802 protein-coding genes, 6 tRNA genes and 5 pseudogenes (2 of these 813 running past the window's edge) are annotated in these 922,746 nt (G+C 50.6%); 356 read left to right on the forward strand and 457 right to left on the reverse strand.

Features of this window, described 5'->3' with window-relative positions; translation table 11 throughout:
• The 15 genes from GK091_RS09210 to GK091_RS09280 form a co-directional block, all read right to left on the reverse strand.
• Nucleotides 1–1,321, reverse strand: partial view of a phage tail tape measure protein gene (locus GK091_RS09210; RefSeq protein ID WP_164036592.1) — the 5' end (the start) only. The gene continues 4,064 nt to the left of window position 1, outside the view; 1,321 of the gene's 5,385 nt are visible here — the first part of the coding sequence; the start codon lies at nucleotides 1,319–1,321; its stop codon lies beyond the left edge, outside the window.
• A gap of 642 nt (nucleotides 1,322–1,963) precedes the next feature.
• Nucleotides 1,964–2,521 (reverse strand): hypothetical protein, encoded by a 558-nt coding sequence (locus GK091_RS09215; protein WP_164036594.1) that lies wholly within the window; start codon nucleotides 2,519–2,521, stop codon nucleotides 1,964–1,966.
• A gap of 5 nt (nucleotides 2,522–2,526) precedes the next feature.
• Nucleotides 2,527–4,584: a DUF5977 domain-containing protein gene (locus tag GK091_RS09220; RefSeq protein ID WP_164036597.1), complete on the reverse strand. Its 2,058-nt coding sequence runs from the start codon at nucleotides 4,582–4,584 to the stop codon at nucleotides 2,527–2,529.
• On the reverse strand, nucleotides 4,585–5,085 hold the full coding sequence (locus tag GK091_RS09225) for a hypothetical protein (RefSeq protein WP_164036598.1): 501 nt from the start codon (nucleotides 5,083–5,085) through the stop codon (nucleotides 4,585–4,587).
• On the reverse strand, nucleotides 5,082–5,930 hold the full coding sequence (locus GK091_RS09230; RefSeq protein WP_164036600.1) for a hypothetical protein: 849 nt from the start codon (nucleotides 5,928–5,930) through the stop codon (nucleotides 5,082–5,084). Before GK091_RS09230 ends, GK091_RS09225 begins: the two co-directional genes overlap by 4 nt.
• Nucleotides 5,917–6,117 carry a hypothetical protein gene (locus GK091_RS09235; RefSeq protein WP_164036603.1) on the reverse strand — a complete coding sequence of 67 codons (201 nt, stop codon included), beginning with the start codon at nucleotides 6,115–6,117 and terminating at the stop codon, nucleotides 5,917–5,919. Before GK091_RS09235 ends, GK091_RS09230 begins: the two co-directional genes overlap by 14 nt.
• On the reverse strand, nucleotides 6,117–6,425 hold the full coding sequence (locus GK091_RS09240) for a glucosaminidase domain-containing protein (protein WP_164036605.1): 309 nt from the start codon (nucleotides 6,423–6,425) through the stop codon (nucleotides 6,117–6,119). The genes GK091_RS09235 and GK091_RS09240 overlap by 1 nt, the downstream gene beginning before the upstream one ends.
• Before the next feature lie 44 nt (nucleotides 6,426–6,469).
• On the reverse strand, nucleotides 6,470–6,907 hold the full coding sequence (locus GK091_RS09245; RefSeq protein ID WP_164036607.1) for a hypothetical protein: 438 nt from the start codon (nucleotides 6,905–6,907) through the stop codon (nucleotides 6,470–6,472).
• Nucleotides 6,908–7,108: 201 nt separating this feature from the next.
• On the reverse strand, nucleotides 7,109–7,570 hold the full coding sequence (locus GK091_RS09250; RefSeq protein WP_164036609.1) for a C40 family peptidase: 462 nt from the start codon (nucleotides 7,568–7,570) through the stop codon (nucleotides 7,109–7,111).
• A 41-nt stretch (nucleotides 7,571–7,611) separates the two neighbouring features.
• Nucleotides 7,612–8,412, reverse strand: coding sequence for a hypothetical protein (locus tag GK091_RS09255; protein ID WP_164036611.1), 801 nt, complete (start codon nucleotides 8,410–8,412; stop codon nucleotides 7,612–7,614).
• Between the two features lie 12 nt (nucleotides 8,413–8,424).
• A complete protein-coding gene (locus tag GK091_RS09260) occupies nucleotides 8,425–9,423 on the reverse strand; it encodes a DUF6712 family protein (RefSeq protein ID WP_164036613.1) in 999 nt (332 codons plus the stop codon).
• Nucleotides 9,420–10,736 carry a hypothetical protein gene (locus GK091_RS09265; RefSeq protein ID WP_164036615.1) on the reverse strand — a complete coding sequence of 439 codons (1,317 nt, stop codon included), beginning with the start codon at nucleotides 10,734–10,736 and terminating at the stop codon, nucleotides 9,420–9,422. The genes GK091_RS09260 and GK091_RS09265 overlap by 4 nt, the downstream gene beginning before the upstream one ends.
• A complete protein-coding gene (locus GK091_RS09270; RefSeq protein WP_164036616.1) occupies nucleotides 10,736–11,032 on the reverse strand; it encodes a hypothetical protein in 297 nt (98 codons plus the stop codon). Before GK091_RS09270 ends, GK091_RS09265 begins: the two co-directional genes overlap by 1 nt.
• A 330-nt stretch (nucleotides 11,033–11,362) precedes the next feature.
• Entirely contained in the window at nucleotides 11,363–12,928 is a 1,566-nt protein-coding gene (locus GK091_RS09275) for a terminase large subunit domain-containing protein (RefSeq protein ID WP_164036618.1), read from the reverse strand.
• A complete protein-coding gene (locus GK091_RS09280) occupies nucleotides 12,918–13,427 on the reverse strand; it encodes a hypothetical protein (protein WP_164036620.1) in 510 nt (169 codons plus the stop codon). Before GK091_RS09280 ends, GK091_RS09275 begins: the two co-directional genes overlap by 11 nt.
• Before the next feature lie 85 nt (nucleotides 13,428–13,512).
• Here GK091_RS09280 and GK091_RS09285 point away from each other — a divergent pair, with 85 nt between their 5' ends.
• Nucleotides 13,513–14,532 (forward strand): abortive infection system antitoxin AbiGi family protein, encoded by a 1,020-nt coding sequence (locus GK091_RS09285; RefSeq protein ID WP_164036622.1) that lies wholly within the window; start codon nucleotides 13,513–13,515, stop codon nucleotides 14,530–14,532.
• Nucleotides 14,533–14,680: 148 nt separating this feature from the next.
• On the forward strand, nucleotides 14,681–15,409 hold the full coding sequence (locus GK091_RS09290; RefSeq protein ID WP_164036624.1) for an abortive infection system antitoxin AbiGi family protein: 729 nt from the start codon (nucleotides 14,681–14,683) through the stop codon (nucleotides 15,407–15,409).
• Between the two features lie 27 nt (nucleotides 15,410–15,436).
• Here the strand turns inward: GK091_RS09290 and GK091_RS09295 are convergent, their stop codons facing one another.
• From GK091_RS09295 to GK091_RS09455, 33 genes are all read right to left on the reverse strand, one after another.
• Nucleotides 15,437–16,009 (reverse strand): AAA family ATPase, encoded by a 573-nt coding sequence (locus tag GK091_RS09295; protein WP_164036626.1) that lies wholly within the window; start codon nucleotides 16,007–16,009, stop codon nucleotides 15,437–15,439.
• Nucleotides 16,006–16,179 (reverse strand): SymE family type I addiction module toxin, encoded by a 174-nt coding sequence (locus GK091_RS09300; RefSeq protein ID WP_164036628.1) that lies wholly within the window; start codon nucleotides 16,177–16,179, stop codon nucleotides 16,006–16,008. The genes GK091_RS09295 and GK091_RS09300 overlap by 4 nt, the downstream gene beginning before the upstream one ends.
• A 77-nt stretch (nucleotides 16,180–16,256) precedes the next feature.
• Entirely contained in the window at nucleotides 16,257–16,463 is a 207-nt protein-coding gene (locus GK091_RS09305) for a hypothetical protein (protein ID WP_164036630.1), read from the reverse strand.
• Nucleotides 16,463–16,630: a hypothetical protein gene (locus GK091_RS09310; protein WP_164036632.1), complete on the reverse strand. Its 168-nt coding sequence runs from the start codon at nucleotides 16,628–16,630 to the stop codon at nucleotides 16,463–16,465. The genes GK091_RS09305 and GK091_RS09310 overlap by 1 nt, the downstream gene beginning before the upstream one ends.
• 120 nt (nucleotides 16,631–16,750) lie before the next feature.
• Nucleotides 16,751–17,542, reverse strand: a complete 792-nt coding sequence (locus tag GK091_RS09315; RefSeq protein ID WP_164036634.1) for an N-6 DNA methylase — start codon at nucleotides 17,540–17,542, stop codon at nucleotides 16,751–16,753.
• Between the two features lie 35 nt (nucleotides 17,543–17,577).
• Complete coding sequence (locus tag GK091_RS09320) at nucleotides 17,578–18,213, reverse strand: hypothetical protein (RefSeq protein WP_164036636.1); 636 nt, start codon at nucleotides 18,211–18,213, stop codon at nucleotides 17,578–17,580.
• 76 nt (nucleotides 18,214–18,289) lie between these two features.
• Nucleotides 18,290–19,312: a hypothetical protein gene (locus GK091_RS09325; RefSeq protein WP_164036638.1), complete on the reverse strand. Its 1,023-nt coding sequence runs from the start codon at nucleotides 19,310–19,312 to the stop codon at nucleotides 18,290–18,292.
• Between the two features lie 58 nt (nucleotides 19,313–19,370).
• Nucleotides 19,371–19,574, reverse strand: coding sequence for a hypothetical protein (locus GK091_RS09330; protein ID WP_164036639.1), 204 nt, complete (start codon nucleotides 19,572–19,574; stop codon nucleotides 19,371–19,373).
• A gap of 123 nt (nucleotides 19,575–19,697) precedes the next feature.
• Complete coding sequence (locus tag GK091_RS09335; protein ID WP_164036641.1) at nucleotides 19,698–19,844, reverse strand: hypothetical protein; 147 nt, start codon at nucleotides 19,842–19,844, stop codon at nucleotides 19,698–19,700.
• Between the two features lie 111 nt (nucleotides 19,845–19,955).
• The gene (locus GK091_RS09340; RefSeq protein WP_164036643.1) at nucleotides 19,956–20,897 is read right to left on the reverse strand and encodes a hypothetical protein; all 942 of its coding nucleotides are present in this window, start codon (nucleotides 20,895–20,897) and stop codon (nucleotides 19,956–19,958) included.
• 113 nt (nucleotides 20,898–21,010) lie between these two features.
• Nucleotides 21,011–21,745, reverse strand: a complete 735-nt coding sequence (locus GK091_RS09345; protein ID WP_164036646.1) for a GREB1-related protein — start codon at nucleotides 21,743–21,745, stop codon at nucleotides 21,011–21,013.
• Nucleotides 21,724–22,359, reverse strand: a complete 636-nt coding sequence (locus GK091_RS09350; RefSeq protein ID WP_164036647.1) for a ParB N-terminal domain-containing protein — start codon at nucleotides 22,357–22,359, stop codon at nucleotides 21,724–21,726. Before GK091_RS09350 ends, GK091_RS09345 begins: the two co-directional genes overlap by 22 nt.
• 4 nt (nucleotides 22,360–22,363) lie before the next feature.
• Nucleotides 22,364–23,032: a hypothetical protein gene (locus tag GK091_RS09355; RefSeq protein WP_164036649.1), complete on the reverse strand. Its 669-nt coding sequence runs from the start codon at nucleotides 23,030–23,032 to the stop codon at nucleotides 22,364–22,366.
• Between the two features lie 196 nt (nucleotides 23,033–23,228).
• Nucleotides 23,229–24,590: a S41 family peptidase gene (locus GK091_RS29955; protein ID WP_164036651.1), complete on the reverse strand. Its 1,362-nt coding sequence runs from the start codon at nucleotides 24,588–24,590 to the stop codon at nucleotides 23,229–23,231.
• Nucleotides 24,591–24,637: 47 nt separating this feature from the next.
• Nucleotides 24,638–24,892, reverse strand: coding sequence for a hypothetical protein (locus GK091_RS09365; protein WP_164036652.1), 255 nt, complete (start codon nucleotides 24,890–24,892; stop codon nucleotides 24,638–24,640).
• Nucleotides 24,893–25,093: 201 nt separating this feature from the next.
• The gene (locus GK091_RS09370; protein ID WP_164036654.1) at nucleotides 25,094–25,471 is read right to left on the reverse strand and encodes a hypothetical protein; all 378 of its coding nucleotides are present in this window, start codon (nucleotides 25,469–25,471) and stop codon (nucleotides 25,094–25,096) included.
• Nucleotides 25,452–25,673 (reverse strand): hypothetical protein, encoded by a 222-nt coding sequence (locus GK091_RS09375; RefSeq protein ID WP_164036656.1) that lies wholly within the window; start codon nucleotides 25,671–25,673, stop codon nucleotides 25,452–25,454. Before GK091_RS09375 ends, GK091_RS09370 begins: the two co-directional genes overlap by 20 nt.
• Nucleotides 25,674–25,751: 78 nt before the next feature.
• Complete coding sequence (locus tag GK091_RS09380; RefSeq protein WP_164036657.1) at nucleotides 25,752–26,429, reverse strand: hypothetical protein; 678 nt, start codon at nucleotides 26,427–26,429, stop codon at nucleotides 25,752–25,754.
• A 76-nt stretch (nucleotides 26,430–26,505) separates the two neighbouring features.
• Complete coding sequence (locus GK091_RS09385) at nucleotides 26,506–27,501, reverse strand: hypothetical protein (RefSeq protein ID WP_164036660.1); 996 nt, start codon at nucleotides 27,499–27,501, stop codon at nucleotides 26,506–26,508.
• A gap of 62 nt (nucleotides 27,502–27,563) precedes the next feature.
• On the reverse strand, nucleotides 27,564–28,055 hold the full coding sequence (locus GK091_RS09390) for a hypothetical protein (protein WP_164036661.1): 492 nt from the start codon (nucleotides 28,053–28,055) through the stop codon (nucleotides 27,564–27,566).
• 3 nt (nucleotides 28,056–28,058) lie between these two features.
• Entirely contained in the window at nucleotides 28,059–28,841 is a 783-nt protein-coding gene (locus GK091_RS09395) for a S49 family peptidase (RefSeq protein ID WP_164036663.1), read from the reverse strand.
• Nucleotides 28,842–28,970: 129 nt separating this feature from the next.
• Nucleotides 28,971–29,354 (reverse strand): DUF1353 domain-containing protein, encoded by a 384-nt coding sequence (locus GK091_RS09400; protein ID WP_164036665.1) that lies wholly within the window; start codon nucleotides 29,352–29,354, stop codon nucleotides 28,971–28,973.
• Nucleotides 29,351–29,788, reverse strand: a complete 438-nt coding sequence (locus GK091_RS09405) for a hypothetical protein (protein ID WP_164036667.1) — start codon at nucleotides 29,786–29,788, stop codon at nucleotides 29,351–29,353. The genes GK091_RS09400 and GK091_RS09405 overlap by 4 nt, the downstream gene beginning before the upstream one ends.
• A 30-nt stretch (nucleotides 29,789–29,818) precedes the next feature.
• Nucleotides 29,819–30,928, reverse strand: a complete 1,110-nt coding sequence (locus GK091_RS09410) for a hypothetical protein (protein WP_164036669.1) — start codon at nucleotides 30,926–30,928, stop codon at nucleotides 29,819–29,821.
• A gap of 5 nt (nucleotides 30,929–30,933) precedes the next feature.
• On the reverse strand, nucleotides 30,934–31,518 hold the full coding sequence (locus tag GK091_RS09415) for a hypothetical protein (RefSeq protein WP_164036671.1): 585 nt from the start codon (nucleotides 31,516–31,518) through the stop codon (nucleotides 30,934–30,936).
• 189 nt (nucleotides 31,519–31,707) lie between these two features.
• Entirely contained in the window at nucleotides 31,708–32,178 is a 471-nt protein-coding gene (locus GK091_RS09420) for a hypothetical protein (RefSeq protein WP_164036672.1), read from the reverse strand.
• 128 nt (nucleotides 32,179–32,306) lie between these two features.
• Complete coding sequence (locus GK091_RS09425) at nucleotides 32,307–32,660, reverse strand: hypothetical protein (protein ID WP_164036674.1); 354 nt, start codon at nucleotides 32,658–32,660, stop codon at nucleotides 32,307–32,309.
• 45 nt (nucleotides 32,661–32,705) lie between these two features.
• Nucleotides 32,706–32,939, reverse strand: coding sequence for a hypothetical protein (locus GK091_RS09430; protein ID WP_164036677.1), 234 nt, complete (start codon nucleotides 32,937–32,939; stop codon nucleotides 32,706–32,708).
• A 363-nt stretch (nucleotides 32,940–33,302) separates the two neighbouring features.
• Nucleotides 33,303–34,727 carry a DUF3987 domain-containing protein gene (locus GK091_RS09435; protein ID WP_164036678.1) on the reverse strand — a complete coding sequence of 475 codons (1,425 nt, stop codon included), beginning with the start codon at nucleotides 34,725–34,727 and terminating at the stop codon, nucleotides 33,303–33,305.
• Nucleotides 34,724–35,218, reverse strand: coding sequence for a hypothetical protein (locus GK091_RS09440; protein ID WP_164036680.1), 495 nt, complete (start codon nucleotides 35,216–35,218; stop codon nucleotides 34,724–34,726). Before GK091_RS09440 ends, GK091_RS09435 begins: the two co-directional genes overlap by 4 nt.
• 197 nt (nucleotides 35,219–35,415) lie before the next feature.
• The gene (locus GK091_RS09445) at nucleotides 35,416–35,847 is read right to left on the reverse strand and encodes a hypothetical protein (protein WP_164036682.1); all 432 of its coding nucleotides are present in this window, start codon (nucleotides 35,845–35,847) and stop codon (nucleotides 35,416–35,418) included.
• 13 nt (nucleotides 35,848–35,860) lie between these two features.
• Entirely contained in the window at nucleotides 35,861–36,169 is a 309-nt protein-coding gene (locus tag GK091_RS09450) for a hypothetical protein (protein ID WP_164036684.1), read from the reverse strand.
• Nucleotides 36,170–36,202: 33 nt separating this feature from the next.
• Nucleotides 36,203–36,502, reverse strand: a complete 300-nt coding sequence (locus GK091_RS09455; RefSeq protein WP_164036686.1) for a hypothetical protein — start codon at nucleotides 36,500–36,502, stop codon at nucleotides 36,203–36,205.
• A gap of 156 nt (nucleotides 36,503–36,658) precedes the next feature.
• On the opposite strand from GK091_RS09455, the gene GK091_RS09460 reads away from it, so the two are divergent.
• The 3 genes from GK091_RS09460 (at nucleotide 36,659) to GK091_RS09470 (ending at nucleotide 39,577) form a co-directional block, all read left to right on the forward strand.
• Entirely contained in the window at nucleotides 36,659–37,084 is a 426-nt protein-coding gene (locus tag GK091_RS09460; RefSeq protein WP_164036689.1) for a helix-turn-helix transcriptional regulator, read from the forward strand.
• 39 nt (nucleotides 37,085–37,123) lie between these two features.
• Nucleotides 37,124–37,684: a DUF4468 domain-containing protein gene (locus GK091_RS09465; protein WP_164036691.1), complete on the forward strand. Its 561-nt coding sequence runs from the start codon at nucleotides 37,124–37,126 to the stop codon at nucleotides 37,682–37,684.
• Nucleotides 37,685–38,182: 498 nt separating this feature from the next.
• Nucleotides 38,183–39,577, forward strand: coding sequence for a hypothetical protein (locus tag GK091_RS09470; protein ID WP_164036692.1), 1,395 nt, complete (start codon nucleotides 38,183–38,185; stop codon nucleotides 39,575–39,577).
• A gap of 395 nt (nucleotides 39,578–39,972) precedes the next feature.
• Here GK091_RS09470 and GK091_RS09475 read toward each other — a convergent pair whose 3' ends face one another.
• The gene (locus GK091_RS09475; protein WP_164036693.1) at nucleotides 39,973–40,137 is read right to left on the reverse strand and encodes a hypothetical protein; all 165 of its coding nucleotides are present in this window, start codon (nucleotides 40,135–40,137) and stop codon (nucleotides 39,973–39,975) included.
• Nucleotides 40,138–40,429: 292 nt separating this feature from the next.
• Here GK091_RS09475 and GK091_RS09480 point away from each other — a divergent pair, with 292 nt between their 5' ends.
• Together GK091_RS09480 and GK091_RS09485 are read left to right on the forward strand one after the other, a co-directional pair.
• The gene (locus tag GK091_RS09480; RefSeq protein WP_164036694.1) at nucleotides 40,430–40,870 is read left to right on the forward strand and encodes a hypothetical protein; all 441 of its coding nucleotides are present in this window, start codon (nucleotides 40,430–40,432) and stop codon (nucleotides 40,868–40,870) included.
• Between the two features lie 127 nt (nucleotides 40,871–40,997).
• Complete coding sequence (locus tag GK091_RS09485; protein ID WP_164036696.1) at nucleotides 40,998–41,387, forward strand: DUF3592 domain-containing protein; 390 nt, start codon at nucleotides 40,998–41,000, stop codon at nucleotides 41,385–41,387.
• Between the two features lie 553 nt (nucleotides 41,388–41,940).
• On the opposite strand, the gene GK091_RS09490 is transcribed toward GK091_RS09485, so the two are convergent.
• Nucleotides 41,941–45,996, reverse strand: coding sequence for a putative Ig domain-containing protein (locus GK091_RS09490; RefSeq protein ID WP_164036698.1), 4,056 nt, complete (start codon nucleotides 45,994–45,996; stop codon nucleotides 41,941–41,943).
• Nucleotides 45,997–46,220: 224 nt separating this feature from the next.
• Here GK091_RS09490 and GK091_RS09495 point away from each other — a divergent pair, with 224 nt between their 5' ends.
• Nucleotides 46,221–49,286, forward strand: a complete 3,066-nt coding sequence (locus GK091_RS09495) for an ATP-binding protein (RefSeq protein WP_164036699.1) — start codon at nucleotides 46,221–46,223, stop codon at nucleotides 49,284–49,286.
• Nucleotides 49,287–49,546: 260 nt separating this feature from the next.
• On the opposite strand, the pseudogene GK091_RS30030 reads toward GK091_RS09495, so the two are convergent.
• Nucleotides 49,547–49,894, reverse strand: a pseudogene (locus tag GK091_RS30030) (hypothetical protein); the annotation flags it as partial.
• A gap of 271 nt (nucleotides 49,895–50,165) precedes the next feature.
• Here GK091_RS30030 and GK091_RS09505 point away from each other — a divergent pair.
• Nucleotides 50,166–50,801, forward strand: a complete 636-nt coding sequence (locus GK091_RS09505; protein WP_164036701.1) for a methyltransferase domain-containing protein — start codon at nucleotides 50,166–50,168, stop codon at nucleotides 50,799–50,801.
• 673 nt (nucleotides 50,802–51,474) lie between these two features.
• Here GK091_RS09505 and GK091_RS09510 read toward each other — a convergent pair.
• From GK091_RS09510 to GK091_RS09540, 7 genes are all read right to left on the reverse strand, one after another.
• A complete protein-coding gene (locus GK091_RS09510; RefSeq protein ID WP_164036703.1) occupies nucleotides 51,475–53,061 on the reverse strand; it encodes a Na+/H+ antiporter in 1,587 nt (528 codons plus the stop codon).
• A 387-nt stretch (nucleotides 53,062–53,448) separates the two neighbouring features.
• Nucleotides 53,449–54,309: an SDR family oxidoreductase gene (locus GK091_RS09515; protein ID WP_164036706.1), complete on the reverse strand. Its 861-nt coding sequence runs from the start codon at nucleotides 54,307–54,309 to the stop codon at nucleotides 53,449–53,451.
• A 77-nt stretch (nucleotides 54,310–54,386) separates the two neighbouring features.
• Nucleotides 54,387–54,956, reverse strand: a complete 570-nt coding sequence (locus GK091_RS09520; RefSeq protein WP_164036708.1) for a Crp/Fnr family transcriptional regulator — start codon at nucleotides 54,954–54,956, stop codon at nucleotides 54,387–54,389.
• 342 nt (nucleotides 54,957–55,298) lie between these two features.
• Complete coding sequence (locus GK091_RS09525; protein WP_164036711.1) at nucleotides 55,299–55,832, reverse strand: GAF domain-containing protein; 534 nt, start codon at nucleotides 55,830–55,832, stop codon at nucleotides 55,299–55,301.
• A gap of 217 nt (nucleotides 55,833–56,049) precedes the next feature.
• Nucleotides 56,050–56,487 carry a metallophosphoesterase family protein gene (locus GK091_RS09530; RefSeq protein ID WP_164036714.1) on the reverse strand — a complete coding sequence of 146 codons (438 nt, stop codon included), beginning with the start codon at nucleotides 56,485–56,487 and terminating at the stop codon, nucleotides 56,050–56,052.
• 387 nt (nucleotides 56,488–56,874) lie between these two features.
• Entirely contained in the window at nucleotides 56,875–58,260 is a 1,386-nt protein-coding gene (locus tag GK091_RS09535; protein ID WP_164036716.1) for a DUF2254 family protein, read from the reverse strand.
• Between the two features lie 363 nt (nucleotides 58,261–58,623).
• Nucleotides 58,624–59,049 carry a YybH family protein gene (locus GK091_RS09540; RefSeq protein WP_164036717.1) on the reverse strand — a complete coding sequence of 142 codons (426 nt, stop codon included), beginning with the start codon at nucleotides 59,047–59,049 and terminating at the stop codon, nucleotides 58,624–58,626.
• Between the two features lie 277 nt (nucleotides 59,050–59,326).
• On the opposite strand from GK091_RS09540, the gene nhaD reads away from it, so the two are divergent.
• On the forward strand, nucleotides 59,327–60,622 hold the full coding sequence (gene nhaD / locus GK091_RS09545; RefSeq protein WP_164036719.1) for a sodium:proton antiporter NhaD: 1,296 nt from the start codon (nucleotides 59,327–59,329) through the stop codon (nucleotides 60,620–60,622).
• Nucleotides 60,623–61,002: 380 nt separating this feature from the next.
• Here nhaD and GK091_RS09550 read toward each other — a convergent pair whose 3' ends face one another.
• Nucleotides 61,003–61,629, reverse strand: a complete 627-nt coding sequence (locus tag GK091_RS09550; protein WP_164036721.1) for a CPBP family intramembrane glutamic endopeptidase — start codon at nucleotides 61,627–61,629, stop codon at nucleotides 61,003–61,005.
• 312 nt (nucleotides 61,630–61,941) lie between these two features.
• On the opposite strand from GK091_RS09550, the gene GK091_RS09555 reads away from it, so the two are divergent.
• Nucleotides 61,942–63,351 carry a TlpA family protein disulfide reductase gene (locus tag GK091_RS09555; protein ID WP_164036722.1) on the forward strand — a complete coding sequence of 470 codons (1,410 nt, stop codon included), beginning with the start codon at nucleotides 61,942–61,944 and terminating at the stop codon, nucleotides 63,349–63,351.
• 539 nt (nucleotides 63,352–63,890) lie between these two features.
• On the forward strand, nucleotides 63,891–64,379 hold the full coding sequence (locus GK091_RS09560) for a DUF2306 domain-containing protein (protein ID WP_164036724.1): 489 nt from the start codon (nucleotides 63,891–63,893) through the stop codon (nucleotides 64,377–64,379).
• A gap of 222 nt (nucleotides 64,380–64,601) precedes the next feature.
• Here the strand turns inward: GK091_RS09560 and GK091_RS09565 are convergent, their stop codons facing one another.
• On the reverse strand, nucleotides 64,602–65,168 hold the full coding sequence (locus tag GK091_RS09565; protein WP_164036725.1) for a DUF4256 domain-containing protein: 567 nt from the start codon (nucleotides 65,166–65,168) through the stop codon (nucleotides 64,602–64,604).
• Nucleotides 65,169–65,422: 254 nt separating this feature from the next.
• Here GK091_RS09565 and GK091_RS09570 point away from each other — a divergent pair, with 254 nt between their 5' ends.
• On the forward strand, nucleotides 65,423–65,569 hold the full coding sequence (locus tag GK091_RS09570) for a hypothetical protein (protein WP_164036727.1): 147 nt from the start codon (nucleotides 65,423–65,425) through the stop codon (nucleotides 65,567–65,569).
• Between the two features lie 1,173 nt (nucleotides 65,570–66,742).
• Here the strand turns inward: GK091_RS09570 and GK091_RS09575 are convergent.
• The 7 genes from GK091_RS09575 to GK091_RS09605 all read right to left on the reverse strand — a co-directional run bounded on the left by GK091_RS09575 (nucleotide 66,743) and on the right by GK091_RS09605 (nucleotide 77,721).
• Nucleotides 66,743–67,987, reverse strand: a complete 1,245-nt coding sequence (locus GK091_RS09575; protein WP_246202181.1) for a phytase — start codon at nucleotides 67,985–67,987, stop codon at nucleotides 66,743–66,745.
• Nucleotides 67,926–69,197, reverse strand: coding sequence for a right-handed parallel beta-helix repeat-containing protein (locus tag GK091_RS09580; RefSeq protein WP_164036729.1), 1,272 nt, complete (start codon nucleotides 69,195–69,197; stop codon nucleotides 67,926–67,928). Before GK091_RS09580 ends, GK091_RS09575 begins: the two co-directional genes overlap by 62 nt.
• A gap of 39 nt (nucleotides 69,198–69,236) precedes the next feature.
• Nucleotides 69,237–71,993, reverse strand: coding sequence for a TonB-dependent receptor (locus GK091_RS09585; RefSeq protein ID WP_164036732.1), 2,757 nt, complete (start codon nucleotides 71,991–71,993; stop codon nucleotides 69,237–69,239).
• A gap of 270 nt (nucleotides 71,994–72,263) precedes the next feature.
• Nucleotides 72,264–73,955, reverse strand: a complete 1,692-nt coding sequence (locus GK091_RS09590; RefSeq protein ID WP_164036734.1) for a tetratricopeptide repeat protein — start codon at nucleotides 73,953–73,955, stop codon at nucleotides 72,264–72,266.
• Between the two features lie 707 nt (nucleotides 73,956–74,662).
• Entirely contained in the window at nucleotides 74,663–75,214 is a 552-nt protein-coding gene (locus GK091_RS09595; protein WP_164036736.1) for a VOC family protein, read from the reverse strand.
• An 879-nt stretch (nucleotides 75,215–76,093) separates the two neighbouring features.
• Nucleotides 76,094–76,930: an alpha/beta fold hydrolase gene (locus GK091_RS09600; RefSeq protein WP_164036738.1), complete on the reverse strand. Its 837-nt coding sequence runs from the start codon at nucleotides 76,928–76,930 to the stop codon at nucleotides 76,094–76,096.
• 5 nt (nucleotides 76,931–76,935) lie between these two features.
• Complete coding sequence (locus GK091_RS09605; protein ID WP_164036740.1) at nucleotides 76,936–77,721, reverse strand: response regulator transcription factor; 786 nt, start codon at nucleotides 77,719–77,721, stop codon at nucleotides 76,936–76,938.
• A 705-nt stretch (nucleotides 77,722–78,426) separates the two neighbouring features.
• Between GK091_RS09605 and GK091_RS09610 the strand changes: the two genes are divergently transcribed.
• From GK091_RS09610 to GK091_RS09620, 3 genes are all read left to right on the forward strand, one after another.
• A complete protein-coding gene (locus GK091_RS09610) occupies nucleotides 78,427–78,876 on the forward strand; it encodes a hypothetical protein (RefSeq protein ID WP_170312637.1) in 450 nt (149 codons plus the stop codon).
• A gap of 67 nt (nucleotides 78,877–78,943) precedes the next feature.
• A complete protein-coding gene (locus GK091_RS09615; protein WP_164036742.1) occupies nucleotides 78,944–79,399 on the forward strand; it encodes a Cif family virulence factor in 456 nt (151 codons plus the stop codon).
• 410 nt (nucleotides 79,400–79,809) lie between these two features.
• Nucleotides 79,810–80,478 carry a TMEM175 family protein gene (locus GK091_RS09620; RefSeq protein ID WP_164036745.1) on the forward strand — a complete coding sequence of 223 codons (669 nt, stop codon included), beginning with the start codon at nucleotides 79,810–79,812 and terminating at the stop codon, nucleotides 80,476–80,478.
• Between the two features lie 71 nt (nucleotides 80,479–80,549).
• Here GK091_RS09620 and GK091_RS30035 read toward each other — a convergent pair whose 3' ends face one another.
• The 9 genes from GK091_RS30035 to GK091_RS09660 all read right to left on the reverse strand — a co-directional run bounded on the left by GK091_RS30035 (nucleotide 80,550) and on the right by GK091_RS09660 (nucleotide 89,929).
• Nucleotides 80,550–80,840 (reverse strand): antibiotic biosynthesis monooxygenase family protein, encoded by a 291-nt coding sequence (locus GK091_RS30035; RefSeq protein WP_164036747.1) that lies wholly within the window; start codon nucleotides 80,838–80,840, stop codon nucleotides 80,550–80,552.
• Between the two features lie 47 nt (nucleotides 80,841–80,887).
• Entirely contained in the window at nucleotides 80,888–81,649 is a 762-nt protein-coding gene (locus GK091_RS09630) for an oxidoreductase (protein ID WP_164036749.1), read from the reverse strand.
• 111 nt (nucleotides 81,650–81,760) lie between these two features.
• Nucleotides 81,761–82,360 (reverse strand): Crp/Fnr family transcriptional regulator, encoded by a 600-nt coding sequence (locus GK091_RS09635; protein ID WP_164036751.1) that lies wholly within the window; start codon nucleotides 82,358–82,360, stop codon nucleotides 81,761–81,763.
• A gap of 321 nt (nucleotides 82,361–82,681) precedes the next feature.
• The gene (locus GK091_RS09640; RefSeq protein ID WP_164036753.1) at nucleotides 82,682–83,440 is read right to left on the reverse strand and encodes a formylglycine-generating enzyme family protein; all 759 of its coding nucleotides are present in this window, start codon (nucleotides 83,438–83,440) and stop codon (nucleotides 82,682–82,684) included.
• Nucleotides 83,441–83,762: 322 nt separating this feature from the next.
• Nucleotides 83,763–86,438 carry an ABC transporter permease gene (locus GK091_RS09645; protein ID WP_246202182.1) on the reverse strand — a complete coding sequence of 892 codons (2,676 nt, stop codon included), beginning with the start codon at nucleotides 86,436–86,438 and terminating at the stop codon, nucleotides 83,763–83,765.
• Entirely contained in the window at nucleotides 86,435–86,770 is a 336-nt protein-coding gene (locus GK091_RS09650) for a PadR family transcriptional regulator (protein WP_164036755.1), read from the reverse strand. The genes GK091_RS09645 and GK091_RS09650 overlap by 4 nt, the downstream gene beginning before the upstream one ends.
• Nucleotides 86,771–87,063: 293 nt before the next feature.
• A complete protein-coding gene (locus GK091_RS29555; protein ID WP_317166288.1) occupies nucleotides 87,064–87,231 on the reverse strand; it encodes an IS3 family transposase in 168 nt (55 codons plus the stop codon).
• Nucleotides 87,170–87,922 carry an IS3 family transposase gene (locus tag GK091_RS09655; protein WP_164036758.1) on the reverse strand — a complete coding sequence of 251 codons (753 nt, stop codon included), beginning with the start codon at nucleotides 87,920–87,922 and terminating at the stop codon, nucleotides 87,170–87,172. Before GK091_RS09655 ends, GK091_RS29555 begins: the two co-directional genes overlap by 62 nt.
• 483 nt (nucleotides 87,923–88,405) lie before the next feature.
• Nucleotides 88,406–89,929: a capsule assembly Wzi family protein gene (locus GK091_RS09660; protein WP_164036760.1), complete on the reverse strand. Its 1,524-nt coding sequence runs from the start codon at nucleotides 89,927–89,929 to the stop codon at nucleotides 88,406–88,408.
• A gap of 207 nt (nucleotides 89,930–90,136) precedes the next feature.
• Here GK091_RS09660 and GK091_RS09665 point away from each other — a divergent pair, with 207 nt between their 5' ends.
• From GK091_RS09665 to GK091_RS09675, 3 genes are read left to right on the forward strand one after another with little or no spacing between them, the layout of a single operon-like run.
• The gene (locus tag GK091_RS09665; protein ID WP_164036763.1) at nucleotides 90,137–90,961 is read left to right on the forward strand and encodes a metallophosphoesterase family protein; all 825 of its coding nucleotides are present in this window, start codon (nucleotides 90,137–90,139) and stop codon (nucleotides 90,959–90,961) included.
• A gap of 27 nt (nucleotides 90,962–90,988) precedes the next feature.
• On the forward strand, nucleotides 90,989–91,852 hold the full coding sequence (locus GK091_RS09670) for a hypothetical protein (RefSeq protein ID WP_164036765.1): 864 nt from the start codon (nucleotides 90,989–90,991) through the stop codon (nucleotides 91,850–91,852).
• Nucleotides 91,842–95,231: a glycosyltransferase gene (locus tag GK091_RS09675; RefSeq protein ID WP_164036775.1), complete on the forward strand. Its 3,390-nt coding sequence runs from the start codon at nucleotides 91,842–91,844 to the stop codon at nucleotides 95,229–95,231. The genes GK091_RS09670 and GK091_RS09675 overlap by 11 nt, the downstream gene beginning before the upstream one ends.
• A 212-nt stretch (nucleotides 95,232–95,443) precedes the next feature.
• On the opposite strand, the gene GK091_RS09680 is transcribed toward GK091_RS09675, so the two are convergent.
• Entirely contained in the window at nucleotides 95,444–95,725 is a 282-nt protein-coding gene (locus GK091_RS09680) for a hypothetical protein (protein ID WP_164036777.1), read from the reverse strand.
• Between the two features lie 598 nt (nucleotides 95,726–96,323).
• Between GK091_RS09680 and GK091_RS09685 the strand changes: the two genes are divergently transcribed.
• Together GK091_RS09685 and GK091_RS09690 are read left to right on the forward strand one after the other, a co-directional pair.
• Nucleotides 96,324–96,548 carry a hypothetical protein gene (locus GK091_RS09685; RefSeq protein ID WP_164036779.1) on the forward strand — a complete coding sequence of 75 codons (225 nt, stop codon included), beginning with the start codon at nucleotides 96,324–96,326 and terminating at the stop codon, nucleotides 96,546–96,548.
• Between the two features lie 53 nt (nucleotides 96,549–96,601).
• On the forward strand, nucleotides 96,602–97,825 hold the full coding sequence (locus tag GK091_RS09690) for a DUF2252 family protein (RefSeq protein ID WP_164036781.1): 1,224 nt from the start codon (nucleotides 96,602–96,604) through the stop codon (nucleotides 97,823–97,825).
• Between the two features lie 396 nt (nucleotides 97,826–98,221).
• Here the strand turns inward: GK091_RS09690 and GK091_RS30040 are convergent, their stop codons facing one another.
• Complete coding sequence (locus tag GK091_RS30040) at nucleotides 98,222–98,350, reverse strand: winged helix-turn-helix transcriptional regulator (RefSeq protein ID WP_394351878.1); 129 nt, start codon at nucleotides 98,348–98,350, stop codon at nucleotides 98,222–98,224.
• A 232-nt stretch (nucleotides 98,351–98,582) separates the two neighbouring features.
• Between GK091_RS30040 and GK091_RS09700 the strand changes: the two genes are divergently transcribed.
• Nucleotides 98,583–98,915, forward strand: a complete 333-nt coding sequence (locus GK091_RS09700) for an RES family NAD+ phosphorylase (protein WP_164036783.1) — start codon at nucleotides 98,583–98,585, stop codon at nucleotides 98,913–98,915.
• A 496-nt stretch (nucleotides 98,916–99,411) separates the two neighbouring features.
• Here GK091_RS09700 and GK091_RS09705 read toward each other — a convergent pair whose 3' ends face one another.
• Together GK091_RS09705 and GK091_RS09710 are read right to left on the reverse strand one after the other, a co-directional pair.
• A complete protein-coding gene (locus tag GK091_RS09705) occupies nucleotides 99,412–101,643 on the reverse strand; it encodes an NHL domain-containing protein (RefSeq protein WP_164036785.1) in 2,232 nt (743 codons plus the stop codon).
• 435 nt (nucleotides 101,644–102,078) lie between these two features.
• Nucleotides 102,079–102,246 carry a hypothetical protein gene (locus GK091_RS09710; RefSeq protein ID WP_164036788.1) on the reverse strand — a complete coding sequence of 56 codons (168 nt, stop codon included), beginning with the start codon at nucleotides 102,244–102,246 and terminating at the stop codon, nucleotides 102,079–102,081.
• Between the two features lie 752 nt (nucleotides 102,247–102,998).
• On the opposite strand from GK091_RS09710, the gene GK091_RS09715 reads away from it, so the two are divergent.
• Nucleotides 102,999–103,472 carry a lipocalin family protein gene (locus GK091_RS09715; protein ID WP_164036790.1) on the forward strand — a complete coding sequence of 158 codons (474 nt, stop codon included), beginning with the start codon at nucleotides 102,999–103,001 and terminating at the stop codon, nucleotides 103,470–103,472.
• Between the two features lie 42 nt (nucleotides 103,473–103,514).
• On the opposite strand, the gene GK091_RS09720 is transcribed toward GK091_RS09715, so the two are convergent.
• The 5 genes and pseudogenes from GK091_RS09720 to GK091_RS30210 form a co-directional block, all read right to left on the reverse strand.
• Nucleotides 103,515–104,627, reverse strand: coding sequence for an acyltransferase family protein (locus GK091_RS09720; RefSeq protein ID WP_164036792.1), 1,113 nt, complete (start codon nucleotides 104,625–104,627; stop codon nucleotides 103,515–103,517).
• A 312-nt stretch (nucleotides 104,628–104,939) separates the two neighbouring features.
• Nucleotides 104,940–105,074 (reverse strand): hypothetical protein, encoded by a 135-nt coding sequence (locus tag GK091_RS29810; RefSeq protein ID WP_262889178.1) that lies wholly within the window; start codon nucleotides 105,072–105,074, stop codon nucleotides 104,940–104,942.
• Nucleotides 105,075–105,156: 82 nt separating this feature from the next.
• On the reverse strand, nucleotides 105,157–105,306 hold the full coding sequence (locus GK091_RS30045; protein ID WP_164036795.1) for an IS1 family transposase: 150 nt from the start codon (nucleotides 105,304–105,306) through the stop codon (nucleotides 105,157–105,159).
• 150 nt (nucleotides 105,307–105,456) lie between these two features.
• Nucleotides 105,457–105,570 carry an IS1-like element transposase gene (locus tag GK091_RS30050; RefSeq protein ID WP_164036797.1) on the reverse strand — a complete coding sequence of 38 codons (114 nt, stop codon included), beginning with the start codon at nucleotides 105,568–105,570 and terminating at the stop codon, nucleotides 105,457–105,459.
• An 84-nt stretch (nucleotides 105,571–105,654) separates the two neighbouring features.
• Nucleotides 105,655–105,711 (reverse strand): annotated as a pseudogene (locus GK091_RS30210) (IS1/IS1595 family N-terminal zinc-binding domain-containing protein); the annotation flags it as partial.
• Between the two features lie 725 nt (nucleotides 105,712–106,436).
• On the opposite strand from GK091_RS30210, the gene treS reads away from it, so the two are divergent.
• The 3 genes from treS (at nucleotide 106,437) to GK091_RS09745 (ending at nucleotide 112,503) form a co-directional block, all read left to right on the forward strand.
• Nucleotides 106,437–109,823, forward strand: a complete 3,387-nt coding sequence (gene treS / locus GK091_RS09735) for a maltose alpha-D-glucosyltransferase (protein WP_164036799.1) — start codon at nucleotides 106,437–106,439, stop codon at nucleotides 109,821–109,823.
• Nucleotides 109,824–109,928: 105 nt separating this feature from the next.
• Nucleotides 109,929–111,536, forward strand: coding sequence for an alpha,alpha-trehalase TreF (gene treF, locus GK091_RS09740; protein ID WP_164036801.1), 1,608 nt, complete (start codon nucleotides 109,929–109,931; stop codon nucleotides 111,534–111,536).
• Between the two features lie 757 nt (nucleotides 111,537–112,293).
• Nucleotides 112,294–112,503: a hypothetical protein gene (locus tag GK091_RS09745; protein ID WP_164036803.1), complete on the forward strand. Its 210-nt coding sequence runs from the start codon at nucleotides 112,294–112,296 to the stop codon at nucleotides 112,501–112,503.
• A gap of 97 nt (nucleotides 112,504–112,600) precedes the next feature.
• On the opposite strand, the gene GK091_RS09750 is transcribed toward GK091_RS09745, so the two are convergent.
• Entirely contained in the window at nucleotides 112,601–113,176 is a 576-nt protein-coding gene (locus GK091_RS09750) for a hypothetical protein (protein ID WP_246202183.1), read from the reverse strand.
• 401 nt (nucleotides 113,177–113,577) lie between these two features.
• On the opposite strand from GK091_RS09750, the gene GK091_RS09755 reads away from it, so the two are divergent.
• Entirely contained in the window at nucleotides 113,578–113,754 is a 177-nt protein-coding gene (locus tag GK091_RS09755) for a hypothetical protein (RefSeq protein ID WP_246202184.1), read from the forward strand.
• Here the strand turns inward: GK091_RS09755 and GK091_RS09760 are convergent, their stop codons facing one another.
• Nucleotides 113,755–114,711, reverse strand: a complete 957-nt coding sequence (locus GK091_RS09760) for an alpha/beta fold hydrolase (protein ID WP_164036808.1) — start codon at nucleotides 114,709–114,711, stop codon at nucleotides 113,755–113,757.
• A gap of 457 nt (nucleotides 114,712–115,168) precedes the next feature.
• On the opposite strand from GK091_RS09760, the gene GK091_RS09765 reads away from it, so the two are divergent.
• Nucleotides 115,169–115,774 (forward strand): T9SS type A sorting domain-containing protein, encoded by a 606-nt coding sequence (locus GK091_RS09765; RefSeq protein WP_164036809.1) that lies wholly within the window; start codon nucleotides 115,169–115,171, stop codon nucleotides 115,772–115,774.
• Nucleotides 115,775–116,387: 613 nt separating this feature from the next.
• On the opposite strand, the gene GK091_RS09770 is transcribed toward GK091_RS09765, so the two are convergent.
• The 4 genes from GK091_RS09770 to GK091_RS09785 form a co-directional block, all read right to left on the reverse strand.
• Nucleotides 116,388–116,804: a DUF2147 domain-containing protein gene (locus GK091_RS09770; RefSeq protein ID WP_246202185.1), complete on the reverse strand. Its 417-nt coding sequence runs from the start codon at nucleotides 116,802–116,804 to the stop codon at nucleotides 116,388–116,390.
• Nucleotides 116,805–117,520: 716 nt separating this feature from the next.
• The gene (locus tag GK091_RS09775; protein ID WP_164036814.1) at nucleotides 117,521–117,904 is read right to left on the reverse strand and encodes a DUF779 domain-containing protein; all 384 of its coding nucleotides are present in this window, start codon (nucleotides 117,902–117,904) and stop codon (nucleotides 117,521–117,523) included.
• Nucleotides 117,905–117,926: 22 nt separating this feature from the next.
• On the reverse strand, nucleotides 117,927–118,238 hold the full coding sequence (locus GK091_RS09780; protein ID WP_164036816.1) for an EthD family reductase: 312 nt from the start codon (nucleotides 118,236–118,238) through the stop codon (nucleotides 117,927–117,929).
• An 81-nt stretch (nucleotides 118,239–118,319) separates the two neighbouring features.
• The gene (locus GK091_RS09785; RefSeq protein WP_164036818.1) at nucleotides 118,320–119,846 is read right to left on the reverse strand and encodes an aldehyde dehydrogenase family protein; all 1,527 of its coding nucleotides are present in this window, start codon (nucleotides 119,844–119,846) and stop codon (nucleotides 118,320–118,322) included.
• A gap of 369 nt (nucleotides 119,847–120,215) precedes the next feature.
• Between GK091_RS09785 and GK091_RS09790 the strand changes: the two genes are divergently transcribed.
• Entirely contained in the window at nucleotides 120,216–121,142 is a 927-nt protein-coding gene (locus GK091_RS09790) for an AraC family transcriptional regulator (RefSeq protein ID WP_164036820.1), read from the forward strand.
• A 190-nt stretch (nucleotides 121,143–121,332) separates the two neighbouring features.
• Here the strand turns inward: GK091_RS09790 and GK091_RS09795 are convergent, their stop codons facing one another.
• The 4 genes from GK091_RS09795 to GK091_RS09810 form a co-directional block, all read right to left on the reverse strand.
• Nucleotides 121,333–122,457, reverse strand: a complete 1,125-nt coding sequence (locus tag GK091_RS09795) for an efflux RND transporter periplasmic adaptor subunit (protein ID WP_246202186.1) — start codon at nucleotides 122,455–122,457, stop codon at nucleotides 121,333–121,335.
• 8 nt (nucleotides 122,458–122,465) lie between these two features.
• Nucleotides 122,466–125,708 carry an efflux RND transporter permease subunit gene (locus tag GK091_RS09800; RefSeq protein WP_164036824.1) on the reverse strand — a complete coding sequence of 1,081 codons (3,243 nt, stop codon included), beginning with the start codon at nucleotides 125,706–125,708 and terminating at the stop codon, nucleotides 122,466–122,468.
• Between the two features lie 134 nt (nucleotides 125,709–125,842).
• Nucleotides 125,843–127,261, reverse strand: coding sequence for a TolC family protein (locus GK091_RS09805; protein ID WP_246202187.1), 1,419 nt, complete (start codon nucleotides 127,259–127,261; stop codon nucleotides 125,843–125,845).
• Nucleotides 127,262–127,464: 203 nt separating this feature from the next.
• Entirely contained in the window at nucleotides 127,465–128,565 is a 1,101-nt protein-coding gene (locus GK091_RS09810) for a redoxin family protein (protein WP_164036826.1), read from the reverse strand.
• 151 nt (nucleotides 128,566–128,716) lie between these two features.
• On the opposite strand from GK091_RS09810, the gene GK091_RS09815 reads away from it, so the two are divergent.
• The 6 genes from GK091_RS09815 to GK091_RS09840 all read left to right on the forward strand — a co-directional run bounded on the left by GK091_RS09815 (nucleotide 128,717) and on the right by GK091_RS09840 (nucleotide 134,449).
• A complete protein-coding gene (locus tag GK091_RS09815; protein ID WP_164036829.1) occupies nucleotides 128,717–129,394 on the forward strand; it encodes a response regulator transcription factor in 678 nt (225 codons plus the stop codon).
• A complete protein-coding gene (locus GK091_RS09820; protein ID WP_164036831.1) occupies nucleotides 129,391–130,686 on the forward strand; it encodes a sensor histidine kinase in 1,296 nt (431 codons plus the stop codon). The genes GK091_RS09815 and GK091_RS09820 overlap by 4 nt, the downstream gene beginning before the upstream one ends.
• 187 nt (nucleotides 130,687–130,873) lie before the next feature.
• Nucleotides 130,874–131,350 carry a hypothetical protein gene (locus tag GK091_RS09825; protein WP_164036833.1) on the forward strand — a complete coding sequence of 159 codons (477 nt, stop codon included), beginning with the start codon at nucleotides 130,874–130,876 and terminating at the stop codon, nucleotides 131,348–131,350.
• 558 nt (nucleotides 131,351–131,908) lie between these two features.
• Complete coding sequence (locus GK091_RS09830) at nucleotides 131,909–132,538, forward strand: AlbA family DNA-binding domain-containing protein (RefSeq protein WP_164036834.1); 630 nt, start codon at nucleotides 131,909–131,911, stop codon at nucleotides 132,536–132,538.
• Nucleotides 132,539–132,559: 21 nt separating this feature from the next.
• Complete coding sequence (hemF, locus tag GK091_RS09835) at nucleotides 132,560–133,474, forward strand: oxygen-dependent coproporphyrinogen oxidase (protein WP_170312638.1); 915 nt, start codon at nucleotides 132,560–132,562, stop codon at nucleotides 133,472–133,474.
• A gap of 123 nt (nucleotides 133,475–133,597) precedes the next feature.
• Nucleotides 133,598–134,449, forward strand: a complete 852-nt coding sequence (locus GK091_RS09840) for a helix-turn-helix domain-containing protein (protein ID WP_164036836.1) — start codon at nucleotides 133,598–133,600, stop codon at nucleotides 134,447–134,449.
• On the opposite strand, the gene GK091_RS09845 is transcribed toward GK091_RS09840, so the two are convergent.
• Nucleotides 134,441–135,547, reverse strand: a complete 1,107-nt coding sequence (locus GK091_RS09845; protein ID WP_164036838.1) for an o-succinylbenzoate synthase — start codon at nucleotides 135,545–135,547, stop codon at nucleotides 134,441–134,443. The two genes, GK091_RS09840 and GK091_RS09845, sit on opposite strands and share 9 nt — an antisense overlap.
• Nucleotides 135,548–135,643: 96 nt before the next feature.
• Here GK091_RS09845 and lpxK point away from each other — a divergent pair, with 96 nt between their 5' ends.
• The 4 genes from lpxK to GK091_RS09865 all read left to right on the forward strand — a co-directional run bounded on the left by lpxK (nucleotide 135,644) and on the right by GK091_RS09865 (nucleotide 141,227).
• Entirely contained in the window at nucleotides 135,644–136,696 is a 1,053-nt protein-coding gene (lpxK, locus tag GK091_RS09850; protein ID WP_317166289.1) for a tetraacyldisaccharide 4'-kinase, read from the forward strand.
• A gap of 52 nt (nucleotides 136,697–136,748) precedes the next feature.
• A complete protein-coding gene (locus GK091_RS09855) occupies nucleotides 136,749–138,734 on the forward strand; it encodes a putative porin (protein WP_164036840.1) in 1,986 nt (661 codons plus the stop codon).
• 97 nt (nucleotides 138,735–138,831) lie between these two features.
• Nucleotides 138,832–140,577, forward strand: a complete 1,746-nt coding sequence (locus tag GK091_RS09860; protein ID WP_164036841.1) for a GMC oxidoreductase — start codon at nucleotides 138,832–138,834, stop codon at nucleotides 140,575–140,577.
• Between the two features lie 11 nt (nucleotides 140,578–140,588).
• A complete protein-coding gene (locus GK091_RS09865) occupies nucleotides 140,589–141,227 on the forward strand; it encodes a gluconate 2-dehydrogenase subunit 3 family protein (protein ID WP_164036843.1) in 639 nt (212 codons plus the stop codon).
• A gap of 94 nt (nucleotides 141,228–141,321) precedes the next feature.
• Here the strand turns inward: GK091_RS09865 and GK091_RS09870 are convergent, their stop codons facing one another.
• The 6 genes from GK091_RS09870 to GK091_RS09895 all read right to left on the reverse strand — a co-directional run bounded on the left by GK091_RS09870 (nucleotide 141,322) and on the right by GK091_RS09895 (nucleotide 149,554).
• Nucleotides 141,322–141,720, reverse strand: a complete 399-nt coding sequence (locus GK091_RS09870) for a VOC family protein (RefSeq protein ID WP_164036845.1) — start codon at nucleotides 141,718–141,720, stop codon at nucleotides 141,322–141,324.
• A 281-nt stretch (nucleotides 141,721–142,001) separates the two neighbouring features.
• Entirely contained in the window at nucleotides 142,002–143,321 is a 1,320-nt protein-coding gene (mtaB, locus tag GK091_RS09875) for a tRNA (N(6)-L-threonylcarbamoyladenosine(37)-C(2))-methylthiotransferase MtaB (RefSeq protein WP_164036847.1), read from the reverse strand.
• 139 nt (nucleotides 143,322–143,460) lie between these two features.
• Nucleotides 143,461–144,240, reverse strand: coding sequence for an ethanolamine ammonia-lyase subunit EutC (eutC, locus tag GK091_RS09880; RefSeq protein ID WP_164036849.1), 780 nt, complete (start codon nucleotides 144,238–144,240; stop codon nucleotides 143,461–143,463).
• Complete coding sequence (locus tag GK091_RS09885; RefSeq protein WP_164036851.1) at nucleotides 144,237–145,619, reverse strand: ethanolamine ammonia-lyase subunit EutB; 1,383 nt, start codon at nucleotides 145,617–145,619, stop codon at nucleotides 144,237–144,239. Before GK091_RS09885 ends, eutC begins: the two co-directional genes overlap by 4 nt.
• A gap of 17 nt (nucleotides 145,620–145,636) precedes the next feature.
• The gene (eat, locus tag GK091_RS09890; RefSeq protein WP_164036854.1) at nucleotides 145,637–146,953 is read right to left on the reverse strand and encodes an ethanolamine permease; all 1,317 of its coding nucleotides are present in this window, start codon (nucleotides 146,951–146,953) and stop codon (nucleotides 145,637–145,639) included.
• Nucleotides 146,954–147,040: 87 nt separating this feature from the next.
• Nucleotides 147,041–149,554 (reverse strand): phosphocholine-specific phospholipase C, encoded by a 2,514-nt coding sequence (locus GK091_RS09895; protein WP_164036856.1) that lies wholly within the window; start codon nucleotides 149,552–149,554, stop codon nucleotides 147,041–147,043.
• Between the two features lie 483 nt (nucleotides 149,555–150,037).
• Here GK091_RS09895 and GK091_RS09900 point away from each other — a divergent pair, with 483 nt between their 5' ends.
• Together GK091_RS09900 and GK091_RS09905 are read left to right on the forward strand one after the other, a co-directional pair.
• Nucleotides 150,038–151,072, forward strand: a complete 1,035-nt coding sequence (locus GK091_RS09900; protein ID WP_164036859.1) for a glutamine synthetase beta-grasp domain-containing protein — start codon at nucleotides 150,038–150,040, stop codon at nucleotides 151,070–151,072.
• 180 nt (nucleotides 151,073–151,252) lie between these two features.
• Nucleotides 151,253–153,442: a glutamine synthetase III family protein gene (locus GK091_RS09905; protein ID WP_164036860.1), complete on the forward strand. Its 2,190-nt coding sequence runs from the start codon at nucleotides 151,253–151,255 to the stop codon at nucleotides 153,440–153,442.
• A gap of 139 nt (nucleotides 153,443–153,581) precedes the next feature.
• On the opposite strand, the gene GK091_RS09910 is transcribed toward GK091_RS09905, so the two are convergent.
• The 3 genes from GK091_RS09910 to GK091_RS09920 all read right to left on the reverse strand — a co-directional run bounded on the left by GK091_RS09910 (nucleotide 153,582) and on the right by GK091_RS09920 (nucleotide 156,739).
• Entirely contained in the window at nucleotides 153,582–154,814 is a 1,233-nt protein-coding gene (locus GK091_RS09910; protein WP_164036863.1) for an ROK family transcriptional regulator, read from the reverse strand.
• A gap of 259 nt (nucleotides 154,815–155,073) precedes the next feature.
• Complete coding sequence (locus GK091_RS09915) at nucleotides 155,074–155,970, reverse strand: hypothetical protein (RefSeq protein WP_246202188.1); 897 nt, start codon at nucleotides 155,968–155,970, stop codon at nucleotides 155,074–155,076.
• A gap of 85 nt (nucleotides 155,971–156,055) precedes the next feature.
• Entirely contained in the window at nucleotides 156,056–156,739 is a 684-nt protein-coding gene (locus tag GK091_RS09920; protein ID WP_164036867.1) for an SDR family NAD(P)-dependent oxidoreductase, read from the reverse strand.
• Between the two features lie 279 nt (nucleotides 156,740–157,018).
• Here GK091_RS09920 and GK091_RS09925 point away from each other — a divergent pair, with 279 nt between their 5' ends.
• From GK091_RS09925 to GK091_RS09940, 4 genes are all read left to right on the forward strand, one after another.
• The gene (locus GK091_RS09925; RefSeq protein WP_164036869.1) at nucleotides 157,019–157,579 is read left to right on the forward strand and encodes a hypothetical protein; all 561 of its coding nucleotides are present in this window, start codon (nucleotides 157,019–157,021) and stop codon (nucleotides 157,577–157,579) included.
• 231 nt (nucleotides 157,580–157,810) lie between these two features.
• A complete protein-coding gene (locus GK091_RS09930) occupies nucleotides 157,811–158,503 on the forward strand; it encodes a 16S rRNA (uracil(1498)-N(3))-methyltransferase (RefSeq protein ID WP_164036871.1) in 693 nt (230 codons plus the stop codon).
• Complete coding sequence (locus GK091_RS09935) at nucleotides 158,500–159,162, forward strand: DUF4159 domain-containing protein (protein WP_164036873.1); 663 nt, start codon at nucleotides 158,500–158,502, stop codon at nucleotides 159,160–159,162. The genes GK091_RS09930 and GK091_RS09935 overlap by 4 nt, the downstream gene beginning before the upstream one ends.
• A 213-nt stretch (nucleotides 159,163–159,375) precedes the next feature.
• Nucleotides 159,376–160,191: an acyl-CoA desaturase gene (locus tag GK091_RS09940; protein ID WP_164036875.1), complete on the forward strand. Its 816-nt coding sequence runs from the start codon at nucleotides 159,376–159,378 to the stop codon at nucleotides 160,189–160,191.
• A gap of 109 nt (nucleotides 160,192–160,300) precedes the next feature.
• Here the strand turns inward: GK091_RS09940 and GK091_RS09945 are convergent, their stop codons facing one another.
• From GK091_RS09945 to GK091_RS09955, 3 genes are all read right to left on the reverse strand, one after another.
• Nucleotides 160,301–160,828: a 5' nucleotidase, NT5C type gene (locus tag GK091_RS09945; RefSeq protein ID WP_164036877.1), complete on the reverse strand. Its 528-nt coding sequence runs from the start codon at nucleotides 160,826–160,828 to the stop codon at nucleotides 160,301–160,303.
• Nucleotides 160,829–160,949: 121 nt separating this feature from the next.
• A complete protein-coding gene (locus GK091_RS09950; protein WP_164036879.1) occupies nucleotides 160,950–162,416 on the reverse strand; it encodes a dihydrolipoamide acetyltransferase family protein in 1,467 nt (488 codons plus the stop codon).
• 79 nt (nucleotides 162,417–162,495) lie between these two features.
• A complete protein-coding gene (locus GK091_RS09955; protein WP_164036881.1) occupies nucleotides 162,496–163,752 on the reverse strand; it encodes a competence/damage-inducible protein A in 1,257 nt (418 codons plus the stop codon).
• A gap of 138 nt (nucleotides 163,753–163,890) precedes the next feature.
• On the opposite strand from GK091_RS09955, the gene GK091_RS09960 reads away from it, so the two are divergent.
• Nucleotides 163,891–164,649: a DUF4197 domain-containing protein gene (locus tag GK091_RS09960; protein WP_164036883.1), complete on the forward strand. Its 759-nt coding sequence runs from the start codon at nucleotides 163,891–163,893 to the stop codon at nucleotides 164,647–164,649.
• A gap of 41 nt (nucleotides 164,650–164,690) precedes the next feature.
• Here GK091_RS09960 and GK091_RS09965 read toward each other — a convergent pair whose 3' ends face one another.
• Together GK091_RS09965 and GK091_RS09970 are read right to left on the reverse strand one after the other, a co-directional pair.
• Complete coding sequence (locus tag GK091_RS09965; RefSeq protein WP_164036884.1) at nucleotides 164,691–165,086, reverse strand: group III truncated hemoglobin; 396 nt, start codon at nucleotides 165,084–165,086, stop codon at nucleotides 164,691–164,693.
• 24 nt (nucleotides 165,087–165,110) lie between these two features.
• Nucleotides 165,111–165,455 carry an ArsC family reductase gene (locus tag GK091_RS09970; RefSeq protein WP_164036886.1) on the reverse strand — a complete coding sequence of 115 codons (345 nt, stop codon included), beginning with the start codon at nucleotides 165,453–165,455 and terminating at the stop codon, nucleotides 165,111–165,113.
• Nucleotides 165,456–165,579: 124 nt separating this feature from the next.
• Between GK091_RS09970 and gldC the strand changes: the two genes are divergently transcribed.
• Together gldC and GK091_RS09980 are read left to right on the forward strand one after the other, a co-directional pair.
• The gene (gene gldC, locus GK091_RS09975) at nucleotides 165,580–165,930 is read left to right on the forward strand and encodes a gliding motility protein GldC (RefSeq protein ID WP_164036889.1); all 351 of its coding nucleotides are present in this window, start codon (nucleotides 165,580–165,582) and stop codon (nucleotides 165,928–165,930) included.
• 66 nt (nucleotides 165,931–165,996) lie between these two features.
• Nucleotides 165,997–167,190: a thioredoxin family protein gene (locus GK091_RS09980; protein WP_164036892.1), complete on the forward strand. Its 1,194-nt coding sequence runs from the start codon at nucleotides 165,997–165,999 to the stop codon at nucleotides 167,188–167,190.
• Between the two features lie 66 nt (nucleotides 167,191–167,256).
• On the opposite strand, the gene GK091_RS09985 is transcribed toward GK091_RS09980, so the two are convergent.
• From GK091_RS09985 to ispG, 4 genes are all read right to left on the reverse strand, one after another.
• Nucleotides 167,257–167,808, reverse strand: coding sequence for a tetratricopeptide repeat protein (locus tag GK091_RS09985; protein ID WP_164036894.1), 552 nt, complete (start codon nucleotides 167,806–167,808; stop codon nucleotides 167,257–167,259).
• A 68-nt stretch (nucleotides 167,809–167,876) separates the two neighbouring features.
• A complete protein-coding gene (locus GK091_RS09990) occupies nucleotides 167,877–168,227 on the reverse strand; it encodes an MmcQ/YjbR family DNA-binding protein (RefSeq protein WP_164036896.1) in 351 nt (116 codons plus the stop codon).
• Nucleotides 168,224–168,412: a DUF6728 family protein gene (locus GK091_RS09995; protein WP_164036899.1), complete on the reverse strand. Its 189-nt coding sequence runs from the start codon at nucleotides 168,410–168,412 to the stop codon at nucleotides 168,224–168,226. The genes GK091_RS09990 and GK091_RS09995 overlap by 4 nt, the downstream gene beginning before the upstream one ends.
• A 90-nt stretch (nucleotides 168,413–168,502) precedes the next feature.
• Nucleotides 168,503–170,536: a (E)-4-hydroxy-3-methylbut-2-enyl-diphosphate synthase gene (gene ispG / locus GK091_RS10000; protein WP_164040686.1), complete on the reverse strand. Its 2,034-nt coding sequence runs from the start codon at nucleotides 170,534–170,536 to the stop codon at nucleotides 168,503–168,505.
• Between the two features lie 297 nt (nucleotides 170,537–170,833).
• On the opposite strand from ispG, the gene GK091_RS10005 reads away from it, so the two are divergent.
• Nucleotides 170,834–171,166 carry a hypothetical protein gene (locus tag GK091_RS10005; RefSeq protein ID WP_164036900.1) on the forward strand — a complete coding sequence of 111 codons (333 nt, stop codon included), beginning with the start codon at nucleotides 170,834–170,836 and terminating at the stop codon, nucleotides 171,164–171,166.
• Between the two features lie 167 nt (nucleotides 171,167–171,333).
• Here GK091_RS10005 and GK091_RS10010 read toward each other — a convergent pair whose 3' ends face one another.
• On the reverse strand, nucleotides 171,334–172,206 hold the full coding sequence (locus GK091_RS10010; RefSeq protein WP_164036902.1) for a lysophospholipid acyltransferase family protein: 873 nt from the start codon (nucleotides 172,204–172,206) through the stop codon (nucleotides 171,334–171,336).
• Nucleotides 172,207–172,338: 132 nt separating this feature from the next.
• Here GK091_RS10010 and GK091_RS10015 point away from each other — a divergent pair, with 132 nt between their 5' ends.
• Both GK091_RS10015 and GK091_RS10020 read left to right on the forward strand, forming a co-directional pair.
• Nucleotides 172,339–172,983, forward strand: coding sequence for a WbqC family protein (locus GK091_RS10015; protein ID WP_164036904.1), 645 nt, complete (start codon nucleotides 172,339–172,341; stop codon nucleotides 172,981–172,983).
• Between the two features lie 148 nt (nucleotides 172,984–173,131).
• Nucleotides 173,132–175,663, forward strand: coding sequence for an ATP-dependent Clp protease ATP-binding subunit (locus GK091_RS10020; RefSeq protein ID WP_164036906.1), 2,532 nt, complete (start codon nucleotides 173,132–173,134; stop codon nucleotides 175,661–175,663).
• Nucleotides 175,664–175,791: 128 nt separating this feature from the next.
• On the opposite strand, the gene GK091_RS10025 is transcribed toward GK091_RS10020, so the two are convergent.
• Nucleotides 175,792–177,546: a GMC oxidoreductase gene (locus GK091_RS10025; RefSeq protein WP_164036908.1), complete on the reverse strand. Its 1,755-nt coding sequence runs from the start codon at nucleotides 177,544–177,546 to the stop codon at nucleotides 175,792–175,794.
• 207 nt (nucleotides 177,547–177,753) lie between these two features.
• Nucleotides 177,754–178,503 (reverse strand): PI-PLC domain-containing protein, encoded by a 750-nt coding sequence (locus GK091_RS10030; protein WP_164036910.1) that lies wholly within the window; start codon nucleotides 178,501–178,503, stop codon nucleotides 177,754–177,756.
• Between the two features lie 156 nt (nucleotides 178,504–178,659).
• On the opposite strand from GK091_RS10030, the gene fabG reads away from it, so the two are divergent.
• Together fabG and GK091_RS10040 are read left to right on the forward strand one after the other, a co-directional pair.
• Nucleotides 178,660–179,406, forward strand: coding sequence for a 3-oxoacyl-[acyl-carrier-protein] reductase (gene fabG, locus GK091_RS10035; RefSeq protein WP_164036912.1), 747 nt, complete (start codon nucleotides 178,660–178,662; stop codon nucleotides 179,404–179,406).
• A gap of 200 nt (nucleotides 179,407–179,606) precedes the next feature.
• Nucleotides 179,607–181,664: a VWA domain-containing protein gene (locus GK091_RS10040; protein ID WP_246202279.1), complete on the forward strand. Its 2,058-nt coding sequence runs from the start codon at nucleotides 179,607–179,609 to the stop codon at nucleotides 181,662–181,664.
• Between the two features lie 162 nt (nucleotides 181,665–181,826).
• On the opposite strand, the gene GK091_RS10045 is transcribed toward GK091_RS10040, so the two are convergent.
• Complete coding sequence (locus tag GK091_RS10045) at nucleotides 181,827–183,269, reverse strand: alpha-L-fucosidase (protein WP_164036915.1); 1,443 nt, start codon at nucleotides 183,267–183,269, stop codon at nucleotides 181,827–181,829.
• Between the two features lie 106 nt (nucleotides 183,270–183,375).
• The gene (locus GK091_RS10050) at nucleotides 183,376–185,919 is read right to left on the reverse strand and encodes a glycoside hydrolase family 95 protein (protein ID WP_164036918.1); all 2,544 of its coding nucleotides are present in this window, start codon (nucleotides 185,917–185,919) and stop codon (nucleotides 183,376–183,378) included.
• 319 nt (nucleotides 185,920–186,238) lie between these two features.
• Between GK091_RS10050 and GK091_RS10055 the strand changes: the two genes are divergently transcribed.
• From GK091_RS10055 to GK091_RS10080, 6 genes are all read left to right on the forward strand, one after another.
• A complete protein-coding gene (locus tag GK091_RS10055) occupies nucleotides 186,239–189,544 on the forward strand; it encodes a SusC/RagA family TonB-linked outer membrane protein (RefSeq protein WP_246202189.1) in 3,306 nt (1,101 codons plus the stop codon).
• Between the two features lie 45 nt (nucleotides 189,545–189,589).
• Nucleotides 189,590–191,188: a SusD/RagB family nutrient-binding outer membrane lipoprotein gene (locus GK091_RS10060; protein WP_164036920.1), complete on the forward strand. Its 1,599-nt coding sequence runs from the start codon at nucleotides 189,590–189,592 to the stop codon at nucleotides 191,186–191,188.
• A gap of 75 nt (nucleotides 191,189–191,263) precedes the next feature.
• Nucleotides 191,264–192,343 carry an alkaline phosphatase family protein gene (locus GK091_RS10065; RefSeq protein ID WP_164036921.1) on the forward strand — a complete coding sequence of 360 codons (1,080 nt, stop codon included), beginning with the start codon at nucleotides 191,264–191,266 and terminating at the stop codon, nucleotides 192,341–192,343.
• A 138-nt stretch (nucleotides 192,344–192,481) separates the two neighbouring features.
• On the forward strand, nucleotides 192,482–193,024 hold the full coding sequence (locus tag GK091_RS10070) for an HD domain-containing protein (protein WP_164036923.1): 543 nt from the start codon (nucleotides 192,482–192,484) through the stop codon (nucleotides 193,022–193,024).
• Nucleotides 193,025–193,160: 136 nt separating this feature from the next.
• Complete coding sequence (locus tag GK091_RS10075; protein ID WP_164036925.1) at nucleotides 193,161–194,435, forward strand: DUF5690 family protein; 1,275 nt, start codon at nucleotides 193,161–193,163, stop codon at nucleotides 194,433–194,435.
• Nucleotides 194,436–194,506: 71 nt separating this feature from the next.
• A complete protein-coding gene (locus GK091_RS10080; protein WP_164036927.1) occupies nucleotides 194,507–195,448 on the forward strand; it encodes a phosphatase domain-containing protein in 942 nt (313 codons plus the stop codon).
• Between the two features lie 6 nt (nucleotides 195,449–195,454).
• Here GK091_RS10080 and GK091_RS10085 read toward each other — a convergent pair whose 3' ends face one another.
• On the reverse strand, nucleotides 195,455–195,628 hold the full coding sequence (locus tag GK091_RS10085; RefSeq protein WP_164036930.1) for a hypothetical protein: 174 nt from the start codon (nucleotides 195,626–195,628) through the stop codon (nucleotides 195,455–195,457).
• Nucleotides 195,629–195,652: 24 nt separating this feature from the next.
• Nucleotides 195,653–196,096 (reverse strand): DUF6934 family protein, encoded by a 444-nt coding sequence (locus tag GK091_RS10090; RefSeq protein ID WP_164036932.1) that lies wholly within the window; start codon nucleotides 196,094–196,096, stop codon nucleotides 195,653–195,655.
• A 224-nt stretch (nucleotides 196,097–196,320) separates the two neighbouring features.
• On the opposite strand from GK091_RS10090, the gene nadE reads away from it, so the two are divergent.
• The gene (gene nadE / locus GK091_RS10095) at nucleotides 196,321–198,405 is read left to right on the forward strand and encodes an NAD(+) synthase (protein ID WP_164036934.1); all 2,085 of its coding nucleotides are present in this window, start codon (nucleotides 196,321–196,323) and stop codon (nucleotides 198,403–198,405) included.
• A 101-nt stretch (nucleotides 198,406–198,506) separates the two neighbouring features.
• A complete protein-coding gene (locus GK091_RS10100) occupies nucleotides 198,507–199,373 on the forward strand; it encodes a DMT family transporter (protein WP_164036936.1) in 867 nt (288 codons plus the stop codon).
• Between the two features lie 76 nt (nucleotides 199,374–199,449).
• Here GK091_RS10100 and GK091_RS10105 read toward each other — a convergent pair whose 3' ends face one another.
• Nucleotides 199,450–200,424 (reverse strand): OmpA family protein, encoded by a 975-nt coding sequence (locus GK091_RS10105; protein WP_170312640.1) that lies wholly within the window; start codon nucleotides 200,422–200,424, stop codon nucleotides 199,450–199,452.
• Nucleotides 200,425–200,628: 204 nt separating this feature from the next.
• Between GK091_RS10105 and GK091_RS10110 the strand changes: the two genes are divergently transcribed.
• Complete coding sequence (locus tag GK091_RS10110; RefSeq protein WP_212592950.1) at nucleotides 200,629–201,702, forward strand: hypothetical protein; 1,074 nt, start codon at nucleotides 200,629–200,631, stop codon at nucleotides 201,700–201,702.
• Nucleotides 201,703–201,782: 80 nt separating this feature from the next.
• Here the strand turns inward: GK091_RS10110 and GK091_RS10115 are convergent, their stop codons facing one another.
• The 3 genes from GK091_RS10115 to GK091_RS10125 form a co-directional block, all read right to left on the reverse strand.
• The gene (locus GK091_RS10115) at nucleotides 201,783–205,946 is read right to left on the reverse strand and encodes a hypothetical protein (protein ID WP_164036938.1); all 4,164 of its coding nucleotides are present in this window, start codon (nucleotides 205,944–205,946) and stop codon (nucleotides 201,783–201,785) included.
• A gap of 526 nt (nucleotides 205,947–206,472) precedes the next feature.
• Complete coding sequence (gene hemH / locus GK091_RS10120; RefSeq protein ID WP_164036940.1) at nucleotides 206,473–207,534, reverse strand: ferrochelatase; 1,062 nt, start codon at nucleotides 207,532–207,534, stop codon at nucleotides 206,473–206,475.
• 138 nt (nucleotides 207,535–207,672) lie between these two features.
• On the reverse strand, nucleotides 207,673–208,461 hold the full coding sequence (locus GK091_RS10125) for a LolA-like protein (protein ID WP_164036941.1): 789 nt from the start codon (nucleotides 208,459–208,461) through the stop codon (nucleotides 207,673–207,675).
• A gap of 161 nt (nucleotides 208,462–208,622) precedes the next feature.
• On the opposite strand from GK091_RS10125, the gene GK091_RS10130 reads away from it, so the two are divergent.
• Nucleotides 208,623–209,564 (forward strand): hydrogen peroxide-inducible genes activator, encoded by a 942-nt coding sequence (locus GK091_RS10130; RefSeq protein ID WP_164036944.1) that lies wholly within the window; start codon nucleotides 208,623–208,625, stop codon nucleotides 209,562–209,564.
• A gap of 25 nt (nucleotides 209,565–209,589) precedes the next feature.
• Here GK091_RS10130 and GK091_RS10135 read toward each other — a convergent pair whose 3' ends face one another.
• The 3 genes from GK091_RS10135 to GK091_RS10145 form a co-directional block, all read right to left on the reverse strand.
• Entirely contained in the window at nucleotides 209,590–210,417 is an 828-nt protein-coding gene (locus GK091_RS10135) for a hypothetical protein (RefSeq protein ID WP_164036946.1), read from the reverse strand.
• A gap of 92 nt (nucleotides 210,418–210,509) precedes the next feature.
• Entirely contained in the window at nucleotides 210,510–212,000 is a 1,491-nt protein-coding gene (locus GK091_RS10140; protein ID WP_164036948.1) for a flavin-containing monooxygenase, read from the reverse strand.
• A 27-nt stretch (nucleotides 212,001–212,027) separates the two neighbouring features.
• Entirely contained in the window at nucleotides 212,028–213,326 is a 1,299-nt protein-coding gene (locus GK091_RS10145) for an NAD(P)/FAD-dependent oxidoreductase (RefSeq protein WP_164036949.1), read from the reverse strand.
• A gap of 220 nt (nucleotides 213,327–213,546) precedes the next feature.
• Here GK091_RS10145 and GK091_RS10150 point away from each other — a divergent pair, with 220 nt between their 5' ends.
• The 6 genes from GK091_RS10150 (at nucleotide 213,547) to porG (ending at nucleotide 218,617) form a co-directional block, all read left to right on the forward strand.
• On the forward strand, nucleotides 213,547–214,161 hold the full coding sequence (locus GK091_RS10150; protein ID WP_164036951.1) for an anthranilate synthase component II: 615 nt from the start codon (nucleotides 213,547–213,549) through the stop codon (nucleotides 214,159–214,161).
• 13 nt (nucleotides 214,162–214,174) lie between these two features.
• Nucleotides 214,175–214,972: an alpha/beta fold hydrolase gene (locus GK091_RS10155; RefSeq protein ID WP_164036954.1), complete on the forward strand. Its 798-nt coding sequence runs from the start codon at nucleotides 214,175–214,177 to the stop codon at nucleotides 214,970–214,972.
• 150 nt (nucleotides 214,973–215,122) lie between these two features.
• A complete protein-coding gene (locus GK091_RS10160; RefSeq protein WP_164036956.1) occupies nucleotides 215,123–215,791 on the forward strand; it encodes a CBS domain-containing protein in 669 nt (222 codons plus the stop codon).
• 84 nt (nucleotides 215,792–215,875) lie between these two features.
• Nucleotides 215,876–216,751, forward strand: coding sequence for an NAD kinase (locus GK091_RS10165; RefSeq protein WP_164036958.1), 876 nt, complete (start codon nucleotides 215,876–215,878; stop codon nucleotides 216,749–216,751).
• Between the two features lie 189 nt (nucleotides 216,752–216,940).
• Entirely contained in the window at nucleotides 216,941–217,942 is a 1,002-nt protein-coding gene (locus GK091_RS10170) for a DUF6089 family protein (protein WP_164036960.1), read from the forward strand.
• A gap of 3 nt (nucleotides 217,943–217,945) precedes the next feature.
• Nucleotides 217,946–218,617 carry a type IX secretion system protein PorG gene (porG, locus tag GK091_RS10175; RefSeq protein WP_164036962.1) on the forward strand — a complete coding sequence of 224 codons (672 nt, stop codon included), beginning with the start codon at nucleotides 217,946–217,948 and terminating at the stop codon, nucleotides 218,615–218,617.
• Nucleotides 218,618–218,681: 64 nt separating this feature from the next.
• Here porG and GK091_RS10180 read toward each other — a convergent pair whose 3' ends face one another.
• Nucleotides 218,682–219,656 (reverse strand): phytanoyl-CoA dioxygenase family protein, encoded by a 975-nt coding sequence (locus GK091_RS10180; protein ID WP_164036964.1) that lies wholly within the window; start codon nucleotides 219,654–219,656, stop codon nucleotides 218,682–218,684.
• A gap of 158 nt (nucleotides 219,657–219,814) precedes the next feature.
• Here GK091_RS10180 and GK091_RS10185 point away from each other — a divergent pair, with 158 nt between their 5' ends.
• Both GK091_RS10185 and GK091_RS10190 read left to right on the forward strand, forming a co-directional pair.
• Nucleotides 219,815–220,663, forward strand: coding sequence for an AraC family transcriptional regulator (locus GK091_RS10185; protein WP_164036966.1), 849 nt, complete (start codon nucleotides 219,815–219,817; stop codon nucleotides 220,661–220,663).
• Between the two features lie 102 nt (nucleotides 220,664–220,765).
• Entirely contained in the window at nucleotides 220,766–221,581 is an 816-nt protein-coding gene (locus GK091_RS10190; RefSeq protein WP_164036969.1) for a M23 family metallopeptidase, read from the forward strand.
• Between the two features lie 71 nt (nucleotides 221,582–221,652).
• On the opposite strand, the gene GK091_RS10195 is transcribed toward GK091_RS10190, so the two are convergent.
• The 6 genes from GK091_RS10195 to GK091_RS10220 form a co-directional block, all read right to left on the reverse strand.
• On the reverse strand, nucleotides 221,653–221,859 hold the full coding sequence (locus tag GK091_RS10195; protein WP_164036971.1) for a hypothetical protein: 207 nt from the start codon (nucleotides 221,857–221,859) through the stop codon (nucleotides 221,653–221,655).
• 8 nt (nucleotides 221,860–221,867) lie between these two features.
• A complete protein-coding gene (locus GK091_RS10200; protein ID WP_164036974.1) occupies nucleotides 221,868–223,385 on the reverse strand; it encodes a CCA tRNA nucleotidyltransferase in 1,518 nt (505 codons plus the stop codon).
• A gap of 83 nt (nucleotides 223,386–223,468) precedes the next feature.
• Nucleotides 223,469–224,017, reverse strand: a complete 549-nt coding sequence (locus GK091_RS10205; protein WP_164036976.1) for an L-threonylcarbamoyladenylate synthase — start codon at nucleotides 224,015–224,017, stop codon at nucleotides 223,469–223,471.
• Nucleotides 224,018–224,169: 152 nt separating this feature from the next.
• Entirely contained in the window at nucleotides 224,170–224,721 is a 552-nt protein-coding gene (locus GK091_RS10210) for a GNAT family N-acetyltransferase (protein ID WP_164036977.1), read from the reverse strand.
• Between the two features lie 68 nt (nucleotides 224,722–224,789).
• Complete coding sequence (locus tag GK091_RS10215; protein ID WP_164036979.1) at nucleotides 224,790–227,465, reverse strand: MGH1-like glycoside hydrolase domain-containing protein; 2,676 nt, start codon at nucleotides 227,463–227,465, stop codon at nucleotides 224,790–224,792.
• A gap of 185 nt (nucleotides 227,466–227,650) precedes the next feature.
• Complete coding sequence (locus GK091_RS10220; protein WP_164036981.1) at nucleotides 227,651–228,826, reverse strand: serine hydrolase domain-containing protein; 1,176 nt, start codon at nucleotides 228,824–228,826, stop codon at nucleotides 227,651–227,653.
• Nucleotides 228,827–229,144: 318 nt separating this feature from the next.
• Here GK091_RS10220 and GK091_RS10225 point away from each other — a divergent pair, with 318 nt between their 5' ends.
• The gene (locus tag GK091_RS10225) at nucleotides 229,145–230,506 is read left to right on the forward strand and encodes a DUF3300 domain-containing protein (protein ID WP_164036983.1); all 1,362 of its coding nucleotides are present in this window, start codon (nucleotides 229,145–229,147) and stop codon (nucleotides 230,504–230,506) included.
• Between the two features lie 144 nt (nucleotides 230,507–230,650).
• On the opposite strand, the gene GK091_RS10230 is transcribed toward GK091_RS10225, so the two are convergent.
• Nucleotides 230,651–232,153 carry a M28 family peptidase gene (locus tag GK091_RS10230; protein ID WP_164036985.1) on the reverse strand — a complete coding sequence of 501 codons (1,503 nt, stop codon included), beginning with the start codon at nucleotides 232,151–232,153 and terminating at the stop codon, nucleotides 230,651–230,653.
• Between the two features lie 195 nt (nucleotides 232,154–232,348).
• Here GK091_RS10230 and GK091_RS10235 point away from each other — a divergent pair, with 195 nt between their 5' ends.
• The 3 genes from GK091_RS10235 to GK091_RS10245 all read left to right on the forward strand — a co-directional run bounded on the left by GK091_RS10235 (nucleotide 232,349) and on the right by GK091_RS10245 (nucleotide 236,410).
• Nucleotides 232,349–233,911 carry a serine hydrolase gene (locus tag GK091_RS10235; protein ID WP_164036986.1) on the forward strand — a complete coding sequence of 521 codons (1,563 nt, stop codon included), beginning with the start codon at nucleotides 232,349–232,351 and terminating at the stop codon, nucleotides 233,909–233,911.
• Nucleotides 233,912–234,100: 189 nt separating this feature from the next.
• The gene (locus tag GK091_RS10240) at nucleotides 234,101–234,616 is read left to right on the forward strand and encodes a gluconate 2-dehydrogenase subunit 3 family protein (protein WP_164040698.1); all 516 of its coding nucleotides are present in this window, start codon (nucleotides 234,101–234,103) and stop codon (nucleotides 234,614–234,616) included.
• Between the two features lie 81 nt (nucleotides 234,617–234,697).
• The gene (locus tag GK091_RS10245; protein WP_164036989.1) at nucleotides 234,698–236,410 is read left to right on the forward strand and encodes a GMC oxidoreductase; all 1,713 of its coding nucleotides are present in this window, start codon (nucleotides 234,698–234,700) and stop codon (nucleotides 236,408–236,410) included.
• A gap of 132 nt (nucleotides 236,411–236,542) precedes the next feature.
• On the opposite strand, the gene GK091_RS10250 is transcribed toward GK091_RS10245, so the two are convergent.
• The 8 genes from GK091_RS10250 to GK091_RS10285 form a co-directional block, all read right to left on the reverse strand.
• Nucleotides 236,543–238,075 carry an MBOAT family O-acyltransferase gene (locus GK091_RS10250; RefSeq protein WP_164036992.1) on the reverse strand — a complete coding sequence of 511 codons (1,533 nt, stop codon included), beginning with the start codon at nucleotides 238,073–238,075 and terminating at the stop codon, nucleotides 236,543–236,545.
• Nucleotides 238,065–239,360, reverse strand: coding sequence for a hypothetical protein (locus GK091_RS10255; RefSeq protein ID WP_164036994.1), 1,296 nt, complete (start codon nucleotides 239,358–239,360; stop codon nucleotides 238,065–238,067). Before GK091_RS10255 ends, GK091_RS10250 begins: the two co-directional genes overlap by 11 nt.
• A 15-nt stretch (nucleotides 239,361–239,375) precedes the next feature.
• Nucleotides 239,376–240,344 carry a glycosyltransferase gene (locus GK091_RS10260; RefSeq protein WP_212592951.1) on the reverse strand — a complete coding sequence of 323 codons (969 nt, stop codon included), beginning with the start codon at nucleotides 240,342–240,344 and terminating at the stop codon, nucleotides 239,376–239,378.
• Between the two features lie 108 nt (nucleotides 240,345–240,452).
• A complete protein-coding gene (locus GK091_RS10265; protein ID WP_164036997.1) occupies nucleotides 240,453–242,138 on the reverse strand; it encodes a hypothetical protein in 1,686 nt (561 codons plus the stop codon).
• Between the two features lie 18 nt (nucleotides 242,139–242,156).
• Nucleotides 242,157–243,581 carry a DUF6056 family protein gene (locus tag GK091_RS10270; RefSeq protein ID WP_164036999.1) on the reverse strand — a complete coding sequence of 475 codons (1,425 nt, stop codon included), beginning with the start codon at nucleotides 243,579–243,581 and terminating at the stop codon, nucleotides 242,157–242,159.
• A gap of 10 nt (nucleotides 243,582–243,591) precedes the next feature.
• On the reverse strand, nucleotides 243,592–244,524 hold the full coding sequence (locus tag GK091_RS10275) for a DMT family transporter (protein ID WP_164037001.1): 933 nt from the start codon (nucleotides 244,522–244,524) through the stop codon (nucleotides 243,592–243,594).
• A gap of 68 nt (nucleotides 244,525–244,592) precedes the next feature.
• Nucleotides 244,593–245,669 (reverse strand): LptF/LptG family permease, encoded by a 1,077-nt coding sequence (locus tag GK091_RS10280; RefSeq protein WP_164037003.1) that lies wholly within the window; start codon nucleotides 245,667–245,669, stop codon nucleotides 244,593–244,595.
• An 84-nt stretch (nucleotides 245,670–245,753) separates the two neighbouring features.
• Nucleotides 245,754–246,407 carry a metal-dependent transcriptional regulator gene (locus GK091_RS10285; protein WP_164037006.1) on the reverse strand — a complete coding sequence of 218 codons (654 nt, stop codon included), beginning with the start codon at nucleotides 246,405–246,407 and terminating at the stop codon, nucleotides 245,754–245,756.
• A 207-nt stretch (nucleotides 246,408–246,614) separates the two neighbouring features.
• Between GK091_RS10285 and GK091_RS10290 the strand changes: the two genes are divergently transcribed.
• Together GK091_RS10290 and GK091_RS10295 are read left to right on the forward strand one after the other, a co-directional pair.
• Entirely contained in the window at nucleotides 246,615–247,949 is a 1,335-nt protein-coding gene (locus tag GK091_RS10290) for an Nramp family divalent metal transporter (protein ID WP_164037008.1), read from the forward strand.
• Between the two features lie 136 nt (nucleotides 247,950–248,085).
• Nucleotides 248,086–249,048 carry a DUF3592 domain-containing protein gene (locus GK091_RS10295; protein WP_164037010.1) on the forward strand — a complete coding sequence of 321 codons (963 nt, stop codon included), beginning with the start codon at nucleotides 248,086–248,088 and terminating at the stop codon, nucleotides 249,046–249,048.
• On the opposite strand, the gene GK091_RS10300 is transcribed toward GK091_RS10295, so the two are convergent.
• From GK091_RS10300 to GK091_RS10320, 5 genes are all read right to left on the reverse strand, one after another.
• Nucleotides 249,045–249,782 (reverse strand): ABC transporter ATP-binding protein, encoded by a 738-nt coding sequence (locus GK091_RS10300; RefSeq protein ID WP_164037012.1) that lies wholly within the window; start codon nucleotides 249,780–249,782, stop codon nucleotides 249,045–249,047. The two genes, GK091_RS10295 and GK091_RS10300, sit on opposite strands and share 4 nt — an antisense overlap.
• A 399-nt stretch (nucleotides 249,783–250,181) precedes the next feature.
• Nucleotides 250,182–250,946, reverse strand: coding sequence for an ABC transporter permease (locus tag GK091_RS10305; RefSeq protein ID WP_164037014.1), 765 nt, complete (start codon nucleotides 250,944–250,946; stop codon nucleotides 250,182–250,184).
• Complete coding sequence (locus GK091_RS10310) at nucleotides 250,936–251,793, reverse strand: ABC transporter permease subunit (RefSeq protein ID WP_164037018.1); 858 nt, start codon at nucleotides 251,791–251,793, stop codon at nucleotides 250,936–250,938. Before GK091_RS10310 ends, GK091_RS10305 begins: the two co-directional genes overlap by 11 nt.
• Complete coding sequence (locus GK091_RS10315) at nucleotides 251,777–252,985, reverse strand: ABC transporter substrate-binding protein (RefSeq protein WP_164037020.1); 1,209 nt, start codon at nucleotides 252,983–252,985, stop codon at nucleotides 251,777–251,779. The genes GK091_RS10310 and GK091_RS10315 overlap by 17 nt, the downstream gene beginning before the upstream one ends.
• Before the next feature lie 348 nt (nucleotides 252,986–253,333).
• Nucleotides 253,334–256,396 (reverse strand): TonB-dependent receptor, encoded by a 3,063-nt coding sequence (locus tag GK091_RS10320; protein WP_164037023.1) that lies wholly within the window; start codon nucleotides 256,394–256,396, stop codon nucleotides 253,334–253,336.
• 401 nt (nucleotides 256,397–256,797) lie between these two features.
• Between GK091_RS10320 and GK091_RS10325 the strand changes: the two genes are divergently transcribed.
• Together GK091_RS10325 and GK091_RS10330 are read left to right on the forward strand one after the other, a co-directional pair.
• Nucleotides 256,798–258,753 carry a KUP/HAK/KT family potassium transporter gene (locus tag GK091_RS10325; protein WP_164037024.1) on the forward strand — a complete coding sequence of 652 codons (1,956 nt, stop codon included), beginning with the start codon at nucleotides 256,798–256,800 and terminating at the stop codon, nucleotides 258,751–258,753.
• Nucleotides 258,754–258,829: 76 nt separating this feature from the next.
• Nucleotides 258,830–259,891, forward strand: a complete 1,062-nt coding sequence (locus GK091_RS10330; RefSeq protein WP_164037027.1) for an NAD-dependent epimerase/dehydratase family protein — start codon at nucleotides 258,830–258,832, stop codon at nucleotides 259,889–259,891.
• Between the two features lie 98 nt (nucleotides 259,892–259,989).
• Here GK091_RS10330 and GK091_RS10335 read toward each other — a convergent pair whose 3' ends face one another.
• From GK091_RS10335 to prmC, 4 genes are all read right to left on the reverse strand, one after another.
• Entirely contained in the window at nucleotides 259,990–260,583 is a 594-nt protein-coding gene (locus GK091_RS10335; protein ID WP_164037029.1) for a transposase, read from the reverse strand.
• A 68-nt stretch (nucleotides 260,584–260,651) separates the two neighbouring features.
• A complete protein-coding gene (msrB, locus tag GK091_RS10340; protein WP_164037031.1) occupies nucleotides 260,652–261,161 on the reverse strand; it encodes a peptide-methionine (R)-S-oxide reductase MsrB in 510 nt (169 codons plus the stop codon).
• Between the two features lie 32 nt (nucleotides 261,162–261,193).
• Nucleotides 261,194–262,165: an AAA family ATPase gene (locus GK091_RS10345; RefSeq protein ID WP_164037032.1), complete on the reverse strand. Its 972-nt coding sequence runs from the start codon at nucleotides 262,163–262,165 to the stop codon at nucleotides 261,194–261,196.
• Nucleotides 262,166–262,243: 78 nt separating this feature from the next.
• Entirely contained in the window at nucleotides 262,244–263,092 is an 849-nt protein-coding gene (gene prmC / locus GK091_RS10350) for a peptide chain release factor N(5)-glutamine methyltransferase (RefSeq protein ID WP_164037033.1), read from the reverse strand.
• 116 nt (nucleotides 263,093–263,208) lie between these two features.
• On the opposite strand from prmC, the gene ribD reads away from it, so the two are divergent.
• Nucleotides 263,209–264,231 (forward strand): bifunctional diaminohydroxyphosphoribosylaminopyrimidine deaminase/5-amino-6-(5-phosphoribosylamino)uracil reductase RibD, encoded by a 1,023-nt coding sequence (ribD, locus tag GK091_RS10355; protein WP_164040701.1) that lies wholly within the window; start codon nucleotides 263,209–263,211, stop codon nucleotides 264,229–264,231.
• A 76-nt stretch (nucleotides 264,232–264,307) separates the two neighbouring features.
• On the opposite strand, the gene GK091_RS10360 is transcribed toward ribD, so the two are convergent.
• The 7 genes from GK091_RS10360 to GK091_RS10390 all read right to left on the reverse strand — a co-directional run bounded on the left by GK091_RS10360 (nucleotide 264,308) and on the right by GK091_RS10390 (nucleotide 272,242).
• Nucleotides 264,308–264,760 (reverse strand): hypothetical protein, encoded by a 453-nt coding sequence (locus GK091_RS10360; protein ID WP_246202190.1) that lies wholly within the window; start codon nucleotides 264,758–264,760, stop codon nucleotides 264,308–264,310.
• A gap of 68 nt (nucleotides 264,761–264,828) precedes the next feature.
• Nucleotides 264,829–267,783, reverse strand: a complete 2,955-nt coding sequence (locus GK091_RS10365; protein ID WP_164037038.1) for a TonB-dependent receptor — start codon at nucleotides 267,781–267,783, stop codon at nucleotides 264,829–264,831.
• Between the two features lie 566 nt (nucleotides 267,784–268,349).
• A complete protein-coding gene (gene nagA / locus GK091_RS10370) occupies nucleotides 268,350–269,534 on the reverse strand; it encodes an N-acetylglucosamine-6-phosphate deacetylase (RefSeq protein ID WP_164037040.1) in 1,185 nt (394 codons plus the stop codon).
• A 55-nt stretch (nucleotides 269,535–269,589) separates the two neighbouring features.
• Nucleotides 269,590–269,874 carry a putative quinol monooxygenase gene (locus GK091_RS10375; protein ID WP_164037041.1) on the reverse strand — a complete coding sequence of 95 codons (285 nt, stop codon included), beginning with the start codon at nucleotides 269,872–269,874 and terminating at the stop codon, nucleotides 269,590–269,592.
• Between the two features lie 183 nt (nucleotides 269,875–270,057).
• Nucleotides 270,058–270,807: a shikimate dehydrogenase family protein gene (locus GK091_RS10380; protein WP_164037042.1), complete on the reverse strand. Its 750-nt coding sequence runs from the start codon at nucleotides 270,805–270,807 to the stop codon at nucleotides 270,058–270,060.
• Nucleotides 270,808–270,810: 3 nt separating this feature from the next.
• Nucleotides 270,811–271,464, reverse strand: a complete 654-nt coding sequence (locus GK091_RS10385) for a DedA family protein (RefSeq protein ID WP_164037043.1) — start codon at nucleotides 271,462–271,464, stop codon at nucleotides 270,811–270,813.
• 13 nt (nucleotides 271,465–271,477) lie between these two features.
• Complete coding sequence (locus GK091_RS10390) at nucleotides 271,478–272,242, reverse strand: phosphosulfolactate synthase (RefSeq protein WP_164037044.1); 765 nt, start codon at nucleotides 272,240–272,242, stop codon at nucleotides 271,478–271,480.
• Nucleotides 272,243–272,372: 130 nt separating this feature from the next.
• Here GK091_RS10390 and GK091_RS10395 point away from each other — a divergent pair, with 130 nt between their 5' ends.
• From GK091_RS10395 to GK091_RS10425, 7 genes are all read left to right on the forward strand, one after another.
• Entirely contained in the window at nucleotides 272,373–272,822 is a 450-nt protein-coding gene (locus GK091_RS10395; protein ID WP_164037045.1) for a PaaI family thioesterase, read from the forward strand.
• Between the two features lie 114 nt (nucleotides 272,823–272,936).
• Nucleotides 272,937–273,254, forward strand: coding sequence for a 50S ribosomal protein L21 (rplU, locus tag GK091_RS10400; protein WP_164037047.1), 318 nt, complete (start codon nucleotides 272,937–272,939; stop codon nucleotides 273,252–273,254).
• Between the two features lie 89 nt (nucleotides 273,255–273,343).
• On the forward strand, nucleotides 273,344–273,646 hold the full coding sequence (rpmA, locus tag GK091_RS10405; RefSeq protein WP_164037050.1) for a 50S ribosomal protein L27: 303 nt from the start codon (nucleotides 273,344–273,346) through the stop codon (nucleotides 273,644–273,646).
• A 152-nt stretch (nucleotides 273,647–273,798) separates the two neighbouring features.
• Nucleotides 273,799–274,401, forward strand: a complete 603-nt coding sequence (locus GK091_RS10410; RefSeq protein ID WP_164037052.1) for a NifU family protein — start codon at nucleotides 273,799–273,801, stop codon at nucleotides 274,399–274,401.
• A gap of 173 nt (nucleotides 274,402–274,574) precedes the next feature.
• A complete protein-coding gene (locus tag GK091_RS10415) occupies nucleotides 274,575–275,999 on the forward strand; it encodes a DUF5723 family protein (protein ID WP_164037055.1) in 1,425 nt (474 codons plus the stop codon).
• A 173-nt stretch (nucleotides 276,000–276,172) separates the two neighbouring features.
• Nucleotides 276,173–278,281 carry an ATP-dependent DNA helicase RecG gene (gene recG / locus GK091_RS10420; protein ID WP_164037060.1) on the forward strand — a complete coding sequence of 703 codons (2,109 nt, stop codon included), beginning with the start codon at nucleotides 276,173–276,175 and terminating at the stop codon, nucleotides 278,279–278,281.
• Between the two features lie 115 nt (nucleotides 278,282–278,396).
• Nucleotides 278,397–280,109 carry a hypothetical protein gene (locus GK091_RS10425; RefSeq protein ID WP_164037062.1) on the forward strand — a complete coding sequence of 571 codons (1,713 nt, stop codon included), beginning with the start codon at nucleotides 278,397–278,399 and terminating at the stop codon, nucleotides 280,107–280,109.
• 145 nt (nucleotides 280,110–280,254) lie between these two features.
• On the opposite strand, the gene GK091_RS10430 is transcribed toward GK091_RS10425, so the two are convergent.
• Nucleotides 280,255–281,292: an acyl-CoA reductase gene (locus GK091_RS10430; RefSeq protein ID WP_164037064.1), complete on the reverse strand. Its 1,038-nt coding sequence runs from the start codon at nucleotides 281,290–281,292 to the stop codon at nucleotides 280,255–280,257.
• A 134-nt stretch (nucleotides 281,293–281,426) separates the two neighbouring features.
• Here GK091_RS10430 and GK091_RS10435 point away from each other — a divergent pair, with 134 nt between their 5' ends.
• From GK091_RS10435 to GK091_RS10445, 3 genes are all read left to right on the forward strand, one after another.
• Complete coding sequence (locus GK091_RS10435; protein WP_164037066.1) at nucleotides 281,427–281,777, forward strand: 4Fe-4S dicluster domain-containing protein; 351 nt, start codon at nucleotides 281,427–281,429, stop codon at nucleotides 281,775–281,777.
• Nucleotides 281,778–282,109: 332 nt separating this feature from the next.
• Nucleotides 282,110–283,291 carry a porin gene (locus tag GK091_RS10440; protein WP_164037069.1) on the forward strand — a complete coding sequence of 394 codons (1,182 nt, stop codon included), beginning with the start codon at nucleotides 282,110–282,112 and terminating at the stop codon, nucleotides 283,289–283,291.
• A gap of 62 nt (nucleotides 283,292–283,353) precedes the next feature.
• Entirely contained in the window at nucleotides 283,354–284,688 is a 1,335-nt protein-coding gene (locus GK091_RS10445) for an ammonium transporter (protein WP_164037071.1), read from the forward strand.
• Nucleotides 284,689–284,907: 219 nt separating this feature from the next.
• Here the strand turns inward: GK091_RS10445 and GK091_RS10450 are convergent, their stop codons facing one another.
• Nucleotides 284,908–285,321: a response regulator gene (locus GK091_RS10450; RefSeq protein ID WP_164037073.1), complete on the reverse strand. Its 414-nt coding sequence runs from the start codon at nucleotides 285,319–285,321 to the stop codon at nucleotides 284,908–284,910.
• A gap of 590 nt (nucleotides 285,322–285,911) precedes the next feature.
• On the opposite strand from GK091_RS10450, the gene GK091_RS10455 reads away from it, so the two are divergent.
• Nucleotides 285,912–286,340: a GNAT family N-acetyltransferase gene (locus GK091_RS10455; RefSeq protein WP_164040703.1), complete on the forward strand. Its 429-nt coding sequence runs from the start codon at nucleotides 285,912–285,914 to the stop codon at nucleotides 286,338–286,340.
• A 236-nt stretch (nucleotides 286,341–286,576) separates the two neighbouring features.
• Nucleotides 286,577–287,893: a PQQ-dependent sugar dehydrogenase gene (locus GK091_RS10460; protein ID WP_164037076.1), complete on the forward strand. Its 1,317-nt coding sequence runs from the start codon at nucleotides 286,577–286,579 to the stop codon at nucleotides 287,891–287,893.
• Nucleotides 287,894–288,029: 136 nt separating this feature from the next.
• Here GK091_RS10460 and GK091_RS10465 read toward each other — a convergent pair whose 3' ends face one another.
• Nucleotides 288,030–289,811, reverse strand: coding sequence for a hypothetical protein (locus tag GK091_RS10465; protein ID WP_164037078.1), 1,782 nt, complete (start codon nucleotides 289,809–289,811; stop codon nucleotides 288,030–288,032).
• Entirely contained in the window at nucleotides 289,801–290,409 is a 609-nt protein-coding gene (locus tag GK091_RS10470) for an RNA polymerase sigma factor (protein WP_164037080.1), read from the reverse strand. Before GK091_RS10470 ends, GK091_RS10465 begins: the two co-directional genes overlap by 11 nt.
• A gap of 172 nt (nucleotides 290,410–290,581) precedes the next feature.
• Between GK091_RS10470 and GK091_RS10475 the strand changes: the two genes are divergently transcribed.
• Nucleotides 290,582–291,334 carry an SGNH/GDSL hydrolase family protein gene (locus tag GK091_RS10475; protein ID WP_164037082.1) on the forward strand — a complete coding sequence of 251 codons (753 nt, stop codon included), beginning with the start codon at nucleotides 290,582–290,584 and terminating at the stop codon, nucleotides 291,332–291,334.
• Nucleotides 291,335–291,421: 87 nt separating this feature from the next.
• On the opposite strand, the gene GK091_RS10480 is transcribed toward GK091_RS10475, so the two are convergent.
• The 4 genes from GK091_RS10480 to GK091_RS10495 form a co-directional block, all read right to left on the reverse strand.
• Nucleotides 291,422–294,544 carry an efflux RND transporter permease subunit gene (locus tag GK091_RS10480; RefSeq protein ID WP_164037084.1) on the reverse strand — a complete coding sequence of 1,041 codons (3,123 nt, stop codon included), beginning with the start codon at nucleotides 294,542–294,544 and terminating at the stop codon, nucleotides 291,422–291,424.
• Between the two features lie 66 nt (nucleotides 294,545–294,610).
• Nucleotides 294,611–295,759 carry an efflux RND transporter periplasmic adaptor subunit gene (locus GK091_RS10485; RefSeq protein ID WP_164037086.1) on the reverse strand — a complete coding sequence of 383 codons (1,149 nt, stop codon included), beginning with the start codon at nucleotides 295,757–295,759 and terminating at the stop codon, nucleotides 294,611–294,613.
• A gap of 342 nt (nucleotides 295,760–296,101) precedes the next feature.
• Entirely contained in the window at nucleotides 296,102–296,731 is a 630-nt protein-coding gene (locus GK091_RS10490; RefSeq protein ID WP_164040705.1) for an NUDIX hydrolase, read from the reverse strand.
• Between the two features lie 79 nt (nucleotides 296,732–296,810).
• The gene (locus GK091_RS10495; protein WP_164037088.1) at nucleotides 296,811–298,433 is read right to left on the reverse strand and encodes an NAD(P)/FAD-dependent oxidoreductase; all 1,623 of its coding nucleotides are present in this window, start codon (nucleotides 298,431–298,433) and stop codon (nucleotides 296,811–296,813) included.
• 228 nt (nucleotides 298,434–298,661) lie between these two features.
• Between GK091_RS10495 and GK091_RS10500 the strand changes: the two genes are divergently transcribed.
• On the forward strand, nucleotides 298,662–299,870 hold the full coding sequence (locus GK091_RS10500; RefSeq protein WP_164037090.1) for an acyl-CoA dehydrogenase family protein: 1,209 nt from the start codon (nucleotides 298,662–298,664) through the stop codon (nucleotides 299,868–299,870).
• A 54-nt stretch (nucleotides 299,871–299,924) separates the two neighbouring features.
• Here GK091_RS10500 and GK091_RS10505 read toward each other — a convergent pair whose 3' ends face one another.
• Both GK091_RS10505 and GK091_RS10510 read right to left on the reverse strand, forming a co-directional pair.
• A complete protein-coding gene (locus tag GK091_RS10505) occupies nucleotides 299,925–300,308 on the reverse strand; it encodes a VOC family protein (RefSeq protein WP_164037092.1) in 384 nt (127 codons plus the stop codon).
• Between the two features lie 231 nt (nucleotides 300,309–300,539).
• On the reverse strand, nucleotides 300,540–301,514 hold the full coding sequence (locus tag GK091_RS10510) for a helix-turn-helix transcriptional regulator (RefSeq protein ID WP_164037095.1): 975 nt from the start codon (nucleotides 301,512–301,514) through the stop codon (nucleotides 300,540–300,542).
• A gap of 107 nt (nucleotides 301,515–301,621) precedes the next feature.
• On the opposite strand from GK091_RS10510, the gene GK091_RS10515 reads away from it, so the two are divergent.
• On the forward strand, nucleotides 301,622–301,933 hold the full coding sequence (locus GK091_RS10515) for a GNAT family N-acetyltransferase (protein ID WP_164037098.1): 312 nt from the start codon (nucleotides 301,622–301,624) through the stop codon (nucleotides 301,931–301,933).
• Nucleotides 301,934–301,975: 42 nt separating this feature from the next.
• Here GK091_RS10515 and GK091_RS10520 read toward each other — a convergent pair whose 3' ends face one another.
• The 3 genes from GK091_RS10520 to rho all read right to left on the reverse strand — a co-directional run bounded on the left by GK091_RS10520 (nucleotide 301,976) and on the right by rho (nucleotide 306,074).
• The gene (locus tag GK091_RS10520; protein WP_164037101.1) at nucleotides 301,976–302,677 is read right to left on the reverse strand and encodes a hypothetical protein; all 702 of its coding nucleotides are present in this window, start codon (nucleotides 302,675–302,677) and stop codon (nucleotides 301,976–301,978) included.
• Nucleotides 302,678–302,747: 70 nt separating this feature from the next.
• A complete protein-coding gene (locus GK091_RS10525) occupies nucleotides 302,748–303,641 on the reverse strand; it encodes a sterol desaturase family protein (protein ID WP_164037103.1) in 894 nt (297 codons plus the stop codon).
• Between the two features lie 138 nt (nucleotides 303,642–303,779).
• Nucleotides 303,780–306,074 (reverse strand): transcription termination factor Rho, encoded by a 2,295-nt coding sequence (rho, locus tag GK091_RS10530; RefSeq protein ID WP_164037105.1) that lies wholly within the window; start codon nucleotides 306,072–306,074, stop codon nucleotides 303,780–303,782.
• 593 nt (nucleotides 306,075–306,667) lie between these two features.
• Between rho and GK091_RS10535 the strand changes: the two genes are divergently transcribed.
• From GK091_RS10535 to lptC, 3 genes are all read left to right on the forward strand, one after another.
• Nucleotides 306,668–307,438, forward strand: coding sequence for a type III pantothenate kinase (locus GK091_RS10535; RefSeq protein ID WP_164037107.1), 771 nt, complete (start codon nucleotides 306,668–306,670; stop codon nucleotides 307,436–307,438).
• Nucleotides 307,395–308,711: a hypothetical protein gene (locus GK091_RS10540; RefSeq protein WP_212592952.1), complete on the forward strand. Its 1,317-nt coding sequence runs from the start codon at nucleotides 307,395–307,397 to the stop codon at nucleotides 308,709–308,711. Before GK091_RS10535 ends, GK091_RS10540 begins: the two co-directional genes overlap by 44 nt.
• Nucleotides 308,712–308,824: 113 nt before the next feature.
• The gene (gene lptC, locus GK091_RS10545) at nucleotides 308,825–309,340 is read left to right on the forward strand and encodes an LPS export ABC transporter periplasmic protein LptC (RefSeq protein ID WP_246202191.1); all 516 of its coding nucleotides are present in this window, start codon (nucleotides 308,825–308,827) and stop codon (nucleotides 309,338–309,340) included.
• A gap of 134 nt (nucleotides 309,341–309,474) precedes the next feature.
• On the opposite strand, the gene GK091_RS10550 is transcribed toward lptC, so the two are convergent.
• From GK091_RS10550 to GK091_RS10595, 10 genes are all read right to left on the reverse strand, one after another.
• Entirely contained in the window at nucleotides 309,475–309,897 is a 423-nt protein-coding gene (locus tag GK091_RS10550) for a c-type cytochrome (protein WP_164037112.1), read from the reverse strand.
• Nucleotides 309,894–310,505 carry an SCO family protein gene (locus tag GK091_RS10555; RefSeq protein ID WP_246202192.1) on the reverse strand — a complete coding sequence of 204 codons (612 nt, stop codon included), beginning with the start codon at nucleotides 310,503–310,505 and terminating at the stop codon, nucleotides 309,894–309,896. The genes GK091_RS10550 and GK091_RS10555 overlap by 4 nt, the downstream gene beginning before the upstream one ends.
• Before the next feature lie 22 nt (nucleotides 310,506–310,527).
• Complete coding sequence (locus GK091_RS10560; RefSeq protein ID WP_164037116.1) at nucleotides 310,528–310,986, reverse strand: viral A-type inclusion protein; 459 nt, start codon at nucleotides 310,984–310,986, stop codon at nucleotides 310,528–310,530.
• An 84-nt stretch (nucleotides 310,987–311,070) separates the two neighbouring features.
• The gene (gene recN / locus GK091_RS10565; RefSeq protein WP_164037118.1) at nucleotides 311,071–312,744 is read right to left on the reverse strand and encodes a DNA repair protein RecN; all 1,674 of its coding nucleotides are present in this window, start codon (nucleotides 312,742–312,744) and stop codon (nucleotides 311,071–311,073) included.
• Between the two features lie 156 nt (nucleotides 312,745–312,900).
• On the reverse strand, nucleotides 312,901–313,815 hold the full coding sequence (gene porD / locus GK091_RS10570) for a type IX secretion system protein PorD (protein ID WP_164037120.1): 915 nt from the start codon (nucleotides 313,813–313,815) through the stop codon (nucleotides 312,901–312,903).
• Nucleotides 313,812–315,020, reverse strand: coding sequence for a bifunctional phosphopantothenoylcysteine decarboxylase/phosphopantothenate--cysteine ligase CoaBC (coaBC, locus tag GK091_RS10575; RefSeq protein ID WP_164037122.1), 1,209 nt, complete (start codon nucleotides 315,018–315,020; stop codon nucleotides 313,812–313,814). Before coaBC ends, porD begins: the two co-directional genes overlap by 4 nt.
• A gap of 109 nt (nucleotides 315,021–315,129) precedes the next feature.
• A complete protein-coding gene (locus tag GK091_RS10580; RefSeq protein ID WP_164037124.1) occupies nucleotides 315,130–315,444 on the reverse strand; it encodes a DNA-directed RNA polymerase subunit omega in 315 nt (104 codons plus the stop codon).
• Nucleotides 315,445–315,535: 91 nt separating this feature from the next.
• Entirely contained in the window at nucleotides 315,536–316,429 is an 894-nt protein-coding gene (locus GK091_RS10585; protein ID WP_164037127.1) for an outer membrane protein assembly factor BamD, read from the reverse strand.
• Between the two features lie 125 nt (nucleotides 316,430–316,554).
• Entirely contained in the window at nucleotides 316,555–317,211 is a 657-nt protein-coding gene (locus GK091_RS10590; RefSeq protein ID WP_164037132.1) for a T9SS type A sorting domain-containing protein, read from the reverse strand.
• Between the two features lie 95 nt (nucleotides 317,212–317,306).
• Nucleotides 317,307–319,097, reverse strand: coding sequence for an OstA-like protein (locus GK091_RS10595; RefSeq protein ID WP_164037135.1), 1,791 nt, complete (start codon nucleotides 319,095–319,097; stop codon nucleotides 317,307–317,309).
• Nucleotides 319,098–319,183: 86 nt separating this feature from the next.
• On the opposite strand from GK091_RS10595, the gene tilS reads away from it, so the two are divergent.
• The 3 genes from tilS (at nucleotide 319,184) to GK091_RS10610 (ending at nucleotide 323,918) form a co-directional block, all read left to right on the forward strand.
• Nucleotides 319,184–320,521 (forward strand): tRNA lysidine(34) synthetase TilS, encoded by a 1,338-nt coding sequence (gene tilS / locus GK091_RS10600; protein WP_246202193.1) that lies wholly within the window; start codon nucleotides 319,184–319,186, stop codon nucleotides 320,519–320,521.
• Between the two features lie 223 nt (nucleotides 320,522–320,744).
• The gene (locus GK091_RS10605; RefSeq protein ID WP_164037139.1) at nucleotides 320,745–323,027 is read left to right on the forward strand and encodes an OmpA family protein; all 2,283 of its coding nucleotides are present in this window, start codon (nucleotides 320,745–320,747) and stop codon (nucleotides 323,025–323,027) included.
• Nucleotides 323,028–323,189: 162 nt separating this feature from the next.
• Nucleotides 323,190–323,918, forward strand: coding sequence for an SDR family NAD(P)-dependent oxidoreductase (locus GK091_RS10610; RefSeq protein ID WP_164037141.1), 729 nt, complete (start codon nucleotides 323,190–323,192; stop codon nucleotides 323,916–323,918).
• A gap of 71 nt (nucleotides 323,919–323,989) precedes the next feature.
• Here GK091_RS10610 and GK091_RS10615 read toward each other — a convergent pair whose 3' ends face one another.
• From GK091_RS10615 to GK091_RS10625, 3 genes are all read right to left on the reverse strand, one after another.
• Nucleotides 323,990–324,178 (reverse strand): hypothetical protein, encoded by a 189-nt coding sequence (locus GK091_RS10615; protein WP_164037143.1) that lies wholly within the window; start codon nucleotides 324,176–324,178, stop codon nucleotides 323,990–323,992.
• Nucleotides 324,179–324,282: 104 nt separating this feature from the next.
• Nucleotides 324,283–324,801 carry a DinB family protein gene (locus tag GK091_RS10620; protein WP_164037145.1) on the reverse strand — a complete coding sequence of 173 codons (519 nt, stop codon included), beginning with the start codon at nucleotides 324,799–324,801 and terminating at the stop codon, nucleotides 324,283–324,285.
• A 64-nt stretch (nucleotides 324,802–324,865) separates the two neighbouring features.
• The gene (locus tag GK091_RS10625) at nucleotides 324,866–325,654 is read right to left on the reverse strand and encodes a glucose 1-dehydrogenase (RefSeq protein WP_164037147.1); all 789 of its coding nucleotides are present in this window, start codon (nucleotides 325,652–325,654) and stop codon (nucleotides 324,866–324,868) included.
• A 232-nt stretch (nucleotides 325,655–325,886) separates the two neighbouring features.
• Between GK091_RS10625 and GK091_RS10630 the strand changes: the two genes are divergently transcribed.
• Nucleotides 325,887–327,569, forward strand: a complete 1,683-nt coding sequence (locus GK091_RS10630) for a sodium:solute symporter (RefSeq protein WP_164037149.1) — start codon at nucleotides 325,887–325,889, stop codon at nucleotides 327,567–327,569.
• Nucleotides 327,570–327,630: 61 nt separating this feature from the next.
• Here GK091_RS10630 and GK091_RS10635 read toward each other — a convergent pair whose 3' ends face one another.
• The gene (locus tag GK091_RS10635) at nucleotides 327,631–328,533 is read right to left on the reverse strand and encodes a DUF2911 domain-containing protein (RefSeq protein WP_164037151.1); all 903 of its coding nucleotides are present in this window, start codon (nucleotides 328,531–328,533) and stop codon (nucleotides 327,631–327,633) included.
• Between the two features lie 66 nt (nucleotides 328,534–328,599).
• On the opposite strand from GK091_RS10635, the gene GK091_RS10640 reads away from it, so the two are divergent.
• Nucleotides 328,600–329,136 (forward strand): NUDIX hydrolase, encoded by a 537-nt coding sequence (locus tag GK091_RS10640; protein WP_164037153.1) that lies wholly within the window; start codon nucleotides 328,600–328,602, stop codon nucleotides 329,134–329,136.
• A gap of 257 nt (nucleotides 329,137–329,393) precedes the next feature.
• Nucleotides 329,394–329,795 (forward strand): hypothetical protein, encoded by a 402-nt coding sequence (locus GK091_RS10645; RefSeq protein ID WP_164037155.1) that lies wholly within the window; start codon nucleotides 329,394–329,396, stop codon nucleotides 329,793–329,795.
• Nucleotides 329,796–329,955: 160 nt separating this feature from the next.
• Here GK091_RS10645 and GK091_RS10650 read toward each other — a convergent pair whose 3' ends face one another.
• The gene (locus tag GK091_RS10650; protein ID WP_164037158.1) at nucleotides 329,956–330,171 is read right to left on the reverse strand and encodes a hypothetical protein; all 216 of its coding nucleotides are present in this window, start codon (nucleotides 330,169–330,171) and stop codon (nucleotides 329,956–329,958) included.
• A 46-nt stretch (nucleotides 330,172–330,217) separates the two neighbouring features.
• Between GK091_RS10650 and GK091_RS10655 the strand changes: the two genes are divergently transcribed.
• From GK091_RS10655 to GK091_RS10670, 4 genes are read left to right on the forward strand one after another with little or no spacing between them, the layout of a single operon-like run.
• Nucleotides 330,218–332,731, forward strand: coding sequence for a TonB-dependent siderophore receptor (locus GK091_RS10655; protein WP_246202194.1), 2,514 nt, complete (start codon nucleotides 330,218–330,220; stop codon nucleotides 332,729–332,731).
• A gap of 3 nt (nucleotides 332,732–332,734) precedes the next feature.
• Nucleotides 332,735–334,183, forward strand: a complete 1,449-nt coding sequence (locus tag GK091_RS10660) for an ABC transporter permease (protein ID WP_164037160.1) — start codon at nucleotides 332,735–332,737, stop codon at nucleotides 334,181–334,183.
• A gap of 1 nt (nucleotide 334,184) precedes the next feature.
• Nucleotides 334,185–335,537 (forward strand): DUF3526 domain-containing protein, encoded by a 1,353-nt coding sequence (locus tag GK091_RS10665; protein WP_164037163.1) that lies wholly within the window; start codon nucleotides 334,185–334,187, stop codon nucleotides 335,535–335,537.
• Between the two features lie 12 nt (nucleotides 335,538–335,549).
• On the forward strand, nucleotides 335,550–336,251 hold the full coding sequence (locus tag GK091_RS10670) for an ABC transporter ATP-binding protein (protein ID WP_164037166.1): 702 nt from the start codon (nucleotides 335,550–335,552) through the stop codon (nucleotides 336,249–336,251).
• Nucleotides 336,252–336,406: 155 nt separating this feature from the next.
• Here GK091_RS10670 and GK091_RS10675 read toward each other — a convergent pair whose 3' ends face one another.
• From GK091_RS10675 to GK091_RS10690, 4 genes are all read right to left on the reverse strand, one after another.
• Nucleotides 336,407–338,080 (reverse strand): S8 family serine peptidase, encoded by a 1,674-nt coding sequence (locus GK091_RS10675; protein WP_164037169.1) that lies wholly within the window; start codon nucleotides 338,078–338,080, stop codon nucleotides 336,407–336,409.
• 851 nt (nucleotides 338,081–338,931) lie between these two features.
• Entirely contained in the window at nucleotides 338,932–340,533 is a 1,602-nt protein-coding gene (locus GK091_RS10680; protein WP_164037172.1) for an aldehyde dehydrogenase (NADP(+)), read from the reverse strand.
• Nucleotides 340,534–340,575: 42 nt separating this feature from the next.
• Entirely contained in the window at nucleotides 340,576–341,688 is a 1,113-nt protein-coding gene (locus GK091_RS10685) for an amidohydrolase (RefSeq protein ID WP_164037175.1), read from the reverse strand.
• Between the two features lie 63 nt (nucleotides 341,689–341,751).
• Nucleotides 341,752–342,678: a sugar phosphate isomerase/epimerase family protein gene (locus GK091_RS10690; RefSeq protein ID WP_164037178.1), complete on the reverse strand. Its 927-nt coding sequence runs from the start codon at nucleotides 342,676–342,678 to the stop codon at nucleotides 341,752–341,754.
• Nucleotides 342,679–342,848: 170 nt separating this feature from the next.
• Here GK091_RS10690 and GK091_RS10695 point away from each other — a divergent pair, with 170 nt between their 5' ends.
• The 9 genes from GK091_RS10695 (at nucleotide 342,849) to GK091_RS10735 (ending at nucleotide 354,676) form a co-directional block, all read left to right on the forward strand.
• Nucleotides 342,849–343,796, forward strand: a complete 948-nt coding sequence (locus GK091_RS10695) for a pyridoxal-phosphate dependent enzyme (RefSeq protein WP_164037182.1) — start codon at nucleotides 342,849–342,851, stop codon at nucleotides 343,794–343,796.
• A 26-nt stretch (nucleotides 343,797–343,822) separates the two neighbouring features.
• The gene (locus GK091_RS10700; protein ID WP_164037184.1) at nucleotides 343,823–345,313 is read left to right on the forward strand and encodes a glycosyltransferase family protein; all 1,491 of its coding nucleotides are present in this window, start codon (nucleotides 343,823–343,825) and stop codon (nucleotides 345,311–345,313) included.
• A 337-nt stretch (nucleotides 345,314–345,650) separates the two neighbouring features.
• Nucleotides 345,651–347,327, forward strand: a complete 1,677-nt coding sequence (locus GK091_RS10705; RefSeq protein WP_164037187.1) for a CTP synthase — start codon at nucleotides 345,651–345,653, stop codon at nucleotides 347,325–347,327.
• Nucleotides 347,328–347,443: 116 nt separating this feature from the next.
• The gene (gene yidC / locus GK091_RS10710) at nucleotides 347,444–349,297 is read left to right on the forward strand and encodes a membrane protein insertase YidC (RefSeq protein WP_164037192.1); all 1,854 of its coding nucleotides are present in this window, start codon (nucleotides 347,444–347,446) and stop codon (nucleotides 349,295–349,297) included.
• Between the two features lie 119 nt (nucleotides 349,298–349,416).
• Nucleotides 349,417–351,207, forward strand: coding sequence for an ABC transporter substrate-binding protein (locus GK091_RS10715; RefSeq protein ID WP_164037195.1), 1,791 nt, complete (start codon nucleotides 349,417–349,419; stop codon nucleotides 351,205–351,207).
• Between the two features lie 65 nt (nucleotides 351,208–351,272).
• Nucleotides 351,273–352,571, forward strand: coding sequence for a glutamate-1-semialdehyde 2,1-aminomutase (hemL, locus tag GK091_RS10720; RefSeq protein ID WP_164037197.1), 1,299 nt, complete (start codon nucleotides 351,273–351,275; stop codon nucleotides 352,569–352,571).
• The gene (locus tag GK091_RS10725) at nucleotides 352,561–353,205 is read left to right on the forward strand and encodes an HAD family hydrolase (RefSeq protein WP_164037200.1); all 645 of its coding nucleotides are present in this window, start codon (nucleotides 352,561–352,563) and stop codon (nucleotides 353,203–353,205) included. Before hemL ends, GK091_RS10725 begins: the two co-directional genes overlap by 11 nt.
• Nucleotides 353,205–354,212: a glycosyltransferase gene (locus tag GK091_RS10730; RefSeq protein WP_164037203.1), complete on the forward strand. Its 1,008-nt coding sequence runs from the start codon at nucleotides 353,205–353,207 to the stop codon at nucleotides 354,210–354,212. Before GK091_RS10725 ends, GK091_RS10730 begins: the two co-directional genes overlap by 1 nt.
• Nucleotides 354,213–354,367: 155 nt before the next feature.
• A complete protein-coding gene (locus GK091_RS10735; RefSeq protein ID WP_394351864.1) occupies nucleotides 354,368–354,676 on the forward strand; it encodes a hypothetical protein in 309 nt (102 codons plus the stop codon).
• Between the two features lie 76 nt (nucleotides 354,677–354,752).
• On the opposite strand, the gene GK091_RS29370 is transcribed toward GK091_RS10735, so the two are convergent.
• The gene (locus tag GK091_RS29370) at nucleotides 354,753–354,908 is read right to left on the reverse strand and encodes a hypothetical protein (protein WP_170312641.1); all 156 of its coding nucleotides are present in this window, start codon (nucleotides 354,906–354,908) and stop codon (nucleotides 354,753–354,755) included.
• A gap of 144 nt (nucleotides 354,909–355,052) precedes the next feature.
• Nucleotides 355,053–355,262 (reverse strand): zinc ribbon domain-containing protein YjdM, encoded by a 210-nt coding sequence (locus GK091_RS10740; RefSeq protein WP_164037209.1) that lies wholly within the window; start codon nucleotides 355,260–355,262, stop codon nucleotides 355,053–355,055.
• Nucleotides 355,263–355,402: 140 nt separating this feature from the next.
• Between GK091_RS10740 and hisS the strand changes: the two genes are divergently transcribed.
• The gene (gene hisS, locus GK091_RS10745) at nucleotides 355,403–356,773 is read left to right on the forward strand and encodes a histidine--tRNA ligase (RefSeq protein WP_164037212.1); all 1,371 of its coding nucleotides are present in this window, start codon (nucleotides 355,403–355,405) and stop codon (nucleotides 356,771–356,773) included.
• Nucleotides 356,774–356,823: 50 nt separating this feature from the next.
• Here the strand turns inward: hisS and cobA are convergent, their stop codons facing one another.
• The 10 genes and pseudogenes from cobA to GK091_RS10795 all read right to left on the reverse strand — a co-directional run bounded on the left by cobA (nucleotide 356,824) and on the right by GK091_RS10795 (nucleotide 367,969).
• Entirely contained in the window at nucleotides 356,824–357,576 is a 753-nt protein-coding gene (cobA, locus tag GK091_RS10750) for a uroporphyrinogen-III C-methyltransferase (protein WP_164037215.1), read from the reverse strand.
• A 79-nt stretch (nucleotides 357,577–357,655) separates the two neighbouring features.
• Nucleotides 357,656–359,815, reverse strand: a complete 2,160-nt coding sequence (locus GK091_RS10755; protein WP_164037218.1) for a nitrite/sulfite reductase — start codon at nucleotides 359,813–359,815, stop codon at nucleotides 357,656–357,658.
• A 355-nt stretch (nucleotides 359,816–360,170) separates the two neighbouring features.
• A complete protein-coding gene (locus tag GK091_RS10760; RefSeq protein WP_164037221.1) occupies nucleotides 360,171–361,433 on the reverse strand; it encodes a sulfate adenylyltransferase subunit 1 in 1,263 nt (420 codons plus the stop codon).
• Between the two features lie 84 nt (nucleotides 361,434–361,517).
• Nucleotides 361,518–362,420 (reverse strand): sulfate adenylyltransferase subunit CysD, encoded by a 903-nt coding sequence (gene cysD, locus GK091_RS10765; protein ID WP_164037223.1) that lies wholly within the window; start codon nucleotides 362,418–362,420, stop codon nucleotides 361,518–361,520.
• 58 nt (nucleotides 362,421–362,478) lie between these two features.
• Complete coding sequence (locus tag GK091_RS10770) at nucleotides 362,479–363,213, reverse strand: phosphoadenylyl-sulfate reductase (RefSeq protein ID WP_164037226.1); 735 nt, start codon at nucleotides 363,211–363,213, stop codon at nucleotides 362,479–362,481.
• Nucleotides 363,210–364,325 carry a Gfo/Idh/MocA family protein gene (locus tag GK091_RS10775; protein WP_164037233.1) on the reverse strand — a complete coding sequence of 372 codons (1,116 nt, stop codon included), beginning with the start codon at nucleotides 364,323–364,325 and terminating at the stop codon, nucleotides 363,210–363,212. The genes GK091_RS10770 and GK091_RS10775 overlap by 4 nt, the downstream gene beginning before the upstream one ends.
• Nucleotides 364,326–364,382: 57 nt before the next feature.
• On the reverse strand, nucleotides 364,383–365,576 hold the full coding sequence (locus GK091_RS10780; protein WP_164037235.1) for a trans-sulfuration enzyme family protein: 1,194 nt from the start codon (nucleotides 365,574–365,576) through the stop codon (nucleotides 364,383–364,385).
• A 69-nt stretch (nucleotides 365,577–365,645) separates the two neighbouring features.
• Complete coding sequence (locus GK091_RS10785; protein ID WP_164037238.1) at nucleotides 365,646–366,725, reverse strand: sulfite exporter TauE/SafE family protein; 1,080 nt, start codon at nucleotides 366,723–366,725, stop codon at nucleotides 365,646–365,648.
• Nucleotides 366,726–366,872: 147 nt separating this feature from the next.
• A pseudogene (locus GK091_RS10790) lies at nucleotides 366,873–367,094 on the reverse strand (T9SS type B sorting domain-containing protein); the annotation flags it as partial.
• Nucleotides 367,095–367,105: 11 nt separating this feature from the next.
• A complete protein-coding gene (locus GK091_RS10795; RefSeq protein ID WP_164037242.1) occupies nucleotides 367,106–367,969 on the reverse strand; it encodes a glycerophosphodiester phosphodiesterase family protein in 864 nt (287 codons plus the stop codon).
• Between the two features lie 342 nt (nucleotides 367,970–368,311).
• Between GK091_RS10795 and GK091_RS10800 the strand changes: the two genes are divergently transcribed.
• Entirely contained in the window at nucleotides 368,312–369,331 is a 1,020-nt protein-coding gene (locus GK091_RS10800; RefSeq protein ID WP_164037245.1) for an LLM class flavin-dependent oxidoreductase, read from the forward strand.
• 109 nt (nucleotides 369,332–369,440) lie between these two features.
• Here GK091_RS10800 and leuS read toward each other — a convergent pair whose 3' ends face one another.
• Nucleotides 369,441–372,308, reverse strand: coding sequence for a leucine--tRNA ligase (gene leuS / locus GK091_RS10805; protein ID WP_164037247.1), 2,868 nt, complete (start codon nucleotides 372,306–372,308; stop codon nucleotides 369,441–369,443).
• Between the two features lie 103 nt (nucleotides 372,309–372,411).
• Between leuS and GK091_RS10810 the strand changes: the two genes are divergently transcribed.
• From GK091_RS10810 to GK091_RS10820, 3 genes are all read left to right on the forward strand, one after another.
• Nucleotides 372,412–373,455 (forward strand): 3-oxoacyl-ACP synthase III family protein, encoded by a 1,044-nt coding sequence (locus GK091_RS10810; protein WP_164040715.1) that lies wholly within the window; start codon nucleotides 372,412–372,414, stop codon nucleotides 373,453–373,455.
• Nucleotides 373,456–375,225 carry a hypothetical protein gene (locus GK091_RS10815; protein WP_164037249.1) on the forward strand — a complete coding sequence of 590 codons (1,770 nt, stop codon included), beginning with the start codon at nucleotides 373,456–373,458 and terminating at the stop codon, nucleotides 375,223–375,225. It begins immediately after the preceding gene.
• Nucleotides 375,226–375,359: 134 nt separating this feature from the next.
• Nucleotides 375,360–376,547, forward strand: coding sequence for a S8 family peptidase (locus GK091_RS10820; RefSeq protein WP_164037252.1), 1,188 nt, complete (start codon nucleotides 375,360–375,362; stop codon nucleotides 376,545–376,547).
• 223 nt (nucleotides 376,548–376,770) lie between these two features.
• Here GK091_RS10820 and GK091_RS10825 read toward each other — a convergent pair whose 3' ends face one another.
• The gene (locus GK091_RS10825) at nucleotides 376,771–378,369 is read right to left on the reverse strand and encodes a carbon-nitrogen hydrolase family protein (RefSeq protein WP_164037254.1); all 1,599 of its coding nucleotides are present in this window, start codon (nucleotides 378,367–378,369) and stop codon (nucleotides 376,771–376,773) included.
• Nucleotides 378,370–378,416: 47 nt separating this feature from the next.
• Nucleotides 378,417–379,445, reverse strand: a complete 1,029-nt coding sequence (locus GK091_RS10830) for a threonine aldolase family protein (RefSeq protein ID WP_164037257.1) — start codon at nucleotides 379,443–379,445, stop codon at nucleotides 378,417–378,419.
• 107 nt (nucleotides 379,446–379,552) lie between these two features.
• On the opposite strand from GK091_RS10830, the gene GK091_RS10835 reads away from it, so the two are divergent.
• From GK091_RS10835 to GK091_RS10850, 4 genes are all read left to right on the forward strand, one after another.
• Nucleotides 379,553–380,377, forward strand: coding sequence for an inositol monophosphatase family protein (locus GK091_RS10835; RefSeq protein ID WP_170312642.1), 825 nt, complete (start codon nucleotides 379,553–379,555; stop codon nucleotides 380,375–380,377).
• A 70-nt stretch (nucleotides 380,378–380,447) separates the two neighbouring features.
• Nucleotides 380,448–380,990 carry a YfiT family bacillithiol transferase gene (locus GK091_RS10840; RefSeq protein WP_164037259.1) on the forward strand — a complete coding sequence of 181 codons (543 nt, stop codon included), beginning with the start codon at nucleotides 380,448–380,450 and terminating at the stop codon, nucleotides 380,988–380,990.
• A gap of 136 nt (nucleotides 380,991–381,126) precedes the next feature.
• A complete protein-coding gene (locus GK091_RS10845; protein ID WP_164037262.1) occupies nucleotides 381,127–381,276 on the forward strand; it encodes a FeoB-associated Cys-rich membrane protein in 150 nt (49 codons plus the stop codon).
• Between the two features lie 57 nt (nucleotides 381,277–381,333).
• Entirely contained in the window at nucleotides 381,334–382,722 is a 1,389-nt protein-coding gene (locus GK091_RS10850) for a DUF4403 family protein (RefSeq protein ID WP_164037264.1), read from the forward strand.
• 5 nt (nucleotides 382,723–382,727) lie between these two features.
• On the opposite strand, the gene GK091_RS10855 is transcribed toward GK091_RS10850, so the two are convergent.
• The 5 genes from GK091_RS10855 to GK091_RS10875 form a co-directional block, all read right to left on the reverse strand.
• Nucleotides 382,728–383,381 carry a DNA-3-methyladenine glycosylase family protein gene (locus GK091_RS10855; RefSeq protein WP_164037266.1) on the reverse strand — a complete coding sequence of 218 codons (654 nt, stop codon included), beginning with the start codon at nucleotides 383,379–383,381 and terminating at the stop codon, nucleotides 382,728–382,730.
• A 77-nt stretch (nucleotides 383,382–383,458) separates the two neighbouring features.
• Nucleotides 383,459–384,655: a threonine synthase gene (locus tag GK091_RS10860; protein WP_164037268.1), complete on the reverse strand. Its 1,197-nt coding sequence runs from the start codon at nucleotides 384,653–384,655 to the stop codon at nucleotides 383,459–383,461.
• Nucleotides 384,656–384,721: 66 nt separating this feature from the next.
• Nucleotides 384,722–385,627 (reverse strand): LysR family transcriptional regulator, encoded by a 906-nt coding sequence (locus tag GK091_RS10865; RefSeq protein WP_164037272.1) that lies wholly within the window; start codon nucleotides 385,625–385,627, stop codon nucleotides 384,722–384,724.
• A 59-nt stretch (nucleotides 385,628–385,686) separates the two neighbouring features.
• Nucleotides 385,687–386,592, reverse strand: a complete 906-nt coding sequence (locus tag GK091_RS10870) for an oxygenase MpaB family protein (RefSeq protein WP_164037276.1) — start codon at nucleotides 386,590–386,592, stop codon at nucleotides 385,687–385,689.
• A 137-nt stretch (nucleotides 386,593–386,729) separates the two neighbouring features.
• Nucleotides 386,730–387,761 (reverse strand): aldo/keto reductase, encoded by a 1,032-nt coding sequence (locus GK091_RS10875; protein ID WP_164037279.1) that lies wholly within the window; start codon nucleotides 387,759–387,761, stop codon nucleotides 386,730–386,732.
• A gap of 195 nt (nucleotides 387,762–387,956) precedes the next feature.
• Between GK091_RS10875 and GK091_RS10880 the strand changes: the two genes are divergently transcribed.
• Nucleotides 387,957–388,175: a VF530 family protein gene (locus GK091_RS10880; RefSeq protein ID WP_164037283.1), complete on the forward strand. Its 219-nt coding sequence runs from the start codon at nucleotides 387,957–387,959 to the stop codon at nucleotides 388,173–388,175.
• A gap of 289 nt (nucleotides 388,176–388,464) precedes the next feature.
• Here the strand turns inward: GK091_RS10880 and GK091_RS10885 are convergent, their stop codons facing one another.
• Both GK091_RS10885 and GK091_RS10890 read right to left on the reverse strand, forming a co-directional pair.
• The gene (locus GK091_RS10885; protein WP_164037286.1) at nucleotides 388,465–388,977 is read right to left on the reverse strand and encodes an META domain-containing protein; all 513 of its coding nucleotides are present in this window, start codon (nucleotides 388,975–388,977) and stop codon (nucleotides 388,465–388,467) included.
• Between the two features lie 182 nt (nucleotides 388,978–389,159).
• Nucleotides 389,160–389,915, reverse strand: a complete 756-nt coding sequence (locus GK091_RS10890) for an SDR family NAD(P)-dependent oxidoreductase (RefSeq protein WP_164037291.1) — start codon at nucleotides 389,913–389,915, stop codon at nucleotides 389,160–389,162.
• Nucleotides 389,916–390,157: 242 nt separating this feature from the next.
• Here GK091_RS10890 and GK091_RS10895 point away from each other — a divergent pair, with 242 nt between their 5' ends.
• From GK091_RS10895 to GK091_RS10920, 6 genes are all read left to right on the forward strand, one after another.
• Nucleotides 390,158–392,716 (forward strand): DUF7133 domain-containing protein, encoded by a 2,559-nt coding sequence (locus tag GK091_RS10895; RefSeq protein ID WP_164037296.1) that lies wholly within the window; start codon nucleotides 390,158–390,160, stop codon nucleotides 392,714–392,716.
• 39 nt (nucleotides 392,717–392,755) lie between these two features.
• Nucleotides 392,756–393,814, forward strand: coding sequence for a sugar phosphate isomerase/epimerase family protein (locus GK091_RS10900; RefSeq protein WP_164037298.1), 1,059 nt, complete (start codon nucleotides 392,756–392,758; stop codon nucleotides 393,812–393,814).
• A gap of 131 nt (nucleotides 393,815–393,945) precedes the next feature.
• Nucleotides 393,946–394,731 (forward strand): SDR family NAD(P)-dependent oxidoreductase, encoded by a 786-nt coding sequence (locus GK091_RS10905; RefSeq protein WP_164037301.1) that lies wholly within the window; start codon nucleotides 393,946–393,948, stop codon nucleotides 394,729–394,731.
• Between the two features lie 175 nt (nucleotides 394,732–394,906).
• Nucleotides 394,907–396,163, forward strand: coding sequence for an MFS transporter (locus tag GK091_RS10910; RefSeq protein ID WP_164040719.1), 1,257 nt, complete (start codon nucleotides 394,907–394,909; stop codon nucleotides 396,161–396,163).
• Between the two features lie 494 nt (nucleotides 396,164–396,657).
• Nucleotides 396,658–396,858 carry a hypothetical protein gene (locus GK091_RS10915; RefSeq protein WP_164037304.1) on the forward strand — a complete coding sequence of 67 codons (201 nt, stop codon included), beginning with the start codon at nucleotides 396,658–396,660 and terminating at the stop codon, nucleotides 396,856–396,858.
• A gap of 136 nt (nucleotides 396,859–396,994) precedes the next feature.
• Entirely contained in the window at nucleotides 396,995–397,300 is a 306-nt protein-coding gene (locus tag GK091_RS10920; protein ID WP_164037307.1) for a hypothetical protein, read from the forward strand.
• Nucleotides 397,301–397,533: 233 nt separating this feature from the next.
• Here the strand turns inward: GK091_RS10920 and GK091_RS10925 are convergent, their stop codons facing one another.
• From GK091_RS10925 to GK091_RS10980, 12 genes are all read right to left on the reverse strand, one after another.
• Nucleotides 397,534–398,472 carry a M23 family metallopeptidase gene (locus tag GK091_RS10925; RefSeq protein ID WP_164037309.1) on the reverse strand — a complete coding sequence of 313 codons (939 nt, stop codon included), beginning with the start codon at nucleotides 398,470–398,472 and terminating at the stop codon, nucleotides 397,534–397,536.
• A 389-nt stretch (nucleotides 398,473–398,861) separates the two neighbouring features.
• Nucleotides 398,862–399,962 carry a type I restriction endonuclease gene (locus GK091_RS10930; RefSeq protein WP_164037312.1) on the reverse strand — a complete coding sequence of 367 codons (1,101 nt, stop codon included), beginning with the start codon at nucleotides 399,960–399,962 and terminating at the stop codon, nucleotides 398,862–398,864.
• Between the two features lie 38 nt (nucleotides 399,963–400,000).
• Nucleotides 400,001–401,119: a hypothetical protein gene (locus tag GK091_RS10935; RefSeq protein WP_164037314.1), complete on the reverse strand. Its 1,119-nt coding sequence runs from the start codon at nucleotides 401,117–401,119 to the stop codon at nucleotides 400,001–400,003.
• 9 nt (nucleotides 401,120–401,128) lie between these two features.
• On the reverse strand, nucleotides 401,129–401,992 hold the full coding sequence (locus GK091_RS10940; RefSeq protein WP_164037317.1) for a hypothetical protein: 864 nt from the start codon (nucleotides 401,990–401,992) through the stop codon (nucleotides 401,129–401,131).
• A gap of 52 nt (nucleotides 401,993–402,044) precedes the next feature.
• Nucleotides 402,045–406,286 (reverse strand): Ig-like domain-containing protein, encoded by a 4,242-nt coding sequence (locus GK091_RS10945; RefSeq protein ID WP_164037318.1) that lies wholly within the window; start codon nucleotides 406,284–406,286, stop codon nucleotides 402,045–402,047.
• A 33-nt stretch (nucleotides 406,287–406,319) separates the two neighbouring features.
• Nucleotides 406,320–407,618: a hypothetical protein gene (locus GK091_RS10950; RefSeq protein WP_164037321.1), complete on the reverse strand. Its 1,299-nt coding sequence runs from the start codon at nucleotides 407,616–407,618 to the stop codon at nucleotides 406,320–406,322.
• The gene (locus tag GK091_RS10955) at nucleotides 407,615–408,553 is read right to left on the reverse strand and encodes a hypothetical protein (protein ID WP_164037326.1); all 939 of its coding nucleotides are present in this window, start codon (nucleotides 408,551–408,553) and stop codon (nucleotides 407,615–407,617) included. The genes GK091_RS10950 and GK091_RS10955 overlap by 4 nt, the downstream gene beginning before the upstream one ends.
• Nucleotides 408,550–409,902: an OmpA family protein gene (locus tag GK091_RS29960; protein WP_164037328.1), complete on the reverse strand. Its 1,353-nt coding sequence runs from the start codon at nucleotides 409,900–409,902 to the stop codon at nucleotides 408,550–408,552. Before GK091_RS29960 ends, GK091_RS10955 begins: the two co-directional genes overlap by 4 nt.
• A 12-nt stretch (nucleotides 409,903–409,914) precedes the next feature.
• The gene (locus tag GK091_RS10965; RefSeq protein WP_164037332.1) at nucleotides 409,915–411,081 is read right to left on the reverse strand and encodes a hypothetical protein; all 1,167 of its coding nucleotides are present in this window, start codon (nucleotides 411,079–411,081) and stop codon (nucleotides 409,915–409,917) included.
• Between the two features lie 18 nt (nucleotides 411,082–411,099).
• Complete coding sequence (locus GK091_RS10970; protein ID WP_164037335.1) at nucleotides 411,100–411,348, reverse strand: hypothetical protein; 249 nt, start codon at nucleotides 411,346–411,348, stop codon at nucleotides 411,100–411,102.
• Entirely contained in the window at nucleotides 411,339–411,926 is a 588-nt protein-coding gene (locus GK091_RS10975; protein WP_164037336.1) for a hypothetical protein, read from the reverse strand. Before GK091_RS10975 ends, GK091_RS10970 begins: the two co-directional genes overlap by 10 nt.
• A gap of 689 nt (nucleotides 411,927–412,615) precedes the next feature.
• Entirely contained in the window at nucleotides 412,616–413,281 is a 666-nt protein-coding gene (locus GK091_RS10980; protein WP_164037339.1) for a TetR/AcrR family transcriptional regulator, read from the reverse strand.
• A gap of 334 nt (nucleotides 413,282–413,615) precedes the next feature.
• Between GK091_RS10980 and GK091_RS10985 the strand changes: the two genes are divergently transcribed.
• The 3 genes from GK091_RS10985 to GK091_RS10995 all read left to right on the forward strand — a co-directional run bounded on the left by GK091_RS10985 (nucleotide 413,616) and on the right by GK091_RS10995 (nucleotide 417,483).
• Nucleotides 413,616–413,765, forward strand: a complete 150-nt coding sequence (locus GK091_RS10985; RefSeq protein ID WP_164037341.1) for a hypothetical protein — start codon at nucleotides 413,616–413,618, stop codon at nucleotides 413,763–413,765.
• Between the two features lie 1,071 nt (nucleotides 413,766–414,836).
• Nucleotides 414,837–416,876, forward strand: a complete 2,040-nt coding sequence (locus GK091_RS10990) for a tetratricopeptide repeat-containing sensor histidine kinase (protein WP_246202195.1) — start codon at nucleotides 414,837–414,839, stop codon at nucleotides 416,874–416,876.
• Nucleotides 416,836–417,483, forward strand: a complete 648-nt coding sequence (locus GK091_RS10995; protein WP_164037346.1) for a response regulator — start codon at nucleotides 416,836–416,838, stop codon at nucleotides 417,481–417,483. The genes GK091_RS10990 and GK091_RS10995 overlap by 41 nt, the downstream gene beginning before the upstream one ends.
• Nucleotides 417,484–417,763: 280 nt before the next feature.
• Here the strand turns inward: GK091_RS10995 and GK091_RS11000 are convergent, their stop codons facing one another.
• Together GK091_RS11000 and GK091_RS11005 are read right to left on the reverse strand one after the other, a co-directional pair.
• Nucleotides 417,764–418,108 carry an aminoglycoside 6-adenylyltransferase gene (locus GK091_RS11000; RefSeq protein WP_164037350.1) on the reverse strand — a complete coding sequence of 115 codons (345 nt, stop codon included), beginning with the start codon at nucleotides 418,106–418,108 and terminating at the stop codon, nucleotides 417,764–417,766.
• A 162-nt stretch (nucleotides 418,109–418,270) separates the two neighbouring features.
• Complete coding sequence (locus GK091_RS11005) at nucleotides 418,271–418,666, reverse strand: winged helix-turn-helix transcriptional regulator (protein WP_164037353.1); 396 nt, start codon at nucleotides 418,664–418,666, stop codon at nucleotides 418,271–418,273.
• Between the two features lie 168 nt (nucleotides 418,667–418,834).
• Between GK091_RS11005 and GK091_RS11010 the strand changes: the two genes are divergently transcribed.
• Nucleotides 418,835–419,275: a nuclear transport factor 2 family protein gene (locus GK091_RS11010; protein ID WP_164037356.1), complete on the forward strand. Its 441-nt coding sequence runs from the start codon at nucleotides 418,835–418,837 to the stop codon at nucleotides 419,273–419,275.
• Nucleotides 419,276–419,354: 79 nt separating this feature from the next.
• Nucleotides 419,355–419,708 carry a hypothetical protein gene (locus GK091_RS11015; protein ID WP_164037359.1) on the forward strand — a complete coding sequence of 118 codons (354 nt, stop codon included), beginning with the start codon at nucleotides 419,355–419,357 and terminating at the stop codon, nucleotides 419,706–419,708.
• 134 nt (nucleotides 419,709–419,842) lie between these two features.
• On the opposite strand, the gene GK091_RS11020 is transcribed toward GK091_RS11015, so the two are convergent.
• Entirely contained in the window at nucleotides 419,843–420,589 is a 747-nt protein-coding gene (locus GK091_RS11020; RefSeq protein ID WP_164037362.1) for a hypothetical protein, read from the reverse strand.
• A gap of 559 nt (nucleotides 420,590–421,148) precedes the next feature.
• Between GK091_RS11020 and GK091_RS11025 the strand changes: the two genes are divergently transcribed.
• Nucleotides 421,149–421,388: a hypothetical protein gene (locus GK091_RS11025; RefSeq protein ID WP_164037366.1), complete on the forward strand. Its 240-nt coding sequence runs from the start codon at nucleotides 421,149–421,151 to the stop codon at nucleotides 421,386–421,388.
• Nucleotides 421,389–421,537: 149 nt separating this feature from the next.
• Here GK091_RS11025 and GK091_RS11030 read toward each other — a convergent pair whose 3' ends face one another.
• The 3 genes from GK091_RS11030 to GK091_RS11040 all read right to left on the reverse strand — a co-directional run bounded on the left by GK091_RS11030 (nucleotide 421,538) and on the right by GK091_RS11040 (nucleotide 422,376).
• Nucleotides 421,538–421,798 (reverse strand): RNA-binding protein, encoded by a 261-nt coding sequence (locus GK091_RS11030; protein ID WP_164037369.1) that lies wholly within the window; start codon nucleotides 421,796–421,798, stop codon nucleotides 421,538–421,540.
• Nucleotides 421,799–421,945: a hypothetical protein gene (locus tag GK091_RS11035; protein ID WP_164037374.1), complete on the reverse strand. Its 147-nt coding sequence runs from the start codon at nucleotides 421,943–421,945 to the stop codon at nucleotides 421,799–421,801.
• Nucleotides 421,946–422,205: 260 nt separating this feature from the next.
• Nucleotides 422,206–422,376, reverse strand: coding sequence for a hypothetical protein (locus GK091_RS11040; RefSeq protein ID WP_164037376.1), 171 nt, complete (start codon nucleotides 422,374–422,376; stop codon nucleotides 422,206–422,208).
• A gap of 184 nt (nucleotides 422,377–422,560) precedes the next feature.
• Between GK091_RS11040 and GK091_RS11045 the strand changes: the two genes are divergently transcribed.
• The 3 genes from GK091_RS11045 to GK091_RS11055 all read left to right on the forward strand — a co-directional run bounded on the left by GK091_RS11045 (nucleotide 422,561) and on the right by GK091_RS11055 (nucleotide 425,941).
• Nucleotides 422,561–423,940, forward strand: a complete 1,380-nt coding sequence (locus GK091_RS11045; RefSeq protein ID WP_164037379.1) for a hypothetical protein — start codon at nucleotides 422,561–422,563, stop codon at nucleotides 423,938–423,940.
• Between the two features lie 291 nt (nucleotides 423,941–424,231).
• On the forward strand, nucleotides 424,232–424,630 hold the full coding sequence (locus GK091_RS11050) for a VOC family protein (protein WP_246202196.1): 399 nt from the start codon (nucleotides 424,232–424,234) through the stop codon (nucleotides 424,628–424,630).
• 687 nt (nucleotides 424,631–425,317) lie between these two features.
• Nucleotides 425,318–425,941, forward strand: coding sequence for a hypothetical protein (locus GK091_RS11055; RefSeq protein ID WP_164037381.1), 624 nt, complete (start codon nucleotides 425,318–425,320; stop codon nucleotides 425,939–425,941).
• An 845-nt stretch (nucleotides 425,942–426,786) separates the two neighbouring features.
• Here GK091_RS11055 and GK091_RS30055 read toward each other — a convergent pair.
• From GK091_RS30055 to GK091_RS11115, 13 genes and pseudogenes are all read right to left on the reverse strand, one after another.
• On the reverse strand, nucleotides 426,787–427,179 hold the full coding sequence (locus GK091_RS30055) for a DUF6624 domain-containing protein (protein WP_394351865.1): 393 nt from the start codon (nucleotides 427,177–427,179) through the stop codon (nucleotides 426,787–426,789).
• A gap of 479 nt (nucleotides 427,180–427,658) precedes the next feature.
• Complete coding sequence (locus tag GK091_RS11060) at nucleotides 427,659–428,525, reverse strand: SDR family oxidoreductase (RefSeq protein WP_164037384.1); 867 nt, start codon at nucleotides 428,523–428,525, stop codon at nucleotides 427,659–427,661.
• A gap of 423 nt (nucleotides 428,526–428,948) precedes the next feature.
• Nucleotides 428,949–430,121: a pepsin/retropepsin-like aspartic protease family protein gene (locus tag GK091_RS11065; RefSeq protein WP_164037387.1), complete on the reverse strand. Its 1,173-nt coding sequence runs from the start codon at nucleotides 430,119–430,121 to the stop codon at nucleotides 428,949–428,951.
• Nucleotides 430,122–430,694: 573 nt separating this feature from the next.
• Nucleotides 430,695–430,916, reverse strand: a complete 222-nt coding sequence (locus GK091_RS30060; protein WP_164037390.1) for an IS3 family transposase — start codon at nucleotides 430,914–430,916, stop codon at nucleotides 430,695–430,697.
• A 31-nt stretch (nucleotides 430,917–430,947) separates the two neighbouring features.
• Nucleotides 430,948–431,979: pseudogene (locus GK091_RS29570) on the reverse strand (IS110 family transposase).
• Nucleotides 431,980–432,301: 322 nt separating this feature from the next.
• The gene (locus tag GK091_RS30065) at nucleotides 432,302–432,529 is read right to left on the reverse strand and encodes a transposase (RefSeq protein ID WP_164037393.1); all 228 of its coding nucleotides are present in this window, start codon (nucleotides 432,527–432,529) and stop codon (nucleotides 432,302–432,304) included.
• Between the two features lie 123 nt (nucleotides 432,530–432,652).
• Nucleotides 432,653–432,727: transfer RNA gene (locus GK091_RS11085), tRNA-Val, on the reverse strand.
• Between the two features lie 54 nt (nucleotides 432,728–432,781).
• Nucleotides 432,782–434,092 carry an MFS transporter gene (locus tag GK091_RS11090; protein ID WP_164037395.1) on the reverse strand — a complete coding sequence of 437 codons (1,311 nt, stop codon included), beginning with the start codon at nucleotides 434,090–434,092 and terminating at the stop codon, nucleotides 432,782–432,784.
• Nucleotides 434,093–434,138: 46 nt separating this feature from the next.
• Nucleotides 434,139–435,017 (reverse strand): alpha/beta fold hydrolase, encoded by an 879-nt coding sequence (locus GK091_RS11095; RefSeq protein WP_164037398.1) that lies wholly within the window; start codon nucleotides 435,015–435,017, stop codon nucleotides 434,139–434,141.
• Nucleotides 435,018–435,054: 37 nt separating this feature from the next.
• A complete protein-coding gene (locus tag GK091_RS11100; protein WP_164037401.1) occupies nucleotides 435,055–435,510 on the reverse strand; it encodes a hypothetical protein in 456 nt (151 codons plus the stop codon).
• A 312-nt stretch (nucleotides 435,511–435,822) separates the two neighbouring features.
• Nucleotides 435,823–436,152, reverse strand: coding sequence for a LytTR family DNA-binding domain-containing protein (locus tag GK091_RS11105; protein ID WP_164037404.1), 330 nt, complete (start codon nucleotides 436,150–436,152; stop codon nucleotides 435,823–435,825).
• Between the two features lie 414 nt (nucleotides 436,153–436,566).
• Nucleotides 436,567–440,688, reverse strand: coding sequence for a hybrid sensor histidine kinase/response regulator (locus tag GK091_RS11110; protein ID WP_246202198.1), 4,122 nt, complete (start codon nucleotides 440,686–440,688; stop codon nucleotides 436,567–436,569).
• A 156-nt stretch (nucleotides 440,689–440,844) separates the two neighbouring features.
• Entirely contained in the window at nucleotides 440,845–441,174 is a 330-nt protein-coding gene (locus tag GK091_RS11115) for a LytTR family DNA-binding domain-containing protein (RefSeq protein WP_164037411.1), read from the reverse strand.
• 1,036 nt (nucleotides 441,175–442,210) lie between these two features.
• Here GK091_RS11115 and GK091_RS11120 point away from each other — a divergent pair.
• The 24 genes from GK091_RS11120 (at nucleotide 442,211) to GK091_RS11235 (ending at nucleotide 471,273) form a co-directional block, all read left to right on the forward strand.
• A complete protein-coding gene (locus tag GK091_RS11120; RefSeq protein WP_246202199.1) occupies nucleotides 442,211–442,999 on the forward strand; it encodes a sugar transferase in 789 nt (262 codons plus the stop codon).
• A 275-nt stretch (nucleotides 443,000–443,274) separates the two neighbouring features.
• Nucleotides 443,275–444,024 (forward strand): polysaccharide biosynthesis/export family protein, encoded by a 750-nt coding sequence (locus tag GK091_RS11125; protein ID WP_246202200.1) that lies wholly within the window; start codon nucleotides 443,275–443,277, stop codon nucleotides 444,022–444,024.
• 44 nt (nucleotides 444,025–444,068) lie between these two features.
• Entirely contained in the window at nucleotides 444,069–446,414 is a 2,346-nt protein-coding gene (locus tag GK091_RS11130) for a GumC family protein (protein WP_246202201.1), read from the forward strand.
• Complete coding sequence (locus GK091_RS11135) at nucleotides 446,392–446,988, forward strand: UpxY family transcription antiterminator (RefSeq protein WP_170312643.1); 597 nt, start codon at nucleotides 446,392–446,394, stop codon at nucleotides 446,986–446,988. The genes GK091_RS11130 and GK091_RS11135 overlap by 23 nt, the downstream gene beginning before the upstream one ends.
• A gap of 93 nt (nucleotides 446,989–447,081) precedes the next feature.
• A complete protein-coding gene (locus tag GK091_RS11140; RefSeq protein WP_164037417.1) occupies nucleotides 447,082–448,380 on the forward strand; it encodes a lipopolysaccharide biosynthesis protein in 1,299 nt (432 codons plus the stop codon).
• Nucleotides 448,381–448,431: 51 nt separating this feature from the next.
• Nucleotides 448,432–449,085: a class I SAM-dependent methyltransferase gene (locus GK091_RS11145; protein WP_164037422.1), complete on the forward strand. Its 654-nt coding sequence runs from the start codon at nucleotides 448,432–448,434 to the stop codon at nucleotides 449,083–449,085.
• A 12-nt stretch (nucleotides 449,086–449,097) separates the two neighbouring features.
• A complete protein-coding gene (locus GK091_RS11150; RefSeq protein ID WP_164037424.1) occupies nucleotides 449,098–450,081 on the forward strand; it encodes a glycosyltransferase family 2 protein in 984 nt (327 codons plus the stop codon).
• Nucleotides 450,082–450,121: 40 nt separating this feature from the next.
• Complete coding sequence (locus GK091_RS11155; RefSeq protein ID WP_164037427.1) at nucleotides 450,122–451,246, forward strand: glycosyltransferase family protein; 1,125 nt, start codon at nucleotides 450,122–450,124, stop codon at nucleotides 451,244–451,246.
• A 1-nt stretch (nucleotide 451,247) separates the two neighbouring features.
• Nucleotides 451,248–451,841, forward strand: coding sequence for an acyltransferase (locus GK091_RS11160; RefSeq protein WP_164037430.1), 594 nt, complete (start codon nucleotides 451,248–451,250; stop codon nucleotides 451,839–451,841).
• A 15-nt stretch (nucleotides 451,842–451,856) separates the two neighbouring features.
• A complete protein-coding gene (locus GK091_RS11165) occupies nucleotides 451,857–453,119 on the forward strand; it encodes a glycosyltransferase family 4 protein (RefSeq protein ID WP_164037432.1) in 1,263 nt (420 codons plus the stop codon).
• Entirely contained in the window at nucleotides 453,119–454,468 is a 1,350-nt protein-coding gene (locus tag GK091_RS11170; protein WP_246202202.1) for a hypothetical protein, read from the forward strand. Before GK091_RS11165 ends, GK091_RS11170 begins: the two co-directional genes overlap by 1 nt.
• Nucleotides 454,469–454,562: 94 nt before the next feature.
• Nucleotides 454,563–455,594, forward strand: coding sequence for a glycosyltransferase family 4 protein (locus GK091_RS11175; RefSeq protein ID WP_164037435.1), 1,032 nt, complete (start codon nucleotides 454,563–454,565; stop codon nucleotides 455,592–455,594).
• A gap of 260 nt (nucleotides 455,595–455,854) precedes the next feature.
• Nucleotides 455,855–457,033: a glycosyltransferase gene (locus GK091_RS11180; RefSeq protein WP_246202203.1), complete on the forward strand. Its 1,179-nt coding sequence runs from the start codon at nucleotides 455,855–455,857 to the stop codon at nucleotides 457,031–457,033.
• 115 nt (nucleotides 457,034–457,148) lie between these two features.
• On the forward strand, nucleotides 457,149–458,057 hold the full coding sequence (locus tag GK091_RS11185; RefSeq protein WP_246202204.1) for a glycosyltransferase family 8 protein: 909 nt from the start codon (nucleotides 457,149–457,151) through the stop codon (nucleotides 458,055–458,057).
• The gene (locus GK091_RS11190) at nucleotides 458,050–458,610 is read left to right on the forward strand and encodes a WcaF family extracellular polysaccharide biosynthesis acetyltransferase (protein WP_164037443.1); all 561 of its coding nucleotides are present in this window, start codon (nucleotides 458,050–458,052) and stop codon (nucleotides 458,608–458,610) included. The genes GK091_RS11185 and GK091_RS11190 overlap by 8 nt, the downstream gene beginning before the upstream one ends.
• Nucleotides 458,611–458,658: 48 nt before the next feature.
• Nucleotides 458,659–459,540, forward strand: a complete 882-nt coding sequence (locus GK091_RS11195; RefSeq protein WP_164037448.1) for a glycosyltransferase family 2 protein — start codon at nucleotides 458,659–458,661, stop codon at nucleotides 459,538–459,540.
• A gap of 32 nt (nucleotides 459,541–459,572) precedes the next feature.
• A complete protein-coding gene (locus GK091_RS11200) occupies nucleotides 459,573–460,829 on the forward strand; it encodes a WcaI family glycosyltransferase (protein ID WP_164037451.1) in 1,257 nt (418 codons plus the stop codon).
• Between the two features lie 326 nt (nucleotides 460,830–461,155).
• The gene (locus GK091_RS11205; RefSeq protein WP_164037455.1) at nucleotides 461,156–462,223 is read left to right on the forward strand and encodes a hypothetical protein; all 1,068 of its coding nucleotides are present in this window, start codon (nucleotides 461,156–461,158) and stop codon (nucleotides 462,221–462,223) included.
• A 140-nt stretch (nucleotides 462,224–462,363) separates the two neighbouring features.
• Nucleotides 462,364–463,185 (forward strand): YjbH domain-containing protein, encoded by an 822-nt coding sequence (locus GK091_RS11210; protein ID WP_164037458.1) that lies wholly within the window; start codon nucleotides 462,364–462,366, stop codon nucleotides 463,183–463,185.
• A gap of 71 nt (nucleotides 463,186–463,256) precedes the next feature.
• Complete coding sequence (locus GK091_RS11215; protein WP_246202205.1) at nucleotides 463,257–464,321, forward strand: YjbH domain-containing protein; 1,065 nt, start codon at nucleotides 463,257–463,259, stop codon at nucleotides 464,319–464,321.
• Between the two features lie 146 nt (nucleotides 464,322–464,467).
• Nucleotides 464,468–466,591, forward strand: a complete 2,124-nt coding sequence (locus tag GK091_RS11220; protein WP_164037462.1) for a putative Ig domain-containing protein — start codon at nucleotides 464,468–464,470, stop codon at nucleotides 466,589–466,591.
• 272 nt (nucleotides 466,592–466,863) lie between these two features.
• Nucleotides 466,864–467,211, forward strand: coding sequence for a hypothetical protein (locus GK091_RS11225; protein ID WP_164037467.1), 348 nt, complete (start codon nucleotides 466,864–466,866; stop codon nucleotides 467,209–467,211).
• 168 nt (nucleotides 467,212–467,379) lie between these two features.
• Nucleotides 467,380–469,029: a T9SS type A sorting domain-containing protein gene (locus tag GK091_RS11230; protein WP_164037473.1), complete on the forward strand. Its 1,650-nt coding sequence runs from the start codon at nucleotides 467,380–467,382 to the stop codon at nucleotides 469,027–469,029.
• A 132-nt stretch (nucleotides 469,030–469,161) separates the two neighbouring features.
• Nucleotides 469,162–471,273 (forward strand): thioredoxin domain-containing protein, encoded by a 2,112-nt coding sequence (locus tag GK091_RS11235; protein ID WP_164037476.1) that lies wholly within the window; start codon nucleotides 469,162–469,164, stop codon nucleotides 471,271–471,273.
• Between the two features lie 105 nt (nucleotides 471,274–471,378).
• Here the strand turns inward: GK091_RS11235 and GK091_RS11240 are convergent, their stop codons facing one another.
• On the reverse strand, nucleotides 471,379–471,801 hold the full coding sequence (locus GK091_RS11240; protein ID WP_164037479.1) for a secondary thiamine-phosphate synthase enzyme YjbQ: 423 nt from the start codon (nucleotides 471,799–471,801) through the stop codon (nucleotides 471,379–471,381).
• A gap of 30 nt (nucleotides 471,802–471,831) precedes the next feature.
• A complete protein-coding gene (ruvC, locus tag GK091_RS11245; RefSeq protein WP_164037484.1) occupies nucleotides 471,832–472,422 on the reverse strand; it encodes a crossover junction endodeoxyribonuclease RuvC in 591 nt (196 codons plus the stop codon).
• 46 nt (nucleotides 472,423–472,468) lie between these two features.
• Between ruvC and GK091_RS11250 the strand changes: the two genes are divergently transcribed.
• The 13 genes from GK091_RS11250 (at nucleotide 472,469) to GK091_RS11310 (ending at nucleotide 487,727) form a co-directional block, all read left to right on the forward strand.
• Complete coding sequence (locus tag GK091_RS11250) at nucleotides 472,469–473,431, forward strand: lysylphosphatidylglycerol synthase domain-containing protein (protein WP_246202206.1); 963 nt, start codon at nucleotides 472,469–472,471, stop codon at nucleotides 473,429–473,431.
• The gene (locus tag GK091_RS11255) at nucleotides 473,428–474,549 is read left to right on the forward strand and encodes a glycosyltransferase (protein ID WP_164037486.1); all 1,122 of its coding nucleotides are present in this window, start codon (nucleotides 473,428–473,430) and stop codon (nucleotides 474,547–474,549) included. The genes GK091_RS11250 and GK091_RS11255 overlap by 4 nt, the downstream gene beginning before the upstream one ends.
• Before the next feature lie 69 nt (nucleotides 474,550–474,618).
• Complete coding sequence (locus tag GK091_RS11260; RefSeq protein ID WP_212592954.1) at nucleotides 474,619–475,266, forward strand: polysaccharide deacetylase family protein; 648 nt, start codon at nucleotides 474,619–474,621, stop codon at nucleotides 475,264–475,266.
• The gene (locus GK091_RS11265) at nucleotides 475,253–476,272 is read left to right on the forward strand and encodes a glycosyltransferase family 2 protein (protein ID WP_164037492.1); all 1,020 of its coding nucleotides are present in this window, start codon (nucleotides 475,253–475,255) and stop codon (nucleotides 476,270–476,272) included. The genes GK091_RS11260 and GK091_RS11265 overlap by 14 nt, the downstream gene beginning before the upstream one ends.
• A 152-nt stretch (nucleotides 476,273–476,424) precedes the next feature.
• Nucleotides 476,425–477,246: a TatD family hydrolase gene (locus tag GK091_RS11270; RefSeq protein ID WP_164037495.1), complete on the forward strand. Its 822-nt coding sequence runs from the start codon at nucleotides 476,425–476,427 to the stop codon at nucleotides 477,244–477,246.
• An 82-nt stretch (nucleotides 477,247–477,328) separates the two neighbouring features.
• A complete protein-coding gene (locus GK091_RS11275) occupies nucleotides 477,329–478,414 on the forward strand; it encodes an asparaginase (protein ID WP_164037499.1) in 1,086 nt (361 codons plus the stop codon).
• 72 nt (nucleotides 478,415–478,486) lie between these two features.
• Nucleotides 478,487–478,573, forward strand: a tRNA-Ser gene (locus tag GK091_RS11280).
• 244 nt (nucleotides 478,574–478,817) lie between these two features.
• Nucleotides 478,818–479,132, forward strand: coding sequence for a hypothetical protein (locus GK091_RS11285; protein ID WP_164037501.1), 315 nt, complete (start codon nucleotides 478,818–478,820; stop codon nucleotides 479,130–479,132).
• 178 nt (nucleotides 479,133–479,310) lie between these two features.
• On the forward strand, nucleotides 479,311–479,553 hold the full coding sequence (locus tag GK091_RS11290; RefSeq protein ID WP_164037504.1) for a hypothetical protein: 243 nt from the start codon (nucleotides 479,311–479,313) through the stop codon (nucleotides 479,551–479,553).
• Nucleotides 479,554–479,690: 137 nt separating this feature from the next.
• Entirely contained in the window at nucleotides 479,691–480,164 is a 474-nt protein-coding gene (locus tag GK091_RS11295) for a DUF2306 domain-containing protein (protein ID WP_164037507.1), read from the forward strand.
• Nucleotides 480,165–480,602: 438 nt separating this feature from the next.
• On the forward strand, nucleotides 480,603–482,666 hold the full coding sequence (locus GK091_RS11300; RefSeq protein WP_164037509.1) for an alpha-L-fucosidase: 2,064 nt from the start codon (nucleotides 480,603–480,605) through the stop codon (nucleotides 482,664–482,666).
• A 144-nt stretch (nucleotides 482,667–482,810) separates the two neighbouring features.
• Entirely contained in the window at nucleotides 482,811–485,354 is a 2,544-nt protein-coding gene (locus GK091_RS11305; RefSeq protein WP_164037511.1) for a carboxylesterase family protein, read from the forward strand.
• Nucleotides 485,355–485,447: 93 nt separating this feature from the next.
• A complete protein-coding gene (locus GK091_RS11310; protein ID WP_164037514.1) occupies nucleotides 485,448–487,727 on the forward strand; it encodes a family 20 glycosylhydrolase in 2,280 nt (759 codons plus the stop codon).
• A 73-nt stretch (nucleotides 487,728–487,800) separates the two neighbouring features.
• Here the strand turns inward: GK091_RS11310 and GK091_RS11315 are convergent, their stop codons facing one another.
• Nucleotides 487,801–490,245 (reverse strand): TonB-dependent receptor domain-containing protein, encoded by a 2,445-nt coding sequence (locus GK091_RS11315; RefSeq protein WP_164037517.1) that lies wholly within the window; start codon nucleotides 490,243–490,245, stop codon nucleotides 487,801–487,803.
• 515 nt (nucleotides 490,246–490,760) lie between these two features.
• Here GK091_RS11315 and GK091_RS11320 point away from each other — a divergent pair.
• The 3 genes from GK091_RS11320 (at nucleotide 490,761) to GK091_RS11330 (ending at nucleotide 492,933) form a co-directional block, all read left to right on the forward strand.
• A complete protein-coding gene (locus tag GK091_RS11320) occupies nucleotides 490,761–491,750 on the forward strand; it encodes a helix-turn-helix transcriptional regulator (protein WP_164037520.1) in 990 nt (329 codons plus the stop codon).
• 67 nt (nucleotides 491,751–491,817) lie between these two features.
• Nucleotides 491,818–492,222 carry a RidA family protein gene (locus GK091_RS11325; protein WP_170312644.1) on the forward strand — a complete coding sequence of 135 codons (405 nt, stop codon included), beginning with the start codon at nucleotides 491,818–491,820 and terminating at the stop codon, nucleotides 492,220–492,222.
• Nucleotides 492,223–492,282: 60 nt separating this feature from the next.
• Nucleotides 492,283–492,933: a YdeI/OmpD-associated family protein gene (locus GK091_RS11330; protein ID WP_164037523.1), complete on the forward strand. Its 651-nt coding sequence runs from the start codon at nucleotides 492,283–492,285 to the stop codon at nucleotides 492,931–492,933.
• A gap of 79 nt (nucleotides 492,934–493,012) precedes the next feature.
• Here GK091_RS11330 and GK091_RS11335 read toward each other — a convergent pair whose 3' ends face one another.
• Complete coding sequence (locus GK091_RS11335) at nucleotides 493,013–493,867, reverse strand: DUF2911 domain-containing protein (RefSeq protein ID WP_164037526.1); 855 nt, start codon at nucleotides 493,865–493,867, stop codon at nucleotides 493,013–493,015.
• A gap of 251 nt (nucleotides 493,868–494,118) precedes the next feature.
• On the opposite strand from GK091_RS11335, the gene GK091_RS11340 reads away from it, so the two are divergent.
• The 4 genes from GK091_RS11340 (at nucleotide 494,119) to GK091_RS11355 (ending at nucleotide 499,663) form a co-directional block, all read left to right on the forward strand.
• Entirely contained in the window at nucleotides 494,119–494,472 is a 354-nt protein-coding gene (locus GK091_RS11340) for a PadR family transcriptional regulator (protein WP_164037529.1), read from the forward strand.
• A 40-nt stretch (nucleotides 494,473–494,512) separates the two neighbouring features.
• Nucleotides 494,513–495,016, forward strand: coding sequence for a SoxR reducing system RseC family protein (locus GK091_RS11345; protein WP_164037532.1), 504 nt, complete (start codon nucleotides 494,513–494,515; stop codon nucleotides 495,014–495,016).
• A 46-nt stretch (nucleotides 495,017–495,062) separates the two neighbouring features.
• On the forward strand, nucleotides 495,063–497,465 hold the full coding sequence (locus GK091_RS11350) for an ABC transporter permease (RefSeq protein ID WP_164037535.1): 2,403 nt from the start codon (nucleotides 495,063–495,065) through the stop codon (nucleotides 497,463–497,465).
• Between the two features lie 86 nt (nucleotides 497,466–497,551).
• Nucleotides 497,552–499,663, forward strand: coding sequence for an acylase (locus GK091_RS11355; RefSeq protein ID WP_164037537.1), 2,112 nt, complete (start codon nucleotides 497,552–497,554; stop codon nucleotides 499,661–499,663).
• Between the two features lie 127 nt (nucleotides 499,664–499,790).
• Here GK091_RS11355 and GK091_RS11360 read toward each other — a convergent pair whose 3' ends face one another.
• The 21 genes from GK091_RS11360 to GK091_RS11460 form a co-directional block, all read right to left on the reverse strand.
• Entirely contained in the window at nucleotides 499,791–500,177 is a 387-nt protein-coding gene (locus tag GK091_RS11360; RefSeq protein WP_164037540.1) for a hypothetical protein, read from the reverse strand.
• A 246-nt stretch (nucleotides 500,178–500,423) separates the two neighbouring features.
• Nucleotides 500,424–501,785, reverse strand: a complete 1,362-nt coding sequence (locus GK091_RS11365) for a sensor histidine kinase (RefSeq protein ID WP_164037542.1) — start codon at nucleotides 501,783–501,785, stop codon at nucleotides 500,424–500,426.
• Entirely contained in the window at nucleotides 501,782–502,477 is a 696-nt protein-coding gene (locus GK091_RS11370; RefSeq protein ID WP_164037544.1) for a response regulator transcription factor, read from the reverse strand. Before GK091_RS11370 ends, GK091_RS11365 begins: the two co-directional genes overlap by 4 nt.
• Before the next feature lie 142 nt (nucleotides 502,478–502,619).
• Complete coding sequence (locus GK091_RS11375; RefSeq protein WP_246202207.1) at nucleotides 502,620–502,784, reverse strand: hypothetical protein; 165 nt, start codon at nucleotides 502,782–502,784, stop codon at nucleotides 502,620–502,622.
• Between the two features lie 248 nt (nucleotides 502,785–503,032).
• Complete coding sequence (locus GK091_RS11380; protein WP_164037555.1) at nucleotides 503,033–503,722, reverse strand: 3-keto-disaccharide hydrolase; 690 nt, start codon at nucleotides 503,720–503,722, stop codon at nucleotides 503,033–503,035.
• Nucleotides 503,723–503,760: 38 nt separating this feature from the next.
• Nucleotides 503,761–504,297: a DinB family protein gene (locus GK091_RS11385; RefSeq protein WP_164037558.1), complete on the reverse strand. Its 537-nt coding sequence runs from the start codon at nucleotides 504,295–504,297 to the stop codon at nucleotides 503,761–503,763.
• A gap of 52 nt (nucleotides 504,298–504,349) precedes the next feature.
• Nucleotides 504,350–505,492 (reverse strand): tRNA 2-thiouridine(34) synthase MnmA, encoded by a 1,143-nt coding sequence (gene mnmA / locus GK091_RS11390; RefSeq protein WP_164037561.1) that lies wholly within the window; start codon nucleotides 505,490–505,492, stop codon nucleotides 504,350–504,352.
• Nucleotides 505,493–505,641: 149 nt separating this feature from the next.
• Entirely contained in the window at nucleotides 505,642–507,687 is a 2,046-nt protein-coding gene (locus GK091_RS11395; protein WP_164037564.1) for a heavy metal translocating P-type ATPase, read from the reverse strand.
• Between the two features lie 6 nt (nucleotides 507,688–507,693).
• Complete coding sequence (locus GK091_RS11400) at nucleotides 507,694–508,320, reverse strand: hypothetical protein (RefSeq protein ID WP_164037566.1); 627 nt, start codon at nucleotides 508,318–508,320, stop codon at nucleotides 507,694–507,696.
• Between the two features lie 26 nt (nucleotides 508,321–508,346).
• A complete protein-coding gene (locus GK091_RS11405; protein WP_164037570.1) occupies nucleotides 508,347–509,618 on the reverse strand; it encodes an efflux RND transporter periplasmic adaptor subunit in 1,272 nt (423 codons plus the stop codon).
• Between the two features lie 12 nt (nucleotides 509,619–509,630).
• Nucleotides 509,631–514,052 (reverse strand): CusA/CzcA family heavy metal efflux RND transporter, encoded by a 4,422-nt coding sequence (locus GK091_RS11410; protein ID WP_164037576.1) that lies wholly within the window; start codon nucleotides 514,050–514,052, stop codon nucleotides 509,631–509,633.
• A gap of 100 nt (nucleotides 514,053–514,152) precedes the next feature.
• Nucleotides 514,153–514,494 carry a DUF6660 family protein gene (locus GK091_RS11415; RefSeq protein ID WP_164037579.1) on the reverse strand — a complete coding sequence of 114 codons (342 nt, stop codon included), beginning with the start codon at nucleotides 514,492–514,494 and terminating at the stop codon, nucleotides 514,153–514,155.
• 166 nt (nucleotides 514,495–514,660) lie between these two features.
• Nucleotides 514,661–515,005, reverse strand: coding sequence for a hypothetical protein (locus GK091_RS11420; protein WP_164037582.1), 345 nt, complete (start codon nucleotides 515,003–515,005; stop codon nucleotides 514,661–514,663).
• Between the two features lie 8 nt (nucleotides 515,006–515,013).
• Nucleotides 515,014–515,364, reverse strand: a complete 351-nt coding sequence (locus GK091_RS11425) for a hypothetical protein (RefSeq protein ID WP_164037585.1) — start codon at nucleotides 515,362–515,364, stop codon at nucleotides 515,014–515,016.
• Nucleotides 515,365–515,381: 17 nt separating this feature from the next.
• Complete coding sequence (locus GK091_RS11430) at nucleotides 515,382–515,717, reverse strand: DUF6686 family protein (protein WP_164037587.1); 336 nt, start codon at nucleotides 515,715–515,717, stop codon at nucleotides 515,382–515,384.
• A gap of 161 nt (nucleotides 515,718–515,878) precedes the next feature.
• Complete coding sequence (locus tag GK091_RS11435; protein WP_164037590.1) at nucleotides 515,879–516,904, reverse strand: hemin-degrading factor; 1,026 nt, start codon at nucleotides 516,902–516,904, stop codon at nucleotides 515,879–515,881.
• Between the two features lie 20 nt (nucleotides 516,905–516,924).
• On the reverse strand, nucleotides 516,925–517,722 hold the full coding sequence (locus tag GK091_RS11440) for a heme ABC transporter ATP-binding protein (protein ID WP_164037593.1): 798 nt from the start codon (nucleotides 517,720–517,722) through the stop codon (nucleotides 516,925–516,927).
• A 17-nt stretch (nucleotides 517,723–517,739) separates the two neighbouring features.
• A complete protein-coding gene (locus GK091_RS11445; protein WP_164037596.1) occupies nucleotides 517,740–518,843 on the reverse strand; it encodes a FecCD family ABC transporter permease in 1,104 nt (367 codons plus the stop codon).
• A 5-nt stretch (nucleotides 518,844–518,848) separates the two neighbouring features.
• The gene (locus GK091_RS11450; protein ID WP_164037599.1) at nucleotides 518,849–519,724 is read right to left on the reverse strand and encodes a heme/hemin ABC transporter substrate-binding protein; all 876 of its coding nucleotides are present in this window, start codon (nucleotides 519,722–519,724) and stop codon (nucleotides 518,849–518,851) included.
• Between the two features lie 67 nt (nucleotides 519,725–519,791).
• On the reverse strand, nucleotides 519,792–521,177 hold the full coding sequence (locus tag GK091_RS11455; protein WP_164037602.1) for an HmuY family protein: 1,386 nt from the start codon (nucleotides 521,175–521,177) through the stop codon (nucleotides 519,792–519,794).
• An 81-nt stretch (nucleotides 521,178–521,258) separates the two neighbouring features.
• Entirely contained in the window at nucleotides 521,259–523,517 is a 2,259-nt protein-coding gene (locus GK091_RS11460) for a TonB-dependent receptor (RefSeq protein WP_164037605.1), read from the reverse strand.
• Nucleotides 523,518–523,959: 442 nt separating this feature from the next.
• Between GK091_RS11460 and GK091_RS11465 the strand changes: the two genes are divergently transcribed.
• The 4 genes from GK091_RS11465 (at nucleotide 523,960) to GK091_RS11480 (ending at nucleotide 527,390) form a co-directional block, all read left to right on the forward strand.
• Complete coding sequence (locus tag GK091_RS11465; protein ID WP_164037609.1) at nucleotides 523,960–524,814, forward strand: sugar phosphate isomerase/epimerase family protein; 855 nt, start codon at nucleotides 523,960–523,962, stop codon at nucleotides 524,812–524,814.
• 98 nt (nucleotides 524,815–524,912) lie between these two features.
• The gene (gene trpF, locus GK091_RS11470; RefSeq protein WP_164037614.1) at nucleotides 524,913–525,548 is read left to right on the forward strand and encodes a phosphoribosylanthranilate isomerase; all 636 of its coding nucleotides are present in this window, start codon (nucleotides 524,913–524,915) and stop codon (nucleotides 525,546–525,548) included.
• 241 nt (nucleotides 525,549–525,789) lie between these two features.
• Nucleotides 525,790–526,254 (forward strand): PspC domain-containing protein, encoded by a 465-nt coding sequence (locus GK091_RS11475; RefSeq protein WP_164037617.1) that lies wholly within the window; start codon nucleotides 525,790–525,792, stop codon nucleotides 526,252–526,254.
• An 89-nt stretch (nucleotides 526,255–526,343) separates the two neighbouring features.
• Entirely contained in the window at nucleotides 526,344–527,390 is a 1,047-nt protein-coding gene (locus GK091_RS11480) for a LiaI-LiaF-like domain-containing protein (protein ID WP_164037620.1), read from the forward strand.
• A 34-nt stretch (nucleotides 527,391–527,424) separates the two neighbouring features.
• On the opposite strand, the gene GK091_RS11485 is transcribed toward GK091_RS11480, so the two are convergent.
• The 10 genes from GK091_RS11485 to GK091_RS11530 form a co-directional block, all read right to left on the reverse strand.
• Nucleotides 527,425–527,877, reverse strand: coding sequence for a hypothetical protein (locus GK091_RS11485; RefSeq protein WP_164037622.1), 453 nt, complete (start codon nucleotides 527,875–527,877; stop codon nucleotides 527,425–527,427).
• A 9-nt stretch (nucleotides 527,878–527,886) separates the two neighbouring features.
• On the reverse strand, nucleotides 527,887–528,351 hold the full coding sequence (locus GK091_RS11490) for a hypothetical protein (RefSeq protein WP_164037626.1): 465 nt from the start codon (nucleotides 528,349–528,351) through the stop codon (nucleotides 527,887–527,889).
• 66 nt (nucleotides 528,352–528,417) lie between these two features.
• Nucleotides 528,418–528,990, reverse strand: coding sequence for an RNA polymerase sigma factor (locus GK091_RS11495; protein ID WP_164037631.1), 573 nt, complete (start codon nucleotides 528,988–528,990; stop codon nucleotides 528,418–528,420).
• A 108-nt stretch (nucleotides 528,991–529,098) separates the two neighbouring features.
• Nucleotides 529,099–530,052 (reverse strand): transketolase family protein, encoded by a 954-nt coding sequence (locus GK091_RS11500; RefSeq protein WP_164037635.1) that lies wholly within the window; start codon nucleotides 530,050–530,052, stop codon nucleotides 529,099–529,101.
• Between the two features lie 8 nt (nucleotides 530,053–530,060).
• The gene (locus tag GK091_RS11505; RefSeq protein WP_164037642.1) at nucleotides 530,061–530,630 is read right to left on the reverse strand and encodes a DUF4276 family protein; all 570 of its coding nucleotides are present in this window, start codon (nucleotides 530,628–530,630) and stop codon (nucleotides 530,061–530,063) included.
• Nucleotides 530,624–531,616 carry an AAA family ATPase gene (locus tag GK091_RS11510; protein WP_164037647.1) on the reverse strand — a complete coding sequence of 331 codons (993 nt, stop codon included), beginning with the start codon at nucleotides 531,614–531,616 and terminating at the stop codon, nucleotides 530,624–530,626. The genes GK091_RS11505 and GK091_RS11510 overlap by 7 nt, the downstream gene beginning before the upstream one ends.
• A 105-nt stretch (nucleotides 531,617–531,721) precedes the next feature.
• Nucleotides 531,722–532,579, reverse strand: coding sequence for a transketolase (locus GK091_RS11515; protein ID WP_164037650.1), 858 nt, complete (start codon nucleotides 532,577–532,579; stop codon nucleotides 531,722–531,724).
• Between the two features lie 64 nt (nucleotides 532,580–532,643).
• Complete coding sequence (gene bcp / locus GK091_RS11520) at nucleotides 532,644–533,093, reverse strand: thioredoxin-dependent thiol peroxidase (RefSeq protein ID WP_164037653.1); 450 nt, start codon at nucleotides 533,091–533,093, stop codon at nucleotides 532,644–532,646.
• Between the two features lie 77 nt (nucleotides 533,094–533,170).
• Nucleotides 533,171–535,096: a M23 family metallopeptidase gene (locus GK091_RS11525; RefSeq protein ID WP_164040741.1), complete on the reverse strand. Its 1,926-nt coding sequence runs from the start codon at nucleotides 535,094–535,096 to the stop codon at nucleotides 533,171–533,173.
• A 255-nt stretch (nucleotides 535,097–535,351) separates the two neighbouring features.
• Nucleotides 535,352–535,963: a fumarylacetoacetate hydrolase family protein gene (locus GK091_RS11530; RefSeq protein WP_164037655.1), complete on the reverse strand. Its 612-nt coding sequence runs from the start codon at nucleotides 535,961–535,963 to the stop codon at nucleotides 535,352–535,354.
• Between the two features lie 210 nt (nucleotides 535,964–536,173).
• Between GK091_RS11530 and GK091_RS11535 the strand changes: the two genes are divergently transcribed.
• Entirely contained in the window at nucleotides 536,174–537,010 is an 837-nt protein-coding gene (locus tag GK091_RS11535) for a M48 family metallopeptidase (protein ID WP_164037658.1), read from the forward strand.
• Nucleotides 537,011–537,104: 94 nt separating this feature from the next.
• Here GK091_RS11535 and sucC read toward each other — a convergent pair whose 3' ends face one another.
• Complete coding sequence (sucC, locus tag GK091_RS11540; protein WP_164037661.1) at nucleotides 537,105–538,322, reverse strand: ADP-forming succinate--CoA ligase subunit beta; 1,218 nt, start codon at nucleotides 538,320–538,322, stop codon at nucleotides 537,105–537,107.
• 115 nt (nucleotides 538,323–538,437) lie between these two features.
• Between sucC and GK091_RS11545 the strand changes: the two genes are divergently transcribed.
• Nucleotides 538,438–539,100 carry an ABC transporter ATP-binding protein gene (locus tag GK091_RS11545; RefSeq protein WP_164037664.1) on the forward strand — a complete coding sequence of 221 codons (663 nt, stop codon included), beginning with the start codon at nucleotides 538,438–538,440 and terminating at the stop codon, nucleotides 539,098–539,100.
• A 545-nt stretch (nucleotides 539,101–539,645) separates the two neighbouring features.
• Here the strand turns inward: GK091_RS11545 and groL are convergent.
• Together groL and GK091_RS11555 are read right to left on the reverse strand one after the other, a co-directional pair.
• A complete protein-coding gene (gene groL / locus GK091_RS11550) occupies nucleotides 539,646–541,286 on the reverse strand; it encodes a chaperonin GroEL (RefSeq protein WP_164037667.1) in 1,641 nt (546 codons plus the stop codon).
• A 77-nt stretch (nucleotides 541,287–541,363) separates the two neighbouring features.
• Complete coding sequence (locus GK091_RS11555) at nucleotides 541,364–541,660, reverse strand: co-chaperone GroES (RefSeq protein WP_018620347.1); 297 nt, start codon at nucleotides 541,658–541,660, stop codon at nucleotides 541,364–541,366.
• 249 nt (nucleotides 541,661–541,909) lie between these two features.
• Here GK091_RS11555 and GK091_RS11560 point away from each other — a divergent pair, with 249 nt between their 5' ends.
• Nucleotides 541,910–542,617 (forward strand): hypothetical protein, encoded by a 708-nt coding sequence (locus GK091_RS11560; RefSeq protein WP_164037671.1) that lies wholly within the window; start codon nucleotides 541,910–541,912, stop codon nucleotides 542,615–542,617.
• Between the two features lie 59 nt (nucleotides 542,618–542,676).
• Here GK091_RS11560 and secG read toward each other — a convergent pair whose 3' ends face one another.
• The 6 genes from secG to tamL all read right to left on the reverse strand — a co-directional run bounded on the left by secG (nucleotide 542,677) and on the right by tamL (nucleotide 550,293).
• Entirely contained in the window at nucleotides 542,677–543,090 is a 414-nt protein-coding gene (gene secG, locus GK091_RS11565) for a preprotein translocase subunit SecG (protein WP_164037675.1), read from the reverse strand.
• A gap of 70 nt (nucleotides 543,091–543,160) precedes the next feature.
• A complete protein-coding gene (locus GK091_RS11570) occupies nucleotides 543,161–543,997 on the reverse strand; it encodes a hypothetical protein (RefSeq protein ID WP_164037678.1) in 837 nt (278 codons plus the stop codon).
• Nucleotides 543,998–544,102: 105 nt separating this feature from the next.
• Nucleotides 544,103–544,675: an LPS assembly lipoprotein LptE gene (gene lptE / locus GK091_RS11575; protein ID WP_246202209.1), complete on the reverse strand. Its 573-nt coding sequence runs from the start codon at nucleotides 544,673–544,675 to the stop codon at nucleotides 544,103–544,105.
• Entirely contained in the window at nucleotides 544,665–546,020 is a 1,356-nt protein-coding gene (locus tag GK091_RS11580) for a sigma-54 interaction domain-containing protein (RefSeq protein WP_164037681.1), read from the reverse strand. Before GK091_RS11580 ends, lptE begins: the two co-directional genes overlap by 11 nt.
• Nucleotides 546,021–546,023: 3 nt before the next feature.
• Nucleotides 546,024–547,484 carry a tRNA (N6-isopentenyl adenosine(37)-C2)-methylthiotransferase MiaB gene (miaB, locus tag GK091_RS11585; protein WP_164037685.1) on the reverse strand — a complete coding sequence of 487 codons (1,461 nt, stop codon included), beginning with the start codon at nucleotides 547,482–547,484 and terminating at the stop codon, nucleotides 546,024–546,026.
• 166 nt (nucleotides 547,485–547,650) lie between these two features.
• Nucleotides 547,651–550,293, reverse strand: coding sequence for a translocation and assembly module lipoprotein TamL (gene tamL, locus GK091_RS11590; RefSeq protein WP_317166295.1), 2,643 nt, complete (start codon nucleotides 550,291–550,293; stop codon nucleotides 547,651–547,653).
• Here tamL and GK091_RS11595 point away from each other — a divergent pair.
• Entirely contained in the window at nucleotides 550,292–551,044 is a 753-nt protein-coding gene (locus tag GK091_RS11595) for a TrmH family RNA methyltransferase (RefSeq protein ID WP_164037690.1), read from the forward strand. The genes tamL and GK091_RS11595 overlap by 2 nt on opposite strands.
• Here GK091_RS11595 and GK091_RS11600 read toward each other — a convergent pair.
• Together GK091_RS11600 and GK091_RS11605 are read right to left on the reverse strand one after the other, a co-directional pair.
• Nucleotides 551,037–551,828 (reverse strand): queuosine precursor transporter, encoded by a 792-nt coding sequence (locus tag GK091_RS11600; RefSeq protein WP_164037693.1) that lies wholly within the window; start codon nucleotides 551,826–551,828, stop codon nucleotides 551,037–551,039. The two genes, GK091_RS11595 and GK091_RS11600, sit on opposite strands and share 8 nt — an antisense overlap.
• 49 nt (nucleotides 551,829–551,877) lie before the next feature.
• Nucleotides 551,878–553,287: a hypothetical protein gene (locus GK091_RS11605; RefSeq protein ID WP_164037698.1), complete on the reverse strand. Its 1,410-nt coding sequence runs from the start codon at nucleotides 553,285–553,287 to the stop codon at nucleotides 551,878–551,880.
• 263 nt (nucleotides 553,288–553,550) lie between these two features.
• On the opposite strand from GK091_RS11605, the gene rbfA reads away from it, so the two are divergent.
• Nucleotides 553,551–553,931 carry a 30S ribosome-binding factor RbfA gene (gene rbfA / locus GK091_RS11610; protein WP_164037701.1) on the forward strand — a complete coding sequence of 127 codons (381 nt, stop codon included), beginning with the start codon at nucleotides 553,551–553,553 and terminating at the stop codon, nucleotides 553,929–553,931.
• Between the two features lie 66 nt (nucleotides 553,932–553,997).
• Nucleotides 553,998–555,212, forward strand: coding sequence for an ABC transporter permease (locus GK091_RS11615; protein WP_164037704.1), 1,215 nt, complete (start codon nucleotides 553,998–554,000; stop codon nucleotides 555,210–555,212).
• A gap of 108 nt (nucleotides 555,213–555,320) precedes the next feature.
• On the opposite strand, the gene GK091_RS11620 is transcribed toward GK091_RS11615, so the two are convergent.
• The 4 genes from GK091_RS11620 to GK091_RS11635 form a co-directional block, all read right to left on the reverse strand.
• Complete coding sequence (locus GK091_RS11620) at nucleotides 555,321–556,442, reverse strand: mevalonate kinase family protein (RefSeq protein WP_164037706.1); 1,122 nt, start codon at nucleotides 556,440–556,442, stop codon at nucleotides 555,321–555,323.
• Nucleotides 556,442–557,668: a sugar MFS transporter gene (locus GK091_RS11625; RefSeq protein ID WP_164037709.1), complete on the reverse strand. Its 1,227-nt coding sequence runs from the start codon at nucleotides 557,666–557,668 to the stop codon at nucleotides 556,442–556,444. Before GK091_RS11625 ends, GK091_RS11620 begins: the two co-directional genes overlap by 1 nt.
• Nucleotides 557,669–557,769: 101 nt before the next feature.
• Entirely contained in the window at nucleotides 557,770–559,134 is a 1,365-nt protein-coding gene (locus GK091_RS11630; RefSeq protein ID WP_164037712.1) for a Gfo/Idh/MocA family protein, read from the reverse strand.
• Between the two features lie 58 nt (nucleotides 559,135–559,192).
• Nucleotides 559,193–560,278 (reverse strand): MBL fold metallo-hydrolase, encoded by a 1,086-nt coding sequence (locus tag GK091_RS11635; RefSeq protein ID WP_246202210.1) that lies wholly within the window; start codon nucleotides 560,276–560,278, stop codon nucleotides 559,193–559,195.
• Nucleotides 560,279–560,562: 284 nt separating this feature from the next.
• Between GK091_RS11635 and GK091_RS11640 the strand changes: the two genes are divergently transcribed.
• The 17 genes from GK091_RS11640 to GK091_RS11720 all read left to right on the forward strand — a co-directional run bounded on the left by GK091_RS11640 (nucleotide 560,563) and on the right by GK091_RS11720 (nucleotide 578,463).
• Nucleotides 560,563–560,994, forward strand: a complete 432-nt coding sequence (locus tag GK091_RS11640; protein WP_164037719.1) for a 6-pyruvoyl trahydropterin synthase family protein — start codon at nucleotides 560,563–560,565, stop codon at nucleotides 560,992–560,994.
• Nucleotides 560,957–561,721, forward strand: a complete 765-nt coding sequence (gene folE, locus GK091_RS11645) for a GTP cyclohydrolase I FolE (RefSeq protein ID WP_164037721.1) — start codon at nucleotides 560,957–560,959, stop codon at nucleotides 561,719–561,721. Before GK091_RS11640 ends, folE begins: the two co-directional genes overlap by 38 nt.
• 126 nt (nucleotides 561,722–561,847) lie before the next feature.
• Nucleotides 561,848–563,131: an McrC family protein gene (locus tag GK091_RS11650; RefSeq protein WP_164037724.1), complete on the forward strand. Its 1,284-nt coding sequence runs from the start codon at nucleotides 561,848–561,850 to the stop codon at nucleotides 563,129–563,131.
• A 55-nt stretch (nucleotides 563,132–563,186) separates the two neighbouring features.
• Nucleotides 563,187–564,533: a GntT/GntP/DsdX family permease gene (locus tag GK091_RS11655; RefSeq protein ID WP_164037727.1), complete on the forward strand. Its 1,347-nt coding sequence runs from the start codon at nucleotides 563,187–563,189 to the stop codon at nucleotides 564,531–564,533.
• A 53-nt stretch (nucleotides 564,534–564,586) separates the two neighbouring features.
• Nucleotides 564,587–565,252: an SGNH/GDSL hydrolase family protein gene (locus tag GK091_RS11660; protein WP_164037731.1), complete on the forward strand. Its 666-nt coding sequence runs from the start codon at nucleotides 564,587–564,589 to the stop codon at nucleotides 565,250–565,252.
• A gap of 62 nt (nucleotides 565,253–565,314) precedes the next feature.
• Complete coding sequence (gene pepT, locus GK091_RS11665) at nucleotides 565,315–566,577, forward strand: peptidase T (protein ID WP_164037733.1); 1,263 nt, start codon at nucleotides 565,315–565,317, stop codon at nucleotides 566,575–566,577.
• A gap of 84 nt (nucleotides 566,578–566,661) precedes the next feature.
• The gene (locus GK091_RS11670; RefSeq protein WP_164037735.1) at nucleotides 566,662–567,621 is read left to right on the forward strand and encodes an MBL fold metallo-hydrolase; all 960 of its coding nucleotides are present in this window, start codon (nucleotides 566,662–566,664) and stop codon (nucleotides 567,619–567,621) included.
• A gap of 170 nt (nucleotides 567,622–567,791) precedes the next feature.
• A complete protein-coding gene (locus tag GK091_RS11675; protein ID WP_164037739.1) occupies nucleotides 567,792–568,430 on the forward strand; it encodes a ribonuclease H1 domain-containing protein in 639 nt (212 codons plus the stop codon).
• A gap of 110 nt (nucleotides 568,431–568,540) precedes the next feature.
• Nucleotides 568,541–569,326 carry a tRNA1(Val) (adenine(37)-N6)-methyltransferase gene (locus tag GK091_RS11680; RefSeq protein WP_164040747.1) on the forward strand — a complete coding sequence of 262 codons (786 nt, stop codon included), beginning with the start codon at nucleotides 568,541–568,543 and terminating at the stop codon, nucleotides 569,324–569,326.
• A gap of 84 nt (nucleotides 569,327–569,410) precedes the next feature.
• Nucleotides 569,411–570,403: a glycosyltransferase family 2 protein gene (locus GK091_RS11685; RefSeq protein ID WP_164037742.1), complete on the forward strand. Its 993-nt coding sequence runs from the start codon at nucleotides 569,411–569,413 to the stop codon at nucleotides 570,401–570,403.
• A 201-nt stretch (nucleotides 570,404–570,604) separates the two neighbouring features.
• Nucleotides 570,605–571,216: an inorganic pyrophosphatase gene (locus GK091_RS11690; RefSeq protein ID WP_164037745.1), complete on the forward strand. Its 612-nt coding sequence runs from the start codon at nucleotides 570,605–570,607 to the stop codon at nucleotides 571,214–571,216.
• A 228-nt stretch (nucleotides 571,217–571,444) separates the two neighbouring features.
• Entirely contained in the window at nucleotides 571,445–573,217 is a 1,773-nt protein-coding gene (gene sppA / locus GK091_RS11695; RefSeq protein WP_164037747.1) for a signal peptide peptidase SppA, read from the forward strand.
• 90 nt (nucleotides 573,218–573,307) lie between these two features.
• Nucleotides 573,308–574,537 carry a helix-turn-helix transcriptional regulator gene (locus GK091_RS11700; RefSeq protein ID WP_164037750.1) on the forward strand — a complete coding sequence of 410 codons (1,230 nt, stop codon included), beginning with the start codon at nucleotides 573,308–573,310 and terminating at the stop codon, nucleotides 574,535–574,537.
• 71 nt (nucleotides 574,538–574,608) lie between these two features.
• The gene (locus tag GK091_RS11705; RefSeq protein WP_164037753.1) at nucleotides 574,609–575,814 is read left to right on the forward strand and encodes an acyltransferase family protein; all 1,206 of its coding nucleotides are present in this window, start codon (nucleotides 574,609–574,611) and stop codon (nucleotides 575,812–575,814) included.
• 113 nt (nucleotides 575,815–575,927) lie between these two features.
• A complete protein-coding gene (gene bioB, locus GK091_RS11710; RefSeq protein ID WP_164037757.1) occupies nucleotides 575,928–576,944 on the forward strand; it encodes a biotin synthase BioB in 1,017 nt (338 codons plus the stop codon).
• Between the two features lie 160 nt (nucleotides 576,945–577,104).
• The gene (locus GK091_RS11715; protein ID WP_164037760.1) at nucleotides 577,105–577,587 is read left to right on the forward strand and encodes a hypothetical protein; all 483 of its coding nucleotides are present in this window, start codon (nucleotides 577,105–577,107) and stop codon (nucleotides 577,585–577,587) included.
• A gap of 201 nt (nucleotides 577,588–577,788) precedes the next feature.
• Nucleotides 577,789–578,463 (forward strand): M48 family metallopeptidase, encoded by a 675-nt coding sequence (locus GK091_RS11720; RefSeq protein ID WP_246202212.1) that lies wholly within the window; start codon nucleotides 577,789–577,791, stop codon nucleotides 578,461–578,463.
• A gap of 102 nt (nucleotides 578,464–578,565) precedes the next feature.
• Here GK091_RS11720 and GK091_RS11725 read toward each other — a convergent pair whose 3' ends face one another.
• The gene (locus GK091_RS11725; RefSeq protein WP_164037763.1) at nucleotides 578,566–579,306 is read right to left on the reverse strand and encodes a hypothetical protein; all 741 of its coding nucleotides are present in this window, start codon (nucleotides 579,304–579,306) and stop codon (nucleotides 578,566–578,568) included.
• A 212-nt stretch (nucleotides 579,307–579,518) separates the two neighbouring features.
• On the opposite strand from GK091_RS11725, the gene GK091_RS11730 reads away from it, so the two are divergent.
• Nucleotides 579,519–580,301 (forward strand): UDP-2,3-diacylglucosamine diphosphatase, encoded by a 783-nt coding sequence (locus tag GK091_RS11730; protein WP_164037766.1) that lies wholly within the window; start codon nucleotides 579,519–579,521, stop codon nucleotides 580,299–580,301.
• 49 nt (nucleotides 580,302–580,350) lie between these two features.
• Here GK091_RS11730 and GK091_RS11735 read toward each other — a convergent pair whose 3' ends face one another.
• On the reverse strand, nucleotides 580,351–581,076 hold the full coding sequence (locus GK091_RS11735; RefSeq protein WP_164037769.1) for a carboxypeptidase-like regulatory domain-containing protein: 726 nt from the start codon (nucleotides 581,074–581,076) through the stop codon (nucleotides 580,351–580,353).
• 535 nt (nucleotides 581,077–581,611) lie between these two features.
• Here GK091_RS11735 and GK091_RS11740 point away from each other — a divergent pair.
• Complete coding sequence (locus GK091_RS11740) at nucleotides 581,612–581,833, forward strand: hypothetical protein (RefSeq protein ID WP_164037772.1); 222 nt, start codon at nucleotides 581,612–581,614, stop codon at nucleotides 581,831–581,833.
• Between the two features lie 97 nt (nucleotides 581,834–581,930).
• Here the strand turns inward: GK091_RS11740 and GK091_RS11745 are convergent, their stop codons facing one another.
• The 3 genes from GK091_RS11745 to GK091_RS11755 form a co-directional block, all read right to left on the reverse strand.
• Complete coding sequence (locus GK091_RS11745) at nucleotides 581,931–582,764, reverse strand: phosphatidate cytidylyltransferase (RefSeq protein ID WP_164037776.1); 834 nt, start codon at nucleotides 582,762–582,764, stop codon at nucleotides 581,931–581,933.
• Nucleotides 582,745–582,963: a putative signal transducing protein gene (locus GK091_RS11750; RefSeq protein ID WP_164037780.1), complete on the reverse strand. Its 219-nt coding sequence runs from the start codon at nucleotides 582,961–582,963 to the stop codon at nucleotides 582,745–582,747. The genes GK091_RS11745 and GK091_RS11750 overlap by 20 nt, the downstream gene beginning before the upstream one ends.
• Nucleotides 582,964–583,036: 73 nt before the next feature.
• Complete coding sequence (locus GK091_RS11755; protein ID WP_394351866.1) at nucleotides 583,037–583,987, reverse strand: CPBP family intramembrane glutamic endopeptidase; 951 nt, start codon at nucleotides 583,985–583,987, stop codon at nucleotides 583,037–583,039.
• Nucleotides 583,988–584,301: 314 nt separating this feature from the next.
• On the opposite strand from GK091_RS11755, the gene dusB reads away from it, so the two are divergent.
• Entirely contained in the window at nucleotides 584,302–585,291 is a 990-nt protein-coding gene (gene dusB / locus GK091_RS11760; RefSeq protein ID WP_164037783.1) for a tRNA dihydrouridine synthase DusB, read from the forward strand.
• 147 nt (nucleotides 585,292–585,438) lie between these two features.
• Here the strand turns inward: dusB and GK091_RS11765 are convergent, their stop codons facing one another.
• Nucleotides 585,439–586,494, reverse strand: a complete 1,056-nt coding sequence (locus tag GK091_RS11765; RefSeq protein WP_164037785.1) for a methyltransferase — start codon at nucleotides 586,492–586,494, stop codon at nucleotides 585,439–585,441.
• A 190-nt stretch (nucleotides 586,495–586,684) separates the two neighbouring features.
• Between GK091_RS11765 and GK091_RS11770 the strand changes: the two genes are divergently transcribed.
• From GK091_RS11770 to frr, 4 genes are all read left to right on the forward strand, one after another.
• Entirely contained in the window at nucleotides 586,685–587,602 is a 918-nt protein-coding gene (locus GK091_RS11770; RefSeq protein WP_164037788.1) for a DMT family transporter, read from the forward strand.
• A gap of 89 nt (nucleotides 587,603–587,691) precedes the next feature.
• Nucleotides 587,692–588,186 carry a biotin/lipoyl-containing protein gene (locus tag GK091_RS11775; protein ID WP_164037789.1) on the forward strand — a complete coding sequence of 165 codons (495 nt, stop codon included), beginning with the start codon at nucleotides 587,692–587,694 and terminating at the stop codon, nucleotides 588,184–588,186.
• A gap of 123 nt (nucleotides 588,187–588,309) precedes the next feature.
• Nucleotides 588,310–589,050, forward strand: a complete 741-nt coding sequence (gene pyrH, locus GK091_RS11780; protein ID WP_164037792.1) for a UMP kinase — start codon at nucleotides 588,310–588,312, stop codon at nucleotides 589,048–589,050.
• A 90-nt stretch (nucleotides 589,051–589,140) separates the two neighbouring features.
• On the forward strand, nucleotides 589,141–589,701 hold the full coding sequence (gene frr / locus GK091_RS11785; protein ID WP_164037795.1) for a ribosome recycling factor: 561 nt from the start codon (nucleotides 589,141–589,143) through the stop codon (nucleotides 589,699–589,701).
• A 143-nt stretch (nucleotides 589,702–589,844) separates the two neighbouring features.
• Here frr and GK091_RS11790 read toward each other — a convergent pair whose 3' ends face one another.
• The 3 genes from GK091_RS11790 to GK091_RS11800 all read right to left on the reverse strand — a co-directional run bounded on the left by GK091_RS11790 (nucleotide 589,845) and on the right by GK091_RS11800 (nucleotide 591,672).
• A complete protein-coding gene (locus GK091_RS11790; RefSeq protein ID WP_164037798.1) occupies nucleotides 589,845–590,243 on the reverse strand; it encodes a hypothetical protein in 399 nt (132 codons plus the stop codon).
• A 108-nt stretch (nucleotides 590,244–590,351) separates the two neighbouring features.
• On the reverse strand, nucleotides 590,352–590,969 hold the full coding sequence (locus tag GK091_RS11795) for a DinB family protein (protein WP_164037801.1): 618 nt from the start codon (nucleotides 590,967–590,969) through the stop codon (nucleotides 590,352–590,354).
• 124 nt (nucleotides 590,970–591,093) lie between these two features.
• Nucleotides 591,094–591,672 (reverse strand): Crp/Fnr family transcriptional regulator, encoded by a 579-nt coding sequence (locus tag GK091_RS11800; RefSeq protein WP_164037803.1) that lies wholly within the window; start codon nucleotides 591,670–591,672, stop codon nucleotides 591,094–591,096.
• 272 nt (nucleotides 591,673–591,944) lie between these two features.
• Here GK091_RS11800 and GK091_RS11805 point away from each other — a divergent pair, with 272 nt between their 5' ends.
• Complete coding sequence (locus GK091_RS11805) at nucleotides 591,945–594,554, forward strand: hypothetical protein (protein ID WP_164037806.1); 2,610 nt, start codon at nucleotides 591,945–591,947, stop codon at nucleotides 594,552–594,554.
• Between the two features lie 119 nt (nucleotides 594,555–594,673).
• Here GK091_RS11805 and GK091_RS11810 read toward each other — a convergent pair whose 3' ends face one another.
• Nucleotides 594,674–594,799, reverse strand: coding sequence for a 30S ribosomal protein THX (locus GK091_RS11810; RefSeq protein ID WP_164037809.1), 126 nt, complete (start codon nucleotides 594,797–594,799; stop codon nucleotides 594,674–594,676).
• A 97-nt stretch (nucleotides 594,800–594,896) separates the two neighbouring features.
• Between GK091_RS11810 and GK091_RS11815 the strand changes: the two genes are divergently transcribed.
• Complete coding sequence (locus tag GK091_RS11815; protein ID WP_164037810.1) at nucleotides 594,897–596,042, forward strand: hypothetical protein; 1,146 nt, start codon at nucleotides 594,897–594,899, stop codon at nucleotides 596,040–596,042.
• A 106-nt stretch (nucleotides 596,043–596,148) separates the two neighbouring features.
• On the opposite strand, the gene GK091_RS11820 is transcribed toward GK091_RS11815, so the two are convergent.
• Nucleotides 596,149–597,144, reverse strand: coding sequence for a glycoside hydrolase family 43 protein (locus GK091_RS11820; protein ID WP_246202213.1), 996 nt, complete (start codon nucleotides 597,142–597,144; stop codon nucleotides 596,149–596,151).
• Between the two features lie 150 nt (nucleotides 597,145–597,294).
• Nucleotides 597,295–598,419: a DNA-processing protein DprA gene (dprA, locus tag GK091_RS11825; protein WP_164037813.1), complete on the reverse strand. Its 1,125-nt coding sequence runs from the start codon at nucleotides 598,417–598,419 to the stop codon at nucleotides 597,295–597,297.
• 234 nt (nucleotides 598,420–598,653) lie between these two features.
• Between dprA and GK091_RS11830 the strand changes: the two genes are divergently transcribed.
• Both GK091_RS11830 and GK091_RS11835 read left to right on the forward strand, forming a co-directional pair.
• Complete coding sequence (locus tag GK091_RS11830; protein ID WP_170312645.1) at nucleotides 598,654–600,120, forward strand: PhoX family protein; 1,467 nt, start codon at nucleotides 598,654–598,656, stop codon at nucleotides 600,118–600,120.
• An 89-nt stretch (nucleotides 600,121–600,209) separates the two neighbouring features.
• Complete coding sequence (locus GK091_RS11835) at nucleotides 600,210–602,051, forward strand: cytochrome c peroxidase (protein WP_164037816.1); 1,842 nt, start codon at nucleotides 600,210–600,212, stop codon at nucleotides 602,049–602,051.
• Nucleotides 602,052–602,077: 26 nt separating this feature from the next.
• On the opposite strand, the gene GK091_RS11840 is transcribed toward GK091_RS11835, so the two are convergent.
• Nucleotides 602,078–602,446, reverse strand: coding sequence for a MerR family transcriptional regulator (locus GK091_RS11840; protein WP_164037819.1), 369 nt, complete (start codon nucleotides 602,444–602,446; stop codon nucleotides 602,078–602,080).
• A gap of 143 nt (nucleotides 602,447–602,589) precedes the next feature.
• Here GK091_RS11840 and alaS point away from each other — a divergent pair, with 143 nt between their 5' ends.
• From alaS to murI, 3 genes are all read left to right on the forward strand, one after another.
• A complete protein-coding gene (gene alaS / locus GK091_RS11845) occupies nucleotides 602,590–605,277 on the forward strand; it encodes an alanine--tRNA ligase (protein WP_164037822.1) in 2,688 nt (895 codons plus the stop codon).
• 108 nt (nucleotides 605,278–605,385) lie between these two features.
• Nucleotides 605,386–606,813 (forward strand): amidohydrolase family protein, encoded by a 1,428-nt coding sequence (locus tag GK091_RS11850; RefSeq protein ID WP_170312646.1) that lies wholly within the window; start codon nucleotides 605,386–605,388, stop codon nucleotides 606,811–606,813.
• Nucleotides 606,813–607,655, forward strand: a complete 843-nt coding sequence (gene murI / locus GK091_RS11855; RefSeq protein WP_164037824.1) for a glutamate racemase — start codon at nucleotides 606,813–606,815, stop codon at nucleotides 607,653–607,655. The genes GK091_RS11850 and murI overlap by 1 nt, the downstream gene beginning before the upstream one ends.
• 17 nt (nucleotides 607,656–607,672) lie before the next feature.
• On the opposite strand, the pseudogene GK091_RS11860 reads toward murI, so the two are convergent.
• A pseudogene (locus GK091_RS11860) lies at nucleotides 607,673–608,337 on the reverse strand (DUF2461 domain-containing protein).
• A 159-nt stretch (nucleotides 608,338–608,496) separates the two neighbouring features.
• Here GK091_RS11860 and GK091_RS11865 point away from each other — a divergent pair.
• Together GK091_RS11865 and GK091_RS11870 are read left to right on the forward strand one after the other, a co-directional pair.
• The gene (locus GK091_RS11865; RefSeq protein ID WP_164037828.1) at nucleotides 608,497–610,128 is read left to right on the forward strand and encodes an ABC-F family ATP-binding cassette domain-containing protein; all 1,632 of its coding nucleotides are present in this window, start codon (nucleotides 608,497–608,499) and stop codon (nucleotides 610,126–610,128) included.
• A 119-nt stretch (nucleotides 610,129–610,247) separates the two neighbouring features.
• The gene (locus GK091_RS11870) at nucleotides 610,248–611,597 is read left to right on the forward strand and encodes a dihydrolipoyl dehydrogenase family protein (protein ID WP_164037831.1); all 1,350 of its coding nucleotides are present in this window, start codon (nucleotides 610,248–610,250) and stop codon (nucleotides 611,595–611,597) included.
• A gap of 32 nt (nucleotides 611,598–611,629) precedes the next feature.
• On the opposite strand, the gene GK091_RS11875 is transcribed toward GK091_RS11870, so the two are convergent.
• The 9 genes from GK091_RS11875 to GK091_RS11915 all read right to left on the reverse strand — a co-directional run bounded on the left by GK091_RS11875 (nucleotide 611,630) and on the right by GK091_RS11915 (nucleotide 619,645).
• On the reverse strand, nucleotides 611,630–612,088 hold the full coding sequence (locus GK091_RS11875; protein WP_164037834.1) for an OsmC family protein: 459 nt from the start codon (nucleotides 612,086–612,088) through the stop codon (nucleotides 611,630–611,632).
• A gap of 71 nt (nucleotides 612,089–612,159) precedes the next feature.
• Nucleotides 612,160–612,798: an orotate phosphoribosyltransferase gene (gene pyrE, locus GK091_RS11880; protein ID WP_164037838.1), complete on the reverse strand. Its 639-nt coding sequence runs from the start codon at nucleotides 612,796–612,798 to the stop codon at nucleotides 612,160–612,162.
• Between the two features lie 116 nt (nucleotides 612,799–612,914).
• Nucleotides 612,915–614,204 carry a hemolysin family protein gene (locus GK091_RS11885; protein WP_164037841.1) on the reverse strand — a complete coding sequence of 430 codons (1,290 nt, stop codon included), beginning with the start codon at nucleotides 614,202–614,204 and terminating at the stop codon, nucleotides 612,915–612,917.
• 210 nt (nucleotides 614,205–614,414) lie between these two features.
• Nucleotides 614,415–614,648, reverse strand: coding sequence for a hypothetical protein (locus GK091_RS11890; protein WP_246202215.1), 234 nt, complete (start codon nucleotides 614,646–614,648; stop codon nucleotides 614,415–614,417).
• Entirely contained in the window at nucleotides 614,648–617,335 is a 2,688-nt protein-coding gene (gene ccsA / locus GK091_RS11895; protein ID WP_164037843.1) for a cytochrome c biogenesis protein CcsA, read from the reverse strand. The genes GK091_RS11890 and ccsA (GK091_RS11895) overlap by 1 nt, the downstream gene beginning before the upstream one ends.
• 72 nt (nucleotides 617,336–617,407) lie before the next feature.
• Nucleotides 617,408–617,848 carry a cytochrome c maturation protein CcmE domain-containing protein gene (locus tag GK091_RS11900; protein ID WP_164037846.1) on the reverse strand — a complete coding sequence of 147 codons (441 nt, stop codon included), beginning with the start codon at nucleotides 617,846–617,848 and terminating at the stop codon, nucleotides 617,408–617,410.
• 41 nt (nucleotides 617,849–617,889) lie between these two features.
• Entirely contained in the window at nucleotides 617,890–618,159 is a 270-nt protein-coding gene (locus tag GK091_RS11905; RefSeq protein ID WP_164037849.1) for a CcmD family protein, read from the reverse strand.
• Nucleotides 618,160–618,230: 71 nt separating this feature from the next.
• Entirely contained in the window at nucleotides 618,231–618,890 is a 660-nt protein-coding gene (ccsA, locus tag GK091_RS11910) for a cytochrome c biogenesis protein CcsA (protein WP_164037852.1), read from the reverse strand.
• Between the two features lie 80 nt (nucleotides 618,891–618,970).
• Nucleotides 618,971–619,645 (reverse strand): heme exporter protein CcmB, encoded by a 675-nt coding sequence (locus tag GK091_RS11915; RefSeq protein WP_164037855.1) that lies wholly within the window; start codon nucleotides 619,643–619,645, stop codon nucleotides 618,971–618,973.
• A gap of 223 nt (nucleotides 619,646–619,868) precedes the next feature.
• Between GK091_RS11915 and GK091_RS11920 the strand changes: the two genes are divergently transcribed.
• From GK091_RS11920 to feoB, 3 genes are all read left to right on the forward strand, one after another.
• Nucleotides 619,869–620,633, forward strand: coding sequence for a sulfite exporter TauE/SafE family protein (locus GK091_RS11920; protein ID WP_164037859.1), 765 nt, complete (start codon nucleotides 619,869–619,871; stop codon nucleotides 620,631–620,633).
• Nucleotides 620,634–620,723: 90 nt separating this feature from the next.
• Nucleotides 620,724–620,948: a FeoA family protein gene (locus GK091_RS11925; RefSeq protein ID WP_164037862.1), complete on the forward strand. Its 225-nt coding sequence runs from the start codon at nucleotides 620,724–620,726 to the stop codon at nucleotides 620,946–620,948.
• A 63-nt stretch (nucleotides 620,949–621,011) separates the two neighbouring features.
• Nucleotides 621,012–623,123 (forward strand): ferrous iron transport protein B, encoded by a 2,112-nt coding sequence (gene feoB / locus GK091_RS11930; protein ID WP_164037864.1) that lies wholly within the window; start codon nucleotides 621,012–621,014, stop codon nucleotides 623,121–623,123.
• Between the two features lie 66 nt (nucleotides 623,124–623,189).
• Here the strand turns inward: feoB and GK091_RS29375 are convergent, their stop codons facing one another.
• Complete coding sequence (locus GK091_RS29375; protein WP_170312648.1) at nucleotides 623,190–623,354, reverse strand: hypothetical protein; 165 nt, start codon at nucleotides 623,352–623,354, stop codon at nucleotides 623,190–623,192.
• Nucleotides 623,355–623,583: 229 nt separating this feature from the next.
• Nucleotides 623,584–625,086, reverse strand: a complete 1,503-nt coding sequence (locus tag GK091_RS11935) for an NAD(P)H-hydrate dehydratase (protein ID WP_164037866.1) — start codon at nucleotides 625,084–625,086, stop codon at nucleotides 623,584–623,586.
• 114 nt (nucleotides 625,087–625,200) lie between these two features.
• Between GK091_RS11935 and rplS the strand changes: the two genes are divergently transcribed.
• From rplS to GK091_RS11950, 3 genes are all read left to right on the forward strand, one after another.
• The gene (rplS, locus tag GK091_RS11940) at nucleotides 625,201–625,572 is read left to right on the forward strand and encodes a 50S ribosomal protein L19 (protein WP_164037870.1); all 372 of its coding nucleotides are present in this window, start codon (nucleotides 625,201–625,203) and stop codon (nucleotides 625,570–625,572) included.
• 131 nt (nucleotides 625,573–625,703) lie between these two features.
• Nucleotides 625,704–626,477 carry a diaminopimelate epimerase gene (gene dapF, locus GK091_RS11945; protein ID WP_164040757.1) on the forward strand — a complete coding sequence of 258 codons (774 nt, stop codon included), beginning with the start codon at nucleotides 625,704–625,706 and terminating at the stop codon, nucleotides 626,475–626,477.
• A gap of 55 nt (nucleotides 626,478–626,532) precedes the next feature.
• On the forward strand, nucleotides 626,533–627,462 hold the full coding sequence (locus tag GK091_RS11950) for a bestrophin family protein (protein ID WP_164037873.1): 930 nt from the start codon (nucleotides 626,533–626,535) through the stop codon (nucleotides 627,460–627,462).
• 74 nt (nucleotides 627,463–627,536) lie between these two features.
• Here GK091_RS11950 and GK091_RS11955 read toward each other — a convergent pair whose 3' ends face one another.
• Both GK091_RS11955 and GK091_RS11960 read right to left on the reverse strand, forming a co-directional pair.
• On the reverse strand, nucleotides 627,537–627,845 hold the full coding sequence (locus GK091_RS11955) for a rhodanese-like domain-containing protein (protein WP_164037876.1): 309 nt from the start codon (nucleotides 627,843–627,845) through the stop codon (nucleotides 627,537–627,539).
• 46 nt (nucleotides 627,846–627,891) lie between these two features.
• Nucleotides 627,892–628,260, reverse strand: coding sequence for a hypothetical protein (locus GK091_RS11960; RefSeq protein ID WP_164037879.1), 369 nt, complete (start codon nucleotides 628,258–628,260; stop codon nucleotides 627,892–627,894).
• A gap of 157 nt (nucleotides 628,261–628,417) precedes the next feature.
• Here GK091_RS11960 and htpG point away from each other — a divergent pair, with 157 nt between their 5' ends.
• A complete protein-coding gene (gene htpG, locus GK091_RS11965) occupies nucleotides 628,418–630,247 on the forward strand; it encodes a molecular chaperone HtpG (RefSeq protein WP_164037883.1) in 1,830 nt (609 codons plus the stop codon).
• 100 nt (nucleotides 630,248–630,347) lie between these two features.
• On the opposite strand, the gene GK091_RS11970 is transcribed toward htpG, so the two are convergent.
• On the reverse strand, nucleotides 630,348–630,983 hold the full coding sequence (locus tag GK091_RS11970; protein ID WP_164037886.1) for a DUF4126 domain-containing protein: 636 nt from the start codon (nucleotides 630,981–630,983) through the stop codon (nucleotides 630,348–630,350).
• A gap of 86 nt (nucleotides 630,984–631,069) precedes the next feature.
• A complete protein-coding gene (locus GK091_RS11975) occupies nucleotides 631,070–632,560 on the reverse strand; it encodes an ATP-dependent DNA helicase (RefSeq protein ID WP_164037889.1) in 1,491 nt (496 codons plus the stop codon).
• A 164-nt stretch (nucleotides 632,561–632,724) separates the two neighbouring features.
• Between GK091_RS11975 and GK091_RS11980 the strand changes: the two genes are divergently transcribed.
• From GK091_RS11980 to coaD, 4 genes are all read left to right on the forward strand, one after another.
• A complete protein-coding gene (locus GK091_RS11980) occupies nucleotides 632,725–633,162 on the forward strand; it encodes a CBS domain-containing protein (RefSeq protein ID WP_164037892.1) in 438 nt (145 codons plus the stop codon).
• A 177-nt stretch (nucleotides 633,163–633,339) separates the two neighbouring features.
• Entirely contained in the window at nucleotides 633,340–633,825 is a 486-nt protein-coding gene (locus tag GK091_RS11985) for an NUDIX domain-containing protein (protein ID WP_164037895.1), read from the forward strand.
• A gap of 143 nt (nucleotides 633,826–633,968) precedes the next feature.
• The gene (locus GK091_RS11990; RefSeq protein ID WP_317166296.1) at nucleotides 633,969–634,847 is read left to right on the forward strand and encodes a DUF3822 family protein; all 879 of its coding nucleotides are present in this window, start codon (nucleotides 633,969–633,971) and stop codon (nucleotides 634,845–634,847) included.
• Nucleotides 634,848–634,905: 58 nt separating this feature from the next.
• Nucleotides 634,906–635,373 carry a pantetheine-phosphate adenylyltransferase gene (gene coaD / locus GK091_RS11995; RefSeq protein ID WP_164037901.1) on the forward strand — a complete coding sequence of 156 codons (468 nt, stop codon included), beginning with the start codon at nucleotides 634,906–634,908 and terminating at the stop codon, nucleotides 635,371–635,373.
• A gap of 9 nt (nucleotides 635,374–635,382) precedes the next feature.
• Here coaD and GK091_RS12000 read toward each other — a convergent pair whose 3' ends face one another.
• Nucleotides 635,383–636,096 carry an NUDIX hydrolase gene (locus GK091_RS12000; protein ID WP_164037904.1) on the reverse strand — a complete coding sequence of 238 codons (714 nt, stop codon included), beginning with the start codon at nucleotides 636,094–636,096 and terminating at the stop codon, nucleotides 635,383–635,385.
• A gap of 117 nt (nucleotides 636,097–636,213) precedes the next feature.
• Here GK091_RS12000 and GK091_RS12005 point away from each other — a divergent pair, with 117 nt between their 5' ends.
• Both GK091_RS12005 and GK091_RS12010 read left to right on the forward strand, forming a co-directional pair.
• A complete protein-coding gene (locus tag GK091_RS12005) occupies nucleotides 636,214–637,503 on the forward strand; it encodes a hemolysin family protein (RefSeq protein ID WP_164037908.1) in 1,290 nt (429 codons plus the stop codon).
• Nucleotides 637,504–637,567: 64 nt separating this feature from the next.
• On the forward strand, nucleotides 637,568–637,888 hold the full coding sequence (locus GK091_RS12010) for a hypothetical protein (protein WP_164037910.1): 321 nt from the start codon (nucleotides 637,568–637,570) through the stop codon (nucleotides 637,886–637,888).
• Nucleotides 637,889–637,970: 82 nt separating this feature from the next.
• Here the strand turns inward: GK091_RS12010 and GK091_RS12015 are convergent, their stop codons facing one another.
• Complete coding sequence (locus tag GK091_RS12015; protein WP_164037913.1) at nucleotides 637,971–639,746, reverse strand: ABC transporter ATP-binding protein; 1,776 nt, start codon at nucleotides 639,744–639,746, stop codon at nucleotides 637,971–637,973.
• Nucleotides 639,747–639,926: 180 nt separating this feature from the next.
• Here GK091_RS12015 and GK091_RS12020 point away from each other — a divergent pair, with 180 nt between their 5' ends.
• The gene (locus GK091_RS12020; protein WP_164037919.1) at nucleotides 639,927–641,177 is read left to right on the forward strand and encodes a DUF2264 domain-containing protein; all 1,251 of its coding nucleotides are present in this window, start codon (nucleotides 639,927–639,929) and stop codon (nucleotides 641,175–641,177) included.
• A gap of 1 nt (nucleotide 641,178) precedes the next feature.
• On the opposite strand, the gene GK091_RS12025 is transcribed toward GK091_RS12020, so the two are convergent.
• From GK091_RS12025 to metG, 3 genes are all read right to left on the reverse strand, one after another.
• A complete protein-coding gene (locus GK091_RS12025) occupies nucleotides 641,179–641,679 on the reverse strand; it encodes a DUF6169 family protein (protein ID WP_164037922.1) in 501 nt (166 codons plus the stop codon).
• Nucleotides 641,660–641,818 (reverse strand): hypothetical protein, encoded by a 159-nt coding sequence (locus GK091_RS12030; RefSeq protein ID WP_164037927.1) that lies wholly within the window; start codon nucleotides 641,816–641,818, stop codon nucleotides 641,660–641,662. Before GK091_RS12030 ends, GK091_RS12025 begins: the two co-directional genes overlap by 20 nt.
• Nucleotides 641,819–641,949: 131 nt before the next feature.
• A complete protein-coding gene (metG, locus tag GK091_RS12035) occupies nucleotides 641,950–644,016 on the reverse strand; it encodes a methionine--tRNA ligase (RefSeq protein ID WP_164037931.1) in 2,067 nt (688 codons plus the stop codon).
• Nucleotides 644,017–644,379: 363 nt separating this feature from the next.
• Here metG and GK091_RS12040 point away from each other — a divergent pair, with 363 nt between their 5' ends.
• On the forward strand, nucleotides 644,380–645,393 hold the full coding sequence (locus GK091_RS12040; RefSeq protein WP_164037934.1) for an NAD-dependent epimerase/dehydratase family protein: 1,014 nt from the start codon (nucleotides 644,380–644,382) through the stop codon (nucleotides 645,391–645,393).
• 159 nt (nucleotides 645,394–645,552) lie between these two features.
• Entirely contained in the window at nucleotides 645,553–646,956 is a 1,404-nt protein-coding gene (locus tag GK091_RS12045; RefSeq protein ID WP_164037937.1) for a tetratricopeptide repeat protein, read from the forward strand.
• Nucleotides 646,957–647,010: 54 nt separating this feature from the next.
• On the opposite strand, the gene GK091_RS12050 is transcribed toward GK091_RS12045, so the two are convergent.
• The 4 genes from GK091_RS12050 to GK091_RS12065 all read right to left on the reverse strand — a co-directional run bounded on the left by GK091_RS12050 (nucleotide 647,011) and on the right by GK091_RS12065 (nucleotide 649,750).
• A complete protein-coding gene (locus GK091_RS12050) occupies nucleotides 647,011–647,607 on the reverse strand; it encodes a hypothetical protein (protein ID WP_164037940.1) in 597 nt (198 codons plus the stop codon).
• A gap of 260 nt (nucleotides 647,608–647,867) precedes the next feature.
• Nucleotides 647,868–648,050, reverse strand: coding sequence for a hypothetical protein (locus GK091_RS12055; protein WP_164037943.1), 183 nt, complete (start codon nucleotides 648,048–648,050; stop codon nucleotides 647,868–647,870).
• A gap of 131 nt (nucleotides 648,051–648,181) precedes the next feature.
• Entirely contained in the window at nucleotides 648,182–648,628 is a 447-nt protein-coding gene (locus GK091_RS12060) for a cold-shock protein (RefSeq protein ID WP_164037946.1), read from the reverse strand.
• Nucleotides 648,629–648,874: 246 nt separating this feature from the next.
• Nucleotides 648,875–649,750: a mechanosensitive ion channel family protein gene (locus GK091_RS12065; protein WP_164037949.1), complete on the reverse strand. Its 876-nt coding sequence runs from the start codon at nucleotides 649,748–649,750 to the stop codon at nucleotides 648,875–648,877.
• A 114-nt stretch (nucleotides 649,751–649,864) separates the two neighbouring features.
• Between GK091_RS12065 and GK091_RS12070 the strand changes: the two genes are divergently transcribed.
• Nucleotides 649,865–651,043 carry a cysteine desulfurase family protein gene (locus GK091_RS12070; RefSeq protein WP_164037952.1) on the forward strand — a complete coding sequence of 393 codons (1,179 nt, stop codon included), beginning with the start codon at nucleotides 649,865–649,867 and terminating at the stop codon, nucleotides 651,041–651,043.
• 86 nt (nucleotides 651,044–651,129) lie between these two features.
• On the opposite strand, the gene GK091_RS12075 is transcribed toward GK091_RS12070, so the two are convergent.
• A complete protein-coding gene (locus GK091_RS12075) occupies nucleotides 651,130–651,729 on the reverse strand; it encodes an NAD(P)H-dependent oxidoreductase (protein ID WP_164037955.1) in 600 nt (199 codons plus the stop codon).
• 139 nt (nucleotides 651,730–651,868) lie between these two features.
• On the opposite strand from GK091_RS12075, the gene GK091_RS12080 reads away from it, so the two are divergent.
• Nucleotides 651,869–652,195: a hypothetical protein gene (locus GK091_RS12080; protein ID WP_164037958.1), complete on the forward strand. Its 327-nt coding sequence runs from the start codon at nucleotides 651,869–651,871 to the stop codon at nucleotides 652,193–652,195.
• A gap of 4 nt (nucleotides 652,196–652,199) precedes the next feature.
• Here GK091_RS12080 and GK091_RS12085 read toward each other — a convergent pair whose 3' ends face one another.
• The gene (locus tag GK091_RS12085) at nucleotides 652,200–653,321 is read right to left on the reverse strand and encodes a trans-sulfuration enzyme family protein (protein ID WP_164040759.1); all 1,122 of its coding nucleotides are present in this window, start codon (nucleotides 653,319–653,321) and stop codon (nucleotides 652,200–652,202) included.
• Between the two features lie 352 nt (nucleotides 653,322–653,673).
• Here GK091_RS12085 and GK091_RS12090 point away from each other — a divergent pair, with 352 nt between their 5' ends.
• Nucleotides 653,674–655,317, forward strand: coding sequence for a DUF1800 domain-containing protein (locus tag GK091_RS12090; RefSeq protein WP_164037960.1), 1,644 nt, complete (start codon nucleotides 653,674–653,676; stop codon nucleotides 655,315–655,317).
• A gap of 27 nt (nucleotides 655,318–655,344) precedes the next feature.
• Nucleotides 655,345–656,853: a DUF1501 domain-containing protein gene (locus GK091_RS12095; protein WP_164037962.1), complete on the forward strand. Its 1,509-nt coding sequence runs from the start codon at nucleotides 655,345–655,347 to the stop codon at nucleotides 656,851–656,853.
• 9 nt (nucleotides 656,854–656,862) lie between these two features.
• Here GK091_RS12095 and GK091_RS12100 read toward each other — a convergent pair whose 3' ends face one another.
• Both GK091_RS12100 and GK091_RS12105 read right to left on the reverse strand, forming a co-directional pair.
• Nucleotides 656,863–659,538 (reverse strand): ABC transporter permease, encoded by a 2,676-nt coding sequence (locus GK091_RS12100; protein WP_246202216.1) that lies wholly within the window; start codon nucleotides 659,536–659,538, stop codon nucleotides 656,863–656,865.
• Nucleotides 659,535–659,870 (reverse strand): PadR family transcriptional regulator, encoded by a 336-nt coding sequence (locus GK091_RS12105; protein ID WP_164037965.1) that lies wholly within the window; start codon nucleotides 659,868–659,870, stop codon nucleotides 659,535–659,537. Before GK091_RS12105 ends, GK091_RS12100 begins: the two co-directional genes overlap by 4 nt.
• A gap of 141 nt (nucleotides 659,871–660,011) precedes the next feature.
• Between GK091_RS12105 and GK091_RS12110 the strand changes: the two genes are divergently transcribed.
• On the forward strand, nucleotides 660,012–660,851 hold the full coding sequence (locus tag GK091_RS12110; protein WP_164037968.1) for a crotonase/enoyl-CoA hydratase family protein: 840 nt from the start codon (nucleotides 660,012–660,014) through the stop codon (nucleotides 660,849–660,851).
• Nucleotides 660,852–660,993: 142 nt separating this feature from the next.
• Nucleotides 660,994–661,881 carry an SDR family oxidoreductase gene (locus GK091_RS12115; protein WP_246202217.1) on the forward strand — a complete coding sequence of 296 codons (888 nt, stop codon included), beginning with the start codon at nucleotides 660,994–660,996 and terminating at the stop codon, nucleotides 661,879–661,881.
• A gap of 96 nt (nucleotides 661,882–661,977) precedes the next feature.
• Here the strand turns inward: GK091_RS12115 and GK091_RS12120 are convergent, their stop codons facing one another.
• From GK091_RS12120 to GK091_RS12140, 6 genes are all read right to left on the reverse strand, one after another.
• The gene (locus tag GK091_RS12120; protein ID WP_164037971.1) at nucleotides 661,978–662,478 is read right to left on the reverse strand and encodes a GNAT family N-acetyltransferase; all 501 of its coding nucleotides are present in this window, start codon (nucleotides 662,476–662,478) and stop codon (nucleotides 661,978–661,980) included.
• Between the two features lie 128 nt (nucleotides 662,479–662,606).
• A complete protein-coding gene (locus GK091_RS29420) occupies nucleotides 662,607–663,032 on the reverse strand; it encodes a DUF4357 domain-containing protein (RefSeq protein ID WP_212592956.1) in 426 nt (141 codons plus the stop codon).
• Nucleotides 663,033–663,092: 60 nt separating this feature from the next.
• The gene (locus tag GK091_RS29425) at nucleotides 663,093–663,464 is read right to left on the reverse strand and encodes a GIY-YIG nuclease family protein (protein WP_212592957.1); all 372 of its coding nucleotides are present in this window, start codon (nucleotides 663,462–663,464) and stop codon (nucleotides 663,093–663,095) included.
• Between the two features lie 45 nt (nucleotides 663,465–663,509).
• Nucleotides 663,510–665,414, reverse strand: a complete 1,905-nt coding sequence (locus GK091_RS12130; RefSeq protein WP_164037973.1) for a redoxin family protein — start codon at nucleotides 665,412–665,414, stop codon at nucleotides 663,510–663,512.
• Between the two features lie 25 nt (nucleotides 665,415–665,439).
• The gene (locus GK091_RS12135; RefSeq protein ID WP_164037977.1) at nucleotides 665,440–666,903 is read right to left on the reverse strand and encodes a sodium:solute symporter; all 1,464 of its coding nucleotides are present in this window, start codon (nucleotides 666,901–666,903) and stop codon (nucleotides 665,440–665,442) included.
• A gap of 377 nt (nucleotides 666,904–667,280) precedes the next feature.
• Complete coding sequence (locus GK091_RS12140; protein ID WP_164037979.1) at nucleotides 667,281–669,827, reverse strand: TonB-dependent receptor; 2,547 nt, start codon at nucleotides 669,825–669,827, stop codon at nucleotides 667,281–667,283.
• A 290-nt stretch (nucleotides 669,828–670,117) separates the two neighbouring features.
• Between GK091_RS12140 and GK091_RS12145 the strand changes: the two genes are divergently transcribed.
• Nucleotides 670,118–671,353: a PQQ-dependent sugar dehydrogenase gene (locus GK091_RS12145; protein ID WP_164037981.1), complete on the forward strand. Its 1,236-nt coding sequence runs from the start codon at nucleotides 670,118–670,120 to the stop codon at nucleotides 671,351–671,353.
• A 132-nt stretch (nucleotides 671,354–671,485) separates the two neighbouring features.
• Here the strand turns inward: GK091_RS12145 and GK091_RS12150 are convergent, their stop codons facing one another.
• The gene (locus GK091_RS12150) at nucleotides 671,486–673,159 is read right to left on the reverse strand and encodes a carboxylesterase/lipase family protein (RefSeq protein WP_164037984.1); all 1,674 of its coding nucleotides are present in this window, start codon (nucleotides 673,157–673,159) and stop codon (nucleotides 671,486–671,488) included.
• Nucleotides 673,160–673,617: 458 nt separating this feature from the next.
• On the opposite strand from GK091_RS12150, the gene GK091_RS12155 reads away from it, so the two are divergent.
• The 4 genes from GK091_RS12155 to GK091_RS12170 all read left to right on the forward strand — a co-directional run bounded on the left by GK091_RS12155 (nucleotide 673,618) and on the right by GK091_RS12170 (nucleotide 676,811).
• Nucleotides 673,618–673,896: an ATP-dependent Clp protease adaptor ClpS gene (locus GK091_RS12155; RefSeq protein ID WP_164037987.1), complete on the forward strand. Its 279-nt coding sequence runs from the start codon at nucleotides 673,618–673,620 to the stop codon at nucleotides 673,894–673,896.
• A 115-nt stretch (nucleotides 673,897–674,011) separates the two neighbouring features.
• A complete protein-coding gene (gene recR, locus GK091_RS12160) occupies nucleotides 674,012–674,623 on the forward strand; it encodes a recombination mediator RecR (RefSeq protein ID WP_164037990.1) in 612 nt (203 codons plus the stop codon).
• Between the two features lie 246 nt (nucleotides 674,624–674,869).
• Nucleotides 674,870–675,565, forward strand: coding sequence for a superoxide dismutase (locus tag GK091_RS12165; RefSeq protein ID WP_164037994.1), 696 nt, complete (start codon nucleotides 674,870–674,872; stop codon nucleotides 675,563–675,565).
• A gap of 286 nt (nucleotides 675,566–675,851) precedes the next feature.
• Nucleotides 675,852–676,811, forward strand: a complete 960-nt coding sequence (locus GK091_RS12170) for an isopenicillin N synthase family dioxygenase (protein ID WP_164037997.1) — start codon at nucleotides 675,852–675,854, stop codon at nucleotides 676,809–676,811.
• Here the strand turns inward: GK091_RS12170 and GK091_RS12175 are convergent.
• On the reverse strand, nucleotides 676,798–676,968 hold the full coding sequence (locus tag GK091_RS12175) for a hypothetical protein (RefSeq protein WP_164038000.1): 171 nt from the start codon (nucleotides 676,966–676,968) through the stop codon (nucleotides 676,798–676,800). The genes GK091_RS12170 and GK091_RS12175 overlap by 14 nt on opposite strands.
• Nucleotide 676,969: 1 nt before the next feature.
• Between GK091_RS12175 and chrA the strand changes: the two genes are divergently transcribed.
• On the forward strand, nucleotides 676,970–678,172 hold the full coding sequence (chrA, locus tag GK091_RS12180) for a chromate efflux transporter (protein ID WP_164038005.1): 1,203 nt from the start codon (nucleotides 676,970–676,972) through the stop codon (nucleotides 678,170–678,172).
• A gap of 33 nt (nucleotides 678,173–678,205) precedes the next feature.
• Here the strand turns inward: chrA and GK091_RS12185 are convergent, their stop codons facing one another.
• The 9 genes from GK091_RS12185 to GK091_RS12225 form a co-directional block, all read right to left on the reverse strand.
• Nucleotides 678,206–679,123 carry a PhzF family phenazine biosynthesis protein gene (locus tag GK091_RS12185; RefSeq protein WP_164038008.1) on the reverse strand — a complete coding sequence of 306 codons (918 nt, stop codon included), beginning with the start codon at nucleotides 679,121–679,123 and terminating at the stop codon, nucleotides 678,206–678,208.
• A gap of 196 nt (nucleotides 679,124–679,319) precedes the next feature.
• Nucleotides 679,320–680,708, reverse strand: coding sequence for a LapA family protein (locus tag GK091_RS12190; protein WP_164038012.1), 1,389 nt, complete (start codon nucleotides 680,706–680,708; stop codon nucleotides 679,320–679,322).
• 77 nt (nucleotides 680,709–680,785) lie between these two features.
• Complete coding sequence (locus GK091_RS12195; RefSeq protein ID WP_164038016.1) at nucleotides 680,786–681,853, reverse strand: hypothetical protein; 1,068 nt, start codon at nucleotides 681,851–681,853, stop codon at nucleotides 680,786–680,788.
• Nucleotides 681,854–682,136: 283 nt separating this feature from the next.
• Nucleotides 682,137–682,892, reverse strand: a complete 756-nt coding sequence (locus GK091_RS12200; RefSeq protein WP_164038019.1) for a hypothetical protein — start codon at nucleotides 682,890–682,892, stop codon at nucleotides 682,137–682,139.
• A gap of 11 nt (nucleotides 682,893–682,903) precedes the next feature.
• A complete protein-coding gene (locus tag GK091_RS29585; RefSeq protein WP_246202218.1) occupies nucleotides 682,904–683,341 on the reverse strand; it encodes a hypothetical protein in 438 nt (145 codons plus the stop codon).
• A gap of 1 nt (nucleotide 683,342) precedes the next feature.
• Entirely contained in the window at nucleotides 683,343–684,584 is a 1,242-nt protein-coding gene (locus tag GK091_RS12210; protein ID WP_164038022.1) for a sulfite oxidase, read from the reverse strand.
• Nucleotides 684,585–684,690: 106 nt separating this feature from the next.
• Entirely contained in the window at nucleotides 684,691–685,980 is a 1,290-nt protein-coding gene (locus GK091_RS12215) for an adenylosuccinate synthase (protein WP_164038025.1), read from the reverse strand.
• 313 nt (nucleotides 685,981–686,293) lie between these two features.
• A complete protein-coding gene (locus GK091_RS12220) occupies nucleotides 686,294–686,803 on the reverse strand; it encodes a Fur family transcriptional regulator (protein ID WP_164038028.1) in 510 nt (169 codons plus the stop codon).
• Between the two features lie 119 nt (nucleotides 686,804–686,922).
• Nucleotides 686,923–689,175, reverse strand: coding sequence for a RelA/SpoT family protein (locus tag GK091_RS12225; protein WP_164040766.1), 2,253 nt, complete (start codon nucleotides 689,173–689,175; stop codon nucleotides 686,923–686,925).
• Nucleotides 689,176–689,426: 251 nt separating this feature from the next.
• Here GK091_RS12225 and GK091_RS12230 point away from each other — a divergent pair.
• The 4 genes from GK091_RS12230 to GK091_RS12245 all read left to right on the forward strand — a co-directional run bounded on the left by GK091_RS12230 (nucleotide 689,427) and on the right by GK091_RS12245 (nucleotide 694,764).
• Nucleotides 689,427–689,508, forward strand: a tRNA-Leu gene (locus GK091_RS12230).
• Between the two features lie 110 nt (nucleotides 689,509–689,618).
• Nucleotides 689,619–690,980, forward strand: a complete 1,362-nt coding sequence (gene tig / locus GK091_RS12235; protein WP_164038030.1) for a trigger factor — start codon at nucleotides 689,619–689,621, stop codon at nucleotides 690,978–690,980.
• 232 nt (nucleotides 690,981–691,212) lie between these two features.
• On the forward strand, nucleotides 691,213–693,618 hold the full coding sequence (locus GK091_RS12240) for a TonB-dependent receptor domain-containing protein (RefSeq protein ID WP_164038032.1): 2,406 nt from the start codon (nucleotides 691,213–691,215) through the stop codon (nucleotides 693,616–693,618).
• Nucleotides 693,619–693,969: 351 nt separating this feature from the next.
• Nucleotides 693,970–694,764 (forward strand): nuclear transport factor 2 family protein, encoded by a 795-nt coding sequence (locus GK091_RS12245; RefSeq protein ID WP_164038035.1) that lies wholly within the window; start codon nucleotides 693,970–693,972, stop codon nucleotides 694,762–694,764.
• Between the two features lie 81 nt (nucleotides 694,765–694,845).
• On the opposite strand, the gene GK091_RS12250 is transcribed toward GK091_RS12245, so the two are convergent.
• The 6 genes from GK091_RS12250 to mltG form a co-directional block, all read right to left on the reverse strand.
• Nucleotides 694,846–695,889, reverse strand: a complete 1,044-nt coding sequence (locus tag GK091_RS12250; protein WP_212592958.1) for a hypothetical protein — start codon at nucleotides 695,887–695,889, stop codon at nucleotides 694,846–694,848.
• Nucleotides 695,890–695,990: 101 nt separating this feature from the next.
• Nucleotides 695,991–696,611: an L-threonylcarbamoyladenylate synthase gene (locus GK091_RS12255; RefSeq protein WP_164038038.1), complete on the reverse strand. Its 621-nt coding sequence runs from the start codon at nucleotides 696,609–696,611 to the stop codon at nucleotides 695,991–695,993.
• 95 nt (nucleotides 696,612–696,706) lie between these two features.
• Nucleotides 696,707–697,750 carry a glycosyltransferase gene (locus GK091_RS12260; RefSeq protein WP_246202219.1) on the reverse strand — a complete coding sequence of 348 codons (1,044 nt, stop codon included), beginning with the start codon at nucleotides 697,748–697,750 and terminating at the stop codon, nucleotides 696,707–696,709.
• Nucleotides 697,751–698,007: 257 nt separating this feature from the next.
• Nucleotides 698,008–698,961, reverse strand: coding sequence for a YihY/virulence factor BrkB family protein (locus GK091_RS12265; RefSeq protein WP_164038041.1), 954 nt, complete (start codon nucleotides 698,959–698,961; stop codon nucleotides 698,008–698,010).
• Nucleotides 698,962–699,064: 103 nt separating this feature from the next.
• Nucleotides 699,065–699,475, reverse strand: coding sequence for an acyl-CoA thioesterase (locus GK091_RS12270; RefSeq protein ID WP_164038044.1), 411 nt, complete (start codon nucleotides 699,473–699,475; stop codon nucleotides 699,065–699,067).
• A 91-nt stretch (nucleotides 699,476–699,566) separates the two neighbouring features.
• A complete protein-coding gene (gene mltG / locus GK091_RS12275) occupies nucleotides 699,567–700,604 on the reverse strand; it encodes an endolytic transglycosylase MltG (RefSeq protein WP_164038047.1) in 1,038 nt (345 codons plus the stop codon).
• A 471-nt stretch (nucleotides 700,605–701,075) separates the two neighbouring features.
• On the opposite strand from mltG, the gene GK091_RS12280 reads away from it, so the two are divergent.
• The 6 genes from GK091_RS12280 (at nucleotide 701,076) to GK091_RS12305 (ending at nucleotide 709,110) form a co-directional block, all read left to right on the forward strand.
• A complete protein-coding gene (locus tag GK091_RS12280) occupies nucleotides 701,076–702,398 on the forward strand; it encodes a TolC family protein (protein ID WP_164038053.1) in 1,323 nt (440 codons plus the stop codon).
• Between the two features lie 19 nt (nucleotides 702,399–702,417).
• Nucleotides 702,418–703,518 (forward strand): efflux RND transporter periplasmic adaptor subunit, encoded by a 1,101-nt coding sequence (locus tag GK091_RS12285; protein WP_164038056.1) that lies wholly within the window; start codon nucleotides 702,418–702,420, stop codon nucleotides 703,516–703,518.
• Nucleotides 703,519–703,521: 3 nt separating this feature from the next.
• Nucleotides 703,522–706,662 (forward strand): efflux RND transporter permease subunit, encoded by a 3,141-nt coding sequence (locus GK091_RS12290; RefSeq protein WP_164038059.1) that lies wholly within the window; start codon nucleotides 703,522–703,524, stop codon nucleotides 706,660–706,662.
• Between the two features lie 196 nt (nucleotides 706,663–706,858).
• Nucleotides 706,859–707,356, forward strand: coding sequence for a YybH family protein (locus GK091_RS12295; protein ID WP_246202220.1), 498 nt, complete (start codon nucleotides 706,859–706,861; stop codon nucleotides 707,354–707,356).
• Nucleotides 707,357–707,434: 78 nt separating this feature from the next.
• Nucleotides 707,435–708,712 (forward strand): MFS transporter, encoded by a 1,278-nt coding sequence (locus tag GK091_RS12300; RefSeq protein WP_246202221.1) that lies wholly within the window; start codon nucleotides 707,435–707,437, stop codon nucleotides 708,710–708,712.
• Nucleotides 708,709–709,110, forward strand: a complete 402-nt coding sequence (locus GK091_RS12305; protein ID WP_170312650.1) for a hypothetical protein — start codon at nucleotides 708,709–708,711, stop codon at nucleotides 709,108–709,110. The genes GK091_RS12300 and GK091_RS12305 overlap by 4 nt, the downstream gene beginning before the upstream one ends.
• A 197-nt stretch (nucleotides 709,111–709,307) precedes the next feature.
• On the opposite strand, the gene hslU is transcribed toward GK091_RS12305, so the two are convergent.
• Nucleotides 709,308–710,693, reverse strand: coding sequence for an ATP-dependent protease ATPase subunit HslU (hslU, locus tag GK091_RS12310; protein ID WP_164038062.1), 1,386 nt, complete (start codon nucleotides 710,691–710,693; stop codon nucleotides 709,308–709,310).
• Nucleotides 710,694–710,884: 191 nt separating this feature from the next.
• The gene (gene porQ / locus GK091_RS12315) at nucleotides 710,885–711,931 is read right to left on the reverse strand and encodes a type IX secretion system protein PorQ (protein WP_164038065.1); all 1,047 of its coding nucleotides are present in this window, start codon (nucleotides 711,929–711,931) and stop codon (nucleotides 710,885–710,887) included.
• Between the two features lie 185 nt (nucleotides 711,932–712,116).
• On the opposite strand from porQ, the gene GK091_RS12320 reads away from it, so the two are divergent.
• Nucleotides 712,117–713,703 (forward strand): acyl-CoA carboxylase subunit beta, encoded by a 1,587-nt coding sequence (locus tag GK091_RS12320; RefSeq protein ID WP_164038068.1) that lies wholly within the window; start codon nucleotides 712,117–712,119, stop codon nucleotides 713,701–713,703.
• Nucleotides 713,704–714,035: 332 nt separating this feature from the next.
• Here the strand turns inward: GK091_RS12320 and GK091_RS12325 are convergent, their stop codons facing one another.
• Complete coding sequence (locus tag GK091_RS12325; RefSeq protein ID WP_164038071.1) at nucleotides 714,036–715,223, reverse strand: aspartate aminotransferase family protein; 1,188 nt, start codon at nucleotides 715,221–715,223, stop codon at nucleotides 714,036–714,038.
• A gap of 43 nt (nucleotides 715,224–715,266) precedes the next feature.
• On the opposite strand from GK091_RS12325, the gene GK091_RS12330 reads away from it, so the two are divergent.
• Complete coding sequence (locus tag GK091_RS12330) at nucleotides 715,267–716,457, forward strand: hypothetical protein (protein WP_164038074.1); 1,191 nt, start codon at nucleotides 715,267–715,269, stop codon at nucleotides 716,455–716,457.
• Between the two features lie 153 nt (nucleotides 716,458–716,610).
• On the opposite strand, the gene GK091_RS12335 is transcribed toward GK091_RS12330, so the two are convergent.
• The 3 genes from GK091_RS12335 to GK091_RS12345 all read right to left on the reverse strand — a co-directional run bounded on the left by GK091_RS12335 (nucleotide 716,611) and on the right by GK091_RS12345 (nucleotide 719,922).
• Nucleotides 716,611–717,807 (reverse strand): hypothetical protein, encoded by a 1,197-nt coding sequence (locus GK091_RS12335; RefSeq protein WP_164038078.1) that lies wholly within the window; start codon nucleotides 717,805–717,807, stop codon nucleotides 716,611–716,613.
• A 133-nt stretch (nucleotides 717,808–717,940) separates the two neighbouring features.
• Nucleotides 717,941–718,777, reverse strand: a complete 837-nt coding sequence (locus GK091_RS12340) for a type 1 glutamine amidotransferase (protein WP_164038082.1) — start codon at nucleotides 718,775–718,777, stop codon at nucleotides 717,941–717,943.
• A gap of 44 nt (nucleotides 718,778–718,821) precedes the next feature.
• The gene (locus GK091_RS12345) at nucleotides 718,822–719,922 is read right to left on the reverse strand and encodes a carboxylate-amine ligase (protein WP_164038086.1); all 1,101 of its coding nucleotides are present in this window, start codon (nucleotides 719,920–719,922) and stop codon (nucleotides 718,822–718,824) included.
• Nucleotides 719,923–720,097: 175 nt separating this feature from the next.
• On the opposite strand from GK091_RS12345, the gene GK091_RS12350 reads away from it, so the two are divergent.
• Nucleotides 720,098–720,364: a hypothetical protein gene (locus tag GK091_RS12350; protein WP_164038089.1), complete on the forward strand. Its 267-nt coding sequence runs from the start codon at nucleotides 720,098–720,100 to the stop codon at nucleotides 720,362–720,364.
• Between the two features lie 16 nt (nucleotides 720,365–720,380).
• On the opposite strand, the gene GK091_RS12355 is transcribed toward GK091_RS12350, so the two are convergent.
• From GK091_RS12355 to GK091_RS12365, 3 genes are all read right to left on the reverse strand, one after another.
• Nucleotides 720,381–720,791 (reverse strand): hypothetical protein, encoded by a 411-nt coding sequence (locus GK091_RS12355; RefSeq protein ID WP_164038092.1) that lies wholly within the window; start codon nucleotides 720,789–720,791, stop codon nucleotides 720,381–720,383.
• Nucleotides 720,792–720,852: 61 nt separating this feature from the next.
• Nucleotides 720,853–722,034, reverse strand: coding sequence for an alpha/beta hydrolase family protein (locus GK091_RS12360; RefSeq protein WP_164038096.1), 1,182 nt, complete (start codon nucleotides 722,032–722,034; stop codon nucleotides 720,853–720,855).
• A 102-nt stretch (nucleotides 722,035–722,136) separates the two neighbouring features.
• Nucleotides 722,137–723,204 carry an ATP-grasp domain-containing protein gene (locus tag GK091_RS12365; protein ID WP_164038099.1) on the reverse strand — a complete coding sequence of 356 codons (1,068 nt, stop codon included), beginning with the start codon at nucleotides 723,202–723,204 and terminating at the stop codon, nucleotides 722,137–722,139.
• A 376-nt stretch (nucleotides 723,205–723,580) separates the two neighbouring features.
• Between GK091_RS12365 and GK091_RS12370 the strand changes: the two genes are divergently transcribed.
• Both GK091_RS12370 and GK091_RS12375 read left to right on the forward strand, forming a co-directional pair.
• On the forward strand, nucleotides 723,581–724,510 hold the full coding sequence (locus GK091_RS12370; RefSeq protein ID WP_164038102.1) for an RHS repeat domain-containing protein: 930 nt from the start codon (nucleotides 723,581–723,583) through the stop codon (nucleotides 724,508–724,510).
• A 282-nt stretch (nucleotides 724,511–724,792) separates the two neighbouring features.
• Nucleotides 724,793–725,152 carry a hypothetical protein gene (locus GK091_RS12375; RefSeq protein ID WP_164038105.1) on the forward strand — a complete coding sequence of 120 codons (360 nt, stop codon included), beginning with the start codon at nucleotides 724,793–724,795 and terminating at the stop codon, nucleotides 725,150–725,152.
• Between the two features lie 178 nt (nucleotides 725,153–725,330).
• Here the strand turns inward: GK091_RS12375 and GK091_RS12380 are convergent, their stop codons facing one another.
• Nucleotides 725,331–726,035, reverse strand: coding sequence for an esterase family protein (locus GK091_RS12380; protein ID WP_164038107.1), 705 nt, complete (start codon nucleotides 726,033–726,035; stop codon nucleotides 725,331–725,333).
• A gap of 143 nt (nucleotides 726,036–726,178) precedes the next feature.
• Here GK091_RS12380 and GK091_RS12385 point away from each other — a divergent pair, with 143 nt between their 5' ends.
• Together GK091_RS12385 and GK091_RS12390 are read left to right on the forward strand one after the other, a co-directional pair.
• The gene (locus GK091_RS12385) at nucleotides 726,179–727,036 is read left to right on the forward strand and encodes an alpha/beta hydrolase (RefSeq protein ID WP_164040778.1); all 858 of its coding nucleotides are present in this window, start codon (nucleotides 726,179–726,181) and stop codon (nucleotides 727,034–727,036) included.
• A 45-nt stretch (nucleotides 727,037–727,081) separates the two neighbouring features.
• A complete protein-coding gene (locus GK091_RS12390) occupies nucleotides 727,082–727,897 on the forward strand; it encodes a glycoside hydrolase family 16 protein (RefSeq protein ID WP_164038111.1) in 816 nt (271 codons plus the stop codon).
• A 182-nt stretch (nucleotides 727,898–728,079) separates the two neighbouring features.
• Here the strand turns inward: GK091_RS12390 and GK091_RS12395 are convergent, their stop codons facing one another.
• Nucleotides 728,080–728,328 (reverse strand): hypothetical protein, encoded by a 249-nt coding sequence (locus tag GK091_RS12395; protein WP_164038114.1) that lies wholly within the window; start codon nucleotides 728,326–728,328, stop codon nucleotides 728,080–728,082.
• Between the two features lie 584 nt (nucleotides 728,329–728,912).
• Nucleotides 728,913–728,986 (reverse strand) — tRNA-Met (locus GK091_RS12400).
• Nucleotides 728,987–729,160: 174 nt separating this feature from the next.
• Here GK091_RS12400 and GK091_RS12405 point away from each other — a divergent pair.
• The 5 genes from GK091_RS12405 to GK091_RS12425 all read left to right on the forward strand — a co-directional run bounded on the left by GK091_RS12405 (nucleotide 729,161) and on the right by GK091_RS12425 (nucleotide 734,850).
• The gene (locus GK091_RS12405; protein ID WP_164038117.1) at nucleotides 729,161–729,553 is read left to right on the forward strand and encodes an START-like domain-containing protein; all 393 of its coding nucleotides are present in this window, start codon (nucleotides 729,161–729,163) and stop codon (nucleotides 729,551–729,553) included.
• A 126-nt stretch (nucleotides 729,554–729,679) separates the two neighbouring features.
• Entirely contained in the window at nucleotides 729,680–731,182 is a 1,503-nt protein-coding gene (locus tag GK091_RS12410; protein WP_164038120.1) for an LptF/LptG family permease, read from the forward strand.
• Between the two features lie 116 nt (nucleotides 731,183–731,298).
• Nucleotides 731,299–731,574: a 30S ribosomal protein S15 gene (rpsO, locus tag GK091_RS12415; protein WP_164038123.1), complete on the forward strand. Its 276-nt coding sequence runs from the start codon at nucleotides 731,299–731,301 to the stop codon at nucleotides 731,572–731,574.
• Between the two features lie 195 nt (nucleotides 731,575–731,769).
• Complete coding sequence (gene pnp / locus GK091_RS12420) at nucleotides 731,770–733,911, forward strand: polyribonucleotide nucleotidyltransferase (protein WP_164038125.1); 2,142 nt, start codon at nucleotides 731,770–731,772, stop codon at nucleotides 733,909–733,911.
• A 75-nt stretch (nucleotides 733,912–733,986) separates the two neighbouring features.
• Nucleotides 733,987–734,850 (forward strand): sigma-70 family RNA polymerase sigma factor, encoded by an 864-nt coding sequence (locus GK091_RS12425; RefSeq protein ID WP_009282104.1) that lies wholly within the window; start codon nucleotides 733,987–733,989, stop codon nucleotides 734,848–734,850.
• Between the two features lie 154 nt (nucleotides 734,851–735,004).
• Here the strand turns inward: GK091_RS12425 and GK091_RS12430 are convergent, their stop codons facing one another.
• The 3 genes from GK091_RS12430 to GK091_RS12440 all read right to left on the reverse strand — a co-directional run bounded on the left by GK091_RS12430 (nucleotide 735,005) and on the right by GK091_RS12440 (nucleotide 740,964).
• Entirely contained in the window at nucleotides 735,005–736,108 is a 1,104-nt protein-coding gene (locus GK091_RS12430; protein WP_164038129.1) for an HU domain-containing protein, read from the reverse strand.
• A gap of 20 nt (nucleotides 736,109–736,128) precedes the next feature.
• Nucleotides 736,129–737,817 (reverse strand): TonB-dependent receptor, encoded by a 1,689-nt coding sequence (locus GK091_RS12435; protein ID WP_164038133.1) that lies wholly within the window; start codon nucleotides 737,815–737,817, stop codon nucleotides 736,129–736,131.
• Nucleotides 737,818–737,904: 87 nt separating this feature from the next.
• Entirely contained in the window at nucleotides 737,905–740,964 is a 3,060-nt protein-coding gene (locus tag GK091_RS12440; protein WP_164038136.1) for a tetratricopeptide repeat protein, read from the reverse strand.
• A 107-nt stretch (nucleotides 740,965–741,071) separates the two neighbouring features.
• Here GK091_RS12440 and GK091_RS12445 point away from each other — a divergent pair, with 107 nt between their 5' ends.
• From GK091_RS12445 to GK091_RS12460, 4 genes are all read left to right on the forward strand, one after another.
• Nucleotides 741,072–742,928, forward strand: coding sequence for a M61 family metallopeptidase (locus GK091_RS12445; protein ID WP_164038140.1), 1,857 nt, complete (start codon nucleotides 741,072–741,074; stop codon nucleotides 742,926–742,928).
• Nucleotides 742,929–743,033: 105 nt separating this feature from the next.
• Nucleotides 743,034–744,152, forward strand: a complete 1,119-nt coding sequence (locus GK091_RS12450; protein ID WP_164038143.1) for an alpha/beta hydrolase — start codon at nucleotides 743,034–743,036, stop codon at nucleotides 744,150–744,152.
• 87 nt (nucleotides 744,153–744,239) lie between these two features.
• Nucleotides 744,240–745,724 carry a leucyl aminopeptidase family protein gene (locus tag GK091_RS12455; protein WP_164038146.1) on the forward strand — a complete coding sequence of 495 codons (1,485 nt, stop codon included), beginning with the start codon at nucleotides 744,240–744,242 and terminating at the stop codon, nucleotides 745,722–745,724.
• A 166-nt stretch (nucleotides 745,725–745,890) separates the two neighbouring features.
• Complete coding sequence (locus GK091_RS12460; protein WP_164038151.1) at nucleotides 745,891–747,102, forward strand: ATPase; 1,212 nt, start codon at nucleotides 745,891–745,893, stop codon at nucleotides 747,100–747,102.
• 127 nt (nucleotides 747,103–747,229) lie between these two features.
• On the opposite strand, the gene GK091_RS12465 is transcribed toward GK091_RS12460, so the two are convergent.
• Nucleotides 747,230–747,478: a hypothetical protein gene (locus GK091_RS12465; RefSeq protein WP_164038154.1), complete on the reverse strand. Its 249-nt coding sequence runs from the start codon at nucleotides 747,476–747,478 to the stop codon at nucleotides 747,230–747,232.
• A gap of 31 nt (nucleotides 747,479–747,509) precedes the next feature.
• Here GK091_RS12465 and GK091_RS12470 point away from each other — a divergent pair, with 31 nt between their 5' ends.
• Complete coding sequence (locus GK091_RS12470; RefSeq protein ID WP_246202222.1) at nucleotides 747,510–748,583, forward strand: tetratricopeptide repeat protein; 1,074 nt, start codon at nucleotides 747,510–747,512, stop codon at nucleotides 748,581–748,583.
• 105 nt (nucleotides 748,584–748,688) lie between these two features.
• Nucleotides 748,689–749,603 carry a helix-turn-helix domain-containing protein gene (locus GK091_RS12475; protein WP_164038162.1) on the forward strand — a complete coding sequence of 305 codons (915 nt, stop codon included), beginning with the start codon at nucleotides 748,689–748,691 and terminating at the stop codon, nucleotides 749,601–749,603.
• A gap of 161 nt (nucleotides 749,604–749,764) precedes the next feature.
• Here GK091_RS12475 and menD read toward each other — a convergent pair whose 3' ends face one another.
• Nucleotides 749,765–751,513, reverse strand: a complete 1,749-nt coding sequence (gene menD, locus GK091_RS12480) for a 2-succinyl-5-enolpyruvyl-6-hydroxy-3-cyclohexene-1-carboxylic-acid synthase (protein ID WP_164038166.1) — start codon at nucleotides 751,511–751,513, stop codon at nucleotides 749,765–749,767.
• Between the two features lie 281 nt (nucleotides 751,514–751,794).
• Here menD and GK091_RS12485 point away from each other — a divergent pair, with 281 nt between their 5' ends.
• The 3 genes from GK091_RS12485 to trmB are packed head-to-tail and all read left to right on the forward strand — an operon-like array spanning nucleotide 751,795 to nucleotide 754,688.
• The gene (locus tag GK091_RS12485) at nucleotides 751,795–752,733 is read left to right on the forward strand and encodes a hypothetical protein (RefSeq protein ID WP_164038168.1); all 939 of its coding nucleotides are present in this window, start codon (nucleotides 751,795–751,797) and stop codon (nucleotides 752,731–752,733) included.
• Nucleotides 752,734–754,020: a bifunctional folylpolyglutamate synthase/dihydrofolate synthase gene (locus GK091_RS12490; RefSeq protein ID WP_164038173.1), complete on the forward strand. Its 1,287-nt coding sequence runs from the start codon at nucleotides 752,734–752,736 to the stop codon at nucleotides 754,018–754,020.
• A gap of 2 nt (nucleotides 754,021–754,022) precedes the next feature.
• Complete coding sequence (gene trmB / locus GK091_RS12495; protein ID WP_164038177.1) at nucleotides 754,023–754,688, forward strand: tRNA (guanosine(46)-N7)-methyltransferase TrmB; 666 nt, start codon at nucleotides 754,023–754,025, stop codon at nucleotides 754,686–754,688.
• Nucleotides 754,689–754,792: 104 nt separating this feature from the next.
• On the opposite strand, the gene gap is transcribed toward trmB, so the two are convergent.
• Nucleotides 754,793–755,788: a type I glyceraldehyde-3-phosphate dehydrogenase gene (gene gap / locus GK091_RS12500; protein WP_164038180.1), complete on the reverse strand. Its 996-nt coding sequence runs from the start codon at nucleotides 755,786–755,788 to the stop codon at nucleotides 754,793–754,795.
• A gap of 1,014 nt (nucleotides 755,789–756,802) precedes the next feature.
• Here gap and GK091_RS12505 point away from each other — a divergent pair.
• A complete protein-coding gene (locus tag GK091_RS12505; RefSeq protein ID WP_164038183.1) occupies nucleotides 756,803–757,618 on the forward strand; it encodes a 2,3,4,5-tetrahydropyridine-2,6-dicarboxylate N-succinyltransferase in 816 nt (271 codons plus the stop codon).
• A 156-nt stretch (nucleotides 757,619–757,774) separates the two neighbouring features.
• The gene (locus GK091_RS12510) at nucleotides 757,775–758,257 is read left to right on the forward strand and encodes a helix-turn-helix transcriptional regulator (protein ID WP_164038186.1); all 483 of its coding nucleotides are present in this window, start codon (nucleotides 757,775–757,777) and stop codon (nucleotides 758,255–758,257) included.
• A gap of 815 nt (nucleotides 758,258–759,072) precedes the next feature.
• Here the strand turns inward: GK091_RS12510 and GK091_RS12515 are convergent.
• From GK091_RS12515 to parS, 4 genes are all read right to left on the reverse strand, one after another.
• Nucleotides 759,073–760,515: a tetratricopeptide repeat protein gene (locus GK091_RS12515; RefSeq protein WP_164038189.1), complete on the reverse strand. Its 1,443-nt coding sequence runs from the start codon at nucleotides 760,513–760,515 to the stop codon at nucleotides 759,073–759,075.
• A 143-nt stretch (nucleotides 760,516–760,658) separates the two neighbouring features.
• Nucleotides 760,659–763,172 carry a DNA gyrase subunit A gene (gene gyrA / locus GK091_RS12520; RefSeq protein ID WP_164038192.1) on the reverse strand — a complete coding sequence of 838 codons (2,514 nt, stop codon included), beginning with the start codon at nucleotides 763,170–763,172 and terminating at the stop codon, nucleotides 760,659–760,661.
• 277 nt (nucleotides 763,173–763,449) lie between these two features.
• Nucleotides 763,450–763,899 (reverse strand): RES family NAD+ phosphorylase, encoded by a 450-nt coding sequence (locus tag GK091_RS12525; RefSeq protein ID WP_164038194.1) that lies wholly within the window; start codon nucleotides 763,897–763,899, stop codon nucleotides 763,450–763,452.
• A gap of 72 nt (nucleotides 763,900–763,971) precedes the next feature.
• Nucleotides 763,972–764,355: a type II RES/Xre toxin-antitoxin system antitoxin gene (gene parS / locus GK091_RS12530; RefSeq protein WP_164038197.1), complete on the reverse strand. Its 384-nt coding sequence runs from the start codon at nucleotides 764,353–764,355 to the stop codon at nucleotides 763,972–763,974.
• 221 nt (nucleotides 764,356–764,576) lie between these two features.
• Between parS and GK091_RS12535 the strand changes: the two genes are divergently transcribed.
• Entirely contained in the window at nucleotides 764,577–764,918 is a 342-nt protein-coding gene (locus GK091_RS12535; protein ID WP_164038199.1) for a hypothetical protein, read from the forward strand.
• Here GK091_RS12535 and GK091_RS12540 read toward each other — a convergent pair.
• From GK091_RS12540 to GK091_RS12565, 6 genes are all read right to left on the reverse strand, one after another.
• Nucleotides 764,915–766,351, reverse strand: a complete 1,437-nt coding sequence (locus tag GK091_RS12540) for a DUF1501 domain-containing protein (protein ID WP_164038202.1) — start codon at nucleotides 766,349–766,351, stop codon at nucleotides 764,915–764,917. The genes GK091_RS12535 and GK091_RS12540 overlap by 4 nt on opposite strands.
• A gap of 146 nt (nucleotides 766,352–766,497) precedes the next feature.
• Nucleotides 766,498–768,876, reverse strand: coding sequence for a DUF1549 domain-containing protein (locus tag GK091_RS12545; protein ID WP_164038206.1), 2,379 nt, complete (start codon nucleotides 768,874–768,876; stop codon nucleotides 766,498–766,500).
• Between the two features lie 280 nt (nucleotides 768,877–769,156).
• A complete protein-coding gene (locus tag GK091_RS12550) occupies nucleotides 769,157–770,500 on the reverse strand; it encodes a Gfo/Idh/MocA family protein (protein ID WP_164038209.1) in 1,344 nt (447 codons plus the stop codon).
• 84 nt (nucleotides 770,501–770,584) lie between these two features.
• Nucleotides 770,585–771,445, reverse strand: a complete 861-nt coding sequence (locus tag GK091_RS12555) for a TIM barrel protein (protein ID WP_164038212.1) — start codon at nucleotides 771,443–771,445, stop codon at nucleotides 770,585–770,587.
• A gap of 261 nt (nucleotides 771,446–771,706) precedes the next feature.
• The gene (gene dnaK / locus GK091_RS12560; RefSeq protein WP_164038215.1) at nucleotides 771,707–773,632 is read right to left on the reverse strand and encodes a molecular chaperone DnaK; all 1,926 of its coding nucleotides are present in this window, start codon (nucleotides 773,630–773,632) and stop codon (nucleotides 771,707–771,709) included.
• Between the two features lie 323 nt (nucleotides 773,633–773,955).
• The gene (locus tag GK091_RS12565) at nucleotides 773,956–774,498 is read right to left on the reverse strand and encodes a DUF937 domain-containing protein (protein WP_164038218.1); all 543 of its coding nucleotides are present in this window, start codon (nucleotides 774,496–774,498) and stop codon (nucleotides 773,956–773,958) included.
• A gap of 121 nt (nucleotides 774,499–774,619) precedes the next feature.
• Between GK091_RS12565 and GK091_RS12570 the strand changes: the two genes are divergently transcribed.
• Entirely contained in the window at nucleotides 774,620–775,060 is a 441-nt protein-coding gene (locus GK091_RS12570) for a nuclease A inhibitor family protein (protein ID WP_164038220.1), read from the forward strand.
• A gap of 97 nt (nucleotides 775,061–775,157) precedes the next feature.
• Here GK091_RS12570 and rplT read toward each other — a convergent pair whose 3' ends face one another.
• The 9 genes from rplT to GK091_RS29815 form a co-directional block, all read right to left on the reverse strand.
• A complete protein-coding gene (gene rplT, locus GK091_RS12575; protein WP_164038223.1) occupies nucleotides 775,158–775,502 on the reverse strand; it encodes a 50S ribosomal protein L20 in 345 nt (114 codons plus the stop codon).
• A 179-nt stretch (nucleotides 775,503–775,681) separates the two neighbouring features.
• Entirely contained in the window at nucleotides 775,682–775,876 is a 195-nt protein-coding gene (gene rpmI / locus GK091_RS12580) for a 50S ribosomal protein L35 (protein WP_162384346.1), read from the reverse strand.
• Between the two features lie 271 nt (nucleotides 775,877–776,147).
• Nucleotides 776,148–776,705 (reverse strand): translation initiation factor IF-3, encoded by a 558-nt coding sequence (infC, locus tag GK091_RS12585; RefSeq protein ID WP_164038227.1) that lies wholly within the window; start codon nucleotides 776,703–776,705, stop codon nucleotides 776,148–776,150.
• 189 nt (nucleotides 776,706–776,894) lie between these two features.
• Entirely contained in the window at nucleotides 776,895–778,838 is a 1,944-nt protein-coding gene (gene thrS / locus GK091_RS12590; RefSeq protein WP_164038231.1) for a threonine--tRNA ligase, read from the reverse strand.
• A 146-nt stretch (nucleotides 778,839–778,984) separates the two neighbouring features.
• Entirely contained in the window at nucleotides 778,985–780,274 is a 1,290-nt protein-coding gene (locus GK091_RS12595; protein ID WP_317166298.1) for a tetratricopeptide repeat protein, read from the reverse strand.
• Between the two features lie 37 nt (nucleotides 780,275–780,311).
• On the reverse strand, nucleotides 780,312–781,223 hold the full coding sequence (locus GK091_RS12600) for a class I SAM-dependent methyltransferase (protein WP_164038234.1): 912 nt from the start codon (nucleotides 781,221–781,223) through the stop codon (nucleotides 780,312–780,314).
• A 2-nt stretch (nucleotides 781,224–781,225) separates the two neighbouring features.
• Entirely contained in the window at nucleotides 781,226–781,636 is a 411-nt protein-coding gene (locus GK091_RS12605) for an EVE domain-containing protein (RefSeq protein WP_164038237.1), read from the reverse strand.
• A 138-nt stretch (nucleotides 781,637–781,774) separates the two neighbouring features.
• Nucleotides 781,775–782,347, reverse strand: a complete 573-nt coding sequence (locus GK091_RS12610) for a DinB family protein (protein ID WP_164038241.1) — start codon at nucleotides 782,345–782,347, stop codon at nucleotides 781,775–781,777.
• A 388-nt stretch (nucleotides 782,348–782,735) separates the two neighbouring features.
• The gene (locus GK091_RS29815) at nucleotides 782,736–782,864 is read right to left on the reverse strand and encodes a hypothetical protein (RefSeq protein ID WP_262889181.1); all 129 of its coding nucleotides are present in this window, start codon (nucleotides 782,862–782,864) and stop codon (nucleotides 782,736–782,738) included.
• Nucleotides 782,865–782,946: 82 nt separating this feature from the next.
• On the opposite strand from GK091_RS29815, the gene GK091_RS12615 reads away from it, so the two are divergent.
• Complete coding sequence (locus GK091_RS12615; protein WP_164038244.1) at nucleotides 782,947–784,434, forward strand: capsule assembly Wzi family protein; 1,488 nt, start codon at nucleotides 782,947–782,949, stop codon at nucleotides 784,432–784,434.
• Nucleotides 784,435–784,779: 345 nt separating this feature from the next.
• Entirely contained in the window at nucleotides 784,780–785,325 is a 546-nt protein-coding gene (locus tag GK091_RS12620; RefSeq protein WP_164038246.1) for an RNA polymerase sigma factor, read from the forward strand.
• Between the two features lie 17 nt (nucleotides 785,326–785,342).
• Here the strand turns inward: GK091_RS12620 and GK091_RS12625 are convergent, their stop codons facing one another.
• Nucleotides 785,343–785,858, reverse strand: coding sequence for a hypothetical protein (locus GK091_RS12625; protein ID WP_164038248.1), 516 nt, complete (start codon nucleotides 785,856–785,858; stop codon nucleotides 785,343–785,345).
• 131 nt (nucleotides 785,859–785,989) lie between these two features.
• On the reverse strand, nucleotides 785,990–787,075 hold the full coding sequence (dinB, locus tag GK091_RS12630) for a DNA polymerase IV (protein WP_164038252.1): 1,086 nt from the start codon (nucleotides 787,073–787,075) through the stop codon (nucleotides 785,990–785,992).
• A gap of 198 nt (nucleotides 787,076–787,273) precedes the next feature.
• Here dinB and GK091_RS12635 point away from each other — a divergent pair, with 198 nt between their 5' ends.
• The 3 genes from GK091_RS12635 to GK091_RS12645 all read left to right on the forward strand — a co-directional run bounded on the left by GK091_RS12635 (nucleotide 787,274) and on the right by GK091_RS12645 (nucleotide 789,093).
• A complete protein-coding gene (locus GK091_RS12635; RefSeq protein WP_164038255.1) occupies nucleotides 787,274–787,501 on the forward strand; it encodes a hypothetical protein in 228 nt (75 codons plus the stop codon).
• A gap of 137 nt (nucleotides 787,502–787,638) precedes the next feature.
• Complete coding sequence (locus GK091_RS12640) at nucleotides 787,639–788,118, forward strand: FKBP-type peptidyl-prolyl cis-trans isomerase (protein WP_164038259.1); 480 nt, start codon at nucleotides 787,639–787,641, stop codon at nucleotides 788,116–788,118.
• A 48-nt stretch (nucleotides 788,119–788,166) separates the two neighbouring features.
• The gene (locus tag GK091_RS12645) at nucleotides 788,167–789,093 is read left to right on the forward strand and encodes a bestrophin family protein (protein WP_164038263.1); all 927 of its coding nucleotides are present in this window, start codon (nucleotides 788,167–788,169) and stop codon (nucleotides 789,091–789,093) included.
• Between the two features lie 78 nt (nucleotides 789,094–789,171).
• Here the strand turns inward: GK091_RS12645 and GK091_RS12650 are convergent, their stop codons facing one another.
• The 7 genes from GK091_RS12650 to GK091_RS12680 all read right to left on the reverse strand — a co-directional run bounded on the left by GK091_RS12650 (nucleotide 789,172) and on the right by GK091_RS12680 (nucleotide 797,161).
• Nucleotides 789,172–789,741, reverse strand: coding sequence for a hypothetical protein (locus GK091_RS12650; protein WP_164038266.1), 570 nt, complete (start codon nucleotides 789,739–789,741; stop codon nucleotides 789,172–789,174).
• Between the two features lie 47 nt (nucleotides 789,742–789,788).
• The gene (locus tag GK091_RS12655; RefSeq protein ID WP_164038270.1) at nucleotides 789,789–792,191 is read right to left on the reverse strand and encodes a TonB-dependent receptor; all 2,403 of its coding nucleotides are present in this window, start codon (nucleotides 792,189–792,191) and stop codon (nucleotides 789,789–789,791) included.
• A gap of 179 nt (nucleotides 792,192–792,370) precedes the next feature.
• Nucleotides 792,371–793,405: a DNA polymerase III subunit delta gene (gene holA / locus GK091_RS12660; RefSeq protein WP_164038272.1), complete on the reverse strand. Its 1,035-nt coding sequence runs from the start codon at nucleotides 793,403–793,405 to the stop codon at nucleotides 792,371–792,373.
• A gap of 269 nt (nucleotides 793,406–793,674) precedes the next feature.
• On the reverse strand, nucleotides 793,675–794,286 hold the full coding sequence (locus GK091_RS12665; RefSeq protein ID WP_164038276.1) for an acyl carrier protein phosphodiesterase: 612 nt from the start codon (nucleotides 794,284–794,286) through the stop codon (nucleotides 793,675–793,677).
• Complete coding sequence (locus GK091_RS12670) at nucleotides 794,283–794,864, reverse strand: deoxycytidylate deaminase (protein WP_164038279.1); 582 nt, start codon at nucleotides 794,862–794,864, stop codon at nucleotides 794,283–794,285. The genes GK091_RS12665 and GK091_RS12670 overlap by 4 nt, the downstream gene beginning before the upstream one ends.
• 225 nt (nucleotides 794,865–795,089) lie before the next feature.
• Nucleotides 795,090–796,424: an ABC1 kinase family protein gene (locus GK091_RS12675; RefSeq protein WP_164038282.1), complete on the reverse strand. Its 1,335-nt coding sequence runs from the start codon at nucleotides 796,422–796,424 to the stop codon at nucleotides 795,090–795,092.
• An 86-nt stretch (nucleotides 796,425–796,510) separates the two neighbouring features.
• A complete protein-coding gene (locus GK091_RS12680) occupies nucleotides 796,511–797,161 on the reverse strand; it encodes a TetR/AcrR family transcriptional regulator (protein WP_164038285.1) in 651 nt (216 codons plus the stop codon).
• Between the two features lie 180 nt (nucleotides 797,162–797,341).
• On the opposite strand from GK091_RS12680, the gene GK091_RS12685 reads away from it, so the two are divergent.
• Nucleotides 797,342–797,887: a hypothetical protein gene (locus tag GK091_RS12685; RefSeq protein WP_164038288.1), complete on the forward strand. Its 546-nt coding sequence runs from the start codon at nucleotides 797,342–797,344 to the stop codon at nucleotides 797,885–797,887.
• A gap of 26 nt (nucleotides 797,888–797,913) precedes the next feature.
• On the opposite strand, the gene GK091_RS12690 is transcribed toward GK091_RS12685, so the two are convergent.
• The 4 genes from GK091_RS12690 to GK091_RS12705 all read right to left on the reverse strand — a co-directional run bounded on the left by GK091_RS12690 (nucleotide 797,914) and on the right by GK091_RS12705 (nucleotide 802,914).
• Nucleotides 797,914–800,064, reverse strand: a complete 2,151-nt coding sequence (locus GK091_RS12690; RefSeq protein WP_164038292.1) for a ComEC/Rec2 family competence protein — start codon at nucleotides 800,062–800,064, stop codon at nucleotides 797,914–797,916.
• Nucleotides 800,061–800,513: a GNAT family N-acetyltransferase gene (locus GK091_RS12695; protein ID WP_164038299.1), complete on the reverse strand. Its 453-nt coding sequence runs from the start codon at nucleotides 800,511–800,513 to the stop codon at nucleotides 800,061–800,063. Before GK091_RS12695 ends, GK091_RS12690 begins: the two co-directional genes overlap by 4 nt.
• 102 nt (nucleotides 800,514–800,615) lie before the next feature.
• Nucleotides 800,616–801,968 (reverse strand): M43 family zinc metalloprotease, encoded by a 1,353-nt coding sequence (locus GK091_RS12700; RefSeq protein ID WP_164038304.1) that lies wholly within the window; start codon nucleotides 801,966–801,968, stop codon nucleotides 800,616–800,618.
• Nucleotides 801,949–802,914: a PhoH family protein gene (locus GK091_RS12705; RefSeq protein ID WP_164038308.1), complete on the reverse strand. Its 966-nt coding sequence runs from the start codon at nucleotides 802,912–802,914 to the stop codon at nucleotides 801,949–801,951. Before GK091_RS12705 ends, GK091_RS12700 begins: the two co-directional genes overlap by 20 nt.
• Before the next feature lie 360 nt (nucleotides 802,915–803,274).
• Between GK091_RS12705 and dnaB the strand changes: the two genes are divergently transcribed.
• Nucleotides 803,275–805,899, forward strand: coding sequence for a replicative DNA helicase (gene dnaB, locus GK091_RS12710; protein WP_212592959.1), 2,625 nt, complete (start codon nucleotides 803,275–803,277; stop codon nucleotides 805,897–805,899).
• A gap of 72 nt (nucleotides 805,900–805,971) precedes the next feature.
• On the opposite strand, the gene rlmD is transcribed toward dnaB, so the two are convergent.
• Nucleotides 805,972–807,423, reverse strand: coding sequence for a 23S rRNA (uracil(1939)-C(5))-methyltransferase RlmD (rlmD, locus tag GK091_RS12715; protein ID WP_164038314.1), 1,452 nt, complete (start codon nucleotides 807,421–807,423; stop codon nucleotides 805,972–805,974).
• Between the two features lie 71 nt (nucleotides 807,424–807,494).
• On the opposite strand from rlmD, the gene GK091_RS12720 reads away from it, so the two are divergent.
• Both GK091_RS12720 and GK091_RS12725 read left to right on the forward strand, forming a co-directional pair.
• Nucleotides 807,495–809,726 (forward strand): gliding motility-associated C-terminal domain-containing protein, encoded by a 2,232-nt coding sequence (locus tag GK091_RS12720; RefSeq protein ID WP_164038319.1) that lies wholly within the window; start codon nucleotides 807,495–807,497, stop codon nucleotides 809,724–809,726.
• A 41-nt stretch (nucleotides 809,727–809,767) separates the two neighbouring features.
• Complete coding sequence (locus tag GK091_RS12725; RefSeq protein ID WP_164038323.1) at nucleotides 809,768–810,577, forward strand: SDR family oxidoreductase; 810 nt, start codon at nucleotides 809,768–809,770, stop codon at nucleotides 810,575–810,577.
• 33 nt (nucleotides 810,578–810,610) lie between these two features.
• On the opposite strand, the gene GK091_RS12730 is transcribed toward GK091_RS12725, so the two are convergent.
• Nucleotides 810,611–811,336 carry a hypothetical protein gene (locus GK091_RS12730; protein WP_170312651.1) on the reverse strand — a complete coding sequence of 242 codons (726 nt, stop codon included), beginning with the start codon at nucleotides 811,334–811,336 and terminating at the stop codon, nucleotides 810,611–810,613.
• Nucleotides 811,337–811,413: 77 nt separating this feature from the next.
• Here GK091_RS12730 and GK091_RS12735 point away from each other — a divergent pair.
• Nucleotides 811,414–811,489, forward strand: a tRNA-Lys gene (locus GK091_RS12735).
• 58 nt (nucleotides 811,490–811,547) lie between these two features.
• Here the strand turns inward: GK091_RS12735 and GK091_RS12740 are convergent.
• On the reverse strand, nucleotides 811,548–811,967 hold the full coding sequence (locus tag GK091_RS12740) for a DUF3127 domain-containing protein (RefSeq protein WP_164038328.1): 420 nt from the start codon (nucleotides 811,965–811,967) through the stop codon (nucleotides 811,548–811,550).
• A 150-nt stretch (nucleotides 811,968–812,117) separates the two neighbouring features.
• On the opposite strand from GK091_RS12740, the gene GK091_RS12745 reads away from it, so the two are divergent.
• Nucleotides 812,118–812,199, forward strand: a tRNA-Leu gene (locus GK091_RS12745).
• Between the two features lie 462 nt (nucleotides 812,200–812,661).
• Nucleotides 812,662–812,868 (forward strand): hypothetical protein, encoded by a 207-nt coding sequence (locus GK091_RS12750; RefSeq protein ID WP_164038331.1) that lies wholly within the window; start codon nucleotides 812,662–812,664, stop codon nucleotides 812,866–812,868.
• Nucleotides 812,869–812,953: 85 nt separating this feature from the next.
• On the opposite strand, the gene GK091_RS12755 is transcribed toward GK091_RS12750, so the two are convergent.
• The 5 genes from GK091_RS12755 to GK091_RS12775 are packed head-to-tail and all read right to left on the reverse strand — an operon-like array spanning nucleotide 812,954 to nucleotide 824,495.
• Nucleotides 812,954–814,963, reverse strand: a complete 2,010-nt coding sequence (locus GK091_RS12755; RefSeq protein WP_164038334.1) for an SGNH/GDSL hydrolase family protein — start codon at nucleotides 814,961–814,963, stop codon at nucleotides 812,954–812,956.
• Nucleotides 814,964–815,003: 40 nt separating this feature from the next.
• Nucleotides 815,004–817,232 carry a hypothetical protein gene (locus GK091_RS12760; protein ID WP_164038337.1) on the reverse strand — a complete coding sequence of 743 codons (2,229 nt, stop codon included), beginning with the start codon at nucleotides 817,230–817,232 and terminating at the stop codon, nucleotides 815,004–815,006.
• A 9-nt stretch (nucleotides 817,233–817,241) separates the two neighbouring features.
• Nucleotides 817,242–819,122: a hypothetical protein gene (locus GK091_RS12765; RefSeq protein WP_164038340.1), complete on the reverse strand. Its 1,881-nt coding sequence runs from the start codon at nucleotides 819,120–819,122 to the stop codon at nucleotides 817,242–817,244.
• A 1-nt stretch (nucleotide 819,123) separates the two neighbouring features.
• On the reverse strand, nucleotides 819,124–823,308 hold the full coding sequence (locus GK091_RS12770) for a putative Ig domain-containing protein (RefSeq protein ID WP_164038342.1): 4,185 nt from the start codon (nucleotides 823,306–823,308) through the stop codon (nucleotides 819,124–819,126).
• Nucleotides 823,293–824,495 carry a hypothetical protein gene (locus tag GK091_RS12775; protein WP_164038345.1) on the reverse strand — a complete coding sequence of 401 codons (1,203 nt, stop codon included), beginning with the start codon at nucleotides 824,493–824,495 and terminating at the stop codon, nucleotides 823,293–823,295. Before GK091_RS12775 ends, GK091_RS12770 begins: the two co-directional genes overlap by 16 nt.
• Before the next feature lie 741 nt (nucleotides 824,496–825,236).
• Between GK091_RS12775 and GK091_RS12780 the strand changes: the two genes are divergently transcribed.
• A complete protein-coding gene (locus GK091_RS12780; RefSeq protein WP_164038349.1) occupies nucleotides 825,237–825,614 on the forward strand; it encodes a hypothetical protein in 378 nt (125 codons plus the stop codon).
• Nucleotides 825,615–825,647: 33 nt separating this feature from the next.
• Here the strand turns inward: GK091_RS12780 and GK091_RS30070 are convergent, their stop codons facing one another.
• The 3 genes from GK091_RS30070 to GK091_RS12790 all read right to left on the reverse strand — a co-directional run bounded on the left by GK091_RS30070 (nucleotide 825,648) and on the right by GK091_RS12790 (nucleotide 827,873).
• A complete protein-coding gene (locus GK091_RS30070; RefSeq protein WP_394351867.1) occupies nucleotides 825,648–826,139 on the reverse strand; it encodes a DUF6169 family protein in 492 nt (163 codons plus the stop codon).
• On the reverse strand, nucleotides 826,084–826,479 hold the full coding sequence (locus GK091_RS12785) for a hypothetical protein (RefSeq protein ID WP_164038352.1): 396 nt from the start codon (nucleotides 826,477–826,479) through the stop codon (nucleotides 826,084–826,086). Before GK091_RS12785 ends, GK091_RS30070 begins: the two co-directional genes overlap by 56 nt.
• A gap of 374 nt (nucleotides 826,480–826,853) precedes the next feature.
• On the reverse strand, nucleotides 826,854–827,873 hold the full coding sequence (locus GK091_RS12790) for a heparin lyase I family protein (RefSeq protein ID WP_164038355.1): 1,020 nt from the start codon (nucleotides 827,871–827,873) through the stop codon (nucleotides 826,854–826,856).
• Between the two features lie 249 nt (nucleotides 827,874–828,122).
• On the opposite strand from GK091_RS12790, the gene GK091_RS12795 reads away from it, so the two are divergent.
• The 3 genes from GK091_RS12795 (at nucleotide 828,123) to GK091_RS12805 (ending at nucleotide 830,998) form a co-directional block, all read left to right on the forward strand.
• Nucleotides 828,123–828,443, forward strand: a complete 321-nt coding sequence (locus GK091_RS12795; RefSeq protein WP_164038357.1) for a hypothetical protein — start codon at nucleotides 828,123–828,125, stop codon at nucleotides 828,441–828,443.
• Between the two features lie 171 nt (nucleotides 828,444–828,614).
• Complete coding sequence (locus GK091_RS12800) at nucleotides 828,615–830,345, forward strand: ATP-dependent nuclease (protein WP_164038360.1); 1,731 nt, start codon at nucleotides 828,615–828,617, stop codon at nucleotides 830,343–830,345.
• Nucleotides 830,346–830,557: 212 nt separating this feature from the next.
• Entirely contained in the window at nucleotides 830,558–830,998 is a 441-nt protein-coding gene (locus tag GK091_RS12805) for a hypothetical protein (protein WP_164038363.1), read from the forward strand.
• A 94-nt stretch (nucleotides 830,999–831,092) separates the two neighbouring features.
• Here the strand turns inward: GK091_RS12805 and GK091_RS12810 are convergent, their stop codons facing one another.
• Together GK091_RS12810 and GK091_RS12815 are read right to left on the reverse strand one after the other, a co-directional pair.
• On the reverse strand, nucleotides 831,093–831,536 hold the full coding sequence (locus tag GK091_RS12810) for a type II toxin-antitoxin system death-on-curing family toxin (protein WP_246202287.1): 444 nt from the start codon (nucleotides 831,534–831,536) through the stop codon (nucleotides 831,093–831,095).
• Nucleotides 831,536–831,757, reverse strand: coding sequence for a hypothetical protein (locus tag GK091_RS12815; RefSeq protein ID WP_164038369.1), 222 nt, complete (start codon nucleotides 831,755–831,757; stop codon nucleotides 831,536–831,538). The genes GK091_RS12810 and GK091_RS12815 overlap by 1 nt, the downstream gene beginning before the upstream one ends.
• A 420-nt stretch (nucleotides 831,758–832,177) precedes the next feature.
• Between GK091_RS12815 and GK091_RS12820 the strand changes: the two genes are divergently transcribed.
• The 3 genes from GK091_RS12820 (at nucleotide 832,178) to GK091_RS12830 (ending at nucleotide 833,916) form a co-directional block, all read left to right on the forward strand.
• Complete coding sequence (locus GK091_RS12820) at nucleotides 832,178–832,828, forward strand: hypothetical protein (RefSeq protein ID WP_164038373.1); 651 nt, start codon at nucleotides 832,178–832,180, stop codon at nucleotides 832,826–832,828.
• A gap of 168 nt (nucleotides 832,829–832,996) precedes the next feature.
• Nucleotides 832,997–833,395 carry a hypothetical protein gene (locus GK091_RS12825; RefSeq protein WP_164038377.1) on the forward strand — a complete coding sequence of 133 codons (399 nt, stop codon included), beginning with the start codon at nucleotides 832,997–832,999 and terminating at the stop codon, nucleotides 833,393–833,395.
• Nucleotides 833,396–833,496: 101 nt separating this feature from the next.
• Nucleotides 833,497–833,916 carry a hypothetical protein gene (locus tag GK091_RS12830; RefSeq protein WP_164038379.1) on the forward strand — a complete coding sequence of 140 codons (420 nt, stop codon included), beginning with the start codon at nucleotides 833,497–833,499 and terminating at the stop codon, nucleotides 833,914–833,916.
• A 130-nt stretch (nucleotides 833,917–834,046) separates the two neighbouring features.
• Here the strand turns inward: GK091_RS12830 and GK091_RS12835 are convergent, their stop codons facing one another.
• The 3 genes from GK091_RS12835 to GK091_RS12845 form a co-directional block, all read right to left on the reverse strand.
• Complete coding sequence (locus tag GK091_RS12835; protein WP_164038381.1) at nucleotides 834,047–835,024, reverse strand: restriction endonuclease; 978 nt, start codon at nucleotides 835,022–835,024, stop codon at nucleotides 834,047–834,049.
• Nucleotides 835,025–835,360: 336 nt separating this feature from the next.
• Nucleotides 835,361–835,975, reverse strand: coding sequence for an RNA polymerase sigma factor (locus GK091_RS12840; protein ID WP_164038384.1), 615 nt, complete (start codon nucleotides 835,973–835,975; stop codon nucleotides 835,361–835,363).
• Nucleotides 835,968–836,249 (reverse strand): hypothetical protein, encoded by a 282-nt coding sequence (locus tag GK091_RS12845; RefSeq protein WP_164038387.1) that lies wholly within the window; start codon nucleotides 836,247–836,249, stop codon nucleotides 835,968–835,970. Before GK091_RS12845 ends, GK091_RS12840 begins: the two co-directional genes overlap by 8 nt.
• A 335-nt stretch (nucleotides 836,250–836,584) precedes the next feature.
• On the opposite strand from GK091_RS12845, the gene GK091_RS12850 reads away from it, so the two are divergent.
• From GK091_RS12850 to GK091_RS12880, 7 genes are all read left to right on the forward strand, one after another.
• Nucleotides 836,585–836,809 (forward strand): helix-turn-helix domain-containing protein, encoded by a 225-nt coding sequence (locus GK091_RS12850; RefSeq protein ID WP_164038390.1) that lies wholly within the window; start codon nucleotides 836,585–836,587, stop codon nucleotides 836,807–836,809.
• 221 nt (nucleotides 836,810–837,030) lie between these two features.
• Nucleotides 837,031–837,417 (forward strand): hypothetical protein, encoded by a 387-nt coding sequence (locus tag GK091_RS12855; protein WP_164038393.1) that lies wholly within the window; start codon nucleotides 837,031–837,033, stop codon nucleotides 837,415–837,417.
• Nucleotides 837,410–838,198: an NUMOD3 domain-containing DNA-binding protein gene (locus tag GK091_RS12860; protein ID WP_164038396.1), complete on the forward strand. Its 789-nt coding sequence runs from the start codon at nucleotides 837,410–837,412 to the stop codon at nucleotides 838,196–838,198. Before GK091_RS12855 ends, GK091_RS12860 begins: the two co-directional genes overlap by 8 nt.
• 14 nt (nucleotides 838,199–838,212) lie before the next feature.
• Nucleotides 838,213–838,995 (forward strand): Rha family transcriptional regulator, encoded by a 783-nt coding sequence (locus GK091_RS12865; protein ID WP_164038399.1) that lies wholly within the window; start codon nucleotides 838,213–838,215, stop codon nucleotides 838,993–838,995.
• A 3-nt stretch (nucleotides 838,996–838,998) separates the two neighbouring features.
• On the forward strand, nucleotides 838,999–839,442 hold the full coding sequence (locus GK091_RS12870; protein WP_164038402.1) for a helix-turn-helix transcriptional regulator: 444 nt from the start codon (nucleotides 838,999–839,001) through the stop codon (nucleotides 839,440–839,442).
• Nucleotides 839,439–839,783, forward strand: coding sequence for an HNH endonuclease (locus GK091_RS12875; protein WP_164038405.1), 345 nt, complete (start codon nucleotides 839,439–839,441; stop codon nucleotides 839,781–839,783). Before GK091_RS12870 ends, GK091_RS12875 begins: the two co-directional genes overlap by 4 nt.
• Complete coding sequence (locus GK091_RS12880; protein WP_164038408.1) at nucleotides 839,780–840,775, forward strand: GIY-YIG nuclease family protein; 996 nt, start codon at nucleotides 839,780–839,782, stop codon at nucleotides 840,773–840,775. Before GK091_RS12875 ends, GK091_RS12880 begins: the two co-directional genes overlap by 4 nt.
• Nucleotides 840,776–840,808: 33 nt before the next feature.
• Here the strand turns inward: GK091_RS12880 and GK091_RS12885 are convergent, their stop codons facing one another.
• The gene (locus GK091_RS12885; protein ID WP_164038412.1) at nucleotides 840,809–841,399 is read right to left on the reverse strand and encodes a hypothetical protein; all 591 of its coding nucleotides are present in this window, start codon (nucleotides 841,397–841,399) and stop codon (nucleotides 840,809–840,811) included.
• A 309-nt stretch (nucleotides 841,400–841,708) separates the two neighbouring features.
• On the opposite strand from GK091_RS12885, the gene GK091_RS12890 reads away from it, so the two are divergent.
• Nucleotides 841,709–842,035 (forward strand): hypothetical protein, encoded by a 327-nt coding sequence (locus tag GK091_RS12890; RefSeq protein WP_164038414.1) that lies wholly within the window; start codon nucleotides 841,709–841,711, stop codon nucleotides 842,033–842,035.
• A 12-nt stretch (nucleotides 842,036–842,047) separates the two neighbouring features.
• Nucleotides 842,048–842,365 (forward strand): hypothetical protein, encoded by a 318-nt coding sequence (locus GK091_RS12895; protein WP_164038417.1) that lies wholly within the window; start codon nucleotides 842,048–842,050, stop codon nucleotides 842,363–842,365.
• Nucleotides 842,366–842,466: 101 nt separating this feature from the next.
• On the opposite strand, the gene GK091_RS12900 is transcribed toward GK091_RS12895, so the two are convergent.
• Entirely contained in the window at nucleotides 842,467–846,903 is a 4,437-nt protein-coding gene (locus GK091_RS12900) for a tape measure protein (RefSeq protein WP_317166299.1), read from the reverse strand.
• Nucleotides 846,904–847,718: 815 nt separating this feature from the next.
• On the opposite strand from GK091_RS12900, the gene GK091_RS12905 reads away from it, so the two are divergent.
• Together GK091_RS12905 and GK091_RS12910 are read left to right on the forward strand one after the other, a co-directional pair.
• Complete coding sequence (locus GK091_RS12905) at nucleotides 847,719–849,818, forward strand: hypothetical protein (RefSeq protein WP_164038422.1); 2,100 nt, start codon at nucleotides 847,719–847,721, stop codon at nucleotides 849,816–849,818.
• Nucleotides 849,818–850,561: a glycosyltransferase family 17 protein gene (locus tag GK091_RS12910; protein WP_164038425.1), complete on the forward strand. Its 744-nt coding sequence runs from the start codon at nucleotides 849,818–849,820 to the stop codon at nucleotides 850,559–850,561. Before GK091_RS12905 ends, GK091_RS12910 begins: the two co-directional genes overlap by 1 nt.
• Before the next feature lie 90 nt (nucleotides 850,562–850,651).
• On the opposite strand, the gene GK091_RS12915 is transcribed toward GK091_RS12910, so the two are convergent.
• From GK091_RS12915 to GK091_RS12945, 7 genes are all read right to left on the reverse strand, one after another.
• Nucleotides 850,652–851,824, reverse strand: a complete 1,173-nt coding sequence (locus GK091_RS12915) for a GIY-YIG nuclease family protein (protein WP_164038428.1) — start codon at nucleotides 851,822–851,824, stop codon at nucleotides 850,652–850,654.
• Nucleotides 851,815–852,162 carry an HNH endonuclease gene (locus tag GK091_RS12920; protein WP_164038430.1) on the reverse strand — a complete coding sequence of 116 codons (348 nt, stop codon included), beginning with the start codon at nucleotides 852,160–852,162 and terminating at the stop codon, nucleotides 851,815–851,817. The genes GK091_RS12915 and GK091_RS12920 overlap by 10 nt, the downstream gene beginning before the upstream one ends.
• Entirely contained in the window at nucleotides 852,159–852,602 is a 444-nt protein-coding gene (locus GK091_RS12925) for a helix-turn-helix transcriptional regulator (RefSeq protein WP_164038433.1), read from the reverse strand. The genes GK091_RS12920 and GK091_RS12925 overlap by 4 nt, the downstream gene beginning before the upstream one ends.
• A 3-nt stretch (nucleotides 852,603–852,605) precedes the next feature.
• On the reverse strand, nucleotides 852,606–852,863 hold the full coding sequence (locus GK091_RS12930) for a hypothetical protein (RefSeq protein WP_164038436.1): 258 nt from the start codon (nucleotides 852,861–852,863) through the stop codon (nucleotides 852,606–852,608).
• Entirely contained in the window at nucleotides 852,856–853,152 is a 297-nt protein-coding gene (locus GK091_RS12935) for a hypothetical protein (RefSeq protein WP_164038439.1), read from the reverse strand. Before GK091_RS12935 ends, GK091_RS12930 begins: the two co-directional genes overlap by 8 nt.
• A gap of 22 nt (nucleotides 853,153–853,174) precedes the next feature.
• Nucleotides 853,175–853,438 carry a hypothetical protein gene (locus GK091_RS12940; protein WP_164038442.1) on the reverse strand — a complete coding sequence of 88 codons (264 nt, stop codon included), beginning with the start codon at nucleotides 853,436–853,438 and terminating at the stop codon, nucleotides 853,175–853,177.
• A gap of 205 nt (nucleotides 853,439–853,643) precedes the next feature.
• Nucleotides 853,644–853,850 carry a helix-turn-helix domain-containing protein gene (locus GK091_RS12945; protein WP_164038445.1) on the reverse strand — a complete coding sequence of 69 codons (207 nt, stop codon included), beginning with the start codon at nucleotides 853,848–853,850 and terminating at the stop codon, nucleotides 853,644–853,646.
• Nucleotides 853,851–854,239: 389 nt separating this feature from the next.
• On the opposite strand from GK091_RS12945, the gene GK091_RS12950 reads away from it, so the two are divergent.
• Entirely contained in the window at nucleotides 854,240–854,926 is a 687-nt protein-coding gene (locus GK091_RS12950; RefSeq protein WP_164038449.1) for a hypothetical protein, read from the forward strand.
• A 155-nt stretch (nucleotides 854,927–855,081) separates the two neighbouring features.
• Here the strand turns inward: GK091_RS12950 and GK091_RS12955 are convergent, their stop codons facing one another.
• Nucleotides 855,082–855,867, reverse strand: coding sequence for a DUF2971 domain-containing protein (locus tag GK091_RS12955; protein WP_164038452.1), 786 nt, complete (start codon nucleotides 855,865–855,867; stop codon nucleotides 855,082–855,084).
• Nucleotides 855,868–856,456: 589 nt separating this feature from the next.
• On the opposite strand from GK091_RS12955, the gene GK091_RS12960 reads away from it, so the two are divergent.
• The 7 genes from GK091_RS12960 to GK091_RS12990 all read left to right on the forward strand — a co-directional run bounded on the left by GK091_RS12960 (nucleotide 856,457) and on the right by GK091_RS12990 (nucleotide 863,340).
• Nucleotides 856,457–857,335 (forward strand): DNA-methyltransferase, encoded by an 879-nt coding sequence (locus GK091_RS12960; protein ID WP_164038455.1) that lies wholly within the window; start codon nucleotides 856,457–856,459, stop codon nucleotides 857,333–857,335.
• 10 nt (nucleotides 857,336–857,345) lie between these two features.
• On the forward strand, nucleotides 857,346–859,316 hold the full coding sequence (locus GK091_RS12965; RefSeq protein ID WP_164038458.1) for an AAA family ATPase: 1,971 nt from the start codon (nucleotides 857,346–857,348) through the stop codon (nucleotides 859,314–859,316).
• A 20-nt stretch (nucleotides 859,317–859,336) separates the two neighbouring features.
• Entirely contained in the window at nucleotides 859,337–859,957 is a 621-nt protein-coding gene (locus GK091_RS12970) for a hypothetical protein (protein ID WP_164038462.1), read from the forward strand.
• A gap of 611 nt (nucleotides 859,958–860,568) precedes the next feature.
• Complete coding sequence (locus GK091_RS12975) at nucleotides 860,569–861,456, forward strand: DUF5694 domain-containing protein (protein ID WP_164038465.1); 888 nt, start codon at nucleotides 860,569–860,571, stop codon at nucleotides 861,454–861,456.
• A gap of 209 nt (nucleotides 861,457–861,665) precedes the next feature.
• Complete coding sequence (locus GK091_RS12980) at nucleotides 861,666–861,839, forward strand: hypothetical protein (RefSeq protein ID WP_164038470.1); 174 nt, start codon at nucleotides 861,666–861,668, stop codon at nucleotides 861,837–861,839.
• A gap of 186 nt (nucleotides 861,840–862,025) precedes the next feature.
• A complete protein-coding gene (locus tag GK091_RS12985) occupies nucleotides 862,026–862,541 on the forward strand; it encodes a hypothetical protein (protein WP_164038475.1) in 516 nt (171 codons plus the stop codon).
• A 538-nt stretch (nucleotides 862,542–863,079) separates the two neighbouring features.
• A complete protein-coding gene (locus GK091_RS12990) occupies nucleotides 863,080–863,340 on the forward strand; it encodes a hypothetical protein (RefSeq protein WP_164038478.1) in 261 nt (86 codons plus the stop codon).
• Between the two features lie 62 nt (nucleotides 863,341–863,402).
• On the opposite strand, the gene GK091_RS29820 is transcribed toward GK091_RS12990, so the two are convergent.
• Entirely contained in the window at nucleotides 863,403–863,528 is a 126-nt protein-coding gene (locus GK091_RS29820; protein ID WP_262889183.1) for a hypothetical protein, read from the reverse strand.
• A 297-nt stretch (nucleotides 863,529–863,825) separates the two neighbouring features.
• On the opposite strand from GK091_RS29820, the gene GK091_RS12995 reads away from it, so the two are divergent.
• Entirely contained in the window at nucleotides 863,826–864,743 is a 918-nt protein-coding gene (locus tag GK091_RS12995) for a hypothetical protein (RefSeq protein ID WP_164038481.1), read from the forward strand.
• A 72-nt stretch (nucleotides 864,744–864,815) separates the two neighbouring features.
• Here GK091_RS12995 and GK091_RS13000 read toward each other — a convergent pair whose 3' ends face one another.
• From GK091_RS13000 to GK091_RS13010, 3 genes are read right to left on the reverse strand one after another with little or no spacing between them, the layout of a single operon-like run.
• Nucleotides 864,816–865,403 carry a hypothetical protein gene (locus GK091_RS13000; protein WP_164038483.1) on the reverse strand — a complete coding sequence of 196 codons (588 nt, stop codon included), beginning with the start codon at nucleotides 865,401–865,403 and terminating at the stop codon, nucleotides 864,816–864,818.
• Nucleotides 865,400–865,888: an RNA polymerase sigma factor gene (locus tag GK091_RS13005; protein ID WP_164038487.1), complete on the reverse strand. Its 489-nt coding sequence runs from the start codon at nucleotides 865,886–865,888 to the stop codon at nucleotides 865,400–865,402. Before GK091_RS13005 ends, GK091_RS13000 begins: the two co-directional genes overlap by 4 nt.
• A gap of 3 nt (nucleotides 865,889–865,891) precedes the next feature.
• Nucleotides 865,892–866,731: an alpha/beta fold hydrolase gene (locus GK091_RS13010; RefSeq protein WP_164038489.1), complete on the reverse strand. Its 840-nt coding sequence runs from the start codon at nucleotides 866,729–866,731 to the stop codon at nucleotides 865,892–865,894.
• A 252-nt stretch (nucleotides 866,732–866,983) separates the two neighbouring features.
• Between GK091_RS13010 and GK091_RS13015 the strand changes: the two genes are divergently transcribed.
• Nucleotides 866,984–868,072 carry an acyltransferase family protein gene (locus GK091_RS13015; protein WP_164038492.1) on the forward strand — a complete coding sequence of 363 codons (1,089 nt, stop codon included), beginning with the start codon at nucleotides 866,984–866,986 and terminating at the stop codon, nucleotides 868,070–868,072.
• 105 nt (nucleotides 868,073–868,177) lie between these two features.
• On the opposite strand, the gene GK091_RS13020 is transcribed toward GK091_RS13015, so the two are convergent.
• Nucleotides 868,178–869,389, reverse strand: coding sequence for a glycosyltransferase family 4 protein (locus tag GK091_RS13020; RefSeq protein ID WP_164038494.1), 1,212 nt, complete (start codon nucleotides 869,387–869,389; stop codon nucleotides 868,178–868,180).
• Between the two features lie 631 nt (nucleotides 869,390–870,020).
• Between GK091_RS13020 and GK091_RS13025 the strand changes: the two genes are divergently transcribed.
• From GK091_RS13025 to GK091_RS13050, 6 genes are all read left to right on the forward strand, one after another.
• Complete coding sequence (locus GK091_RS13025; RefSeq protein WP_164038497.1) at nucleotides 870,021–870,500, forward strand: response regulator; 480 nt, start codon at nucleotides 870,021–870,023, stop codon at nucleotides 870,498–870,500.
• Between the two features lie 119 nt (nucleotides 870,501–870,619).
• Nucleotides 870,620–870,829, forward strand: a complete 210-nt coding sequence (locus tag GK091_RS13030; protein ID WP_164038499.1) for a hypothetical protein — start codon at nucleotides 870,620–870,622, stop codon at nucleotides 870,827–870,829.
• 230 nt (nucleotides 870,830–871,059) lie between these two features.
• Nucleotides 871,060–872,415, forward strand: a complete 1,356-nt coding sequence (locus tag GK091_RS13035) for a M43 family zinc metalloprotease (protein WP_164038502.1) — start codon at nucleotides 871,060–871,062, stop codon at nucleotides 872,413–872,415.
• A gap of 387 nt (nucleotides 872,416–872,802) precedes the next feature.
• The gene (locus GK091_RS13040; protein WP_164038507.1) at nucleotides 872,803–875,283 is read left to right on the forward strand and encodes an ATP-binding protein; all 2,481 of its coding nucleotides are present in this window, start codon (nucleotides 872,803–872,805) and stop codon (nucleotides 875,281–875,283) included.
• A 129-nt stretch (nucleotides 875,284–875,412) separates the two neighbouring features.
• Nucleotides 875,413–875,847, forward strand: coding sequence for a response regulator (locus GK091_RS13045; protein ID WP_164038510.1), 435 nt, complete (start codon nucleotides 875,413–875,415; stop codon nucleotides 875,845–875,847).
• A 206-nt stretch (nucleotides 875,848–876,053) separates the two neighbouring features.
• Nucleotides 876,054–876,386: a hypothetical protein gene (locus tag GK091_RS13050; protein ID WP_164038514.1), complete on the forward strand. Its 333-nt coding sequence runs from the start codon at nucleotides 876,054–876,056 to the stop codon at nucleotides 876,384–876,386.
• A 137-nt stretch (nucleotides 876,387–876,523) separates the two neighbouring features.
• On the opposite strand, the gene GK091_RS13055 is transcribed toward GK091_RS13050, so the two are convergent.
• The 3 genes from GK091_RS13055 to GK091_RS13065 form a co-directional block, all read right to left on the reverse strand.
• Nucleotides 876,524–880,399: a PAS domain S-box protein gene (locus GK091_RS13055; RefSeq protein ID WP_170312652.1), complete on the reverse strand. Its 3,876-nt coding sequence runs from the start codon at nucleotides 880,397–880,399 to the stop codon at nucleotides 876,524–876,526.
• A gap of 313 nt (nucleotides 880,400–880,712) precedes the next feature.
• A complete protein-coding gene (locus GK091_RS13060) occupies nucleotides 880,713–881,501 on the reverse strand; it encodes a LytR/AlgR family response regulator transcription factor (RefSeq protein ID WP_164038521.1) in 789 nt (262 codons plus the stop codon).
• A complete protein-coding gene (locus tag GK091_RS13065; protein ID WP_164038524.1) occupies nucleotides 881,498–882,607 on the reverse strand; it encodes a sensor histidine kinase in 1,110 nt (369 codons plus the stop codon). The genes GK091_RS13060 and GK091_RS13065 overlap by 4 nt, the downstream gene beginning before the upstream one ends.
• A gap of 154 nt (nucleotides 882,608–882,761) precedes the next feature.
• Here GK091_RS13065 and GK091_RS13070 point away from each other — a divergent pair, with 154 nt between their 5' ends.
• The 5 genes from GK091_RS13070 to GK091_RS13090 all read left to right on the forward strand — a co-directional run bounded on the left by GK091_RS13070 (nucleotide 882,762) and on the right by GK091_RS13090 (nucleotide 889,595).
• Nucleotides 882,762–882,995: a hypothetical protein gene (locus GK091_RS13070; protein ID WP_164038527.1), complete on the forward strand. Its 234-nt coding sequence runs from the start codon at nucleotides 882,762–882,764 to the stop codon at nucleotides 882,993–882,995.
• Nucleotides 882,996–883,008: 13 nt separating this feature from the next.
• Entirely contained in the window at nucleotides 883,009–883,362 is a 354-nt protein-coding gene (locus tag GK091_RS13075) for a T9SS type A sorting domain-containing protein (RefSeq protein WP_164038530.1), read from the forward strand.
• Nucleotides 883,363–883,554: 192 nt separating this feature from the next.
• Nucleotides 883,555–886,887, forward strand: a complete 3,333-nt coding sequence (locus GK091_RS13080; RefSeq protein WP_164038534.1) for a glycosyl hydrolase — start codon at nucleotides 883,555–883,557, stop codon at nucleotides 886,885–886,887.
• A 66-nt stretch (nucleotides 886,888–886,953) separates the two neighbouring features.
• Nucleotides 886,954–887,337, forward strand: a complete 384-nt coding sequence (locus GK091_RS13085) for a hypothetical protein (RefSeq protein WP_164038537.1) — start codon at nucleotides 886,954–886,956, stop codon at nucleotides 887,335–887,337.
• Between the two features lie 260 nt (nucleotides 887,338–887,597).
• The gene (locus tag GK091_RS13090; protein WP_164038539.1) at nucleotides 887,598–889,595 is read left to right on the forward strand and encodes an FAD-dependent oxidoreductase; all 1,998 of its coding nucleotides are present in this window, start codon (nucleotides 887,598–887,600) and stop codon (nucleotides 889,593–889,595) included.
• A gap of 78 nt (nucleotides 889,596–889,673) precedes the next feature.
• On the opposite strand, the gene GK091_RS13095 is transcribed toward GK091_RS13090, so the two are convergent.
• A complete protein-coding gene (locus GK091_RS13095; RefSeq protein WP_164038542.1) occupies nucleotides 889,674–891,263 on the reverse strand; it encodes a glycoside hydrolase in 1,590 nt (529 codons plus the stop codon).
• Nucleotides 891,264–891,496: 233 nt separating this feature from the next.
• Here GK091_RS13095 and GK091_RS13100 point away from each other — a divergent pair, with 233 nt between their 5' ends.
• Nucleotides 891,497–891,916 (forward strand): DUF1810 domain-containing protein, encoded by a 420-nt coding sequence (locus tag GK091_RS13100; protein WP_164038545.1) that lies wholly within the window; start codon nucleotides 891,497–891,499, stop codon nucleotides 891,914–891,916.
• On the opposite strand, the gene GK091_RS13105 is transcribed toward GK091_RS13100, so the two are convergent.
• Nucleotides 891,909–892,742, reverse strand: coding sequence for a ceramidase domain-containing protein (locus GK091_RS13105; protein WP_164038549.1), 834 nt, complete (start codon nucleotides 892,740–892,742; stop codon nucleotides 891,909–891,911). The two genes, GK091_RS13100 and GK091_RS13105, sit on opposite strands and share 8 nt — an antisense overlap.
• Nucleotides 892,743–894,897: 2,155 nt before the next feature.
• Here GK091_RS13105 and GK091_RS13110 point away from each other — a divergent pair.
• The gene (locus tag GK091_RS13110) at nucleotides 894,898–895,179 is read left to right on the forward strand and encodes a hypothetical protein (protein ID WP_164038552.1); all 282 of its coding nucleotides are present in this window, start codon (nucleotides 894,898–894,900) and stop codon (nucleotides 895,177–895,179) included.
• A 7-nt stretch (nucleotides 895,180–895,186) separates the two neighbouring features.
• Here the strand turns inward: GK091_RS13110 and GK091_RS13115 are convergent, their stop codons facing one another.
• Both GK091_RS13115 and GK091_RS13120 read right to left on the reverse strand, forming a co-directional pair.
• Nucleotides 895,187–895,744: an RNA polymerase sigma factor gene (locus tag GK091_RS13115; RefSeq protein ID WP_164038555.1), complete on the reverse strand. Its 558-nt coding sequence runs from the start codon at nucleotides 895,742–895,744 to the stop codon at nucleotides 895,187–895,189.
• A 493-nt stretch (nucleotides 895,745–896,237) separates the two neighbouring features.
• Nucleotides 896,238–896,498, reverse strand: a complete 261-nt coding sequence (locus GK091_RS13120; protein WP_164038558.1) for a hypothetical protein — start codon at nucleotides 896,496–896,498, stop codon at nucleotides 896,238–896,240.
• A gap of 507 nt (nucleotides 896,499–897,005) precedes the next feature.
• Between GK091_RS13120 and GK091_RS13125 the strand changes: the two genes are divergently transcribed.
• Nucleotides 897,006–899,498 (forward strand): PAS domain-containing sensor histidine kinase, encoded by a 2,493-nt coding sequence (locus tag GK091_RS13125; protein ID WP_164038561.1) that lies wholly within the window; start codon nucleotides 897,006–897,008, stop codon nucleotides 899,496–899,498.
• Between the two features lie 112 nt (nucleotides 899,499–899,610).
• On the opposite strand, the gene GK091_RS13130 is transcribed toward GK091_RS13125, so the two are convergent.
• From GK091_RS13130 to GK091_RS13140, 3 genes are all read right to left on the reverse strand, one after another.
• Nucleotides 899,611–899,985 (reverse strand): hypothetical protein, encoded by a 375-nt coding sequence (locus tag GK091_RS13130; protein ID WP_246202223.1) that lies wholly within the window; start codon nucleotides 899,983–899,985, stop codon nucleotides 899,611–899,613.
• Nucleotides 899,986–900,314: 329 nt separating this feature from the next.
• Nucleotides 900,315–901,586, reverse strand: coding sequence for an MFS transporter (locus GK091_RS13135; RefSeq protein ID WP_246202224.1), 1,272 nt, complete (start codon nucleotides 901,584–901,586; stop codon nucleotides 900,315–900,317).
• Nucleotides 901,587–901,604: 18 nt separating this feature from the next.
• Nucleotides 901,605–901,802 carry a hypothetical protein gene (locus GK091_RS13140; protein ID WP_164038566.1) on the reverse strand — a complete coding sequence of 66 codons (198 nt, stop codon included), beginning with the start codon at nucleotides 901,800–901,802 and terminating at the stop codon, nucleotides 901,605–901,607.
• Nucleotides 901,803–901,956: 154 nt separating this feature from the next.
• Here GK091_RS13140 and GK091_RS13145 point away from each other — a divergent pair, with 154 nt between their 5' ends.
• The 5 genes from GK091_RS13145 (at nucleotide 901,957) to GK091_RS29825 (ending at nucleotide 908,350) form a co-directional block, all read left to right on the forward strand.
• Complete coding sequence (locus GK091_RS13145; RefSeq protein ID WP_164038569.1) at nucleotides 901,957–902,595, forward strand: hypothetical protein; 639 nt, start codon at nucleotides 901,957–901,959, stop codon at nucleotides 902,593–902,595.
• A gap of 2,316 nt (nucleotides 902,596–904,911) precedes the next feature.
• Nucleotides 904,912–905,313, forward strand: coding sequence for a response regulator (locus GK091_RS13150; protein WP_164038573.1), 402 nt, complete (start codon nucleotides 904,912–904,914; stop codon nucleotides 905,311–905,313).
• A gap of 481 nt (nucleotides 905,314–905,794) precedes the next feature.
• Nucleotides 905,795–906,808: a bifunctional heptose 7-phosphate kinase/heptose 1-phosphate adenyltransferase gene (locus GK091_RS13155; protein WP_164038581.1), complete on the forward strand. Its 1,014-nt coding sequence runs from the start codon at nucleotides 905,795–905,797 to the stop codon at nucleotides 906,806–906,808.
• A complete protein-coding gene (locus GK091_RS13160) occupies nucleotides 906,801–908,075 on the forward strand; it encodes an AGE family epimerase/isomerase (protein WP_164038586.1) in 1,275 nt (424 codons plus the stop codon). Before GK091_RS13155 ends, GK091_RS13160 begins: the two co-directional genes overlap by 8 nt.
• A gap of 149 nt (nucleotides 908,076–908,224) precedes the next feature.
• On the forward strand, nucleotides 908,225–908,350 hold the full coding sequence (locus GK091_RS29825) for a hypothetical protein (RefSeq protein WP_262889184.1): 126 nt from the start codon (nucleotides 908,225–908,227) through the stop codon (nucleotides 908,348–908,350).
• Here the strand turns inward: GK091_RS29825 and GK091_RS13165 are convergent.
• Nucleotides 908,322–909,359 (reverse strand): chemotaxis protein CheB, encoded by a 1,038-nt coding sequence (locus GK091_RS13165; protein ID WP_164038588.1) that lies wholly within the window; start codon nucleotides 909,357–909,359, stop codon nucleotides 908,322–908,324. The two genes, GK091_RS29825 and GK091_RS13165, sit on opposite strands and share 29 nt — an antisense overlap.
• A 221-nt stretch (nucleotides 909,360–909,580) precedes the next feature.
• Here GK091_RS13165 and GK091_RS13170 point away from each other — a divergent pair, with 221 nt between their 5' ends.
• The gene (locus GK091_RS13170) at nucleotides 909,581–914,830 is read left to right on the forward strand and encodes a PAS domain-containing protein (RefSeq protein ID WP_246202225.1); all 5,250 of its coding nucleotides are present in this window, start codon (nucleotides 909,581–909,583) and stop codon (nucleotides 914,828–914,830) included.
• Between the two features lie 66 nt (nucleotides 914,831–914,896).
• Here the strand turns inward: GK091_RS13170 and GK091_RS13175 are convergent, their stop codons facing one another.
• Nucleotides 914,897–915,535 carry a deoxynucleoside kinase gene (locus GK091_RS13175; RefSeq protein WP_164038594.1) on the reverse strand — a complete coding sequence of 213 codons (639 nt, stop codon included), beginning with the start codon at nucleotides 915,533–915,535 and terminating at the stop codon, nucleotides 914,897–914,899.
• A 138-nt stretch (nucleotides 915,536–915,673) separates the two neighbouring features.
• On the opposite strand from GK091_RS13175, the gene trhO reads away from it, so the two are divergent.
• On the forward strand, nucleotides 915,674–916,651 hold the full coding sequence (gene trhO / locus GK091_RS13180; RefSeq protein ID WP_164038597.1) for an oxygen-dependent tRNA uridine(34) hydroxylase TrhO: 978 nt from the start codon (nucleotides 915,674–915,676) through the stop codon (nucleotides 916,649–916,651).
• Between the two features lie 90 nt (nucleotides 916,652–916,741).
• Here the strand turns inward: trhO and GK091_RS13185 are convergent, their stop codons facing one another.
• Both GK091_RS13185 and GK091_RS13190 read right to left on the reverse strand, forming a co-directional pair.
• Nucleotides 916,742–917,686 (reverse strand): glycosyltransferase family 2 protein, encoded by a 945-nt coding sequence (locus GK091_RS13185; RefSeq protein ID WP_164038599.1) that lies wholly within the window; start codon nucleotides 917,684–917,686, stop codon nucleotides 916,742–916,744.
• Complete coding sequence (locus GK091_RS13190) at nucleotides 917,683–918,228, reverse strand: GNAT family N-acetyltransferase (RefSeq protein WP_164038602.1); 546 nt, start codon at nucleotides 918,226–918,228, stop codon at nucleotides 917,683–917,685. The genes GK091_RS13185 and GK091_RS13190 overlap by 4 nt, the downstream gene beginning before the upstream one ends.
• 130 nt (nucleotides 918,229–918,358) lie before the next feature.
• On the opposite strand from GK091_RS13190, the gene surE reads away from it, so the two are divergent.
• Together surE and GK091_RS13200 are read left to right on the forward strand one after the other, a co-directional pair.
• The gene (surE, locus tag GK091_RS13195) at nucleotides 918,359–919,135 is read left to right on the forward strand and encodes a 5'/3'-nucleotidase SurE (RefSeq protein ID WP_164038605.1); all 777 of its coding nucleotides are present in this window, start codon (nucleotides 918,359–918,361) and stop codon (nucleotides 919,133–919,135) included.
• 42 nt (nucleotides 919,136–919,177) lie between these two features.
• Nucleotides 919,178–920,734, forward strand: a complete 1,557-nt coding sequence (locus GK091_RS13200) for a GH3 auxin-responsive promoter family protein (protein WP_164038608.1) — start codon at nucleotides 919,178–919,180, stop codon at nucleotides 920,732–920,734.
• Between the two features lie 37 nt (nucleotides 920,735–920,771).
• On the opposite strand, the gene GK091_RS13205 is transcribed toward GK091_RS13200, so the two are convergent.
• Together GK091_RS13205 and GK091_RS13210 are read right to left on the reverse strand one after the other, a co-directional pair.
• Nucleotides 920,772–921,410, reverse strand: a complete 639-nt coding sequence (locus tag GK091_RS13205) for a LysE family translocator (protein WP_164038612.1) — start codon at nucleotides 921,408–921,410, stop codon at nucleotides 920,772–920,774.
• Nucleotides 921,411–921,509: 99 nt separating this feature from the next.
• Nucleotides 921,510–922,058, reverse strand: a complete 549-nt coding sequence (locus GK091_RS13210) for an NUDIX domain-containing protein (RefSeq protein ID WP_164038615.1) — start codon at nucleotides 922,056–922,058, stop codon at nucleotides 921,510–921,512.
• Nucleotides 922,059–922,131: 73 nt separating this feature from the next.
• Between GK091_RS13210 and GK091_RS13215 the strand changes: the two genes are divergently transcribed.
• On the forward strand, nucleotides 922,132–922,746 hold the 5' portion of the coding sequence (locus GK091_RS13215; RefSeq protein WP_164038618.1) for a cation diffusion facilitator family transporter. 396 nt of this gene lie beyond the right edge of the window; only the first 615 of its 1,011 coding nucleotides appear in the window; its start codon is at nucleotides 922,132–922,134; its stop codon lies beyond the right edge, outside the window.

Raw genomic sequence — 922,746 nt, forward strand, 5'->3', positions numbered from 1 at the left:
CCGTCGAGTTTGTGACCTTCTCCAGGGCTACATTGTACACCCCTGACATGGCTACGGCAGCCAGTTCCTGTTTTTGCCGGACCATATCGGTCTGGTCTTTCAGGAGCGACATTACTTTCGTGGCTTCCTGCGACTTGATACCTAAATCGTCCAGGCGTTTGGCCAACTGATCGGCAGGTACGTTTTTCAGGCTTTCGGCCAGTTTCAGCAGGAATTCATTGGGATTGGTATCGATCAATTGAATAAAAGCGTCTTCGCTCATATTCAGTTGCTGAGAAAATAATCCCGTCGCTTTAGCCGCTCCGAGCAGGATATTGGATAAACCACCGGCTGAAATTTCAGCGGTCAGGCCTAACTCCTGAAAGGCCGCACCCAGTCCCATTGTCTCATGTATTTGGGGGGAGAGGTCGCCTAACTGACCCATGCGAGACGTAAAATCAGCAATGACCGGACCTGTGGCCGAACCAGCTGCTCCTAATTCATTGATGGCTGAGCCGATCTGATTGATCGCTTCACCGGCTTCGAGGTCTTTTGTCTCTTTAAAGAGCTTCTGCAAGCCACCGAGCTTCGAGCTGACTTCTTCGGCTCCACCGGCGAACTCATCGCCCAGGGCGACGTTGGCCATATCGACCGATTTGATAAACCCTAACAACTCATTGTTGGCGATCCCCAACTGACCACCAATCTGGGCAATATCCATCAGGCTCTCTTTACTCGAGCGCGTGTCGATATTGTCTAACGCTTCCGATAACTGCTGTACTTCTTCCGTGCTCTGGCCTGTCGCCTTGGCAACACCAGCCATCATGTCGGATAGGGCCAGGGCCTTCTGAATACCATCCTGCACAAAGCCGAATGCCCGTTGGAGAAGTTCGGTCGCTCCGAAGGCCGCCAGAAAGCCGGTAGCTGTTGCTTTTGCCTTCTCCCAGAGAGTAGGCTGTTTCTCAATTTCTTCGTTTACACCACGGACGGTCTGGCGATGGGTTGCCAGGGCCGTGTTGACCTCCTGCATCTCAGCGGCCTTCTTGATGTACTCATCAGTGCCGGGCGTTAGCTCCTTAATTTCCCGGTTTAGCTGTCGATAGTAGTTCTCCAGCTGACGAACGGTCATGCCCGACACGCCCATTTCCTCCCGGACCAGCTTGATACTGGCTTCGAGTTCTTTTATGTCGGCTTTGCTTTGTGCCCATTCTTTGGTGCCCCGCTCAACGTTTTTTTGAGCTTCCTTGAGATCAATGAGCCTTTTCTCCAGTTCGCCCAACTCATTTATGACGGGCTTACCATCAAATTTGAGCGTAAATAAGGCTTCTTCTTTCAGTTGCATGCTGCTGGTGGATTATACCGACAGCGAAAGAATAGGCTAAACAGGGGAGTAGGTAGGACAAAAAGAAAGCCTTATGTACAGAGGGAAGCACTTAATCTGAATTCAATCCAAATCAGATAGAAAGTGAATAACTATGCAATTTGGCAATTTTAAAAAGTCAGAAAAGATATTGAAATGTATCGTTTTTAGCTGAGCCACAAATGTTTAAAAAAGTTTTTTTTGGCTCACTGTCAACAAGTTGTGGGGTTTAAAGCAACAAAGCCCTTGCACGTCGAATGCAAGAGCTTTATCTTAGTTGCTGTGAAAACAAATTCACCCCGTTCTGGAGCTCGCAACTCCAAATGGGCAGTTGATTTGGTGGTTCGACTGTTGACCGCGATTACAGCATTTATAACAGCGCTCGCAACGTTGTTAAACTCTTGTAATCATTAACCACCTCAAAACCCGGTATTAGCAATGCCGGGTTTTATTTTGTCTTCGGTTGATGACAAAGATAATCAAAGATAATCAAAGGCAAACGAATGACAAACGAATGGTAAGCAAATGGCAAACGAATGGTAAACAAATGACAAACGAATGGTAAACAAATGACAAACGAATGGTAAACAAATGACAAACGAATGATAAGCAAATGACAGACAATTACAAAAACTGCGCTTTCATTACCTTCAAAATCGGTTCTGGCATTGACCCCAGTAGTTTATAACCTGTTTCATAGATCAATTTCCCGCGCGTTGGGTTGTAGAACGCATTTCGATTTTTGCCGAGTTTTACCCCCTTGTTGAGTCTGTTGATGGCGATCCCCCAGGCAATGCGGTTAATAGCCCTCGTGTCTGGAATGTGCAGCACCCGGTATTTGGCACCCAACAGGTAGCCAGGCACGTATTTGAATTTATCCAGCCCAATGTCGCGCACGTATTCTTCCATCACCTCCACCGGGGGCAACTTGCCATAAAGCAGATTACGCATATCCTTGAACCGACCATAGCCCGCGAAGCCAATGCTGAATTCGGCGTACAGATCACGCGCCACCACCACCGATTGATGACGTAGCGAGTTCAGTAGTTCGCCAGATAATACGTAGCCAGCGGCCTGCAACTTGCGTTGCATGACTACAGTGGCTTCGGCGACAATGTTGCCGATCACGTCCGTAGCTACTTCTTTAAACTGTTCTTCTGAAAGTGTAACAGCGAATCCCATACTGCTTACAGATCAAGAAGTTGAACATACAATTTATCCATACTAGCCACGGTCAATGAACTGCCATTCGTTTTGGTGAACAAACCATGATATTCATAACCATCCGGATTGAAGACAAACGTTTTATCCAGGTACAAATCGCCGTTCCGAAACAAACGTAACCGAGCCGAAGCGCCAGCGGTGCCGGTGGTGAATAGTCGCCACTGGTCGGGGTTGAAATCAGTCGAAGGAAAGTTCAGGTCATTACTGCCCGTCGGATAGATGAACGAGCCGCCCTGTCCCTGCATCGTCCAGGCATTGCCCATGTAGGGAGCGCCACTGGTCTCGATACCTAACCGGCTGGGTGAATTGCCCCGGTAGTGCCAGTGATTAACGGGGACATTGTAGCTGTAGCCAGCCGGGTTAGCCAGGCACGAGCCGTATTGATTGGCATACGCCTGGGTGTCCATCACTTTCAGGGCCTGATCGATGCGACTCTGTAGCTGCGCTGCTGTTTCGGCTCCGTATATACCCGCAGGTATTGTTAATAGGGCGACAGTTGCATCCTGATCGGCACCACAGTTGTTTCGTTTATAGCTGCCCGCCTGCTGAACGGCACTGTTGACGAAGGGCGTTGTGGTGCAGGCCGACGACAGAACCGCTGGGGTGTAGCCTTCCGTACCGGCGACGTTGGCTTTGCTGCGGAGCGGTTTGACCAGGCTACCGTCGTCAGCGTAGCGCAGCTCCAGCTTGGCCGCACCCAGGTAGCCGGTGCGTAGCCCGTTACTGTCGATCAGACAGAAGGGGTTGGTCGGGAGCCAGCGCGTAGGCCGGGCGGGTGCGGTAGGTGGACTGGGCAAATTGGAGTAAGCGACCTCGTTTTTGGCGTACCGAAACGTCAGCACCCGCCCGGCCAGATCTTCATCGTCCGATCGCAGGGCCAGTACCGTATCTGCCGAGTCGGGTAGAGAAAGGGCCACAAACCCTTCCTGCGTGACGACGAACAGATCCTCGCTCAGAACCAACTCGGTCAGATAATCGAGCTGATCCCCATCCCGCAGACCCGTGGCGACCGTTAGGGTACGCTCGGCGATCCGGTTCTTTTTAAACAGTTCGGCAGTGGTCGGCAGATACGAAGGATCGAGCGCGCGCTGTCCATCCGTGCCTGATACGGCTAGGGTGCGAGAGGTCTGCCCCGTACAGCGTAGGGTATCATACCCACCCAGCGAGTTGCGAAACAGCAAATACACAACATTGGCGTCAAAATCCCGATTGACATAGTAGGTCCGCACTTCGCTGAGTCGCTGGTTAGACTCGTTCGCCATCCAGACCGAATACGCATGCACGACTCTGCCGGTAGCGGCTTCGCGCTCGGGCAGACCCAGCGCCACAAAGCCGACGGGAATTCCATAGACCACATACTGGCTGACCGTGGTCATGCGCTGTGCCGTAATCGTTTCTGTACTGGCATCATCATAAACGATATCGATGCGCAGACGCAACTCAGCCGGTTTGGGGGTGAAGTTGACCAGGTAGTACAAAAATTCGGGCTGCACCGTATCGACCCATTTCTCACTGGGCTGCCAGGTGAGAAACTGACGCGATTGCGCCAGAAACGTCGTAAAGAACTGATCACGCCAGCCGGCGAACTGCTCGACCGACAGGGCACCTTTAATGGCATATTCGAGGGCCAGCGTTTTGTCGGTACCGGCGACGGGTACACCATCCTGTTCCACCCAGGTCCGCGTCAGGTAAGGGGTAATCATATCCCCGCAGGTGACAATCCCCGTTTGCCCGACTACCGGTGCGGTTGATCGTAAAAAGTCGTCGATGAATACGCCCACATCAAAGCTCGCTCCGGGATAGATGGTAGCGCCCAGTTCCGTGCGCGGGGGAAACTCCCGGCCCGGCAGGGTAATCAGCTCATCGTAGTCGCCTGAACCATACGTTTTGGGCTTTTTGAGCGTCAGGTAGTAGGCCAGACCAGCCCGGTTTGGCGAGTCGGCTACGGCGTCGATGGTGTAGGCCATCGGGTTGCGGGAAAATCGAAGGGGCAAAAAAGTAAGCGGGGCAAGTGCGTCCATTTACGAATACAAAAGATGGTTGGCAGAAATCTTGACGTCAATATCTAGGTAGTGGCCTTCCAGATTGACGTTGGCCAGCATGCCGATCGGGAAAATGCGCTCAGACGGTTCGATGGTAAATTCGTAGGCAGAAACGCCCGGCTCTACGGTATCCGCGCTGGCATCAGCCTGTAGCTGGATGGTTCCCAGCATCGACAGCAGCACTTTCATGGTCCTGTCGCGGGTTTGCAGGCCGGCGCGGGCGCTGGTGTCTTCGGGCTTCTCGGCTACGGTGAGCGAACAGAAGAACGTTAGTTGCTCTAATCCCGAATGATTATTTTTTCGGTGCATTTCGGCCACCTGAAAAAAGGCAGTCGTACCCCCATAATTGTCGTTGTAGTAGGCACTTATTTCGTCCACGGCTTTCTCGGCGTTTGATAACGGCAGGAAAACGGCAATGCCCTCGGTACCGGTGGCGATCTGTTCAAAGAAAGCCGTTAGGCTCAGTAGGTCGGTGATCATGACGGTTGTTGTTTTTTGGCGTTTTCTTCGGCATCCTGCGCATCGAGCAGATCATCGAGCATACTGGCAAACAGCAAGTGGGCGGGGGTTTGACACACCTTATCGAAATCGCCAAAGTGAGATTCCTTCGCTACGTTTTTCAGCAGCATGACCCAACCCCGACCATCGCCGTAGCGCGGTTGCCGATCGGAGCCGAACAACTCCCCGTACTGCTCCAGAAACTGGTTATTCATCCGCTCAAAATAATCCAGTACAACCAGCTTCAGGCTGACATCGAGGCTAGCCAGGTCTTTGGCTCTGGCCACCATGCGGGACTCGTTGAAGGGTTCGCGCACGTCGCCATTCCAGTTATTCGATTTCTGAAACTTCCGCCAGTCTGCGCGACGTGGCCGGCATAGGGTAGCAATCAGCTGGTCGAGGGCTTCGGGGGTCGGTTCTTGTGGATTGGCAAAGTTCAGGTAGGCCATGTTGGCGAAGCTTAACTCGACCGCAGTCGTATCGGCAAACCCATCTGCCGGCAGATGGAAATTCACCGCACGGCGGCCCGGCCCTTTGTGAACAAATGAGCTAACTGGGGGCTTGCCTTCGGGCTTGGTCGTAAACAGCCAGCCGAACTGACTACGCAGTTGACCCCACTGCCAGTGGGCGAGTTGCAGGTTAGCCCACACTTTAGGACTCATGCCCAGCCAGGCCCGGCAGGCAGCTGCTTCATTGTCGAGCGTTTCAAACGAACCGTCCGCTTTCAGGCGGGGGCACATAATCAATTCTTTATATTGATCAGGCGTCAACTCTGACCAGTTTTCAGCGACCCGGTAGGTCTTGCTACCAAACTCAATTGTTTTCATGACGGTGTTTATCTAGGCCAAGTTCTTTACGCATTTCGTCGCGGTTCTCCAACCGGTGTACCCGGCGATCTACATCATCGATCTTCTTCAGCCGTTCTTGGACATACTGCCAAGCAAAAGCGGCCAGGCCGAACGAAACGACCTGGCCGGCTAGGGTGGTAATGATGTTGGTTACAGTCGGGGTCATCAGGTCAGTGCTTTGAGCGTTTGAAAAGCCAAAGCTAGTTTGCCCCGATACGCCGGGTTAGGACAAAACCGGCGACAGATATGGTCAACGTATGCCTGTCTGGATTGCAGATTATACTTGGCGATAACCTGTTTTTCATAGGCTCCATAATCCGCCAGTGAGCTGGACTTGCGCCGATACAGACAATAGCCAGTAGGGGATAGGCTCTCGTAGAAACCGCGCCCGTTCTTCTTCATGCCGAATAGGTTATGACCTTCACTGGGTCGATACCAGTAACCCGTTTCAACCGCACTAATGGCGAACGCCACGTCAGGATAAACATAACCCTGACGGCTGATCAGCTGCCAGTAGTTCAGATGAGTTTCAGTTTCACGACCACGTACAACACGGCGGCTCCCCGAACCAGCCAGTTCTCCAGTCGAGCCGAGCGCAGTTTCTTCCGCGTGTCGTCCAGTTGGGATTGGACAGTCGTGACCCGGTTCTTTTCCTGCTGATGGCCTTCGTTGAGTTGTTTGATCGTTCGTCCCTGACTCGTCAGCGCCTGCCGTTGCTGAGCTAGTAGGGTGTCCTGAGACTGTACTTTTCCGATCAGCATGATCAACTCGGCTTTGTCCCTGAGCACCTGACGCGCTCCGGCTTCGGTGAGTCGAATCGGCTTGGGGTCGAGCCGCTTTAGGGAGTCCGTTGTACATCCGGTCGATTTCGTGCTGTAAAGCATCGCCAGACAGAGAATCAATCTGGCGGAAACGCGCCAGGCGTTTTTTATCCAATTTGCGTAACCGTTCTTCATGGGCCTGCTCCTGTAAATACAGATTTAGATTTAGTTTGCCCTGCCCTTCCAGCGTTTTGTAATACGTGGTCGAGTCGAGCGCCCATACTTTGGGCTGGTTAAACTGCTTATTGATCAGATGGACATTCAGCAGGCCCATCAGGATCTGTGCTATAATGGCTAAGCCCATCAACCACAGCGGGACTTGTAGACGTTTGTTCATTACACTTCGGGGATTAGGCGCACAATGTGACGCACGTAGTTTTTAGGGCGGGGAATGTTGACGTAGACGCCCTGTATGGAGTTGCCAGCAGTCGTATTGCCACCAACGGCATAGAACACCCGAATACGGGGATCGAGCGGCCAGTTGGTCACAAACTCGACGTGGCTCCAGGTGCGGTAGGTGACTACATCGCCCGGTATGGCATGAGAGCCAGCGGGTAGGTGCAGTTTCTTCATCGCATTGTAGGCCGCCACCGCTGCCAGATTCGACCCTTTGGGCGTCTGAATGGCGCATTGTTTCAACACCCAGCCCACAAAGGCACCGCACCAGGGCTTGGCACTGGCGGCCACACGTTCCGGATGCGGCCAGCCAATAGCTTTGAAATAAGCGTCAATCTGCGGGTGGTCATTGCGGTTCGACTTCTCCTTCACGTGGGCCTGTGAACTGGCCGTTTCCAGCACACAGACCCGTTTTTGATGGAGGCTGTCTACGCCGGGCGTCGCTACGCGTACAGTGCCTGGTAGAAACTGGCAAACAGCTGCATGAACGTGTAGAACAAGCCCAGCAAGAAGAGCAATACGGCCCAGGCGGGCGATTCGTTGATTAAGGATTCCAGCGATCGCTCGGAATCGATTCGATTGTGCCATATACGATAGAATTGAGGGAATGCAACACGGATGAAAAAGACACTGACCAGGAACGTTAGAAAGGTCAGCGTGAAGGAGAGCAGGGCGCGAACCGGTGCATTCGCCATCATGGATTGACCCATTGCGTTGTTGGGGTCGGCAGAAAGCGGAGCACCAAGCCAGTAAGTCAGCACCACAAAGCCCAGAAACAGACCCACAATGATTTGAATGGCCTTATTGGTCGATAGCGGTTTTAAGGGAGTCAGTACTTTTGAGGCTTCCGGAGCGGGTTCATTTAGGTTCAGCTCTGCCCCTAACTGGGTCGCTTCCGCTTCGGCTTCTTTGGCCCGACGCAGGAAGTCTTTCGCTTTCACGGCGTCGGGATTGGTACGTGCCATTTCACGCCAATCAGCGGCATCTTCCAACAACACAGAGCGTTTGTTGAGCTTGTCCTGACGTACGGCTTCATTGGCTTTTCGCTGCCGTTCGGCCAGATCCGCTTTGCGTTGGGCAATGCCTTCTTCGACGGCCGCTAGTTCGGCTTCCTCGTTGGCTACTTCCTGTACCAGCTGGTCGGCACTATCCAGCTCATTATCATCGGGTTTAGTGACCCGAAAGGTGTTTTGTTTGGGTTGCTCGCGGGCTACCATAGTGGTTGGTTTATCGTTTTTTTTCATGGAGGGAGGTGGTTAACGCAGGCGAAAAACGCCCTGGTATTGTGAATTGTCGGGAAGCTCGTTGGGGCCTTTGGCGGTGTAGCGATCGCTGTTTTTATATAGCGGATACTGATTCGCGTTCTCGGTCAGGTAGGTTTTTAGGGCACTCAGCGCGCTGGATGCGTCAGCATCAGCGTTGCGCTGAGCTTCGAGCAAGACCTTTGTATCGACCGCCTTCTGGTTATAAATGCCATCAAAATCAGAGAGAATGCGCAGACCGCCACCCGCCGTTTGCTGTACGTTCAGATGGTATAGGGCTTTGGCATAGGCGACGGAAGCGGTAGCCTGACCAACTGCTTCCATCAGGCGAATGTCGGTGGGTTGCAACGGGGTTGTGCCGACACGCTTGGCTTTCAGATCGTCGTACTGCTCCGAGCCGAGCAGGGGCTTGATGCTGGTTTTTTCGGCCTGATGCAGATACGGAACCAGCGATACAAACAGACGGTAACTGCCCGCCACTTGAGGCAAGTGCTCTGTCAATTCGGTTGCTGAAAAGATAAAGAGGGCACTCGACCGCTTGTAGGCGTCAGAAGTTAGCCAGGTTGGGTACTGTTTCCGGTTCTGGTACAGATAGATTAATGCCTGCTCCAGTGCTTTAGCCGCATTGTCAGCCGTTTCCCGTAGCCGTTTATCCAACACACCCATACGCACCGGTTCGGATTTGTCGGTTTTTTGCTCCTGCAAGCCGTTATCCCCATCATTGCCCAATGAATAGGGCAGGTACTTGAGATAGGTGTAAAAGGCCAGGGCGCGTTGGAGCCGGGTCACCAGTTCTTTGTTGGCCGGACTAAGCGTAGCCGACGCATTCGCCAGCAGCGTATTCAGTTCCGCTAGTAATTCGGGACCAATGGCCGTACGGATAAACTCATCTTCGGCCAGATGGATAAAGGGCTGAATAAAGGCCAGCGTTGTCGCCTGACTGATCGACCGGCCTAAATGCAGTTTCAACCCGTCGATGGTATTGATGATCATTTGCCCGTCTGTTTAGCGGTTTTTGTGTCGGGATCGGCAGTGGTACCCGATGAGGTGGTTTTCTTGCTGGAGCCTGACTTTTCGTTGTCAAGCGTTTCGAGCAGGATGTTTTTGAAGCCAAAAAACACGTCGCCGGGTAGGCCCAATTCGCGTTTGATGACGCGGTTCCAGTAGCTCTGGATGACCTGACGCTCGCGGGGGGTGCGGTAGAACTGCTGGTATTCGGCAGAAACGCGCAGTTCGGAACCCGATCCACCCAGCACCTTCCCGTCGGATACGCCCGCCAGTCCGGAAAGAATGCCGGACGCATTGGCGAAGGCCGTAACGGCAATGTTGTAGAGTTCCGAATACTCTTTGCCCGTTAGCGTAGTGGGTATGTTCTCGAACTCAATGTATGGCACCATTTTACCATCGACGCCCATAGCGCACTCGTCGAAGATCACTCGCCGTTTACCCTCTTTATTGAACAGAATCTCATCAACCTGCTTATAAAATTTGTCGCGAAACTTGTCCTTCGTCTCGTCGGTGTCCCCGCCAAACTTGTCGATGTAAGCTTCGGCCACCCGGCAAATTTTATTGGCGTTGTACTCGGTATCGAGTCCCGAATTATGAAAGCCGGGAATCCGGTTCGCCAAGCGAATCCATTCCTGAGCCGCCCACCAGATAGCAAAACCATAGTAGAACTGGCCTGACTGCTGCCGTTTCAACTGGTAGATGGTTTCGGGGGCAGTCTTAGTCCGTTCGTTATAAGCCGGGAGAACCACTACATTTTTTGGGTTACTCCAGTCGGGAGCCAGTAGCCATTTATCGACCTTCGCACCCGTTGCCATTACCGCCCGAACCGTCAGGCTGTCACGAGTCGAGAGAATTAGCTGACTCCCTTCCCGGCTGTGGTTCATAAAGACATTACCCGTCTCCACGAGGTAGGTCATCTGCCCGTTGGCGAGTTCTTCCAGGTCATTCAACTCGTCAAATGCCTTGGTTTTAGCGTCGCTGTAGGGCGTCATGACCAGGTCTTTCCCGTCCATGCTGTGCTTGAACCAGCCGCATCCGGAACCGAATAGAAAGTCTGCACGCGTCTGGACCAGGTTCATCACGTCGCCATTGGAGCGATACAGGTCAATCATCTCGTTAGGCAGCTTATTATTGCTGCCCCACGGATAGTAATTGTATGAGGTATTGCCAACGCGAACGGTGCGTTTCTGCGTCCCCTTGACCGAATTGGTATCCTGATTGCCTTCTTTAAAGCTGACCGCAGCCGAAGGCTGGCCACTGGTCAAAAAAGCAGCTGTGCCGAGTTTAGAAACGTCCATTAGAAGCGGTGGTCAATCGTTTTGCCGTTGAAGGAAAGGAGCAAGGGAATGTGCAGCTCGAACTTGTGGCCGTTCTTGTCGACCAGGTGTAGCTTTCCGGCCTGCCGGTTCTCGTGCTTAATGCTGGTGAGGTCTTTCTTGGGACCAATCGTTTCACCCGCCCGGCGACAAACGCTGGTTTTCGTGCCAAACGAACCGTCTTGTTTGCGGTAGGTCAGATCGAAGTACGGACTGTGGCCAGAGGTGCCACTCGCCCGATATTCTGCTAAGACCTGAGAGAGATAAATGCCGAACATGCCCCGTTTTTTTGATACAATGTTCGGGTTTGGGGCACTGGCAGAGTAGGACGAAACTTTTTGCTGGGTGTTTTTCCGGTTTTTCCGGTCTAGTCGGATGGGTCTAAATTCACTACCAACGAGTTAAGCCGAAAACGGGGCACCTTTTTTCCGGTTCACTCAAGACTGATCGCCCACGCTATAGCGAAACTGGCGATCGCCAAAACGAAAAAAATGAATATATGCCGGCCACTTTTGGACGCGTGGGCTCGACAGCGCGGGCGAGTTGGCGCTGTCGAGAACGAGAAAACGAAATTGAAAGATTGGATGAAGCCGAACGGCTGTTCGCGGTCAGCGGATCACAATGCCGCCACTGCGGGTTGTGCCACCAACGGCGACATACTTGCTGAACTTCTTGAATAGGATATAGTCGAAGCAGTCAGACAAGTGTGTTGCGAACTCTTGCGGCAACGCTTTGTTGTGTTCTGACTTCTTGATCTTCTCATACGTTGTGCCATCGACGGGCGCTGACTGAAGGGAGATCAACAGGGCTTTGCAGGCTGACTCGTTGATACGAATCTTAGGCAAGCGAACATTGCTCTCTTGCAGTAAGGCATTGATCACACGATAGCGAACCGAATAAGGCGGATAAGACGCTTGAACCTTATCGACGATCGTCCAGCCTTTAGCCTTGAGGGTATCACTAAAAATACCAAAGTAGGTCTTGTTACGACCGGCATCCTTTTTATGGGCACCATTATCGCCAAAGACGTAGAGGACTTTCTTGCGGTGGCCTGAATACTTCTCACCAAAGTCAGTGGCTAATTTCTCCACTAAGCTCTCGGTAGCGGTCTTTACCCATAGGCTGTCAATGAAACGGTACTCCGAATGATGGTCCTGAGCCAAGAGCATAGAGGTGAACTCAGCGTTAAAGTCCAGGCTCGCTTCTACCGGTTTGTTCGGATCGTAATCCGTTCGCTCATCCACATAAAGACGCTTTACATCATCGAACTGATAGCCATAGGCCATCGCATAGGCGTGACGCGAGGCATCTAGGGCGTGGTAAAACCCATTGGGTATGCGCGTAACCCGGTGGTTTAGAATCTCCACGTTAAAGGTCAGCTCATCGCCACAGGCCTCGCGCTGATCCTCAATGAATGAGCCGGGTAGAAATTCCAGATTATCATAGGCGGTCGATTCCATGAAGAAGTACTTCTCCGGATTGATCTTCTGGAGTTCTTCCGTCTTATACACCCATTGGCCTTGCGGTAGCCAGGGCGCTGAGGTGAAATCAGCAATTAACCAGTGAAGGGGGTGGTTGAATCCCTTCCGCCCTGGACGTGTGTCTTTGTAGACATGCTTATTGGCGCGGACGGTGGGACGGAGTACCTTATTGTAAAAGTTCTCTTTGATCGTAGCTGATTCGTCAATATACAGCTGATCGAAGTTAGAACCCCGCGTGGTTTCTTCCCGATCGGCAGAGACGAACTGAACGGTGTAGCCATTGGCGAAAGCTAAACAGTTATCAAAGGTGCGGATGGGGTTAATGGCCGTGTACCAGTGATCAGGCGGACGTCGGTTAATAACGTAGTGCCCAAAACCGGTTTTCTGGTTGTACTCATGCAACCCATGTTCCTCCAGTACGGCACCGGCCTGCGACAAGATGATATCCTGTACCTGTCGATAGGTCAGGCCCGCCAGCCCAGCTTTAGCGCGCGGTAATTGGAAAGCCGATTCAGCAATCAAATGGCACAGTTCACGCGACTTGCCCGAGCCACGAGCGCCCTGGAACGTGGCCCGAAATCCACCCTGATAGCCTACCCCGTCTTTTTTAACGTCGGCCTGATTGGTGGTAATCCGTTGATGGAATTGCAGCTGCTTACCATTCAGCCGCACGATCGCTTCTTTACTGCTCATCGGTTTGGCCCTCTGCGGTGGTTAGGTTATTGATCGTGACGTTGTTCTGCACGTATTTAACCACCCGAGCAGGCATCATCTCATCGGGGCTGAGTGGCGACTGATCGTCGTATACCTTCGATAGCTTGGCGATTTCACGAGTGGCCGCAATGATGGCTTCGGCGTTTTTGTCCTTTACGGCTATCGACATGGCCACATACAAACTTTCAATAAGAATTTTGCGGGAGCCTTCACGGTCAATGTCTTCAACCTTGCCATAGAGCCGTGTCGATTCGGCCATTAGCTGGTAGGCCTGGGAATACTTCAGGGTGTATTCCTGCATCAGCATATTGACCACCTGCTGGGGTGAAAATAGCTTGCAACGCCAGCCAAAGCACTTGCGGTACTTTTCCAGCGTTTCTACCTCGCTCTTTTTGAGTTCGGTACGGTGCAACAAATGATCACGGAACTTGTCGAGTTTATCAACTGCCTGAGCGGCTTTAGTAATGCTATTGTCCATATAAAAAAAGCTACGCACAAGAGTAGTGAGTAGCTTTTTGGTATGCTAGGACTTAATTACTAGATTTAATTCAAAACATATATGTATGTCAATTTTAAGCGCAAACACCCTTTTTCACTTTACTGATAAGTTGAAATGGCTTATTAATATTTTTGATAAGGGATTCATTCCTAGGCTTAGCAAAGAGTTCTATGATGGTAATGGTGTCTTTGATAAAGATGAGCATGGATCTCTTGTTCCAATGGTTTGCTTCTGTGATTTGCCAGTGTCTCAACTTAGAAATCATATTAATACGTATGGCCAGTATGGAATTGGTTTAGAAAAAGATTGGGGTATACAGGAAGGATTAAACCCAGTGTTTTATATAACCAAAGACTCTGAGTTTGTGAATGACTATAATCGCATTGCTAAGGGACTTGATGATATTTTGATTCCCTTAATTAATCATTCTAATAACCAAGAGCTTAGAAATTCTATTATTCGTTTAAGTCAACAAATCGATATCGGAGCTAAGATTGACCTTTCCGAAATTGCACATAAAATATTCACTAAATCGTTGGCTTTTGGCACAATGCAGAAGTTTTACAAACCTTATTATGGTAAATTTATTAAAGTAGATAAAGTATACGAGAACTACTGTTATTACGATGAGAGAGAGTGGCGCTTTACACCGACGTTCAAAAATACAGATGATAAAACTGTGCCAGAGTATTTAGTGGAGGTTGCCATGATCAGTAAACCAAGAAATGTAGATAAAAATATATATAAAGAAAATATAACTAAGTTCTTATCAAAGTCAATTCAAGCTGGTGTAAGTAATGAAGAGCTAATTGAAAGATTCAACCCTCACATTTTTTCAGCAAGGGCAACAAAAGAGACTAGAGCGAAATTAAATGATGCATTAGCTATATCACCACGTTTTCATCTCTCATTTGCGTTAGAGAAAGTGAAGTATATAATTTTGAAGAATGAAACAGAAATAAACGATCTAATAGATGCTTTGAGAAGATTACATATTTTACAACCAGGAAAGTTTACAGATAGTGCAATAAACTTACTAGCAACTAAAATTATTACTTGTGAGCAAATAAAAGAGGATTTCTGAAAGCTAATTTATTTTCAAATACTTTATTGTGTAAATCAATTTGTATTCAATATAAGTTATACCTTTAATATTCCCTGTACAAATGCCAACTTTAAGTGCGAATTCACTGTTTCATTTCACAAAGAAAAAACATTTGTTGTCAATATTGATGGATGGAATTGCGCCAAGATATTGCTCCGAATTTGATAAAGATTATGATGAGATAAACCTGTCTATAAGTCCACCAATGATGTTTCCTATGGCTTGTTTTTGTGATATTCCTTTATCTCAGATAAGGAATCATATTGATATGTATGGTTCTTATGGGGTAGGACTATCGAAAGAATGGGGTAGGAGAAATGGCCTAAATCCAGTGTTCTATGTACAGAACAATTATACTTTGGTAGAATATATTAAGCCATTTGCTGACGTACTTTTATTTGAAGGCCTGCGTAATAGTATGGGAGTGCAGTATATAGGTGATTATCGACCTGAAAATGGTGAATTAATTAGTGAAGTATATAGTTCTATTTTGTCTTATATAAAACCATATAGCTCATTAAATTATCGTAAGCGAAAAAACTATTTATATTATAATGAGAGAGAGTGGAGGTATCTACCTTCGTTTGATGATGAAGATAAAAAGTATTCTATATTATATGGCATAATATCAAGCAAAGAGCTTAAGGAAAAAAATGATCTCTTAAAGAAGTATATTATAAATTTCCAGCAAAGAGACTTGAAATACATAATTATTAAAGAACAAAGGGAAGTAGATTGGTTAAGGAAATCTTTAGAAAAAGAGTTTAAAAAGAAATACAAAAATGATTATCAAGATATTGTAAATCATTTTATGACTTGTGTCATTACTAACAAGCAGATTAGAGAGGATTTTTAAACAATAAAATCCTCTCCACCGACAATGTTAATCGAATAAACCAGTCTCACTTGGATCGCTGATTGCTTTCATGGCGTTCAGTCGCATCTCTTTCTCACCGTCCACATAGCCCTGATTGTGTAATGCAGTGCCTTCGTCGAAGAAATGCGCCCAAGAGCGTTTTAACTGCCTACCCCGTTCATTATGCTTATCAAGCGCGAAATCGGGTATCTCCAGCTTTTGGAACGGATGGCGGAGCCAGTGCCAGATCAGTGTCCAGTCAACCATGCGACTTTTCTTACATCGACACATCAGCAAGACCGCATGCGTTAGAAACAATCGCTGGGGCTCGTTCTTATCCTCTTTCTTTTTGGCCTGTTCCTGATAGGAGCGATACAGCGCCCACATGTTGGCGGGCATCATCGGTTCAGCCAGCCCAACGTCTTCACTGCTCATGATCCGCAGGCGCTTCCAGACGTATTCGCCATAACCGCTATCGTAGAGTTCGACTGCCCAGTACATAGCCTGTTCCTCCAGGCCACGACGGATGCACTTCTGAAACGCACTACTACACTCAAAAAAGTCGTACCCCTTCTTCGTTCTTAAATCGTATTTACTCATTGCTCGATGATTATTTTACCTGACTCGACTGTTACCCGTACCGTCTGCCCGATGACAAATCCGGCCTTGCTCATCCACTGACCGCCCAGGTTCAGCGAGGGCATGAAAACCAGTTGACGGCTTATGTTTTTTCGGGCCATGTAGCCCATTTTTCGACTTTTCGCGTACATTTGCATCGTCTGATTAAGAGTTGAACATCCTGCGTTGGACATAGAAGCCCACAGGTCCCACTGTGGGCTTCGCTCGTTTAGAATAGGCTCACCTGAGCCACATTGATTTGTTTCTTGCGCATTCCGGAACGGATCGACATCCAGGCATCCCGGACGCACTCGCCAAAGAACAACCAGGTCTTCTTTTTCCAGAGCCGGTGCGCTTCCTTCATCACCAGCTTCAGCATATTCTTTTTCTTCGTCATTTTGGGGTTCTCAACCGATTGTGTTTTGCGGATGTACATTAGATGGGCAGGTCAAAGGTTAGATAGATACGCGTCGCCTGATAGCCAGGAAATTCGCTGGTAAAGAATTGGAGCGCCGTGGCTTCACAGGCGGCTTGGACGAGCACGCAGCCTTGTCCCCAGACTGCTTTTGGCTCATTGAAAAATACTTTGTACGTGAACATCATTTGCGTTGTAAATCAGTGTTTTAGAGTGGCTGACTACTCTGTAAAAGTCTCCCGACAGAACGGATATACAATTCGTCGATCTTTATAAATTTTGTTCATACGAGCCATTATTTTTTGGGCTCAAAACAGGCTCATTTGGCCGATTTTGGCGGCTTTTGCCATGCGGGGAGTAGGAGGGGACAGGGCCGGCTGAGTCTTCTTTTTCTCGGCGTATTCGGCCTTTTCGTTCTGCCATAAGTTCCAGCTGTGGCACTCTTCCTTGCCCGTCATCGGCTCGATGCTGGGACCACCACCTCTGTTTAAATAGCGGTTGATGTGGTAGCCAAATCGCCACTGGTCCGGTTGGAGCGAGTCCATGCAAACCGCCTGACCAACGCACCCATGAATACACATGTTGACAGCGGTCATCTTCGCACAGATCGGGTCCAGATCGGCACCAAACTGATAGTTGCCCGGTGCCTTCGCATGGAAAGCCAATAGCATCCTTCCGGAACCACTACACGGATCATTCACCAACTGGCCTTTACCGATCAGGCTTTCATCGGCTCCCTGAATAGCGGTCATAAAATCCACGACGCAGGGCGGGGTGAAGAACTGCCCCATGATCTGGCGTTTGCCCTGGCTGGCCAGCACTTCATAGTAGGTGCCGAGTGCGTCATACCAATCTCTGTCGCCAACGATCATTTGACTTTGAACCCTGACCCATTCCTGCGTCATACGGACGAACCAGTCCAGATCGCCGTGTCGTTTCTTCAACTCTTCATAAATGCCCTGACGGGTGGGCATGAATGATTCGGTCAGGAAGTCCACCCAATCGCGGAATGACTCGCTGTAATCCCATTTGTACTGGTGTTCAGAAAATAGCTTGTTGAGTGGCCGCAGTTCGTGCGGCACGTCTGTTGATTTCGGCATAGCTGTAAAAAAGAAAAGCCCCTCGGTCGAGGGGCTTAGAATGGAACGATAATTTCTTCGGGTTTCGATTCGTCGAGCAATCCGGTCAGACTCTCGGCGTATCGTTTACTGATCTTAAAGCCGAACAGATCAAGCCAGCGGGCTTCCAGTTCGTCTAATTGACGTTTATGAACCGTGCGATACTTGCCCGGCTTCCAGGTGCGCACGTATTCGACCAGATCATTCTCGGTCACTTCACCATTGTAATACTCGCTGATCTCCATTGCCTGGGTGCCCAGTGGGCTACCTTCCTTATCGAACCAGGCGTTCGACACGTCGCTGAGCCAGTTGGCATCGCCCCAGCGTTCAAAGTCTGTTTTGGGGAATGGGCGCAGGCAGTCATTGATTGCGCCTTCTTTACTGTAATCGCTCCGTTCTTCACTCAGCAGGTCTAAGTAGATTCTTGACAGCTCCAGTGGGTGTTCGCTGGTAGTGCGCAATAGATCGTCGGCCTCGTGGTCTTCAAAGAAGTCGGGAACGACGGTTAGGGGAATGAACTGCATCGCAAAGCGGAGCAGCTGCTGGTGCTTATGTGAGGTATCAATTTTCTGCCCTACGCTGGACGAAAAATTAGCATATTCGGCTTCGGTGGCACCTTCATTTTTTTGGAAATAACTGGCCTTGCTTGACATTGACTTACAGAGTGATTAAGTGTTGAACTCTGTAAAAATCTCCCAGCAAAACGGATTAACAATGCAGAAAAATTATTTATATTCCAAAAAGTTTTCGTATGATGGGGAGTAATATTCCGCTGATTAAAAAAGTGAATATGCCAAGTTTAAATCCATTTTCCCAGTTATCATATCTATGTTTGGATAAGCCAATATTTATTCCTGATTTTGGGACTAGCTTCGGTAAGAGAGAAGTTGAAACTATATAAGTAGTATAGAAAATTGTAAGACCAACGCCAACGGAAAATATAGCATCTGTAATACTATCAATAGGTTTGTGATTGAAATAAATTTTTATAAATTCACTGAACTTGTTTTCGATTGTCTTCTGTTCCAATATTCTACTAATACTCTTGTTATCATTAATACTCTTTAAATTATCCTTATATATAGTTTGAAATTGATTGAAAATTGTCCAAGCAATAACACCGATAGTATAACTAAATAGATCAACAACTATTTTTTCTTTAAACATCAAAAGAGGTTTATACATACCCGCTAGTTTTAGTGTATGTACAAATGGCGTTAATTCGTCAAAAACTAATTCATTCCAATCTGATGCTGGACTGTATACATCAATTCTCATTGAAGCTACATGATATTTGAACCATTGTGGTGATTCATTAAGGAGAGGTTTTTCTGTATTAAATTCAATTATAATCTCTGCATTACTTAAAAGCTCTTTTATAAATACATGCCACTTTAAAGTGACTTTTTCTGGATCTTTTTTGTCTCCAGCCCTATCAAGAAGTTCATTCAAATCGTCAAATGTTGTAGTAGATATATCCTGAAAACGCACTTCACCATTAAAAAAAATATCATTAGTAGAAATATCTTTAAACTTCATGAAAAGACTTTCTATTCTTTTGTTAATCTTTGTTATTTGACTGTCAGTTACTTGGAAAGCGAAAGGGAAGGTTTGTGACTTTCCCTTTTTATGGGATCTGCTCCAAATCCATTCATCTATATGTTTTAAAATATCACTCAGTGATTTACTGTCTTTATTATTTTCTTGCAAGTCTCGAGCTGATAAATCGATTTCTTTTCTATTTTGAGCCATGATTTCTTTAGTTAATTATCGTAAAAGACAGATTTACTAATCATTAATCTAAGTATTACTAAAATGGCAATTTTAAGGTTTTCTGGAAAGGGTGTCGCGGGTTCTTGCTCTTTTTGAGGGTTATCGCTTCCGACCCAAACACGCCTTGAAGGTACGCAAAATCCCGTTCTTCCGCAGCCAAACTACGATGTTCAGCCTGACCGCCCCGACCAATAAACGTATTGACCTGATTAAAGTAAAACCGCATATCCAGATAAGCCATGCGGTGTTTGTAGGCGTTTAGTGCCGATATCCAGTAATCGCAGTTACAGGTGATCTACGAGTTCTACCAGTGGTATTTAGTAGATTGTCGGCTTCGGGGCTTCAAAGAAGTCAGGGATGACAGTTAGGTGATGAACTGCATCGCAAAGCGTAGCAGCTGTTGGTGCTTGTGGGAGGTATCGATTTTCTGCCCTACGCTGGACGAAAAATTAGCGTATTCGGCTTCGGTGGCACCTTCATTTTTTTGGAAATAACTGGCCTTGCTTGACATTGACTTACAGAGTGATTAAGTGTTGAACTCTGTAAGTCAATGTCAAGCAAAACGGATTAACAACTCGTCAATCTTTATAAATTTTGTTCATACGAGCCATTATTTTAGCGATCAATTGCAGTTAATATAATCATACTGACGACTCTCAGTCCCATCCTTAGCTACACTACTTGTCAGTAAGCCTGCTGAGTTATAAGTTAGATTAAATAGGGTAATTTCTGGCGTTTCGTATTCGTTGTAGCGATGAGACTTTTTGATAATATTATTCGCATTTCTTTGAAAATCAGGTCGATTAAAAAGGCCAACATTAGGATGCCCCTTTGAAGGTATATTCAGTAAAAATGGGTTTTTCATGCTGTCATACTCGTATTCATATATATCAAATGAACTAGTAGTTGATCCCGATCCTATCCAAAGAATAATATTTCCTTTCTCGTCATAGGCAAACTTTTCAAAGAAGTCATCAGTACCATATCTTACAAAATGACCTGCCTTATCAAGTTTAACTGGCTCGATCTCCTGAGTGCTGTTTGGAGAAATTACTGTATATTTAGTTAGTACATCATTTGTAAAATAATAATTATAGGTGAAGGTCCGTCCATCTGAAAAATCTTTAAGAGTATATATGCTTAATTTACCTGCATTATCATATTTGTAATCGACACGGCTTGTCGCATAAACTTTTTGAGTTGCAGGAGAAGTGTAAGTTATGTCTCCGCCAACAACGCGACCATTACTGTCATACTGGTAAACAGTCTTGACTATACTCTGCTGTTTATAAGTTGTGCTATTACTGGCGTCATAGTATGAACTATTATTTTCAACTGTTTTTTTGATAACAAAGTCGTTTTGATCTAATTCGGAAGTGGATTTACTTTCACCAGTCCTACTGGATATTATACCAGTAGAACTAGTGACTGACGATGAGAAAGTATAATGAACCCCCGTGGCTATCCCTCGCTCATTATAACTGTATGTATACGCTTCTGTAGACCGACTATCATTCAGGTTGAGCCCTGGCTTTGATTTTCCCTGAAAAGTATATGAACTCAAAAGGCATGAACTCTTCGTTTCAGGGGTAGTCTCCGGCGATTTACAAAATATACATACTGTCGAGAGAACGAATAGAATGAGAAGCCGACGAAGTGCCATAAATAAATCAAAACCTAAAAAGGTAGTTTAAGGGTTTTCTGAAACGGGTGGCGCGGGTTTTTGCTCTTTTTGAGGGTTATCGCTTCCGACCCAAACACGCCCTGAAGGTAAGCAAAATCCCGTTCTTCCGCATCCAAACTACGATGTTCAGCCTGACCACCCCGACCAACAAATGTGTCGACCTGGTTGAAGTAAAACCGCATGTCCAGATAAGCCATGCGGTGTTTGTAGGCGTTTAGTGCCGATACCCAGTAATCGCAGTTACACGTGATCTGCGTGTCCCACCAGAGGCCAGAGCCGGCCAGCAATCCAAATGCACAGCCATTGACCCAACCGCTCAGCTGCACCGGCTTCATGGGGTTGTACGCCTTTGGGTTTGGGGTGTCGGCAAAACCGAATAGATAAATGTCCATCTGCCGGGTCACGTCAGCTGAGTGCTGAATCAGGTCATAGACTTCTTTCGGGTCCATTATGATCTGTTCGCCCCGATCGGTGTAAATGCGTCTGACAGCGCTTATATCGTCGTCGATCATGAACACGCTACCGAAATGCTTATAAATCCAGTTGCGCTTGGCCTGTAAGCCGACAACGCTATCTGGATGCGTTACTACTTCATCGGCAGGGTTGCACTTGCGATAGATATCGCCCTGGCTATCCGGAACGCAAATGACCGCATTCGAAACGACCTGTGTGGTGCGGATGCTGGTCCACCGCTTATGGCTGGGTATTACGATTTTGACGCTTTCCATAGCTCGATGAATTTAGCAGCTGAAATAACCCGCGTCATGCCCATAGTCTCGCTCTTGTACGACTTCTCTTTTTCGCACTGGAGCAGCTCCGCTAGGTGGTTGGCATCGATCTCATTGGTGGCCACGATCACAAACGCATCATATTTCTCCGAAAACTTAGCCACGATGGGCATTTCGGGTGTTTCCTCCTTACCGGTAGCCTGGGTGTGAAGTTCTTCCATCTCAGACAGGCTAATGCCAAAATCAGCCAGGTCAATGTCTTCAAAGTGATCGCGCAGAATCTCATCGACCCAATCGCCTTTGATCGCGTTCGAGGCAATGTTGTATTCCTTGAACTCCTGATCAGTCAATGGCCTGTTTGGAACGCGCACATCGATCAGATCATCACCACGTCCCAACTGTATCAACGCCTTACAGCGTTGGTGACCGGCGAGTAAAATGCCCGGTCCGCCGTCGCGGTCGAAGTTGATAACGGGAATCTCTACCAGCCCAAATTTTTCGAGTGATTCGCGGAGCTTCTTGCTCTGCTGGGCGGTCATCTTACGAGGGTTGTACTCATAAGGCAAAAGCTCAACAACCTTGCGTTGCTGAGTACTCCAGTCTAATTTGATCATGGCGCTAACCTAGTTTTACGTCAATGTCCTGAATCGCCAGATTAGTTTTCACCAACTCCATATCCCATTCAAAGCGTTTTTTCTCGCTGGCCTTCGGGTTCTCCAGCTTTTTTCTGAGCTTCGAGCGTCTGTCGATCAACTTCCGTTTTTCACACACCAACTCAAATTGCGTCGCATCGGTCAGGATGGGCGTTAGGGCAGGGGCCTGATCATCGCCGGGGGTTGGTTCTTCGGGTAAGCATCGGTTACGCTCCAAGTAGCGTTTCTTATCCCAAATCGCTTCGATCTGCGCTTTAAGCTCAAGGATTGGTTTAACCAGTTCAGGGCAGGGAGCCGAGGGCGGGACCAGGTGAAGGCCATTACTTAAGCCGGCCATCTTTTTGTTCAGAAAGTCAGCTTCTTTACTCAGATCGGCTTGCAGACTATTGTACTCGTCGCCCTCGATACGTCTACCGGTGGGCACTGGTTCGCCTACAGGTCTGACTACAGGCTGGGCCAATCCAGGCCGGACCTGCGGCTTAATGATAGGGGTAAAGTTCACCTGCTCTTGCAGATCGGCTAGCCGGCGTCGGGCCTGATCCAATTCTTCCTGCGTACAACGCTTGGCCCCTAGTAGCTTTTCGAGCGACCGAACGGTTGACTGTTGCTGGCTGATCTGTGTCTGGAGATTCATTGACACAAAAAAACCGGCAGTTAGCCGGTTATAGTAGGACATTAAAAACATAGATATATGCTACTTTCAATGTCATTAGAAACTTACCTGATCTTTAACTTTTTAAAGAGCAGGTATATAACTAAACTTATGTTATTGAAATAAAATCCTTTACAAGCTTCAAAGGAATACACTTACCTTCTGAAAATAATTATAATTAGCGTTTTTCATTGACTGTGGTAGATTGGCTCGAATAGTAATCCATAACAACCTTTACCCAGTCTAATTGATCATTGGTGATAAACACGTTTGGCTGGAAGCCGGTCTCGTCAATTTTACCGTGTAAACTCCAATCAGTTCGCATAGTAGCTACATAACCCTCATAACGGCCACAGGGTAAGCGATAAGGCTTAACAGTGCCATAATCCATTGTACCGCTTGTAGGAGTACCAAATGAGGTCACCTTCTTACTTTGTTGGGCGTACTCAAGCAGTAATTCGGTGCTACTAGCGCCCCCATCATCAATTAACAGAGCCACTTTTTTTGGCATACTTATCATGCTATCTAAGCGGATGGTGCGTCCTGGATAACTTGTAAGTTTACCGGCTACCTTCTCAGAAACACCCGAATCAACAAAGGGATTTGTATAAATTAGTTGCATGAACTCACCCCAAGAATCAAAATTACAACACCCTCCTGCATTACCACGCAAATCAATAATCAGATAGGGGGTTTGACGAATAATGGTTCTATGTTGCGTCAGTACAGTGTTGAAAGTGGAGTCGGCCACAGCAAATGAGCTTATTTTTAAATAGCAAAAATTTTGGTCGATTACCTCAAACTTAAAATTAGACATCTGTCTCTGTCGAGTGAGTAAATCGACTTTCTTGGCTAAATCAGCTTTGTCTTCAAATTTGGCCGCCGTTCGAACCCAGTAGCCGCCGTAGCCTGAAAATTTCAAAATATCCCCTTGCAAATGAGCTTTGTAATGTATGGGGGTAAAATTTCGGAAGTAATAGATAGCTTCAAATTCCTGGGATGGGGTACGCTTCAAAGTAAATTTGATCAACCCGGCTTGCCAAGTATCAACTTTTGTGCTTGCAATACTGCCAGTGTACAGATTTGGGTCCTTCTTATCTTGATAGACAATCACTCGGTACATATCATCGACATCTCGCCAAGTTCCTTCTATAGGCGTTAGACGAGCCTGTTTAGTCAAAAGATAGCTGTTGATCTCACTCAGTGACTCTTTGGCTTTCAAAGGTTTCAATAAGTTGGCCATTTGGTCCGTGAAGTGAATCGTGAAGTGACCATCCCTAAAAAAGGCAATGTACTTTTCGAGTACAGGTAGACATTTGTCGGAGGAGATGAGTCGAGCTTGACGATCTAATTTCTGAAGAAGGCCATTGTGCTGGCTTAAGGTTTTCTTGGAAACCTTATCTTCAAAGCCTGCATACTGGTCTTTGGCAATCTGAACCAAGGCTTTTAAGTTAGCTTGACATGAGCAACTATCTTGTTGTTGAGCACTCACATAATTTGAACAGATTGATAGAAAGAGAATGAGGATGAAGTGTTTCACATTTTTGTTATATAAGTGGAATTATGTTGACCAAAGTCAAAAAGCACTTAAATCTCATCGTCAACCTCTCCGTTCCCTTCGTCCGGTTTATCGACGATCATTTCCCGAAACTGAGTTAAGTTTTCGCGGAACTGCCATGCCTGATGATCGTCATGTGGGTCTTGCATCCAGTCCTGACTAGGCATATTCTCCGGTAGGCTCAGGTATTGCTCCAGTACTAAATTAAGATAAGCAGCATCGACGCCAGCTGAATGAAGGTGTTCGCGCAGGTCGGTAAACCGGGCGGGTGCAGGGATGGGCATATATAGAGCCGGTTGGTCACTGCGAACACTCATCCTTTCAGACGACCGTGTTGAACTTACATCAACGTGCCAACCGGCCATGTCTTGGAGCACAGGCCGGTTGGTCGTCTGAAAAGGAAATAAAACTAAGTGTTCGCACAGCAAACATACGAAAAAAGCCCTACCTCCTTTTGGAGATAGGGCTTTTCTTGTTGAGATAACTTACACCTGTGTTGCTTCGTCGCCGGTTGGCTCACCTTCTGTTTCTTCAGTTGGCTCTGGCTCCACCGGCTGGCGGGCGGCTAGCTTCTCCTGCACCAACTGTTGGAGGGCTTCGGCTTCGGCAATGCGCTCGGCGGCCTGCGCTTCGTCAATCTGTTCAGGCGTCATGCCATCATATTTGGCATTGAGTGTCGCCAGATCACGAGCCTGAACCAGCGTGTTGACGATATAGCCCAAATTAGTGAAGGGGTCTTTCTCCAGAGGAGAATCCTTAAGGCTGCCATCTGTCATCTCATTCAGGACGCGAACGGCCCCCTTGCCGGCGTTCTCCAGCTGCTTAATGACTCCGTCGATCTTCTTACTGTCCAGCGTGTACATCCTCTTGCGTTTGTGCAGCTAGGCCAGGCGTTGCCACGAGTTCAATAAATCCTTTGCCGACTTCAGTGTTAAAGTATTCCTCTAACACGTCCTGCGGTGTATTTTCGTCCAGAACAACCGAGCCAAGCCCGTTCTCCAGCTTCACATTCTTGATTACCTGATACATTGTCGTTAATGCGCCTGTGCGCTTAGTTTTTGCCATGATGATATAAGAAAAGCCTCGCACCGGCGAACCGGTTCCCAACTGAGAGAGTCTAGTTAACTAGATGAATCCCGACACTTAGACCGGTAGGGGAACCGTTACCGCAGTGGGTAAAATGGGTGGGTGCCAAGCATAGCCATCACCTTTGAACTTGAAGTCGATCTGCAACTGGTCGTCGCCTTTCGCGCCGGAGTCGGTCGAGTCTTCAAACTCCAGTGGCTGCCAGCTGCTGCCATGCACCGCCCGCGTACCATCTTTATACACCGCAATGGCAATACCTCCTTCGTTGAAGGTTTTGTCGATAGCCGCCATCTGGGCGGCTTCATAACCCGCCATCTTGGCCTCGCCCGAATGCGAACAGTTCTGGTAGCCCAGCTTGCCTTTGCGGTCCGACTTGACCCGGCAGGTGTCGAGGTCGAAGGTCACCACCGCAGCTATTACCCCCGTTTTAAGCGGAATGGTTGTACCTACGATTAAGCCGGCTGCCACATCCGTGTCGATTGGCCAATCGCGGGTGAAATCGGATGTACTCAACAGATACAGCTTAATGATACCGCCCAGGTTGGCTTTCTGACGCTCCTTGCGGCTCATACTGGCAAAACTGACGGTCGCCATGCCCAAGGTGACCCCATCGGCCCCCATAAAGAAATCCTGCACGGCAGGCGGGACCAGGGCGTGTACGTCAGCCGGGGCAAACAAACTGAGGGCTAGCGTCAGCCCTACTAAAATTGAACCGAGTAATCGGATGCTTCTCATGGTTTCTAAGAAAAAATAAGTTTTGGTGAATCAGTAGGTGAACATCCTTGCAATCGACACGGCAAGCTTCTTGAGCCTATTTACTGTTCATGAACAGCACCCGGCCATCGCAGTAGTTAATGCCGATCTCCCCATCAATAAATAGCTTGATCGCGCGATCCGCCTTCTCGATCTGGATGCTCGGCACATCGCTAGAGTCTTCTTCCGGTCCCAATACGGCCAGATTGCCCAACAGGGTCAGGAAGATTTTGCTTGTGCTTTTTAGCCAGCTGCGGGGTTCAATGGTCACATTGGGCAGAATAGCCAGGCGAATCACATTCCCGTCGCGGTAAACGATCTGCGAACTGTTGCTCAGCTGCGCGTTCAGTGCGTTGATCATGTGCACGTACAAAATCGGGTCGAGTGCCATTACACCTTCTTCGTCGAGCGGATTGTCCATCACCTCAAAAAAGCGCATGGCCAACGCCTGAATTTCGGTCAAGATGTTCGACTGGTTAATGGTAGCCGCTGCCGTTACCATGTTGGTCGATGGAATGTCACCAACCGCACCCGTTCCCGTAGTTGCATACCCCAGATCGAACAGAATGTCCAGCCCGTCCGTAATATCGATGTGGCTGTTTCCTGTCGGGTTAAAAACGCCCTGCCAGATGGCACCGTGCACGTCTTTGCCAATCTGTTTATTGATCTCACCCATGTACCAGTTCATGGCCGGGAACGAATAGATATCGCTCGAATCGACAGCGGTACGTTTAGCCAGGTAGGTTTTACTCCAGGCATAAATCTGCTTTTCGTCCAGCTTCAGGTCAACCTTAAAGGGGCGCAATATCCCTTCGCGGTTAGCCAGGCTAACGCCCCCCTTAAAATTGGTATTTCCGGTGCGGCCCGGCTGAACCATAGGGTCGCTGGACGAACGGATCAGGGGCACCTTGTCCCGAATCTGAAAGCCGGTAAACAGCCGGTCCTGTTTGATCTTAAATCCGTTCGCCAGATTTAAGTGGAAAATCGTGGAGTAATCCGCGACGTTTTCCTTGAGTTTGTCAGCGAGTTTGCTGAGATCGAGTGAGCCTGCCACTGGTGAAAAAGTTAAACGTTAAAAAATTGATAGTTGGATAAAGCGATCAGATGAACAGTCGACTAGTCCTGCACCGGCACATCGATGTCAGCCATTAAGCCCGGATATTTGGCTTTCAGCTCCATTTTCTTGTCCAGACTGGCCTGCTCTTTCTCCGACAGTCCCGTTTCTGCCTTCTGCTTCGGGTTGGTCGAATCACCCGTCACGTTGGCCCCATCCAAAGCCGCTTTGTGCGCATCCCAGGCGGTGGCTCTCGGCGTCAGTTCAGCCACTTTGTTATTGGCTGCGGTCAGGTCGTTATTGGCTTTGGTGAGAGCCGCTTCCGATGCCGTTAACTTGTCCTGCGCTTCTTTCAGGCTAGCGTTAGCGGTGGTTAGATCATTCGCCACGGCCTCGTTACCCTGGGCCTGCGCATCGAGCCGGTTCTGCGTTTCCTGCGCTTCTCCGGCGAAGGCGTCAAACTCTTCCTGGGTGAGTTTTTCCGAAATAGCTTTCTCGCTAGTCGGAAACAGAGCGGCTAGCACTGCCGCTACGGTTTTGGTTGGTTTAAGCATCGGTTATTTAGAAAGTTGTACTGCGCGTTGAATGGCCTGAGAAAGAGAGCCCTTCCGATCGGCCAGCCCTAACCGAATCGAATCGGCAGGGGTATACATTTTGCCCGTGTAGACCTCGTTGCTGGTGATCTTACCCGCCCGGCCACGACGGACATAGCCCACAAACTCGTTCCGGCACGCGTTGAGCGTGGTCTGAATTTCGGCCAGCGTTTGGTCTGAAATTGGCTCGATGCCATTGATCAGGGCTTTGTCCTGTGAGCCTTCGGCCCGCAGAATCTGCACATCGAATCCCTGCATTTCCAGAGATTTGGCCTGATTGACCAGAATCATCAAGACGCCGATGGAGCCAACGCCCCCGATCAGCTGATCTTCCACGAAAATTTCGGTGCACTGGCTGAGGACGAAGTAGGCGGCACTGGCAGCAAACGGAGTCCAACCGATAATGGGTTTGCCGAAGTTCTTGACCGCATCGGCAAACGCGCGGGTGCTATCGACGGTGCCACCCGGTGAATTGGTTTTCAGTACAGCCGCTACCGTGTTGTCATCCCGGCTCAGAATGTCGAGCCAGCGCATCAGGGTTTCATTGCCGTAGGAGCACATACCCCCTTCCCGCGACATGGCTCCGTTGATGGGCAGAACCGCCACCCCACTGTCGAGTCGGAAGTAATCCGCCACGTACTGTTCACTGCGGCTTAATTTGGCGTCGATGCTAGGATTGACGTTCAGCAGATTGGCCGGGATCGCATCCTTACCCGCTTCCAGCCGGGGCTGAATGATCTGCCTCATGCGCTCTGCGTAGCCAGGCTCGATGTACCACTGTCCTGCAAAAGAAAAACCCGTCATGCTTGGCTTCTGGAGAAATTGACGCTACAAACATGACGGGCTAAAAAGCCAGTTACTAGGACATAAACCGCTCTAATTATCCCACCACGATTTGCCGAACCAGCGGCAAGCCAGGTACATACAATAGTTGCGGATCTTCTTGGTTGGCTCGACCGCCTTCAACTGCTCATACAACTCCAGGTCGGCCAGACGCCGGGCTTCTTTTGCGCCAAACTCGTTCGTAAACAGCCGATTGTCATACCACCAGTCGTGTAGAATTGTCGCCCGATTGTACCGGCCTATTGGGGGAAATACCCCCCAGAATAACATGGGCACGCTGGCAAAATCGGTCGTATACCCGCGTGGCACGGTCACCTTACCGGCTCTGGTCTGGAACGTAATCGAGTAGACCAGTTCCCACCGATCGGCCTTGAGCGGATCTTCCTCTTTGTAGCGGACAATGATGGGCTGCTTCATAATCCGCTGCGTGCGTCGATGGTTAGAATCTCGCTCGTCAACAGGGCGTAGAGCAGGGAGGCAAACGAGGTTTTATCGTTGACGGTGAGCCCTTTCTTTTTCAGATCGCCCAGGGTAATGGCCTGAAAGTAGTCCCGCTGGGCAATCGTCCCCTCCGGAACGACCTGCCCAGCGGCATTCACAAACGACCCCGCCGTTTGGCGAGTAACGATCTGATCGGCGTAGCGTTGCAGGCCCGCCTGTTTCTGCTCGTCGGTCAGGGAGTCATCCGCCAGAATACGTTCGGTGAGTGGCTGGCCAGTTGCATCGACGGTGATTACCCGCACCTGCTGAATCATGTTGAGGTCGGGGCCGACGACAAAGTTTTCGTGTTTGGCGATGCGCTTGAAACTCGTAACGCGCTCGTCCGAAATAGGGGTGGTGATGGTATTCATGGGGGAAAAGACAGGAGTTAAAACGAAGACTTACCAGCTCTGGAGTTGAATACGACGCCAGCCAGCGGTGGTTTTCAGGTAGAACCAGGTATCGTCCCAGGCGAATGCGCCCGCCTGCCCGTTGGGATCGCCAGGGCCGGAGGGGGTATACTTGTTCTCCAGCCGTAACTGGTCGTAGCCAGTAGCGCCCTTGGCGTGTAGCCGAGCCGTGGGTGCCGACGTGCCGATGCCTACGTTGCCCGCACTATCGACGCGTACCCGTTCGGTATTGCCACTGCTCTCGATTACGAACGCGTTGACATCACCACCCGGTTGACCAATGGCCCAACTCGCCAGGTTCGATTGATCAAACAGAATTTTGGCTCCCGTCCGACCGGTAGTGGTTCGGGAATTAGAGACGACTATTATCCAGCCGTTTCCCGGATTGTTGTCCACCGCTTTGAGCCGGAATGCCGACGTCGTATCGCCAATCGATACATTGCCATTGCCAGCAATACGCATCAGCTCGACGCTGGTGATGGGAGACGAGCCGGCGACAAACACGTGGGCGTCGGCTTCGGAGTTGACCGAATAAACGAGTTTACCGCCCTCAATGCCGAATCCGTAGAACTGGTAATCGTTGGGTGCGCCCTGATACAGCACGATTTTTCGACGGGCCAGCACGGAGGAAAAGGCCAGAAGGGGGGTGAGCCCAGAAATAAACAGGGTATAGGCGATCGTTGCCCCCCAGGGTACGAATTTGAGCACCCCGTCTGGATCGGTGCCCAGCTTGTCGATTCGGTTACCGGGATGGTGTAATTCAACGTAGGCAGGTCCCCCGTTTTGCGCGTTGATTCGTATGGCCCCCTGATCGTAAGCCGTTTGTGCCAGCACCTTGTTGTCGGGGTTGCGGGTGTAGGCTTCAATACCGCCCTTGAAACGCGTGATACCGGTGCGGTACACATCATCGGCGTTGGCTCCACCGGGTTGGTTGTCACTGGTTTTAAGCCAGGTGCTCAGGTTGCCGTTCACGGCTCCGGTAACCCAATCCACCACCTTTTTCAGCGTGGTAATGATGGTCGCAATCCGGATGCCCCGGTAGCCTTTGTTTGCCAGATCATTATCGATCTCGTTCTTGATCGATGTTCCGTCTGCTGCCATGTGTATTAAGAAAAGAAGTCGTAAGAAAAACCGTAAGAAAATTCGGCGTCGAGTTGGAGCGTATCCAGTAGCGGAAAGTCGGAAAAGAAGTAGGCTGGCTGTCGGGTCTGGCACGACCAGCTGAAAAAGTAGCCACTGGGTGACGCCTGATAGTTTGCCAGAAACCGCAGGGGCTGTTTGGCCGTACCAACTACTTTCTGATTTCCGTTACCATCCTGATAAATGGCTACCCATTGGCGGCCCGTCATCCGTTGCATAACCAGCGCCGTTAGCTGGTGATCGTTGGGCACCGTCATCGCCAGCGACTGATTGTAGACAACACCCTGTATGGTGACACTGGCTTTCTGATCGTAGCTGCCCCGATCGGTCGGGAAACTAAAGACATGTATCTTGGCGTCTTCGCCCAATTGCAACCCGTTCTTCCGTAACGTCCATCCATTCTCTAAACCGAGTGGAACGGTACGCGGATCAATGACCCCGAGCAAGTGCCGGGCTTCGATAAGCCAGAGCTTTCGAATGCCCGGCACATTTGCCTGACCGCCCTGGTTCGGTAGTGCAGGAATCGCAGTGGTTCGGTCCTGGGGATTCATGGGGCAAAGTAGCCGCTTCTATCAGCCAAATGGTAGGACGCAAAAAAGGCCCCTTTCCAGATGGAAAAGGGCCAATACGATAAGTTGAAAGGCTTTCCTTAAGTGAACAAGTTTATAAACGAGTGAGCAACTACTAAAAATTGGTGAGTACCCCCCTAAAACAGGTGAACAACTGCCCCAACTTTATTTTCAGGCAACTTGCAGCATAGTATCCATTTTCTTGGCCATGTACCGCTGGTGGTCGCGCCATTTCTTCCGCAATGAGTCGGCAGAAACCATATCTTCGGTAATGCCGTAACGCTCCATGAAAATATTGACGGCTTCGTAATCCGAAATGCCCAGCATCAGCGACACTTCCATGCACTCCAGAAATGCCTGCGTAAACAGATAGTTCAGCAGCTTGGCCACCAGCTGGAGCTTGGCCGGGTGAATAAAGTGATTCTTCAATGAATCGGGGTAGTGCAACGTGATGGCTGTCGCTTCATCAACATCCATCTTGGGGAGTACATGACGGAATCCTACTTTCTCACAGGCAATCTCAGCTAATACACCCAGCATTGATTTTTTGGTCATATCAATGATTGGCGTGTTGTTACCATAGCGGGCAATAACAAATTGACGAACGTGATTCTCCTTAATTGGTATACGTGTTTTAAGCATATAGACAAAATGAGCAAGATTACTTAAATTTAAAGCGACTTGTAGTAACCTTACGTTCGTTTATTTCGCAAATCCCCCCGTTGGCGCGGGAGGATTTTCGTGTTTCTGGCCTACCGATACAAAAGTGGTCAGTTCGTCAGGCTGTCGTTAGGACGTCTATTTAGCTCGTAACTCGTTACGTCACCCGCTGGAGCCACGGCGATCATAACCCGGCCCGCATTCAGCTCCCGTAGGTATTCATGCACTTTCTGTAATTCCTCCACACGTTCACAGTTGGCTAATAGAGTAGCCAGTTCAACAATCGCATCCCGCATCACGCCGATGGGCTCATATTCTTCCGGGGTCAATATGGTTTTTAGCCGAGTATCGTGCCGTTCAGCGGCTTTACCGACGGCATCTTTATTGGGCGAAGGAGCCAGTAGGATATAGGTCATCTGGGTCAGTAAGTAATTGACGACCTTGTTCTTATCACTGATTTTCATACCTCTGATTATAGTTGTTTAGGGTGTCGATCTGTACGCTGCAAATTAGTCTGTCTCCTCATCGGTAAACAGCAATCCCTGCGGAGCTGGTTGCATCGTTTGTTTAAGCCGCTCCAGCCGTTTGATCACGGATTCAAGGCGGGTCAACCGACGAGTCGCTTCTTCGCGCTTCAGGGCTGGTTTCGTCCCACGAGTCAATGCGGGATACGCTGATTTACGTTCGTCGAGTTCCCGCTTTAATTCTTCCAATTCTTCATCAATCGTTAATTCTCTGGCCATTTTTTCTGGTAGGTTGACTGGTTGACCGTAAAAGCCTGTTTTTCGTCCAATTTTTTTGGTAACTGCCTGACTGTTAGATTATCCTACCGGTCAACTAGAGTCAACTAAATTCATGTTTTTTGGGAGCTAAGTGCTTGATACTCATTCGGCGCAGTCAACTTTTTGGGGTTGACTTTAGTTGACTGGCGGTCAACCTGAGTCAACGTTACTTAGTTGACTATTTTTAATGAGTATCAAGGAGTTAAGGGGTGAAAAAATGTAATTAGGTTGACTCTAGTTGACCAGTAGATTATATTGATAGCCAGCATTTTACAAATCAAATTGTACTAAAAAGGGAATGTAACCGGTCAACCAGTCAACCCCCTAATAATTCTTGGCATTGAACGCCCCCGGATACTTCTCCAGATACTCTTTGTAGCGTTTGTTGATCGCCTGTTTTGATACGCTCAGGTGGGCGGCCAGGTCCTTCTGGCTGTAGTTGAAGGAGCGGAGCAAACTGGCGAATTCGAGTACTTGAGGGGGGACGATCATCTTCTGTTTGGCTGTCTGATAGGCTTCAAAGCCCGATTGCAGAAAGTAATCACAACAGAGTAGCGCCTTTGCAACGTCGTCTTCTTCCACCCAGCCTGCCTTACGCAGATTCGGTTCAGTAAAGGCCGCATGCATCATCTTTATGATCAGACTCATGCGTAAGGCATATTCCTTGATTTTGCCCAATAAGCCGGCCTGCACACCCCGTTCCTGAATACTATCAATATCGTTGACCTTTCGCGTCTGTACGTCCTGCCACTGCTGAAAATACTTGATAGCTGCCGGGCTGAGCTTGTAGACCTGTGCTTTGTCGTCCCGGTAATCCATTGCCAGTTCTTCATAAAGCCGTTTGATCATGGTGTTGTACGGCGAAATCAACGCATTGTCGAGCCGGAAGGAGAGGTTAGGGGAAATGGCCTGATCTTTCTCGGCAAAAGCCCACAGAAAGCGAAAGACAAACCCGGTTTCGAGCCGGTTCTTTTCAAAGAAGCGATAGAGAATATTGGGCTGGGTCGAGCCGATCACACTAGCGCACCAATGATCACGATTGACGATCGTAAGTTTGCCACCCGTTCGCTGAAGTCGGAACGAGGTGGTTGGTGACCAGCCACCTGTCCAGAAAGAGGCTTCCGAGGCACCCGACTTGTAGCGTTCCATATCGTCCAGCCACTTAACCAGCTCATCTTCATAGCGGGCAATCCCTTTGAAGTTGTGGCCGAATACATCCTTAACCAGCGCTTCAAACGTAATGTCCTGTACAATGACCACCTTCATCGGTACATAGTCGGCGGGCGAACTGGTCAGGTCGCTGTCATCATCTTCACCCGCTTTACCTTTGGCTTCCAGCCCTTCGTAATACTCCTGGTCGAATTTCTCCTGCATCTTATAGAAGGGCTTCATCAGGACGCCCTGTACCATCGATTTGCCGGATGAACTGATCCCTACCGAAGCGCCCCACATCGATAGGCCAACCTCCCAACTGCCAGTCGAAGCCCGTAGAGCCGAGCCAATGGCAATGCTGCCTGCTTGCAGGAGTGTCAGGCCAATGAATGATCGCTCACCCTTCAAATCACCAACGAGACCGGCAATTAAGGGCTGTATCGCCTGGGGGAAAACGTGCAGTGGAAACTGAAGCCCTTTGCGTCGTTTTTTGGTTTCAGCATCCAAATCATCGTCGGTCAGGACAACGGCAAATGGACTAGACTCCAGCGCGGGTAATTTATGTTGAAAAGGTTGAAACGGCTGGTAGGTTTTCATAAGCCAAAGTCGAACGAGAGAAAGGAAAGTAAACGACAGGCTTCCTGCTCGGTTAGCGAAACGGCTCCGGCTGCTGTCATTAGTTGTTTGGATTGTGGCCTGAAAATGAATTTCCCGCTGGTTGATACAACCAGGTCATTGCTAACCTTGTACATGCGATCGGCGGGCTGCTCGACCGTCACTTCATTACGGACAATCTGGCCGGTACTGAAGTCATTTTTCTGGCCTACATATTCAGACGCATAGATCTCCTTTCGATCATGGTGGTTGATGGTGTCCCCATGCACATGGCGGGGTGTTTGCGCTTGAACATCTAGCGAATTGATTAGCTCGATCGCCTGATCGAACACCTGTTCTAGTGCCAGCAATGGAGCTGACTGCTGGTGACGGTATTGGTTGAAAATGGTCGCTGCTTCGGTGGTCGCTTGAGCGAAGGCTACTTTTTTAGAAGCGAGTACATCAATCCGTTGCGGCTTATGTCGCTCACTCATAGTCGTATGGATCAATAAATGGTGGATTATCCAGGGGTTCAAAACGCTCGATAACGCGAGGGAACACGGTTATCGCTATGAACAATAGCATAAATAGGAACCCCCAATACAGGTAGGAAAGGATTGACCTCATAGGAAATTGATGGAGAGTGAGATTTGGAGTCAACGAACGTGACTCCAAATCAATTGGGCAATGGTTAGGAGAACAAGGACAGAGCAACCAGCTCAGTAGGTCGTATGGATGATTCAAGCAATTCACCGGTTAAAAGCCAGTAGTCTGTATTAGACAATGCAGGCGCTAACTGCATTTTAGTCTTCATACTGATTTCGCGTTCTGCCTTCAAAAAGCGTTTGAGTAGTGACAGTTGTCGGGCGTCTATGACCAGGTTGTGGGCTTCATTCGTCAACCGGCTGAGCATAAAATCATCAAGTTCAATTAGGTTATTGGTACTTAAATCGTGTGGTATGGGAAGGCCATAAAACTTGTGCAACAGTACGGTGTACATACGTTTTTGTAGTGCCTCCATCAAATCAGTTGGCATTTTTACGACGTACTGGCTGAAATGATTAATGGCTTCTGGCCGCACTGGAGCCACTAACGGTCTGATTACTGTGAAGAGTTTGAACATCCTGATACTTGGTTTAATCGTTGCACCCGTAGCGGGTATTAAGTGTTTTTTTGATGGTATCGACAAGCTTATGGAGGTCGTTGTACCAGGCTTGTTCGCCAATTACCATTGGCTGCCCATAGCAGTCCCATCCAGCGATAACGTGCTCAGCCTTAGCCATTAGTCGGTACAGGTTTGAGTCTGTTTCTAAGTCGAGTAGGGTATGGTCGAAGCCGGGCTGCATGGCATCGATCAGGCTGATCATGGGGGTGGCTGGTGTGGCTTGAAGAAGGGAGCCACTAGTATCACCGCGAGTAATAGAAAGAGTAGAACGTGCATACATTGGCTTAATTGGTTGATTGGCATTGAACATTGCTTAGTGCATTAGCTTTACTTTTTGCCGTTTCAAACGGGTTGATATCTCTTTATGCTTAGCCTTGAAATGAATGGCAGCTCTCTCCACTAGTTCAGTAAGTTCAGGATCAGCCACCCGTGCCTGCCAGGCATTATGCCATCGACTAGCGAAGGTTAACTTGTTAAGGTGGGGTGCTTCTTTGGCCACAAATTCGATTACATCTTGCTGGCCGACTGCTATGGGTAATTCCTTTCGGGCATCCAGCATTCGCTGGCGACAGGCTTGTGCTGCCGAAACCGCCTGCACTGTTTTTCTAACCATCCTTATAGGTGTAGTTTCGTTTGCGTAATAGTTATAGAAAGGGGCCACTTTTTAGTGTATTTTAGCACTGCTTTTAGTGGCCCTGTCCACTTTGGTAGTGCTAAAGTATCAGTAACTATTACCAAAGTCAAATAAACTAGGACTTAAATTTTTTGCATGATACCTCTCCCTGAAGTTTTAAAACGCCTGATGGATGATAAAGGGCTGAAACAGAAAGATATAGCTGATTTCCTAGGTATATCTAAACAAGTTGTAAGTAACTGGTTTACCAGAGGGTATAAACCAGAACTGGAACAAATGCCTAAGCTGGCAGAACTGTTTGGTATATCTGTAGACGACTTCTTTAAAATTATGGATGGAAAAGTCGTAGAAACTAATACAAAAGGTGGACTCTCTGAAAATGGTCTAACGGTATCTGAGGCATATCAGATGCAGAAAAAAATCAGCGAGTTGCAAGACCAGCTAATACAGTATCAAGCGAAAGAATTAGAGGAAAAAAATCGGCAAATCGAAAACAAGAGCTGCTTGCGTCCTGATCAGGACATTACTTCTACTACCACCACACCTAAATTAGCCGATTAAGATTTTTAAGTTTTCACCTTCAAACCTTATAGTAACAGGATGTTAAAAATTTACCTCAGTGCCTTTGCGATTGCCCTTATTACCGTGACTGCCGAAGCTCAAACAATGCCGGTTGATCCTGATACAAAACTTGTTACATACAGTGAAGTAATTGAGACTCCAGGCGTTAACAAAAATGAATTGTATGTTCGTGCCAATACATGGTTTACTCGCACATTCAAATCCGCAAAATCAGTGCTGGATTTGCAAGACAAAGAAGCAGGTAAGCTAATAGGGAAGGGATCAATGCCAGTCACCATAAAGGTGCCTATTTTAGGTGCTACAGACGCTGGAACAATATCGTCTACAATCACTATTATGTGTAAAGATGGGAAGTACAAATATGTGATCGACAATCTAAATCATACCCGTCCTTTTGGTCCTAATACTCAACTTTGGGTTGATGCTGGTCCATTGGAGAAAGAGAAGCCAGAATCAGGAATGATGAAACGACCCAGTAAAAAGGAGTGGAATGATATTAAAGAAGCGGTTGATAAGGATTTAAAAATTATAGCTACAGATCTCAAGAAGGCAATGGCTAAGAGCGATTCAGACTTCTAAAGACCGAGTCAGTATAAGCGACTAAAAGTCAACTAATTTAAAGGGAAAAACCGCGTTTGCAGCCAATGAGAGCATTTTTTGTATAATTCCCTGCCGAATTCGAATCTCTCCGTCTCCACAAAAAAGTAAAAAACCTCGAAATCAGTCTGATTTCGGGGTTTTTTTTAATAAAAGTGTGGCCAAAATGCCAACATATTAATATAACTACAAACAATTCTAAAGTACCTATTAGCTATACTTCAGAATTGTTTATGAAGGAAATTCAGTCTTTCGACTTTCTAATTGAAGCCTTATTTGAGTATCAAATCGATCAAGTTGGGTATTAACTGGCATTAAATCACTTTCGACTCCAATGCCAGTTGACAAATAATCAGGTAATATAATTTACTTATTAGTGGATAAAACTTGCTCCGTGTGGGCCTTAAGTATATATCATGAGTTGCTAGTTTTGACTTTTGAAAGGAAATTATTGAATGTAAACTTATAATCTCTATATTAATGGCTAAAACAATTACTTTTTCTGGTGAGACATTAAAACAGTATATACTTGGTAAGTCTAACAATGTAAATGAAGAGTACAATACCTTTTTTGATGAATACTACTATCAAGGAAGTGCCAATAGGAGAGCTCAGCGTATATCAGCATTGCAAAATGAGAACAACACTGTAAAACCTATTCCATTTAGAATGCCTTCTGAAAGATACTACGATTCCTATGTGACTAGGCATCAGCAAAAACCTTACGGCATGTCAGAGGAAGAATGGCAAGAGCAAATAGCTCCCCCTAATTATCTAATCAATAGCATGGTTTACTTGGGGGGTACTACAGTTGAAGCTACAAGTTCTATTAATTGGCTTAGTCATCATACAGACATAAATATATCAGGCTGCACATTTAGCGAACCCTTTAATGCACTTTTTTTTGATTTCAAGCACTCATTAGTTTTTACTAATTGTCTATTTAAAGGACCATTCATCTGCCGTAATTCAGCAATCAATAATATCGTATTTAAGAAATGTACATTTGATAATGTAGAGTTTCAAGTATCTGATTCAGATTTTAATTCTATACTTTTTGATGAATGTCATGTATATTCTGTTTCAGTAAGTATTGACAGAAATCCCTATAATATTGAACAGACAAAGTACATTAATGATATAGATCATTCAGTAAAAAATATCAATTTCATTAATACCTCAGTAACAATAGGAAATTTTTTGGGTAACAACATAAAGAGTATTGAATTCGATAATGCAAAATTTGATGAATTGAACTTAGATATTAGTGTTAAAGACTTATATTTAATTAATAAAACAGTTGATAAGAACCGTATAAATATTAAAAGTCTTAATATAACCTTAGAACCAAGTGCCAAAGATACAGTCTCTATAATTGAAGGGTTTTCTATTCAAAAATTTAATATATCTGGGCTTTTAAGGGATACTACGTTTAATATATATGATATAATATTCAACAATTTGCTAATTAAGAATTTCGTAAATGAGAGTAAATTAATATTTAATGCCACATCATTAGAGTCTCCTGGAAGAGTAGAAATAACACGTTCTCAATTAGGGAAAGTGGAATTTAACTACGTTGATTTTACAAAGGCTGATACTTTTAGAATATATTTAAGCAACATTACAGATATAATAACTCATAACACTGTATTTTCAAATAATATAATTAGTAAAGATGAATTTGATTTTTCGACAATAAGAGAAATATACAGACAGTTAAAGAGTGCAGCAGGTAAACAAAGTGATAAAGTAAATGAGTTGCGCTATGAAGCGTTAGAAATGGAAGCTTTTAAAAAAGAGTTAATCAAATCTAATATAAGTTATGATAAGTGGATACTGTTCATTAACGAATGGTCTAATGGACATGGATAAAATTGGATAAGAGCAGGGTCAAGACTATTAATAGTAGGGTTTCTTTTATTCACTACTATTAGATTATTCTTAGGGTATTGGTACATAGACGTGTATAGGATATTTTTAGATTTAGCAATTTTTCTTAACTTTTCAATTAATCCATTACATAAATTTAGTGATATATTTAACACTTCTAATAGTGAATTAAGAGACGGAATTGCTCAATTTATTGATGTTCTAGCTAGGCTCTTTTCAGGATACATGATTTTTCAATTTCTTAGAGCCTTCAGGAAGTATTTTCGTTAAGATAGCCCCCCGAAGGTTCTAACTTTATGACTCAAATATTATTGTTACTAATATTTAGAGTAGTATAAACGATGTGATAATATAGCTCTTTTCTTCTTGTGGTCTTCCTATGACTCTGCACCATAAATATGATCGCGATTATAACCACCACTTTCGATACGACCTCTGTATTTGAAGCTCGCTTTTTTCCGAGCTTCAAACCAATCTCGCTCTTCGGGAATCATTGACTGCCCTTTTTTATCACGATCTAGTAGTACTTTGAACAGGTCCATGCCGGTTAATTCGGTTTTGTCTATTTCTGTGGGCCGCTTGTCATCGAGCTAGGCTTGGGTACTAGGATTGAAAAGCCTATCCAGCTTTATATCACGTTACTCTACCTAGCCAGATACGTACTTACCCCCTGTTGTGATCATCGCCTTTGCTTTACCTTTGGGCCACTTCCGCTGCCCTTAAGCGAATCCCGTAGAATTGGCCGGGTTTGATAGCCGTCTTCGTTGATCCAAGTGGTAGTGAGCAAATGGAAAAACGACCCAAAGGGGCTGCACAAACACGAACGATACAGCGATGAAATGGCTAAACTGGTTGCTGGAAGATAAGCCTGGTCCGGTGGGTAAACTCCAAGTGGATGCTTCGGAAGATCAAGACCAGCCCCCACCCAACAAGTGGATGGTTTGGATCGCTATCTTATTGGGTATTGTCTGCTGGGAGGGGGGGCTGCTTTGGGTGTTTGCGGAGGGGCTCTCGCTGACAGGTAGTCAATGGCTACTAAAGCTGGGTGGCTTGAGCCTGTACGTATGGGTTAGCTATCGGGTGAGCGCTAAGCCGGATTTCGCCAATCTGGGCTGGTGGGGTGGTCTACTGGACAATCCCTTCCGTAGCTCGGACAATGTCAACCGCTGGCTACTTTATCTTCAGTGGCTGTTGGTGCCGGGTAAGCTGATGGCCTACAGCTTTGTGATGGGCTGGGTCATCTTCGAGCATGTGACCAGGAGGCTTAACCCGTAGTCGGCTACTCGGTCTCATAGCTTCCCCGCTTACCTGACCAATGTGATTACAGGGGGTAAGAAACCTGCCAAACGGGTGAGCCCAAACGTATACTACCCAATCTCTATAAACAGCAGTTGTGTGGCCGATGAAAATCCTCATACCCCTTCTGATTGGCGGAATTTTTTCGTCTGTTCTTTCTATTCTCTTCCTGAGCTCTTATTACCGATTGATGATTAAGGCCAATAAGACCATTGGAACGATCACCTCGTTTGATCGAAGTGATTCGTTCATACTGCGCCAGCTTTGGGTACCTATCGTTCGCTTTCAAACGCGAAACAATACTTGGATCGAGCGTCAGCCTGAGCATTCAGTATTCCATGAACTTAATTACTATAGCGTTCACCGAGCGGTGAGGGTTTATTACCGAGAAGACAACCCCGATCAATTTGTGATTGAAAGTAGCCTGGAGGTGTTTATGAACTGGATGATTATTATCCTTACCCTTGGGGGTATCGTCTGGTTTTTTGCCCACTAGAGGAGCCATTAAATGACTACTCTTACGTCTCACTTTGGGGTCGTATGCTACGGATAATAGTTGACAGATATTAAAACTGGCCGCCTAATTAAACACCCGGATTATGGAGCAACTGAATAAGACTTCATCTTCTCATTGTGAAGCGTATATACGAATACTGCGTTGTCTTAATTAGGAGCATTTTAAGAGACGTCGTCATACCATGCTGCTGTTTACTCGCTGGCCAACGCACTCTCCTCGACCATTGGCTACTGTTTTTGAGGAGCCGACACGCCAGCAGACACAGGAGCTCAATGTGTTCCGGTCCACAATGAGTGGCCAGAGGTCGCAGCCTTTAGTATTGGCGAGCCGGTAATGGGGCGTAGGCGTTCAGCATACTACCAAAAAAGCCGTATCCCTGTTAGATACGGCTTTTCATCCATGTAACTAATCCAACTTGATTTGGGGCTAGAAACTACGGTAAACTGTGATCAATAGCCACTAAATTTGGTAAGGTGATCGGCCCTAGGAGCACTCAGATCGTTACGTCTTAGCACTCATAGGGCCTATGGCGCTAATTCGTTCGCAGCAGTTTCAGCTGCTGACCCTGGGTAGGCGTACTCACCTGTAAGAGTAAAATCCCGGTACTAGCGCCCAGTGGCAAGCTGACCCGCTCTACAGCACCCGCCTGCTCGATCCGTTGCGTATGGGCCGACTTGCCCTGCAGATCCACCAGGTTGAGCTGCACCGGTTGACCCGCTGCTCCGCTGATCTCCACCTCGGCGGTGTTGCCGGCTACGGGGTTACCCAGTACACGAACGGTTAGACCCGCACCCACTTCACCACTGCCCACCCGGGCCGCCGGGTTACACACGGCCAGCCAGTTATACCGATACGTGCTCACCGTTGCTCCCTGCTGGGCGCTGAGCGTAATGGTCGGGTTATCGGTGTATAGGTTCAGACTATACGGACCCGGACTTGTCGTGGCTACCAGTTCGTTGACCACCGAGAAGCTGATGGGCGTTCCATTCACCCCAGCGTATTGGGGCGTAAAGGTCAGCCTCCGCTCACCCGCACTGAGCACCTGACAACTCACCGTCGAGACGCCCACGATGGCAAAACCCGAAGGGGGAGTCACCGGCATGGGATTCACCGTCAACTGGAAGCTCGTACTCACTTGCAGACCACCGGGGTCCAAAGCCGTCACGCTCACCGCCGATACGCCCGTTTGCGAAGGAGCACCGCTGATCACCGAACCATTCAACGTCAAACCTGCCGGCAAACCCGACGCCTGGAAGGTTAACGCCTGTCCATCAGGATCAGAAAAATAAGTGGTGAGTTGCAATTGATACCCCTGTCCCACCAAAATGGTCTGCGAGGGGATACCCGTGGTAGTCGGCGGCTGGTTGGGGCTGGTGCCGCTCTGGCAGGAAGCCAGCCAGTTGTAGGCAAAACGCGCTTCCCCGTTACCCGCTTGAGTCGCCACCAGGGTGATCACCGGGTTATCGGTATACAAGCGCAGCGAGTAGGGAGCCGGCGCCGTGGTAGCCGCTAATTCATTGACCACGGCAAAGCTAATGGGGCTATTAGTTTGTCCCGCGTACTGAGGGGTGAACTGCACCTGATAGCCGCCTTTAGCCTCGTCTATCAACTGGCAGTTGACCATACTCACCCCCGTGATGGCGTAGCCACCGGGGCGGATCTGCACGCTCAGCGGAACCGACGAGATACTGGTGCAGCCATTCAGCGAACAACTCGCCGAGAGCGTATAGTTGCCCGGCTGGGATAGGGTGTAGGTGTTGCCGTTAGCCTGCCCCGATCCGCCTAAGGCCGTCCAGTTAATAGTCCCTCCCGTGCAGCCATTGGCCGTGACGGTGATGGGCTGGTTGGTAGTGGTCGTGGCTGGACTAGCGGACAGGGTCGGGGCGGTAGGGGCATCCGTCGTGCCGCTGATCGTTGCCATCGCCATCGCCATACAGCCGTTGGCGCTGGTTACGCTCACCGAGTAGGTCCCGGCCACGCTCACCGAAATGCTGGGCGTGGTTTGGCCCGTGCTCCAGGTCAGACTGCTGGCCATCGTGTTGGCCGTAAGAGTTACACGGGGTACATCACAGGTGAGCGTGGCCGTGGTAGGGGTAATCGTCACTGTGGGCTGGCTGTTGTCCTGACTGACCACGACACTCGCCGTATTGGTGCACCCCGTAACCGCGTTGGTTACCGTCACCGAGTAGGTACCCGCCACGTTCACCGTGGCCGTGTTGCCATTGCCCGCTTGAGTAGCTCCAGTACTAAAGCGGTAGCTCAGCCCATCACCCGCGTTGGCCGTTAGCGTTACGCTGGTCACTGCGCAGTTCAGCCCGCCACTGGCCACCAGCGTAGCCGGTGGGACATCCTGCGCGGATTCGATGCGTACCGCGTTACTGGTGCCCAAGCAACCGTTGCTGCCCATGGCTGTTACTGAATAGGTACCGGCCACATTCACCGTGATACTCGGTGTGGTCTGCCCACTGCTCCAGCGCAGGGTCTGAGCGCTGGTATTGGCCGTCAGCGTCAGGCTGGGACTCGCACAAGTCAGCGTACCGCTGGTGGGACTGATCGATACCGTCGGGGCCGTCTGATCCCCGGTGACGGTGGTGCTGGCCACCGATGAACAGCCATTGCCCGCCAGCACCGTCACCGAATAGACACCCGCCGTGGTGACCGTGGCCTGATTGGTGGTGCCGATGGACGTGGCTCCGTCGCTGAACCTATATGATTGCCCCCCGGGGCTAGCCGTCAACGTCACGCTAGTCACGTTGCAACTTAAGGGCCCACTGCTGGCCAGGCTAGCCGACGGAGCTGCATTGTCCTGGCTGATGGTGATACTGGCGGTGCTGGTGCAGCCCGTGGCGGTGCTGGTTGCCGTCACCGAGTACACCCCGGCCTGGGTCACCGTAGCCCGGTTGCCACTTTGGGAGGCCACGGTGGGACTGAAGCGGTAGGTGTCCCCGTCCGAGGCCGTCAGCGTCAGGGTGGGCTGGGAGCAAGTGAGCGTGGTCGAGGGGCTGGCTGATAGGGTAGCCGTAACGACAACTGTATTGCTGGTCACGCTGGTGGTCGTGGTGCTGGTGCAGCCGTTCAAACTGGCCGTGACGGTGTAGGTGCCCGGACTGTTCACGCTGGCCGTATTGCCACTACTGGTGATGGGGCCACTGGGTCCTCTAAAGGCGTAGGTAGAGCCACTAGTGCCGCTGGCCGTTAGGGTGACGCTGGTCATAGCGCAGGTCAGGGGGCCGTTGTTGCTCAGGTTAACAGTCGGTGGTGGGTTGACCGTCAGATTAAAGGCCGTGGAGGTTAAGCTGTTGCAGGCACCGGTAACGACCGCCACGTAGCTGCCCGAATTCGCCGTGGTCGTGTTCGGCAGGGTGAGCGTGGCCGAAGTTTGTCCGCTCACCACACCCCCGTTTCGATACCACTGGTAGCCACTGACCGTGCCGCTGGTACGCACAAAGGTACTCACGCTGGCGCCCGCACAGACGCTGGAGCTGCTGGCGGGCTGCTGCGTGATGGCCACCGGAACTCCGGTCGCAAACCGCGTAACTCTTGAGTATTCGGTTACGTATAGATTACCCGCTGCATCAAGAAACAAACCTTCCGGATAGTCAAGGCCTCCTGCCACAACCGTGCCATTCGTGGCGGAGGTGGAGTTGGCAGGGAACTTAATGATCCGGCTATTAATCCTATCGGCAACATAAATATTGCCCGACCCATCGACCAATACATCATATTGAAACCTAAACTGATTTAGGCCATTGCCTATGCCGTTTCCCCCCGCGACGATAGTGCCATTAGTCGCTGAGGTAGAATTGGGGGGGAACTTGATGATCCGGCTATTAAACTCATCACTGACATAGATGGCGCCGGCTGCATCGACAAATAAACCATCAGAAGTGTCAATCTGATTCAAGCCAGAGCCAGCCCCATTGCCCCCGGCCACAACCGTGCCCGAAGTAGCCGAGGTGGAATTGGAGGGAAACTTGATGATCCGACTGTTACCGTTATCGTCCACATACAGATTGCCGCTAGCATCCATGGCAATCGTGGTGGGACTCCTCAGTTGGTTCAAGCCAGAGCCAGACTCATTGCCCCCGGCTGCGACCGTAGGCAGGGTAGCCGAAGTAAAGTTGGGGGGGAACTTGAGCACCCGGTGGTTGCCATAATCCGTCACGTAGAGATAACCCGCTGCGTCGAAGACAAGGCCCTGGGGTTGGCTGAATTGATTCAAGCCACTACCCCTGCCATTTCCCCCCGCCACGGTTACGCCCTGCGTACTGCCCGGCGTAAATTTTTGCACCCGGTCGTTCTGGAGATCACTGACGTAGAGGTTGCCCGCCCCGTCGAGTACGACATTATAGGGCTCGTTGAGCTGGTTAGGCGCACTGCCAGTGCCATTCCCCCCGGCCACGATGGTACCGTTGGGGCAGAACTGAGCTGTTGCCGTAAGGCTCCAACCTAGCCAGGCCACCAGCAGCCAACGTAGTGGAGGCAAGCAGAGCAAGCTCTGACTGAAATACCGGAACGAACCGGCTGTTTGCGGGCCAGAGACGGATACCGGACGAATGAAATTGATGAATAGGTAGTACTGTTTCATAACGATTGGGGTTAGCCGGACTATTGGGTTAGCAAGACGGAAGATCCGCCCTAATGGTATAGCGCAAACCTAGCCGTTCTTTGCCCTCAAAGTCTATCACTATTGTTGCATTGTTAGTACAAATGTTGCATTTTCATTGGGCGTTAGCCTTAACCCATACTTTTCACGCTGTGTGCCGCTCTAACTGTGTTTTTTGTTACTGCCAACTGGGGGTACTGCTTCTGTTGGCGAACCTGATTCCGGCTGGACTGCGCGCCCAGCAGCTTATGCTCCCCCCGGCGCTGCGGCAGCTCACAGAGCCCTCCGGCGTAGCGCTCAATTTAATGGCGTGGTACATGACCGAAGACCAGCATGGTTCGGTCTGGCTGGCTACTGCCAACGGCCTGATTCGGTATGACGGTCATCAGCCGCGGGCGCTTCATGCCCCCGGGTATTCGCAGGATGATAGTTACGGACGGCCCGTGCTAACCCCCGACGGACGCCTTTGGGCCCGGCAAGCCTACGGCAACAAGCGTAACAAGCTGGTGTACGTGGAGACGACCGGCACGCACATCGTTCGGGTGGCCGATACCACTCGACTGGCCCGTGAGTTTCTGACCAAATTCGGTATCAGTCGACTGTACGTTGATCGGCGGGGGCAGCTTTGGATTAGCCTGCCGGAAAACGGGTTGTTGCGGGTGAATCCGCGAACGCTGGCCGCTGACCACGTACTGACCGACAAGCTGACCATCAATGATTTGAGCGAAGGACCCGATGGCCGATTCTGGTTAGCCACCGAACGGGGGCTATACACGTTTGACCCTCAGACGCGTCAGACCCGGCGCTACCCGTTTGAGCCCGATCAGGCCAGTTTGCCGGGCAACACGCCAACTTTTGCGGTGAGCGTCCGACCCAACGGCGACGTGCTGGTATGCCGACCCAATGAAGTCGATATAATCAGCTCGGGTAACGGGCACCTTCGTCGGATACGGCTGCCGGTGCCTAACCTAACCAGTACACTATGGACGAATGCGTTTCTGAGCGATGGACTGGGCAATGATTATTTTTCGGTCGGTCGGATGGTGTTTCGGCTCACGGCCGGCGGAGCGTTACAGCGCCTGGAGTTTACCTATCCCGCCGAGAAAGTAATCAGTCTTTGCGTGGGCCGAATGCACGACCCCGCTCACCCACGTTTGTGGGTCAGTACGATTACCCATACCCTCTACGAATACGACCTGACCCGGTTGCGCCCGGTGCCATCGCTAAACATTCTGGATATAAGCGTCAACGGAACCCGCCTGGTGGAAAATGAGCAGCAACTGGAAACGCGCTTTCAGCGTGATACAACCGGACAGCCCACGTTGCAGGTAAAGGAAGACGATTTTGTTCAACTCCGATTCACGCCGTTTGTTCAGCAGCAGTCAACAACGTTCCGCTATAAACTTGAAGGATACGACCATCAATGGACAACCTACGGTGATACACTGGGGGTAGCTACGTACCAGCTTCCCGCCGGGCAGTATCGCTTTTTGTTTAACCGGGCCGTAGGAAACGGAGGCTGGGCGAAGCAGATAGCGAACCTATCCATTCGGGTACAGCCACCCTTCTGGAAAACCAGCTGGTTTCTGAGTATCGTAGTGCTGCTGGTCGGCAGTGGTTTGGTTGGCCTGTACCGGATTGCGCTCCGGCGGCAGAAACTCCAGCGAGAACTGGCTCACCAGGAGGGGGAAGCCGCCAACCTGCGCCAGCTTGACGAGCTGAAAGACCGCTTTTTTGCTAATATGACCCACGAATTGCGGACCCCCATCACACTGCTGCTGAACGCCAATGAGCAGTTGGCCCACCAGCCACTGGATACTCAGGGTCGCCAGCTAATTGCAGTTGTTGATCGGAACGCCAACCAGCTCCTGCGGCTGATTACCCAATTGCTCGATATAAACCGGCTGGATAACGGCAAACTGACACTAACCTATAGTCTCGGCGATCCAATTGCCTGCGTTAGCCAACTGGTCCAAGCATTCGATGACTTAGCGACGACGAAGCAGATTCAGTTGACGATTCAGCCGGATGAAAACGGGGGTAACTACTGGTTTGACCGGGAGAAACTCGAAGCGATCGTGGACAATTTGCTGTCCAATGCCCTCAAATTCACCCCCGCTGGGGGCCGCGTATCGGTAGCAACCCAGCGCATGAATGAGCGGCTGGTCGTGCGGGTTCAGGATACAGGACCGGGTATTCCGTTCGAGGAACAAGCCCGTATTTTCGAGCGGTTTTATCAGACGGATGCTTCCTCAACGCGGGCACATGGTGGCACGGGTATCGGGCTGGCCTTCGTGCGGGAATTGACGGAACTCATGGGCGGTACGATCCGGGTTGACAGCCTTGTACACGAAGGCAGCACATTCACCCTCACGCTGCCGCTGGAAGCCGTCCGCGAACCCGTGGCTCAGGAAATAACAACTGCGCCCGACCAACGGCCCATTGAGTTGGCGTCTCCAAGTAGCTTGCCGAAGCTTTCCCATCTGGAAAAGCTACCGACAGAGGGTAATCCGCTACCGGTCGTGCTGGTTGTGGAGGACAACGAAGAACTCCGCACGTACCTGGTTGAGCAACTGTCGGCGACTTACCAGGTGATGGCCGCCGTGGATGGCCGGGATGGGTTAGAACAGGCGCTGGCAACAACCCCTGACCTGATCGTGAGCGATGTGATGATGCCGCGCATGGACGGCTTTGCGTTGGTGGGCGCCCTGAAAACGGACGTTCGCACGAGTCACATTCCGGTGGTACTGCTCTCAGCCCGATCGTCGCACGACAGCGTCTTGCATGGGCTGAATATGGGGGCGGATGCTTACGTAGAGAAGCCCTTTAAGCTCAATACGTTACAATTACGGATTCGGAATGCCATCCAGACCCGCCGGAACTGGCAGATTGCCCTCGCCGACGTACATAGCAAACTGCTATTCAGCGACGTTAACGAGGATAACGTACCCGAAAAAGAAAAGCGTTTTCTGGCGCGGTTAAAGCACTTGCTGCTGGACCATCTTCAGGATGAGCAGGTTAATGTGGACTGGCTGGCGGCTCAGGTCGATTTGAGCCGCTCGCAACTGCACCGCAAACTGACTGCGTTAACGGGCCAGTCGACAACTCGCTTTATCCACCGTGTCCGGCTCGAAAAAGCGGAGGAATTATTAAGTAAAGGAGAATGTAACATTGCGGAAGTCGCCTACCAGGTCGGGTATAATTCCCAATCGTATTTTACCCGCATGTTCCAAGAACATTTCGGGTATCTGCCGACGCAGTTAAAGCTGTGAAGTTGTAGACGGAGGCAGGCTAAAAAGGCGGAATCATTTTGGTTAGAGGTGGTCAAGGCGTTCGGTTTCTAACTGACCCGGTACGCTTTGAGCCAAACGCTACAACGTGATTTTCCTTACTTCTCTGCTGAAGTATATCGCATCAATATAGATTTCTATTTAAACCATGAAACGCCCGAATTAATGAGCAGATATATGAACGTTTCTTCGTCGCAAGCGGGAGCATGTTCATAAACGCATATTTGTTTCAGGCGGGAGCCTTATTTGAGAATTGATCCGATAAGTTGCCTAGGTACCCAGTCAGGGTAAACAGTTTGTGGCCACCTAGGTCCGGCACTTGTATCTGTGAATGGAAGTGGCCCTGAATGGGAACTAGTCGAGGGTGGGGTACTGCCCCGGCCAAAACCGCTGCTGTTCGTTTTATCAACGACACAGCTCCCCGAGAAGATCATGGTGTTGTCTTCTCCGTTAATGGTGGGCGGGCGCTCATGCCAGTAAGCCAGATGACGACTTAGGGCGTGGCCCCAGATCATAGGTCCCCAGCGCACACCGAAGGGGTTGTACGGGTAAAACGGGTGGTATTCACCGCCGAAATAGACCAGACCGTTAGGGTCGTTAAGTCAATTGGCACGGATTAAGAAGGAGTACTGCGGACGAAACACCGGCTGATAGGTGGTACCGGCACCGTGATGCTGTGGCAGACCGATAAACGGTAACAAGTCAACAGACCGAACCCCCTATAAAACGCGGACCAGTATAGCCAAAGCAAACTAAGCATGGTAGGTAAGTTCGCTCTTTTCTTGATCAGTTTTACGCCTGATCCCGCAAAACATCCCCGATAAACGATCGGTTAGGCTCTTGAACAGTTACCTGCTTCTTATGACCGCTACTAATCCATTTCAACGCTACGACGAGACCGACGACCGGCAATTTTACGGGCAGCCCCGCCTAGTCAACCACATCGACGAGGCTGCCGTCCGGGCTACCACCAACTTATATGCCGAATACTTGCCCGCTGGCGGCAATATTCTCGATCTGATGAGCAGCTGGGTAAGCCACCTGCCTACCAACATACCCTACGGACGCGTAGCCGGACTGGGTATGAACGAGATCGAGTTGAAGGCCAACCCACAGCTCACCGAGTACGTGGTACAGAACCTGAACCAAACACCCAGCCTCTCTTACCGCGACAATACCTTCGACGGTGGCATGGTCACGGTGTCGGTGCAGTACCTGACTCAGCCGGTGCTGGTTTACCGGGAGCTGGCGCGCGTGCTGCGGCCCGGCAGTCCGTTCCTGACCGTGTTCTCCAATCGCATGTTTCCTACCAAGGCCGTTGCCATCTGGCAATCGCTCGATGATCTGGGACATCAGCAGTTGGTCCGTTCATATTATGAGCAAACCGGCCTGTTCGACCAAATAGAGGTCCTTGATCGTAGCCCGCGTGGCTGGAGTGATCCGCTATTTGCGGTGGTAGGCCGGGTTAACGATGAGATTGGCTCAACAGACGATTGATACGGTATTCATTCGATAAGCAACTAAGGAGGAGCGACCCCATTCGTACGAAATAGTCCATCAACAATAATTTGTACAGCTAGTCAATGTAGTACGAGGTCAAGTAAAAAAACGCTTGACCAAATGGACGATACTGGCTGAGTTGCGGTCCAGCTTGACCTTGGCCATTATCGGCTTAAATCGTACACGAAACCGGTCAATTTAATGGCCTTTCAGCCAGTGGAAACTATCCTGTTGATCCGAGCGAGAAGGAAAATTCACGCTCAAAAGTTTCTTTGTTAAAGAAGCTCAGGTATCCATTGCACCCGAGGCCAGCAAGTGTATACTGGCTTTTATGAGGCCCTATATAAGAGCGGATAAACGTGAAGCTTATTGTGAAGTAGCACAATCCGGGGTTGATGCGGAACACCTTTACGACAGCTACAAGATTCCACACTACTTTTTAGTGGAAATCAAATTCTGGTAAATGGCTACTTAAAGTATATCGTCAAACAGGTACTGCAACGGCCGGTTTACCGGAGTGGAATCGTAAAATACGCAAGAGGGGTTTGCCGGTACGACTCGCTTTAGCTACCTACTGGTCTGTAAACCCAATCGCGTTCGGCTATTTTGAGATGCCTGCTAAATTTCGACTTTGAAGCCTTTTAAGAGACGGTCTCTACTAGTAACTTCATCAGTACAGCAGCTTCAACCGTTCTTCCTCTAGATCGATCTGATATAATTGCTGGCGGATGAGTGCTTCGTCGATCGTGGGGTCGTGGTTTAGGTCGGCTAAGTACCGGCGCTGACTGGCCAGCATCTCCTGGAAAAGGGCCATCTTTTTATCGTCCATCCAGCTGGCATCGTTGGCGTTTGTCCGCTCTTCCCAATGGCTCAATAACTTTTCTACAACCGGGTTCCCCGTCAGCTCGTCGGGCGATTTTGATTTCAAAAACTGGTATGTGTGCTGTTTCAGACCCAAGTGCAGTTTTTGTTTAGCCAGGGTTTCATCTTCTTCCGACAGCAGGTTCTCGTACAGTTTTGATCGTCTGATGAAAGAAGGCAGCGTAAGCCCCTGAACGATTAGCGTAAGCAAAATCACGACGAACGTGATAAAGAGAATCAGGCTCCGTTGGGGAAAGGCCTGACCGGTATTCAGCGTGACGGGGATAGCCAGAGCCGCAGCCAATGACACGACCCCACGCATCCCTGTCCAGCCCAACAGTATAGGTGTAAGCCAGCGCATTCGGGTAGACAGCGGTCGAGGTATTACACCAGGACGAAAAACAAGGGTAGAAATCAAAGCCGCATAGGCACTGAGGATACGCGCACCGATTAACACGCCCGTGACCAGTAGACCATACCCAATGGCGGTTGGCAGGGGTATTCCGTCCGCTTGCAGACTATCGACAATTTCCGCCAGCTCCAGTCCAATGAGTAAAAAGACGACCCCATTGAGAATGAACACAAAACTTTCCCAGACACTAAAGCTCTGAATACGGCTGGCACTGTCTAAAAAGGTAAGCCGCTGGCTCGACATAAATAACCCACCGCTGACCACCGCCAGCACGCCTGAACCATGAAACTGCTCCGCCACCCAGTACATGCAGTACGGCTCAATCAGCGTGAGCGCAATCGAGGAGGGAGTATCGAGCGGCAATCGTTTGTGGACCTGAACGAACAGCCAGGCTATTAGCAGGCCCATGCCTGTTCCACCCACTACCATCCAGATAAAGTCCAACGTTGCCTCCTGCCAGACGAATTGACCGGTGCCAATGGCAACCAGCGCAAATCGGAAAATGATCAGCGACGAAGCATCATTGAGCAGACTTTCGCCTTCCAGTACGGCCGACGTATACTTAGGAATACGGACAAATTTAGTGATGGCTCCGGTACTGACCGCATCAGGTGAGGAAACGATACCCCCTAACAGAAAGCCCAATGCCAGCGTAAAGCCGGGAATGACCTGATGAACCACCAGTGCCACCGAGAGCGCGGTAAAGAATACAACAACAAAGGCAAAACTGCCAATCATGCGCCACCATTTTTTCATCTCCTTAAAAGAAATAGTCCAGGCGGCTTCGAACAGGAGGGGGGGCAGGAAAACAAAGAAGATAAGATTAGGGTTGATGGCTACTCTGGGTAAACCCGGTAAGAAACTTACCAGCAGCCCAGCCACAACCAGCAAAATGGGGTAGGCAATTTTAAGTTTGGTGGCTAACAGGTTCAGTAAGACAATGGCCGCCACCATAGCCAGCAGGAATGGTAAAAGTGAGTGCATAAAATCCAAAGTAAAAAGGTAACAAGCACCGCCAGCTGAACGCCTGTTCTTGAAGGCATCATGCGCGTGCCAGCTGGTGCCTGGTTAGTATTGCTAAACCTGCCGCTTCGTTAAGTTTGGGCCAAGCAAGCCCTGATAGTCTTAGCAGCAAGATAACACAACCCGCCTACTACCTCAAATTCATGGTTGATTTGGAAAAATAAAGCAAATCTATCAATCTCCCTAAACGCCCGTTAATCGAAGCAAAACCATGAACGATACCTCGTCTCAGTTGGGAGGATTTTATGAAACGCTTTAGCCGTAAGTCTTAGCTACAAATCTCTAACCGCTATAAACAAAAAACGGCAGTAGCTCACGCCACTGCCGTTCCCCTTAAAGCTGTTCCACTTACAATAACTCACCCATCCCGAACACCGTCAAGCCTTGGGCAAATTGTTCGGCTACGGCTTGGTTGGCGGCTTCAATGTATTGGCCGGTGATGGGGTCGACCACGGTGCGTAATGGCCGGGTGCCTTTCGGCGTGCCGATCAGGTTTACAATGGCATTGGCAACAGCCTGCGGGTTTGGCTTTTTAGCCTGCATTTCTTCCCCCAAGGCGGCTCGCATTTTGTCGGGTAGATCGGCAATGGCGCCGTACCCCTCAAATACGCCCTGATCAGATGCGGGGTTGTTCTTTTGCTGCATTTCGGTAGGAAAAGCGCCTGGCTCCACTAGGGCCACGTCAATGCCTAAACGCTTTACCTCGTAATGCAGGCCCTCGCTTATTCCTTCCAGCGCAAATTTGGAGGCTGCGTAAATGGTAGCAAACGGGAATGATACGCGCCCAAAGCCGCTGGTCACGTTAATGATTAGTCCGTCGGCCTGTTTGCGCATGGCGGGGAGCACCTGCTTGATCAGTCGCCAGGGAGCATACACGTTGATATTAAACGTGGTGTGCACGTCGGCGGTGGTAAAGCTCTCGGCCACGCCGGTCATGCTGTAACCGGCGTTGTTCACCAGCACATCAATAGCGCCTTCTTTGGCCAAGATGGTTTCAACAGCCTGCTTCACACTCTGTTCGTCGGTCAGGGTAACATCCAAAACAGTCACGTTCGCTACGGCCGCAAGGGCCTGAGCCTTATCGGCATTACGGCCCTGGGTATCGCGCATGGTGGCATATACCTGATGCCCTAAGGCGGCCACGCTGTGGGCGGTAAGCCAGCCAAAACCACTATTTGTTCCGGTTATCAATACGATCTTTTTGCTCATCTTTTTTACCTGTAAATGAATAAGCAAAGGTTGAAAACGGCCATAAGAAACCATTTATCATTTGGTAAAAAGCGTCGTTACCGGATAGTACGGCGTATACGGCTCAACGATTGTTGGGTGATGCCCAGGTAGGAGGCCACGTACGAAAGCGGGATGCGGTTGATCAGGCTGGGGAAGGCCTCCATGAACGAAAGATAACGCGTTGTGGCGTCTTCTGAAACCAGCGGACTGCGCCGTTCCATGGCCAGGGTAAGGCACTTTTTTACCATGTTGGCCTTCATCATTTCCCAGCCCACAATGGTGTTGTCTATCTGGTCCCAGTTTTTCTTATTAAAAACCAGTACCTTGCAGTTGGTTACGGCCTGTACATATTCGGAGGCCACCATCTGCGATTCAAACTTTTGATTATCGACGACAAAATTGCCTTCGTCCACAAAGTAATTGGTGATTTCTTCGCCCTTGTTGTTATAATAGCAAAAGCGGAACACGCCTTCCAAGACGAACGCCACATAGCGGGGCACCTTCCCGGCTTCGGAGAGGTAGTCGTCTTTTTTTAATTCGAGCAGTTCAACCTTGCTTAATAAAAACTCGATCTGCTGCTTGTTGAGGTTACCAAATTGCAGGATAAGATTTATAAGTGCTTCCATCACTTAAAGGTAGAACACAGTGCGGGGCATCGATTTATCATATGATAAAAAATGAGGTGAGGCTGACATAAGCCATGTATTTCGGTGTACTCGACCACCGCCGGGCACGGTCCGCCCCTGCGGGGCCCGCTGATTCCGTGAGCGATTGACTAACAGATTGCGGGCCTACTTGACCACCGCTTTATAAGGAAAATAGATATGTAAAACCCGTCGTCTCGAAAGGAAGTTGTGGTGGCCTACAAATAGCTTGACCAGCTCGATGAGATCTACCTATCAATACGTGTTACAGTAGGTAAGACACTCTACCAAACTTCGCCAGATCAAAGCAGGCTAGGGCATGCATTAAGCCCCTACGTAGGCAGCGATTACTGGCTGTAAACGAGGCAAGATGGCCTCGATTGCCGTCTTTTCTTCGCGGGTCCAGTGTCGGGGATGGTCAAACAGGCAGGGCTGTAAAATTCCCCACAGTTGATTGTCCGCCTGAATGTGGGCATGAATCAGCGCACGATGCCCAAACGTTTCCTGCTCGAAGTGCTGGTTAAGCACCTGTGGGCTGGCAGTTTGCACATCATCGACGTATACGGAAGGCTTCATTGCCAGACCCGCCCGAATGAGTGGATCCTGAGCTGGCAATTCATCCGTATCCTGTTGCCAGTCGAGTTGGATGGTATTTTTGTCGGGAATACCGGGATGTCTACGCCAACAAAAGGCGGTTCGTCCGCGATGGTGCTCGGGCTGTCGCACGTACAAAAAGCAGCGATCCGCTTCTAAGGCCAGGCCAACGCATTCACAAACCTTGTCCAGGGTTTGAGCTGGCGGATAACCTGCGAGAATGAGTTGGTTAATCGTTTGGGATAAAGCCTGTATGGAATTCATATGGGTGTAACAGCTGTGTCCAGCTTCGTGTTCAGGGATTATTTACTTCGGGTGAAGAACAAGTTGCTTGTTTATATCAGCTTAGGTATACACCAGTCATGCTCTTTCCTGAAGTAGACATATGGACATTGAGTGGTCTCATGCGGGAGAGTTATTATAAGATCCGTTGCATTGGCTCTATCCCGGCCATTGATCGCTAGAGCAGTCCAGACCATTCCTATAAGAAGCGTTGCTTTGTTCCGTCTGTAGCATACCGATAGAATTGCCCATCTTCGATCAGCAGGGCTTTCATAAACCCTTGCTCGATGTGCTGCTGATGGGCTAAATCGATCGCAATCACATGCTGATTGCTTAGTACTGTGATCTCCTCAACCGGCGTATGCCCGATGATTATTTGTTTTACCCCATACTGCTTAATCATCTGATTAACCTGGGCAATACGCAATTCTTCCTGGGCCATACCCCGATACCAGCTTGGGCTCGACGGATTGCTACTCCCAACGGCCCATTGAGCCGAACCAACTGCCCCTTTTGCCAGAGTGTCCAGACTCTGGCAGGCTAGTTGATTCACCACCGGTAAGGAAAGAGGATAGGCCGCTACTTGAGGGCCGATACCCCCGTGCACAAACAGTATATCCCCAATTCGCTCCACCACGTTCTGGCAGCGTAACCAGCGCCCTAATACGCTCTTGTTGGTATACCAGTCCGAATAGCTTACTCCAAGCGTATCGGCATTGTGCCAGTATTTCCCGCGTAGATACTAACCTCGGGAATTTGTCAAAGCCTGAAACCGCTACGCTTATAATGCAGCTACATGTGAGGGATTGGACGTCTCAGGAGGGAGCGTATTGTGAGAATATCGGATTCGTGATGTTATTGTTTTTACAACAACTAGACTGGGTTTATTACCCGAAAAATGACAACGAATCGCACCTGTTACTAATAAAAAACCAACCGTTTCAAGTCTATTTCTCGCTTTTTTATCGGATCAAAGCGTTGACCCTAATGGGTAGGTGCCTCCAAATCGTTTAGACAAATAGCGCTATACCCTAGTCGATCTTGAGTTAAGTTTGCCAACCGAATTTCTCAATTGTTGGGTGGCTATGTCTACCGCTTCCGCTGTCTCTTTTTCTCCCAAGTAGCGTAATTGGGCGGCTAGTGTGTTCAGCGAATTGTCCAGGGCTGTTGTTAGTACATGATCGCCCATGACGGAAAGCATAATTAATATCACGCGCTCTATTTTTGGTTGCCATTGATCAGGAACTCTGTCCAGCATTTTGCTGAACGTGTCCAGGATAGCTTCGAAAATCTGATGCTGCATCGATTCCGACGAAACGACAGCCAGGTTTTCAAAACTTCGCATCAGCTGGTCAATTGTATCATCACAATAATAGATCGATCCGCATAAGGTATCCTTCTCGACTGGCTCGTCTTCACTCCAGCAACTCAGTATATTGTGTAATGTATGCACACAAAAAGTACCGGGTGAGGGGTTCGATTTTGCCGTTGAGGTTGATGTCCATGCAATAGTCTCTATCTGCACTATCCCATACGATGGATCCTGATCTAGATCCCGCTTTACGCTGATAGTGGTTTGTTTTATTATTTCTTTTGCCAGCAGAAAAATATGCGTTTCATCAGGGGCGACAATTTCTGCAATGGGTTCATTGTGAGCAACATATGTACCAATTGGCTTAGTGAAGTAGATGTAACTGCCCCGACAGTGTTCGGCAATGAATTCAGCTAGTTTTTTAGTGTTGATATAGGTCAGGTAACCCCCTTTTGCAGTTACTACTTCTTTGCCCTTTTGGTTATTGTCTGGTTTAATTATTGTCGTGTACGCCACCATGTCCAGTTGTCTAGAACGTGCGTTCAGAACACGGTTATGAATGGCGTTAATGATTTCGGATGGACGCATCTGATCAATCGTTGTATACATCAACAGTACTAAAAGGTAAAGGGCAACCCCCGTCAGACTAAACGCGACAGTACCGCCAATTACCGGGTTAAAGGGAGGATTGACGGTTGCTAAGGTGATCATTGAATACAGTGCCAGTCCAACAAAAAAGCCCAGATAAAATTGATTCGTTTTTCGTCTTAAAAACTGATCAAATACTTGTGTTGTCATGGAACTAGCTGACTGCTGAACGATGACCAGCAACAAGGTTGTTGTGAGTGTTGTTACCGATATAGTGCCTGAAACAATTGCTCCTAGTAGGCTGCTGGTCGCTTCAGAATTTGAAAAAAAATGATTTTTCAGGAGCAACCTAACCGGCTGTAACCAGCCGATTTTGACCTGGTCGATACTATAGGTAAAATAAGATAAGAAAAGAAAGAAAAGAATGATCAACGAGGGTAACAACAGGAATTCTGAAAAAGCTCGTTGTATAATCGCGATCTTATTGTCTTCAATATATTTTTTGTTCACAGGCTCTTGGCAGGTAAAGTTGTTTTTATTGACTAGTTTCGATTAATTCTTGTTCAAATTGGTGACTGTAGCGAAGTGGCTGTGCTGGCTCCTTGACCTGCAATGAGCCGCCTGCTCCATACCAGCTATTGGCATCTCCGCTCGCCAGGCATTAAAAGCCGCCCGCACGCACCCCGCCCAGCATCCAGAAAGTGACCAGGTGGGTTTGGTTTATGGGTTAGATACCAACCCCACACTCTTTTTGTTGTTAATTCTTGATACATTCATTTGTCCCAAGGTTGCTCTAAAGGTCCTATTTGCAGAGACGGGAATCCCGTGCGTCTCAGGTGGGAGGGTTCGGTGAGATAGCTGGATACGCTACATTTATTCGTCTAACTTGATCAATGCTTGGCCACTTTCAGCATCAAACGGTACCGAACTATGCTCGTGAGTAATCAGCCAGTTGCCGTTCCGTTTGCTGAAGCAAACTGTTGATCGCCATCGCATATCAATCTCATCACCATTGGCTAGCGCCCCCTTGACATGATTAAACGAATAGCCAAAGCCGAGTTCGTCACTGGCAACCACTGATAACTTTTCAATCGCGTAGGAAAAAGACGATGGAAATTGAGACAGCCAACTTTCTAACCGTTCTCGACAAGCTTGCCGTCCTACTTTTTGTAGCGTGTTGACTACGTCAAATGAGACTATATCCGTCGAATAGGAAGCCATTGCCCCATCGATATTCTTCTGCTGAACGGCTTGTTCCTGACCCCTAATGATTTGTTCAATCTGATCTTGGTTTGACATCGATCTAAAGGCTTGATTACTTGCTAACAACATGCCAGAATACGAATGGTTTGTCCTTTGCTCGGCCAATAGTTGTCTTTGATTTTCAATTAGAATCTATCCTATAGTCAGATTCATGATGGTTTTATTGTCTCAGGGAGGAGCCTTTAATGAGACAGTAATCTCTTTGAATAGCTATCCAATGTGATTCATCGCATACTCATCCATGTGGTATAATCTAAGGATTTTCTAATCGAACCTAGGAAACTTGCCTCTTATAGCCTAGCTTGTAATCAATATGATTACAACTATAACCATCATTTTTGTTCTGGGCTATCTCCTCATCACGCTTGAACATCCCATCCGCTTCAACAAGACAGCAACAGCATTAATTACGGGTGTACTTTGCTGGATTGTCTATGTTATCTCTGCTACTGCTCCCGAACCCGTCCTAGAGCATCTAAGCCATCATCTCATAGAGATTGCTCAAATCCTGTTCTTTCTTTTGGGAGCGATGACCATTGTCGAGTTAATCGACATTCATGATGGCTTTACTATCATTACGGATCGCATTGCCACCCGTAATCCTAAAGTGCTGTTATGGCTTATCAGTGGGATCACGTTCATCCTCTCTGCCTTACTCGATAATTTGGCCTCCGCCATTGTTATGGTTTCGGTTACCCGAAAGCTCGTCAAGAATGCAGAAGAGCGTAAACTCATAGCCGGTATGATTATCATTGCCGCTAATGCCGGTGGAGCTTGGTCACCCATTGGTGATGTGACCACCACGATGCTATGGATTGGAGGACAAGTGTCCACCGCGACTATTAGTAGCCAGCTGTTTCTGCCCAGTTTGATCTGTCTACTGGCTCCTTTGCTGTGGTTAAGTGTGTCTTTTAAGCCTTCCCTATCAACAGGTTCCTTCATTCAGAAGGGAGTTAGCCGACCGTATGTCACCCCTGTTCAACGGCGTGACCGGCGCATTGTGTTTGCGGCTGGATTAACTGCCATTGTCATGGTGCCAATTATTAAGACCGTGACTCACTTGCCTCCTTACATGCCCATGTTATTGGCGTTAGGTATGGTTTGGGGCATCTCGGAGATCATTCATGCCGACAAAGATGAGCAGGACCGAAAGCGTTATACAGCCGCTTATGCATTGAGTAAAGTGGATGTTCCAAGTATTTTGTTCTTTCTGGGCATTTTGTTAGCGGTGGGAACGCTGGAATCAACTGGCGCTTTAACTGCTGTCGCTGCTAGTCTCAATAAGTGGATTGGTGATTTGGACTTAATTGTGTTATTGATTGGCGTAGCTTCAGCGATCGTTGACAATGTCCCGATTGTAGCCGCCATGATGGGTATGTATGATCTAAGCACCTATCCGACAGATGCCAAGTTGTGGGAGTTTTTGGCCTACACGGCAGGTACAGGAGGCAGCTTATTAGTAATTGGTTCAGCGGCTGGGGTAGCCGTGATGGGGATGGAGAAATTAGAATTCGGCTGGTATTTGCGACGCATCAGCGGACTAGCTTTGTTAGGATACATAGCTGGGGCCGTCGTTTATCTAGGTATTTATGCACTCACTCATCACTAAATATTGCTAGCGTATGCTGGTGTAGGACAGGTAGCAACGGTAGAAGTTGTGCTCAATAACTCCTCAAAAAGGCGTCGATTTTGTCGCTATGCAGGTGTTTAACCAAACGCCCGAATTATTGACACCCAATCGTCTCAGAAGGGAGTATTATCTGAGATCGGTAAGGGCAGATACAGGCTGAGAAAATCTGCCGAAGTCCACGAGCCATCCACCCCCTGGGAACAGCCGCTGAACCAGCCACGGCGGCTTACTCTGTAGCTACCCATTTAACCCGACGAATCAACCACCTTACTCGGTTAGGGTAAAAACGTATCCACTATCAGATCCGTCAGCTGATGGCTAGTCCAACCGGCCCACATACTTTTTGCCTTTAACACGGCTCAAGCCATTAGCCCAGCCCCTAATGCAATGGCTAGACTCTTTTCGGTTAACCCGTGGGCTAGGCCAAACACCACCGACGTCCACACCACAGCCCAAAGTCGAGTCCAGTAGCGAACGCAACAGGCTAGCAGCAACCCTCGACAAATGATCTCTTCATACAGATTGGTAACCCCATTGATACTATAACTATACATGTCGACTTTAGAACTGAAGATTTGTCCCGTTGAAGCAGCGATCAGTAAGGGAATAGAAGCTAGTATAAGCCCGGCCATAAGTCTATATCTTAACGAAGGGAACGTATACCTAGTCGTTCCACTCCACTGGTCATTATAATTCATTTTTAGCCAATACTTGCCGATAAACAGGAGGGCAAGTGCTAAGGGCAGCAGCCCCAAAAGCCCATTTCCGTAATCATAAAATAGGACATGATTCAGTTTGTCGTTGAATCCCAACAAGGGCACCACAACTGGACGCGTCACTTGAATAGCATATAATCCGGCGAAGATGAAGCTGCTCAAGGCGAGTGGAATGTAAATTTTGTCATTCAGTAGGCGCGTCCTACCGCCAATAAATCCGAGTAGTGCCAAAAGTAAGCAGCCAACGGTCAGGATTAAATAGTCATTCATCAAGGTAATTTAGCCAATTCAGTCGATTGCTAAGCCCGACTTGGGAAGCAAAAACAGGAATGCCTTCATCTCATCTTGGGAAGCGTTTTATAAGGTAATGATTTTTTGATGCAATTCGTAGCACATGGTCAATACCAACCTAAACGCATCCGCTCTCGCTACAAACCAGTTCATTAGAAATAAAAAATGGGGTATCACTAGTAAACTAGATTTTTAGTTTACATTTGTTCTCCCTTGTTCCTCACTTAATCTGGAGCTAAAATGAAATCATTTCAGACTGCTTTCGTGCTCGTTTTTAATTTAACCATCTGTATGGCCCAGTCTAAGGAAGCACTGCTTCCGAAATTGGATCTAGCGGGGGTGCTTACGGTGCACATTAAGTCAGTGCCACAAGCCCAAACTTTTCTGGTAAAGTTAGATACCTACCATAGCTTCCCTCAGTATGATGTGAGTTCTGTTCGGGACTCTGTAACGGTGAACCGAAGTGAAATATACGTAAACAGCTCATTTAGGAGCGTAGGCCAATCGTTTCTGACCATTGCCGATTCGACTTATTTACTCGTAGGGGCACCTGGAGATACAATTCATCTCTCCATTTTAGCGAAACGGGGTGAGGGTCATAAACAGCTATTGGTCACCTTTGTGGGCAAAAACAAGGAAGTCCAACAGTATTATCAGGCTAAAACCCAAGCGCTGAATGATCCCATACAGGCCTGTATGAATGAGGGAATGCGGGCGGTCAATCTCGTTCCTTTTAAGAAAATGATGGATGAAACCTACCAAAAACAGGTTCAGTTCTGGCTGGATTATCAGACGAAGCACACGTTACCCGATTGGTTCAAAACGTACGAAACAAATGCACTAAATTACTCAGACGCCTGGCTTAGAGTATACATGGTTTGGTACCAGACCGACTATCAAAAGAAAAAACAGGTGATCCCTGACTCGTATTACGCCTTTAAAAACAGAATTAAGGTCAAGAATGAGGCTGTCATGTACCAATATGACTATCTGCGATTTTTGCGTGAACAACTCTTCTGGCAGATGCGTCAGGATAAACAAGTCCTCTCATCGCAAGGTCTGCTGGATTACGCCAAACAGCAATTGGGCCTAAACCTAGGCTCTTTTTTTGAAATTTGGGAACTGAGCGGCTCGGTTGACAATCCAAACTGGGTTAAGACAAAGTTCAATAAACCATTCCCCGCTCACTATCAACACCTCGTCGATTACATCAGGCAACGCGCTAGCAGCAATGTGAAGTTTCTACGGTCTGGTGATAAGGCACCCAATTTTGCTTTAGTCGATGCGAATGATTCGCTGATCACCCTCAAGCAGTACAAAGGCCAAGTGGTTTACCTGAGTTTCTGGTTCACGACCTGTGGGGCATGTATCAAGGAAATGCCTTATGAAAACAAACTGGTTGAGCAGTTTAAAGGTAAACCAGTCAAAATTGTAAGTATCTGCATTGGCACACCAGGAGCGGCCGATAACCAACAATTGCCCAAGTGGAAAGCGGCATCGAAACGGTTTGGCTTAAAAACCATTGATCTGTACGCCAACCGTGCGTGGACCAAAACGTTGAGTGAGAACTACATTGTGAGCACCTATCCTCATTATGTGCTAATCGGTGCCGACGGAAACATTATCGAAAACTTCGCCGACCGTCCCAGTCAAGGTATTACTGCGAAAATTGAACAGGCCTTGGCCGCAGGGAGTAACTAAAAATTGGCGTCATTTGCTGTGAAGCCTTTATCTGGGGCGGGTCAGGGCAAGGCAGCGGTAATAAAAAACAAGTGGCTCATAAGTTCCTTAAAAGGATTGATACTAAGTATCCTTAGGTAGATGGGCGTTTTTGTCGTCAACTAAACTGCTCTGTAAAGCCCACCACATTTATAGGAGTTACCGGTTTAAGGGCACCTAATGGGGGTAGGTGGCGGATTCTATAACAGCAGTTGAATGTCTTAAGTGGGTTAACTACTTCATCATAAAACACCCATTTCTCGAAGCAGATACATGAACATGCCTTACTCTCATTTTTGGGAGCATTTGTTGAGATTAATTCAACGTGTTCAAAAAAATACATTGTTTAATGACAAGGGACGGATTTCGCAAGCAAACTCAGCCTAAACAGAACACGAGCGAAGTTCACGCTACAAATTGACCCATTGACCTGTCAATAAACCAGGTTGGTCCTAAATAATCCGGAAGAGAGCGATGCAAGACCTATTTTTGTCGCATAAGTTCGTCCCTCATTTCTCCTTATGTTTCACTCTATTGCCGGTTTGGTGCATCTGTTAGCGGCTTTATTGGCCATCCTAACCGGTACCTTTGTTTTTCTGAATACAAAAGGGGGGTGGCTCCATAAGCGACTGGGATATACCTACATCGCGAGTATGCTTACCTTGAACCTGACCGCTTTCCAAGTGTATCATTTAACCGGTAAATTCGGCCCCTTTCATTGGCTAGCCGCCATGAGCTTAGTGGGGTTGGCTGGGGGAATGCTTCCCGTCTTTCTGCGTAAGCGGATTCCCAACTGGATTTATTGGCATTACAACTTCATGAATTGGTCGGTGGTGGGTTTGTATGCGGGTTTTTGGGCTGAAACCTTTACCCGCCTGCTACCGATAGATCAGTTTTGGCCTGTTGTCTTTCTTTCGATGCTACTAACAGCGCTGGCAGGGGGCTACCTGATACGCCGGCATGCGTCTCGGCTCCCTCATTGGTACTCCCCCGAACGACACAATAGCTAAAAGATAGGCACTAATTGTCTATATACAGGTGCATAGTAGGTGATGTCTTACTGCCGGATTGGAATGATTTAGCAACACCGCCACTTAAGATCAGTTTTATGCACGAATAGAAAACAGCCAAACTCATTTTTTTGAAGCATTTGTATGATGGCTCAACCGTCTCATTTGGGAGGGTTAGTTGAGCTTGTTGTATGAGCAAATGCTTTATAATAGTAGCCGCATTTATAGTCTTAGCGAGCCACGGAATGCCCTGGCTCCATAGTAAGATTCTGCACCGCTATGATACACGAAAACATGGCCGTAACGGTAATCCGCAAACAAGGCACCACCCAACTCTCTGATATCAGCCGGAGTTTTCAGCCAGCTCGATGTTTTCGTATCGAACGGTCCAACTTGCTGCAAGGCCCGATATTGCACTTCGGTTAACAACTCAATGCCCATTGCCGCAGCCATATCCATCGCGTTGTTGTCCGGTTTGTTCGCTTTCCTGGACTCCTGCCCCTGGCGATCATAGCAGGCACTTCGGCGGTCTTTAGGACTTTCCGCACAGCAGTCGTAAACGATGTATTCGCCCGTCTGTTTATCCTGACCAACAATATCCGGTTCACCACCGGTTCGTTCCATTTCACTGAGTGACCATAGTTTGTCAGGATTAGCTTCTAGCCTGGTCTGTACTGAAGCCCAATCAAGACCTGGGTGACGGTTCCTGTTTTTTTCAAAACGGGCTTCCAATACGTTGAGTAGTTCTTGACGTTGTTGGGATGATAATTCCTGTTTCTTCGTGTTCATAGCATTTATTGATTAATGACAACAATTTTCCGTTCCGTAAGTCTGAAATACCACGATACCACCGTTAGGATTAGCAGCAACAATGAGAGGAATAGCTCCTCGAACTGAGACAAAGTAGCATTCATACGATTACTAGTCAGCGTGTTTAGTGTGGTGACAGATCAGCAAATAACAGCAAGATTTTGCGCAGAAAAGTCGCTCTCGATGTCGGTCTTTTCGTTGCTCCATTTAACGTTGAATAAAACGACTCGTCTATGAAAAATATACTCGTGCTCTTTTTAGCCATGGTAACCAGCGGCAAGGTCTTTGCTCAGATCGATACCATCAGCTATGCCAAAGAACGGCAGGAAATTAGGGAGCTGATGCAGCAGCGAAAACCCGAAGTGCCCATTGATGGGTAGTGATTTCATTGCGGTTGGTCCTAAAGGTGATAGTTCCTTTTCGCACCAACAATGGCAAGGAGCACAAGCCAAGGAGAAAGTGGTTTTTAAATCTGTGCGTCCAGTTGGTAGTAGATGACCATGAGGTGAATTTGAAGGTAAGGCGACTAGAAGTGTATCACAAGATGGCCAATGGCTGGTGTCGAATCGCCGGACAGGGCACGGAGGTCGATGAGAAGTTGTTTCCGGTAAAAGCGAATTAAGGGGAGTAGGCCTAAGTCGGAAAGGCGAACGATATCGTTAAGCGCTCTTTTGGGGATACCCGTATAAAATGCCAGACAGGTTATTTTGCGTCGGCGAAGTAGGGCTGAACCTGTATGAGTTGCCTGGACTTTCTAGGCCCTGACATAGGCATGCCAATTCGTTTCAGGCTCTACTCGCCAATTTGTGGAGGATGTACCAAGTAAGTCAGAACGGGAGTAGTACTACCATTTAAGATACCTACGTAAACCAATCAATAGTCCCACTGGTACCTCCGCTACTTCATACTACACGACAACGTCGTATCGGGTGTACCCAATTATTCATAGGTACACCCGATACGTTTGTAACGATTGTGACGATCAATTTGGCCTCATACGACTCCTCGACGAGGTATACCTAGACCGGTAAACCTCCTCCATTGGCTGGAATCGCGGTACATATGGTACACCTGTCTGTTCAGGTATACTGGTTAAAAAAGAACAATAGACGAACCGTTGTAAGATTGTGTAATGATGAATGTGATACGAACCAAGCGACAACGCAGCTACTAGCGGAGCCTACCCACACAGACAGCGAATGGGCATGTGAGCACTTGAAAGCCTGCTACCGACCCGATACAGCATAGGACATAGAGCAAATACACGTATTGTCACTCTGGGACAAGTGGCCAACTACGACCTCGATACGACCGCGTACTATCAATAGGTAATACTCAGGAGCACCCGGCCTTGCCCACAGCAATTGGCGGGTCGAATTGGTCCATTACTTACCTTAAACAGGTAATACCGAGGTCGGTATTGCCGCTAAAACTTCCACTGATTTGGCAACTAAATCAATAGAAGCTTTACCGTGTGATCAGTAGTCATTCTAGAAGTCCGGAGCTTAGGATAACTCTGGGTGCTGGTTTCCAAATTTCCCGAATGTTGCTTTTCATTTCAGATCCTTGCCGGCAATATCCTCCCAGCGGTAGTAATGAAACGTTTTCCCTTCCGACATGGTTACGAACAACCCATGTGGAAACTGCTTACCTAATGGGATATTCGTTACGTCGGAACCATCGCTAACCTGAGCGGCTACTTTTACTACTTTCAGTACTTTATAGTCATTCGGATTACCCGATTCACCTTCGCGTCGAAAGATATGGAACTGATTCGCCCCCTGGTCCGAAACAAGCAAATAACCCGTTTTAGGCCCTGTTTTATAGATCGAAATTCCTTCGTGGTCTTCGGTAAAACCTGTTTTTGCAAGAAGGGCTAATTCTTTATTACCCTTTTCAGGATCAGCGTAGTATTTGCGAACGCCAACGCCTTCGTCAGAGTAGTAGACATAGCCCAGTTCGTTATCTACCGCAATGGATTCAATCTCTTTCTTGCCACTGTACAGACCAAATTTCCGTACGAGTGTGGCCTTGACCTGGCCTTTACCATTGTCTTCGAGCCTATATTGGCCAATGTAAGACCCGTTGGTAGGACCCGTTTTTCGGCCAACCATCGCATACAATACCCCCGACGGATTTTTATAAAGCGCAATACCCATTAAGTCCCGAAAACCATTGGCGGTATCGCCAACGAACATATCAAGACCGCCGTTATCAACGGGTTTCATGTCGGGTAGCGCGAAAATTCGGAGCTTATGCGTGAATCGTTCGGTGGTGACGGCAATGTCAGTTGGCTGGCCACCCAGCAATAGGCCATAGGCAATATCGACGTTATTAGGCCGCTTGAGGCCGTGAATTTCCCGAACAATTTTACCCTGAAGGTTAAACACGTATAGACCACCGTCCTGGTCCTTATCGGTGCCAATAACAAGACTTTTTGTGGGATCGGCAGCGTTAATCCAGATGGCCGGATCGTCGGTATCGTGCCGAACCGTGTCGGTGATGTATACGGGCTGAATGACAGATGTCTGGGCGGTTTCTGAATTAGTTGATTGCGCGGCAGGCTGCTGGCAGGCCGAAAGCAGTAACAATAGACAGGCAACTGAAGACGTAAGTTGTTTATGAACCCATAAACTCCAGGAATGGCGCTGTGTCATCAATAAAAGACGATAAAAATGGGGAAACCAGAGTGGTGTCGGTTTTTCAAAACCGACACCACAGGAAATAGGTTGATTATTAATTCGTACCTGAAGCACCAATGGTTGTTGATGGCGCAGGTGATTTATAGAGTGTGCCATTGGCAAACGAAATGCCGTCAGCATATAACCGTGTGAACGTTGTGATGCCTTTACCAATGGCTGGTGATCCTGATTGCAAACGGAAATCCCAGGCTGTGTTGAAGGTTGCGTTTTTCTGGTCCGTATTTAGCGGGTAATTGACAAACTTCGGATTGTTATCGCCCGCAGTCTTGCTGATGACATCGTTCGTACCGGTCAGGATTTCCGAGGAGGGCTGAAAATTTGTTACGCCTTCGGCCGTATAGTTGTAATACAGATTATTGCTCACTTTAGAACGGGCATCTTCCGGGTTTTTAGGATCGCGCTTAATACCAAACCGGTCGTTTGCCAGCAAGTTGTTGTACAGCTCCGCCCGAACGGCAATTTCTACCCAGATCGACCCACCTTTAATGGTTGGCCGACGCCAGCCTGCATTCAGGATCGTGTTGTTGTAAGCAATCACGTAAGCCTGCGGTACACGATCACCGGTGTTGGAGAGTTTCAGCGCGTTCGTGTTTGGGCTATAGATCGTGTTAAACGCGACATCGGCCTGAACCCCCGATTTGATATTGATGGCATCACCACCTGATATACCTTGCGTGTAAATTTTGTTATTGGCAATGATCACCTTGCCGCCTTCGATGTAAAAACCATCTTCGTTCTGATTATTCAATCGGCTATTTACAATAACCAGCTTTCCATTGACATTCGAGTAGTTTACGGCTGGTACGTGATTACCGGCGGCTGCCTTGTACAGGCCCGCTTTTACGGACGGTGAACTCTCTGTCGTTACGGCTCCGCCATACTCAAGAATGGCGTTGTCGATCAACAGTTCGGTACAAGTTGGTGCCGCAATAATGCCGCCCCACAAGTTACCCCACTGATTAGCCGTTGTTTTCCAGGCATCGGGTACCGTGAATTTTACCGGGTTGGCCGACGTGCCCATCACGTATAGATTGCCTTTCACGATCAACTCAGGTTTCACCGTCGAGTCGCTAAAGATTACGCTAACTCCTTCCTCAATGACCAATGACGTGCTGGCTGGAATCTGCAAATGCCCAGTAATTTTATAGGTATTGCCTTTGGTCCAGGTCCCTGATACATCACCCGATACAGCTTCTTTCACAATGGGCGTTGTCGAAGGCGTTACGGTGTTATTGTCATCGCTGCTCTTGGAGCAACCGACTAGTATTGCAGCCGACAGGGCAGCTAGAATAATTACTTGTTTCATTATTAGTTATTGATTATGAACTCGTTAGTTAACTTATCTTTACAATTTATATCGAATCCCCAGCAGATAGGAGCGTTGGTAGAAGTCGCGTCGAATGAGGGTTTTGCCGGATTCATCCTGATTCGGCACATCCGAATTTTTGCTGTTTACGTTTTTGATGAAAATCTCTGTTGGTGTATTAAGCAGGTTATTGGCCTTGGCAAACAGCAGGAAACTTTTGCCCACTTTCTTTTCGATGGACGCATCCATTTGAACGAAACCTTTCTGATACAGGTCGTTGTCAACAAACTGCGACACGGTATTGATGCGGGGACCGGTATAGCTAGCTGCTAGCTGACCATCCCAACCGTGTTGCGTGTCTTTATAGAGTAATGATAGGTTCGCGATGTGCGCCGACTGTCCATAGAGTGCCCGCGTCTGGTTGACGGTGATGGTTTCCAGGTCGCCCTGCGCATTTCGAATTCGCTTCGACTTGGGTGTCGTGATGCTGGAGTGCGTGTACGTATAGTTGGCTTTAATACCCCACTGACGGAAATATTTGATGGCGTCTATCTCAAGCCCGAGGTTCGTTGCATTCCCGAAGTTACCCGGTCCGTAGTACAAATCCTGTCCCCGGATTGCGTCTTTTTGCAGCGTATATTCAATCGGGTCCTGAATGTGTTTGTAGAATAAACCAACCATAAACTGCTCCAGCGGACGGGGGAAAAACTCATACCGAAGGTCAACGTTGTCGGCAATGGCCCGTTTCAAATTTGGGTTACCCCGTTCCTGATATTCTTCATTGACAATCCGATAGGGAACGATCTCGAAAAAGCCGGGCCGGTTCAGCGACCGGAAGTACGACAGCCGCCAGTTCGTCCGTTCATCTGGCCGGTAGCGAACGTGCAAACTCGGGAGCACATCGGTATAAATCTGGCTTCCGGTTGGATTGTCTTCACCAATCGGGAACTTCATGGCGTATCCCTGATCAGTGTGTTCAAGGCGAACACCGCCGGTTACTTCAAGTGGCTGATCAGTGGTGCGGAATTGCAGATAACCGGATGTTGTCGTCTCTGTAGCATCATAATTCAGGGCCGAAGCGACGGAGCCCAGTGGGTTCTGAATGGTCCAGGCAATCTGATTGTAGTCTGTGAAATCAACCCCGTATTGAGCGAATGGATTGCTTGGTCGGAGCGTATAATTATTGTAAAAGTTAGTGCGCTGCTTATCGCGGTATAATCCACCAGCCAGCCAGTCAACGGCTATGCCAGCCAGCTTACTTTTCAGTGTCAGATTCAAATAACCCGCCAGGTCATTGTCAGTATTGTGCTCCCATCGCCGTTGTCCATCCTGCACGGTAGTCCGTTGCTCCAAAAAATTCTTGCGGATACCCAATAACGGAACATAGGTTTGATCAGGAACTTCACTGGTGGCCGAGGAATACACCGCCGACCAGTTAATGGCAAAAACCGAATTGACCTGATGTGTACCCTGAAGGGTACTGGTATAAATCTTCTGCTTCGTCAGGCGCGAGCGGGTTTCATAGCCAAGGGTTGCATTGCCTAATACCGGATCGAATCCACCAATACCTAGTTCGGTTGTTTTCGTCTCCCGTATTTGCTGATTAGTCAGGCTAATCAGCGCGTTGAACCACTGGATTTTGTTACGCTCATTCACACGAAAATCCATCTTGGCATGGATACCGTAGCGGGTTTGCCGTTCCGAAAATTGTCGTTCACTTTGTTTCGTGAGGGTAACACCCCGGAGTGTGTCCACCACATCACCAGTGAAGAACAGGCTGTTACTACCCCGGTAAGTATTCTGTAAACTTCCGGCCAGCATAATCCCAAACCGCCGATTGAAAAATCGATTGCCTACCGCAAAACTGCCCAGTAAATTCGGTGGTGGAGCCTGGCTGGAATAAGTCGTGGATGCCTTGTTGAAATCCGAGAATTTAGCGATGTACTGACGCCCAAATTGCTCGTAAGGCGACTGTGAGTTGATGTTCTTCGTATCAAAACCAGCAAACGGGCGATCAAAAAACAGTTCGCTATAACCCGATGAGATGTTCGCTAGAATGGTTGGGCGGTCGGGTGCGTCTTTCATCACCAAGTTGATGGCTCCTCCAATGGCATCGCCCTCCATACTCGGGGTGAGCGCTTTGTACACATCAAGTCGGTCGAGGAGTTCAGCAGGAAAAATGTCAAGTGGTACGTACCGATACCGGTTATCGGGACTAGGAATCTTCACCCCGTTGACCAGCGTATAGTTGTACCGTTTGTCCATGCCACGCAGAATGGCATACTGTCCGTCGCCATTGCTGTTACGCTCGATAGATATGCCTGATACACGCTGAATTACGTTGGCAACCGTCAAATCGGGGGAGAGCTCAATGGTTCGACCCGATACTATGTTGGTCACTTGTAAAGCATTGCGCTCAAGGTCACGGGCGGTGCGGTCGCTACTGCCATCGCGTTTGGCTTTTACCGTAACCTCGGTAATCTGGCGATCGGTTTCAGTCTCCAGTGATACGTCCAGTGTGATTACCTGCTCAGAACTTGTTACCTCAATGACGCGCGTGGTTGTTTTGTACGAGACGTAGCTTATACTAATTTTATATGTTCCGGTAGGTACGTTTTTAATTAAATAGGAGCCATCTAAGCCCGACACGTTGTAGAGTTTGGTATTCTCCAGAATGAGTGTCGCCCCAATTACGGGCTGACCAGTGGAGGCATCAATGGCCCGCCCCCGGATTATACCGCCCCGCACATTTAGTACGAGAAGTAGGCAAGCGATTGTCAGTAATAGTCGGTTCATACTGTTTGCGAATGACAACTAATCACAAACCAGCCTACTGGCAACGGCTGCGTTTAATTGTGTCGCAAAGGTGAGGGTAAGGGGAGGAGTCGGGCAAATCTAACCCATGAACAAAAAGGCAACAAGGCGTTTACGAGCGTAGACAGACAGGCAACAAGCGAAATATTTTTAAAGTAAATACTTGATATTCAATAGGTTGTCTTTATATGCAATAGCCATTATGTTATTGTTACCAAACTGTTTCCTAATTGTGACGTGTCGTGAAAGCAGCTAAATCAGGCTATTTTCGGGAGGTGGAAATGCGGAAGAAGAGAAGCGCTGAATATAAGCAGAGAGCGATTCTCCTTCGGCAAGTCCGATTTTTTTGCGCAGCCGGTAGCGAGATACCCGTAGGCTATCTAATGAAATTCCGAGCAGCGTGGCAATATCGGCCGAACTAATATTCATTTTCAGTAAGGCAATCAGACGCAGATCGGTAGCAGTTAAATCAGGAAACCGTTGCGTTAACTGGGTGAAAAAGTGGGGATGAACCTGATCAAAAATGGTTCTGAAGTCAACCCAGTATTTATCCTGACTAAAGTTCAGATTAATTTTTTCTACCAGTTGCCGGAGTTGCTTCTTCTGATCTCTCTTCTCATCTTTCAGGATAGCGTTCAGGTCTCCTTTCAGTTCTTCCAACACCTGATTTTTCTGAATGATTTGTAGCGTATGGGTAGTCAGTTCCTTGCCCTTTAAGTCAAGCTGTCCTTTCAGATTTTCCTCTTCCAACTGCTGGTTCTTTAGCTCAACCTGCATCAGTTCGTTCTGGGTCTGAAAAATTTGCTGATTTTGCTGATTGAGCGCCTGTTCGTTCCTGATTTTCAGTCGCTGCCGACTGATGATTACTGCGCCAAGAACACCACTTAAGACTAATACAATACTGGCAGCGATAATGATCGTGAAGTCGATTTGCTTTTGGGCATTCAACTGTGCAATCTCGCTGTCTTTCCGCTCAACATCATACAGGGTTTGTAATAAAGTAATCTGTCGGGTGTTTTCAGCCGCGTAAATCGCATCGACCAAATCACGACTTCGTTCCAGATAGGCGTAGGCACTATCGGGCTGATTCAGTAATCGATACGTTTTGGCAATGTCGCGAAGAGCAGCACTAAGCTGGTATAACTCGCCTTTTTGTTGCGATCGTTGCATAGCCTCGCGGGAGAGTTTCAATCCTTGCTGATAACGGCCCGTTTTCCGGAAAATATCGCCGAGATTGTTGATGATTTCAATCTGACCAATCTCATCATGGGTTTGTTGAGCTAGGGCCAGCGCATTCTGATAGTAGAAATGAGCAGAGTCGTACTGGGCTTCATCTTCAAAAATACTGCCCAGATTCTCATAAATCTTCGTCAGGCTGGTTACATCCTTTACCGCCTGACTATTCGCCAAGGCTAATTTCTGGTAATGATAAGCTTGTTTGGGGGCCTGTCGTTTTTCGTAAATATGCCCGATGTTGGCATAGGTCTGAGCCAGGCCTTCGGCATTGTTCCGTTGACGATAAAAAGCAAGGGCCTCATTAAATTGGTTCATTGCCCGGTCGACCTGTTCGTTATAATAGTATACGGTGCCAAGCTCGTTGCGATTACGGGCTAGCCGGTTTGCATCGCTGGTATTGAGGAATATTTTCTGGGCCCGCAGAAGATAATCGATCGCCTGAACATAACTACCCTGATGGTATAAAAGTAGCCCGATCTGTTGCAGGCAATCCCCCTCGGTCTGTTTATCATTCTGGTTAATGGAATTATCCAACATGACCTTAACAACCCGGTAAGCCGAGTCGGGATTCTCGCGGGATAGCTGTTCCGTATTGGTAAGAACCTGAGCTGATACCGGAATGCAAAAAATAATCCAGGCGACTAGGCATACGAGTTTCAGACAAAGACCGGGAGCACAGCATGACTTATGGACATAAACGAAACACATTCTGTAGGGATTAATCGAATCTATAAAGATAGAAATTCGTCATGCTTCCGTAATGTGAAGCTTTTGTTACTAAATGGGTACGCTCCCGGCCTTGGTTCAAACTATCAGATCAAGTGTTCTCTTTAAAGGCATACACCAGGCCAAAACTGAAGCCTAACCACGGACTCCACTGACCCGTTAGCAAAGGCGTTAATTGCGCTTTCCAGAAACCCGTAGTCCGCACATTATAGCGAAAATAATGCCTTACCCCTAGCAGTGGGCTTCAAAGGTCGGCCGTTCCGAAGTCTTTCCGCATATAGAGGGCATACACCCCACCCCCTTCTAAAAACGTGGAATTAGCGGCACTGGCGGGGGGGGGTAGCCTTTAGTTTTGCCGTTCAGCAGGATATTCCAGCTCACCGCGTGCGGCAAACTACACAGCACCGAGCGGCTCAGCGAGTGGCCAACGCCCCCTCGAAGTACCAGAAATCCCTTCCGTGACGCCAAGGGGATATGTTCCGCATTGATTGACAGGACGGGGCTGAACCCGCCCCAACAGGCAGTAGCAACAGCACACTGATCAAGATCGGTAAACGACTGATGAAACGAATCGTATCTTCCACCATGCAGGAAGCACACACATGAATCTTTGTCTTAAGTTGGATGAATATATGAAACGATTATTTTTAACTAGTGCTAACGCTGGTTGGTCGCATACCAACCAAAAATTAGCGGGTAGCTTTATCATCCAGGAAGCGTTTCTGCCTTTTCAAACCCTCATCCAGTGATTGCTGAATATAAGCGATACTTTTTATAGCCTCCGGTGTTGACGAGCGTTGGCGAACCAGTTCTAGGTCAGTTAGATTTACTTCTTCGATGCGTTGGTTGATCCATAAAAGATTGCCGAATGGGTCTAGAATACGGCACACCTTTTCGCCGAACCAGAGCGGAGTAATCTTCGTCACCGACGTGGCACCCAATTCTAGCGCTTTCTGGTACGCTTTTTCAATGTTTTCAACATAGATATTTAGGAAAGCGGGCGTAGGTCCCCATCCTGCCCGCGAATCGAAGAGCACTAGCATTGCATCGCCCAGTTTCACTACAGCATGAATGATCAACCCATCTTTATTTTTAATTCGACGGCTTGGGATCTCTTCTGCGCCGAAAGCCACCGCTAGAAAATCAATCATTTTATCGGTCGATGAAGTGATAATCCAGGGGGTAACAGCAGTGTAACTGTCTGGTACAAGCTTGATAGTTGGCGCTGTGTTGTGAGGCATGATCTTAATCTATTTAACTTGTTAAATTCAACTCTACGCGCATCGACGACATGTTTTCAATCAGTGCTCGACTGCAATGTTGGCACTCTTATTGGAGATATGATCACGAATAGGCTAGCTAAAGTACAGAACTTACTGCTGGAGCCGACTTGCCACCCCGCTTTTCTAACATCGAAATCATTCTCGTCTCATTTAGGAGCGATTTACGAGAATTTGTAAAACGAGGGTTACAAACCAAAAACGACTGACCGTTGCAGCTTTGTAATATTTGTATGACTGAGTACGGACGGGTGTAGTTGTCCAACCGAGTTATAGGGATTCGTAAAATGAACATTCGTTAGACATTACAGATGTCACTGATGAGACCCTAAGAACGTGTTTGGGAATTGAGAAAGGTTGAGAGTCGTGCCAACTTTATGGTCGCCAAACTTCAAGGACGTGACCAAATAGTGGAAGCCACTGATTGACTCTCAATGGACCGCAATCGCTCCGGCGACCCGATTCGCCTTTCTTTTAGAAAAAACGCAAACGAAAGCACGATCTAAGGCAGATTGTTAACATCATTTTGTGGCTGCTTAGAACGGGCGGTCAATGACGAAATCTGCCTGATTGTTGGCTACCTTGGCAGGCTGTTTACGTCTATGCTAACACCTGGAAGTCGGACGGCACGTTTGAACGGCTCAACGCTGCCTTGAATGAGTTAGATAGCCAACACGCCGGGTAAGCCCAGGTTACCAAACATGACTGTTATAGCCGACGAAAGCCTTTACTTCTAATTTGCCAAACGGCGCCCTACTCGTGATGAGTTCATAGACAGATCCTGGCCCTTTTGGTGCGTTAGGTAATACAAAGCATCGGTGTAGCGCTTACAATCCGCTCTTATTGACTCGATACTACCTCAGCTATGAACGAAACCAGCAGGCTATTGACAAGGTCCGGATTTTCCCATTGGACCATATGACCAGCCGCTGGGAGCAATAAGGGTTGTTCACGCCACAAAGAAAGGTCAAACGCATTCAGATAATCCAGCCTGTGCACTTGTTCGCGCTCTCCCTGAACGAGTGCAACAGGAACCCCGCTGGTTCGGATGAGGTCAACTTCATCCCCAAAGTCGCCCGCTAGCAAACCTTGTAGAATACCCGTATGAACAGCGGGATCGGTTCGTAAAAAGTCATCTTCGACGAAGAGAGGCTTTTCGCTGGCACTGGACTGAAAAAGAGAGTCTATATAAGCCGATAGTTGCGTTTGAGTGGGGTTAGCCTGGTAAACATTTACCAATAAATTAACATTGCAATACATCTTCCCAAAGTCGATCGGTATTGTCAACGGCATCGTCATGCAGAATACGCCCCGACAGTAAGGCAGCCTGGGAAGTGCCTGAAGCGCAATATGACCACCTAATGAATGACCCACCAGGATGAAATTGGTAAGTTGTAACTGGTCGATCAGGTCAAGCAGAAGCTGCACCGATCCAGCAAGGCTGTACAAATGCAGATCCGTCGTATTATCTGAAGAGCCATGCCCGAACAAATCAAAAGCAATTAATCCAAACGGATCGAGTAACTCACTCTCGAACTGTCGCTTCCAGCTACGCACCGATAAACAGCGCCCATGAATGAATACGATTTTGACAGGCTTGTCGAGCGATTTTTCCTGAACAAAAACTTGTCTGCCCTGACTGAGCAGAAAACGATTCGTAACGTTTGATCTATCCATCTGCGCTAGAGCAATCCACAATTTTCGGCAAATAGTCGTAGTTCCATGGAATTGTTTGTGTTGGTTCGGTAGAGCATATTTTTCCGATGAGTCCTAACTGTATGCAGGCTTATATACAGTTTGTCTGCGATTTGCTGACTGGTATAACCAGCAATGATCCACTTCAGGATCTCGATTTCCCGCTTGCTTAATAATTGATCTTTGTCAATATCCGGGTAGTAAGCCTTGTCGACCAGCACTATCCAGTTTTGTTGCTCAGGACTGAACTGTTCAATTTGCTGAATCAGTTTTCGGCCATCCATCTGACGGGATATATCCCAGGCAAAACCCAGAACACCCGCTGGCTGGTTATCCGCAGTTGTGTGAATGATGGTAGTCTGTTGTAGCACGGTCCGGACTTCGCCTTTGCTCCCCCTGATGCGATAGCTCATTGAAAAACGGTATTTCGAGAGATCATCCGCCCGGTGTTTATCCAGAAATGTAGCCCGATCGCGGTACATATCCTCGTTGAAAGTCTTGAAATCGCGGTTGTAATGCAGCATATATTCAAGACCTCCTTCATAAAAAGCTTCATTAGAATGCCCCAGCAATTGGTGCGTGTTGACGTCTATAAAGGGGTAGTGCCTTTTGGCGTAATCTAACACAAAGATCAACGTCGATGACTGGCGTGCGAAAGCAGTCATCTGTTCCGCTTCTCGAACATACATGCCAAAATCCCAGCTGCTGGATTGATTATTCTCCGTCAACTGCTTTAAATACTGTCTGTAATTAGAATACTGATCGACCTTCATAAGTAGCTGATTTTTCGACTATCTTATACACCTAATCGTCAGCAAATTAGCTATTTATAGATACGCTTACAAACAAACTGATGCCCGAAATCCTGAAATTGATTAAATCAACCGGTCTAAATATGGCTATAGATGCCTGATCAGTACGGAGGGTTACTTATCGATGTGCAAAGGATGACCCGCCAGTCGTTTTAAAAGGATTTTACCCGCTAGTGACCGGCAGATAAACGGCTTGTATGAAAAATGATCTGACGCGTTGTACTGAAAATACCTCTTTTAGGGTATGGTTTGTAGCTGGCCCCTTCCTCATCTTTGTTGACAGATGCACAGATAACCATACAGCCAATTGCTGCAAAACCAAACGATCGCACGAGCCGGCTTCGGGCCCTGTCCGATGCTGAACCAGCGGCCTCGGCTGTCTGGATAAAGACCTGCCTATGGTTACTAATCGAACAATTATGAATGTGTTCTGCGTCGGTAAGGCTGCTTAAGTTAGCCAGTAGGTGTGGTAACGCCTGTTACCGCCAGCGGCCGGATCGTTGCAACCAGATGATCTATAAAAGAAGGCTTTTCGTTTCTATCCAATCTCCATAACAGACTTTTACACAATAGTATGTTCCCACCAGCTTTCAATTCTAGTATCCGTCAACTGTGATCAGTCGCGTACGTTTCATCATTCACTGTGTCAGATAAACACTGCATACCATGAAAATTCTCTTTATTACCTCTCTGTTCGGGTTATTTACGCTCAATACTATTCTGGCCCAAACCAATCCGATATCTCGTGAGATAGCCAAACCCGGCCAGAAAGTTTGGGTGATCTGCTATCATGTAAAATCTGATAAGCGTGCACAATATGAACGGTTTGTCCATCAGCTATTCTGGGCAGGGGCGTCGAAACTCACGGCTGAAAAAGACAAACAGGTTTTTCGACAGACGCGAGTGTTGCATCCAACCAAAGCGAGTCCGGATGGATCTTATACCTACCTGTTCATTATGGACCCATACATCGACGGAGCTGATTATGACATCGAGTCGCTACTCAGGAAAATGTACGGGGCAAAACAAGCGTCTGAATATTTCAAACAGTTTTCGACAGCGTTGATGCCAAAACTGGGTTACGAAGAGTACTTGGTCACCCAATCGAAGGATTGATAACAACTGTAAGTAGAAGTAGGTGCGTTCAAGGTTAAAAGTTGCCTTCAATCAAAGTGTGTCACGAATGAAGAACCGACTGTACGTGTTGTCTTTTTTTCTGATTCAAAGCCTCAGTGTCAGTTTTGCACAAGTCACGAAAGACGAATTGGCTATCAGAGGGGTGCTGGAAGGGCATTCCCGGGCTTGCTTGGACGCTGATGTTACCAAGGCTATAAGTTATTATGCTCGTTCGCCCTACGTGGCAACTGCTTTCGATGAACCCGGCTACGGCCGGGGCTATGAGGCAATGACCGCTTTATACAAAAAAGAATTTGCCAACGGTCAGAAAAGTCTGGATAAACTGACTGCAACTACTTACCGCTTTCGTATTGTCAACAACACCGCATTTGTTACGTATATCGAAGTCTATACGAAGCCTGACGGAACCGTTTCTAAGGTTCACAAAGCCAATTATCTAGAAAAAGAACAGGGCCAGTGGAAAATCATTGGCAATTTCTGGATACCAGAGAAAACACCCTAAGGGCATATGCTACTAAAATAAAGTAAACTATAGGATTATTGTAGGCTGCCAGTGCCCAGTTTGGGTCACCAGCTACGAGCAGACGATCCTCAATTCGACGCTGGCCACTGGGTTGCGCTCATAGAATGTATACGCTGCCTGAGACGCATACATCCACGAAAAAGTTGCAGGCGACTGGCCGGGTTGAGCAGAGATGAGTATGTATTGCTTGGATTTGTGTCCGGTAAAAGGGAGAAACGCCAGTTTATTGAGCCTTTCATGAGTAAAAGCAAATAAATGGTTGTATACATGGTATGATGCGATTAGTAGTGAATCAAACTACTACTTGAGCTAAATTAGTGGACTTTTGCAAAATTTAATGGCTGATCGCGCAGGTGCTTTTAATGATGCGTTTGAACCACTAATCCACTATGCAAGCTGACAAGTTTACCCTTCCCTTGGAACGCGTGCTGTTTTTTAGCGATGCCATCGTCGCTATTGCCATTACCTTGCTGGCCCTGGAGCTGCGACTCCCCGTCCCCGACGACCAGACTCTGCACTACGCTGACCTGCTTAAACCCTGGCATTTGTATCTGGCATTTCTGTTGTCGTTCATCAACATTTCCAGCTTCTGGAACCTGCATCACCGGCTCTTCATCTACATCAGCAAAATGGATGATCGGCTCAAGCTGATTAATACCTGCTGGCTGTTTTTTATCGTAACCTTACCCTTTGCTAGCAGCGTGCTAAGCGATCATCTGAGCGATTCGGCCGCCGTCACACTATATACGCTCAACGTGTCCTTGATTGCCCTATGTCAACGGCTGCTTTGGTGGTATGCCCTCCGTCAGGACTACGTGGAAGCGTCCCTTATTGAGGAGGATCAAAACCAGCAACGCATCACGATTTTTCTCAACCTGGATATACTCAATGGATTGGTCGCACTGGTCATCTCATTTTTTGCCCCCGTCACCGCTTTTATACTTCTCTTCTTTAAAATCCCACTGATGCTGGCCGCTTTTTTTTACCTGGCTTCAGTACGGCGTAAAATGGCCACCGGACAATTGCCGGGACTGGAACGAGAAAAATCCGCTCAGTGACCATTGGGCAGTGGTCACTGAGCGGGGAAACATGGCCTGCCTTGTAAATGGGGGATTGACCGATGCCGTTTCTACAACGAGATTTCGAAGACTCGATCCTGGCTTGGCTTATAAGCTTGAATCTGTTTGGATCGCTCTGAATCACGAGCGAAGGCGATGAACTTTTGAAAGTGTTCAGCGGATTCCCAAGTGGCGTAATTGATCAAAATCGTGCCTTCACTATTTCGGTGAAGTTTGGCCGAGATGAAACCGGGAAACTGGCTGACCTCCTCTCGAAAAAAATTTCTAATCAACCAGATCAACTGGTCAATTTCTCCATTTTTTAGCTCAAACCGTACAATAACATATAGTGGGCTGTGCATAGCGATTTACTTTTTTAGGGTGAAGACTGTTTTTGAATCGTGTAAAATCAAACCAGATCGCCAAAACCACCCGTAACAAAATGGTCATGGCCAGTGACATAGGAAGCCCGCTCTGAGACCAGAAAGGCAATCATCTCTGCCATTTCCTGGGCCGTACCCACCCGGCGAAGGGGAATAGACCCGAACAATTGGTCCACCGTGATACCCATGCCGGTGGCTAACAGTTTACGACCTTCGTCTCCTCCCTCGGTTTTGATCGCACCAGGCGTTACCAGGTTGACCCGTATACCAGCCGGAGCCAACTCTCTAGCCAGTGATCCCGTGTAAGCGTCCAAGGCCGCTTTAGCCGCGCCATAATGGGCCAAAAATCCATGAAAGGGCAGCAGACCACCCGCTGAGATGTTCACAATGGCCCCCGAACCGCTTTGCCGGAGGGCCCCTAATAACGGCTTAGTTACCCGAACCGCGCTCATGAAGTTGATCATCAGCGAGTCCAGCCAGTCTTCGTCGGTAATCGACTCAATGCCGGGCAGGATGGGCGTAGTAGCTCCCACATTATTGACCAAAATATCCAAACCACCCAGAATGCGCAAGGCTTCCTGAGCGAGAGCCGTTGCGCCCCCCAGCGTGCTGACGTCCCCTGAGATGAAGGTGGCCCCGGCAGGCGTCTCTTCATGGGGAGAGCGGGCCGAAACGACGACGCTGGCCCCGCCGTCAAGCAAACGCTGGGCTGTGGCTGCCCCAATGCCTTTTGAACCGCCCGTGATCAACGCTTTTTTACCTTCGAATTCAGTCTTATACTCGTTCATCGTTATCTGATCTAGTTCGTTATGATTGACGCAACAAAGGTCAGACAACGCCTTGACGTGGCTAGTGAAGTAGATTACTAAATGAGGGTGAACTAGTTCACATTCGTTTAGTTACTTTTTTGGGGTAATTTTCTGCTTACGGATTTTAGAGAGGAATTCCCGGGTCATGCCCAAGTAAGAGGCAATGATGTAAAGCGGTATTCGCTGAAGTAACAGGGGATGCTTTTGGGCAAACTCGTCGTAGCGTTCTTCAGCGGTCAGACTTAATTGAGCGATGACTCGTCGTTGGATGGTTAGTGCGATCAGTTGTGCTCGTCGCATCATGGCCACTGAAAACTGGGGTATTTTTTCCAGTAGTATCTGTTCACTCTCATAACTCCACTGAATGATGGTACTCGCTTCAAGCGCTTCGACAAACAACGTGGCCGGCTCTTGCAAGAGGAAGCTGCCCGGATCACCGATCATCCCATTATCTATGGCCAGTGAAAGAGTATGCTCTTGTCCGTCAGGGCTCACAATGTAAGCTCGGAAAGCCCCTGTGACCACATAGGTGCGATGGTTAGAGATAAATCCAGGTTGCTCGATGAGTTGTTTACGTTTCACTTTTTTCGTGCGCAACATGGCGATGAACAATTCTTTATCTTGATCAGTAAGGGTGATATGCTGAGCGATGTGGTGCAGTAGCGAAGAAAAGCCGGGCGTGTTTTCCAAAATTGAGTTGAGCAATAAGTCTTTGCAATGATGAGAACGAATTGGCTGGTAAAATCGTACCGTCTTATTAAACGCCCCTGGCTGTTGCACAACTCGAACTAAGGAAAGTCTGGGTTTTCTAGTGTGCTGGATGGTCCGGTTTGACCTTTCACAACCCCAAGATTTTGACCAGCCAGTGGCTTTGCTAACCACAATCCTGACTATGCGTGAGTTGTGCAACAGCCACGAGCCTTTCTTGAGACAAGCCAAATATTTCCTTTACTATCTTCCACGAAGCCCCGAGTAGGCAGTCCCTTAGGTTAGCTCAAAGGTATTCGGTTACTAAAAGGAAGAAGCCAGCCGGAACCCCAGGTTGGCGTAGCCCAACCGGAAGGGGTTGCGATAGGCTACGCGGCTTTTAGCCGGTTCACTGGACCGATTACCACCCCGGAAAACACGATGCGGCCCTGTTGCAGGGCCCTTCGGATCATGTTCGGGACTTTTAACATAATAGGTCTCATCATACCAATCGTTGCACCATTCAAAGACATTGCCCGACATATCATACAAGCTCAATTCATTGGCCTGTTTTTGGCCAACTGGATGAATAGTTGATCCGCTGTTGGCAAAAGTCCAAGCTACCGCATTGGCATCATTACTACCGGCATAGGCAAATCCCTTGCTTTTGGTACCGCCTTTGGCAGCATACTCCCATTCGGCTTCTGTGGGCAGGCGATAGTGCTTACCGGATAGGGTATTCAACTTTGTTATAAATGCCTGTATATCGTCCCAGCCGACAGCGGTTACCGGACAATCCATACAATCAGTACGACCGGAAGGATTACTGCCCATAACCTGCTGCCATTGTGCCAGGGTAGTTTCATACTTAGCTAGTTTGAAACTGCTTAGAGTAACAGTATGGATTGGCTTTTCATTATCATTCTCATTACCACCCATAGCAAACCTGCCGCCCTGCACCGTTACCATATCCGGCTCACTGATATCTTCAACCGCGGTTGCGTTTTCTGATAGCTTCGAATTACTTTGCCACTGGGTAGCTGCCGCCGTTACAAGCAGAACGGCGATTGAAATGTAGTTCATCACTGGATTTTTCGCCGGCGTTTCCGGCACCTGTCTCTATAATTCTAGTAGGCCACTTTTCTACTTTGTATGTTTGGCGCTAATCGGCTGGGAGTATGTCGAGTAAGCCGCCAAACAAGCTTGCAGACAGAACAAATGAAGGTGGCAGCGTGAACTATGAAACGCCCAATTTAAGAAGCAGGCGCATGAAGTTTACGTCGTCTCATTTGGAAGCGATTAATGAGAATAAATGACATTCGGTTTTATAACAGATAAATGAAAGCAGTCGGCTCATCCAATTATTATATGCGAACGATGATTGGAGAAGCCATCTCTTTACAATCTATTCTGCTCGTAAAGACTTTATTGGGTTCACCAGAGCGGCTTTTACGCTTCGCAGACTAACGGTCAGTAAGGCAACCAAGAACGTGATCAGAATGGCCAGCAAAAAAATATCTGGACCAATCTCAATACGATACACAAAACTGGCCAGCCACTTATTCATTGACCACCATCCCAGCGGGGCCGCCAGCACAAATGCCAGCAGAAGCAGACGAGAAAATTCTTTCCCAAACAGCCAGAGAATACCAGACGTACTCGCTCCTAATACCTTTCGCACGCCAATTTCCTTCTTTTTTTGATCCGCCATGAATGACACCAACCCGTATAGCCCTAAGCAACCAACAAAAATGGCGATGCCCGCAAACCACTGAATGAGTCTTAGCAGCAAACTATCGAGCTTATAGAGCCGGTCAATGTCTTCATCCAGAAAACGGTACATGTAAATCGACGACGGATACAGGGTCGTCCAGACTTTTTCAAACCCGGCCAGTGTAGCCTTCAGATTCGTCGGGTTCACTTTTATTCCACAACTAGTATACATCTCACGCCGGGTCGTCAAGCAGAGCGGCTCAATCGCGATACGGAACGACTTAAAATGGAAGTTTTTCATCACCCCAACGATGGTCCCCAATTGACCATTGATCGTTGCCGTTTTGCCTATTACATCCTGTAGGGAGGCTAACCCAAGGGCTTTTACAGCGGCTTCGTTTAGTAAGTACTCCCGGACTGTATCGGACGAAGCCAGATTGCGACCGGCCAGAATGGGTATTTTAAACGTGGGCACGAACTGATCGTCCCCGGTTTTATAGGATATATTGAAGCTTTCAGCTTTAACGCGCGAGGCATAGCGAATGCCGGTGCTGGCCAGAAATTCGGTTGCAGGAGGGCTATCAAAAAACGTCACGTTTTGCACGCCAGCCATTGCCGAAAGCTGGGCACCTAAAGTAGTTATTTTTGACTTTTGATTATCAGGCATTGGTAGAATGACGATTGCATCTTTCTGAAACCCCATGTTGGCCTGCTCTGAATACCGTAACTGGTTGGTAATGATCAGCGTGCCGATAATGAGCAGCTGGGAGATCGCAAACTGCGTGACAACCAGCCCTCTTCGTAGGGAGAAACCGCCTGCCGATTGTTGAGAGAGCTTACCTTTCAGTGCCAGCACGGGCTGAAAACGAGCCAGAATCAGGCCGGGATAAGCGCCTGAACAGAACGTCACGATTAATAGCAGACCAAGCAAAAAGGTAAATAGGTATGTATCCGTCAAGGGATTTATGGCTAGCTCTATATCAAACCATTGATTGATAGTTGGTACGACCAGATACGCCAGTCCTAGAGCGATAATCAGGGCTACGCTAGCGATGAGCGCCGTTTCAGTGATAAATTGCCAGAAAAGCGCTCCTCGTTGGCTGCCCAATGCTTTCCGAACACCGATTTCTCTGGAGCGATCCAGTGCCTGCGCTGTTGCCAGGTTAATAAAATTGACGCAGGCCGTAACCACCAGGAAAAAGCCGATCAGGGCAAACGTCCAGAGATTTTTTTTCTCCATATATCCCCTCAGTTTGGGGTTAAAGTGAACATCGAGGAGTGGCTGTAACTTAAACTGAAAGATCTTAGCATTCTCTTTATCATAGTATTTAGCACTAATGGCCGGAAGGATATTGGAATCGACCATAGCTGCCGACACACCTGATTTGAGCTTGATAAAGCACTGCATCTCTTTATTGAAACCTAACCACCAATCTTTTTCAACCATCCAGGGACTATGATCCTGCAAATTGCTGTAAGGAAGATAGATTTCCGTATGAAAATCGGTCGTAGCTGGCAGGTTCTGAAGAACACCCGTAATGGTTACGACCAGCGAACTATCAATGCGCAATAGCTGACCAATAGGGTCATTATCCCCAAAGTATTTTTTGGCAATTCGCTGCGTGATGAGAGCGGTATTACGCTCCTGCAAGGCCGTTCGCGGGTTACCCTCCAGCAGTGGAAAGTTGAAAATGTGTAGCAGATCTGAATCAGCGAACGCCACATCTTCCTTAAATTTTTTCTGGGGTGAAACAGACACCACGCGCTCTTTCAAAAAACCAATTCGCCCCACTTTTTCTGCAACGTCATAGCCACTTTTGAAGGCTTCGCCCATCGGATTGGGAACGCCCGTACTATAAGTCACCTTTTCGGAACGAAGCTCTGTCGTAATGCGATAGATACGATTATAATCTGCATGGAAGGTGTCAAAACTGAGGTGGTATTTGACCAAAGTAAAGGTCAGAATGGCACCGGCAATGCCCAGACTCAAACTCAACACGTTGATCAGCGTATAGGATTTGTGCCGATTCAGTTTTCTGAACGCGATTTTAACATAATTGCTTATCATAGTCTTTAGGTTTGGATCTGAATAATCAGTTTGTTTTGTGTCTGTGTGGATTGGTTGACCCGGCTTACGCCAAAGCCGAGGATGGAACAGCAACAGCATTTCCAGCACATACAGCAGTTGGGCTTTAGTAACCCCGTACCGATGGACTCGCTTTTGAAACAATTCATGCAAATCGCCCAGCACTTCATCCCGTATATAAGGAGCCGTAATACGAATGAGTAGCTGCTCAGCCCAGCGTGGTGGCTGGATCCCTGACCGCTTCGAATGATTTTGTAGGTGGTCTTTATTTTCCCGATTCATGTTAAGCGACCAAAAGCGGTTTTGGGGATACCATCCCAAAGTTCATTCCGGATGCGTCGTGCTTCCTGTACGGCTTGTTCACCGGCCAGGGTAATCGTAAACAGGCGTTTGCTTCGACCTCCTCGTTCGGCAATCGGCTCACTAAACCGGGAATGAACCAATCCTTTTTCTTCTAATCGTTGCAGAGTCCGATGAACAACGCCTAAGCTCATAGGCCGCTCCAAACGGCTGCTTAGTTCCTCCAGGACAGCTACCCCATAGGCATCATTGTAAAGTAGCGCTACCGTTAGCAGAACGATCTCTTCTAACTCACCCAGTTGAGTCCCTTTCATAGATTAGTAGGTTGTAAAAGCGACACAAAAGTATCTTTTCCTTTTGCATAGCAAATAAAGGGCCAATAGGACCAATTCGCTCCAGACCCTTAAAAAGGTTATTTTAGGCTTTTGTCATCGCTTTTCTCGTCCGTTTTCGGACTGTCATCTGTCCAAATTTGGACAGTTAATGAAAGCAAAGTAAAGCGCCTTTCTCAACTTGGGAGGATCGCAACAGATACAGGAATGCAGCTAACAACTTCCACGCTAAATTCATATTACTTTTACTATCTCTACAACTGAGTTGGTCCGGTTTAGCGGAACACTGAACTTGTCAGATTTGTGAAATACTGATTCTCGAATTGTTCAGGGCTTTGATAGTCCAGCGATGAATGCTTCCGTGCTCGGTTGTAATACGCTTCAATGGAGTCGAAGATTTCTGTTTGTGCATCTTCCACATTCAGAAAAGCTCCCCCTTCCACTAACTCCCCCTTTAGGCGGCTGCTTCGGCAGTCCGATCCACAATGACTCGGCAAAGGCGTTATCATACGGATCGTCGGCCACCGTGGCTCTGCTCATGCTGGGCCTACTGTGCCACAATCGAATCAACTCTTTCAGGGCGGCCGACACATATTGCCCACCTCGGTCTGAGTGCGTAACCAAACCTGGGGCGGGCTGACGCATCTGCAAGGCACGGCGTAACGGAACAACAACGAGTTCATCTTTCATTGGTTCGCCCACTTGCCAGCCTACTACTTTACGTGAGTATAAATCCATCCAAACGGCTAGATACGCCCATTCGCCGTTGACCAGCGGCAGGTAAGTAATGTCGCTAACCGCCCGGTGGCCCGGGCAAACCAAATTAGGAGCCTTAGGCAGCGGTTGATCTAGCAACAAATTCGACCAGTAGCCTTTGCCATGTGTGCTATTTGTCGTGCGTGGCACAAAAGACCTGGGCTCAATAGCCTGTAAACCAATTTGTTTCATAATTCTCCTTACCTGATGACGCCCTACTACGCACCCTTGCTCTTTTAGTTCAGCCGTAATCCTTCTACTACCATACCGTCGTTTATGCTGAACAAAAACCTGCTCTACTAGCTGCTGCTTATTGGTCTGATATTGAGTGAGTTGGTATCTATCGCCACGCCTGTACCGCGGGGTAGCCCGTGCCATAGTAAGCTGTCCGACTTACTTCCAAAACGGAGCAGAGCGTTTCAACCGCAAACTCATCAGCTAAACATCGGACTAGGTCATAGTGCCATCTCAAGTCTGCTGGCTGACGATGCTTAACGCTTTTTTTAAGCTCTCGCGCTCCACTTCCAGCTGCTGAAATCGCTACTGTAAACGCTGATTCTCAAGCAGTACATACGTCGAATGGCCTATTAAAAACTGCTTTTCTTCCCCCTTCGTCCGTTGCTTCCAACGGTCCGCCGTCGCGGTTATAGATGAGGGCTTCACTGATACCCAGTGCCTGAGCCACATAAGGCGATACGGATGTACTTGTAGAGCATAGTCGCGAATCTGGCGCTAAAAACCCCTGGTTTGATTGAGCAGACTAAAGTACAGGTCGTACTGCCAGACAGGCTGTTAAGCTTTGGTAATCATTGTGGAGGAGAAGGTAAACAGGCTAGCGGTGAATTACACTGTAAAACGATCCTACTTGGCCATTTCTTTCCCATGAGTGCTTGACCGACTTGACCAGGTTGATTGCCAGCTTTTTTGTAAACTGATCAACACACCTGTCGATCGGGGTAAAAAACTACCCTGGTCGGTAGCCAATCGACTCGTTAATTGCGAATCCCCCAACAACGGTAGGTGCAGCGGAGCTGTAACCTGTAGTAAGGCCGAAAACTGGTCGAGTGGACTGGCAAACGGAGCATTGTAGGTTCCTCTGTTTCGGCTTTCAGAAACTTTAAGCAGCCAGTTTACGGTATGACCCACCCGGCCACTCAATCCGAGGTGCCAAAGCGCTACCCGATTGTTAATGATAGGCCCGTAGGGTAAATTGGGTCGGATATCTCCTTCGGGAGTCAGAAACGGCGTACCAATGGTGTGTGCGCGCGATGTCCAGCCATCTTTGTACTGGCTGTTGTTAAAATAATCGACCTTACCCCGCTGGTAAGGATCATCGATGACAAACCGGTCTCCGCCCTGATTGGCCGTGTACAAAAATTCGAGAAGTCCCCGGTCGATCGAAAAGAAACTGTCTCCCTGGTTTTGGCGACGAATACTCAACCCATTCAGACCGTCGGCAATGGTCGTTAGGTACCAGATGGCTCCCGTTTCAAACGGGTTTTGCCGATAAACCAAAACTGTACAGCCACCGAGCGAAAATTCTGCACCTAGATCTAATGACCCCAAATGATTGCCAATCCGATTCGTTTCATCAAACGAGGTAACGTTTCCGTCAATCGACGCGTCTGAATAGGATAGTGCTGTTACTGCATACAGATAAGCTTTAAAGCTCGATGGCAGATGTCCGTTATTCGATAAATCGTTGCTTAAATAAGGTGAATAACCGCCCCATACGACCTGGTGATTAATTCCGCCAACAAACCGAACAGGCCAGGTGGGCTTGCCAATTCGGGCGTAAAACGTTGCCTGATGTAAGTAGGTATGCTCGACCTTTCGATTGGCCGTTTCAAACCAGGCATGTCCGTAGGTCGCGTAAATACTAAGGATACGTTTGGTAAAGGGCACCGTTATGAAACCGGGCGTACCGAGCTGAATGGTTGGCAACGGCATTGCATTGCCTGACATAGCGTAAGCCCCTGACGTGAGCAGAGTATCAACCAGGCCAACAATGGTTTTCCGACGACCGGCATACAATTCGAGTTGATGCCAGCGCCCTTTCAGATAAGCCTGTGGCAGCAGTAGTTGCTGGCCTGATCGGCCAATGGTTTCGACCAGTTCCAAGCCATAGCCCCAATCAAAACGAGCCGTATTCCCAGGTTTGTAGTCGGCAAAGTGGCCCATCCGATACGTTGTGAGTGATCCCAGCAGAGGAATTGTTCCATACTGATTGGCTCGTAGCCAGAAGGGCACCGCTGTGCCAGTGGTTAACAGGGCACCCGCTTCAAGATAGGCTCTGACCGGTTTTGCTACCGTATCGGGCTGACTGAATCCAGGCGCTTGGCCTAGAAAAAAAGCGATAATCAATCCGTTGATAAAGGCACACATTCAGATTGCTACAGACAGGTAATTAAGCAAAAATACTTAAACCGTATATCCTGCATATTAAGGTCTGATTAAAGCGTCATGAGTCGATAAAATGGCCATCTGTCCTTTCTGCGCTAATAAATGTTTAATTTCCAATTAATATCATTTTTAAGTATAAACCCTTCCTTTGGCCCCGGACATGAAGCTTATTGCCAGCCATCTGAGCTTATGAATACTATTAGTCGCCGGTTTTTTTTACAAGCTACCCTGAGCAGCGCATCCATTGGGGTTTGGAGCGCATGTCGGAACCCATCTGGTGATGGCCCAACACCGGCTGTTTTACCGCTACGGTTCGCAGTAGCTTCGGATGGACATCTGGGCGAGCCAGCGACTCCATCAGACCAATATTTTACTGATTTAATAGCCGCTTTGACAAAAACACACCAGATTACACCACTTCAATTTGTGGTCGTCAATGGCGACTTAGTACACGAAGGCAATAACGATTTACTGCCAAAAGCGAAGGCCTATCTGGATCAATTGCCGATCCCATATTACGTGACGCGGGGCAACCACGACCGGGTCAGTTTGGATACCTGGCAACAAGTATGGGGGTATGGCACAAACCACGTAGCCGAGCGCAATAACGCAACGCTTATTCTGCTCGACACATCCAACGAAGCGGGCGATACGCTCTGCGGGGATGATGTCTGGCTTCGGCAAACCATGAAGTCAGTACGGTCGTCAGTGCCCGCTTTTTTGTTTATGCATATTCCGTTCATCCACAATGCACAGGGAACGGATGTCTGCACAGGCCTACTGAGTGTTTTGAGCGATTATCCCATCATTCGGGCGGTCTTTCATGGCCATGACCATACCAAAGATTTAAGCCTTATGTACGGCAAAACAGCGCTACTCTTTGACGCCCATTTCGGGAGTAGCTGGGGAACCGCTTACCGGGGATTTCGACTGGTTGAGCAGTCGGGAGAGAGTCTTACCACGCACCAATACGACTTCACCAATAACCAGACGATTAATAGTCTATCCTTCTGATTCGCACATTCATTGGTGGCCACTAAAATGATTTACCCGATTGCCGTTGCGGTAGCCAGCGTACTGCTGCTGACGACGCTTGTTTATTCCGCTGTCGGTCAACCCATCGACAATAAAGTGGCAACCGATACGTCGACCGAGCAACCCATGCGAGCCATCCAGTTCAGTTACAGCTATATGAACCCGGTCAGCTATCGCGGCCGTACGTTCGGTGTGCACCAGTGGGGCATGATGCCACAGATTACCTACCAGACGTCCACAAACTGGCACGTTTACACAGTGGGTTACATCTGGAACAATTTTCAGACATCGGAACTGGGGAAAATCGATCTGGGCATCGAGAAAGAGGGCAAATTAGGAAAACATCTCACGTATACGCTGGGATACGAACGCTGGTTTTTCCCTGACGCCGATGCGGGAGAAACGCAACCCCTCAACAACTTTTTTGAAGCGTATCTATCGAGCGACTGGCACGACTGGAGTCCGGCTATCGGCAACTATTACATGATCGGCAGCGAGCAATTACTGCAAACTGACGTAGAAGTCAGCCGATACGTTGGCCTGGTTAACGGGAAAAGCTGGTCACTCTTTATGGAGCCCTTGGCCAAGGCAACGCTGGCGAATCAGAACTATATCATCAACGGCATTTATCAGACAACCTTAGACAAGCGGGGGCACCTGAACCCATCGGCCCCCGACGTTCGAAGACCGTACGGCTTAGTGGCAGCCGAACTCAATTTGCCCATCACGCTGCAACAACCCCGCTGGTCGCTGCTGGTTGATCCTCGTTTAGTAAAACCGTTTAATACCCTGCCCGGCGAACGAACGAACGTCTTCTTTTATGCCGTGGCAACCCTTACTTACACGCTTCATTTAGCCAATGGACACTAAGCCAAAACCGGTTTTTTTTACACCGTCCCGTCGTCGCTGGCGGCTGTTTCGGAGCACACTGCTCGGTAGTCTCCTTTTGGGTATTGCCACGCTCGTAGTAGTTGGCTGGACGCTGGCTGAGCATGTTTTCCCAAAAATGCCGATCCTTCAGAATAATGAAAGCGCGTTTCAAAAGCTGTCCTCCGTTGATAGCGTGCAATCGGCGGGCTCGGGCAATAATGGTGTGCCGAAGGGGTTTCATCGGCATTTACCCGTGGCGGCTAAAGCCAGCAACCGTCCTCAAATACGAGCAGGTTTCTACGTCAACTGGGATGCTCAGTCGTATCAGACGTTGCGCGATCATGTTTCCGAACTCAACATGGTCATGCCCGAATGGTTCTTCGTGGGCAATCAGGGCGAACTCCGTACTGATATCGATAATACAGCCGATTCGCTCCTGAAACAGCATCCGGGTGTGGCCGTTGTACCGATGATCTCCAATTTTTACCAGGGTAACTGGCGCGGTCAGAACGTACATCGGCTACTGAACAACTCCGTCCAACGAAAGAAATTCATTGCTCAGGTCCTTAACCTGCTCAATCAGCGGCACTATCAGGGTGTTAACATCGACTTTGAAGAGCTGCGCGAAAATACCGATGAAACCCTGATTACGTTTGTCCGGGAAATGCACGCGGCTCTGCACCCCAAAGGGTACATTGTCACAATTGACATTGCGGCTCTGAACTCCGATTATAACTTGCCCGCCTTACGCCCGTACGTCGATTATTTTATGCTGATGGCTTATGACAACCATTTCAGTACATCGGCACCGGGGCCGGTAGCGCCCTATCCGTGGATCGAATATGTACTAGAAGATGCCTGCCGACAAATTCCTTCGGAACAGGTTGTGCTGTGTGTGGCTGGTTATGGGTACGATTGGGCCAAAGGCGGACAAGGAGTAGATGTTTCATACCAGCAAGCCATCGCGCGGGCCAATCGCCGGTCGGCTACGCCCATTCACTTCGATAATCAAACGTATAGCCTATCGTTTCGCTATGTGGATGAGCAGGGAAAACGGCATGATGTCTGGTTCAATGACGCGGCTTCGGCTTATAATGTACTGCGGGCAGCCGAAGATTACGAAACCGCCGGAGTCGCTATCTGGCGACTGGGTTCGGAAGACGTGCGAACCTGGACTTATTTTGCGCGGGATGTATCACGCCCGGCACTGGCGAGTAAACCCCTGAACTGGCAACAGTTGCAAACGGTGCCCGCCCTGAACAGCGTCGATTATCAGGGTGAAGGCGATATTCTGGACGTGAAAGCAACCCCTCATGCCGGTCAACTCAAGCTGGAATACAATGCAGCGGATCAACTCATCAGCGAAGAGCAGTACCTGACGTTACCGACGTCGTACGTCATCAGTAAAGTGGGGAAAGCGAGCAAAACGATGGTGCTCTCTTTCGATGATGGCCCCGACGAAACATACACGCCCCAGATTTTAGCGATTCTGGAACGCGAACACGTACCGGCTTCTTTTTTCGTGGTAGGAATTAATGTGGAGCGCAACCTGCCCTTGTTGCAGCGTATGGCGAAAGCCGGTTACGAAATTGGTAATCACACGACCCTACACCCCGATTTAACCAGGGTGAGTCCGCGCCGGTTGTTTTTTGAATTAAATACGTGCCGACGATTGATTGAAAGTATCACCGGACGCTCAACGATCCTGTTTAGGCCACCCTATAATGCCGACAGTGAGCCGGACAAGCCCGAAGAACTACGGCCTATCGCCCTGGCCGAACAACAGCACTATTACGCCATCGGCGAATCCATCGATCCGCTCGACTGGCAGGTAGGCGTTACGCCACAGCAGATTTTACAGCGGATTCAGCAACAGCAAAACCTGGGCAACATCATTTTGCTGCACGACGCGGGGGGCGACCGCTCAGCCACGGTAGCCGCTTTACCGGCTATCATTCACTACTACAAAAAACACGGCTATCGCTTCGCCACCATCAGCCAACTGCTGAACCGACCGGCCAGCGAGCTTATGCCGGTAGCCCCCGTTCAACGAGCCGCTTTACTGACAGATTGGAGCTTAGTTGAATTGCTTTATTATGGGCAACATATCCTAGGCTGGCTCTTTCTGATCGGCACTTTATTGGCCATCGCACGGGTTCTGTTGCTGGCTTTTTTGGCTATCCGTCAAAGGCATCAGTTTAAGGTGCCCGTTGAGTCGTATCAGGGTCTGGTCAGCGTGATTGTGCCCGCTTATAATGAAGAACTGAACGCTATCCGTACGGTCGAAAGCCTCCTATCCAGCACGTATTCGGACCTGGAAATTGTCTTTGTCGACGACGGCTCGCGCGATCAGACATACAATCGGGTTCATCAATATTTTGCGGCCAACCCACGCGTTCAGGTACTGACCAAACCGAATGGAGGAAAAGCATCAGCGCTCAATTTGGGGCTCGCCCATGCGAAGGGGGAAGTTGTGGTGTGTATCGACGCTGATACGCAGTTATTGCCCGATGCCATCGCCCGGTTAGTAGCCCTTTTTACTGATACAACGGTTGGGGCCGTGGCAGGCAACGTGCGCGTCGGCAATGTTCACAATTGGCTCACCCGCTTTCAATCGATTGAATACACAACGAGCCAAAACTTCGACCGTCGTGCCTATGAACAACTCAATTGCATTACGGTGGTACCGGGTGCGATTGGCGCGTTTCGTCGCACCGGGATGCTGGCCGTGGGCGGCTTCACAACGGACACGCTCGCCGAAGACTGCGACCTTACCGTGCGGCTACTGCGAGCTGGTTACGTAGTCAAGACCTGCAACGAAGCAGTTGCCGTAACGGAAGCGCCGGATACGATTCAGATGCTGTTGAAACAGCGAGTTCGTTGGTGCTACGGCATGATGCAGGTTGTCTGGAAACACCGCGATCTGTTGTTCCAATGGAAACGGACGAGTGGCGCAAGCTGGGCGGTGCGTTGGCTGGCTTTGCCAAGTCTGGTGGCTTTTCAGTTCGGGTTTCCGTTACTAACGCTGGTAGCCGAACTGCAACTGGGTCTCTCGATATTCACTGGCAGTTGGAGCCTTGTACTGACCTATTTTATTGGCTTCTTGGCGATCGATACGATCATAGCCGCTTTCGCTTACCGGCTGGAAGGCCGTTCGTTGCGCCCGCTTCTCTGGCTCCTGCCGCAGCGGCTCATCTGGCGCTACCTGTTATTCTGGGTACTGATTCGCTCCTACGCCAATGCGATTCGGGGCGAAGTTGCTTCCTGGGGTGTGTTGAAACGAACGGGGCAAGTATGGTTACCCGATCAGTCCCCTGAAACAATGGGATCGGTAGTTGTTCTCCGAAAACCGCTTAACACAGATGGTCGAAATAGGTAAGGAGTCAACATCGGTCAAAACCAGACACTATGATGGCGCTCGTTCGAGGACACATGGTGTTTGGTTTCAAGTCATTCCATCCAATCTTGCGTGTCCAGGCGACTATACGTAAACGCAATGGGGAAAAGCTCTTTTCTTGTTAATAACGAAAAATGCCCATCCCTAAGGGATGGGCAAGAAACAGATAGTGCGTGAATGGGGCTAAATAAATTCTATAACTTTTCTTTAGCCACTTTTACATCTTTTTTGGCTTCGTCTTTAATCAACTTTCCTTCAGCCTTCATACGAGCCTTACGGTCGGCTTTTAAGGCCGCATCGTCGCCAGCCATTTTGTCGGCATGCCGAGCCGCTTTATTCATCTTCAAATCAGCTTTATCAGCCGCGACCTGCGCTTTGGCTTCTGCGACAGCAGCCTTTTTCTTAACATCCTGAGCCTGACCAGAATTAATGGCCAATACAGCCAGTATCACAAAAGGAATGAGCTTTTTTTTCATTGTGACAACGGGAAAAATGATTTAACGAAATGAGTATTTTTACTACAAAATTCCTAACAAGATATTCATTTATGTGTTTGCGAATGCCAATTAAAATGTGGTTAATATGTGTTGGAGGTCAGATATAGTATTCTCCACTAATCTGATATAAGCAATGAATTTTCAAGCAATGGAAAAGAAGATAATCACTCGTCGGGGAAAAATTTTCAGAACAGAATCAACTGATTTATTTTTTATTGAACCGGCATAACAGTTTAACATACAATAGCGGTAAGCCACAGATTATCAATGCTTTTCGCTGATTCAACCTTAACAAATATGGCTGTATTTTACTTTGTATGCTCGGAATCAATTTTCTCAAATTGACAGGCAAAAGCTAATATAAGCCTGACAGTAACCAACCTAGTGGGTTGAGCATTTTCATCAGGTATGCGCATCCATACTGGGAAACAATCTACCTTTTACACAGGCGGTTTTTAAAATTAATCCGTCATTAATCACAAATTAATTCCGTTTTCAGCTACTAATCAGTTAATAAGTAGAATTTCGCACACAGTTAAATCAACCAGTCGTTTTACTATTCTCACGTTGTGTACCGATGGAAAAAGTTGTTGATTATGCCTTAGAATGGGATGTTAATCCTAACCGGCCCGACTCCTGGCGTATTGTTATTACAACCACAAAGCACGATACGCCCTTTAGGTTGCCCATTGATACACCTCAGGAATTTCTGGCCGCAGCGCACATGCTCAGTAAATCATCGGTGATGTATGATCGAAATACCGGTTTATTGGTTGTGCCACAACGAGCAGCCGGCACGTAGATAACTTATGCTCGTTTGTACTCATTGGTGTTCAAGGCTGAGCGACCACGTCTATGAAGTATACTGACACACTACTCGATCGCCTTCAGCAGGCTAATCAGGACCGCCGACCCGATATGTTGATGCGGAAATACCAGGCCATGGGTGAAAATGCGTTCCGATTTTTCAGGGCAACCCCTTCTTTATTTTATCAACATTTGCCCCTCGAACTGCTGGCTGGCGGGTATCCGGTTTGTTGGAGCTGCGCAGACTTGCATTTAGAAAATTTTGGTTCGTTCCGGGCTGGCAATAAATTGGTCTATTTCGACATCAACGACTTTGACGAGGCTTTGCTGGCACCGGCTACCGTTGATCTAAGTCGACTTGTAACCAGCCTGTTTGTGGCCGCACCGTTGCTGAGACATTCGCCTGAAACAAGCCGGCAGCTTGCTCATCGTTTCCTGACTACCTACCGCCAGGAACTCTTACTCAGTAAACCACGGTCCATCGAGCGGCAGACGTCGAAAGGTATACTTAACAAATTTCTGACCCAGGTAGCCAGGCGGTCTCGTAAAGAGTTGCTCAATCGATTGACGCACGGGCATGGTCGAAAACGACAGCTTCGTCTACTAAACGACCGGCTCCTAGCGGTGCCGAAGGGTGAACGCGACGCGGTCTGGAATTGGTTGAAAAGCGCGCTGGCAGCAGGGGTAAATTCTACACTTCGGGACGTTAAGTTTCGACTGGCGGGCACGAGTAGTATCGGCCTGAATCGCTATGTCGCTCTAGTCGAAAGCGCAAACGGCAAACTCCATTTGCTGGATATAAAAGCGACTCGGCCCTCGGTTGCCGAACCTTACCTGTATGTAAACCAGCCCTATTGGCCCGACCCGGCAAGTCGTATCGTAGCGCTCCAGAATCGGCTTCAAGACGTCCCACCCGCCAGCTTATGGCCCCTTGCCGGGTTGAATGATGAATTTTTTGTTGTCCGCTCCCTACAACCGCAGGCTGACAGGCTTGATCTGACCAACAAGCGCGTACGGGGTAAACAACGACTGGGTAAGCTGGTCGACACAATGGCTCAGCTAACGGCTTCGGCTCATCTACGAAGTGGTGGTCGACAAGGATCAGCCATCTCTGATGAGTTAGTTACTTTTGCTGACAAGCCGGTTTGGGCTTCTGAATTGGTAACTTGGGCCGAAACGTATGCGCAACAGGTTTTTCAGGATTTCACCCTGTTTAGAGCTGCTCTCAAAGCTGGGTGGGCTGATTCAGGTCGGGTCAACGAACTCATCTAGAGGCTTCGGTGTGAAGTCAGGTTAGGGCAACACAACCAGTTTACCTGAGCCTTGGTTATTTTCCATAAATTGATGTTCACGATCGGCTCCAGCGTAAACGTCCGGCTGATAGCTAATTTTAGTTTCTCCTCGTCAACTTGGCGGATGAAGTTTTGAAACGCCATCGTCGGACTTGTAAACTGACTGCTATCCTAGGTGGTTAGCCGCACCATAGCGGGAATAAAGTCCATTGGCGTGAAGTGGGCAATCGACCAGCTTTCGGCCAGCATCCTACTCATGCAACCCGTACCGTCGGGTTGGAGGCATTTTAGCGAGTCCTGTAAGGTAGAGGTGCCGACTAATTTCAGCGTTTTCGTGAGACTTGATGCCGAAGAAATCTGAGTGATCCGCGTCGATTTATTCTGCTTGCACCAGGTGCTCGAATTGTTTGCTGTCCTTAGTGGCCCAATCCGCCAATGCTAATAAAACAGGGCTTAACTCTTCACCAGATGGGGTTAGACTATAAATCGTAATGGGCGGCATCACCTGTTCTACCAAACGCTAAATGCACTCAAGGGAGTAGCGGTAAAACATTTACGAGCGGGCATTTTTTATATCAATTTCTTCTTCGACATCCCTTTGATCCGACCCATGGGAATGATGGGGAATAACTACTGGTTCAAAGCCCCATTAGTACTGGTTCATCCCAGAGACATTGCTCGGGCTGCTGCTCTGGAATTGCAGTACACCCGTACGCGATTTGCCGCCGTTTGTACGCGTGAGCATCGAGCTACCGGATGCCATTGAGCATATCCAACTATCTGAATTGCCTACCGGTTGGGATGCGCTCAAGTACTCCGAAAGCCTACCACAGTTTTTACTATCCAAGTTGGTTCTTTTTTATCCCGCCTTGGCCTTTGCAATTCCGTCGGTGATTGTTAGGAATACGCCATCACGCAACATCCTGATCAAACCTTTGCACCCGCTGATGAGTCAGGTGAAGATAGTGGACGTAGTGGCTCATGAGTTCGATGAACGATTACAGAAAAAGGCTGATCTGCCAGCGATTTCTACCGCACAAGTTAAGAAGCTCCAAAGACGGTTTGCTTAGGGATACTATCCCGCTACAATCCTAGTGTGGTAGAGCGGCTTGTATCGTTCAAGAATACAAGCGTTTGCTGAGACGAAGCATTTAGAATACTAGGCTGAATTTTTAATGTCTATCAACGCTAATCCGTAGCATAAACGCGTGTGCAACTCTTACAAAACCGCTAAAAGCACATCAACTCCATTTTTCAGTATCATTAGTCGTAACTCGTTTACAGTCAAGTAAATTGCGCTAAAATCTGTTTCGAATCTGGAACGCTAATTTTATCTTATTTTTCAGACCTTTTGGGGTAATTAGCTGATTAGCAGGCTCTGTTTGCCCGAAACTGTTTTTATCTCTTCCTTTCCTGGTTTATTGACCCCGCCACGCACTACAGCGGTAGTGCAATCATTTTGATTCGAAGGTCATGCATATATGATCAAACCTTCTTTTTAGGGAAAGCCTGAGCGCTTGGTTACTTGGTAAGGAGGATTGGTCTGCAAGAGACAGTCTCCAGCTTTTAAAACAAAAGCTTCCCCGTTGGGGTGAATATAAGCGTGCCGTACTGCCTGACGACACGTATCTGGACGACCTGGCTTATCGTCACGGCGTGACCAGACAAAATACTTACCTCATCCGTATTTTTAGGCACGCAGGTGCAGCTCCAGGTTGTGCTACTTGACCAGTCGCCGTTTTGTACACTGCTGATGATTGGGCTGGCGACCCGGCGAATCCGGTTATTGTCGCGATCAGCAATGAATAGGTTCCCACTTCCGTCGACGGCGATTCCGGTGGGCTTGGCGATACTGGCTCGCGTTCCCAGTTCCCCATCGCCACTAAAATTGTATACCCCATTACCCGCTACGGTCGTGATGCTGCCCGCCGGCGTAACTTTCCGAACCCGGTTACCACCCTGATCGGCAATAAACAAGGTACCATCTGTAGCCACGGCAACACCAGTCGGATAGTTCAGTCCTGCACTAGTGGCGGGACCACCGTCGCCCGTCGACTGACCGATTCCGTTACCAGCAACGGTGGTCGTTACCCCCGTTGTCGTAACCTTACGAACGACGTAATTACCGGCATCGGCAATAAACAGATTCCCGTTTTTGTCAACGGCTATGCCCTGAGGGGCAATCAGCGCCACACTCGTGCTTATTCGGGTAATGATGCCCGTCGTGGAAACTTTACGAATGGTAGCGCTTTCCCGATCAACAATGTATAAATTCCCAGTATCGTCTACTGTCACGCCAGTAGGCTCCTTCATCGAGGCACTCGTGGCGGGGCCGCCATCGCCTTTATAGTCGTAATAACCGTCTCCCGCTACGGTCGAGATCGTTCCATCCGATGAAACCTTCCGAATCCGCCGGTTATACGTGTCAGCAATAAATACATTCCCGATTCGATCAACGGCTACGCTGGTCGGACTGTTGAGCATTGCACTGGTAGCCGTACCACCGTCTCCACTGTACCCAAACGTTCCCGTACCGGCGATTGTGCTGATGATACCCGTGGGTGAAACCCGCCGTACCTGATGATTAAGCTGGTCGGCAATGAACAGATTTCCCTGTCCGTCTGTGGCTACGCCGGACGGCACGTACAAATCAGCTTTCGTAGCCGGACCGCCATCGCCACTAAACGTTTTACCGTTGCCTGCCAGGGTACTGATCGTGCCTGCTGGTGTAACCTTCCGGACCCGCGTATTTGTCGCATCGGCGATGTAAAACGTACCGTCGTCCTGCACAGCTACTCCCACCGGGTAGTAGAGCCGGGCGCTGGTAGCCGGGCCACCGTCACCCCCAAAACCCGTAGACCCGTTACCAGCCACCCGATTGATAATTCCTGAGGTATTGACCTTGCGAATGAGCATGTTCCGGCTATCGGCAATAAACAGATTCCCGCTTTTGTCGACGGCTACACTCGACGGAAGTGCCAGCGCAGCTTTCGTAGCCGGACCGCCATCGCCACTATATGAGTTCGCACCCGTACCAGCTACCGTGCTGATCACACCGGTCGTCGACACTTTACGAATTCGGTGGTTACTCCGGTCGGCGATATACAGATTACCCTCCGTGTCGACGGAGACACCGTAGGGTTCATATAGTTTGGCGCTAGTAGCCGGGCCACCGTCACCACTAAATCCAAAGGCCCCCGTACCTGCGACCGTGCTGATGATACCATCCGTAGAAATTTTGCGGATACGGTGATAACCGGTTTCGGCAATGTAGATATTACCCGTCATGTCTACAGCTACACCGGACGGTTGAAAGACAGATGCCTTTGTGGCCGGACCGCCATCACTCCCTGAGCCGCAGCACCCCACTAGCGTTGTAATGCTACCAGTAGGCGTAACTTTACGAACCGCATTATTGTCTTTATCGGCGATATAGAGGTTTCCATCTTTGTCGACGGCAATGCCGTATGGAGAGTCTAACTGCGCATCGACAGCTGGTCCGCCATCCCCCCGAAAGCCAGCCAGGCCGTTGCCCGCTACGGTGGAAATACTACCATTGACGGTGACTTTTCGAATGCGGTTATTATCGGTGTCCGCAATATAAACTACACCGTTCTGATCAACGGCTACACCAGTAGGGTGGTTGACAAACGACGAGGGAGCCGGTCCGCCGTCGCCCATGGCATTTGATCCTGCAACGGTAGCAATAGTCTGGGCGAATGTGTGCAGGGAAAGAAACAGACAGAAAATGTTAACTACACTTGAAAGGGTTACGTATGGGCGTAAAGTAAGCTTCATGAAATCGGGCTAATTCGAAATAGATGAACAAATTAAAAGATTTTTGAGAGTATCTAAAAATTGGATCTTTCAATAAAGTAAAGAGCCCATAAGGTCAAAAGACACGGCATAGGCCGTCTCTCACGAACGAACACATCAATGCTTCTCATCACAAGGATAGAAGTAAGGGCTAGTCTGTTGCCGGGCAACTGGTGTGGCCCGCCGGAGCGGCCTGCTCTGTTTTAAAATAGCAGACAATTGGCCACAAAAGGACCGCAATTACTCAAAAAGGGTGGGCAATTTTTCGACTTGCACCATAATGGTACATTTCTTTTTTTTAGCCTGTTTTATTAGTCAATATGTTGATGGTCAATGGAATTTCACTAACTTAGGTGGTAGTAGTTTAGGTGCAATTTTCGTCTTTTTGTCAACCTTTTCTAACTAACTTGCTAATTATCAGGGGAAGGAGAGGGTGTCAGGTATACTGCCCGGATGATCGCCGTGTCTGATGATGGCTTCGGCGTAGAAGAGCTCGACCCAGCCCCGCCACCGGGTCAGCTGCCAGAACTGACTCTGGGGCAGGCGCAGATCCAGGTCCGTGCCGCTGCTTTGGGGACTAAGCACCGGAAGCTGGGCAGTGATGCGCTCGATGAGGCCTAAACACTCGGCACTCGAGAGCGGAAACTTGTCCTCCCGGCTGAACTCGCCTGTCAACAACTGCCCCATCGACTCGCCGATCATGGTGGTGATAAACTCGATCCGACAGAAGCTGAGTTTGACCCAGCGGACCGCTTCCAGATTAAGCTCCTGTGCGCTCAGCGATAGAGTAGGGCAGGGCCTGGGTCATCATGCGTGGATCGGGGTCATACCGTCCAGACCGTAACGGGCGTTAAGCATGGCGTCGAGTCCCTCCCGGATGGGCTGCAGCTGGCTGGCCGCGGGCACGACGGTATAGGGGAAGTTGGGATGCTGCTCGTGCCAGGTTAGGTACAGATTCACCTTGCTCTAGGCCAGTTGGAGTAGATCGGTGGACAGTTCAACCAGATTGCCCGCCTGGTAGGGCTCCATGATCTGATTGAGCGTCAGGGGCGGTTGAGTAGCCGGATCCGGGCCAAATTGATGCTCTGAAAAATGGGTTGTAAGTTCTCAAAACTCAGTATCAATCCTCTCCAGTTAGGGCTATACTAGCCCTAAGGACTCTTCGGGGACTTCTCCGCTTCACGTATAGCCGCTTAGACAATGAAGGCCACCGCTAGCTAAACAGCTTACTATCAGGGGTAAATTCATGGTTTATTCGCATCAAGTGTAATCACTGCTTCTGGTGATAACCTGGTGCAACTAAATTTTACATGTCTAAACGCTAAGTCCAGAAACCGATGAAGACTAATTTGATCATCACCCTATTCCTTGTGGTTCTACTGGGATGTTCCAAGGAAGACAATACGCCTGTTCCGGCAGTAGATCTGGTCGGCAAATGGGAGTTAGTTAAATTTACAGTGGATCCCTCGCCCGTAAACGGCACGAACGATTATCTGGCCTATTTGCGCCAGCTCTTTAGCTATAACTGCACAGAGATCAATTTCTACTACAACTTCTCGGCTGATAAGGCCTTCTCGGAATCCACGGAGAGTAAATGCCAGTCGGGTACTACAAATGACACCTTACTGGACGGAAAGTGGGAGTCAACGCCCACCGAACTATCCATCACGCTCGACGACGGAACTGGTGTGCAGCAAACACAAACCTATAAAATTGATCTGCACCCGGCTCAACCCGGCAAGTACGCGTATATGGATCTAACGATGAGTAATAATGGTACTAACTACTCCCTGAGCTTAAACAAGCTCTAATCGTAAACCAGCTCGTCTACTACTTTTCGGGGTACTATACTGCTAGTTTAGCTTTTTTCGTAGCCAGGCGCGTACCGGTTCATCGTATAGTTTTAAACTGGCATAGGCCAGCACGATAGCGCCGGAAAAGGTGAGCAGGGCGTAGGGCCAGGCCTGCGCTATGGTAATGCCCTTGTGATTGCTGATCCAGGCCACGTAAAAATAAACCAGCACATAGTGGGTCATGTACAGGGGATAAGACAAATTGCCCAGGAACTGACAAAGTTTAGCTTCCCGCTGAGTTGGCACCACTCCACTGGCACCGATATAGACAATCAGGGGAAAAACCACGATGATGCAAAACGCTTCGTACAACCCATTTACCCAGAGACGCTCGGCCCCGCCCAGTCTGGGCATCAACAAAACCGCGGCCACCAGTAAGCTGCTCCATACGAACGCGTAGTTAATGGAGGCAGGCCGCGCGACCCGCGACAACAGCAGACCGGCGAAAAAGGGGAATAGCGTGCGGATCAGCCCAATGCGCATGTGTTCGGCATTGAGGGTCCAGCCACCGGCCACGTCGCCGTTGGGACTGGTAAGTGCGAAGTGAACTAGCACGGCCCCGGCCAGTACGACAAAACCGGCTAAGGCTTTATTGGATAATTTCCGTAGTCCCAGGGCGTAAAAAAGATTAGCGATGTACTCGAAAAATAAGGACCAGCCAACGCTGTTGAGCGGGTGCATTTCCTGCCAGCCCCGTATATCCATCGACAGGGGCAGGGGTAGGAGTGTATAGCCGATCAGCATTACGAGTATCAGTTTCCAGACCGGAACGGTATGAATAAGAGGCCATAGAGTAGAGTCGGTGAAATAAAAGCCGATGGCGCCCAGCGTCATGCCCAGGATAACCAGGGGCTGGAGCCGCACGAGCCGGCGCCGAAGAAAGCCGCCGATGGTTAGGTTATCCCATCTGCCGTCGTAGGCATAGCCGATGACAAAGCCCGACAGGAGAAAGAAGAAATCAACGGCCAGGTAGCCATGGTTGACTAGATTGTCGAGGTGACTGCTGGCCAGGGGCTCGGCCAGGTGAAAGCAAACGACGATGATAGCGGCTACGCCCCGCAGGCCATCTAACAGTTGATAATGGGGCCTGGTGCCCAGTTGGTTATTATTCATTAAAGGGAACTGAAAAGGGCACGCTGGCTCAGCCAGGAAATAAATTGACTGTAAGTAAGCATTCTTCACCGCCCTGTCGGCTAGCCTATATTATCGCTCGTCGTAACCAAGGAGAATGTAGGCAATGCCAACTTGTCGAAACGGTCTGCTTTTTTAGAATCTTGGACGAATATAACGCTCACTCGTAAACAGCGGCCATATCATCGTCCAGATCCGACATGCGCAGATCCTCCAAATACTCTTCGGTCGTCGAAAACTTGCTGTTACCCGGAGCCGCACTGATCTTACGCTTATCGGCTACTTGGTAGTGGCTTAATTGCGTTTATCGGCGAAGAAGAACTGATTAATGAATAGGCCGATTATCGTATCGTGAACCGCCACTGACCGCCCCGGTTTGAGAAGCAAATCGTTCGACGGGTCACCGGGCCACCGGAGTGGTCTCTTCAAGCGTGTTCGAAGAGTAAGATGCTTACGTCCGAGACCTTGTAATGACGCTTTACGAACTAAGCGTAAGCGTTGATCTAAGCAATCAAAGTACGCCGGCACGGGTCGCCCCGCACCAAGAGTCCGTTATCCATCTAATCACCTCGATTTTAGCTTGCTCTAGTAAGCTAAGTAGGTGGCGAAACGGTTGGTTTGTACGTCGTCCAAAAACGAAGGCAATGATCTCGCCAGTCACTGCATCCTCTACCTACGGCAGCGGCCGACCGTCACAGCCACCGGGGCTGTTTTTTCTTTCCCACGTAGGACCGCCCGGCGGCCCGGCACATCTTGTCAACCTTAAGACTCATTTTCAAGCCTCTATCAACGTATAAGGAGTTTACGTGAATCACTTCTCTACCGCACGGGCAGCCCCGTTTTTTTTAAACTGAGCGCTTACGGTGTTCCGGTTAACACCTAAGACACGAGCGGTATTACGTATGCCGGCTCCGTTAAGGACCATCTGAACGGTCCGCCGTTGCGGTGATCTGCACTTTGACCAAGGGGTCTCGCGCCTTGTGGGTGTAAGTTTGGACAAAACCGGGCCGCAGTCATAGCATCGGTAGCGTTGGGTACCAGCGCGGGTAGTGCCATACCGTTTGACGAGTTTGGTTTAACCGCAATGCTTACAGGCAACTGCTTCTAATACCATTCACAAAGATACCTTATTCAACGCAGTCAGGCCACTGCCAATACGTTACTTATGACAATTGATGTTAAGTTTAAAAGTGGACCATACTCATAATATTCAGAATAGTTATCATCATTTTTTAGACTAATAACGTCAATAAATTCTTGTGCTGACAGCTGGTGTGTGCTTGGCATTGGAGATGATTGCTCAATAGTCATTAAACTAGTGTGGTAGTCATTGAACTAGTGTGGTTAAGAACACACTAACATAGCAGTTTGTGCCTGTTGTAGTGATCTAAGCTTATATATTACGAGTCCGAAAAAACGGGTAGTCTCCTGAACTAGTGGTTTCACCACGATTGCGACCAGCAATCATTTTCGTAATGGTTCAATTTAACGGTCGAATTGGCAGCCGGATGTAAGGAACGGGTCAACAACCGTATAGGAGGGTTTCGAAAAGTTATGCGCTTAAGCCCAAACTCTGCTGGTGAAAACACGTTAATAGCTGTTAAACGTGGTTAGTCGCCTGCGCTGTGAAAATCGGTCTAAGCTATTTCTAAGGGGATCTTAAGCAGATTTTCAGCACACAGCGGCAACTTGCCAACCCGTTCAGTACTCATTATCACTGCCAGCTACGCGGACACCTGCTTACAGGTAGCCTTCTGACTGGCTAGTAAAACGCCTTACGCCCAAGCAATTATGACAGATACTCCTGTAGAACAACACGATCAGCTTCTCTGGTACAAGGATGCCATTATTTACGAACTTCACATTAAAGCGTTCTGCGATGGTAATGCCGACGGCATTGGTGATTTTCAGGGCTTGCTCGAAAAGCTGGATTACCTTCAGGAACTGGGCGTCACGGCCATCTGGCTGCTGCCTTTCTATCCGTCGCCCCTGCGCGATGATGGCTACGACATTGCTGATTATTATACGATAAATCCGTCCTACGGAACCATCGAACAGTTTAAAACCCTGCTCGTTGAAGCCCATCAGCGGAACCTGAAAGTCATTACGGAGCTGGTGATCAACCACTCGTCCGATCAGCATCCCTGGTTTCAACGTGCCCGGAAAGCACCCAAAGGTTCGCCCGAACGGGATTACTACGTCTGGACCGACGATCCAACGCAGTACCGGGATGTCCGGATTATTTTCCAGGATTTTGAAAAATCTAACTGGACCTGGGACCCTGAAGCGCAGCAGTATTACTGGCACCGCTTTTTTCACCACCAGCCCGACCTGAACTACGACAACCCGCTGGTTCAGGAAGAGGTGTTCAAAATGATCGATTACTGGTGCGAGCTGGGTGTCGATGGTTTCCGGCTGGATGCCGTACCTTACCTGTTTGAGCGAGAGGGGACCAACGGCGAAAACCTGCCCGAAACCCACGCGTTCCTGAAAAAACTGCGCAAGCACATCGATGATCATTTTCCGGGTGTAGCGTTCCTGGCCGAAGCGAATATGTGGCCCGAAGATTCAGCATCGTACTTCGGCGATGGCGACGAATGCCACATGAACTATCATTTTCCGGTGATGCCCCGCCTGTTCATGGCGCTGCAAATGGAAGACCGGTACCCGATTACCGACATTTTCGACCAGACGCCAGCCATTCCCGATAATTGCCAGTGGGCCATCTTCCTCCGTAATCACGATGAGCTTACTTTGGAAATGGTTACCGACGAAGAGCGGGATTATATGTATAAGACTTACGTCAGAGACCCCCGATCGCGCATCAATCTTGGCATCCGTCACCGGCTGGCTCCGCTGCTGGGCAATAGCCGGAAGAAGATCGAACTGATGAACTGCCTGCTGTTCTCGTTGCAGGGCACGCCGGTCATTTATTACGGAGATGAGATCGGGATGGGCGACAATGTGTACCTGGGCGACCGCGATGGCGTACGGACTCCCATGCAATGGTCGCCGGATCGAAATGCGGGATTCTCGGCCGCCAACCCGCATAAACTTTACCTGCCGACCATCCTTGATTCTGAATACCACTATGAAGCGGTCAACGTGGAAACCCAACGGGCCAACACGTCGTCGCTGTTCTGGTTCATGAAACGGATGATCAATCTGCGGAAACGGTACAAGGCTTTCGGACGGGGTGATCTCAACTTTGTGAACGTCGAAAACCCTAAAGTGCTGGCCTTTACCCGGACGTACGAAGACGAAACTCTGCTGGTTGTCATCAACCTGTCGAAGTTTGCGCAACCCGCCGAGATCGAACTGAAGGGCTTTAACGGCTATGTACCGGTCGAAGCATTCAGCCGAAATTCGTTCCCGCCGGTTTCGGAAAACGAAACGTATTTCTTCACCCTGGCTCCGCACGACTACCAGTGGTTCGTGCTGGAGAAAATACATACGGATGCGCTGCCCGCTTTCCACCTGCCCGAACTTCAGATTGCGTCCTGGGGTCAGCTGATGAACAAAAGTGCCCGCGAACGACTGGAAACGAAGGTATTGCCGGATTATCTGCTCCGATCCGACTGGTTCAGTGAGAAAAAGCAGACGATGCGGGGCATTGCGATCGTGAATCAGTCCCCCCTGACGCTCCCGTCCGGATCGGCCCATGTGCTGCTGCTGGAGGTATCGTACGAACGGGGTTTGCCCGAAATTTATCAGTTGATCATCGCGTTTGCCGATGAGTCGCAGGCTGCGAAATTGACCCAGGGCTGCCCGCAGTCGGTGTTGGCTACGATGAAGTTGGGTCAGGAGACGGGTGTTCTCTGCGATGGGCTGTATCTGGCCGACATTCAGCTGGCGTTGCTTCAGAACGTGGCTCAGCAAAGCAGCCATACCGAAGGAAATCTGCTATTTCAGAGTAAACCGGCGCTGACCGAATACGTTCGGGAGCACGACTCCATAAAGCCCAAACTGCTCGCTTCGGGACCTAACTATGCCACGATTGCCTACGATCGGGATTACCTGTTAAAAATGTACCGAAAGGTCGATCGGTCTGTAAACCCGGATACAGAAATTACGCGGTTCCTGTCCGATAAGGCCGAATTTGCCAACGTTCCGGCGTTTACCGGAACTGTAGAAATTAGTTCGACGGGCGAACCAATCATGCTGGGTGTCATGCAGGAGATGGCCGCTCAACATGGCGATGGAAAAAGTTACACGCTGGATCGGATCAACAACTTTATCGAACGAATTCTGGCCCGCGATTCGGCTCAGTTAGCGCAGGAAACCGCGGTTTCGCTCGGTACGCTGAGTCAGCCGGTTTTGTTCAGCGCGTTACCCCCCGAAACCCAGGAGTTGGTAGGCCATAGGGCCGCTCAACAGGCGCGGCTGCTGGGCATACGTATCGGACAGATGCACCAGGCACTGGCTTCTAACACGACAGATGCGAATTTTGCGCCGGAAGAATTCTCACTGCACTACCAGCGTTCGCTCTTTGCGAGCTTTCAGACGTTGGTTCGCGAAAGTTTCCAGAGTCAGAAGCGGAACGTACAACGCCTGCCCGACGACGTACGGCAAGAGGCCGAGCAGCTGCTGGGTCGGAAAGATGACGTGCTGAACCTGCTGAAGCGCATTTATCGCAAAAAGCTGGATACGACGAAAATCCGGATTCACGGCGACCTGCAACTGGAAAAAATCCTGCTAACCGGCAAAGACATTGCCATTCAGGATTTCGGTGGCGATCCGAGTCGAAGCTACAGCGAACGTCGGTTGAAGCGGTCGCCCCTGCGCGATGTCGCGTCGATGATCCGCTCGTTCTACTACGTAGGTTACGAAGGATTTCTGTCGACGAACCAGGTTCAGGTAGCTAATACGGTTCAGTTGTTACCCTACGCAGAGTTCTGGGCGCATTGCATGAGTAACTTTTTCATGCAGGCGTATCTTGAAACCGTTCAGGGCAGCTCGTTCATTCCCGATCAGCCCGACGATCTGCAAATGATGCTGGAAACGTACCTGCTCGAAAAAGCCATCTCCGATTTGACGCATGAACTTAATAACCGCCCCGACTGGGTGAGGGTCCCTTTGCAGCTTATCAAATCGATCCTTGACCAATCCGACGTGCCGGCCGTGGAGCGCGAACCGGGAGAAGGGACGGTTATGCTGGGTACCATAGCGGGTAGTTGATCCGTTGAGAGTACAGCGGTCATCGGCAATGTGTGTGCGTCTTGGTAGACACACGTTACGATGATCGTTGTGCTCTCTGCTGTTATGTTCTGTAAACTGTACCGCATGAATCGATCCATCCGAAACGTATTCTATCTCGTAGTTGCCCTGTTTATCCCGACGTTAGGTCAGAGTCAATCGGTTCGCGACAAACCACGTCCGGCTACTCAAACACTGGTCAGTCCCGATGAGCAGTTTGGCCCGTTATTCGAGGCTGTTCAGTTAAAAGCCGTCTTCCCGGATTCAAAAACCTTTGCCGACTGCACGCCTAAATTTCCACCGGCAACAATTCTGGCCAACTACGACAACGCCCGCCAGCAGGCTGACTTCGAACTGAAAAGCTTTGTTCTGGAACACTTTACGTTACCGGTCAGGCCAGCATCCGGCTACACGAGCAAAGCTGGTCAGTCGGCCCAGCAACACATCGCCGACTTATGGCCAGTGCTGACCCGACCGGCTCTGTCAACCCTCAAGCCGAACGAGCAAGCTGGTTCGCTTATTCCATTACCAAAATCCTACGTAGTCCCCGGCGGTCGATTTGGCGAGATCTATTACTGGGATAGCTACTTCACCATGCTGGGCTTGCAGACTTCGAGCCGGACGGTGCAGATCAGGAACATGGTCGATAATTTTGCTTACCTGATCCGAACGATCGGGTTTATTCCCAATGGTAACCGGACGTATTTTTTGGGTCGCTCGCAGCCCCCGTTCTTCTCATTCATGGTAAATCTGCTCTCGGAGGTGCAGGGTCGCCGGAGTCTGATCACCTATTTGCCTGAATTACAAAGGGAATATGATTTCTGGATGGCGGGCAAAGATCAGCTAAGCGCACAGCGACCAGCCTACCGGCGGGTGGTGCGACTGGATGAGGGCGTCTACCTGAACCGGTATTTTGATGACAAGCAAACACCCCGCCCCGAATCGTATCGGGAAGATGTCCAACTGGCCAAGTCGACCAAACAACCACCGGTACTTTATCGACACCTTCGCGCTGCGGCTGAATCGGGCTGGGATTTTAGCAGTCGGTGGCTGACCAATAGCAAAAAACTGCGTACCATTCATACTACTGATTTTATTCCGGTCGATTTAAATGCCCTGCTCGTCAATCTGGAACAAACGCTGGCCAGTGGCTATCGGCTGAAAGGGGATCTGGCCCGAGCCAAGGCCTACGAGCAACTGGCTCAGCAGCGACGTAGTGCCATTCAACGTTACTGCTGGAGTCTGAAGAATGAGTTCTTTTTTGATTATGATTTTGTTGCCCGGAAGCCATCTTCGGTCTATTCGCTGGCTGGCGTCTATCCGCTTTTTGTCAAAATAGCTACGCCTGCCCAAGCCGTATCAGTAGCTCGAAAACTGGAACAGTCCTTTCTGAAACCCGGCGGATTGACCACTACGCTGGTACGCACTGGCGAACAATGGGATGCACCCAACGGGTGGGCTCCGTTGCAGTGGCTAGCCATCCAGGGGTTGCGCAACTACCGACAGCAACCACTGGCGACTAAGATCAAGACAAACTGGGTAAATGAAAACCTGCGGGTCTACAAAGCGTCGGGGAAGATGGTTGAAAAATATGATGTGATCAGCACGGCAGGGGCCAAAGGGGGAGAATATCCGAATCAGGATGGTTTCGGCTGGACAAACGGCGTGTTGCTACGACTGATAAGCGAGAAGTGACCCTTCGGAAATGCACCATTGACAGCCTACTTGTTCCCTCTACACGCAGTCCCTTTCCGTATGCGCAGTTGAAGAAAATGCCAGTCTTCGTCTCACCCAGTTCTGCGTTGGCTATGCAAAAGATAGGGGACACGGGCCGTACTGTAACGGGGTTACTAACGAGTGCCAACTAGACCGGCAAAATCCTGAACGGCTATCGGCAAGCTGAAGGCGAGGAGCCTTATCGTGCAAGGTTTTCAGGTGCCGGATACTAAGTTTTGCCGACAGATTTAAAAGTTGGCTATTAATTTATAAATTAAATTATAGGTGTATGAATGCATATATTTGTACATAATGTGTTATTACCATAGATTAGTCGATTACATATTATTATTAAAAATAGTAGTTTACTGACTAATAAATAAGCTCGTTGAGCGTATTAACTAATAACACGCTGGTTAGTCGATAGAGTTGTTCTGTCTTCGTGAACACTTTAAGATATATACCGGTTAATTCTGTATAGTGTTGATATTCAATCATTAATGGAACTAGTTATGGCCCCTAAAAAGAATTCATTATTACCTGGTCCCTGGACAGTAGTAGTTATGATTTCTGGCTCTCTGTTCTGGCTAACCGTTAAGTGGATTTGGGAACAGCTGTTCTGATCACGTCTTCATTGTAACAGCTCCCTTTTCTAAGTGGACGTTTCTACGGCTAGTCTGTAGCAAGAATAAATGCATCGGTACGTTGGTATAGCTGTTACAAATTTAGTAAGATCATGAGTTACAAAGGCTTTATAATCGAGCCCAAAGCCGTAGATGTTTGCGTTGATTTTGGAAGCAATGGATATGTCGTGACGGGAAATCGGACAGCCTACCGGATTTTCCATTCGGCCACAAAGTTGATGTACGGCTTCAGAAGTACGCTGGAACTGGCCCAGAAAGCGATCGACAAAAACGGAGAGCGCTGGCTTAAGAGCAAACTGTAAGTAGTGTCTCAGAGACGACCCTGTTCTAACGCAAAATGGCCCGACTTCGACAGTTGGGCCATTTTGCATTAAAACGTTCTAGTGTAAAACAGCTTTGCTACCTCACTTTTACGATCTCACCGAAGTAGTTCATGAACACGATGTAGTTTGCCGTTTTTTTGCTGTCCGGGTTCCGTAAGCTCATGGTGAGCGTAATATATTTCTGACCGTTGAACGTTGGCTTGTAGGTCGTGTTTTGAAGAACAGACCGATTAATAACGTCATCGCTTTTGGTGAAGTACAGTAAATCGTCTTTGAGCAACGTTCGTTTGAAGAGCTGACTGCCTGACTTTTTCGTTGCCAATACCGTAACCGTGTTGTTGAAATAGCAACCCCCGGCCGTTTCCGTGGTACTTGTATCTTTCTCCAGTGTCAGCGCCACCTTTATTGATTTTGCCGATTCCTGATAGTCATTGGCTTTGCCTAATTTTTCCGGTTCAATAAGCGACAGGCAGTTTTTGGGTTTGGGAGATGTGACCACAGCGGAGTCGACAAGGGGGGAACTCGTGTTTTTGGTTGTGCGTTCGGTATGGCCACAAGCCGCTAGCAGGCTGGCTGTCAGGAAAAATAAAGCTGCGTTCTTCATGCCGTAAATTTCGCAATTATCCCGTAGCCTGTTTATGGTTATTGTCATTATAGAGATAAAAGGAGAGCTACGTTTCGCCCGAATCACGAAAAAATCGGACTGGAGCGCTATTCGGCGTCAAAAAATGGATTGGATTAAAGGAGAGTATCAGAGAAAGAGGTCACTCGGTAAGTTGCTATTCATGTATAGCTCATGGAGTCGTTTGTAAAATTTATCGATACCCAAGACAGACTGTTTCGGGCGAACTAACGTCATTCGTCTGTTCGCTATTGATTAGCCGGCTGTTGGCGCACACTGGCACGAAATACACACCATTGACACGCTTCCGTTTAATAAACTCGTTCCGCTAATAGATTGATGGTTCGTACATTGGTCTGAGTAAACACAACCTGATGCGACTAACCTGGACGTTTTTTTCTAAACAAGAACCTACCGTCACACTGACAGTAGTGTATTTACCCAAACTGGATAAGTTCCGTTCGGCGGGCTATCTGGAGACCGTCACCAACACGGCTTATGTGGGCTGGGATAGCTTTCGAATTTTTAATACGGGTGGCCAGGCTGATAAAAAAGCCCTTTTTGGCTCACTGATCCGAGTTGATCAATTCAGTCCACTGTCCATCTGATCAGCGTAAAAAGCTCAGCACTGCTTTTTTAAATAAGTCGATTGACTGGACGTGCGGAATGTGGCCAACGCCGGGAAACTCGACGAGTTGACTGCCGGAAATTTGCTGCTGGGTTCGTTTGCCCAGCGCCGGATAGTGCCCATATTGATTGACGATCGCTTTCGGCACCCGCGCTTTACCCACAATGGTGCGATCTGCCTGCCCGATCAGCAAAAGGGTAGGCACCTTGATCCGGTTAAATTCGTAACAAACGGGCTGTTCATAAATCATCTGGTAGGTGAGGGCATTGACCCACGCGATTTGCTTGAATCTGGGATCGGTCAGTGCGGCAGCCTGTACACGCACCCATTCGTCATACGCCGGCTTCCACTGGGGGTAATAACTCTGCTGATATTTTTTGTAGGAATCATACGTGGCGGCCAACTCTCCTTTGTACAAACTGTCGATGGGCGAGTACGGAACGAAGGTTCGATAATCTTCCAGCCCGATCGGATTTTCAAGCACTAGCTGACTAACCCGCTCCGGATACTGTAACGTGAAGCGCGTTGCCAGCATACCACCCATCGAATGTGCTATGACAATGACTTTATCGATTTTCAGCGAATCGAGCAATTGTTTGTTGTTGGATGCCAACGCATGAAAGCTATAGTGCAGATCCGGAATGTCTGATTTGCCCCAGCCGACCTGATCGGGTACGATGACCCGATACCCTGCTTCGGCGAGAAAATCAATCACGTTGCGCCAATAGACGCCCGAAAAATTTTTGCCGTGGAAAAGAATGACGTTTTTCCCGTTCGGCTTAGTGGCGGGAGCTACATCCATATAAGCCATGCGTATTGTTTTTTGCTCCTGATGTAGGGTAACGTACCGAACGGGATGCGGATAAACGATTGTCTGGGCAGAAGAACACACGGTTCCTGTCAGCCAGAGAAGCATCAGACAGCAATATATTTTCATCGTATGCAGTAGGGTTAAAGCAGCAACGTGTAGCATTTGGTATAGCTGCGAAAAGCTCATCTCTATGACAACACAGAAATACTGCCTTGGTTAAGCTAATTGATCGACTACGAAATTATTGGTTTGTACAGCTACTAGTCCGCCAACTGACTTGGGTCAACGGGGGGGGCGCAGTGATTCTCTTTGAGCACCGTTTTTGCTGAAATTGTACTTTTTTGATGATATCTAGTTATTGTGAGAAAAATCGTCCAAAAAATTAGAATTATTAGAAAAATACAAATTATGCGTAATTAAGATGGACTTATTGAACTATTCTAATAAATGGCCTATTTTGCGGCTAATTAATTGTCTTTTTTAATGAATTTTTCGAAAAAGCCTGCTTATAAGCCTCCTGCCTATTGCATTAACCCACCTCAATCCACCACCTTTGTCACGGAAAAATATAAATTTAAGTCCAATGAAACAGTTCCGTTTATCAGTTGCCGTATTGCTTTCAGTATGCGGTTTGGCGGGCATGGGAGATGCCAAAGCCGACAATGGTTCAGTAGTAAGCGGGGTAAATGTTGAGAAGTCCGAACAAAAGAAAATTCGTTTATATACCCAATCGTCCGCTCCGGTTGACGTGGCAATTATCGATGCTGAAGGTCACCTTCTTTATCGTGGAACCGTTACTAAAAATCAGAAAGGCGTCGCTTCGTTCAATCTGAACAGCCTGCCCGATGGTCAGTATTTTCTGACGGCCAGCAACGATAATTACTGGATGTCGCAGGGACTGACGATCAAAGGTAACGCGCTTAGCGTTGACGACAGTAACCTGAAACAACTGGTGCAGCCAACCATTTCGGCTTACGAGAAAAACAAATTTGAAGTGAATTTGCCTGCCAAGAACGTAGATGAGGCTAATGTCGCTATCTACGATGCGCAGAACGTGCTGGTTCAGACCGATACATTCAAAGGTTCGGTTCGCCGGTTCGACCTGTCATCACTGCCCGATGGTGCGTACACGTTCATCGTAGGCCCTGATCAAAAGCAGTTCTCGACACGTATCGACATCAAGCACTAAGTTACTGGCAACTGCGTGTCGATTGATACAGTAGTTGATTCCTACCATTCTCAACGTACGCGATAAGGCTTTTCGGACAAGTCTGGTCGCGGCCCCAACACACCGCTGCGTTTTCTCAAACGCAGCGGTTTTTTTTATTGGTCAGGATGGCTTTTGACGGTCGCTATCCGCTGGGAAAATCAACTACGTAACGACTGCTCACGGGCTCAATCAGAGGAAGAACCTTTTAAGGCGGTTAAATAGGATTTTTCTACTAATTAACGGTTTGATTTTTCTTTAATTGGGTAATGCCTACCTTTGCAAAGTCAAAAATGGGTGAAACGCCGACGGCTTGCCGTAGAGGTTTGACTCCTGGCCCGGCTGGTCCGAGCAGCCGGGCTTTTTTATGCCCCGAACTGGCTTCGCGACAACTCAATTATCACCGCGACAATCCGAGTTCCCTCTCCACTGTTACGCTACCAGCATAACGAATAGCTTGGCTCAGCCGATCTGCCGGTACTTCACGTTGGCCAATAACGAGAAACGATACCGGGGTACCTTTGCCGAAGGGGACTGGCCTATGTTTATCAAGATCAAAGCACTGGCGGAAGGCGATCAAACGATCTGCTTTCTTTTACTTAACCCGAGTCCAGGTTTTCGTTTTTCCTAACAGAGAGATGCCCATAACGTAGCCGTGCAGATCCAGCGCATCCGGACTTTTAAGGCTTAAATCACAGCTGTACGTCTTGCCGTCTTCCGGGTTGTAAATTTCCCCATCGCTCCAGACATTGTTGCCCTTGTAGGTGAGGTTCGTCATAATGACCATGTTATGAATGGGGCGGGTGCGTAGCTTTTCATCGGGATTCTGACTATCCATTTTGGGCCTGTTGGTCGCTGGGTCATTCGGTTCGGCTGTCCACACCAGCCGCCCGTAATACTTATTGCCCTGCTTGTAGATCTGAACCTGATTTTTCTTTTTTGAACTAAGCCACTTTCCAACCACTGCATCGGCATTATCGGGTTGCGGTGCGTAGGCAGATAGAGTTAGCATCAATAACAATACTAAAGCAGTCAGGCGGTAAACGTTCATAAATTGAGTGGCGATCATTGATTTGCTGTATAAACTCAAATCGGGATAAAATGGTCCAACAAATCAATCAAAACGAAAGTTTGTTGTACTATTCCCGTCCTTTTGATTTCTTAGAGTCTGAAAAGGAGCAAAAGGTTAAATGAGTTCGACTTATTTACATCCTGACTTCTTATCGAATGTGCCCGGTTTATCCTTCTTTGATAGCGGTTGATGCCATAATTCGCTCAGGTAAACTAACAACGTATAGCGAGTGACTGCTGGAAAGCGAAGTTTAGGGCTACAACCAAAAACGGGCAACTACCACTAAAAGCAACTAGTCGTGATGATGAGCCAACTTTTCCAGGTATAAACTCTCAAATACTGTTCTTCTCGCTAAAAGGAGCCTACCCGCATAAAACAGAATAGTCGGCCGACGACTATCACGATCGGTAAGGTCAAGCCATGAACGCCTTCACGATGGTGAACGTATATGAACCTAGAGACTAGAATCAGGTGATCAGGCGGGCCAAATGATGTCGTGAGCCGAATCGGTGAATCTGGTCTATGAATGAAGCGAATGTTGCCCGCTAACCGTTGAGTGTCGGCGAACAGACGTTGCCGTGTAGACATGGCAAACCGGAGGTTCTAGGGACGAGAACCACCGCACTCTTGTTTGCCATCCGACAGTCAACTTGCCGCTATTCGCCCACTCGTATTGGTGTCAGATAAGGTTGTTCAGCTTCATCGAATAGGCGTGAGCGAATTAAAAAACGGATGCCCATCGGGATCTCGAGCGAAAAGCTGGCTCCCCGGCCGGGTGTGACATCAACCGTTAAATGCGTATGTCGCCAGTATTCGAACTGATCGGAAGACATCCAGAAGTCGCAGCCTTCGATCTGGCCCAGCCACACGTCGGATGCCCCGATAATAAAATCACCAACGGCATAGCACATGGGCGACGAGCCATCACAGCATCCTCCGCTCTGGTGGAACATCAGTGGCCCGTGTTGAGCCTTTAGCGTGTTGATAACGGTGGCAGCCGCCGGAGTGACATCTACACGAGAAACGGACTGAGTAGTCATAAAAAAGAATAGTATGCGTTCGTTACAGGTCCTGACTCACTTGCATCAACGGCTGGGCGTCCGTGAAGTTGGCGATGTCACCAATCAGTTCGGCACCGTGTTCGTTTAATCCCCGGTTCAATTCATCGGTCGTGTTGAAACGTAAACCCGTGATCATCGCGTAGGCTGGCAGCGAACCGGGTTCATTGCCACTCAGCCCTTCCTGGAGATCAATGCCCTGTAATCCAAACGGAGTTAACCGCTTTTTTACCAGAGGAATGTGGCTTTCAAGATAATAGGCACGATTAAAGGTAGTACCCTTGGTTTTTGGATAAAGAACGGTGAGCCGGACCATAAAGAAGCTGTGTGTAAAAATGACTGTCCGGCTGACGAAGCACATCGCTAAGAAGTACTCTGTCAACCGGACGAATTTTGATTAAAAGAAGCCTAATTTACTCTTGCTGTAGGAGATCAGAATATTTTTTGTCTGCCGATAATGGTTGAGCATCATGTGGTGATTCTCGCGGCCAAAACCGGATTTTTTGTACCCGCCGAATGGGGCATGAGCCGGGTAATTGTGGTAACAGTTCACCCAGACCCGACCTGCCTGAATTTGGCGGGGAACCTGATACAGTTCATGCGCATCGCGTGTCCATAACCCAGCGCCGAGTCCGTATAACGTATCGTTGGCGGTTGCAACTGCTTCGTCGGCATTTTTGAATGTTGTTACCGCTAGCACGGGACCAAAAATCTCTTCCTGGAAAACGCGCATCTTGTTGTTGCCCTTGAAGATCGTTGGCTGAATGTAGTAACCACTTTCCAGACCGTTACCCACCAGGCCAGCCGGGCCACCACCGGTCAGCACTTCAGCACCTTCCTGTTTGCCAATGTCGATATAGGAAAGAATTTTTTCGTATTGATCGTTGCTGGCCTGCGCGCCCATCATCGTATCCGGGTCCAGTGGGTGACCGAGTTTAATGGCTTTGGTCCGCTCGATAACCCGCTCGATGAAGCGATCATACGCCCGCTCATGCACCAGCATGCGGGAAGGGCAGGTGCAGATTTCGCCCTGATTCAGCGCAAACATGACTGCACCCTCCACGCACTTGTCAAAGAAGTCATCGTCGGCATCGGCAATGGATTCCATGAAAATGTTGGGTGATTTCCCCCCCAGCTCCATCGTTACCGGAATGAGATTTTCCGACGCATACTGCATAATCAGACGGCCCGTTGTGGTTTCGCCGGTAAACGCTACTTTGGCAATCCGCTTGGATTGTGCCAAAGGCTTACCCGCTTCGGGACCAAATCCATTAACGATATTGACGACGCCCGGTGGAATCAGTCCATCGAGTACTTCCATCAGCACCAGAATGGAGGTCGGTGTTTGTTCGGCGGGTTTCATCACCACGCAGCAACCAGCTGCCAGCGCCGGAGCCAGTTTCCAGGTAGCCATGAGCAGCGGGAAATTCCAGGGGATGATTTGGCCCACAACGCCAATGGGTTCTTTAACGATCAGCGAAACGGTATCGGCATCGAGTTCGGCCAGGCTGCCTTCCTCGGCGCGGATAACCCCGGCGAAGTAGCGGAAGTGATCAACGACCAGGGGTAAATCGGCGGCCAGTGTCTCACGAACCGCTTTTCCATTCTCGACCGTTTCGACGCGCGCCAGAAATTCAAGATTCTGCTCGATACGGTCGGCGATCCGGATCAGCATGTTGCTACGCTCGGTTGCCGACGTGCGTGACCAGGCCGGAAATGCTTTATGAGCGGCATCAAGAGCCAGGTCGATGTCAGCGGCTTTTGAGCGGGGAACACGAGCGATGAGGCTGTCGTCGATGGGGGAGGAATTATTGAAATACTCACCATCAACGGGAGCTACCCATTTACCACCAATGTAGTTCTCGTATTGGGATTTGAACTGGGGACGGGGCAGGGTTTTGCTGGGGGCTTCTACTACTTCCATGTTCGTTGTAAAAAAGTTTAATTGGATTTATTACAAAGTTTGCATGAATTGTTCAATAAAAGTTGATCGATTGTATCGTCTACATGCACAATCCTATCAATGTTGCCGCATCTCACTTCACGATTTAGCGGGAAAACAAAGACGAATAAATGATAAAAATATCATGCGTAAGCCAAGCGTTGAGGGGTTGTCAGGAGATATTGAACAGAGAGTGGACCGTTGCAGGAACTCACCTAGACATACGCTCGAATTCTTATAATCGCAATAGTATTTATGGCAATAGCAATACAAAGTTGTCCGGAAATGCCTACTTTGCAACTAAGTAGCTGCCATAGTTCAGTGGAAGTCTGCTTAACGAACCCGATCCTGATGAAAAGCATACAGACAACTCCACTTAATATTTCACGCCATTTACAGTCCCGGCGTCTGGAACAGGAAGTAGAGAATCGGACTGCTTATACGATTGATACCGCAGAGCTGAACATATACGAGACGTATCATGTGGCCGAGAAGGTTGAGTTGACGTTTAACAGTCCGGTATTGGCCAGTATGATTCGGGGTAAAAAAGTGATGCACCTGCCCGGAACGCCATCGTTCGATTTTCTGCCCGGTGAGTCGGTGATCGTGCCCAGCGAAGAAACCATGCGGATCGATTTCCCCGAAGCGCAAAGTCAGAATCCTACGCAGTGCCTGGCGCTGGCTATCGACCCCAGCAAAGTAAAACAGGTTACGGATCTGCTCAACGAACAGGCTCCACTGGTCGACAATTCGACCGGGTGGCAATATGGTCAGAGTAATTTCTTCTTAACGAACGACGTGCCGATCCATCAGCTCATTGCAAGGCTGATTTATATATTTACCGAAAACAACAAGGCGAAAGACGTTTTTGCTAATCTTATTTTGCAGGAACTGGTAGTTCGGTTGATGCAGACTCAGGCGCGTACGTTACTCTTGAGCGCGACTACCAACGTGGCCAGTGTGAACCGGCTGGCGCACGTGGCTCAGTACATCAATAAGAATCTAAACCGCAATCTGCACATAAAAGAACTGGCCGATGAAGCCTGCATGAGTGAGCCCAATTTCTATCGGACATTCAAGCAAACATTCGGCATGACGCCCCTCGATTTTATCAATCAACAACGCATCGATCTGGCATCCCGATTATTAAAAGCGACCAATCGCTGTCTGGCTGATATAAGCGTTGATTGCGGTTTCAACAACCTGACCTATTTCATGAAATTGTTCCGACGCGAGATCGGCATGTCTCCGGCGCAGTACCGTAAACAGACGGCATAGTGCGATTCGTCATGGATCTGCTGTACCATCCAGCAACCTTCCCGCTAGGTTTTAGCCAACTCAGTTAGGGATAAGGGTTTTGACGTTTGGCTATTCGAATGAGAATAAAAGGCAAATTTGCCTGACTCTGCTCTCCTCATCCCCGACCCCTCCCAGCATGAGCGGGCCGCCCATGCTGGGAGGGAAAGCACTATCTAGCCTTAACCAGTTGACCGTCCCGGATTTCTTCCGAAGCAATTTTAACAATCGGCTCGCCTTTCTTTATGTCGCCAAAGACTTCGACCAGACTGTCAACGACGTTCCCTTTCTGTACTGATACCCACTGGGCTCGATTGTCGTGCACGCGGATAACGAACATCTTTTCGCTGGAACTCACAACCGACGTAGCTGGAACAAACAGGGTCAGCGCGGAGCGTTCAACGGGGAGCGTGACTTCCGCATACATGCCCGATTTGAGTTCATGAGCATTGTTGTTGACATCGAACTCGGCCATCATGGCGCGGTTTGCTTCAACTAAACTCTCGGCACTACGGGCCAGTTTGGCGTTAAATCGTCGTTCTGGATTGGCGTTGACCGTGAAGGAAACGGCACTTTTTGCCTGTAGTTGGTTAGCAAAGGTTTCGGGAATTGCCACCGTCAGTCGCAAGGTTCGGCTGTCTTCCAGCACGAACAGCGGCTTACCACTATCGCCCGCGCCAACCAACGCACCGGGGCTGATGTTCCGTTCCGTGACCATGCCATCGAATGGGGCCGTAATGGTCAGGTAATGTCGCAGTTCCGCTTTGGCCTGATAGTTCGAGCGGGCTGCCTGCACCGTACCCCGTGCTACGGCAACCATGGCGCTATCGGCCTGCATTTTTGCCTGCGCCTGATCGAGTTCGTTCGCCGAAACGGCACCTTCCATTTTTGCCGTCTGAACCAGCCGCTGGTACGTTAGCCGACTGGCGCGGGAACGGGTCGTTTGTTCGACCAACGTGGCTTCCTGCGCCTGAACCTGGGCTTGCGCCTGACTCAGTTCTGACAGAACTTCGGGGGCGTCGAGACGAGCCAGTACCTGCCCCTTGCGAACGAAGGTGCCCCGGTCAACCGGAATGTCTCGCACGAATCCTTTCACTTTAGCGTATATATTCACCCGGTTCCAGGGTTTCAGTTCGCCCGGCAGCGTAACACGCTTGCTGGGTTGCAACGCCTGAACGGTAGCCATAACTACCTGGGGCGATTCCGGCTCTTTAGTCGCCGTTGGTTTCTTGTCGTTGCCCGAAGATGAGCAGGCAGCTAGACCGGCCACAACCGATACTGGCCAGAGCAATCGCATTAGAGAGTTCATAGGGAGTGGACCGCAGGGGCGGGTGTAAGTTGGTGATCGAAGAATTTACTGTCCGGATCTTCCGGATCGAGGGATACCGATTGTATACTGGCTTTCGCTTGTAGCTGGCTGAACACGCAGGGCAGAATGAGCAGAGCCGCCAGTGTCGAGGCAATCAAACCGCCAATAACAGCCTGACCAAGTGGCGCAATCTGGTCACCACCTTCGCCCAGGCCCGACGCCATTGGCACCATGCCCGCAATCATGGCGATACTCGTCATCAGAATCGGCCGAATTCGGCTGTTGGCCGCCATTACCACAGCCTTGCGCGTATCGCCCACCTCCAGGCGAAGATTTTCCGCATTGGTAACCATCAGAATGGCATTGGCGACCGATACCCCAACCGACATGATCAGACCCATGTACGATTGCAGATTCAGCGTGGCCCCGCAAGCGAGCAGCATCACCAATGCCCCGGCAACCACCGCCGGAATCGCTGAAAGAATCACTAATGACAATTTGAAGGACTGGTAATTAGCCGCCAGCAGCAGGAAGATAATCACAATGGCAACCAGCAGACCCGTTTGCAGACTGCTCAGCGTATCGGACAGTAAATTGGTCTGACCGCCCATCTCCACGAGAACCCCGCGGGGTGGCTCACCCGCGTCACGAATAGCTTTCTGAACCGCTTTCTGGGCCGTGCCTAAGTCCATTTTTTGCAAATTGGCGGTGATGGTAACGAGTCGGTTTGGACCAGCGCGGTCGTATTCGCCGGGGGCCGTACCTTCCGAGAACGTGGCTACATCCGATAGCAACGGTTGCATGTTGCCACTTTTTAGCGGGATATTGCCAATGTCGGTGGTGCTACTCATCTGGTATTCCGGAATCTGTACCTGTACCTGGTAGGCCAGTCCTTTCGATTCGTCGAGCCAGAGGTTCTTGTCGGTAAACCGGCTCGATGACGTAGCGGCTACCATCGACCGGGCCACCTGCGTTGAGGTGACACCCAGTTGCCCGGCCCGTTCGCGGTTCATGGTTACGTTCAGGACAGGGTAGGCTAGTGGTTGGGCGATCTGTACATCACGCAGAAAGTCGATCTTCACCATTTGTTCGCGGATTTTGTTCGCGAAACGACCCGCTTCGGTCAGGTCTTTTGCCGCTATGGTTACTTCGATGGGTGTCGATGCGCCCTGACTCATGATCTTTTCGGTCAGCTCGATCGGCTCGAAGGAGATATTGGCGTTTGGCAGGGCTTTGGCAATGCGCGTCCGAAGTTCCTCCTTCAGATTGTCCATGTTTACGGGATGCTCCTCCTTTAATGACACTTGCAGAACAGCCTCGTGCGGACCACTGTTGAACACGAAGATATTCGACGTACCGTAGCTGGAGGGCACTGTACCGACGTAGGCCGATGAGATCTCCACGTTGTCAGCACCTACCGATTCTTTGATAATGTCGAGTGCTTTCAACGTGGCTGTTTCGGTCCGTTCGACCCGCGTTCCATCCGGAATTCGAAGGCGCATTTGAAATTGGTGGCTGTTACCGTGGGGCAGAATATCGGTGCCAATCACCATAAAACAAACGACGATGATCGCCAGCGTTGCCGCCAGATAACCGCCAACGACCAGGCCCCGGCGATTCAGGATTTTGTCGAGCAGGGCGGAGTAGCGTTGTTTGAACTTATCAAAACCGGTTGCATTTTTTGCCGGATGAGCCGCATCGTCCATCATGGCATGACGTTCCTGTGCATCCAGGGCAAGAGTAGGTGCTTCGTGGGCCGGATGGCTTTTCAGGAGCCAGTTTGCCAGCACCGGAACGAACGTCTGCGAGAGCAGAAACGACGCGATCATGGCAAAGCCAACCGATAACGACAACGGCAGGAACATGGAACGCGGTACTCCGCTCATCACGAACGCCGGAGCGAACACGGCCAGAATAGCCAGTAGAATCAGAAACTCGGGGAAGACGATTTCTTTGCAGGCATCCCAGATTGCGACGGCCTTCGGTTTTCCCGTTTCCAGATGCTGGTGAATATTTTCGATCGTTACCGTCGCCTGGTCAACTAGAATGCCGATGGCCAGGGCCAGACCCGACAGAGTCATGATGTTGATCGTTTGCCCGAACAGGTTGAGCATGATCACCGCCGACAGAATGGAAATCGGGATGGTGACCACTACAATGATCACACTCCGCCAGTCGCGCAGGAACAACAGCACCATCAATCCCGTCAGTACCGCACCCAAAATGCCTTCTGTCACCAGGCTTTTTAGGGAGTTGGTTACGTAGACCGACTGGTCGAATTCGTACGATATCTTTACATCTTCAGGAACGGCTGCCTGTAGGTCCGGCATGGCTTTCCGAATGTTGTTTACGACATCGAGCGTAGAGGCATCCGACTTTTTGACCACTGGAATGTACACCGCCCGACGACCGTTCACGAGTGCATACCCCACCGTTACGTCGGCTCCATCTTCGACCGTGCCAATATCCCGCACGAACACCGTCGGTCCCGATCCAACGCGAATGGGGATATTCAGGAAATCTTCGGGTCGTTTGATGAGCGAGTTAACCGGTGTCATCAGCGTTTTCTCGCCAATGCGGATGTTACCGGCGGGTGAAGGCTGGTTGTTGGTAATGATGGACTTGATCACTTCTTCCGGTGTCAGCTGATAACTGCGAACCAGTTGCGGATTCACTTTGATAATGACCGTCCGCTGGTTACCACCGAACGGAGGAGGGCTTGATACCCCCGGAATCCGGGAAAACATGGGCCGCACCCGCGACGACGCATAATCCTGAATGTCGTTCAGCGACCGGCTCGGGCTTTCAAACACCAGTTGACCGACCGGTACCGAACTGGCGTCGAAGCGCACTACCTGGGGTGGTACGGTGCCGTCGGGCATGTAGGCTTTTGCGCGGGAGACATTGTTCGCCACTTCGGCAGCGGCCTGTGCCATATCCGTTCCTGGATAGAATTGCAGTTTGATAAGCGACAATCCCTGGATGGTTTTCACATCGATGTCGCGGATGCCCGATACATAGAGAAAGTGATCCTGATAACGCGTGGCAATGAATCCGTCCATTTGGTCGGGAGCCATCCCGCCGTAGGGTTGAACGACATAAATTGTCGGTAGGTCGAGGTTCGGGAAAATATCGACGGGGATGGTAAACAGTGACATCACTGAAAAAAACAGGAGTCCCAGGACCGCTACCACAACCGAAATTGGTTTTCGTAAGGCCGATCGAATGAGTTGATACATAGTTATTTAAGTATTGGTTGTAGAGACGCAATCCCTTGCGTCTCCTGACCGGATGGTGTTGTTCGAAACGTATTGCTGACACGAACGAGACGCGACGTATTGCTGGCGCGAATGAGACGCAACGTATTGCGTCTCTACTTTACCTGATTCATAAATAGTGACAGATCACCTTCAGCGGCTGATTTCAGCAATAAGAATCGCCACACATTGCTGGTAGCAACGTAGCCATCAACTTCCGCGCGGTTGAGCGTAAGGACACTTTGCAGCAACGTGGGCAGATCGGTCAATCCACTTTCGTAGCGCGATTTTGCCTGGTTGTAGGCCTGTCGGGCCGCCCGCAATTGGATGGGTGCCTGCCGGGCCTGTTCCAGCGCGACTTGGTACTGTGTTTCGGCTTCCTGATACTGACGGTTGACGCGCAGCTGCTGTTCATTGAACAACTGCCGGGATCGCTCGACCTGGAAAAGCTCGCTCCGGTAGTCTTGCTTGACGCGTAAAATGTTCGTGAGATTCCAGCGGGCAACGACGCCAACGAGGTAATTGGACACCTGATAACCAAGGCCATTAATCTGGTTCGTCTGAAATACATCGCCCTGATTGGAAAAGCCCGAACCCCGGGCATTTCCAACGCCCACGAAGGAAATGATGGGTAAACTGGTCCGCTGGGTAGCCACACTCCGCGCTGATGCTAGGGCGATCTGGGACTGAAAAAGACGCAGTACCGGATTTTTGGGCGATACCGAATCCGTCAGAGCCGCCGTAGTTGGCAGGGTCGTATAAAAGTGCATACTATCCACCTGCATCGCCTGCTGAAGCTGGCCGGTCAGCTCCGATAGCCGGAGCCGCTGCACCTGCTCCTGCTGTTGGCTTTCCAGAAGCAGAATGCGGGCCCGAACCGCTTCGGCGGTGGCCAGTGAACTATCGACGCCCGCCCGCATTCCCGATCGTACACCCGAATCGACTACCCGCTTGAACGTCTGCGCCCGATCCAGATTACTCAGCTGGATCTGCACTAATTTCTGGTTGATCAGCAGTAGTAAATAAGCGTCGATTGTCCGCACCTGATGCTGGAAGAGCTCATTGTCGTAGTCGACGCGGCTCCGCTGAAGTTCGGCGTCGGCTACGGCCACATTCGCTTTGATGCGGCCGAACGAGATGGCCCGCCACTCGATGGCTGCACTGGCGAAACTACCAAAACTAGCCTGCGAAATATTCGTAGGGCGGACGCCACCAGACGTAGAAATGGCCGTTCCTTCATTGGGAAAAAACGAACCGTTCAGGCTGTTGGTCGTAGCGTAATTGTATTGATCCTGCACGATCAGGCTTGGCAGATACTCCACCCGGCTGGCCTGGAGACGTCGTTGCGCACTGCTAATCTCAGCTTGTTTAGCCTTCAAAAATGGATATTGCCGGGTGCTTTGCTCGACAACCTGGTTTAAGTTCAGCGATTGGGCCTGTGCCTGTACCGTCATGAATCCAGCGCCCAGCCAGAACAGCCAGCCCGTCGTTCGTCGGTATGATGAAGAGGCTGATTGTTGTCGAACAGATTCCAAAAGATTTGGGTAGATCATTGGCGTCAACCTGTCCGACTATGGTCTGGCTCACGGACAGGTGTCTGCAAAACTCGATCTCAATATTGGAAACATTTGGGAAAACGGATGTTTGCCAACAAAATCAAGTGCTTATCACTCATTTTATGATTCAATCGGATGGTCTCTGGCGTTAACTGATGGGCGTAAGCGAACGGGTGGCATCGCTAGTTCTTTAGTAATTCACCAAGTCTAGCATCAAGTTCAGGGACGGATAGATCGCGTCCAATCATCGTTTTCGTCGAATCCAGCAGAACATTGTCTGGCATACGATCAATAGCAAAGGCGCTGATGATTGACGACGAAGGCATCGTATCAAGAACGTGAATCCAGGGAAGGCGAGCCTTGGCCATTGCTGCTTCCCCCGCTGCTTTATCAAACTCAAAGGTGACCGTAATAATCTTCAGACCAAGGGAGTGATACTTTTTGTACAGCTCCCTTAAACCAAGGTGCCGAATCTGGCAGGCGACCAGATAGCTACTATGAAAATCCAGTAAAATGCACTTGCTTTTCACCGTGGATGGCGAAATAGATTCGCCCGATGCCGTTAGTGAAGTAAACGCCGGAGCTTTGTTGCCCAGGCGTTTACGGGCTATTTTTTCCTTGATCGCTTTGTACGAGGGGTACGCTGAAAAGGCAGAAAGAGCGTCGAATAAGACAAGCGATTGCGCGAAAGAAAAGTCGGTTGACGCAAAAAGATACCAGCTGGATGCCAGCGCAGGATTCGCCCGAATTAGGCTGGCCGTCGCGTTATTATCAGCCAGTCGTAGCGAGTCGGCTATCTTCTCGAGCGACAATGCCAATGCCGAATCGCCAGCCATTAAGGCGGTGAACGTATCTGATCTTGAATCAGGCAGGGTGTTTCGACTATTAGCCGTATTGATCTGTTCAGCCCATAATTCGCTGCTGGGAGAGCCGGTAATCAGCCGTTGACCGGTGGCGTCGGGGGAAAAGCCAATGCCTATTTCGGGTGAATCGATGAAGAACTGGACATCATCTTTATGGCCTTCAACCCAGAGATAAGCCGGACTAGGCTCGGGTAAATTGATTGTGAATACCGCACTTCTGCTGAAAATCGTTGTTGTATCAATAATCGGCGATTGACGAAGCGGTTTACTGACAATCATGGCCTGCCGACCTTCCCACGATTTGGGAAACAAACAAGTGATCTTACTGTGAAACTGAGCGGATACGTCAACAGAAAGAAGAAGAAAAAGCGGTACGTATAAGATAGATAAGGCTGTGGAATAGTGCTTTCCCTGTTTCATAAGGCAAATGACGAAGCCGAAATACGATTGATAAAGTACGCACAATTGAGCGATAGAGAGTCGGTAAAGCTGGGATTCGACGAGTTGAAAACGTCCAGAATCTTTCCAGAATTGACCACTACTTTTGCGGTTTACCTAGCCGAACAACGCTATGAAAGTTTTGGTGGTTGAAGACGAAAAAGGTCTGGCCGAGAGTATCACCGATTACATGGTAAAGGAAGGATATATCTGTGAAACGGCGACAACATTTCAGGAGGCTGACGAAAAAATATACCTCTATACTTACGATTGCGTAATTGTGGATTTGACGTTACCAGATGGAAACGGTTTTCAGCTCATTCAAACATTGAAACGACTCGTTGCCACCACGGGAATTATTATTATTTCGGCCCGCAATGCACTGGAAGACAAGCTCAAGGGATTAGAAATAGGCTCCGATGATTACCTGACCAAGCCCTTTCATCTGTCCGAATTAAATGCCCGGGTCAAGTCGCTGTTACGACGCCGTCAGTTTGGGGGCCATACTGAAATTCGGTTCGAGGAAATTGTCGTTGTGCCACACACCCGAAAGGTTTATGTCAACGATCAACTGACAACCTTATCGCGCAAGGAATACGATTTATTGCTGTATTTTCTGTCGAATATTGATGTCGCGTTAACTAAAGCGTCGATTGCCGAACATTTATGGGGTGACAACATCGACTCGGCTGATTCATTTGATATGGTGTATTCGCACATCAAAAATCTGCGCCGTAAATTAATCGAAAAAGGAGCCGCTGATTATGTACAGTCAATCTATGGTATCGGATATAAATTCAGCCAGCCTTGAAACTACTTGTTAAAACCAACCGGATTTATTTAGCGTTTTCGCTGATTATCTACCTGCTCACCGCGCTGGCTTTTTATCATATTGTTCGTCTGCTGATCTATGATGACGTCGAAAGCCGTTTGCAGATTGAGCGCCGTGATTTTGAAACATACGTCCGAATACATAATTCATGGACGAGCAGCCCCTATTTCGTCGAGAATAAAATTGACATCGTTCCCGTAAGCCAGCACACCCGGCAATTGACACAAACGAGGGGCGTATTTACCGATACATTGATTCGTAATCGGTATGATGATGAGTTAATTCCGTTTCGGCAATTAACCTTTTATGTACCCATTCAAGGAACTATTCATCGGGTATCCATTCGTAAATCACTAATTCAGACGTATCGGTTAATTGAAGCCGTCACCTTCACGATGGCTACATTTCTGGGGCTTTTGCTGTTGGGTACCTTCTGGTTTCAAGGGAAATTATCCGGGCGACTTTGGCATCCGTTTTACGAAACCCTGTCGCGAATCCGGCATTTCAATCTGAACAGTGTCACTCCACTACGATTATCCAAACCTGAAATAAATGAATTCAATGAACTTAATGAAGTGCTTCAGAAAATGGCTGATAAAATGCAGCACGATTACCAAAGCCTGAAGGAGTTTACCGAAAATGCGTCGCATGAAATGCAGACTCCATTGGCACTTATCAATGCAAAAGTTGAACAGTTAATTCAGAGCGAACAACTTACCGAAACCCAGACAAACTGGATAGGAACAATTTACGAGGCATCCCGGCGAATCGTGCGATTGAATCAGGGTTTACTATTGCTGGCAAAAATTGAAAATAACCAGTTTCAGGATGCGCAGCTTATCAATCTTACGCAGCTATTCCAGGAGAAATTGCAGGATATGGATGACGTGTTATCGTTTAAAAAGCTTACTGTTCATTATCATCAGCTCACACCGTTTGACGTAAAATTACCGCTCACCTTAGCGGACATATTCGTAACGAACCTGGTGAATAATGCCATCAAACACAATCATTCCGGTGGTTCGATCAAGCTGGATTCCAGCACAGATTATTTGTCGCTCAGCAATACGGGCGGGCACCTCGTATCCGACCCAAACCGTCTTTTCGAGCGGTTTAAAAAAGAAGCGACTGGTACGGATTCGATAGGATTGGGTCTGTCGATTGTCAAGCAGATCTGCGATAGTTATGGGTTGAAGGTGACGTATAAAGAGACGAATGGGCTACATCAATTTTATATCACCAGGCTATTACTGACTGATTCAAATAACTGAATCTGGCGTATAAATTTTACGATGTACCCGTCGTCGTTACTAATTATTTATAAGTAAAAAAATGAATGCTGTCAGAACATAGCTTTTTGTTGATTTATTTATTTCATTCATTAATCAGATAGCATAAATAGACTCTGTATATTCGCGCTTGATTTCGTCCAATACATAGAATAAACAGCTGATTTTCATGAAAACTACACAAATTCGTTTTTTCAACCCACAGGATAATGCCGTAGCAAAAGAAAAAAAGGAAAAAAAATCAACACCAGTTACAGGGTATATATCACCCGCTGGCAAGCTTGTTTTTCCCGCTAAATCTATCTCGCAATTAGGGTTTGATCCGGAAAATGCCAAGTTCAGAATTGGTACTCAGGAAGGAAAACGGAAAATCAAATCACTTTTTGTTATTCCGGTTACTGGTGAGCAGGAAGGGACATTTGAATTGGAAAAAGCTGCTAAAAGCTATAGCATCTCCATGCCCGTCATTTTGCAGAAAAGCGGAATCGATTATACAAAAGCGAAATACGTTTTTACCGTTAAACCATTTGATTACGAAGAAGGAACAGAAGGTTATGAACTAGCCCTGACCGATCAGTCGCCGAAAGCAACCTATACAGGAAAACCACGTGGTCGCAAGCCACAAGCCAAATCGACTGAAGAATAAATTCTGATTCATCATTTGCTCGTCGTTATAAATACTCCACCGTAAACATGCAGTTATGGGGAGTATTTATAATCAAGTTATATAGCTAGCTTATACTGACTAAAGATTGCAGGATTTTAACAAAAATATAGTCGTTTAGTTGTCAACTAATTCAATACGTAACTATCATAGTTTCATTACATAAGGTAAGAAAATAAGCAGAAGGTTGGTAATCACTGTACGGCTGGTTGATAGGGGAGAAACGGCTGCCCATTACAAAACTTCTTTTGCTGGCTTATATACATACTACTGGCAATTGTCATTGATAGCGACTTAATATATTATTGAGCATTTTTCAGTGACAACTGTCTAATTGGCAAGCAAACTCCCTCATTGGATTGTATACTTACAACTCTCCATTTGCCTTTCATAACGTATTGTTTTTTCTGCCCGGTAAGGTGTGTTTATACTATACGGTGCGAAACGTTTCCTTCTCAAGCACTGGATATCAATTGCTGAAAAATGGTGTAAATTGAGGCTGTAAAAGGGACGAAACGTTGATTTTTTTGTTATTCATTTATGACTCGAAATGATCTTGATGATCTTATTGCTCAGGGTGAAAATACGCGACTAGAATTTAAACGTTCTCTTTCATCGGCTTATCGTATCGCCCGGACGTTGGCTGCTTTCGCGAACACATCAGGTGGTGTTATCCTCATTGGGATAGCCGACAGTGGCAAAATTGTCGGTGTGCCATCCGAATCACGGGAAATCTACAAACTGGAAGATGCGACCGATAAGCTTGTCGATCCGGCCCTAACCATTAGTTACGAAGTACTAACCCCCGATGGGCGGACCGTATTGGTTGTTCGGGTCAATGAGAGCGAGGAGAAACCCCATTACGTAATTGATGAAGCGGGTAAACGCACTATATATGTTCGGGCAAAAGACAAATCGATGCCAACGAACAAACTTATTATTACCAAGGAAACGGCCAATGTGCATGAGTTGCTCAAATCACCCACGACGCGTACACTGATTCAGCATCTTCGTAAAAATGAGTACGTTACCGCTGAGAAATTTGCCAAACTGATCAATATTTCTGAGTATAGGGCGGGTAAATTACTGCGTGAACTGACTGGTCAGGGCTTGCTGCTAATGATTGACAAACCTCGTCCGGTACGGTATGCACTGAAGCTTGCGGAATAATCATGTCGTATCTTTGCGGGTATGATAACGTCGGAGCAACTGAGCACAAAGGAAACGATTACTGCTTTTTTTATTGATCTACAGGACCGCATTTGTCAGTCCCTGGAAGGCGCGGATGAGGTCGGAACATTTCGCGAAGACGCCTGGGAACGGCCCGGTGGCGGTGGAGGGCGTTCGCGTACATTGACCAATGGCGCCGTTATTGAGAAGGGGGGCGTTGGCTTTTCGGCCGTTCATGGTGAAGCGACAGAATCCACGTTACGTTCATTGAACCTGACCGAGCCGGCTGAATTCTATGCGACCGGCGTTTCAATTGTTTTGCACCCGCACAACCCGATGGTGCCGATCATTCACATGAACGTCCGGTATTTTGAGATGAGCAGCGGTCAATGCTGGTTCGGTGGGGGGATCGACCTGACTCCGCATTACGTGGTCGAAGAGGATGCCCGCTGGTTTCACCAAACCCTCAAATCCGTTTGTGACCGTCATGACCCGGCCTATCATGCCAAGTTCAAGCCATGGGCCGACGATTATTTTTACATTCCTCACCGGCAGGAAACGCGTGGTATCGGCGGTATTTTCTTCGATTACCTGAAACCGGCGGATGCGGCTCACAAAGCTGACCTTTTTGCGTTTGTCCAAGATGTGGGCAATACGTTTGCGCCTATATACACCCACTTTATGCACAAGAATCGTGATCTGCCGTTTGGCGAACGCGAGAAGCAGTGGCAATTACTACGTCGGGGGCGGTATGTCGAATTTAATCTGGTCTGGGATCGGGGCACTAAATTTGGTCTTGAAACGAATGGCCGTACGGAGTCCATTCTGATGAGTATGCCACCTCAGGCTAACTGGGCGTATGATTTCCGGCCCGAATCGGGCAGTCGCGAAGAACAAACGTTAACCCAACTTCGAAAAGGTATCGATTGGGTTTAGGTTTACCTGGAACGACCTAAACAGCAGCCTCTATTGTTCGTTGCCTACGTAGGGAACCGAATCAGCCTATGGTTCCCGGTAGCCGGTCAGGAATATAAGTTGACCATATATAACGAGTAGCCCATGAGTCAGCCACCCGGTTTGCAGGAGTTATACGCTAAACCAACCGCCCGTGTACAGGCAGTCGTTCGGCATATCTATACTGTCCGGACGGAAGACGATCAGCCAGTTGAACGGGTACTGTTGCCGAATTTTCAGGCCAGTCTGCTGTTTAATTTTGGTCAGCCGCAAACCATACAGTTTGAGACTGATTCAACAGCGACTTTCCGGTTGAACCGAGTGGCTATACTGGGTCCGATCAAGCAGGCCATCCGGTTTCGGAGTGAAGCGGGCGGGGACATACTGTCCGTCAATTTTTCGTTCGATGGATTTTACCGGTTTTTTGCCATTCCCGTTCAGCAAATCAATGGCCAGCTGCTTCATCCCGATGAGCTATTGATCAGGAAATGTTTTGAGATTTTGTGGGAACAACTGGCCGAAACCGCTGATCCATTAGACAGGATAGCGACGGTCAACGCGTTTGCCGAACCGTATGTAAAGACCAGCGATCAGGCACTCAAGCAGGTAGTGAACTCACTGGCAGTGCACCAATCGCAGCTACACCTGAATCCGGTAAAGCTTATGGCTATGGCGCAGGGCATCTCGGAGCGGGCCGTTCAATTGCGTTTTCAAAAATACGTTGGATTTTCGCCAAAAGAGTACGCTCGGTTTCAGCGGTTTCAGCGTGTCCTGAACGAGCTTCGTACACCCCAATGCACCCAACCCGACTGGTACGACTTTGTCGAGCGAAACGGCTACTACGATCAGAGCCACCTGATCCATGACTTTTCGTATTTCGTTGGGAAGTCGCCAACCCATCTGCGTAGTGAACTGACCAATTCAGGGTTACACTGCGCCCCGTATCCGTTAGCGTGATTGCATACTGCCCTTCGCCAGTTGCGAAAAGTCCCAGGGTTGAGCGGGATCGTAGCGTAATTGCCCGTGCTCAATGGTGAGTGGACTATCGATGTTGTTGTAGTACAATTGCCCCGTACCCAGCCCCTGTGGGATGAGATTTTTGAACTGCGCCGTATACTGCGCAATGGCGTTCAGACCAATGTTCGATTCCAGCGCCGACGTTAGCCACCAGCCAATATTCAAGCGACCCGCCACTTCAATCCATTCATCGCAGTGCCGGATACCACCCAGCAAGGTTGGCTTGAGAATGATGTACTGTGGCTGTATCTTTTTCAGCAACCGAAACTTGTGCACGTATTCCATCTGGCCGATAAGCTCTTCGTCGAGGGCAATCGGAAGTGGGGTGTTGTGGCATAGTTCGGCCATCGCATCGGGCTGTCCGGCGCGGATAGGTTGTTCGATGGAATGCAGTCCGTAGGTGGCCAGTCGTTCCAGCTTTTTCAGCGCTTCGTCGGGTTTGAACGCGCCGTTCGCATCGACGCGCAGGGTGATTTGATCGGCTGTGTAGCGGTCGCGGATCATCGCCAGCAGATCACATTCCTGCTCAAAGTCGATCGCGCCAATCTTTAGCTTGATCGTTGTATACCCGTCACGAAGCTTTTCCTCGATTTGCTGGCGCATGAACTCCGGACTACCCATCCAGACCAACCCATTGATCGGAAGCGCGCGATGCCCGTTCGTAAAATCGGTGTCCAGAAGAACACGGCGGCCACCCGCCAGAAAATCGAGCATGGCCGTTTCAAAGCCAAACAGGATACTCGGAAACTCAGGGTTGATAAGCTGGTTGAGGACAATGGGAACGTTCCAGCTAAAGAGCTGCAAATCCAGGTCGCTAAACTCCTGACAATTCTGCGTCAACTGCTCCTCGAAATCGGGCCGGTCGTCGTAGCTCAGGCCCTTCAGCGGCCCACACTCCCCGTAACCAATAACCGATGGATCTTCATCGTCATATAAACGAAGGATGTATGATGTTTTCTCCGTAAGAACCCCACGCGACGTACCCGCTTCGAAGCGAAAATGAAGGATGTATTTCAGGTAGTCGGCTCTGAGACTCATTGTACCAGACGGTATGGCGGGGGTTCACAATCCTAAAAGTACTACTTTTGGCTGCTCAATAAAGTCAATGTTACGAAATTATTAGCGAAGCAACTGGTGTCTCAGCGATTACTCATCCCCTTTAGTAGACTATACGCAGCAATTACCGACGTTCGTAATTGGTTGTACGATAGGAAATTATATGAAAGTTATGTTGCTGACCCCTGCGTTATAGCGGTTGGAAATTTGACCGTCGGCGGTACGGGAAAAACGCCCATGATTGAATATTTGATTAAACGGCACATAAACGATAGAGCAAATAAACCTGTCGAGACGGCCACACTAAGCCGGGGCTATGGCCGAAAAACAAACGGATTTCGAATCGCCACGGATCACGATACCGCCGAAACGATTGGTGATGAACCGTTGCAGCTTTATCGAAAATTTAAGCATCAGGTCAGGGTCTGCGTGGGCGAACGGCGGGCCGATGCCATCCGGAAACTGCTCGACCTTGAGCCCGGCATCAAACAGATTCTGCTCGACGATGCGTTTCAGCACCGGGCCGTACAACCGCACCTGAATCTATTGCTGACGGATTATACCCGACCGTTCTACGCCGATTACCCCTTTCCGGCGGGGCGGTTGCGTGAACGCCGTCATGGTGCACGGCGGGCCGACGCGATCATTGTAACCAAATGTCCTGACGGATTGAACACGACCGAACAGGCTGCCATCAGAGCGAAAATTCAGCCGTATGCCCGCCCCGACACCCCGATCCTGTTTGCCCGCCTACACTACGGACAACCGATTGCGTTTGCCGATCAGAAACCCGTTGATTGGTTGAGTGAGGTTATTCTCGTTTCGGGTTTGGGCAATGCAAAGCCGCTGGAGGAGTATGTACAACGGACGTTTTCGATAAAGAAAAACCACCGGTTCGCAGATCACTACGCCTACACACGCGCCGACTTCGATCAGCTGATTCGGTCGATCGCTCCCGGTGATGTGCTGCTGACAACCGAAAAAGACTGGGTGAAACTGGATGCGCTGCTCACCGCTGATGAGCGACTTCGGCTGCCGCTGTACTATCTGCCTGTCGAAATGATGTTTTTACCAGACGATAAAGCCAAATTTGCAGCACTAGTAGATAATGTCCTCCTTAAAAATCGTTAATCGACGGTGTTTCGTTCCGGGCATCCGACGGTTTTGGCGTACTTTTGACTTGATGAATCGAAGCGTACTTTTTCTTTTCTTTTTTATAAGCCTGACGACCTTTGTGCAGGCGCAGCAGTTTCCGGGTACAACAACCCAACTGCCGGGCGGATTTGGGCAGACAACGCGTCCGGGCAGCACCACGGGTGGCAATAGCAGCGGTATTGACGATTCGACGAAGGTTATTTACGGGCCGAAGTCCACTCGTTACGTACTGGAAGGTGATATTTTTAACAACCGGAAGAAACTGTATACCATGGATACGACCATGGATGATGTTCACCGGTTTCTGTACGTGCAGCGGACCCAGAATCATTATCAGGATCTGGGCAATCTGGGTACGCCCATCAGGGACGTGTTCGTGCCGGTGCCCCAGCAGCTTGGGGCGCAGACGGGCTACTCGGTTTTCTCGCCCTATGCGTACCAGACCATGCAAGTCAAGTATTTCAATACCAAGTCGCCATTTACGGATATGTATCTGGCCCTCGGTGGACATAACCAGAACATACTTCGGTTCGATTTTGCGCAGAACATAACCCCCCGCTGGAACGTAGGATTCGATGTTCAACGATTTACGTCGCAGAAGCAGTTTGGCACGGGTGGGGCTACCAGCCAGGCTAAACTGCTGGCCCAGAACTGGGGATTTCTTGCCCATACAAACTACCAGTCCAAAAACGAGAAGTACACCCTGTTGATGCATTTCATCAACATGAACCACGTGGTTGCTGAGCAGGGCGGTGTGAAGCCCGGAACTAATCTCGATGGAACGCTGAATCGGTATGCCTACACGGGCGATGCTATGCTGGCGGGGGGGGGCGTATCGACGTTATCGTCGTCCTATCCTGACCCACGCGGCTCAGATATTCGGAATGACTGGCATATATATCACCAATACGTACTGGATCAGGGGTTTCAGGTGTACCACCGGCTCGACTATAACCGACACAAAAACTACTTTCAGGACGATACGCTTTCGTTCAACCGGGCTTTCTACCCGGCCATTATCGGCGATACATCGCGTATCGAGCAGGACGCCCGCTTTCGACTGCTCGAAAATCAGTTTGGCCTGAAGGGAATATACCGACGGGGTGAGTCGGCGTTCAACTATCGGGCCTATATCCGCAGTCGGGTATATGGGCAGTATACGCGGTACAACACCTCTCGTACCAATTACAATGAATATGAAACCCGGCGGGTCGAGACGTTTCTGGGCGGCTGGCTAGGGTATTATTTCCCCGATAGTTTATCGCAGGTAACCGCCGAAGCTGAATACCAGGTTGGGGGTGGGTATCGATTGCAGGGGCAGTTCGAGAGCAAATTCCTGACTGCGGGGTACTCGTCTATTTTTGCGAATCCGACGCTGTTGCAGGAGCGGTTCCAGAGTCATATTTTCTTCTGGCGCAACAATTTCAGTCTGCGCGGCTACAACCATGCCTACGGGAAGCTGAATCTGCGGTATAAAAAATTACTGCTACAACCGGGGCTTGACTATCACCTGCTCAGTAATTACGTTTATTTCGACAGTAATGCCGTAGCTCGTCAGCTCAATGGTTCATTCAGTGTGTTACGAACGGGGCTGGGCTATCAGTTCGAGGTCGGCAAGTTTCTGGCCTCCGGTCAGGCGTACTACACGGTGCAATCGAGGAACGACGTGCTGCGAACACCCCCATTTTTCATGAACGCGCGGTTCCAGTACGAACTGCTCTACGCCAAGGTATTATACATTCAGGTCGGCGTTGATCTGCACTATAAGTCACCCTACTACGCTGATGCTTACATGCCGGTGAGCCAGCAATTTTATATTCAGAACAAGCAGAAAGTTGAGGGATACGTACTAGCCGACCTCTACGCCAATCTGCGGGTAAACCGAACCCGGTTGTTTGTCAAGCTGTCCCACGTCAACCAGGGTGTATTTGAGCCCGGCTATTTCGTAGCTCCCAACTATTTGGCTATGCGCCGAAGTTTTGCCTTTGGTGTCGATTGGTATCTATTTGACTAAGGAAGCGGGTAGTAACGATCATATTTGCTCTTTACGTAGTATCTTTAAGCTTGATTTCCCGAGTACTCTTTCAACTTAATAACCTCAACTTTTTTGCATGGATCCCTTTCAAATTAAAAAGGCCCCGGCACAATTCGACGTAGCTATTGTCGGTTCAGGCGCAGGTGGTGGCATGGCTGCCTACACACTCGCGAAAGCCGGGGCTAAAGTCGTATTGCTGGAAGCCGGTGGATACTTCGACCCTGCTGACCCTAAGTATATTACGCAACTGAAGTGGCCCTATGAGTCGCCCCGTCGTGGCGCCGGAACGACCCGTGCGTTCGGTGATTTTGATGCGGCATGGGGTGGCTGGCAAATTGATGGTGAGCCCTATACGACTGCGAAAGGCACCGAGTTTCACTGGTTCCGGTCGCGGATGCTTGGCGGACGTACCAATCACTGGGGCCGTATTTCGCTCCGGTTTGCGCCGGACGATTTCAGACGGAAGAGTATGACCGGTGTTGGCGAAGACTGGCCGATCGGGTATGATGATCTGAAGCCTTTCTACGACCGCGTAGACCGGCTGATCGGCGTTTTTGGTTCGGTCGAAAACATGGCATCGGAACCCGATGGTATCTTTCTGCCCCCGCCAAAACCCCGTTTACACGAATTGATGATCCGTAAGGGTGCGCGGAGCATCGGTATCCCCGTTATTCCGTCTCGTCTATCGATCCTGACCAAACCGATCAACGATGAGCGGGGTTCCTGCTTCTACTGTAGCCAATGCGGTCGGGCCTGTCAGGCGTATGCCGATTTCTCGTCGTCGTCGGTACTGGTGAAGCCAGCGATGAAAACGGGCAACGTTACCCTGATCAACGGGGCGATGGTGCGCGAAGTGATTACCGATCCGGCAACGGGTCTGGCAACGGGCGTAAGCTACGTGGACACGCTGACACTGGAGGAAAAAACAGTCGTCGCTAAGTCAGTTATCTTGGCTGCCAGTGCCGGTGAAACCGCCCGGTTGCTGCTCAATTCCAAATCGAGCCGGTTTCCGAATGGGCTGGCCAATACAAGTGGCGTTGTTGGGAAATACATCAATGACTCGACCGGTGCGTCTCGGTCGGCGTTTGTACCGGCGTTGATGGACCGCAAGCGCTACAACGAAGATGGCGTTGGCGGGATGCACGTCTTTACGCCGTGGTGGCTGGATAACAAAAAGTTAGATTTCCCACGCGGTTACCACATCGAATACTGGGGCGGTATGGGTATGCCTGCCTACGGATTTGGCTGGGGTGTTGAAGCCATGAATGGCATGCTTCCCGGTCGCGATGGGAAGATGAAGCCAGGTGGTGGCTACGGAGCTGGCCTGAAAGACGACTACCGCCGTTTCTACGGTGCCTACGTCGGTATGGCCGGTCGGGGTGAACCCGTTCCTCTTGAGAGCAACTACTGCGAAATCGATCCGAACGTTGTCGATAAATACGGTATTCCGGTACTTCGGTTCAATTACAAGTGGTCGGATTATGAGGTGAAACAGGCTAAACACATGCAGGATACATTCGAAGAAATCATTCATTCGATGGGAGGCATTGCGCTTGGCAACAAACCCGGTCCTGAGAATAGCTACGGTCTGGAAGCACCCGGTAAGATCATCCACGAGGTAGGTACGGCCCGGATGGGTAAAGACCCGAAATCATCGGCGCTGAACGGCTACCAGCAGGCACACGACGTGAAAAACCTGTTTGTGGTGGATGCCGCACCGTTCCCGTCGCAAGGTGACAAGAACGTGACCTGGACCATCTTGGCCAGTTCGATGCGTACCTCGGAATACCTTATTGATCAGGTTAAGAAGAAGAATATTTAACGTTTTCGGTCATGAAACGCAGAGACACCCTTAAAGCCTTTTCCCTTGCCGGCTTCGGTCTGGCAGTTTCGCCTGTGGAGGCCGCCGTGCCATCACCACCCGATGTCAAGCCACTCAAAATTCCGGGTGGACGGCAGAAGTTTGAAGCGGAACGTGATGCAAAACTGAACGCCGAGAAGTTCTTCACGCCCCACGAACTGCAAACGGTTACCGTGCTGTCCGATATTATTATTCCGGCCGATGAGCGGTCGGGTAGTGCCTCGCAGGCGGGTGTGCCAGCCTTCATCGAGTTTATGATGAAGGATCAGCCATCCAACCAGACGCCCATGCGGGGTGGTATTCGCTGGCTGGATAACACCTGCGTGAAACGCTATGGTAAGCAGTTCGTTCTCTGCACAAAGGCGCAGCAGATCGATATTATCGAACAAATCGCGTATCCTAAGCAGGCTAAAGCCGATATGACGCAGGGCGCTTCGTTTTTCTCGATGATGCGCAACCTGACGGCAACGGGCTTTTTTACCAGTAAAATCGGTATCAAGGATATCGGTTATGTCGGTAACGTGCCGAACCAGTGGGACGGTGTACCAGACGACGTGCTGAAACAATACAATCTGGCCTACGAAGAGCGTGAGCTAACGCAGGGCAAATAAGCGCAAACGTCAGTTAAAGGGTTCTCGGTTTGATGGTCATACGCCGTATCTTGGAGATACGGCGTATGACCATCAAACCGAGAACCCTTTTTCGTCAATCCTGATTTTTCGGTTCGATCAAATCCCATTGATTACCGTACAAATCCTCGAAAACGGCTACGGTGCCGTAAGGCTGCTCCACGGGTGGCCGAACGAACACAATGCCCGCCTGTTGCATGGCTGCATGATCGCGCCAGAAATCGTCGGTGTATAAAAACAGGAAAACCCGCCCACCCGTTTGATTCCCCACCCGGCTCCGCTGTTCATCCGTATCGGCTTTAGCCAACAGTAGGCCCGTTTCCGATGAGCCTTTTGGCGCAACCCGAACCCATCGTTTTGTTTCACTCAGGACCGTATCTTCGAGCAGATCGAAGTTGAGTTTATTCGTGTAGAAATCAATGGCCTCGTCATAGTCATTGACGACAAGGCTAAGCTGAGCAATATGTTGTTTCATATGGGTTGACGATCACGTTTTAATCGCTGTTCCAGCCACTGATTCGGGCAAGCACGTGGCCTGTCATCGGCTTTTGTTGTAGCTGATTCGCAAAAAAGGCCGGTTGACTAACCGGCCTGAGACGTATTGACTTGCTTTCGTTTAGCGTGACGTATGGAAAACGCAGCGCTTATTTTTACTAATCAATGCTATCGTCGGTCATCCCGACGACAGAAAAAAACAATTCTACTCGCTTGGTAATCAATTCGTAAAAATTGAACCAGCTATAGCTCACATCTCGCTTAGTGAGCGTAAGCCGCTTCGGCTACTTCCATTAACCCGTCGGCATTTACGGCGGTCAGATGAACCGGTAATAGTTCGTTGATGAGCAACGGGTCGTATTTGGCGATAACACGGACGTAGTTTTCGGTAAAGCCCTGCATCAAGCCATCGGCAATGTCTTCTTCAAATAAAACCGTAGCGTCACGACCGACCTGCGAGTCATAAAAAGCCCGACGTTTCTTGTCCGACAGAATGTGAAGCATTTTCGACCGTTCGGCCCGTACGTGACCCGGCACTACGGGTTTGATCGAGAGCGCCGTCGTATTGGGCCGCTCGGAATAGGTGAAAACGTGCAGATAAGAAACGGGTAACTCATTCAGGAACATGTACGTTTCTTTAAACGCATCGTCCGTTTCGCCAGGATGACCTACAATCACATCGACACCAATGCAGGCATGGGGCATCAACTCCTTGATTTTCTGCACACGATCAGCGTAGAGTTCCCGCTTGTAGCGACGACGCATCAGGCTCAGAACGCGGTTACTACCCGATTGAAGGGGCACGTGAAAATGCGGTACAAACCGTTTTGATTGTGCCACAAAGGCAATGATTTCGTCGGTTAGGAGGTTTGGCTCGATGCTCGAAATCCGGAATCGTTCGATGCCTTCCACGTCGTCCAGCGCCTGTACCAGTTCAAAAAACGTTTCCTGCTTCTGACCATTCACCAAGCCAAAATCACCAATATTGACGCCTGTCAACACGATTTCCTTTACGCCCCGTTCAGCAATCTCACGGGCTGCTTTCACGACGTTGGCGACTGTGTCGGAGCGGCTTTTACCACGGGCCAGCGGAATGGTACAGTAAGCACACGGATAATCGCAGCCATCCTGCACTTTCAGGAACGTGCGCGTCCGGTCGTTGAGCGAGTAGGAAGCGTGGTAATCGATAACGTCTTCGATCGGTGAGTTGAACACCTGCGCCGGTTGACCCGCCGACACTTTTACAAACGTCGGCATGAGTTCATGCAACCGGAATTTTTCGGCGGCACCTAACACGGCATCGACACCCGGAATCTCCGAAATCTCTTTGGGTTTCAGCTGTGCGTAACAACCTAGGATCGCCACATAGCCTTCCGGATTGATTTTCTGCGCTTCGCGAACAATTTTCCGGCATTTCTTGTCGGCGTTGTCCGTCACGGAGCAGGTATTGATAATGAAAACGTCCGGCTGCTGGTTAAACTCCACCCGTTCGTACCCCTGCTGCTCCATTAAGCGGGCAAGCGTAGAGGTTTCGGAGAAGTTCAGCTTACAACCCAGTGTATAAAAGGCGACTTTTTTCACGATAAGTACTATTCGTAAAGAACCTCTCTTAACCGATCGTGACACAGCGGGTAGCCGTAGCGCGATCAAATCAGAGATGGCGTATTCAGCAAAATTACAAAAAAACAACGGGGTGGGTTCCGTATCGGTACGCGCAATGTTAGCCGATTGGTAAACGATCGGGTTCCGACCCATCGTTATCTTTCAAGAATACACCGGTCAGTTGCAGTCGAAAGGCCGAATCGATGAGCCACATAAGCTTGCTGACGGCCACATCAGGCGGTAATCCCTGATCGCGAATATTGGATAAACAGTTTCGGCGTTCGTCTGTCAGGCCGGGTTCGGGAGCGAAGGTAAGATAAGCACCCATGCTATCGGGTGAACTTAGTCCCGGTCGTTCACCGATCAAAATTAGGACCAGACGGGCCCGGAGTATATGCCCGATCGCGTCGGAAATGGCAACCCGACCCTGTTCGACCAGCGTTATTGGAGCAAGCGAATAGCCCGCCTTTCGGGCCGTTTCAACCAATTTATTGACTACTGAAGCGGCATACGTATTAACCGCAGTTGCCGAAAGTCCGTCGGCGATGATGATACTGATATCGGCAGCTGGGGCATTCGATTCGTGAAGCCGCTGGGCTGACTCCTCCGCCAGTAATCGCCCAAAATCGGGCCGTTGCAAATAAACATCCCGGTTAAGGGCCTGGCTACGGACCACGTAGATGGGGAGATCAGTCGAACGCAATGCCGCCTGTAAACCACTGACATCCAATTGCGAATAAACGGCATCTTTGGCGTGGGCGTGGGCGAGCTTAAACTGAAGTGACTCGCGAAGCGGAATCGAAACGCCCGTTCGGCCAAGCGCAATTCGGGCGGCTGTGTAGGCTTTCAGCGCTTGCCAGTCGTCCGTTTCGATCACGATGCGCTTTGGTTCGTTCATCCGCCGATCAACTCCGTGTAGAATTGCGTTTGTAGGCCCGTCGATAAGCGATTGCCCTGTGTATCCATAATATGCTGGCTGAGCAGCCACGCTTCAAATTCAGGGGCCGGACGCAGATTCAGCACCCGGCGCAGGTACAACGCATCGTGGAAAGACGTAGACTGGTAATTCAACATGATGTCGTCGGCGCCCGGAACGCCCATAATAAAGTTGATTCCGGCAACACCCAACAGGGTTAGGAGCGTGTCCATGTCGTCCTGGTCAGCCTGGGCGTGGTTGGTGTAGCAAATATCCATACCCATCGGCAAGCCCATCAGTTTACCGCAGAAATGATCTTCGAGCCCGGCCCGTATGATCTGCTTACCATCGAACAAATATTCGGGACCAATGAACCCAACGACGGAATTGACCAGAAACGGGGCATACTGGCGGGCTACCGCGTATGCACGCACTTCGCAGGTTTGCTGATCGACGCCGTGGTTTGCGTTGGAAGACAAGGCGCTACCCTGGCCGGTTTCAAAGTACATGAGGTTCTGACCAATCGTGCCTCGTTTTAGGGACAACCCCGCTTCGTGCGCTTCCTGCAAAATCGACAGATTGATACCGAAACTGGCGTTCGCCTTCTCCGTACCCGCAATCGACTGGAAAACCAGATCGACCGGCGCGCCCTGTTCGATCAGTTGCAGCGTCGTTGTCACGTGGCTTAACACACAACTCTGGGTTGGTATCGAAAAACGTTCCCGGATGCCGTCGATCATGTGTAGCAGGCGCGTAGTTGTTGCCGGACTGTCCGTTGCCGGATTGATCCCGATCATGGCATCCCCACTTCCGTAGAGCAGCCCATCGATCATACTGGCGGCTATGCCTTTGGCATCATCGACGGGGTGGTTGGGTTGCAATCGAACCGACAGATGTCCCCGAAGACCAACCGTATTCCGGAACCGGGTCACTACTTCGCACTTTTTTGCTACCAGTATCAAATCCTGATTACGCATCAGTTTCGATACCGCTGATACCATTTCCGGCGTCAGACCGGGCGTGATCTGCTGGATCGTTGGCCAATCAGCGTCGTCGCTCAGGAGCCAGTCGCGCAGATCGCCAACGGTAAAATGGCTGATTCGGGAAAACGCTTCTGCGTTGTGCGTATCGATGATCAGGCGGGTCACCTCATCGGATTCATACGGAATTACCACTTCACTCAGGAACGTTGGCAGGGGTACATCGGCTAGTACCAACTGGGCGGCAACGCGCTCTTCGTAACGCTCAGTCGCCAGACCCGCCAGCACATCCCCCGACCGTAACGGACTCGCTTTGGCCAGCAACTCTTTCAGATCCGCAAATTGGTACATAAATCCCCGGATGGTGCATTGATACGTCATGAGCGTTAGGTTAACCGTCAGATTTGCAGCAGTTCGCGGGGCTTGCGGTGTTTGCCGAAGGCGTAAAAGAGAACAATGATCACGACCAGTCCCGCGAAAAATAATAGACACAGCCACCCATAAAAATAGAGCATGGCCGCCAGCGTCACAAGGGCCAGGATGAGTGCAATGGCCGGAAAAACCGGATAAAAAGGGGCTTTGAAGGGCCGGGGCAGGGTCGGGTCACTCCGGCGTAGCTTGAACAGGGCTAACATACTGACGATGTATACGACGACAGCCCCAATGGTCGATAGAATGACCAGCTTGCTCGTATCGAGTAAAAAAAGCGCCAGAATCCCTAAAACGGCACCGACGAGCAACGCCCAGTACGGAACCTGCTGGCGGGGACTAACCTTGGATAGTACTGTCGGTAAATAACCACTGCGGGCCAGTGCAAAAATCTGTCTAGAATAACTGATAATAATACCGTGAAAGGAGGCAACCAGCCCGAACAGACCAACGCTGGCGAACAGCTTTGTCAACGGATTATCACGACCCAGGACCAGCGCAATGGATTCGGGTAAGGGATAGTCGAGGGAGGCCAGTTTCTCCCATTCGGCAATACCGCCAACGCAGATCATAACCGCTAACGCCAGTATTGTCAGCGTCAGCAGGGCCGAGATATACCCTTTGGCAATGGCGTTTTTTTCGTTCTTCACTTCTTCGGCTACCATCGCGACTCCTTCCAGACACACGTAAAGCCAGATCGCAAACGGCAGAGCCGCGAAGACGCCCGACCAGCCGAACGGCATAGGATTGTGCAGAAAGTTAGCTAGCTTGAACTCCGGTGCGACCACACCGATAAAGAGTAGAAGTTCGGCGATGGCCAGCAACGTCATGATCAGCGAGAACCAGGCGGCTTCTTTGATGCCGAGCAAATTGATCACGGTAAACAAAACGTACGACACCACCGACGCGACGATTACCGGAATGGAGGGATACAGAAAGTGCATGTAACTTCCCAGTGCCAGCGCAATGGCGGGTGTCGCAAACAGGAATTCAATCAGCGTGGCATAGCCAGCCACTAGTGCTCCCAACGGACCGAATGCTTTCAGCGCGTAGGCAAACGGTCCGCCCGCGTTGGGAATCGAGGTGGTTAGCTCGGTGAAGCTGAAAATAAACGTAAAGTAAAGCAGCGTAATCAGCAGCGTCGCGATTAGAAGCCCAACGGTGCCTGCTACGCCCCAGCCGTAATTCCAGCCGAAATATTCCCCGGATATGACCAGCCCAACACCAATCGCCCACAGGTGAACCGGTTTCAACGCTTTCTTTAGTCCAGGGTTTTCGTCGGTCATCGTGTAACTGGTTGCGTGCTATAATTCGATTGTAATCTACCAAACGCTAATTCTATTGACGTAGAACGTTCGGGAATCAGGATGGTATCAGGCGATTGTTTGGCCCATCAGTGGGTCGCTGTAGCCTGCTTTTCCCGTCTCCACACGCCCGGTGTACCGTTGTTCAAAGGACGCGAAACCACCGATCAAAACGCTGAAGTCGTACCAGTTATAACTGTTTTTCAGGTTCACCAGGATTATTGTTCGAGCCCCTTTCGTACCGGCTTTGTCCAGCGTCTTTTGCTCGCCTTTCGTGTGGTAGGCATTGTCTTTAAGCTGGACTGAATAGGCGCGTTGCGGATCGGTATTGTTGATTGTCACAAGTACGTTACCCGTAAACTGGTTTTTGAGATCGCGTTCATAAGCGCAGGAAATCGTAACGGGTGGGTTGCCTGCTTCGCCCTTAAACTCGCGCAGGAACCCATTGGGTCCGTACACGCGCAGGTGGTACGGAGCGTTGAGTGGCCAGGTATCACGCAGTTGGTCGCCGGGGGCAACGGTATAGGAACGAACGGCGGTATCGTTGTCCAGCATCTGATAAACCTGGAAAGGGGCGCCAGCCGCCTGTTTGCCAAAGACGTCGTTTTTGGCCGCCATCGTCAGCGTGAAGTGCTGGTCTGTGGTGTGACCATCGGCGTATAGTTCATAGGGCAGAGCGTTGGCCGGTCGAATCCCTTTCTCCTGACGGGGCAGGTGGGCCGAGTCTAGCGGATCGAGATTGATCTGTCGAATTTCGTCCGGCGAAAATGCCTTGTAACCCGTCGGGACGGGGTTGAACTGAGCTTTGTGAATTCCTTCGATAAAGGCATCTTTGGCAACAAAAGCGGGCAGCTTGATCTTGTCACCCTGGTAAGGCCGAAAAGCGGACGTGAGATCACCGCAAATGGTACGACGCCACGCGTTGATATTTGGCTCTTCGATTTTTTTGCCTGTTTTATGGCTCAGGAATTTTTCCAGAAACTGAAGCGTCGAGGTGTGGTCAAATACCTCTGAGCATACATAACCACCCCGGCTCCAGGGCGACGCGATCACCAGCGGCACCCGAAATCCGAGCCCGATCGGCCCCGATCGACCCGGATTCTTGCGTTTACTTTCCTGTTCTTGCGTAACAAATTCCAGCCGCGTATCGATGCCCTTGCTGGTCAAACCGGTTTCAGGCTGGTCAGGATGAGCCGGAACGAATGGCGGAACGTGGTCGAAATAGCCGTCGTTTTCATCGTAGGCGAGTATGAAAATGGTTTTCTTCCAGACGTCCGGGTTTTGGGTCAGGATGTCCATCACCTCCGAAATGTACCAGGCCCCGTACCAGGGCGCGGACGGGTGATCGGAGAAATTTTCGGGTGCGACCAGCCACGAAACGGTAGGTAGTTTTTTGTCCTTGACATCGGCCCGGAACTGGTGCAATACGTCCCCTTTGGGCACCTTGACCTCCCGTTTTGTCGCGCCATCCTGGTACGATAACGTAGACAGGGTATGGTAATCGGGGTCATTGACGTTGGTGGTAAACGCTTTTTCGCAGAGGTTCTTCTCCCGCTGCGACAGTTGACTGAATTTTTCTGGTGTATAGTTTACCAGATCAGCCTGAATAAGCTGCTGGAAATGCTGCTGATTGGCCAGATCGCTTTTTGTTCGGGCGTACTCCTTATCGCTTTCGGTCAGCGTTTTAAGCTTTGCTTCCAGCGCCTGAATTCGTTCGGGTATAACTTTCGCCTGCTGCTGAATGAATGGATAGTAAGTAGGATGGAACCGGACTTTATGCTGCGAAAACCATTCGATGGGGTTGTCGGTGAAATTACCCAGCCAGCCGTCTTCTTCACCCTGTAATCCGGTGGGCAGGCTGATCTCGTTCTGGTAAATCTTCCAGGAAATGCTCTGATCTTCTAGCCGTTCGGGAAAGGTGGTCCAGTTTACTTCTGCTTCATAATCCACGTTCTCGTTGCGGACATTGGCTATAGCAGCCGGATTGGTTGGATCGCGGAGCGTACCTGTCCAGAAAAACAGGCGGTTTGGGGTTGTACCCGTCAGGGACGAACAGAAATTCTGATCGCAGACGGTAAACGCATCGGCGAGGGCGTAGTAAAAGGGAAGGTCTTCCCGATTGTAGTACCCCAAAGTCAGGGGCATGTTGGCGTATTCCTTGTTGCCTGATTTTTTGGCATCCAGCCACCTGTCGAACTTACCGTCGTTACGCGCGTCCACCTGGTTCTCCCAGGAGTGGGGCAGCGAGCTCATCCAGGTGGCTTTCGTATCCCGCATGTTCAGCCGGAAGGGCGCGTAGGTTTCGTTGGCCGCGTTGGTCTGGAGCCAGACTTTGTTTTTGTTGGGCAAGTCGATGGCTCTGGGGTCATTGAAGCCCCGAACACCCTGAAGGCTTCCGTAGGTATGATCGAACGAGCGATTTTCCTGCATCAGAATAACCACATGTTCGGCATCCAGGTAGGTTGTGCCGGGTTGCGGATCAATGGCAAACGCTTTCTGGATGGAAGCGGGCAGCATCCCCGAAAATCCCGCAGCACTCGATAAAAGGGCTGCTTTCTTCAAAAACTCACGTCTGGAATCCATGGCGTTTGGGCTAGTGGCTGGCTAGACAGGCTGTGGTGTTTGCAAAAGCAACGGCCTGATAAGGCTATAAAAATAGTGAAAGCGAGCGGTAACTACCGTTTTTACACTGTTAAATGACTGTTATTTCGACAATCGCATCCGTTTATTAACTGTTCCCGCTAAACGCGGAGACGAGAGACCGGCTTGTTACGCCAGAAAATTCCAACGTATTCAGTTGCTGACGTATTGGTTCATTTCGCAAGTTGAAAAGGCCATTTTTCAGAGTTCATGAACGTAAAGACGCTATTTTTGACCCAGTTAAAAAATCCGTTAAAATGTGGTTGATTACTGTACCAAACGAATTTTTATTATAATATTTCCATAGAATCCGTAAGAAATATGGTGTAGATAGGGGTAAGCATTAATAATTTATTGTCAAGGCACTCTATATTTGCTGAAGTAACGTAACAAAACCCGTATTTCAATACAATCCACCTGTATACCATGGCAAAGTCGAAGTTAGAGTACATTTGGCTCGATGGCTACGAGCCCACTCAAAGCCTGCGTTCCAAAACTAAAATTGAAGCTGATTTTTCGGGTAGCCTCGAAGATTGCCCTATGTGGTCATTCGACGGATCGTCGACCGGACAAGCTGAAGGTGGTTCATCGGACTGCTTGCTGAAGCCCGTTTACGTCTGCCCTGATCCGCAGCGCAAGAATGCCTATCTGGTTATGTGTGAAGTATTGAATGCTGATGGCACACCGCACGTAACGAATGGCCGCGCTACCATCGAAGATGACGATAATGATTTCTGGTTTGGTTTCGAGCAGGAGTATTTCCTGTGGGATACCGCCATCGATAAGCCACTAGGTTTCCCCGAAGAAGGGTTCCCAACCCGTCCACAAGGACCGTATTACTGCTCAGTTGGTGCACAAAACGCATTTGGTCGTAACATCGTTGAAGAACACCTCGATGTGTGCCTCGATGCGGGTCTGAATGTAGAAGGGATCAATGCCGAAGTAGCTACGGGTCAGTGGGAATTCCAGATCTTCGCGAAAGGCGCGAAAGACGCTGGTGACCAGATTTGGGTAGCCCGTTACCTCTTGGAGCGCATCGGTGAGTCGTACGACGTAGCCATCAACTGGCATTGCAAACCGCTGGGCGCTACCGACTGGAACGGCTCGGGTATGCACGCAAACTTCTCGAATACGGCACTTCGTACATCGGGTAGCAAAGAAGTTTATGACAAAATCTGCCAGTCGTTCGCCCCTGCCGACGTCATCAAAGCACACATCGCGGTTTATGGTGCTGACAACGAGCAACGCCTGACTGGTAAACACGAAACGCAGTCGATCGACCAGTTCTCGTACGGTATCTCTGACCGGGGTGCTTCGATCCGTATCCCGATCGCTACGGTAGAACGCGGCTGGAAGGGCTGGCTCGAAGATCGTCGCCCGAATTCGGCTGCCGATCCATATAAAGTAGCAGCTGTCATTATCAAAACCGTTAAATCGGCGGAGGTACTGGAAGAGGCTTAGGGTTAATTTACTGGATTGAAGACGCGGGCAGAACGAAAGAATCGCCACTAAACCATCGATCCAGAACCGATAGAAAGCCCGACTGCGAAAGTAGTCGGGCTTTTTGTTGCTGCCCGTTGAAATATGACGGAAGCCATGTATGTTTGACAAACTTTCAACCCTAAACCACTCAAGTCAGTAATGTCAAATTTTCGCTTTAAGGCCCTTGAGATTGCACAAAGCCGTCAGGCTTTGCTGGTAGCTGCACCTACCGAGCGCGTTGCCGATTTCTTCGGCAGCAACACGTTCAACAATGAGGTGATGCGAACGCTTCTTTCGCCGGAAGCTTATCTTAAGGTGACGGAGGCCATCCAGACCAACGGGCAGATTGACCGGGCGATCGCCGATGAGGTAGCTGGAGCCATGAAGTCATGGGCAACCGCCAAAGGAGCAACCCACTATACCCACTGGTTTCAGCCGTTGACGGGTGAAACGGCGGAGAAACACGATGCGTTCTTCGATATTACGGTCGAGGGAAAAGCAATCGAAAAATTTAAAGGCGGAGCGCTGGTGCAGCAGGAACCCGATGCGTCGTCGTTTCCAAACGGAGGGTTGCGAAATACGTTCGAGGCACGGGGATACACCGGCTGGGACCCTTCGTCACCGGCTTTTCTGATGGACAACGGCGCTGGTGGCAAAACGCTCTGCATTCCGTCGGTCTTCATCGCCTACACCGGCGAAGCCCTTGATTATAAGACGCCACTGCTCAAAGCAATCAATGCCCTCGATAAAGCAGCCACGGCGGTTTGTCAGTACTTCGATCGGAACATTTCGAAGGTTACCCCAACGCTGGGACCGGAACAGGAATACTTCGTGGTAGACCGCGCCCTGTTCTACGCCCGTCCCGATCTCGTGCTGGCTGGCCGGACCGTATTTGGTCACGCACCCGCTCGCGGACAGCAGTTGGACGATCATTATTTCGGCTCGATTCCGCCACGGATTAACGCGTTCATGGTCGATTTTGAGTTCGAATCCATGAAGCTTGGTATGCCCGTCCGGACGAGACACAACGAAGTGGCACCGGGCCAGTTCGAGGTTGCTCCGACGTTCGAAGAGGTGAACCTGGCCGTTGATCACAACGCGCTGCTGATGGACCTGATGGACAAAATAGCGGAGAAACACAATCTGAAAGTGTTGTTCCACGAAAAACCATTTGCGGGTATCAACGGCAGCGGTAAGCACAACAACTGGTCGATGGGGACGAATACGGGCGTTAACCTGCTGGCTCCGAGTACAAAACCAAAAGAAAGCCTGCGATTTATCACCTTTCTGGTCAACGTTGTCAAAGCGGTTCACGACAACGCCGATATGTTGCGGGCCAGTATCGCATCCGCCGGTAACGAGTATCGCCTTGGTGCCAATGAAGCTCCTCCGGCCATCGTTTCTGTGTTTCTGGGTGAGTCTTTGACGCAGGCGCTCAACGATCTGGAGACTAAATCGGAGATCACGGTGAACAAGGGCGATAACGTTTATTACAAACTGGGTCTTAACCGAATTCCTAGCCTGATGCGCGACAATACCGACCGCAACCGAACCTCACCGTTTGCGTTTACGGGTAATAAGTTTGAATTCCGGGCGGTGGGTAGTTCGGCTAATTCGGCATCGACCATGACGGTGCTGAACGCGATCGTTGCCGACCAGCTGAACAAATTCAAAACCGATGTCGATGACCGGCTGGCGAAAGGGGAGAAGAAAGAATTGGCCATCGTGGATATTCTGAAAGAGTATTATGCCAACAGCAAGCGCATTCTCTTCGAAGGAAACGGCTACTCCGACGAATGGGTCGAGGAAGCGGCTAGTCGTGGCCTGTCAAATATCAAATCATCACCGGAGGCACTCCGGGTCTATATGCAGCCCGAATCGCTGGCGCTCTTCGAACGAACGGGTGTCATGAACCACGCGGAAGTGGAATCGCGCTACGAAATTGAACTTGAGAAGTACATCAAGAACGTGCAGATCGAATCGCGGGTGATGGGGGATCTGGCCATGAACCACGTTGTGTCGACCGCGCTCAAGTATCAGAATAATCTGGCCGGAACAGCCCGAAACCTGGTTGAGCTGGGGATGACCGCCGAAGCGGAACCCGTAAAGGCTATTCTGCGGGAAATTTCGACCCGCGTGATGGTCATTAAAAAAGGCGTTGAAGCCATGATCGATTCACGCAAAAAAGCGAATAACGTCACCGACACCGCCGAACGGGCCAAACTATACGCCACGGAGGTTAAGGGTCACTTCGATGGCATTCGCTATGAAGTGGACAAGCTGGAGGAGATTGTCGATGATGAAGACTGGCCACTGGTGAAGTACCGCGAGCTGTTGTTCGTGAAGTAGAATCGCGTAGGCGGCTTTGCGGGATTTAGCTGATTTGATTGACTGACTATGGTTTTGCTTACTGCTTCTTTGAAGCACTCTTTCCAACACAGCCACAGCCATATCAAATCAGCTAAATCCCGCAGGGCCGCTACGCGGTTTATAAGGTAGCAAAAATGGCTTCCATCATGAACGCATGTGTGCCCAGCCATCGTGCGGTTCCGTTCAGCTGGGTTATCTCGATAGTCAGATCGTTCCGAAAGTCGCTCAGACAGTATTTACTGATAGACTGTTCAATAGTGTTCAGGATAAAAGCGGCTGCTTTCGTCAGCACGCCATCGACAATGATCATTTCGGGATTGAACAGACTAATGGCAATGGCTAATCCTTTGCCCAGCTGAAAACCCGTTTCATGCAGCACATCAATGGCGTATGAATCGCCCTGATTGGCCGCCTGGATCAATTCATCGATGTCGATCTGCTCGACGCGGTCCCGAAAAACGGCCAGTTTAGACACCTGACCGTTCCCGATGTCTCGCTGCACACGCCGTACGAGCGCCGATGCCGACGTAACTGTGTTCAGACAGCCTATTTTGCCGCAATAGCACAGTTCGCCATCCGGGTCAATCTGAATGTGTCCAAGCTCACCGGCAAAGCCGCTGGTACCCTGAAAAACTTCGCCGTTCACGATGATTCCCAGACCAACACCCCAGTCAATATTGATCGCCAGTACCTGCTTTTTGCCCTTCGCACCGCCAAATCGGCTTTCGCCAAGGACCGTAGCTTTGGTATCGTTTATCAGGTACACGGGTACGTTGAGCTGGTCCGAAAACCACTGAGGAAGTGAAGCCGTCGACGGTCCCAGATTTTTGTAGGTCAGGTTTATTCCCCGCCGGGCATCGACCAAACCGGGCATTGATATGCCAACCGCTGTAATGTCGGCAGTCTTAATGCCTGACTCGGCCAGCGTCGCTGTATAATGATGAACGAGTGTCGTCAGAAAGGTCGGGTTATCTTCCAGGCGGAGATCGTAATCGCGACGAAAGACGATCTCGCGCGACGTGTTCATGACCAATAACTTGGTGTCGTGCGTGCTGACATCCAGAACGACCACATACCGATGACTCGTGTCCAGACCGAATAACGTGGGCCGACGCCCGTTGTTACCCATCGCCATACCGATAGACGTTACCCACTGATTATTAATCAAATCTTCGACCAGACTGGTCACGGAGGGTACGCTGCTGTGTACTAGTTTGGCTAGATTAGCCAGCGTGCAGGTTCCTTCGGCATAGAGGTGCGCCAGTATATCGCGCTGTTTTTGTTTTTTTTTGTAGTCCACAACGGACTGAGAAACGGTAGAATCTTCGTCAATAGAAATAGCTGGATACATGGTGGTAATACGAGGAAAAAGCTGCTCGATTAAACAACCGGACAGATGGCTTAGCCTGACACGGAAAGCCAATGTCTTTGCCGAGCTACTTAAAAGTAGCTTGTATTCACCGATAAATGGCCGAAGTTTTTAAAAAAATATATGAATTGAGCGAATTGTAGTAAAAAAATGAGGGTAATTAAGTCATCGGATCAGGTCGTGCTGTTCAGTCAGTTTGTCAGGAGCAGGCATCTTGACTGTTAACGTTTAGCCGGGTTGCTCACATCGCTTTTTTTACGTCGTACTGGCGCCCATACGTATAGCGTAACGAGACGCCAACGCCCCAGCCAGATCCGTTTGCTACAATGGTAGCCTGCTGTTGCGAGCCACGATTGACGGTATAGTCCAGATTGGATTTGAGCGCATTGCCAAGCCCCCAGTATTTACGGACATAGAAGCCTAGTTCCAGCCAGGAAGACAGTCGGGTTGCGTAGTCAATACCTAATTCGGCAATGCCCGTAACGTCGTTCAAGACGGTAGTTGTATTATTAAGCCGTAGCGTATCTATTCGGTTCCGACCGCGCTGGCTATAGCCGATCAGCTTGAAGTTGCCTGTCTCGCCGGTGCCATTGGGAATCAGCCAGGCCCCGCCAGTAAGCCAGAAACCGGTGCCATTCATTGCCTGTTTGCCAGCGCCAATTCGTCGTTTTATTCGGAGTGGAATGCCGTAACCGCTGTTCCTGTACGTAAAAACAAGCGGATCACTCGAATTGGCGATCGTGATATTGAGGTGGATCGGGGCTCTGCTATAGCCGGTTTCAATCGTCCACGCGTTTCGGTAGGTGTAACCAAGCAATGCGCTCCAGCTAGCTTTCGTCAGGGTCGCGTTGCTAACCAGTCCATTAAGTGAATTACTCAGTACGCTGCCATCGCTGCGAAAACCGCTTTCAGCCCCCACATACCATGTTTGCACTTCGCTGAGTTGGCTCAGAAGCGCCTGCCGGCTGGTGGCTTTTCGGTCACGTTTCACTTGCCGGGGGCTGGGATTCATATCTGGGTCTTCCCGAATGACCCGTTCCCGCACGACAGGTGGAGGGGCGTAATAAGTTGTATCGATCACGACTTCCTGTGCCTGAGCCGATACCGTCAGGATAAGCAGAAGAAAAAGAAGCGACATGTGTTTCATACCAGAGCAGTTTAGCTCTATAGCAAATAGAGGTCTAGTGCCGTTACGCAGCGTTGACGAGCGATGTTGCGTTTACCTACGATTGATTATACAATTTCAGTATCGGGTCATTGATTGTCCGGCCCGCATCAGACAGTAAAAAGGCAATTGTCTGGCTGATGGCCTCCGGCGTAATCCAGGTAGCCGGGTCAGCATCGGGCATGGCCTGTCGGTTGACGGGCGTGTCGATGGTACTGGGCACAATGACACTGGCCGAAATGTGTTTACCTTTTCCCTGCGCATTGACCAGAGTAGCCAGTTCAAAAATCAGGGATTTGCTGATGGCGTAGGCGAACAGATCTTTACCCACATTGGGTTCGAGTGCCGGACGCGCCCCCACGAAAATAAATTGTCCTCGGCCCTTGGCCTCAAACGATGCCAATAGCGGTTTAACGATGGTGAATGCGGTTAAAAAGTTGAGCCGATACATGTTGTCGAGCGTTTCTACGTCGGTTTCGTGAAGACTACCCGCCGTAAAGCCGCCAACCAGCAGAGCCGCAGCGTGAACGGACTTATTCGAAATCGTACTCATAAAATTGGCCACGTCGCCGGAATCCAGCAGATTGACAACGTAACTCTCCACATTGGGCAGATGATCGAACATGCCGAGGTTTTTGGCTGAACCCAGTACAGCTAGTACATGATAGCCATTGCTGTGTAATTCGTTTACGAGGCTGATTCCCAGATTGCCAGAGGCCCCTGTTACAAGTATGGATTTCATCGGATTATGGTCGTAATGGAAAGGCTGAATGAGGTTGTTTTCGGACGGAGTAGAACGTGTGTTCTTGCATCGGCAAGCTACGAGTTTTTGGCTAGTAAGCGGCTGTATAGTAGTCCGGCTGTTCGTATAAATTGAGCAAGAATGACCACGTAAGTGCCGTCGGATCAACGAGATGGTTCGAGTAAAACGTCCCGCCCAAAACAAGTACGGGGAGGGGGCGTTATGTCCTTAGATTGCAATAGTCGTTATACATTGTTCATTATCCATTAGCTTTGCTGCATGGCAACATACAAGAATGAGGGATTCAATCCCGAGGAAATAAACGCGCTCAAAGAAGAGTGTCAGCAGGAAGGTAAATCATTTGTTTACGTTGAAGACGACGATCTTGACGTACTGGAATCGGGCGAATGCGTCCATATTCAGTTTCCCGGCGAATACCAGGGGCAGGAAGTGATCTTCGATGCACTGGTCTACACACTGCGTCTGCATCATAGCAGTCTGGTCTATGAAATGGCGGTAGAACAGGTGCAGAAAACGTTCCCCGAGTATGTACCCCCCGAAGACCGGAAGCCAAATTACAAGATCACACCCGAACTGGAGGAAGAAGCGGAAACGGCCCTGACGGAAATCATCGACGAGATCGAAGAAACGGAGACCGTAAAGGTACAGGAGCACGTAGAAGTGGACAATGAATTCGATTACGGCATCAGTCTTGACATCTGTCTGAATGTAGAGGAAGTTACGGACGAAGTGATCGAAAACTTTATTCGAAATTTTAAAGCTAATTCCCTGAACTTAGATAATACTCTGTACTCGTTCACGAGCGACGAGGAAGCTTAAGAAAAGCGTCTGGTGCACGAGTTTTAGCATCAACAGGCTGATCCGTAAACCAGAATGCATACCTGGAGATTGATGTTCTCCGGCATGAACATCGACTAAGTAACCCGCGAGCTGAGTACCGCTATCAACACGGCTATTCAGCTCGCGGGGTTTATAAACCGCTGCTGATGAACAGCGTAGCAGCAACCCGCCAGCGAATCTGTCGTGTAGGGTCGCTTATTTTTGCAGCCTATGCATTTATTCTATCAGGCCCAACCGGTCACCTACCTCACCGAAGACGATTCCCGTCATGCGATCAGAACACTACGGCTGGGCGTCGGTGATACCATTGCTGTAACGGATGGGCACGGAAATCGACATTCAGCCGTTATCAGTCAGGTCGATAATCGACGGTGCTCGTTCCGAATTGTCGATACACAAATGACGGCTCCGCGCCCGTTCTCGATCCGGATTTGCGTGGCTCCCACAAAAAATATAGACCGGATTGAGTGGTTTGTTGAAAAAGCTGTCGAAATTGGTATTGAACGGATCAGTTTCTTTATTGGCCAGCATTCTGAACGACGAATGTTGAAGTTGGAACGGTTAGAGAAAATTGCCGTTGCGGCCATGAAACAGTCGTTGCAGTCGTATCTGCCTCAACTGGATGAGATCGTTTCGTTTAGCGATCTCATAAAAGAAGGCATTGATGATCAGCGGTTTATTGCGCATCTGCCGGAACATGGACCAGTGCTGAACCTAGCTAAAGGGGCTTCACCGGGTGGTCGGTATATGGTTTTGATTGGGCCGGAAGGCGATTTTTCGGAGAAGGAAATTCAACAGGCTAACGATGCCGGTTTTCAGATGGTGACGCTCGGGTCTAACCGGCTGCGTACCGAAACAGCCGCTCTGACAGCCTGTCAGTTATTAACGTTTATAAATACATGAAAAAGGGACTGTTGGCCTTCATTGTCATTTTTTGTTCATCGATTTTCGGTGCGCAAGCTCAGTATGGCTATAAAATTGCCAAGTTGAAGTACAACGGCGGGGGCGACTGGTACGCCAACAAAACGTCGCTGCCCAACCTGATCAAGTTTGCCAATGCCAACCTGCGGATGAATATTTTTCCGGAAGAGGATATTGTTGAACCCGGCAGTCCGGACCTGTTTGGCTATCCGTTCGTTCACATGACAGGGCACGGCAACGTTACGTTCAGCGACGCTGATGTGCAAAACATACGGCGATACCTGATCTCTGGCGGTTTTCTGCACATTGATGACAACTATGGGCTGGACAAATTTATCCGGCGTGAGATGAAAAAGGTGTTTCCTGAACTCTCGTTTGTCGAGTTGCCATTCAATCACCCGGTTTACCAGCAGAAGTTCAAATTTGCCGGTGGGCTGCCCAAAGTACACGAGCATGACGGTAAAGCACCACAGGGTTTCGGCCTGATCTACCAGGGGCGTCTGATCTGTTTTTACAGTTATGAGTGCGACTTGGGTAATGGCTGGGAGGATCAGAGCGTTTACAACGATCCCGAACCCATGCGGCAACAGGCACTGCGGATGGGCGCCAACCTGCTGCAATATGCCACCACAACGAATTAACGGTTCGTACATGGGTAAATGAGGCAACGGGTTTGCTACTTAACCAAGCAACTGGACGCTGTATTGGCCTTGTTTAGTGCTTTAATAGCCCTGCGCTGGCAAATAAATTAAAGTATTATTTGGAGAAGGCAAGCCAAAACGGTTTAAATTTCGTTAGTTTTGTAGGAGTATTTTTATGTTGCTCGGTTGTTCACCCTCTAATTAGTTATCATTGTGATTGTACTGGCCGCATTCATCGGACATTGGTACCTGTCCTTGTTCTGCCAAACGTTCTTTCTGCACCGCTATTCAGCCCACAAGATGTTCTCGATGAGCAAATTCTGGGAGCGGTTTTTCTATGCTTTAACCTACGTATCACAAGGCTCGTCGTACTTGAGCCCACGGGCTTACGCTGTATTGCACCGGATGCACCATGCGTTCAGCGACACGCCAAGAGATCCTCATTCTCCGCATCACACCAAGAATATTTTTACGATGATGTGGAAGACGAAAGACATTTATAATGCCGTCTTGCATCGTAAGCAGGCCATTGAAAAACAATTTGATCGGAACTATCCTGAGTGGAGTTTTATCGAAAAAGTAGGTGACTCGTGGATATCACGGGCAGGTTGGGCCGTATTTTACAGCCTGTTCTACATATTCGCTTTCATTTATCTGGATATGCACTGGGCGTTCTTCTTCCTGTTGCCTGTTCACTTCGTAATGGGACCCGTACACGGTGCGATCATCAACTGGAGCGGTCATAAGTACGGTTACTCGAACTTTGATAATCAGGATGAGTCGAAAAACTCATTGATCCTGGATGTGGTCATGATGGGCGAGCTGTTCCAGAACAACCACCACAAACGTCCGAACGCGGCCAACTTCGGTGCCAAATGGTTTGAGTTTGATCCAACGTATCCGGTAATTACCGTCCTGCATAAATTGCACATTGTTCGTTTAAGACCCTCTGCCGAAAGCAAGAAGGCGCAGCTTGAGGTTGGGCATGATCGCCGGGTTGAGGAAAAGAACGAGAAGGTCGAAGCCTAAATAGAGAGTTTATCAAGATGAAAAAGCCCCGATGTCGGGGCTTTTTTCGTTTAGTAGCGCTGGTGGAAACCCGCATATCAATGAAACACGGGTTTCTGCCCGCGCTACATTACAACAACACGTTGGCAATATCCTGCCAGGATTTGACGCGCTTGAATTGCTGATCATCCCGGTTATGTAGGGCATCGAAAAGCAACCCTTCACCCTGAAACGTAAGCAGGTTACGCGGTAAATCATCAATCAGAAAGTCCGTGTTCAGAACGCTTTTATCCCCCAAGAATACGTAGTTGCGCCATGATATGGCCGGGAAGTGTTCGCCTAGCCAGTCCCATTTTTCCCGGAGTGAATTGGGGAATTCCTGAGCCGCTGTCGCGATAAAAATATCGTACTTGTTCATGAGATCGGCGATGACATCTTGCGCGCCTTCCATCACCGGAATGTCCCGGAAGAAGCCAATTTCATATACCCGTTCCGAAATGGCCTTGTATTCGTGTTCGTCGAACAGTTCGTGGAACGACTTCTCTTTTAGTTCTTCATACGTATACCGGGGCATGTCGCCTTCCAGATACAGTTGAATGAACTTGGCGTGCGTGTCAGCCATGACATCATCCATGTCAATTGCAATGCGTTGTTTCATATACTTGTCAGAACCCGGATTTATGGGATTTATCTGACTGACAATGATTTTACTGTTTGCTTTCAATGAAAGCTATTCCCAACGAAATCATAATTAGTCAATCAAATCCCATAAATCCGGGTTAGATTTTACGGGTTGTATCGAATTGTTCCAGGTAATCGCCCACACGCCGGACGAACTGACCGCCCAGTGATCCATCGACAACGCGGTGGTCGTACGAATGGGATAAAAACATCAACTGCCGTATACCGATAAAATCGCCCTGGGGCGTTTCGATAACGGCTGGTTTCTTAATGATGGCACCGAATGCCATGATCGCTACTTGAGGCTGCACAATAATGGGCGTTCCCATCAGATTACCGAATGTGCCAATGTTCGAGATCGTGTAAGTGCCGCCAGCCAGATCGTCGGCGGTGAGTTTGTTCTCGCGGGCGCGTTTGGTTAGATCATTCACTTTTTTCGTTAAGCCAACGAGGTTATATTGCTCGGCATCGTGAATGACCGGTACGATCAGGTTACCATTGGGCAGCGCAACCGCCATTCCGATATTAACCGACTTTTTTACCAGAATCGAATCTCCTTCGACAGAGACATTGATCATTGGGAAGTCTTTGATGGCTTTAACGATCGCTTCGACCAGAATGGGCGTATAAGTCAGATTTTCGCCGGTCTGTCTCTTGAAGTCGTCCTTCATGCGGTTTCGCCACTCGACGACCGGTGTCATATCGGCTTCAACGAACGAGCTGACGTGTGGCGAAATCTGCTTGGACTCCACCATCCGTTGCGCAATCATTTTTCGCATCCGATCCATCTGAATGATATCCGATTGTCCATTGACTGAACTGCCGGACTTACCATTGACCGGGGCGGGTGGTTGCGGTGCAGCAGGCCGTGACGATGGTGCTTCCGGGGGGGCTAGAGTAGCCTTGACAACCGGAGCCGCCTGAGGCAATCGGCCCTCGGATCGGTCAATCACATAGGCCAGAATATCTTTCTTCGTCAGGCGATTCTCGACACCCGATCCGACAATACGGTCAAGCTCATCGCGCGAGACGCTTTCTTCTTTCGCGATATTCAGAACCAGCGGTGAATAAAACCGGTCGGTGAAGATCGTCTGATTGTCGGCCAGTGCTGTTGGTGAAGCGGCTACCGCTTTTTCCGGAACCGCAGCCCGGCTACTCATGGCTGCAATACTGGTTTCTAGTTCGCGGGCCGACTCTGTCACTTCGGTATCTTCTCCCTCTGTTTCAGCCGGCACGTTGGCGACATCGCCGATGCCCACGGGCGATTGATCGGCCGCTGCCTTCGGCCCGTCCGGAACCGGCTGGGTTTCAATTAAACCTGTTTCGTCGGTTTCGATGCGGGCAATGGGAGCGCCAACCGCTACCACATCACCATCGTTCACCAACAATTCTTTCAGAATACCGTTTTCCGGTGCAGGAACCTCCGTATCTACTTTATCAGTAGCGACTTCCAACACCGATTCGTCGGCTTCGATACGATCACCGGGTTGTTTGAGCCACCCAATTATCGTACATTCCATTATACTTTCGCCCATTTTGGGCATGACCATGTCGATGAGAGCCATGTGTTTTTAACTGATGAATGACGAATAATGAGTTCTGACGAACGAGCCACCCGGCTGATGGTTCAAAACAGCTGGCTCATTATTCACCGTTGAGTAGTTCCTCCCGCAGCATGTTCAAAACATACGTAGAGGTAAGTTGAATATTTTGATCACGGTACTGACCGAGCCGTAACAGCCGAGCGACCGTGCGCTGATCGGTAGCGCAGGCGATCCAGATCGTACCAACGGGTTTGTCGGGGGTACCGCCATCCGGACCGGCAATACCACTGGTGGCAATGCCAACATTGGTGCCCAGCGCGGTACGAACACCTTCTGCCATCTGGCGAACCGTTTCTTCGCTCACCGCTCCGAACTGTTCTAGCATACTGGCTTGAACGCCCAACTGGTTTACCTTGACGGCATTGCTGTAACTAACGATACTACCCCAGAAATAAGCCGACGAACCGGGTATTTTGGTAATCTGTGATGACACAAATCCCCCCGTGCAGCTTTCGGCAATACCCAGGGTTAGATTCTTTTCCGTGAGAAGCTTACCCACCACGATTTCAAGCTCGTCGCCATCGTAACCGAACACATTTTTTTCAATCAAGGGCAACACTTTCTCAACCTGTTCCGCCAGTTGCTGGTCAAGTAATGCTTCATCGGTGCCGGTCGTTGTCAGGCGAAGTTTTACGCCCCCAAAACTGGGCAGATAAGCCAGTTTGATCGGATCAGGCAGCGCATCTTCCCAGGCTTCGATACGTTCGGCCAGAAACGATTCGCCAATCCCCACTGTCCGAATCATCTTGTGCTTGATCACCGGCGTTTCGAAGTGCTCCTGCAGCTTGGGTAAAATCCGGTTCGACATGAGGTGCTTCATCTCAAACGGAACACCCGGCAGCGAAATATAAACCCGCCCTTCATGTTCCATCCACATGCCGGGTGCCGTTCCCCAATCATTTTGGATATAATCGGCGTTGGCTGGCAAATCGGCCTGTCCCCGGTTGAGGTCGGTCATTTCGCGGCCTCGTTTCTCGAAAAAACTCGTCACCAGCGCCAGGGCTGTTGGGTTGCGCACTAAGTCGACGCCAAAATAGGTACAGAGCGTTTTCTTTGTAATATCGTCTTTGGTTGGCCCGAGTCCACCGGTCAGAATAATGACATCGGCACGTTGATGGGCTTCGCGCAGAATGTCCAGAATGGCGTCGGTCTGATCACCAACGGACGACTTGCGAACAACGCGAATGCCAATGTTTGTGAGTTCGGTGCCGAGCCAGGCGGTATTCGTGTCGGTAATTTGTCCGAATAAAATTTCGTCGCCGATAGTAACCACTTCGGCACGGATCGTGTTGGTCATAGGAAATGCGGCCCGAAGGTCGTTGTAAAATCTGGAAGCGGCCTTGTTTAAACCTTCGCTTCTGGCAGCGGTCAAAAGTACGAAAAAACGATTTAGGGGCATTGGCCGTTATCTAACCGCAACCTAATAAATCCTAAAATGAAAAAAAGTGTTTTCACGACCGCGTTGCTGGCTACAATGATCAGTGCGACCAGCTTTGCGCAGGATTCGACCCGTCAGAAATCGACCGGTGGAATTTTTGGCAAAATACTTAACGCCGTTACTCAGCCATCTGCCGGAACGGCGGGCGGACTGACAAACAGCGATATTGCATCGGGGTTGAAAGAAGCACTCCGGATCGGCGTAACCAACGGATCGAATCAGGCATCGCAGCTGGACGGTTATTTTAAAAATCCACTGCTTAAGCTGGCGTTTCCGCCTGAGGCACAAAAGGTTGCTGCTAAACTTCGTCAGCTGGGATTTAACAGACAGGTCGATCAGTTTGAGCTATCGTTGAACCGTGCGGCTGAAGATGCGGCCAAAAAAGCGGCTCCCGTTTTTGTTAAAGCCATTACGTCGATGAGCATTCAGGATGCGGTAGGTATCCTGGGTGGCCCGAACGATGCCGCCACTCAATATTTACGCCGGACATCCGGTCAGCAACTGGTCTCCGAGTTTACGCCGATCATCGATAGCACGCTGAAGAAAAATAATGCAACCCGCTACTACGGGGACCTCGTGACCACGTATAACAAAATACCGTTCGTGCAGAAAGCGAACCCGAACCTCACCGAGTATGCCACGAATAAGGCCGTTGATGGTCTGTTTATTCTGGTCGCTCAGGAAGAAACCAAGATTCGCGAAAATCCAGCCGCCCGCGTGACGGATCTGCTGAAGAAAGTATTTTCGAAACAGTAATAGTAGTACAGTAGGGTGGGTGGGAACCCGCCCTACTGTTATTACATATACGAATCGTTGTTCAAATACTCAAGTTTGTTGTTCCAGACAAGCGCAATCTGCGTTGCGCGCTGCCGCACCTGATCGGCGGTTTCGCCCTCAAAGTGTTCGGTCAGCGTTTGCGTAAATAAGGCCAGCCAGCGTTCAAAATGGTCGATCGTGAGCGTATGTTTCTGGTTGACGATAAGGTGGGGGCGAAACGGATGACCATCGTAGCCGTTGTTGCCAAGAATGATGCTTTCCCAGAACGCGTACATTTTGGGCAGATGTTTCGACCAGTCGACCTTCGCCACATCAGTAAAAATAGGACCAATCAGCGGATCGATTTGCACTTTCTCGTAAAATGAATCGACCATAAAACGGACGTCTTCCGGCGAATCCAGCTTTCGTTTCGGCATTAGTTATTAGGTTTTGAGTGGCTTTCAGATGAAGATTTTCTCATACTGATCTGCCTTAAAGCCTAACAAAACAAGTTGCCCGTTTGATTCAATCAGCGGACGCCGGATGACCGATGGTTTGTCGATCATCAGCGCAGTGGCTTCATCGGCAGTGGTCGGTTTTTCGGCATCCGGAATCTTCTTCCAGGTCGTTCCTGCCCGGTTTACCAAATCTTCCCACGACTTCTGTGTCAGCCAGTGATCGATCGTTTTTCGATCGATTCCCTGTTTTTTATAGTCATGAAACAGGTAGTCGATGTTGTGCTCCGCCAACCAGGCGCGGGCTTTTTTTACAGTGTCACAATTCGGGATGGCGTACAGGGTAAACATGGTAATTGGTGCGTTGAGAGCGAATTTAGTAACGAAGGAGGGAACCCGTTTTAGCGGCACTAGTGTTTGATGCGCGGGTTTCCATCGCAACGGTGAACCAGCCTCGTTACGTATATTTGCATCCATGAAAAAGTCAGACATTCATTTTGCCGTCGAATTAGACAACCAGAATATTCCCGAAAAAATTTACTGGGAAGCGACCGATAACCCGAATGAGGGCCTCAGCGACACGCGGGCCGTTGCCATTGCCCTTTGGGATCATTACCACAACAGTACGCTCAAAATTGACCTCTGGACGAAAGAGATGGAGGTTATCGATATGAAACGCTTCCTGATTGAAATCATGAGTGGCATTGCCGATACGGCAATCAACGCCACGGGTGACAAACAAATGGCTACGGATATTGAAAATACCTGCCGGGTTCTGAGCAAACGACTCGAAGAAGAAATCAAGGAGCAGCAAAAGCAACAGTAGTCAACACCGAAGCGATCGAGTTGATCGTTCTAATGCTGAGACCCCTCTAGCCATGATTTCCCAGTTATGAAAAAGATTATTCTGCTACTGTTCGTTGCCCACATTGCCCTTGCCCAGAACCAGAAACTGGGAATTCAGTTTAAGCAGACGCCGGTAGAAAAAGTGTTTCAGGATGCCCGGAAAGCTGGAAAACCAGTATTCGTTGAAATTTATTCGCCCACCTGCCACGTTTGTCAGAGCTTTGTGCCAACGCTGGCCGATGCACGGGTTGGCCGATTTTATAACGACAAGTTTTTCAGTACAAAGCTGGACATAGGTCAGCCCTCGACGCAGGCATTTCTAGCCCGGAATAAATTATTTGTTCCGTCGTTGCCGTTGTTCCTGTATTTCGATCCGCAGCAGAATATAATCCACTTTGCCCTGAGCAACAATTCAACCGATGAGGTAATTCGTCATGGTACGAACGCCCTGAATCCGTCAGCGCGTGGGCAGAGCATGAAATCCCGTTATCAGCAGGGCGAACGGTCCTCCAACTTCCTGATCGATTACGCCATGCTGAGTCGCATCACGAAAGATACGGTAGCGAACATGGCGGCTATGAACGAATACGCCCGGCAACAATCGCCCGCAACGCTGACCAATCAGACAAACTGGCTGGCTCTTCAGAAACTGGTCCTGGATTTCGAGAATCCTATGTTCCAATACATGCTGGGCCACCTGGATGCGTACCGGAAAGCGTACGGAGCCGAACCAACGCAACTGACGGCTGAAAATATTCTGATGTCGTCATTGTACAGTGGGCGGGGGGGGCAGTTCCCGGTGAGCAAAATTTTACAGATTCGGCAGGATCTGGTCAAAATCGGTATCGATCCGAAAGTTGCCGCCAACCGTACGCTACTGCCCGAAGTCAACGCGTACTTCCGGGCCCGGCAAACGGCGAAGGCTGTCGATCGGATGGACAATCAGGTGGCTTCGAATCAATTGTCGGTGCCTGAGTACATGTATATCTCACGGCTTTTTAATCGCACCAGTCCTGATGCGTCCGATGCGCCGACGGTAGCGAAATGGGTCAACAAAGGGTTAGCCCTGAAGCCAACGCCAAAGGAACAGGCCGATCTCTATTTTGAACTGGCTGAAGCGTACCGACGGGGTGGAAAAACGGCCGATGCGCAGAAGGCGGCCCAGAAATCGATGGAACTGGCGCAGGCAAGTCGGCTGGATACCCGCCGAAACGTTGAACAGATGGGGCGACTGAAATAAAGATAATAAACGAGTGTACCGTTTGTGATTTGTTGCGCTTGTTGCGACCAATCACAAACGGTACACTTATTTTTGAAATACCGGATTCGTAAACGGCGGCTTAAGCAGGATGTGGAACGAATTCTCATCGCCCAACGAAACCGCCCGACGAAGATCACTCTCTGCCTGCGGGATCTGCCGAATCTGAATTCGGGCCAAGGCCCGCCAGCGATACGCATCGGGCTGTTCGTCACGAAAATGCCAGACCGCTTTGTCGAATTCGCGAAACGCATCGCTGAACTGATTGGTTTTGTAGTAAGCGATGCCCCGATCCAGGTAGCAATCGGCTAACGTATTATCACGGCTGAGCGCCTGGGTAAGATCGTAAATCGCAGAATAATAATTGTCCTGAACGAGTTGGCATTTCCCCCGATACGCATAGGCAATCGCTGATTTGGGATGTTGCCGAACCGCATCATCGAAGTAACGATGAGCTTCGGTAATGTTGCGGGTCGATACCAGCTCAATTCCCTTGCGAAATCTGCTCCGGTCTTTATCGGATGGTGTGTCGTGATCCATCAGGTAATACCGAAGGGTGAGATACACCACAAAAAGCAGACACAACAACGCAACCTCCATAACACAGTCTGATTTTTTTCAGTCTCGCAAAAATACACTGTTCGGCTTGCTCAAGGCAAGCCATCTCACTAGTTTAGTTGCTCCCGAATGGCTTTGGGTAAACTCTTCCTGACAAGCTCATAAGAGTGGTCGATCCAGTCCTGCACATCGCTGTTGCGGATGCTTCCATCAAGCGTAACCGTATTCCAGTGGGTCTTATTCATATGATAGCCCGGTACTACCGCCGAAAACTGCTCCCGTAATTGTACGGCTCGCTCAGGGTCACATTTGAGATTGATTGTTGTAGGGCGACTCTCCGTGTCCATCAGGGCAAATATTTTACCGCCGACCTTGAAAACCAGCGTCTCTTCGCCAAATGGAAACGATTCGGTGGCTCCGGTTCTGGTCAGGCAGTAGTTACGCAGGGTTTCAGTGTTCATCGGACGCAGTGGCGAACGGTATAAACGATTATGGCAAACAAAAACATGATAATGGAAATCCGGTTGATGCCATGCATCATGCGCAGATTCACGTTGGTCGGGTGATTGGGATCGGGCTTCCGGAAGACGCGAAGGAAATACGAGAAAACGGGCCCTATTTTTAAATAATCAATAAAACGATTCATAGAGAAAGATCGGGTCGGATTTTTTGTGATGTTGCGCAGGTACGAACAAACTCCTCCCTACTTGGCTAACAAACTTTAGCGTCTGTTAAGTCAAAATGTTTCGATTTTTTCTGGCTCGATCCACCGACTATCTTCCCGGATCAACTCGATCAGTTCATCGACAGCCCGGTCGGCGGGCACCGATTTCTTGATTACCTGCTGACCCCGGTAAAGCGCAATTTTATCGCGGCCAATGCCCACATACCCATAGTCGGCGTCGGCCATTTCGCCGGGACCGTTAACGATACAGCCCATGATGCCAATTTTTACGCCTTTTAGGTGATCGGTACGCTGACGAATGTGGGCCGTCGTTTCCTGTAGATCGAACAGCGTACGTCCGCAGGAAGGGCAGGAGATGTATTCGGTTTTTGTGATGCGGGTTCGGGCGGCCTGTAAAATGCCGAAGGCCAGGCTGTTCAGCCGTTTCAACTCATCGTTCGAGCCGTGTCTTGATGTGGCAAGCATAATGCCATCGCCAAGTCCGTCGATCAGTAAGCCACCCACGTCAGTTGCCGCATACAACGGTACATCGTCGTCCGGCACCGTTGGGTAGCCACGCTGGATGACTACAGGCGTAGTCAGCTGTTGGTTCATAAGCTCGACAACCAACCGACGCAGCTCAGGCATGGCATGGGCATTCTCGGTCGAAATGACCAGCACAACGGTCTTGTCCGACCGCAGCATAGTCAGTAGCTCACTGGACAGATCGGCCAGCGTTGCGCGTATGAAATTCAGGCGACTGTGCCGTTTTTCACCCGTCGATTGCGCCGATACATAATCGGGCGCTGTCAGCAGCGGGAACGCGTTGATCTGATCGGAACTGGTTTGCCAAACGGCGAAATCCTGAATTTCCTTCAGACCGTTGGGTAACATGAACTGCGCCGGATGCGAACCCGTGTAGATATAATCAGCACCGAGGTCATTCATACGCCATTTGTCTGGCACGGGCAGGTAAAAATGACCAACCGGATGCAGCACCTCGTGGTCCGTTACGGGCGTCTGGCTAAAGTCGGCAATGACGCGCGGCACGTTCTGGCCCCCAAAATTTCCGACCTCATGCGTTGCCCGACGACTGTATTGAAAGGGATTGATCGGATAAGTGGTGATGGCTGGAATTGGCGTGCTACTGGCAGCCCGATTCGTATAGCGGTCGATCAACGCCTGGGCAACGGGAGCTTCACGCTCTGGTTCTTCGGTCAGTGATACACGAACCGTGTCGCCGATACCATCTTCGAGCAACGTGCCGATACCCAGCGCCGATTTGATCCGACCGTCTTCGGCTTCACCCGCTTCCGTCACGCCGAGGTGCAACGGGTACGGTTTCAGGCCTTCTTCGTCCAGGCGCTGCACCAGCAGGCGGTAGGCTTGCACCATCACCTGCGGGTTGCTCGACTTCATCGACAGAACGATGTTATAATACTGTTCTTCTTCGCAAATCCGGAGGAATTCCAGCGCTGATTCCACCATGCCGACGGGTGTGTCACCGTAACGACTCAGAATGCGGTCAGACAACGAACCGTGATTAGTGCCAATTCGCATGGCCGTTCCGTATTCTTTACAAATACGAATCAGCGGCAAAAATTTAGCCCGGATTCGCTCCAGTTCGGCGGCATAGGCTGCGTCGGTATAGTCAATAAATTCGAATCGCTTGCGATCGGCGTAATTGCCGGGGTTGATCCTGACTTTCTCCACAATACGGGCTGCCAGTTCAGCGGCATTGGGCGTGAAGTGAATATCGGCTACCAATGGTGTTGTATAGCCACGCGCCCGAAGTTCCTTGCGAATATTTTCCAGATTCTGCGCTTCCTTCACACTCGGAGCCGTAATACGGATGTATTCACAACCCGCTTCGATCATTCGGATACTCTGCTCCACGGAGCCTTTGGTATCCATTGTATCAATGGTGGTCATCGACTGAACCCGAATCGGAAAGTCTGATCCCATTGGCACATCACCAATGGTAACCGTACTGGTTTTCCGTCGGATGTAGCGGATTAGCGAAGGGGTGTACAGCGTTGATGAAGTAAGTTGCTCCGGCGTATCGGTAGCCGTCGAAATAGAGGGGGTAAGCAGCGAATCGAGCATACGGGTATCGGCAGAGCCGTTTGACACAGACGTTTGCCGAAGACAAAGGTACGGAAAAGGAGTCTTCCAAACATGGTGTCTGTTTGTCTGGAAAACGTTAGTGCATAGATAAATGTTCGCTTCGTTTCTGCCACCAGTGCATTATCTTCTACCTGATAGTGAGACTAGTTAAGTAAAATTTAATAAACATTTTCCAGCTTGTGCAGGTTGAATTGGCGATAAACGAAAGTCGCACTAGGCACACAACCTGTGCTGACAAACGGAAACACAACCTGTCATTTACTAAAAATTAACGGTATGAAAGCTAAATTACTAAGTGCGTTTGCACTCGTTCTGATGCTTACTGTCGGCGCTTATGCCCAGGACAGTACAGCGATGAGTAAGAAAGAGATGCGTAAGATGGAGAAAGCGGAACGCAAAGCCCGTCTGAAAGAAGACATGAAAAACACCGGTCAAAGCATTGGCGAGACGGCTACCGAAGTCGGTCAGGGCGCAAAGCGGAAGGCAAAAGTAGCTGGTGAAGCCATCAGCAACGGAGCCAACAAAGTTGGTGATGCAGTTACCAACGAAGTCGATAAAGTAAAGGCAAAGCGTGATTCATCGCGTGCTGCCAAGCGTGATTCGCTGTAGTCGTTCGCTTACTTAGCTGTTCATGAAAAAGTCGCCCAATATCACTGTTGGGCGACTTTTTCATTTATGGATGAAGACAGTTTAACGGAGGTTGCAGGATTTTATCGTTTTACGCATTGCTTGTCATTTAGCGAACAGACACTGCATTGCCTACACGGTACGTTTGTTCAATCCAGTTTGGCGCTGATTTTGGGGTATTTGCCACGCCAGTGCTTCCACCGTTTATGCGACCAGAGCCAGTCGGAAGGGTAGTTACGAATGGTTTCTTCCAGTAGGTCGCGGTAGTTTTCCAGAATAGCGCCCGGCGGCAGCGTCGTGTAGGGCGGCTCGCCGATAAGGGTGAAAGTAACTTCATAATAGCCGCGCCGGATTCGTCTCAGCTGCGTATAAAAAACGGGTAGCTGCCGGCTGCGGGCCAATCGCTCTGTGCCGGGATAGAAAGGCGTATCCTGATGCAGGAAATCCGTCCAGTAAGCTTGTTCCGGCACGTCGGGGACCTGATCGGCTACGAGGGCAATGATGCGCGGTGTACCTTTCTGGGCAACCATCCGGCGAGGCAACGTATTCATTGGCACAGGCACCGCGCCGAAACTGGATCGCACCGTACGCATGAGTTGCTCGAAAAAAGGACTGTTCAGCGTTTTGTAGATACTATCGGTCGGCATACCGTACAGCACCGAAGCCGACGGAATCCACTCCCAGTTGCTACTGTGTGAGGCCATCCCGATCACAGCCTGACCCGCTTTCAATCGATCTTGTACCAGCTCGGCATTAGTAAAGAGCACCCGCTGACGCAATTCGCTGGCCGAAAAGGAGGGCATTTTAATGGTTTCAACGATCAGATCGGTTAAGTTTCGATAAAACCCCTTGGTAATGCGTTGAATGTCAGCGGGCGTTTTTTCCGGGAAGGACAAGCGAAGGTTATTGACCACTACCTGACGCCGGTAACGCACGATATAGAACAAGAGAACGTACAAAAAATCGGCCAGCCCGTAAAGTAACCCTAGTGGCAGACGCGACAAGAATCGAAAGAAGATCATTCGTAATAAATTGGCTATCCCGATTCAAAATGGCGGTTTTGCCTCAGCGATACCGAGAAAATTAAAAATTTGAAAAATCAGTTGGTGGTATTGTTTTTTTGCCTTACTTGTGAACAGATACGTTTGTTGTTATTGGAAAAGTACCAGCCCCAGCCTGATCCGACCGAGTTACTCGTTGAATTACACTATTTGCCTTGTCTGGATTATGTGTCAGGGTTAGTACAGTTTCAGCGGGTGCGGCTGGAAGCTAATGAACATTACCAGAAGCAAAGTTACAGAAATCGCTGCTACGTTCTGACAGCAAATAAAGTGGATACCCTAACCGTGCCGGTGCACCAGGGGACCCATCACCTTCCCATCCGGGAGCTACGGGTGGACAATGGGCAGCCCTGGCAACAACATCACTGGCGGTGTCTGCAATCAGCTTACAGTAAAGCACCGTTTTTTGAGTTCTATGCACCCGAGTTCGAGCGGGTTTACCAGCAGAACTGGACATTTCTGTTCGACCTGAATGTCGAGGTGCTGACAATTTGTCTGAATCTATTGCGGGTGAAGGTGGACGTGAACCTGACAGAATGGTACGAGAAAGAACCGACAGTCGGCTTATTTGACGTTCGTTCAACGATAAATCCACGGAATAGGCTAGAATCGTATGTATTCTACCAGCCGAAACCGTATCAGCAGAACTTTGGCTTTGATTTTGCACCAAACCTGAGTATAATAGACCTATTATTCTGCCAAGGACCACTGGCGACGGAGTTTTTAAGTTTGAAATGATTTACAGTTTTTGGGTGTTATAGTAGTATAAAATCACCCGAAAACGTACGCACCAATAACTACGAAACTGGTCTGCTGGCAGGAGTGAACAAATCCTTAAAACTCTTCGTTAAGCCAGTATACGCTTACCCAAGGAGACCCCAAGCGAATGGAAGCAAAATTCTCAAACCGCGTCAAGGAAGTCATCACGCTGAGTCGGGAGGAAGCCTTACGCTTAGGCCATGACTACATCGGAACCGAACATCTGCTATTAGGCATGATTCGTGAGGGCGAGGGTGTGGCCGTTGGTCTACTGAAAAAACTCGGTATTTCGCTCGACGAACTCCGGGTCACTATTGAACAGGCAACGAAAGGAACGGCGACCAACAATGTGAAAAATCTGGCGAACATTCCTCTGACCCGTCAGTCGGAGAAGACGCTGAAAATCACATATTTAGAAGCAAAGATTTTCAAAAGCCCACTCATCGGAACGGAGCATTTGTTGCTGTCGATTCTGCGCGATGAAGACAATGTCGCCACGCAGATTCTCAACAAGTTCAATGTCAATTACGAAGTTATTAAAGAAATGCTCGAATATCAGTCTTCGGGAAGCCGTCCAGTGATGGGCCCCGAAACCGACGACGACGACAACGATCGGGGCATGTTCGGTGGTAGCGGCAATGCGGGTTCCGGTAAAGATCCAAAAGGTTCTGAGAAATCGAGAACACCTGTTCTTGACAACTTTGGCCGGGATCTAACTAAGCTCGCTGAGGTCGGTAAACTGGACCCCATCGTCGGTCGCGAAAAAGAAATTGAGCGTGTGGCCCAGATCCTGAGCCGCCGGAAGAAAAACAATCCGATCCTCATTGGTGAGCCGGGCGTTGGTAAAACGGCCATTGCCGAAGGACTTGCGCTCCGGATTGTGCAGAAAAAGGTATCGCGGGTACTCTTCGGGAAACGCGTCGTTACCCTTGACCTCGCATCGCTTGTGGCTGGTACGAAATACCGTGGTCAGTTCGAAGAGCGGATGAAGGCGGTGATGAACGAACTGGAGAAATCGCCCGAAGTTATTCTGTTTATCGATGAGCTGCACACCATCGTTGGTGCGGGTGGTGCGTCAGGTTCGCTCGATGCGTCGAACATGTTCAAACCAGCGTTAGCGCGGGGCGATATTCAATGCATTGGTGCCACGACATTAGACGAGTATCGCCAGTACATTGAGAAAGATGGTGCGTTGGCCCGTCGTTTCCAGATGGTGATGGTTGATGCCACGTCAATTGACGAAACCATCGAAATCCTGAACAACATCAAGGATAAATACGAGGATCACCACCACGTCAATTACACCAAAGAAGCCATCGAGGCCGCGGTGAAATTGTCAGAACGGTATATATCGGATCGATTCCTGCCTGATAAAGCCATTGACGTAATGGATGAAGTTGGCGCTCGTGTGCACATCTCGAACATCACGGTTCCCGAAGATATCCTGAAGCTCGAAGAGCAGATCGAGAATATCAAAAAGGAGAAAAACCAGGTTGTCAAGAGCCAGAAGTACGAAGAAGCCGCTCAGCTCCGTGACAAAGAAAAGCGCCTGATCGACCAACTCGACCGTGCCAAGCAGGCATGGGAAGAGGATACCAAGAAGCGTCGCTACACGGTCAACGAAGAAAACGTTGCTGAAGTCGTCGCGATGATGACGGGTATTCCGGTGACAAGTGTCTCCAACGACGAAGGCAAGAAACTGATCAACATGGGCGATGAGCTGAAAGGCCGGGTAATCGGTCAGCAGTCAGCCATCGACAAATTGGTAAAAGCCATTCAGCGGACACGCGTTGGTCTGAAAGATCCGAAGAAACCAATTGGTTCGTTCATCTTCCTGGGCCCAACCGGGGTTGGTAAGACGGAGCTTGCCAAAGTATTGGCTACCTATCTATTCGACAAGGACGATGCGCTGGTACGGATCGATATGTCGGAATACATGGAGAAATTCAGCGTTAGCCGACTCGTTGGTGCACCTCCAGGCTACGTAGGTTACGAAGAAGGTGGTCAGTTGACCGAAAAAATTCGTCGGAAGCCATACAGCGTAGTACTGCTTGACGAAATCGAAAAAGCGCACCCTGATGTGTTCAACATCCTGCTGCAAGTGCTTGACGATGGTATCCTGACCGATGGCCTGGGTCGTCGGGTGGATTTCCGGAATACGATCATCATCATGACCTCGAACATTGGGGTACGTGACCTGAAAGATTTCGGTGCTGGTATCGGTTTCGCGACGAAAAAGTCGGCTGAAACGCAGGACGATCTGATGAAGAATACGATTCAGAGTGCACTGCGCAAAGCGTTCTCGCCCGAGTTCCTGAACCGTCTGGACGACGTGATTGTGTTTAACTCGCTGCAACGCGAAGACATTCACAAGATCATTGACCTGATGCTGGGTAAACTCCTGGGCCGCGTAACCAACCTGGGTTACACTGTCGAACTGAGCGAGAAGGCAAAAGACTTCTTATCGGAGAAAGGATATGATCCTCAGTATGGTGCCCGTCCGTTGAGCCGTGCCATCCAGCGTTATCTCGAAGATCCCGTCGCAGAAGAAATTCTGAAAGGCGAACTGAAAGAAGGTGATATTATTATGGCCGACTACAGTGGTGAAGGCGAGTTGCTGACTATCTCGGTGAAAAAACAGGAAACTGTGGTCGAGTAAGACGTATAGATTTCAATGAGAAAAAGCCTCCCAACTGTGAAGTTGGGAGGCTTTTTTTGTAACGCGGACATTCTGTCCGCACAACCTCTGAATAGAAATACTGCACCTATACGGACAGGATGTCCGCGTTACAGACTTTTCTGCTTCACCTGGTCGATCAAATATTCCGAAGTGCGCATGGCACTGGCCAAAATGGTCCAGGTTACGTTCTTGTCACCCTGCGAAACGAATGGGGCCGCGTCGACAACGAATAGGTTTTTTACGTCATGTGCCTGTTGGTATTTATTCAGGGCAGATGTTTGCGGGTCATTGCCCATACGGACCGTACCGACTTCGTGAATAATTCGACCAGGAGCCGCCAGTCCGTAGCCATGAGCCGTGTCAGGGCCCGGTTTCGGTCCGAGTGCGATACCCCCCATTGAGTGGATAATTTCCTCGAACGTATCCTGCATGTGTTTGGCCTGTTTTACTTCATAATCGGACCATTTGTAATTGAACCGAAGCACCGGAATGCCGTATTTATCAACAGCGTTTGGATCGATTTCGCAGTAGTTACTGGCTAAGGGGACCGGCTCCCCCCGTCCCGACATGCTGATGTAAGCACCGAAGAAACGGCGGTAGTCGTCTTTCAGCCCCTTGCCGTAGCCACCAGCCGTTTTCATTTTGCCATCGCGACCAGGAATTGTGCCATTGAGGGATTCAACTCCACCACCAAAACCGTAACCCGGCATGCCCATGCCGCCACCGTATTCGATGTGATAGCCACGCGGAAAATCTAACTTCTTGTTATCCAGCCACCACGGTGTAAAGACGTGCATACCGCCCACGCCATCTTCGTTATAGCGCTTGCGGTCCATCAAGGCTGGTATAAAGCCCGAACGGCTGGCCCCCGTTGAGTCATTGAGGTACTTGCCGACAACACCACTGCTGTTGGCCAGTCCATCCGGAAAACGGCTCGATTTGGAGTTGAGCAGAATTCGGGCTGACTCGCAGGTACTCGCTCCCAGCATGACGGCTTTAGCTCGTACGGTCATTTCCTGCATCGTGCGGGTATCTACGTAGCTGATGCCCGTTGCTAATCCCGTTTGTGAATCAGTGAGCACTTCGCGGGCCATAGCCCCGTTAATGAGTGTCACGTTGCCGGTTTTGACCGCTGGAATACACAAAACGGACGAGGCTGAAAAATCGGCGTAAGCCTGACAACCCCGGTTGCACTGGTGGCAGTAAAAACAGGAGCCCCGTTCGTTGTTGATCGGTTTTGTCAGAATGCTCAGGCGCGAAGGAATGACTGGAATGCCGATACTTCGGGCCCCCTTCCGGATCATTAATTCATGCAGACGCGGTTTGGGTGGTGGCAGAAATATACCATCCGGCTCGTTGGGAAAATTTTCGACCGAGCCAAAGACACCGATCAGTTTGTCAACCCGATCGTAAAAGGGTTTGAGATCATCGTAACTGATCGGCCAGTCGTCGCCCACGCCCGACAGCGAACGACGCCGAAAATCGTCGGGCCCGAAGCGCATCGAGATACGTCCCCAGTGGTTGGTTCGTCCGCCAAGCATCCGGGAACGGAACCAGTGAAACTCGGTTCCTGACTTTGCCGAATAGGGTTCTCCGTCAATATCCCAACCTCCCCAGGCCGCGTCGAAGTCGCCACCCGAGCGTGCGGCTGTGCTGGCACCGCGACGGGGTGATTCCCACGGCCATTTTAATTGCGTAATGTACTTTGGATCGGCAGGATCGTAATAGCCACCGGCTTCGAGCAACACAACTTTGGCACCGGCTTTTGCCAGCATATACGCAGCCATGCCGCCCCCTGCGCCCGAACCCACGATGGCAACATCGTAGACAAGGGGAGGCTTTTTAAGTTGAGGAATATCCATCGAGAATGAAGAGTTAAGGAAAGTCAATAACCGGATCGGTCAATGTACCTGAAAGTCAGAGTAAGCGTGCGTTTACTGCTTTAGACAAAAGTTGGAAGGAAGCGAACGGAAACAGGAGTAACACTGAACAGGCGGATGCCCTCAACAAAAAAAGACCGAACGTTTTCGATCGGTCCTGGATAGTTACTAAATGAAGCTATCGATTGATTAGCGCATAGCTTGCACTGCTTCGGCTACTTTATCGGTATTGATGACATCGACTCCGATTTTTTTTAACTGTTTCCAGGCATTGGGTGAGTCCGGCGCCCCCCAGAACCGGATCAATTTATTGTCGCTGTGGGCTCGTTTGATAACGCGCTTGAGTTTTTCGCGATCTACTTCCGGCAGCTCGTCGGTGCCGTCCCAACGGGAATACAGGCGAAAATTATCGCTGATGAGGGCTACGCGCCGGAGCGTTTCATCGTCATATACCTCACTGGGCCGGCCATCGAATTGAAGGAGCAACGGATAGTCGAGGTAGGTTTCCAGTTTAGGACGGTTGCCACTGATAATGACCTGGATGGCCTTTGCGTTGGCCGTCCGGTTGAAATAAGAAAGATTTTCCTGCAAGAGCGTAATCAGCTTCGGCAGTACATCGGTTGGATTATCCTTAATATCCAGCATAAGCCCGAAAGTATAATCCCGTTCGGTGCTTACTTTATCTTTGTATTGACCGAATAATTTCGCGATCGGTTTTATGTAGAGTGAATCTAGGGTAGGCGCATTGCCGGTTGGTTTCTCCTGAGAGACGACCAGCTTCCCGTCCAGTAGCCACACATCGGCTTCAATAAAGTCCGCGCGTTGTTCATAAGCCGTCACGAATGGCCGGGGCTGGGCGTAGTCATTTTGTGACTGGATTTTCTGAGCCGTAGCAATTGCCACCGGTAGCAGTAAAAGGAGTAGGATGCGGAGATACATAAGCACTGCTTAATTTGTGACAAAGTAACACAGCTTATTTACTAAACCAAAACCACAAATCGACCTTGCCGTTTGCGCTCAAACTACTATTTTTGACTCTTGTTGTTTTTATATTAATAGTCCGTTCGGCTTGCCGACTGGGCTTCTGACTAACCAATGGATTTACTTAAAGGAAAAGTTGCGTTGATTACCGGTGCGTCGCGTGGTATCGGGCGGGCTATGGCGCTCAAGTTTGCTCAGGAAGGTGCTACGGTAGCGTTCACATTTTTGTCAAGCGTTGAAAAAGGACAGGCGCTGGAAGAAGAACTGCGGGCATTTGGCGGCCAGGCCAAAGGCTACCGTTCCGATGCATCGGACCACAAAGCCGCCGAAGAGCTTGTTAATCAAGTTATAGCTGACTTCGGTAAACTCGATATTCTGATCAACAATGCAGGCATTACGAAAGATGGTTTGCTAATGCGGATGTCGGAAGAGCAATGGGACACCGTAATCAACGTTAATTTAAAGTCGGTCTTTAACTTGACCAAAGCGGCTATCAAACCGATGATGAAAGCCAAAGCTGGTTCCATCATCAACCTGACATCCGTGGTCGGTATTCGCGGTAATGCAGGACAGGCCAACTATGCCGCATCAAAGGCCGGTATCATTGGCTTCACAAAGTCGGTGGCACTGGAGTTGGGATCGCGTAATATCCGGTCTAATGCCATTGCTCCGGGTTTTATCGAGACCGAAATGACCGGCGAAATCAATGAGAAGGCGCTTGACGAATGGAAACAGCAAATTCCGATGAAACGCGGTGGTCAACCCGAAGAGGTTGCCGACTGCGCCATTTTTCTGGCCTCCGACCTCTCGCGCTACATCACCGGTCAGGTGCTGCAAGTGGATGGGGGGATGTTAACCTAATGATGAATGATGACCGGATCATGCTATCTACTCGAATTCATTCATAAGTGAACCGGCGATCGGGTCATCGCGACCCGGTTGCCGCGACCCGGTCATTATTCATATTCATACTTGACAACGTGCGCTCCGACGTTCTATTCCAATCTTCGCCCTGGTGGATTCTAGTGTGCCTGCTCGTAGGAGCGGTCTACGCGTTTGCTATGTATCAGCCATTACCCCGGCTTGCGGGCAGTGGGACTGCCGTTGGTGGTTTCGATAAGCGAACGACGTACGGCCTGGCCGCGTTACGATTTATTGTAGTCAGCTTTCTTTGCTTTCTACTGCTCAATCCATTGATTCGGAGCGTACGAACGATCACCGAAAAGCCAAAAGTCGTGCTGGCCGTCGATAATTCTGAATCGGTTGCCGCAGCGGGACGCCCCGCGTTGAACCGGGCACTGACAAGTTTGCAAACGCTACGGCAGCAGCTGACAGACAAGGGGCTGGATGTGTCGGTACGAACGTTTGGGGATACGGTCACGGACGCTGATCTGACGCAGATTGCCTTTACGCAACGAACATCGAACCTGTCGGGGCTGTTGTCTGGTATTCGCTCCGATTACGAAGGGCGCAATCTGACGGATGTGGTCCTTATATCGGATGGTATCTTCAACCAGGGTTTGTCACCAACGTTCGGGCAATATCCGTTTGCTGTTCAGACGGTTGGTCTGGGTGATACCATTGCCAAGAAGGACATCCAGCTCAAAGGTATTGTTGCCAACCGGATCGCCTATCTGGGAAATCAGTTTCCGGTCCAGGCCGAGATTGTCAGCAATGGATTCCAGGGGCGAAGTGCTACCGTTGTGCTGCGGCAGAATGGGCGGGAACTAGGTCGCCAGTCGGTCAATTTTTCGAAGAACGACACGTTCAATCAACTTACATTTCAGACAACCGCAACACAGAAAGGCGTTCAGCATTACGTGGTCGAGATTCTGCCGCAACCGGGTGAATTTAGTACCCTTAACAACCGGCAGGATGTTTATCTGGATGTGATCGACGGGAAAGAAAAAGTACTGCTATTGGCGTTGTCGCCCCACCCGGACGTGAAAGCGTTGCGGAACATTCTGGAGCGAAATCAAAATTACGAACTGGATGTCCGCATTTTGACCGGCACACCGGCAGAAGCAACCCCACCCGCCGATAAAACTTACGACCTGCTCATTCTTCATCAGATCCCTGACAACGGGGGCTTAGGCAACGCACTGGTCCAGAAATACCTGTCGACCAATACACCCGTCCTGTTCGTGTTGGGTAACCAGTCGTCGTTAGGCCCGTTCAATACGTCGAACCCAGTGATGCAGGTAGTGGCCCAACCCAACCAGAGTGACAAAGTGACCGGGTCCTTTAACGGGGAGTTCAAGCAGTTGAACCTCGATCCGGCAAAACTTGAGTTGTTGAGCAAATTGCCCCCTATGTCCGTTCCCTACGGCGAATTTCGGCTCCAGCCCGGTAGCGAAGTGGTATTGTGGCAGCAGGTTGGGAGCGTCCGGACCACGAAACCGTTACTGGCGTTGAACGTAAACGCCGGATCGGTAGGTCGTCCGCGTAAAGCGGCTGTGCTGGCAGGTGAAGGCTTGTGGCTGTGGCGGCTCGAAGAGTACGCGCTGACTGACAAACAGGAAGTTGTCGACGAACTGATCCAGAAGGTTATACAACTGATCTCGGTGAAAGAAGACCGGCGTAAACTGCGCGTTTATCCAATCCGGAATGAGTTTGTGGCGGGCGAGAAAGTGATCTTCGAGACCGAACTGTATAATGACATTTACGAGCGACTCTACGACAAACCCGTTCGGCTGGAAATCACCGACGAGAAAGGGATAACCCGTTCGTACAACTATACCCCGACTGAAGCGAACAGCCGGTTTGAGATTAGCCGGCTGCCGCAGGGGGCTTATCGGTTCCGGGCCAGCGTAAGCGTTAATAACCGGGCTGAACAATCGGCGGGCCAGTTTGTGGTTCGTGATCTGCAACTGGAAGCCCTGAACACGACCGCCGATCATGGTCTGCTTCGTCAACTGGCCAAGCAAACGGGTGGGCAGTTCTACGGACCAACACGGGTCGATGCGCTTGTCAAGAACCTGACCGCCCGGTCGCACCCCGCCCGACTAAGCAGCACCGAGGAAATGAACGAGATTATCAACTGGCGGTGGCTGTTTTTCGTCGTTCTGACGCTAGCGGCCATCGAGTGGGGAGTCCGGAAATTCAACGGTGGCTATTGATAGTGGCCCAAACAGGCTCTGGCCATTCGCGATAATCGTACGCTGTCACTATCTCAGACAAGTTATTTCTCACCGAGGCACAACGATTACAGAGAGTAGTTTTCAGCCCTCAGTGATCGTTGTGCCTCGGTGAGAAATTGAAGAATAGGTACTGTTAGGTACTTACCCGGTAATCTTGAACACCCATACCGGCTGTCCCGCCAATTGCTGGCGCACTTTTTCCGGAATCGAAACGGTTAGTCCATTTTGCGATTTGGTTAGTTTCAGCGGTTGAGAAGAACCTAACAGGGTCACTTTCGCTTTCGATGGAAGTGTAGGTATGGTCAATGATACACTGGCCGGAAGCTGCTTCTCTGATTCTGCCGATAGATACGACGCATACGTTGCCTTGCCTGTTGTTGTGAACGCCCACTGTCCCTGCCGGTAAGGAGCCAACGGCTTGGTGCCATAGACTGACTCGCCATTCGTGGCTATCCACTTGCCAATTTCCTGCATCCGCTGATAGGCTTCTTCGTGCCATTCGCCGTCGGGGCCGGGTGCAACGTTAAGCAGCAGATTGCCATTCTTAGCGACCACATCGACCAGCGTTTGCACCAGCTTGCGCGCCGACTTGAAGTTTTCTTTCGGGATATACGACCAGCTATTGCCCATCGTCATGCAGGTTTCCCACGGAATAGGCATGTAATGGTCTGGAATCTGTTGTTCGGGCGTCACGTAATTCTCGAACTCGCCTGATACGGTGCGGTCCACCACCAGCAGGCCCGGTTGGTGCTGACGGGCCATTCCGGCAATGCGGGCCATGTTTATGTCCTGACTATAGGGAATGGTGCGCTGCCAGCTTATGGTCGAATCGATGGTGCTTGCCGGACGAACCCAGCCACCATCGAGCCACAAAATGTCAACTTTGCCGTAACCCGTCATCAACTCTTCAATCTGATTGTAGGTGAAGTCGCTGAATTTCTTCCAGTTGTCCGGGTATTTCTTTGGATCGTAGCTGACATTGCGGTCTTTCGGGGGGAAATAAGGCCACCAGTACTGTTCGGTATGCCAGTCTGGCTTGGAAAAATACGTGCCGACCATGAATCCCTGCTGGCGGAATGCACCAAGAATTTCTTTCGTTACGTTACTGCGTGGATTTGCCGAGAAGGGCGTTTTCTTGTCCGTAATCTTATAGTCGGTCTGTTTGGTGTCGAACATACAGAACCCGTCATGGTGCTTCGTGGTGAAGATGACGTACTTCATGCCAGCCTGTTTCGCGGCATCGGCCCAGCGTTCAGGATTGAATTTGGTCGGGTTGAACGTCGTCTGGAGATTTTCGTACGCTTTTTTGTAGTCGTACCAATTGGCGGCATGAGGACCTTTTCGTTCGCACCAGCCCTCGTCTTCGGGGCAGAGCGACCAGGATTCGACCACGCCCCATTCACTGTAGGTGCCCCAGTGCATGAGCAGACCAAATTTGATGTCCTGCCAGTTCTGTAGTTTTTGTTTGACCTGTTCATCTTTAGGCCAGATGTACTTGTCGTGGTTTTGTTCGGAATGTTGCTGCGCGAAGGCTGGCACACTGAGCATTGCTCCCAGAGCAAGGCGTAGGAATGCGGATTTCATGAAACGACGGAGTTGTTGTTGAGCGTCCCGGAAAGCAAAACAGATTGCCGGAAACGAAACTTTCCAGCAATCTGCTCCTTTTTTGTGGATTATCCGAATCGTCCGCCTATTGCATCGTAAACGTATAATTTCGTCCTGCCTGGGTCATAAAATCGTAAACCTGCGCGGTCGGTGACGCTGCTGTCGGAACGGTCGGTCCCTGAAAAAGCGGATTAGGATTGGCACCGCTGGCTGATTGTAATGCCACACCACCCGATGCCTTCAGGGCGTTCGGAACGCGGATGCGGCAATTGCCACCGATGGTAGACCGGATAACGACTTTACTCACCTTGCCGTCCTGCCAGGCCATTTCCACAATATCGAAACCGCCCCGCGCCCGCAATCCGTTCACCTGACCGGTTTTCCACTGATCGGGGAGGGCCGCCAGCAAACTAATGTGGTCCAGGTGACTTTGCAGCAGCATTTCGCTCATACCGGCTATTCCCCCAAAATTACCGTCGATCTGAAACGGCGGGTGCGCACAAAATAGATTTGGGTAGGTGCCTCCCGCGTTGGCATACTGGGTCCCTTCCACACCACTTAGTTTCAGCAACTCGCGCAGGAGTTTGTAGGCGTGGTTACCGTCATTAAGCCGCGCCCAGAAGTTAATTTTCCAGGCTTTGCTCCAGCCCGTGCCGCCATCTCCCCGAATCTCCAGCGTTTTGCGGGCCGCAGCCGCCAGATCGGGTGTGGTCAGGGGGGCAATGGACCGACCGGGATGCAGGGCAAACAGGTGTGATACGTGCCGGTGTTGCGGATCGACATCCTCAAAGTCTTTGTACCACTCCTGCAAATTGCCTTTTTTGCCGATTTGATACGGATAGAGTTTACTGGTTTTCTCGCTGATCAGCTGCCGAAACGCAACGTCCGTATTGAGCACGGTAGATGCTTCCACGACGTTGGTGAACAGATCGCGGATAATACCCATATCCATTGTCGTGGCTATGGATACCTCACCCTGTTTACCACCGGGAAGTACGAACACATTTTCGGGGGTGGTCGATGGAGCCGTGACGAGGTGTCCGTCTTTATACGGTATCAGCCAGTCGGAGCAGAATTGAGCGGCCCCTTTCATAAGCGGATAGGCAGTGTCGCGTAGAAATGCTTTATCACCCGTGAAGCGGTAGTGTTCGTACAGGTGCTGGCAAAGCCACGCGCCCCCCATGGCCCAGTTAGCCCATAATGGGCTACCTTTTCCCAAGTCACCAACCGGATTCGAAAGGCCCCAGATGTCGGTGTTATGGTGAGCCGTCCAGCCGCCGATGCCGTAGAAATTCTGGGCAGTAGCTTTACCCGTAACGGCTACATCCTTGATCAAGCCGAAAAGCGGCCGGTGAAATTCGGACAGGTTGCTGACCTCAGCGGGCCAGTAGTTCATTTGGGTGTTGATGTTGATGGTAAAATTACTGCTCCACGGTGGCCGAACGTGCGGGTTCCAGATGCCCTGCAAATTAGCGGGTGTACCGGTCGGGCGCGAGCTGGAAATCAGCAGATAACGCCCAAACTGGTAGTACAGGCTTTCCATGGTTGGGTCGTCTTCGCCGGTTGCGTACCTGCTCAGTCGTTCGTCGGTCGGTAGCGCCTGCCGGTCTGGCCCGTTTTTCGTCGGGTTCAGGGTGAGCGATACGCGGTTAAAATAGGTCTGGTAATCCTGCTGGTGAGCCTGTTTGAGCGTGGTATACGATTTGCGGGCGGCTGGATTCAGATACCCAACCACTAGTTTCTGTTCGTCTTTGCCGTCTTTATCCGGACACTTGTCGAACCCGTTGAAACTGGTAGCCGCCGAAAGCAAAAGCACCACGCTGGTTGCCTTGCTGACATGTATGCCAGCGGTATCGGTTGTCACGGTGCCATCGCTGGGGAGGGCGCGAACCCGAAGGGCGAACCGCATACCCCGGCATTGGCTGACATCGTCGTAGATGATTGGCTGCGGATTATCGCCGACGTAGTTTGGGTCGGTATGAGCGGGTGCTTTCCCGTTCAGGGCCAGTTCCCGGTTGTTGATTACGGCCAGTCGGTAGCGAAGCTGGCTTTTGGTAGAGGCTGTAAAATTGAGAGCACCGGGTTTACTAGCGGTCAGGCGCACTACGATAACCTGATCGGGAGCCGACACGAATACCTCCCGCGAATACGTCACCCCGTCCACCGTAAATCGGGTTGTGGCACTGGCGTCGCTGATGTTGAGATCCCGGTAATAATCCGTTGGCTGGCTGCTGAACGGCTGCTGAATCCGCAGGTCGCCCAGTGGCTCGTAGGATTCGGTGTAGCGGCCCTGCATTTTTTTGAGCAGTGTCGTGGCCAGTTCATAATTCTCCTCGAATAATGCTTTACGGACTTGCGGAAGATACGATTTTGCGTCCGGATTCGGGTTGGTGTCAGCTGGTCCGCCCGACCAGAGCGTACTTTCGTTGAGTTGCAGCAGCTCGTCCGTGACTTTTCCGAAGACCATGACGCCCAGGCGGCCATTGCCCACGGGTAAGGCTTCGTTCCAGTTCCGGGCGGGTTGTTTGTACCAGAGCTTGTAGGGCTGAGGCTGCGCACTCAGCCGGCCCGAAAGACTGACAAGGCAGGCAAGTAGAATGACGTAAAAATGAGTTGGTTTGGTAAGCATGAATGGGTTGTATCGTGAGCCCGCTAAGTTAGGCGATCTTGTCTGGTAAGTGATCTGCCGCCGGTTTTTACTCGTTAAGACGTGACAGGGAACACTGACTGAACCCATCCAGACGACGTTTTTCGAGCTGGTATGGGCTCTGGTGCACGACGTACATAAGTACATTATATTCCTGAGAACAGCAACAGATTGGGATTATCAGTATATGAAATTCGTTTTGTTTCTATTCACAAAGTATTGATAATCAATACATATTGGGGTAATATGGCCATTGTACTTTTGTGGGAAAACACTTTTGGTGTACTAACCTGCAAAACGTATGATGTCTTTTTTACAACCGTTAACGTCACTACCGCGTGCGCTACGCCTGTTGGTCGTGGCGTGTCTGATTGGCCTGCTGCCCGCCCTACCGGCATTGGCGCAAACCATTACGGGTCGGGTCGTATCGGCCGACGATAACCAGCCATTACCCGGTGTTTCGGTTGTGGTCAAAGGTACCTCTACGGGTACGACGACCCGCGCCGATGGTACCTATTCACTTAATGCCGCTTCATCCAGCACACTAACCTACTCGTTCATTGGGTACGAAACGAAAGAAATTACGGTGGGCAACCGTACGGCCATCGACATTGCCCTGGCCGTGGGCACATCGACGCTGAGCGAGGTTGTTGTAACGGCGCTGGGTATCAAAAAAGATATTCGGCAAACGGGTGTTGCGATCCAGACTGTAGAAGGGTCACAGCTGTTAAAAGCGCGTGAACCCAACCCGATCAACTCCCTGACGGGCAAAGTGGCTGGCCTAACTATCGGGTCTTCGTCCGAATTGCTGGGTCGCCCGAATATTTCCTTGCGGGGTAATTCGGATGTGCTGTTCGTTGTGGATGGCATCCCGATTACATCCGATACCTGGAACGTCAGCGCCGACGATATTGAGACCTATACCGTATTAAAAGGAGCTTCGGCATCGGCCCTGTACGGGTTTCGGGGAAAAAACGGAGCCATTCTGATCACCACCAAGCGCGGTACAAAAGATAAACGCGGCTTTTCGGTAGAGGTCAATACCAGCCAGATGGCCGATCAGGGGTTTCTGGCGATTCCTAAAGTGCAGGACGAATACGGCCCCGGTGATCACGGTGTGTATGCATTTGGCGATGGCAAAGGAAATGGCCTGAACGATGGCGATTACGACATCTGGGGACCAGCCCTGAACGGTCAGCTGATTCCGCAGTATGACAGTCCGGTTGTGTCGGGTCAGACGTTCACCACCACGTTTCCCAATGGCAAAACGTTTACCAGTAACCGCCAGCCAACGCCGTTTGTGCCACGGGGCAAAGACAACCTCAGCCGGTTTATCCAGACGGGTATTCTCTCGAACAACAACGTTGCGGTAGCGGCATCGGGCGAAAAATACGATATGCGCTTTTCGCTGTCGCACAATTATCAGCAGGGCTTGGTGCCGAACACGAAGCTCAACGTAACGAACTTCAACATTACGGGTGGGTATAATTTTTCGCCTAAACTGCGCTTCGAGTCTAGTCTGAACTACAACCGCCAATACACGCCCAACTTCCCGGATGTCAACTACGGACCAAACTCGCTGATCTACAATGTTATCGCCTGGGGTGGCGCGGACTGGAATATTGATGATATGAAGCAGATCTGGCAGCCGGGCAAAGAAGGTACGCAGCAGATTTACGCTGAATACCAACGCTATAACAACCCCTGGTTTCTGGCTAAATACTGGCTGCGTGGGCATTACAACAGCAACGTGTATGGCTACACGTCGCTTCGTTACCAGCTTGCCGACGGATTGCAGCTGACGGGTAAAACACAGTTGACGACCTACAGCATTCTGCGGACAGAAAAACTACCATATTCGGCGACGACCTATGGCCGTGAAGAAGCCCGTGGTGATTACCGTGAAGATCGCCGGAGCCTGTTCGACAACATCAACCAATTGCTGCTGCAATACAACAAAAAAGTGACGCCTGATCTGGCCCTGAACGCACTGGTCGGTGGTGAAGCGCGTATTTTTAATTATAATTCCAACTACGCCAGCACCAACTATCTGAACGTACCGGGTGTCTATAATTTCGCGAACTCATCGAATCCGGTTATTGCGTCGAACTTCCAGTCGGACATGCGCGTGCTGTCGGCTTATTACTCGGCTGATTTCACGTTCCGCGATTATGCCACATTGACCACGACGGGCCGTATCGATAAACTCTCGACACTGCCGAAAGGAAATAACGCGTACTTCTATCCATCGGTGGCACTGAGCACAGTCATCTCAGACTATGTTCAGTTGCCAGCCAAACTTGGTATCTCGTTCCTGAAACTACGGGCTTCGTATGCTAACGTAAAAGATGGGCTGACCCAATCGACTATCGGCTCAACCCCAGGGGCTTCGTTCCCGGTCGGTTACGGCGTCGATTACAGCTCGTCGTATGGTGGCCCAACCTACCAGAACTCGGCGGTGTATACATTGCCGCTAACGTATAATAACAAACCATCGGCCTACTACGCCAATACACTCAATAACCCGAACCTGAAGCCCAACTCGACCTCACAGGCGGAAGTCGGTCTTGATATCCGGTTCCTGAATAACCGTTTGATCCTGGATGGTGCGTATTACGTGAGCAACGACGGACCGCGCATTTTTACGTTGCCTTCGTCGGAAGCAACGGGCTACACCGGTCGCCTGGTCAATGGGATCAGTACGCAGAAAAAGGGTGGTGAGATCTCCCTGACGGGGCAGGCAATTCGCTCGCCCAAAGGGTTTAACTGGGATGTTGTTGCCAACTACTCAACCTACACGGAACGCTTGAAAGATGTTTATACGGAAGGCGGTATCAATACGCTGGCATCCAGTTATTTTGTGGGTAACAGCAGTGGCTCGCGGTTCATCAATATCGGTGATCGGACGGATGGTTACTATTCGAGCGCGTTCGTGCGCACCCCCGATGGTCAACTGATCAATGACGCCGGCGGGCGGCCGATTATCAATCCCGTGTCGCAGTTCCTGGGGTACGTGAATCCGAAATTCGTCTGGGGGATCAACAACCGGTTCAGCTACAAAAACCTCACGTTCAGCTTCCAGTTCGATGGTCGGGTTGGTGGTGTGATCGGTGATTACGTCCGTCAGAAAACATTCCAGGGTGGTCGCCACATCGAAACGATACAGGGTGCTTTGGGAGCTGCCCGTCCGAACGACGTGAAGGGCATCAAGTCCTACGTTGGTGATGGCGTGGTGCTGACAAGTGGTAGCATTAACTACGACGTAAATGGGAACGTGCTCAACTACGGTGAGTTGAAGTACGCGCCTAACACGATTCAGACGTTCGAGCAGGATTACATCGCCCGCGCGTTTGGCTCGACCGAATCATTCCTGATGAGCCGGAGCTTTGCCAAACTGCGTGAGGTTATCATTGGCTATTCGTTGCCGCAGAATCTGCTGAGACGTGTCGGGGTCAAACAGGCTAGCGTATCGGTAGTGGGTCGGAACCTTCTGTATTTCGCCCAATACAAAGATATTGATCTGGATCAGTACCTGACTGGTGGTCTCTCCACCCTACAAACCCCAACGACCCGCCGGTACGGCATCAACCTGAATCTGGTATTTTAAAAACAGTCAGCAGGCTATCAACGGCTGACTACCGACCGAAAAATCATGAAACTTTATAAACACATACTTCTCCCGCTCGTCGTATTTGGCCTGACACTGGCCAGTTGCGAAAAGCCGTTCGATCAACTCGAACAAGATCCGAACCGGCCTACCAGCGCACCCGCTTCCCTGGTATTCAACGGGGTACTAAACGATATGTACTTCATTAGCTCAGGCGGTAGTAGCAATGACGGGGGTAATGCAGGGGCATGGAATTCATTTCAGCGCTACAACCAGTTCTACGCCAGTAACTACAACTACTACGGCACAAACGAGTATAGCTGGACGACAACGGGACTCAATTATATAACGCTGAAAAACGTTGTGAAAATGGAGGAAGAGGCTAAAAAAGCCGGTCTGTCGGATGTAAACGCGTATTCGGCGCTGGGAAAATTCTTCCGGGCTTACTTCTTTGAGAACATGACCAAGCGGGTGGGCGATATCCCGTTGACCGATGCCTTGCAGGGGTTGACTAATTCGACACCGAAATACAACACCCAGAAAGAGGTGTATGTGCAGATCTTGACGTGGCTGGATGAGGCTAATTCAGATCTGACCACGTTGATTGCCAAAAACGACAACAATCTGTCGGGTGATATTTACCTTGGCAATAGTCTGTCGAAATGGCAGAAAACGGTCAACACCTTCAAACTACGGGTGCTGGTAAGTTTGAGCAAGAAAGAGGCCGACACGGATTTGAACGTAAAAGCCCGGTTTGCCGAAGTGCTGGCCAATTCGACCAAATACCCCGTAATGACGTCGATGGATGATAACCTGCAATACGTGTACAACACGTCATTCAACAAGTACAACCGCAATCCGGACAATTTCGGCGGAAACGCCACACGCGAAAACATGGCGGCTACGTACCTGGGAACGCTGACAAGCCTGAAAGATCCCCGGACGTTCGTTGTGGCCGAACCGGCTACGGCGAAGGTTGCTGCTGGGGTAAAGCCAACTGATTTTTCGGCTTTCGTAGGCGCATCGTCGGGTGAAGATCTGGCAACGATGTCTTCGAACGCCAATCAGGGCCTGTATTCGTTTCAGAATCGGAAGCATTACTACAGCACCTATACCGCCGAGCCGTATATCATCATCGGCTATCCGGAACTACAATTTACCATTGCTGAAGGCATCAACCGGGGTTGGATCAGCGGAACGGCCGAAGACTACTACAAAAAGGGAATCCAGGCATCGTGGGCTTTTTATGGTCTGACGGATGGTGCCAATACGGTCTATTTCTCGGCCGATGGCGGGTATAAAGTGTTCAATACCTACACGGTGAACGTTAGCTTTGCCGATTACTACGCACAGTCAGCTGTGAAGTATGCGGGGAATACAAGCACCGGGCTGAGTCAGATATTGACGCAGAAGTACCTGGCGTTTTTCCAGCAATCGGGTCTGGAAGCGTTTTACAACCAGCGCCGGACGGGTGTGCCCACGTTTATGGTCGGGCCCGGTACGGGGAACAGCACCCGGATTCCGCTCCGGTGGCAGTACCCATCCACAGAACGTTCCTACAATGCCGCCAACAACACGGCGGCCATTGCCAGCCAGTACGGTGGTAATGACGATATCAATGCCGCGATGTGGGTACTAAAATAATTCACTAACTTCAGGCTGATCTAGACCTACAAGCGATTAAAAAACCTTGTAGGTCTTTCTTTTTTCGATAAAGTAATGCGACTACTCGGCTTATTAATTGGCGTTTTTCTGAGCTGCTCCACCCTGGCCCAACCCGCTCAGAATCTGATTCTTGTCACGCTGGATGGTGTGCGCTGGCAGGAGATCTTCAACGGGGCCGACTCGACGCTTCTGTTCGATCCGGTTTTTAGCCGCGATACGGCCAGCGCCCGTAAACAGTTTTGGGCCAGCAACCCGGTTGAACGCCGGAAGCGGCTCACGCCCTTTCTGTGGAATACCGTAGGGCAGCAGGGACAACTGTACGGGAACCGCCAGCTGGGGAGTCGCCTGAATGTCTCGAATCCGCACTGGTTCAGTTATCCGGGGTACAACGAAATTCTGAGTGGGTATGCCGATGACCGGATCAAGTCGAACGACAAGATCGATAATCCCAACGTCACGGTGCTGGAGTTTCTGAATCAGCAACCCGGCTTTACCGGGAAAGTGGCCGTATTTTCGTCGTGGGACGTGATCGAAGCGGCTGTCAACGAAAAGCGAAGCGGTATTTTCGCGAGTTCAGCTAACGAAACCATCCCGCTTTGTACGGCTCCTGATTCGTTGCTGAGCGACCTGACGACGCTGTATCCGCGCGAATTTGGTGACGGTGTTCGGGCCGATTTTCTGACGTACTTCACGGCCCGGCAATACGTTAAGCAAAACCAGCCGCGCGTGCTTTTTTTATCGTTCGACGAGACCGATGATCTCGCCCATGCCGGGCGTTATCTGGATCACCTGCGTATGGTGCAGTCCATCGATAACTACCTGTCCGATTTATGGAAGTTAGTGCAAACGATGCCCCAGTACGCCGGAAAAACGGCACTATTGATCACGACGGATCACGGGCGGGGGCATACCCCCAAAGCCCGCTGGAAAGACCACGGCACAAAAACAGCTGATTCGTATCAACTCTGGATGGCGGCCATGGGTCCCGGCGTTGCCGCTACGGGCGAACAGAAAAACGGGCCGGTTCTCTTCCAGAATCAGCTGGCCGCCACAATGGCACAACTGCTGGGTTTTACTTTCAAAAGCGATCATCCCGTTGGTGCACCGATCGAAACAATTAATCGTGCCCGTTGACTGGGATGGATTCATACGCCGTATCTTGGAGATACGGCGTATGAATCCATCCCAGTCAACGGGTAATCCCAAACGCTACTTATCTTGCGTCGATTTTAGAAAGCAAATAGATTCTGACCCCCGTATCCCGCAAAACCTATGACTATTGCTGCCCTTTTTGCCCAGAGTGGTAATGACGATTATTACGGAGAGCCAATAACGCAACTCGAACATGCGTTACAGTGCGCACAAATGGCCGAGCAGGCTGGTGCCGACGCGGACACGGTTGCTGCTGCGTTTTTGCACGATATCGGTCATCTGTTACCCGAAGAACTGGTGAAGACGGGTTATATGGATGGCTACGGTACCATCGATCATGAACGGCTCGGTGCCGATTATCTGCGGGAGTTAGGGTACTCGGAGAAAGTAGCGCAACTGATCGAAAATCACGTAAATGCCAAACGCTATCTGGTCTTCAAAAACCCGAAATACTTCGCCCGTTTGTCAGAGGCCAGTTTAAAAACGCTGGCGTTTCAGGGTGGGCCAATGTCGGAAGAAGAAGCAACGGCGTTTGAAGCCAACCCGTATTTTAAAGGAATTCTTCAGCTTCGGGTGTGGGATGAACAGGCCAAGATACCCGGCCTGTCGACGCCAACGGCCGATTACTATATCGCCCTCTGCGAGCAGCAACGAGCAAATTGATCGCGTGACCTGGCATTTTTACGAATGGCGTAGACACCGGTATCAAGTAGTTCATGAGTTTATCGTCTGAAGTTCGTAGTTTACTGTCTGGAATCTACCCACCGATAGTAACCGATATCACCTACCTCGACCATCAATGCGTTTTCTTCGAAATCCTACCGCCTTTGTGCTCTTTGGCGCAACAGCCGCTTTTTGCTCCTACGCCTGCATGTATGCTTTCCGTCGGGGCATAACCGCCGTTACGTTCGAAGGCATGGCTTTCGCCGGTATCAGCTACAAAATATGGCTGGTTACGGCGCAGGTGTTTGGCTATGCGGTATCGAAAGGAATTGGTGTGAAAGTTGTGTCGGAGATGTCACCGGGACGTCGGACCATCAATATTCTGATTTTTGTTGCCATTGCCCTGCTTGCGTTGTTGGGATTTGCTCTCGTTCCGGCTCCCTGGAATATCGTTTTTCTGTTCCTGAACGGTTTGCCGTTGGGCATGGTCTACGGCACCATGATCGGGTTCCTGGAAGGTCGGCGTCAGACCGATGCGCTCGTCGCTGGTCTGACGGCTTCGTTCATTTTTGCGTCGGGCTTTGTCAAAACGATCGCGTTGACCATCAAAGCGGACTGGGGCGTATCCGAGTTTTGGCTGCCGTTCGTAACGGGTGCTTTATTTGTTTTGCCCATGCTGGTGTCGGTATACGCGTTGACCCTGCTTCCGCCACCGACGGATGAAGACCGCGCCCTGCGTACCGAACGGAAACCAATGGACTCGGCGGAGCGGCAGGCCTTTGTGCGAAGTTTCCGACCGGGACTGGTGCTACTCATTGCATCGTACGTATTGCTATCTGCCTTTCGCGACTTCCGCGATAACTTCGGTCCTGAGATCTTGAAAAGTGCGGGGGTAGACAATCCGGGTATTTTTGCCAAAACCGAAACGATGGTTGCCGTTGGCATTCTGATCGTGATGGCATTGCTTCAGCAGGTTACCAACAACTTCAAGGCGTTTGCTTTGTTGAATGGGCTGATGCTGTTGGGTGGGGCACTGGTTGGTCTGAGTACGTACGCTTACTCGACCGGATTGCTGTCGCCCGGTAACTGGTTCCTGCTGACGGGTTTGGGCTTGTACATGGCGTATGTCCCCTGCAACGGATTGTATTTCGAACGACTCATCGCCACGTTCCGGTACGTGAGCACGGTTGGCTTCATCATCACCCTGGCCGACTGGTATGGCTATCTGGGCAGCGTAGGCGTATTGCTGTACAAGAATTTTGGTCACGGCTCGATCAGTTACCGCGAGTTTTTCATCAACGGGGCCTACATCATGTCTGTGTTTTATAGTTTGCTGGTGGTTAGCTCGTTTGCCTATTTCCGAAGACGGTTTCAGAAAGAAGAAAAACGGGTCGCCGTCCCTGAATTCTAGCTGCAACTAAGTGATTGGAGGACGGGTTTATTCCCTAATTACCCAATTAACCCGTAAGCAGCGGGTAAACCATGAAACGTGTCCTTATTTTAACGGGCCTGAGCGGCAGTGGTAAAACCACGTTTGCCCGCCGGTTCTGCGCTGAAAACCCAAACTGGTTACGAGTCAATCGTGATGATCTCCGACGGGGTTTGTTGTCCGTATCGCTTGGTGAGTACTGGCAAACGTGGTCTGATCAGGAGAAGAATCGCATCGAGCAACTCGTCAACGAGTTACAGAAAACAGCCATTCTGGAAGGACTCATGCAGGGCTGGCACGTGCTGATCGACAATACAAATCTAAAACTAAGTTACGTCAATGACTTCCGGCGGTTGTTGGCCAATCGGTTCGATGACGTCGAAATACGGTATACGCTGATTGATGCACCCCTGGAGGAATGTATCCGGCGCGATCAGAATCGCCCTGACTCGGTAGGGGAGGCCGTGATCCGGCGGCAGGCCGAACAACTTACCGCGCTGAAGCGCAAATTCAGATTTCAGACCGAACTACTGACGCGAAATCCTGCTTTTCAGCGCGCACAGAACCCATCGCTGCCCCCTTGCGTACTGGTCGATATTGATGGGACCGTAGCCGAACGAGGCGACCGATCGCCGTACGACTGGCACCGGGTCGGCATTGACCGGCCTAAGTGGCCCATCATCCGGCTGGTTCAGGCATTGCAGGCATCGGGCTACGCCATCGTGTTCCTCTCCGGTCGGGATGCGGTCTGCCGACCCGAAACAATTTCCTGGCTCAAGCAATATGTTGGCTGGGAAGCGACTGACTATCGCTTGTTCATGCGCCCTGCAAACGACAATCGAAAGGACTCGCTCATCAAACAGGAGTTGTACGAACAGCACATCGCCGGTCAGTATTACGTCGAACTCGTCGTGGACGATCGACAGCAGGTTGTGGATATGTGGCGACGGACGCTGGGCCTGACGTGCGTACAGGTAGACGACGGGGATTTTTGAGGAAAATTACTGAGCATCCTGTTGCTCATTCTGCTTCGCCCGGACTAACGACATGATTCGAGTCGCCTTTTCAATCTTTCGCGTAAATAGAGTTGAGCTAATCGAACGCTCCTTCAATACGTCATCGACTAGTACCGGATACAGATTGGCTCCCCTGCGTGATTTGGATGTTGTCTTCATAGCTGTTCACGAGTTAAAACGAAGCTACTTTTTACGAATCAGAAAACCTAAATAATCCTGCTGAATTGTAAAGGGTATCACGTCACTAGTTTCTGTTATACCGTCAACGTAAAAATCAGCTGAAATGTCTGACCAGTACTTATAAATTACCCATTTATATATTTGTGTTCGCTGGTCAGTACTGCCTGAAAAAAAAACAGTTGCGTTGGAATGAACAGTCATAAATTCCCGAATGGAGAAGGCAACTGTTGCCAATACTTTTCTGCCGTCGCCATTATCTGAAATAGTTTGGTCATTAATTTGTCCTGTATCAGGATCAAAATCACCGAATCCCAAATTCCAAAAATCAAGGCCCTCGATATAGGTGTACTCGATCCTTTTTACGATTAGACCTTTAGGCCCTTTACTAACAAACTCAAATTGTAGACGGTCACTCGTTGTGCGCACATCGTAATGCGGCTGATTCATCGACGGTGGATTCTGTGCTGCAAAATAGAAAAATAAATTTTTATATACGAAAACAAAGATAGTGTTTATATGAAATTGTTGGCCTGCTATGCGTGGCCGACGGGGATTTTTAGTTTTATACCCGCCCAATCCATTTTACCCCCATCTTTGTTATTCTTGCAGAATCAATCAATCATGCAGCGAACGCGTTAACAAAGACAATCGCTCAACACTCGTCTGAATACATGAAACTTCTAAAAGTAGCCGCTGGTGTTCTGAACCAGACTCCACTTGCCTGGGGCCACAATAAGCAGAATATCATAAATGCCATTGAAGAGGCTCAACGGCAGGAGGTTAGTCTCCTTTGCCTGACGGAACTCTGCATTTCGGGATATGGGTGTGAGGACGCCTTTTATTCGCAAAATACCATCGATCAGTCGATTGCTTCACTGCTGGAAATTGTTGAGCATACCAGCGATATTGCCGTAGCGGTTGGTCTGCCACTCCGTCATAACAACCGCACGTACGATACGGCCTGTCTGATTGTGAACAAGCGGATCATGGGGTTCGCCGTGAAGCAGTACATGGCCAATAACGGCGTTCATTACGAAACCCGCTGGTTCCAGCCCTGGAACCCTTACGTGCGTGATGAGATCAAGATCGGCGAATTTTCGTACCCGTTCGGGGATATCGTCTTCGACTTATCGGGTGTTCGGATTGGGTTCGAGATTTGCGAAGATGCGTGGGTCGCGAACCGACCCGGTCGAATGCTCTACGAACGGGGTATCGACATCATCCTGAATCCGACGGCTAGCCATTTTGCGTTCCTGAAATCGCAGGTACGCGAACGTTTTGTGGTCGATGCGTCGCGGGCGTTCGGGGTTAGTTACATCTACAGCAACATGTTGGGCAATGAAGCGGGCCGGATGATCTATGATGGCGATGCGATGATTGCGTCCAACGGTGAGCTGTTGGTGTCGGGACCGCGCCTGAGCTACGAAGAGTTTCTGATTGTTCCGGCGGTTGTCGATATTGAACTGACCCGCCTGAACCAGACCCAGAGTCGGGGTAATATAGCCCTGGCGTATCCCAACCTGCGCGTGACAGACCGCTTCGACTGGCCCGATGTGACACCTGTCGTGCAACGGGCCGAACTTGAAGCGTGGGAGCGGGGCGGTTACCTCAAAGAAGAAGAATTTGCGCGGGCCGTCTCCCTCGGACTCTTCGATTACCTGCGCAAGAGTCGTTCGCAAGGCTATGTTTTGTCGCTGAGTGGTGGTGCGGATTCGTCGGCCATTGCTGCAACGGTGTTCCTGATGGTGCGGATGGCGGTACAAAACATCGGGCTTAAGGGAGTAAAGAAAAAGCTGCATTATATCACCGCTATTCAGGACTGCAAAACACCCGAGGAAATGGTCGGCAAGCTGCTGACCGTGATGTATCAAGGAACCGAAAACTCGTCGGATGACACCTTTAACTCCGCGAAGGAACTGGCCGACGACATTGGTGCAACGTTCCTGAATATCAATATTAATGGTCTGGTCGAAACGTACCGTGGCCTGATCGAAGGACAATTAGGGCGCACGCTGTCGTGGGATACCGATGATCTGGCCCTGCAAAATATTCAGGCACGGGTGCGGGCTCCGGGTATCTGGATGATAGCAAACATCAATAACGCGCTGTTGCTGAGCACGTCGAATCGTTCCGAAGCCGCTGTTGGGTACGCGACGATGGATGGTGACACGGCGGGTAGCATTAGTCCGATTACGGGTATTGACAAGCATTTTTTGCGGGGCTGGCTGCGCTGGCTTGAAACCACGGGCCTGAACGTTAAAAATGACTCAACACCGGCCGACCGTACCGGTTCTACCAAGGATCAGGCAACCCCCGATGAACTGATTAAGGTTGCTGGTTTACAGGCCGTCAATAACCTGCAACCAACCGCCGAATTGCGTCCGCTGGACAAAAAGCAGACCGACGAAGAGGATCTGATGCCTTATGACGTGTTGAACTCCATTGAAGCGGCTGCTATCCGCGACAAACAACCGCCGGTTGACGTGCTCAAACTGGTAGAAGTGCGGTATGCTGGTTCGTATGATCGCAAGACGTTGCTGATCTGGGTCGAGCGGTTTTTCAAACTCTGGAGCCGCAACCAGTGGAAGCGCGAACGGTACGCACCGTCGTTCCACCTCGATGATCACAACCTCGACCCGCGTTCGTGGTGCCGTTTCCCGATTCTGTCGGGTGGTTTCGAGAAAGAGCTGGCCGAAATGCGCGACTGGGCTGCCGGTCAGGATCGCAACAGCCGGAAGGGCAAAATTGGATTTTAGACTATACATAAACAGGGCTGTGACCAACCATTGTACAAGCGATTTCTGTACAATAGTTGGTCACAGGCACATTAGTAGCAACCTATTCGAGATATATACCTGTGCGCCAACTTTTGCCTGGACTTTTCTTTGCGGCTCTTTGGGCTTCGGCTTCGGTAGCCACCAAATTTGGGGTACAATCGGTTCATCCGCTTATTCTGGCTAACGTCCGGTTTTTTATTGCCGGTGGAGGGATGCTTTTGTTTGCCTACGGCATTCAGCGGAAAAATGCCTGGCCTACGGGCGTAGAATGGCGGCAACTGACCATTTTTGCGCTCCTTAACACAACCATCTACCTCGGAGCATTCGTGTTGGCGCTTAAACAGGTGTCGGCGGGTATCGGTAGTTTATCGACGGCCACGAACCCACTGTTCATTGCGTTGCTGTCGGCGATCTGGCTACGCCGGATGCCACGCTGGAATGAAACGGCTGGCTTGCTGCTGGGTCTGTTGGGCGTAGGGGTGGCCACGTATCCACTCCTGCAAAACAGTTACGCTACTGTCGACGGGTTGCTGATTCTGCTCGGCGGTATGATCTCCGTTTCTGCGGCCACTGTCTATTACGCCAGCATCGAGTGGCGGTTACCCAACCTGGTCATCAATGGCTGGCAGGTACTGATCGGTGGCTTATTGCTACTGCCATTTACGTTTCTGTCGGCTGCGCTTGATTCGGCCGCATTCAGTGCTTCTCACTACGATTTGCGCTTCTGGGCGTCGGTTTTCTGGCTTATCGTTCCCGTCTCGGTGGCGGCCCTGCAACTGTGGTTTTACCTGATCTGGCAAGATCCCATTCGGGCGTCGCTGTGGTTGTTTCTCTGTCCGATCTTCGGTTTTGCCTACTCGTATCTGCTCATGGGCGAACCGATCACGCTTTACACCGTTTCCGGCACCGCTTTAGTGATTGGCGGGCTTTACCTTGGCCGGAAGTAACACAGCTGGAAAGCCGCACTAAATAGCCGGATAGCGATGAGACACGAACGTACCCCGCAAACAGGATTCCCGTCGCCTACTGTTTCACCACAATCATTTCTACCCGTCGGTTAAGTTTCCGCGTCGCTTCCGAATTATTGCTGGCAATGGGGCGTGTAGGCCCATAACCGCGCGTGGTGATGCGATTGGCGGCAATACCATTCTGTACCAGGTACGCTTTCACGAGGTCAACACGCTGCTTGGAAAGCAGTAAGTTCTGGTCGAAGTCGCCCTGGTTGTCGGTGTGACCGGCTAACTCGATTTCTGCGGTTGGTTTGTCGCGCATGAAGGTTAGCAGTTGCTCAAGCGCTGGCCCTGCGTCGGAGAGCAATTCGGCTTTACTCTGCACAAATTCAATTGCTTTAAGCTGCGTCACTTTTCCCGTCGGCGCAACGATCAGCGGGGGCGTATAGGTAACTTTCGCATCGAGCGTTTTAGGCGGTGTTAACCGTTCGCTGGTCGGGGGGGCGCTACCACCCGATGGTCTACTCGCTGTTGCCACTGTCGAAGGGGCTGCGGGTGGGGGAGACGCAGGAAGGGAAGCCGCTGATACAGACACTGCCGGTTGGGTCGATTGAGGAGCAGACACCGTCGATGATGAAGGGTTACTCGTAGTGGCTACTGGCTTGGTGCCGATACGGTATAGGGGAATACTTTTCCCTGAAATTCTCTCGGTGGAAGGCGACGTAGGAGCAAGTTCCTGCACGAAAGGCTCATAGCCATCGGTAGTAGCCGATATTACGAAAGCATCTCTTGAACGAAGAACTAACTTATAGGCTCCATCGCTTCCTACGCGTTGCTTATCGCGCGCCGTACCCGACTGATTTTTCACTTCGATAATAGCTCCCGCAAGTGGCTTTTTTGATACGCCATCAATGATAGTTCCCTGGATCGAAAGTGATACCGGGCCCGTAGTAGCAGCCTGGGTCCTTGATTGTCCCCGGCTTGCCGTCAACAGCAAACCACTCAGGAACAGATAACTGACAAAAAAAATGGAATAGGTTTGTTTCATTAGTAGAAGCAACGTGAAAAGAAAGCCCAAAAGTACGTGCAAACCCGGAAAAAACAACCCAACGGTCAACGCCCAACAGGCTCATTTTTTGAGTATATTTTCGGAGTAAAAAATGATAGCTAATATATTGATAGTTAAGGTATTATGTAGGTAAAATAATTGGCGAAAAGTGAACGCTGGAACCCCCTTTTTCGTTACTAAACTATGACACAGATAACGAACGTGACGATGCATTCCCCGAACGCTCAGGCCCCCCTTGCACCGACTTCTACGGGCAATTTGCCGCTCGATGACAACTGGCGGAAATCGATTCCGGCACAGGTGTTTCTGAACCATTTCTTTGCCATGGACTACCACATCCAGCACCAGCACGATCTCTTCGATGTACCGAAATTTCCGATCTTTCAGCAGTTCTACGGGACGGTGACGGATGCAAGCTATAAAACGCTGGAGAAGCTGCTGCTCAATAGCTGGAGTGCCGAATACGCGTTGCGCATTACGCCCGTTGTCAACGACGAGCAGTACCTGCAAAGCTCATTACACTGGACGTTTCCACAGGCCTACTATAGTGCATTATTCAGTGCGCGTGCCTTTCTGGCCGCACAGGGCGTTAACGTCAGTAACGAAGAGTTGATCCGTAAGCGGATCGGCAATATGGTCGTACGGGGTTATTACCCTGCTTCTATCGGCTATTACGCACTTGGCCCGATCAATAGTTATCGCATCCAGCGGTTGCCAATGGCCAAGCGATTTACGGTAGCGGCCAAGACCGACCTGCTCCTGCCATCGCGGGAAGGATCGGTGCAGGCAGAACTGTCGCAGTTCCTGAAAACAACGCGTGATCAGCGCGTTAAATCGCTTCGTAACGCCATTCAGACTAATCCTAAGACAGCACTGCGCAGCCCGAAAACAGGTGAGATTTTACAGAAATTCAGCGTTGAGCAATACAAGCAACTGGCTAAGCAGATTGGCTACACGACTTATTTCGATATGCTGAGTCGGCTGCGCATCTCATCGACGAACCGGGAGATCGAGCGGTTTGTTGATTCCGAGATCGATGTGAAGCTGTTTCACCAGAGTCTGGTTAATATTGTGTCGCATGTCAATGCCGTTCACGAGGCTTACATCGCGAAGGCATTGGGCGTCGATGCGTACCGGCAGTTGGTGGCCAAGCTGCCATCCTATTTGCAGGAGAGTTTTGTGCGGGAGCGGATGAACACGCTCATCATACCCATGCTCTCAGCGGACGATGATACGTCCATGAAGCTGGCTGCTTGATGTAATAAAGCGATGGCGGGTCAAACAGGTAGCGAACTAATGCTCCCCGTTTGACCCGCCATCGTTTTTAACCGGTCCGGCTACTGATCGCCCAGATCAGTGGCTGAGATCCATTTTACCCCAAACTGCTGCCCGTTTATGGTTTCTTCGCGGGTATCCGTGTAGCGAATGGTAAAGTTGTTAATGATGCCGCTCCACGTCGAGATATTCTTGACGGGAATTGCGTACGTATGGTACTGGTTGTCAGGGATGATGTTGAACCTGATCGCCTGAGAACCATTTTCCGCTTCCAGTTCGGTCTGGCCCACTTTGCGCCAGTCGAGGAGTAGCTGACGCTCCGGAGTAATGGCCCGCATCCGAACATAAATGACACCGAACTCAGCCGCTTTGTATCCTTTGCGGGGTGACACCAGCCGGAAGCGACGATCGGTTGGTGTGATTGTCAGTTCGTTTCCACGGAGCGGATAACCCTGATCATAGCCTTTGCGGTACATGAAGCCGTGCCGGGTCGGATTGCCGGCAAACACGTAGTTTGGTTTGGTTTCTGAACGAGGCAGCGTATTGATCGTGCTCCGTATTTCGTCCAGCGTGCCAACCACCCTGTTGATATCGTACTCATACACGCCATCCGGGTCCAGAATCATGGTTGAGCTATTGGAGATATAACCCGCGTTTGTGGACTCGGGTGTGCCCTGACCTGGGCTATGAAACAAGGCTGCTTTGAACTCATGCGAATACGGCGTGTGCAGCGCCATACCCCGATTTGATCCCGAGCGGATAGCGGCAATCCAGGGTTCAGAGGCATCGACGTTGAAGGGCCCCATCCGACCTTCGTTTTTGTACTGATCCATGCTCGTACCGCTTCCGTCGATATTCTGAATCGAATTCACGTGGACCAACGGAGCGTTTGTATAGGGCTCACCCCGGACAACGAAATACTGGTAGAACAGGCTGCTCGTATACACACAGGGAAGTTCCTGCTGACGGGAGTCCGGGTATTTTGTCCGCTCCGGACGATCGCCTGTGATACGCACGTGCTGACGGACAATGTTGTTTTCCAGGCGAATCCACTGTTCAATCGTATAATCGCCCGCTTCGTTATCTATGCCCCAGTGAAGAGCCCGTGTTTTACTGTAAAGCATTTTGTCCGTCCGCCCGTAGCCCAGAATAGGTGAAAACTGCCCTGCAACGCTACCACCTTGTACGGGGTTGTAGCCGATGTCATCCAGAATAGGTTTGCCGTTCTTGGTAAATCCTTTCTCCGGATAACCGTAGAGCGCAATCTGATCGTCGCGGCCGGTGTCACGCGTTCCATCGGGCTTCACGAAGCAGTTAACCATGTTTTCGCCGACCTGCAAATCAGTTATCTCCCGAATAACACCGCCAACACCCAGGTCAATGGCTACCCGTACACGGTCATTCTGCAATACGGGCCGTTGATCAGCGGGTTGCGGGCTGTTCAGAACAGGGTAGGGCTCGATCGAAATTGTGCATCCCGTTACCGTGACTGATCCAATCGCCGTCTTGTTATCGCAGCCCACCCGGCTAGCCGTTACGGCGTAGAGGTACGTGCCATCGGTAGACGGAGCCGTCAGAGTAAGGCGCTGCCCCTGCTGGCTGACGCCATTGCCACTCCATGCGTAGCTTACTCCGTTGCAACTACTCCCTGAACAACTCGCACTCAGGCTTACAGCCCCGTTACAGGACGTACTGACCGAATTGGCCGACACATCGAAGTCGCAACTTGGCGTTGTAGTGCAGCCCGTAACTGTCACCGTGGCGACGATGACCTTGCCAGCACAGCCGTCTTTGGTAGCGGTCATGGTGTACGAGTAAAGACCAGAAGTAGACAATGCCGTTAGGGCAAGCACCTGACCCGATTGGCTAACTCCGTTTCCGGTCCAGGTATAATTAACGTTGTCGCAGTTCGCGCCCGAACAGGTTGCGTTCAGATTGATCGAACTACCGCAGGTGGCGCTCACCGAATTGACCGCGACATCGAAGGCGCAGCTAGGCGTGGGCGTACAGCCCGTAACGGTGAGGGTCGCGACGGCGGTCTTGCTGGTGCAGCCGGTTTTAGTGGCAGTCACGGTATAGGCGTACGTTCCGTTGGTAGCGGGGGCGGTGAGGTTAAGGGCCTGCCCTTGCTGGTTGATGCCGTTTCCGCTCCAGGTGTAGGTGAGTCCCTGGCAGTCAGCGCCCGAACAGGCGGCAGCCAGGGCGACTGCGCTGCCGCAAGTGGCACTTGTGGAGCTGACGGCAACCTCGAAGGCGCAACTAGCCGCCGTCGCTGACCCTGGACAACTGGCCGTCGTCATGGGGCTCTGTGATACCTCATACGATGAACCAGCCGCTCTGACAGAAATCCGTATTGGTGTATTGTTTTTGTAGGAGTCCGGAATAGTCCAGCTATAGCCAAACTGGGCAAAGTTACCGGTGTTGAAAACACTGGCCACGTCACTCCGTACCTGATCAGCAACAACCGTAGCGGCTTTGACATTGTTGATGTAGATGTCAACGCTCTGTGATTTTTGGGTCGACTTCATGTCGAGTAGCCAGCCACTGATGTAGTTACAATTGGCATTGTCCAGGAAGCCGCGGTATTCCCCAGATGGCGTCGGCGGAGGTGTGCAGCCCGTAACGGTGAGGGTCGCGACGGCGGTTTTGCTGGTGCAGCCGGTCTTGGTGGCAGTCACGGTATAGGCGTACGTTCCGTTGGTAGCGGGGGCGGTGAGGTTAAGGGCCTGCCCTTGCTGGTTGATGCCGTTTCCGCTCCAAGTGTAGGTGAGTCCCTGGCAGTCAGCGCCCGAACAGGCCGCCGGTAGGGTGACAGCGCTGCCGCAAGTAGCACTTGTGGAGTTGACGGCAACCTCGAAGGCGCAACTAGCCGCCGTCGCTGACCCTGGACAACTGGCCGTCGTCATGGGGCTCTGTGATACCTCATACGATGAACCAGCCGCTCTGACATCAATTTTTAAACGGGAATTGGTTTTGTATTTCTCCGGAATGTTCCACCGGTAGCCGTACAACTCAAAACCAGACAGATTGAATGATTTGGGGACATCAGATCTGTTCTGATCGGCCTTGATCGTTGCCGCTTTGACATCGTTGATGAAGATGTCCAGACTCACCGATTGTTTCGGAGCGTTTAAATCGATAGCCCAGCCACCGATCACATCGCAAGTGGCAAATTCAAGGTAACCCCGATAATTAGCGTTGGCGGACGGTGGAGTAACCGGATCCGGGGTGATTTCCGGCGGTAACACTGACCCGATGCAAACGGCGGTCTTGATCGGACTTTGGGCCAATTCAGTATCGTCGTTTGCCAACTTGACCGAAATTTTTAACGCTTTGTTCGTTTTGTACAGCTCCGGAAGGGTCCAGTAGAACCCGTACAGACTGAACCCACTGAGACCAAAGGCGCTGGCTACGTCGGGTCGGCTTTGATCAGCTTTAACCGTCGCTACTTTGGCATCGTTGATATAAATATCCAGACTTACCGATTGCCGGGAAGCGTTCAAATCGAAAGCCCAGCCGCCCACCGCATCACACGTGGCAAATTCCAGATTGCCCCGATACTCGGCACCGGCAACCCGAGCTGATTTGGTGGCAATGGCCGGATTGTCTATATCGACATAGAGAGTTTCTGATCTGGTAGTAGCCTGCTTGTTGCTATCGATCGCTGTCTCACGGAGTGACTTTTTGGCGGTGGACAGTTCTGCCAGCCTAACGGTTGATTTCTCGACAAACAGGCTTTGCCCATCGGCCTGCCCGTGGCTTCTCAGCAGTCGGAAAGATGCACCGGGCGAAAGCGTTGAGAAGTGACCAATGATATGATAGGTTGCTTCCGTTCGGGTTGGGTAGGAGAGTTCTGCGCCAACAAAATCGCTGAAATCGCCACCCGTTTGCTCGAAACCCGTTGGTAACAAAAGCTTCAGTTTGTACGCGGTAGCCCCTGGAAGCTGAAAAAGTAAACTGGATGTAATCGACAACAGTTCCGCTCTGATGGTTATGTCTATCGTCTCACCCAGGTGAACGGATTTCTTATCGATGCTTAGGGTAAACCGGATCGGATCATTGGCGACAGATGAATAGCCTGGCTGACTGGCCAGAAGCGACTGATTGCGATACGTGAATACGTTTATCGGGGTGGGCTTTGGCAGGGGACCTACGACCTTTCGACCTGGTGGTTCATTGCTGCCAGGCAGGCCGTGCGATAAAGAGGGAATCAATAGGAGCAGCATAAAAAAGTGTACGGCGCTCCTACTGATACATTTTGTGAAAATGTAAAATCTGAAATTCATAATAAGTTGGATAAAGTTGCTTCGTAGCACTCGTGAATGGCTACTTAAGGGGCACATGGGCAAAATGTGTACCGTTTTGCCCACATTTGTATAAAAAAATAATAAGAAGATTACTTTTTGGTTACTATATAATCGGAATGGTATAACTAGTAGGTAGACTAAAAACAAATTTTTATAGATACAGGTATCAGTAAAGGACTGAGGGTGAATGGGCTGCTGAGAATTAGCTCAGTCCTTGTCGCACGTGTTTAGGCTGAATTTATCCTGCCCGAGCGGGCACTTTTTAATTAGTTAGGCAGCCAATTGTATCCATTGCTTGATTCTGGCTAAGCTGCGAGCTTATCGAAAGGCTAAAAATCGCTTGTACGATGCCAACAATTCAGTTGACGATATCACTAGATTATGAAACAAGAAGAGCCAATCACAGTACGTGATTGGCTCTTATCAACTAGTTGGCTATGGTCTGTTAGGCGGTTTTAACCAGATCGACCAGTGTTTCAATCCACAGCGGGCTATCGTTCAGGCTCTCTACCAACTGCCAGTGTTCACCACCGGCAGCTTCAAATAATTCCTTGTATTCGACGCCTACTTCAATCGTCGTCTCAAGACAGTCGGCAACAAAGGAAGGCGAAAAAGCCAGCACGCTCTTAACGCCTTTCGCTCCTAGCTCCCGAATGATATCGTCGGTATACGGCTTGATCCAGGGGGTGCGGCCCAGTCTCGACTGAAAGCATGTCGTGTATTTGCCTTCTGGAATGCCCAGTTCACGAACGAGCCGACGGGTCGTTTCAAAACATTGTGCCCGGTAGCAGTGCTGATTCATGGCATGGAGCGACTCGCAGCAGGTACCGAACTGGCAGACGTTGTGCGCTACGTCACCTTTGGTAATCTGGCGTTCCGGCAACCCGTGATAACTGAAAACGACATGATCATACTCGTACGTGCTCAGATATTTACGGCCTAACTGGACAAATCCCTCGATAAACTTCGGATGCTCCAGGAAGCGATTTATGAACCGAATGGCCGGAATAACCTGCCAGTCTTTCACGATATCCATCACTTTTTCATAGACCGAACCCGTTGAGGCCGAGGCATATTGAGGAAAGAAAGGGATGACAACAATGTCAGTCAGGCCCAATTGCTGAAATTCGTCCAGGCCCGCCTTGATGCTCGGGCTCTGGTAACGCATTGCCAGCTTTACGACATACTCACTGCCCAATGCGTTTTGTAACTCGCGTTCAACAACGTGGCCGTAGTATTTCAGCGGTGAGCCGGTTTCTGCCCATAGCTGCTTATAAACTTTGGCCGATTTGGGCGCGCGAAACGGAGCGATGATACCATTGATCAGAAACGAACGCTGAATGTAGGGAATATCGATTACGCGGCTATCCATCAGGAATTCACGTAAATATTTCCGTACATCGGGTACAGACGGACTATCGGGTGTGCCAAGGTTAACAATCAAAACACCCGTTTTGCCAGGTGACTTTGTGCCGGTAACAGGTGGTAATAAAACAGGTGATTCCATCGTAGGGAAAACCGTGATTGTAATAAGTTAGTTTACTTTCGAACCGTAACGCTGCTGTTGTCAGTTGACGGTACGTTGCGAAAGCGGTTACAAAGTTAACCGTTGATCAAGACTGCGCGATACGGGTTCGGCTCAGAATTATTTTGCCTGCGGATACCGGCTGAAATCGGTACGGGTGAAGTCACTGAAAACCTCACCTGGCAACCCCGTAAACACCATAATGTCCGTTATGTCGCGTTCGCCCCGCTCGCCCGATAATAAAATACCGCCATGTTGCTGATAGTCAGACCAGGGAAGCGTGAATCGGGGCTGCTCATCGGTGAATTTGGGGTAATGTGCCCATTGAGATACCAGATGCGATTGCTTGTCGATCCAAACTTTATATTTGTTATCGGGTGTGTTACCCACGTTCTTGAACGTCAGTTGAAGAACATCGGCAGGCTTCCCCTCTTTCGTCTCTTCATCACCCAGGTACTTTAGGGTTACGCCCGAATCCTTCAGTTTAAAGGGCATAAAAAGCCAGTACGAATCATTGATCCAGGCACTTTTGGCCTGTTTTACGTATTTAGCCACCGAATCAGGCTCGGTGAGTTCGTTGCCTTTGCGGAATACCCGGCCCTTATCGTTGTTAATATTCAGGATGACGGTCTGGTCGTCGCGCAGATTATCGACCCGGACATCGCCCGACCATTTATCCCAGACAAGTTTCCGGACGCCGAAAAAATTCCAGGCCACGAGGTGCGTTTTATCCCACGCGTTTCGGCCGCCCATCGCCTGCATCACCTGATCGGCGAGCTGGACGGCTTTAGGGTCCGAGCCAGCCAGATCGAAGCCCTGCGCTGGTGGATTTGCCGATTTTTTCGACTGGGCGAACGTTGACAGTGTACTTACGAAAGCGAAAAATAAAATGAAGTAATAACGGTTCATTACGTTGAGTGATGGTTGCTTTAACAAAAATAAAAGGTGAAGGCTGTTGTTTCACTTGATACGATTTATTTTTGTATAAATTTTAATTATACACGGTGAGAAACTGTAGAACGGGCCTAATCGGCCCGCTTTATACCAATTAGTTCGCCGATTTCCTGCCAATGACGCTTTCCCAACTCGATTATATTGTGGCTGTCGATACGCACCGGCACTTTGCAACAGCCGCCGATAGCTGTCATGTCACTCAGCCGACGCTAAGTATGCAAATCCATAAACTGGAAGATGAGCTTGGTATTCTGGTGTTTGACCGATCGAAACAGCCGGTCGTACCAACTGAGGCCGGACAGGCCGTTCTGGCGCAGGCACGGGAGGTGTTGCGGGCGGCTCGCCGAATACCCGAAATCGTGAGCGAGTCGAAGAATGATTTTCAGGGCGATCTGAAAATTGGGATCATCCCGACACTGGCTCCTTATCTGTTGCCGTATTTTATCGGGGAGTTTATCGAGACCTATCCGGCGGTGTCGGTACAGATTCAGGAGCTGGTAACGGAGCAGATTATCGAACGGCTTCGCAATGGCCTTATCGATGTCGGTCTGGTTGTGACGCCTTTGGCCGAAAACGGGATCACCGAAATTCCGTTATTCAAGGAGCCGTTCGTGGTCTATGCCGCTGACTCGCACCTGTTGGCCAACAAGGATTTCATCGATCCGCAGGACCTTCATACCGATGGCCTCTGGCTGCTGACGGAGGGCCATTGTTTTCGCAATCAGGTCATGAACCTTTGCGGAGCCGACCGAAAAGCCAATGGCACGGCCTTACGCTATGAAACGGGATCGCTCGAAACACTCATCAAACTGATCGATAAACAGGATGGGTTCACGCTGTTGCCTTACCTGGCCACGCTCGATATGGACGAAACGCGCCGGACCCGCATTCGCTCGTTCAGTGATCCTCAACCGGTACGCGAAGTGAGTCTGGTCATGCACCGTAGTTTCCTGAAACGGAAGCTGATCAATGCGCTGAAACAAGAGATCCTGGATCATTTGCCGGACGAACTGGTTGGCGAAACGAAACCGGGGAAGGTGGTTGGGGTGACGAAATAGACCGTGCTCGATGGTCTTTGAGATGCTACTTCCGGCTTCGTTTACGGAGACGTTTTGTCCGTTCCAGTTGCTGATACGTATGTCTGAAGTCGTCTCCGTTTTCCATGGCGTTGGTTAGCGCTGGCACACCCGGCTGACCCACGATGGACAGCCACCGCGCCACCTCGTCGGCCGAGGTCTGGTAAGCCTGCATGACATGGCTGTAACTGCCCCCGAAAAAATCGCGGGTTGTTTCCAGATCGGACAGCGTAAGCATGGGCTGACGCGGAAAAGAGAGTACGGGTTCGCTGTCGAACAGGCTGTCGGCCCGGCTGGCCTTCGTTGGTCGCTCCCAAACGGCGGGACTGCTGAACCGATAATCGACCATCAGAGCCAGCCCTTCGTTGAACCATTGGGGAATCTGGCGTTTGACGGTCCACCAGCCCAGCCGACTAAACAGCTCATCGTGGCAAAGTTCGTGCGCGATGACATCGGTGTTGTTACCCTCTGGCCCCAGTACCAGATAAGAGGCACCCCAGGGCGTTCCCAGACTACAGCCAGCCCCCTCACCACCAAGGCAATAGTGTTCATAATCGGCCTGTAAGGGGCAGTAGATCAGGATAGCATGTCCACGTCGGTCGCCCCAGAACCGGCGAATGCGATCAGTGGCCGTGCGTACATGATGGCGAAGTTGGCCGCGCTGCTTTGGGGTTGCGGTCTGGCTGATATACACCTCGTTCATACCGGTCAGCACCTGGAAATCGGCTGATTGATCCACGCGCAGGCACCGGACCAGTTGCGGATAAAGGAGCAGAAAACCAACCGGCAGGGCAATCAGTAACGGCAGCGCATAACGAATCAACTTTCCACTCATGAAAAACAACAAATCGGACAAATCACTGGCTGACTCACGAAGTACGACTCAAGCCGTGATTTTTCCTAGAATTGGCCTGACTATTGGAAAACCTAGACCAGCGTTTGTGGTACTTCCTGCGGGCTGTGAACGACCTCATAATCGGCTGGATCGATCTGGCGGGTGGCTTTTCGGTAGGAGACCGTCAACGAAGGCCAGAGCGTCGCATTTCTTCCCTGCGCATCCAGATACCAGCTTTTACAACCCGATGCCCAGACCGTACCCGCCATTTTCTGTTGAATGTTGGCATTGAAGCGTTGCTGCGCTTCCGGCTTAACGTCCAGAAAAGCACCCTCATCGGCTCGGTCAAGCTGGCTTAAATAGTCGAGCAGGTAATTGACCTGCGACTCGATCATGTGGATAATCGAATTGTGCCCCAGCCCGGTATTGGGGCCAACGAGGAATCCCAGATTTGGATAACCCGACGCTGTGATACCATAATGGGCTTCTGCGCCCTGTGTCAGCCACTGATCGAAAAGATTCTGACCGTAGCGTCCAATGATGTTCATGCGAGCGATCATACCGGAAACCATAAAGCCAGTACCGAAGATGATCGCATCGACGGGGTAGTGCGTTCCGTTTTTATCGACAATGGAGTCAGGTCTGATTTCCGAAATAGTATCGGTTACCAACTCAACGTTCGGGCGGGTAAGAGCGGGGTAATAGTCGTTCGAGATCAGGACGCGTTTACAGCCGAACGTGTAGTTTGGTGTTGCCTTGCGCCGAAGTTCAGGATCATCGATCGATTTTCTGAGGTGTTGCAGCGCGATCTTCGTGCCAAGTTTATTACCGGTTTTGTTGCCCAGAAAAGACAGGCCCTGAACCTCATTGATCCAGTAGATCAGCGATCGATACGCTTTTTGCACCACCGGCAACCGCTGGAAAATTTGCTGTTCAGCCGATGACACAAGCCGGTCTCGTCGCGGGGTTATGTAAGGGGCCGTTCGCTGAAAAACAGTTAGTTGCTTGACAGCAGGCGCTATTTTCGGAATGAACTGAATGGCACTGGCTCCCGTGCCGATGACCGCTACGCGCTTGTTGGTCAGCTCGTAGGCCGTGTCCCAAGCCGATGAGTGAAAGGTTTTACCCGCAAACGTTTCCAGCCCCTTTAGCTTAGGAATGATCGGTCGGTTCAACGGACCAACGGCAACGATAAGAACACGGGCCGTTGTCGCGTTACCAGCCTGATCGGTAAGTGTCCAGCAACCGGTTCCGGGCAAAAATTCAGCGCGAGTTATTTCCGTGTTGTACCGAATCCGGGGGCCTAGATCATAGCGCTCAACGATGGTTTTAAGATAGCTCAGTAGTTCGGGTTGGGTCGAATAGGTGCGCGACCAGTTCGGATTTGGCGCGAAGGACAATGAGTAGAGATGCGACGGAATATCACAGGCGGCACCCGGATAGACATTCTCTCGCCAGGTGCCACCCACCTGATCGGCCCGTTCGAACAGGATGAACGGAGTACCGCGTTCCTTCAGGCGAATGGCCGCTGTGAGACCGGCAAAGCCTGCGCCGATTATGGCGACATCAACCGCTGCTTTCATGGGTTTTGTCGGGTTAAAACGACTGACTCACTGTTTTTTGATTAACTCGGCGACCAGACGTCCCGTTTGCATGGCCGCATTCAGAGACGGGTAAGTGGTTTGATCGCCACATTGATAGAGGTTTTCGCCTAGTTTGAGCAATTCGTGGATCGCGTCTGTCCCCGCCCGATCGGGCGGGTAAGCGGGCAATGCCTGCGGAATATGGTAGGTGCGCAAATGCCTCCAGGTTTTCACGGCCTCACCAAACCACTCACCTAACTCCGTTCGTATCCGTTCCGTCAGGTCCGTGGCATTTGTCGTGACGAGTCCCTGCGTGCTGACCGAAATAAGCGTCTGTCCGGCAGGCGCATAGGCCGGTGCGACATCACTCAGAATGGCTACGTTATGAACCATCGCCGTTCGATTGGTATTCAACAGCAGCAGCCGCTGTTTCGACACATCGGGTAGTTCCGATGAGGTGGCAAAATACGTGCAGGTTGTATGATTGAACGACTGATCGGCGGGCGCAGGGCGACCAAGTAAAGCGGCTGCCTGGGCGGCATCGACTGCCAGAACGATCGCGCCCGCGTTGATGGTGTCACCCGTCGTCAGATGAACCGTGTTGCCTTCGATGCGTGAAACGGGTGTACTGAGCCGGATCTGATCGGGTGATAAACGACTGGCCAGCTGGTCGGCAATGGCACCGATGCCTTTGGCTGGTACTGCCGCTTCGCCCGTAAAGAACATCCGGAAACAGAACTCGAAAAAATTACTCGATGTTGTAAGGCCGTCTTCCAGAAAGACACCCCCGAAAAAGGGCCGGAAAAACCGCTCGATGATTTGATCCGAGAAGCCGTACTCGCGCAAAAAGGCCAGCGTCGTGGTTGGTGTCTGCTGGAATAGCTCGCTAACTGAAAGACTCTGCGTCCGGCGAATCAACTCGACAATACGCAGTTTATCGCCGATGGTTCCCACCGATGACGCCAATACGCGAAAGGCCGATAGCGGTTCCTGAAACGGGTTGACGAGCGTAAGCCATTCCGCCTGATGCCGGATGAGCGCCCCCGATCGGAAGGATTTTAGATCAAGGTCAGCGTAGTTGAGTAGCTGTTGGGCTTCGGGATAGGCGGTCAACAAGATCTGAAACCCTCGATCGAGCAGAAACCCATCTACAACATCGGTGCGGACGCGCCCGCCTACGCCATCCGTTGCTTCGATCACCAGGGCCTTGATGCCTGCCTGTTTGAGATAACAGGCACAGGTAAGACCCGCCAGGCCAGCGCCAACAATAACTACGGGATCGGATGAAGAATAAGCTGCCGACTGACTGGACGAATTCGCAGGCATGGTAGTGCGTTAGGATGTACAGAATAAACGCCAAAAGTAGCTTTTCCGGCGACCCATACCACGTTTAGGGAGCCAAACGTCTGGTATTTTTTTTAGAACTATTGACTAATTTAAAGATAATGAAAAAATAATATACTGATAATCAGTTAGTAATAAAAACTAGTTGATGCTTTTTTTTAGAAACTATTAATTTTGTCGAAACAGATTGTGTTGTAGGGGTATGGATCTGTTAGTCGTTGATAATTTCGATTCGTTTACGTACACGCTGGTCGACTATCTGCATCAGGCAGGGGCCACCTGTCATGTTGTGCGGAACAACGAGCCGATGGACCGGCTAACAAAGACGACTGTTGCGGGTGTGGTGCTCTCACCGGGGCCGGGGACACCCCAACAAGCCGGTCGATTGATGGAGGTGATTGCGCATTACCATCAGCAGCTGCCCATGTTAGGGGTCTGTTTAGGGCATCAGGCAATCGGTGAGTTTTTTGGCGCTACCTTAGGCCCGGCGGCTCGACCGATGCACGGTAAAGTGTCCGAGATTCGGGTACAGACCGATGATCGGCTGTTCCGGAATTTACCCCGGCAATTTGCTGTTACCCGTTATCATTCGCTGGTGCTCCGTGATTTGCCGGATACGCTCATTGCTACGGCGGTTACCGGCCAGCACGAACTGATGGCGATGCGGCACCGGACGTTGCCGATATGGGGGGTGCAGTTTCATCCGGAAGCGGCTTTAACCGCATTCGGTGTGCCCATTTTATCGAATTGGATTAATTTTTTGAGGTTTAGTACAGTACAGCAGGAAAAATCGGCTATGTTCGGGCTCCTGCATTAATAAGGGCTATCGTATGAATTATCAGATTCGGGAGGAAGCGGGTTTCCGCTACGTAGACGAAGGTCAGGGTGATGTATTGTTGTTGTTGCATGGGCTCTTTGGGGCGCTAAGTAACTGGGATGGTGTCATCAACGGTTTTTCCGACCGATACCGGGTGGTTATTCCGCTTATGCCGATCTATGAAATGCCGATGCGCGAAGCTAGTCTGGAAGGGCTCGTGGCATTTATCGAAAAATTTCTGGCTCACAAGCAACTGACAGACCTGACCTTGCTGGGCAACTCGCTCGGCGGGCACTTGGCCTTGTTATATAGTTTCAAGCACCCCGATCAGGTGCAGCGGCTGGTTCTGACGGGAAGCTCGGGTCTGTTCGAAAACGGAATGGGCGGCTCGTTTCCCAAGCGCGGCAGCTACGACTACATTTCTGAGCGGGTGGCCTACACGTTCTACGATCCGAAAGTGGCATCGAAAGAACTTGTCGATGAGGTATTCGAGATTACGAGCAGCATTCCCAAGTGCATGAGTATTGTTGGGATTGCCAAATCGGCTCAGCGCAACAATGTTGCGAAAGACCTCTACAAGATCAACGTGCCAACGCTGTTGGTATGGGGCCTGAACGATACGATCACCCCTGCTGAAGTCGGGTATGAATTCAATCGGTTGATCGCCGATTCTGAGTTGCATTTTATCGACAAATGCTGCCATGCGCCCATGATGGAGCATCCCGACCGGTTCAATGTGCTGCTGAACGACTGGCTCGAACGCCATCCGATGGCTAATGAACAGTTGTCTGTAAGCACCATGCATTCCTGATCAGGGTGCAGGTTCAATACCTCTTTGGGAGTGGCCAATAAAATCAAGTTGGTTCTTTGCGACTTAAAACTGTTTTTTAACTAACTTTTAGAAACTATGGCAGAAATTCCGTAGTTTTCTGCCATACAGTTTCTTTTAATTTCAATTCGTATGCTGGCTGCCGAACTCATAGACCCGATGCTTCCAGCCCTGAAACCGACCGATTCTGTCGGGCAGGCGCTGGATTGGATGCAGGAGCACCGCATCGGCCAACTCGCGCTCATTGACCAGGGCGATTACCGGGGTGTGGTTAGCGAAGAACTTTTGATGGACGTTCCTGACAGCGATCAACCGCTAAGCAATGTGATGCGTCTGTTTGAAAAAATATACGTTCATGAAGATCAGCATCTGTTCGAGATTATGGGGCTGATCATCCAGAATCGTATGGATGTTGTTGCCGTTCTGAACGAAGGGCGCGAATTCACCGGTACAATTTCAGCCAACGAACTGTTGAAACAGTTTGCGCAGGAGCTTGGTGTTCAGGAAGCCGGAGCCATCCTTATTTTAAGCCTTAACGAACGTGATTACTCGATGGCCGAAATTAGCCGGCTTGTCGAATCGAACAACGTAAAGATCATAAGCAGTTATTTTTCGAGTGCCGCTTACGGTATGCCGGATCGCTCCCGGTTGACCTTGAAACTCAATCGGCGCGATATTACGCCGGTCATTTCAACCCTCGAGCGTTTCGGCTATCAGATTGAATCGGCATTTGCCAATGCCCCCGTCGAAAGCATTGATCAGGAGCGACTGGATTCGCTGCTTCGCTATCTTAATACATAGTTTGCCGATTTGTGCTGGTTGATATTGGCCTGAACGAAGAGGAAGGCAACCGGCAACAGCGAATCGACGAACGACAACTACCTTATGAAAATCGCCATTCACGGGCGCAACTTTCCCGAAAAAGCCCGGCCGTATATCCAGTCCATGTTTGATGAACTGGCTAAACGTCAAGTTGAAGTTGTTCTCTCCCAGATTTACCGCGAATTTTTGGACGGCGCTGGCGTTGCTCACAATAGCGAAGCCGTCTACCAAACCGATCAAGGCATTGCCGAGGCTGACTTTATTTTTAGTTTAGGGGGCGATGGTACACTGCTGGATGCCGTCACGCACGTTGGTGCCACCGAAATTCCAATCGTGGGTATCAACATTGGCCGACTGGGTTTTCTGGCTACCGTGTCCCCATCGTCTATTCGATTGATGATCGATGCGTTGTTCACTGAACAGTACAGCATTGATGAACGGGCGTTGGTTGGCGTGCGATCTAACCCGGACATTTTCGGTTCGTTACCCTTTGGCCTGAACGACTTCACCATTACGCGTACGCAGACCTCATCCATGATTACGGTTCATACGTATCTGGATGGCGAGTTTTTAAATTCATACTGGGCTGATGGCCTGATTGTGTCAACACCATCAGGATCGACGGGCTATTCGCTCAGTTGCGGTGGCCCGGTTCTATTGCCTCAGACCAATAACTTTATCATCACGCCCATCAGCCCGCATAACCTCAATGTGCGTCCCATGATCGTTATGGACAGCTGCCAGCTGGCGTTTGAGGTTGAAAGCCGCAGTGGAAATTTCCTGGCCGCTCTCGATTCCCGTTCATTTACCGTTGATGCATCCGCCCGAATCAGCGTTCAGAAGGAAGCCTTCAAAGCCCGGCTTGTCAAGCTTAGCGACGATAACTTTCTGAACACGCTCCGCAGTAAGCTGAACTGGGGCTGGGATATCAGAAATTAACGGAACCAGCAGTAACCTGGTCAACAGCGCTATAAGGGCTTATCATAGGCTTCATTCCCTTTTCTGGCACCCTCTTTGCTTGCCCATAGTATATTTTTCGGTTCAATTTGCCAATAAAAGGGGTCAACCAGCCGTTTCGAAAATGGCTGATCTTCGGGTCGAGTCGGTTGATTCACGAAACTTAACCACATGAAGCAATACCATTATCTGACAGTAGGTGTTCTCGTAAGTATTTTTTCCATACTTACTTCGTCAGACAGCGAGGCTCAACGACGGCCTAACACCAATTTTTTACCGTATTCGTCGGTTAGTTTTGGTGTTGGTACGTCCCATTACTACGGCGATCTGGCAGGTTACCGGCAATTCATAAAGGCCACGTACATCATGCCGCGCTGGAACCTGGGAATCGGCTACACGCGTCAATTTACCCCGCATTTTGCTGCACGGGCTTCCTTCACGTGGGCTCGTATTGCGGGTGATGATTACACGTTCAACAAAGGGAACCTGGATAAAAACCTAATCCAGTATACGCGAAATCTGCACTTTCGGAATGACCTGAAAGAGTTCGCCGTTTCGGGTATTTACAACTTTGTGGCAGACGGTCGCAACTCAGGCGTTCGTGCCAAGTTGACGCCCTATATTTTTGGCGGAATAGCCTTATTGGCGCATAGCCCGGAAGCCCGGACGCCAGCCGGTACGGATGCCGGAGAGTATGAAGCGCAAAAATGGGTAAAATTACAACCCTTGCACACCGAAGGGCAGGGACAGCCCGGCTATGAAAAACCCTATTCGCTCGTTACGGCGGCCATTCCGGTTGGTTTCGGTCTGCGCTATCGCCTGAACGAAAACTTTAATCTTGGTTTCGAAATTGGCTATCGCTACACCTTTACGGACTATTTGGACGACGTAGGTGGACCTTACGCTGATCCATCGGTCTTACAAGGTCTGGCCACTAAAATGGGTGATCGTCGGCAACAGCAATTTGCTGCCCGCTACAAAAACGCCCCTGATCGCTATACTATACTCACGGAAATGTATAACGCAGGAGGACAAAGTCAGGCTGATGTGTTGAACGCCTTACAAACGCCCGAACGTGGGGCGAACGGCCTGTTACGGGATGGTTACATACTGACGAGTTTTCAGATCCACTACATCATTCCGGGTAAGATCAAATGCCCGCCTATTAAATAGCCTGTGAGCAAACGACAAATCCACAACGCCTGGCTACTTGTAGCCGGGCTTTTTATCAGTCTTAGCGTTCACGCGCAGAAGATCGAGGTAGGGGGCGGGTTAGGGGGAATGCTGTACAAAGGCGACGTATCGACCCGGCTCAATCCGCGCTCCTATCGTCCGGCGGGCAATCTGTTTTTTCGCTACAACGCGACGCGTTCGTTTTCAATGCGGGCAGGAGTGGCAGTAGGTAGTTTTCAGGCGGAAGATCACTTCAGCAGCGATCCATTACAACAGGCCCGTAACTATTCGTTCAGAAGTACGACCAGTGAAGCAACGATCGATCTGGAATATAATTTTCTGAATTATAAGCTGCTACCCAAAGTGAAAAACTGGACACCCTACGTCTTCGCGGGATTAGGACTCTACAATTACACAAACGCAGTCGTGAAAGCCCGTGCGCTCCTGAATTTTCCCCTCGGCATCGGCGTCAAATACGAAATCAAACGCCCCTGGAGTGTTGGGCTGGAATTCGGCACCCGATTCACCAATAACGATTACCTGGATGGCCTGGGCGAACGGACCTATGGCGTAACGACGAACAAACTGGCGCAGGGCAACCCGGCTTTAAACGATAGCTACACGTATACGGCCATCACACTTAGCTATACGTTCTACAAGATAGTTTGCCCCTAACTGGACGATCGTTCGGCTTGGTTTGTAGTCGATACGCCGTATCAAATACAAACCAAGCCGAAAACTACCACCGCTTAAGTCCCAGTAATTTTTCTCCGAGTTCGGATAATTGGGCGGTTTGGTATCGGGTCTTTTCCCAATGGCGTGGGTCGCCGGGGAAAGCGTAGCCTTCCGGAGCCTGCCTCTCCCTCCAGGACGTAACGCGCCACTGGCGAAGGGCTTCGTTCTCTTCCTGAGCGGGCATCATGGAAATGTACTGAGCAATCCGAACCTTATCCGTTGAGCGATTGGGACGAATACCATGCGGTTGCGTGCTGTTGAAGATTAGCAGATCACCCGCTTCCAGTTTAACCTTTACCAGCTCAAAGCCGGTTGTGTCGGGCTTAAAATGATCGCGGTCCGAGGGTTGCGTCAATTTCCAGGTATCATAAGTGCGATACAACTCCGGAATGCACTGGAAACCACCCATGTTCTCATCGGTCTGATCAGCCAGCGCTAATACGCCCTGCACGTTCTGGGGATTCGTTTCCGGATCGTAATCCCAGTGGATAAATCCCTTGAACTCATGGCCCGGCCTGACCGGAAAATTTAGGTTGGCCCGGTCGATAGTCACCCAGAGTTTTTCCGTTCCCCAGATATCGACGAACGCATCGTAAACGCGCTGATACTGCCGGTTATCCCATTCGTACTGGTGATTATACAACTCAACCATGCCACTGTTGGTCAGCTCTTTCATTTTCATTTCGGCACGGGCGGGCGCATACCACGTTTCCGGATTGGCGGGGTCTTTTTCTTCAAACTCCCAGAGAAGGTTGGCGAGTCGCTCCGCATTTTCTTTGGGCACCGCCTGCTTGATGATGACGTAGCCATTCTCAATCCAGAATTGCCAGTCTTCTTCCGACAACACGCGCAAAGGTGCTCCGTTGGCGCGATCATTAAGACTGAGTTTACTGCTGGTGGCGGTTGATGGATTGCCTGGAATGTCCTTATGCGCATTATCCGGAATCATTGTCTGGGCCATTGTGTGTTGGGTTTCCATAGTTCTGTAGATACCGTTTTGAAGCCGTTGATACGACAAAGTTATTGATTGCGCCTACCTGTTTTCTACTCCCTAAATGGCCTATTTTTGTACTATATTGCTCTCAATTTGATTTTATTGACGCCAGGAGTACAGTTTTGATCAAACCGGACAAAGCTATGAAGGTCAAGAAGGAAGAAATACAGCCCGACACGAACAGTTCGTTTCGCATCCTGTTGACGCCCCAGTTGCAGACTGTTTTTCTGTGGCATTATCACCCGGAATACGAATTGGTGTACATCACCGGTGCCAGCGGAAACCGGCATGTGGGCGACCATATTTCCTGTTACGAAGGAAGTGATCTGGTATTTATCGGCCCCAATATTCCGCATCTGAATTTCGATTACGGCGTAAAAACTGATCATCGTAAAGTGGTTGTGCAGATGAAAGCCGACTTTATGGGTGAACAGTTTCTGCAAATTCCGGAGTTTGCGGCCATTGCCCGTCTTTTCAAACTGGCGTGTAACGGTGTCTCCTTCTTCGGCGAAACGAAACGGATTGTGGGTGAGCAGTTGGAACGTTTGGCTGAACTACCTTCTTTTGAGCGGCTTATGACGCTTATTGCTGTCTTTCAACGCTTGGCTATTAGCGATGAGATGACACTGCTGAACGAAAAACCGGTTGAAAATCAGTATACGCTAAAAGAGCAGCAGCGGCTCAGCTATATTCATCGCTACATTGACGAGAATTTCCAGCGTAAAATCGAGTTGACCGAGATGGCGGCCCTGGTTAATCTGACAGAAGCGGCCTTTTGTCGTTATTTCAAAAAGATGACCCGGCTGACGTTTACTCAATTTTTGAATCAATACCGGATCAATCAGGCACAAAAATTACTGCTGGTAGGCCACAATGTAACGGAAACCTGTTTTGCCAGCGGATTTGAGAGTGTATCTTACTTCAATAAAACGTTCAAAAAAGTGACTGGCGAGAACCCTATGCAGTTTAAAAAAAGGCATCGAAGCCTGTAACTGGCACCCGTTCGTCAACGTGTTACGGCTATTCACGAAAGTAGGCACTACGCATAAGCCCGACTTTACGTATTTTTGGGCGTACAATCGAAAATTGAGTTAGTGAAGATTGATATAATATCGTTCATGCGGATAGCGGGTGTGATAGCGGCTGTGCTTGTGGGAGGAATAAACGTAGCGTCATCGCAGGTACTGACCGGCAACCCGAGCGAACCTACGCTCTACAATTACTGCCAGCAGTATCAGACCCTCTATACGAAAATCCGGGAACAGAGCGTCACCCCTGACTCGGCCCGACTCGAATTCAGCCGTATTATGAAAGGCTTGCAGGAGCGATTCCGCAGCTCAGAAACGATTCCCTCCGATAGTCTCCAACGAGACAGTCTGCGTCGAACCGGCACCTATTTTTCGTTTCCGATACGGGGGTACTCGACCAGTGCTATTGGCGGATCGCGCGGGGAAGGCTACCGGGGCAACGGTTTTGATCTTTTCGATTATACGGTGCGTGGCAGCCATCCCGCACAAGATATTTTTATCGTTGATCGCAATCAGGATACAAACGATGATCGCACGAAAAAGCCCGTCGATATTCTGGCCATGACGAGCGGACTGGTGTTGGCCATCGAAACGGACTGGCACCCCGGCTCCGACTATCGGGGTGGTAACTGGATCTGGGTGTATGACCCAATTCTGAACGGTCTGTTCTATTACGCGCACAACAACCAGGTCGATGTATCGCCGGGACAATGGGTCCACGCCGGGCAGAAACTGGCTGAAATGGGCCGTTCCGGATTTAATGCCTACAAGTCCCGTTCGCCAACGCACCTGCACCTGATGTACCTTCAGATTCAGCCGAACGGCTTGCCCCAACCGTTGAACACCTATCAATGGCTATTGACCGCAAAACTCGCTAAATGATGCGTGTACACGCTATCGCCTGAAACGTTCAGCCCAATAGCCCATACACTGCATCATGGTTACCGGATCGGTTACGACTCGCGCACCAAATTGACGCCCGTGACGAGGAAGATCATGCCGACGATAAAGGGCGCGGCTGCTTCACCTTTTGAGACAGAAAGGCCCAGAACGGGCTTATTATCAGACAGAAAGGCGATCAACGCAAAAAGAATAACGGCAACGCCCAGGATGGTAAGCGATGCGCCAAAAAAACGGCGGAAATTAGTTTTGTTCTCCATTGAGTCAGTTATACAGATTTTTCATCTTCGGTTGATAGTGCACTAACACGTAACTCCGACAAGTCTTTTACAGGTGTTAATCCCCATTTTTTACCTTCTTCAATCAGAAGGGGAAACGCTTCGTCGAGGTTATTGGGTACGACGCCGTCCAGAATCGCTTCCCGAATGGCGGTTTTGATTTCACCAACTTCTTTGGATGGCGGGATGTTGAACGCTTCCATGATCAGCTCGCCCGTGATGACCGGCTGAAAACTGCGCAGTTTGTCGCGCTCTTCCAAGTCAAGGAGTTTGCGCTCAACCCGGTCGAAGTTGCGCAGGTGTTTCTGTACCTTCTCGTAATTTTTCGAGGTGATGTCCGCGCGGCAAAGCGCCATAAGTCCGTCAAGGTCGTTGCCTGCATCGAACAGAAGCCTGCGCAATGCTGAGTCGGTGATCTGTTCTTTGGTGAGCGCGATAGGGCGCAGATGAAGCCGAACCAGCTTTTGAACGAAACGCATGTGTTCATTAAGCGGCAATTTCATCGTCCGGAAAATACCCGGAACCCAGCGGGCTCCCATATCTTCATGACCGTGAAAGGTCCAGCCCACCTTAGCATCGAAGCGTTTCGTCGCTGGTTTCGCGATGTCATGCAGCAGGGCCGCCCAGCGGAGCCAAAGCTCGTTGTCGCTCAAGATGGGTGACTTATCGGTCCGGTTGGCAATGTTATCGAGGACTTGCAGCGTATGGTAAAAATTATCCTTATGCCCTTTGCCCTCAATCGTTTCAACACCTTTGAGCGCGATCAGTTCCGGGAAGATACGATCCAGTAAGCCAGCGTGGTACAAAAGTTTGAACCCGTAGGACGGTGTTGGGGCCAGCACGATTTTGTTCAGCTCATCGGTTACCCGCTCGCGCGATACGATATTGATCCGCTCGTTCATGCGCACGATGGAATCGAACGTGTCGGGTTCAATGTCGAAGTTGAGCTGAGCGGCAAACCGGATAGCCCGCATCATGCGCAACGGATCATCGGAAAACGTGATGTCGGGGTCGAGCGGGGTGCGAATAAGCTTGCGTTTGAGGTCTTTCAGGCCGTCGAACGGATCGATAAGCTCGCCAAAATCGGGGGCATTCAGACTAATGCCCATCGCGTTGATGGTGAAGTCACGCCGGTTCTGATCATCTTCGAGGGTGCCATCTTCGACAATCGGTTTCCGCGATTCGCTACGGTACGATTCTTTGCGAGCGCCAACGAACTCGACTTCCCAATCGGTACCACTGGCGCGGTTCGGATCATGCGTTGTCCGTAGCATCGCCGTGCCAAAACTAGGGAAAACCGATACGTTCGTTTGAAGCGTTTTCCCAACGGCTTCTGCCAGTGTTATCCCACTGCCAACACAGACCACATCAATATCTTTCGAGGGCCTTTGTAGCACTAAGTCACGTACGAACCCACCGATCACATAAGCCTGCACACTGAGCTTGTCGGCCTCGCGGGCGATACTGTCAAATATTGGGTTTTCATGTAATGTGTCGCTGAAATTCATTGTTTTGGTAGTTGGTGTTCAGGATACGGCTCTAAGCTGGACGACCGTAGCAATGGCACCGGAACGGTATGCTGAAACCAGCCCTATTTTCGTATAAAACTCACCTCGCCACCAACGCCTAGTCGCATGAGGCGCGTTTTTCGGGGCATGGCAGGTAAGGTGCCAAATCGTTCTTTAGTAAGGGCTGCTGCCTGAGCTGGGAGGGTCAGCGATTCAAACGGAATCGTCAACAATCCCCGACCGAACCCACCAATGAGTCGCTGGATGTCGGCATTCAGGGTACGCCGAACGGCAATTTCGCCCGTCAACAGAGGGGGAGTTGCCAGTGGCCACAACCGTGTCGATACATTCTTGCCCTGATCGTAAATCACCGTCAGTGGAATTTCGGAGAATTCGACCAGATCATACGCGATGTCAGCCAGTTTAGCCACATATAACCCCAACTGATCGGCATTCTGAATGACAACAGTGGGTGACAGCTCGGCAGGCATGACTGTCCGGAGCGTGAGCAGCTGCTCAACGGCGGAATCATTGGTCGGATCGGCGGCTACAGACCAGCCCGTTTCGTCGGCGAGTGCAATGAGCTGGCCCTGCCGGATTTGGTAAGCGATATCGCGGATGTTTGTGGTCATGACGAATTAACCCGCAAAAATACGCCAAGTTTATAAATACCGCGTCACGAACTTTTCAGGAGTCGTCAAGGAGCTGGTTTTGCCAGTTGAAAAACCGCACCGACGCGTCAGCTTGTTCGCTAGTCCGTGAACTGAAAATTTGCCATTTCAGGCTATCGGAGAGCCAGTTCGGAGCGATTCAGGTAAGACCGTTTGACCTGCCACTGCCAGACCGGACCATCGTTCGGGTCATCGAACGCGTCATTAAATACCATACCACATTTTTCCAGGACACGTACCGAAGCGCTCATTTCGGCGAGCGTATGGGCTTTTACGAGGGTTACGTCGGGATGCTCAAAAGCCCGGTCGATAAGCCCTCGGGCCGTTTCCGTCGCTAAACCCTGGCCCCGGTAGTCCGGATAAATCTCGTACCCGATCTCAACCATTCCGTTCTCATCCGGCTTGCCCTTATAACCGCCGACCCCAATCAAGGCGTTATCGGCCCGGTGAATGAAAAAATAAAGCCACCATGGTCCTTCGCTCGGGTCCACTTCCAGTTTTGCTCGCGTGTAATCAAAGATGTCCATACCGAACTCGCTCAGCACATCGGGCACGCGGATAGACAGGTGCTGGCTGAGTTCGGGAGGACCCACAAAAAGAGCTTCGTAAATCGGAAGATCAATAGGCACTAACTGCAAACGGGCTGTACGAACGGGCGACATCATGTGAACAAAAAACAATGTTAACGGGCAGCCGGCAGCTAATGGTTAGTTAGCTGTCGGCTGTTTCGGCTTTATTTCTCTGTGCCCGTCGTCAGCATGTTTGCCGGTTGATACTTATACCAGTATTCGATCAGATCAGCGACAAGCCCTGTCCAGCCGGTTTGGTGGTTAGCACCGAGGCCCGCTCCATTATCGCCGTGGAAGTATTCATAGAATAAATACAGCCCCTGAAAATTCTTGTCATGCTGCATTTTCTCGTCGAAGCCATAGGCCGGAATCCGACCGTCGGCACCGCGTCGGAAAATGTTGATAAGCCGCTCGGCAACCTGAACCGTAGCGTCCTTCACGCTCATGACCTGGCCTGAATTGGTTGGGTATTCTACTTCGAAATCATCACCGTAGTATTGGTAAAACTTCAGTAGGGAATCGATAAGCAGGAAATTAACCGGAAACCAGATGGGCCCGCGCCAGTTGGAATTTCCACCAAACATACTCATCTCGGATTCGGCGGGTACATAGCGTACCTGAAAAATCTCGCTGTTCAGCTCGAACTGGTAAGGCGTTTGCTCGTGGTATTTCGAGAGGGCGCGGATACCGTAATCGGACAGGAATTCGGTTTCGTCGAACATCCGTTTCAGGATCATTTTCATCCGGTGCCCACGCAGCAAACTGAGCAGGTGGGTTTCTCCCTTACCCGGTTCGTGCCAGCGCGAGATGAGCGACGCCAGATCAGGACGGTTCGTCAGTACCCACTCGACCCGGCGTTTGAAATCGGGTAATCTCGACAGTAAGTCTTCGTCCAGAATCTCGACGGCAAACAACGGAATCAAGCCAACCATCGACCGGATCTTGAGCAATCGCGCGTTCTGATCGGGCGTGTGGAGCACATCGTAGTAGAACTGATCGACCTCATCCCACAGACTGATGTTCTGCTTGCCGAGGTTATTCATGGCCGACGCGATATGCAGGAAGTGCTCGAAAAATTTACTGGCCATGTCCTGATAAGACGGACGGGTCAGCGAAATCTCACAGGCAATCCGCAGCATGTTGAGCGTATACATGGCCATCCAGCCCGTGCCGTCTGCCTGCTCGATCCGGCCACCCATCGGCAACGGCTGCGACCGGTCAAATACACCGATGTTGTCGAGACCCAGGAAGCCACCGCCAAAAATGTTATTGCCCGATACGTCTTTCCGGTTGACCCACCACGTAAAATTCAGCAGTAGCTTGTGAAAAGCCCGCTCCAGAAAAGCCACATCGCCGACTCCGTTCAGATCGCGGTCAATTTCGTATACTTTCCAGGTGGCCCAGGCATGGACGGGAGGATTAACATCGCTGAAATTCCATTCATAGGCCGGAATCTGACCATTCGGGTGCATGTAATATTCCCGCAGAATAACGGCCAGCTGCCGCTTGGCAAAGTGCGGATCGAGTCGGGCGAGTGTCAGTGTGTGGAAGGCCAAGTCCCAGGCCGCAAACCAGGGGTATTCCCATTTGTCGGGCATTGACAGGATGTTGGCCGTGTACATATGCCGCCAGTTTTCATTACGGGCATACACCCGCCCCTGGAAAGGCACCGGCATCTTCGGGTCGCCCTTGAGCCACTCGTTGACGTTGTAATAATAGAACTGCTTGTTCCAGAGCATACCCGCGTAGGCCTGCCGCTGGATGGCGAGCAGCTCCGGATCGGTCACGTTCTTTTGCAGATCCGCAAAGAAAGCATCGGCTTCGTCGAGCCGTTTATTCCAGATCTCATCAAAATCACCGAAGGGCTGACTTAACAGCGTCTGGTCACTGAACCGAAGGCGAATGGTAACGCTACCGCCTGCCGGAACCTGCCGGACATATTGAGCCGACGCTTTTGTGCCAATCTGGTTTGGATTGATAAAGCTTTTTTTGCCCCCCGATATGATGAAGTTGTTAATGGCATCTTTCGGGTATTTTGCCACGTTCGGACGGCCATAGAGCCGATCCGTGTTGGTATCGTTGTCGCAGAACAGCAGCGCATCGGCGTCTTCGCAATAGAGCTTGTACTTGCCTAACTGCTTGTGGTTGACCTCGATCTGTTTGTTGCCAATACCGTTCAGCATCGGTCGGGCGTTGTACTGTTCATAGCCCCAGGCCCAGGTATTCCGAAACCACAGGGTAGGCAGGATCGTCAGCGGGGCTACCTCCGCCGACCGGTTATGGACCGTTATTTTGGCCAGCCAATCGTTCTGATCGCTCTTGGCGTATTCGATGAAGATGTCGAAGTATTCGTCGTTATCGAAAATGCCCGTGTCCAGCAGCTCAAATTCCGGTTCCTGACGCCCCCGACGCGATGTTTCGATTACGAGCCGGTTGTACGGAAATTCCTGCTGAGGATATTTGTAAAGCATTTTCATGTACGAATGCGTCGGCGTACTATCCAGATAATAGTACAGTTCCTTCACATCCTCGCCATGATTACCTTCGGGTCCTGACAGGCCGAAAAGCCGCTCTTTGATGATGTTGTCCTTGTGGTTCCAGAAACCAAGCGCGAAGCAGATATGTCCTTTGTTGTCAGAAATACCACCAATTCCCTCTTCGCCCCAGCGGTAAGCGCGGGAGCGGGCCATATCATGTGTGACGTAGTTCCAGGCATCACCGTACGGGCTATAATCCTCACGGACACTACCCCAGGCGCGTTCAGACAAGTAAGGACCCCACTTCTTCCAGCCTTTATTGTCGGCTCGCTCGTAAATTCGTTCGCGTTCTGCTGTTGGCATTTTATTGTACGGTAGGGTAGATAATACTATACCAATTGGTTGTATTCAAAAATAAAGCCAGACCGATGTTGTTGAGTCCGGAAAATGATAATAAAAGCTTTTATTCTTAACTCGTTGATTAGAAGCTATGTTCTGGAAGTTATCGTTGCCTATCCTTTAGACTGACAATTCGGAAACCGGTCTCTTTATTTTTTGACCGCAGCCAGCACCCGCTTGATCAATTCGTTTGGATTGCCATTGTGCCACCGCCAGACGATAACGATATCATGTTCCGGGTCTACCCAGATGGTGTTCGACCCCGCGCCGATAGCCGCAAAACTGGTAGTAGGTGCATCAGGCCAGGCTTTCTTCCCCGTTTGACTTGTTCCTGTGTTGAGCCACCAAAGGTAGCCATAGTCTGGACCAAACGGGCTTGGCGTTGTTGCCTGTTTTACCCAGGCGGGCGAAACCAGCTGACGATCTTCCCAGCGCCCCTGCCGCAGAAAAAGAAGGCCGAACCGGGCTTCGTCGCGGGCGTTGATCCACAACCCTCCGCCCCAGCGCGTGCCCCCGCTAACGGACGGCATGGATTTGCCGTCGATATCAGCAACGGCATTCGGGTAGGTCACGTACCGCCACGAGTTCGATGCGCCGATTGGGTTCATAATCTCGTCGCGCACAACATTAGGCAGCGGTTTCTTCCACAGGCGAAGCAGCGAGAGCGCCATGCGATTGATGCGAACGTCGTTGTACTCGTAGTAGGTGCCGGGTTTCTGAAGCGTACGGGGCTTGCGTTCGCCTTTCCCAAAGGCTTCCTTACCAACAAAATCACTGTTCTTACCCCACAGCGTTCCTTCCCATTCGCTGGTTTGCTGAAGGTGGTTTTCCCAGGTAATGTTCTTGTTTTGTTCCGAGTCGTAGCCACCGTCGTGGATGAGTTTAGCAACCGGGTCATGAACATCGGCAATCATACCACGCTCAACCGTGATGCCTGCTACTGTAGATAATACGCTTTTCGCCACACTATAGGTCGGATCAGGTTGTTGCGTGTCGCCCCATTCGGCCACGATATAGCCATGTCGTAACACAATGCCGTTCGTGGCCGCTCGACTGCCCGGCATCGGCCCAAGCAGTTTACCAAAGATCGCTTCCTGCGTGGAAAAATTCGGCGTCATCTGGGTTGTTTCCTGTGTTTTGGCAAACGCCACCGCCTGTTCCAGCAAAGCCGCATCCATACCCGCTTTTTCGGGAGAAAGGTGTGTCCAGTTGTTGCCTTTTGGCGGGAAATAGACGCTCGATGTCGAAGGCTGGCGATGGCAGGCCATCAACGTAACCAGCGCGAACGCGAAAAGAGGAAGTTTTCGAAAACGAGGAGAAGTCATGCGTTAGTCTGAGTGAACGCTTGCTGGTATAGCTACCAGCCGAGGGAATTAAGTCCCGAAGTTAGCCGATTTGAGGAAAATCCAGCTATTCAAGACGTGAGAACGGGAAGCTTCTTTATCAACTCCAATCCAGTCTTTGGTATCTTATTTTTTTAACGGAAGATTAACCGATAGTGTACTCCTTTTGGAGCCCGCTGCTGTTATGGATACGAACGATAAACGACACTCGATTCGGTACAGATCAGTCTTGATAGACAACGGATCGGAGTCGGTAAATGTCGTTGAGAAAGATAAAAAAGCGTAACCAAGTTATCAACCATGAGAGCGTTCAGTCAACTTGTTTCGACCAAAACCCTGCTCTTTGCAGCGGGTCTGCTGGTCGTGGGATGGCAATCCGCCAGTGCTCAAACTACAGAAACCGATCAGCAACCTGCTGTCGGTATGGATCAATCGATTGTGTCTGGTATTGCACCGTATCGCGATGATGTTCGCCGGTCTATTTTACTGGTTAGTGAACAACCGCAGGTATTGGCCAGTCTGGCACAACAGCGCGCATCAAGTCAGCAGGCCTTCACGAACCAGATCCAGTCCTACGGGCAGACCAAACAGGGCTGGTTTTATGACCTATCCCGGTATCCGGATGTGGTACACGCGCTGGCGACCTTACCAATGGGTTCCAGCGAATCGACCGTGAACCAGCTCACCAAAGCAATGCCTGCCGAGTTGCAGCAATCGGCCTGGAAAGTATACCGCCATCATTACGGTGATCTGGTGCAGGTCGATAACCTGAATCAGCAGGCACAACAGGCGTTTGATGCCCTCATTGAACCGCTGGATGTGACGACCCAGCGTGCGTTTCGTGAACTGATCGACATGCCGGATGTGTTGACGCAACTTACCGATCAGATCGACAAAACGGCGCGGCTGGGCGAAGCGTACCGGGCCAATCCGGATCAGGTTATGAACGAGTTGACGGCCCTGCACGATAGCTTAACGGTTCAGAATCAGCAGGAACTGGCCGATTACCAGAATCAGTTGAAAAACGATCCGCAGGCTACTCAGGAATTGCAGCAGGCTGGACAGGCCTATGCGAAGGCGAATGGCTACACGGGCGGTATCAATCCTAATCCGGCGTGGGTAAACAGCACGGCCTATTATCAGAATCCGTACCCATTCTGGTTTGGCTATCCCTACTGGTATACATCACCCATGTGGTATCCATCGGCGTGGTGGTACGGAACGGGTTTCTACTACGGACTTGGTGGTAATATGGTCGTCTTTGGGTTGCCTTCGTTAGGGTTTTCAAACTGGTTCTTTGGTCGGGGGAATATCGCGTATCCGCACCTGTACAACCGATTTAATACCTACTACAGTCATAACATTGGCGAACATCGAATCTGGACTGCTGGAAACGCGGGTTTTATGTCCGCTGCGCATCGGGCTTTTGGTCCCCCAACTGGAAACGCCCGGGCCAACTGGTTAACGAATGCTGGTCAATACAATCGTCCCCGGACCTGGACCAATATGAGCCGTGGCACGATCGGTGGTGGCTATCAAAACGCTAATGCGGGTAGCTATCATGCCCAAAGTTGGGGTGGTGCCCGTTCGTTCAGTGGTGGTGGCTTTGGCGGAGGAGGCTTCCACGGTGGCGGTGGTTTTCACGGTGGTGGCCGCCGGTAAGCAGGGAGCTCTGGTGTAAGTAAAATGAGCGCCAAATCTTCGGGATTTGGCGCTCGTTCGTCGGAGTAAATGTTGCTGGCGTTGATCTGAGAACGAAAACAGACATATGCCGTATCTTCAAGATACGGCATATGTCTGTTTTCGTTACCGTTCCAGCTTAAAGCCTTCATCTACTCGAACCCGTTGTGGTCGGTTGGCGATATCCCAGCCAGTCAGGTAGATCCATTTGGCGATGCGGGTCACCTTGGCCGTATTGATGCGGTCGGGTTCATCTTTGGGTGTGTGGTAATCGGGGTGGAGCAGCGTCGTAAACGCAATGGCTGGCACGTTGGCCCGCGCGTAGGGAAGGTGATCGCTCCGGAAATACCAGCCTTCCGGATGTTCAGGTTTGTCCCACAGCGTATCCAGTTTGAAATGAGCGTCGGACTGATTGACCGCCAGAGCGGCATTGACCAGATCGGTCGAGTTCCGGTGTGGTGGCTGCTGCCCCAGAATAGCCGCACTATCGGGCGCGTTACGACCAATCATCTCGGCGTTTAGCACTGCTACGATTGAGCCCTTGGGCACGGTTGGATGCTCCACATAATAGCGTGATCCGAGCAGCCCCCGTTCTTCGGCGCCGTGAAACACGATCAACGCCGACCGTTTCCCTGGTTGTTTGGCAAAGGCGCGGCCAATGGCCATGGTAGCTACGCACCCACTGGCGTTATCGTCGGCACCGTTCCAGATCGAATCACCCGCTACCGCCCGACGTACGCCATCGTGGTCCTGGTGAGTGCTGAACAGCACATACTCATCTTTGAGCTTGGGATCGGTGCCCGGCACTTTGGCAACAATATTAACCGACGGGTAATTGAAACTCTCGACGTTAACGACGTTTGTAAACTGCTGATTCGGCTGTTTGATCCAGTCCAGCGCACTGGCCGGAAGCCATACGGTGGGAGCCTGTGAGAAAACGCGGGTATTCGGTCCGCCCGGCAGATCATAGCGGCCACGCTCAAGGCCCGTTGTCCAGCGATCGAAATAGAACTGTGCCTCTTTATCGGAAACCCAGATCACGGCCAACGCACCAGCTTTAACCAGTTCTGCCGCCCGGCGGTTCATCGTACCGAACAAAAACCGGCGATAGCTCAACTCTGCCGGGGCCGAGCCCGAAAACTCGATGGCTACCGCTTTTCCTTTTACGTCTACGTTAGCCATTTCTGCGGGCGACCCTTTGCCGACGAACACCAGTGGCGCATCGACCGACGCAATGGCGGGAGCCAGAATGAACGCATCCTGACCGTGGACGAGCTGGTGCGAGCCGATGGTCAACCGGCTGGTTTCGGTTATGCGCGTGCGCTGAATGTGGAAGAACTGAAAAAACGTACCGTCGTCGCCTGCGGGTTGTAGCCCCATTGCCCGAAGCTGATCGGCGATCCAGACGGATGCTTTCAACTCATCGAGTGAGCCCCCTTCACGACCCCGAAAATGATCGCCCGCCAGTGCAAAAAGATCGCGTTTTATGTCGCTTTCGTTGATGGCCGACACCGCATTGGTGGATTTAGCCTTTGACTGAGCATACCCAATCGTAGGTGATGCGAGTACAAACAAGGTTGCGACACTGGCCATAACCCGTTGAATCTGCCTGAAATTCAGATAAATCATTGTTTCGTTATACGTTGATGATTGGGTGAAAACAAATTTACGTAGAGACGCAATACCTTGCGTCTCCTGTGCGTCAGCAATTCGCAAGAATCGTTTGGTTGGAACCGATTGTAATATGTAAAAACCATCCGTGTGTAGAGACCGGACCGGCAAGGTATTACGTTTCTACACACGGAAATCGCTATCTTGGTTGCTATGAAGCAGCTCTTCCTCGTTTTGTTCCTGTTTGTTGGTCGTTTATCCGAACAATCTCTTTCGGCCCAGTCCACAAAAGTGGCACCTGATTCTGTCGCTCGCTTCGACGGGTACGTTCAACAAGCCGTGCGTGACTGGAAAGTGCCGGGGCTTACGGTGACGGTGGTTAAAGACGGTCGGGTCGTGTTCAAAAAGGGATATGGTGTTCGCGAAGTGGGGACTGCACCAAGCGAACCGGTCAATACGCAGACGCTTTTCGCTATGGCATCGACCACGAAAGCGATGACAGCGGCTTGCCTGGGTATGCTCGTCGATGAGGGCAAGCTCAACTGGGACGATCCGGTAACAGAATACCTGCCCGATTTTCAACTATATGATCCGGCGGTCACCCGTGAGTTGCGGGTACGTGACTTGCTGATTCACAATACGGGTGTCGGTAATACCGATTTTCTGTGGGCTGGCATGCAGATTCCATCTGACGAAATTCTTCACCGGTTGCGGCTCATAAAACCCGTTTACTCGTTTCGGTCGAGTTTTATCTACCAGAATATTATGTATCTGGCCGCCGGGAAGGTGATCGCAAGTGTGAGTGGAATGCCGTGGGAAACATTCATCCGCAAACGCATTTTTGAGCCATTGAACATGCGCCGGACGCAGGCTCTGTTTCGGGAGGTGACTGATGCTAACCGGGCCAAACCGCACCTTGAACTGAACGATACGGTTCGCCTGGTCAACAGCCGGCTTGAAGAAGGATTAGTCGATGCCATAGGGCCCGCCGGGTCGGTGTGGACATGCTCCGACGACGTAGCCAACTGGATGCAATGCATGCTCGACAGTGGCCGTTTTGCCGGAAAAACGCTGCTCAAGCCAGCCACGTGGGCAGAGCTGTTCAAGCCACAGACATTCGTTACGGACAGCCAGTTTTACCCGACCCAACAACTGACGAAACCGGTCTGGAAAACCTACGGCTTGGGCTGGTTTCAGCAGGATTATCGAGGACACCGGATCAATTTTCATACGGGAAGTCTCACTGGTATGACTGCCATACACGGACAGCTCCCCGACCAGAAACTGGCTGTCTATGTCCAGGCCAATCTGGATCATGCCGAACTGCGCCACGCGATCATGCTCCGGGCTTTCGACGAATTTGGGCTGGGGTCGCCCCGCGATTGGAGTGCCGAATTCCTTAAACTGTACGGCGGTATCAAACAAAAAGAGCAACTGGCCGGACGCAGAGCCGACAGCATGCGGGTGCTGCATACAAAACCATCGTTACCACTAACAGCCTATGTAGGCACTTACACCAGTCCGCTTTACGGACAGACCGAGGTGACAATCCGACAGACTACCCTGTACGTGTCATTCAATAAAGTAATGACGGGTAAGCTCGACCACTGGCATTTCGATACGTTTCGCCTAACGTATGATCAATTCTGGAATGGTACTGACCCGGTAAGCTTTACGGTAGATACGCAGGGTAAGGTAGACAAACTGCTCTGGAACGGGGCTGAGCTGGAAAAGGTGTCGGATGCATCGGGGAAATCCGTTGTGGGGGGAAAGTAGTTAGTTCGCCGTATACCAGAACCGCAGCTGCAAACTACACCGCTGACGGGTCCGGAAAGGTGGCTAGTAGCGATCAGGCGAATTGACCAGGCACGTATATCGGTTTAATCTCGTTCCTTTTGTATATTTGATGGAGTAAATTGAACTGAATACGAACCTGCTGTGGAAAGACGTAGTGCGCTTAAATCGATGGCTATGGCGGCTGGTGGTCTCATCAGCCTACCTGCCTGGGCCAGTAACTGGACTGCCGAAACAGTCGGGTTGACTCATAACTATCTCTCGTCCAGCCAGGACGAACTGCTCGCCAATATTGCCGAAACCATTATTCCGGCGACCGACACGCCGAGCGCGAAGGAGCTGAAGGTGCATCAACTGATCCAGAAAATTGTCGCGGATTGCTACGATAAACCCGCACAGGAACTGTTTCGCAATGGACTCGATGCCGTAGACGCGCAAGCGCAGAAAACCTTTGGCAAACCATTTCGTGAAGGGGATGTTGCCCAGCGTACGGCCCTACTGACGCAGTTTTCGCAGTCAGCGGAGCCAGCTCAGAAGGAGTTCTATTCGCTGGTAAAAGGGCTTACCATTCGGGGGTATCTAAACTCTGAATACGTCATGACCAATCTGACGCATTACCAGATGGTTCCCGGTTACTATCATGGCTGCGTGCCCGTTGTTGCCAAAGCCGTTTCTCCAACTAAATAACGGGGTCCGGGACGTTAGCCAGCGGACGTGCGAATCGTCAATGGCCAGCGTTCAACAGTCCCTTTCGATTATCCTTTCAATATGGCAAATCTGAATATTGACGCCAACGCACAAAATACCTACGATGCGATCGTAATCGGTTCCGGTATCAGTGGCGGCTGGGCAGCTAAAGAATTAACCGGTAAAGGCTTACGCACGCTCGTTCTGGAACGGGGTCGCGATGTCCGGCACGTGACGGATTACCCAACGACAATGATGCAGCCCTGGGAGTTTGATCACCGGGGACAGCTCACCAAAGAAGTCAAAGATGCTAACCCGATTATCAGTAAGTGCTACGCTTTTTACGAAGGGTCACAGCAGTTTTTCGTGAAAGACGCCGAGCATCCGTACATCCAGGAAAAACCGTTTGACTGGATACGGGGGTATCAAGTTGGTGGTAAATCGCTGATGTGGGCGCGGCAGACGCAACGGTGGAGCGACTTCGATTTTACCGGTCCCGCCCGTGATGGATTCGCTGTTGACTGGCCGATCCGGTATGCTGATCTGGCTCCCTGGTATAGCTACGTGGAGCGGTTTGCCGGTATTACGGGCAACAAAGATGGTCTGGATACGCTGCCCGATGGTGAGTTTTTGCCTCCGCACGAATGGAACTGCGTGGAGAAACACTTTCAGAAACAGGTAGCCAGTAAATATAAAGATCGGCATGTGATTATGGGCCGGGCGGCTCACATTACCAAGCCACAACCGGTTCACCTCCAGCAGGGTCGGGGCCAATGCCAGCACCGGACTATTTGTGAGCGGGGGTGTCCATACGGGGGTTATTTCAGCAGCAATTCCTCGACAATTCCCTGGGCGGCTAAAACGGGCAAAATGACCCTGCGTCCTGATTCGGTCGTGCACTCGATCATCTACGACGAGAAACTGGGTCGGGCAACGGGCGTTCGAATCATCGATGCGAACACGAAGCAAATGAAAGAATACTACGCCCGCATCATCTTCCTGAACGCGGCTGCGCTGAATTCAAATCTGGTCTTGTTAAACTCGACCTCGAATCGTTTTCCAAACGGATTGGGTAACGATAGTGGCGTGTTGGGTAAATATGTTGCCTTCCACAATTACCGGGCGGGTATTTCAGCCCAGTACGATGGTAACCTTGACTCGACCACGGACGGTCGCCGTCCGAACAGTCCCTATATTCCCCGTTTCCGGAACGTACACAAGCAGGAAACGGATTTTCTGCGGGGCTATGCCGCTGGTTTCTCGGCCGGTCGCTCGTCGCGTTCCAATCAGGAGGGCATTGGGGCCGATCTGAAGCAGAACTTGTTGAATCCGGAGTTAGGCGGCTGGTATGTTGGTTCGCACATGATGGGCGAGACCATTCCAAAAGAAACGAACTACGTTGCCCTCGATAAAGCGCAGAAAGATCCGTTTGGCATTCCGCAGTTGAAAATCTCGATTGCTTACGATGACAACGATGAAAAAATGATCAAAGATTATCAGGAGCAAATGACCGAGATGTTCACCGCGGCCGGGTTCACTAACATCCGCGTGCGTGATGACCACCGGAATCCAGGTCTGGATATCCACGAAATGGGTGGCGTTCGAATGGGCAAAGATTCGAAAACGTCGATGCTCAACAAGTGGAACCAGCTCCATGCCGTCAAAAACGTGTTCGTAACCGACGGGTCAAGTATGACCTCAACATCGACCCAAAACCCATCACTCACCTACATGGCCATGAGCGCCCGTTCGGTCGATTACGCCGTAAAAGCGATGAAGAAGGGTTTGGTATAAGTGACTTAGTTTTTTAATGGTAAAGAAGCCGTTCACGAGAGTGAGCGGCTTTTTGCTGTTACTACAAAGTGATTATGCCTGTAAGCATATTGGCCAAGTCAAGTGGGATCTTGGCCCAGCTGTGGCTACAAATCAGAATTGGAAATAGATAAACTGATTGGAGGAGAAGACACCGAACAGATAGGTCACGAACGTGATCAGGACAAAAATTACCCCGAACCGGACGGTATTTCGCGTTGGAATGTAGAGGTAGAAATATTCTTTGACCAGCAGAAAGACAATCAGAAACAGACTGAACCACATCTCAGTGGCGTTCATCGGGCTATCGATGTGATCGCTGGGGGAGAGCGTGGCAATTCGTTGCAGAATCAGGAACGCATCACCCACACTTCTGGCCCGGAAGAACACCCACGTCAGCATGATCAGCACAAAGGTGGTCAGCACATTAAACACAATCCGCACCGGCGACCGGTTTGCCTGGGGTTCGCTGGCGGGTGAGGTTACCTGTCGGGGTGGAGTCGAGCTGAATCCCAGGCGGGCCAGTAGCTTATCACGCAGCACGGCCAGCACCTGATAAAATCCATTCAGACCACCCCAGATGACATACGTCCAGTTGGGGCCGTGCCAGAGACCACTAGCCAGGAAAACAATCAGCATGTTAACGTATTGCCGGAACTCACCCTTGCGGTTTCCACCGAGCGGAATGTACAGATAATCCCGGAACCAGGTCGACAGGGAGATGTGCCAGCGACGCCAGAACTCCGAGACGGATTGCGCAATGTAGGGTGTTCGGAAATTTTCCATCAGATCGAATCCCATTACCCGCGCGGCCCCGATGGCAATGTCGGAGTAGCCCGAAAAGTCACAGTAGATCTGAATCGTATAAAAGAACGTAGCTGCCAGCAACGTGAGACCATTGTGTTCAGCCGGATTGCCATACGCGTGATCGACGAGCATCGCCAGCCGGTCGGCAATGACCAGTTTCTTGAACAGGCCGAACGCCATTTGCATCAGCCCGGCCTTTACGTTCTCGGCATCATAAGGAAACTGTTTGTGAAACTGCCATAGTACGTTTTGCGGACGTTCGATCGGTCCAGCTACCAACTGTGGGTAGAACATCACGTAAAGCGCATAGATGCCGAAATGCCGTTCTGCCTTTTGATTACCCCGATACACTTCGATCGTGTAGCTCATGGCCTGAAACGTATGGAAGGACAAGCCAACGGGCAGAATACTCATGTTGTCTTTAAACGACGAAATGCCATTTTCGCCGAACAAATGCAACACCTTCACGAAGACCCGATTGCCGATCGAAAAGACGCCGTTGGCAATGGCGGGCATATGCAGATGCTCAAAGAGCAGCGATAAATTCTCCGTAAAAAAACCAAGGTATTTAAAAAAAGCAAGAATGCCGACATTCGTTACCAACGACACAATGAGCAGCCATTTTCGGGTTTGACCCCGTGTTTTTTCGATCCAGATACCGGCAATATAGTCGATTACGATGGTCAGCAGCAGAATAACAATATACGCTGGCCGGAACACCATGTAGAAGTAGCAACTGGCTACCAGCAACAGGATCCAGCGCCCCTGCCACTTTAAGCTGAAGTAGCTAAGCGTAACGACAATAAAAAACAGTAAAAACTGGAGCGAGTTAAACAGCATAGGATTCTGCCTGCACAACCGGCTTGGGTCGGCGCAGTGCGTTCATGGCCTGAATGGCGTAATAGATAAATCCAATCAATATCAGAATTTCAATACTGTATTCCAGCGCAGCCGTGGGCGTACCAAGGGCGGACAGCCGATCGTAATAGGGCTCCCCGAGTCGCCACCACAACGACGGATGAATAGCCGCCAGAATGGTAAAGCCAATCAGCGCAACACAAAATCCTGTCCGCCGGAAATCAAGCAGGGTAAAGACCAGCGGGAGCATGAACAGGTAAGCGTAGTTGCTGATGGCGTTTTGCTGTACCACGCTCATGACACTGTAGGTCAGGATGTAAAGAAATGGTAAATAGTCCTGATAACGCCAGTTGCTACGCGTCGTATGAATGCGCCAGACACCGGCTAACATAACCAGCATCGTGACCAATAATCCGCCCCATTTCCAGACATTCACTGCCGAGCGCATCCCATCGGTCAGGAACGGATTAAGAATTGACCGCCAGTTGGGGGCTTTCAGATAGTCGCCCTCATGCGATTGCTGCTCGATGAATAACGGAAAGCCAGCTTTCCAATACACGAAAAGTATGACGGGGATACCCACCGCCAAGAGTCCGGTCGTAAACCAGACAGCGAACCGCACGTTCCGCAAGCTCAGGAGCCAGATGGGAATAAGCAGTAAGATGAATACCGCTTTTGTCGCTACCATGCCCAGACCCAACACCAGCCCAGCCGCAAAGGGCCGCGAATTCATTAACGGAATAGCCAGTAAGACGAACAACCAAAGAATAACATCTTCCTGTCCGCTAAAAACGCACATCACAAAGGGTAATGGCAAGGCGTAATAGAATACTCCCCGGAACAGTCGTTCGCCCAGTGATTCTTGCGTCTGGTAGTACCTAAACGTTAACCGGACGGCGAGCCCTTCAACGACCATCATGGCCAGCACGACCATGCGCATATCGCTCCACAAACTCAGAAAGGGTGCGATCCAATAGCCAAACAGGGGTGAGTAGCAGCTGTATACGTCGCGGTAGGGGACGCCACCTTCCAACGCCGACATGCCGATTGGAAAGTAGAACGTGGCTACATCGGACTGAGGCCGGTAGTCAAGTACGACGTAGGTAATCAGAAAAGGAACCAGTCGAAATACAAGCCAGCAAACGTCGAGAGCCCACGTTCCAGTGCGTTGCAACGTACTGGTAATCGTGGATCGCTGCCAGAGTATCCCGAGCAAAAAGAGCCCCAGGGCAACGGAAACCGCCGTTTTGATATAGACAATACTCATAACCTTTGTGAACGATCAGTAAACGCGCTCGACCCGTTCGACAAAATCGTTGAACTGCCGGGCGGGGATGAACTGCGGCTGTATCCGATACGAAAGAACGATGAATACCAGCAGCAGTGAAATCAGGAAAGCCTGTAAAATAACGATCAGGAACGAGAAGATCAGGTAACTCGTCCAGCCGGGTATGGATGTATTGGTGAAAAATTTCAGGTACAGCAAAATACTGATGCCAACGATGGAAGCCGCGACCATCATAACGCAAAACAGGGCCAGCCGTACGGCGGTTGTGTCGATGAGGACAGATACCGCACTTAACCCATGCAGCACCAGCGAGACAAAATTCATCTTCGATTCACCGGCCAGCCGACGCCCCCGCTCCAGCGGTACCGCCGTGTAGGGCAACCGGGATCGGATGACACCGCCTGGATAATTGTTCCAGATTTCGGATACGTGAGCGAGCTTTCGCAACTGACTGGCCGGTATCAGACTGAAATTGCCGAAGGTAATAACCTTGCCCGTCAGCAGCTGAAACACCGATTTGTAGATGGTATAAAACACCCGGAAGGTCAGGCTTTCGTGGCGCTTGGCGCGATGGGCGAAAACAACGTGTCCCGGTTTGTCGAGCCCACGTTGAACCAAATGGACGATATCTTCGGGCCGATCTTCCCCGTCTGAATCCATTACGATGGTAGGATATTGATCGGTCTGATCGGCCAGATAGGCCAGTCCCAAGGCGATGGCTTTCTGATGACCAACATTCCGGAACAGGCGCAGTATGGACAACGATTTTCCGATTCCTGCGGGCAGGGTCTCGTAGTTTATGGCCGAGCAATCATCAACGATCAAAAACGCCAACCGGTTGCGTAGGGGTTCATCGACAACTGACCGAATGCGTTCCAGAAGAAGACCTACTGCCAGCCAGTCATTGAAAAGCGGGATAACGACATTGATTCGGTCAGGCAGTGAATGGGTAGTATTGTCCAACGTAGTGGGTGGTTTGAACGGCAAAAATAGCCTTTTATCCTAAAAAACTGCCTGATGACTTAGCGTATAGCCTAATCGGTACCGTTTTGCTCCGGAATGATGCCGTTGCTAGGGCACGTTAATGTACTGGTTACCAAACTGAACCACACCCTGATCGGGTCGGGTTCTGAACAAGCCAATCCGGTAGCGACCCGGTTGCATCATATCGATGGGTAAGGCAGCCGAAAAGCCCGGCGTCACACGCCAGAATGCATAGGTTACGGGCCGGTTTTTAGGCGCGAACAGGAGATACGTGTATCGGTCGGACTTCATTACCAGATAGATTCCTGTAGACAGCCCGACCTCGTAGTTCGCTTCATTGCCATCGACAATAACGTAATCGGATCGTTGCTCGATGCGCAGCGGTATCGTCGATGCGGTCGTGCTGACCGGAGCCGTCAAGAGTCGTTCGTCGGGCGTGATGGCCGGATCGGGCAGGTGATACCAGTTCCGGGTGCGCATCATAGCGGTCAGGTTCGAAATGTAGCGTGCCAGTTCGGTATTGCGGCTGCCACCAAGACCAATCTCCGAATGAAGCTGGTTGTAGGCCAATCCCTGCATCTGCTTTCGGCGTTCGACCGCGTGGGGCAGGTAGGTGACATAGGAGAAGAGATTCAGCCCCAGGAACAGAAACCAGACAGCGGGCCAAACACGAACGCGCATCGACTCCGACAGCCGACTGAACAGCAAGACACTGGTAACGGACCACAGAGCCAGTGCATAAATGCGGTAGGGAATATGAAGGGCCATCCCGAAATAGAACCGCAGCCGGAAGAATGCGATCAGGGCAATATTGGCCAGCAGGAACAGCAGACAGCCCAGAATGAATACCTCAAAAAAAGAGCTGTTCTTCTTCGACCGGAACAATGTCGTGAACAGCCAGTAGACAAGACCAATCATTAAGATCAGGCCAGCCAGAAACGGCAGATAGAAGCGAAACTTTTCGGGTAGGGAGGGAAATACGTCAAATACGCTGCCTGCGAAAATCAGAAAGCCCGCAATTGTCTGGAGCGGATGCTGGATCACGTACGCAAACCCCTCGTCGTTGCCCTGTTGAACGGGATACCCCAGAAAATAGAGATACGCGCTAATGGCCCCAAAGCCGATCCAAACGCCCAGTCCCAACCACCGGCGTTGGCTGAACAGCATAACGGCTCCGGCGGGCCAGAGTAACAACCCATTGCCCATACTAAACGTACTCAGTAATCCTAGCCCTAACGCGATAGCCAGGTAAAGCGGTCGATCGGTAGCCAGCACGAAGAGCGTCAGCATCACCAAGGTTATAATGGCCAGATACTGCAACGAGAAAATGGCCGTAAACGTCATGATGTAACTCTGCGCCGTGAAGAGCAGTAGCGGCACGGGCAGCAGACCCACCAGCGCTTTTTCGGACAGGCGTTCCTGCTGACGAAGTGCGCGGAAAAGTAGAAAGAACATCAACACCAGCCCGGCATTGCCCCACAGCATCAGGTTGGCAAAGTTGAGTCCTCCGGTTAGGAAATACTGTCCCAGCACGATCAGTCGGGCATAAACGACCCGGTGTTCATTGTTCGGCCGTACCAAAGCGGCAAACGCTTCGCCAGCCGAGGGCGCATTGAGAAACCGATCCAGAAAATACGGGATATTCTCGAAATCGTCGAACCAGGGAATGTTATACCGGAGAACGAAAAAGTAAATGAAAAAACCGGCGATGGGCAGCAACAAAAGGGCAATCGTCAACCGGGGTGATGCCAGCAGTCGGTAAAGCTGAGTCATAGGAGGCAATTGATTCGCTTAATGAGCGGTTGGGGCCGGACTGTCCTTCAGCACAATCGTTTTCTTATGATAGTAGTCGGCCCAACAACGATTCCAGAGGTGGTTAGGATCGCTCTTGACATCCTCCATAAAGAGGGAAGCCGGGTAAACCGACAACGGCGAAACCCGCGCTGTATCATCGCCCACCTGTGCCATCTGGTTGTACCGTTCCTGCATCGCCTGATCGTACTGAGCCGCCCGTCCACTGATCCAGTCGCCGTACGCCATCGGCAGAACGGGTCCTGTGCCAATCGCGACGGCTACCCACAGGAGGGCTACGATCGTGATTGGTCTGGCAAAACGTTGCCACGATTCAGGTTGCGGACGAAAAACAACGACTAGTAGCGTCAAATTATAGCCCCAGCTAAGCCAGAATACCAGATTGATCAGGTTGACCAACCGATAAGCGGGCGCAACACCAACCGCATAAAAATGCAGCGAGATCAGTATCAGAACGGTTACGGCACCGTGCAGCAGCGCCAGCAGCGGATGAATGCGTAGATACGTGGGTAAGGGTCGATTGGCCGTTAGTCGGTACGCAACGGGAACGTATAGCAGTGAGAGCGGCAGTAAGGGCGTCAGGAAAATCTGTCGGGCTACGTAACCAACGGCAAACTGAAGCGACGACAGGAGAGTCAGCGGAATGTCCCGGCTGTTGGGATTCGAACCCATCCGAATGGCATTACCGGGGGCCGAAATCAGGTAGTAACAACCGATTGCGCCTACAACCAACAAAATCAGCGTAGCAATCGATAAGCGACGACGCAGGACGAGTTCGCCGAACGCGATCATCCCCAGTACCGACATGACCATCACCATGCTCGTTTCGCTCGATCCGATAATGCCCAGAATCAGTAAACTCTCGAGCAGTAGATGACCCGGTTCAAAACCAAAACCGCGTCGCTGATGCGCCAGCAGCACCGCTAACAGAAACAACAGAAAAACGCTGGACAGGCTGTAGCAGGCCATACCGGCATACCAGTACAGATATTCCGATAAGCTGGTCAGCGTGGCTACGAAGCCGACAAAAAGGCCGGCGGCAAACGCCAGTTTGGTATTGAAAACGAATGCGTTGTAGAGCCACTGACTCGCAAACGCATAAAAGCTGAGGGCCAGCAAGCTTAGCAGAACAATGGGGTAAATTTTATAGCCTTCGTACCAGCCGAACGTGAGCGGACTGCCATGAACGAGGAAGTTGTGAAAAAAGCGACCACTCCAGCCATCATAATAGATTTGCTGCGACTGCCAGAAGCCGTACCGCATCGACGTGTTGGCAAAGCAATAATCGTCGGTAGGAGATGGGTGATTATAAAACGATAAGACGACCAGGGGTAACGCAACGGCAAACGAAAACAGGAGAAGTAACGGAGTGACAGAACGCGCTGATGGCGAATAAGTAGTCATGAACGGGCTGTTAAAGCGATGTTGGCAGTTGAGGTTTTACTTTCTTTTGGCGATTGTTCCAAAGGGGATAAGCGACCACCGCTGCGAGAATGACGAGTGTACCCAGATAGAAACCAGCGGTCATTCGTTCGGAGTTGCCGAAAATAAAGACCGCCAGTAAAATCCCGTACACCGGCTCCAAATTTACGGTTAATACGGCCATGTACGCCGAAAATTTTCGTAACAGGCGCACCCCGACCGTGTAGGCATAGACCGTACAGACGAGCGCCAGCACCAGTAACCACAGCCATTGTAAGGGTGTTTGGGGTAAGTACTGACTCGCTGGATTGGCTTGGTGTGGGTCTATTGTTTGGGCCGCAACCCATAAACCAAGGGCGGCAACCGAAGCCCCGGCCATTTCGTAAAACGAGATGACCAGCGCATCGTACCGCTGCGTAAACCGACTGTTGATGATCGTGAACAGCGAGGAAAGCATAGCGGCCAGCATCGCCACGACCAGCCCAAGTACCTTATCAAACTCGAACTGAAAAATCAGGTACAGACCCGCCATTACGACCCCTCCCAGCACAACCTCGATCAGTTGAATGCGCCGACGGTAGATCAACGGTTCCAGCAAACTGGCCCACAGCGAACTGGTTGCCATACCGGCCAGACAAACCGATACGTTCGACAGGCGGGCAGCCGCAAAGAACAAGACCCAGTGCAAACCGATCAGTCCACCAGTAGCCAGCAAGCGCCACCGATCTGATGAGGAAACGTGTAAATTCTGCTTTCGAATCGTTAGCACGACGCCCAGCCCAAGTACCGCCAGCACGGTTCGGAACAGGACAACGGCCGACGAGTCGAGGGGTTCCAGAAGTTTACCCAAAATAGCGGTAAACCCCCAGATTAGAACGATGAAGTGTAACTGTAAATAATCAGTAAAAACTGGCTTTTGCGACATGCTGTAACGCGGATCCAGACCCGCGCTTGCTTGAGATGATGGGCGAGCGAAACTCCGCCCGCAGTACGTTACCTCGGAATCGTATTGTACAGAAATACGCCGATGGCCGTAAAAATAGCATTTGGCAGCCAGACCGCCACAATCGGATTGAGGTTGCCTGATTCGGCAATACCCTTAGCCAGCATGAAAAACAGCAGATACGTGAAGGCCAGAAAGAAGCCCAGTGCCACTTGCCAGCCAACGCCCCGGCGACTTTTGCGGGCCGACATGATTACGCCAATGACCGTCAGAATGATGATGGCGAAGGGCCGGGTATCGCGGCTGTATTTTTCGAGCAGATACGTTTCGACCCCATCGGAACCACGACTGACCAATAGGTCGATCTGGCGGTTTAGCTCCGGTCGGGTAAGAGTTTCGTACAGGTTGAAGTCCGAACTGAAATCGTCGGGTTTCAGGTTGAGCGTCGTGTCGAGCCGGGCACCGGGCGTAAGCGTTTCCCGCTGCCCGTTGATCGTCCGGATCTTGTAATCATACACGCCCCATTTTTTCTTCTTCTTGTCCCATTCGATGTGGTCGGCGGTGAGTTTCTGCTTCAGTTGGTTGCCCTCTATTTCCTCCAGCGTGAACTTATAACCCGTGTTGCTCTGATTGTTATAGCTTTCCAGGTAGGCGTAGGTGTTGGGGGCAATTTTGATATGCTGATTTCGCTTCGAATACGTGAAGGCGTCGTTGATGTATTTTATCTCGAAGTTGATCCGGGTTTTGTTCGCCTTCGGAATCAGGTAGTTGACCATGAAATAGGTGAGCACCGCCAGCACTGAGGCCCCTAACACATAGGGAAATAACAGGCGAATGAAACTCACTCCACTGCTCAGAATAGCAATGATTTCGGTGCGGGCCGCCAGCCGGGATGTCAGGAAAACGGTAGCAATAAACACCATCAGCGGACTGATGTAATTGGCCCAGTAGGGTATAAAATTGAGGTAATAATCCCCGAGAATTGCGGCAGCGGGGGCATTCGTTTTGTGGAAATTGTCGACCTTCTCGGTGTAGTCGATCATGACCACGACCAGCACGATAACCAGCACCACGAAGATGTAGGTTTGCAGGAAACGCTTGAGTATGTACCAGTCCAGTAATTTCATGTTGTGTGGTGCCGGTTTCTAAAAATTGACACGTTAGCTGTTTACTTCGTCGGCGCTTAATGCCAACCTAATGCGAGTACCGGGTTAATTGACCAACAAATTTTTAGCGACTTCGTGGCTTATGAATACGGTATGGCCACTGGCAATTTGCAAAAGAACGGACTTGTCGAACGCGTTGATTTCGGTTACCGTCACCGAGCAGCCCAGGGTCAACTGCGAATGATCGAGGTGTTGCAAAAATTCGGTCGAATGCTCCAACACTCCCATCAACCGAACATCCTGCCCGGTCAAAACCTCCGAGAGCTTTCGATAACCCGTTTGGGGCATCTGTCCGGCGGGGGTCGGAATGGGATCACCGTGCGGATCGAATTGGGGATGCCCCAGATACGTATCCAGCCGACTGACCAGTTCTTCGGACCGGATATGCTCCAGCTCCTCGGCGATTTCGTGCACTTCATCCCAGCCGAATCCTAATTTTTCGACCAGAAAGACCTCCCAGAGCCGGTGACGCCGGATTATTTGCAAGGCCAATCGTTCGCCTTCATCGGTCAACCGGACGCCCTGGTATTTTTTATAATGAATAAGCTGTTTATCGGCCAGTTTACGCAGCATGTCCGTCACCGAAGCCGCTTTCGTAGCCGTCATTTCGGCGAGGGCATTCGTACTTACCTCCCCTTCCTGACGCGTGGCGAGGTAATAAATCGTTTTGAGATAATTTTCTTCCGTAAATGACTGCATAAACGACGGCTACTCAGTAAAAACGTCCAGGTAGCATGAAACAGTTTACGGGCAAAGATAGTTTTTATGTTAAACTTTCTAAAAATTTAGATAAGCCTAAAAAAATATTTCAACAATAGGTATATTTGAGCGTTAGATAGTAACGAGTCGGCGGCTGTTTCTGTAAACCGTCGCTGTACCCACTCTACCGATCAATTCCATAATCAAATGGACGTAACGAATACAACCATGAAAGGCTGGCAGCAGGATAGCAAGGAGAATTCGCTGCCGGATGTTCATAGCTCCGTTCACGTACCCAAAAACAGCGGTTTTTTTAAAACCCTGATGGCTTATTTTGGCCCCGGTCTGATGATTGCCGTGGGGTATATGGACCCTGGTAACTGGGCAACTGACATTGCCGGTGGTGCCCGCTACGGGTATAAGCTGCTCTCGGTCGTGCTGATTTCCAATCTGTTCGCTATTCTTTTACAGCACTTGTCGCTTAAACTCGGCATTGCTACCGGTCGCGATCTGGCGCAGGCCTGCCGGGATCATTACAGCCGTCCAACCGCCATTGGGCTTTGGATACTGGCCGAAATCGCCATTGCCGCTACCGATCTTGCCGAGGTCATTGGCTCGGCCATTGCCTTAAATTTACTGTTCGGGTTGCCCCTTACGGTCGGCATTCTCATCACGGCACTCGATGTACTGCTCCTGCTTTACTTACAAAACAAGGGGTTTCAAACCATCGAGCGGATCGTGGCCAGCCTGATTTTTCTGATCATCGGTTGCTTTGGGTATGAACTGTTCGTATCGCGCCCGGCCGTTGCCGACGTTTTTGGTGGTTTGTTGCCCCGCGCCGAAATTATTACGAACCCCGGTATGCTGTATATCGCTATTGGTATTCTGGGGGCGACCGTAATGCCGCATAACTTGTATCTGCATTCCAGTATTGTGCAGACCCGCAACTTTGACCGCGATGATGAAGGACGAAAATCTGCGATCAAGTTCGCGACCATCGACTCGACGGTTTCGCTGTTTCTGGCGTTTTTTATCAATGCCGCTATTTTAATTCTGTCAGCCGCAGCGTTCCATTTTTCGGGTAATCAGTTCGTGGCTGATATTACGGATGCCCACCGGCTGCTCGATCCCATTCTGGGCGTCAAGTTAGCCGGTATTCTGTTCGCAGTCGCCCTGCTGGCTTCGGGCCAGAATTCGACGCTGACCGGAACTCTGGCGGGTCAGATCGTTATGGAAGGCTTTATCGAGTTACGCATAAAGCCCTGGTTGCGTCGGTTAATTACGCGGCTGGTCGCTATCGTTCCGGCTATGATCGTGGCTATTCTGTATGGCGAACACGGAACCTCTGAACTGCTGGTCCTTAGCCAGGTTATTTTATCGCTCCAGCTTAGTTTCGCCGTAGTGCCTCTGGTGTCGTTTACCAGCGATAAACTGAAGATGGGTCGTTTCGTGAACCCCGGCTGGATGAAAATGCTCTCGTGGACCGTGGCCGTTATTATCATCGGGCTGAACGGCTATCTACTCTGGGATACTATTTTTTAACAGACGGCATTTCCGTACTAGCATCCAACCACGCAACACCTACTACCGTTCAAGAACTGCCGGCTCCCTCGATGGCTTCTATGGCTTAGTTTTGGGCCGCTGATGCGTTGCGCTTTACCATCAGTGAACGAAGCGGATGTTTACCGGATTGGTTGCCACCTTGGGTCGAATCATCAGTTTTAGTATGTCGGTGATCGTAGCCGTCCTGCTGGGGGGTGCGACCTGGGCCAGTTGGTCCTACTATGAAGAGCAACAACTACAAAGCCAATTCAGTAAAGAAGGCCAGCTGGTTTCCGTGACTGTCACTCAGGCCGATCACAAGCAAAAATCCTGGCGCGATATATTGGGTAACACCGTCTACCTAACTGTTACCTACCGGGGCAAAGACTACATGACCCGATTCGTTATGGATTCTACCTATGTTGGTAGCGGTGATCGGGTTAGCTTGCTGTATCATGCCGGCTACGATGCATTCCGACAGCCGGCTAGCGGGGTTCATTTCAATCGATATTCAAAAGAATCACGGTTGATCGACTGGACAACGATCCGTACGTTCGGTGACGATACGAAGCTATTGTTGCTTTGTGTGATTCTGTCCGTCGCTTCGTTTTTTGTTATCTCTGGCGTGATCACAACTATCGTTCCCGTGCCTTTCCTGCAGGATTTGGCTCGATTGGTACTGGTCATTGTGCTGAGTATCGGCTGTGTTTTCTTCACCTACGATGCCTGGAACTATTACGAATACTACCAAACGCTTAAACGTACGGGCCATCAGGTAGTCGTTCAGGTGTTGGCTACCGACCGTATTGCGCCCCGTCATAGCTCCCGCCACGGCAATTCATGGCGCGACTACGACTACCAGGCCACAATTCGCTATCAACAGCAGGAGCGCATTATCCCGATCAGCGCCGACGACTACACAAGGCTTAAGCCCGGCGATTCACTTCCGGCCTATTATAATACATCGATGAACGATTTTATGTCGGTCGATTTTCCTGCTGAATTTAGCCCGGTCATCATGCCGCTGTTTTTCGGTTTTCTGGTGTTTCTGTTCGTTCGCAACGGATTCTTTAACCGAAAGACTACGCAAATTGCTTAATCAATGGTCCGGCTGGTCAGCTGTACCGACTCCCAAAAAGCCAGTTCTGAACGGACCCCCGTGCGTGGATCGGCCACAAAGTCACGTACTGATTCGTAGGCAGTCAAAACACCCTGATCGAGATAACCAAAGCAGGTGCCAACGGTAAGGGCTTCGCGGGTATCGTGCGTAACAAATAAGGCGGTCATGGCATACTGACTGACTACCCGCACAAACAGCGCCTGCATGACAGCCCGCGTCTGCGCATCGAGGTTGCCAAAGGGTTCATCCAGCAGGAGCAGGCGGGGCTTGATGATCAACGCCCGTCCGAACGAAACGCGCTGCCGCTGCCCCCCTGACAGCTGATTGGGTTGCTTTTTCGCCTGATCGCTCAATTCCAGATCCGCCAGTAGTTCGTTCACCTGCCGCTCGATGGTCGCGTTATCCAATTTCCGGATCCGAAGCCCGAACGCGACATTTTCGAAGACGGTCAAATGCGGAAACAAAAGCGGTTCCTGAGAGAGATAGACAACCTGACGACGTTCGGGAGGAACCGTCAGGACGGATTGCTTGTCTATGCGAACGTCACCCGCGTCCGTCGTTTCGAGTCCGGCTAGAATTTTGAGTAGCGTCGTTTTGCCGCACCCCGACCGGCCTAGAACGGCCAGTACCTGCCCCGCCGGAAGCGTAAACGTGACGTTGTTTAGAACAGGGGTTTGACCGAATTTTTTTGACAGGGCGTCCACAGCAAGCATTCGGCAAAAGTAAGCGAAAAGGTGCTCTGTAGATAGGGGTAATTTGGAATAGAAAAACCAGGATTTTCGCAGTAGCCGTGCCGCGCTTACTCCTTGCGTCACAAAGAAACGCGGCACAGCATGCTGCGAAAATCCTGGTTGGATGAACTACGATTCCCGGATTCGTAAATCGACCGTATGCTGTCTACAAGATACAGAAAAACGTCGTTTCAATCGCATCAAGCCCTATAAATTGATTTTTTGGTCTTGTGCGGTGTACATACCAATTGACCTGAACGAGTATGAGTTATGTACCAACGGTCTTTCCGCACCGCGTGCCGGACAATTGACACACCTGCGAAAAGTATTTTTCTAGACAAAAAAGGTACTTGGATAAATCGGATCTGGATAAGGCCAGGCTTACAATCGTCTGACAATCGCTCTTTTATTGAGCCATAGCAACAGGGCAGGAGGGAGCAGCAGGAGCAGGGAGGCAACGGCGGCCAGTCGGCTGTTGGCTTCTCCGACGAACAGAAATACCTGTACCGTTAGCGTTCGAACCTTGCCGACACTCAGGTAGTTGGTCAGCCCGAAATCGAACCAGGCTAACAGGAAGCTTTGAAACAGGCAGGTGATCAACAGCGGACGAGCAAGGGGCAACAGGACATACCGGAACGCCTGTAGCTGCGAACAGCCCAGGGTACGGCTCAGCTGTTCATACTGAATCGCCTGTTGGCTCCAGAAGCTTCGAAAAAACAGCGTGCAAAACGGTACGGTCAGCAGCATAAGCGCGACGACAACGCCCATCAGCGAGCCGGATAAATGAAACCGGATAAAATACGGCTGAATCAGGACGGCCAGCAAAACGGGTGGCAAGGCATACGGCAAATAACTCAGCGTTACCCATCGCGCAGGATGGTTGGCTAGCGCAACGGCTCTAGCCATACCAAAACCGAGTCCCGTTGACAGAACAGCAACGACCGTGGCAATCGTTAAACTCAGCAACAGGCCGTTTCCAAGACCACTATCGGTCGAGACAATTCGGGCCAGCGCGTCGACGGAGTACGTTGGTGGCAGCACATCCGGGAATCGCCAGTATTGACCCAGTGCCAGCAACCCCAGCAATACGAATGGTAAGCCGAACAGGACAGTCAGTGCGCTGGTTAAGAATGGGTTAGATCGCATGGCGCTGGGTCAGTTTCGTTGTCCAGTAAATGACAACCATCAGGCTAACCGTGACCAGAAAGCCAATCAGGTAGCCCATCGGTAGTTCGGCAAGGTCGAAACGCTGGAGTCGGGTTGTAATGAAAACGGACAGCATCTGCGGATAACTGCGGCCCAGAACCAGCGGAATATCATAAGCACCTACTACCGCCACGCCATACAGTACCAGCGTGGGCGCGGCCCGGCGCAGAAGAATTGGCACAGCTACCCGTCGATTAAACTGATGGACGGATGCACCAAGCGTTTGGGTCAGACTGCGCAGATCGTCCAGCCGCGCATCGTCATACAGGGATTGAAACAGGAGCGTAAAGAAGGGAAAGGCCAGCACGACCTGTGCCAGAATAATGCCCAGACCCGCTCCGTCCAGAATCAGCGCCGGAAAATCGTCGGGTGTGCTGGTCAGGCCGAGTGCGTGTGTAAGGCGCGACAACCAACCCGATCCACTCAGCAGTTGAAACAAATAAAACGCAACCACCAGCGACGGCAGCAGCAACGGTATGTACAGCAGTGTCGGGAAGGGTCTTTGCCGGAGCATGGACTGCCGTTTTAGCACCAGCATTAGGGCAATGACCACCGCAAGCCCTACGGATACGACGGACACGTACAGACTGAACAGTACCGATACGAACAGCGATGTTTCGGTGGTGAGATTGGTCCAATACTGCGTGGTGAAGCCGGTTGCCAGCGGTCCCGCCAAACCGACGCTATAACCAAACGCGTTGATCAGACCCCCCACCGGCAACCCGACGACGAATAGTGCATACACCCAAAGGACAACCGTTCGGGCGACGTTATTTTTCGATGACATAGCGCCGGAAGTCTTTGTACAATCGGGTCATGTATTCCGGCGCGGGTTCCTGAAAAGCCATGCCCTGAATAGCATCGCGTTTGGGTGCATACCGGCGGGTAGGCAGGTTTTCGAACTTCGCGCGGTAGAAGGCGGGGAGTTTTTTCAGGTCCAGCACCGTGTGGTCACCCCATACGTTCGGGTCCATCTTTTTTAACTGCGCTTCCGGCGACATCAGGAAATTGGCGACGAGCATAGCGGCCTCCGGATGCTGAGCGCGTTTGACGATACCCATGTAGTGCGAGTTCTGGATCGTGCCGGGCGCAGGAACGTAGGCGCGGGCGGTTTTCGGGAAGAAACCCAGATTAACTTTGTTGTCAACCTCGGCGTCGTTGTTGGAGAAGGTGAACGCGACTTCGCCGTTAGCAAACAGCTGGTGCAGCGTCGATAATTGTTCCGGAAACGTCTGCCCCTGTTTCCAGAAATATGGTTTTAGGGCGTTGATCTGTTTCCAGAGTTCGCCCGACCATTTCGTATACACATCCTCCCGGAATTTCCCCTGAAACAGGTTAGGGTCGCCCGACAGAGCGATCATCCAGGATTTGAGCAGGGTCATGCCCGTAAATTCGTTCGGAATGGTTAGTTGGCCGGGGTGCGCTTTCACGTAAGCCGGAAAGTCGGCGAACGATGTTGGTGGATTGGGCGCCTTCTGCGCATCGTAGATAACGGCCAATTGCACGTTTCCCCACGGACATTCCATACCGGCAACGGGCTGCTGAAAATCAGTGCCAATGAACGGATTCGAAAAGTCGATGTAGCGGGCGTTGGGCATTTTGTCGGTCACGGGACCGAGCAGACCATCTATCTGTCGCAACTGGTAAAACGTTTCCCCATTGATCCAGGCCATGTCGATCTGGCTTGGCTGTCCGGCGTCGCGTTCGGCCACGAGCGTCTGAACGATTTGCGCGCCCTGTCCGGCAGACGTCTGTAAGTCAATGCCATATCGTTTTTTGACGGCAGGTTTGACGTACTTGTTCATGTAGTCGTTGATGTACGGATCGCCAAGCCACATGAGTAGGGTAACCGGTTGATTGCGACCCTGTTCCTCGATTTGCTCCCAGGATTGAGTCAAAATACGGGCCGGGTCCCGCTGTTCGGACGACGTGCAACTTAGGCCAAAAGTGAATAGGGCTACTAGGAGAACTGACTTCATTAGTAATCGGTTGACGAGAGAATTTGGCAGAGCGTTGCCAAAATACGAAACAGTGCCTGTGAAACAAGCTACTTGCTAAACGCTACCACCGAACAAAAAAGAGACGGTCCGCTCATGGAACGGACCGTCTGCTCAAACACACCTAATTAAACAAAACCTGTTATAATGCTTTTGATAGTTGGATGTCGTACATACGAACCACTATTGACTTTGGATTTTCAGGCAGCTGTTTTTATTGATGTTTTTTGAAAAAAGGGTCGATTCTGCGCTTATAAGGTCTTTTTGTCGATCATATTCCTCAGAAAGAATGGACTTTCCAGGTAGTAGGTCTCAGCAAATGGACTTGTGTTAAAACAAATAACGTACCCCAAACTGAAACTGGCGGGGCGGTCCGGCATTGCGCTGAACAATACCGCTGCCGCGCGGGCCCACCTGGATCTGGTTGCTTTGGGTGGCGTTGTTCGGGTAGCCGCTCAGGTTATTGGTGTTGAGCACATTGAAAATATCCGCCCGAATTTCAACTCGTCGGGTGTTGGTGCCAACCGGCAAATTGTACTGAAGGCTCAGATCGACCACTTTTGACCAGGGCAACCGATCGGAATTGCGACTCTCGCCCGGCTGACGGTCTGTACTCCCATTGTAGGTATCGCCAAAGGCACTGCCATCACCGTTAAGATCGCTGCTGGTCAATTGGTTGCCGTTAGCAGTTAGAACGGATTTTCCTGTCTGATCCACGATCACGTACCGTGACCCGTCTGGAATCCGATTGATCGGCTGGCCACTCTGGAGCAAGGCCGCAAGGGTCGCTGTGAACCGCTGACTGACGTAATAATTGAAAATCCCGTTGATAATGTGTCGCCGGTCATTGACCGATGGTCCCCACTCGGCCGAAAAATTATTGGCGTCCATGGCGCGGAAATTGACATCTTCTGTATCGTTGTACAATCGGGAAAGCGTGTAGATCAGCCGATAGGCGTAGACGTCGTTGGCGCGCTCTTTCTGTACGTTCAGGCTTAATGCCGTGTACCGGGAACGTCCCTTATCTTCCGTCATTACTACACTCTGAGCTACACCGGTTAGGGTTTGCCCGTCGATCGTTCCGGCGCCATTGGCAATCGGGACGGGGCGGGTGAGGTTGGCTGCATTGGTCGAGCGGGCAATACCTTGTTGAGCACTCAGCGAATAATCCCAGGCAGACGGCGCGTTGAGGTTGGTGGTTCGGAAGAGGTCGTACGACTCGTTATAGACCGCATCGGCGTAGACCAGTAATTTGTCGCTCACCTGGTATTGATAGCCAAGCGTCGATTCGAACGTATACGGATCCTGGTAACCGTTGGGATTCAGAATACGACGCTCGCCACTGAACGTATTGCGCTGTCCGGCAAAGGAAGCCGCCGATGGACCCTGCAAATAACCGAACGACTGGCCGGCGCTGTTATAGCCGGGGCCGACGCTCTGATTGCCATCGAACGTCACGCGGTTGAGGTCCGTGTTGGCGGGTAAACTACCCCTGTCCACAAAATATTGTAGCTGACGCTTGAAATCCGTACCGGTGTTGTTCTGCTGAAGGGCGTCACTGTAAATGGTGTACAGAATCTTGTCGTAGAACAGCCCAACCCCACCGCGTATGGCCGAACGGCCTGTCAGCTTGTAATTGGCGCTGGCGCGGGGAGCCAGGTTGTTGAAATCGCCCGTAGCCGCTCCCCCCTTCGAGAGATTATCGTAATCGTAGCGAAGACCGAGCGTCAGGTTCAGGCGCGGACCCGCCGTGATCTGGTCTTCCACATAAGCCGTATAAATGGTCTGCGTCGTGCCGAACGAAGCAGGTCTCAACTCCACCGAATAGCCCAGTACCCTGGCATCAGCCGGAATGTCTGCCGGGCTTAGCCCAACGCCGGGATTGCGTTCGCGGAGCGCGGCTAACTGACTGGCCGTTAACTGAACGGTATAGCTGCCGTTCGGGTTGCCGCCACCGAAAAGCCGATGCCGTGCGCTGATGATTTCTGCCCCCGCCCGAATGGTGTGGTTGCCGCGATAAAACGAAACCTTTTGCTGCACCTGGATCGTATTCTCGTGCGAATCGAACAGATAGCCGGGATGGCCGAGGTACGCAATGCTCTGGCCGGTCGGATCGAGAACCGTTACGTCGGGGCTGTTCGGATTAATGGCCCGCGCATAGTTCCAGCGAAAACTGCTGTACTGAATGTTCGTTTCGGAGGCAAATCGGCTGGTCGTGTACGTATTTCGGGAGGCAATCAGCAGCGAATTGCGATCCTGCGCATTGGCCGCCGATGGAAAAGCGATCCCACCCGTAAGGCCACCTGCCTGCCGCCCAATAGCGACCTGCCCAATGTTTACCCGCAGGGATGATTTAAAACGATCCGTCCAGAACTGGTCCAGTTTGCCGGAAATATAAGTAAAGCGATTCGTGCCACGCACCGTTTCGTTAACGCCCAGTTGCGGTGATGTGAGCAGATTATCTTTTACATCGGTCGTGTGTTCAGCGTTCAGGTAGTAGAACGTTTTGTTCCTGACGAGTGCGCCACCAATGCCAAACCCGCCCTGATAACGCGCAAAGCCATCTTTCACCTGATTTCCGGACAGATCGCGTAGAGGATAACTCGTCTGCGCATCGATCACCGAACCGGGGCGGCTTAACAGAAAGACTTCGCCGGTCGTTTCGTTGCTGCCCGATTTACTGGTAATGTTGATGATACCTCCGCCCGCGTTTCCAAACTCAACGGAGTAGTTGTTGGTCAGCACTGTCACATTGCGCGTAAATCCGACCGGAATGGCAAATTTCTGACCGCCCAGAAAGCGCTCGTTATTGTCCATGCCATCGATCATGTAGTTGTTGAAAAGGCCATTCGAGCCGTTGATACTTACGTTGGGTGCTTCGGCGAAGAAACCCGTCGCCTGACTGACGTTCGGCAACCGATACAAAACGCGGGTAATGTCGCGGCCTTCAACGGGCAACTCCTCAATCTTTTTGCTTTCCAGTTCGGAGGAGACTTCGGCATTGATCGTGTTGATGCGCGATGCACTCGTACTTCGGACGTTCACTTCCGTCAGGTTGATCTCGCGTTTGGTGGGTAGAAACAACGTGACGCTCCGGCGGAAATTGGCGCGAAGAACGATTCCTTCGGCCTTACTTTCGGCATACTGGGTAGTTTCTTTGGTATAGACTTGGTAGGTACCATTCAGGGGAAGCGACCGAAAGAGAACTTTACCATTGGCATCCGTCTGCGCGGAGGTGGTCAGGCCAATGGATGCATTGTCGAGGTAGACCGTCTGCCCGGCGACCGTCTGCTGACGGGTCAATTCCCGAACACTCACGTCCAGATCGGTAGTTTGGGCAAAAGCAGTTCCTGTTAGGCTCAGCAGGAACCAGAAAAGGGAAAGTTTTCTCATAGGTTGTTTTTTGATTAACTAAACGAATGGGTAACGGCATCCTGACACCTGTACCGTTGCCAGGATTAGTCGCGCTACCAATTGTACTAACCGACCGCGTTGCGTAGTGGTTTCGCCGGGAGTCCATGATTCACAAAAACGCGCCTACGGACAGTGCCAGAGCAAGCGAACAGGAGAAATAAAAGGCGGTTGAAACAAGTCAAGAATGGACAAACGAACTGCCTACCATCGGGTCATTCCGTTAATTCACGTATACCCTACGCAATGGCTTGGTATTTTGTTTTCATTAACGCCGGACAAAATTGTAACTTTCGTATCAATCAACGCTAATGAACATAAACATGGGCTATCTTTGCCCCGTTTTGACCCGCTGGTAAACGGAAAGGGCGCAAGCCTATTTTATGGAAGACAAGAAGCATATAGACACTGTCACCGCTGCCGGTTTACTGGTAGCAATGGGGATCATTTATGGTGACATTGGTACGTCGCCCCTGTACACACTCAGGGCCATCATTGGGGCAGGAAACATCATCAGAGCCGATATTGTGCGGGGTGCTCTTTCCTGCGTATTCTGGACACTAACACTACAAACCACTGTCAAATATGTAATCTTAATTCTACGCGCTGATAACCGGGGTGAAGGGGGAATTTTTGCGCTGTATGCGTTAGTACGCCGACATGCCCGCTGGCTCACGCTACCGGCCATTATCGGTGGTTCAGCCCTGCTTGCCGATGGTATTATCACCCCGCCAATTTCGGTGTCATCGGCAGTAGAAGGGCTTCGGCTCATCTATCCGGGCATAACGGAAGTTCTGATCATCAAAATAGTCATTGCAATCCTGACGGTTCTGTTCCTCATACAGGCTTTTGGAACAAGTGTGGTCGGTACGGCTTTTGGCCCGATCATGCTGATCTGGTTTGTGATGTTAGGCACGCTGGGCATCGTTCAGATCGCTCATGCTCCCGGCATTCTGGCTGCACTCAATCCGTATTATGCGTGGTGGCTGCTGGTCGAATATCCCGGCGGTTTCTGGTTACTGGGGTCCGTATTCCTTTGTACAACAGGGGCCGAAGCACTTTATTCCGATATGGGGCACTGCGGTCGGTCAAACATTCGGGTGAGCTGGGTATTCGTCAAAACGTGTTTGATACTCAACTACTTCGGGCAAGGTGCGTGGCTGATCAGTCAGGAAGGACAAAAACTGGGAGAGCGTATTCCGTTCTACGAAGTCATGCCGCCCTGGTTCCTGACAATCGGGATCGTTATCGCAACGGCGGCCACGGTTATTGCCAGTCAGGCCCTGATCAGTGGGTCATTCACGCTCATCAGCGAAGCCATCCGGCTGAATTTCTGGCCTAAAGTACGGCTGCGTTACCCCAGTGTTCAGAAGGGACAGCTTTATGTGCCAAGCGTTAATATGCTGCTTTGGGCCGGTTGCGTTGGGGTCGTGCTGTACTTCCGCGAATCGTCGAATATGGAAGCGGCCTACGGTCTGGCCATTACGCTGACGATGCTGATGACCACGTTGCTGATGTCGTATTATTTGTATACCAAGAAGTACCAGGCGTGGGGTGTTGTCCTCTTTCTGACGGTTTATCTGGGTATCGAGGGCTCGTTTCTGGTGGCCAATCTCATTAAATTCCCGCACGGTGGCTGGGTGTCTCTGCTGATCGGTTTGGCAATTGCGAGTGTGATGTATATCTGGTTACAGGCGTTCCAGATCAAACTCCGATTGACGGAATACGTCCGGATCGATCATTATGTGCAGGCCATCAAAGAGCTGAGTCGCGATATTAGTATTCCCAAATATGCCACTCACTTGGTCTTCATGAGCAATGCGGCCCGTCAGTCGGAAATTGAATCGAAAGTCATTTATTCGATCTTCCAGAAACGGCCCAAACGCGCTGATATCTACTGGTTTGTCCACGTCGATACCACCGATGATCCGTACACGATGGAGTATAAAGTGAACACCATTGCGCCGGATGACGCCTATAAAGTGACTTTTAAGCTCGGGTTCCGGGTCGAGCAGCGCATCAACCTGTTCTTCCGTAAAGTGATCGAAGACATGGTAAAAAATAAGGAGGTGGATATTACCAGCCGGTACGAATCGCTCCGTGGCCAGAACGTGATCGGTGACTTCCGCTTCGTTGTATTGGAAAAATTTCTCTCGTTCGAAAACGAACTACCTGTCCGCGAACGGTTTATCATGAACCTTTACTTCAATATAAAAGGCTTTACCACCTCCGAAGACCGCTGGTTTGGACTGGATAGTAGCTCGGTCAAGATTGAAAAAGTACCGCTGGTTATCCGACCGGTCGAAAACGTTAAACTAAAACGCATTGCCTCCCAATAATGAGTGATCAGGAAGAAGCGACGAACGCCTACCAGCGCCAATCAAATCATAGTGATCATTCCAATACTCATTTCTTATGAAAATCCTCATTACCGGCGGAGCCGGATTTGTTGGTGCATCGATAGCCATTGCACTCAAGAAAAACTATCCTGACTACCAGATATTTGCGCTCGATAACCTGAAGCGACGCGGTTCTGAATTGAGTCTGTCACGGCTCAGAGCCGCTGGAATTGAGTTTGTCCACGGCGACATTCGGAGCAAGGAAGATTTCGATTCAATACCGGCTGTCGATACGGTGATTGAAGCATCGGCAGAACCATCGGTTCTGGCTGGTCTGGACGGAACGCCCGATTATCTCATCAATACCAACCTGTTCGGTACGGTCAACTGCCTGAACTTCGCGCTCAAGCACAAAGCCAATTTTATTTTCCTGTCGACAAGTCGCGTTTATCCGATCAAGACGATCGAAACGCTGAATTTCGAGGAAGCCGAGACACGGTTCGTGTTGACCGACGCCCAGCCCGTGCCGGGTGTATCGTCACGCGGTATTGCCGAGAACTTCCCGCTCGATGGTGCCCGGTCGCTGTACGGTACCACGAAACTTGCGTCGGAACTGATCATTCAGGAGTACAATGAGTTCTATGGTCTGAAAACCGTTATCAACCGGTGTGGCGTGATTACGGGGCCCTGGCAAATGGGTAAAGTTGATCAGGGCGTGATGGTACTCTGGATTGCCAAGCACTATTTCGAACAGCAACTGGCCTATATTGGCTACGGCGGAACGGGTAAACAAACCCGCGACATGCTACACATCGACGATCTGTACCGATTGATCGACTGGGAGTTACACAATTTGGACAAAGTCAACGGCGAAATCCTGAATGCGGGTGGTGGCGTGGAAAGCAGCGCGTCGTTGCAGGAACTGACAAAAATCTGTCAGGAAGTGACTGGCAAAACGATTCCGATCAAAGAGGTAGCCGAAAACCGGGCCGCTGATATCCGGCTGTATATTACCGATAATACGAACGTCACCAACCTGACCGGCTGGAAACCACAGCTCGGCGTTCGCGAAATCGTGACTGACATCCACAACTGGCTCAACGAAAACCGAGCTGCGCTGGAACCGATTTTGAAGTAGTAGTTTAGCTTATAATTTGGGTTAGGGGGGTCGTCTTGCTCACTACTCACCGGGTGACTCAAAAAGTCACCCGGTGAGTAGTGAGCAAGACGACCCCCCTAACTGAATCTTAATTCCTTCAAGAGATCCGGGTCGATAACCTGAAAACTCTCGTCAAGGAAGTTGTCAAAATCTACCGGCAATACTAAACGGGCTACCTGTTGATTGCAAAGTGTACCGTTGCGCAGGCCAGCGTAATCCAGATACGACGAATAAGGCCAGTCTTCCAGCCGTTCGCTCAAGCTGGCTCGCATTGGGTTTTGATGAATATAATGTAAGCAGGCAGCTACATACTGATTCTTGTCAAGCCATTTTGCTTTTGTTTCTTGCTGAAGTAAAGAGCCCGTTCGACACTCCTGGATGTTTATAGCTCTCGTATAAGAACGGAGTATGACGGCAATGGCCTGGTTTATCCTGAAAACGTCAGATCCATATGCATTGTCTACACCTGACGGGCTGTTCTCGTCAAACGTCGCAATCAGAAAATGAAAATGATTGGGCATCAGGCAGTAAGCGAGCAGGTCGCACGTGGGCAATAGATGCTTGCGAAGCTTCCGCAGAAAATAGAGATAGTTTTCAGGACGAAAAAAAAGACGTTGTCGATTGTTTCCCCGATTGTAAACGTGATAAAGCTGGCCTGATTCGACGTTCATGACCATTGAGACGTGTCGATTACAAATAGTAATCCTGTGAAACCAATACGTCGAATCAATCGATCCTATCACTTCGCGGGAATGAACGCCAGTGCAGTCCCATTCATGCAGTAGCGCAGCCCGGTTGGTTCGGGGCCGTCCGTAAATACATGGCCCAAATGCGCGTCGCAGACTGAACAGCGGACTTCGCTCCGGTTCCCATCAGGTTCGGTATACAGTGCATTTGGTACAACAGGCGCGTAAAAGCTCGGCCAGCCTGTCCGTGAGTCAAACTTGGTTAATGAGCGGAAGAGGGGATTCTGGCAGCATACACAGTTGTAAACACCGTTTCGGTGCTCGTGCGTCAATTCGCTGCTGTTGGGCCATTCGGTGCCTCGTTCGCGGGTGATGTTGTATTGCGATCGCGTCAAAAGGGATCGCCATTCGGCATCAGTCTTCTCAACCCGTCGACCGTTTGGTGACGTTGTTCCCGGAGGTGGTTTATGCGGTGGTCTCGGCGTAGCGAAATAGGTGCCGTATAACCAGAGTGCCCCTACAACGATGATCGCAGCGAAAACAAAAAAACGGGTCTGCTTCATAGAAATCGCCGGGTAGCCAGAGTGCCACTCGATCAGCCAATGGCTACTTTTCTGAGGATTGACTCGATCACCTGCAAGGTCGATACGCCATCGGCCTCGGCTTCGTAATTGAGCATAATCCGGTGGTTGAACACGTCCGGAGCTACTTCCTTAATATCTTCTGGTAACACATATTCGCGCCGGTCAAAATAAGCGAGGGCTTTGGCCGCCAGATTCAGGTTGATACTGGCGCGCGGGGACACCCCATACTGAATGTACCGGGCCTCGTCGCGGAGGTTGTACTCCATGGGTCGGCGGGTAGCAAAGACCAGTTCGATGATGTACCGTTCCAGCGTCTCGGAAATCGTGATGCCGTTGATCTCGTTGCGGATAGCTGCCAGATCTTCCTTGCCCAGAACCGGCTGCACTTCGTAATCGAAATTCATGTTCGACATCCGGCGCATCACTTCGAGTTCCTCCTCCTTGTTCAGGTAATCGACGAATACCTTCATCATGAAGCGGTCGACCTGCGCTTCGGGCAGCGGGTACGTCCCTTCCTGCTCAACCGGATTTTGCGTGGCCAGCACCAGAAAAGGCCGGTCAAGCACAAACGTTTCTTCGCCGATCGTAACCTGCTTTTCCTGCATGGCCTCCAATAGCGCTGCCTGTACTTTGGCCGGAGATCGGTTGACTTCATCGGCCAGAATTAGGTTGGCAAAGATTGGCCCCTGCTTCACTTCAAATTCTGACGTTTTCTGATTGAAAATCATGGTCCCGATCAGATCGGCGGGGAGCAGGTCGGGCGTAAACTGAATGCGTTGGAAATCCAGTTCCAGTACTTTTGCCAACGTATTGATCGTTAGCGTTTTGGCAAGTCCAGGAACGCCTTCGAGCAGAATGTGCCCGCCCGTAAACAGGCCGATGAGCAGCCGGTTAAGCAGTCGCTCCTGCCCAACCACGACCTGGCTCATCTCGTTGAATACCTCGCGAATTTTGGTGTAATAGGTAAAAGACGTTGCTTGCATCGATGTGTGTTTGCCGATCACCAGGTATACCATCGAACGGGTTCGGTTGTCGTAGCTGGTAAACCTGATTCCATAACCCTAAAACGTGGCCCGAATGCTTCGGTCCTTGCCGTGAATATCTTTATAAACCTGGATTCTGGTAAAGCCCCGATCAGCAAATACCTGCCGCGTATCGTCGCCAAACCGTTCATTGATCTCAACGTAACAAGCCCCGTCTTTCGTCAGATGGCGAACGCAGAAATCCGCAACCGCCTTATAAAACACCAGCGGGTCGTTATCTTCGACAAACAGGGCCAGATCCGGTTCATAGTTCAGCACATTCTGGTTCATATCGGCGGCTTCCGACCGGGTTACGTAGGGCGGATTGCTGACAACGCAATCGAACTTGCCCGGAAAATCGGCTGGTATTTGCAGGATGTCCTGAATCGAAAACGTAACATCGGCGTTTAAATTCTGCGAATTATGCCGGGCCAGCGTCAGGGCTTTTTCGGAGACATCCCAGCCGGTTACGACCGATTGGGGCAGGAAGCGCGATAACGTAATGGCAATGCAGCCACTGCCCGTGCCAATGTCCACGATGGGTACGTCCTCGGTGCGGTCGGCGAAGTCGTGCATGATGAGCCGTACGAGATCTTCGGTTTCAGGACGGGGAATCAATACATCAGGGGATACCTCAAATTCCAGTCCGCAGAAAATGGTCGTGCCAATGACGTGCTGGATCGGTTCCTGTCGATTCAGTCGCTCAAGAATCTTGAACCAATCCGGTTCGGTTCGGTTTGGGGGTAATGGTTTATCCGTTAAAACATCGGTCTTGCGCAGGCCGAAGTAATGGTCGAGCAGCATAAACGCCATCTCCCGCGCTTCTTCGGGTGGGTAGGCTGTAATATTTTTGCTTAAACGTTGATAGAGTGGTTTGGCGGTGGCCATTGGGTCAAGTCTGGTAATTTTACGTAAAACTAAAGAAGTTTGTGATTTATCGGTCGTCGGTCGCGGTACTGATCGTAGCCGACGAACCAAAACCCTTCAGCCGCAAGCTACACGATATGGAACAATTTATGCGTCGTGCCCTCGAATTAGCCACGCTTGGCCGGGGTCATGTGAGCCCAAATCCACTGGTTGGCTGTGTTATTGAGCACGATGGTCGAATCATTGGCGAAGGCTGGCACCAGCGTTATGGCGAGGCCCATGCCGAACGCAACGCTATTTTATCGGTAAAGCCCGAAGACGAGTATCGTTTACCCGACAGTACTGCCTACGTAACGCTCGAACCCTGTTCGCATTATGGAAAACAGCCGCCCTGTGCGGATTTGCTCATCGAAAAGCGGGTAAAACGCGTCGTCTGCTGCAACGACGATCCCAATCCGTTGGTAGGCGGACAGGGGTTCGCCAAATTACACAATGCCGGTATCCTGGTCGAAACCGGAATGCTGGCTAACGTGGGCCGGGAATTGAATGCTCGGTTTTTTACTTTCTTTGAGCAGCAGCGTCCGTATATCATTTTGAAATGGGCAGAAACCGCCGACGGATTTATTGCCGGAGCGGGCGGGAAACCCGTCAAGATCAGCGGTGAGCTGTCGCATCGGCTGGTGCATCGGTGGCGATCGGAAGAAGATGCGATCATGGTCGGTACCAACACGGCCCGTACCGATAATCCCCGGCTCAATGTCCGCCTTGTACCGGGCCGTAATCCAACGCGTATCGTCATTGACAAACAGCTCCAGTTGGCGGCAGATCTGAATTTGTTCGATAATACGCAACCGACGATAGCCTACAATTTGCTAAAAAGCGAAACGGTTGATCAGACGATCTATGCGCAGCTTGACCCCGATAAGCCACTATTACCGCAACTACTCGCTGATCTGTACGAACGGCGCATTCAGTCGGTACTGGTTGAGGGAGGGACCACGTTACTGCAATCGTTCATGGAGGCTGGACGCTGGGACGAACTGCGCGTATTCCGGAGTCAGACCGTACTTGGTGAAGGCATACCGGCACCTAGAGTACGAGGCACCCTTGTGAGCCGACAACGAGTGGGAAACGATGAACTGACGCTGTACAAGCCTTGACCGTAGCACTAGCCACAAAATGAAACGAGGCTTCATCAATCCGATGAAGCCTCGTTCCGTACATAGAACCTAATCCTTATTGCGACTGGGCAACAGGCGTAGCATTGATGCCGATATTGCCACTGGCGACCATCGCTGTACCCGCCATAATTTTTACATTGGCGCTATAACTAGCCAGCTTGTCGTAGAAACCCGCTTCGTTAATCGTGTAGAACTTGCTGCCGGAGAATTCGCCTGTGGCCCCACTGATGGAACCAAGCGGCTTGAGCACAGTAGCCGAACTTTCAGCGAGCTTTCCCTGATAGATGGACGAGGCATACGTTGTGCCACTGGTCGTATTGTAGAGACCCATTTCGACAAGCGTAACCGACGAGCTGTACTTGTAGAACACCACCCGCCCGTAAACCGTCGCTCCCGTCGCCGAAGTCAGCGTGTACGATTTGTAGGTCGTTACTGTGCCTCCGCCGGGCGCTACATTGGTGTTCGGCTCGTATTTATTCTGCTCACACGAACTAAGTAAGGCAAGCATGGACAGGAGAAGGCCCAGGACAGGAATACTATTTCTTTTGTTAAAAATACGCATAGCTTGGAGAGCAGTTAAAAGTTAAACGACACACGGCCATAGTAATACGCACCGTTGGAACCCTGCTGATTGTTCGAATAAAGGTAGAAACCCTGATTTTCGGACCGGAGTATCTGCGGGTACTTATCCAGAATATTGCTGCCTCCGATCGATACTTTCATATTGCGATTCAGGTCGTAACCGAGGCTCAGGTCAAAAATTGCCTGCCCCGAAAAGGTCTGATCGTAGAAATTGCCGTCATTATCGGAGGAGACCGAACGCTCGGTGACCGACCCATAATAGGTGCCGCGCAGCATCGCGTTGAATTTATTAACCCGATAGACCACCGAACCGATCAGCTTGGTTCGGGGCGTTCCCGTTTCAAACTGACCGACCACATCACGACTGAGGTATTTACCCACAACCTGGTCCGGCGTAAGGTTCTCGACGTTCAGGTTCAGGGTTTTCCGGTTGAGGACCGTGTTCTTACTGAAGATAGCCGCCAGGCTGAACGTGACGCTCTGCCCTCTCCGTAGATTGAGGGTGTAGTTTCCAACAGCTTCAAGACCCTTTGAGCGTACATCGGCCCCGTTGACGAAAAACTGTGCTTCGCCATCGCCAATCACTTCGCCATAATTATTGCCAACCTCACTCGCGTTAAAATAACTGGTTCTGAAAATACGGTTGTCGACATCGATCTGGTACGCATCCAACGTCACCTCAAACCCTTGCATTGGCTGATAGGTCAAGCCAAAACCGTAAGTACGCGATTGTTCCTGTCTCAGCCCCTTGATGCCCAACACGCGGGCCGCTGTGCTGTTGGTCGGGTAGGTGGTCACGTCGAGGGGTTGCGGAATGCCATTGGCATCCGGTACGAAAGCCGTGGCCGTGTGGGTGTAGTTCAACTCCTGAAGCGACGGAGCCCGGAAGCCGGTGGCAATCGATCCGCGAATGGACAGCGTTTTCGACAGCGAATAGCGACCGGCCAGTTTTCCGATCGTTACCCCACCAAAATCCGAGTAGTTTTCCAGCCGAAAGGCACCGGCCAGTAAAAACTTCCGGGTGAGTTCCAGTTCGGCGTCCAGGTAAGCGGCCATTGTCGTTCTGAATTCATTCCGTTCGTTCTTGGGGCCAAAACCGGCAAAGCACTGGCAATTGGATGATAGTGACTTTACCGTTACCTGTTGGCCAGCGTATACTGACAACGGCTTTCCGTTGGCATCGACAATTGGTGTGCTGCTGGCATCTTCCAGCGGTTTGCCATCTGGCCCAACGAGCAATCCGTCTTTCACGACTGTCAGTATGCCCGCGTTTCCGTACGAATAACTTTCCTCCTGGCCTTTGATAATCTTGTAGTTCTCAACCCGCATTTCTGCGCCAAACGCGATATTTAAGCCGTTCATTACCCCTTTGAAATAGCGGGAGAGGTCAATATTGGTCGAGTTCTGCGAAAACTGGTGCGTTCCCAGATTCATATTGACCGGCGAGTTGGAGCCTAGCGACGCGTTAAAGGTATTCACCATACCCAGCCGCATCGTATTTTTTCCAAACGTGTTGCTGAAGTCAACGCTAAAGTCGCCTACCTTACTTTTGATGCCAACGGTATTCGAAATATCCGATGTGTTCGACGTCATTTGCGGTCTGAATCCGTTGGGATATAGCAGATAGTTGAAGCGATCGGTCTGCGAGGGTCGCCGGAAATAGCAGGAGAACCCTTCCAGATATTTGTACGATGCCCCGCCGAAACTGTAGATCGTTGTTGTGGGATTGATCTCATAACCCGCGTTGTAAAACGTGCTGCCCAGCGTAATGGCAGGCATCCCGGCGTACACGGCGAAATCGGCTTTTGTCAACCCACGGGCGGCCATTAGTCCGCTTTCGGTGGTCAGCGCGGTAATCTGCGACGTGTTTCCGGCAGCCTGCGCACTAATCAATTCGGGATTCGTAATAACGGGATTGCCGTTTTTGTCGGTTCGGAGGTTGTTCAGATAAGTCTTATCAAAGAAGCCCCAGTCATTGACGAACGGACGCAAGGTCGGTCTGCGTTGCGTGATCTGGCCGGAAATATTGAAATAGCCTTTCTCGTTGATCTTGAAGCCGTAGTTTGCATCGAACTGATAGTTGAAACCGTCGGGTTTGCCCGATTTAGTCAGATCACCCGCCTGGCCACCTGTGTTCGCATAACCGCCACCGGTCAGGCTACCGGTCAGTTTATTCGTTCCTTTTTTGAGGATGATGTTCACCACACCCGCCACGGCATCGGAGCCGTACTGCGCAGCGGCCCCATCCCGCAGAATTTCGACCCGATCAATGGCCGCTACAGGAATGGTCATCAAATCGACAGTGGTAGACGGGCTCCCTACGGCTGTTTCGGTGATGAGTAAGGCCGAGGTATGGCGTCGCTTTCCATTGACAAGCACGAGGATCTGATTCGGAGCCATGTTTCGGAGCTGAACCGGATCGACGTGCGAATTGAGATCGCCCCCCTGCGACCGGACGGCGTTGAAGCTGGGCGCAACGACGGCCAGCATTTGGGCCAGATCCATCTGGGGTAAAGAACCCATAATATCCTTGATCGAAATGACATCTACCGGCACTGGCGATTCGATGAGGGTACGTCCGACATTACGCGTTCCTGTCACGATCAGTTCCGTCAGTTGGGTTGCATCTTCGTCCAGGGCGATCGTAAAACTGGTCTCGTTTCCGACTTTTATTTCTTTCGATTTGAAACCGATGAAACTGACAACAAGAACATCATTGGGCGTCGCTTCCAGGGAGAACAGCCCCTGACTATCGCTGATTGCCCCTTTTCTTGAGTTACCCTTTACCAGGACATTGACGCCTTGCAGGGCTTCGGAGCCAACACTGGTACTGATTTTTCCGGTGATCTTCCTGGCCTGTGCCCAGGCGTCCATAGGGCATAGAGCAGTCAGGACGAGCATGACGATCAGCATTGGCAGGGTGGTAGATCTACGTAGTTTTCTTTTCATTTGTTCGGGTTGATTAACGTAAAAAAAACGGTCATGGAAGCAATTGGGCATTGAGTTAATTGATGGGTAGCGATTACTTGGTGTTGGATCGAAGTGCTGTATCGCATGGATTTGAACTCGATAGATAGTGGGAAAGAAACCTGAAAAAAATGGGCAATAACTAGCCAGGGAAGGCGCTTTTGCGATTCTTCCAACTGTTTTTATAGCGTATAACGGGTGAAGAACAATAGGCTAAGTCAGAGGCTGTTTAGCTATTGCGTTGTCTTGGCCTATAAGCAGCGACGAGATAGTGTTACGCGTACTTTTTGTATATCATTGTGTTGTAATAAGTCAAATATGCCAACTTAAATAACGCGTGTCAACTATTTTTTAAAATATAATATGGAAATAAGGGAAAAATACAAAATAGAGAAGACTAACTGATATTTTGTAGACAGAAATCTCTGAAATGGGTTGGGGAGTAAAAATACTTAGCGCTGAAATCAGTCCGGTCAGGTCAAGCAAAAGCGGTCATGATAACGAGGTTGACAACCCGTACCATGACCGCTTTTATGGGAATACTGATTTTATTGATACGCTTCGCCAGATAGCCAGACGCCTTGCACCGTGAGCGATTTATCCAGTCGCACTAGATTCGCTACGTAATCCGGTTGTATTTTCCCCAATTGACTGCCCATGCCAATAATCTTAGCCGGTATAAGCGAAGCCATTCGCAGGGCGTTCGTTAGTGGAATTCCCGCCTGTTCAACAGCGACCCGGACACAGTCAATCAGCGTGAGGGCCGAACCCGCGAGCTTTCCTTCGTTATTTACATAGCGACCTGGTCCGTTGGTGTCGGGTTCAAAATGGACAACAAATTCACCCAGCGAGAAATCGGGACGGGGCGGATTGGCAAATAACGCATCCGAAATCAGAAAAAGTCGTTCCGGTCCATTGCTTTGATTCAGTTGTCGGTAAGCGATGCGGATGGCGGCCGGATCGCAGTGATACCCATCGGCAATAATACTGGCCCTGACGGCGGGATGGTCAAAAATAGCCCCGACAATACCCGGTTCGCGGCTTTCGAAACCCCGCATGGCGTTATAGAGGTGGGTTGCCAGCGGAAAGCCGTTCCCGAAAGCCGCCATCGCCTGTTGGTAAGTCGCGTTGCTGTGTCCCAGTGAAAGTAGGGTATTGGGGTGTTTCAGCCGATGAATCGTAGCTAACTGCTCGGGCGTCAGAATTTCGGGCGCGAGCGTCAGAATCTGGATCGCGTCGGCGTTGGTGCTGAATAACGCTTCCAGTTCACCTTCGGCTGGTGTACGAACGAAAGCCGCGCTATGAGCCCCGCGCTTGATCGGGTTGAAATAAGGCCCTTCGAGGTGAATGCCCGGCACGCCGTAGGGTATTTCCGCCCGAACTGTCTGGACGGCGGCCATCGCCTGTTGCATGATATCGAGCGAGGTCGAATGGATCGTTGGCAGCAGGGTGGTCGTGCCGTTACTGGCGTGTGTCTGGTAAATGTGCCGAACCGTTTCGGGCGTCGGTATATCATTCAGGAACAGATTCGAGCCGCCATACAACTGTAAATCGATCAGTCCCGGAATCAGGTAGTCACCATCGAGGTCGATGGGCGCTGATTCGTCTGCCCCTACGGTAAGGGCTGTCTCTGAAACTTCTTTAATTTGCCCATTGACGACGCGAACAGATGCGCCTGAAAGAAACGATTCGCCAGTAAAAACGGTGGCGTTCTGGAATGTGATTGCCTGCATGAACGCGAATGTAAAAGGCTACCGTTAAATAACCGGCAGAATTTTATAGTCAGGCTCACTTTTCTACTTTAATCAATTCGACCGGACCGGCCAGCCAGTTTTTTGCCTTCTTCCCGAACTCGATCATGTGAGGCATCTGATCATGAGCCTGAAGCCCGGCGGCATCGGTCCATAGCTCGTGCATGATAAACTTTTCGGGATGTTCGGTACTTTCGAAGAGCTCATAAAGCAGGCAGGCATCTTCTTGCCGAACCTGGGCAACGAGTGTAGACAAACTTGTCCGTAACTCCGCTTCGGAGCCGGGCTTTGCAGTGATAATGGCAAAAACACTGAGTGGCATAATCGTAGAATTTATCGTTTCATGTAGAGACCGGTCGGAATGCCGCATCGGCGGTGGTGCGGCAACCCCTTGCGTCTCATGCGCGTCAGCCATTAGGTGCGCCAGCAACTCTTTCGACTTCTTTTGTTCGATAATTGCTGCCGCGCATGAGACGCAAGGGGTTGCGCACCGGCGGACCGGTCTCTACATAGATTGCCAGATTTCCCACGCTTTTTCGGCCTGTAGCACAAGCATCTGGTAACCATTCATGACGGCGGCCCCACGCTCCAAACCGCGCTTCATAAACTGCGTCTCGGCGGGATTATAGACCAGATCATACAGCAGATGCTGGTCTGTAAGCTGATCGTAGGGGAGGGCGGGTGCTTCGTTGGTACGTGGGTGCGTACCAACGGGTGAACAGTTAATAATGAGTTGGTAATCAGCAATTACCGCTGGCAGTTCATCATACGAATACGTATCGGCAGTTTTCGTTCGCGACACCACGTTGTACGAAATACCCAAATCAGAAAGTGCCGCCAGTACGGCTTTTGACGCGCCACCCGTGCCCAGAACCAGCGCACGCAAACCCGCTACCGGGCGGCCCAAAGAAGCCAGCCAGTCGGTCAATGACTGCCGGAAGCCGTAATAGTCCGAGTTGTAACCAGTTTTGGTACCATCTGTTTCGAGCCTGATGACGTTGACCGCGCCAACTTTTTCAGCTGATGAATCCAGCCGGTCGAGGTACGGAAAAATGGCTTGCTTATGCGGAATCGTTACGTTCAGCCCGCGCAGTCCCGGCGTTTTCAGCAAATCGGGCAGTGAGACCGCCACATCAGGCATCTCAAACAGATCGTACCGGCAATCCGCGATACCTTCGCGTTCGAACTTTTCAGTGAAGTAGCGTTGCGAAAACGAGTGCGTAAGCGGAAAGCCGATCAGGCCGTAACGGGTCATAGGTTAGACAGTTGGCGTGCTGGACCGCTTTTTCAAAGCACCGACAATAATGGGCAGGATGGATAATCCAACGATACCGAATACGACCAGTTCGAAGTTCCGTTGCACGATCGGGAAGTTGCCGAAGAAATAGCCCAGCAAAGCAATGCTGGTAACCCATACTACGGCTCCGATAATGCAGAAACGAAGGTACGTGCCATAGCTCATGCTACCGGCTCCGGCTACAAATGGCGCAATGGTCCGAACAATAGGAATGAAACGGGCAATGATCACCGTCCGGCCACCGTATTTTTCGTAAAATTTCTCGGTTTCGGTGATGTATTCTCGTTTGAAAAACAGAATTCGTTCTCTTGACTTGATCTTCGTTCCCAGGAACTTACCGACGAAATAATTGACATTGTCGCCCATAAGTGCCGCAACGATGAGCAGCGGTATAATGACCCAGACGCTCAGGTCGTTGGTTGGGCGGGCCGCCAGGGCACCAGCTGCAAAAAGCAGCGAGTCGCCCGGTAGCAAAGGCATAACGATCAATCCTGTTTCGGTAAAGACGATCAGGAACAGAATCGCGTACAGCAACACGCCATAATCGTTGGCCCATGCATCGAGGTAACGATCCAGATGAAGCAGAAAATCAAGCAGCGATTTGATGAGTTCCATAATGAGCGTACCGCTAAAGCTGGTTTAAAAAATGACTGAATGTATCCCCACGCAATCCCAGACGGATCGTCTCCAGCGGAATAACTTCGTGAGGAGCGATGTTGCCGAGATTGACATTAGCGCCCAGAAGCTTAACAAACCATACCTGTTGTTCTTTCTGCGGAGCTTCCCACAAAATGCTCTCGGACGGAATCTGCGTCAGAATCTCTTCGACCAGTCCCTGCCGTACCTCGCCACTCGACCGGAACAGCCCGACAGTCCCGCCTTCGCGAGCCTCTCCGATCACTTTCCAGGCACCGGCCTGAAGTTCAACCCTCATTAGCTGAATCCATTTGTAGGGCGGAATAATCTTGGCTTCATCTTTGGAGCCAACTTCCGACAGAACCGTCACCTGCGTAGCCAGTGTCCGAATATATTCGCACTTCTCGTCCTGCGGCATTTCAATGGAACCATCTGATACTTCAGCGTACTCCATTTTATACCGGTCCAGCAGCTTCCGGTAGTCGTCGAACTGATTACGGGCAACGAACGCTTCGAAGAGCGTTCCGCCAAAGTAGACCGGCAGGCCCGCTTCCCGATAAATATCAAGTTTCTCCTGAAGTTTGGGGGTAACAAAAGAGGTTGCCCAGCCCAATTTGATGATGTCTGAGTAGCCAGCGGAGGTGGACAAAAAGTCCTCGACTTCGCGCAGGCTTAATCCCTTGTCCATTACCATGGTCAGCCCGCTCTGGCGCGGCTTGGCGGTACGATCGGGAATCTGCGTAAGCGTATAATTCATTCCGAATGATCCAATAGGCATGTTTAAAATCGCCCAAAAGTAGTATAAGTACTGATAACCTCCCAAGAAAGTCCATAAATAGTAGCGTCTGGTACGGGTATAGCTTAGTTTCGTACTATTTTTGTTGGATATGGACAATTTGATAAACCCTCGTCTTGATTTCTTTCGCTCACAGATCGGTAAGGATATGAGTGGCAGCATTTCACCCTTTGGCCGCTGGCTGAAAGGAACAATCCGGGCCGCCGACTATGGCCGGTTGGTCGTTGAGTACACAATTCGTGAAGAATTAACCAATCCGGCGGGTGTGCTGCACGGTGGTGCTGCCGCTGGCATTCTGGACGATCTTGTCGGGGCTACGGTCTTTACGCTCGGTCGTGACTACGCGTACACATCGGTAAACCTGAACATCGATTTTCTCCACGCGGCCCGACTAGGCGACATCGTGACGGCAACGGCGGAAATAATTCGTGCCGGAAAAAATATTGTCCACGGCGAAGGCCGGATCGTGGCTGCCGATGGTAAACTCATTGCCAAATGTGCCACTAATCTAATCCAGACGTCGGTTAAGTTGCCTGTTTAGAAATCGAGGTTTGGATGGCCGACTGGTTTGCGGTAATCAATGCGTGACAAAGTATTGCGCGTGTGCAAAAAATGCGTTACTTTTGCACCTCATTTCCAATTTCATACAAAAAACATGTACGCAATCGTAGAGATCGCAGGGCAGCAATTCAAGATCCAGAAGGGTCGTTCCATCTATACCCACCGGTTAGAGGGCGATGTGGACGCTGCACTTGCCTCCGACAAGGTGAAAATTCTCCTTGTTGACAACGAAGGAAGCATCTCCATTGGTGCTCCAACTGTCGCAGGAGCGACGGTATCAGCCAAAATCGTTGAACACCTGAAAGGCGAAAAAGTAATCGTCTTCAAGAAAAAACGTCGTAAAGGCTACAAAAAGAAAAATGGTCACCGTCAGTATTTGACCAAAGTTCTAATCGAAGATATAACTCTGTAAACTAGTAGTCAGTAGTCGGGAGACTGAACTGATGTCGTAACAGACCTTCGTTTCACTCCTTATTTCTCACTCCTAATTCCTAAAAGAAAATGGCACACAAGAAAGGTGTAGGTAGTTCCAAAAACGGCCGCGATTCGCACAGCAAACGCCTGGGTGTGAAGTTGTTCGGTGGCCAGTCGGCTATTGCCGGCAACATCATCGTCCGTCAGCGCGGTACGAAACATCACCCCGGTAAAAACGTTGGTCTGGGTAAAGACTACACGTTGTTCGCGCTGGTTGATGGTACCGTAAAGTTCCGTCCCGGCCGTAGCAGCCGTTCATACGTCGATATCGTTCCTGCTGGTCCTTCGGTCGTTGAAACAGCTCCCGTAGCTGAAGTAGCCACCGCCTAGTACAGCAGTGAGTACGTGATAAGAAACCCGTTTGGCTATGCGCCGAGCGGGTTTTTTTGTGGGCAAAAACTAAAAAAACAGTATGACTGTTATCCGACTGCCAATGCTACCGACCGAAAGCGGTAACGTATAAACAGAAAACCTTCTTACGAATGAATCCTACACTAAGCCGTCCCGTATCCATATTTACCGAAGGCAGCCCAAACCCGAACTCGATGAAGTTCGTCGTTAATTTCGAACTCGTTCCTGCCGGGTTATCCTTCGATTATGCTACGCCTGCCGATGCCATCGTCGATGGGAAAGCATCACCACTGGTCGTGGCTCTCTTTGGGTTCGACTTTGTGCGTCGGGTATTTATCTCGGGTAATTTCGTGACGATCACCAAAGACGATGAAACGGACTGGGACGAAGTCGTTTTCGAAACCAAGTTCTTTCTGAAAGATTATTTTGGCGAACAGAAGCCTGTCTTCTCGCAGCGGACGATGGACACGAATTCCACGAAACTGGAGGTGGACTCTGAAACGGTTCAGAAAATCAAAGCGGTCCTCGATCAATACATCAAACCAGCCGTTGAGTCAGACGGGGGCGCGATTAGCTTTTACTCATTCGATGAGCCAAGCGGTACGGTAAAAGTCTTGTTGCAAGGCTCTTGCAGTGGCTGCCCTTCATCGACACTAACGCTTAAGTCGGGCATCGAGAATCTGCTGACCCGCTTGGTTCCTGAAGTAAAACTGGTTGAAGCAGAGGGCGTGTAATCGACCATAAATTGTGTAAAACGGGGAAGGTCGTTGCCAGAATCGCCAGATTTTAGCATCGACCTTCCCCGTTTTATGATACCGCTTAATCAAAAAAAAAAGCGCACAGGTAAACCCACGCGGCAAATTGACGTTTACTTTGCAGCACACTCCGCCATTCAAACCGTGACTGCATGAAGTATTCGTTTGTATTGATTTCAATTCTGCTGGCCACAACAGCCAGTTTTTCACAAAATCTCCTAGGCATTTCAACCAGTCGCTACGGTGGCACCAATCGGCTCTACATCAACCCGGCATTAGCCGCCGACTCGCCTTCCAAGTTTTACCTGAATGTGGCAACGGGCGAAGCCCACGTCAACAACAACTACGTTCGTTATCAGGCTCCGTTTTCGTTACTTCGCCTGATCAGCGGCACAGTACCTGCCGAGTACAAGAATTCGGACGGTACTGTGCGTTTTGACGCGTCGTACACGAAAGAAATTCTGGACGGTGCGCCTAAAAACGGGACGATTCTGGGCGAGATTCGGGGTCCGGCTTTTCTAATAAAAACGAGCGATCGGGCTGCTTTTGCCGTCACAACCCGGTTTAGGGCAGTAGGGCAGGTTATTGGCGCGTCAGAAGATTTACTGTCGGCGTTTAGAGCTAGCCTGAATGATCGGGCACTGTATAGCATTCCGAACAACGACAACAAGTTTAGCGGTAGCACAAATACGTATGCCGAACTTGGGTTGACCTATGCCGGTACGATCTGGGAAGGCGATGGACAAAAATTGTTGCTGGGCGCTACGGCTAAGTTTTTACTGGGATACAATGCGCAGCACCTGATCAACCGGGGCATGGACTACCGCATCATACCCGACCCGAACAATCCAAATAGTGCGCTACTGGAAGTCAACCGATTGGATGCAACACTCGCTTACACCAGCTTTTTGCAGGGCCGTAGCCTGAATCCCCGGACGCTGTTCAGTACATCAGCACCTGGTAAAGGGTTCGGCGCTGACATTGGCCTGACGTACATTAGTCAATACGACTCCGATAGTCCTGCCCTACAGCTGGGGCTGGCCGTGACCGATATAGGGGGGCTAACGTATACGGGCCAGGAGTACCGGTACACGGACATCGGCCAAAATCCAGTCCGGTTTCGGGGAAGTGATTTCAATGGTATCAACGGCCCCGAAGATATTGCGCGGGTTATTCAGGATCGGATCAATACCGGCCGCAGCCCCGATAACACCAGCTTCCGAACAGGCTTGCCCACGTCGCTTAACCTGACCGCCGATTACCACACGCCAGGTGGGTTTGGGGTAAACCTGACCTATTTGCAGGATGTACGATCCGTACAGGCGTTGGCTACTCACCAACCGTCTATTGTTGCGGTGACCCCACGTTACGATGCCCGCTGGATGAGTCTGTCGGTGCCAATCGTTTACATCAATCATGGACTGACCGCTGGCGCTACGGTCCGGGTTGGACCGGGCTGGCTTGGCACCGATAATTTTTTGGGTTTACTGGGCAACGTCAGTAACGGAATCAAAGCACGTGGCTTGGATATTTACGCTGGCTTTGCTTTCGGAATCGGGCGCGCCGATGAGGAGTAACTAATTGATTGATCGACAAGGCCATTGCGTGTATGGTCTGACCGGTAGGCGCTAACTCTCATACGTACGGCTAATTCCCTGCTTTCTCAAGGAGTACCGACTATTCTTTTTCGAGCAGAAATGTTTAATTTTGGTCAAATCCTGCTTTTAAACCGGGATTTACCGGGTCTGCTATGACCGAACGAACCACGTTTTTTGATACATCACTTCTCTACCTCAAAGGGCTAGGGCCACAGCGTACGGAGCTTCTCAACAAGGAACTGAATCTGTTCACCCTGGGTGACCTGATTCAGTATTATCCGTTTCGGTATGACGACCGGACGCGTTATTACACCATAAGTGAGTTGATGGATTCGATGCCATCGGCGCAGATTCGGGGGCGGCTCCGCGACTGGTGTATGGAAGGGGAGGGGCCTAAGAAACGACTGGTTGCCACCTTTACCGACGGAACCGGCTCCATGAGCCTTGTCTGGTTTCAGGGCGTTACGTATATCGAAAAAATACTCCGGCGCGATGGCGAGTATATTGCCTATGGGAAGCCTCAGTCCTTCAACGGTCAGTTTAGTATCGTCCATCCGGAACTGGAAAACACGAACACGGTTTCCGAACAGGAATTGGGGTTCCTGCCGGTCTACAACCTGACCGAAAAGCTGCGCAAGCGACACCTCGATAGTAAGGTGATCGGCAAAGTCATGCGGATTCTGCTCGAACAGGCTTGGCCGCATATTCACGAAACCTTGCCCGATTCGCTGATTCAGCAGTACCGGCTTGTGGGTAAGCGTGACGCAATGTGGAATATCCATCTTCCCCAAAATCAGGGCTGGCTGAAACAGGCACAACGCCGATTGAAATTCGAGGAGTTGTTCTACAATCAACTGCGGCTGATCAAGAACAAGCTGATTCAGAAAGAAGAATTTCCGGGTCAGGTGTTCCGGGATACGACGCTGATGAAGCATTTTTACACGGACCTGTTACCGTTTGAACTGACCGGTGCCCAGCAGCGTGTTATCAAAGAAATTTACGCCGATCTGCTGACCGGACGGCAAATGAACCGGCTATTACAAGGCGATGTGGGCAGCGGTAAAACGATCGTTGCGTTCATTGCCTGCCTGATGGCGGTTGGCAATGGTGCTCAGGCTTGTATCATGGCACCAACCGAAATTCTGGCCGATCAGCACTACAATGGGCTCAAGCCGTTTGCCGATGCCATGGGCCTGAGTCTCGGTATTTTGACCGGATCGACCAATAAAAAACGGCGGGTTGTACTGCACGAAGAGTTGCAGGCCGGTAAAATGCACATTCTTGTCGGAACCCACGCGTTGCTGGAAGACGTCGTGCAGTATAAGAATCTCGGCCTGTGCATCATTGACGAGCAACACCGGTTTGGGGTCGCGCAACGCGCCAAACTCTGGCGGAAAAACGAAACGGTACCTCCGCACATTCTGGTCATGACGGCTACGCCCATACCCCGTACGCTGGCGATGACACTGTACGGAAATCTCGATGTGTCGGTTATTGATGAACTCCCGAAAGGCCGGAAGCCGATCAAAACCGTTCACAAATACGATAAGCACCGCGCGGAAGTGTTTGGTTTTATGCGCCAGCAAATCGAACTGGGACGGCAGGTGTACGTCGTCTACCCCTTGATCGAAGAGTCAGAAAAGCTCGATTACAAGGACCTGATGGATGGGTTCGAGAGTATGCAGCGGGCCTTTCCAAGACCTAAATACGAGATCGGTATACTGCATGGAAAAATGCTGGCCTACGAAAAGGACGACGAAATGCAGCGGTTTATCCGGCACGAAACGCAGATTATGGTAGCCACCACGGTTATTGAGGTGGGCGTGAACGTACCAAATGCCAGCGTGATGGTTATTGAAAGTGCCGAGCGATTCGGCCTGTCGCAGTTGCACCAGCTCCGTGGGCGCGTTGGGCGGGGGGCCGAACAGTCGTATTGTATCATGATGACCGGCTACAAACTCAGCAGCGATACGCGTACCCGACTCGAAACGATGGTTCGCACGAATAATGGTTTCGAGATTGCCGATGTGGACCTGCAACTGCGTGGCCCCGGCGATTTGAGTGGTACGCAGCAAAGTGGCGTTATGGACCTGATGATTGCTGACCTGGCAAAAGATGGTGCCATCCTGACGGCTGCCCGTGAGTCGGCACAGGCCATTTTGGCTGAAGACCCCGAACTCGTGTTGCCCCAACACGCACCGATCCGAAATCACGTCGATGGGTTGAAGAAAACGGATAGCAACTGGGGTCGGATCAGTTAAAGTTGCTGATCATCTGGCCCCCGGTGGAGTAATTGGCTGAGCCTTACAATGATCACGGCTTGCATTTTACGGCTGAGGCTGTATCTTCCGACTGTCAATCAACCTGATCTGCTTCATGCGATACCCGCTACTCCTCATACTGGGTTTATTTTTCCGTATAGCCCATGCTCAGACAACCTTCACCGTTTCGTTTCCGGCATCGCAGAGCAAAACGCCACTCGACGGCCGGGTACTGCTCATCCTCGCCAAAAGTAATACCTCGGAGCCCCGGTCTCAGGTGAGCGATGCTGTTGAAACGGCCCAACTTTTCGGCAAAGATGCCGACGGAATAAAGCCAAATCAGGTTGTCGACTTCGGTGCCGATGTGTTTGGTTACCCAAAACGTAGTTTGAAGGATCTGGCACCGGGCGAGTATTACGTGCAGGCTGTTCTGCACAAGTACGAGACATTCAAGCGCAAAGACGGGCATACGGTTAAATTGCCAATGGATCGGGGAGAAGGGCAGAACTGGCGAACAGCACCCGGCAATCTTTATAGCAAGCCGTTGAAGATTAGCCTGAAAGCAGGTTCGAAGCAATCGGTTGCGGTCGTACTCGATCAGGTGAACCCGCCCATTGAGGAGCCCAAAGACACTAAGTTCATCAAACACATCAAGATTCAGAGTAAGCGACTAACCGAATTCTGGGGGCGACCCATGTATCTGGGGGCTCACGTGCTACTTCCGGCGGGATTTGCCGAACACCCCGAAGCCCGTTATCCACTCTGCATTTTTCACGGCCACTTTCCCGACGATTTCTCCGGCTTTAGTGAAACGCCCCCACCGGCTACTATGGACACGACCGACTACATCGAACGGTTTCACATATACGGGTACAAAAAACAGGTAGCGCAGGAAGCATACGATTTTTACGAAAAGTGGACGAGCAAAAATTTCCCACGGATGCTGATCGTCGAAATTCAGCACGCGAACCCATACTATGACGACTCGTACGCGGTCAATTCCGAAAACCTGGGTCCGTACGGCGATGCGATCATGTACGAGCTGCTGCCCGAAATTGAAAAACAGTTCCGGGGAATCGGACAGGGATGGGCACGATTTACATACGGTGGATCGACGGGCGGATGGGAAGCCCTGGCCGCGCAGGTATTCTATCCCGATGAGTTCAATGGTTGTTTTGCCGCTTGCCCTGACCCGATTGCGTTCGACGCGTATACTGTTTTCAATCTGTACAAAGACAAAAATGCCTATTACGCAGAGGGGCCGTTTCGCCGGACTCCCCGTCCCGGCCAGCGCAATTACCTCGGTCAGGTGAAATGTACCGTCGAAGAGACTAACCACCGCGAACTGGCACTTGGCACGCATTCCCGATCCGGCGATCAGTTCGACATTTGGGAAGCGGTCTACTCACCGGTAGGCGCGGATGGCTACCCAAAACGGATCTGGAATAAACTCACGGGCGAAATTGATCCCGCCGTTGCCACCTATTGGCGCGACCACTACGATCTGCTGCATATTCTTCGGCGTGACTGGAAAACGCTTGGCCCTAAAGTCGCGGGTAAAATTCACATCTACTGTGGTGACATGGATAACTACTACCTCAACAATGCCGTCTATCTGATGGAGGATTTTCTGAAAACTGTTCAAAATCCGTCGGCTAGTAGTGAGGTAGCTTACGGTGACCGGGCTGAACATTGCTGGAACGGCGATCCAACGCAGCCTAATTACATAACCCGGCTCCGGTATAATACGATGTACATCGACAAGATTATGAAGCGCATCGAAATATCGGCTCCGAAGGGCGCCGACCTCAAAAGCTGGCGCTATTGATCTGTTTACGGGTGTAGAGACGCAAGAACTGCGTCTCGAGTGCGTCAGCAATTATCGAACAAAAGAGCTGTTGAAGAAGATTGCTGACGCGTAGGAGACGCAGGGGATTGCCGCACCTGCGGTGATGCGGCATTCCAACCGGTCTCTACAATTGGCTCAAAAAGGCCATTGTATCGACACCATCGGCGTAATCGCTTAGTCCGGGATGCTGCGTTTGACCGAAGGCAACCGTTGGTAGAGTTACATGACCGGACAGCCAGTCTTGGGCTGAAGCCACGACCTGAATCTGATCGGCACGTTCGTTAAGCCAGGCCGTTGCATCGGCAAGCGTACGGTACGTCTGGAAGTACAGCACTGAAATCGGCGACACCAGTGCATCATTTTCCGTCACCAGCAGATAGCCATTATCGAGATGCGGAACCGCATTGATCAGGTAAATCGACTTATTGTAATCGTAATTATTCTGGTACTTATGATTGTTCAGGTAGAGCTTAACCTGCGGTTCCAAAGCCCGCAATAGGGGAATGAAATCGTATTCGTCGGGGACTAATAGGGTTGATACATTTCGGCAACCCAACCCGTAATAGTCCGAAATATCGTGGTCGAGTTTCAGGAATTCATCGTCCTTTTCCTCGCCCATCAGCAGTCCGACAGAGGTTCGGTTCCGGCGAATGATGCTTGGTTTTTTTGCAAAATAGTAGTTGAAATAACGAGCCGTGTTGTTGCTGCCGGTAGCGATGTACGCGTCAGCGGCATTTAACCGGTCGGCTTCCTCGATCAGATCCGCAAAATTCGGATTGATCTCTTTTATTTTTTGTATTAAATAGTGAATTAGTACAAAATCTTGCGTGCTAAGCTTCGCTAATAATTTATGACCGCTTAGAAGCACACAGAGCAGATCGTGGAATCCGACGGCTGGAATGTTACCAGCCATAACGACGCCAACGGAACGGGGAACAGTAGTTGGCTCGGCGGGATACTTACTTAGCCAGGCAGCGAGTTTATCGGCTGTCAGAAATTCGTCCGCGATAGCGCTGAGGGCATTTAAGGTGTTGGCAGGCGTAAACCAGTTATTCTTATAATAGGCCCGTTGCGCCACTTCGGCTAATTCGGACTGGGCTTCGGGAGCGCGTAAGTAGTCTCCTAGGGCCACGAACGTTTGCAGGCGTTCTGATTGAAGCATGAAGTAAATAAACAAATGGAATACACCATCAACTAATGTAATTAAATTTTAGTTTGCCTCTAACCTTTAAATAGTTATATTTGTTGTTCTATTCAGGAAGATAAAAATTTATCGTCTATAAATCTGTACTGCTCATGGCAATCATGATCACTGACGAGTGCATCAACTGTGGTGCCTGCGAACCCGAATGCCCGAACACTGCCATCTATGAGGGCGGTGTTGAGTGGACTTGGAGTGGTGGAACCGAACTGACCGAAGTCGATTTTGGCGATGGTACGGTTATCAGCGGCAAAGCCCCACAATCGCCCGTCTCGAATGAATTTTATTACATCGTGAGCGACAAATGCACGGAGTGTATGGGCTTTCATGAAGAGCCGCAATGTGCCGCTGTTTGTCCGGTAGACTGTTGTGTGCCCGATCCAGAAGTTGTGGAAGATGAGGAAACATTACTGGCTAAAAAAGCGTGGCTTCATGCTGAAGCGTAAGTAAGACAACTACCAGTCGCAAAAAGCCTGACCGAATGATTCGGTCAGGCTTTTTTACGTTTTGAGAAAACTGAGAAAAGCTATATTTTGAGAATTAGGGAAAAAATAAAATTTGGCTAATTTTAGCATTGACAGAATATAATAAAATCGCGTATGAGGTTAGATATTTGAGTACTTTACATGTAAATAGTAGTACGATTTGAACAAAATTGCGTAAAAACTGCTAAATAGCTCAATTGTTCAATTAAATCTCTTGTGTAGAATAAATTATATGATAAAATTTGTCCCCGGTTAAACTACAATTTATACAACGACTCCACCAAATAAAAAGCATGAAAAAAACAGTTCTACTTCTTACTTCTTTGTTTGCCGGAATTGGTGCCTATGCCCAGGATTCGACGAGTACGACTCCTGGAAAATTTACCTTCTCCGGTTACATGGATACCTACTACATTGGTAATTTCAATAACCCGAAGAGCCAGTCTAACCTGGGATTAACGAACAATGGCGCTAGCCCCGGCAATGCACGGGCGTTCGATCAGAAAGCCGGTCAGTTTGGTATTGGTCTGGTGCAGGCCAAGGCTACCTACACCGCGGATAAAGTAGATGCTGTAATGGACCTGACGTTTGGCACATTTGCCGATCTGGGTAACTACGGTAACAATGTTGGTCTGCTAGGAACGCCCGGATCAACGGCCCTGGCCATTAAGCAAGCCTACATTGTTTTTAAAGCTACGCCTAAATTATCGTTTACGGCGGGTCAGTTCGGTACACACATCGGTTATGAAGTTATTGATGCGCCGGTTAACTTCAACTATTCGCTCTCTAACCTCTTCAATAACGGACCCTTTTATCACATCGGTCTGAAAGCTCAATATGCGTTCAGCGACCGCGCTTATTTGATGTTGGGCGTTGTGAACAACGTGGATAATCTGTTCGATAACAATAAAAAGAAGGGCCTGATCGGGCAGTTCTTTTTCTCGCCGGTTTCTGGCTGGAATGTCTACCTGAATGGAATTGTCTCAAACGAAGCATCGGCCGCAATTCCCGCAACCACAACCACACCGGCTGTGTCGGCGGATGATGCGCACTACTCGCTGTTTGACCTGACTACCACCTACCAGATCACCCCTAAATTTTACCTTGGCTTGAATGCGGCTACGGGAACGCAAAAGGGTGATTATCAGGGTTACGGCGGTCCTGCTACGTCGAAGAGTTGGGGCGGTGTCGCCGTTTATTCGAACTATTCGTTCACCGACAAATTTGGTCTGGGTGTTCGCTACGAAACATTCGACAACAAGAACGGTGCCCGTGCCCTGACGGATGCATCAGGTGCAGGTGCCAGCGTGAATTCGATTACGGTAACCGGAAACATCACGGCTGCCGACGGGCATATCCTGTTCAAACCAGAGCTCCGGTTCGATGGCTATAGCGCTAACAAATTCGAGAAGAATGACGGGTCACTGAGCAAGTCGCAAACGACGCTTGGCATGGCGGCCATCTTCAAGTTCTAAGCACGTAACCCCGTTTCTTAACCCAATCTATAACTCAGTACAACAAAAACCCCTCAATTATTATGCAAAAGCCCAATTACGTACCGCTGATTCTGCTGGGAATCTTTGCCATTCTCGGTATACTTCCTGGTTTTAATTCCGTTCCGACACAAATCGTAACGGAAGGTATCAATTCTGGTGATACCGCCTGGATGCTGGTTGCTACTGCTCTTGTTTTGTTGATGACACCTGGTTTGGCGTATTTCTACGGTGGGATGGTCAACAACAAAAACGTTATTTCGACCATGCTGCAAAGCTTCATTGCAATGGGCGTCATCAGTGTGTTATGGGTAGTTGTCGGTTTCAGCTTAGCCTTCGGTACATCAATCGGCGGTTTCGTTGGTAACCCGATGGATCACTTCATGTTCAAAGGCGTACTGGATGGCAAACCCTGGTCTCTGGCGGCTTCGATTCCCCTAGTCGTTTTTGCGTTCTTCCAATTGAAATTTGCGGTTATAACACCGGCTCTGGTAACGGGTTCGATGGCCGAACGGATCAACTTCCGGTCTTACGTTCTGTTCATGATTCTATTCAGTCTGCTGGTATACGCGCCATTGGCACACATGACCTGGCATCCTGAAGGACTCTTGTTCAAACTAGGTGTCCTTGATTTTGCGGGTGGTACGGTTGTTCACATGTCTGCTGGCTGGGCTGCGCTGGCGGGTGCCCTGTACCTGAAACGTCGTAAGTCTCAAATTGAAGCGAGCTACTTCCCACCAGCCAACATTCCGTTCGTGCTGCTAGGTACCGGTTTGCTGTGGTTCGGATGGTTCGGTTTCAATGCCGGTTCAGCGGTAGGGGCTACGCCACTGGCGGCTTCGGCTTTCGCAACGACGAACACGGCTGCGGCTGCGGCTGGTCTGGCCTGGGTGCTGTTCGATGCGGCTAAAGGCAAAAAAGTATCGGCTCTTGGTTTTTGTATCGGTGCTGTTGTCGGTCTGGTTGCCATTACGCCAGCCGCTGGTTTTGTAACGGTGCCAAACTCGATCTTTATCGGTACGGTTGCGTCAATGGTTTCGAACTTTGTTGCTCACCTGCGTACGAAATCAACGCTCGACGATACGCTCGACGTTTTCCCTTGCCACGGTGTTGGCGGTATGGTTGGTATGCTGATGACGGGTATTTTCGCCAGCAAAGGAGTAAACTCTGCCGTTGTTGATGAGGGCCTGGCATTTGGTCAGACAACCTTGTTCATCAATCATATCATTGCCCTGGTTGGTGTGTCGATATTCGCTTTCGCAATGTCGTACCTACTACTGAAGATCACCGATCTGATTCTGCCTCTGCGCGTATCTGAAGAAGATGAGAAGTCAGGCCTTGATGTTAGTCAGCATGACGAATATCTGATCGAAGCATAAAAAATAACACCAAAGCCACAGGCGCCCTGTCAGGCGTTCATGTCCGACAGCTTTACTGTGGTTTTGTTGTACTCATGGAGCCGCTCCCGCTTGGGGGCGGTTTCCTGCTTTTACCGGATGCTGTGTACGTCAACTGGCTCAACCAAGGCTACTTTTAGCTTTTCCAGCATGTGCTGGACCAGTCAGTTATGCGTCGGACAGTGGAGAGTTTACCGAGTCTTAATTACACGTCTCTAAATTCCAGTCCTCCTTCAGCTTGTTAACCAACTCGGCTAGTGCATGCATGTCGACGGGTTTGACTATATACTCATTGGCTCCTTTCGCGTATGCTTCTGCCTTATCCTGGTCATTATCCGATGTAGAAAACACGATAATCGGGGTATGAATATAAACAGGCGTATTCCGTAAGATTTGCAGTGACTCAAGACCGTTCAGACGCGGCATGTTCAGATCAAGAATAATTAAGCAGGGCCGGTCCGGTGAATCATTGAGGGCTTCCAGTAGATCCAACCCATCAATGGCGAATCGAATGTTGGCTTCCGGGCAGCGCAGGTCAAAGGCTACTTTCATCAAGAGTCTGTCATCGTCATCGTCATCAGCGACGAAAACGGAATAAGTAGTCTTAAGTTTCATAGTGCGTGATGAACACAAAGAGGCCCTGATCTGGTTTCGAGCTATCAGGATTAAAGCATAGGTACAGTTACTTTGTGGATCGGATCAATACCGGCAAGTTACTCGTCAACGGGATTTGCTCTCAGCATGATAATCGTTTACTTAATCGGCTTCTACCCTGAATCCAGAACGACCGACCAGCTGAGTGTCTTGTCTGTTGATGCCGAGTAGCTACGTGAATACCTTGACCGTCAGTAACGAGCGGCCTAAAGGTTGCCTACTGCCGGTTATGGAGTTGCGAAAAGCCGTGTCGACCAGTTTAGACGTGGGCCAACTTGTCCGCTCGTATTCAGTGATAGAGTTATAACTGCCAGTCATACGACAATATTATGCATAATGTTTGGATATAGACGCTATTTCAAATCTGAAAGAACGAGTGTATACGTGACCCTGCGTGCTAACGAATCGAACGGAGTAACGAAAATTGAGCAGGCATTGTAAGCGAGTTGTCAACTTTTCACGCATGAGATACGGGTTAATTGGCCGTTCACCGGTAAAACTCTTGAGTTTTTTAGTGTACATTAGGTAACTAGTTCTAGTTAATGCCAATGATGAAGTCAAAACAACCTGATTCAGTAGCCATCCAGCCAATTGCATATGAGCAAACCTACCCACTGCGACACAGTGTATTGTGGCCTGATAAACCACTCGATTATGTGAAGGTCGATAATGATTCGGATGGCTACCATTTTGGCGCCTTTGTGGACAAGCAATTAGTGGCGGTTATTTCGTTGTTCGTCGATGGCTCGACTGCCCGCTTTCGCAAATTTGCTACCGATCCCGCCTTTCAGCACCGGGGTATAGGAACGATGTTACTGACTCATGTCATTAACGAGTCCTGTCGGCTGGGAGCCGCGTCACTTTGGTGTGATGCCCGGCTCGATGCGGCCGATTTTTATCGTCGGTTCGCGATGCAAACGGTCAGTGAGGTATTTTACAAAGGGCCGATTCCGTACGCTAAATTCTCGCTTACGCTTTAAGTAATCAGTTGCCCTTCGAGTAGTCAACGAGTTTATGCCGATCGATGATTGAATTACATTCGCCCGGGATGTGATAACGAAAGCCGTAATCAGCTTGACCCCTTGTCAGCCAGAGGAAGAACTTATGGCAAAGAACGATAATCTATAACCAAACGATTCACGGATGAGTTTAGTAAGCACATTATGGCGAAATGAATCGATGTTTCATGGCCAGGTATGCTTATTAATTCTCAACGATGAAAACGAAATCACTGATTCTGGCGACGGCTGCAATAGCTGCCCTGTCGGCTTGCAGTCAAAAAAAAGAAAGTGGTGCAACTGCTACAGAGGTGGCTACTGCTGACACAACCCTCACTTTACCCCCTCCCTACGAGACCAAATCGGCGCTGCATTTCAGCAATGTGGTTGGTTGGCCGGCTGGCAAAACGCCACAGGCTCCAGCCGGATTTACGGTAACCGAATTCGCCCGCGATATGGCGAGTCCACGTTGGATCTACGTAGCACCCAATGGCGATATTTTCGTTACGGAAGCCAATACGGAGCGGAAAGGCGCAAAGCAGGCTGTAAAAAATGTGGTAACGGGGCAAAGCAAATCGGAACGGTCAGAGGCAAGTGCCAACCGGATCACGATCTTCCGCGATACCAACAACGATGGTAAGCCCGATGTCAAAGAAACGTTTCTGGCAGGACTGAACCAGCCGTTTGGAACGCTGGTTCTGGGAAACAGCTTTTATGTAGCGAACACCGACGGTTTGTGGCAATATCCTTATAAAGCTGGCCAGACCAAAATGACCGCAGCCGGCAAGAAAATCCTGAGTCTGCCCGCTGGTGGCTATAACAATCACTGGACACGTAATTTGCTGGCCAGCCCCGACGGAAAGAAGATTTACATCTCCGTGGGATCTGGAAGTAATGTGGGTGAGAATGGAATCGAAAATGAAGTCCGACGGGCTAATATTCTGGAGATAAACCCCGATGGGACCGGTGAGCGAGTCTATGCCAGTGGCTTACGGAATCCGGTGGGTATGGATTGGGAGCCTGGCAAAAATATCCTTTATACGGCGGTCAATGAACGTGATGAACTGGGCGACGAGTTGGTTCCTGACTACCTGACGAGCGTGAAAGAAGGTGCCTTTTACGGATGGCCTTATTCGTATTACGGTCAGAACGAAGATCCACGTCGGAAAGGAGAACGCCCTGATCTGGTGAAAAAATCGCTTGTGCCCGACGTGCCACTTGGTGCCCATACGGCTTCACTGGGTCTGGCTTTTTACGATCAGACGGCGTTTCCGGAAAAATACCGGAATGGGGCGTTCATCGGACAGCATGGCTCCTGGAACCGGTCATCGTTTTCAGGTTACAAAGTTGTCTTTGTGCCATTTGCCGATGGGAAACCGGGTAAACCAGAGGATTTTCTAACCGGATTCGTCGCACAGGGAACAGACAAAGACGTTCATGGCAGACCGGTAGGCGTATCGGTTTTACCTGACGGTGCGTTGCTGGTTGCCGACGATGCCGCTGGTCGGATATGGCGTATAGTTGCCAGTAAATAAGCTGGCGTAGTACGCTAGTCCATAAAAAAATCCGTAGCACAAGGGCCTCTCTTTCGAGCTCCCTATGCTACGGATTTTTTTATGGACTAGCTGTAGGGCGGGTGGAAACCCGCCTTACAACAATGTAGTAGCTCCTTTAAAACTGATAGAGCACTCTGGCTCGCAGACCCACCGTGATGTTTTGCTGACAGCCAGGGTCCTCCTGAATCGGTGCGGTAACCAAGGGGCCTGCCTGCGCAACCCAATGCTTGCGTTGCCATTCGACATTAGCACCGAATGTCATATTGTTGAACAAATCTACTGGTCGAATACTGTTAGCCGTCAGCTCCTCGAAGCCCATCCGATAGGGTAGCTCTTGATAGAAGCTTATGTACTGCCGATTTTGCAGATTCAAACTGGTACCGACCGTAGGCTGTAGCGTCCATGAGTCAGACAAAGGAATTCGATAACCCAGGTTAATTGGTAACTGGATGCGCGTCGAGTACTGTTGAATATTGAAGATCGCCAGCCGAGGGTCATTACCACGAGCGTATTGTTTACGAAAATCCTGCGGATTGTTCTTATTAAAATCGGGCGGGCCGGGAAACGAGTTTGTTGCAAATCTGGCCTGACTCAAACCAACGCCCAGACTCCAGTGCTTCAACACCAACAGCTCTGAATAAACCCCGACACTTCGTATCCGGGAATCAATATCAGCGCCAACGCCTACTCTGAAACGCATCGGGGTTGGTTGAACCCGCTGAATAGCCGGTGCTGCCGACGCCACACCACTTACCACCGTTGTCCGGGCCGGACGCATCATACGTTTAGCGCGTTGGGCCATCAACTCATTCCAATGAATAGTGCTGGTCTGCATTGGTAAAGGCGATAACGATTCGTACTGTGCAACAGATTGTGCGGCTTCCCCTGAACCAGTAACGGGCGGCACCGCCGATGCTAGCGGCTGCGTTTGCGCTATCCGGTTGTCCGGTGTAAGGGCATTGGCCTCGTTTCCGCCCGATGAACCCCGGTTCGTCGCTTGTCCTGCCGCTTCTGCGCCTGACACGTTTCGATGGGTCGTCTGCTCCGTCGGCGCAGCAGTTGAAACACCGTTGTGCGTCAGTTTCCCCGTCGATTCAGTAACGGCGTAGGTATCAGTAACCCGGCCCCGATCGTTCGTTTGTCGGCTTGTTTTGGTCCCATCATCCGCCAGCTTTTCGGACACAACGCCTTCATAAGGCTGTTGGGCGACAGTCGATGCAGGGGACGGCGATCCAGATCCCGAAACGCTTTTACCCGTCTGGTCACGCATTCGGTTCTGTGCCGAATTTTCGGGCCGCGCTGGTGTTGCCGAAATGTCAGCCTGTGCCGTTCGGTTGCCCCTAATGGCACGTTCGTACTGACTGGCTGGTTGTGCATCCGTTCCACGAGGACGTGTTGCCGGAGCAGGAACGGTTACGTAGCGATCAATGTAGATCGTATCTCGCTTTGTTTCCACGGCCACAGACGATCTTTGTTCGGTAGGCGTAGCCTTATCGGGCCGCGTCAGACTATTTTGCGGTAATTCGGCATGGACCACGGATTCGGAACTGGCGGCACCTGACGGTCGATTTGCCGTTTGGGTAGTGGCTGCGACAGAATCCGTTGCGGTACGCTGGTTTACTTTTTGCGTTACTTGGTCAAGCGTTTGATGTAGACGGTTTAATTCATAGTGCTGCCAGATAGAGGTGGTTAAGAAAATGGCTGTGCCAATAGCGCCAGCAACAGCATAACGGGCAAATTGACCAGCAAATGGGTGAGCGGCAGGCGTGGGCATGTTCGGATTGGGCCCAGCCTGTTTCAGGGTCGCCTGCATCCGCACCCAGTCTCGTTCCGAGAAGTCGGGTCGGATGCTATCCAGCTTTCGCCTGATAATATCGGCAAATCGATCAGTTTTCATGATAGGGCATTGGGGTCGTGGGACCAGATTTAGCGTGGAATGGATAAGCCTGCCGAATCATCTGCTGAAGTTTCTGGCGGGCACGTGCATAATTAGAGCGTACAGTGGCTTCGTTGTACGATAGCAACCCCGCAATTTCGTGCAGACTATAGCCATCAACAACATGCATCATAAACACCGTTCGGTAGGTGGGTGTTAATTTTTGAACCAGAGCCAGAATTTCGTCCGCAGCAATCTGATCAACAATGTCGTCATCAACCGCAACCTGTTCGCCTGATTCCAGATTGGTGTGTTGATCCAGTTGATGGTTCCGCCGGTAATGGCTAATGGCCGTATTGACCAGAATCGTTCGTAGCCACGCCTTGAATGGCTGCGTTTCGTCGAAGCGGTCCAGGTGCTGAAAGACTTTCAGGAAGCCCTCATTCAATACATCTTCAGCTTCTTCGCGGCTTGAGGTGTAGCGTAGACAGATACTCTTTGCATACCCAAAAAACTGCTTAAAAAGCGTTCGCTGCGCCCGGGGATCGCTGGCACGGCAAGCCTGAATGACACTGATAAGGTCATGCTCGGCAAACGAGGACGATTTCTTGAAAAACAACGTTCGTTCCGGTTAAGATGAGTATCCGCATATACGTATTAATACGCATAAGGTATAGGATTCGTTGCAGCCGGGTTGTCTCATTTTATCAGTTTTTTTTTGTTTATACTGCCACGCTTACCTGAGGGCAGGCGTATGGATAAGAAAAGGCACCTGAGTGCTACTTCATCCAATGAAGATACTGATAATTGGCGACCGCCATGTTGGCGGATACGGCTTGACTGCCGGGCAAATTAGTTTTATTGGGCACTTTATCCGGCAGATTAATGAGACTGGTCGGGCCGTTTCTGTAGAAGCGTATGTCCAGTCGACATTATCAGCTGTTCAGGCCACGTTGGCACACTTGCCACTGGAACGTTACGATCTGATTTTAGTACAGGCAGGGCAGGGCTGTCTGGATCATCCCGCCGGGCTTGGAGCCCTGTTTGCGCCGGATAATGACACGCTGCCGGACTTATCTGGCGACTTAATTTTGCCGGATTGTTTACAGGTAACAAAAAAAGTGAGATCAGACGGTATACTGGACCACGTAGTGAAAATAGGTCAATTCATGCTGTTAAAAGGCTTGACTGCACTCGGAAAGTTACCCCGTCAACGCATTGTTCAGCGGGAGTTGACCAACGTACTGACCGTTTTAAAGCCGCACCGACATAAGGTTATATTGCTCAGCCCATTTCCTCACCGCGAACCGGTTCACCAGTGGTTGCGGCAGCAAGGTCGTTCCTTGTTCATGCGATCGGAGGTTCGGCAAGCATTCAGCGTGTTCGATTCCGATGCGGTTGTCAAGCCCCGAGATGAGTATTTTCTAACCAATGATTCCGGTCACCTCAATGCGATCGGACATGAACTTGTTGGCCGCGCGTTGTTCGATTTTTACCTGGCGGCACCAACCATCGTGGCTATTCACTCCATCCGACGGAGTTAGATTGATTTTACCTAACCTATGATTAAAAATGAAAATCCCCGGCAGACTAGCTGTCCGGGGATTTTTGCGATGAATACCAGCGCACACCTAGACGACTTCCATCGTTTCGGGCTTGGTCGTGTCGCCTGTAACATGACCGTCCGATTTGGGGACTTTCTCTACATCTTTTCGACGGCTCATGTACGTATAAATGACTGGAACGACATAAAGCGTAAGCACAAGCGAAAACATAAGACCACCCACAATCACGATACCCAGCGGAATTCGGCTTTTTGACGCAGATCCAAGGGCAAGGGCAAGCGGCAGTGCACCAAAGGCAGCAACGAGTGTGGTCATCAGAATTGGCCGCAGTCGCAAAGCCGCTGACTCGGTGGCCGCTTCAAATTTGTTCTTACCCGTTAACCGCTGTTCGTTCGCAAACTCAACGATCAGAATCCCGTTCTTCGTCACCAGTCCAACCAGCATGATGATCCCGATCTGGCTGAAAATATTCAACGTCTGATTGAACATCCAAAGCGAGAAAACAGCACCCGCCAGCGCCAGCGGAACCGTAATCATGATGATAAACGGATCGATGAACGAATCGAACTGAGCTGCGAGAACCAGATATACGAGAATCAGTGCCAGACCGAAGGCAAACAACGTGTTGGATGAGCTTTCGGCGTAGTCGCGCGAGGGACCGGACAAAGCCGTTTGGAACGTCTGATCAAGTGTCCGTTCAGCAATGGCATTCATGGCGGTTACGCCATCGCCGATGGTTTTTCCCGGTGCCAAACTAGCCGATACCGTTGCCGATTTAAAGCGGTTATAGTGGTAAACCTGCGGTGGACTACTGACCTCCTGGAACTTCACCAGATTGTCCAGCTGGATCAACTGACCTTGGTTCGTACGTACGTAGAAGGAAGCCAGATCGACGGGTTCGTCGCGGTCTTTGCGGTCAACCTGACCAATAACCTGATACTGCTTGCCGTTCATCAGGAAGTAAGCAAGCCGTCGGTTACTGAGCGCCAGTTGCAGCGTTTGCGCAACGTCCTGCACAGAAACGCCAAGGTTGGTAGCTTTTTCGCGGTCGATGCTGATATTCAGTTCTGGCTTGTTAAATTTCAAATCGACGTCGTTATTCTGGAACGTCGGATCTTTCTGAACTTCGTCAAGGAATTTCGGTAGTTTTTCGCGCAGCTTTTCGAAGTTCAGATTCTGAATGACGAACTGAACCGGTAAGCCACCGCCCCGACCCACCTGAATGGTTTGATCCTGTGTGGCAAACATCCGGGCCTCATTAAACTTCCGGAGGTTTTTGGTCAGATAATCAACAATGTCCTGTTGCGAGCGTTTGCGCTCCGAAGGCTCAACCATGTTGATCATAACGAACGACGAGTTCACCGCTCCCGCCCCCGAAAACCCTGGAGCTACCACACTAAACGCCAACCTTGTTTCGGGAATGGAGTCGAGCACAAGCTGCATCACGCGGTCGGTAGTGGCGGCCTGCGATTCATAACTTGTCCCTTCGGGCGAGGTAATCGAAATACGGGTGCGACCACGGTCTTCGAGCGGGGCCAGTTCTGATTTGAGCAATGAGCCGACACCGAAAATGATCGCGGCACAAACGCCAATCATCGCGAAGGCCCAACCGCGCCGACGCATAAAACCGGTCAGGGAGTCGCGGTACGATTTATCAAGCCACTGAAAGAACGGTTCGGTTTTCTTGTAAAACCACGATCCTTTCCCATGATTCTTGCTGGTTAGCTTTACGCTCAATACCGGAGTGAGTGTCAGCGAAACGAACGCAGAAATCAAGACGGCACCCGCAACGACAATACCGAACTCGCGAAACAAGCGTCCAACGAAACCCTGTAAGAAGATAATGGGCAGGAACACAATCGCCAGCGTAATCGAAGTGGCCAGAACGGCGAAGAAAATCTCGTTTGATCCTTCTTTAGCCGCCTGTTCGGTGTCCATCCCGTCCTCAATTTTCTTGAAGATGTTCTCCGTGACAACAATACCATCATCCACCACCAGTCCCGTTGCCAGTACGATACCAAGCAAGGTCAGTACGTTAATACTGAAATCGGCCACGTACATGATGAAAAACGCTCCAATCAGCGATACCGGAATGTCAATCAGGGGTCGGAATGCGATGAGCCAGTCACGGAAGAAGAAATAAATGACCAGTACAACCAGTACGAACGAGATAAGCAGTGTTTCGCCTACTTCTTCGATAGCCCGCCGGATAAATGTACTCCGGTCGATACCAATGCTGACGATGATGTCGCTGGGTAGATCTTTTTTGAGTTGGTCGAATCGCTTGTAGAACTCATCGGCAATGCTGACGTAGTTAGCACCCGGTTGTGGAATTAGGACCAGAATAACACCAACGGCGCCATTTTGCTTCGAAATGGTTTCTTCATTTTCGGCCCCTAACACGGCATAGCCAATGTCTTTGAACCGGATGATCTGATTGGCGGTCTGCCGCAGAATAAGGTTATTGAAGTCCGCTTCTGTTGTCAGGCGACCCACGGCTTTCACCGTAAGCTCCGTATTATTTCCGTACACTTTCCCCCCCGGAAGCTCAACGTTCTGTGCTGTCAATGCGGTCTGAATATCCTGCGTCGTGAGCCGGTAAGCCGACAACTTGATGGGATCAATCCAGAGTCGCATCGCCTGGCGCTTCAATCCATAAATGTTAGCCTGACTAACGCCGGGGATGGTCTGCAACCGCTCCTGAAGCACGTTCTCCGCATAATCGGATAATTGTGTCGGATTTCGATTCGTGCTCTGAACGGTCATGAAAATGATCGGATCCGAGTTTGCATCGGCTTTTGTCACAACCGGGGGCGCATCGATATCCTGCGGGAGCTGGCGTTGTGCCTGGGCCACCTTGTCACGCACGTCGTTGGCGGCCTGTTCCAGATTGGCATCCAGATTAAACTCAACCGTGATCGTGCTGGCTCCCAGGGCACTGTTCGATGAGATCGTGCGAATACCCTCGATGCTGTTCAGCGATTTTTCGATGGGCTCCGTAATCTGCGATTCAACAATGTCTGGGTTAGCTCCGGTATAGTTGGTACGGACGGAAATAACCGGCGGGTCAATAGCCGGGTATTCGCGAACACCGAGAAAGGTGAAGCCGATGATACCGAACAACACAATGACGATGGACATGACCATCGCAAATACCGGTCGGTTCAGACTTAATTCGGGAAGACTCATTGTTGTTGAGTTTGTTGGTTTGCGGTTGTCGGTTAGCCTACGGTAGCAAATGGTGTGTGCACGCTATCAATTACTCGCCACTTTGGGATTGTTTCCCGTCAACGATACCACACGGCCAATCTTAACGGGAGCGTCCTGTTTAAGGAACAGCAAACCGGTAGTAGCAACCGTATCGCCTGCCTGTACGCCCGACAGAATCTGAATGGTTCCCGCCGTTCGAATGCCGGTTGTAACGTCTTTGAACTGTGCTTTCCCGTTCTTGACCAGTATAACCTGATTCGTACGGGTCTGCGGAATAACGGCCTGCGTTGGAACCACTAAACTGCGTTCGTTCTGGATCGTCAACGTTACGCGGGCAAACGTGCCGGGTCGGAACTTGGCGGTCGTATTATTCACTTTTGCCCGTATGCGCAGATTGCGGGTCTGTTCTTCCACTCCCGGTTCAATGGCATAAACTACGCCCTGACTAGGTTGTTCACTGCCATCGACTTGGAACGAAATCGTGCTGCCCGCATGCACCGATTGTCCGTATTTTTCGGGAATCGAGAAGTCGAGCTTAAGGGATGATATTTGTTGCAGGCGGGCGATCAGCGTGTTGGGCGAGACAACCGCACCCGAACTGACATTCCGTAAGCCAATTACACCCGAAAAAGGTGCTCTTATTTCCGTACGCTGCAAATTGGCTCTTACGAGCTCAATATCGGCCAGTGACGACCGCAGATTTGTTGTGACAATATCGTATTCCTGCTGGCTGATACCGCCCCGTTCGAGCAGCTGTTTGTTCCGCTCTTCGGTACGCCGGGCGTTGTCGGCCTGTGCCTGAAGTTTCAGCAATTGCGCCCGCAGATCAGCGTCGAAGAGCTTAACCAGCAAATCACCTTTTTTAACAGGCTGTCCTTCGCGAATGTTCAGTTGCGTGATACGAGCCGAAATTTCGGGGTAGATGTCAACCTGTTCGGCCGCCAGCAGCGAGCCACTGGAAACAACATCTTCTTTCAGGTTTTTCAAAACGACAACAAAGCCATTGACGCTGGGTGTGGGACCACCTCCAGCCCCTCCTTTTCCGCCCGAACCACCTTTGCCCGCTCCACCCTTACCGCCGTCGCCACCAGGTGCAGCAGCATTGGCTCCGGGAGCCGGGTGTAACACTTTATTATACACGATTATCCCGCCGAGTACAAGAACGACGAGACCGATAGCAATCCATCTTTTCACGGAGTAATAGTTTGCAATAAGGAACTTAATTTCTAACGGTAGTAAAGCCGCATTTGTTACAAACTACAAAGCTATCAATGTTGGCGACTATATCAACCGTCAGAAGCCTGTAAATGAGCGATTTTTCCTGACCAGTTCGCACCTTTATTCGGCTCCTGCTGAGCGTAGGACTCGTATAAATGCTTATGAATTTGTGAATGAATAGACAGGCTGAATACGCTTCTTTCTGTGAGTGTTAAGGGCGTACTGTTTTTTTATTTTACGAGAGCCAACTACTCAGTACTATTCAGGAATTACTCAAAAAAATGAGCCGCAGGGAAACGATAAATTTGTTGGCTACGATCACGCATCCATCACCATCAGCAATTCACTGATCATCATGGCGGTAGCGCCCCACACCCGATGACCCTGAATCTGATAGAAAGGCGCATCGACAACAACGCCCCGCACTTCGATCTGACTATCGCCGACAATGGTTTCGTCCAGAAGCGTTTCCAGATCAACTTCAACAACTGCTTCAACTTCGTGCGGGTCCGGGTAATAATCCGGTCGATAGGGTAACATGCCGACGACGGGCTGAACATAAAAATTGCTCGGCGGAATAAATAACTCCGTCAATAAGCCCAGTACTTTCACGTCCGTTACCCGAATTCCTACCTCTTCCTGAGCTTCGCGCAAAGCCGTTCGGGTCAGGTTCTCGTCGAACCGTTCCATGCGTCCACCCGGAAACGCCATCTGCCCTGCGTGAACGCCGTCGTACTGAGGACGAAGAATCAACGGTAGATAGATCGAGTCCTGATAGGGATAAAAGCAAATCAGCACTGCACTTCGTCGCGTTCGTTCGTTCGGTTTGATACCCAGCCGGTAACGAGCCGCCGATGCCATTTTCTTATGGGCCATTTCACCGGGTAACGGCTTTTGCAACCGCTGGTGAAGGTCTTCCGTGAAGCTGTGGAACGAAGTGTCGATCATGGTTAAGTTCATCGTTTGTGCTCATGGTGTGTGCGGTAGGATCAAGTATCGAAACCTGACCACAGCTATCATCCACCAATTACAAACCCTTTTTATATAACTGCACAAGCTGCTCGGCACAGCGTTCGCCGTCCATTGCAGCCGAAACAATACCACCCGCGTAACCGGCCCCTTCGCCACACGGAAATAACCGCCGAAGTTCGACATGCTCACACGTGTCGCGATCGCGGGGAATCCGAACGGGCGATGATGTACGACTTTCGACACCAATAATCTGGCCATCGTTGCTCAAGTAACCACGCATCTTCCGGCCAAAATCCAGCAGACCCTGCCGTAGTGGCTGTGCGATGTGATCAGGTAACACCTCGGCCATATCGACTGATGCGAGACCCGGTTGGTAGGACGTTGGCAACAGCGCAGTCGAGACCCGGCCATCCACAAAATCGGCAACGAGCTGGGCTGGTGCCGTTTGGGATGGCTGGTCGCTGCCAGTACTTCCCATGCGACAGGCCCACCGTTCCAGATCTTGCTGCAACGCTAAACCAGCCAACGGACCTTCACCAATATAAGGCTTCAAATCGTGGTCAGTAATCGCCACGACCAGTCCTGAATTGGCATATTTCGAGTCCCGGCGTGAGGGCGACATACCATTGACGACCAACTCACCGGGAGCGGTAGCGGCAGGAACGATAAAACCGCCCGGACACATACAAAACGAAAAAACGCCCCGTTCTACCCCATTGAAACGTGTTTGGGTGACCAAACTATACGAAGCCGCCGGTAAGTAATCACCCCGATCAGGCCGGTGATACTGGAACTGATCGATCAGACTTTGCTGATGCTCAATGCGCACGCCCATCGCAAAAGCTTTCGCTTCGATCAGGACATTTCTTTTTTGCAACAGGTAAAAAATGTCGCGTGCCGAGTGGCCCGTTGCCAGAATGACACCAATGCCCGTCAGTTCTTCGCCCGATGCGGTCACAACGCCCCTTAACTCGTTATTCGTCAAAATGAGGTCGGTTACTTTCGTGTTGAAACGAACTTCTCCGCCCGCATTCAGGATACTTTCCCGCAGATCGGCGACGACATTGGGGAGTTTATTAGTGCCGATGTGCGGGTGGGCATCGACCAGAATTTCTTCGGTAGCCCCATGGGCGACAAAAATTTCCAGAATCCGGCGCACATCACCCCGCTTAGTTGAGCGCGTATACAATTTGCCGTCGGAATACGTCCCCGCGCCCCCTTCGCCAAAGCAATAATTCGACTCTGGATTGACGATGTGCTCTTTATTGATGGCTGCCAGATCGCGCCGACGCATCCGAACATCGCTGCCTCGCTCAACCACAATGGGCTTGATGCCTAACTCGATCAGTCGTAGTGCGGCAAATAAACCCGCCGGCCCCGCGCCGACAACAATGGCCTGCTGACCATTTCTGTGCGACGGACCACCGTGCGACGGGCCGCCGACTTTATTTTGTGGTTTCGTGTACCGAACCAGTGGGGGAGGGGTTTCACTGACAAACACGTCCGTATCGACGTGGACACGAATCTGCCGTCCTCGCGCGTCGATTGATTGCCGCCGTTTACGAACAACGACCGGACTGTCGGCAGGAAGTTGAAGAGATCGTAAAACCTGTTCCCGGAAAGCTACTTCTTCGTAGGCGTGTTCAGGCGTCAGGGTTAATGAAAGTTGGTGAATCATGCGGTACAAGGGCTGGTTTTTATCCAGCAAATGGTTCACAAAAGTACAAGAAAATAGATTGCCTGTTGAGTAACAGGCAGACCCGGATTTGCGTTCGCGATGACTGGTCAGTAACGACGAAGTTGACCCGGTTTGGAGCCAGTTTGTACTTATCCAACTTTACTATCGGCAAATTGGGGAAAAAAGACAATCTTGCCAACAAGCTGTACCTTTTCGAGTTGATGTACTATGCAAGCCACAACCCTGATGCCACCCCGAAATAAGGTAGACCTGTTTGAGTCGCCCGATTTCTACTGTCTTGACGACCTACTCATGGCCGAACACAAGCTTGTTCGTTCGGCAGTGCGCGATTTTGTTAAACGTGAAATTACGCCCATCGTCGAAGAGTATGCCCAGCGGGCTGAATTTCCCGGCCATCTCGTTCAGAAATTTGGTAAAATCGGTGCATTCGGTGCTACGATTCCAACGGAGTTGGGGGGCGGTGGACTAGATCAGATTTCGTATGGCCTGATGTTGCAGGAGATCGAGCGGGGTGATTCGGGGATGCGCTCGTGCGTGTCGGTCCAGAACTCGCTGGTCATGTACCCAATTTTTACGTTTGGGTCGGAGGAGCAGAAGAAAAAGTACCTGCCTCAACTAGCCAAAGGCGAAATGCTTGGCTGCTTTGGCTTGACCGAGCCCAACCACGGCTCTGATCCGGGGGGAATGGAAACGAATTTCATCGAACGTAGTGATTACTACCTGCTCAATGGGTCGAAGCTATGGATTACGAACGCGCCCATCGCCGATATCGCCATTGTGTGGGCCAAGAATGATCAGGGTAAGGTTCGGGGACTGATTGTGGAGCGCGGCATGGAAGGGTTCACGACCAACGAAATCACCAACAAATGGTCGCTGAGGGCCAGTAGTACCGGCGAATTGGTCTTTCAGGATGTGCGCGTACCGAAAGAAAACATGCTTCCTGAAGCGTTTGGCCTGAAGAGTGCCATCAAATGTCTCGATCAGGCCCGTTACGGGATTGCGTGGGGTGCGCTCGGGGCGGCTATGGAGTGTTACGAAGTCGCCCGTCGTTACGCGATGGAGCGGGTTCAGTTCAACAAACCGATCGCCAGTTTTCAGCTGGTACAGAAAAAACTGGCCGAGATGCTGACGGCAATCACGCAGGCACAACTGCTTTGCTGGCGACTTGGCATGCTGAAAAATGAAGATAAAGCAACGACCGCGCAGATTTCGCTGGCTAAACGGAACAACATCGAAATCGCCTTGACAATTGCGCGTGAGGCTCGACAGATACTCGGTGCTATGGGCATATCCGGCGACTATCCGATCATGCGCCATCTGATGAATCTTGAATCGGTTAGTACCTACGAAGGCACGCACGATATCCACCTGCTGATTCTGGGTGCTGAAATCACCGGTATTCCGGCTTATAAATAGGGATGTGATTAGTCCAGCAACGCCCGCCAGATCAATCTGGCGGGCGTTGGCTTTTTAGGCTTCCGACGGTGGGGCGTAAGTAACTAAATCGATGCCGATGCCATTCGGATCTACAATGGCGAAATGACGATCGCCCCAGGGCTCGTCCCGAATGTCGATGGCAATCGGAATTCCCAACGCTTTGAGCCGGGCATATTCGTCGTCCACGTTTTCCAGTTCAATTGTCAGAAAAACACCCGTCCCTTCGAATGCGGGTTGAAACAAGGCCTGCTGCGTTGGATGATCAGGCAGTAGAAAACTAAGCTCTGCCTGCTGATTGGGGGTGTGCAGCAGGAGAAAAAACTCATTCTCGAAGGTGATCCCGAAGTGTAGCACGTCCTGATAAAACTGCCTGGTTTCGGAAAGTTTGGTCGTGACAATTCCTGCATTTAGTTTCATGGGATAGTTGGTTTAGCGGATTGGAGCACATAGTGCCGATCCGAACGTAAAGTACCAGGACACGCTGGATAAGCCCTGTCGTAACTAACTTCAGCACAAAGGAAAAACAGGTTACTGACAGCGGTATGTCAGCAGGAGTTTCTCGCAGGAGAGTATTAGTGGAGGTGTTCATACGCCGTATCTTGGAGATACGGCGTATGAACACCTCGTCAAACACCCGCATTTTTTCAATTACAGGACGGTATCCTGCGAAAAAACGGATGCATAGTGATCCCGAAGTTCCTCCGAGAGCGTTTGCATCAATGCCAATAACGGATCGGGTTGTTCGATCGTGATGGTTGTGCCGTAGGTCAGCAGCCAGCGGGCTAAGCCTTCCAGATAAGGCGTGTTAAGTTGTACGCGAACACCAGTACCCAGATCTTCTTCAGAAACAAAACTTCCGGGGAATGGCGCTTCCCGGAAATAATGGGCAATGGTTTTTTGTATGACCAGCGTAACATTGATGAGTGGCATGTCCGGACAGCTTCGTTCCCGAGCGAGGTATTCCTGCAACGATAAGCGTTCGTGGCGCGCAAATCGCTGGCCTGTGTCGGTGAGCGAGCGAATCCGGTCGAGCCGAAAGTCGCGGTAATCCTGACGTTTTCGGCAGAAGGCGATCAAATGCCACGTCAGGCTGTAGTGGTAAAGACCAACGGGTTCTACTTCGCGGTTGGTTTCGGTATCGTTGTATAGCGAATGGTACTGAAGATCAAGGACATGGTGCCGGGCAATGGCCTGCTGAATGGTCGAGAGCAGTCCATCGGCATAGGGCGGACGGGCTATTGTTTTCGCTATACTGACATTGGGACTCAAATCGTCCAGATGCTCCTGATCGGGACGTTTCAACACCGATTTTATTTTGAACAGGGCTGAATCGAACTGGGTTTGCACTGATTCATCCGTCCACTTTTCGATGAGCTTGGCAGCTAGCAGCAGCGAACTCGCTTCGGCATTCGTGAACATAACCGGTGGCAAATGATAGTCGGTCAGGAAATACCCAACACCGGCTTCGGCTCCAACCGGAACGCCCGCTTCTTCCAGCGACCGGATGTCCCGGTATATCGTTCGGAGACTGGTCCCGAAACGGTCCGCTAATTCCTGCGCGCGTACAACCCGCTTTGTTTGAAGATGGATCAGAATCGCAGTCAGACGGTCAAGGCGGTTCATAGGCAGGTCAGTGAATTTCAGCGCGCACTATTTTGTTGCGAAAATAGCCCGGTAATCGAACAAGTGTTCCAATTATTGAGTAAACCTACCAGACAACTGAAAAAGCGATGAATCTCACTGAAGCTACTGTTAAAAATAATACCCACCGTACCCGTTTTGAGCTGGAAACGGAGGGCAAATTATCCATTGTGGTTTACCAGAACGTTGACGACGAAACGTTGGCCCTTACGCATACCGAAGTTGATCCGAGTCTGGAAGGAAAGGGTGTTGGATCCCATCTGGTCGAGGGTGTATTGACGTACGTGGAGCAAAACAACCTTAAAATCGTGCCACTGTGCCCATTCATATCGGTCTACATCAAGCGGCATCCGGACTGGAACCGTGTTGTGTCAACGGCGTATACGGCCAGCGATTTCTGACAAACTACCCATTGACGTCGTTTTATAAGGGGATAAGCGGCTTTATTTTTTGCTATATCGGGGTGGATGGATGGGCGAGATTCGGGCTTTGCGGGTGGCGGCCTTCCATACATCCGAAAAAAAATTGGGGTAAAGGGTCACGCCAACGCTGTAATACGTACCGTTGAAATTCTGGTTGATGTCGGTCTGGAACACCGATATACGATAGCCGATCTGCGCACTAAATCCGACCCAGCGCGTTGCTTTCCACTGACCATATACCCCTGCCTGTATGGGGACGAAAAAATCGCGCTTTGTGCGGTCGATCTGCACTTCCTGCCGGAGGTCCAATGGCAGCGCGTAGGCAACCCCGCCCCCTATTTCAACCGGAATACTGACCAGCCAATGTTTATTGTTGATCATGTTCCACCAGTATTGGAGGTTCATAAACCACATGTCTGTGCGCGTGTAGTAGCCAAGGTTAATGCGCCGGGCGGCATCACGATGCCAGTCGATCAGTTTCAGATAGGTTGCGTAACTTATCCAGTAGTAACCCAGCGTCAGCTGATGTTTTTTGACGCCAAACTCAATACCCGCATTTACACCCCACACATTGACGGCCTGACTTTCCAGGAACGAATTTCGAAAATCAAGGTTAAAGGCCGGTCTTATTTTTGGGCGTAGGTGTGTGGATGAGTCGACCGGGGCGAGCGAATCAGGTATCGGATTGACCAGACAGAAGGCGAGTAGCAACGTAGAGAACATAACGCTGATCTAACCCGGAAAATGGCTGTCTGGTTAAAATATTGATTGAGCGTTCATGGACAAACACCGATCAGAACGGTTGTTTGTCCGTTTTATGGGTCGGACACTGTTCAGAACGCAATTGTTTGGTGGTCTTCCGTGAGCCATCGTGACTCCAACCCGGCGGGCCAAACATATAACCCAGTGCCTGTTTGATTGATCCCGCCTTTCGTACATCCTGGCCAATAGCGAGCCATTCGTGGAAGGCAATGCGAACGGGATTATGGGAACCGACATTGGCTGTCAGCCCATACGTCGGTCGATCGCGTTCGTGGGCAAACGTGCCAAACAGGCGGTCCCAGATGATAAGAACACCCGCATGATTTTTATCCAGATAGTCCAGATCGGAGCCGTGATGCACCCGATGATGCGAAGGAGTGTTGAAAATAAACTCGATCGGAGCCGGAAATTTGTTGATGTGCTCGGTGTGTATCCAGAACTGATACAATAGACTAATGGCCTGCATCGTCATGATCGCAACGGGCGAGAAACCCACGAGGGGCAGCCAGATCCAGAAAATAAAGGCCCCGCTGAGCGTTCCCGTCCAGGTTTGCCGAAGGGCTGTACCCAGGTTATATTTCATGGACGAATGATGCACGACATGGGAAGCCCAGAAATAGCGGCTGCTGTGGCTGATGCGATGAAACCAGTAATAGCTGAAATCGTCGGCAAAAAACAAGAGAACCCACGCCCACCATTGTGTCATATCGATGGTGAACAGGCGAAACTGGTAAACCAGTGAGTAAGCCCCGAATACGATTACCTTACCAACAAACCCGACAATAACATTGCCAATGCCCATCGACAGGCTGCTGGCCGTATCCTTTGCTTCATAGTAGTCTTTCTGCTGAATGGCCGTTAGTATAACTTCGGCTATCAGCAGCAGAACAAAGCCCGGAATCGCATATTGAATCAGGTCTTTCATGTTTTTTCTGATCGTAGTGCAATTTAGCAGATATCGGAGAGGTTATCAACTACCATACATTCAGCATCACAAAGCGGCACCCGGCAAACAGAGATAACGCTGTTTACCGGGTGCCGCTTTGCTTGTTATGGAATTGACTTACCGATTCATCGAAATCAGGAACTCTTCGTTCGTGCGGGTCCCTTTCATGCGGTCCAGCAGGAAGTCCATCGTTTCCATGGGGTTCATATCGGCCATGTGTTTGCGCAGAATCCAGACACGTTGCAGCGTTTCTTTATCCAGCAACAAATCCTCCCGACGCGTACCCGAGGCCATCACATCAACGGCTGGGTAAACCCGTTTGTTGGCGAGCTTACGGTCGAGCTGGAGTTCCATGTTGCCCGTACCTTTGAATTCTTCAAAAATTACCTCGTCCATCTTCGAACCGGTGTCGATCAGGGCCGTTGCGATAATCGTCAGCGAGCCACCATTTTCAACGTTCCGGGCTGCCCCGAAGAATCGTTTTGGCCGGTGCAGCGCGTTGGCATCGACACCACCCGACAGAATTTTACCCGATGACGGAACAACGGTGTTGTAAGCCCGCGCCAGACGTGTGATCGAATCGAGCAGGATCACCACATCATGACCACATTCAACCATTCGCTTGGCTTTTTCCAGTACCATACTCGACACTTTGACGTGTCGGTCGGCCTGTTCATCGAACGTTGACGAGATCACTTCGGCATTCACGCTGCGTGCCATGTCCGTCACTTCTTCAGGACGTTCATCGATCAGCAGCACGATCAGATATACCTCGGGGTGATTCTTGGTGATGGCGTTCGCAATCTCTTTTAACAGGACTGTTTTGCCCGTTTTAGGCTGCGCTACGATCATACCACGCTGTCCTTTCCCGATAGGAGCGAACAAGTCCAGCACACGCGACGAATAATTTTCGGGGCGATTACTGAGGTGAAGTTGCTCTTCCGGAAAGAGGGGAGTCAGGTATTCGAAGGGAATCCGGTCGCGGATTTCTTCGGTCGTTTTACCGTTGACGGTCGAAACACGAAGCAGCGCAAAGTATTTTTCCCCTTCTTTCGGTGGGCGAATGGCACCCCGTACTGTATCACCCGTTTTCAACCCAAAGAGTTTGATCTGCGATGGCGAAACGTAAATATCATCGGGGCTGGCCAGGTAGTTATAATCCGCAGAACGCAGGAAGCCATAGCCCCCATCCTGCATGATTTCCAGCACGCCTTCGTTGTCAATGATGCCGTCGAATTCGCGGATGTGCTGATTATATTGACGCCGTATCTTGTTCTGGTATTCCTGAGCCTCCCGCGTAGCCTGCGTTACCGGGGCCTGCTGCTGTGCTTGTGGCTGTTGGCCAGGCTGCTGCGTTTCGGCAGGTGTTTCCGTTTGCTGGTTGCCCGCTTCAACGGACGACGTTTCCGAATTACCGTCATTGGTTGGCTGAAGGTTGGTGTTGGCAACGTTGTCATCCGACACAACCGTTGGTGTCAAAAATTCTTCTTCGGGCTGTCCGTTGAAATTTATGGCGGCATCATCGGCTACAGCACGTTGATTACGAGGTCGTTGGTCACGAGAGTTGCGGTCTGGTGTTGCACCATCCCGCTGGTTGAAATCCCGGCGGTTCGATGTCGTATCGCGCTGTCCGCGGTCGGGCGTACCCGTATCCCGTGATCCGGCATCCCGGTTTTGGTCCAGGCGGGGCCGCACGTTTGTATCACGTGATCCAGACTGCGATCCGTCGGGCCGTTGGTTGCGCTGACGATTCAGGTCAGTCCGTTGATTTGGATTCGTCGTTCGGTCATTCCGCTGACCGGTTTCCGTTGAGCGGAACGAAGGATTGCCGCTGTTGCGATCGCGGGCACTGTCAGTCCGGTTTCGGGTAACAGATGGCGTTGGCTCAGGTGCGGGTGTATCAGTATTCTCTGTTGACGCAACGGCGGCCTCTACGGGGCTATTCTCCGTGCTTTCCGAAGCCGCGGGTAACGGTTGGGTGTCGCTTGGGAATGTTCCCGGTGCCGTTTCGATCGGTGTGGAATCGGCAGTCACCGTCATGCCATCTTCTGGAGTAGGTGCTGGAAGATCGGAGGCATCGGCATCACGCCGAACGCGCTGACGGGTACGAATAGTGGCCGTACTATCCGCCAGTACGGGAGTTTCGCCAGCAGGCTGCTCAGATTGAGTCGTTTCAACGGGTGACGCATCAGCAGCCGGTGTGGCTTTGATCCGACGACCGCGTCGTGGAGCTTCATCGGCCGGGGCTACTTCTTCCACTCCTTCCGCACTGGGGCTCTCAGACTGTTGTTTTATAATTTCGTATACGAGTTTTTCTTTGGTGAATTTGGTAACGTTACGAATACCAAATTGCTCAGCAATAGGATGAAGCTCGGATAAAAGCTTCTTATCTAATTCTTCTTTCTTAAACATAAGGTGCAGGTTATCAAAAAACCTATAAATGGCCGTCTTTGCGGGAGTAGTGAAATAATGGAGTTGGTCGAACGAGGGAGGGAAGTTTATTATGCGGCTGTCTGTGGCTATACTACACGACCGGCATGATTGCCGATTGCCAAACTAAACTTACCTGGAAAGTTCAGAATACGTACGCAATGAAAATGAGTCAAATAATGAACGAGACGTAGTTTGCTTGATCCAAACACGAGAGTCTGGTGGGGCCAGACACGGTGGTTAACAAAAATGGTTGATTGGAAAATCGGAAATCCGTCGCAGCTATGGGTTACTACTTGGGAAGAGCATTACCTGCCAGCAGGTTTTATACGAGCAAAGGTAACGTATTAATCCGGGTTTGTCAACATAACGCCATTTATATTCAGAATGTTTCGGGTTCGCGAAATGTTATTCGACAACGATACCAAAATGCCTGATATGATTCGGGGCTTCGAAAGGCCCAGAATTCCTTAAATTTCCTTAAATCAATAAAAATTGACAATGTTTGCACCCAAAACTGTCGTTACCTTTCGGACAGCAAGTTGTGTAAACAGCTTGCCGATTACTATTTGCGCATGAATCTGGTACTTGATTGGGGGAATTCGAGCCTGAAAACCGGGTGGTTCGATGAATCGACCTTAGTTGATACAAGCAGTTATTTTTCGGTGGATTCGTTTCTGACCGACTTAGTCGATCGGCAGCAGCGGGGCTACGATCTGGAACAGGTACTGGTTTCGTCTACGAGCCGTGCTACGGATGAAATACGATTGCTGTTGACGAGCGTGAAAAGGGAAATCCGGGTGCTGGACGCGCAAACGCCTATACCCATACGAAAGGATTACGATACACCAACCACGCTTGGAACGGACCGTGTAGCTGCGGCTGTAGGAGCGATCACACGCTTTCCGGGGCAGGATTGTCTGGTATTTGATCTGGGTACCTGCCTGACTGCTGATCTGGTTGACCGTGAGGCTGTTTTCAGGGGTGGTCTTATTTCGCCTGGATTGCGAATGCGATTCCGGGCCATGCATGAGCAAACGGCGCGTCTGCCACTAATTGAACCGCCTGTCGATTGGCCGGCCCTGACCGCCCGGAACACACGGGATGCGATGCAGAGTGGTGTAATGAACGGATTGGCCTTCGAGATGAATGGTATTGTTGATATGTATCGTCAGGAACGGCCTGATCTTGTCGTCGTGCTATGTGGTGGCGACGCATCCGCCTTTGAAAGTCGTCTGAAACAGCCGATATTTGCAGTGCCGGAGTTGGTGCTGGTGGGATTGAATCGAATTTTACGCTATAATGTTGAGAATTTACACGCGGATAAGCCGGGTACTATTCACTAGTTTGCTGGCCACTGCCGCGACGTCGCCGATCGTGCTGGCACAAGGATTAGGTAGTTCACCCTATTCAGCACTGGGCATTGGAGAGCTCTACCCAACTGGTAATGTCACAAATTTGGGCATGGGTGGCATTGGCATTAGCAACGCCAGCCCTTTTTACCTGAATCTGCAAAACCCAGCTCTGTTGGGAAGCCGCCCGCCCTACACCGTTTTTGAAGTTGGTCTGGTTGGCCAGTCAAAGACGATTAGCCAGAATATTGGCAATGAAACTCAGGTTCAGCGGAGCTTTGGCGGTAATCTGGGGTATCTGGCACTAGCCTTTCCGGCCAGTTCGCGTTGGAGCATGGCATTGAGCCTTAGGCCTTATACGTTTGTCAATTACGACATCACACAAACGAGCAGATTGGTCGGAACGACAGCGGCTGCTCAATACAATTACAGTGGCCGTGGCGGACTGAACAAGGCGTCGTTCGCAACCGGTTATCGATTGTACAAGAACATATTTGTGGGAGCGGAGGGCTCTTTTATGTTCGGCAACATCACGAATTCATCGGACGCACGGGTGGTCATTGAGCAGTTAGGCGTTGGTGCGCAGGATACGCGCGTCAACCGCCTGAGCCGTGCCAATTACAGTGATATCGTCTGGAAACTGGGCCTGGCCTGGCGTCCGAAGTTGAACCAGGACTGGACGCTTAATTTGGGCGCTACGTATGACCCCGCTACAAAAGTTAAGGGCACGGAAACCGAGATTTACCAGCAAACTACGCTGGCGGGTCTGAACCTTGGTGTTGCTGACACACTTCGGAATAATGCTACCGGCCGTACAACTTTGCCCCAACAAGCGAACTTTGGTATCAGCATCGAACGGGCTAACCGCCTGCTGGTTGGTGTTGACGTTGGTTTCCAGCAATGGGGGAAATACAAAACACTAAATGATCAGTTGGGTAAGCTGAAGGACGGTATGAATGTGGCCGCTGGTATCGAGTACACACCGAAACCAAGCTCAAATAAATATACGGACTTGATCACTTATCGTGCTGGCTTTCAATACAATAAATTACCGTACGTCGTGCAGGGTGCGCAGATCAACGATATCAACGGTAGCCTTGGTTTGTCACTGCCAGTGGGTGCTTACTACGTCAATCACGTAACGTTATCGGTTATCGGTGGTCAGCGCGGGGTGCTGTCAAGTACACAGATTCGGGAACAATACGTGCGCATTGCTATTGGATTCTCCCTAACGGACCGGTGGTTCCGTAAGCCAGTTATCGACTAAGCCGGGCCGACCGACTGACCGGCGTAACTTGGTGCAGTCTGAGCCGCATCTACATGGGTTGTTTGATGAACAGGAATCAGGTAGTGTCAAGATTGTTGCTTTTGCCATTGGTCATGAGTTGTCTGTTGATGGCTTGTGGTGAACCCAAACAGGCTAAAAAGGTAGAACCGTTCAACGGGCCAATCGAAGAAATCAACGATGTAAAACTGCTCTATAGCGAAGCCGCGCTATTAAAAGTGAAGCTAACGACGCCCAAGCAGTATCGCTATGTAAATGACGATCGTAAATACCCAAAGCCGGTCAATATTATCTTCTACGGACCAACTGGCGAAGAGCTAACGACCATAAATTCAGACTCCGGGCGCTATGACAAAGCGAAAGATCTGTACACGGTGATGGGGCATGTGGTCGTCATCAACAAGCAAAAACAGGAGAAACTGCTCACACCGGAACTGAACTGGAACCCGGCTACCAAGAAAGTATTTACGGATAAACGGGTAGCGGTGATCAGTCAGCTCACCGGCGAAAAGTTATATGGTCTTGGTCTGGATGCCAATCAGGATTTTACGCAGTACTCCATTCGGAAACCAACCGGTGTCTTTAACGTCGAGGGGGGAGCCGGTCTTTAAACAGGCATCAAAAACGCAGATACGGAAGAAGTGATCGGTGAAACGGCCTGTTAGGTCCGTGTCGCCGATCACTTCTTCATGTATACGCTTAGCTGGATGACTAGTTGAACGGACTGAAAGCCAATTGGCTAAGCCTATTCCGGCGATTTGCACTCCTTAAGAGCAGCGGTTATCTTCTTGACGTCGTACAGCTTCTTTTCTCCGCCCCAGGCATTGTAGATATAGGTTACGAGCTCGGCTACTTCCAGATCGCTAAGTTGCGGCTGTGGGGGCATAGGCCGGTTGTAGGGTTTACCATTGACAACAATGGGACCCCGCTGACCGTAGCGGATCAAGCAATAGACTTCCTGCTTGTTGGCCAGGTAATCAGACCCGGCGATGGGCGGATACAAAGCGGCTAAACCCTCACCCTTAGCCTGATGGCAATTCGCGCAGTTGTTCTTGTAAATCAGAATACCTTCCGTAATGTACCGTTCCCGCTTCATCTCTTCCTCACTTTGGCAGGAAAGACTACCAACAAAAAGGGAAACAGCAGCAAGGCCGAGAAATCGCTTCATCGCTTATACTCGGCCAGAAGCCGCTCCATATCACTCATTAACTTATCAACACCGTCTTCCGTCGTGCCGTCGTAAATACCACGAATATGCTTCTCTTTATCGACCAGTATAAACGCGCCACTGTGCACAACACCACCCGGTGCCGATGAATCCTGTTGCGCGGTAACCATATAGCTACCTTGCCCAATATCGTAGATCTTCTCTTTATCGCCCGTAACGAACAACCACTGACGACCTGTTATTCCCAGATTATCGGCGAATTCCTTCAACACCGGTACTGAATCATGGGCCGGGTCAATGGTGTGCGACAATAAGGCCACCTGCGAGTTGTTCTTGAACTTTTCGTATACCCGCTTCAACTGCACCTTCATTTTCGGGCATATCGTTGGGCAGGAGGTGAAGAAGAAATCCGCGACGTAGATCTTTCCATCGAGATTTTTAGCCGTGACTGTATCACCGTATTGACTGACGAATTTAAAATCAGGAATCGTATGGTACACCGAGTCGGTAACCGGCTTCCCATTTACCTTTTTGGTCACGACCTCCCGCTGACCCAGAATAGGGAGTTTTTCGTCCTCTGACTTACAACTGGCTCCAATAATCAGCAAGCTGAGTAACGTAAACCAGTTTCTAGGGCTTCTGTAAAAACTGTACAGCTTCCTTGAGGCTACTGTTGACTTTCGCTTTAACATCGGTAATTAGATCTTTTTGCTGGTCCAGATAGCGTAGTGCATCATCCGACGGCAATTTGGCAAGCGTATCATTTTTGTAGTGATCCATCCAACTCATCATGAGGCTGTCGGCATCCGTCAAATTCTGCACAATGCGTTTCGCCTGATCACGCTCTTCATCGATACGAAGCGTTGACGCGGCTGAAACAGCCGCTTTTGTACTGTCAAGGACCACGATACGCGCTTTTACCAGTTTACGCATTTTCATTACGTCATCCAGTAAGGGCATGACATCGTCATGAATGGCAAAAACGTCGTTCTCGGCCTGTTTGACAGTCTCTTCGCCGGATTTGGTACAGGCCCAGAACGATCCGCTGAGAACAAGAAATGAGAAAAAAAAGAGACTTGGTTTACGCATGGAGAAAATAGGGTTCTATGTGCAGCAGACTATAGTGAGTAGATGACCAGTCGGAACAGAACGAGTCTAGGCCCAGGTTTATCCTTATTTCAGGCTTGGCGCGGCTCGTTGTTTTAAAATTTCACGAGCATTTTTGAGAGCACTGGCCGATGGATTATTACCGCCGATCATCTGGGCAATTTCGTTGACCCGCTCGTCAAAGGTAAGCTTTTTGATGCGACTAACCGTTTTGGACGCCGAGTGATCTTTATACACGAAATAATGAGCGTTCCCCTGTCCGGCAATCTGGTGCAGGTGCGTTATGGCAATGATCTGGTGGCTATGCGCCATATCCCGCATCATGTTACCCATTTTTATCGCGATCTCCCCGGAAACACCCGTATCGATTTCGTCGAAAATAATGGTTGGAAGCGATCGTTTACTGGCCAGAATGTATTTGATCGCCATCATCAATCGGGAGAATTCGCCACCAGACGCTACGTTCTTCAGCTGTTGCGGTTTAACACCCTTGTTCGCACTGAACAGAAACGAAATTGTGTCGATGCCCGTCGGTGTTGGCTTGCCTGTTTCGGACTGAACTTTCAGCGACGCATTGGGCATCCCGAGTTCTTTCAGCAAACCGCCAATCTCGGTCTCGATGGGATGAAGGACCGATTGCCGGGTTTCCGACAGGGTCTGGCCACTGATCTGCAGCTGTTCACGGGCCGCATCCGCCTGCGCCTTCGCGTCGGCAAGCACATCGTCTAGGTTGAGCACCTTGCTGACTTTCTGCTCCAGGTCGTTGCGTAAGGCGATGAGGCCAGCAACGTTTTTGACCAGGTGTTTCGTCTGAAGCTGGTAGAGCAAATTTAGTCGTTCACGGATCGTTTCCGCGCGGGCATCGTCAATGTCAACATTATCCTGCTCCGTGCTTATCTCATCGGCCAGATCCCGTAATTCGATCAGACTGCTCTGGGCTCGTTGCAGCAACTGCTCATACTGATCGGATAGCTTGCTGATATAGGTGAGATTGCCAACCGTACCTTTCAAAAAGTCAATGACCGACTGCTCCGCGTTGTCCAGATACCCGTAGGCCAATTGCAGCCGCTCTTTGATCTCTTCGGCATTTTCGAGAATGTTCAGTTCCTGCTCCAGTGACTCCTGTTCATCGGGTTGCAGTTGCGCTTTCGTTAATTCTTCGTACAGAAAATTGTTATAATCGAACTCTTTTCGCATGGCCGAAGCCTCGGATAAAAGTTGATCGTAAACTCCTTTCTTCGTACGGTAGTTTTGATAATCAAGCCGATAGTGCCGGAGAAGATTGTCGTCCTGTGCGTAGGTATCGACGATTTCCAGTTGATATTCGTTGGAGCCGAGCAGGACAGAATCGTGCTGCGAGTGAACGTCCATCAACTGGCTGGTCACTCGCCGTAATGTTTCCAGATTTACGGGGGTGTCGTTAACGAAGGCACGCGACTTACCGCTGACACCAATCTCCCGCCGGACAATGCAGGTATCGGAATAATCTAATTCCTCGTCGTCGAAGATTTGCTCAATCAAATACCCCGATACCCCAAACATTCCCTCGATGATGCATTTCTGTTCGGGGTTATAAAGGACTCGGGTGTCGGCCCGGTTGCCCATCAGTAAGCCAATAGCTCCCAGCATAATCGACTTCCCCGCGCCCGTTTCGCCCGTAACAATATTCAGTTCACGGTCGGGGGTAAGCTCAAGTTGATCGATCAGGGCGTAATTTTTAATCAGTAAATGCGATAGCATAGATGAAGCTCTTACGTAACTAACAATGCCGGTTGATGAGCGGTTCAAAAATGGGCGCAGTTTGTCCATATCTGGTAGCCAACTTTTGCGGGCTGCCGTAATGAAGCGAACGGTACGCGCGTAGTTGACTACCAACCATTAGCGGCTGGCTGACCGTCACTGACCCGCTGCCACCAATTTACGATACGCTTCAGTCTTGCCCGGGTCCAGATAGGACAGTAACTCGAATGCCTGTTTGCGTTCGGTCGGGGTTCCTTCGTAGAGAATATTCAGCAATTCCTGCGACTTGGCATCGAAGAACGAGTTGATTAGGACCGAGTTGGGAAGCTGCAAGCCAATGGTCCGGATTGCCGTTAGCATGGCAAGGGTCTGTTTACGAACCTGCACGGGATTTGACGCGAATACATCCAGTCCGAGCCGGTGATAGGTGTAAAGCCCATCGCGGAAAGGGAGCAACTGTTGATTCTGAAGGTTCTCGACAAGCCAGTACCGGTTTCGACGGTCTCCCCCCGTTTGCCAGGCACCATTGGGTGACCCCTGCTGGGCCAGATTCATGATGGTAAACGCCCGCTGAATAAACGGACTTCCACCGCGTTTGCTGAATGTGTCGTAATCTACGGCCAGAATGACGTTGGCGTAGAAGGCCAGTAACGAAGTCAAATCGTCGGAGAATTGATTTTCCCGGTAATAGACGGGCGTAGTGGGTAAGTAGACGAAGTTAAAGGACCGATCAACGTAGCTAAAAGTCGTCGTTTCGTAGTTGGTACCATAGACCGGGCGCGTAACCACAATCTGGGCTGTTGCCTCAAAGGCACCCTGTGTCAATGACTTGATCAGGTTAATGTTCATCGAACAGTTAATGCGTTCAGAAACCGTGAACTGGTCATTGCTCCAGCGCCGGTTGTTCATGAACTCCGTGATGATACCCTTCAGTTGATTAACGTAGGAGAAGTCCGTTTTTTGCTGAGCGAACAACTGGTCAGAGTTGATCGTGACCTGACAATTCAGCTCTTGCGCCTGTGCTGAACACAAACAGCCAAGGAGGCTTATTACTAGTACTAGTCGTTTCATGCCGAGAGCTTTTTTGCAATCAGATTCACTAGATCCCGTGCTACGTCGTCTTTTGTTTTCAACGCAAATTCGTGGATCTCTTCGTCTTTATCAATAACGGTAATTTTGTTGGTATCGTGTCCGAAGCCCGCTCCCTGATCGCGCAGGGAGTTTAGTACAATCCAGTCCAACTGCTTGGTATGAAGCTTTTTCAGAGCGTTCTCACGTTCGTTATTCGTTTCTAATGCAAATCCCATCAGCCATTGCCCTGGCCGTTTCTGACTGCCGAGTGTGGCTGCAATGTCGGTAGTTTTAGTGAGTTCGAGCGAAAATTGAGGCTCTTTTTTCTTGATCTTCTGGGCTGCTACATGAACGGGGGTGTAATCGGCGACAGCTGCGCTCAAGATGATTATTTCTGAGTTGACAAATGCATCCTGCGAAGCCTCGAACATATCGCGCGCGGATCGAACGTCAACCCGACGGACAGTAGGGTGGGGTACTGGCAGACCCGTTGGACCGCTCACTAACGTAACATGGGCACCCGCCTGAGCAAAAGTACGGGCAATCGCGTAACCCATCTTGCCCGACGAATGGTTGCTGATAAAACGCACCGGATCAATAGCTTCCTGCGTCGGACCTGCTGTGACAAGGACCTGTTTCCCGGCCAGAACGCGGGTTTGGGCGTCCTGTGTAAAATAGTCGGTCAGCACATGCATAATATCCTCTGGTTCGGCCAGACGCCCTTCACCCACTAAGCCGCTGGCCAGTTCGCCGTGCGCTGCCCGGATAATGTGATTACCGAATGATTCGAGCCGGTGCAGATTCTCGACCGTAGTGGCATGACGGTACATGTCTAGATCCATGGCTGGCGCAAAAAAGACCGGGCATTTGGCTGATAAATAGACTGCCGACAGCAAATCGTCGCAGAAACCGTGTGCGCAACGGGAGAGCGTGTGCGCCGATGCGGGAGCAATGATGAGCAAATCGGCCCACAGACCAAGCTCGACATGATTGTTCCAGCTACCATTCTTATCGTTGACAAAGGCAGACAGAACGGGCCGCTTTGAGAGCGTTGCCAGCGTCAGGGGCGTAATAAACTCCTGCGCTGATTCGGTCATAATAACCTGAACGTCGGCCCCTGCTTTGACGAGCAGGCGTACCAGCAGCGCCGATTTATACGCGGATATACTACCCGATACGCCCAGAAGAATTCGTTTTCCGTTCACAAGGGAATGTCTTGAAGTAGCGGAGTTTTATTGGCCACTAAGGTACAAACCAAAAAACCGCACGGCAAACATACCGCACGGTTATGGAAAAAGTATCGACAATGCCTGCTTATTGCTGAGCGTCTTCGTCGTTATAACGCCAGTAAACTTTGCCCTCCAGAAATTCATCGGTAGCAATAGACGTCGGCTTCGGCATCCGCTCGTAGAACTTCGAGATTTCGATCTGTTCCCGGTTCTCAAAAACCTCTTCGAGGTTATCGACCGCCGATACGAACTCGGACAGCTTATTGCTCAGCTCTTCCTTGTTTTTAGCGGCAATCTGCCGGGCGCGCTTGGAAACGATTGAAACCGATTCGTATAGATTGCCTGTCTGAACAGCAATTTTGTCGTTGTCGCGGGTGATGATAGATTGATTCGTTGCCATTTTTTCAGTTTTCGGTTTATGGTCTTCGGTTTATCTTTCGGGGGAGGCACCAGCGCATTGCATTGGCCAGCCGTCAATCGAAACCCATGAACTATTGATTCGCTGCCGTTACTTTAGCAGGGCGATTATTCGGATTTTTAAGTTTTTCGCGTTCTTGCTCCAGCTTTTCCAGACGTTCTATCTCTTTCTGGCTGGATTCGAACATGCGTTCGGCCTGTTTGACGAACTTGCTGTTTGGATACCTGTCAATAAAGGCTTGGTAGTAACCAATTGCTTCCTGATACCGTTCCTTTTGCTTCGTTTCCAGACTGTTGTTGGCCAGGCTGTATTCCGCATCTACTTTTAGAAAAGCCAGCTCTTCATTGTATTCAGAATCCGGAAATTCCCGCTGAAAGTTATTGATCGAGATTACCGATGACTTGTAGGATGCGATGTTGAAGCCACTGGTTTTATAGTACAGCTTTGCTTTTTCGTACGCTTTACGTTCCAGCTTTCCACGTAGTTCAAGAATGATTTTCGTGCACTCATCCCGGTATTTGCTATCTGGATAGGTGTTGATGAAATCCTGAAGTGCCGACGTAGCGGTCAGCGTATTCGACTGGTCGAGGTTAAAAAGGGGCGTGTCTTTGTACAACGAATAGGCGTACATATACATAGCCTCCTGTGCGTACTCACTACGGGCAAACGTCTCGTAGAACTTCTTAAACAGCGTGGCGCTGAGTAAATACTGCTGCTGATGGAATTGTGTATACGAGTGGTAGAACTGAGCCATCTCCGACTCCGTACTACCTTTCAAAACGGGGATCAATTCTTCGAACAACAGACCGGCATGATACCAGTCTTCTTTTTTGTAATACTGAACGGCTGCTTTATACTTTTCGTCGTCAGTACCGCTCTTCTGCAATTTTGCAAACGGACTACATGACCCGAGAAAAAACACCACCAAGACTCCCAGCAGACTTTTACTGATATGACGTTGTTGCATAAGGATGCAAATATACTAAAAAAATATGGGCTACACCGACCTAACGACGATGCAGCCCCCTATAGTACGGTAAAAGACCCTGTATTGATCCGGTTTACGAATTTTTAACAACCCAGTTCAGCCAACTACTGGTGACGGACAAGCAGCTTCTTAGTGGCTACTTTTTTGCCATCGACAGAAAGTTGATAGAAATAATAGCCAGTTGCCAGTTCGCGGGTTGCCACGTGAACCTTACGATCGTTCTGCTGCATATCGTATTCGGCTATCGGCGAACCCAGTATGTTCAACAAAACCAGTTTGGCCTCATTAACTGGTCCCGTAATCTGATAATCAACCTGAGCCGATTCACTGGCCGGATTGGGATAGATGTTGGAAACCGTAATGCGATCGTTACTATACAGTAGGTCGTCAGCTTTAGGTTCCTGTTCGGCATTAGCACGAACTTCACCAGCTGAAGCAGACGTGTTGTCGGCAGAGGTCGGACGGGTAACCGATTTCGTTGTTGGACGCGCGACAAGCAATGAGCGATAGTACTCGTTGATGGGCGCATTTTTGTGAATGGCCGTCGCCCGGTCAAGGCTTCCGGCTGTTACCGGATGCGCCAGCGAAAATCGCTGGTTCGACAGGGCCGGGGTGGTTGGCTTCCGGCTTCCGGCGGTCCGCCCCAACTCCAACCGGCTACCCTTTCGGGCGTCGGAATCGCGTGGGGCGACCTGCGCCTTCAGCGGAGTGGTGGCCGTCAGAAGAACGGTCAGAAAACCAATAAGTATAGTTTGTTTCATATAAATCTACTTCAGGTACACTTGTACTCACCGCAAACGTATCTATGTTAAAAGACAAAGTCAACGGGGCACTGTCTAAAAAATTGTTAAATCGACTATTTATTACCCTTTAAGACGGGTTTTTTAGCTAAAGGTTTCGATGAAGTCCTGATTTTTAATGGTTTTTTATTCCCTGGCTTCGAAACGGGTGGGATTTCGGTCCATAAAACCTGCCCTTTCGTTGGTTTTTCGGCTTCCCGCCAGCTAAATCCGTCGAGCTCCTTATCCTCATCGGTAAGTTCTTTCGGTGGAATTAACTGCGCATCCGGACGACCATAAAAACGAATACGCCCAACCTTGGTATCGATAAACTCAATATTCATCCGACTACACTCCACGTGGTTCAGCCCAATCATTTTGTTATTATCATCGACAGCGTAATAAATACTTTGCCCGTTCCCTTCCACAAGCACCCGATCCAGTGTGGTTTGTTCCTGCTGCGTAGCGGTTGTTGCGGCTGGTGACGTTTCTTTTACCAATACGTTGCGGGGAGGGGTGTTCGTTGCAGTGGCCGACAAACGGGATGCCGAAAGGGTTCCGGAAGCAGGTTTCGACGGCTTTATCGATACCAGTTTGGTGGCAAAAAACGCGGTGATCGTACGGCCCTTCACCTGGTTGAAATTCTTCAGCGTATCCAGGGAGATTACGAATGATTTTCCGCGCAGAAACATCGTATTGATTACGTTGTTTTTCAATAAGGCCCGCATTGAATCCGCTTCCATCTGGTATTTATTCTGGCTCCAGACGATAGGGTTTTTATAAAAATAAATGGTCGAGTCGGCCGTATTGTAGATCAGTGAATCACACTTGCTCTGTAGATCGGCCTTGTAAATAAAAACGTTTTTGTGCGCCAGCAGACGCCGTGTATTCGTTGCTTTGTCATCGTACGAAAAGAGGGTATCGGCCCGCAAAAAAAGTGTATCCTTCGTCGTTTCATTGGCCAGACTTTTAGCCACCGGATGACCAGTTACGCGCGAAATGCCGGCCTTCCCGTTATAGCGAACATGATCACCCAGAATAATGGCTTTCCGGTCTTTCGCCACCATGATGACGTTCCCTTTGGCAATGCCCAATTCTGAACTGTTGTCATAATATAGGGAATCGCCGGTGATGCGGTACTTGGGTGTCTCGACCGTGGCCCGGCGCTGAAAATTGGAGATGCTCGTCGTTGTGTTGTACTGCCCGGCGATCGAGGTCAAAACGCCGTCTTTGTTGACAATCCGGGTCGGACCCTGAAAGGTAGCAATGCGACTGAGTGAATTATAGAGCAATGAATCGGCGGTAAGCGTACCTTTGGGATTGACTAACCGAACGTTTTGTCGGAAGGTAAACAGCTTGCTGCGGGTGTCGTAATAACCCTCGCGGCTGGTCAGGACGTTTTCTTTGTCGACGATGCGGCCTGGGACGGGATAGTGGGCAATGCCGGACAGCATGTCATAGTCGAGCTGCCGAGTGGTCAGCGTCATTTTTCGGTCCTGCATGATAACGCGTCCCCGAACGTTGGCCTGCCGGGTGTTGCCATAATAAAACATGGTATCACCCCGAACGCTGATGGTGTCGCCCTGGATCATCCGGACATTACCGTAGGCTTCAATAACGTTGGTGGTCGCATTTTGTATGGCAAGGTCACAATACATGAGCACGCCCTTTTGCCGGAAGCGAACATTATTGTAAATTTTCCGAACGACCTGACCGGGTGTGTTGATCCCAACCAGACTATCGGCGTGAAGCAACTCAACCCTGTCTGCCACTGGTGACCCGCCAATCTGCGCCAGTGCAGGAGCGGACGCCAGCAGTGAACCGAACAGCGTAACAAAAGAAAGAAAGCGAACGAACTGACGAAACATGGGGCAAAACTACGGCTTAGTACCGGACGCAGATGGTTGAACAGGAATTTTTAGGATATATTAACGAGAATCGATTATTCGGTTCAATGGACCGCGTATTGCTGGCCGTGAGTGGCGGACTGGATTCGATGGTAATGACCGAGTTGTTCTATCGAACAAATCAGTTGTTTGCCATGGCTCATGTCAACTTTAGCCTGCGCGGAGCCGAATCGGATGCCGATGCCGTTTTCGTTCAGAACAAGGCTGAGCAATACGGGGTTCCGTTCCATCTGATCCGTTTTGATACGGCGGCCATAGCGGCAGAGCGGGGCATTTCCATTCAGATGGCGGCCCGCGATCTGCGGTACTCCTGGTTTGCTGATCTATGCCGACAACAGGGTTATGCGTGTCTGGCAACCGCGCATCACAAAAACGACGTACTGGAAACGCTGTTGCTGAACTTGACACGGGGCACTGGCTTGGCCGGATTGCACGGAATCGCACCAAAACAGGAGCGTTCGGACTCTGCCGTGCTGGTCCGTCCGGTCCTCTTCGCCACGCGGTCCCAACTAGCTGAGTATGCTCGTGTGCATGCGCTTCCGTACCGGGAAGATAGTTCGAACGCAGACGATAAGTACGCCAGAAACCGACTACGCCATCACGTTGTACCCGTGCTGAATGAGCTTAATCCGGGATTATGGCAAACACTACCCCGAACGGTTGAGCGACTTCGGGCCGCCGAAACGCTCGTTGACACTGAACTCGCTCGCTCTTGGACCGAAGTAGTGGTGCAACATGGACAGTCCGTATTTTTGCCCGCTGCCAAACTGCTGATACTACCTGAAGTGACGTTTCGGCTGGCTGCGTGGCTGAAACCCTTTGGCTTCGGTGAAGAGCAGACGAACCAGATGCTCGACTCCTTGAGCCGGTCCGTTGGCCAGGTATTTGCATCACCAACGCATCAAATAACCCACGATCGGCTTGCCGATGGCAATACGGGTTTGCTACTGGAATCCCTTCAGGCTGTTCCTAAGTATGAAGTTACGTTGACAGACTGGCCCGATATGCCCATAGACGTAGCTGGTCAGTTCACGCTCACCATTGATGTCGTTGATAAACCGATTGATTTTCGACCACCGGTTGATTCCCGAATCGCGTTCCTGGATGCCGAACGGTTGACCTTTCCGCTCATAATACGACCCTGGAAGCAGGGCGACCGCTTTCGTCCGCTGGGATTGAGGGGTCATAAATTGATCAGCGATCTGTTGAACGATATGAAGTTGACCCGGTCTGAACGCCAGCATACCGTAGTGCTGCTGTGCGAAAGCCAGATTGCCTGGGTTATTGGCCGCCGGATTGCTCATGCGTTTCGCGTAACGCAGCAGACCCGCCATATCGCAAAAATTGAGTTTCATGCGTCCCGCCTGTATCCAAAAAGCACTTAAATAGTCTAACAAAGGGCAGAGGCATAATCATTGGCAAGCTGGCTGATTGGACTAAGAACAGATTTGTACGGCTGACTAAAAACGGGAAAATTGTACTTTTAATGTCGAAATCTTCACTTGGAGGTATCGAGTTACACGTTAAGTAATCCGGGCCTAATCTCTGGCATTTTATTTGATAGATTTGACAGAGGCCCAACCAACGTATTTTAACCCACTAATTTCCATGAACCGGATTGTACTGGTTTTGCTCATCGTAGGAATGGCTTGCGCAAGCCTTACTGTCCAGGCGCAAAGCGCACGACTGCGAGCGGCTAATAAACAGTTTGACAACCTTAGCTACGTCACCGCAGTGCGTTTGTACGAAGAGTTTTTGCGGGCTGATAAAAAAAAGGAACCCGCCGAAACGCGGGAAGCACTCACCAAACTTGGCTACAGCTATCGCAAATTACAGGATACCCGGAATTCCGAACGGATTTATGGCGATTTAGTGAAGGAATACACGGACCTCGACAGTGAAATTTATCTGTATTATGCACAGGCACTGGCGCAGAACGGCAAATACCGGGATTCGCAGAAAATGTATAGCCAGTATGGAGAAAAGCAATCGCAGGATCTTCGCGGACGCCGATACACGGTTTCCTACATGGACTTAAGCCGGTTCTACCAGGATTCGTCGTCGTACCGACTTCACAACCTGCCCATCAACTCCCGGCAGGCTGATTTTAGCCCGATGTATTACAAAGGCGGGCTTGTATTCGTGTCGGCCCGCGATGAGTCGGGAGCGGTAAAGCGGGTGTTCAACTGGAACCAGACGCCCTTTCTGGATATGTACTTCTACCCCGACACGACGCAGTTACGGGTGCCGAATACCGAGGTAAAAAAGGCCGTTCCAGCCACGTTAGGGGGCGGTGCTGAAACGAAAGCACCAACCGCCGAAGAATCAGCCGATGCCGTACAGCCGATGACGAAAGCGGATATTTTTAGCCGGACGCTGAACACCAAGTACCACGAAGGACCGATGTCGTTCACCAAGGATCAGAACACCATCGTTTTCACCCGGAATAATACGAGTAAAGGCAAGTCGGGGAAAAGCTCGGAGGGCGTAAAAAAGCTGAAACTTTATTCGTCCGTCAACCGGGATGATAAGTGGGTTGACATCAAGGAACTTCCTTTCAATAGCAACGAATATTCGGTTGGGCACCCCGCTTTTGCTCCCGACGATTCTAAACTGTATTTCGTGTCGGATATGCCCGGCGGGTATGGAGGGACTGATCTCTATGTGGTCGAATACGCCAATGGCCAGTGGGGAACGCCGGTCAATTTAGGCAAGGAAATCAACACGGAAGGAAATGAGATGTTCCCGTTTGCGGACGCGAGTGGAAATCTGTATTTCTCATCGGATGGGCACGAAGGTCTTGGCGGGCTGGATGTTTTTTTTGCGGAGCTTAAAGAAGGAATCGCTTACAAAGGCGTTCAGAATGCGGGTGCTCCGATCAATTCGGAGAAAGACGACTTCGGGTTCATCACGGACAAGTCCCGGACAATGGGTTACTTCAGCAGCAACCGTAAGAAAGGCGTTAGCGATGACGATATTTATGCCTTTCATCGGATGTGCAAACAGCTGAACGTCTTCGTGTACGATGCCAAAACGGGTACGCCGATCGAAAATGCGGATGTTCGTATTCTGCGCAACGGGTCAAACCAGGAAATGCGCGTAACCAATCTCGACGGTCGGGCCGAATTGTGTGCGGATGCCAATACCGAATACGAGTTCAGAGCCGTGAAAGAAGGATTTGCCCTAAACAGTGTTCGCTTCTCGACGCTGACCCAATCGCCAAAACCTGTACTGAGTGTTTCGATTTACCTTGAGCGGACCGAAAATACGCTGGTGCGGGGCGTCGTGAAAACAGAGGTGAATCAGCAACCCGCCACGGGCGTGAAAGTGACCCTGCGTAATGAAAAGGACAAGTCGGAACAGACGGTAACGACAGGGCCTGACGGGGGCTACGAGTTTAACATGAAGCCGGGTGCCCCGTATACGATCACGGCGCAGAAAGACAAGTACGCGACTAAGAAAACGCAATTTGCGAAGGGTAAGAAAAAAGGGAAATTCTTGCCCGATTCGCTGGGGCTGTATGGTGTAGGCGATGTGTTCCAGTTGAAAAACATCTACTACGACTTGAACAAGTTTTTTATTCGGGCCGATGCGGCTAAAGAGCTCGATCGCGTACGGGCGCTGCTGATCGAGTATCCGAAGATGCAGATCGAAATTCGCTCGCACACCGATTCACGGGCTCCTGATCTGTACAACATCCGACTGTCGGAAAACAGGGCTCGTGCCGCAATGGATTACCTGGTGTCAAGGGGTATCGATGCCAAACGTCTGGTAGCGCGTGGGTATGGTGAGGCTGAAGTGCTTAATGGGTGCGTCGATGGCGTAAATTGTAATGAAGAAGAGCACCAGCAAAATCGTCGAACGGAGTTTAAGATTCTGGCCGTGCAGTAAAACGACCTAGAAAACGTAGCCCACACTCGTTCGTAGGTAACGAATAAGCCATTTTAGCGCGGGCCAGTCGGTCTGCGCTTTTTTGTTGGCTGCGTATATTCCGTGCCAAATCGACAAACAGTTACGAGCGACAGACGGTTATTTTTCAAACAACCTGAATGTATGAGATTTACGGATAAAGTATGTATCGTTACTGGCGCGACGTCAGGCATTGGCCGGGCAACGGCCGAACGAATGGGTGAAGAAGGGGGCAAGGTCCTGGTTGTTGGACGCGACGAAGAGCGCGGTCAGGAAGTTGTCGATTTTATCAAAAGCAAAGGTGGTGATGCGCAATTTGCCGAAGTAAATCTGTCCGATGCCAAGGCTATTGAAGCCGCCGTTGAGCAGGCGTTGGCAGCCTGGGGCAAAATTGATGTATTGGTCAACGATGCGGCTATGATGACGTTCACACCCATTGTTGACCTGTCAATAGACGATTGGGATGAAGTGCAGGCAGTTAACCTACGCTCTGTTTTTATATTCTGCAAATTCTGTATCCCCCACATGAATGGCGGTGCCATCGTCAACGTCAGCTCGGTCCATGCGCATCAGACAACGGCCAATGTCATACCCTACGCAACCAGCAAGGGGGGGATGGAAGCGTTCACAAGGGGTGTATCGCTGGAATACGACATTGCAAAAGTTCGTATTAATTGTGTGGCGCCGGGGGCTGTCGATACTCCAATGCTTTGGGATAACCCTAACGTAAAGAGCGGTAAGGAAAAAGTTGAGGGCGTTATCGGTAAACCCGCCGATGTTGCTTCTGCTATCTGTTATTTAGCCTCCGACGAAGCCAGGTTCATCAATGGAACGACACTCGTAGCTGATGGTGGCCGGTTGAACATATTGTAGAAAGAATATACCCAGAGATACAGAAAAGGACCGCGCAAGCAGTCCTTTTCTGTTTGGATAGGAAGCAGACGTTAATCCGACTTCTTGACATGCTTTTTATGAACGGTTTTTGTCGTCGTCGTTGCCTTAACAGGCATTGTTTTTTTTACGGTTGTTACGGTTTTGCTGACCGGCTTATCTTGTGAAGGCGTGTTGGCAAGAGCGACGTTTCCGCAGAGTGCAGCCACTACGCAGGCAACTACTAAAACTGACTTTTTCATGGGATTGATACGGTAAAGTGGTGAGACAGGCCACACAACGGGCGGGCCATTCGTGCGAAAGGTTGCTAACTATTGGTAAAAGTCAATAAGAACAACGTAAAAGATTATTGAGTGAACAAAATCCGGACCGTTACTGATAGCTGGCCAACGTGGCGCATCGTATGCTCCGCCGAATGAACGAACAGACCAAGTACCGTCGATGGTATCTGCGCTCGTCCGACGCCCCTCACGTCCGTCAACGACTGCTCATCGGTAACACGCAATTGGCTAAGCGCCATTTCTACCTGCTGATTAAAACGAGTGACGAGCTTATCAACCGTCAACAACTGCTCATTCGGTTTACCTTCCAGCGAAAGCGAAGTTAGCTGTCCGGGCGACAGCGATTCTTCGCGCGCGTAGGTGAACAGACGATCCAGTACGCCCGTGAGGTGTTGCAAATGGAAACTTACCGAAGCAACGTTGGCCGGCCGTTCCCAAAGAAGCTCATCTGGAAAGTCGCGCAGCAGTTCATTCACTTCTTCACGAGCTTGCAACAAAGCATGAGCAACGGGTTGGAGGAGGGGAGGCATATCGGATAAGGGGCCTCGTAACCAGACCTCACGCGATTCGATTGGGGGTGTCATTCGTGAATAAGATTTTGGCTGTGATCGGTTGGTTATCGTTCAGAAGAGATACAGACAAAATCCGTTAAATAACGGTTCCGCCGTCAGCGTAAAACAGACTACCGGTGCTGTAAGATGATGCGTTCGACGCCAGAAAAAGGGCCAGTGGACTGATTTCGTCGGTTGTGCCCATACGGGCAATGGGAAGTCGCTTTGTGAAATGATCCAGTATTTGCTCATTCTGCCAGAGCGCCTGACTGAATTTCGTTTTGATCAACCCTGGACAGATCGCGTTCACGCGAATGCCATCGGGTCCCCATTCTTTAGCCAGCACTTTGGTCAGCATGTTCAGCGATGCCTTGCTGACGCTATAAATCCCCAGGCCGGGGTCGGGCGTATGACCCGCAATACTGCTTACCATGACGATACTGCCGCCCCCGCGTGCTTTCATACTTGGATAACAGAGCCTGCTTAACTCGAAGGGCGCTTTTACATTGGCCTGCATAATCTTGTCGAACGCGAAACCGTCGCAGTCCAGCGCCGGGCCAAAGACTGGATTGGACGCTGCATTGTTGACCAGAATATCGATGCCGCCGTACGTCTCGATCGTCTTGTCAACCAATTGCTTCAGCTGGTCCATATCACCAACGTGAGCCGCTATGCCAGTAGCTTCACCGCCCTGTGCCCTTATGTCGTTGGCGAGTTCGTCCAGCGTGGCCTGTTTGCGGCTGCTCACAATGACGGTGGCCCCAAATCGAGCGTATAAACGGGCAATATCTTCACCGATACCTTTGCTGGCCCCCGTTATAATGGCGACCTTGCCAGACAGGTCGAACAGCGCTTTCTCACTACCTAAAACGGATGGTGTTTCCATGCGGGTTTGTTGTCAGATGAGGGTGCAAACTAGGCCATTCGTCAGGTATTTCAAAAGCAGTAGTCAGAATTACACTAATTTCGCCGTTATCATTCGTCAACCCACCTTTTATGTCTGAAAAACCGTCCGATCTTCCCCCTTTTGTCCGATCCTGGCGTCAGCTTTACGCTATCGTTATTGGTAGCTTGGTCATTGAAATCGTGTTGTTTTACGTGTTAATGACCTGGCTTTCATGAGTACTCTCGATTGGGGTGTATTGATCCTGACCTTGCTGGGCGTTATCGTATATGGAGTCGTTCGTAGTCGGAAAAGTCAGAATATGGACGATTATCTGCTGGCTGGGCAATCGCTACCCTGGTATCACGTCGGGCTGTCGGTGATGGCTACGCAAGCCAGTGCCATTACGTTTTTGTCTGCACCGGGTCAGGGGTTTGGGGATGGTATGCGGTTCGTTCAATTTTATTTCGGCCTTCCATTGGCAATGGTCGTTTTGTCGGTGACGTTCGTGCCCATTTTTCACAAGCTCAAAGTGTTTACGGCGTATGAGTTTCTGGAAAATCGCTTCGATGCGCGGGTTCGTACGCTGACAGCAGGCTTGTTTTTGCTGCAACGCGGCCTGTCAACGGGTCTGTCGATCTACGCACCCGCTATTATTCTCTCGACTATTCTGGGCTGGAATATCTACTGGACAAACCTGATCATGGGCGGTATTGTCCTGATCTATACCGTCACGGGGGGAACGGAAGCGATTTCGCATACGCACATTCAGCAAATGGCAATTGTTACGTTTGCGATGGTACTGGCTGGTTACCTAACCGTTAAGCTCCTTCCCGAAGACGTGGGCTTCGTCGATGCGCTGCACGTGGCGGGTAAAGCCGGACGCATGAACCTGATCGACCTGAAGTTTGATCCGAATAGCCGCTATAACCTGTGGTCGGGCCTGATCGGGGGATTCTTTCTGCAACTGTCTTATTTCGGCACCGACCAGTCGCAGGTGGGGCGCTACCTGACCGGCGGATCGATTAGTCAGAGTCGGCTGGGTCTGCTGATGAATGGGCTGCTGAAAGTGCCGATGCAATTCCTGATTCTTCTGGTGGGCGTGCTGGTATTCGTGTTTTATCAATACAATCCGTCGCCGACTTTTTTCAACAAGCAGGAAACGGATAAGCTCAAGGAAAGTCCCTACGCGCGTGATTACCAGCTCGCCGAACGAAAGCACAATACCCTTACGTCGCAGCGGCAACGGGTGGTGGCCGATATGCAGGCAGCCGTTCAGGCTAAGAACGAAACCGCGCAGGAGGCTGCCGTTGCAAGCCTGCATAAGACGGACGAGGCCCTGAAAATGGTCAAGGCCGATGTCATTAAGCTCATTGAGAAAAATAATCCGGCGGCTGACACCAACGATGGCAACTACGTATTTCTTCGATTCGTGCTGGATTTTCTGCCGCATGGTCTGATCGGTTTACTCATCGCGGTTATTTTCAGTGCGTCGATGGGGTCGATTGCTGCGGCCTACAGCTCACTGGCGTCAACAACGGTCGTTGATGTCTATAAACGGCTGATCAAGCGTGAAGAAGACGATGCGCATTATCTGCACGTTTCACGGTGGGCGACCATTGGCTGGGGTATCTTCTGCATAATTGTCGCGCAATTTGCCAATCGGCTCGGCAGTATGATCGAAGCGGTCAATATTCTGGGCTCCTTATTTTACGGCGTCATTCTGGGCGTGTTTGTTGTCGCATTCTACATCAAATCCATTGGTGGCCGTGCCACATTCTGGGCCGCCATTGTCGCCGAGGTTTTCGTTGTGCTTAGCTGGTATCTAAACCTGACGGCCTTTCTTTGGCTCAACGTGATCGGGTGTTTACTGGTCGTTGGCTTTGCGTGGATCTTGCAGCGTATGCTCCGTTCATAATGCAGAAAGCCCTATCCGGATGTCCGAACGGGGCTTTTTGCGCGATCAAATGGACTGCGGTTTACGCTTTCTTCTTGCCTTTCGCGCCTTTCATCGCGGGTGCGGCCGGTACTTTTGCTGTATATTCCGCGATGCTTTTTTCGATGCCATCTTTGAAAAACGGGAAGGCCGCATCGTTCGAGGTTTGACCCATCGATAACGCTTTCTGCGCGATTGGCAGCGCATCGGCGTACTTGCCCATTTTGCCCAGAATCTGCGACTTTATAAACAGATTGCGGTACGATTCTTTCATAGACACCGATTTGTCGATCCAGGTTAGCGCCTGATCCAGATTACGACCTTTCGAGAGGTTGTAACTGGCGGCAGCCTGCAATACGGCTGCATCGTCGGGCTTCTCAGCTACGGCTTTGTCAACATTCGCGGCTGAGTTGGCATTCACATCGACGCGCAGATCAGCACTTACCTTTACATCGGCCCACATAATGTTCAGTTTAGCCGTGCTGTCGGTCAGGTCGCTGAATCCGATGGTGAACGTTTCGATTTTCTCGCCAGCCATCGCTTGCTTGAGCGGAACGCGAAGGACGTCCTCGTCCTGTTTGTAGGTCTGCTCCGTAACGGCTTTGTTCTTGCTGAAAATTAAAGTCCAGTCATTCCTGTCGGGCATCGACAGAAGCGCGTAACTGCCGGCTGGTAACGTCTTCCCGTTGACCATCAGATCAGTCGATGTTGTAAACGCGGTTGCCCCGTTGGCGCCTGTCCGCCAGACTTTGCCCATTGGCACGAACGCATCCGTGAAGGGTGTGCGACCTTTCAAACTCGGGCGCGAATAGTTGATGGTAATGTCGGTGGTGCCAATTGTCTGCATGACCGTTGCACCGGGACTTGGAGAGGGTAATTTAATCTGGGCGGTGGATAATTGAGCCGCCAGGCAAAGGGTAGCGGCTGAAAGGGTAAGTTTGCGCATGATAGTCTATCGAGTATTTCAAAAATCGGGTTCAAATTGCAGCTTTTTACGCAGAAAAACCAGCTAATGCACCGATACCACTTACTTACGTTACTACGCCAGCACAAACCGACGGATCATTCAGAACAGGTGATGACCAAGGCTACAATTGCCTTTATTGAGGCAAATCCAGCTTGTTTTGAGCGTTCGCTACTCATCGGGCACGTCACGGGTTCGGCCTGGATCGTTAGCCCAGATCGTCAGAATGCCGTATTGATCCATCACAGAAAGCTCGATCGCTGGTTTCAGCCGGGTGGTCATGCCGATGGTGATCCTGTCATTGCCGGTGTTGCTTTTCGCGAAGCCGAAGAGGAGACGGGGCTTAAATCATTACAATTTATTCATCCGGAAATCTTCGATGTCGATGTTCATCTCATTCCGGCGCGGGGTGATGTACCCGAACATCTTCATTACGATATCCGGTTTTTACTCGAAGCCGATCCCCACGAACCATTTATACTGACCGACGAGGTCAATGCCGTCCGCTGGCTCTCGATGGATGAAATAAGCCGACTAACTGATTCAGAATCGATCCTACGAATGGTCAGAAAAAGTGATGATTAAGTATATACGGCTGCGGTAGGAGTCAACTCACTACAGCCATAAAAAAAATGAGAAAAACTAGCGCATTAAAAATGCATTAAAAAGAGAATATTAGCTTATAAATCGTAAAAATTTCAGAATTAGTGAGCAGTAAATGGCAAAATTACAGGTATTGACCTCAAAAAGTAGAAAAACTATAAATATAGTAGATGATTTCTTTGTTTTGATAGTACAGTAAATGCAATAGTTTTGCTGTACAACAAAACCATAGAAAAGTCATGAAAAATGCAATCGCACTACTAACTGGGCTGAGCTTACTGGCTTTTTCCACGTCAACATACGCACAGGATGACCGGAAACTACGGAACGACCCGACTTATTCTACGCATAATTACAAGCACCCGAACAAAGCAGCCGTAGCTCGTCGCTGGGAAGATAAGGAAGGGGTATCCGTTCAGCAGCCTTCGCCGGGTGATGCGCGTCTGGCCGATTACAAGAAGGCGGTTCCTAATGCAGAACCCGCTGGTGGAATCACTGCAGATCACACGCCATCGACAAATCTGGCCGATCGGAATTACAAGATACAGCGCGTAGGCACATCCGTAAATACAAGCAATGAAGGTATTGTCAAACAACGGAAACGGAAGTCGGACAGCACCTCTGTCAACGGAAATGAGTAAGGAACATGGCCTGGACTGACTACGTGCGGTCCAGGCCATAGTTGTTTGATGCTGTTGTGAAGGGTAAATTTTGACAGATTTTTCGTGTTTTTGGCTTGCAGGCAGTACCACATGCCAAGCCTGTTCAGTCCCGCCGGTCGGGACTATTTTTTTGTCCTGACTAGCCCAATTCGTCAGGTAAGAAAGGGTCATGTCTGGCTTCGTAACACCACAAGGCGTAGACCATCAAAAGCAACCGCTTCCGAACCTCCATGCGAAGGGTGGTCTTGATGCCACCTCGCTCGCAAACCTGATTATGAAGGGTTCTGTAGCTGTGTCCCTTGCCGGGTGTACAGACGCTTCCCCAACCTTCGTGGAACACATAGGCCACGGACATATAACGCTCCTCTATTTTTTATTTTTGCAACATTGTTGCATATTGCATGCTTTGTCGAACACTAACGGCCATTGCCGTCGAACAGAACTCCATGAAGCATTTTTTTACGACTCTATTTATTCTCAGTTCGTTTTATCTACAGGCCCAGTCCATAACCGGCGCTGTTATCGATGCACAGAACGGTGCTCCGGTGGTAGGAGCAACCGTGAAGTTACTCGATACCGACAAAGGAACTACGACCGATACTGCCGGAAAGTTTGCCCTCAACGCGCCCACAACGGGTACGTTACAGGTCTCGTTTGTCGGGTTTAAGACAACGACGGTGCCAGTCCGCGACCGGTTTTTTACGGTCGAACTCGTGCCCGAAACAGCCGAATTGCAGACGGTGGAGGTAGTGGGGCGCGTGGCCAGAGACTACAACAGCGAATACTCGTTTTCGGCAACCAAAATTGCGGCTCTGAACAAAGACATTCCGCAGTCGATTGGCACCGTAACCAAAGAACTGATGGCTGATCGACAGGCGTTTCAGCTAGCCGATGCGGTCAAAATTGTGAGTGGGGTAACCCCATCGAGCTTTTATAATCAGTATGCCATTCGGGGCATCAGTCAGAACGAAGAAGGTCAGATTATCAATGGGATGCGGACCCGGCAATATTATTTCTTACAACCGCTGACCACCAACATCGAACGGGTCGAAGTGCTCAAAGGCCCGGCCAGCGCGTCGTTTTCGTCGGTCGATCCCGGTGGCAGCATCAATCTGGTGACTAAAAAACCGCTGGCCGTAGATCGCAAGGAGGTGAGCCTGAGCGCGGGCAGTTTCAGCACGATACGGGGTACACTCGATTTTACGGGACCACTCAACACTGGCAAAACGCTGTTGTACCGCGTCAATGGTGCTTACCAGGAAGCCCGTAGTTACCGCGATCTGGTTCGTAACAATGCGTTGCTGGTTTCGCCGTCCTTTTCGTACATCCCAAGCCAGAAAACGGCCCTCAACGCGGAGCTTATCCTGAGCCAGTCAAGTGGTAATCTCGACCGGGGGCAACCCATTTTTGGCGCTGTCGCGGGTGTGACGGATCTGAACAGTACGCCTATAAGCCTGAACCTGGGGGCCAGCAACGATTTCTTTACGGCCAAAGAGCTACTTATCACGGGAAGTCTGGCCCATAAATTCACCGACCGGATCAGCGTCAATGTATCGTACATGAAACAGACTTGGACGGAAGATCTACAGGAGCATCGCACCACCAATGCCTTCGCCGTTGATCTGACGGGCAAACCCGTTACCTCGCTGGCCGCCATGCAGTTTGTTCAGCGAAAGCAGTTCTGGAACATCGACAATCTGAATGCGTATCTGACTGTTAATGTTAACACGGGCGCAGCTACGCACGATTTGCTGGTAGGATACGACCTCTCAGACTGGCAAAAGCGAAAAGGAGGTGGACAGAATTCCGCCCGGGGTTTTCTGCTCAAAGACGGTTCAGTGGCAAACTCGTTCGTGCTGGCAAACGCGGCCAGTTACCAGACCAGTACGGCAGGGGGCGTCGTACTGCCGCGTCCAAACGTGAACTACTTCGACCTGGCCAACCCCAGTTATACCATTCGGAATGTGAACGACTACGTGCTGAACGCGCGGACACCGCTCCCGGCTGCGCTCACCACCACGCACGCGATCTATGCCCAGGAACAACTTCGCTGGAATAAGCTACGGTTGCTGCTGGGGCTTCGTTACGAGTCATTTCAGGATATTACCAATTACCAGTCGCCCGGTGAATCATCGTTTACCAAGACAGCCCTGCTACCCCGCGTGGGCCTGACCTATTCGCTTGGGCCTAACCTGAACGTTTACGGTACATATCTGGAAGGGTTTCAGGGACAGTCGAACACGGTGACGCTGCTGCCGAACACGGGCGGTTTTTACAACACGGCTAAATCGGCGAACCTGTTCGAACCATTGCGCAGCGATCTGAAAGAGATAGGGGCCAAAGCTCAGCTCTTCGGGGGGCGTATGAGCCTGAACGCGGCTGTATACGAGATCAACCAGCGCAACCTGCTGCTCAATGCCAACCTGCCCGCTTTTCCCGACTCGCTCGTCACGCGCGGGGCCGAACGGAGCCGGGGGTTCGAGATGGATGTGGCGGGTTACCTGATGCCGAACTGGCAACTTAATACATCCTACAGCTACATCGATGCTGTGATTGTAACCGATAACGACGCAGCACTGGTGGGTGCCCAGAAGCAGAATACCCCCGTTCACAGCGGCAACCTCTGGACACGGTATAATTTTCCGTCAAACTCGGCGCTGAGCGATTTGGGGATTGGGCTGGGATTCCAGTACAGCGGCAGTAAAATACCCTGGTTCTCGCGGGCTTTCGACGTACCGGCCTACACGTTGGTTGATATGGCCCTGTATTACACGCCAGCAAAAAGTAACGTGCAGGTAGCGCTGAACATCAACAATCTGGCCAACCGGACCTATTGGCTCGGTGCCCAGAATTACCTGCGCCTTTTTCCGGGCGCTCCGCGCAATATGATGCTCACCCTAACCTACCGATTTTAAGCGATGGCGCTACGAATAGAAAAACTGATTGCCCGCCAGGTCTGGGTAACGGCCTTTACCAACCGGGCCTTCCTCTGGTTGAGTTTGGGTATTGGCCTGCTGCTGACTTACGCAGCCGTTACGGGTTGGGTGACCGTTCGGCAACAGAATGCGACAGGCCGTACGTATCAGCAACAGGCGCGGCAGGATTGGCTGAGTAACCCCGATAAGCACCCGCACCGCATGGCGCACTACGGCCATTTCGCCTTCCGCCCCAAAGCCCCGCTGAGTGTGTTCGACTTTGGTATGGAGAGTTTTTTGGGCAACACCATTTATCTGGAAGCGCACAAGCAGAACAGCGTCAATTTTTCGGAAGCGGGGTTTTCAACAGGCCTGTTGCGGTTTGGCGAAATCAGCTTGGCGATGGTATTGCAACTACTGCTGCCGCTGCTCCTGTTTTTTCTGGGTTTTGGTACGATAGCCAGCGACCGCGAAACGGGTACGCTGAAACTGCTCCTGAGTCAGGGGGTAAGCTGGCGACAGCTTCTGGCGGGTAAAACGCTGGGGCTGATGGCCGTGATGCTGACTCTTTACGGGCCAGTAATGCTGGCAACCAGCGCACTCTGGTTTCGCTTGCTGGAGGGCACGATCGGCGCCGATCAAACCATCCGGCTATTGCTGCTGCTGGGCGCGCATTTTCTGTACCTTAGTTTCTTTTGCGTGATCGCCGTGTTGGTATCAGCTCGGAGCCAGACGGCAAAAACGGCCCTCGTATCGCTTATTGGCCTCTGGTTGATGCTCACACTGGTACTACCCAGAGCATCGCAGGCACTGGGTTCTTACCTGTATCCGGCCCCTTCGAAAGTGAAATTTCTGGCCGATATTCAGACGGATGTGTTGAAGGAAGGCGACAGCCACAACCCCAGTGATCCGCATTACAAAGGGCTTAAAGATTCGCTCCTGATGGCCTATCAGGTGGATTCGGTGCAGAAGCTGCCCTTCAACTACAGCGGGTTTGTGATGGCCGAGGGCGAAAAGATCAGTGCCCATCTCTACAACGACCATTTCCAGGGCTTGCTGGCCATTTACGACCAGCAGAACCGCTTCTCGAAAGCGATGGCATTTGTGGACCCGTATCTGGCCATTCGAAATCTGTCGATGGCCCTGTCGGGAACGGACTTTGCCAGCTACGTTGATTTTCAGCAGCAGGCCGAACAGTATCGCTACGAGATGGCCCAGACCATGAACGACTTACAGATTCGGTTCATCAGCAACCGGAAGCCGGGTCCAACTGACAAACCGTACCAGATCGATAGAAAATACTGGCAGAAACTTCCCGAGTTCACTTACCAACCGATGGCGGTAGGGGGCGTTTTTCGGCATGAGTTCATCCCGCTGCTGGCGTTTGTTTTTTGGGTGGGACTGCTGCTGGTCGTGGCGTGGCGATTAACCAAAACGTTAAAAGCAGTTTAGTATGATTCGACTTGCATTCACCAATTTTATTCGCTCCGGCGGTGTCCGGATTGGTCTTGTTTTTTTACTGACGGTCGGCATTACCGCCCTGTTGGTTGGTAAACAATTCAGCCAGCGGCAGCAGCAAAGCCTGTCTGACGTCCTTGCATTTCAGCAAAGCGACTTCTCCCGTCAGGCGGCCATTCACCATGACGATATGGGGTTATTGCTCTATTACCTCAAATTTTCGGTTATCAACCAAACCCGGCCTCTCACGGGTCTTTCCATCGGCCAGCGTGATGTCAATGCGGCCGTGCAGAGCGTGACGATCCGGGCGCTGGAAGGTCAGAAATATGATGCCGATCTGACCAATCCTGCCAATCTGTTACTGGGTAATGTTGATTTTAGTTTCGTGCTGATTTACCTGTTTCCCCTGCTGATTATTGCCTTCACCTATTCCATTATTTCGGACGAAAAAGAGAACGGCACCTGGTCAATGGTAGCGGTTCAAAGCCAACACCTGTTTTGTTTCGTCGGTCAGCTCTTTGCGATTCGGCTGGCGGTACTACTGGCGGTTTTGCTGATCATTTCTGGTCTGGCCATTTCGGTGCTGGACATCCCACTGGATAGCGCTTTTATGCTGTTTCTGGCTACGTCGGTGGGGTACATGCTGTTCTGGTTCAGCGTCTGCTTCTGGGTGACCTCGCTGCAACGTTCGTCCAGTACCAATGCGATGTTGCTGTTGGGCATCTGGCTGGCTCTGCTGATTGTACTGCCAGCCGCCCTCAACAACTACCTGATGGCTCGCTACCCGGTGCCGGAAGCGCAGGCGACTACGCTGGCCCAGCGCAAAGGCTACCACGAAAAATGGGATATGGACAAAACCGCTACGGTCGAGAAGTTCTATGCGCATTATCCTCAATTTCGCCAGATACCCGCCGTTGCCATGCCCACCGACTGGCGGTGGTACTATGCCATGCAGCAATTGGGCGACGACGAATCGGCGGTACAGGCGGGTGAACTGAAGCAGAAACTACAGCAGCGCGAAGCGTCCAGCCGAGCCATCGCCCGATTTATTCCGACACTGCACACCCAGCTTCAACTGAGTGAACTGGCGCGTTCGGGGTTAGGTAACCAACTCCGTTTCCTGGAGTACACCACCCGGTTCCATGAAAAGATGCGTCTGTATTTCTACCCCAAAATTTTCGCCAATGCCGCTGTTTCGGCCGAGAACTGGTCCAGTTTCAGGGTCGACACCTTTGCCGATTCAACACCTATCGGTCCCGTTACCGTCTTAGGACCATTAGTCATCTTCATCAGTCTGTTTGCGGGGCTGGGCTGGTATCGGTTCCGCCAAACAATTTATCAGCTATAGACTTTCCCACGCATGTTACAAGCCATCAACTTAACCAAACAGTACGTTCCGGGTCAGCCACCATCCCTTGACAGGCTCAATCTGAACGTTCAGCCGGGTGAAATTTTTTGCCTGCTCGGGCAGAATGGAGCGGGTAAAACCACGACCATCAATCTGTTTATGGGATTCCTGAAACCCACGTCCGGACAGGCCCTGATCAACGGGATGGACGTGGCTAAACATCCGCAGGAAACTAAAAAATTTCTAGCCTATCTGCCTGAAACCGTTATGCTTTATCCAAACCTGACGGGTCTGGAAAATCTCGATTTTTTTGCCCAACTGGCCGGATTTCGTCACACACCCGGCGAACTGCGTAGCCTGCTCAGTCGCGCCGGGCTCCAGACGACAGCGCATACTAACCGGGTGGGTACGTACTCGAAGGGAATGCGTCAGAAGGTGGGCATTGCTATTGCGTTGGCAAAACAGGCCAACGTACTATTGCTCGACGAACCTACCAGCGGTCTGGACCCAAAGGCCAGCAATGAGTTTTCGGATATGCTCACGAGTCTGGCACAGTTCGGAACGGCTATTCTGATGGCTACTCACGATATTTTTCGGGCGCGGGAAGTGGGTACGCGTATTGGCATCATGCGGGCGGGTCACCTGGTCGAGTCGCTGGCGGCCAACGATCTGACGGCGAACGAACTCGAAGCGATCTATTTACAAACGGTCTGAATGAGGCCATTCCCATTTTCTGCCAGCGAATTCTGTCAAATTCTACGTGACCGCCGGTTTGGTCTTCTGACGGCTCTGGTTGGGTTTTTGGCGCGAATTAATATTGCTTATGGCTCCGTCAGACCTGCAAATGCGCTTTCTGGGCAGACACTATCTTATTGTTTGATCACCTTCGTTGTTCGTCGCTTATCGCCCGAAACGAGGGTCATGAAGTACATACCCGCCGACAGGTTAAGGTTTGGCAAAACGAATGCAGAAAGGCCAACGGACGTAAAACTTGTCTGCCACACGACCCGTCCGGCCAAGTCGACCAGCGTCGCGTTTAGGGGTACGTTAGGATCGATCTCGCCCCACTGAACGGCCAGGGGCTCCCGCTCGCTGAACGGATTTGGGTACACCAGGAGCTGACTGTATGTGCTAGCAATGGCCGATGCACGCTCGAAATTTGGAATGCCGTAGCCCAGTTGATCATCGGGTGTTGTGTATTGACTGCCCGACTGGCGCAGACTCGCCGTCACCTGAGCGGCCGTCAGTTTGGGATGCGATTGCCAGAAACCAGCGGCTAACCCGGCAATGAGCGGTGTTGCAAATGAGGTGCCATCCCCTGACGAAATAAAGCCGGTTCCGCTGGGGTAACCGACTATCGTACCCTGACCTCGGGCGGCTAAATCGGGCTTTATGCGACCATCGGCCGATGGACCAAATGAACTGAACGATGCCCGCTGCCCGGCCTGAGTAACGGCACCAATGGCCAGAACAGAAACCGCGTCAGAAGGAGTTGAGATGTAATGCCACGATTTACTGCCTTCGTTACCAGCGGCAACAACCACGACCATGCCCGTTTCGGTTGCAATCTGAGCTGCCCGGCTGCAAAGAGCCGTTTTCCCATCCATGTTTTGGTAGGTATAATTGGTCGAAACGTCGTCAAACTCGGTATAACCCAATGACGAGCTGATTACGTCGACACCGGCACTATCGGCGTATTCTGCGCCAAACAGCCAGTTCGCTTCCTCAACACGGCTTTCTGAAAAAGCATCTTCGGTGCGCAGCAAAACAAACGACGCTTTATACGCTGTTCCGTAAAGCTGGTTGTCAGCGGTGGCCGCTATCGCTGATAGACAGGAAAGGCCATGATAGTCGTCTTCATAAACGCTGGTTTCTTTCCGGACAAAGTCGTACGTTCCCAACACGCGATTTTCATCGAAAACAGGTTTGAGAAAAGAGACCCGATTGGCATTCAGAAACCCGGCGTCCAGCACAGCGATCAGCATACCCTCACCCTGATAGCCTTGCTGGTGCATCTTGTCCGCGCCAATCTGTTCGATCTGGGATTTTGAGTCGCCATAATTCAGCGGCTCGGTGGCACTGACTTTTGCAAACTTGTTGATCGTAGTTTCGTTCGTTTCGGCGCTGATACGGGCGTTGCTGAGCGAGCGGCCAAATTCCAGTCCCTTGACAAACGAAAGTTTTTGAATCGTCGCAATCGTCGCGTCCGTGGCTTCGACCAGTACCGCATTGAGCCAGCGCGAAGGAAACCAGATTTTAGCGCCCGTCTGCTGGAGTTGGGTTATGTAGGCGGGGTTGACCGGTAAGTCGCGCTCAAGAACGGCAATGTTCTGCTTCTGTCTCCGCAGAATAGCCCGCTGGGACAGAAACTGATCGGGTCGGTTGATGCTGTACGGAGAACTGGCCTTATCGCGCAGAAGAACGAGGTATTTGCGGGTCGTCTGACCAAAGCTATGGCCGTACACCAGACTGAACAGGAGCAGTAGCCAGACTACTTTATTTGTTGCCGTATTATTGGATGCGGTAAATTTGTCGAATACCATAGTCAATCTGATAGGTTCCTGTGCAGGCAGATACGGATCGAGTGACGCTGAGCAATGACCGTCACTATTTCCTTGAACTCTCTATCGAAAACGCGGTAAGGTTGTCCGCTATTGCGCACGTGATACGCATCCGCACCCGCTGTGTTGAGGCTGTTGCCATTCCACGCTGACTGGTCACTGGCGGGAGAGGGTAATTTACTGAAATTCCGACCATTCTGCGTACGGATTGCTACATTGTTGACTACTCAATCAACTCAGAAAATCTAGCTGTAGACAAACTGAATCAAGAGCAATAGGGCGACAAAAATGATCATGAGGTAGGTGAAGGAAACATACGCGATGGCGTAAATCCGGCTGCGGTCAACGATCTACAGAAGACCCATCACAGCCACAATGAGTGGCCTACTATTTGACAACGTACCGAATGCGGGACTATAATTGACCGGAATCTTCCGGCGAACGAGCCAAAGCGAAACTGATACCGTCAGTATGGGCAACACGTGGATCGCCAGATTCGTAGCCCTGCTGTTTTGCCATTCAAACAGGAACAGATAAACGTTGAGGTTACGGCAAAAATGCCGGGAATACAGGCTACATATACCAGAAACGCATGCCGCCATGTCCAGCCATCTTCTGCCGTTTATCCTGACCACAAGTTGATTGGAAACGTGAGGATTGCACCGACATCAGGAGCAGGATCATCGGTTGGCCCGACACAGCCTCAAAAACGCCCTAAAGTATCAGGAAGGAAACTTGCTAATCGTGCTTTATAAAGAACATTAGTCAGTAGGCACTTGATACGCCATATCGGGGAGATATGGCGTATCAAGTGCCTACTAACCAACACTAAATTAGGCTTTTGTTAGCTCCCCGTCTACGTTACGCCAGATGCCAAGCGGGTTAGCCTTTTGCAAGGCCAGTGGCAACAGCGCATCCGGAAAACTCTGGAAGGTGAAGGGCCGCACAAACCGCAGAATGGCTCCTGTACCGACCGATGTACTACGTCCGCCATCGGTAGTTGCCGGGAATGGGCCAGCGTGGGTCATGGCTTCGGCCACTTCGACCCCGGTTGGAAAACCACCGAACAGCACCCGTCCGGCTTTCGCCTGCAACATAGAAACCCAATCAAACGCCGACTGACTGAGCTCATCGGTCGTGGCATAGAGGGTAGCGGTCAACTGTCCTTCGAGCGTTTCCAGGCATTCGGCCAGTTCGGCTTCGGTCTGGCAGGTGATAATCAGCGAAGTGGGCCCGAATACCTCGTCGCTTAACGTTGGGCTGCACAGGAAAATCGGGGCTGTTGTTGTCAGAATAGCGGGTCTGCCTTCGGTGCGACTTTCTTCGGAAGGCGTTTCTGATTCGGCCAGCACACGAACACCGGGTATGACCCGATTGTGCTGAACGCTTTTCTGGTAGTTCTGGCAAATACCCGCATTGAGCATGGTTGCCGGAGCCGAAGCCCGTATTTTGTCGGCAACGGCTTCCAGAAAAACGTCCGTCTGTGGTGAGTCAAGCAGGAACACAAGACCGGGATTCGTACAGAACTGACCGACGCCGAGCGTGACTGATGCGGCCAGGCCTTCAGCTACGTTTACTGCATTTTCCTGAACGGCTCCCGGCAGCACGACAACTGGATTAACCGCGCTCATTTCAGCATACACCGGAATGGGTTCCGCACGATCCTGGGCCACTTTCTGCAAAGCCAAGCCGCCCGCCCGTGATCCGGTGAAACCGACCGCCTTTACGGCTGGGTGAGCCACTAACTGTTGCGCGACTTCGTTGTCGGCATGCAGCAGGGAAAAGACGCCGTCGGGCATCCCTGTTTTGGTCGCTGCCGCAGCAATGGCCTGACCGACCAGCGATGAGGTACCAGGATGCGAAGGGTGGGCCTTGAAAACAACCGGGCAGCCCGATGCCAGCGCCGACGCCGTATCACCACCAGCCACCGAGAATGCCAGGGGAAAGTTACTGGCACCAAACACCACCACTGGACCCAGAGGAACCAGCATCTGGCGCAGATCGGGGCGGGGCAGGGGCTGACGATCGGGGAGAGCCGGGTTGATACGGGCGTCTACCCAGGAGCCTTCACGGAGTAGTTTGGCAAACATCCGGAGCTGACCCGTCGTACGACCCCGCTCGCCGGACAGACGACCGGTGGGAAGGCCGCTTTCCAGAACGGCCCGTTCTATGAGCGCATCACCGAGCGCTTCAATTTCCGTGGCGATGGTATCCAGAAAATCAGCGCGTTGGTTTGGATGGAGTTTTTTGTACCCGGCAAACGCGGTGGCTGCTTTTTCGACAGCCTCATTGGCCTGTTCGCTGGATACATTGGTGAATTCATCGGCTAACGGCTCGTGAATCGAAGGAGCGAAGGCGTTGAAAAAGTCGCCCTCGCCAGCAACGGCTTCACTACCAATGAAGTTTGCCGTAAGTGGGTTTTGAAAAGTTGACATGCTACTAGATAAGTGATCAGGAGTGATGGCTGTCGAGAAGGTCTAAAATAACCGGGCGGCAGGGTCAATCAGGTTGTCGTTAAAATCGTAATCGTCATTGTGCAGCGCGGGCGTGTTTTCTCCCGCGCCGATGCCAAACATAGCGCCTTTATGCGTCTGCGTGAATAAACCGAAATCTTCACCCCATTTAAAGGGTTCCTGCTTGTCGATAAATTCATAACCGAGTCGTAACGCGCTGCTTTTGATTTGGGCAAACGCGTCGGGGTGGTTCTGATTGGCAAAAAAGGCTTCGGTAAAAGCCGTTTCAGTAGTAATGCCGCTGCCGTCGCAAAGGTTCGATAACGTAGTCAGTAACTGCTTCGTCAGCGCGTCCATCCGCTCATTATTCCGGGTTCTGAGCGTCAAATGAACTTCACCATACCCGGCTGAAATGCCATACGATTTCTCGCCTAGTGTGCTGTATATGGGTGTTAGCAGGGCAAAATCAGCGGAATTGGGGTCCGGGTTTTCAAGTTCCTTACTCGCCAGCGTGAAGCGGGCCATCAGATAAGCAGGATTCAACCCTTTTTCGGGTTCCGCCGAATGCGAAACCTTTCCTTTGAACGTCACGATCAGGCTTTTGACCGCAGCCGTGAAGTCGCCTGGCTTGCAGACAATTACCCCTTGCTCGTAACCCGGCAAATTGTGCAGCGCAAAAACGAGGTCGGGCCGAATGGAAGCGAAGGCCGGGTCATGCAATACAGCTTCGGCGCCTTGTCCGTTCTCTTCGGCGGGCTGAAAAACCAAAAAGACCCGACCTTTGACCGGCGGTTTTTCGCTTAATAACGAAGCCAGACGCGTCAGAATGGCTGCGTGACCATCGTGACCACACTTGTGTGATACGCCTTCACGGAGCGATTTATGAGCAAACTCATTGGCTTCCTGAATGGGTAATGCGTCAATATCAGCCCTGATTAGCGTCACGGGTCCTGACAAGTCATTCCCGTACTGGAGCAATAAGCCGGTTTTGCCAACTTCCGTGATGCTGACCGGACTAAACCGACTGACAAAGTCCCTGATGCGCCGTTGCGTATCGAACTCCTGGCCGGAGACTTCGGGAAACCGATGAAGCTCGCGTCGGAAGGCAACAAATAAGTCCGGGTTTTCTAGAGGCATAGGCAGCGGAAAATCAGAAAAGTGTAGCGCCGACGAAGGAGCTACATGAATGAACAGCGATCGCTATACCATCGTCCCAACCCGCTCCAGCAGGGCCTTTGTTTTACGGATACCTTCGTATTCGTCAACCTTATCGCCTTCATATTCGATGCCGGCAATGCCTTTAAAGCCACTGTCTTTGACAATTTTCAGGATGCGGCTGTAATCCGTTTCAACGCAATTGCCACTGGCATCAAACGTGTACGTTTTAGCCGAAACGCCTTTGGCGTAAGGGAGCAGTTCCTGCGTGCCCTGGTAGCGGTCATATTCTTCCGAACAGGTGTGGTTTTCGCCCCGTTTGAGACAGAAATTGCCAAAGTCAGGCAGCGTTCCGACGTTTTTCATGTCCACCTTCTTCATGACATCTGACAGCCACTTTCCGTTTGACGAGTAGCCGCCGTGGTTCTCGACAATGACGTTGATATTCATCGTTTTGGCAAATTCGCCCAGTTTGCCGAGCCCTTCAACGGCAGCATTGGCTACTTCTTCGGCAGTACCGTTGCCAGCCGCATTGACCCGAATGGTTTTGCAGCCCAGGTATTTGGCGCATTCGACCCAGCGGTGGTGGTTTTCAATAGCTTTCATTCGTTCAGCCGCATCCGTAGCCCCCAGATTTCCTTCGCCATCGATCATAATGAGGTGGTTCGAAATGCCGTTGTCTTTGCAGCGGGTTAGCAGATCGTTCAGATACGTTTTGTCCTGCGCCTTATCTTTGAAAAACTGGTTGACGTATTCGACAATGCTGATATCGAACTCCTTACGGGCAATGCCCGGAAAATCCAGGTTGGTTATTTTTTTCGCGAAGAGTGCTTTGTGCAACGACCACTCGGCCAGTGAAATATCGAAGAATAGTTTCTTCTTGGTGACTTCAGCATAGATGGCGGGTGTAATCGACAGGGCGGCCAGTGATCCGGCAGCCTGCTTTAAAAACGAACGACGATTCGTGTTCATAACGGAACGGGTTTGGTAGATGAGTTTTCGTAAACAAAAGACAGCTATCCCCGCCAAAAAACCAAGCGGGCAGTCAGGACGTGAACGAAGAAAAGTGCGCATACCGGCATAGTTACCTGCGCTTCGGCCGTTTTCTTTGTAATTTGCGCCAATCGACTTCCTAGTGACTGATGATTTCTTTTGACACGATCCGTGAGGCTCACGACCGCATTCGGCCTCATATTCACCGTACCGCCGTCTTAACGAACCAAACGATTAATGACCGGGCTGGTGCCGACCTGTTTTTTAAGTGTGAGAACTTTCAGAAAATAGGCGCGTTCAAAGCGCGGGGCGGTCTGAACGCCGTTCTACAAGTGGCCGCTAATCAGGAAGGCCATTCCGTTACAACCCACTCGTCGGGCAATCACGCGCAGGCCGTTGCCTTTGCCGCCCGACAGGTTGGACTGCCTGCCTATATTGTCATGCCACGCACGGCTCCACAAGTCAAGAAAGATGCTGTTCGGGGGTATGGCGCGGAGGTGATCGAGTGCGAACCAACGCTCGACGCGCGTGAGGCCGGTGTGCGGGCGGTTATGGAACGTACCGGCGCGGTACTGGTTCATCCCTTCGACGACGATCGCGTGATTGCCGGACAAGCTACGGCGACCAAAGAATTGATCGAAGATTTCGGGATGGACAACGCGTTCGATACTATTCTGGCCCCGGTTGGTGGTGGGGGATTACTCAGCGGTACTTCGCTCACAACGCATTTTATGTCGCCCTCGACCCGCGTGATTGCCGGTGAACCGGAAGGGGCGGCCGATGCCGTGCTGTCGTTTCGGAGTGGTCAGGTCGAAAAAGCGCCCTACATCAATACCATCGCCGACGGTTTGATGACGAGTCTGAGCGAACGCACGCTTCGCATCATTCGTGAGCATGTCACCGAGATTCTAACCGTGTCTGATCCGGAGATTATTGCGGCCATGCGGCTGGTGTGGGAGCGAATGAAAATTATCATTGAGCCCTCGTGCGCGGTGCCGTTGGCGGTCGTGCTGAAACACAAAAATCAATTCGCGGGACAACGTATCGGCATTATTTTAACCGGCGGAAATGTAGACCTGGGCAAGCTGCCCTTTTAAAATTACCGGTCGGATTAACACACAAAATGAAAGCAAGTTTACAGTCGGTACTTCACGATGCCCAGTTACGGTGGCTACTGCTCATTTCCTTAGTAATTCAGCTCGTTTTTTGCATTACACAAGTTGGTTTTTTACATCCGGATCAGCATTTTCAATTAATCGAGTTTTCGTCCTGGCAGCTGGGTGAGCCATCGGGCGCTACCGGCGTGTGGGAGTTGAAAAGCCACATCCGACCAACCGTGCAGGTGTATTTCTTTTCGGGCTTTATACAAATTTGCCGATTCTTCCATCTGTACGACGCTTATGCACAATTAGTAGTCCTGCGGCTTATTTTCGGGGTACTTGGCTTTGTCGTATTCAACGCCATCGGGATCCATTATTTTAAATCGGACAGACGGCTGTTGGTGTTGGTACTGCTGTTAATCAACCTGTCATGGTCGCTACCGTATGTTCGTACCTTATTTAGTTCGGAGATCGCATCATCAATTGTTTTCTTCGGGGCCGTTTTGCTGTACGAACTAAAAAAAGAAAAGTTTCTCTATGTCGTGTTGGTGGGTTTTCTGTTTAGCCTGGCCTTTTACTGTCGCTTTCAGATAGCATTCAGTATCATGGGTTTTGGGGTCTGGATGCTCCTCATCGAACGAAAATATGCCCGTCTGCTTCCGCTAGCGATTGGCTTTGCTGTAGGCATAGGCATTAATCTAGTTCTGGATTATAATTTTTATCATCAGCTTGTCATCACGCCATACGACTACTATCGGGTAAATATTGTCGAAGGTAAAGCGGCAGAGTTCGGCACGTCTAGTTTCATCTGGTATATCCTGATGCTGACGTTGGTTGTTGGCGCACCACCGTTTAGTCTATTTTTATTTTATTACAGTCTGAAAGGAGCCATAAAAGAGTACCGGCAGCCGATTGTTTTTGCCGTGGTGTTCTTCGTGCTGGGTCACTGTCTGGTGGCTCATAAAGAAGAGCGGTTTTTATTCCCGATCGTACTGGTTATGCCCATTATTGCCGGCTGGGGATTGGCTTCGTTTATTGGCTATTATGAACAGGCTACAAAAGGTATACGTGCGGTCATAAAAGGACTTATGAATGTTAGCATAGGCCTGAACGTGTTGATTCTGGCCTTATTTCTGATTCTGAATCCGTATTATCAGTCCATCGAATTTTCGCGCAAGCTGGTAAACAAGTTCAAGGGGGCAACGGCCACAATTTATTGCATCGACCATACACCCTTTGAAACGGAGAGTCATCTGCAACTGATGTTTTATCGCCGGAGTGCTCCGAATATCGATCTCGTCGAAATGCATGATGCAGATTCAACGCGTCAGTTAAACAATGTGTGGCTGGCAACTACGTACAACGACGCAAAAGATAAGCTTCCGCTTTTGGATAGTCTTGGTTTTAAACCACAGCTTTATTCATCAACGCCGTTATGGCACGTCAATGAGTGGCTACAGTCAAAGGATATAAACACCATTAATAATATCTGGGTGCTGTACAAAAAAGAATAGACAGAATAGTTGTAGCGCGGGAGGAATACCGCGATTTTTAGCTAGCCAGGGCGGGATTCTTGATGAGCACTGTGTAAGTATCTTCGTGCATCCTGATCTGATTCGTAGCCAGCCAGGGCGGGATTCCTCCCGCGCTACAAAACGCATGCAGCAACCGTAAGGCGGGGCGGATCGGTGATTCATAACTTGCCAGACATTGGTATTTTTTGTTGGGCGAGTACTAGATTGATCTGTAGTATGTTAGCGTAAAGCAGTAACTTTTCCGGAGTAAATTCGCGCTTCTCTGGGGAAATTTCCGTACTTTTACATCCCGTAACGACCTAAACAGGTTTCAATCATGGCGGCTACGGGACCAAAATCCGCGAAATATATTTTTGTTACGGGCGGGGTAACTTCATCACTTGGCAAAGGCATCATTGCCTCTTCACTGGCCAAACTACTTCAATCACGGGGGCTTACGGTAACGATCCAGAAATTCGATCCGTATATCAACATCGACCCCGGCACACTCAATCCATACGAACACGGCGAATGCTACGTAACGGACGACGGAGCCGAAACGGACCTTGATCTGGGTCACTACGAACGCTTCCTGAACCGACCAACGTCGCAGGCCAACAACATCACGACGGGTCGTATTTACAACAACGTCATCACTCGCGAACGTCGGGGCGATTTCCTGGGCAAAACCGTTCAGGTGGTGCCGCACATTACCGATGAGATCAAGCGCAACATCAAACTTCTCGGCGAGACGGGCGAATACGACATCGTCATCACTGAGATTGGCGGCTGCGTGGGCGATATTGAGTCGCTGCCGTTTGTCGAAGCCGTTCGTCAGTTGAAGTTCGAACTCGGCGAAAAAGATACGCTTGTCATTCACCTGACTCTGGTACCGTACCTGCAATCGGCGGGTGAACTGAAAACGAAACCAACGCAGCACTCGGTCCGGATGCTCCTCGAAAATGGGGTTCAGCCCGACATTATTGCTTGCCGCACGGAACACCCGTTACCGCAGGATATCCGGCGTAAGATTGCTCAGTTCTGTAATGTTCAGGTCAGTTCGGTGATTGAAGCTATCGATGCCCAAACGATTTACGACGTGCCGCTGCTGATGCAGAAGGAGCGTCTCGATCAGCGGGCACTCTATATGCTGGACCTGTACAATGACAAAGACGCTGATCTGGATGCGTGGAAAGCGTTTCTGGGACGGCTTAAAAATCCGGGTGATGTCATCAAAATTGGCTTGGTTGGTAAGTACGTCGAGCTGCACGACGCGTATAAATCGATCGCCGAATCATTTATTCATGCCGGTGCGTCGAATGAGTGCAAAGTGCAGCTGGAATGGATTCAGTCGGAAACGCTGGTCGATGAACACCACTGCGCCGAAACGCTGCGTCACCTGGACGGCGTGCTGGTAGCGCCCGGATTCGGGGAGCGCGGCATCGACGGCAAAATCAACGCGGTGCGCTTCGTGCGGGAAAACAATATTCCGTTCCTGGGCATTTGCCTTGGTATGCAAATGGCTGTTATCGAATACGCCCGGAACGTGATGGGCATTGACGATGCGCACTCGACGGAAATGGAACCGCACACGCAAAATCCGGTCATCAGCATGATGGAAGAACAGAAAACCATCACGGATAAAGGCGGAACGATGCGACTGGGTGCGTATGCGTGTAAACTCAAGCGCGATTCGCTGGCTCACCACATCTACGGAAAGATGCAGATCAGTGAGCGTCATCGTCACCGCTACGAATTCAATAACGACTACCTCGATCGGTTCGAAAAAGCGGGACTTCGCCCAACGGGGATTAATCCGGATACAGGCCTGGTCGAAATTGTTGAGCTGACCAATCACCCCTGGTTTGTGGGCGTGCAGTTCCACCCGGAGTTGAAAAGTACCGTTATGAACCCCCATCCGCTGTTTGTGCAGTTCGTTCACGCTGCCCTTACCTACAACCAGCAGAAACGCGCTACGCCCGCTCCTGTAGAAACTGCCGACGTGGTTGATTAACCGGGCAGATTGGCGTAATTTTGCCGGAAATTAAGTTTGTGGTTTGTCGTTTACGGTTTGCCGTTAAAAAGGACGATGACCGGTAAACGATAAACCACGAACGTCAACTAAAAAAAATGGATCGTAATCAAATTATTGGCATTGTCCTGATTCTGGCGATGCTGGTCGGCTACCAGCTGCTGGTGCCGAAACCCGCGCCCGAGAAAAAGGCTGCCCAAATCACGCAGACAACAAAACCAACGACGGCATCGGGAGCTGAGGCTGCCATCAGTAAAGCGGAACAACCACTCGATTCAGCGGCTGCGAAGGCTCAGTTTGGTGATTTTGCTACGGTAGCGTCCGGCGAAGCCCGCGATATTGTCGTTGATAACAAAGACATAAAAGTAACCTTCAGCACGCAGGGTGGTCGGGTAAAAGAAGTTATCCTCAAAAACTACAAAACGTACGACCAGAAACCACTGGTGCTGATCGACGACCAGAGCAGCAAAACACTGCTAGAATTGCCAACTAACCGGGGCAAGGTCGATTTGCACCAGCTTTATTACCAGACAACAGCCCAGAGTGGAACGGTTGGTGGTCAGCCGCAGCAGATCGTTTTTCGGGCGGAGGTTGCACCGGGACAATCGGTTGAGCAGGTCTATACCATTCCGACGGAAGGCTATGTGTTAGAGTATGGGCTGAAGCTGAATGGCCTCGCCAATACGGTCACGAACGACAACATCCGGTTCTTCTGGGAAGACAAGATGCGTCAATACGAAAACGACTTGTCGAACAACCGGCGGGCGGCTACGATCGACTACCTGACCGCCGATGAGAACTTCGAGAAACTGACGGAAGGCGAGAGCAATCAGGAAGTTACCGTAGAGGAACCCGTTCAGTGGTTCACGGTTAAGCACAAGTATTTTCTGGCGGGTTTCGTGGCGAAGAATAGCCCGATGCCCAAAGCGAATTTTAAGACGCTGGTCGATCCGGCTGACAGCAGTGTTGTTAAAACGGCGGTGGCTGATGTAACGCTACCAATGGCTGACGTGAAAGCCGGTAAAGGTCAATACAAGTTTTACTACGGTCCCAACGATTTTCAGTTGCTGGGTAGTGTCGCCCCCGAATTTGACCAGAACGTTTACTTAGGATATTCGATCCTGAAGCCGATCAACAAATACTTCTTCGTGCCCGTCTTCAACCTGCTTGAGAAGTTTATCTCCAATTATGGCTTGCTGATCATTGCCCTCGTTGTGTTCGTGAAATTGCTGCTGACCCCACTGACTTACAAGTCGTACGTGAGCATGGCTAAAATGCGGGTGCTGGCACCGGAGATCGCTGAGATCAAGGAGCGCGTTGGTGAAGACATGACCAAGCAGCAATCGGAGCAGATGAAACTGTATCAGGAAGTGGGTGTAAGTCCACTGAATGGTTGTATCCCGGTGCTGGCTACCATGCCGATCCTGTTTGCGCTGTTCATGCTCTTCCCGAACCTGATCGAACTGCGTCAGAAACCATTTCTGTGGGCGAGTGACCTGTCGACCTACGATGCGTTCATTACGTTCCCAACGATCCCGTTTATCGGCGGCCACCTGAGTTTGTTTACCGTGTTGATGACCGCGTCGTCGATCGCGTATGCTTACTACAATAACCAGACTACGCCGACCCAGCCAGGACCGGTAAACATGAAAGCGCTGAGCTATATTTTTCCGTTGATGTTCATGTTCGTGCTGAATTCGTATCCGGCTGGTCTGACGTTCTATTACTTTGTGTCGAACGTGGTCACGATCACGCAACAGCAGCTGATTCGCCGGTTTGTTGACGAAGATAAAATTAAAGCGGTACTGGACGAAAATCGTCGGAAAAACGCCAATGGGGAGGGCAAGAAGCCGGGTGGTTTTCAGGCACTGCTTCAGAAGCAACTGGCCGCTGCCGATGAGGCTCGCAAGCAGGCCGAAGAAGCCCAACGCAAAGCAAAACAGAAGAAATAAAGGATGGGTATTGAATAAACCAGTCGGCTTGTTCTTATAACTCATTCCTGATTTTTACCTATTTTTCAACAAAAGCAACGCGTCGGCGTTGCTTTTGTGCATTAACCCAACTAAATACCATGATTGGCAGGTTACACTGGCTTAAACTCATCGCACTTTGCTGGCTCTGGTTTCAGACCATAGCGTTGGCAACAGCGCAGGTTTCTCCTGAGGGACTGAGACGCTATAAAGCCGCTGTTCAGCTGGTGCAGGCCGGTAATTATGAACGGGCTAAAGCGGATCTGAATGCCATCATTCAGCGGGAAGATCAGCTAGCGCCCTACGCACATTACTATTATGCCATAGCTGCGTTCCGGCAGAAGAACTTTAGTCAGGCACGGTTGATGATCAAGCAACTGATGACGCGTTATCCCGACTGGCGAAAAATGGATGATGCCAACTACCTGTTGGCGGCTATCTGTATGGAAGCAGGTCAGTACGAAGACGGGTTAGAGGCCATCCAGCAGATTCGCAACTCTACGTTTCGCACGGACGTTGCCAAACTGGAACAAACCTTTCTGGGGCGAATCACGAACCTGAATCAACTAAAACAGCTGAACAAGGAATTTCCGGACGATCGGGCTGTTGGCCTCGCGTTGATCGACCTGATCCAGCGGACGGCTACCGATAAAGATGATCTGGAGTTGTCGGACCGTCTGACTAACCGCTTTGGCGTACCGGGCTCTGCCCTGCCCAGAACAACCACAACGACGCCCACGGCTACATCGACAACCAGTTCGACGGTAACCGCAACGACGATGCAGCCCGCCCGCAACGCTCGGCCGAAAGGCTATTTCAACGTTGCGGTGATGTTTCCCTTCCGGGTGGATGAGTTCAGTCCCGATAAACGGTTGCGCGCCAATCAGTACGTGTATGACCTCTACAGTGGTATTAAGCAAGCCAAAGCCAAACTACAGGAAGAGGGTATTACCGTAAATCTGTTCGCCTACGACCTCGATAATGACGCGAATAAGGCGCTTGAACTGGTTAACAGTCCTGCTTTTTCGCAAACCGACCTGATTATTGGTCCGCTGTATGTAGAACCGAACCGCATTGCCGCAGCGTTTGCCAACCAGAAAAATATCCTGTTGCTGAACCCCATCGCTACCAGCAGCGATCTGGTAGCGAACCAGCCAATGGCTTTTCTGGCGCAGCCATCTCTAAACCACCAAGCCGAAAAAGTGGCTGAGTTTGCCCGTACGCTGAATGGTTCGCGCCGGGTAGCCATCTACTTCGGGTCTGCCCGAAAGGACTCCTTACTGGCTATCGCGTATCAGAACGAGTTGAAGCGGCAGAATTATCAGGTTGTCGAGCTCAAGAAAGTGAGCAGTTCGGCTCAGGCCATGGCCGATGCCATGCAGTTCTCGGGTACAGCGACGCCACCCCGTACGGCCACGGCTGTGACACCCGTTACGCTGGGACACGTTTTTCTGGCTAGCAGCAATGAAGACGAGGGTGCGCGCCTACTGGAAGCATTAAGTCGTCGAAAAGTGAGTGGACCGTTGATTGCCACGGCTTCTGCGTTTGATCTCTACAAAAACTCGACATCGACGTTTTCGCGTCGGGAGCTATACCTGCTTTATCCTGACTTCATTGACGCATCGCGGGAGCCAGTTACCGAGTTTCAGGAGCAGTATCTGGCTAAGCGGAACACCATACCATCCGTGTTTGCCAGCCAGGGCTACGACATGATGCTGTTTTTTGGCCGTCAACTGGCGAAAAATGGGACTCAGTTTCAGAACAGAAGCACCCTTCGCTCGGATACAGACGATTATCTGCTATCGGGCTTCGACTACAGCAGAAATAATGAAAATCAAGTCGTGCCGATCGTGAAATTCGAGGATGGGCGATTCATAAAAGTAAACGAGTAAACGAACGAATGCGTGAAGGAGGCTCATTTGCCCGGCCGATCCGTCACGCATCCGTATTTTCAGTTATGACGACAAGCGAACAATTATTTGAAAAAGCGAAAACGCTGATTCCCGGTGGCGTCAATTCACCCGTACGGGCATTCCGGTCTGTAGGCGGTTCGCCCGTATTTATTAAATCGGCCAAAGGTCCCTACCTCTACGATGAAGATGGGCGGGAATATATCGAACTGATCAATTCCTGGGGGCCAATGATTCTGGGCCATGCGTTCGAGCCCGTCGAAAAAGCGGTTCGGGATGCGATTCAATATTCGTTTTCCTTCGGTGCGCCGACGCGGAAAGAAGTCGAAATGGCCGAACTGATCACCAATATGGTTCCTTCGGTCGAGAAGGTCCGAATGGTTAATTCGGGCACCGAAGCGACCATGGCCGCTATTCGGGTCGCGCGGGGCTTTACGGGCCGGGACAAGATCATCAAGTTTGAAGGGTGCTACCACGGCCATGCCGACTCCTTCCTGATTGCGGCTGGAAGCGGGGCCATGACAATGGGCATTCCCGATAGTCCCGGCGTAACGAAAGCAACTGCTGCCGACACATTGACGGCACCGTTTAACGATCTGGCGGCTGTCGAAAAGCTGCTGGACAATAACCATAATCAGGTAGCCGCCATCATTCTTGAGCCGGTCGTGGGCAATATGGGCTGCGTATTGCCTGAACCCGGTTTTCTGGAAGGCGTTCGGTCCCTATGCGACAAACACGATGCACTGCTGATTTTTGATGAAGTGATGACCGGTTTTCGACTGGCCAAAGGCGGTGCGCAGGAACGGTTTGGCATTACGCCCGACTTGACGACGATGGGTAAAATTATTGGGGGAGGAATGCCCGTCGGTGCTTACGGCGGACGCGCTGACATTATGGACATCGTGGCTCCGGCAGGGCCAGTTTATCAGGCGGGTACGCTTTCCGGAAATCCTATTGCTATGTCGGCGGGGCTAGCCATGCTGCATCATCTGAACGACCATCCGGAGGTGTATACGCGATTGGATCAAATTGGCGAGACGCTGGTAAATGGTTTTCGGGCGTCGTTAGTGAAACTAGGGCTGAACTACACGATCAACCACATCGGGTCGATGTTCACGCTGTTCATGACCGAACGTTCCGTGACGAACTTTACCGAAGCCAAATCCTGTGATCTGCCGCTGTTTGGTCGCTATTTTCACGCGATGCTGAAACGCGGGGTTTATCTGGCTCCGTCGCAGTTCGAGAGTTTATTTTTGTCCGTTGCCCTGACGGATGACCTGACTGCACAAATCATTCAGGCCAACGAAGAGAGTTTACAGGAAGCACTGGCCGAGCATGATAATTAAAGGCGTACTTTTTGATTTCGATGGTACACTAGCCGATACGTTACCGCTCTGTATTCGGGCGTTTCGCTCATCGATCGAGCCAAGACTTGGGCGTTCGGTGAGCGATGCAGAGATCATTGCCACGTTTGGGCCATCGGAAGAAGGCACCATCAAAGCGCTCATTCCGGACGCGTACGAGGAGGGTGTGGCTGCTTACCTGAGTCATTACGAGCAACTTCATGTCGACTATCCGGAGCTGTTGCCGGGCGTACAAGCGCTGTTAACCGATCTGAACGCTAAAGGAGTGAAGCTGGCGCTGGTGACGGGGAAAGGCCAATTCAGTGCCGCCATGTCTCTGGATTTCTATCAGCTAACGTCCTGTTTCAGTGCCTTCGGTTACGGCGATCAGGCGGTCAACAGTAAAGCGCGGAACATAACCCGGATTGTGCATGACTGGCAGTTGCCGCTGGATGAAGTCATTTACGTTGGCGACGCACCCAGCGACATTACGGCCTGTCGGGAGGCTGGGGTATTCATCGCATCGGCAGCCTGGGCATCGACCGCTGAACCGGACGTGTTGAAGGCTCACCATCCCGACGAATTGTTTGCGTCGATAGACTCGTTCCGAATCTGGTTGTTTGACCGTCTGCACTGATGTTTTTTTCCGTCATCATTCCTATTTTCAATCGTCCCGACGAGTTGCGCGAACTGCTGGTTAGCCTGACCAGACAGACGTATACGAACTTTGAGGTCGTCGTTGTCGAAGATGGGTCCACCATCAAATCGGACGGCGTTGTCGACTTGTTCACCAATCAGCTTGCGATTCGCTATTTTTTTAAAGAAAACTCCGGGCAGGGCTTCACGCGAAACTCCGGGTTTGAACGGGCATCGGGTGACTATTTCGTGATTTTTGATTCAGATGCGCTGATACCTCCGCATTATTTCGCGACGGTTAACCAACGGCTGCAAACCGATTGGCTTGATGCTTATGGTGGCCCCGATGCGGCTCATCCCGATTTTACACCCGTTCAGAAAGCAATTAGCTACTCCATGACGTCGCCCTTTACAACGGGTGGTATTCGGGGGAGTAAGAAAAATCTAGGTGGTACGTATCACCCCCGCAGCTTCAATATGGGCCTGTCTCGGCAGGTGTGGGAAACCATCGGAGGGTATCGGTTGAGCCGGATGGGCGAGGACATCGAGTTTGCCATCCGGATCATTGAAAACAACTTCCGGACGGGGCTGATTCCGGATGCGTTCATCTACCACAAACGACGGACGAGTTTTGGTCAGTTTTTCCGGCAGTTGCGGTTTTTTGGCCGGGCCCGTATCAACATTTCGCGCTACTATCCGAATGAGCTGAAATTCGTTCATGCCATTCCAGCTCTGTTTACCTTGTTCGTGTTTTCGATTCCGCTCTGGGCATTGATCAGTCCAATCCTGTTCTGGCTTGCCGTAAGTGTTGTTGTGCTGATTGCGCTCCTTATCTTTATTGACGCTACCCGAAAGGAGCGCAGTATGAAAATAGGCTTACTAAGTGTGAGAGCCGCCTTTACGCAGTTGATCGGCTACGGCGTTGGTTTTTTGGGCGAAGGCTGGAAACGGTTCCGGGAGCCCAAAGGGTTTCGGGAAACGGGGGCTACCATCGAATACCCTTCATAAGTGGTATCGTTGATAAAAAACACGAGGATCAATAGTAAATAGTTGGTTTCGCTCAACGAATCCCAGTTCCTATACGTTATATTTCCAACGGATAGTTGTCGACACTTATAATGACCAAGCTTGCAAAACCACCAGGACAGAAGTTAGTTCAACGCATGAGCACTCGCACCAAGGGGCTGATTATAGCGCCTTTGGGCCTGTTTTTGTTCAGCGCGGGACTTTGTGTGTTTAGCATAGCGGTTCAGGCTAGACATGATGGGGCGACGTTCCAGCAATGGTTCCTGTGGGGGGTGTATAGTCTGATTCTGCTGAATGGCGGGCTACTGCTCTTTGGGCAGGCGGTTCGGTATCGCGCTCAGCTGGACTATCGGCGGTTTGTGCGTCGTGAACTCAAAAAGCGGGATCGCGAATGGGCCAGATCGCTCCAGAAACGAAAAGCCCCGCCGGGTAAGAGCGAGGCTTGATGCTGATTGAGTATCAGTTGGTCAAACCGGTAATTTGTTGGCTAATACGCCAATAGCCGGTTCTTCAGTGCTCAAATTAAGCAGCTTTCTTTTCGGCGAAAGAGGCTTTGATTGCTTCAACGTCTACGTTTTTGATGATCGGTTTACGCAGCAATTGTTTGATGGCATTGACTTTGTTATTCGCGATAGCGCGGTTCCGGCGGCCTTTGCGTTTTAGTTCAGTTACTCCCATGACTATATCTTAGTTTACTTGTCGGTTCGATTTTTGAAGTGCAAAAGTACAGCTTTTTAGACAGAATTTACAGCATTATCGGGAATTTTCACGGATAACCCGCCCAGAAATCCATTTTTGTAAAGCGATCTGTCTTATAAATAGCTATATTTTCTTCAAAAACTCGGTTCTCAGAACAATACTCATACCACCTACTTTGCAATCTACTTCGTCGGGATCGTCGGTAAGGCGAATCTTTTTGACGGTTGTACCTCGTTTCAATGTTGTCGAAGCACCTTTTACTTTCAGGTCTTTAATGAGGGTTACGGTGTCGCCATCGGCTAATGTGTTGCCGTTGCTATCTTTTACGTCCATTTGTGGGATATTTACGTAGGGCCGCAAAGCTATAAAGAAGCCGCTAAAAGACAGCCCTGCCGAACGGAATTACAGCATGCACCGGATTTTATTACAGCACCTCCTGCTTATCCTGTAGTCCTGTCCACTAATTTTGCAGCATGCAGAAACCAACAGTAACAAAAGGAACGAGAGACTTTGGGCCGGAGCAAATGAGCAAACGGCTATTCATATTCGATACCATTCGGAAAACATTCAAGTCCTTTGGCTTTTTACCCCTCGAAACGCCTTCCATGGAAAACCTGTCGACACTGACGGGTAAGTACGGCGATGAAGGCGATCAGCTTCTTTTTAAAATCCTGAACTCCGGTGACTTTGCCGCTGGCCTGACCGATGCTGATGTACAGGCAGGATCGAAAAAGTTGACCCCGAGGATTGCCGAGAAAGGGTTACGTTACGATCTGACGGTGCCTTTTGCCCGGTATGTAGTCATGAATCGGAACAGCCTTACGCTGCCATTCAAACGCTACCAGATGCAACCCGTCTGGCGGGCCGATCGTCCGCAGAAAGGCCGCTATCGGGAATTTTACCAGTGCGATGCCGATGTGGTTGGCACCGATTCGCTACTGTGCGAAGCCGAGATTGTGTTGATGATCCATGAAGTCTTCCGGAATCTGGGCATCATTGATTTTACGCTGAAGATCAATAATCGTAAAATTCTGGCTGGTATTGCCGACGTGATCGGTGCGCCGGGACAGGAAAGTGCGTTAAGCGTAGCGATTGACAAGCTCGATAAGATTGGGAAGGATAAAGTGCTCGATGAACTGCGCGAACGTGGTTTTGCCGAAGAAGCCATCAACCGCCTAGAGCCAATGTTTGGCCTGGGGAGCAAAAATACTGTCGAGGTAATCGGGCAACTGAAAGCATGGCTCTCCGCTTCGGAGACGGCCAATCAGGGTATTGCTGAACTGGAAGAGACGCTGCGATTGGTGGATCAATACGGCCTGGCCGATGCGCGCGTGGAAATCGATCCGACGCTGGCGCGGGGCTTATCGTACTATACCGGTGCTATTTTTGAGGTCAAAGCTAATGGCGTTCAGATTGGCAGCGTGAGTGGAGGTGGTCGTTACGACAACCTGACGGGTACGTTTGGCATGCCCGGTCTGTCGGGTGTTGGTATTTCGTTTGGCGTCGATCGAATCTACGACGTAATGGACGAACTAAGTCTGTTTCCGGCATCGGCAGGGCAGGGGACTCGAGTGCTTATTGTGCCTTTCGATGGGGATGCCCGCTCGGTTGCACTGCCCCTGCTAAGTCAGCTGCGTAAAGCGGGTGTGGCTGCCGAAGTGTATCCGGACCTGGCGAAAGTGAAGAAAATGCTCGATTACGCCAACGCAAAAGCCATTCCGTTTGTGATCCTGATCGGTTCCGAAGAAGTGCAGACGGGTATGTTATCGATCAAAAACATGGTCACTGGCGAACAAACGAAAGTAAGTGTAGCCGACAGTATTCAGGTTGTGCAGGAATCGTAGACAGATATGAGAGGACTGGGCCTTCCTTCGGGCAGGAATAGGCCCAGTCCTTACAACTGAATTTTCGACGCATTGAGAACCGATTGGAGATCAGCCTGAGCCAGAGCCGCGACTTCGCCGACAACAATGATCGCCGGATTGCCAACGCCCGATTCCGTTACCTTCTCTAAGATAGTTTGCACATTGCCAACCACAGTCCGTTCGTCGGGTAGAGTTCCGTTCTGAATGATGGCTACGGGCGTATCGGTCTTACCAACTTCGGCGAAAACCGCCATGATCTCGGCGAGTTTGTGCATACCCATTAGCACGACGACCGTTGCCGACGATTGAGCCGCTAAGCGGAGATCGGTCGACAATTGGCCGGCTTTCGTGGTACCCGTAACGACCCAGAAACTCTCCGAAAGGCCCCGTGTTGTCAGCGGAATACCGGCTGAAGCGGGTACGGCATAACTACTGGAAATGCCGGGAATAACGGCAGTCTCGATACCGTATTGACGGGCAAATTCGATTTCTTCGTAGCCGCGTCCGAACACAAACGAGTCACCACCCTTTAAGCGGACAACGTGACCGTATTGCTGCGCATAATGGACGATCAGCGGGTTAATGTCTTCCTGCACGCACGAATACGCACCCCGGCGTTTGCCCACGTAGACTTTGAGTGCGTCGGGACGGCAATGGTCGAGTAAGTCAGGGTGAACGAGCGCGTCATACATGACCACGTCAGCCTGCTGCAAGGCCCGAATGCCCTTTACCGTTATTAAATCCGGATCACCAGGTCCGGCTCCTACGAGCGTCAATTTCATTGTCGGAAATGAATGAGTGGAAGAGCGAAAGAGTGAATAGGCAATTGGACTTTCACTCATTCACTCTTTCGCTTTTAGTTTAGCTGTCCTGAGCCTGCGTGAGTTCCCGCAGTTCGGGGGTGCCTTCCTGTTCAATCTGCGCTTCGCGGTAGGATTGAACAGTTTGCAGAAAAGCCTCTGCCTTCGCCATGAACTGACGGGCAAATGTTTCTGACGGTTCCTGTTTGTTGATACTGAACACCAGCGATTTGAAGTCACCTTCGTGCTGGTGGAAATCAGATTCACCCACGAATGTTTTGTCGAAATCACTGACAATACCATGCTGCGTGTTCGTAGGCACGTCACGACTCATCAGGGCCGCTCGGGCACCGGTAATGAATACGTTGTAAGTGTGGTAAAGTGCGTCGGCCCAACGGCTCTCGGCAAGGGCTTCCTGTGCCCAGCCGAGTTTTTCGCTAGCCTCGGTGAGGGTGGTAGCAACGAGATCGATCAAGACACTCGCGCACTCGCCAATACCCACTTCGGTGACGTACTGTTCCGTGTGATCCCAGTCAATATAGTCGCTGTCAACCAAGGTTTTCAGATCGGCCAGTGGCTTTAGCAGCTGATAAAAATAATTTTTACCCTGCCGGGCGTAATAATCGCTATAATACTCTCCGTCGAAGCCATTGGCTTCGTAATCGCGTAGCAAAAAGCGAAGAGAATCAGGACCACGTTTGGCCGGAATTTTGATCACTTTATCGGCAATTAAGCCTTCGCCTTTGCCATTGAAGCCACCGCCAAGCAATACCTGTAACGCGGGCAATACGTAAGCACCATTCTTGAGCGACGATCCGTGATAACCAATGTTGGCTACCGAGTGCTGACCGCAACCGTTCATGCATCCCGAGATTTTGATCTTGATATCGTCGTTGAAAACCAGATCCGGAAACTCCTCGTGCATCATCGTCTCTAGCGCCCGTGTGATGCCGTAACTGCTCGAAATGGCCAGATTACAGGTATCGGTGCCCGGACAGGTAGTGATGTCAGCCGTTGTGTCGAAGCCGGGGTCAGCCAGTCCTAGTGCATCGAGTGCGTGGAAAACGGCAACAAGGTCTTCGGGACGGATGTATCGAAGCAGATACCCCTGATTGACCGTTACGCGAATGTCGTCAGCGGCATACTGTTTCACAAGTTGAGCCAGCGAACGAGCCGTATCCGAATGCATATCACCGAGCAACACGCGCAACTGAACGGCATACCAGCCCGCCTGTTTTTGTTCGAATACGTTCGTTTTGAACCAGGTGGTCAACTTTTGACTATCTGGGCTTGCCGGATCAGCCGCCAGCGTGTAGTTGCTAACTTCCGGACGAGCAGGGTACAAACTTTCCGCCGAAAACTGCGAGCTATTGACTGAATACGCTTTGTTACGTAAAGCGGGCGTCTCTTCACTGACCCGACGAAGCAGTTCGTCCAAACCAATGTCATTGAGCAAATACTTCATCCGGGCTTTGTGGCGTTTCTGACGTTCGCCATAGCGATCAAATACGCGAATGACGCCCTCAATGAACGGAATCGCCTGATCTTCTTCCAAGAACTCCGTTGCTGTCTGTGCAGAAAAAGGCTGTGCGCCCAATCCACCGCCGAGTAGTACTTTAAAACCACGCTTTCCATCCTGGATACGGGGAATCAATCCCACATCATGCATGTAGCCATAGGCCGAATCTTTCTCGCTGGAAGAGACGGATATTTTAAACTTCCGGCCCATGTCCTGACAAATCGGGTTGCGCAGAAAGTAATCGAATATCGAGTAGGCGTAGGGTGTAATATCGAACGGTTCAATGGGGTCAATACCCGCGCGAGCCGAGCCCGTCACGTTTCGAACGGTGTTGCCACAGGCTTCTTTGAGCGTAATGCCGGCATCTTCAAGGTCAGCCCATAGCTGAGGAGAGTCCGCCAGTTTAACGAAGTGGAGCTGAATATCCTGGCGCGTCGTGGCGTGGAGATTGCCCGTCGCATACTTATCCGACAGATCCGCGATTCGGGTGAGCTGATCCGCCGAGATTCGTCCGTGGGGGAGTTTGATCCGGATCATCTGCACGCCGGGTTGCCGCTGGCCGTAGACGCCCCGTGTAAGCCGAAACTTCCGGAAGGCTTCATCAGCAATGTCGCCGGACCGGAACGAACTGATTTTGTTTTCCAGATCCACTATATCGCGCTTGGCCGCTTTGCTGACGTTATCGGTAAGTTGGATAGCCATAACTCCTATTCTCTATAGATTTAATCAACTAATACATTGAAACAAAAACGCCGTTTTACCCGGCGTTTGTAGAAATAACTGTTTCTATGTACAATGATAAAGGAAATTTCAGCGGCTTCAGTTCAGGATGCGCCCAACTATTGGTTATGGACGATTAGCAGAAGTTATAGAGATGTAGTATAATCAATACTTGTAACGGGGATAACTGGTGGGGTCAGCAAGTCCGTCATACCGTTTCTCGCTTGTTCCTTCGGCGTGCTAGGCTTCTACAGAGCCTTTAAACGACATCTCCCGTTCGCAGACGATCGGCTGCAAACAGGAGATGCTGATGTACTATGGCTGTACTTGATTGATCCTAAGCTTCACCCACCAGCATGACGGCACCAACCGTCACGTTTGAGGTTTCGTCGATCAGGATGGCCCCGCCCGTAGCCCGGTTCTCTTGATAGGAATCGAAGCTAACCGGCTGGGCCGTACGCAGTACTATTTTTGCCAGATCGTTTAGCTTCAGATTCTCAATACCGTCAATCTCTTCATACGTGTTGACGTTCAACTGGTATACGATTTCGCGGACAGAACAACGCGTACGGGATGTTCCTACCTGGAGCACGTATTTGTTGCCGACTTTGCATTCTTTGGTATCCATCCAGCAGAGCATGGCTTCGAGGCTTTGGCTACTGGTCGGCTGACTATCGGACCGAACAATCAGGTCGCCCCGGCTAATATCGACATCAGTGGCTAAATGCAGTACTACCGACATCGGAGAAACAGCTTCGTCGAGGTGGGTTTCGGCAATTTCGATCGCGTCGATTGTCGAGGTTTCGCCGGAAGGTAATACCGTGACGGAATCACCTTTGCGAAATGAACCGCTCGTTATTTTACCCGCATAGCCCCGGTAATCGTGAAGCTCCGCGGTTTGCGGACGGATAACATACTGAACCGGGAAGCGGCCGGGCAGGGGTGCCTGCTGGTCCAGATCGGTGTCCTCGATGTCAACGGTTTCCAGATGTTCCAGCAGGGTAGGTCCTTCGTACCAGCCCATTGAACTCGACCGGTCGACAACGTTATCGCCATTGAGTGCACTCAACGGAATATAAGACACGTGCTTGACGTTCAGCTTTTTCGCTAGTTCAGCGTAGTGAATGCAGATGTCGGAGAATACGTCCTGCGAGTAACCAACGAGGTCCATTTTATTGATCGCCACTACAATATGCGGGATGCCCAGCAGCGAGGCAATCAGCGAATGCCGGCGGGTCTGCTCAACCACGCCATGCCGCGCATCGACCAGCACGATAGCCAGTTGACAGTTCGACGCTCCCGTAACCATGTTTCGCGTATACTGAATATGGCCTGGCGCATCAACGATGATGAACTTCCGTTTTGGCGTTTGAAAATAACGATAGGCCACGTCGATCGTAATGCCCTGTTCGCGTTCTGAGCGTAGCCCATCGGTTAATAGAGCGAGGTCAATTTCACCATCGTCCCGGCTCTTGCTGGCCCGTTCGATGGCTTCAAGCTGATCGGCCAGAATGGATTTGGAATCGTAAAGAAGCCGCCCGATGAGCGTACTTTTGCCGTCGTCAACCGAACCGGCTGTTATAAATCGGAGAAGATCCATTGATTAGAAAGTAAAAGAGTGAAAGAATGAAAGAGTGGATGGCGCATCAATTTTCGCTCTTTCACTCTTTTAGTCATTCACTCATCAAAAATACCCGCCCTTCTTGCGATCTTCCATAGCGGCTTCGCTGAGTTGGTCGTCCATGCGGGTTTCGCCCCGTTCGGAGATGCGGGTCGCCTGGATTTCGTCGATCACATCGTCGAGTGTCGAGGCCTGTGACTCAGAGGCTGCGGTACAGGAAATATCGCCAACGGTTCGGAAACGTACCCGGCGGGTTACCAGCTGATCGTCGGCTTCGGGTTTGATAACGCCACCGGCGGTAGCCATCAGTTTGCCGTCGCGGATGAGCAGCTCGCGCTCATGGGCGAAGTAAATGCTGGGTAGTTCAATTTTTTCGCGCCGGATGTAATTCCAGACGTCGAGTTCGGTCCAGTTCGAAATGGGAAATACACGAACGTTCTCACCCTTGTGAATGCGGCCGTTGTACAAATTCCAGAGTTCAGGACGCTGCCGTTTGGGGTCCCACGAGCCGAACTCATCACGAACGGAAAATACCCGTTCTTTGGCCCGCGCTTTTTCTTCATCCCGACGTGCCCCACCAATGCAGGCATCGAATTCGAACTCTTCAATCGTATCGAGCAACGTAAAGGTTTGCAAACCATTTCGGGTAGCATTCCGGCCCGTTGGCTCTTTCAGCTTTTTCTCGCGAATGGTATCTTCGACGTACCGGACGATGAGTTTTTCGCCGATACGGTCGGCCAGATTATCGCGGTAATCGAGGGCTTCCTGAAAGTTATGGCCTGTATCAATATGAACCAGTGGAAACGGGAATTTACCCGGACGGAAGGCTTTTAGCGCCAGATGAACCAGCGTAATGGAATCTTTACCACCCGAAAACAGTAGGGCAGGGCGCTCAAATTGACCGGCTACCTCCCGCATGATGTGGATGGCTTCGGATTCGAGCTGATCTAAATAATCTAACTTCATTGGCTTTTGATCGTAATGTCTGAGCACGCTACAACGATACGGTTATTCCGCGAATACCTTACGGTTTAAAGGCTTCCTCGTGACTATGTAATCCGCACTCTTTCTTTGAGTTATCTTCCCACCACCAGCGTCCCGCCCGGAAATCTTCACCGGGCTGAATGGCGCGTGTGCAGGGCTGGCAACCAATGCTGACAAAGCCCCGATCATGGAGTGGGTTATAAGGTACGTTATTGTCTTTGACGTATTGCTTTACCGCATCGAATGTCCAGTCCATCAAGGGATGAAACTTGAACAGGTTATGGGCGCCGTCCCATTCGAGTTGTGGCATAGATTGGCGGTTGGCCGATTGTTCAGCCCGGATACCAGTCACCCAGATTTTCTGCCCTTGCAACGCCCGGTTTAGTGGCTCAACTTTGCGAATGCCGCAGCACTCTTTCCGGTTTTCGACGGAATCATAAAAGCTGTAAGGCCCTTTGTCTGTCATCAACTTTTCAATCGCGTCAGCTTTGGGGAAATACGTGTCGATGGTGGTGCCGTACCGATCGTTCGTCTTTTTCCAGACCGAATAGGTTTCCGAAAACATACGGCCCGTATCCAGCGTAAAAATCTTGATAGGAATGTCGTTGGCCAGAATCAGATCCGTGATGACCTGATCTTCGTAACCCAGACTGGTCGAAAAAATAACTTCACCGGGAAACAGGGCGGCCAGCGTGCGCAACGCTTCGATGTTGTTCAGGCCGTGTAGTCGCTCGGTCAGACTTTCGAGCGTATAGGATGTAGGTTCCGCAATCATAATTTCTGTTTTAATGAAACCGCCTTCCCCGTCTTGGCCGACTGCCGGGCGGCATCCAGAATTTCCATGACAATCATGTTATTTTCTAATGACGTTAATTCATCGGGTTTAGTTTCTCCGTGAATCAGCTTTGCGTAGTACGCAAATGGGTCAGTGGCAGGTGCTTCGCTCTGTGCTACTTCGGTGGGGCGCTCGTTGGCTTCGTCCTTTAACCGAATCCGCATTCGCGTGCCGTCGACGGTGAAGACATAGCCGGTCTGACCGTATACTTCCATGTCCTTGCGGGCAAACGGCCAGTTCCACGAGGCCTGTATGATCGTCTGCGTCTTTGGATAGGTCAGGATGATCGTGCCCTCGTCATCGACTTTTGGATAGATGTCAGGCTTGATCTGCTGGGTAACTGCCATAACGGACAAGGGCCGCTGGTTGTGCATGAGCCAGGTCGATAGGTTAGCTCCGTAACAGCCAAAATCAAATAATGCCCCGGCACCATTCGTAGCCGGGTCCGTCAGCCAGTCCAGAAATTCCTTGTTAACGTTGATTTCTTTCGGTCCCTGATGGCCGTCATGAACCACAATTTTCCGCAGGTCGCCAATCGCTTTTTCGGTATTGGCCAATGCGTAGGCTTTGTGATTGCTGCCGTACCAGGTTGTTTCGTAATTCGTCAGTAGCTGAACGTTGTGTTTTTTTGCCAACGTTTCCATCTGTTTGGCATCGGCAAAGCTTGTCGCCAGCGGCTTCTCAACCATCACGTGAATACCCCGTGGCGCGCAGCGTTCAACGGTTTTTCGGTGGTCGACAATCGGGCCGAAATCAGCAACGGCTTCGGGTTTGGTTTTGTCGAGCATCTCCTCAACCGTCGGATAAACCAGGCTCATGCTATAACCGTGCTGTTTGGCAAATCGCTCGGCCAGTTCGCGGTTCGGTTCGGCAATGCCGACAATGTCGATATCGGTCTGGTTCTTCTCTTTAAACGCCTTGTTCAGAATACCGTGAACGTGCGAGTGCACTAAGCCAACGACACCAACGCGAAGCGGCTTTTTCGCGCTTTGGCCGTGAGCTGACTGGATCAGCAGTACTAGTAAAACGACATGAACGGCGGTACGTACCATCAGTAAGGTATTGTTAGTTGGCCAGCATTGGCTTTGATCGCTCAGCAACAATGTGCATTAAGCCACCTTCTCTTTAACCACTTCCGCCGACTTTTCTACTGCCTGCGTGAAATCGTCGATCAAATCCTCGATCGCTTCCAGGCCGACCGAAATGCGAATAAGGCCGGGCGTAATGCCTAAGACGGCTTTCTCTTCGGGCTTCAGTTTAGCGTGCGTGGTTGTGTTTGGGTTGGTAACGATCGTTCGCGAGTCGCCCAGATTTGACGATAGTGTAGGAATCGTCAGCGCCTTGAAAAACGCATTTACCCGGTCGAAGCCGCCTTCCAGTTCAATGGTCACAATAGCACCCCCCGCGCTCATCTGCCGCTTCGCCAGATCGTACTGCGGATGAGAGGGTAGGAAGGGATACAAAACTCGCTCTACGTCCGCGTGCGTATCCAGCGCTTCGGCCAGTTGTAATGCGTTGCGGCAATGACGCTCCATACGCAGGTCCAGGGTTTCCAGACTCTTCGACAGCACCCAGGCATTGAACGGCGACAACGATGGCCCCGTATGCCGCGCGAAGAACCGAATTGGCTGGATTAGCTCCTTCGAACCAACGACGATACCACCCAGCACCCGTCCCTGACCGTCCATGAATTTCGTGGCCGAGTGGATCGATAGATCGGCACCGAAATCAATTGGTGTTTGCAGAATAGGGGTAGCAAAGCAGTTATCGACGTTCAGGATGAAACCGTATTTTTTCTTTAACCGACCCAGCATCTCCAAGTCAACCAGCTCAAGGCCGGGGTTCGATGGCGTTTCGAGGTAAACCATTTTGGTGTTCGGCTGCATGGCCGCTTCCCAATCGGCTTCGCTGGCCGTGGCATCGACGTAGGTATGCGTGATGCCCCACTTGCTAAGAATTTGGGTGATGATCTGGTGAGCAGAACCAAACAAGGCCCGGCAGGCTACCAGGTGGTCGCCCGATTTCAACAGACCGGCCATGCTCGCGAATACGGCCGCCATGCCCGTTCCTGTCGCGATACCGTCCTCGGCGTTTTCCAGCATGCAGACCTTATCAACGAACTCCGTCACGTTCGGATTCGAGAAGCGGGAATAAATATTGCCTTCTTCCGTTTCGTCAAATAGGGCTTTTCCCTGTTCGGCACTTTCGAAGGCGAAACTTGAGGTTAGGTATATGGGGACCGAATGTTCGCGGTTCTGCGATTTCTTCGACTGGATACGGATCGCTTTGGTTTGTTTTTTCATACTTGTCTGGATCAGGATGCTGCCTGGCCTTTCAACTTACACGGGCCAAGCAGGAGCCTGGCCCAGACACTAAAAGAACTTAATGATTTTACGCAAACTTACGAGGATTACCACAATTCCGACGAGGATCATCATAGTTTTGATCGGTAGCTTGCGCGAAAGGTGAGCAGCAATCGGAGCGGCAATCATGCCACCCAGAATCAGCCCCAGAATAACCATGCCGTAGTTGCCGAGACCAACGTAAAGCGCAAAAACGACCGATGAGGCAAACGACACAAAGAACTCGGCCAGGTTAACGGAGCCAATCGTGTAGCGCGGGTGCCGACCGGCGGCAATGAGGGTCGAGTTGACGATAGGACCCCAGCCCCCTCCGCCAATGGCATCGACAAAACCACCGAACCACGCCAGCAGGCCAATCTGACGGATGGGCTTTTTCTTTGTTCGTTTGACTAACGCTTTTTTGATAATCAGGATACCGAGAATAGCCGTGTAGACCGATATAGCGGGAGATAAGTAGTCGGCAACCAGTTCCAGGTCCGATAACTTAACGATCAGAAATGCGCCTAAAGCAGCCCCAATGACGCCCGGAATCAGGACAATCTTAAATAGGCGGCTGTTGACGTTACCAAATTTCAGGTGCATGTAACCCGACACGCCCGAGGTGAAGATCTCGGAACTGTGTACACTGGCTGTGGCAAAGACGGGGCTGATGCCTACGCTGGTTAAAAAGGTTGTCGCCGTAACACCGTAGGCCATGCCCAGAGCACCATCGATCATCTGGGCCACAAAACCAGCCGCAATAAAGTAGAAGATCTCGGGCGTTATATCAACGGCACTAACAATGACCGTCAACCGGTCCAGCGTAAAGTAACTCAACAGCAGGTGACCAACAACCATCAGCGCCAGCGCGGCAAAGACATAGATCGCGATTTCGGTCCGGTTACGTCGCCTGAGCAACGGATTCGAGGCTGAATCGGATGTGATGACCTGCGCATCCGGAAACGCCGTTCGCAATGCGTTCGCCTGAGCAGTTGTCTGTGTGAGGTCACCCTGTAGGTTGACTTTTAAGCCGTTAAGATCAAATGGGAGGGTAGGTGGTGAAGCACGTTCTCCGGATGATGCCAGTTCGGTTTCGTCCTGACTATGCATAGTGTTTAAATTCTATCGACTTAATAGATTTGTAAGCTTATGAAAAGCGGCACAATGAAGTGCCGCTTTAGCTGTTGATGGATGAGTTGCCAAAGATAACGAGATCCGGGCCGTAAATACAAATAAATGACGGATTTCATGCGATTGTCAGCGCACAAGGGCAACGCTGCCCACCCGTTTCTGGCGGCTATCGCCCCGTAACAGAACATCGGCTTCATAGGCATACTGGCCCGATGGCATCGGCACACCCCGGTTCGTACCATCCCAGCATTCGCCGGCGTTGCTGCTGTTGAGCGGAATGTCACTAACGTCAAAGATGACTTCACCCCAGCGGTTCCAGATCCGGAGCCGGGCAATACGGGTTACGCTATCTAAATTCTCTACTTAACCACCTTCCACACTTCCAACGGACGATCCGTAGACATGATGTCGGCCCCGTTTTCGGCGAACTTTTTGTAAACCTGGTCGCCTTTGGCAGCGGCCTGTTTGTCGAGATTACCGAGGGTTCCCAGGATGCAGGCAATGCCTTTCTGGTGCAGAAACTGGTAAAGTTCTGATTCCGGTTCTTTGACGCCGACAAACGCAACCATTCGATTGTCAGGAATGCCGAGTTCGCGCAGCCGGTCGTATTCGGCGCGGTTGCGAATAGTTACCGAAATCATCAAACTCGGGTCCAGTTTATTAACCTTAGCTGCGTCCTGCGCATTATAGGTAATAATAGCGGCATAATCGCTCATGCCGGTTTTGCGCACCATGTTCACGATTTTCTCAAAAGAAACGTTCCGTTTCACGTCGAGCGTAAATCCTACTTTGCCCTTGCCCCAGTTAAGTACCTGCTCCAATGAGGGAATTCTATATGTGGTGACGTTGCCCATGTTGTCTTCCAGACGGTACTGAGCGAGTTCGGCGTAGGTTTTGTCGATCAGTTTGCCGGTTCCCGTAGTGGTGCGGTCGAGGGTGGCGTCGTGCATCATCACCAGCATGCTGTCTTTCGTCAGGTCAATATCGCATTCAATGATGACGGGCAGATTTTTAGCCAGGTACGCGAATGATTCGATGCAGTTTTCCGGGTAACCCTTTAAGTCGCCACCGCCCCGATGAGCCGAGATTTTCGCCGGGCCATTGTTGGGTTTATAACTAAAGAATGCGGGTCCACCACCTGCCGGAATTTTAGTGTAGGTCTTTGGGGAGCAGGTTGTGAGGCCAAGTCCCAGGCCCAGAAACAGGAGAATTTTTGTCGTCATATGCAGGAAGAACGTTTTTGGGGATTTCGAGCGTGAAGGCGCTGGTAATTAATGGGTTTATACGCCGTATCGCCAGGATGCACCACACAAAGTACACTATACTTCTATAGTTATCGAACAATCAGGAACCGTTCGGGCAAGTCGTGTTGTTGATGAGTTAGTGATGGTATAGCGCCGGATCAACTGGGTCGTGAATGTCCCCGGAAACCGTGAAAATAGAGTGCCAATGTCAGAATTCATAACGATCACGGGTTCTTGGTGCTGCATTACCTGATTGCTCAGCTGGATTTGAACCCGGCAGTGCCCATTTACTTTTTGCGATGTCCTTACAATCAACAACGTATGATTCCCTTTTCAATTCTCGATCTTTCGCCTATCGTGGCTGGTAATACGCCGACGCAGGCTTTACATAATTCGCTTGATCTGGCCCAACATGCCGAACGGCTGGGCTATAACCGCTATTGGGTTGCCGAACACCACAACATGCCGGGTATCGCCAGTGCGGCCACATCGGTCGTGATCGGGTACATCGCCGGGGGCACACGAACAATTCGCGTGGGATCGGGTGGGATTATGCTGCCCAACCATTCGCCACTGGTGATCGCCGAACAGTTTGGTACGCTGGAGTCGCTTTATCCGGGTCGGATCGATCTGGGGTTAGGGCGCGCGCCCGGCTCCGATCAGCTGACCGCGCGGGCGTTGCGTCGGGATGCAACGAACGCCGACACATTTCCGCAGGATGTCATTGAGCTGATGCAGTATTTTCAGCCCGATGAAACCAACCAATTCGTGCAGGCTATACCCGGTGTTGGACTCAATGTGCCCGTTTATATTCTGGGGTCGAGCCTGTTTGGTGCACAGTTGGCGGCCATGCTTGGCCTGCCGTATGCTTTTGCGTCGCACTTCGCTCCGGCGCAGCTGATGCAGGCACTGGCCATTTATCGGGATCGGTTCAAGCCGTCTGAACAGCGGGAAAAGCCCCATGCTATGGTAGCCGTCAACGTTGTCGCTGCCGATACCGATCAGGAAGCGGAGCGGCTGTTTACATCGGTTCAACAGCAGTTTCTGTATATCCGGCGTGGGAAAGCCCGGCAGATGCAACCACCGGTTGACGATTTGACCGCCAACTGGCCGGATTACGAATTAGCCGGTATCGCGCCAGTGTTAGGCTTTTCGGTGGTAGGTTCTCCCAAAACGGTACAACGTGGTCTTGCCCGTATTATTGAGCAGACAAAAGCCGATGAGTTGATCATTTCAGCCCCGATTTTCGATCATCAGGCGCGTCTACATTCGATCGAACTGACAGCCGAAGCGCGGACAGCGCTGGCGTCTCAGGAGAGGACCGCAACGGCTGTTTATTAGGTAAAAAAAGGTTTGGTAGGTCAGATTTCATACGCCGTATCTCCAAGATAAGGCGTATGAAATCTGACCTACCAAACCGGTAACCCTTGATCGTTACGTATCGAATCAATTAAATCACAACGTTGACGATCCGTTTCGGCACAACGACGACTTTTTTCGGCGACTTACCTTCCAGCCATTTCTGTACAATCTCGTCGGCCAGCACCTCGCGCTCGATGTCGGTCGGGGCGCGGTCAATGGCAAAGCTGATCGTTGTCCGGACTTTACCGTTGATCTGGATCGGATACTCGAACGCATCTTCAACCAGATAGTTGGGATTAAACGTCGGGAATGTCGCTTTCGAAATTGTTCCTGGCACGTTCCCCAGAGCGGCCCAAAGTTCCTCTGTAATGTGCGGAGCGTAGGGCGACAGTAGGATGACCAGCTCCTGCAAAACGGCGCGTTTGTGGCAGTTCAGCGTCGCCAACTCATTCACGCAAACCATGAAGGCACTCACCGACGTATTGAATGAATACGCTTCAATGTCGCTTTCTGCTTTCTGAATGGTTTTGTGCAGCACTTTTAATTCCGCTGGCGTTGGCTGTTCGTCCGTAACGATCCACAGGTCGCTTTCGGTAGCGGTGCTGTCTTTGTTATCCTTATAGAACAACCGCCAGAACTTGCGCAGGAAGCGGGAAACACCGTCGATACCATTGGTATTCCAGGGTTTTGCCTGCTCCAGCGGACCGAGGAACATTTCATACAGCCGCAACACATCCGCGCCGTATTTCTCCACGATCATGTCCGGATTGACGACGTTGAATTTTGACTTCGACATCTTTTCGACCTCCGCCCCAACGATGTATTTGCCGTCTGGTTCAAGAATGAACTCCGCATTGTCGGTCAGATCAGGCCGGGATTTTCTGAACTCGTTAATGTCCAGCACATCATTCTCGACAATGTTAACATCAACGTGTAGGGGCGTTACGTCCTGAGTACCGACTTGATTGAGCGATAAGAAAACCGGGGGCGTTCCTTCCACACCTGTTCCTTTCAGACGATACACGAAATTGCTGCGCCCCTGAATCATCCCTTGATTGATCAGCTTTTTGAACGGCTCATCCTGCGGCACGAAGCCCCGGTCTTTCAGGAATTTGTTCCAGAAACGGCTGTAGAGCAGGTGGCCGGTCGCATGTTCCGTACCGCCGATGTAAAGGTCCACATTTTGCCAGTAATCGATGGCTTTTTTGGACGCAAACGCACTGTCGTTGTTCGGATCCATGTAGCGATACCAGTACCACGACGAACCCGCCCAGCCCGGCATTGTGCTCAACTCATATTCGTACCGGGAGCCGTTGCTTCTTCCGGTATATTTCCAGTCTTCAGCGCGACCCAGCGGTGGTTCGCCGGTCTCGGTTGGCAGGTACTTGTCAATGGCTGGTAACTCAAGCGGCAGGTCGCTCTCATCGATCAGGTAAGGCAACCCATCATTAAAATAAACGGGCACGGGTTCACCCCAGTAGCGTTGACGGCTGAATACCGCGTCGCGCATCCGGTAGTTGATTTTACCACGACCCAGCTCACGCTTCTCCAGCCAGGCTACCAACGTTGCCGTAGCCTCTTTGTAGGTCAGGCCATTGATGATGCCCGAGTTGATGTAATGCCCTTCTTTCGTGTTGTCGGCCTGTAGATCGATCGCTTTCTGCGCGTCCAGAATCGGAACGATGGGCAGCCCGAAATGCGTCGCAAAATTCCAATCGCGCTGATCCCCCGACGGAACGGCCATCACCGCGCCCGTACCATAGCCGGCCAGTACGTAGTCAGCCAGAAAGATCGGGACCTCTTCGCCACTAAGCGGATTGATGCAGTAACTACCCGTAAACACGCCCGAAACGGCTTTCGTATCGGCCATCCGGTCCCGTTCGGAACGTAGTTTGGCTGCGCTCACGTAAGCATTTACCGCTTCCTGCTGCTCTGGCGTGGTCAATGAAGCAACCAATTCATGTTCAGGAGCCAGCACCATAAACGTCACCCCGTAGATCGTATCAACACGGGTCGTGAAGACTTCGATGACCGATGACGGAAGCGAAACAGACTCGCCACCGATCTGCTGGGTTGATTTAATCGGGAATTTGACGCTAGCACCCACCGATTTGCCGATCCAGTTGCGTTGCTGCTCTTTCAGCGATTCGGTCCAGTCGATGGTGTCCAGACCCGTCAGCAACCGGTCGGCGTAGGCCGTGATCCGCATCATCCACTGGCGCATTAGCTTCTGCTCAACGGGGTAGCCGCCCCGTTCCGATACACCGTCTTTCACTTCATCGTTCGCCAGCACCGTTCCCAATGCCGGGCACCAGTTGACGACTGCATCGGCCAGAAAGGTCAGCCGGTATTTTAAGGTTATCTCATAGGCTTCCCGCGTCGAGAAGGCGTTCCACTCGGCGGCTGTGAACGACGGCACATCTTCGTCGCAAACGGCGTGCACATCGGTGGTGCCATTGATTGCAAACTTGTCCGTCAGGGTTTCGATTGATTCGGCCCGGTCGGTATCCTTATTGTACCAGCTCCGGAACAGTTCCATGAAAATCCACTGCGTCCATTTGTAGAAAGACGGGTCGGATGTACGAACTTCCCGCGTCCAGTCATAACTGAAACCGATGTTTTTGAGTTGTTCGATATAACGAGCCCGGTTATGCTCGGTCGTGATGGCCGGATGCTGGCCGGTCTGGATGGCATACTGTTCGGCAGGAAGTCCAAACGAATCGAAACCCATCGGGTGCAGCACGTTATACCCTTTCAGCCGCTTGTAGCGCGACACAATGTCCGACGCAATGTAGCCCAGTGGGTGACCAACGTGCAGGCCCGCGCCGGATGGATACGGAAACATGTCGAGTACGTAGTACTTCGGCTTCTCTGTACTTTCTTCTGGCTTGTAGGTATGATTTTCGTCCCAGAACCGTTGCCAATCTTGTTCGATCTTACGGTGGTTGTACTCCATATAAACGGATAAGAATTACTGCGATAGAATGGGCAAAGATACCAATTTTGACCGTTCTGGCTGCTAACAATTAACCAGAACCCACTGTCTGACCATATACATGATGAAAAGCGCGCGAATTGCCGGATTAGGTTCTTACGTTCCGGAACGGGTTGTTCCCAATGCCGAACTGGCTCCGCTGGTCAACGTGTCGGACGAATGGATTCAGGGACGGACGGGTATCGAGGAGCGCCACTACCGCAAAAAACGCGGGGAAACGACCACGACAATGGGGGCCGCTGCCGCCCGAATCGCCATCGACCGGGCCGGAATCCTCCCTTCTGACGTTGACTTTATCATCTTTGCTACTCTTAGCCCCGATTATTATTTCCCCGGAAACGGCGTCTTGCTCCAGCGCGAACTCGGCATCACGCACCAGACGATGGGGGCGCTTGACATTCGTAACCAGTGCTCCGGCTTCATCTACGCGCTGTCCATTGCCGAACAATTTGTCAAGACCGGGAAATACAAAAACGTGCTGATCGTCGGGGCGGAAACTCATTCACACAGTCTGGACTTTACCCCGTCCGGTCGGGATGTAACGATCCTGTTTGGGGACGGGGCCGGGGCTGCCATCATTCAACCCTGCGACGAACCGGGGCGGGGTATTCTGACGACGCATCTCCACGCCGATGGTACGTATGCCGAGGAACTGGCCTGTATCAATCCGGGCGCACACGGGGGCTACTACGCTGAAAAATACCAGCTCCGGTTTTCGGAAGAGGAGGTCGAGGCTATTGTGCTCAACGACGATCACACCAGCATTCCTTACATGAACGGCCAGACCGTCCTGCGCCATGCGGTGACGCGCTTTCCGGAAGTGATTCTGGAAGCATTAACGGAGATGAACCTGTCGCCGAAGGACATCGATCTGTTGGTGCCGCATCAGGCCAATCTGCGCATTGCACAACTGGTGCAGAAACGACTGGGCCTGACGGACGAAAAAGTGTTTAACAACATCCATAAGTTCGGAAACACGACAGCGGCTTCCATTCCCATTGCGCTCTGCGAAGCCTGGGAGCAAGGAAAAATCGACGATGGTGCTTTACTTTGCGTAGCCGCGTTCGGAAGCGGTTTTACGTGGGGTTCGGCCCTGATTCGGTGGTAGATGCGCAACAACACGCTTTGGTATATCGTATTGATCAGTCTGACGGCTGGGCTGGGGAGTCTGGCCGTTGGTAATTTCAGCCTCCCGCTCTCCAACGGGAATGATACCGATCAGTTCGAATACGTTGGCTATTTCTTCGGCAAAAACCTGACCCTCTGGCCATTCCCGCACCTCAACCTGTTCAATAACCAGTCCTTTTATCCGTACGGAATCAATCAGGTGTTTCTGGACTGGGGCTTCGAGCGTGACTACTGGTATTCACTCTGCTACCGCCTGTTCGACGGCGCTGGCCCTTATCTTCAATTCTATTACGTATATAGTTTGCTCGTTGCCGCTGTTGGCACGTTTACCCTGATCGTTCCGCGATTCGGTCAGCCAAAGGCGTTAATGCTGTCCCTGATTGTGTCGGTATTTAATTTCTATGCGCTCTGGAAATTTCCCGAACACATGAATATCTGCGTCGATCACTGGACGGTGCTGTGTATGGTCGCCACATACCGAATCTTGCTGGATGTGGTCGATCGGAAGACAATTTCGCTTTCTCAGTGGCTGGTGTGGATATGGCTGCATTTCGAAGTGCTGGGGCAGGAACTGGGTTACGTCGCCGGATTTGCGCTAACCTTGACAACGCTGACGGTACCTGTGCTGGCGGTGTTACTGGTCCAGCGGTTTCCGGTGCCGGGTCGTTGGCCAATACTTATCCGTGATTATGTGCGTGATCAGTGGGGTCGACAAGCGGGGCTTATCATCGGCTGTATCCTGTTGATTGTCCTTAGCGCGTGGCTCTACCTGCCCCTGACGTTGCAAGTCGCGCTGACGGCCTGGCAATTTGATTTCGGCATCGTGCCGGAGCTTCGTGCCTGGTCGCATCCGTTGCGCTTGCTGATTCCGCACTTGCCGGGTATACACAGTTATGCCCTTCCCTACCAACAATGGCTAAAGGATTCGTTTGAAAGCTATGGACAGGGAAGTCCGGGTCTCTATCTGGTCATGCTGGCTGGTGTAGGCTGGTGGCAAATTCGCCGACGGGTAGCCTTGTGGTTACCATTGGTCACGATGCTGGTTTTGTGTTTGCTCTACCATCCGGTTCTGTTGCCGACGCTGAAAGTGTTTCCCTGGTTTAGCTTTAATCGGCATGGTGGGCGGTCCAGTCTGATTATCCCTGTTCTACTGGGCTTACTCGCGTTATCCGTGGCGTGGCCCCGGAAGCTGTTGGGTCAGATCGGGCTTGTAGTCTTGCTTGGGCTGCTGGGAGCCGAATGGTATACCGGCTACCGTATGCGTTTGTTTATACCCGTTGATTTGGCATCTCAAAGCCTGTTGCGCTACTGCGCGGTGGTGAAACAACAACCCGGTGTCGCCGTGCTCGACTGGCCATTCTGTACCATCGGCGCGGATGGTGTGGGGGCGAAAGAGGGCCTCTGTCCGTACTACGACCGGCAAAATGCCGTGTTTACGTTTCGCCGTTTTTACGATAAACGGGCTGTCGGACAGTATTTTGGTCGGTTGCACCCCGATCAGATTCGGCCTTTTCTGCGCGATGGCTGGCCCCGCCTGCTGACTCCCGGCTACGCGTTTACGGCCCAGGACTGGCAGTTTCTCGATTCGTTCTTGCATACTAACAAGTTCGCCGGTATCAACCTGTATCCCGATCTGCTAACGCCCCCGCAGGTCGCCCAATTCTATCAGCGCTATGGTCGCCCGATTGCTGAAACGCGATTTCCGGCGGCTGGTCGGGTCGTGTTTATCCCAATTCACAGAAAAAGATAGGTAGCCGTAACACGGTACGCAACGGGTTTTACGTTTTTGGCGTATAGATAAGTAAGACCAACTGGCTGACTGCGCATGAGATGATTCTGTACGATTTTTTAGTGATCACCTCTTCCTGATTTTCGTACTATCTTATGCGACGTTTTACTCCGTTCGCGACGCTCCTCAACGTCGCTTGTATTGGCCTTTGTGTGTTCGGATGCCAGACCGACAGCGAGGTAACGGCCCTTTCGACCGACTGTCTGGTGAAAGCGTCGACCACCAGTGGCCAGACCGTTTCCGGTGCCTACATCATTACCTACCAGCCAACGACAACGCTGCCGGTTGCTCCCGGCGCTCGTGTTGCCGCTGCCGAAGTGTCGGCGGAACAATTGCTGACGACTTACCAGGTGGCCGATGCGCAGGTAGCCATACTTGGGTCGGATGAGCAGACCAGCTTTCTCGCCCACCTGACCACCGACGAAGTGGAACGGGTGCGGCAGAATCCGGCAGTAGCGGCCATTGAACCAGACCGAATCATGGCTATCTGTAACTGCGTCGATGTACAAACCTCATCGACCCTGCTCTGGAATATTCAGCAGACGGGCTACGGGCGGGGTGACCTGCAAACTGATAAAACGGCCTGGATTATCGATACGGGCATCGATCTGGACCATCCGGACCTGAACGTCGATACGAACCGCAGCCGGTCATTCGTGAGTGGTCAGACATCGGCTAACGATGAGAACGGGCACGGTACGCACGTTGCCGGGGTCGTCGGTGCCAAGAATAACAACGTTGGTGTGACGGGTGTTGCGTCCGGTGCGCGGCTGGTCGCGTTGCGGGTGCTCGACGAAGACGGTGAAGGCCGATTGTCGGGGATTATTCAGGCGGTCAATTACGTAGCGACGAATGGGAAATCGGGTGATGTGGTCAACATGAGCCTGGGTGGTGATGGCATATCCAACGCGCTTGAAAGCGCAATTTTGAAAGCGGCTAACGCGGGTATCCTGTTTGCCATTGCTGCGGGCAACGACAGTAAAAACAGCGATAATTACTCGCCCGCGCGGGTTAATCACGCCAACGTGTTTACCGTATCGGCCATGAACCAGAGCAATCAGTTTGCTTCATTTTCTAATTTCGGGAGTAGCGTCGACGTATGTGCCTATGGCGTTCGCATCACGTCGACCTACAAAGATGGTAAGTACGCAACGCTGAGCGGTACATCGATGGCCGCTCCCCACGTTGCAGGCTTGCTTTACATTCGCGGCAGTAAGCTACCGACGCATGGCACTGTAACGGGTGATACCGATGGCAAACCCGACCCGATGGCGGGTGAGTAAGCGGAGTTTGTTCCCGCAAAATTCTGGTACATCTGGTCGAGACTCCTGTTTCAACCCATTTACATTATCTGGATCTGGTATGCCGCGCTAGCTTTGTAACGTGGACCTCTGGTCCGCATACTATGTTATTCGTTGTGACCAATAGCTCGAAGCGGCTATCATAAAAAGCCCCGCACTGGTTTTGATACCAGTGCGGGGTTAAACAAAACAAAAACCAGTGCGGCTAGTCGGCAACGACAATCAAGGGTGCAACCTCCTCCGGATCGTTTTCGGCGGCTGCTTTCCGTTGTTTGAGCGCCTTTCGACCTGCCTTCTTTAAGGTCACGTCGTAGAGGTCCGTCCGGCGATCTTTGAGCACCTGTACCGAACCGTGTTCGTGAAGTTCTTTCAACAGGCTCAGGTCAACGTCGGCAATAAGTACCATTTCGGTGTTCGTTGTCGCTTCGGCCTTCACCGCATTCGTCGGGAACTGGAAATCGGAAGGCGTAAACACGGCTGACTGCGCGTAGTTGATATCCATGTTGTGGACCTTTGGCAGATTGCCAACACAACCCGCTATGGCTACGTAGCATTCATTTTCGATGGCCCGTGCCTGCGCGCAGTGACGAACCCGCGAATACCCATTCTGCGTATCGGTGAGGAACGGCACGAACAGAATTTGCATGCCCTGCTGGGCCAGAATCCGACCCAGTTCGGGGAATTCGACGTCGTAGCAGATCAGCATACCGATTTTACCACAGTCGGTGTCGAACGCCCGGATTTCGTAACCGCCCACCATCCCGTAGTGCTTCACCTCGTTCGGGGTGATATGAATCTTGCGGTACTCTTCCCAGGAACCATCGCGACGGCACAGGTAAGCGACGTTGTATAATTTTCCATCCTCATCAACGAGCGGCATACTACCCCCAACGATGTTGACATTGTAGGAGATGGCCAGCTCGCAGAGCTTTTCGCGGACGGGTTCGGTAAAGTCGGCCAGTTTACGAATAGCGACCGGTTCGGGCAGATCGTTGAAATCGGCCATGAGCGGTGTATTGAAAAACTCCGGCAGCACCATGAAGTCGGCCCGGTAATCGCTGACCGCATTCACAAAGAACTCAACCTGATCCAAAAACGAATCCAGATTTTTGAACAGCCGCATCTGCCACTGGATCACGCCAAGCCGGATAATCGAATCCGTATGCGGCTTTTTGTCCTTCTCCGCGACGTAATAAATATTGATCCATTCGAGCAGCGTAGCGTATTCCTTTGACTCGGTGTCGCCGGGCAGGTAGCCGCGCAGGACTTTCCGGACGTGAAAATCGTTGGAAAGCTGAAACGTTAGGGTCGGGTCGTAAACTTCTTTCTGCTTTACCTTGGCAATGTACTCGCGGGGAGACAGTTCGTTGGCAAATTTATTGTAGTTCGGGATACGTCCTCCGGCCAGAATGCCTTTGAGATTAAGTTGTTCACAGAGTTCCTTCCGGGCATCATACAGCCGACGACCCAGCCGCAGATCGCGGTGGTCGGGGTGAACAAACACTTCGATACCGTACAGGTAGTCGCCCTCGTCATTATGCGTCTTGAAGGTGTAGCCGCCCGTAATTTCGTGATATGTATGATTATCGCCGAAGTTGTCATACTTCACCCGAATGGCCAGGGCAATAGCGACGACTTTACCATCGACCTCCACGCAGAACTGACCTTCCGGAAAGATAGAGAGCAGTTTTGTGATCGAGCTTTTCGGCCAGTAATCACCGCCAATACCGCTGTAGACCTCAATCATGGTTTCCTTGAGGTCGTGATAATCTTCTTTCTGTAATGTTCTGGTTTGTATATGCATATTTTTTTGATCGAGTGGGAAGTTGGCTTTTCGATGGTAGACGATGGCTAGTGGCTAACCGACACCACCATCCTCTTCTCCATTTCCGAGATCATCTCATCGGTCAGGTCCAGATGGGTTACGAAGCGCACGAGGTGCTTGCCAAACGTAACGCCACGAATGCCTTTAACTTCCAACTGTGCAACGTAATCGGTTGCCAAGAGGTTTGCCGGGAGCCTAAAAATCACAATATTGGTGTCAATTGGCAGAATTTCTTCCACTTCGGGCAGCTGTTCGAGGATAGCGCCGATCTTTCGGGCGCGGGCATGGTCAATTTTCAGGCGGTCTACGTGATGATCGAGGGCGTAGATACCCGCAGCAGCCAGAAAACCAGCCTGCCGCCAGCCACCCCCCATCAATTTGCGGTAGCGTCGAGCCTGCCGAATCATATCGGCCTTCCCCAGCAGGAGGGACCCCACCGGGCAGCCCAGTCCCTTGGACAGACAAATACTGATCGAATCGAAAAGCTGGCCGTAGGCTTCGGTTGGTTCGCCCGTTTCGACGAGGGCGTTAAAAAGCCGGGCCCCGTCGAGGTGTAGCAATAAACCGTGCTCATCGCACACGTGCCGGATGGCGGCAATTTCGGGTACGGTGTAGTAGCAGCCACCGCCTTTGTTGACCGTATTTTCTAGCACGACCAGACGTGATAGCGCTTTGTGCGGATCGGACGGGCTGTAGATGTACTCGCGGATGAGGTCGGGCGTGAGTTTCCCCCGTTCGCCGTGAGCCAGACTAACCGACGCCAGCGCGTTAACGGAAATGCCACCGCCTTCGTACTGATACACGTGCGACAGATAATCACAAATGACATCGTCGCCGGGTCGGGTGTGCGTACGAATCGCAAGCTGGTTGGTCATTGTTCCCGATGCGCAGAACAACGCCCCTTCCATGCCGAACAGCGCAGCCGCTTTCGCTTCGAGGGCGTTGACGGTTGGGTCATCGCCGAGCACATCGTCGCCCAATTGAGCGGAAAACATAGCCTCGCGCATGGCGGGCGTGGGTTGAGTAATGGTATCGCTACGCAGGTCAATAGTCATAAAACAAAGGTCGCTCAGAATCAAATTGCGGACAACCCGACTGTGCTTGTTTCCGCTTTTTTATATCTTGGCCCCGCAAAATTGGCTTTGCTTAGCCTACTCATCGAATGAATTCCGACGCATCCATCCAATCACCCCTCGATTTAGCCGCTATCACCCGCGATATGGTTACCATTGCCACCGATGCCGGGGCCTTTCTGCTTCAGGAACGCAGCAAATTTCAGCGGGAAGCCATTGAATACAAAGGCGTCAATGATCTGGTGTCTTATGTCGATAAGGAAACGGAAAAACAACTGGTTATCCGGTTGAAACAGGCACTCCCACAGGCTGGCTTTATCACCGAAGAAGGAACAACCGGTCAGGAGGCCGACCAAACGGCTCTCAACTGGATCATCGACCCGCTCGACGGCACGACGAATTTTATCCACGGGCTGCCCGTCTTTTCGGTCAGCATTGGCCTGGCGCAGGGCAAAACGCCCATTGCCGGTGTCATCTATGATCCCAACAGGAACGAATGTTTTTCGGCCTGGCAGGGTGGGGGGGCGTACTGCAATGGCAGCAAAATTTCCGTCTCTCCGGCAACGCAACTAGGGGATAGTCTGATCGCTACCGGGTTCCCGTACTACAGCTTCGACAAGATGCCGCAGTATCTGCAAATTCTGGAAGCATTGATGCCAAAAACGCACGGCCTGCGTCGATGGGGTTCCGCGGCTATCGATCTGGCCTACGTCGCCTGCGGACGATTCGAGGCTTTTTACGAATACAACCTTCACGCGTGGGATATGGCCGCTGGCGTTTTACTCGTCCGGGAAGCGGGCGGAATCGTAACCGATTTTGACGGGGGGGACGAATTCCTGTTCCGGGGCGATGTTATCGCGGGCTCGGGTATGCAACCTGAATTGTTAAGTGTCATTCAGACGTATTGGCAGTAAGAATGGTGCTTATGCTTGTACTTAAAAAAACACCATCCGACACACAAGCGAATCGGATACCGTAAAAGATATGCAGGATCAGGACGTATACAACCTTCGTTACCCCATCGGCGATTTTGCCTACGGGAGCGTCTTCACGTCGGAACAGACAAAGGGGCATGTATCAACCATTGCCGGGATGCCGGTCAAACTAACCGAACTCGTCGGTACGTGGAGCGATGATCGGCTCGACACACCCTATCGGCCCGACTGCTGGACAGTCCGGCAGGTGGTACACCACGTTGTCGATAGCCATATGAATGCGTACGTGCGCGTAAAACTGGCGTTGACAGAAAACAACCCGACAATCTCGCCTTACGAAGAGGGCGAATGGGCTAAACTACCGGATTATGCCCTTGATATTACCCCATCACTGGTCATACTGAAGAACCTTCATCTGCGCTGGGTAGCTGTGCTGGAATCGCTCACCGACGACCAGCTGAAACGGACGTATTTTCATCCTGGTAGTCAGCGCCTGTTCCCACTATCGGAAGTGATCGGCATGTATGCGTGGCACGGCGAACACCACTATCAGCACGTTTATCAACTCGCCGTCCGGAACGGTTGGCTATAAAATGATGTTGATCCGTAAGACATGGGGTGCTGGCTATACGATGTCGGACATAGAGTATTGAACAACAGGTGCTAACTGTATAAAATTCAGCCTCCTACAGCCGCCATCCAATGGCCAACCGTTGATCTAAACAGTCATGCAGGAACTGATCATTTTTCTGGTATTTGCCGTCGCGCTGGGCTATCTGGGGAGCCGGGCCTATAAGAGCTTCTTTAAAAAACAGGCTGGTTGCGGCAAAGGCTGTGGGTGTACTACTGACGCTAAGAAGAGCACTCTAACTACCTAGAAACGAATATCTGTTTACTTAGGTAACATTTTTGTAATCCGGTGGTTTGTTGTTGCAGTGAACGCGAAACGAATCATCGGATTTTTGGTTGTACTGGCGGTGCTGTACGCATCCGTAAGTTGTAAGCATGTTCGTCCCAAACCACCCGTCACCCAGGATTTTGAGCCGCCCATTCCTGATCCGATCTCGTATGTTGCGGGCGATATAACGTTCAAAATCGCTGATCTTGAGCGGAAAATAAACAAATCACTTGGGGTTGTTCTTGTGCCCGAAGAGACGTTCGAAGGCAAAAAAGGAGAAGCCTGGCACTTGCGCGTCGAACGAACCGGGCCCGTAAAAATCAACTACGCAAACCGGCAGGTGTCATTCTCCGCCCCCCTTCAGGTCTGGTACACCAATCCGATCGGGCTGAGTAAAAAACGTAAGAGTCGTCGGCTCTGTTCGCTGTCTGTCAACTTCGTGAGTCCGCTTTCCATTGCATCTAATTGGCGGTTATCAACGCGGTCGCGGTTCGAGAATTACCAATGGATACAACAGCCGACCGTGCGACTGCTGGGCGTAAAAATTGGAGTGACGAAATTGGCCGAAAGTATGCTCAACAAGCGAAAAGCCGACATCGAAGCCGCCATTGACAATGCGGTGCATAGTGAGCTACGGCTCGACCGGCATATAAGCAAGATTTGGCGGGATATGCAAAAGCCGTTACGCATTGCCAAAAAGCCCGAAGAAATCTGGATTGTTCCCAAGCCGTTCAGTATTGCCGCTGCCCCGGTTTTTGGCGATAGCAAACGCATTACCGTACCCCTGCAAATTGCGTTTCGGGTCGATACCAAAGTCGGAGCCATGCCTGTAGTCACGGAGCTGGAACGATTACCCCGCTTGTTGAGACGGGCCAAAATGCCGGAAGCGTCACGTCTGGCCGTAAGAGCATTCATTCCGTACGAAGATGCCAACCGGATCTTAGCCAAAGCCCTGGATAATCAGAACCTCAAGCTACCTGGTGGGAAAGTCAAGATCAAACGGGCTACGATTTATGGCGGTGGCCGGTCACTGATTGTGAAAACGGAAGTAGCCGGATCGGTCAACGGAACGTTGTATTTCCACGGACAACCCAGCTACGACACGCTGAACAATACATTGCAGGTCAAGTACCTTGACTTCGACGTAGACACGAAGGAGCGTCTGTTCGCTACTGCCGACTGGTTGTTGCACGACCACCTGCGCGATACGCTTCAGTCGGTGATGGTTGTACCGCTTCGGCACGAGATTTCTGAACTCCCTAAAAAGATCGAAACGGCTTTCGCCCAAGGAGAAGCCGGACGAAAAACGTCGCTTGATATCAATGCCTTTCGGTTGGTGCCGCAGCGGGTTGTTGTCCGTCCGGATGGGGTTCAACTGCTAATTAAAGTGGAGTCTAAAATAGCCGTTAAGGTCCGGAAGTTATAGTTCGTTTAACTTGGTTTCCAGCGCCACAGGTACAGGCTGGCTGTTGTCCGGTAAGGCCGCCAAGCGTCGGTAATCTGGTGTAACACCTTGTATAGGGCTTTTCCCGTGAGCCCATCCGTTTGTTCCGGGTAAGCCAGCATCATGCGCTGACGTATCACTAGGTCATCAATTGGAAATACGTCGGGCCGATCGAGTACGAACATCAACATCATCTCCACGGTCCAGCGACCAACCCCTTTAATCGGCAGCAGGTACGCGACAATCTCGTCGTCGGTCATTGCATCAAGACGCGCCCGATCAAAAGCCGAAACGCCATCCGACTGGTTGAGTGAAAACTCCGCGACACTCTGCAAATACTTTATTTTCTGAAACGAGAGTCCCGCACTGCGTAATTCGTCCGTAGTTTTCAGCAGCAGAGCTTCCGGATGAGGATAGCCATCAGGAAACAGCGACCGGAACCGGGCGAAAATGGCATCGGCGGCCTTCACCGAAATCTGCTGCGAAACGATGCTTTCGAGTAACGCCAGATACACACGATCGGGCGCATCGGCGTGGGCGTTTCCTACTTTGGGCGCTGGTGTTTCCGCGATCAGGCGGGCCATGACAGGGTCCTGGGCTAAGTAATCGAGCGGTAGAAGGAAACTGGTTTCGGGTTGCATGAATGAACGGCTAATGCTACCAAGATAACCATTTTTCAGGTAAACTCATTGGCATTTTTGCTCATTACGGGCCAAATTTATAGGGGCCAGATACCCTTCATGTTATCCAGGTATTTTTGACCGGAACCTGTGTTCAACAACAAAATATGCTCGTCGGGACTGAGCCAGCCCTGGTTCAGTAATTGTTTCGTCGCGGCCCAGATTGCCCCGCCTTCCGGCGCAACGAACAGTCCTTCCGTTCGCCCCAGTTCGCGTACGCTATCCAGCATTTGTTCGTCCGATATCGCGATGGCCGTACCCTTCGATGCCGCCAGCGCCTGAAGCATCAATGATTCGCCAATCGGTCGGGGGACGGCCAGCCCATTGGCCAGCGTTGGGCGACCGACGTACTGTTTGCTGTTGACCTGCCTGCCCCAGAACGTGTCGACAACGGGGCAGCAATTGTCGGCCTGCACCGCCACCAGCCGGGGAAACGCCTGACCAGGAGCGAGCCAGCCCAGATCCCGCATCTCTTGAAACGCTTTCCAGATTCCGATCAAACCCGTTCCTCCACCGGTCGGATACATGATGACATCGGGCAATTGCCAGTCCAGCTGTTCGGCAATCTCGTAGCCCATCGTCTTTTTACCTTCGATGCGATACGGCTCTTTCAGCGTCGAGACATCGAAATAGTCGCCATTGCGGTTCATCTCCTGAACCTTGGCCGCACAATCGTTGATAAGCCCGTCAATGAGTATAACCGTTGCGCCGTAGGCCAGGCATTCTTCCCGAAACGCATCAGGTGTATGACGCGGCATGACGACAACCGCTTCCAGACCGGCGCGGGCGCAGTAGGCGGCCATAGCGACACCGGCATTACCCGCAGTCGGCACGATACAAGCTGTTTCACCATTTTCTTTCGCCTTCGAAATGGCCAGACTTAAGCCCCGCGCTTTGAACGAACCGGTTGGATTGAGGCCTTCATCTTTCAGCGTTACTTGATGAAGCGAGTAGCGTTCGGCCAGCCGGGGAAGTGAAAGTAAGGGCGTGAACCCTTCGCCTAAGGTTACCTGGTTGGCCGGATCAACAACGGGCAACACTTCGGCGTAACGCCAGAGCGATTTCGGGCGTGAGGCTAAGTCCGATTTAGAAAAACCGGCGTCCAGATCATAACGGGCCAGGAGCGGAGCCTGACAACACACAGACAACGTTTGTCGCGTGAAAGGCGAATAGGTTTGTCCGCACTGCGAACACTGTACCGATTGAAGTAGGGATGAAGTGGCGGTTATCGTCATGATCAGGTAACTTTTCGGCAAGTTGCCAGACCCCGATGGATGACGCAAACGACGTTTTGGTATGAGTTATTCCAGTTCGGAATAATAGCGCCGGGTAAATCGGATAAAAGCGTTGACCAGTTCGTTGTTTTCTGTGCCTTTCCGCTGAATAAAGTGGAACGTACGCTCAATGGTCAGGTTCTTGATGGGCACTTCCACCAAATCACCGGCAGCGAGTTCTTTTACAATAGCCCGCTTCGGTAGAAACGCCAGGCAGGTGTCAGCCAGCACAAAATTCTTGAGGGCCTCGGTGCCGCCGAGTCGAATCAGGATGCGAAGATCAGCGGGGCGGATTCCGTTTTTTTGTAATGTATCCTCAACGGTTGCCAGTGTCCCCGAACCCTGCTCCCGAACGGCCAGGGGTACCTGCGGAATTTCGTCGATGCGTAGCGTTCGGTCGCGCAGGGGGCTGTCCCGCGAGCAAACGGCCAGTACCTGGTCAGTAATGAACGGCGTATACGTTAACGTGTTAACTTGCGTCAGACTTTCAACGATACCCACATCGATTTCGTGATCGAGTAGTGCCTTCTGAATGTTGCTTGAGTTCCGGTTCAGCACCTGGACCTGCATGTTCGCATGTTGTCGCAGATAGGCTGATAATACGGGGGGCAGGACGTAAAGCGTGATGGTTGTGCTTGACCCAACTGCTAGCCGGGTTGTCGGAAGGAACGTCGCGTTAAGGGTCTGGAGTTGCTGGTGTAATTCCGTTTTTAACTGGCTGGCTTCCAGTCCTTTCTGGTACAGTAAAAGCCCCGCCTGCGTTAGACTAATGGTATTGCCGTGTCGCTCGAATAAGGCCGTTTTGTAAAAAGCCTCCAATGCCTTGACGTGTTTACTAATGGCAGACTGGCTCAGAAATAGAATCTGACTAGCTTTGGTGAAGCTAAGCCGCCGGGCAACTTCAAGGAAAATTTCGTGTTGAATCGAGAGCATAGGTGATGAAGCGGTCGGCATAGAAACGACACAACGACGGATAACGGTATAGACCGAGCCTAGGTGTTTCGTTGAGGACGATTTTTGATGAGCTCATCCGGTCCCACTGCTTCAATATCGGGTGGGCCCTCCGGGTAGTGGCGAAACGAGGATTTTTCGATTAGGTAAGGATAAGGCTTAAAGGTAATCCAGCGCAGCGGCCACTTCCGAAGCCATAACGCGCTTCTGGTCAAAGCCGCGAACCAGCCGGGCGGACGCTGATAGCCAAACGCTTCCCGCAGTCGATCATTGATCAGCGCCGAAAACGTTGGTTCCACCAGTGGGTGTAAAATGCGGGGAAACCAGCCCTGAACAATCGCCACCGTTGCATCGGCAATTCGTCGATTACTCGGTGTGTACCGAAAATGCTGTGCTTCGTACGACGCAGTGAAGGCCCGAAGGCCAGCGAGGTCATCGGGCAAATTGGTCAGGTTCATGCGAAGGCCCACTTCCCGGAAAAAATAGAAGAGAGCCCGTTCTTCTGCCGCCGTCAGTTTGCGCCAGCCGAACTGATTGAGCCAGTCAATCGGGTAAAAGACGAACGTAGCCAGCACAAACAAAAAATCAGCATTGTCGATTCGGTAATGGCTATGAATCAGGTTCATGTGGGCAATGGCCCGCATTCCTTTTTCGCTATCGTAACCCGATTCCATAAATTCCGAGATCAGTCGGCTTGTATCGTCGTAGCGTTTCTGCCCGTGTCGCTCAAATTCACCCGTCCGCGCCAGCAGACCCGATACGCGGGGGCTTGCGTAGGTATGAAACAGGGCCAGTTCAAGCGCACGCGTCATGTCGAACGGAAATTCGTAGGCCGTCAACAGATGAACCATGCGCTGATTGTCGCGAATCGGGTCCAGCGTTTGCAGTTCACGCTGTACCGCCGGATTGCGGAACAAGCCAAAGCGTTTGTTATAAATGACTGACATGGCGGGTAATAAAGGAATGGTAGTTGCTCATTTCACCTCCCCCGATTCCCTTCTTTGACAGAAAGAGAGGGGCCGGGGGTTAGGGGTACTGGCTGTACTTGGCTGCAAAGTCAGAAGGTTTGTGTTGTGTTGCAAGCTTAACGGGTTGGCGTCGGGTTGATTTGCGCCGAAACCGAGCGTTGATGCCAGTAGGGGTAAATGGGGTCCCGATGGCTGCCGGCATCCAGCTTGGCCACCTGTTCATTGGTCAAATTCCAGCCTACAGCCCCCAGATTCTGTTTTAGTTGTTCCTCATTCCGGGCACCAATGACAATCGACGAAATCGTAGGCCGCTGCAATAGCCAGTTCAACGCGATCTGCGTTACGGTCTTTCCCGTTTCAGCCGCTAACTCGTCGAGCGTGTCGATGATACCGTAGAAAAAATCGTCCGAAACAGGTGGGCCTTCGCCACCGCCCTGCGCGATCCGGGCGTTTTCGGGCATTGGCTGATTCCGGCGATACTTCCCGCTCAATCGACCCGCCGACAGGGGACTCCAGACGAGCGTGCCCACCTTCTGATCGAGGCCCAGCGGCATAAGCTCCCATTCAAATTCACGGCTCAGGAGTGAATAATGGGCCTGATGTCCCACGTAGCGCGTCCAGCCATACTTGTCCGATGCGGCCAGCGACTTCATCAAATGCCAGCCCGAAAAATTGGAACAGGCAATGTAGCGAATCTTTCCGCTTTGCACTAGGCCGTCGAGTGCATGAAGGGTTTCTTCGACGGGGGTAAGTCCATCGAAGCCGTGCATGTGGTAAATGTCGATGTGATCGGTGTTTAACCGCCGGAGACTATCTTCGCAGGCTTTGATCAGGTGATAGCGCGACGACCCCATATCGTTCGTGTCGCCTTCCATCGGGAAGGTCGCTTTGGTCGAAATGATCACTTTATCGCGCAGACCAGCGAGGGCTTTGCCCAGAATTTCTTCCGACATCCCGTTCGAGTAGACGTTGGCGGTATCGAACAGGTTTACCCCGGCATCGAGACAAAGGTTAATCAATCGGCTGGCTTCGTCTACCTGCGTGCTACCCCAGGCTTTAAAAAAAGAACCACTCCCCCCAAAGGTGCCCGTGCCAAAACTCAAAACAGGTACCCGTAATCCCGAAGCGCCTAGTTGCCTGTATTCCATAGATTGCGTTGATTCGTGAGCATGCGTGTAGGTGACCGTCCAGACGCCTTAGTAAAGCCATTGCCAAACTGACGGCTGGTCGTGTCCGTTATCCAACGCTTTTAGGCCGGATCTTGTCTTAAGTGGTCAGCATTCTTTTATCCTAAGGTAAAATGGATAACTTGCCATCGACGACAAGAACCACCGAACGCAGCTATGCAACCTTCTCAGCCTAACAATCCATTACACGGCAAGACCCTCGAAATGATCCTCAATGAATTAGTTGCTGTTTACGGCTGGGATGAGCTGGGTGATCGGATCACAATTCGCTGCTTCACCGATAATCCAAGCATCAAATCCAGCCTGACTTTTCTGCGGAAAACACCGTGGGCTCGTCAAAAAGTGGAGGAGCTTTATCAGAAAATGAAACGATGACCGGCTGGCACTACGATAAGAAGGGTAATCGGGGACTGTGCTGACGAAAGAAATAAGTCGGGTAATAGCATTGGATAAAACCTGATTCGCCGGACAAAATACGCGAGCGATCATCAGCACTGGGCGGCAGTATCGACTCTACACGCTGCATTTGGCTGTCAATGCCCTCCTGTGCAACGAGGTAATTTGCTCAGGCAGAACTCAATGTAGGTGAGTGTTAATAAAAGCAGGAACGCGAAGACGAAATACCATCATCTTCGCGTTCCGGTAGAACAAATGTCCGGCCTGCTTACGTTCTGGTAAAATACAAAACCTCCGTACGGGTGTCGTCTTTTGGGCCCGCGTAGAGCAAAAGCTGACCGTTGTCGGCCAGTTCGAAATAGGTGGCTTTTTCCAGATGCGCGTAGTACGCATTTTCGGCCTGCATAGCCTCCGGTGATCCGCCCATTTTTGTCGAGAACAGCCCATCGGTCGAAACGACTAGTCCTTTCGTTTCGTCAAGGCTAAACGAACCGCCATAGTGGTTGATAAAACTGCGACCACCCACGTCCAGCCTATCGGTATTTTCCTTTTTCAGCACCAGCGTAGCCCGGTTTTGCAGCGCAGTCGGGAGTGGATTGTTCTTGTAATTTGTCAGCACCCAGTCTCCTTCCAGCGACCCAAAACTCGACCGCATCGTTTGTAAACTGGTTGCTGGAGCAGGGCTGTCTGGATCAACAGTAGCCGTGGTGCCACACGTGAAAAAACCGAGACAGACAATTCCCGCAAACAGGTAATGTCGTGTCATTTGTAGCCTAATCATAGTTCGTTCGGTTTAGTGAATTACTAAGATTTACAGACTATAGAGAGTTAGGCTGGCTGGAATTGGTTGGAAAACTCCGGCAACTTTTTGCCGAGACATTGGCGTGATCAGCCGGTGAACCGGTTCACTAATCATCAGCTTAAAGTCTGATAGAATCCTGTTGTGGTGCTAACCAGGACGTATTAGTAAGTTGCCCGTCCACCCGAAAGATCGAAGATAAAACCGGTGGTAAAACTGGCTTCTTTTGACACGACCCATGCTGCCAAGGCGGCTACTTCGTCTACGGTTCCCAGCCGTTTCATCGGGATTTTAGCGGTCATGTACGCCAGTTGTTCAGGGGCCGTATTCTCGTTCATGGCGGTCCGTATAACAGCCGGAGCCAGCCCGTTTACGGTTATACCGGTCTCGGCGTATTCTTTACCAATGCCTTTGATCAGCCCGATCAACCCCGCTTTCATCGCCGAATACCCCGCCATCATCGGATTCCCTTCTTTCCCGGCAATTGACGCCATGTGGAGGATGCGCCCGTAATTGGTTTCTTCCATTGCCTTTATGGCGTATTTGGTCGTCAGGAAAGCGCCCCGCAGATTGATGCTGTAAACAGTATCGAAAGCGGCCACGTCGTAATCAGTAATGCGGGTATTGGTCGGACCGAGAATACCGGCGGAGTTAACCACAACATGAAGGTACCCAAACGTTTGTTTTACGGCCTCAAAGACACTGGCAACGGCCTTTTCCTGCGAAATATCGACAACGTGGCCACTTACGGCATAGCCCTGCTCCGCAAATTCGGCCACGGTGCGAGCCAATAAATCGGCATTGATGTCAGCCAGAACGACGGTTGCTCCTTCCGTAGCCAGCCGTCTGGCAATCCCCTTGCCAATGCCTTCCGCTCCGCCCGTAACGAGGGCAATCTGGTTCGTAAATCGATTCACCATGAACAAAAAGTAGCGTTAGTCGCTGCTTGATACGCCTAAAACACGAAAAGAATCCGACTCTACTGCTGATCCGCTAATTGATTCACAGCCTGGGTATTTGTAAAATTTGCAGAAACAGTTGTAGTATTTATGCCGGTCCAGCGGCTTTGTATACGCAGTGAACGATGTGCAGTGTTCATATTAATCGCGTTCAACGCTTTTAGATAAACGAATGCGTTAACTAGTAAAGCTGTCTGTGTTACATGGTTAAGCCTGTCTATTATACCTCGTTGTTCGTTGCTGGACTTTTGTGCTTGGTAAGCTTCACGACCAAGTTCGGAACGCTATTGACCGATGATCCATCACCCGCGCGAACGCCCGCCGACGAGTTGACAACGTTTCAGCTGGAACCGGGGCTATCGATTCAGCTCGTTGCGGCTGAACCTATGGTTCAGTCGCCGGTAGCGATTCAGTTCGACGCGGATGGCCGACTCTGGGTCGTCGAGATGCGCGGCTTTATGCCGACAATCGACGGTGAAGGGGAGGATAAGCCCATTGGCCGAATCTCCGTTCTCGAAGATACCAACGGTGATGGACGGATGGACGTCAGCAAGGTTTATCTCGATAGTCTGCTGATGCCGAGGGCGTTAGCGTTGGTGCCCGGTGGGGCGCTGGTCGTTGAGAATCAGGCGTTGTGGATGACGAAAGATCTGAACGGCGATCTCAAAGCCGATACAAAAACGCTGATAGACAAGGACTATGCCGGAAGTGGCTTGCCGGAACATTCGGGAAACGGTCTCTGGCGCAGCATGGACAACTGGTATTACAACGCCAAGTCCCGGTTGCGCTACCGGCTGACGGACGGGAAATGGCAGCGTGATTCGACGGAAGCACGTGGCCAGTGGGGCATCAGCCACGACGACAAAGGGCGGCTGTATTACAATTACAACTGGTCGCAGTTACACGCCGATCTGGTGCCGCCCAATTACCTGTCTGGCAATAAAAACCACACGCCTACTACGGGCATCGACTATGGCCTGACCCTCGAACGCCGTGTCTATCCGATTCGGCCAACGCCAGCCGTCAATCGCGGGTATATACCCGGAACGCTGGATAAGGAAGGTCGATTACAGGAATTTACGGCTGCGTGTTCGCCACTTTTTTACCGGGGCAACGCCCTGCCAACGGCTTACTACGGAAACGTGTTCGTTTGCGAACCAGCAGGGAACCTGATCAAGCGCAACCTTGTCGACGAAAAAGGGGTGTTGCTGAATGCGCATGATCCGCACCCCGGCGCCGAATTTCTGGCATCGACAGACGAACGGTTTCGGCCCGTTCACCTGGCTACCGGACCCGACGGAGCCTTGTACGTAGCCGATATGTACCGGGGCCTGATCCAGCATTCGGCCTACGTAACGCCTTACCTGAAAGAACAGACCCTGAGCCGCAACTTGCTTCAGCCCATCAACGCGGGTCGCATCTGGCGCATCGTTCCGGCGAACTGGACCGTGACGAAGCCCACGAAATTAGCAACGGCTTCGTCCGCTGAATTGGTTGCTCAGTTGTCGAACACCGATGGCTGGTATCGGGATATGGCGCAGCGGTTACTGGTCGAACACAATGATAAACGGGTGGAAAAATTGCTGACCGATGTGGTCCTGACAGGTACGAATAAACTGGGCCGTTTCCACGCGCTATGGACGCTCGATGGGCTCAAACTGAGCCGCCCGGATCTGTTGCTGCAACTCGTGTCGGACCCGGACCCGCTTGTGAGTAGCACGGCCCTGCGCATTCTTGAACCCTTCGCTAAGTCAGCGAAGCCCGTTCAGCAGAAGCTTGGTAAACAGTTGCTTGCTCAATGGGCGAACGCGCCTATCGAACAGGTACTACAGATGGCGTTAACGGCGAGGGTACTCGATCAAACCGATGCGCAACCCCTGCTGGCTGGTATAATTGATCGCTACGGCGAGACACCCCTGATTCGGGATGCGGTGTTGAGCAGTCTGCAAAATCAGGAGTTTGCGTTTCTGCAAAGCCTGCTGAAAGCACCGCAGTGGCAAGCGCAGAACCCGTCGAAGGAAATTTTTCTGGAGATGCTGACAACGTCGATTGTGCGGAAACGGAACACCGCTGAGTTGACGGCCTTGTTAACCAGACTCGATGCCAAAAAGCAGGCGCTGGGTTGGCAGGACAAAACGATACTGACCGGCATGTCGATCGCGGGAACGGCCCGCAAGCTGAAACCGATAAAACTGGCGTCCGCACCCGCCATTTTGACAGCTGCTACCAGTCCGATCGACTCTTCCCGGCTTAGTGCCCTGTCGTCGATGTTCGAGTGGCCGGGTCACGTTGCGGCCAAAACCAGCTCCGTCAAAAAGAGTTTGCTGAACGATGACGAGCAGAAACAATTCGCCCTGGGCCGCCAGCATTACCTAAGCACCTGCGCGGGTTGCCACGGGACCGATGGCGCTGGGCTGAATCGATTTGCTCCACCGCTTATTGGCTCCGACTGGGTGCTGGGCGACGAAAAGCGACTGGCACTGATTATCCTGCACGGCATGGAAGGACCTGTCAAGGTAGCCGGTAAAATCTATGACGCGCCGGATGTACTGCCCGTTATGCCAGCGCATTCAACGATGGATGATGGGGCCATTACCGCGATTCTGACCTACATCCGTAACGAATGGGGAAATCAGGCCGGGCCAATGGGCAAACGGGTGGTCGGTATGACCCGCGTTACGTCACAGGGGCGTGTCGTTCCCTGGACTGCCAAAGAACTGAACAAATACGTATTGGAGGCCAAGGCAACCAGTGGGAAATAAGAAAGAAGTAGTTGGTGTAAACAGCTGATTGTCATTCTGATGTACAGACGAGCGTTTTTGCAAAAGGCAACGGTTGGTGCAATGGCGCTTTCGTTGCCACAAGTGCCCGACTTTTTCAAGTCGACAGGCATGGGTATTGTCGTGCATTCGTATGCGAGTCGCTGGAATCCAAAAACGCCGAGCAGTGCCTATCCCGGTTTCGCGAACGCGCTGGATTTGCTGGATCACTGTCATCAGATTGGTGCTGGTGGGGCGCAGGTCGTGGTAAGCGACTGGACGGCAGACTTTGCCAGAAAGGTACGCGACAAACGGGAGAAGCTTGGTTTGTATCTGGAGGGCTCCATTGGGTTACCGAAAAAGCCCGACGATGTGCCAAAATTCGAGCAGGAAGTTGTTAATGCGAAAGAAGCCGGGGCGCAGGTGCTACGAACCGTATGCTCGTCCGGGCGACGGTACGAAACCTACCATTCGCCGGAAGCTTTTCAGGAATTAAAGAAGAGTGCATTGCTTTCGTTACAACTGGCCGAACCCGTACTCCGCAAGCATAGCGTCAAGCTGGGCGTCGAAAACCATAAAGACTGGCGGGCGAACGAGCTGGTTGCGCTTCTTCAGCAACTGAACAGTGAGTGGGTAGGCGTTACGCTGGACTTTGGCAACAGCATTGCCCTGCTCGAAGACCCGATGGACGTTATCCAGACGCTGATGCCGTATGTATTCACGACGCACGTAAAGGATATGGCCGTCGACGAATATGCCGACGGTTTTCTGCTCTCCGAAGTGCCGCTGGGAACGGGTATTCTGGATTTACCCGCCATTATCGAACGCTGCAAGAAACACAACCCATCGATTACGTTCAATCTGGAAATGATCACGCGGGACCCGCTGGAAATTCCCTGCCTCACCAAGGCGTACTGGGAAACGTTCGACGGCGTATCGGGTGCCGATCTGGCCAGAACACTCCAATTGGTCAGGCAGCATAAACCCAAATCAGCGTTACCGAAGATCTCGCAACTATCGGCTGATAATCGATTGGCCGCCGAAGAGGCTAATATTCTGGCTTGCCTTTCCTACAGCAAAGATCGAATCGGCCTGAAATAAAGTGGGGTCTGATGCTTATTTGTACTACTGGGAACCCGATTCACCAGTGACAAAAATCAACTTTTAGCTTCACGGATTGCCCCGTTTATTAGCAGAAAATAGCGTATTGGTTAACACATTTAAAAGCTCAGATGCCTAACGACATACTTCCGGGAATAAAACAATTTGATCTGACGGGTAAGGCGGCCATTATTACGGGCGGCTCCAAAGGACTCGGACTGGCTATGGCCGCCGGACTGGCATCAGCGGGAGCCAGTGTGATGCTGGTAAATCGGAACGCAGACGAAGGAGCCGAAGCCGCCCGCCAGCTCGCCCGCGATTTTGGTACCAATGCCATCTCGTACAGCGCCGACATCACCGACATTACGCAAACGGAAGCTATGGCTAAAGCCGCTATGGAGGCATTTGGACAGATCGATATTCTGATCAATAGTGCCGGAATCAACATCCGGGGGGCTATCGACGAAGTGACGCCGGACGATTTTAATAAAGTGTTACAGGTTAACGTGAATGGCACCTGGCTATGCGCCCGAGCCGTGACACCTTATATGAAACAGCAGCGGAGAGGAAGCATTATCAACCTGGCCAGCACCCTCGGTTTGGTCGGGCTGGCCAACCGTACGCCCTATACCGCCAGTAAAGGAGCCGTTGTTCAGATGACCCGCGCCCTTGGGCTGGAACTGGCTCCGTTCAATATCAACGTCAATGCGATCTGTCCAGGTCCTTTTCTGACGGAAATGAACTTACCCATTGCGCATACGGACGAAGCGAAAGTTTCCGTGCTTGGGGCCACGGCGCTGGGTCGGTGGGGACTGTTGCGCGAAATTCAGGGCGCAGCCATTTTTCTGGCCAGCGATGCTGCTAGCTATATGGTCGGGTCGATGCTCACGGTCGATGGCGGCTGGACGGCAAAATAGCTAGCAACGCTTGCTATCCGAAACCAAGTACAATACCTAAACCCTTTACCGAATGGAACGGCTACGTGAATCGTCCCCAGGTGGAAACTCCCCGGGTGGAGGCACCCCGAGTGGAAGCAACTTGAACGAAACTTCCCGGAGTGGACGCCTACCCAAGACGCGGGCTCGTTACGGAATGCTGGCGCTTGTGTTCGTCAACGTTGTGATTAACTACCTCGACCGCAGCAACTTGTCGGTAGCCGCTTCGGCGTTAAGCAAGGACTTGCAATTGGGGCCGGAGCAGTTGGGGTACATTTTTTCGGCGTTCGGGTGGACGTATGCGTTGCTACAAATTCCGGGTGGGTTAATTGCCGACCGGTTTGGTCCCCGCGTACTCTATGCGTTCTGTCTGGTTACGTGGTCAATTGCCACGCTTTGTCAGGGGTTTGCACGCGGGTTTGCCAGTTTATTTTCCCTACGGCTGGCAACCGGTGCGTTCGAGGCCCCGTCTTATCCGATCAATAACCGGGTAGTAACGAGCTGGTTCCCCGATCACGAGCGGGCGTCGGCCATCTCGCTGTACGTGTCGGGACAGTTCATCGGCCTCGCCTTCTTGACGCCGGTGTTGGTGACGGTTCAGTACTACGCTGGCTGGAAAGGATTGTTTGTTGGTACGGGTTTAGTCGGAATTGTATGGGGAATAGTCTGGTATCTGTTCTATCGCGATCCGCTGGATCACAAAACCGTAAATCAGGCGGAGCTGGACTACATCGAAGAGGGGGGCGGTTTGTTGAGCGGGAAAAAAACGTCAACCGTCTGGAGCTGGCATAACCTAAAGCAGGTGTTCTCGAGTCGTACCCTGTGGGGTGTCTACATTGGACAGTTCGCCGTCAATGCCACACTCTGGTTTTTTCTTACCTGGTTCCCGACGTATCTGGTGCAGTATCGGGGTTTGGACTTTATTAAATCGGGTTATCTGGCTTCAGTACCTTTTCTGGCGGCCTGTGCCGGGTTGCTTTTATCCGGTTTCGTGTCGGATCATCTGGTCAAAAATGGAACGTCGGTCAGCGTGGCTCGTAAAACACCGATCATCGCGGGGCTTCTTTTGTCCATCAGTATCATCGGAGCCAACTACACCAATGATACGACCATGATCATCTTCTTCATGGCGCTGGCTTTTTTTGGCTCGGGTATGGCCCTGATCTCGTGGGTGTTCGTGTCAATTTTGTCGCCCAAACAGTTGATTGGACTGACGGGGGGCGTATTCAATTTTATGGGTAATCTGGCCTCCATTGTCGTCCCTATCGTTATCGGTTACCTGGCGAAGGATGGTAATTTCAAACCGGCTCTTGTATTTATTGGTGGCTTAGGCTTAGTGGGGGCCTGTTCCTACATATTCCTGGTCGGAAAAATAGAGCGCGTCGTCGTTCGCGACAATGGTGTTGTGAGCTGAGCAGTCAATACCAATACAGCGAGTTCAAAAACTGAGTAATTATACGTGTATTTCGTCACTAAGTAAGCGGACTTAGTTGTTCGTTGCTGGCTTAGTTGTTTCTCAATACTAGTATAGTTTCCTTTCTGTCAATCATTTAGTGGATAGTGCTGCGTATTAATCCCATTTTTATATAGGTTAAAATGTAGTTATAATTACTTAGTCAAGTTTGTCATTCTAGTCATATCTATTTCTTTTGTTTAACCATTCACAGAAAGATATACTACAATGATAGCTAAAATTCAATCTATTTCGTTAAGCCTCTACTTTCCATGGATCTCCGAGCAGGAAGCTAAGCCAGTATCGTACATCAAAAGCAAAAAGCGACGCTTTTATCCGAACTGGTTTAACATCATGGCCTGGTCTACATTACTGGTCATTAGCGTGGTACACACCTACTGTTTAGTCAAGCTACTAAGTTGGTTTTTTTAGTTAACCAGTCTTGCTACCTGACTATGGAAACAAATCATTACGCAACGCTGCATCGGAAAAAACGGCTGTTGGAAGGCCTGATCCGGGCAAACATGGCCGAAGCAATGGCCTTGAGTGATAGGGAGCATTGTCCAACCCCTGTCTTATCGGGCGGGTCGTTTCGATCGATCAAAGCTATGCTTATGGAATATGCGGAAGTCTTAACGAGAATGGACCCGCAATAGCTATTGCAACACTCCAGCTGGCAAAAATTAATAGATTGTAACATCAGTCTGATTGTATTGGTGTTAACTCCTGCCCTGGAGAGTTCTGATTCATGAACGCACCCGTCGACCAGAACCGATTACTATACTGCGGATTATGTCAGAACCGATCAGTCAACAAGCAGTAGACGAGCTATACGACTATGTGAATATAGGATTTGGGCACATGCGGTGTCGCCATGCCCCTTTCTTGGCTACCCAGGCCGAATCGGAACACTATACGCATCAACTTCGACAAACAGCAAGGAAATTACTTGTTTTTCGTGGGCTGAGCCAAGACAAGAAGTTACTGAAAGCATTGGACGCGTTAAAGGGGACTATCCTGTTTCGAAAGTTTATGATCGACAATGCCTTGCTTTTCCACGCTCTGATTGATCAATACGAAGCGATCAAAGCACTATGAGGAACTGCAATGGGACGAGTACTGGTATGTTCATCTGGATACCATAGTTGAGCCGATTCGTTAGCACGCTTCCTAATAAATCATGCCTGTGTAACGTTAAGCCGTGGTATGACAAAACGCGTAAAACTGCCCTAGGTCCAGAGCGGTTTTACGCGTTGACGCAGGTGTAGCTCCTCTCGAAGCCAGTTGAGTCGTTTTGAACGTCCTTCTTTACCAACGGGTAAGAAACGCGTTTATTTGGCGTGGCTTTTCTGCCATTTTTTCACTTCCCGTTTGCTCATTTCCTGTTCAATGACCGATTCGGGATGCTCGGACAGGTACGCTTTTCGGGGCTCTAACCGACGGGCCTGCTGCTTATCCTTGAGCCAGAACCGAACGGGTACGTAGGCCCAATACTGTTTCCGATCGGTTAGCTGACCATTTTTGATAACAGGGGCTTCGTAGTTATAATGCACGGCAAAGCGCACATGCGGTCCCAAATCGTAGTTTTCGCCCCCAACGATGCCGAGTGGAGTTCCCGCTTCGACAAACTGACCCGGCTTGACAAAAACACTGTTGGGCCGGAAAACGGTGTACGTGGCAAAACTACAGTCGGGGTGGTTGATCTCGACCATGTTGTCATCGCGGTTAAATCCCAGATGAGCCCCCGTAACCACGGCATCACTGCGCACGGCTGATACCATTCCCCGGCGGGCCGCAAACACGGTGTCTCCACTGTTCATTTTGAGGGCCAGCGAATACCAGTCTTTGGGGTCTGCTTCACCGGTGTAGAGCTTGCCGATATACGCTAATTCGGTAGCACTAACTCGTTTACCCGGACCTGCCGGTAGCAGATATACGACAGCTGTATCGGCTTTTGGTTGTTTACAGCCTTTGATGAAACTGACCTTATACTGAAACGATGTCGATTGATTGGCTTGAGGCTGTAGCTTAAAAAGCGACTGTTGCCCCGGCCTGACATCAGTTTGGTAGGGTAGCGTCGCCGAGGTTCGCAGGCCATCCAGTTGAGTGAATGTAATGGTAACCGTGTAGGGACAGAAGCCAGTGTTACGACAGGAAAAAGCATACGCCCCCGTATTGTCTTTTTCGTAAAAGACTTCAATGGGCGATTGAGCGTTGGCGCTGGCGAAAAGCAAAAGGAGTAAGCTAATGAAGGTGAGCCGACGAATCATGGTGCTACTGGATTGATCAGGTTTGGGCGGATTGAAACGGACGAAAAATAAGTTTTTTTTCGTAATTCATCCGTCACTTTTTTAGATTTTGTTTGTACTAAGTAATCTACATAGAAATACTTATGCTGCACGCGAGCGAACGCACAAACTGCACAAAAACAACCGCCACAACCACACTTGTTCATGGCGCTGCTGACGACACTAACCAGGCTGTTTTACTAAATCTGTTACGGTTGACAAGACAGTGAGCACAAGCCAATCCACTAGTTGGCCGGACCTATCGACGCTATTTCGTGATGTGGATCTAAACCGATTCAGTTCAGATACGATCGAACGTAAGAACGCCCCGAATTCTGCTGATTTGGGGCGTTCTTACGTTCGACTGCTCGTTACGAAGGTTTCTCATAGGCTGATAATGACTTGATCAATGTATCGCTATAAAGAAAAATATCGTTGATCGTACCTATTTCGTGTCGCTGTTCGGCGCGATTTTCATCAAAAACAGTAATCGCTTTTTTGCTGCCGTTCAGATGCAGTCGACAAATTGGTTTTCGGTTGTTGTTGTCCAAAAGAATCGCAAAATAGGACTGCGCGTCCCGATGCACTATGCGATTGGCATCAATCAGATTTCGGAGAATGGCTCTGACAATGTAAAAACCCTCTAGTTCTTCCTGCGTTGTCACAACGGTAGGCTCTTTCTTCTCGTCAATCGGAGCAGCCACGGGCAATTCTGTCGGAGCGGCCTGTTGTACGGTTATTTCTTCTTGGCCCAGAGCCGTCTTTAAACGATCCGTAATCTGGTCGGAAAACGTATGCTGGAATGATTTACGAACCAAGTTGGTGAAATAGTCCATCATTTTTGCCGTGAGGGTTCCTCCATACACCTGTCTCGCGAAATGGCGTACCAATGTGTCGGAAGGAGTAGCCAGCTCTTTCTGAATAAGAACTTTCAGTTCGCCCGTATACTTCAGTTCACTAGCCGTTGAAATAATGGTCTCAACGTCGAAATAGGATTTGTGGAATTTCTTAAGTTCCTCCACCTGATTATCCCGCAAATCCAGCATGTTGATTTCCAGGAATGGTTTATCATCCATCTTGTTCGGCTCCTGCAAATCAGTGTAAAACCGGTAAATGACGCCATTCGTTAACACGCCAAAACGGGCTTTGGTAACGTGAAAGTAGCGCAACAACTGGTTATCATGTAACGTAAGCGCCTGTTTCCAATGTTTGCATTCGATGAGAATACAGGGCTCAGCAGGACTGCCGTTTGGACCTTCTTTCAATATAGCATAATCGACCTTCTCGCCTTTCTTGGTGCCAATATCACTGATGAATTCAGGTACTACTTCGAACGGGTCAAATACATCATAGCCCAGCGTTTGCAGAAAGGGTAAGATGAGTGCTGTTTTTGTCGCTTCTTCGGTTTGTATCGATTCTTTCAGTCGGGCAACCCGTTCGCCATGCTGTTTGATTTGGTCTTTAAAATCCATTTTTAAGAGGAAAGGTTTAGAGGTAATTGATAGTAGTATTATTCGGCAATAACTAATCTGTTCCTGCCGCCTTCATTGCATTCCATGCGGTACGTACGGCCTCTCATTTCAATGGTTTTTCCGCACGGGCAGCATTCGGTTGAGTTACGCTGAGTAACCTGCCGAACGCGTCCTAAATTATCGGTAGCGCTATAATACCGGGTGCAAATATCACAGCCCTCACTACCTTTGACGATTGTAAGGTCACCATTATCTGACGGTCCTTTTCTGCCTTTAACAGGTGGCGGGGCAATAGAACATATAGTTGTATACTTTACAGTCGATATACTACTACCTTGTTTAGCAACAAACGTAAATTGTGTTCCACTTAGCTGATTTGCCGAAAGAGTAAATTCGCTGCTGCTTTGACCTTCACTTAGCCCTTTGGCACTATATGATATTGGGCTTCCATCTCCGCCTAAAGTTCTGATTGATAATTTTCTTGTTTTGCAGTCTAGACCTGATACATTTAAGATGAGTGGAGAGCGAGGTGCAGAAGATGGTGGATTGATTAGTAAAGTAATAGAAGATTTAGGGTTCTGGCACAAGGTACTTTGTATTTTACTTCTGATATCATCAATACTAGTAAAGACTTTGTACGTCTTGTCATTTAAGAGGTAAGTATCTAGAGATCCATCCACACTAAAAACTAGAATAGAATCTTTAGAGGCTTTGGTTGTGATAAAATTGACCAGAATTTGTGCTGCGTTTCTGTTAGTAGATGCCTTGGTAAATTCTTTAGGAACGTTTAATTCCTCTAAATTCTTTTTTATTAATCTACCAATAACCTTTGGATTACTTACATCTTTCGATCCACCTTTTTCAATAGTTGTTTTAAGTGATAAATCCTTTTCTAAGTCTAAACGTGTAATTGTAGGATCAAGAATAAACGTACGATTACAATCTTTACTGTCAGAGACAATTACGTCGCACAATGTGCGCATGTCTTCAGTAAGGTGCCTCTCGTCATCTTCGTCATCAACAGATAAGGAATCTACGAGTGCAATTTTCAACGAACTTCTAGTTGGCGCTTTGTCAGAGTCCTCTGAACCACCACACATTGAAGCTGTTAACGTGATATAAATAATTAGCAAATAACCTAAATTGAAAAATCTCATGAGAATGGATTAGTTAATTTGTAAAATTTCCATTTGCCGTTTCAAACCTGATCTTGCTGTAAGTCCTTGTGCATCGTAAGGTTGCCTCACAACAAGATTAGCAAGTTCATTATCTGTCAACACACCACATGTTTCGAGATAGAAGACATTATTATTTTCCTGAAATATTTTATGATTACCCGATGAATCAGGTTGAATGTTGAGAGTCATGTCATCCGAAAACAATGGCTGGCTAATTTTACCTGTTTTATCTTTATAAGTTATTCCACCAGACGAAACGTATCTGCTGTACTCTGACTGTATTTTATAGTTGAAACGGGACGTGTACAGAAAATAACCTGTGTAGGCGATGTGAAGAATTGAACCAAGCAAATAACACACTAAAACGGCTCCGGCAATAGCATCCGGTGTCATATAAGCATCATAGAAAAAATAGAATTTCAAAATACCTGAACACAGAATCAAGATGTAAAAAATATAAGTGTAAGTATTGTATCTATTTATTTTTCTCTTTAGATCTTCTTTTATGACTTCTTTGTCGGCATTAACCATTTCATTTTTATGCTTGCAAATCCTGTCGTGCCACAAATGTGATACGATTGCTAGAAATATATCAATGAAAATAGCCGCAAGAATAGCCTGCCATAGAACACCCTCTTCTATGCCATAAATTGTCGGAACAACCTCAAGAAATAGTATGGCAAAAAACGCTATCATTTGCGTTGGGTAACCTATTGTTTCAAAGAGACCCGGCAACGCTACGCCACCAAATGTACGTTTGCTTTTTTTTGTGTAAAGCCAAAAGTTTTTAGTCTCTTTTGAGGGTACAAAATCTTGGCCAGGGGGAAAGTTAAATTGCTTAAAACTTAACATGATTGATCGTAATTTAGGTTGACGTTAAAAAAAAGTTGGTTAATTCAAAAGATCACTGCTTCACAATCGTCCTTGATAAGACCCCATTCGTTGGCGTTTTTAGCTGGAGAAAATACAGGCCTGCTGGTTGGGTGTCCAGATGGAAAACTTCGGTTTGAGGGGTGCTTGTCGATTGTCGGGTTACCTGTTTGACGATAGTGCCGATCGCGTTGATAAGTTGTAGCGTAACTGTTTGCCGGGTCGGTGAACTCCAGTTGACAGATAGGTCGCCGGTTGTCGGGTTGGGGTAAGCATTGACCGATAACGGCTCTAGTGTAGGCTGAGCACTGAGCGGGGTTATAACTCTTATCTGGTAGGACGCTCCCGAATCGCCTAAGCCACAGCCTGTGCTTAGACTCGTCACCTTGTACGTGGTCGTTTGCGTTGGATGTACCCACAATACGTACAGCGAATCTTTAGAGTTATCAATGGTAATCGGCTTAGGTAGCCAATCGACTTTCAGTGTCCATGTTGGATCACCCGTTAATCGTATTCTAATGGCGGTGCTGTCACCGGGAAAAACGTAGCCATCGCCGGAGAGCGTTGCCGTTGCTCGTTTGGATACGCGGACCTCAACGGAATTACTTTGACTCTCACAGTTATTCGCATCTTTCTGCGTAACGTAGTACGTGGTCAGGCTGGCTTGGCTGGTGTTCGGTATCACCTGGGTTGATGCTGGGCCGGTAAGATCCTTGTTGGTATACCAGGTTAAGTTTGAACCCGTAGCCGAGAGAGGTGAACTTTGTGTACCAACGCAGAACGCAACTGAAGACTGAGCGCCCGGCGGGGACGGAGCCTGAGCAACCGTAACGGTAATTTGGGCTACTGAGCTAATACAAGTGCCTGCTCTTTGCGTTACCGAGTACGAAAAAATGCCAGCCGCTAATGTATTGGGTGTAGGAGCCACTTCGGTACTGCCGTTGATGTTCGGCCCCTGCCAGGTCAGACCCGTATTGGGGGAAGCCGTTAGTGGACTTGCCTTGCTAAACTGACACAGAAATTGCGCGGCCGTAACGGTGGGTGCCGAAGGGGGCGCGACGACCGAAACAGAAACCGGTTGCCGTAGGCTCTCGCAGCCGCTGGTATCGGTTTGGGTTACGTAAAAGGTATAGACCTGAGCTGTCTCGGTCAGGAAGGGTGGTGATGTCGCTGAACTTGTGCCACCAGTAGATGACTGATACCACTTCGCGTTCGAGATAACGGTGGTAATCGAACGGGGAACGTCATTGATGCAATAGCGAACCGAGCTAACTGTAGGAGTCGATGACGCCGATCGCACCGTGACAGTAACCGTTGCCCGTGGGCTCTCACACCCGTTGATCGTCTGGGTGACGGAATACGACTGAGTTCCCGCCAGCGACGTACCGGGAACCGGCGCACTCGCTAGTTTCCCGGATTGATTATACCAGGTCAAGAAAGACCCCGTTGCGCTTAACGAACTGGGATTTGAAAACTGACATAACAAAGTGGGCGCTGCCGTCGGTGCTACCGGAATCGGGTTGACAATGGCTTTCACCGCAGCCCGTGGGCTTTCGCACCCGTTGATCGTTTGGGTGACATAAACGGTTTGTTCCCCACTCGTCTGGTTGTTGAGCGTCGGTGGCAGAGCAGAGCCTACACCGCCCGTCGCAGCCATGTACCAAAAGGCACCGGGGATTGAGGCAGAAAACTGTCCTGAAGCTCCCTGACAGATCGAAACACTGCCGACCGTTGGTGCCGATGGCGTGGCTATGATGGAAACAGAAACTGGTTGCCGTGGACTCTCGCAACCATTGGCGTCCGTCTGGGAAACATAAACCGTAAAGACCGTCGCCGTCTGGGTCGAGATGTTGGGGGGAGTTGATGAAGCGGTTCCGCTGGTTGTGGCTGTATACCATTTCAGGTTCGTGCCGGTAGCCGTTAAGGAAGCCGGGGTCGTTCCAACGCAGTAGGCGGGTGAGCCTGCTGACGGAGCGACCGGCGCTGTGCTGATAACGACAGTCACGGACGTGCGTAAGCTCTCACACCCGTTGATCGTCTGGGTAACCGAATACGACTGAGTTCCCGCCAGCGATGTGCCCGGAGTAGGGGCACCGGTCAGTAGACCCGACTGACCATACCAGAGCAGGCCGGAGCCAGTTGCCGAGAGTGAAGCCGGGGTAGAAAATTGACAGATCGTGAACGACGATTGTGTCGTAGTAGGTGCCGTCGGAATGGAATAGACGGTGGCCTTAACCGCTACGCGTGGACTTTCGCAGCCAACAACGGTCTGGGAAATATAGGCCGTCAGCTCACCGGCCGTCTGGCTGTTTATCGTTGGCGGCTGAGGAACGCCTGTCCCCCCCGTTGCAGCGGTGTACCAAAGCACGTTGGGTGAGGTAGTAAATTGCCCCGGTGTTCCCTGACAGAGCGTAACGCTGCTGACGAGTGGTGCCGAGGGTGCGGCCACGATCGATACCGAAATGGGTTGGCGGGCGCTTTCACAACCATTAACCGTCTGGCTAACGTAGTAGATACTCGACCTGTCATTCGGCGGGGTGGGGGCGCTGGTTAGTGATTGCGAAACCGAACTGGTGGCGTACCATTTCAGGTTTGTACCCGTCGCACTTAAGGGGGCTGTGGTTGCGCCGGAACAGACGGACAAATCGACTACTTTCGGTACGTCAGGACGGTTGATGATTAGCGAACTGGCTACAGAACCGGCAAATCGACTATAATCTACTGATCCGGAAGTGGTGGGCTTCTGAATGACCACCTGAACGCGATAGCCCGTTCCTGAAGCGAGTGTCGTTGGGATCGGTACACTGATCGGGCTTGATCCGCCAGCTCCGAGCGACTGAACTGCGGAAAAACTTCCTGTAGCATCTGACAGCTGAACCTCATAAACGACACCCGCCGGAACCGTTCCACTGACCGTAAAGGAAACGGGTAGCGTAGCGCCTGGGCAGTAACTGCCTGATAAGGCCCCCGTAGTAATCGTCAGTTGGCTGATCGTTGTAATCTGTGCCGATCCACTGATCTGACTACTGACCCCGCAGACGTTGTCGCTGAAGCTTTTGATGAACGACTTATCGTAGATCGTTGAGGACTGAAACGTCGGTGTGATCGTTGTCGAATTGATGGAAGACGTAATCGTGCGTGTACTCGTCGTGCTTATGTTGTCCGTGTAGGTAACTGACCAGGGCGGTGTTCCTGTGAAGTCGAACCGGATGGGAGCTGTTTCGCCGGTTGCGATGGTTGAACTCCCCGAGATCGTCATTGCTGGAAAGGTCAACACACCAAGGGAACTGGTGTTGCTGACAACGTTCGTTGCGGTAGCTGCGATCTGAAACCGGTACGTTCCCGTAGCGAGCGTAGCCGGTACCGTTGTGCTGATTGGCGAGACCAGGCTTGTGCCGGGTAAATCCTGTAGGATGCTGCCGTTGGCGTTGACCAGCTGAACCTTGAACGCATTGCCGGTGGGGAACGTACCCGTCGTTGAGAAGGGAAACGATACCGTCGAGCCAGCACAATAACTACCGGGTATGCTGTTGGCGGTGATCGCGGTAACGGCTGGGGTACTGGCTTTAACGGTGAACGAACTACTGGCGCTGCCAACAACGCCCGATATAAGTCCCTGTGTACTAACCCGAACCTGATAGGAACCCGAGGTCGTTGACGTTGGCAAGGTCGCTTTAATGGAACGAATACCTCCCAGGCTCGACCCTGCCAGTTCCCGAGCGCTGTACTGATCCGTGGCGTTTAATAGGTCCGTCACCAGCACGCCGTTGGTCGTCAATAGCTGCACGCTGAACTTTTTACTCGCCAGTTCTCGGGGGAAGGTTCCGGACCCGGTGCGGTAATAAACGATGATGTCTGAACCGGGCGATACGTCCGTCGTCACGTTGGTGTTAATGGTCGTGATGCTGAGCGGCTTGACCGTGATCACCAGTGAACCACTGACCGGTCCCGTGAATCCTTTGATTTTGGATTGATCGATGACCATGCTCGCGACAGGCCGAATGAAGACGAACCCATCACTGGTAACCTTTTTGGTAACGTTTTCCCCCGGCGAATCAATCTCAAAGGAGCGGGTGCCGGTGCCGCCGAATTTGGCAAAAAACCGGGCATCACCAATCTCGGTGCCTGCCTGAAAAACGTTGCCGTCGAAGGCGGTGTCGGAGCTGGTCGAGGGGTTGCCGTAGGTTAGCGTTAGGCTTGTCTGCGCCTGGGTGGCCCGCAAACCAGCAACGATAAGCAGTACCAGTAGCCAGTATCTATTTACACGAATAATCATTATGGAGTAAGCTTTTGAAAGAGGACGAGCCTGTTATTTTCTGTACTGGGTCTTTACCTGGTCAATCTGTTTTTTTACTTTTCCGGCTTTCAATAAGTACCTGATCCCGTCGATAAGCAGGCCACCACCGGCGATACCGCCCCCATAGACCGCGTAAATACCGGGCTGTGCATAGGCGTTGAAGGACACGGCTGTGGCAGGCGGAGTACCGGGTTGTTGAGAGAGCGTTTGCCAGATCGCGTACTCCGAATTGAGCGCAGCAAACCGGCCTGCGTACGCATCGTAGCTCCGCTGAAGTGAACTGTAACCCGCATAACTGGACCCCAGTGCAGCAACGCCTGCGATAATCTGAATCCACCCTTTTGTCTGGTAGGACCGTCTAACTTTTGCCAGGTACTCAATGGAGGGAACCTGCCGGAAAACCAGGGTTGTGCCGTCGACCCGTCGGAACGTGAGCAGGCCGTCCTGATCCGTTAATATGATGCTGAGCCGCTCCTGACTGGTTGTACCGGCTGCACTGCGCTGAAAGAAACCGGTGGGTATGGCCTTGGTCGATGATTGGGAAACAGCAAGCCAGCGCTGATCCCACTTGACGGTGACCGAATCCGACGAACCATTCGTGCTTCTGTACAGGAAATCGGCACTAAGGATCCGTGGTTTCGACTCGAAACGCTGCGTAATGACGGGTTCGCTAAGCGTCGAGAGTCCTTCTCCCGGTCGCACAAAACCCAGCCGTATTAAGTACGTGCGCCATTTACCATCGACTTTTTCCGCTCGCAGTTCGGCGACCCGTTGGACGGGCTGATAGGGAACCGCAATCTGGGTATGTTTACCGGAGAAGGTCGAGGTGAAAAACACTTTTATGTACGGATACTCTTTCCCTTCCAAAACGGGTGAGGTGACAACTCGGGAAAACTCGATAGTAGGAACGTCGGACTTGGCGTAGAATAAGATCAAATTCCGCAGGTATCGATCGATCTTCAAATCGGCTGTGCTGTCGGCGGAATTATGTCTGGGATCAATATCGTCCTCAACGACAATGGCATCGTTGTAAAAAAGCTGGTCCTGATTGGGCAGGTAACTGTTTTGAATGATCGGATTCTGTTCAGACTCCGATAATCCGGTCGTGTTGAGTGTGTTGAGAAGGTTGTTTAAATTGGCAATGGTACTTTTAGCCTGAAAGGTGATTTCATCTTTATCATGCTTTGAAACCGGGCCCGCTGTCGTACTAACCACGCGGGCCGTATAGATTTTTCCGGGATCGTTCTGCGCAAATGCAGTTGTTTTTACCAGTAGTACCGCCAGTAAAAAGAAGATAAACGTATTGTTCATAAGCAGTTTGCGTAGATGATGCGCTGGCGAAATCCGTCATTGCGCGAGTAGCCCGTTGAGTAGTTTGCTTTATTGAAATCGTACTTATACGTGAACGACTGCTCGCGGACAGTACGGGTGTTCTGGGTTTCCTTGACCCCGCTGGTGGCCACGTTATGCAGGAAGGTGTGCCCCCCCAGATCAGGTGACGGAATACCCCGCAGCAGCAGTTGGGTTTTGTTCCAGTAGGGTCGGCTGTCGTACGTATAGGTGTAGGTACGCTCGGTCTGACTGGTCGGGTCAGTCGTTTTCTCGCTGGTTAACTGGCCCTGACCGTCGAACTCGTAGGTAATGACCTGGCCGTTCGACAGCGTTCTTTTCGTGATTTTTCCATTCGTCAACGTAGCCGCAGAACCCGAATCCGTGAACTGGATGAGTTTTCCCGATCCATCGTAGGTGTAGCTACGGACGGGTGTTCGTTGCGGGTTCGTTTCCACGTACGTTTTGAGCTTCCCGCTTTCGTAGGTATATAGCCTGAAACCGAGCGGCTGCCCTGACTGGAGATTCGTAATCGCTATTTGTTGAAGCAGTCCGTCCTGATACGTATACGAGTAACTTTTGCTGTCCAGCGTCTGACTGCCATTGGCGGAATAAGTAGTAGACTGCTCCGTTTGTGATGTCAGGAAATGGTCAGCCGAATAGGTGAAGCTTTGTTTGCCAGTAGCCGTTAACTGACCGCTCGTCAGTTGCTTGTAGGTGCTTTCTGACAGATGGCCGAAGGTGTCGTAGCGATAGAACGTCGTGTCCTGTACTCGTTCATCGACGTTGGCGATGCGGTAGACCTGACAGGTTTCGGGAATGCCGGTGGCTGGCACCGCTGGTTCCTGATGGCAGCCGATGACACTACTGAGCAGCACGATAGGCCAGAAAAGGTATGCGACGTAAATTTTTCTCATTGAGCGGTGATTAATTTTAACGACACCCGTCGGTTAATGACTCTATTTGCTTCTGTCGTATTGGGCACTATAGGCTGACTGCTGCCAATGCCTGCTTTTGTCAGCCGACTCTCCGGAATGCCACGATCAGTCAGAAACGTAGCGGTGACGCGTGCCCGGTTCTCCGAGAGCGCCTGGTTGAGCCTCGGGTCACCCACGTTATCCGTATGGCCGGTAATCTGTAATGAATCCGTGGGATGAGCGTTCAGGTAGCGTACCACCTGCGTCAACACCTCCTGCGAATCCGGGCGCAATCGGTAACTGCTCTGCTCAAAATAGATCATCGGAATCGAATCCGGTTTGAACGACGCTGGCCCGACACTGATGTCCGCAACGACTGTTTTGGCGGCTGCTGCGCCAAGAATGGGGGGTATTACCGGCAAATTGTTGAGCGGTTGGGTAACCGTCAGGAAATTCAGGCCCGCGTGCAGATCAATGGTTCGCGTGACTTTTTTCGTCTGGTAGCTGATGATCAGCTCAACCGGTTCGGGTGTTGGGTCATACGTGACGTATTGACCCGCGTATCCCGAAAGCGGAGTCAGCGCAATCGTCTGCGTTTTTGACCGGAGTTCGCACTGGCTGGCACCGGGCGCATCAACCGTGAGCAGGGTTAGTTCACGTTGCAGTTTTATCGTGTGCTTCAGCAAACGGCCATCCAGCTGTTCAACCAGCATGTTGCCCGCGTAGGGCTGATAACCAACCGCTGTTACTTCCAGCGCTACGATGTCCCGCTGGTCAAAATCGATCTGAAACTGCCCTTCCTGATTCGTATTCAGGCAGTTTCTGATCCCTGTTTTTGTGAAGAAAAAGCAAACTAAAGCCGGTAATGGCGTAGACTGAGTGGCATCTGTAACCACAAACGTATTGTGCTGACGTTGCGTACTATCCGGTACAGACCGACCATCGGAAGCGCGATCAGACTGGACATAACTGGTCTGCTCCGTTTGCAGGTAAGGCGTATTCTTGTTCTGCTTGTCGACCGGTACAAGCGGAATGAGGATACCAATCGGCTTCTCGGGTAACTCGTTCGGAAGCTGGACGGGAATGATCTGATTTCGATAGTCGGTCCGGCTGATCAGTAACGCCGTTGTGCCGCAGGGGAGCGCCCCCGAAAACCGACCCGACTCCCCACTCGAACCAATGGGAACCCGACCCGTTGCCGTTTGTGCTACCAGTCGGGCAGCCGTCAGGGGTTGGTGGGTAGCATAGTCGATAACGCTTCCCTGGATTTGGAGGCAAGCGGACGTATCCACCTGCTGAGCATAGGTCAGCAGCGGAAAAACACTGAATAATAAGGTTAGCCTGATCACATTTACGCTGGTCTACTGGGCTGATACGCCGATGGAACCGAGCAGTAAATTCCATTTCACATCTTCCTGACCATTTCGGATCATGTGGTAACGCTCTAGTTTGACGCGAACGTTCTTTTGCGTTACGTCACTGTAATAGGTGTTGCTCCCTCTGCCCACAAAGGTTTGCTGGGCGGTGATGACCCCGTAGTAATTACCGTCAGCCGCCTGAGATAGCTCCTTCAAATACTGAATCTCCGTCCACTCGATGGTCGTAGAGCTGTAGGGGAGGAGCTTCAGGTTATTCAGGTATGTACGGATTGGATACCGTCGCGCACCGGCCCGGTTGCTGGATGTAACCTCTATCGTAGCTGCTGGCATGAACAACGATGCCGCCTGATCGATGGCCTGATTCCGGTCGTTGGAAGACAGTGACTTATTGGTGATGATGTTCAGGTACGAAGAAAATTCTTCTACTTTGTCCAGCGCTTTCTTACGGTACTGCTGATAGTCGTCAGCGCTTAAAATTAATTTGCTTACCGGAGTCGGCGAGGTTGTTACGACAGCTGGCTGAGGACTACTGGCGGTGGCCTGATCTACGTTGGGTTGAGGAACGGGTGCAGGCGTAGGGGCTTTGACCTGCGGCTGGGCAGCGACTGGCTGTGTAGTAGCTGTGTTGATTAGTTCTTTTACCCCCACCAGTAGCGGAGTGGCTTCGGACGCATCCCTGATCAAGTTATGACGACCATCACTGTGGAAGATTGCAATTAGCTCCCCTTTGGAGATCGATGCTGATTTGCCATCGCTCCTCAGGTAATTGACTACGGCGTCATTTTCGTAGGAAATTTTTCCCGGAATAACCTCGAATGGAACCGCTCGTAGCAGATAGTCTTTATCCTTCCAGACAGTCGTCGTTAAAAACGTTTGTAATTCCTGTTTAGCCAGGGCCAGGTCAGGGTTGAGCTTATCGATAAGCAGAAAATTGCCTTTCACAAAGGCGACCAATACATTCGTTCGCTGAAAACTATGGGTATTAAGTTTGTCCGACTGCTGTACCGTGAAGGTGATACGGTCGTCCGTCAGGTCGGTAATCCGGGCGTTGTCAAGCCGGTTGCCATTGGCGGTGTAAATAGCATCCTGCGCGTACAGGGCCGATGTCAAACCAAGAAAAAGAAAGAGAGCGGGTATAGTTTTCTTCATAGAGTAGATAGTCAATGACTAACGCATTGTTTTAACAAGTTGATGAGTGGCGTCGGTGATGAATGATTCGAGTTCGTCCTGGTCCAGCTCCTGATAGGCTTTGTTACTCAATCGTCGCTGTTCCGTTTTCTCACCGGGTTTGAGCCAGGGATTACTGACAAATACACCTCGCGCCCCTGCTTTTTTGTACAGGCCCCGGCATCCGTCCAGGCAGGGCGTGTAATGAATTTTGTAAGAGCCAACGATCTCATTGGTTTTTACGTGCACCAGTTTAAACTCGACGGATGCACCCCGCATATCACGGTAGTCGCTGATAAGTCGCTGTTGATCATCTGATTCGGTGTGCAGACATTAGTTGTGTAACCAACCGGATTATCCAGCCGAACGAGTTCGAGAATCAGGTCGGTATCGGTCAGGGAACTGATTTTCGAGTATGCAACACTTTGATTGGCATCGAGTACCTGATTGAACAGGCCACGATCCCGAACGCTGAACCCTTCCTTGAACAGCTGCTTCTCAATGGCGTTATACAGTGCCGTTTCATCATACTGCGATTCGGCATAATGCACTTTCGCCGAAGCCCGTCCGTTACCCGCTTGTCTGGCAATAACTGGATTGATGACGTCTGATTGGTGATTGGCAGTTCCCTGCGTGTTCGTCACGCCTTTTCGCGTGTTGGGTACACGCAGGACAATCCGGGGAGATTTCTTGACCAGCATAATTTCGGTCAGCACATCGCCAGAAGTCAATTCGGGTGGTTTCTGGGAAAAAGGTACTACTGCTTTTTGGCTGCAACCGATCAAAAAGAGTGTAAGAAGTACTAAAGAGGGGTAGAGTTTACTCATTTAACCGGATTAAAAAATGATCGATTGCGGGAAGGATAAATAGGACTATACTACGATAACTCTACTGGTAAACTAGTAAAGCGTAGCCATTCATTTTGTTCAAATTGTTCGCTTTTGTGTTGAAAAATAGTTGAGCATAGTTACAAAGCTAGCGATAAATATTACCTATTTGTAAGTAGGTTCTGCTATCGTTAGATAATTAGGCGAACATTTACTTTTCGGTGTATACATAAGCTTACAAACATACAGTATACCGTTTCCGGAGACGTTCATATTTGGGACAGTTTATAGTCAATTGGGGACTAGAAGCATTAAAAGGGCTCGTTTAACGTAATACTAACTCCGTTTAGGTCGATAAACAGCTTTGACTCATTTACGAGTTAGCAGATAGGTAATCCACACGATAAACGGTAATGTCAATCAAGGGCTAGATAGATTACACGCTCTTAAAACGTCGGACAGGTAGTGGCTACATCAAGCCTGGGGTGAGGTCAGACAGGTTGAAAAATGGTTCGTTTACCTTGACTCCGTACCACACGGCTATTTTGCACATATACAAGAACGAATACACTGAAAATTCCGCTGGAATTCCTGTTACGGGCGACTCCGTTCTATCAATAGCTGAAGAAGCTTGACCAGATGACCAGGGTTCTTCCCGAAACGTATTTACGTGAGGAGAGGCAAAATACTTACCAATTACTTACTCTTGAGTTAGTATGCCCGGTGTCTGTCTGCACACCTGGCGAGTCGATCGAGAATTGGCTCATTGCCTTGCAAATAATTTTGACTGCATCTTCAACACGCTGCCAACCCTCGTTGCTGCGTAAATCGATGCCAATCATTGGCCGTTCGTTTTGGGCCTGTACCATTAAGAAGGACAAACCGCCTAAAACCACTGCCGAAAGGGCCTTGTAATCACACCCTTTCACAAACGTAAGCTGATCAACTAGTCGCGTTAATTCTTCATCTTGCGCTTTGCTTACAATGTCGGAGAGCGGATCGTCGTTCAACGCTGCTTTAAGCAATTGTCTGTTTGCGCGAGATTGACGAAACTGACGAAACAGTTGTATTGATTGATTTGACCAGGTAGTTGCCAGGTCAGTTGGCTGGGCTGGTCGAATCTGTTCAAGCTGGGCTGGTGTGTAGTTCGGATACAGCAGTCCCATCCGAATATAATGGTCTAAAAGGCCATCCATACTCCCAAAGTAGCGGTATACCAGTACTTTGCTAACATTGGCTTTTTGGGCAACCTGATTGATCCCAACTCCTTCGATTCCTCCTTCAATTAATAGCTGCTCAAGAGCATTAATGATTTCCTGAGTAGTGCGGGCTCGGTTACGTACTTGCTTTACCATAAGTAGGTGTGAATAAAAATGGTAACCACTCTGACAAACGTGACAGTTAACTTTATAGTAACGAATGTAATAAACAGGTTATAGAGTATACTGAAAATTTATTATTCAGTGTAATTGTATATGGAGAAGTATGTATTATCTAAAAAAGTATATTCTTGTTTACCGTTTATTCAGAAGTTTGTCTCTAAGAATTAGAATTACCTGACAGTATTAAGCTGTCTGAGAAAAGGAAGCAACTGGGCCGAGCGCAATTAAGCTGCGAAAGAGATAGTGCTACGAAAGATCGCTTACTCTGAAGATGGAAACTCTTTTGTTTAGTCTAAAAGGTAGTTCAATGTCTCACGTCAACAAGAGTGGGTCGGGTCGTTTTGAGCAGGGCGACCTGTGCTGGACGACCTTAATAACTACCTTGATGATCGACCTGACCAACTTTCACCAGGTAGCCGACATTGTGAAAGATATACCGACCTTACTCAGAGGGTGAATTGTCGAGCCGGTCAGCCGGTGCGGCACGTATGGCTGGTGGTCCTTTTATTGGTGGTTAACCAAAGAGGATGAGGCACCCGTCGAACGGCTAAAAACCGTACTGATAAAACGCAGAAGCTTACGGAGCAAGGACAACGTAGTATAACAGAAAGAGGCTGAACTGAAGGAGCTGAAAGCGACCCCATTAGCCGTACTCAATCGGTGCGGTAGTCAACCCGCTTTGGCAGCCAGCCAATCATGAATACCAGGCTCAACCAGCCCATTAGCAGGAGTTGAAGCAACAACTGGATTCTTTACAGCGAGCTATGACTGACTGGTAAAAGCCGGGTAGGGGAACCTACGTTGGTGCGGGTGCCGGTTAGGCTGACGTGTTGAAGGATGGCCGGTCGCTACGATGATCGCCAACGGAAACCTCCGGGCGTGACGTTGGCTGTTGTGGCCATTATTTTACTGCTTTCCTGTGGTCTGGTCAGTTAAGGAACAGCTGTCTGAAGGCGCACCTGGATGAGTTGCGGGTTGCACGGAGTAGCGTGCCGAACTATGAACAGGAAACGGTAACCAGTATGGATAACGTACGGGACACCGTTACCAATCCGCTCTAGCGCGTTCTACAACTCTGCTAATTCTTCCGCTTTTCAGAGTGGGTTTGTCCCAATTAAGCGAACATCAAGATGAATCACATCTAATGTTCGGTCAACTGGAACAAACCTACCTAAGATCACCCTCCGATGTTGTCCAAAAACGCTGGCCAAACCGGAGCGAACCAATCAACAAGCGGCTAAAGATGGTGTGGATAGATTGTTTCATCAATTATGGAGATATCCTAATATGATTCAACAACTCGACAAAAGTATTGGGCTTATTGCTTACGTGCCATACCGCGAATGCGGTATTTTTTACTACAATCTTTTCCATTTTATTTGTTATCAGTCATTATCAGGAACGTATCTCGATCATGAGCATAAGGAGAATAATTCTATTGATTAGCTTGCTGATTTGCAGCAGGTCTGACTTAGTTGCTCAAACACTACCAACCTTCGTACTGGATCGTCGGGCAGATCAGGTATATATGGATAGTCTGTCCCAATTAGCCTGGCAGCACTATAGTTTTTTTCAGAAAGCGCCATCAACTCCACGTAACGATACCCTCCGGTTTGAGTCGCTCCTTTACCTGGGCAATTTGTTTAAATGGTGGCACGGACGATATGATAGTACGCTCTTTTTCGCTGATCAATTGACCAAACAGGCTCAGATCAAAAAGAATCTGAAGTTTAGCGTACTGGGGATATTATTATCTGAAAGCTATTACCACAGTATAAAACAAAACTACCTGCAAGCTCTTCACCTAAACTTTCAGGCTAAAGACTTACTACAGAACGCTAAACAAGAGTTGATGCTGATGTGGCGGGTTGATATGAACTTAGGCGAGCTATATGGATTGGCAGGAGATTCCCAGCGGGCGATTCAGTTTCTGCTAAATGCTCAGGAAGGAATTAGGAAAGGGAGTGGGTTGAACGTACAGACTACAATTAAAAATCAGGCGTTTATCGAACAGAAAATTGGCGCTATTTATAAGCAACTTGGTAACTTTCCGTTAAGCGAACAGTATTACTTAACGGCTAAGACAATCGTAGAAAGAGGCCAGTCTAAAACCTCACAAGCTTACGTATATGACGATTTAGGTGAACTTTATCTCTTGTCTAAGCAATACAACCTGGCTCTTTTCTACGCCAAGAAAGCAGAAGAAATCTGGGATCGGATCAAACCAGTCGGTCAGTCAAACAGCTGGGGAACGTTAGCTTGTGTCTATTATGGACTAGGTGATTACGAGCGTGCCCTCATGTACGCTCAGAAGGTAGTTCAGCTAAAAAGGCCCACTGTATATGTGCAGGAACAGGCCTATCAAACCCTGTATCAGCTTTTCGAACAAAAGCATGACTGGGCAACCAGTACCCAATATTATAAAAAGTACATTATCGCTCGGGATAGCATTGCATTTATTCAACGAAAAAATGAGTTAGCCTCCTTACAAAAAAAGGCTGAACTGAATCAGCTTCAACTGCAAACCCAACAGGACCAACGGCTACAGGCCGAGCGATTGTTGACGCTTCAAAAACAATCAGAACTCGACAAGTTACAGGCTAGATTCAGAACAAAAACGCTACTTGAAACGGCAACGTTGAGTGACCAGCAACGTCGGTTTGAGCGGGAGCAAGCGGACGCCTTACTTAAGGAGCAACGAGCAACTCAACGCTTAGACAAGCAAGCGTTTGATCAGCAAGTGTTGCAGCAGGAGAGCCGAATGCAGAAAAATTGGCTATTTTTTATTTCCATCTTTTCAGTTTTAATAATTGGACTATTGATTCTGTTACTTTACTCAGTTCAGTTGAGAAGACGAAAAGTTGAAGCGACTTTACAACTCGCCACCGAGCGTAAAGAAGCTGATCGCCGACTCATTCAGACGCAGGAACTGGAACGCCAGCGAATGGCAGCTGATCTTCACGACGATCTGGGTGGAACAATAGCTATCCTGCGTCGTCGGTTGTTAGACTTGCGTCAGCACATGGGCGAACCCCACATTATACAAGAATTTGACGCGCTTCAGCCGCTAATTCAGAGGAGCAGTGCCGACCTCAGACGGATAGCGCATAATCTGATGCCTCCTGAATTTGCTCGCATCGGTCTTACTCATGCTTTGGAACAGCTCATACACAGCCAGCCATCACAGCCCACTCATTTTACTTTTTTTTCGTCCAGTGTTCAACGTAAGTTCTCCGTAGAGACGGAATTAAATATTTATCGGATCGTATCCGAACTAATTCAGAACATCAATAAGCATGCTGAAGCCCAACGTGCGGCTGTTCAAATGCTGTATCACGAGACTTACTTGAGTGTAACTGTTGAGGACGACGGACTAGGCAGTCACGTTACGAAGTTAACGCCGGAATACACGGGAATTGGCTTGAAAACTATTAGCTTGAGGGCCAATTATATTGGTGCAAGTTTACGGAAGGATGCCAGCCAAGCCGGCACACTGTTCGTACTGGATGTGCCCTACTCGTCAAATTATGAGCCCGGTTGGAAATCAAACTCGTATTCTTCTGGTTGACGATCATCGACTGTTCAACGATGGACTAAAAAGTTTACTCAATGAGCAAGCTGATCTTACCGTTTGCGGGCAGGTATACCAGGCCAGTGACGTAATACCGACGATTCACTCGATCAGACCTCAACTTCTGCTACTGGATTTGAATCTGCAAGGCATAAACGGTATTGACTTAGGTAAAACCGTAATCAGCACCTTTCCAGACATTAAGATTTTATTGCTAACGATGTATAATCAGCCAAAACTGCTGGAGGAAACCCAGCGTGCTGGTTTACATGGCTATTTACTCAAAGATTCTTCGACTAATGATTTGCTGAGAGGTATTCGGTCTGTGCTCGCCGGGTACAATCATTTTGATCCTCTGATTGCTCAGCCAACTGCACCACCGACTGATCCGTTTGGTGATGATTTTGCCCGGCGACTCACCCTTACCTTTCGAGAGGTAGAAATCATTGGTCTGATACGGGAAGGATTTAGTAATGAGCAGATCGCCGATCGTATACATTTAAGTATAGAGACGGTGAAAACGCATCGTAAAAACATCCATTTTAAGTTAGGTATCTCGAAAGCAACCGATCTGGTCCGGTTTGCCGTTCAAAACGGTCTTTGATCGTGAAGCGTTTAATTGAAACAAATGCTTCCGAAGATGTAGTCTGGATGGGTGTTAGCGAGTTACCCTTGCTTTTTAAATGCTATTCGTTGTAACGTTACCTGCATACTGGATAGCTACCACTTGGGCAGGCTCAATTTGGATCAGGATGCTGTTCATTTCAACGTCAATCGCAAGACAGTGCGGAATTGGGTTAATAAAGTAGAGCAAGAAGCTAAAACAAACAGACAAACGGTCTCGAAACAAACTAATCTGTCACCTACTTCACAGAAAACAGCACTCACTTGCTCTCCATCTTGGTTTCACCAATGACCATCTGATCGGGTAGCTGGGTAATGACGGTTTCCCCAAGGGCGTCAATCCACTGGTGATTCTTGGTGAAATCGTCTAGTGCCTTGACCACGTAAACGACGTCAAAATCTTGATATTCATTCTTGAAGATTGTAGAATTAGCCCTCGAGCCGTTGAGTAGCACAGCCCTAATTCGCTCTTCGTTTCGGGCAAAGTCAAGCAAGAGTGATTTTATTTGGGCTTCGCTTCTCATCATCGGCAGTAGTTCAACTAGGTATAAACCGTCTTTTTGAACGCCCAAATCAATAAGCAGATGAAGATTCTGTCGTCTCATATAGGAGCCTTTATGTGAGAAAACAAGGGTAGAAGATCAGGAACGACCATTGCGACCTTATTACGCTGTTCGCGAGTAAACGGTCGTTTATATCGTATCAAAAGAGATTATCAAGAACGAGAACTCGCCTATAACCGAATGTAGACCACTTGCTTTTGACTTTCAGGAAGGACTTGCATTGACATTGATAGCTCCACTGCGTACGGCCTCCCGATGAAGTAGGCCCCACTGACTCAACGCTTGGACAACATTTTCGAGCGTAAAACTATAAGGTGTCAGCTCATACTCAATCACGACGGGATAACTGGCAATCACATTGCGCTTGATGAAGCCATTTAATTCTAGTTCTTTCAGCTCATTCGAAAGGATCTTAGCCGAAATACCAAGAACGCAACGCTGAAGCTCATTGAACCGTTTAGCCCCATCGTACAGCGCAATGACGATGGGTAGTTTCCACTTGCCACCTATTGCGTAAAGCGCATCACCGACGGCACTGATGTCGCCAATACAATCGGGCAGTTCTGCCGCATTGACCAAAAACTTTTGATTTTTCTCCATCAGGGTACTCTTAGATAGCAACTAACGTTTGGGTAATTGCTTACCAAACGTTAGCAAACTTAGTCTAATTTTCCGCCGTCAACAAGCTTACAACTGTAAAGTATACAGATGCTTAGTTAGACATGAACCCATGTAAAATGAATTGTTCAACGCGCAAAAAAGAAGATTATGACACTTGACATGTTGACGGCCAAAAACGAATTAAGAGATCTAATAGATGCCTATGCCTCTTTAGGAGATGAAAAGAAGATTGCCGACGTGATGGGGCTATTTACGCCAGACGCCACCTATACAGTGTACATAAATGGCACGATGGTAGCCAGCACGTCCGGCACAAAGACCTTGGAGGAAGAATTTAGCGGTCATGCTGCTCAGGTAAACGCTTATTTTACCCTCAATGGGCAGCATACGGTGCATGTGGATAGCGATACCGCGACAGGCGTTTCGTTTACTCAGATCAAAATGATCCGGCCCTCCGAAGGAGCCGATATTCTGACCGATTATAGTGTCAGATATGACGACGAGTATGTGCGCCTAAATGGCAGATGGCTCATAAAAGAGCGCACGGGTCACTTTATAATTGTCGAAGCAAGACCCTTGACCAACTAGTACCCTCCTTTCGATCATGCCCCCTTTCTTAGCTGGTTGAACAACACCTGAAGAGAGAGGAGGGCTCTTCCCGATTCGTATGCGATCACAGTCCATAAAACGATTGAGCCAACAACTGGTTGAACAGTGGCTGCAATCAGGGGTAGGGTTGGGTTCGGTTACCCCGCATCATTGTCTTTCAGCCATAATGGGATTGGCTCTTATAGTAGACAACCCGGATCAGACAAAGCGCATCGTTGAAACGCTTCTCACTGAGGCTATGAAACAGGGCTACTCATCAGACTGGATCATTACAGAAATCCAGTTCGAAGCCCAGGCCCGCACCGCGGGTAATCGAGCCGAGTGGCTACAGCACCTGCTAGCGGTGGGTACCGTAGACGATGCAGCTTTGGATACCTACAATGAACGTCTCAGGCGATTCAGCGTAACGTAGGCGGAGAACCGTCGTTTATTTGCTATCAGCGCTGACTGACCCGTCCTGAAAAATATCATCTCACAAAATGCCCATTTATTGAAGCAGATTATATTGGGGAGGGTTTTAAAAGACGAAAGACGTTTCCTGTCTAGTCACCTTCTTTTCTTATTGACCAACTCTCGCAAAGCCGGTTCAACGGCTAGCGCATGGCCACAGCCAAACGTGACTATAACTCGATCGTATCGATCTAGGGTCCGATCTAGTTTCGTTAACAACACACTATCCCGAATCATCTTGGAGCGACGACCGATCTCACAAAAATGACAGCTACCCCCGTTGGTGTAATCGAACTGTTCAACCGCTTGCGTTAAGGCTAACTCAAACGGGCGGTTCATATACTGCTGGTAAAGCACTTTAAAATAACGCAAGGACTTCTCCGAGGTGGCCAGGGGAAACCCCTCTCTGACAAACGAACCAACTACTTCATCAAAATAAGGCTCGAAGGCCGGCTGTTGATTACCCAAGCTTAAATACGGAATCACAATCCGTTCCATCACGTAGTACAGATACAGTTCCTGCTTTGGATAATAGCTGAGCGCTAAGCTGAACTCCAGACTATCCGGCGTATCCCCATTGACTAAGGCAATGCCCGCCTGGTCACAGAGGTACTTCATAACCCCGGTTTCTGCGGTTTGGAAGGCCGCTTTATGCAGACTAGGATAGTGCTGACTTTGCTTAAGCTGGCCCCCTTCGTTGAAGCCAACCTGGGGGTTCAGCTCGGAGAATAGCCGTTGAAGGGTGGTAAATTGTTGATCCGTCGAATCCCGGACATGAGTACAGCCCACAAAAACCAAGCGCTTCGAGCGATTGGCTAGATCAATGATATAGGGGATCTGCACGTGAGGTAGTCGTTTTCCAACAGACACATAATCATGGGTAGGGAAATGCTGGCGTGAGCCGGTCGTATCTTGCTTGGATTGGCAGCTTATGCTTAAGAGAATGACCCCAATTAGTAGTATAATTACTCGCAAACGCATAGGGTAAAGAGAGAAGTAAGTGGGTCGTAGTCTAAGCCAATGCTCCGACTAGTTGGCGCTACCCCATTCAACGGATAGCGTCCGTAAAGCAAAGTGAGCCTGATCGTGCTCAAACATACTCTGCTTACTTTAAAAATACAGGTATGATGCCGGGTATTAAATTCAGAGCGATTTGTAAAATCTTCATTTAACGCCTAGTCGTTTCATGGCAGGCACAGCCCTTTTCTAGATTTTTCGTCCTCTTAACAAAAACAGTACCCTTTAAGTCAATAGGTTTGTTAAAAACAACAGATCCGAAAAGGAACCCTAATCAAGCCAGCTCACCCAAGCTACTTGACACGATAACTGCTTGAGACACGGCTTAAAGACTACGCCTGTTCTGATGTTCTTTTCGCTTGCTTGTGTTGGGCAAAGCGCCACTATGGACCAGCCCCGAGCCGACACCACCAAACATGAAAAGTATCTTGCCAAGACTGAATCGGATTCCCTGACGACGGTGGTGATCCGTATTGAGCAGGCCGACCAATACGACCGCAATCAGATGGGGGAGGTAGCTGCCAAATTTAGAGGTGATTCCCACCAAATGAAAACGCTGGTTCGGCACATGAAACAGACGTATTCGTTGAACTTTAGTGACATGGATCGGATACTGACCCGCTAAGGTTGGTTGAGCAGTACAAGAGTGGGCTCGGATGACAATCGCACTTTGTTTATGGTGATTCAGCATGCCAACTTGGCCGCTCAAGAAAAATTCATCCCCTGATGAGCAAAGCCGTCAAACAGGGAGCCTTAAAGAGATCCAGTTTTGCCCTACTCCAAGACCGAATGGCAATCAGAAAAGGCCAGAAACAACGCTATGGGAGCCAATGACGATTGAATAAACTTGATGTCCGATTGCACATACCCTTGTCGTCGTTTGGGGAGCCGGGCATGAACAATGAGCCGACTTTTATCGTAGTCGATTTCAACGAATCTGCCATCGAACACCCGCCAGCCAAATCGCCCGTTCATGTCCTGTGCAGCATTGCTGGCCACGCCCACCGTGGGATTATCCCAAATCAGACCACCCATTTACAGCGTATTTATTTTCTCTGGGTGGTTAAAATCGGGCTTCGTTTTACCCGCCAACGCATCGGGTTGGTTGGCCAACAGGTTTGTTTTACCCAAAACAGCGGTTTTTGTCAGCCGAAAATCAATTAATCCCAAATCGAAATGCAAGTTCAGCGTGTCTCGGTTGTTTACGATGCTTGTTACGTGGATGCATTGTCTTTGGTGAGGATAAAGGGAAGAGTGTCATGCCCGTTTGGGGCTTGTTTGAGCGGGCTACACACCAACTTTGAACTGCTAATCCGAGTATAACACGAATCCTTTTCATGGAGCAAAAGGATGAAATCGAACGAGGTACCGGGTTTTAGGTTTACACTGATGGAGTCGATATCGGTAAAATGTGACCCGTTTTGGTTTCTTGGCTCAGTCGGCTATATACACATCGGGCTTGGCGCGGGGCGAAAGCGACCAGGCATTTTTTTCAAATGCTCCCCATCGTTGATCGCTACAGTAGTCGAGTTTGCCTTGATGAGCGGCAATGCGGATGGACCACAAACCGAATGAACCAACAGCAGCGCGATGACAAAGTGGAAATAGTTCATTTTTCTAGTTTTGTGCCTCAGCCATGCTTGCGTTGTTTAGTCCATTTCGCGTTTTATGAGAAAACCCTAGCACAGTATACGATTTCGAGGGTTACACAGGTATACATCTCACCCGTTTACCGTCACCGTTCCAGCCATGAGAAACCCTATTTATCGACGTAAGAAATCTACTTTTTGTGTTTTCTTGTTACTTTTTCTATCACTTGAGGTCTATCCGCAAGCTGATTCAGTAGTAATCATCAAGAGGATATCCCCACGAACACCCGCCTTAAAGCTGGACGTTCCGTTGCTGGACTATCCCTACCAACTAGATGCCCGCAGAACTACTGGGAGTTTCTTTAAAGCGTATGCCAACCCCAGCATGCAGCAATCGCTGGCATTGGCGACTAATTTGTATGCGTCCGCGCACGTTGGCCTACAAAAAGCCGTTGAACCCATTGGCAACAAATCACTTCGGACCATCGCGTTGGTCGTAGCCGTCTTTGCAACCGACTATATCCTCTCTTATGCCCCCGGGGGCGATGGCTGGCTGCACGAAGAATACCACCGAGCCGTACTAACCCGCCATCACACCAATAGTAGTAACGATATGAACAAGTTTCCGTTAGGGGCTGAAACGGTCAGCGTGAGTCGGGTTCGGGACGAGGACCTGGTCCGCTTCAAAGCCGAAAGTCCGGCTGATTTTATTCGATTGCCCGTTGCGGGCATCGAAGGGCAATATCTATTGGTGGAACGGTTACAGCGCCACAACTTTTTTTATAAGCAAAATCGGCCGCATGAGTTCCAGTATTGGTTATCCGTGCTCAATTCCATCCTGTATGTGAAGACAAGCTCCGACCCTAAACAAGTCGACCGACTGACGGATGAATTAAATGCCAACGAGCCGGACATACGAACCCGTGATTTTACCGGCCTTGACTTCACAGCCTGGGTTTATGATCTTTTCCGACCGACAGAATCCTATACCGATCGGGGTATCCATCCCCTGGGGAACGGCATCAATCGTTACCGTAAAACAACGGATTTAACGGCTGACGAGCTGGCGTACCTAAAAAAACAGGGTAATCTGCAATGGCTCAATGTGCTTTCGCCCATGATGGTCGGCGTCAGACGCATCAACATTAGCTCGAGTTTATCCGGAAATATTGCCATGCAACACTGGTTGACGTCGTTCGGCAACGATACTGCGCTAAAAATTTTTCTCCGTAAAGAGGGCCCATTTAAAGACATCAATGCCGTTTTCACGGTGCATAATTACACTAATTTTAGCCATTATTTTCCAGCGGTGGAAGTCGAATTAATCGATTTTCCGATCGGGTCAACCAACCGAACCTGGCTTTTTTCGCCCAGAGTCTTGCTAGGCCTGCAACCCGTTGACCAGCAGTTCACCACGTCCAACTCAGAATTTCTGGGATTACTAGGCGGCCGGCTAGATGTCAGGCTCCACAAAACGATATTTCCCTATCTTGACTTTGCCGCAAAAAGTGCGGGTTGGGTAGGCGGCAACGAATTTCTGGGCCCTAATTTCAGTTGCCGGCTGGGGCTTTCCTGTCGGTTTTTTTGACTAAGCTAGGGTCGCTCCGGGGAAAAGGTGCGGGGTTGTGCCGCAATGCTATTCGCGGTTCCCTCGCTCGGTCGACCTAGCACGACCGTGTCGGGACCCTTGGCTGAAGTGCCACGGCGAACGATACGCCTTCGCGTCTGACTGGCCGCCATTTGCACGGAGCTTTGTAAACAGAGCCTTTAAAGAGACGGATAATACACTAGTACTAGGCAGAACTCTGCTGACGTACAGCTGTCAGTAGACGTACTTTATTTTGTGTGATCTAAAACAAACGCACAAGCGCCATGATTTTTGCCTCCGTTCGCATTATTACTGCAACTATATAAACCCCTCGTTCGGTTCTACGAGCAGATTACTGGCCTACCCGTGATTCAGTATACCGATGATTTCGCCGAACTACAGACCCCTTCGGCTACTTTAGCCATCGGCAGCACACGCACCTTGCAACTGTTCGGAGGAGACCATATCGCCAAGGCCGCCAGTAACCACTCCGCCATTATCGAATTCCGGGTAGAGGATGTTGATGGCGAGTATCAAAAATTAGTCGACATTTTAGGTGACCTGATCATTCAGAAGCCGACTACCATGCCGTGGGGTAATCGTTCATTGCTGTTCCGAGATCCAGAGGGCAATCTGGTGAACTTTTTTACGCCAATTACACTGGAAGCCCTTAAGAAGTTTGATGGATAGTGTCCCAACTCCTATTGAACCCATTATATGAATGCTTAGTTATGGACAGCCAAATTCAGCTTCGTCTCAGGAAGAGCCTTTGAAGAAATATCTAGCATATGAATGTTTCTTATGTATATTTTTTGTCAACTGTGGCCGGTATTGATCAATTCCTGTTAAGCCAGCAGTACGGTCCATGAACAAAGACCGGCTCGTACGCCAAGAAAAATAGACTTCCCCGGTCAAGTGCTGCTAGTTGGGTACATGATAATATCGATCGCACCTGAATAGGCGTACAAAACGCTTTTTTCAATTACAGTAACCGGGCTTATTCGTTAGACGGCTAAGCCTCAGCCGAAACCGAGAATGGCTACTTCCCTTTTTGATCCACCCTGTAAATCGACCAGGAGGGCAGACGAGCGCCCATTTCCAGACGGATTCACCTTCGACCAACTAGCAATAGGCATTTCCCTAAACTTATTCCTGCTCGTTCAACGCGCATCAGAACGCAGTCGGCGCTGGTTTAACACCCGCAACGGATAGAGCTGATATTAAAGAATATTAATGTTGCTGCACGCTCAAAAACTGGTACTATTGTCAACCGGTACGAAGCTCTCAGGCTGGCAATGGCAGAACAGGCAACGGCAGTAAAAAATAGCGGATGTCAGTTTGTAGGTGACAGGCCATAACCGACACCCGAATTTCGCAATGAAACTATCCTTGTTTGTTCTACTTAGTACCATCAGCCTGTGTAGGGCCTATGCCCAGTCAACGGCAGACTCAGCAGCCACCCGAACTAATAGTATCAAAATTAACCCACTGAGTCTTATTGTCGGCGACGTATCTGTGTTTTATGAACGGATGCTGACCAAACGTGCCTCGCTGGTGGGTGGGGTGGGCTTCGGTTCGGAAACGTATGAATATCACAACGCCAACAATCCCTTGTCGAGATTATTTTACTATAAGCGGGTTACGTTGGAATACCGGCATTATTTCCCTCGGCGTCCTTTATCCCCCACTGGCTTTTACGCCGGGGTATACGGTCGCTATTCCGGGCTCACGCTCGACGACTATCAGTTCGACAACCAGGGTACTATTATTCGAGACCCGAGCGGTGGGTTAGTCAGGGCTATCCAGCAGCTTTACGTCTGGATGCCCGGCGCGATGGCTGGCGTGCAGACAAGCACACGGCGAGTAGTGGTCGATTTGTTTTTGGGACTTCACTATCAACTACCGACCAGCGGTCCCCCTCTGAAGGCAGTCCTGCCCGAACAGATGAGCCGGAAAGGTTTTACTCCCCGCTTTGGGTTGACCCTGGGCTATCGGTTTTGATGATGAGATGGTGTAAGATCTGGCACTCAGCCCACGTGTAAGGTTTTTTACTTACCAGTTTGGTATAGCCTACCTGCGTTAAATCGAACGATGAACGAGCTCATTGGATGCGATTTAAAAAAGGTACCCAAACCACGATCTGCCGTTGCGGAAGAGCTGATTTGTAATGCTAGTCGCTTCGTAGTGACTTCACGGGATTTATTAGGGCGGCTTTGACACTCTGAAAACTAATTGTCAACAGGGCCATGCTAATGGCTAATGCACCGGCACAAACAAATACCCACCAGTCGATCTCAATTCGATACGCTAAGTTGTAAATTCTAGAGCAAATTTAAGCGTTAAGACTAGCTGGCTGAACAAACACGATTCTCGTGTTTAACGCAACTTGCCTGCCTTATTAAGCTAACCAATACTGGTGTTTTGTAGTGTCGACTGGAGTTGGAAATGCAAAACTGAAAGATTGTCTATCAGTCAAGTGAGGCTTGTCGCAAGAACGCTGGCAATTATATACTTGTTTTGTTTACACTCAATATAGTGTTGGGTGCGATTTTTCGAAACTATTATTAATTGATAATAGTTTCGTGTTTTTTGCTTCTAGTTAGGTAAATTGGCCTCTTAATAGTAAAGAAATCTATTTCGCAATAATAATAACAAGCTTCCTGAAATTATTGCCATCATACATCACCCAAAATCTCTTTTAACGCCCCATTTATGAAGTAGATAGTTAAAGATCACCTCGTCTCAGATAGGAGCCTTTTGAGAGAATATTTATTAACGTCCAGTTACTAGTTGCCAATGGGCTTGTACTCAAACCCAAATTGTTTAGCATACTCTTCCAAAGGGCCTCAGCCCACCTCTGCCCGGCGTTTATTTACATTTCTCTCATCCTCAATCGCATCAAAGGATCGCTGACCATTAGTCTCCATTTTTACTTGCGTACAGTATAGCTGTTTCTGCCTTTTGTACACCCGAATCCGATCAATCAACAGCGCTATGTTAGTTTTTTGCATTTCTCCTTGGTCAGCCGCCCGTTGAAGAATGGGTAAGTGCTTCTCCTGAATCACTGCGGCAGAGTGCTGGATAATCAGCCAAGCGGTGTTGCCTAGCGTAGCCCCGACCAAGTTCCTGCCGGGATATCCGTATTGCTCAATGAGTTGTTCAACCTTCCGCAAATTAACAGAGTCTACCTGGGTAGATGCTCCGCCAGAGATGTTGCCATTGAGGGGAGTTCTGCCCATAATCGCGCATCACCGAATCGACCCGAGAGCGAGGTTGTTGGTCCGTCGTATAAATCGCTTATAAAGGATGAATTGATGCCGAGTTGGTCATCTTTCCTGGCAAATACCCCCTGCACCAACTCCTTCATGGAAGAAGAACGAACAAGGTTGAACTCCGGAGCGGACTGGTAGTCGATCCACGTCTCCTCAGCAATGCTGTTGTCAATAATAACCGACTGATCAATGAGGTTTTAGCCAACGTCAATTGCCCACACTGATAAGCACTAAAAGCCGCTCGCATGGCGGGGTAGGATGGCTTGCCTATTTTTGAGGGTGTGATGCAACGCTGCATTGTACTCCGGACGCAGGTCGCGCCGAAGTCAGTACAAGGTCCAAGGCGGTACAGTTGAGAGAGTCATTCCGCTGGACATGAACGGGTCATTATCGCATTATCGGCGACGCGCACTGATCAATTCGTGCGCGTCGCCGACAAACTAAAATCAGGCGTTGCCGCCGTTCACGTCCAGTAGGCTACCGGTGATGTATGAACCATCGCTCGAGGCTAACAAAACGTAAGCCGGTGCCAACTCTTCGGGCTGACCGGGCCGTTGGAGAATGGTTTTGCTGGCCGCTTCGACAACCCCATCTGGGCCCATACCCGCCCCCGGTAGAAATGGGGTATAAATTGGTCCTGGCAATACGGCATTGACCCGTATTTTCTTCTCGCCTAACTGAGTAGCCAGCGACATGGTAAACGCATGAATGGCGCCTTTGGTGGAAGCATAATCTACCAATTTAGGCTGGCCCATCTTTCCCACGATACTGCCTGTATTGATGATGGCGTCATTTTCTTTGAGGTGAGCCAGGGCGGCCTGCACCATGAAAAAATAACCGTAGATATTTGTTTCGAACGTACGCTTGAGTTGCTCTTCGGTAATGTCCTCAATGTTGGCAACCATATGCTGATAAGCCGCGTTGTTGACCAGTATATTCAGCTGACCGAACCGGGCAATCGTCTGCTCAACGACCTGCTGACAGTTGGTTTTGCTACGAACGTCGGAGGCTAGGGTTACACACTGTCCGCCGAAAGCCTCGGCCAATCGCTTGGTCTCTTGGGCATCGACTTCTTCTTCGGCCAGATAGGTAATGACAATGTTTGCCCCCTCTTTGGCAAAAGCAATGGCGACCGCCCGTCCGATACCGGAGTCTCCACCGGTAATGATGGCCACTTTGCCTTTAAGCTTACCCGCTGGCTGATAAGTCGCTAAGTCACTGACCGGCTCGGGGGTCATTTTAGCCTGTATAGCGGGAAAGGGTTGTACTTCACTCTGGAGTTCATCCGCTTGAGGATAATCAGGTTGTTGCATAAGGTGGTTAATTTTATTTTTTGGTTGTTACTCGATTAACTTATCACCTTGTCTAAGCAGAATGTTATGAAGTCAGGCTATCTTTCAGCGATACGATGACATTTTAAGCGTGTCGCATCCGAAATGACTCATCAATTCGGTTCCTGTCGACGAGAGTCTTGAGCCGTATGGTAGTTGACAGTTACTAAAAAAGGCCCCAGTCAATAAGCAGGTCCGTAACAGTGGTTTCGTCTCAGAATGGCGTGTTAACTGGGATAATTAGTTTTAATAGTCAAGTGGCCAAAAGTCAACGGACCATGTAGTAGTTGAAGGAATCGGGTTGCCCTTCGCAACGTTGCCTACAGGCGTGCCGCCTGTCAGCAGTAGCTGAACCACACGGAGCGCAAATACCGGTAATCAACGTTACTTTTTGTCAAACCAATCTTAGTTGCCGCTTTTCTTTTGGTCGGCAAAATCGGCATGGTAAAGTTTGTTGGGTTTTAGATAAACTACATCTTTTTGGAAATCTAAAACCGTATTAAACCTTTTTAGAATATCGTTTCCTAAGATATGTATATTAAGTCCGCGTAGTGGATTAACGTTTTTCAAGACTTGAACAGGAACATTTTCCAATTTGAAATTTCCAACTTTTAATATTTCTAAATTAGAAGTAATAACAGGAATTTCATTACCGCTAACTCCATGCATGACTACTTTATTAAGCTCTTTCATATCACTGGTAGGAAAGTGCGCTTCGTTTAATAAATCACTGTCGAGCATAATCGTTCTTGTATACCCTAAATCAAAAAGAAACCAGTTTTTATTTTTAATTCCACGTTGCTGAAGTTCACTTTCTATAAAAGGCTTATTGTCGAAATAGCGCATTTTAAATGTCTCGTAATCCTTGTCCTGTAGGATTTGTTTAGGTATTTTAGAATGGACAATCAGTTTATTTTCGTCATAATTAAGCTCTACGATCATGCCATCAAAGTTGTTCCATCCCAATAGTCCATCCGTCTCGTAGCCTGCCATTTCTATGTCATGAACTTTACTTTTATAAAGTTTGCTACCGATTTGCAAGGTATAATCAGTATTGTAAAGCTTTGGCCTAGATCTAAATTTACTCTTCAACGCATCATTGGTAAGCGCTACGTCGGTCGCACCTGTATCGAAATTAAGTAGAAGAGAATCAGTGCGGTCGAAGATGGCCTTTAAAAAATTAGTGTTATACTTATTGACAAAGAAGGGAATCGAATCATGAATTTCAGGCGAGAGTTTAGCTAAATTCTTTGTTGCAATAGTCTGAACTTGAGTAATACAAGAATCTTTGTCATTAAGCAGAACAATAAAATCCTTCTTCTGACCGGGTTTGATTTTAAAAATGAGTGAATCAATATCCGTTTTAAATGTCACCCTTGTTGCTTTGTTCAGTTTACCAACTGTAAACACATCTAATTTTACTTTAGGGTTGATGTGCCATCTATAAACTGAATTAGATTGATTGTATCGAACGTAGATAGTTGCTTTATTAGAATGCGCCCTAATAATTTGTATTGCCTTTTGAGAAAAGCAGACACAAGAGTTTAGTGCAATAATCAAAGTCAAAATTGCCTTCATACAGATAAGGGTTTTTAAAATGTCACCTAACAACGTTGTCTTGTAGCAGGTACGTTGCCCCAAAATAAGCGAATAGAAGCTATATAAAATTTATAACCGCTGTACTGCCCCTAATCTTATGTGAGGCATTAGCGAATAGTTGTTTTCAAATGACTAGTGGATGGGAAATTTTTTGGGGCTTTAAGTTTGCCTATTCTGCCGCTATCCCATCTATTCGATTTTGCTCGGAGAATTGAATAGCCGGGAGAATGTAATCAATAATCCGTATCATCGAAGGCCTGAATGATAGATAAGCAAATCATTCCCTCGTCTCACTTGGGAGCATGTTTTGAGACCGTTAGGCCAGAACCTAACAGAGAGGTGACTGGCCTAACGGTCGGCTTAGCCGGGGATGGTCACCACGGGCGGAGCGATGCAGCGCGATCGTTTAAGTCCTAAAAATTAATTCAGTATACTAAGAGAAGCAAGGCCCCCCTTACTTCTCTTAGCACAGAAAAGTTTTGTCCGCAGAATCTGGATGTGGCGCTAATGGACTTGCAACAAAACACTGGACGCGGTCCCCGGGACAAATCTTTAAGCAACTTGATGGAGTTGCCCACTGTAGTATTCAAAAGGGGAAAGATGACCCAGCGCTGAATGCCTTCGTTGCCGATTATACCGCCGGGCGGCCCCGCATATTTCCACGTATTCATAGAATGCCTGCTTAGCTACTACTCGGCTTTGAAAAGTCTGCAAATAGTCCAGCGCTGACTTCAGCGTCTTGAATCGGACCGCCGACGCGAAAATTTCTGCCACCGCATTATCCCATCGGACCGATTTCTATGATTTAAACAAAGGTGAAAGAAAAGTTTTCGTTATAATTTCGATCTTCCCGAACACAGCGGTTCCCCGCCGGGACGAAAATACGCAGGACGATCTTGTTACGGACGTTATTGAGCACCAACATTTTGTTCTTGCCCTCACTTACTTTTCTGTCATAGTAGGTTTTGAGTTGCTTACAATGCTGAACCGCTGACATCGCACCCATGTGCAGCAAAGACTTTACCACGCGGTGGCCGCTTTTTTATTCGCTCGATGACTCACTTGCGGACGACCCCTACGCATGCCAGAGCTGCGTTCAAAGGGAACTACCCCCGCATAGCAGGCAAACTTTTTTGGATCACTAATCGCTTTGAACCGCAACGGCGGACCGTTCATTCGTTGTGACGATGATCTCAGCAGCCGTCGTCTGGCTAATGCCTACTACCGAAGTAACCCGCTCGAAAAGTCGGTTCAGCTCAGGATCTTGCTTTACTAATTCAGTGATTGATTTATCTACTGATTTAAGGTCGGCTTTAAGCGATTTTAAGGAGCCTGCACAGGCCTGTTGATTGGCTCTGCGATCGGCTTTATTAATGAAACCCTCCGAGTCGGTTAAAGGGGTCTGCAATATTTTGATCACCTTGACCAGGCGGGCCCGCTGAGCAGTTAACCGATCTAACTGAGCAATAACAGGGCGTGGTGGTGTCCACAGACGGGCCTCATCGCGGTTTTTGTAAGCAAATAGGGCAATTCGCTTGGCATCAATCAGGTCCGTTTTACCTCGAGTGAGTCCAATGCTTTCCTGGATGTGAACTGCCCGCTCAATCCAGATGGAAGCTGAAAGCTGGTGGAGAGCTTTTAGCAACGGGTTATTATAGATGCCTGTAAATTCCAGGCAAAACAGACACTGGCTGATTGTTGCTTTAGTTTGCTGACGCAATACTTTGAGGAACTCAGTGATGCCCTTTTTATCGTTACTGACCTGTTGATGAAAAAGGATTTGATTGGCCTTGGCCACTGCGAAATCAAGTGTGGCTTTTGACACATCCACGCCAATGAAGTACCGGGCTGCCGGCGCAGTCGAATTGCATAACTTTACGGGGTAAAAACAACTGAGTAGGCCAACACTTAGACACCTTCAATACCTTGCTCATGGGCCTCCAACCCGCATTTCTAATTGAAGACAACGTCTAATAAATCCCAGCAGAGTCTTTACCGCGACGGCGGACCGTTCGGTCCATAGGTCGCGAACCTTGCCGACGCGTTAAGGTATCTCTGCTGGGGTTGGTCGCTCACGCTTTGTGAGTGGCATCAAGTTACACGACTCATCTTGGAATCGTACAACGGCTCAAATCTAAAGGCCGACGCGGCAGTTGCCTTTACCGCTCATACTCTGTAAAACCGTTGGGTGTTTGCTGCTCTTGGCTGATCCCAACCCGTCCACTGGCATTAGCTTGAGTGAGTAAGCGTTCTCTGCGCCATCTGGTTAGGATCTGTGGAGTAATACCGATTTCTTCAGCGATAATTTTGAGTGAACCTTTGACTAGGGAGAGTTCTACGGCCATCCGTTTAAACTCCTCGTCATACTGTCTTCTGCTGATTTTCATCGTATACTAAGTTAGATCACACTTAACTTAATGTTCAGTAAAATGTAACAGGTCCAATATTAACTTATTTACATACAGTAAAACGCGCAAAAGCCCCAAATCAGCGTGATTTGGGGCTTTTAGTAGGAAGTAGCGGGCTCGAACCGCTGACCTCTGCTCTGTCAAAGCAGCGCTCTGAACCAACTGAGCTAACCTCCTTTGAAACCAGCTAATGGTGATTAGCTGGGCGATACGTCGTACCGGGCCACAAACTTACGAAACTTCTGCGTTCTCCAAACGAACACCGTAAATTTTTTGTGATGGAATACGCCACAGCAGCACAAAGCCTACAATGAACAGGATCAACAAAGCCAGAATACTATTCCGCATGCTACCCGTCAGTTGCTCGATAAGGCCGTATAAAAGTGTGCCCAGCACAATGGACAATTTCTCGGTCACGTCATAAAAGCTGAAATACGAAGCGGTGTCGTTGGTGGCCGGAATCAGTTTGGAATAGGTGGAGCGCGACAAGGATTGAATGCCGCCCATGACCAGCCCGACAACCGCGGCCAGGGCGAAAAACTGCGACTCGGTCTGGACGAAATAGGCACAGGCACAAATCCCAATCCAGATCACAACGGCTATCATCAGGGCGTAGGTATTCCCCAGCCGTTCCGACAGACGCGAGAATCCGTAAGCGCCTGGAATGGCGACCAGCTGAATAAGCAGAATGGTAATGATCAGGCTCTGGCCGGGCAATTTTAGCTCGTCACTGCCGAAAATGGTTGCTACGTACATTACCGTCTGAACGCCCATGTTATACACGAAAAAGGCGATCAGGAATCGTTTGGCGAGTGGCCGATCCTGTAGCTCGGTCCATACGTGACGAAGCTCTTTAAAGCCATTCAACAGGTAATTACCGCCCTTCGTTGCCTTCCTGCTACCATCGGGCAGGCGGCTGAACGGAATCTGAGCGAATCCGATCCACCACAGGCCAACCGTTAAGAACGCAATCCGGGAAGCCATGGCTTCGGAAATGTTGCCAAACCATTCGCCTTTAAGAATGACCAGCAGATTGATGATCATCAGCGCAACACTACCGATATACCCCATCGAAAACCCCCGCGCACTAACCCGGTCAAACTGGTCTTCGGTGGCAATGTCGGGCAGATAGGAGTTGTAGAAGACAATACTGCCACTCCAGCCGATCAGACTCAGCCAGAAGCAAATAACCGCAAATGTGGTGGTCTCCTGCGTGAAAAAATAGAGCAGACTACAGCTGATGGCTCCTGTATAACAGAAGAACTTCATAAACGTCTTCTTGCGTCCGCTGTAATCGGCGATAGCTGAACAGACTGGCGACAATAGGGCTGTGAACAGGAAAGCCGCCGAAACTGTGTAGGAGAACAAGACCGAATTTTTGATCGATATGCCCAGAAAGTCGATAACCGGCCCACCCGTTTCGTTGAGGGCCGTTGCCGAGAAATAAACCGGAAAAATACTGGACACAATGACCAGCGAATGCACCGAGTTTGCCCAGTCATAAATAGTCCAGGCGGTCAGGGTGCGGGGCACGTTTTTCATGGCGCAGTGCGTGATTGAATGACTTGCTAGCAGGAATGGCCGTAAATTATCCGGTCGAACGCGCATTCACTAATTCATGCGTTAAAAACTCGATGACGGCTTTGCTGAATGCATGATTGGAATCACCGGCGACCATGTGTCCTGCATTGGCAACGCTTACGCTTTTTACGTGGGGAACCAGGTCCAGAAATTCAGCCATAATTTTCTCGCTTACAACATCACTGATGCCACCACGAACGATCAGCGTCGGGACAGTCAGTGAACCCGCTGCCCGGTAAAGCCGCGCTTCGTTTCGGTTCTGTTGATCCGGACCCGTCTGTTGCCGCCACAGGTGCAGCATGTTGGGATCCCAATGCCAATAATAGCGACCTTGCCGGAAACGGAGATTTTTTGCAAGACGACTGTGGTCGGATGGGCGGGTGCGGTTGGGGAGATACGACGCAACGGCTTCGGCGGCTTCATCCAGACTAACAAATCCATCCAGATTACGACTCATGAAGGCAAAAATTCGCTCGATCCCTTTCTGTTCAGCACGGGGAGCAATATCGACGAGCACAATGGCCGTACAAATCGGGTCGCTGTCGGCGGGACGTTCGCCTTCCGCAATCAGGGCTGTCATGCCCCCCATAGAGGCACCAACGAGCGCCGGTTTTTGATCAAACCGGGCAATGACAGCCCGTAGATCACGGGCTAAGAAATCAAGGCCGTACTGGCTTTCGGCTGACCAGTCGCTATCACCGTGTCCGCGAGCGTCGAGGGCAACGGCGTACCAACCGGCATCGGCCAGCACGAGCGCCGTGTCTCCCCACGAGTGGCGCGTTTGGCCGCCACCATGCAGTAACAAGACCGGTGGTTTAGTTGGATCGCCTTCCGCGTCAGCCGTTAGAAAGAAACCCGGCTCGGTTTCAAATCGGAGAACTGGCATATACGTTTGACGGAATGATTGCCATTCGTCCTGTCCGTTAGAGCGATGGCGTAAATTCCAGATTGATATCCGACTCCACACCACTAACCGGAGCACGCTGGCGGAGGGTAAGTTTTGTGCGGGTCAACGTGACAATCGGGAAATTTCCTTTAAACCCATTGACGTCCACATCCATCGATAGATTGTCGGCGGCCAGTTTCCAGGTCCCGCCATTAATAACCTGACTCGTTTTGTGGTTGATCGCTCGTACGGTGTTGTCATCCCTGAACTGCATATCGAGTTCGAAAAGCAGCAGCGTTGTTGCGCTCATCTGCCCAACCCCAATGGTTTGATCGTTCGTGTTGGCAACGCGGCTAAGCAGCCATTTGTTGGCAACCAGCAGTTCCGTTTGTGAGGCCGCTGTTGGCGCGGGTGTGTCGCCATTGTCTTTTTTGCAATTCAACAGACTAACCGATACGACTAAAAGGAAAACGAAAATACGAAGGTGTTTCATAAGGAAGTACGAGCGAAAAATGGCCAGCAGTGATGATGAGAACGAGTCGGATTGCCCAATTCGTTTATCCGCTTAACGGCCTGATGCCTTAAAATTCACTAGTTTTAGTGAAAAAACATAGTTATTCAGCGAAGAAAGGCGAGGGGATCAGGTCAATCGCCCGATTCGTGAGCATACGGGACAGGCTGAAGAGTCTTCATGATCAGCAGGGTCGATATAGAAAAGGACCGGCAAACAGCTACCGGTCCCTGTGCACAGGAATAGACTACGCCAAGTATAGATTGGCTAGCTATCACAAATCGGGAAGCGCGTTTAGTCCAGATTCTCCAGGAACGTTTTAACCAACCTGACCCGCCGTCGAGACACCTCCAGACGAAGATTCGTTTCCATAATGACATGACCGAACGCATTTCTGGTGTTGCTCAGTGAGTATCGCTGAATAAAATCGGGATTGACGAGCGCATGTTTATGGATGCGAAGAAACGCAGGCCATCGCTGGTTGTGCCAGCGCAGGGTTCTGCTAACGTATAATCGTTCGCCCTTCGTCGTATAAATATAACTGTAATTACTGTCGGCGGTAATGGCGATGACCGTCTCCGGATCGAGTTGATGGCGCGCTCCGGCGCCGGGATTCGCTTGCATGAACGGGTTAACTTAATGTGAATAGGGATCGTCGGCCGCGTGTCGATTCGCTCTTGTGGCCCGTTACGTTTCAGGATAGCTGGGAGTAAAATAGAGCCCGTTCAGGATGGAGAAAGCCTGGTAAGGAAACGTGTGGATGAAAACAGAAAGCGAGTCAAAGTAATGGTTTCACCAACTGATCGGGCTCTAGCGTTGCCTCGGGAAGTTCCCCTTGTCAACGGCTCAAAAGTATTGAAGTCGGCCAAATCGAACGTGTCAATTCGGGACAGTTTATATCGGATTTGGGACATCAGCTCTGTTTTTTGCCGAATGTTTAGGCCACGCTGGCTGAATGGTCCCTCTATAGCTATGGTAAGTTAGCCTAGCCGCAGATACGGTAACTTGATGGTGGGGCAGGGTGCGGGCACCGACAACCTAGTTCGGGAAGAATTCGCTGGGTGTCTTTTTGTAGTGGTCTTTAAAAACGGTAGTGAAGTGCGACGCTGTCTTGAAGCCGACCAGGTAGGCCGTCTCCGTAACGTTATGACCCGCTTGTAAAAAGTCAACGGCTTTGCGAAGCCGGTACTGACGGATGAGCTCATTAGGGGCTAACCCAGTTAGGCTGTCAATTTTCCGGTAGAGCGTCTTGCGGCTCATTGACAGTTGATCGGCCAGCCAGTCGACCGTCAGGATGGGATCGGTCAGGTGGGAATCCAGCAGGGCGTAGATGCGGTCCAGAAACGGGTTCGGTTGACCGTCCGATAAGGCGGGTTGATCGGGCTGCGTGAGTTGCTGTCGGTATTGTTCACTCAGTTTCTGCTGCCGACTGATCAGGTTGCGCAGGCGCAGCTGAAGCTCGGCAACGTGGAAGGGTTTGCTCAGGTAATCGTCGGCACCCAGTTCCAGCCCATCCATGCGACTGGTCAGCGACGCTTTTGCCGTTAGCAGGAGTACCGCGATGTGGTCGGTTTCGGGGGTGTTCCTGATCAGGCGGGTCAGTTCGAGTCCATCCATGATTGGCATCATCACATCCGAAATGATGATGTCGGGTAATTCTTCCTGCGCCAACCGCCAGCCTTCCTCGCCATTCGACGCGCTGATCACCCGATACGAGATCGCTAATTCGTTGGCCAGAAAAGCCATCAGGTCGTGGTTATCTTCCACCAGCAAAACAAGCGGAGCCGACGAACGATCGACTGGAACGGCCTCGATCGGATGATCCAGTTGAACCGCTGCGAGGTCAACGCTCAAATCGGACACCAGCGGCATTAGCTTGGGCGACACCGGGCGACCATCCGCTTCGTTTTCTGTCGTGGGGAATACCGGCAGCTGGAGCGTAAACGTGGTGCCACGCCCGACCTGACTCTCGACCGCAATGGTCCCGCCAATCAGTTCGGTAAGTTCTTTCACAAGCGCCAGTCCGATGCCCGTGCCCTCGAATGCGCGGGTAGACGACGTGTCTACCTGGTAGAAACGGTTGAAGATGTGGGGGAGGGCTTCGGGTGAAATGCCCGTTCCCGTATCGGAAACTACGAGCTGAATCGCCGTTGACTCACTGACTGGCGATGGGTGCGCTGGCCGGAGATCGACCAAGACTGTGCCACCGGCTGGCGTGAACTTGATGGCATTCGATACCAGGTTCACCAGAATCTTTTCCCATTTATCGGCGTCAAACTGGCTGTAGGCCGGCAGGTTTTCTCGGGTATACGAAAGAGTAACTCCTTTCTGGATCGTGATCGATTCAAAGGAGTCGGTGATCTGCTGCACAAAATCGTCCAGCTGGCCGTACATCAGCGTGACGGGCATACTGGCGGCTTCGAGCCGGGCCAGATCCAGCAATTGGTTGATCAGCCGTAACAAGTGCAGCGCGTTGCGATTCACCAACGACAGCGTCTGGCGAATGGGCGGATGGAGGGCACTGTCCCGCAACAGGGTCTCGACCGGGGAAATGATCAGCGATAAAGGCGTTCGAAACTCGTGCGTGATGTTGGAGAAAAAACGGCTTTTCACTTCATCGACAGCCTTCAATTGCTCCGCTTCCCGGCGTCGGAGATCGATCTCCTGCCGCTGTCGTATCCGGTTGGTCTGGACGCGTAGAAAACCAACGATGCCACCCCCAAACAGCAGTGTATAGAGCCCGTAGGCCCAATAGGTTGCCCACCAGGGCGGTCGGATGGTCAGGTGAATCGATGCATTCCGTTTACTCCAGACCCCGTCGCCGGTGGAGGCTTTGACCTGAAACGCGTACGTGCCCGGCGCTAAATTTGTGTAGTTGGCAAAATGGCGGGTGCCGCCCGGAATCCAGGTTTTATCGACGCCAACGAGCCGGTACATATACCGGCTTAGCTGGGGAACGGTATACGTCAGCGCGGCAAACTCGAAGGACAAAAAATTCTCATCGTGGGCCAGTGTCATGACCGAGTCCGTCAGGGGTCGACTCTGGTTCATGACTTTGAAATCCGTGATCGCGACCGGAAACGACTTGATATTGTCCTGAATACTATCCGGATTGAAGGAAACGAGTCCATTGAGACTGCCGAAATAAAGTCGATCCGGCTGGGTGAAGACCGCATTCTCCAGAAAATCGTTACTCGGAATCCCGGCGTTACTGTCGTAGTGTCGGATCTCGTTCGTCCGCTGATCCAGGCGACACAGCCCTTTGTTGGTGCTCACCCACAAATTCCCGGATTGATCGCCCGTGATGCCCACGACGCGATTGCTCGGCAGGCCGTCCTGCGTTGTCAGGTGAGTGAACTGGCCCGTTTTCGGGTCGAAGCGATTCAGGCCGCCCTGGTTGGTGCCCGCCCAGATAATACCCTGCCGGTCCTCATAAAACGTAAGCACCTCGTTCGTGTTTAGCTGCCCGGCCTTCAGCCCGGCTTCGTAGTGGGTAAAGCGCGACGTTTTCGGATTTAGCCGACTGATGCCCTTCCCATTGATGGCTATCCAGATATCGCCCGTTCGACTGGCCAGCAGCGCGTACACGAATTTGTCGGGAAGCCCGTTCTTATTGGCCGGGTCGTGCTTGTAGTAGGTGTAGTGGTGCGTTCGCGGATCGAACGAAGCAATGCCACTGTCGGTGGTCCCATCCCCGCCGATCCAGAGCTTGCCATCGGGTGCGCGGCTGACCAATACGCCCGGAATTGTAGAGACATACCCGGTAAAGCGATCGGTCTTCGCGTCGTACCGATAGAGACCATCCCAGGTACTGAGCCAGATGCCCGATGAGTCGGGTAGTAACGAAAAAAAGTAGTTCGTATGCGTGCTCGTGTTGCCCAGTAGCTGAGCCGGTACCGCCGTCGTTCGCTTTCGGGCGGCATCGGTTCGGTATACCGTATGCTGGTTGCTGAGCCAGAGCCGGTTCTGCTGATCGACAAGGATCGTGTTTACTTTATTTTCCGGAAAATTGGCGGACCCGACACTCGACCTTACCTGATAAATGCTGAACGCCTTCCGATTCGATGCCTGCTCATCGATTCCATTGTCGGTACCTATCCACAGCGTACCGTTCCGATCGGTGTAGACCGCCTGGATGTTCACACTGCTTAATCCGTTAGCCTCTTCACTACTGGGTCTATACGTCAGAACCTGCTTCAGTATCGGATCGACGCGTTGCAGTCCATCCGTCGTACCAAGCCATACACCGCCCCGTCCATCATTCCGTACCGTGTTCAGATAGACGTACCGATTAACCGATCCACCCGGATTGTACGGCATCAGGCGTAGCGTTGGCTTGCGCAGGTCTATCTGATACAGGCCATTGCCGACGGTGCCCAGCCAGAGCGTCTGCGTGGTATCCAGATAAAAGGAAACAAAGACTGGCTGTTGGCCCGAACCGTCTGAAACGGGAACGAGTGCGTACTGACCCGACTGCCGGTTAAACAGATACAAGCCCTTCGACGTAGCGATCCACAGCCGATGCGACGGGTCCTCAAAAACGCTTTTGATGGGCATTTCCCGATGCGGTGACGGATAGAGGACGAACTGATGAGCAGCGGGGTCGTAGCGGGCCAGTCCGTCGTAGGTACTGAGCCAAAGCATACCCTGACTATCCTCGTAAACGGACAGCTGGTTGTTCCACCGGTGGGCGTTTACCGAACGGATTGGATGCGGAATCATCCGTCCGGTCTTTTTCTCTACTTCATACAGACCACTTCCTTCCGTTACCGCCCACAGCCGATGGGACCGGTCTTCGCAAAGGCCCGCTACCCGATTGCTGTGAAAACTGGTAGTTAGCGTGGTCGAATTGGGGTGATGGACCGTAAAACTGTAGCCATCATATTTGTTCAGACCGTCGTTGGTCGCGAACCACATGAAGCCTTCGCTATCCTGTAGTATGGCATTTACCGAATTATGGGAGAGTCCATCCTTCGTGGATAGATGGGTAAATCGAAGACCGGACGTTTGGGCAGACACTCCTGACCCGCCAACAAGCAGACTCAGCGCAACGAACGAGAAAACGGAATACCGTAGATAAGACCCGTTTCTGCCCGCGTCCCGGCCATGATTGGCGCGTCCTGACTGGCAAAAACGGAACAAGGTAAGAAGGGTAACCAATGGGGAAAAAAGGCGTCTACGGCTACTGTATTCGTTTACCATTTGCGAGTATACGACAAAATTGATCTCGCGTCAATTAGTAGTTTTTGGAAGACTGGTTGACTGCCGTTCGTTCACGTTCCGGCGCAGCGATACGTAATTGACCAGTAGGGGAGTTCACTCATCGTTGCCCAGCACCTGCCCGACTGCTTTGATATTCCGGCGGGACACTTCCAGACGAAGATTGTTTTTCATGACTACGAAGCCCACCGGTTGTTTGCCACCCGTGAGACTATAGGATTGCACATAGTCAATATTGATCAGGGCGTTTTTGTGGATACGAAGCAGGTGAGGCCACCGATCAAGATACCACTTCAGGGTTCGACTACGATGCAGGCAATCACCATTGAGCATGTAAACGTAACTGTAGTTGATATCGGCAGTGATGGCAATGATCTGATCGGTGTCTAAGTTGTGGCGTACCCCTGCCCCAGGACTAGCTTTCATTCATGATTCATTTTGGTGAGGATACCGCAAAATAACGACTAGTTTTCTACGAAAAAAACGGATTGATCGAAAAAGATTATAAGTATATGTAAGTATGATCCACAAATACTCCATTATGCGTAAGAAATTCAACTTGAACTTAAATCGCCAATTTGGTGACATCGTTACGGTAATCCGAATCATTAGAACGATTTGGATTACTGCGTCTCAGCTTTCTCTACCACAGCGTATGACTAAATCCAGGTTGTGATTCAGCGGGATTGGTCAACCTGAAACTGATGCGCCCGTCCTACATCATCTACCATGGAAGTGGTGATACATACAGGCGCGTAATGGTACCTTAGAGTCAATGGTAAGGCTGGTTACTGACTTGATAGTAAGTTAGAAGGATGAAAAAAAATAGTATTTTTCTAATACGAACGCTAACTCATTTGTCGAATCCTTCATACTAAGTTATTCATATCTACCCGAAAATTAGTGCTCCACTAATGCCACGGGTGTTCGGCTCGCGACGTATAGCAGGATAAGGTAATACGGGCACGGCATGGTTTATAGTCAGCCGGGTAGCGAACAACGTTGCGGTCGTATGAAAAACAGACAGATTCGTTCATGTATGCCCGATACGGAGAAAAGACGCTGAATAGAGCGAACCAGATGGATAAAACCCGCAATCGGATTAAGTCGATGGAACCGAATCGGAAGCGTATGAAAAAATGATACTATTCTATTGTTTTCGTACCACGCCAGATCTGCCTTTCCATGCACCAGAACCGGAAAATATGAGCAGAAAGACGCCATAATCTGACTTTGGCTGAGAATGTTACCCAAATTTAAGTCGGTCGCCGAATAATAAATACAAATTTTATACACCTTCAGACCCACGAAATGTGATTATTATTGCATGTACAGCGGATTACAGACCCCGATACCTACGCAATTCTATAGAAAACCGTTAGGTAAAAAGCTGAACGAAGGAATTAGATTCAATTCATACCTGTAATATAACTCTTTCAATCCTCTTGTTTGTCCACACTATATGAATAGAGCCTCTACCCTTCAGCTCACTGAGTCTACGTTTGTGTCGAATGACTGGGCCGATGACTTTGCTCCCCACACCCAGGAAATACTAGTAGAACCGGTTTCGAAACCTAATAAACCAGCTCCGGCTCCCCACATCCAGTTACCGTGGGAGGCTGCCCAATACGTAGTTTCGTTACCCGTTGCTTCGTTCTACACGCGCTATGGCAAGCGGATGAGCGATGTGCTGATTGCTGGTGTTATCACCGTTTTTGTCCTGTCCTGGCTGATCCCCGTTGTTGGGATCCTGATCATGCTCGAGTCGCGGGGGCCGTTCTTCTTTATTCAGAAACGATCAGGCCGGCGAGCGGTGCCTTTTGCTTGCTTTAAATTTCGCACGATGCGCCACGCCCAACCAAGGAGCGGCTTCCGGCAGACGGAGCGGGAGGACGCCCGGGTTACGCGTCTGGGTCGCTTCCTACGCAAGACCAATCTGGACGAGATGCCCCAGTTCCTGAATGTCTTGATGGGTGATATGAGTCTGGTTGGCCCGCGTCCGCACGCCATTCCGCACGACGCCATGCACTGGTCAGAAACGGCCTATCGGGAACGGTATTGGGCGAAGCCGGGCATTACCGGGTTAGCGCAGGTACGTGGCTCGCGGGGAGCCACCGGCATGACACAACGGATGGATCATCGGGTGCGGTACGATCACGTGTACATTCCCCGGCAAACGTTTCTGCTCGATATGAAAATCTGTATGCGGACGGTGGGGCTCATGTTTACCGGTGATAAAAACGCCTGGTAAATTCGGGCCGATCGATTGCGAATGACCCGACTAACTACGCTGCCAACGGCACTGTAGAATCTGGAATCGGCGGTTCGGTTAGTTCCTGATTAATAGGCACAACCAGAATCGCCACTAGCTGAAGTGATAACGTTGCATCCACATGAAGGATTGCTAACTTTGTCCTTCACCAACTAAGTTCGGCCCCGGAGCCGTTGAGTATGACAAAAGTTTTACTGAGAGTCAGGTACCGTACTTGTTTACTTCATGCCATTACCTGTTTTGTTCTAGCATCCATGTTCTACTCCTGTGCTACAACGAAGTCGATTACCTACTTTCAGGGGCAGGGGGCTACCGATACAGCCCGCTATGCAACATTGGCTACGCTTATCCCCCCGGTGTCGCGCATCCAGCCCAACGATGTCTTGGCGATTATCGTGACCAGCCTGAGCGACGAATCAAACGCCCTGTTCAATATTCTGAATACAAGTTCCGTGCCATTGGCTACCTATGGATCGGGTACGGGAAATCAACCCCTGGGCTATCTGGTCGATCCGGCGGGGAATGTGGAGATGCCGCTGGTGGGCAAAGTGAAACTGAGTGGCCTGACGCTTGAAGAAGCGGGGGTGTTCATGAACGAAAAACTGTCGAAATACCTGAAAGAACCCACGGTAAACGTTCGACACCTCAATCACAAATTTACGGTCATTGGCGAAGTCACCCGTCCGGGAGTCTACAACCTGCTGGATAACCACCGGACGTTGCCCGAGGTGATCGGCATTGCCGGTGATCTAACGGTCTTTGGCCGACGGGACAACGTAATGATCCTGCGGACTACCGCCGATAAACGGGAAATCATCAAGGTTGACCTAACCAACCGCCAGGTACTCGACACACCGTATTATTTTATTCAAAACAACGATGTCGTTTACGTGGAATCACGTCCTGGAAAGGTTACGCAGACGGATCGAACGATTCAACTGCTACCCATTTTTGTCAGCATAACATCGGCTGTGATAGTAATTGTCAATATCTTAGTGAGGTAGAGATGTCGTTTGTAGGGGAGCTTGGACGAAGAGCAGTTGACTAAATGAGTAGCGTACGAATGACGGAAACGACCACTAATTTTCTGGGAGAAAAGGAAACTCCTTTTGATTTACGCTTATTCTTCCTCAAATACCTGCGGTACTGGTACTGGTTTGTCCTCTCTATTGGACTTACGCTGGGTGCAGCCTACTGGTATTTACGTTACACTACGCCTATTTACCAAGTTAACGCTGTTCTATTAATTAAGAATCAGCCCAAAAGCTCGGCAGAAGATATTCTAAAAGAAGTAGAAGCGACGCAGGGTAATAAGATTGTTGAAAACGAAATCGAGCTACTAAAATCACGTAGTCTGATGCTGCGTGTTGTTGACGACCTCAACCTAACTGTTGGTTATTTTAAACAGGGGGACGTGCGGAGCGATGAAGAAATCTACGGGACTTCTCCTATTTGGGTCTATTCGGGTAAATTGACATCAGCCGCTTATGAAGGACCGGTATTTATCAAAATCCTGAACAAACAGCAGTATGAGTTACAAGATCAGGATGGGCAGCCTAAAGGACGATATGCTTTTAGCCAAAATGTGAACAACGAGTACGGTAGGTTTCGGGTGTTCTTCAACGATTCACTCTATCACAATGATAATAATTTAATTAAAGTAGCTTTTTACGACCGCGAGAGTGTAGCGCAGCGTTACAAATCAGCCATAAAAGTAGAACTATTAAACCAGAAAAGTACAGTTCTTAAATTAACGCTCGACGATGCTGTACCGACCAAGGGCAAAGCGGTGCTTAACAAATTACTCGAAGCGTATACATACTCGGCCCTAGCCGACAAAAACCGGGAAGCAACAAATACGCTTCAGTTTATTGATGAACGCCTTCGGCTGATAACCGGCGAACTCGATAACGTGGAACGCGATGTAGAAACGTATAAAAGCACTAAAGGCATTACGGACCTGAGCGCCGAAGGAAACCTGTTTCTGGGGGCAGTAAAAGACAACGACGCTAAACTAAACGAAGTTGATATTCAACTTAAAGTACTGGACGGCGTCGAGAGCTACCTAAAAAGCAGTCAGAGTGGTGTTGCTCCGGCGATGCTCACGGTTACTGATCCAATTCTGATTGAATTGCTGACGAAACTGAACGAGTTACAAACGCAGCAGGAAAAGTATGCCCGGACAACCCAACTCGACAACCCATTTTTACAAACGGTTAACGCACAAGTCGCTAACACAAAAAGTGCGATTAAAGAAAGCGTGGATAATCAACGAAAAAACCTGCTGGTAACGCGTACGAGTCTTCAACAGTTAAACAATCGTTTCGAATCCTCAATCCGGACGATTCCGCGTAAAGAGCGTGAGTTTGTCAGCATAAAGCGACAACAGGGTATTAAAGAGAGCTTATACCTGTTGCTGTTGCAAAAAAAGGAAGAAACCGCTATTTCCTATGCCTCTACCGTTACCGATAGCCGGGTAGTTGATGACCCCTATAGCCCGCCTTATCCCATTAAGCCTAATAAGACGAACATATATTTAGTTGCCTTTTTGACCGGTTTACTATTGCCAATGGGTTTTATATCGGTTAAAAACCTGTTGAACGACAAGGTACAATCCCGTAAGGATATTGAAAGCGAAACGGGGCTTGCCATCTTTGGCGAAATTATGAAAAAGCCCAAAGGGTTGAAAGATAATATTATCGATGTGGCGCAGAATAGCGTTATCGCGGAGCAATTTAAAATACTTCGCGCCAATTTGCAGTATGCCGCCGGAGGAGAGGAGATGAACGATGGACAGGTGATTCTGCTAACATCCTCTATTAGTGGCGAAGGGAAAAGCTTTGTTAGTATTAATCTGGCATCGAGCCTGGCATTGTTAAACAAAAAAGTTATTATCCTGGAATTGGATCTTCGAAAACCCAAAATTGCCAGCTACTTGGGTTTGACAACGGGTAAGAGCCGAGGCATATCAAACTACTTGATTGGACAGGCCGAAATTGGTGATCTGATTCATTCAACAGTCCTTCACCCGAATCTGTATTTAATCCCAAGCGGACCAATTCCCCCAAATCCATCGGAATTACTGTCAAACGGACGTATGAAGATTCTGCTGAGTGCGCTTCGTAAACAGTTCGATTATATCATTATTGATACACCACCCGTTGCGCTGGTAGCCGACGCACCATTGCTAGGGGCTTACGTGGATACCGCTTTCTATCTGGTTCGTTACGGCTACACACCCAAAACCTATATGGGCTTCCTGGCTAATTTACAGGCCAGTAAGAAATTCAAATCCTTGAACGTAATCTTCAACGGCGTTGACTATCGCCACAGTCAAGACTATGGCTACGGTTACGGATACGCCTACAAATATGGCGAAGATTCAAAGAGCTAACAGAATAAATGGGAATAAATCTGTAATCATAAAAAGGGATGTAAGCAGGAACATTAACAACATCCTGATAATCGTTGTATCAATAAAACGTATTCCCTGGTTTGTGTTATATATAAAGTCTCGTAACGAAAAACTAGTGGCGGAAAAGCTGCGTCAGTTGGACATAGAGGTATACTGCCCTGTAATAAAGACTCAACGTAAATGGTCGGATCGAATAAAGGTAGTTGAAGAGCCTCAATTTCGGTCTTACTGCTTTGTGAAGCTTCCTGAACCAGAACGCAATCGCGTATTTGCAGTGCCTGGTATTGTTCGATATTTGTACTGGCTGAATAAACCAGCTATAGTACGGGATGTAGAGATTGAGGCAATCCAACTTATGCTGAATGAAGTAGATAACAATCAGTTGAAACTTACTCGACTCGAGACTGGGAGCCGGGCTAAGATTTGCTCTGGAACGTTTGCTCAGAGAGAGGGTATAGTAATGAGGCAAGAAGGTAAGATCACAGTGATTATGCTCGAAATTTTAGACATAATGATCAGCGTTGATTATAGTAAAACTATAATTAGATCATAGATAATTTGTTCGCACTTTTTTTTAGTACGCGATAGTAAATAAAAGTTCTTCTTAAGTTCTGAAATTGGGACTGATAAGGCGAAGCTGTAAACAATGAGAGCCTTAATACAAGCTATTTATACCAATCCGAAATATGCCAATGCTTTTGAGTGGGGAAAGCTGGTAACTATTACGGGTGGGGCACAAATAACCATTCAAGTCATTGCACTATTAGGGGGTATTCTAACAATACGGTTATTACCTACTCAAGAATATGCTTACTACACTATTGCTAATACAATGCTGGGAACAATGGCAGTGCTAGCAGATGGGGGTATTGCAATTGGTGTGATGGCAACTGGGGGTAAAGTGTGGAATAACTATCAAAAATTAGGAACTGTTATCTCAACAGGTTTAAATCTTCGTAAGGCATTCGCCTTAGTAAGTTTTTCACTAGTTACTCCTGTAGTATTTTTTTTACTGGACCACCATGGAGCAAATATTTTAGTCTCTTCGCTAATTATTCTATCTCTGCTTCCTGCTTTTTTGACAACAATATATGGAACGTTACTTCAAATTCCACTAAAACTTCACCAATCCATTAAGCCACTGCAAAAGAATCAATTAGAAAATAGTATTATACGATTGATAATACTCAGCCTCTCTGTGTTTATTTTCCCTTGGGCGGGAACTGCTTTACTAGCATCAGGAATTCCTCAGATACAATCAAATAAGAGATTGAAAAAACTGGCTAACGCTTACGCTGATTTACAAGCAATTCCAGATAAACTGATAAGGGCAGAAATAATGGTATCGGTCAAACGGATATTACCTGATTCTATATATTACTGCTTGTCAGGTCAACTTACGATTTGGTTAATCTCTATATTTGGACAGACTTCTTCAATCGCTCAAGCAGGTGCCTTGAGCCGCTTCAATGCATCTCTAAGTGTGTTAACTTTGTTGTACTCAACACTCGTTGTGCCTCGTTTTGCTCGACTATCTGAAGACAAGCTTTTAATAGGCTTTTTCATTAAAGTTCAAATTCTATTAGCATTCGTTTGTATAGGAATAGTTAGCTGTAGTTGGTTGTTTAGCGATAAGCTTCTTTCTATATTGGGCGAAAATTACAGTCATTTGGAATCAGAATTAACGATAAGCATTATAGGCGGTTGTACAAGCATATTATCTGGTGTAGCTTTTGGTTTGTATAGTTGCAGAGGTTTTGCTATCAGACCTATTATATTGATTCCAATCAATATAATAGCAACTATTGTTGGAATTTTTATTTTTGATTATTCAACTTTGTCCGGTATACTACTCCTAAACGTGTTTTTAGCTGGAGTCCAATTAGTTATTCACTTAATTTATGGATTCCTAAAGGTGAAGTCTATTTCTAAAAGCAACTATTAATAAGACTTAATCGAAAAAAAGGTGAAATAACACATTTAATTTAATAAAATTATGATTAATTATAACGCTTTAAATATACCTGTTTTCAATAAAGTAACCGCTCAAGCTGCAAGTATATTAGACATAGGTTGCGGTACAGGAGAAATGGGTAACGCCCTCAAAAAACAGCAACCTCATCGTAAAGTATATGGTATTACATACTCCCAAAGCGAAATGCAAGTTGCTGAACAATACTTGGATAAAGTATGGTTAGTAGACTTAAATGAGAAAATTCCAATTCTAAATACAGAGTTTGACTGTGTAATTTTGTCGCATGTTCTTGAACACACATATCAACCAACACAAGTACTAGCGGGTTTTACTCCATATTTGAAAAATAGCGGTATGAGTATTGTTGCGCTTCCTAATATAATGTTTTACAAACAAAGATTAAAATTTCTTAGAGGTAAGTTCACTTATTCGCAAGAAGGAGGCTTAATGGATGTTACTCACTTTCGCTTTTTCGATTGGCCTTCAGCACAGCAAATGTGTATTGATGCCGGTTTTGAAATAGTTAGTAAAGAAGCAACAGGGATTTTCCCTTTACCTATATTTCGGACTTTGTTCCCTTCGATTGCAAAACGTATTGACAATTACTTCGTACGAGTTTATCCAGGTTTATTTGGGTTTCAGTTTATTTTTACCCTTCGTAAAGCCGTCCGCTAAACGTTGTTAACAATGGAACTTCCACTCGTGTCTGTCATTATTCCTACGTATAACTATGCTCATTATATCCTTGATGCAATAAATAGTTTAAAGCAACAAAGCTATTCTTGGGATAAAATCGAGGTGGTGGTGGTTGATGATGGATCAACTGATAATACAGAGGAACTACTAAATGTTCTTCAATCAGACGGTGAATTAATTTATATTCGTCAGAACAATCAAGGAAAAGCTTGTGCAACGAAGAAAGCTATATCTGTCTGCACTGGGAAGTATATTTTTAATTTAGATGCAGATGACTATTTTTTACATGATAAAATTAAAAATTTTGTTGAGATTTTTGAGTTAAATTCAGATGTTGTTCATGTTGCCTCATCTGCAAACCTAATAGACAATAAAGAACAAAGTATGGGTATAGAAGATATTCCATTTAAAATCACTGATAAAATAATTTCAGGAGTTGAATTACTGAAGTATTTTTATGAAAATAATATTCTTTTTGGGGGTGGATCGACATACGCGGCACGTACATCTATCCTTCAGTCAATTAATATTCCTTTAGAAGTTGATATGTACATTGACGAATTTTTATTATTAGCTGTTTTACCTTATGGGAAATCATTCATATTTAAGAATCCACTATCCGTGTGGCGCGTACACTCATCTAACTACTCGTCTCCAAGAAGCTCTGATCAGAAAAAAATAATAGAAAAAAGTATACGAGCCATACAATCTTCAGATGCAATGCTATCTTATTTAAAGAATAATCACTTTGATGAGATCATAATAAAAATATATATGCTTAAAAACATCACTCAAAAACTTGTTTATAAAGAAGCTAAAGAAACCAAAAATATAAAAGATATTATGAGGTATATCTTCCAAATAGTATCCGAAATAGGCATTCATCCCAAATGGTTTGTCAGGTATTATATATTAAATCGACTATTACCATCGCCAATTTTTAAGCTACTAAGAAAATATAAGAATATTTCTTAATAAAAGAGGTCATAAATACCTTATTAGTAAAAGAAGAGACATGCTAAACATAGTATTCCTCTGTCCTTCTCTCGAGCCTGGTCGGGATGGCGTGGGCGATTACACTCGTCAATTAGCTAGTGAATTAATTCTTCAAGGCCACCAAGTTTCCCTTGTTGCCCTGAATGATAAAGCACTTACTGATGAATGCATGGGAGTTCAAACAGCTAACGGTGTAAGCATTCCTGTTCTGCGCATACCGGCTATCTGGTCGTCTAAACAACGATTTGAGCGGGCAAAGAAGTGGGTTGATACGATCGAGCCTGATTGGTTAAGTCTTCAATATGTTCCATTTGGCTTTCATAACAAAGGATTAACCTTTGGACTAGGTAATTATCTGAAGCAACTTGGCTGTGATAGAAAATGGCACATTATGTTTCATGAATTATGGGTAGGTATGGAACAAGAAGCTTCATTTAAGCATAAGATTTGGGGATTGTTGCAAGAAGCACTGGTTTATGCGTTATTAACTAAATTGGATCCCTCAGTTGTTCATACGCACACGCAACTTTATCAACTCTCTATCGCTAAGGGTAATTCAAATGTAGCTATACTCCCATTACCCTCAAACATTCCTGTGTATTCCTACAATAACCAACTTCTCCATAAGGATAAAAAACTAGAGAGTACTATTTCTTTTGTAATATTTGGTTCAGTGCATCATGGTGCTCCTGTAAAAGAATTTGCAAGTGAAGTAAGTCACTTTTGCAAAAGTACTGGTCTTTTAGCTGAGCTAGTGCTTATTGGTAAATACAGTGTCGAACAACAACGATGGAAAAAAGCCTGGCTCGATCAAGCTTTAAGCGTAATTGATACTGGAGAGCAACCTGCTACAAAGGTTTCAGAGGCACTATCAAATGCAACTTTTGGAATTACAACTACCCCATTTGCCTTGGTAGACAAAAGTAGTGTAGTTGCCACGATGAAGGCGCATGGCTTACCAGTTATTTGTGTTTCCCGGCCATGGAAACCGCGTAATAGTTTCATTTTAAAACTACCTACTGGTATTCTCGATTATCAAGTAGGTAACTTAAAACAATATTTACTAACTCAACATAGTGAATTAAAATCTTATAAACTTGTTGAAATAGTTACTCAGTTTCTACATGATCTACACAATAATTAGTATGGCAAGCCTGAATTATCTATGGAAGAATCAAGCTAGATTTCCTATTTGTTCTAAGCAATTCATTAAGGCTTGGGGGAAGCGTATATTTTCGATTATAGAACTACTAAAAAGAAATATGCGCCGTACAATATTGGTACAGAATGGTGCTCATATAAATGAATGTGCAGAAATTGGAAAGCTAACTATTGACGGTTCAAAAAGTAATTTATCAATAGGGGCTTTTTCGTTCATAGGACGGGTTTATATGGCTTCGCATGATAAGATAATTATAGGTGACAGGGTTTGTATTAATGACGGAGTTCAGTTCCTCACCGCATCTCATAGTGTTAGTGATTCAGACTGGAAGCGAGTAAAAGCCCCAATCATCATTGACGATTATGCTTGGATAGCAACGGGAGCAATTATTCTTCCTGGAGTTCATATTGGTAAAGGTGCAGTGGTGGGAGCAGGTGCAGTAGTAAGTAAATCCGTGTTGCCAAACGAAATTGTAGCTGGTAATCCAGCCAAACCGATTCATAAAAAGCGATGTTCCGTTTTAGAATACAACCCTTGCGAATTTTTAGCAGCTAACCGGGCGTGGTTAGTCGGATAGATAATGTTAATCAAAATGAGAAAAATAATTATATCCCATCCAACTGGTAATGCGAATGTTCGAGCGACCACTAATTATTTTGCTCAAGTCGATATTCTAGCCAATTATCATACGACAATTGCCTTATTCAACAATGATCCGCTCGACAGATTAGGGAAAATACAGTACTTGTCAGAAATAAAAAGACGAAGATATGATCAAATTATAAAACTATTTACCATTACTCATCCCTTTCGTGAGTTTGCTAGGCTATTATTGTCAAAAACAAGATTTAGAAACTTAATACAGAACGAGCACAGTTTTTTCTCTATTGACTCGGTTTACAAGAACTTAGATAAAAGTGTAGCAAAGAGTTTAAGGCGTTCACTGGCGAGCGGTCCAAAATCTGTTTATGCGTATGATGATGGTGCGCTTTTTTCATTTAGGGAGGCTAAACGACTTGGTATTCCCTGTTTGTTTGATCTGCCAACGGGTCATTGGCGGGCCGCGAAACGCTTATTAGAAGTGGAGCGTGAGCGATGGCCTGATTGGATAGCTACAATGCCTAGCTATAAAGACTCTCCTGAAAAATTGGCTAATAAAGATGAAGAGTTATCCTTAGCTGATCAGATTTTTGTAGCTAGCCAGTTTACAGCTCAAACGCTTCATGAGTTTCCAGGCTTATTAGCACCTGTTCATGTAATTCCATATGGCTTTCCGCCCGTATGTACTCCTAAAACGTATTGGGATACCTTTGATAAAAATAAACTTAAATTGCTTTTTGTTGGGAAGCTATCCCAGCAAAAAGGTATTGCTGATCTTTTTGCTGCTGTTGAGGGCTTAACTAAGCAGGTCACGTTGACTGTCGTAGGTAACAAAGTTACTAATGACTGCCCGGCCCTTGATAAAGCGTTATTGCGTCATAAATGGATACCAAGTTTGCCGCATCCAGAAATACTACAACTTATGCGCGAACATGACGTTCTAGTTTTTCCATCCTTGTTCGACGGGTTTGGCCTTGTTATAACAGAAGCAATGTCACAGGGAACGCCCGTTATTGCTAGTAATCGTTGTGCAGGACCAGATTTAATAGAACATGGGCAAAACGGTTGGCTTGTTGAAGCAGCCTCAATACAATCGCTCCGTACAGCTATTGAAAATTTATTGTCAGACCCAAAGCAAATTGGTAAAGCTGGGAAAGCCGCGCTCGAAACGGCTAGGAAACGCCCTTGGGCTGTATATGGTCGCGAACTAGTAGAAGCAATTGAGTCTAAATATATAGCTAAGCCTATCCTTTGATGCTACCAATTGCTCCCGACTCTGCCCAATTTCCTAGAGAACCATATCACTTAGCCACGGTTTCCCTGAGTCGTCAAAAGCCAAAATCAGTATGGCTATTGCGGGGGGTATGGGCGTACTTCATTTTGCTAATTTTTGAGGGTGCTTTGCGAAAATGGGTTTTACCTGAAATTGCTAGTCCGCTTCTTGTTATTCGTGATCCTATTGCCTTATGGTTAGTGTTGCGACTAATTCTGCAAAAAAAGTTTCCATTTACTTCATTTACAATCGGGTCTATTGCAGTAGGTATAATTGGAACTATTACAGCAATTATCATAGGGCATGGTAATCTAACTGTAGCGCTATTTGGAGCGCGTATTTTCTTAATTCACATACCTGCACTATACGCTATTGGTATTATTCTCAATAAGAATGACGTAGAAAACATGGGGAAGGTTTTACTTTGGCTTACTGCGCCTATGGTTATGTTAGTCATTTTTCAATTTTACAGCCCTCAGTCAGCTTGGGTAAATCGGGGAGTGGGAGGAGACTTAGCTGGGGCTGGTTTTGGGAATGTGTTGGGTTACTCTCGCCCACCTGGCGTATTTTCGTTTGCCAATGGGAACACACTGTTTTTTAGCCTTGTATGTTGCTTCGTTTTTTATTTCTGGTTTAACACCAAATCCGTTAATAAATTAGCGCTTATAACTGCTACCGTTGGCTTGGTTGTAGCTATTCCGTTATCTATCAGCAGGACATTGTTATTTCAAGTAGTGATCACAGGTATTTTCTCACTATTCATCGGATTTCGTAAGCCAAGGTTTATTACTCACCTCATCATTGGAACTCTAGTATTTGGCTTACTGCTATTTATTTTGAATTCAACGAACCTTTTTAAACTATCTACTGAAGTCTTCGTGACCAGATTCACAGATGCAAATGAAAGTGAAGGGGGGCTCGAAGGCGTATTTATAGATCGGTTTCTCGGTGGAATGTACAACGCTTTGGTTAACTCAACCGATCTACCCTTTTTTGGATATGGCTTGGGGTTAGGCTCCAACGTTGGAAGTCAATTATTAACGGGACAACGAACTTTTTTAGTGGCAGAGCAGGAATGGGGTCGAATTATTGGCGAACTAGGTGCATTACTTGGTATATTTGTAATTTTTTTACGAGTTCTATTCGCTTTTAAACTTGCTATTCTATCCTACAAAAAGTTGCAAAAGGACGATGTTTTGCCCTGGCTTATACTTAGTCTAGGCTTTCTTTTGATTGCACAAGGCCAGTGGGCACAACCAACATCTTTAGGTTTCTCTGTTTTTGTGGGTGGTCTTCTGCTTGCTTCATTAAAAAAGAAGGCGAATAACTAAGCAAAATAATTGTTAAATTGCTTTGCCTAGTTATTTACAGAAAAATAATCTTAGGTTTTTGATAAAGTAACTATAGAACTTATTAGTAGGACTAATGGAAAGGCTTGATAGTAAGTTAAATAAAATAGGGGTTAGTTTTTTTCAGCGTAGACCTAGAAAAGGTTTCAGCTTTAGTCTTGAGTCAATTTTTGATGATGTAAGACAAAGATTGCAGCAGAAGATACAATCAACGACGTTTATATCCAAGTGCTATAATGATGGTTATTTGACAAAATTAATTAACATAATTGAAGCTACGACTCGCCAAAATAAATCTGAAATCAATCATATAACAGGAGAAATTCATTTTTTAAATATGTTAATGAATACTAGCACTGTTGTACTTACAGTACTAGATTGTGGAATGATACATAGAAAAACAGGCTTTTCGAAAAAAGTAGTAAAATGGCTTTATCTAAAAATGCCTGTAAAGAAATCTAAATTAGTTACTACTATTTCTGAAGTTACTAAAAAAGAAATAATAAAATATACAAGTTGTGACTCCGAAAAGATAAAAGTTATACCTGTTTCTATTAACCCTATCTATCAATCCAACTTAAAAGTATTTAATTCTGATAAACCTAAAATATTACAAATTGGGACAGGCTATAATAAAAATCTAGTAAGGTTGATTTATGCGCTTAAAACTATACAATGCCATCTTACAATTGTAGGAAAATTATCGACTGAACAACTTCAAGCCTTGAAAGATAACACTATTGACTACAGTAATGTATACAATATTTCAAACGAACAATTATTGGAAAAGTACATTGAATGTGATATTTTGTCGTTTGTTTCAACGTTTGAGGGCTTTGGAATGCCAATTGTTGAGGCAAATGCTGTAGAGCGGGTTGTTGTAACAAGCAATATATCCTCAATGCCAGAGGTGGCAGCTGATGCAGCTTGTCTTGTTGATCCGTTCGATGTCGAGTCTATACGTAAAGGTTTCGAAAGAGTTATAAATGATGAGGTTTACAGAAACGAACTAATTTCAAAGGGGCGATCGAATAAACTAAGGTTTGACCCCGATCGAATTGCAACTATGTATTATGAAGTTTATGAATATGTAAATAGTCGATCATAAGTTTATTGGCAAATTTTGATTGTATACATGTACTGTATTTTTGAGAGTAAGCTCAAAGAAGTGCTTCTCCTATACTGTCGTGTTTAGCTATTTTAAGTTGAGTAACTTACTTTTGTTGTTTAAAATAACTTTGTTTAGTTAAAAAATAAGCATTTTTTTTCATCCTTTTCAACGACTCATGATGATATCAATCCACATTAAACGAGAAAGTCTTGAGTCCTTTAGACTATCAAATGCGAATACTGCATATTATAGGCAGTATGGATCCCTCAACAGGGGGGCCTTGTCAGGGAATCCGTAATTCTGCGCCTGCACTGGAAGAATTTAGTGTTTATCGGGAAGTAGTTTGCTTCGATACGCCTGATGCGGCTTATCTAGGTAGTGATATTTTTCCCATTCACGCGCTTGGTGTTAAAAAAAATGCGTGGTACTATAGCCCTAAGTTCGTGCCCTGGCTACAGGATAATCTTCACCGATTTGATGCAGTGATTACAAATGGTCTGTGGCTTTATCATTCACAGGCTACTCGAAAAGTAATACAGCGACATCGAAAATCTCGAACTGCAGGTAATGAATTGCGATGGTTCGTTATGCCACACGGTATGTTGGATCCTTATTTTCAGTTGACCCGTGAGCGTAAACTCAAGGCAGTTCGAAACTGGATTTATTGGAAGTTAATGGAACATAAGGTCGTCAATCAGGCTGACGGTATCCTGTTTACAACGGAAATAGAACTGATACTAGCTCGGAAAACATTCAGCCATTATCACCCCCAGCGAGAGACGAATGTGGGCTATGGCATTGAAACTCCTCCGGCTTATAGTACTGATATGCGATCAGTTTTTCTGGAAAAATGCTCAGCCTTAGGTGAGCAACCTTACCTGCTTTTTCTGAGTCGAATAAACTATAAAAAAGGGGTTGATTTGCTTATAAAGGCATATAATACAATTCTAAGTGAAAGTCCGGATCAGACAAAAATTCCCAAACTCGTTATTGCTGGACCGGGTCTTGATACCTCTTACGGGCAGGAGATGAAGCGATTGATTGCTAATACACCTACGCTTTCAGCATCCATTTTTTTTCCTGGAATGCTGACCGGAAATGCCAAATGGGGGGCTCTATATGGGTGTGACGCGTTTCTATTACCCAGCCATCAGGAGAATTTCGGGATTGCTGTAGCGGAAGCTTTAGCTTGTGGTAAGCCCGTATTGATCTCCAACCAGGTTAATATATGGCAAACGCTTGAGAATGACGGTAGCGGATTGGTTGCTGATGATACTCTCGCTGGCACTGAGCAATTGCTTCGGCAGTGGTTAGCATTCACGCCAACGAACAAAAAGGCGATGGGTGATAAAGCCAGGGGTACTTTTGAGCATCATTTTGGAATAGAACAGGCCGCGCTACGCTTTAAAGAAGCAATTAGTTTAAGAGCTATATAATGTATTTAAAGCAATAAGGAAAAATACAATAGCCCTTAACTATGAAACTAGATATTCATTGAAATTCTTTTAGAAGAATTCAATATCAAAATGGTATACATATATTGTATATTTCTTGAAACTTATTGTAAAAATGAATATAGCTTTTTGCGTAAATAAACTCGGATTAATTGGTTTAGGAGCAACAATTTGTTCATTAATTAGAAATTGTTCTAATACAAGAGAATTGAAAATTTTTATTCTTTGTAACAGCTTATCTATTTATGATAAAGATGCTATATCAAAACTATTTGATAAAGAGCGTTACTTGGGGAAGCACAGCTTTATAAGTATTAATCCTGATCTGACTTTTGGTCAATTTCGCTCACTCCATGGTGATTTTACTCCATATGGACGATTGTTACTTGGGGATTTAATTAATGAGTCCATGGTACTTTATCTTGATTCGGATTTAATAGTTGAAGTTGACGTGTTAGGTATTAGAAATTTCAATTTCAACGGTAGAATTTTAGCAGCAGTTGAGGCAGGGCAATTGAAGACAGCTTTAGAAAATAAATTTTACGTAGAAAAATTAGCATTGTCTCCTCAGTTGAGTAGCTTTAATTCAGGGGTTTTACTCTTTAATTTAGATAGGTGGCGTTCGGAAAATGTTAAAGAAAAGTGTCTGAATATGGCAAGGCAATATCCAAATGACCTATTATCTTGCGATCAATCAATACTGAACGGTCTTTTTGCTGGAAACTTTGAGCAACTTCCTCCAGCTTTCAATTGCCCTTGGTATGCTGGTTCAACGAAGCCGGATGTTTCTGACAAAATGATAATTCATTTTGTAGGATCTCCAAAGCCATGGGACATATTTGGGATTCTTACGCACAATGGCTATTATAAGTGGCAGCAGTACCTTAGCGAAGACTGGAGTTCTAGTTTTAAAAAATATAGTTATAACGAATTGAAACGAGCATGGAAAATACGTAGATCTTATGTGAAACTAATTGTAAATAAAATATTGGCAAATAATGTATAACCAAGACACGTTTACCGGACCTTCATTTACGCTTAAAAACCGTATCGCTCGATTTGTTTGGGGGCTGGTTGACGGGGTTTTGTTTCGGTTTTCACCAAAGCCTCTCCATGGCTGGCGAGCGTTTTTGTTGCGTAGTTTTGGTGCGCGAATAGGTCAAGGAGTGCATGTATATCCCGACGTTAAAATATGGGCTCCTTGGAATCTCGATCTTGGTGATGAATGTGGCATAGGCAATGGTGCTATTTTGTATTCTCAAGGGAAAATTACTATTGGCCGCCGGACTGTTATCTCGCAGGGCGCTCATCTGTGTGCAGGGACGCATGATTATACGCAACCCGGTTTTCCACTAATCACTATGCCTATTGTTATCGGTGACCATGCCTGGATTGCCGCTGAAGCGTTTGTTCACCCAGGAATTACGATTGGTGAAGGGTGCGTTGTAGGGGCACGCTCTGTTGTCACCAGTGATATGCCTCCCTGGATGGTCTGTGCAGGACATCCCTGTAAGCCACTCAAAGAACGCAAACTGTTAGGTCAGGTAATTACTGTTTAAAGAAGCTCCTGTATCTTTCCTGTCGATTATTCTACGAAACTTGATATTATGCTTCTCGATTTAACCATTGCTATCCCGGCTCGCAACGAAGAGAAAAATCTACCAATGTGCTTAGACGCTATTGGGACAGATTTAGCACGGCAGGTTGTGGTTATTGATTCAGGAAGTACGGACCGAACCAGAGAGATTGCCAGAGTGCATGGGGCTGAAGTTGTTGACTTTGTCTGGAATGGGAAGTTTCCAAAGAAGCGTAACTGGTATCTGCGTTCGCATACGCCCACCACTAAATGGGTGCTGTTTCTGGATGCGGATGAGCTGTTAACCGACGAATTTAAAGCCGAGTTACGGGAAACACTTGGTCGGAATGAAAACAAGGTTGGGTACTGGCTGCGTTACACCATCTATTTCCTGGGCAAGCAAAATAAAGGCGGCTACTTTCTGCACAAACTCGCTTTGTTTCAGGTAAGCGCGGGAGAGTACGAACGGATCGATGAAGATCAGTGGAGTAAGCTCGATATGGAAATACACGAGCACCCAGTGCTTACCGGAGAAATCGGCACGATCCGTAGCAAGATCGATCATAAGGACCTTCGTGGCGTCTCCTATTACGTAACCAAGCACAACGAGTATTCCAATTGGGAAGCCGCTCGGTATTTAAAGTTAACCAGTGATACACAAGCTGCCCAGCAATGGTCCTGGATGCAAAAAGTAAAGTATGGGCTCATGCAAACGCCGTGGCTGGGACCTATTTACTTTCTGGGCAGTTTCTTTTTGATGGGAGGCTTTCGTGATGGCACGCGTGGGTTTTCGTTTGCGATCCTAAAAATGGCCTATTTTACCCAAACCTATTTAAAGATACGGGAATTGAAGCAAGCTGAAAAAGCGACGCTTGCGCAAACTAAGTCAAAACAGACTGAGCCTGTTGTTTAGGTCAATCCGAAACTGAATCGAACAAGTACTGAATGCGCATACTGATTTACGATATAAATTACTCTCCTGAATTAACCGGGGTTGGTAAATACACGGGCGAAATGGGAGCCTGGCTTGTCAGTCAGGGGCATTCGGTTCGGGTCATCACCGCTATGCCGTACTATCCGGAGTGGGAGGTGCACAAACAATACAAAGGAAAACTCTGGCTGACGGAGACGATTGAGGGGGCCATTGTGCATCGGTGCCCCTTTTACGTGCCCAAAAAGGTAACCTCGCTGAAGCGCATCCTGCACGAGTTTTCGTTTGTGATGAGCAGTCTACCCTATTGGCTACGGGTGTTGGTGGGCAAACCCTACGATGTGGTGATCTGTGTGGCTCCGCCCTTTCACATTGGTCTGATTCCGGCGCTGTACACATCGTTGCGTAAAACACCACTCTGGCTCCATTTGCAGGACTTGCAGATCGATATGGCCAAAGAACTGGGCATGCTGACGAATCAGCGATTTCTGAATTTACTCTTCCAGATCGAACAATTCATTCTAAAACGCTCAACGGTTGTCTCGACCATCAGCGAGGGCATGGTTCGGAAAGCCGCCGAAAAGAACGTCATCAAAGCACCTTGCGTCTTATTTCCAAACTGGGTCGATGACACCTACATAAGGCCATTACCACGTGCCGAATCGCTCCGTGCGGAGTTGGGTTTGCAGGACGATGATAAGGTGGTATTGTATTCGGGTAGTCTGGGCGAAAAGCAGGGGCTGGAATTGATCATTGAAGCCGCCAGGCAGTTTAAGACACGTGCGAATACAAAATTCCTGATCTGTGGATCGGGTGGGGGTAAGGCTCGCCTGGAAGCTCTGGTCCGGGAGTATGCGCTGACCAATGTATCGTTTCACCCGCTGCAACCATACGAGAAGCTGTCAGCCCTGTTGGCAACGGCCGATGTGCATCTGGTACTCCAGAAAAAATCGGCTTCCGATCTGGTATTACCCTCTAAGCTGACGAGTATTCTGGCGGCTGGCGGGTGCGCGCTGGTATCCGCCGTACCGGGCACAACCCTGTACGATGTGATCGATAGACACCGGATGGGTATCCTCATCGAACCCGAATCGGCTGATGCGCTGATCGCGGGTATCGATCAGGCATGTCGAACTGACCTGTCGGTGTACCAGCAGAACGCCAGAGCCTACGCCAAACGATACCTGAGTAAAGAAATGATCTTGCAGGCGTTTGGCGACGAACTGCTGCGTTTACAGCAGAGCGTCTCTGAAAAGGAGTTGGCTGAGTAACCTCACGGCAGTGGCCAGTCTATTTCACGCGAACTGGTTTCAGTTACATTTATTGTGAGGAAATAGGGTCGCCGGATAATAAATTCGAATAGAAGTGTTTAGATCAACCAGCCTAATAATGGTTTGAATACCATATAATTGCATAGAGAAAATACCGTACCAGGGTAGTAAAACGCTTTAAACAGTGCAATTAGGTCTGTCTGAACGTGATCATGAACGCCACTGGTATAAGGGTCAAACCGATGAACGGGTACTGAACGTACGCATGGACTGACCGATAACGCACACACCATTTTAATTCACAGTCTCTATTAACTGATTCGTTCATGAGAACAACTACTCGAAGGGCCGTATGGTCAATGTATGGGCTTTGTCTGGTCATGCTGACCTATGCGTGTCGGAACGAGGATGCGGAGCCACTCAAACCCTTCTCGTTTGATGCGTTGAAAAATCTGCATCTGCCGAATGCAAAAGTATCTGCGCCACCGCCGGTTAACGTTACACCGTCAACAATCACCGAGTCGGCTAGAGCCTCTCAGTTAAGAGCTGCACTGGCTAGTGCACAGAGTGGAACTGTGGATGGAATTATCCCACAGGCCGCTGGTGACATGGCAAATGCGTTATCGTCAACGGGCGCAACCCCAACGGGTTTCAGCAGTAGTTTTTCTCCGGCGGTTCTTTCGGCATTAACATCAACGGGTGCCCTGCCAGCGGGTTTACAGGGAACTGTCAATGCGCTCATCGCTAGTCCGTCGTTACAGCCGTATCTGATTGCGTACACCTTCCCACAGGTAAACGGCCAGTTCGTCTACCCGACGACTACTTCGGTTGTGGGACCAGGAACCGTATCGGTCATCGCGCCACCGATTGTGGTGTTCCCCATTAATTATACGGGCGATGCCTGTTTCAAGCGGGCCAATGATGCATTCGACTCTGCCATTAATAACCTGGAAAATGAGCGGAAAAATCAGGTAGCCACGGCGGATGCCACGTATTCAAGCGCTAAATCAGCCGCCGAAGGGGACGTGCAGGGATGCCTGAGTGGTAACCTGTCAAAATACAGTGGCCTGATCGCCACTGCCCGCCAAAATCTGAACGCGACCATCGGCAACCTGAACGGTGCCCGGTTGACCATTGGTGATACTAATTACAACCTGCTGACTGCACTAGCGTATACGATCTATAGCCAGCAGGTACAGGCGTATTTCAATCTACAGCTTGCCGATATCAATACCTGTTCGATTACGTCTACACTTAAAGTGGCTTCGGCGAAGTTCGCCCGGGATACGGATGTGAACTCGATCAACGATGCGTTCAACACTACGGTGAAACAGGCGCAGGTAATAGCTCTTGGCTTGTATGATGCCTGCCACAATCAGGGTAGCGGTTCCTAACAACAGGTAACCTAGCCGGTAGTCAGGAACGTGGGTCGAACCAATTGACGAGTTGACTACGGATTGAATTATCCTGAGGGTCTATGTATTCAGCGGTATTGATGAGTTGGCGCAGGATAGTGACGAATTGTTTACACGTAGTGCTGGTAACGGGTTTGCTACTGACGGCAGGGTGGAGTAGGGCACAGGTTAATATCTCGGGCAAACCGGGAATCCTGAACATCCCCACTGCCCGATTACTACCGGATGGGACGTTTCAGATGGGGTATCATTACAATCCATCGAATTACGACCTAAGGGCAAATGACCCGAACGCCGTAGTCAGTAGTAATGTAACATACCAGTCAGCCAGTATCTATTATGCGCACCTGGTTGTGCTGCCCCGACTGGAGATAAACGTTAACTTTTACAACGTGAACGGGTATCTGCCCGTAAAGGCCAGAGGGATCGGTGACCGGCAGTTCGACGTAAAATACGGCGTGCTGACAGAGCGTGAACGACGACCATCGGTAGCAGTCATCGTGTCGGCACCTTTCGGCTACGATAATTCGCTCGTGACGTACGCGGCTGTAGCGACCAAGAATGTAACGCTCAGTGAACACGTCACCGCCGAAGTGACCGCTGGTTTTGGGAGTCCGTTCTATTTTGACCGGAGTGATAACGTAGGGAATGACTTCAACATCTTCTCGAACTATAAACTCCACAATAAAAATGAACGTCCGAATCCATACCTATCGGGTCCGTTTGGGGGCGTAGTCGTTCGGTACAAAAAAAATATAGGGGGCATGATCGAGTGGGATGCCCGACACCTGAATCTGGGCGCTTATGCAACACTGTTCAAGCGCTGGACGGTACAGGCGGGCGTCATCAATTTTGATCAGGTTACGTTCGGAACGTCGTATGCCGTTTCGCTGCTGGAACTGCCTAAACGGCTTCGAGTGAAGCGGGGAGACGTAAAGTGATTGATGTAGTGAGTAGCAGAGCGGTACTTGTTTTTTTTGTCGTGTTGGTAGGATGGGCTGGTCAACCCTGTTTGGGTCAGCAAGACCAACAACGGATACTGACGAATTTTGAGAATCTAACGCTCGATAGCAGTACGCACCGGCTTTTTTACGAGCAGCGATTGTATCGAAACCCGTTGATCGGATTGCTTGAGTTGAGTCAGGTGATGAAAAACGAAGCCATAACGGAGTACGTGCCCATGTATCAGGGCGTACCGATCGCGGCTTATCGGCCTTCGGAACCCTGGCGAACTAGTCTGCTGACGAGTGAAGAGCGGAAGCGATTAAGGCGACTCATCCCTTACGGACCGGGTCGTTATAAGGTTGATTTTCGGATCCAACCCGAAGTAATTGCCAATTTCGGCTTCAAGCTGGACCCGTTCCAGACCAAGACGAGCTTGCTGTTGCAGAGTCAGTTGTATTTGAGTCGGGGATTGGTGCTGAATGTTGGGGTGCTGTTTCCGATAGTGAATAATTACGATAACCAACCGATGAACATCCGCCCGGCACCGATTTATCTGAATCAGTTCCTGGCGCTCGATCACCAGAATTTTGTGAGCGGTTCGGTTGGCTTATTTTACAGTAATCAGTACGGCGTCAATGTGCAGTACCGGCGGGCAAACCTGACAAAACCCTGGTCATTCGGACTGGAAGCCAGTATAACGGGCGACTATTATTACCCCGAGACTGGCATTTACTACGAACCGATGAAGCAGGGGATGGTGCTGGCCGACGTTGCCTACCGGATTAACAAAAGGGACATAACGCTTAAGTTGACGGGTGGGCAGTTTTTATATCAGGATCGGGGTGTCAGGCTGGATTTTATCCGGCAGTTTTACTCGGTCGAAGTGGGGCTGTTTGCCACGAAGACGACACGGGGATCAACGGCTGGATTCAACTTTGCCATACCGATTCCGCCGGGCAAAATTGCGCAGTCGAATCGATTGAGAGTACGAACGACGGAGGAATTCCGGTGGGAGTATACTTACAACGGGTCTGGTGCGAATGTCGGAAGTCGGTATCGAGTGGGTAACCAGCTCGACGCGCTGCTCCGGCAGTATCACGGACAGTATCTGAGTCGTCAGCTACAGAACTAACAAAGCTGGTTCGGCCAGCGGGTAATAAGAGTTTTTGATTTCGTAGTACTTCGTTAAAACGGCTTTTGCCGGAATGCCGACCGAATTCCAGCAGTTTTTTATTTTTTGAATCAGTCCACTAACCATTTAGTAAACTTTTCACTGTTATGCGATTATATCTACCGAACCAAATCTGTTACATCGTCATGCGATGCCTGAGCTTACTGCTCGGTCTGACGATCGCCCTACAGGTTTCGGCCGCTCCAGTCGACGTGATAACCGATCCTGTCACGAGCCCAGTGGTCAGTGCTACGAATGGCTGCGGACTGCTTCCACCTGTTCTGACCCCATCGTCCCAGACCGTTGTCAACGTAGGCACGCCTGTCGGCATAACCGCAACCGGTTGCCCAGGGGGGATCATTCAATATTTTGGCAGCGCGGGCGTTTACACCGTAGCGCCAGGTGGCACAATAAGCGTACCGACCAGCACGACCGGTGTTATGATCGTGTCGGCGCTCTGCTCCTTCAGCGGCTGTACCAGCGATGTGGCCGTTGCGACGGTGACGGTTGTTCCATCGAACGTGCCAAGCCTGGCACCAGTTGTGGCAAACGCGATACCAAACCAGAATGCAAGCGTTGGTTCTACGTTCGTCTATCAAATCCCAGTCAACACGTTCAGTGATCCCAAAAATGATCAGTTGACCTTGACGGCAAGCGGTCTGCCCGCTAATCTGTTTTTCAACGGATCGGTTATTATCGGTCCGCTTGAGTCGGCTGGATCGAGCCTGATCACCATCACGGCGACAAACAGCAAAGGGCTGGCAACTAGTGCATCCTTCTCACTTAATGTGTCGGGCGGTCCTGTTGTCACGGAGCCATTTGCGATTACGGGTGTAACGACAGTGAGCTGCGCAACGCTGACCGCTGGTGAACGCCGTCTTACATTCTCGCCTAACTATACGGGCCTAACCGGGCAACCCGTAACATTTGCCGTCGTGAATGAATTTTCGCCAACAACGAATCCGGCTCCGTACACACTGAATCTGTATATAGACAATCCGGTCGTTAGCCTACAGGCAGTACAGGCAGGCACCGCTAACCCGGCAACGTTCACCTACAACTGGTTAGCCGCCTGTAACGCACCAATACCACCAACGACTCCGTTTGCCATCACCGCCGTGACGACGGTGAGCTGTACGACCTTAGCCGCCGGTCAGCGTCAGGTAACTTTCTCGCCGAATTACTCGGGCAAGAACGGGCAGCCTATCTCATTCTCGGTTTTCAACGAACTGAGCGCAACAACGGCTCCCGGACCTTATACGCTGAATCTGTACACCGATAACCCAGTTATTAATTTGCAGGCCGTGCAGGTAGGCACTGTAGGAGCCGCCAGCTTCCAATACAACTGGCTTGCAGCCTGCGGTGGCGGAACCGGACCGAACACAGCCCCAACTGTAGCTACCCCGATTCCTTCGCAGACAGCGACCGTTGGTCAGTATTTCGCCTACACGATTCCGTCGGCAACGTTCGCTGATGCTCAGACCGCCAGCAACCAGTTGACGCTGGCTGTTTCCGGACTACCAGCAGGACTGACATTTACGGCTCCGGCTACGATCAGCGGTACGGTATCGACGACCACTGGCTCACCGTTTACGGTAACGGTAAAGGCTACGGATCCAGGTAGTCTTTCAGTAGCTACTACGTTCCTGCTGACCGTGAAACAAGCTTCTGCCACCGTTCCGTTCTCCATCACGGGCGTAACGACGGTGAGTTGCATGACCGTAACGGCTACGCAACGGGCACTGACCTATACGCCACAATATGTCGGTGTAAATGGCCAAACCATCACGTTCGCTGCGGTCAATGAATCGATGCCAACGACAAGCCCTGGTCCTTACACATTGAATCTGTATACGGATAACCCAACGATTACGCTCCAGGCTATCCAGGCCGGAAGCCCACCAACCTCGTCGAGCTTCCAGTATAACTGGCTGGCGGCCTGTGGTCTGAATTCGGCCCGTGTCGGTGTTGCAGAAAAAGAGCTATCAATATCAATTCTCGGCAACCCAACTTCTTCGGAAACGGTGGACGTTGAAATCCGCGGAGCGGCAGGTCAGACACTGCAATTGAGAACAATTGACAGCAAAGGTCAGAACATCAGCGAAAGCAGTATTCAACAGGCTGGTGGCGTTGAGCGCGCTACGGTTCGGTTGGGTCGGACAACGGGTTTTTACTTCCTACAGGCCACGACGCCAACGCAGCGGCAGGTTGTGAAGATCTTAAAACAGTAAGTAACGATCATGTCGTTTTATAGGGTGCATCGGGCTTAAACGGTGCACCTTTTTTATTGCAGTTCAGTTTTTAAAGATGAAGCTGTATGAGTCAAGCTACCTGGCAGTCTGTTTAGTCCCATCCTGATAAGCACGTACGTTGTGATAAACTGCAAGAGGGCGTTAATTAATTACGAATGAATAGATACCGGGTCGTACGACATATTTTTTTCTGGCTGACCGTCGCTACTGTGGCTTGTACGGAAATAAAGCCGATCGACGTCCCAGGTTGTGTGCCCCCCGCCCTCAACCGGAATCTCGTCGGAACGTGGCATTATAAAGCTACGAGTGGGTTGATCGATGGAGCACCGACAACGGGTTCGCTCCGCTTTAAACCCGATGGGACCGTTGATGATCCTGATCAGGTGTTGGGAAGTAATCAGCAACAATCGAGTGGGTCAATTATAGCTAAACTTTACACGGTCAGCAATGAGTCGGTAGCTATACGGTTAGCCACCAAAGACCAGATCGTTGCCATTATCTTCCTCAACGTAGACGCCAATACCTGCGATAAAATAACGCTCCGACCAGCCTATGATCAGTCTGGGAATTACATAGAACTGACAGACAAAGCAAATTAAACAGGTCGTAAGAAGGCCCGTTACGTACGTCCAATCGACAACTACATAGTCCTGCTGGGCTACCCGGCTGAAGCAGGAAGAGGCCAGTAAACCGGGCCTACACTCAGAATCGGCGAAACCTTGCTCGTTCGCCGATTTTTTGGGGTAGATTTGAGGAAAAATTGCCGTATGCGCGTCTCTATTGCCGTTTTTGCCGGGCTAGTAATCAGCTTATGGAGTGGATCAACGCACTGCTTGATGGCGCAGGCGGTGTGTGCTGACCGTTTATCGTTCACACCTGTTAGTCAGCCCAATCAGATCGAGTGGAACAAGTTTCCCGACTTTACCCTGCCCTTTCCGGTTATTTACGGGGGGCCCCGGTTCGCGGATCAACAGGCAAGCCCGCTTCGGCATGGATTCAGCCATCTGGTTACGGCGAAGGATAATGAGGTCGGCTCGCTCGTCACTGCCCGTCAGCGGGCTACCGTGTATTATGGCTTTGCTACAGGACTCAATCAGCCCTGGGAAACGCTGTCCAGCCCTTGGAACAATAGCCTGATCGCTTACCGCAGCAAGTGGGACAGTTACCTGGCCAGTCTGTCGGGTGGGCAAAAGAATGCGGCTGGATTATACATAATTCCATTCGACAGGCTGGCACTCGACATCGAACGCATACTGCCCAGTGATACGCGGATTCTGGCGCTCAAAAACGAATCGACGATACCGGTTATGTACCGTCAACTGTCGGACGCTGATTTTCTGGTAGCGTATAAAAATGCCATCCGGTCGCTCTACGCGGAGGGCATGTCGTACGTACGTCAGCACACGGACCTGACGAATACGAACGTCAGCAGTTATGCCGATACGCCCATTCTGAATACCTACCTCAACGTAATCGGTAATTCCTGGACGGACTGGACGACGAACCTGAATCGGGTCAATTACCTGGTCAAGGATTCAAGTGGTCGCGGGGTAGGGGGAGCGTATTACGATCAGCTGGACGCTCTGTCGCCATCGGCCTATTACTATTACGATTATCCGAATCCGCTGGCTCGTGACTATTTGCCGTATCTGCTGTTTCATGTGGAGGTGAACCGGGCGTGGAGTACCAAACCCGTTGTTCCGTGGGTGTGGCTGCGGTATCATGACAGTTCCAGCAGTTACCCGAACTTTATTCAGCCGTTTATGGCCGAAGCAACGGCTATTTTCCCCTTTTTCTCCGGGGCATCAGGGCTGTGGCTCTGGGAAAATCCCGGTTTGGAACAGACCCGAACGGATACCTACGCGGCTTACGAACACTTTACGCACGGTCTCTACCGGCTATCACGCTTTGCCGATATGTTTCAGGGGACTTATGAACTGGTTATCGAAACACCCGCCCGCGACTTAATGGACAAACAGTTGCCCGTTTGGCGGGGCGTGGTCAAGGATAATAAAATTCTGATCGCGGCACAAAACTCGTATGCGGCAAACGATACCCAGAAAACGAGTGTGACGGTTCGCTACAAAACCTGGCAGCAAACCATCGAACTGACGGGTCGCGAGGTTTATCTATGTCGATTTGACATGGGCATGGTGACCGCTACGGAAACGGATCTGGCATCGGTAACGGTATCGCCTAACCCGGCCAGCAGCGTAGTTACGGTAACATTTCCCCGCCTGCCAAACACACCGACCGAACTGGTGTTGTTAACGATACAGGGCCAGCTCGTGGTGAAGAAGACGGTCAGCCGCGCGAGCGAACAGTTACTCACTTCGCAGTTACCTGCCGGACTGTATGTCGTACGTATTCAAAACGAAACCGGAAGCCAGACGCAGCGAATTTTGATCACCCACTGATTATCCGACTGCGTTTTATCTTTTTACCGTAAGGGAAACATTAAAATCCGATCCTGCTCCCCTCTCCTGATCAGGCGGTCCGCCGTTGTGGGAGGGGCCGGGGACGGTCGGCCACTGCCGTGAGGTTATACTATGCCAAACCAACTAAGTAACGAAACCAGTCCCTACCTGCTCCAGCATGCCCACAATCCGGTCGACTGGTATCCGTGGGGAGAAGAAGCACTGAACCGGGCCGTAACGGAAAACAAACCGATTCTGGTGAGTATCGGCTATTCGGCCTGCCACTGGTGCCATGTGATGGAGCGCGAATCGTTCGAGAAAGACGAGGTCGCACGGGTGATGAACGAATCGTTTATCTGCATCAAAGTGGACCGGGAAGAACGCCCGGATGTTGATGCCATCTACATGGATGCCGTTCAGGCGATGGGGGTGCAGGGCGGCTGGCCGCTCAACGTGTTCCTGATGCCTGATGCGAAACCCTTCTACGGCGTTACCTATCTGCCGCAGAAAAACTGGGTGAACCTGTTGGGCAGCATTCGCGATGCCTACGTAGAGAATCGACCTGATCTGGAACAGTCGGCGGAGGGGTTCGCCCGTGAGCTAAACCTGACCGACGCCGATCGGTATGGGTTGACACAAACCGATCCCCTGTTTTCGCCGGAAACGCTCGACGTGCTCTATCGGAAAGTAGCCGTTAAAGCTGATGATGAAAAAGGGGGTATGCGTCGTGCGCCGAAATTCCCGATGCCCAGCATCTGGCGGTTTCTCCTACGCTATCATGACGCAACAACCGCTAAGTCATCCGTATCAGTTGTCAATGAGGTAGCACTCGATCAGGTTAAACTGACCCTTGACCGGATGGCGCTTGGTGGTATCTATGATCAACTGGGGGGCGGTTTTGCCCGGTATTCGACCGATGCGGATTGGTTCGCCCCCCATTTCGAGAAGATGCTCTATGACAATGGGCAACTCATCACACTATATGCCGAAGCGTATAGCCTGACCAAAAGCCCCTTGTACCGGCATGTCGTGTACCAGACTATCGGGTTTGCGCAACGCGAGTTATTAAGCCCTGACGGTGGTTTTTACTCCGCACTCGATGCGGACAGCGAGGGCGTGGAGGGCAAATTTTACACGTTTAACACACCGGAACTACGGGAAATCCTGGGTGATGACTACGACTGGTTTGCCGAGCTATACAACCTGACCGATGAAGGAAACTGGGAAGAGGGCCACCATGGACATGGCCACGATGGAAATGGCCACCATGGATATGGGCGCAATATACTGCACCGTACTGAATCGGATGAGTCTTTCGCCCAGCGCATGGGCTGGTCACTGGCTGATCTGAACGTTCGGCTGGATGCCACCCACGTCCGGCTGATGCGGGTGCGCGATGAGCGTATTCGTCCGGGACTGGACGATAAGATACTGTGTTCCTGGAATGGGCTGATGCTGAAAGGACTGGCTACGGCGTACCGGGTATTCGGTGAACCGGAGTTTCTGACGCTGGCGTTGCGACTGGCTTATTTCCTGCTCAAAAAAATGCGCGATAGCCGCAACGGACGACTCTGGCACACCTACAAGAACCGCGACGGCGGACCGAGCCGGGCGCGGCAGGCCGGTTTCCTGGACGATTACGCGGCTGTCATCGATGGGTTACTCGCGCTCTATCAGGCAACCTTCACCGAAAGCTGGCTGTCTGAAGCCGATCAGCTGACGAAATACGTGCTGGCTAACTTCGCCGACAGTGACCCATCCGCCGATGACTTGCTATTCTTCACCGACAAGAATGGGGAAGAGCTCATTGCCCGTCGCAAAGAATTGTTCGATAATGTGATTCCATCGTCAAATTCGATGATGGCCGAGAACTTATATACGTTGAGCTTACTTCTGGATCGATCCGCCTACGCAGAACGGGCTGACCGGATGCTAGGACGGGTGCAACCACTGGTTCAGCAAAACGCTGATTACCTGACCAATTGGGCCGCCCTGTTTGCGCTCCGGGTGCGACCAACCGCCGAAATTGCGATCATTGGCCCGGAGGCTGAGCAATACCGCCGTGAACTGGATGCCGAATTTTATCCGAATAAGGTTATCGTTGGCACAACCGGCAAAGGGGACTTACCTCTGTTGCAGCACCGGAGCACGATTGAGGGGAAGACCGCCGTGTACGTTTGCTATAATCGAGCCTGCCAATTGCCGGTTACGAGCGTAGCCGACGTGTGGACGTTGCTTCGGTAAAAAGAGTGATTAGCGAACGAGTGATTGAGTGACAAAGTGATAACGAAGCCTAGTTATCGAATGGCTGAAATCACTCAAACGCTCTTTCGCTCAATCACTCGTTCGCTAATCACCCCAAGCTGTCAGGATAAGCGTTCGGCGACCGCCATTGTTGCGGTGTTCACCAAGATAGATGCCCTGCCACGTTCCCAGATTCAGCCGCCCGTTCGTGATCGGGATGGTGACCGAGTGACCCAACATGGCCGCTTTCAGGTGAGCGGGCATATCATCGGAGCCTTCATAATCGTGCTGGTAATACGGCGCATTTTCGGGAACGGTCTTATTGAAAAAACGCTCGAAATCGCCCCGCACGGTTGGATCGGCATTTTCATTGATGGTCAGGCTGGCGGATGTGTGCTGGATGAACACCTGCAACAACCCAACCCGGATCTGTTGCAGGTCCGCAAATTCCCGCTCAACGATGCGGGTAATCAGGTGAAAACCGCGCGGATAGGCGGGCAGGTGAATGGTTTGCTGAAAAGTAGGCATATGATTCTGAACGGAGAGTAGTCACTGACCTTACAGAATCCGGTCCGAATTCTCGCTGACAAAACCACCCCACGCGCCTTTTTTTGTCTTCTTCCCGGAAACCGACGGCAGCGCGTTTTCGTGAAAATGGTGGCAGACCGCAATGGCCAGTGCGTCGGTAGCGTCGAAGAATTTAGGGTCCAGATCCTCCCGGAGCAGGTGACCGACCATCTGCGAAACCTGGTCTTTCGTTGCGTTTCCGTTGCCTGTCACCGACTGTTTGATGCGTCGGGGTGCGTACTCAACAATCGGGATATTGCGTGACAAAGCAGCCGCCATAACGACGCCCTGTGCCCGGCCCAACTTCAGCATGGCCTGTACGTTTTTACCGAAAAACGGGTCTTCAATCGCCATCTCGTCGGGATGATACTCGTCGATCAGACGCAGGATGGTTTCGTAGAGTTTCTGTAGCTTTAGCTGGTAGGTGCTATATTGAGTTAACTTTACGACGCCGTATTGGATCATAGTCATCGTCCCCGCTTTCACTGAAATGATGCCATAACCGGCAATTTGGGTGCCCGGATCGACCCCCAAAATTATTTTTTCCGGGATAACAGCGGCTGGTTTGGGAGTAATTATCATGAATGTGGCGTTGTGCTCTTTGCAAAGTAACGTGTTCTCATACGTTTTGTCGCTGAAACTAGCTAAAAAAATCGTCGTTTGGGGTAAAATCGTCGTCTTCGCCGGACTGGTGATCTATATCGGTTACGTCCTGCGACAGCAACGCTTCGACTGGACCGTCGTACAACGCCAGCTTCAAACCGTAGCCTATCCCGAACGATGGGCTATGGCCCTCTTCCTGCTAACACCCGTCAACTGGGGATTTGAAGCACTCAAGTGGCAAATCCTGCTTCGACGTGTTGAAAACGTCACGTTCTGGGCGGCTTACAAAGGTGTGTTAGCCGGTGTCGCGCTGGGGTTTGCCTTGCCTGCTCAGTTGGGCGATACCGCCGGGCGGGTACTGTCGTTGCGTATGAACCGAGCGGGAGCCGTGGGTGCGTCGCTGGTGTCGGGCGGTATGCAGTTTTACGTAGCACTGGTATTCGGTGCTGTCGCATGGGGACATCACCTGATGGTAGCACCGGATCGGGCAACGTCGGGCGGACAACTGCTACTGGTGATCTTGTCGCTGTTGTCCGGGTTGGGTGTTGTGTTCGGGTTGGTGCGCCGGCCAGTAATCGGTTGGCTGGAAAAGCGACCGGTCGCGGGTCGATTTGCGAAATACTGGACTGTAGCGGGGCAGTACGATAATCGAGAAATTGTTCTGGCGCTTGGTGCAGCTGCGACCCGCTATCTGGTTTTTTCAATTCAGTTTTATATGGCGTTACGGTTACTTGGCATAAACTTGCCAGTGCCCATATCTGCTTCGGGTATTGGTCTGGTCTTTCTGGCGAAAACGATTACCCCTGCGTTCAATCTGCTGAGTGATCTGGGCGTTCGGGAAGCCGCGTCGCTCTGGGTGTTTGCCCCGTTCGGCATACCGGCACCGGTCCTGCTGACGGCTACGTTGACGCTATGGCTTGCCAATGTGTTAACCCCGGTTCTCGTTGGCCTGATCTGGGTCTGGAAACTAAAACTGACTGCCGAATGATTGGTTTCTTGCTGGCGGTTAGCCTGCTGTATGCGTTATTTACCATTACGCTCTGGATCACCTGGCTGCGAATGCCTTCATTTACGCCTACCAGCAACCTGACCAGTGGCCCACGCCTGACGGTCATCATTCCCGTTCGTAACGAAGCCGCCAACATCGGTCTCCTGCTGGATGATTTAAGTCAGCAAACGTATGCCAATTTTGAGGTAATCGTGGCCGATGATTCCTCAACCGATCAGACATTAGCGATCGTTCAGGATTACGCGCGTCAGGCTACGTTTTTGCTGCGTCCGCTGGCCCTGGCCAATGAACGCACGGCGTCGCCTAAAAAGCGGGCCATTACCCAGAGCATTGCCGTTGCGCAGGGGACATTGATCATCACGACCGATGGCGATTGCCGCGTTGGCCCGGACTGGCTGGCAAGTTTTGCTTCATTCTATCAGAAAACGGGTTTTAATGTACTATCGGGACCGGTGACGTTTACAACCAATCAGGCTCTTACGGACTCCTTACAGACGGTAGAGTTTGCCAGTCTGATCGGGTCCGGTGCCTGCACGATGGCGCTCGGACGTCCAACGATGTGCAACGGGGCTAATCTGTGTTACGAGAAAGCGGCTTTTGTCGAAGTAGGCGGCTTTGCGGGTGTGGATCAGCTGGCGTCAGGTGACGACGAATTTCTGATGCACAAAATTGCGGCCCGCTACCCGGCTGGCATCGGATTTCTGAAAAGTGCGGAGGCCATTGTTACCACGCAGCCGCATCGGACATGGTCTGCTTTTTACAACCAGCGGAAACGTTGGGCCAGCAAATGGCGTATGTATCAGAACTGGGGACCAACTGTATTGGCGGTGTTCGTTTTTCTGAGCAATGCGGCTCCGGTACTGGCTGTTCTGGGCTGGTTGCTCGGATTTTTAAACGGAAATGCTACACTAATCGTTGTTGCGCTGAAGGTTGTGCCCGAGTTTTTGTTTTTACGACAGGTTCTTGTTTTTTTACAAAAAAAATCGTCAGTGGCCACGATTCCACTGACGCAGTTGATTTACCCATTCTACGTCGTATTCTTCGGGCTGGTGGCCCAGGGAAAAGGATACCACTGGAAGGGGCGAAAGCTTAGCTAACAGGCAGTACGCACTACAAATGGGGTGCCCCAAGCGGTGTATACTAGTTGCCATAAACGATAAACTGCTTTGTCATTGTTTCTGCACAAATCAAATTTTCTGTTCCGGACGGTTTACCCCGAATTCTGGTGGAAGGTCGAGGATAGGGTCGAACCGACGATTTATCTTACGTTCGACGATGGTCCTATTCCGCAAGTGACGGAGTTTGTGCTGGACCAACTGGACAAATATGCAGCGCAGGCAACGTTTTTCTGCATTGGTGATAACGTCCGGAAGCATCGGGATATGTTATATAAAGTACTCGAAGCCGGGCATATGGTCGGTAATCATACGTTCAATCACCTCAACGGTTGGAAAACGGACGATACCGTCTATCTGGAAAATATCCAAAAATGCCAGCAGGAGTTAGGTGTCGAAACGTCGCTTTTCCGGCCCCCGTATGGTCGGATCAAGAAGGCACAGGCTGCTGAGGTGATGGAACATTATTCTGTGGTGATGTGGGATGTGCTGACCGGGGATTTTGACCGGCGGCTACACCCGGATGTGTGCCTGCGCAAAACCATTCAGTATACCGAACCCGGCTCTATCGTTGTTTTCCACGATAGTCTGAAAGCATGGCCGACGATGCGCTATGTGTTGCCCCGGATGCTGGCTCATTTTGCCGAGCGAGGGTACTCATTCCGTGCGGTTCCGCAACCTGTTTATGCCGGATACTAACCACGGGGAACGCAGCATCAATCCATCGGTAAGTATCCTGATTGCAGCCCGTAACGAAGAAACAACGATTCTGCGTTGTCTGGAAGCCATTGCTCAACTCGACTTTCCGATTGATGACCTGGACGTACTCATCGGTAATGATCAATCCACGGATCAGACCGGGCCGATCGTAGCCGCTTTCATTGCGGATAAACCTCAGTTCCGGCTCGTGCCTTGCAACGAGTCGATAAACGAACTGCGGGGCAAAGCGAATGTGCTGGCTCAACTGGCCGCTCAAGCAACGGGCGACTTTTTCTTTTTTACGGATGCCGATACGGAAGTCCCTCATGAATGGGTACTGGAAATGCGTCGGCACTTGACGCCAGCGGTTGGTATTGTTTCCGGCATCACTCTCCCCGAAGGTCCTGCAATATTTCACAAACTTCAGGTCATCGACTGGCTTTATAACCTGACCCTGACCTATCTGGTGAGTAGTGCCGGGGTTCCGGTTACGGCAATGGGCAACAACATGGCAGTGAGCCGGAGCGCGTATGAATCCGTTGGCGGTTATGACGAACTGCCCTTTTCGGTCGTGGAAGATTACACGCTGTTCAAGGCCGTCGTACGCCAGGGTTTCGGTTTTCGAACCGTGGTGACTCCGCAGACCCTGGCGCGGACGAAAGCCGTCGATACGCTTCCGCAATTTTTACAGCAGCGCAAACGCTGGATGCGGGGAGCCGTTCAGTTGCCGGTCTGGATGGTTATTTCGCTGTATGTCCAGTATCTCGCTTTGCCGCTGTTGCTGTTGATCGGCTGGTTCAGTCCGGCACTGGCTATTGGGTTATACGTGGCAAAACTGTTTATCCAGACCTTTGTCATTTCGTTTGGAATAAACCGGTTGCGGCAAACCAAGTTATGGCCGTACGCGTTGCTATTTGATGCGTATCTGCTGATCATCGGCCCACTGTCGGTCTTATTTTACTGGCTACCTACGCCAATCAGCTGGAAAGGAAGAACCTATAACTAGCCATTTCTATAGTTAAGCGTAGCCTAAAGACGTACCACGGGTTTTAACCCGGTTGTGCATTAGTTGAGGAGCGGGTTAAAACCCATGACATGAGTACCTGCCGCCACTTTATAAATTGATTCGGCTGAACAACAGCCTATTGCCCGAAAAAGATGATACTCATTGACACACACGCGCACATTTACGATACCCAGTTTGACGAAGAACCCGGTCAGGGCGGGCGCGATGCGATGCTGGCGCGGGCCGAATCCGCGCAGATCAGCCAGATCTGGATGCCCAACTGCGCCCGCGAAACCGTTCCCGGTATGATGGCGCTTTCCGAACAATACCCGGATCGATGCCTGCCTATGATGGGCCTGCATCCGGCGTATGTCAACGACACCGTTGACGATGAACTGGCCGCTGTTGAAGACCACCTGAACCGAAACGCGTACATGGCCGTGGGCGAAATCGGACTGGATTTTTACTGGGATATGACCTTTGTGGACCAGCAGTTCGCTGCCTTCGACACGCAACTCCGTTGGGCAGCCGCCCAAAACCTGCCTGTCTCCATGCATACCCGGTCCGGCCATGATCGCAATGCATTCATGGAAGCCGCCGATGTGATTGAGCGACTGGCGCTGCCCGGACTAACCGGAATTTTCCATTGTTTCGTCGGCACCCTCGATGAAGCGAACCGCGCTATCGAGATGGGTTTCAAACTTGGTATCGGGGGCGTTAGTACCTTCAAGAATGGTGGTCTGGACAAAGTGTTGCCGCACGTCGGTCTAGAGCATCTGGTGCTGGAAACGGACGCCCCTTATCTGGCACCCGTACCGTATCGGGGCAAGCGCAATGAGCCAGCCTACATCAAACTCATTGCGCAGCGCGTGGCTGACCTGAAACAGATCAACATCGACGATGTGGCCCGACATACCACGTCGAATGCGTTATCACTGCTGCCCGCTCTGTACGCGAATCTGCTGCCACAATAAGGGTTGCTATGTAAGCCCGAAGTTCAGTTGTCAGTTGAAATTTACCTTGTCGTTAGTCAACATACCTCATCATTTTTACCGAATGCCTTACAAGACAGTTCGCATCAATCCTGTATTACCCAAACAGCCCCGCTCGTCCGTTCTAGTCATTTATACCGGTGGTACATTCGGCATGGTGTATGACCCGAAAGCAGGCCAGCTTATTCCGTTTAATTTTGAACAGGTGCTTGATCGCGTTCCTGAATTGAACCGTTTCGACTTTGAGATCACGATACTGACGCTTCCCGAGATCATCGACTCATCGAACATGAAACCCGCCGTTTGGGTAGAACTGGTTCGGTTGATCGAGGAGAACTACGACCAGTACGATAGTTTTGTAATCCTTCACGGGACCGATACGATGGCTTATACGGCTTCCGCGCTGAGCTTCATGCTCGTCGGATTGAACAAGCCGGTCATTCTGACGGGTGCCCAATTGCCCATTGGCGTCGCGCGTACCGATGCCCGTGAAAACTTCATCACCGCTCTGGAGATTGCTGCCGCTCTGGATACGGATTCGCCGACAGCGGGCCGTCCCGTTGTTTCCGAGGTGTGCGTTTATTTCAATTCATTTCTGTTGCGGGGAAATCGATCGACCAAGCACGAGAGCGTCCAGTTCAACGCGTTCACGTCCGAGAACTATCCGCCTTTAGCTACGGCAGGCGTCAGCATCGACTACAACCGCCCATATATTCGTCCCTACCAGCCGGATTGGTCGCTTCGGGTTCAGTCTGTACTCGACACGAACGTAACAATTCTGAAGTTGTTTCCGGGCATCACCCAACCGGTAGTCGAATCGATCGTGTCGATCAAAAATCTGCGGGGTGTTGTGCTCGAAACCTACGGCGCGGGCAATGCCCCAACGGATGACTGGTTCTTGACTACGCTCAAAGATGCCATTGATCGGGGCGTTGTCATCTTCAACGTATCGCAGTGCAATGGCGGACGCGTTACGCAGGGTCGTTATCAGACGAGTAAAATGCTCCAGCAGATCGGCGTCGTGAGCGGGAACGACATCACCACGGAAGCGGCCATCACGAAACTCATGATTGTGCTGGGTCAGGAACGTGATCCTGAGCAGGTACGTCGGTTACTGGCTCAACCGCTTAATGGTGAGATGAGCGAATAAGTCTGATTTTTTTACTCATGAAGTATTGTGTTGTAAAAAACAATCGCACATATTTGCACTCCCAAACGAAACAGAGAGCTGCCGGAGTGGTCGAACGGGTCTGATTCGAAATCAGAAGTACTCGCAAGGGTACCGGGGGTTCGAATCCCTCGCTCTCTGCCCGATTATGCGTAACATGCTATTTAGTAGCGTGTTACGCATTTTTGTTGTTAAGGGGTTTAGGGATTCCGGGTGACTGTTCCGGAGAAAAATGCCTGTCCGAACGCACCCTATGAATAAAAATTGGCTGGCCTGAAATGGAATTTGATGCGCCCGATAGTAATTTCGACTTTACCGGGACTTTATCAATACAGCCCAACCACAGGCCAGTTTATCCATGAGTTACCACTAATTTCTCACGTTTATGAACGGAACGATTAACCAGACATCGCTTGACGAATTGTACGATCAATTAATTTCGAACCGTGCTCCTTTACGCCTTGAACATCCGGCGGGCGAAAAAAAACAGGATGAGTTAGATGCTTATTTCCGCCGTTTAGTGTCGACCGCCAGAGCGTTAGCGGTTTACAAGAATTTCAATGGCGAGGGTGAATTTCTGGATGATTTTGATCGTCACAACACCAGCGACAGCGAAATCCGTGACTTCATGTTTGAGCATGACAAGACCTTTACGGACCTTATCGAGCGATACGAAGCTGAGACGAAAACAGCTGATTAGTGCCCTTTTAGGATTGTTTTGAATAGCCTTTCTTGGCCAAAATACACTCTACTTCGCTAAAGTCGGACAACTGTTTTAAAGAGTCGAAACCACTCTTTACAAGTCGATACTTTACCCTGTTGCAATATCCAGTAACGCTGGCTTAACCGCTGGCGTAGTACCCTATCCACGATAAACGATGAATGGTAACGATAAACAGCTGCGTCGGCAGTTGTTCCAGCTCCATCGTCTGCTCAAAAGCGGCATGATGACGACTGAATTGCTCGCCGATGCCCTACTTAATTTGCCCGACGAGCCGAAAAAGGTATTCCAGCAGTGTCTGAAACAACAGCTACGCGTTGAGTTGAACAAGCAATATGCCACCTGTCAGGTCTACCTGTTTCAGTATATGGAGATTTGGGCAGCGATTGAGAAGAAGTAACCCTCGTCGTTCCGAATCGACAACAGGTTTATTCCTCCACAAGCCGCGTTAATCCGGTCCACAAGCCAGTTGGTCGAAAAAAATGACGAGCGTGGGCGATCGGCATCTAGTTTTGATTCCATAGCACACGTAGTCATATGGTTCACTCTACCCTGGGTTTCGTTCACTTAATTGCTTCCTTATCAGCCATGCTGATGGGGACAATCGTCATCCTCAACCCCAAACGGGGAACGCTCCACAAACGCATGGGTTATGCGTATGTCCTCAGCATGCTGGTGCTTAACCTGACCGTGTTTCAAATCTATCATCTGTTTGGTCGCTTCGGTCCTTTCCACTGGCTGGCGATGCTAAGTCTGCTTTGCCTGTTCGGGGGCTTCATCCCGGCACTGATTCGTCGGCACGTTGCCAACTGGCTCCATTGGCATTACTACTTCATGACCTGGTCAGTAGCCGGGCTCTATGCCGCGTTTTGGGCCGAACTACTGACGCGCACACTACCCATGGGGCAGTTCTGGCCAATGGTGTTCGTCGCTACCGGCATAACGATGGGCATCAGTTCGTACCTGATTCGCAAACACGCTTCTCGCCTGCTGGCTTCTCATCAAGGGTGACCTGGCTAATCGGCATGGTACAACGACTTAACGTATAGTAAATCCGATTTGCCTGACACGAGAACGGTCCTGACTAATCCTGGAAGAAGGGAATAGTCAGGACCGTTCTGATTGGAACAAGTCTCCGACGGAAGAAAGTGCACAACAAAATAGCCCAAATAGGTAGATCTACGCGTTCTGGCGGTACATTTGGGGTTAAAAAATTGGTGATGTAGTTCTGGATAGGCATGTCTGGGGTATAGACACGGTTTCCGGCAGTGGGCCCGTTACGCGACGTAGCCCGCGACGAATGGTCTACGTACCGGGTGTTGCTAAGGCCAGCTAAATGCACGCATCCTGTTGACCGGCTGAATTCCGCTGTGATCAAGATCGTGAAGACAGCAGATACACCAATTTGACACGTTAAACGAATACTGGATTACTCTCTTACAACCTGCTATGCGTTCTGTTGCCCTCTTTTTTGCCCTTGTCAGTTTGTCCTGGCTGACGGTTGCCCAAACGCCAACACCCTATGGTGCCGTCCCATCGCCCCGCCAGTTGCAGTGGCATAAGTTGAAGTACTATGCCTTTGTGCACTTCAACATGAACACCTTCACCAATGAAGAGTGGGGGCACGGCACCGAAACTGCCGACCTGTTCAATCCGACGCAGCTCGATTGCCGACAGTGGGCGAAAGTCGCCAAAGAAGCGGGAATGGAAGGCATTGTCATTACGGCCAAACACCACGATGGTTTCTGCCTGTGGCCCAGTAAATTCACGGAACACTCGGTCAAAAACAGTAAATGGCGGGGAGGAAAGGGCGACGTACTTAAAGAGCTGTCGGCTGCCTGCAAGGAATATGGATTGAAATTTGGTGTATACCTCTCGCCCTGGGATCGAAACCACCCCGCCTACGGAACCCCGCAATACAACGAAATTTTCAAGAATACGCTCAAAGAAGTGTTGACCCAGTACGGTGACGTTTTCGAAGTGTGGTTCGACGGGGCCAATGGGGAAGGACCCAACGGCAAAAAGCAGGTTTACGACTGGCCGGGGTTCATCGCCACGGTGCGGCAGTATCAGCCGAACGCGGTCATTTTCAGCGACGCGGGCCCCGATATTCGCTGGGTGGGTAACGAAGATGGCTATGCGGGTGAAACCAACTGGGCTACCCTGAATCGGGATAAGGTATATCCGGGTTATCCGGATTACTGGGAGCTGACACCGGGTCATGAAGACGGTACGCATTGGGTGCCCACCGAAGTCAACTGCTCGATCCGGCCGGGCTGGTACTACCACGCCAGCGAAGACAACAACGTAAAGTCGCTGGAACATCTGGTCGATATTTATTACAGTTCGATTGGGCGCAATGGGAACTGGTTACTGAACCTACCCGTCGATCGGCGGGGGCTGGTCCATGAAAACGACGTTGCGCGACTTATGGAACTGAAAGCCTACACGGACAAAGCGTCGATTAATCTGGCTGGTGGCAAGGTGATTACGGCCAGCAGCGTTCTCAGTAAAGCCCCGACTTTTGCCGCCAGCAACATACTGGACAAAAGCCGGGATACGTACTGGGCAGCCGCCGACGGTGCCAAACAGGCTACACTCGACATTGATCTGGGGAAACCGACGACGCTCAATCGACTGCTCATTGAAGAATACATTGCCTTAGGGCAGCGGGTAAAAAAGTTTTCCGTGGCGGCCTGGCAGGACGGTAACTACCAAACCATTGCGCAGGGAACAACCATCGGCAATCGGCGCATACTGCGGTTCCCGGTTGTGACAACGAGCAAAATCCGGGTGACCATCGAGGAAGCCAAAGCCAGTCCGCTTATTCGCCACATCGAACTCTACAACGCCCCCGAACTTATCGTACCCCCGGTCATTAGCCGGAGCAAAGACGGGCTAGTGACCATCGCCTGTCCTCGCACGACTGATCCGGTCATTACCTACACGACCGATGGGTCTGAGCCAACGGCCAGCAGTCCCCGGTTCAGCCAGCCGTTTGCGCTGGTGCAGGGCGGCACCGTAAAAGCCCGCGCGTTCATCGATAACATGAAAAAAGCCAGCAGCCCTGTTTCCACGAACTTCGACATTAGCTCGACCAAATGGACGGTTGTGTCAGCCGGGACGGTACCCGTAAAGGGCATCGACCGCCTGATTGACGGGAATCCAATGACGTTCTGGCAGCAGCGTAAAGTAGGTGATGGACCTGTACCGGTGGTTCTTGATCTGGGTGAGACACTAATGCTGAACGGCTTTACATACCTGCCCCGGCAGGATGGCAGAAAAGAAGGTATCGTCTACAAATATGCTGTTTCGGTCAGCCAGGATGGACAAAACTGGTCGGCACCGGTTAGCCAGGGCGCGTTCAGCAACATCAATAACAACCCGGTCGGGCAGGCAGTCCGGTTCGATAAGGTGCAGCCAGCGCGTTATCTCAAATTCGAGGCCCTCGAAACAACAGGGGCAACCGATACCACCGTCGCCATTGCCGAACTCGGCATCCTGACGCGCTAAACGATATTCGTTAGCAACCAGACTTAAATTTTTGCCCACAGAGGCACAAAGAACACCGGACCTGGATGTATTGATAGTATCACCTGCTGAGCTCGATAGTCTCTGTGCTTCTGTGAAACGTTCCTTACTGTATAGCCATCAACTATGTTAAAACGGTTTATTTACATTACTGTCTCACTGCTTTCGGTGAGCCATCTTCAGGCCCAGACGAAGCCTGAGTCCACGACGTATTCCTTTACGAAAGGACTGGTCGCGCTGACCGGCAGCCGCTACGGGCGGGAAGCAATTTATGCTGATCCGCTGGCCTATCAACTGTATACCGGTACGCTTAAATCCCCAGCTGAAGGGGCGGTATTCGGCACCGACGAGCAGGGAAAGGAAATCAAATGGATGCCCGTCACCGCCGATAGCCTGAACCGGTTACGGCTTCGGGGAAATTTCCGGGGCAATGGGGGCGCACCCGCCGGCCCCGGCGTGGTAGCGGGTACACTGCGGGGTGGTATCGGTGGGGGCGGGGGCTATACCTACCTGACGTATCCATCGACCCGTGAACAGGTCGCTCTGCTGACTATCAAGGGAAACAGCAACGTCTACGTAAACGGTGAACTGCATATGGGCGATGCCTACAGCATGGGGTATCTGCACATTCCGGTAAAGCTCAAAAAAGGACTGAATGAGTTTTATGTGCGCGGTGTCATGATCACGGCCAGCCTGAATTTTTCGGATAAGTCCGCGTTATTGTTCACCGACGATCCCACGCTGCCCAGCATCCGGATAGGTGAATCGAATGCTTCGCTTCAGGGCGCTGTGGTCGTGGTCAATGCCGCGACGACCCCCCTGACTGGCTTGCAGATAAGCAGTAACGTGAACGGAAAGTCGCTGACAACCAGTCTGCCCGTCATTCCGGCCCTGTCGAGTCGAAAGGTAGCGTTTCGCTTCGATGGCAGTGGAGTTACCGCCAAAGGCCCACAATCCTGCGCGTTGACCCTTACGCAAAAAGGGAAGGTGCTCGATGCAGGTACGGTATCCGTGGAGGCCGTTCCTGCCGGTGCGTCATACAGCCAGACCTTTGTTAGCCAGATCGATGGCAGTTTGCAGTACTACGCTGTGACCCCCCAGTCATCGGTCACAACTGCCCCCTCGGCGCTGTTTCTGTCGGTACACGGGGCGGGTGTGGAAGCCAGTGGTCAGGCGCGGGCCTACAAAGCCAAAGACTGGGGTAATCTGGTGGCGGCTACCAATCGGCGGCCACGCGGCTTTAACTGGGAAGACTGGGGCCGGATCGATGCGCTGGAAGTGCTGACGATTGCGAAAAAACAATTTAAGCCAGACCCGCAGCACATATACCTGACTGGTCACTCGATGGGTGGACACGGGACCTGGTTCCTGGGGGCTACCTATCCCGATAAATGGGCAGCTATTGCGCCTTGTGCGGGTTATCCGACGTTGAAAGAATACGGTTCCGCCGATGGGGTGATTCCGGATTCCAGTACGAATCCACTGGAAAAGATGCTGTTACGGTCCGGCAATCAGAGCGACGTGCTGAAACTGACGAGCAACTACAAACCACTAGGTATTTATGTTCTCCACGGCGATGCTGACCGGACGGTGCCCGTTACCTACGCGCGTCAGATGCGTAAACTCCTGGGCGAATCGCAACCCGATATGAGCTACTACGAATACCCCGGCGGTAGTCACTGGTTCGGCGACGAGAGCGTTGACTGGAAACCTTTGTTCGATTTTTTCAAATGGCATCAGATTGCTGTCGATTCTACGGTGAACGCGATCGATTTCACGACGGCCAATCCCGGCATCTCATCGACATACCGGTGGGCAACTATTGAACAGCAAAACCAGCCGCTTCTCTACAGTCGGATGCAACTCAACCGGAAGGGACGGTCCATTACGGGTACGACGGCCAATGTAGCGCTCCTGAAACTGGCCCTTGATGGATTCGGCGCGCAAACGCCCCTGACAATTACGCTCGACGGAACTCCGGCGCTGACGTACACGACGACCAGTGCGCAGGACTCCTTATTTTTACGCCGGGAAAACGGGCAGTGGAAGCAGACGCAACGGCCCGATGCGAGCCAGAAAGGACCCCATCGGAATGGTACGTTCAAAGAGGCATTCAACAACCGCATGGTGTTTGTGTATGGGACAAAGGGCACGAAGGAGGAAAATGACTGGAACTGGCAGAAAGCTCGCTACGATGCTGAAACCTGGTATTACCGGGGCAACGGGGCCATCGACATCATCGCCGATACGGATTTTTCGCTGGCAAAATACGCCGACCGAGGAGTCGTTCTGTTCGGTAACGCGACCAACAATGCCGCCTGGCCAGCACTGTTGGCCGATTGCCCGATTCAGCTGGAGCGCAATCGCATTCGGGCCGGGAGCCAGCAATGGCAGGGCGATGATGTAGCCACCTATTTTGTCTGGCCCATTAAAAGCTCAAAAACGGCCTCGGTCGCGGTCGTTGGCGGAACGGGGCTGAAGGGCATGAAGGCTGCTTCGGCCAACCAGTACTTCGCCGGAGCCAGTGGTTTTCCTGACTTCATGATTTTCGGCCTGGATATGGTTCGGGATGGGAGCAAGGGCGTTCGGATGGCGGGCTTCTTTGATAACGACTGGAAGCTAACGCCGGAACTCATCTCCGTCAATGAGCAGAAGGACGGGGATAAGTAGGGTACTCGATGCGTCGTATCTCCGAGATACGACGCATCGAGTACCCTATTCGTAACGCTGGTAAATTATTTAGAAGCTAACTCATTTCGTTCAATGATCCGATTATATTTCCTGTTGTTTGTCCTGTTTAGTACCGCAACCATTCGGGCGCAGGACGGTGCCCAGCGGTATCCGCTCATTCCCTACCCAACGACGCTAATCCCTGCATCGGGCCAATTTGCTGTTACGGCTCAAACTGCGCTGATCGTGCAGGATAATCGGTTTAGCGGTGAAGCCAAGCAATTACAGACATTGCTGGAACCGGCTCTGGGCAACCGTCTGCCAACTACAGGAACTGGTTCGAAAATTGTGCTTCAACATGATGCCTCCATCACGAATCCGGAAGGCTACGCTCTGACAATTACGCCCCGGCAGGTGACGCTCAAAGCCAGCCAGCCCGTCGGCATGTTTCGGGCTGTTCAGACCATCCGCCAGTTGTTGCCGGTAGCCATTGAAAAACCGGAAAAGCCACGGGCATCGCTAACCCTGCCCGCGGTGCAGATTCAGGATCAACCCGCCTACGCCTGGCGGGGTATGCACCTCGACGTGTCGCGGCATTTCTATTCCATCGATTATCTGCAACGGTTCATCGATCGGCTGGCGCTGTATAAGTTCAATAAATTTCACCTGCACCTCACCGACGACCAGGGCTGGCGTCTGGAAATCAAAGCCTATCCCAAACTGACCACCGAAGCCGCCTGGCGCACGTTCAACAATCAGGATTCGGTCGTCTTGAAGCGGGCTGTCACCAATCCCGACTTCGACCTGCCCAAGCAGTTCATTCGCCAGCAGAACGGGCAAACGCAGTACGGCGGCTTTTACACCCAGACCCAGATGCGCGACCTGATTGCCTACGCAGCCGCGCGGCACGTTGAGATCATTCCCGAGATCGATATGCCCGGCCACCTGAGTGCCGCCATCAAAGCGTATCCATTCCTGAGCTGTACGGGTCAGCCGGGTATGGGTAAAACGTTTTCGGTCCCCATCTGCCCCTGCAACGAACCAACGTACACGTTCATGGAGGCCGTGCTGAGCGAAGTGATTGCGCTGTTTCCAAGCCAGTATGTTCACATTGGGGCCGATGAAGTGGAGAAGTCGACCTGGTCGCAGTCGGCGGCTTGTCAGGCGCTGATGAAGCGGGAGAACATAAAGAACGTCGAGGAATTGCAGAGTTATTTCGTGCATCGGATCGAGACGTTCGTGCAGTCGAAAGGCAAGAAATTGATGGTCTGGGATGACGCGCTCGAAGGGGGACTTAAGCCGTCGACGGCGGTGATGTACTGGCGTAGCTGGGTAAAAGACGCGCCCGTCAAAGCCGCGCAGAATGGTAATGATGTTGTGATGACGCCGGTCAGCAACTTGTATTTTGATAGCCCTCCGGGTATTCAGTCGGTCGAAAATGTGTACAACATTGCCGTTGTGCCCGAGGGTGTGACCGCCGGGCAGGTGAAGCAGTTTCTGGGGGCTCAGGCCAACATCTGGACCGAATATATCCCGACCGAAAATCGCGTCGATTACATGGCTATGCCCCGCATGACGGCACTGTCGGAAGTGGTCTGGACGGCCAAAAAAGACTATCCATCCTACCAGAAGCGGCTTTTACAGCACTTCCTGCGTATGGAAACGATGGGCATTCATTACCGGCTACCCGACCTGACGGGTTTCGCCGAAGAGAACGTGTTTGTCGATAAGGCGACGTTGCGGATTAAAAAACCGCTGGACAGCTATATCCTTCGCTACACGACCGATGGGAAACAACCCCAGGCGAATTCGCCCAAACTACCCGCTGATTTCGTCATTTCGACGCCACAAACGGTTAACGTAGCGGCTTTTACGCCATCGGGCGTCCGGGGCGATGTATATTCGCTACGCTACCAGCAGCAGGCCTACGCAACACCTGTCAGCGCAGCCAAACTGGGCCCCGGTTTGACCTGCTTTTATTTTAAGAAACAGTTCAAGGAAACGAAACTGATGAATGATCTGAAGGCCGACAGCACGTACACCATCAACAATGTCGTGGTGCCCAAATCGGTGACTGCGCCTAGCTTCGGGATTCAGTTTTGGGGCAACCTGACCGTACCCGAAACCGGTATTTACAGCTTTTTCTACACCTGCGACGACGGGGGCGTTCTACGCATTGCCGACCGGCTGGTGGTCGATAACGACGGAAATCATTTCCCCATCGAAAAAAGTGGACAAGTTGCGCTGCAAAAAGGGACGCACCCGTTCCGGGCGGCCTTTATCGAAGGCGGGGGCGGCTTCACACTCAAACTGAAATACAGCCTGAACGGCTCCGAGCCAATGGCTATTCCAGATAGCTGGTTTAGCCATTAATGTACAGCATAAGGTGACTTATGGATAAGCGCTACTTTATCCATAAGTCACCTTTACACATCAATACCAGGTCTTACCGGCCATCTTTGTCGTCGTTGCTGATCTTCTTGCCTTTCTTTGCGCCACCCGCATTCATTTGCCCGAATCGCCATTCGAAGGTGAGCCGCACCGAACGACGGTACGAATAAAAGCGGGATTCGGACTCGAAGGTCGGGGCCGATTGCCGATTCGTCTGGTTTATGACCTGAATAAACGGATTATTCAAGCCCAGCGTCAGACTAGCCTGCTTGTTCATGAACTCGCGTTTGGCCGACAGGCTGTGCCAGTAAAATCCCGTGTTGGTGCCCTGTAGGCTAATCCAGCCTGAACTGTAGTTGCCATTGGCCTGAAGGGTATAATTGGGCGTAAGCTTATAACTCGTATTCATGTTGACGCTCCACACCAGCCCGCTATTGCCCTGATTGAGGGCCGGGCTGAACAGGTCGACATAGCGAATGTCGCCACCAGCGTTCAGATTCCAGTTTTTGATCGGTTGGCTGCTCACGTTTACGTTCAGGCCCATTGTTTTGCGTTGTGCAATGTTCTGGGGTTTGCTGGTAGAAACGCCCGCAGCATCGACCGTTGCGATGTAATCGATGGCATTGTTGGTTACCCGCCAGTACAGGGCCGAATTCAGGGATAGCCCTTTCTTGGTGCTGGTGCTGTAGGCCAGTTCGGTTGCGTGGCTCAGCTCGGGATTCAGGTAGGGGTTCCCCGTCTGAATGTTTTTGGGATCACTTTGATTGAGCCACGGATTTAGATACCAGACCATCGGACGTTGGATACGTTGCGTGTAACTAACCTTGATGGTGTGTGTCTTGAGGGTTTTGGCTACCGTAATGCTCGGAATCAGGTTCGTGTACTGGGTCGCCAGTTTGGTTTGTGTTGTCAAAAAATCACCCTTGATGTCAGTGTGTTCAAAGCGGGCACCAGCGTTGAGACTCCATTTCCGCTTCGAGTCGATCCGCAGAGCCGTGTAGCCCGAATAGATCCGTTGCGTGTAAGAGAAATCGTTTGATTGTGCGGAGTCGATCACCAGCGGACTTTGCCCATCCAGCGACTGCGAGACCCGGTATTCACTACCAATATCGCGCAGAATGCTTTTCGCACCGATCTCAAGTTTGATGTTGGTCGTGTCTTTCCGGCCATTCAGTGTAAACGGATGGGTATAGTCCGTCTGAAACGTGTATTCTTTGTTGCGGCTGTAATTGCTGCTGTGCTGCCGGTAGATGGGCGATTCGGAGGCTGCGTAGCGATCCGTATCGTAGAAGTAATTATCGGGCATCCGGCTGTACTGGGTGAGCAGCGAAAACTCCTGTCCGGGCTTCTTGAACGATTTTGTATAGCCTAAATCGAGCTGGCCGTTGCCGTACGGATTTTTGAACCGAGTATCGTTCCGAAAGGCTTGTAGCTCATCCCCCGCCGGATTCGTCAGCCGGTTTTGCACGATGCTGTTGTTGGGGTAATAACCACCCCAGACGTTGGCGGCAAAATTGATGTGATTGGTCGAATCAGGATCATAATCGACACTCATTTCGCCGTATCCACCCGTACCGGTATTGTCGGCCGTGCTCTGTTGGGTTAGGATACTCAGCGGCTGGCTCGGCCCGTCGCTGCTGGGTAGCAGGTTGGTACGCACGGATTGGTTTTCCCGTTTGTTACGAAACTGGTATCCATTGGCGGATAGGGTAAGTCCAAACTTCTTCTTTCTCAGATTCAGGCTCGTACCCACGCCCCGATTGAAATTGCCCGCCGTCACCGAAGCCGTGCCATTGAAGCCCTGGAGCGCTTTTTTGGTGATGATATTGATGATGCCGGCCGACCCTTCGGCGTCGTATTTGGCCCCCGGACTGGTAATGACTTCGATGGACTTGATGACATTGGCAGGCATTTGGCGCAGGGCATCGGCCAGATTTCGGGCCATCATGGCCGAGGGTTTTCCGTTGATAAGCACCTTGATATTTCCATTGCCCCGCATCTGTACGTTGCCATCCATATCCACGCTCAGGGTAGGCACTTTTCGTAGTACGTCGGCGGCCGTACCACCCGCATTGGAAATATCTTTTTCGGCGTTGTAGACCAGCCGATCGCCTTTATCTTCGACAATGGCTTTCTGCCCCGCAACGGTTACTTCCCCCAGGGTCTTTCCCTCCGCAGTAATCAGGATAGATCCCAGCTGGATAGTCGGACGCTCGGCGGTGAGTGAAACCGGCAGGCTTTTACTTCGGTAGCCCACAAACGATACGACCAAGCGATAACTGCCCAGGGCCAGACTAGGCAAAACAAACGAGCCTGCACCGTCGGTTGTGGTCCCGGTGATCAATTTTTGGCCATCCATAAGGGCCACGGTGGCAAACGGAACGGGTTTGGCCGTTGTTGAATCGGTTAGCGAGCCGGTCAGCTTACCGAGGGTAGGGGCTTGGGAAAAGGCACGGGCGAGCCCAACGCCAAGCAGAAGCAGCGTGAACAGATGTTTCATCGTAAAGGGAAATAAGAAGGAGGAACCTGTTAGAAGCGAGCCATCAAGCCAGCAGGATTAAAGGTGGTGGGCAACGGGGACGGGGCGCGTAATCCGGTTTTACGCGTATCCGTTCAGGTTGATTGAAAGATGGTAATGCGTTTACGTATGTTGCATCCTTCGTTAAAAAAAATCTAGATTTTGCTAATTTTCGGCGAACCCGTCGATCGTCTTAACGGTCAGGATACCCCGTAAACGCCTGACTACAGCGAAGACGATCGAACGGGCAATGCATTACAGTGTCGGGTAGTTTTTTTTGCCAGGCTGCTGGCTGTTAACTTCGTAGGGTTTCTGTGACGCAGGAGTCTCCCCGGACGAATAGCCTAGTCGTGAGTATGCTGTAATGTGAATCAACTGTTAGCTAGTGCCGATCAAAAAAGCAAGATTGCTTTTTTTCTGTCATTCCAACGACAGGACCGGGCCGCCGGGATGATAGGAAAATCGAGAAACGTTGCTTTATCCATAACGCTCACTACATGATCGACAACGAAACAAACCGCCTGTCCCGACTGGTCTCGTTACTAACCTTGCTGCAAACGAAACGAACCGTAACCGCCGGTGAATTAGCCAATCGTTTTTCGGTCAGTACGCGGACCATTTACCGCGATATACGAACCCTCGAAAGCGCGGGAATCCCCGTGGTGACCCAGGACGGAAAAGGCTATGCCATGCTGGATGGGTATCGACTGCCACCGGTCATGTTCACGCGCGAAGAAGCCATCGCTCTGCTTACGGCGGAAAAGATGACCGCTCAGCTCACCGACGCGATCACTGCTCAGCGATTCGGCACAGCGATGGACAAGCTGCGCGCCGTGCTGAAGCGTGCCGACCGCGATCACCTCGAAACCATCACCCCCCACATTCAGGTACTGGCACCAACCGGCCAGCCTGATCCCCCGAACGCTTACCAGCAACTGATGGCTGCCGCTACGGCTCGTCGGGTGGTACACCTCCACTACTGGTCGGCTGATTCCGGCTTACCCACCACGCGCGACATCGAACCCATTGGCCTTTACCTGAGTCAGCAGTGGCACGTCGTAGCCTATTGCCGGCTGCGTCAGGCGTTTCGGGATTTTCGGCTCGACCGCATTCAGCAGTTAGCCGTGCGTGACGAAGTTTTTGTGGCCCGCCCTGAAACATTGCAGCACTATTGGGAGAAAGAGGCCAGTCGGCAGGGTAAGGATAAGGTCGTTATTCATGTTCAAGCCGCTGCGGTGCTGCCTGCTTCAGCGCAACACTTGCAGGATACCAAGCACCACTATGGCTGGACGCACGATCAGTCCCTATCGGACGGGGTTGTCGAAATGACGTTTTTAGTTGGCTCACTGCCTTATATGGCAGCCTGGCTGCTACCGTACGCAGGTGCCGTAACCATCCGAGAACCACACGCGTTGCGGGAACACCTGCGCGAACTCGCCCAGCGGGCCTACGATTTTTTTTGCGTGTCCGATCAGGGTATGACATAAGGCTGTCAGTGGGTGTCACGACCTTTGTAAAGTCAGAGGACGAACGGCCTCATCGAGTCAAACGCAAATGAACAGCACAGTGGAAAAACGAACAATTGATCCGTGGAAATGGGGTGAGTATACAAACTCGGCGCAGGCCGTTGAGGTCAGACAGCCCGAAGGCACACTCTACTGCTCGGGGCAGGTAGCCATCGACGCCAATGGGCAGGTCCGCGACGCCGATATGAGAACCCAGTTGGTACAGACTATTCAAAACGTGGAGCAACTGATCAGCGAGGCTGGCTACGACTGCAAAAATATTGTCCGGCTGAACGTGTTTACTACCTCAACGGCCGAATTTTTTACGACCTGCGTGGACGTCTACCAAAATTTTACGGCTAAACATGGCATGAAGCAGGCGACTACGCTGGTTGAAGTGAAAGGCCTATACCAGACCGCAACCGTCGAACTGGAAGCTACCGTAGTGAAATAGAAATTTGGCTAGTTTTGCCTGGAAGAACGCTGTTCTATCGACGCGAAAACACCACAACGAATGGGATCGGCAGAAAAAGAAACTGGAACTGTTTGCCCGACCAATCGGCAACAATGGCGGGAATGGCTGCAAGCGAATCACGCTGAAAAGCAATCCGTTTGGTTGATTTACCACAAAAAGAAATCAGCGAGTTCAGGAATCGTTTATACCGATGCGGTCGATGAAGCGCTTTGTTTCGGGTGGATCGACAGCCAGTCTAAACCATTGGATCAGGAAACGTACAGGCAGTTTTTCAGCCGGCGAAAACCAGCGAGTGTGTGGTCGAGAATCAACAAAGAAAAGGTTCAGCGACTCATCAGCGAAGGACGCATGACTCCGGCGGGTTTGGCCGCCATCGACCGGGCAAAAGAGAATGGTTCCTGGACGATGCTGGATGAAGTCGAGCAGCTGATCATCCCCACGGACCTGGAGCAGGCATTCGAACAGAAACCGAACGCCAAAAACTATTTCCTGAGTCTGTGCCGGTCCGACAAACGCGCTATTTTACAATGGCTTGTGCTCGCCAAACGGGAAGAGACGCGGCAAAATCGAATCACTGAACTGGTCGAGCTAGCTGATCGGAGGCTGAAGCCCAAACTACTGCAAGGGGCGAAAAAACGGGCCGTTGTTGCAGAGAAGCCGGCGACGGATCACCCTGATCTACTCGCCTGATTTTTCGAATAATCCCATAAAAAAACGGCCATCCCCAACAGGATCGGCCGTTTTTTATGATGAACGCCAAAGGCTGAGCTTACTTCTTCGCCGAAGCAATCAGATCGTTGGCCATTTTTACGTAATCCGCGTTTTTTGCTTCGGTCGCCAACGCCACCGTTTTCTCCGCGCTGGCAATCGCATTCGCTTTCTCTTTCAATTTTAGCTCGATCCGGGCTTTCAGCAACATTACCCAGAAGGCTTTCGGGTTTTGTTCGGTGGCTTTGGTTACCCAGCCGAGAGCCTGTTTCAAATCCCGATTGGTGTCGTAATAATAACTGGCAGCCTCAAAGTAGGCAGGCTTGTCAGACGCCAGCGAAGCCTCGATGTTCTTCACGATCGTTTGATCAATATCGGCTGTGATCGTGACGGGCACGCGGGTTTTATCCCACATGATTTCCAGCACGGCCGAGTTAGGCAGAATGTCGGCGATGTTGATGGTAAATGTTTCAACTTTATTGGCCAGCGTCGTTGGTTTCACCTGAACCCGCACGACTTCGTTTTCCTTTTTGTAGTCGCCGACGTTAGCGCCCAGAGCCAGGTCTTTGGACAGCATGACCTCCCAGCTCGTCTTCCCCGGAATGGTGAATAACCCGTAGGTACCCGCTTTCACCTCTTTGCCTTCCAGCTTCACATCCGACGAGAAGGTGATTTTGGAAGTGGCGTTGGCTCCGGTACGCCACACTTTATCATAAGGAACCAGATCGCCGAAGATAGCGCGTCCTTTAACCGCTGGTCGGGAATAGTCGAGCGTAATATCACCCAGTGCGAAACTTTGCTTAGTGGTCTGTGCAGGGCTGGCGGCTGGTACTCTAAGCTGCGCCTGAACGGTTGAGAGTGAGCTGGTTGTAAGGAAAAGGGCTAAGGCAACGGCTGGGAAACGTAGACTCTTCATGACGAAGGAATAATGAATTTGAGTGTTATAAGTTTATTTTCTGAAACCCAAAGGTACAGATAATTGCGGCTGTAAACTTGGGTCGGGCGAAGGAGCGTCAAATTCGTAGTAGCCCCCCTGTCATCTTACGGCTGTTGGGAAACACCAACTGCGTCAGCAACCGGATAATTTGTCGTTCTATTATTTTTATATATAAGAAAATTATATATTTTTGTTTGAAAGTTAACTGTTGACGTAATCGACTAAGCCGTATGGACGCAGCGAATGGAGACTATTTACGGGGTACACTCAAAACGATTGTGCTTCGGTTGTTAGCCCAGCAGGGACGAATGTATGGGTACGAAATCACGCAGGCCGTCGAAGAACGTACGGGTGGCGAACTAACGCTCACGTTTGGTGCGCTTTACCCAGTACTTCACAAGCTGGAAGACGAAGGCTTATTGGTTACCCAAAGCCAGGAAGTTGATGGGCGGCTGCGCAAATACTACCTGCTTACCCCAACGGGCAGTGAAGTAGCGATTCGCAAAGCCGATGAATTTGAACGGTTTATTCAGCTGATGCGGCTGCTCATCCGGCCCACACCCGATGTAGCTTTCGGGCAATAAGTCATCCCGTATTTTCCTTCACCCAGATCGCTATTGATTTATGAACAAACTGTCACGCGCCCAACTCGACCGCTTAACACAGCACATCCAGCAGACGAAGCCGCATGAGGCACTACAAGCCGAACTCGTCGATCATATTGCCTCCCAGATTGAGCAGCGGATGGATCAGGGATACGATTTTTCGACGGCGTTTGAACAGGTTATGCAACAGGCGAACCCACAAGCCCTGGACCAGCTCAAGCAAGTATACCTTCAGGAATTCGGTATCAGGCATTCGCAGCTAACATCGACACCTTTACGGGTAGGGATTCGGTCAAAACGTCGTCCCGATACCAAGCCCTTTCGGTACATGCTACTCTCCAGCGTGCTCACCTTTTTGATACTCATGGTTTTTTTGATCGTGGTTAGTCGTCCCCTGTCCATACCCATAGACGCGTTCCAAACCGCCTGGAAGGCCGGACTGGCGGGGTTAGTTGGTGTATTCATCGTTCGTTGGTGGCTAGCGCGCAGGCTCCGCAAACCGAAACGACTGCAGACGGTCTGACCGCGGGTTTACCTAGATGACTAAGTTGTCCTAACTCCCTTTTCCAATGGTGATTCATTACCTCACGGTGGCCCGGCGTCACTTGTGGCAACATTGGCGTGTCAATCTCATTAGCCTGCTGGGTCTGGCGGTGGGGTTAGCCAGTGGCCTGGTGCTGTTTTTAGTGGTCAACTACCTCTTTAGCTTTGATCGCTATCACCCGCATCTGGACCGAACCTACTGGATTGTAACCGACATCAAGCGGGAAACCGTCAACCCAACCGACGCAGCCCCCCGCCCGCTGGCGGAGGTACTCCGGCGCGACTATGCCTTTGTAGAAAGTGCAGTCCGGCTGGAAACGTTCTTTGGGCGAACCCTGATCGTTCCGAATGGACAGGGCGGTTGGATCAAAAAGTTCGCGGAGGCTCGTACCGTTTGCTTTACCGAGCCTCAGTATTTTGACTTGTTTGGCGTAGAGTGGGTGAGCGGTAACCGGCAAACGGCACTGGCTGCTCCGAATACCATTGTGCTTAGTGAACAGTATGCCCGTAAATATTTCGATACCGCACCGGCCTTGGGGCGAACCATTCGGCTAGACAATCGAACCGACCTGACGGTAACGGGCATTGTCAGGAACCCGCCCGCCAATACCCAGCTTCGGTACGATGCTTTTGTCTCATACGCCACCATTCCCGTCCTCGAAGGGCAACATGCGTTGGCCGACTGGCAGGGGCTACAAGCTATGTGCTTCGTACGACTGCGGGAGGGAACTAATCCCGACCTACTCAATCGAAGTTTACCGGTCATTCGGCGTAAAAATCTACCAGCTCAGCACGTTAACCAATTTGATTATAAGGTCTTGCCGCTGGCAGAACTGAACCATCAGCGCAGTGGTACGGCTCCGCGTTCAGTGCTCTACGCACTGATTGGGGTAGGGGTGCTCCTTGTGCTGGCTGGCTGCGTCAATTTTATTAACCTGGCGACGGCCCGGGCGCTCAAACGGGCGCGGGAGGTGGGTGTTCGCAAAGTGATGGGTAGCACGCATTGGCAACTGATCGGTCAGTTCATGCTGGAAACCGCCTTGCTGGTACTACTCGCGGTGCTTGTCGCTTTGGTGCTGACCCAGCTAAGCGTACCGCTGGTCAATCGAACCCTGGCCGCGAACGTTGAAATGCTCCATCCGGATCTGTCCATTGGCGATGTGATTCAGCCGCGGGCCATGGGGTGGTTTCTGGGTCTGATCGGTGGCGTTATTATTCTTTCGGGCCTGTATCCGGCCTTCGTGCTGGCCCGTTTCAATCCGGCAACGGCACTCACGAACCGACCAGCAACTCGACTTGCAGGCGGGCTAACCGTTCGGCAGATACTTATTCTGGGTCAGTTTGTGCTGATGTACTTGTTCATCCTGGGCGTGCTGGTCATTACGACGCAACTTCGGCATATGCAAAAAGTACCCTGGGGTTTTCGACACGACCCGGCGCTGGTCGTTTTTCTGCCCCAGCAGGGGGGCGTTCCTATGTCGGTCTTACGAGAACAGTGGAAGCGTATTCCAGGCGTTGAGGAAGTGGCTTTCGGAAGCGATCTGCCCGCGTCGCCCCACAACTGGCCCAATCCATTCAGCTACCACACCGCGACCGAACCCGAATCCTTCGAAACCCGCGTACGGGCGGTGGATGAAAACTACCTGTCCGTTTTCGACTTGTCGCTGGTGGCGGGTCGGAACGTCCGGTCCCCCGACACGACCGGGCGCGAGGTGCTGGTCAATGAGACACTGGTAAAGCAGTTAGGCGTTGTCTCGCCCGCAGCCATCCTGGGTAAACCCATCCGGCTGAAAGATGCCGATCGGGTTATCGTTGGCATTGTGCGCGACTTCCGTAGTGGTGATTTGCACCAACCCGTTTTGCCCATAACGCTGATTCATGACCTCCCGCATAGCCGGGCAGCGGTGCTGCGTCTAAGTCCGGCCTACTCCGACCAGACCCGGCAGGCCATTCAGCGGGTGTGGGACAAGGTGTTGCCGGATCAGGTCTATCATGCCGAAACGCTAACCGATCTGATGCAACACTTTACCGAAACGGAGCGATTGTTGGGGGGACTGGCCCAGGCGTTCGCGCTGGTAGCCATTGGTCTGAGTTGCCTGGGTTTGTACGGACTTGTGACTTTCCTGAGCGAAACCAAAGCTAAAGAAATTGGCGTTCGCCGGGTACTCGGTGCCCGCACGACCCAACTCCTTTGGGTATTAGGCCGGGAGTTCGGCAAACTACTTGGTCTGGGCTTTCTGGTAGCGGCACCGGTTGGGGCGTGGGCTTTGTCGGGTTGGCTTCAACAATACGCGTACCGAATTCCGGTAAGCGGTTGGCTGGTGGTGGCAACTTTTCTGCTGACCGGGCTGATAACCGCGCTGACCGTTTTCCGTCAGGCCCTGAGCGCTGCCCGTATCAATCCGGTTTACTACCTCAAAAGTGAATAACCGACTGTTCTATTCGTCCAAAATGGAGGCTGGTCGGTACACGGCAGTCTTTCGTTCCTACGTTTATTTATTCTCCTTTTCTGCTTATGAAAGTTCTTACGGTTTGTTTCTTGCTAATAAGCTTATTCACGTCCGCTCAGTCCAAAACGCGTGAGCGCCTGAAAAGGGCTCAGGCGGCAACTTCAACGGTTGACATTTTATGGGATACCGCTGGTGTTCCTCACATCTATGGGCAAACGCTGGAAGCCATGTACTACGGCTTCGGGTACGCTCAGATGCAGAACCACGCGAACCTGTTGCTTCAATTGTACGGGCAGGCACGGGGCCGGGCGGCTGAATACTGGGGACCCGCCTATCTGGACTCGGACAAAATCATAACCCTGTTTGGCGTACCTCAGCAGGCGCAGCAGCAATATACCCAGCAGGAAGCAGCCTATAAACCGTGTCTGGACCGCTTCGTCGACGGGCTGAATGCGTATGCCAACGCACATCCGGAAGCTATCGGACCCGAATTTAGTCAGGTACTGCCGATCAAACCGCAGGACGTACTAGCCCATATCAGTCGCGTGCTGGTGCTCGAATTTGTTGGCGGATACGAGGCCGGGGCGGCCCGCGTGATGCTGCCGGGTTCGAATGCCTACGCGATTGCACCCGCCAAATCAGCGTCGAAAAAAGCGATGCTGATGGCAAACCCGCATCTGCCCTGGGAGGGATTCTTTCTGTTCTTCGAAGCGCATCTGAACGGACCCGATTTCATGGCGTATGGGGCTTCGCTGGTCGGTCAGCCGGTGCTCAACATTGCTTTCAATCAGCATCTGGGCTGGACACATACGGTAAACACAATCGACGCGTCTGACCGGTATGCGCTTACGCTACAGGACGATGGCTATAGGCTGGACGGCGTTAAACAAGCGTTCGAGACGAAGGCCGTTACTCTGAAGGTTCGGCAGCCGGACGGTCAGCTTAAACTACAGCCGCTGACGTACCGCTATACCAAACACGGGCCGGTGATGGAAACCAAAGACGGAAAAAGTTATGCCTTTCGGTTTGCGGGATTGACAAATCCGGGCGTGGCCGCCCAGCATCATGCCATGGCCAAAGCCAAAAATCTGGCCGAGTTCGAAGCCGCTCTCCAACGAATGCAACTGCCCATGTTCAACGTCATTTATGCGGACGAAAAGGGTAATGTCATGTATGTCTTCGATGGGAATGTACCCATGCGCAGCGAGGGTGACTGGCGGTTCTGGCAAGGGGCAATCGACGGTTCGGCGGGAAAGTATATCTGGACCAAAACGCACCCGTATCGGGATCTGCCCCGTGTTCTCAATCCTCCATCGGGTTTCGTGCAGAACGCCAATGATGCGCCCTGGAGTTGTACCTATCCGGCTGTGCTAAATCCCGCGGATTTTCCTGGCTATATGTCGCCGGTAGATATGCCCTTACGCTTGCGGCCTCAGCGATCGATCAACTTGATCAAGGATGATGCATCGATCAGTTTTGACGAGTTGGTAGGGTATAAACTGAATACGGGACTAGAAGCGGCCGACCGTTTCCTGGACGATCTGCTGGCTGCCGTTGAACAATCGCCTGACTCGCTGACGCAGCAGGCCGCTTCGGTGCTTAAGGCTTGGGACAAAACGACCAACCCGGATAGCAAAGGGGCCGTTTTGTTCACGGCCTGGTTCGACCGGTTCAATCCGGGTATGGCCGCCGTTGGCTGGGATGCCGCCAGGCCGGTCAGTACTCCCGATGGAATAAAAGATCCACAAAAAGCCGCCGAAACACTGCGTAGCGTGGCCCAGCAGGTACGCGAGCGATATGGTCGGCTGGACGTTGCCTGGGGTGAGGTAAACCGATTTGGTCCAGCCGGAAAGGATTACCCGGCGAATGGAGGCTCTGAGTACTACGGTATTTATCGGACCATTCAATTCGCGCCGGACCCCAAACAGCCACAACTTAACCGGGCGGTTGCCGGTGATACGTACGTAGCCATTACTGAGTTCGGACAGAAACCAAGGGCGCAGGTGTCGTTAAGCTACGGCAATGCGAGTCAGCCCGGCCACAAACACACGGGGGACGGGTGGAAACGCATGTCCGACAAACAGCTCCGGGAGGCTTTACTAGACAAAGCGGCCATTCTGCAACAACTGGAGAAAAAGGAAACGCTACAGCTTGACACAACGCCTACCCATCGCTGAATTAGCTTGCTGCCTTACCGTGAGTTACAAATAACACAGCGCTGATTGTTCGGCGAAGATAACCAGTCAGCGCCTGGGGTACGCCTGGCCATTGACCAACGCACCCCAGGCGCATGAACTGGAACGGTTACTGATTCGGGATCGGTTGACCAGTCGGCGGGTTAGTATCGCTGGTCGTTTCGTTCGTGACCGGGCGTGATAGCGTAAGGCGTTGAATTTTGTAGTTTCGTTGCGATACGTCTACCTCCGGTGTGTGTGGCACAACTACGCCCCCCGCTGGCACGGCACCCGGTATTTGTTGCTTATAGCTGGTCACCGGTCCTGGATTGGTTGGCGGTTTGCTGACCGTTATGCCCGCTTTATTTTCCCACTGGCGGGCCTTGGCTGCTTTGTTAGGGTGCTTGTAATTGTGGGTCGAATAGGTGTGATCGTTCCGTAGTTTCCGGTCATCCTGGGCTGAGGCTTTTACGAATAAAAGACTACTTAAGGCGGCTACTAACAGGTATGTTTTCATGGCTTCTCGTTGGTTATGTCATTGACCAGCTAGCTGTACGTGATTTGGTTAAACGCATCGGCTGGTTGACATGACAAAGGTCGCACCCCCGCGTTAGGCTCGTGTTAGAGCCGGATTAGAACGGCGTTAGAAATGTAGATAGGGCTGCGTCAAGACCCGTTATCCTGGATTCAACGGGTAAAATTGACCCATACGGGCCATCGTCTGGACGGTCCGAATCGGCAAAGTCAACATGAATAGAGGGTGTCAGCCAGGTAGGGAAACCGTAAAGGTTGTGCCCGCTTCTGCCGACGAGTCGACCCGAATCTGACCCTGGTGGAGTTGGATAATGCGCTCGGTGAGGGCAAGACCAAGACCATGACCGGTATGGCCATTGGCGTTACGTCCCCGCAGGAAAGGACTAAAAATAGTGGGTAGTTGATCGGGAGCAATGGGAACTCCAGTGTTGTGGATCGTCACCTGTAGCTCCGTGCCCTGTCTGATCAACTGCATCCAGACCGTATGATCGGGTGAAAATTTCCCGCCATTGTCCAGCAGGTTGAAAAAGGCCGTTCGCAGCAAGGCTTCACTACCCGTTAGTTGCCAGTCGGAAGCGTGTGTGTCGGGCGGGTCGATGCGCAGGTGAATCGTGTAATCCGGTTGAAGTTGCTGGATCTTCGCCTGAATCTGCGTCAGTAAGGCATCCAGTTGAACGGGGCCCATCGGTACCGCCGAGGCATCCATACTCGCCTTAGCCAGCTCAAGTAACCCATTCGTCATTCGATTTAAGCCGCGTACATCATCCAGAACCGAACGAAGAGTGGCCCTCAGTTCGTCCGGCTCGTCCTCCGCCAGCAATGAAACTTCCAGCTGACCCGTAATGGCCGTCAGGGGTGTCCGTAGCTCATGGGAAGCATGCGACACGAACGAACGCTGTAGCTTAAACGCTTCTTCCAGCCGGTTCAGCATCCGGTTGAATCGCCGGGCCAACTGGGTCAGCTCATCGCCCTGAGAACCCTCAGGTAAACGCGAGGAAAGGCTGGTGGCCGTAATGGTATCGATGCGCTGGTTGATTTGGCTAATGGGCTTAAGCATACGTCCCGCAAAAAAACGACCGGCGATCAGCATCAGTCCCGTCATTACACACCAGCCGATACCCAGCAGTTGGGCCAAACTGGCTACGGTACGAACGCCGTACGTATCTACCGCCGAGGCCACAATGATGTAGGGGCGTTGCTGATCAGTAAATAAAATGCCCACGATCTCGCGGGTCGCTTCCCGCCAGACTACTTTCCCCTCGTTGCGGATTCGGGTTAATGTTTCGGGTGTGAGCGCGAGGTAGTCGGTTCCACTCTCATACACGAGCCGGTTTTGCGCATTGTAGATGATCAGCTCCTCGTCGGGCAGGACCGTCAGCTGGTTCCTGTCCATTAACTTATAGAGGTTCAGGCTGATCCGTTCCTGGCCTAACAATAAATGACCTGCTGTGGTCGCTTCGGCCTGCAACCGCGCATGAAACTCGCGCAATCGGTACTGTTCGGCCACTCCGTACAGGAGTCCGCAAAACAGGGCCAGCAGGATGGAGACGATGGCCGTAAACAAAAGGGTCAGTCGAGTGCGCAGGCTCATTTTTCTTTCAGGACGTAGCCCATTCCAATCAGGGTGTGGATGAGTTTGACCGGCGAATCTTTATCGATTTTAGCGCGCAGGTAGCTGATATACACATCGATCACGTTCGTGCCTGTGTCGAAGCCAGTATCCCAGACCTGCTCGGCGATATCCACCCTTGAAACAACCCGTCCCGCGTTACGCATCAGGTATTCCAGGAGCGCGAACTCGCGGGCGGTCAGCTCAATGGTTTGTCCTCTCCGGCGGGCCAGGCGCTGGTGGAGGTTCAGTTCCAGATCGGCCACGTGCAGGGTTTCGGCTGCTTCTTCCGCTGGTGCCGATCGACGCAGCAGTGCCTTCACCCGAGCCAGCAGTTCCATGAAATCAAAGGGCTTGGCCAGATAATCGTCGGCTCCGGCTTCGAAGCCCAGAAGTTTGTCAGCGGTCGTGTCCAGCGCCGTCAGCATCAGGATTGGCAGCCGACTGTGTTGCCCGCGAATGTACTCGGCCAGATCAAGTCCACTCCAATCCGGCAGATTAACGTCCAGAATAATCAGATCGTAGCGCGTGGTATCGAAACGATTTTTACCTTCTTCGCCCGTCAGGGCCACATCGACTGTGTAGGCTTGTGTTTGAAGCCCCTTTTTGATGAACGTTGCCACTTTAGGCTCATCTTCAACCACCAGCAAGTGCGCATTGGGGCCAGGTGTCATAGGGGTAAGACCGGTTCGGGTGCAAAGCCAGATCGAGCCTGCTCCGTGGATGATGGAGTTGCAATGTACGAACCAACACCGAACTCACCACGGTCAATCGAGCAACAGGGTGAACCGGACAACCGCTTTTCCGCCAGAGCAATCAGGCACAGATGCGAACCCGCGCGATACGAATGCCGGGTTGGTTGAAGTGCCGTTGCATTTCGGCGAATACCCAGTCAATGGCTTCGTCAGGGTCGGTAGCGGTAACCGACAGGTCCTCATTTAGCCGGAGGTTGTGATTCGTCTCATCGAGTACATCAAACATAACTCGGATTAGGTGTTTCTTTCTAGCAGCCATACAAATTGGGTACTTGTTGTTTATGGGCTAAAAATACGAGCTATCTGTTATAGTTGTATTATATGTAGCAAAAAAATAGGATGATGTGGCGGTGATTATACGATTAGTCACATAGTGTATCGCTCGAAACTTACGTATCTGAAGCGGCTGGCAAAGCAACAAGCCCGGCTTCAATCGAAATCGGGCTCGCTGTATACCAGAAGAAGTAGTCTCTTTTACAATTCCTTTATTTTCAGACCGCGAAAGTAGATCGGTGCCCCGGCGTGTTTGCCCTGTAAGCCGATGTAGCCATGCAGGGGCAAATCCGCTGCGGGTTTGTTGAGCCAGGCCGGAACGTCGGAACCGTCGGGGTTCTTCGTCGCCGACGTGAATTTCGTCAGATCGATCGTGTTCACTAACTGGTTGTTAAGTACTACATAAACCATTTTGCCCTGGCAAGTTATCGTGCAACGATTCCATTCATCGGGTTTCTTGACGAGCTTTCGGGTCGGAGCCTGGTGCCCGTAAAACGCACCGGATTGCCCGTTGGTAGGCGCTTCCGCCCATTGCTTGGTGTGATCGTCGGCAATCTGGATTTCGACTGAATTGGGAATCCAGTTCGTCGTGTCGCTGCAATGAACGACAATGCCACTGTTGGTGCCTTCGGCTGTTTTGAAGAACAGATCGAGCATAAAATCGTCGTACGGTTTAGCCGTCCAGATCGCTTTATCGGCGGTGGCGGTTAGCTCACCCTCGTCGTAATTCCAGACCCCTTTCGGGTAGTTTGCATCGGAAAGGTCGCGCTCGAAGAGGGGTTTCCAGCCCGCTCCGTTCGTGTTCGGATGGCCGGTCGGTGGGGTTTGGGCAAGAAGAAACGGAGAACAACTCAAAACGAGCAGAAGAATGAAAACAGTCTGGATGCGCATTGCAAAAGAAGGTGAAAAACGGTTAAAGGATTCTTTTGTCAGTCGGTCTGTAGAGCGAGTCGGATATGGGCCAGATGATGCTCGGCGTGCCAGACAATGACCGAGAGTGCCTGAGCCAATGTGAGATCACGCTGCCGACCTGGGTGGTAGTAGGTAATGGCAAGTTGGTCGGGCCGTAGCGTGCCGACCAGAAAGGCAATGCGCTGATGGATACCTTTCAATAGCGTAAGCGAATCGGAGATGGGAGCATATTGTCCTTCGCTGAGTGCCGCCCACGCATTGACATCGGCCATAACACCAGTGGTATTCGGAGCCGTGAGTGCATTCTTCAACCGCATAAAATGCAGCATATGCGTGTCGGCAACGTGGTGAACAAGCTGTTGGATGGTCCAGCTATCGGGCCGGTACTGTCGGGAAAGGTCAACCGCCGAAATGTCGGTCAGGACGAGGGCATAGGCATCGGGCAGCGTTCCGATCTGATCGACAAGCTGACGAATCTCGGCAATGGTATACGCGTCCTGAGATTGCCAAAGGCCAATTGGGTAACGAGTGGAATCGGTGGATTCAGTTGTCATACGTGAAACAAGAAGCGCAGCCCACGGGTGGACTGCGCTGTAAATGTAGTCATTAGGAAGCCACTGCGTAGGCTGAATCGCTCACTGGATCATGCTGGCGAAAGCTTTTCATGATCCAGCCCCCGCCAATTACGTCGTCGCCTTCGTAAAAAACAGCTGCCTGACCCGGTGCAATGGCTGACACGCCCTCGCTGAAGCGCACCTCGATTTTGTCACCGGTTTGCGAAATGATCGCTGGCGTACCCGCATCTTTGTAGCGTACTTTCGTGACGGTTTCGAGCGGGCCAGCAATGTGATCGTATTTTTGCAGATTCAGTTTGCTGACGATCATCGCATCGCGATACAGATCTTTGTCCAGACCCAGTACCACCTCGTTCGTATCTTTCCTGATCTCCGTCACGAACATCGGCTGACCGAATGCCATGCCCAGGCCTTTGCGTTGGCCGATGGTATAAAACGGATAGCCCTGGTGTTTGCCCAGCACTTTGCCCGTTCCTTCCATAACAAAGTTACCACCCGCTACTTCCGCTTCCAGACCGGGAACCCGCCGTTTCAGAAAACCCCGGTAATCGTTGTCCGGCACGAAGCAGATTTCGTAGGATTCGGATTTCGTAACGAGTTCCATAAAACCCCGCTCGGTGGCCATGTCACGAATCTCCGACTTGCGCAGATGCCCAAGTGGTAATTTTGTGCGGCTGAGGCTATCCTGCGATACGCCCCACAGCACATACGACTGGTCCTTGAGCGTATCAACGCCTTTCGAAATAATATGTCGCCCGTTCTCTTCCCGGATATGAGCGTAGTGGCCCGTTGCAATGGACTCGCAGTCAAGGCGGTCGGCCCGGCGAAGCAGCGCATCCCATTTGATGTGGGTGTTACACAGAACGCAGGGGTTTGGCGTGCGTCCTTCGAGGTATTCGCCCGTAAAATGGTTGATCACATAATCACCAAACTCTTCCCGGATGTCGAGAATGTAGTGGGGAAAGCCGAGGTTGACGGCGATGTTACGGGCGTCGTTGATACTATCGAGACTACAGCAGCCCGTTTCTTTCTTGTTACCACCCGACGAGGCATAATCCCATGTTTTCATGGTCATACCAATAACTTCGTAGCCTTCTTCGTGCAGCATGACGGCTGCCAGTGATGAATCGATGCCGCCACTCATGGCGACTAAAATGCGTCCGTGTTTGCTCATAGGAATCTGCCAGGATTCAAAGTCCTGCGATTGGTAATGTTATAACGCCAGAATGACTGGCCGAAAAGTCTGTAAAGATACAGCGTAACATCGTTTTGGCGAAATCCATTCCGATGGCCTCAACAAATCATGATGGAAAGTTGATGCACTTACTTAAACGTCAGATTCTGAACCCGGACCGCATTCAGAATCGCCAGCATCGCCACACCGACATCGGCAAAAACGGCTTCCCACATTGTTGCCAGACCGCCCGCGCCGAGGATAAGTACGATGCCCTTGACGATCAACGACAGGGTGATATTCTGCCAGACGATCCGGCGGGTAGCCCGGCCAATCCCGATGGCCGTAGCAATCTTGGCGGGTGCATCGTTCTGAATAATAACGTCGGCCGTTTCGATGGTAGCATCGGAGCCAAGCCCACCCATCGCAATACCCACGTCTGCCAGCGCAACGACCGGCGCATCGTTCACACCATCGCCAACGAACGCTAGTTTCGCTTTTGGATTACCGGCTAACTCCGCTTTGAGTCGCTCGACCTGGGCCACCTTATCTTCGGGCAGCAGATCGCCATGCCACTCATCTACGCCAACCTGCCGGGCCACGGCTTCGACCACCGCCGACTTATCGCCGGATAACATGACGGTTCGAATACCATCCTGTTTCAGTCGGTTCACGGCCTCCACAGCATCCGGTTTCAGCTCATCGGCAATCGTGAAATAACCGGAAAACTGACCATCGATGGCCGTCAGTATGATCGTATACGGAATCTTCGTCAAGGCTTCATCGAACGATACGCCAAATTTGGTGAGCAACTTAGCATTGCCGGCCAGCATCACTTTTCCGTTCACTCGACCGGTCAACCCATGACCGGGAATCTCCTCGACGCTGTCGACCGAAACCGATTCGAAACCCGATTCGTTGGACTCGCTCTTGGCAAGTCCATGATCGGCATGGATTTGTCCGGCGTATTCAATGAGGGCGGTGGCTACCGGGTGGGTCGATTTGCTTTCCAGGGCGGCTGTCAGTCGCGCTAGTTCGGTGCTGTCGATGCCGACCGCTTTCACATCCTGAACCTTAAACACACCTTTCGTTAGCGTGCCCGTTTTGTCCATGACCACCGTTTTAAGCTGCGTCATCAGATCCAGAAAAACGGAGCCTTTGACCAGAATACCCTGCTGCGATCCTGCTCCAATACCCCCAAAATAACCCAGCGGGATAGAAATGACGAGTGCACAGGGGCACCCGATAACCAGAAAGACCAGCCCCCGGTAGAGCCAATCCTGAAACTGATAATCGGCGACGAAAAAGTAAGGAACGACCGTGACCAGTACTGCTAATCCGCAGATGGCCGGGGTATAAATGGCCGCAAATCGGGCAATGAACTCCTGTGTCTGGGCCTTGCGGCCGGTAGCCTGCTGAACAAGTTTCAGGATGCGGGACAACTTGGAATCCTGATACGGTGTCGTCACGTCTACCTCGACCAACGACTGCCGGTTGATCATACCGGCTAATACCACCTCGCCCTGTTGAATGGTCCGCGGAACGCTTTCCCCCGTCAGGGCTGCGGTGTCGAACGAACCCGTGGCGGAACGCATCGTTCCGTCTAAGCCTACTTTTTCGCCGGGCTTGATCTGTACTACATCGCCCACCGCCACGGTTGCTGCCTGAACGGTTCGGGGTTGGCCATTGCGGATAACCGTCACTTCATCGGGCCGCACGTCCAGCAGGGCTTTGATCGACCGACGCGCCCGCAGCACGGCGGCATCCTGAAATAACTCGCCGATGGTGTAAAACAGCATCACCGCCACGCTTTCCGGATACTCCCGGATGCCGAAAGCACCTACCGTGGCTACGCCCATCAGAAAGAACTCGGTGAACACATCTTTGGCCAATATGCGGCCCCACGCCCGGCGTAATACCGGCCAGCCGACGGGAAGGTAAGCCGCCAGATACCAGATCAACCGGACGGGTTCGCTCCAGAACGAAGTTGTTTTGGCAAACTGATCCAGGGCAATGCCGATGAGTAATAAAACGAGACTGCTGAAGGCCGGAGCATAGGTGCGCCAGGTTTGTTGCGGCCCTTTTTTTGCCGTAGCAGCTGCCGGTGTCGTGCCATCTTCGAGCAAGGCTACATCGTCATGGTTGTGGTCATGGTCGTCCTCGTCGTCGTGGGTATGTGTATGATCGTGTGCCATAAATTGTTAGAATTCAATGAAGAAGTTAAGGACGGCCAGTCCAACCAGCGTCAGACCGGTAATCAGGTTTTCGTGATGCTCGAACCAATGCGGGTCAATCCGGCGCAGACCATGTCGGCCCAGCGTAACCATAATCAGCATTCCCGATAAGGTTACGACGTTGTAGATCAAGGCAACCAGCAGAACGGCCTGCCAGCCTTTAGCCCCGGCGCTGAGAAAATAAGCTTCGATTTCCAGACAGGGCGACAAGAACATGGCCAGTCCCAACGACAGGAGTAACGTGCCAAACGAGCGGGCCTTCCGGGTGACAGTCGCATCGATATGGTCATGGACGTGCCGATGACGCACATGCTGCATCAGATACCAGAGTCCCAGCGCCAGCAAAAGCAGGGGAATGGCCCGTTCGGACAGATCGTGGTAGTTTTCGGCCAGTTGCCAGCCCGCCAGACTCACCAGTAATCCAAGTAGACTAGTGCTGATCGTATGGGCCAGCCCTGCGACCGCCGTCACCGTCATCAACTGTCGGTAGGACCAGCGTTCGGTTTGACCAATGGTTATGAACGGTAGCCAGTGGCTGGGAATCAGGGCGTGCAGCAGACTCAGCGTAAGGCTCCCGGTAATAAGTGCATTCATTGTTGGAGGTGAACCATCGGGTCCGGTTAATGGGCGTGTCCTTCTTCTTCGCCACCAGCGGTCTGAAGCTGCGACAGAACGGCGTAGGCTCCCTTGCTAACAACCTGCGTGGTGGTAAGGTTAATCGACGCGGGCAGGATAATCTGCGAGTAGCCGCCTTCGGTCACGCCCCGACGCACCGGAACCTGCTTGAACGTAGTGCCTGCTTTTGGTTCAGTCTCGCCCGGATGGGGGGCATGGTCAGCATGTTCCGGATGTTGTTCGTGCGGTTTCTCGTCCGTAACGACAAAAATATAATCGTTCCCCCCGGCCGATACGATGGCCTCTTCGGGCAACGCCGTAACCCGGCTGGCACCTACCGCAAGACTTGCTTTCAGGAAGGTATTGGGCAACAGACGAGCGTCGGGTTGGTCAAGCTGAGCCACGACACGCACCGAACGGTCCGGCTCAATCGAGCGGTTAATGAGCGTTATACGACCAAGCCGTTCGCGCCCACCCTCATTGGTCAGGCGGATCGTTACCGGTTGCCCTTCCCGAACCTGCGGCAGATCTTTTTCGAACACCGTCAGTTCAGCGTATAAACCCTGGCTACCGGTGAGACGGGCGATCACATCGCTCCCCTGAACATACTGACCCGCTGTGGCTGAAACGTTGGTCACCACACCCGAAATGGGCGCACTGATGGTGTACAGACTACTGAATTTCCCGGCCAGCGCAGCCTCGGGGGATAAGCCGACCAGGCGCATCCGGTGAGCCAGCCCGGTAAGTCGGGCACGGGTAGCCCCCAACTCTGCCCTGGTTTGCTGAAAGACTTTCAGCGCACTCACATTTTGTTCGCTGAGCTCTTTCTGCCGCGCAAACTCTGCTTCGAGGTAGGTCAGACGGCTGTGGTTTTCGGCGTAATCCTGCTGAAGTTGGATTAGTTCCGGGTTTTCGATACGCGCCAAGACCTGGCCCTTCGATACGCGCTGGCCGGGCAGTAAGGGAATGGTTCGAATAAATCCGCCCAGTAACGCCGAAATGTTGACCTGACTTTGCGCGGGTACGGCCAGTCGTCCGTTGACCAGTAACTGCTGGCTAACATGACGGTACGCGATTTTTCCCAGGCTAACAGCCCCGATCCGAAGCTGATCATCGGTGAGTTCGACAATATCGGCAGGGCCTTCTTCGTGCGCGTGTTCCGTAGAAGCCTCCTGGGTATTAGTTTTCTTGTCGGTTGGCTGTTCCGGCTGACAGGCGAGCAGGCCGTAAATGCTCAGGAACAGGATGAGGCTATAGTGCTTAAATTGACTGGACATGAGAGTGGATGGTTAAGGCAGGCCGAGTACTTGTTCCAGGGCAATGACGGCCTGATTGTACTGATTGATCGTGTCGACATAGCCCGTGCGTGTCTGATAAGACTGGGTCAGCGCCTGCGATAGTTGCAGGTACGCAATTTCCCCGGCGCGAAACGCCCGATTGGCCTGACTGGTCAACAGATTGGCGGTGGGCAGACCGGTTTGTTCGTAATAGGTCAGGCTACTTTGCAGTTTACGAATAGCCTGAACCAAGCTCCGTAACTCACCCTGCAAATTGCGTTGAGCCAGTGTGAGACTGGCTTCGCTGAGTTGCTGACCCAGTTGGGCCGCTTCGACGCGGGCGCGCTGCGGTCGGGTGAACAAGGGCATGGCGATACCGGCAATAACCCCCTGGAAGCGTTTGCCGCCCCCGTAGGTCACTTCCTGATTGTTGACCACATACGTGCCGATCAACGATTGGTTGAAATAGCCGAGCGAAAAAGAGGGTAGGAGTCGAGCCTGTTCAACGCGGGTCTGCTGGGCCGCTACATCAGTTTGTTGCCGAAGCAGGGCCAGTTCGGGCGTTTGCGCCAGCGTTGCCGAATCGGTCAGGGCGGGTAACTCCCGGCGAGTCAAGAGACTGTCGGTAATCCGTAGGGGTTGGTTGGTATTGAGCAGGGTTTGCAACCGGCTTTGTGCGATTTCGCGATCGGCTTCCGTTTGGGCCAGCAGATTCCGTAGTTCGCCGAGTTGATTACTAGCCGTCGCCACTTCAATGCTCGTTCCTTCGCCCGTTTTCAGCCGAAGCTCAGTAGCCGCCCGGAACGCCACCAACAGGCTATCCTGCGACCGTAGGAGTTTACTGCGTTCGCCCAGGTAGAGCAGGTCGTAGTAGGCGGCTTTAACCTGTGCCCTCAACCCGTTCTGCGTGAGCCTCGCCTGCACTTCACTGCTTCGCACGTTGGCATCAGCCAGCTTTCCAAGCTGTTTGATCAATTTAGGGTTGGGCAGACTCTGGGAGATCGTGAAATTATTGTCGAAGCTACTGCCATTGTATTGCCCGCCCGTCCAGGTCAAATTCGTTGCGCCAATATCACGCGCTGACCGCCGACCGGTTTGCTGTACGGCAGTGTTGAGGGCACTGACGCGCGCCGTTCCATTGTTGGCCGTTGCCTGCCGAAGGGCCGCATCGAGCGACAGCGTCCCCGCCGTTAGCTGTGGCACCTGTGCCTGTACCGACGAACCACTACCGCCCAATAGAACGAGCAGCAGTAGCCCACTGGCTAGTTTGCCACTTGCCGCTCCGGTGATGGCTGACTGGTTGGCCTTCAGCGTATCCGTCCCCCCGGCTGTTTGCTCCCACCAATACAGACAAGGCAATACCAGCAGCGTGAGCAGGGTGGCCGAAAGCAGGCCGCCAATCACGACCGTCGCTAATGGACGTTGTACTTCTGCCCCGGCAGTAGTCGCCAACGCCATTGGTAAAAAACCCAGCGATGCGACCAACGCCGTCATCAGTACCGGGCGAAGCCGGGTGGCTGTTCCTCGTAAAATGCGAGCCCGTAAGTCCAGTTCCGTTTCCTTTCGAAGGTGGTTGAATTCGCCGATCAATACGATGCCGTTGAGTACGGCCACGCCGAAGAGCGCAATAAACCCGACCCCCGCCGAGATACTGAAGGGCATACCCCGAAGCCAGAGCGCAACAATACCGCCAATGGCCGAGAGCGGGATGGCCGAAAAGATCAAAAGGCTTTGCCGGATAGAGCCAAACGTAAAAAAGAGCAGGGTGAAAATTAGCCCCAGCGCCACCGGGACCGCCACCATGAGCCGGTCCTTGGCTTCCTCCAGGTTCTGAAACTGGCCGCCATAGGTCAGGTAATAGCCGGGTGGGAGTTTGATTTGTTGATCCAGTTTCTGCTGCAACTCCCGCACAACGCTCTCGACGTCCCGGTCGCGCACGTTGAAGGCTACGGTGATTCGGCGTTGCGCATTTTCGCGCTGAATCTGATTGACGCTCGTTTGAAACGATACGTCAGCAACCTGGCTCAGCGGAATTGTCTGGCCGTCTGCCGACGTTATGAGCAGGTTTTGTACGTCCTCCAGCCGTTGCCGGTTCTGCTGCTGTAGCCGGATCATCAGCGCATAGCGCCGTTCGCCTTCATAAACCAGCCCTGCCGATGCCCCGGCAAAAGCGGTCTGAATGTATCGGTTAGCATCCTCGATCGACACCCCGAAGCGGGCCAGCGCGTCGCGGTCGAACCGGACAACAATCTGTGGCAGACCCGCTACCTGTTCGACGTATAGATCTTTTGCGCCCGGCACCGTCGTGACAACCCGGCCAATGCGGGCGGCATAATCGGCCAGTACGGTCAACTCTTCGCCGTACAGTTTGATGGCCACGTCCTGTTTTACGCCTGAAATCAATTCGCTGAATCGCATCTGAATGGGTTGAAGAAAGCCAAAACTTACACCGGGTATCTGATTTAGTTTATCCTGCATTTTATCGGCTAGTTCCTCCCGACTGCTGGCCGAAGTCCATTCTGGGCGATCTTTCAGAATCACCATCAGATCGGTAGCTTCGATGGGCATTGGATCGGTCGGAATCTCGCCGGTTCCCGTTTTACCGATGACTTCGATGACTTCCGGAAAACTTTCTTTCAGCATACGCCCCGCCTGTAGGGTAGCATCGGTTGATTGGGACAGGGACGAACCCGTCATGACCCGCGTTTCAACGGCAAAGTCGCCTTCGTCCAGTTGCGGAATAAATTCACCGCCCAGGCGCGAGAAAATAAAGAGCGACGCAGCAAACAGGACTATCGAGCCACCGACAACGATGCCTCGGTGGTTGAGCGTCCATCGAATGACGGGGGCGTAGCCGCGCTGAAAAAAGGCCATAATGCGGTCTGAAATCGTGCGTGTTCCTTCCCGTACCGGCTTTTTACTGAGCAGTAGCGACGAGATCATGGGCACGTAGGTCAGCGACAGGATGAACGCACCGGCAATGGCAAACGCAACGGTTTGGGCCATCGGGCGGAACATTTTCCCTTCGATACCGACCAGGGCCAGAATGGGTAAATAAACGATCAGGATGATGATTTCGCCGAAAGCTGCCGACGAGCGAATGCGGCTGGCCGATTCAAAAACTTCGTCATCCATTTCGCTCTGGGAGAGCTGGTGACGGAAACTTTTGAGTGCAATGTGATGCAGCGTTGCTTCCACAATGATCACCGCACCGTCCACGATCAGCCCAAAGTCGATCGCGCCCAAACTCATCAGGTTACCGGATACGCCAAACAGATTCATTAACGACACGGCAAACAGCATCGACAGCGGTATCACCGACGCTACGACCAGCCCCGCCCGCCAGTTGCCCAGCAATAGGACCAGTACAAAAACCACAATCAACGCACCTTCGATCAGGTTGCGCTCGACCGTTCCGATGGCGCGGCTGACGAGTTTGCTGCGATCCAGAAAAGCGTGAATGTCAACGCCTTCGGGCAGCGATTTTTTGATTTGCTCAATGCGCTCCTTCACGTTGCCAATCACATCGGACGAGTTCGCGCCTTTCAGCATCATCACGATCGCGCCTACCACCTCCCCCTCGCCGTTGCGCGTCATGGCTCCGTACCGTACAGCATGCCCCAACTGAACCTGCGCCACATCGCGTACCAGCACCGGAATGCCCGCCGGTGTTCGGTGAATTTGAATCTTGCCAATATCGGCCAACGAACCAATGAGTCCTTCAGAACGGATAAAATAGGCATTGGGCCGGCGGTCGATGTAGGCGCCCCCCGCATTCTGGTTGTTGTGTTGCAAGGCCGTAAACAGCTCATCCATCGTAACGCCCGCGGCCCGGAGTCGTTGCGGATCAACGGCTACTTCATACTGCTTGAGAAAACCGCCGAAACTGCTCACGTCCGCAACGCCTTTGGTGCCCAACAATTGCCGCCGGACAAGCCAGTCCTGAATGGAGCGTAGTTCCATGGCCGAGTAGCGTTTTTCGTAGCCGGGTTTAGCCCGCAAAACATACTGGTAAATTTCGCCAAGACCCGTGGTCACAGGCGATAGTTCGGGGCTACCGGCCTCAACGGGGATTTGGGAGCGCGCCTGCTGCAATCGTTCGAAAACCTGCTGACGGGCCATGTACACGTCGACCTCGTCGGTAAAGACAATGGTAACCACCGACAGACCGAAGCGGGAAATGGAACGAACCTCAACCAGATTGGGCAGGGTTGCCATGGTCTGCTCTATGGGAAAGCTGATAAGCCGCTCCACATCCAGCGCCGACAGGGCCGGGCTTTGCGTGATGACCTGCACCTGATTGTTCGTTATATCGGGTAGTGCATCAATGGGGAGCCGGGTCAGTGAGTAGCTGCCCCAAAGTACCAGCGCGGCCGTTAAGAGGCCAATGATGAGTTTATTCCGTATGGAAAAGTGGATGATGCGATCCAGCATGATTGAATCTGAACGGGTGAATAACAAGAGGATGCTGCGCACGAGCGAATGGCACACCACTCATCGATGGTGTGCTGCCAACTGTAAACGCAAAGGGTGTTCAGACCCGGAGTTTGGGCGGTTGCCAGATGGCCGAAAGCGGATCAGCCCAGTGAAGCGAAACGTACGGGAACGCGACGGCGGCTATCCCGGTGATCTCAACGGAGTGAGCCAGGGCGTACGAAAAATTGGGAGTAATGCTAATCGTGGCCGCGCAGCAGGTACAACTGCAAAACGGGGTACACTGATCGTGATGTTCGTGAGTCGAACCAGACTGCGGAACGGGTGCGTTTGTCAGCACGACATAGTTACCCGGCCCACTGGTAGGTGGGGTATCATCTGCGCAAGGCCACAGCGAAAGACCAAGCAGATAAAACGCCAAGAAAGTTGTCAGCCACTTCACGAACGTAAAAGTACGGTAAAGCTTCGTGCAACAGGTAGTCAAATGCAAGACAAGAGCGCATCTGTTACTCGTAAATGCCAAAAAAAGACGGATTGGCACTTATACAACAACCATTGGCGTTGAGGATAGCCCGATCATCGCTCGTTCTGGATGGGCGAACAGGGTGTCAGGAGCGGATTGTGAACCCGTTTTCGGTTAAAAACTCGTTCAACTCGATCAGCGTCAGAGAGCCTGACAACAGGTCGTTCAGATCCAGGATCTCGTCAAGACAGAACGAAAAGGTTCTGCCTTCCAGATTGGGCGGGCAAAGCTGGGTTGGTTGAGCGGAGTACGTTATCGGCGACCGCTCGATTTTGTCCGCCAGCCGAGCCACTTTACGGGCGAATTGTCGGAGCGTTTCCGTTTCCATCGCTACCTGCATGTCGCCGAAGTAAAGCCGAAACTGGCAGCGGTGTGGGCAGTAGCGAATGGTTCCGTAACAGCTGGAGTAAAGCGTTTCGTTGTTGGGCATTATGTTCCTTAGTTCAATGGGAGGTGGCCCCGAGTCAGCAGATCCATATCCAGGCGCAGGCAGGCCAGGTGCAGGCCCCGCAACAAACGATCCCGCTCAACATCGGTCAGGTCGAGGCCGATGGCCTGAAAACCGGCTTTATTCAGCGTGTCGCGTAAATCAAGCAGGCCAACCCGATAGTGGGCGGCTTGGGGTAGGTTCTCCAGGCGGTTCACGAGTCCGTATAAGTCCGTCAGGTTGAGGGCTATCGCGAGGCCCCGGAAGTACAGTTCAATTTCTCCGCAGCAGCAACATTGCGTCAACAGCAAGCCGGGTTCATCGACCAGTAACCGATGCGAGGGTAGGGAGCCAGCAGTCATAACGTATCCGGTTTTGATTAGTTTGTACGGCTCACGTCCAGAATGCGTTCGGCTTCCAGAACCGGAGCTGCTTCGGTCAATAGCGCACCCAGCTTGTCTACCTCGTCGTGGGCGAAGAGCAGAAAATAGTTCGGCATGGGGGTCGGCAGCAGCAGCTCTTTACCGTGCGAGGTATACACGGGGCGCATGGCCAATCGCTCATGAATTAGCTCCCGGAAGGCATCGAACTGGTTCAGGGACAAACAAAACAGCGAATTCTGGAACGCCACATTGACCGTGCGGCAACCTTCGCAGATACCGACATAGCCGAGTTCACTTTCGGCGAGGGTACGAAATTGATGACAGTGTGCCATAGTTGGAAACGAAGAGTAACAATGACCAGAAGAAAATTCGTTGTTGAATTAAGGCTCCATGACGTTGACCAGTAGGACGTTTCGGGTGATGCGATTGGAACGATCCCTGCGCCAACGTCATGGAGGTATGGCACTCGTTTCCGCGAGCCGGTAGGACGTTGTTAGGCGGCTATGACCTCGTTAACAATGGCCTGCCATTCGTTCATTTCGGGAATGCCGGGCTTCCGTTTACCAAATACCAGCGCGATACTGTTGCCTTGCTGATCGAATAGGTCGAGACCCGTTACAATGCCGTCTTTGGTTGGCTTCCGGGTCACCCAAATGCTGTTGATCTGGTCTTCGCGCAGGTGCATGTTGAACTCAGGGTCCAGCACGTTAAACCAGGGCCCCATGCTGGCCATCTTTTTAACCGGCCCGGTATGAATCTGGATACAGCCGGGGCTGGACGCAAAGATCATGATGGGTAGTTCGCGTTCGGCCGCGGTTTCAAAAATGCGTTTGAGCTGATCGACCGAAATAGACTGCGAGTGGCCTTCCGGGGCCAGCCGGATTCCCTGCTCCCGGTCCAGTTTGTATTTGCGCAACAGGCCGAAAAACTCGTGGGTATCCTGCATCGCTAACCACTCGCTCTGGAAAGCCTGAACATCAACGTCGTCGCCGGCGGGGTCGGCTTCTTTGGCGGGGTAGGGTACCGTAACGATTGGACTTGCCTGGTCGGCAGCGAGGTATTTTTGAACCAGCGCGTCGTAGGCGGCTTCGTCGGATTTGTCGGTCAGGTAGATTTTGTGAACGGCCAGCCCATCCAGATCGAAAAATTGAAGGCTCTTGCGACCATTTTCATCGACGGCGAACCCAAAATGCCAGTGCGACATAAACAGGCGTAAGTCGATGTCCGGCCCAAGTACCAGCCCCGTCTGATCCCTGAACGATACTTTCTCGTAAACCCCCTTGCGTTCGTGAACGATGTTGTCGTTGCGCGTCAGAGCCATCACATGGCCGAGGGTGGGCACGTCTTTCAGCAGGTCGCGGAAGTCGCCGTCCAGTTTCTGAACCGTTTCGCCAATTTGCGTGGCTAGCAGTTCGGCTTCGCTTACGCCCAGTTCTTTAGCGGCATCACGAATACGGGTTTTCGGGTTTTGTTCCTTGAACGCAGACCAGCGCTCGTTGAGACTTTGTGTTGTGATCATGTTATGGTTCGGTTTTATGGTTACTGTTGACTACCCGCTATTTGATTGTATCGGGGAACCACCATGGGGCAGTTCATTTCCGGATGCTCAAGGAGCCACACCTTCAGATTGAATACGCGCTGAATAAGTTCTGCCGTGATAACGTCGCGGGGTGTACCGGCTGCTTCCACCTGACCGGCACGCAGCATAACAATCTGGTCGGCGTACTGCGCTGCCAGATTCAGGTCGTGTAAAATGACAACGGCACAAAAGCCTTTTTGGGTAAACTCGCGGGCCAATTCCAGCATCTGGTGCTGATGGAGCAGGTCAAGACCGGTCGTCGGTTCGTCCAGAAACAGAATCCCCTGCGACACATCCCAGATTTGAGCCAACACGCGCGCCAGTTGTACCCGCTGCTGCTCACCGCCCGACAGCGTGGTAAAAATCCGGGAAGCAAAGTCCCACATGCCCACTTTTTTGAGCGCCAGTTCGGCAATGGTGTAGTCCCGTTCGGCGGGGTGGAAGTCGAAATGCGGGTAGCGACCCATCAAGACCAGCTCACTGACCAGAAACGGAAAGACGACCGCGTTTTGCTGCGGCAGCACCGCCCGAAATAAGGAGAGCTCTTTCTCGGAGTACGAGTCGATGGGGTTGTGCTGAAGCCGGATTTGCCCGTCCGTTGCGGACAGTTCGCGCGTACACAGTTTAAGCAACGTCGATTTCCCGGCTCCGTTCGCGCCAACGATCGCGAGCAGTTCGCCCGGATTCGCGCGGAACGAAACACCATCGAGCAGATTCCGATTCCGGATTCGATACGATAGATTCTTGACTTCTAACATCGTTTCTAGGTTTTAGGCTAAACCGCCCGGCGTTTTTCACGAAACAGAATCCACAAAAAAACGGGCGTACCGACCAATGCCGTGAGAATACCAATCGGTAGCTCGGCGGGTGCCACGAGAGTTCGGGCGAGGGAGTCCGCCAGCGTGAGCACAACCGCACCACCCAGGGCCGATCCCGTCAGGACGCGTCGATGATCAGAACCGGCTCCCATTCGGATGAGATGCGGAACCACTAGGCCCACAAAACCAATAATGCCGGCCACCGCCACGGACGTACCAACGGCCATCGTCGAAAAGATAATGACCTGCCGCTTGATGCTCTTGAGATTGACACCCAGCATGTTTGCCTGGCTTTCGCCGAGGGCCAGTAAATTCAGCGATTTGGCCAGACGCGGTATGCCAATCAGCGCAATGACGGTAAAGGGTAAGATCGCCAGCACGGATGTCCAGCTGGCGCCACCCAGACTGCCCAGACTCCAGAAGGTAATGTTGCGGAGCTGCTCATCCGTAGCCATGTACGTCATGATACCCGTCAACGCTCCGGAGAGCGCATTGATGGCGATGCCGGTCAGCAACATGGTCGTCATGAGGGCTTTACCCCCCAACTTCGACACGCGGTAGACTATAAACGCGGTGGTGCAAGCCCCCGCAAACGCAACGACCGATAGTGCGTACAGGCCCAACAACCCGGTGAGTTGCTTAAAGAAAGCGGCCTCCAGCACGATCATCATCACCGCGGCCAGCGACGCCCCCGACGAAATACCGATCAGTCCCGGATCGGCGAGAGGGTTTCGGAACAGGCCCTGGATCGCGGCCCCTGAAATGGCCAGTCCTGCGCCAATGAGCACCGCCAGACACACCCTGGGTAACCGGATTGCCAGCAGAATGGCTTCTTTCGACCCATCGACCTCAACCGAATTACCGAAGGCTTTGCTGCCAATGAGCCAGATCTCATACGGCGTAATGCGCATAGCACCGACACTGACCGACAGGACAATCGTTATCAGCAGGCTAATGACCAGTGACGGCATCAACCACGGATTGACGGTTGTTCGGAGCACCGATCGCTGAGCCGGACGTACGGTCGATGGCGGATTGATGGTTGCGGTGGGTATATCCATTCGCGTTACGCTTTGGGTTTCTGATTCATTTTTTGAGCCAGCTCCTGCAAGGCTTTTCCCAGCCGAGGGGAGAAGCCGCTTAGCAGGTGACCATCCATATCGATGATCCGGCCGTATTTACCCGCATTGGTTTGCGCCACGCCCTGGACCTTCAACAAACCACCAGGACCCCCCAGACTTTCGAGGCCACTGTCGAACAGTAAAATTACGTCGGGGTTGGCCGCTACCAGCGACTCCGCCGTCAGGGGTTTGTAGTTCTCAAAATCAGGGGTAGCGTTGACGCCCCCGGCCAGCTCGATCATTTTGTCGACCTGCGTACCCCGGCCCGATACCATCATCGTGCCGGTTCCCCGGGCGTAGATGAACAGCACCTTCGGGCTATTCGTCGCTTTTTTGACCAGCGCCAGATCAGCGTCTAGTTTTTTGATCAGTGGCTTCGCTTTCGAACCAACCTGACACGTTGTCGCCACGTCCTGGATCAGCTTTTTCGCACCAGCGATGCTGTATTCCTGCTGAAACGTAATGACGTTGATACCCGCCGATTTGATCTGCTCAATTACTTCGGATTTCGTACCGGCATTCTGAGTCGTCAGCACCAGCGTTGGCTTCAGCGAGATAACACCTTCGGCGGAGATGGTCCGGTTATGACCGACTTTCGGTAGTTTTTTCAGCGATTCGGGATAGGTACTCGTCACATCGACACCGATCAGGTGTGATTGCAGCCCCAGATCGCAAAGAATCTCGCTGACGGTTCCATCGAGTGAAACGATGCGAACCGGCTCCTCCTTAGGCGATCTGGCGGCATCGGCGGACTGATTATTTCCCAAGAAAACCAGAAGCAGGCACGTGAGCCACGTGGTAAAAACGAATGATTGTTTCATAGCGATTGTGGTTTGATAAAGTCAGGCAGGCCATTTGCGCAAACGACCTGTCTGTCGAGAGCCTGAGTTAGTTGGCTTGTTTAACCAGCTTGTAGTCGAATTTCGGATTGCCCCGTACTCCGCCATCGTTGGAGATGAAGCTGATGAATTTAAGTTTGTAGACGTTGCCCGCAGCATCCTTCACCACGTAGAACCGATCGGTTTTCACCCCAACGGTTCCGGTGGTTGCCCGCCAGTTTGAGCCAATCACTGAGCGATCAGCTTTGAAGGTTGTCGTGGCAATGTTGCTCTCCGCATACGCATCGTACGTAACCGTGCTGGTCATGACTTCGGCAGCCGTTACACCCGCCAGGAAGTTGATGTAAACCTGATCCGAGAAGTAATACGGAATGTTGTTGGTGCCGTCACTGGTGATGTAGATACCACCGGTCCACTCAATGTCCCAGCGGGCTTTGGCCGGCTCAACGGTTACAGCAGCACCGGTATCAAACGATACGTAGCTGAAATTATAGGCCGCGTCTTTCGTGATCGACACGGTCTTGAACGTCGTTTCCTTGATACCGGCATACTGAAGCGTATAACCCGTTGTACCATTGCGTAATACCCTGATTTTTATCCAACCTTTGGCGGGTGTTGATCCACCCGTACCCCGGTTAACAATGTACACTTTGTTGTTCGCGTCGGTAGCTGAAATCGATGGGATCACTGTTTTCGTCAGATCACCCGATACATCATCTATTAATTTTAACCCTGCCGGATCGAAATTACTGGTGCTCAGCACAAGACCAACGGTATCGGCGGCCGTCACTTGGTTTAAATCATTCTTCGCCAGAGCGATGGCTGCGGCACCCGTCATGTTGTTAAGAATAACCCGGAAATCTGTGCCCGATGAGAAGCCTAAATCCCAGCTTGCCCGCTTCACCGAGCTTTGCGCGTTGTTACTCAAATCGACAAAGACCGCATTGACGGCGCTGGAACCACCCGTTCCACCGTCCAGCGTCAGGTTGGTACCCGACGAAATGATGGACGTAAATTTAACGGTAAGCTGTTTTGTCGTTCCAACCAGTACCGGACTTGCCGCCGACGTAATGGCCAGGGCAACCGTTTCGGTTCCACTCAGGAAGATGTTATCGGCTTTCGTCAGTTTAAAGGAGGTTTCGCTGCTTCCGGCAGGAACTGTTAGTGACAGTGTGTTGCCGGTTAAGGCTGGCGTCGTTGTGAACTGCGTTCCCGCTGCGATACCGGTAGGCGTGACCTGAACGGTAACGGGGGTAGCCGCATCGACGGCACGGGATAATTTCAACTTGATGGTGGCTTCTTTGGTAGCGGCATCCAGTCCCTGTTCAGCACTCTCGAACTGGATCAGATTGTCGGGTAGCGGTGGCTCACTTTCTTTACAGGCATTCAGGGTACTTACGGCCAGCACGAGCATAAAAACAAGGGCTCTTTTCATAGTAGTATAAATGGTTGGAGGACTAAATTTTATTGGTTGCGTTGTTAATCAGGTAGTTAAGATAAAATGTGGGTAGTGCCGTCAGTTTTTATACCATTGGAAACTTAGGCCAAGGAAGTAGGAGCGACCGTAGCTGACGGGGGCTGCTCCGCCCGTACTGTGGGCACTACCCGTATCGGTTGACGTATTCGCCAGGCGGGTGATGTTGAGCAGATTTTTTACGCCCGTGGTCAGCGTCAGGTATTTTGCAATTGGTTTCGTGATGGTCAGGTCGGCCCAGTGAAACGCTGCGATCTCGGTCAGCGTAGCCGATACCTGATTGTCTGCCGTTACCGTTGCCAGGTAGCTTGGGCGTTTTCCCGAGTATTTGTAAAAAAGGCTTAGCTTGGTATCGAGCTTTCTGAGCGTGTACGTGAGGTTCGTATTGACTTCCGGCGACCACATAAAGGGTGATAACTTGCCCTCTGCATAGCGAACCGTATCGGTCTGGGTTAGCAGATTATTGTAGCGACCGATGTACGAGACGCCGACGGTAGCCTGAAGGTTTTTCCAGGCGAAGACGTTTTCCAGCGTGAAACCCGTGGTTTTGAATTTATCGACGTTGATGGTCATCGAAATGCGCGGGTCAGCTGGATCGATGCCGTAACTGATGAGGTTGTTGAAGACGTTGTAGAAAGCCCCAAGCGTGGATTTGAACGTTGGGCTTGCCTGCCAGGCTAGTGAGCCGTTCAGGCTGTTGGAGGTTTCGGCTTTCAGGTTTGGATTGCCACGAATCGAGTGGCTGGCATCGAAGAAATTGAAATACAGTTCGCGCAGTGCCGGTGAGCGAAAGCCACGGGCGTACGCCAGGCGCAGATCCAGGGTATTGGTAAGGGCAATCTTGGTGTTCAGGGAAGGAATGGCCGGTGGTGCATCGTAGACTGAGTTTTTGATGAAGCGCAGGCCCGGACGAATGCTGATACGGGCTGTTGGATTGATCGTTGACGAGACGAAAAACGCGTAGTCATTGATCGTGGGCGAACCCAGAATACGTGCGCCCGAAGAACCGTCCAGATTAATGTCGACGCCGGGCTGTAACGAAACCGCCGACGATACTTTGTACGAAGCTGTGGCCCGGTACGTCTGACTGGTGAATGTCGATACATCCTGCTCCCCCTCGCCCAATGTGAGGGTACGCCGTCCGGTGGGTATGTCCAGCAGAGTGGTTTGCGTACGGCGCTGGTAATCGGTGTAGGACGCTTGCCCGTTGAGCTGCAATCGCCCGCTCAGTTTCCAGTCGCCCTGTAGCTGGTGGACATAGCGGGTGGTTATGTATTTCTGGTCACGCGCCTGTTGCGTATTCACGTTTTCGGCTCCCTGACTCAGCAGACTTTCTTTCAACGCATCCAGCCGGTAGTATAGGTTTACCCTGTCGGTACGGTAGCCAACTTTGCCGTGGCCAAACAACTGATCTTTAGGTAGCCAGTCGTTCACGCGGCCCGTAGCCTGTCCCTGCCAGCCCCCGAAGGTATTGTTCGTTACGCCTGCCGATACGTTCCAGCCTTTGTTCTGCCAGGTAACGCCCACATTCTGGAGGTGAAGTCCCTGACTGGTCAACAGGTTGTAGTCTTTGTTAACGGTTTCTTCCTGAATCCGGGCACTGACACCAAGTCGTTCGGCACCCGGCTTTTTGGTGATGATGTTGATGACCCCCGCCAGCGCATCCGACCCGTAGGAAACCGACATAGGACCTTCGACAATCTCGATGCGTTCGATGCTGTTGACGTCGATCTGGTTCAGGCTTTCCCGCGTATCCCCCCGGTCAACCATCGGTAACCCATCTAACAGGATTTTTACGTTTCGCCCCGACATACCCATCAACTGAACATCGGTAGTGCCCAGCGTAAGGTCGCTGGAAAAGCGAAAGCCCAACTCATTGTTCAGTACACCGATTACGTTCACTGCCCCCCGTAGTCGGATGCGTTCGCTATTGATGACCCGCACGTTGTAGACCGATTTTTTGAGTGATTGCGGTTCGTACTGACCCGTTACGACAACTGCATTGAGTTGATTGTTTGCTGCTGTTAGCCGGGCTATAAATGGAGTAGCCTTCCCATTTTCGACCTGAACGATCTGCCGTGTTGGTTCGTAGCCCATCATCGAAATGTGTAGTTCGTGCTGGCCCGGTGTCAGGCCGGTTAGGGTAAAATGGCCTGTTCCATCGGCGGTTGTCCCTTTCTTCGTTCCGTTGACCCGCACCGTTGCAAAAGCACCTGCCGATCCATCGATGAGTAAAATTGTCCCCTCAACACTACCACCCGTCGTTTGCTGCGCCCGTAGCGTTGACGGATCAACTGACATAAGTAGGGTAAGTAGTGATATAAGGAGAAGCGTACACGTCTTTTTCATAGTCATTACGTCAGGAATGGAGTAACGCAAGCTGGTCGTTTGGTCAACCCGTCTCAATTGGTAAGAAAGTCGTTGACAGTCAATCAATCGTATGCTCAGCTGACCAACAAACTGATCATTGAAGCGGTCAAATTGAATACTATAATTTATTAAGACTTAATCTAAATAGACGCACAAATGTAGGAAAGCTTTCGCTACTGTCAATACTTATTTAGAATAAATAAAAATAGTATTGTGTTTCAGCCGATTATGGGTGGCTTTGGGATCACTGATTTTCAGAAGCAGCGATGGATCGAGAAATGGCTATTTCTAAGGGAATACGAGCTGATTCTCAGTACCGAATGGGTAAAGCCAATTCTTCCGTTCCTTTTGTGCAGAAACTCGTATCGGCTGTATGAAACATTTAGTAAAATTCCTGTTTGGTTGGGGCATCGTTGCTCTATGTGTCGTTTCGGCGACAGCCCAGAAAAATCCGGAAGATAAAGCGGGCTGGAAGCTGGGTGCTCAAGCCTATTCGTTTCGACTGTTCCCTTTTGTAGACGCGCTGCGAAAAATCGATAGTTGCGGACTGAAATACGTTGAAGCGTATCCGGGCCAGACAATCGGTGGCGGTATGGAGGGAAAGATGGATTTTCAGATGGATGCCTCCAGTCGCCAGGCCGTTAAAAAACTGATCAAGGACAAGGGCCTGACGGTCGTTGCATATGGCGTAGTCAGCCCAAAAACGGACGAGGAATGGAAAGCCTTGTTTGAGTTTGCCAAAGACATGGGCATTCTGAATATCAACTCCGAACCCACACCAGCGCAAATGCCGCTGGTCCGTAAACTGGCTGATCAGTACAAGATTAACGTTGCCCTGCATAACCATCCCAAGCCCTCGCGCTACTGGCATCCGGATACCGTTCTGGCGGCTATTGGCGGGAGTAAATACGTTGGCTCCTGCTCCGACATCGGGCACTGGGTACGTTCAGGACTTGATCCGGTCGAATGCCTGAAAAAACTGAATGGCCACGTGTTGGGGATGCACTTCAAAGATGTGAAGCGCGACACGCCCGATGGCAAATACCACGATGTGGTTTGGGGAACGGGGGACAGTCAAGTAGAAGCCGTTATTGCTGAACTGAAACGTCAGCGTTTCAAAGGGCCAATCTCGGCGGAGTATGAATACCATTGGGAAAATAACGGACCCGAAATTGCGGAGAGCGTCAGGAACTTCCGGGCTATTTATAATCGGGTGAAGGTGCAGTGAGAAACGGGCCGGAAACGCCGTACGGAGCCAGATACACGTCGGTTTCTTGCACCGCGCTTCCGGCCCGCTTAACTTCGCGGCACGTAATAAACTGAATCATGGCTCTCACAACACTTGTTAAAATATCCAACGTTACGAACCTTAGTGATGCCCGGTATTGCGCCGGCATGGGCGTCGACATGCTCGGCTTTTCGATGGATCCCGAATCGCCGGACTATGTTGAGCCGAAGAAATTTCTGGAAATAAAATCGTGGGTGGCTGGGGTACAGATTGTCGGAGAAACCACCGCCACCGATCCGGAACTGATCGAACAACTGCTCGAAACCTACCAGCCTGAATTCTTACAGGTAGACGAAGCGGCTCTGTTGCCTTACCTGAGCACCTTTGGCGGTTCACAGGGTGAGCTGCGGCTTATTTTACGCGTTGACCTGTCGCAGTTGACGCTCGATCAACTCAGCACGTTATTACACACGGGTGCCGCCGGGGCCGAATACGTTTTACTGGAGAGCAAAGGCCCGATCCATCTGGATGCTGATCTGAAGGCGGCTCTTCTTAAATTATCCGGTAAATACCCCGTTTTGCTTGGAACAGGCGTGTCCGCCGAAAACGTCCACGAGTTATTAGCTGAATTACCCGTTCGGGGTATTGCGCTCAGTGGCGGTGATGAAGAACGTCCGGGCAACAAGGAGTTCGGCGAGTTAATGGATATTCTGGAAGCTATCGAGGAAGAGTAAAGGTCGCTGTTCGTAAACAGTCAGCTATCGATAGCAGACGCACATAGCACAAGCGGATAGCGGCTGGCTGTTTATGGATAGCTATTTCTAGTGTTACCCGCTACTATGCATTACCTACTATCATTGAAAACACACTTCCATCAAACTGCGCGTCCATTCTTCCAATTCTGATTTCGCGCATCCGGCTTCGTTATTAGGTTTACATCGGTTTTAACAACGAGCCGGCGTTCCGGTAAAAGCCATGAACAAGCGATTAGAACGAATTTCAGACCAGGCCCAGATAGGGGGCGTATGTGCTGGTATAGCCGATTATTTTGGCATCGATCGTGCCGTAGTCCGGCTCGTTTTTGTACTTGGAATTTTTATTCCGCACTTCCCCGCGCTGATCATTTACTGTATCTTGTGGGTCGCGCTGCCAGAGCGCCGATTCGGCGGATCATTGTCTCAATCAACCATCTATGCAAACCCCGTTTTTTCTATGAGTCCTTACAATCCCAACCAACCCGCATCACCCGACCGTAGCGTTATCGGCGGGGCCGTTCTGATTCTACTCGGCGTTCTGTTCCTGCTGGATCGCTATTTCGATATTGATTTTGGCGATCTGTGGCCGTTCGTACTCATCGCCATCGGGTTGTGGCTTATTTTCCGGGATCGCATCAAGACGCCTTACGACCCCAATAACAACAACACGAACAACCCTTTATAATACGGCTGTATGGTGTAAGATAGATGCTGTAGCTGGTAATTTTCCGAACACAGTATACGTCTTACACCATACCCAAACTAACGTCTGACATGCAACGAAGAAACGGATTATTCTGGGGCATTTTTCTGCTCACATTTGGTGTGCTGTTTCTGGCCCGCCGAGCCGGATGGCTAGATGTGGATTGGCATTCGCTGGTGAATTTGTGGCCGGTACTCCTGATTCTGGCGGGCATTAACCTGATTCTCGAACGGCGTGGTAATCCGGCTGCCTTTGTCACAACGATCATACTGGCCGTGGCTGTACCGACCACATTGTTCGGATTCTTCGCCCACGATCGCGACCGGGATGGATTTGGCATCCATTGGAACAATCATGACGAGGATGACAATGACGATGAAAACAATGAGGATGACAATAATGACGATAACGGTAACGACGACGACACGGATAATGAAGATGCGTATCGGTCCGAACGGGAAAATCGTCGATCGGATAAAATACAGACGAATACGTTTACGGAGTCGATGACCGACGATACCCGCGAGGCTGTGCTCAAACTGGCGGGTGGTGCTGGCCGGTTCATCATCAGTGAGCCGACGTCAGAACTGATCAAGGCTGATACCAAACAGAACATTGGTAGTTACTCGATGTCAGTCGACCGCGACGAAACGACGCACGTGCCGACGATCGAATTAAAGCCCAAGGAGGAAAACCACAATTTTGATCTGAAAGACGGTAAGTTTGAAAACCGTGTGGACATCCACCTCAACGAAAAACCAGTTTGGTCGATGGATATTGCTCTCGGTGCCGGTCAGGGCGATCTGGATTTGAGCGCTTATGCTGTGAAGAGTTTGAAACTCGCTGTAGGAGCCGCTGATCTTGACCTTAAACTAGGCGCAAAGGCGGGTATGTCAGACGTGAAACTGGATGTGGGTGCCGCTTCGATGACCGTCCATGTTCCGAAAGAAGTAGGCTGCCGCATTAAGAAAGACGGCGCTCTGAACGTAGAACGGCTGGAGGAATTTACGGATGTTGGCGGTGGTGAATTTGTAAGCCCCGGTTACGATGCAGCCAAAAAGAAAATGACGATTCGTTTCGACGGGGGTATCTCCAGCTTCAAAGTAGTTCGGTACTAAAGTTTGAACCGCCGGATAGCCCGGCGGTTCATCGTCAATTCTGGTTGTTCAACCGATTAAGCAACATCTTATTAAACGTTTGCTCGGTTTTGTATAACTCGGTCAGTTGGGCCGGACTAATCACTTTCAGAAACCGACTCATGTACTCGTCGTCAAGATCGGCGAGTTTTTGTTTGGTTGAATTCATTTCGCGAAGGCCGTTAACCAGCTGATTATCGTTGAGATTGCTCCGCGAGGGCTCGTTGCTGATCTGCCGGATGCGCCGGTTCAGTTCCTGCTTTTTACCGTTGTATTCGTTGTAAACAGCCCAGAACTGGGGGGCCTGATCTGTTGTCAGATTCAGCCGATTGGTAATCATACCAATTTTCGCTGCTTCAATTTTCTGGCGTCCATTTGGGTCGTTTTGCGCCAGGGTGATGTGGGTTGTCATCACGAAAGCTACTAACCAACCAATCCATGCGTGTCTCATCGTGGTAAAATTAACCATTCGTTAAAGTCAGGAGCCGAGGCCCGGTGATTCCATTACATTTTGCTCGTCAATGTGCTGCTGAATATCGGCGGGTTTCACATTCAGGTATTGAATGGCCGTCGTATCGCTGCCCAGCGACGAATGAACCTGCTGACCGTCAGCCAATTCATAGGGATCTATGCCTTGTTCATCCAGGTAGGAGGCAATCATTTCGTTGCTAACACCCGTCAGGGCTTCACTACCAATAGACTCCTGCCGTTGTGGTATTGTTTTCCAGACCAGCACCGCGATAAGGCTGGCACCGGCCAGCGACGTTACCGTTCGCTGCCAGGACCAGCTAATGCTGAACGCTGGTTTCGCTTTCCGGGCCACACGAGCCTGTACTCGGGAGGGCAGCTGATCGAAGTAGCCATCCGGAGCCTGAAACGGCTGTTGCCGAAGCGGATGCTCAGGGGGAAGTTCGTCAAGCCTGAAGTTGTTCATGTCGTTCATTGTCGTTCAGTGTACAAGTTACACAATTGCTGTATATACGATTTGACAAGCTACGCGAGCCGGGGTTTAATCGGATGTATCGGATTTGTCGAGATAATCTTCGATTTTTTTTACGGCCAGGTGGTAGGAGGCTTTTAGGGCACCAACTGACGTTCCCGTGATGTCTGCAATCTCCTCATACTTCATGTCATCGAAGTATTTCATGTTGAAAACCAGTCGCTGCTTATCCGGTAACTTCAGGAGGGCTTTCTGCAACTTCAGTTGTATTTCTTCCCCGCTTAGCTCGTTGCCTGACGTAACAAAATCCGAGTTGCTCTCCAGCTTCTCCATCAATTCGCCTTCAACATCCCCGATCGGTAGAAAAAAACGGCGACGTTTTTTGTTCAGAAAATTGAGGCACTCGTTGGTCGCAATGCGGTATATCCAGGTGTATAACTGACTATCACCCCGAAACTGTTCCAGGCTGTTCCATACTTTAATAAACGTTTCCTGCACCAAATCATCGGCGTCATCGTGATCAATGACCATCTTCCGGATATGCCAATATATTTTCTGCTGATACTGGCGCACCAACAGATTAAAAGCATAATTCCGGGTCGACGGATCGCGGTATTTAGCGAGGAGTTCTGCGTCAGTCATTGGTTATAAGGAGCGGGGAGTAAGGGGTAAGATGTAAGGAGTGCTGGTATCAGCTTGCTGGGCAAAGCAGACCTACTCCTCAGTTCTTACATCTCGCTCCTCACTTCTTTATTTTCGTGCCATTACTTTTTTCACCTGCTCAACAATTTTGTCGGCGGTAAGGCCATATTTTTGCATCAGCTGATCGGGTGTACCACTCTCGCCAAACGTATCGTGGACGCCAATGTATTCCAGGGGAGCCGGGTGATGTTGGGCCAATACATGCGCAACGCTATCGCCCAGACCACCACTGATCATGTGCTCTTCTGCCGATACGGCGCAGCCTGTTTTCTTCACCGATGCCAGAATCGCTTCTTCGTCTAACGGCTTAATCGTGTGAATATTGATGATGTCGGCTTCAATGCCTTCCTCGGCCAGCATCTCACCGGCTTTGATAGCCTCCCAAACCAGATGACCTGTGCAGAAAATCGACACGTCAGATCCTTCGTTAACGGTCCACGCTTTACCAATTTCAAACGTCTGGTCGGCGGGCGTAAAGACCGGAATGACGGGCCGTCCGAAGCGCAGGTAAACCGGACCAACGTGGTCGGCAATGGCAAGGGTAGCGGCTTTCGTCTGATTGTAATCGCAGGGGTTGATGACGGTCATGTTGGGTAGCATCTTCATCATACCCAGATCTTCCAGAATCTGGTGGGTTGCCCCGTCTTCGCCCAGCGTAACACCCGCGTGCGATGCGCAGATTTTGACGTTTTTGTTCGAGTAAGCAACCGACTGCCGAATCTGGTCATAAACCCGTCCGGTGGCAAAATTGGCGAATGTCGTCGCAAAGGGAATATGGCCACCGATGGTCAGGCCCGCCGACACGCCGATCATGTTAGCCTCCGCGATACCGCACTGAACGAACCGTTCGGGAAATTCTTTGATAAATGCGTCGAGTTTTAGCGACCCGGCCAGATCAGCCGTTAGGGCGACAACATTCGGATGGGTCTTGCCAAGTTCGGCGATACCCGCGCCAAAACCGGAGCGAGTGTCTTTCTTTTCGGTATACTCGTATTTTTTCATAGTCTCTATTAATTCGCCGAAGCGAGGGTTTGCAATTTAGTGAGAAAATAGTGGGCACTCGGGCAATTTGGGTGCGCAGCTGCCCGCTCGATGGAGAATCCTTTCCCAAGCATTAGATTTGTGAATTTCTTTTTATCATCGATCCCCCTTCCTCTGTGCTGGATATACAAAGATTTGAGAGTCTCAGCAGGATTCAAATCTTGTTCAGGATAATGAAAGAAAAAGTCCGATCTAAATAAGGTTGAAAGTGTCTCGGAGTCAGCTAGAAACCAAGTTTCGAGCATACGAACAGCAACGAAGACTTTGATGTCATCTGCGTAAATCGTCTGTGTTTTGACTGATGTTATACAAGGCTCATGTTCTTGGTCTCGTAAAATGATTATCCATTCTGCTCCCTGATTGCGAAGGATTTGTGCGTAACTCTCCGTAGAGGGACGGTTTAAGTTGTCTTTACCTTTCGCGTTAATGATCTCATCGACTAACTCCAGATTATTTGCTTGGAGAAATTCGAAAAACATTTCTGAGCTTAGAAGCATCTTTTCACAGTCACCTTCAACAATAAACCCTATTTTTACCACGGCAAGCCCCCTCCTAAAGCTCCTGCTAGCCAAGCCTGATCTGTTGGCAAATCATAAATGTTACGCCCTTTGATCTGCCGCGTTTTTGTAGCCCCATTTTGTTTGTTTACCAGAATAATCTCGTCGGTTGTTAGATGGCGAACTACAGCCTCAGAGTGGGTATTCAGCCAAATAAAATGTCCTTTGCTTTTGCATTCCTGTCGAAAAAAATTGACTAAAGTTTCTAAAACCTGAGGATGTAAGCCGTTTTCTGGTTCTTCAATACAGAGAAATTGCGGTTCATCGCTTTGGTAAACAGCGGTTAGCAGGGCGAGAATATTTTTTGTGCCGTCAGAAAGAAGCTCTTTTGGAAAAGGCTTTTCAAAAGTTTTTTCATACCAGAGCAACGTTTCTTTTCCATCGAACGGGTTTGAAGATACTTCAACCGATTTAAAGCCAGGGATGAATAATTCCAACCATTCAAATACCTCATCTTTAAAAAGGGGGTTGTCAAGTACTCGCTTCAAAACTTTCTCGAGATTGTCAGCCGATAGAGTCAATTGTAAGTCAGAAGAATAATTTAGCTTTTGTTTGCTATTCTGGTTAATGAATAAATGGACAAAGTTGGCTAAGAGTTGATTATTTTCTTGCCGTACATTAATTGGATCTTCTTCTCCCCAACGAGTACCCACAACAGTATATTCTGGTTGGCCTGTGAGGCCGGTACGCTGGACAAGATGGTGAACAGATGAGCTATTTAACTTGACTTCAACTTGGACAGCGTTTAAACTACTCCGCCGATTTAGAAAGTAATCTTTACCCCCAAATAAGCTTTCAACTGTACCTCTATTCGTCTTAACTGCCAAATTAAAAAACTCCAGAGCCTCGAAAATATTCGATTTGCCCGACCCGTTAGGGCCGACAAAGACCGTGAACGGATTCGGCTCAACAAGCTCGATCCGTTCAATGGATTTGAAATTTTCGATGACTAAGCGGTTGATTTTCATAAGTAGCTGTAGAGACGCAATCCCTTGCCGGTCCTCCGGTGCCTGAGCGTCAGCAATACCATCCTGCCAAGAGACGCAAGGGGTTGCGTCTCTACATAGACTGAATCAATAATCCGAAAAGCCTACAGAAAGCGGTAACTGATTGAGCGCCTGGGTCAATTGTTCGGCATTGGGCGCGACACCATGCCATTTATAGCTGCCAACCATGTAGTCAACGCCAAAACCCATTTCGGTATGCATCAGAATCAACGTTGGTACGTCGGGGTTCTCCTGCGACTTTTTGAGTGTCCTGATCACATCGGCCATGTCGTTACCCTGCATTTCATCGACGTGCCAGCCGAAAGCTTTGTATTTCGCGGCTAAATCGCGGTTGCTGTTAACGAAATCGGTCTTCCCATCGATCTGAGCAAGGTTATAATCAATGACGGCGGTCAGATTACCTAGCTTTTTGTTTGGCGCAAACTGGGCTGCTTCCCAAACCTGCCCTTCCTGTTGCTCGCCATCGCCCATCAGCACATATACTTGGTTCGTGTCACCATTGAGCTTTTTGGAGTATGCGGCCCCGGCGGCTACCGACAGACCCTGTCCCAGCGAGCCCGACGCAATCCGGATACCCGGCAGGTGTTCAGCAGTTGTTGGGTGCCCTTGTAACCGGCTTTCCAGCTTCCGGAATGTCGATAGTTCATCAACCGGAAAATAGCCAGCCCGCGCCAGTACAGAATAAAAAACGGGGGAGATGTGCCCGTTTGACAGGAAGAAAATATCTTCATCGCGGCCATCCATATCGAAAATCGGCGTGCCATTGGCGTCCTTTTTCAAGTTCATGATGTCGAAATAAAGCGCAACTAGGAAATCAGTACAGCCCAGCGACCCGCCGGGGTGGCCAGAATTGACGGCTGCTACCATGCGGACGATGTCGCGCCGAACGGCGGTGGCGATGTGTTCGAGTTTTTCGAGTTCCATGTGTATTGCGGGTGAAAACCCACTTTTGACAGTAACGAATTAAGGGGCTTGCACCCAAGTTAGACTACCTTAAAATTTGACCGGCGTGGTTTTTCGTATCCACTTTACCGATAATGTCGGTAATAATACCACTTTCATCAATCAGAAACGTTGTTCGGACAGTACCCATGTATGTGCGGCCATACATGGATTTTTCTTTCCAGACATCATACGCTTCGACAACGGCCTTGTTCGTATCGGCGACGAGCGCAAAGGGAAGATCGTATTTTTTGATGAATTTCTGATGCGATTTCGTATCATCGATGCTGATTCCCAGTACCTCATACCCCTGGGTGCGTAGGCTGGCATAATTGTCGCGCAGACTACAGGCCTGGGCGGTACAGCCCGTTGTGTCGTCTTTCGGGTAAAAATAAAGAACCACTTTTTTGCCCCGGTAGTCGGAAAGTTTAATTGGCTGTCCGTTCTGGTCAGTGCTCGTAAAATCGGGGGCAGGATCGCCGATGTTCAGGCTCATGATCGTTTAGGTTTGTCGGTTATGGTTTGTAAAAAGGCTGAATTGACCTGATCGACAACTCACAAACTCAGGTAGGTTTATCGTTTACGCCGACGTTTTGGGGCGGTCGTAGCCTTACGCTTTACCGCTGGCCGGGGCTCCGCAATACTAATGCTGTCTGACCCGATGTTGCCAGCGCGGTCTTTTACCTGAACCAAAATCTCGTCACCCAGTTCGAACGGTTCGTTCGGATCAAGTTGATCCGACCAAAGCAGCGCCCGCTTGTAGTCATACTGCATCAATAACCACTCGCCATTGACCAACGCCCGAAAGTCGGCAATGCCGGATAAATCATCCCGAATTCGAACGGTTATTCCCTTCGGCGTGGCCGATAGAATGTCAACCGTGGGTGGATTGGAATCGGTCAATAATTGAAACCGGCCCAGTGAACGGGTTTTGAATTCAATTCGCCCCTTGTTCCAGGTGCCACCCAGAAAACTTTCATGACCACCACTTGTCCAATAGGCTTTTGTACGCATGGTATCAATTGCAATCGGGTAGTTCGGAACGTACTGAATCGTCAGCATATCGTTGAGCGGAATAGTAGACTGGTTGATTTCCAGACCTCCACCCGGCAACGGCCGCATGGCGAGATGTAAGGTATCGAACAACGTTTTGGGGCTGAATTCCAATCGGGTCTTCCCATCGACAATAACTTCCTTTCGTCCGGGTATGACCCGTTTCTTGAAATTCGTTCGCACCACGCCACGACCGAACTGAATCGAGTCGGGCAGCGTCTTCCGCAAATCTATAAGATAAACGGCTTGGTTGTTACGAACGTAGCTGGGCGCCTGTTCGGTTACCGTGCGACCAGTATGAAGTTTGGCTACCGGAGGATTACTGGCTTGTATATTTTTGACCGTCAACTTGAGCACGTTTTCGTCCGTTGTAATGGTCGCCGTAGGCTCGCCACTGACCTCGCTGGTCGTGTCCGAAGCGGGACGAATAGCCAGCGAATCCGTTCGTGCCGCACTGGCTGCTGGTGTTTCAGGCAGGATTGTGAACGTGAGCTGAGCTGCATGATCATAGGCGTCGTACAGCGTAAGCGTAACTTCGTGCGGTCGACCATCCAGCAGCGGTAAGCGTCCCTTATAGGCGGCATTGCTTTGCAACTTGTACAAGTTCAGTCGGTTACCATCGGCGATGTAGCCCCGGTGGTAGCGCTGACCGCTCATCTGTTCCACTTCGTAATTCTCGTGGATATTCATGAATCGCGTGTACTCGTTAGGAAAGCTATTCATGTTATAGGCAAATACCTCACGGCCATCGAGTTTTATTTCCAGACAACTGATGCCATTGCGGTACGGCGAACCACTGGTCTTGTCATACCCCAGCACCTCCAGCCCGACCAGACCCGATGCGGTGATGGGTTGCGAAAGCGTATACGTCCCATCGGACCGGCGAACGGGCGCATAGCTGACGCGCTGGTATTCGCCATTGATGCGCGAGGTAGGCGTCATGGTTTTCAGCGCGACCCGCTCAAAATAGGGGGGGACATCATCTTTAAGCTCGGAAAACCCATAAAGCAGCGGATTGATCAGGTTGTCTTTGGCATCGCGCACTTCGAAGTGCAGATGAGGCCCGCCTGAGCCGCCCGTGTTGCCGGAAGCCGCAATCACATCGCCCTGCTTGACCGGAAATTGTCCCGGTGCTGGTCGCAAATCGATCTCAAAGGTCTTTCTGGCGTATTGCTGTTCGCGAAGGTAGGTGCCGAGCGTGTCCTTAAGGGCTTTAAGATGTCCATAGACCGTTGTCAGCCCGTTCGGATGACGGATGAATACTACGTTACCATACCCGCCTGTAAATACCGCAATTCGGGAAATGTAGCCATCGGCAGCCGCATGAACGTCCAGCCCTTCCCGTCCGCCCGTTCGAATGTCCAGGCCAGCGTGAAAGTGGTTGGCCCGTAAATCGCCCAGACCACCCGACAGCGAGTTGGCTGCTCCCGGCATGATCGGAAACATAAAATAACCCGTCGGCGCAACGGGTGGCGTTGCCCGGCGGCTGGTTAATGCGGTTGTACTCTGTGGCGTTTCCGATGAATCCAAACCAGCCTGACCAAAAGCCAGTCCGGTGCTGATCACCATCGCCATAAAACTATAAATACGTACTCGTTTCAAATCAGAAATGGCAAAAACTTTTTACGTCTCTTGGGGGCTGATAACCCAGTGCAGCTTGTTTACGGGCCCGGTGGATTTCAGCAGAACACGAAAAGTCATTTATTTAACATCAATCTCCAGAAGCTTCTTGTCCTCGATATAAGCCGTCAACCGGTCACCAAGTTGTACCGGACCAACCCCTTTTGGCGTTCCCGTGAAAATAATGTCGCCCTGTTGCAACAGAAAATAGTGCGACACAAACGAGATAAGGTAGTCGATTTTGAATAGCATCAGGCTGGTGTTGCCCAATTGCCGGGTTTCGCCGTTGAGATCCAGTCGGAAGTTCAGGTTCTGCAAATCCGGGAAATCGGATTTAGGAACGAAAGGCGAAATAGGAGCGGAGCCGTTGAATCCTTTTGCCAGTTCCCAGGGTAGTCCTTTGGCCTTTAGCCGACTCTGTACATCACGAGCGGTAAAGTCGATACCAATACCAATTTCGTCGTAGTATTTATGCGCAAACTTCTCTTCGATATTCTTACCGACCCGATTGATTTTTACCAGAATCTCAACTTCATAGTGAACATCCTGCGAGAACTCGGGATAGAAAAACGGTTCATTTTTGAGCGGAACAGCGGTTTCAGGCTTTAAGAAAATGACCGGATCTTCGGGCTGTTCGTTATTCAGTTCTTTGATGTGATCGGCGTAATTTCGGCCAACGCAAATGATTTTCATAGTGAGTAGCACGGATAGACTATCCGCTATTTTCTAAGAGGAGCGAACAGGCTGTCCCCGTTGCTTAAACTATTCTGAATGCTACAAATCTAAGGACTAATGAGGGGTAGACCGCACCCCTCCGTAAATATTTGAACAAATCAGACCCCTTCTGCGTCATATACCGTCAGAAGACTAGTTTAAGACCATTCATAAAAAAAACGCACAAAAATGAAAAAAATCATAATCATGATGTTCTCACTCGCTTTCGCTGTAACCGCTTGTGAGAAAGTACCCCTTACCGGACGAAAGCAATTGATTTTGGTGCCCAACAATGACATGCTTTCCATGAGCTTTACGCAGTACAAACAATTTCTGGATACGAGTAGAGTTGTCAGCAACAGCGGTGATGCCGCTATGGTAAGCCGGGTTGGTGACCGGATTCGTCAGGCGGTTGAAAGCTACATGAACAGTAACGGTTACGGCAAACGCCTGGAGGGGTTTAAATGGGAGTACCACTTGGTACAAAGCAATCAGGTTAACGCCTGGTGTATGCCTGGTGGCAAAATCGTTGTGTACTCTGGAATTTTACCGTATACACAAAATGAAGCTGGTTTAGCCACTGTACTCGGCCACGAAGTGTCGCATGCCATTGCCGAGCATGGGAACGAGCGAATGAGTGAAGGGCTGGTTGCGAACGGCTTGCTACAGGCAGGTCAGGTAGCTACAGGGATTGCCACTTCATCGAAAAGCCCGCAAACTCAAGCGCTATTTCAGCAGGCTATAGGGACCGGTGGTCCACTAATGTACCAATATTTTGGGGCACTTCCCCATAGTCGTAAACAGGAATCAGAAGCCGATCACCTTGGCTTGATCTTTATGGCAATGGCTGGTTATGATCCCGCTGAAGCTATTTCGTTCTGGCAACGGATGGCGAAGGCAGGTGGTGGCAAAGCGCCAGCCGAATTTCTGTCCGATCACCCATCCGATGCGCGCCGGATTGCTGATCTGCAAAAATTACTTCCCGATGCCAAGAAATACTACAACGGATCGCGTCGTACTAGCTAAATGAGTTATATAAACGAAAAAGCCGGACGTGAATCCGGCTTTTTCGTTTATTATCCCCAGAATTTTCCTGATGGGATGTGAGTCACGCGAAATTCTACAACGCTTCTACGACCTGACGTACTTTTTCAGCGGCTTCTTTCAGCAATACGGCCGACTGAACTTTCAAGCCCGATTCATCGATAATTTTTGCGCCTTCTTCGGCATTGGTGCCCTGTAGGCGAACAATGATTGGTACGGGAATGTCGCCAATCGCTTTGTAGGCTTCTACAACACCTGTGGCCACGCGGTCGCAGCGGACGATACCACCGAAGATGTTGATCAAAATGGCTTTTACGTTCGGATCTTTCAGAATAATCCGGAAACCAGCTTCAACGGTTTTTGCGTTCGCTCCACCCCCAACATCAAGGAAGTTGGCCGGTTCACCACCCGATAGTTTGATGATATCCATCGTTGCCATTGCCAACCCCGCTCCGTTGACCATACAGCCCACGTTACCATCGAGTTTGACGTAGTTCAAATCGCTGGCTGAGGCTTCCACTTCGAGCGGATCTTCTTCGGCCAGATCACGCATCGATTTCAGTTCAGGATGACGATAGAGGGCATTGTCGTCCAGGTTAACCTTTGCATCAACGGCCAGAATTTTGTTATCCGACGTTTTCAGCACCGGGTTGATCTCGAACATGGAGGCATCCGTCTCGACATAGGCTTTGTAGAGCGACGTAACGAATTTCACCATTTCTTTGAAGGCTTCCCCTTCCAGACCTAATCCGAAGGCAACCTTACGCGCCTGGAACGGCTGTAGACCTACGGCCGGATCAATCCACTCTTTTACAATTTTTTCGGGCGTATTCTCCGCGACTTCTTCAATGTCCATACCGCCTTCCGTACTGGCCATAATGACATTGCAGGCTTTGCTACGGTCGAGCAGGATGCTGATGTACATTTCCTTCGGCTCTGATGCACCCGGATAGAAAACATCCTGCGCTACCAGCACTTTGTTGACTTTTTTGCCTTCTGGGCCGGTCTGGTGGGTTACGAGTACATTGCCAATAAGGTTTTTAACAATATCGCGTACTTCATCCGCCGATTTCGCCAGGGCTACACCCCGTTGTTCAGTACCAACGATCTTGCCCTTGCCGCGACCACCTGCGTGAATCTGCGATTTAACGACAACGAACTTTGAGCCGGACTGCGCCATAATCTGTTTGGCGGCTTCAACGGCTTTCTCAGGCGACTCGGCCACGATGCCTTCCTGAATCCGGACACCGTACTTTTTCAGAATTTCTTTACCCTGATACTCGTGTATATTCATGGCAACTGCAACAAGGAGAATTGAAAATCGTATTTTTGTGCGGCAAGTTAACAGGAAATGAAGAGTGAAGCCTATTTCCTCCTCATTTTTCACGCTTCATTCTTTACTCTTCATAATGCCCGCGCTGCTTCAAACCTCCGACATTCGCCGAAATTACGGCAATTTACCTGTTCTGAAAGGAATTAATCTGACAATCGAACCGGGCGAGATTGTCTCCATCGTCGGCGCATCCGGGGCCGGCAAAACAACGTTGCTGCAAATCCTGGGTACACTGGATCGGCCAGACGCTGGCGAACTGCACATTGCCGGGCAGAATGTGTTCACATTGACCGACCGTCAATTGGCTCAGTTTCGAAACGAGCGGATTGGCTTCGTTTTTCAGTTCAACAACCTACTGCCCGAGTTCACAGCCCTCGAAAACGTGTGTCTACCGGGTTTTATTTCGGGAAAAGAGGAGGACGAGGTTCGGGAACGGGCTAAGTCCCTACTGACGACATTAGGGCTCCAGAGCCGTCTGAATCATTTACCGTCACAAATGTCGGGTGGTGAACAACAGCGAACGGCAGTAGCGCGGGCGCTGATCAATAAACCGGCCATCGTATTTGCTGATGAACCAAGTGGCAACCTTGATTCGCGGAACGCCGAAGAACTTCACCAGCTGTTCTTTCAACTGCGTGATGAACTCGGTCAGACGTTCATTATCGTAACACACAACGAGACACTAGCTTCTCTGGCCGACCGAACGGTCATCATTCGAGATGGGTTGATCTCCAGTTAGCCTTTGATGACCAGGAAACTGGACAAAGGACAGCTACAGGTCACACATAAGTATATCTACTTACCTTAAAACTGTCGCATGTCACTAAGTAATTGATTAGTAAGTGTTTAAAAATACATAAAAAAATTATTTTACGAAAAAGAATGATTATTTTTCATTTTTGTTTTATAATTGTGTCGAAAAGAAAAGTTTTTCATAACGTTGAGTAAATCAGAAAGCCAAGAGAGTGTCTCGCTTGGCTTTTTTGTTTGTATACTACAGAGCTGATCTAAGCTCTTCAGAGTTATAAGCAGGCACCCGCTCTGCTGTAAGCCCGGCAACCTATCTAATTTTTTCGTGTTACAATGCAGCCATGATCTATCAGGTCTAGTGTTTCGCATCATTCTGAAGCCCCCAAGCCAAACCACCGATTCATCAATCAGAGCTTATCCATACATGTACGTGTTGCTAACCCCAACTCAATAAACGGACAGCTATCAAGAAATAAAAATGCCCCCAGTCGAAAGACTGGGGGCATTTTTATTTAAGTTCCACAGGGGATGCGATTACATCATGCCGCCCATGCCGCCACCGCCGTGCATACCTGCACCGCCACCGGCTGGAGCTTCTTCTGGCTCGTCAGCAATAACACACTCCGTTGTCAGCAACAGACCCGCGATCGAAGCCGCGTTTTCCAATGCCAGACGGGTTACTTTCTTAGGATCGATAACACCGGCTGCAAACAGATCTTCGAATGTATCGTTCTTTGCGTTATAGCCGAAACCACCCTGACCATCCTTCACTTTGTTCACGATAACTGAACCTTCGCCACCGGCGTTAGCTACGATCGTGCGCAATGGTGATTCGAGAGCCACACGGATGATGTTAACACCCGTTTTTTCGTCTTCGTTGATGGCGTTGATCGAATCCAGTGACGAGATAGCGCGGATCAACGCGATACCACCACCGGTTACGATTCCTTCTTCAACCGCAGCGCGGGTTGCATGCAGGGCATCGTCAACACGATCTTTCTTTTCTTTCATTTCTACTTCAGTAGCAGCACCGATGTAGAGAATAGCCACACCACCCGACAGTTTAGCCAGACGCTCCTGCAATTTCTCGCGATCGTAGTCTGACGTCGTATTTTCGATTTGGGCTTTGATTTGGTTTACGCGACCCGTGATATTGTCTTTCTCACCAACACCATTGACAATAGTTGTATTGTCTTTGTCGATCAGGATTTTTTCAGCCTGACCCAGGTATTCGATCGATGCGTTCTCCAGTTTGAAACCGCGCTCTTCGCTGATCACTTGGCCACCTGTCAGGATAGCAATGTCTTCCAGCATCGCTTTCCGACGATCACCGAAACCAGGTGCTTTGACAGCGGCTACTTTCAGGGCACCACGAATTTTGTTGACAACCAGCGTAGCCAGGGCCTCACCATCTACATCTTCAGCGATGATCAACAGCGGACGGCCTGTTTGCGCAACTTGCTCCAGTACCGGCAACAGTTCTTTCATCGATGACACTTTCTTTTCCGAGATCAGGATGAACGGACGCTCCAGTTCAACTTCCATTTTCTCAGTGTTCGTCACGAAGTAAGGAGACAGGTAACCCCGGTCGAACTGCATACCTTCAACGGTTTTAACTTCCGTTTCAGTACCGCGCGCTTCTTCAACCGTGATGACACCTTCTTTGCCCACTTTCTTCATGGCTTCAGCGATCATCGTACCGATTTCTTCGTCGTGGTTAGCCGAGATGGTCGCAACCTGTTCGATTTTACCGAAATCGTCACCGATCGTCTGCGCCTGTTCAGCAAGGTTCTTGACAACAGCAACAACCGCTTTCTCAATACCACGCTTCAGATCCATTGGGTTAGCACCAGCGGCCACGTTTTTCGCACCGATCGAGTAGATCGCCTGTGCCAACACCGTAGCTGTCGTTGTACCGTCACCCGCTGAATCAGCGGTTTTCGAGGCAACTTCTTTTACCAACTGAGCACCCATGTTTTCCATGGCGTCCTTCAGTTCAATTTCTTTAGCTACCGTCACACCATCTTTGGTGATCACGGGAGAGCCGAATTTTTTATCAAGAATTACGTTCCGGCCTTTAGGACCCAGCGTAACTTTTACAGCGTCGGCCAGAGTGTCAACACCCTTTTTGATACGCTCACGGGCTTCGGTATCGAAGAAAATTTTCTTAGCCATTGTGATTAAAATCGTTTTGGATTACAAAAAACGTTGCTTAGACAAGATCCGTGATTCGGACTGTCGAACGCTTATAATTAAAGAATTGCGAAAATGTCGGATTCGCGCATGATCAGGTACTCTTTGCTGTCAACGGTGATTTCTGTACCAGCATATTTGCCATACAGAACCGTATCGCCCACCTGAACCGTTAGGGGCTCATCTTTCTTGCCTGCACCAACGGCTACGACCGTACCGCGCTGTGGTTTTTCCTTTGCCGTGTCAGGAATGATGATCCCGAACGAGGTTTTTTCTTCGGCCGGTGCTGCTTCTACCAGTACGCGGTCTGCCAGCGGTTTCACGTTCACTTTAACGCTTTCCGTTTCTGCTACCATGATAATGAGTTGATTAAGGTTATTAACTAGTTGTGCAATGCGTTGCACGTCGTTCACCGAGTGCCAATTTTTGTGCCAATCCTGATAGACTGTCAAATTTTCAGGCTTTTCACTGACAGACTGCCATTCTCTGCTTTATTTATAATTCATTCTCATATAACTGCCATAGGGCAAACAGAATTTGGTTTTCTGTGTTCTACTCGTTATTTTGAGCAACCAATCTGTCAGCTAACGTGTGTTTGTGAGTCTATGAAAAAATTACAATCTGACTGGTTTACGCAAAATTGGCTCGATGCCGAGTACCAGAAATATGTCTTGATGGCATATTTACAAGCTGTCCGGCAAAACTTCACTGAAAACAGACTATGCCCCGATTTACCCGATTTACGCGACCATTATGAAACTGGGGTTCGCTTTTCGAGGGGCAAAGGTACGTTAAATGCTGCGTTTCCCAAGCGAGCGGACCGAGTTACCGGACCACCACCCCGAATCGAATACAAATCCGAGGTGACGGATGATGAGTTCATGACAGAACTGGACACGATCATGAACTTTGCCCTGCCGCGTTTCCAGGCTACCCTGACAGAAGGGCAGCAACGATGGGCTGACATAACGAAGTCGCTGACTCTCTCACCGGTTGGTTTGATGCCCCTGCGACCGGAAGAAGGCTACTTACTGATTCATACCACCAATCAGGCAGAAACGCAGATCTATCGTTTTCGCCTGACACTCTACTCAGAGCAAGAGCCCGGTGGCCGGTTAGTCCGGCTTCAGTTTGTGGAGGCCGTGCAGAAGAGTCTTGTCAATACGGTCGAGAATATAAAACTTGATCTAATCCGGCGGCATCGCAATCTGCCCAATCCAGCCACATTCATGCTGGAAAGCCAGCGAACGTATCCCGTTCAGGAAACACTGCTGCCCATTGCCCGGCAGATGCTGGTGCAGGCAGTGGCCTGAACTAAAAAAGACCCCGATTTATGTCGGGGTCTTTTTTGTGAAATTTAGTGACAGCAGGTTTATTTCTGGGGCGTCAGCGCCGAAGTCGAAGCACCCGGTGTGGATGCACCTGGTGTTGCCGCACCTGGAACGGCCTGACTTGGTGCGGCAGCCGGGGTAGGAGCAGGTGTTGGAGCCGCTGCACCCGGTAGTGTTTGCGTCTGCGCGCGATCTACGTTGATGCTATTGATGCCAGACGCCTGATTGCGGTCAATCATGACGTAAGAGGCCAGTGAAAGGACCATTACGCCAATACCGAGACCCCAGGTAATTTGCTCCAGCAGATCGGTTGTTTTTTTAACACCCATAAGCTGATTGGACCCTAGTCCGCCAAACTCGCCGGCTAGTCCACCTCCCTTAGAGTTTTGAACGAGCACAATCAGAATCAGTAAGACAGTGAAGATGCAAATGATGACAATAGTTGCCGTTACCATGAATTTTAGTTGCCACCGGAACGCCGGTGCGTTTATTCGTAAAGAGTTGATTCAGTAAGCTAGAGTGGTTTCAAGAGTCGCTCGATTCGCTGGCCGCACTCGATAATTCACTGATTTTTGCCGCAAAGTACGATTTTTTCTCTGGATTTTTCACTATCAGCTTCTCGTAGATTTCGCGGGCCTTATCAAGTTTCCCCTGTTTGATGAGGATTTTGGCAAAACTTTCGGTCACCAGACTACCGCTGCTAACGGGTTTGTTGCGCTTCGTTAAGTCTTCCTGCTCGGGTTGTTCGGTTAATTTGGTGCGTATCTGTGAAATGCGCGGTTCTTTCTTGATAAAGTCTTCAATCAGATCAAACTGACGCTTCCGTTCGATATCGGCAGGAGAGAGGACAGGCTCCGGCGGAACGGTCTCGGCGATCTGGGTAAGTTCGTTCTGTAGCTTTTTTTCGGCCAGTGTCGGGTCTTCAGGGGTGGGTATGCTTTCGGTGGATTCCGGCTGTGCGGGCTCGGGTAAGCGTAGCAAAGGCATTTTTGGAAAACCGTTGCTCAGCCCGGCCTTCGATTTGAACAGAGCATAGCTTTCGTGCTGGTAATCGTCAGGGATGGGAACGTGTTTGGCCGACAACTCATTGAGTTTGGTCAACAGATTCTCCGACCACTGAAACTCGTTGTCGATCAGTTTGCGCAGCGAATTACGACTTAGGGCGTGGGCAGCCGCCTGTCTGATAAAAGGTACGGTCTGGCTTTTCAGGTGAACTGAAGCCGCTTTGGCCGTCAGTGTATGAAGGCCCTGACAGTATGGGTAGGTTTGCAGACTTTCCTGTAATTGTACGAAATCGGTCGCACTGAGATCATCGGGGTGGGTGACCCAATACGAAAAGGTTTCTTTGTCGAGTGCAAGCATGGATTTTTCAGTCGCGCATTACGGTTGGCCGAAGGTAATGAGAATTTTAGACTTGCCTGATTGATAACGTATCCGTCATTAAAAATTCAGAGCAAGTACGGCTATCTACCAATCGGCAGCCGTCTTGTTGAAAATGTCTAAAACGATCTGATCCAGGATTTTAGGCACCAGACGGCTTTCGTTTTGGCTGAGTGTCTGGTTCTGCGGAAAATCCTGATAAAAAGAGAATGACTGCTCGAAGTTTTTGCTCTCGTCTTTGTTATTATAAAAACGAGCTAGAACGGTGATCTGTAGCCGGTTAACGCCCGCCTGATCCTGTGCGGTTGGGGCCACCGCCAGTAGGTCGTAGCCGGTAATATTGCCTTCCAGTACCATATCGCCATTGTTAGGAACAACTTTTAGATTGGTATACCGCTGGTAATATTCCTTAAGTCGTTCATTAAACGTCAGCGGTAGATTGGCCGGTCCGCCAGCCGTTGCCAGGACGAAGTTATTGACCGTGACACTCTTGATATCGGGCGAAAGTGTTGTTCCGGTAAATGAATAGACGCCACAGGAAGCCGTGAGCAGTGAGCAACTAACCACCAGCAGGAAACCGAGCAGCTGCCTGACAGGTAGCTGGAATGGACCTGCCGTCGCCTGTTGGTGGATTGCTGTTGCTTGACGTTTATTCTTCATCAATTTCATACTGCTTAATTTTCCGGTATAACGTCCGTTCAGAGATACCAAGTGCCTGCGCTGCGTATTTACGTTTATTGTTGTTTCGCCGTAACGCTTTTAAAATCATTTCCTTCTCCTGCCGTTCGAGCGAGAGCGAATCATCTTCTTCCGTTTCGTGGGTTACATCCTCCACAGTCACATCGTTGATGTCATGCGCCACATCGTCGAAAATCTGCACGGGCGGATGGCTGTTATACGTCTCGGAGGGCGGTGGATTTTCTGGACGACCCGTACCGTTTGGTGCTGGCAGAAACCGGGTAATGTTGGTATCGACCGGCGGATGATCGCCGTCCGGTTGAATCGAGTCGAACAGATCTTTGTGATTGTTCAGAATCTGCCGGCCATCCTGTTCATCGCCCAACACATCGCGAACGAGCTTCTTAAGATCATTTACATCCCGGCGCATGTCGAACAGTACTTTGTACAGCAGTTCGCGCTCCGAAAAATTTTCCCCGTTCGTGCCACCATTCGTCTGTGGAAATAAGGCCAGACTCCGGTTGCTGGGCTGCTGTTGCGGTAGGTAGCGCGTCAGCGTTTCGGTCTCGATCGGCTTGTTCTGTTCTGATTCGAGAATGGATACCTGCTCGGCGATATTTTTCAACTGACGGATATTACCCGGAAACGGATAACTCATCAGCACTTGCTTGGCTCCCTCGGTTAGTTGGAGCGGTTTGATCCGGTAACGTTCCGAGAAATCAGTGGTAAACTTGCGAAACAGCAGTTCGATATCGGTGCCCCGTTCGCGCAGAGGTGGAACATAAATCGGCACGGTATTGAGCCGGTAGTACAGGTCTTCCCGGAAATTTCCTTTATCGACGGCATCCATCAAATTGACGTTGGTAGCGGCTACCACGCGCACATCGGTTTTCTGGGTCTTGGACGAACCGACCCGAATAAACTCCCCGTTTTCCAGTACCCGCAGCAAACGAGCCTGGGTGCCCAGGGGCATTTCCCCGATTTCGTCCAGAAAAATGGTGCCGCCATTCGTCGTCTCGAAGTAACCTTTCCGCGAATCGACAGCCCCCGTAAAAGAGCCCTTCTCGTGGCCAAACAGTTCGGAGTCGATGGTTCCTTCCGGAATGGCCCCGCAGTTGATGGCAATGAACTGGCCATGCTTGCGGGCGCTCAGGCTATGAATGATCTTGGAAAAGGATTCTTTACCACTACCACTCTCGCCCGTAATGAGCACGGTCAGGTCGGTAGCGGCAACCTGCATGGCTACGTTGATAGCGTAGTTGAGCGCAGGCGCATTCCCAATGATACCGAAGCGTTGTTTGACGCTTTGAATTTCTTGAATATCCATAAATTAAACGACCTCACCGCGTAGTGTTGCCGACGAACATTCGGTTATCAACACATTGACATACTGGCCTTTCTGAAGGTTTCCTTTGGGGAAAACGACTAGTTTGTTCTGGTCACTACGGCCAGACAGAAACTCATCCGAACGCTTGGAATTTCCTTCGATCAATACCCGTAGCACCTGTCCGATATGCCGCTGGTTACGCGCTGCCGAGTAGTACTGCTGTTTGGCGATGATCTCACTTAACCGACGCTTTTTAACCTCTTCGGGGATGTCGTCGGGGTATTTCTTGGCTGCTAGCGTGCCGGGCCGCTCCGAATAAGCGAACATGTAGGCGTAGTCGTACTGCACATAATCCATCAACGACAGCGATTCCTGATGCTCTTCTTCGGTCTCGGAACAGAAGCCCGAAATCATATCGGTAGAGATACCACAATCGTCGCCCAAAATCGCCCGGATACGGTCAATTCGATCGATATACCAAGGCCGGTCGTAGGTCCGGTTCATGATCTTCAGCACGCGGCTGTTACCACTTTGAGCCGGTAGGTGGATGTATTTGCAGATGTTGTCGTACTTCGCCATCGTGTGCAGCACATCGTCCGTAATGTCCTTGGGATGGGATGTCGAGAAGCGAATGCGCAGATCGGGATGTATGCGAGCAACGGTTTCGAGCAGATCCGCAAATGTTGTCGTGGAGAGTGCGGAGCCAGCCGTTGCGGCTTCCGTCTGGCTGGTCGTCAGTGACTCGTCACGCCATTTGTACGAATCGACGTTCTGCCCCAGCAGCGTCACTTCGCGGTAACCCCGGTCGAAAAGGTCCTGGGCTTCGCGGACGATGCTGTGCGGATCGCGACTGCGTTCCCGGCCCCGCGTGAAGGGGACCACGCAGAAGCTGCACATGTTGTCGCAGCCGCGCATGATCGACACGAATGCTGTAACCCCATTGGAATTCAGGCGAATCGGCGAAATATCGGCATACGTCTCTTCGCGGGAAAGAAAAACGTTGACGGCTTTCTGGCCCGATCCGGCTTCTTCAACCAACTTCGGAATATCGCGGTAGGCATCCGGACCCGCCACAATATCGATCACTTTTTCTTCTTCCAGTAGCTTGGTTTTCAGTCGTTCGGCCATGCAGCCGAGCATACCGACCAGCAGTTCTGGTTTCAGCCGTTTCAATCCGACCAGGTGTTTGAGCCGGTGACGGACCTTTTGCTCGGCGTTTTCCCGAATGGCACAGGTATTAAGAAAAATAAGATCAGCCTCTTCGGCCGTTGAGGTGGTTGCAAAACCGGCATTACGCATCACGGCGGCCACGATCTCACTATCCGCGAAATTCATCTGGCAACCGTAACTTTCGATATAGAGTTTCTTTTTGCCTACGGCCAGCTCATCCTCTGAAGTACGAGGCAGGTCAATGGCTTCCTTGTCGGCAGGCTGTAATATCGTCAATTCAGGAATAAGCGTCATAATCGTCAATAAGTCAGTGTGTTGGCAACCCTGCCAGCAGAAATACGGGAAACGTGTACTTCTTACCGCATCAACTAAGCCGTAAAATTACGAAGAAAGGATAAATGATGCTGTCATTTTGTCAGGATTCCGCCGTTAAAATCTGTTAAAGCGGGACGGGTGGTCATCAGAAAGGATAACCGATACCAAAATTGATGACCAGCGGATTGGGGCCACTCGACAGTTGTTTCAGCGAGAACTTGGGCAGAATGAATCGCTGATCCACAACTTTGCCATCAGTTTCGCTAAAAAATTGCCGGGCCGGGTCCCAGACCTTGATGCCACCGTCGAAGCGAATGACGAAGAATGAAAAATCGAACCGCAGCCCAACGCCCGTACCAACGGCAATTTGCGGAAAAAAGGTACTGAACTGAAAGTTTTCGCCCGTACGACGCGTGTCATCTTTAGTCGTCCAGACGTTTCCCGCGTCAATAAAAACGGCTCCGTTCACATCGGCGAAGAGATGGAAAAGCCGACCGCGCAGCTCGGCGGAACCTTCCAACAGGATGTTACCGGGCTGTTCAAAGAGATAAACGAACTGGCCTTCCTTCGTTATCGCTACCTGATTCGTTGTTCCGGAAAAAGGGAACGCCGATCCGGGACCTAACCGACGCGGTAACCAGGCTCGTACACTGTTGCTCCCGCCCGCGAAGAACAGTTTTTCGTACGGAACGCCATTGTCAGGGCCGTAACCGTAAGCCAGACCCGTATTGACGCGGAAAGCCAGTGTTGTACGCGTACGAATCGGGAGATAATGCCGGTAGTCGACGTTTAAGCGAACGTATTTGTAGTACTGTAAACCCGTACTGCCCATAGTGCCGTTCAGACTGAAAATCTTCCGCAATTGATCGTTGGAAAAGAAGTTCAGCGTGGTTCCACCTGATTCGACGACCGTACGCAGGAAATTAGCCCGTCGATTTTGCCCGACGGTATTTGTATTGTGGGTGTAGGCCAAACTGATTCCAGAGGCAAATGATCGTCTGAAACCAAGGTAGATTGTGTTTCCCTGCTCTGTCAGCGAATCAAGCTGCGAATAAAAGGCATTGCTAATCGTACTGTTCGTGCCATTACCCGCATTGATCAGGTTGATATCGGCAATTAGAAAACTGAACTGCTTTGTAGGGGAAATCTGCCAGTTGTAAGCGGTCGTAGCCCGAAGGGTTGAGCGTTGGTAGTCGGGGCGGATGGAGTTCGAATAGCCTAAACTGATTTGGGTTCGGGGATTATACTGGTTAAACCGAAACCGGAGTTTACCCGGAAAAAGAATTTGCGGAAAAATTAAGGACGTACTGATCCCTAACTCTTGCGATTTGTAAACACTACGAGGGGAATTTGGGTCGATGACAAAACCCGTCTGCGCTTCGATACCATAGCGTAGGCTGGTCTCAAACGTTTCCAACCCACCGAACAGGTTGCGCACCCGAAAGGTCAGGTTCCCAAATCCGCCGGGGTAGCCCTGCCCCTGATACAGAACCGTTACGCCACTCTCTGCCGTTGCTTCGTATTTGTCCAGCGGTGTGGCGGTGATGAGCGTCCGCAAGCGCCGATTCGTGGTGTCGGTGAAGTTCAGGTTAACGAATTTGAACTGGTTCAGCAAAAACAACGACCGTTGCGTTTCCCGATAATCCGTCTGGCTGTACAAGGCACCGGGACGCGTCCTGATCTTGTTATCCAGGATTCGGGACGAAATATTCCGGCCACCGAGCAGATAGGTAACGCCGTTCTGGCTAACCGTGTCGAGTGCCGTTTGCGCTATGGCTGGCTGGAGTTCATCGGGGCTGATGCGTACTTCCACATCGCCAATACGGTAAACCGGGTGTTCGGACTGGCCTGGTGGATTCAGAATCTTGAGATAAACGTCTATTTTTCTGCGCAAGGTGTCGGCAGTCGGCAGTCGCTCGACACCGCGACGCGTGGTGTCCAGATCGGTGACCGGAATATACTGGCGCGAAAATGTGTAGTAGCCCCGGTCACGTAACAGGGATTCGATGCGTATTTTTTCGCCCGAAATATTGTCAAGGTCGAAGCGGTCGCCCAGCTTAAGTTTTGAGACATTGAGCGAGCTGCGCACGATGGAATCGACGCGTGGATCGGCGATTTCGTACTTGATCGTACGCAGGTAAAAACCGGCATTTTCGGTAATCAGGTAGTTCACGCGGATCTGGCTCCGGCGAAGGGTATCAAGCCTGTAGGATGCCCGACCGTGAAAGAACCCTTTGTCCGACAGATACTTCTGCATCTTGGCGGCATTGGCCTGTGCGTCCCGTTCGGCAAAGTAGGCGGGCGGTTCGCCGAGGTTGCGCATCAGCCAGTTGCCTTCTTCGGCTTCCTGACGAAGGTTTTTTGCTTTGCGGCTAAATCGCCGGTTGAGTTTCTTTAAGGCGTTGGGTTGATTGGCCAGTTGCTGGCTTTGCTGCTCAAATTCGTTAGTTTTGGCTTCCAGCTCCCGCAATACAGCGTCGCGGTTGTACGTGCGTAGCCCCAATTGATAAAACCAGAGGGGTAGCGTAATGGGTAAGCCCAGAATTCGGCGGTTGGGTTTTTGGGGAATCAGGCTTTCGAACTGTTCGCGTGTAATGGCGTTGTTTCCCTTTACCGTCTGTGCCGTAAGCAGGTATTTATCACTTTGTAAGCGTTTGGAACTTAGGCAGCCCGACAAGGTAACCGACAGCATAAAGACGCTCAGTACGGATCGATAGGGGGTGAAATAAGATGCGTAGCGACGAAGCCTGTCACACTTCATACCGAATACATCATCTATTTTTTTCATGCTTTCCAAAAATCAAATCAAATACATTCAGTCGCTGCATCAGAAAAAGTACCGTCAGCAGTATGGCGCTTTTCTGGTCGAAGGGGCCAAGAGCGTTCAGGAAGTGCTACAATCTGATTTTCAGGTCGAACTGCTCGTGGCGACTGACGCATTCTACAAAGAAAACATTCGGCTGACAGACCGCCAACAAACGCCCGTCGAAATCGCTTCTGTGGCCGACCTGGGACGGGCCGGAACGCTGGAAAGCAACAACGCTGCGCTGGCTGTTGTGAGAACGAAAGAAAACCAGCCGCTATTGGCTGACCCGGACGAAATCGCCCTGATTTTAGACGATATCCGCGACCCCGGCAATCTGGGCACCATTCTCCGCATTGCCGACTGGTATGGCGTTCGCAAGATTCTGTGCTCCGAAACGACGGCTGATGTGTATAATCCCAAAGTGATTTCTGCCAGTAAGGGTTCCTTTACCCGCGTAAACTGGTGGTACGGCGACATTGCAAAGTTTTTGGGCGAATCGGCTGCTGGGCTATCCGTATACGGGGCCTTTCTGAACGGTACGGACGTGCATACGCTACCCTTCGGGAAAGCGGGCTATCTGGTCATGGGAAACGAATCGAACGGCATTGGCCCGGCGGTGGAACGGTTTGTCTCGCAGCGCGTAACGATCCCGAGTTACGGCGGTGCCGAGTCGTTGAATGTGGGGATTGCTACGGCTGTGTTGCTCGACAACTGGCGTAGGAACGTTACATAAACGAACTCATGGCCGATTCATTAGCCAGTTCTTCGGCGTGTTCCTTCCCGAGGTAGCGATCAATAAAGTAATGCGCTACGTAAAGCAAGGGCGTCAGCACAATGGCCGAAGTCGCTTTGTACATGTAGTTGATGATGCCCACGGCCAGCACCTGCGTCAACGACCAGTTTCCGAAAACGTAGAAGGCAATGCCCAACACAACGAAGGAGTCGATCAGCTGCGAGACGAGCGTTGAGCCGGTCGCCCGCAACCAGATCTTTTGACTGCCGGTGATCTTCCGCAGGGAGTGAAAGACGTAGACATCCAGAATCTGACCGACCAGAAAAGCGGTCAGCGAACCGATGATGATCCCCAGGCCCTGCCGGAAAATCATCTGGAAGGCATTGTTGATGTTGATCGCATTACCGGCTCCGTCTTTGGCATTCACATCGAGCCAGAATTGCGCCGGTGGCAGGGTTGTCACCGCGTAAATGATCAGAAAGCTGTACCCGACAAATCCAGCCGTCAGGAAGGAAATGCGCCGGACGCCCGCCTTACCAAAATACTCATTGATGATGTCGGACGTGATAAAGACAAACGGCCAGATAACGGCCCCTGCCGTCAGATTGAAATCCAGAATAAAGTCACCGAACAGGTGAATCTGGGCCGGTTTGGTGCCAAGGAGCGTCTCCACCGAAAAAATTTTAACCCCAATGATCTCGGCGATCAGCGCGTTCGTCAGGAAAACCGCACTCAGGAAAATGTACAGATTCGTACGTTTGTTGGTGAAGGATTGGGCGGGCATGGGGAGTACTTGTTAGGGTTAGATGGTGGGGACTACAAGCATTGGACCGTCACTTTCGTTTGTATACGCCCGCTGTCGCCGTTTTTTCATACCAGGTGCCCAGAGCCGGAGCGCGCTGGAATAGTTTATCGACCACGTTCTCCCGGTCAATGATGTAGTCGGGCGGGTCTTTGCGGAAGTGATCGAACACGTTGATGACGGATTCATAATTATCGAGATTCTTCAGGTCATACTTCGCCAAATCCCAATTGAGGTAGGGTGTTGCCGGGCGATTTTGCCGGTAGGCGCTCAAATCTTCACCGATAATCAGAATATGACGATCCCGAATAGCATCGGGAAGGGGAGACGCTCGTACCTGCAAACTGGTCAGTCGGCCCAGTTCCGCACCCGGAATCAGCCCCAGTAGCCCCTGATAGAATAACAGCAGGATCAGCCCGAACGCCACCGAAAACCCGAGTTCGGCCAGCCATGCTTTTCGCAGGTTTTCAAAATAATACAGCGTGAAATAGGCCATCGGGGGCACGAAGCTCAGAAATGACATGGGGGCCAGAAACGGCACAAGCGCAATGGTTAGAACCGCAATGACAAACCAGAGCATCATGATCTGCTGAACCCGCTGCTGAAAATTTACGTATCGGCTGGTACTTCGAAACAAGCTAAGGAAGCCCAGAACACCCAGCCCCAGCGGAATGAACAGCGAAGCAAAGAGCGACTGAAAGTCGGAAAGCGAATATTGCCGGACCCGGAATACGGACGACAAGAGATTGCGGTTAAAGTCGTCCAGGCTGTTGTTGAGGTAGTAAAACAGGACGGTAGCCGCGATCGGAAATAAAAACCCGAACAACGTCAGCGAATGCTGCCGAAAACTTGTTCCCGTGTAAAAAAGCAAGGACAACGTGGCCCAAATGACAAACAAGGCCGATGGCAGGTAAAACAGAGCCGCAATCCCGATGTAAAAACCAACCTCGAACACTTCATCGGTGGCACCCCGGCGCTCCATCTGCTTGATGAGCGTTCCGAACGCGAGCAGCAGAAAACTCGTTGACATCAGCACCGGCGAGAGCGTCAGACAATCGAAGGAGAGGTGCAGGAACAACATATAGATCAGCCCCGGCCAGAACGTTCGGTCGGAGTAGACATCGCGGTTATTGGTCAGGTAATTGAAATAGACGATCTGAAACACCGACACGACGGTGGCGGCTATGTGCAGCGATAGCGTAGAGCGACCGAACAGACTGTGCAAACCCCAGTAAACCACGGCGGACAGCGGACTGATGCTATCCCAGATGTCGCGGTAAAGCAGATTCCCCTCGCTGATCTGCTCGCCGATCAGCATCCAGTTCAGCTCGGGAATGAGCATCGGAAACGGATGCAGTAACAGCGGCAGACGAATCAACAGCAGCAGCCCAAGCAGGCTTACGTATTGATAGGGGTAATAAGAACGAAAAAAACGTAACAAAATAGTTGATTAGTCAGTAGGTTGCTGGGACAGTAGATCGGTACGTTCAGGAAAAAATCGGTGCTTTCTGACAGCATTCGAATCAAACTGTTCCTGCGAATTTACGGTCAATTTCGGCAGAACCGAAAAAGGTGTGGATATTTGCGGACAGGGAATTACCTGACGGACTCGTTTAGGTCAAGAATTCACAACCAACGAGACTTCGGGCGAATGGAAAACAAGTCAGGCAATCTTCCGTTCAACTAATACCCAGGGAAGAAATTATGGAATCGAAACGACAACAAAAAGTAGCCCGGCAGCTACAGCGGGATTTAAGCGAAATTTTTCAGCGTGATGTGCCGCATTTATTCAACGGGGCCTTTATTACGGTTACGAGCGTGCGTGTATCGCCCGATCTGAGTGTAGCTCGCGTATATCTGAGCTTTCTGGCCACTAAAAATCGACAACTGCTTCTGGAAAGCATTCTGGAGAAAGGAAAAGTGCTGCGGCAACACCTCGGCGACCGGGTCCGGCATCAGCTCCGTATCGTTCCTGAACTTCAGTTCTTTCTGGACGATACGGCCGATTACGCGGACAAAATGGACAAACTGTTCGCTGGTCTCGAGATTCCGCCCGCTCCGGCTGAGGACGACGACAACGAATGAGCGATGTGTAAACGAGTGAATTGGGAATGATCCCAATTCACCAATTCTCTCATTCACCCCTATTTCATGAACCTTTCTACCTGGATTGCCCGACGGTATTTTTTTTCGCGGAAGAAGCGCAGTTTCATCAGCTGGCTTTCGATTCTGTCTATGCTCGGCGTCGGCGTTGGCACGATGGCGCTGGTCGTTGTCTTATCTGTATTTAACGGCATGGACGAGCTGAATCGGAAGATTTTCAAGACCTTCGAAGCCGATATGACCGTTTCACCCAGGCAAGGGAAACGATTTGCTGCACCACCCGAATTACTGACGCGTCTGCGTCAAACGAAGGGGGTAAGCCTGCTGACGGCGGTGGCGCAGGACAACGCGCTGGCCCGTTACGCTAATGGGCAAACCGTTGTCCGGTTAAAAGGGGTCGACAACAATTATTTACAGCGGAAACAGCTTGATTCAGCCCTGCTCGAAGGCAAATTGAAACTAAGCGACCGGGGTGTCAATTACGCCATTGTGGCGGATGGGGTACGGAATGATCTGAGCATTTCGGCGGTCGACATACTCACGCCATTAGAGGTTCTGTATCCGCAAAGTGGACAAACCTTCAGTGTGCTCAACCCGGACGCGTTCAACCAGGAAAAACTGACCGTTTCGGGCGTATTTTTTATCGAGTCGAAGTACGATAATTTCGTGCTGGTGCCCGTCAATGTGGCCCGGACCTTGTTTGGCTACGCGCCTAACGAGGTGACCAGTCTTGAAATTCAGCTGGAGCCGGGTGTCAACGAAAACGCAGCGAAAGCGGCTTTACAGGACGTAGTCGGTGAGGAGTTACTTGTTCAGAGCCGCGACGACCTCAACATTGATCTCTACCGAACGATTCGCATCGAAAAACTATTAGTCGCCATTACGCTTGCTTTCATCATTTTGGTGGCGTCGATCAATATTTTCTTCACCCTGTCGATGCTGGTTATCGAGAAAAAGGAGGACATCAAAATTCTCTACGCGATGGGCGCGACAACGAGTTTGGTACGCCGGATTTTCCTGACGGAAGGAGCAATTATTGCGCTAACGGGCGCATTTACGGGCTTGCTCCTGGGTATCCTGATCTGTCTGGCTCAGGAACGTTATGGATTCATTGGGATGGGCACCGTCAGCTCCATAATCGATGCCTATCCGGTGCGTCTCGACATCAGCGATATTGCGTTGACCGGCGCGCTGGTTATTGTCGTCACGTTTTTAACGTCCTGGTTTCCCGCGCAGCGAGCCGCCAATATAACGAGTCGTTAATAAACGAAGAAGTGCGTTCGGGTTTAGATACGCCGTATCTAAACCCGAACGCACTTCTTGATAACGTAGCCCTAAGATAGTCGGTAGCTTGGGATAAGGTATTTTTCCTTACGACATAGCGAGCGTCGTTCCTTGGGCAACGGTAATGATGTACGCTTTGCCCCCTTCGCGCTCGATGGCTTCGGCAACGTTCTCCGGATTGTTGGGGGCGTAGGCAAACATGCATCCTCCTCCGCCTGAGCCATTGATTTTTCCCCCTAGCGCTCCCGCATTCAGGGCAGCGTCGAGCATTCGGTCAATCTTAGGCGTGCTGATGCGTTGGGCATCGCGTAAATTGTTCTGATGGTCGGTCAGGAGTTTACCGAAATGAGTGTGGTCAATTGAGCCTATAGCACTACCAGAAGTATCAAGTACCGTCAGTGCCTCGCGCAAAATATCCCGGTTGTCCAGATTACCTTTCAGCAGTATATACTCATCCTTAGTTAAAATATCTTTGAATTCAGTTGCTTCGTTGATCGAAGAATAGTGCAACGAAAAGGTAGGGTTAATGGTGTTAATCCTTGCCATACTATCGAGCATACCAAACTTAACCCGTTTGAGAATACCAATGGTATCTTTCGGTTCCTGCGAGTCGCCTAACACGAATGTGCCGAGACCGGGATGAAACTGGCGGAGTGCAATTGCCGGAGTCGATTCCAGATAAATTACGTCACCGACCGCTGTTGAGTAATGGTCCATCATGCCGCCCGGTTCGCCAAATTCGAGCACTTCGGCTATGTACGCCAATTCCGCGAGTTGGGCCTGTGATAGCAAACGCGGTTCATCGGCGAGTTGTGTGAGTACATGGAGCCACGTAACGAGTAAGGCTGACGAGCTCGACGTTCCTGAATTGATCGGTATGTTTCCATGAACGTCGCCTTCGATACCCGCTGAAAACTGAAAACCATTCCGGAGCAGCACGTTGACGGCGGAGCGGAAATAATCCCGACTGTCTGGATAGGAAAGTGGAAGACCGTCGAAGGGAATAGCGACGGTCTTTTTGATATCGGGCAGATCGAGCCGGAAGCCGGGTGTATCGACGCGTTTGGCCGTAACCCGAATGCGACGCGAGATAGCCGCGGCAATGACGGGTAAACCAAGGTAATCCTGGTGCTCGCCAAACAGACAAATTCGTCCGGGCGTTGACGCGGTTATTGAGGAGTTAGTAGACTGGGTATTAACGGTAGGCATTACCAGCTGGTCTTCTTGTAGCCTACAGTGGCATAATACAGAATGAAGCCGAACAGCGGTAACAACATTGCGTAGGCCATTTTGGGGCTGATCGCGTCTGTCAGATAGCCGTGCAGCAGTGGTAACAGCGCACCGCCCGAAATACCCATGATCAGCAAGGCCGACCCAATTTTCGTGAACCGGCCAAGCCCGTTAAGCGCCAGCGGCCATAGGGCTGGCCAGATGGGAGCCAGGCCAAAACCCAGCAACGCTACACAAAGCACCGACGTAAAGCCACTTGTTACCAGGGTTGCTACGGTCAGCACCAAGCCGTAGACCGCACCAAATCGCAGCGAGGTTTGCTGAGAGATAACCCGTGGAATCAGGACAATACCCAATACGTAACCCGCCAACAGCCCATATAATGTATAAGTCGTAAAGTACTTCGCTTCCTCATTATCAAAGCCGATTGCTTTACCGTAGTTAATGATCGTATCACCGGCAATAACTTCGGCACCAACGTAGCAAAATAGAGCGGCAACGCCCAGAACCAGATTTGGAAACTGCCCGACGCTGGTGCGGCTAGTCGCATTGGCAGGCGCATCATCCTGCTCTTCGGACACTTCGGGAAGGTTCGAAAAGCGAATCAGACCCGCCAGAACAACCAGAACACCGGTAAGGATCAAATAGGGCGAGACCACTTTCTCCAGCGACGCAGCCCCCGAAACGGCATTGCCACCCGCCAACAAAAGGCCCCCGAAGATAAACTGGCTAACGATACCCGCCAGTTTGTTGGCAATTCCCAGAAAGCTGATACGCTGAGCCGCACTTTCGCGGGGACCCAGAATCGTAGCGTAGGGATTAGATGCCGTCTGTAACACAGTCAGGCCGATGCCGATCAGGAAAAGACCGACCAGAAACAATGGGTAGGAAACGGCTTTCGCTGCCGGAACAAAAATCAGCGTTCCTACTGCCATCACCAGCAAACCAAGCGACATCCCATTCTTGAATCCCGTTTTCTTCAACACCGCCGACGATGGAATGGCCATGAGCGTGTAGGAAATGAAAAACGCGAATGCAACCAGATTCGAACCGACTGTACTGAGGTTGAACGCCTGTTTGAAAAAAGCGATCAGCACACTGTTGACCCAGGTTACGAAGCCAAAAATGAAAAATAAAGCCCCGATGATGAGCAAAGGGATGGTGTAATTGGGACGAACCTGCGAAGGTGTTGCGGTAGGTGTCATGGGCAGCAGTTAATGAAAAGCGCTAAAAGAGCGGTAGTTGCTATATTTTAAAATTTTTTACAAATTAAGAATAGAAATTGGTTTCTTACGCTGGAAGCTGTCTAAAATTCGTCGGTAAGGCCAAAAATAGGTTTGTTCGTCTTCCATTTGCCGCGCGTAAAATCAGGAATTTCAACGGGTTTGCTACCGCCGGCAATACTGGCTTCCGATAGCGGGCTGATTGCGCTCCAGACAGCGGCATCATAGACATCGATGGGTGGGGGTGTTTTGGTTTTGATCGACTCAATGAAGGCACGCATCACGAAAAAGTCGATGCCCCCATGACCGGCGTTCTCAGCCGTTTGGGCGTGGCGTTTCCAGAGCGGATGGTCGTATTTCTCCTGATAAGCGGCAAAAGGCTCCCAGGCGTGGGCCTTGGGACTTACGCCTTCGAGGTAGATCATGTCGTTATCATCCATCCAGATTCCCTGCGTACCCTGCGCCCGGAAGCCCAGCGAATAGGGACGCGGAGAGTTCGTATCGTGGATGATGACGATATTTTCGCCATTTGCGCACTGAAGCACCGTCGTAACGACATCACCGAGCTTGAAATTTACCTTCGCGTTGGGATGGTTGGGCCCACCTTTATCGACTACGTACTTATGCAGCCCCCGGCTTTTGGTGGCAGTTGCTGTCAAATGCGTGAATCGGTTCCCCCGGTTGATGTTTAACCAGTGGGCAACGGGACCAAGGCCATGCGTTGGGTAAATATCGCCGTTGCGATCAACGGAATGCTGCGTCCGCCAGTGCGCTTCCGAATAACCCTTTGCTCCGAACTCGGCACCAACGCCACTGATCGACTTACCGTCATTGAATTTGATGCCACGCAGGTCGTGCTGATAGCCGCAGTGCGCATAGGTCATTTCGCCAAATAGTCCCTGACGGATCATGTTCAGCACCGCCAGCACATCGCGCCGGTAGCAGACATTTTCCATGATCATGCAGGGCATTCCCGTTTTTTCGGACGTATCGACCAGATCCCACGACTCTTTGAGTTTAACCGTAGCCGACACTTCGACACCCGCGTATTTACCCGCCTTCATGGTAGCTACCGCCATTGGTACGTGCCATTCCCAAGGCGTAGATATCACAACTCCGTCGAGGTCATCGCGCTTGAGCATCTGCAAAAAGGCTTCGTCGCCTTTCGAATAGGCCTCGGGCAGCGGTTTCCCTTTTTTCCTGAACAGCTCATTGGTCCGGGCAATGCTGTCCGGATCAACGTCGCAGATGGCCGGAATGACGACATCGTCGCGGTAGAGCGCCTGCTCAACGTGGCTGCGGCCCCGCGCGCCAACGCCAATGAAGCCCAGCTTGACCGTAGGGGCAGCGGGTTTCGCACCGGTTAGTATCGAAGGAAAAATAGAGGCCGTCGCTCCGGTCAGAGCAGCCGTACGGATAAACTGGCGTCGGGTAGGCGTAAGAGTCATGCAGGAAAGCAATTGATTCGGGCAGGAAAGATAAGAATTCCTGTCCGAATCACGGCACTTAAAAATTCCACCACACAGCCCTTGGATACGATGAATTCAGTACGACCGGTTCGCCAATGCGGGGCGTCGTTACGTCCATACCCTGTTCCTGCGCTTTTTTGAGCAATCGCTGAATCGGTTCGTTCCAGGCATGATACGCCAAGGAAAATTTGGCCCAGTGCACGGGTAAAATTGTCTTGGCCCGCAAGTCTTGAGCCGCCGTTACTACCTCTTCGGGAAACATGTGGATGTTTGGCCAATCTTTCCCGTATTGACCACATTCCAGCACGGCCACGTCGAACGGACCGTAGGTTACGCCAATTTCTTGAAAGTGAGTGCCATAGCCCGAATCGCCACCCAGGTAGAGGGCGTAGCCATTCAGCTTAAGCACGAAAGCGGTCCAGAGCGTTTTGCCCCGCGTAAAACGCCGACCCGAAAAGTGCCGGGCCGGAACCGCCGTCAGGTTGATCGAATCCGATACCGCCTGTGTTTCATTCCAGTCGAACTCAACGATTTTATCGGCCGGAACGCCCCATCGTTCGAGGTGAGCGCCTACGCCAAGACCGGTATAGAACTTCTTGACCTTTGGGATTAGCTGGGTAATGGTCTTATAATCAAGGTGGTCGTAGTGGTCGTGCGAAATGACTAGCAGATCAATGGCGGGCATGTCATCGACGCTGTAGACATCGGAACCGGCAAACGATTTACCGAAAAACGAGACGGGTGATGCGTAGCCGCTAAAGACCGGATCAATCAGAACGGTGGTGCCCTTCGATTTGATCAGGTAGGATGAGTGCCCGAACCAGACAATGGCCGGTTTGTCATCGGGCAATGCTTTCAGATCCGTTTTAACGGAGGGCAGTGGACTGGGTGGCGTGTTGTGCGGATCTTTGTGAAAGTAATCGTTCAGCATGTTCACGTAGGACGCGTTTTCCCGCATCACGGCTGTCTTCTCCAGGTTCTGAAACAAGCCATCTTTGTAATTCTTTGAATGCCGGATGCGTTCCAATCGAGTGGCGGTCGGATCGCTGCCGAAGGGGCTTTGTTGCATGAACAGTAAGATGGCTCCGGCGGTGATGGCGACAATAAGTAGGAGTGTGAGCATGGTGGTTCGTAATCGTTTCATGGCCTTTGAACGGATGACCACACAGCCAGGTTCCGTGCAAGGACGAGCGGAACATTCCCGTGTTGACAGGTGTTACTGAATCGTAGCTGCGTTTTCTTGTTTAGGTTTTCATCAGAAACATTGAACAAACAAAAAGAACGCGCTGTTACGCAACCGTATTGCACACCGAGGAGCGTACTGGCTACACGCTCCGCCGTCTGCCTGTGTTGTACACAAACTTTGTAACGACAGGTTGATCGAATCCTGGTTTCGATTCTTTTTTTATGAATACACAACGGGCCACTGCCCCGCGGGTTGCCGTGTTTCGCAAGGAACACTTCAACGCGGCACACCGTCTCAACAATCCCAACTGGTCGGACGAGAAAAATACCCGCGTTTACGGCAAATGCAACAACCCTAATTTTCACGGCCACAATTACGACCTTATTGTGCAGGTTACGGGTCCGATCGATCCTGAAACGGGGTATGTTATTGATATGAAGCAGTTGGGCGATCTCATTAAAGAGCACGTTACCGATCGCTTCGACCACAAAAATCTTAACCTCGACACTGAAGAGTTTGCGGATTTGAACCCTTCGGCCGAAAACATTGCCATCGTTATCTATACCATTTTACGAAATCAGCTAAGCGAGGGCTTAGAGCTTAAAATCAGATTGTATGAAACTGAACGGAACTTCGTCGAATACCCCGCTTGATGGCAACCTCCAGAACGGCTTACCCGTCAATGGTAAAGCTTCTTATGGCGTTACGGCGGACAGCGAGGAGTTAATCGATGAACTGGGTGATGCACATGGTTCATCGTCGATTGATACGCCCATGCGTCCCGGTGCGTTTGATCTGGACGATGAGCTGAAGGTCGATTTGATCGAAGAGCATTTCCGGGAAATAATGAATATCCTGGGCCTCGACCTGACGGACGATAGTCTGAAAGGGTCCCCCCGGCGCGTGGCTAAAATGTACGTGAACGAAATTTTTCGGGGACTAAATCCGGAAAATAAACCGACACCGACCCTGTTCGATAATAAATTCCGCTACAACGAAATGCTCGTTGAAAAGGATATTCTCGTGCAGACGTATTGCGAACACCATTTTGTGCCGATCATTGGGAAGGCCCATGTTGCGTATATCTCCAGCGGCAAAGTGATCGGCCTGTCGAAGCTGAACCGATTTGTGGAGTATTTCAGCAAACGGCCCCAGGTTCAGGAACGATTGACGGTACAGATTGCCGAAGAACTGAAAAAAGTACTCGAAACCGAAGATGTAGCGGTTGTGATTGATGCGAAGCACCTGTGCGTATCGACGCGGGGAGTACACGACGTCAACTCATCGACTATTACGGCATCATACAGCGGTAAATTTGCCGAAGAAGCCACCCGGCAAGAGTTTTTACGCTATATCGCTCAGACTAGTGCGACGCTATAAGTACTAAGCAGTGAATAGTAGTATCTACGGAGCCAGTCCAGGCACAGAGAATGATCTTTGTGTCTGGACTGGCTCTGTCGCTATTTGGTCAATTCGTATCTTGCTTTGACAAAACCTGCTGTGTAGATGCCCGCGTTGATTTCTGTCGCCGAAAAAGGATTGATTGGTAAGGTCATTGAGCCTGATGGACAGTCCGTTGTGCGCGTGGACGCTACCGTGACTGATTCGGTCTTTGACGCCCTGCGGCAGTTGGCGTTTGATGCGGAGGGCGTGGAGGGCTTACTGACTTTTTTCGTGCAAAAAGGGCGCGAGTACATCCGGGTGCGCAACTACGTTGGTTTACTGACGCTGCCCGACGGAACCCAACTGGAGATTCTTCCCAAAATAGGCCCCGCGTCAACGAGCCGGTCGCTGCTATTGACCATGCTCCGGTACCTGGATCATGGCCCTTTTCGCACCCGTTCGTCGGCCAGCACAATGGCAACGCAGCTGCCCTTGTGGGAAGTATTTGTGACGGCCTTTCTCGATGCGCTGGAACCGTTGGTGTTGCAGGGTGTGCAGCGGTCGTACGTAACGGTAGAAGGCAACGAGCGATTCTGGAAAGGAAAGTTTCAGGCTATCCGCCACCAGCGCGAAAACGCGCAACGCGCCGAGCGGCTGGCCGTCGCTTATGACCGGCTGACGGCAGATGTTCCGCCCAATCGTATTCTGAAAACTACGCTTTTTTACCTGCGGCAGCGGAACCACAGTCCGGCTGTTCAGCAGCGTATCCGTCAGCTTGACTGGGCGCTGGACGATATTCCGGTCAGTGAATCGATACCGCATGATCTGAAACGTGTCAAACTGGCGAACCGTATGTTTGCCCGTTATGAATCGGCCCTGCGCTGGGCCGAAGCCTTGTTGGGCAACAGAGCGTATGGCGTTAAAGTAGGTCAAACCGCTGATTTGTCGTTATTATTCCCGATGGAGCGCGTTTTCGAAGATTACGTGTCGCACGGTATCCGTCGGTACTGGCCTAATGCCGACGCCGTGACGGTACAGGAATCGACCGCGTATTTGGTCGATGAACACATTGGGACGCCTAAATTTAAACTCCGTCCCGATATTCTGATCCGGCATAACGACCGAACATTTGTCTTGGATATGAAGTGGAAAGAGCTGGTTGGCCGCGACCAGTCCCGCAACTACGGAATCGAGCAGGCCGATCTGTATCAGCTCTATGCGTACGGCAAAAAATACGGGGCCAGTGATCTTTTTCTCATTTACCCGACAAACGAAACGTTTCGTGCCCCCCTGCCCGTATTTGGTTACGATCCCCAGACCCGCCTGCACGTTGTGCCCTTCGAGATTATGAACCCGTTAGCCAATGAAGTAGAAAAATTAGCGAATTACGCTTTGTCGTTCCAATGATGTGCTTTCTTTGCGTGTCGAAATACCTCGCTAAACCTGAACACCGTAACGTCTCATGCCCCTTCTTCTGACGCTGATTGGAATTCTAACGCTTGTTTTACTGGTTGCCTTTGTTCGTCTCGATACCTTCATTTCCTTTGTTCTGGTTTCGCTGGGTATCGGACTGGCATCGGGCATGTCGGTGCAGGAGGTTGGTAAATCCATTCAGACCGGGATCGGTGGAACCCTGGGCGATCTGGTGTTGATTATCGGGTTCGGGGCCATGCTGGGTCGGATCGTAGCCGAGAGTGGGGCCGCCCGGCGGATCACCGACGTATTGATCCAGCTATTTGGTATTAAGCATATTCGGTGGGGACTGGCGCTGGCTGGTTTTGTCGTTGGGATTCCCCTCTTCTACAATGCCGGTTTCATCATCGTTGTTCCCCTGATTTTCACCATTGCTGCTTCGTCGCGGTTGCCCTTGCTGTCGGTTGCCGTACCGATGTTGTCCGCCTTATCGGTGGCGCATGGCTATCTGCCCCCGCATCCGTCCCCGTCGGCGGTAGCGGCTCAACTCAATGCCAATATCGGCCAAACGCTGCTCTACGGGCTAATCGTGGCCATCCCCGCCATCGTCATTGCCGGGCCGATTTTTGGTAAAACGCTAGTTAATCTGAAGGTGACGCCGGACAAAGACCTGTTCGATACCGGCGACGTACCGACCGCCAAGCCATCCTTTACCGAGGCATCCGGACAACGTTTACCGGGAACGGGCATCAGCTTTTTTGTTGCCCTCTTGCCAGTCTTGCTCCTGACGACATTCGGTCCGCTGAAAGGTGCGTTGCCCGACACATCGCCCCTGAAAACCATCGTTACGCTACTGGCCGAACCCTATATCGGCATGTTGCTGTCGGTACTGACCGCCATGTATGCCTTGGGTATCCGGCGCGGCCAGTCGATGAAAGCCATCACGAAAGACATGGAGGAAGCCGTAAAAGCGATTGCGCCCATTCTCCTCGTCATCGCCGGAGCGGGCGCGTTAAAGCAGATCTTCACGGATAGCGGCACGAGCAAATACATTGGCAGCTTGCTGGCCGATGCGTCAATTCCACCGCTGGTACTGGCCTGGGGCATTGCTGCTTTTATCCGCGTCTGCGTTGGATCGGCAACGGTGGCTGGCCTGACAACATCGGGCATCATTGCGCCACTGATTCAGAGTCAGACAATTAAGCCTGAATTGATGGTACTAGCCATTGGTTCCGGCAGCCTGATGTTTTCGCACATCAACGACGGCGGTTTCTGGCTCTTCAAGGAATACTTTAACCTGACCATTATGCAAACCATCCGAACCTGGTCGGTGATGGAAACGATTGTGTCCATTGTGGGCTTGCTGGGCGTGCTGGCGTTGAATCTGGTGGTTTAATACAAACCCCAAAGCAGAGATAACTCATTGACTATTTTTCATTAGTTTATTCCATGACTACTTTATCACGCGTTATCGGTTTTTGTTTTGTTGTTGTCCTGCTGGCTATGAGCGCGGCCAAGCCAACGAAGGTCGTATTCTTTGGGGATTCGATCACGCAGGCGGGTATCAAACCCGGTGGTTATATTGATAAGCTCAAGTCGATGCTCCCCACTGACCAGTACGAACTGATTGGGGCCGGTATTGGCGGTAATAAAATCTACGACCTGTTTTTGCGGATGGACGAGGACGTACTGGCCCAGAAACCTGACGTAGTTGTAGTTTGGGTAGGGGTTAATGACGTGTGGCACAAATCTTCGTTAGGCACTGGCACGGATCCGGATAAATTCGTGAAATTCTACGAAGCTGTCGTTAAGAAGTTACAGGCGGCCAACGCTAAAGTCGTTTTGTGTACACCAGCGGCCATTGGTGAAAAGACGGATATGACCAACCAGCAGGATGGCGATCTGAATCAGTACAGCCAGTTTATCCGTGATCTGGCCAAACGCAACAACCTGCCACTGGTCGATTTGCGGAAAGCCTTTCTGGACTACAATCTTAAACATAACGCCGAAAACAAAGACAAAGGCGTGTTGACCACGGATCGCGTTCACCTCAACGACGCTGGTAATCAGTTTGTCGCTGAACAGATGCAAAAGGTACTCGCCAGCATGAAATAAGCAGCGGGGAACAACTTTGTTCGTGTCGTAGTTGAACCGTAATCTGCCAGGTAATTTATAGTATGCCAACGACCTCTTTTGCCGATTACAGCTACAGCGCCATCGACCGCTTTTTGCGGTATGTTCAGATCGATACTCAATCCGATCCGCAGTCGTCGACCAATCCTAGTACCGAAAAACAGAAAAACCTAAGCCGCCTGCTCGTGCAGGAACTGCGCGCGATGGGCCTAGCCGACGTTGAGCTCGACGAGTGGGGCTACGTGTACGCTACCATTCCGGCCAACACCGACAAAACGACGGTTCCGACTATCTGTTTCTGCTCGCACGTCGATACGTCGCCCGATGTGACGGGGGCGGGGGTAAAGCCAATCATTCATTACAACTGGAACGGTTCTGATATCCGTTTGCCGGACGATGTTACGCAGGTCATCCGGGTAGGGGATCATCCCGATCTCCGGCAACAGATCGGTAATGACATTATTACGGGTAGCGGAACTACGTTGCTCGGTGCTGATAACAAGGCTGGAGTTGCCGAAATTATGGATGCGGCCAACTACCTGCTCACCCATCCTGATGTCAAACACGGTCGTATCCGGCTGCTGTTCACCCCCGACGAAGAAGTTGGCCGGGGCACCGAAAAGGTCGATATTCAGAAACTCGGTGCCGATTTTGGCTATACCATTGACGGCGAAGCACTCGGTACGCTGGAAGATGAAACGTTTTCGGCCGATTCGGTCAGGATCACGATTCAGGGGGTAAGTACGCACCCTGGTTTTGCGAAAGGAAAGCTTGAAAATGCGCTGAAAATAGCGGCTGAGCTGCTGACGGCGCTACCCAAAGAACACCTGTCGCCCGAAACGACCGAAGGCAAGGAAGGCTTCGTCCATCCAACGCATTTAGACGGTAATCAGGATCAGGCCGTACTGGAATTTATTATCCGCGATTTTAACGAGGTTGGTTTGCAGGAGAAAGAAACGTATCTGCAAAACAAACTCAACGATATTCTGGCCCATTACCCCGGTTCGTCCGCGCAGATGGTGGTGAAGGAACAGTACCGCAACATGAAAGAAGTGCTCGATCAGCACCCCGCCGTCGTCGACAATGCGCTGGAGGCCATTCGACGGTCGGGTCTGTCGGCTGAACGGCGCAGTATTCGCGGGGGGACTGATGGCTCGCGTCTGTCTTTTATGGGCTTACCCTGCCCGAATATCTTTGCCGGTGAACACGCGTTTCACTCCCGGCTGGAGTGGGTGTCGGTGCAGGATATGCAGAAAGCCGTTGAGGTTATTGTGAATGTAGCACAGGTTTGGGAGGAGCGAAGCTAGGCTGCCCATTGGCTTACTACGCTGAACAATCGATCTGATGAGTAGGTTGAATCGGAAAGTAAAACTCAACTAAACTCAACGCAGATGGAAAATCAGGCCGAACTCGATGCCCCGGTAGAAGCTGGGACGCATTCCCCCTACGACGTTACTGCTGATGTCGCGGGTCTCAAAACCTTATTTGTCAACGTATTTTTTATCGGTGAACCTGGAGTCGGCAACCCGTGGGTTCTGGTCGATGCGGGTCTGCCGGGTTACGCGGGTCAGATCAAAAAGAAGGCAGAAGAGCTGTTTGGGCCTGGTGCTAAGCCAGACGCTATCGTCTTGACGCACGGCCATACGGATCACGTCGGTTCGCTGGAAACGCTACTCAAGGATTGGGACGTACCCGTTTATGCGCACCCGTTAGAGTTACCCTACCTGCAAGGAAAATCGAGCTACCCACCACCGGACCCGGCAATCGGTGGCGGAGCTATGTCGTACATATCCTGGATCTTCCCCATCGGTCCATCCGATTTTGGTGATAAAGTCAGACCGCTTCCGGAGAATGGTATGATCCCAGAGTTACCAGGTTGGCACGCCATTCACACGCCAGGACACGCGCCGGGCCATATTTCGCTCTTCCGCGATAAAGACCGTACGCTGCTCGCTGGCGACGCCTTCGTTACCACGGATCAAAATTCTGGTATTGCGGTGGCAACCCAGCGCGAAGAGTTTCACGGGCCACCAGCTTACTTTACCTGTGATTGGGAAGCCGCCCGGAAGTCAGTACAAAAACTAAATGGATTAAATCCGAATGCAGCCGGAACGGGACATGGCGTATCGGTACACGGGCTGGATCTTAAATTGGGCTTGAACCGGTTAGCGCATAATTTCGATGACCTGTCGATTCCGTCGGAGGGGCGCTACGTCAAACAGGCCGCCGTAACCGACGAGAATGGTGTGGTGAATATGCCTACTCCAACATCCTTCCACGTAGCCCGCGTGATGGGCATTAGTGCCGTGGCTGGTTTGCTACTCTATCTATTCTGGCCTAACAAGGACTAGAATAAATTTATAGTCTTAGTTTTGAAAACCGTTCACGCCAATTTTCGCCTGTAAAACCGATCCGGTTTTCGGCGGCAGTTGGCGTGAACGGTTTTTGACGGAAGTTCATCGCTGCTAGAGTAGATCAATAAGCAGGCTAGTGATTACTTTTGCGGAAAAGCTAGTAATCTATGGCTCAGAAAAAGCCAAAATTTTATGTGGTCTGGCGTGGTCGCGAAACCGGCGTATTCGACTCGTGGGCCGACTGTCAGAAACAAACGGCCGGTTTTGACGGAGCGCTATTTAAAGCCTTTGACAGTAAGCCCGCTGCCGTAAAAGCTTATAAAGACAAGCCCCACGCGCACATCGGCCAGGGCAAAAAGCCAGTCTCGTCAGCGCTGAAAGTGCCCGGTCTGGTTGGTTCACCCGTGCAGGATAGTCTGGTCGTGGATGCCGCCTGGAACACCGCTACCGGCGATATGGAGTACCAGGGAATCTACCTGGCGACCAGGCAAAAGCTGTTTCTAAAGGGTCCTTACCGGGACGGAACCAACAACATTGGCGAATTTCTGGCCATTGTTCATGCCCTGGCGCTGCTTCATCAAAAGGGGAGTAACATTCCGATTTATTCCGATTCAAGAACCGCGATCAGCTGGGTCAAAAAGAAAAAAGCCAACACGAAGCTCGAAGAAACGGCCCATAACGCTGAATTGTTCGAACTGCTCGACCGGGCCGAAACTTGGCTTACATCACACGTATACGCTAACCCGATTCTGAAGTGGGAAACGACGGTCTGGGGTGAAAATCCTGCTGACTTTGGTCGAAAGTAAACCAAACCGCTCAGGCGGCCCTGCGGGATTTATGGGATTTCGTTGACCGACTATGATTTTGTTTTCGCTTCTTTGACGCGTTTCATTTACACAAAATCAAAATCAGTTCGATAAATTTCACAAATACAGCAGGGCCGCCTGAGCTGTTCAGACAAAAATACCGGTTCATGTTTTCGTTCAAGCAATTCACTATTCGTCAGGATCGTGCGGCTATGAAGGTCTGTACGGACGCGTGTGTGTTGGGTGCCTATGCCGACGTAGCTAATGCCGGTTTTACTGCGACAACGGAGCCGGGAATGCGTATCCTCGATATTGGTACGGGAACGGGACTACTAGCTTTGATGGCCGTCCAGCGCAATCCGCACGCGTTGGTCGATGCGGTCGAAGTTGACGATGCCGCGTTTGAGCAAGCGGTTGACAATGTAGCAGCCAGCCCATTTGCCGCGCGTATCCGGGTTGTGCACCAGCGAATACAGGATTTTACCAGTACCGGGGTGCTGTATGATCGGATTTTAACGAATCCGCCTTTCTATACCAACCACCTTCGCTCACCCGATTCGGCATTGAACCGAGCACTGCATACGGATGACCTGCCCTTTTTGGAATTGGTCGAGGCTGTAAACCGATTGCTGAAACCCGAAGGACAATGGTGGGTGTTGTTGCCGCCCCCCGAAACCGGCAAATTAACCGAACTAGCCGGAAAAGCAGGCCTTCGCCCGTTCCACCAGCTGGCGCTCAGACACCACGCTCACAAGCCCGTATTTCGGCTGATAACCGGTTTTTCATTCAAATCCACTAGTCTGGTGAACGAGACGCTGGACATTCACGATGCGGATGGACGAGCGTACACGGCTGCATTCCGAAGCCTTCTCCGCGATTTTTACCTAATATTCTAAATACCTTTGTGAACTTCATGACGGATTGGCGCACTTTGCGGTCAAACTTACGTTCATGAGTAAAGAACAAACGGTTCGAATTAAATGACTGAATTGCTTCAATTGACCGTTCTGATTCCGCTCTATAACGAAGACGAGTCGTTGCCCGAACTACACGACTGGATTGTGCGGGTCGTAACGGAACACCACTACACCTACGAAATACTGTTCGTTGACGACGGCAGCACCGACGAGTCGTGGGCGGTCGTTGAACGACTGGCCAGTGTCAATCCGAACGTCCGGGGGGTTCGGTTCAATCGGAATTACGGCAAAACAGCCGCCTTGCAAACGGGGTTTCAGGCCGCTCGTGGCCAAATCGTCATTACGATGGACGCCGATTTACAGGACAGTCCCGACGAAATTCCGGAACTGTACCGGATGATCGTTGAGGAGAAATACGACCTGGTGTCGGGCTGGAAACAGAAACGGTTCGATCCGATCACCAAGACATTACCGACGAAATTGTTCAACTCGGTTTCCCGCTGGATTTCGGGGGTGCAGCTCCACGACTTCAATTGTGGGCTGAAAGCGTATAAGCAAAAAGTGGTGAAGACAATCGCGCCAACGTTGTATGGCGACATGCACCGCAACCTGCCGATCGTAGCAAACTGGAACGGGTATAGCCGAATCGGGGAGAAAGTCGTACAGCACCAAGCCCGTAAATACGGGACGACCAAGTTTGGGCTCGAACGCTTTGTCAACGGCTTTCTGGATGTGCTCGTTATCGCCTTCGTGCACCGGTTCAGCAAACGACCCATGCATTTTTTCGGCACATTCGGGACGCTCTCCTTCTTCGTCGGAACGGTGCTGGCCCTGTGGCTGATTGTCGAAAAACTCATCAACATTGCGCAGGGGGTAAAATTCAGGAACGCTACCGATAATCCGCTGTTTTATTTCGGTCTGGTCGCCATCATTCTCGGTGTTCAACTCTTCCTGGCGGGTTTTCTGGGCGAGATGCTGGTTCGTCAATCGCTCAACAGATCGGGTGACCATCAGGTGGCTGAGCGGGTAGGCTTCGTTGATCGTGTATCCGTTTAAAAGGAAAACCAGAGTCATTCATTTTCTCTGCGTATTTTTGTCATAACGAGGTACATTCCGCTCCATTTTGTCACGCTGGCTGGCGATAAACGACACGAAATGGGCGGATTATTTGTTTTAGTAACTCAACAAACATTGATTATTCCAGTTTTTTCTTTAAATCGTATGCAAGCATTTTCCGAGCCGACACAAGTAGACACTATGGCAAAAACTCCTTCCAAAGCTCACCCCTGGCACGGTATCTCACCGGGCGATAAAGCCCCCCACATTATCACTGCCTTTATCGAAATCGTACCGACCGATACGGTTAAATACGAAATCGACAAAGAGACCGGTTACCTGAAAATCGACCGCCCGCAGCAGTACTCCAATATTATTCCGGCTCTGTACGGATTTGTTCCCCGGACGTTCTGTGGTGATGGCATCGCCAAGTTAGCGTCTGAGCGGTCGGGCCGTGTCATTGAACTGGGCGATGGTGACCCGCTGGATATCTGCGTGCTGACCGAGCGCGAGATTACCCACGGCGACATTCTGTTGCAGGCGATCCCCATTGGTGGATTCCGGTTGATCGATAAGGGCGAAGCGGATGACAAAATTATTGCCGTACTGAAAGGTGATTCTATGTACGGCCAGTACAACGATCTTAGCGAACTGCCGATTGCTGTCGTTAAGCGGTTACAACACTACTTCTTAACCTACAAAAATTTGCCGGACGAGCCTGCCGTTATGGAACTGGCCAGCGTCTACGGTCGTGAAGAGGCACTGGAAGTGATCCAGACGTCTATGGAAGATTACGCAAATATGCCTGCCTAAAAGCAGGTGATCGGGTAAAACGGCAACTGGGTAATTGGGGTAACTGGGCTCGTACCAACCACCCTGATTACCCAGTTGCCGTTTTTTTTTGACCAGCGGCTTCTCTCATTTGCCCCACCGACCATTTATCCGTCGGATTGCGCACTCAACATTTTTCTGCAACAAAGGCAACAATGGCGCGTAAATTTGTTTAGTATGTGTAGCAACACACAACCCAATCATTAATTCATGCGACAGTTTCTTAAGTATGTTTTGGCCACTATTGTTGGCCTATTACTGTTTTCGTTCGTCGGCTTTCTGCTGTTGATCGGGCTAAGCGCGGCCTTGTCGTCATCGGCTGATCAGAAAGTTGAGGTGAAGGAAAATTCAGTGCTTAAAATAGATCTAGACAAACCCATTGAAGAGCGTAGTGCCGATAATCCATTCAACGGCTTTGGGCCGTTCAGTTCATCGGGTGACGCCATTGGTCTGATTGAGCTGAAGCAGACGCTGAAAGAAGCGAAAGAAGATGATAATATAAAGGGAATTTATCTGCAAACAGAGAACCCAAGCGCAGGCTGGGCGTCTGTCGAGGAAATTCGTAATGCGCTGATCGACTTCAAACAATCGAAGAAATTCGTGTACGCCTACGCTGAAACGATGAGTGAAAAAGGCTACTACATCGCGTCGATAGCCGATAAAATTTACCTGAATCCCGCTGGTGATCTGGAATGGAATGGTCTGGATGCCGAACTGTCTTTTTACAAAGGAACGCTCGACAAATTGGGTATCAAGCCCGAAATTTTCCGGGTAGGGGAGTTCAAGAGTGCGGTTGAGCCCTTCATTCGAGAAGACATGAGCGAGCCCAACAAACGGCAGGTTACGTCCTTCATCAACTCGATCAATGACCACATGCTCGTTCGGGTGGCGCAGAGCCGGGGTTTGCGCGTAGACTCGCTGAAACGCTACGCCGATAAACTGGTGATTCAGAAACCCGCCGATGCGCTCCGCACGAAACTCGTTACCAATGTCGGGTATCAGGACGAGCTGGAAAGCGTGATTCGTAAACAGTTGGGTGTCGAGGAGAAAAAGAAAATCAACTATGTATCGCTGGGTAAGTACGAGCGTAGCGAATCGACCGACACAAACACCGAAGGAACCGGTAGCAACCGGATCGCCGTAATTGTGGCATCGGGCGATATTCATACGGGCAAGGGTGAAACGAACAGCATCGGTTCGGAAACTATCGTCGAGGAGATTCGCAAAGCGCGTCTGGACGATAAGGTTAAAGCGATTGTCCTGCGCGTGAACTCGGGTGGTGGTAGTGCGCTGGCGTCGGATGTGATGTATCGGGAGGTGCAACTGGCCCGCAAGGCAAAACCTGTCATCGGCTCTATGTCTGATTACGCAGCTTCGGGTGGCTATTACATGCTTATGGGCTGCAATAAGATCGTAGCGCAACCGAATACCATCACGGGTTCTATCGGCGTCTTCTCACTGCTGTTCAACACCGAGACGTTCTTCAAGGACAAACTTGGCGTTACCTACGACCGCGTTAAATCGAACGAAAACGCGGACTTTCCAGCAGTTACGCACGAAATGACCCCGTTCCAGAAGCAAACGCTTCAACGGGCAACCGAGCGGATCTACGCCGACTTCACCAGCAAGGCCGCTGCCGGCAGAAAACTGCCCGTCGATAGCCTGCGGGCGATTGCTGGTGGGCGCGTCTGGACGGGAACGCAGGGTAAAGCCATCGGTCTGGTCGATCAGCTGGGCGGTCTGGAAGAGGCCATCAAACTGGCCGCTCAATCCGCTAAATTGAAAGACGGCGACTATAAACTAAAGTACCAGCCTCGTAAGAAGCCATTTTTCGAACAAGTGATGAGTTCGTTCGGTGGCGACGAAGAGACGAAAATTCAGGCGCAGCTCGGTGAACTGGCTCCCTACGTGAAGTACCTGAAAAAACTAAAAACAATGGAAGGTGTCCAGATGCGGCTGCCTTTCGAGATGACAATTCATTAAGTCGGTTTGGTTTGCACCCCGTCAGACCGGTGAGGTTTTCAATAACCTTACCGGTCTTTTTTTTACCTTGCATGAAGCAACGCCGTTTTAATGCAGACGCTTCCTATTCACCTCGATCTGTTTGCGCTCATCATATTTCTGGGGGTAGCGCAGGGTATTTTTCTGGGCGTGTTCTTCCTGACCGGTGAACGGGTGCGGAGTGTAGCTAATCAGTGCCAGGGCTGGTTCACGCTGGCATTGGCTGCCGTGAGTGGCGAAATATTCCTGAATTACAGCAATTACACCTTTCGATTGCTGTGGGCAGTTGATTTTTCGGAGCCGCTCAATTTTATAATGGCCCCCCTGTTTTACTTCTTCATCTACAGTCGAATCCGGGGACGGTTGCCCCAACGCTGGCTATGGCACCTGATTCCTTTTGGCATCTGGTTAGTCAATGCTGTCACCTGGATTTATCAGCCTATCGCGTTCAAGTACAATTCCTACATAAACTCTCAGCATCCGGAGTTGCCGTTTATACCCGCTGGCCACTACATGGAGGAAGATTTTACAGAACTGCGCCACTATATCAACGAGATGACGCTGCTTAGCTGTCTCATTTATGCTATTCTCGCTCTGCTTGTTATCCGAAAGGCTACCCGCTACGACAGCGAACTGAAATCGTCGCCTAAACTGAAACCGTTGCGCTACCTAAGCTGGTTATTCGCGCTGGTACCCATACTGATTGTGATCGTGAAGCTTCAGTTTCAACGTGACGTGGGCGATTATTTGCTGGCAACGTATATCGCGGCAACAATCTACGCGACGAGTTTTCTGGTCATGCGCGGCTCCGATTTCTTCCGCAACGAATCACCGAAGGAGTTACCCTCTGTTCCTCCGGTCAGGGAAACCGAGTGGCCCGTTGAGCCAAAAAAGAAATACGAAAAATCGGCCTTGTCGGACGAAGTAGAAGAGGCTGTGCTGGCCAAGCTGGCCCGATTGCTCGAAGTCGGTAAACCATATCTGGAAAGTGATCTGTCGTTGCCTAAACTAGCCAGCCAACTCGACACATCGCCACACAACCTGTCGCAACTGCTGAACGATCGGCTTGGGCAAACCTTCTTCGACTGGCTGGCAACCCATCGCATCGCCGAAGCCCGGAAGCTGTTGAACGACCCAGCGACAGCCACGTTGAAAATCGATGAGATTGCCGAACGGGTCGGTTACAATTCACCATCGGCGTTTCATACCGCCTTCAAGCGACTTACGAACCAGACGCCCGCTCAATTTCGGGAGTCGGCAGGGGCTTTATCGGCTTCGTCCCGGTCGGCGCGAACTTCATAAGTATCGGGAGATAGGGCATCCGGCCCGTTGATCCACCAATTTTGAGCCATCGAATCAAACCATGCATTCAGATGGCTTCTCTCCAAAAATCAACGCAAATCGCATTTTCCGCTGGCGAAAACAGCGCATCCTCGGCCTCGTTCCGACGCTACGACCTCGACTGGTTACGCATCATTGCCATTCTAACGCTCCTGTTCTACCACACGGGCATGATCTACGTGTCGTGGGGCTGGCATATCAAAAGCGCCGAGCACAGCGCCGTTATGGAACAAGTTATGCGCTGGTTTCACCGCTGGCGAATGCCTCTTTTGTTTTTCATATCGGGTGCGGGTACGTTTTTCGCCCTGCGTAGGCGCTCGTTCTGGTCCTACGCAGGTGAGCGCGTCAAGCGGCTGTTCGTGCCCCTGGTGTTCGGCATGTTTGTGATCGTTCCTCCGCAGATTTACATCGAATGGCTTTTTCGAAACCGTTTTTCAGGTACGTACGCTGAATTCTATCCTGAAGTGTTCAACTTTCAGTCGTACCATGATGGCGGTACGGGTGGCGCGTTCAGTTGGCATCATCTGTGGTTCGTAGCGTACCTGTTCCTGTATTCGCTGCTAAGTATTCCCGTGTTTATGTGGCTTCAACGTGACAGTGGGCAGCGATTTACGGATCGGATCGGGCGAATCATGGCCAAACCCGGTGGTGCCATGTGGCTGGGAATCGTAGTGATTGTTGCCAGCCAGCTACTTCTCAAACCGTATTTTCCGGAAGAAACGCACGCACTGGTCAATGACTGGGCCTATTTCGTGAAAAACCTGTTGCTGTTCTGGCTGGGCTACGTGCTGATCAGCCGACCCGCGTTCTGGCAAATCCTGACCGACCAACGGCGGATTTTACTGACTGCCACGTTGATCTGCACCGTATTGATGTACGCTACCAGTGCTGTTTATGATCTGGAGGGGCCGGATATTCTGGCCTGGGAAATTTTCTACCTGATCGATACGGATTGCCTGACCTGGTTCTCGGTGCTGACGACGGTGGCGTATAGTTACCGGTATCTGAACGTGAGCCGACCGGTTCTGCCGCGCCTGAATGAAGCGGTTTATCCTTTCTATATCCTGCATCAGACCGTAATTGTGCTTATCGGCTACTATGTTTTAACGAGAACAACACTGGGCGTTTACGACGGTTTTCTGGTAGTAAGTTTTTCATCATTAGCCGTTTGCGTTGCGGTCTACCTGCTTCTAATCCGCCCGTTCAAGCTAATCAGGATCGTGTTCGGATTGAAATAAACGCGTCTGGTATTGATTTACCAGCATTGGTTTACGATTTTTGACAAACAGAACCCATCACAGAGCGGGTAGCTCATGCCGTAATGAGGGTTCCTGGTCAACATTAAAACCGAATGTTTATGCTTCGCACTGATTGGACCCGCGCTGAAATCGCCGACATATACAACTCACCCGTACTTGACCTGATGTACCGGGCCGCTACCGTACACCGCCAGCACCACGACCCGCAGGAGGTTCAGGTCTGCACGCTGTTATCGGTGAAGACCGGTGGTTGCCCCGAAGATTGTGCCTATTGCCCGCAGGCTGCCCGCTACCACACAGCCGTGAAGGTGCATAAGCTCATGGAAGTGGACGAGGTGCTGACGGCTGCGCAACGGGCTAAAGATACCGGTAGTACTCGCTTTTGTATGGGCGCTGCCTGGCGTGAAGTTCGCGACAACCGCGATTTCGATAAAGTGCTTGAAATGGTTGAGGGCGTCAACGATATGGGACTGGAGGTGTGCTGCACACTTGGTATGCTGACCGAAAGCCAGGCGCAAAAGCTCAAAGACGCCGGTTTGTACGCCTACAACCACAACCTCGACACGAGCGAAGAATACTACGGCGATATCATCAGTACCCGCACCTACGATGATCGGCTGGATACGCTGGGTCATGCCCGTAAAGCGGGGATCTCGGTCTGTTCGGGTGGTATCATCGGCATGGGAGAATCGGATCAGGATCGCATCGGTATGTTACACACACTGGCTACACTGCCGCAGCATCCCGAATCGGTGCCGGTAAATGCACTGGTGCCCGTAGAAGGGACTCCGCTGGAAGATCAGCCTCGTGTGTCGGTTTGGGAAATGATTCGGATGATTGCTACCGCCCGGATCATCATGCCGAAGGCGATGGTACGACTGTCGGCGGGTCGTGTTCGGATGAATACCGAAGAACAGGCGCTGTGTTTTCTGGCCGGGGCGAATTCAATTTTTGCGGGTGATAAACTGCTGACAACGCCAAACCCGGACGGCGATCAGGATCAGCAACTGTTCCAGACGTTGAACATTCGTCCGAGAAAGGCATTCAAGGACGGTGATCGGGAGCGCCCATCGGTTGTTTTTGAACAAATTCCGCTTGCCGTACACTGAGCTGACGGGCTATTGTTAACGAATTACAGCCTCAAAATGGCGTACTGCGCACCGTAGTACGCCATTTTTTTAGGCGATGGCAAAGAAATCGCGGCTTGACCTGTACGATTTTTGGCTATGGAATCGTTGGTCAGAAAAAGGGCCTATGATTTCTGTACGGATGAATCGCTTTCTTGCTGCACTGCTGTTAAGCGGCCAATTGGGCCTCCATGCGTGTCAATCGACGACCGACATTGTACTGCCAAGCGGAGCGACGACAGTTAATCAAAAAGTTACCGTTTCAGACTGGATTGCAATTGACGCCAATTCCTGGTCAACTAGTCCGAAAGCTCCGCAAATGCACGTGGCCGGATTTGTCGATAGCTCCGTGACGAACGCCGTTGTTGAAAATGGACTGGTCGTTGCATTTTATCGCCGGTCCGCCGACGATACTGTTTCACCATTACCCATTGCCATTGGCAATCAGGCCATTTCGTTCACGTACTACGCGATGAATGATAAGGGAATCGTTAGCTTTCAGCAAAAAGCAGGTCAAACCGTCGACGGTGAATACCGATGGATCGTTGTTCCAAAAGAGGCTGCCAAGCACGTTGACTGGACCAATTACGAGGCTGTGAAGCAGGAATTGGAACTGAGCGAGTAGAAAATAGGCCAACTTTCGTCCCCTTGCCGTTAAACTTTTTTACCCGTTCCTGAGTCAATAGAGAAAATCTACTGCTCATAAGTAGGGCAGTAGCTACCTAAACTGACTCTACGTATGATGAGTAGACTAAGCTTGCTTCTTATTGCATTTTGTTCACCAATGCTGTTGTTTGCTCAAGGAGCTGGGTTAGCTCAGGCAGCTATGGATTATTTTAATTCAGCCACGTTGACCGATGCGCAGGTGGCCGAATACTCCCGGCAGGCGGTGCAGCAGATGGACCAAAAAAATCCGGTGGCCGCGCCAAATGACCCCTACACACAACGCCTGAACCGGATCGTGAGCCGACATCGTACGGTTAGCGGATTGCCTATTAATTACAAAGTGTATAAAGTGCCCGACGTCAACGCTTTTGCCACGGCTGACGGAAGCGTTCGCGTGTTCAAGGGGTTGATGGACATCATGAGCGACAACGAACTGCTGGCCATTATGGGGCACGAAATTGGTCACGTTATCAATCATGACTCGCGTGACGCTATGAAAAGTGCCCTGCGCCGTTCAGCTGTTCGTAATGTAGCCGCTTCGCAATCGGGCCTGATCGGGAAAGTATCCCGGTCGCAATTGGGTGGTCTGGCGGATTATATGCTGGGCGCGTCGTTCAGTCGTCGTCAGGAAAGCGAAGCGGATGATTACAGCTATGACTTTATGAAACGCAATGGTTATAACGTCATGGCGCTGGCTACGTCGTTCGAGAAACTGGCGAAGCAGAGCGGTGGTGGCGGAGGCAGCGTTACGCAGATTTTGTCGACCCACCCCGATAGCAAGGCGCGTGCTCAGCGGGTGCGTGACCGCGCCCGTCGTGATGGCCTGGCTCGGTAGTGGATTGATTCCTTGGCAAAAACGCTGAATGGGTACGTAAGGTGTTTGGTGACAACCAATTACCCTACGTACCCATTCAGCGCTTTTGCCTATCCCGGTTAATTACAGTCGGCGGGCGTATTCTTTTGCTACAATTTTCTCGATCAATACATCAGCCAATTCCTGAGCATGTTCTTTACGAACTTCAGCCTTGTCTTTAGTCTCAACGGTTACGTTGATGATGTGGTTGTTGTAGAGCACGTGCAACGTGCCTTCAGCAGGCTCCCAAACGGCTTTGTCGCCAACACCTTTTACCGCATCGAAATGAGTAGTGCTCACGGCTGGTTTGGTCAACGGCATAGCGCCAGTACTGTCGCCCTGAATTTCTTTCGACGGTTCGCTTTTGGCTGCTGTTTCGTGTTCTGATGGTTCAGCGGTTTCAGTGCCGGCAGGCATAGGTACGCTTGGCGCGGGCTTTGCCGCTGCTTCGCTGTGGCCTGCTTTACCCTGATACATCTTGTCAAACATATACTCCGCCGTGTAAATCGATTCAAACGGTTTAACTCCGCCGAACGAAAGGGCGATCTTGTTGCCACCCCATTCAAATTCGCAGCCGTTGTGCTCATCGGCTTCCTTCAGCTCGGTTTCTTCACTAATCGAAAAGGCGCCCCGCATATACGCTTCATCAAGAATATTGCAGGGTTTATCGTAGTCGCCGTAGACGCTGAGGGTGTTGACGCCTACCACTTGTTTCGCCAGGAAAGGGCTGGCGGTTCCTGCTGCGTCGCTGATGCTGTCAGAATCAGAAGTGCCACAGGCAAAACAAAGTACAGGAAAAGCAAGAATCAGTGATTTGAGTTTCATAAGTTATTCTAAGAAAGCTTAAAAGTACTAGTTTCTTAAATACCATCGAACGAAGCCAGATGTTTTAGTCGACGCATAATTTGATAAGTTCGGCTTTACGGGTCGTTTTTGCTATATAGCTTAGTCATTTCGATCGCGAAAGCAGTAAGGAATGGGCGAGTGAAGGGCTTTCGGTATTCATTCCGTAGTTTTGTGGTCGAATTACCGTATTCATGTCTGCTATCGAAACCATTCCGCTTGCCACTGGCCGTAAGGCTTACTTTGCTTCTGATTTTCATTTAGGTGCTCCCGACGCTGTCCGTAGCCGACAGCGGGAACAACAGATCGTGCAGTGGCTGGATACCATCAGGCCCAATGCCGAGGTGATTTTCCTAGTTGGTGATCTGTTCGACTTCTGGTTCGAATACAAAAAGACCATTCCCAAAGGGTTTATCCGATTACAGGGGAAACTGGCTGAACTGACCGATGCTGGGATGCGCATCGAGATTTTTACGGGCAACCACGATATGTGGATGAGCGATTATTTTACGCAGGAAATGGGTATTCCTGTCTACCGAAACCCCCGCACGTATGAGATAGGCACCAAACGGTTTCTGATCGGTCATGGCGATGGGCTTGGTCCCGGCGACGAGACGTACAAGAAGCTCAAAGTGGTCTTCGAGCACCGTCTGGCCAGGGGGCTATTTAGCTGGCTTCATCCCGATATCGGTATTCAGATTGCCAACGCCTGGTCGAAACAGAGCCGGCTGAGTCATTACAACCACGATGATACGGTGTTCAACGGTCCCGAAACCGAATGGCTGTTTCAATACAGCCGATCCATCGAAAGCCAGCAACACCATGACTACTACGTGTTTGGCCACCGCCACATTCCGCTCAATCTGGAAGTGACGCCAACCAGTCGCTATGTCAACCTGGGTGAATGGGTATCGGCTAAAACCTATGGCGTATTCGACGGGTCTGAATTGACCCTGAAAACGTGGGGAGTTCAATAACGGACGGGCCGGACTAGAGGGTCAATAGACACCCGCAGCTGTTCACTTTCTAATTCTGTTGTAGCAGATCTTTGCGGGATACGTTTTCGCGGGGCGCTTTGTTAAGTTCGCTGCGCCATTCTTTGTTCTTTAGATCGCCCCGCTTGACCGATCGGATGAAATTAGCCCACGCGAATGGATTGGTAAAGGAGAAGGTCGGCGTCTGGCTGCGTCCAATAACCGATTCGCGGCCAAAGAACTGCTGGTTCACGAAATTCTGGTGATTGGCCAGTGCGCCCATCGGCATCGTAGCCGCCTGCCGCATAATCGCTTCCGGGCTAACATTTTTTGCCAGATTTTCCCGCTCTTTTTCGTCGGGAAGTTTCAGGTTAACGAACGCGTCTTTGAACAAATCTTCGGTTGCGTACGGATACACTTTCACCTCGGCCAGCGTTTTGACATCTTCCTGAAGGGCTACAACCGCCGAGTAGGTTAATTCGGTGAGCCGGGCGGGAATGATGTGATACTGCGTTCGGAAGCCGACGTAGCTAAAAATAATACTGTCTCCGGGAAATACAGGCAACGCAAAATAACCATTCGGCGCTGATAACACACCACGTCCGGCTTTCGGGATGTAGATGTACGCGCCCGGTAGTGGCTCATTGGTTTTACCACCGGTCAGGAAGCCGGTAAATGTAATCTGACGGTCTTGCCCCTGCGCGAACGTGGTTGTAAATAAACCCGACAGTAAGAGTAGGCTCAAGCCCAGTAGTATATGTTTTAGCGATTGCTTCATGCTTTACCGAAACGCTGGATCGTGGCAGGTTAGTAGACTGTTCCGTCAGAAAACCTGTTGGTTGATGGGCCAACATCCAAGGTCTTTTTAACGTAAACTATACAAAATAACGAATGATTTATTAATTGGCAGTGCGCACGTGAATAATTTAAGAAAAGTTAGGGTTTCGGCTTTCCATTATAGTCGCCATTTTAGTCAGTTTTTACCCATCAGGGGTTTAACTGACTAAACTCGATCAGATAATCGAGGGATTCTATTCACAAAAAACTGCGACGATTACTTTCACCCCGAAAAGCACGATCAGGACCACTTTTTACCCATACGTACATCAGAACGGTGCTATACCTGAGCACTGCATCCCAAACAAATTGCCGGATCTGATCCAATCCTAAACCTACTGAGAGTAACAACGAACGGATTTTATCGCACGCAACTCGCTCAGCACAAAATGGATACCTTTGTTAGTACTTAGTAAGCATCAGTTGCGCTTTTATTTACTTGAGCCCGAGGAAAACCAGACGTTACGGAATGTCGTATGTACCGCGAACTTACCATGTGCATACATGAAATGAACAGTACCGGATTTAGTTATAATGGTTTTTTGATTCGGCCCAGAACCGTACTGGGCGAAACCAGCGATCGGATCGCTTTTGAGATTGTGAATAGCGACGGGCAGATTCTGGGAACCTACGGCAGTGCGGAGCGGGCAAAGAAACTAATCGATCGAAACGGAACGCGGTGGCTAAAACAGCGGTAAGCCACCGCGTTCCGTTGATAGTCCGTAAGATGAATTAGCCCACAGCGATTTATCGATCAGTGCGCCCATGGGCGAGACGATTGTTCTGCTCGCCAGCTCAGGCGAACAATTTCAGGAAGGTGATAATGAAGGGGGCCGCCAGTAGAAGTCCATCGAAGCGGTCGAGAAAGCCACCGTGGCCTGGGATACTCGTACCGGAATCCTTGATGGCGATGCTCCGCTTGAACAGGGATTCGACCAGATCGCCGTAGGTTCCCGTAACGACGATAATACCGCCCACGCAATACCATTGCCAGGGGCGTAGCTCAGGCGCATAAACGGCCAGGCCAAGCGCAATCAGCGCAGCGGCTGCCGCTCCACCTAGTGCCCCTTCCCACGATTTCTTAGGAGATACCCGTTCGAACAGCTTACGTCGGCCAAAATAGGTTCCGGCAAAATAAGCACCGATGTCGCTGGCCCACAGCAGCAGCAGGCATCCCGTAATAATCATAGGGTGAAAACTACCACCCCGCAATGCCAGAATGATAAGCAGGGCAAACGGCATGGCTACGTAGATGATTCCCAGAAAGGTGAAACCGATGTTGGTAAATGGCTTCATGTCCCGCTTTTTGTAGAGCTTGATCAGAAAGATCATCGAAGACGCCGGGCAGATCAGAAAGTAATGGCCGGTACTAATCTGGTCTGTTTCGACGAAATAGGCCAGGACACACACCATGCAGCCCACCAGCGTTCCGTAAGCCGTGAGCGGTTCAAACCCATCCAGACCCAGCAGGCGGTAAAATTCGCGCTGTGTGAGCGCACTGATGACACAAAATAGCAGCGCGAATGTCCAGTCGGCGTACCAAATCATGAAAATAATAAAAGGAACCCCCAAAACAGCGGCAACAACTCGCTGTTGCAGGTTCGTCATTTTAGCTAAACGTTGCTTCATTCTCCAGAATTACTTTGGCCAGGATGGCATCTTTTGCCAATACATGAACTTCACTTTTCCCCCATCCGATTGTCGGATAACTGCTACTCTGTTTGTTAATAACCACCGCCGGAATATCATGTTCGCTCAGCAGGGCTTTGGCTAACTCGGCCCGGTGGGGAAGTGGGGTTGTATAAATAGACTCCCAGGATTCTGTCATTGGTTAGCTAGCTGAGTTCGTTTGTTGGATAAATGAATATGTCAATTGACGGCAGATGATTGGTCGTACTGGGTTAGCTGATTTGCCTGCTCCGGTTTATCTGTCTGAAATAATACAACAGGCCGATGGTAACGACCCCCGACAGCAACGCACCCAGCACGGGTACGGATTCGGTGCTTTCAATATCCATCGCTACGAGTTTACGCTGGTAGAGATAAACCATGAAAACCGTAAATCCATTATTGACGAAGTGGGCCAGAATCGGTACCCACAGATTGCCGGACCAGACGTAGAGGTAACCAAACAAAGCCCCCAGGAACATACGTGGGAAAAAACCAAGAAACTGAACGTGAATCGCGCTGAACAAGGCAGCCGCCAGCCAAACGCCAACATGACTATTGCCCGTCCAGATGATCAGGTTTCGCTGGAGAACACCCCGAAAGAGCGTTTCTTCGCCGATGGCCGGAATGATGGCAATCACCAGTAAGGCAATCACCAGTTGTAAGCCTGTATTGAATGTTGTCAGGTATTTGGTAACCCCTTCCAGATCTTTTTCTTTGTCGCGCGCCCACTGTTCGAGCGGGGCAAGGGTTTGGGGCAGATGAATGCCCTGATTCCACTCGATAATGAGTCCGTCAAACGGCATAAAAGCCACGACGATGAGTGCAATCAAGCCAACACCCGCCACTGAGTTCATCGGTCGTGGACTGAACTGGTTCCAGGTCCGGCGTTCAATGGTGTACCAGTACAAAAGTGACGGGATGAAAAACGTGCCGAGGTGATTAACGGCCTGCAACAACATGAGTTCGTACCAGGCATTAGGGTAGGCAGCCGGATGGGCCGCTAATTCGAGCAGGTAAGCCTGGGCTTCCGATGCGCCCATTCCGTTGACGGCCATCAGCAGACCGAACAACACAAGCGTGCTGAAAACGCCCCCCAGCAGGACAAAACCGACCAGCATGGTCAACCCGCCAAGCGTAGGTGGCCGTGATGACGCGTGATCAGACGTATAAATTGGTTGCATAGTCCCGGTAAAATTAGTCAATAGCAACCGATCTTCTGCTAGAAAGGTACTGACGAATCTGTTGATGAATCATGACGGTTGAAAATAGCCTGTTGGGCCCAACAGGCCGCAAGGTACGATAAAAACAAACCCTGACGGACCTGAAACCGGGGGGATCGTAGTTTTTCTGTTCCTTCCCCATCTGGAGCGGTGACCGGTCTCGCGGCTACCCACTGACTACTGCTTGTAGACTGGCTCTGCCTTTACAACGGTGCGGAACCAAACGAGCCTGTAAATCGTACGTTGACTAGTATAAAACTTAACTTATTGCCTGCGTGGTAACCATTGGCAACATACAACTACCCGATTTTCCGCTGCTGCTGGCTCCGATGGAGGATGTCAGCGATCCGCCTTTTCGGGCTGTCTGCAAAGCAAACGGAGCGGATCTGATGTACACGGAGTTTATTTCGTCGGAAGGACTGATTCGTGATGCCGCTAAGAGCGTCCAGAAACTGGATATTTTCGAGTACGAGCGACCCATTGGTATTCAGCTTTTCGGTTCTGACGTAGAAACGATGGGCACCTGCGCTGAAATTGCGTCTCGTGCCAATCCTGACCTGATCGACATCAATTACGGCTGCCCCGTGAAGAATGTGGCCTGCCGGGGAGCGGGTGCCGCCCTGTTACAGGATATTCCGAAAATGGTGCGGATGACGGAAGCCGTTGTCAAAGCGACCCATCTGCCCGTAACGGTAAAAACCCGTCTTGGCTGGGACGATAGCACAAAAAATGTGGGCGAAGTAGCCGAACGGTTGCAGGATATCGGCATCAAAGCCCTGACGGTTCATGGCCGGACGCGCGTACAGATGTATAAAGGTGATGCCGACTGGACGCTCATTGGTCGCATCAAAGAAAACTCCCGGATTCAGATTCCAATTTTCGGAAATGGTGATATCGATTCGCCGGAGAAAGCGCTGGAGTACAAGAATCGGTACGGTGTCGATGGCGTTATGATTGGCCGGGCCAGCATTGGTCATCCCTGGATTTTCGACGAGATCAAGCATTTCGTCCGAACGGGCGAACACCGAACTGCCCCAACGGTAGCCGACCGCGTGGCCGTTTGCCGACAGCATCTTGATTTCTCGATTCGCTGGAAAGGGGAGATCGTTGGCCTGTTCGAAATGCGTCGCCACTACGCCAATTACTTTAAAGGACTGCCCGATTTTAAACCGTACCGGTCGCGACTGGTCACGACGGATTCGTACGCTGAACTGGCTGATATTCTGAGTGAGATTCAGGAAAACTACGTTCCCGAACTGGTTTAAGCTAGTTAGTTTTCCCTCAGAGTTCACAAAGAACACAGAGGTTCCATGCTGTTGACCTCTGTTTCTTTGTAAGCGCGGGAAGGAGCCCGCGAAGCTAAAAGCTGATCTGTAATTTCTGTTACTGCGAATCGAGGGCTTCTGCCCACGCTACAGCGCCGGTTTACGCGCCCAGATCAGGCCATAGTCCATTTGGGTCGGTATGTTCTCGGTGGTGGGTTCCAGCCCGGCTTCTACGAACCAGCGTCTGTATTCGGCGCGGCTGTACGCTCGCCCTTTAGTCCCCCAGAATAATTGAGCCGAATAATCGGTAACGGCCAGTGGACCATCCAGTGTGTCGTTCAGAAACGCGTCGTGGACCCAGAGTTCACCGCCCGGACGCAGGGATGCGGCAAACCGATTCGCCAGCATCTGACAGGTCGGCGTGGGCCAGTCATGAAAAAGACTCGCTGCCAGTAATAGATCGGTTTGAGGAAGCGCATCGGTTAGCATATCCCCCGGCAAAAACGTTACCCGGTCGCGGAGCGTCGCTGCACCCGCACGATCACTCTTGACTAATTCGTCCAGTAGTTCAGCCGCAACCGACAGTACCGCTGGCCGGTCGAGTATAGTAGCCGTCGACGATGGGTTTTTTAGTAGCCACTCGTACGTGTAAAAGCCCGTTCCTCCCGCCACATCCAGCAGATGTCCTTCCCGTCTGGACAGGTTAGCCGCTACGATTGGAGATAACCGGCGGGCACGACCTGATAAGCCGAGCGTAAGGCTCCGGGCTAGTTCCAGATCATCCATGGGTGACGGCCCTTCGCCTTCTTTGACGAACGAAATACCCTGCGACGCGTCGAGAGGGCCGTCGTTCTTGAGTCGATTGACCATCTCGATAACGCCAGCGTCGTCTTTTTCCAGACCCACATAGCCCGTCAAATTAGGCGTCTGTGCCTGAACCAGATAGCGACCAAGATCAGTGATCGCCAGCAGCCCGTCTGTGTAACTCAGCAAATCCATGGCGCATAAGGCAGGGAAAAGAACCATTGCCGGACGCTCCTGAAGCTGAATTCGTTCGCTCAACTGAGTTATCGACAAAGGACCGTCGCTTAGGTGGTCGAAAACGTGGAGGTGGTTAACGGCTGCAATGAGTAATCGTGAACCAAACATGGCCCGCAAATGGCGGGTAATTGGAGCCAGATCGGGCTGGTGATCGTTGAGCATTGTAGAGGTTGATTGACTGACCGATTTACGATCAGCGTGAACGCCAAAGATAACCCTTTCGGTTGTTTTTAGGGAAAAACAGCGTGGTATAGCCAGGTTAAGAGGAATTTGCCTGGTTAAACTGCCGAACTTACTGATAGTACAGGGCGTTCCGGTTAACGTTTACTTGCCCCATTCATATCAGTTGTCTATGACGCCAGCATCTACTCAGGAATCAGTTGTCATTCCCCAGAAACATCCGCTACTAGCCTGGATTTTACTGTTCGTTTTAGCGATGGTCTGGGGCAGTTCGTTTATTCTCATCAAGCGTAGTTTAGTGGCTTTTCCGCCAGAGCAGGTAGCGGCAGGGCGTATTTTCTTTGCGTTTCTTTTCTTCAGTCCATTTCTGGGAGTTCAGTCCCGGTCTGCGGAAATTCGGCAGTCGGTTCGTGCCCGTTGGGTGGCCCTGTTATGCGCCGGGTTGTTTGGCTTTCTGATTCCCGCTTTTCTGTTTGCCGAAGCCGGAGCGCACCTGAACAGTTCGCTGGCCGGAGCGCTGAACGCCCTCAGTCCGTTATTTACGCTACTGATCGGGGTCTTGTTCTTCGGCCGTGTTCTGCGCGTCTGGCAGGTAGTGGGCATACTGCTGGGGTTAAGTGGGTCTATTTTGCTGATCTTCTTCAGTGCCACCGGTTCGTTTGCCATTAATGGCTACGCGCTGTTGATCGTGCTGGCTACCCTGTGCTACGGGACGAACATCAACATCATTGGCCGGTATCTAAACCACATGCCCGCCCTGGTATCCACGGCGTGGTTGTTCGCCTGGATTGGGCCACTGGCTCTGTTGATCCTGCTGACGACCGATTTCTTTACCCGGCTAACGGCATCGACTTCGGCCTTTTCGCTGGCTACCCTTATTTGTCTGGGTGTTCTAGGGTCGGGCGTTATGTCGGTAATTTTCAACCGGATCATGCAATTGGCATCGCCGTTATTTGCCTCGTCGGTTACGTATCTGATGCCCGGCGTGGCCCTGCTCTGGGGCGTGTTGGATGGCGAGACGGTTTATGCCATGCAGTTTGCCGGAATGGGCATCTGTCTTTTGGGCATCTGGCTCATTAACAAAGCTTGACGCTTCGCAAATGCCGCTTATATTGCGACAAGGTTAGCGAGGTACACAATTGAGCGCTGCCCGTTAACCCGGCGAAACGAAGAAACCGCATGTATCAGGTAACCCATAACGACAAACCATTTACCATTGAATTTCCCGCGTCCGGACCCACCCTGAATGGCCAAGCGTTTGACTGGGATCTTGTAAACTTGTCGGACCGTACGTTTCATATTCTGCACCAGAATCGATCCTATACTGCTGAGGTGCTGGAAGTGAACCAGGCCGATAAAACCGTGCGGCTCAAACTAAACGGGCATGTGCACGAGGTTCAGGTAAAGGACCGGTTCGACCTGTTACTCGAAAAAATGGGCATGTCCAGCGTAGCTACGGCAAAAGTTAATGACCTGAAGGCGCCCATGCCCGGCCTGATCGTCGGTATTATGGTCAATCCCGGCGACACGGTCAATAAGGGCGACAGCCTGCTGATTCTGGAAGCCATGAAGATGGAGAACCTCCTGAAAGCCACTGGTGAAGGCACGATCAAAGCCATCCGGATCAATAAAGGCGATCGCGTGGAGAAAGGGCAGATACTGATTGAATTTTAAGTAAAAAGAAGGAAAAGCGGTGTACCAGCGGATAAAAGAAACCGTTGAAAGCCCGGTTCCCCGCGTAGCTTCTTTCCGGCTTGCGCCCTTTTTTTCTTATCTTTGCACGCAAAATAGCTCCTCATGACACCTTCGACGCACTATAAACGTATTCTGCTCAAACTGAGCGGAGAGGCATTGGCAGGCCCAAACGGGTACAATATCGACCCGAATGTGCTGGAAAAATACAGCCGCGAAATCAAGCAGGTAGTAGACATGGGCGTTCAGGTTGCCATTGTGATCGGTGGGGGTAATATCTTCCGGGGCGTGTCGGGTGAACGGTCTGGGATCGACCGCGTTCAGGGCGATTACATGGGTATGCTGGCAACGGTTATCAACGCCATGGCCATTCAGAGCTCGCTCGAAAAGCATGGCCTGTACACCCGCGTGATGTCGGCCATCAAAATGGAGCAGGTTTGCGAGCCGTATGTTCGTCGCCGGGCCGTACGCCACCTGGAGAAAAACCGGGTTGTCATCTTCGGCGCCGGAACGGGTAACCCGTATTTCACGACCGATTCAACGGCGGCTCTGCGGGCCATTGAGGTTGAAGCCGATGTCGTACTCAAAGGAACCAAAGTTGACGGCGTCTATACCGCTGATCCGATGAAGGATAAAACAGCCACCCGGTATACGACGATTACATTCGACGACGTTTACGAAAAGAAACTGAGCGTTATGGACCTCACGGCCTTCACGCTCTGCCAGGAAAATAACCTGCCGATTATCGTTTTCAATATGAATGAGACTGGCAGTCTGCTCCGGCTCGTTCAGGGCGAAGACATTGGCACCCTGATTACGGCCAAATTACCCGAAGAAACAGTATAAATTGGGCGATTTAGTTATTCTGTAGCTGAGTCGGTAAGTAATACGCTCGCGCCTGGTACTTACTAACTCAATCATTCAATCCGAACAAAAATGGAAGAGATCGAGCTATACCTCGACGATGCAAAAGATACGATGGAAAAAGCGCTCAAGCACTTAGCCATCGAATTGACCAAGATCCGCGCCGGAAAAGCGAACGCCGGGATGCTCGACGGCATACAGATCGAATATTACGGAATGCTGTCGCCGTTGCACACGGTAGCATCGGTCAATACCCCCGACGCCCGGACGATCGTTATCAAACCCTTCGAGAAAAAACTCATCGGAGAGGTTGAAAAGGCAATCCGCAACTCCAATCTTGGCCTGAATCCAAACAACGATGGCGAACAGATCCGGCTGAGCATTCCCCCGCTGACCGAAGAACGTCGTCGAGATCTGGTCAAAAAGGTGAAACAGGAAGTTGAAACGGCAAAAGTCAATGTCCGTAATATTCGCAAGGACACAAACGACGATATTCGCAAACTGGTGAAAGACGGCGTTTCGGAAGATGCCGTGAAGCAGGGTGAAGAGCGCGTTCAGCAATTGACCAACGCCTTTATCGCGCGAGTTGACGACGTATTTGTTGCTAAAGAAAAGGATATTCTGTCGGTATAAACCACAGATGAATAAGCTTTGTAAGCCGATTACCCCATTGGTAATCGGCTTATGCTTTTATAAGCTGGTTCAGAAGGAACGTTGTTGTTCTGATGCGCCAGGGTCGGCTTAGGCTAACTGCTCACGGCCAGCCCGGTGTTTTTTTATGATTCGAAGTCGCCAGGTAGCTCTGAATCAGTTTTTAACGTGACTTGCCGAATCAGCTTCGTTGTTCCGTTGGGCTCGTCGGGCCAGTTTTCGTAAATATAGGCCAGGTACACCGGTTTTTCCGAGACAAGAACCTGGTAAAATCCATCGAACAGGGCCGGATTGCAGACAATCTGAAAGTCGCTCCCGTCAAAGTTCGTACCGCCAACGTTTGTGGCTTTACCAATGCCATTCCATTTCTGAAACAAACTCGATTCCTGAAAAAATAATGTAGCGCGCACGCGAATGCCGTGCGAGAGGTCGGGACTAACGAGTTTTATCGTTCGGGTAAAGCTGGAAACGTTTTGGGTAACGAATACCTGGTAAGATTCGATCTGGAAGTTGCTGGCAGCCATGGTGTTTATGTTTGAAGACACCCAAATGTATTCAGGCAGCCAATTCGGTTGCTAAAGTCTTTAGCGAACGGCGAAACGCCTGTGAGTGGGCGCAAAAGTGAGTGTCGTTCAGCTGGCGTACGGCTCAGTAAGGGGCGTTGTTGTCGTGGGAATAACTAACGCTTTCAGAACGCGCTGCGCCTGCAACACATGCCGCTGCTCGTGAGCAATCAAAAAACGAAACGTATCACCCAGGCTCAGTTTGATCCAGCGGGCAATCGAAATGGGAATACGTGAACCGGCCAGATCAACCGCTTTCGCGCGATCAAGCAGCGTTTCTAACTGCGCCTGTTGCCGAAGAAATTCGTTCAGTACGTTTTGTGCATTTAGTTGATCAGCGGGGGTATGGTTTTTAACGGCTTTCGATTTAAGCCGGATACGCCCGTTAGCATCGGGGCGCATGGATGTGGCGAAATAGTTGCCGAGCCAGCTACTCGTAAAAACGGTCTTCGCTGCGAGGTTCGTGGCTTCGGCCGTTTGAATAGCGCGCTCCATCAGCGGCAGATAATATAGCCCATAACTATTGAGGTGGTCAAGGCATTGCGCGATACTCCACTGCGTGGGCATCGCTGACTCAAGCAATTGAGTATTCGATAAAGGACTGAACTCCTGCTCAACAATTCGCTGAATGTCCAGCACATCGTTCTGTAATTGAGTCAGTAAGGTTGTACTAGTAACGCGTGCCATAATCGGTCGATTTAGAACACAAACGTAGTGCGCCGATGGAGAAAAAATCTTGGTCTACACCAAGATTTTCGGACGTCTGTCAATAAACTATTGGAAGCAATAACAGCGAACACAGCCGGCTGATCTATAGCCGAACCGACTTCAATAGCTTGCTGAATGTGGTAGGGTCGATACCTAGGTACGAAGCCAGGTATTTCTGCGGAATCAGCTGTAATACGTGTGGGCTTCGGGTCAGGAGGATGCGGAATTTCTCTTCCGCCCCGCAGGTTGCCAGTTCGATCTGCCGTTCCAAAGCGCCCGATAGAGCCTGTGCCGTAGCCAGTCGGACCCAGCGCTCAAGGGCAGGGTAGGTGTCGAGCAACCGGGCAAAGTCGGGATACGAAATTCGGAGTAACTGGCTGGTCGTTAGGGTTTCGAGGTAGTAACGGGAGGGCTGCTGCAACTGAAATGAATCGACCACGCCCGAGAAAGTGCCGGTGTACGAAAACACCAGCGTTGTCTCCGCTAAGTCATCGCCCAGGTAAAAGGCCCGCTGAACGCCTTCCTCAACGAAATAAAGAAATTGCTCGATGTCGCCGGCACTGGTCAGTAGTGTTTTGCGCTTGTAACGGACAGGATGCCAGCAGTCGGCAAAGGCCGTCCATTCAGCGTCGGTCAGGGATACGGTTCGACAGACCGTTTTTTTTAGGGTGGATTTTTCCAAGGCTGTGTGAACTAGCGTAGTGAAACTACGAAAACTAGGGTATCTGATCGACGCAGGCCCGTTTTTTAGCAGGCCAATTGATTCGTATGCTGGTGACTTGGGCCGTAGCCCGCTTTCGTATCAACCATCCCGATGCCCTTTTTCTCCGCGTTGACTTCCGATTGATTGGCCGAAAGCTACCTGTTGAATGAGGAGACAAACAACAATCCGGTTTCACTGCCCAGCGTTTACAGACAAAGCCGTATCTTTGGGCTACGTACTTAGTTGACTTTATGAACCAACCTTCCCTTTTGCAACCGCACCGGCGGAACAGCCTTCTTCCGCACTTGATTGCCGTGTTGGGCCTTCTGGTGCTGGCTATTATTTATTTCTCGCCCGTGATGTCGGGAAAAACCCTGTCAATGGCTGATGTGCAGCAGGCGTCGGCCTCCGCGCGTGAGATTCGTGAGATTACGAAAGCAACGGGCGAAAAACCGCTCTGGACCGATGCCGTTTTCAGCGGTATGCCAGGGTATATGATCGACTTCAATTACCCCTATATTCTGGTTTACAAAGCCGTAATGGCCGTCGTCAATGTCTTGCCCAATACGGCCAGTATCATTTTCGTCGTCATGCTGAGCATGTACATCCTGCTGGTCGTGTTAGGGTGTAATCCCTGGCTATCGGTGCTCGGTGCAGCGGCTTATGGCTTTGGTACCTTCGGTATCGTGAGCCTCGAAGCGGGTCACGTTTCCAAGCTCTTTGCTATGGGCTACGGGGCCGGGATGCTGGCGGGGGTTATACTCGCCCTGCGCGGACGATACTGGCTTGGTGCGGCCCTGATGGGGTTTTTCCTGTGTATGGAGTTTGGCGCCAATCATATCCAGATTACCTATTACCTGTTCATGACCATCGGTCTGTACGTGCTCATCGAAGGTATTGCGCTGATTCGGGCCGGTAAAACCCGTCAGCTGGCCTTAGGTCTGGTAACGCTGGCGATCGCGGGTGGACTGGCGGCTGGCAGTTTCGGGAAACGGCTACTCATTCTGAATCAATACACGAAAGAAACGATCCGGGGCAAGTCGGAGCTAACCGCTAAAACCACCAACCCCGATGGAAAAGCTCCTAGCAGCGAATCGAAAGGGGGACTGGACAAAGATTATGCCTTTCTGTACAGCTATGGCAAAGCCGAAGCGCTGACGTTGCTCGTGCCCAATGTGTATGGGGGCGGCTCGGCTGGCGGGCTAACGACCGATTCGGAGTTCTACAAAACCATGACAAGCCGGGGTGTCGATCCGTCGGCGGCTAAGCAAATGGCCGAACTGGGTGCGCCGACCTACTGGGGTGACCAGCCTATTTTGGGCGGTCCTGCCTACGCAGGCGCAGCACTACTGTTTCTGTTTGTGCTGGGTATGTTCGTCATTCGTGGGTCTATCCGGTGGTGGCTGCTGAGCGCAGCTGTGCTGATGATTATGCTTGCCTGGGGTAAAAACCTGCTGTTCTTCAATGAATTGCTGTTCGATTACCTGCCTTACCTGAACAAGTTTCGCGCGATGACCATGGCCCTCTGCCTGGCGCAATTATTTCTGGCTGCCGGGGCTGCGTTAGGTATTCAGACGATCATCAACGAAAAACCAACCCTGGCTCAATTGCGGCAACCGTTGCTGATCAGTCTGGGATTGACGGCGGGTGTTGCGCTTGTGCTGGCCGTGCTGGGTGGATCGTTCTTTTCCTTTCAGAAGCCGAATGATCTCGATCTGTTATCCCGTTACTTTGGCGACGCAGCGAAGGATTTCCAGGCGGCTCTCATTAGCGATCGGCAAAGTATGCTGCGCGCCGATGCGTTCCGGTCGGTTATGCTGATTTTGCTGGTCGCCGGGGCCTTGTGGTTATACCTGACGAACAAAATCAAGGCGGGCATCTTGTATCCCATATTGCTGGCCGTTGTTGTGTTTGACCTGTTTTCGGTCGATAAGCGATTCCTGAACAATGCCGATTTCGTGCCCAAAGCGCAGGTAGCCACTATTTTTGAACCGACACCCGCCGATGAGCAGATATTGCAGGATAAGTCCCTTGGGTTCCGGGTGCTGGATCAGACGGAATCGTTCATGGAAAGCAACCGGGCGTCGTATTTTCACCGGTCCATCGGTGGTTATAACACGACCCGCCTGCGTCGTTACAATGAACTGATAACGTATGCTTTTCAGCCTAATTTCCTGAACATCGTGAACATGCTGAATGCGAAGTATGTGATCAGACCGGGGGAAACCGATCCGGCCAATCCGCAGCAGGCTCCGACAGCCCCTATGGCGTTGCCAAATCCGGCGGTGCTGGGCGCAGCCTGGTTTGTTGGAACCGTTCAGCAGGTGGCCGACGCCGATGCCGAAATGGCCGTTATGAAAACGCTCAGCACGCGTGATTCGGCAGTTGTAGATAAGCGGTTTGCAACGGAGCTAGGAAATTTACCCGCCAAAATGGATCATACCGGCAGTACGATTTCACTGACGAGCTACCGACCGGACAAGCTGATCTATCAGGCGAATGCCGTACGCGATGGGCTGGTTGTTTTCTCGGAAGTGTATTACCGGGGGCATGAAGACTGGCAGGCGTTTATCGATGGCAAACCAGCTCCTCACCTTCGTGCGAACTATGCCCTACGCGCTATGCGGGTACCGGCCGGAAAACATACCATCGAGTTTCGGTTTGAACCGCCACTGGCCAAAACCGGTGATATGATCGATCTGATCTGCAATGTACTGTTGATTGGCCTGATCGGGTTCGTCGCGTTTCGGGAAGGTCGTGGCCGACGTACCGAACCGGCAATAGTGCCTGAGCCGAACGTGCCCACTGCGCCTGAGTCGATCGTCCAACCCGCGAAAACCCCTAAAGCGAAAACACGCTGACAGCCAGTGAACAGCTAGTTCATCCATCAGCGTGATTGTCCTGAAACCGACTGGGTCGGCGCATTGGAAAACTTTTCCAGTGCGCCGACCCAGTCGGTTTTTTATTGTGCTGACCGTTGTTAGGCGGCAGGTTCTGTCGGTGCTGGTTTGGGAGCCGCTACTTTATCCGGTTTCCGGGGGCGTGTTTTACCGTAAGAGCCCATTGAAATTTTTCCTTTGCGTGATTTCACATCGCCTTTTCCCATTGCTCTGACTTGTTTAATTTAAATTTATTCCTTTAGTTGGATAATAGCTAAAGGTACATAATTTAGTTGATACCGAATAACTAATCCACATAAGTCTATGGAACGAGTCTACTTATGGATACTCTGCGGGCTCCTGTCACTCCCCGCGCTGGCCCAACTGACGCCAAAGTCACTGCTGATTTATTACGCCTATCCGTCTGGTATCAATGGTACATTTTCAGTGGCCGGGGCTGCCGCTGAATTTGGGCAATATGCCTACGTTGTGCTGGGCGACGGACTGGAGTTTACCAGTCATCCCGATCATGCCAACACACAGGCTATTATGGCTCAGTCATCGACGGCAAATACCAAATTCTTCGGGTATATTGATTTGGGCGTGAGTACGCAGAATCTGTCAATTGGTGACATTCAAAACCGCATTGCCCTTTGGAAATCAACGGGTGCCGATGGGGTTTTTCTCGATGATTTTGGCTATGATTACCTCGTAAGCCGACAACGCCAGAACGATGTAGTCGCTTACGCCCATACTCAGGGTTTGCCCGTTATTGCCAATGGCTGGAACCCCGATCATGTGTTTGGTAATCAATCCGACCCTTCCTACAATCCATCGGCGGTTGCTACTGTTCTGAATAATTCTGATTTCTATCTGTCAGAGAGTTACCTGATCACTGAGGGTAATTTCCAGAATCCGGCTGACTGGCAAACGAAAGCGGAAAAGCTCAGGATGTATCAGACTATGATCGGTTTCCGGGTGTTATCGATCACAACAAATTCCTCAGCCAACGCCTACGACCAGGCTAAGTTCTGGTATGCCTGGTACGGTGCTTTTTTGTATGGACACGAAGCGACGGGCTGGGGTGAGTATAATTTTGCGTCGAATACCGGACAGATTCCCTTTCGAAGTCGGCCTGCCATTGCTACACCCGGTACAACCTTTCTGACCCCTGTTTCGGCGGTGGGTAATGAATGGTCCCGATTTACTGATTCGGGCAAAATTTCGATTAATACCAACACCCATGTGTTCGGTTTTACGCCCAGTGCAACGTGTCAAAGTACGGGGTCGAATCTCTGGACAGATACCGCAACCTGGACGTGCGGTCGGGTTCCGTTTCCCTGCGACTCGGTTGTGATCCAGAATGCGCACGTTGTAACCATCAATACGCTGGTTGATGCGGCAAAAACCCGATTGAACGGGAAGCTCGTATACACAACCGGTGGCAAGCTAAAACTGTGGTTGAAGTAAACGGGCTACTTGTTAATCTAAAAACGGGCTCGGGGAGGGACGTTCGATACGCCGTATCTCCAAGATACGACGTATCGAACGTCCCTCCCCGAGCCCGTTTTTAACTTTATTTTTTAAGAAGCGATCGCGCTTCCACGCCACCAGTCGTGATTTTTACGGGTTTGATCGCTCCTTTCTCATCGAAATACAGGTGATCGATGCAGGTTTCGCGGTGGTTTCCATCGGTTTCAGTGAGCGGTCGGCGGTGGTAAACAATATACCATTCGTCCGTGCCCGGAACCTGAATCACTGAATGGTGACCGGCGCCCCTTGCCACCGCCGGGTCCTGCTGTAGAATTTTACCGACCCGCTCGAACGGACCGAATGGCGAATCGGCTACGGCGTACGCTACAGAGTAGTTGGGCCCCGTCCAGCCGCCTTCCGACCACATGAAATAGTATTTACCATTTCGGATAAACATCGTAGGCCCTTCAACGTAGCTTTTTGGGGTTATTTCCCGGAACAGCGTACCATCCGGGAATGGCAGAAAACCAGTAAAATCGTCTTTCAGGCGGGCAATGTTGCAATGGCCCCAGCCGCCGTACAGCATATAATACTGACCGTCTTTATCCTTGAATACAAACTGATCGATGGGTTGAGCGCCATTGTGAATCTGCCCGATGAGCGGTTTGTTGAGGTAGTCCCGAAAGGGACCCGCTGGATTATCGGCAACAGTCACACCGACGCCACCCACTTCCTTTTTGTCGTCATGAATATCGTTTGCGCCGAAGAAGAGAAAATACTTACCGTCTTTTTCGATAATGGCCGGAGCCCACATGGCCTTCTTCGCCCATTTTACGGCTGTCGAGTCAAGGATGCGGCTGTGCTTGGTCCAGGTGACCAGATCGGGCGATGAGAAGGCGTCAAAAAACACCTGCTTCTCGTAAGGGGCTGAATACGTTGGATATATCCAATACTGGTTTTTGAAAATCACACCTTCGGGGTCGGCGTACCAACCCGGAAAAACGGGGTTGCCCGATGTTTTTGCTGCATCCTGCGCAGATAATGAGAGCGTTGTGAAAATGAGTAAACAAGCGGGGAGTACGCATCGAAAGATAGGCATACGGGTTAAGATGAGGACGTAAGAAGAGTTCAGAACAAAAGTAAAACCGGATTCGGGATACCAAGCGAAAAATGCACGCTTTCTGGGTTTTCTTTACTGACTGATTAATTAATTAATTGCCTGCCCTACCTTTCGTTGTGGCCGGATGTGTCAAACGTAGACGACCGCGTATTTCTTCCCCGGCAACGATCGCACAAAACCCTGAAACTCCAGCGTGAGCAGGAGAGAGGCCAGTTTGCCCATGGGTATCTGACTCTTCCAGCTCAGCTCATCGATGTGCAGGTCACTGGCTTGCCGCAGTAAGGCGATAATCTGGCTTTCTTCCTCCGTAATGTCAACCGGCAGGGACAACGGCTGTTTCGCGCGTAGACCGGAAGGCGCTGTTGTCGTGTCCGCGCGGTCCCAGTTGAGGGCTTCAATAATGTCTTTGGGACTGGTGTAAATCTGGGCTTTGTTTTCGCGAATGAGTTTGTTGCAACCCGCCGAAAAAGCCTGGTTCAACTGTCCCGGCACGGCAAAAACCTCGCGGTGATAATTGTTAGCGTATTCGGCGGTAATGAGCGCTCCCCCTTTCGCGGCTGCTTCAACGACCACGACCGCATCGCTTAAACCCGCAATAATTCGGTTGCGGGCCGGAAACAGGTGAGCGTCTGGTTTCGTACCCGGCTGACTTTCGGTAAGCAGACCACCCATCACCTGCATTTCCTGCGCAGTTTTCTGGTGTACATTAGGATAAATAATGTCCAGACCGCTCGCCATCACACCAATGGTTGGTAAGCCGTTGGTTAGACTGGCCCGGTGGGCGGCAATGTCGATTCCGTAGGCAAGTCCGCTAATAATCGTCGCCCCATACGGCACAACGGCCTCGATGATGTCGCTGGTAACGCGTCGTCCGTATTCGGTTGCCTGTCGGGTTCCCACGAGCCCAATCGTACGGGAAGCGTTCAGATCGCCCGACCCTTTAAAATACAGCAGAGCCGGGGCATCGTACAAGCTTTTGAGACGGGCTGGGTAGGCTTTGTCGGTATAAAATAAGGCGGTGGCTCCCAGCTTTGCCATACGATCGGCGAGTTGCTGGGCTTCGTCGAGAATACCGGGCTTCAGAATAGCGCGGGCCGTGACTTCGCCAATGCCGGGTACTTTCATCAGGCGTGCCAACGGCGACCGGAACACGTCGGGTGCCGAGCCACAATAACTAATTAATTGTCGGATAAGGATGCTGCCAACACCCGGTACGAGGGTTAGCGCAAGTTGATAGTGAGTATCGGTGGGCACGAACGTAAAAGCTTTTTTATAAACAAATAAGGCTAAAGTGTTTACTTTGCAAGCTTACTGATTTCTGTTGTGAAAAGCCAGTGGCGCTTTAAAAACAGTAGCCATCGAACGGTAAAGACCCGGCCTGTCTTTAATGTCATTTTAATGATAGCATACTGTTAACAGTTGCTTCACATTCGGGTAACGTCTGAGTGGTTCCTTTGTAGACGAATTTTACTGTTCATTTACTGAGTCATGATCACTCCTAAAAACCTGTTGTCTGCGTCAACGCTAGCCGTCATTTTTGCCGTAGCCGGGTGTAAAAGCGAAGAAAATCCGACCGTCGCCGTATCGGATGTTGTTCTTAAAAACCAGTCGGTTACGCCCGTACTGGCGAAGAAACAGGCTGGCTTCGAAAATCTTGAGATCTATTCGCTGATCAGCAGCGACGATAAACTGGACCAATCGCCGGGGTATATTTTTGGCGGTTCGGCGGATGGGGCGGGTATCCTGAAAAATACCGACGGCACCTACACCATGCTGGTCAACAATGAAGACAACTTCGCCGTATCCCGGCTGATGTTGGACAAGACTTTCAAACCCGTCAAAGGGGAATACCTGCTCAACTCCGACGGTGGTGTCTGGCGGCTTTGTTCGGCGACGATGGCGACGCCCGAGATCCACGGCTTCGGACCAACCTTTCTGACCTGTGGTGAGAGCGGTCAGGAGTCCAGAACGCACGCCCTCAATCCGTACGGGGATGTTGGCTCGGCCAGTATCTCGAAAGAGGTAGCCGGGCTCGGTCGGTGGAGTGCTGAAAATGCCGTTCCGCTACCCAAAACAGCTTATTCGGGCAAAACGGTTATCGTTATCGGTGACGACGACTCCGATACCTACGGTGGGCAGGTGGCGATGTACGTTGCCAACACGGTCGGTGATCTGGAAAACGGGACGCTTTACATGCTGAAGCGTACGGACGGTAATCAGCGAGAAATGGACATGAAAGTCGGGACGAAATACCCGGTTGAGTTCGTAAAAATCGATGCGCACAAAACACTGACGGGTGCCCAGATCAACGGGAAGGTCAACGACCTGAAAGCCATCAAGTTTGGCCGCGTTGAAGATGTTGACTACGGTAAAGGAAGCGATGCCGCTAAAGCCCGTGAGGTGTATTTTACCGTGACCGGACAGGGGAACAGCGGTGTCAACGCCGATTATTCGCGCTCGAAATACGGCCGCGTTTACCGAGTGACGCTCGACGCAGCAGACCCAACCAAAGGGTCGCTGGAAGTGCTGCTCGATGGTGACGATCGGGCTGGTGTGGCCAAAACATTCCAGGATCCGGACAACATCACTATCACCGAAAACTACGCGTATATTCAGGAAGATCCGAACGGCTACGGCGACGAAACGCACGATGCGTATCTGTACCAGTACAACCTGAAAACCGGCGACCTCAAGCCCGTGCTGATGATTGATCACCGCCGGACGGAAGCCGATGCCGCCAAATACAACGTGGGTGGTCAGTCGAAAGTAGGTTCGTGGGAAATCAGTGGTATGATCGATATTTCGGATGCTATTGGCGTACCGAACACGTTTTCCGTGGGCTTGCAATCGCACACCTGGACGGATGCCAAATACAAAAAAGTAGATGGCGGGTCGAAACGTCCGGACGAAAGCCAGGCCAGCCAGATTGTGATCATCAAAGGGTTAGCCCGGTAGAGGCTGATTCGACAGGTTACGTCGCCTGACCGGATTCGTTCTGGTCAGGTTTTTTGCTTCTGTATCTGATTTTAGACCATACCAGTACTATGATTTCTGAAAAGTGTCGTCCATCGCGAACCAGAAAATCGACCGGACCAACTAGCTGGTGGGTCGCTGCGGTAACGACATTCGTTTTGGTGCTTGTTGGTGTCTACGTGCTGACACGTCCCCAACCGGTGCCGCTGCAACGGGTTCACGCGCAATACGTAGCGGACATTGCGCAACTTGATTCGGCAGCCCGGCAGTTGCAGCGGGTAATCATCGAAAAACGTCCGGCGCCGATTCTGCAAGCCGCCTTTCGGCAAGCGCGACTGCGGTATAAGCGGGTCGAATTTCTGACTGAACTTTATAACCCCGAAACGGCCAAAAGTATCAACGGACCGAATCTGGCCGAAGTAGACGAAGCCGACAAAAAGGTGGAACAGCCCGAAGGGTTGCAGGTGCTGGAAGAACAACTGTTTCCCTATGACCCGGCCCAAAACGCCGAATTGGTACAGCAGGTCGCAGTGTTGGTATCGAACGTAGGGCGGTTGACCAAAGTGGCGGCATCGAACGAAATGACCGACAGTCATGTGTTCGATGCGATGCGACTGGAAGTGTTCCGACTTATTGCACTGGGTATTACAGGATTCGATTCGCCCATTAGTCACCACTCACTGCCCGAAGCGGTTCAGGTGCTGGAAAGTATTCGGCAGCACGTTAGTTTTTATGATCTGGCAGACCGCGATCCGGCGTTAGCGAAGCAACTGGACGGAACCATTACGAACGCGATTGCTACCCTAAAGCGGGCTCCTGATTTTAACCGCTTCGACCGGCTTGCGTTTATCAACCAGCAAGCCAATGTGCTCAGTAGTCTGTTGCTGGATGCGCAGAAAACGCTCAATATTCCGGTCTTTCAGGAGAGTCGTTTCCTGTCCGCTGCCGCCCGAACGCTGAACGATTCCGATGCCTTCGATGCGGGTTTCTTTGTCAACTCGACCGATGATCGACCCACCGCTGACCGGGTTGCGTTGGGAAAACTGCTGTTTTTTGACCCAATTCTTTCCGGTAATGCCGGTCGTAGCTGCGCGACCTGTCACCAGCCTGACCGGGCGTTTACGGACGGTGAAACAACGAGTCTGGGGCTGGATGGGAATCGCATCCGTCGGAACACGCCCACGCTCCTGAACACGTCGCTGCAGGCGGTGCAGTTCATGGATTCGCGGGTTGCCTTTCTGGAGGATCAGGCGAGTGACGTGATTGCTAACGAGACCGAAATGCACGGTTCATTACCCGTCGCGGTTCGGGCGCTGCAACAGCGGGACGAGTACCGTACCCGGTTCGCCAAGGCTTACAAAGCCGGTATCAGCGAGCATACCGTCAAAAATGCACTGGCCAGCTACGTTCGTTCGCTGACGAGTCTCGACTCCCGGCTAGACCGTTACCTTCGGAGCAATGACCGTCGTGAACAGGCCACCCTGCTGACGGCAGAAGAGAAACACGGCTTTAACCTATTTATGGGCAAAGGCCAATGCGCGACCTGTCATTTCTTCCCGCTCTTCAACGGCACGGTCCCGCCCATGTTCGCTAAAACTGAAAGTGAGGTGCTGGGTATACCAGCGACGACGGCTAACAACCGACTCGATGCCGACATTGGTAAATTCGGTACAACGGACATGGAACCTCAAAAACACGCGTTCAAAACGCCCACCGTCCGGCACGTGGCGAAAACGGCTCCGTACATGCACAATGGCGTCTACCGAACGCTGGATCAGGTTGTTGATTTTTATGAGCAGGGCGGGGGCAATGGGCTGGGCATTCACGTGTCTAATCAGACCTTACCCGATGCAAAGTTAAACTTGACGAAAGGAGAACAGGCTGCGCTGGTGGCTTTTATGAAGGCGCTTTAGCCGGTAACGTCAATCAATCTTTACGGCTATTCAGACTCGGATACACTGTCACTTGGTGGAGGTTGTGGCAGGTCTAAACCGGCCCGCATCTTCTCCATGAACGACTTTATTTTTTGAAGTTTGGCAATGTAGCGGGCATTCTCCCGTCGGCGGGCCTCCCGTTCTTTGAGGAATTCGCGGGCACCGGGCAGCGTATATTTCTGACGATCAATCAGGTCCAGAATTTCGGTCAGGTGGTCGATGTCCGCCTGGGTATAGACCCGGTCGCCGGAACGATTTTTCTTGGGCTGAAGCGTTGGAAACTCCTTTTCGTAATAGCGCAATTTGGACGCGTTAATCCCAAACAGATCTGCCACTTCCTTAATGCCATAATAAAGCTTACCCGTGCCTTCCATACGACAAACTTGCTGATGTTCGGTTAAACCTGCAAGTTTTGGCGTAATTTTGCAACTCAGTTGGTAGTCAAGGATCGGTAGCCGTTCGTTCGTAGCGTAGTGTGATCAAGTTGACTATCGCCTGTCGACTAATGACTACCATAATGACTTCCCACGAAATACGTCGGCATTTTCTCGACTTCTTCCGCTCTAAGCAACACCTGATTGTCCCTTCGGCTTCGATTGTCGCCAAAAACGACCCGACGCTGATGTTTAACAATTCGGGTATGGCCCAATTCAAGGATTTTTTCCTCGGCAATGGTACGCCCCCGTCGAAGCGGGTGGCCGATACGCAGAAATGTTTGCGCGTGTCGGGTAAGCACAACGACCTCGAAGACGTTGGGTTCGATACCTATCACCACACCATGTTCGAGATGCTCGGCAACTGGTCGTTTGGGGATTATTTCAAAAAAGAAGCGATTCAATGGGCCTGGGAACTGCTGACGGAAGTCTATAAGTTACCGAAAGATCGGCTCTATGTCTCTGTGTTTCAGGGAGATGAGAGAGATAACGTTCCATTCGATCAGGAAGCGTTCGATCTCTGGAAGCCTATCGTCGGTGAAGATCGCATCATCTACGGCAACAAGAAGGATAACTTCTGGGAAATGGGCGATACGGGTCCCTGCGGCCCCTGTTCGGAAATCCACGTTGACCTTCGTTCCGCCGAAGAAGTGGCCGAAAAACCCGGTAAGGAACTGGTAAACGCCGATCACCCGCAGGTTGTCGAAATCTGGAACCTGGTGTTCATGCAGTTCAACCGCAAGGCCGATAGTTCGCTGGAGCCACTGCCCGCCCGGCACGTCGATACGGGCATGGGTTTCGAGCGACTGTGCATGGCTATCCAGGGCAAAAAATCAAACTACGATACCGACGTTTTTTCGGGGACGATCCACGTTATCGAAGAATTGTCGGGTAAGCCATACGGCGGCACAATGGCCGGAGCGCCGGACCGTTCATCGGATGTGGCTATGCGCGTCATTGCCGATCACATCCGGGCGGTATCCTTTGCGATTGCTGACGGGCTGGTGCCGTCGAACGCGAAGGCGGGTTACGTCATCCGGCGGATTTTGCGTCGGGCCATTAGGTACGGCTATTCGTATCTGAACCTGAACGAACCGTTCATGACCAAACTCGTGCCGACGCTGGCGATGCAGTTTGCCGATGTGTTTCCCGAACTGAACGCCCAGCGTGATTTCGTGGCCACGGTCATTCGGGAGGAAGAAATCGCCTTCCTGCGGACATTAGGATCGGGACTGGGTCGTCTCGATCAGATCATTGGTCAGTTGACAACCGATAGTAAGACTGAAATTCCGGGCGAAACCGTTTTTGAACTAAACGATACGTTTGGCTTTCCCGCTGACCTAACTGCCCTGATCGCTCGCGAAAAAGGGCTGACCATCGATGAAGCTGGTTTTCAGAAATCGCTTCAGGAGCAGAAAACCCGTTCGCGCAAAGACGCAACGTCATCGGCTGGTGACTGGATTGAGCTGGCAGAGACCGATCAGGTTGAATTCGTTGGCTACGATCAACCGGAAGCGTATGCGCATATTGTGAAGTACCGAAAGATTCGCAATAAACAGGGGACCCAGGTGCAGATCGTGCTTGATAAAACGCCATTCTACGCGGAATCAGGTGGTCAAATCGGCGATACGGGTTTGTTGACGCTTTTCGTCGGTCCGGATCAGATCGGAACGCTGCCTGTGCTTGACACCAAGAAGGAGAATGATCTGACCATTCATATTGTCGCTGATTCGGATGAAATCGATGATTTAATCGCTCAAACCGAATCAGTTTATGCGGCTATCAATACGGCCCGTCGTGGGTTGACAAGTAGTAACCATACGGCGACGCACCTGCTGCATTCGGCCTTGCGTGACGTACTGGGTCCACACATCGCACAGAAAGGATCGTATGTAGGTCCTGACGCTCTGCGATTCGACTTCTCGCACTTCACGAAGGTTTCGGATGAGCAACTGGCGGAGGTAGAGCGTATCGTAAACGAGAAAATACGCGAAGACATTAAGCTGGACGAGAAGCGAAACGTGCCAATAGGGGAAGCGAAAGCCTTGGGTGCAACGGCCTTGTTCGGGGAGAAATATGGTGATTTTGTGCGCGTCATCACGTTCGATCCGAGTTATTCGGTCGAGCTTTGCGGGGGTACGCACGTTCCGGCAACCGGCCATATTGGTCTGTTCAAGTTCACGGGCGAAGGCTCCGTATCGACGGGTGTTCGGCGGATCGAAGCCAAAACGTCAGCCGGTGCGGAAGCCCTGGTGAACGAGCAGATGGCGCTTGTCAGCGAACTGAAAGAATTGCTGAAAGCGCCCAAAGATGTTGTGAAAGCTGTACAGTCGCTACTTGACGAACGGACGGCTTTGCAAAAACAGGTAGAAGCGTTGCAGAACGAGAAAGTACAGCAGTTGAAAAATCAGCTTCTTGATAAAGTTGAAACCATCAACCCGAATGGCGGACCGGGCCATTCGCGCTTGGTCGAGCGGGTCGACGTTCCGTCGGCTGATGCCCTCAAGCAACTGGCTTACGATCTGAAAGCGAAAGTCGATAACCTGGCTGTGGTGCTTGGCGCTGATATCAACGGAAAACCACAACTTGCCGTGATGCTACCCGATTCGCTGATTCAGGGCAAGAACCTCAATGCGGGGCAGGTCGTGAAAGAACTGGCTAAACATATCAAAGGCGGTGGCGGTGGTCAGCCTTTCTTTGCAACCGCTGGCGGCACCGATTCGTCGGGACTGGATGCGGCTCTGGCGCAGGGGAAAGAACTGCTGGGTTAGGTAAACAATTACAGTCAATAAAACATATGCCGTATCTCCAAGATACGGCATATGTTTTATTGACTGTAATTGTCAAAATTATAAGTCCCTATCACATCGATCTACATCATGAAAAACTTTCTTCTTAACCTGCTTTTCCTGTTGGCAACCGCTGAAATGTCCATCGCTCAGAAGCAAACTGTCGATGTACTGATCAAATCGGGAAATCTAATCGACGTAAGAACCGGGACGATCCAGACGAAAAAACTAATCGCCACCCGCGGCAAGACCATCGTAGGCGTTTTCGATGAGTCGCGGCTCGCCGATTTTAAGGCGAAAACGGTCATTGATGCAACGGGGAAGTATATTATTCCGGGTCTGTGGGATATGCACGTCCATTTTGGTGGGGGCGATACGCTTATCGAGGAGAATAAAAACCTGCTGCCTCTGTACATTGCGCACGGCATTACGGGCATTCGCGACGCAGCGGCCGACCTGAGTTCATCTGTTCTACAATGGCGTGAGCAGATTGCGAAAGGCGAGCTGGCCGGCCCTACGCTGTTTACCTCCGGGCCTAAATTGGAAGGCTATAAATCGAGCTGGGTCGGTGATATTGAAGTCAGTACGAATGCTGAAGTTGACAAAATGCTCGACTCGCTACAGCGGATGAAGGTCGATTTTGTGAAGATCACCGACAACACTATTACGCCTGATATTTACCTCTACATCTTGCAGGAAGCCAAAAAACGGGGAATGAAAACCTCCGGGCATGTACCCTTTGCCCTCACGATGGATCAGGTTACGTCGGCAGGATTGGGATCGGTCGAGCATATGAGCTACGTGTTCAAAGCGGGGTCAACGCGGGATAAAGAAGTCGCCGAAAAGGTAAGGGCCGGGCAATTGACCGCTCGTCTGGCTTCGCCGATGGTCATGCAGAGTTTCGACGAAGCGACGGCCTTACCCGTCTACCGGCGTATGGCTAAAAACGGGACGTATGTGGTGCCAACGCTGAATATCAGCCGGACCATAGCGTTTCTGGATCAGGATAATCACCAGAACGATACGTATCTGCAGTATATCGGTCCGGGTCTGAAGAATACGTATGCCTGGCGCGTCAATCGGGTAGCTAAAGACGGACCCGAGGCCATCGCCGAGCGGCACGCGGTGTACGAAAAAACGAGTGCCTTGCTGCCGTTGCTTCACAAGGCGGGCGTGACGATTATGGCCGGAACCGATGCTGGTTTTTTAAACTCGTACGTGTATCCGGGGCTTGGTCTACACCAGGAGCTTAGCTACTTCGTGAAAGCGGGCCTGACGCCCTTGCAGGCCCTACAGTCGGCCATTATTCCGGGACCGGAATTTCTACGTAAATCGGATTTGTATGGGAGTATTGCCGCCGGAAAAAGTGCCGATATCCTGTTGCTCGACCGGAATCCCGTAGCCGCAATCGACGCTACCCAGGCGATTAATACGGTCATTTTGCGGGGAACCGTGTACGACAGAAAGGCGTTGGATGGATTACTGTCCGAGGCTAAAAAGAAAGCCAGCAAGTACTAATGAGTGTATTGTCGCAACCAATCGGTGTATTTGATTCGGGTTATGGTGGCCTGACCGTGTTACGCGAACTCGTTCGCAAACTTCCCCAGTACGATTACGTTTATTTGGGCGACAACGCCCGAACCCCGTACGGCACACGCTCATTCGATACGGTGTATCACTACACGCTCGAATGTGTCAATCATCTGTTTGACAAGGGCTGTCGATTGGTGATTCTGGCCTGTAATACCGCGTCAGCCAAAGCACTGCGCAATATTCAGCAACTCGATTTGCCCACGCTGGTGCCCGGACTGGATGGTCCGGATAGGCGCGTGCTGGGCGTAATCCGACCCACAACCGAAGTGATTGGCCATTATTCAACGAGTGGTCATGTCGGGATTCTGGCCACACGCGGAACCGTTACGTCCGAATCATACGTAGTGGAGATCGACAAGTTCTTTCCGGACTTGCAGGTTACGCAGGAAGCTTGCCCAATGTGGGTACCACTGGTCGAAAATGGCGAGTATGCCAGTCCGGGGGCCGACTACTTTGTCAACCAACACATTGACCGGTTGATGACCAAGTCGCCCGCCATTGACACGATCCTCCTAGCCTGTACGCACTACCCGTTGCTGATCGACAAAATAAGACAGTTTGCTCCCCCCAATACAACGATTTTAAGCCAGGGTGGTATTGTCGCCGACAGCCTGGCCGATTACTTGAATCGCCATCCGGAGATCGAAGGTCAATGCAGCCAACACGGTCGCCGGATGTTTCTGACCACCGATTCTACCGAAGACTTCGACCGGCAGGCCACCGTTTTTTACGGCGAATCCGTTCAATCGGTGCATCTGACCCTATAACGCGGCCTGCCTTACGATTATCCTACAGCCCGATTCAGGTAGGTCACCAACGGATGTAGGGTCGCAAAGCCATCGAGAACTTGTTTTGCCAGTGTCGGTTTGGTCAAAGCTGCATCGGTCAGGCTATGGGTTACCGTAAGGCTTTTGAGTTTTAAGTACTCGATGGCTGGATTATCGGCTGTGTACCCTTTGGGTGGACGTTTCAGGGCTCCGTCGCGGTTAAGCTCCCCAAAATAACCGGCGAAGGCCGGGGCTGTTAGCAAGCTCTCAAATTCGTCAAAATTGTAGTCAATTTCCTGACGGACAGTGGCCAGTACCGTAGCATCGGGCATGTACAGACCACCCGCGATAAAACTCCGACCTGGCTCCAGATTGAAATAGTATCCGGCCGATTCCAGTTTCTTTCCGCCTTTATTGAACCACGCTCCGAAATTGGTTTTGTAGGGCGACTTGTTGGCCGAAAAACGAACATCCCGATTGATGCGAAAATGCAACCCTTGGGCTGCAAGGGCGTTTGGGCAATGGCCGGGTCGATGGTATTCAGCCCATCGATCAGTTGGCCGATAAACCGGATGAAATCAGCACGGGCGGCTTCATAAGTCGTCCGATTTTCGTCGAACCAGACTTTATTATTATTGGCTTTCAGGTCACTCAGAAACGTCAGCGTGGCAGCTTGAAGCATGGGAATTTACAGGTTGAAATGCGGATAAAAGTACGGATTTTAGGCGCAGGGTGAACAGAAAACCCAGCCAAGGGGCACATTTGACCGCTTGTCGGCAGGACTCCTTTTTACCGGTAAATTTTCGTACCTTTGTTGTTCAATCTGAACACAAATCAACCCATGATATCGGTACAAAACGTCTCCCTCCGCTACGGGAAGCGGGTTTTATTTGACGACGTCACCATAAAATTTACGTCTGGCAACTGCTACGGCGTAATTGGAGCCAATGGTGCCGGTAAATCCACGTTCCTCAAAATCCTGTCGGGTGAAATAGAACCGCAAACAGGTTCCGTAGTCATGACCCCCGGCGAACGGATGTCGGTGCTGAACCAGAATCAGTCTGCCTACGACGACTATACGGTATTGCAAACGGTCATCATCGGCAACAAACGCCTGTATGACATCATGCAGGAGAAAGATATTCTCTACGCCAAAGAAGAGTTTACCGATGCCGATGGCGAGAAAGCCGCCGAACTCGAAGCCGAATTTGCGGAAATGAACGGCTGGGATGCCGAATCAGACGCGGCTAGCTTGCTGTCCGGTCTGGGCATCAAAGAAGACCTCCATTACTCCCTGATGTCGGACATTAACGGCTCGGAGAAAGTACGTGTGCTGTTGGCGCAGGCCCTGTTCGGTAGCCCCGATGTGCTACTGCTCGATGAGCCGACTAACAACCTCGATGTGGAATCGGTGAGCTGGCTGGAAAACTTTCTGGCGAATTTCAGCAACACTGTTATCGTTGTATCCCACGATCGTCACTTCTTGGATCAGGTGTGCACACAGATCGTCGATGTCGATTTCAGTAAGGTTAAACTCTTCGCCGGGAACTATTCATTCTGGTATGAGTCGAGTCAACTGGCGTTGAAACAGCGTCAGGATCAGAACAAGAAAACGGAAGATAAGCGCAAGGAACTCGAAGAATTTATCCGTCGATTCTCGGCTAACGCGTCGAAATCGAAACAGGCAACCAGCCGCGCTAAATTGCTCGAAAAACTAACCATCGATGATATTCAGCCGTCATCGCGCAAATATCCATACGTTAATTTTAAGCCTGAACGCGAACCCGGCGACCAGATTTTAACCGTCGAAAACCTGACATACACGGCCGAGGACGGCACGAAACTGTTCGAGAACATGTCCTTTACGGTGAACCGGGGGGATAAGGTTTTCCTCTACAGCCGCGATGGACTGGCGGTTTCGGCCCTGCTCGACATTTTGGCGGGCGAGCGTAAAGCCGATTCTGGTACCTTCCGGTGGGGGATTACGATTACGATGTCGTATTTCCCGACGGATGCCGAGAAGGAGAAATTTTTCCAGACGGATCTAAATCTGGTGGATTGGCTGCGGCAGTATTCGGTGGAGAAAGACGAGAGTTTTATTCGTGGGTTTCTGGGTCGGATGCTCTTTTCCGGTGAAGAATCGCTGAAGAAAGCGACCGTGTTGAGCGGGGGTGAAAAAGTACGGTGCATGCTGTCGAGAATGATGCTGTCGGGGGCCAATGTGCTGCTGCTCGATGAGCCAACCAACCACCTTGACCTCGAATCCATCGAATCGCTCAACAACGGCTTAATTGATTTTAAAGGGCCAATTTTGTTCACCTCGCACGATCACCAGTTCGTGCAGACGGTTGCTACCCGCGTGATTGAAATTACGCCAGCCGGCATCCTCGATAAATTGATGACGTACGACGAGTATCTCACCGACGAACGGGTAAAAGCCCAACGTGAGGAATTATACGAAGCCGTAGCGTAGGTGATAAAGATAAACTGGCAACTGGGTAATTGGGCGCAGAACCTGATTACCCAGTTTTCTTTTTAGACGATTGATTCGGATTGGTGTTATAGAGGAGCAAACAGTCATGCACCCTTTCTATGCAATCATTCGACCTTATTGTTATCGGTACTGGATCGGCCGGTAAAACTGTAGCGGAAGCAGCCCGTGAAGCTGGAAAATCCGTTGCCATCATTGATAAGTTGCCCTTTGGTGGTACGTGCTCTCAGCGGGGATGCGATCCCAAAAAAATCTTGGTCGGTGCTGCTGAAATCGTGGCCCGGTCGAGCCAACTGGTTGGGAAAGGGATTACGAGTTCGGCCACTATCAACTGGGCCGATCTGATCAACTATAAGAAAACATTCACCGAACCCATTCCGGAGAACACCGAAAAGAAATTTGCCGATCAGGGCATTCACCTGTTTCATGGTGCGGCTACGTTCTTGTCCGAAACGACAATTCGGGTGGGTAACGACGATCTACAGGCGAACCAGATCGTGATTGCAACCGGCCTACGCCCAAAGCCGCTGGACATTCCCGGCGAAGAACTCCTCACGGACAGTACCGGGTTCATGGAACTGGCCGAGTTGCCTGAAGAGATCGTTATGATTGGCGGAGGTTACATCGCTTTCGAATTCGCGCACATTGCCGCCCGCGCTGGCGCTAAGGTAGTTATTCTTCATCAGGGTAAACGACCACTGGAAGAGTTCGACGCCGATGTGGTGGCACTCTTGGTCAAAGCGATGCGCGCCATTGGTATTTTTATCGTGCTGGAAGCGAAAGTGACGGCTATTAAGGGAGAATCCGGTGCGTTGACCGTTCAGTATGAACGCGATGGATCGAACCATCAGGTATCAGCCAGGCTAGTCGTTCATGCAGCAGGGCGGGTGGCTGATGTCGCTGAGTTGGATTTGGCGAAAGGGAACGTTGAGCTAACTAAAAAGGGCATAGCCGTGGATGAATACCTGCAAAGTGTATCGAACCCAGCGGTTTATGCCTGCGGAGATGTGGCTGATAAAGGACTGCCGCTCACGCCATTAGCCTCGTACGAAGGTAAGATCGTAGCCAGCAATATCCTCAATGGAAACAACCGAACCTACGTTAATGATGCGGTGCCGTCAACCGTCTTTACGGTGCCTCCGCTGGCTTCAATCGGTTTAACCGAAGAACAGGCTACTAAGCAGGGACGCAAAATAAAGGTTCTCTTTCAGGAAACCACCGACTGGTATGTCAGTCAGCGCATTAACGAGCCATTTTCGGGATTTAAAACGCTGGTAGACGAAGAAACCGACCAGGTCATAGGGGCGCATCTGCTGGGTTCCGGCAATGAGGAAGTCATAAATCTGTTTGCGCTGGCGATGAAGCACCAGATTACGGCCACCGCGCTGGGTCAGATGCTGTTTGCTTACCCGACTCACGCGTCAGATATGAAGTCGATGCTACCTGACTAGACCCTGAATGGGGTATTGCTCCTGATATAAACTTACGAACGTGGCTCTTCGGTTTCTAGATTAACGGCAGTAGCCGGACAGTGGTCTGTTCCTGATCCGTCGACGAGTGTCGTTTCAAACGTACTTGGGTTAGCCAGCGCTTTATGTATTGGGCAACGATCAGCTATTTCGAACAGTCGAATACGTTGTTCTTCGCTGAGATCGCCGTTAAGGATAAGCTTTGTGGAAAAAAGCGCCTGCTTCTGAGCGGGATCATACGTGTAGTCTACGTGCGCAACAACTGAATCGAGCGGTAATTCTTTACGGTCTGCGTACATGCGTACTGTGATAACGGTGCAGGAAGCAAGCGCCCCGGCCAGTAGTTCGCCGGGGTGCATACCCCGATCCTGACCGCCTACGTCGTGCGGTTCGTCGACAACAATAACCTGTGAACTGGTTGATAGGTGGGTTTCGTAGGATGTCCGTTCAATCCGGGCGGTAATGGTGGCCATAGTTGTGGTTTAGTTTGTGGTTTGTCGTGGCTTGATGCAGGCTATAAAAACAAACCACAAACTATAAACCATTATTTTCCCCATTCGGCTGGATTTTCGCGCCAGGCAGCGAGCGAATCCAGCGCATCGGCTGAAATATAGTCGAGCGACTGGGCTTCTGCCAGTAACACATTATAATCGCTTAGACAGACCAGCGGCACATTCTTGCTGGCAAAATTCTGGGCCGCCAGTGGAAAATCATAGGTGAAAATGGCCGCCATGCCCAAAACCTCAGCTCCGGCACCCCGTAAGGCATCCACTACTTTGAGCGAACTACCGCCGGTCGAAATCAGGTCTTCAATGACGACGACCCGCTGTCCTGCCTCTAGATACCCTTCAATTTGTTTGCCCATACCGTGTGCTTTGGGCTCGGGCCGGACATAGCAATAGGGGAGGTCGAGCACATCTGCCACGAGAACACCCTGCGGAATCCCCGCCGTAGCGACACCGGCAATAACGTCGGCCGAAGGAAATTCCTGCCGAATCCGGTCTGCGAGGGCATTTTTAATAAACGTGCGTACTTCCGGATAGGCCAGCGTAACGCGATTGTCGCAGTAGATGGGCGATTTCCAGCCTGAACTCCAGGTAAATGGTGAATCGGGTTGTAACCGGACGGCCCGCACGGCAAGCAGGTGTCGTGCAACGGTCTGTTGAGTCGATAATGAATTCACAGGTGCAAGAAGTAATTGATTCAAAAGTAGGCCGCCGAACCCAGACATTTTCTTTGCGGCTGAACCTACGCCCCAAAAGTAGTGGTGATTCGGCTTTTGAAAAAAAGGCGAGCCTTTTAATCCGCCAAATTTTGGTTCAAATGAACTTTGACGGTATCGATTCGTGTGCCATCCATAGACACAATCGTAAACGTAAAGGGTGATAATTCGATGATCTCACCAACGTGGGGAAGGTCTTCGTTCGTTGCCAGAATCAATCCGCCGAGCGTATCGTAACTGCCTTCGGGAATGGACCAGCCGTAGGTTGTGTTGAGGTCGTCGATTTCGTGTCGGGCGCTCAGCAGCCAGGTATGGTCATCGAGTTGCTGCTCGGTCCAGTCTTCATTGGTGTCGTATTCATCCTGAATCTCACCAAAAATCTGCTCGACCATATCCTCCAGACTAACAATTCCGGCCGTGCCGCCGAACTCATCGACAACCAGTGCCAGGCTTTTTCGCTCGGACAGAAAGCGCAGCAACAGGTCCTGAGCGGGCATCGTTTCGGGAATCGTGATGATGGGCGTTATAATTTCCTCGACCGTAGCGGGTTTCTGGAACAACGCCAGCGCATGACAATAGCCAATAACATCATCGATCGTATCGCGGTAGATGATAATTTTTGAGTGACCACTGTCCTGAAAAGCCTGCCGAAGCTCCTCTACGCTATCATCAACCTCAATGGCATTGATTTCAGTACGGGGAACCAGGCAGTCACGTACGCGCACATCGCGAAACTCAATGGCGTTGTTGAAAATCTGCGTATCGATCTCCAGATCTTCTTCCTTATCGGTTTTCTGATTCAGTTGCTGGAGATAATGGTTAAGATCGGTCAGACCAAAGACCGGACGGATCTCCGGGTTTCGGTTACCTAACATGAATCGGATCAGAAACCGGGCTACTCCAACCAAAACGCGGACCAGCGGAGCGATGGCTTTGTAGATAACCCACAATGGCACTGCGAGTGCTTCCAGAAACCGGTCGGGATGAATAAGGGCTAAACTCTTGGGTAGGTAATCGGCGAGGGGAAGAAAAACGATGGTCAGAACGATCGTTTCAATCGTAATAAACACAAACTGGTGGTCAGCCCAGGATTCGGGCAAAATGGCCATCAGCAATGGATTCAGCGCCGTAACGCCCAGTACCGCGTAAAGGACCAGAAAAAGCGTATTGCCCGTAAGCGTAGTACCGACGAACAGAATTGGATTTTTCAGAAAACCGGATACTAGTTTCTCGCTCAGGGGGCCCTGCTTACTGTGTAGCTCGAAATAGAGTCGATTGACCGACACGTATGCCATTTCGACGGCTGAGAAAAAGCCCGCCAGCACAAGCGCGAGTAAGGCACCAAAAAGTAACGCGTAGGGTTCCAATCGAATTTCGGTTAGTCGTTTCGGTCATTTGTTGAGGCTGCTTGCTGAACGGTGCTCGATAGACCATCTCCCAAGATATGGCCTATCGAGCACCGTTCAGCAAGCAGCCTCCATTCGTTAGTGCTCGTTTGTGGCTGGGTGGAGTGATAAAAGACTCCTGAACCGCAAACAAAGAGCCAGCTAGCGGTCTACAACACTACAAACCAGACCCTATTTCTTCTTTTTCTTCCGATCTTCCACCATCTGTTTAATGGTGGGCGAGATTGCTTTTTCGCGTTCGAGTCGTTTGTTCTTAACGTACTGAAACGCCAGCAAACAACCCAGACACAGCATCAATAACCAATAACTCTCCGTAAAGGTTGTGCGCTGGTATTCGGCAATCCAAAGAATCAGGAATCCGGCACCACCCGAAAGAAGCAGTATTTCAGAAAGTTTCAGTTTCATCAGATCATCTTATCCCGCATCTTTCTAAACTCACGATACCGGCGGACGATAGCAATCAGAAAGCCCAGGACAACGATCAGGGTACCGATCCAGAGTACGTTGATGAGCGGTTTTTCGAAGGCTTTCATTACGATGTAGTCACGCTGCGTCCGGTTAACGGCGAATGTAAACTTACCGGTTTGCGGGTCGATCTCGTTCAACTGAATGCGCACGCCTAGCTCGTCACTTACTTCGGCAGGGTGAGCGACCATCCGGTTTTTGATAACAAACGCGGGATTTAATGTCTGCTCGCCGTTTTTGCTCATTACCCGTACCCGTGCCCGTATGGCTGCGTCGCTGGCACTAATTTCCATCCCTTCCACCTCATTCGTCCGGACGACATCGTCCAGAATAGCTACGTAGTCATTCAGGAAAAAGGTATCTTTAATAGCCACGCTATACGTTTCGGTCTTTTCCCATTTGTTTTCAGCACTCGGATCAGGCACCGAGTTGACGTACGTGTAAATATCACGATCCGCTTTGTGACGGGTATCGGGCGAAGCCAGCAGCCCCATCCGTTCGTTAACCTGCGCACGAGGGAATAGGCTGAACACTTTCCCGCTGGGTTCGCGGTACTCCACTTCGTAATAGGTGTTCTCCGGATAGAGCGCGAGAGTGTCTCCTTTCTTGTGGTAAACTTTGCCGTTCTGTTCAATATTCTTCTGGGCAATGCCATGATAATCACCCTCGATGACCATCACATCTTTGCGCGGAATATAGCCCGGTACATCACGCGCTTCGATGCGCTGACCACGATAGGTGATCTGATACGTGCCCATACGCTCGGGCTGATTCAACCACAAAAGCGTATTCTCTTTGTTTTCTTTATTATCGTTCTTCGTGAATTCGTCCTGCTTTGAGATCAGTAGACCACTGGTATTGATCGAAATAACTTTCGAGAACCCGGCCGAATACAAAATACCAATCAGCATCAACGCCAGACCAATGTGAGCGATCGCACCGCCCGAGAAACGGTAATTACCGCGAATAATTCCCAGCAGGATAGTGCCATTGGTGACGAGCGCAAACACGGCGGCTACGAGCAGAATCATGTATACCGGATTCTTGATGGACCCGAACGCGATCAGACCCGCGCTGACAAGCAGCGTTATGATGCCCGGCGTAATGAGTGCGTCCCACTTTTTGTTGTCCAGCCTGCGCCACCACATAAACTGCCCAACGCCCGTCAGCAACGCAATCACGACGAAGAACCAGACCTGGAATTTGTTGTAGTGAGCAATCTGATCGGCTGGTAAGGCCAGATTCGATATTTTGCCGAAGCTTTCCAGAATCTTGTTGTAAACCGGAATGGACGTTGTTGCAATAATCTGAAAGGCTGATAAACACAGCACCGTAGCACCGATAAACAACCAGAATTCTTTAGTATACACGGAGGCTTCCTGCTCATCGGTCGGAATGTATTTCCACTTACGGGCCGCCAGTACAACGGCCAGCACGACGAACGCCAGCAAGTAAACCAGCAACTGACCGGATAGGCCTAGATCAGTGAATGAGTGAACGGATGCGTTGCCCAGAATACCGCTTCGCGTCAGGAAAGTGGAGTACAAGATCAGCAGGAACGTCGCAATCGTCAGGATAATGGTCGTTTTCAGGCCCGTTGAACTGCGTTTGGCGATCAGCATCGTATGCAGGGCACCTACCATGACCAGCCAGGGGACAAAAACGGCATTTTCGACCGGGTCCCAGTTCCAGTAACCGCCGAAATTTAGCGTTTCGTAAGCCCAGTAACCACCCATCATGATGCCGATACCCAAAATCATAGCTCCAAACAGCGTCCAGGGTAACGCCGGACGAATCCATTCGAGGGGTTGGTTGCGCCATAAGCCAGCAATGCAATACGCAAACGGGACGAGTGTCAAGGCAAAGCCCAGAAAAAGCGTTGGCGGGTGAATGACCATCCAGTAGTTCTGAAGCAGCGGATTCAGGCCGTTCCCGTCTTTGGGTACAAACGTAGGATCAGCGGTGAAGATCGGAGCGTCCGGCATGGCTTCGGTCAGCAGCAGGAAAGGCGAGGAGCCAAGCTTGAACGTGTCGCCGAATACAACGCCCAGGATCATAGAGGCCAGAAACGCCTGAACGAGCGCAAAAACAGTCATCATGGGGGCCTCCCATTGTTTGCCTATCGCACTCCGGCTGGTAGTGATCAGAATGACACCCAGCACCGCATCCCAGAAAAGCCAGAGCAGAAACGATCCTTCCTGCCCTTCCCAGAAGCACGAAATCATGTATTGCACCGGCAGGGCCAGCGACGAGTGGCTCCAGGCGTAGTGGTATTCGAAATAGTGATTGTAAATGATGTAATACAGGCTGGCTCCAACACCGAACACCGCCAGGGCGTGTAGGCAGAATGACCAGCGCGCCAGCGTTTTCCAGTCGTCCTTGGCTGGCTTCTGATTAGCCTGCGACCCGGAGCGGCTCAGTTGGGCGGGTGCTTTTCGCTTCGCCGTTTTTCCTCCGAATGTGGACTCTCCTGCATACGCAAGTTGTGGCTCTTCGATCGATACCACTTCTACACTGGCCCGACGACCGAGCGAGGAGAGAAAATAGGCTACCGTCGCTACCAGCGCTGTAACAAATGACAGAATGACGAAAAAGTGGCCGAGTTGCCCGACTGTAGTATGTATCATTGACTAAGAGTAGAAAGAACTAAAAGGCGACGGAATGAACACATTCTCTGCGTTTTCATTAAGTCGCTTCTTTCATAATTGCGCTGTTTTGGCTTCGTGCTCCGTCGTTTCCAGCTTGTTCTCCTGGTACTTCGAAGGGCATTTGAGCAGAATTTTGTTGCACTGGAAATGATCACCCTGCATGGCACCGATCACGACAATCTGCTCCGAACGCTCGAAATCCTGCGGCTTAGGGCTATTGTAAACGACTTTTTGCGGGTGATTTTCGTTATCGATCAGCGTAAATTCAAAGTGGTTCGGGTCGATAGCCGGATCATAGAGCATATCGGTGACACGACCCTGTGCATCTTTCTGCACCTTACCCACGACGTGAATCATTTTTTCGTCGCCGTCCTGCGCGAGTTCAGAAGCCTGCTTGAAGGTGACGTATGAACTGGCGTCGCCCGCCGTTGCTACGATGATACCGATAGCCAGTGCAATGACGACGATACCGAAAATGTGAGAGAGTTTCATGTTGGTTAATTGGTGTACAGTTTACTGAGGTAAGCCACAAACTACAGGCTGTAATCGTTCTTCTGCGCGGGTGTTCCGGTCTGCTTTACTTCCTTTTCCAATTTGCCAATCTGCCGGTCGAGACGAACCAGATAAATAATAATACCCGCAAATATGGCCGCAATGACCGCCACAACTACCCAGATCTTACCATCAGCCCGGAGCTTATCGGCCATCTCAACGCCGTTCGAAACCGGTTGTTGAGCCATAAGTTGCTGGCTGAGAAGAAGCAAGGCCGCCAGTGGTGCTTTTGTCAAAAAAGACAGTCCCATTTGAATAAGAGAAATAAGTCTAAGAATTAACGCAAAAAGAAGACGAATCATTCCGGTTTGGTCCCACAGAATTAATCGTCCAAAGCAACTTTTATCCGACGGAGCCTGACGCGCAGTTCCGTGATCCAGACACCCAGCAGCGTAAACCCAATAATGGCCGGATAGAACACCATACGGAGGCTATTATCCATATCGTACTTTCCGAAGGCCGGGTTACCTCCGTTGCCGGGATGTAGCGAATCGTTCAGCCGAGGCACGATAAAGATGAGAGGAATAAAGACGGCGAACGCGAAAATATTATAAACCGCCGAAATGCGGGCGCGTCGTTGCTCATCATCGAAGGAACCCCGCAAAATCAAATAAGCCAGGTACATGAGCATACCCACGGCAACGCTGTTCAGCTTTGGGTCGTTAGGCCAGGGTTCGCCCCAGGTGAAATTAGCCCAGATCGAGCCTGTCAGACAACCCAACAACCCGTATAGAATGGCAGTGTTGGCAAACTCGACCGCAACGAGGTCATCGTCGAAACGACCACTGCGCAGGTAGCGAATGGAATAGACGGCTGACGTCAGGAGCAGGATGATCATGCCGAACCAGAGCGGAACGTGGAAATAAACGTTTCGGATACTCTCGTTCAGGATGGGCTGCCGAGGAACAACGCCCAGCAAACCCTGTAAGACAACATAGGTCAGAATCAGGACCGAAAGGACTTTCCACCAATTCTTTTTCATAGGTAACGCGGGTGGAAACCCGCCTTTAATTGGTAAACGAGCGGTTTTTTACCGCAACGGCGGACCGTCCGCGTCACAGGTTAGCTCCGCCACAAAAATGGGAACAGCAACAACGATAAGGTTACGACAATAACATCGATGGCCAGCACCGTTCCGATCTCATCCCAGCTTGCGCTTCGGTCAAGGCCGTCGAGTGCGTTTTTTGACAGTTTAAGCAGCATCAGCAGCAGCGGCAGAATGATAGGGAAACTCAATACTGCCATCAGCGTCGCCGGATTTTCGGCCTTGCTGGCGATGCCCGAAACCAGCGTCAGGGAGGCTGCAAAGCCAATAGCACCCAGAATGAGGGTCAACAGATATAACGGAACATCATCGACCGGATTGCCCAGCACAAAGGCGTACACCCCGAAGCCCAACAAGGCCAGCACCAGCATCAGCACCGTATTGTACAGAATCTTCGACAGGATGATCTGCTGCGGACTCGCCAGTATATAATAATACAGCTGCCGCCCCGCGCGCTCCTGCACAAAACTCTTGGCAATGGCGTTGATGGCCGTAAACAACAGAATAATCCAGAACAATGTATTCCAAACGATCGGCGTCAGCTGACCACGTCGCGCATTGAAACTTAAATAACACACAAAAACGGCCCCGACAATGTACAGCAGCATCCCGTTGAGCGCGTAGCGTTGCCGCCACTCCAGCAGAAATTCCTTCCGCATCAATGCACTCAACTGTCGTACTGATTCTGCCATGCCCGCTTTTTTAATGCTGCAAATTTACGGTGCAATGCTGATGCGAAAAAGAAATAGTTTTGCATTCTGATCGTCTTCTGAAAGTCAGCATTCCATTTTTGCGCGTCCGGTTGGCCCTGTCAGTCGGTTTGTCTCTGAATGTGAACACGATGCCGGAAGAAGTTACCCCACTACGGGAGCGTTGCTCAGGCATAATGCCGTACCGCAAGTCTTATTTATACGAATGGATAGTTCTACTACGCTGATTCTCTGCGCTTTTTCGTTCCTGGCTGGTTTTGTCGATGCTATAATCGGTGGGGGTGGATTAATCCAAACGCCCGCTATTCTCTTTACGCTGCCTCAGTATCCGGTACCAACGCTGATTGCATCGACAAAAATACCATCACTGGCCGGGAGTCTGATGGGTGCGTTTCAATACAGCCGACGGGTTGTTGTTATCGGTCGTTTCATTGCGCCGATGATGGCGATTGCGTTTGCCGCGTCGTGGCTGGGCTCGCTGACGCTTACCCGCGTACCCAACAGCTTCATGAAACCAGTGGCGCTGGTCATTCTGGTGGCTGTGTTCATCTACACGCTAATCAAAAAAGAGTTCGGGCAGGTAACGCAGCAGTATGTCTCCGCCCGCCAGCAGCGCCTACGCATGTGGACTATGGGGGCCTGTATTGGCTTTTATGACGGCTTTTTCGGGCCGGGAACCGGAAGTTTTCTTGTCCTGGGGTTCATTACGCTGATCGGGTTTGATTTTCTGAAGGCCAGCGCTCATGCCAAGCTGGTCAACGCGGCTACGAATCTGGCCAGCACGTTGTTCTTTGTAAACGAGGGTAAAATCCTTTACGCCGTTGCCTTTCCGATGGCCCTGGCCAACCTATCCGGCGCGTTTCTGGGTGCACGACTAGCTATCCTGAAAGGGAATCAGTTTATCCGTGTCTTCTTTCTACTGATTATCACGGCGACGATCATCCGATTCGGCTGGGACCTGATCGGCTAGGAATTTCTTTGCCGTTCTTCCTTGCATCCAACAACTTTCCGTTGTAATCTTGCGTTAATTAAACTGAATCTAAATAAGAGCGGCATTACCATGAGCAAGCGCAGCGTGGCTGATCTGAAAGTTGGCGAGCGAGGTACCATTCAATCGTTCGATAACCAGTTGTTATCCCTCAAACTGCTTGAAATGGGCTGTTTGCCAGGCGCTGAAGTTTGTCTAAGCGGCAAAGCACCACTGGGTGACCCGATCTGTCTGAATGTATCCGGTTATTGTCTGGCCATGCGCAAGTCCGAAGCTGCTACGATTTTAATTGACTAGTTTGTCCGTTGTGGTCTGCCTGTAGAGTGTGGCCATAACCGACAAACCACAACCCATAACCAGTTGAGTTCCCCTGTAATAGCCCTTATTGGAAATCCGAATGCCGGTAAATCGTCACTGTTCAACCAACTGACCGGACTACGTCAAAAAACCGGTAATTTTCCCGGCGTTACGGTCGATAAAAAATCCGGTTCCTGGCCGATCGACGCCCATACCACAGCCACCGTTGTTGATCTGCCCGGTGTTTATTCGATTTACCCTAAGTCATTAGACGAGCAGCTGGTCACCGATATACTGGCTAATCCTGCCCATCCCGATTATCCGGACGTTGCTATCGTCGTTGTTGATGCCTCCAATCTTCACCGCAATTTACTGCTCTTTACGCAAGTCGCCGATCTGGGTGTTCCGGTGATACTGGCCTTGAATATGCTGGATGTTGCCCGTCAGCAGGCCAAAGAAATCAATGCCGTGCGACTGGCCATGCGGCTGGGTGTACCGGTTGTGCGGATCAATGCGCGCGTGGGTGAGGGTATTGACCAGCTTGTCAAGGCCGTTCTTAATCAACTTCAGTCACCTACCGTAGCTGGCAAGCTTTTCTTCGACCCCGCCGAGGGAGCAACGGCGCTCATTACGGATACGAAAGAACAGTATAAGCTTGACAATAATTACCTGGCCTTACAATACATTATCCAGCACGACGGATTTTCGTTCCTGAACCGGCAGCAGCAGGCAGGTCTGGATGCCCTCATCAGCAAATATCAGTTTAGTGAACCGACGTTTCAGGCCGAGGAAACGATCACGCGTTACAAACGCATTGCTACCGTTGTGGCCGAAACCGTTACCGATCAGCGGCCGGCTAATCAACCAACCTGGAGTCAGAAGCTGGACCGGGTTTTGTTACACCCGGTTTGGGGGTACGCCATTTTCGGTTTTGTGCTCCTGTTGATCTTCCAGGCCATTTTTGCATGGGCCCAGCCGTTCATGGATGCCATCGACACGGGCGTCGCGTGGATCAATGGTCAATTGAAAGAAAGCCTTCCTGCGGGGCCGCTCACCGATTTACTGACCGATGGAATCCTGGCGGGTATTGGTGGTATTTTGGTCTTTATTCCGCAAATCGCTTTCCTGTTTCTACTCGTCGCCCTTCTCGAAGAATCGGGCTATATGTCGAGGGTAATGGTCATCATGGATCGTATCATGCGCAAGTTCGGCCTGAACGGTCGGAGCGTGGTTCCCCTAATTTCGGGGGTTGCCTGCGCCGTACCAGCCATTATAGCCACGCGCAGTATCGGTACGAAGCGGGATCGGCTGATCACCATTCTGGTGACGCCCCTGATGAGCTGCTCCGCCCGACTGCCCATTTACACCATTTTGATTGCCCTTGTCGTACCTAATCAGCGCATATTAGGTCTGTTCAATCTACAGGGGCTCGCCCTAATGGCATTGTACCTGTTGGGCCTGATCAGCGCCCTGGTTGCCGCTTACATATTGAAACTGGTGTTGCGGAGTCGAGAACGCAGTTTCTTTATTATGGAGTTGCCAACGTTCAAACTACCCCGCTGGAATCACGTCGGTATCAGCGTTTGGGAAAGCGTACGGTCCTTTGTCTGGGAGGCAGGGCGTGTCATTCTGGCGATCTCTATCGTGCTGTGGGTACTGGCCAGCTATGGTCCCGGCGATGCAATGCAACAGGCTGAGGCCCATACCCGACAACAAAACCCAACCCTGACGGATGATACGCTGGCTAATCTCGTTGCGTCAGAACGGCTCGAAGCGTCGTATGCCGGCCACTTTGGTCACTTCATAGAGCCCGTTATCAAACCGCTTGGCTACGACTGGAAAATAGGTATTGCCCTGATCAGTTCATTTGCTGCCCGCGAAGTGTTCGTGGGTACAATGGCCACCATTTATAGCATTGGAACCGGTGATGACGAAGGGGTTACGATCCGGGAGCGATTGAAACAGGAGCGTAATCCCGAGACGGGCGGACCCATGTATACGCCCGCACTGGCGTGGTCGTTGCTGGTCTTTTATGTGTTTGCGATGATGTGTATGAGTACACTGGCAGCCACCCAGCGTGAAACCAGGAGCTGGAAATGGCCTGCGGTACAACTGATCTACATGATGGTTGTGGCCTATATTTCCGCATTCGCAACCTATCAGTTGATGCAGTAGGCGTGACGTTATCAACAAAAAATCCCGTCAGCTGAACTGGCGGGATTTTTTGTTGGAAGAATTGATTTACCAGAGTAATCCTTTTGAGACTAGTGGATAAACAAAGTGATAAATGATATAGGCGAACAACGCTACTGTTAAGCCACCCAGAGCGGTGGTTTGATCGAAGATGACTCGTGATCTTCGTGCGGGGCGACTTACACGCCAGTCGCGTTGTGTTGTATGTTTCATAAATAGCTAAGGGATAAGCTGCCAAAAACGCTACAAATTTAAGGCCATGCTACTCGACAGAATAGAGCGGAAACCCGGATTTTACACCTTGCGTATAACTACCTGATCTGGCCAGTAAAAAGTTGGCACTATGTTTATTAATCGGTAGCAACTGAAAATGAATATTGAGTAACATTATCGTATAGCTGTAGAATATACTACACGACAATGTTACTTAATTTCTACAAAATTAGGTCCAGCTTAACGCATCAATGACATCCGAAGCCGTCATGCCGACAGGTCCGCGCTTTTCAGCGGCCTTGTCTCCCGCCAAACCATGCGCAAAAACACCTAGAACCGCAGCTTCGATTGGATCATAACCCTGAGCAAGTAACGCCGTCAGAATACCCGTCAGCACGTCGCCTGTACCACCAGTGCTCAGGCCGGGGTTACCGGTTGAGTTGAAGTGGATATCACCATCGGGCGTGGCTACGGCTGAATAAGCACCTTTCAGGACAACAACGACTTTGTATTTCTTCGCAAAATCGCGGAGACTATCCAGTTTCTGGTAATCGTTAGCCCACGGCTGGGTAAGGCGTTCAAACTCTTTCGGGTGGGGCGTTAAAATGCTGTTTCTGGGCAGCTTATCGAGCAGATCGCGATGCTCGGACAGCAGGTTCAGCGCATCGGCGTCGATCACAATAGGTTTCTCCAGCGTTGGAAGTAGATTCCGCAGCATTGTGAGCGTGCCCGGATTTTTGCCGATACCGGGGCCAATACCCAGCGTTGAGAACGTGGCGGGGGGCAGACTGTCGACGGCACTCTGGCCCGTTAAATAGTGCTCATCTGTGTCGGGAAGGCACATGGCTTCGGGTACGGCTGTTTGCAGAATTGCGTAGCCACAGGCCGGGACCTGTACCGTCAGCAAGCCCACACCTGACCGTAAACAGGCCCGTGCTGACAAAACCGCAGCGCCTATTTTTCCGTAGCTGCCCACCAGAAGTAGCGCGTGGCCAAACGACCCTTTGTTCGAAAATCGGTCCCGTTTACGGAGTAACAGGCGCGCATCCCGTGCCTGGGTGTAGTAATAGGGCGTAGGAGCCAGATCGATATAGCGTTTGTGCAGCCGGATATTCACGATTTGCCACTCACCCACGTAACGACCGTTCTTAGGAAGAATGAACGCTAATTTCGGTAACTGGAACGAAATGGTGTAGTCAGGCTCAATGATGACATCCGTTGACGTATTGGGCTGGTCGGTATACAGACCACTGGCGATATCGACCGCTACAACCATAGCCGGAGCGCGGTTGATGGCTTCAATGGTGCTCTTGACAATGCCTTCGGTCGGGCGCGACAGGCCGGAGCCAAGAATGGCGTCGATCACAACTTCGTTATGACGAATGGAGGGAATATCATCTGACGACTCGATGTAACGAACACTGTCTGTGACGAGTTTGAGACGCCGATGGTTATGCATGAAGTCATCGGACTCGCGGGGTGCGTAGCGGACAACGTATATCTCAATCGGGTAGTCACGTTCCAGAAGAAGACGGGCAATGGCTAACCCGTCACCGCCGTTATTGCCCAGTCCACAGAAGATTTTAGTCGTCTTTTTATCCGAAAAATGATCGACAAACCAGTCGACAAACGCCAGAGCGGCCCGCTCCATGAGGTTGATGGGCGCAATAGGCTCGTTTTGGATTGTCGATTGATCGAGGGCACGAATCTGGTCAGCATTCAGTATTTTCATCGGGTCGGCGTCGGTTTCACGGGGTAATTTCGCAAAAGTATTTTCAACTACTGAGAAATTTACTATCTTTGCGGCTCATTTCGCAAATACTTTTCTGGCGATCTATATACAGTCATGAGCGAGTTAATCAAATTAGTGGAGGCAGACAACGCGCAGCGTCGCGCCGAGTTGCCCACGTTCCGGGCGGGCGATACGGTGAACGTACACGTCAAAATCCGCGAAGGCAATAAAGAGCGTATCCAGGTGTTTACGGGCACGGTGATTCAACGCCGGAACCCAAGCAGTGCTGGTGAGACCTTTACTGTCCGCAAAGTATCGAATGGTATTGGTGTAGAACGGATCTTCCCGGTCCTGTCGCCGAATATCGACAAAATTGATGTGGTTCGTATGGGTAAAGTACGTCGCGCACGGTTATTCTTCCTGCGTGGTCGTCAGGGTAAAGCAGCACGTCTCAAAGAGCGTAAGCCAAAAGTTACTGCAGCTTAATCGCCTAGCACAACCTACGATTCGTTTAAAAGCTGCCTGAACAGGGTGGCTTTTTTTGTATGTACCGCAACAGGCTCCGGCTGTCGCGGCTATCTTTATCGGCAATGGCCGGAGCCCGTTGCGATCAACTTATGACTTTCTTCAAATACCAGGGTACCGGCAACGACTTTGTCCTGATCGATGATCGGGCGGGTACGTTTCCGGCTTCCGATCAGGCGTATATCGAACGATTGTGTCATCGCCGTTTCGGTATCGGTGCCGACGGCCTGATCCTGCTCCGGAACGATCCCGCGTATGATTTCAAAATGGTCTATTTCAATGCCGACGGTGCCGAAGGAAGCATGTGCGGTAACGGAGGCCGCTGTATTGTCCGGTTTGCCCATGATCTGGGCCTGTTCGCCAGTGAAACGCGCTTTCTGGCCGTAGATGGCGAACATCTGGCCGTTGTCCGTGACGGTACTATTTCCCTGAAGATGAGTAACGTGACGGGTATCGACAACCGCGATGGACTGACATTCCTGAACACCGGGTCGCCCCACGTTGTCCGGTTTGTTGATGATCTCGAATCGCTGGATGTTGTCGCGGAAGGACGCGCAATCCGGTACAGTTCGACCTTTCAACCGGCTGGTACCAATGTGAATTTTGCGCAAATCGTTGATGATCATACCGTATTCGTACGGACGTATGAACGGGGTGTCGAAGACGAAACCTACTCCTGCGGTACGGGCGTAACGGCGGTTGCCCTGGTGGCACATCAGCAGCTGCACATGCCCGGTCCGATCGCTATCCGGACCGTAGGCGGGAATCTACGTGTATCATTCAGAGCGCAGGCCGACGGTAGTTTCGAGGGCATACACCTGATTGGGCCGGCCCAGCGGGTTTTCGAGGGAGCCGTAACTATTTAAACCAATAACGGGTTACTAACCTAGTTTACACACAGGCACGTTACTTTTTTGGTGAATGATCATTTATAAAACAAAGGACTGGCTACCGGCAATCTGGCATTTTCATACGGGTCCTACGGCTATAGCGCTACTTCGTCGGTTAGTTTTCGTTGGCCTGTATGCGACACTAGTGACGGTGGGTGAGCTTAATTTTATCGATTTTCGATTAAAGGATACACCCAGTTCCTTTCTGCAGGCAATGGGTATCCTCCTGAGCTTGTTGCTGATCTTTCGCACCAATACCGCCTACGATCGTTTTTACGAAGGTCGGCAGATATGGGGAACACTGGTCAACAACTGTCGGAACCTCGCGATCTACTTCAATGCGGTTTTACCGGAGGGCGACACCGATAGCCGTGCCTTTTATGCCAAGGCCATTTCCAATTTTCCCTTCGCTCTCAAAAATCATTTACGGGAAGTGCCGGGCGTAGATGAACTGGACATCGTTGAAGAGGGCGAAAAACGCAGTCTGAGTAACTTCGACCATAAACCCGCTGGCGTGTCGAACCAGCTGTGGGTGCGGACGGAGATTCTGTACCGGGAAGGGCGGCTCTCTGAATCGCAGCACATTAACCTGAACCAGCGCCTGACCACGTTGATGGACGTTTGCGGTGTTTGTGAGCGGATTAAGAGTACCCCAATCCCGTTCTCTTACAATTTGTTCATCAAGCTGTTTATCATGATTTACGTGGGGATACTGCCGTTTACGATCATTACGGCTTATGGCTACCTGACGATTCCGGCTGTGTTACTCACGTCTTATATTCTGGTTGGTCTGGAAATGATCGGTGAAGAGATTGAAGAACCTTTCGGACTCGAACGAAATGATTTGCCACTCAATCAACTGGCCAAACTGATTCGGGTCAATGTTCACGATATTCTACAGATTCAGTTGCCTCATCAGGATAAGCTAGCTGCAAAGCCAGGGTTCACGATCATGACCTAGGGACTGGCGTCTATGTAAGATGTAGTATGTACGACTTCATACCATATAGACTACATCATACATCCTATATCAATTCAGTCTTCGGCTTCGATAACACCGCCGTGCAAGTGATAGATTGTCTTGTTTTGTAGCTCCGGCTGCCGTAACAAATCTTTTGCTGCCACCCGACTGCGAATGCCGTTCGTGCAAATGACGATAATCGTATCAAACGGAACGAGTTCTGCTTTACGTGACCGAATGTCAGCGAGTGGAACATTGATGCCGCCCAGATTGAATTCGTCGAATTCCCATTCATCCCGCACATCGACAACGACTGCGTTCGATTGTTGGCGGAGCAACGTGAGATCCGATAGCGTAATGTCTGTGTAGGTGTGTGTCGTCATACGTCCGAACAACAATCAATGGTAGTCGGCTGTTCAATTGAGCGCATCAGCGTTTGTCGATCGATAAAATCTCGATCTCGCCGATTGTCGGGCGACTTCCCCAGCCGCATTGCAGACTAACCTGATTGCCTGTCTCCCTGAAGCGAATGATGACCGGATGTTCAAGCGAGCCCGTACCAGTTGGAAGAGTACGAAGTGCATTCTGTAAAATGGGTAATGAAGTCACCGTTGGTTTATACATCACATCGGTAGACGGATTCCCGTGATCGAGCCGGACAAACTCTTCACAGCCGTCCGAAGCCAGATTATTGGCGTAAATGAACGCGGGTTCCGTCTGGCTGGGCTCCTGATCAGCCGCCTTTTCGTTCCGGCAACTTAACCCACCGACCAGTAGTAAAAAGAAGAGTGTTCGCATTGCTGTCGTTTTCCTAGTAGACTCCTTATTGACCCAAAAGGTTGCAGTCAGGTGGAAGGGCGTGGACAAAAATCTGTCAATCTGTCAGCCAGATGGCTATTGGAACGGGATTTGAAGCCGCCCGGTTAAACTCATTTAGTACATTAAACAAGACAACATGGAAGCCGTTCAAAACGAAAAAGGGCAGATTTCGATCCATACCGAGAATATCTTCCCGATTATCAAGAAATTTCTCTATTCCGACCACGAGATTTTCCTGCGTGAATTAGTATCGAATGCCGTTGATGCTACGCAGAAATTACGCCAGCTGGCGTCGTTCGGCGAATTTGGGGGCGAACTCGGCGACTTGAAAGTAACGGTTTCGCTCGATGAAGAAGCCAAAACGATCACGATCAGCGACAACGGGATCGGTATGACCGCCGACGAAATTAAGAAATATATCAATCAGATTGCGTTCTCGGGCGCGTCCGATTTTCTGGAAAAATATAAGGACAAAACCGACGACAAGGGGCAGATTATCGGACATTTCGGCTTAGGGTTCTATTCGGCCTTTATGGTTGCCGAAAAAGTTGAGATTGTCACCAAATCCTATCGCGATAATGCGGAAGCAGCCCGCTGGATCTGTGATGGTTCGACGGAGTTTGAACTGACACCCGCCGAACGTACGGAACGGGGTTCAGACGTTATTCTGCACGTGGCCCCCGATTCGGAAGAGTTCCTCAACAAAGGCCGGCTACAGAGCATTCTGGACAAGTACGCCCGTTTCCTGCCTATACCGGTTGAGTTCGATGGCAAAGTTGTGAATAACACAGCGCCCATCTGGACAAAATCGCCCTCCGATCTGACCGACGAGGATTACAAGGCATTCTACCGGGAATTGTATCCGATGGGTGAGGAGCCGCTATTCTGGATTCACCTCAACGTCGATTATCCATTTAATCTGACGGGTATTCTGTACTTCCCTCGCGTCAAAAACGAACTGCGGTTTCAGCGTGAGAAGATTCAGCTCTACAGCCGGCAGGTATTCATTACGGATGAGGTAAAAGACGTCGTTCCTGACTTCCTGATGATGCTGCACGGCGTGATCGACTCGCCGGATATTCCGCTCAACGTATCACGTAGCTTCCTGCAAGCGGATTCGAACGTTAAGAAAATCAACGGCTACATCACCCGGAAAGTAGCTGATAAACTGAATGATCTGTTCAATTCGGATCGGAAGGGCTTTGAAGAGAAGTTCGACGATATCGGTCTGTTCATCAAATACGGTATCCTGAGTGACGATAAATTCTGGGAAAAAGCGAAAAACTTCGTCTTGCTCAAAAACACGGAGGGCGAATACGCTACCCTCGATGAGTACCGTGAGAAAGTGCAGGCCAACCAGACTGACAAGAACAACACGCTGGTAGCCTTGTACACGACTGATCGCAAGCAGCAGGATGCTTACATCGAATCGGCCCGTCGGCGTGGTTACGATGTGCTGCTGATGGATAACGTGATCGATGCACACTTTATCAATGCGCTCGAACAGAAGCTCGACAAGGTGAATTTCCAGCGGGTTGATGCCGATACGCTCGACAAACTGATCGACAAAGGACTCAACAACGAAAGCGTCTTGTCGGAAGATGATAAAACCAAGCTGAAAGATGTGTTTGATCAGGTGCTGGACAACAAGATGCTGAACGTGAGTATTGAAGCGCAGCCCGTCGATGAACTTCCGGTTACCATCACGATGCCTGAGTTTATGCGCCGGATGAAAGACATGTCGGCTCTGTCGGGTGAGCAGTCGTTCTATGGTAACTTACCCGTGAGCTACAATGTAGTGGTAAACGCCAATCACGCGCTGATCGGGAAGATTCTGGCAGAGACGGATGCTGATACGCAGAAGTCGCTGGTCAAGCAGGTGTATGACCTTGCCTTGCTGTCGCAGAACATGCTGACCGGTGCTGAACTGACCGCCTTCGTTCGTCGGACCGTCGCAACGTTGTAAGTCCTGTAATCGAACAGTTCAACTACAGTGTACAAAAAATGGGCTGCTCTGGAAGGAGTAGCCCATTTTTTGTGGCGAGGTAACAAATTCGCTCTGGTGCTTACGCCCGACCGTTGCTACTCCGTGGAATCTGCGTAATAGGGTTACCGGCCTGTTTGGAAGAAGCCCGGCTGAACCAAACTTTTCGTTTAGCCAGCAGTCGCCCAATAATGAAGATCAGCACCGCGCCAATGATCACGACGGCAACCAGCGGCAAAAAGATCGTGAAGAGCGATAAACCAACCGACGCGGCATTTTCGCCGGTCGCAACGATTGGATTGGCAACTCCACCCGTTGTGGCACTGGAGCCGAGCCGGAGCAGACTGGTTCCCGCCTGAACGATCCCGGCAGAACTGCCACCCAGCATCAGGCCAAGTCCCCAGTGGATCACGGAGTTATCGATGTGCAAAAAAGATGTGCTCAGTATCGTACCGGCGATGATGGATAAAGGCGTGGCTATGGTATCCAGGATATTGTCGAGCCAGGGAATGTAATAGGCGCCAATTTCAAAGATAGTAGCGATGGCCAGCCCAAATAAAGCGGGCCAGTCACTGAGCCATTCGAAGCCCGTTACCGTGCCAATGAAGCCTAGCTTGGTAGCTACGCTGGCGATCAGCAACGGAACAAACACCCGAAAGCCGCAGCAGGCCGCCAGTCCAACGCCAATGCAGGCACTCATGATCCATTCGATGGACATAATTCGTACGTTTATTGTGTATACGTTACAGCCACCAGAAAAGGCCGTAAACTGACTACATAAACCGAATTTCGGGCCATTGGGTTTTAACCAAAGAACTGCGCGTTGAAATTCATGAGAAAGGCTTCGTCGGTGGCGCGGGTCAGCGCGGTGTAGAGCCAGCGGACAAATTCGTTGTTGACCTGCCCGTCCGGCAGAAATCCCTGATCGATAAAGACCGCGCTCCACTGGCCGCCCTGTGCTTTATGACACGTCAGCGCATAGGCAAACTTTACCTGCAACGCATTCAAATAAGGGTCGCGCCGAATCGCTTCGGCGCGTTCTTTCTTGCTCTTGATGTAGAAATAATCCTTTGAAACGCTTTCATAGAGCGCTTTGTGCTGGTCCGATGCGAGCGATGGTACGGGCGTATGCAGCGTGTCAAGCAGAATTTTAGCCTCAAAATCAGGCTGTTCCTCGTAATCGACCAGCCGCAGATTGACCGTCGCAAACCGGAAACCGTGCATCTCTTCCTTGTTGCGAATCTTCAGCACTTCGGCAAATTCGCCGTTAGCCAGAAATCCAGCCGGTGAATCGTCATCCAGAATAGTATAATTATTCCGGGCAATCATCAGCATGTCACCCGCGTCGAGTTCTTCTTCGCACTGGTCGATCATGCGCCGGACGAACTGGTTGTACTGCACCGCCGTTTTATTGGAGCGACAAAGAATAGCCGTATTCTCACGCCCATATTTATCATAGGCGTACCGGATGCCGTCTTCGAGCTTCATAAGTGGCATTTTATAAATGTCGCTGAATGACCGAACATTCAACTGAATGGCCGGGGAATCGGCCTGATCCGCCCCCCCCGAATCGTTCAGCAGCGCATCGAAACCCACGGCCTTAGGCGTTGGCTGAGGATCGTCGAGCAACAATCGCAGACTGGTCGCATTGTAGAGAATGCCCGATTCTTCTTCCTGCCGCATCACCTCGGTGAGTTCCTGCTCATAGACGGTCATGTCGAACGCACTGGAGAGAAAGTTACGATCGAGCGCCGGGCTCAATTCCCGCCCAATGGGGGGTAGCTGCGCCGTGTCGCCGATGAGCATCAGTTTATTGCCGGGGTTTTCAAAAACAAAATCGATCAGATCAGTGAGCAACCCCTTACCGCCAAAGTCTGCTTCGTCGGATATCATCGAGGCTTCATCGACGATAAAGAGCGTGTCTTCGTGGTAATTTTTCTGCCGCTGAAACGCCAGCGTTCCTGAGCCCGGCTCGGCTACCTGCCGATAAATTTTGCGGTGAATCGTCTGGGCCGGTTTCTTGGCATAATTGAACATTACTTTCGCAGCCCGACCGGTAGGCGCCAGCAGAATCGATTTATACCCAAAGCGGGGGAGTATTTTGATAAGGGTGCCGACGAGGGTCGTTTTGCCGGTTCCGGCGTAACCCCGCAGCAAAAAACAGTCGCGGTAGTGCTCAAATTCTTCGCGGGCGATGAACGCACCAATCTGCTCAAAAAACTGCTGTTGCCCACTCGTCGGTTTGTAGGGAAAGCGTTTGGCCAGCAACTGCGCAGCCGTTTGGGTATCATTCATGCATCTAATTTACGAAAAAAGAGGCAAAATTGAAAGGTGATTTTCGAGCTAAACGAAGCTTTAAACAGTCCTATTTTTTGCTATTTTTTACTTCTTTAGCCTCATTCATTTCCTCCTTCTGGCTTTTTTGTTATCTTCACCGCAGCACTAACTCCTTCACCCACATGAAAATACGTCACATTCTCCAGGGAAAAGCAATTAACGCCCTTTATTCCGTTCCGTCCGATGAAACCGTACTGGGCGCCTTAAAACTCATGGCCGAGAAAAACATTGGGGCTGTGCTGGTTGTCGACGACGAGAAACTGACCGGTATTTTCTCCGAACGGGATTATGCCCGCAAGGTTATCCTGAAAGATCGTCATTCGGACGATACGCGGGTTTCCGAGGTTATGACGGCGCAGGTGATTACGATCGAGCCCGAACAAACGCTGGAAGAATGTATGGTCATCATGTCGGACCGCCACATCCGGCACTTACCCGTTATGGACAATGGCGAATTGAGTGGTATCATTTCGATCAATGACGTGGTGACGGCGATTATCCGCGATCAGAAAACCCGGATCGATTCGCTCGAAAGCTATATTTCGGGAAGTCCGTACTAACACAAAAAGCAGGGTGTATGATCGTATGACCGCTCGTCCTGAAACCGGCCGTTCTGCGCATACACCCTGTTTCCGCCACTATAAATTCCTTACCTTCGCGTCCCCGGTTGATGGATGTGATGAAACGCAGTCGGTAAACCTGCCTGACCGCGCAAAAACCTCACGGCTGCTTAGGCGATGGATGCACCGAACGAAGAGGTATCGCGATTATACGGAAACCGCCTGCGACTGCGGGTTTGCGGACTGTGTCGGGATGGAGACCGCCTGTTAATGGTGCGCCACCGGAATATTGGTCCGGCCAACACATTCTGGAGTCCGCCGGGTGGGGGCGTAGAATTTGGCGAAAAGGCGCCTGATGCGTTAATTCGTGAGTTTGCCGAAGAAACGGGGCTGACGGTATCGGTAGGTGACCTTCTGTTCGTGAATGAAGTTATCGCAAAGCCACTCCACGCCGTTGAGTTGTTCTTTGTCGCTCAGGTCAGGACTGGATTGCTGCGATTGGGGATCGATCCGGAAATGGGCCTTATGAATCAGCTCATTGACGACGTTCGGTTTATGCAGTTCGACGAAATAAAAGCCTTGCCAGCCGACGAAGTTCACGCTTTGTTTCGTCACTGCAACTCGCTGGACGACGTCTTTGAGCTGCACGGCTATATGCACTGACCCGATAAGTTAGCCAGTTTGTTATCGATCGAAGAAAGATATGAACTGTTACGAGCTTGTGACGTTATTATCTACACCTATTCCGATTGTCTTTTTAGTTTAGTTATCCAATTAGCCGTTGCCAAGAATCCGTGCAAACCACCGTGACCTTAACGCCAACCGTAACCATTCGTTCTAACTCGTTCGATCCAGAGAAGACGGATAAATCAATTCTATGTCTGGAAGTTGGGCATGATCGATTTCGGTTTCTGGTGCAGGATTCACGTCGCCAGGGGTGCTTCCTGGAGGAGTACACGTTCCCGTCGCTGCTGACTGACCGGCCATTGACCGATCGGCTGCCGGATGTTTTCCGGGATCATCCGGTGTTGTCGGCTGGTCCCTGGCAGGAGGTTCGTATCTGTGTCAATTCGCCGTCTTTTACGCTGATACCGAAACCGCTTTTCCGGAAAGAGTACGCCAGCAGCTACCTGACATTCATGCGAGGCAACGATCTGCCCGCCCACGAATTTGCGCAGTCCTATGCGCACGACAGCGAGGGATTCCTGTCAATTTTTAACCTCGAACACCAGCTGGTCGATTTCTTTTCGGGTGCGTATCCGCTGCAACCGTCGACGTTTATTCACCAGATGGGTTCATTGATTCAGGCCACGGCTGAGCTGGATCGGCTGTCGCTAACGCCCCAGAATGTCTGGCTTTATTTTGAGGATGAATTTGTTTCTGTTTTGTACCGCAGTGGACATCAGTTGCAGTACAGCAATCGGTTCGGGTACAAAAATGTGCAGGATCTGGTCTACTACATACTGTATGTATTCAGCGAACAGAATCTGAATCCGGAAGCCATTAACGTGTTTCTGTACGGTGAAATTACGCCGTTCGCCGAAGCCTATACGGAACTGAATCGGTTCCTGCCGAACCTGACTTTCGGGCAGAAACCAGCTGGCCTAAGGCTGACTGAGGAATTCGACGAACTGCTCGAACATCGATATTTGAGTCTGTACGGCCTTTCTTTATTGGCAGAATGAAGCGAACTTGTGCCCCAAAGTAACCAAGACCTTTCGCTGGACCACTCATTCATCTGCTATGAACACAATTGCTTTGTTTCCGGGTTCCTTCGATCCGTTCACTAAAGGACACGAAGACATTGTCTTACGCGGACTTCGGCTGTTCGATGAGGTGATTATCGGCATCGGTCGTAACGCCCGAAAAGAGCGTTATTTTCCGCTTGACCAGATGATCCCCCTGATTGAAGAAGCCTTCAAAAAGTACCCGGCTGTTCGCGTTATCAGCTACGACGACCTGACGGCGAACGTTGCCCGAAGCGAAGGGGCTACATTTCTGCTGCGGGGCTTGCGGAATACGACCGATTTTGAATACGAAAACGGCATATCACAGGTGAACCGTTACGTGTACGAAGAGGTCGAGACGGTTTTCCTGATCACATCGCCCCATTTGGCCCCCATCAGTTCGAGCATCATTCGCGACCTGCATCGCTACGGCAAGCAGGTCGACGAATTTTTGCCGTACAAGCTGACGAACCAGCCGGTCTAGCCAGCGCGCTTATTTATTAACCGACTGGTCTAATTCCTGATTCACGGAATCGATCACGTAGCGAATGGAACTGAACGAATTGGTTAGGGCCAGCTTCGTTTGTTTCGGGTCGAGCCAGGCCAGCTTCTCAATGCCTTCGTCGGCTTGGGGAGCCATGCGCCGATCGTCGACGACACCCATCCGATACCATTTCGTGCGTTTCAGAATTCGGTTTCCATTGAGCGCGTAGGTGTGCCAGGTCGTGCAGATGCGTTCGCCAACCGACGGGCGCACTCCCGTTTCTTCCTCAACCTCGCGAGCCGCTCCCTGACGCGACGATTCACCGTCGTCCAACTTACCTTTAGGCAAATCCCAGACGCCCCGGCGAAACATCAACAGCATTTTGTTTCCTTTAAAAACAACACCACCAGCCGCTTTAATGATCTTGAATGGCTTCTTGATCGCATCTTCGCAGGCGCTTTTGTCAATGCATCCCAGCGTTATCGACAGCAGGGGTGTGGTGCTGGTTTTCTGAAGGAGAACCAGAATTTTTTCAACCGTTGCCGGGGTTGTATTGAGCACCAGAAGATGACCCTGCAATACATCCGCTTTCAACACCTCGAGACGGGCATCGACAATCTTGTCAAAATCTACGAACGTATCGCGTTTTAACGAGTTGGTCAGTTGTGAAGCGGCTTTTGAGCCAACGAGCCGGATTGGGCGGTCGTTAATGAAAATAATCATTGAAGCATTATGCAGATGGAAGGGTAAAAATAGCAAAAACCAACGGTCTGTTGCACGACTTAACCATTATAAACAGTTTCCGTTTACTATTTTTGCGCAAGCCAACCATTCCCCTTTGTGGAAATCCTTATAATTCTATTGCTGACGATTCTGAATGGGGTGTTCTCCATGTCTGAAATCGCGCTCGTTTCATCCCGTAGATCGAAGCTGGAAGCAGCCGCCAAAAACGGAGACCGTCAGGCGCAGGTAGCGCTCGATCTGGCGAATTCACCGAACCGGTTCCTGTCGACCGTACAGATTGGTATCACGCTGATCGGCATTTTGCTCGGTATTTTTTCGGGTGATAAACTGACCGACGATTTCCAGAACTTCGTGGCGCAGGTTGATCTCATTCGTCCCTACGCGCATTCGATTGCCGTTGTTCTGGTATTGTTGCTGCTTACTTACCTCTCGCTGGTATTTGGCGAATTAGTGCCGAAACGCATTGGGTTGTCCAACCCGGAAGGGATCGCCAAAACAATGGCCGCGCCCATGATGCTGCTGTCCCGGATTACATCACCGTTCATTGCCTTGCTGACGGTTTCAAGTGATTTGCTCCTGAAAGTACTGAATATTAAGCCCAACGAAAGTGCCGTTACGGAAGAGGAAATCAAAAGCCTGATTCAGGAGGGCACCTCGGGTGGGGCCATTGAGGAAATTGAACAGGAGATTGTTCAGAATGTCTTTCAGCTCGGCGATCGCAAAATTACATCGCTGATGACAAACCGTCAGGAGATTGTTTACCTCGATCTGGACGATGAACTGGCCGAGAACCGGGCTAAAATTCTGGAATATCGCCATTCGGTTTTTCCGCTTTGCGATGGAAGCGTAGACGATGTTGTCGGCCTGATCTACACGAAGGATTTTCTGGGTAATGACCTGGATAGCGAACTGACCCGGCTAAACGACATTAAGCGGGAAGCGTTGTTCGTGCCGGAAAACAACCGCGCCTATCAGGTGCTGGAGCGTTTTCGGGAACGGAAGCAGTACGTCGGTATGATTGTCGATGAATATGGGGGGGTGCTGGGCATCGTTACCCTGAATGATATCCTGGACGTGCTGGTGGGCGATATCAACGACGATTCCCACTCCGATTATGAGATCCGTGCCCGCGAAGATGGCACCTACCTGATCGATGCACAATTGCCGTTTGAAGATTTTATCTCCTACTTTTCCATCAACATTACGACGCAGGCCCGTCGGGATCTCACCGGATTTGATACCCTCGGTGGTTTCGCGCTGCATATTTTAAAAGACATTCCCCAAACGGGCGAATCCTTCGTCTGGCAGGCATACCGGTTTGAGATCATCGACATGGACAAGAGCCGTATCGACAAGATACTGGTCAGTAAGCTGCTGGAAGAATAGCGGGGATCGTAAAACAGCCGCCCTCGTTTGCGGGTTATAGAGAGGAATTAACTCATCGAGAGCCATGCGATACTTCACTCAAGATTCAACTGATTCTACCGGTAGCAGTTCCAGCAAAGTGCCATCGGTTATGGATAATGATCCAAACGCTGACGAAGAAGTGATTGATCAGCAAGCCGGCGACTTGTATCCGAAAGCGGTCGATCAACCAGACGAACCGGCCAAAATTGTTCCCGATAAGCTTGCCGACTCCATCGCGTATGCGCTTGATGGCAGCGGCCCCGGTCCGACAAACGACACCCCCAACGTGTCCGGGCACAAGGTCATCACCGAGGGGGTAACGGGTGCGGGATTAGATGAAGAAGAGGAAGCACTAAAGTCGTAATCAACACTATAGCGTTTACTATAAACGGGATGGCCTGACTTTAGTGATAAGTCAGGCCATCCTGTTTGTCGCTGTCCGTGCTTTACACGACTTCTTTGTACTGCATGCGGTACAAATTCGCGTAAAAACCTTCGCGTTGAAGCAACTCCTCATGGTTGCCCTGTTCAACGATCCGTCCTTTGTCGACAACGATGATATTGTGCGCTTTCTGGATCGTCGATAATCGGTGCGCAATGACGATGGCCGTACGACCTTTCATCAGCTTGTCGATGGCGTTCTGGATCATTTCTTCCGTCTCCGTATCGACAGAAGACGTGGCTTCATCGAGTACAATAATTTTTGGGTCCTGGACCATTGCCCGCACGAACGAGATCAGTTGACGTTGACCGACGGACAGGGTAGAGCCCCGTTCCATGACGTTATAGTCGTAGCCACCCGGCAGCCGTTCGATAAACTCATGAACACCCACCAGTTTGGCGGCCTCCACCATTTTCTCGCGGCTGATGCGTTTGTCACCCAGCGTAATGTTATTTTCGATGGTATCCGAGAAGAGAAAAACATCCTGTAAGACAACACCGATGTTTCGGCGCAGATGACCCAGTTCGTAATCGTGAACGTCGACGCCATCGATTTTAATATCGCCTTTGTTGATGTCATAGAACCGACTCAGCAGGTTGATGATTGACGATTTACCCGCGCCCGTAGCACCAACGAAGGCAATGGTTTCGCCCGCATTGGCCCGGAACGAAATGTCGCGAAGTACCCAGTCTTCATTGTTGTAGGCAAACCAGACGTTATCAAATTCAACCTTGCCGTCGATAGTGGTTGGTGCGTAGTTGCCATTATTGATCGTAAACTCATCGCTGTCCAAAAGCTTGATAATCCGGTCGGTGCTCACGATTCCCATTTGAAGCGTATTGAAGCGGTCGGCCAGCATCCGGATCGGACGAAAAAACAAGTTGATGAACATGACAAAAGCCGTAACGGTCCCGAAGGTGATGTCAGCACTGATGATTTGCTTCGCGCCGTACCAGACCACGAGCCCAACGGCCACGGCGGAGATAATATCGGCAACGGGGTAATAAACAGAGTAGTACCAAATCGAGCGAATGTTTGCCGCCCGATGCTCATCATTGATGCTACGAAATTTCTCTGCTTCAATTTTTTCGCTGCCGAAAATCTGGACGATGTTCATCCCCGTAATGTGCTCCTGTACAAACGAATTCAGGTTAGCAACGGCGGTCCGAACCTCATTGAAGGAAGTCTTGATTTTTTCCTTGAAGATGTACGTACTGATCAGCATCAGCGGGATGGTCGACAGGCTGATTGCTGCCAGCCGCCAGTCGGTATAGAACATCACACCAATAATCAGGACCAGTTGCAGAATATCGCCCGCAATGGCGGCCATGCCCTCACTGAATACATCGGCCAGTGTTTCAACGTCTGAGATTGAACGGGTTACCAGACGACCGATAGGCGTATTGTCGAAGAACTTTAGCCGTAGCTGAAGAATCTTTCGATAGAGCTGTACCCGAATGTCGCGGATGATGTATTGCCCCAGCCAACCGGAAAGGTACGTGTTGGAAAATTGAACGAGCGCCTGTACGACCAGCACGCCGATCATGAGGACCAGCATCAGCGTCAGGCGTTGATAATCACCCGCCGAAATCACGTTGTCGATCGTATAGCGTATCAGTAGCGGTGCTAAGGGAGCCAGACAGGCCGACAGCAAGATAACACCAATCAGAAGATAGAAACGGCTTTGGTAAGGCTTAACAAACGAGTATAGCCGACGTAGAATGGCCAGATCGAAAATCCGGCCGGCCGACGAATCGGCACTTTTCTGTTCTTGGTTCACGGACAATAAAATGGCGAGTTTAATCAGGTAACAGTGTTTCGCCGTCGAACGTTTCAGCCAGAAATGGAATTCACGCTGGTTATTTAACCCCTCGAACGTATACAGAACTAACCGAATACGCTTATTTTTGGCCAAGATAGCGCCGAAAAGAAAGGGGGAAGCTATTTATGCGATATGACAATGAAACGGCGTACGTTTGCCCGGTTGGTTGCTGCACTGCCGGTGAGTTTACAGGCAGGACGGGTGGCGGCAACTGATTCGACACTAGTAGCCGTTACCGGCGCTACTGACGATGACCGGGCCTACTGGCTACGCACCCTGCTGAAAGTGGCCGAACCGGTATTGACGGCCCTGGCCCAGAATCGGTTAAAAATGGATATGCCCGTCGAATCCGTACCTGGCCAGCAGGAGGGACGTCTGGCTGTATCCCATCTGGAAGCACTCGGTCGAACGGTAGCCGGACTGGCTCCGTGGCTTCAGCTGGAGGTCGAAGATACGCCGGAGGGACGAACGCGGCAACGCTATTTCGACCTTACCTGGAAAAGCATTGCCAATGCCGTTAACCCGCAGGCACCCGATTACCTGAATTTTACGAAAGGGGGCCAACCGCTGGTTGATGCGGCTTTTCTGGCCCACGGCCTGCTTCGGGCTCCTAAGTTGTGGAGTGCGCTGAGTGCTGAAGAACAAACCAATCTGGTCAAAGCCTTGCAGGCGACTCGGTCCATTAAACCGGGTTACAGCAACTGGCTTCTGTTCAGCGCGATGGTTGAAGCAGCTTTATTGAAATTTACGGGTTCGGGCGACGAGCTACGAATGGATTATGCGATCCGACAGCACCAGGCCTGGTATAAAGGGGACGGGGTCTACGGCGACGGGCCTGATTTTCACTGGGATTACTACAACAGTTACGTGATCCAGCCGATGCTGCTGGATGTCGTGAGAACACTGGTTGAGGCCAAAAAAGCGGATCAAAATCTGTATGAACCGCTGTTGGTTCGTGCTCAGCGCTATGGTATAGTGCAGGAGCGGTTAATCAATCCGGATGGTTCCTTTGCGGCATTCGGGCGGTCGCTGGCGTATCGATGTGGCGCTTTTCAGCTGCTATCGCAACTGACGTTGCAGAACAACCTTCCATCTGATCTGTCGCCCGGTCAGGTTCGGGCGGCACTAACGGCGGTCATTCACCGGACGATGGACGTTTCCGGAACATTCGACCCGAAAGGATGGCTACAGATTGGGCTCTGCGGTCATCAGCCCAGTATTGGTGAAACCTACATTTCGACCGGGAGTCTGTACTTATGTTCGGTGGCGTTTCTGCCGCTGGGTTTACCCGCAACAGACCCGTTCTGGCTGGCAACGGGCGAAGACTGGACGTCTAAAAAAATCTGGTCAGGCCAGGACGTGAAAACAGACCATGCTATTAAGGGGTAACTTATTTACGCAAGCGAAGGACGTTCGTTAATTGAACAAAGGATGAAACGATGTCGACAATGTTCTGATTGTCATTCCGCATAATCAGCGTTATGAGAAATTGCTTATCCAAAGCTAAATAGGTAACGCTGTCTTCCAGTTTGAAGTAGTTACCATCGCTATTTTCGCTGAACCAGGACGAGAACTTTCGAAAACGGGCCAATTGTCTACCATCTGCCGTATCACAAGTGAAGAAAACAATGCGCGACGGGTCTTTCTCAATGAAATTTTGAAGAATAGCCGTTACTGTAGCGCCTATTTTAGGATCCGTGAAATAGGCTGGTGGGCTTTTCTCGAGCCTAAGAAAAACTTCGAAGGTGCTATCTGAAAAGATAAAATCGCTTCTATTAAAGAATGGTTGTTCTACAAATGACACAGAATAGGTTCTGCCATCATCGGTAACAAAAACGTAATCATCGTCTAGCTTGAACGGAGTATACCTATCAGAAAGCGGGTTTGGCATGCTTCAGCAGTTTCTTTATTTTTCCTGACTCACAGTCTTTCTCGAACTGTAGCTGTGTCTTTTTTTTGTACTCCTGCCGTTCCAGAAGCCAAGCAACCATTGCCTCGGGCGTTAATTCCTTCTTTTGTTGGACTTCCATAACTATCGTGTATTTAAGTCAAATATATTGTTTTGCAACTAACTACACAACGAACGGTGATGCGGAACTAGTTCAGCAGAAAGCCGGATACGTAATTGCACCCGGCTTTTAAGTAGCTGCGCTGGAGCCGGTTACGACACGGTTCCGCCGTTCCAGACCGAATCGGGGGGAGCGATCAGGGCTAGTTTGCCGTCGCGGTCTTCGGCCATCAGGATCATACCCTGCGACTCGAAACCCATCATCTTGCGCGGGGCCAGATTCGCCAGGAACGTTACCTGTTTGCCAATGATCTCTTCGGGTGTAAAATGTTTGGCAATGCCGCTCAGAATCTGACGGCCACCCAAGCCGTCGTCTACTTTCAATTTTAGTAGTTTATCACTCTTGGGTACTCGTTCCGCTTCAGTTATGGTGCCGATCCGGATGTCCATTTTGGCAAAATCGTCGTAGGTAATTTCAGTCCGGAGAGCCGGTACCGTCTTCGTTTCTAATTCATTCATGCGTTTGGCATTCAGTAATTTCTGAACCTGTTTGTTAATTTCATCGTCTTCAATTTTAGCGAACAGCAGGTCTCCCGGACCAGCGGGGGCTTTGCCTAAAGCGTGGCCTTCAACGAGCAGGTCAGCACGACCCGCGTTCGTCCAGTTGAACGACTCGGTGATATTGAGCTGGTTTCTTAGTTTTTCCGACGTGAAGGGCAGAAAAGGTTCGCAGACGATACTTAGATTCGCCGAGATTTGCAGGGCGATGTTCAGAATCGTGTTTGTCCGTAACTGGTCGGTTTTGACGACTTTCCACGGCTCGGTTTCGGCCAGATACTTATTGCCCAGACGGGCCAAATCCATCAAATGGCCCAATGCTTCACGGAATTTATAGTTGGCAATCGCCTGACCAATGCGGTCGGGAAACTGAGCCAGTTCGTCCAATACCTGCTGATCGTAATCAGTCAGCCCGTAACTAGGAGGGACGTTTCCGTCACAGAATTTATGCGTCAGCACAACGGCCCGGTTCACGAAATTGCCAAATACAGCGACGAGTTCGTTGTTGTTCCGCGATTGGAAATCTTTCCACGTAAATTCACTGTCTTTGGTTTCGGGCGCATTGGCCGCCAGAACGTACCGTAACACATCCTGCTTATCGGGCAATTCCTCCAGATACTCATGGAGCCAGACGGCCCAGTTGCGCGATGTGCTGATTTTGTTGCCTTCGAGGTTCATGAATTCGTTGGCGGGCACGTTATCGGCCAGAATGTAGCTCCCTTCGGCCATCAGCATGGCCGGGAAAATAATGCAGTGGAAGACGATGTTGTCTTTGCCGATGAAGTGAACGAGCTTGGTGTCTTTATCGCGCCAGTACAGTTCCCAGTCGCGTCCCTGTTGCTCGGCCCATTCCTTGGTCATCGAGATGTAGCCAATGGGCGCGTCGAACCAGACATACAGGACTTTACCATCCGCATTGGGTAGGGGGACTTTGATGCCCCAATCGAGATCGCGGGTCATGGCGCGGGGACGTAGCCCTTCTTTCAGCCACGACTGACATTGCCCGAATACGTTCGTTTTCCACTCGGTATGGCTGTTCACGTATTCTTCGATCTTCGGCTGCATCCGGTCGAGCGGAAGAAACCAGTTCTTGGTAGCCCGCATGACGGGTTTTGAACCCGATAGCGTCGAGTGGGGTTCGATGAGTTCGGTGGGGCTGAGGGCAGTGCCGCAGCGTTCGCACTGGTCACCGTAGGCGTTGGGATTGCCGCAGACCGGACACGTGCCGACGATATAGCGATCGGCCAGAAACTGCCCGGCTACTTCGTCAAAGTATTGTTCGGTAACCTCTTCGTCAAAATCGCCTTTGTCGTAGAGGTTCGTGAAAAACTCCTGCGACGTTTCGTGATGAATCGGATTCGAAGTGCGCGAGTAGATATCGAACGAAATGCCGAAGTCGCTGAATGCCTGCTTGATCTGACCGTAATATTTGTCGACGACCTCCTTAGGCGTGATTCCTTCTTTTTTGGCTTTGATCGTGATGGGGACACCGTGCTCATCGGTGCCACTGATGAAGGCTACATCCTTGCCCGTTGAGCGCAGGTAGCGCACGTAGATATCGGCGGGCAGGTAACAACCGGCAATGTGGCCGATGTGAATCGGCCCGTTGGCGTAGATGAGGGCCGCCGTAACGGTATAGCGTTGTGGGTTTTCGATAGACATGGAATCGAGTTTGTTGTTGGTGGGCCGCCGATGCGGTGGCTTATTGTTTCTGGGATTCGGGTTTGACCGCGCCCTAAAAACCACGAACAGCTTATTTGACCGCAAAATTAGCAATTCAAGCCCGAACCTTGTTATGTTTACGAAAAGAGAGACAAGCCGGGTTACTATGGAGAACAACGCGCCAAACACAAATAATTTCCTGAACTGGGTCGAAATTAACCCTGTTATGTTAATTATAACCCGAATGTATTCGATCCGATGCTAATGAGGTGTAAACGATATAACGTGTCGAACATGCTGACGATCATGGTAGCAGACACACCCGGCAGGCTCCCGGCTTTCAAACGCTTGAACGAATTTTGAATGGCATCATCATTACGTAATCCGGTTTTCATTACCGGCGCGACTGGTTTTATTGGCTCACACATCGCCCGTCGGTATCTGGCTGAGGGTCAACCGGTTTCGGCTCTGAAACGCCCCGACAGTGGGTATGGTATGGCCGCCGATGTCGCCGACCAGATTACCTGGTACGCAGGCGACATTCTGGATATTCCATCGCTCGAAGCCGCCATTCACCCCCAAACCGATGTCATTCATGCTGCGGCTATTGTGTCGTTCGTGCCAAAGGACCGTGACCAGATGGAGCGCATTAACGTCGAAGGAACGGCTAATGTGGTGAATGTCTGCCTGAACGCGGGTGTTCGAAAACTGGGCTTCGTTAGTTCGGTGGCGGCTATCGGGCGTCCGGTTTCGAAGGGAGGAAAAACCAGTGACTTGATCCATGTCGATGAAACGCAGAAGTGGGAAGAATCACCGAATAATTCGACCTACGCCAAAACCAAGTACCGCGCAGAATTGGAAGTATGGCGCGGTGTCGCCGAAGGACTTAACGCGGTGATGGTCAACCCGTCCATCGTGCTCGGGGCCGGTGACTGGAATCGGAGCAGCCTGCAACTCATCAAGTACGTGCACGATGAACGTCCGTTTTACCCGGCGGGGCTGGTGAACTACGTAGACGTGCTCGATGTGACCGATGCGCTGGTTAGTCTGATGCAGGCTGAGGTGACGGCCCGGCGGTTCATCCTGAATGGGGGCACCATTCCGTACCGTTCCTTGTTAGAACAGATAGCAGCCGAACTAGGCAAACGGCCACCAACGAAGCGGGTGTCGCCAACACTAACCCGATTACTCTGGCCGTTGGAGGCCATTCGAGCACGGGTTTTAGGAAAACAACCGCTTATCACCAGGGAGACGGCCCGTTCGTCGAGTTCGATGTATGCGTATGATGGACTACAAATTAAGCAGGTGCTTGGTTTTCAGTACCGACCATTGAGTAAGACACTGAAACGCGTGGCAGACGCGTTTCAACAGACCTAAACGGGATCAGGAAGGGCCGTTTGATGCTGCTCGAACGGTTCTAAAATTTTCAGGTTTGGGATTGGAGTTCTGCTTTTTTGAGTTTATATTTCACTGCCAAAGGATAAATCGCACCATTGGTGCGGCCCCTATCCGCCCAACATTTTTGAAGGCAATAGCATGGAGCAAGAGTTCGAAGAACGAGAAGGCGATATTAAAGAATCAATCCGGCGTTTTGAGCAAATGCTGGATCAGCAGCAAAGCCAGTTTTTCGACCTGGACGTCTATGAACAAATGGTTGAGCATTACCTTAATCATGGTGATTTAGACAAGGCGCTTAAAGCCGCCGAATCCGGTCTGGAAAACTTCCCGTATGCGCTGGAACTTATGCTCGACAAAGCCCAGATTCTGGCGAATTTTCAACGATTTGATGAGTCGCTGGAATTACTGGAACGGGCTTCATTATTTAATCCGGGTGACCTTGACGTGCCGTTTATGCAGGGGTCTGTACTGAATATGGCCGGTCGCTACGAAGAATCGATACACGTGCTGGAAGAGTTACTCGACCGGGCCGAAGAAAAAGAAGACATTTTATTTCAGTTAGGGCAAAGCTACCAGAACTGGGGCAAATATGACGAAGCGATCACGCAGTACAAAAAGTCGATTGCGCTGAATATCAACAACGAAAACGCGCTGTACGAGCTGGCATTCTGCCTGGATGTGACGGGGGAGCTGGAGAATAGCCTCACGTATTACCAGCAGTTGATCGACAAGGATCCTTATTCGTACAATGCCTGGTACAACATCGGGATCGCCTACAGTAAGCTGGCCCGATACGCCGAAGCGGCTGAAGCGTACGATTATGCGATCATCATCAAAGATGATTTCGCGTCCGCTCATTTCAATCTGGGCAACACATACATGAATCTGGGGTTATTCGAGAAAGCGGAAGTCTGCTATCGGGAAACGCTGAAGTACGAAGAAGCGACGGCTGATACGTATTGCCACCTCGGGGCCAGCCTCGAAAAGCAGGATCGTCTGCCCGAAGCCATCAAGGAATACCGCGAAGCGATCAAACTGGACAACCTGTGGGACGAAGCCTGGTATGGCATTGGTGTTTGCCTGAGCGAATCGGGGAAGTGGTACGAAGCGCTGCAATTTCTGCAAAAAGCCGTTAAGCTGAGCGATCAGAACGGAGAGTATTATCTCGCGTTGGCTGAAACGGAGTATAAAATCGGCAATGTGCTGTCGAGCATTGAAGCCTTCGAAAAAGCCGCCGAGGTAGATGCCGAAAACCCGGATGTGTACCTGACCTGGTCACTGGTGCCGTTCGATCAGGGCGACTTTCTGAAAGCAAACGAGATCATTCAGTCGGGCATTGACGACATGCCGAAAGAAGCCGATCTGTATTACCGGTCGGCAGTGTATCTGATTCACGCAGGCTACTATCGGGAGTCGTTGCTGCAACTGGAAGCTGCCTTATCGCTCGATTACGATGCGCACGTTCAATTGTTTGAGTTCTTCCCCGAGTTGGAAAAACAAAAAGCGCTTTACAAGATCATTCAGCAGTACAAAAAAGAATAGGTACGGTACTGTCACAAAAAAGGGCCTTTCCTATTATGGAGGGCCCTTTTTTGTTCATTCTTCGTTGATCCGAGCAACCGCCTTCACAATCTCACTTTCGTTTAAATAACTGTCTGGTAGTTTCTTGCCCGACTGTTCGCGGAAGGCGTAGAACCATTTGTTGAGCTTCTGTAGGGAGTGAAATGTGTGCAGATCGCCGGCTTCATCAAGCACGTATATCTTCCCGCCTAGTTTCCCCCGCTCTTCGTCAACAACAAGTCGGCGATCCAGTACCATCGTCAGTCCACCGGTTAATTGTCGATACAATCGGTTGCCCAGTCGAACAAATAGCGTCGAATCCGTCCGGCTGTTCACGAGTGTGTCAGCGCCAGCCAGTGTCAATTGCCTGATCATGGAAAGACCTATTCGCTTTCGGGGGGCCTGACTACTGGCTCTATACGTAAAAACTGATCGCCCATTGTACTGAAACCGCCCCGTCAATCGAGTCCCATCCCGAAGAAAAGCCGTTCCGTCATGGTATTGGTAATTGACAGCGGGCGTCTGATTGACAGGTATATACACTGGCATAGGCGTATAACCACGGTGTTGTTGCGCTAAAGAAACAGTAGTGCCGATAAATACGGAGAAGAGAACTAATACAGCCTTTTTCATACCTGTATTACCAATTAAGTAGATGATCAACTACAGGCTAAACTAATCATATTTTTCATAAAATAACTTGTATCATTTATAGTAAATAAGGCGGGCGGAAGCCCGCGAACGAGGAAAGATATTGTTAGTTGCTTCTACTTCGCGGGCTTCCGCCCACGCTACTTACAAAAAAAAGTTTGAGCAGAATATGCTCTGGTCATTGCCAGCTGCATAGTTTGCTCAAACGTCGAATCGGGTTTATTTGCCGAAACTAATGTCGGTTAGCCTTTTTTCCGGCGAACAGACGTTCTGGAAGCGACTTCTGCCTGAAACTTTATCTTCAGTTGCCGATCAAGTACCTTATCACGAGGAATATAAATACTCGTTTTACCATCCGAAAATTTGAGCATCCAATACACATTATCTGTAGTAGGCGGGATGGATGTATAAATGGGTTTGCTCATAAGCTGATTGATAAAATAGAACCGCAACCAGCCCTACGCCAGTTAGCGTAGGGAAATGAATGAACTGCCTGCCGATTAGGGAGTACTGACGGGTTCGTATGAACTCAGGACAAGTCGGTTGAACGACGGACTTATGCGACCGTTTTCTTTACGTCAACGGCATTTGGCCCTTTGGGGGTCCGGGTGACAGAAAAACTGACCTTGTCTTGTTCGTTGATTGGTTCTGTCAGCGCATTTATGTGCACAAAAATGCTGTCTTGACTCTGAAGGTCTCTGATGAAACCGTAGCCTTTGGAGGCATTGAAGAAAGTCACTATGCCTTGGCGAGGAACCTCTGGCGAGGAGTCATTTTCCTGTTTGGAAACCCCAATCTGGATGTCCTCTTCATTGATTTGCCGCTTTCTTCTGGGATCAGGAGGGGTAGATGTAATGTTGCCGTTTTCATCTACGTAAGCTAACATCTGATCGAGAGCCTGGCCCTTTTGGGCATTCGCTTTACGGTCTTCCCGCTTTTCCTGTTTATCTTTTTTCTTTTTTTGTCTTTGCTTTTCTTTTTCCTTTTTACTGAACGTTTCCATAGTTTATGTTTGTTCTCGCGGGCTTATCATGTGATAAACATGATGATGATAGGTCGAGAATGATGCCCTTTTGAGATCGAACGAGCTTAAGTGCAGGTATTGGTAAATAAGACCGTTTCTTATTGAACCATAACTAGCTTAAATAAGTTGTTCGCGGCACGATTTTGTCTAAACTTTCTTGGTGGCCTGTCTAAATCCTTTTGTTAGCGCCAATTTGGGGGTAAATTTTGGTGCCTGAATTGTCGATTAGGGCGCTGCTGGCTCTGGTGCCGGGGACGAAAGTTTTTGTTTCAAATCGAACGTTTGGCCGGCAAAAACGATCAGGATCTGGTTGTCGTCGAATGCCCGTTTGATCGCCATAATCGCATCACTGAGGGCCGCCTGTGGGTTTGTGGTATTACTGATCCAGAACCAGAGGACAAACTGAATGTTGGCATCGGCGAACGTCCGGTAATGCAGATCGACCGGACGTTCGGCCAGCACGAACGGCAACAGACTAACGGCCTCTTTAGCAACCTGCTGCGCCTTTGCCAAATCATCGATATACGAGACACCAGCTGCTACCTCGATCCGTCGCTGGCCAAGCCGGGAGTAGTTCTTGATGGGTTTTTGAAAGACATCTTTACTCGGGATCTCGACCGTCTGCCCCTGTCCGTTATCGATAACGATGGACCGAAGCTTGATGTCCAGCACCTTGCCCGTATACCCATTTGTGTCAACGATGTCACCGACCTGAACTGGACGGGCAATCGCGATCATGGCCCCCGAAATGAAATTGGCCGTCAGGTCCTGAAACGCAAAACCGACAGCTAGGGCAATGACCCCGGCCCCCGCAAGCAATGACGTTACGGTCTTGTCGAGTCCCAGTACGCCCAGCGCTACAAACAACCCAACGGCCAGAATCAGCACGCGGCTCAGGGCACCGGTCAGGTTGATGAGCGAAACATTACTACTAACCCGGTCAAGACCACTTACCACCCATTTGCTCAGCCAGCGCGACAGGAACGTGAAAATGACCAGCAGCAAGATGGCAGCGGCCAGCTTGGGCGTATACCGAATGGCGGCACGAATCCAGGTTGATAGTTCGGCGTAAATGAGGCCAGTGGCCTGAGAAAAATCCATTGTATGCAGATTAACACTGGGAAGAGAACGTCGGAGATTCGGATTGTGTTTCGTCATTACAGCCGTTCAGCGTACCTTTGTCCGATTGAAAGCTGCCAGAATAACGCATAACCAATGACACCACCCGCTGCTGTATACCTCGATAATGCCGCCACCACCCGGCTTGCTCCTGAAGTTTTAGAGGCCATGCTGCCGCTCATGACGGAGCAGTTTGGCAATCCGTCGTCCATCCACAGCCACGGTCGGATGGTACGTACGGCGATAGAAAAGGCACGCAAAACGGTTGCCGGTTTGCTGAATACGTCGCCTGCCGAAATCTTCTTTACGTCGGGTGGCACCGAAGCAGACAACACGGCCATTCGAAGCAGTATCGAAACGTACGGGTTGACGCACACGATCACATCGCCACTGGAACACCATGCCGTATTGCACACGCTGGAGCATCTGGCCAAGCGAGGGTCGATTCGACTGAGTATGGTAAACATCGACAGCAAAGGACACATCGATCTGGCGCATCTGGAAACGCTCCTGCAAACGAATAAAAATACGGGTTCTGGCCGTTCGCTGGTGTCCTTGATGCACGGTAACAACGAGATCGGCAATCTGTTGAATCTGAGTCAGGCGGGTGCAATTTGTCGGGAATACGACGCTATTTTTCACTCGGATACGGTTCAGACGATGGGCCATTTTCGGCACGATCTGCAACAACTGCCGGTTGACTTCATTGTTGGCTCGGCGCATAAATTTCACGGGCCCAAGGGCGTCGGTTTTCTGTACGTCAACGCCGAACGCGCAAAAATTAATCCGTTCGTTCATGGTGGGGCGCAGGAACGTAATATGCGGGGTGGCACCGAAAATGTATACGGCATTGTTGGGCTGGCCAAAGCACTGGAAATCGCCTATCGGGACATGGAGGAGCACCGGCAACATATCACGTCCCTAAAACAGCGAATGATCGATCGGTTGCGCGCCAGTATGCCGGATGTGCAGTTCAATGGCGATTCGGCTAATGTCGAGGGAAGTTTATACACCGTTCTGAACGTGAGCTTGCCCGCGTCCGACATGAGCGATATGCTGCTGTTCAGTCTGGACATTGCCCGGATCTCGGCTTCGGGAGGTTCGGCCTGCTCCAGTGGTTCGAATGTCGGTTCGCATGTACTAGCGGCATTGCCGGGACTGGACGCAGACCGGGGCTACGTTCGTTTCTCGTTCGGTAAATACAACACCACGGATGAAATCGACTATGCCGTCGATACGCTGATTGGACTCTATCAAAAAGAATTGACGAATTAGCGTTTCCGAATTGTCAACCAAAAAAACAGGCAGGTATCTCGATGGATGCCTGCCTGTTTTTTTGGTTGACGGTAATGTGATTACGATCAGACTTTTTCTACGGGTTCGGTAACGATCCAGCGCTGCGCTACAGTAAGCGTATACTGCAAAAAGGCTTTGGCTGTCCGCTCGTAAACTTCGTTACCAACGAAATGACCCTGTTCGTCCAGATTCTTATCGGTTTCGTGCGACTCGTATAACTTGGGCGACACAATCGAATAACTGTTCGTAAAACTAATCGTCTTGTTGACAACCGTGGTCATATCCAGCGCTGGCTGGCGACCACCCCGACCGTTCGAGATGCCGACCATCGCAAATACCTTGTTGTCGAACAGGTGCTTGAACGAAGGAACGCCCATCTGGTGGATTGTATTGGTAGCCTGAGGGGGCGCGGTCCAGTTGTATTCGGGCATGGCAAACAGAACCAGATCGGCTGGTTCCCAGGCATTAATCAACTCCTCCTCAAAAGGCGTGAGCGTTTCTCTCTTGACAGAGCCTTGACCCACGTATGGAATATCGTAGTTTTCAAAATTAACCAGTGAAACCTCGTGTTGCCCATCGTCAGCCAGCAGGTGCCGGATGTAGTTGACGAAGCGCAGAGAATTGCTGTTTTTGCGCGACGAGGTAGAAATTAAGGCGATTTTCATTGCTTAAGTAGGTTCTTATGCAGGATGAACCACCGTGTTAAGCGTTTAGTTTCTAAATAAATTCAGATGGTTTACTTGCAACGTATGTGCCTGATTATGGGTCTGTTGATTATCTTGCTTTCTGTAACGAACGAATGCTATGAAGCTAATTCTACCCGTTTTACTGTTCAGTGCCGCTCACGCAAGCGCTCAGCTACCGGTATCAACAGCCCGGCCCGATTCGATACCGGGTATACCGTTTTCCGGCACCATGCCCATTGCTCGGCCGGGTAATTCGTTCTACCGGGACCATCGCGATCCGAACAATGTCGTACGGGCTACGCTGGATAATATGCCGGTGAAAGTCCCGGATTCGTCCGAACATTTTTTCATGCAACAAGTCTATCCGCCATCCTGGCAACGTATAGAGCCAAACCGGCAACGTCCCGGTTTACCGCCAATCGTGCCAGGCAAACCGGAAAAATAGCGGGTTAGTCGGCCAGAGCCTGGGCCAGATCAGCGATTAGATCATCGGCATGTTCCAGGCCAATCGACAGGCGCAACAGGTTTTGGGGTGTTGCGGAGGTTGGCCCTTCGACGCTGGCCCGGTGTTCGATCAGGCTTTCGACTCCGCCCAGACTCGTTGCCCGTGTGAACAGTTTCAGCTTTCCGAGAAACCGGATGGCTTCTGCGGCTCCCCCGTTTATCTGCACCGACAGCATAGCGCCGGGGGCATTCATTTGCTGTTGAATTAATGCGCGATCGGGATGATTGAGCAAACCTGGATAGTGTACCTTTTCGACCCCATAATGACCGTTCAGAAATTCGGCAACAGCCTGGGCGGTAACCGTCTGCGCCCGTATCCGTACGCCCAGCGTCTTAATCCCTCGGCTGACGAGCCAGCAGTCGAAGGGAGAGGGCACGGCTCCGGATAGCCCCTGCAAGAGCCGGATTCGTTGCGCAAATTCGGTATCGCGCTTAAAAATCAACGCACCCCCCAATACGTCGCTGTGGCCGCTGAGGTATTTGGTCGTTGAGTGCATCACCACATCGCAGTTGAAGTCGAACGGGCGCTGGAGTACAGGGGTAGCCCATGTGTTGTCACAAACGCAGATGGCCCCGGCCTCATGAGCCAGGCGACTCACTGTTAGCAAATCGGTAATCGACAGCATCGGGTTCGACGGTGTTTCGCACCACACAACGCGCGTATTCCCGTGGATAGCCTGCTGGACAGCATCCAGATTGCGCATGTCCACCCGCGTATACGTTAGTCCCCACGGATGAAACACCTGTTCGAGCAGCGCGGGCGTGCCGTAGTAGGCATCGGCTGAGAGAACGACATGATCACCGGGACTCAGTGCCTGAAATAGGGTCATTGCGGCCGCCTGACCGGATGAGAAGGCCATGCCGACCGCTCCGCCTTCGAGTGCCGCCAGGGCTTTCTCCAGGGCTTCCCGCGTTGGGTTATTAGGCCGGGTATAGGTGTAGCCAGCGGGTAACTCGTTGGTTTCATTACGGGCAAACGTAGTAGACAGGTATATAGGTGGAACAACGGCCCCGGTAGTCGGATCGGGCTGATGGGTAGCGCGGAGGGCGAGGGTATCGAAATGCATCATAGTCGTCTGAGAGATGGGTTGGCAGATTCTCTTCCTGTCAAAAAAACGCGAAAGACAGCGCGCACCTGATGAACCATTAATCGGTCGCAATCATTCCGATATGCCGGATTGACGCTGTTACCACCGCAGTCGAACGGGTATTCGCTGGGCTGAAATGGATGACGGCGGATAAGTAATCTCGGCTCCAGTTTTATACACGCAGTAAACAAAAAGAGAATAATAGTAGAATAAAAGTTGTCTGTAATTTGGTTATTTACCTGGTAATGAAGATTTTTATAGTGTAAACGGTAGCGGGCTCCGAATGTTGGCACGTTATACGTAGCTGCCGTAACTAACCCATGTTGACCGAATGCCCTATCTGGACACGTACGCACCAGCGTTAACAACTGCTCAGGCTGCCCATCTGCTCCGACGGGCCACCTTTGGCCCTACGCAGGCTGAAATCACTAGTTTTACCGGATTGACGGCCACCCAGGCAGTACAACAGCTGATCAATAATGCTAATTATGCTCCGCCACCGCCGGTCGATATAGATGCCACCGAACCGACGGCCGGACAAACCTACCTGGATAAGCCATTCAACGGGGATCGCAATTTCGACTTTGGGCATTACCTGCGCTACTGGTGGCTGGGGTTGATGACGTCGCAGACGGCCCCGCCGAGTCTGCTCGATAAACTCACGCTTTTCTGGCAAAATCATTTCGTGGCAACCCGCGAAGTGGTTGATGATTACCGCTTTGTCAATCAGTACCTGCTGCTGTTGCGCAATAACGCGCTGGGCAATTTCCGCACGCTGGTGACGAAGATCAGCAAGGAGCCCGCCATGTTGCGCTATCTCAATGGCGACGAGAACGAAGTGGGGAAGCCGAATGAAAACTATGCCCGCGAACTTCAGGAATTGTTTACGGTGGGAGCCGTTGACTTCGCAGGAAATAAAAATTACACCGAAGACGACGTAAAAGCAGCCGCCCGAGTGCTAACCGGCTGGAAATATACAAACTACTGGGTGCGAGGGTCAACGAGCTTTGCGACAAAGTTTGTCAACAGCAAGCACGATTCGACCAACAAGACGTTTTCGGCCCGGTACAATTCGACCGTGATTACGGGCCGGGCGACAGATCCATCGGCAACGGTGACGGCGGGTGATGCCGAGCTGGACGATCTGGTGACGATGCTCCTGAACCACCCACAAACCCCCCGGTTTATTTGCCGGAAGCTGTATCGCTGGTATGTTAATCCCAACATTACGCAAACGATTGAAGATAACGTCATTATCCCGCTGGCGCAATTCTTTTCGAGTGCCGGCAATAACTACGCCATCCAGCCGGTCATCGTTAAACTACTGACGAGCCAGATCTTCTTCGACGACGCCAACAAAGGCGCTATCGTCAAATCACCGGCTGATATGGCTGTTGGGGCCATGCGGTTTTTCAATCAGCCCGTGCCCGACATGACTACCGATTATGCAGCCTTCAATAAGTACTTTAGCTTCATGTACTGGCGGATGCGCGATCTACAGATGGCCCTCATCGATCAGCCGTCTGTGTTTGGGTACGAAGCGTATTACCAGACAGGCTATTCGAAAATCTGGATGAATACCACTACCATTGCCCTGCGAAGTGACTATACCGATGCGTATATCTGGCGGTGGCTTGAAGTGAAACCTGGGTACAAAATGGGCATCGACCTCTTGGCCTGGGCCACTTCGTTACAGCCTAATTTCGCCGATACCGCCGGAACACCCGCTATCTCCTGTGCAGATGTGCAGGCCGGGTTCTCGAAAAACCTGTTCGCTATTGAGCTGTTGCAATCCCAGAAAGATTTCCTGATCGATACGATCATGATGCAGGGCATTCCGCGCACGTCGTGGACATTCGAATGGAACGCGTATCGAAATGCGCCGACCGATACGAACAAAAAAAACGCGGTGACGTGGCGTTTGCAGAACCTGATGAAATACATGCTTCGCATGGCTGAATACCATATTTTTTAACGGCTACGGTATAACGCACGCTATTCTATGAAACGCAGAGATTTCCTAACGGCGGCATCCGCGAGTGTTCTGCCCGTGCTGTTGGATGGTTTCGGACTGAAGGCCATGAACCGGCAGTCGGTGCTGGTTCAGTCGCTGTTAAACACTACGGCGGTTACCGGCGACCGCGTGCTGGTTATCGTTTACCTGAACGGCGGCAACGACGGCCTCAATACGGTCATTCCCGTTGATCAGTTATCCACGTACAACGCGCTGCGGTCGAACATTGCGATTCCGCAGAACAAGATTTTAGCGCTGGACGGCAATCCGGCTACGGGCCTGCACCCGGCCATGACCGGTATGCGCGATCTGTATAATGACGGGAAACTATCGATCGTTCATTCCGTGTCGTATCCGAATCCCGATCAGTCGCATTACCGGTCGACCGACATCTGGATGACCGCCGTTGATGCGAACCAGACCTCAACATCGGGTTGGGCCGGTCGGTATCTCGAAGGACAGTTCCCCGGTTATCCGGCTGGCTATCCCAATGCGCAAATGGAAGATCCGCTGGCCATTCAGATCGGGTACCTGACCTCAACGGCCCTGCTCGGGAGCCAGCAGTCGATGGGTATTGCGTTGAGCGACCCCAATAGCTTCTATCAGCTGGTTGGATCGGGGGATGCTACATCGCCGGGCGACCTTCCCTGCTGCGATGCGGGTGATCTGATTTCGTTCATTCGGAAACAACAATCGTTGTCGGTGGGCTACGCAGCCGAGATCAAACGGGCGGCTGATGCGGGTAAAAATCTGGCAACCTACCCGGCCTCGACCGCTAAAAATTCGCTGGCCGATCAGTTAAAGATCGTGGCCCGCCTGATTCACGGCGGTCTGAAAACGAAAATCTATTTTGTCTCCCTGAGCGGATTCGATACCCATTCGGGCCAGGTGGACAGCAGTGACGTAACACAGGGCGAACATGCCACGTTGCTGGGCAAACTGTCGACGGCCATTGCTACGTTTCAGCAGGATTTAAAATTACAGGGTACCGACGATCGGGTGGTGGGAATGACCTTCTCCGAATTTGGCCGACGCGCCAATTCAAACAACTCCAAAGGGACCGATCATGGCGTGGCCGCTCCGATGTTTGTGTTTGGAAAAAATGTGAAACACCAGACTATCGGTCAGAACCCCGATCTGGCGAACCTGACAGGGCAGTCAGGTAATAAGGAAATCAATATGCAAATCGATTTCCGGCGCATTTACACCGACGTGCTGAACGATTGGTTTGGCTCGCCCCCCACTACAACCAGCAATCTGTTATTTCGGGAATTTCCGACGGTATCGCTGTTTTCGGATACCGTCGAAACACTGGCCTCGGGTAATTGGATGGACCGATCCATGTGGACGGTTGGCCGGGTTCCGTTCGCGAATGAATACGTTAAAGTCAACACTGGGCACACCATGACCCTCAATGAAACCATCACGGTCAAGCGGCTTCAGTTAAACGGCAAAATCAAGTTTACCGGCCCCTACACGATCCGAATGACCGGGTAGGGGCGCGGTCTATTCACTCTTGAGCACGGTGGCCGGATTTTTTCGGGCAGCTCTTACCGTTTGCGAGCCAATCAGCAGGAAAGCCAGGGCCATAACGATCGCTACACCCAACAACAGATTGCTTAAACCGATGGGCTGATGATAGGCAAAGTTGGTCAAAACGACGCGGTCGAAAAAGAAGTAGGTGACTGGTAGGGCAACGCACGTAGCCACGGCAAGCATTCCCAAAAAGCCACGGCTCAATAGATAGATCAAACCGCTTTCACTGGCACCCAGCACCTTACGAATGCTGATTTCCTTCAAGCGGGTTTCGGTGGTGAACACAACCATGCCAAATAAGCCTAGTGAGGCAATGCAGATGGCCAGAAACGCAATGAAGCCGATTACTTTGAGCACCACCGAGAACTGGCTGTAAGCTTCCTCAAGCTGATCGTCGTAGAATTTGGCATCCAGCGGATGAACCTTGTCAATTGTTCGCCAGGCATTGTCAATGCTCGCCATGGTAGCCGGTAAATCGGTGGCGGCAATCTTGACGTTCAGGTAGCCCCAGGGTTCTTCGGATGAATAGCGGAAGATGACCGGTTCAATCTTTCGATCCACACTGCCGTAGTGGAAATCGTTGAGAACACCCACGATAGCCAGCTTTTGACCGTCTGCTGTCACAAACTGACCCAGGGCTTTTTCGGGATTTCCTTGCGCAATATTGAACCGTTTCAAAACCTGTTCATTCACAATGACTTCGCGCTCTTCGCCTTTCTTGGGGCGTAGGGTGAAATTTCTTCCGGCGAGCAATTTGTGGTTGTGGACGGGCAAGTACTGTTCGTCGACCTGATTAAGCCAAACCATTGCCGAATCATTCGGATCCTGGTATTTCATGGTGGTGCCATGAATACTGCCCAGACTGGTTATCATCATGGATTGGGAAACGGCGCGCACGGCGGGAATTTCCGCCAGTTTTTTTGACAGCAGGTTTCCTTTGTTTCCCTGTAAACGAATATTCAGAATGTTCTCGGTCGTGAAGCCCAGATCGAAGGCGATAAAGCCCCGATACTGGCTGTACCCGATCAACGTTGTGGCAATGAAGACCAGCGAAAGGGTATACTGAATGACAATCAACGCCTTACGTGTGCTAATATGGCGAAACAGACTTATAGCCGTTACGTCTTTAAGCACCTGGAGGGCGTTGATGCGGGCAAAAAACAAGGCGGGTAAAAAACCGGCAGCCAGCCCAACGCCGATAGCCAGGGTGATGAAGTAAAGGATGATACGGGGCGATAATTCGAGCGTGACGAGGGTGCCAATGCGTGGGTCAAGGGCAAGAAACTGGGTTCTCAAGACTAAGAACAGGCAAAATGAAAAAAACAGCGCCATCAGAGAAATGAGTACCGATTCGGCCATAAACTGCCCCAGCACGTGGCTTTTCAGGGCACCCACCAGTTTGCGGATGCCCACCTCCCGCGAGCGCCGGAGCGACCGGGCGATGGACAGGTTGGTGTAATTAAAACAGGCGGAAAGGATGACGACGAAGGCCAGTCCGCCCAAAATCCAGACGACAATAGGCGGCATGGTCGGCCCAATGGCGTTGTCGAGTTTCCGCCCCAGGGCCGCTTCTTTTAACGGCTGGAGGGTTACCGTAAACGATCTATTCTTCAGAGCCGCATTTTCCTGGGTATTCAAGTTCGCCAGCGCGGTCTGTACCGATTTTGGATTACTGGTTTCGGGTAAAACGAGGTATACATAATTCTGCCACACATTCTCCCAGCTGTAGAAATTGGGATCTGTTTTGGCGAATTGGGCCTCTGCCGTAGCGAACGAAACGAGCGCGTCGAACCGTAGATGCGAGCGTTTGGGAACATCGTTTGCCACGCCGGTCACAACGTAATTCAGGGTATCGAACCGAACGAATTTACCAAGTGGGTTTATATCTCCGAACAGCTTACGGGCCGTTTTTTCGGCTAATACCAGCGAGTACGGTTCTTTCAAGGCCGTTGCCGGATCACCAGCCAGCAGGGGGAAGGTAAACACCTTGAAAAACGAACGGTCGGCCCACAGGGCATTCAGTGGTATGACCGTTTCGCCCACGTGAGCATCCCCCGAAAAGCCGTTGCGAAGAATCGTCAGGTCTTCTACACCAGCCACTGTTTTCTGAACCGTTTTGCCGACCTTGATCGATGTAGAGGCTAAATCAACCGCCGGTTGATCCAGATTCTTATACGTCGTGATGACGCGGTACGTTCGGTCTTTCTTGACCTGAAAATCATCGTACGACCGTAAATCGGTAGTCAGCGCAATGATGAGCAGCCCCACCGACATACTGACGGCCAGGCCGAAAATGTTGATAAAGGAAAATAATTTGTTGCGCACCAGGCTGCGCCGGGAGGTTTTGAGGTAGCTGCCAATCATGATCCAGTGGATGAACAGGTTCAGAAAATCGGGTTTGCGGATGGTATACAAGCGGAAAAACTTCAGCGCATCGAGGCAATAGATCAGTCGTGCCCGTCGGGAGCCTTTGGTTTTCAGATTACGCTCAAAGTATTCATGCAGATCGCCCTGCAAATCTTCGAGTAAGTCGGGCCGACAATACCAGGCAAGCAGACGCTGCGCCCAGCGAGGTGGCTGCGGTGGTTCTGGGTTTTGTGGCCCGACATTTCGTGGTCCGACATTTCGGTTGTTAACGGTTTTCATAACGAGCCTTCCAGATTAAAGCCAGGAATGATGCGCCAGAGCGCTTCGCGTATTTCTTTGGCCTTTAGCAGTGCCACTTTACCCGCGTGTGTTACCTCATAATAGCGCTTTCGTTTGCCACCCCTCGCACTGGTCGATTCGCCCAACTGGCTTTTTACCAGTCCTTTCTCTTCCAGCCGATTTAATACCGCATGAACGACGCCTAACTTGGCAGACCGCCCAGTATATTTTTCCAGCTCATCACAAATAGCAACGCTGTAGGCATCGCTAACGAGAGCCGCAATGGTCAGCAGGACCAGTTCTTCAAATTCGCCCAGGTTCGTTCCTTTCATTAACTGGCCAAGTATCGTCTACAATCAATTTAACCCTTAAATGTATGTATTATCTTTATTTACTCACTATTTGTATGTAAAATAATTATTTCTTGTAATCCTACTATCTTTAGGCGAACCGTATGCAAGCATACTATTAATATGGACTCTATTTATAAATCCCTATCCCTTACCGAATCGGGTGGCGTCATGACCGTTACATTACTGGGTCCGGGCAAGGGGAATGCGATGGGTCCGGAGTTTTGGGACGAACTGCCCAGGGCAATGGACGAAATCAACCGGATGCACGACATTCGGTGTATTGTTTTCCGGGGGAGTGGTGATCACTACAGCTACGGCCTGAATCTGCCGCAGATGATGCCTAAACTAGCTGCCATGACGACCGGGGCTGTGGTGGCGCACCAGCGCGCCGATCTGATGGCCCAGATTCGGCAGATGCAGCTGGGCTTTCAGAAAATGCACGAGTCGCCCAAACCCGTGATTGCCGCTGTCCACGGCTGGTGCATTGGCGGGGGCGTCAATATGATCGCGGCTGCCGACATTCGACTCTGTTCGCGCGAGGCAACATTCAGCCTGCGCGAAGCGAAGTTGGCCATCACGCCCGATATTGGTGGTTTGCAGTTTCTACCGCCCATTATCGGGCAGGGCTTCACCCGCGAAATGGCGTTTACGGGCGCTGACTACGATGCAGCCTTTGCCGAACGAATTGGGTTGGTAAACCACGTCTACGATACCCCTGATCTGCTTTTCGACGCAGCCGCTACGCTGGCCAGACAGATTGCCGAAAATCCGGCCACGGCCGTACAGGGAGCCAAGCGGGTGCTCAACTACAGCCTGAACAAATCCATTGAGGATGGTTTGCAATACGTGGCTGTCTGGAATTCATCGCAACTCCAATCCGACGATTTTAGCGAAGCCATTCAGGCCACAATGGAAAAGCGCAAGGCTGAATTTAACAAAAAGACAAACCGGGGTTACTAAACGGGTGAAAGAGCGAAAGAGTGATTGAGCGATTTGTGATTGACTATCATTATCTAGTCAGCGTTGGATTTCGTTCACTCAATCACTCTTTCGCTTTTCACTCAATCACAAATCACTCAATTGCCCTATCACGCGTAAAGCTATGAACACAACAGGAATGCTCCGGGAGGGAGCCATGCAGGGCAAAACCATTATTGTTACCGGTGGCGGCACCGGACTCGGCAAGTCGATCAGTCGGTATTTACTGCAACTCGGAGCGAACGTGACGATTTGCAGTCGTCGGCAGGCTGTCCTCGACGAAACGGCGCAGGAACTGATGGCCGAGACGAACGGTCAGGTGCTGGCGGTAGCCTGTGACGTCCGGAATCCGGCGGAAATTGAACAGGTGATTGCCGAAACCCTGGCGAGATTTGGTAAGATCGATGGGTTGCTCAACAACTCGGCGGGTAACTTCATCAGCCCAACCGAACGACTGTCTTACAAAGCCTTCGATACCATCGTCGATATTGTCTTGCGGGGTACGTATTATTTTACGCTGGCAGTCGGCAAATACTGGATCGAAAACAAAATTCCCGGTACGGTTTTGAATATCTCAACCACCTATGCTACAACGGGTTCGGGCTATGTAGTGCCATCCGCCGTGGCGAAAGGCGGGGCGCTGATCATGACCAAATCGCTGGCGGCTGAGTGGGGCAAATACGGCATCCGGCTCAACGCTATTGCGCCCGGTCCGTTTCCAACGAAAGGGGCCTGGGACCGACTGTTTCCCGAACCTCTGGCGAGTATGATGGACCCAACTAGCCGGATCCCACTCCACCGCGTCGGTGAACATGGCGAACTGGCAAATCTGGCCGCTTTTCTGCTGTCGGATTATTCCGGCTATATCACGGGCGAGAGCATAACCATCGACGGGGGTGAAGTGCTGGCGGCTGGGGAGTTTAACCACCTGGAAAACGTGACGACTGACCAATGGGATATGATTGAACAGACGATCAAGCAAGCCAACCGGGCCAGCAAGAAAGACAGGTAGCGCTAAACCTTACCCGCACAGGTACGTCCGGATCAGCGATTGACCAGTCCGTAAGAGTCCGGACGTACCCAGCCTGACGGATTACCGGCGGCTGCCTTACAGCTTTTTTTCGTACGCGACAAAGCGCAGTCCTGGCCGGAAGCTGAGCGTAATTTCTCCGGCGTAGGTATAGCCTAATTTCGGGAAGAGTTTCTGGGTTGCCTGATTCTCCGAATTCGTGTCGATGCGAAGAAAACGGACACCGCGTTCAACGGCAAGTTGCTCGGCCTGATTCAGTAAAGCAGCCGCTACCCCTTGTCCGCGAAAGGTAGGGTCAACGGCGAGCCGGTGGGTCACGATAGCCCGTTGGGTAAGATCGAATCCCACCTGCGCGTATTCGGGTTCCTGGTCTTCCGTCAGGGCCGCTACCCCCGCCAGCTGACCGTCTATCTCCGCTACCCAAAGTTGATCCTTGGCCATATCCTGACGGAAAACGGTTTCGTTGGGATAGTGATCGTCCCACTGGAAGTTCCCACCTTCGCGCATGAGCGGAATGATGCGTTTAAGCAGGTTTAGCAAAGCCGGAAGATCGGCAAGCGTAGCGAGTCGAATGGTCATACTAAGTAATCGATAAGGCTAACATAGTCTAAAACAGGGGCCGGCTAACAAAGTAGCTGCGAGAATGGAAGTAAGGGCAGCTTCGTCGGCATGTCAAAAAGTAGCCGTCTGCATCTTGACTGCCCTGCTTAATTTGAAATAGATTCGTACTGTTTTAAAGCGATTCCATTGAATGTTTTCCACTCCATCTGTCCATTTGCGCTTCGTCCTAAGACTACTGATGCTGCTGTCGAAGGACTGCTAAAGAAAAAATCTTCTGTAAATACGAATGCTTCGTCTTTCTGCACCAGTTTCCCCTCTGCTACCAACTTGGTGCGTAATTGCTTCAAGGTATCAGAACAAGAAGCCACGGCTGCAACAGATGCCTTCGAGCCCTGGAAAACAACGAAACCTTCTGCCGTTGGCTCTCCCTGCGCGTCTACACCCCTCGGCCCTTTTAAGAGAAAAGACTGTTTTGTCTGCTCATAAGGTGCATTTGATTCTCTTTTCTCTTCTAAAACTCTGTGACCTAATGTGTTGAGGAGCAGACGAATATTGTCTATAAACTCTTGCATTTCTGCTTGGTCGGGCTCGGATATTGCAGATTTAGTCGGTGTATTTTCGTTAAGGACCGTTTATCGTTTAGCTGACTTTGCCAGTTCATATAGTCTACTCTCGAGAAATTTGATGTGGGCTTTATTCAGATTTTCATCCTTACTCGTAAATACGATTGTTTCGTGCCAAAAATCTTTCTGCGATAAGTGTTGGTTGAGTCGATCCAGTACAACTTCAGCTTCGCCTATATACACTAATTCATTGCCTTGCTCATTTCTACCGAATAAGAGATAGACTCCAGTTCCTTTTAGCTCTTTTCTATCTATACAATCTTTAACCTTTGTTCTTGGTATTTTAAATGCTTTTCCCGTCCAGTTTGATAATTCACAACTCATTCGTCCATTAGGATCGCCCTCTATCAAAAACAGTCTGATTGTTTTGCCTATTGCCATCGTAAACTACATGAATGAGCGGAATGGTTGATCTGTCGAAATTATTTACTTGCCATCCTTTAGCATTTCCACCACCAGCGTTAGCTCATTGACCGTCGCTTCCGGGTCGCCGGAGTAGCCGATCTGCCGATACCGAACGCGCCCATTGGGTCCAATAACAACCTTTGTGGGTATGCCCTGAACCTTGTAGGCTTTGGATACGCGCTGGTTCGCGTCAACCGGGACCATAAAGCCATACGTGCTATACGGTTGCCTGTTCATGAAGTTATGGACCCGCTGCAAGGGACCGCCTTCCCGCGTGTTGACAAACAAAAACTGCACGTTCGGGTCGTTTTGAAACTTCGATTGCGCTTGTTTCATAGCCGGAAACGACGCAATACAGGGACCGCACCAGGTTGCCCAAAAATCGAGTACAATCACTTTACCCCGTAAAGCCGCCGACGAAATCGTTCTCCCCTGTAAATCGGTCATTGAAAAAGCGGGAGCTGGTTCATTAATCAGCACCTGTTGCAGTTCGTCGCGCTGATCGGCCCGTATGTCAGCTTCCAGGCTGGCTAGGTACGTGTCTGCTTTGGCCGCTGTGTTACCGGGCTGTTTGGCATACCAGTCGCGCAAAACGGTTTTCAGACGGGGAGTCGCTCTGCCGACCTGGATAGCCGCTTCCGCCATTGGCTGGGCATCGGCCGCATGATTGGCCTGGAGGGCGCACAGGAAATAGCGTTCGTTGGTACGTGGGTCGCTGTTTTCCACGTCATCCGGCACCATCACATCCTGATAAGCGGTATAGGCTTCGGCGTACTTACCCTGCTGTTCGAGCACACGGGCATACGTGTTCATGAGCTGTCGCTGCCGAACCTGCTTTTCCGCGTCCCAGTTTCCCGTAACGTCGCCAGGTTTAGGCTGCGTTTTCAGCACAGTCATCGCCCGTTTGACCAGTTGTTCCGCTTCGGGTAACGACCGTCGTTCATCGGCCAACTGAAAGGCCATGGTGTTCAGCATCAGTACATCCGTGTGCGCTACGGGTTGCTTTTCGACGAAGGGAAGTAATCCCTTGATGTCATTGTTTTTAAAGTATCCATCCGTCATCATAACCGTCAATGCGGGCGTGTAGGATGAATTGGGGAACTCCTGCTGGTAAGCCTGGTACGCTGCCTTTTTGCGTGTCCAGTCGGTTTCGTTCCGAATGGAGGCCGCCCGGTCTTTCTGCACCAGCGAACCAGCGGGGTCCAGCGTTTTCATGCGTTCGCGCAGGGCTGTCGCTTTGGGAAAATCGCCCATGCTTTCGTAGAGCGCAGCGGCTTCGGTTAGCTCCGTTGCCGTAGGTGTCGGGCGGGATGCCAGATACGTATCAATGCCCAGTTTTACCTTCGGTCCGTAACCGGGTTTCTTCTGCTTGATCTGGGCCGCCAGAAAATCTGACCAATACATCGGGTAAAGCGTCGGGTTCTGCTGAAACTCGATCGTGTATAACGAAACGACCCGATTCTGATCGGGACGACTGCCGAGTTCGTACAGAAAATGACTGCGCGTAAATACCGATGATTGCCCGGCTATCGCGTGCGGAACGGTCTGACCGTTGGCATCACTGATCGGGATGACATACAGCTGTCCTTTGTTCAGGTCAATGCGTTTGGGTTGTTTACTGTTCCGAAACGCCATCATGATACCCGTTGCCCCCCTTAACGGAACGAACAGGTGCCCAACGAACGCATTACCCTGGTGGGCTAGCGTTGCGGTCGTGGGGCGACTGAGGTGCATGGCATTCGGTGCACCATAAAACACAAAGCGACCTTCAAGCGTGCTATCTGTAGCCAGGGGCGTCGATTGGGGCGTATACGTAAAGGACACCGTTTGCCCGACCTGGGGCTTTTCGGGCGAAAACCGGAACTGCGCCGTAGCCGAAAGCTGAATGGCTAGGAGTATACTAAAGAGGCAATGAGTAAATTTCATAACGCAGAAAGAGTAAATAGAGCACCTATGCCGTTATCGGTTCTGGTTTTTGCACTGATTTTGAGATTGCTAACAAGCCTACGAATGTGAATAGGCCATTGAGAAGTAATCGTTCGAAACCGAACTGATAGCCATTAAACCAGGCGGCTGAGTTTTCGTTGACAATGTACGTGAATACGGGCGATACCAAGCAGATATACGGCACAAATCGATCGATGACCGGGCGTTTGCTAAAAATGCCGAAGGCATACAGACCGAGCAGCGGGCCATAGGTATAGCCCGCAATATCAAATACTGCGGTAATGACTTCTTTGCTGTTGAGCTGCCGGAACACAATGATCACAACGTAGAACAGTAGCGAAAACCCAATGTGTACGATGTGTTTAATCCTGGACCGCTCGGCTTCCGGGCGTTTTTCGACATTCATGAAGTCGATACAAAAGGAGGTCGTCAGTGCGGTCAGAGCGGAGTCGGCGCTGGCGTAGGTGGCGGCTGTGATGCCGAGCAGAAAGGTGATGGCAACCAGCAAACCCAAATGATTGAGCGCCAGTAACGGGTACAGATCGTCGGTGCGGGCGGGAATGGCAATACCTTCCTGACGCGCGTATTCGTACAGCAAAACCCCTAAACTCAAAAACAGAAAATTGACGACAACCAACGTACAGGTGAACCAGAACATGTTTTTCTGGGCTTCGCCAATGTTTTTGCAGGTCAGGTTTTTCTGCATCAGATCCTGATCCAGCCCCGTCATCACAATGGCGATGAAGGCTCCGGAAATAAACTGTTTAAAAAAATTCTTGGCGTCGTTGCCCTCCCAGTAGAAAATCTGTGACATGGGGCTATCGTTAACGGTCTTCACCAGGCCGCCGAATGAGAGGTTTAATTCGTTCGAGATCAGATAGATCGTCAGAATAACGGCCGTTACCAGAAATACGGTCTGGAGCGTGTCGGTCACGATGATGGTTTTAACCCCCCCTTTGAACGTATAAATCCAGATCAGGCCGATGGTGATCAGTACGGAAATCTCAAACGGAACGCCCAGCGGAGTGAAAAGAGCAATCTGCAAAACACCAGCCGCCACGTAGAGCCGCACGGCCGACCCCACCGTTCTTGACAGCAGGAAAAAGCCCGCACCGGTTTTGTAGGACCAGAAGCCAAATCGTTTTTCGAGGTACCCGTAAATAGAAATCAGGTTCAGCCGGTAGTAGAGCGGCATCAGGACGGACCCGATGACCAGGTAACCGATGATGTAGCCCAGCACCACCTGGAAATACGAAAAGCCGATCTTGCCCACGGCTCCTGGTACGGAAATAAACGTAACCCCCGACAAGGACGTGCCGATCATACCAAAAGCGACCAACCACCACGGAGACTGCCGGTTAGCGGTAAAAAATGTGTTGGTGTCGGCTCCCCGGGCCGTGTAGAACGAGACGGCAATCAACATCCCGAAATAGGCAATCAGAATGACTAACGCAACGGTGGTATTCATGAAGAGTAAAGCAACTTTTTGGGTAAAACGAGGCTCCCCAGGCTAAGAGAAAGGCGTTTAAAAAGCACTGATTCTGCGCAATACCGTCCGCAATTGGCTGATTTTTGGCTTAAACAGCGCCCAATTTTCCTGAGTAACACCGCAATTTACGCATAAAAATAAACCCCAGCCGCAATCGGGCCGGGGTATGTGTTTATCCGCTCAAAAAGACCCCGTTGGCGTGGTGGATGATTGATCGTCATTTTTTTTCGTTGACAACCCCGTCGATTTCTTCCTTTGTGCGGGGGAGTGGGAGCCTGCCAGGTCGATCTGTACAGTAGGCAGTGTTGGCAAATGAAGACCGTCTCTGGCTACCGCAGTCGAAAAGGTAATCCCTTTTACTTGCCCCATTCCCACACTACATTCGTGTAGTAAAGTCCGCCCACCGAAGGACCACCAATAAAGGTGTAATAGTATTGATTGAGCAGGTTCGTGCCCCCCGCCTTCACCAGCAGATTTAGTTTAGGAAGCCGGTAACTGACCTGCGCATCCAGCGTGTTGATCGCCGAAACCGTACCCGTCGCTAACTCCGACTGCCACAAAAACGCGTCCTGATGCTTGTAGTTCACTGAAAAGCCAATGCCTCGCCAGACATTGCCGTTCGACACAGTCAGATTCGTAATCCAGCGGGGGGTATTGAAGGCACTCTCCAGTCCGTCGCCGTTTTCGGCCCGGTCGAGTTGGGCAAACGACGCGTTGCCACCTACCGACCAATCCGTTGTCAGGCTGTAACGAAGCCCCAGACTGGCCCCGTAATTGAACACCTTGGTTTGTGAGTTGGTCCAGAGCCGATACCGATCCTGGGTGGTCGAAGCCGAAAAATAATACACCAAAGAGTCAGGGTTTGTGCCTCTGGCCAGGTTGGCGTTTACCTGCGCGATGAAGTTTTTATAAGCCATGTAGTACGCATCGACATCGACAAAAAGCCGTTGCTTGAACAGCAGTCCCTTGTAACCGATTTCGAAACTAGCAACCTGCTCGGGCTTCAGGTAGGTGTAGGGGCTTTTTTTAAGAAGTCCCTTGTTTTTCTGAATGGCCTGATCCGTTGTCAGTTTGTTCGTGTTCACATCCGTGGTGATAGCCGCCTGGAAGGCGTTGATGGAGGTGACGAGGTACGCGTTTTCGTAGATGCCCTGCGACATGATCGGCAGGCCACCCACGCGTTTCACCCCCCCCGAGTTGATGTTGGTGAAGCCTTCGAACAGAGAGGGGAACCGGTACCCATTCTGGTAGGAAACGCGGATGTTATGATTATCCGTTGGCGAATACACGACCGAAAGCCGGGGATTAAGCCGGGCCGCAAAGTAGTAGTTTTTGTCGAGACGCAGTGAACCGGCTACCTTTAGTTTGTTGTCGAAAAACGTCCGGCTTAGCTGAACAAATCCCCCCGTTTTGCCGTAAACCAGGTTTTTACCCGACTCCGTCGGATTGATAAAATAGTTACCATCGGGAAACACGACGTACCGCCGAAAATCGAACCCAGCCTGAATCGTCAGACCTGTCTGCTCCCGAAACTGTTTCCACAACACCCGCGTCGGTTCGACCTGCCCCTCAACGTGATACATCCAGGACTGTACCCGCAGGGCCGCGCCAATGTCCCAGTTGTTAATGTCACGAAGCTTCGCAATCAGGTCGTTAAACGCCGGCGTACCGGGTACTGGCCTTCCCTGATCGGCAACAGACCGGGCATCTCTGAGCGCATCCGGTACGGCTATACCAGCCTGTGTGTCCTTGTTAAACTGGCCGGTAAAATCGGTAAACCACTGATTATCGGTTTTAAACGACTTATCGATGTTTTCGGCCATCGATCGGATATTATAGGATTCGCCCGTGTTTTCGTGGCTTCGGTAGGCACGGAGTTGAATGGAGGGCGTTGTGAGCGTCAGACTATGCTGATCGAGCCGGTAGTTTTCGAGCCGAAAGCGGTTCGTGCGCTGATAGACATTGTTCAGCATAGCGCCCTGGTAGGTATAAGCCAGTTCGACCGTTGGTGAGAATCGGTAATGAAGCGACAAATCACCCCGCAGGTTCTTCAGGCCATAGTCGGTAGCCTCCGCTTCGTAGTACCCCGTTCGGCCAATGCTGTATCGTTTGCCGCCCAACGTGAGTGTCCGCCGGTTGGCCGCTTCGTTACCGTAGCCGTTAACGGGATCATACGCGGGATTATCCGCGCCGAACAAACTTAAAGACGCGTTACCATTCGGGTTCAGGTCGTCCCGGTTTCCGGCTACCCAGTCGTACCCCCCCTGATAAACCAGATTCACCTTGAACGCAAATCGGTTGCCCAGTCGATGAGCATACCGGATGCTGGTCTCCGAATAAAGCTTGGACGATACAGTCGCATCCCCCACATGGTTGAGACCCGTTTTCTGACCAATGCTCAAGCCTTCCGAATCGAATGGATTACGGGTTAGTATATTGACCAGGCCGTTCAGCGCATTCATGCCGTAGAGGGCCGACGCGACACCCGGCACGAGTTCGACGCGCTGAATGTCCAGATCGGAGGGTGCCATCGCGCTGGCAATGGGTGCGCCGATGTGGGGCGCCTGATTATCCCGGCCATCGACGAGCTGGACAAAGCGAACGTTGGTCGTTGCGGCAAATCCACGGGTATTATAAACTTTAAACCCCAGGCTGGAGGTCAGCAGTTGAACGCCCTTGATCGTTTCGATGGCGTCGAAGTAGGAGGGCTGAGCCGACAATCGGATGCGTCGGGCATCCAGCACATCAATGCTAACCGGCGAACGCAGGATGGATTCTGACGCGCGCGAGGCCGAGATGACAACTTCCGTCAGCTCTCTGGCCTGTAATGTATCGGGGGTGGGAATGGTGTCGGTAGGAACATGGGTTGTTAAGCTTAACCAAAGAAGGGTAGCGTTGAGCATACAGATTCAGACAAAGGAAGATATCTTGATGTATATCGTTATAGTTGGGCGAATATAACGAGTAATGCGATTAATCGGTCAAAGAGATAAGTGATTATTAGCGTAAGTACGGCTACCCTGCTTCGCTGCGATCCACGTGTAGGCACTTGTTTGGGCGGATCGCTTATGAATTGATGGTCTGAAAGCGGACGAACCCGTTCTTCATCCGCTCAAGCGTGGTATCTTTGTGCAGTCGTTAAGGGTAGCTGGCGAATGCTGCGTATCCGAACGGGTAACTAACTGAACGAATCATGAAGAACAGAATTCTGATGGTGTTGGCTGGCACCTCGCTGGCGTTTGCCTCCTGCGGGCAAAGTACGTCGTCCGAAAAAACAACCGCTTCGTCGGGAGCAGGTGGCCTTGCTTCGGTAGAAACCAAAGAACCCAATTCCGCTTACAAGCCTGCTTTTCCGGGTCAGACCCGAATCGCCGGGGTCAAATCAGCGACCAGCTACGAAGGTAAGGTCCTGACCGAAGCGTTGAAGAGCCCCTGGGGAATCACCAGTTTACCCGACGGGCGACTGCTCGTTACCGAGCGGGAAGGAGCGATGCGCATCGTCACCGCAGCGGGCAAAGTCGGGGAGCCGATCGCGGGTATTCCTAAAGTTAATTCATCGGGCCAGGGTGGCTTGCTGGGCATTCGGGTTGATCCCCAGTTTGCGACGAACCGCATGGTATACTGGGTGTTTTCCGAACCCCGTCCCGACGGCAATCTGACGTCGGTAGCCAAAGGAAAATTGTCTGCCGATGAGAAAAAGATCGAAGGGGCAACCGTTATTTACCGGGCCACACCGGCATATAACGGGAATTTGCACTACGGCGGACGGATTTTGGTCGATAAAGACGGTAACCTGATGATTAGCACGGGCGAACGGTCGGATCTGGTAACCCGCCCGCAGGCACAGTCGATCAATTCGGGGTTGGGAAAGGTCATTCGCATTACGAAAGAGGGCAAACCCGCGCCCGGCAACCCATTTGAAGGACAAGCGGGTGCCCGGCCTGAATTGTATTCCTACGGACACCGGAACGTGCAGAGTCTTGCGTTTCATCCGGTAACGGGCGATCTGTGGGAGGCTGAATTCGGACCAAGGGGGGGCGATGAACTCAACCACATCAAACCCGGTAAGAATTACGGCTGGCCGACAATCACCTATGGCATCGAATACAGCGGTGAAAAAGTGGGCGAGGGCATTCAGCAAAAAGAAGGGCTCGAACAGCCCGTTTACTACTGGGACCCTGTCGTGTCGCCGAGTGGCATGACGTTCTACACCAGCGATCGTATTCCAGAGTGGAAGAATAACCTCTTCATCGGCTCGCTGAGTGGCATGCACGTGCTGCGACTTATCATTGACAACGATAAAGTAGTGGGTGAAGAACGGTTACTGGCCGATGAGTATCAGCGCTTTCGGGACATAACCCAGGGCAATGACGGTGCGCTGTACGCCATAACGGATCAGGGTCGCTTGTACCGCATCGACAAGAAATAATCGACTGGCTACTAAATTTGTAGGGCCATTCTGAACGGTTTATTCCCGTCCGGAATGGCCCTATTTCTTTTACCAATGGTCCGCCATATCAGGGATTAAGGATGGCTCTGGAAGGCTTGGCTTTATAGCAGACTAGGCTAGTGTTTTTCGGGCCTCACGATCAGGGTCGTTCACCAACGCGGGGGAATCATCCAGGATCATGGTTTCCCCATGCTGGCTGGTGTACGGTTTCCAGGTTGGTAACCCCCCGCCGTTCGGATTGCCGGTTTTTGCAAAGTTCAGAAAAGAGTGAGCCATTTTGTCCGACAACGCCCTTGGTCGTTTGCCCCCGCCCGTGTGCGTAAGCATCAAATCCGTGTTATAGAACCAGAAGCAAATATCGTCGCAGTGGAACGCACGCATTCGACCGTCGAACAGGGGAGGCTGCCAACCAAACCACGCGACATAAACGGGCGCTTTTTGCTGCGAAGCCTTGGCATTGGCGGTGGCCACAACATTTTTCCGGTTAGAAACGATCAGCGCCCAAATCTCAATGGGACGCGCCTTGGGAAAGTTTTTTGCGTAAGCCTCTACAATTTCGTCCGTTTTGTCGCCAAAGCGGGATTTGATCTTTTCTTTGACGTCGGCCAGCGAAATGCTTTCCAGACTGGCATCCGTTCGGTCCGGGTTTTGCTCATGAAACGTGGAGCAGATGAGGAGCGGAATGTCGGCAGAAAAATGAGCCGGGTCGCTGAAAAAAGCGCCGTCGGCCAGGTAGGTGCCATCGCCTACGGGTGAGTAGCCACCCCGTTGCAGGTTCAGCCGTTTCGCTTCGTCGGCCATTTTCTCGACGGCGCGATTGGCAATGTCAATATACTGTCGCCACGGAATCTGCTGAAGCTTGTCGATTTCGCCGGGTTTAAGCCCCGCTTCTTCCAGCACCTTCATGCCGAGTTTTTCGGCATACTCCTTATTGACGCCTGCCAGCGAACTTCCGCTCAGCGCTACTGCCTTGTGAAACAGCCCTTTGGCCGAAGGCATGTTCATGAGCGTGGTCACTTTGGCCCCGCCACCCGACTGGCCGATAATGGTTACGTTGTTGGGGTCTCCACCAAAATTGGCGATATTGGTTTTGACCCATTCGAGGGCAGCGACCATATCCAGATTGCCCACATTGCCGGATGCTGCGTACGGTCCCGCGTCCCGGCCGCCAGCGGCTTTCAGGTCCGTATAGCCCAGGGCACCGAGCCGGTGGTTGATCGAACAGAAAACGATATTGCCCAGTCGGGCCAGGTTTTCGCCATGATACCCGTCCTGTTCGATCGCATTGCCATTGACGAAGCCACCGCCGTGTAACCAGACAACGACCGGGCGTTTTTGGGAATCCACGGCGGGTGTCCACACATTGAGTTTCAGGCAGTCTTCCGAAACGTCGTCGTAGTTCCAGTGGTCAACGAAGGAAGCGTAGACATTGGCGTACCGTTTTTCCATGATTTGGGGCGCGGAGTTGCCCCACCAGAGCGTAGGTCGAATATCGGTCCAGGCCGCTGGTTTTTGTGGGGGCATGAACCGATTCTTCCCCGACGTGTCGGCTCCGTAGGGTATGCCCAGAAACTGGTGGACACCGCGCAGAATAAAACCCCTGACTTTCCCGTGTTCGGTGTTGGCAATCCCGATCGTGTCACCCACGAACAAAACTTGATCATCTGCCGATGGTTTGGCTACTTTGGGTGGTCGCAAACCGGCAGCGTCGGCTTGGTGAGTTACCCCCAAACTGGCGACGCCGACACCCAGCGACTGTAAGAAGTTACGTCTTGACGGTTTCATAGCTCTTTTTGGTAAAGATTGACGAATAGGAACGTCTCCACCAACGGCAGAGGGTACGGCAAACGATGCGTTCGCTCTGTTTAAAAAGGAAGACAGGAGCGTTTTTTACTAGTCTGGTTCGCCGACCCTGTTTCATCGCGTTGATTGATCTGTCGATGAATCGGTGGGAACGGGTTGCCGAACTTTACCGAATGAGGAAAAATGGTACTGTTCGAATGGCCACGTAACAGGGAAGGGGCTTATCAAGTCAACAAGCCGCGTACGGCAGGGCCGGAAGCGAGGTGAAAATGGCCATCAACATCCTGAAACAGACCGTCCACATCCCGAACGCAGGGGTGGTATTCGTGGCGAGTCAGGCAACTTTTTCGGGTAAAATGAGGTTATTCTAAAGCCGGACAACAGCTTTTAAAAGCGGCTATTTTCCCGTAAATTTGTTGAATAAATACCATTTACAGCCCATGCAGCCTTTTGAAGAAACCAATGTCGCCGTGCTCGAAGAAGTCATTGAAACCGACGTTCATAACCTTGTCGTCTTCAATGACGAGGTGAACACCTTCGATCACGTAATCGACACGTTGATGGATGTCTGTCAGCACACGCCTGAACAGGCTGAACAGTGTACACTGTTGATCCATTATAAGGGAAAGTGCGCTGTCAAAAACGGTTCGTGGGAAGAGCTTGTGCCCATGCGCAATGAAATCTGCCGGCGGGGCATCTCGGCCGAAGTGCTGAACTAGTGGTTACGCCGAATGATAAATGACGCACTGTGAATGCGTAGGTTCGTAACCGCAACCTCGGACACATAGCGCCCGGCTATCATTCCTAATTCATCATTTATAATTTATCATTCTGTTGGAGTATCCATCCAAGCTTATAGAGGACGCGGTAAACGAAGTGTCGAAACTGCCGGGAATCGGAAAAAAGACCGCTCTCCGGCTGGTGTTGCACCTGATCAAACGCGATGAAGAGCAAACCGAAGCCTTGGCCCAGAGCCTGACGGCTATGCGAACACAGGTGAAATACTGCCGCAAGTGCTATAACCTGTCGGACCATGATCTCTGTACGATCTGCGCCAGCACAAAACGTGACCAGTCTCTGATCTGCGTTGTTGAGGATACCCGCGATGTACTGGCCATTGAGAATACGGCTCAGTACAAAGGCCTGTACCATGTGTTGGGGGGTATTATTTCCCCCGTTGAGGGTATCGGCCCCAGCGACCTGCAAATCGATTCGCTGGTTACACGATTGAGCGGAGACGAACGGGAGCAGGTGCGCGAAATCATTCTGGCGATCAGCCCAACGATGGAAGGTGATACGACCGCGTTCTACCTGCAAAAGAAACTCCGGCCTTTCAATCTTAAAATCTCGACCATTGCCAGGGGCGTTCCCATTGGGGGCGATCTTGAATACGCCGACGAGGTTACGCTCGGACGAAGTATTCTAAGCCGAATCGCTTATGATTGACGAAAAAGCACCGGAAGCGGTGCTTTTTTTTGTAGCACTGGCTAACTTGCGCTGTCAATTGTACGGGTATTTCCCGATACGAGTCAGGAATTTATGGGTTCGGGAGCGCTCGTAGATGAGTGCCCGATATTTTCCCGGAAATATTTCGTTCTTTGCGATTATACCGTTAGGTTCGCTGAACATCTGTCATAGTGGCGGGTTGTATTGGTAAATACGTTAACAAGTTCCCTACAAACCAACATTCGCATGAATCGCTCCGAGTTTTTGAAATTGGCCTTTGGTGCTTCGGCCGGTTTAGTTGCTTTCCGCTCATTTGGCTTTTCGCCAATGCAGGCCGAAGGTCCCTTCAAACTGGCCCCCCTGCCGTTTGATGCAGGTGCGCTGGAACCGCACATCGATAAAATGACGATGGAGATCCACCATGACAAGCACCACAAAGCCTACGTAGATAACCTGAATAAGGCCGTAGCCGGCACCGACATGGCCAAAATGGATATTGAGGCTTTGGTCAAGAGCGTATCGAGCAGTACGCCGGCCGCCGTGCGCAACAATGCCGGTGGACACTGGAATCATACGTTCTTCTGGAACATTCTCGGACCAAACGGGGGCGGTGCGCCAAAAGGGGCACTGGCTGATGCGATCAACAAGAAGTATACCTCGTTCGATAATTTCAAAACCGAATGGGCAAAAGCGGCAACGGGTCGCTTCGGCTCGGGCTGGGTATGGCTGATCAAAACGGGCAATGAGGTCGAAATCGTGTCAACACCTAACCAGGATAACCCACTGATGGCGCTGGCCGAGAAAAAAGGTACGCCGATCATGGGGCTCGACGTTTGGGAGCATGCCTATTACCTGAAATACCAGAACCGTCGTCCCGAATACGTAACGGCCGCCTGGAACGTCTATGACTGGAATAAAATCAGCAAGAACTTCGGCGCTTAATTGACTCGTTTGTGATTTGTAGCAGCTGATACTGAGCCCTACAAATCACAAACGGTTGTCACGACCTGGCATCGGCTCTCCCCACCTGCCTTCACACACTTGCTGATTCTGAGCACGCCAAAACAGCGTTGCCCGTCACTTGTACTGGCTATTTGCTGAAACACATAACTATGCTGGTTTATAAGGGTTAGCCCGCTAATCCGGACACCGCTGAAGGTTGGTTCAGTCGCTGGATTAATGGACAGATTGCGTAAACTTTCGTAGCTTTGTGAAAACAGTTTAGTCTATGTCATCACAAGAGTTATACGACGAAATTCCGTCGTTAGATTTGGCTGATTTTACCTCGGGCGATCCTGAACGCAAAGCCCGCTTTGTGCAGGATCTGGGTCGGGCGTTTAATCAGATTGGCTTCGTCGCCATCCGGAACCACGGGCTTACCGATGACCTCACGCAGCGTCTTTATTCATCAGCCCAAGCGTTCTTTTCGGCCCCTGATGAGCTTAAGAAACAGTACGAACACCCGGAGCTGAACGGCCAGCGGGGCTATATCGGTAAGGGTAAAGAAACGGCAAAGGGCTTTAAGGTCGCTGACTTAAAAGAATTCTACCACATTGGCCAGCCCGAGCCAGAAGGGGACATGCCTGCGAATGTATTCCCGGCCGAATATCCGGACTTCAGCGAGGCTACCGTCAAGGCATATCAAACCCTGGAGCGCGCTGGTAAGCAACTCCTCCGCGCCATTGCGCTCTATCTCGAACTACCCGAGACGTACTTTGACGACAAAGTGAAAAACGGCGATAGTATCCTGCGGGCACTGCATTACTTTCCGCTTGATCCCGAAAAAACACCCGACGGCGCTGTTCGTGCCGCTGCGCACGGCGATATAAACCTCATTACCCTGCTGATGGGGGCTTCGGCCGATGGGCTGGAAGTGCTTCGGCGCGATGGGAAATGGATTGGTATCACGGCGTTACCCGATCAGGTGGTTGTCAACGTTGGCGATATGCTCGACCGGCTGACGAATCATAAGTTGAAGTCTACGATCCATCAGGTGGTAAATCCCCCCCGCGAAAAGATGAACCAGTCCCGCTACTCGATCCCGTTCTTCATGCACCCCCGTGCCGACATGGATCTGACGAGTCTGGCGAGTTGTGTCGACGCTGATCATCCCAAAATTTATGTGGATATGACGGCGGGCGATTTTCTGAACGAACGGCTGATGGAATTGGGACTTAAGAAAGCGTAACCGTACGTCGTTGTCCTTCGCCGGTTTCAATCCGGATAAAATCTGTTACATCCCGACTGAACTTTATACCCGTTGCCGGACCAACGCGCTGCTGACCTGATTCGGCCAGCGCCCGGCTACGGGATAAATGCCCCGCTTCGTTCGCTTCTCTGCTCACTATGTTGCCTTACCTGACACCTGTCAAGCCCGTTCGACGAATTCGCTATCTTATTTTTCTCAAAGATGTGCTGATTCTGTCACTAACTACCTTCGGCGGGCCGCAGGTACATCTGGCGATGTTGTATGAGCGATTTGTCCAGAAAAGACGGTACCTGACGGAATCGGAGTTGATGGAGCTGAATGCACTCTGTCAGATTCTTCCCGGTCCGACTTCGACGCAGACCATCACGGCGGTTGGGTTCAAAATAGGGGGTCCTAATCTAGCCTATATAACGCTGCTGATCTGGGTATTGCCCGCTGTCAGCATCATGACCGCCGTTGGGATGGGCATGTTTTATCTGGAACAGCATAATCTCTCGCTTCGATTTGCCCGGTTTATCCAGCCCATGGCCGTCGGCTTTTTGATCGTGGCTGGCTATCGAATCGGTCAGAAAGTGATCAAAGATCAGGTCAGCCTGGCGCTGGCCATCACGGCTGCACTGGTAGCCTACGTGTTTCGGTCGCCGGTCATGACCCCGGTCGTCATCGTGGCCGGAGGGCTGGTAACGGCATTGACCTACCAGAAGCAGGAGCGCATGGAAAAAAAGCCGCTGCAAGTTCAGTGGTCCAACTTCTTTTTGTGGCTGGGGGTGCTCATTGGGGCCGCCGGACTCGGAGCTGTTACGCAGTCGTTGCCCGTTCGTTTGTTTGAGAACTTCTACCGAAATGGTAGCCTCGTTTTCGGAGGTGGGCAAGTCCTGACGCCCATGCTCTACAACGAGTTTGTCGCCTTCAAGCACTACCTCACCCGCGAAGAGTTTCTGTCGGGACTTGGGTTGGTACAGGCGTTACCGGGCCCGGTCTTTTGCTTTGCTTCCTACATTGGTGCCTTATCGATGCGCGACGCTGGCTTCACGGGCCAGTTCTGGGGAAGCTTTGTTTCTACCGCCGGTATTTTTCTGCCCGGCACCTTTCTGATCTTCTTCGTTTACCGCTTCTGGGAGCAGCTCAAACGCTACCGGGTTGTGCGAGCCTCGCTGGATGGCGTTAATGCCGCCAGTACGGGTTTAACGGCGGCCGCAGCGATTGTGCTTTTCCAGCCGATGGCACCCCACTGGCCCTCGGTCGCCGTTGTATTGATAACGATGGGTGTGTTGCTCTACACCCGAATTCCGCCTTTCGTGATTGTGGTAGGTGGCCTGGTGGCCGGCGTGGTTTTATAATAACCGATTGTCTGGTGGAAACCACGCTTCCGGTCACACGTACCAGATTCCTTCCGAAACTAATTGCGTTTGGCCCCCCACGTTGATGACGTAGTTGTTGTTCGCTACCTCGCCATCGAGATACAGGTACGATTTCCGGCCTAGTTGAAATCCCTGCTCTACCGTTGCCTTGATTGTACTATTCTCGTAGTTCAGCAGATACGCGAGAAAGCACCCATTGGCGCTACCCGTTGCGGCATCTTCGGATAGCTTATTATTTTCAATCAACAGCATGCGTGTGTTGTAGGTATTACCGGCTTCGTACGCTTCTTTGGTAAAGAAAAACAGAGACGTCGAATGCCCGGTTTTGCTGTTGGTTCTGTATTTATATTTTGATAGTAAGAAGTCTTTTACCCCCTGATCCGTGAGGTCAAGCCCTTCCATGGCCGATAGACTGGCCAGGGGAATCAGGATGTAGGGCAAGCCGGTGCTCACTTCCTGAACAGGCAGGGATACGTCAAGCTGAGTTAAGGCTATGCCGAGTGCTTTGCTAATTTCTTCGTGGGAAAAAGTTTCCCTGAATTCAGGCTGAGCCTGGCGCATGAAGAAGACACTTTCGTCTACATTGTTCGGTGCTAGAATAGTAATAGCAATGTCGCTGTGCGCTAATTCCAGCGTGAGTGTCGACGGGACGGTTGACAGAAGAAATTTCGAAATCACGTAGCTCGTACCAATGGACGGATGACCCGCAAAGGGAACCTCGTGTTCGGGCGTAAAGATCCTGACAACAAACCGCTGATCGGCCTTAATCGCTGTAACAAAAGTCGTTTCGGCAAAATTGATCTCCCGGGCCAGCTGCTGCATCTGCTCGTCCGACAGTCGCTTGTCGAGATCTAAAAAAACGGCCAGCTGATTCCCTTCGTATTTGTTGGCCGCAAAAACGTCGACGATGTAAAATTTTATTGGTTCCATTTCGGAGGTAAGTGTGCGGTGGAATCTTTCGTAGCCGATTGGCTGTGTATAAAAAGTCAACAGAAACGGGTTAGGGAGTCGCTATCGGCAATCTCACTAACCCGTTTCTGTAGTCAACTCAGAACAAAAAGACGGTATCGTTATGGCCTTACGGCTTTCCTGCCGCACGACAATGGCAACCGAGACGAAACAGATACTAGCCCATATCGTCCGACAGGAATTTACGAACGGTCTGGTAGGGGCGTAACCCCGGCGGTTTGCCGTTCATGCCTTTGTCGGGGGGCGTTCCGTTCGGGCGGGGTTCACTCGTTCGGTGGCTACCGGTAGCCTGACTGCCGTTATGGAGTGATAACATTTCCTTCCGGAGTTGCCGTTGCTCGTCGTCGTTCAAAACCGTACGGGTCGCTTCACCCTGGCCATACCCATCGTTGAAGTTACTGATGCGACTATCCGTCTGCGCCAGTTTCAGCTCAGCTAACAGTTCATTGAGGTCGGCGATGGCCGTCTGCCGGTTTTCTTTTAATTCGTCCAGTGCGGGCAGCAGGTCAAGATTGTGTTGCAGCACGTTCTGCCGGGTGCGTTGTTCGGCCAGTTGCGCATCCAGTGGCTCAATCTCTTTGTCGAGTCGTTTGATCCGGCGACGTAGTTTCCAGATTTTGATGTCGGCCTGGAGCCATCGGAACCAGAATGCGGATAACACGGGCAGCGCAATACCCAGACAAACGGCCCCGGCCAATGCGAACAGAATGCCACTCAGGACGAAGGACAGTAACGCCCACGGACTGTTCACCAGCGCCAGATTTAACTCGCTCGACTCGTTGAGCTGCTTCTCGATCTGATTCAGCGTCGCGGGACTCAGCGTCTGCGTGGCGGCTGTCGGGTCCGTATTCAACTGGAGCTGCCGGACTGATTTATTGATGGCCGATTTGAGCTGGTCGGTACGGTACGCTTCATACCGGAACCAGCCCAGTACGGCCAGCGTCAGGACCGAAAAAATGGCCAGCGCGATCTTGAAACGCTCGTATGTCTTGTGATTTTTCTCAGGATTTTCCTGGTAGGGTTTTTCGATCAGTCGATCATAAGCCGGCTTTAACAGAATCGACACCATCGCCAGACCAACTGCAAAGGCCCAGGCTTCGTTTGGATTGCGGATGTTGAGCGCGTAGGCCACGATCTCGTGCGAAATAATCAGGTCACCCGCCAGAAAGGAAATCCCCGCGACCAGAAACAGCAATCCGGCCAATAGTGAGTAATCGGGTGCGGCTTTCGTCCGGCGTTCGCGCAGCTTGTCGCGATCCGTTTCCAGCACCTGGCGGTCGGCTTCTCGTTGTTTGACCTGTTTGTCCAGGCGTTCGACCTGAAGCGCGTGATTCTGTAATTCGGCATAAGCCGTGCGACGCGATTCAGTGGCTTCTGTCAACTGGCGTTCCGCATCGGTCACTTCTGTTCGCTTCTCCTGAATTCGTTCCTGAAGCCAGTCTTTATTGACCTGACTCGACAGATACCCTTCGTAGGTTTCCCGATTAACACCCTCAACACCGCTTGAATAGCCATGCTGAAAGTCAGGATTGTTCGTTGGTTCCATAGGCACTAATAACGTATGAATACTAAATCAAGTGTTACGGCTGATGCACTGAAAGTAGCCGTCAGCCGTACCTGACACTAGTTCATGAGTAATTCCCGCTGTTGCTCCGTGAGTCGGTTGCGCAGGCTGCGGGCGAGTTCGTACTCACTTAGAAATAAGTTAACAAGCTGATCGCGTCGGGCGTTCAATCGAGTCAAATCGGCTTCGACCTGGTTCTGAGCGGCAACAACGGGCCGCTTCTGTACCCGGATGGCATTGATCTCGCGTTCGAGCCGTTCACGTTCCGCTTCCCAATGGGGTATAGTTTGCTGCTTATCCCGAACCATTTGACGGTTCAACTCAATTGTGCTGATTCCTTTTTGCAGGAGCGTCAGTGTACTTAGGAACAGCTTCCCCGCCAGCAGGAAGAGGAAAAACACGAATACGAAAATCGCTCCTGCCTGCCATACCGGCTGTGTTTTCAAGGCCTGCGCCAGCACAAACAGCGAAGCGGCAAGCGGTAGTCCTGTCTCTTCAACCAGTCGGCGACCAGTTAGACGCGTGCCTTCCTCGTAAAAAAACGACGTGCGGCCGAATAAATTGAACATCCCGGCCAGAAACACGCCTATCGCAATCCAGCGATTTGGGTAAGCCGGTTGTAGCGTTTCGTCGATCAGGTAGAAATTACCGACGCTCATGACAACCGTCAGGACAAGGCTAACGGTGGTCCGAATCAGATCGCTCGGCTCCGGTTGCCAATTGGCCAGACTCCTGATCTGATCACGAACGATAGCCAGCCGGTTTTCCCGCTGGCTAATCAACTGATCCAGGGTCTGAATCTCATCGGTATAGCGGTCCTTCAATTGCGCCAGTGGAACCGTGTACGGATCAAAATACGCCCGTATTTCGGCCACTTTCTCGTCTGGCTGGGCGTCGGCTATGCCGAACAGAACCCCCTCATCGCGCAGGGCTTCTTCATCGGTGAGCCAACGGGGAAGTGATTCAGTGGCGGGTAACAAGGTGGTTAGGTTGTAGGAATCAGGTTCGTTCACCAGTTGAAGTACAGAATCCGCGTCAGGAAAGGGAGATGTAGCAGGTGCCGCGATAGGCAGAGCAATCGCGGGCATGGAGGCAAACAGTGAGCGAAGGCGTTTAATGAACGTCATTAGGTAAGCCCTGCGAAGGGCCAATCGGGACAGGTTGGTACTAGAAAAACGGTCATATACCGGCAAATGTGCCCCAATACTACAACCAAGAGCCGATTATAGAGCGTGAAGAATGATAAACGGAATCTCTGGTAAGAACCTTGCGGAACGATGAAAGGTATAAAACAGCTTTGTCGTATGGCGGACGATCGGACATACAACGAGTACGCTACCAATAAATAGACTAGCTGGTTTGGCTGGGCCAGGCTGAGCCGATCAGACATCCTGACGTTGGCTGACCGACTTAACGCTGTAAAAACACCCGTTGCAGGGAGCCCCACAACCGCTTCTTTAAATTTTGGTCGGCTTCGATCGTCGGTAGTGAGTCGGCCATCAGAAACGTGATGCCGAAAAAACGAATAGGCTGGTAGCGGTCCATGGCAATGTCGAGGTTGATGCGGCTGAACGGAACCCCAAACGTGATGAAGTGGTGAATTTTCTTATCCTGAACAAGCTCGGCAAAATCAAGATCGCGGGCACCATGAAGATTCAGCAAGTCGACACCGTCGATATTGAGGTTGACCGCTTTCAGAATTTTCTCCAGAAAGAGCAGATTGCTGGGGTCAAGTTCTTCATCGGCTAGTAACAGCACTTTATGGTTCAACTGGGGCATGCGAACTTGCTGACTAGGTGGGGTAATCGATGGCGTAGTGGGGCGGGGTGCCGCTTCGGGTAAGGGCTCCGGCGTAGCGATTAGGGCGACTGGTTCCGGCTCCGGAATGAGGGCAACCGGACTATCGATTTGGGTAGCCAACGTTACAATCTCTACGGACTGTTTGATCGGAGCCGCAGCCAGTGCATCGAGTTCAGCCAGTAAATCGAGATTGTCAGACAGGGTAGCCACGTCGGTCGGTTCCAACTGGTCGACCGGTTCAACGGGGTGTTCGTTCGCAGGTTCAGGGGCTGTCGATAACCCGCTGTCAACTGTCCACGACTCACCCGCCACCCAGAATAGCTGGTCATTCTGATACAGCGTCTGATAAAAATTTGTTGCTGACATTGGCGGATAAATTAATGACCGGTTTCCACCGTATGCCATTTGACGTTCTTCAATGGTTCGCGCCGACCGTCGAACGGGCGTTCAATGGGACCATAATGTTTGACGAGGTAGGCGAGAATCGGTGGTTCAGATTCGCCCAGATCCCAAAGTTTCTGGGTGCGTTGCATCCATCGGATGCGTTCAATCCATTTGTCCCGCGAAAAATGACTTTGCAGAATCAGCTTGCTGGAGTGACAGGCCGTACACTGCCCCTTCACGAGCGTAAGCTGCTCATCGACTGCCAGACCAGTTTCCGGATCGGTTTTTACCGAATCGATACCCACCGGTCCTATTTGGCTTGCGGACAGGTCCTGACCCTTCGCAAAAAGACCGGAACCTGACTGCGTCGTTGCCAGAAGCAAGAGTGCCAGGGCGATACCTAGCGCGATCAACGTTATCGTTCTGTTCATGTTAGCCAACTTTAACCGCAATTCGATGACAGGCGTTGTTGCAATAGCCTTCGGGATTCCATTGGGGCATGACCATCGGCTGCGAAACGCCCGCATTGTCGGTCGCCCGCGCCCAGATTTCGTAGTAGCCCGGTTTGGGGAGTTTGACCTCGGCTGTCCAGTGTTGCCAGGCCAGTCGGTTTTTGGCCGGTTTCAGGTTCGCTTTCTGCCAGGTCGCGCCGAAATCGTACGAAACGGATACCTCGCTAACCGACCGGTCACCCGCCCACGCATGCCCGCGCAGGGTAAGCGTTTGTTCCTTGGTGAGCATAGCCCCCGTTTGCGGAAACGTAATCAGCGACTTGACGGGCATGGATTCAATAATCCGGAACTGATCTTCGGGTGGATCGACGCCGGGCTCAACCGGATTGATCGGAACTCGGTAGCTCTTGCCCGTCATTTTTGCCCCGTCGTGTACTTTGTTGCGGATAGCAATTGTGTGCAGCCACTTCCCCGACGTAGAGGCCGGCCATCCACCGACAACGAGTCGGAGCGGAGCCCCGTGCACGAGCGGAATGGGCTGCCCGTTCATTGCCCAGGCGATCAGCGTTTCGTCTTCGAGGGCTTTCCGCATTGGTACACCCCGCGATATAACCTCTTTCTTTGGGTCCAGGCTGAGGTGCAGATCTTTTCCGTAATAGCCAATGTAGACGGCATCCTCTTTGATACCTACGTCGGCCAGAATGTCCTTCAACCGAACCCCGGTCCATTCGGCGCAGCCAACGCCCCCGTCAGTCCATTGATTACCCGCCGTTTTGGGGAGATAGCCCGCCCGTCCATTGCCCGCACATTCGAGAACCAGCTGGTAGGTATAGTGCTTAAAGCGTTTCTTTAAGTCATCCAGTTTGTAGGTCTTCGCCTGTTTAACCGATTCACCGTTAATGGTAAGCGTCCAGGTCGTTGGATCGACCGTTGCAGGAGCCAGACCATTGTTGCGAATGAACAGCTTGTCGGCGGGGGTAACAGCGTCGTCCAGCAGGTGGGCGGGCGTTTCCACATTCCAGGGCTTATCGTTCAGCACCACAAGCCCCTTGTTCTTGTCGGCCATTGGATCAACGTCAACGACCAGTGGCAGGTAATGCTGCGGTAGCTTGTCGGCAAACGCAATGTCAGCGCCGATCAAGGTGGTGAGCGTAGCCAGTGAGCTTTTCTTGAGAAAACCCCGGCGGTCAAAAAAGGAATCGGATGGGTTAAGTAGTGCCATTGGCAGGGAACGGGCCAGTTTTAGTACTCAAAATTACACAAAAAAAGCCAGCCCCTGCGTATAGAAAGGGCTGGCAAATCGGAATAGCAGCGGTATGCCGTTCGAGCTAGACCATGCCTACCGCCTGACGATAGATAATGGCTTCACGATCAGGACTGGTCGAAATAAAGCTGATCGGCAGCGCCAGCGATTCTTCCAGGTAGTTGACGTAAGCCGCCAGTTCAGCCGGCATTTCGTCGAACGAATGAATAGCCGCCAGATCAGTCCGCCAGCCTTTGAACGATTTATAGATCGGCGTAACCTCGGTGTCGCAAAGATCGTAGGGCAAGCGTTCGGTCACTGTACCATCGGGTAGCTGGTAATGCGTACAGACCTGAATCTCGTCGAAGCTGTTCAGGACGTCTACTTTCATCATGACCAGCTGCGTCACGCCATTGATCATGATCGCGTATTTAAGCGCGGGCATGTCGAGCCAGCCGCACCGACGCGGACGACCGGTTGTTGCCCCAAATTCGCGGCCTTCTTTCCGAATCAGCTCACCCGTTTCATTCGACAATTCCGTAGGGAAGGGACCGCTTCCAACCCGTGTGCAGTAGGCTTTGAAGATGCCGAATACCTCACCGATCTGACGCGGGGCGATACCAAGGCCCGTGCAGGCACCAGCCGCCATAGTGTTCGAGGAGGTAACGAAGGGGTAAGAACCAAAATCGATATCGAGTAGTGAGCCCTGCGCTCCTTCGGCCAGCACTTTGCGACCATCGGTCAGCGCCTGGTTGATTTCGTATTCACTGTCGGTCAGTTGGAATTGCATCATGAACTCCACCGCTGCGAAAAATTCCGTTTCCGCCTGTGGCAATACAGAGGCATAATCGAAGCTGTTCTGCTCCAGAATGACTTTATGAATGGCAACCAGTTTTTCGTATTTCTCCTGAAAATTCGGCGACAGAATATCGCCAACGCGTAAACCCTGCCGGGCTACTTTATCCTGATACGTTGGACCGATACCCCGGAGCGTTGACCCGATTTTCGATGCGCCCTTGGCGTGTTCGTAAGCCGCATCCAGCAACCGGTGGGTAGGAATAATGATCGACGCTTTTTTCGAGATCTGAAGGTTTTTCGTTAAAGCCAGATTGTATTTAGCCAGCCCATCGATCTCTTTTTTGAAAACGATAGGGTCCAGAACGACGCCATTGCCGATAATATTCAGGATATCGTCCCGGAATATGCCGGACGGAATCTGATGCAAAACGTGTTTGAATCCGTTGAATTCGAGCGTGTGACCAGCGTTCGGTCCACCCTGAAACCGGGATACAACCTGGTATTGCGGTGCCAGCACGTCCACGATTTTCCCTTTGCCTTCGTCGCCCCACTGGAGGCCTAATAAAACGTCTACCATTATAAAAATGAATTTGAATCTCGCTCGCCTAAGCGTTTGCGGTCAGTAAAGAGAAGGACGGCTGTGGTATGCCCAAATCTGAGTCCATAAGCCGACTCCTTCCAAACAAAATGGTTCAGCTCAACTGGCTGAACGAGGATTAGTAAGACGTATCGGCGCATCCGTTGGCCAGTCGTTTAAACCGATATTGGCACAAGGATTCAAGGAACGGCCAACCGAGCGAAGTACCATACTAATCACAATAATCACGAGCCACTGGCTACCGTCTGGGTACGGCTAACAAACGTACTTGTTGGTCGTACCCGGACAGTAACTAGCCTTCAACGGGAATCTGAATGCCTTGCGCGTCTTTGGGAGTTTGTTGCCTGTTTTCGCAAAGGTCGCGGGCACAGGCTCCATAAAAGATCAGCGAGTGGTGAATGACGTTGAATTTCAGCATATCACCAACCATGCTCTGTATGTTCTGCACCCGTGGATCGCAGAACTCCATGACCTTGTGGCAATCCGTACAGATCAGGTGATCGTGCTGGCGGTAGCCATACGATTTTTCGTACTGGGCCAGATTGCGGCCAAACTGATGTTTGGTCACCAGGTCGCAGTCGACAAGTACATCCAGCGTATTGTAGACGGTTGCCCGGCTCACGCGATAGTTCTTGTTCTTCATCGAGATGTACAACTCATCCACGTCAAAGTGGTCCTGTCGATTGTAGATCTCTTCCAGAATAGCAAATCGTTCCGGCGTTTTCCGCAGCCCCTTGTTCTCTAGGTAAGCTGTAAAAATCGTTCGGGCAGATTCTAAGTTTGATAGTTTCGGCGCAGCCATATCCGTTCCGATTATTGAGAGTGCAAAAATAGAGGTTAAAGTTTATAGTTTGTCGTTCGTCGTTTGTTGTTTGCTCACCATTGGGTAACAATAAACGACGAACACACCCATAAACGGACTCAGGAGTCGAACCGCACGACCTCAAATACGCCCTGCACGCGCTCTAACTTGCGCATCAGGGTTTCGAGGTGGCCGGTGTCATGAACATAAAGCCGGATGTTGCCCTCGAAAATTCCGTCTGTCGAGTCAATCGTCACCGACCGCATGTTGATGTGCAGTTCATTGCTGATCACCCGCGTTACGTCGTTCACCAGACCCACGCGATCCGTTCCGGTGATGCGCAGCCCCGCCAGAAACGCCAGTTCTTTTTGGGAGGTCCATTTCGCCTTGATGATGCGGTTGCCGTGGTTCGACATCAGCTCAACGGCGTTCGGACAGGTCACCCGGTGAATTTTGATACCGTCGTTGATGGTCACAAAGCCAAACACATCGTCGCCCGAAATGGGGTTACAACACTTGGAAAGCGTATAATCGATGCGGTCCATGTCCTCGCCAATTAGGAGCATATCGGCATCAGCCCGTTCGCCGTGAATTTTCTTAAGCTCTTTGGTAAACGACTTTCCGTCCTGAATGGCGTCCGTATTCAGTTTGTTCAGGCGATTTTCCTTCGCTTCCTTGTCGGATTTGAACTTCTTCAGTTCCTGAACATCGATGTGACCTTTACCAACGCGGTAGAAAAAATCGTCGGTCGTTTTTGATCCGAAATAAGCCCGGAGCTGGTTGATGATCTCATTGGACATCTCCGTTCGCAGCACCCGCAGCTTCTTCTGCACCAGATCGCGGCCATCGGTCACAAACCGTTTATTGTCTTCCTTGATCAGATCCTTGATCTTGGTCTTGGCTTTCGAGGTGACCACAAAACGCAGCCAGTCTTCACTCGGTTTCTGCCGATTGGAGGTAATCACCTCGACCTGATCGCCATTTTGCAGCACGTGACTCAGCGGCACCAGCGTATTGTTGACCTTGGCGGCCATGCAGCGCGCGCCAATCTGCGTGTGAATATCGAAGGCGAAATCAAGCGCCGTTGCGCCCCGTTGCAGCACTTTCAGATCCCCTTTGGGCGTGAAGACAAATACTTCTTCACTGTACAGGTTACTCCGGAAATCATCGACAAACTCGATCGCGGCTTTTTTGTCGCCCGAACCCGCCGACTCGATCATATCACGCACCTGACTGATCCAGGCTTCGATGCCCGCGCCGGTTTGTGTGTCGTTTCCTTTATATTTCCAGTGAGCCGCGTACCCTTTTTCGGCAATTTCGTTCATCCGTTCGGTCCGGATCTGCACTTCGACCCACTGGCCCGAGCGACTCATAACGGTGGTATGCAGCGATTCGTAGCCGTTGGTACGGGGGGTGCTGATCCAGTCTTTGAGCCGGTCGGGATTGGGTTTGTAGTGATCGGTAACGATCGAATAAGCCCGCCAACAGGCTGCTTTTTCCTCTTCTGGTGGTACGTTCAGAATGATCCGCACGGCGAACAGATCATAAATTTCCTCGAACGGCTTCTGCGACTTGTTCAGCTTCGTCCAGATCGAATAAATGGACTTGGGACGACCTTTAATAATGTACTTGATCTTCGTCTCGACCAGGTCTTTTTCGATGGGTTCGATGAACCGGCCGATGAACCGATCGCGGGCTACCCGGGTTTCGCGCAATTTCTTGGCGATATCCTTGTAGGCTTCCGGTTCGACGTGTTTCAGATACAGGTCCTCCAGTTCGGATTTGATCGCATACAAACCCAGCCGGTGGGCGAGGGGCGCGTAGATGTAGATCGTCTCGGAGGCAATCTTCAACTGTTTATCGCGGGGCATCGAGTCCAGCGTCCGCATGTTGTGTAACCGGTCGGCGAGTTTGACCAGAATCACCCGAACATCGTCGGAGAGGGTCAGCAGCATTTTGCGGAAATTTTCCGCCTGCTGCGACGTACCATATTCGAAGATTCCTGAAATTTTGGTCAGCCCATCAATGATCCTGGCGACTTTGACGCCAAATCCCCGTTCGATATCGGCGATGGTCGTGTCGGTATCCTCAACCACGTCATGAAGCAGGGCGGCAACGATGCTGGTTGTGCCCAAGCCAATTTCTTCAACCGCAATCTGGGCAACGGCCAGCGGATGGTAGATGTACGGTTCACCCGACCGCCGACGCATATTTTTATGCGCTTCGGCTGACGTGTTAAATGCTTTTTTGATCAGTTTGGCGTCATCGCCCTTTAACATTGGCTTAGCCGCCCGCAGCAGGCGTCGGTAGCGTTTCAGGATTTCCTGACGCTCCAGCGCTAAATCAATGGCAGGTTCGGCAGTGGCATTCATCATGGTTGGCGTCTTTGCAGGTAATGGCCTATCGGTTGTACTCGTACTACCAAGATAACAAAATAATAATCTAAAAATGGCGGAGTATTCACTAAAAATAAATTCTCGCAAAAAATCCTTGGAGAATTAAAATCCTTTCGTACTTTTGCACCTCCAAAAGACGAGTTGACGGGTTTGGCCGATGAAGACAAACCGGGAAGATGGCAACATTAACCGGAGATTCAGCACTAGATGTGTCAACTTCATAAGCCGCGGGCGTGGCGAAATTGGTAGACGTGCCAGACTTAGGATCTGGTGCCGCAAGGCATGGGGGTTCGAGTCCCTCCGCCCGTACTAAGTTTTGAATGAGTGAACGAGTGAATGAGTGAATTGTATTTTGTCGCATTGACTAACATTCGCTCAATCATTCCTTCGCTCATTCTCCATTTTAAACCGATACAAACGTGGATATTACCTTAGAAAAAGCAAGCGACACCAACGCTTCGCTGAAAATTACCCTGACCCCAGCCGACTACAAACCCGAAGTTGATAAGAAACTAAAAGACTATGGTCGTAAGGTTCAGTTGAAAGGTTTCCGCCCCGGCCATGTTCCCGCTTCGCTCGTGCAGAAAATGTACGGTAAAAGCATCCTGGTGGAAGAAATCAACTCGATGCTGAGCAAAACGGTTAGCCAATATATTCGCGAAAACAAGCTTCAGGTCGTTGGTGATCCCGTACCGGATCGCGATAAGGCCGATGCGATCGACTGGGATAACCAGAGCGACTTTGCGTTCAGCTATACGCTCGGTCTGGCGTCGGAGTTTGACATCGACTTCAGTGAACTGCCCAGCGTTACAAAATACGACATTCAGGCCGGCGAAGACGAAATAAACTCGACGATCTCGGATCTGCAACAGCGTTTTCATGCCCACGGTCACGGTGACGAAGTGGCCGACGGCGATACGATTTACGGTGAACTGAAACAGGTCAATGCTCCGGCTGAAGGTGAACCGTTCTCGGCTAAAACTGCTTTCCCGATGAACCAGATGGCTGAAGAAGCAAAAGGTCAGTTCGTTGGCAAGAAAAAAGGCGATGTAGTTACGTTCGTACTGGAAGACGCCTTCCCGGATGAGAAAGCCCGTGCCAATGCAACCGGTGCTCCGAAAGAAGACGTAGCGAACCTGACCGGTGAGTTTACATTCGAGGTCGACGACATTACCCGGAACGAACCGGCTGAAATCAATCAGGAGTTTTTCGATAAAGTACTGGGTGTTGGTGCTGTTGATAACGAGGAGCAGTTCCGCGTCAAGGTGGCTGAGATCATCAAAAGCAACTACGGTCGCGAATCGGATCAGTTGCTGCGGTTAGACATCGAAAAAGCACTGCTCGACACCACGCCGATTCTGTTGCCGGACGAGTTCCTGAAAAACTGGCTGCTGGAAGTAAACGAAGGTAAATTTACGCCCGAGCAGATCGACGAGCAGTACGAAGATTTTACGAAGTCGGTAAAGCTCCAGCTCATCAAAAACAAGATTGCTGACAAAGGTGACATCAAAGTTGAGTTCGAAGAAGTCCTGGACGTAACCCGCCAGATGGTTCGCGAGCAGTTCGGTTTTGCCGGTGGTGAAAATGAAGAGATGAACCAAACCATTGATCGGATCGCCCGGAATTATCTGATGGACGAGAAGAACAACGGACAGAACTACACAAGCACGTTCAACCGGGTTTTTGACGATAAAATCATTGAATATGCAAAAACGCAGTTGACCATCGCATCGCAGGATGTAACGGTTGATGAGTTTAAAGCACTGGTTGAGAATCGTTAATTGACTACTTTTCGTTGCAAAAAGGGCCTGATCGATGATCAGGCCCTTTTTGTTTTCAGGCATTTCGTGAACGGGAGAACACCCAGCCATTGTGTTGAGCTGGAACTGGCCGAATAATTTCGATAAATCAGCCGGGTCGATCAGTATATTTTGGAAAACCTGCCTATTAGTACCTAAAGTCGTTGTTGCGTTTGCCTGTGCCTTTAAACGATTAAGCTTACCTCTTTACCTCATGAAAATAAATTTACTGGTTCTGTTGCTTTTTCCTCTGTTAACTATTGCCCAATCCAAAACCGATCAGCCGGCATCGATAAAAGGGGTACTGATCGACGAGCAAAACAAGCCAATACCCTTTGGGACCGTTTCGTTGCATAAAAAGTCGGATTCGACGCTGGTAACAGGTACGCTGTCGGACGAAACCGGGACGTTCGAACTGCGCAGTAAGCCCGGTACGTTCTGGATGAAAATCAGCGTCGTATCGTACCAGGATCGCCGGATACCGACCGTGCAGGTAGTGGATAAGACGGTCGATTTAGGAAAGCTCGTGCTTAAGACCAGTACCAAACGACTGGATGAGGTGGTCGTAAAAGGTGAGCGAAGCCAGATGGAATTGTCGCTGGACAAACGGATTTTCAATGTTGGTAAAGATCTGGCCAATGCCGGTGGAACCGCCGTCGATATTTTGAGCAACGTGCCGTCGGTAGCGGTCGATGCCGAAGGAAACGTAAGCCTGCGGGGCAGCAACAGCGTGCGGATTTTGATCGATGGAAAACCCTCGGGGCTGGTGAGTCTGCGGGGAGGCAGCGGCTTGCAGCAGTTGCAGGGCAGCAGCATTGAGCGGGTGGAAGTGATTACGAACCCATCGGCCCGCTACGAAGCCGAGGGGATGGGCGGGGTGATCAATATCGTGTTGAAAAAAGAACAGCGGGAGGGCATCAATGGCTCGTTCGATCTGATAACGGGCTATCCCGCCAATTTTGGCCTGGCGGCCAACGTAAACTACCGCCGGAAAAACTTGAACTTCTTTGTCAATTACACGACCTCATACCGGAACACGCCCGGCCGCAGTTCATTGTATCAGGAGTTATACCGGAACGATACGACGTTTATCACGCAACAGAATTCGACCAATCGCCTGGAGGGGCTGAACAATAACGCGCGGGCTGGTCTTGATTACTTCTTCAACCCTAAAAACGTCCTGACGGCTTCGTACACCTACCGACTGAGCAAGGGAAAACGGTATGCCGATATTCTGTACCGGGATTATCAGTTCTCGACCAATAACCTGCGCAGTACGACCCTCCGTACGCAGGATGAAACCGAAACGGAGCCGAACTCAGAATATGCGCTGACGTATAAACGAACGTTCGCCCGCGAAGGCCATGAACTGACTGCCGATGTGCGCTACCTGGACAACTGGGAAAGCTCCGATCAGTATTTCAACCAGCAGACCTACCAGGCCGATGGCATTACGGCCAGTAGCGTGCCAACGCTGCAACGATCGCTCAACGATGAAACGGAAAAACAGTTCCTGGTGCAAATCGATTACATCCGTCCGTTCAGTAAGAACGGGAAAGTGGAAGCGGGACTGCGCAGCAGCTCGCGCGACATGACCAATGATTATTCCGTCACTCAACGGGCCGATAATGGTCTCTACCTCCCCCTGCCGGGCCTCACGAACGATTTTCTGTACGAGGAGCGAATCAATGCCGTCTATGGCATAATCGGCAACAAAACGCGTAAACTGTCCTATCAGGCGGGACTACGGGCCGAGCTGACCGACGTGACGACGACGCTTCGGCAAACCAACGATGTCAATCCGCGCCACTATGCGAACCTGTTCCCGAGCGTGCACGTAACCTACGATCTTCCCCGGCAGCATGCGGTGCAACTGAGCTACAGCCGCCGGATTCGTCGTCCGCAATACAACGATCTGAGCCCGTTTTCGACCTTTAGCGATAACCGGAATTTCTGGAGTGGCAACCCGAACCTGAACCCTGAATTCACGAATGCGTTTGAAATGGGCCACATCAAATACATGAACAAAGGGTCCATCAGTTCGTCGGTTTACTACCGGCATACCACCGACAAAATATTGTCGATCCGGCGGGTCAACGAACAGGGTTATGCTGCGACCCGACCCGAAAATCTGGCCAGCGAACAGTCGTACGGAGCCGAATTTTCCGGTTCATACGCGCTGTCTACCTGGTGGAAACTGGATGGCAGTGTCAACTTTTTCCGGGCTATAACCAATGGGGGTAACCTCGATGTCAACTACCAGAGTGATACCTACAGCTGGTTTACCCGGATGATTTCCCGGTTTACGCTCCCCAGATCGACGGATATTCAGCTACGCGGTAATTACGAAGCCCCCCAGAAAACGCCACAGGGACAACGCAAAGCACTGGCTACACTCGATTTGTCCATTAGCCGGGACCTGTTCAACAACAACGGTACGCTTACCCTGAACGTACTCGATGTGTTCAATTCCCGTCGCTTCCGGTCCGTTACGGAGGGGGAGAATTTTTACGCGGAAAACAGTTCCCAATACCGGGTTCGCCAGTTCAACCTGACCCTGAGCTATCGGCTGCGCCAGGCCAAGAAGAAAGCGAAAGAAGGCGGGGAAGGAGAATTCTAAAAAAGTAGGGACACAACGAGCACCAAAGGAGCGCGATGGTCACAACGATATGTTTCTCCGTGTCCTTTATGCTCGTTGTGTTTTCCTGATTGTTATATTTGCCGCACTGAATATCACAACCGCTCCATATTGCGCCCTGGCGCCAAAATCGTAATCTACGTAAGTAGATCGTTTTGCTGCGCCCCAATCAATCGGTCAGGAACACGTTTCTGACCAAATCCCTACTTTTTAGTTTGCGTTGACGCCCATGAAATTGTGACCTTTCATGACTGGCCGGTATGCTTCGTCGCTTGCCGGTCAGGGTTGTGTTCAACAACGAGGGCCTAATCAATTTTTAACTGTGAATCAACAATGGAACAACATAGCGTAAACAAGGCCATTATTCGTGATTTTTATCGACGCGTGATGGGGCAGGGGGATATGGCTTTCGCCGAGGAAATCATTGCGGACGCGTATATCCAGCATAGCCCGATGGGAAAGCCCGGTAAAGCGGGTCTGTTGGAAGCCCTTGCCGCCTTCAAGCAGATGCCCAAACCCGTGGTTACGTCGAAGCCATTCATGCGGCTGATCGCGGAAGGTGAGTATGTCGTCACGAACATCTGCTTCGACTGGGGTGGGGTGCAGAAGGTGGTTGTTGATCTGTTTCGCTTTCAGCATGGACAGGTTATCGAGCATTGGGATGTGGTGCAGGATCAACCTGAAATTTCCCGGAATGGCCATTCCCGGAATGGTAATTCCCGGAATGGCAATGCTATGATGGACGGACCCGTTGACGCCGATCGTGACGAACCAACCGAACCGAACAAAACCTTGATTGCTGCCTATTATCAGCACATTTGGATTGATCGACAGGTTGATCAGCTGGCTGCGTACGTGGCCGTTGATCTGATTCAGCATGACCCCGACATCGCAAATGGTATAGCAGGTTTGCGGGCGTATCTGCACCAGGAATCCATGGCCATCAAGACGGTACACCGGATCATTGGCGACGGTAACTTCGTTGTTGTTCAGGCAAGCGGTGAGCTAACTGGCAAACCGACCGTGTTCTATGATATCCTGCGATTGAGCGCGGGAAAGATCACTGAACAGTGGCGCGTTCATCAGGCTATACCCGACAAAATGGAACACACAAACGGGATGATCTAACCCTTTTAGTGCATAGAAACGGGCTAAAAAAAACGCCCCGAAAGCACTATGCTTTCGGGGCGTCTGACATTAATGAATGTACTACTGATACTGAATGTACATCGGCTTAGGCGTTAGGGCCAGCACTTCTGCCGGGGTCATAATGCGAGAGCCCGGCTTGCGGAAATCGTTGTCGTAAAACAGTTTGAATCCTGTATACTGAACCGGTTCTTTCTCAATATAAGCGCGGTACGAATCTTTTTTGAGTACCGGCGGGCCCCAGCCATCCATATCCATAACGATCTGAACATTAGGGTCGAGTTTGATATTCTTGTAGTTCTTGATCATGCCCTGCGTAAAGCGGTGAACGACCAGCACCTTGGGGGGAATATTATTTTCTTTCACCACCTTGCTCAGAAACTGTACGGCCTGGTTTACATCGGCGGCATCGTAGCTGCCAATTTTCGTACCCGGTTTCGCACCGGTCACCATCGAAAATTCGGGATCGATACCCAGATGGACGAACGGTAGTTTAAGGTATTTTTCCAGGAACTTCATTTCCGGGCCAAGGGGAGCATGACCTCGCTGAATGTCCAGAAACACGATCGACTTGTGATCGTTGCCCCATTTCAGGACTTTCTTGATCGTTTTATCGGACATCCGCATGCGGTAGCCGCCATCTTTGCCCGGCGCGCCCTGAGCCGATATCGCCACTAAATGCAAGGCAGGCTGGATGGGCGTCGACGGATCGGCTTTCTCCCAGTTCTTGATTTCGCGATCCAGCCGTTCTAACATTTCATCTTTAGGGTATTTTCCCAGAATCCCCATTTTCTTGGAGTGCGGATTCCCGTAATACGCAAAGATACGGTACTTGGGTAGCAGTGCCCCGCTTGGCGCATACGTCATCGAATCGAGCGACGAGTCGCCACTAGATGGTGTGTTAGCGTTTCCTGTCGACGCAGCGGCCGTTGCCGACGCATCCGTTGCCGGTTTTTCGGTTGAATCGGTCTTGGTAGCAGCCGGTTCAGCCGATGCTTCCGCCGTAATTTTGCCGGTTTGAGTTGGACGTTCCTGTTTTGATTCGGAAGAGCAGCCAGTGAGATGGCTAAGAGCCAGCAGTGTTAGAGCGGCCAGGGAAAAACGCATGTTAATCAACTAAGTTAAGAGAAAATTCAAGACACCACGGGTTGGCTGCACAGGGTGCAGTCAGACCTAACAATGCAAGTATAGATGCTTCTTGTAACTTTTCAAAGCAGAAGCTCTCCTAAGCCCTGGCGAATTATTGAAAAATCATCATCTGTTGCATCAACGATTGTTGATGGAATATTGCCGCCGTAGCCACCATCGATCACGATATCGACCTGGTGCTGAAACTTCTCGAAAATCAGTTCCGGGTCGGTCGAATACTCGATTATTTCATCTTCATCGCGGATGGATGTCGTGATAATCGGGTTGCCGAGCAGGTGGACAATCTGGCGGGGAATGCTATTGTCCGGCACCCGAATACCTACCGTTTTCTTGTTGGTATTGAGGAGCTTAGGTACACTGCCGCTTGCTTCCAGAATGAACGTGAAGGGGCCAGGCAAGAGCTTTTTCATCAGCTTGAACGCCTGATTGCTGACCCGCGCGTAATCGGCGATGTGACTTAGGTCATAACAGATGAATGAGAAGTCATTTTTGGTCGGTTTGATCCCCTTGATACGGGCAACCCGTTCGACGGCGCGGGCATTGTGGATGTCGCAGCCCATTCCGTAGATCGTGTCCGTTGGATAGATAATCACCGCCCCATTCCGCAACGCAGTAACGATCGATTCAAGGCGTCGGGGGTCAGGATTTTGAGGATATAGTTTAATAAATTCAGCAGGCATGGGATGTCCGGTTTTCGATTTTTGGGTTCAGTTCGTAAACGTATCCGGATCAATCTCGGGCAACGTCTAACCGAAAACAATAAACTGAAAACTAGCTAAACCAGTTTCACCTGTGGATACGGTGACTGCGGTGACCGACGCCATTTGAGGTAATGACGATACAGGCTATTGATTGGCAGATGAAGGTGGCTAAGGCTCAGAATCAGTGTAGTTAGCACACCCGGCGGTTCTATATACTGCAATAACTGGCCGAACTGGATCGCTAAATCGAACTGTTCGGTGTAAAACGCTTTTCGGATAAGTTTTCGAATACGCTTGGCCAGTGCCTTATAGTCGGAAGGGGCCGTGCAGCGATCGAAGGCTTTGTAACAAACGGCCAGGGACGAACGCAGTAGCTGATTACCCGGCATGATCACCTGCGACTGCATGGAGTCGGCCAGCCGACGCTTCTGCGTTAACACCTCGTCGAGGTAAGCGTAGTGATAGTGCCGTGAAGAGCGCACCCAGAAGTCAAAATCCTCAAAAGAAAGTGTCTCGTCGTACCCACCGAGTTCATTCAGTACATCCCGGCGCATCATCATTGTTGGCGTACAAATAAAATAGGACTCCAGAATGTTTCGGAAGACATCGCCGGAGGGGACTTTGACACGGGTATGACCATGCTCATCGACGGGGTAATGAAGGGCCGTTTCGGTGCCCTGCTCGTCGATGTAAGCTGCATTGGAAAAGACAACGGCGTAAGGACCGGCGAGTTCTTCAAACAGGTCTGCCTGTAGTGAGATCCGGTTTGGCAGGAGCACATCATCAGCCGACAGATCGATAATATAACGACCACCAGCCAGGGCAAGACCCTGATTGAACGCCCGGTTTAAACCGAGATTGGTCGGATTGGGGAGGAAACGCACGGCCGGATGGCGACTCACAAATCGGGTAATGACATCCGCTGACCCATCCGTGCTGCCATTATCGATAACGATCAGTTCGACATTGGGGTAGGTCTGATCAACGACGGACTGGAGGGCCTGCTCGACATAGGCTTCGTGATTATAGCTGGTGCAAATAACGCTCACCCACGGCTTTATCTGATTTAGATAAGGACTCATTGGCAGCGGATTCGATTGGCCAGTAACTGAAATCATACGGGCTGATCAGTTGATAGAACGGCAGAACTAAAAAATTAGACGAAAAGGTTAATTAGACGCTCTACAATACTACAATCCTTTAGTTACCGAATCCGAAATTTTTGAGCAAACGGACTTACGCTGATTGATCGACCGGTGAACTCGTGCAGATGGCCCGGTTCTTCGCCTGAGTCGACCGGCACAGAGAACTGAGGACAGCAACTGTCGTTCGCCGGGGTGCTTCTATAGAGGGGTTAGGGTGAGCAAACGCCACCTTATGTGCTGGGAGTGGCGTTCGTTGTTTTTTCGCTGACATTCGGATTGCGGTCCCCTTCAAGGTCATAGAGGGCAACGTTCATCTCAAAACCGAGAATCAGTAACAGCGAAATCAGGTTGATCCAGATCATTAGCGCAATGAGCGTGCCGATAGAGCCGTAGACCTTATTGTAAGAACCGAAGTTGGATACGTAATACGAGAAGCCAAGGGTCGTCAGCACAATCAGGACCGACGCCGTAACAGCCCCCGGTGTGACGAACGCCCATTTCATCCGGACATCGGGTCCGAAGTGATAGATGACCGAGACAGCCGCCACAAACACCGCAAAGACAATGATATACCGTCCCAGTGCTAAGAGATTAACAAAGATGACGTTGTTTAAAATACCAAAGTGGAGCAGGTAATCGCTGACGATACCGCCAACAATCAGAACAACGATGGCCAGAATAAGGGCAACGGCCAGAATAAAGGTCAGACCGATGGCAACGGCTCTCACCTTGAAAAAGCCCCGCCTGTCCTGCGTTTCATTGGAGGAGTTGAACGCATTCATGAGGGCAACAACGCCACTGGTCGCTGAATAAAGAGCCAGAATAAAACCAAATGAAAGAACACCCCCCCGCGGACGGCTAATGATGTCGCGGATCGTTGTCTCGACCGAACTGAACGTGTCACCCGGTAACACCTCCGTCAGGAACCCCATAATCTGGTCTTCCAGCTTGGGGACGGGGATGTACGGGATTAATGTAAATAGAAAAATAACCGTGGGAAAAACCGACAAAATCAGGCTGTACGATACCGACGCTGCCCGCTCACTTGTATCATTCTCCGTAATCTTTACCCCCATCTTTTTTAGAAACTCATACCAGCTCCGCTTCGAATTAAATGGTTTATGTTCGCGGAGCCATACGCGCGTACCGCGCAACGCTTCTAAGCTCAATAGTTTTTCGATCATACAGGAGTCGGTGTGTAGTGACGCGGCAAATCAACCGGAAATACGATCCGCACTGGTTGATTAACAGGCTAATTTACCGACTGATTGACCGTTTCTTAACCGGTTACTCAAAAAAAGGTTTTGTGATCGCTACTAAATCATCCGGAGCCCGGCACGGGCGGCCTGTGTCCGATTTAAGAAAAATAAGCGTGGTTTCGCCCGTATTCAGGAGTTGACCATCCTGATTGAAAATTTCGTATCGGAACAGGATACGGGTATTGGGTAACTGCGGAACGGTAACCCGTATGGTGAGCAGGTCGTCGTATTTGGCGGGCCGGATAAAGCGCGAACACATGTCGTAGACGGGCATGCCGATACCCCGCGCTTCGATCGATTTATAGTCTATGCCCAGCTGCCTGAGCGCTTCAACCCGCCCGACCTCGTAAAAACGCGCATAATTGCCGTAATAAACGATACCCATCTGGTCCGTGTCATGATAACGAACGCGAATACCCGTAACATCGTGAATAAGCATGGAGAGCTGGCTTTATGAAACAAACTAAAAGGTAAGGTAATTAGTAATTATATAAATTACCAAATAGTTTACCTTTTAGTTACCTAAAAGGCTATTTCATAATCTTCATACGGGTCAGTGCCTGCTGGTACAAGCGAGCATTTGCCAGATGCTCTGACAGCGTTTTCGAAAACGTATGATAGCCGTTGAAGCTGGCGTTAACGACAAAATAGAGGTAATCGTGTTGCTCGGCATTCAGAACGGCATCGATCGTGGCGGGGGCTGGCAGATTGATAGGCCCCGGTGGCAAACCGGTATACCGATAGGTGTTGTAGGGCGAATCGACGGCTAACTGACGGTTCAGTAAGCGCCGGATGCCGAAATCGCGCAGGGCAAAAATAACCGTTGGATCGGCTTCGAGCTTGATGCCTTGTTTAAGCCGGTTCAGATAAACACCCGCCACGCGCGGCTGCTCGTCACGCTTGTTGGTTTCGGCGGCTACGATAGAGGCCAGCACCTGCGTTTGCGTCTGAGTCAACCCCAGTGCTTTGGCTTTCGCCTGACGCTCGGGTGTCCAGAATTTTTTGTATTCGGCACCCATCCGCTCCAGAAAGGCTTCGGGTTTTATGGTCCAGAAGAATTCGTAGGTATTGGGTAGAAATAAACAGACGATGGTCGTGGTGTCGAACCCGAACTTTTCGCACGTGGCCGGGTCATTGAGCAGGCTGCCGAGGGCTTTGGGCCCAAATTCGAATTTACTGCCCAGTCGTTGAATCAGGTCGCTCTTCATACGAACGGTATTGAACGTAACCGGCATAGCATCCTGATCACCGCTGCGGAGTTTGACTAGGGCCGCCCGGTTCCCCATACGCGGTTTGATCTCATAACGACCTTCTTTAACTCGCTCCGGGTACTTCATCAGCTTGGCCAGGAACCGGAATGACATTTCATCATTAAGGACATCATGCGTTTTGAGCGTATCCATAACCGATTCAAACGTGGCACCCCTCGGAATAAGCAGCGCGAATGTTTTGTCGTTCTCTCGCACCTGAAGATTCGGACTTTTAAAAATCTGCCAGAAGTAAAACGTGAACGTCGTCAGCAGGATTGAAACGGTGAGAAACAGGCCAATTTTGAGGTTACGCGACATAAAAAATAAACAAGTTAGGCTTTACGGCTAATCCAAGTCGCCGTTTTTGTCCTTTTGGGCGGCAAGTTACTATAAAAAAGAAAATCCGGTGGCAGAAGCGTAGCAGAATAAACGGGCGTATCAGGCCATGCGTTGAGTAATTGTCAGGATTATTCCTGGAACATAACCTAGTCGAAAAGCAATCCTTAATCTATTGTAATTTGTATGCTAAATGAGTATAATATTAATAATAAATAATTTGGAAGTGTAATATGTAAAATTAGGATTTATTGTAATGTGTTATTATGCCTAAATAACAAATAGATTACCTAAAAAGAAATAAATTTTCAAGGAATAATTACTAAACATAGCGGAGGATTTCTAAGTATTTTTAACAGGTAGTTAATCGCCGTTTAATTACGAATTAACGAGTGCCCTGCTACTTGCGGCCCTTATCACACGCTCTTTTCCCGGTGTAAGTTCTTGTTCATTATGAAGTACCGTAAAATCACTGAAAAATTAATAGCCGTATTGCTGGTGAGTTGGTCGATGGTTGCGCCAAAAGGGTTGGCCCAGTCAGCCGGTGCTGCGCCTGATACATTACGCCAGACGTTACCCCAGCTTGAGCAGCAGTTTCTGGAGCGAAATTTCCAGTTGCTGGCCCAGCGTTACCAGATCAGCGCGGCCGAAGCGAATGTGATTCAGGCCGGGTTGCGCTACAATCCCAACGTACAATTTCAAACCAACTTCTTCAATCCGCAAACGGGTAAATTCTTTCAGTACGGTCAGAACTCGGCAGCTGACGTGGCCAATAGCCAGTTCAACAAAGGAGGGATGACCATTCAGGTACAGCAACTGCTGATGCTGGCCGGCAAACGCAGCAAGTTGGTTGCGGTGGCCGAAAGTAATCGGGCGCTGGCGAACCTGGCTTTCCGTGATGTGCTGCGCACGTTGCGCTTTCAACTCCATGCCACATACGCCAATCTATTCTACGACCTTCAGGCGTTAGAACTACTCCAGCAGGAGCAAAGTCGGCAGCAGCAGCTGATTGAATCGTACCGGATCGCTCAGCGCACCGGTGGTGTCGCGCCCTACGAGGTGACCCGACTGGAAGCCGCCCTGCGGGATCTGAAAGCATCCATCGCCGACTACCGGACGCAGATCGCCGATGAACAGGCAACCCTGCGCGTACTGCTTCGGCAGGTCGGTAACCAGTTTATTTTGCCCACCGAGGTGCCCGTGGTAACGCCCCCCTTGCCACCGATCAGCGTCGCCATCGATTCGGCCCTGCACAATCGCCCCGACGCGGGTATTGCGCAGGAGCAAACGACCTATGCCCAGCGGAGCCTGAGTCTGGAAAAAGCCCGTCGGACCCCCGATCTGCTGGTGGGTTTCACGTTCGACAAATACGGGAACGCCTTTAATAATTTTACGGGTCTGTATACCGCGATGGACCTGCCCATTCGAAACCGCAACCAGGGCGCGATCAAAGCGGCTGAACTGAGCGTCAAAAGTGCACAGGCCGGGCTCGATAATCAGCAAACGATCGTACAGAGCGATGTCCTGAACGCCTACGATAAGCTGAGTACGTACTATGACCAGTTCAACACGCTGCCCGCCGACTATATCAACCGGTTGCAGAATATTTCGGTCGAAGCAACGCGCAGCTACAACGCCCGCACCATTGGTCTGCTGGACTACCTGGACAAAATCCGGACCTACCAGCAAGCCCAGCTTAACCTGATCAATCTGCGCAACAACCTGTTTCAGTCGCAGCAACTGCTCAACTTCACCACGGCCACCCGATTCTTTTAGATTCTAATCTCGTCAATTTATGAAATCATTGCTTTGTATAGCAGCCGCTGGCCTGTTCGTGGCGGCTTGTGGGCACAAAAATACCGAGGAAAAAGTACCAACGTCTGCCGCCGACTCATCCAGTAGTTACCTGACTGACTCGGTCCGGCGTATGAACCCGGAAGATGAACTAACCCTGAACGGGACGGTGACCTTCGATCAGGATAACGTGGTGCGCGTGTTTCCGCTGGTGAGCGGAAACGTCGAAAAAACAACGGCATCGCTGGGGGCTTACGTCCAGAAGGGGCAGGACCTGGCGGTAATTCGCTCGGGGGACATTTCGAACTATACTAATGACTACCAGGCGGACAAGTCCGATCTGGACGTTGCCAAACAGACCTTCAAAAACGTCGAAGCGCAGTTTAAAGCAGGCTTTGCTTCCCAAACGGATTACCTGACCGCCCAAAGCAACCTGAAAAAGGCACAGGACGAACTGGGGAAATCCACGAATATCCTTCGCGTATACGGCGGTAGTACAGCCGGAACGGGGCAGCCCTATTTCACCGTGAAAGCACCCATCACGGGCTTTATCGTGGAGAAGAACGTGAATACCGGTCAGGATTTGCGGGCCGATAATCAGGACCCCCTGTATACGATTTCCAGCCTGCAAAAAATCTGGGTGCTGGCCAATGTATACGAGCAGGACATTCCGGAAATCAAGCAGAATCAGGCTGTCGATATTCAGGTGCTGGCCTATCCCGACAAAACGTTCAAGGGGGTAATCAGCAATGTCAGTAGCGTACTCGATGAGCAGGCGCGGGTGCTGAAAGTGCGGATTGTACTCGATAACAAAGAGGGTTTGCTCAAGCCCGACATGTTCGCGACGATCCACGTTCACTTGCCAAACGCGGGCACATCGGGTACGGGTCCGGCGCTGGCCGTGGCGCAGAAAGCCGTCGTGTTCGACCGGGACCACTACTACGTTATTGTGCAGACCGCCCCCAACAAATACGACGCCAGAGAGGTGAAGGTGGTGAAGAACACGACCCGTTATGCCTTCGTGGAGGGCGGAAATCTCAAACCCGGTGATGTCGTCGTGACGGAAGGTAGCTTGCTGTTATACAACGATTTGACTGATTAATTCATGAATAAATTCATTCGCGGCCTGATCAGCTTTGCCCTGACCAATCGGCTCACTATATTCTTTACGATTGGCCTCATTGTTGTGGCCGGCGTGGTTAGCTTCCTGAATACACCCGTAGAGACGTTCCCTGACGTTACCAACACCAACGTCATTGTTATCACGCAATGGCCGGGGCGGTCGGCGGAAGAGGTCGAACGGTTTGTCACGCTACCGCTCGAAACTGAACTGAATTCCGTGCCTCGCAAAAGCACATTACGGTCGGTGTCGCTCTTTGGCCTGTCAGTGGTGACGATGATTTTTGAGGACGGGGTCGATAACTTCACCGCTCAGACCAACGTAGCTAACCGCATTGCCGGTGTCGATCTGCCCGATGGGGTATCGGCGGAGATCGAACCGCCCTACGGACCAACCGGCGAAATCTACCGCTTTACGCTTGAAAGCAAGACGAAGGACATCACCGAGCTGAAGACCCTTCAGGATTGGGTCATCGAACGGCAGATCAAAAGTGTACCTGGTATTGCCGATGTGGTGAGTTTCGGCGGCAAGGTAAAAACCATCGAGGTGAGCCTGAACCCGACGCTGTTGGCCAATTACGGGTTCACCGCGCTGGATGTCGATCAGGCGATTCAGCAGAGCAACATCAACGTTGGCGGGGATGTTATCAAACAGGGCAACCAGGCGCTGGTGGTGCGGGGTATCGGGCTACTGACCAAACCCGAGGATGTGGCCGGAATCATCATCGATAACGTCAACGGGGCTCCCGTTCGGGTGCGCGACGTAGCGACGGTGCGTGAGTCGTTTCAACCGCGACTGGGTATTGTGGGCCGCGACAAGCAGGACGACGTGGTGGAGTGTATCGTGGTAATGCGGAAGGGCGAGAATCCCAACGACGTTATTCCGGCCCTGAAAGCGAAGATCGACGAGCTGAACAACCAGATTCTGCCCAAAGACGTGCGCATCAAAACGTTCTACGACCGCACGACGCTCAACAACTACACCCTGCATACCGTGGGTGAAAACGTGGGTATGGGTATTTTCCTGGTCACGGTGATCCTGTTGGTTTTCCTGGCCGACTGGCGCACGACCGTAACCGTTGCCATCGTAATTCCGCTGGCGTTATTGTTCGCCTTTATCTGTCTGCGTCTGCGCGGTATGACGGCTAACCTGTTGAGTATCGGGGCATTGGATTTTGGCATTATTATCGACGGAGCCGTCGTCATGGTCGAGGGGATCTTCGTGATGCTGGCCGTACGAGCCGAGAAATTGGGCATGACCAAGTTTAACGGGCGGGCCAAACTAAGCTGGCTGACCAATACCGCAACGGAACTGGGTAAATCCATTTTCACCTCCAAGCTCATCATTATTACCGCGTTGCTGCCTATTTTTAGCTTCCAGAAAGTAGAAGGGAAGCTGTTCAGTCCGCTGGCCTGGACCATTGGCTTTGCGCTGCTGGGTTCGCTGATCGTCAGCCTGACGCTGATTCCGTTGCTGTGCAGCATTCTGTTGAAAAAGAACGTGCGGGAGCGGCATAACCCGATTGTCGAAGGGCTCGAAAAAGGCTACGTTCCGGCGCTGGCCTGGGCGATCCGGAAACCGCGCACCATCATCGGCATTGCGCTCGGCGGACTGGCGTTCGCGCTCTATCTGTTCATGTTTCACATCGGTTCCGAGTTTTTGCCGCAGCTCAACGAAGGGTCCATTTATGTTCGGGCCAGTTTGCCGTATTCGGTCTCGCTCGATGAAAGCTACGCCTACACCCGCAAATTCAGAGCGGTTTTCGATGAGTTTCCGGAGGTGCGGGGTGTCATTTCGCAAACGGGCCGACCCAACGACGGCACGGACCCCACCGGATTCTTCAACAACGAATTTTTCGTCGATCTGTACCCGAAAGAAGAGTGGAAGCGGAACGTGACCAAGGACGAACTGGTGGCGGAGATGCAGCAGAAACTCGCCCGGTTCAAAGGCGTTTCCTTTAACTTTTCGCAGCCCATTTCGGACAACGTCGAAGAAGCCGTGTCGGGGGTGAAAGGCTCGATGGCGATCAAGATAGTTGGGCAGGACCTAAACGTACTCGACCGGGAAGCCACGCAGGTATTCAACGTGATGAAAACGATTCCGGGCGTCAGTGACCTGGGCGTCTTCCGGAACCTGGGCCAGCCGGAATTTCGGATTCAGCTCGATCAGCAGAAAATGGCGTTGTATAACGTGCCCACCGATGTGGCGCAGTCGGTCATTGAAACGGCTATCGGTGGCAAGACCGTAACGCAATACTACGAAGGCGAGCGCCGGTTCGATATTAAGGTTCGGTACGACGAACGGTTCCGGTATTCGCCCCAACTGATTGAGAACCTGTTAGTGCCGACGCGTTCCGGCAGCAAAATTCCGCTCAAAGAGCTGGCTGACATCGGTACGCGCTCTGGACCGGCGTTTATTTACCGGGAGAACAACGCCCGATTCATTGCCATCAAATTCTCCGTACGGGGCCGTGATCTGGGTAGTACCATTGCCGAGGCTCAGCAGAAAGTAGGCCAGCGGGTGAAACTGCCCGACGGCTTTCAGATGCGCTGGGCGGGTGAGTTTGAGAACCAGACGCGGGCCGAACGGCAGCTGTCGATTGTGGTGCCGATCAGTATCACGATCATCTTCCTCATTCTGCTTTTCACGTTCGGCAGTGCGCTGGATGCTACGCTGATTATCCTGAACGTGCCCTTCGCACTGATTGGCGGTATTCTGGCGCTCTGGCTGACGGGTATCAACTTCAGTATCTCGGCGGGGGTTGGTTTTATCTGCCTGTTCGGTGTTTCGGTACAGGATGGGGTTATTCTGATCAACCGATTCAAAGAAAATCTGCATAATAAGATACCGCTTGTGCAGGCGGTGCGCGAAGGGGCGCAGACGCGGGTTCGCCCCGTTGTGATGACCGCCCTGATGGCGTCGCTGGGTCTGCTGCCGGCTGCGCTGAGTACGGGGATTGGTTCGGAAACGCAGAAACCGCTAGCGATCGTGATGATTGGTGGCCTGATGACCTGTACCGTGCTGTCGCTGCTGATTCTGCCCGTCACCTATGAGTTGATTCACAAAGGCCGTGCCTGGCGCAAAGAGAAAAAAGCCGCGCAGGCCGCCAGCGAATCGACATCGTAAGCATACCGCGTTGAGCGGGTGGGCACTGGTAATTGTCGGTAGACGATTAATTTGCTGTGAATACATTCCCGGTGGGTGAAACAATTGTGTTTCGCCCACTATTTTTATGTCTGTATCGTACTCATCCCAACTAAAGAGAAGCTGGTTTGGCTAAGCCAGACAATCCGTTCAGGCTACCGTACTTATGTAGAGTAATATGAAACAGCTACGCTTATTTCTTTTCCTGCTCGCGCTGACGGGTGCGTGTCGTTCACGGGTCGACAGTCCCCGCGAGATGAACTCGACCAGCCTGCTTCGGCAGAAAGCCATTGACGAAATTCGTGAAGCCGACCAGCGATTCAGCGTGATGTCCGAAAAACAGGGAATGGCGAAAGCGTTTACGGCTTATGCCGCCGACGACGTGATCCGGATGAATGACGGGGCTGCGCCAACGGTTGGGTTCGATTCGTTGCGGGTACAGATGAGTCGGTTGCCCGCCAAAGGACCCGTGCTGACCTGGCAGGTGCTGAAGGCCGATGCCGCTCATTCGGGGGAGTTGGGATACACGTTTGGCCAATGGACGCTGACCAGAAAAGATGGAAAAGGAGCTTTGAACGCACAGTATGGCGTTTACGTCACCGTCTGGAAACGCCAGCGAAACGGCCAGTGGCGGTTTGTGCTGGATGGCGGCAACACCACGCCCGAGCCAAAATAAAGGCGGTGTTTTAGGGTTCGGTACGCATGGTTCAGGAGAACCGGCTACCTTTGCTGTACCCAACAACAAATAGCCGACTTGTCCATTACCCGTTCCATTGTAGACCGTCAAACCTCGGGCGGCACTTCCCTGTACTCGCTCTCGTTCTGGTTACTGTGCGCCAGTAACTTTCTGTTTTCGGCCAGCTTTCAGATGATGATCCCTGAGCTACCCGATTACCTGACGAAACTGGGTGGGCGGGAATATGTGGGTCTTATCATTGCGCTGTTTACTTTCACGGCGGGCGTTTCGCGTCCATTCAGCGGAAAAATCACGGATACAGTCGGCCGTGTTCCCGTCATGGCCTTCGGGTCGATTGTCTGCTTTTTCTGTGGCTTTTTATATCCGTATCTCATCACGGTCTGGGGCTTCCTGGCCCTTCGGCTCATCCATGGTTTCTCGACGGGAACAAAGCCGACGGCTACCTCGGCCTACGTTGCTGATGTGGTTCCGGCCAATCGCAGGGGCGAGGCTATGGGAACATTGGGCCTGTTTACAGCCATCGGTATGTCGCTGGGTCCCGCCATTGGGAGCTGGTTAGCTGATGACTACTCCATGAATGTTATGTTCTGGACGTCATCCGCCTTTGCGTTACTATCCATTCTTATCCTGCTTCAACTGCCCGAAACGCTGGTTACTAAACAGCCCTTTCGGTTTAGGTTACTGCGCCTGAAAAAGGAGGAAATTTTTGATAAGCAGGCGTTGCCGCCGTTCATCGTTCTGCTGCTGCAATCGTTTTCATCGGGCGTGATATTGACGGTCATTTCGACGGTGAGTTCGTCGCTTGGTATTGCCAACAAAGGCTTGTTTTTTACGGTCTATACCATTGCCTCGCTTGGCGTTCGGCTGCTGTTCAGCAAAACATCGGATCGGTACGGACGAGTCCCGATTCTGTTCATCTCCACGGTTGTGCTGGCCTTTTCGATGGTCCTGTTGACGCTCACTGATCCACTGGACAGCCATGCGCTCATCTGGTTCTGGACGGCCGCTATTTTTTACGGCATGTCGTGGGGGATGAACTCTCCAACCATCCAGGCCTGGACCGCCGATCTGAGCGACGAAAAGACCCGTGGACGCGCTATGGCGACCATGTATATTGCCCTTGAAGCTGGTATTGGTCTGGGGGCGGTGGTGTCGGGGTGGTTGCTCAATCACCTGGTGGGGGAAGCGGGAATCGACGCGTCGTTTATCGTGTCGGGCGGACTAGCCTTGGTTGCCGTCCTGTATCTGGGCTGGTTCTGGCGCCAACGGCAAAAGACCGGCCATCGCCCTATGAGCGAAGCTGACGAAATGGCGCTAGTCGATGGGGAACCATGATCGACGCAATTGAACCCAAAATCCGGCCTTTGGTGGATGCCCTGAACGCTTCGGGTCTCGTTCGCACGTTCTCCAGTTGTGAGGGACATTTCAATCCCGATGAACAGACAATCGTGGACCGAAATCGGGCTGACGTGCGGTTCGTACCCGCCGATGGTGTTTCACCCAGCGAGGTGGAGGCATTTTTGGCGACTATTCTAGCGCGTTTCAAGCGTCAGCATGGCCTGATTCCCGTTCATGTGCTGGGTTACCAACTGTACACGCCCATTGATGAGGAAACCGTTGAACAGACATTCGTTCTGGAACTTCGCCCATTCAATCGCTTTGATCCACCCGACCGCAAACGGGCTGATACGGACCACGCCATTGGGCAACTGGTGCGCATTGTCGTCGCGTAACTGACCCGTTTACCCTCACCGCCCGGCCCTCCCCGCAACGGCAGGCCGCCCAAAACAGGAGAGGGGCTACATGATGCAAAAAAGTCGTTTTGTCGTGAGGGGACAGGGTATCGAAAAAAAAGCCCCCTCTCCCGTTTCGGGCGGTCCGCCGTTGTGGGAGAGGGGTTGAGGTTGGGGAGGTCGGCAGGCAGCACCCACTACAAAATATATTGGCTCAAATCGCGGTTCTGGACCAGGCCGTTTAGTTTTTCGTTGACCAGCTCCTTCGTAACCACGACGTGCGCATTGGCACCGATTACGTCTGGAATATCGAACATGAAGTCATTCATCAGATGGCTGAGTACGGTTTGCAACCGCCGGGCACCGATATTTTCAACTTCCGCATTCACTTCGAATGCAATGTGGGCCAGCTCGCGAAGGGCATCATCCTGAAACGTCAGCTCGACCTGTTCAGCGGCTAGCATAGCTACGTATTGCTTGGTCAGGGCGTTTTTGGGCTCCTTCAGAATGTGGTAGAAATCATCTTCCGACAAACTTTGCAACTCCACCCGAATTGGGAAACGGCCCTGCAATTCCGGAATTAGATCGCTGGGTTTGGTTACGTGAAACGCACCAGCCGCGATAAACAGGATGTGATCGGTATGGATAACACCATACTTGGTATTCACCGCACTACCTTCCACGATCGGCAGTAAATCGCGCTGAACGCCCTCGCGGCTAACATCCGGCCCACCACCACCGTTGCCGGAGCGGGACGAAGCAACTTTGTCGATCTCGTCGATGAAAATGATCCCGGCATCTTCGGCTTTTCGGATCGCTTCTTCCTTCACTTCGTCCATATCGATCAGCTTGGCGGCTTCTTCTTCCAGCAGAATCGTGCGGGCTTCGGCGATGGTCACTTTACGTTTTTTGCCGCGTTTAGGCATCATACCGCCGATCATTTCCTGAATGTTCATCATGGAAAGATCGTCGACAGCACCACCCATAACACCAATATTCGGAGTCTGGCTTTGCTGAACGTCGATATCAATTTTCCGGTCGTCCATTTCGCCGGAGCGGATTTTCTCGCGGAATCGTTCGCGGGTGCGCTCATTCAATTCGGCGTCAGCGTCTTTCCCGTCGGTCTCGGAACCCACCTGACCCAGGACTGGCTTCACGGGCGGAATCAAAATGTCCAGAATAGCGTCCTCTGCGAGTTGCTGCGCCTTTACCTGAACCGCTTCTTTCTTGGCCGCACGCACCATATTGACCGACTGCTCGACCAGGTCGCGTACCATGCTTTCGACATCGCGACCGACGTAGCCGACTTCCGTAAACTTCGAGGCTTCGACCTTAATGAACGGTGCATCCGCAATCTTAGCGAGTCGTCGGGCAATTTCGGTCTTACCGACGCCCGTTGCCCCAATCATCAGAATATTGTTGGGCGTGATCTCGCGCTGCATGTCGGCGGTGCTGTTCATGCGACGCCAGCGATTACGCAGGGCAATGGCCACGTTGCGCTTGGCATCATTCTGGCCGATAATGTACTGGTCTAACTCTGCAACAATTTGCCGAGGTGTAAGGTCTTTGAGTATTTCAGTCATCGAAAAAACGGAGTAGCTTCTGCAACCCCGTCAAAGAAACACAGGAAACGCGAAAATGTGCGAAAGACACGTGATTTTTTGGGAATCGTGCCGTTTGGGCCGTGAGCGGCACGATTCGGTTTCGCACGCTGCCCGCCCCATAGCCATGAGCTTATCAAATTCGATCAAAAACGACTTGACTGGCGCTCGCGCTACTTGACGAACCGGTCCAGGTCGATACGCATGGACAACTGACTGGTTCCGGCGGTAGGCACCGATGAAAAACGGGCGTAGGTGAGCTGGAAGCCCCGCGCCTGCACCGAAGCGCCGAATGAAATACCCGCGCCCCCGCTGCCCGTCGTCAGTTTGCCTTCCTGCCGTTTCTGATGATTGTAGCCAACCAGCAGATGCACGTACCGGCTGACGAGCAGTTCGGCCCCAACGCTCAAATGGCGGGCAATCTTTTCCGGTACGCTCGTCGTCTGCGGAATAAGGTTGCCATTCAGATCATACCGGACAGTCAGGTTGGGGTCGTTGTAGCTAATGTCGAACCGTTGGAGATGATGAGCCGTCACCGTTAACCGGATGGGGGCGTGTCTGGGTTTGACCGTCAACCCGGCCTGCAAATCGAAGGGCAGATCCGCATCGGCCGGACCATAATTTTTGAGTAAATACCCGACGTTTTTAGCGACCAGGCCAATGGTTAATTCCTGTTTGGGGTGCCGCCAGACCCCGCCCAGATCGGCCAGAATCCCGAAGGCTGAATACGTCTCGATGCTTGATCCAACGGCCTTAATCGTAGCGCCCAGCGTAAAATTGCCTTCCGTGCGGGCGTGGGTCAGGCTCAGGGCGTAGTCGTTGGCGGAGAAGGTGCCCAATGAGTTGCCCGCCGGGTCGGTGAGGTCAAACTGACCGTAGCTGAGGTATTGCAAACCCGCAGCCCAGCGGGAATGCCGGTCCGGTTCTTTTGACCCAAAAGGCAATCCGTATTGCAGGGTGTAATACTTAGCCGCGGCCAGATATGGCATCAGGCTGATCGCCAGTTGGTTGTCGTTGATGGAGTCGGCCAGGGCGGGGTTGTTGAGGTGATAGGCACCATCCGGTTGTGTCGCCGTTGCCACCTGCCCGCCCAGCGCGGCAACCCGGGCGTGTGTTGGCAGGTCCAGGAATGAAAAAACGCGCTGTCCACCGAGCGTCTGAGCCCCGGCCCAGCGGGAAAGAAAAAGTAAGACAATCAGTCCCAGGAAACGGTTCCGCACAGATCGAACGACTAGTGATTTCGACAAATGTCGGCGAAAAAGCCTGAAAGCTCAATAGCCTGATTCGAATCGGCCATAGGTAAAAACGAATGCAGGTTTATTCCACGGACAAACGCAATCTAACCCGTAGGATTCGGGAAGAAAATTTAACTTTGCCTGATTCGCTTTCGCTAAGACCAACCCTCATGCAGACTGAAACCCGACCCGACCCTGACTTTTCATCGACCGCAGACCCTACCAAAACCAATATACTGGCCCAAAAGCACGCGGAAGCTGAACTTGGTGGCGGCCAGAAGCGCATCGACGCGCAACACGCAAAAGGGAAGCTCACGGCTCGTGAACGCATTGCTCTGCTTGTCGATGAAGGATCGTTCGAAGAAATCGGCAAGTTCGTCATGCACCGGACCCGCGATTTTGGCCTCGACAAAGAACATTATCTCGGTGATGGGGTCGTCACGGGGTATGGTACGGTCAATGGGCGGCTAACCTACGTTTTCGCCCAGGATTTTACGGTCTTTGGCGGTGCGCTGTCAGAAACACACGCCGAGAAGATTTGTAAACTCATGGATCTGGCGCTGCAAAATGGCGCTCCCCTGATCGGATTGAACGACTCCGGTGGTGCCCGTATTCAGGAGGGAGTACTGTCGCTGGCGGGGTATGCCGATATTTTCTACCGAAACACCAAGGCTTCGGGCGTAATTCCGCAACTATCGGCCATTATGGGCCCCTGCGCAGGTGGTGCTGTATACAGTCCGGCGATCACCGATTTTATTTTCATGGTCGAGCATACGAGCTATATGTTCGTGACCGGCCCGAACGTGGTCAAGACCGTTACGCACGAAACCGTTACCGCCGAAGAACTGGGCGGAGCCAGCACCCACAGCACCAAATCGGGTGTTACGCACTTCGCCTGTGCGAACGAACTGGCTTGTATTCAGGATATTAAGCGACTCCTTAGCTATATTCCGCAGAATTGCGAAGATGATCCCGCGCTGCTTCCCTACGAGGCACAGGATGAGTCACGACCGGGGCTGAACACGATCATTCCCGGCAATCCGAACCAGCCTTACGACATGCGCGACGTAATCGAGGAACTGGTCGATACCGCTAGTTTTATGGAAGTGCATAAAAACTACGCCGAAAATATTGTTGTTGGTTTTGCCCGGATCGGGGGGCGCAGCATTGGCGTCGTTGGCAACCAGCCCTCGGTGCTGGCGGGCGTACTCGACATCAACGCCAGTACTAAAGCGGCCCGTTTTGTGCGGTTCTGCGATTGCTTTAACGTGCCGCTGCTGGTGCTCGAAGACGTTCCCGGCTTTTTGCCCGGTACCGATCAGGAGTGGAATGGCATTATTACGAACGGAGCCAAGTTGCTGTTCGCTTTTTGCGAAGCTACCGTTCCCCGCGTCACGGTCATTACGCGTAAAGCCTACGGCGGTGCCTACGACGTCATGAACTCGAAGCATATCGGTGCCGACCTTAACTACGCCTGGCCTACCGCCGAAATCGCCGTTATGGGAGCCAGCGGGGCCGCCGAAATTATATTCAAACGCGAAATTGCGGAAGCCGAAGACCCGCAGGCCAAACTTCAGGAGAAAGTGCAGGAATACACTGAGAAGTTTGCCAACCCGTACCGGGCTGCGCATCGGGGCTACATCGACGAAGTGATCAGGCCCGATCAGACGCGCCAGAAATTGATCCGGGCGTTTGGTATGCTGGAAAACAAGGTAGCCGCCATGCCAAAGAAAAAACACGGCAACATTCCATTGTAATCTGGGTAGTGCGAACGGTCGGCCGTTGCCGTGGGAATCCGCATTCGTCTTGATTTAGATTCAGGGACTTGGGTAGTGCGGGTGGTCGGCCGTTGCTGTGGGAACCCGCACTACCTAAATTCAGGGCCAGTCAATGAAGCCGCAGGCACAAATGCACTTAACGAAACTTTTTGCATCTTTGTGTAAGAACCTTCACCAAGTTGCAAACACGTATGGCCAATCAATCCACCAAAGACCCCGGTAGCTTACTGAAAACCGTGCTGATCGGTCTGTTGATTATTTTTAGCCTAGCGCTGGTCGTTGGCACACTGTCCGTCGTTTTCCCGTAAGCGTCAGCTATCCAGTACCGATAAAAGTACCGCACACGCTTCCCGAATTTGCTCGTCCGTGATGATCAGCGGTGGGGCAATGCGCATCGAGTTGTTACAAAACAGGAACCAGTCGGTGATGACGCCCTTGTCAATGGCCCGGTCAATAACGGGTTTCAACACATCAAACGACGCAAATTCAACGGCCAGCATCAATCCTTTGCCCCGTACTTCCCGAATGGCGGGATGCTTTAGCAACTGCCGGAACAACTGGCCTTTCGCTTCGGCGGCTTCGTGAAGTTTCTCCTCTTTAATCACCGTTAGGGTTGCCAGCGAGGCTGCGCACGACACCGGATGACCGCCAAACGTGGTGATATGGCCCAGAATCGGGTTGTTTTTGAGTACGCTCATCACCGCTTCTGAGCTGATAAACGCACCGATCGGCATCCCGCCCCCCATGCCTTTCGCACACAGCAGGATATCGGGTACAGCCCCGACGGCTTCGAAGGCCCAGAATGTGCCCGTCCGTCCGAAACCGGTCTGAATTTCGTCAAACACCAGTAACGCGCCAACATCCGTGCATCGTTGGCGAACCGCCTGTAAGTAAGCGGCATCGTGAACCCGAATCCCCGCTTCGCCCCCGATCACTTCCATGATGACAGCTGCCGTTCGTGTGGTAATTTTCTCGATGTCAGCCCAATGGCCGGGGTGTATATGCCGTATATCGGGCAGAAGGGGTCGGTAATTACGCTTAAAATTTTCGTCACCCGACAGCGACAGCGCGCCCTGCGTTGAACCGTGGTACGCGTTAAAACAGCTTATGATCTCGGTCCGGCCCGTAAAGCGTTTGGCTACTTTCATCGCTCCCTCAACGGCCTCCGTCCCCGAATTGGTGAAGTAAACCGAATCCAGACCGGTGGGCAACGTTTCCGACAGAGCATGGGCCAGCAACGTTTGCGGGGTTTGTACGTACTCCCCGTAGACCATCAGGTGGAGGTATTTATCCAGCTGGTTCTGAATCGCTTCCAATACGCGCGGATGCCGGTGGCCGACGTTACTGACGCCAATACCCGAAATCAGGTCCATGTACGGTTTGCCCGCCGTTGAATAAATAAATACACCTTCTGAACGCTCGATTTCCAACCCTAACGGGAAATCGGAGGTCTGTGCTATGTGCTGAAAAAATAACTGTCGGTGTGTCACCGTTTGCATACTACTATAAACGTTAAGCCTCTTCATCCTAACACCCCGGATCATGAAAACAGTTCTTCTCCTGCTGACACTTTTCCCGGCGATCTGTTGGGCACAACGGGTCAAAATTACGGCTGAAGACATGGCCCGTAAACAATCGTTTCTGCTGCTGCGCGACGGTTCGGTGGTTCGCGGGCAGCTCATTCGCCAGGATAGTCTGCTGATCACCGTCCGGAAAGCTGGTGGTGACCTGACCTTTATTGAATCGGATCAGTTGATTGGTGTTATGCCTATTCGACCCCGCCCGGTCAACCAAACCCCGACAACGGCGCTGTATTCGGTCTTTGTGTTTAAAGACAGCTCACGGATAGAAGGCCGCTTTGTTCGGAAAGATAGCACGATGATTACGGTGCGAAAGCGGAATGGGCAACTCACGTATTTTGAGCCGGAACTGCTCGATCACGTCGATTCGGTACGGATCGGGACCCGGCTGCCTATCGATTCGGCGCGGCTGTTCAAAAATCGGTTCTCTCCCTGGCTGCTGGTTGGCCAAACGGCCTACAATCCCGAAAAAGGGCGCTTTTATTACCGGAACACCTGGCTCTTGGTGAACGAGTTTCAGTACGGGATTACCCGTTTCTGGAGCGTTGGTGCCAGTTTTGTAGCACCACTCCCGTGGTTGGGTTATTCCGGAATCGAATCGATCCGCAATCCTGTGTTGAACCGAATGCGGTTGACATCGAAGCTAAGTGCGCCAATCGGTCAGGCGTTGCGGGCGGGACTTAACGTAACTTACCAGCCGTCTACGAACCGCGACTTTTATCGTCCGGGTGTGTGGACGTTTCAGGCATTGGCTTCCATCGGGAACAGCCAGCGGAATGTTACCATCGGCTACGGACTTGTAAACCGGGGAAGCCAGCGGGTATATGAGTACTGGTCGTCGGCGTATCCTACCCCCTTTACCGATCAGCGCGTGCCCGATCAGTCGTTTATGACCGTGGGTGTTGTCCAAAAAGTATTACCGGGTCTGACGTTGCTGAGCGACAACCGGATTAACCTGGGGAAAAACTATTACGGCTATGACGACAACGGCGAACGCGCCACGGTATCGTTTGCTTTTCGGCTCGATCGTCGTCGTCACGCCTTCGATCTTGGCGTTTACGGGTTTCTCTATCGAAACAATTATTACTGGGACGGCAAAATGGTCCGGTTCTACCCATACATCGGCTACAACCTGATCTTTGGTAGTAAATAGAGGCTTCACGGTGCTTGATACGCCGTATCTCCAAGATACGGCGTATCAAGCACCGTGAAGCCTCAGTAAATAGGGTGTTATGATAAATGGGTAGATGGTCTACTACGATTCAGACCATCTACCCATTTATCATAACACCCTACTAATCAACAATCACTTTTCAAAAAAGCAGACCGTTCCGCCAACCCAGTCGAAGTCTTTATTGAACCGAACGCCGATCATTTCACCCCGGCTCAGACGGCTCAAATTCGTGAGCAGCGTTGGTTTTGCATCGCCTTTTGGCCAGATAAACAACATCCGGATTTCGGCCTTGATGAGCCCGTCGGGTGCCTGAACAACTGGTTCGTACTTGACTTTCCGCTGGATCAGATAACCGGTTCGTTGATCCGCAGGAATCGCGTCGAGATCAGCCGCTGTAATGTGCAGTTTAACGCCACTGCCCGCAAAGGAGAACAGGGGTTTCAGCACGTAGTTCTCCAGATCCGCCGGATACTCAGTCAGGTCAGACAGGAAATAACTGGCTGGTACATAGGGACTTTTTATGAAAGGTAATGTGTATTTACTGATCCGGAAAAACCAGTTCGGGTGCCCAACCCATTCCACATCGACATCATCGGTGAGGTGAAAGTCGGTCTGAAGATCAGGAAAGTTCTGTAAATCATCGAAAATCAGGCGGTTATAAATTCGCTTGATCCGGATTAATTGGCCATCTTTTTCGTAAAACAACTGCCGACCCTCTTTTTTTATCTTCGTCAGGCAAACGGGCGCAACGCCGAGATACCGTTCGGTTACAGCAAAATCGACGCGTGTTTTCTGCTTTTCCGGGTAAATTTCCAGCAGGATAACCTCGTCCGGATGGCAGTCGCCGACGATCATCTGCCGGAGCCGATCCAGATACTCGTCATTCGTGGAGACGGTAAATAGATGAGACAGCTGATCCGGTATCGGGAATGCGGCCCGGAATTGGTCGGCCAGGTAGGGCTGAAACGCGTATAAAGACGGGAATCCCTGTAATTCGATGAGTTGTGGGGTTAGCTCCATGTTTTCATCGGTGCAGACCGCAAAATCGACCGCGAGAAATTGCGTGTGGTCATCCTCATTGGGTACTCGCTGACCCTCCGGAATGGCCTGTTCCGTCAGGGTTTTAAAGTCGTCGCGCGTGATGACATCCACGATCGCATCGCACGCGGACAGCAATTTATCGGTTAAGATTTTTGGAACAAAAACGGGCGTCTCGGCCACGCGGAAATCCAGTTGACCGGGCAGGTCCGTATCGATTTTGTCCAAAAAAGCCCGGTAACGTTCCGGGCTGAAGGCTTGATTGTAGGCTTGGCGAACTGACTGAATCATAGTTCTTTTTAAACAGAATGACAGATTTTACCTGGACCTGAACGAGTCATTTTCTGACAGGATCTTCCGTATTTACGTTGAGAAAAGTGCCGCCATGTAGCGACTCGCAAGCCAGAAAATCCTGTCAGACCCCTTAATTCAGTTCGACAAATTGATCGGAGAGCGACAGGGCCGCAATGGCCTGACGCAGAAAACCGGGGAGAATAACGGACTCCGTTAGCGCAATTTTGTCCGGGTCCTGCAAATAGGCGACCATTTCGTCGTATTTCTCCTGTCCGAAGTTGGTTACGATCTGATTCCGTTTCTCATCGGTCAGGAAGTAGCGCAACATACCCTCGTTGTCCGCTTCGGGATGAAACTGAGTACCCACAATTTCGGGTGAAAAACGAATGGCCATAACGGCGCGGTCGAGCGGCACGTGGGGCCGGATTTTCTCCAGGCACAGAATCGACGCACCCATCTCGTTCATGCGATCCAGGTTGGGTTCGGTGATCTGATAATCTCGCGAATCAACCGCGTAGAACGGTTCGGGTAACCCCTGGAAAACGGCATCTGCACAGCCATCGTCCGTCTGGTGAATGGGGAAAATGCCGAATGACGTTGATTTGCGTTTGCTGAGAAAGCCTAATTCCAGATGCCGGACGGTTAGCTGGAATGAATGACAGATCAGGAACACGAACTTCTTGCGATCGTTTTTCCGGTTCCAGGCAAATAGCTGGTCGATCAGGTTGAAATACGGTTTTTCCCACGCTTCCTCAGAGGCCAGCGGGCTGCCCGGTCCCCCGGACGAAATATAAATATCGTAATCCAGACCGGGAATTTCAGTACCCGCCCGAACGTTAAACACATCGAAAGCCAGTTCGGCCTGGTCGTTGCCCTGGACGCTTCGGATAAGATGCAGAATACAACGCATGCCTTCGTTGGCGTGGTTGTTATTCATGTCCAGTACGGCGATTTTTGTTAAGCTCATAGTGATAGGTTGCGATAGGTTGACGCAGACCGTTCAGGAAAAAACTAGTTTATGCCAAAAGAAGTTTCCTCAACTATGTAATCGACGACCCGCTTGAGGTCGTTGTGTTGTTGGAAAACAGCGAGTTGGCGGTCTGCGCCCGTGCCCATTTCCAGGATTTTTAGCACGTATTCGCATTCCGCCCGGCTGCCTAGTTCGTCAACCACATCGTCGATAAAGCTGAGTAATTCGTGGATCAGATGATGGGTTGGCACTTCTTCCTGCTTGCCGAAATCAATGAGTTTCCCCTCAATGCCGTAGCGAGCGGCCCGCCATTTGTTCTCGTTGATCAGTATCCGACGGTAGGGCCGGAAATTCAAATTCTGTTTGTGCAGCTTGTAAATTTTAGCAACCAGCGCCTGCATGATCGCGGCCAGACAGATCGTTTCGTCGATCCGCATCGGCACGTCGCAAATCCGAAACTCAATGGTGTCGAAGAAGGGGTGCAGCCGAATATCCCACCATATCTTTTTGCCATTGTCGATGCAGTTGGTCTTCACGAGCAGCGCGATGTACTCATCATATTCGGCCGCCGACGAGAAATAATCGGGAATGCCCGTGCGGGGAAACTTGTCGAACACCTTCGACCGGTACGATTTGAAGCCCGTGTTGCGACCCCGCCAGAACGGTGAATTGGTTGAGAGCGCGTACACATGGGGAAGAAAGTAACGCACGGCGTTCATGATCTGAATACCTTCGTTCCGGTTTTCGATGCCCACGTGCACGTGCAGACCAAATATGAGGTTGGACCGGGCAACATCACGCAGTTCATCAATAAGCCGGTCGTACCGCTCGTTGGGCGTGATGAGCTGTTCCTGCCAGTCCGAAAACGGGTGCGTACCGGCCGCAGCAATCTTCAGGTTCTGCTTATCAGCCAGCTCAATGATCATTTTGCGGAGGTACGTTACCTCTTGGCGCGCATCCTGAATGTTATGACAGATGTTGGTGCCTACTTCAACAACGGCCTGGTGCATCTCCGCTTTTACGCGTTCCTGAAGAACGATTTGTCCACCATCAACAATCTTTGACATGTGGGAGCGTAACTCGCCGGTTGCAGGATCAATCGTTTGAAATTCTTCTTCGATTCCGAGAGTAAATACGGGCATTAGCGAAAGGGGTTAATATCAATGGGTTAGTCTTGCTGCGTAAAAATGAGTCTTTTGGTGCGTTGAGCTGCGGACCGTTAAATAATCGACTAGGAGGTAATATACTGGTTTTTTATAAACTCAAAGCGCGAACGATGGTTTTTCATGATGAACGCAAAATAAACAATAACCGAACATGCGAACGCCGAACGAAAAAAAATTGATTGCCAAATACTGGTGGATGGGTGGCAGTGGAGCGATGCTCCTGGGCAGCGGACTGGCCGTGTTGCTGCACGGATCAAAAATGAAGGAAGTCAACGAAGATCCTTGGTTTTGGGTGAGTACGGGCGGGTTTGCCCTCATCATGTCAGGGCTGAGCTTCATTGGCGATGCCAACCGATTCCGCACGATGGCTGATGTATTACAGGAACTGGATCGACGGGAGAAATTGCCCAAACACTGATGAGTACGACGAACAGCTAGGGGAGCCGTACCAATGTTCGGGTGGCAGTGGGCGACTGCCGGAAGCCCAGTTCGAAGAAATTGTCAACCGTCAGTAAATCACCTTTTCGATCGATCGCATAATCCGCGCTTAGCGATGAACTAGATAGCATGCTTCGAACAAAAATTCGGTTTCCCTGCACCTGGTAGCTATAAATGCCGCTGCCAATTTTGGGAAGCAGATCACCGGTAGCGTTTCGTTCTTTACCCCGGTTTACGGTAAGCCAGTCGGGTAGGGGAGACCCCGTGTGGTCGATATTGAAACTGAGTGTGTCCTGCCGCATTGTTCGTTCGACCCATCGACCCGTAAGGGTGTCCGGCGAAACGGGATCGGACTGCTGGCAGGCTGCACTTACCAGCACGAGGCATAGGAGAAGACGAGAACGCATGGTCAGGTGGTTGGTTTCTGGTAATGAGTCCATTGACAGGCAGCGGGTTGGAAGCGATCCGCTACTTTTTAAGCTGCTCGAACCAGTCCAGCGACCGGCGCATAAACAAGACCTCCGTTGGTACGTGCGAGCCACTGGGAATAGCTACCAAATGGAGGTTTGCTGATCCACGCTGCCGCATGGCGGTATACGTTTGCTGGGACGTGAGAAACGGAATGATTTCGTCCTGCTGACTATGAATAAGCTGGGTCGCGGTGGCGGTGTGCCAGGTCGTCAGGTCATTATCGGCTAGCGCTTTTCCGAAGGGTGACAACGGGTTACGCACGTCAGCCCGAAACTCGTCCGTACACAGTTGATCAAAACTGGCCGTAATTGACCGGGTGCTGTCGAGCGACTGCGTAATCTGCTCCGCATAAGGCGCTTTGAAGTAGTAACTGACGGGTTTGTTCAGGCCATAAATACGGTTGTAACTTAGGGTTTCCCAGGCATAGATGTAGTTGGCAATCCCGCCCACGGTTGTATTCTGCGTCACGTACCGGAAAAAGTCGGACATGGCATAGGGACCCGCTCCGCAGCTCGACCCGCTCAAGGGAAGCTCCTGGCCGTATTTTTCTTCCAGCAGTTGCTGAGCCGACAGCGTAGCAAAACCGCCTTCGGAATAGCCCGCCAAAAATAACTGATTGGTCCACGGAACACCTTTCTGGGCCAGAAAAGCCTTCGTTGCCAGCATCATATCGACCGTTGCCTGGGCGAGTGTCTGGCGGTGCTCGTAGTTGTGCGGAACGTGATCGGCTGCACCATAGCCGATGTAATCCGGACAGGCAACGATGTAGCCGTGGGTAGCAAAGTAGAGGGGATACGAAAAGCTGGCTGCGCCAAAGTTAGTCCCCGAAGGTACTTCTGTATTCGAAAAAGCCGTGGGATGCTGAAAGCTGAGGAGCGGGTACCGGTTACTGGTCGAGTCGAGCTGGTTGGGCAGGTAGACAATGCCCGATGCGGTGATGGTTGTCCCATCCGTGAGCGTTGTCTGGTAAACGATCCGATTTACGCTTACTTGATAATCAGCCGGTTGATAGGTAAGGGAGTCGTTGGTTGATGTGAGCAGCCGGAGAACCGCGTTCGTATAGAAAACAAGTTGACTGGAACTGATCAAGACGGGTTTGGGCGGGGTTGACGGTGGGCTACAGGCTGAGAAAACGAACAAACAACCGAAAACGAACGCGACTAATAACTTTTTTTTCATGTACTCGACTACAATGGACTATCAATAAGTGCAACTACCCATACGCCCGCAAAGCCATAGCGGTGTATGGCTTTGCGGGCGAGCATTGATGGCTTGGCTTGGTTACTCCTTCGTTTTCTTACCTTTCTTTGGTTTTTCTTCGGCTACGGCAGCCTTCGGTGTTTTGGTTGCCTTCGGGGCTTCAGCCTTTGCTTCCGTTGAGGGTACAGCGACGGGTCCGGCAATAGACCCCCGGACGAACGTACCCCAGGTCAGATTGTCCTTACCCGTTTGGGCCTTCTGGGCGCGATCGATAGCCATGGTCGCGGCTGCTTCGACAACCCAGTCAAAATTTTCCTGACCAACCGAATGAATGTCGGCATCGGGAGCCGGATTGCAGAAATCAATGGCAATGGGGATACCGTCACGAACCGCAAATTCGACCGTGTTAAAGTCGTAACCCAGGCCATGATTCAGTTTGAGCACGTACTCGGTCATTTTCTTGAGCAGTTTCTTGCCCGCGTCGCCGGTCGTCTGCATCTCGGCGGCATACCGCAGGTGATGCGGGTTGCGCGGTTCATACGGCATGATGCGCACCTCTTTGCCGCCAATGCAATAGCACCGGAAATAATCCGTAAAGTCGATTGCTTCCTGATAGAGCATCACCAGTTGACCGGTTTCGTCGTAGGCTTTGAACATCTGATCGGGATTATCCACTTTATACACGCTTTTCCAGCCACCGCCCGCGTGGGGTTTCATGAACGCGGGAAAGCCAATATGGTTGAAGATTGCGTCCCAGTCCATGTTTTGCAGATTGCGGAACGAATTATGATTCGTATCGTCGGGGCGCTCTTTGGAAGGCAGCAGAATCGTTTTCGGAACCGGAACACCCAGTTGTACGGCCAGTGCGTTGTTAAAAAACTTCTCGTCGGCGCTCCACCAGAATGGGTTGTTGACAACGGCAGTACCCGTTAAGGCTGCGTTTTTGAGAAACGCTTTATAGAAGGGTACATCCTGCGAGATACGGTCGATGATGACCGCATAATCGGTGGGAACACTCTGTTCCACCTGATCGATACGAACAAATTCCGCGGGAAATTTGCTTTGTTTCTCATTGACACGGTCGACAAAAGCTTGCGGAAATGTGTTTTCCTGGCCGAATAAAATACCAATCTTAGTTTTCTTGCTCATAATCAGTTAGTTAGGTTCAATTGGCGTGATGAGAGTACAACAGTGGCAAACCAAATGGTTGAATCTGTGCTCTTTAGGAGGGTAAACTTACGTAGTTTCCCGATTGTTCTTACAGGTTCGATCAAAATCAGTGCTGGTTTTCAACCGGCATATTCCCCGTGCGTGTCGTCTACCGCAAGGCCAGCAAGGAGCATCTTGGTGGTCTGGCCAGCGCGAACGTAAGGCTCTGGTTCAGTACCCGCCCGAAGCAACTGCCGACAACTGCTTACAGAATAGGGACAAATTCTACCAGTTTCAGGTCATCCACGATCCAGCTGCGTAACTGTTTTGTAGGTTTAGGGCAGTCTGTAACCAAATCCATCAATCATCCATAACCATGAACGCACGTCTCGCTCTTTTTCTGACTTTCTGCCTGCTGGCCGGGGGACTGGTCTCCTGTTTTGATCATCGCTTTCCCGATATCACACCCGGCTCAACACCCGCTCGGTTACGCGTAAAATCGTTGACGGAGGAACTGGCCAATAACGTCGTGCGCATCACCGCGTTCCGGTACGATCCACAGGGCCGACTCAGCTCCCTGGTTAGCTTCCAGCCGCCCGATAGCAGCATGGTGACCATTTACTACAGTAACTTTCGCTATGATGCACAGAATCGACTCATCCAACTTCAACGCATAGCGGTCCCCTCCCCCCGTCCCGCTGGCGGAGTTGTCAGTGGCCCCGTCGAGAACTACGCGTATGCGTACAATGGAGCCGGGCAGGTATCCAGTATTGCCTACACGAATGGCTTGACCTGGTCCTATACCTACAACAGTGATAACCGGTTAGCTTCCGCTTCTGCGGTGTATAGCCATCCTCGCTTCAGCATTAGGGGAAATCTTCAGTTTACGTTCACGGGCAAAAACCTGACCCAAACCATCGGCGGAACCGGCATTACCTATCAGGGAATGCCACCCGGGACCAGTGTGGGCTTTCCCGGCGTACATAGCGCCGATTATACGCACGATGATAAGATAAATCCGTTCTACGGCTTATTTGTCATTCCTTCGGCGGCCAGTGGCTTTGTCAACATTTTATCCGGCCCATCGACACCCGGCGCGCTGTTCGGCGGCACGGACAGTGTGCTGACACTGAGCCAGAATAATGTACTCACTGAAACACCCCCTTCGGGCTACACAGCCGAAACGATCAGGTATCAGTATCAGTATAATGCTGCGAACCTGCCCACTGAGCGTACCAAGGTTACGACTTTCCCCAATAGTTCGTCGACCACAGATGTGCTGCGCTTTGACTACGAGTCCTATTGATCGCCAGTAACCTCCCGGTCGTCATCTACTAGAATCACCCGGCAAAAACCCGGCCTTGATCCGATCAAATCAGGGCCGGGTTTTTGCCGGGTGGGTCAGACGGTCAAGGTGCCCGCTATAGATACCTCCGTTCCTACATTTAGGTAAGTGTACACAAACAATGTTTTCCTTTTCCCGTTGATTCGACATGTCACAAACCGTGGCTTATTCGCCAAGTTGCTCAGAACGAGAGCATAACTTCCGGATGGTCAGTCAGTACCGGCTTGTTTTTTCAACGGGATTATGGATATTGATCCACAGAGTAAGCTCGAACAAACCGTTGCCAGCTGGTTGCAAGCGCTGGAGCAATTGCACCATTGGTACGGGAAGCTGGATACCGTGATAACGTCGCTCCAGTCCGTCGAATACCGCCCAGTCACCAGCCCCCTTGTTCGGTCAACGTGCTGGTCGCTTGCCCGGCTCGAGCACTTGCAGACTGACGTATACCAGCTGATGGTTAGACTGGAAGCTCAACCCTGGACCGAACAGGTACAACCAATTTTTGCGCTGATTACGCTACTGGCTGACGATACAAAACGCATTGCTTACTGGACTGCCATTATCCGTCAGGCGTTGCAGTCCAATACGGCGGGAAGTGCTTAGGCGATGACCGGTAGGGCAGAAATTTATTAACCTGGCTGGTGAAAAGATAGCCCGCTATGGGTATCCCGATCGCCCAAAAACTGCATTGATGTAGGGCAATTGAACCGGTCAAACGGTATGCGAGCCAGCCAATTGCCAGATTCGTTGCCGTTAACCCGTCGTTAGAAAGCGCTAGCCGTTAAATCTGACTCAGGTAGCGTGGGAATTGGTCTTTCCAGACCGGCCAGTCGTGATTACCCCAGGGCGATACATCGAGTTGGTGACGGATTCCTTTCCGGCTCAGAATGCCCGACATGGTGTAATTATCGTCTTTGCAGAAATCATATTCCGATGTTCCCAGCACGATGTTCATGTGGTAAAACTCGTTGTTCTGCGCATTGGGTAAAAAGTCGGGTGGATTGTTATAATAGACATTCTCATCGTAATACCCACCGAGAAACGACCGAATATTGAAAGCTGCGCCCATTGTCAGCAAATGGCCTACCTGCTCGGGATGGCGAAACGCAAAATTCAGCGCGTGGTAGCCACCGAACGATGCACCGGATACGCCGATCTTCTTGACGTTACACTCCCGCTGAATGCCCGGTACCAGTTCCTCGTGCAGAAAGCGATCGTAGAGAACGTGGTTCCAGATGCGGGTGCCGGGGTGCAGGTGCTTGGCGTACCAGCTATCCCGGTCGATACTGCCGATACAGTATAACTTTACTTTGCCCGTTTCCACAAACCAGCGGGCCGTATCGGTCAGGCCAAAATCTTTGTACTCGTAATAATGCCCCATGGAGGTTGGGAACAGGATGACGGGATACCCCCAGTTGCCGTAAACCAGCATCTCAATATCGCGACCGAGGTGGTGAGAGTACCATTTTCGATAATCTTGCTGCACCGTACTAGTTGTTTAGAAGTGACCTGTTTTTCGGGTGAAAAATAGAGTAAATAGCTCGTATCGACAAAAATAGACCGCCGTAAGCAGAAAAAATCCCTACTTTGCACGTTGTGATCCCATTACTCCTGACATTTTTTGCGCTTATGGCTGTTCATTTTCCGGCCTCTTCTCCTGCCGAGTCACCTACCGTAACGCTTCGTCCCGATGATTCGTTAGTGTCTGTTCCACTCCGCCGTTCGGTTCGACTGGACATTATCCTACCACCTGATTACGAGTCGTCCGATCGAACCTATCCCGTGCTGTACCTGAACGACGGCCAGGATCTGGCTAAGCTTCGACTGACCAGTGTGCTGGATTCACTCTACCAGAAACAGGCTATCCAGCCTTTTGTGCTGGTAGCCATTTATGCCGGCGATCGGATCCAGGAATATGGCACCGCAGCCCGCGCCGATTACATGAACCGGGGGAGCAAAGCCGGGTTGTACACCGATTTTGTGCTGACCGAATTGTTACCGTACATAAAAAAACGCTACCGGGTCAGTAGTGAACCCACCCAATCGGTCTTTGCTGGTTTTTCGCTGGGTGGATTATCCGCTTTTGACATCGTCTTTCATCATCCCGATAAATTCAGTCGGGCAGGTGTATTTTCGGGTTCGTTCTGGTGGCGGAGCAAAAGCACGGAAGACGGTTACCGCGACGAAACCGACCGCATCATGCACGATCTTGTTCGTAAAGGCGGGCATCACCAGAGTTTGAAATTCTGGTTCGAGACCGGTACCGAAGACGAAACCAGCGATCGGAACAACAACGGCATTATCGATTCCATCGAAGACACGACCGACCTGATCGATGAACTGGTTAAAAAAGGATACCGCTGGCATCGCACCGCTAGCCAGGAAACAGACATCCGGTACGTCGAGATCGTCGGGGGTAAACATAACCAGGACACCTGGAGCCAGATCATGCCCGATTTTCTGACGTGGGCGTTCGGCAAGTCGTGAATAAGTAACTGATCAGATCGGCTAACTAGTGAAATTATACCGGTAATGAAGTATCTATTGACGCTACTGATGGGGGCACTGGTCGTTTCACTGGCCTGTAAAAGTCCGGATGGGATCGTATTAACCAAGTCCGCAGCAAAACGAAAGCTGGTATGGGCTGATGAGTTCGATAAAGCGGGCCTTCCTGACTCGACGAAATGGGCGTATGAGGTGGGTGGTAACGGCTGGGGCAACAACGAGCGCCAGTTTTATACGGCCAGACGCCTTGACAATGCACGGGTCGAAAATGGAAAACTGGTCATCGAAGCCAGAAAAGAACCATTCCAGGGCAAGGACTATACGTCGGCCCGATTAGTGACGCAGGGAAAAACGACCTGGACATACGGTCGAATCGAAGCAAAAGCCAAGCTTCCCGCCGGACGGGGCACCTGGCCTGCTATCTGGATGCTGGGCAAGGCGAGTGCAACGACTGGCTGGCCGATGTGCGGTGAGATTGACATCATGGAACACGTGGGATTTGACGAGGGCGTCATTCACGGCACCGTCCATACGGAAGCGTACAACCACGCGAAAAAAACGGAAAAGGGCAAGGCTGTTACGATCAGTGATGTAACGACCGCGTTTCATCTATATGCCATCGAATGGACGGCTGACCAGATTGATTTTTTCGTCGATGACCAGAAATACTATAGTGTCCGGAAAGCCGATCTTGGCGCTGCCGAAGCGCAATGGCCGTTCGATCAGCCTTTTTTCCTGATCCTGAACGTGGCCGTTGGGGGCAATTGGGGTGGTCAGAAAGGCGTTGACGAAACCATCTGGCCACGGCGTATGGACGTGGAGTATGTCCGCGTGTATCAGTAAAGCGGAGCACGCAGTTGTACTTCCATATCGCCAGCTTCGTCGCCATCAACGGGGTCAGTCGCTGTTGTGTAAATACGCTAGCGTGGCACGCTACACCTTCTCTGAGAAATCCCCACTGAAAGGGAGCAAACCAGGGTATGGCTTTACCCCATCAAACGTGCAGACGGGCGAACAGACAGGAATCACACTCGTCGCAGCTTTCCCAATACCTGATTGTATTCAGCGATAAATGCGTGACCAGCCCGGTTCTGATCGTAGATGTACTGGCGAATCAGCTCACTGGAGCTAGTGTCGGTACTGGTTGGCGAAGCACTTGGGACAATTGTTCGTAGCAACGCTTCCGCTGTAGCCGCCGATCGACAATTGGCTGTAATCGTGGCTTCGAGTCGTTGTTTTTCCTGAAGCAACTGATTCAGAGTGTGCTGATTCATAAAGGTGTGGGTTGAATTCGTGTAAAGGACAACGATTACTTCATCAGATTTGGGTGTAAGCCTACCCCTTACGGACAAAGCGTACTGCACTTGTTTACTACTCGTATACTTAATGTGCTTCCAGATTAGTTAAACGGACAAATACGCTCTGAAATTAACCGTATTACTACGTAAAAACTCGCTATTTCATCCATACCGTTAACGGGTGAGGCTACCCATCGGTCTGATCCAAAAGCTGAATTCACGCTGATTATGGGCGCTGAGGGACTACGTGATTGATCGATTATCCGGTAATGCCTTGGATTTTTCTGGTAGCGGAAGTGAGATCGAGTGCGAAAAATCGGGTAGATTCGAGTCCGTACGATCAATTGGTAGTGAATGTGTCTGGTGTTTTGTGCCGATGACACGGCCTCATTGATCGACGTTTTTTTACGTAGAATACGCCCAGTTCAGGCGTTCCGGTCAAGCAGAGATCGCAGGCATACCGCTGTATAAACCAGGGTCAGAAAGGCAGAAGAAAAGCCCTAAACGCCAAAAACCCGCCTTTAGGGCGGGTTTCGTGCTGGACTCACGTAGAGTCTGAGTAGCGGGGAGCAGGATCGAACTGCCGACCTTAGGGTTATGAATCCTACGCTCTAACCATCTGAGCTACCCCGCCGGGATTGATTCCACAAAAGTACGAAAAAATTGGCCTGACGCAAAAAAGTGCGTTGACTTTCGCAAAAAAAATCGTTTACCTTTGCTCAGACGGGGTTGCTTGATTCCATCGATTTGGTTCTAACGAACTGACATTCCGATTTATAGTCCCCATTCCTTTTCCTAACGAAGTACTATGGAAAAAATTAAATTCGTTGCCGAATACGAACTCCGGGCATCCCCCAAAATGCTGTTTCCTTACATTAGCACGGCCTCTGGCTTATCGCAGTGGTTTGCTAACAAGGTGAACACGATGCCAGAGCAACGGTTCGATTTTCAATGGGACAACGAGAGTCACATCGCCCGCCAGGTATCGATGCGCCAGAATAAAGGTGTTCGCTTCGAGTTTCTAGAAACCGCTGAGAACGGATCAGATAACAACTATGTCGATTTTCGGGTCGATCAATCCGAACTTACCCAGTCAACCTTCCTCCGCATAACCGATTACTCCTCGACCACGGACGAAGACGAACTCCAGGATCTTTGGGACGGCCTGATGGATAAGCTAAAGGAAATTGTGGGTAGTTAATAGTTGTTAATTAACGATCGACAAATGAACTCCACAGGTGGTCCCGATTGTATACTATACGGGGTCATGGGGTAATCGCCTGGCTGTTTTCTGGTACATTCGGGACCGCTCAGGCGGTACAGTAGAATGAAAAAAATAGATAAGTTAGTACTCGGCTCGTTCTGGGGGCCGTTTGTTCTCACACTGGGCGTCGTTATCTTTATCTTTCTGATGCGGCTCCTGATGTTCTACATCGACGAGTTCGTTTCGAAAGACCTCGATCTGGCTACCTTCGGCCGCCTTCTCTTTTATTTTGCGCTCTTAACGATTCCAACCGCGCTTCCGCTGGCGGTACTGCTGTCGTCACTCATGACGTTCGGTAACCTCGGTGAGTTTTTCGAATTGACTGCCCTCAAAAGTGCCGGCATTTCGTTGACCCGGGCCATGCGTCCGCTGCTCGTGGTTGCCGTCGGAATCAGCGCTTTCTCCTTCTGGTTCAACAACACGGTGTCGCCCTGGGCTAACCTCAAAGGCTACAGTCTGCTGTACGATATAAAAACCGCCAAAGCCACGCTCAGCCTGAAAGAAGGTATTTTTTACAACGACCTGCCTGGCTATAGTATCAAGGTCGACAAAAAGATCAAGACCGGCAAAGAGAGTACAACGGGCGACCTGCTGAAGGGGCTGGTCATCTATAAGCATCCCACCAATGGCCTTGAAACGGGTAATCGCGAAATTATTCTCGCCGATTCGGGGCGGATGTATACGGACAAAGACCGGACGTACCTCGTCTTTCAACTCTTCAACGGCAATGACTACCAGGAATATTCGGGCAACAGCACGGTAACGTATGCCAGCAACGGCGCACCCGGTAAGGGAGCGGAGTTTGTTCGCAATGGCTTCAAAGACTACCGGCTGATCATTAGTATGGAGTCATTCGGTATTAAGCGGACCGACGAGAATCAGTTCGAGTACCATGAGTACATGAAAGACCTGAAGCAGCTCTCGGCGCTGACCGATTCGCTGCAAAAAGACTACAAAAATACGAGCCTGAGCGTTGCCAGTACATCGCGCCAGTACTACAATTATCAGTTTAAAGCCGGTACGACCACCGCCCAGAAGCTGGTGAAGGACGGTAAATGGATCGATTCGCTGGTCCGAAAACAGAAAATTGCCAAACCCGAACTCGCTCAGGCCGCTATGAGTCAGGCGCAGAATATCCTGTCGTATGCCACCTCGAACGTGTCTTACCTGACCGAGAAAGAAAAAAACGTCTGGAAATACCAGCTGGAGAGCCATCATAAATTTACGCAGTCCATTTCCATCTTCGTCATGTTCCTGATTGGGGCGTCGATGGGGGCCATTATCAAGAAAGGCGGGTTCGGCCTGCCGGTTCTGGTGTCGATCGTGTTCTTTATTTTCCTCTATATCCTGACGCTGACGGGCGATAAGTACGCAAAAGATGGGCTGCTGCCGGTACCCGTCGGTGCGTGGATGGCGAATCTGGTCCTGTTTCCGGTCGGTTTATTTCTTATGCAGCGCGCCCGCTACGATTCCCGGTTATTCGATAAAGACGTGTACATCATTGCCTGGGAGCGCCTGAAGCGCAAATGGACCGCCTACCGGAACAAATCGTCGGTTGCCGGTTGATCAGTCATCGGGCCGATTTCCTGCCCGGCGGATTACGAAAAACAACCGACTAATCATAAATTTCCGTATATTTGCACCCAAATTCAATTTTTCATTAATTAATTAGCTGTCTGAAGATGTATCTAACGACCGAAAAAAAACAGGAGATCTTCTCCACCTCGGGCCACGCCAAAAGTGCAGCGGACACCGGGTCGGCCGAATCCCAGATCGCGCTGTTCACGTTCCGGATCAGTCACCTGACCGAGCACCTGAAAGTTCACAAGCACGATTACGGCACCCAATTGGGTCTTTTGAAATTAGTTGGTAAGCGTCGGCGTCTGCTGAACTACCTCCAACAGAAAGAGATCACACGATACCGGGCCATTCTGGCCGCACTTGGTCTGAGAAAATAATCGGACCGCGTCTAAAAAAGGGAATCTGCTGACCAGTAGATTCCCTCATTTTTGTGGTTTCTTCAGGAAACGCTGCCGGGTAAGGTGAACGCAGGTTGAGACGGAGTTTAAAAGAGAGGTTTTAAGGACAGACGAGGAGTATCCTGGTCTGACATAGCGGTAAAGCTGTAAGAGAGAGTATTCAAAATCTATTGTATGTTTGAAATCACCACGCAATCCGTTGCGCTGCCCGACGGGCGGGAAATTACCATTGAGACCGGCAAACTGGCCAGACAGGCCGACGGAGCAGTGGTTGTGCGCCTGGGCGACACCATGCTGTTAGCTACGGTCGTATCAAATAAAGATGCCAAAGAAGGTGTCGATTTCTTACCCCTGTCGGTTGATTACCAGGAAAAATTTGCATCGGCTGGCCGGATTCCCGGTAGTTTCCAGCGTCGGGAAGGTCGCCTGGGCGATCACGAAATCCTGATCAGCCGCCTGGTTGACCGCGCGCTGCGGCCTATTTTTCCGGACAATTACCACGCGGATACACAGGTCATGATCACGTTGATTTCGGCTGACCCCGAGGTTCAGCCGGATGCATTGGCAGCCCTGGCGGCATCGGCTGCGCTGGCCGTATCCGATATTCCCTTCAACGGACCAATTTCTGAAGTACGGGTGGCTAAAATCGATGGCCAGTACAAAATTAATCCGAAAACGGCTGAACTGGACCGGGCTACGCTCGATCTGATCGTTGCCGCTACGGAAAAGGATATCTGTATGGTGGAAGGCGAAATGAGTGAATGCTCGGAAGCCGAAGTCGTGGAGGCTATCAAAGTCGCGCACGAAGCCATCAAAGTGCAGTGTCAGGCTCAGAAAGAATTAGAAGCAAAAGTTGGCAAGACGGTAAAACGTGACTACAATCACGAAACGCACGACGAAGAACTTCGGGCGGCTGTTCGGGCTTATTGCTACGATAAAATATACGAGGTAGCCCGCCGGCAGAATCCAAGCAAAAAGGGGCGTTCGGAAGGCTTCAAAGCCGTTCGGGAAGAGTATCTGGCTACGTTCCCCGACGATGCGGTGGTGAACGTAGGTCTAATTAAAACGTATTTTCACGATCTGGAATGGGAGGCTTCCCGCCGGTTGGTGCTCGATGAGCGCGTTCGGTTAGATGGTCGCCAACTCGATCAGATCCGCGCCATATCGGCCGAAGCGGGTTATTTGCCGGGTCCACACGGATCGGCCTTGTTCACGCGCGGTGAAACGCAATCGTTAACGACCGTAACCCTTGGCACGAAAGTCGACGAACAAATCGTTGACCAGGCGATGTATCAGGGCTATAATAAATTCCTGCTGCACTATAACTTCCCTGGTTTTTCGACGGGTGAAGTAAAACCCAACCGGGGGGCTGGTCGTCGGGAAATTGGTCATGGTAACCTGGCGCACCGCTCGCTGAAGAAAGTGTTGCCATCCGAATCCGAGAACCCATACACGATCCGTATCGTATCGGATATTCTCGAATCCAATGGCTCCTCGTCGATGGCAACCGTTTGTGCCGGAACGATGGCGCTGATGGACGCTGGTATCAAAATCAAAGCGCCCGTTGCCGGTATCGCGATGGGGCTGATTTCGGACGCACCATCCAGTGCGGGTGCGAAATACGCTATCCTGTCGGACATCCTCGGCGACGAAGATCACCTCGGCGATATGGATTTCAAAGTGACCGGAACCGAACGGGGTATCGTCGCTTGCCAGATGGACCTGAAAGTAGACGGGCTATCGTATGACGTGCTGGGGCAGGCGCTCGAGCAGGCTCGTCGCGGCCGATTGCACATCCTTGGCGAGATGGCCAAAGGGATTGCCGACGTTCGTTCGGATTTGAAAGCGCATGCGCCACGTGCCATCGTTATCAAGATCGACACCAACCAGATCGGTGCCGTTATCGGGCCCGGTGGTAAAGTGGTGCAGGACATTCAGAAAGATTCAGGAGCCGTTGTCAACATCGATGAACACGACAATGCGGGCTGGGTTAGTATTTTTGCGACCAACAAAGAAAGTATGGACAAAGCCGTTTCACGCGTGAAGGGCATTGTTGCTGTACCGGAAGTTGGCGAGACATATGTCGGCAAAGTGAAGACAATCCAGCCGTTCGGCGCGTTCGTTGAATTTATGCCGGGTAAAGACGGTCTTTTGCACATTTCCGAGATCAAGTGGGAACGTCTGGAGACGATGGACGGTGTGTTGCAGGTAGGGGAAGAGGTGACGGTAAAGCTGATTGACGTGGATAAAAAGACCGGAAAGTACCGCTTGTCACGGAAAGTTCTTCTGCCGAAGCCGGAGAACAAAAACGCATAAGTGATTGTTACTTTTTTGTGTAATGCAACGTCAAACGTTAGCGTTATATAGCCACCCGACTCGGGGCAACGTATCATGAGACAGCTAAAAATTTCAAAACAGATTACCAACCGCGAGAGCCAGTCGTTAGACAAGTACTTGCAGGAAATTGGTAAGGTAGATTTGCTTACGCCCGATGAGGAAGTAACGCTAGCCCAGAAAATACGGGAAGGTGATCAATTATCGCTGGAACGGTTGACAAAGGCTAACTTACGTTTCGTCGTATCTGTAGCTAAACAATATCAGAACCAGGGGCTCTCATTGGGCGATTTGATCAATGAAGGAAACCTGGGTCTGATCAAAGCCGCTCAACGCTTCGATGAAACGCGTGGCTTTAAATTTATTTCGTACGCCGTTTGGTGGATTCGTCAGTCGATTCTGCAGGCGCTGGCTGAACAGTCCCGTATTGTTCGTCTGCCGCTGAACCGGGTGGGCTCCCTGAACAAGATCTCGAAAACGTTTTCTGACCTTGAGCAGAAATTTGAACGCGAGCCATCCCCTGAGGAACTGGCTGCCGTGCTCGAAATTTCAGCGGCTGAGGTCGTCGATACGTTAAAGATTTCGGGTCGCCACGTATCGATGGATGCGCCATTCGTACAGGGTGAAGAAAACAGCTTGCTTGACGTACTCGAAAACGATGGCGAAGACAAACCCGATTCCGGGCTGATCAACGATTCGCTGCGGAAGGAAGTACAACGGGCGTTGTCGACATTGACCCAGCGCGAAGCCGATGTGATTACGCTTTACTTCGGTTTGAACGGCGAGCACGCTATGACGCTCGAAGAAATCGGCGAAAAATTTAACCTGACCCGTGAACGGGTTCGGCAGATAAAAGAAAAGGCCATTCGTCGTCTTCGCCATACCTCCCGGTCAAAGGCGTTGAAAACGTATCTTGGCTAACCATCCTGTTTGTGTGTGACAAAAGGCTCCTGCGAAAGCGGGGGCCTTCGTTATGTTCAGCTCTGGGTAAATAGAAGCCAGTAAACTAGCCAGTCAACAAAGAAGGCCACCCGGGTAGGTGGCCTTCTTTGTTGACTCGTGAGAAAGACACTGTCTAATTTTTATAGATCCAGGTTTCTGCACCTGCAATGCCACCGACAGCTTGCATGTTAGCAACGGCTTCTTCACGACTGGCCGAACCCGCAGCCGCTACTTTAAATAGCTGGCCTTTCTGGGTTGGAAAAATAACGTACGCATCAGCGTATCCCGCTTTTTTCAGTTGCGAGCGTAGCCGGAGCGCATTTCGTTTGCTGGAAAAACTACCGGCAATAACCGTAAAATAAGGCGTAGTTCGTACCGGTTCGGCCGCAACGGCTGGCTGGCTAACGGGCTGCTCGAGTTGTGGTTTCTTTTCCAAAACGGGTGCAGGGACAACAACCGGCTGAACAGGGGCAGGTGTTGGTTTAGCCACTGGCACCGTTGCCGCGGGTACGCTTACCGGCGGAGCAACGACAATCGGTTTTTCTGGCTCGGCTACCGTCGCTGAACTGGTAACGTATGACGCCGGAACCCGAAACAGGTTAGCTGGGTCAAGGCTGCTTTGCAGAGACTGACCCGGTTTAACAACCGAAAAATAGCTGATCAGACCCAGCGACCCAACGAGTAGGGCTGTTGCGGCTACACGCCAGTAAGAGCGAGTGGGACGTAGGGGTTCCAGATAGGTGTGTTCATCCCGCAGAACAGGACCCAGTGCCGTAACCGGTACCGCGTCGAGAGCGGGTTCGAGGTGTGGCACCCGATTGACCAGTTGGGCAGAGATAGCACTCATCCCGTAGGCTTCGCCGTAAAAGTTGTGCCGTAAGTTCGGATCAAACTGAAGCCGATCTTCGTCATTTAGGGTAAACGTACCGATACCATCCAGCTCGAAACGACCGTTTTGGGCAATCTGTTGACGCAGTTCGGTAACGAATAAGCTGATATGTCGCTGGGCACCGTCGCGGGTAACCGGCTCGTGCAGCATGATATAATTTGCCAGAATACCATCGTCGAGCCTTAGTGCTTCGTTGAACGCAACTCGTTTCCGCGGTGGAAGGTATAGACCACTGGTTTCCGTGAAGGATGCTGCCTGGTAGTGGGTTAGGAAGGCTCCCAACTCGGGTATGACGACACAGTCGTACTGGTACAGCAACTTTTTAAGGTACTCATTAACGGAAGCCATGGATATCGCGTCGTTGGATGTCAGAAGGAATAACTAATTCCTCCGAGAAAGTTAAGGCCTTGCGACTGATAATACAAATAACGCTCGTACTTCTGGTTAAAGATATTATTTAACGAGACAAACGCAGAGACCTGTTTGCCCAGGAAATAGTCAATTTTGATGTTGGCGTCGTAGATCGGTTTTAGGGTGTAGACCGTATTGGATGTAACGTTTGAGTTCTTGATGCCCTGATAGAAATATAAATCAGCGGTGACGAACAGCTTTTTATTCAGAATGTACGAGTTTGTCCACGTCCCCGCGAACTGCGGACGGCCCCAGGCTTCTGCCAGGCGGTCTAACCCGTAGCGAAAGAAGTCTCCTTTCAGCGTGGAGCGGAATTTGTCCTTTCGGGCGTAAGCAAGCTGCCCCGAAATCGTCAACACCCGGGAAATACCGCCATCGTAGAGCACAAAGAACTTGGTCGAATCCGGAAACGTGTTGTTAAAGGTAGAGAAGTCCCGATAACTGGCGTAGGACACTTTGCCTTCGTACGAGAATCCGCCACCGAGCGCTCCTTTTGAACCCCCGTAGATATCCAGCGACTTAACAGTGTTAACTAAAAGTACTTGTGGAGCTAACCACTTGTTTTCGCTTAGTAATGAGCGTAATGTGTTTCGGTTGATATCTCCATCCAGACCGGCAAAGAAATGGATGTTGGCTACCGGAACAACATCGATATCGAGGACCGGAAACGCTCTTGTGTTGTTAATGCCTTGCCGCTGATCGGTTTGGTTGACGGCATTGAGCCCCGCCGTTATGGTAAACAGGGAGGACGTGTACTTAAACGTTGGCTTCACCCGAAACAGGTTTCGGTTATCCACGATGGTGCCGTCCGAACGTTGGGTCACGTAGGCATCAGCTGCCACCAGCGCGAAGACGTTGTCTGTGATGCCCAGCGATCCGTTGAAGTTCGTGCCCCAGTCCGTTTCCGACGCATTGAACCGGTCGCGCAGGGAGGTAATCCCCGTACGCAGGGAGTAATCAATGGCATTCTCGGTATTGGCGTTTTCGATACCCAGCTTCAGGTTAAGGGTATTCAGGTTTTGTTTGATAAGGTCGGGATTAAACGCCGACGAGTTCGCAAATTCGCGGCTGTAACCATAAAAGTTATAGGCATTCCGGTCGTATCCCAGATCGGCCTGGAGCTTAAAGGCGTCGGTCAGGTATTTCCCCGTAATCTTCACGCGGGTATCGCTCTGGGCTGAGTTTTTGCCATCGACGGGGCCAATTCCGGACGACAGATGACGGACGTTACCTTCGAGCGATAAGTTCGAGAGGTTATTGATGCCCACGAAGCCTTCGCCCAAGAACGAGCTGTAGTTACCCGCCCCCAGCTTCACGTAGTTGCTGTAGACGGGTGAATCGTCGGGCTGGGTGGTAGCCGGAGCGAGTACACCAGGCGTAATCCGGGGATCACCGACGGTCAGCTTGCGGTCTTCAAACTCATAGGTGAGTTTCCGTTGTTCGGCCGACGATTTCACCGAAGGAACTTTATTGAATAATCGATTGGCGGGTGGAAGCTCGATCTTCCGGCTCTTTTCGACGGTAATTTCCTGATTATCCACTTCGCCTTCTTTGACCGGCCGCGTTGGCTTTGGCTGCTGCGCCAAAAGCGGGACAGTCAGGGAAAGAAAGGAAAGCGTGAGTAGGGAACGGGTTGGATGAATCATACGGTTCATGTAGGCTTCAGGCTGTAGGCGATACGTTACTCCGCAGAAGACGGCATTCCCGTATCGCCCACGGCCTACAAGCCGAAATTAATTTTTCGACTCCAGGACCGCCAACTTCTGTTTGGCTTCGGCGATAATGGTTTGGTCGGATGAGTTTTCGATAATGGAATTCAGCACCGCTTTAGCCTGGGCCGTTTCATCCAGTGCTACGTTATTATCAGACACGAGCATAAAGGCTTTTCCCTTCCAGTATTCAAACTCGCTGAACTGCTCGTTGAACTTCAGCAGGGTAGTCACGGACTCCTTGTATTTCTTCTGCTTGTACAGAATTTCGCCGAGGTAATACTGCGCTTCAGCGCCGTTGACGTCTTTGGCCAGCGCAATCGTTTTTTCGAAATCAGCCTGCGCCGTTTTATAGTCCCCTTTGCTGAACGCCACTTTACCCAGCATCAACTGCGCCCGGTTCTGCGCGCCCGGCACCACGTTGCCAGCGGCAACGACTTCGCGGGCAACGGAGGCCGCTGAATCAGGCTTCGGAATCGCAAAATACGTATCCATCAGACCGAGCTGGGCCGCTACCTGTTCGGCTTTGCTGCCCGCTTTTGACAGGATGACCTGGTAATTCCGGATGGCACGCGGGTAGTTCTTCTGCTTACTTTCCAGGTCTGCCGCGCGGGTAGCCGCCCGGATCAGAAAATCAGATTTGTTGTCGGCAATGATCAGGTTATAATACCGAAGGGCATTGGCCACATCGCTGGTCTGCCGGTAGGATTCGGCCAGGTAATAACGGGCTTCGTTCGTGTTCGGACTGGCCGGATACTCCTGCATGAACGCCAGCAGGGACTGGATCGCCTGCGGATACTTCTGATTCGAATAAATGTCTTTGGCATTCTCGAACTGAACCCGCTCTACGTCACTGCTCGCCGGATTGGCCTTTTTGTACTGGCCCAGCACCTGTGAGAACTCTTCGGGCCGACCCGCGTCGTTGAGCGTGTTCTGGATACCCAGCAGGGCACTTTGCGCCTGATCGGATTCGCCAAAATCGGCCAGGATGCGTTTGTAGTCGGCCACAGCGGGATCGTACTGCTGGATATTGCCGTAGGCGATGGCCCGTTTCAGCAGAGCCGCCGGAATCAGTTTACTGGTCGGCTTGCTATCGATCAGCTTCGAGAACCCCCGGATAGCCACCTGATAAGCACCCTTTTCGAAGTCGACGTTTGCCGTCTGAAACAACGATTCATCGACAAAACGCGAGTTCGGGTATTGCCGCTGCACCTGATCGAACTGCGCTTTGGCTTCGCTATCCCGGCCGACGTAACTCAGAATGACCGCTTTCTGGTAAGACGCATAATCCTTGTCCGGGGCATTCTGGGCAATCGCCTGATCGTAGTACCGCATGGCGTTTTCGTACTGCTTGGTCGCGAAATACGAATCGGCCAGCCGCACCGTTGCGTCCTGCACCTGGGCCGATCCGTCGGCGTTACTGCCCCGGCTCACAAAATCGCGGAAGTAGGTCTGCGCCCGGCCGTAGTCCTTTTTATTGAAATACGCGTAGCCGAGTCCGTATAAACTTTTGCTGGCATACTCGCCCGGACCTTTCGTGATGCTGGCGTAGAGAGGAATCGCCGTATCGTATTGTTTTCCGGCCGAGTAGGCTTCGGCTTTCCAGAATTGAGCAGCCTGCTGAAGATCGGTATCCACCGGAAATTTCAATGATTTGTCGAGGTTTGCCACGGCCTGCGGGTAGCGTTCGGCGTTAAAATCACTCACCCCCTGGCTGTAGGTCAGGCGTTGGTAGGTGGCGTTGATTTTAGGGGTCCGTCGTTTCAGTCCCTCGATGTAGGCAATGGCCGCCGGGTAATTATTCGATGCGAAATACGCTTCACCGACCAGTTCATTCGCTTCGTTTTCGAATTTACTGTCCGGATACTGCTTCAGGAAAGCCGTAAGTTCTTTAACGGCATCGGCCCCATTGTTCTGATCCAGTTGTAACTTGGCATGGTTGAAGCGGGCTTCTTCCTGAATGGCGCGGTTAAACGACAGCCGCCCCGCCTGATCGAACGCGTTCAGGGCGTAGGTGGGATTCTGCGTTTGCAGGTAGCTGACCCCGAGCGTATAAGCCGCGTACTGCGCCGTCGTGTCCTTGCCCCCCGCCAGTGTTTTTAACTGCGTAATGGCATCGGCATAGGCACCCGTGCGGAACAGCGACTGCCCATACCGGAATTTAACGGCTCCTGGTGCTTTGGTCCCGGCTGCCGTGATGTACTGTTTGTAGTACGGGATCGCTTTGGCGAACTGGTTCTGTTGGTAATATACCTCCGCCGTAAACAGGGCGACCTCGCTAAAGTTGCCCCCCGTGTTCCGGCGAAGTAGCGGTTCGGTGTAGGCCAGCAGCTCATCGAACCGGCGTTGGCGATAGAAAGCCTGCGCGATCCAGTTCGGCACCTGATCCTTATACAGCGGGTTTGATTCAACGCGCCGGAAATCGGTTACGGCTTCGGTAAAGTTCTTATTCCGGAAATTGATGACCCCCGCGTAGTACGAGGCCGCTGGTGCATCCGTTGAGTTTGGGTCGCGTTTCACCTCGTTCAGCAGCGGTAAGGCCCGCTGTAGGTCCTGCGTGTTGTAGTAGGAGAGGGCCAGCTGGTACTTGAATTTCGTGTTCGCTCCGCCCTGCGCCACAGCCTTTTCGAGAAAGTTGATCGCCTTGGCGTAATCCTGACGAGTGAAGTAATACGTGCCCAGATCCCCATACAACTGCCCGGCTTTCGGGTGCTGGCTGTGGTCCTTCACAAACCGGTCGACCAGCACTTCCGCGCCCGGTTCGTCGATATAGAGACTGGTCAGGGCAATGTAGTACTCGGCCTCGACCGCGTTCTGATCGGTGGTGTTGAGCAGCGTACGGGTGCCATCACCGCGCCGGGGTTCGAGATACTGCCGGAATTCGTAGCGGGCAGCCGCGTAATTATTTTTCTCGAACAGCTCCATACCATTCCGGTAGTGGTAATCGGGTTCTGCGTAACTCTGGGTTCGCTGGGCCTGCGCCGACAGCACAATAAGCAACCCAAGAATCAGGGAAAACGGCCGCCAGTCCGGAGAAAATCGGAACGTCTGACGTTGACCCAGTTGGGTGATTGAATAGGGCATAAACGAAATGAACGGTTGTGAATGCTTGGAATGCGTCGTAGCTTCGCCGGTAATTGACAAATATCCGGTCAAATCTGGACAAAAAACGAAGGTATTCCTGTTTCCGTATGAAAAAAAACGCCCGGCTCCTGTATTTACTTACTGTCTGGACATTTTTTGTTGCTTTTTCCGCCACGGCAACCCCGCCGATTGGTAAAGACGAAGACCCACCCGCAGCCTCGCCATCCATCACCTATGTGCTGTCGATGCCCGAACCGCAGACGCACTACTTCGAGGTGGAAATGCAGCTGAAAAACGTCGCTACGGCGACCAATGCCAAAAAGAATGGCTACATCGATATCAAGATGCCGGTCTGGACGCCGGGGTCGTATCTGATCCGGGAATACGCCAAAAACGTGGAAGCGTTCACGGCGATGGTTGGGGGCAAACCCGTACCGAGCGAAAAAATTCGTAAAAATACCTGGCGGGTAACCACCGCGGATGATAACCTGACGATCCGTTACCGGGTATACGCCAACGAACTGACGGTGCGAACCAGTTTTGTCGATGTCGATCATGGGTACGTCACCCCCGCTAGTATGTTCATGTACCACGACGCCCTGAAAGGTCAGCCGCACCGGGTTGTTGTACAGCCCTATAAAGCGTGGAAAACCGTCACGACCGGGCTCGAACCCGTCTCCGGAGCCGAGTATACGTACGAAGCGGCCGACTACGATCTGCTGGTCGATTCGCCGATCGAGATCGGGAATCAGCGCCTGTTTACGTTTACCGCTGCCAACGTGCCGCATACCGTCGCCATGTTCGGGGATGTGTACTATGACGAAAAGCGCCTGTCGGCTGACTACAAGCGGGTTTGCGAGGCAGCCGCTACCGTTGTGGGTGAGCATCCCTGTAAGCACTACACGTTCATTGTTCATCACATTCCGCAGGGGGGCGGTGGCCTGGAGCACCTGAATTCGACCACGCTTGAAACGTACCGGACGGCCTATTCGACCGAGACGAACTACAAGAACTTCCTGACGCTGGTGGCCCACGAGTATTTCCACCTCTGGAACGTGAAACGGATTCGTCCGGTGGCGCTCGGGCCGTTCGACTACGAGAACGAGAACTACACCCACATGCTCTGGCTGTCGGAAGGGTGCACATCGTTCTACGAAGACAATATTCTGCGCCGGGCCGGTTTCCACACGCCCGAGGCTTACCTGACCATTGTCGGCAACGACATCGGTACGATTGAAAATCAACCAGGCAACCGGGTTCAGTCGGCGGCTGAGTCGAGCTGGGATGCGTGGATCAAAGGCTACCGCCCGAACGAAAATTCGTCCAATACCACAATTTCGTACTACAGCAAAGGCAGCGTATTGGGCACGTTACTGAACCTGGCTATTCTGGCGGGCAGCAATGGCGAACGCAGCCTGGACGATCTGATGCGGTTTCTTTACTCCGAATACTACAAGAAGCAGAAACGCGGTTTTACGGACGAGGAATTCCGGCGGGCGGCTGAACAGATCGCCGGTCGGAAGCTGGACGATTTCTTCACGACGGCGGTAAACTCCGCTAACCCGATCAATTACAACGCGTACTTTGAACCGGTTGGCCTCAAACTAACGAACGTAGCCAGCAAAACACAGGACGGCTTTCTGGGCGCATCGACGAGTCCGGCCAACGGCAAAGCGACGGTAACCAGCGTTCGGCGTGGCTCAGCGGCTTATACGGACGGGCTGAACGTGGGCGACGAGATCATCTCGGTAGACGATATTCGGGTCGGTGACGATCTGCTGCGATTCGTCAGCGGTCGGCGGGTGGGTGACGTGCTGAAAGTGCTCGTCAACCGGGCGGGCCTGCTGCGCGAAGTATCGATTACGCTGACCCAAAACCCACTGGTTAGCTATCGGCTTGAACCACTTCCTAATCAGACGGACGCCCAAAAAGCCTTGTATAACAAGTGGTTGTTCATCAAGTAACGTCTTTTGTTGCCATTCTTGAAACAGGCCGGACCGCTCGTTCGGCCTGTTTTCGTTTATAAAATCGAGGTCTGACGTACCTTTGTTTCTTCATCAACTGAATTAATGCCATCAACGCTACGCTTTGAACTGACTACCCCCGTTCTGGATGATCGACCGGTTTACTTGTCCGGTAATTTCTGCGATTGGTATCCGGACGTAGAAGCCTTCCGGCTGTGGCCGGTAACAGCAGACCATCCAGTCCGAAACCAACCTGGTCCGGAACCATCCAGTTTGGGCCATTATGCGCTTGATTTTCCGGCCGATGTGGCATTGCCCGACGTGCTGGACTACAAATACACGCGGGGTGGCTGGGACCACGTCGAACTCGACGAAGCGGGTGAGGTGCCTCCGAACCGAATCAGTCAGCAAGAGACCGGAATTAGGCGTGATCGGGTGCCCCACTGGCGGTGGTTCGGCCGGTCGTACAACCCGGACCTGCTGCCGAAACTGGATTTGATGGTGGCTGATTTTCCCAGGCCGCAACGCCAGACTGAACGCCGGGTGCGCGTGCTGCTTCCCCACGATTACGAGTATTCCGATAAACGGTACCCCGTTTTATACCTCAGCGACGGGCAGAACTTGATTGGGGCAGGGTCTGGCTACGGCAGCTGGGAAATTGATCGACGGCTGGCCGTGCTGGCTTCCCGGCATCACCACGAACTGATTGTCGTTGCCATTGATCATGGAGAAGACAGTCGTCTTCAGGAGTTTACCCTGGATCGTACGCTGGCCGGAACCGGTGATGGCCGGAACTATCTCGATTTTGTTGTCCATACGCTAAAGCCGCAGATCGACCAGACGTTTCGGACAAAGACAGACGCCTTTCATACGGGAATTGGGGGAAGTTCGCTGGGTGGGCTGATCAGTTTGTACGGTGGGTTGCTGCATCCGCGTACTTTTGGTCGATGGCTGGTTTTTTCGCCATCGTTGTGGATCGCTAAAACCGTTTTTGCCGACGCGGCCCGCTGCCGGGTGGAGCCTGATACAAAAGTGTATGTTTTTGGCGGGGGGGACGAATCGAAATCGATGGTTTCCAGCCTAACGAAGCTGATCGATTCACTGACTCAGTCGCCCGATACGAACAATATAACGAGTACCTTAGCGGTTGATCCCAACGGGCGACACAGTGAATCATTCTGGGGACATGAGTTTCCGAAAGCGGTTGAGTGGCTGTTCTACTGACCTGGTCAAGCCGACCAGGTCGGCTTGACCAGGTCGCCAAATCGTAAACCGACGATGGGGCGTTCGTCCGTATAGTTATAGATTGATATGCAGATTATTCTTCAAACACAGGCCATTTCATCGCCTGTGCAGATTATTCCGGTTGTAAAAACCGACGAGTTAGCTGAATGGCTTCGCGAACAGGCCGAGCGGCTGGGGGTACCGGCGTCGGTGCTACAGACCGATTTCAACGCAGACCTCCACGACGTTTTGCCCATCTATCAACCCGGTGGCCAGCGTACGTACCTGCTGGGACTGGGAAAGGCACCCGGCTCGATCGAGTGGCTAAAGGCATTCCGGAAGCTGTTTTTCACCCAGAAAGCGAAATTTCCCCAACAGGTCAGCGTCGATCTGACGGCATTCAGTGGCGAGGTTGTCGAGTTCGTCGTGCTCGGCATCCGGGCGGGGGGGTACGACCTGCGGCTTTACCAGACCGATAAAGGCGAAGCTCCGGCATTTTATGCCGCCGATGGGCAGTTGACGATCCGGGTAACCGGCGAATCAATGGCGTCGGCGAGTCGCGCGTTGACGCAGGCCGACGCCATTGCGCAGACCCAGCGCGAAATGCTCGATCTGATGAATGCCCCGGCTAATTACAAAAATCCGCAGACGCTGGCCGACTGGACCACCCAATCGGGGCAGAAACATGGCTACTCAGTGACCATTCTGGACAAGGCCGAACTGGAGCGGCAGGGCCTCGGCGCGTTGCTCAGCGTGAGCCAGGGCAGCGATACGCCACCGGTGCTGATCATTGCGGAGTATAAACCAGATCTGTCGGTTCAACCGTCCGGTCAGCCGATACCCAAGGTGGGGCTGGTCGGGAAAGGCGTCACCTTTGATACGGGGGGCATATCGATCAAGACCTCGACCAATATGCACCTGATGAAGAGCGACATGGGTGGCGCGGCTGCCGTGCTGGGAACCGTTGAGGCAGCTGCGAAGCTAAACCTGCCCGTGCATCTGATCGGCATTGTGCCGTCTACGGAAAATAATGTAGACGGGCGTTCGACCAAACCCGGTGATGTCATTACGGCTTACAGTGGGAAGACCATCGAAATTATCGACACCGACGCCGAGGGACGGGTTATTCTGGCCGATGGCCTGGGGTACATGGTTCGCAACTTCCAGCCCGACGTACTGATCGATCTCGCTACCCTGACCGGCAGCGTGATTGCGGCTCTGGGCTATCACGCGGCTGGCCTGTTTACGCCCAACGATGAACTGGCCGCTCAACTGGCTGCCGCCGGTAATCGAACGGGCGAACGCGTCTGGCGCATGCCCGTCTGGGATGTGTACAAAGAGGATATCAAATCAGACGTGGCCGACCTGAAAAACTTCAGCGGTAAGCCCGTTGCCGGGTCCATTAGTGCCGCCAAGTTTCTGGAAGTGTTCACCGAGAACCACCCCGCCTGGGCGCACCTCGACATTGCCGGAACTGCCTTCGCTGATACGGAATTCGGTTCCCAGAAAAATGCTACGGGCTTTGGCATCCGCCTGTTGATAAATTATCTGCAAACAGTAGGGGGCGTGTAACGGGTTAATTGGGTAATTTGGCGAAAAAGTGAACGAGCGAATGGCGAAAGAGTACTCGTGCAACTAAGCAAATAGAGAATTATTGACTGCTAACCAATCACTCGTCCACCAATCGCCAATCATTCACTCGTTCGCTATTCGCCCTTTCACCCAATCTCTATACCACATGCGTTCATTATCTTTCCTGTGCATCGCTACCTACTTCAAGGGAGAGGAATTTATGCGAGCCTGCAAAGCGCTGGGCAACACGGTCTATTTGCTGACGGATCAGAAACTAGCCGACAAAGACTGGCCCCGCGACGCCATCGATGAGTTTTTCTTTCTGCCATCGCCCAGTAATTCGTCGGAAAGTTTAGACCAGATGATTGCGGGACTCGCCCATGCCATGCGTTCGCGCAAAATCGATCGGGTGGTGGCGCTGGACGATTTCGACGTAGAAAAAGGCGCGCTGGTCCGGGAAACGTTCCGCATTCCGGGCATGGGACAGACCACCGCCCGTTTTTTTCGGGATAAACTGGCCATGCGCATGCGGGCCTCGTCGGATGGTATTCGGGTTCCGGCCTTCAGTCCGCTCTTTCATGATGAAACGATCACCCAGTTCCTGCAATCAACCGAAGCACCCTGGCTCATCAAACCCCGGTCGGAAGCGTCGGCGACCGGCATTCAGAAAGTGCATTCGCTGGACCAAGCCTGGTCGGTGATTCACGCCCTGGGTGACCGGCGACACGAGTTTTTGATCGAACAGTTCAGGCCGGGGCGGGTCTATCACGTCGATTCGCTGTCGTACGAGAGTCGGGTTGTGTTTACGCGGGCCAGCAAGTATCTGGCCACGCCCATGGAAGTAGCCCACGGGGGCGGTGTTTTCCGGACCGTGAATCTACCCCCCGATGCGCCCGAGATCGAATCGCTCTATGCCATGAACGCGCGTGTGATGAACGCGTTTGGCATGCGGCATAGCGCGTCGCACTCCGAATACATTATCGGCGACCACGACGGAGAAGTCTATTTTCTGGAAACTGCATCGCGGGTAGGGGGTGCCCACATCGCCGAAATGGTCGAAGCCGCATCGGGTATCAACCTTTGGCGGGAGTGGGCTATTCTGGAAAATGCCGTTGCCCGGAATGAACCGTATCAGGTGCCTGCCGATCGGCCGCAGTTTGCCGGACTGATCGTGTCGCTGGCGCGTCAGCAATGGCCGGACCAATCCCGCTTCACGGATTCCGAAATCTGGTGGCGCATGAACCGGGAACATCACGTCGGGCTGATCGTTCGCTCGAATGACCCCGCCCGAATCCAGCAACTCCTGGATGACTACATGCACCGTATTTACACCGAATTCCACGCATCAGCTCCCGTCCCCGATAAACCAACGAGTTAATGGAGCGATTGGCGAATGAGTGAACGAGTGAATGGCGATTGGGTGATTCTTGCCTGAGCGAGTCATGCCCCTCAGCCGTAAAACCAGGTTACCGATCACGCAATCGCCATTCACTCGTTCACTCAATTTATAGGACGCCGTTTCGTTCGCCGGTGGCCTGCCAGTCGATGTCCATTTGCTGGAACCGGTGCGCCACCGTGGCCAGAAACGCTTCATCGAGCATCGTCGGCACGTCGTCGGGATCGGTCAGGTCCATCTCGCTGATTTTATACGTCTGCTCGTAAGGACCGGCTTCGATCTTCACAATATATTTGCTGTTCCAGGCAAAGAGGCCAATTTTGAACTGAGCATGGGGAACATCCTGAACGAAACGCATTGTCAACTGACGAATTAAAATGAGAACTGCTTTGAGGAAACTGTATTGGACAAAGGTAAGGAACTTCACGGGTCACTCGTGGCCAGTTCGTGGTCATGCGGCCGTATTTGTCCTGCTGCTCCTTGTTTTTTCCTGTACGAAAGACACCGACGAAGCGGCCCAGTTTTTTCTGCGGGGCAATGTCCAGTTGCAGAAACGGGAGTACCGGGAAGCGATTCGCTATTACACGGAAGCACTGGACAAAAAGCCCGATTTTGCCGATGCGTTCAACAATCGTGGTCTGGCCAAATTTCGCAATGATGATCCGGAAGGCGCATTGGCCGACTATTCCCGGGCCATCCAGGCCGATCCCGATTTTGGTGCTGCCTACCTGAACCGCGCGGAGGTACGGCTCGAAACCGGTGATGCCGCCGGGAGCCTCTCGGATCTGCAACGCATTCGTACCGAATACCAAGACTCGACCTATTACCAGACCCGGCTGGGTGATGCCTACGTTCGGCTGGCGAACACGGCCCAGGCCCAGGCCGCTTACGACCGGGCTATTCAGTTGAAGGCCGATAATGTTGAAGCACTGACCAACCGGGGGGCGTTGTATTTTAGCCAGAAAGCGTTTGAGCCCGCTCGGGAAGACATCGAAAAGGCACTCCGGATCAATCCGAAACAGGATGCTGCGCTGAACAACCAGAGCCTGCTGCTGGCACGGGCGGGCAACTACGCCGAGGCACTGGTTGCGGTGGATCGTGCCCTGACGGCCAATCCAGATCAACCCTATTACCTGAACAACAAAGCGTATTTGCTGTTGATGCTCAACCGACCAGCGGACGCGCTCCCGCTCGTGCAGGAATCCCTGCGACTGGACAATGCCAATGCCTGGGCACACCGTACGCTTGGGTTGTATTACCTGAATCAGCAACAGGCAGATAAGGCATTGACCGAATGGCGGCAGGTCGAAAAACTCGATGCCTCCGTCGATCAGCTCTACTACTACCTGGGTAAGGCCGAACTGGCCGCTGGCAACAAAGCGGGGGCGTGTGCCGCCTGGCAACGGGGCGAACTGGCGGGCGATCAGCAGGCCCGTTCCGAACGGGCCGCCCGTTGCCGATAGGCGTAGCGTAGAGCGGGGAACGGCCGTGTTCAGTTACGATGCGTTATGAATGGCTGCCACGCCCCCCTTGTTTGACGAGTTGTTTGGATCCGGTACCTTTGCCGGATGCCACAGACCGAGTCGATCGAAGAGTTTTACCAGCGGAAGTTGAACTGGTTACCCGATAATCTCCAGCAGGATATCGGTCATTTTAATGTATTCCGGCTGGACGATTGCATAGGGCCACACAGCACACCCATCCGGTACAGCCGTCGGGATTTTTATAAAGTTAGCCTGATGCGGGGCAGGAACGTTTATCATTATGCTGATAAGAGTATTGAGATAGACGGTTCCACCCTGATGTTTTTCAACCCGCAGGTGCCCTACACCTGGGAATCAGTCCGGGAGGTGGCCACCGGCGAGACAACGGGCTTCTTCTGCATTTTCAAAGAGGCTTTCTTTACGGAGAAAATTCGGGGGAGCCTGCATGAACTCCCGATGTTTGCCGTCGGTGGCAAGCCGGCTTACCTACTCACCGATGAGCAGGATGCCCACGTGAGCGTTATTTTTCAGAAGATGATCGATGAGATCAACTCGAACTATCGATTCAAATACGACCTGATCCGGAATTACGTCGATGAACTGATTCACTATGCACTGAAGCTGGAGCCCTCCGAAACGCTTTACCAGCATCCCGACGCTAATGCCCGGATCACCGCTATTTTTACCGAGCTGCTGGAACGCCAGTTCCCGATCGAGTCGCCCGCCTACCGGTTCACGCTGCGTTCGGCCACGGATTATGCGAGCCGGCTGGCCGTCCATGTCAATCATCTGAACCGGGCTTTGCGGGAAACCACGGGAAAAACAACGACCGAACACATTGCCGACCGAATCGCCAGCGAAGCCAAAGCCCTATTAAAGCATACCAACTGGACTATTGCCGAGATTAGTTACAGCCTGGGTTTCGAAGAACCCGCCCATTTCACGAATTTCTTTAGGAAGCACGTCAAACTGACCCCGTCCTTGTTTCGGGTTGGTTGATGTTGGTACGTATTGGTTTGACTAGCGCCAGGCAGGGCGCGATGAGGGCTCTTTGACCGGTTTTTGCCGAGACGTAAACGAATACGTTTACGTTTTTCGACGACTAGGCAAATGAGTCACCTGGCGTAGGCAGCACGATCGGCAGTCAACGATAACGATCGTTATCGTTGACTGCCGATCGTGCTGCTTTTTGCTTTGTAGGTGAGGAACTGTTGGTGATTGACCCGCTTATCGGTCGATAGCTCCAGGAGTTTGGCCCGTTGACTTACCGCAAAAAAATCGGGTAGGAGCGATTGTAGCTGCTCCAGCGTGTTACAGATCGTGTACTCGATTCGGGCGTCATCTGCGGTATTTCGGGCGGTATAGCCGTGGGGGGTTTCAAAATAGGTTTCGAGTTCGGGCTGGCGGCTGGGTCCGTCGATGATCCGGAAAATGTGCCCGCCGTCGTTGTTGAGGAGCACGATGCGGAGATTCGGCGGGATCGGCGCTGACCACAGGGCGTTCCGGTCGTAAAAAAAGGCGACATCGCCAATGAGCAGCGTAACGAGCTTATCCGTCATCAGGGCAGCCCCAACGGCCGTGCTCAGGCACCCATCGATACCGCTCACCCCCCGGTTCGCAAAAACACGAAGTTGTTGCGCTTCGTCGACGCCACACAGGTTCGCGTAGCGGACGGGCATGCTGTTGGCCAGTTGCAACACGGACGGACCGGGCAATTGATCCAGAATCAACTGTACCGCCGACCAGTCCGTTAGCCGGGTATCGTCACCGCTTACCGTCTGCCGAACGAGTCGGGCTGCCTGCCGGTCGGCCGTTTGCCAGCGATTCAGAAACGCGCTGGTGTCATCGGCATCGTCGCCCTGCAAAAACTGCTGGTAGTCCAGATCCGCGAACAGTTTCTCCAGAAAAGCGAGTGGTTCCGACGGAATGATCGTTGTTAGGGATTGAAAGGAATCGTTGATGCGGTCGGTCGTCGGCTGAATGTGCCAGTGGCGACGGGCCGGAAAGCGCCGGAAAAACGTTTTCAGGTTCCGGGTCAGGAACGAATTGCCGATCGTCAGGAGCAGATCGGGGCGGAGCGACTCGCCGAAAGCGTCATCCATCCCTGTCAGGAACGTATCCGTATGAGTAATGAACAGGTTGTTCTGAAATGTATTGCTGGTAATCTCCCCGACGATCGGAATCATGAACTCCTCGCTGATTTTCCGAAGAACAGTCAGCAGGGCCGGATCGTGGGGAATCTGGCCCACGGCCAGCAGAATACGTTCGTACTGATCCCATTCGTTGAGGAGGCCATGCCAGCTTTCGGGCGACAGGGTAGGCTGAGCGGGGAGTGTGTCAATGACCCGAACCGGCTCCGGACGGACCGGCTCATCGGCGGTCGGATAGAAGGGTTCCCGGAGGGGCACATTGATGTGGACCGGTCCCGGCGCGGCTGACCGGCACAGCGTAACGGCTTCGTTGACGGAACGCTCGATAAACCAGCGGGCATCGGCATGGCTATAATCGGCGGGGAGGTCATAGCTCCGCTTTACGTGCGACCCGAAGAGGCTGGTCTGATTGATCGTTTGCCCATCCTGCTGATGCAGCCATTCGTGCGGTCGGTCGGCGGTCAGGATCAGGAGCGGCACCTGCTGGAAATAAGCTTCGACCACTGCCGGGGCCAGATTGTAGACAGCACTACCGGAGGTACAGATCAGCACGACCGGATTCCGGCTTTGCTGGGCCATACCGAGGGCTACAAAACCAGCCGATCGTTCGTCGGCCATGACGCGTACCCGCAGGCGGGGATGCCGGGCCACGGCCAGCGTCAGGGGGGCGGATCGGGAACCGGGTGCCACAACCACGTCGGTGATTCCTTTCTGGCTAAGCAGTTCGGCGAGATTAACAATAGGCTGGAGAACGGGCATAAGACAAGTGGACATCAAACCATCCAGGGTGCAAACATAACCATTGAAACGCGACACCGTCGGTCATCTGTCGCAGATTTTATGTTACTTTGTTTATTGACGTGTTTTCGAGCGCGCATGTACAGAAGTAACCGGATGTATAGCGCAAGCGTAGTCACCAGTACGTTGCCCGGTCAGCACCGCGTACATCGTAAATACGGTCAAAAAGTACACGTATGTATCGATCAATAAACGAAGCCGTCACTTGCTGCGTTATAGTCTCAACAAATAATCCCTATTCCATGAACCGTATTACGTTCGAGAACGAAGACGACATTCGGGTAAAGTCGCTGGCGGGGGCCGTTATTATCAACGTGCTCCTGGTGGCTATTTTATTGCTCGTTCATCTGTCGCAAACTATTCCGAATCCGCCCCCGATCGAATTTGTGGAGGTCAATTTCGGGACCGACGCCCGGGGGAGCGGCCGAATCCAGACCTACAACAAGGCATCGGATTCACCTAATCCCGTGGATGTAAAAGCTGCGGAGAAACGGCCGAACCCGAAAGTGACGACCACGCCCCGGCTGGAAAAAACACGCCCGACGCCAACGCCGAAGGTGGAGGAGGCCAAACCGGCGAAAACCGCTACCGAAAAACCACTCATTGCCAGCAAAGCGGAAAGCCCGGTAACCACGCCCGAACGGCCCGAACCCAAACGAGTCGAAACGGCTAAAGCGGCCCCCGCCGAAAAAGTAGCGCCACCGGCCCCGCCGAAAAAGGTAGAGACGGTTAACAACGATGCGCTCTTTAAAAAATCGTCGGGTGGCGGAGGGTCTAACGGTACGGTCGGGAAGGCCTCCGGTACGGGCGGCAACAACAATGGTGATGATGCCAGTGGGGTAGGTGATAAAGGAAATCCCAACGGTAAAATCGACGCCAAGAGCTTATACGGTACGCCCGGCGGGTCCGCTACGGGGGTTGCCTTCGACGTATCGGGCTGGTCGATGGCGGGTCGCCCAAGTGTCAATGATGATTCGGACGAGACGGGAAAGATCGTCTTTAAAATTACCGTCGATGGCGAGGGTGAAATAACCCGCGTGCAAACCCAGCAAACAACGGTTAGCCCGTCCGTCGTTGAAGTGTACCGGAAAGCGGTTCAACGGTTGCGGCTCCGGCCCAAAGGCAGCGCGACGCCCCCCACATCGACCGGAACAATTACCTTTATTATTACGTCTAAATAAATGCAGTACCAGGAAGCACTCGACTATCTGTACAGTCGGCTCCCCGTTTTTCACCGGATTGGCCCCAAAGCGCTCAAGCCTGGTTTAGACAATACTCTCCGGTTGTGCGAAGCGCTGGGTAATCCGCAGCACCAGTTCAACAGCATTCACGTAGCCGGCACGAATGGGAAGGGTAGTACCTCGCACATGCTGGCCGCTGTTTACCAGTCGGCCGGCTACCGGGTTGGGTTGTACACATCGCCCCATCTCAAATCGTTTACCGAGCGAATCCGGCTCAACGGTGTGCCCATTGCTGAATCCGATGTGGCTGCGTTCGTGACCGAAAACCAGGCTTTGATCGAATCCATAGAGCCCTCGTTTTTTGAAGTGACGGTGGCCATGGCGTTTGCTTATTTTGCGCGTCAGCAACCCGACATCGCCATTATCGAAGTGGGCTTGGGTGGGCGGCTGGACTCGACGAATGTCATCACACCACTGGCCTCCGTCATCACCAACATCGGTCTCGATCATACCGACATACTGGGGAACACATTACCCGAGATCGCCCGGGAGAAAGCGGGAATTACTAAAGCGCATGTGCCCGTGATCGTCGGAGAGACCCAGGCCGAGACTATGCCCGTCTTCAGAGAGATTGCTAATTTGCTAACTTCTCCCATCGTTTTTGCCGACCAAACCTACACCGTTGCCGATACCGGGCTGTCGAATGGTGTCCGGTCAATAACGGTTCAGTCGGCAAACGGGGCGACACAAACGCTGTCGCTTGACCTGCTAGGCGGCTATCAGCAGCAGAATGCGGTAACCGTACTAACCACGGTTGAGGTGTTGCAGGCTGGTTTACCCGTGTCTCCGGCGGCTGTTAAGAAGGGATTACGATCCGTTGTTTCGCTGACGGGTTTAAAAGGACGCTTCCAGACGATCCGGCAGCAGCCCCTAGTCATTGCCGATACGGCCCATAATCAGCCTGGTCTGGAGGCTCTATTCGCAACCGTACACGCCATCCCGTTCGCAACCTTACGAATCGTTATCGGACTCGTTGCCGACAAAAACCGGACGAACGTGTTGGGTAGTCTGCCCGAATCGGCAGTCTATTATTTCTGTCAGGCCGACTCGCCCCGGTCACTTCCGGCGGTTACGCTCCAGGCAGAAGCCGCCGAACTAGGCCGGATCGGCACCACCTACGCCGACGTCAATGCAGCCCTGTCAGCCGCTTTACATCAATCAACGCCCGACGACCTGATCGTCATTACGGGTAGTAATTATCACATCGCCGAATTAATCGAATTATAACAGTGACGCGTCGCAAACATGATTTCTTTCTACACAACATAGAAAGCATAAACGTTATTGAAGTTGGTAAACCGCTTTACAAAACAATAAAAGGTAACTGGCTTTCCGAGTATTTCAAGAACGATAACCCGATTGTGCTGGAACTGGCCTGTGGTAAAGGAGAGTATACGATTGGCTTAGCGAGTGCCTTTCCGGCAACCAATTTTATTGGTGTCGACATCAAAGGCGATCGAATTGCCAGAGGGTCTAAAATTGCCGAACGGAAAGGACTTACCAATGTCGCTTTCTTGCGGACGGATATTAAATACATCGAGGAGTTTTTTAACGAGGGGGAGGTCAGCGAAATTTGGGTTACCTTCCCCGACCCTCACGCCAGGCCCAGACAGGAGAAACATCGACTCACGCATCCGCACTTCTTGGCGCTGTATAAACGGTTACTTAAACCGGGAGGAACCCTCCATCTGAAAACAGACAGCCCCGAATTATTTGCGTACAGTGTGGAACAAGTTAAATCGGCCAACTGTGTCGATTTACAATATACAACTGATTTATATACGTCGTCACTTAACGAAATTCACTTAGGGATAAAGACGACCTATGAGCAACTCTTCTTCGATAAAGGATTTACAATTAACTATTTACAATGTAAAATGGGTGCAGTTTTGTAAACCACACCCATTTGTAAACTCTAAGTCAACTGTGTAAACTAATACTATTTACCAATGTATTTAAATTTACTTTGTTAACATTGATAAAATGATTTACAATTGTACTACTTAAACAGCTTTGTAATCAGATCGGCAACACGGCTAGAATAACCAAACTCATTATCGTACCAGCCGACAACTTTGGCCAGATTACCGTTTGCCGCCGTTAGTTTCGAATCGAAAATACACGAGTGTGGATTACCAACAATATCGATCGAAACGATTTCGTCAGTGGTGTATTCCAGGTATCCTTTTAGGGTTGTTTCCGATGCTTCCTTGATGGCGTTGTTGATTTCCTCAACCGTAACTTCCCGTTTTAATACGACCGTTAGATCGGTCAATGAACCATCCGGCGTTGGAACGCGCAGGGCGTTACCGTCCAGTTTGCCTTTTAGCTGAGGCAGAACCAGACCGACAGCTTTAGCCGCTCCCGTCGAGGTTGGAACGATCGATAAAGCAGCTGCTCGTGCGCGACGTAGATCGGAGTGGGGAGCATCCTGTAGATTCTGATCAGCCGTGTAGGCGTGGATCGTCGTCATATATCCTTTTTCGATACCGAAAACATCATCCAGCACTTTGGCCATTGGAGCCAGGCAGTTGGTTGTGCAGGAAGCGTTGGAGACGATCGTCTCTTCGCCCGTTAGTGTATCGTCATTGACGCCTAGTACTACGGTCGGGATATTGCCTTTAGCAGGGGCGGAAATGACAACCTTCTTAGCACCTGCGGTGAGGTGTTGGCCTGCACCTGCTTCGTCTACGAACCGGCCCGTTGATTCCAGAACAACATCGACGTTTAGTTCTTTCCAGGGTAGATTCTTAGGGTCACGTTCTGCATAAGCATGAATTCGTGTTCCGTTTACAGTGATGCTTTCTGTGTCTGACTGAACTTCGCCTGAAAACCGACCATGAACTGAGTCATATTTTAACAGGTGTGCTAAGGTTGCATTATCTGTTAAATCATTGATGGCAACAACTTCGATGTTTTCTTTGGCAAGTAACTGTCTGAACGAAAGCCGTCCGATCCGACCGAAGCCATTGATGGCAACGCGTATTTTTTCCATGAACTAAAAATTGGTTTGTTTTCGGTTCAAATATACGCATTAATACAGGAGCACTATAAAAAATGTATCTTTAGTAATAGGAGAGAAGGTTTTAGTAAGAATGGAAAAATACTTTAGTATTTATAGTAATAATTAGCTAAAATCTGTTATTTTGCTAGTACAAGTTAGGCTTATCCGCAAAAATTACTAACAGTTTAGCCTAATTATATCGTTTTGCTAACGTATATGTACGTTTTTACTAAATAATTTTAATGAACATAGTATTTGCTAAATTTTAGTATAATTTGCCTAGATAGCATGACTCTTATTATCTATATTGATACCTACTAATACCAGTTTCACATTTTCACATGTCTTCTAACTCTATATGATTAGTGAGAAAGTAAGAGTGTAGCTTTACACAAAGTGCTCACAACTGGTTAGTTTGTTCTACAATTCTGCCTAAACTTTTTCTCTATACATAGTATTCTCTTACTCATTCAGTGCATCGCTTTACTGGCCAACCAGCAAGCGGTAATCCATTTTTTAAACACTATAAAACCGCTTTACCATATAGAAATCAGGATGTCTTAAAGAGACTACGTAGCTCTCTAGTTATAGCCAGGAGTAGAAAACCAGGCAATGATCTGATATACACACGCTATTATCAATCAAATGGAGCATGATTAAACACTGCTAATTATCGATTGAAAATCGCTGCACATCAATAAGAAGGGGTAGAGCTGTTACTGGTTTCATAGACTAGTATTCGGCAATCAACACCATGGCATTATTCATGCTCTATATAGAATGTGTTGATACTACTACACACTGTCTGTGGTAATATCAATATGTCTGCTGGGAAAAAAAGTTGGCCTATATTTAAACTATACGTGTCTTATCCTTATCTTTGAAGCAGCAAAAAAGTAGCTATTTATAATATCAATGAAATACAAAATATAATTCTGTTAATAACACTATATGCCTGTTTGTGAGGCACTTATACTATTACATATAAACTTTTACTCTAATTAAATGAATACCACAATTGAAGCCATTTGGGCAAATAGAGACTTATTAAAGGAGCCAAAATCCATTCAGATAATTAAAGAAGTAATAAGTCAATTAGATAGGGGAGAACTTCGGGTGGCTAATCCTCCGGTTGAGGAAAATGGCGAATGGACAGTCAATGAGTGGGTAAAAAAATCCATACTTCTTTATTTCATTAGTCAGCAAATGAAAGCCGAGGAAGTAGGAATTTTTTCTTTTCATGACAAAATTCCTTTGAAGACGAATTTTGCCGATGCTAAGGTACGGGTGGTTCCGCCAGCTGTAGCTCGTTATGGATCGTTCCAGGCGCCTGGTGTCATTCTCATGCCTTCTTATGTAAACATTGGTGCTTATGTCGATGAGCGTACCATGGTTGACACCTGGGCGACGGTAGGCAGCTGCGCCCAAATTGGTAAAGACGTTCACCTCAGCGGGGGAGTTGGTATTGGTGGCGTTCTGGAACCACCGCAAGCAGCACCCGTCATTATTGAGGATGGCGCTTTTGTTGGTTCCCGTTGCATAGTTGTCGAGGGGGCTCATATTGGCAAGCGAGCGGTGTTAGGAGCGGGGGTCACCATTACTGGCTCGTCTAAAATTATCGATGTTACAGGTACTAAGCCCGTCGAATACAAAGGATTTGTTCCTGCTAATTCAGTAGTTATCCCCGGTAGCTATGCTAAACAGTTTCCGGCAGGTGAATTTCATGTTCCTTGTGCAATCATCATCGGGCAGCGCAAAGAATCCACCGATTTAAAAACATCGTTGAATGATGCACTCCGTGAGAATAACGTATCGGTTTAAAACCGTGTGTTATTTACATTAATACAAATATACAATAGTAAAAAATAGCCAATTGATTTATATCAATTGGCTATTTTTTTTGTAAAATTTACATATACAATTTTTGTATATAGATTTAAGTTTATCTTTGTATATACTATGATTCAACGGAAGCCAATGACTATTAATGACAAAATTAAACAGATACTGATCGACAAGAATCTGTCGCCTTCTTATTTCGCGGACGAGATCGGTGTTCAACGATCCAGCATTTCTCATATTCTCTCCGGCCGAAATCGACCCAGTTTCGATATCATTCAGAAAATAATCCGTCGCTTTCCAGAACTTGGTTACGAATGGATTATGGAAGAAGACAATCAAACTAGTAGCCAACCAATTCCAACCGGTTACACTGCCAGGAGTGTAACACGTACGCCGGACCAGGATCGGATGGAAGGGTTTACCTACCCGGCCCCACAGCCTATAGGTGTTCGTAGCCAGCGTACTGAAATTCCACCGAGTGCACCCGCTCAACCAACATCCTCATCTGATAATTCTGCCGAACAATCAGTCGGCTTACCTTTAGTGGAGAAGAAGGTGGAGCGGATACTGATCTTTTACACAGATGGATCATTTCGGGAATACACCCCAACCGTTTAGCCAAACTTACTCAGTTCGGGTTATTTCTTTTGTTTTTACCAGCACATGATCAACACGATAAATGTCTTTGTAGTAGCGTAACTTCGTTATACACGATGTTTTTTTTCATCTAGTACTAACCTGTCTGCTTCTATATAATAGGCAGCATGGGCTCAGCCACGACTTTATCATGCGCCTGCTTTTCTAATTTTTCAGCGACAGATTACTAACCACTGATCAACAGAATGACTTAAAGAAATTAGCTCGAATACCAGCCGTGCTGAATTTGATTAGATTTAATTTAATAAATAAAAGGGAATCCTACTCATTGAAAAACCGGTCCTTTGAAGTCATGTTCCAAACCAGTCAGCTGGCTACTAAGATAGCACTGGGCTTGCAAACTACGTGTGAAACGAGCGATACCATCGTAAAAATTTTAAGCAGTCGACGTCAGCATTAGTTGGACAGCACTTATGAAACGGAATAGATTTTATGTCCCTTTTCGAGTGCGCGTTTAACCAGTGTTCTCGACGTCAAATAGCAAGTCATTGAGTAGTAGCGAACAATTTAATTCATTCGTTCGTCTAGCCATTCTATGATAAAGCGGTTTATTACTCTTCGGTAGACTGACGAAAAAGATGCATTTAAACTCAATCAAGGCATTTTTCGCACCCTATATACCCTAACTCCTTGTAAAGCAATACTTTAGTGTTCCACGTGGATACCTGCTTGATAAGCCTGCCATGTACAGGAATACTTTTGTTATATAATTTATATTATGTTAAGTAAGGTAGTTACTAAATAGGGTCGGCTCTTCGGTACCGACCCTATTTATCTTAATCGACGCAGACTACTTTCTTCTCTTCGTACTGCTTCAAAATGTTCTGAAGATTCGTCAGGTTGTCCGTCAGTTCTGGCTCTTCTTTCACTGACTTTGCTTTCGTGAAATAAGGTAACGCTTTCTTGAAACGACCACAGACTTTACCCTCAACTTCTTTGCCTTTAGCCTGATACTCTTTAACGTCCATATCGGCCAGTTGCTTGTTCAACTCAGCGCCTTCATTATAGTAATAAACGCCTAGGTTAAAGTTAGCATCGTAGTTATTGGGTTCAACGGCCAGGGCTTTGGTGTAGTACTCCTTTGCCAGGTTCGTTTGCTCCATTTGCTTCTGTTTGAATTCGGCTAACTTCTTTTCTGAATCGGCCGATGTTGTGCTTGTGGCAGCTTCTTTAGCAGATGCGTCCAGTTTAGCAATCTCAGCCTTCTGGTCAGTCGCTTTTTTCTGTACGTCAGCCAGCTGACGCTTTAGCTCGGCACTCTTGGGCTGCTTTTTGATCAACCCACTCAGCCGGGTAACTTCGCTGTTATACGTTTCCAGCAATCCTTTCGCATCAGCCAGTTGCTTACCAGCGCTACTTCCCTTCTTGGTTTCACCTTCTAGCTTACGAACTTCTTCCTTGGCTTTCGTGGCCGCATTATCATAAATGATGCCCAGGTTAACCATATTCTGAACGTTATTCGGATCTTTTTCGATCATCTGCTTCATCCCGTTAATGGCTTCATCCATCCGGTTGGTACGCAGCATAATGTTGATCTTTTCGTTCGACAGGTCTTTGTTACCGGGTGCCAGCGCAATTCCTTTGTCTAACGTAGCCAGGGCTTTGTCCACTTCGTTGTCCGTGCTGTAGAGCATGGCCAGCGATCCGTAAATCGATGCATCCTTACCACCACCGGCGATGTATTTCTCCAGTTGCGTTTTAGCCGTTGCGTTGTCTTTTACCTGCTGGGCGGCAATGGCCGTGTACAACGGAGCGAGGGTATCTTTAGGATTGATATCACCCGCCATCGTCATCGCTTTCATCGCATCCGGGTAATTCTTAGCCTGGAATTTAGCCACACCCTGCTGCATAAACGCGCCGTACAGAGCCTGCCCTTTCAAGGCTTCCTCCGCTTCTTTCGCTAGTTTGCCCGGACCACCTTTTTTGTCTTTGTCCAGTTCAATTACTTTTTTGAACGCTTCGTAAGCTGTTGTCGCTGCGCTGGAGTCGATTCGGATGTATTGAGCCGCAATGCTCTGGTAGGTTTTAGCCCGATCCATCCAGGTACTGGCTTTTGCCCCACTTTTGGCATCGGCAATATCCTTGTCGCTTTTCTCCTTGTCTTTCTTGACGGCATCCATCGCGGCAGCATCCACTGTACTAGCTGCCCCACCCTGGTTCTGTGCATAGGCTCCTGCGGACAGGCAACAGGCGACGAGAACTGCAATAACTGATTTCATGTGTAAAATGGGGTTGTGTTTTATCTTTCAGGAACGAATTTAAGGAATCTGTCTGTATAAGCATGACCACCCGTAAATTGTTTGAGCCGCCGGGCTGATTATCCAATCAACGCCAGCGGCTCAAGCGACTATCAGTGAGTGAGTTACTCGGTTATTTCATCCGACTCGGCCGGAGGGACTTCATCCACTTCCTCGTGTTTAATTTTTGTGACCGACGATATGGCATCCCCGTCGCGCAGACTGATCAACCGAACGCCCTGCGTGTTGCGGCCAATAACGCTGATCGCATTCACCGGGGTCCGGATGGCAATACCGGACTTGTTGATGATCATCAGGTCGTCGTTGTCTTCCACGTCGAGTACCGCCACCAGCCGGCCTACTTTTTCGGTAACTTTCAGCGTACCAACACCTTTGGCTCCCCGGTTGGTGATCCGATAACCGTCAATCTCGGATCGCTTGCCGTAGCCATTTACCGAAACGACCAGTAACTGGGCATCGGTCGACGCGATACAAACCATGCCGATAACGTGGTCGGTCGTGTCGTCGTCGTCCAGGGATATGCCTCGCACCCCGGCGGCCGTGCGGCCCATCGGACGAACACGACTTTCGTGGAACCGAACGGCTTTACCCGCACTCGACGCAATGACGATATCATTGTCTCCGTTGGTCAGACAAACCCCGATCAGCTGATCGTCCTCATCGATCGTGATGGCAATGATGCCATTCTGACGGGGGCGCGAGAAGGCTTCCAGCATCGTCTTTTTGATCGTTCCCTGACGCGTACACATCACAATGTAATTGTTGTTGATGTAGTCCTCGTTTTTCAGGTCTGTTACGTTGATGACCGCCCGTACTTTGTCGTCAGATTCGATATTGATGAAGTTAGCTAGGGGTCGTCCTTTCGATACCCGCGATCCTTCCGGCAATTCGTAAACGGGTAACCAGTATAAACGCCCTTTCTGCGTGAACGCGAGCAGGGTGTTGTGCATGGTCGCCGTAAAGAGGTGTTCCGTAAAGTCTTCCTCTTTAGACGCTGCCGCCTTCGCTCCTACGCCACCCCGGCTCTGCGACCGGTATTCGGTGGTTGGTGTCCGTTTAATATACCCTTCGTGCGAGATGGTGATGATCATGTCCTCATCGGCGATCAGCGAGAGATCGCTGATGTTCCCGTCACCGAGGGGATTAATCTGCGTCCGTCGTTCGTCGCCGTAGCGCGCCCGGATGTCGATCAGTTCGTCTTTGATCACCTGCCGCTTCCGTTCTTCACTGGCCAGAATTTCTCTCAGGTTCGTGATTTCACGCATCAGCTCGTCGAACTCGGCCTGTAGCTTGTCGCGTTCCAGCCCGGTAAGCCGTTGCAGACGCATTTCCAGAATCGCTTTCGCCTGTAAATCGCTGAGCGAGAACTGCGTCATCAGACCCGTACGGGCAATTTCTGAATCACGCGACGACCGGATCAGGGTAATAACGGCGTCGATGTGATCAAGCGCAATCAGCAGCCCTTCCAAAATATGCGCCCGTTTTTCGGCTTCGCGCAATTCGTACTGCGTCCGGCGGGTCACTACCTCGAAGCGGTGCTCGACGTAGTACTTCATCATATCCTTCAGGTTCAACAGCATCGGCCGCCCTTTCACGAGCGCGACGTTATTGATACTGAACGAGGATTGCAGGGCCGTATGCTTATACAGGTTGTTCAGAACGACGTTCGGAATGGCATCCTTCCGCAGATCATACACGACCCGCAGTCCGTCCCGGTCCGACTCATCGCGGAAAGCCGCGATGCCTTCGATCTTTTTATCGTTGATCAGTTCCGCCGTTTTTTCGAGCATCACCGCTTTGTTGACCATATACGGAACGTCCGTCACGATGATCTGGGTTTTGCCGCGATTTTCTTCGATGGTTGCATTCGCCCGCATCACCACCCGGCCACGACCGGTCTTGAACGCGGACTTGACGCCTTCCATCCCGTAGATCGTCGCACCCGTTGGGAAATCGGGGGCTTTGACGAATTGCATCAAGTCTTCAATCGTGATCTCGTTGTTGTCCATGTAGGCAATGATGCCATCGACAACTTCGGTCAGGTTATGGGGAGCCATGTTGGTCGCCATACCGACCGCGATCCCCGACGAGCCGTTAAGCAGCAGGTTGGGCAGTTTACCCGGCATTACGGTTGGCTCCTGCAACGAATCATCGAAGTTCGACTGAAAGTCAACCGTTTCCTTGTAAATATCGGTCAGCAATTCTTCGGCAATCCGCTTCAGCCGGGCCTCGGTATACCGCATAGCCGCCGGTGAATCGCCGTCGATGGACCCAAAGTTACCCTGCCCGTCAACGAGGGGATAGCGCAACGACCAGTCCTGGGCCATCCGGACCATGGTATCGTAAACGGATGAGTCACCATGCGGGTGGTATTTACCCAGTACTTCCCCAACGATACGGGCCGATTTCTTGTGGGGTTTGTTATAGTTAACGCCCAGTTCAGCCATTCCGAACAACACCCGTCGGTGAACCGGTTTCAACCCGTCACGAACGTCGGGCAGCGCCCGCGAGATGATAACTGACATTGAGTAATCAATGTAGGCACCCCGCATTTCGTCCTCAATGTTGATGGGAATGATGTTACTGGGAAATTCGAGGTCGGGATTTTCTTCCGCCATGTTCAAGTTGGAGTTTCGCAGAAAATTACTATTTCGGCTCGTCTGACAGACGCAGGCCGCTCTATAGACAAATATACAAAATTTTCAGAAGAAAAGCGAAATAATCCCGTATATGTGGCCTGAACTGCCCTGGATCGGCAAAAAATGAACGCGTTCCGAATCGAAAAATCGGCAATTTTCTGTCCGCGTAGTATCCAGACGAAATACAATTCTGTTTCAACTAAAACATACGATCCGGTGGGGCCGTACCAGCCCGACGGATCGTCTATACGTTTGATCAGGATTTGATTCGGGGGTCGAATAGAAACGGCTCCGTCTGCTGTAACACAATACGGCTGAAGTCGGGATGGGCCGGGTTGAGCAGGTAGTTCGACTCGTGGGGAATGATCGCCGAGGGCACCCGCAACACCGCCGACCGACCGCTCCGCAGCCACTCCCCGCCCAGTCGCTGACAGGCATCGTACTGCCGGAAATCGAACCAGTCGTCGGGCAGCGATTCAGCCTGGATTGTGTCAATAAGCAGGGTATCAGGTACATCGATCACCATCACCCGGAAGGTTTCCTGCAGCCCCTCCCCGCCCCGATGGACCACATTTTCGAGACAGGCCAGCGCGCGCGTAGCGGCTGTGTAGATCACGAACTGGCCACGACTATTCCACCGGGCGGCCCCGCCGGACGCTACCAGCCGATCGGCATAAACAGCTTTGGTGATTCGATAAACGAGCATGTACCGTACGGGGGTATCGACCTGGAGCGGTCAACAATGACGATGAATGAACATGGATGGTGTCAACGATCGTCAGGCCAGATCGCCGTACTCGATACGGGTCACCTCATCCATTACGAGATCAATACCGCCCGATGTGTGAAGCAGCACAAAGGGGATCTGGTTACCCAGGCCATACGCAGGCTTATCCATCCACCGCCGGAACGATTCCGCCGAGCCAAAGACCGATTCACCCGCCTGAAAAAGAGCCATGATTTTCAGCACCTTTTCACTATCCTGCGGATTGAGCTTCTTTTTTTCCCGCTCGTACCGCTGGAATGTTTTGAGCGACGTATCGAATACCTCAGCCAGCTGTTCGCGTCTGTAGCCCGTCAGATCAGCGATCTCGAAGAAACGGATGGCCGGAACGCCTTTGAGGGCGACGAAAACAAGGGCGGTGCGGTCCTGAACGATCATACGACAAACATAAGAATTTTGTCTAATAAACCAAGAATTTTGTCCAATAGTTCCTCGTACTTCATCGGGTAAAAACTTACGCGGGGTTTTCTGGTTAGAGCCTGTATATGCTGGACGCTGGCTCGATCGTAAACGCGGGACAATAGCTCTGCGAAGTCAGGCCATCGGTAAATCCAGTATCCAGTAACTACTAGCCAACATCCATTTAACAACAAAGACCGATGAAAACGATACTCACAGCCGTTAGTATGTTCGTAGCCCTTGGCATCAGCCAGTCTACGCAGGCGCAATCAACGACGGGCGGAAAAAGTGGCGGCTCTACAGCCTCGACCGGTTCGGGCTACCTGACCGACGGGAAACGCCCGACAACCAGCGACGCCAGCAGCATGACCATCGCCGACGAAGGAGCCTCCCGCGCTTATATGTACGTACCGCCAACGGCCCCCAAAAACCGGTCGGCCTCCCCCGATGGCTCGGGCAGTCCGAAGATGAAAAAACAAACCAGCCCGGATAGCACCGCGACCAAACCGCGTTCGGTCAAACCAAAACGAACCGGCAACTAGGCAAAAAGCGCCGGAACGGATTGCCCTTTTCCGTCGGGCGTAGTGTAGAAAGGGCGCTTCTCGATTTCATACTGGGTATCCGGCGCGATACCCAGCGCGTGGTAGATCGTCTGGTGGACCCCGTCGATACGCACGGGGTTCTCAATGGTTTTGCAGGGGCGTTCGTCGGCGGTCTTTCCGTAGACGAACCCTTTTTTCATGCCTCCGCCGAACAGGAGCATGGAACAGCCGTCGGTAAAATGCCGGTGCATCCCGTAAAATTTCGGATCAGACAGCACATCGGGTTGATCGACCTGTTCGAGCACTTTCGCGTCCGGACGACCTTCCACCATCATGTCCCGGCTGAATTCACTGGCCACCACGACCAGCGTCCGGTCCAGGTGACCCGTTTTGGCCAGATCCTTGATCAGCTGGGCGACGGGCCCATCAATCTCTTTTTTCATTTTTGCCAAACGCGAGTGGCCATTCTCGTGCGTATCCCACCCTTTGAACGGTTCGTATTCGGTCGTGACGCTAATGAACCGGGCTCCCTGTTCGGTCAGCCGACGGGCGAGTAGACAACCCAATCCAAAACGACCGGTATTGTACACGTCGTAACTGGCTTTCGGCTCAGTGCGTAAATTGAACGCCTTCGCTTCGGGCGAGTTCAGCAGTCGGTACGCCTGTTCCATCGATCGTTTCAGCGATTCTTTCTGATAATCACTGCCGAACTCCCCTACCGGACTGCTACTAATGAGCTCGTTATAGAGCTGGTTCCGTCGCTCGAACCGGCGGGCGTCCATGCCAACCGGCGGCCGGACGCTATCCAGGCCCTGACTGGGATCGGGAATAAAGAACGGACCAAATTCATTCCCCAGAAAGCCGGCGGTATGAAACGCTTTCAACTCCTCGCCTTCGCCAAGGGTAAATCGCTGACCAATATCGACAAAAGCGGGAATGACCGGATTCTTCGGCCCTAATTCCTTGGCAATCCAGGCCCCGATGTGCGGAACGGCTACCGTTTGCGGGGGTTCGTAGCACGTATGCCAGTGGTACTGGTGCCGCGAATGCAGAATATGGCCCATGTCAGCCGCTACGTACGACCGGATCAGCGTGCCTTTGTCCATCACGCGCCCAATGGCCTGGAGTCCGTCCGAAAAGTGGATGCCATCCAGCACGGTAGGTACTGATTTGAACGTACTTAATACCCGATTACCTTCCATTCCTTTCTGGAACGGGGTGTATTTTTTAGGATCGAACGTTTCCGTATGCGCCATACCGCCGGCCATCCAGAGCAAAATGACCGTATCCGCCGTTCCCCGCATCGACGCCGACGTTGCCTCCCGGCGACAGCCCGACAACAGAGCCGGTATGGGCGCACCAGCCGCTAAAGCCGCCAGCGTGGCCGCGCTGGTTTTCTGCATGAACTCCCTCCTATTCCACGTATGCTTCATGATTCCGTTTTTTTCGAACGAGTGAAAGAGCGCAAGAGTGATTAAGTACAGCGTTTGTTTGTTCAGTCAATCATCAGTGCTCCAATCGCTCGTTCACCCATATTCCCTAATCGCTCATTCACTCAATCACTCTTTCACTATTTTCCTCAATAAATCAACTGAAATTCGGGATGGAGGGTAATGGCCCAGACCAAGTCCTGGATACCCTCCGTTGTGGGCGTTTTGCCGACCAGCTGCCGGGCGATGGTAATTTCTTTCGGTAACGGTGCCCGCCCCAATGCCTGCCAGTACAATCGGTTGATGATCAGCTCCGACGACGGCTCCTTCTTTTTCCAGCGTTCGGCCCCCCGCTTCAGGGCTTCATTGAAGGTTGAGCCGTTGGTCAGTTCGAGCGCCTGTAGCAGGTTGGCCTGCGACGTGCGGCTGGTGCTAACCGTTTCCCGGTTCGGGCGACCCAGGGCAGTCAGGAACGGATCGTTCTTGACCAGAGCGGCACGGGTGAAACGAATCGCCTTATGAATCGTTTTGGGTAACCGATCCACGATAGCGGTATCCTGGTAGATGGGCGCGAACGACAGACTGACCGCATCGGCAAACTGTTCGGCCGTGAGCCGACGCCGAACCATTCCATCAAATACGTACGTCGGTGTCGTCAGCAAACCCGCATCCTTTACCCCGACGGAGGGCAATTGATACGTCTTGGAAGTGAGAATGGCATACATCAGTTTTTTGAGATCATAGCCGTTCTTCACAAAATCAAACGCCAGCCAGTCCAGCAAGTCCTGACTCCAGGGCACATTGTCCATCGCGTCGACGGGTTCCACGATACCCCGGCCCATCAGCTGTGCCCAGATTCGATTGACCACCGTACGATAGAGCCGCCCGTCTTTGGGTTGCACCAGGAAATCAGCCAGTTCACGAAGGCGCTGCTCCGTGGGTGCATCGACGCTGATCGTACCCAATTCCTTGAACAGCAGTCGACGCCCGGCCAGTTTACCCGTCGGCTTATCGCAGCGATTTATTTCTAACGTACTATCGGCAAAAACGTTGGCAAACGCATACGCGTCGTCCAGTTTCCAGTCGCTGATGAAGCTGTCGTGGCAGGAAGCACATTTGAGATTAAGCCCCAGCAACACCTGGGCCACGTTCTGAGCCGCCTGCATTTCGGTTCGCTGGCTGGCGTTGATCGTTCCGCGCCACTGAATGCCTTTGATAAAACCGGCGGATTGTTTCGACGGACTGATCAGCTCCCGCACGAACCAGTTGTAGGGCTTGTTGTTTTTCAGCGACTTATAGAGCCAGGTGGTCATATCCGCCCGTCCACCGGTCACGTAGCCCGTACCCGTATAATCATTCCGCAGCGCATCGTTCCAGAACGTAAGCCAGTGTTGGGCGTAGGCTTCGTTACGATCAAGCAACTGGCGGACCAGAATTTCCCGTTTATCGGGCCGGGAGTCGGCCATAAATGTCTGTATCGCCTTCGGGGACGGCAGCAACCCGACAACATCCAGATAGACCCGCCGAATGTACGTCCGGTCGTCTACGACGCCTTTCCAGGATACCTTGTTCGTCTGGAAATAAGCGGATACGAATCGATCGATGGGTTGGGTTATGTCGACCGTGGCCGGCGGAACGGCGGGTAAACGGGGTTCCAGCGCGGCCACACGATAAAGGGGTTTGTCGGGCCCATCCGGCCAGGGAGCACCCTGTTTGATCCAGAACGAAAGCAAAGCCACTTCTTGTTCGCTCAGCCGTTTGCCTTTGGTTGGCATCACTTCTTTATCCCCGGTCGGCAGCGTAATCCGGCGAATGAGTTCGCTGGCCTCCGGATACCCGGCGGTCAGAATGGCCCCGTGCTTCCCTCCTTTCAGCACCAGCTCCTTGTTGTCCAACCGGAGATTGCCCTTAGTTTTGGTTGCACTGTGGCAACTGTAGCAATTATGCGCCAGAATCGACCGGACCTCCACGGTCAATTCCTCCACCTGCTTATCTGTCAGCGGCCCATCCATTCGGGCAAACGCAACCGACGTTTCTCCGGTTGACGGTGCACCCGATCCTTTGTTTCCCGGCAGAACGCTGGTCAGGTAGTCGTCGCCGTGGGTCAGCCTGGCTCCGTAATGGCCCGCCAGACTAACACCTGCCACCGTACCAATCAACAGGCTCCGGTAAAGAACAATGTGTCCGGAACGAAGCGCGGCTAGTGTGCAACCCGCCAGCAGCACCGTGGCCAGCCCCGACCATTGATGGATCGTTACGGTCGCTCCGCCATAGTCTTCCTGATTGACCAGCAGCAGCCCCAGACTGGCGGCCAGTACCGAACTGATCGTCCCGATCCAGACCAGAGCGGTTATTCCCGAACGCCAGTCCGCCGACTTCCGATACCAATCGATTCCCTCCAGAACCAGGGCGACACAAAGTAGGGCAACCGGAAAATGAACGAGCAACGGGTGTAACCGACCCAGAAACTGCCAAAGCCAAAACGACGCGGCCAACGGGAAACTAAGCACGTGCGGAAGAATTGCCATACGCTAATCAGGGAATTCGCTTACCCTTCCAAAAGACACGTTTCCCGCCCGTTCTACTATAGTGTACTGATAGCCAGACCATCAGGATCGTTTTGACTAACCCGAGCTTCGCGAATCAGCAAATAATACCAAGTAGTATTTTTTTGATCTTTTTGTATAATCAATAAAATACTACTTGGTATTATTTTAAATTTCAGACTTGATAAAACGTTTTAACAAAAAGGCCCGCTAGTAATCTAGCGGGCCTTTTTGTTGAAACGTATGGCTTATGCGGGCTTACCTAAAGCTTAGGCTCCCAGCCTTTCTCATAGTCGCGTCCCCACAGCTTCATTGCTTCTTTGTCCTGGATATGGCCATTCTTGGCATCGACGGCAAATGACTTATTCGTCCGGTACGCAATGTTGGCCAGGTGGCAGAGCAGCGTACTGCGAGCGCCTTCTTCAATGGTCGAGTTTTGTTTTTCTTTTCCCCGGATAGCCTCGAAGAAATTCTGGATATGCCGAGTCGTCATGTCTCCTCCCCCACCGAGCGCCGTTCCACCTTCAGAGCCAGTCGACTTGCTGTCTTTGATGACCTTGCCATCGCGGTTGAATAATTTATACCCACCCCGATCAACGTAAACCGTACCGTTGGTTCCGTAAATAATCGTACCCCGATCGCTGCCGTAGGTTTTATGCCCGTTCCGGCTTTTGCCATCCCACTTGATGATTTTATCGCCGGGGAAACGGAAGGTGGCATCCATCGTATCATAGACGGCCCAGCCATCTTCGGGGAAATACCGCTTGGCCGCTTCGACCGTTACATACTCCGGAAATTCGACCTGCAGGGCCCAGCGCGCTACGTCCAGTTCGTGGGTCGCGTTGTTGCCACTTTCTGCCGTGCCGTAGAGCCAGCCGTACCAATGCCAGTTGTAATCCCAGGTGTCGTGGGTATAGGCCGTGCGGGGAGCGGGGCCCTGAAACAGATCCCAATCCAGTCCGTCAGGAACGGGCGCTTTCTTCGGGATGGGCACCTCCCCCCGGCTGTTGGCATAGAACGCAACGGCTTTGAACGCCTTACCGATCACGCCGTTATGAATCTGGTTGATGATGTCGATGGATTCGAGGGCCGACCGCTGCTGGTTCCCCATCTGAACGACCTTATTGTATTTCTTCTGGAATTCGACCAGCAGTTCGCCCTCGCGCGGATTCTGGCTACAGGGTTTTTCGACGTATACGTGCTTGCCCCCCTGCACCGCCATCCAGGTTCCCGGTGCATGCCAGTGGTCGGGGGTAGCGTTGATGAGCACATCCACATTTTTATCGGCGATGACCTTGCGGATATCGTTTTCGAGCTTTGGCTTGTAGTCAATGTGCTTCGAGAATTTTTGAAGCGCCGACTCCCGCTGTTTCTGCATCACGTCGCAGAGGTATACCAGCTCGACGTTGCTGTTCTTTTTTGAGATCGGTTCGTAATAGGCTTCCAGTCGCCGACCCAATCCGGCGATGGCGACGTTCAACCGTTCGTTGGCCCCGATTATTTTGGCGTAACTTTTCGCTGACATCCCCGTAGCCAGTCCCCCAACCGTCAGACCGGCAGTACTCAGGGCCGCTTTTTTAATAAACTCTCTTCGTGAATTTTCCATCGTTTTCAGATTGATTCATTGGTTTACTGGTACTCATGCGCCGGGAGCGCTATCCCGAACGACCCGATTACCGACGCTACCCAATCAGGATTTCCGTTTGCGGGTGGCATCACAAACGCCTTTGAAATAACCGACCGATTCGGCAATACCCGCCAGCGGATCTTTCATGTCTTTTTCGTACTCCAGGCTACAGCTTCCGTCATACTTCACTTTACGAAGCATATCCACGAAGGCGGGAATGTCGATAACGCCCCGACCCAGTTCGCAGGTCTTTCCTTCTTTGGTAGCCGCCGTAACATTCTTGAGGTGAATATCGAAAATGCGTTTGGCGTAGGTTTGCAGATCCGCAACCGGATCATCGCCATTGCGCCGGTCGTGGCCCATGTCGAAGCAGAAACCAATGCGGGGGTCCAGGTCTTTGATCGCATTATGGATGGAAATCGCATTGGGGTACAGCGCGATATCAGGACCGTGGTTATGGATAGCGAACCGAAAATCATATTCCTTCACCTTCTTATCCACGTAGGGCAACAGCTCCGTGTTCGGCACCCCGATGATCAGTTTTACCCCAACCCGTTTGGCATACGCGAAGGCATTATCGACTTCCTGCGTTGTTTTCATGTAGATGGGCCCAACGGCATAGCCCGTAACGCCCGACTGGGCCAGTTTTTCGTGAAAGGCGGTGATCTGTTCGGGCGTACTCGCCAGCGGCAGATGAAAATCCTTGATACACAGGTAGTGTACATCGGTTTTCTTCATCATCTCAAGTGCCTGTTCCAGGTTGAAGTGCACGAAGGAATACCCGGCCATACCCAGCTTAAAGAGATCACCGCCCGGTGCGGTGCTGGTTTCGGGCGTCTTCGTCGAGGCTATGGCAACCGGCCCTATCGTGGCCAGTGCGGCACTTCCTCCGGCACTTTTTAAAAACGATCGTCGTGTCGTCATTGATACTGACTGGTAAGTTTTGTGGCTATCCAGCTAGTGTAAGGCGATTTTGTCCCGTTTTTACTCCTGATACGATGATCTTGGCGAAAGGAACACCGAAGGAGTGATCATTTACGATTCGTTAGCGAGCGATTGTAGGCCCAAGTCGAGAAAACAGCCGCTAACGAATCGGTAAATGCATCAAAACCAAAAAGCCCCCGCTATTGCTGGCGGGGGCTTTTATACAATCAAGGAAATCAGACGAATCCGATCAATCCCGGTTTATTTCACTTCTTCGTACGGAACGTCCGAAACGTTGTCGCCGGCTGGCTGGCCCTGATTACCAGGATTGGCGTTTCCGCCGTCGAAGCCAGCTCCGTCCGTTGGACCACCCGCGCCGTTGGTCGCGTTGTAAAGATCCGTCGATGCCGTAGCCCAGGCGCCGTTCAGTTTTTCCAGAGCCGCATCAATGGCCGCCAGATCGCGGGAACCGTGTGCGGTACGGAGTTCGGCCAGTGCACCTTCGATGGCGGTTTTGTTCGGCTCCGTCAGTTTATCACCGTACTCCTTCAATTGCTTCTCGGTCTGGAACACCATCGAGTCGGCCTGGTTGACTTTCTCGATCGTTTCACGCTCCAGTTTATCGGCAGCTTCGTTGGCTTTGGCTTCTTCGCGCATCCGGGTGATTTCAGCGTCGGTCAAGCCGCTCGATGCTTCAATCCGGATCTTCTGCTCTTTACCCGTACCTTTATCTTTAGCCGTTACGTGCAGGATACCGTTGGCATCGACGTCGAAGGTCACCTCGATCTGAGGAACACCACGCGGTGCCGGTGGAATGTCGGACAGGATAAACCGGCCCAATTGACGGTTCTGAGCTGCCATTGGCCGCTCACCCTGCAAAATGTTGATCTCTACGCTTGGCTGATTGTCCGACGCGGTCGAGTAGGTTTCAACTTTTTTGCTCGGAATCGTTGTGTTGGCATCCACCATTTTGGTGAATACACCGCCCATGGTTTCAATACCCAGCGACAGCGGGATAACGTCGAGCAGCAACACATCTTTCACTTCACCGGTCAAGACACCACCCTGAATCGCAGCACCAATGGCTACCGCTTCGTCGGGGTTAACGGCTTTCGACGGTTTTTTACCGAACAGTTTTTCCACTTCTTCCTGCACTTTCGGAATCCGGGTCGACCCACCCACCAGAATCACTTCATCGATCTGGCTGGCCGAGAGGCCCGAGTTTTTCAACGCCCGACGGCAGGGTTCGAGGCTCCGCTGAACCAGCGAATCGGCTAACTGCTCGAATTTCGCCCGGCTCAGTGTCCGCACAAGGTGTTTCGGAATACCGTTTACCGGCATGATATAAGGCAGGTTGATCTCCGTCGAGTTAGAGCTCGATAGTTCAACTTTTGCTTTTTCCGCGGCTTCTTTCAACCGTTGCAGGGCCATTGGGTCCTGACGAAGATCGATGGCTTCGTCTTTTTTGAACTCGTCGGCGAGCCAGTCGATAATGACCTGATCGAAGTCGTCACCGCCCAGGTGGGTATCCCCATCGGTCGATTTTACTTCAAATACGCCGTCACCGAGTTCCAGGATCGAAATATCGAACGTACCGCCACCCAGGTCAAATACGGCAATTTTCTGATCGTGATTCGTTTTGTCCAGCCCGTACGCCAGTGCGGCTGCGGTTGGTTCGTTGATGATCCGTTTCACGTCGAGACCGGCAATCTGACCCGCTTCTTTGGTGGCCTGACGCTCAGCATCGTTAAAATAGGCCGGAACCGTGATAACGGCTTCGGTTACGGTCTGACCCAGGTAATCTTCAGCCGTCTGCTTCATTTTCTGCAGAATCAGAGCCGAAAGCTCCTGGGGTGTATATTGACGGTCGCCGATGCGAACGCGTGGCGTTCCGTTAGGGCCGTTTTCAACGTCGTACGCAACGTTCTTGGTTTCGTTGGTTACCTCATTATAGCGTTTACCCATGAAACGCTTGATCGAGGAAATCGTATTTTTCGGGTTGGTGATCGCCTGACGTTTGGCTGGTGCACCAACTTTACGCTCGCCGTTGCCGTTGTCCATAAACGCGACGACCGACGGCGTTGTCCGTGCTCCTTCCGAGTTAGGAATCACGACCGGCTCGTTACCTTCCATCACGGCCACACACGAGTTGGTGGTGCCTAAGTCAATACCAATAATCTTTCCCATGTTATATAGTCAATTGTGAGTTTAGCGTCTTCTTGCTGTACATATAGACTGACAGACATGTCCTATCTAACAATACAAATGCCAGCCGCATCAACTTGTTCGTTTTGCTGTCAGATTGTCAGAGTAAGTCGACCAGATGGGCCATAATGACGTTCAGATCGCTCGTTACCGGGCAAACTCTGACAGTACGTACACGACAAACCAGGGCATCCGTGTCCCGCCTGATACCAGAGAGTCCCGCCCGGCAGCCGCTCAGCAAGCGGCCGATCAGGCGGGACTTTTGACCTCTCGGACTGGCGAGCCAGTCCGTCGTATAAACCAGTTTAGCGTCCGCCAAACAGACCACCCAGCATACCGCCGAGTCCACCGCTACCACCGCCCTGCTGACCCGCGACACGCATCAGGTCGTTCATGTCAAGTTTACCATCGGCCATCGCTGAACCAGCCATGCCCATCCAGTCAACCCCCTGTTTGCCCGTGGCTGCGCCTAAGATCGAGTTACCATCTACGCTCGAATCATTCGGATCCGATGCTTTGTTCATTAGTTTGCTGAGCACCATCGGTACGACCGCCGTGGCAATCGACATGGCTACCTGGGGCGAAATGCCCAGTTTTTGCATCAGATTCTGTTCTACGTGCTCCTGAACACCGGCCGTAACGGGGCTTTGTTGCACATTGCCGCCGTTGACCACCATACCGAGCAGATCACTCAAACCGCCACCCTGCGCCTGCTGACCCAGACCGCTCATGATGCTGCCGGCAACCGTTTGCATGACACTGTCGCTCTGGTTGTTCGGAATAGCCGGGTTGCTGGTAATTGTCGGACCGGCGTGTTGCCGGACCAGATTCATTAATGTTTCTAACATGGTCTATTTGTTTTTAGGAGTAACGGGAATAGATTTGGTCATACGCCACGCTAAAAGTAAACAGTTTACGACAACCTCTTGAATTTGATCCGTTACTTTGTCATCAACTAGTATGCACTCTATGACGAACGAAGACCCAAAAAGTAGTGGTCAGCCCCCGGAAAAAACAACCCTAACCGATCAGCTGACTGGCTTGCTGACCGATTTGCGCTATCCCAGCGAATCCGACGAGCCCGTTGCGTTCGTAACGTGTTACCTTAACCAGAAAGAACCGCTAACTGTTAGCCAGATTAAAGACTGGCAGATGCTTCCGCCCGCAGTTCGGGTCGACGAAATACCGGAAGCGGAGTTCTGGGAACCCGTCATCACGGACGAAGACTGGTATAATGATGATGAAAAGGCACGAACCAAAAAATTTCAACAACTGAAACAGCTGCTGGAAAGTGAGTTAACGGATCGGCAGGTCTTTTACGCGGGCGAAACCGAAATCGACGTGTTTCTGCTCGGCATCCAAACCGATGGCGAACGGGCCGGTATCCAAACGAAACTGGTCCAGACGTAGTATTTAGTCGCTCTGGTAACCGAATCGTTCCGAGCCTAACGCCATAAACAAAGAAGCCCCGGCTCATCACCGGGGCTTCTTATCGTCGAAGGTCTGTTTACTTCACTTGTTCCACAACGGCGGCAAATGCTTCCGGGTGGTTCATGGCCAGATCAGCCAATACTTTGCGGTTCAGTTCGATGCCTGATTTGTTCAGGGCACCCATCAGCGCCGAGTACGAGAGTCCATTGATCCGGGCACCCGCGTTGATACGCTGGATCCAGAGACCACGGAAATCCCGCTTTTTGGCACGGCGATCGCGATACGCGTAGCCTAAGCCTTTTTCGACGGCGTTCTTAGCAACCGTCCAAACATTTTTACGCCGACCGAAATAACCTTTGGCCAGCTTCATTACTTTCTTCCGACGCGCCCGTGAGGCAACGTGATTGACGGAACGTGGCATATTTTAAGTTGTTTTTTGACAGCTGGCGGAAGAAACGTGTAGAGTGGGGCCGTGAATGGTAACGACTGATCATCGATCAGTGCCTATTCATTCCTCATCCTTTAGTCTTCATTCTCTTTCGGGCCAGGCATCGGGTGAAACGTGAAACCAAGACGCAACGGCGTCTCTTCTTTTTTGTCCTAGACGTTCAGCAACGCTTTGATCCGACGCTCATCGGCTGGGAATACCAGCGTATCGTGCACCAGATTGCGTTTCTGTTTGGTCGTCTTTTTAGTCAGGATGTGACTGTGGAAGGCGTGCTTCCGCTTGATTTTTCCGGTGCCCGTCAGCTTGAAACGCTTCTTGGCGGCCGAATTGGTTTTTACTTTTGGCATTTCAGTAAACCGCTTTGTAGGTAAAATTAAGTAAACAGGCCGCAAAGATACGAAAAAATCAGATGCCAGCTACTCAATGGCCAATATTCGATGGATAGCTACTGAATTTCAGCGCTGGACAGCGCCCACGCCTTCGTCTGATTGAACCAGGAGCCCGACTTGTTCTGTCAGACTGTTCAGCAAACGATAACGCCCGGTTCGGCCTCACTTTAGCGCTAAAGTAAGGCCGAACCGGGCGTTATCAACGAGTGTGAAAGCCAGTCAACGCTGGTTATTTTTTAACGACAACCGCCTTCGGAGCCAGGAACATGGTCATGCGCTTGCCTTCGAGCCTGGGTTCCGCTTCTACTTTACCGAACTCTTCGAGCCCCTTGGAAAAGCGTTCCAGCAGCTGAAAACCACGATCTTTGAAGACAATGGCCCGCCCAACGAACTGAACGTAGGCTTTCACTTTAGCGCCTTCTTTCAGAAAGTTGACGGCATGTTTGAGCTTAAATTCGAAGTCATGATCGTCGGTATTGGGACCGAACCGAATTTCTTTGATAACAACCTTGGTCGCGTTCGCCTTGATTTCTTTCTGCTTCTTTTTCTGCTCGTATTTGAACTTGGAGTAGTCAACGATACGGCAGACGGGGGGCACCGCATTGGGAGATACCTCAACCAGATCGAGGTTCTGCGCTTTGGCCAACGCCTGCGCCTTATTTATATCGTAGATTCCCTGCTCTACATTTTCACCGACCACCCGCACCTCGCGGGCCAAAATGCGCTCATTAACTTTGTACGGTTCTTCAACCACACGACGGGGTGGTCTGCGCTGGGGTAATGCCATAGATTATGTTTAGTGTAACTAATTTTTAAATCGCTTGGATAACGTTCGCTGTTCTAAAAAGTTCGGGAAACTATTGAAAATACTGATTCTGCGCAAGTTTAAACCCGTTAATAAATTTATGCGATTGTCATTGACTCCTGCGGAACAACGGGCACAGCAGCCAATGACAATCGTATCGTTCTGAAGCGCTTAGATCTTCACCTCCGCCTGGAATGTTTTCACAAACTCATCGATGGACATGCTCCCCAGATCGCCCTGCCCTTTTCGGCGGACTGACACGGCCCCTTCGGCGGCTTCTTTCTCGCCAACGATAAGCATGAAGGGCACTTTATTTACTTCCGCATCGCGGATTTTACGACCGATCTTCTCATCGCGCAGGTCGACGACGCCCCGGATATCGTGCTCCTGCAACGTGAAGAACAGCTCGTTGGCGTAGGCTTCGTATTTCTCCGAAATCGGCAGGATCGCAATCTGTTCGGGCGAAAGCCAGAGCGGAAAATTACCCGCCGAATTCTCGATCAGGATCGCGATAAACCGCTCCATCGACCCGAACGGGGCCCGGTGGATCATTACGGGCCGGTGCTTCTGGTTATCCGCGCCGATGTATTCCAGTTCGAACCGGTTCGGCAGGTTGTAATCGACCTGAATCGTACCGAGCTGCCATTTCCGGCCGAGGGCATCGCGGACCATAAAGTCGAGCTTGGGACCATAGAAGGCCGCTTCGCCCAACTCCGTGACGGTTGGTAACCCTTTTTCGGCGGCCGACTCGATGATAGCCGCTTCGGCTTTTTCCCACAGCTCGTCCGAACCGATATACTTCGTTTTATTTTCCGGATCACGCAGGGAAATCTGGGCGCTGTAGTCATTGAAGCCGAGCGACCGGAACACATACAGGACCAGATCGATCACTTTCATGAACTCTTCCTTCACCTGATCGGGCCGGCAGAAGATGTGCGCATCATCCTGCGTGAAGCCGCGCACCCGGGTAAGTCCGTGCAATTCGCCCGACTGCTCGTAGCGGTAAACGGTGCCGAATTCGGCCAGTCGCAGGGGCAGATCGCGGTAGGAACGCGGCTTGGTTTTATAGATCTCGCAGTGGTGCGGGCAGTTCATCGGCTTGAGCAGAAACTCCTCGTTCGGGTCGGGTGTTTTGATCGGCTGGAACGAATCTTCGCCGTATTTATCCCAGTGCCCCGATGTGACGTAGAGCTGCTTGCTGCCAATGTGTGGAGTAACGACCTGCAAATAGCCCGCCCGTACCTGCGCTTTTCGCAGGAAGTTTTCCAGCCGCTCGCGCAGCATGGTTCCTTTGGGGAGCCACAGGGGTAGCCCCTGCCCTACTTTCTCCGAAAAGGCGAACAGTTCGAGTTCCTTACCCAGCTTACGGTGATCGCGTTTTTTGGCTTCTTCGAGCAGGTACAGGTATTCGTCGAGTTCTTTCTGCTTGGGATACGTAACGGCGTAGATCCGGGTGAGCTGCTTATTTTTCTCATTACCGCGCCAGTAAGCACCGGCCACGTTCATGAGTTTGGCGGCTTTGATAAAGCTCGTATTCGGGATATGCGGTCCCCGGCACAGGTCGGTGAAAGCGCCCTGGCTGTAGAACGTGATTGTGCCATCGTCGAGTCCTTCGAGCAGGTCGAGTTTATAGGGATCCCCTTTTTCCTCGAAATAGGCAATCGCATCGGCTTTGCTCATCGGTGTGCGGACGTAAGGCTGTTTCTGACGGGCCAGTTCCAGCATTTTGTCCTCCACCTTTTTGAAATCCTCCTGCGAGAAGGGCTGACCATTGAGGTCAACATCGTAGTAGAATCCGGTTTCGACGGCGGGACCGATGCCGAACTTGACGCCCGGATACAAGGCTTCAAGGGCTTCGGCGAGTAAGTGCGCCGACGAGTGCCAGAAGGTCGCTTTGCCTTCGGGATCGTTCCAGGTCAGGAGCTGGATGTTCGCATCCACATCGATTGGCCGCGTGGCGTCCTGAATGACCCCATTCACTTTGGCGGCCAGCACGTTGCGGGCCAATCCTTCGCTGATTTGGGTGGCAATATCCAGCCCGGTGCTTCCTTTTGGATACTGCCGAACGCTCCCGTCGGGTAGCGTTACGCGGATTTGTTCGTCCTGCGCAATCATTTTTGTACTGAGTTAATTTGTGGGTACCCGCGGCTTACCTACAACTGTAAACCACTTATTCTGATGTATGATCTATACGGTATGATGTATTTTTCAGGCGAGCCATACATCCTATATACTACATCATACATCTCATTTATACTTCATCAATTCTGTCCTATTGGCTTGATGGTTCGACGGAGCGAATCACCAGAACCGGTCATCACCTGCGCCTTTGGCTGAATCGTCGTCACCCGGACACGGGTCGTGTCGAGGGTAGCGCGATTCTGGGTGGCGGGCAGGGCTTCTTCCTGGGTATTGGGCAAAAATAAGGAGTTTTGGGCGTATTGTCGCCGTTGAGAACGCCATAAACCGGCAGCAGCCTGCCGATCAGCCGCGTTGAGCGTGGTCGACTTTGTGTACGCGGCAATGGCCAGATCATACTGCCCCATCTGTTCGTGGCAGTAGCCGATGTACGTATCGATACGCGGGAACTGGGGCCGAAGCTGCTGCACGCGCTGATAATTGACCAGGGCGTTCAAATAATTCCGGTATTTCTGATTAATCAACCCAATTTGAAAATACGCTTGGTAGTAGCCTGACTGTACCTTCAGTGTTTGTTGATAACAGGTCATGGCGCTATCCAGTTCACCCGCCGTATGGTAGATTAAACCCCGACCGTAATAGAGCCGGGCATTGTTGGGAAAATAGCGCAGCGCCTGCCCATTGTAGGCCAGTGCCGCACTCCGGTTACCCAGCGAGCGATACACCGATGCCAGTTGGTTATAGGTATCGAGGTATCGTGGTTTCAGCTGAAGGGAATGCTGATAAAGGGCCAGCGCCTGCGTGGTATCGCCCTGTTTGGCGGCCATCAGCCCTTTGAAGTAATAGGCTTCCCCGTCGTAGGGGGCCATCTGGAGGGCTTTCGTGACGTAAAGCTGCGCCTTGGGAAACTGATTTTGCTGTTGCAGCAGATCCCCCAGCAGCGTGTACAGTTCCGGCGTATCGATCCCCAGAATTTCGGCGCGCTGGGCGTTGACAATGGCTTTGTCAGGCTGTTGCAGCGCCCGTAGGACCTGAGCGCGGGTCAGGTAATAGGAAGCCGCGTTATCGTTCCGGCTGATGGCCTCGTCGATATCACTCAGGGCTTCGCTGACGCGACCCATTGCCAGCAGAATGGCAGCCCGTTTGGCATAAGCCGACGCGGGAGACGACTGGTTGATGGCCCGTGTCAGCGCCCGCAGGGCCCCCTCCGTCCGGCTGCTGTCGCCGGGCTTGGGAAATTCCGGAATGTGTGCCGTCTGTCGGTTGTCACCGCCACAGGACGCGAGCGTGACGAGCAGCAGCCAGAGCGCGACAGGCCACAGTGACCGGCAGACAAGGGCCACAACGGCGTTGTTTGCCGGTGCACCTGCCGGTCGTTGCTTACTGATTCTATTGGTTGATTGCTCCTTCACCCGGTCACGTGTTCGTCGTCCAACAAAAGTAGGCAATTCAAACGGATGCAAACCGATAGAATACGCCCAGCGGCAGGCGTTTCTGGAAGTTATCTTCCACCACTAACTCGCCCCATTCCGGATTCGGCACCGTGCCAAACACTTGCCCCATCAGGTTATCCAGCAAGATAGAGGAGAAACCCAGCGAATACAGGTTGATGATGAAGAAAAAATTCTCGCGGTCGAGCAGCTCCGCGCAGGCTTTCAGCAACTCGTTCAGGTGTTCTTCGAGCACCCATTTTTCGCCATCGGGTCCGCGACCGTAGGCGGGTGGGTCCAGGATAATGCCGTTGTAACGATTGCCCCGGCGACCTTCCCGACGCACAAATTTTACGGCATCCTCCACCATCCAGCGAATGTTGTCCAGCTCACTGTGATCCATGTTCTCCCGCGCCCAGCTGATGACGGGTTTCACCGCATCGACGTGGGTAACGTCGGCACCGGCCTGCCGGGCCGCCAGCGACGCGCCACCCGTGTAGGCAAACAGATTCAGCACGTTGGGCCGGGCCACGTTAGGCCGGGCGACATGCACTGATAGTTTTTTGATTTTCTCGTGAATAAACGCCCAGTTATCCGACTGCTCCGGAAACAAACCAACGTGTTTGAAGGTCGTCAGGGCCAGCTTGAATTTGAGGGACAGACCACCCTGCCGGAACGACACGTACCAGGGGTCACGCATCTCGGGTTTGGTCTGCCAGTCGCCCCGCTCGGGCGATTGACGGTCGCGCCGGAAAATGGCGTGAGCCCGATCTTCCCAGTCGCGGTCCGACAGTGATTTATCCCAGATGGCCTGCGGTTCGGGACGGGCCAGCACAAAGTCGCCGAAGCGTTCGAGTTTCTGAAAATTCCCGGAATCGATCAGTTCATAATCGGCCCAGGGGGCGGGCGTGATAAGTTGTATTGACGGCATGTTTATAGCTGGCCCATTGTTAAGATCAGCTCGAACTCATCGGTCCGGATTGGCATAACCGATAAGCGGGACTGGTTGATAAGGCCGATAGAGCCCAGCAGGGGTTCGGCTTTGATTTGCGTCAGCGTAACGGGTTGCCTGAACGCCAGTACGGGTTCCAGTTCGACCACTACCCACCGGGGATCATCGGGCGCGGTCGGGTCGGGATAGTGTTCCCGTACCACGGTAGCCAGCCCCACGACGGCCGGTTTCGTTACACTGTGATAGAACAGGACCTGATCGCCAAGCTTCATCAGTTTCAGATTATTGCGGGCCTGGTAGTTGCGAACACCGTCCCACACGGCACGGCCCTGTTTGATAAACTGATGCCACCCGTACGTATCGGGTTCGGATTTAACAAGCCAGTACGCCAAGTAATAAACGGCTAAGTACCCGATACGGGCTCCGAAAAGCCAGCCTTCGGGTACTGGATGAACACAATAAACGAATGAGTTTCAGGCATTGTCCGGTGCGCCTGTCTGCCCGTTTAGGCACAGGCATTTTACCAGCAATCAATAATAATCATCCTGCTCATGACTGCTCCCGTACGATGTTCCGAATTCGTCCTCATCATCGGCAAACTCCGTACCGGCTCCTTTGAACGCCAGTACTTTTTTGAGAATGACAATCTGACCGGTATGGTACATATCGTGGTTGACGATCCCGTGTAACATATCGTAGTAGGTATAATCCCGACCCGGCACGATATCTTCCAGGAACTCGTCATCATCCCGCTTATCCAGTTCGTTGATAAGTTCTTCCTGACTCAGGCTCAATTCCATTTCGAGGGCTTCCCACTCAAAATCGTCGATTTTCTCGGGCAGCGCACCAAAGTTCTTTTCGGGGGTGGTAATATCGAATACCGAATCGCCCTGCATTTTTTTGACGCAGAAGATCCGCCAGCTGGTCATGTGAAAAACCAGTTCGGCAATGGAGTGCGTATTGGGGGTGATTCGTTTTCCTGCTAGGTCGGGCGTTACGCCCCGCAGTGCTTCAACTACGGATGGACCATGCCAGGCTTCCTCACTTTCATAGGTTGTGTTGAGGAGATCAATGATCCGAATGAGTTCGTCGTTTGGAACCATGAGTTCTTAATGCAAAATAATAAAGCTACCGGTATGCTCGTGTTCTACAGGTATGGTCTTGTCATCAGCGGCCCTACCTGGGCACTAATCGAGAAATAGATAACAACGGATAACGGTCTTTTGTATACTATCTTTCGGGCTTACTGTTCAGATTATTACGAATTAATCCGATCATTGAAGCCACTCGGTACAGCATCCATGACGGCATTAACCAACTGCCAGCCAACCAATTTGACGCTGCTGGCCGGACGCTGAAACGCAGCACAAAGGTACGTCAATATTGATGGCGTTTCGAAAAATCCTACCGATCAATTTGTAAGTAGAAAAATAAGTCAGGATTCCTCTAGCATAAATTACTGATTATCAGAAATTTACAAATTACCAAAATTCATAGTGTGCCCGTTGGCTTACTCCGTTGCGAAAGCGCGTGTTGGTTGTTCCGGCAAAAACGACGCACCGACAATCGGTAAAAACCACCCACAGCAGCCGTTATAAACGCCTTCGTGTTTACTGGCATAAATAATGTGACTCGACTAGTGACGCCACATCTGCTTTTTTGATCTAACTACTAGCCACAGTTCATTTATTTCGTGCGGTCTATGCGCTTACTGTTACCCTGTTTACTTTTCGTTTCTACCTGTTTTAGTCAGACGACCAAACCGCTACGCTACGCTACGGAAGTAGGTAGTTATTTCTCGACCTCGGGGCAGACGCCGTTCTGGCTCAGAGCCAATCAATACGGCATCGTTCCGATCGATCAGGCCAGGCTGACCGTGCGTCATGCCATGCACGTCGATTACCATGACGCGCCCAGAACCAGACGGGATAGTTTACAGGCCAGGAACCGGCGCGTTGACTGGGGCTGGCGGGCGGAGGGTGTCCTGAATGCCGGCCATACCGTTCGGCTGCTTATTCCTGAAGCCTACCTGAAAGTACGGCTGGGGGCCGTCGAAGTCTGGGGCGGACGCCGACGCGAGGTCGTTGGGCTGGTCGATTCAGCCCTCACGTCCGGCTCCTATAGTATGTCCGGCAATGCGCTGCCGATGCTTAAATTCCAGGTTGGCCTGCCTCAATACTGGCCCCGCAAAGGACTGGTAGCGATCAAAGGGTTTTACGCCCATGGCTGGTTTGAGGTCGACCGGTTCGTGAAAAATACCATGCTCCACCAGAAGGCCCTGTACGTTCGCCTGGGTAAACCCAACTGGCGGGTGAAACTATACGGGGGTATGAATCACCAGGTTATCTGGGGGGGTACCACCACGCAGCTACCCAATACCCGCATCAAAAACAACCTCCTGCCCTCCACCTTCCGGGATTATATCGATGTGGTCACGGCCAGTTCGCTGGGCGGCCGTGCGAATGTCGATACCAACCGGATCAGCCAGTTCGATCGGGAGAACCGGATCGGCAATCACCTCGGTACGGTTGACCTGGGGTTTGAATACACCGGTCGGTCATTTGCTGTCTTCGCCTATCGCCAGAATATTTACGAAGACGGGTCGCTGTTCCACCTGACAAACCTGCGCGACGGCCTGAACGGTCTCCGCATCCGAAACCTCCGGCCGTTCGATCCGCACAGGGTTCAGATCGAATCGGTTCTGTTCGAATATTTATTTACGGAGAATCAGGGCGGATCGTTGTTTATTGACAACAGCGAAGCCGAACGGGGCCGCGACAATTACTTCAACCATTCCCAATACCAGGACGGCTGGTCGCGCTACGGCATGACCATCGGAACACCCTTCATTACACCTTCTACCGATAGTCGCAGCGATCTGCCCCGGTATGGGTTCACCAACAATAACCGGGTAGCGGTAATGCACGCTGGTCTTTCGGGTCATGTGCTCGATCGCTTTCGGTTTCAGGTGAAAGCATCCTACAGCGAAAACCTGGGGACGTATGAAGTGCCTTTTCCGGAAACTATTCATCAGTTTTCCGGCGTGTTGACCGTGGCAACCCTGCTGCCCGTACTCAATGGCCTGACGCTGAACACGGCCATAGCGACCGATACGGGCGGACTATACCCAAACAGCGTTGGCTTTTACGTCGGCGTGCGCAAAGACGGACAAACCAGAAAAAAACGATGAGCAGCCACTAAACTGGGTGGCGGTGCGCGGTTTCAGCCAGGCCGGCGGCAATGCATTCGGCGGGTGGCTCGTGCTCTGTGTTTTCGTCCTGAGCATCGATCAGTAACCAGCTAGTATAGCCGTTTGATAATTCGTTACTAAGTTAATACTCTATAGACATACTGGTAAACATAAAAAACGGTAATTTGGTGGCACGACCATCGTTGATAACTCATTGATACTGTTACCCCTGATCATCTGCTAGCCAGTATGCCGATTTGCGGTTCGTCTAGACGACAACAACCGGCTATGGCGCGCACAGTCCGGTACACAGTCGAGACTATCAGCGGCCTAGACACCTAGTTTATGAACAGCCAACTGAGGGATGAGGAACTGATACAGATGCAGTTGACAACGCATCGGAACGATTATTTTGAAACCCTGTACAAGCGCTACGTGGCGAAGGTGTACCAGCGGTGCCTCCAGCTGATCAAAGACTCGGCCAAAGCGGAAGATTATACACACGATATATTTTTACGCGTCTACGGTAACCTTAACAATTTCAACGGGAAATCGGCCTTCTCCACCTGGTTGTACTCTATTTCGTACAATTATTGCATAGACCAGATTCGGTGTGCCAATCGGAATCCGATCGTTTCGCTGGAAACCGGTCAGGACTACAGCAGCACGGATTCGACCGATCAGGAAAATCGGGAATGTCAATTTCAGCAGCTGGACAAAGCCATGGAATCCATTTCCAACGATGAAGCCCTGATGCTACGCATGAAGTACGAAGACGGCCTCGACATCAAGGAAATTGCCGAGCATATGCATCTGAAAATCAGTGCGGTCAAGATGCGACTGAAACGGTCGCGCGATAAGGTCCGTCAAGTATACTGCGATCCGTTCTAGTAAGGAAACCCCCGCTCCTACCCACCTGTCCGTCTGATGATTAACGCTGGATTTTCCCGTTCGTAGGTTTCCAGGGAAGCCTCTCCCAGTTCGGTCAGCTTATAAAATGTAGTGCCCGTTCGCTTATCGGTACACGTGATCAATAACTTGTTGACCAGCAGTTCGGCAATGACCCCCTGTACTACTTCCTGGTCGAAGTTACTCTGGGGAACGAGCTGCCGATTGGCCATTTGCTCGCTGACGGCGGTAAGAATATGGTAATAGATAAAGGTCAATAGCATGACTAGGGAGTGGGTCAAAGACCCGTTTATACCGAACGGATGGGCTACCTGACCGGACCAACGTACGTTCGCGACTGCCGCCAATCGCGCTGTCGTTCGTTGCCCCGGCCACGTAGTCAACGGATAGTCAGGTCCAATACCGGATTGCTTACCGTCGATGGTTTCTACAGCTAGCCGTTGCAAGGCGCGTAACGCGTCTGACGGTGCAGACAGGCATTTTTTGACCACTGCGATCGGCAGCGATCTGTTCATACCTGATACAATACATGTGCCAACTTGACCGTTTTTTTTTATTTATTAACCATGTAGTGCATTTTCACGGCGTCGGTACACGAACGAACGTCTTGAATCAGCCAATGCGGACGTTACCGCGAATAAATCCATCAGAACGACAGATCTAAGGCCAGTTGGCTGCCTGGCGTCGTCGCGCCATCCTGGAGGCTCGACAACGAAATACCCAGTAATCGAACGCCCTTCGGCACGGGGGTCAACGCGCTTAACAGGTCCAGCCCCAGTTGCCGGAAAACGGCGGAGTCGGTGATCAGATTCATTGCGGTGCGACTGCGGGTGAGCTGCTGGAAGTCGGCATACTTCACTTTCAATGTCACGGTTCGCCCCATCACGCCGGTCTTTTCGCAGTGGGTCCACACGCGTTCCAGCAGGGGCAGTAACGACTCGCTTAACTGATCCGGATCGGTTAAATCGTTTTCGAACGTGGTTTCGGAGCCGATCGATTTACGCACCCGATCGGGCATCACCGGTCGATGGTCGATGGCGCGGGCAATGGAATAATAATGCGCGCCAACCTTACCGAAATGCTTCGTCAGGAACGCTTCGTTCTGCTGGCGTAAATCCAGTCCCGTAAAGATGCCCAGTTGATTCATCCGGGTTGCGGTCACCCGACCTACACCGTGAAACTGGCCCACCCGCAACCCCTCGACAAAGGCGCTCCCCTGCTGAGGCTCGATGACGAACAGGCCGTCGGGCTTGCGGTAGTCGGAGGCCAGTTTTGCCAGGAATTTATTGTACGATACCCCCGCCGAAGCGGTCAGCCCGGTTTCCTGTTTGATCTGCTCTTTAATGGCCTGGGCAATCCGCGTGGCCGATGGGTTATTTTGCAGATTGTGCGTTACATCCAGGTACGCTTCGTCCAGCGACAGGGGCTCGATAAGGGGCGTGTATTGGGAAAAAATAGTGCGTATCTCCTGAGACACAGCCTTGTAAACATCAAAGCGGGGTTTCACAAAAATAAGCTCCGGACATTGCCGCAACGCGACGGACGAGGCCATGGCCGAACGCACCCCAAACTGCCGGGCTTCGTAACTGGCTGCGGCCACCACACCCCGCTGCCGGGAGCCCCCCACAGCCACGGGCTTCCCCCGCAGTTCGGCATTATCCCGCTGCTCGACCGATGCATAAAACGCATCCATGTCAATGTGAATAATTTTTCGATTGTCGGGTTGGTCCACGGAAATTGGGCAGTTCGGGTATACGCAGTTTTGCCGTCGCAAAGATAACCAGCAGGCGAACGAGTAACGAATCAGGACGCCAGTTACCTTATTTTACAACGGGGGTTACGTAGCCCCTTGGCCAACGCCTAAGCCAATCGAAGTGCTGGTCCATCAAACGACAAATCAGCTTGTTTACAGGATTATAGCGGTTCATTTATGGTCCACAGTTTGTTCCGGCGGACAAAAAACCGGGGCTTTCAGCATGGGCTGGCCCGGTTCTTTTTTTCATTATTTCCAGTGGCGTTGCCGGCTATGTTGGTTCGAGTACGTATTTTTGAGTTTACCCACAACGATTTTACGGTTATGGTCGATCTGGTCATTGACGCACGCCCAGCCTCGCTGGGTAACGGCTTTTCGGTACGACGCTTTTTTACACGCACGTAGTGCTTCAGGAGGGGGCTCGTTTCGGACTACCGCAGGGCTATCCGGAACACCTCCTCCGCAACCGCTCTCATGATCAAATCAGGCGTTGGCGAGTGTCTATTTAACAAAAAAGTCGCTTGCTTCGGTAAGCTCCCCCAATGAGTAAAAACTATGGATTTGCGTTGCTGATCGGTGCGATACTGGCCAGCAGTTGCCAACAGGCGGATCAGACGCCCTGCACCGCGACAATCGTTACGACGAAGGCTCCTTCCGAAGAAGTGGCGACCTTAAAGCAGTTTATTGACGCGGGTAAACTCGCGGCCACCTTCGACGAACGGGGTTTTTATTATACCATCCAGTCGCCGGGGTCGGGCACCAAACCAACGGTCTGTTCGAACGTGACGGTCAACTACACAGGTAAGCTAACCAATGGCACCACCTTTGATAGCGGCACGGGGATAAGCTTTGGGTTGAATCAACTGATTGTGGGCTGGCAGGAAGGGATTCCGCTGGTTGCGCCCGGCGGCAGCATCACGCTTTACCTGCCCCCGAGTCTGGCGTATGGCCCTCAGGAACAGAACAACATCCCGGCCAATTCCATTCTTATTTTCCAGATCGATCTGGTCAAGGTGAACTAATCGACGTACCGAATCCGGCATTTATCGTCCGTCTATCCATTGACGCCTATGATTATCTACGACACCAAAGACTGGGCTGAAGCACTGCGGCATTTTCACACCAGCTATGTCATTCAGGTGCTCCTGCGCCGGGTTGCTTTTGTCGCTTTTTACGGCTTGGTTGTCACCGTTATTGATCGGCATCTTTTTGACATCGAGGTCCCTATCGACGCTATTTTCTTCTCGCTGCTGGGTATTCTGTTAAGTCTGCTGCTGGTCTTTCGGACCAATACGGCCTACGACCGCTTCTGGGAAGGTCGTCGTCAATGGGGTGCGCTTGTCAACTACAGCCGGAATCTGGCGGTTTTACTCGATGCGCTTCTTCCGGACGACGATGCGGCAAACCGGCTGTTTTTCGCCCGTACGCTGTCTAATTTTGCGCTGGCACTCAAAGGCCATCTGCGAACGGGTGTCGACACGAGTGAGCTGGCCCTGGCGGATGGACAGGATCCGGCATCGCTCCAGTCGTACGCGCACATTCCGGGTCGGATTACGGCGCTGCTGATGCGCCGGTTTCAGATCCTGAAACAACAGGGACACGTTGGTGATGCTGATCTGATCACCATCCGGCTTTATCACCAGGCACTCCTGGACATAACAGGCGCTTGTGAGCGGATCAAGAAAACACCCATCCCGTTCTCGTACAGTTTCTTTATCAAGCTGTTTATCAGCGTCTACCTGCTGTTGATGCCGTTGGTACTGGTCGACACGTACGCGTATTTCGTCATCCTCGCCGGCGCACTGGCCGCGTATGCGTTACTGGGTGTCGAAATGATTGGTGCCGAAATCGAAGATCCGTTTGGCCTAGACTGTAATGATCTACCGCTCAACCAGATTGCTCACACGATCGGGCGAAATGTGCATGAACTGTTGACAGTTTCCTCTCCGGTCAACAGCAATGCGCAACCGGAAGCCAATTACATGAAAGTGAATTGATGAATGGGTAACGGAGTAATCAGACACGTATCTATATTCGATACCGGCGGATTACCCCGTTACCTATTGACCAGCCGTTCACTGAATTACCACCGGAAAATCAGTGTCCAGATCCGATGAGCCGGGTGTAGCCGTACCATTTTTTGCGTTCGGCTGGTGGCGGAGCACAACCTTAAGTTTACCCGTTCCGGCAGCTCCCGTTTTCATATCCGAGGTCAGGCCAATCGGGTAAGGACCGGGAGCCGGGTTCGAATCTTTATCGGTGATCGAGACGGTCAGCGACGAAGGCGAACCGGTGGTTGCCGTATAGGTATATACGAACAAATGCTCGTTGGCTTTCTCCTTTATTTCGGCCGTAGCATCGAGCGTTGGCGTTTTGGTTTTATCGAACAGCGTCACCACGCCCGAATAGGTCGTATTGGCTTTCAGCGTCAGCGTAGCCTTACTGAAATCAGCGGTTGTATTCAGGTTTTCGATGGTTGCCGTTACCACCTCGGTTGGCGTGGCCTTGTTGATTAGCGTTAGCGTGGCTGTGGTGATGGCTTCGTTGTCGTCGGTTGGCGCCACATTCTGTTCATCTTTACTACAGGCTCCGGCGAGCAGCATGACCGGCACCACCATCCACAGGACTTTTTTTACGACTTGCATAACGTACATTGAATTAATTGTGAAACAAACGATTGATAAAGAAGCATTTAGCTGCGATGAGCAACTGTGATGGGTATTTTTACTTTCAGCATGATGTTACGTCCCGGCTCATCGGCGAAATACCGAAAGCGATCGAGGTAGTCCCGATAGGCGCGATTCAGCAGATTCGTTCCGGTCAGAATCACCGATAACGGCTGGGCACCCAGTCGCCACGAAAAGCCGGCTTCGGCCCCAACGAGCGTGTAGGCGGACGGTGGTGGCGCAAAGTCGCCCGTAAAAATGATCTGCCCGTTTTCCTGCCGTTGCGACACGACCGGCACCCGGTTCTGACGCGCAACGTATTGGCTACTGACACTGACGTATCCATCGGAGAGACGCCCCCGACTGGTCTTTTTCCAGTCGTAGCGCAGTCCGTTATCGGTGTGATTGGCCGGGATATACACCAGGTAATCGGTATTCGTATGGTCGTAGGCAAACAGCAGCGAAGTACGCGACGTGAGGGTTAGCTGATCCGTAAGTCTGTACCGAATAGTGGCGTCGAGCCCTCGAAAGGTGGCCCGCACCTGACTGTAGGAATACGCCGGGAACGCGCCCCGCTGCCGGATGATCGGCACGGAGTCCGGCTTCAGGTAGATGTAGTTGGTTATCCAGTTGTTGTAAAAACCCAGATCGGCGTAGAGTCGTTTGCCGGTATACTCTACCGACAGGTTCAGGTTATACGCCTGTTCCGGATTCAGGTTTGGATTACCCCGCTCGTAGGCCACCGCGCTCTGGTGCAGCCCGTCCGAATAAAGATCGCTGACCGTCGGAGCCCGCCAGGCCGTGCTGAAGTTACCCGACACCGTTAGCTGTGAATTCGCCTGGTAGGTAGCGCCCAGCGAACCGGTCAGGTTGCTCCAGTCGCGGGTGCGGGCAGTGGTGCGATTGGTCGTCTCATCCAGAAAATAGGCCCGAAGCCAGCGGTAATCGTATCGAATTCCCCCTTCCAGCGTCCAGCGATCCTGGGCATACCGCTCGATAGCAAACAGTCCTGCCCCGTAGTTCCGGTAATTGGGAATTAGGAATAAATACCGGCGGACGTTGCCCTGCGTAATCCCATTAAAACCAACCGTACCGGAAAACTGACCGCCGTTTGCGCGTTTGATCGCTGGCTGTTCCCAAACCAGATCCGCCGTTTGGGTCACTAATTTTAAATACAGTTCGGGATCGGTGACGCGACTGAACGATTGCAGATCGTACTCCTGACGCACATTCTGCTGCCGGGCAACCGTGGCCGTAAGCGTTCCCAACCGCTCCGACCGGACAAAGGCGCGTACTTTCAGCAACTCATGCTGCACCTGCTGATACGGACGACCCAACTCGTACGAGAAACCGGGCTGGGTCAGTGGTTCGGGCCGGGCAATGGCGGCATAAAAATCGGTCAGACTACCGACCTGCGCGCCCGTGAACAAACCAACTTTGGTCGAAAACTGACTGTAGAAAACTTCGGCACCACCGCGTTTTCGGGTGTAATTGATCGTACCCGAACCGTTGTTTTCGTGGTAACTGCTGTTTTCCAGGTAATAATTCGGTGTTTTTGCGTAGCCAACGCGCTTGATCGTACCCTGCAATCGCCAGCTTAAACCCGCCAGTTTTTTGCCGAAGGCCTGTTCGATCAACCCGGAGAGGGTACCCTGCCGCCCGTTCGTACCACCGACCAGATTCAGTTCGCCACCAAAGCCGGGGGTTGCGGGCAGGGCTTTCGGCTCGACCAGAATCACCCCACCGATCGCATCGGACCCGTAGCGAATGCTGGCGGCACCCTTGATGACCGTCAGTCGGGAAGCCAGAAACGGATCGATCTGCGGGGCGTGTTCACTGCCCCATTGCTGGTCTTCCTGCCGAACACCATTGTTGAGCGTCAGGATCCGGTTGCTGTATAAGCCGTGAATAACGGGCTTCGAAATCGATGGCCCCGTCTGGATGGAATACAGGCCGGGAAGCGTTTTCAGGCTCTCCCCCAGCGACTGGCCCCGCGTGGCATCGAGTGCATTGCCCGACAGTTCAGTCTGCACCTGAAGCAGTTGCTGCGCTTCGGAACGACGCTCCGTCACGATCACTTCCTTCAGCGTTTCGCTGTCGGGAATCAACAAAATCGGCGGCAACGTGGCCAGCGAATCAGCACCGACCGTGATCGATACGGCCGTATTCTTATAGCCAACAAATTGTATAGCAACGGCATACGTACCGGCGCATAGTCCATTGACCCGGAACGTACCGGTTGAATCGGCAACCGCGCCAGCAGACAGCTCGCGGACATAAACGGTAGCGCCCATCAGGGGTTCGCGGTGATCCTGACCCAGAATTGTCCCGGTCAATGAAGACCGACAGACGTTGGCCTGCGCCCACCCGGCCGAAGCCATCCCGCCGATCAACCACGCTACCCAACAAAACGTTATGACATCACGCATCAAATCCTCTTTTCCAGCTTGGGTTTACCTGTTCCGGCAAACCTACACTTATGCAACAATGTTGCAATATTAGAAAAAAGGGACGACATCCCCTAAAGCCACGCGATTTTATTCGGACATAGCCGTAGCAAAACGTAGCGTGGGCTTCTGCCCGTGTAACCCATGCTACACTTATGGCGTCAATGCAATACGCTGAATACCAGCTCGCGGAGAATATCGCCTTCGGTCATTGTTGGCGCATCGATGCCTTTGCTCTGAGCGTCGGCCCGGCGGATCTCGTGAATAATATCGGCCACTTTCGCGATCGGGAACGTACGGGCCGCCGTCAGGTAGTCTTTCAGAAAAAACGGGTTAACACCCAACAACGGAGCCAGTCCTTTGTCGGTCTGATCTTTGGACGATTGCACTAAAAGCACCTTGGTGAAATACCCGAACAGTTGCGCCAGGATAACCACCAGCGGGTTGTCTTTCGGATTACGGGCAAAATAATCGACAATCTGGTTGGCCTTCACCACGTCGCGCATGGTGAGTGCTTTTTGCAGTTCGAAGACGTTGTATTCCTTGCTGATCCCAACGAGCCGTTCAACGGTTGCCGCCGAAATCTCTTCGCCAACGTGTAAATTGATCAGGATTTTGTCGATCTCCCCCGCCAGCCGCTTGAGGTCGTTGCCAATATGATCGGCCAGCAGCTGGCAGGCTTTGGGACTCACTTTCGCGCCCTGCTCCCGGCAATACTCACCTACCCAGTCGGGCAACTTATTGTCGTATAGCTTCTTAACCCCCAGCAACTTGCCTTTCGCGCCAAACGCCTTTACCCACGATTTCCGCTCGTCGAGTCCCGATTTGCCTTCCTCCTTGACGTAACACAGCATCAGAATCGTGCTGGGCAGCGGATTCAGCGCGTAATCCTCGAACAGGGTCTGCGTCGATTTGTCGTTGATGCCATTCAGTTGCTGGGCTTCTTTCACCAGCACCAACTGCCGCTCCGCCATGAACGGATAGCGTCGGGCGTAGTTCAGCACGGCTCCGGCATCCGTGTCTTTTCCGAACAGCACGAATTGATTGAAGCCCCGCTCCGCAACCGGAACGGCTACTTTTTCGAGCTCGTCGGCAATGCGATCGAGGTAAAACGGCTCGTCGCCATGAATCAGGTAAACCGGGGCAATCCGCTTATTTCGGATGTCTTTCAACAGGGCGTCAACGGCAGCAATCAAAACGTCGTGGTAGTTTGTGGTTCCTGGTTTGGCTTACCGGTGCGACCAGGCAATACCAAACGAAGTACCGATTCATAGAACAAAATTAAACCGATACGGCCTTATCAAAAAGCCGGATGGCATTCGTGGTGATGACAGGCTTCCGATTTCTTCCTTTATTTCCTCACGGACAGACCGTTCCCGATAAAAATCATTTTCTGCCGCGTACACTACCTGCTAGCCGACACCAGAATTTTTAATGGGTGATCAATCACTTGCTTATCGATCGACTACTCAATAAGATCGTTCTGAAGCCGATTTCGGGTTTGCTGAACGTGGTCGACCAGTTCAGGCCAGAAGCGACCAAAGTAGTCACCTATCTCGTTGTAATAGCGCTCCAGATCGATACTGGCCGTGTCTAATCCGGAGGAGAAAACGGTTCGGCGTGAGATTCCCGTCAATGATTGATCGATGCCGTCGATCGTTTGGTAACTCCTGATCCAGTCATGCCGAACCATGTAGTCGAGCATGCGAACCGCCGGAGCGGGGAAACGGTCCGCAAGCCGCTGTAGCGATGCGTAGAAAAACGGGGTAAAATCGGCTAGTGTTTCGCCGGTTAACGACCGGAAATTAACGGCCAGAAAATGATCGAAGAACACGTCGACGGCTACACCCGCGTACTTGTGACAGCGCGGATACAACAGTTCCCGCACAGCCGCCACATCGGGGTGGGCATCCGTGAACGAGTCGATGGCCCGATGCAGGTGCACCCCGGCAACTTCGTCGGCGGTAAGACCGTGCCGCGGATGGGCGGGATTTCCCTTGATGAAATCGCCGATAAAGTTACCGATCAACAACCCGTCGTTCCGGTTCGACAAGTAGCCATGTGCCAGTATATTCATCCTATCGATGAATCGCGTTCCGGCGTTCGGGCGGTTTTCTGATCGGTAACCGGGCCTGACAGGGGCGGCTCGGCCAGTAGTGTTACGCCTGTTCCGGGTTCGTAGCGATCGACCGTAACGCCAAACCGACGCAGAAAATCAACGCCTTCATCGGATGGAATGCCTTTGTATTCGGCGTAGGAATGCAGGTAGATGACCCGGGCGATCTTCATGCTGTAGATGGTCCGGGCGCAGGCGATGCACGGCGACAAGGTAACGTAAATCGTTGCCCCTTCGATTTCTGAACCATTTTTAGCCGCGTACAGGATCGCATTTTCTTCCGCATGGAGCGCCAGTGAGCAGGAGCCTTTGGAATCGCGGGGGCACCCAACGCCCGGAAACTCTTCATCGCAGTTGTGCGTGCCGGGCGGTGGCCCATTGTAGCCAATGGAAATGATTCGGGTATCGCGGGTCAGCACTGCCCCGACCTGCGCCTTGATACAGTGTGACCGTTTGGCCAGATTGACGGCCAGTTCCATAAAAATATCATCGAAACGGGGCTTGGCGTGGGGTTCGGGCGGGTGGGTCGTGAGTAACATGATCGTAGTTGAAACCGCTTCGGCGGCACGGTGAGCTATAATGTCCAGTCAAGTACGCAAAGTTCACCCATTTTATGTTGATAACCGTATTTTGACCGAACAAGATCGTTCATCAGGCAGTGACACCTTAACTCTTACAAAAAGCCCGCTGGCAGATCACCAGCGGGCTTTTTGACTTTTCTTATGAACGGTATCTACCGGATCGAACCTTTGTAATCAACTGGATTAGACCAGTCCCAATTCTGATTTCGTTGACCGCAGCCACTCGGGTTTCGTGGTCACGACGTTGGCTTTCAGCTCGTTCAACATCGCGTAGAGGCCGTAGTACGTCCGGTTGACGTACAAACCGTCCTGCGATCCACGGGCTACTTTCGAGCTTTTCAATTCCTGCACTTTCGACAGATCTTCGGCGAACGCGTAGACTTTGTTAAAGTATGAATCGTCGCCAAAATCAAACTCATCGACCGCAAACGGCTCGCCCAGCATCCGGATCATCTGCTTGAACAGGTCGGAGAAGAACGCCCGTTCTCTCGGCGAATCCTGCGGGGTCAGAAACTCCAGATTTTCGAAAATCTGTTCCGTCAGCGCGTCATCGTCAATCGTGTCCGGGTTAACGAGCCGGAAATAGTTGTCGTAGTAAAAAGCCGGAATGACCTTCACACAGCCAAAATCGATGACGCCCAGCGTACCGTCGGGCCGCATCAGGAAATTACCGGGGTGCGGATCGGCGTGAACCTGCCGGAGGGTATGGATCTGAAAGTCGTAAAAATCCCACAACGACTGGCCAATCTGGTTGCGAATTTCCTGCGACGGATTCGTTTTTAGGAAATCCTTCAGGTGCATCCCATCGATCCAGTCCATCGTCAGGATTCGTTTCGACGATAAATCCGGGTAGTATTTCGGAAAAACCAGTCCCGGAATATGCGCGCAGGCTTCCGATATTTCGATCGATCGCCGAAGTTCGAGTTCATAATCCGTTTCTTCGAGCAGTTTCGATTCAACCTCGCCCATGTAACGGTCAATGTCACGTTCGTTCAGATTCAGCAACCGAACAGCCAGCGGTTTAGCAATTTTCAGGTCTGAACTTACCGCATCGGCCACACCGGGATACTGGACTTTGACGGCCAGTTTTTTACCGGCCTTCCAGGCAAGGTGCACCTGCCCGATACTGGCCGCATTGACCGCATCGATCGAAAATTTGTCGAATAACTGCGATGGTGTTTTGCCAAAATAAGTCTTGAAGGTTTTGACGACCAGCGGTCCCGACAATGGTGGAGCCGAATATTGCGCCATCGTAAACTTATCGGAGTACGCCACTGGCAGCAGTCCCCGGTCCATACTGAGCATCTGGGCCATTTTCAGGGCCGATCCTTTCAGCTCGCTCAGGGCGTCGTAAATATCGGCCGCGTTGTCTTTGTGAAGTTCCTCTTTCGACAGGCTCGGATCGATCAGCTTTTTACTGTAATGCTTGATGTAGTTACCGCCAACCTTTACCCCGGCCTTCACAAACTGGCTGGCACGGGCAACTTTGGTCGTTGGGACGGAGTTTTGTGTCTTCATTTTTTCGATGAGTGATTGAGCGAATGAGTGATTGAGCGACCAATTAAACGCGAAACAATTCGCTTAATCACTCATCCACTATTCCCTCATTTATTCTGGTACATGAACTTGGCGAAGTCGAACAGGGTGTCCAGCGGTGACCGTCCGATCAGATCGAAAGCGGTATTGACGGCTTTCTCAATGGCGGTATCGGTTTTTTCGAAGTTTTTGCTGACATCCCGCACCCAGAAATCAAGCAGATAGAGCGTTTGTGCCCACAAGGCGTTCGGATAGCGGTCGGTCACAAACGGGCGCGGCTCCACTTCTTTACTTTCGCGTCCTTCGGCCAGCAGATCACGGGCATAATCGAAGAACGCGTCTTTGAACGGATGAAGGACCTGCGATTTGGGTTGCATTCCCCGCTGGCTTTTACTTTCTTCCCGCAACCGCCCGGTGCTGTACACAACAAAACTGCGCTGTGCTTTCAGCAACTCGATCCAGGTGTAATAAAAAGCCAGCAATTTTTCCCGGACCGAATAGCCCTGGTAGGTATCGTCAGCCTCAACGGTGTTTTTAGCCTCGTTAAAGAACGTGAGCCAGATATCCGCTTCGATGGCGTCGAAGGATGCATAATCGGTATAAAAGTCAGCTTCGGCTAGTTTCAGTTTCTTGGCAAACTGGAAGACGGAGGTGGGCTGTTTCCCGTTTTCAAGCACGTACTCGGTGTACGCCTTACGGATTTTTTCGAGCGTTTCCATATACTGAGCTAACGGACTGTATGCGAGAAAAGTTTAGGCAAATCTCCCTTTCCGCCGAACCATGTCAATCCGTAGTCATTGGTCGTCAGATTGAATCATTCGCGTAAGAATTATGGGTTTCTTTTATTTTTTCTCGAACTTCGCCGTTCAATACCTGTACTTGTTTTGCCAGCAATCGTCATGAAACTTCAGACTCGTTTAACCGTATTTATGTTCAGTATAAGCCTGATTGCCGGCCTGATGATCAGCCATTCGAGTGCCGGTCAGTACGGGGGCTACGGTGGTGGTGGTTACGGGGGGGGCCGGATGGGGGGCATGGGTGGTATGGGTCAGGGTATTCCCAGCACTCCGCAAAAGGCGTCGATCCCCAACATTGCCGGTGATATGGCGAATAAGGAAACGAAGTGGCTGAAAGAAAAGCTGTCCCTGACCAAAGAACAGGCCAAGTCTGTCAAGACGTTGAATAACGAGTACGGCAGTCAGCAGCAGGATGCCATCAAGGATATCGTCGGTTCGGGTGGCGGTCGCCCATCGCCCGAGACCATCAAGCAGATTCAGGATATGATGCTGATGATGAACGAGGAAAAAGAAGACAAGCTGCGCACGATTCTTACCGCCGAGCAGTGGACGCTCTACCAGTCGAAGAAAGAGGATATGAAGAAAGAGATCGGTGGGTATCGCCCCCCCGCTCCTAAAAAAGATACGCTAAGTAAAGCGGTCAATTAATGTATTGGCTACGTCTAGGATCAAAATCACTCCAGATCAGCCACGTAAGCGCCCATCTGCCGCACGGAATAGCAGGTGATACCGCGCAATTTAGCCTCCTGTAAAAGCTTATCGGTCAGTGGGGTTTTGCTCGAATCGTCGAAGATGATGTGCCGGGCAACCACACGACCGTTGAGCTGATCCCATTCCTGAAGGGCATTCCGGCGAATGATCAGGTAGTCGATCACGGCCGGTAGCGTCCACCGATTTCGTCCGCTCAGTTTATTCACGATCAGCAGCGTTTTCCCGTGCCACACCCACAGCGCATACGCACGGGTTTGGTAATACGCCGGACCTGGACGGGTCGAATCAGCCGGTCCGTCGCCCGCATAGCGAGCATTGGTGATCGTGAGGTCAGACACGCCCCATTGCCCGAATGTATTCCGGAGGTAGAAATCAAATGAGCGGGTGTCAGTCGAATCGAGGTCGGTCAGGAGCGTGCTGGTGTGCCCGTTGGTGAGGCTGATCGCGGTGCGATGCGGAAGGAAATGAACCGCCAGTCGTTGTTGGTTCGCCTGATCAAACTCGCTCCAAAGTAGTGTAGCCGATAACAGCAGGGCGCTCAAACTGGTCGCCCACGCGTAGGTGCGGTTACGGGTCATAAGCAACGCGACGCCACAACCGATAAGGGCATAGGTCAACAGCATGGCCATCGGCGACAGCCATAACCCATCCCAGGCCGCACCCGGCAACTCGCTCGTTTTTGTAACGGCGGTGTTCAGCAACCAGGCCGCTTTCTGCAAAAGCCAGCCCAGCAGATCATTCAGGTACGGCACCCGGCTCAGCGCCAGCGTGGCCATCGCCAGGGGCAGCAAGATTTCCGACATGACGATTACAATTGGATTCGCCAGCAGAAAATACGTCGGAAACTGGTGGAAATAGAAAACTCCGAGCGGAAACGTAATGAGCTGAGCGACGATTGCTACGGCGGTCAACTCCCAGATTCGATTCAGCCAGGCCGAGCGAAACGTAACGGACTGATACAAAGACGATTGCCAGGCACCGATACCGGCAACAGCCAGATACGACAGCTGAAAGCCAGCCGAAAACAGCGCATACGGATCGAAGCAGAGAATAAAAAAAGCGGACGCCCCCAGCGTATTCATTAGCTGCTGCTGACGACCGAAGGCATTGGCCAGGATGACCAGTGTAAACATCCCCGCCGACCGAAGCACGGGTGGCGAAAATCCGGTCACGAGGGCGTAGAACCACAAAATAACCAGTTGCAGAACCGCTATCAATAACTTACCGCGCGGTCGTTTGGCCAAAAAACTGAGCAGCAATGTCAGCACGGCGAACAGGATGCCCACGTGCAGCCCCGATACGGACAACACATGCACGGCACCGGCCGCCGAATAAGCCCGGTACAAGTCCGTATCCAGATCATCGCGAATGCCAAGGATCATGGCATTGACAATCCCGTATTCGGTGCGGGAGCCAACCTGCGCCGTGAATACGCTATCCGCCCAGCGGTTCACAACCGTCGCCAGTTTCGTTACCGGATTCGGTGGATCGTACGCAATAACGGTTCGTTGAAACGGACGCAGGTACTGCTGGTGATCGATGTTTCGGTAGCTAAGGTAGCGTTTGTAATTGAACTCACCGGGATTCAGGGGCGGATCGATTGGCCGGGGTGAACCCGAAACGAGCCAGACCTCCCCGTAGCGCGGCATTGGCTGATTCGCTTTATCCAGGTATACGATCACCCGGCCACTAAGCGGTCGCCACGGGTGAGCCGAATCCTCGTCCAGCCATTTTCCCCGGCTGATTTCCAGCTCAACGCGGTAGGTTTTGGCGCGCTCTTCGGGCTGCGACGCCACCACACCTTCGTAGGCCCGTAGTGTGTCCCGGAGATGAATGATGTTGCTGACGTGGTTGCTGTCCGTGTGCTGGTACGCGATTGCCCAACCGAGGGCAACCAGCATAAAAAGCCCGCCCGCACCCAGTTTCACCTGAATGGGTTTAATCCCCTGACGTCTATTCCGGAGAAGCCCCCAGCCGAACAGCAGGATGCCCAGGCTCAACGCCAGCAGCGGAACAGCGTACTCCTCCGGCCATTGTACATAGAGAAAAATACCCGCAATGAGTCCGGCCGCATAACGAACGAACGGATTGCCCACGGTTGTCTGCCGGTTCATCCTTTCGTGTAGGCCGATCCGGGTAACACCATTTTGTAGTGCTGAATGCCCGCTTCTTCGAACATTGGCCCAACAGGAATGAAGCCAAAACTGGCGTAAAGCGGCATAGCCGTCAGCTGAGCGTGCAGGTAAATGCCTTCGATCGGTTCGGGCTGCTGGCTGAATACATCATCAAGAACAGTCCGAACAAGGGCCTTGCCAACGCCCTTTCCCCGATAGTCAGCTAGAACGGCAAAACGCTCTAACTTGACCCCGTTCGATGTTCGTCGCCAGCGGGCCGTACCGCACGGCTCTCCGTCGGCGCGGGCCAGAAAATGGGTACTGGTCGTCTCAAATTCGTCGTACTCTTCGTCAGGGTGGACATGCTGTTCCTCAACGAAGACAAGTCGGCGAATGGTAAACGCACGCTCCAGGTCCTGAGCGCCGGATATCGGTACAACAACGATCATATACTAGAGAGGTTGGGTTGTTCGGGTTACGGTTGCCAAGTATACGCTTATTCCGATAGTTTATCGCTATTCATCCACCGTAAATCGTACCGAATCGATCCGTTATTGCACCAGCAGGCGCGCACTGGACGTTTCATTACCCGTTTTTACCCGCACAATGTACACACCAGTCGGTAGCCCATTCGTGGAAACCGTAACGCGGGTGCTGGGCGCATCGGTATAGCTCATGGTACGCAGCTGCCGACCGCTCATATCGAACAGCTCCACCGAAAACGACTGAAACCCTTTCAGTTGTACATCAACCGTAGGACTGGACGAAGCCGGGTTTGGATAGACTGTGAGCGTCAGCTGTTCCGTTTCAGGTAAAGCCGCCACAGATCGGATCAGTTTTGCCCGCCGTGGACTGAACTGGAGCACAGCCCGCATCCGATCGACCTGCCCCTTCGTGAAAAGGTTCATGCAGGCATCGGGCGAGTAATCCATATAATCTTCGGTCAGGTCGCGCGTCTGCACCCCGTTCACGCAAGTCGAGTACGTGGTTCGGCACTGCGTTGTCTGATTGGGGGCTTTGGTCGGGGGTGTATCTGCCACGTAATCTTCGGCACACCCATCGCCGTCGCCCCAGGTATGGATCAGGCCGAGCCAGTGCCCGATTTCGTGAGTGGCGGTCCGTCCCAGCGAATACGATGCGCTGGTTACGGTTCCGATTCTCCGGCCGAAATACCGGTAATCGATCATCGATCCATCCACGAACTCGTTGGTATCACCGGGCAGTCCTTTCAGGGTATCAGCCGCCGTGGGAAACTGCGTATAGCCGAGGTAATTGTTTTGTAGGGAAGTCACCCAGATATTCAGGTAGCGGTCGCTGGGCCAGTAAACGATCTGGGACAGCAAGACATCATCGGTAAAAATATCGAACGATGTTTTCTGTGGGTAGTAGTGACGGGTGATACCGCTCGTTGGCTGGCCGTTCGGATCGGTCGTAGCCAGGAAAAACTCGATTTTTGCGTCCGCGCCAAGGCTGCTGGTATTGAATCCATTCGTACCTTCCTTCCGGCGGTAATCTTCATTCAGCACCTGAATCTCCGACGCGATCTGCTCATCGGAAATATTGGCGTTGTTGCTTCCCCCCACGGCGTTCGAGGCATTGTTGTGTACGACATGAACCACAACGGGGATGCGGTAAACGGTTTCATCGGCAGCCTGACGCGACTTGCCGGTGGTTCGGGCCTCGTTGATCCGGCGGTTCAGTTCGTTGATATCCCGGAGCCGGTTTGGATTACGGACCTGTAGGACCATTTTTTCGTAATCGCTCGTTCCACATCGCTTCAGCGTCGTTTCGTCAACCGTCTGAGCCTGCGCGGCCGACAGCAGCAAACAGACAAAAGAACCGGCCAGCCAAAGCCAGTCGGTTCTTCGTTTCGTCTTGATCAGGCTATTGCCCTGCGTCTTCATAAGCTGTAATAATTTCACGCACGAGCCGGTGCCGCACCACATCGCGCCCGTCGAGTTCTACGAACGCGATTCCTTTAATCGATTTCAAAATAGCAACCGACTCAACCAGACCCGATTTTTGCCGGTTCGGCAAGTCGATCTGCGACCGGTCGCCGGTAATGATGGCCTTCGACGACGGCCCCATCCGGGTCAGGAACATCTTCATCTGCATAGGCGTCGTGTTCTGGGCCTCATCGAGCAGAATAAACGCGTTATTCAGTGTTCGGCCACGCATGTAAGCCAATGGCGCAATCTCAATAATGCGATTTTCGTCGTAGAACTTCAGCTTTTCAGCCGGAATCATATCATCGAGTGCGTCATAGATCGGACGCAGATACGGATCTATTTTTTCCTTCAGATCACCCGGCAGAAAGCCCAGATTCTCCCCGGCTTCAACAGCGGGACGGGTAATAATGATTTTCTTAACTTCCTTATTTTTCAGCGCCCGAACCGCAATGGCGACCGCGGTGTAGGTTTTACCCGTACCGGCGGGGCCGATGGCAAAGACCAGATCATGCTTCTCGGCGGCTTCAACCAGTCGTTTCTGGTTGTCGGTTTTGGCGCGGACGACCACGCCCCGGTTGCCGTATACGAGCACTTCATCGTCATCGGGCAGCACGGGCGGTGCTCCCCCACTACTTCCAAGAGGCTGTCCACTATGACTGATGTAGTTCTGCACGTTCTCCTGCGTAATTTTGCCGTACTTCTGGTAATGGTCCATCAGGGAATCCAGGATATCACTGATGCGGGTGATCTCGGGCGTCGTGCCTTTGATGCGGATTTCGTTACCGCGTGAAATAATTTTGCTCATCGGGAACGCAGCGGCCACTTCTTTAATGTTGTGGTTCTCTACACCCAGAAAGTCGATGAGCGAGACATTGTCGAGGGTGATGACTTTTTCGACCAAATGATAAATAGCGTTTAAAATGTGATTCCGAAAAGTAAGCGATTTCTCTTCTTCTACAACACATTTTTCGGAAAAATTATTCGCGTACCTGCATTTCTTATACGGGTTAGCCAATGGATAAAAACGGCTGGCTTTGTGTAAAGAAATTGCTACCTTGCTGACATACAGGCATCTGCTGGTTTTTGGTGGATGTACGCCAAAATACACTTCTTTGGCTGCTTAAAAAAAGATATATTTTTTCGACGTGATAGTACCAACATTACCAGAATGTTACGGGCAAATAATGGCAGGTATAGACTATACGACAACTACGCGGGGCTTGCCTTATGCAGGGATGAATGCGTAAACTTGCAGTAAGAGATGGAAAATAACGCACGCCCTAACCAACACCTTCGCAAACCCTCCACGTTTGCCGGGGGCCGTCAGCAAGCCGGTAATCAATGGCTCGATACCGGGCTTGGTAAACTGCCACCCCAGGCGCTCGATCTGGAGGAAGCCGTGTTAGGGGCCCTGATGATCGAAAAGGATGCGCTCTCGTCGGTCGTTGATATCCTCAAACCAGAAACGTTCTACAAAGAGGCCCACCAGCGCATTTACAACGCCATTCTGACGCTGTTCGGTAACTCCGATCCAATTGACCTGCTGACGGTTACGCAGCAACTGCGTAAAACGGGCGAGATCGAACTGGTCGGTGGCGGTGGCTTCGTTTCGGAGCTTACCTTCCGGGTCAATTCGGCGGCCAATATTGAGTACCACGCCCGGGTTATCTCCGAGCAGGCGCTGAAACGGGCGCTGATCTCCATGTCGTCCACGATTCTGCGCGATGCCTACGAGGACACGACCGACGTGTTCGAACTCCTCGACCGCACCGAGCAATCGCTCTTCAAGATTTCGGAATCGAACATCAAGAAGAACTACGCCGACATGAGCACGATCGTTCGGATGGCGCTGAACGAACTGGAAACCAAGAAAAATCAGGAAGGGCTCACCGGCGTACCTTCCGGCTTCACCAACCTCGACCGGGTAACCTCGGGCTGGCAACCAACCGAATTGATCATCCTGGCAGCCAGGCCAGCGATGGGAAAATGTCTGGGTAAAGGCACGAAAGTGCTCATGTTTGACGGTTCACTGCGAAAAGTTGAGGATGTTTGTGAGGGCGACCTGCTCATGGGCGACGACTCGACACCCCGCCGGGTTCTCAGTATTGCCCGAGGTCAGGAACGAATGTATTGGGTCAAACAAAATAAAGGCATCAACTACCGTGTTAACGAAAGCCACATTCTTTCGCTCAAGCGGTCGCGTAACGAAGGCTCACATACAAAAGGGGACGTTCTGAACATCACGGTCCGCGATTATTTAACTAAGTCGAGCAAGTTCAAGACGAACTACAAAGGCTATAAAGTTGCCGTAAACTTCCCGGAGAAAAACGTCTCACTAGACCCCTACTTTGTTGGTTTATGGCTGGGTGATGGTCATTCATACAGTTCCCGCATTACGAATACCGACGCCGAAGTCATCGATTACCTGCAAGGATACGCCGATGATCTTGGCCTGAAGATGGTCACGTACCAACAGGCCAACCGGGTCGCCAATTACGCGATCACATCAGGAAAACGTGGTGGTGCTCAATCGGGGAAACGACCTGACGTCTTCAATGTTCAGGAACAGTTGCGGGGTTTATCGGTCATTGAGAACAAGCACATTCCACGTTCGTATTTGATTAATTCGACTGAAAACCGGCTAAAACTGCTGGCTGGCCTCATTGACAGCGATGGCCATTATCAGGAAGAATTTAATTGCTACGAGATTACGCAGAAAAATAAGGAACTGTCGGAACAACTCAAGTTCCTCTGCGATACGCTCGGATTCCGTTGTTCGCTCAACGAGAAACAGGCATCTATTGCTCGAACGGGCTACGTCTCGACCGTTTATCGGCTTAGGATTTTCGGTAATCTCGATTCGATTCCGGTGCGTATCGAACGAAAAAAAGCCCGTCCACTTAAAGCGCGTGCCAATTGGCGGGTCACCGGTATTGAAGTCGAATACGACAAAGTTGACGACTACTACGGCTTTTCGATTGACGGAAACCGGCTGTTCTTGCTCGAAGACATGACCGTGACGCACAACACGGCATTTGTGGTGTCGGCGCTTCGGAATGCGGCTGTCGATCACGGAAAACCCGTTGCTATTTTCTCGCTGGAGATGTCGTCGGTGCAGTTGGTCAACCGGCTTATTTCGGCGGAAGCGGAGATCGACTCCGAAAAAATCAGGAAAGGCACGCTGGCTCCGCACGAATGGACCCAGTTACACCATAAAATTCAACGGCTTACCGAAGCCCCAATTTTCATCGATGATACCCCGGCCCTGTCCATTCTGGAGCTACGGGCCAAATGTCGGCGGCTGAAAGCGCAGCACGACATTCAGATGGTCGTCATCGATTACCTTCAACTGATGTCGGGCGATACGTCGGGCAAAGGGGGGGGTAACCGCGAACAGGAAATTGCCTCGATTTCGCGGGCGTTGAAAAACCTGGCCAAGGAGCTGAACGTGCCGGTCATCGCGCTGTCGCAGTTGAGCCGGGCCGTTGAAACGCGCGGTGGCGACAAAAAACCACAGCTGTCCGATCTTCGTGAATCGGGATCGATCGAGCAGGACGCCGACATGGTTTGCTTCCTCTATCGTCCTGAATACTACAACATTACGCAGGATGAGAACGGCAATTCTACCGCGGGTATCGGTGAGGTAATCATCGCCAAAAACCGGAGTGGTGCGCTCGATACGATCCAACTCCGGTTTATCAATAAATTCACTAAATTCTGCGATCTGGATTCGTATTTCGAACCCGTACAAACCCAAGGATTTAGTCCCGAAACCAACGGGCTGAGCAGCTTCGACGCCCCCCCAGTAGGGAATGTGTTCAAGAGTAAAGCGAACGACCGATCGAATTTCGGCAACGCCGATCCAAATCAGGAAACGCCGTTTTAACGTAACGTGGACCTCCGGTCCGCATAGACAAACGTATAACGAATACAAGTCTATGCGGACCGGAGGTCCACGTTACTTCTTCACCAGCAGCACGACATTCTCGACGTGGTGGGTATGCGGGAACATATCCACGGGCTGAACGTCGGCCACCCGGTACCCTTCATCCAGAATACCCAGATCACGAGCCTGCGTAGCCGTGTTGCAGCTGACATAAACGATTCGTTCGGGAGCAGCCTTGAGTAGCTGACGCGTTACGGCTTCGTCCATGCCCGCGCGGGGTGGATCGGTGATGACAACATCCGGACGACCATGCTGATCAAAAAAGCCATCGGTTAGAATGTCGCGCATGTCACCCGCCACGAACGTCGTGTTGGTGATCCCATTCACCTCCGCATTGACCCGGGCATCGGCCACGGATGCTTCGACGTATTCGACGCCAACCACGTGCTTTGCCCGACGCGCGACAAACAGCGCAATGGTTCCCGTTCCGGTATAGAGATCATAGACCCGTTCCCGACCGGTAAGTCCCGCCCAATCGCGGGCTACCTTGTACAGGTTGTAGGCCTGCTGCGCGTTGGTCTGGTAAAATGATTTGGGACCGACCCGGAAGGTAAGCGGCTCCCCGTCGGGATTACTCCCATCATCCATCAGCTCCTCGATGTAGGGCTTTCCCGACCAGTTGAGGACGTCCTGGTCCTGGTAGCTGTCGTTTTTCTTGGTGTTGATAATGTAGTTCAGCGACGTGATCTGCGGGAACGTCGTTTGCAGGTACGTCAGCAAGCCAGCCAGCCTTTCCGGCTCATCCTTGGCTACCTGCACCGTCACCATGAGCTGCCCCGACGACGCGGTTCGGATGATGAGTGTCCGCAAAAAACCCGTGTGCACTTTCAGGTTATAGAGCGTCATGTCATGCTGAAACGCGTACTCGGCAACGGCCAGCCGAATGGCATTCGACGGATCGGGCTGAAGGTAGCAATGCCGGATAGGCAGCACTTTATCGAACCGGCCCGGCACGTGAAAACCAACGGCACGGGGATCGATATAGCCATCGTTACCCGCTTCGGCGTGGGTAATCCATCGCCCTTCGGCGCAGGTAAATTCGAGTTTATTCCGGTAGTACTGCGTGGGTTCTGCCGCCATGATCGGGCGAATAGTGGGCAAGTCCACTTTACCGATACGCGTTAAGTGATCGACAACCTGCTGGTGTTTGAAGCGCAGCTGTTCATCATACTGGATATGCTGCCATTTACAGCCTCCACAGGTGCCAAAATGGGCACAAAACGGCTTGGCTCTAACCGTCGAAAACTCGTGGATGCGCTCGGCAACGGCTTCCCGGTACTGCTTCTTCCGATTCGTAACCCGCAGATCAACAACATCGCCGGGAGCCACGCCCGGTCCACCCGTCGGGTTTTCGACAAATATTACCCCCTCTTCGGTCCGTACGATACATTTACCCTCGGCTGCAACGGCTTCGACTAAAACCGCGTACAACCGTTCGGGTGCTTTATGACTCTTTCTACGCATAAGTGTCCCAAAAAACCGCTAATTTAAGCATCCGTTTCCGGACGGTCTTACTTACCTAACGTATTCCTTTTATGGTGCATGTTTACCGTAGACGCTTGTTGATCGTAGGCATAGTCAGTTTACTGCTGATTATCAGTGGCGTTGTCCGTGCTACGCACATTGTTGGGGGCGAACTGGAACTACGGTATCTCGGTCCGCAGAGTGCGTATTCGCACCGCATCAATTTAAATTTATATTTCGACGCGATCAATGGCGATCCGGGGGCCGATGATGGTCGTGTCTCGGTGGGTATCTTTTCGAAACGGACCAACCAGCTGATCGGCTACGTGCCGCTCAACCGGATCAGTAGTGAATCTATTCCGTACACAAACTCGGCCTGCCAGACGGTCAACCTGAGTACCCGGCTCATTCGCCACAGTCTGGATGTCAATCTGGACCCGAACGTCTTCAACGACGCGGCCGGATACTATATGTCCTGGGAACGATGCTGCCGCAACAGTAACATCATCAATCTACAGGCACCGGGCGATGCAGGGTCAACGTTCTACCTGGAATTCCCAGCCCTGTCGACCCAAAATTCATCGCCGGTTTTTACTATTCCCAAAGGCGATTACGCATGCATTGGCCAGCCCTTTAGCCTCGATTTCAGTGCGAAAGACGCGGACGGTGACAGCCTGACGTATACCCTGGTAACCCCCTATAATGGCTTCAGCAACCGGGCCGCACCCAATCCCGGCGCAATCAACAATAACAATCCGGTCTTTTTTTCCGGCCCCTACCCGCCCGTTACGTGGATCAATGGCATTTCGGTCGCCAACGAAATTCCGGGGACGCAGCCGCTTCAGGTCAACGCCCGCACCGGCCTGCTGAGCGTAACCCCCAACCGGGCGGGCCTGCACGTTTTTTCGGTTCAGGTCGATGAATACCGCAAAGGCGTCCGGGTCGGGCGGGTTCGGCGCGACTACCAGGCGCTCGTCGTCGACTGCCCCAAAAACGACCCGCCGAAGCTCCTCTTTCGTCCCGAAGGGCAATCCAAGTTCTACACGCAGGGAACCGTATTGACCATTGCGGAGAAAGACACCAACTGCCTCGATCTGTACGTGACCGACCCCAACCCCAACCAACGCATCCGGATCGTCAACATGAGCGGGTCACTTCCTGGCCTGACACTGGCCCCCGGCGATCTGTTTACCCGCAGTACGACCGATACGTTACGGACGAAATTCTGCTTTGGCCGGTGTGTGGGTAATGGACAGCCGTTTACCTTACTGATTCGGGCCACCGATGAAGGCTGTCCACAAGGGCTTAGCGACACGATCAGCATTCGGCTCAACATCATCCCCTCACCCAACAATAAACCGGCAGCGAGCACGAATTTAGCCAATAACAAAGGCACGGTGACCATTGGCTCTTCGCTAACGTTTACCGCGTTTGGCAACGACATCGATAACGACAACATCTCGATTCAGGCCGTTGGACGTGGTTTCTCGCTGGCGCAGGCCGGGATGTCGTTCGGGTCGGCCACCGGCATCGGCAAAGTCGCCCAGCCCTTTACCTGGAAACCGGTCTGCTCCGACGCGACCCGATCCGGCTATGTGGTCGATTTCATCGTCACGGATACCCGCTGTAACGGCAATCTGCGCGATACCGTCACCGTCAATCTGGCAGCCGTCGGCCTACCCAGCCAGCCGCCGAGCATACGAACGACGTTACCGCAACCGGTTGTCGAGATGACCGTTGGCCCGAACGATACCGTAGGCAGCACCTTCACTGTCATTGGCAACGATCCGGACCGCGATACCATCCGCCTGACAGCCGTTGGCCGGGGTTTTGACTATGTTGCTACTGGCATGAGTTTCACAAACAAAACAGGCCCCGTCGCATTGCAGTCACCCTTTGCGTGGAAACCGACCTGTGAACTCATGGCGGGACGGTCGGAGGCTACCTTCGTGATCGACTTCATCGCCGATGACCGATCCTGTCAGCCGAAACATACCGACACCACAACCGTCACCTTCCACGTAAAGTCCCTCCCGGTTACGGCTGATATTCAGGTACCGAACGTTTTCACGCCAAATGGGGATGGCTATAACGATTATTTTGCCGTGAGGGATCTGCCCGAAAACGCGTGCGCCGAGCAGTTTAAATCCGTCAACATCACGAATCGCTACGGACGAACGGTGTTCACCTCCACCGACCCCAACTTCCGCTGGAACGGCACCAGCGATCCGGCCGGAACGTACTATTACCTCATCCAAACCACCGCCCGGACGTTCAAAGGGCCATTAACGCTCATTCGGTAAACGCGGGTAAGCCGAATTAGCTTATCTTCGCCCGTACGATTATGAAGGATAAAGTAGTTCTCATTACGGGCGCGTCGTCGGGCATTGGCCGGGCGCTCGCGTTTGCGTTTGGCCGCGAAGGGGCCAACATTGTTATTTGTGCGCGTAAACCCGATGCGCTTCAAGCCGTTAGCACTGAGCTACAACAGGCAGGTATCACCGTATTGTCGCTCCTTGCCGATGTCAGTAAGGAGGCCGATGTGAAGCAACTCATCGAGCAGACCATCACCCGCTTCGGTAAGCTGGACATACTCATCAATAACGCGGGGATCAGTATGCGCTCCATGCTGGTAGACACCGATCCGGCGGTTATCCAGAAAGTGATGGATATCAACTTTATGGGTACGGTTTACGCTACCCGGTACGCGCTTCCCTACATCCAGCAGACCAAAGGGTCTATCGTTGGCATATCGTCCATCGCCGGTTACCGGGGGTTGCCGGTACGCAGTGGGTATTCGGCGTCGAAATTTGCGATGAACGGCTTTCTGGAAGCGGTACGAACCGAATTGTTACACTCCGGGGTTCACGTGCTGACGGCTTGTCCCGGCTTTACCGCGTCGAACATTCGTTTTTCCGCCCTCGACGCGCATGGTCAGTCAAAGGGAGAAACCATGCGCGACGAAGGTACCATGATGAGTGCCGAAGAGTGCGCGGACCATATTCTCCGGGCGGTCAAATCCCGGAAACGGGAACTCATTCTGACCACGCAGGGCAAGCTCACCGTTTTTATGAACAAGTGGCTTCCCGCGCTGGCCGACAAACTGGTCTTCAATACACTGGCAAAAGAGAAGGATTCACCCCTTAAGAAGTGACCATAGGACAGGCCGAACCTAGCCGCTAACCCGTCAGATTACCCAGACATTATCACGTCGGATGTAGTATAACTCGTTGTGCCAGAACACGCGCAGGTAAATATCGTTGCTCCCGATGATGTTCACCTTATGCCCGCGTCCAATAACTTCCGCCACGGGTGCCGCAGCGGATGGGTCCGTACGGAGAAACACCCGGTCGGAACTGGTAATCCCTGATTGAACCCCTTCGGGCAGGTTTACAAACAACAGCAGGCCAATCAGGTAGAACAGCAAGACCCATTTTTGCCGGGTAGGTACCCCCTCCTTTCGGACCAGTTTGACGATCAGCACACCAAACGCGTAGCCCGCCGGAATCAGCAGAAACAAGAGAAAATAAATACCGTATTTTTTATAGAACAGGTAAAAATAATTGAGATCGTCCGTCTCGTACCCATTCAGGTTGTTAGCCCTAGCGACTTCGTTCATCCGGTGCAGAACGGTATCGTCGGGGTGTCGATCAAAATAAACCTGTAGGTAGTACAGCAGGCGCGGCACGTCATTCTGGCGTTCATACGCGCTTGCCAGTTTCAGCAACATGCCATCCGTTGGCGACTGTCCCTCCGCGATTGCCGTTTCATACAGTCTGGCAGCATCAGCCTGATCGCCAGTAGCAAAGAGCGAATCGGCCCGATGAATTGGGTCAGGCTGACTGGCCATTGCGGACAGACTCGCGCCTGCCAGACAAAAAAATAGGCTTATTTTAAGGAGTAGGGCTTGCATCGAACGAAATAAGGCTATAATTTTGCACTGCGTTTCGGAAAAACGGTTATCGTTGTTATCGATCGCCCACCAATTACGATTTGGTAGCTCAGCTGGTAGAGCAATACACTTTTAATGTATGGGTCCTGGGTTCGAATCCCAGCCGAATCACCAAAAAGGGAGAAAGGAATCCGTTCCTTTCTCCCTTTTCGTTTATCAGTGCCCGTCAGGATCAGAAAGGCAGGTCATTGCTTTCATCATCGAACGTTGTGTTGAAGGGCATAGCGGCTGGCTGGCTTTGAGCCGCCGGACGTGACGACTGCGGGGCCGGGTTCGAACGCGCGGGGGCCGGAGCGGCACTGCTACCTTCTCCTCCGTCGGCTATCTCGATCCGGAACGCCCGAAGTTCCGTATACCAGCGGTCATTATACTCCCGTGATTCGGCGCTAAACGTTGCCTTCAGCGTATCGCCGTCAGCAAACTGTTTCAGGTCATTTGCTTTTTCACCCCAGGCGGTCATGCACACTTTTTTAGGGTATTGGCTATCAAGTGTTTCGATAACGAAATCCTGCTTGTTCCACGCACCATTCTTGCCTTGTCCCGTCACCTCTGGCAATACTTTTATGAGTTTTCCTACTAATTCGAGCGCCATACTAGTTAATCTTTAAACGTTATTTAGAGGAATAAAAGTACAAAATTTCGTCCAGTTGACGGCCTGTTTTGCCTAAAATTCAAAAAGAAAAGCCGGATAATTTGCATCAAAATGACCAAACAGCTATGTTTGCACCCGCAATCAGGAAATGGCCACGTGGTGAAATTGGTAGACACGCCATCTTGAGGGGGTGGTGCTGCAAGGCTTGGGAGTTCGAATCTCCCCGTGGTCACGAATACATTTATATAATCCGCTGTTTAACAATTAGTTACGGCGGATTTTCCGTTTTTATGCTGAAACATAGCTGAAACAATCTATATGTCGCTATGATAATTCACGAGTCCCAGCAAATTCACAAACGTTTTTTTGAGGCCATCTATGAGCTCATAAAACGCAAGACAATACGGGGTAAGCGCACCTTTGTTAAACGGTACAGCCTCAACCTGGGTAATTTCTATTTACTGGAGCATGATTCCGACATGTTATTTCAACCAGCTTACCTGACATGGTTGGTGAGGGATTACGGAATTTCATCCCAGTGGCTGCTAACTGGTGATGGACCAATGTTTCAAGTAGATAAGCAAGCTTTATTAACTGTAAACAAAAAAGGCTAACACTTTTATACTAAAGGTCCAGAGATCAACTTTTCACTTACCTATTTACCTTTGAGACTTAATTAAATATAATAGTAGTTATGGAAGAATATAAAACAGGTTATGCCATCACCAGCAATCAGGCTGGTACTTTCTTTTATCTTGACTTGGATCGGGATGAGGCAATTGAACAATTTCAAAAAGAGGTTGAAGTAATACCGCAGGAGTATCGACGAGGTAGAATACAAGAGTTTACTTATAGAAATAAGTTTTCAATTGATTCCAGTAATAGGGTACACGGCATATAAGAATACATAGCATCTGATAAAGAAAGCCCAGACTGAGTAGCCTGGGCTTTGCTGCATTTTTAAACAACAAACTAATGAATTATCGTTAGAGCAGACCAGCTATTACTTTACGCATGTAGTAGTCCGCTAATTTTGCTTTACCCGTATCGTTTGGATGAAGGCCATCCCGCAAATAACGTCCATTCCCATTGGCGACCTCGAACTGGCGGGAAATGCCCGACTCGACATCGGCATGGATCACGATAACACAGTAGTTGATGGCCATTTTGATGATGGCATCTTTAATGGTTTTCTGAACGTCGATTGTCACGCTGGCCCGTTGTAGCGGTAAGGCATGGAATACCTTTGCGTTGGGCCATTGGGTTGTAATTTTCCAATAAGCATAGCGTAGGGCTTCATACAATTTGGATCGATCAAGGCTGGCCAGATCCGTTTTACCCATTGCCGTATCGTAATCACCGGTATTGGTAATGATCAGATCATTGGTGCCAATAAAGAGCGTGATCACGTCCGGCTGCCAGTTATTGGCAATAGCATAATCAATCTGTCCACTTAATCGCTGACGAGGTGAAATGGTCAGACCTGGGGTGTCCGGATCATCCTTGATGCGCGCACCTGACATAGCGGCATGATAGATATTACCCCAGTACGGTTTACGAATGTAGGTAGGCCATTCAGCCGAATAGCCTCCACCCTCTGGATATACCGTAGCGATCGAATCACCCAGAATCAGCAACTTCAGTCCATTTAGATCATGCCAGTACGGGGCAATGGGCATACCATTAATGCCCTCAACCTGCTGGATGTAATCCATGTACGCCGTAGCCGTTTCGCCTCGCTCTACCTGATAGCTTGCGGGTATATTTCCCTCACCAGAATTTTTAATGGTGAAAATTATGTACGAACAGCCGACCGGCGTGGTCACGGTAGTATTGACACTATTTGCCAGAATCGCACCGCCCAGGTTGTTATGATTGGCATCCTCAAACCGTACGGCTTTCAGGTTTCCGTGACCACTGAAGGTAATCTTCTCATTAGGGTTTACGGGCATATAACCCGATATCCAGTATCCAGGCGAATTGAAAAACTGTCCGCTCGTCGAACTGGCATCGATTGATTTATTTAACTGAAAGTCGGTAGCGGCCCGATTGAACATGTTTCGGGAAACAACCTTGTTGTAGGTTGGTAACATTTCAGAAACGGCCTGACGGTTCACCAGCGAGGTTGGTTCACTACCGGCAACCAGCATCACCCCCTGATCAGCCATGTATTTAGCGGCTAGTGGCAATCCAACGGCCTGCTCGACCGCAGCTTTAAAGGTATCGTAGGCAGTCGCAACAGTTCCTTTCTCGACCTGATAATTGGCGGGAATCGACGGTTCACCATTCGCTTTGCACGTATAAACAATAAAGTAGCAGTTGGCGGGTGTGGTGATGGTCGTAGTGGTATTGTTGGGAATAACCAGACCACCGAGATTGCCATGGCTGGCGCTCTCAAACCGTACCGCTTTGAAGGCACCCATATTCGAAAACGTGTACTGCTCACCGGGCAAAACAGCCATGTAATCCGAAAGGGCATAGCCAGTCGATGTCAGAATGTTGCCACTGGGACCGGTCGCGTCAATAGCTTTACCCTGCTGAATATTGACTGAATTCCGATCGAACAGATTTCTCGAATAAAACTTGACCGGAAACCGTTTCCCGATCTCAAGCTGGGTTTCCTTTCGGTTCATGATGGCCGCATCGGTGCCACCGACCGTGCTGATCTCAGCCCCAGCACTAATAATGAACGGGCTCCGGTACCAGATACCGCCAATTTTCTTAATTCGGTCACCGATACCAAATGCCTGACCAGATGGGAAATTGGCACCGGCAAAGGTGCTCACCCCAGCTACGGTAACTGTGTAATACCCACCAGCCACCACCGCTGACGCATTGTTGGTTAGTACTGGTGAATTGGTCTGTGCGTTCCACGGCCCCAGGTCTTTACCTTCCTGAATCGTTTCAACGGCTCCTAATGCTAAATTCTTTGCGTCAACGGCCTGATCTTTCAGATCATTGATACCAAAATCTCCTACCCCTGCTAGTAAGCTCATAACTGAAATTTTATAAAGTGTATGGTTGATTGAGAAATGATTAGTTGGGAAATGGATCCGTGTTTTCCGTGTTCATCCAGTCGATTGTCATCGATTCACCATCCTGGTAAGTTTTGCCACCGACGTAGTAATGGGGGTTGATCACGAACCGGCTGATAATGCCCGTCCATTTGGGTAGACCGGCAAAATCCACTACGGCCGTGTGCCACTGGCCATCACCGATAACAGCGAATTTGACCCGCTGTCCGTCCTGGTCAGCCCCGCCGTTCGCGTACCTGACAGCTTCTTCGGCGCCATACTTTTTACCCGCTGCGTTATAGACTACATCGGTATTGTTCGGCAGCTGGCGGTTACGCTGGAACTTCAGTTCCATTTCCGTTTCACGTCCACTGTACTTATAGCGGATGTAGAGTTTATTAAACTGATTGGTGTACCAGATACCCCCCGGCGAGGTCATCGACGCGCTATAATCGCCCCCCCCAGAAAAGTACACTTTCCAGCCTGCGCGGGCATTACCTGTGTAGCCATCGTCCCAGGTGTGTTTCTCGTTTTCGTTATCCCCGGCATTGAAAATCCAGCCTTCTCTGCCGGCTCTATTGAATTTGAACCTTGGAGTCGATGCAGGCCGGTAGGGATTGCTATAAGCTTCTTGACGGATTTCAGAAACGGTCCCCACGACCAGTTTGACCCGGTGCCGCCAACGAATATTAAAATCCAGTACCTCCTGCGGATTCCAGCCGATGTAGCCCCAACTACCCCCACTGTTTGGATTGATCATATCGGCCCCACCGTCACCAGCGTAACCGTAACTGGTCATTATGTTATCATACAGAATCAAACCGATTCCGTAGCCGTTTTCTCCGATGTTGGCAATCCAGTTCTCGGTCGGAAAAACGTTCCCGTCTCGCATGCCGTTGAGTCCCTTATTGAGACCATTACCGCCTGGACCCGTATTGACTGGCGCAATGATTTCGGTTAATCCGCCATTGGTATAAGGGCTGGGACCGTCGTACCAGACGAACTTGCGACCGCCCGGTACATACAGACAGGGTGCCTCCTGCGCTTTGTCGATCGCTCTGGAAAAAGCAGCTCTGTTGAACGTGGTCTGGTAATGGAGCGACAGCGTTTTGCCCGACACCTCACCCCATTTTTCCATCAACACCTCATTACCCAGATACACGCGATTCTGACCATACGCCATTGGGCCCATAGCCGTATAAAATCCATTGGTGCTCTTGCCAAATTTCAGCAGCCGCCCGGTATTATTGAAGTCATCGCCCAGTTCGAAAGGATTGTAGCCCAGACCCGGATCAGTACCAACCGGCTGCGTGATATTGGGTGCCGTTGTTACGCCTGTTTCCCCCGTCGCATAATAAGGTTTGGGAGACTCATACACGCACTCCCCTAAACCCTGCCCGGTTCCTAGAAAGTCTGGTGTACGGTTTCGGTCCGGACTGCCATTATCGTCACCGATATAGCGGTTTGGTACGTTTACCAAAACATGGTCTGGATTGGCTGACTGCTTATTTTTTATCTGATAGATTCCACCCCCTAAACCCGGTTGCGTGGCACCCTGCAACTGATTACGCAGGGCCAGCGACACGTAGATATTGGAGTTCTCAAAAACTGGAAACTTGTTCGATTGGTCCGCGTCAGCATAAGGCGTATAGTCGAAATCGTCCCCCCGGTAGGCGTACACACCCGTTGAGGGCGTTACTGTTGTCTGGGTTTGGCAGCCCGTCACGGTCAGCGTCGCCACGGCGGTTTTCGATGTGCATCCCGCCTTGCTGACTGTGGCCACGTACTGAAACGCACCGTTGGTTGACGAGGCAACTGCCAAAATATCACCGGCTATCGTTTGTCCACCCGGACCCGTCCAGGTGTAGGCTAACCCTGTAGCAGCCGTACCAGATGCGGTCGTGGTAAGCAATACGGTTTCACTACAGCCGACCGATGGCGAGTTGACCGCAATCTGATAGTCACAGCTGACAACGGTACTACAGTTTGGTTTCTGCGCTGGGGGAATAGTACCCTTCGGGATGATACAGCCTTCGTCGGTGACTAAGCGCCATTCGCCTTTATAGACTGCATCACGAAATATAGCTCTTGCATTATCGCCACGTCCATAATAGTCTTTAGGTACATCAGGAGCGGTTACGGTGTAGGAACCCAGACTAGATGAAATGATCGCTTTGGGCTTCGCTACGTTTTGCCCGAAGCCTGGTAGTGCCAGACAGAGTAGAACAAGTAAATTGAGTACGTTTTTCATCTGTGAGGATTAGTTTAGATTAAGCCGACCGCCGTAACCGGGAACGGTCGTGGTGATCGTTTGGGTAGCCTCATAGACTTGCCCTGTATCGCCTGAGCTAATAGCAAATTCGTAGACATGCACGGATGGTCCGGTAAGTTTGACCCGCATCACATTGCCATTAAGAGCCCCCGGCAAACGAATTCGATCAATGCGTGAGGCCGTCCAGTCCTGATTCATGCCCCCCTCAACGTAGACCTGCCAGCCTGAACTAGTTGGTTTGTAACGCACGATGTAGGCTGGTTTCTGGGGCAGTCGCCCCCCGTCTGCCTGAAACCCAAAGGCATCACTGCCGTTGTAATTCAGCCAGCTGCCCGTTTCCAGCAACTGTACGTCAGGATCCTGAACCAGTGTTGAACCGGCGTAGAATCGTTCGAGTGGCTGCATATCATTGCGCGCCTGAAAAATGGCGGTGATGGTATGCAGGTGGTGATTATAGATGCCGTGGCTACTGGGTAGCTTGGCCTGACCGGGTGCGTTGAACAAATGGTACCCTGATCCGGGCGTTGACCCCTCTAAAAAGCGATGAACCACATAAGCGCCATAGGTCAGATAAGGCGCTAACCAGACTTTTGGCGTGTAACTAAAGCCATCGACGGGCACCCCCTGAACCTCCGCGAAGGGCATGAACGCGCCAACCTCGACACCATCCGTCGTGTAAAAATTGCCTTCATAGAAAGGCTCCTGCATCCTGACTGAACCCCGATCGGTCTGGCCAGGTACGTTTTGCATCTTCCACTTATTGGCCTGCCAGTGCCCTTTTTCGCTGGCTACGATATGATAAGGGAGCTGTTTGGACCAGATGTAAGGGAGCGTTTGGGTGCCGGGATTTTTGGCAATGAAAATGCTCTGGTAATCACTACTATTCAGGGTCGATGAGAAATAGTAGTAGTAATCCAGCATTGAATTTTCGTACCCGTAGACATTTTTATTAATGCCTGTGTACGTCCGGCCATTCAGTGTTATGGTGCCGGTTGCGTCATTGCCACCGATAAAGGTAAGCCTGGGAGTCCCCTCGATAAATACGCTTTTGTTGCCGATATCACCGATTCGGGGTTCCCCCTGTTTCATCGACGAGCCATAGGCAAAATAGGTATTACGCGCGCGAAAGATCGTCGCCATAATCGCGTTCCGGTTTGCCCGTCGCACCGTCATCTCAATGTCCCATAGCCCCGATGAATACAGTTGACCCAGCGTTCGCGTTACCCCGTCTGATTCGCATTTGATCGATCGATTCTGGGCAACCTGCCAGGAGTCGTACCCGTGACCCGTCTGCTGGACGTACCGCCATTGATTCCACTCCGTCGAGGTTTCGATGTTCGGCACCGCATAAAAATAACCACTTGGTATGGAGCTATTATACTGCGCTTCGAGCTGTTCTATCGTACTCTCATAGTACTTTGCCCCCTCGTACTGACCATGCAATGACCCCTCAAACCCGTAATAAATTTTCTGGTTCTGGGGCAGCGCATTATACTCATCCTGATTGGGTTGCACATGGGATGAAAACATGGATACCCCCTGCGCCTTTCTGGTCGGTACGTTATCCAGATTGCCATTGAATTCAATCGAAAAGAAGTAGTTGGGATCGAAGTATTTGCCCGTCCCAAACTGCGCGGTATTGAACGTCGCTTTGGCTTCAGTCGTGTAGGTGTTAAGCCGCTGAATTGCCTTTTTCGAGCGGGTAACATCCGCAGGCAGCCGCGCAACACGCACAGCTTTACCCTCAAAATCAATCCGGTAAACCAGCGTATCAGTTCCTACCACCGATTGGCGGTAGGTGAACTGAGCCGTGGCCGTGGTCTGAACAAAGCTGCTGATCAGCAGCAATAAACCGAGTAGCTTTTTCATATTAGATTGGTCCACCATCGTTACCCGATGATGAGGTATAGAATTTGACATCTTTTTCGCCCTGTGGATCGCTTGCCCCCGGATCAGGTGTCGGTGGTACGATCGGATCTTCAGTCCATTCCGTTGGGTCATCGCTCACCGTGATTGGTATGGTGACGCTACGAACGACAGTGATCATGAAGGCACTCACGACCGACAGATTGCCGGAATCTGTCGCTTTGGCCTCGACCGAATAGCTGCCAGCCCCAACCGAAGAAGCAATAACAAATCGACGCAAAGCCGCGGTGAAGGTGATACCCGCAGGCAGAGCAGCACCAGATAGACCGGTACCCGATATGGTCAGTACATCGCCTGGATCATTGAAGGTGTTCGCTGGCACATCATAGGTCAGCTCACCGATGCCCGTCAGCGTCTGGTTCAGAATCGGTACCGCTACGGCCGGTGGTACATTGACCACGCTGCGGTTAATGGTCAGAATGAACAGACTGGCTGTTGATTGACCCAGCGTATCGGTTGCGATAACTTTCAAGGCCAGACTACCTGAGCGTACTGTTTCCGCGATATCAAGCGTCAGTGAGTCCGGATTGTAGGTAATACCCGCTGGCAGACCCGTACCGATCAGTAGCACCACATCAAAGAGCATGGCGTCAACGTCAGTGAACGTATTGGCCGCTGGAACGGTGATGGTACGAGCGCCTACCCCAGCAATGACCTGCGTAGGGAACGGCGTGGTAATGATTGGGGGTGGATTGAGCGATGGTCGGTTGAGCACCAGTGTAAAATTGCCGGTCACGGACTGATTCGCGCTGTCAGTTACCTTAACCGCAATGGGAATGGTACCATTAATCGCTGAATCATCGAAAATCAGTCGTCGATCACCCCCGTCGAAGGTGATCCCATCCGGCAGATTGCTGGTGATATAAAAGCTCAGGGTATCACCAACATCGACGAAAATACCGGCGGGTATCTGCCACGATTTAGTGGCCCGGTCGCTGATGGTAACGTCAGGAATGGTACCAACTCGCGTGGGTGCCGGATTTGCAACTGCTGGCACAAATGGCGGTCCTGATTCGCCCCAGTTGTTGTCCTGAATGGATTTGATGTACCAGAAGTTGTTGGAGAAAACCAACGTCAGAACACCCCCACCGGGCAAATTCCAGTTGTTTGACCCGCGCAGGATATCCAGCAATAATAGCGCGGAGCTCGTATCATTACAGTTAATGATCGTGACCTCTTTGCCATTTTTTAGGGGTGAACCAGGTGGACTAAATCGAATGCCGGCCGAATTCCCCTGCGGGTATATCTCGATCAGATCATACGCGGATGGATCAATTGACCGGGTCAGATCAGTTAGCGTTTCACCGTAGTACCGGCGTCCGTTGATCAGGGCTTCACCGAGTTGGGAAATGCCATCCTGCGCATAAATGGCCCAGTTTTTACCGCCATTTGCCGCTTCAAAATAGCCAGCGATATTACCCAACTGTCCTGTTTCGGTAGCAATGAAGTGCCCGGCTGCCTTGATGGGTATATTGCTGGAAAACACGAACGCCCCAAGCCTACCCTCCGTACGGTGCGGATTGGTCGAGGAACGAACGATCAGGAAAGCAGATCCGTCGTTATTGATCAGCCCCGTATTCGAAATAGTCCATTTGGCGATCTGGCCTGAACTAGCTACCATTGAGCCATCGGCATTGACCCGAAAAGGAGCCGTATTCCGATCCGGATAGGGTTTACCTGCATACATGCGAACAAACCCGTCTGCGGTTGTATTACTGCCAGCCAGACCCGCCTGACCAACGTTATTTTCGTTGGTTAGCTCGATCCGTTTACGCGCGAAGACTTCACCCGCCTGCGTTACTCGAAAGGCCGCAGTTTGCCGCTTGTTTTTGGTTGACCCGGCGTAGATACGAACGCTTGAATCATCAGTACCCTCACCGGTTATACCGGCTTTGATCGACCCACCTTCACCGCCCAGTTCAATACCTCCGGTCGTAACGATACCGGCATCAATGGTGGTTTTGGTTAGTGCCGAAATGGGTTTCACCGAACCGTCTGTTGCAACGAAGGTGATCTTACCACCGATTTCGCCCAGGTCCAGATCAAAGTAGGTAGTCCCATCGAACGACTGAATCCGACCCGTCTTGATGAACCGGCCGTTGATCGCCGTGGCGCCATACGTCAGGCTGATCCAGCGAACATTGACCGTTGCATCTTTTGAGTTGAGTACACCCACCAAAAAATGATAGTACGTAGCCGAATCATTGGGCTTGATCTGATCGGTCGAGAAAATCAGCGTTCCATCATTGTAGTTGGTCTTACTACATTTGGCGTAGATGTACCGGGCTGCATCATCCGGGATGGTAGTGGTCTGGGTGATGATCTGCCACGTCCGGATAGTTTCCTCGACCGTGTAATGGGTCAGATTACCAGCGTTCACCTTCACCACGTTGGGTTTTCCCTCGAAATTGGGCTCGATCACGCAGTTCATAGCGAACTGCTGAGACTTCGCACCCACGGCAATCATGTTGGTGGCAATCGAGTTCGGGCGAATGTTTCCATCCTTGAAATAATCGTCCGTGTCGAACACCATGTTCAGCATTTCCTGCATGGCCTGCCAGCCATAACGCGCCCTGGCCGGATCAGACAGATTATTCAGCTTGATCAGCGTGGTGATCGCTTTCTGATCACTCAGCATCTGCTCGATACGGGTGATCTCGTAGGTATCAGCGATGTCAACCGTGTACTTGTTGGGAGACAAGACATTCCGGGTGAACCCGGTTACCCGGCTGGCACCATCGATATTGAGTCCAGTATCTTTAATGCTCAGGTAATCACCCAGGCTAAAGAAATTGACGATCGAGCCGGTTCCCTGCTGACTGGCCAGATACTCTTCATCCAGCGTCAGGGAGTATTGAACGCGGGGTTTGGAATTCTCATTGAGGTATTCCTGTGCCTTAGCCCGTAGCTCATCCTCAGCCGCTGTGATGTAGCTGCTGGGCATGATCAGATCGACCAGTATGTAGGTATCCCCCGCTTTAGGCTGGAATGCCGTTGATGTTGGCGATGGCAGGACCATACTACGTTCATCCTGCGTAGTGATCAGGGTAAACGTTTTGGTAGTATGATCGTACTTGTTGATCTCGAACTCGTAGCCAGCCAGCCCCCCACTCTGAAAATGGATTTTCGGCGCAACACCCGGCAACAGATACGAATACTGTTTGACGGTTTTGCCGCCAACGGTCTGCGCTGGTCCGGATTCCAGATACAGATCGAATTCCAGACTCGTATCCGTCAGGGTGAAGGTCTTTCCATTGGCGGTGATGGCACCCACTGTGGATATCGTACCGGTGCGGTGTGGATAAATATCCTCCCAGATCTTGGTACCTTCGATCAGTCCGAATGCCGCCTTTGCGGACGCATTTTCAAGAAAGGAAAGGGTGTTGTCGAGCCGTAATCGAGTCGCAAAGTTGCGGTAACTGGACGGAATGTTTTTACTCCCTCCATAGGCATACAACCTAGATATCAGTGCTGCATTGTTCACTGATTCCCGGCTCAGATTATACAACCCTTTACCACGGCCGTACTCGTAGGTGTGCCCCAGAATCTGCCCAACCTTACCAAAGTTGATCGTTTGGGTGCCGGTACCATCCCGAACGATACTGAATTCAGTGTCGAACTCGGTACACAGCTTCTGAATGACAGCCAGCGAGTTCTCCGCGTTGAAGGACAGATTCAGCGTTGGCGTTCCCGGTGGAATGGTACCTAGTTTCCACGCCGTTGCGCCGTACACCCGTTTCAGGTTCGTTAGCAACACATTGGCGTAAAACCCTAGATCACCCGTTAGCGGAAAATCTGACCCGGTAGCGAAACCAGAGGCATCCTGATTGAGAAACAGAACGGGCAACAGACTATACTGCGGTCCCTCGAACGTCAGATCATACTTATACCGGCGGTCACCCTCCTTGTAGGACTTTGGTAGCCGGTTGAGCGTATACGTTGTACCGAATACCAGAATGCTGTCACGTATCGAAAAGTCGAGCGGTATCACGCTCTCAACGGTCATGTTGATCACATCCTCACTCAGTAGCTTGCAGGATTGCACGGCGCTGCTCACTGTGCGCGCAGGCTCCTGATTAAACAGCGGTAGATCAGGCTTACCGGGTCGTGTGACTACAATTTGCCCCATACAAGCAATGCGTTAGACGAAAAGTAGGTGATATCCTCAATGACACCCGATAGAATGATGTCATAGGATCCTGCGGTAGAATACGTGTGAGTCGCTGTGACTTTTGTACCAAATACGCCGTACGTATGGGTACCATCACCCCAGTGAATGGCGAGAACTTTGGTCGAGGTGACCGTGATCGTAGCGGTGCCGGGACCAACGAAATTCAGGACACGTTTGACCGGATCCGGCTCCATCAGAACCAGATCGAAGGTGCCGACCATGTTGGATTCCCTGAATTTCTTGTTGAGGTTGATCGAATTCTGTAGAATGACCTCATAGACCAGTGGTTTGGTCGAATGAGCATTTATTTTCAGCCGCTGCGTACCGGGTTTGGTGAACTGGGTAATGAACTGCTGAATACGCTCAATGAATTCATCAACGCCCTCATCGGACTTGATAAAGCATTTCAGGGTAATGATTCTGGCCCCGAAGCGTGGAGCACTCAAATCCATCACAACACCGTGATAATCCGGCCAGTCGAACGTTTGCGGATCTTTGAGCGGTAGGTTATCAAACAGCCCATCCGATGACGATACGTAGATGCCCCGATCCTTGAATTTGCTCCCGTTTATGAAGTATTCGACTTCCAGCAGCCCGACCGGCGACGGGTTTTCCGGCTGGATCAGATCGGACACCACGCCCGGATAGAGTGCAAATTCTTCGAGGTTTACAAAGCCCGAATAAGCCGGACCATCGTTGACAATACAGAAGCCGGTAGGGTTTCCCCAGTCAGCTGGAAACGTTTTATTGCCTACCAACCGACTGTTCAGATATACACTTACCTGCCCTTTTTCCGGCTCATCGAACTCCTGAATGATGACCAGATAGCTCCACCGCAGTAGCGAACTGTTCAGATCGATAAACAGAAACCGCTCGAAGCCTGCAAACTTGTACAACAGCCAGCTGGCCGATGGGCTGCCGTTGGGCTGGCCCAGTGCTTTTATCCAGATCGACATGGAAAAGCTGGCATTAAAGGGTACAATCTTGGGAATGATATCCGCATGACCGCCTTCCGTGAATGCTATCGCCTGGTTATCCAGCCGACCGGGTACGAATCCAGCCCCGGTCAGTTCAGCCGTTACCGGATTCGTACCAGTACCAACAGCCGTGCCGTTGAATGGAATTTTAACAATTGCTTTTTCCATGCTAACTAAGCGCAAAAGGTTTATCAACAATCCTCAGCAGGGCGCAGCCATTGCAAAAAAAAATCCGAATATTGGCGGCATTCAAAGCGATCATGTTGTTCAATTTCTTGTGTAGTTTTTTGTCTAAAATCTTGACTAAAAACCTTCCTGTATCAACCTAATAGACAGGGCAGTACGACTAAGGGAATCGCAAAAAAATCCCTAGATAAGTCATTAAATAAACCTCCCATTTTTCTTTTTAATGACTTAATTTTCAGGTACTTAATCAGGGTAAATATACTAAGCTATACTTATATTGTAAGTAGTTTGTAAATTTGGCAAGACATAAAAAGTTAAGGCATTCGGATTCACAAGTAGAGGTGAATCCGAATGCCTTAACTGATAATCAAAAAAACCAACTATCGTTTTATGAATAGACTATTAACTCCTAATAAAAAGAGCAAACAACGGCGCAATTTAAAAATCAAAGTGATGTATCAACGACTGATCGACAGGGGTCTAGCCGTAGGTGTCTGCCAGCAAAAAATTATGAAAAAATTTGACATACACTCAAGGACAACGGTTTGGCTAATAGTTAACAAAAACGACTAACTTAATTCGGATTATCAATATTAAATGGAGTTACGCAAGTGACAAAATACATGTATATACATTAAATATAGAAATAACGACGGATCTGCTTTCCTGATCGTTCGTTCCTCGACCAATCCGCACCGTACGGAGGGTAGGCTTGGGGCGTTCGTGTTTTCCAGCAATATACCCATCAAGGCAGCCGGGCACTTCATTGCTACCGAAACAAATGGACTGGGAAATATAGCCGGGTATTTCGAAGCTAGTAATGGGTTTTCCAATTGGGCCATTTACGCGCAACAGGGGCTTTCTCAGTTTGGAGAAGCGCTCATCAATGGAACCGCGTATTACGGGGAAGCCACGGATAAGCCGAACCCTACTCGACTCGTTGACCCCAGCCAGTATGATTTGTTGGAGTTTTATCCGGCAGACGGGGTTCCTTCGGCTGGGTTACGATTTTCGGCGCCCTCCTCACCGTTGAAAAATGGCAAAGAGAATATTGAATCGAATGGTAAATCTGGTCCAATTCGGTCGAAAGGGATTTCTTAGCAATAGGGCTAGACTTAAAGCCTAGCCCTATTTTCAATATTTGCTATTCCTGTACTCTACAAACTTACTTCTAATGTCATTGCTGTACGGATGTGACTTCAAAAACAAACAACATGAGTGGTGCTTGTTTGATATATTTGAAAGTAGCTCGCAATCGTCACCTCTAAATGTAATCCACTTTTCCATCCAACGTTTAAAGCATTTGTACCTCTTTGCTTGCTTTCCCTCTAATTGGCTACAGTAGTATATTATAACAGTATCGTTATTAGCCTCAATGAGAAAGTTAAACGTATCTATTACGGTGGCCTCGATTCTGCGATCTATAGGCGGCCTATTTTTATCCGTAGCTACCTGATTCTCTATCAAATAGGCCGTGATTACTTGATTGGTATATGAAGTATCATCAAAATACCCTTCTGAGTCAAAATACAAAGAATACTTGGCTCCGTAATCGGTAGAAAAAGTAAGTTTACTGTTTTCTGGCTCTACTGGATAGGCCGGCGGGTAAAATAAAGTTAAATCCACTCAATTCTTCGAGTTTACCACCTTGGGTAATATGTGCGTCAACTATTGCACTACGTTCAGCTAGTTTTTTAAAATCAAAAGGCTTTGGGGATTGCGTCTGTAAATATACGCCCCCAATGTTTTTACGTCTCAGTGCAAGAAACCTCTTTATAATTGGCGAAAGCTGCTGATCGGTGGGATTAAAAGGCATTACCTGCTGCACCGTAATTATAAAACGGCGGCCGTTAATCGAAACAACAAGTTTATTGCTTGGCCTAAACTTGCCAGCTATCACCTGTTGACTGTATTGCTTATTGGGCTCTACAGGCTCAAGCACGAAAACATCATCCTGCTTATTCATGACTCAAATAGATGGGAGTATGATGATAATTCTAATGCTATAAAACTACTTGCGGTTAGAAGTAAAGTTTTACAGTACTATAGTTAGTCGAAGTAGCAACTATAACAACTAAAAACTTTAACGAAGTAAATGTCAGTAAAGTTTAGATGATAAACAACATGCGCAGATGGTGGTTTCCCGGAAAAAGTTTTAATACGAAACATTGTTAATAAAACGACTGGGGTGTGTGGAGATATGTATTGTGGTGAAAAATGATATTGATTTGGGGTTGAGTAAGCTGAAACGATTCATGTATATACACGTACTTTGACTGCCGAAAAAAAAGGCCCGACAGCGATAAGGCTAGTCGGGCAGATGTAAGGCAATTGAAATTACTAGTTGACTTGTGGCTTCATTGGGTTGCTGGGGCTACTAGGCGCAACTGTTGCATACGACCCCGTCTGATTGGCGTCCTTGAAACTGTCAAAATAAATGAGCTTGTTAGGCTTTGTGTATATCTGCCCGAAAGCTCTAGGCCAGCAGTAAAGGCCGAATTTAATATACTCATCGCCATCGGGATAGCCAATATCGACATTGGATGCGTTTACTACCCTGTTACCATTCTGCCAAATCTCGAGAAGGCCAGTTTGAGCGTTGTCGGCGGCATCATCAAACCGAATGTGAATCACGATGTCAACCCATTGGTCAAAACTAGCCAGTGGAAATGAATAATACGTGCTGTTGGTGGCATCATTAATCGGAGTGGGACATTTACAAGCAATCGAGTCTATAGTGCGCGTGGAAACGTAAATCTTGTTATCGCTTCTCAAATCGAAAGCAACCGGCGCTTGTTGATAACACCCTTGGTTTGGAGCACTAGCATAAGGATAGTATCCATGCCATTGAAACAGATTGACGGTACCATCACTTTGCATTTTAGCCGCCGGTAAATACATACTAAAACCAATCCATTTTTCTTGCCTGGTCCCTTGATTTGGGCATTTTACGTAGACTTCACTGTGCGTAGAGTTATTGGCATTGGCTGTTCCGTCGCCTGTATACTGGTTTTGCCCCCAAGTAAATTTGAGTGATTTTGAACCTGCTCTGGCCTGGTCAGTGCTAATACGAATACTGTCAAGATTGTAGGCCTGGTTGGTTAGGTGTGAATCAAAGAGGTGGGGATCAGAGTACGTGGTTTCAAAGTCAGTGCTCCAAAGGGCTGAGTTATCATAACAGGCATACGTTGTTGAGGTAAAGGGTGTCGTCGTCCCGCACCTGTATAAAACACGAGCACCAGCGTTGGTAGGCGTATTTGCATTGGGTACGGTCAAGTTCGGCGTACAGGTAGCTAACATAATTAGTAACCCTACCATATACATAAATGGCCTAAGAATAGATAGATGTGTGCGTTTCATAGTAATTTAACTTGTTTAATTAAATGTAAATAAATGTCTAAAAATAAGTAAAGTATTAAAATAAGTAAATTTATAGTAACAAATAAAATAAATTTGGTTGACGCACTAATTACCGATTGTCGATGCCGAATACTAACCTTAAAGGTGATTTATGGAGAAGCAAGCTACTATAATATTATTTTGCTATATATGTTGCAACTTTTACATAAGAATCCTTACTTTGGGACGGTATGCAAAACCGCCCTATATATGAAATACTACCTGCGTTTCCTCTGTTACGACGACTTAAGCCGCCGCACGACTACACAAATCCACCCCGATATTGTTGTACCTGAGCCGCCTCGCTTTGGATATGGTCAAGGTGTACGGGTGGGCGATGATGCCGATGATCCTTTTTCGTGGCCTCAATACGTAGTTGCTAATATTACCCACGCAAAGCAGGAAGACGATCCGGCGAATTCAGGTACAAATGCTTTGGTTTTCCAGGTTTTCCTAGCTCGTTATGAGGAGTGGACGCAGTTTAGTCTGCCAGAAATGGTCTTGGAAGCAATGCGGAATGAGGGGGAGTAGATACCGCTTCCTAAATTTGAGAAAGGACTTGTTTCAGGTGATATTAAATTGGGTGAGATAAGGACTTACTGCTAGATTTACGAAGCACATATAGATTGGAGTAAGTTGTTTGTGTTTCTGCAGTAATATGTAGGGGCTTTATCATGTAAAATAAAATGAAAGACATTACCTATGGAGTCGATCTTAAATAATTTAGAAGCGCACCCACAACCGCAAAAAAAAGAATCTGTCACCCCAAAGGCTTTGTTACGAAATATCGTCTTTAAAAATAAGGATGTAATTTCGCTTAATGAAGATCAAATAATCGTGTTTGTAGGACCTAACAACGTTGGCAAAAGTCTTGCCTTAAGGGAAATATATACATTATTAGGGCACAGCTTTCGTTCAGTTATAATTTCAGAAGTAGAGACAATTAAATATGGAGATAGTAAATCCGTAGACACTCTGATAAACAGCGTCGCTAAAAAAGGTGCTGAGGATGAGTACTTAAGATTTAAAGGTCAGGCAATTCATCCTGATAATATTAGCAGATCTTGGGAAGATGAAAATAGACTATCCATACTCGCTCCCCTATTTAGTAAACTGCTAACAACTGAAGAGCGTTTGAAGATCGCGAATACTGCCGAAAATATTTCAATTTTAACGGAAAGCCCATCGCATCCCTATCATTTCCTTATACTGAACGATACCTTTGAAAAAGAATTTAATAAATTTTTTAAACAAGCCTTTGGCCTTGATTTGATTGTAAATAGAGCCGCAGGGAAAGTTATTCCTCTTCACGTTGGAGTTTCTCCTGAATTAGAATCTGGTGAGGATAGAGTTTCTTCTGGATATATCAAAAAGTTGTCCATGCTTCCCACTATTGATAGGCAAGGGGATGGGATGAGAAGCTTTGTAGGTGTATTGTTAAGTGCTTTCGTTGCTTTTGAGAGTTTGCTTTTTATTGATGAACCAGAGGCCTTTCTACATCCTCCACAGGCTTATTTACTAGGTCAAATGTTAGCTGCTAATATAACTCACGGCAAGCAAATATTTTTAGCAACACATAGCGAAGATTTACTTAAGGGATTAATAGACAAAAGCCCTAATAGAGTAAAGGTTATTAGAATTGAGCGCAATCAAAATACTAACGAAATAAATGAATTAAATAGCGATGCTATCAAAACGCTTTGGCGAGATCCACTTTTGAGATATTCAAACATTTTAAGTGGCATTTTCCATTCAAAAGTTATTATCTGCGAAAGTGATGGAGACTGTCGATTTTTTGGGGCTGTTATGGACTCATTAACGGATGATAAAGAGCAAGTTAAGCCAGATGTACTGTTTGTCCATTGTGGTGGAAAGCAAAGGATACCCGTTATTGTAAATGCTTTGGTCAGGCTCGGAGTAAAACTATTAGTTGTTGCTGATATTGATGTTCTTAACTCCGATAGTCCTTTACGGGAAATATACAGTGGGCTGGGAGGAGATTGGGAAGGATTAGAACCTATCTGGAAAAGGCTAAAAAGTGAAATTGAAAATAAACGGCCTGAGTTAGAGACTTCTGATGTAGTATCAGGCATTAATAAAATTATAGAAAAAGAAACTAACAGAGTCTTTCCCAAAACTAGTGTTGAAGCAATACGGCTTCTTCTTAAGAAAGTCAGTCCTTGGTCAGAGGTAAAAAGTGCGGGAAAAAGTTTTATACCAGCTGGCGAGGCAACTAAATTATTTTCGGAAGTAATAAATAGGTGTCGATCTGTAGGTTTTAATATATTGGAAGTAGGTGAACTGGAAGGTTTTGATAAAACCGTCGGCGGCCATGGTCCAAAGTGGGTACATGAAGTGCTTGAAAAAGATTTGAAAAATGAACCACAATTAGAGGACGCTAGGAGGTTTGTAAGTCAATTGATTAGTCAGTAAAGTCCTAACTGGGTAGCGGGTGAAACTCACCCGATTACAAAAACAGAATCCCAACGCGAGAATCTTGGCGGATACAGCGTTGGGGCAAATGTTTCACAAAAGCAGGTAGTTTATTATAAACACGGACGATTAGGGGCTTTATGAGGGCTACTAGAGAAAAGGATTGGTTCCACGCATTTATCAGTATTTGACCAACATATTTCAATATTATTATGGCACTAAGCGACTTTTTAAAAAACGATATGCAAGCTCAAGAGGATCAGCAGAAAGCCAAAAAAGCAAGGCAAGATGAAGAAATTGCAGTAAACAGACAATTTAGGGAAGACTGCAAAACGCTCTTTGCTGAGGTCATCAAACCAGCCATCGTAGATATTTTGGTGACTTTAAAGGATAGTGGCATAAGGGCTGACTACGGTCAACTTGTCTATCCTGTTACTTACGCTGGTAATACGGGATGTATTTCGATTAGCATACCCTACAAAAAATCTGTAATCCAAATGGATATAGTTGGAATTGTAGTTGGCAGAAGAATTGAAGTTAAGTTCTATTTTAAACCTAAAGAAGAAAAAAGGATAACATATGCACTTTCAATAGCCGAAGTTAACAGAGAGAAGATCGAAGAAGTATTGCAAGCGCAACTAGAAAGAGCATGACCTTAGCATAGAAGGAGCTTAATAACAACTGAACTCTTGAGATAAGATAGAAAATAACAAGAGCAGACCCCTAATTAAGTGTCTGCTCTAGTTATTAATCATTAGTAGGACTAGGCTGCATTCGTTCAGCACATTCTCTTAATACTTGCTCAATGCGATTCATGCATTCATCTTTATCTTGAGCATGACTGTTGGCTGTATAACGGGCAAGGCTAATCAAATCCTCATTTGTGGCACCAATGTACCAGTGGTTTTTAAATAGAAAGAAACCTACCGTTATACATGCCATTCGCTTGTTACCATTAGCCAGGGGATGGCCTTTTGCGATGTAATAAAAAAGAGCCGCTGCCTTCTTAAAGAGTCCTTTAAAGGCAACAGCTCCATAAAATATTTGAAAAGGTGTGCTTAAGCACGATTCTATTTTACCGCGACTATCATTATTTAAACTTGGAATCGGCTCATCTTTCAAGCGGTGGTATTCCTGAGCAAATTTGAGTAAAGCCTCAAAATCGGCGAAAGTTATCCTACGATTCCCCATCACTCATTTGCCAACACGGACATCGCTTTGCCATACTGCTGATAGAATGTTTCAGCAAATTTTTTGGGATCGTACTTGAAAGTTGATCGGCTTATCTTTTGAGCACGATTTAACCTGGAAACCACCTTGCCCCCCGATAAGACTTTCTTCTTTCTGGCTAAGACTCTTTTTCGTCTGAAACGCGAAAAATATCTAAGTTCAGCAATTCTTAATTGTTCCATAGCTCAATAGAGGTATGATAATAGAAGTGTTAGTAAAACCACTAGCAGGTAAGTAAATGCGGATAAAGTAGTCGCGGATTAGTGACTTGCAGAGGTATGGCTAATGTTCTGGTAAATCATTAACGAAGTAAATGTCAGGAAAGTTTGGATGATAAACAATACGCGGAGATGGTGGTTTCCCGGAAGAGATTAAGCTGCGGAGGTTGTTAATAAATAAATTGTGGTACACGAAGATTGATATTGTGGTGATAAATGATAGGGATTTGGATTAGAGGGGGTAAGAAGAGAGGGGGGTAATAATGTATTGGCTGGGCATTTCTTCTTAGGGTGCGCTTAATAAATTCAGTGATTGATAAGTCATTGAATCAAAATAGGTTGTAAAAATTAAATTACCTTACCTACTCATATATTATATAGATTATGAAACCTATCTATAGCTACCTTATCTTATTGTACCTCTCTTTGACCGCTGGTTACGCTCAGATCATTCAGTCAGCTACAATTATTAAAAGCAGTCAGGCAAATACCAGTGGGTTAGGTTTCACCAATTTAACTAGTGCATCGTCCGCGTCGGCATCTAACGGCAAGGTATTGTCAGTTGATGCGACAGGGAACGTGATACTCACACTTGCCCCTGGCGGAGCCGTATCATACTGGCAACTAACAGGGAATGATATTGCTAACACCAATACTGGTGCGGTCAAAATAGCCAATTTGCAGGTTAGCAATACAACGTCAGCCGTTGCTGGAACCATTCGATGGACAGGTGCAGACTTTGAGGGGTACAATGGATCGGCTTGGGTGTCACTAACTCAAGCCGCTAAAATTACGGGCATGTGGATTACAGCCCCCACTCATAATGGATCGTCATGGTACGACAATGTTTGCGGAGCTACTTGTCCTTTAAGTTTGGGGTATGTGCCCGGACTTACTCCGCAGGGTAATGCCTGCAATGGCGCAAAAGGGTCCAAGCCCAACGTAACATCACTTAGCAACGGTTATTGGTGTGGCACCTACACTGCGCTTCGTGATAATACCTTATATCAATGTTACTGTGTGAAAGTTAATTGAAACGGAATAAACTAAATCTTACGAAGCCGCTAAAATATTGGCGGCTTTATTATTTCGCGCGAAGGAAGGGCCGCCGACTGCCGATCCCTAAATTTAGGTACGCTGTCACATAAGATATGCGTAGCTTCATATTGCCGCAACGAAGTGGTACGAAAGCTATTTTTTATAATGAATGAATTGAACCAACAACTCAAAGGACTAAACCTAGTAGTTAGAAAAGCTTTGTATGATACCTATCTGTACAAACAGGAAGCTACACAATTAAAGAAAGAGGTGCTTGCGGGAATAGATGAAGCGGAAAAAGAGTTTACTGAGCGCAATCAGAGATTGATTAACCCTGGACACGGCGCAAACATGGTTGAAGCTGACAAATATCGAGACCACTACAGACCTTATAAAAACAGAGTTGAATCACTTAGAGATATAATCATGTTCATCAGTAATATAGCTATGTCAGAGGAAATACATAGGCAGTTTGCAATATCCGAAGACGATGATCCGTCAATGGTTAAGAATAATATTCTAAGTGCTGTGAATAGACTAGAAAGTCTGGCGAATGCGGTCTAAAAGACCTAATTGAAGCGTGCCAGCTTCACCCGCCATTATGTTTTCAATCTGAAAATTGCAAGTATCTTATTGTTAGTATATTGATGTATAATTAATTGAAAATGAAAGAGCTAAATGATTTATTGAGGAATGTGCAAAACAAGCAAAAGCCACTTCGGAAAAGTTTGCTAAAATTAGCAGCAGAAACGTTAATTAGTGAACTCCAAGCTTTCACCCTTGAAGCCCATAGATTGATGACAGAGAATCGTAAAGACTCACAATCAGTGGGGCAGCGGGGTGCTATCAGAGACTATCAATCAACTATTGGTTTGTATGATAGTACTCTGGAAAACGTAGTGATAGCAGTGCGAGAAGAAATACTGGATGAACTGAATTTGGAATATGCTGGAGAAATTTATCTAGCTTTTAGTGATATACATACCAATACTCAATCTGCCGATCACGTGATTGGGAAAGTTAATGCTATGATTGAGCAATTCGCGAAGTTCGCTCAGCAACTTGGAGTCCCTAAATTTGCTTAGTTTACCATAAATAACAAATGCCCAACCACTATCAATGTTTGGGCATTTGTTGTAGGTATTAACAGAAGTCCATATCAATGAATCCAGACGCCATATTAGTTGCCTTTAAATATCGATCCCTATTATGCCTTTACTCATCTAAATAAATAGTCCATGTACGATTTAATTTAGTAGTTTTATTGTCAGAGATTAAAGTATGTTCCTCTTTATCCCCTTTTGTGCTAATATAAAAATAACTTGGATGTATTTGTCCTTCAAAAGATATAGAGCATAACTCACCATCTTTAGATAAGTTCTCTCCCAAATAGAAGCTAACGTTAGCGTCCTTTTTTGATTTAGTTTGACTTTCAAACCTTATTTTTGCCTGTATTTTGGTCACAGCAAATGCTCTTCCATTTATAATCAAACTTTGTACATTATCCTGTATCGGTTCAAAGTCAAAACCCATCTCTGTTAAGAAGTTATCGCCGTATATACTCGTTTTATTCTTCATAGACTCTTTTATCATATACGTTAAAATTTCTTGCTGTATAATGGTTGTATTAAGTTGTTTTTGAATAAGTGCACCCGGATTTGTGGAATTGTTATTTAATAGGAAAGTATGATTAAGCTTATGTAAATCACTCATACTAAATATGATGTTACCAAATATAGAACTATCGATATGCAATCTGTAATCTATTACAGATAGTCGCATAGACATAAATCCCTCTTGAATTTTTGGATTTAGAACAATGTTTTCTTTATTAATACTGGATAGTGTCCTAAGTTCTATATCAAATAATTTTGCATTATCTACAGCGCCAAACTGGAAGCCTTTCGATGAAACTATTATCTTTTTATTTATATTATTTACGGTGCTACACTTGCTATTAAATGCTTCTATTACGCTAACGGAAACTGGTTTCTGATAATCTTTGCATTCGATGGCAACATTAAAATCAAAATTATTGGTATTAGTATTAATAAAGACATCAAATTCTCGCTTCTTTCCAAGTCTATCCCTAACCTTATGATTGGTATATATTTTAGTCTGAGGAAGGTCTTTGTATGCTTCTTGGATTATTGCCACTAGCTTTTCAAAAGGTCGTCCATTATTTTTAATCATAATTTAGAAAAACTTGTTTAAGCTACTCAATAAGATGTATAAATTTAGGGTACTACGAAGTAAATCAGTCTTAAAGTTTTTGCGAATTGAGGCTACGTTGAGTACAGTTTCAGATAGAATCTTACAGCTAATACACAACTATAAAGCATAAATAATATTATAGCATAAGAATGAAAGCATTCTACCTGAAAGCCCTTTTTATTACCACGAAAGCGCTATTTCAATTTAAACCATTTTGCGACTGGTAATAGTGAGAAAAGTGGCGGGATCAAAAGGTTTTGTATCAAACACAAATTCCTATATCGTTAAATAAGACTAATGGTAATATGTTCGGTTTTAAGTTGATTGAATTTGTTTTTCCTGCATAGAACTAAAGAAACTAGAGTATTCTTTAGTTTCAGGTTTTAGTTTTTGACTGCGAATCTTGAGCTTAGACTCATTAACAACGATCTGTTTTAACCAAGATTTAAAAGAAATATTTTGAATGGGAAAGGCGCTAATGGTATTATACGCAACAATGAATGAATTTTTAACGACATCTATAGCAACATCTTCATTTCCGGTAATTTTCATACTAACAATAAACATAGGTAGTGAGTATTGTTCATATAGTTCTTTTTGTGCCATTTGCTCACCCTGCTCAGCGCGTTTTACAAGACCTGCAAGATAACTTGGGGATAGCTTTGACTTAGAAAGTATCCATTTTTCTGTAAATGGCTCTTTCGATCTTTCATCTTGGCTCAGATGTGTTCTGATGCTAGCCATAGGTAAGTTGATACCTTCTTGAGTAGATGTATTTTCATACTGATATATACTACTCTTTTTTTCTGCTGTGAGTTGTTCTTGAGAAGAAGATGTCCTTATTGCATGCCAAATATTTACTCCAGACACATAAAGAGTTAATATTCCGGTTAATAGAACGCAAATATCAAGTATTCGGATTTCAGTCATTTTGTTCTTGATTTTTATAGCGTATGTAGATAGAAGATATAAAAATTAGTGAAATCAAAGCAAGGGCAGCAGAATACTTAGTAATGGTACTTTTGTTGTATAAATCCGTTTTGTCTAAATCTGCCACATAAGCAAAACCAAGTAAGACTGATAGGATAACAACTAAAAGCAAAGAAATCCTTCTGTACAATACTCTTTCTTTTTCTTCAATGGCCTGCCAATTCTCCAAATCATTGAGATTGGAAACATGTAAGACTAAGCCGAAGGTTACCATATCAACAATATTTACTATGTATTCACTGCTGACATCTCTTCTTATAGAGAATAGAAAAAACCTAATAATGAACGGCAATGCGCCTATTACAACGGTATAGAATAGCCATTTAGTAAACCTCACTGTCAAATACTTATCAAGGTGCGAAAGGTGACGAAGATAATAAAAAAAGATCCAATGCGTAATTATGATAGCCGTAGTTATAAAATTTAGGTAAATGCAAGAAGTGGCACTTAGTGTTTTACCACCCAATCAAAGTGACGCTGACCGATAGGTAATAATAATTAATTATAATCAATATTAATTTGTAAGTTTGTGGTTATAAAACCAACAGCATGAATACGCCCAAAGAAATAGGAGATTACATTAAGCAGCTACGAAAATTAAAGGGGCTAACTCAGGCTGAATTGGCCGTGATAATAGGCGTTAAGACAGCGACTTACACGCACTTTGAAACAGGCAGAACAAATATGACCCTTGCCACAATAAACAAGATTGCTGATGCTTTGGGGTATGATCTACAGGTTGCGTTCAGCCTAAAAAAGCCAGCCGAAAAATAAATGTTAATTATAATTAATATTATGTAGCCCTTAATGTTAGTTATAATCAATTATTTGCTCTATATTTGTATTGTCAATGAGGGACAGAAAAGGCGATATAGTACTGAGGAGGTTGCCCGCTGGACTGTATGAACTGAGTTGACAAGACATAAAAAACCCCAATGCTAAGTTTTCGACGACCGTAGCAAAGGGGCAAGTGCCACTCTAACCGATAAGTTATAATGAACACGGAGCAAAACTACTCCGACCGGGAGAACTATGCAAAAAAATCCGGTCAAATGGGCCAAAACGCCCCTCAAATCCTTCAAATGCCGGACAGCCGGCAGCCGGTATTCCCGGCCCTATCCGAGGACCTGTATAGTGCCCAGGTTGGCGTACTGCGGGTAGTTGACGACTACTTGGATAGCAACCTGCCCATTAAGCCGATTAACAGAATCCTTTACCACTGGCTTACGACCTATCAGCGTGATCTGAGCGCAACCTCCAATCAAAACACCCTGTACGATCTACTTGGCTTAGTTGATTTCTTAACTGACCTGCAATCGGCTCACGAGGCACTGCAATTCCTGATTGATTTTCAGCAGAGAGGGGGGCAGGGTCATGAATGAGTTAATTACCATTACAACGGGTGAACAAGGTTTGCCCGTGGTGTCAGCTCGTGAATTGTATGAATCACTTGAGAATAAATCTATAAGCTGTATCTATTGTATTAGGAGCCGAAAGTACCCTAATCGCTTTTACGTAGGTAGTGCTACGAATATTTCTAAAAGAAGAAGTCAGCATTTAGCGGACTTGTCAAAAAATAGACATCACTCAATACTTCTTCAAAGGCACGCAAACAAGCACGGTCTATCAGACCTGTATTTTGAAGTGATAAAGCGTTGTTCAGTAATTGACCTCATCGGTACCGAGCAACATTATTTAGATCAACTGCGACCTTATTATAACACCCTCCTTGTTGCAAATAGCCCTGCCGGAACCAAGAGATCGTTAACTGCAATCAAAAAATGGAGACTGAGTATGCAAGGTTATCGACATTCCGAAGAAACTATTCAGAAGATACGTGACTCTAAACGCGAAATCAGTTTATCCACTAGGCAAAAGCAACGACTTGCTAGTACTGGCAGAGTGATGAGTGAGGGAGCCAGAAAGAAAATCAGTGCAGCAGCAACTGGTCGGGTATTAAGTGTTCAGACTAAACAAAAAATAAGTGCCGCAAACAAAGGCAAAAAAGGGAAAGCGGTTTTATGTACAACAAATAATACTCGATATACCTCAATAACAGAAGCTGCTCAAATTCTAGGCTTAGACTTTAGAAGAGTAAGCCGGGTTTGTAATGGAAGCAGGAAGCGTACGGGTGGCTTGCACTTTGAATTTATTCAACAATAACCACTCTACAAATCATGAATAGTCAAACAGGTGAAAATCTGCTATCAATAAAAAATGATGGCGACCAACTAAGGGTTTGTAGTATGGATTTTGCGGAAGGACTTGGCATTCAGCATAAGAATCTTCTTGAAAGTATTCGCACGCATCAAAATGTAATAGAATCGGAATTTGGGCTAATCGCGTTTGAAACGCGAAAAACCGAAACCTTATCCAGCAAAGGGCGGCCTGAAAGTTTAGCTTATTTAACCGAAGATCAAGCCCTGTTCATCGGTACATTAAGCCGAAATTCTAAGCGAGTAGTTCAATTTAAGTCTATACTAGTCAAATCATTTGCTGAAGCAAGAAAGGAACAAAAGGCAAAGCAAGCCACTACTACCCCTGCTTTGTTGTCCGTCGAACAGGTCATACTCCAACAGGCTCACACCCTGCTTGAACAGGGTAATTTGATTGCCCAACTTCGGGCGGACGTTGACGCCCTGCAAGCCAAAGGGCGGTCAAAAGTTAACCCTCACCTGAAAGCAACGCCGGAACTCAAATTTCCTGCTAAGCCAGCCTCGCTGACTCCCTTGCGCCAGCGTATCAGTCGGCACATTAATGAGTATTGCGACCATTACAACGCCTCCCAGTCTCAGGCGTATAGCTACCTCTACAAGCGGCTGTATGATGTGTACGGTATCAACGTATATAAGCTACCGAGAGCCAGTAAAGAAAGCATATTGGATGCTATAGAGCGCCACGCTCATTTAGACCGCTTGTATTCGCTCATAACGGCTGAACTAACCTATTCGGAAAACTAGGCCATGAGAGACTTGAAAAATCTGGACGATGCGGCTTTGGCCGTGTTGTCCATAGCCCTCAATGGCTATCAGGAACACGAAAAAACCAATACGTACGTGTCCCGCTTGTTTTTAGATATTGTTGAGCTACTCGTTGGCTCCATTCAGGATTTGAGCATCTGGGGCATTCGGGATTTGCTGGCAAAAGAAAATAAACGACGGGCCAGAACAGTAACGGTACGGGTGGTGTCACCGACGGACTTTGAGGGTATAGGCAAGCTGGGTAAACAGGAATTGCTTGTGCTTCGGCTCATCGGCCAGGGCCAGCGGAGCGAGGATATAGTTAGACTGCTCAGCATTTCGTACCGCACACTGGCAAACCACAAGGCCCGTATAGCCGCAAAGCTAGGCTTAGGCAGCGCACGCGATTTACTCAAGTTTGCCATTGATAACCTGATGATCTTATGAACAAAGATAAAGGGTTATCCACTACGGCACTTGTTCGGTACATCCGTCGGCTGGATGAGTATGAACAATGGAAACGTACGGTGTTTATCCGGGACCGGTTTACGTGTCAAGTGTGCGGCAAGCGCAATGGGCGAAAGATCATCATCGAAGCGCATCACCTCAAAGATATATCCAAGCTGGTAAGGGAATATAATATTACCAGTGTTGATGAAGCGTTACAGTGCGCTGAATTATGGGCGATTTCTAACGGTCAAACCTTGTGCCGTACCTGCCATGAACAAACGGATAGCTTTCCTAAGAACTTTATTAAACCAGTTGAAAAGAAAGGAGTAAAAAAATGAAACGTTCGGACTTGCATTTTCCCGGCATTTATAAATTCACTAACAAGACAAATGGAATGGTTTATGTTGGTCAGGCGGGTGATATTTACAAGCGTTTATGTGGACATCGTAGATTAAGAAGCACTACAAGGTTCGGCAATGCTTTAAAAAAATATGGCCTTGACGAGTTTATTTTTGAAGTACTTGAGCAGGTAGATGATCTTACTAGGCTTAATGAAAGAGAGCAGTTTTGGATGGACTTTTATCAATGTTATGATAAATCAAAAGGCTATAATTTGACCCCAACGGCGGGTTCGCAAAGAGGGTTTAAGGCATCAAAAGAACAACTCGAAAAAATGAAAATAATTGGTAAGCAATTGTTTGAAGGTGGATTCAGGCCATTCGCTAACCGCTTGTTGAGCGAGGAAGCTATAGAAAGCATAAGGCAAAAAAATAGACTATGGAAACCATCGCCTGAGCAATACGCTAAATATCTAATAAACAACAAACCCCCAACTCCCGAACAACAGGCAACGGGGCGTAAACGCGCAATAGAAATTCTTCAACTTAAAATACAGCAAATCAATATTGAAACTAATGAAGTCGTTAAAGTATGGGATTCAATTAATGAAATTAAAGTCAATTCCGAATTCAACCATCATGGGGTTGCTAAAGCCTGTAGAGGATACTATTGGAGCGTAGAAAGGGAAAAGTACATCAAAGTTAATTCATATAAAGGCTTTAAATGGCAATATGAAACAGAGGGTAAGATAATACGACCCCAAAAGCCAAAAGTAATTTTAGAACCAATAGGTAAATTTAAAAAGATAGCTCAAATTGATCTAGAGACGGGGAAAGTTGTAAAAATTTGGGATACTGCAAGTCACATAGAAAGTGAACTTGGGTTAAAAAAAGAAAGCATACAAAATGTTTGTCGTGGCAAATGTTACTATAATAAAAAAAAGATGCCTAAACTAAGTTTCGCTGGCTTTAATTGGCAATATGTTGAATAAAAAAGGACGCTCAGAATAGAGCGTCCTTTTTTATTACTTGATACTATCCAATTTCTCTTTCGCCTTTGCTATCAGACCGCGAAACTCGTTAATACTTTCCAGCTTGAATGTAGCGGTAGCCCTGCCAATAATTCCGCTCTCTACATTGAGATAAATTGAGCTGTTCTTTGAACTGGAAAATAAGCCTAGTGACCCACTAAATACTGATATTTTCAAATCATCCTTAGTCCTATAATCAGCTTGAAAATCCTGTAGTTTGGTTGAGGATTTATCTATTTTGCTGATATAATCAATTCCTTTTAGTAACGATTCAATTTCGTCGTAATCAATATAGGAGGTGCTTTCCCTTGTCAAATTGCTACCTATGTTTTTCTTGACTTCTATCGTTATGCCGTATTCCCTCTTACCCGATGATGCTACTGTAATTTCTTTGCTATCGACCGACAAGAACGAACCATACATTCCCTCCATCTTTCCGATTGTCGAAAACCCTTGTACGATCACCGTACCGTCCTGAGCCATAAAAGCCTCTAGCTTTGTTTTGGGCTTTTCCGGTTTTTCATCCTGTGCGTAAGCGAAGGTTGACAGTGTGGATAAAACAAATACCTGTAAATACTTTTTCATATATATTTAGTTAAATGAATCATAAATATATAAAACATATTTAAACTTGTAATGTAAATAGTGTGATTGTACTGATTAGTAAGACAACTAATTCTTCAATCTGCGTAACTCCATATAATCTGACCTATCTTTTTTATAATACCAACATCTGCAATTGATGTATATACACGTATCTTGCCAGTTGCGTAACTACTATTCCCTTTGCCTAGCTTATTGTTGTGCTGTCATTACAAAAAATTGTGTTATCTAGCACAAAAAATTGCCATAGACGTTATATATATACTTTATCATAATCTAAATGAGTAGTATATGGGAGCCGTAAGAAGGAAAATTTCCAAAGATTTTGATATAGATAATCTGCCCGTAACTGAGAGGATTGTAGAGCTTTCAAGGGAGTTAACTTCTCTAGGATTTATAAAGAGGGCAATTGCGACATTGTTAAGTTTTTTACTTGCGCTCCCTAAGCCCAGCCTTATTGGCGCTTTCGGAATAGCCATGCTCGCTTATACATATAACCCAACGGACGATTATTTACGATATGGTGCAATCATAGGTAGTATCGTAGGTCTTATATTTGGCGCAATCAATCAGCTTTCGTCTAGCGGTAAGCCTAGCAAGCAACAGCCAGACAACTAAACCCTTTGTCGTTTGAAAGAAGTCTTTACTTGGCTTTGGATGGTCTATATCACTACCGGAATATCTTTTCTGTATTATATTTTACCTGCCAGACTACCCCAATACAAACCTACCTTTTTTAGTGCGTGTAGTGTAGCACTTGGTGCACTGGCAACTATGGGCGCAATAAACGTTTGGGCCTCACTTTCAGACCTTAAAGATTGTAATTGCCTCTTGAATGACGGTAACAGTTTTATTCTTAGTAAAGAAATAATACTACTGGGCTGTTTAGTTATTGGCGGAATTTCACTCGCAGAATTACTGCAAAAATTTGTAGAAAAATACAAATAGATTCATTTGCATTAATTAGTAAAACAACTATCTGCCTAGTAGCGTAACTCAAACGAATAGAAAAGGCCCAACCAATATAGTGCGACCTTTTCTATTCGTGCTTAAACGCCTTTCGCCCTAAGTGGATCTGACTTGCCATTCGATTCTATCCTGCCAAGCCGTTCGTCCATTGATTTCAAATAAGATAGATAATTGCTGTTTGAGGAAATGTTGCTTAAAAAGACCAGTGATTCGCGCACAGCTTGATTTGTATCAGCCTGAGTGATTCGGATAGCCCCGATTTGACTTGCAAGGATTCCCGCCGTTTCTTCCGTGATACTCTTGATGGCACCTGACACAGAATTAGGAGTTGAGGTTGTAGAATTTGTTGGCTTCAACACGCTAATGCCCGATGCGGCTGCGGCATCCTGAAATTGCTTGAGCCATAGATTGTACTGCTCAAGTGATTCTTTCGAGTTTTCGTTGAACCGCTGAAAATCATCAATAACGGAACCATCGCCCCCGTTTTGAGTATCTAGCGATTTTGACATTTCCTCCTGCAAGTCCGTTAAGACCCCATTGAACGCCTGAGAAAACAGCATCTTGGTAACTAGATTTTCTAGTATATCACTTACGGCGCTGCCAAAGGCGGTCGCGGCATCGGTACCCTCTTTGAAGGCATTGACGAGGTTATCACGCAGTTTATCCCCCAGACCACCGACTAGATCACGAACGATCTCTTTAATCGCGGCTTTGGCCTTCTCCATCTGATCAGCCCAATCGAGCGTATCTTGCAGCAAGGCTTTGGTTTTATCATCGACCAGCCCCTGATTGATCAGCGTGGTAGCCAGCTCCTTGTTGAATTCGGTCTGACCATCTTTGGTCTTGCTGATCAGTTCCGGATAAGTACCCAGTAGCGAAGCGAACTCGTCCGCTTTTTTCTTGGCACCAAACAATCCAATCAGCCCCCCCGCAATGGCACCTATGGCCGTGCCGATCGGACCCGCGATTGCGGTACCGATCGCGGCACCGGATGCGGCATTTTTACCCACCGCACCCCAGTCCACTTTATCACGCTGACCGGTTTTAGCCTGCCCTTCACTGAGCTTGCGGAGCGATTCCATGTAGCCCTTTGTCGCACCCTGCAACTGAGCAAAACGATCTTTCAACCGACCTTCATAGTCCTTCGTGAAAACGTTCTCGTTCTGCTCTGCCTGCATACCAATCTGCTCATTGAGCAACTGGTTATACTCCTTTTGCTGGGCAATGACCGACGCGTAGTAAGCCTCTTCTGCCTGTTTGCGCTGGGCCGCTGCGGACGTAATCGAACTAACGATATTGACTGTTGCGGACAGGATCAACTGCATTCCCTCCGCTGCGGTCATGTTCTCCTTAAAGGCAGCGGTTATCATGCTCAGGTTACTGGCAAAACCAGACATGAACGCTCCTGCATCACCGATTTCTCCGCCCAGCTGCATGTATGCCTCACCCAGTTGAGCCACGAGCTGACCATACTCATTGATCCGGCTCAGATCATCATCCTTGATGGCCAGCTGTAGATCATTGCGCTCTTTGAGTTTACTCTGGTACTCCTGCGTGTCGGCTAGTAGCTTCTCTTTTTCTAGCGCATCGTTCAGGAGTGCCAGCCGCTTTTTCATGGCCGCACGGCCTGATTCAAGAATGACCTCATCCAGTTTTTTGAAGGCTTTGGATGCCTGAACTGCCCGTTCGTTGACCTCTTTTATCTCATCAGCTTCACCCTGATTGAGTTGACCCAGTTTGCCCTGGTACTCCCCTACCTTGCCCACACTGGTCCGCTTGCCCTGGTACTGTTCCAGTAGGCCAGCCCGTAGATCAGCGTATTTGCGGGTGATGGCTAACCGCTGTTCCTCCGATCCCGTCACGTCCGCCAAATACTGGCCCAACTGCGTACGCAGATCCTGCTGGGTACCAACGATCTGTTCAGCGACCTGACGACGAAGTTCAAAATACTCTTTGGTATCCGGCTTGGCATTCAGTTCCTCCTGTTTCTGTTTGAGGACACTCAGGTACCCGGCCAGTGTGGTGGACTCATTACGCGCTTTTTCCAGTCCCTCACGAAACAGATCAATGCCGGATTTTTTCGCGGTGATATCATTCCGCTGATCGAGCAGACCACTCAGATTCTTGGTATCGGTTGGCGATAGCTTGCCACTGCTTTTCTTGGCTTCCAGCGCGGCAATCTGGGTATTGAGGTAGTCGAGATAGCCCTGACCGCTTTTGATGAGTTCAGCAAACTGGGTATCGGCTGCCTGCTTACCGTAGGCATCTACCCAGCGTTGATACAACTCGTACTGTTCACGCTTGTAGCTGATTTCCTCGTCGAACGACCGGGTTGCGATCTTCTTACGAGCTTCTTCAGCCATCTGGTCCGCGTTCAGCTTGATAGCCTGCTGCTGGGCAATTTTTCCCTTCTGATCAGCGGGGGTTCTATCCAGAATCTCCTGAGCCTTTTTGGAAATATTTTCCCAATAGGATACGGATCCGTACGGACCAACCTTGTCCGCATCTTTTTCCGCTTTGGTCTTATCACCCGTCAGCCGCCGTTTCTGGGCTTCAAGGGTTTCAATTTCCTTGCGGATCTGGGCATTGGCTTTATCGCCTTTGTTGAGATCGAGCGATTCTTTTTTCTTCTTAATCTCAGCATCCAGATACTCAATCGTAATAGCCTGAACTGCGTGGCCTTTAGTCTCCGACGAATTCAGCGCATCACGCTGTTTGGTGAGTTCAGCCAGCCTAATCTCATTGTCTTTATAGGCTGGGCTCAGTTTATCAATGGAGCCACGAACCGTTTCCAGACGCTGAATCTCTGCGTTGATGGCATCTTTGGTACCGGCCTTGTACAACGTGGAGATGTTGCCATTGATCTGGTTGATGACATCCCCCGTTTTTTTCTTGGTTTCAATGGCCTGTTCCAGTTCGCGCTGGGCTGCGTTGGCATCCTGAAACGCCCCCACACCACCTCCACGAGCATCCGGACCAGTCGGTAAGGTTGGCTTTTTCTTAGCATCTGCCCGTTTACGAACCAGATCATCTTCAGCTTTTTTGAGCTTTTCAGCGGCTTCGATATCCTGTTCGATGGCTGATTTCAACGCACCCTGGGCCGCTTCTAACCGGATTTTCTTTTCGAGACTGGCCAGATACAGGTTGACTTCTTTGGTGAGATCAGCTGTTTTGGCTTTTTCGTAGTCAAGCCCTTTCAGAATGTCCGGTGTGATGGCGTTGATCTTATCGTAGGCTGCCCGACGTTCTGATTCAGCAACATTCTGATTTTTGAGAATACCAGTCAGGCTGGTAACCTCGATCGACTGTTTACGCAGATCAGTGGACACACCCTTGCTGGATTCGGACAATAAAAACTGTGCGGATTTAACCTCTAAAGCCTCCTCTCTAAATGTGAAATAGGCCGCTGCCAAACCAGCTAAGGCGGTAGCAATTAAAACGTAGGGGTTTGCCAGTAAGGAACCATTGAGAAGAACCTGAGCGCGGGTAAGGAGGGCCGTCGAAGCCGCCGCCTTCGTCTGGGAAAGGGTCAAAAAGCCGAGCGAATTTGCCGCCTGTGCTTTGGCTATGGCCTGCGCTTCGGTAAAAGCAATATCCTTTAGCTGGGCAACATTTGACAGCAGCAAAGCGGCTTTGTACGCACCGTAGGTTGCTACGACAACTTGCAGAATCTCAATGAAGTCCTGATAGTGAAGAACGGCCTCTGTAACAGTTGTAAGTACCCCGCCAATGATTTCCTCATTCTGCTTTCCGATGTCATTCAACATCCCCTCGTAAGCATCACTAAGCCGCTCCCTTAGACCGTTCAGTGATTTACTTTGTGCGTCCAGTGTACCAGCAAACAGACCGCCCGTAGAGGTCATGCTTTCAATGGCTTTCTTGACCTCTGGAAAACCTACTTTACCTTCCTCAACTAGTTTTCTAACGGCCTCCTCACCCACCCCAAACTGTTTAGCCAGTTCACTTATGAGGGGTATGCCAGAACCGACAAACTGGTTAAGGTCTTGCGCGAATAGCCGCCCCTGCGTTTTAGTCGTACCGTACAAAAATGTGAGCCTTTCCAATGGTAAGCCCAATCCGGCGGATATGTCCCCCAACCGGCTAAGAGTTGGGATAAGGTCTTTGGCCGCAAATCCGTAAGCAAGTAGCTGTTTAGCTCCATTGGCGGCTTCTTTTAACCCAAAAGGGGTATTGGTTGCAAAGTTTCGGGTGTCGCTTAATAATGCCTCCGCTTTCGTTTTAGAGCGTAGCATTGTGGTAAACGCTATCTCTAAACTTTGAAATTCGGAACGCGTTTTAAGTATCTGGGCAGGTAGTTGTGAGAGGGCTTGAAATGAAAAGTAACCAGCGGCCAATTGCCCCAGCCGGGAAAACTGCTGGTCTATTTTTGATGTCTCACGAATCGTGGATGAAGTAAATCCTAACATCCGACGTTCGGCTGCATCTAGTTGTGAAGCGTAGTTCACATCTCTCACAGCCAAATCAAAACTAAGGGGACCACCGCCAGTTACGCTCATTTCTATTGTACTTTATCCATAAGGCAATCAGGAAAGAACGGTATCACTACCGTCAGGCTATAAAGATATTACGTATACTTACATTATAAGTACCCTATTAGAATAATAATTAACTCTATATCAGATAGTTAAGGCAATAAATTGTTTATTTCACGAGGCTATTTTTCAGAAGAATTATTTCTTATTACTTCCCTGTAAAGCATTGTACATCAGACATCTATAGCTGCTACTACTACTATAATTTATACAAGAAATTGAACAAGAAAATAAACATGATACTGAACAACTAAGAAGGCCTTTATAGTTACACAATTTGGCGAGATTCATGTATATACATGAAAAATGCTCGCGAGGATATAGAAAAGATAATCGGAATTTTTAGAGGTTGGAGTTACGCAATACGAACAGATAGTTGTCTTACTAATCAATGTATATTCATATAAAAAGCTCGACCTCAAATTGTGTCGAGCTTTTCGTTTCTATCCACACCAAAACAAAGCCGTTCGAAAACAGCGTTTGCTTTTCGAATCAAAGATAATATCTAATGTCATTTAACAATCGTAACAAATCTGTCTAAACATATTGAATTCAACTAATCACAATTTTTAATTCAGCTAACCTATTTATGTCCATTATGCCAGTTATCTAATTTAAGAATAAGCATGTTCCCGGCCACTATTTAATGTACTCACTATAAGCTATTTATATAGAAGAGGCTTCACTTGTAAATATTAGAACCATATAAAACACGTGAAAAATACGGTTTTAAATCATACTGGTTCTCAATACATTTGAAAGTTCAAGCAAATAGCAATATGAGAAAGATATCCTCTACTTTAAAAATCAGCCTTTTTTACATATGCTTTTTATATTCTACTTCCGCTCTAGGGCAGTTCATTGCTCCAACGACTGCTGTGGAATTTGATTCAATTACAAAAGATGTTAAAAACTCAATACCGTTTGATCAACCTTTTACCCTTAAGATTACGTACAAAGATAAGTCAAAGCCAGTCGATCTATCAATTTACGAACTTGATAAATACGGAAAAATTAAGCCTTTAACGCGGAGAGAATTCTTACAAACAAGTTTAAATAATTATGATAAACCCAAAAAAAGGGAATTTCTATTAACTGGTAGAACAGATGAAAATCTTACTGCTTACAAAGTTGCAGTAAGTAGAAGGAAAAATTTTGTTAAGGAATTGAAAGCGTATTACAAAAACAATAGAAATTATACACAGCCACTCTACTCAATAAAAGAGTTTCCTTCGGTTGTGTATGGAAAAGAGACCACCACTATCATCGCTAAAATACCACCATTAAACCCTGCTAGTATTTACAAATTTGATTTAACCAAGACTGACGATAATGGTTTTAATGATATTTTCCAATTGACGTTGAAAGAAGTGCTAGAAAAAAGTAATGAAGCAGAATTAGACTTTAATGTCTTTCTTAACAAATATCCAAGCAATAACTTCAAACCAATAACGTATGAATCATTTAAAAATGAAATAAATTCATACCGAGTGCGATATAAAACCAATAATGACATTGCTGGTTTATATCGAACAATAGTGCTTACGGCTTCAGACCAAATACCAACGTTTGAAAAATCCCTTGAAAATACAACCACTTCTTTCCATATCAACGATCTTCAAAAGAGCCGTTTAAGTACTGATGATAAAAATACATGGTGGATTATTAATAAAGGTTCTTTACTTGATGCTGCAAATAAAAGCCTCATTAATAACAATAGGTATAACTTATATCTTTATGACTATACTATAATGCGTTCATCCAATACTAAACACACTGAACGTATTGAAAATTATGGTTTATACAATTTCAAAAATGGTTTTTTAGTAAACGATAAAAATGAAACTTTTAAAGAAACAAAATTGAGTGTAGTCAAAGAGCCTTTTATTTATTCAGTTGTAAGATTTCATGAGATTGAAGCTGATCTTGCCAAAGACATACTAGCTTCAATAAAGTTTGATTCATCTTTAGAAAAATTATATAACTTCACTATAAACTGGAGCTGTTCTGCTAGTGAATATTATTGTAAAAATAAAAATTCATTCATCAAAATACTTTCAAACTCTAAGGGCAAAAACACAAAATGGGATGAAGTATTATCTGGAAAACGTTTGATAAGCTTCAGTCCATTTGATGATCTTTTACAAGATAATAATCTTTTAGGTAGACAAAAAAACTTACTAACTTCTATAAAAACAACGGATTCACTGATCAACTATATTGACTACATAAAGTCTATTAAAGGTATAGATCCGGAAATAAGAATAAATGAACTAATTGATAATTATAAGACAATTCAAAATAAACTTATTACCTCATCAGGTAAACTCAATGAAATGATTGAGCAAAAATCAAACTATATAACTAGTGTCTCAGAGATTGTTAATGTGAATACTACCGAATATTCTAAAGGCACAACCAACCAGTTTGAGTTTATAACCAGAAACAAACTCACTATAGTGCCAGACTTTGGGTTAATAGTTGTTGCCAGAGGTGGAAGTTCATTTGCGGCAACAAACATTCTTCCTTATTTAGGCTTTAACATCAATTTTCGTCAAATAAATAAAGATATACCCTTTAGTACTATCAGAAATAAAACAGTAGCTCATCGACTATCCTTTATGGCTGGGATAACTCTTTCTTCATTGGCAATACAAGGAGAACGAGAAGATTTGTTTTCTGGTAAGTCGCTAATGACTGGACTGGGCATTCGATTTAATAATGTCGTAAAACTAGCTCTAGGCGGAGTTTGGTTCAAAGCGTTAAGCACAAAGCCTTTAAGCGTAGAGAAAAAGCTTATGTTTTCGCCCTACGTTGGCTTATCACTAGATCTTGAATTAAAAGATTTATTTGGAGGTATAGCTAAATTATTTAACTGATGAAAAAAGAAAAACCTGCACTACTTCTTTTATTCTTGCTTTTAACTGGTTGCTTTAATCCAGACAAATATTTGCAACCTGTAGACTACAAGGATTTAGTTCAATTTGTGCGTCCATTAAGTAGAACAATTGTTGCAGATGATAGCTCATCTACTTTGGTTGAAGTTACATTTCCTGCTAATGTAACGGATAGCAATAAAACTGTAACTATCAATACAACCACAGGCTATTTCGCGGATAACGGGAAAAGATCTATTCAACTACCATCAAAGATCATAAAATCGGAAGGTGAAAATAAGCGAGTTTCTAGCGTTCGCTTAAAGGGAGGAGTCATAGAAGGAGATGCAATTATAACAGCAAAAGTTGGTGATACGCCCTCTGCGGATACGTTAACAGTTAAATTTTTAAAAGCTTATCCGACGCAAATCAAACTTGATTTAAGCTCATTCTCGGTGAAATCAAGCTTCGGTAGCGAACTTACACTAACCGCTACAGTTAGTAGAAAAAAAGGTAAGCCTTCAGTTGGCAACCTAGTTTCGTTCTCAGTAATTAATGCATTGTCAGGAAATTCAATTGGAGAGTTTAGGTCACTAAATGATCTCTCAAATGATAAAGGGGTGGCCACTGTTATCTTCGGAATTAAAGATGATTGTTGTATAGGCGACGCGAGAGCAGTTGTGTCAGTGAAGGATTCACTGGGTAACACCCTGACTACTTCAAAAAATATAGCTATCACTAAATAGAGAATCCAATACAAATACTTCAACCTATGGAATGGACAGTTGAAGTATTTGTTGCTATCGAAAATAAAGGAGTTATTTATCGGAGGTACACTAGCTGACATACTCCCATTTAAAGCCAGCGTGCAAAACCTTGTGGTGACGGCCTGATTTATTGACATAAAAACCGCGACAGGCATTTTTAATAGACTCTGCATTCAAACCAAGTTCTTTCGTTACTTGCGGTGCATTGTCCCACATCCGCACAACTTCTCCGGTATTTAGATCAATCTGAGCGATCCCCTTACCTCTCACATTCTTAACTCTAACTATATGGCTTTTATCATATATACCGGACTCCAATTCGGTATACTCCCATCTGTAACCCGCGTGAGTGGTCTTTTCGTAACGGCCATATTTGTTGCTGGAAAAGCCCCGACAGGTATATCTTATACAGCTGGCCGGAATGTCCAATGATTGCTGAATTGCCGTTACGCTTTCCCATACCCGTATTACTTGAGATGTTTCAATATTTATCTGGGCAACTCTTTTGGTCATCTTAACTACTCGTATCGCTGAAATTTGGTTAAGCTGCTCCTTTGTAAATGGGTTTCGCTTTCTCGCTTCTGCTATTTTTTTTCGGGTTTCCTCTGATGCTTTTCGTCCAATATTTTTACTAGGATTTAAGGCGTAGTAAGCTCTCTGTCGATCACCTTTGGCATCATTTGCCTCTGTCGAGTGTTTGCAACCCAAAGCAAAATTAGTGGCTACCTTTGCCCGATTATACCCCTTAGCCTTATTGTAAGATTGGTAAAAATCCAGCCAATACTGTTCGCGCTCATTAAGTTTCGCTAGATTATCAACTCGCTCTAATACTTCAAAGTTAAAGCTGTCAATGCTGTACTTTTTCAAGGCGGGGGAAAGTCCTGTCGAGTGAGAATTGACATTGTCCTTTCTATGCTCCTTGTATCTTAGATGAATATTGCGGGACTGTCCAATATAAATTTTACCGTTAATGCGATTAGTAAATTTATAAATGCCGGGGAATCGACATTCAGGAAGGGGAGTTGGGTCTATTACGCAAGTCCATGTTTGAACTTTGGGTATTGCTGATTTATTCTGTTTACGGCGAACTACCCCGGCTCCATCCAGTATGCGATGGATAGTGGTTTTAGAGCAACTATACTGCTTAGCAAGGTTTACAAGCGTTTTGCCATTTATATAAGCCTGAATAATGGTCAATTCCTGTTCTTGACTGAATAAGCTATTGGTTGGTTTTAATCCCATTGTTTATATTTCTTTTTAACAGGTTTAACAAAGTTCTTAGGAAAGCTATCCGTTTGTTCATGGCAGGTACGGCACAGGGTTTGCCCGTTGGAAATTTGCCATAAGGCCGGGCACGCTATAGCCTCATCAACACTGGTAATCGCGTGAGTCTTTACCAGTGTTGATAGTTCCCTGATATGGTGCGCTTCGATGATGATCTTTCGCCCATTGCGTTTGCCGCACACTTGACACGTAAACCGGTCCCGGATAAATACAGACCTCTTCCATTCCTGATACTCATCCAGCCGACGGATGTACCGAACAAGTGCCGTAGTGGATAACCCTTTATCTTTGTTCATAAGATCATCAGGTTATCAATGGCAAACTTGAGTATGTCCCGTGCGCTGCCTAAGCCTAGCTTTGCGGCTATATGAGCCTTGTGGTTTGCCAGTGTGCGGTACGAAATGCTGAGCAGTCTAACTATATCCTCGCTCCGCTGGCCCTGGCCGATGAGCCGAAGCACAAGCAATTCCTGTTTACCCAGCTTGCCTATACCCTCAAAGTCCGTCGGTGACACCACCCGTACCGTTACAGTTCTTGCCCGTCGTTTATTTTCTTTTGCCAGTAAATCCCGAATGCCCCAAATGCTCAAATCCTGAATGGAACCAACGAGTAGCTCGCTAATGTCCAGAAACATACGAGACACGTACGTATTAGTTTTTTCGTGTTCCTGATAGCCATTGAGGGCTATGGACAACACGGCCAAAGCCGCATCGTCCAGATTTTTCAAGTCTCTCATGGCCTAGTTTTCCGCTAAGGGTAAATACAGGTTTTCCGCTTCGGCAAACCGATATACCTTGTCAATCACATCAATCCGTTCGGCAACACAGAGCAACGACTCGTTTTTACTCCGTGGGTAGGAGCCTAAATCTATGCCGTAGTAATAGAGCAATTTGGCGTAGATTCGGGCGTAGACTTCTGAACGGGGTTCGTTCCAGAGAATGGCGGCATGAGTGACAACCCGGTGAGTTAGGGCGCGGACGCTTAGGGTATTATTCATGGTCCTGCCCTCCTTTCTGGAAATCGATCAGGAATTGTAATCCGTCATGAGCCGATTGCAGGTCAGTTAAGAAATTGACTAAACCAAGTAGATCGTACAGGGTATTCTGATTGGAGGTTGCGCTTAGATCACGCTGATTTGTGGTAAGCCAGTGATAAAGGACTCTGTTAATTGCCTTAATGGGCAGGTTGCCATCCAAGTAGTCATCAACTACCCGCAGTACTCCAACCTGGGCACTATACAACTCTTCGGATACAGCAGGGAATACCGGCTGCCGACTATCCTCCATTGTAAGAATTGGGCATGATGTACTACACATTACCCTGCCCTCCTTTCTGAACAATGGTAGTCCTTACGTTACAGGAATCAATGACGTTGCCGTTGCCGACCTGATTAATCTCGGAATAGACATTGACAGTGATCGTAACCCGCTTGATACTGCGAAAAAACGTCGTCAGCAGGTCAAGCAGTTGCCGAGCATCCGGCTCTTGGGGGGATTTGGCCGCATTTTGGGCCTTTGGTGTAGGAAAGAGCGCATTTCTCCCCTTACCCGCGTACCTTTGTACCGTGTTCATTATAAACTGATCGTTTAGAGTGGCACTTGCCCCGCAGCTACGCCGTCCAAAGTATAGCGCGGGGTTTTTTGTTGCTTATCAAGTCAGTTCATACCGTCCAGCGGGCAACCTCATCGGTACTATATCGCCTTTTCTGTTCCTAATTGACAAGTCAAAGGTACACAAAACCTTTATTATATCAAATGTTTTTGGTCGAAAAAATAGGTCATTTCAAGGATATGTTTAATTTAACTTGTAGTGCTTCCGCTATTTTATCTAATGTGTCAAGAGTAAGATTCTGCTTACCTGCCTCGTAGTTAGTTACAGTTGATTCCGCCAACCCCAACTTTTCGCCTAGTTCTTTCTGAGTTAATCCTTTCTGCTTTCTAGCCGCTCTAATAAGCAGCCCAATTTTCTCTTTACTATCTCCCATCTCTTTAAAACCTTTTATATATGCAAAGTTACTTAATTGGCGTAACCCTGCAACGAAGTCACGTCAAAACGCATTAATTGCTAGGTTCAAATTTAGCCATCGGCAACCAAATTGAGAATGTCAATATTTTTGAAATGCCGACTCTCATTAATGTCAACCTTTTTTGCAATATAGTATATTCAAACAAATGTACATTTTTAATCCGTTTAATCAATTAGCAAAATAATTGCTTTTTACTTTTTGCTTTAAAGAGTTTATTCATTATCATGAGGGCAAATATATTTTTGAGCCAATGTAGATTAATTGTAAAGTTTGAATTTATAACGTTACTAGAACATATTATTAGACAACTTTCTTTTCTAAAATAAGGTCCTCGCCAGTCAATTGCAATGAACAAAAAATTGAAGAACTCAATCGAAATTGTTGGCCTAGTAGTAACGATTTGGGGAATAATTACGGCCATTCAGAATGAAAAAATAGTTTACATTTTTTTACTATTATTTGTTTTGGCAGCACTAAGTTTTGTTGCTTTCAGAGAGTATATTTTCAAATCAATAGAATTCCACTCAATTGATTATGAATTTACAATCCATGACAAAGAGGGTAAGAGAGCAGTTTGTAAAAAAAAGAAGTTATTTACAGTATATAGTAAGAATTTTACTACACTACATGATAAAAACATTGGTGGTACTGGTAATGTAAACTTTATAAAAAGTAATATGGGTAAACCTATGCAAGTTACCGAAGGAGGTTCTATATCACTAATTACTATGTTCCATCCACCACTTAAGGAAGATATACAACACAAGCATACTATTGAAATGGAATATATAAATTGCTTTACCGAATCTATTGAGTCGATCTTGATTCAAGCAGACAGGAAATGTGCAGCAGTAACGACTAATATTTCCTTTCCGCATGACAGACCATGCAAATCTGCAAAAGCATATTTATTTTTCGATGATTCTGCAACACAGTTGGACAAACCTACAATCTCAGACGATGGAAAAAAATTAGAATTTGTTGTTACAAAACCAAAACAGTTTGGGAAGTATAACATCGAATTCACGTGGTAAATAAAGTATTATAAGGAATACAAATATCACAAAATACATTCCCAGTGTTACTAATTAGCACTTATCGCTAGATTAAAGTTAACTTATTGTCCATTTTAATTGTTTAATAAATTGGGTTTATATACACGTATCTATCCAGCTTGAGTAACTCCTATTCAATAAATTGGCCCCTTGTTCAAGTCTGAATGTATAATAGGGAAATGGCAATCAAATTTCTCGGTTACGTCTTCAACTAAGTCGCTGAACCATCTTGGCGCACCAGGGGCAATTAATACAGCCTCAATTATCTCACTTAAATTGATCGGTACTTGTTCGTAAGTACGCGGGTTGTCTTGCTCAAAAGAGTCGGGGTTTTTTATAGCCTGCTCAAAATCATAAACATCTGCATAGCAAACACGCAATTCTTTTTCATGCTCAAAAGACTTTCGCTTAAACATTACATTATAAGTCTTTTCGTCTTTTTCTTTTGTATAAACCTGATAATCGATATATTTTACTTTGCCTACATGACAACTCATCGGCAAGGCATTTCTTAATTTATCATAAGTAGTTTGAATAGATATTGCCTCATTAGACTTAGCATATAACTTCCACATCGCTGCTGACTCATACTCGTTCATGTGCCAGCAATTAATGAATATATACTGACGCTGGAACTTCTCCCACACCCATTTCAATAGTTCTGATGATTGCTCCGGCGTATACTTATGCTTATCGGTGTGTTCTTTTTTGAATTCTTCTAATCTCTTGAGAACTTCCTGTTTTGGAGTATATCCTTCATACTGATCTTCAAATTGATCGCATCTGGTTAAATGAAGTTTACTACTATTAAGCATTGAGACATATTTAGTAAAGTCCATATACCGCCATATTTTAGGATTTTCGCCAATTGGGACATTGAAAAGCATCCTTTCTGCCTCTTCTATTTCCTTTTTATTCATATATAAACAAAGGCGATTGTAGTATCGCTAAAAATTACTTAATCAGTTGGCAAGCCATGAAAGTGAAAGAGCAATTTGGCCTCTTCCTTGCTCTTAGAAAGAATAAGGCTTTCGTTATGCGATTGAGGATATATACTAGACCTAATATCGATTAAATGAAGATCCCTTCGCAAAATGACATCAATCTGAGCTACGTTAACTTTATCGTAGATCACATACATGTTATTTTCTGGCTTATTTCTTCGTTCAAAACCTTTTGTTTACAGCCAATTGATAAAATTAAATAAGTTCGTATTTTCCATGTAGCTATGTAACAAGTTCAGAGATACAAAGCTAACATTATGAACTAGCTATAACACAGCTAGCATCGAAAACATATCTGGTAAATTACCCAACTTACCTACAAGTGCAATAATTAGCAAGACAAGTATTTATCCAGATTGCGTAACTCAAAGTAAAAACTCTTAACTAACGGATTCATAATTGATTAAAAATAGATCTTATTAAAAACAGAGATTATTTGACTCATATTTCGCTAAAGCCTTCGTGAACCGCTATTTTAGAGCAGATTTTTATAATTTAATGCTTGATGATCGCCGCTGAACACGAAAATAGTACCTCCGCCTATGATGGTATTAATAAATACGAAGGAGTAAGTAGTAAAGGAAACGATTGGGCCGTTTATAATGGTGATTCTCAAGAGGTGTTAAAGCAGCTAACAAGTGACCAATTTGACTGTGTAGTGACATCTCCCCCCTATTTTTGGCTAAGAGATTATGGGTATGAAGGTCAGATAGGATTAGAAGAATCAGTAGACGAGTTTATCGAAAATCTCTGTTTGACGTTTGATGAGATTTATAGAGTCATGAAACCTTCCGGTGTTTTTTTCTTAAATATTGGTGATACCTACTATTCAGGAAAAGGAGAATCGAAAGGCGTAGACAAAAAAAGTAGTAAACGTAGATTTGGCCTCAGAGCAGTTGATAAAAGTGGTGGGCTGGGTATTGGCATAAGACCTAAATCTTTGATAGGTATTCCATGGCGAGTCGCTACGGAAATGATTCGTAGGGGGTGGGTTTTGAGAAGTACTATAATTTGGTATAGAAAGCATGCATTGCCCGAATCGGTTAGAGATAGGCCAAGAAGAAGTTATGAGTTTGTATTTATGATGACAAAACATAAGGATTATTATTTCAATAGAGAGCCTTTAAAAGAGGTTGAACAGGAAGATATGTGGACTATAACCGCTAGACCAAAATCTCAAAATCTTGGTACGGCGCCATATCCGGATGAACTAGTTGAAAGATGTTTAAGCATTGGTTGTCCAAATTCAGGGTTGGTATTAGATCCATTTCTTGGGAGCGGGACAACGGCCAGAGTTGCTCTAAATATGGGGCGTGATGTAGTTGGGATTGATTTAAGTAAAGAATTCTGTGAGTACACAGTGAATCAATTGCAATCTTTATAGAATCAAATTCATGTATATTAGCCAAGATGCTCTCCACCGTGCCCTTATAGATTTAGAAAATGTTCAACCATTTTATGGTATAACATTTCTTGTATGCAAAAATTATAAATTGCCTATTGGTAATCCAGTTTCCTTTCCGATAAGTCAGTTAGAAAGCGACTTGTTAAACAGATATTATAGGCCCATACCTGAAAGTATTTACTTCTTTAGGGTATTTAGGCCGTCTGACAAAAATAAATTCTGGCTTGAGCCAAATTACCCCTCGACTGGTTCACAGAGCAATCGAACCCAAAAATTTGGCCAAGCGTTTAACCATCCAAAGAAATCAGACCTTTGGTCATGGAGTAAAGATTATGTAAAGGTCTTACAAGATAATTTGCAAAATGGAAAGAAAATCCCATTACACAGTTTAGCTATTTGGCTATATAGAGACTACGATTGGGATCTTGCAAAACTTGATGCTTCCGTTTTAGGAAATTCATTTATTCAAGAATTTTCAATTAATAATGCTGAATTAGACGCATTATTTGAATATGAATCAAACTTGCCCATTGAGTATATGGGTAGTAATCTTTGGTCAGATGAGAGATATAGTTGGGGGCTTTTGAAGAATTATTTTTCAATTCCGGTTCCTACTGACTCGCCTATTGAACAAATTAGATCCCTACAAAAACTACATATTGAAAATATTGGCCCTGCGCAAGAATTCGATATAAACTTTGGGAAAGGTCTTAATATTTTTACAGGGGATAATGGTTTAGGCAAGACCTTTATTCTAGAATTAATATGGTGGGCCCTTACTGGCACATGGACAAGTGATCCAATTTATCCAAATCAAATTGAGAGTAAATTTAGTGGTCACAGTTATAAAAACCCTTTAATTTCTTTTGAGCTAGAAGGCATTAATGGCACACCAGAATATTACCAAGCATACTTTAGTCGGTTAACAAATAACTGGCAAAGAACAGAAGTATCATCAGCAACTGGTTTGGTCATATATGCCCGCGCTGACGGCTTATTTGCAGTTATGGATCCTTCCACTCCTCAAAGCTCACCAAACAATTTAGAAATTAAGCCTATCATTTTTAGGAAAGAAGACGTATGGGAAGGTATATCTTCAAATAAAGATGATGTACTAAGCTCTGCGAGGGGATATTCTAATCGAATATGCAATGGGTTGCTTGTAGATTGGATAAACTGGCAACAAGCTGATGATGAATCTTTTGAACTTTTAATAAAAGTATTAGAACGCCTATCTCCACCAGACACAGGAGATTTAGGCAAAATGTCCCCAGGTAAGCCAGCGAGGATTTTTCGCGACAGCCGACTCATTCCGACAGTTAAACATTCTTATGGAGAAATTCCTGTTCTTTACGCCTCTGATGGAGTAAAAAGAGTATTAGCCTTAGCATATCTGATAGTTTGGACTTGGCAAGAACACAAATTTAATGCAGCTACTATACAGGAATCTCCACTCAAAAATTTAGTTTTTATTATTGACGAAGTTGAAATAAACCTACATCCTCAATGGCAACGTAGAATTTTACCTGCGCTCTTAGAGGTGTTTAAGGATTTAGACTTAGAACTTTCAGTTCAATTTATGGTTTCGTCCCATTCCCCTATAGTTCTCAGTTCTATAGAGAATCAATTTGATGAAGATAAAGATAAATTATACCATCTGGATATAATAGAAAATAATCATAGGCGATATGCTGAGGTCATTATTAAAGATATAGATTTTGAAAAAAGGGGGACTATTGATTCTTGGCTAACCTCGCAGATTTTCGAATTAAAAGAGCCAAGAGGAAGTTTGGGTAGTGAGGATATAATAAGCAAAGCCGTTAAGCTTCAGTTGGAAGAGAATATTTCAAGAGATAAAGTTTTAAGAATCACACAACAATTGCTTGAATTACTCCCTCCTCACGATAAATTTTGGGTTCGTTGGCGATCCTTTGCAAGCCGATATGATGTAGAAGTATAATTAAATTACTATTATTTACTATGTTACAAATAGTTGCGAAACCAGAACCTCATGATTTTGATTTGAAAGTTAGAATACCAGGAAGTAAATTCTTGGCATTAGTACCTAAACCAAGAACACAAGACTGGAAAGGGAAGGAGTACTGGCGCGACGTTCTACCCGAATTGCGTACAGCTTATGAATGGATTTGCGCCTATTGTGCAACAAAAATTCCCAGAACAAATGGTGAGCCTACTGTAGATCATTTTGAACCTAGAGCTAGCAGTCCACTTAAAGCTTATGAATGGAATAACTTTAGATTGGCTTCAAAAAAGTTTAATTCGCGCAAACATGTAAAAGCCATAGTGGATCCATTCAATGTTAAACCTAATTGGTTTATAATAGACTTTGATACTTTTCTTATTAAACCTAATGATGAACCAAATTTCTTAACTAAGGTCGAATTTGAACTAATTAAATATACTATCAAGGAATTAAAATTAAATACTGATCAGGATCTTGTAGAGGAAAGAATAGAATATATCACAAGCTATATTAAAGACGATTGTTCATTAATACACCTCGAACGATGGGTTCCATTTATTGCTTACGAACTCAAAAGGCAAAAGTTAGAGTTGAAAATTAAGCTAAGAAGAATTTAACAAAATTTCGCCACTCTATCAGGGGTGGAATAGATTCTATACGTCCCTATATACAGACTAAAGACCATTCTTCACAATCTGCCAAACGGTGACCCTAGACCGTATACCAAATTTCTCCATCACCTTCTGAGCACAGGCGGTCTTTTGCCCCCCCTCTCCTATTAAGCGTTCGTAGAGAGCTTTAATCTTCTTGTTACGCTTTTGTAATTGCTTCTGATGAGGTGTTAGTAAGTTCATAAAAATAAGTTTGCTTATCTCAGTTTTTAATTCGCTTCAGTTTCCGATTTGCTGTGATGCGCAGAAATACCGTGTGCCGACCGTCAGCCCCCGGTTTTGAGTTCAGTTCAAATTTGTAGCTGATGTTCATTCTCAAAGCTACGAATACTGAAACAAATACTGAAACAAATCGACTATACTATGTTGTACAATAGTGTTCGTATGTGTTTAAATCCCTAACTTGCAGTGCGAAAGGTGCCGCTATATGCTGTAAATGTGTTCTCCCCGTGGTCACACAAATAACTTATTATCAAGCACTTACAATCAATAGTAAGTGCTTTTTTAGTGTCTGGTCTGCCCGCTGGTTTAACTGTCCCTTTGTGTCCCAGTGAAGAATGAGAACGCCAACAACTACACGCAGTGCCAAATCATTACTTAATGTACTCGTTGCAGGACTACTTCTTCCCTTTTTGGGTATAGCCCAGAGCGAACCCACCCAGATCCTGTTGGTTGGCTGTGACCACCTTCAGCAAGTCTATAAAAAAGACAATCCCAATACAGATGCCTTTTCGCCAAAAAACCAAGCCGAACTAGCCAGCATCGTTCGTCGCCTTAAGGCCTATAAGCCTGATCTAATTCTCGTTGAGCGACTACCCGACGATCAGCCGAAACTGGATAGTACCTACAAACTATTCGTTGACAACAAACTTAACCTCACGGATCTACCCGACGGGCGGGCCGAAGAGTATCAGCTTGGGTTTGTTTTAGGAAAAACGCTGGGACTAAAGCAGATTGTTGGTGTCAATGCACCGGGCGGCACCTCACAGAGCATCCTGAGTAACGGCCAGAACATTGAGCTGTACAGACAGGAAGGCCTTCAGCTCCGGACCATGGTCAACGATAAATATGGACAGCTTCAGCGGGGTGATTTATCGTTCAGCAACTTTATTCTGTTTCTGAACCAGCCGGAGACGATTCATAAAGTGTACCATTTACGTTACATGACACCGGCGCTCGTAACGAATGGCCGCTTCACGAATCCGGACGCTATGGTCGATACCGCTTTCGTCAACCCCAGGTACATCGGAGCCGAACTCATATCGGTCTTTAAAAACAGGGACTATAAAATTTACTCCAACATTGTCACGACTCAGTTGGCTCAACAGGCGAAACGAGTAGTCGTCATCCTTGGCGTAGCCCATATTGGTTCGTTACAAAGCATCTTCCGGGATGATCCAGCGTTCAACTTAGTGGACGCATCAACCTACCTGACTAAAAACTAATGCAGTGAATCGGTAACGCCTGACCAAGCCGGCATTTTCTCTCAGGCACTTATCCAAATTAGTTACGCTATCAGTGGCCGGACGCGAGTTATTGCGGTCTGGCTCCACTAGATCTATGGGCCCTGGCGACCTCTGTCAGGTCTTACCCAAAAGTTGCGCATTTCTGGCAACCTCAACGCAACGACATGAGCAGCTGACCGTCTTAGCCAGTGGGTTTGTATCTTGTTACCTGTGTACGACCGCTCCTGCGTCTCGTCGACGTTGAGACTTATTTCCAGACCACTACCCATGAGTTTGATGCCTTTTTTCTCGGCTGGCCTGACTGGTATCTGATGGCAACCCGCAGTCAGGATGTGGAGGGCAACGCAGGCAATCAACCATAAAGCAGCGGGCTGTTTGCGTTGCTCATTTAAAAAAAGCTACTAAATACACCCGCATTCATTCGGATTTCGTAACTTACTATAATCCCGAATCTGTTCCATTAGCTAAATAACCCCCTTCAGTCATTGAATTTAGTTGAACGGTAACCCTATACGTTACATCTTGCAACAACTTATCGTCATGCTTCTATGCTTCTGCTCATTGTAACAATGAATGACAAGGGCGATTTTCAGCCCTTCTCCTTTCAGGTTTCTGAACTAGAATCTGCTTTTGAGGTGCTCAACAGTATTGCTTCCAGCGGAGATGTCTTGGTAAACATCGATCTTATGGATAATGGGCAATGCTTCTCACTACCAGCAGAAGCCTTCGATGGTGAGCCGATCCGTCCTCATGTCGATGAACTGGAGAAAGTATGGCAGGCGCTTCTCAATAAGCCGGTCAATCAATTGTCAATAAACCACCAGATGCTCGCTCTCTATTCTGAGCGGTTACGTGAAACGTATCAGCTGCGAATCGACTGGCTTGAACTGGCCATCATTGATACAAACGCTCATATTCAAGAGTTACCCCGTGGGACCAACTGGGAGTCCCGCTGCGTTCGGCTTGAACTCCAATTGACCAAATACCGCTGGCAACTCGAGCAGGCGCAGGCTGGCCAGCGACGCGTTTGTGAGCGATTGGCTCCTTACATGGATTGCGAGTAAGTTAAACTGACGAGGAGGTTTAGACAGCGTACTGTTACGTATTATTTTTTTTCGACCAGCGCAATCCCATCAGAATCTTATTTCGTATATACATCTGTCGTTTTGTTAATAAACCAACCCAATAAGTAACCCGATCAGTTGCTATGTACGACCGGGCTGAGTAAATTATCTTTATCCATTATTAAACGTAAACCAAAGAAGAAGTGAGTATAGCGGAATTTGTCCATGAAGAAATGGCAATTCGGCTTGTGCGCTCTTCGCTAGAAGTCCGACTCAGTCGGGCTTCTTTAGTTTATGAGCTTCCTGGTTAATTATACGTACTGCTCAGCTAGTTACCTAATAATAAATTCTAAAAACCTCTATTTTATCAGCTTGTTAGTATGATGCTTATCAGTCGTGCGTTCTGATTTATCCACCGGTAACTATGCGTTTTTCACCTTATCCGGTGATCGGTCGGCGGGTTGGTCAATCAATTATACCACACAGGTCTACTACTGCAACGAAATACCAGAAGTACACATACTCTAAATCGATCGATATGATCTTATTCATTACAGCTTTAGATCAACGGGGCGTATATCGATCTTTTTCTTTCCAGCCAGATGAGTTGGAAACGGGGTTCGATCGGCTCAGCACTATCGTGGGCAAGGGTTACATACTACTTAAGGTTGAACTCGGTGACGCAGAGCAGTTTACCCTGTTACCAATTGACGCCTTTGATGGCGACGAGTTATCCACGCCCATCAGGACGCTGGAAATTGAGTGGCAGGAAGCCTTGACCAGACCCGTTGATCGCTGAGTCAAGTTGTATCGATGTCAGCGGAGTGATAAGGTGTCTTTTCCCTCGTATTTCCTGGTTCATTAGCGGGCGTTGCCGTTCATATCCCGCAACACGGCCACCTGCCGGGTGTGTTTTCGGCGAAAGAGATTGTTAATTTGAGCATGGATTAGTGTTGTATAGCCCACAACCTGTTGTACCTTTGCCAACGGTGGGCTTGATTGGTAACCTTGTCCGCGCTTCCCCTACGTAGTGGTTCTCCGACCGAACGCGTAGGGGGTTTTTATGGCTACTAAATAGCCAATCTGGTCATATGCCCTCGCGAATGACCATCACTCGGAGATCGGATTTGCCCGTGTCATAAAACAACGCCCGACCGCCTGAACCGATGAGTAAATTACGTTTATTCATTCTTTTCTACTCGTTTGCGGTATAACGCCCCCAACCCAGCGACGAACGTCGGGAAGACTGTGTCTCGGGTTTCTGATCACTCACTATCTAGTGCTATGCAGCGTGTTTCTTCACTGGTCTGTTTCCTTTGCGGTCTGATCTTGCTCTCTCTGCAAGCGTGTCAACCCGCCGATTCACCTTCGGTGAGCCCTGGCACGCCCACTTCGACACCCACGCCCACCAATCGGCTCCGCATCAGATCCCTATCGCAGGATATGCCCGATGGAAAAGCGAAAATCACGGCTTTTACCTACGACGATCAGGGACGGCTCAGTGCCCTGCTCGCTTACGAATCACCCGACAGTACGGTCACCTGGATTGAAAAGAACAGCTACCGCTACGATAATCAGAACCGACTGGTCTTGCATCAGTATCAGCAGATTGCCCGGCTCGGCAGTATTTTTGGGCCGGTTAGCTACCAGCACGAGTTTGGCTATTCGGTAACGGGTCAGCTCAACGGGATTCGCTATTCCTATATCAACTATGCGCAGCCCGGTCAGACGGTTATTGATTTGGGGCTTCTCAATACGGTCAATGCGCTGACTATGGTCGGTTTTCCCCGCTACAACGCAGCCGGCCAGACAGTTGAACTTAAGAAGGTGTATTACCAACAGGGGCAACGAGCCAATTTTGACCTGACCCACGAGTTTTCCTACTCGGGCGCTGATCTGTCGTCGGTCAAAACAACCAGCAGCGGTTATCAGGGCTCGGTGCCTTACTCTCACACGGAGCAGTACAGCCTGACGCTCGACGATAAAATCAATCCCTTTTATGGCGTTTACGTGATTCCTAAATACTTCGGTGGGATCAACGACTACTTTCAGAATCTGCATACGCTTAGCCCCAACAATGTGCTGACGATCGGCGGACTAACTTACCGCTACGAGTACAACGAAGCCAAACTGCCAACGGTACGCTACACCTATAGTGACAAGTTGGTAGAGACACTGCGCTTCAGCTATGAGTCCTATTGATACGTAGTTTTGATCAACTCTCATCGTTACTTCCCAAAACGCCCGACCTCATCTGAGCCGGGCGTTTCGCGTTTAATCGCCTAATAACGTTGTATAGCTTTCTTCAAGTTGGGCTAAAAGGCGCATCTCGTCGCGAATCTGGCGGTATATGATAACGCAGAGTATGAGTAGAAAGAAGGATCCGGACAAGACAATGTACCAATAGAATCCTTCGCTTACCCCCGCTTTAACGTAAGGTAAAAGCATCATAAAGCCTACTACATAACAGCTTAAACTTACTGGTGTCAACATCAATTGAATCCGTTGCCTGGCTCGGTGAAAAGACCTGGTTTGTGCTAAACAAGTGCGTAGATCCGTGTGTAGCTTAAGGTGAGCCAACCGGCGATAGCTGACATATTCGACGGCAATCCTGACCAGTAGTGAGCCGATCATCAGCAGACTAGCCACCAAAACCGTCTGATTAGCCGTCGTACCGTAAACCCAAAAATAGCCAGCCAGCAAGAGGACGGTTGCCGACAGGACGAACAGTGTCCCCCGGTGAGTGGCCAGTAGTCGTTTGCTGCTGGTTTCCGCTTTGGCTATTACCGCCAGAGCCGACTGGGGCTGATTGGTATTTGGTTGCTGTTTCCAAAGCGCCTGGATGTGCTCAAAGTCGGTCATGACTGGATCAATTTAGTTAGTCTTTTTTTGATTCGATGAATTTTTACGCGTAGCAGACTTTCTGAAATGCCGACGATGCCCGCAATTTCTTCGTAAGGAAGCCCGTCCAACACCAGCAGAATAAGCAAGCGATCAGTGTTGTCGAGTTGGTAGATGCCTGCATACAGTTGCTGGAATCGCTCCTCCGTAGCCAGCTCATCGTTTTCCTCCGCCCGATCCGGGAGAGTGTCCGTTTGAACCTCTTTGTTGGTAGCCGCCTTTCGAAGCCGCAGCAGGCACGTGTTTACGGCTATCTTGTAGGTCCACGTACTGACCGAAGCATCCGACCTGAATTCGGTTCGATGTTGCCACACTTTCATAAAGACCTCCTGTGCCAGATCGGTCGCAGTGGCCTGATCCCCATTTACGTAGCCCTTGCAAAGCCGTAACACCTTCGCAAAATGGGTGTTGTAGATTTGGGTGAACTCCTCCTCTTGTAGCGGCATCAGTTATCGAAGGTTCTCCTGAATCTTGGTGATAAACCACGCCGGTTGGTCATACATAATAAAGTGAGCGGACTGGTCGGCGTAGTAGATCCGCTTTTCCCGGAGCTTAGCCAACTGCTGATTCCAGGTTGCCTCCACCCGTTGCCGATCGGGATAGGTAGCCGCCAGAATGACCATGGGCACCGTCGTGTGCGCCAAGTCTTCCCGCAGGTCTAGCTTCAGTAAATCGACGTACCCATACACGTACGTCTTTCGGTCCGCCTTCATGATCCAATCGACGAGTTGAGCGTGTCTGGCTTTGGTCAAACACATGCCGGCGGCCATCTGTCGCGCCATCTGGTGAAATTGAGCACTATCCATGGCCAGTTGCTGCCTGCTGAAGGGATTGTCGTAAACCATCTGGTTTGGGTTAACGTTAGGCATCAGCAACGCCCCCGTGCAGGGCAGCGCATCGACCGCAATGAGTTTCCTGAACAGAGCCGGTTCGGAGGTCACCAGCCACATACCCAGCGTTCCCCCTAAACTGTGGCCGATGATGGTCGCCGACTTTAGCTTCTTCGTTTTGATGTAGTCGATCAGTTGTGTCTTGATGGTCGGTAGCCAGGGCATATCGATTGGCGGAACACCGCCAAACCCGGCGAAGGTAAAGGCATGACATTCGTGGGTGGCCGAAAGAGCGGCCACGGTTTCCTGCCATACGTCGGCGGTACAGGTGAATCCGGGCAGCAAGAGTACAGGGTCTCCCTGGCCGGTAACTTTCACGGTGAATGCCGTTTGTTGGGCCTGCACACGGCATGACAGGAACAGCAGGGTTATTAACAAGACGAGCTTGGTGATTTTCATACGAGCAGCTATTTTTCCTTTAGATACATTGCTCGCCTATTTGTTGCACCCTACTCAGCACCCGCAGACGATTTAATCGCATGGCAGACTCATTGAAGGCGTTGTACCTGTTTCACCCGATTTACGCCTTCGGTGGCCGTCGATCATTACCATCGTAACGTTGCACTCCCCGCCAAGGCCCCTCAATTGAGCCTGTATGGATTGACGGCAACTGACAAACAGGTATTATTGCGTTCAGGTAAGTAAACAGGCATGAACCGGACAAAATCAGTAGCGACTCCACCAGTGGCAAAGCACCAGTTTTACGTGTTAGACGGGCTTCGGGGTGTTGCAGCCGTAGCGGTAGTCATCTTTCATTTTATGGAGTTCATTGCGCCCGACTACCGGGATAATTTCCTGGCTCACGCCTACCTGGCCGTCGACTTCTTTTTCTGCTTATCGGGTTTTGTCATCGCCTATGCCTATGACGATAAACTACAGACACTCGGCCTGGTCCCGTTCCTGAAGCGTAGGCTGATCCGACTGCATCCGCTGGTCATTATTGGGTCCCTGATTGGTTTGCTTACATTCGTATTTGATCCATTCAGCAAGCTCCATCAGGTCTATGCCGACAAAACGCTCGCCCTGTTTATCACGTCCTGTCTGATGATTCCTTATCCGCTGGTACGGGAACGATATTTCAACCTGTTCCATCTAAATCCGCCCACCTGGTCGTTGTTTTGGGAATATATAATGAACCTGCTGTATGCGCTCGTGCTGGTTAGGGTACGCCCAAAAATGACATGGATCTTAACAAGTCTGGCGGCCCTTTGCCTGATCTACGAAGCGCATCGGTCTACCTATTTGGGGGTGGGGTTTGGCGGGGACAACATTATGGGTGGCGGCATTCGAGCTGGCTATTCGTTTCTGGCCGGCATGCTGGTGTATCGGTCGGGCTGGCTTATCAACTCCCGGCTTGGGTTTGTATCGATGGGCTTGTTGCTGGTAGTTACCTTTTTGATTCCCTTCTCAAAACCGACCAACTGGTTTGTCGATTCCCTGGTCGTCATCGTCTACTTCCCGTTTCTGATTGCGCTGGGGGCCGGGGCTCATCCCAGGGCAGCTATGCAACGAATCTGTCAGTTCTCAGGCGAGATTTCGTATCCGCTTTACATGATCCATTACCCGTTTTTGTGGCTTGTTTTGAGCTACATAGAAGTGCACAAACCGACGATCAATCAACTGATCATCATCACTATCGTTGGCACCTGCCTACTAATCCTACTGGCGTATGGGGTCATGCTTTTTCTGGATAGACCACTACGTAGTTACTTCACGAAGTCACTCAGGAAAACGGGGTAACTCATCAGGTTACCAAAACGGGCAAACGGTTCCTGGAAAAATCTACGGGCGGTTTCAACCCAGGTACGGGCATCTACCCGCTAGGACTGACGGGGAACTGTACAATCAATAGTAGGTTTTTACCAACTGACTGACGACCGATTCCCAGCTCTGCTGCTGGGCAAACCGGAACGCGTTCTGTCCCATTTCTAACCGCTGCGCTTCGTTGAAGTAGAGCCACTCAATTGCGTTGGCCAAGCCCTGCGCCACCGCTTCCGGCTCGGTCAACGCGACCTGAATACCCCTGCTTGGGTCAACCAACTCCGCCTGCCCGTGTAGATCCAGAGTGACGACGGGCAGCGAGTAGGCCATCGCTTCTATGAGTTGGGCAGGACCGGTATCGCGCAGGCTGGTGAAGAGAAACACATCCGCCTGCCGGTAGTAGTGCTTCACCTGTTCGTAGCTGACCTTACCGACCCAGGTTACCCGACTCGCTAAGCCATACTGGGCTATGTATTCGGCTACATACTGGCCCATCTCCCCGTCTCCTACAATGGTCAGGTGAATAGGTAAGTGAGCCGCTACTTTACTGAACCCGTGGAGCGATAACTCAAGGGCTTTGCGGGGTAGCAAACGGCCCACCCAGACAAGTTCCAGCGTGGAACGAACGGGCCGACGAATGGGTGCCGAGGGAATAAAATGCTGCCCCACGCCCCCTAATTCTTTTCCGATCGCGGTTGTACGTCCCAGCGACTGGACCATCCGCCGGGTATCTTCGTTGCACACCAGCACGTAACTGGCCTGCCGCACGGACTGATAACAGCCGGGATTGAAGCGCAGCAGCAGCTTACTGATGGCGGAGCGCATCTGTTCTTTGGCCCAATGACCTTTGAAATAGGCTCGCATGGCCTTGGGCGCTTCCTGGCCACCGCCCACGGGTCCGTAGATGAACGGGAGTTTAAGTTTATACAAAAAACTACCCAGTTGTAAGCTGGAATAACTTACGTGCTGAACCAAATCAATGGGCTGCTCTTTGGCCAGGCTGCGGGCTACCTGAAGAGCAGCCCATTGCCAGTAGATGTAGTGAAAGTACATGCCAACCAGCCCGTAGTGGAGGGCTTTGTCTGCCCAACGGGGCAACCGTACGTAGCGAAAGTTCAGGTTCGGATGAGGAACCTGCTGTAATTTCTGCTCGATTCGTTCCTTGCCAATATCTCGGGTCAGGCACCACACCCGGCAGTTCTGTTGCGAGATCAGGGATGAATAAAACCAGCCGTTTCCCTCTTCGGAGCCTAGATCAGGAACGCAGGCATAGGCAGAAATCAGTACGTTCTTCATGAATAGTCTTAAGCCATAACGAGTGAGTAAACCAGTCAGCGGCAACAACCAGCGTTGGTCGGGCAAGATTGGATTCGTGTTGGGCGCGAAACCAGTCACCCGCCCGCCGTTACGAGACTAAAGGTAGAACAGGATGTATGGGAAGAAGCAAGTGCCGGGTTTGGACCGCTTGCGGAGGGTGGACACCTAAACCAGACGTATAGGCCTACCAGACTCGCCAGCATTAAGTTGAAGTTGTCCGTTTAGACCAGACAGAAACACGTTGCTATAACTAAGGGGATAATTATCACGAGTATTCACAGAAATACCTGCTTAAAAATTAACCGGCGGCATTGCATTAAAAATCAATTAATCAGGCGAAAGTAGTCTAAGCATTTTTACTTAGCATCCACCAACGACAGTCGACAACTGTTCGGGCCAGTCGGCCTTGTTTTTCCGGAACTAAACCTACGTTCGTTTCTCGAATCCGGTAAAAACTTACGCGAAGCTGACCAATAACACAGGTATTTATACGTAATGGCAGTACGGGCTGATTCGGCATGGCGCGTAGTCGGCACCACCCGTTGACCAATCTAAAGCAGGCAGGCGACCGTATATAATCGTCTCAACCCACATTAATTTATTGTTATACATGAGTGAACCGGTAAACAAACCTGCGAATCAATCGAAACGAAAAGTAAGCCGTGTACCACTATTAATCGTCGAAGATAACCCTGACCACTGGCTCATTATCCGGGCCGCTCTAGCGCAGTGCTTTCCCGAAGTCGAAGCCATCTGGGTCAATCACTCGGCCCAGGCATTAACCTACCTGAACGAGTGTGTAACAACAGCGGGCAAGTTACCCCGTTTAATTTTACTGGACCTCTACCTGCCCAGGCGAGAGGATGGCTGGGCACTGCTGGAAACGATAAAAGCTCATTCTTCCTTCCAGCAACTGCCGGTTATTGCCCTGAGCAGTTCACAACTGCCTGAGGACATTATCGGCTCCTATTCATTGGGGGTCAGCTCTTTTCTGAATAAACCCGCCACCTACCACCAATGGCTGGACCTGTTTTATACGTTCCGGCGCTACTGGTGGGAGCTTGTTTCGTTACCCCATACGGCCAGATAGTGTGGTTCATGCCTTGATCGGACGAACGGTACGGACGTTCTACCAGAAGCGTCCATTAAACCATGCGGGATGTTAACTGTCTATACAGCTTCGAGACCAGTCCCTAGACATCAACACGCATGAAAGACCCGCTAACCATGATCCTTTTAGGAATAGGCGTACTCCTGTGTTTCGCAGGCTACTGCTATGCACTGATTGACTGGGTTGTTGATTACCAATCCGGCGTCTACCAACGCCAACAGCTGGAAGCGCTCTACGAAACCTCTGCCCTACTCCTCTACACGGCGCTCGGGCTTCGCTTTATGAACAGACGGATAAATCTTTTCTAACCCATGCACCTGGGCGGATCGTAAGGGCGGATCACCTGTTTTATCGATAGTCGATCCTGACCGTTTTTTCTGAGCTATTTGGGTAGGTCCAATCAGTAAAAAACCAGCAATACCTGGTTTGTTTGTCATAAGCGTGATTGGACCCGATAGTGGCTTTAGGTCCACACGCGAACGGGCCTGGGTCAACCGTCGACTCGGCACGGACTTGTTTCCGACGCTACTCGATTCCTATGGCTTCGTTCCGACCGGCAAGAACAACTAAACGGATGCCTACGTGGCTGTACGGAATTTATTTCGGCCTGCTTTTTCTCACTCAGATCGCTGAGGGACAGCCGATTGATGATCGTCAAGTCAACCGCTGTGGCACGGCAGACTATGAACAAGTACTGCAAAAACGTGACCCCTTCCGACAACTTGACCGCACCGAGTTGAACCGCCAGATCGAACAGGCCAGCAAGGGCGGGAAGTCGGCCCGCCAGTCGGCCACCACCGAAACTATCTACCGCATACCCGTTGTCGTTCATATCGTCCACAACAATGCATCTCAACGGATCGGCGGTCCCAACAATGCGAACATTTCCGATGAACAGGTTTACTCGCAAATCAAGGTGCTGAACGAGGACTTTCGACGGGTAGCTAATACCAACGGATTCAATACGAGTCCCGTTGGCGCGGATACAGGCATCGAATTCTTTTTAGCACAGACAGACCCACAAGGCAATCCCACCAACGGCATTACGCGGCATTATTACCCCCAGCAAGCGGCCTTCACCGTGGGAACGGGGAGCGATGGCGACATTCTACTGGCCCAGATCGCGTACTGGCCCAGTAACCGTTACCTCAACATTTGGGTTACCGACCTGCAAAATAATTACCTGGGGTTTACTCAATTCCCAACCTCCGCCGACACGCTAAAGGGGCTGGGACCTACGGACACGAATGAACTGGTCGATGGATCAATTATTAGCTACCGGGTTTTTGGCCGGGGTTTTTCTCAGTTGCACTCGACCTACAATTTAGGGCGAACCCTCACCCACGAGATCGGGCATTGGCTGGGTCTGTTGCACCCCAACGGCGATAGTACCTGTGGCGATGATCATGTGCAGGATACCCCACCAACGGACAACTTAAATCAATCGGTTTTTTGCCGGGATTTGCTGGCAAACTGCGCTGCGGTGCCCAACCGAATCATGATTGAAAATTATATGATGTACTCGCCCGATGCCTGCATGAACCTGTTTACCCAGGGGCAAAAAGAGCGGATGAGAGCGGTCCTGCAACTGAGTCCACGCCGGGCGGCCCTGATCCGGTCGCTAGACAACCTGCCCGAAACGGATGAGCTCACGGTGACGGTGTTTCCGAATCCGACACGAGCGAATCCTACCGTAGAAATCCAGTTCAAAGGCTTGCACCCCTTCACCATCACGGTTACAAACAGCCGTGGACAACGACTATATTCGATGGTTTATCCTGCGGCACCCAGCAGCCGGATAACGGTACCCGTGAGTCGATTACCGGCAGGCATCTACACGATTCAGGTTACCACCGACACGGCCACGGTTAGCCAGCGTTTGTTGATCGAGTGACGCGCAACCGGCTGTTGGTCGAGGTATTTTTTGGCCCGGTTGCCAGACCATGCCCGACAAAAAAAGCCCGGACTAACTAGCAAACTCAACATTATTTTCAGTGGGACCAATCCGGCATCTACTTACCTATCGTATTAGTATTTATACCTAGTCTATTGACGCTGGCCCGTGGCGACCAGTTCACCAACCACCATTGATTTTAACTGACTGGGAAAGAAAATCGGGCAGTAGCCGGAAGACCGCGTTCTTCACCCACGTTTGGTTGTCATTTTCTTTCCCACTAAAAACAAATACTTGATTACTTTTACTAATTCGATAAACGATGGGGTTTATCGCAGTCTTACTCCTCATCCTATCCACGTAGCCCAGACAGTAACCGTTTTTTTCATGACTCCTTCTCCGGTCCTCGACTTTCAGCAGGCGAAAGCCAATCACCTTCTGTTCCAGAGTCGGCTCCGAAGTATTCTTTATGCCGATGGTGATGCTTCTGATTCCCGCGTCTTATCTCAGTATGCCTGTTCTGTGGGCAAGTGGCTTTATGGGTATGCCCTGATCTACTACGAAGCGATTCCCGAAGTGTACGTACTAGAGGAGGTTCATAGTCAACTGCATCGCATCGCCCGCGATCTGATCAGTCACCATCAGGCCGGATCAGTAGCCGAAGCCAGGCAGGGTTTATCAACCGTGGAAGAGCTGGCCGACCAGCTGGTCGAGCTACTGCAAACCGTTGAAGCGAAAGTGAAGCAGGCTGAACCAACGGCGCATTCGGCACTCAGATCCAGCGAACCGACCGACAGTGCGCAGGCATTACGGAATTTGCTGGCTCAAAACGAACTACTCGACAGTCGAATTAAACAGCACACCGGGCAGGGCGACCAGCTCAGCGAACAAACGGCGGATAAACAACAGGGGCTGTACAATTTTTTTATGCAGGCCCCGGCGGCTTTCTGCATTTTGCGGGGACCCGAGCACGTGTTTGAACTGGCAAATCCCATCTATCAAACGTTGATCGGTGGCCGCAATCCCCTGAAACAGCCGATTCGGCAGGCTCTACCCGAACTGGCAGGCCAGGGCTTTTATGAACTACTGGACAACGTGTACGCAACCCAACAACCCTTTGTTGGCAGAAGCGTTCCCATTACGTTTCTCGATGCGGATAGCAAACCCCGTCTCGTCTACCTTGATTTTATCTACCAACCCAGTGTCGATCGGCAGGGAAAGACCGACGGTATTTTAGTTTTTGCCTATGATGTCACCGAGCAGGTAGTGACCAGCCAGGCCATCGAGGCCAGTGAGGCTAAGTTACGATCGGTCATTGCCACGGCTCCAGCCGCCATGGGCCTGTTTCTGGGCCGGGATCTAGTGATTGACCTGCCCAATCAGGCGTTTATCGACATTGTGGGCAAAGGCCCTGACATTGTCGGGAAGCCGCTGCGTGAGGTGATGCCCGAACTGGCCAGTCAGCCTTTTTTACAGATTCTCGATGATGTGTATACCTCCGGCAAGATGTTTCAGAGCTACGACACGCAGGTTGACATTGTGCAGCACGGAGTCATGACCCACAATTTTTACAACATTACCTACACGCCCCTGCTGGATGAGGCCGGTCAAGTGTATGGCATTCTCGACATCGCGATCGACGTAACCAGCGAGGTCAAAGCCAGGCAACAGGTTATGGAAGCTGAAGCCAGTTTGCGAGGGGCTATCGAGCTGGCAGAACTGGGTACCTGGACGATTGATCTGCCCCCCGTTAGCCTGGACTACTCGCCCCGGCTGCGCGATTGGCTGGGTATCGGTCAGCAGGAAGTGATCACGGTTGACCGCGCCTACCGATCCATTCTGGAAGCCGACCGGGAGCGGGTCAAGGCCGCCATGCTATCGGCTATTGCCCCCCATTCGCATGGAACCTACGACATTGAGTATTCGACAGATGCGCAGGATGCCGGTCAGCAGCGAATCTTACACGCGCAGGGACAGGCCTATTTTACCGATGACGGGATCGCGTACAAGGTCAGCGGCACGGTGCAGGATGTAACGCTGCAACGGAACACACAACTGGCTCTGGAGCAACAGGTTCAGCAACGCACCGAAGAACTGGAAGCCGCCAATGCCCGACTGGAAGACGTCAATCGAAATCTGACCCGCTCGAACCAGAACCTGGAACAGTTCGCCTACGTTGCCTCCCACGATTTGCAGGAGCCGCTGCGCAAGATTCAATCCTTTGGCGACCTGCTCAAGACCCGTTATGTAGGTACGACGAACGACGAGCTGATCTATCTGGATCGGATGCAATCGGCCGCCAGCCGCATGTCCCTGTTGATCAAGGATTTACTGGCCTTTTCCCGAATTTCAACCCGCCACGCCATCCAGGACACGGTAGCGCTCGGCAGCACCGTCGAGCGGGCTATGGAAAACCTGTCGGTTGCCATCGAGGAGAGTCAGGCCAGCATAAACATAGGCGTTTTACCCACCGTACAGGGGGATGGGTCACAACTGGAACAACTCTTTCAAAATTTGTTAGCCAACGCGATTAAATTCAGCCGTCGCGATAAGACGGGACGTACCCCACAGATCCAGGTGGTTGGCTACCTGCTGCTGGCCAGTGAATTACCGCCATCGGTGATCCCAACCCGGCAGGCGGAGTTCTACCACCAGCTGGAGGTCATCGATAATGGCATTGGGTTCGATGACAAGTACACGGACCGCATTTTTCAGGTCTTTCAGCGGTTGCACGGCAAGAATGAGTTTGCCGGCACCGGTATTGGTCTGGCCATTTGTCAGAAGGTGGTTGATAATCACGGGGGAGCGATCACGGCTAGCAGTAAGCCGGGACAGGGAGCGACCTTTACCATTTACCTGCCCCAATGAGGAACAGTACGAATCCGGAAGTTGCTTCTCACGGCTGGCGTACCTCGACCGCCAGCCGGTGCCATCTTGACGTAGTTGTTAAGATAAAGCGAGCAGTCCTAATGCCCATTGACAACGCATCGACACACTATGCCCAATAAATTCCCGATTTTACTGGTTGATGATGACTCCGCCATCGCTGACATTTTGCGCCGGGCGGCACAAATCAGTTTTAAAGAAGCCACCTTTATTCACGTAAGCAGTTTTGAAGACGCCAAACAATACATCGAAGATTTGAAAGGAAAAGGACCCCGCATCGTCTTACTGGACATCGACTTGCAGGACAAGGTTGATGGCCTGGACTTTCTGGCTCTGCTGCGTATGCATCCCAAAGGTCGGGTGCTACCCGCCGTTATTCTGTCAGCCAGCAAAACCACGGCGTTGGTCGAGCGGGCCTACGCGTATGGGGCCTCTTCCTTCACGATAAAACCCTTTAGTTTTGCCGAATGGAAACAGTATCTGAGCAACTTACGAACGTACTGGTACGAAACCGTTACGCTGCTTGACGTTCGCTATGACGAGTAGATGACCTAACCCGCTGGCTTGACCCTTTATCCACGCCTTACGAAAATTCGTGTGTGTTTGCGTGTATCTATGGACGCAAGACGGGAAGGATTTGGAGAACGACAGGATGAGGAGCTAACAAGAATCAGTGTCCCGGCTGATTGCCATCATGTGGCATCCGGCTCACGGGTGGTTAGTTTGTGTTGTCATTTAAATACGTACAAATCATGGCAACGCTTGCTCACTCAACCACTGATTACACCACGACACCCGCAACCAACTGGTTAACGGCCTACAACAACTACGTCGCCAAAGCGGAGTTTAACCGCATCGGTTGGGCCGCAACGGCGGTGGCGATTCAGGGCTGCATTCTTTCACCAACGCTCCTATTGGTCATGGCTTACCATGGTGGTGGCGACTGGCAGTTTCTGGCCAGCATGATGGGTTTCCTGCTGGTGCTGGTGCCAATCTTATCCGCCCTGCCCGTTAAATACATATTTCCGACGTTTGCCGCTAGCCTGGTCCTTCACTTGCTCATTATCCTGATCGATCTCCTTTAGCAATGCATCGACAGGTTCGGCGAAAACGGCCTTCCTGATGCCTAGTGTAGTACCAGTACGTGATCCAGAAACGGAAGACGGGTCAGAATCGTGAACGGCTGCGCTGAACACGATTCTGACCCGTCTTCCGTTTCTGATCAGACTGCGCTGGGGGCTTTCGTCATCAACACGATAACGTGATTGATTTCCGACTGGGTCTGGTCCAGCAACTCCCCCACGACGGTAGGCTCGAACTGGTCCAGATGCTCCAGTCGGTAGGCTAGCTGCGCCAATGTAGGCATACCGGCACTCAGGGCGGTTCCCCGCAGCTTATGCCCCGCCGACTTCAACCCGGTCAGATTCCAGGTTTCTCCCTGTTGGAGCAGCATTCCTAATGAACTGGTCAGCTCGCTTTCGGCCGCTTCCAGCAGCATCTCCAGAACAGCCTCATCCTCCCCAACCATATTTATCAATACCTGCCGGTCGAAGTGATCGTCGGTGCTTTCTTCTTTTATAGGCAGGGGCGGCTCAACAGGCTGCGGTTTCAGCCATTTCTGAACAAGTAAAGCCATCGACTGCTCAACGATGGGTTTTGTGATGAAATCATCCATGCCCGCTGCCAGACACTTTTCCCGTTCGCCTTTTACGGTGCCAGCCGTCAGGGCAATGATCGGCACGTGGTGATCCTGCTCCAGTTCCCGGATGCGCCGGGTGGCCTCGTACCCGTTCATAACCGGCATCTGAATATCCATCAGCACCAGGTCAGGCCGTTGCCGGCTGTACAGATCAACCGCTTCCTGCCCGTTGATAGCCTCCATGATCTGCGCGTTGGGAATCAGCTTCCTGACGAGCGTTTTGGCCAGCAACTGGTTTATGGTATTATCTTCCACCAGCAACACATGGACGATCTGCGTGTCTATCGGGACCGGCCTATCGATTTCCACTGGCACCGGGCTGTCCTTGTGCTGCCCCAGCCGGGAGATGGTCCGGAACAGGTCCGTCATTTTGACCGGTTTCACCAGGCGCTGGCTGATCGCCAGGGTTTCGCTGGCTCGCATCAGGTGTTCGTCATCGGATGAGCTGTGCAGCAGAATAATGGCTTGCTTATCGGTCGTATCGGCGAAGTTCGCCCGGATTTTCCCGATCGTTTCCAGACCATCCATATAGGGCATGTGGTAATCCATCAGGATCAAGTCATACGACTTGTTCTTGGCCAGCAGCTGGAGGGCTTCAAATCCGTTGCTGGCTTCATCAACGCCGATTTGTTTTAACAAAAACATTTGCCTCAGGATCAGCCTGTTGTTTTCGTTATCATCGACGATAAGCACGTTTCGGATCTGGTCCATACCCTGCCAGTTGATGGGGTCGCCGGTCTCTGCCCGCAGGGTTATATCGAACGAAAAACAGCTTCCTTCACCGGGCTTACTCACCAGGTCGAGCCGACTTCCCATCAGCCCCAACAGCTTATTGGAGATGGTCAACCCCAGGCCGGTTCCCCCGTATTTTTTCGTGGTGGACGCATCCTCCTGCGAAAACGCATCGAAGATACGGTCCTGCATCTCAGGCTTGATGCCAATTCCCGTGTCCCGCACCTCGAATCGAAAGGTGACATACGACTGGGTAGGATCGGTCAACGGCGTGATCTTCAGTTCAATTTCGCCAGTCTCGGTAAATTTGACCGCGTTGCCCAGCAGATTCACCAGGATCTGTTTCAGGCGCACCGAATCGGTATAAATAAACCGGGGCAGATCGGTGGGCAGATTCAGCAGCATCTCAAGTCCCTTATTCTGAGCCTGGTACGTAATGATACCGGCGGCCTGGCTACTGATCTCGTAGACATCGACCTTCTCGATAGCGATCTCCAGTTTACCGGCTTCGATCTTCGAAAAATCCAGAATATCGTTGATGATGCTCAGTAATGCATTCGCCGACTGGTCGACAATGGACAGATACTGGTGCTGGGTTTCATTCAGCGATGTTTTCAGCACCAGATCCGTAAACCCGATTACGCCGTTCAGTGGCGTTCTGATTTCGTGGCTCATATTGGCCAGAAATTCGGATTTGGCCACGCTGGCCTGTTCGGCCTGTTGCTTGGCTTTGGTCAGTTCATTTCGTTGCAGACAGGATTCGGTAATGTCCTGAGTGAACATCATAACCCCACCGATCGTCCCGTCGAACTGATACCAAGGCCTGATTTCCCAGCAGATATACTGCTTATGATCCCAGCCATCCGGTTGCCAGACATCCTCGTCGTTCTTCTCCACCGCTCCGTTCAGACACCGGTCAAAGACGGCGGCCCAGGCGGGGGATAACGTTGGTGATACCTCATACAGTGTCAGGCCGATCACACTGCCCAGCAGCCGGTAATCATCCAGCCAACGCTGACTCACCGCCAGATACGTCAGTGATTTATCGAACATGGCTACTGCTGCCGGCGCGTGTTCGACGAAAGCTGCCAGTCGTAACTTCTCGTTGATCAGGGCCTGTTCCGCTTTTTTCTTTTCGTCGATGTCTTGAAACGTCCCGTACAAACGTCGGCATGCGGTCCCTTCACGCTCGGGTCTTCCCACGATGCGCACCCACACCTGCCGATTAGCCGCCGTAACGATCTGCACTTCGATGTCAAACGAAATACCTTCCTTAATCGATCGATCGACCGACTCGACAATGAGGTCATAATTCTTTCCCCTGAAAAACGTTTCGCCCGTATCGAGCAGGGGCTTAAAATCATCGGGTACATCATGGATTGCCTTCGTCACGGATGACCAATACATGGTGCCCTGCGCAAAATCCGCTTCCCAGGTGCCGATGCGGGCCACTTCGTTCGTTTGCTCCAGCATCTGCTTGGTCCACATCAGATCGACTTCCAGCTGGTGTCGCCGGGTGATGTCGATGGCATTCCCGATGATGTAGGGGTCGCCGTTTAGCTCATGTTCCAGAATGTTGGTGAACAGCCAGATGTGCAGGGAGCCGTTTTTATGCAGCGTATGCATAATACCCTTCGCCTTACCGGTCTTTCGAATGCTGTCCAGATAGGCGTCGAAGCCCGCATGATGCTCCGGCGGAACGATCTCCTGGAGCCGATGACCAACCAGCTCGTCGGCCTGATAGCCCAATATCTGAGCCCCGGCGCTATTGACGCTCAGCAATTTACCCTCTAGATCATGAATACACATGAGTCCCTGCGAGTTCTCGAAGAAGGAGCGGAATCGCTTCTCCGACTGATGCAGTTGAGCCTCGTTCTGTTTTTCGTCGGTAACATCACGGGCAATGGCAAACAGATAACCCGTTGCCGGTTCGGGCGTAGCGACCCATTGCAGATGGCGGTAAGTTCCATTTTGACACCGGAAACGGTGGGTAAAGTTGATGGTTGTTGTCCCAGACGCCACCTGACTGATCATCTGTTGGGTAACCACCCGGTCGTCCGGATGGACCAACTCGAAAAGTGAGGTCGTCAGCAAGTAGTCTTCATCCCAGCCGACGACCTGGTGAAAGGCCGGATTTATTTTTTTGAGATACCCGTCGGTACCCGCCACGAAGATCAAATCATTGGACAGCGTGAACAGGTTATTGAAGTAGGTCAATTCCTGTTTTTGCCGATGCTCGACAATGAGCGCGGTTGCCATTTCGCCCAGCATGATCATCGCCTTCTGCTGATTATCGGTCAGTTTCCGGGGCGTACGATCCAGCACGCATAGCGTACCCAAGGCATACCCATCCGGATCTGTCAGGGGATAACCGGCATAAAACCGGACCTTCGGCTCGTCGATGACGAACGGATTTTCCTTAAACCGAACATCATCAGCCGTGTCTTCTACTTCGAAGATGTCGCTCTCCAGAATAGCGTACTGGCAAAACGAAATGTCCCGACTGGTTTCGGTTCCCTCGACGCCTACCTGCGACTTGAACCATTGCCGTTTCTCATCAATCAGCGTTACGAGCGATATGGGTGTCTCGCAGATCAGAGAGGCCAGTTCGGTCAATCGATCAAAGGCCTTGTCGGGCAGGGTATCCAGAATTTGATACCGATGCAAAGCGTCTAATCGCTTGGTTTCATTAGGGGGAAAAGGCGTAGACTCCACTAAGTAATGATTTAGGGATTTAAGCGATCAATTTCCCACCAATATATTACCAATATTTATTTTTTAGTAACAATATATAAATAATTGATATGGATCGAACTTTCTGGTATAACCGTCTCCGGTATCGACCGATCGATTTGTCCGACCCGGTCCCGATAAAACGCTGATTTTTCTACCATTTTGTGCGCTGTTAGTAGGCTTACAGCATCGGGCCTTTTTCAGGACCTACCCCTGTATACGTTACTCCCTAACGACTGAACGGCCATTACCGACCCAGCCAATCCTTGAACTCAGTGATCCGGCTCAAACTGACGAACACCTCATGTCTGGAAGCAGGCAGTAGGTCCAGCTTTAATTTACCCGCCGAGTAGGCATGGATGGCGTGTATAGCAGGTCTGGCCACCAGAAACTGACGGTTCACGCGAAAAAACCGAACAGGATCGAGCATACCCGATACCTGATCGAGGCTGTATTCAACAGGCAGTGATAACCCTTCTCTGGTGATCAGAAACGTCGCTTTCTCTTCCGAAAAAAAGTAGGCGACATCCGTTACCTCCACACTCCGAATTTTTGTACCCAGGCTGACCATGAAGCGTTCTTTATAGGCCGGGTCACGGGGTTTTTGTATCAACGCCAGCAGGGTGTTTAAATCAGGCAAACCAGGCTGCGTACGAATGGCCTTGAACTTCTCCAATGCTGCTACCAGTTCGTCGTAGTCAACGGGTTTGAGCAGGTAATCAATGCTGTTGACCTTAAACGCCTTGATCATGTACTCCTCGTAAGCCGTCGTAAAAATAACGGGAACAGTCAACCCGGTCTGTTCAAAAATGGTAAAAGCAAGCCCATCCTCCAGGTGAATATCCATAAAGACCAGATCGGGAGGAGACGACTGGTGGTGGCCCGGTTGGCCGTGACCCTGTTCGCGAAACCAGGCCACGGCTTCGTTGACCGAAGGCAGCTGCGCCACGATGTGCAGCGTCGGGTCATATTTTTTGAGCATCCGCTCCAACTGCCGGGCGGTACGGGCTTCATCTTCGATGATGACAACGTTCATACGATAAGCGGGATTTTTACGATAAATAAACCGTGTTGTTCACCGTACCAGACCTCGCGCTCGGTTAGGAGGGAATAGCGATTGCTGATGTTCGTCAAACCAACGCCCGTCGAGGGTTCAGGCTGATCGCGGGGTTGCAGCCGATTTTCGACGATCAGGAACTCATTGTCATCATAAATCCGTACCTGAAGCCGCTCCCGAATCGACATGCGGTTGTGCTTGACGGCATTCTCGACGACGAGTTGCAGCGATAAAGGCGCAATCCGGTACTGGTTCTGCACCGCTTCGGGCACGTCAAGAAGCACCTCGAACTTATTTTCAAAGCGTATCTGAAGCAAAAACGTATACGCCTGAATAAAGTCGAGTTCGGTTTTCAGCGACACCATATCCTGATCCCGTTGCTCCAGCAGGTACCGATAGGCTTTGGACAATTGCTTGATAAACTGCTCGGACAGGTCGACATCCTCGTGAATGAGCGAGGTGAGGATACTCAGACTGTTGAACAGAAAGTGGGGACTCAGTTGGTTCTTCAACGCTTCGAACTGACTCAGTACCGCTTCTTTTTCCAGTCGTTCGGCCCGTAGCTGGACGTTCTTTAATTGCTGAAACGCACGGGCATTGATCGTCAAATCAAACGCCGACAGCATGATCGCTACCGAAAAACCGACGTTCGCCCGGGCCACGTAGGCCAGCACCTCGGGAGGAAACGGTAGCTTGGGATTCTTGGGTTGAAGGGATGGCCAGAGATAGAACAAAAGCGTAAAGCTCAATCCCAGCACTTTCTGAAAGGCAAACACAAACAGGACGGCCAGTCCCAGCGAGACCAGAATCGTAGTCAGGATGGCTTTCCAGCTGAATTCCTGCAAAAAATCATCATCAAACCAGTTAAATAGCTGGCGCTGAATCCAGTCGGTGGCGTTGATCCAGATAAAATACATCACCAGAACGACGACGCTGTATCCCAGAAAAAAAGGCACTGCCGGGATAATAGACTTTGTTTGCCAGGTTGAATCGGATAGATTGACGTAAACAAGCAGGGGCGAATAGAGCAGCAGCAGTCGGACGGCTAGTTGCCATTTTTTACCGGAAGTTAACTGCTCAGCCATAACGAATCAGGGGTTGACTACTGTTGAAATTACCAGGCGGGAAGGTCGGCAAAAAAAGAAAATTGACCAGCGCCGGGCGTTAGCGGCTGAATGAGGGATTTTCCGGGATGAGTAACCCAACTCGTTGTCCAGTCCCCATCGTACGCATTCCGCCATGCCGGCTAAAGCAGTGAATCGTCCTGATTATACCCAGTCCCTCAGGCTGTTCTTTTCATTGACCGCCACCACTTCATCAAGTTTACGTAGCGCATTCATCCCGAAAAAAGCCACGGTTGTCCGGCTTTTCCGGGTGCTCGGTAACAATGATTTTCCGGGGCAGATCGCTCATGACACCTTTGTCTCACTGGATGGCCAACGTGGTCAATCAGAACAACCAATCAAATACTAAAAAAATAAAAGCCATGAAAAACGCACTTGTGTTAATGCTCGGATTACTTGCTGGTACTGCATCATTCGCTAATCCATCGACGCCTAAAACGGCAGCCGCTCAGACCCATGTGGTTATGACAACGGAGCATAAAATCAAACTCTATGTTCAGCCCCTCCAAACCAAAGGCCAGCTTTCGATTCTGGATGCCGGTGGTCAGCCAGTTTATACGAAAACGGTAGCGCTCCAAAAAGGATTGAGTCAGCAATTCGACATTTCGGACTTAGGCACCGGCACCTACCAACTAACGCTGAAAACGGATCAGGAAACAGTCACCAAACGGTTCGTTGTACAGGCAAATCCCAATCAGAGCTTTGTTGTTCAGTGATCCTGCGTCGCTACGCAAACGATGTGGGGTGATTAGCGGATTGCCGGCTGGGGCACAGAGAAAGACCACGTCGATAACCCCTGCGGTCCGGGGTATATAGTTCAGCGACGCTAAGTAATAATACGCACAAAATGGCTTCTCCCCCTGGAGCCGGTACGCGCTCCTTCCGAACACCCCTACGACCACTTTTCTATGAAAAAGATCACCCTGCTGGCCTGGATGTTACCGGCGGTTGCGTTTGCGCAGCAGCCGGCACTCCGGCAAGGCTTTCAGACACCGCCCGACGCGGCCAAACCCCGCGTGTGGTGGCATTGGATGAACGGCAACATTACCAAAGACGGGATCACGAAAGACCTCGAATGGATGAAGCGCGTCGGCATCGGCGGCTTCCAGAACTTCGATGCCAGCCTGTTTACGCCCGCCGTCACGCCGAAAAAACTGGTGTTCATGACGCCCGAATGGAAAGACGCGTTTAAACACACCACCGATCTGGCCCAAAAACTGGGTCTCGAAATGGCCATTGCCGGGTCGCCGGGCTGGAGCGTAACGGGTGGCCCGTGGGTACCCGCCAGCGACGCCATGAAAAAATACGTCTGGTCCGAAACGCGGGTGTCGGGCGGGCAGCCGTTTGCGGGTAAGCTTCCTCAACCCCCAAACACAACGGGTAAATTTCAGAATGTGGCGCTGACTCCCGATGCGTTCAGCCAGTCGGCGGGTAAGGAGTCCACTTACTACGCCGATGCCGCCGTCATTGCCTATCGTCTACCCGCGACCGAAAAACCGGTTTCGTCACTGAACCCGACCATCACATCGAGTGGCGGCACGTTTAGCCTGACCGAATTGACCGACGGTGACCTGGCGAATGCCAAACTGCTGCCACCCATGGAAGTGGGACAGGATATGTGGATTCAGTATGCCTTCAGCAGCCCGCAGAAGATCAAGGCGTTTACCATCGTTGGGGCAGCGCCAGCGGGCGAACTGGCCGAATTTCGAGGAATGCCCGACAACCGGATGCTGAAAGTGAGCGACGACGGGGTAAACTTCCGGGATGTCGTCCTCATCCGGGGCAGTACCATTCCCCAAACCACGATGGGCATTCTGCCCACAATGGCCAAATACTTCCGGTTTACGTTCAAGACCGAGAAGCCCGAAGGTAATGCCTTCGCGGCCATGACGGGCGGCAGCGCGGAGCCCGGTAAGCCGCAGGGCGTACCCGTCGCGGAACTGGTGCTGTACAATACGGACCGCATAGACTTGTTCGAGCAGAAAGCCGGTTTCAGTCCGTGGCAGGAAAGCACGCATTCACTGGTGAAGCCCGGTGCGGATGCCATCCCGACGCAGGACATCGTGGATCTGACGTCGAAAATGAGCGCTGATGGTACGCTGAACTGGACGCCACCCGCCGGGGGAGACTGGGTGGTGATGCGGCTGGGGTATTCGATCACGGGCCGCAAAAATCACCCCGCTTCGCCGGAGGCTACGGGTCTGGAAGTCGATAAGCTCGATAAGGTAGCAGTCCGGAAATACATCGATACCTATCTGGACATGTACAAGGATGCCACCAGGGGCCAGATGGGTGCGAAAGGGTTGCAATACATGGTCCTGGACAGCTACGAAGCGGGGCACATGACCTGGACCAAAGCCATGCCCGAGGAGTTCCTCAAACGACGGGGTTATGACCTCAGGCCCTGGCTTCCGGTGTTGACGGGTCGTGTGGTGAAGAGCGCCGAAGACAGCGAGCAGTTTTTGTGGGATTTCAGAAAGACCATCGGTGAACTGATCGTTGACAACCACTATGAGGTGATCGGTGATGCCCTGCACGCCCGCGGTATGAAGCGTTACACGGAGTCGCACGAGAACGGCCGGATCTATCTGGCCGATGGTATGGATGTGAAACGCAAAGCCGAGGTTCCGATGTCGGCCATGTGGACGCCGGGTAGTCTGGCCGGTGGCGCTGATGAAGAGGTGCGAAGCGAAGCCGATATTCGGGAGGCCGCTTCGGTAGCGCACATCTACGGGCAGAATCTGGTGGCTGCGGAGTCGATGACCTCCATTCAGCATGCGTTTAGCTGGCACCCCGAAAAACTCAAACGCACCGCCGATCTGGAAATGGCATCGGGGCTAAACCGGTTCGTGATCCATACGTCAGTCCATCAGCCGCTGGATGACAAGAAACCGGGTCTTTCGCTGGGGCCCTTCGGCCAGTATTTTACCCGCCAGGAAACCTGGGCCGAGCAGGCCAAACCCTGGATGGATTACCTGGGGCGGAGTTGCTTTTTGCTTCAACAGGGCAAACCTGTCGTGGATGTGCTGTATTACTACGGCGAGAACAACAACATCACGCAGGCATTTGCGCAGAAACTACCCGCCATCCCGGCTGGCTACGCGTATGATTTCGCCAATTCGTCGGTGGTAAAAAATACGCTACGCGTGGAAAACGGTAAGATCACAACGCCAAGCGGTCAGCAATACCGCCTGCTGGTGCTTGATTCGTCGGCGCGGACGATGACGCTGCCGGTGTTGAAAAAACTGGGCGACCTGGTCAAAGCCGGTATGCACGTGGCTGGAGTCAAACCGGAGCGTTCGCCCAGCCTGAGCGATAAACCCAACGAATTTACTGCGCTGGTGAATCAAATCTGGAGTAGCCCGAACGTATCGACGAAGCCGGTTGAAGCGGTGCTGCACGAACTGGGCGTTCAACAAGATGTTCTCATTTCCGGTGCCAAATCAACGGTCCTGTACGTTCACCGCCAGACGACGGACCGCGACCCGTCCGATCTCTACTGGCTCGATAACCGCAGTGATAGCCCGAACGAAGCAACCATTAGCTTCCGCATCACGGGTAAAGCACCGGAACTATGGAACCCCCAGACGGGCAAAACTGCAACCGTATCGTACGAGATCAAAGACGGACGAACGATCATTCCCCTTACGTTCGAGTCGTGGGAAGCCTACTTTATTGTCTTTCGCAACAAGGCAACAGTCGCTTCGTACACCAGACCCGCCGTTACGGAATCGCCCGTTGCCCGCGTAACCGGTGCGTGGACAGTTACTTTTCAGGAAGGCCGGGGCGCTCCCCCAAGCGCTACGGTCAACACGTTGGCGTCGTTAACCGAAAACGCCGAGCCGGGCATCAAATACTTTTCCGGCACAGCCGCTTACGACAATACATTCGAGTTGCCAGCGGTGCGTAGAAATGCGTCGTATATCCTTGATCTGGGCGAGGTGAAGAACATTGCTGAAGTAGTGGTCAACGGCAAAAACGTGGGTACAGTCTGGAAGAAACCGTTCCGGATCGACATCACCGAGGCCCTGAAAACCGGTCGCAATACGCTCCAGGTAAAAGTCACGAACCTGTGGGTCAACCGCCTGATCGGTGATGCCCAACCCGCAAACGGTGCCAGCAAGATAACATTCACCACCATGCCGTTCTACAAGGCAGATTCGCCGTTGCTGCCGTCGGGCCTGCTGGGGCCGGTTCGTGTACTGGAAGAAACGTCAGCAACAACGGCGTCAAAACGATAACAATCTACCCGTCAGCCCCTTAAAGACAATCAATAAAGTAAGTTCACGTTTAAACCAGTAACCATAATGAAAAAAGTAAGTCTATTTCTGTTCGTTTTTATCCTGGGCGTTTGCGTCAAAGGCTTTTCCCAAACCACCACGCCATCAACCGATTTTTTTGCCGGCAAATGGGAGATCACCGTGGTAGGCACCCCCGAAGGTGACGCTAAATTCGTTACCGAACTGACCCGAAAAGACGGAAAACTGACGGGTGAACTGAAAGACCCAACGGGTACGCGCCCGGCCACGCCAATCACAAAAATCGAGGAAACCGGCGACAAGTTGACGATTCACTTCGATACGTCCCAGGCCGGAGAGATCCCCATTGAACTATCGAAGGTAGACGATGACCATCTAAAAGGATCGCTGATGAATATGTTTGAGTCGACAGCGTTGCGCGTCAAAAAATAAGCATCGGTTCAACCACACAAGTGTGACTTACACCCTGAGGATAGCCTTCCCGGCAGTCTTCAGGGTTAACTTATTTTACTGATCCAGTACGTGTCGGGGGGCATGACCATTACTGGCCCGAACGTTGAAAAAAACCAGCTGGCCGCTTTGACCGAAAAGAGAACCACGACCCGGTTTTCTTTCGGTAGGATTACGGGATCTACAGGCTTTTCTTCTAGTTGATCCTGTCAAAAAAATACGCTACTCCTACCACTCAGCCTATGCGCTACGCACTAACCCTTTGTCTCAGTCTATTCCTATTGTACACGTCCATTGCCCAGCAGGTCGACATCTGCGTATACGGGGGCACTTCGGGCGGGGTCATTGCGGCCTATACCGCCCGAAAAGCCGGAAAAACCGTGATCCTGATCGAGCCGGGCAAGCACCTGGGTGGCATGACCTCCGGCGGTTTAGGTCTGACGGATATTGGCAACAAATACGCCATTACGGGTATCTCCCGCGATTATTACCGACGCATCGGACAGCACTACGGTAAATTTGAACAGTGGGTTTTTGAGCCCCATGTTGCCGAAGATTTATTCAACGACTATGTTAAGCGTGGCAAGGTAGACGTACTGTTCTCGCACCGGCTTTCGAGCGTAAAGAAAACCAATGGACAGATTCAGGCGATCGTGCTGGAGAACTCGGATAAACCGTCGGCCAAACGGACCATCCGGGCAAAAATGTTCATCGACTGCTCCTACGAAGGCGATCTGATGGCAAAAGCCGGAGTTTCCTACACGGTTGGTCGGGAGGCTAACGCCCAGTACAACGAGACCATCAGTGGGGTGCAGCTGATGACCGGCCACCAGCTTCCCGACGGAATCGACCCCTACAATACCCCCGGCCAGCCGGAATCAGGGTTAGTTTGGGGGGTTGGCCCGGCGAAATTGGAACCCAACGGAACGGGTGACGGGAAGGTACAAGCCTATAATTACCGAATCTGTCTTTCCTCAGACCCGGCCAATCAGGTGCCCATTACCCGTCCGGTGGGCTACGATTCAACCCGGTACGAATTGCTTGTACGCCTGATGGCGGCTCAACCCCAGAAACAGTCGCTCAACGACTATTTCATCTGGAGCGGCATGCCCAATAAAAAAACCGACATCAATAACCGGAATGGGTTTTCGACCGATATGATCGGAATGAATTTCGACTATCCCAATGGAAGTTACGCAAAACGGGCGCAGATAATCCGTGACCACGAGCTGTATACCAAAGGCTTACTCTATTTTGTCGGCCACGATTCGCGGGTTCCGCCCGCGCTTCGGGAGCAGATGCTGAAGTGGGGCTACCCCAGAGATGAGTACACCGATACGGGCAACTGGTCATCGCAGCTCTACATTCGGGAAGCGCGTCGGATGGTGGGCGCATACGTGATGACGCAGGCGAACTGCCAGGGCAAAGAAGTGGTGACGGACGGTGTTGGCATGGCGGCTTATACGATGGATTCGCACAACATTCAGCGTATCGTGATCGAGCAAGACGGCAAGAAAATGGCGAAGAACGAGGGTAACGTCGAAGTGGGCGGCTTTGGTCCCTATCCGATCTCCTACCGGGCCCTGATTCCTAAAGAAAGCGAATGCCGGAATCTGCTGGTGCCGGTTTGTTTGTCGGCCTCACACATTGCGTACGGCTCGATTCGGATGGAGCCGGTATTTATGGTGTTGGGTCAGTCGACGGCATTGGCAGCGGTCATGGCCATCGATGCAAAAACCAGTGTACAACACGTTAATGTTGCCAAGCTGCAACAGGAACTGAAAGCAAACCCACTCGCGGATGGCAGTACGCCCGAAATTCTAGTCGACAATGACGACCAAACGCGAACGACCATCACAGGTCCGTGGCGGGTTGACAGCAAGAGCAAAGGCGGGTACGGTCCCTCCTACCTGATTTACGAAGGTCAGGGGGGCGAAGCTGCTTCCGTTCGGTTTACCCCGGACATCGTGCAAGCGGGTACGTACCATGTTTATGCCTACTTCCCCCGGTTGGCCAAAGCGGCTTCTGAGCTGTGCATCACGGTTTCGGACGGAAAAACCAATAAATCCCTGTCGATCAAACCCGCCGATATTGTTGTCGTCGGGCAAACATCCGGCGAATGGGTTTCGCTGGGTGCGTATGACTTACCCAAAGGCCAGACCTCATCCGTTGACATAGCGGTCAAACAGGCCGATGGACCAGCGGTGGCCGATGCGGTGCTATTCGTTCCGGCGTTCTGACCGTTTTCGATCATTTGCAACCTAGCCCGCATCGGCACGAATGATCTTCATTTATGCCGATGCTGACATACGAACCGGTCACTGATAATACCCGACCAATGTTGTTACCGACTTCGGCTCCAGCTGAATGCGGTTGGCGGCAACGGTGGCCTTAGCCAGTGTTTTGGTCGCGGTCGTCGCGTAGGTAGTGAACTGCCCGTTTCTGATTTTCAGCCCACTAACGGGCAAATCCATAGTGGTCGGCGTCATGTTGATACAAACCAGCACCAGCTGTTTGCGGCTGGGGTCTTTGTAGGCCGACACCATGCACTGACTGGCTTCGGCAACCGGGTTGCTGGCGGCTCCAATCCGGACTGCAATCCGCTTCATGCCGGGCCGGACGAAACGGGCGTAATTCCCGAACGCCCACAGTTGTTTTGAGTCCAGCACCTGCCCATCGTGCCGGGCATTATTATGCTCTTTGTAGCCACCATCGGGGCCGTTGATGTACACCAGTCCGTCGCTGTAGTCGTACGGATTGATCGCCAGCCACCACTGCCACGAGGTAACGTTAGCCACCGTCAGGTCGTTATGAATAACTTTGGCTACGTACAGCCCGTAGTCTATGTCCGTGTGGCGGGGGCTACCGTTGTATTGCCCGCAGATGTCGCCCAAAACCCCAAACTCACTTTGCCAGAGCTGCGGTTTACCCACCGATTTTGCCCGCTGAGCCACTTGCTGACGCATCGCGACCAAGGCCGAATCGCGGCAGGTTGTAAAATAGCTGTGGTACGCCCAGTTGGGTTCAACGTTGGGCAGTTTGGTAAACGAAGCGGCTTGGTTCGCGCCAAAAAAGTAGTCCAGCTGATTGCCACGCCCGCTCTCTTCTTTCCCATACAGATAATCGAGTTGCCCCGCTTCACCCGTCACAACCATCGTTTTGGCTTTACTGGCGGCTAGTTTGGTCGACAATGCCTTTGTCACGGCCAGAATATCGGTATTTTCGGCGGGTGAACCTTCCTGGTTCGCTTTCCCATTTTTACCCGCCGTCCAATCCCACTGCGGTTCATTGATGGGGCTCAGGTAATCGAATTTAAAGTGGTCGGCCACGGTAACCAGAAAATCGGCGAACGGTGCCAGCGCGTCCGATTTAAGATTGAGCGTTTTACCCCCCGGCGAAAACGCTTTTCCGTTGCGGGTCATCTGTACGGGTGGCGAGTTGGTAAATCCTAACGCATAGCGAACACCGCGTTGGCGCGCGGCCTGCAAAAACCACTGACTCCCGGCCTGCTTCGTCCAGTCGTACCGGCCATCGGGCGATAGAAAGCACTCCTCGCGTCGCCATTCATCCCGTATGGCGCTGCTGTCTTTCTGCTCGTAGCTACCGGCACCAATATTTACCCGCCACAGCGACAAACCAATACCCTTTGGCTGACCATTCGCCAGGGTATCGAGGCTAAATAACAGGTCGGCAATCTGTTTTTTTTTGGTTTCATCCTGCCACTTCCCGATAAATTTGGCCGACCAGCAATCGGATGCGCCGAAGCTATGAATTGTCTGAAACTCCTCTCGCAGGCTAACCGTCACCGGTTGAGAAGATGGCTTGTTTTGCTCAGAAAGCGGAACGTACTTATTTGTGCTGGCCAGCAGACCAAGATTCATAAGGGCAACTACAGACAGAAATTTCATCGAGAAAAAGTGAGGGTGCGCTGGGTAATTGGCAAAGTTTAGACTCGGTCGACCGTTTCATGGGTGTACGAACCGAAGCGTTCGATTATATTGACAGGACAGAAAGAGCCAAGTTGCATAAACTTACCGTTATAAATCCCCATTTATGGCCGTTCAGGCAGAAGACTCACTGCATCAGGCGGTTCTAAACCTTCTGACAGGGGCCGTCGTTTGTCGAGAAAGATCCTGTGATTATGACAGCCGATATCAACCTAAAGCGTTTTGTAGACGCGCAGTTCAGCGATTATCAGCGGGCACTGGCCGAAATCAGGAATGGCCGAAAACAAAGTCATTGGATGTGGTACATTTTTCCCCAGATTGCAGGGTTGGGCTTCAGCGAGACCGCCCGGTTCTACGCGCTAAACGACCGGCAGGAAGCCCGCGACTACCTGGCGCATCCAGTTTTGGGAAGCCGACTGATCGAAATCAGCAACGCGCTGCTCGGCATTGAGGGAAAAACGGCCAATCAGATTCTGGGCAGCCCCGATGATTTGAAGCTACGATCCAGCATGACTCTGTTCAGTGCACTCGAAAACACCAACCCTGTCTTTCAGGCGGTTTTGGACAAATTCTTTAACGGGCAGCCTGATCAAAAAACGCTGTCGCTTATCTAATCGGTTGCGTACCTGCAAAGCGGAAGAACGCGTAACTGCAAAAGCTGCTCAGCGCGGTTAGTACATGCCATAACGCGTGCCCCTGTATGAGCGAATAAGGATCGCAGCCCACTTTCTGCACATCCAGCGTTCGTATTTTTATGGCCATTACGATCAGTACCAGACTACCAATAATCCACCAGATCGACCGCGATTTTCGGTGCTGGCTGTAGTTGACAACCATTAACCCATTCAAACCCAGGATCAGGGCGGGCACTAATCGGGAGCTGGGAACAAGTAACGCTATCTTTAGGAATGCGAGAATAAGAACTACTAACGCGATGACAAACCCTTTCTTTTGGGTTTCTGTCGGCGTCAGACCGTCGAAGACATGGTAGAGCGCAATACCCATCAGCGTTAGCATAATGGAGTAGGTTGCATTCATGTCAATCCGCTGACCAACATACGTTAGTGACGCATGAAAAAAGGCGCTTCCCAGACTCAGGTACAGAAAGCAGCTACCCATCAGTATTGAAAGCAATGGAAAAGCCGCCAAGCGGTTGTCGCGCTGACTGGGTCGATTTCTGTAGTCTTTCTGCGCTATACCCACAAGGAAAACTCCGAAGAAGAAGTACGCTAAGTTGGAATACGTGTTGACGGGCTGATGAAAAAAGTGGTGCACGTGATTGAACTCACAATACTCCACGGTCAGGGCGGATTGGCTAGGGGTCATACCGGTCCAGATGGCTCCAGTCAACCAGTCGTTTAAGCCGATCCAGAGCAAGAGCATGCCAACCGTAAGATAGGCCGCGCGGAACAGTAATGTATACAAGACGGGTAAAGCCATACTACTACGAAGTCGGATATCCTTTTCCCTTACTGCTTGAGTGCTCTTTCTTGCTACCAATAGCGATGAGTAACTGGCTCTCATCATAGCGTACCGATGAATCTGGGTAAGTCACCTATTAGTGTACTTGTTACTCTATATGACTTTAAAACAATCCGCTTCCTTTGTTTATATACCGAATAGTAAATAAGTAACTTTATCTAAAACCATGAGCCCTCATTGGTCGTATTGTGTACAGTCTATCTCGTTTTATCCAACAATGTGGGCCGGATCGCTTTTAAGTGGTTCGGCCTTTTCTGTTCTCAACCGGTCCCGCTTTACATCATTAAGACGCTGGTGTAGCGTTGACAGCGCGAATTTAGGTTGGGCGTTAAGCAGGATTGGGTAAAAGATAACCAGCATCTGTAGCCTTAGCAATTGACCAAGACTTCAGTTGTAGTCCATAAAAAGTGGATCAGGAACGATGGACAACGATCGTCGTCCATCAGGTTACGCCCCGAAACGAGGACCGCAGCGTAAGTAGGGTCCATCGGCTAATTCACCAAAAGCAAAAAGCCCAACTTTTGTCAGGCTTCCGATGTAGCATTTTTGCGAACCAGTTCGTGCAGTACAATCACGCGGCTGGTTTGCAGAACAGGCGGAGTCGACCGATTCAACTAAGTACGTCAATCGTGAAGTCTGACTTGTATACTCGCCCGCGCGTTAACGAACCAAGATAACCACCTCTTCATTAGCTGGGGAACAGACATGTATAACTGTATCCGCTACCGCCAGAGACTGACCGGCTTAGTCAAACTGGTGATCGTTGCGTCAGTCTTTTTTTCGAGATACTTCTATACGCAAAAGGGGTTTTCGCAACAAGTTGTACGAAGACCCCTCTTAAAGAATGTATACAGTGACAAGCGCAACAGAACCAGCACTCGATGCAGTACCGAACGCCAATTTTTCGTTCTTACTCGCCTAATATTTTACTTTTCTATTTCTGTGCGATAGTGACGTTTGGATGGCTTTCCACGCCTGAGCTTTCAGTTTCTGATGGAGCTCCTTATCCCTGGGAACGAACGTTTGACTGCGATCCTGGCCACTAGCGGCCTTTAATGCCCAATAGTTCGTATCTGATGTATCAGGTATTGCGGTGTATGTCTCTTGATTCATACCACTAATGTACATCAATTATTCGAATTAATTACAATTTTCTCCACATTCGGGCCTTTAGCCTGTTAACGAGCGGACCGGCAAACGATACACGCGCTGACTTTAAGTCGGGCGTAATCACCGGATATGACTCAAACCTGAGCCCCTGATTCCTTATGAATTCATAAATTACGGAAAGCAACCCGCTGTACGTTTGGCGAAGCGTCGGTTGCTGTGTTTGCCGACTTTACTGAAAAAGCCGACTGAACCAACCCCAACCCAACCAGCGGGGACTTTAGTAGCCGTGTTTTAATCGAATCAATTGCCGCACGGACCTGTCAACTCATAAAAACGCCCAGCCCCATCGAAGCTGGGCGTTCCAAACCTCACTATGTGGTGCTAGCACATGGCCCCTTAACGTTCTTCTATCCGAAAAGCTTTGATATGTTAGCTAACGGCCATGTGTTCATCGAATTGATTTATCTGAAAGTATCATTTACTGAACGTTGATAAAACAGCTCGTAAGTCGAAACTACCGTATGATAAACAAGCGAAAAATTGGGCGATAATTTACCGGGCAAACCTAATTTATTTACCTTTATGATTAATTAGTAACAAAAATAGTAACATTTCCTATTTTATTGCCTATTATTTCTTTAAAAGAACTTGATATATACCATTTTTTCTATAAAATTAATTTAGTATTTATTGTAATATACTTTTACGGCTTTCTTATTACTTATCGATACTTTTAACACTAACAGTAAATATAATGAGCTGATAAACAGACTAGTATCTTACCAAATAAAAAGATAAAATAAAAAATTTACTATTCTCACTACATCGATAGTGACTTTGTTTATCACTTGCAGTCAAAATAGTACCTTTTTTACCAATAACGTTAAACAAAGTGAAACGAAGTCACTACGACTATCCAGTCCGGAAGGGTAGAGTTTGTCGGTCGACAGATTTGGCTTCTGTGTTGGTACGCTGGCAGAGAGCGGTGTCAACCTTCCAGTCTTTGTACGAAACGCTGTCACACACCATCGCAAAGCGCAGGCAGCAGGACTACACCGTTGCCTATTATGGTATCAGCTACAATCCCAGTCAACGCTCACTACAGGAACTGGAACAGGTTCGCACGGAGATGATACAGGAACTGAAACGGTTGCTCGACGACATGGCTGGATCGGGACACTCTTCTGAAAACGTTGACCAGGCCGCCGTCCGACGACTACAGAGTCATACCCTGCAACTTCAGAAACACGGGCAACGAATTCAGACCATTCTTGATCACCCTTAAAACGGGTTTACTCGTTCAGAAAACGATCCGCGTACAGTCGTTGCACTTTGTCTCTCGTCCGTTTCAGCCTCATTTCAACCGCGCTTTCCGAAAGGTTAACCTGCTGACTGATCGCCTGAATGGATAGCCCATGCTCGTGTTTCAGGCGCAATAGCGTTACCTCATCCTCAGGGAGTTCACCAAGAACGCTTTCCAGTATCCGCATACGTCCCTCCACAGTGTCGTGCAGATCGACTTCAGCAACGGAGTGCGTCAGGTCATCTGACAATAATTCGGTACTCAACCGTTTCCCCAATCGAATCTGATCCAGGCAATAGTGGTGGGCAACGGCGTATAACCACGTGGAAAAACTAGACTGATTCTGGAAGGTGTCCAGTTTGTTGAACACTTTAAGGAATATGTCCTGCGTGTAATCCTGAGCAACTTCGGAGTCTTTGGTAATAGACAGGCACTTTTGATAAACTTTGCTGACGTATCGACTGTAAAGGGCTTCAAAGCTATCAGCTGAATTCGTGTGCTGAAACGAACGAACAAGTTGCTCATCCGCTAATTTAATTTTTTTCATCACGTTTGATGTAGTGCTTACCAGTAGGTATAAGCTAGTTTACGATCAAGAAGCTACTATAGATTTATTATTGTAAACTAAAACTGACTATAATTTACCTATATTACCTATTCGTAGATTATCTGTTAAGCACTATTCGTAACCTGATCTACGATTTTATTGGATTATAGTATTACGATAGAAAAATGACAGTATAAATTATACAAATAGTGCAAGTAAAGAATAAAGTAATCTTTTTATTATAGGGTGTATTTTTTCTACAGATGCAGGTATACATCGACACAAAAATCTAAATGATATCAGGCCGATAAATTCAGTTAGGCCAAAAATAGGCGTAGGATTTGACCGATAGCAATAAGTGAGCCTACTCTTGCTCAAAAGAGTAGGCAGCCTATAACACGGGAAAGAGCTATACATTTACAACCGATCGGTTTTAGACGATAGGGGCATTACTACCAGTAAACGACTCGGTTTCAGGCGAACTCAAACTGTATCAAAGCGCGACGATCAGGCTTTCCCATTCCCGCTGTAACTGGCGGATCGAGTTTCTCATGGGCTCGCCGGTAAAGGCTTCGATCGGCAATGCCGTTCCTTTGCGGCCATCCGTCCTGAAACAGTTGACTGCTGTTAGCCGCCATCCTCGTTTTACCAGCTGGCTCAGTATTTCGCAACATGACTCTATGTCCAGGTCACCATAGCTCTGCTGTCTGTATTCACCAGACGAAGTAAATCCCTCAAAATCGACGATCACCATGTACCCGTTTAGTTAAGCGATAAATTGAGCTACGTAAATAGCTAGCCGGAAGCTGTAATTCACCAAATTTTATCCGTTGTTGTCCCTATTGATTGGTATTGGCCGGTTCCAGCAGATAACTACCAAAATCCATGCCACGTAATACAATACCATGATCTTACCTGCATAAATCGTACCTGTCCGGGAAATAGTGTTTCCCATTTGATATAAATTGACTTGAACGTTGGTTAGTTAATCCACCATTGTTAGTTTCCTGTTACATAACCGGACCGATGATCCTATTTATACGAAAATGACCACTCTAACGATTTTTAGGGTATAATTTATTAATTAAGAGGTATCGATCTACCCGTTATGAGCAGTCCTTTCTAGCCAGTGAAGCTTCTGTATACCTGCCCGTTGAAATTCCTACAGAGGCCTTACCCCAAACAAAATGGATGTAAATCCAGTCGTGAACAATCTGTTCAGTTTAACGCTTATATTTCGGAATAAATCTGCTTTTAGTTAATGACTGGCGATCAACAGCCCTTTGATTCAAACCTGGCCGCTGAAAATGAGCGACTGAAACGTGCTCTTCAAACAGCTGATATTGGCACCTGGGAATTCGATCCGATCAATCAGATTGTCCATTTGGATGATCGTTGTCAACAGCTTCTTGGGGTGTCGGTGCCGGCCGTCGTACCGTATCCGGAGGTGCTCCAGCACGTTCACCCGGACGATAGGGTAACGCTACAGGCTGCTATCAGTCAGGCGCTTCGTCCGGAGTGCGAGCCTCCATTCTCTATTCGATACCGGCTGGCGGAACCGGTTAATGGAGCGTGTTGGCTGCATAGTAAAGGGAAAGCGTACTTCGACCAGCAGAATCAACCGTATCGTCTCTCAGGAATCACGCAGGATGTTACGCACGAGATACAAACGCAGCAGCAGTTGCGGGACAGCGTCGAACGCTTCCGAAGTTTGATTGAGCAGGCACCCGTGGCCACGGCCCTGTTTGTTGGTAAAGACCTGGTTATCGAACTGGCCAATGAGCCGATTCTAACGCTTTGGGGCAAAGGGAATTCAGCGTTGGGGAAACCCCTGGCCGAAGCGCTGCCCGAACTGCGGGAACAACCCTTTCTGCAAATTCTGAACGACGTTTACACCTCTGGCATACCGTATCAGGCGGTTGCCGATAAGTGCGACTTACTGGTCGATGGCAAACTCAGAACGTTTTATTTCAATTTCACCTACAAGCCTCTCTTTGACAAACAGGGACTTGTGTATGCCATTATGAATATGGCGGTCGACGTTACGGATCAGGTGCTCGCCAGACAAAAGGTGGAAGCCAGTGAAGCCCGCTTACGCTCCGTCATTACGTCCGCTCCAGCCGCCATGGGTCTGTTCGTTGGCCGGGATTTAATCGTCGATATGCCGAACCAGGCGTTCATCGAGATTGTCGGCAAAGGCCCGGATATTGTGGGCAAGCCCCTCCGGGACGTTATGCCGGAACTGGATAGCCAGCCTTTTCTGCAGATCCTGGACGATGTCTTTACATCTGGGAAGACGTACAAAAGTTTTGGTACCCAGGTTAACATCGTGCAGCACGGGGTCATGACCCATAACTTTTACAATATTACCTACAGTCCGCTTTTTGATGCCAACGGAAAGGTATACGCGATTCTGGATATTGCGATCGACGTAACGGAACGCGTTATCGTTCAGCAACAAATCGAGGAGAGCCGGTTACAGTTGCTGAACTCGTTCGAGCAGTCGCCTGTCGCCATCGCGATCATTCGGGAGCCGGACTTAACCTTCCACATGGCTAACCCTTTTTACGGCGACCTGGTTGGCCGAACACCAGCCGAACTTGTTGGCAAACCCTTATTAGAGGCACTGCCTGAACTAGCGGGACAGGGTTTCGACCAGCTACTTCGCGAGGTGATTGCGACAGGGGTGCCTTTCACCGCCAAAGAGGTACCGGTAGACATTGTTCGTCACGATCAATTAGCGACGATTTTTGTTGACCTTACCTATCAACCTCAGTATGAATCGACCCAGGAAGTCGATGGCGACAAATCCGTTTCCGGCATTCTGGTCGTCGCAACGGATGTTACCGGGCAGGTTCATTCCCGGCGGGCGATCGAAGAAAGCGAAGTACGGTACCGGGCACTTTCTCTGGAACTGGAGCAGCAGGTCGAGTTGCGTACGCAGGAACTGGCCGCCAGCAATGAAGAGTTAGCGGCTATTAACGAAGAACTGATGGCGGCTAACGAGGAACTGGCCGAATCGAATCAGCTCTTTACCCGCTCCAACGAGAACCTTCAGCAGTTCGCCTACATTGCCTCCCACGATTTACAGGAACCCCTGCGCAAAGTGCAGTCGTTTGGTGACCTGCTCAAAAGTAAATACGGCGATCAGTTAGGCGATGGAATCGATTATCTGGAACGTATGCAGTCATCCGCCAACCGGATGTCGTTGTTCATCAAGGATTTACTATCTTTCTCCCGAATCTCCACCCGTCGGGATGCGACCGAACTGGTTTCGCTCACGGGGATTGTCGCTATCGTGCTGGCCGATCTTGAGCTGGTCATTAACGAAACGAATGCGATCATTGACATCGATACCCTGCCTGTTATTAAGGGGGACAAATCACAACTGGGTCAGTTGTTTCAGAACTTACTCTCAAACGCCCTGAAATTTCACCGGGATGGTGTGCAACCACGAATTCAGGTAACGGCTCGGGAGATGACCGCGAGTGACCTCCCTCCTACGGTGAAGCCGGCCCGCGCGGCTAAACAGTATCAGTGCATCACCATTTCGGACAATGGGATTGGCTTCGACGAAAAGTACCTGGACCGCATTTTCCAGATTTTCCAGCGGCTGCATAGTAAAAGTAATTATTCCGGCACGGGCATTGGGCTGGCTATTTGCGAAAAAGTAGTGACTAATCACGGCGGAGCTATCACGGCCAGCAGCCAACCTGGTCAGGGGGCCAGTTTTAGCGTTTATTTGCCTGTTTGAGCGCGAAAAACCTAGTAATTATCCATTCCTGCTGAGTTCTTAACCAATAAATTCTAAACACGAAAGCCCGGCGATTTGCCGGGCTTTCGTGTTTGCATGGGTCGACCTGCGGTTACTGCATGGCTACGACGCGGTTGACTTTCTGGACAGGCTGAGTCGACAGATTCAATTGCTTCCTGATGCTGCCCTCGTCTGACCTCACTTCCAGTTCATAGGCCCCGTCGGCCAGTTCATTGACATTTAATTTCACGGCATACTTGGCCTCCTTCTTGTTGATGCTCCTCTGGAAGACCACCTCTTTGTCGGCGTTCCGCAGCACGATTTGAACAGGCACCTCAGCAGCCTTAATAACCGACACACGGATCTGGTTGTCGATCGTAACGAATGCACTGGCACCAAATGGTAACTCCTTAGGCATAGTTGGATTGGCTAGCGTTGCTGCGCTCATCAGGATCGATACGGCCAATTTGCTCATTACTGTAATCATGGTAGTAGTTGTGTTTGGTAGTAACTGATTTGTGCTCTTGTCCGGTTGTTTACCCGTTCATTGTCTATAAGCCAAAGGATGTGCCAACAATAAAGCGTATTGATTATCAGAAACTTACGCACAACATGATTAATAATCCTGTCCGCTTGTGGACAACCTGTGTTCACAAGCGGACAAAAGCAGATGGGGAAGGATCAGCCAGAAGCGGGCGCGGGTACGCTTACCGTTCATCCCTAAAACTGGTGTTCATACAACAGCCAATCCACTCGGATTGGCTGTTGTACCGATCGCGAAAGCAGCGCGTAACACCGCTCACTATTCTCCTTCCCTTACGACAACGTTGATTGAACGGATTGGGACATTAGCTCAGGAGACGGCTTTTTTATCGCTACCAGCGTGAGCAGCGCGGCTAGAAACAGAGAGCCAGCCATGAACAGATAGGAAGCACCAAATCCACCGGATGTGCCATTCAGATAACCAACGATATAGGAACCGATGAACGATCCCAACGCACCAAAACTATTGATCAGAGCCATAGCCCCCCCGGCCACATTGCGGGGCAGCAGTTCCGGAATAATGGCAAAGAAGGGGCCATAGGGCGTATACATCGCACCACCCGCAATAATTAGCAGACCAAACGACAGCCAGAAATTTGACGCACCAACCAGATAAGACCCGTAAAAGGCGATGGCACCCAGCAACAAAAAAGGCCAGACAAAGGCTTTGCGGTTCAAGGTTTTGTCGGAGTAATAGGAAGCGGTCAACATACCAATAATAGCCAGTACATAGGGAACTGAAGACAACCAGCCGGTTTTGACGATGTTCATATTCGGCGCAGCATTCAGAATGGACGGCAGCCACATCACAAACCCGTAGACGCCAATACTCCACAACGCATACTGCAAACTGAGCAGGATGACAATTTTCGATTTGAACGCTTCACCGTAGTTTTTGACGGGTTTGATGCCCTGTTGTTCCCGCTGTAACTGATCATCCAGCGCCTGTTTTTCGGACGGGGTCAACCAACTGGCATCTTCGGGCTTATCATCGACCAGCCGCCACCAGAAAAAAGCCCAGATAATGGCCGGTAGCCCTTCCAGAATAAACATCCACCGCCAGCCTACCGCCTGAATCAGATAACCCGACAAAACAGACATCCAGAGGATTGTAGCCGGATTTCCCAGAATCAGAAACGTATTGGCCTGCGACCGTTCGGCCTTGGTAAACCAGCGACTCAGGAAGAGCAACATAGAGGGCATGACTGCACTCTCGACCACCCCAAGCAAAAAGCGGATAACAACCAGGGCACTAACATTGCTAATGATACCCGTTGCCATAGCCAGGCCACCCCAAAGAACTAAAGACCAGAAGATTAGCCGCTTGGCGCTCCTGTTTTCAGCATAGACCGCACCGGGTACCTGAAAGAAAAAATAGCCCAGAAAAAACAGAGACCCCAGCAGGGACGACATGGCCGGGGTAATGTGCAGGTCCGTCGCCATGCCACTGGCAGCTCCAAATCCAAAATTTGCCCTGTCCAGGTAAGCCAGACTATACGTAATAAAGGCGATTGGTAACAATCGGTACCACCGTGATTTAGCCATTGTATTTTCCAGTTATAATTAGCTTCCTTTGTAGGGCAGCCGCCGTTTCAGTAATCGCGCAGGCACCGTCAATAAAGGAAGTAGCAGGGGTACCTCTACTGAACAGAACGGCCAGGGGTTTATGGTAACCAGCATCGGCGACCGGCCAACCCGCGCAGTCAGGTACTGGCTGGTGCTAAAATCAAGCCGAACAGCTCGGTAACGCTTCGTTGGCAAGATTATTGATATTAGTATTTACATACAATTAGTTTACGCATGACCATATGTGTAGATTTAATTTATGAGCAATACGATCAACTGCTATCCTTGAGTAAAAGGAAATCGTTTTTGCAGAAAGCGTATCAATAAAATAAAGAAGTCATTTCTGATTATGAGCGATTTAATACTGGATAGCAGCTCGACAAGTACCGTTTCATTAAACAGCAAGGACAGCCGGTCCTTTGTTGAGCTATGTACTTATTATCTAATCAGGGTGTGTGTGCTCATGCTGGCCATCGTTCTGTCTACCTGGCTCACCAACATCACCTACACGGTAACGCATAGCTTTGTGATCTCGATCAGCATGGGCGGGATCGGTTTTTGGCTGGTTTGCAGCTTTTTACTGAAAGAGCGAATAGAGACGCTACCGGGAAGTACAGCAAGCAGCATCGGTCAGGAGCAAGCTCGTCCGGCAGTTAGTAAGCGTTACTTTACGAGCCCAATCGTGGACGAGCGGGTTTACTATTGTCAGGGTCAACTGTCTTCAAGTCAGATCGTATCGCTTACCCTGCTCTACTGCGGCTCATTTACGGAGGAGGCCCAGGAATTTTATCGGTCATCCAAAGCCACTAGTCTGGATACATTCTCCATTGGTAACGCCCCTGAATACATCAGCGTTTACGGCCTCATCGACAGTAAAGGCAGCCGCTATATGTTTCTGGAAGTTTTTACGGGCGCATCCAGTTTAGAACGGGGTTATTTTCAACAGGTTGACCAATGGCCTAGCTTTGGCATACATCCACTTGTTTAATTCCTACGCTTTATGACGAGTACGTGATTTGCGGCCACCCTCTGGTTGCATCGTACAATTCATAGCAGGGCTATTAACCGGAGTCTAGGCCACGGTTTGACGTACGACTAGCCGAAGCAGGCCAGCGTTTTTCTGTCACTAACCATAGGACCAGAACAGCCGTTTCCGGCCTCTGTTGTGTCGCTTCGTTCAATCCTCCAACCAGCTAAAAAAGAAAAGCCGCCAAGGTTTTAACCCTAGCGGCTGCATCGACGGCGTCTATCTCGTTAGATGCTCACTTAATTGTATAAAAGTAGCAGTATTTTGTAATCTTCACTCAATCAGTACGCCTAATTGATCATTCGGTGAGTCGCACTGAAGTGGGTCTGATGTATCACGTTTAATCGATAGAAATAGATATATAAGTGCGATCAAAAATGACCGGGCACCCCGCCAACAGTCTTATTACTAGTAGTATCATAAAACCAGGGTTTTCGAACAGATAAACACGCACCTTTTTACAGTCCCGACGATATCAAAAAGCCTGGTAAATGCTATCGTTTAAGCGGGGATGTACGAAGCAAAAAAGTCAATATGGTCCTTCTATTTATTACATTCTACGTCGCCCCGATGTTATTCGTGTTATTATGTGGTTTTTTAGCCGATTCACAGGAAGCCACAATGGATATTGCCATACCCATAGCCCTCATGCCCTGTTTAAACTTGTTGGCGACGATTGGCTGCATAGGTGTTACGATTCGCACGATACTGGATTGGAGCGGCCGGTAATGCCTATTCCATTTGCCCGTTAATTCACCGTTACTCTACACCCACGCTACGGTACACATAGCGAGTTCTTTCCGGAATTACCCTTGTTACGCGGGCACCGTTCAGCCAGAAGCAGCCTCTTTTTGACAGGCCTTCTCCGGCAGCTATTACTCAACAAAAAAGCATACACAGAGCTATGTATGCTTTCCATTTTCTTAACCTAGATGGAAGTCGGTCTTCCACTGCTTTGTTGAATTCATCGCCTGACGAATTGGAACATCAACGCAATAGTGCAAACATGACTCTCACCTCATCCAATTCAATTACTGTACCGAAAATATAATACTTTGATTACCAAATTATTATATTTTATATATGAAATTATCTTGTACGATTATGGACATTATCGTCCGTTTTGGTACAATCAAAACGCGGCTACTGGTCTCGCACGTTGATTGGCATTGGTGGGTATACAACCCGTTCGATCGGCTCGATACAATCACCCGATTCATAGTAGCATAAACAAAAAAAGCCGGCACTACCTAAGTAGTCCGGCTGGTTCATAACGAGATAGACAAGGTATATACGGTAGATAGCTTACGTTTGGATTACTAATAGGTAAAAATACGTATTTTCATCGTCGCTCGCTGACTGAAAAACGCAGGCAGGACGACAACTAGAATACACCATCAAGCGGTCATTTATAGAAACACGCACTGTCAAGGCCCGATCTCACTACTACAGAGAGATCGGGCCTTGATCGTAGTAATGGCGGGCTTCATCGGTGGAGAAGCGGAAGCCACTAGTAGGATAAGACGTACGGCAGCACGCACCTGATGGATTCCGGCGGACGCACTACCACAAAATAACTCATTAATTATCAGTATATTATTTTTCCGGATAAGCCGCTGGTCAGACCAACTAGCAGAAGCATTCAACTAAGAGCAAAACCAACCTACATGCCCTTGTTGATCATCCAAAAAAGATCCAGCGTGATTCTTATTCATTCTCATCAGCCCTGCTGCTACAGATTGGATTATGAATACAACTGTCATCGTTCAATAAGAGTAGACTACTGATTTATTTAATTATAAATACAAATTTTAGTTGAGTGCTAACACAACGACTTAGTAGACCGATGACAGGTAAACTTAATCTTTACTATAGCCATAAATTTACCATTTTATCAATACAATTCACTCCTATTAACTAAACCCAACAATCGATTCAACTTGGTTACCTCATCAAGCGTATTGGCTTGATTGTTGCACCAGTTAAACATTATTTTCTACAGGTAAGATTTCAGTAATGAAGACGGGTAAGCATGAACCTACACCATCAATCGACGATATCATCAAAGAAGCGAAGCGATTGCATACAATGGGATTTAGTTTGAAAAATTCAGTCTGGTTAGCGATCAGGTCACTTCGCAACAAGGCAGAGGATAAATAAGCAAGCGGCTGCCCTTATCTCAAATTAGCTGCGGACAGGCTTTACAACAAACATTTTTGTTAGAATAGCGATTTATAGCGATGTCCCAAACGTGTCTTCTGGACATCTTTTTTTGGTATGCATTCAACGAATAAATGGGTAGCGCTACTCGACGAAGATCAGGACGACTTCGTTATTTTTCAACAGGGAATGAACAACTGGGCTCCTGAACTCGAACTACGCTGGTACACGTCGTTTGCGCACTTTGAGCAAATGCTTCAGACCAATGCAGACCTCCCCGCATCGATTGTCCTGAACGGTATTTCTCCCTCGGGTTCCGAAATTGACTGGATCAGACAGTTCAAGCTCACTCCCCGCCTGGCTGAGATTCCCGTTATCATTTTGGCCGAAGAGTACTGGGAGCAGCAAAAACAGCAGTTCAAAACGGTGTCGATTTACGATTACCGCACAAAACCCGTCAATCAGGCGGAACTGAAACAATTTGTGGAACTCATCAAAGACAGCAGTCGACACGCCTAGCCGGTAACAGGATTTCCATATAAGAATGTGTCTCGGCTACAATTAGTCCGCCTTCAACAAGGTGCATTTCTGCGACTGGATGAGCTTTGCTATAGCCCGATAATGCGCGGGGTTGCCTGGCTCCGTTTCGGATAGCGACGGCGCGCGGATCATGCCCCAGGCCGGACCACCTCCCGAACCAGCAAGCACTCCATCAGACTCACGCTCAGGACCATCGCTCAGTTTTTCCACAAGCGGGTAACTATGCTCCTGAAGCTAATGGCGCCAAAGCCGTTTGCTCCCGAAACGGCGGAATGAAAGCGTGAACTGTCGATTTGTTTTTGGTAGCTAGATGCGGGGAAGTCTATGGTTTCTGTTTTCGCGTATATACGATCGGTAACAGTTGCAAGCACATTTACGATCATCCGTTGATGTCGTCCGGTTATAAAGTCAATCGTATTGTCTTTCGTATACAACCCTGGTTTTACCTTGCCCTGATCCGATGACGACTACCCACATCAGTACCTTGTTTCAACAGTTTGCGAACATTCGGGTGGGCGTCATTGGCGATTTTGCCGTTGACCTTTACTTCGGCCTGCAAACCGAGACGGGCGAACGATCACTGGAAACGGGGCTGGACGTGTTCTGGGGCAGCCACCCCAAAGCGTCGCTGGGGGCTGCTGGTAACGTGGTCCAGAATCTGGTGGCGTTGGGGGTCACTACGGTTCAGGTTATCGGCTGCGTAGGCAATGATTTGTTCGGGCGGGAGATGCAGTACCTCTTTCAGTCGCTGGGCGTCGATACGACCCATCTGCACACGGCTCCTGCCAGTTGGGATACGTGCCTGTACACCAAGCCCAGCCGGAATGGACAGGAAACTAACCGGATTGATTTTGGTACGGGCAATACCGTATCCGATGCTTTTTTCAGCACGCTCCTCACCGGCCTGGAGCAGTCGCTGACTGAGTTGGATGTGCTCATTATCAATCAACAGTTCGCCAGCCCACTGCTTACCGAGAAACGGGTCACGTTGCTCAATGAGCTGATTGCCCGGTATCCGAACGTCCGGTTTATTGCTGATATGCGCACGGTTGGCACACAGGTCTGTGGGGCCACGCTAAAAGTCAACACAGCCGAACTGGCCCGGTTTCTGGCCATCGACCACCCCGATGATCCAAACCTTGACTGGTGCATCCGGCATGGAAACGCCTTTCGGGCGCACAGTAATGGGCCATTGCTGATTACGCGCGGGCAGTCGGGCATTCTGTACATCGATTCAACCGAAATACAGTCAGTCGACGGATTGTCGCTGACGGGTCCGCTCGATACCGTTGGCGCGGGCGACACCGTCGTTGCTGCCTGGGCGGCCTGCCGGGGCGCCGACGCGACACCGGCTCAGGCCCTTACGCTGGCGAATCTGGCAGCCGCCGTAACGGTTCAGAAATGCAACCAGACCGGAACGGCCAGCCTGTCCGAAATCCTTGCCTTACACCATAGCCATTCTTCCGATGACTAAAGAGATCCTGCATCAGCATCTTCAGGAGTTGCACACCCATCTGATCGATGAGTTACTGCCGTTCTGGACAACCCGAACCATCGATGAGGTGAACGGGGGGTTTGTCACCCACTTCGATCAGTACGGCAACGACTCGGGCGAGGACGAAAAGTCGCTCATTGCCCAGACACGCTCGATCTACACCTACGCGTCGGCTCATCGGGCGGGCTACGGTGGTGGCGCACTGGCCGAACTCGCCCGGCACGGGGTCGATTACCTGATCGGCACGATGTGGGATGAAGAGTACGGTGGTTTTTACTGGATGACCAACCGCAGGGGCGAAGTAACGAACGACCAGAAGATCGTTTATGGACAAAGTTTCGCCATCTATTGCCTGAGCGAATACACGCTGGCGACCGGCGATCTGCGCGGGATCAAATACGCCCGAACTGTATTCGATCTGTTGCAGAAATACGCCACCGATACCACCCACGGCGGCTATTTCGAGATGTTCCTTCGCGACTGGACGCTCAAAGGACCGGGCTCCGCCGGGGGCGACCGCAAAACGCTGGATGCGCACATGCACCTGATGGAAGCGTTCACGACCTTATATGAATGCACGCGCCAATCCATTCATCGCCGGAAGTTACTGGAAGTCATCGATCTGCTGACGAAAAAGATTATGCACCCGGTCTATGGCACGGGTATACCTCAGTTCTGGACTGACTGGCAGGTTGCCCCGCAGATTAAGTTCGACGTTATCTGGGGCTGGGACCGCTTCACCAACGACGGCGTCAAACGGGCCGCCGAAGACAATACGAGCTACGGCCACAACGTCGAATTTGCCTGGCTACTGCTGCACGCGCTGACGATCCTGGAAATACCCCACGAGGTGTACCACGATCAGTTGCGTAAATCATTCGCTCATGCCGTTGATCACGGCGTCGACTGGAAATTTGGTGGTGTCTTCGTTGAGGGATCGCACGCGGGCGAGGTGTATGATCGGGAAAAAGAATTCTGGCAACAAGCGGAAGTACTGATCGGCTTTCTGGACGCCTACCGGATCTTTGGCGACGAGCGATACTGGCAGGCGTACGAAAATGTCCATCGCTTTGTGCTGGACAAACTGGTCAATCATTCGGTTGGTGAGTGGTGGCCGCTGACGACCCGACAGGGTGATCCAATCTGGACCCACATGAGCCATTCCTGGAAAATCAACTACCACACCGTGCGGTCGATGGTCCAATCCATTCAACGGCTGGATGCACTCCGCGTCATCAGTCGCTAGTCATGTCTACGCTTTGGCTGGCCGACCGTACACTTAATCGTACGAACACTGGCCCATTTCCTCACTTACGTTTATTCAACTAAGCAGATTTGTTTTGATTTCATTGCAAAGGGGCCTTTCAACGGACGATCGTATGCCAACCCTTTGTTATGGAACAACTCAACAAATTACTCGACAAAAAAATTGCGCCCAGCATACCCGCTGGTCTTTGGAAGGCACAGGCCGAACTCCGCTCGCCGGTCAAGGTTAACCCGGTTTTCTTTTCGACTCTTTGATGCTGTCTTCACTGAGTTGTTCCTGCTGAAAAACGAATTCGTGGGTCTTTTTAGCCCGCTCGCGGGCCTCCCGGGCTTTCTCCATAAACTGCTGCGCTGCCACGGTGTTGCCTCCCTCTGCCAGCTGCTTACCCGATTGTTCTAGGAGCATTACGGTTTCTTCAAGGCTGCGAATTGCCTTCCAGAATGAATCCTCGACGGATTTTGTGGTTTCAGCCAGCAGTGCATTGGCCGTAAATGCGTGCCCGGTGTGACACCGATACCGGATGATCTTTCCCTCTTTGATACTGACCAGGGCGCCGTTACATTCCGGACAGGTCAGACGGGTGGGCTCTCCCATGTCCTGAATCCCGAGCTCGAAGGCATTTTCCTGGGCCGCAATGTTAATCTCCGTTACCATGAGTTCGTCCTCTTTGGCGGGCAAATCCGGCTTCTCACTGACCGACTCTTTAATTAGGTCTTCGAGTAAGAAGGCCATTTTGGAAATAGGAACGATGTAATCGACGTCGACATACTCCAGCACACTATCGGGCATACTGGGGTATATGGCTTCGCGGGGTTCCTGAATGATGCCAATGCCGCCCAGCCGCTTTACCGACCACATGCCTGACGTACCGTCGTTTAGCATACCCGTTAGCACGATTCCAATCACTCTGGGCCCGTAGCTGTAAGCCGCCGACCGGAACAGCGCATCGATGGAAGGCCGAAACCGGTTTTCCTTGGGCCCTTTCTTGACGATCACCTGATCATGTTCGACCAGCATGTGATGATCGGGGGGCGCTACGTAGATTTTACCGGTCTGAATGACCTCCCCATCCTGCGGATGCACAACGGGTAATGCGCCCGACACAGTCAGTATCTCAGGCAGAAAACTCGGCGAGTGAGACGATACGTGTAATACAATAAATAGTGACGCATGGAAGTCGGGTGGTAACGTTGCGACCAATTCTTTGAGTGCATAAACGCCACCAGCCGAAGCGCCTATAACGATAATGTTTCGTTTTGCCATATGAGGGTAAGCTGTTACTTTTACATAACAAACAAGACGGTTATTCTTGCTTTTAGGTAAGCAGACAACTTCGGTTTAGTAGAAGGAGAAGCTGGTTCGACTGCGATGGTTGGCCACGACCTCGTCTCATTGTTAAGAAACGATTGCCTTCCCAATAAGTTTTTGATCCTCTTTAGATGCCAAAGAAACGAAACACATCAATACCACACCAATCCTCGAACATGCCCATACCTATCGTTGCCATTGGCGCATCGGCGGGTGGTATTGAAGCCGTTTCTGAACTGCTGCGTCATCTCTCCCCCACAACAGGGTTGGCTTATGTGTATATTCAGCACCTCGACCCCACCGTTGAAAGCCATATCTCCGATATCTTGAGCCGCAGTACCACGATGCCGGTACTGGAAGCGCAACACCTGCTGCGGATCGAGCCAAATCACGTCTACGTCATTCCCCCCGATCAGGACATTGAAGCCGTTGACGGTGTACTCACGCTTCTGCCGCGCGATAAACCGGGCAATGCGGCCATCCACATGCCGATAGACCAGTTTTTCCTTTCCCTTGCCGAACGGCAGAAAGCAGGATCAATTGGTGTATTGCTGTCGGGAACGGCCACGGACGGAACGCTGGGGCTGCGCGCCATCAAAGCCGCCGGAGGCATCACGTTTGCCCAGGATGAGACAGCCCGCTTTCTGAGTATGCCCCGATCGGCCATTTCCGAAGGGGTGGTAGACCGGGTGCTCCCCCCCACCGAAATTGCGCTGGAACTAGACCAGCTGAGCCAGCAGCCCGCGGTATTCCAGCAGACCCTACAGGCGGAGCTACAGGAAGCCGAAGGCAGGACCGACGAAGACCTCACGGCCATCATTCAATTGCTGAGACGGATGGTGGGGGCCGATTTCAGCCACTACAAGCTAACGACCGTCCGTCGTCGGATCATCCGGCGGACTCTGCTTTACAAGTTAAATACGCTTTCTGAGTATGCCGACTATATGCGTCAGCACCCCGAAGAGGCCTCGCTGCTTTACGATGATCTGCTGATCAACGTAACGAGCTTTTTCCGGGATGCCGACACGATGGATTACCTCCAGAAAGTGCTGTTTCCCCAGCTTATCCGCGACAAACCCAGCCGCGAACCGTTGCGTATCTGGATACCAGCCTGCTCCACCGGTCAGGAAGCCTATACCATTGCCATGCTGTTGCTGGAGGTACTGGGCGACCGGGCCTCGACCATGACGGTCCAGATCTTTGCCACGGACCTGAGCGAATCGGCGGTGGCCAAGGCCCGCATGGGAAGCTACACCCGGGGCGAAGTAATCGATGTACAACCATCCCGGTTACAGCGCTTTTTCACCAAAGTGGATGACCACTTCCGCATCAACAAGTCGGTTCGGGACATGTGCGTATTTGCGCCCCATAACCTGCTCAAAGACCCGCCCTTTTCGCGCCTGGATCTAATAAGCTGCCGTAATCTGCTTATCTATCTGGATACGACTCTGCAACGAAAAGCCATCGTTACGTTTCATTACGCATTGAATCCCAGTGGCTATCTGGTTTTAGGCAAGTCAGAGACGGTAGGCACGTCGGCTCCGTTGTTTTCGCAGATCGAAAAAAACTACAAAATTTTCCTCCGCAAAAATGACGTAGACAGCCGGGCTACCTTCACCATGAGCCCCCGGCAACTAGACAGCCAGTCAGCTGCGCCATCGAACCGCCTTTTGCCCAGCCAAAAAACGAGCAACCTGTCGGCCGAGCGGTCGGCCAACTCAGGAAACGATTTGGATAACCTCATTGACAATCTGTTATTAACGCAGTATGTACCCGCCTGCGTGCTGGTTAACCAGGATCTGGAAATCCTCCAGTTTCGTGGATCAACGGGCTTGTTCCTCGAACCCTCACCGGGCAAGGCGAGCCTGAACCTGCTCAAGATGGCCCGTCCGTCGCTGGTCTTCGAACTGCGGAACACCGTGCATAAAGCCCAGAAATCAGGCGAGCCAGTCCGCAAGAGTGGACTGGAGGTGCGGCTGAAAGACAAAGTACACTACGTATCGGTTGAAGCCGTTCCACTCAATACCAGCACCGAAGAGCGGCTGTTCCTGATCATTTTTGAGGAAGCAGAGCCCCCGGTAGTGCCCGTTACCCGGTCAGCCGATGCGCGCAACCGCCGGATCAAAGAGCTGGAAACGGAACTGGCCAATCTGCGCGAGGACATGCGCTCCATCATTGAAGAGCAGGAAGCCAGCAACGAAGAACTCCAGTCGGCCAACGAGGAGATTATCAGCAGCAATGAGGAGTTGCAGAGCATTAACGAAGAACTCGAAACCAGCAAGGAGGAAATCGAGTCGACCAACGAAGAACTGCTGACAATCAATCAGGAGCTTCAGGTGCGGAACGATCAACTGTCGGAAGCGTACCAGTTTGCCGAAGACATCTTCGGAACCATTCGGGAAGCCACGCTGGTGCTGGACACTGACCTACGGGTCAAAAGTGCGAATCAAACCTTTTACCGGCTGTTCGGCACGAAAGCGGAAGATACGGAACGTCGGCTTCTGTATGAACTGGCCGCCCGCCAGTGGGACATTCCTGAACTCCGGATGTTGCTGATGGATGTTGCCACCCGCGGCACGCAGATTCACGGGTTTGAGTTCACGTACTCGTCCGGCGATGGGTCTGACAGCCACGTCAAAGTGCTTTCGTTGAATGCCCGGCGGGTCGTCCGTCAGCAGGAAGCCATTTTGCTGGCTATTGAGGACATTACCGAACACCGGCGGGCGCAGCGGCTGCTGGCCGAGCGCGAAGCCTGGTTCCACCAGATTGCCGATAATGCGCCCAGCCTGATCTGGGTTACCGGTCCCGATGATCAATATACGTTTATCAACCGGGTCTGGGCCGACTACACGGGACGCTCGCTCGACGATATCACGAAATACGGCTGGTCGCCAAACCTGCACCCCGACGACCGGAAACTATACCAGGATTCGCATACCAAACACGTCGGTAGTCAGCAGCCGTTCAGTTTTGAGTATCGGCTGCGCCGATATGACGGCGAGTATCGCTGGATGCTGGAAAATGCCCAGCCCGTATTCGCGCCCGATGGCACATTTGGGGGTTATATCGGCAGTGCTGCCGACGTGAATCTGCAAAAGGAACTCAACCAGGAGCTGGACCTGCGTGTTCAGGAACGGACGAGCGAACTCGCGCAGACCAACAACCTGCTGCAATCGATTTTCGACTCATCGCTCAACAGCGTCAGCGTTTTAGAAAGCGTTCGGGACGAATCAGGCGAACTGATCGACTTTGTGTACCAACTCACTAATGATGCAACAGAACAAGTCGTTGGTCAGACCAATTTAGAGGGAAAGCGCTATTCGACCATCAACAGCGCCTACAAGGAAGTGGGGCTGTTCGATATTCTGAAGCGGGTCGTCGAAACGGGCGAATCCGAGCGGTTCCCGCTGCATTACATCGACGAGACCATCGACCAGTGGCACGAATGCTCGGCGGTCAAACTAAACGATGGCGTCGTTTTGTCGTCTGAAGACATAACGGAACGAAGGCTGATCGAAGGCCGGATTCAGGACAGTGAGGCCAGCAAACAAAGCCTGCTGTCTATTTTTGGTCAGGCACCCGTGGGCATTGCCATGTTTAAGGGGGCTCGTTTCATCATCGATCTGGCGAACGAACGAATGCTCGATTACTGGGCTCGTACGCGCGCCCAGGTCATGAAAAAACCCCTTGCCGACGCGTTGCCTGAACTGGCCGGCCAACTCTTCGAAGCAAGCCTGACCAGCGCCTACACGACGAAACAACGCGTTTTTGCCAACGAGTTGCCGTTAACGTTCCAGCATCAGGAAAAGCGGGTAACCGTTTATATCGATCTTGCCTTTGAACCCTACTACGGAGCCGATAAATCAGTTGCGGGTGTACTCGTTGTCGCCAATGATGTTACGCAACAGGTTTTGGCCCGCCAGCTGATCGAGACTAACGAGCGCCAGTTACGAACGTTGGTCGAACATACACCGGATGTGATCACCCGCTGGGACAGCAACCTGAAACTAATCTTTGCCAACCAGGCTTTTGCGGGCAAAATGGGGCTACCCAATACCGCACTTCTAGGAAAGACCAACCTTGAGATGGAGCAACCTGGCGACATTGCTGTTGCCTATATGGATAGCCTGGAGGACGTTCTTCGCACCGGGAAACCCAAAGAACATTATAACTCATTTCCGTCACCTTCCGGCGAAATTTTCTTCTATTCCCGTATGGTGCCGGAATTCGGTGAGGATGGTTCCGTACAGGGCGTGCTGGCCATTGCCCGTGATATTACCAAGCTGAAAGAGGCCGACGACTTGCGGGAAGCGGAACAGAAGGTACGAGAAACGGTCGAAAATCTGCAAGCTATTCTGGACAGTTCGCCCACGCTGATTATTTTCTTCAAAGAAAGCGATACGCAGGATCCATTATCCGATTTTCATATCGCGGTTTGCAACGATAAAGTCGTTCAGTTGCTGGGCAAACCCGTCGATCAGTTGATCGGCCAGCCGGTATCGCAGTTTGCCGATCGGCTATGGCAGGAAAACACCCGTTCCCTTCTCCGCCAGGTACGGGAAACCAGTGAACCGTATCATGAAGAACGTTATATGCCTACCGAGTCGGGGGGTAGCTGGCTAGCCATCTACGTCACTCAGTTTGATCACGGTGTCGTATTGACGGGTGTTAACATCACGGCCCTCAAACAGGCTGAGCAGCAGCAGGATCTTCTGCTCAAAGAGATCGAACAGTCGAACGAAAACATTCAGTTGCTTAGCCAGCTTCGCCAGCAAATTCGGGAACGGGGCGAATTCCTGCGCAGTACCTCGCATGACCTGCGGGGTAATTTCGGTATTATCCAGGGTGCCGCTACGTTGCTGGATATGGCAAATACGGACGAGGAACGCAGCCAGATGTTATCGATGCTTCAGCGCAATCTTCGCCAGGTTACGCAGCTGTTAACGGAGCTGATGGATTTTTCGCGGCTCGAAGCTGATCAGGAACAACGGCAGATTTTACCGTTCAATGTGACTGAACTACTGATTGATTTGGTCGAGCGTGTACGCCCCATTGCCGATGAGCAGGGGTTGTGGTTACACCTTGAAGCGGACGAACCGATCACGGCTGAAGGAGACCCGGTGAAGGTGCGCCGAATTGCCCAGAATTTAGTCTTCAATGCCCTAAGATACACGCAGACCGGCGGTATTACGGTCAGTCTTAAGCCAGCCTTGTCACCTGATCACTGGCAGTTTACCATCACCGATACGGGTCCGGGTTTGATCCAACCCGAATCACTGGCGGATGAATCCTTTACCGCCGATGAGGGAATCAGTCTACTCATTGCCAAGCAGTTGTGCGAACTTCTCAACGCGTCTTTCGAGATAGACAGTCAATCAGGTATTGGCACCCGTGTTCAGGTAATTTTCCCCAGACGGTATTCGTAGGTGAGCTTCTCTCATTACCCTCAACCCCTTTCCCGTTGCGGGAGAGGAGTTGGACGGTCCGACGGGTCAGCGAGAAGAACGGGGAGAAATCGCTAACCGGGCGTCGATCCGGCGAATAATTTCGGCAAAGTCGGCCGGACGTTCCGTATAGTCTAACTGGTTCACATCGATGATCAACAAGTCGCCGATCTGATACGAACCGATAAAGGCCTCGTACAGCTGATTCAGGCTGCCCAGGTAATCATCGCTGATGGCCTGCTCGAACGAACGGTCCCGCTTCTGAATCTGGCGTCGGAGTTTGGGCAGATCGGCCCGCAGGTAGATCATCAGATCGGGTGGGCGTACCAGACTCATCATATTGTCGAACAGATTGCGGTACGTGTGGTAGTCCCGTTCACTCATGGTGCCCATCACGTGCAGATTACGGGCGAAAATGGCCGCGTCCTCGTAGATCGTCCGATCCTGAATAACCGATGTGCTTCCTTCTCCGGCAATGGCCAGCACCCGGCGCATCTGCGCAAACCGGCTGTTGAGAAAAAAGATCTGAAGGTTAAAGGCCCACCTCGGCATGTCGTCGTAAAAGTCGGCCAGGTACGGATTGTCTTCTACCGCTTCATACAAAACCTCCCAGCCGTAGTGTTTCGCTAAAAGCCCGGCCAGTGTCGTTTTGCCAGCGCCAATATTTCCCGTTATCGCAATGTGCATGAGGTAGTGAGTTTGTCCTTTATGGAACGAACTTGATCAAAATGGGTTTATTTTTGCAGGAAATTTCAATGGCTGTGAAGGCCAATAGCCTGCTGACTAGCCGCTCTGGTCACCCTTCACGTTTTCGCTCGTTCGTAAATGAAACCATTTCGGGTCCTTTTATACTACATCTATTCACCCATCGAAAATCCCGACCAATATCGGGAAGAACATCATCTGCTGTGTCTTCAGCTGAATTTGCTGGGCCGCGTCATTGTCGCGCCGGAAGGGCTGAACGGCACCGTATCGGGACTAGCCGCCGATTGCGATGCCTATATGGCTACGTTACGGGCCGATCCGCGCTTTGCCTCTACTGAGTTCAAAATTGATGAATCCGACGGCCATACGTTTCAGAAGCTGCACGTCCGGGTCAAGCCGGAGATCGTCCATTCGGATTTTCCCGTCGATCCACTTCGCCAGACGGGCATTCATCTGGAACCGGACGAGTTCAGGAAGCTCAAAGATGATCCCGACGTTGTGCTGGTCGATATGCGGTCGAATTACGAACACGCCGTCGGCAAGTTCAAAGGGGCGATAACGTTCGATATGGAAAACCTGCGTGAACTCCCCGAGCACATGCACGAGATCGAACACCTCCGCGACAAGAAAATTATCACGTATTGCACGGGCGGCATCAAGTGCGAAAAAGCGTCGGCCTACCTCCTGTCGCAGGGGTTTGAGAATGTCTACCAACTCCACGGCGGTATCATCAAATACGGCATGGAAGCGGGTGGCGAAGATTTTGACGGAGAGTGTTATGTGTTCGACAATCGCGTAACGGTGCCCGTCAACCAGATCAACCCAGCCGTGGTGTCGACCTGTTATCGGTGCGGCACGCCAACCAGCCGCATGATCAACTGCGCCAGCCCCGCCTGTAACAACCACATTACCCTGTGCGATACCTGCGGAACGGATCACAATGGGACTTGTTCCGACGATTGTAAACACGATCCGAACTTACGAGCCTACGATGGTACGGGCTACTACGGCAAACAAACGCAGAGCTATTCGCCCATGCAGGGTTACGTCAGTCGGCGGGGCCAACGGGCTGACCTTTCCACGTCGATCGAGCAATAAACTAACGCGCTAGTGTAGGGTGGGCGGAAGCCCGCTTAGTTTCGAGACTTGCGAAATTACAGAACTGAGCGGGCTTCCGCCCACCCTACGTTACGATCCCTGAACTACCTCGCGCACCCGGTAGGCGGGCTTGTGCCCCCCCTCGAAATACGTTCGCATCTGCATTTCGGCGATAAAGCCCAGGGCCAGCAACGTAAAGCCGCCCAGCACCAGTACAGCTACGAGCGTCAACCACCCGGCAGTGTTGATGGCTTCACCAGATAGCGTTTGAACAAGCAGATACAAACTGACGATCAGACCGCTTATCAGCGAAAAGGCAGCGGGCGGCCCGAAGAGACGCATGGGTCGACGGAAATAGCGTTGCAAGAAAAGCACAACCAGCAGATCGTTCAGAACGGGGCCAATTCGGCCGATCCCGTATTTAGACACGCCGTGGATACGCGGATGGTGGCGAACGTCCATCTGGGTCATCCGGCTGCCCTGCATGGCCGCCAGCACGGGTATGAAGCGATGCAACTCGCCATACAAGCCTAGTTTTTTTGCCACATCGCGCCGGAAGATTTTAAGCGTACAGCCATAATCCTGTAGATAAACGCCCGTCAGCCGACGAATCAGCGCGTTGGCGATGCGGCTGGGCACTTTGCGAAGCAGCAAACCATCCTGCCGATTGGCCCGATTGCCCGCCACCATGTCCCAGTTTCCGGTTTGCGCCAGATTCAGCATGACGGGAATATCCGCCGGATCATTCTGCAAATCACCATCCAGCGTCACTATGTAATCGCCCGTAGCGGCTTCGATCCCCGCAGCCAGCGCGGTTGTCTGCCCGTAGTTCCGGGCCAGCACGATCAGTCTGGTTCGTGAATCGGCGTATTGCCTGACGGTTGCTACCGTTGCATCGCGGGAGCCGTCATCAACCAGAATCAGTTCGTAGGCAAGCGGTGCGAGTGCCTGGTGGATGCGCTCCAGCAACGGCCGGATATTGTCGGCCTCGTTGTAAAGCGGTACCACAACCGAAACCAGGGTATCAGCGGTCATACGGATTCGGAATGATTGACTGGTGGCGTTAGTAACGGTTTGCTCATCACATAATCGTTCATCCAGTACGGGCCGATGGCAATGTCTTCTTCCCGCACCACCCGGAATCCCTGTTTCTCGTAGAACGTCCGGGCTTTGTTGTACCGGTTAACATTCAGCAGCAGTTCCGTTCCGCCCAACGTCCGGCATCGGTTTTCGACCTCGGTGAGGAGCATTTTTCCTAAGCCACTCCCCTGCGTAGCGGGTAGCACGTAAATTTTATGCAGTTTAAAAACGCTGTCGTCTGGTCCGTAAGGGGCAAAAGCGGCAAACCCGAGCAACGCAGAGTCCTGGCCTTCGCCGTCCGTTTCCAGCAGCACAAAGGTTTGCTGTTGCGTAGTCATCTGGTCCAGAAGCGATTCAGGTGCGTACATGGTCGTAAACATATACTCGATTTGCTCCGGCGTTAAGATTGCCCGGTAGGTTGGTTCCCAGATCTGCTCCTGCAACCGGATGATAGCCGGAATATCGGTGGGTGTAGCGGTACGAAGTTTAAACGGCACGTTCGGTCGTATTTACGTAGTTTTACAGCAAATATAGTCAGCCAGTCAATAGGCATCCGTGTCGACAGCCCTTACCTGTCGGTACTCAACCGGTTTGCCCCTGACTGGTGACCTTGAGCATTGACTTTTTATGGCCGAGAAAAAACCGCTGATTTTAATAACGAACGACGATGGCATCACCGCGCATGGTATTCGAACGCTCGTTGAGTTAATGAAACAAGTTGGCTCGGTGGTCGTCGTGGCCCCGAACAGCCCCCAATCGGGAATGGGCCATGCTATCACGATTGCCAACCCGATCCGGCTCTACCCCTCCGACATCTTTGGCGACGTACCGGCCTACGAATGCTCGGGTACGCCCGCCGACTGCGTCAAGTTAGCCAAGCATCATATCCTGAAAGATCGCTCGCCCGATCTGGTTGTCAGTGGCATCAACCACGGCAGCAATTCGTCGATCAGCATTCTGTATTCGGGCACGATGTCAGCCGCTATCGAAGCCGCCATTGAAGGCATTCCGGCCATTGGTTTCTCACTGGGCGACTTCACGACCAAAGCCGATTTTTCGCACACGCACGACCATATCCTGGCTATCGTCCGGTCTGTATTGGAACGCGGCCTACAGCGGGGTACGGCCCTGAACGTCAACTTCCCGGCCAAATCCGCCGAACCCCTAAAAGGCATCCGGATCTGCCGACAGGCCAATGCCAAATGGCAGGAAGTGTTCGACGAACGACGTGATCCGCACGGACGACGGTATTTCTGGCTGGCGGGCGATTTTGTCAATTTTGACACCCACGCCGAAGATACCGATGAGTTCGCGCTGGCCCAAAATTACACCTCCGTTGTACCCTGTCAGTACGACCTGACGTCGTATGGGATGATGGACGAACTGAAAAACTGGCAGTTATAATTTTTTTATAAGGACCGGATCGCCGGTCATCAGTCAACCACTATGGCGCTACTAGGCAGTATGCTCAAAAACGGGATTCGCCTGACGAATGCCGTCCGTCTGCGAAAAATGACCCCGCTGAAGCAGCAACGTAAAGCGTTTCGTAAATTGGTCAGTAAGGCGCGTTTTACGGAATTCGGCACGACCTATCATTTCGAGGAGTTGCTGAGTTCGGCGGAGTTCGGATCGCCGAAGGAGTTTTACGAAAAATACAAGCGGCTGGTCCCTATCCACGATTATAACTCGATGTTCGAAGGCTGGTGGAAACGGTCGCTGGATGGCGAGAAGAGCATTGCCTGGCCGGGCCGGGTGAAGTACTTTGCGCTCAGCTCCGGCACCTCCGAAGCGGCCTCGAAATACATTCCCGTAACCAAATCGATGTCCAAAGCCATTCAGCGATCCAGCATCCGCCAGATTCTGACCTTGGGCCGCTACCAGAATCTGCCCTCGACGCTCTACGAAAAAGGCTATCTGATGCTCGGTGGCAGCACTAACCTGAACGTGCGGGAAGGTCACTACGAAGGTGATCTGAGCGGCATAACGGCCAGCCAGATACCCTTCTGGTTTCAGCGATTCTATAAGCCCGGACGGGAAATTGCGCAGGAACGGGATTGGGCGCACAAACTCGATGAGATTACCGAACAGGCCGGTAACTGGGACATTGGCTACGTCGTTGGCGTTCCGGCCTGGATTCAGTTGCTGATGGAGAAAATCATTGCCCGCTATAACGTAAAAACCATTCACGATGTCTGGCCGAACCTGATGGTTTTCTGCCACGGCGGAGTCTCGTTTGAACCGTATCGGCAGGGTTTCGAGAAACTCCTCGCCCACCCCATTACATACATCGAGACTTACCTGGCTTCGGAAGGATTCATTGCCTACCAGACGCATCCCAATGCCGAGGGGATGCAACTCGTGCTCAACAACGGTCTGTTTTTTGAATTTATCCCGTTTAATGAGCAGAACTTCACCGCCGACGGCGAACTGGTGGCAAAGCCCGAAACGCTGATGATCGATGAGGTTGAGGAAGGGAAAGAATACGCGCTGCTGATTTCGACCTGCTCGGGGGCCTGGCGTTACCTGATCGGCGATACGATCCGGTTTGTCAGCACGAAGCGGTCAGAGATCGTGATCACGGGACGCACCAAACACTTCCTGAGCCTGTGTGGTGAGCATTTGTCGGTCGACAATATGAACAAAGCCATTGAACTCGTTTCGCAGGAACTGGGTATTTCGGTTCGGGAATTTACCGTAGCAGGTGTCACCCACGACACCCTGTTTGCGCACCACTGGTACGTCGGGACCGACGATGCCGTCGATGCCAGCGATCTGCGGGACCGGATCGATGCCCGCCTTAAAGCGCTTAACGATGATTACGCCGTTGAACGTGAACACGCCCTCAAAGAAATAACGGTGACCGTTCTTCCGGCCAAAACGTTTTACGACTGGATGGCATCGAGGGGAAAAATGGGGGGGCAGAACAAGTTCCCGCGCGTTCTCAAAAAGAACCTGATCGGCGAGTGGGAAAACTTTTTGACGAGTGAAAAAGCAAAAGAGTGAAAGAGCGGCTAATCTGCTCTTTCACTCTTTAATAAAACTACCAGTTCATTGCCTTTGACAGGGGTTCGAGCAGTCGATTGTAGGCAATGTTGGCGGCTCCGATCAGGAACACGACCCCCGTGGTGCGATTGAAGATTTTAACGACGCGCGGGGTGAAAAAACGCTTCAGCCGGTTTGCGTAATAGGCCAGTGCCGTTTCGGTCACGAAGACCCCGACCAGACTGGCCCCCATAAAGGCGTATTGTTGTCCCGTCGTGTAATGCAGGTGGGAGCGAATATAGGCGACAATGGCCACCCACGACACGAAATTGACCGGGTTGAGCGCATTCAGAAAAAAGCCGGTCGTAAAATAATAAATAAAATTACCAAAACTGGTCTTCGGGTACGCCAGCCGGGGGGTTCCCTTCAGAATGTTGACCAGCCCCATCGCCGTCAGGAACAACACTCCGATAAGAGCCATTATGTTCTCGAAGCCCTGCACCTTGGGCAAAAAAGCCGTTCCAAGCAGAGCCGCTAACACAAAGAGCGTGTCGCCCGTTATGACGCCGAACACGATTTTCAGACCGGAGCGAAACCCGTTATCGACACTGTTCTGAATAAGCGCAAAAAACACAGTTCCGAATGTCAGGCACAGCGCAACTCCGACCAGAAAGCCTAAAAGAATTGGTAAAAGCACAAGCAGTTATAGCGTTTGTAGTTTGTAATGTGTAGGTATCCAGACTGCTGTTTGGTAGTGAGTAACCTCAACGTACAAACTACAAACCGCCGACTTGGTTTAAATTCCCCGCAGCCGGGCAACGATCAACAGGCCGCTCACACTAAGCGAATCGGTGATGCGGCTGGTTATGGCCATCTCGACGGCTTCGGACAGTGGCAGCTTCCAGATGCGCAGATCTTCCGTCTCTTCGGGTTCGTGATCGCCCTGGACCAGCCCCTCGGCGATGTAAAGAAACCCCTCTTCGTCGGTAGCAGAATTGGACGTATGGATGCGGGCGATTTTGGTCCACTGGCTGGCTTCAAGCCCTGTTTCCTCACGGAGTTCCCGTTTGGCCGATTCCAGCGGATCGGTGCCGAGAGGTGCCCCCCCTTCCGGAATTTCCCATGAGTATTCATTCAGCGGGTAGCGGTACTGACCCACCAGATACGTATTTCCGTCGGCATCAATCGGAATAACACCAACAGCTTTGTTTTTGAAACTAACGACACCGTAAATGCCGGGCGTACCTGCGGGCGTAATGACCTCTTCGTGTCTGATTGACAGCCAGGGGTTTTCGTATTTAACCGACGATTCCAGCGTCTGCCAGGGGTTTTCTGTCTCGTTCATGTGGACGAAAGTACGAACAATCCGGCAACGAATCGCTACCTTTGTTTGCTCGAACCATAGTCCAGAATAATCGATGAGTACCAGTCAACGCACAAAATACCGCTGGATGGGCGTGTCGCTGGGGCTTAGCATTGTGCTGCTGATTCTTAAGTTCACTGCTTATTTCCTGACCTATTCGACGGCCATTCTGAGTGATGCCGTTGAATCCATCGTCAACGTTATTGCCAGCGGTTTTGCCTTTTACAGCATCTACCTCGCTGGGCAGCCCCGCGACCAGAATCATCCCTACGGTCACGGTAAAATCGAATTTCTGTCATCCGGTTTCGAAGGCGCCATGATTCTGTCGGCGGGTCTGGTTATCATCTGGCAGGCTATTCTCAGTTTTTTTGAGCCGAAAGTGCTCAGTAATCTTGACTGGGGTGTTGCCCTGGTTGGTCTGACGGCCATTGCCAACGCCTTTGTCGGCTGGATGCTGATTCGCCTGGGGAAACAGACGGACTCGCTGGCTATGACCGCCGATGGTCGCCATCTGCTCACCGATACCTTCAGCAGTATTGCCGTCATGATCGGTGTGGTACTGGTTGCCCTGACGGGTGAACGCTGGATCGATAGCGCACTGTCGCTGCTGCTGTCGTTCGTTATCATTTACAACGGGTTCCAGCTGATCCGCCTGTCGGTGGCACGCCTG

Origin of the sequence: Spirosoma agri (genome assembly GCF_010747415.1) — a bacterium.
In the GTDB taxonomy this organism is placed as follows: Bacteria; Bacteroidota; Bacteroidia; order Cytophagales; family Spirosomataceae; genus Spirosoma; species Spirosoma agri.

Excerpts from the sequence above, each read along its gene's own strand:
- GK091_RS12845 (WP_164038387.1), bottom strand. The coding sequence starts at position 836,249 with ATGGTAACCTTCGGCTTAGTCTTACATGTTTCCAATCTCAATGATTTG.
- GK091_RS11005 (WP_164037353.1), bottom strand. The coding sequence starts at position 418,666 with ATGGAGAAAAATCAAAAGTTTTTGGTCAATGCGGCAGAACTGCCCGAT.
- GK091_RS12920 (WP_164038430.1), bottom strand. The coding sequence starts at position 852,162 with ATGAACAAAGATAAAGGGTTATCCACTACGGCACTTGTTCGGTACATC.
- msrB (WP_164037031.1), bottom strand. The coding sequence starts at position 261,161 with ATGAAGCAGACCCGTTTTTTTGTTTTCGCTGCGATCATCGTTGTAGGG.
- GK091_RS12370 (WP_164038102.1), top strand. The coding sequence starts at position 723,581 with ATGAACGCACGTCTCGCTCTTTTTCTGACTTTCTGCCTGCTGGCCGGG.
- GK091_RS10390 (WP_164037044.1), bottom strand. The coding sequence starts at position 272,242 with ATGAATTATACGCTTACGCAGATTCCCGATCGTACCGCCAAGCCGCGC.
- GK091_RS12760 (WP_164038337.1), bottom strand. The coding sequence starts at position 817,232 with ATGAAAAACGTACTCAATTTACTTGTTCTACTCTGTCTGGCACTACCA.
- GK091_RS10635 (WP_164037151.1), bottom strand. The coding sequence starts at position 328,533 with ATGCGCAAACTTACCCTTTCAGCCGCTACCCTTTGCCTGGCGGCTCAA.
- GK091_RS12825 (WP_164038377.1), top strand. The coding sequence starts at position 832,997 with ATGAATGAATTGAACCAACAACTCAAAGGACTAAACCTAGTAGTTAGA.
- GK091_RS12185 (WP_164038008.1), bottom strand. The coding sequence starts at position 679,123 with ATGGAACCAATAAAATTTTACATCGTCGACGTTTTTGCGGCCAACAAA.
- GK091_RS09630 (WP_164036749.1), bottom strand. The coding sequence starts at position 81,649 with ATGAACGAGTATAAGACTGAATTCGAAGGTAAAAAAGCGTTGATCACG.
- GK091_RS11290 (WP_164037504.1), top strand. The coding sequence starts at position 479,311 with ATGAATGGTAACGATAAACAGCTGCGTCGGCAGTTGTTCCAGCTCCAT.
- GK091_RS09330 (WP_164036639.1), bottom strand. The coding sequence starts at position 19,574 with ATGGCTTATCTGGATATGCGGTTTTACTTTAATCAGGTCAATACGTTT.
- GK091_RS09980 (WP_164036892.1), top strand. The coding sequence starts at position 165,997 with ATGAAAAAGATTATTCTGCTACTGTTCGTTGCCCACATTGCCCTTGCC.
- GK091_RS09230 (WP_164036600.1), bottom strand. The coding sequence starts at position 5,930 with ATGAAAACAATTGAGTTTGGTAGCAAGACCTACCGGGTCGCTGAAAAC.
- lptC (WP_246202191.1), top strand. The coding sequence starts at position 308,825 with ATGAGTTGTCTGTTGATGGCTTGTGGTGAACCCAAACAGGCTAAAAAG.
- GK091_RS12935 (WP_164038439.1), bottom strand. The coding sequence starts at position 853,152 with ATGGAGGATAGTCGGCAGCCGGTATTCCCTGCTGTATCCGAAGAGTTG.
- GK091_RS09985 (WP_164036894.1), bottom strand. The coding sequence starts at position 167,808 with ATGGAGGTTGCGTTGTTGTGTCTGCTTTTTGTGGTGTATCTCACCCTT.
- GK091_RS11310 (WP_164037514.1), top strand. The coding sequence starts at position 485,448 with ATGATCCGATTATATTTCCTGTTGTTTGTCCTGTTTAGTACCGCAACC.
- GK091_RS11170 (WP_246202202.1), top strand. The coding sequence starts at position 453,119 with ATGCTACCAATTGCTCCCGACTCTGCCCAATTTCCTAGAGAACCATAT.
- GK091_RS12410 (WP_164038120.1), top strand. The coding sequence starts at position 729,680 with ATGAAAAAAATAGATAAGTTAGTACTCGGCTCGTTCTGGGGGCCGTTT.
- GK091_RS10560 (WP_164037116.1), bottom strand. The coding sequence starts at position 310,986 with ATGCGTAAACCAAGTCTCTTTTTTTTCTCATTTCTTGTTCTCAGCGGA.
- GK091_RS12890 (WP_164038414.1), top strand. The coding sequence starts at position 841,709 with ATGGGAGCCGTAAGAAGGAAAATTTCCAAAGATTTTGATATAGATAAT.
- GK091_RS11640 (WP_164037719.1), top strand. The coding sequence starts at position 560,563 with ATGAATACACAACGGGCCACTGCCCCGCGGGTTGCCGTGTTTCGCAAG.
- GK091_RS11200 (WP_164037451.1), top strand. The coding sequence starts at position 459,573 with ATGCGCATACTGATTTACGATATAAATTACTCTCCTGAATTAACCGGG.
- GK091_RS10695 (WP_164037182.1), top strand. The coding sequence starts at position 342,849 with ATGATTTCTTTTGACACGATCCGTGAGGCTCACGACCGCATTCGGCCT.
- GK091_RS11405 (WP_164037570.1), bottom strand. The coding sequence starts at position 509,618 with ATGTCCAGTCAATTTAAGCACTATAGCCTCATCCTGTTCCTGAGCATT.
- GK091_RS10580 (WP_164037124.1), bottom strand. The coding sequence starts at position 315,444 with ATGGCAACGAATCAATCTATCATCACCCGCGACAACGACAAAATTGCT.
- GK091_RS11180 (WP_246202203.1), top strand. The coding sequence starts at position 455,855 with ATGGATCCCTCAACAGGGGGGCCTTGTCAGGGAATCCGTAATTCTGCG.
- GK091_RS10295 (WP_164037010.1), top strand. The coding sequence starts at position 248,086 with ATGTTTACCGGATTGGTTGCCACCTTGGGTCGAATCATCAGTTTTAGT.
- GK091_RS12800 (WP_164038360.1), top strand. The coding sequence starts at position 828,615 with ATGGAGTCGATCTTAAATAATTTAGAAGCGCACCCACAACCGCAAAAA.
- GK091_RS12140 (WP_164037979.1), bottom strand. The coding sequence starts at position 669,827 with ATGCTCAACGCTACCCTTCTTTGGTTAAGCTTAACAACCCATGTTCCT.
- GK091_RS11960 (WP_164037879.1), bottom strand. The coding sequence starts at position 628,260 with ATGCGAACACTCTTCTTTTTACTACTGGTCGGTGGGTTAAGTTGCCGG.
- GK091_RS10690 (WP_164037178.1), bottom strand. The coding sequence starts at position 342,678 with ATGAACACGAATCGTCGTTCGTTTTTAAAGCAGGCTGCCGGATCACTG.
- GK091_RS13080 (WP_164038534.1), top strand. The coding sequence starts at position 883,555 with ATGAAAAAGATCACCCTGCTGGCCTGGATGTTACCGGCGGTTGCGTTT.
- GK091_RS09455 (WP_164036686.1), bottom strand. The coding sequence starts at position 36,502 with ATGGTTAGAAAAACAGTGCAGGCGGTTTCGGCAGCACAAGCCTGTCGC.
- GK091_RS12215 (WP_164038025.1), bottom strand. The coding sequence starts at position 685,980 with ATGGTAGACGTTTTATTAGGCCTCCAGTGGGGCGACGAAGGCAAAGGG.
- GK091_RS12255 (WP_164038038.1), bottom strand. The coding sequence starts at position 696,611 with ATGCCTGCTGAATTTATTAAACTATATCCTCAAAATCCTGACCCCCGA.
- GK091_RS11905 (WP_164037849.1), bottom strand. The coding sequence starts at position 618,159 with ATGGGACTGTCTTTTTTGACAAAAGCACCACTGGCGGCCTTGCTTCTT.
- treS (WP_164036799.1), top strand. The coding sequence starts at position 106,437 with ATGACAGATACTCCTGTAGAACAACACGATCAGCTTCTCTGGTACAAG.
- GK091_RS10490 (WP_164040705.1), bottom strand. The coding sequence starts at position 296,731 with ATGATCGACACTTCGTTCCACAGCTTCACGGAAGACCTTCACCAGCGG.
- GK091_RS12535 (WP_164038199.1), top strand. The coding sequence starts at position 764,577 with ATGAAAACGATACTCACAGCCGTTAGTATGTTCGTAGCCCTTGGCATC.
- GK091_RS09705 (WP_164036785.1), bottom strand. The coding sequence starts at position 101,643 with ATGAAGCTTACTTTACGCCCATACGTAACCCTTTCAAGTGTAGTTAAC.
- GK091_RS10940 (WP_164037317.1), bottom strand. The coding sequence starts at position 401,992 with ATGTTAAGTTTTAAGCAATTTAACTTTCCCCCTGGCCAAGATTTTGTA.
- GK091_RS13035 (WP_164038502.1), top strand. The coding sequence starts at position 871,060 with ATGGCTTCGTTCCGACCGGCAAGAACAACTAAACGGATGCCTACGTGG.
- GK091_RS09945 (WP_164036877.1), bottom strand. The coding sequence starts at position 160,828 with ATGAAACAACGCATTGCAATTGACATGGATGATGTCATGGCTGACACG.
- GK091_RS09910 (WP_164036863.1), bottom strand. The coding sequence starts at position 154,814 with ATGTATCCAGCTATTTCTATTGACGAAGATTCTACCGTTTCTCAGTCC.
- GK091_RS09515 (WP_164036706.1), bottom strand. The coding sequence starts at position 54,309 with ATGAGCAAAAAGATCGTATTGATAACCGGAACAAATAGTGGTTTTGGC.
- GK091_RS11830 (WP_170312645.1), top strand. The coding sequence starts at position 598,654 with ATGATCACTCCTAAAAACCTGTTGTCTGCGTCAACGCTAGCCGTCATT.
- GK091_RS10605 (WP_164037139.1), top strand. The coding sequence starts at position 320,745 with ATGAACCGGATTGTACTGGTTTTGCTCATCGTAGGAATGGCTTGCGCA.
- GK091_RS11850 (WP_170312646.1), top strand. The coding sequence starts at position 605,386 with ATGAAAAACTTTCTTCTTAACCTGCTTTTCCTGTTGGCAACCGCTGAA.
- GK091_RS09225 (WP_164036598.1), bottom strand. The coding sequence starts at position 5,085 with ATGATCACCGACCTACTGAGCCTAACGGCTTTCTTTGAACAGATCGCC.
- GK091_RS10440 (WP_164037069.1), top strand. The coding sequence starts at position 282,110 with ATGAAAAAAACAGTTCTACTTCTTACTTCTTTGTTTGCCGGAATTGGT.
- GK091_RS11655 (WP_164037727.1), top strand. The coding sequence starts at position 563,187 with ATGCCCCTTCTTCTGACGCTGATTGGAATTCTAACGCTTGTTTTACTG.
- rplU (WP_164037047.1), top strand. The coding sequence starts at position 272,937 with ATGTACGCAATCGTAGAGATCGCAGGGCAGCAATTCAAGATCCAGAAG.
- GK091_RS11355 (WP_164037537.1), top strand. The coding sequence starts at position 497,552 with ATGAAAGTTCTTACGGTTTGTTTCTTGCTAATAAGCTTATTCACGTCC.
- GK091_RS09445 (WP_164036682.1), bottom strand. The coding sequence starts at position 35,847 with ATGTTCAAACTCTTCACAGTAATCAGACCGTTAGTGGCTCCAGTGCGG.
- GK091_RS09750 (WP_246202183.1), bottom strand. The coding sequence starts at position 113,176 with ATGACAATAACCATAAACAGGCTACGGGATAATTGCGAAATTTACGGC.
- GK091_RS11630 (WP_164037712.1), bottom strand. The coding sequence starts at position 559,134 with ATGACTCTTACGCCTACCCGACGCCAGTTTATCCGTACGGCTGCTCTG.
- GK091_RS10895 (WP_164037296.1), top strand. The coding sequence starts at position 390,158 with ATGGTTAAGCCTGTCTATTATACCTCGTTGTTCGTTGCTGGACTTTTG.
- GK091_RS10150 (WP_164036951.1), top strand. The coding sequence starts at position 213,547 with ATGGATCTGTTAGTCGTTGATAATTTCGATTCGTTTACGTACACGCTG.
- GK091_RS12950 (WP_164038449.1), top strand. The coding sequence starts at position 854,240 with ATGAACAAAAAATTGAAGAACTCAATCGAAATTGTTGGCCTAGTAGTA.
- GK091_RS09715 (WP_164036790.1), top strand. The coding sequence starts at position 102,999 with ATGAAGACTAATTTGATCATCACCCTATTCCTTGTGGTTCTACTGGGA.
- GK091_RS09460 (WP_164036689.1), top strand. The coding sequence starts at position 36,659 with ATGATACCTCTCCCTGAAGTTTTAAAACGCCTGATGGATGATAAAGGG.
- GK091_RS12885 (WP_164038412.1), bottom strand. The coding sequence starts at position 841,399 with ATGAAAAAGTATTTACAGGTATTTGTTTTATCCACACTGTCAACCTTC.
- GK091_RS10585 (WP_164037127.1), bottom strand. The coding sequence starts at position 316,429 with ATGCAACAACGTCATATCAGTAAAAGTCTGCTGGGAGTCTTGGTGGTG.
- GK091_RS09830 (WP_164036834.1), top strand. The coding sequence starts at position 131,909 with ATGACTCGAAATGATCTTGATGATCTTATTGCTCAGGGTGAAAATACG.
- GK091_RS10165 (WP_164036958.1), top strand. The coding sequence starts at position 215,876 with ATGAAAATCGCCATTCACGGGCGCAACTTTCCCGAAAAAGCCCGGCCG.
- GK091_RS09410 (WP_164036669.1), bottom strand. The coding sequence starts at position 30,928 with ATGGCAGCAGACGGAACATCGATCAAGAACGAGATCGATAATGATCTG.
- GK091_RS12485 (WP_164038168.1), top strand. The coding sequence starts at position 751,795 with ATGAACCGTATTACGTTCGAGAACGAAGACGACATTCGGGTAAAGTCG.
- GK091_RS09745 (WP_164036803.1), top strand. The coding sequence starts at position 112,294 with ATGAGTTACAAAGGCTTTATAATCGAGCCCAAAGCCGTAGATGTTTGC.
- GK091_RS13025 (WP_164038497.1), top strand. The coding sequence starts at position 870,021 with ATGAGTGAACCGGTAAACAAACCTGCGAATCAATCGAAACGAAAAGTA.
- GK091_RS10910 (WP_164040719.1), top strand. The coding sequence starts at position 394,907 with ATGCTGGCGCTTGTGTTCGTCAACGTTGTGATTAACTACCTCGACCGC.
- GK091_RS11805 (WP_164037806.1), top strand. The coding sequence starts at position 591,945 with ATGAACCAACCTTCCCTTTTGCAACCGCACCGGCGGAACAGCCTTCTT.
- GK091_RS09950 (WP_164036879.1), bottom strand. The coding sequence starts at position 162,416 with ATGGCTCTCATCGACATGGTCATGCCCAAAATGGGCGAAAGTATAATG.
- GK091_RS12135 (WP_164037977.1), bottom strand. The coding sequence starts at position 666,903 with ATGAATACCACCGTTGCGTTAGTCATTCTGATTGCCTATTTCGGGATG.
- GK091_RS10160 (WP_164036956.1), top strand. The coding sequence starts at position 215,123 with ATGCTGGCTGCCGAACTCATAGACCCGATGCTTCCAGCCCTGAAACCG.
- GK091_RS12990 (WP_164038478.1), top strand. The coding sequence starts at position 863,080 with ATGATCTTATTCATTACAGCTTTAGATCAACGGGGCGTATATCGATCT.
- GK091_RS11105 (WP_164037404.1), bottom strand. The coding sequence starts at position 436,152 with ATGCAAGCGAATCCCGGCGCCGGAGCGCGCCATCAACTCGATCCGGAG.
- lptE (WP_246202209.1), bottom strand. The coding sequence starts at position 544,675 with ATGAAGAATAAACGTCAAGCAACAGCAATCCACCAACAGGCGACGGCA.
- GK091_RS29585 (WP_246202218.1), bottom strand. The coding sequence starts at position 683,341 with ATGAACAGAACGATAACGTTGATCGCGCTAGGTATCGCCCTGGCACTC.
- GK091_RS12455 (WP_164038146.1), top strand. The coding sequence starts at position 744,240 with ATGCAGATTATTCTTCAAACACAGGCCATTTCATCGCCTGTGCAGATT.
- GK091_RS10335 (WP_164037029.1), bottom strand. The coding sequence starts at position 260,583 with ATGAACGTCGAATCAGGCCAGCTTTATCACGTTTACAATCGGGGAAAC.
- GK091_RS12225 (WP_164040766.1), bottom strand. The coding sequence starts at position 689,175 with ATGAATGCCACTGCCGAACCTGCCATTGATTTAGCGCTGGAGCGTCAG.
- GK091_RS09425 (WP_164036674.1), bottom strand. The coding sequence starts at position 32,660 with ATGAAAATCAGTGATAAGAACAAGGTCGTCAATTACTTACTGACCCAG.
- GK091_RS11440 (WP_164037593.1), bottom strand. The coding sequence starts at position 517,722 with ATGTTAGAAGTCAAGAATCTATCGTATCGAATCCGGAATCGGAATCTG.
- GK091_RS10700 (WP_164037184.1), top strand. The coding sequence starts at position 343,823 with ATGAAAGCAAGTTTACAGTCGGTACTTCACGATGCCCAGTTACGGTGG.
- GK091_RS11065 (WP_164037387.1), bottom strand. The coding sequence starts at position 430,121 with ATGAAGGCAATTTTGACTTTGATTATTGCACTAAACTCTTGTGTCTGC.
- gyrA (WP_164038192.1), bottom strand. The coding sequence starts at position 763,172 with ATGGCGGAAGAAAATCCCGACCTCGAATTTCCCAGTAACATCATTCCC.
- GK091_RS09275 (WP_164036618.1), bottom strand. The coding sequence starts at position 12,928 with ATGAGCAGTAAAGAAGCGATCGTGCGGCTGAATGGTAAGCAGCTGCAA.
- GK091_RS11430 (WP_164037587.1), bottom strand. The coding sequence starts at position 515,717 with ATGGCACACTGTCATCAATTTCGTACCCTCGCCGAAAGTGAACTCGGC.
- GK091_RS12765 (WP_164038340.1), bottom strand. The coding sequence starts at position 819,122 with ATGAAAAAGCTACTCGGTTTATTGCTGCTGATCAGCAGCTTTGTTCAG.
- GK091_RS11380 (WP_164037555.1), bottom strand. The coding sequence starts at position 503,722 with ATGCGCATCCAGACTGTTTTCATTCTTCTGCTCGTTTTGAGTTGTTCT.
- GK091_RS11385 (WP_164037558.1), bottom strand. The coding sequence starts at position 504,297 with ATGACAACTGAATCCACCGATTCCACTCGTTACCCAATTGGCCTTTGG.
- GK091_RS12045 (WP_164037937.1), top strand. The coding sequence starts at position 645,553 with ATGGAGCAAGAGTTCGAAGAACGAGAAGGCGATATTAAAGAATCAATC.
- GK091_RS11935 (WP_164037866.1), bottom strand. The coding sequence starts at position 625,086 with ATGAAAATACTGAATGCTGACCAGATTCGTGCCCTCGATCAATCGACA.
- GK091_RS09215 (WP_164036594.1), bottom strand. The coding sequence starts at position 2,521 with ATGGGATTCGCTGTTACACTTTCAGAAGAACAGTTTAAAGAAGTAGCT.
- GK091_RS09490 (WP_164036698.1), bottom strand. The coding sequence starts at position 45,996 with ATGAAACAGTACTACCTATTCATCAATTTCATTCGTCCGGTATCCGTC.
- GK091_RS11820 (WP_246202213.1), bottom strand. The coding sequence starts at position 597,144 with ATGCCTATCTTTCGATGCGTACTCCCCGCTTGTTTACTCATTTTCACA.
- GK091_RS11100 (WP_164037401.1), bottom strand. The coding sequence starts at position 435,510 with ATGAAACACCTTCGTATTTTCGTTTTCCTTTTAGTCGTATCGGTTAGT.
- GK091_RS12815 (WP_164038369.1), bottom strand. The coding sequence starts at position 831,757 with ATGGAACAATTAAGAATTGCTGAACTTAGATATTTTTCGCGTTTCAGA.
- GK091_RS11725 (WP_164037763.1), bottom strand. The coding sequence starts at position 579,306 with ATGAAACTCAAATCACTGATTCTTGCTTTTCCTGTACTTTGTTTTGCC.
- GK091_RS12840 (WP_164038384.1), bottom strand. The coding sequence starts at position 835,975 with ATGACTGAAATCCGAATACTTGATATTTGCGTTCTATTAACCGGAATA.
- GK091_RS13005 (WP_164038487.1), bottom strand. The coding sequence starts at position 865,888 with ATGCCGCTACAAGAGGAGGAGTTCACCCAAATCTACAACACCCATTTT.
- GK091_RS10220 (WP_164036981.1), bottom strand. The coding sequence starts at position 228,826 with ATGACTTCTCCTCGTTTTCGAAAACTTCCTCTTTTCGCGTTCGCGCTG.
- GK091_RS29375 (WP_170312648.1), bottom strand. The coding sequence starts at position 623,354 with ATGAAACATACAACACAACGCGACTGGCGTGTAAGTCGCCCCGCACGA.
- GK091_RS10990 (WP_246202195.1), top strand. The coding sequence starts at position 414,837 with ATGGATAGTCTGTCCCAATTAGCCTGGCAGCACTATAGTTTTTTTCAG.
- GK091_RS09450 (WP_164036684.1), bottom strand. The coding sequence starts at position 36,169 with ATGTATGCACGTTCTACTCTTTCTATTACTCGCGGTGATACTAGTGGC.
- GK091_RS11345 (WP_164037532.1), top strand. The coding sequence starts at position 494,513 with ATGAACAAACTGTCACGCGCCCAACTCGACCGCTTAACACAGCACATC.
- GK091_RS10460 (WP_164037076.1), top strand. The coding sequence starts at position 286,577 with ATGAAAACGAAATCACTGATTCTGGCGACGGCTGCAATAGCTGCCCTG.
- rpmA (WP_164037050.1), top strand. The coding sequence starts at position 273,344 with ATGGCACACAAGAAAGGTGTAGGTAGTTCCAAAAACGGCCGCGATTCG.
- GK091_RS10770 (WP_164037226.1), bottom strand. The coding sequence starts at position 363,213 with ATGATTGCGGAACCTACATCCTATACGCTCGAAAGTCTGACCGAGCGA.
- GK091_RS12975 (WP_164038465.1), top strand. The coding sequence starts at position 860,569 with ATGAGAACGCCAACAACTACACGCAGTGCCAAATCATTACTTAATGTA.
- rlmD (WP_164038314.1), bottom strand. The coding sequence starts at position 807,423 with ATGCGTAGAAAGAGTCATAAAGCACCCGAACGGTTGTACGCGGTTTTA.
- GK091_RS11975 (WP_164037889.1), bottom strand. The coding sequence starts at position 632,560 with ATGAATGATACCCAAACGGCTGCGCAGTTGCTGGCCAAACGCTTTCCC.
- GK091_RS09465 (WP_164036691.1), top strand. The coding sequence starts at position 37,124 with ATGTTAAAAATTTACCTCAGTGCCTTTGCGATTGCCCTTATTACCGTG.
- GK091_RS11150 (WP_164037424.1), top strand. The coding sequence starts at position 449,098 with ATGGAACTTCCACTCGTGTCTGTCATTATTCCTACGTATAACTATGCT.
- folE (WP_164037721.1), top strand. The coding sequence starts at position 560,957 with ATGAAACTGAACGGAACTTCGTCGAATACCCCGCTTGATGGCAACCTC.
- GK091_RS11870 (WP_164037831.1), top strand. The coding sequence starts at position 610,248 with ATGCAATCATTCGACCTTATTGTTATCGGTACTGGATCGGCCGGTAAA.
- GK091_RS10375 (WP_164037041.1), bottom strand. The coding sequence starts at position 269,874 with ATGCCACTCAGTGTTTTTGCCATTATCACTGCAAAGCCCGGCTCCGAA.
- GK091_RS09995 (WP_164036899.1), bottom strand. The coding sequence starts at position 168,412 with ATGAATCGTTTTATTGATTATTTAAAAATAGGGCCCGTTTTCTCGTAT.
- GK091_RS13015 (WP_164038492.1), top strand. The coding sequence starts at position 866,984 with ATGAACCGGACAAAATCAGTAGCGACTCCACCAGTGGCAAAGCACCAG.
- GK091_RS10820 (WP_164037252.1), top strand. The coding sequence starts at position 375,360 with ATGCGACGTTTTACTCCGTTCGCGACGCTCCTCAACGTCGCTTGTATT.
- GK091_RS10145 (WP_164036949.1), bottom strand. The coding sequence starts at position 213,326 with ATGCCTGCGAATTCGTCCAGTCAGTCGGCAGCTTATTCTTCATCCGAT.
- porD (WP_164037120.1), bottom strand. The coding sequence starts at position 313,815 with ATGAAACGACTAGTACTAGTAATAAGCCTCCTTGGCTGTTTGTGTTCA.
- GK091_RS13130 (WP_246202223.1), bottom strand. The coding sequence starts at position 899,985 with ATGATTACAGTAATGAGCAAATTGGCCGTATCGATCCTGATGAGCGCA.
- GK091_RS10010 (WP_164036902.1), bottom strand. The coding sequence starts at position 172,206 with ATGATCTTCTTTCGATTCTTGTCGCGTCTGCCACTAGGGTTACTTTAC.
- GK091_RS10535 (WP_164037107.1), top strand. The coding sequence starts at position 306,668 with ATGAATCTGGTACTTGATTGGGGGAATTCGAGCCTGAAAACCGGGTGG.
- GK091_RS09965 (WP_164036884.1), bottom strand. The coding sequence starts at position 165,086 with ATGCCGAAACGAAAGCTGGATTCGCCGGAAGACGTCCGTTTTATGGTC.
- GK091_RS10930 (WP_164037312.1), bottom strand. The coding sequence starts at position 399,962 with ATGGATTTTAAAGACCAAATCAAACAGCATGGCGAACGGGTTGCCCGA.
- infC (WP_164038227.1), bottom strand. The coding sequence starts at position 776,705 with ATGGCATTACCCCAGCGCAGACCACCCCGTCGTGTGGTTGAAGAACCG.
- GK091_RS10685 (WP_164037175.1), bottom strand. The coding sequence starts at position 341,688 with ATGCCTCTAGAAAACCCGGACTTATTTGTTGCCTTCCGACGCGAGCTT.
- GK091_RS10080 (WP_164036927.1), top strand. The coding sequence starts at position 194,507 with ATGAAACGTGTCCTTATTTTAACGGGCCTGAGCGGCAGTGGTAAAACC.
- GK091_RS11315 (WP_164037517.1), bottom strand. The coding sequence starts at position 490,245 with ATGAAACATCTGTTCACGCTGCTTCTGCTTGGCGTTGGGCTCGCCCGT.
- GK091_RS10230 (WP_164036985.1), bottom strand. The coding sequence starts at position 232,153 with ATGATTTATCTGAATTTCAGGCAGATTCAACGGGTTATGGCCAGTGTC.
- GK091_RS12195 (WP_164038016.1), bottom strand. The coding sequence starts at position 681,853 with ATGACGTTCATTAAACGCCTTCGCTCACTGTTTGCCTCCATGCCCGCG.
- GK091_RS12550 (WP_164038209.1), bottom strand. The coding sequence starts at position 770,500 with ATGGAAAATTCACGAAGAGAGTTTATTAAAAAAGCGGCCCTGAGTACT.
- GK091_RS09780 (WP_164036816.1), bottom strand. The coding sequence starts at position 118,238 with ATGGTCCGGCTCACCGTTCTTTATCCAAAAACCAAGGGTACTACCTTT.
- GK091_RS10800 (WP_164037245.1), top strand. The coding sequence starts at position 368,312 with ATGATTCCCTTTTCAATTCTCGATCTTTCGCCTATCGTGGCTGGTAAT.
- GK091_RS11735 (WP_164037769.1), bottom strand. The coding sequence starts at position 581,076 with ATGAAGCAATCGCTAAAACATATACTACTGGGCTTGAGCCTACTCTTA.
- GK091_RS13115 (WP_164038555.1), bottom strand. The coding sequence starts at position 895,744 with ATGAAAAAAATTAAATTAGCGGATGAGCAACTTGTTCGTTCGTTTCAG.
- GK091_RS12375 (WP_164038105.1), top strand. The coding sequence starts at position 724,793 with ATGGATATTGATCCACAGAGTAAGCTCGAACAAACCGTTGCCAGCTGG.
- GK091_RS12965 (WP_164038458.1), top strand. The coding sequence starts at position 857,346 with ATGTATATTAGCCAAGATGCTCTCCACCGTGCCCTTATAGATTTAGAA.
- GK091_RS09680 (WP_164036777.1), bottom strand. The coding sequence starts at position 95,725 with ATGAAAAAAAAGCTCATTCCTTTTGTGATACTGGCTGTATTGGCCATT.
- GK091_RS12695 (WP_164038299.1), bottom strand. The coding sequence starts at position 800,513 with ATGATCGTTGTTGTACCGATATCCGGCGCTCAGGACCTGGAGCGTGCG.
- GK091_RS09955 (WP_164036881.1), bottom strand. The coding sequence starts at position 163,752 with ATGACCAACACGATCCGTGCCGAAGTGGTTACTATCGGCGACGAAATT.
- GK091_RS12020 (WP_164037919.1), top strand. The coding sequence starts at position 639,927 with ATGAAACGGCGTACGTTTGCCCGGTTGGTTGCTGCACTGCCGGTGAGT.
- GK091_RS10705 (WP_164037187.1), top strand. The coding sequence starts at position 345,651 with ATGGCGGCTACGGGACCAAAATCCGCGAAATATATTTTTGTTACGGGC.
- GK091_RS12635 (WP_164038255.1), top strand. The coding sequence starts at position 787,274 with ATGGTCCACAGTTTGTTCCGGCGGACAAAAAACCGGGGCTTTCAGCAT.
- GK091_RS12650 (WP_164038266.1), bottom strand. The coding sequence starts at position 789,741 with ATGCAAGTCGTAAAAAAAGTCCTGTGGATGGTGGTGCCGGTCATGCTG.
- GK091_RS10345 (WP_164037032.1), bottom strand. The coding sequence starts at position 262,165 with ATGCAAGCAACGTCTTTTACCTATTACACCAAAATTCGCGAGGTATTC.
- GK091_RS11790 (WP_164037798.1), bottom strand. The coding sequence starts at position 590,243 with ATGGCTGCCAGCAACTTCCAGATCGAATCTTACCAGGTATTCGTTACC.
- GK091_RS12820 (WP_164038373.1), top strand. The coding sequence starts at position 832,178 with ATGAAACCTATCTATAGCTACCTTATCTTATTGTACCTCTCTTTGACC.
- GK091_RS12210 (WP_164038022.1), bottom strand. The coding sequence starts at position 684,584 with ATGGCACTACTTAACCCATCCGATTCCTTTTTTGACCGCCGGGGTTTT.
- GK091_RS12305 (WP_170312650.1), top strand. The coding sequence starts at position 708,709 with ATGATCGACGCAATTGAACCCAAAATCCGGCCTTTGGTGGATGCCCTG.
- GK091_RS12050 (WP_164037940.1), bottom strand. The coding sequence starts at position 647,607 with ATGAAAAAGGCTGTATTAGTTCTCTTCTCCGTATTTATCGGCACTACT.
- GK091_RS13070 (WP_164038527.1), top strand. The coding sequence starts at position 882,762 with ATGCCGGCTAAAGCAGTGAATCGTCCTGATTATACCCAGTCCCTCAGG.
- GK091_RS10740 (WP_164037209.1), bottom strand. The coding sequence starts at position 355,262 with ATGGACGTAAAAGATAGCAACGGCAACACATTAGCCGATGGCGACACC.
- menD (WP_164038166.1), bottom strand. The coding sequence starts at position 751,513 with ATGCCCGTTCTCCAGCCTATTGTTAATCTCGCCGAACTGCTTAGCCAG.
- GK091_RS11275 (WP_164037499.1), top strand. The coding sequence starts at position 477,329 with ATGCCTTACAAGACAGTTCGCATCAATCCTGTATTACCCAAACAGCCC.
- GK091_RS11900 (WP_164037846.1), bottom strand. The coding sequence starts at position 617,848 with ATGAAACTCTCTCACATTTTCGGTATCGTCGTCATTGCACTGGCTATC.
- GK091_RS09785 (WP_164036818.1), bottom strand. The coding sequence starts at position 119,846 with ATGGAAGTAGTAGAAGCCCCCAGCAAAACCCTGCCCCGTCCCCAGTTC.
- GK091_RS11840 (WP_164037819.1), bottom strand. The coding sequence starts at position 602,446 with ATGGAAGGCACGGGTAAGCTTTATTATGGCATTAAGGAAGTGGCAGAT.
- metG (WP_164037931.1), bottom strand. The coding sequence starts at position 644,016 with ATGTCTATCGAAAACCCACAACGCTATACCGTTACGGCGGCCCTCATC.
- recG (WP_164037060.1), top strand. The coding sequence starts at position 276,173 with ATGACCGAACGAACCACGTTTTTTGATACATCACTTCTCTACCTCAAA.
- GK091_RS12510 (WP_164038186.1), top strand. The coding sequence starts at position 757,775 with ATGACTATTAATGACAAAATTAAACAGATACTGATCGACAAGAATCTG.
- GK091_RS10430 (WP_164037064.1), bottom strand. The coding sequence starts at position 281,292 with ATGCTTCAATCAGAACGCCTGCAAACGTTCGTGGCCCTAGGAGACTAC.
- GK091_RS10950 (WP_164037321.1), bottom strand. The coding sequence starts at position 407,618 with ATGAACAATACGTTTATCTTCTTTTTACTGGCGGTACTACTGGTAAAA.
- GK091_RS11375 (WP_246202207.1), bottom strand. The coding sequence starts at position 502,784 with ATGTTTGATGTACTCGATGAGACGAATCACAACCTCCGGCTAAATGAG.
- GK091_RS09565 (WP_164036725.1), bottom strand. The coding sequence starts at position 65,168 with ATGAACACGAAGAAACAGGAATTATCATCCCAACAACGTCAAGAACTA.
- GK091_RS10380 (WP_164037042.1), bottom strand. The coding sequence starts at position 270,807 with ATGACCCGTTACGGCCTGATCGGCTTTCCGCTTACGCACTCGTTTTCG.
- GK091_RS09900 (WP_164036859.1), top strand. The coding sequence starts at position 150,038 with ATGGCAAAGTCGAAGTTAGAGTACATTTGGCTCGATGGCTACGAGCCC.
- GK091_RS09245 (WP_164036607.1), bottom strand. The coding sequence starts at position 6,907 with ATGAAGAACGGTTACGCAAATTGGATAAAAAACGCCTGGCGCGTTTCC.
- GK091_RS09870 (WP_164036845.1), bottom strand. The coding sequence starts at position 141,720 with ATGAAACAACATATTGCTCAGCTTAGCCTTGTCGTCAATGACTATGAC.
- GK091_RS12955 (WP_164038452.1), bottom strand. The coding sequence starts at position 855,867 with ATGAATAAAAAGGAAATAGAAGAGGCAGAAAGGATGCTTTTCAATGTC.
- GK091_RS12945 (WP_164038445.1), bottom strand. The coding sequence starts at position 853,850 with ATGGGAGATAGTAAAGAGAAAATTGGGCTGCTTATTAGAGCGGCTAGA.
- GK091_RS11795 (WP_164037801.1), bottom strand. The coding sequence starts at position 590,969 with ATGGCACGCGTTACTAGTACAACCTTACTGACTCAATTACAGAACGAT.
- GK091_RS12340 (WP_164038082.1), bottom strand. The coding sequence starts at position 718,777 with ATGAGCTTAACAAAAATCGCCGTACTGGACATGAATAACAACCACGCC.
- GK091_RS10900 (WP_164037298.1), top strand. The coding sequence starts at position 392,756 with ATGTACAGACGAGCGTTTTTGCAAAAGGCAACGGTTGGTGCAATGGCG.
- GK091_RS09590 (WP_164036734.1), bottom strand. The coding sequence starts at position 73,955 with ATGTGTTTCGTTTATGTCCATAAGTCATGCTGTGCTCCCGGTCTTTGT.
- GK091_RS09690 (WP_164036781.1), top strand. The coding sequence starts at position 96,602 with ATGAAGTATACTGACACACTACTCGATCGCCTTCAGCAGGCTAATCAG.
- GK091_RS10840 (WP_164037259.1), top strand. The coding sequence starts at position 380,448 with ATGCAGGATCAGGACGTATACAACCTTCGTTACCCCATCGGCGATTTT.
- GK091_RS12220 (WP_164038028.1), bottom strand. The coding sequence starts at position 686,803 with ATGGCTGCGCCGAAACTATCAAACTTAGAATCTGCCCGAACGATTTTT.
- GK091_RS11000 (WP_164037350.1), bottom strand. The coding sequence starts at position 418,108 with ATGAGACGACAGAATCTTCATCTGCTTATTGATTTGGGCGTTCAAAAA.
- GK091_RS10435 (WP_164037066.1), top strand. The coding sequence starts at position 281,427 with ATGGCAATCATGATCACTGACGAGTGCATCAACTGTGGTGCCTGCGAA.
- GK091_RS11425 (WP_164037585.1), bottom strand. The coding sequence starts at position 515,364 with ATGACTGCTGGCTCCCTACCCTCGCATCGGTTACTGGTCGATGAACCC.
- GK091_RS11395 (WP_164037564.1), bottom strand. The coding sequence starts at position 507,687 with ATGGCACACGATCATACACATACCCACGACGACGAGGACGACCATGAC.
- GK091_RS11745 (WP_164037776.1), bottom strand. The coding sequence starts at position 582,764 with ATGAAGCAACGTTTAGCTAAAATGACGAACCTGCAACAGCGAGTTGTT.
- GK091_RS10510 (WP_164037095.1), bottom strand. The coding sequence starts at position 301,514 with ATGAACCGCCTTGACCGTCTGACTGCGATTCTGATCCATCTTCAAACA.
- GK091_RS10590 (WP_164037132.1), bottom strand. The coding sequence starts at position 317,211 with ATGAAACAAACTATACTTATTGGTTTTCTGACCGTTCTTCTGACGGCC.
- rbfA (WP_164037701.1), top strand. The coding sequence starts at position 553,551 with ATGGAATCGAAACGACAACAAAAAGTAGCCCGGCAGCTACAGCGGGAT.
- GK091_RS10500 (WP_164037090.1), top strand. The coding sequence starts at position 298,662 with ATGCAAGCCACAACCCTGATGCCACCCCGAAATAAGGTAGACCTGTTT.
- trhO (WP_164038597.1), top strand. The coding sequence starts at position 915,674 with ATGAAACCATTTCGGGTCCTTTTATACTACATCTATTCACCCATCGAA.
- GK091_RS10135 (WP_164036946.1), bottom strand. The coding sequence starts at position 210,417 with ATGAGTGGAAAGTTGATTCGTTATGCGCTGCCGTTACTGATTGCCCTG.
- GK091_RS12285 (WP_164038056.1), top strand. The coding sequence starts at position 702,418 with ATGAAATCATTGCTTTGTATAGCAGCCGCTGGCCTGTTCGTGGCGGCT.
- GK091_RS11765 (WP_164037785.1), bottom strand. The coding sequence starts at position 586,494 with ATGCTCAACGATCACCAGCCCGATCTGGCTCCAATTACCCGCCATTTG.
- GK091_RS11690 (WP_164037745.1), top strand. The coding sequence starts at position 570,605 with ATGGCAAAAACTCCTTCCAAAGCTCACCCCTGGCACGGTATCTCACCG.
- GK091_RS10025 (WP_164036908.1), bottom strand. The coding sequence starts at position 177,546 with ATGGATATTCCTCAACTTAAAAAGCCTCCCCTTGTCTACGATGTTGCC.
- GK091_RS10785 (WP_164037238.1), bottom strand. The coding sequence starts at position 366,725 with ATGCATAGTCAGGACGAAACCGAACTGGCATCATCCGGAGAACGTGCT.
- GK091_RS13210 (WP_164038615.1), bottom strand. The coding sequence starts at position 922,058 with ATGAACGAGACAGAAAACCCCTGGCAGACGCTGGAATCGTCGGTTAAA.
- GK091_RS09510 (WP_164036703.1), bottom strand. The coding sequence starts at position 53,061 with ATGCACTCACTTTTACCATTCCTGCTGGCTATGGTGGCGGCCATTGTC.
- frr (WP_164037795.1), top strand. The coding sequence starts at position 589,141 with ATGGAAGAGATCGAGCTATACCTCGACGATGCAAAAGATACGATGGAA.
- GK091_RS10310 (WP_164037018.1), bottom strand. The coding sequence starts at position 251,793 with ATGTCATCGAAAAATAACGTCGCCCGAACGGTTGTCCTTTGGGTGTAT.
- GK091_RS12155 (WP_164037987.1), top strand. The coding sequence starts at position 673,618 with ATGCAGCCTTTTGAAGAAACCAATGTCGCCGTGCTCGAAGAAGTCATT.
- GK091_RS13165 (WP_164038588.1), bottom strand. The coding sequence starts at position 909,359 with ATGGCAAAACGAAACATTATCGTTATAGGCGCTTCGGCTGGTGGCGTT.
- GK091_RS11115 (WP_164037411.1), bottom strand. The coding sequence starts at position 441,174 with ATGAAAGCTAGTCCTGGGGCAGGGGTACGCCACAACTTAGACACCGAT.
- GK091_RS10945 (WP_164037318.1), bottom strand. The coding sequence starts at position 406,286 with ATGATTATTCGTGTAAATAGATACTGGCTACTGGTACTGCTTATCGTT.
- GK091_RS13150 (WP_164038573.1), top strand. The coding sequence starts at position 904,912 with ATGCATTCAACGAATAAATGGGTAGCGCTACTCGACGAAGATCAGGAC.
- GK091_RS10365 (WP_164037038.1), bottom strand. The coding sequence starts at position 267,783 with ATGAAAAGAAAACTACGTAGATCTACCACCCTGCCAATGCTGATCGTC.
- GK091_RS09860 (WP_164036841.1), top strand. The coding sequence starts at position 138,832 with ATGGATCCCTTTCAAATTAAAAAGGCCCCGGCACAATTCGACGTAGCT.
- sppA (WP_164037747.1), top strand. The coding sequence starts at position 571,445 with ATGCGACAGTTTCTTAAGTATGTTTTGGCCACTATTGTTGGCCTATTA.
- GK091_RS11255 (WP_164037486.1), top strand. The coding sequence starts at position 473,428 with ATGATTGGTTTCTTGCTGGCGGTTAGCCTGCTGTATGCGTTATTTACC.
- GK091_RS09265 (WP_164036615.1), bottom strand. The coding sequence starts at position 10,736 with ATGGACGTTTCTAAACTCGGCACAGCTGCTTTTTTGACCAGTGGCCAG.
- GK091_RS10775 (WP_164037233.1), bottom strand. The coding sequence starts at position 364,325 with ATGGTACGTACCGCCGTTCATGTCGTTTTACTAGTACTGCTGATCCAG.
- GK091_RS12130 (WP_164037973.1), bottom strand. The coding sequence starts at position 665,414 with ATGAAATTTACTCATTGCCTCTTTAGTATACTCCTAGCCATTCAGCTT.
- GK091_RS09795 (WP_246202186.1), bottom strand. The coding sequence starts at position 122,457 with ATGCGATTGCTCTGGCCAGTATCGGTTGTGGCCGGTCTAGCTGCCTGC.
- GK091_RS11060 (WP_164037384.1), bottom strand. The coding sequence starts at position 428,525 with ATGCAACAACCTGATTATCCTCAAGCGGATGAACTCCAGAGTGAAGTA.
- GK091_RS10890 (WP_164037291.1), bottom strand. The coding sequence starts at position 389,915 with ATGGTGAATCGATTTACGAACCAGATTGCCCTCGTTACGGGCGGAGCG.
- GK091_RS09865 (WP_164036843.1), top strand. The coding sequence starts at position 140,589 with ATGAAACGCAGAGACACCCTTAAAGCCTTTTCCCTTGCCGGCTTCGGT.
- GK091_RS11650 (WP_164037724.1), top strand. The coding sequence starts at position 561,848 with ATGCCCGCGTTGATTTCTGTCGCCGAAAAAGGATTGATTGGTAAGGTC.
- GK091_RS09375 (WP_164036656.1), bottom strand. The coding sequence starts at position 25,673 with ATGGCAAAAACTAAGCGCACAGGCGCATTAACGACAATGTATCAGGTA.
- GK091_RS12260 (WP_246202219.1), bottom strand. The coding sequence starts at position 697,750 with ATGATTTCAGTTACTGGCCAATCGAATCCGCTGCCAATGAGTCCTTAT.
- GK091_RS09310 (WP_164036632.1), bottom strand. The coding sequence starts at position 16,630 with ATGATGTTCACGTACAAAGTATTTTTCAATGAGCCAAAAGCAGTCTGG.
- GK091_RS10255 (WP_164036994.1), bottom strand. The coding sequence starts at position 239,360 with ATGAGTATTGTCTATATCAAAACGGCGGTTTCCGTTGCCCTGGGGCTC.
- GK091_RS11480 (WP_164037620.1), top strand. The coding sequence starts at position 526,344 with ATGCAACGAAGAAACGGATTATTCTGGGGCATTTTTCTGCTCACATTT.
- GK091_RS11125 (WP_246202200.1), top strand. The coding sequence starts at position 443,275 with ATGTTCTACTCCTGTGCTACAACGAAGTCGATTACCTACTTTCAGGGG.
- GK091_RS10495 (WP_164037088.1), bottom strand. The coding sequence starts at position 298,433 with ATGATTCACCAACTTTCATTAACCCTGACGCCTGAACACGCCTACGAA.
- GK091_RS10385 (WP_164037043.1), bottom strand. The coding sequence starts at position 271,464 with ATGGAACTCATCAAATCGCTGCTTGATTTTCTGCTTCATCTGGATCGT.
- GK091_RS11460 (WP_164037605.1), bottom strand. The coding sequence starts at position 523,517 with ATGTCAGTTGATCCGTCAACGCTACGGGCGCAGCAAACGACGGGTGGT.
- ruvC (WP_164037484.1), bottom strand. The coding sequence starts at position 472,422 with ATGATAATTACTCCCAAACCAGCCGCTGTTATCCCGGAAAAAATAATT.
- GK091_RS12060 (WP_164037946.1), bottom strand. The coding sequence starts at position 648,628 with ATGGAAACGTTCAGTAAAAAGGAAAAAGAAAAGCAAAGACAAAAAAAG.
- GK091_RS09765 (WP_164036809.1), top strand. The coding sequence starts at position 115,169 with ATGAAACAGTTCCGTTTATCAGTTGCCGTATTGCTTTCAGTATGCGGT.
- ccsA (WP_164037843.1), bottom strand. The coding sequence starts at position 617,335 with ATGATACATACTACAGTCGGGCAACTCGGCCACTTTTTCGTCATTCTG.
- GK091_RS09920 (WP_164036867.1), bottom strand. The coding sequence starts at position 156,739 with ATGAAATCCATACTTGTAACAGGGGCCTCTGGCAATCTGGGAATCAGC.
- GK091_RS12365 (WP_164038099.1), bottom strand. The coding sequence starts at position 723,204 with ATGAGCAAGAAAACTAAGATTGGTATTTTATTCGGCCAGGAAAACACA.
- GK091_RS11205 (WP_164037455.1), top strand. The coding sequence starts at position 461,156 with ATGAGAACAACTACTCGAAGGGCCGTATGGTCAATGTATGGGCTTTGT.
- GK091_RS12025 (WP_164037922.1), bottom strand. The coding sequence starts at position 641,679 with ATGCCAAACCCGCTTTCTGATAGGTATACTCCGTTCAAGCTAGACGAT.
- GK091_RS11410 (WP_164037576.1), bottom strand. The coding sequence starts at position 514,052 with ATGCTGGATCGCATCATCCACTTTTCCATACGGAATAAACTCATCATT.
- GK091_RS10325 (WP_164037024.1), top strand. The coding sequence starts at position 256,798 with ATGGAAGACAAGAAGCATATAGACACTGTCACCGCTGCCGGTTTACTG.
- GK091_RS13145 (WP_164038569.1), top strand. The coding sequence starts at position 901,957 with ATGAGCGATTTAATACTGGATAGCAGCTCGACAAGTACCGTTTCATTA.
- GK091_RS10305 (WP_164037014.1), bottom strand. The coding sequence starts at position 250,946 with ATGCGATCTAACCCATTCTTAACCAGCGCACTGACTGTCCTGTTCGGC.
- GK091_RS12750 (WP_164038331.1), top strand. The coding sequence starts at position 812,662 with ATGGAAGAATATAAAACAGGTTATGCCATCACCAGCAATCAGGCTGGT.
- GK091_RS11625 (WP_164037709.1), bottom strand. The coding sequence starts at position 557,668 with ATGACACCTACCGCAACACCTTCGCAGGTTCGTCCCAATTACACCATC.
- GK091_RS09335 (WP_164036641.1), bottom strand. The coding sequence starts at position 19,844 with ATGTCAAGCAAGGCCAGTTATTTCCAAAAAAATGAAGGTGCCACCGAA.
- GK091_RS12475 (WP_164038162.1), top strand. The coding sequence starts at position 748,689 with ATGCCACAGACCGAGTCGATCGAAGAGTTTTACCAGCGGAAGTTGAAC.
- yidC (WP_164037192.1), top strand. The coding sequence starts at position 347,444 with ATGGATCGTAATCAAATTATTGGCATTGTCCTGATTCTGGCGATGCTG.
- GK091_RS10880 (WP_164037283.1), top strand. The coding sequence starts at position 387,957 with ATGCAACCTTCTCAGCCTAACAATCCATTACACGGCAAGACCCTCGAA.
- treF (WP_164036801.1), top strand. The coding sequence starts at position 109,929 with ATGAATCGATCCATCCGAAACGTATTCTATCTCGTAGTTGCCCTGTTT.
- GK091_RS09790 (WP_164036820.1), top strand. The coding sequence starts at position 120,216 with ATGAAAAGCATACAGACAACTCCACTTAATATTTCACGCCATTTACAG.
- GK091_RS13100 (WP_164038545.1), top strand. The coding sequence starts at position 891,497 with ATGACAGCCGATATCAACCTAAAGCGTTTTGTAGACGCGCAGTTCAGC.
- GK091_RS12720 (WP_164038319.1), top strand. The coding sequence starts at position 807,495 with ATGGTGCATGTTTACCGTAGACGCTTGTTGATCGTAGGCATAGTCAGT.
- GK091_RS10645 (WP_164037155.1), top strand. The coding sequence starts at position 329,394 with ATGAAAAATGCAATCGCACTACTAACTGGGCTGAGCTTACTGGCTTTT.
- GK091_RS11010 (WP_164037356.1), top strand. The coding sequence starts at position 418,835 with ATGACACTTGACATGTTGACGGCCAAAAACGAATTAAGAGATCTAATA.
- dnaB (WP_212592959.1), top strand. The coding sequence starts at position 803,275 with ATGGAAAATAACGCACGCCCTAACCAACACCTTCGCAAACCCTCCACG.
- GK091_RS10300 (WP_164037012.1), bottom strand. The coding sequence starts at position 249,782 with ATGCTTGCTGTGGACGCCCTGTCAAAAAAATTCGGTCAAACCCCTGTT.
- GK091_RS12460 (WP_164038151.1), top strand. The coding sequence starts at position 745,891 with ATGCGTTCATTATCTTTCCTGTGCATCGCTACCTACTTCAAGGGAGAG.
- GK091_RS11775 (WP_164037789.1), top strand. The coding sequence starts at position 587,692 with ATGTATCAGGTAACCCATAACGACAAACCATTTACCATTGAATTTCCC.
- GK091_RS10965 (WP_164037332.1), bottom strand. The coding sequence starts at position 411,081 with ATGAAGAAAACTATACCCGCTCTCTTTCTTTTTCTTGGTTTGACATCG.
- GK091_RS11580 (WP_164037681.1), bottom strand. The coding sequence starts at position 546,020 with ATGGATATTCAAGAAATTCAAAGCGTCAAACAACGCTTCGGTATCATT.
- GK091_RS12755 (WP_164038334.1), bottom strand. The coding sequence starts at position 814,963 with ATGAGCTTACTAGCAGGGGTAGGAGATTTTGGTATCAATGATCTGAAA.
- GK091_RS12860 (WP_164038396.1), top strand. The coding sequence starts at position 837,410 with ATGAATGAGTTAATTACCATTACAACGGGTGAACAAGGTTTGCCCGTG.
- GK091_RS13010 (WP_164038489.1), bottom strand. The coding sequence starts at position 866,731 with ATGAAAATCACCAAGCTCGTCTTGTTAATAACCCTGCTGTTCCTGTCA.
- GK091_RS12395 (WP_164038114.1), bottom strand. The coding sequence starts at position 728,328 with ATGAATCAGCACACTCTGAATCAGTTGCTTCAGGAAAAACAACGACTC.
- GK091_RS30050 (WP_164036797.1), bottom strand. The coding sequence starts at position 105,570 with ATGGTCCTTAACGGAGCCGGCATACGTAATACCGCTCGTGTCTTAGGT.
- GK091_RS10845 (WP_164037262.1), top strand. The coding sequence starts at position 381,127 with ATGCAGGAACTGATCATTTTTCTGGTATTTGCCGTCGCGCTGGGCTAT.
- GK091_RS29825 (WP_262889184.1), top strand. The coding sequence starts at position 908,225 with ATGGAACAACTCAACAAATTACTCGACAAAAAAATTGCGCCCAGCATA.
- GK091_RS13040 (WP_164038507.1), top strand. The coding sequence starts at position 872,803 with ATGACTCCTTCTCCGGTCCTCGACTTTCAGCAGGCGAAAGCCAATCAC.
- GK091_RS10360 (WP_246202190.1), bottom strand. The coding sequence starts at position 264,760 with ATGCTTGCCTTACTTAGTTCGTGTGAGCAGAATAAATACGAGCCGAAC.
- GK091_RS11025 (WP_164037366.1), top strand. The coding sequence starts at position 421,149 with ATGGACCAGCCCCGAGCCGACACCACCAAACATGAAAAGTATCTTGCC.
- GK091_RS12170 (WP_164037997.1), top strand. The coding sequence starts at position 675,852 with ATGTCATCACAAGAGTTATACGACGAAATTCCGTCGTTAGATTTGGCT.
- GK091_RS11570 (WP_164037678.1), bottom strand. The coding sequence starts at position 543,997 with ATGCTTGCACTCGACAAAGAAACCTTTTCGTATTGGGTCACCCACCCC.
- trpF (WP_164037614.1), top strand. The coding sequence starts at position 524,913 with ATGGCTCTCACAACACTTGTTAAAATATCCAACGTTACGAACCTTAGT.
- GK091_RS11365 (WP_164037542.1), bottom strand. The coding sequence starts at position 501,785 with ATGAGCCTGCGCACTCGACTGACCCTTTTGTTTACGGCCATCGTCTCC.
- GK091_RS09660 (WP_164036760.1), bottom strand. The coding sequence starts at position 89,929 with ATGTGTGCCTTTATCAACGGATTGATTATCGCTTTTTTTCTAGGCCAA.
- GK091_RS10650 (WP_164037158.1), bottom strand. The coding sequence starts at position 330,171 with ATGTCCGTGGCCTATGTGTTCCACGAAGGTTGGGGAAGCGTCTGTACA.
- GK091_RS12445 (WP_164038140.1), top strand. The coding sequence starts at position 741,072 with ATGAAAAAAAACGCCCGGCTCCTGTATTTACTTACTGTCTGGACATTT.
- GK091_RS12960 (WP_164038455.1), top strand. The coding sequence starts at position 856,457 with ATGATCGCCGCTGAACACGAAAATAGTACCTCCGCCTATGATGGTATT.
- GK091_RS10315 (WP_164037020.1), bottom strand. The coding sequence starts at position 252,985 with ATGAAGTCAGTTCTCCTAGTAGCCCTATTCACTTTTGGCCTAAGTTGC.
- GK091_RS13170 (WP_246202225.1), top strand. The coding sequence starts at position 909,581 with ATGCCCATACCTATCGTTGCCATTGGCGCATCGGCGGGTGGTATTGAA.
- GK091_RS12320 (WP_164038068.1), top strand. The coding sequence starts at position 712,117 with ATGCAGACTGAAACCCGACCCGACCCTGACTTTTCATCGACCGCAGAC.
- ccsA (WP_164037852.1), bottom strand. The coding sequence starts at position 618,890 with ATGAAAAAGAATTGGTGGAAAGTCCTTTCGGTCCTGATTCTGACCTAT.
- GK091_RS11285 (WP_164037501.1), top strand. The coding sequence starts at position 478,818 with ATGAACGGAACGATTAACCAGACATCGCTTGACGAATTGTACGATCAA.
- eat (WP_164036854.1), bottom strand. The coding sequence starts at position 146,953 with ATGACCGACGAAAACCCTGGACTAAAGAAAGCGTTGAAACCGGTTCAC.
- GK091_RS13090 (WP_164038539.1), top strand. The coding sequence starts at position 887,598 with ATGCGCTACGCACTAACCCTTTGTCTCAGTCTATTCCTATTGTACACG.
- coaD (WP_164037901.1), top strand. The coding sequence starts at position 634,906 with ATGAACACAATTGCTTTGTTTCCGGGTTCCTTCGATCCGTTCACTAAA.
- GK091_RS11545 (WP_164037664.1), top strand. The coding sequence starts at position 538,438 with ATGCCCGCGCTGCTTCAAACCTCCGACATTCGCCGAAATTACGGCAAT.
- GK091_RS09440 (WP_164036680.1), bottom strand. The coding sequence starts at position 35,218 with ATGAGTGAGCGACATAAGCCGCAACGGATTGATGTACTCGCTTCTAAA.
- GK091_RS11555 (WP_018620347.1), bottom strand. The coding sequence starts at position 541,660 with ATGGTAGCAGAAACGGAAAGCGTTAAAGTGAACGTGAAACCGCTGGCA.
- GK091_RS10675 (WP_164037169.1), bottom strand. The coding sequence starts at position 338,080 with ATGGTATTCGACAAATTTACCGCATCCAATAATACGGCAACAAATAAA.
- GK091_RS12900 (WP_317166299.1), bottom strand. The coding sequence starts at position 846,903 with ATGAGCGTAACTGGCGGTGGTCCCCTTAGTTTTGATTTGGCTGTGAGA.
- GK091_RS10855 (WP_164037266.1), bottom strand. The coding sequence starts at position 383,381 with ATGCAACCCGAAACCAGTTTCCTTCTACCGCTCGATTACTTAGCCCAG.
- GK091_RS09840 (WP_164036836.1), top strand. The coding sequence starts at position 133,598 with ATGAGTCAGCCACCCGGTTTGCAGGAGTTATACGCTAAACCAACCGCC.
- GK091_RS10215 (WP_164036979.1), bottom strand. The coding sequence starts at position 227,465 with ATGCCAACAGCAGAACGCGAACGAATTTACGAGCGAGCCGACAATAAA.
- GK091_RS10995 (WP_164037346.1), top strand. The coding sequence starts at position 416,836 with ATGAGCCCGGTTGGAAATCAAACTCGTATTCTTCTGGTTGACGATCAT.
- GK091_RS10055 (WP_246202189.1), top strand. The coding sequence starts at position 186,239 with ATGATGTCTTTTTTACAACCGTTAACGTCACTACCGCGTGCGCTACGC.
- GK091_RS12835 (WP_164038381.1), bottom strand. The coding sequence starts at position 835,024 with ATGATTAAAAATAATGGACGACCTTTTGAAAAGCTAGTGGCAATAATC.
- nagA (WP_164037040.1), bottom strand. The coding sequence starts at position 269,534 with ATGCAGGCAATCACATTCCAGAACGCCACCGTTTTTACTGGCGAATCG.
- GK091_RS12870 (WP_164038402.1), top strand. The coding sequence starts at position 838,999 with ATGAGAGACTTGAAAAATCTGGACGATGCGGCTTTGGCCGTGTTGTCC.
- GK091_RS11755 (WP_394351866.1), bottom strand. The coding sequence starts at position 583,987 with ATGCAACCAATTTATACGTCTGATCACGCGTCATCACGGCCACCTACG.
- GK091_RS13000 (WP_164038483.1), bottom strand. The coding sequence starts at position 865,403 with ATGACCGACTTTGAGCACATCCAGGCGCTTTGGAAACAGCAACCAAAT.
- GK091_RS11350 (WP_164037535.1), top strand. The coding sequence starts at position 495,063 with ATGGTGATTCATTACCTCACGGTGGCCCGGCGTCACTTGTGGCAACAT.
- GK091_RS12915 (WP_164038428.1), bottom strand. The coding sequence starts at position 851,824 with ATGGGATTAAAACCAACCAATAGCTTATTCAGTCAAGAACAGGAATTG.
- GK091_RS09720 (WP_164036792.1), bottom strand. The coding sequence starts at position 104,627 with ATGAATAATAACCAACTGGGCACCAGGCCCCATTATCAACTGTTAGAT.
- GK091_RS12910 (WP_164038425.1), top strand. The coding sequence starts at position 849,818 with ATGAAAAAAGAAAAACCTGCACTACTTCTTTTATTCTTGCTTTTAACT.
- GK091_RS09540 (WP_164036717.1), bottom strand. The coding sequence starts at position 59,049 with ATGTCAAACCAAGATCAGATTGAACAAATCATTAGGGGTCAGGAACAA.
- GK091_RS11595 (WP_164037690.1), top strand. The coding sequence starts at position 550,292 with ATGCTTTCCAAAAATCAAATCAAATACATTCAGTCGCTGCATCAGAAA.
- GK091_RS11230 (WP_164037473.1), top strand. The coding sequence starts at position 467,380 with ATGCGCGTCTCTATTGCCGTTTTTGCCGGGCTAGTAATCAGCTTATGG.
- GK091_RS10905 (WP_164037301.1), top strand. The coding sequence starts at position 393,946 with ATGCCTAACGACATACTTCCGGGAATAAAACAATTTGATCTGACGGGT.
- GK091_RS09355 (WP_164036649.1), bottom strand. The coding sequence starts at position 23,032 with ATGAATCTCCAGACACAGATCAGCCAGCAACAGTCAACCGTTCGGTCG.
- GK091_RS09855 (WP_164036840.1), top strand. The coding sequence starts at position 136,749 with ATGAATCGAAGCGTACTTTTTCTTTTCTTTTTTATAAGCCTGACGACC.
- GK091_RS10725 (WP_164037200.1), top strand. The coding sequence starts at position 352,561 with ATGATAATTAAAGGCGTACTTTTTGATTTCGATGGTACACTAGCCGAT.
- GK091_RS09650 (WP_164036755.1), bottom strand. The coding sequence starts at position 86,770 with ATGAAAGGGACTCAACTGGGTGAGTTAGAAGAGATCGTTCTGCTAACG.
- GK091_RS11095 (WP_164037398.1), bottom strand. The coding sequence starts at position 435,017 with ATGCCAGTTCTCCGATTTGAAACCGAGCCGGGTTTCTTTCTAACGGCT.
- GK091_RS09430 (WP_164036677.1), bottom strand. The coding sequence starts at position 32,939 with ATGGCCAGAGAATTAACGATTGATGAAGAATTGGAAGAATTAAAGCGG.
- GK091_RS09390 (WP_164036661.1), bottom strand. The coding sequence starts at position 28,055 with ATGCTTAAACCAACCAAAACCGTAGCGGCAGTGCTAGCCGCTCTGTTT.
- GK091_RS09655 (WP_164036758.1), bottom strand. The coding sequence starts at position 87,922 with ATGGCACGGGCTACCCCGCGGTACAGGCGTGGCGATAGATACCAACTC.
- GK091_RS11140 (WP_164037417.1), top strand. The coding sequence starts at position 447,082 with ATGAGAGCCTTAATACAAGCTATTTATACCAATCCGAAATATGCCAAT.
- GK091_RS12075 (WP_164037955.1), bottom strand. The coding sequence starts at position 651,729 with ATGAAAATCGCCTTAATTTCTACCTCGTCGCGCAAAAACAGCAATTCT.
- GK091_RS11130 (WP_246202201.1), top strand. The coding sequence starts at position 444,069 with ATGAGTAGCGTACGAATGACGGAAACGACCACTAATTTTCTGGGAGAA.
- GK091_RS11325 (WP_170312644.1), top strand. The coding sequence starts at position 491,818 with ATGAACAGCACAGTGGAAAAACGAACAATTGATCCGTGGAAATGGGGT.
- GK091_RS10275 (WP_164037001.1), bottom strand. The coding sequence starts at position 244,524 with ATGTCGCAAAAGCCAGTTTTTACTGATTATTTACAGTTACACTTCATC.
- GK091_RS13030 (WP_164038499.1), top strand. The coding sequence starts at position 870,620 with ATGAAAGACCCGCTAACCATGATCCTTTTAGGAATAGGCGTACTCCTG.
- GK091_RS11770 (WP_164037788.1), top strand. The coding sequence starts at position 586,685 with ATGACGCCAGCATCTACTCAGGAATCAGTTGTCATTCCCCAGAAACAT.
- GK091_RS12000 (WP_164037904.1), bottom strand. The coding sequence starts at position 636,096 with ATGATTATTTTCATTAACGACCGCCCAATCCGGCTCGTTGGCTCAAAA.
- GK091_RS11450 (WP_164037599.1), bottom strand. The coding sequence starts at position 519,724 with ATGAAACAATCATTCGTTTTTACCACGTGGCTCACGTGCCTGCTTCTG.
- GK091_RS12810 (WP_246202287.1), bottom strand. The coding sequence starts at position 831,536 with ATGGGGAATCGTAGGATAACTTTCGCCGATTTTGAGGCTTTACTCAAA.
- GK091_RS30035 (WP_164036747.1), bottom strand. The coding sequence starts at position 80,840 with ATGCACAGCCCACTATATGTTATTGTACGGTTTGAGCTAAAAAATGGA.
- GK091_RS10180 (WP_164036964.1), bottom strand. The coding sequence starts at position 219,656 with ATGGAAACCCAACACACAATGGCCCAGACAATGATTCCGGATAATGCG.
- GK091_RS11920 (WP_164037859.1), top strand. The coding sequence starts at position 619,869 with ATGGATAGTTCTACTACGCTGATTCTCTGCGCTTTTTCGTTCCTGGCT.
- GK091_RS10825 (WP_164037254.1), bottom strand. The coding sequence starts at position 378,369 with ATGCATATACAAACCAGAACATTACAGAAAGAAGATTATCACGACCTC.
- GK091_RS12790 (WP_164038355.1), bottom strand. The coding sequence starts at position 827,873 with ATGAAACGCACACATCTATCTATTCTTAGGCCATTTATGTATATGGTA.
- GK091_RS12805 (WP_164038363.1), top strand. The coding sequence starts at position 830,558 with ATGGCACTAAGCGACTTTTTAAAAAACGATATGCAAGCTCAAGAGGAT.
- GK091_RS09935 (WP_164036873.1), top strand. The coding sequence starts at position 158,500 with ATGAAAAAGGGACTGTTGGCCTTCATTGTCATTTTTTGTTCATCGATT.
- GK091_RS12565 (WP_164038218.1), bottom strand. The coding sequence starts at position 774,498 with ATGTTAGAAACATTAATGAATCTGGTCCGGCAACACGCCGGTCCGACA.
- GK091_RS11700 (WP_164037750.1), top strand. The coding sequence starts at position 573,308 with ATGCAGACGCTTCCTATTCACCTCGATCTGTTTGCGCTCATCATATTT.
- GK091_RS12290 (WP_164038059.1), top strand. The coding sequence starts at position 703,522 with ATGAATAAATTCATTCGCGGCCTGATCAGCTTTGCCCTGACCAATCGG.
- GK091_RS12685 (WP_164038288.1), top strand. The coding sequence starts at position 797,342 with ATGAAACTTCAGACTCGTTTAACCGTATTTATGTTCAGTATAAGCCTG.
- GK091_RS09895 (WP_164036856.1), bottom strand. The coding sequence starts at position 149,554 with ATGGATTCCAGACGTGAGTTTTTGAAGAAAGCAGCCCTTTTATCGAGT.
- GK091_RS10915 (WP_164037304.1), top strand. The coding sequence starts at position 396,658 with ATGGAAACAAATCATTACGCAACGCTGCATCGGAAAAAACGGCTGTTG.
- GK091_RS12390 (WP_164038111.1), top strand. The coding sequence starts at position 727,082 with ATGAAGTATCTATTGACGCTACTGATGGGGGCACTGGTCGTTTCACTG.
- GK091_RS13075 (WP_164038530.1), top strand. The coding sequence starts at position 883,009 with ATGAAAAACGCACTTGTGTTAATGCTCGGATTACTTGCTGGTACTGCA.
- GK091_RS10200 (WP_164036974.1), bottom strand. The coding sequence starts at position 223,385 with ATGAATTTCAGCGACACATTACATGAAAACCCAATATTTGACAGTATC.
- hemH (WP_164036940.1), bottom strand. The coding sequence starts at position 207,534 with ATGGAATCACCTGTTTTATTACCACCTGTTACCGGCACAAAGTCACCT.
- GK091_RS09480 (WP_164036694.1), top strand. The coding sequence starts at position 40,430 with ATGAAATGGCTAAACTGGTTGCTGGAAGATAAGCCTGGTCCGGTGGGT.
- GK091_RS12270 (WP_164038044.1), bottom strand. The coding sequence starts at position 699,475 with ATGCTTATTCACGATGTTACGGGTATTCGCGTTCGTTATCATGACACG.
- GK091_RS11600 (WP_164037693.1), bottom strand. The coding sequence starts at position 551,828 with ATGCCCGCCCAATCCTTCACCAACAAACGTACGAATCTGTACATTTTC.
- fabG (WP_164036912.1), top strand. The coding sequence starts at position 178,660 with ATGGATTTACTTAAAGGAAAAGTTGCGTTGATTACCGGTGCGTCGCGT.
- GK091_RS12115 (WP_246202217.1), top strand. The coding sequence starts at position 660,994 with ATGAACACAACAGGAATGCTCCGGGAGGGAGCCATGCAGGGCAAAACC.
- GK091_RS09670 (WP_164036765.1), top strand. The coding sequence starts at position 90,989 with ATGATTTACCCGATTGCCGTTGCGGTAGCCAGCGTACTGCTGCTGACG.
- GK091_RS10505 (WP_164037092.1), bottom strand. The coding sequence starts at position 300,308 with ATGAAACTAAATGCAGGAATTGTCACGACCAAACTTTCCGAAACCAGG.
- GK091_RS12525 (WP_164038194.1), bottom strand. The coding sequence starts at position 763,899 with ATGCTCGTTTATCGAATCACCAAAGCTGTTTATGCCGATCGGCTGGTA.
- GK091_RS11955 (WP_164037876.1), bottom strand. The coding sequence starts at position 627,845 with ATGACGACACACACCTACACAGACATTACGCTATCGGATCTCACGTTG.
- GK091_RS11155 (WP_164037427.1), top strand. The coding sequence starts at position 450,122 with ATGCTAAACATAGTATTCCTCTGTCCTTCTCTCGAGCCTGGTCGGGAT.
- GK091_RS12065 (WP_164037949.1), bottom strand. The coding sequence starts at position 649,750 with ATGGATTTTTCTCAGGCCACTGGCCTCATTTACGCCGAACTATCAACC.
- GK091_RS10660 (WP_164037160.1), top strand. The coding sequence starts at position 332,735 with ATGGCGCTACGAATAGAAAAACTGATTGCCCGCCAGGTCTGGGTAACG.
- GK091_RS10715 (WP_164037195.1), top strand. The coding sequence starts at position 349,417 with ATGATTGGCAGGTTACACTGGCTTAAACTCATCGCACTTTGCTGGCTC.
- GK091_RS12465 (WP_164038154.1), bottom strand. The coding sequence starts at position 747,478 with ATGCGTTTCGTTCAGGATGTTCCCCATGCTCAGTTCAAAATTGGCCTC.
- GK091_RS12150 (WP_164037984.1), bottom strand. The coding sequence starts at position 673,159 with ATGAAACCGTCAAGACGTAACTTCTTACAGTCGCTGGGTGTCGGCGTC.
- GK091_RS09675 (WP_164036775.1), top strand. The coding sequence starts at position 91,842 with ATGGACACTAAGCCAAAACCGGTTTTTTTTACACCGTCCCGTCGTCGC.
- GK091_RS09380 (WP_164036657.1), bottom strand. The coding sequence starts at position 26,429 with ATGAGAAGCATCCGATTACTCGGTTCAATTTTAGTAGGGCTGACGCTA.
- GK091_RS12430 (WP_164038129.1), bottom strand. The coding sequence starts at position 736,108 with ATGGCTTCCGTTAATGAGTACCTTAAAAAGTTGCTGTACCAGTACGAC.
- GK091_RS13050 (WP_164038514.1), top strand. The coding sequence starts at position 876,054 with ATGGCAACGCTTGCTCACTCAACCACTGATTACACCACGACACCCGCA.
- GK091_RS10465 (WP_164037078.1), bottom strand. The coding sequence starts at position 289,811 with ATGAAAACTGATCGATTTGCCGATATTATCAGGCGAAAGCTGGATAGC.
- GK091_RS09485 (WP_164036696.1), top strand. The coding sequence starts at position 40,998 with ATGAAAATCCTCATACCCCTTCTGATTGGCGGAATTTTTTCGTCTGTT.
- GK091_RS12240 (WP_164038032.1), top strand. The coding sequence starts at position 691,213 with ATGAAAATAAATTTACTGGTTCTGTTGCTTTTTCCTCTGTTAACTATT.
- GK091_RS09685 (WP_164036779.1), top strand. The coding sequence starts at position 96,324 with ATGGAAAAAGTTGTTGATTATGCCTTAGAATGGGATGTTAATCCTAAC.
- prmC (WP_164037033.1), bottom strand. The coding sequence starts at position 263,092 with ATGGCCACCGCCAAACCACTCTATCAACGTTTAAGCAAAAATATTACA.
- GK091_RS09220 (WP_164036597.1), bottom strand. The coding sequence starts at position 4,584 with ATGGACGCACTTGCCCCGCTTACTTTTTTGCCCCTTCGATTTTCCCGC.
- GK091_RS11040 (WP_164037376.1), bottom strand. The coding sequence starts at position 422,376 with ATGAACTATTTCCACTTTGTCATCGCGCTGCTGTTGGTTCATTCGGTT.
- GK091_RS11370 (WP_164037544.1), bottom strand. The coding sequence starts at position 502,477 with ATGACACCTGGCCCCAATGCGCACTTGCTGGTGGTTGAAGATGAGCCT.
- GK091_RS12355 (WP_164038092.1), bottom strand. The coding sequence starts at position 720,791 with ATGCGTTCTCGTCTTCTCCTATGCCTCGTGCTGGTAAGTGCAGCCTGC.
- GK091_RS12250 (WP_212592958.1), bottom strand. The coding sequence starts at position 695,889 with ATGCGTTTTTCCCTGGCCGCTCTAACACTGCTGGCTCTTAGCCATCTC.
- GK091_RS11220 (WP_164037462.1), top strand. The coding sequence starts at position 464,468 with ATGCGATTATATCTACCGAACCAAATCTGTTACATCGTCATGCGATGC.
- GK091_RS12350 (WP_164038089.1), top strand. The coding sequence starts at position 720,098 with ATGCGAACGCCGAACGAAAAAAAATTGATTGCCAAATACTGGTGGATG.
- GK091_RS12620 (WP_164038246.1), top strand. The coding sequence starts at position 784,780 with ATGAACAGCCAACTGAGGGATGAGGAACTGATACAGATGCAGTTGACA.
- GK091_RS11400 (WP_164037566.1), bottom strand. The coding sequence starts at position 508,320 with ATGAATGCACTTATTACCGGGAGCCTTACGCTGAGTCTGCTGCACGCC.
- GK091_RS10615 (WP_164037143.1), bottom strand. The coding sequence starts at position 324,178 with ATGAAAAAGTCAGTTTTAGTAGTTGCCTGCGTAGTGGCTGCACTCTGC.
- GK091_RS10860 (WP_164037268.1), bottom strand. The coding sequence starts at position 384,655 with ATGACGATAACCGCCACTTCATCCCTACTTCAATCGGTACAGTGTTCG.
- GK091_RS10480 (WP_164037084.1), bottom strand. The coding sequence starts at position 294,544 with ATGAGTCTTCCCGAATTAAGTCTGAACCGACCGGTATTTGCGATGGTC.
- GK091_RS09320 (WP_164036636.1), bottom strand. The coding sequence starts at position 18,213 with ATGTCAAGCAAGGCCAGTTATTTCCAAAAAAATGAAGGTGCCACCGAA.
- GK091_RS11535 (WP_164037658.1), top strand. The coding sequence starts at position 536,174 with ATGAAAAAAATCATAATCATGATGTTCTCACTCGCTTTCGCTGTAACC.
- GK091_RS11815 (WP_164037810.1), top strand. The coding sequence starts at position 594,897 with ATGGAACGAGTCTACTTATGGATACTCTGCGGGCTCCTGTCACTCCCC.
- GK091_RS11305 (WP_164037511.1), top strand. The coding sequence starts at position 482,811 with ATGTTAAAACGGTTTATTTACATTACTGTCTCACTGCTTTCGGTGAGC.
- tamL (WP_317166295.1), bottom strand. The coding sequence starts at position 550,293 with ATGAAAAAAATAGATGATGTATTCGGTATGAAGTGTGACAGGCTTCGT.
- GK091_RS09620 (WP_164036745.1), top strand. The coding sequence starts at position 79,810 with ATGCAAGCTGACAAGTTTACCCTTCCCTTGGAACGCGTGCTGTTTTTT.
- GK091_RS12610 (WP_164038241.1), bottom strand. The coding sequence starts at position 782,347 with ATGGTTCCAAACGACGAACTCATTCGGATCATTGATCTCCTCAACACA.
- GK091_RS11980 (WP_164037892.1), top strand. The coding sequence starts at position 632,725 with ATGAAAATACGTCACATTCTCCAGGGAAAAGCAATTAACGCCCTTTAT.
- GK091_RS10450 (WP_164037073.1), bottom strand. The coding sequence starts at position 285,321 with ATGAAACTTAAGACTACTTATTCCGTTTTCGTCGCTGATGACGATGAC.
- GK091_RS11265 (WP_164037492.1), top strand. The coding sequence starts at position 475,253 with ATGCCGGATACTAACCACGGGGAACGCAGCATCAATCCATCGGTAAGT.
- GK091_RS12360 (WP_164038096.1), bottom strand. The coding sequence starts at position 722,034 with ATGAAAAAAAAGTTATTAGTCGCGTTCGTTTTCGGTTGTTTGTTCGTT.
- GK091_RS12425 (WP_009282104.1), top strand. The coding sequence starts at position 733,987 with ATGAGACAGCTAAAAATTTCAAAACAGATTACCAACCGCGAGAGCCAG.
- GK091_RS10005 (WP_164036900.1), top strand. The coding sequence starts at position 170,834 with ATGAAAGCTAAATTACTAAGTGCGTTTGCACTCGTTCTGATGCTTACT.
- GK091_RS12280 (WP_164038053.1), top strand. The coding sequence starts at position 701,076 with ATGAAGTACCGTAAAATCACTGAAAAATTAATAGCCGTATTGCTGGTG.
- GK091_RS12795 (WP_164038357.1), top strand. The coding sequence starts at position 828,123 with ATGAAATACTACCTGCGTTTCCTCTGTTACGACGACTTAAGCCGCCGC.
- GK091_RS10520 (WP_164037101.1), bottom strand. The coding sequence starts at position 302,677 with ATGTTCTCTACGTTGCTACTCGCCTTCTGTCTGGTCAATCCGATACCT.
- GK091_RS09395 (WP_164036663.1), bottom strand. The coding sequence starts at position 28,841 with ATGAGGCAGATCATTCAGCCCCGGCTGGAAGCGGGTAAGGATGCGATC.
- GK091_RS12165 (WP_164037994.1), top strand. The coding sequence starts at position 674,870 with ATGAATCGCTCCGAGTTTTTGAAATTGGCCTTTGGTGCTTCGGCCGGT.
- GK091_RS10525 (WP_164037103.1), bottom strand. The coding sequence starts at position 303,641 with ATGAAAGACCTGATTCAATATGCGATTCCGGGCTTTGTTCTGCTGCTG.
- GK091_RS09610 (WP_170312637.1), top strand. The coding sequence starts at position 78,427 with ATGAAAATTCTCTTTATTACCTCTCTGTTCGGGTTATTTACGCTCAAT.
- GK091_RS11295 (WP_164037507.1), top strand. The coding sequence starts at position 479,691 with ATGGTTCACTCTACCCTGGGTTTCGTTCACTTAATTGCTTCCTTATCA.
- GK091_RS12095 (WP_164037962.1), top strand. The coding sequence starts at position 655,345 with ATGAAACGCAGAGATTTCCTAACGGCGGCATCCGCGAGTGTTCTGCCC.
- GK091_RS11705 (WP_164037753.1), top strand. The coding sequence starts at position 574,609 with ATGGCTTCTCTCCAAAAATCAACGCAAATCGCATTTTCCGCTGGCGAA.
- GK091_RS09560 (WP_164036724.1), top strand. The coding sequence starts at position 63,891 with ATGTTTCACTCTATTGCCGGTTTGGTGCATCTGTTAGCGGCTTTATTG.
- GK091_RS11300 (WP_164037509.1), top strand. The coding sequence starts at position 480,603 with ATGCGTTCTGTTGCCCTCTTTTTTGCCCTTGTCAGTTTGTCCTGGCTG.
- GK091_RS10870 (WP_164037276.1), bottom strand. The coding sequence starts at position 386,592 with ATGTCAGTCATTTATAACAAACGCTTTGGCTTGTTCCGCAATCCGGCG.
- gldC (WP_164036889.1), top strand. The coding sequence starts at position 165,580 with ATGAAAAAGTCAGACATTCATTTTGCCGTCGAATTAGACAACCAGAAT.
- GK091_RS12105 (WP_164037965.1), bottom strand. The coding sequence starts at position 659,870 with ATGAAAGGAACGAACCTGGGCGAATTTGAAGAACTGGTCCTGCTGACC.
- GK091_RS12830 (WP_164038379.1), top strand. The coding sequence starts at position 833,497 with ATGAAAGAGCTAAATGATTTATTGAGGAATGTGCAAAACAAGCAAAAG.
- GK091_RS09800 (WP_164036824.1), bottom strand. The coding sequence starts at position 125,708 with ATGTATCAACTCATTCGATCGGCCTTACGAAAACCAATTTCGGTTGTG.
- GK091_RS09970 (WP_164036886.1), bottom strand. The coding sequence starts at position 165,455 with ATGTTTACCCTGTACGCCATCCCGAATTGTGACACTGTAAAAAAAGCC.
- GK091_RS12085 (WP_164040759.1), bottom strand. The coding sequence starts at position 653,321 with ATGCATTTCGATACCCTCGCCCTCCGCGCTACCCATCAGCCCGATCCG.
- GK091_RS12995 (WP_164038481.1), top strand. The coding sequence starts at position 863,826 with ATGCAGCGTGTTTCTTCACTGGTCTGTTTCCTTTGCGGTCTGATCTTG.
- GK091_RS12110 (WP_164037968.1), top strand. The coding sequence starts at position 660,012 with ATGGACTCTATTTATAAATCCCTATCCCTTACCGAATCGGGTGGCGTC.
- GK091_RS10395 (WP_164037045.1), top strand. The coding sequence starts at position 272,373 with ATGGACAATTTGATAAACCCTCGTCTTGATTTCTTTCGCTCACAGATC.
- GK091_RS10865 (WP_164037272.1), bottom strand. The coding sequence starts at position 385,627 with ATGCTCTCGATTCAACACGAAATTTTCCTTGAAGTTGCCCGGCGGCTT.
- GK091_RS09960 (WP_164036883.1), top strand. The coding sequence starts at position 163,891 with ATGAAAAAAAGTGTTTTCACGACCGCGTTGCTGGCTACAATGATCAGT.
- GK091_RS12850 (WP_164038390.1), top strand. The coding sequence starts at position 836,585 with ATGAATACGCCCAAAGAAATAGGAGATTACATTAAGCAGCTACGAAAA.
- GK091_RS10975 (WP_164037336.1), bottom strand. The coding sequence starts at position 411,926 with ATGAGTAAACTCTACCCCTCTTTAGTACTTCTTACACTCTTTTTGATC.
- GK091_RS09575 (WP_246202181.1), bottom strand. The coding sequence starts at position 67,987 with ATGGCACACTCTATAAATCACCTGCGCCATCAACAACCATTGGTGCTT.
- GK091_RS13045 (WP_164038510.1), top strand. The coding sequence starts at position 875,413 with ATGCCCAATAAATTCCCGATTTTACTGGTTGATGATGACTCCGCCATC.
- GK091_RS10225 (WP_164036983.1), top strand. The coding sequence starts at position 229,145 with ATGAGAGCGTTCAGTCAACTTGTTTCGACCAAAACCCTGCTCTTTGCA.
- GK091_RS10885 (WP_164037286.1), bottom strand. The coding sequence starts at position 388,977 with ATGATTAGGCTACAAATGACACGACATTACCTGTTTGCGGGAATTGTC.
- GK091_RS11165 (WP_164037432.1), top strand. The coding sequence starts at position 451,857 with ATGAGAAAAATAATTATATCCCATCCAACTGGTAATGCGAATGTTCGA.
- pyrH (WP_164037792.1), top strand. The coding sequence starts at position 588,310 with ATGACACCTTCGACGCACTATAAACGTATTCTGCTCAAACTGAGCGGA.
- GK091_RS10515 (WP_164037098.1), top strand. The coding sequence starts at position 301,622 with ATGAATCTCACTGAAGCTACTGTTAAAAATAATACCCACCGTACCCGT.
- GK091_RS11970 (WP_164037886.1), bottom strand. The coding sequence starts at position 630,983 with ATGTCCATCGAATGGATCATGAGTGCCTGCATTGGCGTTGGACTGGCG.
- GK091_RS10875 (WP_164037279.1), bottom strand. The coding sequence starts at position 387,761 with ATGGAATACAGGCAACTAGGCGCTTCGGGATTACGGGTACCTGTTTTG.
- GK091_RS12030 (WP_164037927.1), bottom strand. The coding sequence starts at position 641,818 with ATGGAAGTCCAACAAAAGAAGGAATTAACGCCCGAGGCAATGGTTGCT.
- GK091_RS12200 (WP_164038019.1), bottom strand. The coding sequence starts at position 682,892 with ATGTCAGCAACAAATTTTTATCAGACGCTGTATCAGAATGACCAGCTA.
- GK091_RS09405 (WP_164036667.1), bottom strand. The coding sequence starts at position 29,788 with ATGAATACCATCACCACCCCTATTTCGGACGAGCGCGTTACGAGTTTC.
- GK091_RS10985 (WP_164037341.1), top strand. The coding sequence starts at position 413,616 with ATGTCTCACGTCAACAAGAGTGGGTCGGGTCGTTTTGAGCAGGGCGAC.
- GK091_RS09285 (WP_164036622.1), top strand. The coding sequence starts at position 13,513 with ATGTCAATTTTAAGCGCAAACACCCTTTTTCACTTTACTGATAAGTTG.
- GK091_RS11950 (WP_164037873.1), top strand. The coding sequence starts at position 626,533 with ATGATCATTTATAAAACAAAGGACTGGCTACCGGCAATCTGGCATTTT.
- ispG (WP_164040686.1), bottom strand. The coding sequence starts at position 170,536 with ATGCTCGATTCGCTGCTTACCCCCTCTATTTCGACGGCTACCGATACG.
- GK091_RS13020 (WP_164038494.1), bottom strand. The coding sequence starts at position 869,389 with ATGAAGAACGTACTGATTTCTGCCTATGCCTGCGTTCCTGATCTAGGC.
- GK091_RS11715 (WP_164037760.1), top strand. The coding sequence starts at position 577,105 with ATGAATCGCTTTCTTGCTGCACTGCTGTTAAGCGGCCAATTGGGCCTC.
- GK091_RS10330 (WP_164037027.1), top strand. The coding sequence starts at position 258,830 with ATGAAAATCCTCATTACCGGCGGAGCCGGATTTGTTGGTGCATCGATA.
- GK091_RS09555 (WP_164036722.1), top strand. The coding sequence starts at position 61,942 with ATGGCCCAGTCTAAGGAAGCACTGCTTCCGAAATTGGATCTAGCGGGG.
- hemL (WP_164037197.1), top strand. The coding sequence starts at position 351,273 with ATGACGACAAGCGAACAATTATTTGAAAAAGCGAAAACGCTGATTCCC.
- parS (WP_164038197.1), bottom strand. The coding sequence starts at position 764,355 with ATGATCGTTCAGGACCGCACCGCCCTTGTTTTCGTCGCCCTCAAAGGC.
- hemF (WP_170312638.1), top strand. The coding sequence starts at position 132,560 with ATGATAACGTCGGAGCAACTGAGCACAAAGGAAACGATTACTGCTTTT.
- GK091_RS10630 (WP_164037149.1), top strand. The coding sequence starts at position 325,887 with ATGAGTACTCTCGATTGGGGTGTATTGATCCTGACCTTGCTGGGCGTT.
- GK091_RS12385 (WP_164040778.1), top strand. The coding sequence starts at position 726,179 with ATGGCTGTTCATTTTCCGGCCTCTTCTCCTGCCGAGTCACCTACCGTA.
- GK091_RS11195 (WP_164037448.1), top strand. The coding sequence starts at position 458,659 with ATGCTTCTCGATTTAACCATTGCTATCCCGGCTCGCAACGAAGAGAAA.
- GK091_RS13085 (WP_164038537.1), top strand. The coding sequence starts at position 886,954 with ATGAAAAAAGTAAGTCTATTTCTGTTCGTTTTTATCCTGGGCGTTTGC.
- GK091_RS09365 (WP_164036652.1), bottom strand. The coding sequence starts at position 24,892 with ATGCCCATCCCTGCACCCGCCCGGTTTACCGACCTGCGCGAACACCTT.
- GK091_RS11750 (WP_164037780.1), bottom strand. The coding sequence starts at position 582,963 with ATGACAGAATCCTGGGAGTCTATTTATACAACCCCACTTCCCCACCGG.
- GK091_RS11485 (WP_164037622.1), bottom strand. The coding sequence starts at position 527,877 with ATGGTTAATTTTACCACGATGAGACACGCATGGATTGGTTGGTTAGTA.
- GK091_RS11160 (WP_164037430.1), top strand. The coding sequence starts at position 451,248 with ATGGCAAGCCTGAATTATCTATGGAAGAATCAAGCTAGATTTCCTATT.
- GK091_RS12775 (WP_164038345.1), bottom strand. The coding sequence starts at position 824,495 with ATGGAAAAAGCAATTGTTAAAATTCCATTCAACGGCACGGCTGTTGGT.
- GK091_RS11865 (WP_164037828.1), top strand. The coding sequence starts at position 608,497 with ATGATATCGGTACAAAACGTCTCCCTCCGCTACGGGAAGCGGGTTTTA.
- GK091_RS10265 (WP_164036997.1), bottom strand. The coding sequence starts at position 242,138 with ATGACTCAGCTTTACCGACTGCTGGCATCACCCCGGTTGACGATTGCC.
- GK091_RS10980 (WP_164037339.1), bottom strand. The coding sequence starts at position 413,281 with ATGGTAAAGCAAGTACGTAACCGAGCCCGCACTACTCAGGAAATCATT.
- GK091_RS10085 (WP_164036930.1), bottom strand. The coding sequence starts at position 195,628 with ATGAAGACAACATCCAAATCACGCAGGGGAGCCAATCTGTATCCGGTA.
- GK091_RS09665 (WP_164036763.1), top strand. The coding sequence starts at position 90,137 with ATGAATACTATTAGTCGCCGGTTTTTTTTACAAGCTACCCTGAGCAGC.
- GK091_RS10105 (WP_170312640.1), bottom strand. The coding sequence starts at position 200,424 with ATGAAACAAACCTATTCCATTTTTTTTGTCAGTTATCTGTTCCTGAGT.
- GK091_RS12740 (WP_164038328.1), bottom strand. The coding sequence starts at position 811,967 with ATGGCGCTCGAATTAGTAGGAAAACTCATAAAAGTATTGCCAGAGGTG.
- GK091_RS11330 (WP_164037523.1), top strand. The coding sequence starts at position 492,283 with ATGGGATCGGCAGAAAAAGAAACTGGAACTGTTTGCCCGACCAATCGG.
- GK091_RS09640 (WP_164036753.1), bottom strand. The coding sequence starts at position 83,440 with ATGAACTACATTTCAATCGCCGTTCTGCTTGTAACGGCGGCAGCTACC.
- GK091_RS10640 (WP_164037153.1), top strand. The coding sequence starts at position 328,600 with ATGCACCGATACCACTTACTTACGTTACTACGCCAGCACAAACCGACG.
- GK091_RS11525 (WP_164040741.1), bottom strand. The coding sequence starts at position 535,096 with ATGTTTCCGATCATGCCGGGAGCAGCCAACTCGCTGTCGGGTGGTCTG.
- GK091_RS11500 (WP_164037635.1), bottom strand. The coding sequence starts at position 530,052 with ATGAAAAAATACGAGTATACCGAAAAGAAAGACACTCGCTCCGGTTTT.
- GK091_RS10670 (WP_164037166.1), top strand. The coding sequence starts at position 335,550 with ATGTTACAAGCCATCAACTTAACCAAACAGTACGTTCCGGGTCAGCCA.
- GK091_RS09905 (WP_164036860.1), top strand. The coding sequence starts at position 151,253 with ATGTCAAATTTTCGCTTTAAGGCCCTTGAGATTGCACAAAGCCGTCAG.
- GK091_RS12570 (WP_164038220.1), top strand. The coding sequence starts at position 774,620 with ATGACGAACGAAGACCCAAAAAGTAGTGGTCAGCCCCCGGAAAAAACA.
- GK091_RS12505 (WP_164038183.1), top strand. The coding sequence starts at position 756,803 with ATGAATACCACAATTGAAGCCATTTGGGCAAATAGAGACTTATTAAAG.
- rpsO (WP_164038123.1), top strand. The coding sequence starts at position 731,299 with ATGTATCTAACGACCGAAAAAAAACAGGAGATCTTCTCCACCTCGGGC.
- GK091_RS09300 (WP_164036628.1), bottom strand. The coding sequence starts at position 16,179 with ATGTACGCGAAAAGTCGAAAAATGGGCTACATGGCCCGAAAAAACATA.
- GK091_RS10280 (WP_164037003.1), bottom strand. The coding sequence starts at position 245,669 with ATGAAATTACTGGACTGGTACATACTCAAGCGTTTCCTGCAAACCTAC.
- GK091_RS12690 (WP_164038292.1), bottom strand. The coding sequence starts at position 800,064 with ATGAACCGGCAGACAACCGTGGGCAATCCGTTCGTTCGTTATGCGGCC.
- rplS (WP_164037870.1), top strand. The coding sequence starts at position 625,201 with ATGAGCGAGTTAATCAAATTAGTGGAGGCAGACAACGCGCAGCGTCGC.
- GK091_RS11720 (WP_246202212.1), top strand. The coding sequence starts at position 577,789 with ATGGATTATTTTAATTCAGCCACGTTGACCGATGCGCAGGTGGCCGAA.
- mltG (WP_164038047.1), bottom strand. The coding sequence starts at position 700,604 with ATGTCGCGTAACCTCAAAATTGGCCTGTTTCTCACCGTTTCAATCCTG.
- GK091_RS11730 (WP_164037766.1), top strand. The coding sequence starts at position 579,519 with ATGTCTGCTATCGAAACCATTCCGCTTGCCACTGGCCGTAAGGCTTAC.
- GK091_RS12930 (WP_164038436.1), bottom strand. The coding sequence starts at position 852,863 with ATGAATAATACCCTAAGCGTCCGCGCCCTAACTCACCGGGTTGTCACT.
- GK091_RS09645 (WP_246202182.1), bottom strand. The coding sequence starts at position 86,438 with ATGAATCGGGAAAATAAAGACCACCTACAAAATCATTCGAAGCGGTCA.
- GK091_RS12120 (WP_164037971.1), bottom strand. The coding sequence starts at position 662,478 with ATGACCATTCGACTCGCTACGCTTGCCGATCTTCCGGCTTTGCTAAAC.
- GK091_RS10415 (WP_164037055.1), top strand. The coding sequence starts at position 274,575 with ATGAAGTATTCGTTTGTATTGATTTCAATTCTGCTGGCCACAACAGCC.
- GK091_RS10780 (WP_164037235.1), bottom strand. The coding sequence starts at position 365,576 with ATGAAAAAACAAACCAAAGCGATCCGTATCCAGTCGAAGAAATCGCAG.
- GK091_RS10680 (WP_164037172.1), bottom strand. The coding sequence starts at position 340,533 with ATGTCAACTTTTCAAAACCCACTTACGGCAAACTTCATTGGTAGTGAA.
- GK091_RS11890 (WP_246202215.1), bottom strand. The coding sequence starts at position 614,648 with ATGAAACTGAAACTTTCTGAAATACTGCTTCTTTCGGGTGGTGCCGGA.
- GK091_RS09770 (WP_246202185.1), bottom strand. The coding sequence starts at position 116,804 with ATGCTAACTCTATCTGCCTACGCACCGCAACCCGATAATGCCGATGCA.
- GK091_RS12010 (WP_164037910.1), top strand. The coding sequence starts at position 637,568 with ATGCGATACTTCACTCAAGATTCAACTGATTCTACCGGTAGCAGTTCC.
- GK091_RS10290 (WP_164037008.1), top strand. The coding sequence starts at position 246,615 with ATGGACGTAACGAATACAACCATGAAAGGCTGGCAGCAGGATAGCAAG.
- GK091_RS09580 (WP_164036729.1), bottom strand. The coding sequence starts at position 69,197 with ATGAAACAAGTAATTATTCTAGCTGCCCTGTCGGCTGCAATACTAGTC.
- GK091_RS12100 (WP_246202216.1), bottom strand. The coding sequence starts at position 659,538 with ATGAAAACCGTTAACAACCGAAATGTCGGACCACGAAATGTCGGGCCA.
- GK091_RS10935 (WP_164037314.1), bottom strand. The coding sequence starts at position 401,119 with ATGAGATTTTTCAATTTAGGTTATTTGCTAATTATTTATATCACGTTA.
- GK091_RS10065 (WP_164036921.1), top strand. The coding sequence starts at position 191,264 with ATGCGACTACTCGGCTTATTAATTGGCGTTTTTCTGAGCTGCTCCACC.
- GK091_RS10760 (WP_164037221.1), bottom strand. The coding sequence starts at position 361,433 with ATGGATCTTCTCCGATTTATAACAGCCGGTTCGGTTGACGACGGCAAA.
- GK091_RS12940 (WP_164038442.1), bottom strand. The coding sequence starts at position 853,438 with ATGAACACGGTACAAAGGTACGCGGGTAAGGGGAGAAATGCGCTCTTT.
- GK091_RS11675 (WP_164037739.1), top strand. The coding sequence starts at position 567,792 with ATGGCTCAGAAAAAGCCAAAATTTTATGTGGTCTGGCGTGGTCGCGAA.
- GK091_RS12040 (WP_164037934.1), top strand. The coding sequence starts at position 644,380 with ATGGCATCATCATTACGTAATCCGGTTTTCATTACCGGCGCGACTGGT.
- GK091_RS09810 (WP_164036826.1), bottom strand. The coding sequence starts at position 128,565 with ATGAAACAGGGAAAGCACTATTCCACAGCCTTATCTATCTTATACGTA.
- murI (WP_164037824.1), top strand. The coding sequence starts at position 606,813 with ATGAGTGTATTGTCGCAACCAATCGGTGTATTTGATTCGGGTTATGGT.
- GK091_RS12265 (WP_164038041.1), bottom strand. The coding sequence starts at position 698,961 with ATGATCGAAAAACTATTGAGCTTAGAAGCGTTGCGCGGTACGCGCGTA.
- GK091_RS12985 (WP_164038475.1), top strand. The coding sequence starts at position 862,026 with ATGCTTCTGCTCATTGTAACAATGAATGACAAGGGCGATTTTCAGCCC.
- GK091_RS29370 (WP_170312641.1), bottom strand. The coding sequence starts at position 354,908 with ATGGGAGTAACTGAACTAAAACGCAAAGGCCGCCGGAACCGCGCTATC.
- GK091_RS12925 (WP_164038433.1), bottom strand. The coding sequence starts at position 852,602 with ATGAGAGACTTGAAAAATCTGGACGATGCGGCTTTGGCCGTGTTGTCC.
- GK091_RS11475 (WP_164037617.1), top strand. The coding sequence starts at position 525,790 with ATGAACAAGCGATTAGAACGAATTTCAGACCAGGCCCAGATAGGGGGC.
- GK091_RS10030 (WP_164036910.1), bottom strand. The coding sequence starts at position 178,503 with ATGTATCTCCGCATCCTACTCCTTTTACTGCTACCGGTGGCAATTGCT.
- GK091_RS11360 (WP_164037540.1), bottom strand. The coding sequence starts at position 500,177 with ATGAAAACATACCTGTTAGTAGCCGCCTTAAGTAGTCTTTTATTCGTA.
- GK091_RS10110 (WP_212592950.1), top strand. The coding sequence starts at position 200,629 with ATGACACAGATAACGAACGTGACGATGCATTCCCCGAACGCTCAGGCC.
- GK091_RS10115 (WP_164036938.1), bottom strand. The coding sequence starts at position 205,946 with ATGCTGCTCCTATTGATTCCCTCTTTATCGCACGGCCTGCCTGGCAGC.
- GK091_RS10270 (WP_164036999.1), bottom strand. The coding sequence starts at position 243,581 with ATGACTACTTATTCGCCATCAGCGCGTTCTGTCACTCCGTTACTTCTC.
- GK091_RS09295 (WP_164036626.1), bottom strand. The coding sequence starts at position 16,009 with ATGAGTAAATACGATTTAAGAACGAAGAAGGGGTACGACTTTTTTGAG.
- GK091_RS10655 (WP_246202194.1), top strand. The coding sequence starts at position 330,218 with ATGCTTTGTCGAACACTAACGGCCATTGCCGTCGAACAGAACTCCATG.
- GK091_RS12680 (WP_164038285.1), bottom strand. The coding sequence starts at position 797,161 with ATGGAAACGCTCGAAAAAATCCGTAAGGCGTACACCGAGTACGTGCTT.
- GK091_RS12675 (WP_164038282.1), bottom strand. The coding sequence starts at position 796,424 with ATGAAGACACAAAACTCCGTCCCAACGACCAAAGTTGCCCGTGCCAGC.
- GK091_RS10920 (WP_164037307.1), top strand. The coding sequence starts at position 396,995 with ATGTCAGAACCGATCAGTCAACAAGCAGTAGACGAGCTATACGACTAT.
- pepT (WP_164037733.1), top strand. The coding sequence starts at position 565,315 with ATGCCAACGACCTCTTTTGCCGATTACAGCTACAGCGCCATCGACCGC.
- GK091_RS12345 (WP_164038086.1), bottom strand. The coding sequence starts at position 719,922 with ATGCCCGTATTTACTCTCGGAATCGAAGAAGAATTTCAAACGATTGAT.
- GK091_RS12725 (WP_164038323.1), top strand. The coding sequence starts at position 809,768 with ATGAAGGATAAAGTAGTTCTCATTACGGGCGCGTCGTCGGGCATTGGC.
- GK091_RS10210 (WP_164036977.1), bottom strand. The coding sequence starts at position 224,721 with ATGATGTCGCCCGTTCGTACAGCCCGTTTGCAGTTAGTGCCTATTGAT.
- GK091_RS10810 (WP_164040715.1), top strand. The coding sequence starts at position 372,412 with ATGAAAAGCGCGCGAATTGCCGGATTAGGTTCTTACGTTCCGGAACGG.
- GK091_RS11055 (WP_164037381.1), top strand. The coding sequence starts at position 425,318 with ATGAAACTATCCTTGTTTGTTCTACTTAGTACCATCAGCCTGTGTAGG.
- GK091_RS10240 (WP_164040698.1), top strand. The coding sequence starts at position 234,101 with ATGGCTATGGCGGCTGGTGGTCTCATCAGCCTACCTGCCTGGGCCAGT.
- pnp (WP_164038125.1), top strand. The coding sequence starts at position 731,770 with ATGTTTGAAATCACCACGCAATCCGTTGCGCTGCCCGACGGGCGGGAA.
- recN (WP_164037118.1), bottom strand. The coding sequence starts at position 312,744 with ATGCTATCGCATTTACTGATTAAAAATTACGCCCTGATCGATCAACTT.
- GK091_RS12615 (WP_164038244.1), top strand. The coding sequence starts at position 782,947 with ATGCGCTTACTGTTACCCTGTTTACTTTTCGTTTCTACCTGTTTTAGT.
- GK091_RS10070 (WP_164036923.1), top strand. The coding sequence starts at position 192,482 with ATGACTATTGCTGCCCTTTTTGCCCAGAGTGGTAATGACGATTATTAC.
- GK091_RS10195 (WP_164036971.1), bottom strand. The coding sequence starts at position 221,859 with ATGGAGAACAAAACTAATTTCCGCCGTTTTTTTGGCGCATCGCTTACC.
- GK091_RS09420 (WP_164036672.1), bottom strand. The coding sequence starts at position 32,178 with ATGCTTAAAACACGTATACCAATTAAGGAGAATCACGTTCGTCAATTT.
- GK091_RS12245 (WP_164038035.1), top strand. The coding sequence starts at position 693,970 with ATGGAACAACATAGCGTAAACAAGGCCATTATTCGTGATTTTTATCGA.
- GK091_RS11135 (WP_170312643.1), top strand. The coding sequence starts at position 446,392 with ATGGCGAAGATTCAAAGAGCTAACAGAATAAATGGGAATAAATCTGTA.
- GK091_RS12545 (WP_164038206.1), bottom strand. The coding sequence starts at position 768,876 with ATGGCAATTCTTCCGCACGTGCTTAGTTTCCCGTTGGCCGCGTCGTTT.
- GK091_RS12330 (WP_164038074.1), top strand. The coding sequence starts at position 715,267 with ATGAAAACAGTTCTTCTCCTGCTGACACTTTTCCCGGCGATCTGTTGG.
- GK091_RS11685 (WP_164037742.1), top strand. The coding sequence starts at position 569,411 with ATGACTGAATTGCTTCAATTGACCGTTCTGATTCCGCTCTATAACGAA.
- GK091_RS12770 (WP_164038342.1), bottom strand. The coding sequence starts at position 823,308 with ATGGGGCAAATTGTAGTCACACGACCCGGTAAGCCTGATCTACCGCTG.
- GK091_RS09915 (WP_246202188.1), bottom strand. The coding sequence starts at position 155,970 with ATGTCGCTTCTTTTTCTTCTGCTTATCCTGACGGTATCGGCTCAGGCA.
- htpG (WP_164037883.1), top strand. The coding sequence starts at position 628,418 with ATGGAAGCCGTTCAAAACGAAAAAGGGCAGATTTCGATCCATACCGAG.
- GK091_RS11235 (WP_164037476.1), top strand. The coding sequence starts at position 469,162 with ATGCCAAACCAACTAAGTAACGAAACCAGTCCCTACCTGCTCCAGCAT.
- sucC (WP_164037661.1), bottom strand. The coding sequence starts at position 538,322 with ATGAATATACACGAGTATCAGGGTAAAGAAATTCTGAAAAAGTACGGT.
- miaB (WP_164037685.1), bottom strand. The coding sequence starts at position 547,484 with ATGACGCTTATTCCTGAATTGACGATATTACAGCCTGCCGACAAGGAA.
- GK091_RS10595 (WP_164037135.1), bottom strand. The coding sequence starts at position 319,097 with ATGTTTCGTCAGTTCGTTCGCTTTCTTTCTTTTGTTACGCTGTTCGGT.
- GK091_RS12865 (WP_164038399.1), top strand. The coding sequence starts at position 838,213 with ATGAATAGTCAAACAGGTGAAAATCTGCTATCAATAAAAAATGATGGC.
- GK091_RS09260 (WP_164036613.1), bottom strand. The coding sequence starts at position 9,423 with ATGATCATCAATACCATCGACGGGTTGAAACTGCATTTAGGCCGGTCG.
- GK091_RS12515 (WP_164038189.1), bottom strand. The coding sequence starts at position 760,515 with ATGAAATCAGTTATTGCAGTTCTCGTCGCCTGTTGCCTGTCCGCAGGA.
- nadE (WP_164036934.1), top strand. The coding sequence starts at position 196,321 with ATGAAACTTCTAAAAGTAGCCGCTGGTGTTCTGAACCAGACTCCACTT.
- GK091_RS13065 (WP_164038524.1), bottom strand. The coding sequence starts at position 882,607 with ATGGCTGAGCAGTTAACTTCCGGTAAAAAATGGCAACTAGCCGTCCGA.
- GK091_RS12655 (WP_164038270.1), bottom strand. The coding sequence starts at position 792,191 with ATGCGTGATGTCATAACGTTTTGTTGGGTAGCGTGGTTGATCGGCGGG.
- GK091_RS09505 (WP_164036701.1), top strand. The coding sequence starts at position 50,166 with ATGACCGCTACTAATCCATTTCAACGCTACGACGAGACCGACGACCGG.
- GK091_RS09305 (WP_164036630.1), bottom strand. The coding sequence starts at position 16,463 with ATGTACATCCGCAAAACACAATCGGTTGAGAACCCCAAAATGACGAAG.
- GK091_RS11515 (WP_164037650.1), bottom strand. The coding sequence starts at position 532,579 with ATGGAACTCGAAAAACTCGAACACATCGCCACCGCCGTTCGGCGCGAC.
- GK091_RS10090 (WP_164036932.1), bottom strand. The coding sequence starts at position 196,096 with ATGAATCAGCCGCATTACGATGTGCGCACAACGAGTGACCGTCTACAA.
- GK091_RS11530 (WP_164037655.1), bottom strand. The coding sequence starts at position 535,963 with ATGAAAATCATTTGCGTTGGCCGAAATTACGCCGATCACATCAAAGAA.
- GK091_RS09370 (WP_164036654.1), bottom strand. The coding sequence starts at position 25,471 with ATGTACACGCTGGACAGTAAGAAGATCGACGGAGTCATTAAGCAGCTG.
- GK091_RS10050 (WP_164036918.1), bottom strand. The coding sequence starts at position 185,919 with ATGCTTACCAAACCAACTCATTTTTACGTCATTCTACTTGCCTGCCTT.
- GK091_RS09585 (WP_164036732.1), bottom strand. The coding sequence starts at position 71,993 with ATGAACCGACTATTACTGACAATCGCTTGCCTACTTCTCGTACTAAAT.
- rplT (WP_164038223.1), bottom strand. The coding sequence starts at position 775,502 with ATGCCACGTTCCGTCAATCACGTTGCCTCACGGGCGCGTCGGAAGAAA.
- leuS (WP_164037247.1), bottom strand. The coding sequence starts at position 372,308 with ATGGAGTACAACCACCGTAAGATCGAACAAGATTGGCAACGGTTCTGG.
- GK091_RS10045 (WP_164036915.1), bottom strand. The coding sequence starts at position 183,269 with ATGAAATCCGCATTCCTACGCCTTGCTCTGGGAGCAATGCTCAGTGTG.
- GK091_RS10625 (WP_164037147.1), bottom strand. The coding sequence starts at position 325,654 with ATGGAAACACCATCCGTTTTAGGTAGTGAGAAAGCGCTGTTCGACCTG.
- gap (WP_164038180.1), bottom strand. The coding sequence starts at position 755,788 with ATGGAAAAAATACGCGTTGCCATCAATGGCTTCGGTCGGATCGGACGG.
- GK091_RS11435 (WP_164037590.1), bottom strand. The coding sequence starts at position 516,904 with ATGATCACAACACAAAGTCTCAACGAGCGCTGGTCTGCGTTCAAGGAA.
- GK091_RS09345 (WP_164036646.1), bottom strand. The coding sequence starts at position 21,745 with ATGGAAAGCGTCAAAATCGTAATACCCAGCCATAAGCGGTGGACCAGC.
- GK091_RS11465 (WP_164037609.1), top strand. The coding sequence starts at position 523,960 with ATGAAACATTTAGTAAAATTCCTGTTTGGTTGGGGCATCGTTGCTCTA.
- GK091_RS09315 (WP_164036634.1), bottom strand. The coding sequence starts at position 17,542 with ATGCCGAAATCAACAGACGTGCCGCACGAACTGCGGCCACTCAACAAG.
- GK091_RS12855 (WP_164038393.1), top strand. The coding sequence starts at position 837,031 with ATGAACACGGAGCAAAACTACTCCGACCGGGAGAACTATGCAAAAAAA.
- GK091_RS13200 (WP_164038608.1), top strand. The coding sequence starts at position 919,178 with ATGGCGCTACTAGGCAGTATGCTCAAAAACGGGATTCGCCTGACGAAT.
- GK091_RS09825 (WP_164036833.1), top strand. The coding sequence starts at position 130,874 with ATGAAAACTACACAAATTCGTTTTTTCAACCCACAGGATAATGCCGTA.
- GK091_RS09595 (WP_164036736.1), bottom strand. The coding sequence starts at position 75,214 with ATGCCTCACAACACAGCGCCAACTATCAAGCTTGTACCAGACAGTTAC.
- GK091_RS11985 (WP_164037895.1), top strand. The coding sequence starts at position 633,340 with ATGGATGCACCGAACGAAGAGGTATCGCGATTATACGGAAACCGCCTG.
- GK091_RS12450 (WP_164038143.1), top strand. The coding sequence starts at position 743,034 with ATGCCATCAACGCTACGCTTTGAACTGACTACCCCCGTTCTGGATGAT.
- GK091_RS13060 (WP_164038521.1), bottom strand. The coding sequence starts at position 881,501 with ATGAACGTTGTCATCATCGAAGATGAAGCCCGTACCGCCCGGCAGTTG.
- GK091_RS09615 (WP_164036742.1), top strand. The coding sequence starts at position 78,944 with ATGAAGAACCGACTGTACGTGTTGTCTTTTTTTCTGATTCAAAGCCTC.
- GK091_RS10060 (WP_164036920.1), top strand. The coding sequence starts at position 189,590 with ATGAAACTTTATAAACACATACTTCTCCCGCTCGTCGTATTTGGCCTG.
- GK091_RS12970 (WP_164038462.1), top strand. The coding sequence starts at position 859,337 with ATGTTACAAATAGTTGCGAAACCAGAACCTCATGATTTTGATTTGAAA.
- dapF (WP_164040757.1), top strand. The coding sequence starts at position 625,704 with ATGACTTTCTTCAAATACCAGGGTACCGGCAACGACTTTGTCCTGATC.
- GK091_RS09925 (WP_164036869.1), top strand. The coding sequence starts at position 157,019 with ATGGCAACATACAAGAATGAGGGATTCAATCCCGAGGAAATAAACGCG.
- GK091_RS12055 (WP_164037943.1), bottom strand. The coding sequence starts at position 648,050 with ATGAGCAAACCCATTTATACATCCATCCCGCCTACTACAGATAATGTG.
- GK091_RS10830 (WP_164037257.1), bottom strand. The coding sequence starts at position 379,445 with ATGACTATTGACCTGCGTAGCGATACCATTACTCAACCCACGCCCGCC.
- GK091_RS29815 (WP_262889181.1), bottom strand. The coding sequence starts at position 782,864 with ATGCCAGTAAACACGAAGGCGTTTATAACGGCTGCTGTGGGTGGTTTT.
- GK091_RS13175 (WP_164038594.1), bottom strand. The coding sequence starts at position 915,535 with ATGCACATTGCGATAACGGGAAATATTGGCGCTGGCAAAACGACACTG.
- GK091_RS11670 (WP_164037735.1), top strand. The coding sequence starts at position 566,662 with ATGGAAAATCAGGCCGAACTCGATGCCCCGGTAGAAGCTGGGACGCAT.
- GK091_RS10815 (WP_164037249.1), top strand. The coding sequence starts at position 373,456 with ATGCGCAACAACACGCTTTGGTATATCGTATTGATCAGTCTGACGGCT.
- GK091_RS09605 (WP_164036740.1), bottom strand. The coding sequence starts at position 77,721 with ATGAAGGTCGATCAGTATTCTAATTACAGACAGTATTTAAAGCAGTTG.
- GK091_RS11090 (WP_164037395.1), bottom strand. The coding sequence starts at position 434,092 with ATGAAAAACGTGCCCCGCACCCTGACCGCCTGGACTATTTATGACTGG.
- bcp (WP_164037653.1), bottom strand. The coding sequence starts at position 533,093 with ATGAGCCTGAACATCGGCGATCCTGCCCCCGATTTTACGAGCACTGAC.
- GK091_RS13135 (WP_246202224.1), bottom strand. The coding sequence starts at position 901,586 with ATGGCTAAATCACGGTGGTACCGATTGTTACCAATCGCCTTTATTACG.
- GK091_RS10040 (WP_246202279.1), top strand. The coding sequence starts at position 179,607 with ATGTATCAGCCATTACCCCGGCTTGCGGGCAGTGGGACTGCCGTTGGT.
- GK091_RS09600 (WP_164036738.1), bottom strand. The coding sequence starts at position 76,930 with ATGGATAGATCAAACGTTACGAATCGTTTTCTGCTCAGTCAGGGCAGA.
- GK091_RS11875 (WP_164037834.1), bottom strand. The coding sequence starts at position 612,088 with ATGGCCACCATTACCGCCCGGATTGAACGGACATCCTACGAAACCCAC.
- GK091_RS09435 (WP_164036678.1), bottom strand. The coding sequence starts at position 34,727 with ATGAAAACCTACCAGCCGTTTCAACCTTTTCAACATAAATTACCCGCG.
- eutC (WP_164036849.1), bottom strand. The coding sequence starts at position 144,240 with ATGAACGAACCAAAGCGCATCGTGATCGAAACGGACGACTGGCAAGCG.
- GK091_RS10185 (WP_164036966.1), top strand. The coding sequence starts at position 219,815 with ATGAAGGTCAAGAAGGAAGAAATACAGCCCGACACGAACAGTTCGTTT.
- dnaK (WP_164038215.1), bottom strand. The coding sequence starts at position 773,632 with ATGGGAAAGATTATTGGTATTGACTTAGGCACCACCAACTCGTGTGTG.
- GK091_RS11240 (WP_164037479.1), bottom strand. The coding sequence starts at position 471,801 with ATGCCTACTTTTCAGCAAACCATTCACCTGCCCGCCTATCCGCGCGGT.
- GK091_RS10320 (WP_164037023.1), bottom strand. The coding sequence starts at position 256,396 with ATGAGAAAACTTTCCCTTTTCTGGTTCCTGCTGAGCCTAACAGGAACT.
- GK091_RS12145 (WP_164037981.1), top strand. The coding sequence starts at position 670,118 with ATGAAGAACAGAATTCTGATGGTGTTGGCTGGCACCTCGCTGGCGTTT.
- GK091_RS09470 (WP_164036692.1), top strand. The coding sequence starts at position 38,183 with ATGGCTAAAACAATTACTTTTTCTGGTGAGACATTAAAACAGTATATA.
- GK091_RS09990 (WP_164036896.1), bottom strand. The coding sequence starts at position 168,227 with ATGAACACTGAAACCCTGCGTAACTACTGCCTGACCAGAACCGGAGCC.
- GK091_RS10245 (WP_164036989.1), top strand. The coding sequence starts at position 234,698 with ATGGCAAATCTGAATATTGACGCCAACGCACAAAATACCTACGATGCG.
- GK091_RS10540 (WP_212592952.1), top strand. The coding sequence starts at position 307,395 with ATGTTGAGAATTTACACGCGGATAAGCCGGGTACTATTCACTAGTTTG.
- mnmA (WP_164037561.1), bottom strand. The coding sequence starts at position 505,492 with ATGAGCAAACACGGACGCATTTTAGTCGCCATGAGTGGCGGCATCGAT.
- GK091_RS09550 (WP_164036721.1), bottom strand. The coding sequence starts at position 61,629 with ATGAATGACTATTTAATCCTGACCGTTGGCTGCTTACTTTTGGCACTA.
- hslU (WP_164038062.1), bottom strand. The coding sequence starts at position 710,693 with ATGACTGAAATACTCAAAGACCTTACACCTCGGCAAATTGTTGCAGAG.
- ribD (WP_164040701.1), top strand. The coding sequence starts at position 263,209 with ATGGAACAATTTATGCGTCGTGCCCTCGAATTAGCCACGCTTGGCCGG.
- groL (WP_164037667.1), bottom strand. The coding sequence starts at position 541,286 with ATGGCTAAGAAAATTTTCTTCGATACCGAAGCCCGTGAGCGTATCAAA.
- GK091_RS09475 (WP_164036693.1), bottom strand. The coding sequence starts at position 40,137 with ATGGACCTGTTCAAAGTACTACTAGATCGTGATAAAAAAGGGCAGTCA.
- nhaD (WP_164036719.1), top strand. The coding sequence starts at position 59,327 with ATGATTACAACTATAACCATCATTTTTGTTCTGGGCTATCTCCTCATC.
- GK091_RS10155 (WP_164036954.1), top strand. The coding sequence starts at position 214,175 with ATGAATTATCAGATTCGGGAGGAAGCGGGTTTCCGCTACGTAGACGAA.
- GK091_RS10755 (WP_164037218.1), bottom strand. The coding sequence starts at position 359,815 with ATGGCTATCCAACTTACCGATAACGTCAGCAAAGCGGCCAAGCGCGAT.
- GK091_RS12875 (WP_164038405.1), top strand. The coding sequence starts at position 839,439 with ATGAACAAAGATAAAGGGTTATCCACTACGGCACTTGTTCGGTACATC.
- GK091_RS11560 (WP_164037671.1), top strand. The coding sequence starts at position 541,910 with ATGAAAAAATTACAATCTGACTGGTTTACGCAAAATTGGCTCGATGCC.
- GK091_RS13185 (WP_164038599.1), bottom strand. The coding sequence starts at position 917,686 with ATGACCGCTGATACCCTGGTTTCGGTTGTGGTACCGCTTTACAACGAG.
- GK091_RS09400 (WP_164036665.1), bottom strand. The coding sequence starts at position 29,354 with ATGAAGCAGCCCATCATTGTCCGCTACAAAGAGGAAGATCCGCTCAAG.
- GK091_RS12905 (WP_164038422.1), top strand. The coding sequence starts at position 847,719 with ATGAGAAAGATATCCTCTACTTTAAAAATCAGCCTTTTTTACATATGC.
- GK091_RS12490 (WP_164038173.1), top strand. The coding sequence starts at position 752,734 with ATGCAGTACCAGGAAGCACTCGACTATCTGTACAGTCGGCTCCCCGTT.
- GK091_RS10140 (WP_164036948.1), bottom strand. The coding sequence starts at position 212,000 with ATGAAAGCAGCGGTTGATGTCGCCATAATCGGCGCAGGCTTTGCCGGT.
- GK091_RS09520 (WP_164036708.1), bottom strand. The coding sequence starts at position 54,956 with ATGGAAGCACTTATAAATCTTATCCTGCAATTTGGTAACCTCAACAAG.
- GK091_RS09760 (WP_164036808.1), bottom strand. The coding sequence starts at position 114,711 with ATGAAAATATATTGCTGTCTGATGCTTCTCTGGCTGACAGGAACCGTG.
- GK091_RS10235 (WP_164036986.1), top strand. The coding sequence starts at position 232,349 with ATGAAGCAGCTCTTCCTCGTTTTGTTCCTGTTTGTTGGTCGTTTATCC.
- GK091_RS09415 (WP_164036671.1), bottom strand. The coding sequence starts at position 31,518 with ATGAATCCCCAGGACCGAACCACTGCGATTCCTGCACTACCGAACCAG.
- GK091_RS12325 (WP_164038071.1), bottom strand. The coding sequence starts at position 715,223 with ATGCAAACGGTGACACACCGACAGTTATTTTTTCAGCACATAGCACAG.
- GK091_RS10620 (WP_164037145.1), bottom strand. The coding sequence starts at position 324,801 with ATGACACCCCCAATCGAATCGCGTGAGGTCTGGTTACGAGGCCCCTTA.
- GK091_RS10285 (WP_164037006.1), bottom strand. The coding sequence starts at position 246,407 with ATGCAGTCATTTACGGAAGAAAATTATCTCAAAACGATTTATTACCTC.
- GK091_RS11810 (WP_164037809.1), bottom strand. The coding sequence starts at position 594,799 with ATGGGAAAAGGCGATGTGAAATCACGCAAAGGAAAAATTTCAATGGGC.
- GK091_RS12440 (WP_164038136.1), bottom strand. The coding sequence starts at position 740,964 with ATGCCCTATTCAATCACCCAACTGGGTCAACGTCAGACGTTCCGATTT.
- GK091_RS10730 (WP_164037203.1), top strand. The coding sequence starts at position 353,205 with ATGTTTTTTTCCGTCATCATTCCTATTTTCAATCGTCCCGACGAGTTG.
- GK091_RS12405 (WP_164038117.1), top strand. The coding sequence starts at position 729,161 with ATGGAAAAAATTAAATTCGTTGCCGAATACGAACTCCGGGCATCCCCC.
- GK091_RS11145 (WP_164037422.1), top strand. The coding sequence starts at position 448,432 with ATGATTAATTATAACGCTTTAAATATACCTGTTTTCAATAAAGTAACC.
- GK091_RS10735 (WP_394351864.1), top strand. The coding sequence starts at position 354,368 with ATGAGCACTCGCACCAAGGGGCTGATTATAGCGCCTTTGGGCCTGTTT.
- hisS (WP_164037212.1), top strand. The coding sequence starts at position 355,403 with ATGCAGAAACCAACAGTAACAAAAGGAACGAGAGACTTTGGGCCGGAG.
- GK091_RS12435 (WP_164038133.1), bottom strand. The coding sequence starts at position 737,817 with ATGATTCATCCAACCCGTTCCCTACTCACGCTTTCCTTTCTTTCCCTG.
- GK091_RS11635 (WP_246202210.1), bottom strand. The coding sequence starts at position 560,278 with ATGCTCACACTCCTACTTATTGTCGCCATCACCGCCGGAGCCATCTTA.
- GK091_RS11175 (WP_164037435.1), top strand. The coding sequence starts at position 454,563 with ATGGAAAGGCTTGATAGTAAGTTAAATAAAATAGGGGTTAGTTTTTTT.
- GK091_RS09525 (WP_164036711.1), bottom strand. The coding sequence starts at position 55,832 with ATGAATTCCATACAGGCTTTATCCCAAACGATTAACCAACTCATTCTC.
- GK091_RS10250 (WP_164036992.1), bottom strand. The coding sequence starts at position 238,075 with ATGCTGTTTAACTCGCTCCAGTTTTTACTGTTTTTTATTGTCGTTACG.
- GK091_RS10610 (WP_164037141.1), top strand. The coding sequence starts at position 323,190 with ATGAGATTTACGGATAAAGTATGTATCGTTACTGGCGCGACGTCAGGC.
- GK091_RS10445 (WP_164037071.1), top strand. The coding sequence starts at position 283,354 with ATGCAAAAGCCCAATTACGTACCGCTGATTCTGCTGGGAATCTTTGCC.
- GK091_RS11340 (WP_164037529.1), top strand. The coding sequence starts at position 494,119 with ATGGACGCAGCGAATGGAGACTATTTACGGGGTACACTCAAAACGATT.
- GK091_RS09570 (WP_164036727.1), top strand. The coding sequence starts at position 65,423 with ATGAAAAATATACTCGTGCTCTTTTTAGCCATGGTAACCAGCGGCAAG.
- GK091_RS09815 (WP_164036829.1), top strand. The coding sequence starts at position 128,717 with ATGAAAGTTTTGGTGGTTGAAGACGAAAAAGGTCTGGCCGAGAGTATC.
- GK091_RS12730 (WP_170312651.1), bottom strand. The coding sequence starts at position 811,336 with ATGCAAGCCCTACTCCTTAAAATAAGCCTATTTTTTTGTCTGGCAGGC.
- GK091_RS09775 (WP_164036814.1), bottom strand. The coding sequence starts at position 117,904 with ATGACTACTCAGTCCGTTTCTCGTGTAGATGTCACTCCGGCGGCTGCC.
- GK091_RS09255 (WP_164036611.1), bottom strand. The coding sequence starts at position 8,412 with ATGAAAAAAAACGATAAACCAACCACTATGGTAGCCCGCGAGCAACCC.
- GK091_RS12070 (WP_164037952.1), top strand. The coding sequence starts at position 649,865 with ATGACACCACCCGCTGCTGTATACCTCGATAATGCCGCCACCACCCGG.
- GK091_RS11660 (WP_164037731.1), top strand. The coding sequence starts at position 564,587 with ATGACTACTTTATCACGCGTTATCGGTTTTTGTTTTGTTGTTGTCCTG.
- GK091_RS11620 (WP_164037706.1), bottom strand. The coding sequence starts at position 556,442 with ATGCCTACCGTTAATACCCAGTCTACTAACTCCTCAATAACCGCGTCA.
- GK091_RS11335 (WP_164037526.1), bottom strand. The coding sequence starts at position 493,867 with ATGAAGAGTCTACGTTTCCCAGCCGTTGCCTTAGCCCTTTTCCTTACA.
- cysD (WP_164037223.1), bottom strand. The coding sequence starts at position 362,420 with ATGAAGTTAGATTATTTAGATCAGCTCGAATCCGAAGCCATCCACATC.
- GK091_RS10020 (WP_164036906.1), top strand. The coding sequence starts at position 173,132 with ATGGAAGCAAAATTCTCAAACCGCGTCAAGGAAGTCATCACGCTGAGT.
- GK091_RS11420 (WP_164037582.1), bottom strand. The coding sequence starts at position 515,005 with ATGCCCAACAACGAAACGCTTTACTCCAGCTGTTACGGAACCATTCGC.
- GK091_RS10130 (WP_164036944.1), top strand. The coding sequence starts at position 208,623 with ATGACGCTTTCCCAACTCGATTATATTGTGGCTGTCGATACGCACCGG.
- GK091_RS12295 (WP_246202220.1), top strand. The coding sequence starts at position 706,859 with ATGAAACAGCTACGCTTATTTCTTTTCCTGCTCGCGCTGACGGGTGCG.
- GK091_RS11495 (WP_164037631.1), bottom strand. The coding sequence starts at position 528,990 with ATGACTGACGCAGAACTCCTCGCTAAATACCGCGATCCGTCGACCCGG.
- GK091_RS11120 (WP_246202199.1), top strand. The coding sequence starts at position 442,211 with ATGAATAGAGCCTCTACCCTTCAGCTCACTGAGTCTACGTTTGTGTCG.
- cobA (WP_164037215.1), bottom strand. The coding sequence starts at position 357,576 with ATGAAATTGACGCTCGTAGGAGCCGGACCTGGTGATCCGGATTTAATA.
- GK091_RS12640 (WP_164038259.1), top strand. The coding sequence starts at position 787,639 with ATGAGTAAAAACTATGGATTTGCGTTGCTGATCGGTGCGATACTGGCC.
- GK091_RS13155 (WP_164038581.1), top strand. The coding sequence starts at position 905,795 with ATGACGACTACCCACATCAGTACCTTGTTTCAACAGTTTGCGAACATT.
- GK091_RS11455 (WP_164037602.1), bottom strand. The coding sequence starts at position 521,177 with ATGAAAAGAGCCCTTGTTTTTATGCTCGTGCTGGCCGTAAGTACCCTG.
- GK091_RS29420 (WP_212592956.1), bottom strand. The coding sequence starts at position 663,032 with ATGCAAGAGTTTATAGACAATATTCGTCTGCTCCTCAACACATTAGGT.
- GK091_RS10955 (WP_164037326.1), bottom strand. The coding sequence starts at position 408,553 with ATGAGAAAAATTTACGTCGCATACCTTTTCTGGCCTATCGTGCTGCTC.
- GK091_RS10075 (WP_164036925.1), top strand. The coding sequence starts at position 193,161 with ATGCGTTTTCTTCGAAATCCTACCGCCTTTGTGCTCTTTGGCGCAACA.
- GK091_RS09930 (WP_164036871.1), top strand. The coding sequence starts at position 157,811 with ATGCATTTATTCTATCAGGCCCAACCGGTCACCTACCTCACCGAAGAC.
- GK091_RS13160 (WP_164038586.1), top strand. The coding sequence starts at position 906,801 with ATGACTAAAGAGATCCTGCATCAGCATCTTCAGGAGTTGCACACCCAT.
- GK091_RS11925 (WP_164037862.1), top strand. The coding sequence starts at position 620,724 with ATGAGCAAGCGCAGCGTGGCTGATCTGAAAGTTGGCGAGCGAGGTACC.
- GK091_RS09290 (WP_164036624.1), top strand. The coding sequence starts at position 14,681 with ATGGATGGAATTGCGCCAAGATATTGCTCCGAATTTGATAAAGATTAT.
- GK091_RS09325 (WP_164036638.1), bottom strand. The coding sequence starts at position 19,312 with ATGGCTCAAAATAGAAAAGAAATCGATTTATCAGCTCGAGACTTGCAA.
- GK091_RS12080 (WP_164037958.1), top strand. The coding sequence starts at position 651,869 with ATGAAGCTAATTCTACCCGTTTTACTGTTCAGTGCCGCTCACGCAAGC.
- GK091_RS10550 (WP_164037112.1), bottom strand. The coding sequence starts at position 309,897 with ATGAAGCGATTTCTCGGCCTTGCTGCTGTTTCCCTTTTTGTTGGTAGT.
- GK091_RS11445 (WP_164037596.1), bottom strand. The coding sequence starts at position 518,843 with ATGGATATACCCACCGCAACCATCAATCCGCCATCGACCGTACGTCCG.
- GK091_RS12555 (WP_164038212.1), bottom strand. The coding sequence starts at position 771,445 with ATGACGACACGACGATCGTTTTTAAAAAGTGCCGGAGGAAGTGCCGCA.
- secG (WP_164037675.1), bottom strand. The coding sequence starts at position 543,090 with ATGGTAACGGCAACTATTGTCATCATTTGCATCTTCACTGTCTTACTG.
- GK091_RS12335 (WP_164038078.1), bottom strand. The coding sequence starts at position 717,807 with ATGATTCAGTCAGTTCGCCAAGCCTACAATCAAGCCTTCAGCCCGGAA.
- GK091_RS11915 (WP_164037855.1), bottom strand. The coding sequence starts at position 619,645 with ATGGCAGAATCAGTACGACAGTTGAGTGCATTGATGCGGAAGGAATTT.
- GK091_RS11510 (WP_164037647.1), bottom strand. The coding sequence starts at position 531,616 with ATGAAAATCAACCGCTTAGTCATCGAAAATTTCAAATCCATTGAACGG.
- chrA (WP_164038005.1), top strand. The coding sequence starts at position 676,970 with ATGTTGCCTTACCTGACACCTGTCAAGCCCGTTCGACGAATTCGCTAT.
- GK091_RS09270 (WP_164036616.1), bottom strand. The coding sequence starts at position 11,032 with ATGTTCGGCATTTATCTCTCTCAGGTCTTAGCAGAATATCGGGCGAGT.
- GK091_RS11615 (WP_164037704.1), top strand. The coding sequence starts at position 553,998 with ATGAACCTTTCTACCTGGATTGCCCGACGGTATTTTTTTTCGCGGAAG.
- GK091_RS10925 (WP_164037309.1), bottom strand. The coding sequence starts at position 398,472 with ATGATTCGTCGGCTCACCTTCATTAGCTTACTCCTTTTGCTTTTCGCC.
- thrS (WP_164038231.1), bottom strand. The coding sequence starts at position 778,838 with ATGATTGCGCAGGACGAACAAATCCGCGTAACGCTACCCGACGGGAGC.
- GK091_RS13120 (WP_164038558.1), bottom strand. The coding sequence starts at position 896,498 with ATGGTGATCGTCGATTTTGAGGGATTTACTTCGTCTGGTGAATACAGA.
- GK091_RS10170 (WP_164036960.1), top strand. The coding sequence starts at position 216,941 with ATGAAGCAATACCATTATCTGACAGTAGGTGTTCTCGTAAGTATTTTT.
- GK091_RS12540 (WP_164038202.1), bottom strand. The coding sequence starts at position 766,351 with ATGAAGCATACGTGGAATAGGAGGGAGTTCATGCAGAAAACCAGCGCG.
- GK091_RS13095 (WP_164038542.1), bottom strand. The coding sequence starts at position 891,263 with ATGAAATTTCTGTCTGTAGTTGCCCTTATGAATCTTGGTCTGCTGGCC.
- GK091_RS12700 (WP_164038304.1), bottom strand. The coding sequence starts at position 801,968 with ATGAAGACGCAGGGCAATAGCCTGATCAAGACGAAACGAAGAACCGAC.
- GK091_RS11740 (WP_164037772.1), top strand. The coding sequence starts at position 581,612 with ATGTACCGCGAACTTACCATGTGCATACATGAAATGAACAGTACCGGA.
- GK091_RS10425 (WP_164037062.1), top strand. The coding sequence starts at position 278,397 with ATGCGATACCCGCTACTCCTCATACTGGGTTTATTTTTCCGTATAGCC.
- GK091_RS09280 (WP_164036620.1), bottom strand. The coding sequence starts at position 13,427 with ATGGACAATAGCATTACTAAAGCCGCTCAGGCAGTTGATAAACTCGAC.
- GK091_RS10410 (WP_164037052.1), top strand. The coding sequence starts at position 273,799 with ATGAATCCTACACTAAGCCGTCCCGTATCCATATTTACCGAAGGCAGC.
- rpmI (WP_162384346.1), bottom strand. The coding sequence starts at position 775,876 with ATGCCAAAAGTAAAAACCAATTCGGCCGCCAAGAAGCGTTTCAAGCTG.
- GK091_RS12600 (WP_164038234.1), bottom strand. The coding sequence starts at position 781,223 with ATGCCGTCAATACAACTTATCACGCCCGCCCCCTGGGCCGATTATGAA.
- GK091_RS10665 (WP_164037163.1), top strand. The coding sequence starts at position 334,185 with ATGATTCGACTTGCATTCACCAATTTTATTCGCTCCGGCGGTGTCCGG.
- GK091_RS10475 (WP_164037082.1), top strand. The coding sequence starts at position 290,582 with ATGAAGATACTGATAATTGGCGACCGCCATGTTGGCGGATACGGCTTG.
- GK091_RS09885 (WP_164036851.1), bottom strand. The coding sequence starts at position 145,619 with ATGACGTATCAATGCACCATCCGGGGATTTATGTACCAATTTGCGGAT.
- GK091_RS12670 (WP_164038279.1), bottom strand. The coding sequence starts at position 794,864 with ATGTTACTCACGACCCACCCGCCCGAACCCCACGCCAAGCCCCGTTTC.
- GK091_RS10125 (WP_164036941.1), bottom strand. The coding sequence starts at position 208,461 with ATGAACCGTTATTACTTCATTTTATTTTTCGCTTTCGTAAGTACACTG.
- GK091_RS11030 (WP_164037369.1), bottom strand. The coding sequence starts at position 421,798 with ATGGGTGGTCTGATTTGGGATAATCCCACGGTGGGCGTGGCCAGCAAT.
- GK091_RS10205 (WP_164036976.1), bottom strand. The coding sequence starts at position 224,017 with ATGACCACAAACATCCGCGATATCGCTTACCAAATCCGGCAGGGCCAG.
- rho (WP_164037105.1), bottom strand. The coding sequence starts at position 306,074 with ATGTTTAAGAAAGAAGAATTAGATAAGAAGCTTTTATCCGAGCTTCAT.
- GK091_RS12880 (WP_164038408.1), top strand. The coding sequence starts at position 839,780 with ATGAAACGTTCGGACTTGCATTTTCCCGGCATTTATAAATTCACTAAC.
- GK091_RS09235 (WP_164036603.1), bottom strand. The coding sequence starts at position 6,117 with ATGACCCCGACTGTAACCAACATCATTACCACCCTAGCCGGCCAGGTC.
- GK091_RS12645 (WP_164038263.1), top strand. The coding sequence starts at position 788,167 with ATGATTATCTACGACACCAAAGACTGGGCTGAAGCACTGCGGCATTTT.
- GK091_RS11270 (WP_164037495.1), top strand. The coding sequence starts at position 476,425 with ATGATACTCATTGACACACACGCGCACATTTACGATACCCAGTTTGAC.
- GK091_RS10795 (WP_164037242.1), bottom strand. The coding sequence starts at position 367,969 with ATGACGACAAAAATTCTCCTGTTTCTGGGCCTGGGACTTGGCCTCACA.
- GK091_RS30065 (WP_164037393.1), bottom strand. The coding sequence starts at position 432,529 with ATGAAAATCAGCAGAAGACAGTATGACGAGGAGTTTAAACGGATGGCC.
- GK091_RS09845 (WP_164036838.1), bottom strand. The coding sequence starts at position 135,547 with ATGAGTCTCAGAGCCGACTACCTGAAATACATCCTTCATTTTCGCTTC.
- surE (WP_164038605.1), top strand. The coding sequence starts at position 918,359 with ATGGCCGAGAAAAAACCGCTGATTTTAATAACGAACGACGATGGCATC.
- GK091_RS30055 (WP_394351865.1), bottom strand. The coding sequence starts at position 427,179 with ATGGGCAGAACTCCCCTCAATGGCAACATCTCTGGCGGAGCATCTACC.
- GK091_RS11190 (WP_164037443.1), top strand. The coding sequence starts at position 458,050 with ATGTATAACCAAGACACGTTTACCGGACCTTCATTTACGCTTAAAAAC.
- bioB (WP_164037757.1), top strand. The coding sequence starts at position 575,928 with ATGTTTATGCTTCGCACTGATTGGACCCGCGCTGAAATCGCCGACATA.
- GK091_RS13105 (WP_164038549.1), bottom strand. The coding sequence starts at position 892,742 with ATGGCTTTACCCGTCTTGTATACATTACTGTTCCGCGCGGCCTATCTT.
- GK091_RS12190 (WP_164038012.1), bottom strand. The coding sequence starts at position 680,708 with ATGGAACCAACGAACAATCCTGACTTTCAGCATGGCTATTCAAGCGGT.
- GK091_RS11015 (WP_164037359.1), top strand. The coding sequence starts at position 419,355 with ATGCGATCACAGTCCATAAAACGATTGAGCCAACAACTGGTTGAACAG.
- GK091_RS13125 (WP_164038561.1), top strand. The coding sequence starts at position 897,006 with ATGACTGGCGATCAACAGCCCTTTGATTCAAACCTGGCCGCTGAAAAT.
- alaS (WP_164037822.1), top strand. The coding sequence starts at position 602,590 with ATGACTTCCCACGAAATACGTCGGCATTTTCTCGACTTCTTCCGCTCT.
- GK091_RS12665 (WP_164038276.1), bottom strand. The coding sequence starts at position 794,286 with ATGAATATACTGGCACATGGCTACTTGTCGAACCGGAACGACGGGTTG.
- GK091_RS11320 (WP_164037520.1), top strand. The coding sequence starts at position 490,761 with ATGATCGACAACGAAACAAACCGCCTGTCCCGACTGGTCTCGTTACTA.
- GK091_RS11490 (WP_164037626.1), bottom strand. The coding sequence starts at position 528,351 with ATGAACGACATGAACAACTTCAGGCTTGACGAACTTCCCCCTGAGCAT.
- GK091_RS12090 (WP_164037960.1), top strand. The coding sequence starts at position 653,674 with ATGCCCTATCTGGACACGTACGCACCAGCGTTAACAACTGCTCAGGCT.
- tilS (WP_246202193.1), top strand. The coding sequence starts at position 319,184 with ATGGACCGCGTATTGCTGGCCGTGAGTGGCGGACTGGATTCGATGGTA.
- GK091_RS10455 (WP_164040703.1), top strand. The coding sequence starts at position 285,912 with ATGAAGTCAAAACAACCTGATTCAGTAGCCATCCAGCCAATTGCATAT.
- GK091_RS29425 (WP_212592957.1), bottom strand. The coding sequence starts at position 663,464 with ATGGCAATAGGCAAAACAATCAGACTGTTTTTGATAGAGGGCGATCCT.
- GK091_RS12625 (WP_164038248.1), bottom strand. The coding sequence starts at position 785,858 with ATGAACAGATCGCTGCCGATCGCAGTGGTCAAAAAATGCCTGTCTGCA.
- GK091_RS10835 (WP_170312642.1), top strand. The coding sequence starts at position 379,553 with ATGAATTCCGACGCATCCATCCAATCACCCCTCGATTTAGCCGCTATC.
- GK091_RS12785 (WP_164038352.1), bottom strand. The coding sequence starts at position 826,479 with ATGAATAAGCAGGATGATGTTTTCGTGCTTGAGCCTGTAGAGCCCAAT.
- GK091_RS09350 (WP_164036647.1), bottom strand. The coding sequence starts at position 22,359 with ATGATCAAATTAGACTGGAGTACTCAGCAACGCAAGGTTGTTGAGCTT.
- GK091_RS11835 (WP_164037816.1), top strand. The coding sequence starts at position 600,210 with ATGATTTCTGAAAAGTGTCGTCCATCGCGAACCAGAAAATCGACCGGA.